Annotated in this window: 637 protein-coding genes, 5 tRNA genes, 1 rRNA gene, 1 other RNA gene, 2 pseudogenes, 1 CRISPR repeat array and 3 riboswitches (2 of these 650 only partly in view); of the genes and pseudogenes, 250 read left to right on the forward strand and 396 right to left on the reverse strand. The window is 60.1% G+C overall.

Annotated features, from left to right (window positions below):
* The 7 genes from ACYQ2I_RS13035 to ACYQ2I_RS13065 form a co-directional block, all read right to left on the reverse strand.
* Nucleotides 1-788, reverse strand: the 5' portion of a protein-coding gene (locus ACYQ2I_RS13035) for a prepilin peptidase (RefSeq protein ID WP_460167457.1). Its footprint begins 463 nt before the window's first position; 788 of the gene's 1251 nt are visible here — the first part of the coding sequence; the start codon lies at nt 786-788; its stop codon lies beyond the left edge, outside the window.
* A complete protein-coding gene (locus ACYQ2I_RS13040; protein WP_460167458.1) occupies nt 785-1318 on the reverse strand; it encodes a shikimate kinase in 534 nt (177 codons plus the stop codon). Before ACYQ2I_RS13040 ends, ACYQ2I_RS13035 begins: the two co-directional genes overlap by 4 nt.
* A 68-nt stretch (nt 1319-1386) precedes the next feature.
* On the reverse strand, nt 1387-2868 hold the full coding sequence (aroE, locus tag ACYQ2I_RS13045) for a shikimate dehydrogenase (RefSeq protein ID WP_460167459.1): 1482 nt from the start codon (nt 2866-2868) through the stop codon (nt 1387-1389).
* A 290-nt stretch (nt 2869-3158) separates the two neighbouring features.
* Complete coding sequence (locus tag ACYQ2I_RS13050; protein WP_460167460.1) at nt 3159-5600, reverse strand: glycoside hydrolase family 127 protein; 2442 nt, start codon at nt 5598-5600, stop codon at nt 3159-3161.
* 85 nt (nt 5601-5685) lie between these two features.
* Nucleotides 5686-7098 (reverse strand): sulfatase family protein, encoded by a 1413-nt coding sequence (locus ACYQ2I_RS13055; RefSeq protein ID WP_460167461.1) that lies wholly within the window; start codon nt 7096-7098, stop codon nt 5686-5688.
* Nucleotides 7099-7171: 73 nt separating this feature from the next.
* Nucleotides 7172-8788, reverse strand: a complete 1617-nt coding sequence (locus ACYQ2I_RS13060) for an arylsulfatase (RefSeq protein ID WP_460167462.1) — start codon at nt 8786-8788, stop codon at nt 7172-7174.
* Nucleotides 8789-9142: 354 nt separating this feature from the next.
* On the reverse strand, nt 9143-10060 hold the full coding sequence (locus tag ACYQ2I_RS13065; RefSeq protein WP_460167463.1) for a DUF1573 domain-containing protein: 918 nt from the start codon (nt 10058-10060) through the stop codon (nt 9143-9145).
* Nucleotides 10061-10779: 719 nt separating this feature from the next.
* Here ACYQ2I_RS13065 and ACYQ2I_RS13070 point away from each other — a divergent pair.
* Complete coding sequence (locus ACYQ2I_RS13070; protein ID WP_460167464.1) at nt 10780-12141, forward strand: ROK family protein; 1362 nt, start codon at nt 10780-10782, stop codon at nt 12139-12141.
* Between the two features lie 21 nt (nt 12142-12162).
* Here ACYQ2I_RS13070 and ppk1 read toward each other — a convergent pair whose 3' ends face one another.
* The 3 genes from ppk1 to ACYQ2I_RS13085 form a co-directional block, all read right to left on the reverse strand.
* A complete protein-coding gene (gene ppk1, locus ACYQ2I_RS13075; RefSeq protein WP_460167465.1) occupies nt 12163-14373 on the reverse strand; it encodes a polyphosphate kinase 1 in 2211 nt (736 codons plus the stop codon).
* 66 nt (nt 14374-14439) lie between these two features.
* Nucleotides 14440-16023: a Ppx/GppA phosphatase family protein gene (locus tag ACYQ2I_RS13080; protein ID WP_460167466.1), complete on the reverse strand. Its 1584-nt coding sequence runs from the start codon at nt 16021-16023 to the stop codon at nt 14440-14442.
* A gap of 332 nt (nt 16024-16355) precedes the next feature.
* A complete protein-coding gene (locus ACYQ2I_RS13085; RefSeq protein ID WP_460167467.1) occupies nt 16356-19112 on the reverse strand; it encodes a serine/threonine-protein kinase in 2757 nt (918 codons plus the stop codon).
* Between the two features lie 521 nt (nt 19113-19633).
* On the opposite strand from ACYQ2I_RS13085, the gene ACYQ2I_RS13090 reads away from it, so the two are divergent.
* On the forward strand, nt 19634-20116 hold the full coding sequence (locus tag ACYQ2I_RS13090) for a hypothetical protein (protein ID WP_460167468.1): 483 nt from the start codon (nt 19634-19636) through the stop codon (nt 20114-20116).
* 94 nt (nt 20117-20210) lie between these two features.
* Here the strand turns inward: ACYQ2I_RS13090 and rnpB are convergent.
* Together rnpB and mnmL are read right to left on the reverse strand one after the other, a co-directional pair.
* An RNA gene (rnpB, locus tag ACYQ2I_RS13095) (RNase P RNA component class A) lies at nt 20211-20609 on the reverse strand.
* Nucleotides 20610-20651: 42 nt separating this feature from the next.
* The gene (mnmL, locus tag ACYQ2I_RS13100) at nt 20652-21602 is read right to left on the reverse strand and encodes a tRNA modification radical SAM protein MnmL/YtqA (protein ID WP_460167469.1); all 951 of its coding nucleotides are present in this window, start codon (nt 21600-21602) and stop codon (nt 20652-20654) included.
* A 127-nt stretch (nt 21603-21729) separates the two neighbouring features.
* On the opposite strand from mnmL, the gene ACYQ2I_RS13105 reads away from it, so the two are divergent.
* The 7 genes from ACYQ2I_RS13105 (at nt 21730) to tyrS (ending at nt 31192) form a co-directional block, all read left to right on the forward strand.
* Nucleotides 21730-22200 (forward strand): FHA domain-containing protein, encoded by a 471-nt coding sequence (locus ACYQ2I_RS13105; protein WP_460167470.1) that lies wholly within the window; start codon nt 21730-21732, stop codon nt 22198-22200.
* Nucleotides 22201-22335: 135 nt separating this feature from the next.
* Nucleotides 22336-23490, forward strand: coding sequence for a ribosome small subunit-dependent GTPase A (gene rsgA / locus ACYQ2I_RS13110; RefSeq protein WP_460167471.1), 1155 nt, complete (start codon nt 22336-22338; stop codon nt 23488-23490).
* Between the two features lie 155 nt (nt 23491-23645).
* Nucleotides 23646-25109 (forward strand): hypothetical protein, encoded by a 1464-nt coding sequence (locus ACYQ2I_RS13115; RefSeq protein WP_460167472.1) that lies wholly within the window; start codon nt 23646-23648, stop codon nt 25107-25109.
* Nucleotides 25110-25224: 115 nt separating this feature from the next.
* On the forward strand, nt 25225-27675 hold the full coding sequence (locus ACYQ2I_RS13120; RefSeq protein ID WP_460167473.1) for a HEAT repeat domain-containing protein: 2451 nt from the start codon (nt 25225-25227) through the stop codon (nt 27673-27675).
* A 31-nt stretch (nt 27676-27706) separates the two neighbouring features.
* Nucleotides 27707-28981 carry a 3-hydroxyacyl-CoA dehydrogenase gene (locus tag ACYQ2I_RS13125; RefSeq protein ID WP_460167474.1) on the forward strand — a complete coding sequence of 425 codons (1275 nt, stop codon included), beginning with the start codon at nt 27707-27709 and terminating at the stop codon, nt 28979-28981.
* Between the two features lie 115 nt (nt 28982-29096).
* Entirely contained in the window at nt 29097-29837 is a 741-nt protein-coding gene (gene ispD / locus ACYQ2I_RS13130; RefSeq protein WP_460167475.1) for a 2-C-methyl-D-erythritol 4-phosphate cytidylyltransferase, read from the forward strand.
* A 53-nt stretch (nt 29838-29890) separates the two neighbouring features.
* On the forward strand, nt 29891-31192 hold the full coding sequence (tyrS, locus tag ACYQ2I_RS13135) for a tyrosine--tRNA ligase (protein WP_460168417.1): 1302 nt from the start codon (nt 29891-29893) through the stop codon (nt 31190-31192).
* 38 nt (nt 31193-31230) lie between these two features.
* Here tyrS and ACYQ2I_RS13140 read toward each other — a convergent pair whose 3' ends face one another.
* A complete protein-coding gene (locus tag ACYQ2I_RS13140; RefSeq protein ID WP_460167476.1) occupies nt 31231-32379 on the reverse strand; it encodes a homospermidine biosynthesis protein in 1149 nt (382 codons plus the stop codon).
* 54 nt (nt 32380-32433) lie between these two features.
* The gene (gene speB / locus ACYQ2I_RS13145) at nt 32434-33357 is read right to left on the reverse strand and encodes an agmatinase (RefSeq protein WP_460167477.1); all 924 of its coding nucleotides are present in this window, start codon (nt 33355-33357) and stop codon (nt 32434-32436) included.
* Between the two features lie 411 nt (nt 33358-33768).
* On the opposite strand from speB, the gene ACYQ2I_RS13150 reads away from it, so the two are divergent.
* The 4 genes from ACYQ2I_RS13150 to ACYQ2I_RS13165 all read left to right on the forward strand — a co-directional run bounded on the left by ACYQ2I_RS13150 (nt 33769) and on the right by ACYQ2I_RS13165 (nt 38109).
* Nucleotides 33769-35277: a glycosyltransferase gene (locus ACYQ2I_RS13150; protein WP_460167478.1), complete on the forward strand. Its 1509-nt coding sequence runs from the start codon at nt 33769-33771 to the stop codon at nt 35275-35277.
* A 45-nt stretch (nt 35278-35322) separates the two neighbouring features.
* Nucleotides 35323-36153 carry a hypothetical protein gene (locus ACYQ2I_RS13155; protein ID WP_460167479.1) on the forward strand — a complete coding sequence of 277 codons (831 nt, stop codon included), beginning with the start codon at nt 35323-35325 and terminating at the stop codon, nt 36151-36153.
* Nucleotides 36150-37703, forward strand: a complete 1554-nt coding sequence (locus tag ACYQ2I_RS13160) for a hypothetical protein (protein ID WP_460167480.1) — start codon at nt 36150-36152, stop codon at nt 37701-37703. Before ACYQ2I_RS13155 ends, ACYQ2I_RS13160 begins: the two co-directional genes overlap by 4 nt.
* Before the next feature lie 103 nt (nt 37704-37806).
* Nucleotides 37807-38109 carry a hypothetical protein gene (locus ACYQ2I_RS13165; RefSeq protein ID WP_460167481.1) on the forward strand — a complete coding sequence of 101 codons (303 nt, stop codon included), beginning with the start codon at nt 37807-37809 and terminating at the stop codon, nt 38107-38109.
* A 4-nt stretch (nt 38110-38113) separates the two neighbouring features.
* Here the strand turns inward: ACYQ2I_RS13165 and ACYQ2I_RS13170 are convergent, their stop codons facing one another.
* The 4 genes from ACYQ2I_RS13170 to ACYQ2I_RS13185 form a co-directional block, all read right to left on the reverse strand.
* Complete coding sequence (locus ACYQ2I_RS13170; RefSeq protein WP_460167482.1) at nt 38114-39124, reverse strand: amidohydrolase family protein; 1011 nt, start codon at nt 39122-39124, stop codon at nt 38114-38116.
* A gap of 111 nt (nt 39125-39235) precedes the next feature.
* Entirely contained in the window at nt 39236-41797 is a 2562-nt protein-coding gene (locus ACYQ2I_RS13175; protein ID WP_460167483.1) for an AAA family ATPase, read from the reverse strand.
* Nucleotides 41798-41808: 11 nt separating this feature from the next.
* Entirely contained in the window at nt 41809-42975 is a 1167-nt protein-coding gene (locus ACYQ2I_RS13180) for a metallophosphoesterase family protein (RefSeq protein WP_460167484.1), read from the reverse strand.
* Between the two features lie 455 nt (nt 42976-43430).
* Nucleotides 43431-44222: a creatininase family protein gene (locus tag ACYQ2I_RS13185; RefSeq protein ID WP_460167485.1), complete on the reverse strand. Its 792-nt coding sequence runs from the start codon at nt 44220-44222 to the stop codon at nt 43431-43433.
* 291 nt (nt 44223-44513) lie between these two features.
* On the opposite strand from ACYQ2I_RS13185, the gene ACYQ2I_RS13190 reads away from it, so the two are divergent.
* The 14 genes from ACYQ2I_RS13190 to ACYQ2I_RS13255 all read left to right on the forward strand — a co-directional run bounded on the left by ACYQ2I_RS13190 (nt 44514) and on the right by ACYQ2I_RS13255 (nt 57216).
* A complete protein-coding gene (locus tag ACYQ2I_RS13190) occupies nt 44514-44843 on the forward strand; it encodes an ArsR/SmtB family transcription factor (protein WP_460167486.1) in 330 nt (109 codons plus the stop codon).
* A gap of 103 nt (nt 44844-44946) precedes the next feature.
* Nucleotides 44947-46320: a permease gene (locus ACYQ2I_RS13195; RefSeq protein WP_460167487.1), complete on the forward strand. Its 1374-nt coding sequence runs from the start codon at nt 44947-44949 to the stop codon at nt 46318-46320.
* 70 nt (nt 46321-46390) lie between these two features.
* Nucleotides 46391-46630 carry a thioredoxin family protein gene (locus ACYQ2I_RS13200; protein WP_460167488.1) on the forward strand — a complete coding sequence of 80 codons (240 nt, stop codon included), beginning with the start codon at nt 46391-46393 and terminating at the stop codon, nt 46628-46630.
* A 73-nt stretch (nt 46631-46703) separates the two neighbouring features.
* Nucleotides 46704-47090: a putative zinc-binding protein gene (locus tag ACYQ2I_RS13205; RefSeq protein WP_460167489.1), complete on the forward strand. Its 387-nt coding sequence runs from the start codon at nt 46704-46706 to the stop codon at nt 47088-47090.
* Nucleotides 47091-47130: 40 nt separating this feature from the next.
* On the forward strand, nt 47131-47652 hold the full coding sequence (locus ACYQ2I_RS13210) for a nitrophenyl compound nitroreductase subunit ArsF family protein (RefSeq protein ID WP_460167490.1): 522 nt from the start codon (nt 47131-47133) through the stop codon (nt 47650-47652).
* Between the two features lie 98 nt (nt 47653-47750).
* Nucleotides 47751-48248 carry a nitrophenyl compound nitroreductase subunit ArsF family protein gene (locus tag ACYQ2I_RS13215; RefSeq protein ID WP_460167491.1) on the forward strand — a complete coding sequence of 166 codons (498 nt, stop codon included), beginning with the start codon at nt 47751-47753 and terminating at the stop codon, nt 48246-48248.
* An 85-nt stretch (nt 48249-48333) separates the two neighbouring features.
* Nucleotides 48334-49041: an aromatic aminobenezylarsenical efflux permease ArsG family transporter gene (locus ACYQ2I_RS13220; RefSeq protein WP_460167492.1), complete on the forward strand. Its 708-nt coding sequence runs from the start codon at nt 48334-48336 to the stop codon at nt 49039-49041.
* Between the two features lie 249 nt (nt 49042-49290).
* A complete protein-coding gene (locus tag ACYQ2I_RS13225; RefSeq protein WP_460167493.1) occupies nt 49291-50712 on the forward strand; it encodes a class II fumarate hydratase in 1422 nt (473 codons plus the stop codon).
* Nucleotides 50713-50758: 46 nt separating this feature from the next.
* Nucleotides 50759-51811: a YhdH/YhfP family quinone oxidoreductase gene (locus ACYQ2I_RS13230; protein WP_460167494.1), complete on the forward strand. Its 1053-nt coding sequence runs from the start codon at nt 50759-50761 to the stop codon at nt 51809-51811.
* Nucleotides 51812-51935: 124 nt separating this feature from the next.
* Complete coding sequence (locus ACYQ2I_RS13235; RefSeq protein ID WP_460167495.1) at nt 51936-53240, forward strand: outer membrane protein assembly factor BamB family protein; 1305 nt, start codon at nt 51936-51938, stop codon at nt 53238-53240.
* Nucleotides 53241-53345: 105 nt separating this feature from the next.
* Complete coding sequence (locus ACYQ2I_RS13240) at nt 53346-53936, forward strand: LURP-one-related family protein (RefSeq protein WP_460167496.1); 591 nt, start codon at nt 53346-53348, stop codon at nt 53934-53936.
* Between the two features lie 195 nt (nt 53937-54131).
* Entirely contained in the window at nt 54132-55577 is a 1446-nt protein-coding gene (locus ACYQ2I_RS13245) for a sulfatase family protein (RefSeq protein ID WP_460167497.1), read from the forward strand.
* A 76-nt stretch (nt 55578-55653) separates the two neighbouring features.
* The gene (locus tag ACYQ2I_RS13250; RefSeq protein WP_460167498.1) at nt 55654-56352 is read left to right on the forward strand and encodes a 3-keto-disaccharide hydrolase; all 699 of its coding nucleotides are present in this window, start codon (nt 55654-55656) and stop codon (nt 56350-56352) included.
* 45 nt (nt 56353-56397) lie between these two features.
* Nucleotides 56398-57216: a glycoside hydrolase family 16 protein gene (locus ACYQ2I_RS13255; protein WP_460167499.1), complete on the forward strand. Its 819-nt coding sequence runs from the start codon at nt 56398-56400 to the stop codon at nt 57214-57216.
* A gap of 134 nt (nt 57217-57350) precedes the next feature.
* On the opposite strand, the gene acs is transcribed toward ACYQ2I_RS13255, so the two are convergent.
* Entirely contained in the window at nt 57351-59309 is a 1959-nt protein-coding gene (gene acs / locus ACYQ2I_RS13260; protein ID WP_460167500.1) for an acetate--CoA ligase, read from the reverse strand.
* Nucleotides 59310-59549: 240 nt separating this feature from the next.
* On the reverse strand, nt 59550-60185 hold the full coding sequence (gene rdgB / locus ACYQ2I_RS13265) for an RdgB/HAM1 family non-canonical purine NTP pyrophosphatase (protein ID WP_460167501.1): 636 nt from the start codon (nt 60183-60185) through the stop codon (nt 59550-59552).
* Nucleotides 60186-60511: 326 nt separating this feature from the next.
* On the opposite strand from rdgB, the gene ACYQ2I_RS13270 reads away from it, so the two are divergent.
* Both ACYQ2I_RS13270 and ACYQ2I_RS13275 read left to right on the forward strand, forming a co-directional pair.
* The gene (locus ACYQ2I_RS13270) at nt 60512-62107 is read left to right on the forward strand and encodes a DUF6798 domain-containing protein (protein ID WP_460167502.1); all 1596 of its coding nucleotides are present in this window, start codon (nt 60512-60514) and stop codon (nt 62105-62107) included.
* Nucleotides 62107-62805 (forward strand): NUDIX hydrolase, encoded by a 699-nt coding sequence (locus tag ACYQ2I_RS13275; RefSeq protein WP_460167503.1) that lies wholly within the window; start codon nt 62107-62109, stop codon nt 62803-62805. The genes ACYQ2I_RS13270 and ACYQ2I_RS13275 overlap by 1 nt, the downstream gene beginning before the upstream one ends.
* Before the next feature lie 25 nt (nt 62806-62830).
* Here ACYQ2I_RS13275 and ACYQ2I_RS13280 read toward each other — a convergent pair whose 3' ends face one another.
* From ACYQ2I_RS13280 to ACYQ2I_RS13300, 5 genes are all read right to left on the reverse strand, one after another.
* Nucleotides 62831-64021 carry an iron-containing alcohol dehydrogenase family protein gene (locus ACYQ2I_RS13280; RefSeq protein WP_460167504.1) on the reverse strand — a complete coding sequence of 397 codons (1191 nt, stop codon included), beginning with the start codon at nt 64019-64021 and terminating at the stop codon, nt 62831-62833.
* Nucleotides 64022-64165: 144 nt separating this feature from the next.
* Nucleotides 64166-65194: a uroporphyrinogen decarboxylase family protein gene (locus tag ACYQ2I_RS13285; RefSeq protein ID WP_460167505.1), complete on the reverse strand. Its 1029-nt coding sequence runs from the start codon at nt 65192-65194 to the stop codon at nt 64166-64168.
* 73 nt (nt 65195-65267) lie between these two features.
* Entirely contained in the window at nt 65268-66050 is a 783-nt protein-coding gene (locus ACYQ2I_RS13290) for a DUF1638 domain-containing protein (RefSeq protein WP_460167506.1), read from the reverse strand.
* 346 nt (nt 66051-66396) lie between these two features.
* Nucleotides 66397-67605 carry a uroporphyrinogen decarboxylase family protein gene (locus ACYQ2I_RS13295; RefSeq protein WP_460167507.1) on the reverse strand — a complete coding sequence of 403 codons (1209 nt, stop codon included), beginning with the start codon at nt 67603-67605 and terminating at the stop codon, nt 66397-66399.
* 79 nt (nt 67606-67684) lie between these two features.
* Nucleotides 67685-68569, reverse strand: a complete 885-nt coding sequence (locus tag ACYQ2I_RS13300) for a homocysteine S-methyltransferase family protein (protein ID WP_460167508.1) — start codon at nt 68567-68569, stop codon at nt 67685-67687.
* Nucleotides 68570-68950: 381 nt separating this feature from the next.
* Here ACYQ2I_RS13300 and ACYQ2I_RS13305 point away from each other — a divergent pair, with 381 nt between their 5' ends.
* Nucleotides 68951-69259, forward strand: coding sequence for a hypothetical protein (locus ACYQ2I_RS13305; protein ID WP_460167509.1), 309 nt, complete (start codon nt 68951-68953; stop codon nt 69257-69259).
* A gap of 180 nt (nt 69260-69439) precedes the next feature.
* Nucleotides 69440-70303, forward strand: a complete 864-nt coding sequence (locus ACYQ2I_RS13310) for a radical SAM protein (RefSeq protein WP_460167510.1) — start codon at nt 69440-69442, stop codon at nt 70301-70303.
* Nucleotides 70304-70310: 7 nt separating this feature from the next.
* On the opposite strand, the gene ACYQ2I_RS13315 is transcribed toward ACYQ2I_RS13310, so the two are convergent.
* Entirely contained in the window at nt 70311-71318 is a 1008-nt protein-coding gene (locus ACYQ2I_RS13315; protein ID WP_460167511.1) for a right-handed parallel beta-helix repeat-containing protein, read from the reverse strand.
* A gap of 261 nt (nt 71319-71579) precedes the next feature.
* Between ACYQ2I_RS13315 and ACYQ2I_RS13320 the strand changes: the two genes are divergently transcribed.
* Complete coding sequence (locus ACYQ2I_RS13320; RefSeq protein ID WP_460167512.1) at nt 71580-73457, forward strand: DUF4838 domain-containing protein; 1878 nt, start codon at nt 71580-71582, stop codon at nt 73455-73457.
* A gap of 102 nt (nt 73458-73559) precedes the next feature.
* On the opposite strand, the gene pgk is transcribed toward ACYQ2I_RS13320, so the two are convergent.
* Nucleotides 73560-74948, reverse strand: a complete 1389-nt coding sequence (gene pgk, locus ACYQ2I_RS13325; protein ID WP_460167513.1) for a phosphoglycerate kinase — start codon at nt 74946-74948, stop codon at nt 73560-73562.
* 173 nt (nt 74949-75121) lie between these two features.
* Nucleotides 75122-77704 (reverse strand): redoxin domain-containing protein, encoded by a 2583-nt coding sequence (locus ACYQ2I_RS13330; RefSeq protein WP_460167514.1) that lies wholly within the window; start codon nt 77702-77704, stop codon nt 75122-75124.
* Nucleotides 77705-77961: 257 nt separating this feature from the next.
* On the opposite strand from ACYQ2I_RS13330, the gene ACYQ2I_RS13335 reads away from it, so the two are divergent.
* From ACYQ2I_RS13335 to ACYQ2I_RS13350, 4 genes are all read left to right on the forward strand, one after another.
* The gene (locus ACYQ2I_RS13335; RefSeq protein ID WP_460167515.1) at nt 77962-78669 is read left to right on the forward strand and encodes a YggS family pyridoxal phosphate-dependent enzyme; all 708 of its coding nucleotides are present in this window, start codon (nt 77962-77964) and stop codon (nt 78667-78669) included.
* Nucleotides 78670-78684: 15 nt separating this feature from the next.
* A complete protein-coding gene (locus ACYQ2I_RS13340; RefSeq protein ID WP_460167516.1) occupies nt 78685-79008 on the forward strand; it encodes a DUF167 domain-containing protein in 324 nt (107 codons plus the stop codon).
* A 98-nt stretch (nt 79009-79106) separates the two neighbouring features.
* Complete coding sequence (locus ACYQ2I_RS13345) at nt 79107-79823, forward strand: HAD family hydrolase (RefSeq protein ID WP_460167517.1); 717 nt, start codon at nt 79107-79109, stop codon at nt 79821-79823.
* 313 nt (nt 79824-80136) lie between these two features.
* The gene (locus ACYQ2I_RS13350) at nt 80137-80982 is read left to right on the forward strand and encodes a DUF4405 domain-containing protein (protein WP_460167518.1); all 846 of its coding nucleotides are present in this window, start codon (nt 80137-80139) and stop codon (nt 80980-80982) included.
* On the opposite strand, the gene ACYQ2I_RS13355 is transcribed toward ACYQ2I_RS13350, so the two are convergent.
* A complete protein-coding gene (locus ACYQ2I_RS13355) occupies nt 80979-81989 on the reverse strand; it encodes a hypothetical protein (RefSeq protein WP_460167519.1) in 1011 nt (336 codons plus the stop codon). The genes ACYQ2I_RS13350 and ACYQ2I_RS13355 overlap by 4 nt on opposite strands.
* A 475-nt stretch (nt 81990-82464) precedes the next feature.
* Between ACYQ2I_RS13355 and ACYQ2I_RS13360 the strand changes: the two are divergent.
* The 4 genes and pseudogenes from ACYQ2I_RS13360 to rbr all read left to right on the forward strand — a co-directional run.
* Nucleotides 82465-82746: pseudogene (locus tag ACYQ2I_RS13360) on the forward strand (type II secretion system protein); the annotation flags it as partial.
* Between the two features lie 545 nt (nt 82747-83291).
* A complete protein-coding gene (locus tag ACYQ2I_RS13365; protein ID WP_460167520.1) occupies nt 83292-83936 on the forward strand; it encodes a PepSY domain-containing protein in 645 nt (214 codons plus the stop codon).
* Nucleotides 83933-84490 carry a hypothetical protein gene (locus ACYQ2I_RS13370; RefSeq protein ID WP_460167521.1) on the forward strand — a complete coding sequence of 186 codons (558 nt, stop codon included), beginning with the start codon at nt 83933-83935 and terminating at the stop codon, nt 84488-84490. Before ACYQ2I_RS13365 ends, ACYQ2I_RS13370 begins: the two co-directional genes overlap by 4 nt.
* A 144-nt stretch (nt 84491-84634) precedes the next feature.
* Nucleotides 84635-85207, forward strand: a complete 573-nt coding sequence (rbr, locus tag ACYQ2I_RS13375) for a rubrerythrin (protein WP_460167522.1) — start codon at nt 84635-84637, stop codon at nt 85205-85207.
* A 70-nt stretch (nt 85208-85277) separates the two neighbouring features.
* Here rbr and ACYQ2I_RS13380 read toward each other — a convergent pair whose 3' ends face one another.
* Nucleotides 85278-87962, reverse strand: a complete 2685-nt coding sequence (locus tag ACYQ2I_RS13380; RefSeq protein ID WP_460167523.1) for a right-handed parallel beta-helix repeat-containing protein — start codon at nt 87960-87962, stop codon at nt 85278-85280.
* 675 nt (nt 87963-88637) lie between these two features.
* Between ACYQ2I_RS13380 and ACYQ2I_RS13385 the strand changes: the two genes are divergently transcribed.
* From ACYQ2I_RS13385 to ACYQ2I_RS13400, 4 genes are all read left to right on the forward strand, one after another.
* On the forward strand, nt 88638-89720 hold the full coding sequence (locus ACYQ2I_RS13385; protein WP_460167524.1) for a DUF1559 family PulG-like putative transporter: 1083 nt from the start codon (nt 88638-88640) through the stop codon (nt 89718-89720).
* 513 nt (nt 89721-90233) lie between these two features.
* A complete protein-coding gene (locus ACYQ2I_RS13390) occupies nt 90234-91316 on the forward strand; it encodes a DUF1559 domain-containing protein (RefSeq protein WP_460167525.1) in 1083 nt (360 codons plus the stop codon).
* Nucleotides 91317-91595: 279 nt separating this feature from the next.
* The gene (locus ACYQ2I_RS13395) at nt 91596-92102 is read left to right on the forward strand and encodes a hypothetical protein (RefSeq protein WP_460167526.1); all 507 of its coding nucleotides are present in this window, start codon (nt 91596-91598) and stop codon (nt 92100-92102) included.
* A gap of 353 nt (nt 92103-92455) precedes the next feature.
* Nucleotides 92456-93538, forward strand: coding sequence for a DUF1559 domain-containing protein (locus ACYQ2I_RS13400; protein ID WP_460167527.1), 1083 nt, complete (start codon nt 92456-92458; stop codon nt 93536-93538).
* Nucleotides 93539-93850: 312 nt separating this feature from the next.
* Here the strand turns inward: ACYQ2I_RS13400 and ACYQ2I_RS13405 are convergent, their stop codons facing one another.
* A complete protein-coding gene (locus ACYQ2I_RS13405; protein ID WP_460167528.1) occupies nt 93851-94492 on the reverse strand; it encodes a hypothetical protein in 642 nt (213 codons plus the stop codon).
* A gap of 303 nt (nt 94493-94795) precedes the next feature.
* Between ACYQ2I_RS13405 and ACYQ2I_RS13410 the strand changes: the two genes are divergently transcribed.
* Together ACYQ2I_RS13410 and ACYQ2I_RS13415 are read left to right on the forward strand one after the other, a co-directional pair.
* Nucleotides 94796-96448, forward strand: a complete 1653-nt coding sequence (locus ACYQ2I_RS13410) for a HEAT repeat domain-containing protein (RefSeq protein ID WP_460167529.1) — start codon at nt 94796-94798, stop codon at nt 96446-96448.
* A 223-nt stretch (nt 96449-96671) separates the two neighbouring features.
* Nucleotides 96672-97562, forward strand: a complete 891-nt coding sequence (locus ACYQ2I_RS13415; RefSeq protein WP_460167530.1) for a serine/threonine-protein kinase — start codon at nt 96672-96674, stop codon at nt 97560-97562.
* A gap of 200 nt (nt 97563-97762) precedes the next feature.
* On the opposite strand, the gene ACYQ2I_RS13420 is transcribed toward ACYQ2I_RS13415, so the two are convergent.
* The 3 genes from ACYQ2I_RS13420 to ACYQ2I_RS13430 all read right to left on the reverse strand — a co-directional run bounded on the left by ACYQ2I_RS13420 (nt 97763) and on the right by ACYQ2I_RS13430 (nt 104198).
* On the reverse strand, nt 97763-99514 hold the full coding sequence (locus ACYQ2I_RS13420; protein WP_460167531.1) for a vWA domain-containing protein: 1752 nt from the start codon (nt 99512-99514) through the stop codon (nt 97763-97765).
* Between the two features lie 1068 nt (nt 99515-100582).
* Nucleotides 100583-103291: an aconitate hydratase AcnA gene (gene acnA / locus ACYQ2I_RS13425; protein WP_460167532.1), complete on the reverse strand. Its 2709-nt coding sequence runs from the start codon at nt 103289-103291 to the stop codon at nt 100583-100585.
* Nucleotides 103292-103493: 202 nt separating this feature from the next.
* Nucleotides 103494-104198, reverse strand: a complete 705-nt coding sequence (locus ACYQ2I_RS13430; protein ID WP_460167533.1) for an RluA family pseudouridine synthase — start codon at nt 104196-104198, stop codon at nt 103494-103496.
* Between the two features lie 338 nt (nt 104199-104536).
* Between ACYQ2I_RS13430 and ACYQ2I_RS13435 the strand changes: the two genes are divergently transcribed.
* Together ACYQ2I_RS13435 and ACYQ2I_RS13440 are read left to right on the forward strand one after the other, a co-directional pair.
* Nucleotides 104537-104609 (forward strand) — tRNA-Ala (locus ACYQ2I_RS13435).
* Between the two features lie 130 nt (nt 104610-104739).
* A tRNA-His gene (locus ACYQ2I_RS13440) sits at nt 104740-104813 on the forward strand.
* 189 nt (nt 104814-105002) lie between these two features.
* Here ACYQ2I_RS13440 and ACYQ2I_RS13445 read toward each other — a convergent pair.
* Nucleotides 105003-105075: transfer RNA gene (locus ACYQ2I_RS13445), tRNA-Ala, on the reverse strand.
* A gap of 187 nt (nt 105076-105262) precedes the next feature.
* Nucleotides 105263-106417 carry a DUF1559 domain-containing protein gene (locus ACYQ2I_RS13450; protein WP_460167534.1) on the reverse strand — a complete coding sequence of 385 codons (1155 nt, stop codon included), beginning with the start codon at nt 106415-106417 and terminating at the stop codon, nt 105263-105265.
* 1045 nt (nt 106418-107462) lie between these two features.
* Here ACYQ2I_RS13450 and ACYQ2I_RS13455 point away from each other — a divergent pair.
* Nucleotides 107463-107942, forward strand: a complete 480-nt coding sequence (locus ACYQ2I_RS13455; RefSeq protein ID WP_460167535.1) for a carboxypeptidase-like regulatory domain-containing protein — start codon at nt 107463-107465, stop codon at nt 107940-107942.
* Between the two features lie 142 nt (nt 107943-108084).
* A complete protein-coding gene (locus ACYQ2I_RS13460; protein WP_460167536.1) occupies nt 108085-108537 on the forward strand; it encodes a DUF309 domain-containing protein in 453 nt (150 codons plus the stop codon).
* On the opposite strand, the gene ACYQ2I_RS13465 is transcribed toward ACYQ2I_RS13460, so the two are convergent.
* The 5 genes from ACYQ2I_RS13465 to ACYQ2I_RS13485 form a co-directional block, all read right to left on the reverse strand.
* Nucleotides 108527-111088 (reverse strand): right-handed parallel beta-helix repeat-containing protein, encoded by a 2562-nt coding sequence (locus ACYQ2I_RS13465; RefSeq protein ID WP_460167537.1) that lies wholly within the window; start codon nt 111086-111088, stop codon nt 108527-108529. The two genes, ACYQ2I_RS13460 and ACYQ2I_RS13465, sit on opposite strands and share 11 nt — an antisense overlap.
* Nucleotides 111089-111211: 123 nt before the next feature.
* The gene (locus ACYQ2I_RS13470) at nt 111212-113998 is read right to left on the reverse strand and encodes a chitobiase/beta-hexosaminidase C-terminal domain-containing protein (RefSeq protein WP_460167538.1); all 2787 of its coding nucleotides are present in this window, start codon (nt 113996-113998) and stop codon (nt 111212-111214) included.
* A gap of 343 nt (nt 113999-114341) precedes the next feature.
* A complete protein-coding gene (locus tag ACYQ2I_RS13475) occupies nt 114342-116315 on the reverse strand; it encodes a sulfatase-like hydrolase/transferase (protein ID WP_460167539.1) in 1974 nt (657 codons plus the stop codon).
* A 131-nt stretch (nt 116316-116446) separates the two neighbouring features.
* On the reverse strand, nt 116447-117166 hold the full coding sequence (locus ACYQ2I_RS13480) for an ion transporter (protein ID WP_460167540.1): 720 nt from the start codon (nt 117164-117166) through the stop codon (nt 116447-116449).
* Nucleotides 117167-117359: 193 nt separating this feature from the next.
* Entirely contained in the window at nt 117360-119294 is a 1935-nt protein-coding gene (locus tag ACYQ2I_RS13485; RefSeq protein WP_460167541.1) for an alpha-L-fucosidase, read from the reverse strand.
* A gap of 292 nt (nt 119295-119586) precedes the next feature.
* On the opposite strand from ACYQ2I_RS13485, the gene ACYQ2I_RS13490 reads away from it, so the two are divergent.
* Entirely contained in the window at nt 119587-120132 is a 546-nt protein-coding gene (locus ACYQ2I_RS13490) for a hypothetical protein (RefSeq protein ID WP_460167542.1), read from the forward strand.
* A gap of 18 nt (nt 120133-120150) precedes the next feature.
* Here the strand turns inward: ACYQ2I_RS13490 and ACYQ2I_RS13495 are convergent, their stop codons facing one another.
* Nucleotides 120151-122046, reverse strand: coding sequence for a hypothetical protein (locus ACYQ2I_RS13495; protein WP_460167543.1), 1896 nt, complete (start codon nt 122044-122046; stop codon nt 120151-120153).
* Between the two features lie 747 nt (nt 122047-122793).
* Here ACYQ2I_RS13495 and ACYQ2I_RS13500 point away from each other — a divergent pair.
* Nucleotides 122794-124227 (forward strand): CAP domain-containing protein, encoded by a 1434-nt coding sequence (locus tag ACYQ2I_RS13500; protein WP_460167544.1) that lies wholly within the window; start codon nt 122794-122796, stop codon nt 124225-124227.
* Between the two features lie 88 nt (nt 124228-124315).
* On the opposite strand, the gene ACYQ2I_RS13505 is transcribed toward ACYQ2I_RS13500, so the two are convergent.
* Nucleotides 124316-127384 (reverse strand): LPS-assembly protein LptD, encoded by a 3069-nt coding sequence (locus ACYQ2I_RS13505; RefSeq protein WP_460167545.1) that lies wholly within the window; start codon nt 127382-127384, stop codon nt 124316-124318.
* Nucleotides 127385-127782: 398 nt separating this feature from the next.
* Nucleotides 127783-129150, reverse strand: coding sequence for a phospholipid carrier-dependent glycosyltransferase (locus ACYQ2I_RS13510; protein ID WP_460167546.1), 1368 nt, complete (start codon nt 129148-129150; stop codon nt 127783-127785).
* Between the two features lie 322 nt (nt 129151-129472).
* On the opposite strand from ACYQ2I_RS13510, the gene ACYQ2I_RS13515 reads away from it, so the two are divergent.
* On the forward strand, nt 129473-129646 hold the full coding sequence (locus ACYQ2I_RS13515; RefSeq protein ID WP_460167547.1) for a ferredoxin family protein: 174 nt from the start codon (nt 129473-129475) through the stop codon (nt 129644-129646).
* A 114-nt stretch (nt 129647-129760) separates the two neighbouring features.
* Here ACYQ2I_RS13515 and ACYQ2I_RS13520 read toward each other — a convergent pair whose 3' ends face one another.
* The 3 genes from ACYQ2I_RS13520 to ACYQ2I_RS13530 form a co-directional block, all read right to left on the reverse strand.
* Entirely contained in the window at nt 129761-130423 is a 663-nt protein-coding gene (locus tag ACYQ2I_RS13520; protein WP_460167548.1) for a class I SAM-dependent methyltransferase, read from the reverse strand.
* Nucleotides 130424-130452: 29 nt separating this feature from the next.
* Nucleotides 130453-131520, reverse strand: coding sequence for a glycosyltransferase family 9 protein (locus ACYQ2I_RS13525; protein ID WP_460167549.1), 1068 nt, complete (start codon nt 131518-131520; stop codon nt 130453-130455).
* Between the two features lie 100 nt (nt 131521-131620).
* The gene (locus tag ACYQ2I_RS13530) at nt 131621-132940 is read right to left on the reverse strand and encodes a hypothetical protein (RefSeq protein WP_460167550.1); all 1320 of its coding nucleotides are present in this window, start codon (nt 132938-132940) and stop codon (nt 131621-131623) included.
* Nucleotides 132941-133370: 430 nt separating this feature from the next.
* Between ACYQ2I_RS13530 and floA the strand changes: the two genes are divergently transcribed.
* Nucleotides 133371-134390 (forward strand): flotillin-like protein FloA, encoded by a 1020-nt coding sequence (gene floA / locus ACYQ2I_RS13535; protein ID WP_460167551.1) that lies wholly within the window; start codon nt 133371-133373, stop codon nt 134388-134390.
* Nucleotides 134391-134455: 65 nt separating this feature from the next.
* Here floA and ACYQ2I_RS13540 read toward each other — a convergent pair whose 3' ends face one another.
* The 7 genes from ACYQ2I_RS13540 to ACYQ2I_RS13570 all read right to left on the reverse strand — a co-directional run bounded on the left by ACYQ2I_RS13540 (nt 134456) and on the right by ACYQ2I_RS13570 (nt 146361).
* On the reverse strand, nt 134456-136105 hold the full coding sequence (locus ACYQ2I_RS13540) for a right-handed parallel beta-helix repeat-containing protein (RefSeq protein WP_460167552.1): 1650 nt from the start codon (nt 136103-136105) through the stop codon (nt 134456-134458).
* Between the two features lie 88 nt (nt 136106-136193).
* A complete protein-coding gene (locus ACYQ2I_RS13545; RefSeq protein WP_460167553.1) occupies nt 136194-137552 on the reverse strand; it encodes a M60 family metallopeptidase in 1359 nt (452 codons plus the stop codon).
* A 204-nt stretch (nt 137553-137756) separates the two neighbouring features.
* Entirely contained in the window at nt 137757-140954 is a 3198-nt protein-coding gene (locus ACYQ2I_RS13550) for a GH116 family glycosyl-hydrolase (protein WP_460167554.1), read from the reverse strand.
* A 14-nt stretch (nt 140955-140968) separates the two neighbouring features.
* Nucleotides 140969-141982: a DUF2961 domain-containing protein gene (locus ACYQ2I_RS13555; protein WP_460167555.1), complete on the reverse strand. Its 1014-nt coding sequence runs from the start codon at nt 141980-141982 to the stop codon at nt 140969-140971.
* Between the two features lie 112 nt (nt 141983-142094).
* Nucleotides 142095-143099 carry a sialate O-acetylesterase gene (locus ACYQ2I_RS13560; RefSeq protein ID WP_460167556.1) on the reverse strand — a complete coding sequence of 335 codons (1005 nt, stop codon included), beginning with the start codon at nt 143097-143099 and terminating at the stop codon, nt 142095-142097.
* Nucleotides 143100-143260: 161 nt separating this feature from the next.
* Nucleotides 143261-145174, reverse strand: a complete 1914-nt coding sequence (locus ACYQ2I_RS13565; protein WP_460167557.1) for a sulfatase-like hydrolase/transferase — start codon at nt 145172-145174, stop codon at nt 143261-143263.
* A gap of 365 nt (nt 145175-145539) precedes the next feature.
* On the reverse strand, nt 145540-146361 hold the full coding sequence (locus ACYQ2I_RS13570) for a sugar phosphate isomerase/epimerase family protein (RefSeq protein WP_460167558.1): 822 nt from the start codon (nt 146359-146361) through the stop codon (nt 145540-145542).
* A gap of 169 nt (nt 146362-146530) precedes the next feature.
* Between ACYQ2I_RS13570 and tadA the strand changes: the two genes are divergently transcribed.
* Nucleotides 146531-147028, forward strand: a complete 498-nt coding sequence (gene tadA, locus ACYQ2I_RS13575) for a tRNA adenosine(34) deaminase TadA (protein WP_460167559.1) — start codon at nt 146531-146533, stop codon at nt 147026-147028.
* A gap of 36 nt (nt 147029-147064) precedes the next feature.
* Here tadA and ACYQ2I_RS13580 read toward each other — a convergent pair whose 3' ends face one another.
* Nucleotides 147065-148657: a hypothetical protein gene (locus ACYQ2I_RS13580; protein WP_460167560.1), complete on the reverse strand. Its 1593-nt coding sequence runs from the start codon at nt 148655-148657 to the stop codon at nt 147065-147067.
* A 302-nt stretch (nt 148658-148959) separates the two neighbouring features.
* Here ACYQ2I_RS13580 and ACYQ2I_RS13585 point away from each other — a divergent pair, with 302 nt between their 5' ends.
* Both ACYQ2I_RS13585 and ACYQ2I_RS13590 read left to right on the forward strand, forming a co-directional pair.
* Complete coding sequence (locus ACYQ2I_RS13585; protein WP_460167561.1) at nt 148960-150342, forward strand: Gfo/Idh/MocA family protein; 1383 nt, start codon at nt 148960-148962, stop codon at nt 150340-150342.
* Nucleotides 150343-150675: 333 nt separating this feature from the next.
* Nucleotides 150676-151071 (forward strand): GlsB/YeaQ/YmgE family stress response membrane protein, encoded by a 396-nt coding sequence (locus tag ACYQ2I_RS13590; protein WP_460167562.1) that lies wholly within the window; start codon nt 150676-150678, stop codon nt 151069-151071.
* A 162-nt stretch (nt 151072-151233) separates the two neighbouring features.
* Here ACYQ2I_RS13590 and ACYQ2I_RS13595 read toward each other — a convergent pair whose 3' ends face one another.
* From ACYQ2I_RS13595 to ACYQ2I_RS13615, 5 genes are all read right to left on the reverse strand, one after another.
* A complete protein-coding gene (locus tag ACYQ2I_RS13595) occupies nt 151234-152745 on the reverse strand; it encodes a sulfatase (RefSeq protein ID WP_460167563.1) in 1512 nt (503 codons plus the stop codon).
* A 105-nt stretch (nt 152746-152850) separates the two neighbouring features.
* Entirely contained in the window at nt 152851-153663 is an 813-nt protein-coding gene (locus ACYQ2I_RS13600) for a carboxylesterase family protein (RefSeq protein ID WP_460167564.1), read from the reverse strand.
* Between the two features lie 68 nt (nt 153664-153731).
* The gene (locus tag ACYQ2I_RS13605; RefSeq protein ID WP_460167565.1) at nt 153732-154496 is read right to left on the reverse strand and encodes a 3-keto-disaccharide hydrolase; all 765 of its coding nucleotides are present in this window, start codon (nt 154494-154496) and stop codon (nt 153732-153734) included.
* Nucleotides 154497-154713: 217 nt separating this feature from the next.
* Complete coding sequence (gene purH / locus ACYQ2I_RS13610) at nt 154714-156282, reverse strand: bifunctional phosphoribosylaminoimidazolecarboxamide formyltransferase/IMP cyclohydrolase (RefSeq protein WP_460167566.1); 1569 nt, start codon at nt 156280-156282, stop codon at nt 154714-154716.
* Between the two features lie 150 nt (nt 156283-156432).
* Nucleotides 156433-157473, reverse strand: a complete 1041-nt coding sequence (locus tag ACYQ2I_RS13615; protein WP_460167567.1) for a zinc-dependent alcohol dehydrogenase — start codon at nt 157471-157473, stop codon at nt 156433-156435.
* Between the two features lie 233 nt (nt 157474-157706).
* Between ACYQ2I_RS13615 and ACYQ2I_RS13620 the strand changes: the two genes are divergently transcribed.
* On the forward strand, nt 157707-157934 hold the full coding sequence (locus tag ACYQ2I_RS13620) for a hypothetical protein (RefSeq protein ID WP_460167568.1): 228 nt from the start codon (nt 157707-157709) through the stop codon (nt 157932-157934).
* Nucleotides 157935-158062: 128 nt separating this feature from the next.
* Here the strand turns inward: ACYQ2I_RS13620 and ACYQ2I_RS13625 are convergent, their stop codons facing one another.
* Nucleotides 158063-159196, reverse strand: coding sequence for a formylglycine-generating enzyme family protein (locus tag ACYQ2I_RS13625; protein ID WP_460167569.1), 1134 nt, complete (start codon nt 159194-159196; stop codon nt 158063-158065).
* A gap of 683 nt (nt 159197-159879) precedes the next feature.
* Here ACYQ2I_RS13625 and ACYQ2I_RS13630 point away from each other — a divergent pair.
* Together ACYQ2I_RS13630 and ACYQ2I_RS13635 are read left to right on the forward strand one after the other, a co-directional pair.
* Nucleotides 159880-160941, forward strand: a complete 1062-nt coding sequence (locus tag ACYQ2I_RS13630) for an FAD:protein FMN transferase (RefSeq protein WP_460167570.1) — start codon at nt 159880-159882, stop codon at nt 160939-160941.
* Nucleotides 160942-160988: 47 nt separating this feature from the next.
* Nucleotides 160989-161969 carry a DMT family transporter gene (locus tag ACYQ2I_RS13635; RefSeq protein ID WP_460167571.1) on the forward strand — a complete coding sequence of 327 codons (981 nt, stop codon included), beginning with the start codon at nt 160989-160991 and terminating at the stop codon, nt 161967-161969.
* Nucleotides 161970-161978: 9 nt separating this feature from the next.
* Here the strand turns inward: ACYQ2I_RS13635 and ACYQ2I_RS13640 are convergent, their stop codons facing one another.
* The 8 genes from ACYQ2I_RS13640 to ACYQ2I_RS13675 form a co-directional block, all read right to left on the reverse strand.
* Nucleotides 161979-162485: a YraN family protein gene (locus ACYQ2I_RS13640; protein ID WP_460167572.1), complete on the reverse strand. Its 507-nt coding sequence runs from the start codon at nt 162483-162485 to the stop codon at nt 161979-161981.
* Nucleotides 162486-162712: 227 nt separating this feature from the next.
* Nucleotides 162713-163129, reverse strand: a complete 417-nt coding sequence (gene rplS, locus ACYQ2I_RS13645; protein WP_460167573.1) for a 50S ribosomal protein L19 — start codon at nt 163127-163129, stop codon at nt 162713-162715.
* Nucleotides 163130-163277: 148 nt separating this feature from the next.
* Complete coding sequence (gene trmD, locus ACYQ2I_RS13650) at nt 163278-164033, reverse strand: tRNA (guanosine(37)-N1)-methyltransferase TrmD (protein ID WP_460168418.1); 756 nt, start codon at nt 164031-164033, stop codon at nt 163278-163280.
* A gap of 17 nt (nt 164034-164050) precedes the next feature.
* Nucleotides 164051-164479 carry a 30S ribosomal protein S16 gene (gene rpsP / locus ACYQ2I_RS13655; RefSeq protein ID WP_460167574.1) on the reverse strand — a complete coding sequence of 143 codons (429 nt, stop codon included), beginning with the start codon at nt 164477-164479 and terminating at the stop codon, nt 164051-164053.
* Between the two features lie 279 nt (nt 164480-164758).
* A complete protein-coding gene (ffh, locus tag ACYQ2I_RS13660) occupies nt 164759-166243 on the reverse strand; it encodes a signal recognition particle protein (protein ID WP_460167575.1) in 1485 nt (494 codons plus the stop codon).
* Nucleotides 166244-166479: 236 nt separating this feature from the next.
* Nucleotides 166480-166977 (reverse strand): transthyretin-like family protein, encoded by a 498-nt coding sequence (locus ACYQ2I_RS13665; RefSeq protein WP_460167576.1) that lies wholly within the window; start codon nt 166975-166977, stop codon nt 166480-166482.
* Nucleotides 166978-167109: 132 nt separating this feature from the next.
* Nucleotides 167110-168222 (reverse strand): DUF1559 domain-containing protein, encoded by a 1113-nt coding sequence (locus ACYQ2I_RS13670; RefSeq protein WP_460167577.1) that lies wholly within the window; start codon nt 168220-168222, stop codon nt 167110-167112.
* A gap of 598 nt (nt 168223-168820) precedes the next feature.
* Nucleotides 168821-171634 carry a CehA/McbA family metallohydrolase gene (locus tag ACYQ2I_RS13675; RefSeq protein ID WP_460167578.1) on the reverse strand — a complete coding sequence of 938 codons (2814 nt, stop codon included), beginning with the start codon at nt 171632-171634 and terminating at the stop codon, nt 168821-168823.
* Between the two features lie 353 nt (nt 171635-171987).
* Between ACYQ2I_RS13675 and ACYQ2I_RS13680 the strand changes: the two genes are divergently transcribed.
* Nucleotides 171988-173127, forward strand: a complete 1140-nt coding sequence (locus tag ACYQ2I_RS13680; RefSeq protein ID WP_460167579.1) for a glycosyltransferase family protein — start codon at nt 171988-171990, stop codon at nt 173125-173127.
* 92 nt (nt 173128-173219) lie between these two features.
* Here the strand turns inward: ACYQ2I_RS13680 and ACYQ2I_RS13685 are convergent, their stop codons facing one another.
* The gene (locus ACYQ2I_RS13685; protein ID WP_460167580.1) at nt 173220-174353 is read right to left on the reverse strand and encodes an LptF/LptG family permease; all 1134 of its coding nucleotides are present in this window, start codon (nt 174351-174353) and stop codon (nt 173220-173222) included.
* Between the two features lie 55 nt (nt 174354-174408).
* A complete protein-coding gene (locus ACYQ2I_RS13690; protein WP_460167581.1) occupies nt 174409-175695 on the reverse strand; it encodes an aminotransferase-like domain-containing protein in 1287 nt (428 codons plus the stop codon).
* A gap of 368 nt (nt 175696-176063) precedes the next feature.
* Between ACYQ2I_RS13690 and ACYQ2I_RS13695 the strand changes: the two genes are divergently transcribed.
* The 3 genes from ACYQ2I_RS13695 (at nt 176064) to ACYQ2I_RS13705 (ending at nt 179502) form a co-directional block, all read left to right on the forward strand.
* The gene (locus ACYQ2I_RS13695; protein ID WP_460167582.1) at nt 176064-176273 is read left to right on the forward strand and encodes a hypothetical protein; all 210 of its coding nucleotides are present in this window, start codon (nt 176064-176066) and stop codon (nt 176271-176273) included.
* A 112-nt stretch (nt 176274-176385) separates the two neighbouring features.
* Nucleotides 176386-177828, forward strand: a complete 1443-nt coding sequence (locus ACYQ2I_RS13700; protein WP_460167583.1) for a class I SAM-dependent methyltransferase — start codon at nt 176386-176388, stop codon at nt 177826-177828.
* 120 nt (nt 177829-177948) lie between these two features.
* Entirely contained in the window at nt 177949-179502 is a 1554-nt protein-coding gene (locus ACYQ2I_RS13705) for a sulfatase-like hydrolase/transferase (protein WP_460167584.1), read from the forward strand.
* Between the two features lie 118 nt (nt 179503-179620).
* Here ACYQ2I_RS13705 and ACYQ2I_RS13710 read toward each other — a convergent pair whose 3' ends face one another.
* From ACYQ2I_RS13710 to ACYQ2I_RS13720, 3 genes are read right to left on the reverse strand one after another with little or no spacing between them, the layout of a single operon-like run.
* Nucleotides 179621-180607, reverse strand: coding sequence for a type II secretion system F family protein (locus tag ACYQ2I_RS13710; protein WP_460167585.1), 987 nt, complete (start codon nt 180605-180607; stop codon nt 179621-179623).
* An 8-nt stretch (nt 180608-180615) separates the two neighbouring features.
* Nucleotides 180616-181581 carry a type II secretion system F family protein gene (locus ACYQ2I_RS13715; protein ID WP_460167586.1) on the reverse strand — a complete coding sequence of 322 codons (966 nt, stop codon included), beginning with the start codon at nt 181579-181581 and terminating at the stop codon, nt 180616-180618.
* Nucleotides 181582-181587: 6 nt separating this feature from the next.
* A complete protein-coding gene (locus tag ACYQ2I_RS13720) occupies nt 181588-182913 on the reverse strand; it encodes a TadA family conjugal transfer-associated ATPase (protein ID WP_460167587.1) in 1326 nt (441 codons plus the stop codon).
* Nucleotides 182914-183411: 498 nt separating this feature from the next.
* Between ACYQ2I_RS13720 and ACYQ2I_RS13725 the strand changes: the two genes are divergently transcribed.
* From ACYQ2I_RS13725 to ACYQ2I_RS13745, 5 genes are all read left to right on the forward strand, one after another.
* Nucleotides 183412-184197 (forward strand): GYF domain-containing protein, encoded by a 786-nt coding sequence (locus tag ACYQ2I_RS13725; RefSeq protein ID WP_460167588.1) that lies wholly within the window; start codon nt 183412-183414, stop codon nt 184195-184197.
* 79 nt (nt 184198-184276) lie between these two features.
* Entirely contained in the window at nt 184277-186478 is a 2202-nt protein-coding gene (locus ACYQ2I_RS13730) for a right-handed parallel beta-helix repeat-containing protein (RefSeq protein ID WP_460167589.1), read from the forward strand.
* 249 nt (nt 186479-186727) lie between these two features.
* Entirely contained in the window at nt 186728-187582 is an 855-nt protein-coding gene (locus ACYQ2I_RS13735; RefSeq protein WP_460167590.1) for a TrmH family RNA methyltransferase, read from the forward strand.
* A gap of 95 nt (nt 187583-187677) precedes the next feature.
* Nucleotides 187678-189057 carry a right-handed parallel beta-helix repeat-containing protein gene (locus ACYQ2I_RS13740; protein WP_460167591.1) on the forward strand — a complete coding sequence of 460 codons (1380 nt, stop codon included), beginning with the start codon at nt 187678-187680 and terminating at the stop codon, nt 189055-189057.
* A gap of 132 nt (nt 189058-189189) precedes the next feature.
* On the forward strand, nt 189190-190350 hold the full coding sequence (locus ACYQ2I_RS13745) for a mannitol dehydrogenase family protein (protein ID WP_460167592.1): 1161 nt from the start codon (nt 189190-189192) through the stop codon (nt 190348-190350).
* Nucleotides 190351-190489: 139 nt separating this feature from the next.
* On the opposite strand, the gene ACYQ2I_RS13750 is transcribed toward ACYQ2I_RS13745, so the two are convergent.
* The 6 genes from ACYQ2I_RS13750 to ACYQ2I_RS13775 all read right to left on the reverse strand — a co-directional run bounded on the left by ACYQ2I_RS13750 (nt 190490) and on the right by ACYQ2I_RS13775 (nt 197112).
* On the reverse strand, nt 190490-191728 hold the full coding sequence (locus tag ACYQ2I_RS13750; RefSeq protein WP_460167593.1) for an ATP-binding protein: 1239 nt from the start codon (nt 191726-191728) through the stop codon (nt 190490-190492).
* Between the two features lie 130 nt (nt 191729-191858).
* Nucleotides 191859-192311 carry a response regulator gene (locus ACYQ2I_RS13755; RefSeq protein ID WP_460167594.1) on the reverse strand — a complete coding sequence of 151 codons (453 nt, stop codon included), beginning with the start codon at nt 192309-192311 and terminating at the stop codon, nt 191859-191861.
* On the reverse strand, nt 192308-193816 hold the full coding sequence (locus tag ACYQ2I_RS13760) for a sensor histidine kinase (protein ID WP_460167595.1): 1509 nt from the start codon (nt 193814-193816) through the stop codon (nt 192308-192310). Before ACYQ2I_RS13760 ends, ACYQ2I_RS13755 begins: the two co-directional genes overlap by 4 nt.
* A 93-nt stretch (nt 193817-193909) precedes the next feature.
* Nucleotides 193910-194359 (reverse strand): response regulator, encoded by a 450-nt coding sequence (locus ACYQ2I_RS13765; protein ID WP_460167596.1) that lies wholly within the window; start codon nt 194357-194359, stop codon nt 193910-193912.
* Complete coding sequence (locus tag ACYQ2I_RS13770; RefSeq protein WP_460167597.1) at nt 194356-195618, reverse strand: sensor histidine kinase; 1263 nt, start codon at nt 195616-195618, stop codon at nt 194356-194358. Before ACYQ2I_RS13770 ends, ACYQ2I_RS13765 begins: the two co-directional genes overlap by 4 nt.
* A gap of 255 nt (nt 195619-195873) precedes the next feature.
* Nucleotides 195874-197112 carry a Rid family hydrolase gene (locus tag ACYQ2I_RS13775; RefSeq protein WP_460167598.1) on the reverse strand — a complete coding sequence of 413 codons (1239 nt, stop codon included), beginning with the start codon at nt 197110-197112 and terminating at the stop codon, nt 195874-195876.
* 676 nt (nt 197113-197788) lie between these two features.
* Between ACYQ2I_RS13775 and ACYQ2I_RS13780 the strand changes: the two genes are divergently transcribed.
* On the forward strand, nt 197789-199840 hold the full coding sequence (locus ACYQ2I_RS13780; RefSeq protein ID WP_460167599.1) for an ATP-dependent helicase: 2052 nt from the start codon (nt 197789-197791) through the stop codon (nt 199838-199840).
* On the opposite strand, the gene pyrF is transcribed toward ACYQ2I_RS13780, so the two are convergent.
* Nucleotides 199824-200762 (reverse strand): orotidine-5'-phosphate decarboxylase, encoded by a 939-nt coding sequence (gene pyrF, locus ACYQ2I_RS13785; protein WP_460167600.1) that lies wholly within the window; start codon nt 200760-200762, stop codon nt 199824-199826. The genes ACYQ2I_RS13780 and pyrF overlap by 17 nt on opposite strands.
* A gap of 283 nt (nt 200763-201045) precedes the next feature.
* Here pyrF and ACYQ2I_RS13790 point away from each other — a divergent pair, with 283 nt between their 5' ends.
* The 8 genes from ACYQ2I_RS13790 to ACYQ2I_RS13825 all read left to right on the forward strand — a co-directional run bounded on the left by ACYQ2I_RS13790 (nt 201046) and on the right by ACYQ2I_RS13825 (nt 212177).
* Nucleotides 201046-202506 (forward strand): DUF1080 domain-containing protein, encoded by a 1461-nt coding sequence (locus ACYQ2I_RS13790; protein WP_460167601.1) that lies wholly within the window; start codon nt 201046-201048, stop codon nt 202504-202506.
* 110 nt (nt 202507-202616) lie between these two features.
* Nucleotides 202617-202949, forward strand: a complete 333-nt coding sequence (locus ACYQ2I_RS13795) for a hypothetical protein (protein ID WP_460167602.1) — start codon at nt 202617-202619, stop codon at nt 202947-202949.
* A 127-nt stretch (nt 202950-203076) separates the two neighbouring features.
* Entirely contained in the window at nt 203077-203538 is a 462-nt protein-coding gene (locus ACYQ2I_RS13800; protein ID WP_460167603.1) for a hypothetical protein, read from the forward strand.
* Between the two features lie 221 nt (nt 203539-203759).
* The gene (locus ACYQ2I_RS13805; protein ID WP_460167604.1) at nt 203760-204491 is read left to right on the forward strand and encodes a hypothetical protein; all 732 of its coding nucleotides are present in this window, start codon (nt 203760-203762) and stop codon (nt 204489-204491) included.
* Between the two features lie 389 nt (nt 204492-204880).
* Nucleotides 204881-207097, forward strand: a complete 2217-nt coding sequence (locus tag ACYQ2I_RS13810; protein ID WP_460167605.1) for a DUF1549 domain-containing protein — start codon at nt 204881-204883, stop codon at nt 207095-207097.
* Between the two features lie 146 nt (nt 207098-207243).
* On the forward strand, nt 207244-208596 hold the full coding sequence (locus ACYQ2I_RS13815) for a DUF1501 domain-containing protein (RefSeq protein WP_460167606.1): 1353 nt from the start codon (nt 207244-207246) through the stop codon (nt 208594-208596).
* Nucleotides 208597-208689: 93 nt separating this feature from the next.
* A complete protein-coding gene (locus ACYQ2I_RS13820; RefSeq protein ID WP_460167607.1) occupies nt 208690-210015 on the forward strand; it encodes a WD40 repeat domain-containing protein in 1326 nt (441 codons plus the stop codon).
* A gap of 74 nt (nt 210016-210089) precedes the next feature.
* The gene (locus ACYQ2I_RS13825; protein ID WP_460167608.1) at nt 210090-212177 is read left to right on the forward strand and encodes a hypothetical protein; all 2088 of its coding nucleotides are present in this window, start codon (nt 210090-210092) and stop codon (nt 212175-212177) included.
* A 183-nt stretch (nt 212178-212360) separates the two neighbouring features.
* Here the strand turns inward: ACYQ2I_RS13825 and ACYQ2I_RS13830 are convergent, their stop codons facing one another.
* Entirely contained in the window at nt 212361-213221 is an 861-nt protein-coding gene (locus tag ACYQ2I_RS13830) for a sugar phosphate isomerase/epimerase family protein (protein WP_460167609.1), read from the reverse strand.
* A 369-nt stretch (nt 213222-213590) separates the two neighbouring features.
* Here ACYQ2I_RS13830 and ACYQ2I_RS13835 point away from each other — a divergent pair, with 369 nt between their 5' ends.
* Together ACYQ2I_RS13835 and ACYQ2I_RS13840 are read left to right on the forward strand one after the other, a co-directional pair.
* The gene (locus ACYQ2I_RS13835) at nt 213591-215687 is read left to right on the forward strand and encodes an alpha/beta hydrolase family protein (protein ID WP_460167610.1); all 2097 of its coding nucleotides are present in this window, start codon (nt 213591-213593) and stop codon (nt 215685-215687) included.
* Nucleotides 215688-215998: 311 nt separating this feature from the next.
* Complete coding sequence (locus ACYQ2I_RS13840) at nt 215999-217918, forward strand: cation:proton antiporter (protein ID WP_460167611.1); 1920 nt, start codon at nt 215999-216001, stop codon at nt 217916-217918.
* Between the two features lie 28 nt (nt 217919-217946).
* Here the strand turns inward: ACYQ2I_RS13840 and fliM are convergent, their stop codons facing one another.
* The 14 genes from fliM to ACYQ2I_RS13910 form a co-directional block, all read right to left on the reverse strand.
* The gene (gene fliM / locus ACYQ2I_RS13845; RefSeq protein ID WP_460167612.1) at nt 217947-218999 is read right to left on the reverse strand and encodes a flagellar motor switch protein FliM; all 1053 of its coding nucleotides are present in this window, start codon (nt 218997-218999) and stop codon (nt 217947-217949) included.
* Between the two features lie 3 nt (nt 219000-219002).
* On the reverse strand, nt 219003-220277 hold the full coding sequence (locus tag ACYQ2I_RS13850; RefSeq protein WP_460167613.1) for a glutamate-5-semialdehyde dehydrogenase: 1275 nt from the start codon (nt 220275-220277) through the stop codon (nt 219003-219005).
* A gap of 265 nt (nt 220278-220542) precedes the next feature.
* Nucleotides 220543-221400 (reverse strand): dihydropteroate synthase, encoded by an 858-nt coding sequence (gene folP / locus ACYQ2I_RS13855; RefSeq protein ID WP_460167614.1) that lies wholly within the window; start codon nt 221398-221400, stop codon nt 220543-220545.
* 67 nt (nt 221401-221467) lie between these two features.
* Entirely contained in the window at nt 221468-222070 is a 603-nt protein-coding gene (lptE, locus tag ACYQ2I_RS13860; protein ID WP_460167615.1) for an LPS assembly lipoprotein LptE, read from the reverse strand.
* 34 nt (nt 222071-222104) lie between these two features.
* Nucleotides 222105-223430, reverse strand: coding sequence for a tetratricopeptide repeat protein (locus ACYQ2I_RS13865; RefSeq protein WP_460167616.1), 1326 nt, complete (start codon nt 223428-223430; stop codon nt 222105-222107).
* Nucleotides 223431-223542: 112 nt separating this feature from the next.
* A complete protein-coding gene (gene recO / locus ACYQ2I_RS13870; protein ID WP_460167617.1) occupies nt 223543-224334 on the reverse strand; it encodes a DNA repair protein RecO in 792 nt (263 codons plus the stop codon).
* 30 nt (nt 224335-224364) lie between these two features.
* On the reverse strand, nt 224365-225639 hold the full coding sequence (locus ACYQ2I_RS13875) for a hemolysin family protein (protein ID WP_460167618.1): 1275 nt from the start codon (nt 225637-225639) through the stop codon (nt 224365-224367).
* A gap of 115 nt (nt 225640-225754) precedes the next feature.
* Entirely contained in the window at nt 225755-226234 is a 480-nt protein-coding gene (gene ybeY / locus ACYQ2I_RS13880) for an rRNA maturation RNase YbeY (RefSeq protein ID WP_460167619.1), read from the reverse strand.
* A gap of 48 nt (nt 226235-226282) precedes the next feature.
* A complete protein-coding gene (locus tag ACYQ2I_RS13885) occupies nt 226283-228088 on the reverse strand; it encodes an HD family phosphohydrolase (protein ID WP_460167620.1) in 1806 nt (601 codons plus the stop codon).
* Between the two features lie 5 nt (nt 228089-228093).
* Complete coding sequence (locus ACYQ2I_RS13890) at nt 228094-229050, reverse strand: PhoH family protein (RefSeq protein WP_460167621.1); 957 nt, start codon at nt 229048-229050, stop codon at nt 228094-228096.
* Between the two features lie 306 nt (nt 229051-229356).
* Complete coding sequence (locus ACYQ2I_RS13895; protein WP_460167622.1) at nt 229357-229686, reverse strand: hypothetical protein; 330 nt, start codon at nt 229684-229686, stop codon at nt 229357-229359.
* 661 nt (nt 229687-230347) lie between these two features.
* Entirely contained in the window at nt 230348-231274 is a 927-nt protein-coding gene (locus ACYQ2I_RS13900) for a phosphatidate cytidylyltransferase (protein ID WP_460167623.1), read from the reverse strand.
* Between the two features lie 275 nt (nt 231275-231549).
* Nucleotides 231550-232311: an undecaprenyl pyrophosphate synthase gene (gene uppS / locus ACYQ2I_RS13905; RefSeq protein ID WP_460167624.1), complete on the reverse strand. Its 762-nt coding sequence runs from the start codon at nt 232309-232311 to the stop codon at nt 231550-231552.
* A gap of 83 nt (nt 232312-232394) precedes the next feature.
* Nucleotides 232395-233684 (reverse strand): adenylosuccinate synthase, encoded by a 1290-nt coding sequence (locus ACYQ2I_RS13910; RefSeq protein ID WP_460167625.1) that lies wholly within the window; start codon nt 233682-233684, stop codon nt 232395-232397.
* A gap of 754 nt (nt 233685-234438) precedes the next feature.
* Here ACYQ2I_RS13910 and ACYQ2I_RS13915 point away from each other — a divergent pair.
* The 4 genes from ACYQ2I_RS13915 (at nt 234439) to ACYQ2I_RS13930 (ending at nt 239648) form a co-directional block, all read left to right on the forward strand.
* On the forward strand, nt 234439-234936 hold the full coding sequence (locus ACYQ2I_RS13915; protein ID WP_460167626.1) for an L-rhamnose mutarotase: 498 nt from the start codon (nt 234439-234441) through the stop codon (nt 234934-234936).
* A 197-nt stretch (nt 234937-235133) separates the two neighbouring features.
* Complete coding sequence (locus ACYQ2I_RS13920) at nt 235134-236519, forward strand: sulfatase family protein (RefSeq protein ID WP_460167627.1); 1386 nt, start codon at nt 235134-235136, stop codon at nt 236517-236519.
* A gap of 48 nt (nt 236520-236567) precedes the next feature.
* Entirely contained in the window at nt 236568-237845 is a 1278-nt protein-coding gene (locus tag ACYQ2I_RS13925) for a CinA family nicotinamide mononucleotide deamidase-related protein (RefSeq protein ID WP_460167628.1), read from the forward strand.
* A 60-nt stretch (nt 237846-237905) separates the two neighbouring features.
* On the forward strand, nt 237906-239648 hold the full coding sequence (locus ACYQ2I_RS13930; RefSeq protein WP_460167629.1) for a hypothetical protein: 1743 nt from the start codon (nt 237906-237908) through the stop codon (nt 239646-239648).
* A gap of 27 nt (nt 239649-239675) precedes the next feature.
* On the opposite strand, the gene ACYQ2I_RS13935 is transcribed toward ACYQ2I_RS13930, so the two are convergent.
* Complete coding sequence (locus tag ACYQ2I_RS13935; RefSeq protein ID WP_460167630.1) at nt 239676-240275, reverse strand: class I SAM-dependent rRNA methyltransferase; 600 nt, start codon at nt 240273-240275, stop codon at nt 239676-239678.
* Between the two features lie 148 nt (nt 240276-240423).
* Here ACYQ2I_RS13935 and ACYQ2I_RS13940 point away from each other — a divergent pair, with 148 nt between their 5' ends.
* Nucleotides 240424-240600: a hypothetical protein gene (locus tag ACYQ2I_RS13940; protein WP_460168427.1), complete on the forward strand. Its 177-nt coding sequence runs from the start codon at nt 240424-240426 to the stop codon at nt 240598-240600.
* A gap of 120 nt (nt 240601-240720) precedes the next feature.
* On the opposite strand, the pseudogene ACYQ2I_RS13945 reads toward ACYQ2I_RS13940, so the two are convergent.
* From ACYQ2I_RS13945 to ACYQ2I_RS13960, 4 genes and pseudogenes are all read right to left on the reverse strand, one after another.
* Nucleotides 240721-240876: pseudogene (locus tag ACYQ2I_RS13945) on the reverse strand (hypothetical protein); the annotation flags it as partial.
* Nucleotides 240877-240917: 41 nt separating this feature from the next.
* Entirely contained in the window at nt 240918-242252 is a 1335-nt protein-coding gene (locus ACYQ2I_RS13950; protein WP_460167631.1) for an HD domain-containing protein, read from the reverse strand.
* A 127-nt stretch (nt 242253-242379) separates the two neighbouring features.
* Nucleotides 242380-243081: a zinc ribbon domain-containing protein gene (locus tag ACYQ2I_RS13955; protein ID WP_460167632.1), complete on the reverse strand. Its 702-nt coding sequence runs from the start codon at nt 243079-243081 to the stop codon at nt 242380-242382.
* 108 nt (nt 243082-243189) lie between these two features.
* The gene (locus ACYQ2I_RS13960) at nt 243190-243384 is read right to left on the reverse strand and encodes a hypothetical protein (RefSeq protein WP_460167633.1); all 195 of its coding nucleotides are present in this window, start codon (nt 243382-243384) and stop codon (nt 243190-243192) included.
* Between the two features lie 27 nt (nt 243385-243411).
* Between ACYQ2I_RS13960 and ACYQ2I_RS13965 the strand changes: the two genes are divergently transcribed.
* The 6 genes from ACYQ2I_RS13965 (at nt 243412) to ACYQ2I_RS13990 (ending at nt 250096) form a co-directional block, all read left to right on the forward strand.
* On the forward strand, nt 243412-244287 hold the full coding sequence (locus tag ACYQ2I_RS13965) for an RraA family protein (RefSeq protein ID WP_460167634.1): 876 nt from the start codon (nt 243412-243414) through the stop codon (nt 244285-244287).
* Between the two features lie 288 nt (nt 244288-244575).
* Nucleotides 244576-245454, forward strand: a complete 879-nt coding sequence (locus tag ACYQ2I_RS13970) for a glycosyltransferase (RefSeq protein WP_460167635.1) — start codon at nt 244576-244578, stop codon at nt 245452-245454.
* Between the two features lie 92 nt (nt 245455-245546).
* Nucleotides 245547-246569, forward strand: a complete 1023-nt coding sequence (locus ACYQ2I_RS13975; RefSeq protein ID WP_460167636.1) for a carbohydrate deacetylase — start codon at nt 245547-245549, stop codon at nt 246567-246569.
* A gap of 42 nt (nt 246570-246611) precedes the next feature.
* Nucleotides 246612-247976, forward strand: coding sequence for a glycosyltransferase family 87 protein (locus ACYQ2I_RS13980; protein ID WP_460167637.1), 1365 nt, complete (start codon nt 246612-246614; stop codon nt 247974-247976).
* 54 nt (nt 247977-248030) lie between these two features.
* On the forward strand, nt 248031-249173 hold the full coding sequence (locus tag ACYQ2I_RS13985; RefSeq protein ID WP_460167638.1) for an LptF/LptG family permease: 1143 nt from the start codon (nt 248031-248033) through the stop codon (nt 249171-249173).
* A 149-nt stretch (nt 249174-249322) separates the two neighbouring features.
* A complete protein-coding gene (locus ACYQ2I_RS13990) occupies nt 249323-250096 on the forward strand; it encodes a phosphatase PAP2 family protein (RefSeq protein WP_460167639.1) in 774 nt (257 codons plus the stop codon).
* 270 nt (nt 250097-250366) lie between these two features.
* Here ACYQ2I_RS13990 and ACYQ2I_RS13995 read toward each other — a convergent pair whose 3' ends face one another.
* The 4 genes from ACYQ2I_RS13995 to ACYQ2I_RS14010 form a co-directional block, all read right to left on the reverse strand.
* Nucleotides 250367-250939, reverse strand: coding sequence for a helix-turn-helix domain-containing protein (locus ACYQ2I_RS13995; protein ID WP_460167640.1), 573 nt, complete (start codon nt 250937-250939; stop codon nt 250367-250369).
* A gap of 788 nt (nt 250940-251727) precedes the next feature.
* Entirely contained in the window at nt 251728-255363 is a 3636-nt protein-coding gene (smc, locus tag ACYQ2I_RS14000; protein ID WP_460167641.1) for a chromosome segregation protein SMC, read from the reverse strand.
* A 225-nt stretch (nt 255364-255588) separates the two neighbouring features.
* On the reverse strand, nt 255589-257448 hold the full coding sequence (locus tag ACYQ2I_RS14005; RefSeq protein ID WP_460167642.1) for a flagellar basal body P-ring protein FlgI: 1860 nt from the start codon (nt 257446-257448) through the stop codon (nt 255589-255591).
* A 179-nt stretch (nt 257449-257627) separates the two neighbouring features.
* Nucleotides 257628-259526, reverse strand: coding sequence for a redoxin domain-containing protein (locus ACYQ2I_RS14010; protein ID WP_460167643.1), 1899 nt, complete (start codon nt 259524-259526; stop codon nt 257628-257630).
* A gap of 524 nt (nt 259527-260050) precedes the next feature.
* Between ACYQ2I_RS14010 and ACYQ2I_RS14015 the strand changes: the two genes are divergently transcribed.
* Nucleotides 260051-260551 carry an acetolactate synthase gene (locus ACYQ2I_RS14015; RefSeq protein ID WP_460167644.1) on the forward strand — a complete coding sequence of 167 codons (501 nt, stop codon included), beginning with the start codon at nt 260051-260053 and terminating at the stop codon, nt 260549-260551.
* Nucleotides 260552-260570: 19 nt separating this feature from the next.
* On the opposite strand, the gene ACYQ2I_RS14020 is transcribed toward ACYQ2I_RS14015, so the two are convergent.
* Nucleotides 260571-261290 carry a sialate O-acetylesterase gene (locus tag ACYQ2I_RS14020; protein WP_460167645.1) on the reverse strand — a complete coding sequence of 240 codons (720 nt, stop codon included), beginning with the start codon at nt 261288-261290 and terminating at the stop codon, nt 260571-260573.
* Between the two features lie 69 nt (nt 261291-261359).
* Entirely contained in the window at nt 261360-264614 is a 3255-nt protein-coding gene (locus ACYQ2I_RS14025; protein WP_460167646.1) for an outer membrane protein assembly factor BamB family protein, read from the reverse strand.
* 410 nt (nt 264615-265024) lie between these two features.
* Between ACYQ2I_RS14025 and serS the strand changes: the two genes are divergently transcribed.
* From serS to ACYQ2I_RS14050, 5 genes are all read left to right on the forward strand, one after another.
* On the forward strand, nt 265025-266308 hold the full coding sequence (gene serS / locus ACYQ2I_RS14030) for a serine--tRNA ligase (RefSeq protein WP_460167647.1): 1284 nt from the start codon (nt 265025-265027) through the stop codon (nt 266306-266308).
* 191 nt (nt 266309-266499) lie between these two features.
* Nucleotides 266500-268437, forward strand: coding sequence for an FG-GAP repeat domain-containing protein (locus tag ACYQ2I_RS14035; protein ID WP_460167648.1), 1938 nt, complete (start codon nt 266500-266502; stop codon nt 268435-268437).
* Nucleotides 268438-268650: 213 nt separating this feature from the next.
* On the forward strand, nt 268651-270102 hold the full coding sequence (locus ACYQ2I_RS14040; RefSeq protein WP_460167649.1) for an alkaline phosphatase: 1452 nt from the start codon (nt 268651-268653) through the stop codon (nt 270100-270102).
* A 45-nt stretch (nt 270103-270147) separates the two neighbouring features.
* Nucleotides 270148-271047 (forward strand): glucose-1-phosphate thymidylyltransferase RfbA, encoded by a 900-nt coding sequence (gene rfbA, locus ACYQ2I_RS14045; protein WP_460167650.1) that lies wholly within the window; start codon nt 270148-270150, stop codon nt 271045-271047.
* Between the two features lie 73 nt (nt 271048-271120).
* A complete protein-coding gene (locus tag ACYQ2I_RS14050) occupies nt 271121-271597 on the forward strand; it encodes a dTDP-4-dehydrorhamnose 3,5-epimerase family protein (protein WP_460167651.1) in 477 nt (158 codons plus the stop codon).
* Between the two features lie 24 nt (nt 271598-271621).
* On the opposite strand, the gene ACYQ2I_RS14055 is transcribed toward ACYQ2I_RS14050, so the two are convergent.
* Entirely contained in the window at nt 271622-272578 is a 957-nt protein-coding gene (locus ACYQ2I_RS14055; protein ID WP_460167652.1) for a sugar phosphate isomerase/epimerase family protein, read from the reverse strand.
* A gap of 271 nt (nt 272579-272849) precedes the next feature.
* Here ACYQ2I_RS14055 and ACYQ2I_RS14060 point away from each other — a divergent pair, with 271 nt between their 5' ends.
* From ACYQ2I_RS14060 to ACYQ2I_RS14080, 5 genes are all read left to right on the forward strand, one after another.
* A complete protein-coding gene (locus tag ACYQ2I_RS14060; protein ID WP_460167653.1) occupies nt 272850-274139 on the forward strand; it encodes a Gfo/Idh/MocA family protein in 1290 nt (429 codons plus the stop codon).
* Between the two features lie 63 nt (nt 274140-274202).
* Nucleotides 274203-274991, forward strand: a complete 789-nt coding sequence (kdsB, locus tag ACYQ2I_RS14065; protein ID WP_460167654.1) for a 3-deoxy-manno-octulosonate cytidylyltransferase — start codon at nt 274203-274205, stop codon at nt 274989-274991.
* Between the two features lie 166 nt (nt 274992-275157).
* Entirely contained in the window at nt 275158-276825 is a 1668-nt protein-coding gene (pyrG, locus tag ACYQ2I_RS14070; protein ID WP_460167655.1) for a CTP synthase, read from the forward strand.
* A gap of 73 nt (nt 276826-276898) precedes the next feature.
* The gene (locus ACYQ2I_RS14075; protein WP_460167656.1) at nt 276899-277339 is read left to right on the forward strand and encodes a DUF1844 domain-containing protein; all 441 of its coding nucleotides are present in this window, start codon (nt 276899-276901) and stop codon (nt 277337-277339) included.
* 273 nt (nt 277340-277612) lie between these two features.
* Entirely contained in the window at nt 277613-279634 is a 2022-nt protein-coding gene (locus ACYQ2I_RS14080; RefSeq protein WP_460167657.1) for a glycoside hydrolase family 172 protein, read from the forward strand.
* A gap of 24 nt (nt 279635-279658) precedes the next feature.
* Here ACYQ2I_RS14080 and ACYQ2I_RS14085 read toward each other — a convergent pair whose 3' ends face one another.
* From ACYQ2I_RS14085 to ACYQ2I_RS14095, 3 genes are read right to left on the reverse strand one after another with little or no spacing between them, the layout of a single operon-like run.
* Complete coding sequence (locus ACYQ2I_RS14085) at nt 279659-282577, reverse strand: glycosyltransferase (RefSeq protein ID WP_460167658.1); 2919 nt, start codon at nt 282575-282577, stop codon at nt 279659-279661.
* Between the two features lie 51 nt (nt 282578-282628).
* Complete coding sequence (locus tag ACYQ2I_RS14090) at nt 282629-283630, reverse strand: polysaccharide deacetylase family protein (RefSeq protein ID WP_460167659.1); 1002 nt, start codon at nt 283628-283630, stop codon at nt 282629-282631.
* Nucleotides 283631-283648: 18 nt separating this feature from the next.
* The gene (locus ACYQ2I_RS14095) at nt 283649-284887 is read right to left on the reverse strand and encodes a GNAT family N-acetyltransferase (RefSeq protein ID WP_460167660.1); all 1239 of its coding nucleotides are present in this window, start codon (nt 284885-284887) and stop codon (nt 283649-283651) included.
* A 357-nt stretch (nt 284888-285244) separates the two neighbouring features.
* Between ACYQ2I_RS14095 and ACYQ2I_RS14100 the strand changes: the two genes are divergently transcribed.
* The 6 genes from ACYQ2I_RS14100 to ACYQ2I_RS14125 all read left to right on the forward strand — a co-directional run bounded on the left by ACYQ2I_RS14100 (nt 285245) and on the right by ACYQ2I_RS14125 (nt 292204).
* Nucleotides 285245-287068 carry a GumC family protein gene (locus tag ACYQ2I_RS14100; RefSeq protein ID WP_460167661.1) on the forward strand — a complete coding sequence of 608 codons (1824 nt, stop codon included), beginning with the start codon at nt 285245-285247 and terminating at the stop codon, nt 287066-287068.
* Nucleotides 287069-287129: 61 nt separating this feature from the next.
* Nucleotides 287130-288494 (forward strand): O-antigen ligase family protein, encoded by a 1365-nt coding sequence (locus tag ACYQ2I_RS14105; RefSeq protein ID WP_460167662.1) that lies wholly within the window; start codon nt 287130-287132, stop codon nt 288492-288494.
* Nucleotides 288495-288706: 212 nt separating this feature from the next.
* Nucleotides 288707-289321, forward strand: coding sequence for a lysophospholipid acyltransferase family protein (locus ACYQ2I_RS14110; protein ID WP_460167663.1), 615 nt, complete (start codon nt 288707-288709; stop codon nt 289319-289321).
* Nucleotides 289322-289384: 63 nt separating this feature from the next.
* Nucleotides 289385-290332 carry a phosphatidate cytidylyltransferase gene (locus ACYQ2I_RS14115; protein ID WP_460167664.1) on the forward strand — a complete coding sequence of 316 codons (948 nt, stop codon included), beginning with the start codon at nt 289385-289387 and terminating at the stop codon, nt 290330-290332.
* Between the two features lie 60 nt (nt 290333-290392).
* Nucleotides 290393-290881, forward strand: a complete 489-nt coding sequence (locus ACYQ2I_RS14120; RefSeq protein WP_460167665.1) for a GNAT family N-acetyltransferase — start codon at nt 290393-290395, stop codon at nt 290879-290881.
* 225 nt (nt 290882-291106) lie between these two features.
* Complete coding sequence (locus ACYQ2I_RS14125; RefSeq protein ID WP_460167666.1) at nt 291107-292204, forward strand: hypothetical protein; 1098 nt, start codon at nt 291107-291109, stop codon at nt 292202-292204.
* 113 nt (nt 292205-292317) lie between these two features.
* Here the strand turns inward: ACYQ2I_RS14125 and ACYQ2I_RS14130 are convergent, their stop codons facing one another.
* The 5 genes from ACYQ2I_RS14130 to ACYQ2I_RS14150 form a co-directional block, all read right to left on the reverse strand.
* The gene (locus ACYQ2I_RS14130) at nt 292318-293454 is read right to left on the reverse strand and encodes a hypothetical protein (protein WP_460167667.1); all 1137 of its coding nucleotides are present in this window, start codon (nt 293452-293454) and stop codon (nt 292318-292320) included.
* On the reverse strand, nt 293451-294842 hold the full coding sequence (locus tag ACYQ2I_RS14135) for a cytochrome ubiquinol oxidase subunit I (protein ID WP_460167668.1): 1392 nt from the start codon (nt 294840-294842) through the stop codon (nt 293451-293453). The genes ACYQ2I_RS14130 and ACYQ2I_RS14135 overlap by 4 nt, the downstream gene beginning before the upstream one ends.
* A gap of 391 nt (nt 294843-295233) precedes the next feature.
* Nucleotides 295234-295452, reverse strand: a complete 219-nt coding sequence (locus ACYQ2I_RS14140) for a YgaP family membrane protein (RefSeq protein ID WP_460167669.1) — start codon at nt 295450-295452, stop codon at nt 295234-295236.
* Between the two features lie 182 nt (nt 295453-295634).
* Nucleotides 295635-295868, reverse strand: coding sequence for a hypothetical protein (locus ACYQ2I_RS14145; protein WP_460167670.1), 234 nt, complete (start codon nt 295866-295868; stop codon nt 295635-295637).
* A 134-nt stretch (nt 295869-296002) separates the two neighbouring features.
* Nucleotides 296003-296245 (reverse strand): anti-sigma factor family protein, encoded by a 243-nt coding sequence (locus tag ACYQ2I_RS14150; RefSeq protein WP_460167671.1) that lies wholly within the window; start codon nt 296243-296245, stop codon nt 296003-296005.
* Nucleotides 296246-296589: 344 nt separating this feature from the next.
* Here ACYQ2I_RS14150 and ACYQ2I_RS14155 point away from each other — a divergent pair, with 344 nt between their 5' ends.
* The 3 genes from ACYQ2I_RS14155 (at nt 296590) to ACYQ2I_RS14165 (ending at nt 299332) form a co-directional block, all read left to right on the forward strand.
* Nucleotides 296590-297294, forward strand: coding sequence for a PH domain-containing protein (locus ACYQ2I_RS14155; RefSeq protein WP_460167672.1), 705 nt, complete (start codon nt 296590-296592; stop codon nt 297292-297294).
* 218 nt (nt 297295-297512) lie between these two features.
* Nucleotides 297513-298694 (forward strand): aldo/keto reductase, encoded by a 1182-nt coding sequence (locus ACYQ2I_RS14160; RefSeq protein ID WP_460167673.1) that lies wholly within the window; start codon nt 297513-297515, stop codon nt 298692-298694.
* Between the two features lie 59 nt (nt 298695-298753).
* A complete protein-coding gene (locus tag ACYQ2I_RS14165) occupies nt 298754-299332 on the forward strand; it encodes a hypothetical protein (protein WP_460167674.1) in 579 nt (192 codons plus the stop codon).
* An 85-nt stretch (nt 299333-299417) separates the two neighbouring features.
* On the opposite strand, the gene ACYQ2I_RS14170 is transcribed toward ACYQ2I_RS14165, so the two are convergent.
* Nucleotides 299418-300791, reverse strand: a complete 1374-nt coding sequence (locus tag ACYQ2I_RS14170) for a dipeptidase (protein WP_460167675.1) — start codon at nt 300789-300791, stop codon at nt 299418-299420.
* Between the two features lie 184 nt (nt 300792-300975).
* Between ACYQ2I_RS14170 and ACYQ2I_RS14175 the strand changes: the two genes are divergently transcribed.
* The 5 genes from ACYQ2I_RS14175 to nadA all read left to right on the forward strand — a co-directional run bounded on the left by ACYQ2I_RS14175 (nt 300976) and on the right by nadA (nt 306972).
* Nucleotides 300976-301356, forward strand: coding sequence for an ATP-dependent Clp protease adaptor ClpS (locus ACYQ2I_RS14175; protein ID WP_460167676.1), 381 nt, complete (start codon nt 300976-300978; stop codon nt 301354-301356).
* Between the two features lie 72 nt (nt 301357-301428).
* Nucleotides 301429-302745, forward strand: coding sequence for a tRNA (N(6)-L-threonylcarbamoyladenosine(37)-C(2))-methylthiotransferase MtaB (gene mtaB / locus ACYQ2I_RS14180; RefSeq protein WP_460167677.1), 1317 nt, complete (start codon nt 301429-301431; stop codon nt 302743-302745).
* Nucleotides 302746-302879: 134 nt separating this feature from the next.
* On the forward strand, nt 302880-305156 hold the full coding sequence (locus ACYQ2I_RS14185; protein WP_460167678.1) for a tetratricopeptide repeat protein: 2277 nt from the start codon (nt 302880-302882) through the stop codon (nt 305154-305156).
* A gap of 136 nt (nt 305157-305292) precedes the next feature.
* Entirely contained in the window at nt 305293-305775 is a 483-nt protein-coding gene (locus ACYQ2I_RS14190) for an FxsA family protein (RefSeq protein ID WP_460167679.1), read from the forward strand.
* Between the two features lie 51 nt (nt 305776-305826).
* Nucleotides 305827-306972, forward strand: coding sequence for a quinolinate synthase NadA (nadA, locus tag ACYQ2I_RS14195; protein ID WP_460167680.1), 1146 nt, complete (start codon nt 305827-305829; stop codon nt 306970-306972).
* 32 nt (nt 306973-307004) lie between these two features.
* On the opposite strand, the gene ACYQ2I_RS14200 is transcribed toward nadA, so the two are convergent.
* Nucleotides 307005-307499 carry a hypothetical protein gene (locus tag ACYQ2I_RS14200; RefSeq protein ID WP_460167681.1) on the reverse strand — a complete coding sequence of 165 codons (495 nt, stop codon included), beginning with the start codon at nt 307497-307499 and terminating at the stop codon, nt 307005-307007.
* Nucleotides 307500-307935: 436 nt separating this feature from the next.
* Between ACYQ2I_RS14200 and ACYQ2I_RS14205 the strand changes: the two genes are divergently transcribed.
* Nucleotides 307936-308151, forward strand: coding sequence for a hypothetical protein (locus ACYQ2I_RS14205; RefSeq protein ID WP_460167682.1), 216 nt, complete (start codon nt 307936-307938; stop codon nt 308149-308151).
* A gap of 77 nt (nt 308152-308228) precedes the next feature.
* Here ACYQ2I_RS14205 and glmM read toward each other — a convergent pair whose 3' ends face one another.
* Complete coding sequence (glmM, locus tag ACYQ2I_RS14210; RefSeq protein WP_460167683.1) at nt 308229-309578, reverse strand: phosphoglucosamine mutase; 1350 nt, start codon at nt 309576-309578, stop codon at nt 308229-308231.
* A gap of 343 nt (nt 309579-309921) precedes the next feature.
* Between glmM and ACYQ2I_RS14215 the strand changes: the two genes are divergently transcribed.
* Nucleotides 309922-311736: a phospho-sugar mutase gene (locus tag ACYQ2I_RS14215; protein ID WP_460167684.1), complete on the forward strand. Its 1815-nt coding sequence runs from the start codon at nt 309922-309924 to the stop codon at nt 311734-311736.
* A 148-nt stretch (nt 311737-311884) separates the two neighbouring features.
* On the opposite strand, the gene ACYQ2I_RS14220 is transcribed toward ACYQ2I_RS14215, so the two are convergent.
* The 3 genes from ACYQ2I_RS14220 to ACYQ2I_RS14230 form a co-directional block, all read right to left on the reverse strand.
* Nucleotides 311885-314458 (reverse strand): hypothetical protein, encoded by a 2574-nt coding sequence (locus tag ACYQ2I_RS14220; protein WP_460167685.1) that lies wholly within the window; start codon nt 314456-314458, stop codon nt 311885-311887.
* 307 nt (nt 314459-314765) lie between these two features.
* The gene (locus ACYQ2I_RS14225) at nt 314766-315131 is read right to left on the reverse strand and encodes a cupin domain-containing protein (protein WP_460167686.1); all 366 of its coding nucleotides are present in this window, start codon (nt 315129-315131) and stop codon (nt 314766-314768) included.
* Nucleotides 315132-315162: 31 nt separating this feature from the next.
* Nucleotides 315163-315837, reverse strand: coding sequence for an RsmD family RNA methyltransferase (locus ACYQ2I_RS14230; RefSeq protein ID WP_460167687.1), 675 nt, complete (start codon nt 315835-315837; stop codon nt 315163-315165).
* Nucleotides 315838-316138: 301 nt separating this feature from the next.
* Between ACYQ2I_RS14230 and ACYQ2I_RS14235 the strand changes: the two genes are divergently transcribed.
* Nucleotides 316139-317329 carry a peptidylprolyl isomerase gene (locus tag ACYQ2I_RS14235; protein WP_460167688.1) on the forward strand — a complete coding sequence of 397 codons (1191 nt, stop codon included), beginning with the start codon at nt 316139-316141 and terminating at the stop codon, nt 317327-317329.
* 137 nt (nt 317330-317466) lie between these two features.
* On the opposite strand, the gene frr is transcribed toward ACYQ2I_RS14235, so the two are convergent.
* The 4 genes from frr to rpsB form a co-directional block, all read right to left on the reverse strand.
* Nucleotides 317467-318027, reverse strand: coding sequence for a ribosome recycling factor (gene frr / locus ACYQ2I_RS14240; protein WP_460167689.1), 561 nt, complete (start codon nt 318025-318027; stop codon nt 317467-317469).
* A gap of 62 nt (nt 318028-318089) precedes the next feature.
* Nucleotides 318090-318839 carry a UMP kinase gene (gene pyrH / locus ACYQ2I_RS14245; RefSeq protein ID WP_460167690.1) on the reverse strand — a complete coding sequence of 250 codons (750 nt, stop codon included), beginning with the start codon at nt 318837-318839 and terminating at the stop codon, nt 318090-318092.
* Between the two features lie 6 nt (nt 318840-318845).
* Nucleotides 318846-319676 (reverse strand): translation elongation factor Ts, encoded by an 831-nt coding sequence (gene tsf / locus ACYQ2I_RS14250; RefSeq protein ID WP_460167691.1) that lies wholly within the window; start codon nt 319674-319676, stop codon nt 318846-318848.
* Between the two features lie 110 nt (nt 319677-319786).
* Nucleotides 319787-320587 (reverse strand): 30S ribosomal protein S2, encoded by an 801-nt coding sequence (rpsB, locus tag ACYQ2I_RS14255; protein WP_460167692.1) that lies wholly within the window; start codon nt 320585-320587, stop codon nt 319787-319789.
* A 1077-nt stretch (nt 320588-321664) separates the two neighbouring features.
* Between rpsB and ACYQ2I_RS14260 the strand changes: the two genes are divergently transcribed.
* Together ACYQ2I_RS14260 and ACYQ2I_RS14265 are read left to right on the forward strand one after the other, a co-directional pair.
* Nucleotides 321665-323836: a hypothetical protein gene (locus ACYQ2I_RS14260; protein WP_460167693.1), complete on the forward strand. Its 2172-nt coding sequence runs from the start codon at nt 321665-321667 to the stop codon at nt 323834-323836.
* Nucleotides 323837-324053: 217 nt separating this feature from the next.
* Nucleotides 324054-326825 carry a glycoside hydrolase family 140 protein gene (locus ACYQ2I_RS14265; protein WP_460167694.1) on the forward strand — a complete coding sequence of 924 codons (2772 nt, stop codon included), beginning with the start codon at nt 324054-324056 and terminating at the stop codon, nt 326823-326825.
* Here the strand turns inward: ACYQ2I_RS14265 and hisS are convergent.
* The 5 genes from hisS to glgX form a co-directional block, all read right to left on the reverse strand.
* On the reverse strand, nt 326795-328126 hold the full coding sequence (hisS, locus tag ACYQ2I_RS14270) for a histidine--tRNA ligase (RefSeq protein WP_460168419.1): 1332 nt from the start codon (nt 328124-328126) through the stop codon (nt 326795-326797). The genes ACYQ2I_RS14265 and hisS overlap by 31 nt on opposite strands.
* Nucleotides 328127-328206: 80 nt before the next feature.
* A complete protein-coding gene (locus ACYQ2I_RS14275) occupies nt 328207-328677 on the reverse strand; it encodes a YkgJ family cysteine cluster protein (RefSeq protein WP_460167695.1) in 471 nt (156 codons plus the stop codon).
* A 186-nt stretch (nt 328678-328863) separates the two neighbouring features.
* Nucleotides 328864-331191 (reverse strand): efflux RND transporter permease subunit, encoded by a 2328-nt coding sequence (locus ACYQ2I_RS14280; protein ID WP_460167696.1) that lies wholly within the window; start codon nt 331189-331191, stop codon nt 328864-328866.
* A gap of 44 nt (nt 331192-331235) precedes the next feature.
* A complete protein-coding gene (locus ACYQ2I_RS14285; protein ID WP_460167697.1) occupies nt 331236-332777 on the reverse strand; it encodes an oxidoreductase in 1542 nt (513 codons plus the stop codon).
* Nucleotides 332778-332995: 218 nt separating this feature from the next.
* On the reverse strand, nt 332996-335185 hold the full coding sequence (glgX, locus tag ACYQ2I_RS14290; protein ID WP_460167698.1) for a glycogen debranching protein GlgX: 2190 nt from the start codon (nt 335183-335185) through the stop codon (nt 332996-332998).
* A gap of 889 nt (nt 335186-336074) precedes the next feature.
* Here glgX and ACYQ2I_RS14295 point away from each other — a divergent pair.
* Entirely contained in the window at nt 336075-336416 is a 342-nt protein-coding gene (locus tag ACYQ2I_RS14295; RefSeq protein WP_460167699.1) for a hypothetical protein, read from the forward strand.
* Nucleotides 336417-336682: 266 nt separating this feature from the next.
* Nucleotides 336683-338938: a PQQ-dependent sugar dehydrogenase gene (locus tag ACYQ2I_RS14300; RefSeq protein WP_460167700.1), complete on the forward strand. Its 2256-nt coding sequence runs from the start codon at nt 336683-336685 to the stop codon at nt 338936-338938.
* Nucleotides 338939-338963: 25 nt separating this feature from the next.
* Here ACYQ2I_RS14300 and ACYQ2I_RS14305 read toward each other — a convergent pair whose 3' ends face one another.
* Both ACYQ2I_RS14305 and ACYQ2I_RS14310 read right to left on the reverse strand, forming a co-directional pair.
* The gene (locus ACYQ2I_RS14305; RefSeq protein WP_460167701.1) at nt 338964-341393 is read right to left on the reverse strand and encodes a glycoside hydrolase family 2 protein; all 2430 of its coding nucleotides are present in this window, start codon (nt 341391-341393) and stop codon (nt 338964-338966) included.
* A 210-nt stretch (nt 341394-341603) separates the two neighbouring features.
* Nucleotides 341604-343358, reverse strand: coding sequence for a GTPase domain-containing protein (locus ACYQ2I_RS14310; RefSeq protein ID WP_460167702.1), 1755 nt, complete (start codon nt 343356-343358; stop codon nt 341604-341606).
* A gap of 311 nt (nt 343359-343669) precedes the next feature.
* On the opposite strand from ACYQ2I_RS14310, the gene ACYQ2I_RS14315 reads away from it, so the two are divergent.
* From ACYQ2I_RS14315 to ACYQ2I_RS14325, 3 genes are all read left to right on the forward strand, one after another.
* Nucleotides 343670-344536: a sugar phosphate isomerase/epimerase family protein gene (locus tag ACYQ2I_RS14315; protein WP_460167703.1), complete on the forward strand. Its 867-nt coding sequence runs from the start codon at nt 343670-343672 to the stop codon at nt 344534-344536.
* A 261-nt stretch (nt 344537-344797) separates the two neighbouring features.
* Nucleotides 344798-347182, forward strand: coding sequence for a DEAD/DEAH box helicase (locus ACYQ2I_RS14320; RefSeq protein WP_460167704.1), 2385 nt, complete (start codon nt 344798-344800; stop codon nt 347180-347182).
* Between the two features lie 138 nt (nt 347183-347320).
* Complete coding sequence (locus tag ACYQ2I_RS14325; protein ID WP_460167705.1) at nt 347321-348361, forward strand: DUF933 domain-containing protein; 1041 nt, start codon at nt 347321-347323, stop codon at nt 348359-348361.
* Nucleotides 348362-348398: 37 nt separating this feature from the next.
* Here the strand turns inward: ACYQ2I_RS14325 and hypE are convergent, their stop codons facing one another.
* Nucleotides 348399-349487 (reverse strand): hydrogenase expression/formation protein HypE, encoded by a 1089-nt coding sequence (gene hypE / locus ACYQ2I_RS14330; RefSeq protein WP_460167706.1) that lies wholly within the window; start codon nt 349485-349487, stop codon nt 348399-348401.
* A gap of 458 nt (nt 349488-349945) precedes the next feature.
* Here hypE and ACYQ2I_RS14335 point away from each other — a divergent pair, with 458 nt between their 5' ends.
* Complete coding sequence (locus tag ACYQ2I_RS14335; RefSeq protein ID WP_460167707.1) at nt 349946-351580, forward strand: amidophosphoribosyltransferase; 1635 nt, start codon at nt 349946-349948, stop codon at nt 351578-351580.
* Between the two features lie 61 nt (nt 351581-351641).
* On the opposite strand, the gene ACYQ2I_RS14340 is transcribed toward ACYQ2I_RS14335, so the two are convergent.
* Complete coding sequence (locus tag ACYQ2I_RS14340) at nt 351642-354140, reverse strand: tetratricopeptide repeat protein (RefSeq protein WP_460167708.1); 2499 nt, start codon at nt 354138-354140, stop codon at nt 351642-351644.
* A 450-nt stretch (nt 354141-354590) separates the two neighbouring features.
* Between ACYQ2I_RS14340 and ACYQ2I_RS14345 the strand changes: the two genes are divergently transcribed.
* The 3 genes from ACYQ2I_RS14345 (at nt 354591) to ACYQ2I_RS14355 (ending at nt 359415) form a co-directional block, all read left to right on the forward strand.
* A complete protein-coding gene (locus ACYQ2I_RS14345; protein ID WP_460167709.1) occupies nt 354591-355916 on the forward strand; it encodes a sulfatase family protein in 1326 nt (441 codons plus the stop codon).
* A 131-nt stretch (nt 355917-356047) separates the two neighbouring features.
* Entirely contained in the window at nt 356048-357937 is a 1890-nt protein-coding gene (locus ACYQ2I_RS14350) for a sulfatase (protein ID WP_460167710.1), read from the forward strand.
* Between the two features lie 170 nt (nt 357938-358107).
* Nucleotides 358108-359415, forward strand: coding sequence for a Gfo/Idh/MocA family protein (locus ACYQ2I_RS14355; protein WP_460167711.1), 1308 nt, complete (start codon nt 358108-358110; stop codon nt 359413-359415).
* A gap of 88 nt (nt 359416-359503) precedes the next feature.
* Here the strand turns inward: ACYQ2I_RS14355 and ACYQ2I_RS14360 are convergent, their stop codons facing one another.
* From ACYQ2I_RS14360 to ACYQ2I_RS14380, 5 genes are all read right to left on the reverse strand, one after another.
* Complete coding sequence (locus tag ACYQ2I_RS14360) at nt 359504-360853, reverse strand: sigma-54-dependent transcriptional regulator (RefSeq protein WP_460167712.1); 1350 nt, start codon at nt 360851-360853, stop codon at nt 359504-359506.
* A 19-nt stretch (nt 360854-360872) separates the two neighbouring features.
* A complete protein-coding gene (locus ACYQ2I_RS14365; RefSeq protein ID WP_460167713.1) occupies nt 360873-362228 on the reverse strand; it encodes a two-component system sensor histidine kinase NtrB in 1356 nt (451 codons plus the stop codon).
* 188 nt (nt 362229-362416) lie between these two features.
* Nucleotides 362417-362929 carry a hypothetical protein gene (locus ACYQ2I_RS14370; RefSeq protein WP_460167714.1) on the reverse strand — a complete coding sequence of 171 codons (513 nt, stop codon included), beginning with the start codon at nt 362927-362929 and terminating at the stop codon, nt 362417-362419.
* A 225-nt stretch (nt 362930-363154) separates the two neighbouring features.
* Nucleotides 363155-363754, reverse strand: a complete 600-nt coding sequence (locus tag ACYQ2I_RS14375) for a 5-formyltetrahydrofolate cyclo-ligase (RefSeq protein WP_460167715.1) — start codon at nt 363752-363754, stop codon at nt 363155-363157.
* Nucleotides 363755-363943: 189 nt separating this feature from the next.
* Entirely contained in the window at nt 363944-383917 is a 19974-nt protein-coding gene (locus ACYQ2I_RS14380) for a GEVED domain-containing protein (protein ID WP_460167716.1), read from the reverse strand.
* Nucleotides 383918-384637: 720 nt separating this feature from the next.
* On the opposite strand from ACYQ2I_RS14380, the gene ACYQ2I_RS14385 reads away from it, so the two are divergent.
* Entirely contained in the window at nt 384638-387607 is a 2970-nt protein-coding gene (locus ACYQ2I_RS14385; RefSeq protein ID WP_460167717.1) for a BamA/OMP85 family outer membrane protein, read from the forward strand.
* 37 nt (nt 387608-387644) lie between these two features.
* Here the strand turns inward: ACYQ2I_RS14385 and ACYQ2I_RS14390 are convergent, their stop codons facing one another.
* Genes ACYQ2I_RS14390 through ACYQ2I_RS14400 form a run of 3 tightly spaced genes read right to left on the reverse strand, consistent with a single transcriptional unit; the run spans nt 387645 to nt 391664 of the window.
* Entirely contained in the window at nt 387645-388763 is a 1119-nt protein-coding gene (locus ACYQ2I_RS14390) for an ABC transporter permease (protein WP_460167718.1), read from the reverse strand.
* 47 nt (nt 388764-388810) lie between these two features.
* Complete coding sequence (locus ACYQ2I_RS14395; protein WP_460167719.1) at nt 388811-389731, reverse strand: ABC transporter permease; 921 nt, start codon at nt 389729-389731, stop codon at nt 388811-388813.
* Between the two features lie 52 nt (nt 389732-389783).
* The gene (locus ACYQ2I_RS14400; RefSeq protein ID WP_460167720.1) at nt 389784-391664 is read right to left on the reverse strand and encodes a peptide ABC transporter substrate-binding protein; all 1881 of its coding nucleotides are present in this window, start codon (nt 391662-391664) and stop codon (nt 389784-389786) included.
* 137 nt (nt 391665-391801) lie between these two features.
* On the opposite strand from ACYQ2I_RS14400, the gene ACYQ2I_RS14405 reads away from it, so the two are divergent.
* Nucleotides 391802-392302, forward strand: a complete 501-nt coding sequence (locus ACYQ2I_RS14405; RefSeq protein ID WP_460167721.1) for a TrmH family RNA methyltransferase — start codon at nt 391802-391804, stop codon at nt 392300-392302.
* An 85-nt stretch (nt 392303-392387) separates the two neighbouring features.
* Here ACYQ2I_RS14405 and ACYQ2I_RS14410 read toward each other — a convergent pair whose 3' ends face one another.
* The 3 genes from ACYQ2I_RS14410 to aat form a co-directional block, all read right to left on the reverse strand.
* Entirely contained in the window at nt 392388-393071 is a 684-nt protein-coding gene (locus tag ACYQ2I_RS14410) for an ABC transporter ATP-binding protein (RefSeq protein ID WP_460167722.1), read from the reverse strand.
* Complete coding sequence (locus ACYQ2I_RS14415) at nt 393064-394593, reverse strand: hypothetical protein (protein WP_460167723.1); 1530 nt, start codon at nt 394591-394593, stop codon at nt 393064-393066. The genes ACYQ2I_RS14410 and ACYQ2I_RS14415 overlap by 8 nt, the downstream gene beginning before the upstream one ends.
* Before the next feature lie 224 nt (nt 394594-394817).
* Nucleotides 394818-395534, reverse strand: a complete 717-nt coding sequence (gene aat / locus ACYQ2I_RS14420) for a leucyl/phenylalanyl-tRNA--protein transferase (protein ID WP_460167724.1) — start codon at nt 395532-395534, stop codon at nt 394818-394820.
* Nucleotides 395535-395815: 281 nt separating this feature from the next.
* On the opposite strand from aat, the gene ACYQ2I_RS14425 reads away from it, so the two are divergent.
* Genes ACYQ2I_RS14425 through purQ form a run of 3 tightly spaced genes read left to right on the forward strand, consistent with a single transcriptional unit; the run spans nt 395816 to nt 400388 of the window.
* Entirely contained in the window at nt 395816-396661 is an 846-nt protein-coding gene (locus tag ACYQ2I_RS14425; RefSeq protein ID WP_460167725.1) for a prephenate dehydrogenase, read from the forward strand.
* Nucleotides 396645-399545, forward strand: coding sequence for a phosphoribosylformylglycinamidine synthase subunit PurL (gene purL / locus ACYQ2I_RS14430; RefSeq protein WP_460167726.1), 2901 nt, complete (start codon nt 396645-396647; stop codon nt 399543-399545). The genes ACYQ2I_RS14425 and purL overlap by 17 nt, the downstream gene beginning before the upstream one ends.
* Before the next feature lie 57 nt (nt 399546-399602).
* The gene (gene purQ / locus ACYQ2I_RS14435; RefSeq protein WP_460167727.1) at nt 399603-400388 is read left to right on the forward strand and encodes a phosphoribosylformylglycinamidine synthase I; all 786 of its coding nucleotides are present in this window, start codon (nt 399603-399605) and stop codon (nt 400386-400388) included.
* Nucleotides 400389-400418: 30 nt separating this feature from the next.
* Here the strand turns inward: purQ and ACYQ2I_RS14440 are convergent, their stop codons facing one another.
* Entirely contained in the window at nt 400419-400976 is a 558-nt protein-coding gene (locus tag ACYQ2I_RS14440) for a SpoVG family protein (protein ID WP_460167728.1), read from the reverse strand.
* A 25-nt stretch (nt 400977-401001) separates the two neighbouring features.
* Nucleotides 401002-401913 carry a 4-(cytidine 5'-diphospho)-2-C-methyl-D-erythritol kinase gene (gene ispE, locus ACYQ2I_RS14445; RefSeq protein ID WP_460168420.1) on the reverse strand — a complete coding sequence of 304 codons (912 nt, stop codon included), beginning with the start codon at nt 401911-401913 and terminating at the stop codon, nt 401002-401004.
* Between the two features lie 778 nt (nt 401914-402691).
* Here ispE and ACYQ2I_RS14450 point away from each other — a divergent pair.
* A complete protein-coding gene (locus tag ACYQ2I_RS14450) occupies nt 402692-403363 on the forward strand; it encodes a YqaA family protein (RefSeq protein WP_460167729.1) in 672 nt (223 codons plus the stop codon).
* A gap of 11 nt (nt 403364-403374) precedes the next feature.
* Here the strand turns inward: ACYQ2I_RS14450 and ACYQ2I_RS14455 are convergent, their stop codons facing one another.
* The 12 genes from ACYQ2I_RS14455 to smpB form a co-directional block, all read right to left on the reverse strand.
* Nucleotides 403375-404709, reverse strand: coding sequence for a PQQ-binding-like beta-propeller repeat protein (locus ACYQ2I_RS14455; protein WP_460167730.1), 1335 nt, complete (start codon nt 404707-404709; stop codon nt 403375-403377).
* A gap of 204 nt (nt 404710-404913) precedes the next feature.
* The gene (ilvE, locus tag ACYQ2I_RS14460; RefSeq protein ID WP_460167731.1) at nt 404914-405774 is read right to left on the reverse strand and encodes a branched-chain-amino-acid transaminase; all 861 of its coding nucleotides are present in this window, start codon (nt 405772-405774) and stop codon (nt 404914-404916) included.
* Between the two features lie 203 nt (nt 405775-405977).
* Nucleotides 405978-406901, reverse strand: coding sequence for an ABC transporter ATP-binding protein (locus ACYQ2I_RS14465; protein WP_460167732.1), 924 nt, complete (start codon nt 406899-406901; stop codon nt 405978-405980).
* Complete coding sequence (locus ACYQ2I_RS14470) at nt 406894-408546, reverse strand: ABC transporter permease (RefSeq protein ID WP_460167733.1); 1653 nt, start codon at nt 408544-408546, stop codon at nt 406894-406896. The genes ACYQ2I_RS14465 and ACYQ2I_RS14470 overlap by 8 nt, the downstream gene beginning before the upstream one ends.
* A 231-nt stretch (nt 408547-408777) precedes the next feature.
* Nucleotides 408778-410265 carry a lysine--tRNA ligase gene (gene lysS, locus ACYQ2I_RS14475; protein ID WP_460167734.1) on the reverse strand — a complete coding sequence of 496 codons (1488 nt, stop codon included), beginning with the start codon at nt 410263-410265 and terminating at the stop codon, nt 408778-408780.
* Nucleotides 410266-410651: 386 nt separating this feature from the next.
* A complete protein-coding gene (locus ACYQ2I_RS14480) occupies nt 410652-411845 on the reverse strand; it encodes an FG-GAP repeat domain-containing protein (RefSeq protein ID WP_460167735.1) in 1194 nt (397 codons plus the stop codon).
* 110 nt (nt 411846-411955) lie between these two features.
* Nucleotides 411956-412435, reverse strand: a complete 480-nt coding sequence (locus ACYQ2I_RS14485; RefSeq protein WP_460167736.1) for a hypothetical protein — start codon at nt 412433-412435, stop codon at nt 411956-411958.
* 306 nt (nt 412436-412741) lie between these two features.
* On the reverse strand, nt 412742-415888 hold the full coding sequence (locus ACYQ2I_RS14490; RefSeq protein WP_460167737.1) for a flagellin N-terminal helical domain-containing protein: 3147 nt from the start codon (nt 415886-415888) through the stop codon (nt 412742-412744).
* Nucleotides 415889-416510: 622 nt separating this feature from the next.
* The gene (gene csrA / locus ACYQ2I_RS14495) at nt 416511-416720 is read right to left on the reverse strand and encodes a carbon storage regulator CsrA (protein WP_460167738.1); all 210 of its coding nucleotides are present in this window, start codon (nt 416718-416720) and stop codon (nt 416511-416513) included.
* A gap of 874 nt (nt 416721-417594) precedes the next feature.
* The gene (locus ACYQ2I_RS14500; protein ID WP_460167739.1) at nt 417595-418986 is read right to left on the reverse strand and encodes an ABC transporter permease; all 1392 of its coding nucleotides are present in this window, start codon (nt 418984-418986) and stop codon (nt 417595-417597) included.
* A complete protein-coding gene (locus ACYQ2I_RS14505) occupies nt 418983-419681 on the reverse strand; it encodes an ABC transporter ATP-binding protein (protein ID WP_460167740.1) in 699 nt (232 codons plus the stop codon). The genes ACYQ2I_RS14500 and ACYQ2I_RS14505 overlap by 4 nt, the downstream gene beginning before the upstream one ends.
* A gap of 143 nt (nt 419682-419824) precedes the next feature.
* On the reverse strand, nt 419825-420325 hold the full coding sequence (gene smpB, locus ACYQ2I_RS14510; protein ID WP_460167741.1) for an SsrA-binding protein SmpB: 501 nt from the start codon (nt 420323-420325) through the stop codon (nt 419825-419827).
* 196 nt (nt 420326-420521) lie between these two features.
* Here smpB and ACYQ2I_RS14515 point away from each other — a divergent pair, with 196 nt between their 5' ends.
* Nucleotides 420522-421685 carry a hypothetical protein gene (locus ACYQ2I_RS14515; RefSeq protein ID WP_460167742.1) on the forward strand — a complete coding sequence of 388 codons (1164 nt, stop codon included), beginning with the start codon at nt 420522-420524 and terminating at the stop codon, nt 421683-421685.
* A 27-nt stretch (nt 421686-421712) separates the two neighbouring features.
* Here ACYQ2I_RS14515 and ACYQ2I_RS14520 read toward each other — a convergent pair whose 3' ends face one another.
* The gene (locus tag ACYQ2I_RS14520; protein WP_460167743.1) at nt 421713-423137 is read right to left on the reverse strand and encodes an APC family permease; all 1425 of its coding nucleotides are present in this window, start codon (nt 423135-423137) and stop codon (nt 421713-421715) included.
* Nucleotides 423138-423651: 514 nt separating this feature from the next.
* Between ACYQ2I_RS14520 and infA the strand changes: the two genes are divergently transcribed.
* Complete coding sequence (gene infA, locus ACYQ2I_RS14525; protein ID WP_460167744.1) at nt 423652-423870, forward strand: translation initiation factor IF-1; 219 nt, start codon at nt 423652-423654, stop codon at nt 423868-423870.
* Nucleotides 423871-424250: 380 nt separating this feature from the next.
* On the opposite strand, the gene ACYQ2I_RS14530 is transcribed toward infA, so the two are convergent.
* Entirely contained in the window at nt 424251-424640 is a 390-nt protein-coding gene (locus ACYQ2I_RS14530) for a hypothetical protein (protein ID WP_460167745.1), read from the reverse strand.
* Nucleotides 424641-424912: 272 nt separating this feature from the next.
* The gene (locus ACYQ2I_RS14535) at nt 424913-425632 is read right to left on the reverse strand and encodes a lipoate--protein ligase family protein (RefSeq protein ID WP_460167746.1); all 720 of its coding nucleotides are present in this window, start codon (nt 425630-425632) and stop codon (nt 424913-424915) included.
* Nucleotides 425633-425785: 153 nt separating this feature from the next.
* On the opposite strand from ACYQ2I_RS14535, the gene ACYQ2I_RS14540 reads away from it, so the two are divergent.
* The gene (locus ACYQ2I_RS14540) at nt 425786-426850 is read left to right on the forward strand and encodes a HEAT repeat domain-containing protein (RefSeq protein WP_460167747.1); all 1065 of its coding nucleotides are present in this window, start codon (nt 425786-425788) and stop codon (nt 426848-426850) included.
* On the opposite strand, the gene ACYQ2I_RS14545 is transcribed toward ACYQ2I_RS14540, so the two are convergent.
* Entirely contained in the window at nt 426821-428143 is a 1323-nt protein-coding gene (locus ACYQ2I_RS14545; protein ID WP_460167748.1) for a hypothetical protein, read from the reverse strand. The two genes, ACYQ2I_RS14540 and ACYQ2I_RS14545, sit on opposite strands and share 30 nt — an antisense overlap.
* 341 nt (nt 428144-428484) lie before the next feature.
* Entirely contained in the window at nt 428485-430200 is a 1716-nt protein-coding gene (locus ACYQ2I_RS14550) for a hypothetical protein (protein ID WP_460167749.1), read from the reverse strand.
* 338 nt (nt 430201-430538) lie between these two features.
* Here ACYQ2I_RS14550 and ACYQ2I_RS14555 point away from each other — a divergent pair, with 338 nt between their 5' ends.
* Nucleotides 430539-431861 (forward strand): YdjY domain-containing protein, encoded by a 1323-nt coding sequence (locus ACYQ2I_RS14555; RefSeq protein WP_460167750.1) that lies wholly within the window; start codon nt 430539-430541, stop codon nt 431859-431861.
* A 43-nt stretch (nt 431862-431904) separates the two neighbouring features.
* Here the strand turns inward: ACYQ2I_RS14555 and ACYQ2I_RS14560 are convergent, their stop codons facing one another.
* Complete coding sequence (locus ACYQ2I_RS14560) at nt 431905-433269, reverse strand: 3-deoxy-D-manno-octulosonic acid transferase (RefSeq protein WP_460167751.1); 1365 nt, start codon at nt 433267-433269, stop codon at nt 431905-431907.
* A gap of 37 nt (nt 433270-433306) precedes the next feature.
* Entirely contained in the window at nt 433307-436993 is a 3687-nt protein-coding gene (gene secA, locus ACYQ2I_RS14565; RefSeq protein ID WP_460167752.1) for a preprotein translocase subunit SecA, read from the reverse strand.
* A gap of 426 nt (nt 436994-437419) precedes the next feature.
* On the opposite strand from secA, the gene pncA reads away from it, so the two are divergent.
* Entirely contained in the window at nt 437420-438046 is a 627-nt protein-coding gene (pncA, locus tag ACYQ2I_RS14570) for a bifunctional nicotinamidase/pyrazinamidase (protein ID WP_460167753.1), read from the forward strand.
* Nucleotides 438047-438060: 14 nt separating this feature from the next.
* Here the strand turns inward: pncA and ACYQ2I_RS14575 are convergent, their stop codons facing one another.
* Entirely contained in the window at nt 438061-439134 is a 1074-nt protein-coding gene (locus ACYQ2I_RS14575; protein WP_460167754.1) for a tRNA dihydrouridine synthase, read from the reverse strand.
* Nucleotides 439135-439355: 221 nt separating this feature from the next.
* Between ACYQ2I_RS14575 and ACYQ2I_RS14580 the strand changes: the two genes are divergently transcribed.
* Together ACYQ2I_RS14580 and dapA are read left to right on the forward strand one after the other, a co-directional pair.
* On the forward strand, nt 439356-439751 hold the full coding sequence (locus ACYQ2I_RS14580; RefSeq protein ID WP_460167755.1) for an acyl-CoA thioesterase: 396 nt from the start codon (nt 439356-439358) through the stop codon (nt 439749-439751).
* A 178-nt stretch (nt 439752-439929) separates the two neighbouring features.
* Nucleotides 439930-440817, forward strand: coding sequence for a 4-hydroxy-tetrahydrodipicolinate synthase (dapA, locus tag ACYQ2I_RS14585; RefSeq protein ID WP_460167756.1), 888 nt, complete (start codon nt 439930-439932; stop codon nt 440815-440817).
* Between the two features lie 25 nt (nt 440818-440842).
* Here dapA and nrdR read toward each other — a convergent pair whose 3' ends face one another.
* The 4 genes from nrdR to ACYQ2I_RS14605 form a co-directional block, all read right to left on the reverse strand.
* Complete coding sequence (gene nrdR, locus ACYQ2I_RS14590; protein WP_460167757.1) at nt 440843-441310, reverse strand: transcriptional regulator NrdR; 468 nt, start codon at nt 441308-441310, stop codon at nt 440843-440845.
* A gap of 197 nt (nt 441311-441507) precedes the next feature.
* Nucleotides 441508-442200, reverse strand: a complete 693-nt coding sequence (locus ACYQ2I_RS14595; protein ID WP_460167758.1) for an LON peptidase substrate-binding domain-containing protein — start codon at nt 442198-442200, stop codon at nt 441508-441510.
* A gap of 101 nt (nt 442201-442301) precedes the next feature.
* On the reverse strand, nt 442302-442979 hold the full coding sequence (locus ACYQ2I_RS14600) for a hypothetical protein (protein WP_460167759.1): 678 nt from the start codon (nt 442977-442979) through the stop codon (nt 442302-442304).
* A 180-nt stretch (nt 442980-443159) separates the two neighbouring features.
* Complete coding sequence (locus ACYQ2I_RS14605; RefSeq protein WP_460167760.1) at nt 443160-444218, reverse strand: polysaccharide biosynthesis/export family protein; 1059 nt, start codon at nt 444216-444218, stop codon at nt 443160-443162.
* Nucleotides 444219-444677: 459 nt separating this feature from the next.
* Here ACYQ2I_RS14605 and ACYQ2I_RS14610 point away from each other — a divergent pair, with 459 nt between their 5' ends.
* The 5 genes from ACYQ2I_RS14610 to ACYQ2I_RS14630 all read left to right on the forward strand — a co-directional run bounded on the left by ACYQ2I_RS14610 (nt 444678) and on the right by ACYQ2I_RS14630 (nt 452534).
* Nucleotides 444678-445724 (forward strand): exosortase/archaeosortase family protein, encoded by a 1047-nt coding sequence (locus ACYQ2I_RS14610; protein ID WP_460167761.1) that lies wholly within the window; start codon nt 444678-444680, stop codon nt 445722-445724.
* 271 nt (nt 445725-445995) lie between these two features.
* Complete coding sequence (locus tag ACYQ2I_RS14615; RefSeq protein ID WP_460167762.1) at nt 445996-448332, forward strand: polysaccharide biosynthesis tyrosine autokinase; 2337 nt, start codon at nt 445996-445998, stop codon at nt 448330-448332.
* 23 nt (nt 448333-448355) lie between these two features.
* Nucleotides 448356-449120 (forward strand): exosortase-associated EpsI family protein, encoded by a 765-nt coding sequence (locus ACYQ2I_RS14620; protein ID WP_460167763.1) that lies wholly within the window; start codon nt 448356-448358, stop codon nt 449118-449120.
* Between the two features lie 126 nt (nt 449121-449246).
* A complete protein-coding gene (locus tag ACYQ2I_RS14625) occupies nt 449247-450521 on the forward strand; it encodes a PQQ-binding-like beta-propeller repeat protein (RefSeq protein ID WP_460167764.1) in 1275 nt (424 codons plus the stop codon).
* Nucleotides 450522-450902: 381 nt separating this feature from the next.
* On the forward strand, nt 450903-452534 hold the full coding sequence (locus ACYQ2I_RS14630; RefSeq protein WP_460167765.1) for a GGDEF domain-containing protein: 1632 nt from the start codon (nt 450903-450905) through the stop codon (nt 452532-452534).
* A gap of 234 nt (nt 452535-452768) precedes the next feature.
* Here the strand turns inward: ACYQ2I_RS14630 and ACYQ2I_RS14635 are convergent, their stop codons facing one another.
* Nucleotides 452769-453341: a hypothetical protein gene (locus ACYQ2I_RS14635; RefSeq protein WP_460167766.1), complete on the reverse strand. Its 573-nt coding sequence runs from the start codon at nt 453339-453341 to the stop codon at nt 452769-452771.
* 31 nt (nt 453342-453372) lie between these two features.
* On the opposite strand from ACYQ2I_RS14635, the gene ACYQ2I_RS14640 reads away from it, so the two are divergent.
* Complete coding sequence (locus ACYQ2I_RS14640; RefSeq protein WP_460167767.1) at nt 453373-454140, forward strand: hypothetical protein; 768 nt, start codon at nt 453373-453375, stop codon at nt 454138-454140.
* A gap of 17 nt (nt 454141-454157) precedes the next feature.
* On the opposite strand, the gene ACYQ2I_RS14645 is transcribed toward ACYQ2I_RS14640, so the two are convergent.
* From ACYQ2I_RS14645 to ACYQ2I_RS14665, 5 genes are all read right to left on the reverse strand, one after another.
* Nucleotides 454158-455699 carry an inorganic phosphate transporter gene (locus ACYQ2I_RS14645; protein WP_460167768.1) on the reverse strand — a complete coding sequence of 514 codons (1542 nt, stop codon included), beginning with the start codon at nt 455697-455699 and terminating at the stop codon, nt 454158-454160.
* Between the two features lie 264 nt (nt 455700-455963).
* Nucleotides 455964-456818 carry an alpha/beta hydrolase family protein gene (locus ACYQ2I_RS14650; RefSeq protein WP_460167769.1) on the reverse strand — a complete coding sequence of 285 codons (855 nt, stop codon included), beginning with the start codon at nt 456816-456818 and terminating at the stop codon, nt 455964-455966.
* Nucleotides 456819-456829: 11 nt separating this feature from the next.
* Nucleotides 456830-458188: a Gfo/Idh/MocA family protein gene (locus ACYQ2I_RS14655; RefSeq protein WP_460167770.1), complete on the reverse strand. Its 1359-nt coding sequence runs from the start codon at nt 458186-458188 to the stop codon at nt 456830-456832.
* Nucleotides 458189-458256: 68 nt separating this feature from the next.
* Nucleotides 458257-459570 carry a DUF6807 family protein gene (locus tag ACYQ2I_RS14660; protein ID WP_460167771.1) on the reverse strand — a complete coding sequence of 438 codons (1314 nt, stop codon included), beginning with the start codon at nt 459568-459570 and terminating at the stop codon, nt 458257-458259.
* Between the two features lie 85 nt (nt 459571-459655).
* Nucleotides 459656-460069: a Dabb family protein gene (locus ACYQ2I_RS14665; protein WP_460167772.1), complete on the reverse strand. Its 414-nt coding sequence runs from the start codon at nt 460067-460069 to the stop codon at nt 459656-459658.
* A 297-nt stretch (nt 460070-460366) separates the two neighbouring features.
* Between ACYQ2I_RS14665 and ACYQ2I_RS14670 the strand changes: the two genes are divergently transcribed.
* Nucleotides 460367-460954 (forward strand): adenine phosphoribosyltransferase, encoded by a 588-nt coding sequence (locus ACYQ2I_RS14670; RefSeq protein ID WP_460167773.1) that lies wholly within the window; start codon nt 460367-460369, stop codon nt 460952-460954.
* An 8-nt stretch (nt 460955-460962) separates the two neighbouring features.
* On the opposite strand, the gene ACYQ2I_RS14675 is transcribed toward ACYQ2I_RS14670, so the two are convergent.
* From ACYQ2I_RS14675 to ACYQ2I_RS14690, 4 genes are all read right to left on the reverse strand, one after another.
* A complete protein-coding gene (locus tag ACYQ2I_RS14675; protein ID WP_460167774.1) occupies nt 460963-462561 on the reverse strand; it encodes an arylsulfatase in 1599 nt (532 codons plus the stop codon).
* Between the two features lie 89 nt (nt 462562-462650).
* A complete protein-coding gene (locus ACYQ2I_RS14680) occupies nt 462651-464048 on the reverse strand; it encodes a Gfo/Idh/MocA family protein (protein WP_460167775.1) in 1398 nt (465 codons plus the stop codon).
* 166 nt (nt 464049-464214) lie between these two features.
* On the reverse strand, nt 464215-467661 hold the full coding sequence (locus ACYQ2I_RS14685; RefSeq protein ID WP_460167776.1) for an efflux RND transporter permease subunit: 3447 nt from the start codon (nt 467659-467661) through the stop codon (nt 464215-464217).
* Between the two features lie 112 nt (nt 467662-467773).
* The gene (locus tag ACYQ2I_RS14690; RefSeq protein ID WP_460167777.1) at nt 467774-468937 is read right to left on the reverse strand and encodes an efflux RND transporter periplasmic adaptor subunit; all 1164 of its coding nucleotides are present in this window, start codon (nt 468935-468937) and stop codon (nt 467774-467776) included.
* Between the two features lie 371 nt (nt 468938-469308).
* Between ACYQ2I_RS14690 and ACYQ2I_RS14695 the strand changes: the two genes are divergently transcribed.
* Complete coding sequence (locus tag ACYQ2I_RS14695; protein ID WP_460167778.1) at nt 469309-470766, forward strand: ABC transporter substrate-binding protein; 1458 nt, start codon at nt 469309-469311, stop codon at nt 470764-470766.
* Between the two features lie 48 nt (nt 470767-470814).
* Here the strand turns inward: ACYQ2I_RS14695 and ACYQ2I_RS14700 are convergent, their stop codons facing one another.
* From ACYQ2I_RS14700 to hflX, 6 genes are all read right to left on the reverse strand, one after another.
* Nucleotides 470815-471813 (reverse strand): tetratricopeptide repeat protein, encoded by a 999-nt coding sequence (locus ACYQ2I_RS14700; protein WP_460167779.1) that lies wholly within the window; start codon nt 471811-471813, stop codon nt 470815-470817.
* A 76-nt stretch (nt 471814-471889) separates the two neighbouring features.
* Nucleotides 471890-472447 (reverse strand): hypothetical protein, encoded by a 558-nt coding sequence (locus ACYQ2I_RS14705; protein WP_460167780.1) that lies wholly within the window; start codon nt 472445-472447, stop codon nt 471890-471892.
* Between the two features lie 42 nt (nt 472448-472489).
* The gene (locus tag ACYQ2I_RS14710) at nt 472490-475594 is read right to left on the reverse strand and encodes a type II and III secretion system protein family protein (protein WP_460167781.1); all 3105 of its coding nucleotides are present in this window, start codon (nt 475592-475594) and stop codon (nt 472490-472492) included.
* A 374-nt stretch (nt 475595-475968) separates the two neighbouring features.
* The gene (locus tag ACYQ2I_RS14715; protein WP_460167782.1) at nt 475969-476694 is read right to left on the reverse strand and encodes a hypothetical protein; all 726 of its coding nucleotides are present in this window, start codon (nt 476692-476694) and stop codon (nt 475969-475971) included.
* A 97-nt stretch (nt 476695-476791) separates the two neighbouring features.
* Nucleotides 476792-477577 carry an SDR family oxidoreductase gene (locus tag ACYQ2I_RS14720; protein WP_460167783.1) on the reverse strand — a complete coding sequence of 262 codons (786 nt, stop codon included), beginning with the start codon at nt 477575-477577 and terminating at the stop codon, nt 476792-476794.
* Between the two features lie 172 nt (nt 477578-477749).
* Complete coding sequence (hflX, locus tag ACYQ2I_RS14725; RefSeq protein WP_460167784.1) at nt 477750-479102, reverse strand: GTPase HflX; 1353 nt, start codon at nt 479100-479102, stop codon at nt 477750-477752.
* A 319-nt stretch (nt 479103-479421) separates the two neighbouring features.
* Between hflX and ACYQ2I_RS14730 the strand changes: the two genes are divergently transcribed.
* On the forward strand, nt 479422-480357 hold the full coding sequence (locus ACYQ2I_RS14730) for a histone deacetylase family protein (RefSeq protein WP_460167785.1): 936 nt from the start codon (nt 479422-479424) through the stop codon (nt 480355-480357).
* Nucleotides 480358-480383: 26 nt separating this feature from the next.
* Here ACYQ2I_RS14730 and ACYQ2I_RS14735 read toward each other — a convergent pair whose 3' ends face one another.
* Both ACYQ2I_RS14735 and ACYQ2I_RS14740 read right to left on the reverse strand, forming a co-directional pair.
* Entirely contained in the window at nt 480384-482165 is a 1782-nt protein-coding gene (locus ACYQ2I_RS14735; protein WP_460167786.1) for an adenylate/guanylate cyclase domain-containing protein, read from the reverse strand.
* 50 nt (nt 482166-482215) lie between these two features.
* Nucleotides 482216-484459: a protein kinase domain-containing protein gene (locus ACYQ2I_RS14740; protein ID WP_460167787.1), complete on the reverse strand. Its 2244-nt coding sequence runs from the start codon at nt 484457-484459 to the stop codon at nt 482216-482218.
* Nucleotides 484460-484791: 332 nt separating this feature from the next.
* Here ACYQ2I_RS14740 and ACYQ2I_RS14745 point away from each other — a divergent pair, with 332 nt between their 5' ends.
* From ACYQ2I_RS14745 to ACYQ2I_RS14755, 3 genes are all read left to right on the forward strand, one after another.
* A complete protein-coding gene (locus ACYQ2I_RS14745; protein ID WP_460167788.1) occupies nt 484792-485940 on the forward strand; it encodes a hypothetical protein in 1149 nt (382 codons plus the stop codon).
* 284 nt (nt 485941-486224) lie between these two features.
* Nucleotides 486225-486530, forward strand: coding sequence for a hypothetical protein (locus tag ACYQ2I_RS14750; protein WP_460167789.1), 306 nt, complete (start codon nt 486225-486227; stop codon nt 486528-486530).
* Between the two features lie 146 nt (nt 486531-486676).
* Nucleotides 486677-487279 (forward strand): RNA polymerase sigma factor, encoded by a 603-nt coding sequence (locus ACYQ2I_RS14755; RefSeq protein ID WP_460167790.1) that lies wholly within the window; start codon nt 486677-486679, stop codon nt 487277-487279.
* A gap of 125 nt (nt 487280-487404) precedes the next feature.
* On the opposite strand, the gene ACYQ2I_RS14760 is transcribed toward ACYQ2I_RS14755, so the two are convergent.
* The 12 genes from ACYQ2I_RS14760 to greA all read right to left on the reverse strand — a co-directional run bounded on the left by ACYQ2I_RS14760 (nt 487405) and on the right by greA (nt 505634).
* Complete coding sequence (locus ACYQ2I_RS14760; RefSeq protein ID WP_460167791.1) at nt 487405-487839, reverse strand: hypothetical protein; 435 nt, start codon at nt 487837-487839, stop codon at nt 487405-487407.
* A 236-nt stretch (nt 487840-488075) separates the two neighbouring features.
* Nucleotides 488076-489491 carry a WD40 domain-containing protein gene (locus ACYQ2I_RS14765; RefSeq protein ID WP_460167792.1) on the reverse strand — a complete coding sequence of 472 codons (1416 nt, stop codon included), beginning with the start codon at nt 489489-489491 and terminating at the stop codon, nt 488076-488078.
* Nucleotides 489492-489577: 86 nt separating this feature from the next.
* On the reverse strand, nt 489578-492037 hold the full coding sequence (locus tag ACYQ2I_RS14770; protein ID WP_460167793.1) for a DUF1549 and DUF1553 domain-containing protein: 2460 nt from the start codon (nt 492035-492037) through the stop codon (nt 489578-489580).
* Between the two features lie 93 nt (nt 492038-492130).
* A complete protein-coding gene (locus ACYQ2I_RS14775) occupies nt 492131-494569 on the reverse strand; it encodes a PPC domain-containing protein (RefSeq protein WP_460167794.1) in 2439 nt (812 codons plus the stop codon).
* 45 nt (nt 494570-494614) lie between these two features.
* Nucleotides 494615-495940 (reverse strand): DUF1501 domain-containing protein, encoded by a 1326-nt coding sequence (locus ACYQ2I_RS14780; protein ID WP_460167795.1) that lies wholly within the window; start codon nt 495938-495940, stop codon nt 494615-494617.
* 510 nt (nt 495941-496450) lie between these two features.
* Nucleotides 496451-497308 (reverse strand): bifunctional DNA-formamidopyrimidine glycosylase/DNA-(apurinic or apyrimidinic site) lyase, encoded by an 858-nt coding sequence (mutM, locus tag ACYQ2I_RS14785; protein ID WP_460167796.1) that lies wholly within the window; start codon nt 497306-497308, stop codon nt 496451-496453.
* 60 nt (nt 497309-497368) lie between these two features.
* Nucleotides 497369-500431: a valine--tRNA ligase gene (locus ACYQ2I_RS14790; protein WP_460167797.1), complete on the reverse strand. Its 3063-nt coding sequence runs from the start codon at nt 500429-500431 to the stop codon at nt 497369-497371.
* Nucleotides 500406-502052 (reverse strand): citramalate synthase, encoded by a 1647-nt coding sequence (cimA, locus tag ACYQ2I_RS14795; RefSeq protein ID WP_460167798.1) that lies wholly within the window; start codon nt 502050-502052, stop codon nt 500406-500408. The genes ACYQ2I_RS14790 and cimA overlap by 26 nt, the downstream gene beginning before the upstream one ends.
* A gap of 353 nt (nt 502053-502405) precedes the next feature.
* The gene (locus ACYQ2I_RS14800) at nt 502406-503137 is read right to left on the reverse strand and encodes a pyridoxine 5'-phosphate synthase (protein ID WP_460167799.1); all 732 of its coding nucleotides are present in this window, start codon (nt 503135-503137) and stop codon (nt 502406-502408) included.
* Between the two features lie 169 nt (nt 503138-503306).
* Nucleotides 503307-503714, reverse strand: a complete 408-nt coding sequence (locus ACYQ2I_RS14805; protein WP_460167800.1) for a GlcG/HbpS family heme-binding protein — start codon at nt 503712-503714, stop codon at nt 503307-503309.
* A 354-nt stretch (nt 503715-504068) separates the two neighbouring features.
* Nucleotides 504069-504857, reverse strand: coding sequence for a PEP-CTERM sorting domain-containing protein (locus ACYQ2I_RS14810; protein ID WP_460167801.1), 789 nt, complete (start codon nt 504855-504857; stop codon nt 504069-504071).
* Nucleotides 504858-505151: 294 nt separating this feature from the next.
* Entirely contained in the window at nt 505152-505634 is a 483-nt protein-coding gene (gene greA, locus ACYQ2I_RS14815) for a transcription elongation factor GreA (protein ID WP_460167802.1), read from the reverse strand.
* A gap of 239 nt (nt 505635-505873) precedes the next feature.
* Here greA and ACYQ2I_RS14820 point away from each other — a divergent pair, with 239 nt between their 5' ends.
* From ACYQ2I_RS14820 to ACYQ2I_RS14830, 3 genes are all read left to right on the forward strand, one after another.
* A complete protein-coding gene (locus ACYQ2I_RS14820; protein ID WP_460167803.1) occupies nt 505874-506437 on the forward strand; it encodes a hypothetical protein in 564 nt (187 codons plus the stop codon).
* Nucleotides 506438-506784: 347 nt separating this feature from the next.
* Nucleotides 506785-508299 carry a tetratricopeptide repeat protein gene (locus tag ACYQ2I_RS14825; protein ID WP_460167804.1) on the forward strand — a complete coding sequence of 505 codons (1515 nt, stop codon included), beginning with the start codon at nt 506785-506787 and terminating at the stop codon, nt 508297-508299.
* A gap of 387 nt (nt 508300-508686) precedes the next feature.
* On the forward strand, nt 508687-510294 hold the full coding sequence (locus ACYQ2I_RS14830; protein WP_460167805.1) for an MFS transporter: 1608 nt from the start codon (nt 508687-508689) through the stop codon (nt 510292-510294).
* A gap of 94 nt (nt 510295-510388) precedes the next feature.
* On the opposite strand, the gene ACYQ2I_RS14835 is transcribed toward ACYQ2I_RS14830, so the two are convergent.
* The gene (locus ACYQ2I_RS14835) at nt 510389-511411 is read right to left on the reverse strand and encodes a hypothetical protein (protein ID WP_460167806.1); all 1023 of its coding nucleotides are present in this window, start codon (nt 511409-511411) and stop codon (nt 510389-510391) included.
* A 305-nt stretch (nt 511412-511716) separates the two neighbouring features.
* On the opposite strand from ACYQ2I_RS14835, the gene mfd reads away from it, so the two are divergent.
* Together mfd and ACYQ2I_RS14845 are read left to right on the forward strand one after the other, a co-directional pair.
* Nucleotides 511717-514950, forward strand: coding sequence for a transcription-repair coupling factor (mfd, locus tag ACYQ2I_RS14840; RefSeq protein WP_460167807.1), 3234 nt, complete (start codon nt 511717-511719; stop codon nt 514948-514950).
* 221 nt (nt 514951-515171) lie between these two features.
* Nucleotides 515172-517217: a peptidylprolyl isomerase gene (locus ACYQ2I_RS14845; RefSeq protein ID WP_460167808.1), complete on the forward strand. Its 2046-nt coding sequence runs from the start codon at nt 515172-515174 to the stop codon at nt 517215-517217.
* Between the two features lie 24 nt (nt 517218-517241).
* Here the strand turns inward: ACYQ2I_RS14845 and ACYQ2I_RS14850 are convergent, their stop codons facing one another.
* A complete protein-coding gene (locus ACYQ2I_RS14850) occupies nt 517242-517580 on the reverse strand; it encodes a hypothetical protein (RefSeq protein ID WP_460167809.1) in 339 nt (112 codons plus the stop codon).
* Nucleotides 517581-517852: 272 nt separating this feature from the next.
* A complete protein-coding gene (locus tag ACYQ2I_RS14855) occupies nt 517853-518707 on the reverse strand; it encodes a fumarylacetoacetate hydrolase family protein (protein ID WP_460167810.1) in 855 nt (284 codons plus the stop codon).
* A gap of 842 nt (nt 518708-519549) precedes the next feature.
* Between ACYQ2I_RS14855 and ACYQ2I_RS14860 the strand changes: the two genes are divergently transcribed.
* The gene (locus ACYQ2I_RS14860) at nt 519550-522681 is read left to right on the forward strand and encodes an outer membrane protein assembly factor BamB family protein (RefSeq protein WP_460167811.1); all 3132 of its coding nucleotides are present in this window, start codon (nt 519550-519552) and stop codon (nt 522679-522681) included.
* Between the two features lie 70 nt (nt 522682-522751).
* Here the strand turns inward: ACYQ2I_RS14860 and ACYQ2I_RS14865 are convergent, their stop codons facing one another.
* The 8 genes from ACYQ2I_RS14865 to cas3 all read right to left on the reverse strand — a co-directional run bounded on the left by ACYQ2I_RS14865 (nt 522752) and on the right by cas3 (nt 546528).
* Nucleotides 522752-522940, reverse strand: a complete 189-nt coding sequence (locus ACYQ2I_RS14865; RefSeq protein WP_460167812.1) for a hypothetical protein — start codon at nt 522938-522940, stop codon at nt 522752-522754.
* 137 nt (nt 522941-523077) lie between these two features.
* A CRISPR array of direct repeats spans nt 523078-538223; the repeat unit is 32 nt; unit sequence GTTTCAATCCGCGCCCTCGTGAAGAGGGCGAT.
* Between the two features lie 206 nt (nt 538224-538429).
* Nucleotides 538430-538720 carry a CRISPR-associated endonuclease Cas2 gene (gene cas2 / locus ACYQ2I_RS14870; protein ID WP_460167813.1) on the reverse strand — a complete coding sequence of 97 codons (291 nt, stop codon included), beginning with the start codon at nt 538718-538720 and terminating at the stop codon, nt 538430-538432.
* A gap of 18 nt (nt 538721-538738) precedes the next feature.
* Nucleotides 538739-539770 (reverse strand): type I-C CRISPR-associated endonuclease Cas1c, encoded by a 1032-nt coding sequence (gene cas1c, locus ACYQ2I_RS14875; protein WP_460167814.1) that lies wholly within the window; start codon nt 539768-539770, stop codon nt 538739-538741.
* 31 nt (nt 539771-539801) lie between these two features.
* The gene (gene cas4, locus ACYQ2I_RS14880) at nt 539802-540443 is read right to left on the reverse strand and encodes a CRISPR-associated protein Cas4 (protein WP_460167815.1); all 642 of its coding nucleotides are present in this window, start codon (nt 540441-540443) and stop codon (nt 539802-539804) included.
* Between the two features lie 106 nt (nt 540444-540549).
* On the reverse strand, nt 540550-541518 hold the full coding sequence (gene cas7c, locus ACYQ2I_RS14885) for a type I-C CRISPR-associated protein Cas7/Csd2 (RefSeq protein WP_460167816.1): 969 nt from the start codon (nt 541516-541518) through the stop codon (nt 540550-540552).
* A 67-nt stretch (nt 541519-541585) separates the two neighbouring features.
* Entirely contained in the window at nt 541586-543385 is a 1800-nt protein-coding gene (gene cas8c / locus ACYQ2I_RS14890) for a type I-C CRISPR-associated protein Cas8c/Csd1 (RefSeq protein ID WP_460167817.1), read from the reverse strand.
* A complete protein-coding gene (gene cas5c / locus ACYQ2I_RS14895; protein WP_460167818.1) occupies nt 543385-544119 on the reverse strand; it encodes a type I-C CRISPR-associated protein Cas5c in 735 nt (244 codons plus the stop codon). Before cas5c ends, cas8c begins: the two co-directional genes overlap by 1 nt.
* Nucleotides 544120-544146: 27 nt before the next feature.
* Nucleotides 544147-546528, reverse strand: coding sequence for a CRISPR-associated helicase Cas3' (cas3, locus tag ACYQ2I_RS14900; protein WP_460167819.1), 2382 nt, complete (start codon nt 546526-546528; stop codon nt 544147-544149).
* Between the two features lie 830 nt (nt 546529-547358).
* On the opposite strand from cas3, the gene ACYQ2I_RS14905 reads away from it, so the two are divergent.
* Entirely contained in the window at nt 547359-551660 is a 4302-nt protein-coding gene (locus ACYQ2I_RS14905; RefSeq protein WP_460167820.1) for a C25 family cysteine peptidase, read from the forward strand.
* 31 nt (nt 551661-551691) lie between these two features.
* Here the strand turns inward: ACYQ2I_RS14905 and ACYQ2I_RS14910 are convergent, their stop codons facing one another.
* Together ACYQ2I_RS14910 and ACYQ2I_RS14915 are read right to left on the reverse strand one after the other, a co-directional pair.
* On the reverse strand, nt 551692-552735 hold the full coding sequence (locus ACYQ2I_RS14910; protein WP_460167821.1) for an SDR family oxidoreductase: 1044 nt from the start codon (nt 552733-552735) through the stop codon (nt 551692-551694).
* 68 nt (nt 552736-552803) lie between these two features.
* On the reverse strand, nt 552804-554795 hold the full coding sequence (locus ACYQ2I_RS14915; RefSeq protein WP_460167822.1) for an ATP-binding protein: 1992 nt from the start codon (nt 554793-554795) through the stop codon (nt 552804-552806).
* 596 nt (nt 554796-555391) lie between these two features.
* Between ACYQ2I_RS14915 and ACYQ2I_RS14920 the strand changes: the two genes are divergently transcribed.
* Nucleotides 555392-556867, forward strand: coding sequence for a Mur ligase family protein (locus tag ACYQ2I_RS14920; RefSeq protein ID WP_460167823.1), 1476 nt, complete (start codon nt 555392-555394; stop codon nt 556865-556867).
* Between the two features lie 346 nt (nt 556868-557213).
* On the opposite strand, the gene rimO is transcribed toward ACYQ2I_RS14920, so the two are convergent.
* Entirely contained in the window at nt 557214-558575 is a 1362-nt protein-coding gene (gene rimO, locus ACYQ2I_RS14925) for a 30S ribosomal protein S12 methylthiotransferase RimO (RefSeq protein WP_460167824.1), read from the reverse strand.
* Nucleotides 558576-558895: 320 nt separating this feature from the next.
* On the opposite strand from rimO, the gene ACYQ2I_RS14930 reads away from it, so the two are divergent.
* Nucleotides 558896-559735 (forward strand): ImmA/IrrE family metallo-endopeptidase, encoded by an 840-nt coding sequence (locus tag ACYQ2I_RS14930; RefSeq protein WP_460167825.1) that lies wholly within the window; start codon nt 558896-558898, stop codon nt 559733-559735.
* Here the strand turns inward: ACYQ2I_RS14930 and ACYQ2I_RS14935 are convergent.
* The 9 genes from ACYQ2I_RS14935 to ACYQ2I_RS14975 all read right to left on the reverse strand — a co-directional run bounded on the left by ACYQ2I_RS14935 (nt 559728) and on the right by ACYQ2I_RS14975 (nt 570004).
* Nucleotides 559728-560699, reverse strand: coding sequence for a GNAT family N-acetyltransferase (locus ACYQ2I_RS14935; RefSeq protein ID WP_460167826.1), 972 nt, complete (start codon nt 560697-560699; stop codon nt 559728-559730). The genes ACYQ2I_RS14930 and ACYQ2I_RS14935 overlap by 8 nt on opposite strands.
* A gap of 162 nt (nt 560700-560861) precedes the next feature.
* Entirely contained in the window at nt 560862-562343 is a 1482-nt protein-coding gene (locus tag ACYQ2I_RS14940; protein WP_460167827.1) for a lipopolysaccharide biosynthesis protein, read from the reverse strand.
* Between the two features lie 206 nt (nt 562344-562549).
* Complete coding sequence (locus ACYQ2I_RS14945) at nt 562550-563206, reverse strand: LuxR C-terminal-related transcriptional regulator (RefSeq protein ID WP_460167828.1); 657 nt, start codon at nt 563204-563206, stop codon at nt 562550-562552.
* Between the two features lie 434 nt (nt 563207-563640).
* On the reverse strand, nt 563641-564855 hold the full coding sequence (locus ACYQ2I_RS14950) for a CpaE/TadZ family protein (protein WP_460167829.1): 1215 nt from the start codon (nt 564853-564855) through the stop codon (nt 563641-563643).
* Nucleotides 564856-565002: 147 nt separating this feature from the next.
* On the reverse strand, nt 565003-566679 hold the full coding sequence (locus ACYQ2I_RS14955) for a type II and III secretion system protein family protein (protein ID WP_460167830.1): 1677 nt from the start codon (nt 566677-566679) through the stop codon (nt 565003-565005).
* A gap of 197 nt (nt 566680-566876) precedes the next feature.
* On the reverse strand, nt 566877-567980 hold the full coding sequence (gene cpaB / locus ACYQ2I_RS14960; RefSeq protein ID WP_460167831.1) for a Flp pilus assembly protein CpaB: 1104 nt from the start codon (nt 567978-567980) through the stop codon (nt 566877-566879).
* A gap of 268 nt (nt 567981-568248) precedes the next feature.
* The gene (locus tag ACYQ2I_RS14965) at nt 568249-568773 is read right to left on the reverse strand and encodes a TadE/TadG family type IV pilus assembly protein (protein ID WP_460167832.1); all 525 of its coding nucleotides are present in this window, start codon (nt 568771-568773) and stop codon (nt 568249-568251) included.
* Between the two features lie 138 nt (nt 568774-568911).
* Entirely contained in the window at nt 568912-569490 is a 579-nt protein-coding gene (locus ACYQ2I_RS14970) for an A24 family peptidase (RefSeq protein ID WP_460167833.1), read from the reverse strand.
* 334 nt (nt 569491-569824) lie between these two features.
* Entirely contained in the window at nt 569825-570004 is a 180-nt protein-coding gene (locus ACYQ2I_RS14975; RefSeq protein ID WP_460167834.1) for a Flp family type IVb pilin, read from the reverse strand.
* A gap of 267 nt (nt 570005-570271) precedes the next feature.
* Nucleotides 570272-570353, reverse strand: a riboswitch (cyclic di-GMP riboswitch).
* A gap of 387 nt (nt 570354-570740) precedes the next feature.
* Here ACYQ2I_RS14975 and ACYQ2I_RS14980 point away from each other — a divergent pair.
* From ACYQ2I_RS14980 to csrA (ACYQ2I_RS14995), 4 genes are all read left to right on the forward strand, one after another.
* Nucleotides 570741-572597 carry an ATP-binding protein gene (locus tag ACYQ2I_RS14980; protein WP_460167835.1) on the forward strand — a complete coding sequence of 619 codons (1857 nt, stop codon included), beginning with the start codon at nt 570741-570743 and terminating at the stop codon, nt 572595-572597.
* Nucleotides 572598-572756: 159 nt separating this feature from the next.
* Nucleotides 572757-575360 (forward strand): tetratricopeptide repeat protein, encoded by a 2604-nt coding sequence (locus ACYQ2I_RS14985; RefSeq protein WP_460167836.1) that lies wholly within the window; start codon nt 572757-572759, stop codon nt 575358-575360.
* Nucleotides 575361-575550: 190 nt separating this feature from the next.
* The gene (locus ACYQ2I_RS14990; protein WP_460167837.1) at nt 575551-576174 is read left to right on the forward strand and encodes a hypothetical protein; all 624 of its coding nucleotides are present in this window, start codon (nt 575551-575553) and stop codon (nt 576172-576174) included.
* Nucleotides 576175-576494: 320 nt separating this feature from the next.
* Nucleotides 576495-576707, forward strand: coding sequence for a carbon storage regulator CsrA (gene csrA, locus ACYQ2I_RS14995; protein WP_460167838.1), 213 nt, complete (start codon nt 576495-576497; stop codon nt 576705-576707).
* A 122-nt stretch (nt 576708-576829) separates the two neighbouring features.
* On the opposite strand, the gene ACYQ2I_RS15000 is transcribed toward csrA (ACYQ2I_RS14995), so the two are convergent.
* From ACYQ2I_RS15000 to ACYQ2I_RS15020, 5 genes are all read right to left on the reverse strand, one after another.
* Complete coding sequence (locus ACYQ2I_RS15000) at nt 576830-578098, reverse strand: cysteine desulfurase (RefSeq protein WP_460167839.1); 1269 nt, start codon at nt 578096-578098, stop codon at nt 576830-576832.
* A gap of 163 nt (nt 578099-578261) precedes the next feature.
* On the reverse strand, nt 578262-578681 hold the full coding sequence (locus ACYQ2I_RS15005; protein ID WP_460167840.1) for an iron-sulfur cluster assembly scaffold protein: 420 nt from the start codon (nt 578679-578681) through the stop codon (nt 578262-578264).
* Nucleotides 578682-578982: 301 nt separating this feature from the next.
* Nucleotides 578983-579462 (reverse strand): phosphohistidine phosphatase SixA, encoded by a 480-nt coding sequence (sixA, locus tag ACYQ2I_RS15010; protein ID WP_460167841.1) that lies wholly within the window; start codon nt 579460-579462, stop codon nt 578983-578985.
* A 159-nt stretch (nt 579463-579621) separates the two neighbouring features.
* Nucleotides 579622-580041: a secondary thiamine-phosphate synthase enzyme YjbQ gene (locus tag ACYQ2I_RS15015; protein WP_460167842.1), complete on the reverse strand. Its 420-nt coding sequence runs from the start codon at nt 580039-580041 to the stop codon at nt 579622-579624.
* Nucleotides 580042-580144: 103 nt separating this feature from the next.
* Nucleotides 580145-580378, reverse strand: coding sequence for a hypothetical protein (locus ACYQ2I_RS15020; protein ID WP_460167843.1), 234 nt, complete (start codon nt 580376-580378; stop codon nt 580145-580147).
* 559 nt (nt 580379-580937) lie between these two features.
* Between ACYQ2I_RS15020 and ACYQ2I_RS15025 the strand changes: the two genes are divergently transcribed.
* The 3 genes from ACYQ2I_RS15025 to ACYQ2I_RS15035 all read left to right on the forward strand — a co-directional run bounded on the left by ACYQ2I_RS15025 (nt 580938) and on the right by ACYQ2I_RS15035 (nt 585074).
* Nucleotides 580938-582767, forward strand: coding sequence for a hybrid sensor histidine kinase/response regulator (locus ACYQ2I_RS15025; RefSeq protein ID WP_460167844.1), 1830 nt, complete (start codon nt 580938-580940; stop codon nt 582765-582767).
* An 87-nt stretch (nt 582768-582854) separates the two neighbouring features.
* The gene (locus ACYQ2I_RS15030) at nt 582855-584063 is read left to right on the forward strand and encodes a metallophosphoesterase (RefSeq protein WP_460167845.1); all 1209 of its coding nucleotides are present in this window, start codon (nt 582855-582857) and stop codon (nt 584061-584063) included.
* A 78-nt stretch (nt 584064-584141) separates the two neighbouring features.
* Nucleotides 584142-585074 carry an NAD(P)-dependent oxidoreductase gene (locus tag ACYQ2I_RS15035; RefSeq protein ID WP_460167846.1) on the forward strand — a complete coding sequence of 311 codons (933 nt, stop codon included), beginning with the start codon at nt 584142-584144 and terminating at the stop codon, nt 585072-585074.
* A 17-nt stretch (nt 585075-585091) separates the two neighbouring features.
* On the opposite strand, the gene ACYQ2I_RS15040 is transcribed toward ACYQ2I_RS15035, so the two are convergent.
* The 5 genes from ACYQ2I_RS15040 to ACYQ2I_RS15060 all read right to left on the reverse strand — a co-directional run bounded on the left by ACYQ2I_RS15040 (nt 585092) and on the right by ACYQ2I_RS15060 (nt 588779).
* Nucleotides 585092-586009, reverse strand: a complete 918-nt coding sequence (locus ACYQ2I_RS15040) for an LpxI family protein (RefSeq protein ID WP_460167847.1) — start codon at nt 586007-586009, stop codon at nt 585092-585094.
* Nucleotides 586006-587091, reverse strand: coding sequence for a UDP-3-O-(3-hydroxymyristoyl)glucosamine N-acyltransferase (gene lpxD / locus ACYQ2I_RS15045; RefSeq protein ID WP_460167848.1), 1086 nt, complete (start codon nt 587089-587091; stop codon nt 586006-586008). Before lpxD ends, ACYQ2I_RS15040 begins: the two co-directional genes overlap by 4 nt.
* A gap of 212 nt (nt 587092-587303) precedes the next feature.
* Entirely contained in the window at nt 587304-587930 is a 627-nt protein-coding gene (locus tag ACYQ2I_RS15050; RefSeq protein ID WP_460167849.1) for an SIS domain-containing protein, read from the reverse strand.
* 199 nt (nt 587931-588129) lie between these two features.
* A complete protein-coding gene (locus tag ACYQ2I_RS15055) occupies nt 588130-588474 on the reverse strand; it encodes a histidine triad nucleotide-binding protein (RefSeq protein ID WP_460167850.1) in 345 nt (114 codons plus the stop codon).
* 29 nt (nt 588475-588503) lie between these two features.
* Nucleotides 588504-588779 (reverse strand): Trm112 family protein, encoded by a 276-nt coding sequence (locus ACYQ2I_RS15060; protein WP_460167851.1) that lies wholly within the window; start codon nt 588777-588779, stop codon nt 588504-588506.
* A 222-nt stretch (nt 588780-589001) separates the two neighbouring features.
* Between ACYQ2I_RS15060 and ACYQ2I_RS15065 the strand changes: the two genes are divergently transcribed.
* On the forward strand, nt 589002-590315 hold the full coding sequence (locus ACYQ2I_RS15065) for an SGNH/GDSL hydrolase family protein (RefSeq protein WP_460167852.1): 1314 nt from the start codon (nt 589002-589004) through the stop codon (nt 590313-590315).
* Between the two features lie 71 nt (nt 590316-590386).
* Here the strand turns inward: ACYQ2I_RS15065 and trpC are convergent, their stop codons facing one another.
* From trpC to folK, 4 genes are all read right to left on the reverse strand, one after another.
* Nucleotides 590387-591196: an indole-3-glycerol phosphate synthase TrpC gene (gene trpC, locus ACYQ2I_RS15070; protein ID WP_460167853.1), complete on the reverse strand. Its 810-nt coding sequence runs from the start codon at nt 591194-591196 to the stop codon at nt 590387-590389.
* 34 nt (nt 591197-591230) lie between these two features.
* The gene (locus tag ACYQ2I_RS15075) at nt 591231-592601 is read right to left on the reverse strand and encodes a prolipoprotein diacylglyceryl transferase family protein (protein ID WP_460167854.1); all 1371 of its coding nucleotides are present in this window, start codon (nt 592599-592601) and stop codon (nt 591231-591233) included.
* Between the two features lie 52 nt (nt 592602-592653).
* Nucleotides 592654-593520 (reverse strand): pantoate--beta-alanine ligase, encoded by an 867-nt coding sequence (panC, locus tag ACYQ2I_RS15080; protein WP_460167855.1) that lies wholly within the window; start codon nt 593518-593520, stop codon nt 592654-592656.
* Nucleotides 593521-593591: 71 nt separating this feature from the next.
* Entirely contained in the window at nt 593592-594503 is a 912-nt protein-coding gene (gene folK, locus ACYQ2I_RS15085) for a 2-amino-4-hydroxy-6-hydroxymethyldihydropteridine diphosphokinase (RefSeq protein WP_460167856.1), read from the reverse strand.
* Nucleotides 594504-594765: 262 nt separating this feature from the next.
* Here folK and aroB point away from each other — a divergent pair, with 262 nt between their 5' ends.
* On the forward strand, nt 594766-595869 hold the full coding sequence (gene aroB, locus ACYQ2I_RS15090; RefSeq protein WP_460167857.1) for a 3-dehydroquinate synthase: 1104 nt from the start codon (nt 594766-594768) through the stop codon (nt 595867-595869).
* A gap of 133 nt (nt 595870-596002) precedes the next feature.
* On the opposite strand, the gene ACYQ2I_RS15095 is transcribed toward aroB, so the two are convergent.
* From ACYQ2I_RS15095 to pilM, 4 genes are all read right to left on the reverse strand, one after another.
* The gene (locus ACYQ2I_RS15095; protein ID WP_460167858.1) at nt 596003-599875 is read right to left on the reverse strand and encodes a type II secretion system protein GspD; all 3873 of its coding nucleotides are present in this window, start codon (nt 599873-599875) and stop codon (nt 596003-596005) included.
* Between the two features lie 685 nt (nt 599876-600560).
* Nucleotides 600561-602717, reverse strand: coding sequence for a hypothetical protein (locus tag ACYQ2I_RS15100; RefSeq protein ID WP_460167859.1), 2157 nt, complete (start codon nt 602715-602717; stop codon nt 600561-600563).
* 143 nt (nt 602718-602860) lie between these two features.
* Nucleotides 602861-604705, reverse strand: a complete 1845-nt coding sequence (locus ACYQ2I_RS15105) for a hypothetical protein (RefSeq protein WP_460167860.1) — start codon at nt 604703-604705, stop codon at nt 602861-602863.
* Between the two features lie 144 nt (nt 604706-604849).
* Nucleotides 604850-607489: a type IV pilus assembly protein PilM gene (gene pilM / locus ACYQ2I_RS15110; RefSeq protein ID WP_460167861.1), complete on the reverse strand. Its 2640-nt coding sequence runs from the start codon at nt 607487-607489 to the stop codon at nt 604850-604852.
* 492 nt (nt 607490-607981) lie between these two features.
* On the opposite strand from pilM, the gene ACYQ2I_RS15115 reads away from it, so the two are divergent.
* The 5 genes from ACYQ2I_RS15115 to ACYQ2I_RS15135 all read left to right on the forward strand — a co-directional run bounded on the left by ACYQ2I_RS15115 (nt 607982) and on the right by ACYQ2I_RS15135 (nt 615928).
* On the forward strand, nt 607982-610885 hold the full coding sequence (locus ACYQ2I_RS15115) for an alpha-mannosidase (protein ID WP_460167862.1): 2904 nt from the start codon (nt 607982-607984) through the stop codon (nt 610883-610885).
* Between the two features lie 169 nt (nt 610886-611054).
* On the forward strand, nt 611055-611741 hold the full coding sequence (gene cmk, locus ACYQ2I_RS15120; protein WP_460167863.1) for a (d)CMP kinase: 687 nt from the start codon (nt 611055-611057) through the stop codon (nt 611739-611741).
* A 24-nt stretch (nt 611742-611765) separates the two neighbouring features.
* The gene (locus ACYQ2I_RS15125) at nt 611766-612428 is read left to right on the forward strand and encodes a lysophospholipid acyltransferase family protein (RefSeq protein WP_460167864.1); all 663 of its coding nucleotides are present in this window, start codon (nt 611766-611768) and stop codon (nt 612426-612428) included.
* 349 nt (nt 612429-612777) lie between these two features.
* The gene (locus tag ACYQ2I_RS15130) at nt 612778-614682 is read left to right on the forward strand and encodes a 30S ribosomal protein S1 (protein ID WP_460167865.1); all 1905 of its coding nucleotides are present in this window, start codon (nt 612778-612780) and stop codon (nt 614680-614682) included.
* A gap of 403 nt (nt 614683-615085) precedes the next feature.
* On the forward strand, nt 615086-615928 hold the full coding sequence (locus ACYQ2I_RS15135; RefSeq protein ID WP_460167866.1) for a sigma-70 family RNA polymerase sigma factor: 843 nt from the start codon (nt 615086-615088) through the stop codon (nt 615926-615928).
* 19 nt (nt 615929-615947) lie between these two features.
* Here ACYQ2I_RS15135 and bshB1 read toward each other — a convergent pair whose 3' ends face one another.
* Nucleotides 615948-616646 (reverse strand): bacillithiol biosynthesis deacetylase BshB1, encoded by a 699-nt coding sequence (gene bshB1 / locus ACYQ2I_RS15140; protein ID WP_460167867.1) that lies wholly within the window; start codon nt 616644-616646, stop codon nt 615948-615950.
* Nucleotides 616647-616925: 279 nt separating this feature from the next.
* Here bshB1 and ACYQ2I_RS15145 point away from each other — a divergent pair.
* Nucleotides 616926-616999, forward strand: a tRNA-Val gene (locus ACYQ2I_RS15145).
* A 127-nt stretch (nt 617000-617126) separates the two neighbouring features.
* Here ACYQ2I_RS15145 and cobK read toward each other — a convergent pair.
* The 29 genes from cobK to ACYQ2I_RS15290 all read right to left on the reverse strand — a co-directional run bounded on the left by cobK (nt 617127) and on the right by ACYQ2I_RS15290 (nt 646417).
* Complete coding sequence (gene cobK, locus ACYQ2I_RS15150; protein WP_460167868.1) at nt 617127-617930, reverse strand: precorrin-6A reductase; 804 nt, start codon at nt 617928-617930, stop codon at nt 617127-617129.
* Nucleotides 617927-618646, reverse strand: a complete 720-nt coding sequence (cobJ, locus tag ACYQ2I_RS15155) for a precorrin-3B C(17)-methyltransferase (RefSeq protein ID WP_460167869.1) — start codon at nt 618644-618646, stop codon at nt 617927-617929. The genes cobK and cobJ overlap by 4 nt, the downstream gene beginning before the upstream one ends.
* Nucleotides 618640-619413: a cobalamin biosynthesis protein gene (locus tag ACYQ2I_RS15160; protein WP_460167870.1), complete on the reverse strand. Its 774-nt coding sequence runs from the start codon at nt 619411-619413 to the stop codon at nt 618640-618642. The genes cobJ and ACYQ2I_RS15160 overlap by 7 nt, the downstream gene beginning before the upstream one ends.
* A complete protein-coding gene (gene cobM / locus ACYQ2I_RS15165) occupies nt 619406-620161 on the reverse strand; it encodes a precorrin-4 C(11)-methyltransferase (RefSeq protein WP_460167871.1) in 756 nt (251 codons plus the stop codon). Before cobM ends, ACYQ2I_RS15160 begins: the two co-directional genes overlap by 8 nt.
* The gene (gene cobI, locus ACYQ2I_RS15170) at nt 620158-620889 is read right to left on the reverse strand and encodes a precorrin-2 C(20)-methyltransferase (RefSeq protein WP_460167872.1); all 732 of its coding nucleotides are present in this window, start codon (nt 620887-620889) and stop codon (nt 620158-620160) included. The genes cobM and cobI overlap by 4 nt, the downstream gene beginning before the upstream one ends.
* A complete protein-coding gene (cbiE, locus tag ACYQ2I_RS15175; protein ID WP_460167873.1) occupies nt 620886-621590 on the reverse strand; it encodes a precorrin-6y C5,15-methyltransferase (decarboxylating) subunit CbiE in 705 nt (234 codons plus the stop codon). Before cbiE ends, cobI begins: the two co-directional genes overlap by 4 nt.
* Nucleotides 621563-622654, reverse strand: coding sequence for a cobalt-precorrin-5B (C(1))-methyltransferase CbiD (cbiD, locus tag ACYQ2I_RS15180; RefSeq protein ID WP_460167874.1), 1092 nt, complete (start codon nt 622652-622654; stop codon nt 621563-621565). Before cbiD ends, cbiE begins: the two co-directional genes overlap by 28 nt.
* 35 nt (nt 622655-622689) lie before the next feature.
* Complete coding sequence (locus ACYQ2I_RS15185) at nt 622690-623574, reverse strand: energy-coupling factor ABC transporter ATP-binding protein (protein ID WP_460167875.1); 885 nt, start codon at nt 623572-623574, stop codon at nt 622690-622692.
* Nucleotides 623575-623582: 8 nt separating this feature from the next.
* Nucleotides 623583-624353, reverse strand: coding sequence for a cobalt ECF transporter T component CbiQ (cbiQ, locus tag ACYQ2I_RS15190; RefSeq protein WP_460167876.1), 771 nt, complete (start codon nt 624351-624353; stop codon nt 623583-623585).
* Nucleotides 624354-624356: 3 nt separating this feature from the next.
* On the reverse strand, nt 624357-624683 hold the full coding sequence (locus ACYQ2I_RS15195) for a hypothetical protein (RefSeq protein ID WP_460167877.1): 327 nt from the start codon (nt 624681-624683) through the stop codon (nt 624357-624359).
* 52 nt (nt 624684-624735) lie between these two features.
* Nucleotides 624736-625434 carry an energy-coupling factor ABC transporter permease gene (locus tag ACYQ2I_RS15200; RefSeq protein ID WP_460167878.1) on the reverse strand — a complete coding sequence of 233 codons (699 nt, stop codon included), beginning with the start codon at nt 625432-625434 and terminating at the stop codon, nt 624736-624738.
* Nucleotides 625435-625524: 90 nt separating this feature from the next.
* A complete protein-coding gene (locus tag ACYQ2I_RS15205) occupies nt 625525-626691 on the reverse strand; it encodes a precorrin-8X methylmutase (protein ID WP_460167879.1) in 1167 nt (388 codons plus the stop codon).
* Between the two features lie 26 nt (nt 626692-626717).
* A complete protein-coding gene (gene cbpB, locus ACYQ2I_RS15210; RefSeq protein WP_460167880.1) occupies nt 626718-628115 on the reverse strand; it encodes a peptide-modifying radical SAM enzyme CbpB in 1398 nt (465 codons plus the stop codon).
* A 101-nt stretch (nt 628116-628216) separates the two neighbouring features.
* Nucleotides 628217-628324: a modified peptide precursor CbpA gene (gene cbpA, locus ACYQ2I_RS15215; RefSeq protein WP_460167881.1), complete on the reverse strand. Its 108-nt coding sequence runs from the start codon at nt 628322-628324 to the stop codon at nt 628217-628219.
* Nucleotides 628321-629508 carry a uroporphyrinogen-III C-methyltransferase gene (gene cobA / locus ACYQ2I_RS15220; RefSeq protein WP_460167882.1) on the reverse strand — a complete coding sequence of 396 codons (1188 nt, stop codon included), beginning with the start codon at nt 629506-629508 and terminating at the stop codon, nt 628321-628323. The genes cbpA and cobA overlap by 4 nt, the downstream gene beginning before the upstream one ends.
* The gene (locus ACYQ2I_RS15225; protein WP_460167883.1) at nt 629505-631025 is read right to left on the reverse strand and encodes a cobyrinic acid a,c-diamide synthase CobB; all 1521 of its coding nucleotides are present in this window, start codon (nt 631023-631025) and stop codon (nt 629505-629507) included. Before ACYQ2I_RS15225 ends, cobA begins: the two co-directional genes overlap by 4 nt.
* Nucleotides 631026-631084: 59 nt before the next feature.
* Nucleotides 631085-631621, reverse strand: a complete 537-nt coding sequence (locus tag ACYQ2I_RS15230; RefSeq protein WP_460167884.1) for a cob(I)yrinic acid a,c-diamide adenosyltransferase — start codon at nt 631619-631621, stop codon at nt 631085-631087.
* The gene (cbiB, locus tag ACYQ2I_RS15235) at nt 631618-632574 is read right to left on the reverse strand and encodes an adenosylcobinamide-phosphate synthase CbiB (protein ID WP_460167885.1); all 957 of its coding nucleotides are present in this window, start codon (nt 632572-632574) and stop codon (nt 631618-631620) included. The genes ACYQ2I_RS15230 and cbiB overlap by 4 nt, the downstream gene beginning before the upstream one ends.
* The gene (locus ACYQ2I_RS15240) at nt 632571-635162 is read right to left on the reverse strand and encodes a cobyric acid synthase (RefSeq protein ID WP_460167886.1); all 2592 of its coding nucleotides are present in this window, start codon (nt 635160-635162) and stop codon (nt 632571-632573) included. Before ACYQ2I_RS15240 ends, cbiB begins: the two co-directional genes overlap by 4 nt.
* Before the next feature lie 22 nt (nt 635163-635184).
* Nucleotides 635185-635916 carry an adenosylcobinamide-GDP ribazoletransferase gene (gene cobS / locus ACYQ2I_RS15245; RefSeq protein ID WP_460167887.1) on the reverse strand — a complete coding sequence of 244 codons (732 nt, stop codon included), beginning with the start codon at nt 635914-635916 and terminating at the stop codon, nt 635185-635187.
* Nucleotides 635913-636983: a nicotinate-nucleotide--dimethylbenzimidazole phosphoribosyltransferase gene (cobT, locus tag ACYQ2I_RS15250; RefSeq protein WP_460167888.1), complete on the reverse strand. Its 1071-nt coding sequence runs from the start codon at nt 636981-636983 to the stop codon at nt 635913-635915. The genes cobS and cobT overlap by 4 nt, the downstream gene beginning before the upstream one ends.
* The gene (cobU, locus tag ACYQ2I_RS15255; RefSeq protein WP_460167889.1) at nt 636976-637527 is read right to left on the reverse strand and encodes a bifunctional adenosylcobinamide kinase/adenosylcobinamide-phosphate guanylyltransferase; all 552 of its coding nucleotides are present in this window, start codon (nt 637525-637527) and stop codon (nt 636976-636978) included. Before cobU ends, cobT begins: the two co-directional genes overlap by 8 nt.
* Before the next feature lie 24 nt (nt 637528-637551).
* The gene (locus ACYQ2I_RS15260; RefSeq protein WP_460167890.1) at nt 637552-638151 is read right to left on the reverse strand and encodes a histidine phosphatase family protein; all 600 of its coding nucleotides are present in this window, start codon (nt 638149-638151) and stop codon (nt 637552-637554) included.
* Nucleotides 638152-638273: 122 nt separating this feature from the next.
* A riboswitch (cobalamin riboswitch) is annotated at nt 638274-638455 on the reverse strand.
* Between the two features lie 161 nt (nt 638456-638616).
* Nucleotides 638617-639720 carry a glycoside hydrolase family 172 protein gene (locus ACYQ2I_RS15265; protein WP_460167891.1) on the reverse strand — a complete coding sequence of 368 codons (1104 nt, stop codon included), beginning with the start codon at nt 639718-639720 and terminating at the stop codon, nt 638617-638619.
* Between the two features lie 156 nt (nt 639721-639876).
* Nucleotides 639877-640755, reverse strand: a complete 879-nt coding sequence (locus ACYQ2I_RS15270) for a tetratricopeptide repeat protein (RefSeq protein WP_460167892.1) — start codon at nt 640753-640755, stop codon at nt 639877-639879.
* Nucleotides 640756-640793: 38 nt separating this feature from the next.
* Nucleotides 640794-642059 (reverse strand): C45 family autoproteolytic acyltransferase/hydrolase, encoded by a 1266-nt coding sequence (locus ACYQ2I_RS15275; protein ID WP_460167893.1) that lies wholly within the window; start codon nt 642057-642059, stop codon nt 640794-640796.
* A 225-nt stretch (nt 642060-642284) separates the two neighbouring features.
* A complete protein-coding gene (locus tag ACYQ2I_RS15280) occupies nt 642285-644207 on the reverse strand; it encodes a PAS domain-containing hybrid sensor histidine kinase/response regulator (protein WP_460167894.1) in 1923 nt (640 codons plus the stop codon).
* A gap of 1052 nt (nt 644208-645259) precedes the next feature.
* The gene (locus ACYQ2I_RS15285) at nt 645260-645715 is read right to left on the reverse strand and encodes a DUF423 domain-containing protein (protein WP_460167895.1); all 456 of its coding nucleotides are present in this window, start codon (nt 645713-645715) and stop codon (nt 645260-645262) included.
* 9 nt (nt 645716-645724) lie between these two features.
* Entirely contained in the window at nt 645725-646417 is a 693-nt protein-coding gene (locus tag ACYQ2I_RS15290) for a GntR family transcriptional regulator (RefSeq protein WP_460167896.1), read from the reverse strand.
* Nucleotides 646418-646809: 392 nt separating this feature from the next.
* Here ACYQ2I_RS15290 and ACYQ2I_RS15295 point away from each other — a divergent pair, with 392 nt between their 5' ends.
* A complete protein-coding gene (locus ACYQ2I_RS15295; protein ID WP_460167897.1) occupies nt 646810-649689 on the forward strand; it encodes an outer membrane protein assembly factor BamB family protein in 2880 nt (959 codons plus the stop codon).
* 32 nt (nt 649690-649721) lie between these two features.
* Here the strand turns inward: ACYQ2I_RS15295 and ACYQ2I_RS15300 are convergent, their stop codons facing one another.
* Nucleotides 649722-651365: a M28 family peptidase gene (locus tag ACYQ2I_RS15300; RefSeq protein ID WP_460167898.1), complete on the reverse strand. Its 1644-nt coding sequence runs from the start codon at nt 651363-651365 to the stop codon at nt 649722-649724.
* 528 nt (nt 651366-651893) lie between these two features.
* Here ACYQ2I_RS15300 and ACYQ2I_RS15305 point away from each other — a divergent pair.
* Entirely contained in the window at nt 651894-653021 is a 1128-nt protein-coding gene (locus tag ACYQ2I_RS15305; protein ID WP_460167899.1) for a GNAT family N-acetyltransferase, read from the forward strand.
* Between the two features lie 150 nt (nt 653022-653171).
* On the opposite strand, the gene ACYQ2I_RS15310 is transcribed toward ACYQ2I_RS15305, so the two are convergent.
* From ACYQ2I_RS15310 to ACYQ2I_RS15320, 3 genes are all read right to left on the reverse strand, one after another.
* Nucleotides 653172-653885: a 3-keto-disaccharide hydrolase gene (locus tag ACYQ2I_RS15310; RefSeq protein ID WP_460167900.1), complete on the reverse strand. Its 714-nt coding sequence runs from the start codon at nt 653883-653885 to the stop codon at nt 653172-653174.
* A 197-nt stretch (nt 653886-654082) separates the two neighbouring features.
* Nucleotides 654083-655081 (reverse strand): PfkB family carbohydrate kinase, encoded by a 999-nt coding sequence (locus ACYQ2I_RS15315; RefSeq protein ID WP_460167901.1) that lies wholly within the window; start codon nt 655079-655081, stop codon nt 654083-654085.
* Between the two features lie 19 nt (nt 655082-655100).
* Entirely contained in the window at nt 655101-655814 is a 714-nt protein-coding gene (locus ACYQ2I_RS15320) for a hypothetical protein (RefSeq protein WP_460167902.1), read from the reverse strand.
* Nucleotides 655815-656040: 226 nt separating this feature from the next.
* Here ACYQ2I_RS15320 and rlmN point away from each other — a divergent pair, with 226 nt between their 5' ends.
* Nucleotides 656041-657114 carry a dual-specificity RNA methyltransferase RlmN gene (gene rlmN / locus ACYQ2I_RS15325; protein ID WP_460167903.1) on the forward strand — a complete coding sequence of 358 codons (1074 nt, stop codon included), beginning with the start codon at nt 656041-656043 and terminating at the stop codon, nt 657112-657114.
* Between the two features lie 11 nt (nt 657115-657125).
* Here the strand turns inward: rlmN and ACYQ2I_RS15330 are convergent, their stop codons facing one another.
* The 3 genes from ACYQ2I_RS15330 to ACYQ2I_RS15340 form a co-directional block, all read right to left on the reverse strand.
* Nucleotides 657126-658499: a PhoPQ-activated pathogenicity-related family protein gene (locus ACYQ2I_RS15330; protein WP_460167904.1), complete on the reverse strand. Its 1374-nt coding sequence runs from the start codon at nt 658497-658499 to the stop codon at nt 657126-657128.
* A gap of 157 nt (nt 658500-658656) precedes the next feature.
* On the reverse strand, nt 658657-659760 hold the full coding sequence (locus ACYQ2I_RS15335) for a prenyltransferase/squalene oxidase repeat-containing protein (protein ID WP_460167905.1): 1104 nt from the start codon (nt 659758-659760) through the stop codon (nt 658657-658659).
* A 364-nt stretch (nt 659761-660124) separates the two neighbouring features.
* Complete coding sequence (locus ACYQ2I_RS15340) at nt 660125-661504, reverse strand: sigma-54-dependent transcriptional regulator (protein ID WP_460167906.1); 1380 nt, start codon at nt 661502-661504, stop codon at nt 660125-660127.
* Between the two features lie 513 nt (nt 661505-662017).
* On the opposite strand from ACYQ2I_RS15340, the gene ACYQ2I_RS15345 reads away from it, so the two are divergent.
* The gene (locus ACYQ2I_RS15345; protein WP_460167907.1) at nt 662018-662650 is read left to right on the forward strand and encodes a response regulator; all 633 of its coding nucleotides are present in this window, start codon (nt 662018-662020) and stop codon (nt 662648-662650) included.
* 134 nt (nt 662651-662784) lie between these two features.
* Here ACYQ2I_RS15345 and ACYQ2I_RS15350 read toward each other — a convergent pair whose 3' ends face one another.
* The 7 genes from ACYQ2I_RS15350 to carB form a co-directional block, all read right to left on the reverse strand.
* Entirely contained in the window at nt 662785-663786 is a 1002-nt protein-coding gene (locus ACYQ2I_RS15350) for an exonuclease/endonuclease/phosphatase family protein (protein WP_460167908.1), read from the reverse strand.
* A 434-nt stretch (nt 663787-664220) separates the two neighbouring features.
* Nucleotides 664221-665756, reverse strand: coding sequence for a sulfatase family protein (locus ACYQ2I_RS15355; RefSeq protein WP_460167909.1), 1536 nt, complete (start codon nt 665754-665756; stop codon nt 664221-664223).
* Between the two features lie 99 nt (nt 665757-665855).
* Complete coding sequence (locus ACYQ2I_RS15360; protein ID WP_460167910.1) at nt 665856-667664, reverse strand: arylsulfatase; 1809 nt, start codon at nt 667662-667664, stop codon at nt 665856-665858.
* 263 nt (nt 667665-667927) lie between these two features.
* A complete protein-coding gene (locus ACYQ2I_RS15365; RefSeq protein WP_460167911.1) occupies nt 667928-669661 on the reverse strand; it encodes an NADPH-dependent assimilatory sulfite reductase hemoprotein subunit in 1734 nt (577 codons plus the stop codon).
* A gap of 280 nt (nt 669662-669941) precedes the next feature.
* Nucleotides 669942-671321, reverse strand: coding sequence for a hypothetical protein (locus ACYQ2I_RS15370; protein WP_460167912.1), 1380 nt, complete (start codon nt 671319-671321; stop codon nt 669942-669944).
* Nucleotides 671322-671399: 78 nt separating this feature from the next.
* On the reverse strand, nt 671400-672911 hold the full coding sequence (locus tag ACYQ2I_RS15375) for a sulfatase family protein (RefSeq protein WP_460167913.1): 1512 nt from the start codon (nt 672909-672911) through the stop codon (nt 671400-671402).
* A gap of 90 nt (nt 672912-673001) precedes the next feature.
* Nucleotides 673002-676268 carry a carbamoyl-phosphate synthase large subunit gene (gene carB, locus ACYQ2I_RS15380; protein WP_460167914.1) on the reverse strand — a complete coding sequence of 1089 codons (3267 nt, stop codon included), beginning with the start codon at nt 676266-676268 and terminating at the stop codon, nt 673002-673004.
* Nucleotides 676269-676712: 444 nt separating this feature from the next.
* Between carB and ACYQ2I_RS15385 the strand changes: the two genes are divergently transcribed.
* Nucleotides 676713-677036 carry a DUF6793 family protein gene (locus tag ACYQ2I_RS15385; protein ID WP_460167915.1) on the forward strand — a complete coding sequence of 108 codons (324 nt, stop codon included), beginning with the start codon at nt 676713-676715 and terminating at the stop codon, nt 677034-677036.
* 74 nt (nt 677037-677110) lie between these two features.
* On the opposite strand, the gene ACYQ2I_RS15390 is transcribed toward ACYQ2I_RS15385, so the two are convergent.
* Nucleotides 677111-678514 carry a sugar porter family MFS transporter gene (locus tag ACYQ2I_RS15390; RefSeq protein ID WP_460167916.1) on the reverse strand — a complete coding sequence of 468 codons (1404 nt, stop codon included), beginning with the start codon at nt 678512-678514 and terminating at the stop codon, nt 677111-677113.
* 399 nt (nt 678515-678913) lie between these two features.
* Between ACYQ2I_RS15390 and ACYQ2I_RS15395 the strand changes: the two genes are divergently transcribed.
* The 4 genes from ACYQ2I_RS15395 (at nt 678914) to ACYQ2I_RS15410 (ending at nt 682577) form a co-directional block, all read left to right on the forward strand.
* Nucleotides 678914-679735, forward strand: a complete 822-nt coding sequence (locus ACYQ2I_RS15395) for an SGNH/GDSL hydrolase family protein (RefSeq protein WP_460167917.1) — start codon at nt 678914-678916, stop codon at nt 679733-679735.
* Nucleotides 679736-679938: 203 nt separating this feature from the next.
* Nucleotides 679939-680511, forward strand: a complete 573-nt coding sequence (locus ACYQ2I_RS15400; protein ID WP_460167918.1) for a DJ-1/PfpI family protein — start codon at nt 679939-679941, stop codon at nt 680509-680511.
* A gap of 114 nt (nt 680512-680625) precedes the next feature.
* Complete coding sequence (locus ACYQ2I_RS15405) at nt 680626-682041, forward strand: sulfatase (protein ID WP_460167919.1); 1416 nt, start codon at nt 680626-680628, stop codon at nt 682039-682041.
* A gap of 137 nt (nt 682042-682178) precedes the next feature.
* The gene (locus ACYQ2I_RS15410; RefSeq protein ID WP_460167920.1) at nt 682179-682577 is read left to right on the forward strand and encodes a nucleotide pyrophosphohydrolase; all 399 of its coding nucleotides are present in this window, start codon (nt 682179-682181) and stop codon (nt 682575-682577) included.
* Nucleotides 682578-682694: 117 nt separating this feature from the next.
* Here ACYQ2I_RS15410 and ACYQ2I_RS15415 read toward each other — a convergent pair whose 3' ends face one another.
* Nucleotides 682695-684080: a hypothetical protein gene (locus tag ACYQ2I_RS15415; RefSeq protein WP_460167921.1), complete on the reverse strand. Its 1386-nt coding sequence runs from the start codon at nt 684078-684080 to the stop codon at nt 682695-682697.
* A gap of 218 nt (nt 684081-684298) precedes the next feature.
* Nucleotides 684299-685357 (reverse strand): polysaccharide biosynthesis/export family protein, encoded by a 1059-nt coding sequence (locus ACYQ2I_RS15420; RefSeq protein ID WP_460167760.1) that lies wholly within the window; start codon nt 685355-685357, stop codon nt 684299-684301.
* A gap of 403 nt (nt 685358-685760) precedes the next feature.
* Here ACYQ2I_RS15420 and ACYQ2I_RS15425 point away from each other — a divergent pair, with 403 nt between their 5' ends.
* The gene (locus ACYQ2I_RS15425; RefSeq protein ID WP_460167922.1) at nt 685761-690149 is read left to right on the forward strand and encodes a tetratricopeptide repeat protein; all 4389 of its coding nucleotides are present in this window, start codon (nt 685761-685763) and stop codon (nt 690147-690149) included.
* A 656-nt stretch (nt 690150-690805) separates the two neighbouring features.
* On the opposite strand, the gene ACYQ2I_RS15430 is transcribed toward ACYQ2I_RS15425, so the two are convergent.
* Complete coding sequence (locus ACYQ2I_RS15430) at nt 690806-692122, reverse strand: glucuronyl esterase domain-containing protein (RefSeq protein ID WP_460167923.1); 1317 nt, start codon at nt 692120-692122, stop codon at nt 690806-690808.
* Nucleotides 692123-692518: 396 nt separating this feature from the next.
* Between ACYQ2I_RS15430 and ACYQ2I_RS15435 the strand changes: the two genes are divergently transcribed.
* The 3 genes from ACYQ2I_RS15435 to ACYQ2I_RS15445 all read left to right on the forward strand — a co-directional run bounded on the left by ACYQ2I_RS15435 (nt 692519) and on the right by ACYQ2I_RS15445 (nt 696145).
* Nucleotides 692519-693799, forward strand: a complete 1281-nt coding sequence (locus ACYQ2I_RS15435) for a tetratricopeptide repeat protein (RefSeq protein WP_460167924.1) — start codon at nt 692519-692521, stop codon at nt 693797-693799.
* A 405-nt stretch (nt 693800-694204) separates the two neighbouring features.
* Nucleotides 694205-694657 (forward strand): hypothetical protein, encoded by a 453-nt coding sequence (locus tag ACYQ2I_RS15440; RefSeq protein ID WP_460167925.1) that lies wholly within the window; start codon nt 694205-694207, stop codon nt 694655-694657.
* A 420-nt stretch (nt 694658-695077) separates the two neighbouring features.
* Nucleotides 695078-696145, forward strand: a complete 1068-nt coding sequence (locus ACYQ2I_RS15445) for a ferrochelatase (protein ID WP_460167926.1) — start codon at nt 695078-695080, stop codon at nt 696143-696145.
* Between the two features lie 27 nt (nt 696146-696172).
* On the opposite strand, the gene ACYQ2I_RS15450 is transcribed toward ACYQ2I_RS15445, so the two are convergent.
* The 4 genes from ACYQ2I_RS15450 to ACYQ2I_RS15465 form a co-directional block, all read right to left on the reverse strand.
* Complete coding sequence (locus ACYQ2I_RS15450; protein WP_460167927.1) at nt 696173-697030, reverse strand: glycosyltransferase family 2 protein; 858 nt, start codon at nt 697028-697030, stop codon at nt 696173-696175.
* 62 nt (nt 697031-697092) lie between these two features.
* On the reverse strand, nt 697093-698139 hold the full coding sequence (gene waaF, locus ACYQ2I_RS15455) for a lipopolysaccharide heptosyltransferase II (RefSeq protein ID WP_460167928.1): 1047 nt from the start codon (nt 698137-698139) through the stop codon (nt 697093-697095).
* Nucleotides 698140-698198: 59 nt separating this feature from the next.
* Nucleotides 698199-699701, reverse strand: a complete 1503-nt coding sequence (gene rfaE2 / locus ACYQ2I_RS15460; RefSeq protein ID WP_460167929.1) for a D-glycero-beta-D-manno-heptose 1-phosphate adenylyltransferase — start codon at nt 699699-699701, stop codon at nt 698199-698201.
* A gap of 308 nt (nt 699702-700009) precedes the next feature.
* A complete protein-coding gene (locus ACYQ2I_RS15465; protein WP_460167930.1) occupies nt 700010-701167 on the reverse strand; it encodes a CHAD domain-containing protein in 1158 nt (385 codons plus the stop codon).
* 239 nt (nt 701168-701406) lie between these two features.
* Here ACYQ2I_RS15465 and ACYQ2I_RS15470 point away from each other — a divergent pair, with 239 nt between their 5' ends.
* Nucleotides 701407-701790, forward strand: a complete 384-nt coding sequence (locus tag ACYQ2I_RS15470; RefSeq protein WP_460167931.1) for a cupin domain-containing protein — start codon at nt 701407-701409, stop codon at nt 701788-701790.
* 110 nt (nt 701791-701900) lie between these two features.
* Nucleotides 701901-703913, forward strand: a complete 2013-nt coding sequence (gene ligA, locus ACYQ2I_RS15475; RefSeq protein WP_460167932.1) for an NAD-dependent DNA ligase LigA — start codon at nt 701901-701903, stop codon at nt 703911-703913.
* A 13-nt stretch (nt 703914-703926) separates the two neighbouring features.
* Here the strand turns inward: ligA and ACYQ2I_RS15480 are convergent, their stop codons facing one another.
* Nucleotides 703927-704508: a peroxiredoxin gene (locus ACYQ2I_RS15480; RefSeq protein WP_460167933.1), complete on the reverse strand. Its 582-nt coding sequence runs from the start codon at nt 704506-704508 to the stop codon at nt 703927-703929.
* Between the two features lie 973 nt (nt 704509-705481).
* On the opposite strand from ACYQ2I_RS15480, the gene nifJ reads away from it, so the two are divergent.
* From nifJ to ACYQ2I_RS15495, 3 genes are all read left to right on the forward strand, one after another.
* The gene (nifJ, locus tag ACYQ2I_RS15485; RefSeq protein WP_460167934.1) at nt 705482-709063 is read left to right on the forward strand and encodes a pyruvate:ferredoxin (flavodoxin) oxidoreductase; all 3582 of its coding nucleotides are present in this window, start codon (nt 705482-705484) and stop codon (nt 709061-709063) included.
* A gap of 18 nt (nt 709064-709081) precedes the next feature.
* The gene (locus ACYQ2I_RS15490) at nt 709082-710089 is read left to right on the forward strand and encodes a dihydroorotate dehydrogenase-like protein (protein ID WP_460167935.1); all 1008 of its coding nucleotides are present in this window, start codon (nt 709082-709084) and stop codon (nt 710087-710089) included.
* 1023 nt (nt 710090-711112) lie between these two features.
* Nucleotides 711113-711349, forward strand: coding sequence for a hypothetical protein (locus ACYQ2I_RS15495; RefSeq protein ID WP_460167936.1), 237 nt, complete (start codon nt 711113-711115; stop codon nt 711347-711349).
* Nucleotides 711350-711499: 150 nt separating this feature from the next.
* On the opposite strand, the gene ACYQ2I_RS15500 is transcribed toward ACYQ2I_RS15495, so the two are convergent.
* Complete coding sequence (locus ACYQ2I_RS15500; RefSeq protein WP_460167937.1) at nt 711500-713854, reverse strand: hypothetical protein; 2355 nt, start codon at nt 713852-713854, stop codon at nt 711500-711502.
* A gap of 449 nt (nt 713855-714303) precedes the next feature.
* On the opposite strand from ACYQ2I_RS15500, the gene ACYQ2I_RS15505 reads away from it, so the two are divergent.
* Nucleotides 714304-715500: a S1C family serine protease gene (locus tag ACYQ2I_RS15505; RefSeq protein ID WP_460167938.1), complete on the forward strand. Its 1197-nt coding sequence runs from the start codon at nt 714304-714306 to the stop codon at nt 715498-715500.
* 68 nt (nt 715501-715568) lie between these two features.
* Here ACYQ2I_RS15505 and ACYQ2I_RS15510 read toward each other — a convergent pair whose 3' ends face one another.
* Together ACYQ2I_RS15510 and ACYQ2I_RS15515 are read right to left on the reverse strand one after the other, a co-directional pair.
* The gene (locus tag ACYQ2I_RS15510) at nt 715569-717455 is read right to left on the reverse strand and encodes a response regulator (protein WP_460167939.1); all 1887 of its coding nucleotides are present in this window, start codon (nt 717453-717455) and stop codon (nt 715569-715571) included.
* 33 nt (nt 717456-717488) lie between these two features.
* Nucleotides 717489-718361, reverse strand: a complete 873-nt coding sequence (locus ACYQ2I_RS15515) for an HDOD domain-containing protein (protein WP_460167940.1) — start codon at nt 718359-718361, stop codon at nt 717489-717491.
* 646 nt (nt 718362-719007) lie between these two features.
* On the opposite strand from ACYQ2I_RS15515, the gene ACYQ2I_RS15520 reads away from it, so the two are divergent.
* Nucleotides 719008-719760, forward strand: a complete 753-nt coding sequence (locus ACYQ2I_RS15520; RefSeq protein WP_460167941.1) for a hypothetical protein — start codon at nt 719008-719010, stop codon at nt 719758-719760.
* Between the two features lie 123 nt (nt 719761-719883).
* Here ACYQ2I_RS15520 and ACYQ2I_RS15525 read toward each other — a convergent pair whose 3' ends face one another.
* Together ACYQ2I_RS15525 and ACYQ2I_RS15530 are read right to left on the reverse strand one after the other, a co-directional pair.
* Nucleotides 719884-720264, reverse strand: coding sequence for a PilZ domain-containing protein (locus ACYQ2I_RS15525; protein WP_460167942.1), 381 nt, complete (start codon nt 720262-720264; stop codon nt 719884-719886).
* A 65-nt stretch (nt 720265-720329) separates the two neighbouring features.
* A complete protein-coding gene (locus ACYQ2I_RS15530) occupies nt 720330-721712 on the reverse strand; it encodes a GAF domain-containing protein (protein WP_460167943.1) in 1383 nt (460 codons plus the stop codon).
* A 215-nt stretch (nt 721713-721927) separates the two neighbouring features.
* On the opposite strand from ACYQ2I_RS15530, the gene ACYQ2I_RS15535 reads away from it, so the two are divergent.
* Both ACYQ2I_RS15535 and ACYQ2I_RS15540 read left to right on the forward strand, forming a co-directional pair.
* Nucleotides 721928-724669 (forward strand): M16 family metallopeptidase, encoded by a 2742-nt coding sequence (locus tag ACYQ2I_RS15535; RefSeq protein WP_460167944.1) that lies wholly within the window; start codon nt 721928-721930, stop codon nt 724667-724669.
* Between the two features lie 159 nt (nt 724670-724828).
* On the forward strand, nt 724829-726994 hold the full coding sequence (locus tag ACYQ2I_RS15540; protein ID WP_460167945.1) for an alpha-glucuronidase family glycosyl hydrolase: 2166 nt from the start codon (nt 724829-724831) through the stop codon (nt 726992-726994).
* 97 nt (nt 726995-727091) lie between these two features.
* Here ACYQ2I_RS15540 and ACYQ2I_RS15545 read toward each other — a convergent pair whose 3' ends face one another.
* The 5 genes from ACYQ2I_RS15545 to ACYQ2I_RS15565 all read right to left on the reverse strand — a co-directional run bounded on the left by ACYQ2I_RS15545 (nt 727092) and on the right by ACYQ2I_RS15565 (nt 734476).
* Complete coding sequence (locus ACYQ2I_RS15545) at nt 727092-730598, reverse strand: FAD-dependent oxidoreductase (RefSeq protein ID WP_460168421.1); 3507 nt, start codon at nt 730596-730598, stop codon at nt 727092-727094.
* A 245-nt stretch (nt 730599-730843) separates the two neighbouring features.
* Nucleotides 730844-731287, reverse strand: coding sequence for a hemerythrin domain-containing protein (locus ACYQ2I_RS15550; RefSeq protein ID WP_460167946.1), 444 nt, complete (start codon nt 731285-731287; stop codon nt 730844-730846).
* Nucleotides 731288-731542: 255 nt separating this feature from the next.
* On the reverse strand, nt 731543-733153 hold the full coding sequence (locus ACYQ2I_RS15555) for a flotillin family protein (RefSeq protein ID WP_460167947.1): 1611 nt from the start codon (nt 733151-733153) through the stop codon (nt 731543-731545).
* A gap of 13 nt (nt 733154-733166) precedes the next feature.
* The gene (locus tag ACYQ2I_RS15560) at nt 733167-733772 is read right to left on the reverse strand and encodes an SPFH domain-containing protein (protein ID WP_460167948.1); all 606 of its coding nucleotides are present in this window, start codon (nt 733770-733772) and stop codon (nt 733167-733169) included.
* A complete protein-coding gene (locus ACYQ2I_RS15565) occupies nt 733769-734476 on the reverse strand; it encodes an NfeD family protein (RefSeq protein WP_460167949.1) in 708 nt (235 codons plus the stop codon). The genes ACYQ2I_RS15560 and ACYQ2I_RS15565 overlap by 4 nt, the downstream gene beginning before the upstream one ends.
* A 477-nt stretch (nt 734477-734953) precedes the next feature.
* On the opposite strand from ACYQ2I_RS15565, the gene ACYQ2I_RS15570 reads away from it, so the two are divergent.
* Together ACYQ2I_RS15570 and ACYQ2I_RS15575 are read left to right on the forward strand one after the other, a co-directional pair.
* Complete coding sequence (locus ACYQ2I_RS15570; protein WP_460167950.1) at nt 734954-736231, forward strand: Gfo/Idh/MocA family protein; 1278 nt, start codon at nt 734954-734956, stop codon at nt 736229-736231.
* Between the two features lie 61 nt (nt 736232-736292).
* Entirely contained in the window at nt 736293-738239 is a 1947-nt protein-coding gene (locus tag ACYQ2I_RS15575; RefSeq protein ID WP_460167951.1) for a HEAT repeat domain-containing protein, read from the forward strand.
* A 134-nt stretch (nt 738240-738373) separates the two neighbouring features.
* Here the strand turns inward: ACYQ2I_RS15575 and ACYQ2I_RS15580 are convergent, their stop codons facing one another.
* The 14 genes from ACYQ2I_RS15580 to ACYQ2I_RS15645 form a co-directional block, all read right to left on the reverse strand.
* Complete coding sequence (locus tag ACYQ2I_RS15580; protein WP_460167952.1) at nt 738374-739369, reverse strand: hypothetical protein; 996 nt, start codon at nt 739367-739369, stop codon at nt 738374-738376.
* 56 nt (nt 739370-739425) lie between these two features.
* Complete coding sequence (locus ACYQ2I_RS15585; RefSeq protein ID WP_460167953.1) at nt 739426-741396, reverse strand: serine/threonine-protein kinase; 1971 nt, start codon at nt 741394-741396, stop codon at nt 739426-739428.
* Nucleotides 741397-741533: 137 nt separating this feature from the next.
* Complete coding sequence (locus tag ACYQ2I_RS15590; RefSeq protein ID WP_460167954.1) at nt 741534-742151, reverse strand: FHA domain-containing protein; 618 nt, start codon at nt 742149-742151, stop codon at nt 741534-741536.
* 176 nt (nt 742152-742327) lie between these two features.
* Nucleotides 742328-743125 carry a hypothetical protein gene (locus ACYQ2I_RS15595; RefSeq protein ID WP_460167955.1) on the reverse strand — a complete coding sequence of 266 codons (798 nt, stop codon included), beginning with the start codon at nt 743123-743125 and terminating at the stop codon, nt 742328-742330.
* 403 nt (nt 743126-743528) lie between these two features.
* Complete coding sequence (locus tag ACYQ2I_RS15600; protein WP_460167956.1) at nt 743529-744509, reverse strand: transglutaminase-like domain-containing protein; 981 nt, start codon at nt 744507-744509, stop codon at nt 743529-743531.
* Nucleotides 744510-744645: 136 nt separating this feature from the next.
* On the reverse strand, nt 744646-746067 hold the full coding sequence (locus ACYQ2I_RS15605) for a hypothetical protein (protein ID WP_460167957.1): 1422 nt from the start codon (nt 746065-746067) through the stop codon (nt 744646-744648).
* 129 nt (nt 746068-746196) lie between these two features.
* Complete coding sequence (locus tag ACYQ2I_RS15610; RefSeq protein ID WP_460167958.1) at nt 746197-748305, reverse strand: peptidase U32 family protein; 2109 nt, start codon at nt 748303-748305, stop codon at nt 746197-746199.
* Between the two features lie 220 nt (nt 748306-748525).
* On the reverse strand, nt 748526-750133 hold the full coding sequence (locus tag ACYQ2I_RS15615) for an FAD-dependent oxidoreductase (RefSeq protein ID WP_460167959.1): 1608 nt from the start codon (nt 750131-750133) through the stop codon (nt 748526-748528).
* A 40-nt stretch (nt 750134-750173) separates the two neighbouring features.
* Complete coding sequence (gene nuoE, locus ACYQ2I_RS15620) at nt 750174-752603, reverse strand: NADH-quinone oxidoreductase subunit NuoE (protein WP_460167960.1); 2430 nt, start codon at nt 752601-752603, stop codon at nt 750174-750176.
* A gap of 91 nt (nt 752604-752694) precedes the next feature.
* Nucleotides 752695-754596, reverse strand: coding sequence for an outer membrane protein assembly factor BamB family protein (locus ACYQ2I_RS15625; protein ID WP_460167961.1), 1902 nt, complete (start codon nt 754594-754596; stop codon nt 752695-752697).
* A 73-nt stretch (nt 754597-754669) separates the two neighbouring features.
* Nucleotides 754670-756118 carry a 4Fe-4S binding protein gene (locus tag ACYQ2I_RS15630; protein WP_460167962.1) on the reverse strand — a complete coding sequence of 483 codons (1449 nt, stop codon included), beginning with the start codon at nt 756116-756118 and terminating at the stop codon, nt 754670-754672.
* A gap of 81 nt (nt 756119-756199) precedes the next feature.
* On the reverse strand, nt 756200-756790 hold the full coding sequence (locus tag ACYQ2I_RS15635; RefSeq protein WP_460167963.1) for a 4Fe-4S binding protein: 591 nt from the start codon (nt 756788-756790) through the stop codon (nt 756200-756202).
* A 324-nt stretch (nt 756791-757114) separates the two neighbouring features.
* Nucleotides 757115-758236, reverse strand: coding sequence for an NHL repeat-containing protein (locus ACYQ2I_RS15640; protein ID WP_460167964.1), 1122 nt, complete (start codon nt 758234-758236; stop codon nt 757115-757117).
* A 5-nt stretch (nt 758237-758241) separates the two neighbouring features.
* Nucleotides 758242-759669: a PQQ-binding-like beta-propeller repeat protein gene (locus ACYQ2I_RS15645; RefSeq protein ID WP_460167965.1), complete on the reverse strand. Its 1428-nt coding sequence runs from the start codon at nt 759667-759669 to the stop codon at nt 758242-758244.
* A gap of 361 nt (nt 759670-760030) precedes the next feature.
* On the opposite strand from ACYQ2I_RS15645, the gene ACYQ2I_RS15650 reads away from it, so the two are divergent.
* Nucleotides 760031-761242, forward strand: a complete 1212-nt coding sequence (locus tag ACYQ2I_RS15650; RefSeq protein ID WP_460167966.1) for an SHD1 domain-containing protein — start codon at nt 760031-760033, stop codon at nt 761240-761242.
* Between the two features lie 12 nt (nt 761243-761254).
* Here the strand turns inward: ACYQ2I_RS15650 and dnaB are convergent, their stop codons facing one another.
* The 12 genes from dnaB to ACYQ2I_RS15710 all read right to left on the reverse strand — a co-directional run bounded on the left by dnaB (nt 761255) and on the right by ACYQ2I_RS15710 (nt 775052).
* On the reverse strand, nt 761255-762772 hold the full coding sequence (dnaB, locus tag ACYQ2I_RS15655) for a replicative DNA helicase (RefSeq protein ID WP_460167967.1): 1518 nt from the start codon (nt 762770-762772) through the stop codon (nt 761255-761257).
* Between the two features lie 339 nt (nt 762773-763111).
* A complete protein-coding gene (gene rplI, locus ACYQ2I_RS15660; protein WP_460167968.1) occupies nt 763112-763657 on the reverse strand; it encodes a 50S ribosomal protein L9 in 546 nt (181 codons plus the stop codon).
* Nucleotides 763658-763753: 96 nt separating this feature from the next.
* Nucleotides 763754-764191: a single-stranded DNA-binding protein gene (locus ACYQ2I_RS15665; RefSeq protein ID WP_460167969.1), complete on the reverse strand. Its 438-nt coding sequence runs from the start codon at nt 764189-764191 to the stop codon at nt 763754-763756.
* A 63-nt stretch (nt 764192-764254) separates the two neighbouring features.
* On the reverse strand, nt 764255-764686 hold the full coding sequence (gene rpsF / locus ACYQ2I_RS15670) for a 30S ribosomal protein S6 (protein ID WP_460167970.1): 432 nt from the start codon (nt 764684-764686) through the stop codon (nt 764255-764257).
* A 185-nt stretch (nt 764687-764871) separates the two neighbouring features.
* A complete protein-coding gene (gene pth / locus ACYQ2I_RS15675; RefSeq protein ID WP_460167971.1) occupies nt 764872-765432 on the reverse strand; it encodes an aminoacyl-tRNA hydrolase in 561 nt (186 codons plus the stop codon).
* Between the two features lie 87 nt (nt 765433-765519).
* Nucleotides 765520-766155 carry a 50S ribosomal protein L25 gene (locus ACYQ2I_RS15680; RefSeq protein ID WP_460167972.1) on the reverse strand — a complete coding sequence of 212 codons (636 nt, stop codon included), beginning with the start codon at nt 766153-766155 and terminating at the stop codon, nt 765520-765522.
* Between the two features lie 365 nt (nt 766156-766520).
* Entirely contained in the window at nt 766521-767543 is a 1023-nt protein-coding gene (locus ACYQ2I_RS15685; RefSeq protein ID WP_460167973.1) for a ribose-phosphate diphosphokinase, read from the reverse strand.
* 466 nt (nt 767544-768009) lie between these two features.
* Nucleotides 768010-769257, reverse strand: coding sequence for a DUF6666 family protein (locus ACYQ2I_RS15690; RefSeq protein ID WP_460167974.1), 1248 nt, complete (start codon nt 769255-769257; stop codon nt 768010-768012).
* Between the two features lie 228 nt (nt 769258-769485).
* Nucleotides 769486-770643: a trans-sulfuration enzyme family protein gene (locus ACYQ2I_RS15695; RefSeq protein WP_460167975.1), complete on the reverse strand. Its 1158-nt coding sequence runs from the start codon at nt 770641-770643 to the stop codon at nt 769486-769488.
* Between the two features lie 174 nt (nt 770644-770817).
* The gene (locus ACYQ2I_RS15700) at nt 770818-772014 is read right to left on the reverse strand and encodes a trans-sulfuration enzyme family protein (protein ID WP_460167976.1); all 1197 of its coding nucleotides are present in this window, start codon (nt 772012-772014) and stop codon (nt 770818-770820) included.
* 379 nt (nt 772015-772393) lie between these two features.
* Nucleotides 772394-773983: a hypothetical protein gene (locus ACYQ2I_RS15705; RefSeq protein WP_460167977.1), complete on the reverse strand. Its 1590-nt coding sequence runs from the start codon at nt 773981-773983 to the stop codon at nt 772394-772396.
* Nucleotides 773984-774218: 235 nt separating this feature from the next.
* Nucleotides 774219-775052: an undecaprenyl-diphosphate phosphatase gene (locus ACYQ2I_RS15710; RefSeq protein WP_460167978.1), complete on the reverse strand. Its 834-nt coding sequence runs from the start codon at nt 775050-775052 to the stop codon at nt 774219-774221.
* Nucleotides 775053-775496: 444 nt separating this feature from the next.
* On the opposite strand from ACYQ2I_RS15710, the gene ACYQ2I_RS15715 reads away from it, so the two are divergent.
* The 11 genes from ACYQ2I_RS15715 to ACYQ2I_RS15765 all read left to right on the forward strand — a co-directional run bounded on the left by ACYQ2I_RS15715 (nt 775497) and on the right by ACYQ2I_RS15765 (nt 789542).
* Complete coding sequence (locus ACYQ2I_RS15715; protein WP_460167979.1) at nt 775497-776297, forward strand: ribonuclease H family protein; 801 nt, start codon at nt 775497-775499, stop codon at nt 776295-776297.
* Nucleotides 776298-776550: 253 nt separating this feature from the next.
* Nucleotides 776551-778767, forward strand: a complete 2217-nt coding sequence (gene glgB, locus ACYQ2I_RS15720; RefSeq protein ID WP_460167980.1) for a 1,4-alpha-glucan branching protein GlgB — start codon at nt 776551-776553, stop codon at nt 778765-778767.
* A 278-nt stretch (nt 778768-779045) separates the two neighbouring features.
* Nucleotides 779046-780725, forward strand: a complete 1680-nt coding sequence (locus tag ACYQ2I_RS15725) for a fatty acid CoA ligase family protein (protein ID WP_460167981.1) — start codon at nt 779046-779048, stop codon at nt 780723-780725.
* A gap of 156 nt (nt 780726-780881) precedes the next feature.
* The gene (locus ACYQ2I_RS15730) at nt 780882-782270 is read left to right on the forward strand and encodes a DNA polymerase III subunit gamma/tau domain-containing protein (RefSeq protein ID WP_460167982.1); all 1389 of its coding nucleotides are present in this window, start codon (nt 780882-780884) and stop codon (nt 782268-782270) included.
* A 136-nt stretch (nt 782271-782406) separates the two neighbouring features.
* Nucleotides 782407-783411 carry an NAD-dependent epimerase/dehydratase family protein gene (locus tag ACYQ2I_RS15735; RefSeq protein ID WP_460167983.1) on the forward strand — a complete coding sequence of 335 codons (1005 nt, stop codon included), beginning with the start codon at nt 782407-782409 and terminating at the stop codon, nt 783409-783411.
* Nucleotides 783412-783545: 134 nt separating this feature from the next.
* Nucleotides 783546-784790, forward strand: coding sequence for a beta-ketoacyl-[acyl-carrier-protein] synthase family protein (locus ACYQ2I_RS15740; RefSeq protein WP_460167984.1), 1245 nt, complete (start codon nt 783546-783548; stop codon nt 784788-784790).
* A 120-nt stretch (nt 784791-784910) separates the two neighbouring features.
* A complete protein-coding gene (locus tag ACYQ2I_RS15745; protein ID WP_460167985.1) occupies nt 784911-785162 on the forward strand; it encodes an acyl carrier protein in 252 nt (83 codons plus the stop codon).
* 74 nt (nt 785163-785236) lie between these two features.
* Nucleotides 785237-786664: a phytoene desaturase family protein gene (locus ACYQ2I_RS15750; RefSeq protein ID WP_460167986.1), complete on the forward strand. Its 1428-nt coding sequence runs from the start codon at nt 785237-785239 to the stop codon at nt 786662-786664.
* Nucleotides 786665-786724: 60 nt separating this feature from the next.
* Complete coding sequence (locus tag ACYQ2I_RS15755) at nt 786725-788164, forward strand: phytoene desaturase family protein (protein ID WP_460167987.1); 1440 nt, start codon at nt 786725-786727, stop codon at nt 788162-788164.
* 79 nt (nt 788165-788243) lie between these two features.
* On the forward strand, nt 788244-788672 hold the full coding sequence (fabZ, locus tag ACYQ2I_RS15760) for a 3-hydroxyacyl-ACP dehydratase FabZ (RefSeq protein WP_460167988.1): 429 nt from the start codon (nt 788244-788246) through the stop codon (nt 788670-788672).
* A 60-nt stretch (nt 788673-788732) separates the two neighbouring features.
* Complete coding sequence (locus ACYQ2I_RS15765; protein WP_460167989.1) at nt 788733-789542, forward strand: enoyl-ACP reductase FabI; 810 nt, start codon at nt 788733-788735, stop codon at nt 789540-789542.
* A 10-nt stretch (nt 789543-789552) separates the two neighbouring features.
* Here ACYQ2I_RS15765 and ACYQ2I_RS15770 read toward each other — a convergent pair whose 3' ends face one another.
* Nucleotides 789553-790710 (reverse strand): 3-oxoacyl-ACP synthase III, encoded by a 1158-nt coding sequence (locus ACYQ2I_RS15770; RefSeq protein WP_460167990.1) that lies wholly within the window; start codon nt 790708-790710, stop codon nt 789553-789555.
* A gap of 797 nt (nt 790711-791507) precedes the next feature.
* Between ACYQ2I_RS15770 and ACYQ2I_RS15775 the strand changes: the two genes are divergently transcribed.
* Nucleotides 791508-792257 carry a gamma-glutamyl-gamma-aminobutyrate hydrolase family protein gene (locus ACYQ2I_RS15775; RefSeq protein ID WP_460167991.1) on the forward strand — a complete coding sequence of 250 codons (750 nt, stop codon included), beginning with the start codon at nt 791508-791510 and terminating at the stop codon, nt 792255-792257.
* Nucleotides 792258-792320: 63 nt separating this feature from the next.
* Here ACYQ2I_RS15775 and ACYQ2I_RS15780 read toward each other — a convergent pair whose 3' ends face one another.
* The 3 genes from ACYQ2I_RS15780 to ACYQ2I_RS15790 all read right to left on the reverse strand — a co-directional run bounded on the left by ACYQ2I_RS15780 (nt 792321) and on the right by ACYQ2I_RS15790 (nt 794167).
* On the reverse strand, nt 792321-793310 hold the full coding sequence (locus ACYQ2I_RS15780) for a methyltransferase (protein WP_460167992.1): 990 nt from the start codon (nt 793308-793310) through the stop codon (nt 792321-792323).
* Nucleotides 793311-793534: 224 nt separating this feature from the next.
* Nucleotides 793535-793795 carry a hypothetical protein gene (locus ACYQ2I_RS15785; RefSeq protein WP_460167993.1) on the reverse strand — a complete coding sequence of 87 codons (261 nt, stop codon included), beginning with the start codon at nt 793793-793795 and terminating at the stop codon, nt 793535-793537.
* Nucleotides 793796-793960: 165 nt separating this feature from the next.
* Complete coding sequence (locus tag ACYQ2I_RS15790; protein ID WP_460167994.1) at nt 793961-794167, reverse strand: hypothetical protein; 207 nt, start codon at nt 794165-794167, stop codon at nt 793961-793963.
* A 512-nt stretch (nt 794168-794679) separates the two neighbouring features.
* On the opposite strand from ACYQ2I_RS15790, the gene ACYQ2I_RS15795 reads away from it, so the two are divergent.
* Complete coding sequence (locus ACYQ2I_RS15795) at nt 794680-795858, forward strand: right-handed parallel beta-helix repeat-containing protein (protein ID WP_460167995.1); 1179 nt, start codon at nt 794680-794682, stop codon at nt 795856-795858.
* Between the two features lie 4 nt (nt 795859-795862).
* On the opposite strand, the gene rph is transcribed toward ACYQ2I_RS15795, so the two are convergent.
* The 7 genes from rph to ACYQ2I_RS15830 all read right to left on the reverse strand — a co-directional run bounded on the left by rph (nt 795863) and on the right by ACYQ2I_RS15830 (nt 804711).
* Entirely contained in the window at nt 795863-796573 is a 711-nt protein-coding gene (gene rph, locus ACYQ2I_RS15800) for a ribonuclease PH (protein ID WP_460167996.1), read from the reverse strand.
* A gap of 47 nt (nt 796574-796620) precedes the next feature.
* A complete protein-coding gene (argF, locus tag ACYQ2I_RS15805) occupies nt 796621-797553 on the reverse strand; it encodes an ornithine carbamoyltransferase (protein WP_460167997.1) in 933 nt (310 codons plus the stop codon).
* A 50-nt stretch (nt 797554-797603) separates the two neighbouring features.
* Complete coding sequence (locus ACYQ2I_RS15810; protein WP_460167998.1) at nt 797604-798803, reverse strand: aspartate aminotransferase family protein; 1200 nt, start codon at nt 798801-798803, stop codon at nt 797604-797606.
* 59 nt (nt 798804-798862) lie between these two features.
* Complete coding sequence (gene argB / locus ACYQ2I_RS15815; RefSeq protein ID WP_460167999.1) at nt 798863-799762, reverse strand: acetylglutamate kinase; 900 nt, start codon at nt 799760-799762, stop codon at nt 798863-798865.
* A gap of 302 nt (nt 799763-800064) precedes the next feature.
* The gene (locus tag ACYQ2I_RS15820) at nt 800065-801906 is read right to left on the reverse strand and encodes a DUF4962 domain-containing protein (RefSeq protein WP_460168000.1); all 1842 of its coding nucleotides are present in this window, start codon (nt 801904-801906) and stop codon (nt 800065-800067) included.
* Nucleotides 801907-802047: 141 nt separating this feature from the next.
* Entirely contained in the window at nt 802048-802950 is a 903-nt protein-coding gene (locus ACYQ2I_RS15825) for a sugar phosphate isomerase/epimerase family protein (protein ID WP_460168001.1), read from the reverse strand.
* Nucleotides 802951-803061: 111 nt separating this feature from the next.
* Nucleotides 803062-804711, reverse strand: a complete 1650-nt coding sequence (locus tag ACYQ2I_RS15830; protein ID WP_460168002.1) for a hypothetical protein — start codon at nt 804709-804711, stop codon at nt 803062-803064.
* Between the two features lie 221 nt (nt 804712-804932).
* Between ACYQ2I_RS15830 and ACYQ2I_RS15835 the strand changes: the two genes are divergently transcribed.
* Both ACYQ2I_RS15835 and ACYQ2I_RS15840 read left to right on the forward strand, forming a co-directional pair.
* Nucleotides 804933-806792 carry a hypothetical protein gene (locus ACYQ2I_RS15835; RefSeq protein WP_460168003.1) on the forward strand — a complete coding sequence of 620 codons (1860 nt, stop codon included), beginning with the start codon at nt 804933-804935 and terminating at the stop codon, nt 806790-806792.
* A gap of 55 nt (nt 806793-806847) precedes the next feature.
* Nucleotides 806848-809502: a cytochrome C gene (locus ACYQ2I_RS15840; RefSeq protein WP_460168004.1), complete on the forward strand. Its 2655-nt coding sequence runs from the start codon at nt 806848-806850 to the stop codon at nt 809500-809502.
* Between the two features lie 76 nt (nt 809503-809578).
* On the opposite strand, the gene ACYQ2I_RS15845 is transcribed toward ACYQ2I_RS15840, so the two are convergent.
* On the reverse strand, nt 809579-810193 hold the full coding sequence (locus tag ACYQ2I_RS15845; protein ID WP_460168005.1) for an RNA polymerase sigma factor: 615 nt from the start codon (nt 810191-810193) through the stop codon (nt 809579-809581).
* Between the two features lie 679 nt (nt 810194-810872).
* Between ACYQ2I_RS15845 and ACYQ2I_RS15850 the strand changes: the two genes are divergently transcribed.
* A complete protein-coding gene (locus ACYQ2I_RS15850; RefSeq protein ID WP_460168006.1) occupies nt 810873-813560 on the forward strand; it encodes a bifunctional acetate--CoA ligase family protein/GNAT family N-acetyltransferase in 2688 nt (895 codons plus the stop codon).
* Nucleotides 813561-813895: 335 nt separating this feature from the next.
* Nucleotides 813896-814639 (forward strand): hypothetical protein, encoded by a 744-nt coding sequence (locus ACYQ2I_RS15855; RefSeq protein WP_460168007.1) that lies wholly within the window; start codon nt 813896-813898, stop codon nt 814637-814639.
* Nucleotides 814640-814657: 18 nt separating this feature from the next.
* Here the strand turns inward: ACYQ2I_RS15855 and ACYQ2I_RS15860 are convergent, their stop codons facing one another.
* A complete protein-coding gene (locus ACYQ2I_RS15860; RefSeq protein WP_460168008.1) occupies nt 814658-815776 on the reverse strand; it encodes a GTP-binding protein in 1119 nt (372 codons plus the stop codon).
* Between the two features lie 239 nt (nt 815777-816015).
* On the opposite strand from ACYQ2I_RS15860, the gene ACYQ2I_RS15865 reads away from it, so the two are divergent.
* A complete protein-coding gene (locus ACYQ2I_RS15865; RefSeq protein WP_460168009.1) occupies nt 816016-816957 on the forward strand; it encodes an SDR family oxidoreductase in 942 nt (313 codons plus the stop codon).
* A 226-nt stretch (nt 816958-817183) separates the two neighbouring features.
* Nucleotides 817184-820333, forward strand: a complete 3150-nt coding sequence (locus ACYQ2I_RS15870) for a GH116 family glycosyl hydrolase (protein ID WP_460168010.1) — start codon at nt 817184-817186, stop codon at nt 820331-820333.
* Nucleotides 820334-820369: 36 nt separating this feature from the next.
* Here ACYQ2I_RS15870 and ACYQ2I_RS15875 read toward each other — a convergent pair whose 3' ends face one another.
* Together ACYQ2I_RS15875 and ACYQ2I_RS15880 are read right to left on the reverse strand one after the other, a co-directional pair.
* A complete protein-coding gene (locus ACYQ2I_RS15875) occupies nt 820370-821035 on the reverse strand; it encodes an MFS transporter (RefSeq protein ID WP_460168011.1) in 666 nt (221 codons plus the stop codon).
* Nucleotides 820918-821760 (reverse strand): MFS transporter, encoded by an 843-nt coding sequence (locus ACYQ2I_RS15880; protein WP_460168012.1) that lies wholly within the window; start codon nt 821758-821760, stop codon nt 820918-820920. The genes ACYQ2I_RS15875 and ACYQ2I_RS15880 overlap by 118 nt, the downstream gene beginning before the upstream one ends.
* 463 nt (nt 821761-822223) lie before the next feature.
* Between ACYQ2I_RS15880 and ACYQ2I_RS15885 the strand changes: the two genes are divergently transcribed.
* Nucleotides 822224-823276, forward strand: a complete 1053-nt coding sequence (locus tag ACYQ2I_RS15885; RefSeq protein ID WP_460168013.1) for an NHL repeat-containing protein — start codon at nt 822224-822226, stop codon at nt 823274-823276.
* A gap of 38 nt (nt 823277-823314) precedes the next feature.
* The gene (locus tag ACYQ2I_RS15890; protein WP_460168014.1) at nt 823315-825330 is read left to right on the forward strand and encodes an outer membrane protein assembly factor BamB family protein; all 2016 of its coding nucleotides are present in this window, start codon (nt 823315-823317) and stop codon (nt 825328-825330) included.
* A 44-nt stretch (nt 825331-825374) separates the two neighbouring features.
* On the opposite strand, the gene ACYQ2I_RS15895 is transcribed toward ACYQ2I_RS15890, so the two are convergent.
* Entirely contained in the window at nt 825375-828077 is a 2703-nt protein-coding gene (locus ACYQ2I_RS15895; protein WP_460168015.1) for a DNA translocase FtsK, read from the reverse strand.
* Between the two features lie 396 nt (nt 828078-828473).
* Between ACYQ2I_RS15895 and pyrE the strand changes: the two genes are divergently transcribed.
* Together pyrE and ACYQ2I_RS15905 are read left to right on the forward strand one after the other, a co-directional pair.
* Nucleotides 828474-829037 (forward strand): orotate phosphoribosyltransferase, encoded by a 564-nt coding sequence (pyrE, locus tag ACYQ2I_RS15900; RefSeq protein ID WP_460168016.1) that lies wholly within the window; start codon nt 828474-828476, stop codon nt 829035-829037.
* A gap of 50 nt (nt 829038-829087) precedes the next feature.
* On the forward strand, nt 829088-829852 hold the full coding sequence (locus tag ACYQ2I_RS15905) for a DUF8091 domain-containing protein (protein WP_460168017.1): 765 nt from the start codon (nt 829088-829090) through the stop codon (nt 829850-829852).
* A 36-nt stretch (nt 829853-829888) separates the two neighbouring features.
* Here ACYQ2I_RS15905 and ACYQ2I_RS15910 read toward each other — a convergent pair whose 3' ends face one another.
* From ACYQ2I_RS15910 to ACYQ2I_RS15920, 3 genes are all read right to left on the reverse strand, one after another.
* Nucleotides 829889-832042: a vWA domain-containing protein gene (locus ACYQ2I_RS15910; RefSeq protein ID WP_460168018.1), complete on the reverse strand. Its 2154-nt coding sequence runs from the start codon at nt 832040-832042 to the stop codon at nt 829889-829891.
* A 355-nt stretch (nt 832043-832397) separates the two neighbouring features.
* Entirely contained in the window at nt 832398-833309 is a 912-nt protein-coding gene (locus ACYQ2I_RS15915) for an aminotransferase class IV (protein ID WP_460168019.1), read from the reverse strand.
* Between the two features lie 157 nt (nt 833310-833466).
* Complete coding sequence (locus ACYQ2I_RS15920; protein WP_460168020.1) at nt 833467-834480, reverse strand: hypothetical protein; 1014 nt, start codon at nt 834478-834480, stop codon at nt 833467-833469.
* A gap of 381 nt (nt 834481-834861) precedes the next feature.
* Between ACYQ2I_RS15920 and ACYQ2I_RS15925 the strand changes: the two genes are divergently transcribed.
* Nucleotides 834862-835104, forward strand: coding sequence for a hypothetical protein (locus ACYQ2I_RS15925; RefSeq protein ID WP_460168021.1), 243 nt, complete (start codon nt 834862-834864; stop codon nt 835102-835104).
* A 369-nt stretch (nt 835105-835473) separates the two neighbouring features.
* Here the strand turns inward: ACYQ2I_RS15925 and ACYQ2I_RS15930 are convergent, their stop codons facing one another.
* The 5 genes from ACYQ2I_RS15930 to ACYQ2I_RS15950 all read right to left on the reverse strand — a co-directional run bounded on the left by ACYQ2I_RS15930 (nt 835474) and on the right by ACYQ2I_RS15950 (nt 840623).
* Entirely contained in the window at nt 835474-836202 is a 729-nt protein-coding gene (locus tag ACYQ2I_RS15930; RefSeq protein ID WP_460168022.1) for a class I SAM-dependent methyltransferase, read from the reverse strand.
* Nucleotides 836203-836290: 88 nt separating this feature from the next.
* Nucleotides 836291-837481, reverse strand: a complete 1191-nt coding sequence (locus ACYQ2I_RS15935) for a BtaA family protein (protein ID WP_460168023.1) — start codon at nt 837479-837481, stop codon at nt 836291-836293.
* A 342-nt stretch (nt 837482-837823) separates the two neighbouring features.
* Nucleotides 837824-838261 carry a DUF3467 domain-containing protein gene (locus ACYQ2I_RS15940; protein WP_460168024.1) on the reverse strand — a complete coding sequence of 146 codons (438 nt, stop codon included), beginning with the start codon at nt 838259-838261 and terminating at the stop codon, nt 837824-837826.
* A gap of 354 nt (nt 838262-838615) precedes the next feature.
* Nucleotides 838616-838903, reverse strand: a complete 288-nt coding sequence (locus ACYQ2I_RS15945) for a hypothetical protein (protein ID WP_460168025.1) — start codon at nt 838901-838903, stop codon at nt 838616-838618.
* Between the two features lie 191 nt (nt 838904-839094).
* A 16S ribosomal RNA gene (locus tag ACYQ2I_RS15950) occupies nt 839095-840623 on the reverse strand.
* An 875-nt stretch (nt 840624-841498) separates the two neighbouring features.
* Here ACYQ2I_RS15950 and ACYQ2I_RS15955 point away from each other — a divergent pair.
* Together ACYQ2I_RS15955 and aceE are read left to right on the forward strand one after the other, a co-directional pair.
* Nucleotides 841499-842452 (forward strand): DUF4398 domain-containing protein, encoded by a 954-nt coding sequence (locus ACYQ2I_RS15955; RefSeq protein WP_460168026.1) that lies wholly within the window; start codon nt 841499-841501, stop codon nt 842450-842452.
* A gap of 433 nt (nt 842453-842885) precedes the next feature.
* Nucleotides 842886-845618 (forward strand): pyruvate dehydrogenase (acetyl-transferring), homodimeric type, encoded by a 2733-nt coding sequence (gene aceE / locus ACYQ2I_RS15960; RefSeq protein WP_460168027.1) that lies wholly within the window; start codon nt 842886-842888, stop codon nt 845616-845618.
* A gap of 55 nt (nt 845619-845673) precedes the next feature.
* Here aceE and ACYQ2I_RS15965 read toward each other — a convergent pair whose 3' ends face one another.
* Together ACYQ2I_RS15965 and ACYQ2I_RS15970 are read right to left on the reverse strand one after the other, a co-directional pair.
* On the reverse strand, nt 845674-846009 hold the full coding sequence (locus tag ACYQ2I_RS15965; RefSeq protein WP_460168028.1) for a cupin domain-containing protein: 336 nt from the start codon (nt 846007-846009) through the stop codon (nt 845674-845676).
* A gap of 93 nt (nt 846010-846102) precedes the next feature.
* Nucleotides 846103-846474, reverse strand: a complete 372-nt coding sequence (locus ACYQ2I_RS15970; protein ID WP_460168029.1) for a 4a-hydroxytetrahydrobiopterin dehydratase — start codon at nt 846472-846474, stop codon at nt 846103-846105.
* A gap of 14 nt (nt 846475-846488) precedes the next feature.
* Between ACYQ2I_RS15970 and ACYQ2I_RS15975 the strand changes: the two genes are divergently transcribed.
* Nucleotides 846489-846635: a hypothetical protein gene (locus ACYQ2I_RS15975; protein WP_460168030.1), complete on the forward strand. Its 147-nt coding sequence runs from the start codon at nt 846489-846491 to the stop codon at nt 846633-846635.
* 11 nt (nt 846636-846646) lie between these two features.
* Here the strand turns inward: ACYQ2I_RS15975 and ACYQ2I_RS15980 are convergent, their stop codons facing one another.
* The 4 genes from ACYQ2I_RS15980 to bcp form a co-directional block, all read right to left on the reverse strand.
* The gene (locus tag ACYQ2I_RS15980) at nt 846647-847729 is read right to left on the reverse strand and encodes an ABC transporter ATP-binding protein (RefSeq protein WP_460168031.1); all 1083 of its coding nucleotides are present in this window, start codon (nt 847727-847729) and stop codon (nt 846647-846649) included.
* A gap of 70 nt (nt 847730-847799) precedes the next feature.
* Entirely contained in the window at nt 847800-848636 is an 837-nt protein-coding gene (locus tag ACYQ2I_RS15985) for an ABC transporter permease (protein ID WP_460168032.1), read from the reverse strand.
* A gap of 151 nt (nt 848637-848787) precedes the next feature.
* Nucleotides 848788-849570 carry a molybdate ABC transporter substrate-binding protein gene (locus ACYQ2I_RS15990; protein ID WP_460168033.1) on the reverse strand — a complete coding sequence of 261 codons (783 nt, stop codon included), beginning with the start codon at nt 849568-849570 and terminating at the stop codon, nt 848788-848790.
* Between the two features lie 130 nt (nt 849571-849700).
* Complete coding sequence (gene bcp / locus ACYQ2I_RS15995; RefSeq protein ID WP_460168034.1) at nt 849701-850183, reverse strand: thioredoxin-dependent thiol peroxidase; 483 nt, start codon at nt 850181-850183, stop codon at nt 849701-849703.
* A 293-nt stretch (nt 850184-850476) separates the two neighbouring features.
* Between bcp and rsfS the strand changes: the two genes are divergently transcribed.
* Both rsfS and argS read left to right on the forward strand, forming a co-directional pair.
* The gene (rsfS, locus tag ACYQ2I_RS16000) at nt 850477-851064 is read left to right on the forward strand and encodes a ribosome silencing factor (RefSeq protein WP_460168035.1); all 588 of its coding nucleotides are present in this window, start codon (nt 850477-850479) and stop codon (nt 851062-851064) included.
* Between the two features lie 142 nt (nt 851065-851206).
* Entirely contained in the window at nt 851207-853180 is a 1974-nt protein-coding gene (gene argS, locus ACYQ2I_RS16005) for an arginine--tRNA ligase (protein ID WP_460168036.1), read from the forward strand.
* Nucleotides 853181-853477: 297 nt separating this feature from the next.
* Here the strand turns inward: argS and ppdK are convergent, their stop codons facing one another.
* Entirely contained in the window at nt 853478-856192 is a 2715-nt protein-coding gene (ppdK, locus tag ACYQ2I_RS16010) for a pyruvate, phosphate dikinase (protein ID WP_460168037.1), read from the reverse strand.
* A 514-nt stretch (nt 856193-856706) separates the two neighbouring features.
* Between ppdK and ACYQ2I_RS16015 the strand changes: the two genes are divergently transcribed.
* A complete protein-coding gene (locus tag ACYQ2I_RS16015; protein ID WP_460168038.1) occupies nt 856707-857369 on the forward strand; it encodes a CPBP family intramembrane glutamic endopeptidase in 663 nt (220 codons plus the stop codon).
* Nucleotides 857370-857375: 6 nt separating this feature from the next.
* Here the strand turns inward: ACYQ2I_RS16015 and ACYQ2I_RS16020 are convergent, their stop codons facing one another.
* Entirely contained in the window at nt 857376-859022 is a 1647-nt protein-coding gene (locus ACYQ2I_RS16020) for a chemotaxis protein (RefSeq protein WP_460168039.1), read from the reverse strand.
* Between the two features lie 337 nt (nt 859023-859359).
* Between ACYQ2I_RS16020 and ACYQ2I_RS16025 the strand changes: the two genes are divergently transcribed.
* Nucleotides 859360-860406 (forward strand): N-acetyltransferase DgcN family protein, encoded by a 1047-nt coding sequence (locus ACYQ2I_RS16025; protein ID WP_460168040.1) that lies wholly within the window; start codon nt 859360-859362, stop codon nt 860404-860406.
* A gap of 246 nt (nt 860407-860652) precedes the next feature.
* Here ACYQ2I_RS16025 and ACYQ2I_RS16030 read toward each other — a convergent pair whose 3' ends face one another.
* The 6 genes from ACYQ2I_RS16030 to ACYQ2I_RS16055 form a co-directional block, all read right to left on the reverse strand.
* Entirely contained in the window at nt 860653-861495 is an 843-nt protein-coding gene (locus tag ACYQ2I_RS16030) for a DUF4465 domain-containing protein (protein ID WP_460168041.1), read from the reverse strand.
* Nucleotides 861496-861664: 169 nt separating this feature from the next.
* Nucleotides 861665-862501 carry a DUF1559 family PulG-like putative transporter gene (locus ACYQ2I_RS16035; protein WP_460168042.1) on the reverse strand — a complete coding sequence of 279 codons (837 nt, stop codon included), beginning with the start codon at nt 862499-862501 and terminating at the stop codon, nt 861665-861667.
* A gap of 53 nt (nt 862502-862554) precedes the next feature.
* Nucleotides 862555-862799, reverse strand: a riboswitch (cobalamin riboswitch).
* Between the two features lie 95 nt (nt 862800-862894).
* Nucleotides 862895-865801, reverse strand: a complete 2907-nt coding sequence (locus tag ACYQ2I_RS16040; RefSeq protein ID WP_460168043.1) for a hsp70 family protein — start codon at nt 865799-865801, stop codon at nt 862895-862897.
* A gap of 96 nt (nt 865802-865897) precedes the next feature.
* Nucleotides 865898-867694: an Hsp70 family protein gene (locus ACYQ2I_RS16045; RefSeq protein WP_460168044.1), complete on the reverse strand. Its 1797-nt coding sequence runs from the start codon at nt 867692-867694 to the stop codon at nt 865898-865900.
* Nucleotides 867695-867898: 204 nt separating this feature from the next.
* A complete protein-coding gene (locus ACYQ2I_RS16050; RefSeq protein WP_460168045.1) occupies nt 867899-868432 on the reverse strand; it encodes a DUF2760 domain-containing protein in 534 nt (177 codons plus the stop codon).
* A 225-nt stretch (nt 868433-868657) separates the two neighbouring features.
* The gene (locus ACYQ2I_RS16055; protein WP_460168046.1) at nt 868658-870199 is read right to left on the reverse strand and encodes a hypothetical protein; all 1542 of its coding nucleotides are present in this window, start codon (nt 870197-870199) and stop codon (nt 868658-868660) included.
* 425 nt (nt 870200-870624) lie between these two features.
* Here ACYQ2I_RS16055 and mgtE point away from each other — a divergent pair, with 425 nt between their 5' ends.
* Nucleotides 870625-871995: a magnesium transporter gene (mgtE, locus tag ACYQ2I_RS16060; protein WP_460168047.1), complete on the forward strand. Its 1371-nt coding sequence runs from the start codon at nt 870625-870627 to the stop codon at nt 871993-871995.
* Nucleotides 871996-872032: 37 nt separating this feature from the next.
* Here mgtE and ACYQ2I_RS16065 read toward each other — a convergent pair whose 3' ends face one another.
* The 3 genes from ACYQ2I_RS16065 to ACYQ2I_RS16075 all read right to left on the reverse strand — a co-directional run bounded on the left by ACYQ2I_RS16065 (nt 872033) and on the right by ACYQ2I_RS16075 (nt 876968).
* Nucleotides 872033-872410 carry a nitrous oxide-stimulated promoter family protein gene (locus tag ACYQ2I_RS16065; protein ID WP_460168048.1) on the reverse strand — a complete coding sequence of 126 codons (378 nt, stop codon included), beginning with the start codon at nt 872408-872410 and terminating at the stop codon, nt 872033-872035.
* Between the two features lie 64 nt (nt 872411-872474).
* Nucleotides 872475-876383, reverse strand: coding sequence for an ATP-dependent RNA helicase HrpA (gene hrpA, locus ACYQ2I_RS16070; RefSeq protein ID WP_460168049.1), 3909 nt, complete (start codon nt 876381-876383; stop codon nt 872475-872477).
* Between the two features lie 255 nt (nt 876384-876638).
* A complete protein-coding gene (locus ACYQ2I_RS16075; protein ID WP_460168050.1) occupies nt 876639-876968 on the reverse strand; it encodes an Hpt domain-containing protein in 330 nt (109 codons plus the stop codon).
* Between the two features lie 579 nt (nt 876969-877547).
* On the opposite strand from ACYQ2I_RS16075, the gene ACYQ2I_RS16080 reads away from it, so the two are divergent.
* Nucleotides 877548-878102, forward strand: a complete 555-nt coding sequence (locus ACYQ2I_RS16080) for a keratin-like protein (protein WP_460168051.1) — start codon at nt 877548-877550, stop codon at nt 878100-878102.
* A gap of 273 nt (nt 878103-878375) precedes the next feature.
* Here the strand turns inward: ACYQ2I_RS16080 and ACYQ2I_RS16085 are convergent, their stop codons facing one another.
* The 4 genes from ACYQ2I_RS16085 to ACYQ2I_RS16100 all read right to left on the reverse strand — a co-directional run bounded on the left by ACYQ2I_RS16085 (nt 878376) and on the right by ACYQ2I_RS16100 (nt 883303).
* Nucleotides 878376-879920 (reverse strand): GAP1-N2 domain-containing protein, encoded by a 1545-nt coding sequence (locus tag ACYQ2I_RS16085; protein ID WP_460168052.1) that lies wholly within the window; start codon nt 879918-879920, stop codon nt 878376-878378.
* A gap of 158 nt (nt 879921-880078) precedes the next feature.
* The gene (locus ACYQ2I_RS16090; protein ID WP_460168053.1) at nt 880079-880990 is read right to left on the reverse strand and encodes a TRAFAC clade GTPase domain-containing protein; all 912 of its coding nucleotides are present in this window, start codon (nt 880988-880990) and stop codon (nt 880079-880081) included.
* The gene (locus ACYQ2I_RS16095) at nt 880987-882210 is read right to left on the reverse strand and encodes a formylglycine-generating enzyme family protein (protein ID WP_460168054.1); all 1224 of its coding nucleotides are present in this window, start codon (nt 882208-882210) and stop codon (nt 880987-880989) included. Before ACYQ2I_RS16095 ends, ACYQ2I_RS16090 begins: the two co-directional genes overlap by 4 nt.
* A 40-nt stretch (nt 882211-882250) precedes the next feature.
* On the reverse strand, nt 882251-883303 hold the full coding sequence (locus ACYQ2I_RS16100) for a hypothetical protein (RefSeq protein WP_460168055.1): 1053 nt from the start codon (nt 883301-883303) through the stop codon (nt 882251-882253).
* 632 nt (nt 883304-883935) lie between these two features.
* On the opposite strand from ACYQ2I_RS16100, the gene ACYQ2I_RS16105 reads away from it, so the two are divergent.
* Entirely contained in the window at nt 883936-886974 is a 3039-nt protein-coding gene (locus ACYQ2I_RS16105; RefSeq protein ID WP_460168056.1) for a YCF48-related protein, read from the forward strand.
* A 32-nt stretch (nt 886975-887006) separates the two neighbouring features.
* Here ACYQ2I_RS16105 and ACYQ2I_RS16110 read toward each other — a convergent pair whose 3' ends face one another.
* Entirely contained in the window at nt 887007-888467 is a 1461-nt protein-coding gene (locus tag ACYQ2I_RS16110) for a sulfatase-like hydrolase/transferase (protein WP_460168057.1), read from the reverse strand.
* A gap of 395 nt (nt 888468-888862) precedes the next feature.
* Between ACYQ2I_RS16110 and ACYQ2I_RS16115 the strand changes: the two genes are divergently transcribed.
* From ACYQ2I_RS16115 to ACYQ2I_RS16125, 3 genes are all read left to right on the forward strand, one after another.
* Nucleotides 888863-889441 (forward strand): hypothetical protein, encoded by a 579-nt coding sequence (locus ACYQ2I_RS16115; RefSeq protein ID WP_460168058.1) that lies wholly within the window; start codon nt 888863-888865, stop codon nt 889439-889441.
* Nucleotides 889442-889658: 217 nt separating this feature from the next.
* Nucleotides 889659-890279 carry a dTMP kinase gene (tmk, locus tag ACYQ2I_RS16120; protein ID WP_460168059.1) on the forward strand — a complete coding sequence of 207 codons (621 nt, stop codon included), beginning with the start codon at nt 889659-889661 and terminating at the stop codon, nt 890277-890279.
* Between the two features lie 16 nt (nt 890280-890295).
* Nucleotides 890296-891366: a DNA polymerase III subunit gene (locus ACYQ2I_RS16125; protein ID WP_460168060.1), complete on the forward strand. Its 1071-nt coding sequence runs from the start codon at nt 890296-890298 to the stop codon at nt 891364-891366.
* A 25-nt stretch (nt 891367-891391) separates the two neighbouring features.
* Here the strand turns inward: ACYQ2I_RS16125 and ACYQ2I_RS16130 are convergent, their stop codons facing one another.
* Together ACYQ2I_RS16130 and ACYQ2I_RS16135 are read right to left on the reverse strand one after the other, a co-directional pair.
* Nucleotides 891392-891820, reverse strand: a complete 429-nt coding sequence (locus ACYQ2I_RS16130; protein ID WP_460168061.1) for a secondary thiamine-phosphate synthase enzyme YjbQ — start codon at nt 891818-891820, stop codon at nt 891392-891394.
* 260 nt (nt 891821-892080) lie between these two features.
* Complete coding sequence (locus ACYQ2I_RS16135; RefSeq protein WP_460168062.1) at nt 892081-892326, reverse strand: hypothetical protein; 246 nt, start codon at nt 892324-892326, stop codon at nt 892081-892083.
* Between the two features lie 387 nt (nt 892327-892713).
* On the opposite strand from ACYQ2I_RS16135, the gene ACYQ2I_RS16140 reads away from it, so the two are divergent.
* Nucleotides 892714-892929, forward strand: a complete 216-nt coding sequence (locus ACYQ2I_RS16140; protein ID WP_460168063.1) for a hypothetical protein — start codon at nt 892714-892716, stop codon at nt 892927-892929.
* 210 nt (nt 892930-893139) lie between these two features.
* Here the strand turns inward: ACYQ2I_RS16140 and ACYQ2I_RS16145 are convergent, their stop codons facing one another.
* The 5 genes from ACYQ2I_RS16145 to ACYQ2I_RS16165 form a co-directional block, all read right to left on the reverse strand.
* Entirely contained in the window at nt 893140-893340 is a 201-nt protein-coding gene (locus tag ACYQ2I_RS16145; protein WP_460168064.1) for a carbon storage regulator, read from the reverse strand.
* A gap of 551 nt (nt 893341-893891) precedes the next feature.
* Nucleotides 893892-894197: a hypothetical protein gene (locus ACYQ2I_RS16150; protein WP_460168065.1), complete on the reverse strand. Its 306-nt coding sequence runs from the start codon at nt 894195-894197 to the stop codon at nt 893892-893894.
* Nucleotides 894198-894534: 337 nt separating this feature from the next.
* On the reverse strand, nt 894535-895479 hold the full coding sequence (locus ACYQ2I_RS16155; RefSeq protein ID WP_460168066.1) for a DUF6807 domain-containing protein: 945 nt from the start codon (nt 895477-895479) through the stop codon (nt 894535-894537).
* 168 nt (nt 895480-895647) lie between these two features.
* Complete coding sequence (locus ACYQ2I_RS16160; RefSeq protein WP_460168067.1) at nt 895648-896349, reverse strand: PTS sugar transporter subunit IIA; 702 nt, start codon at nt 896347-896349, stop codon at nt 895648-895650.
* Between the two features lie 292 nt (nt 896350-896641).
* Nucleotides 896642-898522 (reverse strand): sulfatase-like hydrolase/transferase, encoded by a 1881-nt coding sequence (locus ACYQ2I_RS16165; protein WP_460168068.1) that lies wholly within the window; start codon nt 898520-898522, stop codon nt 896642-896644.
* A 318-nt stretch (nt 898523-898840) separates the two neighbouring features.
* Here ACYQ2I_RS16165 and ACYQ2I_RS16170 point away from each other — a divergent pair, with 318 nt between their 5' ends.
* Complete coding sequence (locus ACYQ2I_RS16170; protein ID WP_460168069.1) at nt 898841-900217, forward strand: BNR repeat-containing protein; 1377 nt, start codon at nt 898841-898843, stop codon at nt 900215-900217.
* A gap of 33 nt (nt 900218-900250) precedes the next feature.
* On the opposite strand, the gene ACYQ2I_RS16175 is transcribed toward ACYQ2I_RS16170, so the two are convergent.
* Nucleotides 900251-900610, reverse strand: coding sequence for a tetratricopeptide repeat protein (locus ACYQ2I_RS16175; RefSeq protein ID WP_460168070.1), 360 nt, complete (start codon nt 900608-900610; stop codon nt 900251-900253).
* Nucleotides 900611-900902: 292 nt separating this feature from the next.
* A complete protein-coding gene (locus tag ACYQ2I_RS16180) occupies nt 900903-902321 on the reverse strand; it encodes a sulfatase family protein (protein WP_460168071.1) in 1419 nt (472 codons plus the stop codon).
* Between the two features lie 228 nt (nt 902322-902549).
* Here ACYQ2I_RS16180 and ACYQ2I_RS16185 point away from each other — a divergent pair, with 228 nt between their 5' ends.
* The gene (locus ACYQ2I_RS16185; protein ID WP_460168072.1) at nt 902550-904019 is read left to right on the forward strand and encodes a deoxyribodipyrimidine photo-lyase; all 1470 of its coding nucleotides are present in this window, start codon (nt 902550-902552) and stop codon (nt 904017-904019) included.
* Between the two features lie 63 nt (nt 904020-904082).
* Complete coding sequence (locus ACYQ2I_RS16190; protein WP_460168073.1) at nt 904083-905003, forward strand: alpha/beta hydrolase; 921 nt, start codon at nt 904083-904085, stop codon at nt 905001-905003.
* Nucleotides 905004-905055: 52 nt separating this feature from the next.
* On the opposite strand, the gene xerC is transcribed toward ACYQ2I_RS16190, so the two are convergent.
* The 3 genes from xerC to ACYQ2I_RS16205 form a co-directional block, all read right to left on the reverse strand.
* Complete coding sequence (gene xerC / locus ACYQ2I_RS16195) at nt 905056-905967, reverse strand: tyrosine recombinase XerC (RefSeq protein WP_460168074.1); 912 nt, start codon at nt 905965-905967, stop codon at nt 905056-905058.
* Between the two features lie 62 nt (nt 905968-906029).
* Nucleotides 906030-906275: a hypothetical protein gene (locus tag ACYQ2I_RS16200; RefSeq protein ID WP_460168075.1), complete on the reverse strand. Its 246-nt coding sequence runs from the start codon at nt 906273-906275 to the stop codon at nt 906030-906032.
* Between the two features lie 270 nt (nt 906276-906545).
* Nucleotides 906546-907607 (reverse strand): hypothetical protein, encoded by a 1062-nt coding sequence (locus ACYQ2I_RS16205; protein WP_460168076.1) that lies wholly within the window; start codon nt 907605-907607, stop codon nt 906546-906548.
* A gap of 307 nt (nt 907608-907914) precedes the next feature.
* Between ACYQ2I_RS16205 and ACYQ2I_RS16210 the strand changes: the two genes are divergently transcribed.
* Nucleotides 907915-909105, forward strand: coding sequence for a flavodoxin/ferredoxin-dependent (E)-4-hydroxy-3-methylbut-2-enyl-diphosphate synthase (locus ACYQ2I_RS16210; protein ID WP_460168077.1), 1191 nt, complete (start codon nt 907915-907917; stop codon nt 909103-909105).
* 44 nt (nt 909106-909149) lie between these two features.
* Here ACYQ2I_RS16210 and ACYQ2I_RS16215 read toward each other — a convergent pair whose 3' ends face one another.
* Nucleotides 909150-909932 (reverse strand): hypothetical protein, encoded by a 783-nt coding sequence (locus ACYQ2I_RS16215; RefSeq protein ID WP_460168078.1) that lies wholly within the window; start codon nt 909930-909932, stop codon nt 909150-909152.
* Nucleotides 909933-910014: 82 nt separating this feature from the next.
* Nucleotides 910015-911769, reverse strand: a complete 1755-nt coding sequence (locus tag ACYQ2I_RS16220) for an MFS transporter (protein ID WP_460168079.1) — start codon at nt 911767-911769, stop codon at nt 910015-910017.
* A 437-nt stretch (nt 911770-912206) separates the two neighbouring features.
* On the opposite strand from ACYQ2I_RS16220, the gene ACYQ2I_RS16225 reads away from it, so the two are divergent.
* The gene (locus tag ACYQ2I_RS16225) at nt 912207-912395 is read left to right on the forward strand and encodes a Flp family type IVb pilin (RefSeq protein ID WP_460168080.1); all 189 of its coding nucleotides are present in this window, start codon (nt 912207-912209) and stop codon (nt 912393-912395) included.
* Here the strand turns inward: ACYQ2I_RS16225 and ACYQ2I_RS16230 are convergent.
* The gene (locus ACYQ2I_RS16230; protein ID WP_460168081.1) at nt 912385-912969 is read right to left on the reverse strand and encodes an NUDIX hydrolase; all 585 of its coding nucleotides are present in this window, start codon (nt 912967-912969) and stop codon (nt 912385-912387) included. The genes ACYQ2I_RS16225 and ACYQ2I_RS16230 overlap by 11 nt on opposite strands.
* 394 nt (nt 912970-913363) lie before the next feature.
* On the opposite strand from ACYQ2I_RS16230, the gene ACYQ2I_RS16235 reads away from it, so the two are divergent.
* Nucleotides 913364-915031 carry an HD-GYP domain-containing protein gene (locus ACYQ2I_RS16235; protein WP_460168082.1) on the forward strand — a complete coding sequence of 556 codons (1668 nt, stop codon included), beginning with the start codon at nt 913364-913366 and terminating at the stop codon, nt 915029-915031.
* A gap of 205 nt (nt 915032-915236) precedes the next feature.
* On the opposite strand, the gene ACYQ2I_RS16240 is transcribed toward ACYQ2I_RS16235, so the two are convergent.
* Nucleotides 915237-915307 (reverse strand) — tRNA-Gln (locus tag ACYQ2I_RS16240).
* 542 nt (nt 915308-915849) lie between these two features.
* Here ACYQ2I_RS16240 and ACYQ2I_RS16245 point away from each other — a divergent pair.
* Nucleotides 915850-916491 carry an RNA polymerase sigma factor gene (locus ACYQ2I_RS16245; protein ID WP_460168083.1) on the forward strand — a complete coding sequence of 214 codons (642 nt, stop codon included), beginning with the start codon at nt 915850-915852 and terminating at the stop codon, nt 916489-916491.
* An 84-nt stretch (nt 916492-916575) separates the two neighbouring features.
* Here ACYQ2I_RS16245 and ACYQ2I_RS16250 read toward each other — a convergent pair whose 3' ends face one another.
* Nucleotides 916576-917529: a hypothetical protein gene (locus ACYQ2I_RS16250; RefSeq protein WP_460168084.1), complete on the reverse strand. Its 954-nt coding sequence runs from the start codon at nt 917527-917529 to the stop codon at nt 916576-916578.
* Between the two features lie 33 nt (nt 917530-917562).
* Entirely contained in the window at nt 917563-918174 is a 612-nt protein-coding gene (locus ACYQ2I_RS16255) for a hypothetical protein (protein ID WP_460168085.1), read from the reverse strand.
* Between the two features lie 495 nt (nt 918175-918669).
* Here ACYQ2I_RS16255 and uvrA point away from each other — a divergent pair, with 495 nt between their 5' ends.
* On the forward strand, nt 918670-922746 hold the 5' portion of the coding sequence (gene uvrA, locus ACYQ2I_RS16260; protein WP_460168086.1) for an excinuclease ABC subunit UvrA. The gene runs 3048 nt beyond the window's last position; 4077 of the gene's 7125 nt are visible here — the first part of the coding sequence; its start codon is at nt 918670-918672; its stop codon lies beyond the right edge, outside the window.

Raw genomic sequence — 922746 nt, forward strand, 5'->3', positions numbered from 1 at the left:
CCGACCACGCCGAGCCCGGCCAAGCCGTATGTCGATCGAGAACGGCACAATCGAGCCAATGCCAATTCCACGGCCCTGCGCCAACCGTGACGGCTATACCACGTGCGAGGCATCAGCGCAAGACACCAGAACCACCAGCAGGCCAAGGCAACGGCCAGCGGCTTCCAATCAGCCCCTCCGGCCAGCCAGTCAGGAAACGCGCGAGGCGAAGCCAACGTCAAGAATCGATAAGCACCGCCCCGCCCGGGACCGGTCAAAAACGGAAACCCGCTATCCAAGTTCGGACGAACGACATCGGGCAACAGCGACCACGGCAGGGACGCCGCCAATGCCAAGCCGATCAACGTGCCGGGCACGACGATCGCATCGGGAATGATCTGCTCATCCCAGTCGATCAACGAAGCCGCCAGCATCAGCCAAGCCAGCACCGCGTGCGCCGAGAAAATGGCGTACAGCGTCGAGCGGTCGGGCAACGGCCCCTCCCACAAGATGTGACGGCACTGTTGAACTTCCCACCAATACAAGAGTGGCAGCGCCGTCGCGAACGCAGCGGCGACGAGAAAAAAACGCAGCCGGCGAGCCCGCGAAAAAAACTCGTGCGGTGCGAGCCCCAAATACACAAAAAACGAAGGGCGTTTCGGCGGCGCCGAAGCCTTGCCCTTCGGCTGAGAACGATACGGCTGAAGCAGCAACTCGACGACGGCGTTGGCTGCCCCGCCTGCCGCAAAACCGACGAGGGCCAGAATCGTCAATCGCCATCCGACGGGAATCGCGTCGATTCCGTTCACGTTTTCCCCTCGACGAAGGGTCGAAAGTGCGTGAGGATCTCCTCGGCAATCTCTTCGGGCGAGCGATTCTCGGTATCGACGATCCAATCGGCCACCTTGCGATAGATCGGCGAGCGTTTTTCCAACAGATCGATCACCTCTTGAAGACCGCCGACGTTCGTCAAGTTCGGTCGCCGCTGGGCCGACAAAGGATCTTGCGTCATTCGCCGGTGGATCGTCTCGGGCGTAGCGGTCAACCACACGGCCTTTCCCGCCTTGCGGATTACCTCTTGATTCTGCGGTCGCAGCGGAGTTCCCCCGCCGCAAGCGACGATCCGCCTCTTTCCCTCGCATAAGCGAGCCAACACGCGCGACTCGATGTCCCGAAAATGCGGTTCCCCGTCCTCGGCAAAGATGCGATCGATCGGCTTGCCGGCCTCACGTTCGATCTCAGGGTCGACATCATGCCATTCCCAGCCTAACCGTTCGGCCAAAAGACGAGCGACAGTCGTTTTTCCGGTTGCGCGATATCCGATGAGTATCAAGTTCATGGTCTATTGTCGACAATCGACACGAAAATTCCTTTACCGGGAAATGCTCACACTTGCAACGGTGCGTTTCACCACTTAGCGGCTGAAGTCGCCCGCTTGATCACCTCACGCATCAATTGCGCCGGACCTTCTCGGCCGGTGAACAACTTGAATTGCAGGCACGCCTGACGGACAAACATTTCCACGCCCGTCACGACCTTGCAGTTGCGGGCCCTCGCCTCTTTGATCAGCAGCGTGTTTTCCGGATTGTATACCGCGTCGAAGACGAGCATGCTCGTCCGCAGGTGGTCCGAAGCAAACGGCGTTTCGTCGACGTTCGGGTGCATACCGATGGGCGTGCAGTTGGCGAGCAAGTCGGGCTCGACGTCATAACGATCGTCCCACTCGACAAACCGGCAACGGAACCGTTCGGCGAGCTGCCTCGCCTTTTCCGCGTCGCCGTCGGTGACGACGACGTCGGCCCCACATTGCAGCAGCCCGAAGGCCACGGCTTTCCCGGCGCCCCCGGCCCCGAGTACTAGTGCTTTCGAGCCTTTCAGGCAGTCGGGACCTTTCCGTCCCAACGCCGCTTGAATACTGTCGATGGCAGCTTTACAGTCGGTGTTGTAGCCCAGTCGTTGGCCGTCTTGAAAGACGATCGTGTTGCAAGCACCGATGCCCTTCACCGAGGCTTCGGCCTTGGTCAACTTGGGAATCACGGCTTCTTTGTGCGGAATCGTCACGCTGAGGCCTTTGATGTCCCATTTCTCGGCCTGATCGATGAAATCCGCCACGTCTTCCCGCGGAATCCGCATCGGCAGGTAGACCTTGTTTAGTCCTGCCTGCTTGAAGCCGGCGTTGTGGATCAGGGGGCTCAAGCTGTGACCGACCGGGTCGGCGATGACGCCGTAGACCTCCGTTTCGGCGTTGATTTCGTCGAAACGATACACGTTCTTCACTTGATCGAAGCTGAGCTGCCCCGGCGCCAGCGCCCGTTCTTGATGGAAGGTCGCATAGGTGAACGGCGAACCGTATTTCCCGCACAAAATACGCGACGGTATACCGATATCGCCCATACAGAACCCGACCGTGGGCACGTTCGCCTTCGACACCAATTCGAGCATGCGGAAGTTGTCTTGCGGATGGTTCGCCATCGTGCAAATCTTCACGATGTCGGCATCCATCGCCGCCATGCGTGCGTGGATTTCTTCCAGGTTGTCGGGCGTCTTCCGAAAATCGTGATGACTGATGATTCGCTTGGTCGGCCCGAAACGGGGAATCTGCCCGGCGATATCGTCCTCCAGGTCGACATAATCGACACCTTCGGCGATCGCCGTCCGCAAAAGCAACAGCCGCTGCTCCTCGGTTCCTGAAAAACGTCCGCCGTCCCGCTCGCGACGACACGACACGATGACAGGACAAGGCCGCTCCTGGATCAACCGCTTGATATTCACCGAACTGCGAATGTAGTCGATCCGCAGTTCGACAAGTCCGGCGCCCTGCTCGGCCATGTGCCGGTATTCGGCAATCATGTGCCGGTGGCGTCCCCGTGCAACACTGACGCAAATCATGTTCGTTCGGCCGTGTGGTCTTGAGATCCGGCGGGCGATTGCCCGCCCGTCTTCGGTTATCGTTTCTGCGATCGAGCCGCTTTTCCGACCATTCGCACGCTCGTGGTCAGCCGCCGAAAAGCGTGCCTATCCATCATGCCACAACGGGGCGGGATTTGCCACCCGGTCCCGCCGCTGGAGGTGCATCGGTGATCTCTACGCCACGGTGCTCGCATACAAGAACGGCGGGCGGTGAAATTAGTTCCGGCGCCCGCCGAGCGTTATTTCCTACCTGCGTGTTCCATCGAGACCTATTTCACGACCACCTCGAGAATTCCGCCGGAAAAGTCGTCTTGCAGGTGCACGGTCATTTGCAATGCATCGGTCTTCACCTTCGCGAACCGAACGCGGTTGTACCGGTCCTTGGCCGTACCGAACGCATCTTGTGTTTCTACCGGCTGCCAGTTTCCGTTTTCGTCGCGATAAGCCAGCGACCAACCGGCAGGCACGCGACACCCGCCGCGTCCCGTGTCGTCGAACCAATAGACCGCAAACTCGGATACCTCCGTCTTCTCCGGCAACGTGATCCGAACCCACTCTTCCGTGCCTTTGTGCGGCCACCACGTCAATCGCGGAATACCATGGTCGATCGAATTCTCGGGTTCAATCCCGTCGTTGACCGCCTGCACCGAATCATTTGGATAGCAGTACGAACTTTCGACGGTCGAGCGAGTCGTCAAAGTGGGAGGAGGCGGCACCTTGGCCAGTTCCTTGCTTCTAGGAATCCAGACCTGCATTTCGTTCGCCCCGCGATTACACCACACACAGTACGGGATAAGCGTCACGCCGACGGGGCGGTCTTCGATCGAACCGTCGTCCGCCCGGTAGGCCCTGCGTGCTTGTCCCTTCAACACGGTCACGCCGCCGAGCAAATCTTTGCGGTATTCCGGCTCGAGGCGGACGTCGTCGGGCAGATAGATGTCGAGCACCTTGCCGTCGTGATCGGCGCCTTCCATGCAGTAGACGATCGGCCCCCGCTCGACGGCGACACGTCCGCGATTGTATTCGACGTTTTCATTGCACAACACGCGGCGCACGGGCATGTCGAACGTGACCGAAACGACATCGCCGGCTCGCCATTCCCGATCGATGACGGCATACCCGGCTTCGCGCGGCGGATGAATCGTTTCGCCGTTGAGTGTGATCTTCACCGGACGATGATCACGCGACGCATACCAGTAAAGGTCGCCCGGCATGGGACGCCCCTCGGCCCAACCGGGAATTCGCATTCGCAACGCGAACTTTGCGGGCTTTTCGGGAGTAACCGTCAACTCGACCGATCCTTCCCACGGATAATCGGTGCGTTGAACGAGTTCGATCTCGCCGCTCGGCAATTCCACACTTGCACGACTACCGACGTACAGGTTTACGTAAACCGACTCGTCTTTCACCGCATACACATAGCCCGGCAGCGAGGGAACGAAACGAACCACGTTCACCGGGCAGCACGAGCATCCAAACCAAGGGCTCCGTTCAAAGCTGCCGTGGTTGAAACGGAATTGCATATCGCATTCCAGGGGGTTCGGGTAGAAGAATGTATCCCCTTTCAACGACACGCCCGCGGGGAAGGCGTTGTAGATGATCCGCTCCAACACGTCGACATATTTCGCGTCGCCGTGCAACAAGAACATGCGGTGATTCCAGAGCGCCAGCGCAATCGCCGCGCACGTCTCGTTGTACGCGCGCAGGTTATCGAGTTTGTACGCGCCCGCGTACCCTTCGCCCGCACCGTGCTGACCGACGTTGCCGATTAGGTAGAGTTTGCGATTGACGACGTCTTCCCAAATGCGGTCGATGGCTTCGATGTACCCCCGATCGCCGGTCAACGCGGCAACATCGGCGACCCCGGCGTAGAAGTAGCCGCCGCGCACCGCATGGCCGACCGCTTCAAGTTGTTCGGTGATCGGCAGATGGTCCTGGCAATACGAACCGTAGATGCGCTCGCGGAGATCTTCTCGTCCCCGCATGTCGATAAAGAACTTCGCCTGCTTCAGGTATTTTTCGTCGCCGGTGGCACGGTAGAGCTTAACCAGCCCGATCTCGATTTCCTCGTGCCCTGGTACGTCGATTCGCTGCCCCGGGTTCGGACCGAACACCTTACACACCAGATCAGCATTCTTGATCGCCACGTCCAGCAACGTCCGCTTGCCGGTCACTTGGTAGTGCGCCACCGCGGCTTCGTACAAATGGCCGACGTTGTAGAGTTCATGACTCGATGCAAGTGCCGACCAGCGTCCGGTTTCCTTTCCCGGAAAGTTGTACTTGGGATCGTTGATCGTCCGCGCCGTGTAGAGATATCCGTCGTCTTCCTGGGCTGCGGCAATCTTCGCGATCAGATCGTCGAGGTACGCATCCAGCTCGGGATCATATGCAATCGCCAGCGTGTACGCGGCTCCTTCGATCACCTTGTACACATCGGAATCGTTGAAGAAGATGCCCGTGAAGCCGCCCTCCTTCAACCCGCCGGCCACCTCGAAATTGGCAATGCGGCCAGTCTCTTCGCATTTCTGGAAATCGTACCAAACGGTCGTCTTGCGGTTCGTCTCCATCCGTGGTGCCCAGAATCCATCTTCAACATGAACGGCCGTAAACGGCACCGGGCGGATGGGATAGTCACCGGGTTGCGCCGCCAGGCTGTTCACGGCGGTCAGACCGGTCATCATCACAATCGTCGATAACCACACTCGATACATGTTGCACTCCCCCGTAATCTGACAGGAAACAATGCGGCGGGAAACGCGACGGATGGTTTGTAGGCAACGATGACGAAGGCTCGGCTCATCGCACGAGATACACTTCGCGCATCGGATCGTTCGTTTGTCTCATCCACTCGGCCAACGCTTTTCGCATTTGCCGAAGCGTGTCCTTGTGTTCGGGGCGTGCGGCAAGATTGTGCAACTCCCCCGGATCGTCGTGCAAGTCGAACAACTGCTCCCTGTTTGCGCCCGATTCGTAGACGATGTACTTGAAGCGGGCATTGCGGATCATGCGTCCGCACTTACATTCCGAAACGACATATTCACGCCACGCCTCATCATGAGCCCCGGCGGCCAAAGCGCGCAAACTCCGACCGAGCAACCCGTCCGGCACATCGGCCCCTGCGTAATCACACACCGTCGGAATCAAGTCGAGCCCCACATTTACCAGGTGCGTCTCGTCGACCGTACCCGGCTTGGTTTCGGGCGGATAGGCCACGATCAGCGGAACGCGGGCGGCTTCTTCGTACGGGATCGATTTGTGTTCCAGGTGATGCGCCGAATCGTGATCCCCGTGATCACTGGTAAAGATGATTACGGTGTTGCGATCCAGCCCCGTCCGTCGCAAGGCATCGAGGACGCGACCGATCTGACCATCCACCCGCTCGGTCAACCGCCGATACGCCCACCGGTGCATCCGCCAATCTTCTTCCGTCCAGTTCCTTCGTACGTATTCCCGAAACGGTCGATACTGCGTGAAGCACGTCGTGATGCACTCGGCCTCGTCGTCACCGATCGCAAAATTCGGCGGAAGAGGGGGGCAATATTTCTCGAAGAATTCTTCTCGCGACACACCGGCGGGCAGCGCTAACGCTTTGGCCAATTCTTGACGCTCGACACGTGCCGTTTCGAATGCGGGTTTGCCGGTCGCCCTTGCGTGGGCGTCGATCGCCATGAAGCAAATGTCGTGTGGATTGATAAACGACGCCACCAAACAAAACGGTTTCTCGTGCGATTCTTGCAGAAACTGCACGCAGGCATCCGCCAAGCCGTCGCGAGTGTCTCGGCCCAGGTCCTGAAAACCCAACGACTCGGGCGTCATCCCCTGCATCCAGTGCGTCTTGCCGCCGAAAGCCGTTTCGTAACCGGCTTTTCGCAACAAGTGGCCCATCGTCTGGGGAAGCATATCTTTGGGAAACGGCTGCTTCGCTTGATTGTTGCTTCTCATCCCGAATCGACTGGGCATATAGCCGGTAAACATGCTGACCCGCGAGGGAGAACAGACCGGGTTCGCCGCGTACGCCAACGAGAATCGCGTTCCCGCCGCTGCGATCGAGTCCATAGCAGGCGTGTGCACGTACTCTTCGCCCGCGCAACTCATCATCCGCCAGTGTTGCTGGTCGGTAATCAAGATCAAAATGTTGGGCTTTTCGGAGGCGAGACAAGGCGTCCACGCGAAAGCCCATGCAAGCAACAAAACCACGAGACGATACATCGCTATTCCTCCGAACGGGGACAACTTCGGGCTTTTCGGAAGAAGTCAGGTTCGCTTCTTGTGCATCTTTTGTTTACTTTGTTTCCGACTCGAACCAACCGTGAGGATTGGGCACGACATGGGCCCGCTTTGCCCATTCGTGCCAGAGGCGACTCATTTCAGCTACACGCTCGGGTTGTTCGGCCGCCAGATCGTGCAGTTCGGTGCGATCGGTTTTCATGTTGTACAGCTCCCACGGCGATTTCGCACCGCGAGCCACCAGTTTCCAATCGCCGACGCGAACGGCTCGATTTCCTTCGTGTTCCCAGAAAAGCGCGTCATGAATCGGATCGTTTCCGCCTTGGAACAACGGTACCATGCTTTTCCCTTCCAACGGAACGACCGCTTGTCCTTGACGGGTGTCGGGATATCGTGCTCCGGCAAGATCGGCGCAGGTGGCCATCAAGTCGATCACGTGCGCGGGCTGATCCTGATACTTGCCGCACAACTTTTCAGGAATTCCCTTCGGCCAACGGACGATCAGCGGCGTCGCGATTCCTCCCTCGTGAACGTAGTGTTTGAAGTAGCGGAAGGGGGTATTCGATGCATTCGCCCACGATTTACCGTATCGCAGAAAGGAGCTTTTCGCCCCGAGCGGCGGCGAGCCCGAATCTTTCGCCATTGCGCCGCCTTCGGCACATCCGCCGTTGTCGGAAAGAAACATGACGACGGTATTGTCGGCCAATCCGCGTTCTTCCAGGGCCCGTAACAACCGACCGATCGCGGCATCCATCTTCCATACCACGGCCGCGTATACCTCCATGGCATCGGCTTCCCGTCGGCGCGCTTCCGGCGTCAATTCGTTCCAATCTTTTTCGACACGATTCGGGGGCGACAACTCCCAATGTTCGTCGATCAACCCCATCTCGCGTTGGCGGGCCAGACGGGCTTCACGAACCGCATCCCACCCGCGATCGTACATGCCGTCAAAGCGGGCGATATCCTCCGCCGGAGCCTGAAGCGGCCAGTGCGGTGCATTGAATGCCACATACAAAAAGAACGGTTTATGCTCGGAAACCGCTTCGTCGACGAATCGGATTCCGTAATCGACGAACGCGTCGGTCGTATACCAACCATCGGGCGCCGGATGGTCGACATCGTAAACGACTTGATTATCGAGCACGATCGAACGTCCCGCATTCGGCGTATAATAAAATCCGCCTCCTTCGGGTACGCCGAAGAAACGATCGAAACCTCGCGATAGCGGCCACCAACTGCGATCGGCGTGTCCCACGTGCCACTTCCCGACGATAGCCGTGAAATACCCCGCCGGTCTCAATACTTCGGCGATCGTCACACACCAAGGCATCAACCGTCCGCGGTATCCGGGAAACTTCTCTCCTGCGTCGGAGGTCATATGACCGACGCCGGCCTGGTGCGAATACAACCCGGTGAGCAACGAAGCTCGAGTCGGACAGCACCGCCCCGTGTTGTAAAACTGCCGAAAGCGAATACCCTCTCGCGCCAGCCGATCCAAGTTCGGAGTCGGAATCTCGCTTCCGTAGCAGCCGATATCCGAGAACCCCATGTCGTCGGCCATGATCAACACGATGTTGGGCCGCTCTGAAGCGAAGGCCAAACCGCTCCCAAGGGACCGCAATGCCAGGACCGAAACCAGAAATCCGGCAATGATGATTGTTCGCTTTACCATTGCTTTGTCTCGTATGGGGGCCACAGATCACCTTTCCACGAACGGACGGCAGAACGGTTCAACACCGTTCACTCCCAAGTCACCGCCCGAAACCGTCGGCATCCCCCACCCCCTGGTCGACAATTGTAATCGCTCTCTCGGCGATTTACGCGTTGCGTGCTTGCGCCGCGCCGTGCGACTGTTCAGCGTAGTCCCCCGGCACGAATCTGCAATGAAATTCCGCGTCGCCCGGTTGAGAACAGTGTCGAAGATCGCGTCGACTATGAAGCGGCTCGGCACCAACCGCCGGCGGAAAACAAAAACGCCTCGACCTGTACAGCCGAGGCGTCCGATGACGAATCGTTTTGTCGACGATCAAGGAATGTTCGGATTGACGACCGCCATTGCCGTGGGAGCAGGCGGCTCGATTCCCAAATCAGTCTCGATCTTGATGTTTCCGGCGATCTTGCCGGGTTCTTCTCCCGCCCTGAAAGTCACCGGGACGACGTGCACGGTTTTCGGCTCGGATTCCTTCTCTTTGGAAAGGTCGAACTCGAACCCTTCCCCTTCACACGAGATCGACAAGATCCGGAACGGTTCCTTTCCACGGATGACGAGTGTCTTGGTCACCGTTTGACCGGGTTTGACGACGCCCAAGAACAGGTTCCCAGGACTGACCGTGATGGGCGACTGCACCATCCCCTCGACCGTGACGGGGACTTCCTCATAACGATAGTCGTTTGTCACCAGTACGATGTGGTCGTTCAAATACCCCACCGGTGCCGATTTGTCGAGATGCACTTTCAGCTTGTAGACAACTTGGTTATAGCTGCGGGAAACCTCCTCCACCTCGGCAGTCATGTTCGGCGGTGTCTTGACGCCGACAATTTTCCAATCGCTTCGACCGGCATACGTGACCGTGACCTCGCGATCGGCTTCCTCGCCCTGTTCCACCGTACCGAACTGAACGCTTTCGGGACTGAACACCACGTCGCTGCGGATGTAGCTTCGGACGTGGAGCTGGACCTCCGCATAGTACGGTTTGTCGAACGTGACGGTGATCGTGGCACCTCTCGCCCCGAGAAAAGCCGTCGAGTTCACCCTGGCGACGATCGCACCTTCCTCATATGTCTTGACCGTCGGATTCTCAACACTGACGATCGTGCAGCCGCAACTCGAACGGGCATTGAGCACGTGCACGTCTTCGACATACAGGTTCTTGAAAACAAAGCGATATTCGGCCTTCGCGCCGCGAGCCACCACGCCGAAATCGTGCTCAAAGTCCGAGAACATCTTTCGTGCCCACTCCTGCCCGAACGCTGGCAGGCTTAGGGTCGCGGCACACACGATACCAAGAATTGCACGTCGTAACATGGGACCATACACTCCCGTCGCTAGAAGACTGTTCATCGAATCCCTGACATCCAACGGGAACCCACCCCATTGCGGACTCCTTCCGGCAGCGACTCACGACGCGCCGAAATGTCGAACACCCTGTAAAAATGGGCGGTCCGCGGCTACTTTAAGGATTCATCGCTGTCACTGTCAACGGCAAATCTGCAAGGCTGGCAAAATAGGAAACAAAAGCAAGGCAACCAGCTCTTCAGCTTCCGTGCCCCGGAATCTAAGCCGTTCGGACATATCAATGGAGATTGCGTCAGAGAATCGTTGCGTGCCGTCGCACGTAAGGCCGGGGCAGGAAAGGCAAGGCTCAGCGTTGGCGGGTTCCTTATAAATTATGCGCATGGAACGCGCTGCGGCAAATTTTTCCGCCTATCCCCCTCTAAATAGCTATCAAAGGCACCGCACCATTCCGTTTGCCGGGAACTCGGCCTGTTTCGCGCAGCGATCTGTCCGCGTCAAACAGATGCCGGTGAGCCAAATCGCGATCCCGCGCATGGGGGTGCAATTTGTCATCGACGTGCTACGATTAACAGGAGCACGGCGGCAACTCTCTTTTGGGGCCCACGAAACAGCAAACGGCATTGCGAACCTTTTCGGGAGTAGGAGTTATGGCAGCCCGACTGTATATCGGTGTCGATGTAGGCGGCACGAAGATTCAGGCCTCGTTGGTCGAAGAAACCGGCGGCATCCTTGAATCCCATCGAATTCCCACCCCCCGCGATACGGAACCGCAAGCAGTCGTCGAGGCGATTGCGCAAGCCATCGAGGCCGTGCTGGCCGAAAAAGGCGCCGACCGAAAAGACTTGGCCGCCATCGGGCTGGCCATCCCGGGTGTAGTCGATCACTCCTCGGGCATGATCGTCGTTACTCCGAATATGAATCTGGGGGGCATCCCCATTCGGAAAGAGTTGGAACCTCGCTTCGGGGTTCCTGTGGCTTTAGGTAATGACTGCAATTTAGGCGCCTTGGGTGAAGCTTGGATCGGAGCGGGCCGCAACGCCAAAAGCGTTTTTGCCATGCTCGTAGGCACCGGCATCGGTGCCGGATTCGTTCGCAAGGGCAAGTTGTGGCGTGGCGCCCGCGAGGCTGCTTGCGAAGTCGGGCACATTGTCATGGAGATCGACGGCCCGGTGTGCGGATGCCAAAACCGTGGTTGCTTCGAAGCATTGGCAGGACGGGCCGCGATCGAGCGCGATATTCGAGCAGCCGTCGACTCGGGCGAGTCGACCGTTCTCACCGATATTCTCGAAGGAGACTTGTCCGTCATTCGCAGCGGTGCGCTGCGTCAGGCGCTCGAAGCCGGCGACGAGCTGGTCACGCGGATCATGCGTCGTGCGTCCGTCGTGATCGGCAACGCATGCCTGACGATTCGGCACTTGATCGACCCCGAAGTCATCGTCCTCGGCGGCGGCGTCATCGAGGCTTGCGGCGAATTCATGTTGCCGATCATCCGCGAGATCGTTGCGGCCGATCGGCTTCCCGGAGCACGACCGGGCGGGCATATCCGTCTTTCGCGGTTGGGCGACGACGCCGTGGTTCTGGGAGCGGTGGCCTTGGCACGTCGGATGGTGGGGCGCAATCCGTTCAAGAAGCGTTACCGCATTTTGCCTCAATACCCGACCGTCGAAATCATCGACAACGGCATGGCGTTGGTCGGCAAGAAGAGCTTCGGCGTCGATTTCGTCGTCCAAGCAGGCGGTCAAGCCAAGAAGCGCAAGTTCTGGAAATCGACCGAAACCGAGCAGCAACGGCAGGTCGTGCCGCGCGACCTCGCCCGCTTGTGCCGGGGGGGGCCCGAAGTCATCTTCATCGGTACCGGCGGAACCTCTTCACTGGAGGTTCCCGAGATCGTCAAGCGGTTTGCCGAAGACCGACTCGTCGAGCTGGTCGTCGCTCCGACCGCCGAAGCCGCTAACCAATTCAACGCTTGCACGCGACGAAAAGCCGGATTGTTTCACCTGGCCAAATAATCATCGGCGCGCTACAGCACATCAGCCTTCGGGGGTCTTGAGCGGTTTATATCGCAATGTGGACCGATCGGCGTCACGAGCCGCCCGCACGGCTTCCCGATAAAAGTACTCTTGCGCCCGAATCGGTTCACCCTCGCGCGGCACGCGTTCGTAGCTGCCGTCGGGCAACAATCGCCACGCCTTGACGTTGTCGGCAAAGTACACCTTCAACATGCCGATCAACCGCTGGGCTTGATTCGGGTCGAGCACGGGGAAAATCGTTTCCAACCGCCTTTCCAAGTTGCGCATCATCCAATCGGCACTGGACAGGTACACCTCTTCGTGACCGCCGTTGTGAAAGTAAAAGATGCGCGCGTGCTCCAAGAAACGATCGACGATCGACCGGACTTCGATATTCTCGCTCAGCCCGGGCACTCCCGGCCGTAAGCAACAAATGCCGCGAATATTCAGCCGAATGCGAACGCCCGCTTGAGACGCCCGGTAGAGTGCCTCGCATACTTCTTTGTCTTGCAAGGCGTTGCATTTGGCCATGATCAATCCGGGTTGTTCCGGTGTCGACAATTGCCGTTCGCGCTCGATCAGTTCGATGAACCGCTCCCGAAGTTGCTTGGGCTCGACGGTAAGGCGCTTCCACCCGACGGCTTCGGAATACCCGGTCACGAGATTGAAAAAAGCCGCCACGTCCGAAGCGATTTCCGGGTGCGCCGTCATCAACCCGATATCGGAGTAGAGCTTCGCCGTGCTGTCGTTGTAATTGCCGGTCGACAAATGCACATAGCGGCGGATGCGGTCCGTCTCGCGACGCACGATCAACAGCGCCTTGGCATGTGTCTTGTACCGCGCGATACCGTACACCACGTGACAGCCGGCATCCTCCAATCGGCGAGCCCACTGAACGTTTCGCGCCTCGTCGAATCGGGCCTTGAGTTCGACCAAAACAGTGACTTCTTTGCCGTTTTGGCCTGCTTGCTCTAGAGCTTCAATGATCGGCGAATCACCGCTGGTACGATAAAGCGTTTGCTTGATCGCCAAGACGTTCGGATCCTCCGCCGCTTCGCGAATCAAGCGAACGACCGGCTCGAAACTTTCATAAGGCAACGAAATCAACACGTCGCGATCGCGGATCGTTTCCCACAGATCCTCCGCGTCGAGCAAATCCCGCGGCGTTTGGGGCGGCCATTCGGCATCCTTCAAGCGATCGTAGCCGGACAATCCCACGATCTGCCACAAGGCTTTCGCGTCGAGAATTCCGTCGATCGGATAGACCGCATCGTCTTCGAGTTCCAACCAGTCCGCGAGCCATTTCACCAATTCTTGGGCCAACGATTGCTGATGTTCCAGCCGGACTGCGGCGCGCCGCCGGCGATCGAGAACCGCCCGCTCGACAACGTTCAACAGGTCGCTGGCGTCGTCATCTTGGATCGGCACATCGGCATCGCGGGTAATGCGGAATACACCGACCGATTGCACGCGATAACCGGAGCACATGCGTTCGGCGAACGCGGCCACGACGTCTTCCAACAAGGCAAACCGATGCCCGGTCTCGGTCGGCAAGGCAACGAATCGGGGATATCGAGTCGGAACCGGAAATACGACGATTCGCGGAACATCCTCCCCATTCTCCGGCTCCTCCGTGCTCTTGCGGCGAACGGGTTTTCGACGCGAGCGGCTTTTTTCGCCTTCCGCCGTCGTATCTTCCTCGGTGCCGACGCGTTCCAACTTCGCGACGACGTTCAATTGAAGCCCCGGCAGCAAAGGCGGCGGATCCAATTCGGCAATGGCCAACGGTGTCAAAATCGGCTGGATCTCGCGTTCGAAGTAACCGGCCAGAAAACGGCGATCGTCGTCGGTCCATTCGTCCCGCGTCAACACGACGATCCCGTGTTCCCGCAGGGCCGACAGTACTTCGCGAATTCCTCCGCTTTGCTCGTCCACCATCCGATGAACCCGAGCGGCGATCGCCCGCAACTGTTGATGCGGCGACATGCCCGCCGGATCACGTTTGCGCACGCCGGCTTTGACCATTTGCCGGAGTCCGGCTACTCGGATCATGAAGAACTCATCGAGATTCGAGCTGACGATGGCCAAGAATTTCAAGCGTTCCAAAAGCGGCAAATCTTGCGACAATCCCTCCCGCAACACGCGATCGTTGAATTCCAACCAACTCAATTCGCGATTGAAAAACCGATCGACTCTGCCGGGCGTTTTCTTTTTTTGCGTTTTCTTCGCCATCTGTTTGCTTGTGTGGACTCAGACTTGATCGTTGCTGGAAGCGACTCCGAAGCGTATGCGTTTTCCTTACAGAGAAACGCCGCCCTCCAATCGCACTTTCATACCGTAAACGTCTTCGAACATGTCGCCTTTGAGTGCCATCGCTCGTCGTTCGAGGACAAGGTCGGTATCATCGTCGACCTCGATGAACAATTCGTCTTCCTGACGCACGAATCGGACGTTTTCCGACCGCTTGATCGTCCCGCGAGCCAAGGCGTCGGCCACCCGCAAAATCGCGGCCAACTTGTTGACGATCACTCGATTTTCCCGCGGCAAACTCACGTATTCGGTATGCGAATTTTTCGGAGGGCTTCGGCGATGGTAACGCGCCACGTGGGCAATCAGCTCCATCTCTTGCCTTGTCAACCCGAAGATCTCGGAATTCGAAATCAAGTAATAGCTATGCTTGTGATGGGCCATCAGGCTCACGAAGCCGCCGATTTCGTGCAAAATCGCCGCAACCCACAACAAAAGCCGATAACGCGATCCGAGAGCGTGATCCGGTTCCATCTCGTCGAACAGCTTGACCGCCAACTGGGCCACCATTTCAGCATGGTTCATGTCGGCCCGATAACGTTCGGCCAACGCCCTAGCAGCGTGACAAACGCCCTCCCGAAACGACTCATCGTCCTCGCCGGTAACCTCGCGGGCCAGTTCCAACAACAAGCCGTCGCGCATCGATACGTCGGAAACGATCATCTCGTCGGCGGCAACCTCGGTCAGCATGATGTCGTACGCCAACAGTGCCGGAAAGAGCGTTTCGGCCTCTTCCATGGGCAATCCGAAGCGGCTGGAAATCTTCTCCGGAGACATCCCGGCAAGTTTTTGCAGCAACTTGCGAAAGTCGGCGTGTGCGACGACGGGGGCTCTCGCCGATTTCGTCTTACCGACATGACGCGCGGCAAACCGAACGTCGCCGCCCACCGCAACGAACGAATCACACTCTTCGATCGGCAATGCCCGCTTGGCCGACTCGACGGCACTGCGAATCTGATAGCGCAAGATCCCTTCGGCATTCTCCGGCGAGGCCCGCTCACCGGCCAAGATTTCGTTCAATCGGACCGATCCCAAACGCAATCCGAACGAATTGGCGATCTGCCCATCTTCCAAGACGGTCAGCAGCGTGCTGCCGCCTCCGACGTCCACGATCAGCGTTTTTCCCGTTGCGATCCCCTCGATATCGCCGATCGAATGCAGCACCGCATCGACGGTCAATCGACTCTCCTCGGCGATGCTGATGACCTCGACGTTGAACCGGCATGCCAGGAAGATCCGGTCAAGAACGTTGTCGGCATTCGACGCTTCACGTAACGCGCTGGTCGCCACGGCACGCACACGCTGCACACCGTAGACGTTCATCATTTGCTGATAATCCCGCAGAATGTCGACCGCCGCTCGCATGCTTCGTGCACCGATACGTCCGGTTCGGAAGGTGTCTCGACCCATCCGTACCGGACGATGCACGCGCTCCAGCACATCCAGTTGTCCCTGGGCAACGACCTGAGCGATCATCATGCGAATCGCATTCGACCCGATGTCGATCGCGGCCACGACAGGCAAATTGCCGTCGGGCTCCTGGGCCGACCGCCTTCTGGGGGATGTTTCGTTCATGAACGCGTTTTTACCTTGTCTGCCAGTTCGGAGAATACCTTCGACCGCACGCGCCGTTCCCTAAAAGAATCGGCCCGCACGGCGGCATGTGTCACCTTCAACCGATTCCCGGCCCAAACTTGTTCTCCGGGAAAGGCTCCCTTATTGTACCGAAAGAGTTTGAAGGGCCAACAGCGTGGCCGCAACAGAAGCCACTAAGCGCTGCTTCCATGGCATCCCGCAGCGTCGCGTCTCGCGCCGTTGACGACCGCGCCACAAAGGCAATCAGAATTTACGGCAACTAGACAACGAGCGACGTTCAGGCAAACTGGCCCGTCTTCGAAGTTGCCGTATCACTCGGCGCCCCCGATCTTGCCATCTTCCAAAATGGTACTGTCCGAGAGGTCACAGCCGATCTCGCCCGTCACCCCCAACGCCGAATCATCCAACTGCGGATCGATCAAGCGATAACGAGCCGGTTCGTGCGCGGTAATCGGAGCGTCGTGAGGGAGCAATTCCTCCGCCCAAGGAACACCGTTCTGGACGGCCAGCTTTTCGTCTTCCCATCCCCAAAAGCTCTTCCATCGGTCAAAGCCCAACCGCAACGGCGGAGTTGCCGGATCGAGCGATCGAATCGTCCAGAAATCGGTGAAACGTTCGTAATAGTTTCGTTCACCTTTCCAAATGAACGAAGCGACAGCCCCGTCGATCGTCGTCACTCCCAATTGCTCGACGAATGAGACGCCCGGCGATCCGATGTAAATACTTGCCGCGCTTTGCACGGAAACGGGCAACGAAAAGATACGCTGATCGTCGTGGTCCATCTGACACAATCCCCCCCCCAAGTACGCCGTGGTTCGAAGCAGTTGCACTCTCACGCCCGCATCCAAAGGCGGGGATTGCGTCTGGCCCGACACACTCAGTGCAGGCTGCCGCAAGGCCAGAAAACAATTTTGCACGGCCACATCGATCGTTGCAGCGGCGTCGACGCGCAGCAGCGCTCCTTCGCCCCGCACGACGCTGTCGCGCAAATCGAAGACGATACGCGGCGATTCCGAGCTTTCCCCTAGCAAAACTCGCGATTGCGCATCGTCCACCACCCGAAAGAAGACTACCGGGGCGTGTTCCGCGACCAGCGACTCTTCGGTTGCCCGAATTGTCAGCGCTGCGTCCCGAAACACCAATCGGGTTCCCAAATCGGCTTGAAACAGCGCACGATATCCCGAAACCACATCCCGCGGAAGCTCCGCTTCAATATGCACCCCTTGCCAGGTCAATTCGGCACCGGCCGCCCGAATCCAATCCCGGCCCGCGGCCAACGGCGACATTCGTTCGGACGAAAACTTGAGAACGGGGCGTCGCCCCGGTGCGGCCCGAATCGTCAACCGCCTAGCCCGCAGATCGATCGGCGCAATCTCCATCGGCCCGTCGAAGTCGAGCGCGACCGTGTCGCCGTCGGCAGCCGAACGGCAAGCCTGCTCGAATTCGACGCCGCCGTCCCCCTCACCGTCGTCTGCGCGTACAACGATGGTCTGCCCGGAAGCCTCCACCGGAACGGCGGACTCGGACGAAATCGCCGCTGTTCCCACACCGGGAAACCCACGCCGACCAAACGGTTCTTCGCGGGGAAACGTTCCGTCAGTCCCCTGAGCAACCGTCGCCGTTGTCTCGCCGCCGGGTTCCCCCTGACCAAGACGTTCACTTTCGGCTGTCCCCTCCTCGGTCGTCCCTCCCTCGGCGATCGCCGTCTCACCCCCGCCCGACGGCGTCGTCGAGGGGCCAGTGCCGCCGACGGGATCCGGCGGCGTGTCGAGAGGCCGCACCGGATTCGGCATCTGTAAACCGTGTGGCGACGGCAACTCGATGGAACCGCTTCCTGGTGTCCACATCCAGTCGAGCAGAATGATGAGCGCCAATGTCGCGACCGCCGGGAGAACCCACGGCAAGTGTCGGCTCGCGTTTTTTCGCGCGGAGCCGGGCGTTCCACCAACGCCCCCACTCGGTCGAAAGACGCCGGATTCGTATGCCGCCCGCAGTAAAGCCTTGGCCACCTCGCCGGGCGTTTGATACCGATTCCGCGGCGCCTTCGCCATCATCTTTCGCAGTACGCGCAAGATCGGCTCGGGCACATCGGACCGAAACTCGGTGATCGGCGGCGGATCGTCACCTTGGTGCTGAAGCAGCTTCTGGAGCACCGTCCCGCCGGGAAACGGCGGTCGCCCCGTAAGCATATGGTACAGCGTGCATCCCAAGGAATAGATGTCGCTGCGTGCGTCGGCAACACGCGGATCGCGCGCTTGCTCGGGAGCGATATAGTCAAAGGTTCCCAACGTGACGCCGCTGGACGTCAGGTCCTGTCCCGGAGCGTCGGGCGTGTGGATCTTCGCCAGGCCGAGATCGATCAGCTTCGCTTTACCTTCAGGGGTAATAAGAATGTTCGAAGGCTTAATATCCCGGTGCACGACAAATCGTTTCGAGGCGTGCTCGAGGGCCTCGGCGATCTGAATCGTATAGTGTACGGCATCGGCGACCGGCAGCGGCCCGCGTTCTTCGACCAACTTGCGAACGTTGGTTCCCTCGATGAACTCGAACGCGATATACGGTGTACCGTCGGCAATGCCGGAACTGTACACCTGGCAGATTCCCGGGTGATTCAGCCTCGCTGCCGATCGCGCCTCGTTCTCGAATCGTGCGTACGTCTGAGGATCCGAGGCCTGTGCCGCCGTCAACACCTTGAGAGCGACCACTCGGTTGAGACGAGTATCCAGCGCCCGAAACACACGGCCCATTCCGCCGCCGCCCACGAACGCCAACAGTTCGAACTCGCCGACGCGACTTCCCGGCTCCAGTCGCGGGGCAATGATCTGCACCCCCAAGTCCGAATTCGTATCGCTGGGAGCCAGTTTCCCGGGCGACGAAATGACCGTCGGCTGATCATCGGACGTCGGTACCGATTCGCCGATCGGCTGCTTTCCGGGCGCTTCGTCTCCCTTTTCGGAGTAGGTGATCGATATCTGCTCCGAAGAAGAAGATCTCGGGCTGTGCGGGGAATCGTCTTGCATCAACTCGCGCTGCGATCTGCCGAGATGGTGGCCAAATTGCGCCGCCACGGCAGGCGTTCGGCTCGTAGCCCCCGCCAAAGCGGGCACACAGCCGTATTTTACCAAGAGAAGAGAAGATACGACGCCGATTTATTTTTTCCATTCTAATTGCTCCCCTCGACGACCGTCAAACAAAACCCCTCCCGCCCCACAAGACGCACCGCCGGCCGCATTCCTACCACCCATTAGGACCATGCAATATTCGCCGCAACGCAACCACCCGGCACGTCCCCCAAAAACCCCGCAGCTTCCCTAAAGAAGACACTTTCGAAATGAGACATTCCTCACAACTCCTTTTCGGGCAAAGGGTTGCGATCCGCGAAAATCTGCTTTCACCCGCGCCACAGCAAGCACCGCTAGCACCCCGACAATTCGCCACAGTTGCGCGTTGCAATATCGCAACAACCACAGTTTGTGTGCCGGAAAACACGGAGTGATTCTGCTGTTGGCGGTGTCGGTCGTCGGTTGCCCTTTGCCGAGGATTGTGGGCGAGACACGGAAATCGGAAACACGCCACGGAGGATCACGAAATGACGACCGGAAAGGCCACGCCTCAAGCCCTCACCCCCGACATCGAGCAGCGTTGCCGCAAGATCGAAGAAGCCGCTGACCAGCTCGTCGTCGAAGGCGCCGATTGGGTCACGTTTTTTAACCGAATCTTGGGGGTGGACGGCCTCGTGCGATCGTTGTTTCCTCGACCGGAGGATTGGAAGACCTTCGAAAACACGCCGACCTACCACCGCGTGCAGTATCTGTTGACGATGCTCCGCTCGCAGCAAGGCAATCAGCCCAAAAAGGATGAGCCCTTGACGATGATTACCGTCCGGGTCCCCAAGAGCATCCAAGAGGCCCTCGCTCAGGAAGCATGGGAACTTCGCACGAGCATCAACAGGCTATGCATCTCCAAGCTCTTGCAGATCATCGATCAAGAGTACGTGCCGCAAGCGAGGCAATTCGGTGGTCGCCGGTCATCCGGCCGTCGCGAACGCCGACAGCACGAAGAACAATCGTGACCAATCGCGCAGCCGGGGCAGCGATTCTGCTTTTCGACCATGTCGACGGGGCGACTCGAACGGGATTTGCTCCCTGGCTAAGCGCAACAGAAAAGCCTCGAGAAGGTCGATAAGCCGGGTTCTGTCACCCCTATGGGTGTGGCGGCCATTTCTCTGGGCCGAACGGTTGCCCGTCGGCTCTAGCGGTCCACCCGGAAGGAAAACGGCCGGGATCAAGCCGCGGATCCGAAAGGGATCCCTCCTTCCTGCTTGACCTTGCTCCCAGTGGGGTTTGCCTAGCCAGGCCGGTCACCCGACCTGCTGGTGAGCTCTTACCTCACCGTTTCACCCTTACCGCACGGTTACCCGTGAGGCGGTCTGTTTTCTGTGGCACTTTCCCTGGCCTCGCGGCCGGTGGGTGTTACCCACCACTGTGATCCCGTGGAGCCCGGACTTTCCTCTCGGCGACCGGTCGAAATTCGGCCCATCGCCGAGCGACCGCCTGACCTTCTCTCGGCTCGGTATTATTATACGCGGCTTCCGCTCATCTCGTCACTCAACCGGGCCGCCTCTCGACCAGACAGCCCTGGTAACTGTCGCGGCGTTCGAACTCGTTCATGATCGCCTGCCGCAGCCCGGCCTTGTCGAGACACCATTCGGGCGCCACGAGATATTCCGGCGCCGTCTCCGCGGTCAACCGTTCGACGACGACATGTTCCGGAGTACGTTCCAAAAAATCGACGACGGCCTGCACGTATTCTTCGCGGTCGAGCAGTCGAATCTGACCGCGCTCGACAGCCTTGCCCAGCGGCGTATCGCGTGCTGCATACAGATTGTGCAATTTGAGAGACTGGTAGTCGCACAACGCCAGCCGCTCGGCGGTCTCGTTCATATCCGCCCGCGTTTCGCCGGGAAGCCCCAAGATTACGTGGACGCCGACGTGAATTCCCCGCGCCCGACAACGGCGGACTGCCTCGAAGAAATCGGCTGCCGTGTGACGGCGATTGATCCGCTGCAATGTCGAGTCGTGGGCCGACTGTAACCCCAGCTCGACCGACACCCACAACCGCTCCTTCAACGAGGCAATCACGTCGAGAACCGGGGCTGCTATGCAATCGGGGCGTGTTCCGATCGCCACCCCCTTGATGCCGGGCAATTGCGCAACTTCGTCGAAAACCCGCTTCAACACGTCGATCGGTGCGTAGGTGTTCGTACCGGTCTGGAGGTAGGCGACGAAACGTTCGATCTTGCGGCGTTTGAGGCGAGAAATCTGCCTTTCCCATTGCTCCTTCAAGCTCGGCAACGCCATTCGCCGAACCGGCGCGAAACTTTCAATGTTACAAAAGATGCACCCCCCCCGCCCGAGTGTGCCGTCGGCGTTCGGGCATGAGAAACCGGCGTCGAGACACACCTTCCACGTTGTCCCCCCAAATTGCTGGCGATAAAACAAAGAGAGTGGGTAATATCGCAGCCCTTTGGATCTCAAGAACGGTTTCGCACCCGCCATACCTTCGACCGATATGCTATATGATTGACGTTTTTCCTTGACGCATTTAGACTAAAAGCAGCAGGGTCAGTTTAGGGGCGGCACTTCGCTCGATCAACTCATCTCAAGGAGCAGGAAGTAGGCACCCATGTACGGCGAATTGATCCCTCTTGGGGGCGGTGACCCAATCCCTCTCTTCAAGAAAAATCTTATCGTGGGGCGTCGCGAAAGCTGCGACATCGTGCTTCGATTCGCAAATGTCTCGTCGCGGCACTGCGAGCTGTTCGTGGTCGGAGGATACTGGTATGTTCGCGATCTGAACAGCAAGAACGGCATCAAGGTAAACGGAGTGCGCGTTCGAGAAAAGCGACTTGATCCCGGCGACGAACTCTCCATCGCCCGACACAAGTACGAAATTCGGTACTCGCCGGTCGAATTGGGCGCGGTTGGACCGCCGCCGCCCGAAGTCATCGACGCCGACATTTTTTCTCGCTCGCTGTTGGAGCGAGCGGGGCTCTCGCGCCCGCGCACGTCCGAAGAGCGCGAACGCGACTCGGCTTCACGAGAACACGAATATCGGCGTTACGACATTCTAAACGATCGGGCAACCGATTCGTGACCGTTGCCGAAGGTTCGCATTTGGGTTTCGTTCTGCCGTGCGACTAGCGGGCTTGGCGTGCGCCGAAGGTTCGCTTAGGCTTAACGAACGTTTCATGCACGAATGCGGATCGAGTCGACGCACGTTGGTCGGTTTATGCCCAAGAAACGCAAGAAAATTCGTACCGACTTTCGCAAGAATCGCGCCCCCAAGACGCGCCGCCGCGATTGGACACGCCGCTTTGCCGAAGGCTCGGAAGAAGCGGAAGATACGCTGCACGTCGAGCGTATCTCGGGGAAGGACGAAATGTCGCGACAGCGCACGGTCGTGGGCGAAGTAATCCCCGACGACCTGGAGTCACCGCTGGCCGTGCAACCCGATGTCGATCGCGAAGCCTGTCGGCGCGGATTGGTCTTGGCCGTACATGGGCGTCTGTCCGACGTGCAAGACGACCACGGAAATGTCTATCGCTGTGTGATTCGACGTTTACTGAAAACGTTGAGCACCTCGGAGCGAGGCGTCGTAGTGGCCGGCGATCGTGTTCTCTTTCAGCCGATCGAAGGCTCTTCCGAAAACGAGGGAGTCATCGAATCGGTTGAGCCCCGGCGGAATACGATCTCCCGGGAATCGAAAGGCCGCCGACACGTATTGGCAAGCAATCTCGACCAAATTCTGATTGTGGCGGCAGCAGCCCAACCACGCCTAAAGCCGGAACTCATCGACCGGATGTTGGTTACCGCGGCGCAGTCGAACATCGAGGCGGTAATCTGCATCAACAAAGTCGACCTGGTCGATCCCGCCGACCTCCAACCGTTGATCGGTTCCTACGGCAGGCAGGGCTATCGCACATTGCTGCTTAGCGCCCGCACAGGTTACGGCATCGAGCACCTGATCGACCTCCTTCGCAATCAAACCTCGGTCGTCGCAGGCCAAAGCGGGGTCGGCAAATCGTCGTTGATCAACGCGATTGATCCCGATTTGCACCTGGCCGTGCGAGAGGTCAGCCGAGAAACGGAGAAAGGACGCCATACCACGACTGTCGCACGATTACACCCCCTTAAATTTGGTGGTTACATTTGCGATACGCCGGGCATCCGACAATTCCAGCCGTGGGATCTCATTCCGGAGGAGGTCGTCAATTACTTTCGGGATCTGCGACCGTGGATCAACCGCTGTCGCTTTCCGAATTGCACCCACATCCACGAAGCGGATTGCGCCGTCAAAGACGCCGTCGCGGACGGGCGGATCGATGAACGTCGCTACGAAGCCTACTGCCATCTCTTCCGCGGCGATCCAATCGCAGAAAAATAGGCTCCCAACGGTCCTTTGCAAAGAAACACAAAATTGACATTTTGGGCAACTTGCAACAATGGTCACAACTTGACACGTCGCCACGGCTTTAGGTAGCCTTTAAGGGGAGTACTTGTCCACACAAGGCCTTTCGCTGCCGGAGTTTGCGCAAAATCATGCCGATCTTTTCAATCTCTGTCCGACCGAATCGGATTCCTTACGGCGTCGCTATTTTCGCCGGTGCGTTGTTTGCGTTCGCAACAGCGCCGGTGGTCGCCCAGGTGCAACCGGCCCCACAAGGCGCCGGTACCCAGCCGCCCGCGGTGGCTGCCCTGGCCGACATGTACATCGAACTGCCGATCGACGAATCGCTGAAAGCACGGGCAAGCGACGTCAAGCGAATCCTGCGCGACGGCAACTACGCGTCGGTCGCGGGTGGACAACAACTCGTTCAAGATTACTACAACAAGTACGCGTTGCCGCGATGGACGCACGTCGACAACCGCGGCAAACTGGCGGCGTTCCGAAGAGAACTGATCGGCTCGGAACTCGGCGGTGCCCGCAACGGAGGCCAACCGCACGACGACGTCGTCCAACTCGCATTCAACACCCTCCGCAACTTCGCCGTCAACGCACAAATCGACCCCGCCGTACGATTCAACGCCGTGCTGGCCATCGGTGAGTTGAATGCCAAAGAAAAGCCGGTCGGCAACCAACCGCCGGTTCCTTATCAACCGGCGTTACCGGTGCTGATGCAACTGTTCGAAGATGCGAATCAACCCGACGTCATTCGCGCTGCGGCGTTGACCGGGCTGGAACGTCATGTCGCGCTCGGCATCGGCGACGCCAACTTGCGAGACGGCCGCTTGATTCCGGCCCTGATCGCCACAGCTACGGCGGCAACGCCGCCCGCCGGACGGGATCCCGAAGTTCATTCTTGGTTCCGCGCCCGGGCCATCAACGTGCTGGGGATGTTCCGTTCGCCGGGCAACGACGGCTCGTTGGCGGCGGCCTTGATCGCCGTTGCGGCCGACGAAGCAGAATCGCCCCGTGTGCGTCTCGCCGCGTGCTACGCGTTGGGAAACCTTCGATACGCGGGCAACACGAACGTCGACGTTGCGGCGGCGGCTCGTGCAGCCGGCAAGACGGCATACGATCTGGTTTCCGAGCGGGTACAAAGCGCCCGCACCGAGGACACCAAGTTGAACCCGAAGGAGCTCGCCGGCTTCATCGGTCCGCCTAAGAAATGCCTGGACGGCATCGGCACGGAAATGGCCGGTAGTCAAGAAGCAATGCTCTCGGCGCAGATCGCCAAAGTGATTTCGGCCATCGGTCGCGAGATCGACAAAGCGACCGCCGAAGAAAAACCCAAGAAGCCGAGTCGGACCGGACCGCCTGGATATCCGGGGAGTACCTACGGCGAGGAGTACGGAAGCGAATATTACGGCGAAGAGGAAGGCTATCCCGGGTACCCAGGTTACGGTGTCCCCGGTGCCAAGCCCGAAAAGGACCCGACCGAAGAACTGCTGACGGCTTTGCCGCCGCTATTGGTTCAGTTGGAAGCGCTCATCCGCGCGCCTGCGGCTCCTGCCGCGGCCGGTGCCTCCACGAATAACGGCAGCAACGCGTCAGGTACGTGATTATTGCCTGCATCGTCCGGCAAACGTCGTTCGCTCACTCCGATCAGCCAGGGAAGGCACAATGGAGTCGCGAAATCACATTCAGCCACGGAGGGATTCTGGCCTGCGTTCTGTGGTGCGCGCGGAGAGACACCTGAAAGCCCAGCTTGCTCCGTTGGTTTTGGCGATCGTCTTGGCTGCCGGCTGCTCGTCCTTTTCTACGCTGCACCTCCCATTCGATGATTCCTCTCAAGGTCGGGAGCATCCCGCCGCAACAGAAACGGAGGCGTCCCCGTCTACTCCCGCCGGTTCGACAAACGACCGACCTGCCGAGTCGGCAAAGGCGGCAACGGAAATTTCTCTCGGCCCTTGGAGCGAAGACCGCTGGCATCGTGCGGTACCGCCCCAAGTCATATCTGCCGACACGTCGCAAGACCGGATACTTGCCCGCCAATGGCAACATGAAGAACTTGAGCAAACACTGCGATTGCCTCCCGATCAGCGTCCCGACTTCGTGACCGTTCGGCGAGATGAACAAGGCGTCGCACGCATTCAAGCAGCCATCGCTTTGGCCCACCTAAACAAAGCCGAAGGGATCTCCGACCTGGTGGAAGCCGTCGGAAATCGTGGGTTGCGGTTACCCTTGCGGTGCGCCGCCGCCGAAGCCTTGGGACTGTTACCGCCCGCGGTTGCCGGCGAACCGCTACTGTCGCTGGCCGAACGGTGGGCATCTGCGGGCGCCCCGGGCTACACGACCGAGTTGCATGCCGCGCTTGTCCGTGCCGCTTCGTCCGTGTTGCTTCGCTGCGAGAACGCATCCGGTGCCGCCGAAATCCGCCGTCGCCTGGAACCGGTAATTGCTCGGGCCCTCGACTCCGAGTCTCCGGAAGTCCTCACGACAGCCCTGGAATACATTTGTGCAGCACGCCCCAGCACCTTGCCGGCAGGAATTTCGACGCTGGTCGATCATGCCCATCCCAAGGTGCGGTCGGCAGCGCTCGAGGCTCTTGCCGTCTGCGATCCCGAAATCGGTCGTACGCAGGCACTCCGCATGCTTGCCGATTACGATCTTCAAGTTCGCTTGAAGGCCGTCGACGTGCTTGGACACATCCGGCATCCTGAATGCGTTGCCGAACTCAGGGAGCTGTTGAACGACCGTTCCCCCGTGATCGCTGCCGCTGCGGCCAGAAGCTTGATCAACCAGACGCCCGACATGGCACGGGAACTCGCGAACGACAAACGACACGAGATCCGCCGAGCGGTGGCGGAATCGTTGTCGCATCACCCGGAAGCAGCGAATTTGCTTTCGCAATTGATCCGCGATCCGGTACCTTCGGTGGCGCTGGCCGCCGTCGCGACCGCAACGCGTCTTCCGGCATCGGAATGCGACCGAATGTTGTTTACCGCGTTGGCAAGCGATTCGCTGATCGTACGGCGTGAAGCGTCGAAACACCTAGCGGTAAAGCATTCGACGTTACCGCCGTTCCCTTGGAACGGCCCGGCCGAATTGCGCCGCGCCGCGCTCGAAGAGTTGAAACCGATCTTGACGGCCGATAAAAAAACTGCCGGACCTATGGCGAAAACAGAAACGCACGACAAGGGCTCATCATCGTCGCCGACGGACGCGCTCGAACATGCGTGGCGAGAACTCGCCGACGAACACCTTGCTTCCAACCAACGCCGGGCGATTGAACTACGACTAACTCATAATCCTCGGGCAAGTCTTGCCGCGATCGAGCGGCTCGTTTTCGAACAAAATCACGCCATCGCAACATCGTGGGTACCGCTTCTAAAACGACTCATCCCTGAATACCAAGCGGCCGAATTGCTGGCGGCAAGCGACTTGGGACAACGGCGACAAGTTGCCGGCGAACTGGCAAAGGCTGCACGGCAACAACCGCTGTCACGTCTCGTCCTGAAACACATCGTCGACCACCTGCGTCACGAGTCGGACCCCATGGTCTGGCAGACACTCGTCGACGCGGCCTCGACGTCGAACACTCCCGAAGCGGCGGCCGTGAATGAAGCTGCGCTGGTGCATCCCATCGCCGACATTCGCCGTCGCGGCTGCGTCTATTTCCGCAAACATCCCGATCTCGCCGATCCGCAGAAACTTCTACCGCTGGTTAACGACGAAAGCGATTCTGTCGCCGTAGCGGCTATCGATGCCTTGGGACGCGTCCCCGACGACAAGACACTGCCTGCGATAAGCGCGAAGCTGGCATCGCCCAATAAAGCGATTGCCTTGGCAGCGGCGACCGCTTTGGCGCGTGTGCGAAACGAACAAGGCCTTGCCGCGCTGGAACGCTGGGCCTACGATCCCGACGCAGTATTTCGCCGTGAAGTCGCGCAGTGCATGGCCGAAGTCGGCGACCGCACGTTCCTCGGCACGCTCGTGATGCTGTTGGACGATGAGGACGAAAGCGTACGACTGACGGCCTTGCGCGGATTGGAAAGCACATGGCCCGATGTCGCCTCGCAGATATCGACAGCCGACGAAACGCCTCGCAAACGGATGGCAGCCTGGCGAACATGGTATCGACAATCGGCCGCTGCGAAAACGCTCGAGGAAACCGTTCGACGTTAATCAAAATTCTTTTTTTGGTCATCGCCGAACGATGGCCGCCTCAGGACAAGATCAGGCCATGCTCCCCTACGAACGCTCGTGTGAAGACTACCTACACCACCTGGAACATTTTTGCCGAAGCCGAGTAACCGCGGGAGATGAACATACCGTCGAAACGGTCGGCATCGCAGGTGCGGGTTTGATGGGAACGGCGATCGCCGCGGTGCATCTCGCATGCGGTCGACAGGTCATATTGCTGGACAGCAACCGGGAGGCGAGAGAATCGTCATCTGCACGGGTATGCGAAGAACTACGATTGCAGGGATGCCCATCGCCCGAGCACGCCATCTCGAAGCTACGAACGACCGATAACGTGCGCGATCTGGCTGTCTGCGACTTGGTCATCGAATCGATCGTTGAAAATCCCGACGCTAAACAGGCACTCTACCGCGATCTGGAACACGTCGTGCGTCCCGACGTACCGATCGCCACGAACACGTCGACGATTCCGATTCGTCGTTTGGCAAGTCGATTGGAGCATCCCGAACGATTCCTCGGGCTGCATTTCTTTCATCCGGTTCGGCACCGATCGTTGGTCGAAATCATCCCCGGTGAGCGCACAAGCCCGCTCGTGCGCGATCGCCTGCTGCGTCACGCGGTCGCCATCGGCAAGCAACCGATCGTGGTTGCCGATGGGCCGGGGTTTGTCGTCAACCGATTGTTGATGCCGTACCTGAACGAAGCCCTTCGACTCTTGCAGCAAGGAATATCTCCGGAAACCATCGACGCCGCGGCGGTCGACTTCGGCATGGCGATGGGACCGCTTCGTATCATGGACGAGATCGGTCTCGATACGACGCTGGCGGCCGGCCGCGTCATCTGGGAAGCGTTTCCCGACCGTGTTCACATCTCGCCGATCTTGATTACCTTGATCAAACGCAAGCGATTGGGACGAAAGACGGGAGTGGGCTTCTATCGCTACACATCAACCACATCGTGGGATTCGCCGGGTGAACCGGACGACGACCTGGCCCCGCTTGTCGAAACGTGGGTGGACGACCGGAAAACGATATCGCAAGACGACCTCGCCTACCGCTTGATTTTGCCGGTGTGGCTGGAAGCGGCACGCTTGCTCGACGAAGAAACCGCCGCAAGCCCCGAGATCATTGACTTGGGGATGGTATTCGGCCTCGGGTTTCCGAAGACTCGCGGCGGGCTGATGTACTGGGCCGTCCGGACCGGCCCCGAAAAACTCTTAGCCGAAGCGAGACGGCTCTTCGATGTCCCCACGCCTATTCCCGCCTCGCTGATGCGTCCCTGGCACTGACGCCCGACACGCGTGCCGCCGCTTTCGGACGAAATGAAACACTTGACGCTCCCCCGAAGGTCCCGACAATAAATGGTTTCCACGGTCCGTAGGACTGTACGCATGGAGACAGATCGTGAGCACGTTTGCCGTTATTTTGCCGGCCGCAGGTGCGGGAACACGGTTCCGCGACGCGGTATACAAGAAGCCGTTTGCTCCTTTGGGCGGACGAGCGGTCTGGCTGCACTCGGCCCACCGATTCACGCAGCGAGACGACGTGCGGCAAGTGATTGTCGTCATCGCCGCCGACGACCGCGAATACTTCGAAATGAAATTCACCTCCGACGTCGCCATTCTAGGGATCGACGTAGTGGAAGGCGGGAAAGAACGCGTCGATTCGGTCGGCAAGGGTCTGGCAAAAGTGCGGGAAGACATCGACTTTGTCTGTATTCACGACGCCGCACGACCGTGCCTTTCCGACTTGTGGATCGACGCGGTATTCGACGCCGCCAAGAAGTCAGGAGCGGCCATTCTAGGAATCCCGGTCAACGACACAATCAAGAAAGTCGGCGAAAAGAACCAAATCGAGGCGACCGTTCCAAGAACAGGACTTTGGGCGGCACAGACCCCACAGGTCTTTCGTCGTGACTGGCTGGTCGAAGCCTACGCAAACCGACCGGCCGACCCCGTGACCGACGACGCCCAATTGATCGAATCACTCGGTAAGCCGGTCACCGTCGTCCAGGGGTCACCGATGAACATCAAGATCACCCGAAAAGAAGACCTGAAGTTGGCGGAACAAATCCTCAAGGTCCTTCCCAAACCGCGATTGGACCGCCCGGCTCATCCGTTCGCCGACGACGACTTGTGGCGGTAACGGTGTGGGCCCCCGGATGAAACAAAAGCGTTATCGGCGAAAGCTTTCCAGCTATCGACATGAGCAGCACGATGCAAGACGTTTTCTCGGAACTTCGCCTGCGAGGCTTGATCCATCAAACGACCGACGACGAACACCTGCCCGGCTGGTTGTCGGAAGCGCCGCGGACGGTCTACGCGGGATTCGACCCGACCGCCGACAGTCTCCACGTGGGACACTTGATGGCGATCATGATCCTCCGACGGTTCCAGCAGGCCGGACATCGCCCCATCGCGTTATTGGGCGGCGCGACCGGCATGATCGGGGACCCCAGCGGCAAGAGCGAAGAACGCAAACTGCTATCGGTCGATGTGCTGCGTGCAAACGTCGAGGCCGTTCAACGTCAGCTCACCCGCTTCTTGGACTTCGACGCCGGTGACAACGCCGCCGTTCTCGTCAACAACTACGACTGGATGGGCAAATTCGGATACCTGGAGTTTTTGCGCGATGTAGGAAAACACTTCCCTGTCAATGTCATGATGACCAAGGATTCCGTCCGCAGTCGCCTGGAACGGACCGACAGCGGCCTGAGCTACACCGAATTCAGCTACATGCTGCTACAGGCCTACGATTTCGTCCACCTGTACGAAACGTACGATTGCCGCCTACAGGTCGGCGGCAGCGACCAATGGGGCAACATTACGGCGGGTATCGATCTGGCGCGTCGTCTGCACGGCGTTCAATTGTACGGGATGACTTGCCCGTTGCTGACCAAAAGCGACGGGACCAAGATGGGCAAAACCGAGTCGGGGGCCTTGTGGCTGGATGCCGACAAGACAAGCCCCTATCAGTTCTATCAGTACTGGATCAATCTTGAAGACGCCTCGGTCGAGCGATGCTTGAAGTTCTTCACCGACCTGCCGGTCGATGAAATCGATGCTCTGGTGCAGGAACACTCCCAATCGCCGGAAAAGCGGCTGGGTCAGCGCCGCCTTGCGGCCGAGTTGACGCGTTTGGTTCACGGTGAGGAAGGCCTAGCAGCCGCCGAACGCGCTACGGCCGTCCTGTTCGGCGCCGAGATCGAGAACGTCAGCGACAGGGAACTCGGTCAGATCTTTGCCGATGTACCCAGCACGACGGTCCCGAAGACCGAACTGGAAGGTGAAGGCCTGTCGATTTTGGATGCGTTCTGTCGCTGCGGCCTGGCGAAGAACAAAAGTGAAGCCCGCCGTATCGTCGGCCAAGGCGGCGGCTACGTCAATAATCGCCGCGTCGAGTCGATCGATCGCCGACTGACTCCGGCCGACCTGGCGGGTGAAACAACGATGGTTCTTCGCGCAGGGAAAAAACGATACGCCATCCTGCGATTCGAATGAGGCACACGAACTCGCCCCATCCGCCGGGCATGCGTGCCTCAGCTCTTTTTGCCCTCATTTGCGCTCGCCTCATCGAAGCTCGCCTTGAGAGCGGCGACAAACTCGTCTCGGCGGGAATAGAGCCGTTTCGGTTCCCGCGGGGAACGCTTGGCCAACGCATATGCCGTCAACAGCGGCATGGCGATGGTCGTGTCGGTATAGCAAACGACGGATTCGGGCAACAGGTTCGGATCGACCTTCCCCCAACTGACCGCCTCTTGCGGCGTCGCCCCCGAAAGGCCGCCCGTATCCGGTCGTGCGTCGGTGAATTGAATGAAATAGTCTTGGCCTTCCAGCGGCACGGCCAGAATATCATTCACGTGCGGAACCGTCTGCAAGACGAAGTTCTTTGGGCTTCCCCCGCCGAACATGACTGCCGCGGCCTTACGATCTTCCCATTTCGACCAAGTCACGATGGCGGCCGTCTCGTTGACATCGGCTAGCGGATCGAGTTCCAACGTATACCCGGCCAGTCGATTGCGGGCGAGTTCAAGGCCGATCGTCGAATCGCCGGGAGAACTGGTGTATACCGGCACTTCATTTCGGTAAGCAGCGGCCAAGATCGAAACATGGGGCAGTCCGGCCTTCTCTTCGGCTTCGGCCGCGTAACGCCCAAGACGATAGTGCAACTCGGCGGTGGACATCTTTCGTTGAAATTCGTCCTGCATCAAGATGTCCCGCAAACGGTGATCCGTTTCGATGAGGCAATCGTCCTGCGAGAGCAACACATCGTAGATCCGCACCACACCGACGTCGTGCAACATCGTGTCGTCGAGTCGAAAATCGCCGGCCACGAGCTTGCAATTGAACGCGAAATGAAGATCGTGATACAGGTTAGCCCCCGTCGCGACGATCCAATCGATAAACCCAGCCTCAATCAAGGGAACAATACAAGAGGCGCCCAATCCGGCCGGGGTCAACGCTCCGGCAAGCGACACGCCGACGGTAACCTCCGGTTCGAGAACCCGTTGGACGAACAATTGCGCGGCCTCCCGAAACCGGCCGCCGTTGTACGCGAGAAAAGTCTGATCAATCAAATCGGGCAGACTGGTTTGCGCCGTCACTCCCGGAGGAAGAATCCTGCGTCCTGAAAGCAAACGATCGTGCATTTCCTTCTTGTTGGGGCAATCGTGCGGATGATTTGCCATCGTTCTCTCGGCTCCTTTCGTTGACGATGTTTTCTCCAATCCCCGGCTTCATGCTCAGCCGCCGCAACTCTCTCTTGCCGTCGGGCCCATCACAAATCGTGTTACGGCTTCGTAGACGAGTTTTGCTGCGATGAAATCAGGACCACTGTTTCCCGGCAGCGGTGCGAGCTCGACCACGTCGAATGCCGCCACCTTGGCGGCGTTGCGGGCAATCACATCGCAAATTGCCATGGTCTGGAACCAAGTAAGTCCGTCGGGTTCCGGCGTGCCGACGGCCGGCATCAGTGACGGATCCAATCCGTCGAGATCGATCGTCAAATACACCGTTTTTCCCGCAACAAAGGCGGCCAGCTCCCCCAAATAGTCTCGTACCGAAAGCTCGTCGGCAAATACGGTTTCGACCCGTCCGCTGTCGCGTCGAAAACGGTCGCCTTCCTCCGAAATGTTGCGGACTCCGATCTGAAAGATCGGGTACAGTTCGGCAATACGTCGCGCGGCACAAGCGTGACTGAACGGCGTGTTTTCAAAAGTGTCCCGAAGATCGGCGTGTGCGTCGATCTGCACGACAACCGCATCGTCGGACAAGATGTTCCGATCGGTCAAGCCGCGGACCACACCGACAGAAACGGTGTGTTCCCCCCCCAAAGTGACGAGCAAACGCGGCCCGGCATCTTCATACAGGTCCGCGACGGCCCGTTGGATGGCTCTGGTCATGGCCTCGGGGGACGTCATGTCGAGCTCAACAGGCGGAAGCGTCGCAATGCCGTACTCACAGCAGGGTTCGCAACGTCGCAGCCGGTCGTAGGTTTCGACCTGCCGCGACGCCTCGATGATGGCCGCGGGCCCGCGTCGTGTGCCCGCCCCGTAGCTTGTCGTCCCCTCATAGGGAATCGGCAACACCCAAACCTGAGCGGTGTCCCGGCTTGCAAACGCTTGGGGTAAGGCAAGAAAATTCCACGCCGACTCGAAATGCTCCATCCTCATCTCACCCCTGTCTGTCGCACCACTCAATCCGCTTCCAATCGCCCCCGAACCTCAACGGGCAGAAAGGTTGATTATACCGGCTCCACACAGAAACCTGACAGTCCCTCCCAAACGCCGCATACACACCCTCCACGTCAGACCGCCCACTTTATCGTGAATACCCCCTATCTTTCCGTAGACGGCATGAACGCCGAGCATTCAAAAGACTTCGAAGCAAGGCCGAGTACGAATCAGGGTTTGTGAATCGACCGGTTTTTTCTAGAATGGCCATCTCTTGATTCGAATCGGCGCGGGACAGCATGAGGCCCCTTCGGCGAGGATTTAGGAAGAATTCTCGCCGCCTTGAGCAACAAACGGGGCCTTTCTCATCAAAGCAACGCATCAACGATCATGGACGAATCACGCATGCGTACAGGTATGGATACCTCGTCGCCCCCTGCCTCCTACCTCGACGATACGGCGACTACGTTTGCCGCGGGCAAACAATTTCGCACATTGTCCGTGTTGATGCCCGTCTTCAACGAACGCTGGACACTGCCCGAAATCGTCAACCGAGTACTAAACGCCCCGATCGACTTAGACATCGAACTCGTCATCGTCGACGATGCCTCGACCGACGGTTCGTACGATGTCGCCCTCGAACTGGCGGAAGCCGACGCCCGCATCCGCGTGGTTCGCCACGAACAAAACCGGGGCAAGGGAGCCGCGATCCGAACGGCGATCGAACACATGACCGGCGATATCGCCATCGTGCAGGATGCCGATCTGGAATACGATCCCGCCGATTTTCCCACCTTGTTGGCGCCGATTCTGGACGGACGCGCCGACGCCGTGTTCGGTTCACGATTCGTCGGTCATCCACGACGCGTCCTGTTCTTCTGGCATGCACTGATCAATCGATTTTTGACCCTCGTTTCCAACATGTTGAACGACTTGAATCTGACCGACATGGAAACCTGTTACAAGGCCGTGCGGGCAGATGTCCTCAAGTCGTTGCGGTTGCAATCGAACACGTTCACCTTTGAACCAGAACTTACCTGTCGCCTGGCACAATTCGGCGCCCGCATCTACGAGGTACCCGTCTCGTACGCCGGTCGAACCTACCAAGAAGGCAAAAAGATCAAGGCGATCGACGGCCTCAAGGCCCTGTGGGCGATGTTCTACTATCGCTTCGTCGATACGCGGTTTACGCATCACACGGGGTTTCGTATCTTGCGATCGGTCGCCAAGGCCGGAGGCTACAATCGCTGGATTCTCTCCCAGGTGCAAAAATACCTGGGGGATCGACTGCTCGAGGCCGGATCGGGAATCGGAAACTTGAGCACGGCGTTCTTGAACAAATCGCGGTTGGTGTTGACCGACTACGAGCCGATGTACGTCGAGTTCCTCAAACGCCGTTTCGGCAAACGGGGCAACGTGCGAGTGGACCGCGTCGATTTGACCAATCCGGACGATTTCGAACGTTGGAACCGGGAACAACTCGATACCGTCTTTTGTTCGAACGTGCTCGAACACTTAGAACCCGACGTCGATGTCCTGCGATCCTTCCACCAGACGCTGGTCGACGGCGGCCATTGCGTGATCGTCGTTCCGGCAGGCAAGAAACTGTTCACCGTCCTCGACAAGGCGTTGGGACATTATCGCCGCTACACCGAAGACGAACTTCGCCGGAAGATGGAATCCGCCGGATTCGAAGTCGTATTCGCTCGCCGATTCAACAAGCTCGGTGCCATTGCGTGGGCCGTATCGGGCCACCTATTCCGTCGCGATCAATTGAGTCCCCGACAAATGATCTGGTTCGACCGCCTGCTGCCGCTGGTCAAAGTCCTCGATCATATCCTCCCCATTCCGGGAATGTCACTGATCATGGTAGGCCGCAAGCGGAAAGCCGCGGCCACCCGAAAAGCCGCGTGAACCACAAACCGCGAAGTGATTCGATCCTCCGGCCGAGCGACGACGATGGAACACTCGAACACATCTGTTGCCGGCGCCTCATCGATGGAACCGACTTACCGACATCGTGGGCGCGACTACCTCATCGCCGCGATAGCCCTTCCGACGGGATTGGTCGCCTCGGCGGCGGCGATCCTGGGATTGATCGCTCCAAACACGTGGACGTTCGGCCCGTTCGAACTGTCGCTTCGCCATTTCGGTTGGCCCTTGGCCCTGGCCGCTGCCATGCTGCTGGTATTTTCCGCGAAATTTCCACGTCCATTCGGTCCTATTCTCGGCTGGCAGCGATTCCTTTTGGCCGTCGACGATGTTTGGAAGCGCGGCGGCCTTCGCGAGCGGGCTCTGATCGCACTGCTGTGTACCCACGGCGTTTTGTCCGTCGCCATCATCGGCGAAATGTGTGAACGACAGGTACGAACGTGGCAAGCATCCGGTCGTCTTCCGACGACGGCGAGTGTCCGTACGAACCCGGAAGAGGAAGCCTACCGTGAATTCGTTCGCCGATGCCGCACCGAATTGCCCGAAAACACGCGATTGCTTTACAACGGCGGCTGGGAAGCGTTCACGTTTTCGTACGAGGTTTTCCCCCGCAAGGTATTTCTTACTCCGCAAACATGGCGCCGACTGAGTTGTTCCTGGCACCGCACCCGCTGGTTGGAAAAAAAGTGTCGCGGCAAGCTGGACGAAACGCTCGAACCATACTGGACGAACCGTCTTCCGACACTCGAGATCGAACCGGTTCGATTCGCCCACGATCGCCGATTGAATGCGTACGCTTCGTTTGATTTCCAAGCCCCGGCAAACGCCGTCATCCGATATCCGTTTGCATTACCATGATCGACATCGCTTGGATCGGGTACCTATCGGTTCTCGCATGGCCTGCTGTTCTGCTGGCGGCAGGTTTCCCGCTGGTCGCATATTTCCATCGCGACGACGAACTTCCTCCTTCCCTGTCGCTGTCATTCTTGGCGGGAGCGGGATTGTTCGTCCTCGCCGGGTACGTCGTATTGGCATCCGCGGGCCGCATCACACCGGTCGCATGGTGGTGTCTTTTGGCGGCGATCTCGGCGGCCGGCTGCTACGGTGTCGCCCGCCTTGCGGCGCACGCAGGAGCGTATCGTCTCCAGATCGCCCGGACTTGGAAGACCTCTCCGGCTGCGTGCGTGCTTTTGGCCGGTTTGGCGGGGCTGATGTTCGCCTCTGCTGCCCATCTCGATCTGGAGGGATACGATGCCAAGGCCATCTACGGGCTGAAAGCAAAACTGCTCGCCGCCGGAGAATCCGTCGAGGGCGAGTATTTTTCGGATATTTACGCGGCCCATTTCCAAGCCCGCTATCCGTTTGCCGTTTCATTACTCGAAGCGCCCGTTTTCTTTCTTCGCAACCAATTACCGCCCCACACCTGGTCCGACACCGGCTTGCCCCTGCTGTTTGCGGCATTTGCCCTGGCAACGACAGGACTAATCGGCCGCACGGTCGCCCGTTGGGGTGAACGATTCGGGCTTTGGTGGTCGATCGCGTTCTTGGCTACGCCCATCGTTCACGGCATTACCGAGGGCGCCGGCCTTTCCGGCTCCGCCGATCTGCCCATGGCGAGTTTTCTGACAGCCGGTCTTCTGCTGGCGTGGGAATCCTCGACGGACGCTCGTTTGCTGCCGACCACTTCTGTCGTCGGCCGATGGCTGCTGGTCGGCGTGTTTCTGGGAACCGCTCCGTTGACGAAGCAGGACGCCGTGCTGTGGCTCGGCGCGTCGATAGTCGCCGCGGCTGTCGCTTTCGTGTGGAGTCATCGTGCCCGGCCCGTGCGGATGACGAAACATCTGTTCAAAGCGGCAATTCCCGGCGGAACTTGCCTGTTCCTCGTGGGCACGGCTATCGTACTCTCGCTGGTCGTTCACGCCGGAATGGGCCGCTCACCCTACTATCGTTCCTACGGCAAAACACTCGACCCGACGTGGTTGATGATGTTGGGTAATCGTCCCTTCCAAGTTCTTCGGTTCGCCGCTTCCGATTGGGTTCACTTGGCGTGGGGCTGTTATTGGCCCGTTGCCACGGCGGTGTTTCTGATGGGCCGAAAAGTCCGCGCATCTTCTGCAACACGCGTGTTGCAGACAATTTGGTGGATGGTCGCCGTCGCCATCCTGCTCATCTTCACCGTCACTCCGTACCAGATCGACTATCATCTGCACACCGCGTTTCGACGGCTGTGGGCACATTTGTATCCGCTCGCATGCGTTTTGACGGCTGAACACTTGCACGCAACAGGCTGGATCGCATACTTGGCCGGCTCTCTCAAACAATATGCAAACGCAAGATACGTACGAGCACGGCAGGGCAATCCCACCGGTTCGATCGTCGAATGTCGGTCCGACCGCACAGCGGCTTGACTTGATCAAACAACACGCCCGCTCGTTTCATCCCAGCGTCAAATCTGCGATAATCGGCAGGCAGTTCAGTCGCTTGATATCCTCGGCCAGCGGGGCCCGATCCATGCCGGACGAATCCCTCGAACTGCCGGTCGCCTGCCGACGCTGCGGTAAAGAATTGACTCCCGGCAGCGGTAATTTGTACCAAATCACCATCGAGGCGTTGTCTGATCCGTCTCCGCCTCGCCTCGACGAACTGCACGGCCGATTCGATCTCAACCAATCGTTTCGCGACGTGTTGGACGACTTGGAAGACCTTTCAGCGACGGAAGCCATGGACCAAGTCTATCGTCGCATGTCGTTCTTCCTATGCGTGCGTTGCTACGCACTTTGGATCGAGGATCCCACCGGCACACCCGATCGCTGACCGGTCAGTCGAGCCGATAGACCCGCCGCGCGTTTTCAGAAAACAGCTTCCGACGTTCTTCAAGGGGGCGTGCCGCGGTAACCGTCCGCACGACTTCCACCCATTGCCTCAACGATCCGCCGCGAGTGCATACCGGCCAGTTTCCGGCAAACATCACGCGATCAGGGCCGAACGCATTGAGACAGAATTCGATGATGGGCGCCAAGTGCTCCGTCCGCCACTCGTTCTTGGGCATTCGCGCCAGAAGCCCGGAAATCTTGCACACGACATTCGGCAACTCCGCCAGCGCGGCAACACCTTCACGCCAATTCTGGCGATATTTGCGGGCGCGCGGCGAGTCCTCCTTCAAGTATGGCGGGAACATCTTCGGATCCGCATTCCCGCAGTGATCCAAGATGAATTGCGTCGCCGGACAACGTTTGACCAATGCAACCGCCGCAGGCAACATGACAGGCGGTACGGCAATATCGAAACTCAAGCCCCACTCCCCGAGACGCCGTATGTCGTCCCGAAACGCCCGCGATCGCCAAAGAGCGACGCCTTCGTCGCCGCCCGCGGGAATGTGCCGGATTCCCTTCACGAAGCGCGAATTGCGAAGCGGTCTCAGGTAGTCGGCAAATCCCGGTTTGCCGGGCCGTCCACCGACGACGGCTGCCGCCGTCGCCCCGTGGGATTCTCGGCACAGCCGCAAGATCCAAGCGGCCTCCTTGGCCAGGTCGGCCTCGGCCGCCCCGACCTCCATGTAAATCGCCTTCTCGATAGCAAGTCCCTGCGACGCGCGCCGGTAGTCGTCCGGCAAGAAACTGCGATTCAAAACGGCCACATTCTTCAGCCACGGAAGCCGAACCACCGACAGATCCCACAAATGCTGATGTGTATCAATGATCGGTAACGGCGAATTCGCTTGCGACTCGAACGGCGCCGTGCCGCCTGTCGTCTCGAAGGCATGCCCGACGGCTCCGAAAAGCGCGGCACTGCCTAGTGTCGACAAGAACGTCCGACGATCAAGATTCATCAAGTTTCCCCCACAACAGCATCGGCAGTCGTGCCGCGTACCGGGACGATCCGGTACGACTGCGTTCAGGAATCGACAGGATGCCTCATCATCCGTTTTCCGCCGGTGCACTCAGAATACTTCGCTCATCTGCACCGGGTTCCCCCAATTTTGGAAAGAGGCATCGTGGGTGACAAGTAGAATTTGCCGTGTTTCGGCAATCCGCTGCAACACGGACTTCAGTCGCCCGCGACGTTCCTGGTCCCACGTCAAGAATGCATCGTCGATCAAGAGCGGCAACATGATGTCTTCGGCGACACGATCGAGCACCGCCAAGCGAACCGCGAGCATCAGTTGGTCCAATGTCCCTTGGCTCAGGTTTTCGATATCGGGATCAACTGTGCTGTTCGTGCGCCCGTCGACCGCCAACGACACGGTGAAATCATTACTCACACGAAATCGGCGTGCGGTTCGGCCGGTCCAGGCCTGCATGTAATCGTTGATTTCCCGCTCGATCACTTCACGATGGCAGCGAGAAAATTGCTCCGAAGCTTCTTTGACCAGTTTCCCAGCCTGCGCGATCGCCTCACACTCGCGCTGCATTCGTTCGATTTTCGCATCGAGGTGCCGCAGTTGCAGCTCGCCGTCCGCCAGATTCAAGGGTGCAGCCGCCTCGGCGCGGGCAAGTTCGGTCCGTAATGTATCGAGATCATCGACCAACCGCTTTCGCTCTCCTTCCTTGCTTCTCAATTTCTCGGTCAGTTCCGCCACACGCGCATCGAGTTGGTCCGCCGGTACATCTTTGAGTTCTTCGATCATCGCCGAGTTTTCGACCAGACTATCCATTTTCGACTGAAGGCCGGTTCGGCGATCTTCCAACGATTGCAACTTCAACTCTAGTTCGTCGAGCTTGGCACACTCGTGGGTTCCCAGGGCCGTCGTGATCTTTTCGACAACGACACGTCTTTCGCTTTGTTTCTTGCGACACTTGTCGACACTCTCGATCGTCTTTGCGATGCCCCCGAAATGCTCGATCCACTCGCGCAAAGGCCGGGGCTGTTCCGGCACAGAGGTCTTACGGCGACGTTCTTCGTTTTCTTGTTGCAGCTGTTCGAGTTCTCGACGTCGCCTCAAAGCCTCCTTCCAACGATCCAGGAGCCGATACAATTCGTCGAGATCGTTCGACTCACAAAAATCACATCGGGCGCGAGCCTGTCGAAGCTCGTCGGCGATTCGCCCTTGCTCGGCCAAGCACTCACGGTATTGCCGCTCGATCGCCTCGTGGCCTTCGGGCACGTTTATCGGCCGGTAATAATATGCTGTGGCTCCGGCACTGCACCCACCGAACAAAACGCCCAGCAAGATTCCCCAAAGGGCCCCCAGCCACCAGCCCAACACGATTCCCGACACCACGCACACCGTCGCGGCAACACCTCCGGCGACGAGTAAGCGCCGGGCGGTATCGGGGGTCGGCCGACATTTTTCGCGTTCCGTCTCCAAACGGGCCGCTCGAAGCTCGGCTTCGCGATGGGCGTCAACCGCACGACGGTAACCGTCGATGCGTTCTTCGGCATCGTTCGGCCACGACCATACGTCCGCAAACTCCGTCTTCAGCTTTTCAAACCGAAGCTCCAATTCCTCGTCGGAAAGGATCTGGGAGACTTCAGTCTCCAGGCGTCGAAGCTGTTTGAGCGCTTCGTCCAACTCCGACTCGGATGCCTCGCGCAGCCCCGCGGGCAAGCCTACCAATTCATCGTCGATCGAGGCGAGGATTTGTTCCTGCCGCTTGACTTCGTCGACAACCCGCGCCAGTCGACGCGACGCCTCGGCCGCCTCGGTCCACTGTCGCTTGAGCACACGATACTCGCCGATACGATCGAGTTGACCGGACAGCCGTTCGATTTCTTCCCCCAACGCAACCAATTTTTTTTCGAGAGATTCCCTTTCTCTGCGAAGTGTCTCGACGCGAGCCAGGATTGCGTCTGCCTCACGAAGTTCACTCGCAAGCTTCTCGCGTTTTCGCCGGGCAACTTCCAACGCGCGATCGTTGTTTGCGTTTCGGTCGCTCAGCCCGGCTTCGCCGCTAGCCTTGGAAATCTCGCGATATCGTTCCTCTAAACGGCTGAGGGCCTCGTGCGCAGTTTGATTGCCGGATCCTTGAAGCAAGCTTTCGATCACATCACGAGGCAGCTTGTCCGGCAACGGTTGCGACAACACGGCAACGTGTCGGAACGATGCCGGCGCACACGTAACACCGATCGAAAGCAATCGGTGCGGCCACTTTTTGTGCTCAGCCTTTCGGCCCGACGGCGAGTGCGCGCCGTCAAACACTTCTTCGACGACTTCCCTTGCGTTTTTCGCGCCGCCGGTCGTCCCCAATTTGACTGCCCGCACATGATTCGCGGCAAAATCGCGCTCGATCCTGTAGAAAGCCTCACGAGCCTCCGCGCCCGACTTGCGGACAATGCTCAGTTCCACCGCCCCGCGAAAAGCACTCCCCGAGGCGGCGTGCCAATTCATCGTCAGCGCGGTGTCGCCCCACAGGACGGCGCTGATCACGCGCAGCAACGTCGATTTTCCCGTTTCATTGTCGGCCACCCAAACACCGATCGCCGGAGGGAGCTCGACTCGCCGCCGGCCGAGCCAAGGCCCGCAGTTCTCCACTTCGACGGCCGCGATTCGCAAGCTGATCATCGCCTGCCTCCTCACTTCGGCTCACGGCGCAGGGCGCGTAACCCCTCGACCAGTACCTGCGATGCAAAATCCTCGGCGGGTTCTTCGGCTTCGCGCCACCGCTTCCAACACCGAACGAATTCCCCCAACAGCGACGGTTCAGCCGCCGCTTCGTCGGGATCCAGCGGGGGCACGTGAACAAGCTCGTTATCGATTACTATCGCGGGCTTTTTCATCGCAGCAAGGCGATCGGTCACACCCGCGGCGAACCGATCCGTCTGCGTCATTCCGGACAGCACCACGCGCAGCAACCGCTCACCCGACGCCGTGTTTGCACCATCGGGCGAAAGCGTCGAAACGATCGCATCGGGCGTATCGTCGAGCTCGACTGTAATTCTTCGCGTCTCCCACATCGTCCCGACGACATCCGGACGTTTCGTTTCGTGCAAAACCGCACCCTCGTCCGTCGGTTCGACCAGAAGCAGCGAGGGCGCCTCGCGATCATCCCCCCACGGACTCACCAACGGTGCAGGATAAGCCGCAACGCATTCGTCGATCCGCCACGACATACGGCGATGAAAGTGCCCCAACGCCAGGTATCGGTAGCCGGCCGAAGCGACTTGTCGATGCGACACGCGAAAACACCGTTCGCCTTCGGCGATCAAGTCCGAGAAATGGTCGGTCACGGTTCCGTGCACGACAGCCACCGTCCACGCCCCCGGGGAAACCTCCGGAAACTCCAAAAGCATTCCCGGCGATGCCGCGCCGGCTTCGTAGGCCGCCGCCGCGATCGCAAGCTCGCAATCGCCTACTCGGCCTCGCCAAACGACCTCGGGCAACGCGTTGCGCACGAGGACACCCGGCCACGTTCCCCGATGATAGATGCAGTTCGAGTAGCTCAACTCGTCGTGATTGCCGGGAATCACGACGAGCGGGACTTGTCCGGCAATCCGATGGAGCGCCCGCCGAACGCGCTCCGCCACCTCGTCGGGCGGATCATGACGATGAAAGAGGTCGCCCGCGATGAGGACAAGCCCGACTCGCGATGCCTCGTCTTCGACCCAGTCAGCAATCCGTTCCAGCACGCCGTCGCGGTTCCGGCGGAACTGCTCGGCAGCATCGGGAAAGTCGGCGCACAAAGAAGCCGCCGGATTTGCCCCCAAGTGCAAATCGGCGAGATGAAGAATACGATCGCGCATTGAGCTTCTGCCCCGTTCGAGCAGGATTACCCGGGCTCAAAGTGCGGGAGAGGACCAGCGGGCATCCGCCGAGTGAACGAGCCGCCGAAAATCCGCCGTGGACCGGAACCTACTTCTTCTTCGGACGGGGCACGACCTGTGCACATCGTTTGCAACGAGTGCGTTGGGTGTTCAGTTTGGCCCCGCATTTCGGACAACGTCGCTCTTTCAGCAGTTTTTTGAAGGCCGTTCGAGGTCGGGCTCGCATGATCGACTCCGCAAACGAATAGGTTGTGTTCCCCTACCGGCGATCTCCACATCCGGCGCGCGTTTATAGTTCGCGGCCCTCGATCGGGCCTGCCGGCAAATCTACGAAAACCCCCATTCTAACGAGGGTACCGACAAATCGACAACCCCGGGGGAGCGGACTCGATACCCACCTGACCAAGCCATTTCATGACAACCCTCAAAAGGTATTACGGGCGAGCCACAAACGGAAAGTCCTCGTCCAAGGGCGACTCGGCCAATTCGACCAGAAACGTGCCCAGCCGCTCAACCAAGATTTCCATGAGCCGCTGCCCCTTTTCCGCCGATGCTCGATGCGGATTACCGGCCCCGGCATTGGTGGTCAGCAGATGCCACGGCCGCGTGATCGACACCCATCCTTGATCGACCGCTCGAAATCGCGAAGGACGTTTGGTCCCTTCGTCGGCGACAAGCGTTCCATCATCGTTCCTCGCCACCAACTCCGGCCAGTACGCCAATGCAAGCGAGGTTTCCATCTCCCCGGCATGATCATCGGGATTGTCGAAAATCTGGTCGTAGACGTCCCGAAATACCGTGTACCAATTGCACAAGAACAAGCGGGCATCGGACCGGCCGTACATTTCCCGCAAAAAGCCCTTCAGTTCGTTCCCACCGTGACTGTTCAACAAGACGATCTTCCGAATGCCTTGATATTCCAACGAGGCGACCAGGTCGGCCAACACGGCGTAAAGCGTCGTCGGATTCAGATTGAGCGAGAACGGAAACTCCCGCTGGTTGCTTTGCGTGCCGTACGGGATCGTCGGCAAGAGAATCACCTTGGCACCGCGTTCCCACGCCGCCCGGCAAATGTGCTCCCCGATGACGTTTCCCTCGAACGTATCCATGCCGTAGGGCAGATGGAGGTTGTGCGGTTCGGTTGCCCCCAAGGGCAGCACGGCAACCTCGTAATCAGTGTGTTTGACCTGCCCGTAGTTCGTTTCGGCTAACACCCACGGACGCATGGGAAACTCCTCGTTGGTTTCGGCTATATGTTCGTCGGGATGTCGGATCGCTGGAAAAGCCTGGCCGCTGGGAGGACGAACCGTCTCGGGTACGAGCATAGTCGGTCTGACGGCGGAATTCATTATCCCTCACTTTATATGATATAAGCCCCCTCTTCCGCCGGTTTGGTTCAAGGTCGCTTGCTAGTCGAACCGAACAAAATGCCCAGGAGGGACTTGACAGATTTGGCCATTTGGCAAAACAATACAAGCATTCACTACAGGTTGCGTCTCAACTACCCAGAGGCTGCCATGATCGATTCGCAGACCAAACGGCGACTCGAAGCACGCGTCAAAGTCCTCAAGGCATTGGCCCATCCGACGCGGTTGTTCATCGTGCAGGAACTGTCGCGGTGCGAAGAGAAATGCGTGTGTGAGTTGACGGAAATGATCGGGGCCGATATGTCGACCGTTTCCCGTCATCTCGCCTTGCTGAAAAACGCCAAGTTGATCGAGGACGACAAACGCGGTGCCCAGGTATTTTACCGCCTTCGGGTACGCTGCATTTTGAACTTCCTCGATTGCGTCGATAGCGTGCTGCAAGAGGATTTGAACGAACAACTCAATACACTTCAAACGTAACGGTTCCAAACGATCGCCCGGCGAACTGGTCACCGCCTTGAAGTGACCTTGTTTTTTTCACGAAATATTTGCACACTACGCCAAATCCCCAAGAGAATTCGCCATGAACAAGAAAGAACTCGGCATCCTGATCGCCCTCGTGGCCGTCTTTTGCTTCGCCTATTTTGTCGACTTCGCGTCGCCGCGCATCCAGAACGCGGTCAGCGAGGCATTCTTGATGCTTCAATGGTATGCCCGCAATCACACACTCGCGTGCGTCGTTCCGGCCATGTTCATTGCCGGGGGCATTGCCGCCTTTCTCTCGAAAGAAGCGGTACTCCGTCATCTGGGCCCCAACGCAAACAAGGTCGAGGCATACAGTGTGGCGTCCGTCTCCGGGACGGTCTTGGCGGTGTGCTCCTGCAGCGTTCTGCCGATGTTTGCCGGCATTTACCGCGTCGGGGCGGGATTGGGTCCGGCCGTCGCGTTTCTGTACGCCGGCCCGGCGATCAACGTGATGGCCATCTTCCTGACCGCCAGGGTGCTGGGCGTGCACTTGGGCGTCGCTCGCGTCATTGGGGCCATCGTCTTCGGCATCGTAATCGGCTTGATCATGGCCGTCATCTTTCGAAAAGAGGAAGAACAGCGCACCAAGGCGATCATGGCTTTGCCCGACCCGCCGCCGTCTCGCCGTGCCATGTGGCAAAACGGCGTGTTCCTGGGCGTAATGGTCCTGTTCTTGGTCTTTTCCGATTGGAGTGATCCGAGCCGCACCCTGGTCGAATTACGCCCCGATGCTACAGTCACCAAAATGGATGGTACGCCGATCGTCCTCGAAGGCGACGATCCTTTGATCGTGGCGGTCATGCTCGAAACGGCGTCGAAGTACCGATTTCAACTGGAAGAGCCGCACGGATCGCTCAACAAAGGCGTGCGATTCGACGTCGACAAATCGCAAGTAATCTCCAAGGAGCAATACACGCCCGAAGGCTACGAATGGGCCGCGTCCGTGTACCGAAATCGCTGGTACGTCGCCGGCGTCTTCTTGCTGCTGACCGTCGTTTTGGCCTTCAGTTGGTTCGACAAGGCCGAGTTGGCCCACTGGATGGGAGAAACATGGTCGTTTTCGAAGCAAATCATTCCGTTGTTGTTTATCGGCGTGCTCGCCACCGGGTTCGTCGGCGCGATCTTGCCCGAAAAGGCTGTCGGGGCGCTGGTCGGCGGCAACAGCATTACGGCCAATTTGACGGCTTCGGTCATCGGTGCGGCATGGTACTTCGCCACATTGACCGAAATTCCGATTCTCGAGGCATTGATCGGCCTGGGTATGGGACAAGGCCCCGCGTTGGCACTGCTTTTGGCCGGTCCCGCCTTATCGTTGCCGAGCATCGCGGTGATCTACAGCGTATTCGGATTCAAGAAGACGGCGACGTTCGTCGCGTTGGTCGTCGTCATGAGTGCGAGCGTGGGTATGGGGTACGGCATGATCTTCGGATGATACGATCAGCGGTCCTCGCTCGCTGTCGATCGTCACGTACACGATTCCACAAATGAGAGGAAACCCGACCATGAAACTGATTCAAATTTTGGGAACCGGATGTGCCAAGTGCGAAAAGCTGAAGGCGAACGTCGAACAAGCCGTCGCCGAATTGGGATTGGAAGCAACCGTCGAAAAAATCACCGACATCGGTGTCATCACGGGCTTCGGCGTGATGATGACGCCGGCGTTGGCCGTCGACGGGGAAGTGAAACTCGTCGGCAGCGTACCCAGCCCTGAAGAGCTCAAGAAATTGTTGGCCGAGGGCTGAGCGAAAGCCGTCGCCGCCCAGCGGTGCGGCGGATATTGCCGTCTCAACGATTTTTTACGGAAAGGACGAAGCGATGAGCGATGCCAAGACACCTTCATGCGAATGCCAAGCGGCCCCCAAGTTGATTTTCGCTTGCTCCGGTGCGGCGGACGTGGGCCGACTTGCCGATCTTGCGGCTCGTCAAATGACGGCCAAGGGAATCGGCAAGATGTTTTGTCTGGCCGGAGTCGGCGGCCGCGTCAGCGGCATCATGGAATCGACCAAGGCCGCTCAGGCCATCCTGGCGATTGACGGTTGCGATCTGGAATGCGTTCGTCACTGCCTGGAAGAAGCCGGATTCACCAAGTTTGAACACATTCGACTCGATACAATGGGATTCAAGAAAGGTGAAACCAAAGTGACCGGCGAGGCCGTCGATCGGGTCGTCGAAGAAGGTCGCAAACTGCTGGAGAATGCCTGAACGAAACCGATTTCGATCCCCAACGAGCGAGGATCATCTCATGAACGCCAAGGTTGCGTTGACTGCGGTATTGTTGTTGTTCGTCGTCGCTGCCGTCGGCGCGACGATCGTGCGGGTCGGTACGGGAAACACGGCCGAAGAGCCGGCCGTGACGGAAAACGGCCAGCCCCCCGAGGATGCGCCCGTCGACGAATCAGCGACACCCGCCGAAATGCCGAAGGATTATCTGGTCGTCTACATGTTCCACGGGAACGTCCGATGCCCGACCTGTCTGAAGATCGAAGCCACCACTAAGGAGGTGCTCGACGCGGCATTTCGTGATGAGCTGCGCGATGGACGAATCATCACAAAGGAAATCAACTACGAAGCCGAAGGCAACAAAGACTACATCACAAAATACGAAATCATCGCGCCGACGGTCGTTCTCGCTCGCGTTCGCGACGGCAAGGAAACGACCTACAAGAACCTGATGGAAGTCTGGCAGCTCGTCGGCGACCCGCAGCAGTTCCATTCCTTCATGACCGACCAAATCCAAACCATGCTCCAAAACGAAAACGGCTGACATCGACACCATTTGTCGGCTTGTCGCGGAAGACAACAATCCGGCCGTTTCTTCCATCAGGTATGGTTCTTTTGCGCGCGTTTTCTAGGAGATTCCCAATGAAGCGAATTCTCGCCATCGTATCCGGAACGGCCCTCTTTACCTTGTTTGCGACCGCGAGCGTCCTCGCGGCGCCACCGACGCCGGAAGAGCAAGCGGCCGCCTTGCAAGGCCCGCCTGCGGCCGATCGCGTAGTCGCATGTTACTTCCATCGCACGCAGCGCTGCCCGACCTGCATGCGGGTGGGCAATTCGATTGCCGATGTGCTCGTGAAGAAGTACGGGAACGAACTGAAGCAAGGCGTCATCCAATGGACGCTAATGGATTTCCAATCGCCGAAAAACGCCGGATTCACACGGTATTATCGAATCGGCAGACCGACCTTGGTCTTGATGCTGGTTCGCGACGGCAAGGTCGCCGCATGGAAGAAAGCCGACAAGGTGTGGACGCTGCTGGCCGACGAAGAGAAGTTTTCGCACTACCTCACCGACGAAATCACCCCCTACCTCGAACAACTCCAATCGGCCTCTGCTCGAACATCCGAACCGACACGGTGATTCCCCGTGCCGTCGTATGCTATAGCTGACTCCCTCACGATCGACTCTTGCGCAATTACAACGTCGGATTTTCAAGGATGCCCCGATGATCGATGTCCAATGGTTTACCGAGCAAGGTCCTGCACTGGGCGCCTTCGGTTTGGGATTGGCCACGGCACTGGCCCCCTGTCCGATGGCGACCAATGTCGCTGCAATCTCGTACATCGGCAGGCGGGTGGAAAGCAACGTGGCCGTGCTCGTCTCGGGAGTACTGTACACGCTGGGGCGCGCCGCCTGCTACATTGCGTTGGCTTTCATCTTGGCAGCCGGTTTGACATCGCTACCGGGGCTTTCGCTGGTCTTACGAAAATACGGTGATCTGCTGCTGGGGCCGGTGCTGATTTTGCTCGGCATGGTGTTGGTCGGCCTGATCAAGATCAGCCTTCCCGGCGGCGCGTCGGGCGAAAAAGCGCAAAAGATGGTCGACTCGCTCGGCATCTATGCGGCCTTCCCTTTGGGAATCGTGTTTGCCCTGGCGTTTTGTCCCACGTCGGCAGCCTATTTCGGCGGCGTCGTGGCACTCGTCGCCAATGCCGAGACGAGCCCGCTTTGGCCGTCGCTTCTATACGGGGTGGGAACGGGGTTGCCGGTTCTCCTATTTGCCTTGGTAATCGCTTTCGCCGCGCAGCAATTGGGAAAAGCATTCAATATTTTGACGAAAATCGAGCTGGCCGTTCGTTACGGTAGCGGCGTCATTTTCATTCTGATTGGGATCTACTTCGTGTTGCGTCACAACTTCGCTCTCTTCGGTTGACGCCTCGTGCGCCGAGTTGCCGCGTCGGTGGAAACCTTTCCCCTCGCGGGTTTTCTTCACCCCCACGATAAAAGCGTCTGCAACGCGACTGTTGTCGACCTTCGGCGCAGCGATACAATCGGACATGTTCCCGTTGCCTCCGGCTGCGGCGTTGGAACGCCGTGACCGGAGAATTCTATCGTCGACCGCGGGCTATACCGTCCAACGTCCGCGAATCGTATCGTCCCATGATGCACGAGGTTTCGTCCCATGTCCGACTACCGAATCGAACGCGACTCGATGGGTGAAGTTCGCTTACCCGCCCAAGCATATTACGGTGCCCAAACCCAGCGGGCAGTCGAGAATTTCCCCGTTTCCGGCCGTCGGCTTCCGCCGGCGATGATCCACGCCATGGGATTGGTGAAATGGGCGGCGGCCACGGCAAACCATCAGCTTGGACGGCTGACCGGCTCAGGAAAGAAGCCGTTGACCGAAGCTCAAGTCGACGCCTTACTGAAAGCCGCTCGCGAAGTGGCGGCGGGACATTTCGACGCCGAGTTTCCCATCGACGTTTACCAAACCGGCTCGGGCACCTCGAGCAACATGAACGTCAACGAAGTGATCGCCAACCGAGCGATCGAGCTTTCCGGCGGCGACCGCTTTTCGCCCGAGAAAGCGATTCATCCGAACGACCATGTCAACATGGGGCAAAGCACGAACGACACCTTTCCCACCGCGATTCACGTCGCCGCCGCGCAACAAATCCAACAACAGCTCATTCCGGCATTGCAGGCAGCCCACACAACCTTGGCCCAAAAGGCCGAAGAATTCGCCGATATTCTGAAAATCGGTCGCACGCATCTGGCCGATGCGACGCCGTTGTCGTTGGGGCAGGAATTCTCGGGATTCGCCCGTCAACTGGAGCTCTCCGTCGAGCGGGCGGAGCGCGCACGGAACGCTGTATTGGAATTGCCGGTAGGCGGCACGGCCGTAGGCACGGGCATCAATACCCATCCTGAGTTTGGAAAACGCGTGGCAGCCATCCTCGCCGAAGAAACCGGCATCCCGTTCCGTGAGGCCCAAAACCATTTCGAGGCCAATGCACAACGCGACGGTTTGGTCGAATGCCACGGACAACTGCGGGCAATCGCCGTCACCTTGTTCAACGTGGCCAACAATATCCGCTGGTTGGGCTCCGGACCGCGCTGCGGTTTCCACGAAATCGCGATTCCCGATCTACAACCGGGAAGCAGCATCATGCCGGGCAAGGTGAATCCGGTGATCTGCGAAAGCGTCATGCAGGCGACGGCACGGGTTATGGGGAACGATCAAACGATTGCCGTCTCGGGCGCCGCCGGCGGTCAATTCCAGTTGAACATCATGATGCCGCTCATGGCGCACGTGGTACTCGAAAGCATCGAGCTGCTCGCCAACGCGACGAAAGTCTTCGACGAGAAGTGTCTTCGCGGAATCGAAGCCGACCGTCGATCGTGCGAAGCGGCCGTCGAAAAGAGCCTGTCGCTGGTCACCAGCCTCAATCCGCTGATCGGGTACGAACAGGCCGCCGCGCTGGCAAAAGAAGCCTACAAGACGGGCAAGACGATCCGCGAATTGTGCCGTGAAAAGCAAGTCCTCCCCGAAGACCAGCTCGAAGAAGCGCTCGACCCGCGAAACATGATCCGTCCCCATTGAATCTGTGTACCGGCCTTTTGTCATCACTTCACCACGAGGCAAGACCGTGTCGGAAGCCGATTATCGCAATCTTTGCCCCGAAGCCCCCGAGGTCTTTCGCTGCCTTCGCGTCGACAAGACCGACGAGGGAAACATCTCCTGTCGTGTTACCGAATGCCGCAAGGAAGAACTACCTCCCGGCGAAGTCATCATTCGCGTCGTGTATTCCTCGGTGAATTACAAAGACGCCTTGGCGGCCTCAGGACATCCGGGAATCGTTAAATCGTTCCCGCACGTCCCGGGAGTGGACGCGGCCGGGGTCGTCGTCGACAGCGGAGCGTTCGAGTTCGTTCCGGGCGACAAGGTCCTTGTTACCGGCTTCGATATGGGGGCCGCGCGCTGGGGCGGTTTCTGCGAATACATTCGCGTACCTCAGGACTGGATCATTCTGTTGCCGCCGGGCATGCAACTGCGGGAAAGCATGACCTGGGGCACGGCGGGCTTGACGGCGGCAATGTGCGTCAACGCCCTGCGGCACAACGGCGTAATGCCCGATTTTGGCCCCATAGTCGTTTCCGGAGCCACCGGCGGCGTCGGCTCGACGGCGATTGCCATTCTGGGCAAGTTGGGATATCACGTCACCGCAGTCACCGGAAAACCCGATGCAGAAACATGGCTCAAGGAACTGGGCGCCGCCGAGGTGCTTCCGCGTGAGGCGCTTTCGTCGCCCGATGATCGCCCCATGCTTTCCGCCAAATGGGCGGGCGGTATCGATACGGTGGGGACGCATGTTCTCACCACGATATTGCGGGCCACGAAACATTCCGGATGTGTCGCCGCATGTGGCTTGGCCGGCGGTCCCGACTTGAACATGACCGTCTATCCGTTCATTTTGCGGGGCATCACTTTGGCCGGTATCGATGCCGCATTTGCACCCGATCCGCTGCGCCACGGCATGTGGCAGAAACTGGCGGAGGAATGGAAACCCGACTGCCTCGACAAGATCGTCACGCGCGAGGCAACGTTGGAGGAACTTCCCGAAGTCTTCGAGGCGATGCTCGCCGGCCGGATCCGCGGGCGCACGCTCGTGCGCATCGGCGAAGGACCGGCCGACAATTGAGAAGCCGCACGCGGCTGTGGGATATTCTCGACACGGGTGCACGCGGCAACTACAATCCACCGCGACGCGGTCGCTGCCGCGCAGTCTTCGACGCGAAACCACCATTCGTTCAAGAGGTCAAACGATGTACGCGGCTCTCTTGCATTTGGACGTCAGTCGGCGATTTCCCTTACGTCCGGCAATTTTGATTCTTGTCGCTTCTTTCGTTGCCGCTGCGTCAGCCGACAACGTATCGGCGGAAGAATGGGTTCGCTTCCGCGGACCGAACGGGCAGGGAATTTGCGACGATGTCGACTTGCCCGCCACGTGGACGGCCTCGGATTACCGATGGCAGATCGACCTGCCCGGTCAAGGACACGGCTCGCCTGTGGTGTACGAAGGTCGAGTGTACGTGTCGTCGGCCGATCCCGACGACGGCCGTCAGTTCTTGGAATGTTACCGTCTGACCGACGGAAAACGTCTGTGGCAGCGAATTCTGCCGGGTGCGGTTTACCACGTCCACGATTTCAATAGTCTGGCGTCATCGACGCCGGCGGTCGATGATCAACACGTGTATTACTCGTGGGCGACGCCGGAACACCTGCGGCTGAAAGCCGTCGATCGCCTCACCGGCGACGACGTATGGGAAGTCGACTTGGGACCGTATGTCTCGCAGCACGGTTACGGTCAGTCGCCGATGTTGTTCGAAGATTTGGTCATCCTCCCGAATGAACAGGACGGCACGAGCTTCATCGTTGCTTGTGACCGCGAAACCGGCGAAATTCGGTGGAAGACGCCTCGTGAAAGTCTCAAGGCTGCGTACGCGACTCCCTGCATATATCGCCCGGCCGAGGGCGATCCGCAACTGATCTGCGCGAGCTGGGCCCACGGGGTGTACGCCTTGGCCCCGCGAACGGGAAACGTCTTGTGGGAGCTGCCCGTTTTCAAGTTTCGCGTCGTATCGTCACCGGTACTGGCGGGCGATTTGGTCTTCCAGAATACCGGCGTGGGCGGAACGGGCCGGCAATTGGTGGGCGTGCGGATTCCCGCGTCCAAAGACGCCGAACCGGAACTCGTCTACGATCTGAAAGGCTCGCTCCCGAACGTTCCCACGCTGCTGGCCAAAGACGGCTTGTTGTATATTTTCGCCGATAACGGCATTGCCACGTGCTTCGACATCGAAAAGGGCACGATCGTTTGGCGAGAACGGTTGGATGCCGAATTCTTTTCGTCGCCGATTTGTGTCCACGGCAAGATCTACATCATGTCGCGCGGCGGTGAAATGGTCGTTTTGGCCGAGGGACGTGAGTTTCTTGAACTGGGCCGTGTGGATTTGGGCGAGGGCGGCAACAGCACGCCTGCGGTCGCCGAAGGTGTCATGGTCGTCCGAACCCTTTCGCACATGATGCTGCTGCCCGGCAAACCACTCACATCCCCCGACACGCTGTGACACAAATTTACGCCCAAAAACTTGCTCACCAAACGCAGGGCTGCTACAACAAGGCACAAACAGTGCTTTCCCTTCGCCAATCTTCGGGGCACAGGAGTTCCCGACATGCATCCCATTTTGCAACAGTACAACGTGTTCTTGGTCAAAGAACATGTGGGCATGTTCAAGGCGGCCAGCAACTACGACATCTACGATCCGGCCACCGGAAACAAGCTGCTTGAATGCCGCGAAGAAAACCTCGGTTTTTTCACGAAGCTGTTGCGGTTCACCGATTACAAACGAATGACGCCGTTCAATTCGGTAGTGCGCGACGCCGCCGGGAACCAAGTCATCCGAGTACACCGCGGTGTGACGTTGTTTCTCTCGAAAGTGACTGTTCGAGACGAGCACGATAACATCATCGGCGGGTTCAAGCAAAAATTCTTTTCCATCGGCGGTGCATTTCGGGTACTCGACGCGAACGATCAAGAAGTGTGCTCCCTCAAGGGGAAATGGACAGGCTGGGATTTCAAATTCGAATATCAAGGAACCGAACTTGCCCACGTGACCAAAAAGTGGGCCGGCTTAGGAAAAGAACTGTTTACCTCGGCCGACAACTACGTGCTTCAGATTTCCGAAGCGGTCCCGCCGGATAATCCTGTTCGGCAATTGATCCTCGGGGCTGTCTTGTGCATCGACTTGGTGCTCAAGGAGTAGCAACCGCGTTCACGACCCTCGTGAAGTCAGGGCCGCGTCTTGCAGGCGCGGCCTTTCGTGTTCCAAGGCGATGGCGAATGGCCCCATCGGCCGACTTTCTTGTCGCATGGTGGCGACCAGAACAGCGGGCAAGTAAGATCGACGATTAGTGGTTTCCCCCTGCGTCATTCGTTTCCCCGTCACAAGGAGCCAATCGTGACTTCCCGCCTTCACACGAAACACCTCGTATCGGCACTATGCGGTCTTCTCGTCGTGCTGGTCGGGCTTTCGCGAGCATCGGCCGACGATCGCCCGAATATCCTGTTTGCCATTGCCGACGATTGGGCTTGGCCTCATGCAGGGGTGTACGGCGATCCGGTCGTAAAGACACCGACGTTCGATCGCATCGCCAAAGAAGGTGTGTTGTTTACACGGGCGCACACTGCCGCCCCCACGTGCACGGCATCGCGAGGTAGTATCCTCACAGGCCAAGCAATTTGGCGTCTGGAAGACGGCGGCAATTTGTGGAGCCGCTTGCCCGCCAAGTTTCGCGTGTATCCTGACGAGCTGGAAAAAGCCGGATATGTCGTCGGTCTTACCCGCAAAGGTTGGGGACCGGGTACGCTCGAGGGCACAGGCCGCGTCCGCAATCCGGCCGGTCCGTCGTTCCGCAGCTTCGACGAGTTCTTCAAGACGGTACCCGCCGACAAGCCGTTTTGTTTTTGGTTCGGGGGCTTTGATCCGCACCGTCCTTACGCGAAAGGCAGCGGCCGAGAGGCGGGAATCGACCCCGCCAAAATCCGCGTCCCGGGATTCTTGCCCGATACGCCGACGGTCCGCAGCGACATTGCCGACTACTACTTCGAGGTTCAACGTTTCGACCAAGAGGTCGGTCACATCCTCGACGTGCTCGCACAAGCCGGGCGACTCGACAATACGCTGGTCATCATGACCGGCGACAACGGAATGCCGTTTCCGCGTGCGAAGGCCAATTGCTACGACTCAGGCACTCATGCCCCGCTGGCAGTATGTTGGAAAGCCAAGGTACCCGGCGGACGAATCGTCGACGACTTCGTCAGTCTCACCGATGTTGCACCAACGTTGATGGAAGCTGCCAGTCTGGCCCCGCTCCCCGAGATGACCGGCCGCAGCTTCTTGAATGTTTTGCTCTCCGACAAATCGGGACGCGTCGATCCGGAACGCGATCATTTGTTCACCGCCCGCGAACGGCACACGTGCTGCCGTCCGAACGACGCCAGTTACCCGATCCGCACGATCTTTACCGAACGGTACCATCTGATTTGGAATTTGCGGCCCGACTTGTGGCCGGCGGGCAATCCTCCGGAAGAATCGGCCGGCCGGGACTTCGGCGACATCGACGGGTCGCCCACATTTACCGAAATGTTCCAACGCCGTGACGACCCGGCAATTCGCCCGTTCTTCCTGGCGGCCACTGCCAAACGCCCCGAGTTCGAGTTGTACGACTTGCAAACAGATCCCGACGAAATGCACAATTTAGCCGGACTGCCTGAGTACGCCCACATCCAACGCGACCTGACACAACGTCTCAAGGCATTCATGGAAGCGACCGGCGACCCGCGGGCCAAGGGCGAAACCGATTTCTGGGATCGAATTCCCTACGTCGGTCGGCGGCCAAAATGAAGCCGCACTTACGAAGCGGCAACGCGTCGGACTGAAATTTCCTGCATTCATTTTCCATTCTCAAAGGAGATTCCCCATGAAGCGCATGTCTTGCTTGATCATCGCTTTCGCAGTCGGAATACTGCTTGTCAACCTTGGTACCGACGCCCGCGGCGAGGACAACGTTCCCCCGCCGGGGTTCAAGGCATTATTCAACGGCAAAGACCTGACCGGGTGGAAGGGGCTTGTCGGCAATCCGGTCACGCGGGCGAAGATGTCGCCGGAAGAACTCGCCGAAGCGCAGAAACAAGCGAACGCCCGGGCCCGGGAACACTGGAAGGTCGTCGATGGTGTCCTCGTGTTCGACGGCAAGGGCCAGAATCTGTGCACCGAAAAAGATTACGGCGACTTCGAGTTGCTGGTCGATTGGAAAATCTTGCCCCACGGCGACAGCGGCATCTACTTGCGAGGTAGTCCGCAGGTTCAAATCTGGGACCTGAACGATCACCCCGAGGGATCGGGCGGGCTGTACAACAACAAGAAGAATCCGAGCAAGCCGCTGGTGTGTGCCGATAATCCCGTCGGCGAGTGGAACACGTTCCGGATCCGGATGGTCGGTGATCGCGTGACGGTGTGGCTCAACGACACGCTCGTCGTCGACAACGTCGTGATGGAAAACTACTGGGAACGGGATAAGCCCATCTATTCGACCGGACCGATCGAACTGCAAAACCACGGTAACACGCTTTACTTCAAGAACATTTTCATTCGAGAAATTCCGCGGGAAACCAAGTAGCGAGTGCAACTTTTCCCCACGAATCGACATCATGAGAGAGGCAGAATGAACCGACGACAACTTTTGATGCTCGCTGCTGCAACAATCGTGTTGCTGTGCGGCAGCCCGACACGCGCGGCGGATCCCGAAGACCTCCACGCTCCCGAAGCGGCGGAAGACGCTCCGTACTTACCGCCGCTTCCGCCGGGCAAGAAGTGGAAACTGATCTGGTCCGACGAATTCGACGGCACCGAAATCGATCGAGCAAAGTGGAAACTGTACGGCGACGGCCCTCGCAAGGGCGGCTTCTGGATGAATGAAGATTGTTATCTCGACGGCGAAGGCCATCTCGTCATTCGAACAAAGAAGGACGGCGACCGATACACGTCGGGGGCCATGGGCACCGACGACAGTTTTCAGCATCGGTATGGATACTGGGTTTGCCGCTGCACGCATCCGAAGGAACAGGGCATGTGGGCGGCATTCTGGCTCCAGTCGCCTCAGGTCGGACGCATCGGTGATGACGGTCGCGACGGAACGGAAATCGACGTCATCGAAATGCCCTATCGCGACGGCACCTTGACCAGCAACCTTCATTGGGACGGCTACGGCAAGGAACACAAACACGACGGCATCAAGTTCAAGATGCCCGAGGCCCTCAAGGGCTATCACACATACGGAGTATGGTGGAAACCCGACGAGTATGTGTTCGACGTCGACGGGAAGGTAACGTGGCGAACGAACGCGGGCGGCGTGTCTCAGTCGCCGGAATACATCAAACTTTCGGTTGAGATCGGTCCTTGGGCCGGTGACATCACGAAAGCTCGTTTGCCGGAAACATGGTACGTCGATTACGTCCGCGTGTACGAAATCGTAGACGAATAATCCATTCCGGTCGCCCGAAACTGCAGCCGTGAACGACACGAGCCCGAGACCCGCATCGTGAGTCTCGGGCTCGATTTCGTTCAACTGACGACGGCTCTCAAGCCGAACGTCTCAGCGAGGCATCCCCCGCGAACTCAGCCTTCTTCGCCGGCCCGCAGCTTCGCCAGCACGCTGTAGTCTTCCAGCGTCGTCGTGTCGCCGACGGTTTCTCGCCCGGCGGCAATGTCGCGAAGGAGTCGCCGCATGATCTTACCGCTTCGCGTCTTCGGCAGGGCCGTCGTGAACCGAATGTCGTCGGGCTGGGCCAACGGTCCGATTTCCTTACGGACATGTTGCCGCAATTCCTGTCGCAGCTCGTCACTGGGGCTGTAGCCGTCGGCCAGGGTTACGAACACGGCAACGGCTTCTCCCTTGACCTCGTGCGGACGTCCGACGGCGGCGGCCTCTGCCACAGCCGGATGACTCACCACGGCACTTTCGATCTCGATCGTGCTCAAGCGGTGGCCGGAGACGTTCAACACGTCGTCGATGCGGCCCATGATCCAGTAATAGCCGTCCTCGTCGCAGCGGGCATTGTCGCCGGCGAGGTACTTGTGCGGCACGTCGGACCAGTACTGCTTCTTGTACCGCTCCGGGTCGCCCCAGATGCCTCGCAACATGCTCGGCCAGGGCTTGGTGATCACCAGCCAACCGCCTTTCCCTTGCGGTACGGGGTTACCCGACTCATCGACGATCTCGGGCACGATGCCGGGCAGCGGCTTGGTGGCGCTACCGGGTTTCGTCGGGATCGCACCGGGCAAGGGTGAAATCATAATGCCGCCGGTTTCCGTTTGCCACCACGTATCGACGATGGGGCACTTACCGCCGCCGATCTTCTCGTGATACCACATCCAGGCCTCGGGGTTGATCCCTTCGCCCACCGTTCCCAGCAACCGCAACGTCGACAGATCGTGTTTTTCGACGTGCTCATCGCCCCATTTGATGAACGTGCGGATCGCCGTCGGAGCGGTGTACAGGATCGTCACGCCGTAGCGCTCGACGATATCCCACCAGCGGTCTTCGGCGGGCCAATTGGGCGCTCCCTCGTACATCAAAGACGTCGCACCGGCGGCCAGCGGACCGTAGACGATGTAGCTGTGTCCGGTGATCCAGCCGATGTCGGCGGTACACCAGTAGACGTCCTCGTCCCGGATATCGAAGACCCATTCGGTCGTCTTCTTCGTGTACAGGTTGTAGCCGGCGGTCGTGTGGAGCACGCCCTTCGGCTTTCCGGTCGAACCGCTGGTGTACAAGATGAACAGCGGAGTCTCACTGTCGAGCGGTTCTGCCGGACAATCGGCCGACGCGTTTTCCATCAGCTCGTGCCACCAGAAGTCCCGGCCTTCCTTCCACTCGACGTTACCGCCTGTTCGCTTGAGAACGATGCACTTTTCGACCGTCGGCGATTTTTCCAACGCGGCGTCGACATTGGCCTTCAGGGGCAATTCCTTCCCGCGACGCCAACCGCCGTCGGCGGTGATCGTGAGTTTCGCCTTGGCGTCGTTGTTCCGCTCGGCGATCGCTTCGGCCGAAAATCCACCGAAGACGACCGTGTGAATCGCGCCGATACGGGCGCACGCCAACATGGCAATTGCCAACTCGGGCACCATGGGCATGTACATCGAGACGACGTCGCCCTTGCCGATGCCCAGACTCTTCAACACGTTGGCGAACTTGCAGACCTCGCGGTGCAGTGTCTGATACGTGTAGATGCGAGTGTCTCCCGGTTCGCCCTCCCAGATGATCGCGGCCTTGTTCTGTCGCGGCGTTCCCAGGTGGATGTCGAGACAGTTGTACGAAATATTCGTCTGTCCACCGACGAACCACTTTGCGAAAGGCTCTTCCCACTCCAAGACGCGGTCATACGGCTTGAACCAATGGAGCTCCTGCGCCAGCTCTCCCCAGAAACCTTCCGGATCGTCTTTCGCCCGCTGCCACATCTGCTCGTACTGTTCCATCGAACTGATGCGGGCCTTGGCAACGAATTCCGGAGGCGGCGGAAACTTCCGCTCTTCCTTCATTACATTGTCGATTCCGGAGCCCTGTTCTGCCATCGAAGTACCTCCCTCAAGCTGTGAAAAATGGTGCGGCTAATTATTCGGAGATTTTCCTTCCCCCGATTAATCCGCGCATTGTAGGGAGGCGTGGTAGGGGTGTCAACAAATGGCCCCGGCCCCGTCGAGACCGCTGCGCCGAAGCTCGAACCGAGTTCGTTTATTCCGCTCGGCGGCAAGACGATTGCCACCCGGCGCGGGCAATCCAACCTCGCTTTCGGCGACCGAACGACCGCTCTCTCAGCCTTTCAATGCCTTTGCCCATTCGCCTGAATCGACCAAGTGCACCAACTGTGGCAGTATTGCGCGGGCGGCACCGGCCCGATGGCTCAGTGCGCTTTTCACGACCAGCCCCAACTCGGCCATCGTCTTCCGGTACTCGGGAATCTCGAACAAGGGATCGTAGCCGAAACCGGCGTTTCCTCGCGGCTCAAAGACGATCCGGCCGCGACATCTCCCCTCCGATTCGGCTCGCACCTCACCGTGAGGATCGGCCAACACCATGTGACACACAAATTGCGCCGTTCGTTTTTCCAATGGTAGACTGCCCAGTTCCTCCAAAAGCATTCGGTTGTTCGCCGAATCGTCACCGTGTGTTCCTGCGTATCGAGCCGACAACACTCCAGGCTCACCGTCCAACGCATCGACCATCAATCCGCTGTCTTCGGCAAGCACCCACGCGTTCAAATGGCGGGCTTGCTCGCACGCTTTCAACCGGGCGTTTTCGGCGAAAGTGGCTCCGTTTTCCTCGACCTCAATCGCCTCGGGGACTTCCGACAACGATTTCCAGTCGACACCGACAAACGCGAACAAGTCGCGCAGTTCGATGACTTTTTTGGCGTTCCCCGTTCCCAAAATTCCTTCGAGTCGTGCCATTCCTTCCTCGCGATGCAGATTTTGCAGCTTACCCGGATCGGTGGGACTATTTCCTGTGCGTGGGGATGGTGTCGAGTGTAGGTCATCGGGGACATGCCGACAACTGGCCGGCCGACGAGGTTTCCGCCTTGTGAACAATACGTTTTTCAGGGTACAAGTAAGTTTTCTCCTTGCATTTCCTCGGTATCCCAATTTGACCAAAGCGGCACCCCGTGTGCCGAAACGATATGGGTCGTGCGCTTACCGCAAAATCGTTTGCGTCCGATGGTGCCGTTTCATGGCGGCATCGTTTGCGGTTTGTCCTGCGCCGACGATGGTTGGAAACCATGTTGGTGTTTCTCATTTTCGCGCTTCAGGGGGCTTGGCCCGTCCCCGATGTCAATGAACCCTACTATCTGGGTAAAGCGGCCCATTACTGGAACCCCAATTGGGCGGCTCGCGACGACTTCCTTCAATCGCGAGACGCGCATCTCGTGTTCTATTTCACGTTTGGTTGGTTGACGGCCGCCGGATTGCCGCTGCCCGCATTCGCTTGGATAGGTCGCGTAATCACGTGGTGGCTGCTGGCATGGGGATGGTGTCGCTTGAGCCGGGCCGTCATTCCCAAACCCGGCGCGGCGGTATTCTCCGGAGCCCTATTCGCTTGTTGCCTCGATTGGGGCCCGATGGCCGGAGAATGGGTCATCGGCGGCGTCGAGGCAAAATGCGTAGCCTATGCATTGGTCTTTGCGGGTCTTGCCGAATTGCACGCCGGACGTTGGAATCGCGTATGGCTGTGGCTCGGCGCGGCCTCGGCGTTTCATGTGCTCGTCGGAGGCTGGTCGGTCATCGCGGCGTTATTTGCGTGGCTGGTAATGCCACGTGAACGCCCACCGCTGAAATCGCTGGTTCCTTGGCTGTTGCTGGGAGGAACGCTTTCGTTGCCGGGGCTGCTGCCCTCGCTGGCACTCACCCGCGGCGTCGATCCCGAAACCGTCCATCTCGCGAACCGTATTTACACCTACGGCCGTTTGGCCCACCACTTGGTGCCCGGTGCCTTTCCTTGGAACCTGGTCGTCTGCTTCTTGGCGATGACGGCATTTTGGGCAACCATGGAGTTGTATCTTCGCGGGCACCGTCACGCGCCGGGCATTCGCGGGTTCGTGCTCGGCGCGGTCCTCATTGCCACGATGGGTGGGGTGATCAGCTTGGCGATTCCATGGGCGCCCGACCGGTGCGCGGCGCTGTTGCGCTATTACTGGTTCCGCCTGGCCGACACGGCCGTTCCGTTGGGAACGGCGCTGGCCGCCTGCACAATTGTCTTCCGCTACCGATTGTCTGGAAGAAGGGACCGCGTTTTCCGAGGCGTTCTGACGGTCGTGGTTCTGCTGCATATCGGCATGTACGCAGTGTTGCGTCCGATTCCGACCGTTCCTCGGGCCGAGACCGCCTCGCCGTATCTTCTCGACGCCCAAACACGGGCACGACTCACCTACCGCTACGTCATGTGGCGCCGGATGTGCAATTGGGTAGCCGACCCCAAGAACACGCCGGCAGACGCCCGCTTTCTCACACCTCGGATGGCTACGACCTTCAAATGGTACACCGGTCGCAGTGAGGTTGCGAACTGGAAGGAGATCCCGCAGGATGCCGAATCGGTCGTCGCTTGGTGGCACAAGCTACGCGACATATATGCGGTCGAAGATCCCGTCTACGGTTTGCGTTGGTGCAGCAGCCTTTCGGAATTGGGCGAAGAACGCCTCATCGAGCTCTGCCGTCGATATGACTGCGATTACATCGTGACGACGCGGTATCAGCCGCTCGACTTGGAAGCGGTCTTCTTTGAACGGGGAAATCCGTATATCGTGTACCTTCCTCGCCGAACAGCCGTCCCGCGTCGCGGCGGCCGACCTCCCGTGCCTTGGGGTCCGGAGTTTCCCTGATGCATTACCCACGCAACGACGAATCCGATTTGCAGGCAGCCTCCGATCGCACCGTCGGGTGGTGCGAGGACGTGTCTGCCGATACGTTGCGGCATCTCTTGCGGACTCGTCTTTCCGGCCCGCTTCCCGGTCCGATGGTCGGTAGCAAATACGAGCCCTTCCCCACGTTGGGACGACATTACGGCGCCGCGCCGCAGGGTGCCCGCGCTGCGGCCGTGTTGATCCTGCTCTATCCTCACGCCGGGCGATGGTGGCTTCCGCTTACCGTTCGGAGCGCATCCCTGCCCGATCACCCCGGGCAGATATCTTTGCCCGGTGGTGCAATGGAATCCGAGGAATCACCGGAAACAGCCGCCGGCCGCGAATTCTGCGAAGAATTGGGACCGCTCACGCGGGCTGTTCATGTAGGACGGTTGTCGCCCATTTACGTCGACGCAAGCAATTTCCGGGTGTTTCCTTGTGTGGCGGTAGCCGACACACGGCCCGCTTTGATTCCCAATCCATCGGAAGTGGCCGAAGTGCTCGAAGTTCCCGTCGGTCATCTGGTCGACGAAAAGTGCCTCTCTTGTCATCGCCGAACCTATCACGGCCGCGAATACCGAGCGCCCCATTTCCAGTGGCAAAATCACCGCATCTGGGGGGCCACGTGCATGATCCTGGGAGAGATGATCACCGTACTTCGAGACCTGCAAGTGTAAGACTCGGCACGGCGTCTTTGCCGACTCAACGCTCCAAGAGTGCCTCGAAGCATTCCCGCAACAAGGATTCGTCGACCTTCATCGGTGTCAACGTGATCGGTTCCGGAGCCGCGGCCATTGTGTGCCGAACCAACCGGTCGATCAGATCTTCCGGCGCGTCGTCGGGCACTTTGACCTTCTCCGGAATCCCCGCTTCGCGCAACAGAGACTCGATGCGTTCGATGAACGCGGCCGCTTGAGCCTCTTGGGTATCGCCCATGATGTGGCAATGTCGGCCGAGGTACGCCAATTGCTCGCTGCATACGTCTTGGAGTTTACGCAACCCCAAAGGGGTTGCGATGCCGACCGCAAGGCCGTGCGGAACATGCAGCAGCGCCCCCAGGCTTTGCGCCAATCCGTGGGCCAATGTTACGCCCGTCGCCTCGAACGCCGCTCCCGACATGGTCGCCGCCAACGACAGATCGGATCGGGCCTCGAGATTGTCGGGGTCGCGTAAGACGACCGGCAGTGCGTCGATGATCAACGAAACAGCGCGTTCGCCCAATACCGTCGAAAACGGATTGGCCATGCGGCTCAAACACGATTCGATGGCCTGCCCGAGGGCGTCGGCGGCGCACGCGGCAGTCACCTCCTTGGGCAATCCGACGGTCAACGTCGGATCGACGATCGCCACATCGGGACGTAACGGCGGCCCGACCATGGCCCCTTTCAGGGGCGAATCCGGATAATCCCCTTTGCCGAGGAAGGTCAACACGGCGATCGACGTCATCTCCGTGCCGGTCCCGGCAGTCGTCGGAACGGCGATGATCGGTAGCGCATCGGTCACGTGTCGATGACCGTCATTGGCATTCACGAAGTCCCAAGGGGCCCCTTCGAGCTTGACCAACGCCGCGATCGCCTTTGCGCCGTCGATGGCGCTGCCGCCGCCCACGCCGATGATCATCTCGGCATGGTTTTCCTTCGCCAAGGCGACACCGCGCTCCACGGTCTCGGCTGCGGGTTCCGACTCGATCTCGAGAAATGGAATCGCCTTCACGCGGGCTTTGCGCAGGGATTTTTGAGCGGCCTCATAGACTTCTTCCATGCCCTCGTGTTCTTTGTAGCCTACCAAGAGCGCGTTCCAACCGAACTCTTGGGCGGCGTCGCCGAGTTTGCGGACGACTTTCGGGCCGAATTGAATTTGGGTCGTAACTTGGAAAGCCCACTGTTTCAACATCGTTGAATATCCCCTTGCCGAAAAGGACTCACCTTGGTTCTTCGTTCGACGACGAGAGCCTCTCCCCGTCCGTCGAAGATAGGGCGCCCCGTTCGGTGACGGCGATACATTGCGACGGCTGCCGTCGACTGCTCGTTTGCCCCGTTACGAAACCACGTCCTCGGGTCTGTGCGATCGTGCATAGTCCCTCAGCGCGGCGACGTTTTCATCGGGTGTGCCGCGAGGAATTTCGCAGCCCGCCCCGACGATGAAGCGTGGCCCGGCTTCCTGATGACACTTGGCCACCTCGGCCTTGATCGAATCGGGCGTGCCGTTCTTCACGGCCTTGACCGGGTCGAGGTTTCCCAAGAGTACGACTTGTTCGCCCATGGCCGCACGGGCATCGGCCACGGGAACCATGAAGTCGAGATCGACGATATCGCACCCAAGTTCCCCGATCTTCCCCAAGATTTTCGTGATATTGCCGCAGATGTGCAATCGCACCAAACCGCCCATCTCGTGGATGGCATCCACCAACCGCTTTTCGTACGGCCATACGAACTCTTCATAGATTTGCGGCCCGACCAACGAAGCTGCCGCGTCACCAACGCCGATCAAATCGACACCGGCCTCGATTTGTGCCCGAGCGAACGCAATGCCCATTTCCAGGGTGAAGTCGAACAACCGCCGGACAAAGTCGGGATCATCGAAGAAATCCATCATCAACCGATTGATGCCGCGCAGGTCGGCCCCTTCCGCACACGGACCTTCGATCCAGCCTTCGATCAGGTATCGGTCCCCCACTTTCGAACGAAAGAGTTCCGCCGCCTGGATACGGTCTTCCATCCGACCGTTACTGTAGGGATTCGGCACACTCAAATCGTTCAAGCGATTCTTGTCGGCCAACAACGCATCGTCTTCCACAATCGCCGGAGGTTGGTCGTCGTAGTAACGGATCAACGCACCGCAGTCGGCGGCTTCGCGTGCCGGATCCGAAATGCACGACACGTAATCGAAGTCGAATTTCTCGGCCGTCTTGATTTGGGCATCGACCAGCACGTTGAAATCTCGTGCGTAGTCGCCGTACTTTACCCCCGCCACATCGGCCGCGAACATCATCGTGATCGGCATTAACGGAACGCAATCGACCCGTTCACCCTTCAACAACCCCAACACACGCTCTCGAGGTGTCATAACTTATCCTTCTCTACTTCGAGCTTCTCCCAAACGCGATTCGAAACAGAACGGGATGGGGGACGTTGTTTTCCTACGAATCTCGTTTACCGGTCCCATCCGCGGAACCGTCGGCGGGCAGACGCAGGTCGATGATTTTCTCATCGTACGAGACGACGACCTCTCCGCCCGGCGGCACCACCAAGAAGCGTGATTCATTCCAATCGCCGTCGACCATCGCCTGCAACAGGCTCAAATCACCGATCAGCTTTTGATACTGCCAGCCCTTTTCTTCCGCCAGCCGCCGAGTGTGAATTTCGTATCGGTCGTCGGGTTCGACACCGGTTTCGATGTACACCAGTTTCGTGTAGTTGCGCGTCAAGTCGCCCAATTGTTCGTAGATGTACTTTGCGTTCTCCTCGCCGTACCGCTTCGCCAGCGATTCGAAATCTTCCAGAAGGCCCATTCGACGGGCGATCGACGACGGATCCTGTTGTTCCAAGCCTTCCCCGCGCTCGATCCACCCGGACGTCTTGTAATACACGCCGGGGTTCGACGAGAAGAAATCGGCGTATCGCTCTTTGCTGCCCAAAAACAATGTGATGCAATCGTGCGCTCGGGGAATGACCATCGGCAAATGCGGTGAGCGCAGCCCTACTATTCCGTTGCTGCACAAGGCGTAGCCGAGCAAAATCGCCCCGTATTTCTCCCTATCCACACGGTCGATCGCAGCCTGCAATTCCGCATGCATGGCGGGTGATCCGATATCGTGCAGTCCTTTGGGCATGAACTCGATATCGACGATCTGCCGTGCGCGGGCGACGACCGCACACACCTCGCGATACAGAATTTCGCAACTGATCAATTTGTATCGCACCGGCACCCTCACCACGGCATTTTTCGCAAGTTTGCGGCTTGATCGACTACCAGCCGAAAAGCAGCGATGATTCCATGCCGTCATTGTGCCCGGGGAAACACCCCACGACAAGGTTTGCCGGACGTTCGCCCCCAACTCGGAGCAGCCCCGTCCCCACCCGTCGACGGTCGCCACGTCCCCAAATGCGGCAAATGAAAAGCACAACACCAGAAATACAGCCGCCTGCGTCGCGAAATCTTGGCGGCTTCCCGCGTTTGTCGGCATCGCACGCCGTCTAAGATCGCCCTGCGGCAACACCCGTGTTGCCGTCGCTTCCGCAGGTTTTCCTTACGACCGCACTTTACCGTTACCGGTAGCGTCCTTTGCTCAATGCGGTTTCGAACAAGGCGACGATATTTTCGGGCGGAACGTTCGCCTGAATGTTGTGGACGGAAGCCAACACGTAACCGCCGCCGGGCGCGAGTATCTCCAACGTTGCTTCGACTTCTGCGGCAACCTCCTCCGGTGTACCGAAAGGAAGTGTCTTTTGACAATCGCACGCCGCGCCCCAAAACGTCAGACGATCGCCGAATTCGGCCTTCAGCTTCACCGGGTCCATTCCCTTGGCCGTGGTCTGAACCGGGTTCAGAATGTCCACACCCATCTCGATCAACGTGGGAATGAACGGGTAGATCGCGCCGTCGTTGTGCATGAACACCTTCAGCTTGGTGTGTTCGTGAATCCAGTCCAGGCCTCGCTTGTAATAAGGGAACACCAACTCGCGAAACATTTTCGGCGACAAGAACGGCGCCTCTTGCGTGCCGAGATCGTCGTTGAATTGGATGATATCGATCAGATCGCCGACGGCGTCGGTAAACTTTCGCAGGTTCTCGATCCAGGCATCGGTCAGGCGTTCGTACAGTCGATGGACGTATTCCGGTTCCGTAGCCAAGGTCATCATCCAGGCCGAGAAATCCCCCGTTCCCAATCCGAAGAAGAGTTCGTACGGCGGGCCGAAGGGGGCGATGATCGCGAAGTCGCTGTTTTGTCGGTACGCTTCCGCCTGCGCCCGCAGGTAGTCGCACTCCTCGTCGCTGATGATCGGGAGCTCCAACGATTCCGGGTCGGCGTGCGCAGCTCCGGGATACTTGTCGAGCCGATCGAAGTAATAGCCCCCTTTCGGCATGCGGGCCATCAAGCTACCGTCGGGGTGACGCAACACGAGGTTGCCGTCCGGCTCCGTCTCCGGGGTGAATCCGACAGGCACCTCGACCGGTGTGCCGTCGAACAGCGTCCAAGGCTTCCATCCTTGGTCGTTACGAATGCCGAAGGCGACACACAGTCGATTCAACCCGACGACGTCGGCCCCAAAGCGTTCCAAGATCGGCCGTTCGATCTCGGCCAACATCTGGTACACGTCGTACACACGCGTGGGTGTCTCGATCCCCAAGTGCCGCTTGAGCCGATGATACGTCGATGCGGCGATCCCGGACTGCCGTGTGCCTCCCACGTCGATGGGAACACGATCCGGTTCTTCGTGATTGATCGCCTTGAGCACGCGTTCCCGAGCAAGCACGAGTTCCCCCTTCCCATTCCCGAGGATTGCCGATGTCGTTCCCGAGCCGCGATCGACGGCTATGTGCCGAGCGAGGAAGTCAACGGCCCAAATCGTCCAACACCCTACGCGCCGCGGCGATGAATTCCGGCGACGTACCGCAACAGCCCCCCACGAAAGACGCCCCTGCTTCGATCAGCTCGGGTAAACGTGACGCGAACCCTTCGGGGGTCTGGCGATATACCGCTTTCCCATCAACGATCTCGGGCAAGCCTGCGTTCGCCTTGATCCAGATCGGCAAATCGGTCGCCGCCTTCAGACGTCGGCAAATCCCGATGTACCCTTCGATGCCCTGCCCGCAGTTCGCACCGATCGCATCGGCGCCGGCTTCCGCCAGCTTTTCCGCCGCTTGTTCCGGCGTAATTCCCATCATCGTGCGATCCAAATCCTTGCCCGAGTCGTAGGTCATACAGGCGACCACAGGCAAGCCGGTCTGCTTGGCGGCGGCAACGGCCAGTACGGCCTCGGCGGTATCGGCCATCGTTTCAACGACGATGCCGTCGGCTCCGCCTTCGGCGAGCGCACCGGCTTGTTCTTCGAAGGCGGCGAGCAGCTCGTCTTCGGTGCGTTCCCCCATCATGAGCATTACGCCGGTCGGCCCGATCGACGCGAAAACTTTGGCACGATCGCCGGCCGCCCTGCGCGAAATAGCGGCCCCGGCACGGTTGATCTCGACGGCTTTGTCGGCCAACTGATGCCGTTCGAGGATGATCCGATTGGCCCCGAACGTATTCGTGAGAATGATGCGGCTGCCGGCTTCGACGTAAGCCGCAGCAACGGCTTCGACATCGTCGGGATGGGAAAGATTCCACTCATCGGGACAAGCCCCGATGGGCAACCCGCGGGCCTGCATTTGGGTCCCCCAGGCTCCGTCTGTAAGAATGATCCCCTCAGACACCAACGATTCGATCAATGGGTGCGGCATGACGACTCGGCTCCCCGTAAGCAAACGATACCCGATGGTTTGGGGGCGGCTGATCCCCGCAAAGGCTCTCAGTATATCACTGCCGCAGGGGGGCACCAAGCATTGGAAGGCGGAGCAAGGAAACCGTGCCCCCCAGAACCCGCAGAGTTGATTGCACACTGTCGACAAAACGAAATCGAACAGCGCTGTTCCCCGGACGACAGCGCTCGTAGAATATTCCGTGAGTAACGGCAACTCCTACGGAAATCCGAGATTCGGCAAAAAAACAGCACAAAACGCTTGTTTGGTTCCCCCTCGGTGTGGTATGTTATCGGCGCAACCAAAAGGGGTGGTTGCCCCCTTGGGCAGATGAGGATGGAGCTTTGTTGGCGGTGAGGGACGATGCAAACTTCAGAAAAGGGCAAGACGAAACGGCACGCGGCAAACACTTCGACCGCAAAAATCACCTGCTACGAAGAATTGAAACCGGGTGATCGAATCGTGGTCGAACAACGGGTGACCGTCGGCAACCGGTATTGGATCAAGGAAACCGCCGGAACCGTCGTCCGAACGGAACGCGTCAAGCGCAGCCTTCATCACGATCGGGCCGCCGATGATCCCGTGTATTCCGACACGATCTTGCTCGAGTATCCCGACGGTGAACTGACGACGATCACGGTAGACGAATACACGACCATTCGTTGCGCGTAATTGCCGCTATTCCTCGCCTCAGTACGGTCTCCGAGCCGGCATTCGGTGTCGGTCGGTTGCTTGCGGCTTGACGAACCGCCGAAATCTCCGACAATCCAGCAAACGAGTCCTCGGCCGAAGACACCAAGTGTCGTCGGCCGTTTTGCGTCGAACATCCTCACCTTTGCGTCCCATTCAACCATGCCCGATTCCGAAGCGGCATCTCTGTTCAGCTCGCATCCGCGCAGCTTTCGTGAGAACCGATATGTCTATCCGGTTCTCAGTCGTCGAGCGGGCGGAATCTCGCTCGGCATCAACTTGAACCCCGGCAAGGACTGCAATTTTCATTGCATCTATTGCCAGGTGGATCGCCGCGACATGCCTCCGCGGACATTCGTCGAGCTGGATCGACTCGCGCACGAACTGGAGACCGGCCTCGAATTGGTCGTCTCGGGGAAACTGTTCGACGACGCCAAGTTCGCCGCGGTGCCGCGCGAAATGCGGAACCTTCACGACATTGCCTTCAGCGGAGACGGCGAACCGACCACGTTGCGCAACTTCGATCAGGTCGTCGAACGCTGCACCCGGATCAAAACGCGGCTTGCACCTCAAGAGGTCAAAACCGTCGTCATTACGAACGCCTCGATGCTCGATCGCCCCGCAGTCCTGCGGGCATTGGAGCACCTCGACCGGTCGAACGGCGAGATTTGGGCGAAACTCGATGCGGGTACAGAAGCGTACTATCGCCGCGTCGCTCGCACGCGAATTCCGTTTGCACGCATCTTGGAAAACATCACGCAAACGGCCCAAGCAAGGCCGATCGTCATTCAGACACTGTTCATGAAAATCGACGGCTTGCCGCCGGACGAGCAGGAAATAGCCGCGTACATCGACCGATTGCGCGAGATCACATCCGCGGGCGGGCAAATTCGACTGGTTCAGATCTACACGGTCGCCCGCGCACCGGCTGAAAACTTCGTCGCGCCCTTGGAACCCGAGCGACTTCGTTCCATCGTCGCACAGATTCGTGACGCGACCGATTTGCCTGTCGTCGGCTACACGTGAACGGCGTTCATTGCTGGTTGGCAGAGCCGGCAGCGGGCGGTTCGACGTCGGCAATTTCCAGCAACTCGACCGACTTCCCGTCGATTTCCAGCGTACCGCCTTTTCGTACGACGGCCGGGGCCGTATTCCCGATGATTTGCGTGTTGCGAACGATGGTCTCGCTCGTATGGTGCGCGATTAGTTGCGATTCGCCGTTGTCGCCCAACAACGAATCGATGATCTCGACGCGGGAAACCGCCCCGACGCTGATACCTGCCCGACCGTTTCCACGGCACACTACCCGTTCCAATCGCAAATCTTTGACGGTATTCGCCACGGCGATCCCGTCCGTCTGAAAGCCTTGAATGACCAGGTCCCGGATGACGACCTTCGACACGTGATGGAGCGTGAGGCCGCTGCGCATGCCGGCGTAACGCAGATCGTATTGTTCCGGCCGGGCATTTTCGGGAAGCCCCAAGTACAACGCTCCTCGATGATAACACCATTGCATGGGCTCCAGCATCGGCGGCAATTCGGCGGCCGAATCGGCAGGCACGCGCAAACCGGGCTTGTCGCCGATGTACAGAATTTGCGTTCCCTTTAGGGGCGGCCAACAACGAAAAACGACTTTCTTTTCGGCCCGCCACGCCGGTGTGTACAGCTCCCAGGCCTCGCGAGGCACGGGCACCGTCCCGTCGAGCACAGCCCCGTTGCCCTCGATGATGAACTCGCGAACGGCATTCCCACCAAGCCGAGCGGTAGCCACAGTGAGCGATTCGCGGTACGGGATACCCGTGGCTGCAATTACGATACGATCGCCGCTCTGCGCCAACGCAAGCGCCTTCTCGATCGTGCGGACCGGGCCTGCATAGCCCGTTCCGTCGGTCGGCTGCCGACCGAGAAAGTGATCATCCCCCGACCGATTGTTGACGAAAATGTCCCGCGCAGACGCCGAAGGGACGATGCCGTCCCCCAACACGAAAATCGCGATCAGACCAATCCAAACCCAGCAGCGCAGCGTGTTCGTATTCCGCATCGTCGTCTCACAAACGCGTCGGCCGAAGAGAGAAAAGCAACAAACTCCACAAGATCCGCAATGTACACAAACAAGCGAACTCCGACAATCATTTCCCTGAAAAAGTGTAGCACGCCGACGCCGGTTATCGCTTGGAGACAATCGTCCCCTTATCCATCGTGGTTTCGCCACGATTTGCTTGATATTTCAATGAGCCCGCATCATGCTACATGCCGAATTCGGCGGTCGCACCGTTACGGCTTTAAGCGGGGAGAACCGGTCATGAACACGTCGTTCGCCGCGAAGGTATTCCTTAGCGACTTGCAACCCCGACGACTTACCGTCGGCGCTGTGGTACTGCTTGTCGCCTGTACGTTCTCGTTGGGAGTTGTCGCTCGGGGAGTCGCCGAAGAATGGGTGATTGCCGAAAACGGCCGAAGCGATTGGATCATCGTTTGCCCGAACGATGCAATCGAGTCGGAACGCTACGCCGCAGAGGAACTTGCCCGATTCATCGAAAAGCTTTCGGGAGCCAAGTTACCTGTGATCGACGATACCGGTACTCTTCCCCGCAAGGCGTTCCTCCTAGGAAGGAACGCCTATCTCGATAATCTAGGCGTTTCGATCGATTTCGCAAAACTGGGGCACGAAGGCTATGTGCTTCAAACGCAACGGAGGGCCGACGGAAGTGAATACGTCGTCATCGCCGGCGGAAGGCCGCGGGGAACGCTTTACGGCGTATACGGTCTGCTCGAAGACCATCTCGGCTGCCGTTGGTTCACTCCCGATGCCGAAAAGATCCCGCGACGTGATCCGCTCCGTCTCCCGGCCATTTCCGAAACGAAAATTCCTCTTTTCGAATACCGAGAACCGTTCACGTACGATTGCTTCGACGGTGACTGGTGTGCCCGCAACCGAGTAAACTCCTCGGCCGGTCGCCTGACCGCGAAACATGGCGGCAAGATTCGCTTCGGCAGCGGTTTCTTTTGTCACACGTTCAATCGACTGGTTCCGCCGGATCAGTACTTTGACTCGCACCCCGAATATTTCTCCCTGGTGAACGGAAAACGTCTCAAAGAACGCACGCAACTGTGCTGCACGAATGAAGACGTCATTCGCCTTTGCACCGAGGGCATATTGCGGGCGATCGAGAACGATCCCGAGGCATTCGTGTTTTCGGTTTCGCAAAACGATTGGCACAACTACTGCACGTGCGACCGCTGCCGTGCGCTAGCCGAATCCGAAGAATCCCAGATGGCGCCGGTGTTGTTCCTGGTCAATCGTGTCGCCGAAGCCGTGGCCCAGAAATACCCCGACAAGGCGATCGAAACCTTGGCCTACCAGTGGACGCGAAAGCCACCGAAGACGATGCGTCCGCGGCCGAACGTCATCATCCGGCTATGTTCGATCGAATGCTGCTTCGCGCACCCGCTGGCCGAATGCGACCAGGAAGCGAACCGGCGGTTCGTCGAAGACCTTCAAGGCTGGGCCAAAATCTGCGATCGCTTGTGGGTGTGGAACTACGTAACCGACTTTCGGCACTATTTACTGCCCTTTCCGAATCTGCGGGTACGAAACGACAACATCCGATTGTTCGCCGCCAACAACGTCCGTGGAATCTTCGAGCAAGACACCTATAACACCCCCAGCAGCGAATTGGCGGCCCTGAACGGTTACATTACCGCCAAGTTCCTCTGGAATCCCGATTACGATGAAGACACCGCCATCAACGAATTCTTGGACGGTTACTACGGAAAGGCGGCGCCGTTCATCCGGCGGTACATCGACGCGATTCACGATCGTGTGGCCGAAGAGAACATCCACATGACGATTTGGGTGCCGCCGACCCACCCGCATTTGACCGACGAACTATTGGCCCGGGCCGACAAACTGTGGCAGCAAGCCGAAGATGCCGTTGCCGCCGACGACGTGTTGCTGCGCCGCGTTCAAATCGGTCGGATGAGTGTCGACTACGCCATACTCGAGCGCGCCCGCGCGAATCCCGATGCGGAACCGCTCGCCTCGCTCGCCCGCAAGCGATTCGAACCTTTCTTTGACGCTCTGGCCGTCAGCGGATTGACTCGGATACGCGAATGGAACGAGCTGAACGTCTCCGAGTATCGCGACGGACTGGCCCGTGCGTTGAAGCTCAATGAATGACCGCCGAGGCTTCATCAGCTCCCGGAAAAACGATCGGCCCCGATCCGACGACCGGGGCCGATTTCAGCCTATTCATGCCGTAAGCCGGACATTTCTCACATTTCAACGCGAAGCGACCATTTCGAGTGCCACGAGATAAGGCACAGGATCGCTACCGAGCGCGTTGAGCACGGTTCCGCCGGCGGTAAAGCAGTGCGTCACCCAGTCGGGTTGACCGTACTTGTCGAGCGCCTTTCCGCCTTCACCGCCGCCCACGTACACCTTCACACCGGCATCCTTCATCCGTTTGAGCTGCGGAATGAAGCGTTTGGTCCCCTGCTCGAAGGCCTCCTCTTCAAACTTGCCGAACACACCGTTGTGGAAGGCAACGGGCGTCTCACCCAACGACTTTGCCCACTCGATAAATTCACCGATCTTCTGCTCGAACAATTCCGAGGTCTTGGGACCGACGTCGAGTTGTTGATCTTCGGGGCCCAACTGTTCGACGACGCGGCCGTCACTGAGCACGAAATCGACCGGCATCACGAATTGAATTCCGTTTTCGCGGCCGCCGGCGACAATCTTCTTCGCCTGTTCGATCCGCTCACCAGGAATGTAATACGGCTTGTCGGCATGATCGGGATGCTCCGCCACACCGATGCAGAAGTCGCCGCCGTCGAGCTGGGCGGCAGCCTTCTTCAAGCCCATTGCGAGCGAACCGGCCGTGAACACCCAGCGAATCTTGCCGCGGGCGATCATTGCTTCGAGATCGTCCAGCTTGTCGATCTTCAGACCGCTGGAAATCACCAATTGCGCGTTGAGGCACTCGGTAAGCGGGCCGGAAAATTCACCGTAGGCGTATTTGCCGAGGGCGACTTTTTCCATCGCCGCGGTGACGACCACCGACGACGAATCGAGGCTACCGGCCGAAAACGCCTCATGGACGTAGGTCGTTCCGATCTTCTCGGCGAACTCGTTGGCGATCTTTGTGAGTTTTTCCGAAAGCTCGGGAATCTGGTCTTTCTTCGCTTTCCAGAGGATGCGCTCCATCTGGTACTTGCGGGTATTTTCAAGCAGGATGATGTCGCCCGGCTGGGCATTGGCCAACACGTCGACCAATTCTTGGCGGATCGTATCGGTCTCGTCGTCGAACCAGTCTTTGACGAACGTGATCTCGCAGCCCATGATCTCGCTCAACCGAGCGTGCACCTTGTCGAGGGAAAGCTCGGGATCGCGGCCGCGGTGACCGAAGATGACCTGAATCCATCCCTTGTCGCGACCGAGCTGAAGCGTCTCTTTCATCGAGCGCAGCCGAATGTCGCCGTCGCCGACCGAAGGGCCGGGCTTGGCATCAACGTCGCCGCGAACCAGTACCTTCGTTCCCGCAGGGGCATCCAGCGCATCGACGCAGGGAATCCGTTTGAGGTATTCCGTAAGCCCCAAATTCGACGAGGCATCGGCCCCAAGAATCCGCTCCAGCCAGGCTTCCATTTGTTCCTTGGTAATCGCCATGTTTCCCTCTCCGTTGCTGCAAGAAACGAGCCACGTGATATTGTTTTCCACCTTCGGACACAGGCGGCCCCGCGTCCCCACACCCGAAACCAAAAGAATACCACCCCCCAACGAATCCGACCAGAACCGACCGTCCTTGCGAGGGGATATCACATACCACGTCGAGGGCGTTTTTAGTTGTCGCCCGCTCGACTGAACGCCCAGGCAACAACGCGTCCTGTCATACCGCTCGAGGTTGCCTGTCGAATCGAAACCAAGAGGACGGGCTTTCCCTGCTGTTTCGAAACGGCGATGCCGGCCACTTGCCCCCCTACCGCGAACTCGTCGAGCAATTTCCCTTGCCGGTCGACGAACCGAATCGTTCCGTCGGCCAACGTCAACACCCAACACCGGGTATCGGCGGCGAAAAACGGGCCCCAACAAATCTGCTCGATCGGCAGCGAGCGGGCTTCGATTAGCGGTAGTTCCCACGTGCTGCGTCCCTGAAGATCGAATCCGAAAGCGATCATCCGCTCGAAGGGGACGGGATCCAAACCGCAAAATTCAAATTCACCGTCGCCGTCGAGATCGGTCCCGGCGATCCACCCGACCCGATGTCCCGGCACGAGAACCTCGCTCACACGACGTCCTTCAGCGTCGAATACGACCATCCCATTGGCTGTGGTATTCGTCACCAACAGGTTTCGCTTCCCTTGGTCATCGGGCGGCAAGGCGACCAATCGGTACGCGACGGACGCCGTGCGATTGGCCCATTCTCGCTTGCCTTGCAGGTCGATCACGTGCACGCCGACAATCCCCAAATACCCGACCGCCAATTCGAGCTTACCGTCGCCGTCCAGATCGACGGGCACGACATCGGCCGTACCGTCGTGCGGTGACGAAACCTTTTCAGGATAACGCAACACCGTCTGGAACGATTCATCCAGGACGAACACCTGTTGACCACCCATTCCCCACGCCACGAAATAGCGACGGTCGCCCTCGGTCGCCGTTCGAAGAAAATCGATCCGGTCCGGCGATTCGACCGGCACGGGATGCTTGGCGACGACATTCCCCTGCCAATCAAGCTCGGCGATCGTGTTGCCGCTGTCGACCACCAGAATGCGATCGGCGCCCTCGGTGGACTGGAAGACACACACATTGCCCGGAGTCGTGAGCGCCTCACACGAGAAAATGTCCTCCCGCTTCAACACCGACGGCAGCGACGCGGGCACCGGCTCGACATCGCTGATCGGTTGCAAGATTTCACGAGGCGGGATGAACAATCCTTGTTCCACCATACGCCCGACGATACGGATCATTTCACTTCGCATGTCGTCCAAACGGGCCCGTTCTTCGGCGGCTACATCGACGCCGTTGAGCAACTTGTCGATCCATGCGGCCGCCTGCTCCGGCAAATCGGGCGCGTATCCCACACTGAACACCTGCACTTTGCCGTCGGGGCTCAGGATGACCGTGGCGGGCAACGTGGGCATTTCGCTATCCAAGCGAACCCCAAACACCTTTTCGGCGTGCTCGTCGGGATCTCGCAGAATCGGAAGTTGCACTTGCCACTGCGCAAGCTGTGACTGCAACATGGAATCGCGGATAGCCGGTGTAGTGGGCGTGTCGGCGGTGGCGTCGACCGAAACGGCATAACAATGGATTCGATCGCCGTACTCGGCCGCTAAACTCTGCATCGCCTGCAAGACGGGTTGCGAGGCGGGGAGCCGTACCGACCAAAACTGGAGCACGACCGGTTTTCCCGCGAGCGACTCCGAGGTGACGGCGTTCCCCTCAAGATCGGTGAAAGAAAACGCCTCCGGCTTCTTGCCGAGCAATTCGAAACCGAACGGTTCGAAGCGTTCGACGATCCGGCGATCGGGCGGGACTTCAAACACGAACGCCTCGGCCGGCAGTTCACCGTCGATTCCGGCGTTGACAAAGTCGGCCGTGATTCCCAGCCCCAAAACGTTTTGAGCGCCGCCTTGCAGACGCAACATCCGCTCGAATTCGTCGATGGGATAGTTGATGCGCAAGAGCAAGTTCGACTTCTGGTCGATCCACAGAATCAGCGAACCGTCGGGCCGATCGATTTGCACGCGGTTGCAGAAATGATCTTCCAAGGTGCCCGGCGGCAAGAGTTTCGGCTCATCCGATTGGTATAGGAGCGTCTTCAAAGGATCGTCGGCCAACATAAGTACCAAAGGCGGCGGCAGCCACGACACGGCTTGCGTCGGCCCCATCATCAACCCCTGTCCCAGCATCGGATCGTCGAACAACGACTCAAGGGTGATTTCGGGAGGTGCCGGTACGTTGAGCACCTGGTTGACAACGGCTCGGATGCTTGCTTTGAATTCCTTGCCGTCGCATACGACGACGGCCTCACTAAGCTCCAATCGTAACTTGTTCGGACGTTCGAAGGCCGTAACCAACGGAAACACGGCATCCAGGGGCTGCCCGTCGACCGTTCCCCGCATCGACACACGCCCCATATCGGCGTAGCGAGTCGCCTTCCGGTACGTCGCGACCATGTCTTCGAGGATCTTTTGCGGCGATCGTGTTTCGATCGACTGCGGCGTCCCCGCAGCGTTCACCTCGGCATTTCCCGGGGGGACGATTTCAGGACCTGCCTGCGAGGCGCTGCCATCGTTCGTCTGCCCTTGCGATTTGGCCGATTCGCCCGATTGATCGCTGCATCCCGCGGCCGTCACGAAAATCACGCAGGCTAGAATCCCCCAGATCCCCATCCGGCTCCGGCTAAAGCTCTCTCGCATCGTTCGTCCTTGCGTGTAGTGTTCCATGGGTTCCAACGCACCGAATCGAATTCGAAGGCAAGTTCATCCGTTCGACGGAGCCGGTCCTGTTACCGCTCCGGGCGCCGTCGAGAACATCCGACCACGGCCGCATTATCCGGGATCGGGGGGATCGGGTAAAGCGAGCATTCCCCGGTTGGCACGGTCTTCGTCCCCGCATATGCTGAGAAAAGGCGTCGTCGCACAAGAGAGGGAAATCCACGCAAGATGGAAAGACCATGAACCGCCGGCAGGCCATCGTGACCGACAACCTGCGCCGCATTCAATCGCGGATCACCGCCGCAGCCGAACGGGCGGGGCGCGCGCCGCACGAAATCACCCTCGTGGCGGTCACGAAGTACGTTTCCGCCGATATCACTCGCCTCGTTGTCGAGGCTGGCCAGGCCGTACTGGGAGAAAGTCGCCCCCAGCAATTGTGCGACAAGGCGCATGCGCTTGCCGACCTGCCCATCCGATGGCATTTGATCGGGCACTTGCAACGAAACAAAGTGCGCCGCACGTTGCCGGTCGTCGAGTTGATCCATTCACTCGACGGCGTTGCCCTATTGGACACGATCGAGCGCATTGCCGAAGAGGAAAACCGCGAAGTCCGAGGACTTCTCGAAGTGAATATATCGGGGAATCCGAACAAGCACGGATTCGCTCCGGAAGCCTTGCCGGAAATCGTCGGCGGTTTGACGAAATACCGGCGGCTAAAGATTGAAGGGCTCATGTGCATGGGCGGATGGGCCGGAGATCTTGCCGGCGCCGCCCGGGACTTCGCCGCTTTGCGCGAATTGCGAGACCGACTCGCGGCCGAATGTCCTCCGCCGCACCGGCTGGACCACCTGTCGATGGGCATGACCAACGATTTCGAGGTCGCCATCGCCGAGGGAGCCACGATGGTCCGCATCGGCAGCGCCCTGTTCGAAGGACTCGACGCCTGAACGCAAGACCGCACCATGCCGCAAGAACCGACTGAATTGGAACTGGAAGACCATCCCGAAGGCGTTCTCTTGCCTGTTCGTGCGCAACCCGGCGCCCGAAAGAACGAACTGCGCGGCGTGCAGCAAGGAGCTCTCAAAGTATGCGTCACTCAAGCTCCGGAAAAGGGTAAAGCGAACAAGGCAATCGTCGCCTTCCTACAGAAAACCTTGGGCGTCCGTAAATCGCAAATCAGTCTGGTCTCAGGAGAAACCGCCTCGCAGAAGAAATTTCTCGTCCGCGACATCACGCGGGAACAGCTGAGCCGGACGATCCGCGATGCCTTGAACGCCTCGCGTTGATCTTGGTTCGAACTGCAAGGAACGCCCACCAAAACCCAACATTTCCAATCAACATACTTGCCATGCCCCCGCTCTCACCGGACGACTTCTCGAAAAACATGACCTCACCGCAACGCTCGGATACCCGGCCCAAGGCGGTTGTTTTCGACATGGACGGCCTGATGTTCAACACCGAGGATCTCTACTTCTCGGTGGGCGACGAGTTGCTCAAGCCGCGCGGCTATCGCTTTACGCGGGAATTGAGCGACGCCATGATGGGTCGTCCCCCTAAGGACAGCTTCGAAGTCATGATCCGGTGGCACAACCTAAACGATTCATGGGAAGAATTGGCTCGGGAGTCCGAAGAGATTTTCATCCGCCTGCTTCCTGAGCGAATCCAGCCGATGCCGGGCCTCATGGAATTGTTGGACGCCCTCGAACGACACAACATCCCCAAAGCAATCGGTACCAGCAGCAGCCGACGACTGATGGAGGCCGCGTTGGCCGTATTCGACTTGCAGCCGCGGTTCGCGTTCACGTTGACGGCAAGCGACATCACGCACGGCAAGCCGCATCCCGAGATCTATCTCAAGGCAGCCGAACGATTGGGCTTTCCGCCGCACGAAGTGGTCGTGCTCGAAGACAGCGAAACCGGTTGCACGGCCGCAGCTCGTGCCGGCACCATCGCGGTAGCCGTACCCGGCGATCACAGCGCCCTCCACGATTTCAGCATGGCCGCGTTGGTCGTCGATTCTCTGGCCGATCCGCGTTTGTATGCCCTGTTGGGGATTCCTCGACCGGCGTCGCTCGACGAGGCCGCTCCCTCACAATCGTAGCGGCGGTCCCAAGGACTGGATCGCCCGTCTTCCGCGCGGTCCATGCGCGGCATCGTTCCACCGGTGGCTATGCAGGAACAATCTCAACCAGAGAACGATCGCGCGCAAATCTTGCACACCCGCGGCTCGTAACCGGCCCGCGCACTGCGCACGGTCCGACCGCGGGAAACGTGTTCGGCCCCCTTTTTACCGCGACGGCACAGCAAACACCGACGCGCCACGAATTTCAGAACTGTTCGGCACGTCTTGTGCTCCCCTGCCTCGATCACGTTTCAGTTTTGTCGTGTTACCCACACCTATTGGAGGAAGCGAGATGGCCGCCGAATCCCCCACAGAAACCACCCCGACCACTGACACAAACAGCAAATCCGGTCGTCCGGCGTTCAAAATGCAGGCGTTTACCTCGCTATTGTTGCTTTGTTCGTTTGCAGCGATGCTCGTCTCGGGGGTGATGCTCTATTTGTCGCCCATGGGACGCGTCGCCAAATGGACCGATTGGACGTTGCTGGGGCTGGGAAAAGAAGAATGGGCCGCCGTCCACATCAACAACAGCATCTTGTTCTTGATCGCGGCAGTGCTTCACATCTATTTCAATTGGCGCCTACTGATTGCCTACCTGACCAAGAAGGTAAACACCACACGGGGCCGCAAGATCGAGCTGGGTCTGGCGGTCGTGTTGACGGTGTTCGTGGTGGCCGGAACGCTTTACAGTCTGCCGCCGTTTTCGACGGTGATGGCCTGGAACGAGCAAATCAAACGTTACTGGGAAGCGCGCTCGCCGGCGGCGCCGGCCCCGCATGCCGAAGAATTCACCGTCGCCCGGCTGGCCGAAATGTACGATTTGCCGCCGGATGCGGTCGTTACTACACTTGTCGAAGCCGGCTTTGAATGCCCCGGTCCCGAAGCACGCATTCGCGATGTCGCCGAAAGCAAAGGCGTGCCGCCTGCGGTGCTGTTCCAGACCTTGCGCGACCGCTTCCCGCAAATCGAGGCGGGCGAAGGAACGACGCACGGTTCCGGATTCGGTCGCGGAATGGGCATGGGTATGGGACGAGGAATGGGCCCCGGTTTCGGAATGGGCCGCGGACTGGTCGGCTATCATGCCGAGGAACCGTCCCCCGAAACTGCCGGTGAAAATACAACCGCGGAACCGGACTAGCGGCCGACCAACGGGCCGATATACTTTTCGGCAACAACGACATTATCGAATCGCACGCTCTGCGAACGAGGCGGACCCGGGTCCCGGTTCTGCCTCGCCGCGTTTTCTGTGACGTAATCAAGCAGCCAGAAGAAATTGATCTTGAGGTCTTCGCTCGACCGCCACCGAAAACCTTCGAACGGCTCCCCGTCGTCGGCAAGTTGGAACCCCATGCCGGTCCAACGGGTGCGTTTGACACCCTTGTACACGTGCATGATCGGCTTGCCGTCCAACCACAAAGCCAGTTCGCCGTCGGCCAGTTCGGGCTTCGAATTCAACTTGAGCATGACTTCGACACACTGCCATCGCCCCGTGGGAACGACGGCCGGTGTCGCGGGCTGAATCGCATTCCCCCAATAGCGACCGTCGGCCGAAATCTTCATCTCGTGCCAATAACAGTAGAAGCTCCACACCCCCGGCGGCGGGAAACGCCCGTGATTGCCGTGCGGTTCGATGCCGACGGTGATCCGATCATCGCCGCGCGGCCGTTCGCCGGCCCCGCCCTGCGGCCACGGCGTCGGCGGATTATAGCCGCCTAAATGCACGAAATGATGAACGTAGCCGGTCTCAGGTGGGAATTTTACGTAGAAGCGGGCAAACACCTTCTCAACCGGCCGTTTCAACCGCGTGTACAGGTGGCCGCCGGTGTTTTCACCCAACGTCGAGGTCATTTCGATTGCGCGGCCGGCTCGCCCCAGCGGATCGTCTTCCACGAGCCGCACGACTCGCCCTCCTTTATTGCTCATCTGGCCCCAATGCTCGGAGATTGCCTCCAGGTCTCCTGCCTCGAAGTCATCGGCGAACAATACGGCTGGGTCTCGATCGATTCCGCAATCGCCGGGATACTTCGCCGACAACCCCGGCCCCTCGGGCAACGGAGCAACTTCCCCAGCCGAAACACGTTTCGCGCCGAGCCAACATGCGACGATCGCCACAACAACGCCGATTCGCAGTCCCGCGGTCGCCATTGACACCCCTCCCACAACGTCGAATTACATGCCCCTACAAACCGCCTGCGTGCATCATAATCGGGTCGCGTCGGCAGTACGAGAATTCTCCGACTGTATCCGCGGCAACACCTCGCTTTCACATGAACGCCCTGTCGATTCGATCGACGCTTTCTGTCGGTTGGAAGGTCGGCGACACCACCGACGCTGTCGACTTTCTCTTCAACCGCGGGCGATGTTCCTCCTTAAGTCCTTGCGAAATCCACAGTTGCAATTCCACACAACCGGCTTTCGATTTCGGCATAGAAACTGCGTTGCCGCAGTGACTCCGCCCAATTCAAGAACGGCTGCCGGCGTTTGAGAAATGGGGATTGCAATCCGGCATCGCCGTGCTACAATACTCAAATTATCGATACTGATACTCAATTTCAATATCCTCCTCTTCAGCCGTCTCTGGATATTCATGTTCGCCAAGCCCTAACGCGAGGAAGTCGCCATGCCGCGAAAGCCACAGAAGCCCGGGTTCACGTTGGTCGAGTTACTCGTCGTTATCGCCGTCATCGGCATGCTGGTCAGTCTGCTGCTCCCGGCGGTTCAATCGGCGCGAGAAGCCGCCCGCAGCGCCGATTGCAAAAGCAATCTCCGTCAGATCGGCATTGCGGTCCACCACTACGCACTGCAATTCGACGGCGTCTTACCATTCCATTACGGCGAGGGCGACATGACCGATAAGCACCAGTCGGCCATGTACGGTATCCTGCCGTTTGCCGAAAACAACGAAAAAATCTTTCGCTGTCCCGGCGATGTCGGTTCTCCCGAAGATCCCGACATCCCTTATTGGGAAACCTTCGGTACCAGCTACAAGCTCGAGGGTCGCGCACTCAGCCAACCGTACATTCCCGAACGAACCGTCACGGAATACGACGCGAAAAAGGGTGAATGGAAAACCAAGAAAAAGAAAGCCAAGCTTCAAGTCGTCCGCACCATCGACCAGCACGTCATCGGCATGGACGTCAAAAAGATGGCCGAAGGCAAAGAACTGAAACCTGAAAATCGCACGGGAACCAGCCAGATCCAACTCGCCCGCGACCTTCCCGAACCGTGGAAACACGGCCACATCAAGTGGAGCCCGCTCCGCGGTATGTACACACTGGAACCGTTTCACGGTGCACACATGAACGTACTCTTCATGGACGGGCACGTAGTAACCGTTACGAACCAGGGCGACTGGGACCGTCTCCGTGGAAAGCAGCCGAAGGAGTGAAACGTACCGCTCACCTTGCTGCTTCATCTCGCGACATAGAGCAGAGGAAAATTGCATCGATGAAAATACGGACTTGGTATCGCCTGCATCGTTGGTTGGGTATCGCGATCGCGGTGCCCATTATCGTGGTCGCCGTCACCGGTATCTTGCTGGTACACGCCGAAGGGCTCGGTCTGAAAGGGAGCCCCGAACAAATAGAAAAGCTCGAGCCGACGGAAACCCACGGCCGCACGTTTCTCGATTTTCGCCTACAAAGCGGCCCCGATTGCGTGCCGACGGCGATCCCCGTCCTCGAAACGGCCGAACAAGCCTTCCGAAGCCGCTTTGGCGAAACCCCGCTCAATGCGATTGAATTGAAATACGAGGAAGAACACGGCGGATGGATCGTCAAGATCAAGACGAAACGGACCTCCGAAGCCGGCGAATCGGAATTCATCTGGTCGCTCACGCAGGGCTGCCCAATCGAAATCAAGAAAAAACCCGCGGTCAACTGGCACAAAACCGTCAAAGAATTGCACGACGGCAAACTGCTTTCGCGCGATTGGGGCTTTCTATGGGCCGATCTCGCCGCTGTTTCGATGCTCATCTTGAGTTCGACGGGACTGGTGTTGTGGTTGCGGATACGCGCAGCCAAATCCCACAAGAAGTCGGCCAAAAATCACCTTAATGGCGCATCGGCGCCACGAGAGGAGACGCAGCCGTGAGAGCTCTTGCGCTGTTCACCGCGTGGACGCTTGCACTCGTGTTTCTCGTCGGCGGAATTTATCGCATGTCGAAGCCTGAAGCCATCATTCCACAGGAACAGATTTCTCCTTGGACAAAGCAACTGGCAAGCGTGCCGGTAGACGAGTATTCGGACGTACTCGGCGACCTCTCTGATGATCTGCCGCCTAGCTTGCCGGTTGCGCCGATGGTCATGGTCGTCCAAGCGGCACCGGATGGAAAGGCAATCGTTCTCGCCGTTCCTCCCGACAGCTCCGACGATCCCGATGCCGACCATTGGCCCTGCCCTTGGCCCAACCTGAATTCCCTGTTGGCCGAAATGCCGGTCAAGCCTATTCACGCTGACGATGAACACGCCGGCACGCGGTACCGGCATCAGTTGTTTCCCATCGCCGGCCGTGCGGGGCAGTATTTGATTCTGAGCATCCCTTCCACAGACGCGTCAGGACGCCTCGCCGGCCTGCGGTGGTTTGCCGCGGCCGTGGTATGTGTGTCGGCAGGAATTTATCTGGCTATTCGCATTCGCCACGAGTGAACCCCGCCGTGTCAGCTTTGCCGTAATCTCTCCTCACCCCAAACCAGTGTTCACGTACTGAATTTCCGATATACTGACACGTTATAAATCATCGGCGCGCGGCCGCGCCGACGACCACTACTCGGGAAATTGGGAGGGAGCACGATGGAACTGAAAGGTTCACGAACCGAAAAGAATCTGCTGACCGCCTTCGCCGGCGAATCACAAGCCCGCAATCGTTACACGTACTTCGCCGGACAGGCTCGCAAAGAAGGCTTCGTCCAAATCGCCCAAATTTTCGAAGAAACCGCAAACCAAGAAAAGGAACACGCGAAGCGCTTCTTCAAATTTCTCGAAGGGGGCGAAGTGGAAATCCAATATTCCTTCCCGGCGGGCGTCATCGGCACGACCGCCGAAAATCTTCTCGCCGCCGCCGAAGGCGAAAAACACGAGTGGACGAGCATGTACCCCGGCTTTGCCGAAATTGCCCGCGAAGAGGGTTTCGTCGCCGTGGCGACCGTGTTCGACATGATCTCGATCGCCGAGAAACAACATGAACGGCGATACCGGGCGCTATGGGAAAACGTCACCAACGGCCGCGTGTTCAAACGAGATGAGCCGATCAAGTGGCGTTGCCTGAACTGCGGCTACGTACACGAAGGCCCCGCTGCCCCGAACGCCTGCCCGGCATGTGCTCATCCGCAGGCATTCTTCGAAATCTTGGCCGAAAACTGGTGATTCCCCCCGATTCGCAACGAGACGATCGGCCGCGGCTTTGACACAGCCGCGGCCTTTTCTTATTCGTCCTTTACCGGCCCTCCTTCTGGAAGACGACGTCATCGAATTCGGTCACGGCCTCCTCCACACCCGTGGCACTGAAGCCCGCCCAACGGACCTCGCACCACCCGGGATCGACCGGCAAGTCGTCGAATCGCCGAACGGTTCCGTCGGGCAACCGCACCGTCAACATCCAGGTTCCCGCCGCATCGCCGAGCTTCGCCCGTATGTCGAGCTCGATCCATTTTCCAAACGGCACGTCGACCAGCTTTCGGCCGCGGGTGGAAAGTACCCCGCCTTGAAGGGCCACCGTCGGCCCTACCCGATAAGGCGAGGCACGATCGCGGCACTCGAAAAAGCCTTTCGATTTGGGCTCACATCGCAGCTTGAAACCGATCGTGAATGCCCCGTCGGTCCAGTATGGATCGAGGTAGAAGTGCGGGTCGAAGCCTCGTTCGAGACCGGCCCGATCGGTCACGCGCAACACGTGGTTCCCTTCCGAGTGTTCGTCGGCCGCGATCCGAATCAGCTCGGGAAACCGATCGACACTCAGTCGCGCAAGCAACAAGATCGCCGACGCTTCGGGCGTCTCGAAATCGTCCTGAAAACTCAACGGTTCGGGCGGCGGCGGAACATAGGGGCTGGGAAACCGCGTTTTCTTCGCTTCGTCGAGCCACGCCGGCTCGCCGTACAACCCCGCCTTACTGAAATCGAACACCTCGAAACCGATCTGCGCGGCGGGTGTTCCTTTCCACAAGCGGAAGTCGCGGCTGTCCGCATCGACAAACAGCGGATCGGCAATGATCGAATGTGTATCGTGCCCCGCCGCCTGCCAATCTTCCCAACTCATTCCCGCCATGGTGAAAGGACCGCCGTCCTTTCGCCAATATAAGTTTTCGTCGATCACGAACTTCCCATTCTTCCACCCCGAATGCCCCAGCGCATCGCCGGAATCCCAATAGACGATGTTCCGCCGGCACGTGAACGACAAGTGAGGTTCCGCCCGCGACAAAGCGATTTGTCCTTGGCGGCTGAACGCAAAAATGTTGTTGACGACGAGGTTTTCCTTACCGTAGTGCTGGTGGAAGCAGCCGTCCTCGACATCGTAAACCAGGTTCTTTTCGTACCGAATTCCGGTGCTGCCTTCGTCGGGATACAATCCCCAGCCGCCGTAACGCGTGCAATACACATCGTGAATGACGTTGTAACTGACGCTCGTACCTTCGGATGGGCCTAGGGTATACACCCCACCCATATCGCTCAAAATCCCATAACCCAGATGGTGAATGTGATTGTATTCGATCCGATTTCGCTTCGCCCCGTTATCCTTGTACCCCCAGTGCCAACCCGCCGACACGCCTGAATAGTAGAAATCGGCAATGTCGCAGTGGGTCAACGCGTTGTCGGGACTGTGTCCGATCCACACGCCGACCGCCTGCGGAAGAATACGGCCGCCGCTGTGAATGATGCAATTGTCGATCGTGATGTGATGCGTTCGAAGCGGATCCGTCCCGTACGCCGGCTCGCCGATCCGCACACCGCTGATCCCCAGATCGCGAATGAGCGTCTTTTCCACGCGACAATTGGAACACGCCTTGCGAAACCAAAACGCCGTACCACCGATGTGCTCGATGCGACAATCGCGAAAGACGATGTTTTGGGCACCATCCGCTATGATTGCGGTTTCTTCGACGTTCATCGCGGCCTGCCACGGCGGCAGACCGTCGTCCGGAATGCGATACTGAGCGTGTGCAAATGCCAACCCTTCGAAAACGATATTTGCTGCGGGTTCGACGGTGCCTTTCCGGTCGTCGATATTGCCCGCAATCGTGATCAAGTTCGTCAACCGGGCGGTCACGACGTCGGCTCGCGTCATGTCTTCACCGGACCGGGGCACGTACTCGATCCATCCCTTCGGATCGACATACCACTCGCCCGGGGCATCCAGCGCCGCCGGCAAGTTCTCGAAGTAACACAGGCTACCACGCGTCATCGGGTTCCACGGCTTCATCTTGCCGCCGATGGTCGTAACCACATCCGTTTCCGGATCGGCCGACACGAGCCATTCGTGCGTGGTGTCCCACTTGTGGAACACGGCAATGAGGACGCGGTGAATCTCGTCATCCGAAAGCCCCTTCAGGAACTGCAACGCTCCCCTTCGAAATCGAATCGTGTGCCGGAAGCGTCCGGGGTCGAGTTCTTTCTCGACCACCGCCAAGATGGGAAGAAACTGCCACTCGTTCGGCGTTCGCGCCCGTGTCGCGCGACGACCGTCGACCCACAACTGCGAAATCGCCTTAGGCGACAAGCCGCCCGGGAGCTTCGCCCGCCACACGCCCGGCTTGTCGGGATGCGGCGACCATCCCGTGACCGCCACACCGCCCGAGAAGACAGCCGGTCCGCCTTCACTGCGGTACACGACGGGCGCCTCGACCGTTCCCGAATCTTCAGGCCCGAACCGCAACGGCTCGTCAAGAACGTAGTGCCCCGGAAAGAACGTGACGACAACCGATTCACCGTTTGCCCGCGCATTTCGGACGGCCTGCTGTGCCCGCGCAAAACTCGCAAACGGGGCGTCACGAGTGCCTGCCGCCGAGTCGCTTCCCGACGGCGAAACGAAATACTCGGCGGCCGTCGCACGCCGAGGCATTCCGCAACACGCAACCAGACACACCACGCCCCAAACCAACCACCGCTTGCCGTTTCTTTCTCGCATGTGACTCACCCGCGTCGCCGGCGTTGTCGAAATTGTCACAGCCGTTACTAGATTGCGTCTCAAGCCTAATCACCCGGCAGAGGGCACGCAAGCAAGTTCAAGCGGTCTTCCGCCGTGATGGTCGCAGCGCGTGAAACGAGCATCCGCCCTCCTCGACGACGAGCTCCAACTCCCCGGTTTGCGGAACGCCCCCTGGCATTCAATTGAGAATTTTTACGATCTCCGGAAGACGCGGTTGCGCTCTCCGCTTGCGGTATTTTGGAAACGCTTCGCACAACCCTCACACGCGTTACAGGGGGAACCGCCGACTTGCGCGCAGCGATTCTCTTTCGTGGCCCGCCGAACGATGGGCAATCACGCGCAAACCCTTATTTTTAGCGGTTTTTTTGAGACACAACAAAACTCCGACGAAACCCATCGCATTTCGCGAACATCGCCTTTCATGGCAGGTTTTTCTACACGAAAGAAATGCGCGTCCCGCGAAATCGGGGAAAATTTTTCGGATTCCCCGGTGACGTTCGATCGGTTGGGGAGTTACAATATTTAGGATGAGTGTGCTGAGAATCTTTTCTCCACAGGGGCTGTCATCCCAAGCGAACGTCTCTCGGCTGCGGTAGCCGAGGTTCTGCCTTCATTTTCGCATGCTCCATATCTTGCTCATGGGGAGGAGTCCAAATGAAGTTTTCACGTAGGAGTCGCGGTTTCACCTTGGTGGAACTGCTGGTGGTCATCGCGATCATCGGGATCTTGATCGCCCTGTTGTTGCCTGCCGTTCAGGCCGCCCGTGAGGCCGCCCGGCGATCGCAGTGCACGAACAACCTCAAGCAGCTCGGCGTGGCATTGCACAACTTCCACGACACAAACAAGCGGTTCCCGGCTGCGACGCACGAGCTCAACTTCCGCAATCCGCCCAATGCCAGCGGCAACGGCGGTTGGGACCGATGGAGCTACGCGTGCTCCCTGTTGCCGTTCATGGAACAACGTGCCCTGTACGATGAATTCATGCAAAACCATCTGGGGATTACGCGGCCGTGGAACGACAACAACCTTACGCGCGCCGCCATCGACACGCTTTTGTGCCCCTCGGATGGTCAGTCGAAGGGAATCCCCGGTCGGAACCAGGCCGGGATCAGCTACCATGTCAACCGGGGCGATTACTGGCTGAACTGGGATTGGTATGAATGTCGCGGCGCTTTTGGTCGCGGCGACAAGAAGATCATCAGCTTCGCCTCGCTTCAAGACGGCTCGAGCAACACGATCGCGATGTCGGAATGCAAGATCGGCGTGAAGGGCAGCCGCAAGGTGACCGAGGCTGTCGCACGCGACGTCGGTGCCTACAACGGTGCGCCCCCCAGCTTGTGCCTGGCCCAGGTCGGGGCCAACAACGAGTTCACCGGTAATGTCGAAACCGGTGACTGGCAGGTGGGTTGGCGATGGGCCGACAGCCGTACCCCCTACACGACTTTCCTAGTCATGCTGCCCCCCAATGGCCCTACCTGCGGCAACCGCGGCGAAGACTGGTGTATGGTGACCGCCAGCAGCTACCATCCCGGTGGCGTGAACGTGTTGATGTGCGACGGTTCCGTCCACTTCATTCAAGAGACGGTCGACGCGGGCGATCCGAGTCTGACCGTTCTCGATATGCCGACCCCGCCGGTCGACACCAACCGCCCGCAAGACTACGGCGGCCCGTCGCCTTATGGCGTGTGGGGGGCACTCGGCACGATCGAGGGCGGCGAAACCGTGCAAATTCCGTAATCAACCGGTTACGCAGCGCCGGCCGCTACGTAGCGGATTCGGCAACGCGGTAAACTGCACAAGCGGTCGGTGGATATACATTCCACCGATCGCTTTTCTATTGGCCGGAATCGTCCATGGCCTCTCTTTCCCGATTCCCTCTTCCAAACGCTCCTCCCGCCGGTGTGTCTCACGGTCTGCTTCGCGAAGCTGTTTACCGGTTTTTCTACATTCGAAACGAGTTGTATACATTCTGCCAATCAACCCGCGAGCGCATCATCCGACTGTCGCTGGGATGCCTCCAAACACCCCCATTTTTAGGGAGAGCAACAGGGCCTGACAAAAATAAACCTAAGATCTTGTGCGATTTTTTGTTTTGAAAAAAGCCGCAAATTCCTTGATTCAGGTCATGCATTTCGTGTACGATGTTTTCGTGTGGGTGTTGGGGAACATCCACCGACAACTTGTCGTCCGCATCGGGTGCCGTTCACCCGATTGAGGTCTTTTCCGTTTTTTCTTATGGGGAGGTGTGCTATGTCCCATTCCACGAGGCGTGGCGGGTTCACCCTAGTTGAACTGCTGGTGGTGATCGCCATTATCGGTATTTTGATTGCTTTGTTGTTGCCGGCCGTTCAGGCGGCACGGGAAGCGGCTCGTCGTTCTCAGTGCACAAACAACCTCAAGCAAATCGGGGTTGCGCTGCACAACTTCCATGACCAAAACAAGCGTTTTCCGGCAGCCACGCACGAAATGAACTTCTACAACCCGCCGAACGCGAGCGGACGTGGCGGCTGGGAACGGTGGAGCTACGCAGTCTCCCTCTTGCCGTTCATGGAACAACGTGCACTGTACGATGAGTTCATGCAGAACCATCTCGGCATCACGCGGCCTTGGTGGGGAAACAGCTTTACACGCACCCGCATCGATGCCTATCTGTGCCCCTCTGACGGTGCCAGCAAGGCGATTTCGGGTTACGACCGGGCGCCCATCAGCTACCATGTCAACCGCGGCGACTACTGGTTGAACTGGGATTGGTGGGAATGCCGCGGGACGTTCGGTCGTGGAAACAAAGTCGTGGTCAGCTTTGCCGCGATCCCCGACGGTTCGAGCAACACGATGGCCGCGTCGGAATGCAAGATCGGCGTCAAAGGCAGCCGCAAAGTCACCGAGGCCTTCGCTAGGGGTGTGAATTCGAACAACGGTTCACCGCCCAGCCTGTGCTTGGCCGAAGTCGGCGCCAACAACGAGTTCACCGGCAGCGTCGAAACCGGCGATTGGCAAATCGGCTGGCGGTGGCCCGACAGCCGCACGCCGTACACTACCTACTATCCGATGCTCCCGCCGAACGGCCCCAGCTGTGGGCGAAACGGCGAGAACTGGGCGATCGTTACGGCCAGCAGCTACCACCCAGGTGGCGTCAACGTGCTGATGTGCGACGGTTCGGTGCATTTCGTCCAAGAAACGATCGATGCGGGCGACCCGACTTTGACCGTCTTCGACATGCCCAGCCCACCGGTCCAAAGCAACCGGCCGCAAGACTACTCGGGGCCGTCGCCTTACGGCGTGTGGGGTGCCCTGGGTACGCGGGAAGGCGGCGAAACCGTCAAGTTGCCGTAAGATCACGCACCGTCGGCGGTGTGATCTTTAGAATGGCTTAGATTGAGAACAACAGGCGACCGGAACCGCAGGCTCCGATCGCCTGTTTTATTTGCAGAACGATTGTTTGGCGTTTCTGGATGAATCGGGTATCATTTTTCTCGATTCCCGAAAGCAAACGACGCCGCGTGGAGTCTCGACCAGGCTGTTCGCGGCCTTGTGAATCGTCTAAACTGTCTTTTCAATCCCCAACACTTTTGAGCAATTTTTCTCAGTCACCCTGTACGGGAGGAAAGAAACATGTTGTATCGCGCGTCCTGGATCGCGTTGGGTTGCGTCGGTCTGATCGCCGTCGCCGGCTGTGAAACGAAAAAAACTTTGCCCAGCGTCCCGGTAACCGGGCAGGTTCTGCTTGACGGTCAACCGCTTGAAGGGGCCACCGTAATGTTCCACCCCGTCGAGCGAGAAGGCCGTTACTCGGCCAACGGCAAAACGGATGCCCAAGGCAAATTCACGTTGACCATGGTCGGCGTACCCGAAGAATACGCCGTGGCTGCCGGCTCGGGCGTCCTCCCGGGCGAGTACTATGTAGGCGTGATCAAAAACCAGGCTGAAGATACAACAGAAGGCCTGTCGGACGACGAAATCGAGGAGCAGGAAGCCGCCCGAGGCGACAATCCGTACGCGAACGACACCCTCACGTACATCGTCCCCAAAAAGTACAACCTACCCCGGCAATCGGGCATCAAGATCACCGTCACCGAAGGCCAGACTGAACTTCCCCCAATCGAGCTAAGCTCGCAGTGAGAATCTCACTTAACACGTAGCGTAAACCTTCAATAACGCAGCCGACGTCGCTTTTCTCCCCTGGGAAAAGCGGCTTTTTTTGTGCCCGGCGTGCCGATCGAAGCCCCCCCGTTAATACCCCAATTGCGATAACCTCTTGATTTACAACATGTTACGTTCCTGAATACACAACCCCAGGCGGGGTGTCTGTTTTTTTAACAAAACACTTGCACGATCGTATGCTGTCATGTACAAAATATTTTAGGACATTTGTTTGCATTGCCCACAATGCACCGTTTTTTTTCGTCCGGGTGCCCCGCAAACAAATGCCGTCCTTTTCTGGTTCCTGGTCTTGTTGTTATTGGAGGTGTGTCATGGCACGATCCCTTCGGAAGAGCGGTTTCACGCTGGTGGAACTGCTGGTGGTCATCGCGATCATCGGGATTTTGATCGCATTGCTTTTGCCCGCTGTGCAAGCGGCACGGGAAGCGGCTCGTCGTTCTCAGTGCACGAACAACCTCAAACAAATCGGGGTTGCGCTGCACAACTTCCATGACCAAAACAAGCGTTTTCCGGCAGCCACCCACGAAATGAACTTTCACAACCCGCCGAACGCGAGCGGACGTGGCGGCTGGGCACGGTGGAGCTACGCGTGCTCGCTGTTGCCCTACATGGAACAGCGTGCTCTCTACGAAGAGTTCATGCAGAATCATCTGGGAATCACGCGGCCGTGGTGGACGAACGATTTCACCAAGACGCGAATCGACGTGCTTTTGTGCCCGTCGGACGGCGCCAGCAAGGCTATTTCAGGTTACAATCGGGCGCCCATCAGCTACCATGTCAACCGCGGCGACTATTGGTTGAACTGGGATTGGTGGGAATGCCGCGGGACGTTCGGTCGTGGAAACAAAGTCGTGGTCAGCTTTGCCGCGATCCCCGACGGTTCGAGCAACACGATGGCCGCGTCGGAATGCAAGATCGGCGTCAAAGGCAGCCGCAAAGTCACCGAGGCCTTCGCTAGGGGTGTGAATTCGAACAACGGTTCACCGCCCAGCCTGTGCTTGGCCGAAGTCGGCGCCAACAACGAGTTCACCGGCAGCGTCGAAACCGGCGATTGGCAAATCGGCTGGCGGTGGCCCGACAGCCGCACGCCGTACACTACCTACTATCCGATGCTCCCGCCGAACGGCCCCAGTTGTGGGCGAAACGCCGAGAACTGGGCGATCGTTACGGCCAGCAGCTACCACCCAGGTGGCGTCAACGTGCTGATGTGCGACGGTTCGGTGCATTTCGTCCAAGAAACGATCGATGCGGGCGACCCGACTTTGACCGTCTTCGACATGCCCAGCCCACCGGTCCAAAGCAACCGGCCGCAAGACTACTCAGGGCCGTCGCCCTACGGCGTGTGGGGTGCCCTGGGTACGCGGGAAGGCGGCGAAACCGTCAAGCTCCCGTAGTATTCCGATCAAACCGAACCTCCCCATGAGAAGACTGTGGCGGTCCTTGTGACGGCGGTCTTCGCACATGCGGCGATTGGTATGCGGACGAACCAATCGCCGCTTTTTCATTCCCATCAACGCTTGCAGCAATTGAACGAACGGCGAACACCTGTCGCCGCCTCACCGACATACCCGAGGCGAGCCCGAGACGGCTTTCGAAGCCGCTTTCGTCTGCAGAAGATGCGTAAGCGGCAGAAAAAAGGCTCCCTCGCATCAACGGGGAGCCGTTCGGCGCTTGGCCGGATCGCTTTGTGGGGAAAGTCCGTCGCGTCACTCGACGGGACGACGGCCTTCGTAGCGGAGGCTTTCGACAAATTTCTTCGCGGCTACGTAATCCATCGGCTGAATCGAATTGATCTCCGCCTGGAGGGCCTTCAGCAAGTTACTGACGGCTTCATCCAGAACCTGAATCTGCTCGTAGGTCAAGGCCCCCACCTGGGCGCGTACGGTGAAGAGGGTTTCGATCGGCACGCGTTTGCTCGCGAATTTCTCGGCCTGCAAAACGAGCGGCCAGTTGATGCGACCGGTCAACGCATCCAGATCGGCGGGGCTCAACGGCGTGGGTTGTCCTGCCTGAGCCAGCCGGGCCAATTGCTCCATCGTGGGACGCGGCCTACTATTTGCCGCCTTGTACTGCTCGTTGCGTTCCCGCATCGAAAAGTAGGTATCGGCCCACAGCTTGCGGTTCTCGATCTGTCGGCGTTGGTATTCCGACAAATTGATCGCAGCCTGGGAATTGAGATAGTTGCGTTCCCCTGCCGCGCGGGCCATGGCAGCGGCCCCGTACTGGAGCCCCTGTGTCGGCGTCGTCGCCCTAGCGTCGAACCAAGGGCGGTCCCAGTAGTATTGGGCGCTGGCCGCCCCCGCCACGATGAGACTCAAAACCGTTGCCGCAAAAAGTGCTTTTTTCATTGTCTACGCCCACCCGATCACGGATTCCTCGTGCGATCCACCAAGCCCGCATTAAAAAAGCGCTTCAGTGTTTCCCCAATACCCTAAACACCTCACAACGCGTTCGCGTTTCGCAAACCACACTTTCGATCTATGCGTCTGTTCGGTGTCCGTTCGGATATCTTTAGGAGGAAATCTATGAATGTTGATTGTTGACCCAAACAATTTGTCCCGTAGTATAGTAGCAATGTGAACTAGCGAGTCAAATGACTCTCTTCGGCTTTGACTTGTCGTCACGCCAATGTCTCACGGGAGAATCTTCCGATGTCGCGTTTTTTGCTCGGCCGAAGCGTCTTGCCGGCCTCGATCGTTTTTGTCTTCGCTCTCACGTCGTCGGTTCGGGCCGAATCGCTTGATCAATTGCTGAATTCACTCGATCCGACGCATGAAGAAGAGGCCATTGTCAAGATCGACAAACTCGGTCAATTGGGGGAAGCAGCGAAGCCGGCAGTTGAAAAACTACTTTCCCTGAGCAAAAACGACTCGCCCGTGATTCGCGCCCACGCCTTGCACGCGTTGGGCAAGATCGGCGACACCTCAGAAGTAGTCACCAAGGCAGTGTTGCGCGGCCTGGGGGACGACGATCCGGTCGTTCGCCGAGCCGCGGTAGCCGCTCTGGATATGCTGGACGTAGAGGACGAAACGGTCTGGCCGTTGTTGATCGCACGGCTGGAAGACGCGGATCCGGGCGTTCGCCTGCGCACGATTGCCACCATTGCCGAACACGGCGCGGCCGCGGTTCCCGCTCTGACGAAGGCCCTCGACGACGAAGATACCGCCTACTGGGCATGCCTGATCCTGGCCGAAATCGGCCCCGATGCCGCCCCGGCGACCGCCAAGCTGATCGATTTGCTCGAGCGATCCGATTCTCCCGATGTGCGGCGCGAAGCCATTTTGGCGTTGGGTGCGATCGGCCCCAAAGCGGTCGCGGCCAAACCGAAGCTTTCCGAGCTGTTGGATGATCCCGTCCAGGCCGTACCCGCCATGTACGCCCTCGTGCGCATCGGCGATTTGGATGCAACCATCGTTGCAAAAATCGAGGCTTTGGCTCAAAAGGATGATCCGATCACGGCGGCAGCAGCGTCGTGGGCGTTGGCCAAGTCGAACCCCGACGACGAAGCTCGCATGCAAGAGGCGGTGTCCCGTTTGATCGAACAAGTTCTCAGCTCCGATCGACGAATTCGACGGGGAGCGCTGGCTGCCCTTTTGGAATTGGACCCGCCGCCGCGAATCGCTCGTCCCATCATCGCCAAGGCAATTCGATCGGCACGTCCCGAAACGGCGGAAGACATCGTGGGGGTTATCGTCCAGCGGATGGGCGACCGAGCCGTTCCGATTCTCGCTCGAGCGTTGCAGTTTCCGGCCTTGCGTCGCGCCGCGGCCTATGCACTGGGCGACTATGGCCCCGAGGCAGCTCCGGCCGTCGAAGCCCTGGCTGAAGCGTTGGACGACGAAGATCCTTCCGTCCGCAGTGAGATTCTGTTCGCTTTGGGTGCGATCGGGCCGCACGCCGAAGCGGCTCTTCCTGCCGTCCGCAAAGCCCTCAAAGATCGCGACATGAACGTGCGCTATGCGGCTTGTTATGCTCTGTGTCGAATGGGCACAGCAGCGAGCGACGCGAAGGCGGATTTGCTTGCCTGCGTCGGCGGCGCCGACTCATTCCTTGAATTCGCCGCATCGTGCGCCCTGGCGCACGTCGCTCCGGAAGATGAAAACGTTGCCAAACTCGTGCTCCCCCAACTCATCGAACGCCTCAAATCCGAGATTCCGGGCGTCCGGGAAGAAGCCTTGCGGGCTTTGGCTTGTCTGCAAACGAAGGCCGCTCCGGCTGAAGCGGCGGTCAAGAAACTGGTCGACGATCCGGATCCGGCTGTCCGTCAGGCAGCCAAAGAGGCGTTGGCGGCGATGGGCCGATAACTTCTACGAATGGGGAAATAGGGCGAATACCTTACCAGGGTAGCGGGCGTTCCGATCGAGTCGGAGCGGCCTGTCGTTCACATGGCGACGGATGAACGGGTTGTATAGGCTTGCGCGGTCGAATTGTGCCACGGCGATCCGTTCTGCTTTCGCTTTAGCGCCGACCGATGGAAAGGAATAGAGCCGTAGCGTCTCTACCTTCTTCTCCTCGGATGTTCGGATCATGGCGAAAGCGATCCCCCAACCCAAATCGATAGCGGGCGCGAATCGGATTCGGGTCGGTGGTTGGGTATTGGTTTCGCCGATCGCCGTCGGACCGATCACGGCGATCTATCGCGCTCGTCCCGCCGGTGCCGATGCCGATCGTCCGGCCATGTACGCCGTAAAAGTTCTGCGCCAAGCGTGGACGCACGATCAACGCGCCGTGGAACTGTTGCGGCGTGAAGCGACGGTCGGACGCGAGGTGTCCCATCCTCACTTGGTTCCCGTGCTGGCATCCCAGCTCGACGCGCCGCCGCGGTATCTGGTGATGCCGTGCCTGCAAGGAACGACGCTCGAATCACAGCTTCGTTCCTGCGGTCCTTTCGACGTACCGACGGCGTTATGGATCGTTCGCCAGGCCGCCGAGGCACTCGATGCGTTGTATTCCGCAGGATACGTTCACAGCGATCTCAAGCCGGAAAACATCCTGGTAAACGAAGAAGGACACACGACGGTCATCGACCTGGGATTCGCCCGTCGAATCGACGAGGTTTCGTCGGTTGCCACCCGGCGCATCATGGGAACGTGCAATTACCTGGCTCCTGAGCAGGTGTTGGCTGCGTGGGAAGCGGACGTGCGCAGCGACATTTACAGCCTCGGCGTCGTGCTGTACCGGATGCTCACCGGCCATTTGCCGTATCGCGTCGGAAATTTGAAAGAATTGGTCGAACAGTTCCGCGACGGCACCATTCCCAGCGTGCGATCGTTTGCCCCGCATGTTCCCGCCAAGGTTGCGAGATTCGTCGCAAGATTACTGGCGAAGGATCCGCTACGTCGGCCGCAAACACCACACGCCTTGATCGACGAACTTGCTGCCTTAGAGATCGAAACGTTCACCTATCGCCCCTGGTGAACGTCTCGCAACAGTACCGTTGCCGACGTTTGGGCGATGTCTCCGATCCGCGGTGTGCGCCGGCAGGCTACCAAACGAAAGCTCTCCACCGACAACCTGTCCCGCGAACGGAACCGGCGCCGGCGGAGAGTCGCGCCTGTCGAGAACTCGCAGAGGAAACGAGTAGCGGTTCGGGCTGCCGCGTCCGAACCTGCCGAATGTTACTTCACCAGCACGAGAGGCCGGTGATCGGCGATTTTGCGGAAGGCCTGGATGAGGTCTTCGCGGTAGTCGTTGATCGTGGCGCCACCCGTAATCGCGAAGGCCTGCCCTTCCGACATCTCGGCCACGTCGGCCATGAGCGAATGATCAGCCCCCATTCCCATACTGATCGCGAAGATCGGGAAGTGATTGTCGGCTGCCCGTTGGGCTTGGTTCAATACGTATGATCGAGCGTACGACGTGCTGTACGGGCGGTTGGCACGACCGTCGGTCATCAATACGATCATCTTGAACGCCCCGGGGCGTGCGTTGGCCAGCAATTCGTCGATCGCATCGGAAAGCCCGGCCCCGATGTTCGTGTACCGGTCGTAGTGGCCGGCCTGGCGATGCGTGACCGTATCTTCGATCATAGCGAAGTCGTCGGTCAGGTGGTGCTCGATCAATGCCGTCTGATCGTCCGAGTTGTATATCACCAATCCGACTCGATCGTTGGTATTCACTTCCTCGATGAAGTCGAAGAAGAGGTCGACGGCATCCTTCAATTGCTTGACGGGTTGCTCGCTGACCATCCACAAGTCGGGCGTTTGGCTGTACTCGGGCTTTTGCTCGAGCCAGTAGTTGATCAACGTCATCATCCCGTACTGCTTACGGTAACCGGCCTTTTCAACGTAGTAACCGTTTTTGACGTAATCGATGTAACTCGCCCAACTACCCGAAGGATAAGGATACGGCACCGAATCGAGACCGTACGCCGCCATGATATTCTCGGTCGTGTCTTCGAACCGTTCGCCGTAACCGGGCCCCTCGCCGCTGCTATTCCTTCCCGACTTGATCCAGCACCGCTTAATCTTCTTGTTCGCGTACGAACCGGTACCGCGGAACGTGCCCGTCTTTCCGGTCAAACCGTCGAACTTTTGGCGACTTCCATCGGTGTACTCGATGACGACGTTCGAGAGATCCTTCGTCGACGTCACATAGATTTCCCGATCCTTGAACGTGACGGTGATTTGCGGCAAATTCGGCGCCGTCGGGGCTTGCCCAATTTGCGTGAAGTACTCCGGTTCGACCGGCAAGCTACCGTAGTTGGGGCTTCCCAATTCCTGATAGATTTCGAGTAGATTCGCCTCAACCGTTTCGCGGACGGACTCACCGTATTCATGAATACGGCGCAGCTCGCTGTCGTCGTTCATCGATGCCGAGAAGTCCAGCACGAGCACAATGTCGCGAGGCTGGAAACGCGCGATCGATTCCGCCCGCACGTTGAACGTGTCAAGACCGAACACCTTGGCGAAAAACAACGGTGCGTTGTTGTGCACGGCGGTCACGCGCAGCGCTGAAGGATAGGCGGATCCAGTCGTAAACGTGCGGCTTTCCGCGTCCCAAACGCCTGCCTCGGCCTCGAATTCGTTTTCGTGTTGCATCAGCAACAGTTGCAGGTTCTCCTCGAAGTTGGGATCTTCCGCCAAGTTGACCGCGGCGACGGGGTTCCGAGCCAAGAATTCGAACGCCTCGATCTGTGCGGCATCTTGTCCTTGTATCAACTGACTAGCCCCGGCCAACGCCGCGGCATCGGTCGCCCGCTTTAGTTCTGTTTGCACGGTCATGATGTATCCCAGGTCGACGGCAAAAGCCAGCAACCCCATCAAGAAAACCATGCAGATGGCAGAGAGGACGAGAATCGCCCCCTTGCGCCGTGCGTTTTCCTTCCGCCGCAGCATTCCCAGAAGCAGCCCGTGTGCACGCGATAGCATAACCGAACCTCCGCAACACCAAGACAAGACAGGCAGAAAAGTAACGACCGCACAGGCGCGAGGTTTCTTTGTTCGGGCATTGTGAAATATAGGCCATGATCGCCGACGATGCCGGACCGATACCGCGATCAGCGGTGGCTTCTCGACGACTTTGCGCGATTGAGGGCCGTTTGTAACGCCGCGCGCAGAGGATCGCTTCGCTTCGGCATCTTTCGATGTCGCGGCCGGGCAACACTGTTGTCGCACCGCCTCAACGAGCCTCGCGTTTCGGAAGCCGCCGGCGCCGAAACCGACCGCCAGAGAAAACAGGCAGTTTGCGCAACTTTGGAAAGCACCAGAAAGACATCTTCCCCCGCTTTTCCGGCAGGGACGCCCCCCGTAGCGCCGATATTCTCATGGGGAGCATCACCGAACTTTCTGATTGCCTCAAACGGTAGACGCCATGGACGGCAAATCTCGCTCGTCTCAACGGAACCGGGAAGTGTGGAACGAGGTATCCGCCTCCCCCGCCAACGCGCGCACGTGCGGCACGTGTACCGCGTGTTGCGTGTGGTTACCGATTTCTCCGGGAATCGTTTCTCCCGGTGCAAAGCCGGCGGGAATTCCGTGCCCGATGCTTACGGCCGGAGGTTGCCGCGCGTACTCGAGTCGTCCCCAAACCTGCCGCGATTTCACCTGTTCATGGTATCGTTGCGAAACATGGCCCGAGGCCTGGCGTCCGGATCGATCCCAGTTGTTGTGTCTTCACGAGGTGCTGGAAAACGGCGTCGTCGGGGCCTTGGTCTATGAATTGGCCCCAAATGCTCTGCAACAGCCGACAGCTGTCGAAATACTCGCTGCCTTGCGAGCCGAAAGTGATTTTGTGGTATTGGTCAACGTCGCCGGCAAGCGGTCTATCGTGCGGCATGATCCCCCGCACAACCAATCTGCACACCCGACCGTTCCTTCCCCGCACTTCACGATGTCTCCCAATCGAAAAGCGGTCGCACCGAATTGCAACTCCGATGCGACCGCCGATGACCGGTGTGAGTAAGCTCGAGTCGCGTGTCACTCGACCGCTCGCACAAGCTACAGCAGCTTGCGGATAACCGTTTGAAGAATACCGCCGTTGCGGTAGTACTCGAGTTCGACCGGCGTGTCGATGCGGGCGGTCGCCTCGAACGACAACTCGGTGCCGTCGTGCCGCACGGCCTTCACCAACACTTTGCCCCGCGGCTGCAATCCTTCGGGCGGAAAGTCGATGTCGAAAACCTCTTCACCGGTAATTCCCAGCGATTGCCACGTTTGCCCTTCGGGCAATTGCACGGGCAGCACTCCCATGCCGACCAAGTTGCTGCGATGGATCCGCTCGAAACTTGCAGCCAATACGGCTTTGACTCCCAATAAGACCGTTCCCTTAGCAGCCCAATCGCGGCTGCTTCCCGTTCCGTACTCGGCACCGGCGACGACCACCAGCGGCGTATTCGCCTCTTTATATTTCATGGCGGCGTCGTAGATCGGCATGACCTCATCGGTGGGCAAGTAGCGGGTGACACCGCCTTCACTACCGGGCACCAACTGGTTTCGAATCCGGATGTTCGCGAACGTACCGCGGGTCATGACCCGATCGTTGCCGCGTCGCGAGCCGTAGCTGTTGAAATCGACCGGATCGACACCGTGTTCCCGCAGATACTTCCCGGCCGGACTGTCCACCGCAATGGCCCCGGCAGGTGAAATATGGTCGGTGGTCACCGAGTCCCCCAAGAGCACGAGCACTCGGGCCCCATGAATCGGTGTGATCTCGCCCGGTTCGCGGGTCATGTCGACAAAGAACGGCGGCTCTTGGATGTAGGTGCTGTCTTCCCGCCATCGATACAGGGAACCGGATTCGACGGGAATGTTGTTCCACATTTCGTTTGAAGTGAACACGTCGGCGTAGCGCTTGCGGAACAATTCCGGCGAAAAAGCCGATACCACCGCCTGTTCGACTTCCTCCCGCGACGGCCAGATATCGCGGAGAAACACTTCACGGCCGTCGGGTGCAACAGCGAGCGGTTCGGTCTCGACGTCGAAATCGACGCGTCCGGCAATGGCGTACGCCACGACAAGCGGCGGACTGGCGAGGTAGTTCGCCTTCACCTTGGGACTAATTCGTCCCTCGAAGTTGCGATTCCCACTGAGCACCGCCGCGGCGACCAAATCACCGGCGTCGATGCCCTCGGCCACGGGTTCGGGTAACGGTCCGCTGTTTCCGATGCAGGTCGTACAACCGTAGCCGACCGTCGTGAATCCCAACTTGTCGAGCGAGTCGGCCAAGCCCGAGGCTTCCAAATAATCGGTGACGACCCGCGATCCCGGGGCAAGACTCGTTTTCACGTGCGGCGGCACACTCAGGCCCAATTCGACGGCTTTCTTGGCCACCAACCCGGCCGCCAGCATCACCGACGGATTGCTCGTGTTCGTACAACTGGTGATCGCCGCGATGACGACGCTGCCGTGATGAAGTTCGCTCTTGCGACCGTCGACATCCACCTCGACGCGTTTGTCGCGATCCGCTTCGTCGAGCCCCAATCCCTGCGGCCCGACGGGCGCCGTCAAGGCTTCTCGGAAACGCTTGCCCAACTGCACCAACGGCACACGGTCTTGAGGGCGTTTCGGCCCCGCCACGCTCGGTTCGACGGTCGACAGATCCAGGGTCAGCACCTTTGTGTACTCGGGAACCGGTGCATCGGCCGAAGCGAACAACAGTTGCTCCTTCGTGTAGCGCTCGACGAGTTCCACTTCCTCATCGGTGCGGCCGGTTTGCCGCAGGAAAAGCAAGGTCTGCTCGTCGATCGGGAAGAAGCCCATCGTAGCACCATATTCGGGCGACATGTTCGCCAAGGTCGTCCGATCGGCGAGCGACATCCGGCGCACGCCCTCGCCGAAATACTCGACGAACTTACCGACGACACCTTCCGCCCGCAGCAGTTGCGTGACCGTCAACGCCAAATCGGTCGCCGTGGCCCCTTCCGGCAATTCGCCGACCAACTCCAAGCCGATAACCTCGGGAGTGAGCATGTAGATGGGCTGCCCAAGCATGACGGCCTCGGCCTCGATGCCGCCGACGCCCCAGCCCAAGACTCCCAATCCGTTGATCATCGTGGTGTGGCTGTCGGTACCAACCAACGTATCGGGAATCGCGATGGGACCGTCACTGTCTTCCCGCACCAACACGCATTTGGCTAGATACTCGAGATTCACTTGGTGGATGATCCCCACACCCGGCGGCACCACACGAAAGTTGTCGAGGTTTTCTTGGCCCCAGCGTAAGAACTCGTAGCGTTCGCGGTTCCGCTGAAACTCGAGCTTCATGTTTTCTTCGAGGGCTTGCTTGTCCCCGAACCGATCGACTTGCACCGAATGGTCGATGATCAAGTCGACGGGAATCAAGGGATTGATCTTTGCCGGATCGCCCCCCAACCGCTGCATGGCGCTTCGCATGGCCGCAAGATCGACAACGGCCGGAACGCCTGTGAAGTCTTGCAGGATCACGCGGGCGGGCAAATAGGGAATCTCACACGGCTCAAGCCCCACGGCCTTCCAACCGGCCAAGGCGCGAACAGCCTCTTCGGTAACGGCAAAGCCGTCGCAATTCCGCACGAGGCACTCAAGCAAGACGCGAATGGAATAGGGCAGCCGATCCACCCGCGCAAGTCCCTGTTCCTGCAATTTGTCGAGTCGGTACACCCCGACCGTTCCCTGTGACGTCTCAATCGTGCCTCGAACTCCAAATCGATCGCTTGCCTGCTGCATCATCACTTACTTCCCAATGTTAGTCATATTCGATACGCAACACCGGCTGAATCGATCGAGGAACGAAATACCGTCCCTCAATCGCGCTGAAGCGGCCGTTCGCGATTCCCTCGGAATGATTCATGCTATCGGCTTCGCGCAAAATCCGCCAGACGCACACCCCACCAACGGGCCGTTCCACTGCCTGCCGTTTTGTCGCCGGTAGTTATTCGACACCCGGTAAAAGCGTTTGCCACACCTCGGGTAGCGGGGCGATGATCTCGAGAGGCTCCATCGTTTGCGGTTCAGGGAATGCCAGCGACCGGGCATGGAGCGCGATTGGTTCAAGCCGCCAATCGTCGCATTTCTCCCCGAAGGTCGTAGTCGCGCCGTATTGTCGATCACCGACGATCGGCCATCCTCGCGATCCCGCCTGAAGCCGAATTTGATGCATGCGGCCGGTTTCGAGCTCGATCTCCAACCACGATCCTCGTGGGGTGCGTCCCAATGTTCGGTAACGCAGCACCGCCGATTTTGCGTCAGGATGGTCCGGCGGGACGATTTCGGCCTGAGGTTGATCCGGGATCTTTCGCATGTGGTCGCGCCATACCCCTTCCGGCGGCGTGACCTCGCCTTCGGTGCACGCCCAGTACACCTTCCGAATCAGTCGCCCCTGAAAACACTCGGTCAACCGTCGCGTGGCCCGACGATGCTTTCCGAACACGATCGCGCCGCTCACCGGCCGGTCCAACCGGTGCGGCACGCCGAGATACACTTGTCCGACCTTGCCTTCCCGGCGTTTCAAAAACACACGCACCTCCTTGTCGAGGCTCGGCACGAGAGGCGGCCCCTGGGTCAGCAGGCCGTACGGTTTGTTGACGACCAGGCACCAATCACTCTCGAACAAAATATCGAACGGAGGAGAACGCATCGTCGATGGTCGAACGAAGTGAAAAACGTCATCTTGGTAGCGTGCCGGGGACACTCCCTCGACCCCGATCGGCCATCATACCGCTCTTTTTGCGTTGCCGCGACCGGGCCGACATTGCCCGACCATCCCCCCAAAGGAATGCCCTCTACCGGTTTGCGCGGAGGCGCGAAACAATCCCTTCGATGTTTTCGATTCCCGACGGCGATCTGCCGAATCCAGGCCCCACCCCGCTTTGACAAACCGCCCGTTCGATCCTAGAATCAGACGTATCTTGGGCGTCGGCATCGTGTTGGAGCGATGCTGCCGCGGAAACCTTTCCCGCATTGGGAACCTTGCGCGGGGCGGTAGCTCAGTTGGGAGAGCGCTAGAATCGCACTCTAGAGGTCGGGAGTTCGAATCTCCTCCGCTCCACTGGCTCGGGGAGGCGGGCCGGTTGTTTCGGCCCGCTTCTTTCCGTTTGATACACGGTGTAGGGGCACAAATCAGTAGATGCCTTGAACGCCGTCCATGCAAACGGAGAAAAGTCGAAACACCATGCACGGTGGCTGTAGCTCAATCGGTTAGAGCGCCAGACTGTGGATCTGGAAGTTGGGGGTTCGAGTCCCCTCAGCCACCCTTCGCCGCCTGTCGACTTCCGACGGGCGGTTTTTCGTGCGCCCTGCTGCTGGTAGGCGAAACGCCCCTACGAGGCCAAGGCGCACGAAGAAACCTCTTCCCTCACAAGGAAGAGGTCCTGCAAAACGACGGATGTCGAGCTTCAGCGCGCCGTTTGATCGACGGATCGCCGTCTCGTAGAAACAAAAGTGGAGATGATCGGATTCGAACCGACGACCTCCGCCTTGCAAGGGCGGCGCTCTCCCAACTGAGCTACATCCCCTCATTGCTCGGTTCAGCAACGCAAGACTGCCCGCCGAGCAATTATCAAGATACTCGTGGTCGCCGATCCCTTCAAGGTGCATCGACCTGTCGACCACCGACTACCGAGAAGAAAAGCCGCCCCGCTCGAGCGAGGCGGCTCCATCAGCCGTTCACCGGTTACCGGCCGTCCTGAGCTGGGGAGGTGATCAGAGTGCCTTGTTTCCGATCGATTCACCACCTTGGATCGTGCCCAAGGCACCCCAGACGCCGTACGGACTATCGGTACGACCTTGGCGAGCCCCCTCTGGGGCGGCCAGATTGCCCGTGTCGATCGTTTCCTTGATGAAGTGCACCGACCCGTCCGCCATACACACATTCACGCCGCCGGGGTGATTGCTGGTGGGCGTCCAAATCCCCCACTTCGTTCCCTGGTACACCTCCGGCGTGCAACTCGGTGCATTCGGCGGCAATACCGTTGTGAAGCCGCTCCATAGAGGCTGGCCGTCGTGATAACGCAAGCCGGACGCTCGCGTGGTTCCCGTGGCCACATCGGTAGTCAACACTTCGACGCCCGGAGCGTACTGTGAATTCGGCCCCAAGGTCGCCATGCACAGCGTCGGGTTGTCGCGCATCCCGCTGCCCAAGTTGCCGGCGATGTTTCCGCGAATCAGCCGCGCTTTACGATCGCCGGTCGTTCGTTCACTGAAAGCGGCGGTGTTGCTCGTCCCGTCAATAATGTCGGCGAAACGGCGATAGCGATAGCGATCGAACAATCCGCGAGTCCGTTTGCCGCCGTGATTTCCCTGGATCGAATCTCCCACCGACATCACGTAAGACCGATGTCCATAGGGCCCGATCTTGCGTTTGGAAACGCCGTCGGACGGACACAGGAACGAGTCGATTTGGGCAACTTCGTACCGCCAGCCGGGATAATTACTGTTCCAAGGGCGCGGACCATACGCAGGCCAGTCGGGCGTGCCGTCGCCGTTGCTGTCCCATTGGCTGGAAATCTTGTCGTACAGCGCCCGCTGCTCCATGAAAGCCAACAACGACACAAAACCCGACAACCGCCGGCTATTGTGCATCGGATTACTGCCGGGCCCGTTAGTTCCCCCCGACATGCAAGCGAAAGCCCCGTTCGTGTCATGGTAATTGTGTAGGGCCAAGCCCAGCTGTTTCAGGTTGTTTGTACACTGAGACCGACGTGCGGCTTCCCGCGCGGCCTGAACCGCAGGCAACAGCAGCGCGATCAAAATACCGATGATGGCAATGACCACCAACAGCTCCACCAGTGTGAAGCCGACGCGCACACGTCGTTCCTCTTTCGGCGTATACGCAGCATACACAAGGCGAGTAGACATGACGACTCAACCTCCCACGAAAACAAAAGAAAAGGAAAAGAGCACCACTCTCGACCGGAAGGAACCCTGGAGCGAACGATCCTTATGAAATACATTACATGTCTTTTGTTTTCGCAGCAAGAAATCAGTAATGATTTTCTTTCATAACCACCACAAATACACACACACAAAGACACACTGTTGCTATTGTGCCACATCAATGTCCATTCCTTCCGGTCTCGGCACGAAAAAAAGCCCGACTTGCGTCGGGCGAATGGATATCACCTAGTTGTCAAGCGATTTCGCTCAGCCGACAGACCGCTAGAACGCCCCTTGGCCGATGACCTCTCCTCCCTGAATCGTTCCCAGAGCTCCCCAATTCCGAAGGGACTGTCCCTGCGTCCTTGACGAGTTCTTTTTGAGCCAGGTTGCCCGTATCGATCGTGTCACGCATGCAATGGGCGAAGCAGCCGCCCCGCACACGTTCGCCCCCGCCCCGATGGAACTTGGTAGGCAAACAGGTTGCCCATTCCCGGTCGCGTGCATCCCATCCACAACTAGAAGCATTCGGTGGCAGGACCGTCGTGAACCCGGAATACAGCGGTCGGCCGTCCGGCCAACGGCTCCCACGACGGCCGTACACTTTCGACACGCTCGTCGCGTATTCTCCGTCGGCCCCCATGGTCGCCAGACACGTGGACGGATTGTCATCCCCTTCCCGACCACGGCGATATTCCCTCGCACCTACTCACCGTTTTCCGCCAAAATCATCTGCTGGCTGCGTCCTGCGATTTTTTGCCGCTCCTGCAAACGGCTAACGTGGCGGCATTGAGCGTCCAGCAAGCCGCCGAACCAAGGTCTCACTTCAGGAACGGCTATTCTCGAATGGTCGCCGGGAACCAATGCGAGCGTCGAGCCGTTTTCGATGCCGACAGGAGCGGAAGCTTGCGAACGGCGAGACTCCTCGGTATGTTGGGAGACGAAGCGAGGGGTGAGCGTAAAATTTCAATGCTTTTTTCGTTTCGCGCTAGCCCTGTTTACCACTCGCATGATGTGGGGGAGGAGAATGATGTGGCGTTGTATTGTCTTGTTGACCGGTGCTTGCCTCGCAGCGTCCCTTGTGGGCTGCAACAGCGGCTCAAGCGACCTGCCTGAAACATTTCCCGTGTCGATCAAGATCACGTACAAGGGGCAACCGGTCGAAGGGGCAACGGTGTCGTTGGTTCCTCAAACACCCGACGGCAAAGGAGCCTCGGGTATCACCGACAGCAGCGGCACGGCCACCGTCCGCACGTTCACCCAGGGCGAAGGCGCCCTTCCCGGGACGTACAAGGTAACCGTCATCAAGACGCAAAGTACGGCCCCGGAAGTCACCGGCGAAAACGAAGAGGCCTACGAGGAAGAGATGGAGTCGGAAGGCGACGAATCAGCGTTCGAGCCGAAAGACCTGCTTCCCGCCAAGTACAAATCGGCGGAAACGACGGACCTGGAATGCACCGTTTCGGCCGAGGGCGATAATCGATTCGAGTTCGATCTCACCGATTGAACGGCACGTCGGCCGGCCCTATTGGAACCCGAACGCAATGCGCGAGCCACCTTCGACGGTCGGCTCGCGTTTTCATTTTCCACTTCCCGTGCCGACCGCTTCCATGTCCCCCGAGTGGGCTGTTGCGTAGAATGAAACTATCATGAACCGTTCAGAAGCCCCTCACAACAAGTTGTTCGAACAAGGCGTTGCGCTATTCAATCGCGGCGATTACTTCGAAGCCCACGAAGTCTGGGAAGAACTGTGGCACGATCGCACGCTTCCCGAACGGCGCTTTATCCAAGGCCTCATCCAACTTGCGGTCGGGATGTACTGGCTGCGCCGCGGGAATCTGATCGGGGCACGGCGTTTGTTGCAACGCGCGGATGAGAACGTCGCCCCTTTCCGTCCTCGCTGTCTGGGTGTGACGATCGCCCCGTTGTTCGCGCAGGTGGCAGCGAACCATCGACACGTCGAAGCCGTCTTGCAAGAACATTACGGCTCACAGGCCGAAGCGTTCGATCGCACACGGCCGCTGGTACCATTGCCGGACCCGCCGAAAATCGTCCTGGACAACGGCCTGAAAGCCGGGATTTCGAAAGAAACTACTTCGTGAACTCCAACGTTTTCCATTCCTGATCACGCCACACTCGGGCAACGTGCTTTCCGGAACGTAGCCCGCCGACGATGGAAACGAAATCCCGAACTACAAACGTCATCTTGCCGTCGATCATCCACACGACGTCGCCCGTCCGAAAACCGAACGCCGCCAACGGGCTGTCGTCGGGGACTTCGATCAAGTACGTCCCCAGCCGATCGTGCATGCCCGTCGCCGTAACCTCGGCCTCGGTTTCGATCGTCTTCGCTTTCGCTCCAAGAACGCGGACCTGCGGTGCGGGTTGATACTCGTTCGACGCAGCGGCCTCGGGCAACCGGATCGGCGGCGCACCGGCTTCCGCCTTGAGACGCGGCACGGTGACTCCGAACCCGGTCATCGGAAAATTCTTGAAGCCGACATTCAAGGCGGGTGAATCGTCGGCCACCTGGAAATTGCCGTGCTCGGGATCTACAAACTTTGCATTCCCGTAAAGGCTGTGTGCGTCGTCCCAAGTTTCTTTCTGCAACCCGATCGCCGGTACGGTTTCGGTTGCGCCGGGATTGTGCACGAACGTGTAGTCCCGCGAACCGCCCCACAAAGCCGGGTTCGACGAATAGTACGCCTTTGGGCCCCACACGATGTTGTGCGCGAAGACGTCGTGGGTCGGCTTCGGATACGGCACGTTGCAGGTGAATCCACCCAAGATTACGTTGTTTGTAACAATACGGTAGTATCCTTCGCGTGTCTTCAAGCCTCCCCTCAGGCAAAGATTGTTGTAGATCTTGTAATTCGTACTGCCGTCGTCCAAGTCGATATCCCAACCGTGATCGCATTGCATGCGATTGTGCCGGATGATGATCGGTTCGCACGGATCCCACAACGGGCTATCGGGGTATCTTTCGATGTAGTAACTGATCAGAGGTTTTCCGTTCCGGTCTCTTTCCACGGGGCCGCTCAAATGCGCACGATGCCAAATTCGATCACGTCCCCAGCTATTGAAGGCCCCGTGATCATGGGTTTCCAAGACGGTTTCGAAGCAGTCGTTCCACTCGATCACATGACCGCCCCAGGCTCCCGTGCACACATTGATCGCCGCCCGCGGGGTATGGCTGATCGTGTTATGCCGAATCGTGATCCGACGAGCCATCGCCAAATTCACACCCGCGACCTGTTTTTCGAATCGTCCACAGCGTGTCATTAGGCATTCTTCGACAACGCAATCGGCCGGATATTCCTCGGTTTTCGGACCGGGTGTCGTGTCGATTTCGTCGAGCGGCGTGCTTGGTTGACTGTACCGAAAGGCGGGATTGCGCACCGCGGCGAACGATCCGACGAAATTGACATCCGAGGCTCCGTTGTCGCGGAATCGGCAGGCCGAAATCGTTACCCGTCGGTTGTAACCGTCGACGAACACAGCGTTGCCGCCCAGTTCTTCAAACCGGCAATCGCGGATGACGATATCTTCCGTACCTCGCAGATGCACGGCCCCACCGCGATAGATCGTCCAATCGCTGCGCAGGAGCGGCTCTTTCGTTTCCATGAACGTGCGAGCGGTGCCCGCAAATCGAATCCCCACGAACCGGAGATGCTTCACCGGCGTGGTCGTCTCGTACGTTCGGACGGTCATCACCTCGAGTCCGTTGCCGGGACCTTCGATGCGCATTTCGGCCACCGGTTGCTTCACCTCACCATACAACTCGACAAGATGCCGGACTTGGCGGACCGCTTCGACGCGAGCAGTCTTCAAGTCGATACCTTCGCTCGGCATGTAGTAAAGCACACCGTTCTTCGCGTCGTGGTACCATTCGCCCGGCGCGTCGAGTTCCTCGAACACATTCTCGATCATGCGATACCCTTGATGGGGCGACGAACATCGATTGTTCTGCCAACCACCTTCGTAGCGCAGAGAACCGTCGGGATTCTTTCCCAGCACGCGATAGTGCTGGCTGCCCCACAAACCGGAATGCATCCCGTGCATGAGCGCACCGTGGGGATCGGCCCATTCGCGGGCCTTTTCTTTATCCCAAGCATTCGGCGAACAACCGCCGTAGGGAACCGTCCCGGCTCGTTTTCCTCGTGTCGAAGGATCATTCCCGACGGGCACGAATCCCGCGCCGTAATTGGGATAGCGTGCCATGATCTGCCGTGCGCCGTTTACGAAGAGCTGATCGATCGATGCCTTACCGGGAACCTTCGTGCGCAAGATACCGCCCTTGTACGGTTCCCATTTTGGTGTGAGCAGCTCGGCGCCCGAAAGCACGACCTCGCCGTCGCCGGCCGCTCGCCAAACGACGGGACAGGCGTCGCTGCCCGAGTCTTCCGGCCCGAATCGCAGCGGAGCATCGAGGCGATAGGTTCCCGCATGCAGGATGACTTCGCACGGTTCTTTCCCGAGTTTGCCGCTTGCCCGCAATCGCTGTTGGGACGCCGTCGGCGTTGCCAAAGGGGCCGTCTCGGTACCCGGACTTTGATCGTTCCCGTCGACGGCAACATGGATTTGCCAAGCGTCCGCCGTCGCCGCCAACAACACCCACACGGAAAAACCGATTACAAGTCTGCTCAGCATCATCTTCACGATATCGCCTCTCTTCCGGTATCCGCCCGCCAAAGCGACCACGACGGTACGTTTTTCAGGCCGCGTCGCCCCAAAATTCCACAGGGAAAGACCGATCACCGGCGTATTGCAGTCGAGCTACTCGTCCGCCGCCTCGATCGTCAGTCGATAGTGTTTGTAGCCTCGGAACACGACGCACTCGACCGTGTTCGTTTTCTGCTGCACGATCGATTGCAAGTCGTCGATCGTCCGCACTTCGACGCCCGCGGCGCGAATGATCGTATCGCCGCTTTGTATCCCGGCACGTGCCGCCGCCGAGTCGGGATCGACGCTCACAACGAAGGCTCCGAACGCCTGTCCGCCCGAGGCATCGATATAATCGGGATACTCCGAGATCGTCACCAGCGTCATTCCGGCCCAACGAAGCGGCTCTCGCTTCGGCGCCGATTCCTCTTGCCCAACAGGCTCGGCCGTTTGTTCAGGAATCACCAGCTTGCCGGCAAGCAACGATGCCAACCAGCTTTGAAGTCTGACTTTTTCGACCTTGGTGAACACCGCTTTGTCGGGAAAGCCGACCGGGTTCCCCGACGCGTCGAACGTACATGCGAGAACCGTCGTCGTTTCCGTAATATGAAGCGGCTTCACGTAGCGCGGTGAATCGAACGTGGGAACGCTGCCGTCGAGCGTGTAGTGAACTTCACCGCCTCGTTCGTCGGGCCGAACCACGACCTCGAGGCCGTCCTCGAACTCGCAATCGCCGGGCACGATTCGCGTCATTTGATGCCCGAAATCATCCATCGAGAAGTTTCGGAACCCGAGCACGAGCGCGGGCGAATCGGAACGAACACGAAAATCTCGGCGCAAGGGGTCGAGAAACAACGGATCGGCAAACACATCATGCCGGCCTTGCTTTTGTTGCCATTCGGCCAGGCTGTGCGCGAACCGCCCCGCTGCAAAATCCTCGGCGTTCAGGTTCCACCACACGTTGTAGTCGAATGTTCCCCACACGGCCGGATCTTCAGGCATAATGACCGGCCCGAGAACGTCGGTGTACACGCGATTGTGGCCTTCAGTGGCCCCGGCGACGACCACGATGTTGCGTTCGAATACGTCTTCGCTGTTGTCGGCAGGCCACACGTGCAACCCGACCGGGACGGCGCTTACCATGATGTTGTTGCGCACCTTGCGGTAGTAGCCGTCTCGCAATTTCAACGTCGATCCCAGCATCAAATTGCACTCGATTTCGTAATTCGACGAGCCGTCGTCGAGATCGATGGTCCAGTTTCCGGCGCTTACCGCGGGCCGATAGTTGCCCACACGGTTGTGATACAGCCGGTTGGGTTTGATCGCGTCGAGGAGTACGAGACTCTTGTCGAGTTGTCGCCCCCGCCAAAAGCGTTCTCGGCCCCACGAGTTGAAGGGGCCATGCTCGCCGGTATCCAACACGGCATCGTAGATATCGCAATTCGAAACCACGTGGCCGCCCCACGTACCGTCGTTGATCGTGATACCGGCCCTCGCGATACGATAGATGCTGCAATGATCGACGGTGATATCCATCGCCATCGAAATGATGACTCCCGAAGTCTGCTTACCGTAGACGCCCACGTCCCGCAGGATGCAATTACGGACGCTACAATTCGCGGGGAAGTCGTCCGTCTTCGGACCGGGTGTGCGGTCGCGAATTTCGGGAACGGGTTTCTCCCAAGTTTGGTATTCTCGCACCGCCTTCGGATCGCCGACAAAACAGACCGCGCTGTCCCCCGTGTCTTCGACCAGGCAACCGACGATATGGACGTCGCGGTTGCGCCCGTCGATGAAGATTCCATTGCCGCCGACTTGTTCCACGTGACAATTCCGGACACTACAGTCGCGCGCATCGTGGAAGTAGATCGCTCCACCGCGATGGATCGCCCAGTCGCCGCGTGCTAGATCGGTATACGGATCCATGAAGGTAGTGCGTGTCTGCGTGAGGTGCAGCCCTTCGAAATGGACATGCGATGCACCGATCACTTCAATGAGCCACGCGACGAAAGCCGCCTCGACGACCGATTGCGATAGATCGACGTTCGCCGGCGGTTTGAAATACAACACTTGTTGCGAGTCGTCCAGAAACCACTCGAACGGCGCGTCGAGTTCTTCGAAGATATTCTCGACATAGAACGGCGAGCCGGGCGTTCCCGGACGCTTCACTCCGACGCCGTACCGGCGTTGCGCTTGCCAGCCGCCTTCCGCAAAATGGATCGTGTGCTGCTTCCAATCGACGTCGCGAATACGAAACTGAAAGTTTCCCCAATTGTTCACGTGAAAAGCGTGCACGATTCCCGTCTCGGGATGCTTCCACTTCCCCTCACGGCCGGCGAAGTCGGCCGGATTGAACTGGAGCATCTCCATCGACGCCTTGTTGACGGCATGCACGTACCCTCGCCCGGTTCGCAGCGGATTCTGATAGTCCCAGTTCGGAAAGCGAGCCCGTACCATCCGCTTGTCGTTCATGAAAAGCTGATTGATTCGGCGTCCCGCCAAAGGCGTTCCGGCGAGTGATTGCCGATAGATTCCCTTTTCCCAAGGCCGCCACGCCTTGGGATCGAGCGGCAAACTTCCCTTGAGCACGACTTGTTCGCCGGGCACAGCCCGATAGACGATCGGAGCGTCCTCGGAACCGGAGTCCGCGGTTTCCACACGAAACGGTTTCGTGAAATGATATGTACCCTCGTGAATCCAGACGGTGACCGGCTCGCGTCCATTCCATTCCCGAGCACGAATCGCTCGCCGGGCCCCGTCGAGAGTCGCCAGCGGCGCCGATGCCGTCCCCGGATTCGTATCGTTTCCACTTGGACTTACGTGAAGCTCGGCAGCGTAGACGCCCGCACACGCGGTCGAGGCAATCAGAAACGCGCAGACGATCTTCGAAAACCCATTCATGGCACTGTTCCGGATGTCATGGGGGGGACAATGGGTACACAACGCGGCGGCGTTAAAATGCGGCCGATCGTTCATGGAGAATTTACTATACCATCCCACAAAAAAGGGGCAGGACTCCCGCTCCGCACGGCGCCGCCTGATTGCATACAATCATCAATGCCGCGACAAAACAATCCGATTCCCCTTCACAGAAACCGACGGGCATCCATCACACTCGCTCGTCTCATTCGACAAAGCGAGGCAACAGAACTGAAACCGCAAACGCTCATTTGTTTTTCCTGCAAACAAAGCAACACGGCAAGCATCGCGCAACAGCGTTCTTCATCCCGCAAAGGCGACACCGTTACTTGCCGACTTCCGAGACGTCGACAGTGCGAACCTGGAGGTTTTCGAACGCCTTCGAATCGCGGAATGCCCCCAACCGGGTGTCTTTGCTCGAACTCCAAATCGGGCTGATCGAGCCGTCGGCATGGCGAATGCGAATGTTGTCGAGATATACCGTGTACGTGCCGGGCGTCCCGCCGGAAAACACGACACCGTGTTTTCCCAGCGGCCCCGGTGCCGTGCTGGACAGGCCGACGATGCGGTGCTCCCACACGGTGCCCGGCGCGGCGATGCCCGGCCCTTTACTCTGATCTCTGCCGAATTGATCGACTGCGGTGCCGGGCCGAAAGAACGGCAAATATCCTTTCTGATTGTTGCCCTGCATCGTCGAAAAATAGGGATACCGCCGCGGAACGTCGCCCCCGAAGGCAATATCGAATTCGATCCAATCGGTGGCGTATTGCGTGCCGCTCCAGTTTGCCACGGGAATGACTGCCCGATCGGCCGGACGCGAATCGTCGGTCACCGTCAGCGTCACGGCGAGAACTTCCCCCTCGGGCGCGGGCGGTGCGTGATACCTAACCGGCGCCGGACGGTGGCTGAGCGCCACCCCGATCGACTCGGCCCAGGCGTCCATCTTCGCCTCCAACTCGCGGACCACATCGGGAAAGCGATCGGCAACGTCGGTAGATTCGGCCTCGTCGTCGACGATGTCGTACAATTCGTAGTGATCGGCGAAACGATGGAGTTTCCAACGAGCGGTCCGAATCGCATCCTCGTCGCGCCACACGAAGTAGTAGCTTTCGACAGGGCTGGGCCCCCCGTCGCGAAGTGCAGGCCAAACGTTCTTTCCATCCAAGGGCCGCGTGGGCGGAAGCCGACATTCCGTCATTGCCATGAGCGTAGGTAACATATCGAGCGATCCGCACAAGCCGTCCCATTTGCGTCCGCCGACAAGCCCGCCCGCGGGCCAATGGAAAACCGTCGGCAGCCGCACTCCGCCATCGTAAATCGTGTGCTTGTGCCCGCGCAACGGCAGACTGCTACCGGCTTCCATCGCACCGTTGTCGCTGGTAAAGACGAGAATCGTGTTTTCTATCAATCCGAGTCTTTCCAATTCGGCCACAATCTTCGCAACGTTGTCGTCCATCGAGCGCAACATCGCTGCGTGGCTGCGTTTTTCTTCGGCCGATACGTTTTCACCTGCCGCGGGTAATGTCTCGGCCAACGCCGGATCGATTCGAGCCAAGTCGCCTCCTTTTGCTTGCAAAGGAGCGTGTGCGATGTGAAACGGAATGTAACAAAAGAACGGACGGTCTCGATTCTCTCGGATGAACTCGATCGCATACTGCGTCACGAGATCGTCGGTGTAGCCTTTGTCGTCGGGGCGGTACTCGCGATTGTGCCACCACGAAACGGGACCGGTACCCTTGACGGTGCGACGATTGAAATAGTCGGCCCCGCCGCCGTAATACACCCAAGCTTCGTCGAATCCGTGAACGTTCACGCCGTACCCACCTTGAAAGGTCTTGTTCGGCATGTGCTTGAATGCCTCGGCGAAAGCCGCTCGGAACTCCGGTGTGTCGGGATCGGTACCGTTGTGCCACTTGCCGAAGATCCCGGTCCGATAGCCGTTCGCCCGAAAGGCCTCGGCGATGGTCGTTTCAGCGGGATCCAATTCGCCCCCGGTTTCCGGAGCCGTACCGACACGTATGGGATGTCTACCCGTCAGCAACATGGCACGTGTCGGAGAACAAACACACCACCCCATGAACTGCGTCAACTCGACTCCGCGAGCAAAGAGGCGATCGATGTTCGGTGTGGGAACCTTGCCGCCGTGGACGCTCAGATCACCCCATCCGACGTCGTCCGAAAGAATGTAGAGCACGTTCGGCTTTTCGCCGGCACTCGACAGATCACCGAGGACAAGTCCCCAAAGTCCTAACGACAGCCCCCAAAAGAAACCGAAGCGGAACGGGAAGCGGCTACCCATGAGCAAAACCTTTCTCGCAGAGATGCACGTACGCTGAACTCGCGCACAACCGCCGCTTTCCGTCCACTACATGGTAGTTCCGCGTGCGCATTCCCGAAAGTCAGCCCCCATAAAACACCTCATGACGACTTTCAATCCGACTCCGTTTCTTCGGAGCCTTGGCGAACGACCGTCAATGCGGAGGCCAACAGACCGCTCGGAACGGCAACTACACCAATCCCGAGCACAACGAGTACGCTGGTGAATATTCTGCCCCCAACCGTCACAGGGTAACAATCTCCATACCCGACCGTTGTCAATGTGACGATTGCCCACCACAAACAGTGAAAAATCGATCCAAACGATTCCGGCTGTGTTTCGCCTTCGAAATAGTAAATTCCTGCCGCCGCAACGTAGAGGACAAATCCACTCACAATCAGGTACACACAAAGCTCATGGCGAATCAACCAAAAAGCGCGTGCGAATCGTTCCAGCGCCCGCGTATATCGAACGAGCTTGAAGACACGAAAAAGCCGCATCATTCGAAATATGCGAAGGACTCGCAAATCCATGCCGGCAGCTACGTAAAACGGCAGAATGGCCGCCAAGTCGATCAACCCGAAAAAGCTGAACACGAATCGAATCTTGCTGTCGGCGACCCACAACCGGACTACGTACTCGACCGTAAATGCAACGACAGTAGCGAGTTCACACCAGTAGAGCACTCGCTGGGCCGTTATCGACAACCCCGGTAGTGTCTCGACGGCAAAACTCACCAGTGAGAAAGCAATCATCGTCTGGATCGCAAGATCAAACACCTTGCCGCCGACCGTGGTCGATTCTTCGACAATCGCTTTCAACGTCGCCCTCATGAGCAAAGCTCCCTCTATCACAAGTCGATGAGACGGATAAGCTACTGCCGCCGCCCCCAAAATACCAAACGGCAGGCCCGTTTGGGACCTGCCGTTTGCGAAAGGGGGATAGGAGCTTTCTCACCTCCGATCGACGGTCGAAGGCGATCGTGCCGTGCGTCCGCAGGACATCATTGTGCGAACGCGAAGATCGTCAATCGCGGGGAACGAAAATTACTTCCCACAAATTGACGGGCTTCCAGGTTGCCGGGTCGGCCGGACGAACCGTCACCTTGTACTGCCCGGGTTTCGGGATTTCGACCACTCCGAGATCATACGTGCGGGCATCGTCGAAGCTGCGGCGTCCCTGCACGGTACCGGTAACCTGCGAGTTTGCCACCTCGACGGTCAGTTTGCTCGATTCCATCGAGGCGGTCGTCACTCGAACCTGATACTTACCCGCCACCGGGAAGTTCACGATCCAGTAGGCCTTGTCTTGCGGATCGTCCCAGTAACCGATGTTCGGCAGGCCGCCGCGCTGCTCGAGTCGAATGGAACGACCTTCAAGCTTCGCCTTGTCGGCGGTCACTTCCGTCGCACCGACCGCCGATACCATCGCATCGGGATGCAAACGGTACTTGAAGCCGCTGATTTTGAACGCGTAAGCGTACTTGCACGGGCGTTGTTCGGGCGAAAGCTCGGGAATCGCCAAAGCCAATTTCTTGTCGGCCGTCACCTCGAAGGCGATGGGCTTGTCGTAGCCGAGCAACTCGACCTTCGCATCGGCGGGCACCTCGTCGACCTCGACCGACTGGAGCACCAACGGCGATGCATCCGGCCAATCCAGCGCAATCGCGTACAACGTGTTGCCACGGGTCGTGTAACGAACGTCACGCCCCGTATAGCGGACGGAACCGACGAACGCGCCGCCCTTGGCCATCTTCGTCGGCCCTTCGCCGTAAACCAGCCACGGACGCGTTTCGTAGATCGCCTCACCGTTGACTTTCAACCACTCACCGAGTCCCAACAACACCTGTTTCTGATTGTCGGGAATCGTCCCGTCGGCCTTCGGCGAAATGTTCAACAACAGGCAACCGTTCTTGCTGACGATGTCGATCAATACCTGCAAAACTTCCTGGGTGTCCTTGATTTGCAGGTCTTGCGTATAGCACCAACTCCCCTTGCTGATCGTGTCGTCGGTGAGCCAGCAATACTCGGTCAGGTGGTCCAACCGCCCCTTTTCGAAATCTTCCAAGGCGGTCGTCCGCGGAAGGTCACGCTGCTTGAACGTTACGACGACCTCGCGTCCCCATTGGTGCGCCCGGTTGAAGTAGTAGGCCAGGAACGCCTTGCGGTAGTCCTCGGGGATCTCGTCCAACCATGAGTCGAACCAGATCAGGTCGGGCTGATAGTTGTCGATGACCTCGGTCAACTTGATCAGCCACATCTTGAGAAACTGTTCTCGCGGCATGTAGCCGTAGAGAATCGCGTTCTCCGGATCTTCCAGCAAGCTCGGGAAGTCTTTCTTGATGTACTCGTAGTGGCCGGTCCACTGGCCCGGCGATTTTTCCCACAAATTGTTTCGGGCATGGTGGAAGGTGGCCACGAATTTCATGCCGCGGGCGCGAATGGCCTTTTCGAGTTCGCCCACGATGTCGCGCTTGGGCCCTTTGTCCTTTGCGTTCCACGGCGTGACCTTGCTCGCCCACATCGAAAAACCGTCGTGGTGCTCGGCAACCGGACCGGCAAATCGGGCCCCGGCCTTCTTGAACAATTCGGCCCACTCATCGGCATCGAAGTTCTCAGCCTTGAACATGGGCACGAAGTCGGCATACTCGAATTCGGTCGGATCGCCGTATGTCTCGACGTGGTGCTTGTATTCCGGGCGCGTCTTGATGTGCATGTTCCGGGGATACCACTCACTCCCGAATGCCGGCACACTGTAGACGCCCCAATGGAAGTAGATTCCGAACTTCGCGTCGCGGAACCAATCCGGCGCTTCGTTCACCTTGGACAGCGAGTCCCAATCGGTCGTGTAGGGCCCTTCGGGAATCGGAGGAACCTTCAGTTCCTCGGCCCAAAGCCGTGATCCCGCACACGCCGTCAACACGGCTAGGATCAGCATGGGAATCCAGAAACGTCTCCGCATCGATGTGTCTCCTCTACGAAAGCTGACAAAATACGATATTCCGGACTCCTCTCCGGTACGCTTGTCGTCGATACACGATCCCAGTATGCCCCCGCAAATTTCGGACCGCAAACCAATTCATTCCATATCGCCGATTTCGACGCAAACACAAACGATTGCCAATCCGATTGCGTCATCCCCGTGATCGAGGATCAATGACAAAAGGCGCCCGACCGTTTTGGCGAACACGGCACTCTCTCGGTAGAATAGCGCTCGCAAGGGCGGCAATCGCGGTAAACCGAGGGGTCAGATCGTGTTCGAATTCTATTGCCCAAACGATCACTTATTGGAAGCAGAGCCCCACGAGTCGGGTACTCGAGCCCGCTGCCCCATCTGCGACGTGGAATTCGTCATTCCATCGCCGCCAGATGCTCCCGCGCCCGAGGCCGCGGCGTCCGATGTCGCGTCCTCCCCCTCCGTCACTCCGGAATCCCCTTCCGAACCACACAGCAACGCTTGGAGCGACGAACCGCCCACGGTTCGGACCGAAACCCCGGTGGTGCATGATCCGACCACATCCTCGAGCGAGGAGCTGTTGCACGTACGTTGTCCGCAGGGCCACCTGTTGGAAACACCGCGAGACATGCTGGGCCAAGACGCCATGTGCCCTCACTGCGGTGCCGTGCTTCGCCTTCGATACGAAGCCACCGAAGAATACCGAGCCAAACGGCGCGAAGAAATCGAGCGCCGCGAACGTCGGCGCGCGCAGATGTGGCTGCAATGGGCGATCTTCGCTGCCGTGTTCGTCGTCGGCGGCGTGCTTACCTTGATCGTTCTCGCATTCGCTCGCGGACGCTAAGCCTAAACCGAAGTTTGTCTACGGCAGGCGTTTCCACGCGAGGACGAGCCAACCGTCGTCCGCACGGCACGTCGTCAACTGTACTTTGCCGACCTTGGCCAATTCACCCGGCAATTCGGCCGGCTCGGCAACCGTCGATTCAGGGAACAGTTTCTCGAACCGCCGTTGAAGCATTCGGCGGATCATCTGCTGTCGGACGGACAACCGGGCCCCGCTTTCGGGATCGAATCCCGGCGGGAATACGGCCACATCGCCTTCGCGCACCAAGCGGATCGTGCCGTCACCATCCTCGATGCGGTACGTCACCGAAACGTTCATCCCGGGATAGCGGCTGCCCTCCCTTTCGTACTCGCGACCGCGAAAATGAACGGTCACCCGCCCCTCATCAAATTGAACGGCCACCGGCAATCGCTGCGAGAAGAAGATCGTCCACGGCGATTCGCCCTCCTCAGGCTTCAGTTCGTCCGGCACTTCGCCCAGCAAATCTGCCAAGCGCTCTTGCAATTTCGCCTCGTCGACGATCGTTCCCGCAAGCGCCACTCCCGCATAATTGTTGATGAACGTCTGATGCACGCGAACGACGAGGTCGCCGTCCTCGACCGGAGGGGCGTCGTTCCATGCGGCCGGATGATTCTGAATCGCCCCGACAACCTCCACGTACAGGGCATCGTCGCTCGTGCGAAAATCGCACCGGTTCGGGAACCATCCACGACTGAACAGCGGCTCGCGGAATTTCGATTCAAAGTTCGTCTGAGGCTTCGCGAGTTGTGCTTCGGCCTGTTCGTCAATCTGACGATTCAGTCGATATTCGGCCCGGCGTGCCGAAATGTACTCGGCTTGCGGCTTCTGTTTCGTCGCCCGCTTCCAGGCGATGCGTTGCGCCAATTGATGGTTGCACCGCATCCGAATGTCGTAAATATCGGTCGAAGTGGTCGCCTCGGTCACGGTAGGGGCAATCTCGATCCCCTCGGCGGTAACGCGAACGGCTTTTCGGGAAACGAACGGCGACACGGCCCTCGAGTAAATCGTGGCGGGACCGTTGTATCCGATCGTATCGGCGTCGACTTGCCCGCGAACGAGTAAATTCACGACCGCGGCATCCGAGCAAGGCACCAGCTCGATCGTTCGCGTTCCGGTGACATGCCCGGTACCGTGCACATCTGTTCCCAAGATCAGCTCGTGCACCGGCTGCACCGTATCGACCGGCTCGGTTGCGGCCGCCGCCAAGATCTCCTCGTCGATTTGTATCAGCAAATTGGGCTGCGAAAATCGTTCGGCAACGGCATGCACCAATGGTTCCGCTGCGGGAAACAGCGCAAGCCAATTGACCAAGGCAACGAGATCCGCCTCCGTATCGACGGAAGGCTTTGCCGCGTAGTCGATCGCCAATTGCGACACGCGACGCACCACCGCGGCAAACTGCCGATCGCCATTGGCAGCCTCCGCCATTTGCCGCAACGTCTTCAAACGGAAGATTGCGTCGGCGACATCGGCAAAACAGCGAATCTTCAGCCCCTCATAACCGGCCGTTAGTCGAGCGTAGGCAGTATCGAGCGTACCGGCATCGGCTTCGCCGGAAGCTATCTTCTCGAAGTCGCTCCATCTCAGGTATCGTCGCCAGGCGTCACCGCCGGGATCCTTCTCTAACCGCTCATCCAATCGAGCAATTGCCTCTGTTAAGACGGCTCGCGCTCGATGCAACTCCTCTTCGGTGGGAGGCGCATACGCCTGAACGACCTGGTCGGCCAAAGCCGCCCACTTGATCGCCCCCTGCGCAACCGGCCCGCTGATGTTGACTGGGGGAGCTTCCGCTCGTGCCGTGCACGCGAACACAACCGAGACGACAAGCACAACGGCGCCTGCGGGCATCAGCCCCCACATCGTCCCCCTCCCCCTGCCGGGTGAACTATTCATGACACACTCCCTTGAGATTGAGCTGACTCCGTAACCCAACATCGGCCAACGCAATTCCTCTACTCTTCCCGGTTTCTCTTTCCCGCGAATTTCGGGGATGGTTCTCGGCTCATCTGTGCCGATTCGGCAAACGACGCAACCCTCCAGAAAGGCATGGGAAGCGGCAAAAAGCCCCCAAACATTCCAGCCGACGCCGACTGTAAAAATAACGCAACCCTTTGATTTTTCCAAGCGTTTTGGGTAGAAGGGAAAGATCGGGGTGCCGGCAGGAAAGTCTTGCGACAGTCTCCGGCATACCCAAGGTCGCGGAATTCTCGGCAACAGTGCCGGCGCAAGGTCGCGAGTCTCACGGCAACTGAGACTCGATATCAAGGCGTTGTTTGGAGCTTCCTCCAAACGGCCGGTCGCGTCTGCCTGGAACGTTGTCGACGAGCACGGATGCGCCCCCGGCGGAAACCGGCGGCGTCAAGGTCGTGTTGTCCCGGCTCGCCAGACGATTCCGGGCGTCTTTGCCAGGGCGCTGCTCAGCATTCGCCGCTGCGATGCTTGATCGGAACTCGATCGCGAGCGCGATGAAGCCTTCAGGCTCGCTCGTCACAAGGCGGCAGACGCCCGAACACCTTTGCGATGTTGACGGACCGACCTTCGGTCCGCTTTCCGGTTTCGACTATCGAAAAACGGCCCCGTGAAGCCGTTTTTGCATACGTACGTCAACGCACGGAACAACACAAGAGAGGTACCCCCCAAATGTCGCACAACCATTCAGGCGATGTCTTTCGGTGTGGTCGCGTTTCGACCGCGATCCGCTTCTACGTTTTGGTCACCGGGTTGACTATCGCCTTAGGCACTGCTTTACCGACCGGAAGTTCGAGTTTCGGGCTCGAACCTACTGCAACGGGAGCCCGCGATTGGTTTACCGATTACACGACGGCCTACAAAGCGGCAGACGCCGACAATCGCCTTCTGATCGTTGCGTTCTACGACGCCGACGACTCGTGGTGCGAAGAGGCTCGCGCGCGGCTCGTATCGTTGCCCGAGGCGCGTACATTTGCCGAAACGGCCGTGTGGGCAAAAGTTCCTCTTTCGACCCGGGTGAAATCGAACGGCACACTCCATCGAGTGCTCGAATACCGGGCCTTCCTCGATTTGCACGAGGCTCCCGGCTGGGCGGTGATCGATCTGCGCAGCGACGGATCCGATAAAGGTACGGTATTGCGCTGCATTGCGAACCCGACCGAAGAACCGATGACCGCCGTCCATCTTGCCGCGCTGGCCGACGTGGAACTCCCCGTCGTTCCCGCAGGTTGGTTCGTTCCGGCCGAGGAAGAGCTGCGTCGATTGCCCCTTCCATGGTTGACCGACTACGCCGACGCGGTCTGCCGCGCCAAGGCCGAAAGGCGAATGCTGCTCATCTATTTCTACGCAGACGAAGGCGAACAAGCCGAATGGTGTCGCCGATTCGAGGACGACATCCTTTCGCTGGGCGACATCCGCAAACGCATGCAGTCCTACGTTCTCGCCAAGCTGCCGATGGACGCCGTAATGCACGACGAATCTTCTGTCGACGAGAACGAAAACCAGAAAGGCGATGCACGCGAAATCGTTATTCTGGACCACCCGTCTTTCGCCGAGATGCTCCATCTGCCGGGATTGGCGATCGTCGACTACGCCTCGGAAGGTGAAAAGTACTACGGAACGGTCGTAAGCGTGTTTCCCTTCCAAGATGGACACGTATATACGCACAAAGAGATGAACGTCATCTTGAACCTGCCGCCGGCCACGCTGACGCAGCGAACGATGATCTATGCGGTTCGCGTGCATCCCGAGCATCCTGCGAGTGCCGACGGCAAGCTCGACCGGTATTTGCTTTCCGAGGCCGAGAAACACTCGCTTTATCAGGCCCGCATTCGCTTGCAAGGACACCACAATTGGGAGCAGCGATTCCACCGCATCAGCGAACACATCCCGCCGGGCACCTTGGCCAGCGAGGTATGCGCGGAAAGCTGGCCCGGACAACATCTACTCGAGTCGGCCATCGAATGCGTACGGTGCTGGCGGCTGTCGCCGGGCCATTGGCATGCCGTCAGTTCGCCGCAGCGGGTCTTCGGTTACGACATCAAACGAGGCTCGAATGGTGTGTGGTACGCGACCGGTATCTTCGGCGGATACTACAATCACTGACCGGAACGAAAATCCGTCGCTTGTAAACAACGGTCGCCGGAAATCCGGCGGCCGTTTTCGTGTACCAACCGTCACAAGCCGCGGCGCGTTATTCGAGCCCCTCGGAGCCGGCAACGGGAATCACCGCGCCGTCGAACTCTCCCAACCGACGGCGAGGCAGAAAGCGGGGTTCCACCGCAAAGTTGAAGCCCACGCTGTCGCGACTTGCATCGACGGTGACACCGGCAGTCACCAGGAACGATTCCCCGATTCGCGTTATCGAGAAGTTCTGCCCGATGTTGTTCGCCTCACCGAGATCGATCGACATGCCGAGCGTCGACAGCCACTTTTCGCTCATGCGGTACGAATACGCACCCGACAAAATCGTGCTGTGAATCGGTCCGTCGAGGAATCGCAACCCCAGATACAGGTTTCCCCGGGGCGGGCGACTGAGAAATCCGCCGATCGTCCAAAGACGCTGTCCCGAATCGAAAAAGTCGAATAGCCCGTACGACGTGATCGTCAGCCGGTCGCCGGGATGCCATCGGAAATCGTAATCCAACAAGCCGACAAAGCGTCCGAAGTTATCGCGGGAAGACTCGGGATAGAAATTGACGTGGGTATCCAGCGTCACCCAATCGACGATCCGTTCCTGTCCCGGCATGCCGCGTTTGGTTTGCCAGCGTTGTCGAGCTCCCAATCGCAGCAGCATGAGATCGTCGGCAATTTCCAACCCCGGGGCTGTCACCCACCCCGCCATGCCGGATCTCAACGCGTACGAACGTTCATCGAAGCGATACGGTATGGGTGGGCCGCCGAAGCCCGTACCGGGCCCATAGGACAAAACCGAAAACCGCCGTCGGAACGCCTCGATCGAGTTGTCATCCAAGGAATCGTACAGGGGCAAATCGGTCATCTCGGCGCTGGAATCGGCCCAGAAGAATTCCGACTCGAAGTTGACCTTGTGGGCCAGACCGTTGAGATTCCACAATTCGCTGGCCACATACGGATTGACGGACCACACCGGCAACGACGCCCGGATTCCCAGTTGACCATACGCCCGCTGAAAATCTTCGCCGTAACGGTCTTCGCCCCAGTGCCCCAGTTCTCCCAGAGCATAAGGCACGATCTTGACCGGTCCGAGCAAGAAAGGCCAATCCAGCTCTTGCCGAGTGACGACGCGTTCCCCCGCCGTCGACAGCGGATCGCCCGTCAGGGCCGAGGTTTCCCACGGCAGGTACGAAAAGGCGTTCTCGGTTCCCGGATCGTCGGGCGTGCCGGCGGTTCGCAATCGCGCGTATCCCACGCTGGTATGTTCATACCAGGTGAAGGTATCGCGTAACAGCGGTTGCCCCAGCCAGTAGTGATCGAACCGCGGCAACCAGTCGGTTTCGGTCACGAAGTAGTTCGTTCGGTAGTCGATCGACAACGACCACGCCATGTTGTCGATCGTTTTCTTCAGCTCGACGCCGGTCGATTGGTCTTTCTGCTCTTCCCACTCCGACTCGAAGTACTGCTCGAGAAAGTTGTAATCGCTGACCAGCCCGACCTCGGCCGTCAGTTGATAGTCGCGCGGCAAGTATTGGCGATGCTGCCACAGCAGGCGGTATCGATAGTCTTTTTCGGGAGCGATCGCCCGCCGATCACGCCCCAGGTCGTCGTCGCCGTGATCCGAAATCGCCCAGAAATCGAGCAATCCAGCGGCAAATCCGGGAATCCCGAAAAACCGGTCGCGGCTGTACGTGAACGTACTGCCGTACCCGAAACCTCGCTCGCTCATGTAGTCGAGGGAAAGATCCCAATCGGTGCCTTCAGGCTTATTGCGAATGCCCAGCAACTGGTACACGTCCCAATTCGTGAGCACCTGCGTCCCGTAAATGTTGTCGTTTTTCATTTGAAAGCGGCGCAGGTAGTACGACGGTTCGGTCAAATCGGTCGCCAACACCGGCCACCAAAAGACGGGCAAGTCGCCGAGGTAAACCACATTGTCGCGACTGACGGCCCAATGACGATGTTCGATGATCGGTTCACCCGTTTCCGCATCCACGCGGGGAATACCCGTCAACGGATCGATCGCCGGTTGCTGCACGTCCTCGACATAAGCTGCGCGGCTTTCCAACCGGAAACCGGGCTTACCCATGCGGCTGGATGTGATGAACACGTTTTCGCCGAAAAACCGATGTTGATCGAGCTGGCGAAGCACGCTCGCCCGTAATCGAAGCATTCCCTCGTAATTCGGGACGGGCGTAAGCATCTCGGCATTGAGTACGATGCCGACGTTCCGCGTGACGTCATAGTACATGCGATCGGCGTAAATCACGCGTTCGCCCTGGCGGAAGACGATGTTGCCTTCCATGTAGATTTCCAACGGCACATTTCCGTCGATTTCGCGGTTGCCCGTCAAATCGGGCTCTTCCTCCGCCTTCGTCCAAATCACCAATCGATCGGTAGAGACGTCGATCGCTCCCACGTAATCGAGGCCGTCTACCACGAGGTTCACCCCCGCGTCGATCACGGCGATCCACTCGTTCGTTTGCGGATTGGGAAACCATTTCGCCTGAACGGGCACCTCGCTACGAGGAAAGACGCGAATGCGCCGGGTTCCGCTCGCCTGCGCGGGGGCCCCCAACCAACCTTCGGTCATCGACGAATCGGAATCGACGAGATATTGTGTCCGCCGCACGGCGTTGTCGAATTCCGCGTTCTTGCGGGCAGTCGCCCGGACAAAGACCGGCGGCATGGGGTTCGGCTCCCCGGCCGTCTGCTCCACGTCGACGAACACCCGTGCGTGTGTATCGAATCGACCGTACCACGTGCGATCATGCAGCTCGGCCCGTGGATGCCGACCACCGCTTTGCGCCGCGAAGTCCCCTTCGAAATAAGCCAACAGATGCGCCCCATTCGAGGACGATGCATGCGAGCTTCCCGAATCGGCAGACGGCGGCCCGGCCTGCCCCGCATCGCCCCGCAAGTTCCCCGCCGAATCCGACACAAAGAAATCGCGGTCGTCGTCCAGTCGGTCGATCCAAACGACGGCCTCATTTGCACGGTACACAATGTCGTCTTGTTTCAGTTCGACCCGGCCGCGAAGAATCCAGACGTCATATTCCCCCAGACGCCAATGGTTTCCTGCTTCGGCCGAAAGATAGATCGGCGAAGCGGGGTCCGGTTTGGGCAACGGCGATTCCTGCGCCCCGGCTACCCGTGTCGCCCAAACAACCACGAGAAGCGCCGCTGCAATCGAAAATCGGTACCCGATACCCGCACAATGAGCGCGCACACCCGATGCCGAAGCCCGTGCTCGGCTCGGTCGATCGCCGCCAGCCGGATTGTCTTGCGGGATGATAGACAAGATCGTGCGGCTCAGTTCGCGTCCGTGCTATTGTTCGCGGCTCCCGAGAACACTTGCCTGCGTCGAGAAAACTCCTCCTGGTACTGCGTCCGGCGATGTCTTCGACGAGCCCGGGGAGTTCGGGAAACCGCGTTCGACCGTCATGTATCGGCTCACCATTCCCTTGGGAGCGAGGGGGATTATAGGGAACGCGTTTCATCGACACAAGAGAAACACTCCCCACCTCATTCTGCACATCCTTCGCATTTTTCCAAGTTGCCGCATACCACCACAGCCGTCCATAACCACAGCACCGGCATCAACGGGGCGCGCATGCGCATATTGCTCCAAAACAGGGTGTGAGCCCCTGATAATGCAACCGCGCACGCAAGTCCGGGCCAAAGAACCCATCCGTTCTTCCACACGCTGCGATACTTTGAATACCGCCACCGGCGAAATATTCCGAGGACGAAAGCCCCCGTCCAGCCGAGATACCATGCCCCAACCAAACCGCGAATCGCCGTTCTGTGCCACGACTCGTGCTCGTTCAATCGATGGGGAAGTGGTGACCAGAAGCGACCGAATCGAACGACACATGCCCACGCGAAGCCCGCCGGATCGTCCTGAATGGCGCGAAACGCCAGACGGTACGCCGTTCGATCGGCGCAAACCTCGTCACCCCGGCACGCCCGGCGTCGTGATTCCCAATGCAAATTGAACTCCTCGGCATTCCACACAGGGGATTCGCTGCCCCTCAAAAAGTCGTAGAACCACGGGTTGTTTGCCAGATAGAGCGTATAACCGCCGTGCGTCGTTCCCACGACCGGATAACCTAGTGCGAGGATATTTCGCCCCACCCACGGTGCCAACGCCGCTGCACAACCGGCTGCGATGACAACACTTACACCGACGGCTCGTTTCAACCGCCGAAGTCGCATCTCTCCCTTCGTCACGCCGACCACCGCGAGCAAGGGTAGCCCGACGATCCCGAGGGCCCCCCAGAGCAAGAACGTGGGGCGACACAGGCACGTCAGCCCCAAGAGGATGCCGGTGAACCCGCCCCCAAGGGCGATTCGCGGCCACGGAACGGATTCGCCGGATTCTCGCTCCGTGCCCAAGTCCCGGAACACCATGCGTTGGGTCGCTTCCCAAACTGCGACGGTCGCCATGACGAGAAAGGCCGCTGCCGTTTCGGTCATTATCAACCGCGATTGGGCCGCAAGCAGCGGATCGAGAAGCACCAGTGCCGTGGGTACCGCCGCGAACCTTCCCAAGCCGTGTCGGCATCCCATCACCCACACGAGCGCCGCCGTCGCCAAGCCGAGCACGAAATGGCAACATCCCAACCGAACGGCGAATCCCGGACGATCTGGGCGCAACACCGCCAACAACAGGGGGTACAACGGCGGCCGGTAGGCGGTGGGGCGGGTACCGTACCCAAAGACACCCTCGGTCACGAGGTTTGTAGCCACCAACCGATAACCGTCCGGATCGTCAGCGAAAGCACCGGGACCAAACACGAGTGCCGCGCGCAATATGATTCCCAGTGCCAAGCCCGCAATCGCGAGTTTGTGCATCCAACGGGTCTGATACGCAGAAGCGTTCCACGCCATCGGCTATCAGCTCATTGAAGGAACGGCAGTCGGCAAAAATGATCGCTATTTAGGTAATTTAACTCATACCTGAAGACGTCCCCGCGATTGTTTCCGCACTTCGCGCCGTCGTGGGGAAGTGCTATCCTGAGTTATCTGTAACGACTTCACCTCGAGCCGCATCCAAGCGGCAGAGGACGATGTAATCGTCGGGGACGTACACGCCGCATCGTCGTACGACCGCCAAGCAGCCTCGCGCTCGGCGCAGGGGTGGAAGCATTCGGCGAGCGGTGAACCGTTTGAGCTTTTGTTTTCCAGATTCCAATGTACGGAGTGAGGTACCATGCCCGCGACTGTCAACGTCGAAACCTGCAACGGTTGTGGTGAGTGCGTCGAGGCCTGCCCGTTGGACGCGATCTCGATCGAAAACGACAAGGCCGTCGTCGATCCCGATAGCTGCAGCGACTGCGGCGCCTGCGCCGACGTCTGCCCGACCGAGTCGATCACCGTCGAGTGATCCACCGTTCAACCGCCGGAGGCAAACGGAAAATACCGACGGAATTCACACATCGTAGAGACCGCGCCTGCAAGCGCGGTCTCTCCTTTTGCGCGGCAACGAACACTCATCCGCTCAGGCAGGTTTGCGGACACTCCACGTCCAATGTCGGTCGCTGGTCATCGTTACGGTTTGCGGATCGATACCCATCGCCTCCGCGAGCTCGCGTACTTCTTCCACCCGCAGTGCGGCGCGTAACGAATCGGCAAACATCTTCTGCTGAAAGGCGCTTTCGTTGCCGGTATAGGTCTGAACGAGCGATGTCAGTTCTTCCTCGTCGTTCGGTCGCGCCAAATCGCGAAAGAAGAACAGTCCGCCCGGCGCCGTGATTCGCCACGATTCCCGCAGCACTTCCGACGGTTCGGGAATGTGGTGCACGATACTGTTGGAACACACCGCCGGCACACTTCCGTCGCGAAACGGCAATCGCCGCGCATCGCACTGCACGAGGACGATTCGCTCACTCATCGAGTGCGTGACGACGTTTCGCCTGCCGACACGCAGCATGTGCCGGGCAATATCGACACCGACGACCTTTCCCGAGAAACGACTACGACACAACTCGATAGGAATCAGCGCCGTTCCGGTTCCCACGTCGACCGTGAAGTCGACGTCGCCCCCCGATTCCAAGAAGTCGCGAACGAACACACGATTCACCTCGGCGTGGTCCATGCTGTTGTACGATTCCGCCTCGGTCGGCGTATCCATCGCCTCGGTTTCCAACACACGCTCGAGCATGACGACACCTCGACCTCCCACCTGTAGCGTCACGATGCCACCGCGTCGGCGATCTTACCGTCGGCCGCGTCGTTTCGCAAAGCGAGGTCGCAGGCTTCACAGACCATGTCGCTGGTGACGGCCAACATCACGCGTCGCGGTGCGTTGCGTCGTTCACGCGACGTTCCTTCGAATCGCACGGCTTGAACCGACACATTCCCCTTGCCGTAAGGCCCGTTCCGTTCGGCGGGCATCGGCCCGTACAACCCCACGCAGCGAGTCCCCAATGCCGCGGCGATGTGCAGCGGTCCGGTGTCCGAGGCGACGAACAACCGCGCACGCCTAGCCAGGGCGGCCAGTTCCCGAAGCGACGTATCAGGAGCCAAAATCGCCGCCGATGCCGCCTCACGAACGATCGTTTCCGCCCACTCTCGCTCTTGCGATCCCGCCCATACGACGACGCTCGGCAACCCATGTTGTTTGAAAACGTATTGGGCAACCTCGGCAAACCGATGAGGGCACCACAATTTCGACGGCCACCCCGCCCCGGGATTGATGATTACGTATCCGCGAGGCGACAAGCCGACTTCGTTCAGCCATTGCGCAACCCGTTCGGCGGCGTGCACGTCTTCGGGAATGTCGAAAACCACTCTCGGACGACGGATCCCCAATGCTTCGAGCAGTTGGAGATTGTGGTCGATCACATGCGGGCCGACCGTTTTCACCAGCACGTTGTTCAGCCAAGAGCTGGCTTCGCGTCCCGCAGGCGGACAAAAACCGATGCGAAATCGCGCACCGCTCAGCCAGGCAGCCACGGCGCTCTTACTCAACCCTTGGACGTCGATCGCGATATCGAACCGCAACGCCCGCAGGCGATTACGTAAGCGAACGACTTCTCCCGGACGTTTCAACCAGCGGCGGGGAACAACGATCCGTTCGTCCAACGCCCGATGCCCTTCCAAAAGGTCCCCTGATCGCCCTTCCACAACCCAGGCTAAAAACGCATCGGGAAACCGCTCGCGCAAGGCACACAAAACCGGCAACGTGTGGATCGTGTCGCCGATCGCCGTCAAACGGCAAATGAGAATCCGCGGTCGCGCGGGCAAGGAAAGCTGCATCGGCAAGGCCCTCGATCGTGAAGTGCGGAAACTCCGTCACGACCGCAGGATACCAGAGAATCGCCTCCCACGCAGCGCCGATCGACGCGGCCGGGTTCCGCTAGGCAGTGCGTCGTTGGGCTTGTTGCTGCCGATAGAGCTGTTTGAGCCGCTTCTTCTCCTCTTTGGTGAGCTTGCGATTGGGTAACGACACCGGAACGGAAGCCCCGGTGGTGTTCTGGGTAGTCGTTTGTCGCGTTCGCTTGGCAGGACGCGACGGCGGCACCGGCTGGGCGTCGGCTGCGGCCAAGAATCCGGCCAAAAAAGCATTCGTTCCCTCGTTTGCGCTGCTCGCCCGCGAGAGTGCCGGGGGCGTCTTTCGCTTTGTCTTGCGTCGCACTGCCTTGGAACGACCGCGCGGGTGAGGCGGATGGACCACAAGCGTTTCCTCCGGCGATTGCCGCAGCAGCCTAGGCCCCCGAACGGGAAGAGACGGCCGCGACGCACGCCGAAACCACCGCCGAAAGAACCCGCGACGCGGTTCGACCTCGAGTTCACCCGCAACCGACCGGCGCAAGATAGCAGGCGCAGGATAGAACCCTTCGGCTTGCAGTAAGATGAATCGAGCATGTACCATCATCGCCGCAGCAATCAGCGTGTGCCCGGCCAACTCGCATCCTTCTTCGACCATTACCCGAACGGCGCCGCCCAACTCGGCAACCTGGGGCACTTGCGGAAACTGACTCACCGTGGCCGCCACGTAACACACGCCTGCCAGCAGGAATATCGCCGCTCCGACCCAATCGCGACGCATGTCGATCAACAGCCGAATTCCCACGGCCGACAACACCACCGCATAGAGAGCGATCCACCACAAACTCCCGTCGCCCAAAATGTAGCTGTGGGTGATCGACACCATCACGTCGCGAAATGCCAGATGCAACCCGGCCGACTCGTCGACAGCCATGAACAGCCACACGACGGCAGCCCACCCCCAAATGCGGTAAGTACCGGCATAGTCGTCGACGCGATACGAGCGAATCGACAAGACCAGGTACGCAAATAGAGCCGCGAACATCAGGGCGACGGCGGAATACACGCCGGCGAGGTTGGCCGGCCCGTCCAAATCGAAGCACTGCAACCCATTAGGGAAAAAGCGGTTACCGGCCAGGCCCAACGTCTGATAGGCCGCCAACAAACCCGCCACCGTGGCCCCCGCCAGCACGAGCAGCCCCCCGATGCCGATCCAGCGTCGCGGAATGTAATCGATCAGGCGGGGAAAATCATCCAGGAAGGATGCGCTCCCGTAGGCATGCACGACCAAGGGAGCTTCGTCCGCGTCGTATCCCGAAGTCGTTGCCCGACGATCCGGCTGGTGCAGCACGAGTTCCTGCAACACGCGACGGCGGCGTGCATCTCGTGAATGATCCCACAGCGGCATAGCGGTATTACCTTGTAAACGTGGGCGAACGAAAGGTTGGTGCTCTCTTCGCGTCCGGGTCCGATGGCAGGATCTGACGGCTTGCGGAGAGTGCCGCGCGGAGGCCGCCTTTGGTCGGCGCACTCGCGAACCCCGGCCGCGCCGATCGGCTATCTAGTCCCCCTTTCGGCCGACGAAGCGGCCTTTGTCCACCCGAGACGGGAAACGCGGTCAAGTCTTTCCAGATCCGCCCCGCAAATAGCACGAAACCGACCAAACCACCCCAAACTACCCAGTTTTCCTGCGTGCAGTTCGCAAGAATGACGCCTCCGATGCGAATACGCTGGAAGAGGTTGCACCGTTTCGGTATCCTAGGGTCAACCGCCGGGGGGCACGGAACCGGTCGAATTTGCCCCGGCATCTTGTCGTTCACAAGAGAGGAGTCGCCCTGATGTTCCCGTTCCTGACGGCTCAAGTTCCTCCCTGGATGATCTGGGCGGGCATCGCGGTTGTGGCCGGGTTGTTCCTGCTGGTGTTCATTATCATCCTCTTGATGTACGGCTCGCTCTGGTTCCAGGCGTACATGTCCAGCGCTCGGATCTCGATCCTAAGCCTGGTCGGGATGAGTCTTCGTCAGGTGAATGCCCGCTTGATTGTCAAAGCCAAGATCATGGCCGTGCAGGCCGGTCTCAGCAGCAGCCGCGAGGGCGGTGTGACGACCCGCAAGCTCGAAGCCCATTATTTGGCCGGCGGCAACGTGATGAACGTCATCAGCGCCTTGATCGCGGCGCATCGTGCCCAGTTGCCGCTCACTTTCGACCAGGCGGCAGCCATCGACCTGGCCGGGCGCGACGTGCTCGACGCAGTGCGGACGAGCGTCTACCCGAAAGTCATCGACTGCCCCGATCCGCGTTCGGGCCGACAAATGCTCTCGGCCATTGCCAAAGACGGTGTCGAACTACGCGTGCGCGCCCGCGTGACCGTTCGAACGAAGATCGAATCTCTCATCGGTGGTGCAACGGAAGAAACGATCATCGCTCGCGTGGGCGAGGGAATCATTACCTCGATCGGTTCGGCGAATACGCATCTCGAGGTGCTGGAGAATCCGGCGATGATTTCCCGAGCCGTCCTCGACAAGGGATTGGACAAGGCAACCGCGTTCCAGATCGTGTCGATCGACATTGCCGACATCGTCGTGGGGCAAAACATCGGCGCACGGCTCCAAGCCGATCAGGCCGAAGCCGACATGCGGGTCGCCCGTGCCAAGGCTGAAGAACGACGTGCCTTGGCGATGGCCCGCGGTCAGGAGATGCGAGCGAAAGTCGCCTACAATCGTGCTCAGGTGGTCGCCGCCGAGGCCCAAGTTCCCCTTGCCATGGCCGAGGCCTTCCGCCAAGGGCGTATCGAGCGATTGGCGTCGATTACCGGCCACGGACCGACGATGCCGCCTCCATCGCAAGGCTCCGAATAGAACCGGCCCGGCGATGCAGTCGGTTTGTCGAGCGCATGGCCCGGACCCCACCATCGGGCCGTCCGTCAGGGCGACGCTGCGGAAATTCCGAACCGCATCGGCGGGGCACCGCGCTGGTGTGCCCCGATGTCGGGCTTGCTCACTCCCTGGGGACTGAAATTGGGAATTGCTTCTCCGGCCGCCACGCCGAGACTCGTCGGTGAGAGTCGAAATTTGCCGGTCATCGTGTCTCGATCGAAGCCGGCTCCCGGTTCGTACACCGGCACACCGCGAATACCATGCGGTTCGGCACCGTCAGGAATCCGCCCGTTGTACAGATCGTAATCGTAATCATTGTTCGTGTTTTGCGGTGCTTCGCTCAGCGATCTTCCTTCGGGCGATCGTACCTCGAGAATGTTGTTCCGCGAAATCGTGTGTTTGACGATGCGATTCCCGCCCAATCCGCCGGTAGGCAACCAACCGTCGCCGCGGAACATCGTGTTGTGAAAGACATACGTATAGCCTCGAATCCACTCTTCACCGTGAGCGTACCCCATCTTCAGGAAGTTGCCGCCGCCTGCCTCGGGCTGCGACTGGCTGCGTTCGACGACGTTGTTCCAAATGTACAGAGGCCCGATCGAACTCGCCGCATTGCCGATCATCATCATCGACTGATAGATGTAGTTGTTCCACACACGGACATTACGGTTACTCCCTTCGATCTCGAGCCCGTCGTCCCAGCAATAGCCGATGAAGTTTCCGTAGATGTCGGAATCGTGACTGGGTGATCCCCGGTAGCTCGCGTTGCTCCCGCCGCCGATGACGTCGTTGTACATGTGTTCGAGGTCGGAAAAGCACTCGTTGTAGCGGATAACGTGATTTCCCGCCGTGTTGAACAGCGAGATACACTGCGGTCCGCGGGTATGGGTGGGATGAACCGGCTCGTACCATGTACTGCCGTCGTAGGTCGGATGGTGCATTCGGCAACGCTGCACGATCAACCGCGACAGCGTGGACGAGCGCGAAAGGATCGCCGAATCCATGTTGAATCCGAAGCCGCGTTCGGGATCGAGACGCCCCCAGTCGGAGATGTCGCAATCTTCGATCACGATGTCGTGTCCGCCGTCGATCCGAACGGCGCCGATCGGCGATCCGCTCTTGTTCGACTCGCTACCTGCTCCCTTGAGCGTGAAACCTCGCACGATCACGTACGACGCGTCGATCGTGATGCAGGCATCGTGCCGGTGTTTCACGTCGATGACGGCACCTCTTCCGTCGTAAACGCGCCAGGCGTCGGGAGATCCCGATTCGTCGATGACCAGCGGTTCGCTTCTCGACGTCACGCGAACCGTCTTCCCTTCGGGAAAATGTTCGTTCCACGTCGTGCATTCGCACCGTGTCGACCGATTCGTTCCTTCGAGCGTCAACTCGATTTCGTACGTCGTATTCGGCTGCAAATGAACGATGCTGCCGCGATAGTCGGCCAAGTCCTCGTCGGTATCGTCGATCGGATTGTAGCGCATCGGCAATCCGGCTCGCCATTCCGCGGATCCTTTCTCGCGAAACCGCACGAGAACGTCGCGTTCCCGCGTCCCTCCCGGCGGCGACCAGTACAACCCGATGCAGTGAAACGTCGGATAAGCGATCGGCTCCGTGACCGGCGGAGCCCCGATCACACAATCGGCACAGAAAACGGTCCCCAGGCAACAAAGCCATGCGGCCCAATGACGGAACATGATTCGTCCTCCCCCACAACGAAACACCACGGCAACACCCCTGTTGCCGACATCTCACAGTTCGATTGCCCGCCCCCATTCCGACACGTCAGGGTTGCATGATCTCGGGCAACCAAACCGGCAAAGACGCCGTTTGGGCCTTCGCCGCTTCCGAAACGGGAAATCCCCACTTTTCAAAGTAGGTCGTCAAGTCGCGACCTGCCGTCCGCGACAGCATCACGATGAACATGTCGCGTTTTTCATCGTCATTTCGAGGCCGCATGGTCGGAGGCAATTGCTGATAGGCACGGAACGTGTCGCGGTAAAGCTCCCAACCGAATTCCCGCTGCAACAAACGAAACGTCTGCAACCCCAAGAACGGATCCCGACGCCACTCGTCGAACGGCGCGCCTTTCGCCAGGTGCTCTTTCAGCCGTTTCTCACAGTACTCCCACCTCGCCTCTCGTCGCAGGTTTTGATTGCCGCACAACTTCTCGATGCAATAGAGCGTGAAAAAGTTGCACGACACTTCGACACTGCCGCCGAATACCCACCACGACGACTGATGGTTGTGCCCCAATTCGTGGAAAAAGCCCCACACGTCGCCGTGACCGTTTGTTCGCAGGCGTTCGAGGTCGACCATCACGCGCGCCGATCGGTACTGCACCATGATCGGGTATCCCGAGTGCATGTACCCGGCCGAAATTTGCACATCGGGAACGATTCGCTCGGGCGACCGCCGCTGAGTGGTGGCGGCCAATTCGTCCTGGCACTCCACCACGCGATCCCAGAACGTCATCAACGCCTCGGGATCGTCGAGATTGCGAATCAACTCCGCGGGTACGGTCAGAATCATCTTCCGGCCCGCCAATTCTGCCCATGGAGCCGGAAGCGATCGCAGTTCGTCGCGCCATTGTGCATTCGTTGTTCGCCCCAACACGAAGTACGGCGACGGCACAGCCCCCATGATCTGCACGGCAAGCGGCGTTCTCGCGAGCGCAGCGGGCACCTCGTTCGGCACTTCGATATAGACGAGGCCGCCGAAAGGATTCGCTGCACCGACGACCGGCTTGTCGATCGGCACGGAAAGGGTGATTTCCGAAGGCCGCTTCTTCGGTTCACGCAACCGATCCTTGTGACAGCCGATTCGCAATCGCAGGTTTGCTTTTGCCCAGGCCGGCGGAACCTGTACCTGCACCGCCTCACCCGGCGCCGCGTACACCCCTGTGCTGTGCCACCGCGGAATACTGCAATCGATGAGCACGTTTCGCACGATGCGCGGTGCATCTTCAGGCACGGTTCCCGGAAAGGCTTCGGCCGACGGATCCGGCGGCACGGCTTGCACGGGCTTATGCTTGATCGGCACGTCACGGCCCCAAGCCGCCCCCATCATCAACAGCGACGTGCTCAACGCAACCGAAGCAAAAAACCGTACATGCCTCGACCATTCGAAACGCACTCTCGACATGGCTTTCGTTAGACTCCTAAAAATCGAAGAAACGATGGACAGGCGGGACCTTCTGTCCGCGGATGGCTATTCAACGTGGAGCAACGCGCCGTTTCGAAACGGCCTTCGCCGTTCGACGAAAACGACATTGGTGAGCGTAATTGCACCGGTGCCGCAAAGCAACGTCGTAGGATTAGAAACAACGAACGCCGGAGCGAAGACGCATCACCAATGCAAGACGACGTCGAACGTTTCGCCCGTCTGAACAATCACCGGTTGATCCAACGTGATCACGACGCGTCGGCCTTCCTGGGTCACAGCATGCGGCAGCGTTCGCCCGGCGAGGGTCACTTCGGCTCGATCTGCTTCGACGCCTTCTGCCACATCCACGGCAAAGGTTTTCAATCGTAGTTTTCCCCAAAGGGGCGCGACGGTACACATTCCCTTGCTTTCCGTCCACAGTTGCCGGTAGGTGCCCCATCCCTCGGCCGCGGTGAAGGCCGCCTTGAAGTCCTCGGGCCGAATGCGAGGCGAGAACGCCATGTAGCCCTTTGGACCATGATATTCGAATCCGCACGCGGCGATGAAATGGCCGTAACCGGCCATCGAACGGGAATAGTGGATTCCCCATTCGATCTCACACCACGGATTCCGTTTCGAACCGTGATAGCGATCGTTGTGCATATACCATACGTGGGCCAGGGAATGATACGGCATTCCGTGCCACATCATGAGGCTGGTGGCCGCATACTCGTAGCCGTTCTGGCATTCGTTGTTGTAGGCGGCAAAGTGCGGATTGCCTTTCTTGAGCACCTCGCTTCCCCCGCGGGGCCACGTGCAAGCGATCAGGCCGCCTTCGCCCGGCATCGCAAACCATCGACCGGCGGGATGCGCTTCGCGGAACGGTCCCACATCCGTCGAGAAGTTATATCGCCACAGTGACTCGAGCGCCGTTCGCACCTTGACCGGATCCAGGATTTGCCCCAGTCCGACCTGGTACGCCCAGCTTTGCCCGAAGAGCTGGCTGTATTCGCATCCGTTGTAAATACCGGGCGATTCAGGATGCTCCGGATCAGCCTCGTGGAAGAAGTATTCGCCGTTGAAAAGGTGGTTTTCGATGTACTCACGTCCCTTGTCCGCCGTTTGGCGACAGAAAGCGGCATATTCATGATCGCCGACCTCGTCGGCCATCTCGGCCGTCGCCCGCAGTGCCGCCGTGTAATGCAAGCTAAGCCACGTGACCTTTCCGTACCATGCGGCATCCAATGTGTTGTGTTGCGGGCCGGTCAAAATGCCGTCGTGATCGGCGTCACGTGCTTGTGTGAGCCCCTGCATCGCACGTTTGACGCCTGGATAGACGCGTTTCAACCACGAATCGTCGGGCGACATCTGATGACACAAATACGTCCTCAGGATGACGCCCGATTGTCCGTCGACAGCCAGTCCGCCGGTAAACCAGCGAAAATTGATGATTCCGTCGTCGTCCATGGCGCCGCCGTCTTTACGATGGCGAAAGTCGACTTGTTCCCGCAAACTCTTCTCCAAGTCGGGAAACAGCCTTCCCATCGCCTGCACGTAGCCCCAAACGTGCGTGCACGTCCCAGGCCCTTGGTTTCCGCCTTCCGTTCCGTAGAAGAGCCGATCGCGGAACAACGTCGAGGTACTCGACGCCAAGATCGAGGTGTTCAAGAACGTGCGATCGAGGAACCAATACGGCAACGTCGAATCGTACCAAGTCTTGCGCCACAAGCGAGTGGTCGAGGCGAGCTCCTCGAATCGATCGATGACGAAGTCCGAGACGGCTGCTGCATCGACGAATCGTTTCGCGTAGTAACGGGTTTCGGGCTTACCTTGCAACACGAGTGTTGTCGGAAAGTGCCACGTAAGCAGGAATGTCACCTGTCGTTTTTCGCCCGGGTCAAGCGACACTCGCCGCCCAAGTTTGCCGACGAACGGTTCGGTCGCCGACAGCGAACATTCCGTATCTTCGCCCGGCAGTGCAAATGTTTCTCCCGGACCGCCCAAGACAGCCAACGTCATAGTGCCGAAATCGGGCAACGATTCGAGATCCACCGGTTGCGTCGGGCGATCGGTCAGTACGATGTCGTCGACGAGCACATGCCCCCAGCCGCCCGTTTCTGCGTCGACGATTTCGATGACGGCCTGCTTTCCCTGATACCGGCTAAGATCGAGAACCGCCGGCGCAAGCGTCTCGGAATTCCTGCCGGTGGCGGCGGCAACGATTCGGCCCTCGACAAGCACGTTCACGCACGTCTTGCCGGGATGATTCCCGCCGCCGATCAACAGTGACAAGTATTTTCGGTCGATCGTAAACGGCTGTGACGTCAGCTTGCCGGTTGCACGATCGCTGACGCGCGAAGCCGTGTTCCCGTACATCGAATCGGCCAGCCGTTTGCCGTGGTATCCGCGCAACGGCTGCTGATGGTAGTTCGGCACGCCGTCTCCGGTGAACGCGTCGCCCTGGATCGTCCAATTCACAAACCCTTTTTCAAAATCTTCCAGCACGATATCGTCGCGCCGCGTCGCGGACGAATCGGCTTTTGCCGCCTCCGCCGTACACACGAGCCGCAACCCGCCGTTTTCGAGCGGCTCGACATGGTTGCGCAGTGTTCCTTCCAGGCCGCGTTTCCGCGATCCGATCAAGACTGCATTCTCCATCCATCCGCTCAACTCGACGGCCACCTTATCGGCCGAGGTATTCTCGACCGTGTAACACAGTACGGTCGCGGGCAAACTCGAATCATCCAAATCAAGCGGAATGAACGGCGAAAACGCCTCGAGACGCACTTCCACCGGCAATTCCGGGTCGCGGTACGTCACCTCGCCGATGGGATACTGGCCCAGAAAGGCGATATCGCGAATGCCGTCGCGATCGAGTGTCTTGGTGATTTTGCCTTTGTCGGTCACGACACTTACGGCAAACCCCTGCTCGATTGCGAGAGCCCCCTTTTCGTTCGGTTTGCTGCGTTCGTACGGATACTGATACGCGTCGACCCCCTTCAAATGGCCGATCTTGTAATTGAGATTAAAGATATCCCAAAACCACAACTTACCGTCGCCGCCCAGGTACAACTGGCCGGCGCACAATCCGCCGATCGGCATGCCGATGTACTCGAAATTCTTCGAGTTTTCGCGGGTATAGATGATCGGTTTTCCCCGAGCCGTCAACACCTCGGGAAAGCTATCAGGGAATCGCTTCACGACCTCCGTCTTTCCCCCGTTGTCGAGCATCAGGCTTGCCATGATTTCGTCGGGAGACGGATGATTCCCGATTTCAGCCGCATAGCTCGTCTCCATCACGGCGGCAAGGCAACACACCACGACGGCCGTCGTTACAAGTACCCGCGTCTTTTTCTTCATCATGTGTCTCGCATTCAATACATACCCCAGTGAACGCACCATTCGACCTCGCTCGTTTACCACTCATAAACCCACGCGTACGTCGTGTACGTGGTCGGCGGCGCCCTCCAGGTTTGCAGCCGAGGATTGTGGCGTTGATTCCCGATTTGCTCTCCGCAACGCAGTGTGAGTCGTAACCCTTTTTGGAAAAAGATCGGATCTTCCTCGTGAAACCGGTATGCCGAAAAGCTGTGATCCTCTTTGTCCATGTGCGTCAAGCCGGCAACATCCGTGTGGTACATGCCGCGGTTGAAGAAATACGTGCCGAGGAAGTAATCTTCCAGCCCCGAAGAGAGCAACACCGGGTCGGTTGCCCCGTCAAAGTAAGCACGCACACAGCTTTCCAAGAATGTGAACGCCGTGCTGCGGGCCGCGATCGTGACTTGATAAAGCATTCCCGCCGACTCGACATCGACGATGTCGAATTCCTCGAGCGGCTGGGCGGTGTAGTTCTCTCGCTTGTAGAGATGCAGCCGAGCCGTCTCCGGCAATCGCACGCCACCGAACTCGATCGGCATGTTTTCGACACCGCGGATGATGTACCAGAATCGTTTGTTCTTGTCGTCGCCGGGCGCCAATTGGGCCGTCACCCGCACACTCTTTCCGAACGGAATTCGGTACGTGTTGTAGACACCCGACGGTTGCCCCGTCTTGCCGATGCGTTTCGTTCCCCAGGGGGCGAATTCGTCGCGGAATCCGATACCGTGTCCCAGGAATAGTTCGAAATCGATCGAGGGACTCTCCTCGCCGTCCACATACACGCGGATTCGCGTCTCTTCCCATCCCGGCCAGTTGCCGCCGAACCACATGTGCGTCAAACAACCGGCTCCCTCGTAGGCGAACAATTCGGCCTCCGTCTTGCTTCCCTCGGTAAACGGATACACGGCTTTGCCGGAGGTTCCAAACGATTTCAATTTCGCGACATGAGTCGACGGCGATTCGGCCGAGACGCCGTGTCCGACAACCAAGACGGCTATCAGCGCCGCTGCTGCATACAGCCGACACTTCGAGAAAACCATTTCGTCGATCATTTTCGGCTCCTGTTTGCGCACAATATGCCCCTGATACGTCGTCGGCGACAACCGCCGACGCGCTTCGGAATCACCGCAGATACGATTGCCGGTCACCCGATACCGACAACCGCTACTTCTTCGCGTTCTCGAGCAGATCGACCATCGCTTCACCGAAAGCGTAGCCGATCAACGAAAAGATTTTCGCGTTTCCCAGGTAGTGATAAGGGGGCTGATTGCCCATCTTCGAGAACTTCTCTTGTGCCTCGGGATTGGTCCATCTCCGCTTGATCCAGTACGTTTTGACCAGATCGGCGGCAATTTTGTCCCAGTACTTCCACGTAGGCACCGAGGCCACATTGCCTTTGAATTCGGGGTAGTCGGCGACCGCCGCCTGGGCCTTGCGGATATCGGCCATCCGGGGATTCTCTTTCGCCGACTCTTCTCCCCCCACGCCAAGTTGGCCGACGACAAACGGCGCGTTCGGCACGCCCAAGTCTTTCCGCAAGTCGCGGATGAAACACGCCATGTTCTTTTCGTAGGCGGCGACACGATCGGCATTCACATAGTCGTTCCATCCCTGGAACCACACGAACCCTGCGATCTCGTATCCGCGATCGTCATAGTCAGGAATGATCTCCGGAAGCGCCGCTACCGCCTGCTTGACGATCTCGATCGTTTGCGTGTAGTAGGGGCCGACCTCTCCTCCGGCGCTGGGAGGCCGGAAATCGACGTCCAAGCTTTTTCCGCCCCAAGCGGCCTTGACGATCAATACGGGGTTTTCGAGATAGTCGCCCACAACGTGACCAAAAAACAGCTCCGGCCCGATCTTTTCGTCGTTGGCGCCAAAGCCGACGGTCAGCTTGCCGACTTTCAATTCGCCCTCACGACGCGGGTAATACACCCACACGTCGTCCCGTTCGACAAAGGTGCCGTCGGGCTTTTTCACCTTGGCCAGCAGATGGCCGTAGGTCGGATCTTCACCCAGCCAATCGAGCGTGCCGACCGCCCCTTGGCCCTGCATGTTCGATTGGCCGATGAGCACGAACACCTTGACGGGAAGATTGTCGGCAGCCTGTCCGCAGGCGGGAAACAGAAACAGACTCGCCAATACCAACGCAACGATTCGGGGGAACATCGTGGACGAACTCCTTCAAAAACCGAACTCGATCTCGACAACCTGTCGGAAGCGCAACACGTTTTCGTTTCGCCGTAACTGCGCCGCGCATCGCTGCCGGTTGCCGATATCGGGTCGGTCCGATCGCCCACGATGTCCTCATCGCAATAGGCGGCGGCCGATCACTCCTCGGCCGGCTCTCCAACGATCCCGATTTCGGCCGCCGACGCCCACGGATGACCGCCGACTTCCGACAACGTGCGGATGCGCACGTACCGGCCCGTTCGCGGGGAAAACTCGGCACTTTGCGGCTTCTTCGTTTGTTTGAACGTTACCTTAGCGGGCTCGATTCCGTCGAAGTCGGTCGAATCGGCCACGAAAACTTCGCATTCAGCAATCGTACCGTTGAAGCCCGAATCCTGCCGAGCCAAGTACGCGATCCCTCGAACGACATATCGCTTGCCCATATCGATCACCAGCTCGTGGGGATGACCATGCAGCTCCGGCGCAAATTCGCTATGCCACCACGTGGCGGGATCGCCGTCGATCGCGTGGATCGCCAAATGGCCGTTATGCTTCGATTCGCTGCTGACCGACACGATTTTCATTTGCCGGTAAGGTACCAATCCCTCTCGCGGCAAATCCGTTTTCACCTTGCTCTTCGGTTGCCCTTTCTGGTCGCCGAATTTCGCTTGCCGGTCTTTTTCGTTCAACTCGGGCTGAAGGAACGTCCCCGGCTCGGCGGGAACACTCGATGCCTCGGCATATGCGATCATCTTGGCGAGGATATCGGGATGCTCGGCAGCGACATTGGTCGTCTCGGAAATATCCTTCGACAGGTCGTAAAGCTCCCATTCGGCGTTCGTGCCGGGCTGGATCGCCTTCCAGTTTCCCATCCGAACCGCGCGCTGCTTCCCGTACTCCCAGTAAAGGAACTCGTGCTGTTGTTGCGCATGCCCGGCTTCATCTTCGCCGATCAATTCCGGCAAAATCGAAATGCCGTCGATGTCCTTCGGCGGCTCGACGCCCACCAGCTCCGCGATCGTGGGCATGATGTCGGGAAAATACCACAGCAGATCACTCACGCGCCCCGGCTCGATGTGTCCCGGCCATCGGGCGACAGCGGGCACGCGCAAGCCGCCTTCGTACAGGTTGCCCTTCCCACCACGGAATTCGACGCCGGTGATCGGATTAACATTCCCGGCATGAAAACCACGAGGATGCTGCGCATCGGCAAAGTACGGCGCGGCACCGTTGTCACCGGTCAAGAAAACCAGCGTTTTATCTTCGATCCCCAACTCCTTCAGCATCGCCAACAATTCGCCGACGTTCCGATCCACCATGTTCACCATCGCGGCATACACTTTGGCCTCGTGCGGCCAGGGCTTGTCTTTGTACAACTGCCACGATGGGTCGGTCTCGGGAATGTCGTGAATGCCGTGCGGCGGTGTGATGGGCAAGTAGCAAAAGAACGGCCGGTCGTGATTTTCACGAATGAACTTCTTGGCCTGTTCCCAAATCACGTAATGCGAATAGGTCTCGCCCACGCTCAAGCCGTGATTTCCGGGCAAAGGAACTTCTTTGCTGTTGCACAACAGGTAAGGCGTGTAGTAGGAGTGCGCATGCACCTGATCGTAATAGCCGAAGAAAATGTCGAACCCGTGTTTCTCCGGGACGCCCGTCGAACCGCGTCCGCCGATTCCCCATTTACCGAAACCGCCGGTGGCATAGCCCACCTGCTTGAGCATCGAGCCGATGGTCACTTCTTCAGCACGGATCGGGGTGCCGCCGGGATTGTTTCGAACAGAAGCGTGCCCCATGTGCTTGCCCGTCAATAAGGTGCAGCGGGTGGGCGCACAAACGGGAGCCCCTGCCAAAGCTTGGGTAAATCGAATACCTTCGGCCGCCATCCGATCAATGTTCGGCGTCTTGAAATGGGGATGCCCCATGCACGACAGCTCGTAATACCCCAACTCGTCGGAAACGATATAAACGATGTTGGGTTTGTCCGCGGCAGTCGCGAACCGGGCCGCCGAACCGCAGATAAAAAGGACGACCGTCGCCAGGATGATTGCCGAAAATCGACACACACTCATCGGGGAACCTCCTCCGGATGCGCCGACAACCGCTCGGCGACGCACGCCAAACGCGCTCCTCGCCGCCGACCGTGCATTGTCGACAAAGTAAAGCTAATCCGCCATGTTTGGTCAGTCAAGGATTTTCCGGCCACGCCGACACGATTATTCGCGCGATTGAACAACAACGAACAGCGGAAACACCGCTCTGCGGCAATTTGAAAAATCGCACCGCAATCTCGTTTGAGCGCCGCGAAGCGCACTAGCCGGCGCGCAATGACCGCCTCGACAATTCCATGTCGGCTGTATCCTTCGGCGCAGCAGGAAACTCACCGAGGAATTCTCGCAGGACAGCCGTTTCGCCCGAACGAAACGCCCTTGCTTCGTCACGAAACGGCGGCAAGGCACTGTTGCATATAGCGCAGACTGTCGCGAGCAAGGCGTTCGATACCCGGTGAATAATCGAACACTTCGACCGACACCCAACCGCGATAATCGATCTCGCGAAGCGCTTGGAAGATGGGTACGAAATCGACCTCACCGAACCCGGGCCCTTGCCGGTTCGGGTCGTTCGCATGGAAGTGCGCCAAGTATTGCGCGTTCTGCCGGATGACTTCAGGGATCGGTTGCGGCTCGGTCGACATCGCCTTGCAATCCAGGTGCAAACGGACGTTCGGCGAACCGATTCGCTCGATCAGTCGCACGGCTTCTTCGGCCGTCGTCAAAAAATTCGTTTCTTCAGGCCCAAGCGGTTCCAAGGCCAGTACGACGTTTGCGCGCTCGAATTCCGGCAGCGCAGCCGTAATCACTTCGACGGCGTGATCAACCGCCTGTTCGTAGGTCATGCCCGGCTCGATATTCCGCTGTTGCGGGGACCCGAACACGAGAACGCGACCTCCCAACTCGGCGCATGCGCGAGCCAACGCGCCCAGGTACTCAGCCGTACGCCGGCGCACGTCGGCGTCGGCGGTCGTCACGTGAAACCCTTCCGTCTTGGCCAGCAGCCAGTGCAACCCCACACATTCCAACCCGGCCGATTCGATCGCCTTACGGATCTCGGCCTTGCGTGCCGCAGAAAGATCGGTAATCAACGGCGCAAGCGTAAACGGCGCAATCTCAATTCCTCGATAACCGCATTCCGCAGCGAACGCGAATCCTTCCTCCAACGAACGATCTTGAAACGTTTCGTTACAGACGGCCCAACGCATGAGGATCGCACTCCTTGGCAGGTTCGGGGAGATTTCGGGGCGAAAGACAGCCGAAAAGATAGTGTGTAGAATACCGGCAAGGTGGCCCGTCGGCCACCCCCACGCCATCGCGAATCGCGGATGTAATCCGAGCGATCAACCTTCCAGCTTCACGTTACCGCATTGCCTCATGATCCGACCAAACGATCCGCCCGAACACGACCAGCTACCGCACGTGCACTTCATGCGATTGGCTTTGAAGCAAGCCAAAGCGGCTTTCGAGGCCGACGAAGTGCCGGTCGGCGCCGTAATCGTGCACCAGGGGCGAGTGATCGCCGCGGCCCACAATCAACGGGAACAACTTCGTGATCCGACGGCGCACGCCGAGATGATCGCCATCACGCAAGCGGCCGAATCGCTCGGCTCGTGGCGACTGGACGATTGCATTTTGTATGTCACACTCGAACCGTGCCCGATGTGCGCCGGTGCGATCGTCCAAGCCCGGATTCCGACGGTCGTTTACGGTGCCGCCGATCCGAAGGCCGGTGCCGTTCAATCGCTCTACTCCCTACTGACCGACCAGCGATTGAATCATCGCTGCGAAGTCGTTCCCGGAGTCGAGGCGGAGGCTTGCGGCGCGATCCTCACCGAGTTCTTCCGCCGCAAGCGGGCCGAAGGCAAGAAATGACCGGTCCGGTCGACGGACAAATAGCGTCGGTGTTTGTCATGCTTTTTCGACGCGGTAGCCGCGGTTGTTTTTTACCATCGCTTCCGCCCGCAACGTGATGACCGACTCGGTGCCGACATTCTTGTTGTCACGAATCTCGTTTTTCGAACTCGGCTTTCCGCCCAACAAGATCCCGCCCGAGGTCGTGTTGCCGACGATCTTTACGTTTCGACACGGCCCCCTACGCTCGGGTGAATGATCGGCGTCGACCATGATCGCCACGGTTCGATTCACACCGTCGCGAGACTTCTCGTCGACACGAATGTCGTTGTTTTCGACCAAGAGGCCGTCGATGCGACCCGTCTTGTACAACGAGAGATATGTGTTTCCACGATTCCCCACCAACACGCTGTCGACGATGGCCGAGTTGCAGTGGTTTTCGTGCATCAGGCCTTCGCCGTCGTTGATCTTGTACTTGCGGTCGGCCGCCCAATTGCGATACACCCGATAATCGTTGCCTTCGAGAATCCAGCGATACCCTCGCATCTCGACGGCGCGATTGTCGTTGGTCGACGAACCGGAGGTCGTCCCGATGCCGTCGGTCGTGGGACGGTACACGTCGTCCTTGAATCGGATGACGTTGTGCGCACAGACGACGCCGTCACCGGCGAACGCGATTGCCGCCCGTCCCGTCGAGTAGATGTAGTTCTCGACGATCACGGTTCCCTTTCGAAAACCGAACGGGTGTGTTTCAGGTGTGCCGCTCGGCTCCTCTCCGCCGGGGGCCCCGATGCAAAAATGGTTGACCTTGATTCCGGGTCGATTGTCGTAATCGAAAACCACGTCCATCCGCACCGGCCCGCTCTTCCCGCGCCCGCGAAGCACGTAATCGGGCATGACGAAATGATGATCACTGGGCGGCAGACGGTTGGCGGCCACGAGGACGTTTTCCTCAGCATAGATGCCGATCGCCGCAAAGTGTCTTTGCGTAAATCGTTGCCAAGGCTTTTGCCCCACGCTCAAGTTCGGCACGTCGGGGCTGCACACGGCGGCGTTGGTCAATACGCATCCGCACACGAACCGATTGCTTCCGCAACGGTGTTCTTCCGCCTCGGCAAAATGAATGTGCCCGTGATCAATGGCCAAAAACACGACCCCGCAATTCGAAGCGCCCGCCGGATCGTCGAGCACGATTCCCTTGAAGGCCGATGCGACAGGCGTTCCATCCCCCGAAAAGATCGGCATATATTTCGGGAACACGATGCGGGAAGGTGGTGCATACGCTTCGCTGCGGGCATCCGACTTCTCGGGCGCGGCACCGCGTAAAATGATGCCGTCCCGTAACCGAATCGACTCGTGGAAGCTGTACTCGCCGGGCGGAAAGTAGACCACACCACCGCCTTGGTGCGCAAGCAGTACCTGCGCCCTTTCCAGACGCTCGTCCCAGTTTGCGCCGTCAACCGTCGTCAAATCGACAATGCGATCCCAAGGCAGTCTTGCCGTCCAGGCTTGTCGGAATCGTTCCAACGGATCATCGGCAGGAACGTTGCGTTCCGCAGCAGCGGCCCGTCCCGATATCACCAGTTTCGCGGTAGCAACGGCACCTAGCCCGACCCCGAAAAACCGACGACGGTTCCCTTCCCACGTCATCGTTTCCCCCTTTCTCTGTCCGCCGTTCCAACGGTAGTTCGCTTCACGATTGTGCGGCTCGACTTTAGTCGCGTGCCGACGGCCGGTCAAGCAATCTCCCTGTTCCCACAAGATAAGCAACGCTTCGCGCGGCACATTGTCGACCGTCGACAATCGGTCGCGTGAACGAGCCGGTTCACTTCCACACGTGGAAATTCACAAGTTCGTTGAGACGCCTTCATCGTGCATGTATGATGCAGCGCGCCGTTGACGGCCGTTTTGTCGGCGAACTGCTCCCATCACTACGTTCGAGGACCAATGCCATGACGCGTTTTCGCCCCCGAAACAACCGGCGCACGAATCGTCGCACGTTGCTGAAAGGTGCCGTCGGCGCAGTCGCGGCTTCGTACCTGGTCGACGCCGCATCGGTGTTCGGCGCCCCCGCAAGTGAACGCATCCGCTTGGCACTGGTGGGATGCGGGGGTCGCGGCAGCGCGTTGGGCCCCGGCTTTACCGAACAGCCGAATTGCCAAGTCGTGTATGCGTGCGATCCGAACCGTCCCCGGGCCGAAAGTGCCGCCCGCACGTTGTCACAGTTGCAACCCGGCGTCGAATGTCGACCGCTGGACGACTTTCGCCGCGCGCTCGACGATCCCCAAGTGGATGCGATCGTTTCGGCGACGCCCGACCATTGGCACGCGCTCACAACCGTGTGGGCGTGTCAAGCGGGCAAGGATGTCTACGTCGAAAAGCCGGCCTGCCATTCACCTTGGGAAGGGCAACAGATGGTCGCCGCGGCGCGACGATATGACCGCGTCGTTCAAGTCGGGACGCAATCGCGCAGCGCCCCTTACGCGATGGAGGCCAAGCGATACATCGAACAAGGCAAGCTCGGAAAGATCCACTTCTGCCGGATCCTGAACCAAAAGGGGATGCCGAACTTCCCCTGGGAACCGGACCGACCGGCACCGCCCGGACTGAACTGGGACATGTGGAACGGTCCCGCGCCGGAATGCCCATACAACCCCACCTATCACCATCATTGGCATCACTTTTGGCGGTACTCCGGCGGAGATGCCGTGAACGACTCGATCCACCAGGTCGATCTGGCCCGCTGGCTGCTGGGTGTCGAACTGCCCAAAACGGTCCGTTCCGTCGGTGGGCGGTTTCATTCAGAAGGGGCAGCCGAAACGCCGGATACCCAAATCACCACCTATGAATTTGACGATCTGGTGGTCAGCTTTGAATTGACGTTGTACACACCGTACATGCTCAAGATCGATCCCGAGGTCCGTAACAGCGACATGTTTCCCTTGTGGTCGCAATGTGCCACACGGATCGAGATCTACGGCAGCGAAGGCGTCATGGTCGTCGGACGGCACGGCGGCGGTTGGCAGGTGTTCGACCGTCCCAAGAACCGTGAGCCGGTCGTCAAGGCACAAGCCTACGGTCGATTTCCTGATCCGGAACACAAAGCGAACTTCCTCGCGTGCATGCGGTCGCGGCAGCGTCCCAACGCCGACATCCAGATCGGTCACCGCAGTACCTTGTTGGTTCTCTACGCGAACATCAGCTACCGCCTCGGCGGCCGCGTTCTACACATCGATCCCGAGACGGAAACGTTCCGTGACGATGACGAGGCGATGACGCTGTTCCGCCGCGCGTACCGGGAACCGTACCGTGTCCCCGATGTACGCAACGCGTAACGGCGGAACGTGTCGTTCCTCTTGTCGGTTTCCACTCGCAATCGGTCGAAGCGGTACCACCGTGAATCTTTCGCCGGTCGATTCCGTCGGATGATCCGGTAAGTTTTCCTCTTTGCCCGGCAAGATGTAGGGATTGAAGCGGCGATTCGGTGTCGATCGTTCCGCCCGCGGCAAGTCGCGCGATCACCGCGACACTACCGCGATTTGCTCCTCGGCTCGTCGGTCGAATCGGATCAGGCCGAAGACAGACGTAGGAAAGACTTTGCGCGACACCGACGGGCCGACGACGAACGTCGGCAATCGTGCTGTGGCGTGCGTTCGAGGCCGAAAGCCATGATCGTCGCTCAATTGGAACTATCGCCCGATGCCCTGCAATGGGTCTACCTGGTCCTCGTGTGGATCGGGTTCGGAGCCGTTGTGGGCCTATTGGCCAAGACGATCCTTCCCGGTCGCGAACCACGAGGCCCCTTCGGGGTGCTGGTAGTGGGCATATTGGGAACCATGGTCGGTCCGTTGGTGCTCACCTCGGCACTACCCTTGGAAAACTTCAACCCCATCAGCCCCCTCGGTTTTCTGGTGTCGATGGGGGCGGCGATCGTGCTGTTGATCGGTTACCGTTTCCTCCTGCTGGTGGCGGCCGACTTCTTTTTCGTCCGCGGGATCGACGAAGAAACGGACGACGACGAGTACGAATACGCCGACGAGGAATACGAATACGTCTATCGCTGATTCCGATCGCCCGCTCACCGGCAACCCCTGCCCCCAAATGGCTCGATCCTCAAAAAACGAATGACGAATCCCGCTGACGGAGCGCACCATAAAAGCCCGAGTGTCGCTAGCGTCTTTCGCCGGACGACTCGGGCCGGGTAATCGCCGGTCGGGCGCTCTAGGTCACTTGGCTTTCTTGGAGCCCTTGCCGGATGGGATCGGCTTCCCCTTTTGAGCCGCCAGTCTTTGTTCCGGTGACAGCTTCTTCCACTCGTCGAGCGGGTAGATGTGCTCGTTCGGCGTGGGCATCGGCGCCTTGATTGCCTTTTGCCAATCGTGGAGCGTCTTCAACAGCCGCGAGGCAACCTCGGGTTCGGCCTGAGCCAAGTTGTGCTGCTCGCTCAGGTCGTCTTTGAGGTTGTACAACTCCAGGCGACCATCTTCGAAGAACTCCATCAATTTCCAGTCACCGTCACGAACGACACCGACCGGCGTCGTCCGCCACGTGAAATCACCCGATCCCAAGTAACCGGGAAAGTGCCAGAACAACGGCCCGCGATTGCGTTCCGCCGGTGTCCCGCCGAACAGCAGCGAGGCGTAACTTACGCCGTCGAGCACGTAGTCTTTCGGCACCGGCGCACCGGTGATCTCCAACAACGTGGGATATAAATCGACGCTGTTGATCGGATCATGACACACAGTACCGGGGGCAATGCGGCCCTTCCAGCGAAAGATGTACGGCACCCGGATGCCGCCCTCGTGGAACGTCCCCTTGCCGCCGCGCAAGGGCCAGTTGTCGGTTACGTCGCGTCCTTTGATTCCTTCCCGCAAGTAACCGCCGACGCCGCCGTTGTCGCTCGAAAAGATGACCAGGGTGTTCTCGCCGAGGCCGAGTTCGTCGAGCGTTTTCAAAATCCGCCCGACACTCTCGTCCACCGAGGCGATCATACCCGCGTAAACCGGATCATGGTGTCCGCCGACAGGTTTTTTCGGCTCGAAATGCGCGATCCACTCTTCCTTGGCCTGCCAAGGACTGTGAACGCCGAAGTGCGGCAAGTAGAGGAAGAACGGGCCGTCTTTGTGGCGTTGGATGAAATCGATCGCCCGATCGGTCAGAAAATCGGCCAAGTACGTCCCCTTGGGATACTTGACGGGAGGATTCGTCGTGAAGTTGAAATGGCGTCCGGCCGAAACGATCGCTTCGTCGAACCCGCGAGCGGCCGGATGATGCTCGGGATCTTCCCCCAAGTGCCATTTACCGAACATTCCCGTGGCATAGCCGGCACGTTTGAGCGCTTGGGCGATGGTGATTTTTTCAAGCGGTAGTTCCGTCACATTGTCGACGGGACGCAACGGGCGTACCGGCCAAGGAAACCGATAGATTCCGCCGACGGTGTAAACGCCCGTCCGCGGGCCGTACTGCCCGCTCATCAAGGCCGCCCGCGTCGGCTGACAATTGGCCGCGCAGGTGTATCCGTCGGTGAAACGCATGCCCTCGGCCGCCATGCGGTCGATGTTCGGCGTTTCGTAATAGCGACTACCGTAACACCCTAAATCGGTGTAGCCCAAGTCGTCGGCCAAGATGAACACGACATTGGGACGCGGTGCCGCTTCGGCCGTCTTCCAGGCGCCGACCCCGGCGACCAACATACCGCACGAGACGACGCTCAACCAGGCAATGATCCAACGCTTCATAGGGGGAACTCCTCATCATCCGAAACACGGAACTTACGGCGGCGCAACGACCACCTTTCCACGGTTCCCCCGCTTCCCAACGCGGTACGCCGATTGCTTCTCACGCTACTCGGCCGGTTTGCGGACATGCGCGAAAAGCCACTCTCGCAATCCCGGCTCGTAATAAGCACGTTCCCAGATATTGTGCCCTGCCCCGGGGTATTCCGTGTAGCGCACGTCGGCCCCGAGGTTCTTCAATACGGCAACGACCGATCGCGAGCGGGCGACCGGTACCGCCGGATCCTTTTCTCCGTGAAACACCCATATCGGCACGTGTTTGAATTCCGCCGCGCGGCCGTCATCGGCACCACCGCACAACGGAATCGCCGCGGCAAAATAATTCGGCCGCCGCACGAGGATGTCGAACGTCCCGAAACCGCCCATCGACAAGCCGGTCACGTAGCGGCGATCGGGATCAATGGAAAACTCTTTCTCCAGAGCATCGAGGATTTCCAACGTCAACCGCATCGCGTATGAGGGCTTTTCAGGCGTTTCGTGCGGCTTGTCGAAGCTCCAGGCCACCTCGACCCACTTTCGATTCACAGGACACTGCGGCGCCACGACGAAACACGGATGCGCCGGGTCGGCGGCCAAGTGCAATACCTGCGCATGCTTCAGTTGCAACGCGTTGTCGTCGCCCCGTTCGCCCGCTCCGTGGAGAAACAAGATGAGCGGATACTTCTTGCCCGCATCGTAACCTTCCGGCACCAGCAGACGATACGGCAAGGATTCTCCCGCGTCGTTGCGATATACCCGTTTTTCCATGCGTGCACGTAACGTTTCTTCGACCGTTTCGGCGCGCGCATGCGCGGCCGCACACGCCGCCGTGAGTGCCCCCACTCCCATCAATGCAACCAGTGGAAACGTCGCTTTTCTCATCACTCATCCCTTACACAATGGCCTTGCGAATCCGGTTGAAGAGGATATCGCTCTGCTTCGGTCATCATTTATTTCAACGGCTTCAGTTCGATATTGCGGAAGCGGATCAGCAACGGCCCGCCGGGATGGATTTGCAACCCGATGTGTCCTTTCAAACCGACGCCGTGCGCACGGTGTGCCTCGTCGTCCAAGCGTCCCGCACCGTCGTAGTCGGCGACCGGTACGTCGTTAACGAACGTCTGAATGTGCGTTCCACGACACACGATCCGCATCGTATTCCAAGCATCGGGGTGCCGAGGATCGTCAGCGTGAAACCACTTCCACCCGCGGGGCGCGTGTTCCGGCTTGGCGTTGGCCGGCCGCCCCACGTCGGGCCATAACCACACCTTGGCTTCGCGGGTTTCGTCGTAGATGAACCCACACCGCCAGGGACCCGGCGGATTGATATCCACCTGCGGGCCGTCCAGCCAACCGGCCTCGTCGTCATAGCGACTACGCAACTGAACGCCGCTGTTTCCCCGCGAGGTCGAATAGGTTTGCACTTCGAGCGTCAGCTCGAAGTCGTCGAATTCGTCCTTGGTGAGCAGCCAGATGTAATGATGCTTACTGCCCTCGGGCACTTCGGCCGTAATCGTCCCGTCGACGACCTTCCAATACCCCCGCTTGTCGTCGTCTTGCGGCCGGCACTTGACCATCCAGCCGTCGAGCGACTTACCGTCGAACAAGCAAATCGTATCGGATGTTTCGTCCTGCGCCCGCACGGCACGACCGCCGCACACACAAATCGCCGTCCCGACGAAAATCAACACCCCAAGCAACCAATACCGAAACATGTCTGTTGTCATCCTCACGTGCGTACTCCTCGGCATCGAAAGGTCGGCCCGTTTCTCGCTGCCCCGACCGGTTTCGATCATAGTCTGCATCGCCGCAAATTGCACCTCTCCGACAACGAATCCAATTCGGCGCAAAAAAGAACCCCCGAAGTTTGCCCGAGGTTTCCGCTTCATGACGACTCGGACAAAATCCGGGGGCGACAACTCGGAATCCCCTTCAGTGGCGGAAATGCCGCCGGCCGGTGAAGATCATCGGCAGCCCGTGCTTGTTGCAGGCATCGATGACTTCCTGATCGCGGATCGAACCTCCGGGTTGAATCACGGCCTTCACGCCCGCGGCCGCCGCATGCTCGATCGAATCAGGGAACGGGAAGAATGCATCAGAGGCCAACACGGAACCGTCCACGCGATCACCCGCCTTCTTGATCGCAATCTCGACCGAGTCGACCCGGCTCATTTGTCCCGCCCCGGCCCCGACCAGCATCCCGTCTTTACACAAGGCAATTGCGTTCGACTTCAGGAATCGAACGATCGCCCAAGCGAATTGCAAATCGGCGGATAGCGTCTCGTCGGGCTTGGCCTCGGTGACGACCTTCCATTCCGAAGGATCATCGGGGCCGTTGTCGGCCTCTTGCATCAAGAGCCCGCCGTTGATGTAGCGATACGTCCATCGTTCGCGTTGATCATCCAGCTCGCCTACCTTCACCAGTCGCACGTTCTTGTGCCACTTCGGCTTGGTAGTAAGGATTTCCAACGCCCCCAATTGGAAGTCGGGCGCCACGATCGCCTCGATGAACAATCCCGGCTGTGCCAGCAGCTCGGCGGTTTCGACATCGACGATGCGGTTCATTCCCAAGATCGAACCGAATGCGCTGACAGGATCGCCCGCCATCGCCTTCTCGGCCGCTTTTACGAGCGTATCGGCCACCGCCGCCCCGCACGGATTGTTGTGCTTCAGCACGGCCACCGCAGGTTCATCGAAATGACGTACGATCTCGAGGGCCGCGTCCAGGTCGAGAAGGTTGTTGTACGACAACTCCTTCCCGTGCAACTGCACGCCCGAAATCAGATTCGGTCCCCGGCGATTCGAGGCCGCGTACACCGCCGCTAGTTGATGCGGATTTTCGCCGTAACGCAACACAGCCTGGCGACGGTACGTGGCCGTCAACGTCCCCGGGAACGGGCCTTCAGAGGTCTGTCCCGCAAACCATCCCGAAATCGCCTGATCGTACTTGGCCGTGTGCGCGAACGCCTCGGCTGCCAATCGTTTCCGTAATGCGAGGCTCGTGCCCCCCTGCGATTCGACTTGCGACAAAATCTCGGCGTATTGCAACGGACTGGTCGCGATCGTGACGAACGCATGGTTCTTCGCTGCGGCTCGGACAAGCGACGGCCCGCCGATGTCGATCTTTTCGATCGCCTGAGACTCGGTCACATCGGGCCGGGCGATGGTGGCCTCGAACGGATACAAGTTGACGACCACCAATTCGAAGGTCAGAATCTCGTGTTCCTGCAAGGCCGCCATGTCGTCTTCTCGATCGTGACGGCACAGGATCCCACCGAATACTTTCGGATGCAGCGTCTTCAACCGACCATCCATCATCTCGGGAAAACCGGTGTACGCCGACACGTCGTGCACCGCAATCCCCTGATCTTCCAAGTACTTACGCGTACCACCGGTCGAATAGATCTCGACACCGCAGGCCGCCAGACCACGTGCAAACTCGCCGAGTCCCAGCTTGTCGCTGACACTGATCAACGCTCGGCGGATCGGAAGCGTATCCATCGTTACTCCTTGGATCCCAATCGGTTACGACACACAACAAGCCGTGCCCGAACGCGCGACCAACCAAAAGGCTCAGTGTAGGGGGCCGCCTGACATCGGTCAAGATTCAACCCATCCATCAGGTGGGCATACCCCATCCCAGGAAGCTATTTACGGTTCGAGCACGACTTTCAATAGGCCTTCCGAATTGTCACGCAGCCGGCGGAACATCTCGGGCCCCTGTTCCAACGAAGCAACGCCGCTCAACAGCGGCGCAGTTTGGACGGCCTTGCGGGCGAGCAACTCGAGGCACCGCGGATAATCGTGCTGCGACGCACACGAGCCGGCCAACGTAATCTCCCGCGTGACCACACGCTGCAACGGCAGCTCCACGTTCGGCGTCACATTTCCGACGAGCACGACGCAACCTCCCTTGCGTGCAGCGTCGATCGCCGAAGAAACCGTCGGCTTCACCCCAACTGCCTCAAAGACGACGTCGGCACCACGCCCCTCCGTTTGCTCGAACACGGCTTCCAAAATGCCCGCGGGTTCCATGGCGGAGGCATCGAGCACATGATCGGCCCCGAGCTCTGCTGCAATCTCCAATCGCCGGGGTTCGAGATCGACGACGAGCACCTTCCCCGCACCACAAACCCGCACGGCTTGAACGAGCATCAGACCGATCGTCCCCGCCCCGAAAATCACCACAGTATCGGCCGGACGCAGCGGTGCCCGCTGAATTGCATGGAGTGCGATGGAAAGAGGTTCGACCATCGCGGCCTCGACGAAACCGACATCGTCGGGTAGCGCGTACAGAATATGTTCGGGCACGACGACGTACTCGGCGAACGCCCCGTGACGGCGATATTCGTCACACGATACGCCCAGCACGCGGCGTTGATCGCACAAATGGACGGCGCCGCGACGACAATACCAACACCGCCCGCAATAGATCGTGGAATCGAACGTCACCCGCGTTCCTTCTTTCCAATCACCGACGTCCGCCCCCAGCGCGACGATCTCGCCGGAGGCCTCGTGCCCCATGATGATCGGCGGAATTCGCCGGCCGGAGCTGCCGTCCATCCCGTGTACGTCGCTGCCGCAAATCCCGCACGCCCGCACGCGGATCAGCACCTCATCTTTGCCGGGTACCGGATCCGGCACTTCTTGGATTTCCAGATGGTTGTAAGCGGTCAGGACAAGTGCTTTCATCGAATGCGTATCCTCCGCGACGACCGGAAAACGGGTTTTTTCCACGTCGCTAGTGTAGGCGAGCGGTCGTGTAGCCGACAAGTCACAACCGAAGAATCAAGACACGCAAAATGCACAATCTTGGAAAGCTCCATCAAGACGAGCACAAAACTGCACTTGCAGCGTTTGGGCCAGATGAAGAAAATTCGCCGCCAACTTTACGACCGTTCACAATCCGCCTAGGAGAGACACACGTGAACCGAAGTCGCTTCCGATTTCCTGTTGTAGTTGTCTTGGGAATGCTCGCGACAGCTTCGACGGTGACGACGGGATGCTCGAGCTGGAACTTGCGCGGCGTCGCCGATCCTCCCAGCTCGCTCTCCATCCTCGCCAGGCAAGCCCGACAGGACACTCCGCCTACCGATGTCGAATCTTACAGCAGCCAAGCACAAGAGATCGAGCGTGACTTGGGCGCCAAATGAACGGGACACGATCTTCCGGCAAAGCCGGCACGGTGCCAATACGTTTCTACCAAAGCAAACGCGGTCCTCGGCCACGTAGCGACCGAAGACCGCGTTTCTAGGTCGTTACCGATGCCTCAAAGAGGCGTCTACTCCTTCCCGCCCTGCGCGGCACGGTACTCGAGCAGGATCTTGGGATCGGGCTCGTAACGTTTCGCTTCCTCTTCCGTCGGCACTCGCAACGGTCGAACAACACGGAAGCCCACGAACGGCGCGTCGGTCAAGTACCAGATGCTTTGCGGAATCTGCGGGTCTTGCATCTTCCAATCGGGGTCGGACCCACGCCGCGCTGCACTGCGGCAATCTTCCGGATCGTCCAGCCACGAACCGCCGCGGACGACGATCGGGTACTCTTTGACCGCCGGAACGAGCGGGTTCTTCACGGTCTTCCCGGCAAACGTTTCATACGCGTTGGGAACGTATTGGTCGAGAACCCATTCGGCGACGTTGCCGTGCATATCGTACAAGCCCCACGGATTGGGCTTCTTCTCACCGATTTCGTGGTACTCGTCGTCACTGTTGTCGTAGTACCAACCATAGTCGTCGAGATCGTCCATATCGTCGCCGAAGGAATAGGCCGTCGTCGTGCCGGCTCGACACGCGTATTCCCATTCGGCTTCGGTCGGGATGCGATAATAACGACCGGTCTTCGCCGACAACCATTTGCAGAAATGTTGAGCGGCGTACAGCGTCATGCAGATCGCCGGCTTGTTCCGCTTACCCATCTCGAACGACATGTCGGTGTAGGGCTTGGTCGGTCGGGCGACGGCGTCGGCCAAACGATCCCATTCGGTGGGCTCTTTGCCCTCGATCTTGCGGCGCTGAATGTCCATTTCGAACGACCAGGTTTCATACAAGTCCCAGGTCGTTTCGTACTTGGCCATCCAGAACGGCTCGATGATGACCTCGTGTTGCGGACCTTCGTCTTCTTTGCGTCCCTCTTCGTCTTCCGGGCTTCCCATGATGAACTTACCGCCGGGGATCGGGACCATCTCGATCTTGAGATCGGTGCCGACGATCACTTCGGCATAGGGTTTCATTTCGGCTTCGGTCTTGGCCTCGGCGTCGGGCACCGGGTACGGCTTCGGAAGCCACTTCAAAACCGGGTCCAGTTCAGGATTCGGCGCGCCCTCGTCGGCCAACGCAGCGCCCGCGCACAACCCCATTCCCAGGATCGCTGCCGCCGCAATCAGGCCGGCCCATGACTTCTTCGTCCACTGCATACAGTCGTACCTCGCTCCTGCAAGACAAAGGAAAATACCACTCCGCAGTCAGCGTCGCCGCGGCGAATCACTCTCCACCGAGTCCCTTATTCGCCCGTTTTCTCGGCGACGATCCGATGCATCATTCAGACTGCGACTCTCGACATCGGGTCGTCGTTTGCATGCGATTCCCGGAAAACCGTCAGCAAGATTCGCCGGGAGAACGTGCAACGACCGTTACGGTATAGGCGGGAACTTCCATTGGCGGTCGCCGCTTGAGAACCTCGAGTTCTTCCTTCGGATTCGCCGACACAGTCGCCGAAACCTGTTGTTGATCGCTCTATTCCTTCCATGATTCGGACAACGCCGACCGCACCACATTACCGGCTATTCCGACCGATAACCGAATGCTTATTGTACGTGACCGCCTCAAGCGATGCAAACGTCCTAAAAGCCCTCCCAAACGTTGTTCTTTTCCTGATTGCCGGTGTTTATCACAGTTTCGAATGACACAATCCGATTCCGGAATCCGTACGTGATTCGGCCGGTCCCGGTTCACGGCGACGGGCACAACCGGGGCGAGAGCACACCATCCTCTGTTCGTCGGCTACAATGGACGGCTGTGCTATCGCGCACTCGGTACGGCCGACCAATTACGAGCAGGAAAGACGCCGCCTATGTTGTGTTGTCGACAATACCAAACCATGACGATCGCAATGTCCGTTGGGGCGATTCTTACCGCGGTCGCCGCTTCACCCGCGCCGGCCCAGTCGCCTGCTTGTAGCCACGCGCTGTCGAAATACGAATTTCGCGGCATCGAAATGGCCGTGCCCGTCCGCATCGTTTGTTATGCCGCGTCGGAAGATCAGGCCAGGCAGGCGGCAAGGGCCGCTTTCACTCGAATTCGCGAGCTGAACGACGTCTTCAGCGATTACCTGCCCGACAGCGAAGTGTCGCGGCTGTGCGCGACGGCCGGATCCGGTGAAGCCGTTCCCGTCAGCGACGATCTCTGGCATGTTCTGGTTCTTTCTCGCGATCTCGCCGAGAAAACCGGCGGTGCGTTCGATGTCACCATCGGGCCGCTCATTCAACTTTGGCGGCGTGCCCGCACGCTGCGGGAGTTGCCCCGCGAATACCGTATCCGGGAAGCAAGAGCGGCCGTCGGATTCGACAAAGTGCGTTTCGACGAACAACACCAAGCCGTCGAACTGACCGTGGCCGGCATGAAACTGGATTTCGGCGGAATCGCCAAAGGATACGCAATCGACCAGGCATTGGCCGTGCTCCGGCAGCACGGTATTTCGCGTGCCTTGGTCGACGCCGGAGGCGATATCGGCGTCGGCGATCCACCGCCGGGGCGTGACGCCTGGGTGGTCGGCATTGCACCGTTGAATCCCGGTGAACCGCCGGGCTACTTTGTGAAGGCCGCGCATTGTGCCGTCGCGACTTCGGGTGATCGCTACCAATTCGTCATGGTGGACGGCAAACGCTACTCGCATATCGTCGATCCGAGAACCGGTGTCGGGTTGACACAACACAGCGAAGTAACCGTCATCGCACCGAACGCCACACTAGCCGACGCACTAGCCACCGGCGTCAGCGTGCTGGGTCCCGAAAAAGGCTTGACCACGGCCGAACGATTCCCTGAGGTTGCTTGTCTGGTGCTACAAGGCCAAGAGGACGAGGTAGTCGCTTATCCATCGCCTCGCTGGAAGCAGTGGACGGCACAAGGCAGAATCGTCGAGCGGCTGCGATCGGCCGAATGATTCACAGTCGCTTTACGCTCCCCTCTTCTCGGGTTTGTCCGACAATCGTGACTCGAAATCCTCGCCATTCCGACGGCGCATCATCGTCAGCCGGTCGCCGGCGGCTTGTCGGCAGACTTCTGGTGGTCGGCGCAGCCGTGCTGTGGAGCAGCAGCGGACTATTCGCCAAGGCTTCGTTTTTTGACGCCTTTCCGGAGTTCGAACGCGGGTTATTGTTCGCTTTTTGGCGTGCCTTGGCGGCGGCTGTGATCCTCACACCGGCGGCGAGACGCCCTCGATGGCGGCCGGGTCTCGTCCCCCTCGTGCTATGCTTCGCGGGCATGAATGCCACGTACCTTTTGGCCATGACGCAAAGTACCGCGGCCAATGCCATTTGGCTTCAAAATACGGCACCGTTTTGGGTATTACTGTTCGGCATATTCCTGCTGGGCGAACGAGTTACGAAACACGATCTCGTCCCGTTCGCCTTCGCAATGGTCGGGATCGGCATCATCCTGGCATTCGAGTTGACGCGCACCGACGGCGGATCGCACCTAGGCGTCGTCTGCGGATTGCTTTCGGGCATCTTGTACGCGGGCGTCGTCACATGTCTGCGACACCTGCGCGATGAGAATTCGGCCTGGTTGATCGCCCTCAATCACGCGACCGCCGCCGTCCTCCTGCTGCCGGTCGTGGTCGTACTTGAATTGTGGCCGACCTTTCCCCAATTTGCCTGGCTGATGGCCTTCGGTACCTTTCAGATGGCCATTCCCTATGTGCTGTTGTCTCAGGGGTTAAAGCGAATCCCGAGCCAGGAAGCGATCCTTATCGGCTTGCTGGAACCGCTGCTGGTGCCGGCCTGGGCATTGCTTTTCTGGGGCGAACAAGCCGCCTGGTGGACGGCCGCAGGCGCAGCTTTCATCTTGGTCGGGCTGGTACTGCGATATGCCGTCCTGCCGAGGATGTTTCCGGGCGAAAGCGTTCTCCCTAACCGAATCGGCATCGACGACTCCACCCCGTCGAAACGAGACGATCCCGGCGTACCCTAGCTCCGCAAGTCATTCAGCTTCGATCGCGCCCGGAAACCATTCGATATGGGCCGTGCCGTCATCGCGGGGCACGACTGTGACCACGTCGATTCGTGTCGGCAGCTCTTCCAAATCGTGTCGGCGAATGAACAATTGCACGGCCCGGCACAATCGGCGTTTCTTTTCGCGCGTCACCGCGGCCGCAGGACCGCCGAATTCAGCCGTGCGGCGCGCCTTCACCTCGACGAACACGACCGTTCGCGTGGGCGGCTCGACGGCGATGATATCGATTTCGCCGAGCCGATTGCGTGATCGCCTCGCGACGACGCGAAGCCCTTGCTTCTTCAGGTAGCGACAAGCGGCATTTTCGCCCCACCGCCCAAAATTTACCCGCGACGGTTTGCCTCGCGATCGAATCCAAAGTCGCCACAAGCGCACCCGCTCGCGAATCCCATCACGAGCGTAGGCGCCGTGATAGATGAAGAAATTGGCCCAAACCAACAAATGGATTCGCAGCCGCCGCACGAACAGCCACATAAACTTGCCCCATAAGAATCGCCACGATCTGCAACGCCCTGCCGATCACCGACTCAATCGGCGATCATCATATCGCACGACGGACCGGCCGCAAGCGGCTCACCGACGCCGCATGTCGAAAGAACAAAGGCCGTCGTCTCCTACGCGAGAAGACACGGCCTTTGGGTAGCTTGGCTCTGCAAACCGATTTGCGTACCACGCCGGCACCTAGCCGGCCGTGATCGGCGTCATGCTTTTGCTTCCTTCTTTTCCCGGTACGCAGCTTCGCGGGCGGCCCGTTTCGCCATCTGGTCGGGACGACGCTCTCGCAATCGAACCGCTTTACCGATCCGATCCCGCAAGTAGTACAGCTTCGCCCGTCGCACGATCGCCGCACGCTTGACCTCGATTTTCGCGATCCGCGGTGAATGCAGCGGGAACTTCCGTTCAACCCCTTCGCCTTGAACGATGCGACGTACTGTGAACATCTCGCGGGAACCGGAACCACTGCGTGCGATGACTACGCCGTTGAAGATTTGAATCCGTTCCTTGTCGCCCTCCAAAATACGACAATGGACGTCGACCGTGTCGCCGATTTCGAAATACTCGACCTCGGGTTTGAGCGAGCTTTGCTCGACCGCGTTGATCAGTGCCTGTTTGTTCATGATCTTCCTCGCACTCACTCGATCCGCCGTTTCTCGCACGTGAGAAACTCGTGATCGCCGGGTTTGGACGCTCTATTTCCTTCTCACCTAAGAGACTCAGTTTTCGACACGGCAATGCACGCCTCTCGAATACCGAGCCTCGCTCGATTCAAACATCGCGTTGATCGCGTGGCCGTTCGCTTCCCTTCGGAAAACAACTCTTACCGAGCGACTCCCGATCCTGCGACAGTAAGTCCGGCCTTCGTCTACGGGTTCGCTCGATCTGGTTCTGTTTTCGCCACTCGCGAATCGCCTCGTGGTTTCCGGTAAGCAGGATTTCCGGGACTCCCAAGCCCCGATACGTACGGGGCCGCGTGTACTGGGCATGGTCCAACAACCGGTCGTCTCCCGAAAACGAATCGTGCCGGCTGCTGTCTTCATCCCCCAACACCCCGGGGATGAGGCGAATCACCGCGTCGATGATCGCCATCGCGGCAACCTCACCGCCGTTGAGCACGAAGTCGCCCAACGATATTTCATCGGGCTCGAGGATGGCCCGAATGCGTTCATCGAATCCTTCGTACCTGCCGCACAGCAATAGGATTCGAGGCTGCTCGGCCAACTCCTCGACAACCCGCTGATTCAACGGCCGTCCCTGCGGGCTCAACATAACCAAATGCCCGCGAGGCTCGGCTTGCGACTGAACGTCTTCGACACACTCCACGACCGGCGGAGCCATCAACACCATTCCGGGGCCACCGCCGTACGGCCGGTCATCGACCTGGTGATGCTTGTCGTACGTCCAGTCACGGATATTGTGCAACCGAACATCGACCAACCCGCGTTCGATCGCCAGTTTCAACACACTCTCTCCGAGATAACCGCTGAAAATTCCCGGAAACAGCGTGAGTACATCGAAACGAATCGCGGGGACGGGCGGAGTCATTCGGTCGTGTCTGCGCTATTCTCCTCGACCGGCGCGTCGGACGACGCTTCCGCTTCAGGCTCCGGCGCCTTCTCCTCCTTCTTCGCGACCGGCTGCGCCGGCGCGGCCACCGTCACGGGAGCGGAGCGTTTTTGAGCCAAGCGTTCCAACGCGGCCTTCTGTTGTTCGAGGTGCGTTCCGTTCGGGCCGTACTTCTTGATCAAAATAGCCGCCTTTTCGGTCGGCTGCGCACCGACGCTCAGCCAATAAGCAATTCGGTCGGCTTTCAGGATCGCCCTGGCATCGGTTTCGGGAACCATCGGGTCATAGATTCCCAGCTCTTCGATGACACGACCGTCCCGAGGCGCCCTCGCGTCCATGGCACACAGCCGGTAAAACGGCCGATGCCGACGGCCCATCTTCTTCAGTCGGATTCGAACTGCCACGGAGTTACTCTCCTCGCTACGTGAATCGAACGTATGCGTGTATCCTAAATTCGCCTCTCGCCGACGGCGGCACCCGCAAACCACCTTCGTGGAGGCTCATCGTCCAGCAAACACGATACCCGGGATGTGGACCGGTTCCTCTGCCGTCTTCCCCCGGCAGGCGAGTCCCCTTCACCCATTCGGAAACCCAATATTTTCAACAAATTCGGACGTTTGACCAGCCCCCCGGCCAAAGAATCCACCCCCCTCGACCGAGCCTATCGTCACCCATCTCAATAGCTAGCGATCCCTCTTCTTTTCACGGCGACGGCGACGAAGCTCCTTTTCCCGCTGCTTTCGACGTTTTTCTTTTTCGGCCTTGGTAAGCCTTTTTCCCGTCCCCTTCTTGACTTTACCGATCCGTCCGGTGGGGGAGTTCCCGACCTGTTGCATCAGCCCCTGAATCGCCCGCATCCGATCGCGGAGCCCCATTCCGGCCATCGATTGCATGATCTTGGCCATCGGCTCGAACTGCTTGATGAGGTCGTTGACCTCATTGGGCATGACGCCTGCCCCTGCGGCAATACGCTTTCGACGACTAGGATCGATGATCGACGGATCGGCACGCTCGGCGGGCGTCATCGAATCGATGATTCCCCGCAACCGCTTCATGGCCCCCTCGGCATCCGCATCGACGGAGTCGAGCTGCCGCAACATTCCCCCCATACCGGGGATCATGCCCATCACTTGCCGCAGCGGCCCCATGCGTTGCGTTTGGTCGATCAACTTGCGGAAATCGTCGAGCGTAAATTGGCCCTGCTTGAGCCGTTCTTGTTGGCGTGCGATCTCCTCTTGATCGAGTTTCTTCTGCGCCTGCTCGACCAACGAGAGGATATCGCCGTGCCCCAGGATGCGTCCTGCGATTCGCTCGGGATGGAATTCTTCGAGGGCATCCGTCTGCTCGCCGACCCCGATGAACTTGATCGGAACGCCGGTCACGTACTTCACCGACAATGCCGCCCCGCCGCGGGCGTCACCGTCCAGTTTGGTCAAGATGACTCCATCGAGCGTCAAGGCATCGTTGAAGGCCTTGGCGCTGTTGACGGCGTCTTGCCCGGTCATGGCGTCCACGACCAGATACACCTGCTCGGGCTGCACGCGGCGGTCGATTTGTTCGAGCTGTTCCATCAGCTCGTCGTCCACGTGCAACCGTCCGGCCGTGTCGAGAATCACCACGTCGATTCCCGAAGCCTTGGCCTGCTGGACCGCCCGCCGACAAACGGCCACCGGGTCGGTCGCCCCCGGCTCGGTGTAGACCGGGATTTCCAAGCTGTCGCCGAGCACTTTCAATTGTTCGATGGCGGCCGGTCGTTGAAGGTCGGCCGCAACGAGCATCGGCGACTTGCCCCGCTCCTTGATCATCCGGCCCAGCTTTGCGCAGGTCGTGGTTTTTCCCGACCCCTGAAGTCCGCAAAGCATGATTACCGTGCCGCCGGGCTTGAGGTGCAACGAGTGATCGACCGGGCCCATCAAGTTGACCAGTTCCCGGTGCACCACCCCAAACAACTGCTGGGTGGGATTGAGGGAGCGAAGAATTTTTTCTCCCTGGGCCGCCTCCGATACGCGCGCAACGAACTCTTTGACCACCGGCAGACTGACGTCGGCCTCCAGCAGCGCTTTCTGCACCAACCGGAGCCCTTCCCGCATATTTGCTTCCGTCAGCTTGCCGCGGCCGGCAAGGGTGCGCAAAGCATCGGTAAGACCCGTTTGCAGCGACTCAAACATAGGCAACCCCAACGAATTCAGCAGCCTTGTCGCGCCCACCGCGACGGCAGGGAAACCTTAAATGTACCGTATCGCTCGCCCCATCTGCAATGGCGGCGGTCTACGAACGCCTCACACGTCCACCGGGCCGTCCACATCGATTCGGTTTCCGATCCACAACGAAAAAGCAAAGCGGGCGGCGTCGATTGCGCATCGACACCGCCCGCCAATTCGTTCGAGTCGTCGAACCGTAACCGTTACTCTTCGAGTGGAATATCGATGGTATTGTGATCCGGTTTGACCGTAAATTGCAGTCCGGACGTTTGGGCGTTGGCGTACTTGGCCGGCAACAGGTTGCGCGTCCCTGAATCGTCACCGCCCTGTTGGGCCTCCAAGAACGCCCGCATTTGCCCTTCCTCTGATTCGAGTTCCGGGCCGCCTGGAGTGGGTTGGACATCGTATTTCGTGACGATAACCGTGTATTCTCCCGGCATCGCACCGTCCCCCGTTTCGAACGTCGACAGCACGTAACGACCGTTTGCGTCCGTTTTGCCCTGGGCGGCCTGCGGTGTCGATTCACTCCCGCCACCAACCACCGGCGCGAACACCACGGTTGCACCCGCCACCGGCTTTCCATTCAGCGTAACGGTGCCTTCGACGGGATACGTCTTTGGTCGATCGCCGCTGCCGCCGCAACCGAGCCAAAACGCGACGTTCAAGGTAATTGCGATACCAACGATTTTCGATACGCGCATATTCGAATCCCCTTTCTTTTCGCAATCGTGCGATTCGCCCGCGACCGACGCATCCTGCAACGGCCCCTAATCACCCACGACCGGGCAACCAGCGGTCGGGGGCACAGTGATGTGGAATAGCAAAAACCGACATCACGGGATTTGCGCGGTCTCTTGGCCCGCTTTCGATCCCAGAGCTCCCCACACGCCGTACACGCTGGGGCCGCCGTATTGACGCGCCGAAAGATTTCCCGTGTCGATCGTTTCGCGAATGAAATGCACGGAGCCGTCAGCGAACAGACAGTTGACTCCGCCGGGATGACGACTCGACGGCGGCAACACGACGTTTCGATCCCACCCCCAGCCGGCGTTCGATTCGGCACATGCCGGATCGTTGGGCGGCAACACGGTGGTGAAACCGACGTACGTCGGGAGCCCAAACGTCCACTTGACCCCGCGCCGACTGGCCAACGGCGTCCCGGCCACAAAATATGACCCGGCCACGGTTCCCCGACAGACGATGGGCGTATCGCGCAGGCCGCCGACACCACTGGCAATCGCCTTGACTTTTTCGACGCTATTTGCGGAAGCCGTCGTCGGGCTTCCGTGATCGCCGACCCCGCCTTGGTTTTGCGAGACGATCTCGCTCATAGCGATGGTATTACTCGTCCCGTCACGAATATCGGCCACCCGCACATGGGCCAAGTGCCCGAACATGCCACGAGGGCGTCCGGTATACAGAGCGTTGTCCACCTGATCCCCTTCGCAGAACACGTAGCTGTTGTCGCGTCCTCGTTTGTCGGGGTATCCATCGTCGGAGGGACACAGCAAAGCGTCGGGGGAATCGTTCCAGACCGACCATCCCCAGTGCGGCCACCCGCCTTCGGGCGCTACAGGTTGCCCCTTGTTCGTCGTCCCCGTCGGGTCGCCCGTCATGATCTGCTGATACAACGCCGTTTGTTCCATGTACGGCAACATGGAAACGAAGCCGCTGCGCCAGCCGTGATTCGATTGCCATCCCCAGGGCAAGCCGCCGTAGGCTCCCTGCGTGCCTCCCGACATGTACGGAAAGCATTTGTGGCCGTCGTGGTAGTTCTGCAGCGCCAACCCCAACTGCTTCAGGTTGTTCGTGCATTGCGCACGGCGAGCCGCCTCGCGAGCGGCCTGCACAGCCGGTAACAAGAGGGCAATCAAGATGCCGATGATCGCGATCACCACGAGTAGTTCCACCAGCGTGAATCCCCCGCGTCCTCGTAACCTGGTCATGGCTACCTCCGACTAGAGCGAGAAAAGACCCCCAAGGTGCGTTTCCGAACGAGAGCGCACCATCCAACGTCGATCCAGTCGGGCAACTCGACGCGCATCGTCCCCGCTGCCTGCTGCCCGAATTCCTACCCCGAACAAGGCGACGTGCATAGCGACACAGAAAAGCGTAGTCGCCTGAAGCTCGATCCGATCAATCTCACACCACCAGCCGGACGATCGAGCTCAACCCAGCCGACGCGCAGTCTAACAACTAACAATCGACAATGTCAACAAATTTGCACATATAAGTATTTTTTATTTTCACCCGCACTTGTATTAGCCCCCCCTTGTATGCAGGGGCACACGGCGACTGTTGCAATCAGATCGAGAGGGGCGCAGCGTCGGCCAGAAAACGTGGAGAAACCCGTCCATCCACGCGCAAGCTGCTTGCGAACCACGCTAATTAGCAGAACTTACCTGATTTTCCGCCCCGGTCCGCCAAGAGGAAATCCTGGGCGCCGCCGTCCCTCGCTTTCGTAACGACGACGGCACAAAGCTCCCCCGTCCTTCCCGCTCACCGACGTGCCCCATCCGCGAACGGTAAGCGGCAATCGGAAATCTATTCGGCACCGAACCACACCGGGCTGCTCCAGGCGATTTCGCCGTTCTTTTGAATCACCCGGACGTAATAGTAGCTGCGGCCGGGTAGCGGGTCACGGTCGACGAAAGTGAGATTGGCTTTGGTACCATCGCCGGGCTGCTGGAAGATGAAGCGGTTGTTGCGGCACACCTCGATACGATCGATATCCGCCGGAGCGGAAACGGTGATTTCCACGGAAACGTTTTCCGGCGCGGGTTGTCGCACCTTTTCCCCCATCAAATGGCCGTCTACCCGCACGTCGAGGAAGATCTTGGCCGCCGTCGTCCCATAGCAGTGCCGTTGACGAATCGCTTCGAGGATGGCCTCGCGGGTCAGCTCCGGCGCGTACACACAGGCTTTTCCATAGCCGCCGCCGTGGTCGGGGCTGGCAATCACGCCGATCACGATGCCCCGGGCCCAGGCGTCTTGCAAAAAATACCCCGGCGGCGTCGTGCGCACTGCTTCTCTTGGTGTCCCCTTGTACTCGTAGGAACCTCGCGTTTGAAAAATCTCGGCCACCGGCTGTGCCTTTTCGTCGGTGAAATTCCAGTCGGTGGGCACGTTGCCGGTATCGGCAAGCTGATGAGGAATATGGACGAAATCTGCGTTCAGCTTGCGCAAGTCTTCCCATACTTCGGCCGGTGTTTGCCGATTCCGCGCGTTCCACCATCGCGGAAAGTACGGGTCGGCCAGGATCAAGTTCCGGTGACCGTAGAAGCCGTAGGGGTGTTCGGTCGAGTACTCCTCGAAGGTGGACGTCCATTCCTCGGCCAAAAACGTCAAGAACCGATCGGGATCGGCGTTCGTACGGGCGAGTTTTGCTGTGTAATTCCACATGTACGGACTGAGGTTGTACCCATGATCGGTGGCGCACGCGAAGTCGTGGCGTGCGATGTCGCGCATATGCTGATAGCTTTCGTCGATCGTCTGATCGCCGAGCCGGTTGCATACCGACACGTCCGTATGCTCGTGCAAATCGCCGAAGAACAGCTTCAGGGTTTGGCCCCGGTATTCGATCGTCGGCGTCGGGCGATCTTCGCCGTGTTCCAACCGCAACTCTGCCGGTACGAACTCCTCGTCGGGTTCCTCCCACCGAGCGAGACGCATCGCGGTAACCGGCGGTACGCCGGCCACTTTTGTGTCGGCGAGGTAAACGTGACTTTCAGCCTTGGCAGTCAAATCGACGTCGCTCCAACTGTTCGGCAAGTCGTCCATCTGAAAGCCGACCAGGATTCGGCCGTCGACGGCGGCAACCGTCGGAGGACGATCCAATCCTTTGCCGTCGGCCACCGGCACCGGCTTCATCCAACCGGAACCATGGAAACAGGTAAGCCAAACTTCCCATCCGGCCCGTGGAAGACGCGGACGCAGGAATCCCACCCAAATCCGTCCTTGCCCATCCGTCGCCAGCGAGGCCCCTTCGCACCGTTGCCACAACGGCGAGTCGGTGAAATCGACGGGCGTCTCCAACCCATCGTCGCCGATTCGGGCAAGCACCAAGCGACGTTGGTTTGTAGCACCTACGTGGTATTCCTTTACCTGCGCGTTCTCGTAGGCCAACCACCACGCCCCGTTCGACGCCGCCAACACGGCGTGTCGGTCGATGGTGGGGGCGGTCGTAAGTCGCTCAACGGCCCCCCATTTGCCGTTCTTCATCCGCCGCCAGTAGATGTCGTAGTTGTTCTGCACGAAGGCGTGCCACGCAACGGCCACCGTCCCGTCTTCGGCAATTGCGATCGTGGGATCATATGCCGAGACTCCTTGTTGGCTGATCACCGTCGGCTCGGATACGTTCTCACCCTCGAGCGAGGCGAACGCGATGCCCCGATGCCCGCCGCGATTGGTCTCCCACGCGACAAACAACTTGCCGTCTCGCGCCGCTCCCACGGGGTCCGTATCGACCGCCGAATCAGAGGTGATCGGAAGGCAAGAAGTCGTCCCATCGGCCAACGGCCAAACAACCTGAATGTCCCATTGCCTGTTTTTTTCCACCGCCGCCAATACGGCGACGGAATCCCCCGCCGAAACGGCCTTCGGCGCAAGCAGGTATTCGCCTTCGCCGCCTAATACCTCCCACCTTTGCGCGACGCGGTACCCGGAACCGATCGGTTCCAACCGCGCAATCGCCAAGTGGTCGGCATTCTTGTAAAACGCATTCCAGGCGGCAATCACGGCTCCCGATCGCGTAACGCCGAAACTTGGCTCGTCGTTGAACACTCCCTCCTCCGATAGCCGCAAGAGCGGCGGCATTTCGGTTTCGATCAACTGAATATCGTCGATCCAAATGCGTCCCGGCGGTGCGCTGTGCGAACTGGGCGCGATGATCTGCAATTCAGCCGTACCATCACGGGCGAAGGAGAGCGGAACGCGATACTCCGTCCAACGGGCGGGAACGTTTTCCCAGGCGGCGACGATTTTTCGATTGGGATCACCAGGCGAAACCAGCCACAAAACAAGCTTCGTCTTGCCGGTCGCTTTCGCCCACACACGGAATTCGTACCGGTTACCGGCTTTGACGGCGATTTTCTTCCGCAACGTGAGCGCCTGGCGGGGACCGGTGACTTCTCCCGTCAAACAGCAGGCACCCGTGTGCGCCGCCGAGGGATCGGATACCAACTCGTGCTTTGCGTCGGGCAACCAGCCTTTCATGCCTTCTTCAAAGCCCCCGTTGTCGATCCGATCGACCTGCGCGGCCCATATCGGCAGCCGGGGTCCGGCGATCATCGCGCCGCAAATCACCGCGATCGAAACGATCCATCGATTTGCGCCCGTTTCGAGATGATGGTCCATCATAGGAGACACCTTCGATTCCAAGGTAAGGAGCGAAACGGAAGCCGGTCACTCAGGCAGGAAAGCAAATCCAAAACGGTGCGGCAAGGCTTCCCAGAAAAACCCACGGCACACAACCTCCGTCCGTGTGCCGATCAGGATACTCGCCGGCGACTGGCGGAGCAAGCAATTGCGTCACGACTCGTCTTGACCGAAAGGCCGAGCATCCCCTATACATGGCCTCGAAATCGACGGCCGGAACATGACGTTCGGCCGCGCACGAATGCCGCATTTTCCCTCGGCCGAAACATGGCACGCTGCGGCAGTAGGATGCGACAACCGGGAATCAGACTTCAGCCAAGGAAGGCCGAATCCGGATGGAACCGGAAAAATACTCGCAACCGCAATTCGACACATCGAATCAGGCGTCGGTCGGGGCATTCTCCCCAGTTCACCTGTGCGTGGGAATCGTCGGCGAGAATCATGTCAGCGATTCGGTACGAGGCATCTTCTCGCCGTCGCTTCGTGAACAGTTGGCGCGTAAAGGTATTGCGATTGCCGACTGCAACGAAGGGCGTCTCGCTTTCGAGAAAGTCGATTGCCTCCACTTGCTGGGCACATCGCCGCACGTGGCATCGATCCAGCAGCAGGCCGCCAAACACAACGTACCGACGATCGTGACACCTTGCGATTGGTTCGTCGGAGGGTGTCCGAACGGCATGGTTCCGTGGCGAGAACGCCTTGCCGTCGGGCTCGAGGAAGTTTTGTATCGCCTGGGACTTCCCCGCCGATCATTGGCCGGCCGCACGATGCGCCGAGCGGCGGTGGTCGGCGTCTTTTCGCAAGCCGAATCACAGGCCTATCGCCGTCGATTTCAAGTGCCGTGGCGCAAGATGATGGTGCTCCCGCCCCCCGTGCTTCCCCCGGCGCCGCTGTTGCCGTTCGAATTGCCGTTTCACGTTCAATTCGGGGTGGACGGTTACGTGCTGTGCTTCGTTCCTCAGGTCGGCCCTCAGCTACGGTGTCTGCTGAAGGCGATGCTGGGAACTCGCATACCGGTGGTATTGATCGCTTCGCCCGACCGGTCCGACAAGCGGCGCAGCCGCGAGGTCTTGCAGTCGCTCGGGCCGTTGGTGACCGTCGTCGAACCCGACGACCTGACCGACTCGATTCTGGAGTCGGCCATTCACTCGGCCGGAGCCTTGGTCGTGCTCGAACCCGGCATGCGGCATGAGCACTGGGCCTTTCGGGCGATGGCGCACGGCGTTCCCGTGGTTGCACCGGCCGGGGGCATTGCCGCCGAATACGGGGGCGAGCACGTTCGGACGTTCCTTCCCAACCGCCCCGCGGCACTGCGCCGCATCGTGGTGGAAGCATGGAAAGAAGGTCGCAACCGCCACCACGTACCCTTGCCGGTCGATCCGGAACTCGATGGTTGCAACGCCGTCGATGCCTTCGCGGTCCTTTACCGGCGTGCCGTCGGTTCACGCATTCGGCGGCGATGCCCGGCCGACTGAAACCGATTTCCGAACCGGCGAGCGTCGGCATTCGCTCCTGACCGGACAGGATCCTGCGATCGGCTTCCGGCGTCGCCCCTCGCGTCGTCTGCTCAGTCCCAGAGCCAATCAATCAAGGCAATCGAAGCGGGCACGCCCACAAACAAAGGACCCCACGCCGCGGTCGCCGTTCCGATCGTGTACGTCTCGCCGAGGTATTGAAAGCCCAGGACGATCAACGTAAACACGGCAACGACCAGCCCGCCGAGCCCGATCGCCACGAAGACGTTCTTCTGTTCTCGCCGCAAAACCAGCGGCAACCCCAGAAACAGCAGATTGATGTCCAAGAGTGGCTGCACGATCCGCCGATGCACCGCCACCCGAACGTCGGCTCCCAGATCCAGTGCCGGATTATGCAATCCGCGGATCAACGTCCACGTGGACGAATACTCCCGCCATTCGCGTCCTCCGGCAAGTACGTCGAATTCGATGCTGCTGACGACGAACACCTGGTCTTTTTCGAGCCAAGGCGCGTCGACCGGCGTGATTACGATCGGCCGTCCCTCGACTTTCAGCGACGGTTTGTCGACGATCTCCACCGGTCGAATCACTTGATCGAGCAGATATCCGCCGGGCCGATCGCCTTCCGGCGGAAGATAATACGCGTCGACGGCCACCAACTCGTTGTCGAAGTCGCTCAGCGAAGCGGGAAGCCGAAAGTTCGGTTCCGCGATTCGTCGTTGAGCCGGATAAGCCCTGCGTCCCCGGATCAACACGTCGGTTACGTTGTCATACCGAGGTTGGAGCTCGGTCCCTTTCTCACCGGTGAGGTCCTTTGTCGAGCGGGCCAAGTCTTCCCGAAAATTCGGAATCACTAGCTCCCGCGACAGGGCCGTTGCGATGACGACCGCAATCGCAGCGACGATCACCGGTTTGACGACGCGAGAACGCGAGACGCCCGCCGCCAACAATGCGGTCATCTCGTTGTGGCGTTGCATCAATACGGTGGTAAACATGGCCGCCACGAGGATGAGCATGCCCGACAAACGATCGTAAAACACCAACGAGTGTGGAACGTAGTGGCGCACCAAGATTCCGAACACACCGTCGTGGTTTTCGGCAACGCGGGCGATCTCGTCGATATTGCTGAACACGTCGAAGACGACGTAGAGGCCGACGAGACACAACAGGCAGATCGCCAGCGACTCCAGAAACTGCTTGACGACGTACCGGTCGATGATCTTCATGTCTCGTCCGTGAGAACCTGGCGATGATGCACTACCGACAGCGAAAACGCACAGTTTACAGCACGCGCTGCAAAGCTCTCCCCAAGGCCGCCGTGCCTCGCTCGATCGCCTCGCAATCGGGCATACCGATGGTCAATCGCAGCGTGTTTCGGGCCGCGGGACACCCTTCGGCAGGGTAGCAATATCCGCCCGGCACGTAAAGAACGCCTTCCTCGACGGCGGCTTTGAAGAGGGGGCTATCGACGCCGGTATCGACCCCTTCGGGCAGCGTCAGCCACACGTAAAGCCCGCCTGTCGGACGAATCGAATGCACCGGTGCGACCGAGGCGATGTGCCGTTCGACCGCCTCGAGCATCGTGTCGATCTTCGTGCGGTAGGTCGCTCTGAGCGTTTTCAAGTGTTCGTCGAACCATCCCTCGGCCACCACCAGGTGCATCAGCGTCTGGTTCCAGTTGGGAGACCCGAAATCGAGATTGCCCTTGAGACTCAGAACCGGTTCCATCAACGCGTCGGGCAAGACGCCCCACCCGACACGAATCCCCGGCGAAAACGACTTTGAAAACGTCCCCGCCGCCACCACGTGCGTGCGCTGCTCGTCGAAGCTGTACAGCGACGGTACGTCGTCGCCGTAGTAGCGCAGCTCGCGATAGGCCATGTCCTCCAGCACGTAGATCGTGTGTTCCTTCGAGTACCGTTTGGCAATCTCGACCAACGCGGCTCGCCTGTCGGCCGGTACGGTCGATCCGCTGGGGTTGTCGAAATAGGTCGTGACGTAAATTGCCTTCACACGGGAAGATTCGCCGCGAGCGGCAAGATCGGCAAGCTGTGCCTCGACGGCTTCGGGAATGATCCCCTCGTCGTCGCAAGCCACCCCGACGGCCCTGGCCCCCAGGTTTTGCAGAGTCCCCAGAAAGACGAAATACGTCGGCGCCCCGCAAAGGACGATATCGCCGGGATCGAGGATCGAATCGGCCACCAAGTAAAGCAACTGGTTGCTTCCGGCGGTCACGACGATCCGGTTCGGATCGATCGGCCGCGTTCCGTCGGCCTCCGCCATCCTCGCAGCGATTACCTCTCGCAGGGGGGGATAGCCGATCGTCGTTCCGTACTGCAGGGCCGCCAAGGCAGAGGCACGATGGGAAAACAGGCGGTCGAGCGCCTTTTGCGTAGGTTCGACCGGCAGTGACTGCTGGTCGACGAACCCGGCTGCAAGCGAGACGATTTCGGGATTGGCCAGCGCCTTCGCCATCAAGATGTTGGCGATCGGCTCCCCGCCCGCCCAAGCCGCACGACGACTCAACCGCGTCCGATTTCCCGTCTCGACCACCGATTCCGCTTCCACGTCTTTACTCCCGGTACCGACTTCAGTTCCCGCATTCTTGCCCAATTCTCACGCCCCTCCCTCAATTACCAATGGCCCCATGTGCTTGCTATCTCAGAGGCGCAAACGACCCATCAGGTTCTGGAAATCTGATCCACTTCTTTGGGGGGCACGGCTATGCAATTCTCGGCGGCGCAGCCCGAGCGGCAATCGTCACTATACGCTGCCGAGCCGGGCCCCGACAACCAAGCCGAATTGGTATTGTCGCGTCCAGGCCGATTTCGTAGAAAACCGCTCGTTTTCTTTCTTGCCGCCTGCGGACGGAATGTCTGCGAGAAATCGCGGCGAAATGCCATCGGATTGCCTATCGCTTTATTGAGGACCTGACCATGTCGTTCTTGTTAGGGTACATCGACCCCGGCTCCGGAACACTCATCCTCCAAGTCCTATTGGCCGGTGCGATCGGAACGCTGGCCTTCTTCAGCCGCATCAAGCATGCCGTTCGCTCGTGGTTCAGCAAAGCCGAGGCCCCGACCGAAGCGGCCCCGACGAACGAAATCGAAGAACCGACGTCCGAACCGTTGCGTCGCGCCGGTTGAAGCCTGCCTCGGCCCCCCCCGTACGGCCTTTCACCTTTGCGGCCGGTGCGGCATCCCTCGAGAACCGCCGACCCCGCGCCGTTTGACCTAGGAATTCGTCAGGGAAGTATCGATGCGTGAAAGCGAAACCGTTCCCCGCTCTTCGGCTTCTGGACGTGTGGCGGGCTCGTATCGCGATCCGTCCGGCTACGTGTTCCTGCGCGAGGGGCGAATCTTTCGCGCCGTAGACGAGAATTGCGCGAAGACGATTCGACGCCTTGCCGAAAAAGGGCTGCTCCAGCGACTCATCGAGCGAGGTTTCATCGTCGAAACGAGCTTTGTCACCGAGCCTCGATTGCTTGCCGCCCTGCAACAGGAACATGCCGGGTATCGGCACTTCCTGGAACATCGGCGCATCGAAGAAGTCACCTATCCTTACGAGTGGACGGTATCGATGCTGGCCGACGCCGCCGTGTTGACGCTCGATCTTGAAATCGAGTTGCTCGAAGCCGGTTTTTCGCTCAAGGACGCCACCGCATTCAACATCCAGTTCATCGGTGCCAAACCGGTCTTCATCGACATCCCTTCGATCGAAGTACCCGCCCGGCTCGACCTGTGGTACGCCCTGGGGCAATTCAACCGCATGTTTCTTTTCCCCCTGTTGATGGCTCGCTATCGCGGTTGGGACCTGCGATCCTACTTCCTGGGCAACCTGGGAGGGCGCGACGTCGATTTCGTTGCGAACGCGTTCGGCCGCCTCGGGCGTTGGCGCCCCGGTCTCTGGCTCGATGTCACCTTCCCTTGGCTGCTCGGCCGCATGGCCGAAAAGAAACCGTCGCAGGCGCCGGTCAAGAATCCGTCGCAACCTTCCGTCAACCGCGAGCCGTTGTTGTTCAATTTGCGTCGGTTGCGGAAGAAGATCCTGCGTCTTGCTCAAAGCTATAAGCCGCAGGGTTTGTGGACGTCGTATACCAACATCTGCAATTACGATCGATCGGCCGAGGAAGGAAAACGAGGCTTCGTCACCGAAAAACTCACGCAAGCCCGCTGCCGACATGTGCTCGACATGGGTTGCAACACGGGTGAATACAGCCTGGCTGCGGCTGAAACAGGCGCCCGCGTGACAGCCGTCGACCAAGATCACGATTCGGTCGAAGTGCTTTACCGAAACCTGCGAACCACATCGAAATCAATCCTGCCGTTGACGCTCGACATCACGAACCCGAGCCCGGCGGTCGGTTTCCGCAATACCGAACGCACCACCTTCGCCGAGCGGATTCGGCCCGATTGCGTGTTGGCCCTGGCACTTCTCCATCACCTATTGGTGTCGGGCAACCTGTCGCTCGACGCAACGTGCGACCTCTTCGCCGACTTGACCGAAGATTACCTGCTGCTGGAATTCGTTCCGCCCGACGACGATATGTTCCAGCGGCTGACACGCTTCCGCGACAACTTGTACACCGACATGACCTTGGCCGATTGTCGGCGGACGTACGCCGCACGATTCGACATTCTCGAAGAGTTTCCCGTTCCCGACTCGAAACGCGTGTTGCTGTGGATGCGCAAGCGCCGCTGAGTTCCCCTCTGCCCGACGGCACCCGACCGGCGCAGAACCGCAAGTGCGGCAACCGGCGTCTTCCTTTACTTCCCCAAACGGCCGATGGCTCGAACGAATCACTCTTTTCGATTTCGCCGCGTGGCGGTCGCGGCAGCCGCGGCGGGCTGGCTGTATGCCGGGCAGCTCGGATCGTGGACGAGTGAGCATAACCGCTACCATGCCTTTTGGGACGCTTCCGACGCGGTCGCGCTCTTGCTGGGCTGGCTGCTCACCGTCCTAGGCATTCTTCTTGTCGCCGAAACGATCGACCGATCGGGTGGACGTCGCATCCGCGAAATCGGGCGCTACGTCTTCCTGCTGTTGACGGCGGATGCCGTCGCCTCATGGGGTGTTTCGACCTTCGTCGGCGTCGGTTTCACGTCCAAGTGGGATTGGGTTTTCTGGCTCGGTTGGGCCATCATCGCGGCGGCGCTGACTCCCTTGCGCCGATGCCTTTGGAAGCCGACCGTCTTGTTCCTACAGGTGACGTCACCCCTGCCCGTGCTGGTCCTGGCTCAGGCGTTCCTATGGCCGGCCTTCGTGACGCCGACGGATGCCCCGCTATACACCGTCCGTCACATCGGCACGCAATCGGCGTCCAATTCCGATCAACAACAACCGACCGAGGCCCGGTCGCAATCCTCGTCGTCGGAAACCAAAACCGAACCACCGGTCTTCGTATTCATTTTCGACGAATGGTCGTATGAACGCACGTTCGGCGACGGTGACTTCTTACCCGAGTTCATCCACCTTCGCGACTTGGCCGATCGATGCGAGGTTTATCACCAGGCACGATCACCGGGCAACGAAACCTTGATCTCGTTACCGCGTTTGTTATTCGCGCAAACCGAGGGTGAAATCGTACCGTCCCGCGGCACGTTGCGATGGCACGACGACAAGACCGAACGGTCACCGGCTGAACTGCCGTTGTTTTGCGACGAGTTGCTCGCCCGCGGCTACCGATTGAAGGTCGTGGGGTTTTATCACCCTTACCCCTTGCTGCTGGCCGGCCGCCAGGTCGAAGCAATCGCCCATCCGAACGACCCCAAAGCCCCGGACCTCGTTCCGCGAACCTTCGAATACTTGGCTTACAACGGCCGATTCCTTACGGACCCGCTGTCGCGAATGCTCTATCGCCGCGCCTACGCACGCTACTTCAGTTCGCGGTGGGCCGCTTTACAGGCGGCGATTCGCCGCGAAGCCTTCGCCGCGTTGGACTCGCCGGCAAGACAAGTGACGTTCGTGCACTGGCCGCTTCCGCATGGACCGTTCATCTTCGATCCCGACGGCACCTTCCGCGGACCGTACGATCCCATCCGCGATACCATGTACGGCACGCCCGACGACTATCATCGGCACCTGCTGTTCTTGGATCACACGATCGGCGAAATCACCCAACACCTACGGCAGTCCGGCGCATTCGATCGCTCGCTTTTGGTGATCACCTCGGACCATAGTTGGCGGCGCGATCCCGATCCGCTGCGAGACAAAGCATCGCAAGATCACCGGCATGTGCCGTTGTTGGTCAAAGCGCCGGGCCGAACCGAGCGACGAGACATCGACGCGCCGCTGGTCGTAAATTTGGAGACAATCCTGCACGAAGCGCTCGCCGGATCCCAGTCCGAAACAGTCCCCGCGCGCGATCCCCGCTGATCCATCGAACGCAAAACAACAAGTGTGTTGCCGACAACGGCCGCAGCCGTTCCCCTCGACGCGGTCTTCACCACAGTGCGGCAACACGGGCGTTGCCGGCGACCGTTCTCGGGCTCGATCAGCCGCCGGCCATCAACGGGAACAAGTTGCGGACCATTGTGATTGCGGCCGGTCCCACGAGCACGACGAAGATTCCCGGGAAGATAAACATGACCAGCGGGAAGATGAGTTGCACGGCCGTTTTTGCCGCCTTTTCTTCGGCGATTTGACGCCGACGCGTCCGCATCGAGTTACTTTGCACGCGGAGTGCCTGCGCGATACTCGATCCGAATTTTTCGGCCTGAATGATCACGCCCGCAAGACTTCGCAGGTCTTGCACGCCCGAGCGTTCGCCCATTTCGTGCAGCACTTCGGCTTTCGTACGTCCCATCTGCAATTGAACGTTCGCACGGGCGAATTCTTTGGCGATGATCGGATGGGTCATCTCCAATTCGTCGGCCACCTTACGCATGGCCTGTTCGAGCCCCAAGCCGGCCTCGACGCAGACGACCAACAGGTCGAGGGCGTCGGGCAACGAAAGGAAGATAGCCGTCTGGCGTCGGCGAGCCAAAAACCATACGACCAGATCAGGCAAATAGAAGAAAAACGCCGTGACGATCAATGCACCGGTGGAGGATGTCCTTCCCAGGCCGTACATTCCGAAGAACGTCGCGCCCCCGATCGCCAATCCCACGACCAACCCTAGGAACTTGAATCCCAGAAACTTCTGCACGGCCGTTTCGCTGCGAAATCCGGCGTACGACAACTTCAACGCAAGCTTGCTCTTTTCGCCTTCGCTTTTCGGTTCCAGCGGCTTTGACAACGCTGGAGCGGCCTTGTCCAAGACCCTCGATATTTTGTCGCCCCGCCGAGGCGTTTCCTCGACCGGCTCTTCTTCCAGCAACGATCGACGTCGCCGCGGACGTTTCAACTCTTCCAGCCGCTCGACCGATCGTCCGCTGCGACTCGACAGGAAGTCGAACAGCCACCACGCAAACGCGGTGAAGGCCCCGAACACGGCCACCGGCAGGATTTTGTCGTACGTAAGCAGCTCGGCGATGAACACGGCTTTCCTCACACCTTGATGTTTACGATCTTGCGGATGACCAACGCGCCGATGATCTGCATGATGACGGCCACGGCGAGCATCTTCCGACCGAGCGGGTCGGTAAACAGCATCAACACGTATTCGCGGTTCATCTGGAACATGACCACGAACAAGAACACCGGCAGGCCCATCAGCACCAAACCCGAAAGCCGGCCTTCTCCGGTCAGGGCCTGAATTTGCCCCCAAATCTGGAATCGCTCGCGGATCAAACTGCCGATCTTGTCGAGAATCTCGGCCAGGTCACCACCCGTCTGCCGCTGCAAAATCACGGCCGTGGCAAAAAACTTGAGGTCCAAATTCGGAATGCGGGCGGCCAAGTCACGCAACGATTGTTCGAGCGGCACTCCTAGGTTTTGCTCCTCGAACACGCGTCCGAATTCGACACCCAAAGGTGCCGGAATCTCGTTCGACACCGCCTGAAATCCGGCCGCCAGGCTTTGGCCCGCCCGCAAAGACCGGGCCAGCATGTCCAACGCGTCGGGAAGCTGGACGGCGAATGCCTTCAATCGTTTCCGCCGTTTCCACCATACCCAAAGAAACGGCAGCGATCCGGTCGCCAGCCCCATCACGGGAATGAGAATCGCGTACACCTTCAACACGAAGCCGAGAATCGCTCCGCCGAGGGCCATCACCGCCGCAAATGCCATGAATTGGCCTACCGGCATGTTGATCTCGGCCTGGCGAATGTACGCCTGCAAGTCCTCCAGCCCGCCGAACATGCGGTTCCAGACGGATTCTTCCTCGCGAAAATCCTCCACGAGGACGCCGGCACCTCTCTCTTTGCCTTCGCGGACGCTTCCGGTGCCGGTGAACATTTCCAGCCGCTCGTGCAGCTTCTCCTCCGACTTGCCCCCGACCAGGAGCAAGATGCCCGCCACCAGGGCCGCCACTCCCAAGAATGCGGCGATTCCGACGATGATCAGCGGGTTCATGGTGCCTTAGTCCTCCATCATCACGCGCTGGCGGAAAATATTCGACGGCAGCCGAATCCCGCGGGCTTCCAAACGAGGCATGAACGTCGGACGAATCCCCATCGCGACGAACTGCCCGTATGCACGACCGCTCTCGTCGATCCCTTTTTGCTCGTACTTGAAAATGTCTTGCATCACCACGGTGTCCTGCTCCATGCCGACGACCTCGGTAATGTGCGTGATCCGCCGGACGCCTCCTTGCAACCGGTTCGCCTGAATGATCAAGTCGACGGCACTGGCAATCTGCGTGCGCATCGCTTTGATGGGCAGTTCGAAACCGGCCATCATGATCATCGTTTCCATCCGGGCGACGGCGTCGCGCGGCGAGTTCGCGTGCAACGTGGTCATCGATCCTTCGTGACCGGTGTTCATCGCCTGGAGCATGTCGAGCGTTTCAGGACCACGGCACTCACCGATGATGATCCGCTCGGGACGCATACGCAGAGCGTTCCGGACCAAGTCGGTCGCCGTCACGGCCCCTTTGCCTTCGATATTCGGCGGACGCGTCTCCAATCGCACGACGTGGTCTTGCTGCAACTGAAGCTCGGCCGCGTCTTCGATCGTGACGATACGCTCGTTGTTCGGAATGAAACTCGACAACGTGTTCAACAACGTCGTCTTACCGGAGCCGGTACCACCGGAGATGACCACGTTCAACCGCGCCTTGATGGCGCCTTCCAACAGCATCACCATCTCGGGCGTGAACGCCTTGTAATTCAACAGGTCTTCGAGCTTGAGCGGGTTGCTGCCGAAACGCCGAATCGACACCGCAGCACCGTCGAGCGCAAGCGGCGGAATGATAGCGTTGAAACGCGATCCGTCGGGCATGCGGGCGTCGACCATCGGACAGCTTTCGTCCACCCGACGACCGACCTTCGAGATGATCCGGTCGATGATTTGCAACAGGTGATCGTTATCGCGGAACGTCACGTTCGTCTTTTCCATCTTCCCGCGACGTTCCACGTAGATGTTTTTGGGACCGTTGATCAGAATATCGCTGATCGTGGGATCTTTGAGCAACACTTCGAGCGGTCCCAGCCCGAACGTCTCGTCGAGCACCTCGTCGATGAGCCGTTCCCGCTCGCTGCGGTTGAGCATCGTGTTTTCGCTGTCGCACAGATGCTCGACGACCAACCGAATTTCGCGACGCAACACATCGCCTTCGAGTTGGCCGACCTTGCTCAGGTCGAGCTTATCGACCAGCTTGTTGTGGATGCGTTGCTTGAGTTCGTCGAAGGAAAGCTGCTTCGAATCGGATCCCGCAAGAGATCGAGCGCCAGGTCCGTAGCTCATAGTCGTATTCCCGTCTACGCTGTCCGTCGTGAGTAATCCGCGACCGCGGTCGGCCCGCCGAGCTCGGCCTCCCGCCGAACCGCCGTTCGAACCCGACCACCAAGGCACGTGTAGACGTACCCCACCAGTAACTTAGCTCACGATTGACGAATGCGCAGACAGGCGAAGATGAGGAAGCACCGCACAATCGATCAAGCTCGACACAACCAGCACGACCGATTCATTCGTCACGAAAGAGACCTCAATAATCCCAACCTCCCCGGTCGGAAAGCCCCGATCCGAAAACCGCACACCAGCACGAATCAGAAGCGGTTTTGGAATCGCTAGCTCCTTCCGCGGACTTTCGTATCGACGTCCCGATCGTTTCCCATCGTCGTTCGGTAGGGGTAGAATAGGGTATTAGGCGGGTGGGGCAGGCGCCGGGTAAGTCGTGTCCGGTATTCTCGGCAAGTCGGTTTCTCGAAGCGGCAGGGGCCGGCCGCGATCGGTGAAAAGATCATGGGTATCCGATTCTACTGTCCCAACGGCCACAAGCTGCACGTCAAGGCGTTTCAGGCCGGCAAACGGGGGATTTGCCCCTATTGCGGCGAAAAAGTCCTCATCCCGCTGAAAAGCACGCGGCGCAGCACGAAAGAACTAAAGGCACTGCGTGCCCGGGCCGAAAGCGCGCAACCGACAAGCAGCCCGCGGCGAGAAGCACCGAAGGGGCTTCCGCCGAAATTGGACGAAGAAGCGTTCCTGCAAGGGACGGACACGGGATCGACGGACGATGCGCCGGTGCGATCGGCGCCCACCCCGTTGTTTGCCGCATCGGCGCCCGCCGGAACGCCGAGCGCCACCCCGCCGGTACGATCGGATGCCGATACCGCCCCACCGTTCATCTCGGGAGAGGAGGAGGCGCCGCTGCCGGATCCGATCGCCGAGGACCCGTCGGCCGTGTGGTACGTGCGTCCGCCGTCGGGCGGACAATACGGCCCGGCCGAAGGCGATATCTTCGCACGCTGGATCGACGAGGGCCGTGTCACCCCCGATTCGTTGGTTTGGCGAGAAGGATGGCGAAACTGGAAAGAAGCCCGCGAGGTCTTTCCGCAGTTGCAAGAAGAACGTGTGTCAATCGTGGCCGATGCCCCGTTGCCGATCGGGAAACGTCCCTCGAAAGCCCGTGACGCCGCAGCGACCGGATCGCGGCAGAAGAAAACGCTGCAATTGTCATGGATTCTGACGGGCCTGATCGTCGCCTTGTTCCTCTCGGGCGGCATCCTGGCCTATCTTTTGTGGGGCTGATCCGGCAACCTCGCCGCGTTCTCCAACAAGTACCCGCCGCAGGTTCGTGCGACAACGGCCGACGGCGCAATCCCACTTGATGAATCGCCCTTCTCGTGCCGCCGGGAGTCGTCCTGTGAACACAACTGTTTGTCGAATCGCCTCGATTGCCGCGGTTTGGCTCGTCGCTCTTGCAATTGCCCACGCGTCGGAACCGACGGCCGATTTGTACGTTTCGCCCGCGGGCAACGATGCTTGGTCGGGAACACTGCCGTTGCCGAACGCGACGAAAACCGACGGACCGTTTGCGACTCTGGGCCGGGCCAAAAGTGCCGTCCAAAAACTGCGTTCGCACAAGTCGGGTAACATCGTCGTCTTGATCCGCGAAGGAGTGTATCGTGTCGAGCGGACGATTGTCTTCGGTGTCGACGACGGTGGAGCTCCCGGGCAGACGATCACCTACGCGGCCTATCCCGGGGAATCGCCGATCCTCAGCGGCGGCTTTCCGGTCACCCGATGGCGTCGTGTCGATCCCGAATCGCCGGGATTGTTGCCTGCGGCGGCAAAACACGTGTGGACGGCGGACGTATCGGGTTCGTTTTTCGCGCTGTTCGACGATGAAGGGCTGCTTCCTCGCGCCCGCTCGGAAGGCTTTATCCCGCTGGAAGGCGGTTCGCGAAACACGCTGCGATTTCCCGACGATCGATTGAAGGCATGGCCGAACCTGGGCGACGTGGAACTCGTCGTTCGGCCGTATCAGGCGTGGATCGTCAACATCTTGCCGCTGGCGTCGGTCGACGAGCATGCCGGGATCGCCCGCACGGCCGTATCGGCTACCTACGCGATGCGTCCTCAGCACTTTCTGCACGATACGCAATCGTGCTGGGTAGAAAACGCGCTCGAGTTCTTGGACAAACCAGGCGAGTGGGTGCTCGACACATCGCAGCACAAGCTCTACCTGTGGCCGCGTCACGGCGAGCGGCCCGAAAACATCGTCGCGCCTGCGGTGCGGGAATTGATCCGCGTCGAAGGCAAAATCGACAAGGACGGGCCGACCGACGTACCCGTTCGCAATCTTCGTTTTCGCGGGCTTACGTTCATGCACGGCGACCGCTTTTGCATGACCGACCGCGACGCCGGGCTACAGCATGACTGGGAAATGCACGATCGCGACAATGCCCTGGTGCGATTTCGGGGAACGGAACGCTGCGCGCTCGAAGCGTGTCGCTTTCGGCATACGGCGGGCGGCGCCGTTCGGATCGATCTGTACGGACAAGCGAATACGATCGCAGGCAATCTCATCGAGCACATCGGCGGGACGGGAATCTTGTTGTGCGGCTACGGCCCGGGCACGAAAGACGTCAACAAGAACAATGTCGTCTTCAACAACCACATCCACCACGTCGGCGAAATCTACCCGCATTCACCCGGCATATTCGTGTGGCAAAGCGGCAATAATCGGATTGCCAACAACCTCGTCCATCATACGCCGTACTCGGGCATCATCGTTTCGGGCTGCATGTCTCACTTCTTCGCGAAGCCCGACGACCGCGAACTCGTCCGCACGATTCGACGCCACGAATTGCCGGAGTTGCCGGTCTCACCCACCTATGACGATGTGAAGCCTTTCTTGCATAGCCGCGAGAACCAAATCGAGTACAACGAAATCCACCACGCGATGGAACAGCTCGGCGACGGCAACGGAATTTACATCCGTGGTGCCGGACCGGGCAACGTCATTCGCCGAAATTTCGTCCACGACCTACTCGCCCCCATGCCCATGCAGGCGGGCATCCGGACCGACGGCGGCCAACGCGACACACTCATCGCCGAGAATGTCGTGTACCGGTGCACGTCGCAGGGAATCATTCTGAAATTGAACAATCGGTGCATCAACAACGTGGTGGCCGACGTAATCGCACCGCCGCGAGGGTACTATTTGGCGCTGCGAGAAGGCCCGTTGACCGGTGCGGTCATTCGCCGCAATGTCTTCTATTGTCGGCAAAGTGAATGCGTGTTCGTCGACGAATCGCCCGCCCGGCGAGGACAACCCAGCGCCCGGCTCGCCGAGGCGGACGCCGACGAAAACGTCTATTACTGCATGCGTGATCCACACAAAGGGCGAACCGTCATCGAGCAGCATCGCAAGATCGGCGTCGATTTGCACAGCTGCGCAGATGACCCGTTGTTCATCGATGTGGATAAAAGCGATTTTCAATTTCGCCCCGATTCCCCGGCATTGAAGATGGGAATCGTTCCGATCGACGTCTCGCAAATAGGGTTACGTTCGCCCGTACCGTAGGAACACAACAGGCCTCATCGCCGACCGCCCGAACAGGTCCGAAAGGCGGCTCGATTGCTCGTTTTCGGCGTTTTCGGGCACCTTTACTTCACACGGCAAATGCTCTACAACAGCAAGCGTCGGCCGAACAGGCTTCCTCCGCCGTCGACGCCGCAGCGGCAAGCTCGTCAGCCCGCGTGTCACTTCTATCTTTCGTCCCGAATCGGTCGGGATCTGCCACTTGAAATTCTGAAAACGCAACTTCGTGTCATGTCACGATCCTACGAACGGATTACCACCCTCGACGATCCTCGCGTGGCGCGCTATCGCAACCTCAAAGAGAGAACGGCGCGCGGCGAGTGCATTTTCGTGACCGAAGGGCATTTCGTGACGCAGCGTTTGCTCGACAGCCCATTCGAGGCCGAGTCGGTGTTCGTCTATGAAGAACACCTGCCGATGTATCTCGAACGGGTTCCCCCCGAGGTGCCGTTGTACGTCGGCGATCGGGAACTGATGCACGAAATCGCCGGAATCAAGTTCCACCAAGGCGTTTTGGCCGCCGGTAGACGCAAGCCCGATCCCCGGTTGGAAGACGTGCTTCCGCCGCCCGCCCGAAAGGGGCCTTTACGTTTGGTTGTTTGCCCGCACATCACGAAGCCGGAGAACGTCGGACTGGTGTTCCGCTCGGCCGGCGCTTTCGGAATGGATGCGGTCATTCTAGGTGAACGAAGCTGCGATCCGTTTTCTCGCCGGGCGTTGCGGGTATCGATGGGGGCCACGATGATGGTCCCATACTACCGCGCCAAACGTCTCATCGACGAACTCCCCGACATCGCGAAGAGATGGGGGATCGAGCTGGTGGCCACGATCGTCGATCCGCGGGCCGAATGTATCGTCGACTTCTCGTGGAGCGACCGGACGGCCGTGCTCATGGGGCACGAAACCGACGGCCTGGACGCAAACTGGCAACGCATCTGCCACCGGTGTGTAACGATCCCGATGGCCCCGGAAGTCGACTCGTTGAATCTCGGCGTGGCAACAGGGGTGTTCCTCTACGAGTTGAACCGGGCTCGGCTGTCGTCGCAAGCAACCGAAAACCGCCGTCGTGCACAACTGCCGGATTGAACTCGGGGTATCCGACGGAATCGCTTGGCATGGAGGATGCCGCGAATCAGAATGCAGGCGGTCCCCATCGTCACCTTTCAAGCAGGAGCGATGCCATGCGACGGTCGATTCTTCCCGTTTCTTTCGGCAACGGAACTCCGCCTACACTCGCAGTCGCTGCGTGCCTGTCGTGGGCGGTAACGACCTTTCTCGCTTCGACTTCGGCGGCGGAGGTACTCCAGGTCGGACCGGGGCGGGCGTTCGCTCGCATTGAAGATGCCGTCACCGCTGCGAATCCCGGCGATGTGATCGAGGTCTACGCCCTTGAAAACAATGAACCGTACGAAACGCCCGCGGTACTCGTGCGCAAGCCGAAGTTGACGATCCGCGGCATCCCCGCCGCGGGGCGCCGGTACGTGCCGATCTCGGGCAAGGGATTCGAATACAGCGGCCGAGGTTCGACGCCGCGAGCCATCTTCCAGTTCGACCCCGGAGCCGACGGCTGCACACTCGCCGGATTCTCTCTCAGCGGGGCACACAATCATTCCCACAACGGGGCGGGCGTGCGCATCAACCAAGCCAACGATGTGACGATTCGCGACTGCGAAATTCACCACAACGACATGGGCATCATGTCGAACGGCGACGGCACCCTCCGTCGCGGTCGATCGCAGCGGATCATTCAATGCCACATCCACCACAACGGCGATTTCGAGCATCCCGGATATAATCACAATTTGTATCTAGGCGGCACGAGTGCGGCACTCTTGTTTTGCGAAGTCGATCACAGCTTGACGGGACACAACGTGAAGAGCCGCGCCCACCAAATGCTGATCGCCTATTGTTACGTCCACGATTCCGCAAACCGCGAATTCGACCTGGTCGACGCCGAAGACACCGCCGCTCCCGACAGCCATGCCGTGCTGTTGGGCAACATCATCGTCAAAGATCCACAGTGCCGCGGCAATCGCACGACGATCCACTTCGGTCAGGACGGCGGCCGCGATCACAACGGCACATTGTATGCACTGTTCAACACGATCGTCACGCCGTTCGTTTCACCCGTCGTCGATCTCTCGGCACCCGGTGCCGAAGCCCTTTTGTACGGGAACTTCGTCACTGCGGCCGGACGTCCCGAAGGCAATCAACAGGCCGTACAAGCCCGCTCGGGGGCATTGCTTTCGAACGTTCAGACAGCAATGAACTGGTTCGACGGTCGATTTCGAGAATCGTTTCCCGCAAACCTTGCGCGCGACAATGTGTTCACGACGTTGCGGGAAAGCCCGTTCGCAGCTTCCGAGGCTCTCGATTTTCGGCTCCGGCCGGAACTCGTTGCGGACTTGCCCGTTCGCCCTCGACTCGATGCCGTAACCTTGCCTGAACTCATCGGGTTGGAAGCCGAATGCAAGCGCCCCATCATGACATACCGTTACGCGCATCCGTGCAAAGGGGAACGCGTGTCACAACAACGACCGATATTCGGTGCAATCTGGTGAGCCCCTGCTCGCCAATTCGTTTCGCGCAGAGTACGATCGGACGAAACCGTCGCATCTGGCTCCGCGAGATCGCAACCGGCAGGTCGCCATCTCGCAGCCGCTTCCGTCGTCCGAGTTTCCGGCCTCGAAGCAATGCAACACGAAGACATCCCGATTCGGATTCTCCAATTTGGAACCGGCCGTTTTCTCCGGGCGTTCGTAGACACGTTCCTCCAAGATCTCGCCGATAGACACCTCGTATCGGCCAGAGTGTTCGCCGTCCAGTCGACAGGCGGCGATCGTGCGAGCCTGTTCGCCGAACGTCATTTCACCTATCGCGTGGCGATTCGAGGGCTCGAAGACGGCAAGAGGCTCGAGCGGGAAGTATCCGTACGCACCGTCGCCGACGCGGCTGCGGCCGGATTCGAGTGGCCTCGCGTTCTCGAATTCGCCGTCTCGCCGGGATTGGCCGCGATCGTATCGAACGTTACTGAAGCGGGTTATGCGTTGGTCGACGGCGACACCAGCCGCGGCTTACCACCGGAATCGTACCCGGCAAAATTGCTTTCGGTGTTGGACGCCCGACGCAAGGCGGGTCTGCCCGGGCCGGTCATCCTCCCCTGCGAGCTCCTGGATCGCAACGCCGGACGATTGAAGCGGCTGGTACTGGAACAGGCGGAGCGGGAATCGGCCGACGACGACTTGTTGGACTACCTGACGATGGAATGTCGCTGGTGCAACACACTGGTCGACCGCATCGTTGCGCCGCCGCAAGCCGGTGAACCGCTTGCCGCCGATCCGCTCGCGGCGGTGGCGGAACCCTTCGCGGCGTGGTACATCGAACACCTACCGCCAAAGCCGCTTCCGCCGGAAGCACGACCGTTGCCTTCGATTCTGGACGTGTTGTCTGCCCATCCGGCTGTGTCGCGCGTGGCCGACGTCGATGCCTTTTCACTTCGCAAGGTGCGTATTCTCAACGGCGCCCACACCGCCCTGGTGGCGTACGCCCTGCCGAAAGGATTCGCAACCGTGCGCGACGCCGTATCGGATCCCGGTATCCGTTCCTGGCTCGAAGGTCTCCTATTCGAAGAGATCATCCCGGCAGTGGAAGATCGCGTCGAGGAACCGGAATCGTTCGCGCGAACGGTATTGGATCGATTCGCGAATCCGTTCCTGGAACACCGCCTGGAAGATATCGCCTTGCACCACGAAACCAAGCTTCGTACCCGTTTGTTGCCCAGCTTCGAAGACTACGTGCGACGGTTCGAGCGAACGCCCGTCCGTTTAGCCCAGATTCTCGAAGGCCGTTTCTAGCAGCCTAACGAAACCGGTAGGCGTGCGTTTCGCTTACCGAGCCTACCGGGCTTGTTCACCCTATCGGCTTAATCGGCGATTCGGGCCGAGGACATCTCCCGCCCCGCCGGAAATCGCCGGGTAATTTCCCCGTGCGTTGCTAGCGTGAACCGGTCGAGGAGGCCTTCACAGAAGCACTCGCCTGATCGTCGGCGGGCGGCAGCACCGGCAGCCGGACGGTCACCCGGGTTCCTTTCCCCGGCTCGCTTTCGATTTCAGCCGTTCCATTCAAAAGCCGCGCACGTTCGCGAATGCCTTGGAGTCCGAATCGTTTTTCCGGCACTTCCTCGACGTGAAAACCGCAACCGTCATCGATGATCTCAAGGACGACATCTTCGTCGTAACGTTTCAAGCGGACGTCGACATGCGAGGCATGCGCATGTTTGCGAACGTTGGTCAACGTCTCTTGAGCAATGCGGAACAGGGCATTTTCCAACGGCGACGCCAATCGGCCGAAATCGTCGGGAAAAGAGTAGCGAATTTCCAGGTCCGGAGCATCCCGCTGAATCTCGGTGATGACATGCCGGATTGCCGGAGGCACGCCTTCCTCGTCCAAGACAGCCGGACGCAACCCGTTGATCAAGCGTCGGATCTCCTTGATCGACTCGTCGAGCAACCGCTCGACCGACGCGATCACTTGTTGCACGTTCGCCGACACTTCTTCCCGGCCCGCAGTCAGCGTTTGCAACATCAAGTGTGCCCCGGCCAGTTGCTGGGCCAACCCGTCGTGAATCTCGAAAGCCAACACTTTGCGATCCCGTTCATGCAGGTCGAGCAACTCGCGCAACAATTGACGTTCTCGTCGAACTTCGGCCTCGGCTTTGGTGCGTGTTTCAATCTCGGCCTGCAACTGCCGGTTCGCTTCGGCCAGCTCGCGTGTACGCTCTTCGACACGACGTTCCAGCTCGGCATGTGCCCGCTGCAATTCGGCCTGCGCCAAGCGCCGCTGCGTGATCTGTTCCCACTTGTCGAGGGCGCTCAGCACGATGTGCGGCATGTCGGTGAGCGTCGTTTGCGACTTGACGATGTAATCGAGGGCTCCCGTCTTGAGCGCCCGCACGGCCGCTTCTTCGTTGCCCTGACTCGTCATCACAACGACGGGAACCCGGCAGTGCTCGGTATCGCCCGGCAAGAGATCGATCCCCAATCCGTCGGGAAGAACGAGGTCGGCCAGGATGAGGTCGACCGGTCGGTTTCCCATCAGTTCGCGGGCGCTTTGCAGGTCGCCGGCCACCTCGAAACGGATCGTCGGTTCGCGTCGTCGGGCCGTGCGCCGAATCAATTCTACGTGGTCCGGATTGTCTTCGACCAACAGGACTCGAATGGGGCGGTCGGGCATAATCGCTTCTCCAAGATTTGTTCGCCGCGTATCGTACCGCTTTAGGCACGTTCCGGCGTTTATACCGGCATGCGGCCGTTCGTCGGTCCGCTGCGACTTTTTCGTCCATCGCAGACGGAGATTTCAACGATCAGCATCGCGGCTCCGAGTTCCATCGATCGGAGCGTCGCCAATAATCGGTCAAACTGCGGGCCATCGTTTCCCATTGCATGGAGGCCATCGGCTTGACCAGATATCCGGCCGCCCGACGTGCGTATGCCGCATCGATATCTTCCGGCGATTCGGAAGACGTCAACACGACCACCGGCAAATGCTCCAACTCGTGGGTCGTCTTGATGGCATCGAGCACATCCAAACCGTCGATTCGCGGCAACTTCAGATCGAGCACAACCAGATCGGGATCGGGAAAACTCACCGTGTCGGCGAATTTTCCCCGGTGAAACAGGTAGTCGAGTGCGGCTTCGCCGTCTTCGGCATGTTGTACCCGGTACCCCAAACAACACCGCTCGACCGCCCGGCGAAACAACATGGCGTGATCCGGGTTGTCCTCGACATAAAGGATGACGATCGGCGAATCCTTCATCGGTTCGACGACGTTTCCATCGCCCCCTCGCAAACGACCGGCAACGTAAACCGAAAGGTCGCACCGCGTCCATGACCTTCCGATTCGACCCAAATGCGCCCTCCGTGAGTCTCAACGATTCGACGTACCAGCGCCAGTCCGATGCCGCTGCCGCCCGCATCGGCTTTCAACCGGCGAAACAACTCAAAAATCTTGTCTTGATGTTCCGGCGGAATGCCTTCGCCGTTGTCGCGAACGTAAAACGTGACTTCTCCGTGCAACTCTTCCGCACCGATTTCGATGCGCGGCGAGTCGACCTCCCCCATGTGCTTGCAGGCGTTTTCGATCAGGTTCTGAAACAGTTCGACGATTCGCCGCCGATCTCCCTTGACCGGCGGCAAACGTTCCGCCACCGAAACGGTGATTCCGTTTGAGAACACCTGCCCGTGCAATATTTCGAGGACTTCGTCGACGACCTTGCGTGTGTCGATCGTCTCGATTTGCCCCACGACACGACCGATTCGCGACAAATGGAGCAGATCATCGAGCAACCGTTCCATCGTGTCGGCCGCCCTCCGAATCCGACCGAGGTCCTCGTGAAACGCGGCCTCGTTCCCCTCGGCGATATCTTCCGGCAGCAGGTCCAAAAAGCCCTTGATCGTGACCAACGGGCTTTTTAGATCGTGCGATACGGTATAGACGAACCGCTCGAGTTCGCTGTTTTTCAATTCCAGTTCGCTGATGAGATCTTCCCGCTCTTCCAATAAGCGGTAGTGTTCCGTCCGCTCAGAAACGATCAGCCCCAATCCCGATCCGGCAAGGAACCCGCGGACGTCCATCCAGCCCTCACGTTCGCCCCAGCGATATCGGCGGCGCAACAAGACGGCGGGCTGCCCCGTTTCGACGATATCTTTCAGCCGATGCACATCTTCCGGTTCGAGGAATTCAGCAACGATCTCCTCGAGCGACATGCCCAGCAACCGTTGCGGATCTTGGTCGGGCACCATGCACGCCACCGCCGCGGCGTTGACGTCAATCAAACGAAAGTCTTGATCGAAAATAAAAAACGCGTCGGGGGCACCATCCATGAACGCTCGCAACCTTGCGGAAACCTCGGCCAACGAACGCTCGGCGGTGGTTCGACGGCGGGCTTCCTCCGCCTCGTGCAAGGCACGGCGGACGGCCGGCCCCAGTCGAGAAATCCGGCGCTTCAGCACGTAGTCGGTCGCACCCGACTTGACTGCGTCGATGGCCAGATCCTCGCCGATCGCCCCCGAAATCAATATCACCGGCACGTCGGACTGGGCTTTCTTGGCGGCGCGCAGGGCAGCTTTGCCGTCGTAGCCGGGCAGCGAATAATCGACCAGAATCAGATCGTACCGGCGGGAATCCAGCATTCGATGGTACGCGTCGGGGGCATCGACCACCGTCAGATCGATCTCGAAGCCCTCGGCCTCGAGCGTTTCGCCGACAAGTTCGACATCGAACGGATCGTCTTCGAAATACAAGACGCGCAAACTATTCACTCTCCTTGCTCCTTCACAACTTTTCGCGAAGGAATTCTATCAGCCTTGTCAAAATAGTCACATAAACAACAATCAGCCCCCCTCGAACTGGTGTCAGCCTTCCGGAGGCAACTCGTTGACAACGGCCCAAAAAAGGCCCAGTTGTCGGACCGCTTCGGCAAACTCGTCGAATTGCACCGGTTTGACGACGTAGGCGTTCGCGCCCAACGAATATCCCGCCAACAGATCGCTCTCCATGCGTGACGAGGTCAGCAAGACCACGGGCAAAGGACGCATCGAGTCGGTCTCGCGAATCCGCTTCAAAACTTCCAAACCGCTAAGTTTGGGCATTTTGATATCCAACAGAACGACCGCCGGAAGTCCCGTCGTTCGTCCTTCATATCTCCCAGTGCAGGTGAGATATTCCCATGCCTCTTGCCCGTCGTTCACGACATCGACCCGGTTGGCAAGCCGGCTATCTTCAAAGGCCGTCAGTGTCAGTTCGACGTCGTTCGGGTCGTCCTCGGCCAATAAAATTCGCCGAACGGTAGTTCGACCGCTCATCGTTGCAGCTCCTGCTGTTCCGGATTCTGTGTGGTATTAGAACCCCGCGGCTTTGGAAGTGAAAAATAAAAAGCGGAGCCTTTTCCCGGCTGCCCTTCGGCCCACACCCGACCGTTGTGGCGTCCGACGATGCGTCGCACATTGGCCAGCCCGACCCCTGATCCCGTCTTTTCTCTGTCGGCGTGTAAACGCTGAAACAGTCGAAACAGTTTGTACCCGAACTCGGGATCGAACCCGCATCCGTCGTCTTTCACGAAAAAGATGTACTCACCCTCGGTTTCTCGCAGGCCGACATGAATATGTGCCTCGTCCCGGTCTGCCGTGAACTTCACGGCGTTCCCGATGAGGTTTTCCCACACCCGTCGAAACAGTTCGCGATCGACGTGTACGACCGGCAACGCATCGCAGCACCACACGATACAGCGATCGGCTTCCGCCGCTTTCATACTTGCGATCACCTCGTCGACCAATTCCCCCATATCGACCGGTTTGAGTCGTAGTTCGACGCGTCCCGCACGTGAATACTGCAGAATGTCGTCGATCAAGCGTTGCATGCGGTCGGCAGCATCGTGGATACGCTTCAGGTAATGGCCGACTTTTTCGTCCTCGTGCTTTCCCAGACGGCGCTCCAGCAACTGGGCAAAGCTGTCGATATGCCGCAGCGGTGCCCTCAGATCGTGCGAAACCGAATATGCAAAATCCTCGAGTTCTCGGCTGATCTCTGAAATACGTGCAGACTGCCGATCGACTTCGCGAGCGAGTGTTTGCGACTGTTGTTCGGCGGCGGCCAGTGAATTGTGGAGCTCGGTCACGTCGCGAATGATAGCCGAAAGAAACAGCCGATCGCCCGCCCGGACCGCGCGGCCGTGCACGTCGGTATGAAACTCGGTGCCGTCTTTTCGGACGTCGATCGTGTGACCGTGAAAAACACCTGTGTCGGCCAATTGCTTTTGGAATTCGGCAAAAACGGAATGGTAGTCAGGCCGGATCAGTTGCAGCGCATTCAATGTGCGCGCTTCGTCGCGCGTGTAGCCGTACAGTTTCGTGAAGGCCTCGTTGACTGCGACCAGATTGCCTTCTGCGTCAGCGAGAATGACACAGTCGGGCATCGCATCGAGTACGGGCAGCAAAGACTCGAGAGAAATTGCGGCAACACCCGTCAAGGGCAAGGAAGAACCGTCAGAAGGTCGGTCGTGTGACATGATCGAAACGCCGATCGAGAAGTACCCGCCCACTCCCGGATACAGACACCAAGCCATACCGCGGGACGGTAAAGCCGAAAACGGGACCGCAAGTCACACGAGAGATGCCGTCGCAGAGAAAAGAACGTGTCGCGTCCCTTAAAGCGAGTGTACCTTTTACGTCACTCGATGCAACTTATGAGCCGGAAAGACCCCTCTCATGAGGGAACAACAAAATTCCCCCCTGACAGGAGGTGGTGTGTTTTCCCTCCGTTCACATCCAGACTCACATTGGACACTTGAGAAGTGGTGATTTCCTCTGCTTCGAACCGCTCAGCAGCCGTGCCCGTCGCCGCAGGGCGCGCCGCCGCGTTGTGAAAACGCCATTCCTTCAATTTCGACCAGCAAATCGTCGCGGCACACGTCGGCTATTGCGTAAATGGTCGGCACGTCACCCAAACGTGCCTGGCAAACGGCACGCGTCTTCTCGAAATCTTCCTGCCGCTTCACGTACACCCGCACCAAAGCCAGATTTTCGAGGGTCGTCCCCAATTGCGGTAATCCGTGGCGCGCCAGATTCGGTTCGCCGATCAACGCGGCAATGTTGTCGAGCGTTTCGTGGGTCTGCGCTTCGACGTCGCCGATGTGTTGCGTTTCGGAATTCGTGATGCTCGCCGTTCCCGAGATCAGAATCGTGGCATAGTTGCCGCACGATAGGGCCACCGCCCGCGAAAACTTCGGGCTTTTCGGACTGTAAAACGCACCGTACTCGAAGGCGGCCGTTTGACGGGGGTTTTCCAGCGGCATGGCCACGATGTCGGATCGATCGGTCGCCAAGGCGATGCAACTCATCGCGATTTCACGATCGTCGGCCCCGATTCCCGTACTGGCCGGGTAGACGCAACCGACGTCCTTCTTCACCAGCCGATCGGCCATGAATCGGATGCCCTGAAAGAAATCGGTCCTTGCCCGATTGAGTTCCTTGTAGCGCTGCTTGTCTCCTTCGCCCTCGACGATACCGCCGAGATACAACCACGTGCGGATCACCTGATCGAAACGCACATCGACCGAAGCCAACAAGTCGCGCATCCTCGCGAACGCATCGAGCGACCGATCGTAGACCTCGGGCGAATCGATTTGCGGTCGCACGTTCGCACAATGGACCCAAGCGATACCGTTGTGTTCGGCCCTGACCAACTGCTCGCTTATCCGCTGAATGGCCACATCGCCCTTGCGACGCCCGACTCCTAAGGCCTCGATCGCCAACAGTTTGCCTTCGCAGGGTTTCTGCGGGATGTAGGTCGTGGCCGGCAAGTCGTCGCCATAGAAATCCCGCATGATGCGACGGCATTCGTCCATCTGCGAGATATCGGCAAGGAAAACGGCCTGGTGCACGATCGAGCCGACGGTGCCCTCTTCCCGAATGACCGATTCGATCGTCTTTAGTGCGTCTTGGGCTTGTTCGTGGAGCGTCTCGCCGCGGCGAGGCACGGCGGCCGCGAACACATGGCGCACATCGTTCAGGCCGACGACCGAATAGCCGACGCCGTCGTCGCAGATTTTCCGAATCATGCGATGTCCTTCCAGGGGTTGGCAGGCGTTAGGGAGGGTAGATCAACGGCAGGCCGCAATTCCACTGTAGGCACACCCCCGCAACGACGTCAACGAATCGGATCGGTGGGCATGAGCCCCGAAGCTTGGTGGGTGATCCGACTTCTGGGCGTCGTTCGACATCGCCGACGGACCGGACAAGATTCCGTCGTGTACCGGAGTCAGTACACCTGCGGCGCCCTTCTTCCTGTGCACTTGACAGCCCGCAACGCGAAACAAGCGTGCCTCTTCGGAATCTGTCCCGGAACAACTCGACGATGTTCACGAAGGTAATCTGCCGCTCCCGCAAATACAACACTCTATTGTTCAAAACACGTCTCCAATCACCGTGGTGACGCCGCGTTTTCGGCAAAGATTCTCCATGCCCCACATCCTGCCGGGTTTCATCTCTCAATCGCTTCGCGAACGAGCGAGGCCCACGACAACCTTCGCCGCGTCAACTCGACACTAAAGCCGGAGTCCGATACCATGAACATGGGTATAGCAACCGACGTGCAAGGTTTGCGCCGTCTTCCCGGCTTGTCGCGACGGCAAGCGGGGCGCAGCCCGGCAAACAGCAAGATGCAGAAAACCCGCTCAAGCGTTTCGTGACCACTCCGGAAAGACTTCCGCTTTTCCCTCGGCATGGAAGCGAATCATGGCCCCTTCGATCGCCGAAGAAACCATCCTCGAATCGCTCAATCCACAACAGCGCGAGGCCGTCGTACACGGCGACGCACCGTTGTTGATCGTCGCCGGAGCCGGAACAGGGAAGACGGCCACCCTTGTGCGGCGTTTGGCCTGGTTGATCATCCAAGGGGTGCATCCGCAAGAAATCCTGTTGTTGACGTTCACCCGTCGCGCCGCAGAGGAAATGCTTCGTCGGGCTCAAAACCTCTTGCAACGCATCAAGGTCGCCTCGCTGCCCGGCGGTCTCCTACAACGGGTTTCCGGCGGAACGTTCCACGCCGTTGCCGCAAGGTTGTTACGCCGGTACGGCCAGGCAATCGGCGTCCCGAGCGATTTCACGATCCTCGACCGCGGCGACGCTGAAGACTTGATGAACGTCTTGCGAACGGAGCTGAAGCTGGCGGAAACCGATCGGCGGTTTCCCAAGAAAGGAACGTGCGTCAACATTTACAGCCGATGCATCAACGCGCAGGAAAAGCTGCCCGACGTTCTCCGCAATCGCTTTCCGTGGTGTGAAGAATGGCAAGAGGAACTTGCCAAGCTGTTCGACGCCTACGTCGAACGGAAGTCGAAATCGGCCGTACTCGACTACGACGACCTTCTGCTCTACTGGAAACACCTCCTGGGCCGCGAAGACATCGCAACGTTGCTGCGTAAGCGATTTCGGTACGTGCTGGTCGACGAGTACCAAGATACGAACGTCCTCCAGTCGCAGATCCTATACCGCCTGGCGCCGGACGGCACCGGGGTCACCGTCGTCGGCGACGACGCGCAAGCGATCTATTCTTTTCGTGCCGCCACGGTCCGGAACATTCTCGATTTTCCGAAACACTATCCGAACGCCAGGGTCGTCACACTGGAGCAAAACTACCGCAGTACGATGCCGATTCTCGAGGCCAGCAACGCGGTGATGGCCAAGGCAAAAGAACGCTTCACGAAAAACCTGTTCTCCGACAAAACCGAAGGTGAAATCCCCGAGCTGATTAGTTGCGACGACGAAGATGCCCAAAGCAACGCCGTCATCGATCGTATTCTTCAACGCAGGGAACAGGGGATCGCGTTGAAAGATCAAGCCGTGTTGTTTCGTGCGTCGCACCATAGCATCTTGCTCGAAGGGGAACTATCGCGTCGCAACATCCCGTACCGGAAATACGGCGGCTTGAAGTTCCTCGAGATGGCGCACATCAAGGATTTGCTCGCTTTTCTGCGGCTGGCGGAAAATCCTCGCGATATGATCGCCGGCATGCGGATCTTGTGCATGCTGCCGGGTATCGGGCCTGCCACGGCGCGCAAGTTGATGGACTACTTGCTCACACACAAAGGCGATTTCGCCGCCTGGCGGAAAGCAAAGATCCCCAAGCAAGCAGCATCCCGATGGCCGGATCTGGTCACGTTGCTCATCCGAATCGCCGACACGAAAATGCCGCCGGCCGATCAAATCCACGCCGTGCGCACATACTATGCGCCGTTGCTGCCCGAGCTGCACGACAACCCGCAACCGCGGGAACGCGACCTGGAACAAATCGAGAAAATGGCGACCAAGTATCGCGATCGTCGCTCGCTGTTGGCCGACATCACGCTCGATCCGCCGAATTCGACGCAGGACATGGCCGACGAACCATTGCTGGACGACGACTACCTCGTCCTCAGCACCATTCATTCGGCCAAAGGCCTGGAGTGGTCGGCCGTCTACATCATCCACGCCAGCGACGGCCACATCCCCTCCGACATGGCAACCGGCTCACCCGACGAAATCGAAGAGGAACGCCGACTTCTTTACGTAGCGATGACACGTGCGAAACGGCACCTGTGCATCCTGTACCCGCTGAACTATTACTACTACAACACGTCCGGCCGGAGCGAACGCGGTTTCGCACAGGTATCGCGATTCCTCGATGCCGATGTCCGCCGGCACTTCGAAACCGACATCGAATCGCAAGTCGTGTACGAAGACTTCTTCGACGATCTCGACTTTCGCGCAGAAGATCCGCCGACGCGTCCGACTAACGACCTGTGGTAAGGCGACCGGCAGGCGTCTCCGCCCGCAACTGGTCGATCATCTCGCGGGCAGCCGCCTCGGCCGCCTCTTGCCAGCGAGATTCGCCGAATTCGGCAAACTCCTTCCGTCGAAATGCGAACAACACGCCGCGCGAACTATTGACGATCGCCCCCAAGCCGTCGTCGAAGAAAGCCCCGGCCACGTCGCGAGCCGTTCCCCCTTGGCTGCCGAACCCCGGCACGAGAAACCACGCATGCGGCATCGCGTTTCGAAGCTCGGAGAGTTGGGCGGGATAGGTAGCTCCCACCACGGCACCGACGGCCCCGAAGCGGTCTTCGGGATCGGACGTCGCCGCTGTTTCTGCGGCGAGCCGTTCGACTTCGGCCGCAACGTGCGCGTAGATCGGACGCCCGGCGGCGACGAGGTCCTGAAACATCCCTCCGCCGGGATTCGACGTTTTCACCAAGACGAACATGCCGCAGCCGCGTTCGGTACACACATCGACGAACGGCTGGAGACTGTCACCGCCCAAGTAGGGATTCACCGTCAGTGCGTCGCCGTTCCACGCGCTGTCTTGCGGGCTGCCGAGCAATCCTTTCGCATACGCCACGGCCGTCGAACCAATATCGTTCCGCTTGCCGTCAAGAATCACGATCGCATCGTATTGTCGAGCATGCGCGACGCAGTCGGCCAACACGCGCATGCCGTCGGGGCCCAACATCTCGAAGAACGCCAACTGGAACTTCAGCGCCGGAACCAGCGGGGCGACCACGTCGATAATGCCGCGGCAAAACGTGGCCACCGCCTCGGCTTGGCCGGAAAGATCGTCCGGCACTTGAAGCGAAGACGGCAACAAGTGCAAATGGGGATCGATACCGATCAAGGCCGGATTGGCTTTTGCAGATACCTGTTCTGAAAGTCGCCGGGAAAACGATTGCGACATCGTTCTTCGCTTCCTGTACTGATCGTGTATGCAGCCCGCCGAGAACGAAAACCTCATGCGTCTGTTGTAGCCCACGATCGAACGGCCGAAAACGCCCCCCAGGCATTCCTTTCGGGATAATCCGGTGCATGCTCCCGGCATTCACAGCTTGCGCATGGGTGGCACGCCGATCGATCGGCAACTATGCTGGTGCGAATGCTTCGCTCGCATCGGCCTGCAACACTTTGCGGGCAGGCATGTCCGAATTCGATCGATTGCCTCGGCCCATTCGCGCGGTGACGCCATGAAAAAACTTTCCAACGCCACATATTTTTCTGCCTGCTGCATCCTGCTGCTTGCCGGCGCGTCGGCAAATGCCGAACCCGCCTGGCAACCACTGTTCGACGGCAAGTCGTTCGAGGGCTGGAAGGCTGCCGAGCATCCGGAATCGTGGACGATCGAGAACGGCTGCCTGGTCGCCCATGGTCCCCGCAGTCACCTTTTCTACGCAGGTCCTGTCGGTAATCACCGCTTCAAGAACTTCGAGCTGCGAGTGACCGCCAAGACCGCGCCGCACAGCAATTCCGGGGTTTACTTTCACACCGAGTACCAAGAATCGGGCTGGCCCGAAAAAGGCTACGAGGTGCAAATCAACAACGGACACAGCGGATCGGAAAACTACGTCGAACTGAAGCAAACCGGCAGTCTTTACGCCGTGCAAAACCTCTACAAGAACTTCGTTCCCAACGACCGATGGTTTACGATGCGCGTCCGCGTCGTCGTGCCCCGCGTGCAAATATGGGTCAACGACATCCTCTGTGTCGACTACGTCGAACCCGCCGATCCGATTCGGCGCGCCCGCATGACCGGCCGTCGTCTGGGCACCGGCACGATCGCGTTACAAGGGCATGATCCGGGCAGCCGCGTCGCTTTTCGAGCCGTCGAAATCCGCCTTTTGCCCGACGATGCCGACCCGTTCGCCGAACCGCGTCCCGACACCGCTCCCTACGGCATCACCGAAAACGTGATCGACAAGTTTGGTGCCGGATTCATCCCCGTGATCGATTTTCACGTTCACCTGCGCGGCGGAATGACCGCTGAAAAAGCCGTCCAAAGACAGGCCGTTACCGGTGTGAACGTGGGCGTGCTGCGAAACGTGGGCAAGGGCTGGCCCATCGAAACGAACGAACAGCTTCGCGAATTTCTCGACAGTGTCGAAGGCCTGCCCGTGTTCGTCGGTGTTCAAGTCAACGATCGCGATTGGATGACGCATTTCGACAAGAAATTGCTCGATCGCCTCGATTACGTCCTCGGCGACACGATGATCATGCCCATGCCCGACGACGACAGCCAGCCGGTCAAACTGTGGATGCCCGAGTTGTACACGATCGAGGATCCCGAAGCCTGGATGGAGCGTTACATGGCTCACAATCTTCGGGTAGTGTCGGAACCGATCACCATTCTCGCCAATCCGACGTATCTGCCGCCACCGGTCGAGCACCTGTACGACGAACTGTGGACGGATGCCCGCATGAAACGACTCATCGAGGCGGCCGTCGCAAACAACGTCGCCTTCGAAATCAATGCCCGCAGCGGGCTGCCTCACGATCGTTTCATCCGGCTCGCCAAATCGATGGGCGCAAAGTTTACCTTGGGCACAAACAACTTCGACGACAAACCGATCGACATGTCGCGTTGTTTCGAGGTCATCGAGAAGTTCCAATTAGGTAAGGACGACATGTACGTTCCCAAGCCGAAACATTGATTTGGCCGGGTGTCCTTTACTTCGCGCCGTTGGGTGTCAGGCGTACATTAGGAAAATGGCGCGTCACGGGCTCGCAATCTTCCCCGCTTTTCGCACTAGGAACGGTGCCGATGGCAACTCAAGGCGATCATCGACGAAACAGGTTTTCCCGGCTTTGTTGCAGCGGACTGGCAATCGCTCTCGCGACGGGAATGCTTCTCGCAGTCGGGTGCGATACTCAAAAACCTTCATTGGAAGAGCTGGGAGAGCTCCAATTCGACTCCGTCCCCCATCTTCTGGATCCGGAAGACGTTCAGCGCATGATCCCGGATCTCCCCGAAGAGCCGACCGAAGAGGAGAGCGATATCGCGCCTTCCGTCGCGTCGCCTGAAAACAGCGGAGCTCCCGATTCTCCCGCCCCCCAGGTCTCGGACACCACCACCGAAGCAGCGCCTCCCCAATGACTTGCCGTCCGAGAATAACGGAAGGCCCGATTTTAGTAATTGCGCGGCATAGACAGGTTTGCGTATTTGGGTAAGATATAATCGCCTTGAGCGATTCCATATCTTGCCCCACAATCGAGGGAATCCGATGCGCTTCGCCTTGTCTTGCCCTTGTCTGGCGGTTTTGTTGCTTTCCGTCGGTGCGGCCGACGCCTCGATCGCCGCGCACGAACCGGAAGCGGTCTCCGTATGCGGCGTTTCCTTAATCGCGTATACGCCGTACGACGATCGGACCGTCCCCTATTTTGCGGCTCATCCACCGGTGTATTTCTCGTACCCGGTGGCCTTTCCATATGGTTATCCACACGGATGGCGTGGATGCGACACATCGCATTCCCAACACCAGCGACGCGATACGCGGCAACACTGCAATCCGAAAATGGACGGCGAAATCATTCCCAAAGTGATTAACAATCCATTCTATAGCGTCTCGACCGAGCGTTTCTTGCGAACGACGACCGCCGATGTCGAGCCGGTCCGGATCCAAAACCCCTATTGTGGCGGCACACCCCCTACCGATGGCATGATCCACCCAACCGAAGCGTTCTGACTTCGGCTCGCCATCATATATGATTCGCAATCGCGAAGGCCGGACCTGTTCTTACCGGTTCCCGTACTCCGTTTTGCCAAACTGGTCTGGACTTGTGCGCGAAAGTCGCTAATCTTTTCGGGCCTTGCGGTTTTCATCTGTTTGATCGCGGCAAAGGAGGGTCGCGGAAACGACCAAGGCAACGTTTGGTCGAACGAACCAGTCGAACGGAGTCGCAACCGATGAACCGGGTTCTTTACCCGCTGATCATCTGCCTGCTGCTGGCGGGATGTCGCGGGAACGAGACGGCCGCTCCAGGAGTCGATCCGCTATTCGGGCCGACGACCGTTCCCCCACCGCCCACCGGGGCTGCCGCGATGGTCGATCCCTACTACGCGAACCCGACCGCCGTCGGGCGTCGCCCCGCCTCCGGCGATGTGCCGACTACCCCCTTGGCCGACGGCGAAGAACCGCGAACCGACCGGCTTGCCACAGCCGACACACCGTCGAAACACGGTGTGGAAACCGTTGCAGCCGAAACGGCATCGGGCACGGTAAGAACCGCTACTTACGAAGAACCGATCCCCGCCCGACAGGGCGACGTCATCCGGATCCCCGCCGCAGCACTCGAACCGTCTCCCGACAGCTCGCCTCCAGAAAAGCCGTCGGAGGAAGCCCCCGCGGCCGCCACGCCTTCAACTCGCCAAAATGCTTCGTCGCAGGCTGCATCGTCTGCAACCGAGGACGGCTGGCGTCCAAATGCCGATGCCGCACTTCGCCCCATGGAAAGCGCCATGGCTAGCTCGCCGGCACCATCCTCGTCGGCAACGGCCCCTCGCGGCCCCATCGTGCGAACGCTCTATCCGGCCCGGCAGAACGCATCCTCCACGGCTGCGACGAAAGCGACTTCTACCGCCGCTTCCGAACCGCAAATCGTCGACATCACGTCCCTTCCTCCGGCACCGGCCCGGTAAAGCGGCCGTCTCGCCGATGTAGGTCACAAGAGCCGCATTCTGTCTGGACACTTTTCGCGGCTCGCACAGCGAAGTTTATTTTGTGGACGAACAAGTCTTTTGATGCTACCATAAGCGTCGAGCGCCGAGGGACGCGTCAGGGGAAGCGGGGTTCACACTCTCTCGGCCGGTTGAAACGTCGACCATTCAGTTTCTTGCGGAACCGGTGCCTCATTCCTCCCTGCCTGATTTGGGGATGAGGCTTCCCGAATAACCAACCATTCTGCGTCGCAACGGGCCACGTGCGGTTTGCCTGCGACGTCAGAAAAGGTAGGCCCCCCAAACGATTTGCCGACACACCTCCGCGATCGGTTTAACGTTTATTTCCCCCTCCCCGACCGAGCACCACCATGAAACGCATTGCGCGATTGTCACCGGCTTTGGCGGCTATCGTTGTTTTCGGCTTCGCGGCAACCGACCCGGCACGCGCCGCCGAACCACCTTCGTTCATGCTCGATGTCGCTCCGCTTTTGGACAGTCTCGGCTGTAACAGCGCCCAATGCCACGGCAGCGCGGCGGGCAAGGGCGGCTTTCGCCTGTCGATGTTCGGGGCAGACCGACAACTCGAATACGTCGCCGTCACCCGGGCGGAAGAAGGGCGTCGAATCGATCCCTTCGCACCTGCCGAAAGCCTGATCCTGCTGAAGGCCACCGGTGCCGTCGAACACGGCGGCGGCAAGCGACTGGACAAGGACGCGGCCGAATACGACCTCCTCTTGGAATGGATTCGTCGCGGGGCACCGCTGAAACCGGCAAGCGGGGTCACGTTGCAGCGGATCGAAGTCGACCCCGCCGACGTGAAACTCGCCCCGCAAGCTTCCCAAAAACTGACGGTGCAGGCCGTTTTTTCCGACGGAACGCAGCGAGACGTCACCTCTCTCGCTCGTTTCGAATCGCTGGACGACCGCATTTGCCGAATCGATGCACAAGGGGTACCCACGGCGGTCGGTCACGGTCAAACGCACATACGGGTCGCGTACAACCGCCGATTCGCCCTGGCTCGGATCGTCGTACCTCGCAAGCTCGAAGGCGGTTTTCCCCAAGCGGCGAGCAATAACCGGATCGACGAACTCGTGTCGGCGAAACTTGCAGAACTAGGCATTCCGCCCTCCGATGTGTGTAGCGACGACGTGTTTATCCGGCGAGTGACGCTGGATACCCTCGGTCGACTACCGACTCCCCAGGAAGTGAAAGCCTTTCTAGCCGACAAGAGCCCCGACAAGCGAAGCAAACTGATCGACCGGCTGTTGGAAAGCACCGAGTTCGCCGACAATGCGGCCCTTAAATGGGGCGATCTGCTGCGCATCAAGGCCGAATTCCCCAGTAATTTATGGCCGAACGCCGTTCACGCCTACTATCGCTGGATTCGCGATTCGTTCGCCCAAAACAAGCCCTACGACGAATTCGTTCGGGAACTCTTGGTGTCGTCGGGCAGCAACTTTCGTGATCCTCCCGCCAACTACTACCGTGCGATGGAAAAACGCGACCCGGTCGCCTTCGCCGAAAGCACGGCTTTGGTGTTCATGGGTGTCCGTTTGGAGTGCGCCCGTTGCCATGGGCACCCCAACGAACCGTGGACACTCGACGACGACGTGGCGATGGGAGCTTTCTTCTCGCAAGTGAGATTCAAGAGCACAAAGGAGTGGAAGGAGGAAATCGTTTACGTCGACCCGCGGATCACGTACCGACACCCGATCACACGACAAACCGTCGTTCCGCGGTTTCTCGACGGCAAGACGCCGGAAATACCCCCGAATACAGATCCGCGTGCCGTGTTCGCCGACTGGTTGACCTCGCCGGAAAATCCCTATTTCGCAAAGAACATTGTGAACCGTATCTGGTTCTGGCTGTTCGGTCGAGGGATCGTCCATGAACCCGACGACATGCACCCCACGAATCCGCCTTCGAATCCCGCCTTACTGGATTACCTGGCGGAAGAACTCGTGAAAAACGACTACGATTTGAAGTCGGTCTACCGTCTCATTCTGAATTCGGCCACTTACCAGCGGTCGTCGAAGACGGTGCCCGGCAACGAAGAGGACGAAACGTACTTTTCCCATTACGTTCCGCGTCGGCTGAGTGCCGAGGTCTTGTCGGATGCGATCGGCGACGTCACGCAGCGTTGGGACCGTTTCGAAAGCCGCGTACCTGAACCGTATTCGAACTGGCCGTTGGGCTACCGGGCCACGCGGATGTTCGACGGAAGCGTCAACACGCCGTTCTTGGAAATGTTCGGGCGTCCGCCGCGGGACACGTCGTACGAATGCGATCGCGACAACACCCCCTCGATGCGCCAGGCAATCTACCTGGTGGCGTCGAGCACGTTGGAATCGAAAGTCACCGGTAGTCCGCGAATCCAAGCGTGGATACGCAACAAGCTGCCCGACGACCAGATCGTCGACGAGTTGTTCCTGCTGGCGTTTTCACGACCGCCTTCGGAGCAAGAAAAGGCAACCGCACTCGACTACCTCAAGCAAAACGCAACGAACGCATCGGCGAGAACCCAGGCCGTCCAAGACTTGATGTGGGCGGCGCTCAATTCCAAGGAGTTCCTGTTCCAGCACTGAGCGGCAGGCTAGAGTTTGGGTCCCGGGTCGAATTTTCCCGAGGCAGCCGCCGAAACGAAAACTTGCCGAACCATCGATCAAGCACGCGGAATCCGGCACCGCGTGCCGGCACTCGACACGCCGGTATTTGACGAAAGGGTGATGCCATGTGGGACTATTCGAACGGCCGTTTTGAACCGAGTCGGCCCCGTTCCACGCGACGGGATTTCCTGCGCATCGGCACACTGGGGTTGGCGGGCGTGACGCTCGCCGACTGGTTCCGCCTGAAGGCTTACGCCAAGGCGACCGAGGGCAAGGCCCGGTCGGTCATCCAACTGTGGATGGGCGGCGGTCCCTGCCACATCGACACCTTTGATCCAAAGCCGCAGGCCGGGCCGGACTACTGCGGTCCCTACAACAAGCCGATCAAGACGAACGTCGACGGTATCCTGATCGGCCAAAAATTGCCCATGATGGCCAAGATTGCCGACAAATACGCACTGCTACGCGGCGTCACGCACATGAGCAATGCGCACGAGATCGGCACGTACATCATGCAGACGGGTACTCCTCCCAACTCCGACCTCGTCTATCCTTCCACCGGCGCCGTGCTCGCCTACAAACGTATCGAGTCGGGCGAATATACCGGCGCCCTGCCGCCGTACGTGGGAATCACCTCTCCGTTGGGCCGATTTTCGGAGGCCGGATTCCTCGGCAGCGCCTACAAAATGTTTTCGACCGGAGGCGATCCGAATGCGGCCAGCTTCAACATCGGGGGCATCAGCACCAACGAGCAACGGATCGCCCGGTTGCAGAGAAGAAAGACACTCCTCGAGGCCTTCGACGGGTTCCAAAAGGAATTCGAGGCAAGCGACGATGCCGCCGCGATGGACGAATACCAAGACAAGGCGTACAGCCTAATCACCGGCGAAGCCAAACAGGCCTTTGACATCGCCCAAGAGGAGGACAAGCTCCGCGAACGCTACGGCCGCAATCGTTTCGGCCAGTCCTGCCTGCTCGCACGGCGACTCGTCGAACGGGGGGTTCCCTTTATCACGATCAATTGGGGCGGTTGGGATACGCATAAACAACATTTCGAGCGTATGGACCAATTCCTACCGCAATTGGACCAAGGCTTCTCCGCCTTGTTGGAAGACCTGGATCAACGTGGTTTGCTCGAAACGACGATCGTCACGTGGTTCGGTGAATTCGGACGCACGCCGAAAATCGCCAAAGAGCCGCCGTGGAACGGCGGGCGTCACCACTTCTGTAACGCATTCTCGGCAGTCGTCGCCGGAGGCGGTTTCCGCGGCGGGGTGGCCGTCGGTCAAACCGACCAGCGGGGCGAACGCGTGATCGAACGCCCCATCTATCCGTGGGACATCTCGGCCAGCATGTACCGATTGCTGGGAATTGATCCGCACGGCACGTTACCGCACCCGCGAGGATGCGTCGCCTACGTCACTCCGACCACGGGCGGCGAAGTCCCCAGCGGCGGCATGCTGACAGAAATCATGTGAGTCGATGTAAAACCGTCCCGGCGCCGTTCATCGGTACCGGAGCGCAACGATCCACCGGCCTTCCACCTTTGACAGCAGGAACACGCCGAAACGATGACTCGCCACCTTGCCTTGCTACGTTCGATACCGGTCGCGATGGTAACCGTTTCTCTACTGGCGATCGGCAACGCCTCGCCGTCGCAGGCGATCACGTATACGTTCCCGATCCCCGGAGTCAAGACGGACGCCGGTTACCTTCCTGCCGGATCGTGTCGCGCCGACAGCCCCATGGCGTGCCCCGTTACGGCACTCGCCTTCTCACCGGACGGCAAGCTGTTGGCATCCGGAGGGCGCAATGAAGTGCTCCTTTGGAACATGACCGACGGCACCCTCAACCGACGGGTCACGTTGGGCGATCCATCGGGGCAAGCGCACACCCTGCTCTTCACGCCGGACGGCAACACGCTCGTTGTCGGCGGTGGAAAGCCCGGTCGCAGCGGGTTCGTCGTCACGATCGATCCGGCGTCCGGCGACGTCGCCCCCTTGGCCGAAGCAGGGGACGTCGTATATTGCCTGGCCGTCTCGGGCAACGGCGCCATGCTGGCAGCAGGCGGCGCATCAGGCACGCTCGATGTGTGGACGCTGGTCGATCGAAAACGTGTCAAAACGCTGGAATTCGCCGACACGTGGGTGCTTTCCGCCGCATTCACCCGCGATGCCAAGCTGCTGGCCGTCGGCACGAGCAATTACCGGATGGAAGCCTACGAAACCGACTCCTGGAAGACGCACGTTACCTACAACATGAACGCGCCCGTCCGTGCGTTGCTGTTCAGCCCCGATGGTCTCGCCTTGTACGGGACCGAGGCCGACGACGCGCAAGGCAGCTACTTCCGCGCAGTGATGCCGAACCCGAAAGCGACGACGCCTTTCCGCCCGTTCGTCCGGCGAACGCTTATCGCTCCGGGCACGATTACCGATATTGCTTGGTGCAGCGGCAAGAACCGAACGTACTTTGCCCTATCGAGCGGCCAGGTTCGTGTGGGAGACGTCGGCAGCGCCCGATACATTGCCGTGTATCCCGGCACCAAATGGTTGTACAGCGCAGCCGCGACCGCCGACGGGCGTCTTGCTGCGTTCGGCGCACACGACGGCACGATCAAGATTTGGAACGCCGCAACGAACAAGCCGTTAGCTACGTGCGTGCAACTGGGCATCGGTTCGGATCGATGGATCACCGTGACGGCGTCGGGTTTCGCAACCGGTTCTTCGGCCGATGCGCTGCGCTACACGTCGAGTAACGCGTCCGTTCCTGCCGAAAAGCTTGCCCAACACTGGTTCCAGGCCGACAAGGTCAAAGCCGTGTTCTCACCGACCGCAAAACCGACCCCGTCGAATCCTGCGCCTAAAGCGTCCCCTTCCCCGAAAAAGTCGAATTCGTAGTCCGCTCGGGTTGGAATGCGATCCGAACGTTTTCTATGGTCAATCTGAACCGCCAACGAGAAGGCCCGCCAACGATGAACGTCGCTCGTTTTCTGCGAATCCCGCGATCGACGGCCCACCTCGCGGTCACGGCGTGGTTGCTCCTTCCTGCCGTCGTGTTCGGTCAAGGTGTAACCGGCCACATCGACCACATTTTTCCGGCCGGCGGAACACGCGGCACCACCTTGCAAGTCGAGGTCGTCGGCGACGATCTCGCCGCATGTGATGGAGTTCGCGTATCCGGGCGAGGTGTGACCGGTAAAGTCGTGGAAACAAAGCCGCCGACGAAAACCAGCAAGGCCGTCGCGGTGGTCGAACTGACGATCGACGCCGAGGCTCCCGTCGGTCTGCGCGATCTGCGTCTGCATTCGCCCGCAGGATTTACGAACCGAGCGATTTTCGCCGTCGGTGATTTGCCCCAAGTTCGCGAGGTCGAGCCGAATTCTCTGTTCACGCAAGCCCAAAAGATCGAATCGACTCCTATTACGATCGACGGACAGATTACGCAGGCAGACATCGACGTGTTCCGCTTTGCCGCCAAGGCCGGCGACACCATCGTTTGCCGCGTCGAGGCCCAGCGTCTACGACCGTTCTTGGCCGACGGCGTCCCCGGTTGGTTCCAAGCCGTGCTGACCCTGTTCGATTCGCAAGGCAAACAACTGGCTTACGTCGACGATTATTACTTCCATCCGGATCCGGTGCTGATTTTCGAGGTCCCCAAGGACGGCGAATACGCCGTCGAGTTACGTGACTCGATCTTCCGCGGCCGCGATGATTTCGTCTACCGTTTGACGATCGGCACGATTCCGTTCATCACCTCGGTATTTCCCCGAGGGCTGAATCCCGGACAAAAGGCCACGATTCAACTCGCCGGCGTCAATCTGCCGTCGAATACGATCGAGGTCGTCGCCCCCGACCTTCCCCGAGCGCCCCTCACGGTTTCGGTCGATGCCGGAGGCATCCGCTCGAACGAGCTTCCCTTGGCCGTCACGGCACCGCCTTCAACGGCCGAAAACGAGCCGAACGACGCTGCCGAAACGGCTCAAGCCGTTCCGTTTCCCGTCTCCGTCGACGGCCGCATCGACAAGCCGGGCGATGTCGACTTCTTCAAGATTCACGTATCGGGCAAGCAAACGCTCGCGATCGAGACGGCCGCGCGACGATACGAATCGCCGCTCGACTCGATCGTGACGGTTCTCGACGCGAACGGAAAGCAATTGGCCGAGAATGACGATGTGGAAGATCCGTACTTCCAGCACATCACACACCACGCCGACTCGCAATTGACCGTCGCCCTGCCGGCCGAAGGTGACTATCTCATCCGACTGGCCGACATTCAGGGAAAAGGCGGCCCCGAATTCTCATACCGCCTTGTGGTTGCCCCTGCGGTCGGCGACTTCCAACTTCGCGTTCTGCCGGACGTGCCGCGAATCAGTCAAGGATCCTCGGCCGTGCTCACCGTTCGCGCACTCCGCAAATGGGGGTTCAACGGTGAGATTGCGGTCTCGGTCGACGATCTTCCTCCCGGCTTCACCGCCGGCGGGGCCGTAATCGGCGAAGGCGAAGACCAAACGATCCTCTCGATCACGGCACCGGCCGATGCGCCGTTGAAGCCGTTCACGCCCAAGATCGTCGGCATGGCCGAAATTGCGGGTAAGCCGGTTGTGCGAACCGCCCTACCCGCCGAAGACGTGATGCAGGCCTTTTACTATCACCACTTCTTGCCGACCGATGAAATGCTGGTAAGCGTCCTCGAACCGGGGCCTTTTAAGCTGATCCCTGAAATGCCGGAGGGATACATTCGCTTCGCCTCGGGGCGGACCGCATTCCTGAAGGTCAAAATCGAGAAAGAGAAGACGGTGACCGCTCCCATCCGGCTGATGTTGCAAGATCCGCCGAAGGGCGTCACGATGCGTTTGGTAACGGTGCCGCCGAACCAAGACGAGGCTGAATTGGAAATCCGTTACGCAAACCAACTGCCTGCAAACGTGATCTTCAATCTGGTCGTCGTCGGCACCACGAAGGTCGGAAACGAAACGGTTTCGGCCATCACCCCGGCCTTCATGGCACTGGGACCTTCTGCCAAACCGCCGAAAGGACTGGTGAAAGACGCCTCCAACTAGCCGGACGGGCTTTCAAGCAGGCAAGCGCCGTGTCGTGCGGTCCGGCACTCCCCTTTATTGGGTTTCACCCGGCACCGCCGACTTGACGCTACGATCCAGCCGGGGCCTTTGAACAAACCGGGCGGCGTCCCGCATTTTGCAGAACGTCGCCCGTCCTTCATGCTGCTCTCAAGTGAATCTTCTTTACAGGGTCGCCAACAAGCCGCGCACGTATCCGACCGATTCGGCGAGGCCCATTCGGGGATCATCGGCGTCGGCTTCGTACTCGAACGAGGCGCGTTTCGAGAACCCGACCTTCTTCAGCGCCGCCAAAACCCCGCGCAGATCGAGAACCCCTCGCCCGGCAATAATCGTCTTCCCGCTCGGATCGGCCTTGCTCACGTCCTTGAGGTGCAAATCGAGCAAACGATCGGCGAAACGTTCGATGTCGGCCACGGGGTCGGCGCCGACACGCAGCGTGTGGCCGACGTCGATGCACAAGCCGAAACGCTTGTCGCACTTCTCAATCTTCTGGTACACACTTTCGGGGGTCGGGAAGTGTTTGTCACCAGGGCCGTGGTTGTGAATCGCGACAGCCACACCCGTCTCACGGATCTTCTTGTCGACTGCGGGAATCAGCTCGGCCAAGGTCGACCCGACGATCATTTCCATTCCGGCGGTTTTCGCGTAATGGAAGGCCTGCTCGATCTCTTCGGGTGAACGCATGTAGATCACCCCGCCGCCGTAAAGGGTAATGCCGGCGTCGGCAAGCTTCTTTTGCGTAGCCTTGAGTTCGTCGTCCGAGGCATCGAGCGGCAGATGGTACGACTTCAAGCAGACATATTTCATGTCGAGCTTGTGAATCACCTCGATCGTCTCATCGAGACTCAACTTCCGAGTCGTGAACGAAGCCAAACCCAATGAGAAGGGAACATCGGCTTGGTAGTCTCGGACGCCGGACTTCGCTTCGACGGGGGCGGAACTCCACGTACCCAAGGAAGCGGCGGCTGCTCCCACGGCGGCCGCTTTCAAGAACCCACGACGATTTTCACGTGCATCGGCCATAGTCTGTCACCTTCCACAAATCAGAAACCGGTACGAGATAGGGTGAAACACGAATGCGCTTCCCCCGCTGAAGAACCCTGGATGGGGCGATCTCCCCTCGACAGGATGTCGATCCTTAGACTGTATTCTAATCTCAAACCCTTCACGGTGTCGGGCAACATCCGCGTTCGCCCGTGCAGAAAAATGGATTTTGGAAGCACAAGCCGCCGCATTCCGCGCAATTTTTTGACAAATTGTCGACTGTCGGACAAGGCAGCCGTAGATCCCGCCGCCGGCGTAAGTTGCTTGATCTTCACCGGCAGGCCGAATACGCTGAGGGCGAATTTCGATCGTCGCCCACCGTATCCTTTCTTGCCCACGAGGTGCGACATGCCGTCTTTCCGCTCACTTCGCCTGCGTTTTGTCTCCGGCCGCCTGCTGGTCGCCGGACTTCTCGCCCTATCGTTCACATTGTCCCTGGGAGCATCGCGCAACACGGCCGGCGCTGCCGACTCGCTGAACGCACTCGATGCCGCAGAGCGTGAACAGCCCGCGTTCCACCGCTATCTACTGAACGAAGTCGCCGCCGCCGAACAAGCACGTCGCGACCGCTACGAAGCCGCCAAGACGCCGGAAGAATTGGCCGCGTACCAACAGCGAATTCGGACCTTCTTCCTCGCACAACTTGGAGAACTCCCGGAACGCACGCCGTTGAATGCCCGGGTCGTCGACACGATCCCGCGCGACGGCTATACCGTCGAAAAAGTCATCTACGAGAGTATTCCCGGCGTGTTCGTCACGGCGCTTTTCTATCGTCCCGACGGAGCGCCGCCGTTCCCTGGTGTGCTGGTCCCCTGCGGTCACAGCAGCAACGGTAAGGCTTCCGAGCCGTATCAGCGGGTATGCATTTTGTTGGCAAAGAACGGAATCGCCGCCTTGTGCTACGATCCGATCGACCAGGGTGAGCGTCTGCAATTGTTCGACGCCGAAGGCAACCCTGCTCCCGGCAACGTCAAGGGGCATTGCCGCTTCGGCGTCGGTGCGATTCTCGTCGGGCAGAACACGGCCACCTATCGAATATGGGACGGTCTTCGGAGCATGGACTATCTCGCTTCGCGCGACGAGGTCGATCCGACACGGCTCGGATGCACGGGCAACTCGGGCGGCGGTACGATGACGTCGTACTTAATGGCCCTTGACGATCGGATTGTATGTGCCGCACCAAGCTGCTATCTCACGACGTTGCCGACGGTGATCCGCACGATCAATCCGCAAGACGCCGAGCAAAACATCTTCGGTCAGTTGGCCTTCGGCATGGACCACGCCGAATATGTGATCGCTCGAGCGCCGAAACCGACTCTCATCTGTTGCGCCACCCGCGACTTCTTCGACATTCACGGCACGTGGGAAACCTTCCGTGACGCGAAACGATTCTATACTCGGCTCGGCTTCGCCGAGCGGGTCGACCTGATCGAAACGGACGCCACCCATGGGTTCTCCCTGGAACTTCGCACCGGCGCCGTACGTTGGATGCGACGCTGGCTTTTGAAAATCGACGATGCGATCGTCGAGCACGAAAGCCCCATTCTTACCGACGAACAATGTTTGTGCACGCCGTCGGGTCAAGTCCTGAAACTGCCGGGCGCTCGAAGCATTTACGAAGTAACAGCCGCCCTGGCGGAAAAATATCGCAAGGCCCGAAACGAAAAATACGCGGGCGAATCGCCTGAAGCGTTTCGCCGTCGTGTGCTGCGTTTCGCCGGTATTCGGTACGGAAAGGCGCTTCCCCCGGCCGAGGGAAAGCTCGTCCGCTCGATCCGCCGCGAGGACTACCGGATCGAGGTATGGCGGGTTGCCGCCGATGAAAGCCTTCCCTTGCCGATGGTAGCGATGATTCCCGATCACCCCGACGGAAGTGTCCTGCTCTCCTTGCCGCCGGAAGGAAAAAACGCGGCCGCCTCGACGAATGACGTCTTGCAGGCGGTGAAAAGCGGCACGATCGTGGTCCTTTTCGATTTGCCCGGCATCGGCGAATTGGAGAGTCGCGACACTCGCCGGTACGCACCCGACCTCGGACCGGAGCTGAACGACGCAACGATTCTCTATCTGCTCGGGCGATCGTTACTCGCCTTGAGGGCCGAATGCACGCTTCAAATCGCCGAATTTCTTCGAAAGCAATGCCCGGCGTGGACGGAAAAGTTCGGCGGAAAGCTCAAACTCACCGCCGCTGAAGGCACGGCGCCCCCCGCCCTACACGCGGCGATCGCGTCGCCGGAACTGTTTTCGCAACTCGAGGTGCGCCGCATGGTTCGCAGTTGGGAAGATGTCGTGCGCACTCCGACCGCCCGCAACCAATACGCGAACGTCATTCACGGCGTGTTGCGGGAATACGATTTGCCGGAACTTGTCTCGCAAACCGCCGAGCTGCTGCCGGTTTCGGTGTCGGAACCGGTCGATCCGCAGGGCTCCCCGTTGGCCGACCGGTAACGCAGCAAATACACACGCTCGTGATCGACCACGGTTCCGGGCACTTCACCCGCAAACCGGCGACGTGTATGGTTTCGCTCCGTCCGCAAAAGGCCGGCCGTCGACTCCGGGTGTTGGCCGGCCTTACACTCACCCCTAAAATGAGGCGTCGCCTTCGGCGATCTTCGGGACTCCTCAAGAGGCCTTCGGGAAGCTACATTTGAGTAGCCCGCTCGAACGGGCTTGTGGCGACAAAGGACGGTTCGACGGCAACGTTGTCGATACTGTCCCTGTCGCCGATCGATATTCTGCACCACGATGGTGAGTAATCCGTGGAAACCGCACTGTTGTCTCTCGTTTTGATCGTCACGTTCGGTATCACCGGACAATGGCTGGCATGGCGGTTTCGGTTGCCGTCGATCTTGTTGCTGCTCTTGCTTGGTTTTCTGGCCGGGCCGGTAACCGGTTGGATTCGGCCCGACGATCTGATGGGGCACTTACTATTGCCGGTCGTATCACTCTCGGTGGCGGTCATCCTGTTTGAAGGCGGCCTGAGTCTGCGGTTTCGCGACATCGAGGGCACGGGCGGCGTGTTCCTGCGGTTGATCACCGTCGGCGCCTTGGTCACCTGGGCAGGCCTGTTTCTCGTCGCTCACTATCTGCTGGGATTGAGCTGGCCGATCTCGATCTTGCTGGGTGCCGTGCTGGTCGTTACCGGTCCGACGGTCATCGGGCCGTTGTTGCAACATATTCGCCTCGGCGGAAGACTCGCTTCTCTGCTGCGTTGGGAAGGGATCGTCATCGACCCTTTGGGTGCCATCTTCGCCGTGCTCGTTTTCCAGGTGGTTCGAGCCGGAGAGCTGCATTTTCCCGTTTGGGAAACGAGCATCGAATTCGGGCAAACCTTGCTGGTAGGAACCCTCGCCGGTGCGATCTCCGGCATCATACTCATCCTGTTTCTGCGACGTTATCTGATACCAGACTTTCTCGAAAATGCCGTCACGTTGATGCTCGTGCTGGCAACCTTCGGATTGGCCAATCATTTCCAGGAAGAATCGGGATTATTGGCCGTCACCGTGATGGGCATGATTCTCGCCAACCAACGGTCGGTCACGATTCACCACGTGGCCGAGTTCAAAGAAAACTTGAGCGTCCTGCTCATTTCTGGGTTGTTCATCGTGCTGGCGGCGCGGCTCACGTGGCAAGACGTGCTATCGACGGGCTTGCCCGAGCTTGGATTCTTGCTGGCCGCGATCTTCGTGGTGCGTCCACTAGCGGTGCTCATTGCATCGTTGGGATCGAGTCTGACGTGGGCGGAACGCATTTTCCTGGCCTTCATGGCGCCGCGTGGTATCGTGGCGGCCGCCATTGCCTCGGTCTTTTCCTTGGAGTTGCTCGAGCTCAGCGACCCCGGCGTGCAACGTCTCGTTCCCCTGACGTTTTTGATCATCGTGGGCACGGTCACGATTTACGGCCTGGCAAGCCTGCCGCTCGCCCGCGCATTGAGGTTGATCCATCCCAATCCGCAGGGGATTGTGTTCGTGGGAGCGTTTCCGTGGGTTCGCAAGCTGGCTTCGGCCGTACAGCAAGAGGGCATCCCTGTGCTGCTGATCGACAGCGATCGCTCCAAAGTGGCCGCGGCCAAGATGGAAGGATTACCGGCGTATTTCGGAAGCGTGCTGTCGCAATCGGCCACAGAAGAGCTCGATCTGTCGTCGATGCGCCGTCTTGTTGCGGTAACTCCCAACGACGAACTGAACACGCTCGCTTGCCAGCGATTCGCCCCGCAATTCGGCCGCAGTGAGGTCTATCAACTGCCGTGCCGTCCGCGAGGTCCCGGCCAGCGGATGGAAACCGTCTCGCGCGAGCAGCGAGGCCGGATCCTGTTCGATCGCGAAATCACCTTCCATGAGATAACCGAATTGTTCGGCTACGACCCGGCTGTCCGCACCACCCGACTGAGCAAAGAATTCGACTTCGACGCGTTTCAGCGAATGCACGGACGCACCATTCTGCCCGTCTTCCTGATTCGTCGAAAACGTGAAGTCTTCGTGTTTTCTTCCGGCGCACCGATTACGCCTCAACCGGGTGACGTCATCGTCAGTTTGACATCGCCGGCAACTCCGGAAGAAGAAGTGAACCGCCGTCGTCGAAACGACAAGCGGGCCAAAGGCTCTGAAAGCGAAACCGCCGAAGAAAACGCCCCTTCCGACACGGTCGACAACGCCCCGGGCCCCCAAGCCGAAACCTGATTTCGCCTAAGCCCGCCCCGGACGATGGTCAGTCGCCGATCGCATCGGTCGGATCCGGAATGATTTCTTCGATGCGGATCGCTTTGTGTCCCTTGATGACGCCGGGAGAAGCTCGGAACTTCGGCACCCCGCGGACGAACACCAACAACGTTTCGTGGATGTCTTTTTGCGTGGTGATGATGTCGCCCACCCGCAAGCCGATCAAATCGCCCGCCGTTACCTTCGTGCTCGCCAATTGAACCTGTACGTCCACTACCGAGCTTCGCAGGGCCTTTCCGATCTTCTCGGTCGTCTCGGGCGAAACCTGTTTCCGACCATACGACGCCCACGTGTTGGCGGTCAGCTTGCCGCTGATGCGTTCCAGCGTGTTGTACGGAATACACAGGTTCGCCATTCCTCGTGTTTCGCCCAGCGCCAATTCGAAGCTGATCAAGACGACGACTTCGTTGGGCGGTACGATCTGAACGAGCTGCGGATTGCTTTCGACCCGAACGACCTCGGGATTCATTTCGAGGACGTTTTCCCAAGCGTGCTTGAGTTCTTGCAGGAACAGGTCGGTGATGCGTCCGACCAAAAGCCGTTCGATGTCGGTCAACGGCCGACGAACGGGAGGCGAGCTTTCGCGGCCTCCTCCCAGCAACCGGTCGATGATCGGGTAGAGGATCGACGGATTGATATCGAGAATGAGATGCCCCTCGAGCGGTTCCGCACGAAGCAGGTTGAAGCACGTCGGATTGTCGAGGCTGAAGACGAATTCGTCGTAGGTGAGCTGATCCACGCTGGTCAATTTGACTTCGACCATGCAGCGCAGCATGGCCGAAAGGCCGGCGGCAAAATTGCGGCTGAACCCTTCGTGGAGGGTTTGCAGCGCGCGCATCTGCTCTTTACCGACGCGCTCGGGTCGCTTGAAGTCATACGGCATGACTTTCTCGCGACTACGGCGAGGCGGCTTTCTGCCCCCTCCGTCTCCACCTCCTCCGGCCGAGGTCGCATCACCGGCCTTGTCGGCGGCGGGCGCCGACTTGGCCATTGCGTTGAGGAGGTTTTCCACCTCGGCTTGGCTGAGGACGTCTCCGGACATGGATCACTCCCTGATCTGTCCTTTACCCGACACCACGTACTTGTAGCTGGTCAACTCCTCGATCCCACACGGTCCGCGGGCGTGAAATTTGTCGGTGCTGATACCGATTTCAGCCCCCAATCCGAATTCGCCACCGTCGTTGAACCGCGTACTCGCGTTGACCATGACGGCGGAACTGTCGATACGTGTGCAAAATTCGTCAGCCGCCGCGATATCTTGCGTGACGATCGCCTCGGTGTGTTGGGAACTGTACTTGTTGATGTGTCGGATCGCGGCATCCAGGCTGTCGACCACCTTTGCCGAAATGATCGGACCGAGGTATTCGGCCGCGTAGTCTTCCTCGGACGCCGGCTTTGCCTCGGGCACGAACCGACACACCGTTTCGTCGCCGCGGATCTCAATCCCGCGTTCGATCAGGGCCTTTGCCAACCGCGGCAGCAACGACTCTGCAACCTCGGCGTGAATCACCAACGATTCGGCGGCGTTGCACACGCCCATCCGCTGGCATTTCGAGTTGACGAGAATCTTTTCGGCCATGTCGGGATCGGCCGCTTTGTCGATATACACGTGGCAATTACCGGCAAAATGCTTGATTACCGGCATGCGTGCTTCGGCCGAAACGCGACGAATGAGCCCCTCTCCACCACGCGGGATTGCCACATCGATGTAGTCGGCCATTTGCAGAAAATGCCCGACCGCCTCGCGATCCGTCGTTTCGACCAGTTGCACGGCATCTCGCGGAAGACCGGTGTCGGCAGCCGCCTCGGAGAGGATATTGACGATTGCCTGGTTTGAGTGAATGGCTTCCTTCCCGCCGCGCAAGATCACCGCATTGCCGCTTTTGATGCACAACGCAGCAGCATCGGCGGTCACGTTCGGTCGCGATTCATAAATGAAAAACACGACCCCCAACGGGACGCGAACCTTGTTCACCACCAAACCGTTCGGACGCACATTCGACCACACGACACGACCGATCGGTTCGGGCAGCATAGCCACCTCTTCCATCGCCCGCGCAATGCCGTCGATCCGTTCGGGCGTCAAGCGTAACCGATCGATCTGGGCATCGGTCAACCCGAATGAAGGGGCGTTCTTCAAATCGGCCGCGTTCGCCTGGGCCAGCGCCACGGAGCGCTCTTTCAGGAGTTTCGCCCCCGTCCGCAACCAAGCCTCTTTGACTTCGCCGCTCACGCCGGCCAGTTCGCGCGAAGCTTCCTTCGCCCGTTTTGCCACTTCCAAGCAATAGGCTTCCAGGTTTTCAAAATCGTCGATGGACATCGCGGCTTTCCTCGTCAAGTTGCTCCAATCGACCGGATCGTCAGCCGTCTTCGCGTTCCCCTCGCAGCTTCTCAGAACCGCAGACAGATCCTGAGCATCCCGGTTCCGTCCCATTGGGAAAACATTCCGGCAAGACTCCCAATGCCATGGCAAGTATCCCTCATCAACCAATCGACGTCAACGGCGAATTCACGCGGCGGCCAACCCGGCCGACAAACGCAACCCCTTGCCAAATCATTAGTTAAGGCATCCAGCCGATCCCTTATCAATCTTCCACGCCACCGGCTGCGGCGAACGTGGTCATGGCTTCGCGAACCGCACGAACGTTGTGTACCCGGAGCAGGTGAACTCCCGCTTTGGCCATCGCCAACGCGACACCGATCGTCCCGTAGAGGGGGACGGTTTCCGAATCGGGAACAAGCTGCCGCAAGAATCGCTTGCGCGAATGCCCCACCAAAATCGGAAACCCAAGCTCCTTGAATTCGCGTATCCTCTGCAAAATCTGCAAATTGTGATCCAGAAGCTTACCGAACCCGATCCCGGGATCAATCACGATTTGATCTCGGCTGATCCCCGCGTTCTCACAAGCGCGGGCTCGCTCGTTCAAAAACGCGCTTATCTCACCGATCACATCCCGATAGTGTGGTGCGTCCTGCATGGTTTGCGGGGTGCCCTGCATGTGCATCAGGCAGATGCCCGCGGAATAACGCCGAACGACTTCGATCATCTGCGCGTCACCGGCAGCGGTCACGTCGTTGACGATGACAGCCCCGGCTTCCAAGGCCGCTTCGGCGACTTCGGGCTTCGAGGTATCGACCGAAATCGGAACTTCGCACTCGGCACTCAGCTTTTCGATCACCGGCAGTACACGTCGCCGTTCTTCGTCGAGTGGAACCGGCTCGGCGTAGGGGCGGGTGCTCTCGCCGCCGATGTCCAGAATGTCGGCTCCCTCGGCCACGAGACGAAGCCCATGTTCGACTGCCGAATCGGCATCGAGAAACTTCCCCCCGTCCGAGAAACTGTCGGGGGTAACATTGACAATGCCCATCAAGAGGGGAAGCCGGCGAAACTCGATCTTGCGATCCCGCGCCGACCAATACGAAGGCGTGTGTATCGATCCCATGACGACCGCTTTCCCGTGATCGTTCGGCGACCGTGCCGAAGCGGGCTTCCGCAGACTCTACGAAATTTTACCACGGAAGCTCCATCATCCCCACGATTTGATCGGCGACCCGCTCGATTGCCGTCAACTGGGCCGTAGCCGTGGACTGCCCGACCTCGGGTACGAACGCCGACTCGGCGGCGACCGTTTCCAGCTCGGGAGGCAGGGGAACGGCGATCGTATCGCCCAGCGGCTGTCCGCGTGTGTCGGTCCACCGCACCTCGACGACCAAATTGATCAACGATTCCCTGGGATCGTCATACGGGTTTTCGGCCAATACGCGTTTCGATTCGCCGACGATTCGCCCCGAAAGAATGCTGTCGGCCTGGGCCGGGTTTCCCACCACTTTGTAGGGCGTTTGCGTCTCAATGGCTTTTTGAACGGCTTCCGTCAATTGTTCGCCCAGTCCTCGTCGAAAACTCATCGACTGAAAGACGGGGACGTAGACGGTCTGAATATCGTCGCGAAACAACGTGGCCGTGCCCACGTGATATCCGGCACACCCTACCGCGACGATCCAACCGAACAGCAAGCCCCCCATCGTCCGCACGATCCGGCCGGAGCGTCCTCCGCAACGGCGTCTTCGATCACTCGAGATCGGTTCAAGTTGTGTGCGAACGGATGCCGTCATCGATTCGAACCCATATCGGCGCCGCAAAAGGCGGTCAATCCTCTTCGGTCGAAGGAAACCAACGTGTAAGCCAGGCAAAACGGTCCGGCGGCTTGGGCGGCAAACCAGCGATTTCCGCCAAGCGTCGGCTCGCCAATTGGGCGGCTTCCGTACCCGGATACTCACGAATCACGTATTCGTAATACTGCCTCGCGGCACCGTAGTAGTGGCGGCGATCGTAGTATTGCCCGACCGCCCAATCGCGGGCGGCTTTTTCTTCGTAGATTCGATTACGTTCCTGAAGAACCTTCTCACGGCTGTCGCCCAGCCGATCGGAATAAAGAGCCAACAGTTCGTCGGCCATCTCTTCCGCCCGTTCCAACGAAGCACCGTCGTACAGCGGACCTTGATAGGCCATCAAGTTCGACTTCATACCCAACAGGTAGGCGTCGACCAAGTGTTCGCTCTGCGGGTACTCACGTCGCAACTGATCGTAATAATATGCCGACTCCTCGTAGTGTTTGCGCAAGAACTGCGAGTTCGCGATCGCGTAAACGGCATCGTCGGCAAGAGGCCCGGTAGGATCGTACAATCGCACCGACTGGTAGGCCTTCAAGGCTCGGCGCCACGTGTCGAATTTCGGGCGCGTCGCATCTCCCAGATGCAACACGCCCAAGAACGAAGGATCGGCGTTTTCCAACTGGTCCCAGTATCGCCCGATCGAGAACTGTCGGGCCACGACGCGGTCGAGATACTTCGTATACTGATACTTTTTCAACAGCTTGTCGTATGTTTCGTTCGCCTGGGGATAGCGGTCGGCGAAGAATTCCGATTCACCTTGGTAGAAAAGTGCATCCTCTTCGAGAATCGAATTCGGCCAACGTTTGGCCGCCCGCTCGAATTTTTCGGCTGCCGCCAGGTATTGCCCGCGACGGTACAGCTCCATGCCTTCCTGAAACAATGCCTCGGCGACGCGTCGATTCGGCTTCGGCGTGGTGACTTGCTTGACGAGCCGTACAGGGTCAAGTTTGTCGAGAAACGATTCGTCCCACTTGTCGTCGTCGATCGACGCGTATTCGTCGACGTATTCCTGCTCGCGATCGGTGGGAAAGTCCTCATACGAGGCTTGGACGGCCCGAGAGCCGTCGGCGAGCGCAGAACCGTCGGCCGCGGCGACTCGACTGTCACGGTTTGCCTCGGCTGCGGGGCGCGGTGGTTGCGTGCGTTTGGTGATCGGCTGTCCTGTGACACTGCGGAAAAGCCAGCCCTCTTCGTATTCGACCGTCGGATCGTAGCCGGCCTGTTTCGCGCGGTCGGGCAAACCGAGCCCCCAATGACACCCCGCCACGACCGACAGGAAACCGATGAAAAAGAAGGGCATCACGGACCGTAGGCCGCCCGACGAAGGAACCGAGCCTCGATTCGAATAATCGAGCGGACGCCGAGCCAAGCCGGTCGAGAGGCATCCTTGCCGACGCTGATCGGATTCACGGTCAGGTGAGTAAGCCGAGGTATTCATGCATCCGTGGCTTTCGGCCCAACAGGTTTCTGATGTATCCGTTGATCAATCCCCGCAACTCGCCCTGCACTTGGGGACTCCATTCCGTCCACGGTCCGCGGCATGTTGCCGAGGTGCCGGTCATCTCGCTCGCGTCCCGATTACCGGGCGAGTGCGATTCTTTGAGAATACGCCAAGCGACTTCCCCCAATGCCATGACCGACCGTCGCGTCGGTCGGCATCGAGGACACAGAACACCTCCGTCGAGTAAACCAAAAAACACGCGGTTTCGTTGCGGCACGATGTCTCGTCCGCACCCGACACAAATTTCCAACGACGGCCAATACCCCAACACCTTCAAAATGCCCATCTCGAAAGCGAGTACGTGGCGGGGCACGTCTTCGTTTTGCGCCAACGCCTGTAACGTTCGATCCGTCAGATCGAAAAGGTCGGGATGCGGGTCGTAGTCTTGGGTGAGCAGTGTCACCAGCTCAACGACGTAACAGCCCGCATAAAACCCGGCCAGGCTTCGACCTCGCAACCGGAACCGGCGCACGACCTTGGCCTCGGTCAACAAGTCCAAAGCCTCGGACGATTTGCGGAGGAAGATTATTCGACACACCCCAAGCAGGTCAATAGCAGAGTCGAAAGAACTCTTCAGTCGCTTCGCTCCCTTCGCCAAACCGCTTATCTTGCCATGCTCACGGGTAAAGAGGGTGGCAATCACGCTCGATTCACTGAAATCGACCGTGCGCAGGACGATAGCGATATCCTTTTCGGCGGGCATGGGTGTTCCGTCCGGCCGTTGTGCAGAAGGCTACTCGTCGAGCACTTCGACCAACACTTTGTTCACGCGTCGCGGCGTCGCATCGAGAACGGTAAGACGGACGCCGTCTACCTCGACACTTTCTTTGGGAACAGGCACATGGCCCAGCCGCGACATGATCAATCCGGCAACGGTGTCGAAATCGGGACCTTCGGGCAAATCGATGCGAAACTCTCGGTTCAACTCGTCTACCCGCACGTTGCCGAGTACTTCGGCCGAATTGCCGTTGAGCCGCTGAATCCCGGCGACTTCGTCGGTGTCGAATTCGTCGACGATCTCGCCGACGATTTCCTCGATGATGTCCTCCAAGGTGACCAGCCCGGCCACGCCCCCGTACTCATCCAAGACGATCGCCATGTGGTTGTGCGTTCGTTGGAAGTCTTCCAGCAGGGCATCCACGGGCTTGGTTTCAGGGACGAACATCGGTTTGCGCAGCAGTTTAGGCCACGGAGTTCCCGGATCGCCGCCGCGCCGCTTGGAAATCTCGGGCAGCAGGTCTTTGGCGTACAGAATCCCGACGATATCGTCTCGGTTCGTACGATAGACAGGAATTCGCGAATGCCCGCAATGAACGACGAATTCGAGCATTTCGTCCCACGAAAGCGATTCGGCCATGCAAATCATTTCGGTACGCGGTCGCATGATCTCGGCCGCGAGGACTTCGCCCAAGGTGATGATTCGCTCGATCATTTCCTTGGCGTCTTCCTCGAGGGCGCCGCTGCGTTCCCCTTCCGAGACGATGCTGCGAATTTCTTCCGAAAGCGATTCCTCGTCGGGAAGTGCCGGTGTCTTGCCGGCCAACCGATGAAGCACGACATCCACGCCGCGTCCGACCTTTGAAATAGGAGTCAAGAGGGCAGCCATCGCCGTCCACACCGGCCACAGGCGAAACACGACGACTTCCGGCCAAATTCGAGCCACGCTGCGGGCAATCCAAATTTGTCCCAAGAGCAAAGCGAGCGCTGCCGTTCCCACGACGGTCGCTGTTCGGCCGGGCGAAGCTACGCTTTGATCGGCCGTCGCATAGAAGACGGACGCGACGACGGTCGCTACCGCCAAGATGCACTCCGCCCCTTCCAGCGCCCACGCGATCGACTCGTGGCGTGTCAAGACCTGCCGGTACCGATCCTCACGGTGATCCCGCTCTGCCAAGTCCAACAGGTCGCTACGGGAAAACCCTCGCAAGGCTCGAGCAGCGGTCGCGGTTGTGCAAGTGAGTGCATAACCGATCAACGCCGTCCAGAACCATATACTGCCATCGTCCACGGGCGGTGGTCACCTCCTCGACTTGTTCTTACGGCGAGCCCGTTCGGCCGGGGCTGTGCCTCGACCGGTCGACTCGCTTCTCTACGCTTGTCGCCGAACGAATGCCGACTGGGCATTACGTCTGATCATGCGATTCCGGTAATTCGATACCTACCGTCCGCAAGATTTCCCGCTCGGCCTGGCGCATGCGGCTGCGTTCCTCTCCCTCGGCGTCGTCAAAGCCGACCAAGTGCAATGTACCGTGCGCCACATACAACAACAACTCGGTCTCGACCGAGGTATCGAACTCCTCGGCCTGTTTCCCCGCGGTGTCGACGCTGATCACGATGCTTCCCTCCAAGCGATCGCCGTCGTCCAACGGGAAACTGATCACGTCGGTGGGATAGTCGTGGCCCAGAAAACGACGATTGATATCCCAAATCGTCGCATCGTCGACGAAACGGTATTCCAATTCGGCCTTCGGAACGTTCCACCGTCGAAGCGCGTTCTCGACGACGGAACGAACCTTGGCCGCTACGCCGTTCGAAACTCGGCCCGTTTCGTCCTCGATCGTGATCCGGTAAGATTCAACCTGCGAGTCGGAATCTTCGGTCATCGCTGTGCCAATTGCCGGTCGGATGTATCGTCGGCCGGAGGTCGCTGATCATGACGACTCAGTCGTCTCCGGTTGGGGGGTCGATTCGTTCACTTGGGTTGCGTCGACTTTTGCGTCTTCCGGCGAATCAGCCGATTCATCGGCCGGCGACGATTGTTCGACGCTCTTTCCCTGATCGGTGCGGGGCTTGCCGTCCTTACCGCTTTCTCCCGTCCGTCCCGGTTTGTCGACTACCTTGCGATCGGGATACTTGATGCGGGCATGGTACATGGCTACCAACGACTTGATGATGCTGTCTTCGATCGTCCGCAGCTCGCGCAACGTGAGATTGCTTTCGTCGAACTGTCCCTGCTCGAGCTTTCGGCCGGCAATTTCGCGAACAAGACTTTCGATTCGGGCCGGCGAGGGTTCTTTGAGTGCGCGCGTCGCACTTTCGAGCGCGTCGGCCAACATGAGCACCGCAGTCTCTTTCGTTTGAGGCGCCGGCCCCGGATAGCGAAAGCTCGACTCGTCGACTCCGGCTTCGCGTCTTTCAGACTCGTTTTTCGCCCGCGCCTGACCGTAAAAATATTCGACCAGCGTCGTCCCGTGATGCTGTTCGATAAAATCGATGATCGGTTCGGGCAACCCGTGACGACGGGCCAACTCGGCCCCGTCTTTCACGTGCGCGATGATCACCAAGCTGCTGAGTTGCGGTTCCAGCGTTTCGTGCCGATTTTCTCCCGGTTCTTGATTCTCGATGAAGTAGTCGGGCTTGAGCATCTTGCCGATGTCGTGGAAATATGCTCCCACACGCACCAGCAGGCCGCGGGCACCGATCGACTCGGCTGCCGCTTCGGCGATTGCGCCGACATTGATCGAATGGTTGTACGTGCTGGGAGCACGGCGGGCCAACTCTTGGAGCAGCGGATGCGATAGATCGGTCAGCTCCAGCAAGCTCATGTCGGTGAGGACGCCGAACATCCGCTCCACGAACGGCAAAAATCCCGTCATCAGAAAGCCCGACAGGACGATCCACAACGTTTGCCAGCCGATCTCGGCCAGCAACACCTCATCGACGGGTGTATCGTTCAAGAATGCCACGGCCACTCGCAACAAGGCCGAAGCAACCGCCGAAATCATGCCCACATAAAGCAACTTTGTACGTTTGCGAATGCGATTCAGTTGAATCACCGCAACCGCCAAAGTTCCCATCCACACCAGCCATGCACCGACGCCAAAGCCTAATGCCAAGGCGAGCAGGAAGACCAAAACGCCACTGAACAACAAGGCCAGTTCTTGGTTGTACGCTATGGCCAACGTTTGGGCGAACAAGAGCAACGGGATGATCTCGGCATGCCGCGACCCTCCCGACGCCCACACCGCAGCAGCGATCGCCGACACGTACACCCCGAGCAGCATCAGCAAGCGAGGCAGCCGGACCAAGAGCCAGCGTTCGCGAAAATACAAATAGATACCGCAGGACGCCAATGAAGCGACGACGACCACAAACACGGCCCCGAAACGGGCCAGCTTCTGGCTCCATGAACGCTTCGCCAAGAATTGCTCATAATCGGCAAGCAGATCCGGCAGATCGGCACCGACATCGTCGGCTCGCAAGTGAAGATATGCGTTGCCGCCGGGATAGCCCAACGCGGCATCCTGGGCAACCGTCTCACCAAGGCGACTTCCCAACGGCGGATTCCACGCCCGCATCACAAGACAAATCACAACCGCCGTTGCCAGCGCCAGCGCAATGCGCAAAACGACTTCGCGCTGACGCAGACTGCGCCAGGCCTGTTCCCACTTGCTCGGGGGTAACGTAAACCCGGCGGCGCGTTCGGCGCGCCGCCGTCGTGAGCCTCCCGCAGCCATGGCGGTTACTTGTCCCTCCTGGGCGATGCCGGAGCATCGGCCTCATAGGCGTCCACAATCGCCTGGACCAAGGGATGCCGAACGATGTCGCGATTGCTCAATTCCACCCGCGCGATCCCCTCCACGGAACTCAAACGCCGCCACGCGTCGATCAATCCGCTGCGAGTATGCGAGGGCAAATCGATTTGCGTCGTGTCGCCCGAGACGACGATCTTGGATCCCGTTCCCATTCGAGTGAGGAACATTTTCATTTGGGCGACGGTCGTGTTTTGCGCCTCGTCAAGGATCATGAATGCCTCGTTCAACGTTCGGCCCCGCATGTACGCCAACGGCAATACCTCGATGCGTTGCTCTTCGGTAAACCTTCGAATCGTATCGTGGTCGACCATCTCGTGCAATGCATCGAGCAGCGGTCTCAGGTAGGGGTTGATCTTGGCCTGCAAGTCGCCGGGAAGAAACCCCAAGCTCTCCCCCGCTTCGACGGCCGGTCGGACGAGAACAATCTTCCGAATCTGCTGACCGCGCAACGCCGAAACCGCAGCAGCAACGGCCAAGTACGTTTTCCCCGTCCCCGCGGGCCCTCTACAGAAAACAATATCATGCCGTCGGATGGCATCGAGGTATTTTGCCTGTCCGATCGTCCGGGGTACGATTTTTCGCCCCGAGTAAACCTCGATCGGCCGCGAATCGGCGCGCGAAATCCCGGCCTGAACTTCGGCCAGCGCCCGTTCGACGTCGCCCCGAACGATGGCCCCGTTCTGCTTGACGCCGAGCCGCAATCGCTCCAACACCTCAATCGCCTGGGCCACCGAAGCGTCTTTTCCTGTCACTTCGATGTTGTTTCCCGCCGTGGTGATCCGTACTCCAAGCGCATTCCGGATCATCCGCAAATACTGATCACACGGCCCCAGAATTGCCAACAACGTTTCTGCGTTGAGAACCGAAAGTGTTTGTGGTGACATCGAGGCCTTTCCGCAAGACTCCTTGTGCAAAGCTGCCGGTATCGACCTCCCGGCGTGATCGCCGCCGGAATTCTAGACTTCATCATCCCTTCATCCGGGCTTCGGCGCCAAGGCGAAATCCTTTTTCACCCGGGTATTGCCGATTGAGAACACCGTATTCTACGCGCTTCCTGCTCGGCACGTCACACCCCTCCTGGGGGGGCAGAGATATTCGCAGAACGATCCGCAAAAGAGGCCGGGAACAGACGTCGCGCATCCTCGCCCGGCAAAAGCGTGACTTGAACGCGGCATCGTCAGAGAGAGCCGTCATTTCGTCAAGAAATCGCTCAACCCGGCAATATACGTCCGGCAGTAAGGACAAATATGCGTCGCCGCCAATATTTCCCGCTGGCACTTGCGGCAGATCTTCTTCGGCGGCGTGGGAGGAACTTCTTCGGCGGGGTGATACTCGACGTCCTTTTCCGGCTCCTTGGGACCGGCAGAAAGGATGTCCAGGATCTCCGCTTCCGACAGATCATTCGCCGGTGCGGGAACACGAACCCGAACGCGACAGACCGGGCACAGCCCTGTCTTCCCGGCCAGCGAGTCCTTTACCCGCAAGACATGCCCGTTGCTACAAACGACCTCGATCGGCATCGCACGACTCCCAACCCGCCCCGTATGAGCGAACACCTGCGAGCACCCCGACGGTTGCGTCGTCGCGTCCTTGACGACATCGCGTGCCGTCGTTACGGCTCACCCGCGTGACTCCCGATCCGGTGCAGATCCCGCTCGCCGTCGCTACGGCCTCATCCGCACCGCGGGCAAACGCTATTCGGCAGGTAGGTCCTTCCAATTCCCGGTGTCGTCGGCCGCGTTCGCGATGGTTTTCCAACGAACGCACTATCTCCGGCCGGAACTCTTCGGTGTCGTACGTCGTTTGCCCGACAAAGCCCCTCCCGTTCCGTAGCTGTTAAACCGAAAACAGCCTCCTTGGGATTCGGTAGGTTGGTCGTTTTCTTGGGCGTTCTAAGCAAAACCGAGCAGACGGCCACCGAATCTCGCATCCACCGCGTTCCAAAGGATCAACGGCTACCCCAGTTTTTCGTCCAACGGGCGTTTCGGAGGGCCGGTCCTCGGTGGTCATTACCCGCTCAGCCTCAATATTGATGATAGCTACTTCGCGCAATCGAAGCCAGTTTTATTCCGCACTTTTGTCCCCCACAATTGGCACAAAATCACCCCCTCTCACCCCCTTTTGTGGGACAGCCGTGAGAGACGCTCCGCCTACAAGACGCCCCCAATGCGGCAAGCGGCGTCAAAATAGCCAAAACAACCAAAAAAGATAAGCAACAGGCGCCGCCAAGAGGGTCGAATCCAGCAAATCGAGGGCGCCGCCGAGACCGGGAATAAGGCGGCTGGAGTCCTTGGTGTCGGCCTCGCGTTTCAGCAACGACTCGGCCAAATCGCCCCAAATCCCGACGATCGACAACACCAAGCCGTACGAAACGACCGACCAAAGCGAACCGGAGAACGGCGATTTGGCCAACCAAGGAACGATGACCAGAAACATCACACACGATGCCGCGATTCCGGAAACGATCGCACCGACGGCTCCCTCGATCGTTTTGTTCGGACTGAGCACCGGGGCCATGGGATGCTTTCCGATCAATCTTCCCGCCGTGAAAGCTCCTGTGTCGCTCAGTTTGATGACGACCAACAGGGAAACGAGCGCCTTCATTCCGAAAGCCATTCGTAGTTGCACTAGAAAGCACGATAGCAGGCCCACGTAGGCGACGGCGAACGTGGTGCCGACCGCCGCAGCCAAGGCACCGCACGGTTTGGCATCCTTCGCCGCTTTCCGATATCTCGCGAGCGCCGTCAAGAACGCCCCCGCGACGACCGACGCCATCGCCACGAAAACCACGACACTCGAAGCGCCGACGACCTCGCGTGCCAGCCGGACCGTCAACCCGGCGTCACGATGAGCGGCGATCCAACTCAGCGCCGTTCCCCAGCACGCACTGATCATCGCCAGGCAACCGGCGATCGTCAATCGGGGAAACAACGGTACGCCTGCCGCCGGGAACAGGCGAATCGACTCGATGCCCGCAACCGCCACGCACAAGAACAAAACGGGAAACAACCAAACGCCCGGCCAATCGATCGTCTGCCAGTCGAGCCATGCCAGGGCAAGGACTCCCATCGCCAAAGAAAGGCCGAACAAAATGCGTGTGGTGGGCATGAAATCTCGGCTTCGTCCAGAAAGTGTTCGACTCGCACCATCGCACGGCCGTCTCACGGCGTCCCGCAACGAGATTCGACGCCGTCGTCCTGCCCCGAACGGTCATCCGTTTCGCTTCGCAAATCCCCGTTCCATCGTCGGCAACCCATAATGTTAGGCCATCCATTATGGCCGCCATCGGTCGGGTTCAACAAGAGTAAGGCATCGACCCGTCAGAGAACACGCCACTCGGCGCGAGAGAGCGTTCTCTCCGCAAGTGCGTCCGGCCGCGTCAGTCAGCACTCTTTCGGCTGGGCGAGGCCGCCGAAACGCCGTTCGCGGTTGGCATAGTCGACGATCGCACGATGCAGAAGAGGCTCGTCGAACTCGGGCCAACACACGTCGGTCACCCAAATTTCGGCGTAGCTGATCTGCCACAACAAGAAGTTGCTCAGCCGCATTTCACCGGCAGTTCGGATCAACAAATCGGGATCGGGCATACCGGCGGTATACAAGTGCGACTCGATCACGTGCTCGTCGATTTCGCCGGCTTCGAGCCGCCCTAACCTGACTTGTTCGGCAATTGCCCGCACGGCATCGACGATCTCTACACGACCGCCGTAATTGATCGCCAGGCACAACGTCAAGCCGTCGTTTTCGGCGGAAAGATCGATCGTCTTGTTCATTTCGCGCAAGACGTCGTCGGGAATGCCGTCGCGGCGACCGATTACCCGCACGCGAACGTTCTGATCGAGGATCGTTCGGCGTTCCTCGACCATGTATTGCTCGAGCAATCGCATCAAGAAATCGAGCTCGGCTCGGGGACGTTTCCAGTTCTCGCTGGAGAGACAATACAAAGTCAACTGCTCGATCCCAAGTCGCGAGCACTCTTCGACCGTGCGGCGCACGCTGGCCACACCGCGACGATGCCCCTCGATTCGCGGCAGGCCGCGTCGCTGGGCCCAACGCCCGTTGCCGTCCATGATGGCCGCAATATGGCGCGGACGTTTTTCGGGTGGAACCTCGTCGATCGATCGATACTTGCCGGTGTCGTTCATCGTGCTCTGCTGTTGTTTTCCGACGAGGGATTCGTGACCGGGTGGAGCCGCGCCGAATGTGGAACCACAGGCCCCGACGAAAACTACAGGTCGACGACGATCGTCTGTTCGCGATCCGGCCCGACCGACACGAGTCCGATCGGCCGCCCGACCAATTCGGCAATTCGGTCGAGATAGTTACGCGCTGCGACAGGTAGATCTTCGAGACGACGGGCCGACGTGATGTCTTCCTGCCAGCCGGGCATCGTTTCGAGGACCGGTTCGGCCTCGCGCAACAGCCGATCCTGACTCGGGAAGTGCGTCACGGTTTCGCCGCCGATGCGGTACGCCGTGCAAATTGCCAGCTCGTTCAAGCCGCTCAGCACATCCAACAACATGATCGCCAGTCGGTCGATACCGCCCAACCGTGCAGTATACCGCAAAGCGACGATGTCGAGCCAACCGCACCGACGCGGACGTCGCGTGACCGTTCCGTACTCGTTCCCTTGGTCGCGAATCCGTTGCCCGATTTCGTTGTCTAACTCGGTGGGAAACGGCCCCCCGCCTACGCGCGTGGTGTACGCCTTGGCGACGCCGATCACACGGTCGATGTAACGAAACGGCACGCCCGATCCGGCCGCTACGCCCACTGCCGAACTATTGCTGCTGGTGACGTACGGAAACGTACCGTGGTCGATGTCCAACAACGATCCCTGCGCTCCTTCAAACAGGATTTTCCGGTTCGCATCCACCGCATCGAGCAAATAGGCGGTCGTGTCGGCTACCATCGGCTCGAGCCTTTCGGCGTAGCGACTGTACTCGTCGTACACGGCAATGGGATCGAGTTTCACGACCTCGCCTTCGTCGACCAGGCAGGCGAGCATTCGATTCTTGACCTCGACGATTCGCTGAATGCGTTCCTTGAAATCGGGGGCGTACAGATCGCCTACGCGGACGGCCAACGAGCGTCCCACCTTGTCGCGATAGCAAGGCCCGATACCCCGCATGGTCGTGCCGATCGCTTCTCCGCCCGTACAAGCGTTGAGAATGCGATCCTCCTCCATGTGCCAGGGGAAGATGACGTGCGCCCGATCGCTGATCATCAGGTTGGCGGCCACGTGAATGCCGCGATCCACCAACCCGTCGATCTCGGCCAAGAGCGTTTTCGGATTGATGACCACGCCGCCGGCGATCACGCAGCGAACGTTCGGATTGAAGATTCCGCTGGGAATGAGCGAAAGCTTGTACGTTTCGCCGCCGACGACGACCGTGTGCCCGGCATTCGCCCCGCCTTGATATCGCACCACGATATCATGCCCCTCGGTCAGCAAATCGACGAGCTTCCCTTTGGCCTCGTCACCCCATTGCAAGCCAACGACACAAGTAGCCGACACGATTGCAACTTCCTTATCTGGGCGCAAAAACCAACGCCCCGCAAACCACGTAGTGCGGATTTGGGGGCCCATGTACTGCAAACAAGCCAAGTCATAACAGGTGGTTACAGTGGAACCCAAACTTTGCAGTGTACCAGTCGCAAAAAGCGACCGTCAAGCGCGGGCCGCCATGCCCCTCTTGAGAACTATTCTTAGGCGGTTGCGAGAATCCCTTCAGAGAAGTAAGATGTGAAATTTTAGTCGTCCGTTGGCACCACTTTCAGGGAGTTTCGAATCATGTTGCGAAAGATCTTGGCTATCTGCTTTGTCGGTCTCTTCTGCTTGACCTTGGCGGTGGGCTGCAATCCTCCGGCTGGTGGCGAAGGCGCGCCCGCCGGCAGCACCGCGGCCGCTGCTGAGTGAGTCTCGCTGTCCCCTCCGATTGAAGCCGATACTGCTTCGCCGACAAACGCTCTACCCCCTTGAGTGGGGTGGAGCGTTTTTGTTTTTGCGACCGATGACTCGCTTTCGTCACATGCCGGGTGGAACCACAAGGTTGTACGGCCCCCAACCATTGAGGTCCGAAACTTGTGAGGATCGCAGCCGCCGACTATCTTTGAAAACTGCGTGGTCGACCGGCTTTTCGACCCCCAATACGGCGCCGTCCTTGTTCGGCGACCGATCGGTACCAGCCGAAACGTGTGGTCGATCGAGACGTGGTCGCCCGAATCGGCGACGATGACTCGTCCCCCTAACCTGTCGTAAGGAGTTCCCCATGAGAGCCAAGATTGCGCGTGTTGGACTGATGCTGTTTGTATTGGGATTGGGTATCGCGATCGGAATCGGCTTCGACCGCATCCGGCAAGATCGAAAAGCCCTTGCCGATGACAACGCGCCCGCACAACAACAAACCGACGAAGCCAAACCCGTCAAGAAGGTCATGCGTGTCGGGCAAGTCATCGGCCTGCGCCCCGAAAAGAGGGACTACTACATCAAACTGCACGCCAACACGTGGCCCGGCGTCCTGAAACGTATTCACGACTCAAATATCCGCAATTACTCGATTTACCTGGCCGAATTGGAAGGCAAGCTGTACCTGTTCAGCTACTTCGAGTACGTCGGTGACGATTTCGAAGCCGACATGGCCAAGATCGCCGCCGATCCCGAAACGCAACGCTGGTGGAAGGAAACCGATCCGTGCCAAATCCGGCTACCCGACACGCCGGAAGGTTCGTGGTGGAAGCCGATCCCCGAAGTGTTTCATACCGACTGAGATTTGCTCGACGACATACAACGGGTTTCTCGTCCGACCATTGGGCACAGCCCTTCGGGGCCTGTGCCCGCGGTCGTTCTTGGAAAGTGTTCGCGCCCGATGCCCCCCGCACATCGCGTGCGCCGACCGGTCGAACTACAATGTGAGCGATGCGTATCGAAACAAACCCCGCCGCGTCGTCTTACTTACGGAGGTGAATGATGCTCTCCCGGTCTGTCTCGCTTTTCGTAGCGTGTGCGGCCGTTTTCTCGACATGGAGTTTGAGGGCCGACGAGCGCCCGAACTTCGTGATCATCATCGCCGACGACATGGCCTGTGAAGACTGCGGGGCCTACGGCCATCCGCATATCCGCACGCCCAATATCGATCGACTGGCCGCCGAGGGAATGCGATTCGACAACGCGTTCCTCACATGCAGTTCATGCAGCCCGAGCCGGGCGAGCATCATGACGGGACGTTATCCGCACGCCACCGGCGCCCCCGAATTGCACCAGCCGGTTCCCGCCGATCAAGTTCTATTTTCCAAGCTGCTCAAACAGGCGGGCTATTTCACCGCGGCTTTGGGTAAGTGGCACCTAGGTAACGCGGTCATGGACCAATTCGACGTGGTCAAAGTGGGCGGCGGCGACGGTGCGTACGCCCATTGGCTACCGACGCTCCGTGAACGACCAAAAGACCGCCCCTTTTTCTTCTGGCTGGCGACGACCGATCCGCACCGGCCCTATCAAGACGGCACGATCCCGAATCCACACACCGAAAAAGACGTCGTCGTGCCGCCCTATCTTCCCGACACGCCCGAGGTGCGGCGTGACCTGGCAATGTACTACGACGAAATCGGCCGCCTGGATGCCAATGTGGGCCAAGTGCTCGAAGAACTGGAACGTCAAGGAGTCGCCGACGACACCGTGGTCATCTTCCTTTCCGACAACGGTCGGCCCTTTCCCCGCTGCAAAACCTGGGTGACCGACAGCGGTATTCGGACTCCGCTGATCGTTCGTTGGCCCGGCCGCGTTCAACCCGGCTCGACATGCGGCGGGTTGGTCAGCTCGGTCGACATCGCTCCGACGATTCTCGAGCTGGCCGGACTGAAACGTTCCGACACGTTCCAAGGCGTCAGTTTCGCCGAACTGTTGCGAAACCCGCAAGCAAGAATTCGCGAATATGTTTACGCCGAACACAACTGGCATGATTACATGGCCTATCAACGTGCCGTACGTTCGGCGCATTACATGTATATCCGCAACTGGGTGCCCGAGGTTCCTCGAACGCCGCCAGCAGATGCCGTTCGGAGTCCTACGTTCCAGGAAATGCGCAAACTGCGCGATGCAGGCAAACTGCCGCCGGAGCAGATGCAATGTTTCACTGTCCCCGCTCCAATGGAAGAGCTGTACGACGTGGCCGCCGATCCGTATTCGCTGATCAACCTGGCCGGAAAACCGAATTACGAACCGATCTTGGAAAAAATGCGTCACGCATTGGATGCGTGGCGGCAACAGACGCGCGACGTCGTACCTGAAACGCTCACCCCCGACAAATTCGATCGTGAAACGGGCACACCCTTACAAAGCAAGACAGCCGATTGATCGCACTGTTCGGCTGCCGTGCCGAACGACAATTCGAGAGAAGAATCGATGAACGAATCGCATCGCGCCGTTCAAGCCGAGGTCATTTCGATCGGCGACGAGATCACCACCGGGCGCATCCTCGATACGAACAGTCAGTGGCTGAGCTTGCACTTGGCCGACGAACTCGGCGTCCGCGTGCTGTATCATACGACGATCGGCGATGAACTTCAGGCAATGGTCCACGCCTTTCGGCAAGCGATCGATCGATCCGACGTCGTCATCACCACGGGCGGCCTCGGGCCGACCGCCGACGATCTCACGCGGGTGGCTCTGGCGAACGCCGTGGGGCTTCCGCTGGAAAAAAATCTTCAGGCGTTGGAACACGTCCGCGAAATCTTCCGGCGGCGAAACCGTCCGATGCCTGAACGAAACACAACCCAAGCCATGTTCCCCCGCGGCGCCGACCCCATCGCCAACCCCAACGGCACGGCGCCGGGCATCGCCATGACGATTCCGCGCGACGGCCGCGAGCCTTGTCGCTTCTTCTGCCTGCCGGGGGTGCCGGTCGAAATGCAAGAAATGTGGCCCGAGGTACGAGATCGCCTGAAAGCTGCGGGCATCGGGGGAAAGACGATCGTCCGCCGCGATATCAAGTGCTTCGGGGCGGGCGAAAGCAATATCGAGGCCATGTTGCCCGACTTGATTCGCCGAGGACGGCACCCGACCGTCGGCATCAACGCTTCGAAGAATACGATTATCTTGCGGATCACCGCCGAAGGCGACTCCGAAGACGAATGTCGCCGCGCGATCGAACCGGTCGCGAAAACCATCTACGACTGCCTGGGCGATCTCGTCTTCGGCGAAGGCGACGATGAACTCGAAGACGTAGTCGTCCGCCTGCTCCAAGACCGAGGACAAACCCTCGCCACTGTCGAGTGGAACACTGCCGGGATGTTGGCCGAATGGCTGAAACGTGCCGACGGTAATCGGCAGGTATACGCGGGCGGTCTCGTACTCGCACGCCCCGACGAAGTGGAACATGTCTTGCACCTGTCGGAGATCGGAAACGATCTCGCCCTTCTTTCGACGTTGCAAGCCGCGAAACAGATGGCCGCACAAACCCGCAAACTGTTTGCCGTCGATACGGCGCTGGTTGCGGCACCTTTCGACCCCATGCCCGGCAGCGACCGACCGCGTTCGATGGCCGTAGCCGTCGCCGGCGACCAAGGCGTGATTGGTCGCGAAATCACCCTATGGGGACATCCGGCGTACTTGACGATCTCGGCGGCCAAACACGCATTGAACACCCTGCGGTTACACTTACTCGGTCGCCCTCTCGCGTAAGGGGGGGGCGACGATTGATTCCTTTTTCGACTCTCGACATCCAAAAGGCAGGAGCGATTCATGGTCACTCGTTCGGACTCAACGCGACGCCTTTGGACGGCACTTTGCGTGATCGGTCTATGCGGGACGGTCGGCGGTTACGCCGACGGGCAATCGTCGTCCGAAGAATTCAATCAAAAGGCGGCCCGCTATTTTACGAAAGAATACACCTTCCACCAATGGCGTGAAGAAGATCACATCATCGACGGAGAAGACTGGTCGTTGCCCCCGTGGGTCAAGGCATCGCGCTACAGCGGGATTCAAAACGTCGAGAAGAAGGTTCCCGATTCGTTTCCCGGACGACACCAGCACGCCGTCACAATCACCTGGCGGGAAATCGAGCCGCAAGAAGGAACGTTCGATTTCTCCGACGCCAAGCGGCGCATCCTCGAGGCATCGCAAGGGGGTAAGTTCGCGGTAAAAATCGGTCTCCAGGCCTCGGTGTGGGAAACCCGCTATTTTCGCAGTTTGGACGATCGCACGATCGTTCGCACGGAGCCGGGCAGTGCGCCCTTGTGGATTCGCGATTACGATGTACCGCTGATCGAAGAACGACCGAACGCTTCCGCTCCGTTTCAGGTCGTCAATTGCGACATCTACCATCCCGAGTATCACAAGCGTTACCTGAAAGCCGTCGCCGCGTTCGGCCGCAGCGGTATCCCACAGATGCCCGAAGTGGATATCTGCTACCTGCATCTGAAATCGGCTTCACGCGGCGAAGAGGGGGCGGGGCCGCCGCCCGGGGATCCGCAACGTCCCCTGTTTGAAGAACGATTGCGGGCGTGGGCTGCGGCCTTCCGCGGTGTCGAATACAAGTTGTGCCTGGTTTCCCATCGTGAAGAAGACTTGGAGCTGGCCATCAAGCTGGGCATGGGGCAACGGAACGGCTTCGTGGAACACTATATGCTTCACGCACCGAACCCCGGGCTGGGACAACTCGTCGATGAGGAAGGCTACCTGGTCGTCGACGAAAGCCATCCGCTGATCGCCGAAAACCGCGCTTCCGGCGACGAAAACGAAGAGTACCGCAACGAAGTCCGTTTCGGACCGATCGAGACGTTCCCGCACCGGTACCACGAGTCGATGCTTCGCGTGCTGCAAATGCGTCGCAATTTTCTTTGGGCCGAAGGCGGCCCGTGGTTGATCAACCCGCCGCTGCTGCACTACGTCGCCTTGGAACTTGGGAAAACGGTCGATACGGCGCCCGACGCATGGTGCTACCTGCGAGAAAGCAATGTTCGCGATCGCCGCCCTGAAACCGGGGGCAAGCCCCGACCGATCAAGAACTTCGAACGGTGGCTATTCCAACGCGACGCTCCCGGCGCGGTTGCCGAACCGTGCGAAAAAGTCGACGTGCCCGAGCAGATGTTCGAGTTTCACCGCGATCACTTGTACGATTACACGGCGCGGCGTACGAACATCGAAAACGGCCAACGCGAGATTCGGTTTGGAATCGACGATCGATTTTTGTTCGACGGTCCGCATCGCGTGGCGGTCAAGGTGACCTATTTCGATCGCGACGATGCAACGTGGGAACTCATTTACCACACCGGCGCGCACGGCGAGCTGGAAGGCGTTCGCCGACTGCAATGCGGTCATTCAGGGAAACTGCGAACGGTAACCTGGATTCTGGACGACGCTTGGTTTCCTGCTGAAGGGTACAGGGGATGCGACCTGGCCGTCCGTGCCGTCGAGGGCGACGCCGTCGTGCGCATGGTTCGCGTCATCAAGTTGAACCCGGTCGCCTGCGAATCGCAGCCGTAACGAGGCATTCGCGAGAAGATCGGGCCCCTATTCGACCCGGCAAATGCAGCACTTCAAGTAGTCGTTTTCGCGACAGGTGACGGCGACCGGATGATCCGGAGCCGCACGACGCGCCTCGAGAATTTGCAGATCACGGCGGGTCTGCTGCGCTACGCCGTACAGCATCTTGATGAAGTCTTCCTGCGAAACGCTTCCCGAGCAACTGCACGTGACCAGCACACCGCCCGGTTCGAGTACCGACACACCCAAGCGGTTCAACCAATGATATGCCTTGAGCGCCTCGCGCAGTTGCTTGCGGCTGCGGGCGAACTTCGGCGGATCGAGAATCACCGCATCAAACCGTTCTCCCGACGACGCCAATTGCTCCAGCGTTTTGAAGGCATCGCCCTGCTCAAACCGCACCTGGGAAGCCGCGTTTTGTTGCGCGTTCAGTTTTGCCAACAAGAGCGCATCGGCCGCCCCGTCGATTCCTAGAACTTCGCGTGCGCCGCCGAGCCGTGCCGCCGTAACCGCGAATCCGCCGGTGTAGCAGAAGACGTCGAGCACTCGCCGCTTTTTCATGTAACGGGCTGCGGCGGCACGGTTTTCGCGCTGATCGAGGTAGAACCCCGTTTTGTGTCCGGCCACCAGATCGACCCCGAAAGGTCACGCCGTTTTCTTCGATCAAGATCGGCCCCTCAGGTGCCTTTCCTCGCACCGTTCCCGACTCGATCTGCAAACCTTCGGCTTTCGCGATCGACGGCTCCGTACGCAACACGATCCCTTTCGGCGAAAAGTGCTGTTGCAGAATATCGAGGAACGTATCGATCCGCTGCGCAATGCCCAGTCCCGTCACCTGGACGACCAAATAATCACGGTAGCGATCGACGATCAGGCCGCTCAATCCGTCGCCTTCGCTGTAGACCACGCGTGCGGCGCCGTTCGCGTCGTCGTAACCGATCATTTGTCGTAATCGGACGGCACGAGCGATCCGCTCTTCCCAGAACTTGCGATCGAGAGCCGCCGGGGCATCCCAGCGGTAGAGCCTCACCCGCAATCGGCTGCGCCCGTTGTACAATCCGCGACCGATGAATCGTCCCTTGTGCGAATACAAGTCGACTTCGCCGCCGTCGGTCGGGTCGCCCTCGATCCGCTCGATACTCCCGGCGCGCACCCACGGGTGCCGCGCCGCAAGCGTCTTCAAGGCGTGAGGAGCCACCGTGATCTTGGGGGTCAATCCGGCAATCATGAAGCGTTTCTCAAGGAGAGTGTTTTCGAAGGAAGTCCCAATTATTCCATGCGGGCGATCGTCTCGGTAATGCAGTCATCGAGATCCGGAAGATCTCGCACGGCATCGGCGATTCGCGGATGCGCAAAAATGCGGACGCGTTTGACATAATCGTCGAACTGCTCGTCGGCCAGCGCCCGCACGACCGGAGACGTCTCGTGCAGCGACCGATATTCCCTGGTCTTCAAGAAAAATACATCGACTTTGAATTGGATCTCGCGTCCCGGCGGAGGCGCATCGACGAGGATTTCCTGCGGAGCGATCACGCGTCGCAAGCGTTTGCTCAACAGCACAGCCAAATTGTCCCCGAAGGCCGCCAACCAGTCATAGCTCTTTCCGCGGAAATACCGATGTAGTTCGGCGTTTTCGAGGACGTCGAACTGTCGTACGCGTTTGTACAGCGATCGTCGCGGCCCGAAAAGTCCGCCCAACAGTTCGTCCGCCCCGTGATCCCCCGCGTGCTGCCGAATCGACTCGACGAATTCCCACTCACCCAACCGAAACAAGCGATCCAGATCGAGCGATCGGTACACCAGGTAAAAAGCCCGTTGCAACATAGCCGTTGCCGACCGCACCGCGTGGTGCCAGTAGACTTCACTGAACATGACATAGCGAGCGAAAACCATCAACTCGGCGGCGGTCTTCCCTTTCTCGGTAATCGCCAATCCATCGCCCGCCGCGTTGAGGCATAAACTGCCGATCAAGCGTTGTTGATCGAAATTGCGTCCGTAGGGTACGCCAGCATGAAGGCTGTCGCGAAACAGGTAGTCCATCTTGTCGATGTCGATGGGCCCCGACAAGATGCTTCTCAACATGCGTGCGGCGGGGTCGTCGGCATTCTTTCCACCAAGCAGATCGACCACGTCGCGCGGATTGATGTGCCATTCATCGCGTAAGACGTCCGCAATTTCGCCTTCCAAGATGAAGCTGTTGGCAAACAGCTCGTGCGAAGGAACGCCCGGCAAATGAAGATCTTCGATCGGGTGACAAAACGGCCAATGCCCCACGTCGTGCAACAGGGCCGTTGCGATCAGCAATTCGGCATCTTCGGGGCGAACGAGTCTTGCGAACCGCGGATCGCCGGCCAAGTGTTTCAGGAAGAGCAACGCCAGTCGGTAGACGCCGAGCGAATGTTCGAAGCGCGTATGGTGGGCCGCCGGATACACCAAGGATACCAACCCCAACTGCGAAATGCGGGTCAACCGGCGAAGCTCGGGCGTATCGAGCAAGTGACGCACCCGCGGCGTGAGAGGAACGTCGGTTTCCGGAGGAATGCGCACCAGGTTCCGACGCGAGTCGAGAGCCCGCAACTCCGGGATGTCTTCAATCGCCTGCATTCTGTTTTCTTTTTCTTTCGTTCTCGACGAACGCGAACCGCATATGCACCGGCTACGTCGCAGTCATCTCAAGACCGCACGGGCGCGCGGCCGACACACACCGCCGAGATTCGACAGCGTCCGCCGATCACATCAGCGGCAGCGTGTCGCGACCGATCTCCCAAATCCACCCCACCCCGGCCAGACCACGCAGAATCACGATCACCAGTGCGAAATAGGTAAAATGCGCGAAACCGCTGCCGTATTCCAAGTCCATCGCCCCCAGTCCGATGAACGCCCCGATAAAGAAGAACGGGACCGCTACGAACCACGTCCATAGTTCCTCGGTAATGAACTGCCCGGCAACCCACTCGAAAGCCAACCACAAGAGTACGTAGGCCACCGCGCATATGGCCGCTCGGATATACAACTCGGTTCCGGAAAGCGGCTCCAGGTCATCTTGGTGCTTCAAAAACGCATGCCCCGACAACGTCAACAGCGGGGACACCAACAGCACGCCGACGAGACGGCCGATCATGCCGTCGAACAATCCGGCCATCCCGCCCAAAAATGCCAACGTGGGCACGAGAACAACGCCTGCTGCAATCAAGATCCATTGCGTCGTCGTCAATCGTGCGTGTTTGCGCTCGATCGGCTTGAGCACGAGTTTCCCGTCCAGCCCGCGACCACCGTCGGCGAATTCGCCGGGAGCATGAATCTTGACTTGCTCCTCGGGCTTAGGGATCCGGATGACCGTCTTGCAACTGGGACAAGGCCCCTGCTGTCCCGCGAACTTGTCGCTGACGGTGAACCGCTTTTTGCAACCGGGACAAACTACGAAGATCGCCATGATGACCTACCGCTTACGTGGAAAAGTCCCTTCTCGCTCCGAGCAAGCCGTCCCCTGACGACGCAATTTCGAGCGATGCCGCCGCCCGATCATGTCTCTCCAGCCCGCTCAGAATGCCGATTCCCCTAGTGTGGCAGACGCCTTGTTCGTGTCAAGGCTGCCGACGACCGCCGAAAAGACAACGCTTTCGACGGCAGCATCCGGCTGTTTTTGCGATCGATGAAACTTGCCTTCCGGCAGAATTCGACTACCCTGATCGTCGCGGCCGACATCTTCCACCGCCTTGGTCAAGGTTGCCTTCACGACTTCCACTCGATCGGAGCCCTCATCATGCAGTTTCTCACGACACGAACGCCGAAATCGTACGCAACGATTTTCACACTCGTGATGTGGGGCGTCGCGTTCCTCATCACGGTGAACGTCCTGGGGGCCGAACCGCCCGCACGGGAAGAACTCCGGGCAGGTTACAACTTCCTACCGACGCCGGTCTATTCGGAAGAGGACGATGCACGAATTCTAAGCCTTTTCGAGGGACTGCGCGTGGCCGACGTCTCAGATGCAATGGATCGCCTGGGGCTGGCGGGCAAAGGACTCATGTCGCCCGAAATCCATGCCGCTTGGAAAGACACCAAAACACAGGCCCATCGCTTCGTGGGAATCGCCGTCACGGTACGCTACGTGCCGGCCAATCTTCCTACCGAACGATTCGAATCGACCGAATCCTTCGATACATGGGTGGGGAAGTGGTATCAAGAACTGTCGCCCGAGCCGTTCACGGCCCTGATACGCCCGGGAACCGCCTTGGTCATCGATGATGCCGACACGGCGGACGTCGGTTCCATCGGGTCGAACAACATCATGGCCTGGAAAAAACAAGGATGCGTGGGCGTCGTAACGGATGCGACCGCCCGCGATACCGACGAAATCGCCATCGAGCAGATTCCGCTCTACTTCAAACACCCCGGCAGAGGGATACGGCCCGGACGAAACCTCATCGAGTCGGTCAATCGTCCCGTAGAAGTCGGGGGAGTCCTGGTCATGCCGGGCGATGTAATCGTCGCCGACGGAGACGGCGTCATCGTCGTTCCACGCCGATTCGCGGAAAAAACGGCCGAGTACGCCCGCGCCGTCCTGGAAAAAGACAAGCAGGGGCGCCGAGCTCTCTATCGTGAACTCGGCCTACCGGAAGACTCCACCGTGCGGTGACATCCCACCCAAAGGTGGGCACACGTCGATTTTCGCCAAGTTGACCTTTACTCAAGGGGAGATTTTGGGTCCATTTCTCCATACGGACCGATCGCTGCGAGTGGGGGGCAACTCGGCAATCGGGAAAACCAAGAAAAGCTGTAGCGATTTCGCCGGTTCGGGCGATGCTCTCGCGGCATAAGCACCGAACCATATGTTGAGGGCACTTCCCGCCGCATAGGATTGCGACGGGAGAGCCGGCATCTCATCGTCGTTTGCTTGTCGCTTTTGGTGAAAACGGACGTTCCCATGAGCATTCGCGTGGATCCGTCGCATGCATCGGGCCGACCGCATGATGCCCGTCGTCGCACCCGAGTTCGCCTTGCCCCCAACGATCACGACCTGACGATCGTCATCCCGGCCTACAATGAAGAAGCCCGTCTTCCTACAACATTGCGGCAGCTAGCCCGATTCGTCGAGGAAGTCGATTTCGATTGCCGCGTGCTGGTGGTCGACGACGGAAGCCACGACGCGACGCCGCACCTCACGGCGCGATTCGGATCGCGCTTTTCAACTCTGGTCATGGATCAGCAAGGCGGCAAAGGACGTGCCGTTCGCCATGGCGTGCTGCAAGCGACCGGTCGCATCGTCGCCTTCACCGACGCCGATTTGCCCTACGACATGCAAGCGATGATCGACGGCTACCGGCTGATCGACTCGGCCGAAACGGACATCATCTTCGGTGCTCGAGACGTGCCCGGTGCCGAATTGGAAGCCGCGCGCCGTCTAAGTCGTCGGTTGGCCACGCGGGTATTTCGATCGATCGTGCAGCTGCTCGTTTCGGGCGATGTCGGAGACACCCAATGCGGTCTCAAACTGTTTCGTCGCCGAGCGGCCGTCGACATCTTTTCCCGTGCCGTGATCGACGGATTTGCTTTCGACACCGAAATCGTCTTACTCGCCCGCCGATTGGGTTACCGCTACCGCCGCATCCCGGTTCGCTTGCTGAATGAGTATTCGTCGACATTATCCCTTTCGCGTCATGCATTGCCCATGTTGTGGGAAGTAGTGCGGTTGTGGTGGCGCTCGTTGGACCAGGCGTTTCCGCCTGCGTCGGCCTTCTCGGAACGTGATCTGGCTGCACTCGACGAGCAGAAACCCGATCGAGCCGACCGATTGGCCGCCTGATTTTCGCCCCGGCATAACTCTTTCTATTATCGCGTACCGAGGCCCGGCGACGGAGATGATGTAACCGCGTGGTCATCCCGGTGAGTACGAACATGAGCCCCCCAAAGCCGAACGGTCGCATAAACGTGTTCCTCCACGCCGACGATTTCGGCATGAGCAATTGGGTAAACGCGGGCATACGCCGAGCTTTTGTCGAGGGGCTCTTGACCGGCACAAGTCTGTTGGCGAACGGTCCGGCGGCCGAACGCGCACTGGCCATGTGGCGAGAACTGGACGGTCTCCGCAAGGACCGTGCACTGGCCTCAAGTGCCAAGCGTAGGATGCTGGACGATAGGAGCGAGCGATTCGATCTCGGTGTCCATCTGAACCTAACGGAGGGAAGGCCGTTAACCGACGGTTTTCCGACGGCTTTCACCGATTCGAACGGATGTTTTCTAGGAATCCGGCGACTGTTCCCCCGCCTGGTCCTTTTCGGCCGGCGACATCATCAAGCCATCGAAACCGAACTACGTGCGCAGATCACGTACTTGCTCGACCACGGCATTCGGCCGGATCATCTCAACGGCCACGAGTACGTCGAAACGGCACCGACGATCGCACCGATCGTCGTTCGACTCGCCCGGGAATACGCCATCCCATACGTGCGTCGGGCAGTCGAACTGCGTCCGTTTGTCGGCCTCCGCCACGGGAAGCACTCGCCGTCCGACTACGCTCTCGCCGTCGTCAAGCAATCGTTCGCGCGACGGTTCGGTCGTCGCCTTCGAGCTGCCGGACTTGCCGCAAACGACGCGTTCATCGGCGCCAATCACGCCGGAAAGATACGCCTGCCGCTGCTTGAATCCCTGATCCCGCAGGCGGTCGCCCGCGGCGTTCGACACCTGGAGATCGGCCTGCATCCCGCCGAACCCGCCCCCGACGAGTCACCTCATGCACACGACGGATGGCACGACCCGTTGGCGTCGCAGCGTCCTGAAGAAACTCGTTTGTCGGTCGATGACGGGCTTCTGGGTCTGCTGCAACAGGCCTGTTGCCGGCTGGGAAGAATGCATACCGTCTGCGAAGATGATCTCGACTTGCCGGACCAAACGCGACAGACGATGATTTCCGCAGCCTAAAAGCGGTACGGACGGCTGCGGATTCAATACCAGGAGCCACGGATGAACGATAACTCGCACGAACTCGATGCCGACGAAAGCGTTTCGACCGTGCAACCGACAAAGTTCAACGTCGCGAGCTTCGTTCGGCGCCATCCGTGGGAAGCTTTAGGGTGGTTGCTTCTTGTCGTCGGTTTATGTGTCGGTTCCGTAATGGCCGTATTGCGGGCATACCACGACAAGGGCGGCACCGATTTTCCCGAGTTTTATGCCGCAGGACGGTACGTCGTCGAACACCACGACCGTGATCCGAAATCGATCTTGTACAATTATCTGCCGTCGATCGACGTGCCGTTCGCCGTTCTGGCATGGCTTCCGATGCCTGTCGCCGCCGGGGTGTATTACCTGGTCAATGTCGGTTTCTTGTTCGGTTTGATGCGGGCTTTGTACCGACACGTGCTCACCGACATCGAGCCGACGCTTCGCCGTCAGGCTGCGCTCGGAGCGATCCTTTCCGTCTTTCCTCTGGCACTCGACGGTATGGTACTCGGTGCCTTTCACTTGGCGATGGTCTGGCTTCTGATCGAAGGCCTTGGTCGGGTTGCCGAAGGACGGTCGATTTCCGGCGGATTGATCGTGGGAACGGCCGTTTGGGTAAAGCTGCTCCCCGTGGTTGCTGTGGCATACCTGATCCTCAAACGGCGATTCACACCCGCGATCGTCGCAATCGCGACGGCGATCATGATCGATGTCATCTTGAGCGCGGCGGCTTTCGGGCCGGCAGGTGCCGTTGCAACCCACCAACAATGGTGGACCCAACATGCCTCGGCCACCACGAAGCGCCAGTTGACCGAACCGGGCCTCATCGACGAAGACCGTTTGACGAACCAATCGCTGCCGATCGTGTTGCGGCGATTCTTGACCGACTTCGGCCACAGCCCCGGCAACCCTCGCAATCGGCTGACTATCGCCCACCTGACCGGCCGCGAGTTGACCTGGATTTATCGCGGTTGCATCGTCATCATGATGTTGGCGTTAGGTTGGTACTTCCGGTATCCGTACTCGAACATACCTTCGGAACGAGCGAAAGCCGAAATGGGGCTGGTCGCCCTGGCGACGGTCTGGATTTCGCCCGTGGTATGGGGGTATCATCCCACGGCGGCGGGACCGGCGCTGGCCTGGATCGGTGCTCGGCGAGACCGACTCCCGATCCCCGTTTGGACGGCCTTTGCCGTCTGGCTTGCGGGTGTGGCCGGTCACGCATCGAAGGTCACTGCGGCCGCCGGAAGCGTCTTGTGGGCGAGCTTCATCGTCGGCGCAATTTTGGTCTGGATGGCGTATCGCCAAACCCAGCAGCCGACGGCGGAATCGCCTGTTGAAACAGCGTCCGTGAACGAAGCCGCAACGGTCGCGGCGCCCAAGACATGATTTCTGCGGCGGCAAGAGCTACCGGCTTGGCGTCGCCCGGCAAATATCGAGACGATGCACATCCTCACACGTTACGTCCAAAGCGAGGTGTTCAAGATCTTCGCCGCGGCCGTCAGCGGGATGACGCTCTTGCTGACGCTGGGAATGGGTGCGCGCGAAGGCTTGAGTGCGGGACTCCCCCCGCTGTTGATCTCACGATTGATTCCTTATCTGTTGCCGGAAATCCTCGGTATCACGGTGCCGGTCGCCGTCTTGCTGGCAGTCAGCCAGGTATTCGGGCGAATGTCGGGCACGAATGAAATCACGGCCCTGAAAGCGGCCGGTATCAGTCCGCTGGTGACGATTTGGCCGGCGATTTTCTTCGCCTTCATCGTGAGCCTGTTTACAGTTTGGATGTACGAACTGGAAGCCACGTGGGGACGCCCCGGTGTGAAGCGGGTAATCGCCGAGTCGATCGAAGAAATTGCCTACGGGACGCTGAAACAGAACCGTTCGTTCGCTTCCCCTCAGTTCTCCGTTGCCGTCAAATCGGTCGTGGGACGCAAATTGATCCAACCGACGATTACCATTCACGGTCGCCCGGGATCGCCGACGGTGACGCTCACCGCCGAAGAGGCTGAATTGTGGGCGAACAAAGGTGCCGGCGCATTGATCATCATCTGTCGTAAAGGCACGATCGAGGCAGAAGGCCAGGTTCGCGTCCAATTTCCCGACGAAATGCGTCAAGAAATCCCCTTTGAGCATACGAACCGACCGATTCACCGAGATTGGCTGGCCACGTGGGAGGTTCCCGCGTGTGTGGCCTACTTGCAGAAGCAAGCAGAAGCCGTTCGACAGCGACTAACCGCGACTGCCCCCGACAGCCCACAACGCGCGGCCGAACAACAGCGACTCCGCGATATCGAAACCAAAATCGCCCGCATCCGAAGCGAGCCTCACCGCCGTTGGGCAAACGGTTTCAGCAGTTTGTGCTTCGTCCTGATCGGCTGCCCGATCGCAATTTACTGGCGTAACGACAACTTCCTGGCCATCTTCTTTTTGTGCTTCTTGCCCGTCTTGGCCATTTACTACCCTTTGCTCATGCTGGCCGACAACCTGATCGGCTCTCCGCTGTTCGTGCCGATGATCCATTGGGCTGCGGATCTCGGTATTGCCGTCCCCGGCATCGTGCTGCTCCAGCGAATATCTCGCTATTGAATCCATATTGCTCAGCGAATCGTTCTTGGCGAGCCCCCCACAACTTGCTATGTTTCGGCCCGGATTTCGCGGGAAAGCGACTTACGAACGATAACGGCATCGCCAGAGATGGCCCACGTCTCGGAGCCCCGCCATTCAATAGGATCACTATGGACACAAATAACGGCCATCGACGCTATATCCGCATGTCGCTGGAAACCGCCCACATGTGGCTGCCGGTCGTGCTCGCTGTAATCCCGTTGTTCGTGTTTCATTGTACGCAGTGGGAAATTTGGATCAGCGAACAGTTTTACTCCTATTCGACGGGCACATGGACCGGTCGGGAAACGGCGCCCTGGTCGTACGCATATCGCTACGGGGAATGGCCCACTCTTGCAATGGGTGTCGTTGCCTGCCTGTTGACGATTGCCTCCCCGTTCATCGTCGGTTGCCGCAAGCGGGTACGATGTTGGCTTTACCTCTTGTTGGTTGTTGCTTTAGGCCCCGGCCTCTTCGTAAACTATTTGCTGAAGCCCGGATTCTGTCGACCGCGACCGGCTCAACTGAAACAGTTCGGCGGCAATCGCGCATTCGTCCCTGTGCTGTCGCCGACACAGGAGCGTGATTGCTTTTCATTTCCGTCGGGGCACGCAGCCATGGGATTTGCGCTGATGGCCCCGTGGCTCGTCTTGCGCAGAAGGCGTCCCGGCTTGGCTCGCTGTTTTTTTTGGGGCGGAATTGCCTGGGGTGGGCTGCAGGGGCTCGCGCGAATCACCCAGGGAGGCCATTTCGCCGGCGATGTCGTGGGCTCGTTTCTCGTCGTTTACTTGACGTCGTTGGGCTTGTACGCCGTGTTGCGGCCGGACCGCCCCTTTGGGGAAGCCACGGTCACCTGTGAAACAGATTTTCCACAGGAATCGACCGGCCGCGCAAGAGCAGCCTGATCCAACCGGCCGCGCGCAGGCGCAAGCAGCGACTTCGAAATGGTCTTCGGCCCCAAGACGCTTTCGTTCTGCGGCTCTTGAGATTACGTCGCCGGATTGAGCGCTGCCGCTGATCGGCGACGAAACGGCGCCCTCGCAACGGGGCGTCTCAAGAAGGCAAGGGCAGATCCGACAAGAAAAATTATCCGTCGCGGGGGCCTTACCGCGACGGGTTGTGCGAACCGGCGATCGGTCTATTCGCAAGGGATTTCCGGCGGCGACCGGAATGAACTACACGAGCTCTTTCTTGGCACCGACGAGCGTGCGGATACGTTCCGCCAGCAACGACGCGTCGAACGGCTTCTTGAACGTTTCGTTGATCGCCGAGCGATCGAAGCTCATCGAGCTGCCGTCGTCGGGCAACAACGCGATCAAAATCACGTCGTTGAACTCCGAGTTTCGGCGGACGTGCTGGCAAATCTGGAGACCTTCGGTGCGGCCGATCGAGAAGTCGACGACCATGCAGTCCGGCCGGAAACTCTCGGCCTGGATACCGGCGTCGAAACCGCTCGCCGCGACGGCCACTTTGAAAGACCGTTCCGGCGGAAGCTCTCGCTTCAAGTTCTCGATCAACACCTGGTCTTGGGCAACGATCAGGACCTTCGCGGTCGTCTCGTCTTCCAACTCACCCAAGGGCATCCCGTGTTCCTTGAGGAACTTGATCAGGTATTCGCGCGGAATACGCCGATCCTGCGAACCGGGGATGCGGTACCCCTTGAGGCGACCAGAATCGAACCACTTGCTCACGGTGCGCGGGGCTACTTTACAGATCTTGGCGACCTGACCTGTAGTGAAGACCTTCATTGCAGGCTCTCCGAAATCTCATTCGCTAGGTATGGACTTCTCGCCAGCCGGATTGGGAGCCGGCTGTACCTCGTCTTCCCCATGCTCGCGAGTGACGACCGTTCGCTCCGTCGCGGTCGTGTTTCCTTCTCGGAAACGCCTCGCCAACATGCTGGGTCGGGATAACGAGGACGGTTCTACACACACTTGGCCGTGGTTCAGCTCCCTCTGACCCGCGCCTCACTTAACACATCGGCAACCAAAGCATCCGGAAGTCAGCGAAAATTCGTAAAATAGGAAAGGCTTCGATCAACCTTCCTACCTGCTACACACTGACTCCTCGGCACTTTCGGCCTTGGGTTAGGGATGCGAGAGGAGAGATGCGCGTAGAAAGCCCGCTGGAGAGTCGGCGTTCCGGACCTGCCAAGATAGGACTTCCTCGAACATTTCCCCCCTAAGACCCGCTCGAGCGATCGTACCCGGTGTACAATGCCCTTCCCGAGCAAGCCTTCCGATTGTTAGTTTCGAGCCAAACCGGTCAAAGACTTTAAAAAGTTTGGCCCATCGTATCAGAAGGTCCGGTCAAGCAGCCGAGACAAAGAACAACAACTCTACGGATCGGGGGTGGTCGTGAACCGGCGCAAGGTATAGAGAGGCCGTATCTTCGACCTAACCCGTACAACCCGCACGGTCGCGAAATATGGAGCATCCGATCTCATCGAGGGAAAGCCGCCGCTTCGACTTTCGAGACAGGAAGAATTACCAGGCGGCGCCAAGTCGATGTGAACCGGCCGGCCGACGGATCGGGGCTACGCAGCCTGCTCTTCGTCAACCTCATGGGCCGAAACCTCATCGGAATCACGACCGCGCAAAATTTCGCCCGTCTCGCTGACGTCTTCGAATCGCACCGACACCCGCTTCGAAACCCCCGATTCTTGCATCGTGATTCCGTACATCGTGTCGGCGCAGGTCATCGTCTTTTTCGAATGCGTAACGATGACAAATTGCGTGATCGAGAGAAAATCCCGCAGCACTTGAGTGAACCGATCGATGTTCGCCTCATCGAGCGCGGCGTCTACCTCATCCAGCACACAGAACGGGCTCGGGCGACTGCGGAATATCGCCAACAGCAACGCCACGCAGGTGAGCGTCTTTTCGCCGCCGCTCAAAAGGGTGATGTTTCGCGGTTCCTTTCCCGGCGGACGGGCGACGATCTCGATCGTGCTCTCCAGAATGTCCACACCTTCTTGCAGCACGATGTCGGCGTGACCTCCGCCGAATAGGTCGCGGAACAATACCGAGAAATGTTCCTTGATTTGCTGGAACGTCGCCGAAAACAGTTTGCGACTGTCGGCGTCAATCCGCTCGATGATCTTCAACAACGAACTCTTGGCCGACGTCAAGTCGTCGAACTGCGACTTGAGATGGGTATAGCGTTCTTCCAGTTCTTCGAGTTCGGCCAACGCTTCCAAATTGACGTTGCCCAAGTGATTGATCTTTCGCCGTAATTCCTCGATTTCCTGACGCATTTCGTCGCGTGAACGCGCGTCTTCGTTTTCGACCTCGCGTTCCAGATCGGCAATTTCGATCTGGTAGTCTTCTCGCAGCCGTTCGGCCAAATTCCGCTTTTCGTGCTCGATACCGTTGGCCTCGAGCTCCGCGGCATGGGTTTCTTCTTCCAAGGCGTGGATCTTACGGCGTGCCTCTTGAATTTGTGCCGCACGCCGACGCCGTTGTTCACCGATTGCCTCGCGCCGGGCGATGATCTCTTTGGCCTGATTCTCGAGTTGCTCTTTGATTTCATACAGCTCGACCGCTTGGGCTTCCGCTTGCGCGACGGCCTCGCGCGCAGCCTTCAATCGTTGTTCGGTCTCGGTCAGCGATCGGCCGGCCTCCTCCAACTCACGACGTCGCTCTTCCCGCACCTGCTCGAACCGACGCAACTCGGCTTCAAGACCGGCAAGGCGTTCCTCACACTTGGCCAACGCTACTTTCGATTCAGTCGTGCGGGCGGCGTGCTGCTTGAATTCATCTTCCAATGTCGCAATTTCATCGCCCAGTCGGTCGAGTTCCTTTTTGAGACCATCGCAGCGTCGGTCGGCTTCGGCCTTTTCGGCAGCCGCTGCTTGCAATTGCGTGGTGGTCGATTCGTGTTCGCGATCCGTCTTTGCAAGTTGGCTGCGAGCCGTTTCCAACCGCCGTCGCAGTTCCTCGCAATGCTCCTTTTTTTCGCGGAGCCGACGTTCAGCTTCGGCCGCCGCCTGAGCCGTCTCGCGTCGTCGCAGGATCGCCCGGTCGTGCGTCTCCCGTGCTTGCCGCTGTCGAAACTCGGCTTTTTCCAACAACGCAGCCGCCTGTTCCAATTCGGCGTCCAGCCGAGCCGATTGCTCGGCGAGCGAGCGCAGCATACTCCGCCGCGACAAGATCCCTTCACCCGCCGTTTTCGGCCCCGCTTGAAATCTCCCACCCGCGTCAAGCAGTTCACCGGCAAGGGTAATCCAACGGAGATGGGGAAATCGCGTTCGCAACTCCAGAGCGCACGCGACGTTTTCGACGATCCACAGGTCCCCCAAAAGTCGCATCACGAGGGGCCGAATCGCGTCGCTCACTTCGACGAATCGCACGGCGGGCCCCAGCACGCCGGGCAAGCCCTCGGGATTACTCTTGGCCGACACGTTCGGCGCATCACCGGCGATCGGCACGAAGGTAATTCGACCGTCCAACGGGATGCGACCGCGTGCGACCGCTTCGACCAGCGGTTCGACCGCGTCGACGACGACGGCCTGGGTCATGTCGCCCAGTACGATATCGATCAATGTTGCCGCTTCGAGGCCGACGTCGATCAAGTCGGCCAACATGCCGTGCACGTGGTTGCCGCAAGCGAGCTTGCCGGCCTTCCACTGCTCCATGAACGCTCGAACGGCAGGACCGACGCCCTCGGCGCGTTCTTCGAGTTCGGTAAGAATGCTCATCCGCTCGGCGAGGGCGCTGCGTTTTTCACGGAGCGACGCCAGCTCTTCCCGACGGCGTTTGAGATCGACCTCGGCATCGTCGACGGCCGACGCCGCCTGATCCGCCGCCAAGGCGGCCGCTTCGGCCTCTCGGCGGGCCTCTTCCAGCGAGGCAACCCGCTGTTCTCGCTCTTCTTCGGCGGTCCTTACTTGTTCGGTGAGCGATTCGACCTCGGCGGTGATGCGCCGACGCGCCTCATCGAGAGCATCCACGTGCGTCTCGAGCTTCGCGATTCGTTTCCCGAGGTCGAGGGCCTCGTTGAACGCCTTCCAGTGGTCGATGCGATGTTGCTCGTACAGCGTCCGCCGCGCGTCGAGCCGTTTCAGCATCTCGGTTTGGATGCGTTCTTCTTCGGCGACGCGTGCCGCCAGCGATTGATGCTCACGGCGGGCTTCTTCGACATTCTTTTCGGTTTCGGCCCGTTGCGACTCGACCCCTTCGGCGCGACGAGACACTCCTTCAAGCGTCTTTCGATACCGCGTCAGATCGGCTTCCAATTCGGCGATGCGTTCGCGATCGTGCTCGATCGTCGATTCGAGCGTCGCGATCTGTTCACGGTTCTCGGCGATTCGACCGTCGATCGTCCGTAGAGCCTCGGCAACTTGTTCGGCTTCGGCGTCGTCTTCCAACAATTTGGCTTCGAGCGTCTGTGCCTGGGCCGCGCACGCGGCATGTTCCTCCCGCAATCGCGTCAATCGCTCGTCGACCGCGGCCGCTCGTTCGGTCAGCGCGGCCCAGTCGATGCGTGCGGCATGGGTCCTCAATTCGCGCAAGCGTTGGGTATACTCGCGGTACCGGCGAGCCTTCCCAGCTTGCGAACGCACCACCCGCAAACGACTTTCGACCTCGTCGACGATATCCGAAAGCCGTAGCAGGTTCTGGTCGATTCGCTCCAACCGTCGGAGGGCTTCGAGCTTGCGGCTTTTGAATCGGCTGATGCCTGCGGCTTCTTCGAAGACGGCCCGCCGCTCCAAAGGCGAGGCCTGAAGCAACTGATCGATCTTTCCTTGCTCGATGATGCTGTACGCGTGGGTGCTCAAACCGGTCCCGGCCAAGAGATCCCGAATATCCCGCAAGCGCGCCGGTTGCCGATTGATGAGGTACTCGCCTTCGCCGCTGCGGTACACCCGCCGCGTGATGTGAACCTCGTCGGTCTCGATCGGCAGGATGCCTTTGCTGTTGTCGAGCGTGAGGGTGATTTCGGCCGAGTTCAGCGCCCGTCGCTCGCCGGATCCGTTGAAGATGACGTCGGCCATCTCCTTGCCGCGGAGACTCTTGGCGCTTTGTTCCCCGAGCACCCACTTGATGGCATCGACGATGTTCGACTTTCCGGAACCGTTCGGTCCGACGACGGCGGTGATGCCGGGCGGAAACTCGAATCGCGTCCGGTCGGCGAAACTCTTGAATCCGATGATTTCCAGGGCTTTGAGCATCGACACTCCGCCATCGACGACGTGATTGGCCCTCCCGACTTACCCCGATCAGGGGACGCACCCCAATCGCGGGGGACGCAGGGAATCCACGAGAAACCTTTATTCTATCACGAGCCGAATCGTGTCGTTGAGCCCTATTTCGAGAAAAAGCTGCCCGCTCTCAATCCGTCCGAACGACCGGTGAACCACCCTCTGGGATGACCAATCCCCCTCCAAAAGAGCGAACTACTCATTTTCTGCCGATCCAGCGGGGGCGCTTTTCTTTCCCAGTCCCAACCATCCCAACAGGGAACGGTCCTCGTCGCGTGCGGTATCGTCGGGGGCGTCGATCTCGGTCGCTGCTTCAACGGTTTCGGGACCGACCGATGCTTCTTCGGCGTTTCTGCTTTCGTCGCGGCTGCGTGCATCCCGCGAAAAGTGCCGTCCCGGCTCGGGCAACGCATCCACCTCGAAACGACTTTCCAGGGCGCCGGAGGCTTTCGCCTGTTGCACCATTTGAACAACGTCGGGATAGGTTCCTTCGAGATCTACGATCGCCCGGATGATTTCGTCGAGATCTTCAGTGACGAAGCGTTTCTGGTCGGGCTCTCCCACGGCAAACCGAGAAACGACGACCTTACCGGGTTCGTGACAGGTCACCAGGATGTTGTTGCCTGCTTCCAGGGCGAACGAACCGTGCAATCGCTGGTTTTTGCCGAACAACACGATCTCGGGACGCTTCGACCGCGTCACATGGACCATGGGCGGGCCGGCAACGTCCAACACGTGGTAGGCGAACCGGTCCTTCATGATTTCCCCGGCGATCAACGGATCGTTCGGGTTCAGCGTCCACAAGGCGCGGAACGCACCATAGCGTGTTTCGGCACTCGACACCGACAGCAACGCGTGCAATTGCTCGATGGACGACAGATCGTCGAGTGTGCTCAACGCGCCCAAGGCAAACACGCGGAAAGCCGGTTCCGAGCGGGCGATTTCGCCCAGCGGCTCCGCCGCGCACGGCTCGTCGAGGTAAGCCAGCGCTTCAGCCGCGTAGAATCGAACTTCGACATCGGGAGAATCCAGTCCGGCCTTGAGCGTGTCGACCGCCTCACGACCGAGGGCTTCCAACTCGACGGCCGCCCGGGCGGCCGATTCCGGGCGCAACAATCGGTTGCGAAGATCTTCCAAGCGTTGTACGCGTTCGTACTCGGTGTCCCGCAGCGGAATCGCTCGAACGACGTCCATGAAGCGATTTACGTTGTTCGCGTACCGCTTGGGTACGCGCAGTTCGACATATTCATCCGTCTTGGCGGTCGCGATGCCCTCGTGAATGCCGCGTTTGACTTCGTAGAACCGCTTATTGATCGCCTTTTCGATACGGGCGGCGTAGAACACCGAACGATGATCCGGCTTGAGGACGAGCCCCAACGTGCGATCGGTCTTCGCAATCCCGCCGCCGAGGATCACACCGCGAGTCGCGTAAACGTGATCTTTTTGGGGATCGGCCGCGGGATCCACCAAAACGGGACCGCGGGCGACGCCCAACACGTGGCCTTGCCGAACCGCATTGCCCAACACGGCCATCTCGCGGAGATCGGTCTCCAACAGATAGCCGCCGCGCAGACTCGTGGTATCGCTGCGCGACGGGATGCGCACCTCGATATCGAATCGGTCGCCTTTCCGAATGCCGGGACGCAGATATCCCCGCACCATAACCATCGCGGTCGTCGGTGAAGCGAGCACGGTGTTGGGTTTTTCGACACCGCGCTTTTGCATCTCCGAAAGCAGGAAGGCCCGCTGCGGAGAAGGATACGGGTCGCCTCCGGTGCCTTGCAGCCCGGTAACCAGGCCGATGGATTCCACGGCGATGGGGTGCAGCCCGAAGGGCACCGCCAAATCACCGACGAACTCCTGCTGCGACGTCTCGGCCCATTGCTCCAGCTCGTCCGAATCGGGCGTTTTGCCGCCGGTCCACAAGGAACAGCCCGCCGAAAGGACGGCGGCCGTCAAGGCAACGGCGAACCAGCCGAAATTGCCCGGCGAAAGGCATCGGTCTTTCGGCCGACGAATGTCGGAAGCCGTTTGATTTCCGTTGAACCGCTTCATGGCATCCCTGCTTTGCGATTCGTGCCGATTGCGATATCCCCATGCGATCGTCGCCGGCGATCCGTCGTCGGAGTCGATCGTCACAAAACGGCGACACGATAGCCGTTCCCCACCCCCCCGTCAAGCCGAAACGAACGGCCTCACCGAAGGTCCGGCACTTCTTCGTGCCCGCCGGGTCGCTATCGAACGATGGACTTGATTTGCTCGTCGATTCCCGCCGTCGATAAGTTGCAACTGACGACGCGTCCTTCCGGATCAACGAGAATGACCGTCGGCAAGGTGAACACGCCCAAGTCGGTGGCCGGTTTGCTGTCCAAACCACCTTCCTCGAAAATCTGCGGCCACGGAAGCCGGTTCTCGGCGAGGAAGGATTTCATCTGGTCGGCGCTGTTGTCGAGATTGATCCCGATGACGGCCAACTTCGAGCCGTACCGGCTGATGAGATCCTTCAACAGCGGCATGTCCTGCTTGCACGGCTCACACCAGCTTGCCCAAAACTGGATGAGGACGACCTTGCCGCGGTAAGCCGACAGATCCACCAGCCCGCCCTGCGGATCGTGCCCCTGCAACTCCAACCGCTGGCCGACCAGGTTCAGCCGCCGGATGGCCCCTTTCGCTTTCGCGGCATCGGGAGAGTTCGGGAATCGGTCGACCAACTGCTGATACCATTGTTGGGCTTTTTCCGTCTCGCCGGCGTACTCGAGTGAGATCCCTAGCTGGAGCATCGCCTCGGCGGCGGCGGGCACGTCGCCGTAATCCTTGACGAAACCCTCCAGGTTGCTCATCCAGGTTTCCTGAACCTTGGCGTAATCGGCTTTCGGATCCTGAATCGCAAGACCGTATTCGGCCGTGATTTGACGCAGGCGAACCAGCGCCGCCAACTCTTTACGCTTGGGATCTTTTTTCAGGGCATCGTACAGGGCAGCGAGGTGTTCGATGCCCTTCGGAAACGCCCCCGACTGGACGGCTGCACTGGTTTCGTCCGCCAGTTGACGAATCCACATCGCGCGATCTTGTTCGGTTTCGCTCTTGGCGATGAGCTGTTCGAGGATTTGCGTTCGCTTTTCGTATAGTTCGGCCTGCTGTTCCAGTGACGAGGCCGTGGCGATCGCTTGATCCATCTCGGCAATCGTCTCGATCAGTTTTTGCAGCTCGGCATTCGGGGCACTTTGGGCCGTCGAGGCAGCCTCGGGGATTTGCGGCGTCGCAGATGCCACCGCCGGAGGCGTAAAGAAAATGCCCTCGGTCGAGGCCGTCTCGGTGCTGACGGGCGCAGGTGCGTCGACCAGGCGCCACGCATCCCCGACACGCACCAAGGTCCCCAGCAGCAACTGAAGCGGTTCCCCTTTACGTTCGGTGAATGCCAGGGCGTTTTCGTACACATACAGGTCTTTCGAAGCGGTACTGCCGGGAATGACGCCGGGCCGGTTCGCATTGAACTGAACCCAGTCGACCTCGCTTAGCGCGGCGGCCGTCACGGCCGTTCGAAACGCCGATCGTGCTTTCGTAAGGTGCTCGGCGACTTTCTTGGCATGCTCTTCCGAAAGGGGCAATTGCTTGAGTTCCTCGGCCGAAAGAAGCAATCGCAAGAAACGAGCTTCGTCGGCGTCGGCCAAGGCCTTCACGGCTTCGTAGGCTACTTCTTCCGGAGAGATGGCCTGCCACTTGTCGATTTTGCCGTCTTCGTTCGTGTCGATCCCCCAACGGGTTCCGGCGGTATTCAACCATCGATATTGATCGACCTTGCCGTTGCCGTCGCTGTCGATGTCGCGATAGACCTCGATACCGCCGGCAAAGTAGCACCACATGTCGACTTTATTGTCGCCGTTGGTATCGAGGAACCGCCGAAGGGTAATCCCCTGGCCGTTGCTGACTTCCCAGCCGACGGCATTCCCAAGCTTCTTGGCTTCGATCTTGCAGGCAGCGATCTCATCGCCAGTGGGCACGTCGTAATCCACGTCGGCCTGGACCGGCTTCAATTGCAAGGCGGCTTGCGCCGTCGGACCGGCCGCCTCGGTTCGGGCGGGCATCCACCAAACTGCCGCCAAGGCCAACACTAACCAGCATCGCCGATTCATGGATCCCTCCATCGATTCGTCGGATGTTTCCGTAGTTCGTCGCCGCTCGGACACACCGTCAGCTTGTCCGAGGTTCCACAGCACTCGGTTATTCACGACAGCAGTGTAGCCGAAACGCCCGATTCGATCAGCATCAATTTTCTGCAACCAAACACCCTACTTGCCCCTAATTCCCCACACTCACACACTGAACTTGCCGACATTCCAAGCAGCCTCGAATGGCTTACGTGCGATCGTGAACCCTCGTTCGCCGCCCCCATCGGCAACGGCTCGTCACCGCCTCCCTCTTGGAGAAGCACCTAGACCGTTTTTGTCTTCTGCGCCGGGGAAAATTGGATCTGTGCATGACGGCAACAAACGTGTTCGCGGGTTTTCGCCTCCATTGCCGACCGATACAATCAACTTCGAAGAAATGGCGATACGCCCAACGTGACCGGGCTACCGTTGCCGCCGTGGCTCGCGTGTGCAATGTACGGGATTGTCTTCACGTTTCCCGATTGCGCGCCGTAACCTTTTGAGAGACAATGAGTTCGGACTCCATTCCTCCGGTATCTTTGCCGACGGCGCAAGGACGCCGTTACCCCACGCTCCGCCAGTTCACGGTTTTCCTGGAAAACCGGGTGGGACAGCTCTTGGAATTGGTACGACGGTTCGAATCGAACCGCGTACCCATCGTGGCCTTGTCGGTGGTCGATACCTGCGAGTGCGCGTTCGTTCGCTTCCTTCCCGCCGACCCGGAGAAAGGCCGCGAGATTCTCGAACGCGCCGGGTTGGCCATCGTCGAAAGCGATCTGATCGCGGTCGAATTGCCCGATTCGCCGCAACCGCTGGCAGAGATCTGCACGGCCTTGCTGCGGGCGGAAATCAACATCGTGCAGGCGTATCCCCTGATGGTCCGTTCGCACGGACGTCCGGTCGTCGCCCTGATGGTCGATCAGCTCGATCTTGCCCTCGAAACGCTGGCCGAAAGCAAGTTCGTCATTCTCGGTGAAACCGACCTGAACGCCGATTCGCCCGGAGCCTGACGGCGGATCGACCACGCGATCATTCGCGCTCGCGAATCAGACGGATCGCCGCTTCGGCAAAACGCTTGCCGAGGATCTTGTAGCCGTCGGGCGTCATGTGCAGGTCGTCGATCGGTTGCCCGTTGCGTTCTTTGTTGTTCAAGTCGTCGGTATCGACCCACGCAGCATGGGGCAGCGACTCGGCAACGGCCACTTGCGCTTCGCGGACTTTCGTCCAGTGCGGATACCGTTCGTTCTTCATATCGAAGTCGTTGACCCGACCGATCACGACGTTGATGTCGTCGCGTCCCAAATCGTGCTGAAGTTGCCGGATGAGCCCCTTCAGGCTCTCGGCATAGACTTCGCCGTGGCCTTCGCGGGCGTCTTTTTCGCCCTGCATCCAAACGAATGTCACAGAAGCCAATTCTTTTCCCTCGATGGCCGCTCGTACTTTCTCCATGAGCCGATCGTACAAATCGCCGAGATCGGGCCACGGCTTCGTCTCGCCCGCGGGCTTCCACTGTTTGTACCAGCGACGGATCGGTTGACCGCCCAAGGCATCCTTGACCACGACGACCTTGTCGGCACCGAACGCCTTCTCGACGGTGGGCGTGAACGACAAATCGGGGTTCAACCCTTGCATGTTCGATTGCCCGGACAGGATGAACAAGTGCACGGGCTCATCCGCCGCGGCGGGCCTCAGCGCCGCAGCACATCCCAAAGAAACGGCCACGAGAATCGCCACTCGAAACGTGTGCATGGTCGTCACCTCATCAAGAATGCATGGATCACCGTCGATTCTCCATCGCCTTTCGGAAGCGAGCTCGGCTCACTCGCCGTCCAGGCAAACCAATTTTCCATCCACGGTCACCAGAAAGACACGACACCGAAGGACTAGAACTCCGTCGTTCACCGGCGGTTGCGACAAAGGAACGCGACGGCGGATCGAGCCGTCTTCGCGGTCGAGAACTAACAGTATGCCTCCCCGCTTGCCCTCCAAAGCGGCGGTCGCTTCTTCGGGGTCGGAGGAATCAGGCGGCCCCGCCACAAGCAGGGCGTCAGCCGTCAGACACATGGCGACCGGGCGAACGGGCACCGTCGCCTGCCAAATGCGTTCCTCGCGTCTGAGGGCATATAGCTTCTCCCCCGGCTTAGGCACCGCCGTTTTTCCTTTGTATACAACATAACCCTGGCCGGCTTGAAATGCCGCCCATCGGGCTGCATTCGGATACGCCACGGCTGCGTATCCTTCGTCGCCTTCGAACACGATGTTTTGCCCGACGATTTGTCCGTACGACCAGTACGAACGGATGTGCCACGACGGATCCAAAAGCCCTGTCGTCGAGTACAACCGTTTGCCCGGAAAGTTATTGAAGTACGACCGGTAGTCCCATTCGGGCCGACCGACGAATGCCCGCGGACCTACCTCCAACAGGTCACACCAAAACTTGTGGTCACCGCCGAATTCTTCCCCTTGTCGCACCGGTGCAGGGTAGAAATTCGGTTTCATGTCGACCGCCTGCTCCAAATGGCGATCGAATTTCAGATGGCGCATGTAAAGGGCCTCGTCGTCGGCAACGAGGACGTCGGAGAGCGCCCCGGGCATGACGAAGCCTCGCCCCGGGTTCTCCCGCGTGAAGCCCGCCCCCGTATCGGGACCTTCGTAATGATACCGATAACGCACCTCGCCGGTCGTCACGTCGATCCCGTACAGGTCCAGACCGCCGTCGACGAACGAGTTTCGCCCCGCCGCAAAATAGGCCGTGTCGTCTACGACCAGAACGGAACCGTGAACCGGCCACACCGATTCGATCCGTCCGTCGCCGCCGTTTCGTACGTCGTGAGGCGCAGCCCGGAACCGCCAGATGAGTTCGCCGTCCTTCGCCGTCAATGCGTAGACGTAGCCGTCCCGACAGCCTACAAGCAACCGCCCCTTCGCGTACGTGGGTGGTGAATCGATCGGCCCCGAGGTCGCAAACCGCCACCGTACGCGACCCGACGCGACATCGATCGCATCCACGACACCCCGACGCGATTCGGCGACGTACAGCGTGTCCCCCACTCCAACAGCCGTCGTCAACGTGGTGTCGAAGGGGTGTTCCCAAGTGACGCGCAACGTGTCCGGGATGCGTGCCGAAGTCCCTCCGCTGCGGGCCGCATCATGCCGAAACGTCGGCCAGTCCTCCACCTGGACGCCGACGGCGTCTATCGTCCGGCCGAATGCCGGACCTTCTGTCAGTCGCTCGGCGGGCACCTGCGGCAGCACGGGGCCTCGCGCCTTCGAAGCGAGGACGTTCAAGCCGCGCAGGGCTACTTCGGAATAACAACGGCACGAATGCGGCGGAGCGTACAGCAGCCCGTTGGCGGGCATCACGCCGTAGCCGCACGTTCCGCGAATCCAGTTGTTCAACGTGACCTCGGCATCATCGAGGCTCAAAAATTCGGCCCCGCGCCGACTGAAGATCAAAAATTGTTCGGTGGCTTTGGTCGGATAGCACCGCTGATGATGCCCGCAGTTCCACACCGCGCCGCACGGCACCCGGCGTTTGATCTCGCCGGTTTGCGGATCGAGTCCCACGGCGAAATAATCGTCGGCCACGTCCCCGTCCGGAATCCCCTCTTGCGTGCACCACACCAAGCCGTCGATGAACCATGCCGTAACGGGACGGAAAAACGAGCGAAATCCTTGATTGCGGAAGCTCCACAGGTAACGGCCGTCTTTCGATGAGACGGCCAACACGTGTCCGCGACCATCGGCACAGGTCAAGACGATGCCTTCTCCCGTGCGCAACGGCCCGTACAGTCGCGCACGAATCGACCGCCCTCGCGTATTCGTGACCGGCACGTCGTCGGCTTCTTCCAACGGAGACACGCGCCACAGTCGCTTCCCCGTCACTGCGTCCAGGGCTCCCAGCTCGTTTCCGGCGAGGAAGAAAACTTTACGCTCGCGTTCCGATACCGCGATCCCGTTGCCGCCTTCGGCTTCCCACAAGACCTCGCCCGTGTCGGGGTTCAAGCGAAGGATCCGAAACGTCCCATCGGCGTTCTTGCAGGCAACGAAAAGCGTCCCCAACGCATATACGATTTCGGTCGCGTCGCTTGCCGTGCCGGGATACGTGCGCAACGTACGCCCCGTAGCAGCATCCAATTGCTCTACCGGTCCGTGATAGTCGAGGGTGACGTAGATTCGGTCGCCGACCGCGACCATCCGTCGTCGATAATCGATCGGGCCGCCGGAGAGACCGCCGCCCATATCTCCGGGCCACGTGACAGGCTCCCACGCCGGAGCGGATCGTTTCCACAAGAGAACCCCGTTGAAAGCGTCGCGGGCGAGAAGATACCAGTCGGCCCGCACGTTGAAGACCGCCGGAGGGGTTTCATCTTCGAAATAGAAAACCCGCCCCGCAGACGAGACAAGCGACGGAATCGTCGGCGGATACCGTTCATGGTGTTTCGACCAAAACGGCCGGCAGGTCCACTGCAAACGAGCGGGCGGGCCGACTTCGCGATCGGCGGCCACGGCGTTGTTGTCCGGTCCGTGCTCGGCATGCGGCCACTCATCAAGCGATTCGGGCCACGGCTTACGGTACAACGCATAGTCCGCCATGGTCCCACGGAATTCGTCGCCTGCGGCCTCCAGGGATCGGCGCAATGCACCGGCGTCTTCCGGCACGGCGATCCCCCCGAGCGGCGCCACCACGCGACGGCACTCGGCAGCCGAAAGACGACCGACGCGATCAACCACGAGAAGGTTGACAAAACGATCGACGTATGGGAGGCGGACGCCGTCGTAATCGGCCACCGACACCTGCTCCGGCAGGTCGGTCGAAAGCAGCATTTCGCGCCATGTCGCCCCGCTTGTCATATCCGTGGTCAGGACCTGGACGACGAACGGCCGGCCTCGAACGAAGGTCACTTCCTCGGGGGAGAACGCCTCGGGGACGAAGGCGATCACACCACCCGCAATGCCCAGACGTTCGGAAATTCGGGACAATGGAACTTCTGCACGAAGCGAAGTCGCGACGAGCATCCCGGCGATCGTCCCCAACGCAACTGCCGTCATACCGAATTTCTTCCCGCGCACGATCGATCTCCTTCCCTCGGTCGTAGTCTCCTGGGTCCCGGGTGCGACGTGTTTGCGACCGGGAGTGTGGATCAGCCTAATCCACCCGGTGATCGATTACCAACGATCGGCTGGCAGTTTTCTTACCAAAGAAAAGTGCGCAACGTCCCCCGATACGGTGTGATTCTGCGACCTACATCGCCCAAGATCGATCCGGCGCACTTGCGGAAGAGTTCCCAAGCTGCCGAAAGCCGCCCCCGCCCGACATGCATGAGCCGCGGCTGCGGTTCCCAATCCCAATTCGGCGCGGTACAACGGGAAGGAACCTCAGCAGCAAGAAACGGCCGAGCACCGCATTCGGCGAACGATTTTTCGTTCTTTACCGGGGCCCCCACTTGACGACGACGGAAACGACACGAGGAAACATCCCCATGCTGGACCGAAAGTTCATCGTTCAGAACGTGGAAGCCGTCAAAGAGAATTGCCGCAACCGCGGCGTTTCGGTGGACATCGACCGCTTCGTCGAACTCGAATCGCGGTTTCGCAGTCTTCGAAGCGATCTGGACGAGGCCAATCGGCGGGCCAACGAAGTGTCTCGCTCGATCGGCAAGACCAAAGATCCTGAAGAACGTGAAGCCCGCAAAGCCGAAGGCCGCCGCTTGCGAGAGCAGGCAAACGCAATCGAAGCCGAACTGAAAGACGTCGAAGCCGAACTCGACGCCATTCAGCGCAGAATCCCCAACATGACCCATCCCGACGCCCCGATCGGGGGAGAAGAAGACAGCCGCGAAGTCGGACACGGCAAGACGCCGATCCGCGAGTTCGACTTCCAACCGCTGGACCACGTAACGTTGGCCGAAAAACTGAACCTGATCGATTTCGAAGCGGGGGCGCGCGTCGCCGGACACGGCTTCTATTACCTGTTGAACGAGGCCGTCTTGCTCGAGCTGGCCCTGCAACGATACGCGGTCGATTTGCTGGTCCAAGAAGGCTTCACCCCGGTCATCACGCCCGATTTGGCCCGAAACGAGGTTCTGGAAGGTATCGGTTTTCTGCCTCGCGGCCCCGAAACGCAAATCTACAGCATCGAGAACAGCGATCTGAGCCTGATCGCCACCGCCGAAGTGACCCTCGGCGGTCGGCTGGCGGGACAGACGATCGAGGCCGATCAATTGCCTATCAAGTTGGTGGGCATCAGCCACTGCTTCCGAACCGAGGCGGGGGCACACGGCCGCGCGACACGCGGAATCTACCGGGTGCACCAGTTCACCAAGGTTGAAATGTTTGCGTTTACGCTGCCGGAGCAAAGCGACGAGATGCTGGAGTACCTCCGCAGTCTCGAATGCCGCATTTTCGACGGTTTGGGGATTCCCTACCGCGTGATCGACACCGCATCGGGCGATTTGGGCGGTCCCGCGTACCGCAAGTACGACCTCGAGGCCTGGATGCCCGGCCGCGGGGAATTCGGCGAAATCACGAGCACCTCGAATTGCACCGATTACCAGGCGCGCCGCCTGAACATCCGCTTCCGTCGACCGGGACAAAAAGGGACCGAGTTCGTCCACACGCTCAACGGAACGGCGGTCGCGATCAGCCGGGCATTGATTGCGATCCTGGAGAACTACCAGCAGGCCGACGGTTCGGTCCTCGTTCCCGAGGCCCTGCAAAGCTACGTTGGCAAGGAACGCATCGGCCCGCCGGCCGCGTCGGCCTGACGCGGTCCCGACCCGCCATCGCCCCACCGTGGCTGCGAGCGCACTTTCGAGCGATCGGCCTGCAATCGACTTTTACGCGCCGCGGGTCCGCCAAAATGGTTGACTCCCCCCGATACGGCTAGACATGATGGGGATTCAGTCGCCGGCCCCGGTCGGCCGGAATCATGCTGATTTGCTTACGGGAATCCGTCTTGAACACCCTGAGTGCCCCACGCAGAAACGCCGATTCGGCTCGCCGTCCGATTCACCATCGGTGGATTCGGACGTTGTCGGCCTGTTGCGCCGCCGCGGTCGCGTTGACCGTGTTCGCTTCGTCGGCCGTTGCCCGGGCCGAGGCGGCCGCAAGTGCCCCAAAAGACAACAAGATATCGATTCTGATTCTCGGAGAAGATCCTTGGACGGGCGGAACAACCGTTCGCTGGTTGGTCTCGTTCGCCGAAGCGCACCAAATCGACCTGGAGATCACACACAAATCGTCGTTGGGCGTCTCCCTGGCCGACGCCGTCGCCGCTCTGGTCCAGCGCGGGTCCGACCAGCCACGGTGGAACGTGGCCGTCGTTTTCGAAACGCCGCACCGAATCCTCATCCAACGCCACGAAAGCGACATATCGGCCGATCTGGCCGATTTGAGTACGCTGGCCGATCGAATCGTGTGGGCCAGTTCGCCGGTACCGGGCGATCCCGAACCGTATGAAAACGAGCGACTCGCACTGGCGGCGAAACTCGTCGACGACGGTCGCCTGGTCGTCGCGCCGATCAGTGCCGCTCGACGGGAAGCCGCCGCATTGGGCCAGCAAGGACTTGCAGCCGATGGCCCGAGCCTGGCAGGCGACTATCTGACGGCCTGTGTCCTGTTCGAAACGATCATCGACGCGCAGCCGTCGAGCCTTCCTCACGAAACACAACTCGACGACGGCACGGCCTTGCGAGTACCGGAAAACACGGCCGTCGACTTGCTGCGGGCGGCAACGAAAGCCATCGACAGTCTGCGACGCTTGGGACACCCGGTCGAGCAGTACGTCGCCGACCTGTCCCCTCCCCTGCAACTAAAGGCGGAAGGTACGGCCGTCACCACGATGGAAGAGGGGGCTATTCCGCTTCTGACCGACTGGAACGACGACGGCAAACGCGACCTGGTGGTTTCGGCACGTCGGCGGGGACGTATCGACGTCTTCCTGAATGTAGGAAGCGAGCGGCAACCGGAATTCCGCGCCCATCGTTGGATGGGCCCTGACACGCCGCAGCCTGAAGCGCCGTGGAAGTCTTTGGGAAATCTCGGCACGACCATCTACCAGGTCGTCGATGTCGACGGGGATCGAGACCGCGATTTGCTGCTGGCCGATTCCCAGGGCAGCTTATACTTGTGCCGCAACAATGGCACAAACGTGTTTGCGCCGCCGACCCCGCTTTCCACGGGAGAAGGCACGTTGCGCGTACCGTATTTGACCGGCGCATGGCTTGGTGAACTCAACGAAGATCACAATCCCGACATCGTCCTGGGTGACGCTTCCGGCCGGGTGTTTTTTACGACCACCACGACGATCGACGGGCGCGTCGTCTGGAAGGCCCCGGAACCGCTGAAGATCGAATCGCTCGAGTTGCATTTGCCGGGCGATGCAGCCCCGGTCTTGGGCGATTGGAACGGCGACGACAAGGCCGATCTACTCTTGGGCTGCCACAACGGGAGCGTTCTGTGGTGCCGGAACACCTCGGAAGACGGTCGACTTCGCCTGCATCCGCCGTTGACACTGGTTGCGCCGTGCACCGACGAGTACCTTTTCAGTTTCCCTGTTCGGGAAGGCTCGAATCTTTGGGAACCGGTTCCCGGGTGGTCCTCTTATCCCGCGTTGGGCGATCTCAACGGCGACGGAAAGGCGGATCTCCTGTTGGGCGACACGAATTGTTTGATCACGAAATATCGGGACCTGACGCCTCAAGAACAGGAAACGATTCGCACGCTCCAAGCGCGTCGAAGCGAACTGGAAGCCCGCATCGCCAAACTCTCGGAAGTTCCCTTGGAGCTCAAAGCGGAACTGCTGGAAATTACGCTCAACCTCGTTTCGGTGGCACAGAATCGCCGTTATACCCGTTGCGGATGGATCTGGTACTTCGCTCGCGGAACACACTGAACGGGCCGCCGAAACCGGCGTGAGCTTCGCTTTAGCACTCAGAATCACCCCGCCCGGCCGCCGGAATACCGCCTCGTCCCGTGGCGCCGTCGTGTCCCCCTACACGCAACCACCCTCGGTTTGAATTACGTTAAGAGGTGGCCGTTCCCCCACGCGTGTGCGTATCATAGAGTCTCCGGTAGAAATTTCGTGCAGAACTTCAGGAGTGCCGTCATGTCGCGTCGTCTGGTTACAACACTGTTTGCGTCGGCTCTGGTCTTTTGTCTCTCGTGGTCGTTGTTCGGCTCCACGTCGGAAGCGGCCAAACCGCGCTCGTCCTCCCAAGCCCCGACGGCAAAAAATGTCATTTTGATGGTGGCCGACGGCGCGGGATTCAATACGTGGCGAGCAGGAGCGATGTATCGCGGACGCCTGGGCAAAGAAGTTTACGACGGCGAAGGTTGGGTACGGCTGGGATGCACGACCTATCCGCTCAACCTATCGAAGTCGGCAACCGGAAAAGGCACGCAAGACGAACGCATCGTTTACGATCCGGCCAAAGCCTGGGATTCCGAAGACGGCTACAAGTGGCTGAAAAGCACGGCCACCGATTCGGCCGCCTCGGGCACGGCATTGGCCACCGGCCGTAAGACCTACAATTCGGCCATCAATTGGTCCGACACCGACGAACCGATGTCCGGCGAAACGCTCCCTGAAATCGCCCACAAGCTCGGCAAACGGGCGGGTGTGGTCACCTCGGTCGAATTCTCGCACGCGACTCCCGCAACTCTCGGCGGTGCGCACAACCGGTCCCGAAACGCATACCAGGAAATCGCCGCCGAAATGCTCGCGGCCGATTACCTCAATGTGATCATGGGCGCCGGACACCCCGAGTTCGACGACAATGGAAAGCCGAAAGAAAAGACAAGCGACGCCGATTACAAGTACGTGGGCGGCAAGACGACTTGGAATCAACTGGTAACCGGCAACCATCCCGGCGGATGGACGCTTATCCAAACCAAGGCAGAATTCGAAAAGCTGACCACCGGCAAGGCCCCCTCCAAGATCGTCGGTACGGCGCAGGTCGCTACGACCTTGCAGCAAAAGAGAGGCGGTCTCGTGGGTGGGCTGGCGCAAAGCGAGCCGTTCGCCGTTCCCAAGAATGCAAACGTCCCCAGTCTGGCGACCATGACGAAGGCAGCCCTTAACTGCCTCGACGACGATCCCGACGGTTTTTACCTAATGGTCGAGGGCGGCGCGGTCGATTGGGCCAATCACGCCAATCAAGAACATCGCATGATCGAGGAATACGACGACTTCATGAAAGCGGTTGAAGCGGTCGTCGAATGGGTTGAAGAAAACAGCTCCTGGGACGAAACCTTGCTCATCCTGACGGCCGACCACGACTGCGGGCTTCCGTGGGGCCCCGACTCGGCCGAAGTTCCCTTCCAACCGATTGTCGATAACGGTCCAGGCAAGATGCCGGGGCTTCACTACAATGCCGGTGGACACTCGAACATGCTCGTCCCCGTGTTCGCCAAGGGAGCGGGAAGTGTGCTATTGTTGCAGTGTGTCCGCGGCCGGGATCCCCATGCCGCTAAAGTGTGGGATTTCTCGGGCGACTACATCGACAATACCGACATCAACCATACGATCGTCACCGCGATGGGCGCCAATTCGCCGTGAATCGCGGTCGGTTGTCGATTCATCTCAGCCACGAGGGCAGAAACGATGTCCCAAGCTGCATCGGTTTGTCAAAAAGGTATCATCCTCGCCGGCGGCGCCGGAACCCGACTCCATCCGCTGACGCGATCGGTAAGCAAGCAGTTATTGCCGATCTACGACAAACCGATGGTGTATTACCCGCTGTCGACGCTGATGTTGGCCGGCATTCGCGATATCCTGCTCATTTCCACGCCGCAGGATATCGGCCTGTTCGAGCGACTTCTGGGAGACGGCTCCCAGTGGGGGATTTCCATCCGGTATGCCGTGCAGCCGAAGCCGGAAGGTCTCGCTCAGGCGTTCATCATCGGTCGCGAATTCGTCGGCAACGACCACGTGGCCCTCGTGCTGGGCGACAATATCTTCTACGGCCAGGGGTTCCAGGCAATGCTCATGCGGGCGGCATCACGTCCCGAGGGTGCCACCGTCTTCGCCTACTTGGTACGCGACCCGCAGCGTTACGGTGTCGTCGAATTGGATGCCGCCGGAAAGCCGGTACGAATCGTGGAAAAGCCGAAGGAATTCGTATCGAATTACGCGGTAACCGGGTTGTACTTTTACGACAACGATGTCGTCGAGATCGCAGCGAATCTCAAGCCCAGCGCCCGCGGCGAACTCGAAATCACCGACGTCAACCGCATTTACCTGGAACGCGGCCGCCTGAACGTCGAACTGTTCGGCCGCGGATTCGCCTGGCTCGACACCGGTACGCACGAATCGCTGCTGGAAGCCTCGACCTTCGTCGAAACGATCGAACATCGTCAAGGGCTGAAAATCGCGTGCGTGGAAGAGGTCGCCTACCGCAAGGGGTTCATCGACCGCGAACAACTGGCCCGATTGGCCGATGAATACAACAACAGCTACGGGCAATATCTGCGCGACCTCTTGGAAACGCCGGGCATCGTATGAATGTCGATTCGTCGGCGCTCCTTCGCATCCATCGTATCGTCTCACACGTCCCTGGAAAGCGACTGACACGACCATGAAGTTTCAAGACGGCTCCATCCACGACATCACGATCGATTCCTTGAAGCGGTTTTCCGACGCTCGCGGATGGCTGGTCGAACTGTTCCGACACGACGAACTCGATCGCGACGTCCATCCGGTGATGGCCTACGTGAGCGAAACGCTTCCCGGCGTTGCCCGCGGACCGCACGAACACGTCGACCAAACCGACTGCTTTTGTTTTCTGGGACCGGGCGATTTCAAGCTCTACCTGTGGGACGGCCGGAAAGACAGCCCCACATTCGGTGTGCGGCAAACGCTGATCGTGGGCGAATCGAATCCCGCCCGCGTTCTCGTTCCACCCGGCGTCATCCACGCGTACAAGAACGTCGGCGATAAGCCGGGCATCGTGTTCAATGCCCCCAATCGTTTGTATGCGGGTTGGGGCAAGAAAGAGCCGGTCGACGAGATTCGGCACGAAGACCTCGACGACTCGCCCTACGTCCTGGATTGACGGGCTGCGTTCCCGGGCCGGCGATCACGCCGTGCCCAACGCCCGGCGGACGACCGTCTTCATCTTCGCCAACCCGAGCGCGACGATCTCGTCGAGTTCCCGCTCCCACAGCGATCGGTTGAACAACTCCAACGACAACGCGCCGCGATAGCCCGTCTCGTAAAGGGTCGTCACGATTTCCTGCATCGGCGCCGTACCGTCACCAGGAAGCACCCGGTACGAATCGTTGATTTCCTCTCTGGGCGGTTCGGCCGGGTAATCGTTGATGTGGAACACATGCATTTGCGCGCCGTTGAGTTGCCGCAAACCGGCGAACGGCGAGTTTCCGCGGTAGAGGTGGAATACGTCGAACAACCCGCATGCTTTCGGATGGCCCACCGCCGTGAGCACGAACGCCGCCTCGCACAACGCCCCCAAATTCGTTGCGCTGCCCCAAATTTCCAATTGAGGCGTACAGCCCATCTTATCGCCGATTTCGAGAACCGCCCGATAGCGATCGGCGATCACACGCAGATCCATCTTCTCCGCTCGGTTGATGCCCGACGGCGGTGCGGCGATTCGCGTGCCGCCCAATTCCAAGATGATCTCCATCTCTCGTTTGATTTGTTCCAGAGCATCCTTTCGGCGCTGGTCGTCGTCGACGGCCCACGCAGGAAAAGAGATGGCGCTTTCGACGATCAGCCCGGCATCGGCGATCCGTTTTCGAAGGTCGGCCAGGCTTCCGCCGGACTGCGTGTAGGCGTCGATCTCGCGGATCCACGGTTCAATACCGTCGTAACCGGCCTTTCCGACCGCATCGACGATCTCCGGAAGCGGCAATTTTTTCCCCAATACGGTCCCGGTGTTGAAACAGTAACGAAACGGTTTCTTGTCACCGGTCTCGGCAACCGCGGCAGCCTGCGACGACAACACGCCCGCAGCCGTCACCGCGCCCGAAATCAACAAGCTTCGCCGACTCAGTTCGGGTAGATTGCGAATCATGATAGCGTTCCTGTGTGTTCGATAATTGCGCATATTCATCCATCATCAACGGGAGGAACCTATTTTCGCCTCGCACCTCGGCGTCGAGCAACGATGAACCCGAAAATTTCCGCGGCACCGGTCGCTCAAACCTGAACATCCGATGTTTTCGTTCGCGGTTCTTGAGCCGGTGTTCCCGGCGAGCTTAGAATAGGCGAACGTTGTGGGGGCGTGAATATTCCGTCGCGAGCGTGCCGTTTTCGTGTGTTCCGAACAACCATCGAGGTGCATCATGCTGCGTTCGAATCGTCGTCGTTTTCTCGGTCAGTCGGCCGTTGCGTTGGGTATGACGCATGCCCTGTATGCAGCAGCGCAACCTGCCCGCAACGAGAATACGCTACGTCTCGGCGTCATCGGCGTGGGATGGTACGGAATGGTCGATGCCAAGGCGGCGCTCAAGGCCGGGGGCGTCGAAGTTACGGCGATTTGCGACGTCGACAGCAGTCATCTCGCAGCGGCAGCCGACGAACTCAAGCAACTTCAAGGAACTGCGCCGAAGACGTACAAGCTGTACACCGACATGCTGGCGCAAGAGAAGCTCGATGCAGTCATCATCGCCACGCCGCCGCACTGGCATGCGTTGCAATTGATCGACTCGATCAAGGCGGGACTCGACGTCTATTGCGAAAAGCCGATTTCCTACGATATCCGCGAAGGCCGCGCGATGGTCGACGCGGTCGCCGCCTCGGATCGCGTCGTGCAAATCGGTTTCCAACGTCGCGAAAACGAGGCCTTCCACGATGTGAAAGACTTCATTGCTTCGGGAAAGGCGGGGGAAATCGTCCAGGTCGATGCCCAAATTCACTATCGGGCGGGCACGGTCGATCCGACACCGCAAGATCCTCCGCCCGAACTGGACTGGGATCTATGGTGCGGTCCCGGACCGAAACTCCCCTACAGTCCGCAGGTAGGCCACAAACACTGGCGGCTGGAAAAAGAGGTCGGCCACGGACACTTGGTCGACTGGGGAATTCACTTGATCGACGCCACGCGAATGATCCTCGACTTGTCGATGCCGTCCCGGATCGTCGCCGCCGGCGGTCTATATTATCTCAAAGGGAAAATCACCACTCCCGACACCTTGACCGTCCACTTCGAATTCGACCGGTGCCCGGTCGTGTGGCGTCATCGCCTTTGGGGGGCCGAAGAATATACGCCCGAAGTCAACAACGGCATCTTTTTCTTCGGCGACAAAGCAACGATCTTCGCCATCGACAAACGCTGGGTCGTCATCCCGCAACGAAAGAACGCCAACCGACAAGAGTTCACCTACGACACCGATGCCCAAACGCTCCATCTGGCCGACTTCCTCGAAGCGGTCCGAACGCGACGGCAACCCGACTGCCCGATTCTCGAAGGGTACAAGTCGACTGCAACCGTCCAACTGGGCATGATCGCTTACGAGTCGGAATCGCCGGTCGTCTGGAACGAAAAGACCGAACAGATCGTCGACAATCCGGCCGCGGCCGCTCTGCTGAAGCGGGAATACCGTAACGGCTACCAGCATCCTTACCGCGGCTGATAAACCGACGACCGCGTCTCCTGTTCCGTAACGGGAGCAATAACATCACGGATGAGATGAACCATGGTCGGCAACGAACCCAATTGCTCTCCCGAAACGGGTCCGGCGGTCATTATTCCGGCGAGACTCCAATCGACGCGACTTCCTCGCAAGATGTTGCTTGCCGAAACGGGGTTGCCGTTGATCGTTCACACGTATCGGCGCGCGTTGGCAGCCCGACGTCCGAAGGCGGTCGTCGTCGCCTGCGACTCACCGGAAATCCAGAGCGTGATCGAAGCCGTCGGCGGGCAAGCGATCTTGACCGATCCGAATGCGGTCAGTGGAACCGATCGCATCGCCGCAGTCGCAGCGCAATTTGCCTATTTCGACCCGATTGTCAATCTTCAAGGTGATGAACCGGAGATCGATCCGAGTGCGATCGATTTGGTCGTCGAACTGCTGGAACGCAATCCGGACGCCGATATGGCCACCCTGGCCACACCGATCCGCGACCGGGCCGTTCTGGAAGATCCTTCGTGCGTGAAAGTGGTATCCGACGTCGCAGGCAATGCCCTGTACTTCAGCCGAAGCGTCATCCCGCATCCGCGGGAATGGTCCGACGACCTGCTGACGGCGGCGTCCCCCTTGTTTCGCCTTCATGTCGGCATTTACGCCTATCGACGCGAATTTCTGTTGCGATTTCGGGAGTATGCTCCGTCGCCCTTGGAAGAAACCGAGCGATTGGAGCAGCTTCGCGCGTTATGGTACGGTCACCGAATCGTCGTCGGTGAAATTCCCCACCATGCACCCGGAATCGACACCCTCGAGGACTATCGGCGATTCGTCGAACGACATAAAAAGGGCATGACGTAGTTTCGGCCGGCAACAATGCGACTGCTCGGAGTCGCTCAGCAGCCTTCCGTCTTTCTCCAAATCGCCGGCATTCCACCCACCCCAAGTGGGGTCTTTCGATTCGGTACGCCGAACAATAGAATCGGGCTTTTGGAGTTTCTCGGGCGGGACTCGTCGCGAGAAAGGCGTGCAAATCGAGGGGAGCAAGAACCTGGCGATGACGAAACACATCTTCGTAACCGGCGGCGTGGTAAGCTCGTTGGGGAAAGGCTTGACCAGCGCTTCGATCGGCATGTTGCTGGAAGCTCGGGGGCTGTCGGTACGGATGCAAAAAATGGATCCGTACATCAACGTCGACCCGGGTACGATGAGCCCCTACCAACATGGAGAGGTTTACGTCCTCGACGACGGCAGCGAAACCGACCTCGATCTGGGCCATTACGAGCGATTCACCAACAGCCCCTTGACCGCCGACAGCAACTACACGACCGGTAAGATTTACCTGTCGGTCATCACGAAGGAGCGTCGCGGCGAGTTTCTCGGGAAAACCGTCCAGGTCATTCCGCATATCACCAATGAAATCAAATCGGCGGTCACAAAACTCGCCGGTCCCGATGTGGACGTCGTCATCACCGAAATCGGCGGCACGGTGGGCGACATCGAAAGCCTTCCTTTTCTCGAAGCCATCCGACAGTTGTCGATCGACCTGGGGCGAGAAAACTGCCTGTACATTCACCTCACGTTGATTCCCTATCTGAAAGCGGCGGGTGAGCTGAAGACGAAACCGACGCAACACTCCGTGGGCCAACTACGGCAGATCGGTATTCAGCCCGACATTCTGATTTGCCGTACCGAGCGGGAAATCGGCAAAGACGAACGCGCCAAGATCGCCCTGTTTTGTAACGTGCCGGTCGACGCCGTCATCGAAGAACGCGACAAGGAGCTGTCCATTTACGAAGTCCCCGTCAGCCTTGTCGAAAACAAGCTGGACGAACTGATCATCAAACGATTGGGTCTTTCGGCCGGACCGCTGGATCTTTCGCATTGGCACGACCTGCTTCATCGCATCCGCAACCCTGAAGCCGAAGTCACCATCGCCGTCGTAGGGAAATACGCCGAGCATCGCGACGCGTACAAGTCGATCTACGAGGCGCTCGATCATGCCGGAATTCATCATCGTGCGCAGGTGCGCATCGAGCGCGTTCACAGCCAATCGATCGAAGCGGGAAAAGCCGAGTCGATTCTCGGTTCGGTCGACGGCATTCTGGTTCCCGGCGGGTTCGGCGAGCGCGGTATCGAAGGCAAACTCGAGGCAATCCGCTTCGCCCGCGAAAAGGGTATCCCCTTCTTCGGCATTTGCCTGGGCATGCAGTGCGCCGTGATCGAGTATGCTCGCAACGTTGCCGGTCTGGCGGAAGCCAATTCAACCGAGTTCGAAAAAGACACACCGCATCCGGTCATCTGCTTGCTGGAAGAACAAAATGCCGTAACCGACAAGGGCGGGACGATGCGTCTGGGGGCCTACGAGGCTCGGTTGGCCGAAGGTTCCACCGCCCGCGCACTGTACGGGTCCGAGACCATTTCGGAGCGTCACCGACACCGATACGAGTTCAACAACGCGTACCGAAAACAGCTTACCGACGCCGGCTTACACATCGCCGGCATCCATCCCGAAAAGGATTTGGTCGAGGTAGTCGAATTGCCCGACCATCCGTGGTTCGTGGCCGTGCAATACCATCCCGAGTTCAAATCGCAGCCGACCAAGGCCCATCCCTTGTTCAAGGGGTTCATCGGCGCGGCGTTGGAACACCGCAGTCGTCGATCGGCCTCTCGCCGCTCGGTGCGACAAGAGTAAGCGGCCGATTCGTCGAAGTGGACGTCGAGTCGAACGCATGTGTCGAATCGGCAACACGAGGGAGACAAGACAAATGAGCGATTCCCCGAACAGCGAGAAAAAGCTGCACATCGACGAAGACTGGAAATCGCAAGTCGAACGCGAAAAAGAAGAATTGGCCAAGCAACAGCAGCAAAAGGCGGAAGCGAAAGATACCGGCAAACCGCTCGACGATCCGCCGTTACCCCCTCCCACGCTGACCGAGCTTGCCGGAAATCTGGCGATGGAAGCCATGATCTACTTGGGGTTGCTTCCCAACCCGGCCACCGGCGGCCCGACCGTCATGCTCAATCGCGCCCGACACGTCATCGACTCGATCGCCTTGTTGCAGGAGAAAACGGAAGGGCGTCGAACGCTCGAAGAAACAGAAGCCTTGGAACAAATCTTGCACGAATTACGCATGGGCTTCATTGCGGCGCAATCGCGCGACAAGGATGCGCCGTCGGATTCAACGCCGAACTCGCAAGGACAATAGGACCTGAAACTCGCATTCCGGTGTGGGCGTTGCCGGGCGTCGGCAAACGCACTATCGGTCTTGACGTCGTCGCCTACCGATCACGCTCCCCCGCGACACATTCGCGGGGATTTCTTTTCTTGCCGTCGGCCCGGCGTTTTTCACCCCGGCACGCGTGGAAGAAAAAAGCGAATTTGCGTGCAGGGCACGCGGCACGCAAGTAGAATACGATCGCTCGGCGATGTCCTTCCGCCGGGGTGTGCACGTGTTCGTACCACACAGGAGGATCCGCCCATGCGTCTCGCTCGATTGTTTGCGCAAATCTCGCTGGCAGTTGCCGTCTGCGGTTTTTGGGGAATGGCCTCGGCCGCCGAATACACGTACTCTGACCTTATCCGGTTGATGCTTGATCCGTCGCATGCGGCCGTTCTACCACAAGACGGCGAATCGTGTCGCCAATGGTCGAGCTGGGACCGTAACAGTCGTTATGATCCTGAAACCGACACGTACGTCAATTGGGCAGCCAACGGCGACGGCCATCATTTCATCCGCGAAGAAAACGGCGTGCAGGTGCTTGCCGAAATGGAAGGACCGGGCTGCATCTGGCGGATCTGGTCGGCTTTGGCACAAACCGGACACGTTAAGATTTATATTGACGGCGCCGAAACTCCGGCCGTCGACCTTCCCTTCGAACAATATTTCAACGGCAAGACCGCTCCGTTCGCGTATCCGCACCTATCGTACAATCTGGCGGAAGATGGTTGCCGGGGACAAAACCTGTACTTTCCGATTCCCTATCAAAAATCTTGCAAGATCGTGGCCGAACCCAATTGGGGACGCTATTACCAGTTCGTCTATCACACATTCCCCAAGGACACAAAACTGCCGAGCTTTTCCCGCGAGCTGGCCGCCGCACATGCCGATGAACTGACCAAGGTCGATCGGTTTTTCGGCGAACGTATCGGCGACCTGCCGCCGGTCTACGACGACGTCCGTTCAATCGCCGAAAGCTTCACTTTGCCTGCCGGTGAAAGCCGCACGTTCACGCTCGAAGGCCCGGCAGCCGTCGTCGGAATCCGCGGAAGCATCGAACTGGGCGACCGCGAGGACGAGATGGCGGCACTTCGTCATGTAACGCTGTCGATCACATGGGACGACCAGTCGCAACCGGCCGTGTGGTGTCCGGTGGGCGATTTCTTCGGGACGGCCCCCGGCAAGAATTTGTACCGCACGTTTCTTACCGGCGTCACGGGAGAGGGCGGCTACGCCTACTGGTACATGCCTTTTGGAAAGTCGGCCGTCATTACGTTGACGAACGAAGGCGACAAGCCTCGGAACATCTCGTGCGAGTTGATGCTGACACCGCTCCAACGGCCGATGCACGAACTGGGTTATTTCCACTGCAAGTGGCATCGCGACACCTTCCCCGTTCCTGCGGACCGTTGGCCCGATTGGTCGCTGTTGCGGACGACCGGTCGAGGTCGATACGTCGGCGTCATGCTGCATGTGTGGAACCCGGCAGGCGGCTGGTGGGGCGAAGGCGACGAAAAGTTCTTTGTCGACAACGAAAAATTCCCCTCCACTTTCGGAACGGGATCCGAAGACTACTTCGGCTACGCCTGGTGCGATCCGCACTTGTTCCAAAGGGCCTATCACGCCCAAACGATGACCGAAAACAACCACGGACACCAATCGGTACTGCGCTGGCAATTGGTCGACAACATCCCCTTCCACACGGCTTTCGACGGTTACATCGAAAAATATTTCCGCACCGAAGAAAAGGGCACGCAATACGCCGTGACCGTATGCTGGTACCTCGATGGCGAAGGCCACGACCCGTACGAACTCGTTCCGGTCGAGGACCGACACGGGTACTACGTGAAAACACCGCCGCAAGCGGGAGGATTCAAGATTCTCAACGAGCCGAACGGAAACGTCGGCACTCAAGGGATGGGCGGATTTCCGTTGGGCAAGTGGACGAACAACGATCAACTGTGGTGGACCGGTGCCGGCCCCGGCGACAAGCTCGAACTCCTCTTGCCGGTCAAAGCCGACGGAACGTATCGCCTATCGGTCGTTCTTACCAAGGCCCGCGATTATGGAATCGTGCAATTTGCCGTCGACGGTAAAGATATCGGCACTCCGATCGACCTGTACAATCCCGACGTCGTTCGCACGGAACCGATTTCGTTGGGCACGCTCGAGTTGAGCAAAGGCGACCACGTCCTTTCGGTCACGATCACCGGTGCCAACCCCAGGGCGATCAAGGCCTACATGTTCGGGCTCGACGAAGTTCGATTGGAACCGGCGGAATGAGCGTCGCCGTCCCAAACTCGATCGTCAGCCGACACCGCAACAATCGGGCGACTCGGTAGAACGTTCTTCGGTGACGTTCCACGGTGAATCGAGTAAAGCGGTAAGGATCGGCGCTGCGCGCTGCGATGCGGGCAGGAAGGCATCGCCGGTTTCGTGCGGCAATACGTTCGGATGCTTGCGCCGGTAGATTTCTTCGATCATCGCCTGGTAACCCGCGATCATCCGATCGATCGACCAGTGCGCCAGCACGTACTCGCGACCGTTCTTCCCCAACTTCGCGGCCAGTTGGGAGTCGGACAGCACCGCCACGATCCGCTCCGCAAAGGCGTCCACATCCCCTGCCGGCACGAGGAAGCCGTTTTCGCCGTCGTGCACCGTTTCGGGAATCGACCCCACCCGCGGAGCCACCACGGGCTTTCCGCACGCCATTGCTTCGAGCAACGAAACGGGATTGGCCTCCATGTGCGAGGTGAGCACACCGACCGTCGATATTCGCCAAATCTCGGCGATGTCGCTACGTGTCCCCAAGAAATGCACGCACTCGCGCAGCCCTAATCGCCGGGCAAAATCGACCAACTGGTCGCGGCGTTCACCATCGCCGACGACAAGAAAATGCGTCCGCGGCAAACGTTCGAGAACTCGCGACGCGACCTTCAGGAACAGCTCGTGATTCTTTTCGGGGCGCAACGCCGCAACGATCGTCACCACCGGAGTTCCCGGTTCGATCCCGAATTCGGCGAGCAGTTCACCGCGCGCCGGCCCGGGTGAAAACCGATCGGTATCGACACCATTGGGAATCACTCGCACCTTTTGTGCCGGACACCCCTCGTGCTCGGCGAGATATACTCCGTGCGGTTTGGCCACGGCAATGAACGCATCGGTCAAGAAGGCAAGTCGCCGATTCAGCCACTCGACGCGGTCGGGAAGGCCTGTCGAGTGGAGCGCCGAACAGATCACCGGCACTCTCGCCATGAAGGCCGCCAGCCGTCCCCAGAACATCTTGTCGCCGCCTGTGCCGACGGTCACGACCGCATCCACCCGTCGGCGCAACATCAGCAGCCATAATCGCGGCAGTACACGTACATCGTACTTGTGTGCAAGCAACCCGGTGTGAACGGGTATCTCACGTGCCAGCAGCTCGCCCAACGGCCCTCGGTATTTCAGACAACAAACTTCGGGATCGAATCGCCGTCTGTCGAGGCGTCGCACGAGTTCCACCAACAAGGTTTCCGCGCCGCCGACCGGCATGCACGTGATCACGAACATCACTTTGAGACGTCTTGATTGTTCTTCGCTCGGCCGGCCGGTCAATCGCTCGGCGCACCATTCCAGCATGCCGGCTGCAATCGCACGGGCGCCGCTGTTGCCTGTTTCTTCCTTCTCTCGATGCTCGTCTTTTCTGCCGCGAATCTTGGCGGCGAGTGAACGCAGGTAGGCGGCAATCTCTCGTTTATCGTCGGCCGATAAGATGCGGTCGCTTGCGACCGCCACCCCCGCCAGCAACACGATCGCCCCGGTAGTGGCGATCGGTCCCAGCAAGAAAACCCCAGGCACGACGGTCATCAACAACGTTCCCCTGTCGAACCGGAGACCGTGGCGATACGAAAACCCCAGAATCGCTCCCAGCGCGACGGCATTCCCCGCGGCCGTTGCGGCGACCGCACCCGGCAATCCGAACCGAGGCAAAAGCAACATGTTCAACGCGACGTTCGTGACCAGCCCGGCGGCCATGGAAATTCCGACCAAATGCGACCGTTCACAACACAGCACGTAGTTTTCCAAGATCAAGAACAAGGAAAACCACACACAATAAGTAAGCGTCAGCGGCAGGACCGCCAAGCCGCCGCCGTATTTGCCGCCGAAAATACTGCCGAACAGCCACGGTGCCGCAGTAAGCACGACACCGCCGCCGCAAAGAAGCAGCAGGCCGAACAGCTTCGCCAGCAGATTCAACCGTTGCGATACGCGGTCCTGTCTTCCTTGTTCCCAATCGTGGCTCAAATGCGGTGTCACGATCGAACCGACCAACGCCGCTACCGAAACCATCAAGACGGGCACCAATCGCGAGGCGTGATAATCACCGACCAACGCCAACGCGGTATCTGCCTTGCCCGTCGAGAAGTGAACGATCATGTAACGGTCGGCCACCTCGAACAAGTTCGACAGCGTCGCCGCCGCCCACGCCCAAGCGCTGTAGAACAGCAACGGACGCCAGAACCGATTCGGCTCAGTGTCGGCATACGTCGATCGTTCGGGAAGTTTCGTCCAATTGCGAACCAGCCACACAGCCGCGGGAACCACGGTGATCGAGCACGCCGCCGCGTAGGCAACGATCACGCTGGTCGCCGAGATCGCTCTTCCCAACAGCATTCCGACTCCCAGCAGGGCAAACAGCAGACTGTTCATGAACTGAAGAGATACAGCCAGCCGGGTATTCCGCAATGCCGCCGCAAGTTCATACAGGTAGTTGAAGGTCGTCACCGCCAACAGCGCCGCTGCCAGCAGGCGCACGGTGGCAACCTCTTCCGGCGTCCCGAAAATCAACGTCGAAAGCGGTTCGGCAGCCGCGAATACCACGACGGCACCGGCCGCCGCCAACCCGAAGTAGAGCGATGCCGTTCGCCGAATGAACGTGCGCAACCGTGAACGGCGTCGGTAGTACTCGACGTATCGCCCCAAGCATCCCGCCAGGGCCAAAACGACCAGCGGCCCCGCCGTCATCAGAAAGGCGAACGACATGTCCCACCGACCAAGTTCGGCCGGATCGAGCCACCGGCAAAACAAGCTCGCGCGGACGAATCCGATCAATCGTTGCACGACCGACAACACCAACAACAACAAGACCGTGTCGGCCATCGACGTCGTCGGCAATGCATCGTCGCCGGTGCAAGACGGATTCGTATCGGGGATCGGCGATTCGATCGGTTCTGCGATTCGAGTCATCGGTGCTTTGAATCTCGGTTGTCGGTCTTCAAGGTCGTGCCACGGATTCGGTCATGTCACACCGTCGGCCGCCTCTTCCAAACACTTGGCTTCTTCGAGCGATTCGCTTCGCCCCGGATCGGCTTCCTCCGGCGTCGGCTCGTCGCAGGGTCTTCGATACGGTGTGTCGCACGCAGCACACAAAGGCGCGGGGACGGGTAGCGCGTATTCATAACGGGGCACGCGCAGCAACCGCGGATCGATCGTTGCGCGATGGATCAGCCGAAGCAGGCTTTCGTCACCGTGAAACCGCTGAATATTGAAAGGATCATCGCCGGGCAGGTTGTAGCCGCCGTACGCCGTGCACACGGCCTGATAGCCGGCTTCTTCGGCCAAGGCGAACGCACGCTTGGAAAGATTTTCGTGACATCCGAACGGAAACGCGAAGTAACGAACTTCACGACCGAGCAGATCTTCCAATGCCCGCTTCGAATCGACCAGCTCGTGCCGAATTCGATGCGGATCGAACAAGTGCCCGAAATCGGCATGCGTCCAGGCGTGTGAACCGATTTCGATTCCCGACGCGGCCATCGCCCGAATCTCGTCGATCGTGTTCGGCGCGGCCGGTTCACCGTAGGGCAAATCGTGGGCGAACGGCTTTCCGCTGCGAATGTTCTCGACGGTTACAAAATATGTAACGGGGATTTCCTCTTCCAAGATCACCGGCAGGGCATTGCGAAAGTTGTCGGCGTAACCGTCGTCGAACGTCACCACCGCCAGCGTGCGGGTGTTCTTTCCCGAAACCAATACACGATGCGCCTCAGACAACGGAACCACACGACACAGTCGCTTGAGGAGGCGGATTTGGCGGCGAAACGCCTGCGACGAAGTCGACCACGGTGTCCGTCGATCGTCGGCAATCCGGTGATAGAAAAAGACGACCACGGGTGCCATGTGTTTGGCGGCCAGCCACCAACGCACGCTCACCCGCACGGGGATGCTCACCCCGAGATAACCTGCCAATGCCGCGGCGCGGCACCGTTCCGTCCAACGTTTTCGATTGGCCAACGTCACGTGATTCCCCGCTTGCAATCAATGTTGGGCAACGGGCATCCACCGCCGCAAGGTCGCCTTCGCAAACCGTTTGCTCCGTTTACCCAATTGCCACAATTCCAAGTTCATTCGCGGCCGCAATCGGGGAGGTACGATGCGATACTCGACAGTCGGACACGGCACGGCCCCTAAGTCGGCCTTGTAACGCTCATCCCCGCGCAAGAAGTCGAACACACGTGCGCCGTGCTCGACGGCGCGGCGAATCGTCAACAGGTTCGCGAGATGGCCGGGAGAGACGTCCAGTCGATCGGGATCGATCCCGGCCTGATAGGCGTAGACGATGCCGGCCCCTTGAAGTTGGTAATCGACGGCGACGGGTACTCCGTCGTATTCGACCCAGTGGAGCCCGAGCATGCCTTTTCGCAGCAAGTCCGGCATCGCATCGAGGTGAAATCGCCGGAAGCGTTCCGAGGCAAAACACCCCGGTTCTCCAAGCGATTGTCGGCGTCGCTGATGCAAATCGATCAAAATATCGCAACCGCGTCGAAGCATTTCCAAAGAAGAAACACTGTGCAATACGGCATGTCCTGATTCGACGTGATCGCGCAGACGGCGCCGCGCATTGCGACGCTGATTTCTCGACAGCCGCTTAAGGTAGTCTTCGAAGCTTTTGTCGAGGAGGATCCGCCACAAATTCGGCCCCGGCTCTTGTGAAACACGGCATCCGTATTCACGCAAGGCGTCGACGAACAACGTGACCTGGACGTTGTCCTGAATGACGCCGGTCAGCTCAAGCATGTCCCACGGCAACGGTTTATCGAGGACACGGGCGTGCCCGTCGCCGTCCGCATCGTCGCCGTCGGCGCCGAAACGCAATGTCGCATTTCGCGGATAGACGGGCTTGTCTTCGCGATCGTGTGCCGTCGGAGCTTCTTCGCCCATCAACCACGCGGCCAAGACTTCGGCAGCCGTGATTTCCATGCCCGGCTCGCAGAGCAATCCCAGATGGTCGCTGCACACTTCGCCGGTCCCCAAGAATCGAATCACGGTGCCCCACAGCGGATCCCGTTCCCGGTACCAAGGCGCAATCGCGATCGGCCATCCGCCGGAATCGAACACGACAACGACAAACAACTCGCGAACGGGCTGATCGCCGTATGCGTTCCACCAATGACGACACCAGGTCCACGACCGAAACGGAATGCCGCGGGCAAGTTGATCCCAAAAGCCGGCAAGTGCGGCCGCTTTTTCGATGTTCCGGTAGGCAACGACGTGCATATTCCGATGCGACCTCCTAAGCAACGATTGATTCCAACGTCCGTCGGCCTGCGGAGACTTGGTTCGGACATTTCCTCTGCGCGGTGTGCAGACTCCCCGCAAACTTCGCTCATTAAGACGGGACACGCAAATCGCCTCGTCGTTCGGCGGTCGATTTGCCGACGGTTCTTCGAAACGGCTATGTCGAGAATCGGGGTCGGACCGATTATGCCGAATCGCCAAGATCAATAAGCTTTGCATTCACGGGCTTCTTGACGTCCGACGACCGCGCGAAGGCGTATATTCCCGCAGGAGAGCGGCGCCGGTGCGCGCCTGCCGAATTTCTTCGAACCGCCATGAGGAGCGGAAAGGTCCGACATGACGAACCTCGACTACCGTCCCGAAACCACGACTTCCGCCGACGCCTACGAATCGCAGCCGACCGCATCATCTCCCGGATGGTTCACGTTGGCCTGCCGATATCCGGCACGTTGGGCGCTGCCGGCTGTCGTCATCGCGGTCGCGGCCGTGGCCTTCGCCGTTCTCAAACCGCAGGTTTGGGAGGCCCGTCAAGCGTTCGTCGTGCGAACCGAAGGAGTCGCGCAACTGAAAGATCATTCATTCGCCGACGAAGCCGAAATTCGAAAGGCCGTTCAAGAAACGGCCCTGGAACTGCTCCGCAGCCGTCCCCTGTTGGAAACGGCCCTGAAAACGGTCGGTCCGCCCGCAGGTAAGCGACCGAGCAAGGGCTATCCCGACCGTCAGACGATCGCCGACCTGCGAGAAGCGGTGCGTATCCTTCCGCCTGCGGGCGCCGAATTCGGCGAAACCGATATCTTCTACCTGACGGTCCGAGACGAGAATCCCAAACGGGCAAGGGCCTTGGCCGAACGACTGGCCGGTTTATTGGTCGAGCGGTTTCACGAACTCAAACGCGAACAAACATCGAAAGCGGTAGCCGAACTCGAAAACGCCGTCGAACTCGCGCGAGCCGATCTGGCCGCGTCGGTCGAAGCCGTAGGAGCGTTGGAAACCTCGGTCGGCGCCGATCTGGCCGAGCTTCGCATGTTGGAAGAGAACCAGTCGGGGGAAAGTGCGCTGCGACGAAATTTGGCCGAAGTGCAGGCCTCGCTGCGTCAAACGACCGCCCGATTGCAGTCGACCGAAAGCCTGCTGGAACTGCTTCGCGAGGTGAAAGCCGATCCAAAACGAATTCTTGCCACGCCGAACACCTTGCTGGAATCGCAACCTGCGCTGCGACGTCTCAAAGACGGGCTCATCGACGCCGAGCTGCGACTGGCCTCGCTGCGAGGGAATATGTCCGACGAACATCCGACGGTCATTTCCGCGAAGCTGGCCAAAGAAGAAATTCAAGCGAAACTCTTCCAGGAGCTCGATTCCGCCGTCGAGGGCCTCGAAGCCGAGCAATCCCTCTTGCAGGAGCAAGCCGCCGCCTATTCCCGCCAGTTGCACGAATGCGAACAACGCCTGGCGAGACTCGCGGAACTACGCACCCGGTACTCGTCGTTATTGGCCGAACAACGCCGCCGAGAAGCCGTGTTGCAACGTGCCGAAAGCGAACTTTCGGAAGCCCGGCTGCAACTTGCCGGCAACTCAGGAGGCCCGCTGCTGGCGGTAGACAAGGCTGAGACTTCCGACAAGCCGGTCGGCCCGTCTCGGGCGGTCATCGCAGCCGCCGGCGTGGCCGCCGGATTATTGTTTGGGTTTGCCGTCTTCGTATGGACGGTTCCGCTGCCGATCGCACCTACCGCCGGTTCGGCCGCCTACGGAATCCCGGTTTCACCGGCATATTGGACACCGACGATCGACCGGCAGACGCCGTTTTCCCCGACACCTGTGAAGGAAGCCGGCGCGTCCTCTCCTGCGACACCAGACGACGGCAAAACGACGGCTGAAAACGCGCACTTCCCATCAGCCGCGACGGAACCGGCCTCGCCGATTTCTATCGAACTTCCGGTGGACCGTCCGACGGAAACCGGATCGGCACCTCGCGACGGCAACACGACTGTTGCCGAGGGCGTTGCCGAGGCTTCACCGAATTCGGAGCCGACAGCCCCGCAAGTCGTCGAAGCCGCGCAGAATGAGGCATTCGACCCGGTCGCAGGCGACGGAAAGCCCCTAACATTGAAGAACGCGCTTCTGCGCCTTCAGATGATGACAAACGAAATCACGACGCCGTAACGCGTCACCCAGCGGTTTTTCCGCTCGCCGCATTACCTGGATCACTCCGGTTCCACTTGCCATGGCCGCACCGATCGACTTCGCCGACCGCCCCGTCGAATGTGCCGCGACTTCTTCGATCGTCGCAAATTTGACGGGCGAGCGCCGCGTGTGGACGCAAGCAACCGGTGCCGTTTTCGTCCTGCTGCTGGGAACGGTTTTCGGGGCATTCTGGTGGAAAATCGAGACGTCGCCCGTTCCGTGCACGGTCGACCGAATCGCCTGGGCTTTCTTGATGGGTATCGTCGCCGTCGGCCAAGGGCGAGCGTTATGGTTCGGCGGCGTGTGTTTCTTGCGACGCCTTCGCGCAGCAGACGCGGTACTGATTGCATTTCTCCTCGTGTTGTTCCTCTCGGCGGCAACGCAACCGACCGACACGCGGATGGACGCTTTTGCCCGGTGGCTGTTCTTCTACGCCTTTCCGGCCGGACTCTACTGGGCGGCGGGCTCCGGCAAGATCACGCCGGAAGCCAAGAAGTGGATCAACCGCGCGAGCGTCGGTTTCGGCGTATACCTCGGCATCACGGCCCTCTTCGAGGTCAGCGGCCTTTCAACACTCGTTTTCCCGCGATACATTGCATCGAGCCTTTACGAAGAGTTCCTCGGCCGCGCGCGAGGCCCGTTGCTCAATCCCGTCGGAAACGGATTGTTCCTGACTTGGGCAGGTTTAACCGCCTGGTCGATGCGACGGCGCGAGCGGACCGTTCGTGAACTCCTCCTGTGGGCGGCGATGGGTATCATTGCCGTCGGACTTGCCGCCACGCTGACACGCAGTGTATGGCTGGCTGTTGCAATCATCGCGGCCGTCTGGTTCGCCGTCGAGGGCAAGCGACGCGGTCGCGCGATCCTCGCCGCAGCCGGTTGCCTCGCCGTGATCCTGATCGCTCTGGGATTCCACAAGTCGCTGATGTCGTTCAAGCGGGATCGAAATTTGAGCGCCGCCGACGTCGCCAAGTCGGTTGAATTGCGGCCCGTTCTGGCCTGGATGGCCTTTCGCGTGTTCGCCGACCACCCGCTGACGGGCGTAGGACTCGCTCGCTACGACGTCGCCAAGTTCGATTACCTCGGCGACCGGAACAGTCCCTATCCCCCCGCGATGGCCAAGCCGTATACGCAGCACAACGTTTTCCTGTCGGTGCTGGCCGAAACGGGGGTTATCGGGCTGGGGTTGTTCGTGCTGTTCTTGGCACTCTGTACGCGGGAAGCGTGGCACACCTGGAAAAACGGGGCGGCGTCGCCGTCGCTTCGTGCCTCGAGCTTCGTCGTCTGGGGACTCGTTCTCGCCTACGTAATCAACGGTATGTTCCACGACGTCGGCATCATCCCGCAGGTAAATGCCCTGCTGCTGACGGTTCTCGGATGCCGCCGGGGTCTATCCGCCGCATGAGGGCGTAACGGCCTGAAAGCTCCCCGTCGTTCGACCGGCCCCTGCGACGAACATGCCGCGACACCAAACACCCACGCTCGTCGGCGTGCGGGTCTGTTCCAATCAAAACGAGTAGGCTACGATAGTAGTCGATCGAAACTTATCCCGTTTGCGGCGGGGGCGTCTAACCCCGGTGGTGTCATTCGCTCACCCCTTGTCGGAAGCAGCTCCGCATGATTCCCAGTATCCTGCGCACGATATTGGTACTCATCGCCAGGCTGCTCAGCGGCGCGACTGTTCGATGGGTCGATTGCCAGCCCGACACATGCCAACGGATCTATTTTGCCAATCACACCAGCCACTTGGACGCCGTGGCAATTTGGGCATCTTTGCCGCCCAGCGTGCGGGCGGTGACGCGGCCGGTCGCTGCGAAAGACTATTGGACCGCCGGACCGATTCGTCGCTATCTTTCGGCCAAGGTGTTCAATGCGCTGCTCATCGACCGTAAAGACATCAAGGTCAAGCAGAACCCGTTGCGCCTGATGCTGGAGGAGATCGGCGATACGTATTCACTGATCGTCTTTCCCGAAGGGGGACGCAGCGACGGAACGGACGTCGGCGAATTCAAAAGCGGCCTGTATCACCTGGCGAAGCGACGCCCGGACCTGGAATTGATCCCGATCTACATCGACAATATGTATCGGATTTTGCCGCGGGGCGAGGTATTTCCCGTTCCTTTGCTCAGCCGCGTCACGTTCGGACCGCCCATTTGGCTGGAAAAGGGAGAAACCAAGGAGCACTTCCTGCGGCGCGCTCGGGAAGCCGTGGTGCGTTTGCGGGATCTTTGATCACCCTTGGCAATGCTGCACACCGTTGTTTCAGGATCGACGCCACACTGAGGATGTTGCCTCATGGATGCCGTGACCTGGGGATTGATGGGAGGCGTTCTCGCCCTGCTGATCGTGGCCACCACGGTGGTCCGGATCGCCAGACGGCGCATCGATGAAGGCTTGAATCCCGCGATCGTCGAAACGTTTTGGAGTCGCGTTCGAGCGTGGTGGTTGCTGTTCGCCGGTTTGGCCGGAGCGCTCTTGTTGGGAAAAACGGCGACCATCGTTCTCTTCGGTGTCGTATCGTTCTGGGCACTGCGGGAATTCATCACCCTCACCCCGACTCGCCCCAGCGATCACCGTGCGCTTTTTTGGGTCTTTTTTTTGTGCACGCCGGTGCAGTATGTCTTCGTCGGATTCGGCTGGTATCACTTGTACGCGGTCGTGATTCCGGTGTTTGCCTTGACCTTGATGCCCGCCCGCATCGCCCTGTCGAACGATCCGAAGCGATTCCTCGAACGAAGCGCCAAGATTCAATCGGGATTGCTGATTTGCGTGTACTTTTTAAGCTTCGCCGCGGCGCTGCTTACCTTGGGCGGCGAGGATGCCTGGGGCCGAAACACACGATTGCTCTTCTTCTTTGTGCTGCTCACGCAACTTAGCGATGCCCTACAGTTTGCCTGGTCGCACCTGCCCACTAAGCACGTGATCGCCCCCAACATCAACAACTCGCGCACCTGGGAGGGCGTGCTCGGCGGGTGTGCCAGCGTCACATTGTTGGGCGCGTTATTGACGCCGGTTACGCCTTTCGAGTCGGTTTGGATCACCGCGGGCATGTCGTTGGTCATTGCCGTGATGGGGTTTGCCGGTGCGATGACCATGTCGGCGATCAAACGCGACCGGGGCGTGCGCGACTACGGAACCTTGGTGGAAGGTCACGGCGGGTTGCTTGATCGAATCGACTCGGTTTGCTTTGCCGCCCCCGTCTTCTTCCACTTGGTTCAGTGGTATCTTCAATACGTGCAATGATCGCCCGCTGGGGCGGCTGCGGTGGCTCCTATTCCGTCGACTCTTTCGTCACGACGCGCGATGACCACGATCTATTATCTCGAGATCACCGACCCGGTCCGGCTGAACTCAAAGGAATGCCCTCCGGGCCCCTATCGTGTCGACGAATGTATTCCCAAGCTCTGGCCGCTCAACCGCTTCATGTACCGATTGGTCGGTGATCGCTGGCAGTGGTTCGACAAGCTTTCGTGGAGCGACGACGATTGGCAACGTTACGTCGACGACCCCTCGCTACGAACGTGGATGCTCTACCACCGCGGAACCCCTGCCGGATACTACGAACTGCGGCGAACCGACGAAACCTCCACTGAGATTGCCTATTTTGGCTTAGTCCCGCAGTTTATCGGCAAAGGATTAGGGGGTTATCTGTTGACACATGCCATTCGGACGGCCTTCGAAGCCGGTGCCCGGCGGGTTTGGGTGCATACCTGCAGCAAAGACCATCCGCAAGCACTGGCGAACTATCAGGCACGCGGAATGACCATCTTCAAGACTGAAGAAAACGCCTGATCCGCCCACCCTCTCTGCCCTCCTGTCTTTCCTAACCTTCCAGCCGCAGATTGGTCTGGAGCTGTCGAGCAAAGATTGCTAAGCTTCGCACCCCTACCGAGCGCACGGAGCGGCCGGTAGGGACTTTTCGGCAATCGCCGCCGGTCGGGCGGCAACCTATCTCTTCCCGACGCGGCAGTCGTCGACCGAAGGAATCCACGTGGTCTCCGGTAGGAGAATCGAGTCATGCGAGCGAACCTCTTCATCCGAAACTTGCTGTTCTGTGCGGTCGTATTTGCCGTGGGCTGGACGGCCGAGTCGGCTTTCGCTTGGAACCGCCTGTTCACCTTCGATCGGGTCGAGGCCGATCCGAACAAAGAGTATTTATTGACCGAAGAAAACGGTCCCTGGATGATTTTGGCGTGTTCTTTTTCCGGTCCGAACGCCGAGAAAGATGCCCACGAACTCGTCCTCGAGCTGAGAAAGCGGTACAAGCTCAAGGCCTACATGTATCGAAAGACCTTCAAATTCGACGCGGGGGACAATACGGTCCGACCGGTCAAATACCAAATCGGCGACGAGTTGACCGAATACGCCGTGCTGGTCGGCGATTTTACCGCCATTGACGATCCCGAGGCTCAAGAGACGCTCAAGAAGATCAAGTATTTCCGTCCTCAGTGCCTCGAGCTGACGGAAGGCAAATCGACCTCGCGAAATTTCGCAGCGCTACGTTACATCCAACAAACGCTGCTTTCCGACGACAACGAGAAAAAGACGAAAGGCCCGATGGGCCACGCCTTCATGACGACCAACCCCTTGTTGCCGAAGGAGTATTTCCGTCCCAACGGGCTGGATGAGTTCCTCGTCAAACTGAACGACGGCTACGAGTACAACCTGCTCAACTGTCCCGGAAAGTACAGCGTCATGGTGGCGCACTTCACCGGCGACGTCGTTTGGGACCAAAAGAAGATACGCGACATCCAAGAAGGACTCGCCTCGACCAAGGGCACATTGGCCGAGGCAGCGATGAAAGCACACCAACTGACCGTCGCCTTGCGGGAAAAAGGCTACGAGGCCTGGGAATTTCACGACCGGCACGCGAGCCTGGTGACCATCGGCAGCTTTGACAAAATCGGAACCCAACGCCCGGACGGCACGGTCGATCTCGATCCGCGCATTCACAAGATCATGAAGACCTTTGCCGCCGAGCCCGGCTCCTCGGTCCCCGGCATGCCGACGATCGGCTACATTCCCAAACGATTGTTGGGCATTCCGTTCGACATCCAACCGATGCCCATCGAGGTTCCCAAGCGGTCTTTCGCCGCCGACTACGTTCGGCAATAGGCCGGACTGCCGTTATCTCCCCCAATAATACACGCGGGACGGAAACCGATTCCGGTCGTTTCCGTCCCGCTTTCTTGCAACCATGCGATCGCCGGGGAGTGCGCGGCCCCCCGTCATGCCTGTTCTTCTACCGGCCCCGAGGCCGCCGTGAGCACTTGACGCAGCAACCAACCGACGACACAAGCCCCGAACACGAACGCGGCGAGAAAGGCGATCAAGGGGCTCCATTGAACGGCCGTCTGTTGCTTCCAAACCTCGGCCAACGGGGCGATCTCGAAGTTTTGTACGATCTGGCGAGCAATGCCGTTGGAAGCCAACGCGACGACCTGTGCTCCGAACACGGCCAAGGCGCCGGTCGGGTCGGCCGGTTTGCCCTTCCGCAGAGTCAACACGGCTACAGGCAGAATCGGCGTCACGGCAGCCAGAATCGTAAAGACGATCCAAGGCGCCGACCACATGGCCGAAGCGATCTCTTTCGACCACGTTCCGAAGACGTACCAGCTACCGGCCAGAGCAAACCACACGAAACCCACTGTTGCGAGCTTCATTGCAAAACCCGGTGCCCATTTACGGTATGCCTCGTCGTCTTTGGCTGCGAAAATGCCCGCATCCACCATCGTCCAGGCACCGGTGGTGATCAGTGCCAGACCGAACATCAACAGCCACCGTGCCCAGGTTTGCGGATTCGCCAGGAAGTGCGCCGTCCCCGTCGCAGCCCCGCCGACCTCGTGGCTCAACCAAAGCGATTTCCAGCTACCGGGCGAAGCCATCAATGACCAACCGTTGGCGAACAAAACGCCGATGATCACAAACAGCAGTGCAGCGATCCATCCCGCGGCCCGTTGCCAGGCCTTCGGGCCGTGTTCGCTTCGCACACCGAAGGCGTAGGCATACACGCCGTAATAGGCCGGAATCAACAGGGCAATGATCGCCATCCAAAACCACGCGGTCAGCACCGTCGCCGGATAGAACGCCCAAGGATACGCCACCTGGATGAACAGCAACGGCACGATTCCGAAATTGACGCCGAAGGCGATGAGCACCGGCATCGTGGAGACAAGACGTTTCCCCCACTGAACGGCCGGTGTATCGTCTTTCCGTCCTGTGACGAACGCCGCCAGCAACAAGCCGGCAAACCAAAGATGCATGGGCACCAAGTGCAAGACGAACCCCAGCACCTTGAAAAACTGCACGAACCAAAACGGTGCCGGCATACCCGGCAAGGTGTTCACGTCGAGAGTCTCGATCACGGGGTAGCCTCCAATTCCTCGAGCTGCGGAAACATGCCTTTGGGGCGTTCCGGAGCGATGGTTTCCAGGTAGTCGACCAGCAGTTTTGCTTCCTCCTGAGTTCCCGACCAAGGCGGCATGAAGTAATGCGACTCGTGGAGATGCAAGATCATCGACTCGAGCATCTCGGGGGGCCGTGAGAACAACAGCGGCCCCGCAGCCGAGTAGCCTTCCTTGGCAGCGTGGCAGTTGTTGCAGTGATACTGGAAGATAACCTGCCCGACGGCAACGCGGTCCTCTTGCGGCAACTCCAAGAGCTTGGCTTCGTCGATCTTCCCGTCGACCACAGCGTGAGGATACTTCTCGGCAATGTACGCCCGAGTCCAGCGACCGCCTTCCAAGTATCCCGACTCACGAAGCCCGGCAACTTCCTCCTGGAGCACTTGGTTTCCCAACACGACGTTGTACACGATGTACGGTTTGCGGACGGCCTCACGAATGAATTCGCCCGTACTGAAGGCCGCCATCCCGAAGATGAACAGCGTCACGGCGAAGCCCGGCGACAACCACCCGGGATTGCGGTAAGGCCCGATGTACAACAAGAAGAAGACGGCCACCGTCAACGCGAAAATCAGGGCGGTGAAAACGTTCAGAACCGCCGCCGCCTGGAGCGCCAGACGTGCCGACTCGGGCATGAATACGTACCACCCGATCCCGCCGACGGTGATCAGAACCGCCCCTAACAAAGCCGGCCGCGCCGATCGTTTCGCAATCAAATCACGCAAGCCCGCATCCTTGATCGTCAACGACGCGTGCAAATACACGTACAGCGAAGTCAGCAGCAACGCCCCGCCTGTCCGCGAAATCGTTTGCGGAATGAACTGCGGGTTCAACAGCCCGTGCCAAAAGTTGTGCGTTTCCAACCACTTACCGGGGTTCAACATGAAACCGGTAATGCCGGTGATCAAAACCAGGCTGATCCACGCTGCCGAAGCATACACCCAGGCCACTTGAACGTGCGTTTTCGGCTTCAGTTTGCCCCAGTAGTAGTAGAAGATGAACGCTGCCGACAGTTCGATCACGAAGAAAACCCATTCGATAGCCCATCCGAACACGAAGTTGCGGATAAGGACCTCGGTTGCCAGCGGTGAGGCCAAGCCGATCGTCCACCAAATCCCGACGCCGCTGATCGCCCCGAAAACGACCGTCAGCAAAATGAAAAACGGGGCATGCCGTTTCAGGTAGGCCAAATACTCTTTGTTCCCCTCGCGATACGCATAATTCGTCTCGACGGCGAAGAAAAATCCGCCGCCAACAGCGTAGTGCGACACGAGAACGTGAAGCACCGCCACTAAGGCAATGACCATGGGGCCGGTCATGCCCGGCACATACCACCACGGGTAATGCATGTTCGGTCGACTCCTTGTTGTTGAGACGTTGCAGAAGCGCCCACAGCGCGACCTTTGCTTACCTTTTAGTCCCACAAAACTCGAACACTATTGTAACGCCTCGGGCAAACAAAGACCGGCACCTAGGGGGCAATGCCCCCACTATGTTGGGAGGCTGTGACAACCTCCCCTTACGGACCACTGTCTTCCCGAACGCGAAGTTCGCTTCCTTGTTGGCGACATTCGCGCGAAGCGTTCACAGCACGCTTTCCTCTTTGGTTGTCGGCCGCACATTTTCGTCGCCAAAAGCAAAAAAGGGCATCCCGGTTCTACCGGAACGCCCTCGCAGGAGAGCACCTGACGAAGGATCGGACGCGGAGCCTGTCGTCCTAACCCATTCTCTTTACAGATGTTATGAAACCGGGGCAGCCTCGCGGGAACAGCATGCGGGAAGCCCCAACTTCTGGAGCATCCAGACCGCGGGACACCAATTCGTAAATGCCGATTGCAGCAAATTGAGCCCCGCAAAACCGGTCAGCAGCAGCCAGTACGGACTATGCACGGCCGCAAGCACGCTGCCGGTCAGCACAACGATACCGGCCATCAACCGCAAACCACGTTCGATTGTCATCGTTTTGTTCCTCGTCGTTCGATCCACCATTTACGCCGGTCGGCGTCTTCTTCCAATAACAGCCGCCTTTTTGGCGACACCAACCCCACTCGATCGGGTGAAAATCCTATAATCCTTGACGTCCATCGAGTTCGACTGGACACTTTTTGCCGAGCGGCACTATTCCATGAGAAAGCGAGGCTTCAAACGTCGGCGACCTCCTGCGATTTGGCGTCCGCTGGAGCCGGGGCGGCCGCCTCCGAGGCCTCCGTCTCTCCCGAGCGGGCCGGACCGCGATCCTCGATCGAGCACGATGTGGTCGAGCAGCACCCGCCGCTCATGCAGGTAGGAATGCCGAGCGCCGGTAAAATCCACCGATTCAGGGCGTACCAAAGCCCGATCACGACAAGAATCAACAGAAGATCTTGGTACGGCATGGTTGCCTCGTTTTTTCTCCAGCAGGGAAGTGAAAGATATCAGCATATTTGCCAGTTAAATCTGACAGCACAAGCCGATCAACCGAGCTGAAACCAACCGTTGGGAACTCAGCCGCTGAACCGCCTGCCTGATCTCAGACGGGAAACTTTTCCCGAAACTTGGCCTTCAAGCACTCGCACAAGCGCTTGTGAAACTCCGGCGGCAGTTCGTAGACCTCGCCGGCCTTGTACAGGGTGATCGTCTTGCGGATGTTGTCGACCACCACCTGGCACGGATTGCATCCCTTGAGATGCTCCTCCAGCTCTTCACACATCGACGGATCGAGTTCGCCGTCGATGAAGTCGTTCAACGCCTTGAGGATTTCTTCACATTTCATCGCTGGAGTGTTCCCGTTGTCCGGTGGAGCCGACACTCATTACGACGCGGCAACCATCCTTCACGTTACAACAAACCGCCGAATCTCTCAACAAACCCATCCCCTCTATCAAGGGATCCGAGGGACGACACGCTGTTTTGCTGTCCCGGAACAGGGAACCATAAACCGCGACCGCAACAAGATATCGGATCGACGTGCGAATTAGTCTCGAAGAAACATCCGGCGTCTTGCGGTTCCGGGGGGGACTTGAGGCACCGATATAGTGACCCCAACGCACAAGGAATGTACAATGACCGCGGCGCGAACCATCACAATCGGGCACAAGCACGAAAGGACGACACGCGATGAAATGCGAAAAGTGCGGTAACGAGGTCGATCCCGCAACCGGCTTTTGTGAACACTGCATGTCGATGGTCGCCGGAGCCGACTCGCCGCCGACCGATGCGGCCGGAGACGCTCCCGCATCGCAGGGCGAACGCAACGAATCGTCGAACGTCGGGCAGGCCACGGCGCAACAAACGCCCACGCAACCCAAAGCCCCTTCTCGAAGTGATCCCGATGTCGAGTTGTGGACCGGCCGGTATTCGTCCAAGGCAATGACCGGCACGTGGATCTTGTTGGGCCTGCTGACCCTCGCGTTCATCGTGGCGGGCTTTTGGATGATTCAAAAGGAATGGATTCCCGGAACGTTCATTACTTGGGTCATCCTACTGGCCGTTCCGTTGCTACTTTGGATCTATTTCGGATGCGTCTATCTGTGGCGACGTTGGACGATTCGCTATCGATTGACCACATATCGCTTCTACAGTGAAAAAGGCCTGTTTCGCCATACGGTCGATACGCTCGAAGTCATCGACATCAACGACATGAAGCTTTCCCGCACGCTTTGGGATCGAATCTTGGGCATCGGCACGATCATTCTCATGTCGAACGACGCTTCGGACCCGGAACTGCACGTCGTCGGAATCGACAATCCCAAAGAAGCCTTCGAGAAGATCGACACGGCGCGACGCGAAGAACACATTCGGCGCGGTCTCAAGTTGCAATAGCGCGGGCCGACCGGAGATTTACCCGCAACGACGACTTCGATTTCCTCGGCGAAGACCGGCTTTCGGCAGCTTCGCCGTTTTTCATTTCTTGTCGGCCGTTTTTCTTGTTTGCTGCGTGATCGGTCGGTACTATGGATGCCGTCGTCATCATGGTCCCGGTGTCGGTTGATTCCGCGCCGTTCGGACGGCGTTTCCTCGCACGCACAGGAGGCCGAACCATGCCGCATTCGCCCCACGACGATGTCCCTCGGTACTCGCCGCAGGCGCCGAGTGGTCCCGGCAGATCCGGGGAACTATCACGCCGTGAATTCGTGAAACAAACCACTGCGACCGCAGCAGCAATCGCAGCAGGTGTCGCGGCCTGGAACGGGTCGGGAACGAAGATCGTTCGCGCAGGAAATCCCGAAGGTACCGACACTCGCGGCATCCTCAATTACAACCCCGACATGGAATATCGCCGTTGCGGCAAGACGAACCTGCTCGTCTCCGCCGTGTGCCTGGGCGGACACTGGAAGCGAGTCGTCAACGTGATCGGGGGCACGGAACCGGCCGGCTGGATGACGATGGACATCGACGGCGACGCATTCCAGAAGAACCGCGCCGAGGTCGTCTCGCGCTGCATCGACCGCGGCATCAACTACGTCGATGCGTGCTGTCGCGAAGAAATTCTGGCCTACAGCCGCGCGCTTCGCGGTCGGCGCGACAAGATGTACTTCGGTTATTCGTGGCATATCCGCGAAAGCCGTTTTCCTGAGTGGCGATCCGCGGCCAAGCTCAAGGAAGGCCTGGATGCCGGAATGCGCGAAGCCGGACTCGACTACGTCGATCTGTGGCGGATCAGCCTGTTGGTGGACAGCCACCAACACACGACCGCCGAAATCGACGCCGTCATCGAAGCGCTCGATTGGGCGAAGAAGACCGGTCGTGCCCGCTTCGGCGGTGTTTCGTCGCACGATCGCCCCCATCTCAAATGGATTCTCGACAATTACGGCGAACACATCGACGTGATTCTCACGCCCTATACGGCGAAGACCACGATGGTAACCGACGAAAGCGGCCTTTGGGCGGCGATCAAGAAGCACGACGTCGGCTGGTTCGGCATCAAGCCGTTTGCGAGCAATTCGGTATTCAAAGGGGACAGCTCGCCGGACAGTCCCTTCTTCGAAGAGGACAATCGGATCGCCCGGCTGACACTACGGTACATCTTGTGTAATCCCGCGATCACGGCGCCGATTCCCGGCTTGATCACCCCGCAACAGGTCGACAACGCCGCCCTGGCGGTCAAAGAACGCCGCGTGCTCGATCTCCAAGAGCAAGCCGACCTTCGCGAAGCAGTCGATCGGGCCTGGGCCGCGCTTCCTCCCAATTACGCCTGGCTGCGACAGTGGGAATACGTGTAAAAGCCCCAGGACGACGCCTCTTTCGCACCGACTGTCTCAAACCGATGAGGTTGCCGCTGATGAATCCTCGCCAGATGCGCACCGGCTTTTACTTTATCGCATCCCTGGCAATCCTCCTCTTGTGGTGTTCGACGATCGGCATTCGGAACGACGCAGCGGAAGCCGATCCCTTACCGCCGCTGGAAGTCTCACCCGACGCGCCGCGTCTGGCGATTCCGTCGGAAGGAACCGGCGACAAACCGCAGGCCGACAACAGCCCTTGTTTCGTGTGCCACGCCAACTTTGCCGAAGAGCCGTTGGCCGTCCGACATGCCCGCGAAAACGTCGGGTGCGTCGATTGCCACGGCCAGAGCTTTGCGCATCGTAACGACGAAAACAACACGACACCGCCCGATGTGATGTACGCAAGAAACCACATCGACGAGGCGTGCGGTGATTGTCACGAAACGCACGACGTGCCCGCCCGCGCGATCGTGAACACGTATCTGAAGCGAGGTCTTCGAGGCACGCCTGCCGACAAACTCGTGTGCACCGATTGCCACGGACGACACCGCCTGGCCCATCGCACGGTGCGCTGGGACAAGACCACGCGTAAGTTGTTGCCGCGACCGGACGCATCGACGCCCACCGAGCCTTGACCGGTTCGCCGCCCGCATCGCGGTACGCGCCGCCTCACCGCGTCCTGTTCGGCAACAGGGGTGTTGCAGGCCGCCTTGCCGGAATTCACGTTTTCGCGCGTGCGGCAATCTCGCGCCACAGAAATCCGGAAGCCATGATCGCCTTGTGGTAATCGTCGAGCCGGAATTTCTCGTTCGGCGCGTGCGCGTTGTCGTCGTCCTGGGCCCATCCCAGTAACAGGACATCGACACCCAACCGTTGCTGGAATCGCGCAACGATCGGAATGGAGCCGCCTTCACGGGTGTAGACCGGTGCCTTACCGAACGCCCGCTCGATGGCGGCCGAAGCCGCTTTCAGGCCCGGACTGTCCATCGACACCAACACGCCGGGCGAACCGTGCAGGTCCAACAGTTCCATCGTCACTCCCGGGGGACATCGCCGTTGCAGGTGTTCCTTCACGAGCGAATAGACTCGGTCGGGTTGCTGATTGGGCACGAGTCGAAAACTGAACTTTGCGACAGCCGTGTTGGGGATGACCGTCTTGGCGCCCTCGCCCTGGTAACCCGAATCGAGGCCGTTGACGTCGTAACTGGGCCGCGCCCAACGGCGTTCCAAGATCGTGTATCCTTTTTCGCCCGTCGCGCCGTTCACCTCGAGCTCGGCAAAATACGCCTGTTCGTCGAACGGCAACGAAGCGAACTGCTCGCGTTCCTTGTCGCTCAGCGGAACGACATCGTCATAGAACCCCGGTACGGCCACGGAACCATCCGGGTTTCGCATCGAGGCGAGCATTTCGACCAACACGTTCGCCGGGTTCGTCACACCGCCGCCGAATGTACCGGAATGCAAGTCCCGCTTTGCGCCTCGCAGCCGTAGTTCAAAGTAGGCGATGCCCCGCAAACCGCAAGTAATGGCCGGTTGCCCCGGGCCGAACTGGGCACTGTCGCTGACTACCACATAATCGCACGCCAGCTCGGCGGCATGTTCATCCAGATATTTTTCCAGCAAATGGCTACCGATCTCCTCCTCGCCTTCGACGACGAAGATCACATTGACCGGCAAATCCCCCTCGGTTTCCAACATGCTGCGGACACTGAGCATGTGTGTCAGGATTTGCCCCTTGTTGTCGCACGCGCCGCGCGCGTAGACCGCGCCGTCGCGCACCTGCGGCTCGAAGGGCGGACTGGCCCACAACTCCAACGGTTCGGGTGGTTGGACGTCGTAATGGCCGTACACCAACACTGTGGGGCGATCGTCTTTTTTGGGGCTGCGGGCAACCACGATCGGATGCCCTTCACCGCGCACGATCTCCACCGAAAAACCGATCTCGTCGAAAAACGTGCGCAGCCACGCAGCCGCCGCCTCCATGTCGCTTGCGTGTTCCGAGGCGGCACTGACGCTCGGAATCTTCAGAAAATCGATCAACACGGCATCGAACCGATCGTGCGAACCGGCAACGTACTCCTCGAAAGTGGGCATGTCGGAAACCTCATCCGCGGAATCAAAAACGCCCCTGGGGGCATGAGCAATCGTGAATTCCGGAATATAACAATATAATGGCGCTGTGGGTGAGGAACCATCGTCGGAAAATGATGTGCGTACGTGTCGTCATTCGTGCCGACCGTGCAGCCCCTTTCGCAGTGTGAAAGAGGTCGATTGAACGATGAGCGACGAAGCGGCCGCCGGCGGACAATCGCAAGGGCTCGAGTCGATCGTCGTGCGCCCCAAGCGTAGAAAACGCAAAAAAAAGAAAAACGACGCCGACCGTAAGCCCATTCCGCGTTATCACGTGGTCCTTTGGAACGACGATGATCACACGTTCGAATACGTGATCCGAATGCTCAAGGATCTGTTCGGCCACCCCGAACCGCTCGGCTTCGTGATGGCCCAAACGGTACATCTTTCCGGGCGATGTATTGTGCTCACGACCACGAAAGAACACGCCGAACTGAAGCGGGATCAGATCCACGCATACGGCCCGGATCCTAACGTCGCCGATTGTGCCGGGTCGATGTGGGCCTCGATCGAACCGGCCGACGATTGACGCTTGTCGCATAATTGCGAACACAAACTTGCAATTGTGGCTTCTTCGCCTTCTCGTTTATCCGAACGCAACATGCCCGTACTGAAAACCATCACGCTCGGTTGCAAAGTCAACCAGTACGAAACGGAATACCTGCGCGAAGGTCTCGCGCTGTTGGGCTATCGGACCGCCGTGGACGGCGAACCGGCCGACTTGTGCATCATCAACACATGCACGGTCACAAAGATGGCCGACGCCGATTGCCGCAAGTTGATCCGTCGCATGGCCCGCGAAAACCCCGGAGCCGAAATCGTCGTCACCGGTTGTTACGCAACGCGTGAGCCGGACGAAATCCTGGCCATGCCCGGCGTCACCGAGGTCATCCCCGACAAACGGCGTCTGCCCGAATTCTTGGAACGGCGAGGCCTGCTCCATCCGCCGCGAGGCGTTTCCGGGTTCGAAAAACGGCACCGCGCCTACGTGAAAATCCAAGACGGCTGCATCATGCCGTGCACTTACTGCATCATCCCGCAAGTCCGGCCGAACCTGGAAAGCCGCCCCCTCGAGGACATCGCGGCCGAAATCCGGCGTCTGGCCGAGGCGGGCTACCGCGAAGTCGTCGTGACCGGCGTTCACCTCGGGCTGTACGGCAAGGAGCCGGGCCCTGCCAAAGGGAAGAACCTGTGCGACGTTCTGTCCACGATCCTCGAGGCCTCGGATCGCGTCCGCGTGCGGTTTTCGAGTCTGCAAGTCGAACAGGTCGAGGAGCCCCTTCTGCGGTTGATGGCCGGTGCTCGTCGGCGTGTGTGCCCGCACCTCCATATTCCGTTGCAAAGCGGTTCGACCGCCGTACTCGACCGGATGAAGCGTCACTACGATCGCGAAACCTTTCTCGAACGCTGCCGGATGGCGATGGACATTTTGGATCGACCGGCGATCACGACGGACATCATCGTCGGTTTTCCCGGTGAGACAGAGGAAGACTTCCGGCAAACATGCGAGGTCGTCTCGGAAGTCGGGTTTGCAAAGTGTCACATCTTCCGTTTCAGTGCTCGCGAGGGCACGCCTGCCGCAGAAATGACCGACACGGTCCCCGGCGACGTCCAACGCCGACGATCGGCCGAGTTGCACGAACTCGCCGCCGAATGTCGTCGGCGGTTTCTCGAATCGCAAATCGGTCGGACCACACAGGTCTTACTGGAAGACGAAAAGATCGGCCCGCCGCGCACCTTACTCGGCATGGCCGATCGGTACGTGCCCGTCGCGATCGAAGACCCCACGGCGCAACCGGGTGCATTGGTCGAGGTGTCCGTTACCGGAGTTCGGGACGATGGTCTTGTCGGCACTCTCGCCGCCGAACCCCCTCTTCAGGAGGGCAGCTCTGAGACGGTCGCTGCAAGAAATGTCTAAAACCGATCTGGAATCGATCGCACACGATCGCTACACTCCCCCGACCGCGGAAGAACTCTCGTTCCGCTCTGCGCGGAAGGAACCGCGGTAACGGATCCTGGAAGACCGTTTGCGATGTTCAGGAGGAACACGCGATGTTTTCCCGAAAACGTTCGGCTCGCGCAGTTTGGACGGCCGCGGGCGTCGTTTCCTGGTTGATCATTCCGGCCGCTGTATGGGCTGCGGACGGCGGTTCGAACGGCGACGTCCCGCGGGTGGCGTTGGTAATTCGCGGAGCGGACGGCGCGCTGGACGGCGACGCGGCGAGCCCGGTATCGAACGCCCCGTCCCTTCCACCGTTGGAAGAACCTCAACCCGCAGCGACACTTCCATCCGCCGAGACGGCACCCCGCGTCGGTCGCTACGGAGAGCCGCTACCGTCGTTGCCCGGCAAATCGAATCCGCAGCAAACCGTCTCCAGGAACACACCGACACCGGCAATCGCTGCCGCTCCGTCGCACGAGTCGGGTACCGACACCTTGCCGGGATTGCCCGAGGTACCGACGGCATCCGCCCCACAGGGAGATTCGACGAGCCAACCATCGGTGAACGCAAATGAGCCGGCGGTCGAGATCAATACAGCCCCCGCTCCCGTCCCGACGCAAGACGAACCGCCCCAAACCGAGGAACCGCTTCACCCCATCCCCGATCCGCAACTCAGCGGCGGAAGTACGATTGCGCCGATCGAAGCCGCTGGTTTCAACGGCGTTACGCCGGGCGTAAGCACGATGGACGACGTCAAAGCCGCTTGGGGTGAACCGCGGCAAGTCGCGAAACAGAACGGACTGGAATACCACCTGTACAGCATCGAGCCGTTCAATCACGTCGAAGTCACCTACCTGAACAGCAAAGTGACCGCGATCATCGTCCGTTTCGATCGCGCCTTCCCGGCCGATCTGGTCGCTCAACACCTTGAATTGACGGATGTTCGCCCCGTTCTCGTGTCGAACCCGGCCGGTGAAATCTTGGGCCAAGCGTTCCCGGAACGCGGCGTCTTGTTCGCGTTCGCGCCCGGCGACAAACCGGGGACGGCGTCGATGGCCGTCACCCAAATCATTCTTGAACCGATCTCACCCGACACGTTCATTCTGCGCGGTGAAACGACCTTGCAAGACAATCCCGAAGCCTCCGTCGCCGATTTGAAACAGGCTTTGGGCATGGCCGAAGGCAACGCGCGGGCACACTGGCTGCTCGCTCGCGCTCTCGCCCTGTTGAACCGGCTGAACGAAGCACAATCCCACGTCGAAAGGGCCGTCGAGCTGGCACCGAACGATCCCCAATATCGCATCACGTCGGGCCAAATCCTCAGCGATCTGCATCAGATCGACCAAGCCATCGCCGAAGTCGAAAAGGCGGTCGCGTCGGCCGAGAATCGCCTTCACTTGAAAGCACGCGCGTTGTGTCTGCTCGGCGACCTGTACGGCCAAAAGACCCCGCCCGATTACCGCACGGCGGTGCGTTACCACAGTGAAGCAGTGAAGCTCGCCGACTCGCTCAGCGACGATCCGCACCCCGCAATCCGCCTCGCGGCCAAAGAGGCCCTGATCGACGCCCACCTCGGCGCGGCGAACGACATTACCTGGGGCGACTGGGAACAAAAAGAAGTTGCGGTCGAACGATGGCTCGACAAGGCCCGCGCGTTCGCCGAAGACTTTGTCGACAATGAAGGCGGCTCCCCGGAATACTTGCTCCGCGTCGCCTCGCGCGCGTTGGCTTCGTGTGTCGGACTTCAGGGCCAGCTCGATCCCACGCCGTGGGCCGAACTGGCCGTCGAAATCGGCCCGTCGCTGGTCGATGCCGCTTCGCCCGCCCGCAAGCCCCAGTTGCGCTGGGAGTTGGGCACGGCCTTGTACGATGCCGTTCAGACCTACCAGCTTCTCAACCAGCACGATCAGGCGCTTCAGTACGGGGAACTGGCAGTCGCGTACCTCGACACCGAAGAAAGCCGCGAACGCTCGGCCTCGGACTTGTATTTGGTGGGACGTCTCTACTTCCGCTTGGGTGCCATTTACGCCATCGCCCGCGAAGATCACGAAAATGCCGTCAAATGGTTCGAAAAAGGCCTGCCGGTCCTCGAGAAGGCACAACAGGTCGGCCTGACCGATCAACAGTCGGCCCGGCTCGGCGAAACCCTCGTGAGTATGGGCGTTTCGTATTGGCAGGTTGGGAAAGCCCAACAAGCCCTGGAACTGACGCAAGAGGGCATCGCGTTGATCGAAACCGCCGTCGATCAAGGCATCCTCGAACCCTCAACCCTGGGGGTTCCGTATGCCAATCTCGCTACGATGCATCGGGAACTCGGGCAAACCAAGGAAGCCGAATCCGCCATGGAAAAAGCCGCCGCACGAAGCAGCGACACGGTTCAACGCTGACCTTGGGGCCCGAACGGTCGATCATTCGGCCCTTGCCTTTTGCCTAACCGATCCGGTAGCATCCTACAAAGAGGGTGGCTGCCGGATTTTTTTGCGCGTCCTCGGAAGCCCTAGCCCGTTTCGGTGAGGTACCCCCGTGCTTTGGCGCCTCTTGGTATTGTTCACGGTTGTCCCGTTCGTCGAACTGAGCCTCCTTTTGTGGGTGGCCGACAAGACCAATTGGGTCATGACGCTGACGCTGGTCGTGGGCACGGCGATTCTCGGCGGCTGGTTGGCTCGCCTGGAAGGCGCACGCTGCTGGCGGGAATTTCATCAGAAGCTGGCCGCTGGTGAGCTGCCGGCCGACAGCATGTTGGGCGGGCTGTTGGTCCTCGTAGCCGGGGCGTTGCTGATCACGCCGGGACTCCTGACCGACACGATCGGCTTCCTATTGCTGATCCCGCCGACGCGGAGATTGATCCTACGCCGATTGAAACAGTACCTTCAGGCCAGGCTCCTTCCCGGCGGCGCGCACTTCGAGTTCCGATATCCGGCCGCCGACGAGCCTGACGACGTGCTCGACGACGGACCCGTTACCGAGGACGAGATCATCGACGTTGAATTCCGAACACGACACTGAACGGCGCAACTACCCAATGTGCCGCGTTTCCCTATTTCGACACGAGCCGTGATGACAACACCGATTCAAACCGAAACGTATCCGCTGGAACCGTACAAGTCGCTCGACGCCCGCGAACTAACCGCACGCATTCAAGCGGTTCGCGAGCGCATGGGAGATGCCCTTTTGATCTTGGGCCATCACTACCAGCGTGACGAAGTCGTCGAGTTGTCGGATCTACGGGGCGACAGCTACCGCTTGAGCGCCTTGGCCGCTGAAAGCAAGACGTGCCGGGCAATCGTGTTCTGCGGGGTCCATTTCATGGCCGAAACCGCCGACATTCTGGCCAATCGTCCCGAAAGACTCGAAGAGCGCGGCGGCGAACGAATCCCTGTGATCCTGCCCGACCTGACGGCCGGTTGCTCGATGGCCGATATGGCCGATATCGATCAGGTCGAAGATTGCTGGGATCAACTTGCCGAAGTCGTCGATGTCGACGAGATCATGCCCGTCACGTATGTCAACTCGGCGGCAAGCCTGAAAGCGTTTTGCGGCCGCCACGGGGGAACGGTATGCACCTCGGCGAATGCCGACGCCGCTTTGAAGTGGGCGCTTGAAAAAAAGAAACGCGTCCTCTTTTTCCCCGATCAGCATCTGGGCCGCAACACGGCGTTGGCGATGGGAATTCCCGAATCGCAAATGCCGGTCTGGGATCCGCATTGCGACGAACTCGGCGGCAACACCCCCGAAGCCTTGGAACGATCGAAAGTGATCTTGTGGCAAGGCTATTGCAGTGTCCACCAAATGTTCCGGCCGGAACACGTCGACCTGTTTCGCGAGCGCTATCCCGATATCAAGATCTTGGTCCATCCCGAGTGCATGCGGACGGTGGTCGAAAAAGCCGACGTCGTCGGCTCGACAGGGAAGATCATCCGGGCCGTCGAAGAAGCACCGCCGGGAACGCGCTGGGCCATCGGGACCGAGCTGCACCTCGTCAACCGCTTGAAAAAGGAACATCCCGAGCAGGAAATCCACTTCCTGACGCCCACCGCCTGCATGTGCGCGACGATGTACCGCATCGACTTGCCGCACTTGTGTTGGGCGATCGAAAACCTCGCCGCGGGCACGCCGGTCAACGTGGTGCAGGTGGATGATCAAACGGCCGCCGACGCCCTCAAGGCCCTCGAACAAATGCTCCGCCTGCCCGGGACGAGCTGAGTCGCCCGGACATCTATCGCCGGCGTTGCGTATCAGACCAAGGCGTCGAACCCTTCGGGGATGCCGGTTCGCGCGGCTTCGTACTTTTCCAGCCATTCCAAGCGAGCCTGCATGTCGTCGGCCGACGGTAAATCGTTGTCCGTCATGCCCATCTCTTGGAACATGGCCAGCCGTTTCATTCGCTGCTGATAGAACCGCAGCAGATCGACAGCCTCGTCCGGCTCGATATCCGCCTTTTGGAGATCTTGAAGAATCCCGCTGAGCTGCTTGAATTGGGCGTCGTCGATGATACCCGCGGTGTGCAGATCGTCCAGCATGCGGGCAACTTCCCGGGGCGTGATGTGCGTGATATCGTACTTTTGCAGGATCTCGTACAGCTCATCTTGCCGGGTGCCGACGGCTTCGAGAATCGCCTCACTTGCCGTTGTGGTCTGTGATTCTTTTTCGGCGGCCGTCCCTTGCGTCCGGGTCACCTCACCTCCGAGTTGGGACGCCAGCGCTTTGACCAAGGCATTTTGAACTTCCACGGCACGCCTCCTTGCAACACCAATCGGGATTCCCACTCGTCCTGTCATGACAGGCCGCCACTATAGGGTGCAATCCCCGTGCCGTACGAAATGTTCCCCGCACAGGACAAATCGTGTAACGCAGGTGCCGCGTCGCAACTCTTAGGAGAAAAGAAGATTACATGCCCCAGCCAGATCTTGCGGCGTGCCGCCCCGTATTTCCATGAGAACCAATACATTCGGCAGGATCGGCAAATCCTGCGTCGGATCCGGCCGAAATTGCCGTCTAATTTATCCCCATGGCCGCGCAAGTCGTTACTTTGTGACGTATATTTTTTCGGCTTGCCGCACCTTCCCTAACCCCGCACATAACCCCATACTTTCCTTTTTGCCTTTCCTTGCAACCCCACTCCAACATGCCAAGAGCCTGGAAACGCATTTGGGGAGGACTCGACTCATGAAACGCTGGATGATTGGTGTATTGGCTCTGTTCGTCCTGGCTTGCTTGCTTCCTACCGCGAATGCGTCGGCGATGAGCCGCGCGCAGTACCGTGAGATGATCCGCAGCATGCCGCTGTTGGAGCGGCCGAATCGGCCGGGACACATCTACGGCAATACCGTTCGACGTCTCCACGCGATCCGCGTTCGCCGCAGTTATCGCCGCGGATTCTAGCCGCACCCCGCGATGGGGAAATGGCCAATGAGGGCGGAGCGAATCCATTCGCTTTCGCCCCAAATTTTGTTCCCGCATCACTCGACCGACTGCCGAATCGCTTCGGCGGCCGCCTCGCACAAGGTTTTGGCGTGCGCTGCGTCCTCAGCCTCGGCAATCGCCCGCACGATTGGTTCGGTGTTGCTCGGGCGCACCAGCAGCCAACGATCAGGCCAGTCGAGCCGTAGGCCGTCCTGATCGTCGCATTGTGCTTCGGGAAACTTCGCGCGGAGCGTGGCGAAGACGCGTTCCAACTTTGCCCCTTTCAAGGGGTATTTTTCTTTGACGATCGAATATTTCGGCAACCGGGCGGCCAATGCGGCGACGGTCGCGTCTTCGGCGGCCATCGCGTCCAAGATCTGCGCCATGCCGACGAAGCTGTCGCGGACAAGCCCCACCTCGGGATCGATCGGTCCGCCGTTGCCTTCACCGCCGAAAACGGCGTGATTTGCCAACATCGAATCGACGACGTTCGCTTCGCCTACCGCCGAACGATAGAACGGCACGCCGTATTTCGCGGCCGTATCGGCCGACATACGGCTGGTCGCACAATTGGCTACGATCGGTCCCTTGCGGCGTTTCAAGACGTGATCGACACAGATGGCGAGCGTATACTCTTCGCCCAAGTAGTTGCCCTCGGCATCGATGACGGCCAATCGATCGGCGTCGGGATCCTGACAAAACCCGAGGTCCGCCCCGACCTCACGAACGATCGACGTAATGGAGACAAGATTTTCGGCGATCGGCTCCGGGGGATGTTCGAACGCCCCGTCAGGAATGTCTCCAACCGGGACGACGCGGCATCCCAATTCCTCGAGCAAGGCCACACCAAGAATGCTGCCGGCGCCGTGGTTCGAATCGAGCACCACGTGAAAATGTCGTTGCCGAATCCGCTCGACATCGACGGTAGCCAATACCGCATCGAGGTGCGCCGAAATGTTGTCGGTCAGCCGCGACGCCTGCCCCAGCTCGGAATACCGGGACCACACCGGCTTGCGCTCGCGATACCATTTCAGAACACTTTCTCCCGGCCCCTTGGGGATGACGCGACCTTCCGGCGAGAAAAGCTTCAAGCCGTTGTATTCGGGCGGATTGTGGCTGGCGGTAATCTGGACGGCACCGGCGGCTTCGCACTCCCGCACCAGCACCCCCACCGTCGGTGTTGCCGCGATCCCCACATCGACGACCCGGCGTCCGGCAGCCTGTAGCGAACCGATGACCAGCGATCGAATCATGTCGCCTCCGGCGCGGCCGTCGCGACTGACCAATAGCGTTCCGGAGGGTGCCAACGCGGCGAAGGCCGCGGTATAACGAACGACGACCTCGGGCGTCAACGTTTCTCCAACGATACCGCGCAACCCCGAAACGCTGATGATCGGTTCTGCCATGCTTACCACTACCTTTCGAATGGGCGGAGAAAGATCGTCGTGCCGGTTACCGGTCCCTTGTGACCGGGCACCGCCTACCGTACAATTGGCATCGCGTTAAGTCTCGTCCTTGCATGGACTTGCGTTGAACCACACAATTCCTTGCAAGGGATCGGCCGGTTCCGGCAACGTAAAGCAACAAACGGCGTACGATGAACCGGCGCTGCGAAGGAACCAGACCTGCCGAATCGACGGCGCGCATGACGCGGTCGGTCGCCCCGGCATTGCCGAGGTCGGCCCGGTTGGTTACAGCTTGCGCGATTCGCGAATATTTGCCAAGGGCGAAGAAGCGAGGATGCAAACCATGACGGAACTCGATCGACAAACGGCATTGGAACAAGTCAAACAAGCGGCCGAAGCAGGCAAGATTACGGCCTCCGCCGCCAAGAACATCGAAACCTGGCTGACCGAAGATCGCTACGCCGATTACGCGCCCGAGGTCGTTCGCCTGATCGCAGAAAATGCCTGGCAGGAACTCGACGAAGCCTTTTGGCAAGTTATTCCGTTCGGCACAGGCGGTCGACGAGGTCGCATGTTTCCGGTCGGCACGAACGCCATCAACGACCGCACGATCGGCGAAAGCGCCCAGGGCGTGGCCGATTACGTGAAAAGCGTCAAACCCGAAGGCCCGTGGTCTTGTGCAATTGCATACGACACACGACACCGCTCGCGCGAGTTCGCCGAACTGTGCGCCGGCATCATGGCCGCAGCCGGGTTTACGGTTTACTTCCTCGACGGACACCGCAGCACGCCGGAACTTTCGTTTGCCGTGCGGTACAAGAAATGCGACTGCGGCATCATGGTGACCGCCAGCCACAATCCCCCCAGCGACAACGCCGTCAAGGTGTATTGGTCGACCGGGGGACAAGTGTTGCCGCCGCACGACAAGCGGATGATCGATCGCGTCATGCAGGTGCAGGACGTATCCCGGCTGCCGTTCGACGAGGCGGTCGCCGCAGGCAAAGTAATCGTGTGCCAAGACGAGGTGGATGCGGCATATCGTCAGGCGGTGGCTTCGCAAAGCCGTCCCGGTCCACGAGACTTGAAGATTCTTTACTCGCCGCTTCACGGCGTGGGAGCGACGGCGGTGTTGCCTGCCCTGGAAGCCGCAGGTTTCAAAGACGTCGAGGTCTTCGGGCCGCACGCAGAACCGAACGGCGATTTTCCCAATGTTCCTGATCACGTCGCCAACCCTGAAAATCCTGCCGTGTTCGATGCGATCGTGGAACGCGCAAAGGAAGTCGGCGCCGATCTCATCTTGGCGACCGATCCCGACTGCGACCGCGTCGGCTGCGCGGCACCCGTCGCCTTCGACGACAAGACCACCTGGGACGTTCTCACCGGCAACCAGATCGGAGCGTTACTGACCGACTATCTGCTCGGTGACTTGCAAAACAAAGGCGAGTTGACGCCGGAACATTACGTCGTCGAAACAATCGTCACCTCGAAACTAATCGGTCGGATCGCCCGCGCGTACGGCGTCCGAGTGATCGACGACTTGATGGTCGGGTTCAAGTGGATCGGCGGCGTGATGGAAAGCGAAGGCACCGAAAAGTTCGTGCTCGGGGCCGAAGAATCGTACGGCTTTTTGGTGGGCGATCATGCCCGCGACAAGGATGCCGGCGTCGCGTCGATGCTGTTGGCCGAATTGGCGGCTCAGTGCAAAGCGGCGGGCGAAACCTTGCACATGCGATTGGAGCGCCTGTTCGCCAAATATGGTGTGCATGCCGAAAAAACGATTTCGGTCAAGATGCCCGGTTCGCAGGGCAAGCAAATGATGGACGAGGTCATGAAGCGGTTTCGGACGGCCCCGCCGGAATCGCTCGGCGGTCTGAAAGTCGCCGCCGTCCGCGATCTCCAGCAACCGGTTGTCGAACACGACGATGATCTGGCTTGGGCGATGGACGCCGCGAGAAAAGGCAACCTTGTCATCCTGGAATTGGAACGGGAAGGCAACTACGTCGCCGTTCGGCCTTCGGGAACCGAACCGAAGATCAAATTCTACATGTTCGCCTACGCCGCGCCGGGCACATTTGCCGAGGTACCTGCCGCACGCAAGGAAGCCGCCGCGCTGCTCGAGGCGGTCGAAGGCGACCTGCGCAAATTCGCTCTCGGCTGAGCAAATACACGATTCGCCGAGCGAATCGATTTGCCGACGGACTCGCTCAAAAGTCCACGGGCCGACGCTTCATTGAACGGCGTCGGCCCCTTTTCTCACGATTTCGACTTTGAGTGTTTCCCGTTATACCTCGTGACACGCCCACCGATCAGCGCGTGATGCTCGATTCACGGCTGACGATCAGCGGCTTGCGACCTTCGATCTTCGGCCCCAAGGCAATACCGATCCAACCGTCGTCGATCTGGAATTGCGTCACGGCGATGCGTTCCAGGCCGGGGCGTTCTTCGAGAAACTTCGGGGTGATGTCCCACGGCTTGTTCTTCGAAAACGTCTTACTGAACACACCGCGGAGAGCGATCTGGGATTTCAGATCGAGCTTTCCCGCCAACTGCACGACGCCGTCACGTTCCAGCTCGATGCGGTTCCCTTCGATGTGCGGTCGGTAATACGCACGAACCTGGAAATCACGCCATTGGTATGGGGCGCGTCGTAACTCGTCGATGGAAAGAACGATTCCCAAGCGGCCGTCGTCCATCTCGACGTAGGCCGCATTCCGTTCGGCAAAGCGAATGAACACGTCACTGTGCGCATCGGCTTCGGGATCCTCCTCGATGGGCAAGTTGAGGTGATCCCGCAACCGCTGTTGCAACTCGGGCAGCCGGTAATCGGTTCCTTCGAGACTCAGCCGGGCGATGAAATTGTTGATCGCCGACTGATGGATTTGGCAACTGGCGAGACTGTCGGCCGGTGCCCAGGGGCGCAACGTATGTCCGCCCAGTTGGTCGGGCCCGCCCAATCGCCAACGCAATACCATCCGACTGTCGGTCGTGTAACTTGCCAACCACTCGGGACCGAGAGACAACCCGGCCAACGGCTGCAACACGCCGCTTTGGAATCGTTCGTTCAGTTCACCCAAGCGCGCGTCGGCCTCGGTGTCGATACGGTTTTTCGCCTTGGCGGCCACCTTCATTCGAACTTCCTGCGTCATGGCGTAGTACCGCTTGGCGACTTCATCGCGGGCGATTTCCTCCGCCAGACTCCCCAAGATCGGAATGGGGTCCAACGGCGTTTCGACGTCGCGCAATTCCGTCTTGTTCTCCACCTCGACGACTGCCGGATACGTCGTGATCCCCTGCGGGGTGACGTCGAGGGCTTTTTCAGCCGTGTAGTGGGCGTAACTATCGTTGTACAACACGGCCGGCCCGCTTTCGGATTGCGTTTGTGAGAAGACGTCGCCTTCGATCACCAATGCCAACCGGGCTTTGTTCGGATCCGGAATCATGCGGAACGCCACTTTGGTCTCCGTGACGCTTTCGCCGTGTACCGGTTTACCCAATATCGTGTCGTGAACGCATTCGTGCTCCGGATCGCGCGGGGGCGCCATCCGGTTGAGCAAATCGGAACTCACGACGACCCGGAGGTTCGCGTTGTCATACAACACGGCCAAATTCTCACCCAACATCCGCTCGTTCACGTTCTCAGACGATCGCAAACGGCGACGCAACAGCGCCACGTCGCGGGCATCGGCCGGTAATGCCGCCTTTTCGTAGCGTTCCAACTGTGCCAGCACTTGCTCCAGCGACATCGGCTCGGACTGCCATGCCGACAATTCATCCAAGAATGCGGCAATCGGCGGTTGTGCGAAGAAACGAAGCTGGTCTTCGCTCAAACGCGCCGCATGAAGGGTATGCCACACTTGGGTCGCCACTTCGCGGACGACTTCATCGGCAGGCTCCGTTCCTTCACGCCGCGCGGCGTCACGAAGCCGTTGCAACTGGAAGAACCCTCGCCACGTATCGGCATGGGGACGATCGCCTAGAAAGCGATCGAGCTGGTGCACGGCGGCGCTCAGCCGATTCCACGATCCCGCGTCGGGTTCGCCGACGACGGCCGTCAGCCCACCGCACTGGACGATATTCCAATACAGATTCACGCGCCGAATCAACGCGTATCGTACCTGCCGGAACTGCATCGCATACAAGTCGTCACCGCGCAGCCGATTCTGAATCACGGCCGACTGATCCGACAATTCCACCAGGCGGTCGAGGACGACCGGCAAGTCGTCGGAGTGCATGACCATCGCCGGGCCGAGTTCTTCCAACAACCCGGTGACTTCGCGCGCCCACTCCCCGGCAACCGGATCATCCTTGAACGGGACCAGGTCGCGCAACAGCGCAACAGGGGAGGACCATCGTGCGTGCGGGACCGGACGCGGCTCGGGAATCGACGGCCTCATCTCCGGCCGAGGCCCCAATTCGATCGGCGGTTGCTCCACGATGTCGACATCGAACGCATCTTCCGGAGTTTCCTCCAGCTGCGAAGGAATGTTGATATCGACGGCCGGTGTCTGTTCGGTCTCGGTTTCGGCGATGTCCAGCGGTGGCATCGACTCGACCGGAGGTGCTACCATTGTTTCAATTTCACTCAGCAGCGCCGATTCGGCGTCGGCGCCCACCCGCGGACGAGGGGCAACGTAGGTCAAGCCGTCGTGCGGATCCTGCGGTGAGGCGATTCGGGGAGCCTCTTTCGGGCTCACTGTTGCCGGGGCAACCGGTTCTTCATGCACCGGCTCGGGCACACGCTGCACCACCTCGCCGCGCAGATGCGGCGGGGCTTGCCGCTCGACGGATCGCCACGCGCGCGGTGCCGTGGCACTCAGCACGAAAAGACATGCCAAAATCACCAGGAACGGCCAGGTCGGCTCGCGTCGTTCCCTTTGCATATACTCGTCCCCCTTGCCGCACGAACGTCCGGCTTCGCCGTTGGGTTACAAATCGGCACGGTTCTCACCACCCGCGAACCGGCGACCGCACGCCGAAAAGAGAGGAAATTTGCACAATCCAGGCAAAGCCATATCGGCGCACGAGATGGTCCGTGGTATCGGTTTGAATCGGAAATTCGGCAGAGGCATATGAGACTAGTCGCGCCGAATTCGCCGAAGGGACCCGATCTACGGCTCAAAACGCCGGATTATGCCGAAGGAGACGGCCAAAAACCCCTATCCAGAAAAGACACCCCCCCAACAATGGCTATTTTTCATCCGTGACTGTGTCGTCATGTTCGTAACACGGGGCGCAGCAGCAGAGGAAGACCAACGGGCGATCTCCGACGTTCTCGATTCGATGATAGGCCCCCGGCGGGATGGCGATTGCATCTCCCGGCCGCACATCGCGCGTCTCCTTCCCCAATTGCATGCGCCCGCGGCCTTCGAGGATGTAATAGATCTCCTCGGTGCGGACGTGATGATGTCCTTGGGTGGCACCGCCGGGCGGCAATCGCGCTTCAGCCAATGATTGGTTCCGAATGCACGAATTTCGATAGGCCAACAACTCGCGAATCTCGGAACCGTCCTTCGTGATGAACGGATCGATCTCGTCGATGTTCCGAACGTCCATCGTCGTTCTCTTTTTACAATTTTGGCGGCAACTACGATCCGGTGACCGATTCGATTTCAGAGTCGGTGAAATAAAACGCCAGTTGGGCTGGAGGATATCGTCGCACGTCCCATTTTTCGGCCTGGGGTAAGGCCGACGCCGGAAACGTGACATCCGACTCGACTACCAGCGCGCTTTCGGCCGGCAAACGCTTGATGATCCCCTCGATCAGTTGGATCATCTCGTTACGGCGCGAGTGAAACAGCTCATAGGGAGGACAACAGAAGACGACCCACGGCCCTTCATCGAGGTACGACCAAACATCTTGCCGTTTGAACGCATCACCGACAATCAGTCGCGTTTCCGCCTCGACCCCAAGGGCGGTGATATTTTTTTGTAAGCAGGCGGCCGTCGGACGATGCAGCTCGACCAGAACCGCCCGTTTTGCCCCACGGCTGAGCGATTCCAGTGCCAACGCCCCCGTTCCCGCGAACAAATCGACGGCCTGGAATCCCTCCAGCGATCCGCCGAGGATGCTGAACAACGACTCGCGGACTCGTTGTTTCATGGGCCGCACACGACGATCCCCGCTGTAGGCGAGCTTCCGGCCGCGAAACCGACCGGCGACGATCCGCAATCCGACCGGGGCGACCGTTTCGGGTCGCTTCCCAGCCTTCGCTGGTCGTTTACTGTTCCGCCGCAGTTCGCCATGTCGTCGTCGCGTCATCCGATATATTGCCTTACCGTGGTCGGCTCGATATTTGGGCAAGATCGACTTGCCGGCAACGAATAACAACCGGTTCACGATCGACCGTCGCGGTACCGGAGGACCGCTCGCAAGGCCGGCCGAAACGCTTGCCTTGTTGCGTCGTCCGTCAATATGCTTAAGATGAAGGGTTTATCGTTCGTCCAAGCCGGGATTTCGTTTCCCGGCGTGTATTGTTGGAACAACGGCTTGTGAAGCGTCACCTGCAATCGGGCTGCGGCGAGGCTTCAAGGCCGACCTCTTTCCGGATGGATAGTTTGTGATGACTTCATTCTTGCCGGTACGTCGTGTCGTTTCCAGTCGTCCCGCGTCGGTTGTTGGGAAGTTGGGCATTTGCCTTGCGGCCGCTGCGCTTATCGCAATGCCGCTGGGGCATGATGCAATTTGGGCCGAAGACGGCAACGCATCTGCACAGACTGAAGTCGGCCCTAAACTGCGAGAATTCGAAAGCATGTACAAATCGTGGACGGAATTGCTGGACCGAGTACGGGACATTCGGCTGGAGTACCAAAGCGCCGGGGCGGTCAAACGGGCTCAATTGCGGCAGGAATATGAGTCGCTCATCGCCCAAACCGACGACATGATGCCCAAGTTGTTCGAAGCCGCCGAAGAGGCGTTCGACGAGAACCCGAACGGCGGCGGCCAACTGATCCCGTTCTTGTGCGAGATTTGCAACTACCGGGCCGAAAACGGTCGCTATCAAGAGGCCATGACGTTGGGCCAAAAGCTACTCGACCACAACGTGCACATCGCGGCAATCTACATTGCGATGGCCAAAGCGGCCTTTGCGTTGGAAGAGTGGGACAAGTGTGCAGAATATCTGAAAGTGGTACGCGATTCGGGGATCCAAGATCAGGAAGCCGACTACTACTACAACAGCCTCGAGTTTTACAAGAAGGCGTGGGCCAAGGAACAAGAGCTTCGAAAAGCCGAGGCCGAAGCCGACGATCTTCCTCGTGTGCTGTTGAAAACGACCAAAGGAGAAATCGTCGTCGAGCTGTTCGAGGATCAAGCCCCCAATACCGTGGCGAATTTCATCTCGTTGGTCGAAAAGGGATTTTACGACGGCGTCGCGTTCCATCGCGTGATCCCCGGCTTCATGGCTCAAGGCGGTGATCCGAGAGGCGACGGGACGGGCGGTCCGGGATATCGCATCCGCGATGAATACGATCAGCCCGGCGCAAGACTCCATTTCCGCGGAAGCCTGAGCATGGCGAATACCGGCCAGCCCGATACCAACGGCTCGCAGTTCTTCATTACCTACATGCCAACGGGCCATCTCAACGGAAAACACACCGTATTCGGCCGAGTCATCAAGGGGATGGACGTCGTCGACAAGCTGCAACCGCGAGATCCGCAGCGTGATACGGACGTCGAGCCCGACAAGATTCTCGAAGCCAAGGTCTTGCGTAAACGAGACCACGAATACAAACCGGAAACGCTGCCCGAGTAAGACACCCAGCTTCTTTTCAGAACGCTCTTTGAAATACGAAACGCCCGGCGTCAAAAACGACGTCGGGCGTGTTCTTTGATGACTTCTTTTACCTGTACGTCCTGCGCGAAGACAAGTAACCGGTCGCCGGCGCGGCTTCAGTCTTCGAGGACTTCCTTTTCCCGGGCTTTGGCCGCTTCGTTGGCCTTTTCCTCGTATTGCTTGGTAAGCTCTTGAATCCGTTCTTTGATACGGTCCCGATCGTCCTCCGACAACTCCTTGGCTTTTTCGGCGGCATCGGCGGCCTTGTTTCCCTCGCGCCGAATATTGCGGATCGCCAACTTCGCTTCCTCACAAAGGTCCTTGATCCGACGGACCATCTTCTGGCGTACTTCGTTCGACAATGGAGGAACGTTGATCCGAATGACGCGACCGTCGTTCTGTGGATTGAAGCCCAATTCGCTCGACTGTATCGCTTTTTCGATGTCCTTGAGCGTTCCCGGGTCGAACGGCCGAATGACGATCGTTTGCGGCTCGGGCGCTCCGACCGTCGCGAGTTGCTTAAGCGGCGTCGGAGAGCCGTACGCCTCGACTTTCAGCGATTCGACCAGGCCGGGGTTGGCACGACCAGTCCGAATACCGGCCAGCGACTGCTTCAGAACAGCCACGGCCTTTTCCATTTTCTCTTCGACGGTCAGCAAGATTTCATCTTCGGTCATGGCGGAAGATTCTCCTCACGAAGGGTGTATCACCGGCCGTCGGGCTCCTCCCCGCAGCGTACCTACTCCTGCGGTTCCCGAATGAGCGTGCCCAGCCGCTCGCCGCGAACCGCCCGCTCGATATTGCCTTCTTTCTGGAAGTTGAACACCAAGATCGGCAACTTCGACTGGGCACATTTGGTGACCGCCTCGGGATCCATCACGCGCAACTTTTGATGAATGACGTCGTCGTACGACAGTTCACTGTAAAGGACGGCATGAGGATTCTTTTCGGGGTCGTCGCTGTACACACCGTCGACACGGGTGGCCTTCATCACGATGTCGGCCCCCAGTTCCTGAGCGGCCTGGGCGGCGGCCGTGTCGGTCGTCACGAAGGGACGCCCCGTTCCGGCGGACAGGATCACGATCCGCCCTTTTTCCCAATGTCGCAAGACCCGCCGAACCACATACGGTTCGGCGACGGCTTCGATGCGAATCGACGAGGCCAACCGCGTATCGCATCCGAGCGATTCGAGGGCATCTTGCAATGCGAGGCCGTTCATAACCGTCGCCAACATGCCCATGTAATGGGCGGTCCGCTCCTGGACCGACGAGTTTCCGGCAGTGAACTGCGCACCCCGCAGAATGTTTCCGCCACCCAAGACGATGGCGATCTTGGCCCCCAAGCGGGCGGCGCGAGCCGTCTGCTCGGCAAGAGACACGACGGACGCCATCGTGATTCCGCGGCGTCCGTCCTGCGTGAACGCCTCTCCCGAAACCTTCAAAATGATCCGCTTATACGGTGAGACGGCTTGCGTCTGCCCGTCGGACATTGCGACCTACTCCTTTCCGATCTCCCAGTAGGTGTAGCGGACGACCTCGATACCGCCCGCTTTCGCTACCTGTCCGACCGTCTTCTTCGGTTCTTTGAAGAAGGGTTGCTCGAGCAGGCACTTTTCCGAGTAGAAGGTCTTCAGGCTCGATTCGACGATTCGTTCGATGATATTCTCGGGCTTACCACTCGCCTTGGCCCGCTCCAAATACACTTCACGTTCTTTCGCCACCAACTCCTCGGGCAAATCTTCAGGCTTCAAGGCAATCGGCCGCATCGCCACGACGTGCATGGCGATCTCGCGGGCAAGGCCGACATCATCCCCTTTGATCTCCACCACGGCGGCCTTGGAACCGTCATGGTGCAAGTAGACACCGCAGGCACCTTCCACGCGAAGAATTCGATTGACGACGAACTTCTCGCGGATGCGGTTGATCACCTCGCCGAGTCGGTCCTGGAGCGTCTTCGACGGTTCGACGGGACTGTTTTGCGACAACAGTTCATCGACCGACGACGCACCGGGGCCGACGGCCAACTGCTTCGCAAGCTCGTCGGCCATTGCGGTAAACTCGTCGTTCTTGGCGACCGGGGCACTCTCACACAACAGCTCGACCAAACCGGTGACGTTGTTCGCTTCGTCGGTGAATACGCCGATGCGTCCGAAGGCCGTCTCGCGATCCGCCCGCTTGGCCATCACCTTTTGCCCGGCCTTGCGCAAGATCTCGATCGCTTGTTCGATATCGCCGCCGGATTCCTCCAGGGCCCGCTTGCACTCCATCATCGGCAAACCGGTCTTGTCCCGTAGTTCTTTGACGACGGCAGCAGTAATATTGGCCATGTGAACCTCCCAGTGGCTGGATGTTTTGCTTCGCGTGATATCGGTTGCAGGACGACTCACCGGTCCGAACCGGCTCTCTTGCCGATGGTCGCCCTGACTATTCGATTGCGTCAACCTTGATTTTCGCCGGTGGCTTCGCCTTCCGCCGCCGTGGCGGCCTCGGCCGTTTGCGATTCGGCGGCCGGCGCAGGGGCGGAGGCCGGCGCTTCGGCGGTCTTCAATTCGCCCGAATCGGCGCGGCCAGCCAAGACGGCATCGGCCAACAACTTCAACACCAATTCGATCGACCGCATGCTGTCGTCGTTGCCGGGAATGGGCAAATCGACATCGTCCGGATCGCAATCCGTATCGATCAACCCGACCGTCGGGATCTTCATCTTCCGGGCTTCACGGACCGCGTTGCGTTCTTTTCGCGGGTCGATCACGACCAATGCGGCGGGCAACCGATCCATCGTCCGAATACCGTTGAGGTTCCGGTAGATCTTGCGGTACTCGCGGTTCAAGGCCGACTGCATCTTTTTCGAATACGTATTGATGGCCTCGCTGGCACGCAGGGCTTCGAGTTCTTCCAAACGACTGACGCGGCTACTAATGGTGCGGAAGTTGGTCAGCGTACCGCCCAGCCACCGGTCGTTCACGTAGGGCATTCCACAACGCGTCGCCTCGGCAGCGACGATTTCCGAGGCCTGGCGTTTGGTGCCGACAAACAAGATCAAACCGCCTTGCCTCGCGACCTGTTGGAGAAACCGTCGCGCCCGCAACAACCCTCGCAGGGTCTCGCGCACGTCGATGATATGAATATCGTTCCGACGACCGTAGATGTACGGTCGCATCTTGGGATTCCAGTAGCTGCACCGATGCCCGAAATGAACTCCCGCCTCGATCAAGTCTTTGACAAGTACCGTAGCCACGTACAAACTCCTGCTTGGCAAAAGGCACGCCGACTTCGTCCGCGGCGCGGAACGCCGACGTTGGTTCGAAAAAGCATTCAACCGGTCTGAACCACCATCCGCCCCCCGAACTGGACCGATCAGATCGGGGTAAGTTTCTAAAGATATCGGGCGCCGAAAGATACGTCAACCACGGCGAAAATCCGGGCGTATCCCGCCCCCCGCCGAAAGCCCCCCGAACAGGAAATGCTCGACCGGTCGGTACGTGGTATCCTAGAGCGATAGCCTTCTTGGTCCGCTTCGGTTTGCTCACGGTCCGGGTTCGTCATGTCCCAATCCGATCGAGATTTCTCCCTCCGCCGACGCCTTTGTTTGGCAGCGACCACAGCGATCGGCCTAGCATGGATCGCATGCGTTCTCCTCTATCGGGGGGTTAAACAAGCTGAATTTGCCCTGCCCGTGACCGTCGAAGCCGAATTTGCAGCCCCCGTCCGGCCATTCGACGCCCAGTTGATTCACATCTACCGAAGCGGATATGCGGAGACCGTCGAACCGGTCAGTGCTTCTTCGACCACGACCACGGTCGTATGGCCCGAATTCCGCAAGCCGTATCCCGAGGCATCCACACACGGCGAAACCGCGAACGAATCTCTACCAAACCGATGGTTTAACGAAACTTACCTCGCCACCCCCGCAGAACGGAGGGTTCGCTGGCACATTCGTCACCGTTGGATCAAGCGGCTGTATTTGGCCGTCGCTCCCGATGCCCCACCCCTGCACCGGGTAGCGATTCAAATCGGAGACGCCTCACGCGGCCTTGACGTCGATCCTTCCAGTGCGATGCCCGTTTCTCAGCACGGAGCCCTTTCATGTCCCCCCGATCGCGCTAGTCTTGCGCTCCCGCCCGACTATTTGCTGTACCCTCTCATCCCTTTGCCCGCGTCGGCTGAAGCCGGTCGCCGCCCGAGTGATATCGTCAACATCCCGGCACCCACTCATGTTGCCGCTGCATGGCCCGTTCGGGTCATCATCCACCCCGCCGTTTGGATGTGGTGTATTTTCGCGTGGCTTGTGTGGTCATTCGCCGAAAAGTCGGGGATGGCATTCGCCCCGATGGGCGATTCGCATGTGACGACACGCCTCGAACCGACGCGTCGCATCGGCTGGGGGTGGGGGCTGGCGGGGTTCGTCGCCGTCGCCGGAACCTTCGCTTGGCAGGAATATCGTTCTCCCCTGTTTTTCCTGGAAGACGACAACTTCGCGATCTTTCTCCCGGCCATGTTGGAAGGCTCCCGCTGTCTGCAACACGGCGCGTTGCCGATGTGGACGCCGCGGCAATTTCTCGGCATGCCGTTGGTCGAGACCGGCGTCTTCGCGTTGACGTACCCCGGTACGATCGCATCGTACTTCGTCGCCGACAAGCTGCTCGGGCAACCGACGGCGTTGATCGACGTGTTCTGCGTGCTGCATTTGGCGGCAGGGTACGCCGCTATGTTCGTTTTGCTGCGGGCGCAGCAAATCCGGCCTTCGGTCTCCGCGGCGGGCGCCGTGTGTTGGAGCTTGTCGGGGTTTGCGCTGGTTGCCGGTCGATCGTGGTACTACATGACCCCGGTGTTCCTGTACGTGCCGCTCATTTTTTGGTGCTGCGAGCGCCTGCTCGAAGAAACGCCCGACGACGCACCGCGGCCCCGTCGGCGATTCGTCTTCATCGGGGGGATCGCCTTGGGCCTTTTTTTTCATGCGGGCAACGCGCAAATGTGGCTATTCACCTGCCAAATGCTGTTCATTTGGCTTGCCGCCGCATGGTGGTGCAAACGACTGCGTCGCGACTGTTGGTTGGCGTTCGTCCAGTTGCTTCTTATCGCGGGCACTATTGCGGCTCCGCTTCTGATTGCCCAACTGGAGGTCGTACGACACGCGAGTCGCCCCGGCGGGCCGACGGAGGGTATCCTCGACGGACTGTTTCAACTCTTCGTTCCGTTTCAACCCGTTCCGTCGTCCATCGCTCCGTACCACGGTCCCAGTGACTGGGCCGATCCGCACGACGGAACGCTCGTTCGCTTTTATTTCGCGGGAGGTGTATTCCACTGGGCGTGGCTGCTTGGTCTGGCAATGTTCGTCGCTCGATTCGTGCGGCGCAAAGCCGCCACTCCGATTGCGTACGATCTCGATGCGGCGACGGTCACCTGGTTGCTCTCCGGCCTTGTCGCTTTGTGGTTGAGCTTGGGAAGCGAGGCAGGCTTGTGGACGCTCCAGTCGCGACTCCCGCTGTTTTCGGGTGTGTACCACCCGATGAAATATTTGCCGCTCGTGCACCTCTTCGCAATCACATCCGGGGCGTTGACCGTCGAGGTCTTCGCTCGTCGTCTCCCGAAAACGGTCGGACGGCAATTTACTCGGGCAGTCGTCGCCGGGGCCGTCGGTGTTTCCGTTTGGCACGCCGGTACGCTGACCGGTTCGTTTTACTCGTACTCCGAGAAGGCCTATCCTTCGGCCGAAACCTTGCCGCCGGTTCTCCGTAGCCGAGATGTGCGTATTTTCCCGATCGCCCCCGATCGCTCGCCCGCGCCGAAATACACGCTCAGTTTGACGCACAACTTTGCCTGTGTCGCCGCTGTCGAATCGGCTTTCGGATACGCCGGCTTCGTCCGCCACGGACCGGAATACCGCCGATTCATGAATGCATTTGAAGCCGATCCGATCGGAACCTTGCAACGATACGGGGTCACGCACATCGTCCTCCACCGAACGGCCGTCCTCCCCGTTCGGAGCGGCGCTGCGGCCGCCCGCGCAACCGAAACCGAGTCGTTTTTCACCCATCCGAAACTTCGCGCGTGGCTTTGTGCATCCTCCCCAGTCTACGCAGACGACGTCATCGCCGTTTACGCCCTGCCCGCCTCCAAACCGCGAGCCGAATCGCGGCGAGGCGACGGCGTTCGCATTACGTGGGCGTGCGAGCCGGTTTCCAACGGCTTGGTACTGCGTCCTCGAGACGATTCGAGCGGTTCCGAATGGTTGTATGTCCGTTATTTGTTTCGCCCGTCGATGCAAGCCGTGTGCGGGGACAAACCGTTATTCTGTGAGCCCGATCGCGCGGGCATGATCCGCGTTCGACTGCCCGACGATTATGCGGGCGATCCGATTCGCGTCTGTTACCGAACGCGCTGGCTTCCGGGACTCGTGCTTTCGGGGTTGTCGGCAATTGCGACGGTCGGCACCTTCGTGCTGCCACGCGTCCGACGACGCAAGCGACTCGTCCGGCCGTGCTGAATTTCGCACGCACAACGTGTGCCGGCGGCGTCGTCAGGCTATTCTATTAGACACGTCCGACGTCCGGTCTTGGCAAGAAAACCATCGGCGAGCAGACCACTCGCCCCGGGCCAGGAAGACCATTGGGGGCGGAGTGCGGCGGTCGTCCCCACGCTTCAAACGGCCGCCGCACCTCGGGGCAGTTCTCCGCCTTCCTCATTTGCCGGCGAGGTGCGCCATGAAACGGTTGTTGCGGTTTCTCCGATTTTCCTCGATCTTGCAATCTGTCGCGGTCGTCGTCCTTTCTGTTGCGGTCGCGTTCACGAGTTTGGGATTCGCGGCCGAGCAGGCAACACCGACCGTTCATGTGTGGGAAAAGGTCGAGCTCACCTTCACCGCCGAACGCGAGTACGACAATCCGTACATGGACGTCGATGTGTGGGTCGACCTCGAAGGACCCGGCTTTCGAAAACGCTGCTACGGATTTTGGGACGGAGGAAACGTCTTTCGGGTTCGCATCCTCGCTCCTTCGCCGGGACAATGGCGTTGGACGAGCGGCGCATCGACCGACGATCCCGGGCTTGTCGGCAAATCGGGAGCGTTTTGGGCGATCCCGTGGAGCGAGGCCGAAAAGCAGGCCGTGCCTTGTCGGCGTGGAATGATCCGTCCGACGAAGAACGGTCATGCGCTGGAATGGGCCGACGGAACGCCGTTTTTCCTGTTAGGCGATACCTGGTGGGCAACGCCGACGTTTCGCTTTCCGTGGCGCAACGACGCGCAGCCGCGCCCTATCGGGCCGGACGCGGGATTTCAGGACTACCTGCAATATCGCCGCGAGCAAGGATTCAACGCGCTAGCGATTATCGTCGGATTCCCGAACTGGACGAATGACGGTTTGCCCTCGGCGCTCAAAACCGAAGACGGCACGGTCCTTAGAATGGCTTGGAAAAAGACCGGCACCAAGCTCGCCAAGCCGATGCCCAACGAGCAGGGACACTATCCATTCCTTTTTCCGGGCAAGATCCCCGGTTACGAGAAGACGTTCGCCGACGTTACCCGCATCAATCCGCTGTACTTTCAAGCCCTGGACCGCAAGATCGACTACATGAACAGTCAGGGATTCGTACCGTTCATGGAAGTCGCCCGTCGCGACGTCGGCCAAGCGTGGAAGCGATACTATCCCTGGCCCGATTCATACATCCGGTACGCGCGTTACGTATGGAGCCGCTGCCAGGCGAACATTTGCATCTTCAGCCCGATCCATTTCGATTCGCCTGCGGCAAGTGTCCCCCGAGAAGAATGGAACGAAATCGCCAAAGAGGTGCTGGAAACATACGGCAGACCGCCTTTCGGCACGCTTTGTAGCACGAACGCGAGCGGATCGACCCTGGAAAACTGGGGCCACGTCGATCAGGCTCCCTGGCTTACGTTGCACCAGATCGGTAATCGCCGCACGCACGCCGTCTACGAGAAGCTGACCGATATCTTCCACGCCTCGCCGCCGATTCCGGGGCTGAACGGCGAACCGTATTACGACGGTATGCTCGACGCCGAGCCGGGTTCCGAAAAGGCCGCCCGTTACTGCCGCTCGGCCGCGTACGGCAGCGTCCTCTCGGGCGGTCTGGCAGGGCATATCTACGGCGCCGGAGGCTGGCAAGGCGGTCTCTGGAGCGGTGAGGTCGAGCCCGAATCGCCCTATCCCATCTGGGATGTCATTCGTTGGCCGTCCGCCGATCAAATGCGGCACATGGTTGCGTTCCTGTTTTCGGCAGGCGACCGCTACCGCGATCTTGTACCGTGTCCCAACCGGCTTTCCCCGAGCCGCGAAGGCGATCCTGAATCGTGCGACGGGTGGGCGTATTGCGCCGCTACCGAAGATGACGACTTGATTCTCGCCTATTTCGAGAAAGGCTGCCGGCAAGCGACCTTGTCTCAGTTGGAACCCGGCAGCCGATACGCGGCGCGGTGGTTCGATCCTCGTACCGGCAAATGGCTTTCCGAAACCGTGCTCACGACCAAAGCCGACGGCACGTTTGTCTGTCCTCCGTTTCCCGGGAACAGCCCTGTTCCCGAAGACGATTGGGCTTTGAAACTCGTGCGGCGAGAGAACGAGAAAGCAACCGACGACCGAACCAAGGACGGTGCCCGCAAGCCCGCCGAAGCGCGATCACCGCGAAACGGTGTGCCTTTGTCGCTCTCGTGGGCCGATGATCGTTTGACGATCGAGGGCGACTTTCCGACGGGCAAACTCGAGGTATGGTATCTCGAAGCCTTTTGTCGAAACGATTCCCATGATCGCGACTGGCACGAAACGGTCCTTCCTCACCGCACGCGATTGTTGAGCGCTTCCTCCGACGGAAGACGCCTGCAACTGCAGTCGGTGATCGCCGACGGTGTGGTTGTGGACCACGTCATCACCGCCGGAAACGGCGAGGTCGACTTTCGAGTCACGGCGGTCAATTCCACGTCGCAGGCCTCCGCTTGCCATTGGGCGCAACCGTGCATTCGCGTCGGTGATTTCACCGGTTTCGGTGCCGACAGGACCGACGACGCATACGCCTACCTGTCGAAGTGCTTCGTTTTCGTGAACGGAACCCCGAAGCGTCTGCCCTTGGCCGTTTGGGCGACGGAGGCCCGCTACACGCCGGGCCAAGTGTGGTGCCCTCGAGGTGTTCCCCGAACCGACGTGAACCCACGACCGATCAGTCCGCTCGTCCCGTCGAACGGGTTGATCGGCTGTTTCAGCGCCGATGACGAATGGATTTTGGCGACGGCGTGGGAACCGTACCAGGAACTGTTTCAAGGCGTCATCCGCTGTTTACACAGTGACTTCCGGCTCGGCGGCTTGGCCCCCGGCGAAACGAAGACGTGCCGCGGAAAGATTTATATACTCCACGGCACGATCGACGATTTGCTTGCCCGCTATGAAGAAGACTTTCCGGAACACGTCGCTAAGCTTCCGGACAACAGCGGCGACGCTCACGCGCAACCCAGCAGTTCGCGAAGATAGGCGATCAACGAGGCGCAATCCGCTTCCAAAGGCACCTCTCTTTGCTCTGCGACCGTCAAATCTTTCACCAGGCACTTCCCTGCCGCAAACTCGTCTTCGCCGATGATGATCGCCGCCCGGAACCCGCGAGCATCGGCATACTTCATTTGCTTACCCAGCTTCTTCGGCTCGGGATAGACCTCGACTCCCAACCCGGCCGCACGCAGCGTTCCGGCAATTCGCAGGTAATCGTGCAAATGCCCCTTATCGAAATACGGAATGAAGATCGGCGCAGGAGTGGCCGTCTTTTCGATCATTCCCAACTCTTCCATCGCCGCCAACAGGCGATCCAGTCCCAGCGAGGCACCGACGCCGGGCAACACCTGCTTGGTGAACAGGCCGGTGAGATTGTCGTATCGTCCGCCCGAACACACACTGCCGATGCCCGGTAGATCGTCGAGGAACGTTTCGTAGATGGTGCCGGTGTAGTAGTCGAGCCCGCGGGCGATGGCGACGTCGATCTGAATGCGATCTTCGGAAACGCCTGCGGCGGTGACGGCTGCGATCAGGTCGCGAAGCTCGGTCACGCCTTGGCGGCCGATCTCGCTTCCTTCGGTCAACCGATCCAGTTCGCACAGAATCGCGTCATTGGCCCCTTCCAAGGCAACGAGCTTCAAGATGTCGTCGGCCTGTTTCTGCGAAACCTGCGCCGTGGCGATCATCTCGGCGGCCACTCCGTCGGGACCGATCTTCGCCAGCTTGTCGATCGCCCGCAAAATCGGCACCGCGCGATCCGACAAATCGAGTTTCTCCAGTAACCCGTTCAACACCCGCCGATTGTTCACCCGGATGACGAATCGCTCGAAGCCTAGCGCCCGAAACAGATCGTGAATCACCAGCGCCGTTTCGATGTCGGCGGTAAGCGAAGCCGTGCCGATCGTGTCGAAATCACACTGCATGAATTCACGGTAACGCCCTCGTTGCGTATTTTCACCGCGCCAGACCGTTGCGATGTGGTACCGCTTGAACGGAACGACCAATTCGTTGATATGCTGCGCGGTAAAGCGGGCGGCGGGCACGGTCAAGTCGAACCGCAATGCCACGTCGCGGCCCCCGTGATCGCGAAAGCGATAGAGTTGCTTGTCGGTTTCGTCGCTTCCCTTGCCGGAAAGGATTTCGAGATACTCCAACGCGGGCGTGTCGATCGGGCTGTATCCGTACGAACGATATACCCGCCGCGCCGTGTCGATCAATCGTTCGCGCGGCAACATCGCTTCCGGCAGGAAATCGCGAAACCCTTTGAGGGTGCGGGGTTGAATCAGCTTCGCCATCGTGTCGTTCAGTCGAGAGAGAAATTCGGAATCGAAAACGTCGGTCGCTTCGTCTTATGGGGCAGTTGCGCCTAACGTATCGCCGCCTTCGGCGGCCGGCTGCGAATACTCGTTCCTTCCCGCGGTCCCAAAACCGCTTCGGCGTACTCGACCAGTTGCTCGGGTGTCTCGAAGAACTGGTCGTACACCCACGTATCGTCGTACTCGCAATTGTCGGTACTGTAGTCCCGACAAATCTGCGGCCGGATTTCGTACACGCCGCAGCGGTGATCGGGTTGCAGGTGCCGACACTTGTTGTAGACGATCAAGTACCAATCGCCGTCGTCCACGAACAGTCCGATCCGCTCGTGGTACATGAACCAGCGGAGCGTGTCGAAGTCGCTCCAGTCGGTCGGCGTCTCGATTTGAAGGGCGATATATCGGCAACACCGCGCCGTGCAGTAGTCGCACAGATTTTCGCCGGGCTTGAGCCGATCGCGCGACATCCGCACCGGCTCACTGTCGACGATCGACAATCCGCTCTCGTGAAAATCTCGTTCCATCGAATGCGTCTCTCACTCGTACCGGTTTCGGCCATCGAACGGCGCCGCCGTCGTCGCAGCCCGCAGCACCGTACGGGCTCACAGCCGATGCGCCGGAAACTCCCCTCAAACCTTTGAGCTTACCCCGAACCGTTCCGAAGCGAAAGGCGGTTGAAGACGGCCGTTCACGATTACGGCGATCCGACATCATACGGAGGGGAACCAGCGGTGCAGCCCGGCAAGGAGCAACGGCAGTCCGAACAAGTTCCCCAGCAATCCGCCGATCATCGTCAGCCCGACCAAGGCCCCGAAATAGATCGTGGGCACGAACGGACTGCTGAGCAACACCGAGAAACCCAGTACCAACGCCGCCGTCGAAACAACCATCGCCGGTCCGACCGTACGATGCGCTTCGGCCAGCGCCCGCAACCAATAGCGACGTTTGCGGCGCAGGCGATACCAGTACAAGTAATGAATCGACGAGTCGATCGACAACCCCATCGACACGGCCGCAATCATCGCCGTGCCCATATTGATCCTCAGGCCCAACAACCCCGTCCATCCCAGCACGAAGACGATCGGCAGCAAGTTCGGCACGAGGGCCGCCGCGGCCAGCAACGGATGCCGCAAGGCAAGCAACATCACCACCCAAACGCCGAGCGTCGCCACGGCGAAGGCCGTCCATTGATCGCGGACGATGCTTTCGACCAGCGACGCCAACAATACGAAATAACCGGTCACCAAAGGCCGCTCGTCGGATGCACCGCCGTTCTCATCCTCGATCGCAGAGAAATCGACTTCGCGGCAAATGGCCTCGACTTGCCGAATGATCTGCGACTTGGCCGCCGCCGATTGCCGTTCGCGCGAACGCAGCATCACCCGAAAACAGTATCGCCCTGGTGAGTCGGGATCTTCCTGGTACAGCGCGTGATACAATCCCGGCATGCGGTTTTCCATCATCCGCAACCCGGCCCGAACCATGCTGTTGCGGGTTAATGGGCTGCGCACGCGGGCGGGATGCACCGGCGCGCCTGCCGTCACGGCATCGGCCAAACTCAAGACTTTCGTCAAGCCGGGCTCGCCGTCTGCGGTGACCACCTCTTCGCGAAGGCGATCTTCAAATTCGAGGACTTGCGCAAGATAGGGCCAGCTCAAGTAGTCGGGGGCGGGCAATACGACATCCCACACCCCCGCGCCGCCCAAATGCTCCTCGATGTACGCATACGAGCGAACCAACGGCGTGTCGCTACGAAAATTTCGCGTAAAATCGGTTTCGACTTCCAGTCGCCCCAAACCGACGATCGCCAAGGCACCCAGCGGTACGGATGCGACCGCCGCCGCTTTGCCCAGCCTGAAGACGCGTCGCAGGCGTCCTCGCTTCAAACGGCTCCGCGTTATGCGCCCGTTTCCTACTCCGTCCTTTTCCCACGGCAACCACGCAAGACCGGGAACCAACAAGACGAACGCCACGAAAACCCAACCGGCCGCCAGACTCATCATGATGCCGAAATCGCGCACGGGCCCGACGGCCGATACCAAGAGAGACAAAAAACCGACGGCGTCGGTCACGATCGCCCAGAAGACGGGCACCACCAATTGCCGCAACGCCGAATGCAGCGCCGCGGCATTCCCCGCACCCGCCCGCCGCGCTGCCTCGGTGCGCACGATCACATGCACGACGGTCGCGATTCCGACGACGGTTACGATCGCCGTCAGCATCGAACTGACCAGGCTGATCGGCACATCCAAGATCGCCAACGTGGCCTTCGTCCACAGCGACGCCGCCTGAACGACCATGATCGCCGCCGCCACCCATCGCAACCGGCGAAAAGCAATCAAAATCACCAGGCCCAACAGGATGCTGGTGGCCCACCCCAAGCGTCTTCCGTCTTGTTCGACATAGCGAAATCCCTCGGCCACCATGACCGGCTCGCCGGCAACCATGCCGTCGGGCATCGATCGCATCACGTCCTTGACCGCGGCAATGCTGGTCTCCCACGAGACGGGCGCATCCTCCTGCGGATAAAGTACGACCAATACGGCGACGGTTTCTCCGTCGCTTCCGTGCGTGTAGCCTTCGAACAACTTTCGCACCCGTCGGGCAACGGGGTCGTCTGCCGAAATCACCTCGAGACCGATCGGCTGATCGATACTCCACACATCGCGGACGCCGGGCACCTCGCGGAGCTTCGCGACCAACGTTTGCAATCGCCGCATCCCCGAACCGTCGGGCGAAAAGATTGCCGCATCCCGATAGACCGCGGGCACGACGGCGTTTCCCTCGAACGTGCGTTTCAACTTCTCGAATCCGATCACCAACGGATCGTCCTTCGAGAACATGTTTTCGATCCGACGATCGAATTGAAGTCTCGCCGCGGGAATGAGCGCAATGCCCATCAACACCAAACCGAAGGCCAGAAACCACCCGCGATGACGTACCCAAAACGCCGCGACACGATCGGCACGACCGGGTCCGTCACTTTGACCAGCCGAAGACGCCGCCGATCGAAGCTCGCCTCGATTTTGCTTGTCCATGAGAAAAAGCCGGGTAAGAAACACCTCGCAACGAGGGTATCTTGTCACGAAAGCGACTGCCGCAGCGCCGCTTTGATCTGTTTGAGCTGCTCTCCCGTTTCACTTTGCTTATAGTATTCATCTAGTGGATAACAGCCGCTGATCAAGCCGTTTCGCGGAGCGGTTGTGCAATCGCTGAATGTCCGGCAGAGCCGCTTCGTTTGCAGCGGTTTCCCTTCGAGCACATCGGCGGGTAAATCCCAGTAAGCCAGGGCCAGCCGGCCGACGCCGACGAAATGCACCCATCCCGCTCTCACAACCGCCTGTGCGACGTGCGGCAGGTACTCTTGGAAATAAGTGTAGCCCGTTCCGACGGTCGGCAGCCCCGGCACCGCTTCGACCGCCTTCCGCACGGCGTCGATTTGCCGACAGCAACCGGCCAACGGATCCTCGGGCGGCTGGTAACCATCCGAGGGCGGATACAACGCGGGTCGCTGGATATGCGGATTGTAATATGGCGATCCCGCCGAGAGATTTACCAGCTCGATCTTCAGCTCGTCCCGCATCATTTGCAACAGCCGAATCGGTTCGGTGAGATCGATTTCGAGCGGGTTTTCGCGGTGGCATCCAAACCCCGGATACGGCACGGGATACTCCGCCGGAATGCCGGGCCCGAACTTGCCGCCGCCGGTCAGCTCGGGATCGGGCAGAAAAGGCGGCATATCGAACAGCGACAATCGCACGCCGATCATCAGACCGGGGCATTCGGCGCGGATCCCTTCCACGATTTCGCGCATGAAGCGTGTGCGATTCTCGAACGAACCGCCGTACGGCCCGGGGCGATCATAGGCCGAAAGAAACTCGTGCCCCAAGTACCCGTGACAGTGCTTGACGTCGACGAAGTGAAAACCGACCTGCCGGGCCATCTTCGCGCTGACGATGTAATCGTCGATCAACTCGCGAATTTCGGCATCGGTGAACACGACCGAGTCGTCGTTCGGATCGATTCCGAACTTCGGATCGAGCACGGGATGATGGTAGACGATTCGCGGTTCGAGCTTATCTTTACGATTGGGCCGGCAAAACCGCCCCGAGTGCGTAAGTTGCAGTCCCACCAAAAGATCGTCGGTCGCCGCTTTACCGAACCGCTCGCGGTGCGCCTCGCGCAGCGATTCCAACAACGCCCGCATAGCATCGACGTTTTCGGGACGATAACACAACTGGTTGGGGTTGGCGCGTCCGTCGTGCCGGACGGCGAAGGCTTCGCCCCCCCAAATGAGTTTCGCACCCGACAAACCGAAGTTCCGCCAGCGCCGAACGGTATGTTCCGACGGTTTGCCGTCCGCTGTGCCGTCCCAACCTTCCATCGGATGGATGCACCAGCGGTTCCCGACCTTGAACCCGCCGATCTCCATCGGCTCGGCCAGAGGGGAACCTTCGGCCGCAGTAAGCGGCTTTTCGTCGATCGGGATATCCCACCCCAGCGAGGCAAGATAGGCACGCAGTTCTTCCGACGACGCAAACCGAGGAACACGAGGATAGGAACGACTCACGACCGACCGATCTCCCATGAATTGCATGTTGTAAGACACGCCTCGACGCGGCATGCAGCCGCCCCGCTTTGAAATCGCGCTACAATGCCTTATTCCGACACGCGCGAGTGTTTCATTATCACCCCACGGGGCTGAACAAGCCAGCCTCCCGGGCGAATCAAGTCGCTCTGCCGTTCGGCATCCTGCCAAAAGAAAAAAAGCCGAACTACCGAGTTCCCGTGAAAAAACTCGACGATTCGGCGATTGGACTTCGATCTTACCGCCGGATTCGGTCAGAAGAGATCGGCGGCGACGTAGCAGACGAACGACCGACCTTGAAGTTGGATCTCGGTCGTCGTCTTGCCGAGTTTAGGACCGTCGAGCCCCGGCCAAATGTCATGCGGACTACGGCGTCCCGTGTCGATGAACAACCGCCATCCCAATCCGCGAGCCAGATGGGGAATCGTAAACCGTCGCGGTTCCGGATCGGCATGGAAAAACATGAGCAGATGGTGGTTCGGTCGCTTGGGGTTTTCACGCTCCACGGCGGCAGCCGTCAAGCATACCAAGCTGCGTTCGCCCGAATGCCAATCGACGGTGTATCCATCGGGGCCGAACCAGGCAACATCGGGAAGTCCCCCCGGTCGCGCGGCTTGCCCGGTGTAAAACCGACGGCGACGCAGCGTCGGCTCGGCGTTGCGGAAGCGAATCAATTCGCTACAAAACCGCCAAATATCGGCGTGTTCTTTGACCAACCGCCAATTGAACCAGGAAATACTGTTGTCCTGACAATAGGCGTTGTTATTCCCGTGCTGGGTGCGGCGGCACTCATCGCCGGAAAGTAACATGGGCACGCCCTGACTGAGAAACAACGTCGCCAGCATGTTTTTGACCTGGCGATTGCGGATCAACTCGATCCCGGGGTTTCGCGTCGGACCTTCATGTCCGTAGTTGTAGCTGTGATTGTTGTTGTCGCCGTCGCAATTGTTCTCGCCGTTGGCTTCGTTGTGCTTATGGTTGTACGAAACGAGGTCGTTGAGTGTGAAGCCGTCGTGCGAGGTGATGAAATTGATACTGTGATACGGCCGGCGACCGCAATGCTCGTACAGGTCGGCCGATCCGGCCAACCGCGTGGCCAAGGCGGGCACCATACCGGGATCGCCTCGCCAATAGCGTCGGATATCGTCGCGATAACGACCGTTCCATTCGGCCCAGCGACCGCGGGCGAAGCCGTCTTCGCTGAAATAGCTGGCGAAGGTTCCCACCTGGTACGCACCGGCGGCATCCCAAGCCTCGGCAATGATCTTCGTGTCGGCCAACAGCGGGTCTTCGGTGATCCGCTCCAAGAGCGGCGGATTGGGCGTCAAATTACCCGACCGATCACGACTGAGGATCGACGCCAAGTCGAACCGAAAACCGTCGACGTGATATTGATACACCCAGTGCCGCAGACAATGGAAAATCATCTCGCGCACGACCGGGTGATTACTGTTGACGGTGTTCCCGCACCCCGAATAGTTCCGGTAATACCGGGCGTCGTTTTCCAGCATATAGTAGACGCGATTTTCGAGCCCTTTGAACGACAACGTGGGCCCTTCGTGATTGCCTTCGGCTGTATGGTTGAAGACGACGTCCAAAATGACCTCGATGCCCGCCTTATGGAGCTCGCGAACCATCTCCTTGAATTCGCGGGTTTGGCATCCCGGCTCGCTGCCCGCAGCATAACCGCGATGCGGGGCAAAGAACGCCATCGGATCGTATCCCCAGTAATTGCGGCGGGCCGGTTTTTGGCCGAGGCAATCGAGAATCGGAAACTCATGGACGGGCATCAACTCGACGGCCGTCACGCCCAGCGATTTGAGATAGGGGATCTTCTCGATGACCCCCAAGTACGTGCCGGGGAACCGGGCGTTCGACGTCCGGGAACGTGTAAATCCCCGCACATGCATCTCGTAGATGACCGTATCGGCGAGATCACGCCGCAATTGGCGCGTTCCCTGCCAATCGAAGGCATCATCGACGACGACACATTTAGGAGGCCGGATGATTCCATCCTCGGCAGGCAGGAAATCGCCGGCCAGGGCCTTCGCATACGGATCGATCAACCGGGCTTTCGGATCGAATCGCTGTCCGGCGGCAGGATCGAACGGCCCGTCGGCTTGAATATGATATAGTTGTCCCGCTTTCAGGCCGGGAACGAAAACCGACCACACGTGCCCCCAACGATGTTCGTCGCGATCCAGTTCGATGACTTTCGACGGCTCGCGATCGTTGACGTGATCGTACAACAAGATCCGCATGGCCGTAGCGGATCGACTGAAAATCGAGAATTGGACGCCGTCGTCGTGGAGATTGGCCCCATACGGCAAAGAATGCGCAAAGCGGACGTCGACCGGACGGGGGCGCAGCACGAAACTGGTGGTCGTATCCTGCGACGAAAACCCCGTGTTGCCCGAATACCAAGGATGCAGCTCTGTCGCCATTGTCGTCCTGTTCGTTAGCCGTACCCGTCGTTAATGAGTCGAACGCAACGGTGCGGCAAGCGCGCGGTTCGTCCGGCACGCCTGCGGCTATTGCATCTTCGGAAACCACCGGCCCTGCGTCTAGAGAATCCCATTGTCATGGCGAGAAAACGACCGGAACGACCGGAAGACTTTCCCTTCTCCCGGCCGTTTTTGCCGATCGTGCGGAAAATACCGCACCAGGCCGTTCAAATGCCCACTATTCGTCCAGCCGAACGCCTCGCGCTCGTCGGTTCGGTCGCCGAGGCACCAACGCGACCGCAAAGAATCATCGTATGCCACCTGCGCCCCTTCGCGTGAGCGGAACACAACCGCTCCACCGTCGGTGTCGAGAGCGTACACACGTCCTGGAGCATCGCCCATAGCCTCAATGTGGCCCCTCCGGAACACGCCGTTCTAGGGGAACCTTCGGCTTATTGCGTGTCGAATTCCCGCCGCCCCAAATCGCCCCGTTGTCTGTCGGCCATTGCGCGGTTGCTCCTGCGATACCAAGTATCGGCAAGGCGATTAGTTCCGGATGCTAATGTGGTACGAGTAATTTACGAGATAAACACGGATGTTCTTTGCAAATTTGTAAGCATCCCGTTGAGCTTGTGGTACAATCTGTTAAACTGATTGCTTTACGAATGCGAATCTGGTCGCGAAAGCATTCGGCTTTGGGCCTTATATTCCACCGACCGTCCCGCCTGCAAACGGATCGCCCGTTGGAGGAACGAGTGTTCAAGCCGGAATCGACGCGAGAACCTGCGACTGCGACGGGTGGTTGAGGCCGACGACCAAATCGACAATCAGCGGGGCAGCTTGCGTATCCGTTTTTGTGCCCTGTGAATTTGTGTGGAGAATGGACGTCATGGCGAAGAAAAGTGCTGCCAAAGAATCGTTGGGGCGAGGTCGCAAATTGTGCCGGCATTGCGGCGAAATCGTCGCTGCCCGCGCCGTGGTGTGTCCCCATTGCAATAAGGTGACTGCCAAGACGATCTCGAAAGGGTCTCGCAGCCACCGTTCCGTGTCGGCCGCCAAGGTTACGGCCGAACTGTCGGAAGTCGCTGAATTCGTCAAGGCACACGGCGGATTCGAGCAAGCGACAAAGATTCTCGAAGACGTCCACAAGTTGACGGCCAAGGTCGGCTCGATCAACGACGTCAAGACAATCGTCTCCGAGGTGAAGGACGTCGTCGAGGCCTTCAAGTAATCGGTTTAGCGGATCGACATTCGACAAGAGAAACTATCGGGCAGCGGGTTGGTCGTGCGCGACCGATCCGCTGTTTTTGTTTGACCTGCGCGACCTGACCGCATGTGGCCCCTGCCATGTATGTGCCGAGCGGCCGGAAAAACGCCCCCTCCTGCGGTTCACTTCGCTTCAAAGACTGGCCTTTACCAGGCGAGGCTCTAAAATACCGGCGACATTTTCCACGCATCCCTCCACTTGTCGCCTTTTGGTCACGCCGAGGTCACGTTATGACGCGAACGTATCTTGCCGTATTTGCCGGTATCGCCGTTGTCGGCTTGTTGACGTTGTTTTTCGTTGCCGACAAGCCTCACGAGGCGCTATCCCCCGTTCCCGTATCGCCCGCGGCATTGGAGGGTTCCGCCGAACTCGGCATCGATACCCGACCGCTGACCGCCGATCCGGATCCCCTGCCGCTCGAGGCGGAACGTGTGTATCCGCACCTTCAATTCGAGCGTCCCTTGGAGGTCGTCGCACCGCCGGACGATTCGAATCGCCTGTTCGTCGTGGAACAGGGCGGGCGCATTTTCGTTTTCCCAAATGACGACGATGTGACATCCGCCCGCGTTTTTCTCGATATTCGCGAAGTTGTTTCCCGCGACCATAACGAAGAAGGCCTGCTCGGCTTGGCCTTCCATCCGCAATACGCGAGCAATGGACGGTTTTACGTCTACTATTCGACAAAACCCCGCGCGTCGATCGTCGCCGAGTTTCGCGTGTCACCCGACAACCCGAATCGTGCCGATCGGCGATCCGAGCGAATCCTGATGCGGATCGAACAACCGTACGGAAATCACAACGGAGGGTGCGTGCGGTTCGGCCCCGACGGCTATCTTTACATTTCGTTGGGAGACGGCGGATCGGCGAACGATCCCCACGGCAACGGCCAGAATCTCGGCACGTTGCTCGGCTCCATTCTGCGAATCGACGTCGATCATCGGGATCCCGGCAAAGAGTATGCCGTCCCCAAAGACAACCCGTTCGTCGACCGCCCGGGTGCCTGTCCCGAGATCTGGGCGTACGGTTTGCGCAACGTATGGAGAATGAGTTTCGATCGCGAGACGGGGCGTCTTTTCGCCGGCGACGTGGGGCAAAACCGGTACGAGGAAGTCGATCTCATCGTTCGCGGCGGCAACTACGGCTGGAAGATTCGCGAAGGCTTTCATCCCTTTGACCCGAGCGCTGAGCAGACCGGCAACGTCTTGATCGATCCGTTGGCCGAATACTTTCGACACGAAGGCGTCTCGGTCACCGGAGGTGTCGTCTACCGGGGCAAGCGGCTCGAAGATTATTACGGTGCCTATTTCTATGCCGACTACGGCACCGGTAACATTTGGGCGCTGTGGGTCGACGATCGAGGACGAACGACCTCCGTCAAACACGTTGCCGCGACCGGCATGCCGATCTCGTCCTTCGGCGAAACGCAAGACGGCGAAATGCTGTTCACCTCGTTCGACGGGCACTTGTATCGTCTCCGCCCGTCCGAATTCGATGCGGCGGCCGTCGAGGCATTCCCCCGTCGCTTGTCGCAGACGGGCATCTTTGCCGACCTCGACGCGTTGACTCCTGCCGCAGGCGTCTTGCCGTACGACGTCAACGTACCGCTTTGGTCCGACGGTGCCGTCAAGACACGCCTGATCGTGCTTCCCCAAGGCGGCACAATCGAGTACCGTGACCATGAACCGTGGCAATTTCCCGGGGGAACGGTACTCGTAAAATCGTTTTTCTTACCGAAGACGCGCGAAGCCGCCGCCCTGGCCGAATCGAACCCTCGCCGCGCCGCCGCTCAGGTGTCCGACCGCCTCAATTGGCGGCGTCTTGAAACGCGACTGCTCGTGAACACGGCAAACGGTTGGAAAGGCTACACATATGTGTGGAACCGCGACCAAACCGACGCCGAATTGCTTGAGGGGATGCGACGCGAAGACGTTGCCGTCGCGTCTCCTGCCGGACCAACGGTGCAATCGTGGTACTATCCCAGCCGCTCCGATTGTATGGCCTGTCACACGGCAGCCGCCGGGCGGGTTCTGGGCGTCAACACGCGGCAACTCAATCGTCCGGTTTCGTCGACACAAAGCCAAATCGACTTGTTCGCATCACTGGGCGCCTTTTCGAATAAGCCGCCGCAAGTGCGTGAGGCATTTCCAGACTGGTTTGCGCCGAAGGGAGCCTCCGCCGAGGTTCTCGCCCGCGCGTATCTGGAAGCCAACTGCGCTTTTTGCCATCAACCGGGTGGAATCGTACGGCGTCCCGATCTCCGTGCTTCGACGCCGATTGCCCAAGCACAATTGATCGGGCGCAGTCCCGGCCAGGGGCGGCTCGGACCGCCCGATTCCCAGGTCGTGTTCCCCGGCCGGCCTGAAAAGAGTGAACTACTCTACCGGATCGATCGGCGTGGACCACGCCAAATGCCGCCGCTGGCAAGCGATCGCGTGGATTCGATCGCGGTCGAACGAATCCGTTCTTGGATCGAATCGCTCGAGTAAACGATCGACTCGGGCGGGGCAGCGATCAACGGCCGACGGCGTACAAGCCGAAGTCGGCGAGCCATACGCCGTCTCGGACATTCTGCGCGGGAATCACGCGAACAGCGAGGACGTTCCCGTCAGGACGCAGCAACTCCGCCGTTTCGCCCGGCAATTCGAATACGGAAATCGTTACGTCCCCGTCGTGTACGCGGTTGACGACACGTTTCACCAGCGTGCCGTTGATATAGATTTCGCTCGTCCCTGCCGTTCGTGCGACCACGGCCAGCCGATCGGCTTCGGGTGTCGGAAATGTTGTTCGCAGGTAAAGGGATTGTTCATTGCACAGCGTAGCCGCGGCGAGCGGCCCCGTCCGCGCGTTTCCAAAGGGAGCATTCCCCCGGTCGAACCCGTCCGGCTCGATGTCGGGCGAGGCCCAATCCTCCGGAACTGATCCTAGACGGTACGCCCACGTGGCTCCCCGTCCGGCAAGCTGCGCTACCGGAATGATCGGCCTAAGCTCGGGCGAATCGGCGTAGAGTGTGCGATGGAATTCGGCTAATCGATCGACGGGAATCTTCGACACGCGCCGATCGTACGTCAGCCATCCGTTCGGTTCGTGTTCGACATCGGTGATCTGCGTGTAGACGGCGGCTTGCAGTCCGACCGTTCGCATCAACCGCAAGCCCTCGATCCATTGCGCGTAGCGCTGTTCCCATTGCCGGGGTGTTTCGTATTTCTCGCGGCCGCCGTCGCCGAGCGGATCGATTTGCGGCACGAGCGTTTGCGCGACGTGCCACTTGTGGCCGTCGATCAGCACGTCGAATCCGCCGCATTCGCCAAGTACGAACGCCCTTTGCAACGGATCGGGAGCATCCGGCAACGCGGGATGAAACGAATAATCATGGATATCTCGCAAATCGCCGACGATTTCATCCTTCCATCCGCTGGCCGCGTTCACCAAGCGAGTCGGATCGATCGATCGCGTCCACTCGACGAGTCGCTCGGTATCGTACTGCCCCCATCCTTCGTTGAACACGGTCCACATGATGATCGCCGGATGATTGAACAAGCTCTCGATCATGCGGGCTTGTTCGCCCTCCCATTGCCGGGCACTTGCGGGCGTGATCTTCGACTCGAATTTTCGCGTGCATACCATGTCCTGCCACACCAAAAGGCCCAAGCGATCGCAATGGTAATACCATCGCCGCGGATGCACTTTCACGTGCACGCGAACCATATTGCAACCGATCTGCTTGAGATAGGCCACGTCGTAGCGGGCGGCTTCATCGGAAGGCGGCGTGAGAACGCCGTCGGGCCAATATCCTTGATCCAACGGTCCGAATTGAAAGATGGGGCGCCCGTTGAGAACGATTCGCGAGGGACCGTCCACGTTTCTTTCGACGGCAACTTCGCGCAGTCCCACGTAGCTTTCGACTTCGTCGAGCACCTGCCCCCCTTCGACCAAACGCACCGTGAGTTCGTATAAATGCGGCGAGTCGGGCGTCCATAGTTTCGGATTTGGAATACGACACACGACCGGCCCGGCGGCAGAACCTCTTCCCTGCGCGATCGACCGGCCGTTTTCCGCCACGACGACCTCGAGTTGCGTGCCCGGTCGTGGGGCCGTCGTCGTCGCGTGAACGCGTACCCGCCCGTCGATCGACGGGACGATTCGTAACGCCGCAATCGCGTTTTCGGGCAACGGTTCAAGCCACACCGTTTGCCAAATGCCCGTGGTCGGTGTGTACCGATAGCCACGACGCGCCTCGGGCAACGATTGCTTGCCCACCGCCTGATCGCCCATGTTCGTCGGATCCCACACACCGACGAGAATCTCTTGTTCGACCGATCCGGAACGCAGCGCGTCGGTGATGTCGAACGAGAACGGATCGTAGCCGCCGCGATGCTCACCAATCTCCCGCCCGTTGATCCACACGCGACAATGCCAATCGACCGCTTCGAAATTCAGGATGATGCGACGTCCTGCCCATGACTCGGGCACGCGAAACGTCCTCCGATACCACAGCGTTTGATCGGGCCGCACGATCCGGCCCACCCCCGAAAGCGACGACTCGATGCAAAACGGTACGAGGATCTTTCCCGACCAGCGGGAGGGCGGCTGGGCCTCGCCGGCAAGTAACGACGCACGGGCATTTTCGAGCCGACCGCCTTTCCACTCGCGAGCACGTCCGACGACGGCATAGTCCCACAATCCGTTCAGATTGAGCCATTCGTCTCGTCGCAAGTCGGGTCGCGGATACTCCGGCCAGGCGTCTTCCGGAGAAACCGTTTCGGCAAACGGCGTGCGGATCGGAATCGGAACCGGCTTCCAATCCTGGGCCGATGCCGCTCCCATACACGACAAGGCGGCCGCGACCGCAACTAAACACGACGTTCCGAACCGGCGACCGTCGCCGGATTCCTTGGTACGGCAACACCGCTGTTCCGCAGATCGAGCAGGCACAATCATCATCGGCCGGCTTCTCCCTGATCCAGAGTCAATCACGAGAAACGGCGACACCCGGGTCGCGCGAACCTATCCCCCGTCATCGGTATCATCGCCCGAAGCCGTCTCGGCGCACGGCGATTCGCCCGTGATTATAGCGAGGCCGGCCTCGGCACGGAAAAAGAATGCGGAAGTTTTTCTTCGTCGCACGAAGCGGGTCCGCAGGCGTCGTTTCGGTCAGTGTGCCGCCTCGCCGGCCCGGCGCAGCGATCGGGCTTGTGTCTGCAACCGATCGAGCGTCGCACAGAATTCGTCGACGGCGTTCAACTCTCGCTCGAGTTCGTCGAACAGCGTGCGTTTCCACGCATCGCTCAAATACTCATCGAGCTTCCGCCGCAAACAGCGACGAACGGTTCTCCCCAACGAGGTAACGTACCCCCCGACCAAAAGCGCCCCCCACAACAAAAACCAAAACAGGCTCAGCAGGTAGATATCCCAACCCAACAGTGCCGTCGCGTTCTCGGCAAGCCAGCTTTCGTAGAAGAAGTTCGATCCAAGCCGAAACAACAGTACGCCGGCCATCGCATCGAGCAAGAGTTCGTAACCGATTCGTCGCCACCAGCGTGTCAAAGGCACTGCCGCATCGGCGGCGATGCGCTCGGTAGCCACCGACAAGCACCTCGCAATCTCGGCTGCCGACTGTTCCAGCGTATTCTCGATATGGTCGCTGCGGCGAACGCGCAAGTCGAGACCGCAATCGCTCAAGTAACCGTCGAGCGACCATGCCGCTTGTCGTATTCCGGCGTTGCGCAACCTTGCTTTGAGTGATTCGAGGCCGGGGAGCTCGGCGCGACCTCGCAGCCGACGACGAAGATTCTGCGCCGTACCGACGGCGCCGACGATCGCAGCCTGCGTAATCGTCCGCGCCCGCATCAACGCCGCTCCCGACAGAAGTCCGCCCAAGTTGGCGTACAGTCGCACCAGCAAGGGAAAAACGCCCCAACCCCACTTCTGCACGACTTCGCTCAAGACACGCTGCTGCCAAGCGTACGCATTCCCTCGAAGTTCGGATTCCAGCTCGGCGCTCACCGCTTTGCCGATCGCGGTGCGCACCTCGTCGAGTTTGTTGCGAAGTGTATCGAGTGCCGGACGATCACGTTCGATACGCGATGCGCAGCGGCGCAACACGTCGTCCAGCAGGTCGAGTGCATTTGCCTTCCGGATCGCCGACACTGCCGATACGCCCGAAGTCGCTTCGAGCTGCGACCGCAAGCGTGCAAAATCGCCCTGCGGCGGCTTTCCTTCACGTCGGTCGGCGAACGCCTGAATACTGTCGACGAAATAGATTTCGTCGATCCCGTATTTGTCTTTCCACCGGGCCTTCCAATCGTCGCGCACGTCGTCGTCGATTGCGGCATGGGTTTGTACGAGGATCAGTTTCGCACCGACGGCGACTTTGGCCGATTCGGCGGCAACAGCAGCGTTGCGATATTTTTGCTGCGTGGCGGTAACCAGGATCACGTCGCACTCTGGCAGGATCCGCCGCAACCGCGCCAGATTGCCCGCGGCATCTTCGGCCGAATCGCACGAATCGGGATCGGGACAGTCGATGAGTACGGCGTTGTTCAAGATCGATCCGGTCGCCCGGCGAATTTCACACTCTTCCAGCGGCAGCGAAAGTGTGTGAACATCGACCTCGGGCGAACACACCACGATCGGTTTGCGGGTAGTGGGCCGCTCCCGTCCCGACGGCACGACTTCTTCACCTACCAGGGCATTGATGAGCGTACTTTTTCCCGTCCCCGTGCCGCCCAGCGTCGCAACGATCAACGGCGCCACCGCCCGACTTCGAATGCGCGCCAACCGAGGCCGCAGCGAAGCGACGATGTTCCGACATACCTCCGCTGCATGCCAGCGAGGCACCTGTTCGATCCAGGCATCCACCCGATCGAGCAACGCATCGAATTCGGACCAAAACGTGAAATCGTCCACCGGCTCACCACATTGTCGCCCGACACGTCACGGGAGATGGTCGCGAAATCCTCCCCCGAAACACTTGAAGTTCTACGGCTCCGCGATTTGTAGCGTCGGCCCCTGCCGCCAAGCTATACTAACAGAATCGTATTCGGACGGTGCAGGAAGCACTCCCACCTTGTATCAATGGTAGCATTCCGCGCCGGGGCGACGACCGCCCCCAGTTAGACGACTCGCAAACGCAGTCGTCGGTTTCCATCGGCATTGCAAGTCGAATTCGTTCGTCCCCTATTTTCTGTTGAAATCCCATCCAAGCAGGAGGAGTCCCCATGTTTACACGTCGAGATTTGCTGAAGGCGTCTGCCGCAGCGGCAGCCGGAATGTTGGCCGGCGGCAAGCTGGCAACGGCCCTCGCCGAAGGCGGTGCCCAAGGCGGCAAGAAAATTCCTGTGGGCCTGCAAATGTACAGCCTGCGTGAAGACGCCGCAAAAGATCTAGGTGCCATGATCAAAGCGGTCGCCAAGATCGGCTACCAGGGTGTCGAATTTGCCGGTTATTACAATCATTCGCCGAAAGAAATCCGCAAAATGCTGGACGACAACGGCATCCGCTGCTGCGGCACGCACGCGCAGTGGCCCACACTTCAACCCGACCAACTCAAGGCAACCGTCGAGTTCAATCGCATCATCGGCAACCGTTACTTGATTTGCCCCTACCTGGGCCAAGAGTACTTCAAAGACGTGGAAGCCACCAAGAAAACGGCCGATCTCTTCAACAAACTGGCTGAACAGGTGGCCGGCGACGGAATGCTCGTCGGATACCATGCCCACGGCGGCGACTTCCGCAAGATCGACGGCGAGAAGACCTCGTGGGAAGTCTTCTTCGAAAACACCGCCGAAAACGTCGTCATGCAACTGGATACCGGCAATTGCCTGGGAGGCGGCGGCGATCCCTACAAAATCCTCGCCCAATTCCCCGGGCGTACGAAAACGATCCACCTCAAAGAACACGGCGGCCCCAAGGGCACCTGTGTCGGTGACGGAGATGTCGATTGGCCTCGCGTGTTCCACCTCTGCGAGACGGTCGGCGGCACCGAGTGGTACATCGTCGAACAGGAACAATACGCCGAAGGCGTTTCGCCGTTGGAATCGGTCAAGAAGTGCTTCCAAAACCTGAAGCGAATGGGAAAAGTCTGATCGCTTCGGAAAGCAACACTCGGCCGCGCTGACGTGCGGTCGGTGTGCTCCCCAATCGCTCGCCCCCTTCAGCGAGCGAACATTTTTCACGACAACCAGACCGATCGGCGCGGGATTCCAACTCGTTCGGGCAACGGGCTCCTGCGATGATCGGTCTTTTTTTGTATCTTGAACGGTTACCTTGCATCCGGCATGCGGGCAAATTGGGACGGCTCGTCCGCGCTGTAAGTTTCATTCATTCGACGACGAGGAAAGCGACTCGTGACGCAACCCAGCCGCGAGGAACTCGCCGAACGCTATTTCGAACAACTCCCCTTCACGCCGTATCCGGTCCAGGAAGAAGCGCTGTTGGCGTGGTTTTCTTCGGATCAGGGCGTTCTCGTCTGTGCGCCGACGGGCACAGGCAAGACGCTCATCGCCGAAGCCGCCGTCTTCGAGGCCTTACACGACGGAACACGAGCCTACTACACCACGCCGCTCATCGCCCTCACCGAACAGAAATTCCGTGAATTGCAGGAAGCCGCGGTCCGCTGGGGATTCGAGCCGACCGACGTCGGTCTCGTGACGGGCAATCGACGGGTGAATCCCGACGCCCGCATCCTCGTGGTCGTCGCCGAAATTCTGTTCAATCGACTGCTTCATCGAGAGGCGTTCGAATTCGACGACGTCAGCGCCGTGGTGATGGACGAATTCCACAGTTTCAACGATCCCGAACGCGGCATCGTGTGGGAATTCAGCCTCGGCCTGCTTCCCAAGCACGTCCGCACGCTATTGCTTTCGGCGACGGTCGGGAACGCCGTCGAGTTTCTTCACTGGCTGCGCACGGAACACGGACGCGATTTGGAACTGGTGCACAGCGATCAACGCAAAGTACCGCTCACGTTCCAATGGGTCGGTGACGAGTTCTTGGCCGATCATGTCGAAAAGATGTGCGAAGGCGATGAAGAGGAACGCAAGACGCCTGCTTTGATCTTTTGTTTCAACCGCAATCGTTGCTGGGATATCGCCGATCAGCTTCGGGGAAGACGACTTCTCGACGACGCGCAACGCAAAGCGTTGTTGGCGGCGTTGGAAGACTACGACCTGTCGGAAGGTGCCGGTCCGAAGCTCAAACAACTGTTGCAGCGCGGCGTGGGCGTGCATCATGCCGGCGTACTGCCGAAGTATCGCCGTATCGTCGAAGAACTGTTTCAACAAAAGCTCTTGGCGGTCACGGTATGCACCGAAACGCTCGCCGCAGGCATCAATCTTCCCGCGCGTTCCGTCGTCCTGCCCGAACTGGTCAAAGGGGCTCCCGATCGCCGGCGCTTGATCGATCCCAGCAGCGCACACCAGATGTTCGGACGGGCCGGACGCCCCCAATACGACACCCAAGGCTACGTGTTCGTCTTGGCCCACGAAGACGACGTTCGGATCGCCCGCTGGAAAGAAAAATACGACCAAATCCCCGAAGACACCAAAGATCCCGTGCTGCTGAAGAAAAAAAAGCAGCTCAAGAAAAAGATGCCCAAACGGCGGGAAAACGAAACCTACTGGAACGAGGAACAGTTCAACAAGCTCAAAGAAGCCCCGCCGGGCAAACTCGTCAGCCGCGGGCCGTTGCCCTGGCGCCTGCTGGCGCACATGCTCGACGCATCCCCCGATGTCGAACCGATTCGGCGACTCGTCGCCCGCAGGCTCCTCAGCGGCAAGGCACGTGAACGAGCCCAGCAAGATCTCGAAGACATGCTCCTGACCCTGTGGCGGGCAGGATACGTTGAACTCGAACCTGCCCCGCCTCCCGAAGCGTTCGAGGCGCGGCGTCCGCAAGACACCGGCATCGACCGCGAGCAGACAAGCTGGGAGTTCTCGGCCAAGGAAGAAACATCAAGCAACACGACCGGCCCGACGTTCGACTACCGTCCCCAGCGTGCCGTTCCTACGGATCAGCTTTGGAAACTCGAATTGTTCCGGTCCGTGAATCCGCTCTTCGGTGTATTTCTGGTCAACCTGCTGGGGGTCGCCGATCCTCACGAACGCCTTCAAGCGATGGAGGCCGTGCTCGAATTTCCGTATTCCGTGGGACCGGTCGTCCGCGTCCCCGGCTACGACGAACTTCCGCTCGGCTCGCTGGCGAGAGAACGCTTGGACCCGTTGCTGCTGCAACTTGGTTTGGCGCTCCCCGATCAATTGACCGGCTCCTTCGCACAAGAAGACGACGACGAGCTCGACTTGGAAGCCCAAAAGGCCGAAAAACGCCGACGGCAGCGACGCGGTTTTGCCGAAGAGCGGCCGCGTGTGTACAGCCTTGCCGAAAAACTCGAACTTCTGTTTCGCTACGACTTTCCCACGGTGCGCGACGTCCGAATCCATCCCGTGTGGGTGGCCGGTGAAATCCTCGAATTCGGCGGCGACTTTCAGAAGTACATCAGCAGCAAGGGCCTGCAACGCCAGGAAGGCATTGTCTTTCGGCACCTACTGCGGATGATTTTGTTGTTGGGTGAATTCTCGCAGCTTGCCCCGGCAGAACGCGATCCCGACGAATGGGAAGACGAACTGCAGGAACTAGCCGACCGTATCACCGAGTGCTGCCGCCGCGTCGACCCGTTGAGCACCGAAAAGGCCTTGGAACAAATCGAAACGAGCGAAGAGGCCGAAGACGATTGAGCGTTCCCCTTTTCCTCGACGGCGGCAAACCTTCCCCGCCCCTTTTCGTCGGGTCGCGTTTTCGGCTATCTTGCACGTTGACGACTTCATAGTGCGAAGTCGAATGAGAAATCGAATTGGCAACGATGGGAGTCGGCGATGTCGGCGAAAATCGGCTTGGTCGGATATCAAGGATCGGGAAAAACGACGTTGTTCCAGTGGTTGACCGGCGTCGAGCCGGATTTGTCGCTGGCCCATGTCGGTCAAACGGCGATTGCCCTGATCGAAGACCCGCGTTTGGAGGCGTTGCGAAAAATCTACGACGCCAAGAAGGTCACCCACGCGGGCCTGGAAATCTGCGATACGCCCGGCCTCGACCGTTCTCACGAAGGCAATGCCTCGCGACTGGCCGTGCTGCGTGATGTCGACTGCCTTGTCCTCGTGGTGCCCGCATTCGGCGGAAAAGATCCCGCCCAAGAACTCACCTCGTTTGAAGAGGACTTGACGCTGGCCGATTTGCAAATCGTGGCGAACCGAATCGAACGCGTTCAAGAAGCTCTGAAAAAACCGCGGTCGAAACAAGACCGGGAAGAAACCGAGATCGAGCTCGCCGTGCTGAAAGCCGTCCAGGAAGGCCTCGAGTCGGGTAATCCGTTACGGGAAGCCGACATGACGGCAGATCAACAACGATTCACGCGCAGCTTCCGCCTGCTGACGGAAAAACCGCGAATGGTCGTGGTCAACACCGCCGACGACGAACAAGACTTCGACCGTTTCAAGAGCATGGTACCGCCCGAAATTCCCTTGTTTGCGGCTCCTTTGGGGCTGGAGCTGGAATTGTCGCAAATGCCGGACGACGAAGCCGCGGCGTTCCGAGAAGAAATGGGCGTCGGGGGCGCCGACCGCAACGCATTACTGCGGATGATGATGGACACCTCGGGACAGCAGATCTTTCTGACCGCCGGGCCCAAAGAAGTTCGCAGCTGGATGTTCCGCAAAGGCGGCACGGCCGTCGAAGCGGCCGCCGCCATTCATACCGATCTGGCCCGCGGGTTCATCCGAGCCGAAGTGATGTCATGCAGCGACCTGATTCGCCTCGGCAGCGAGCGCGAAGTGAAGGCACAGAATCTCGTTCGAATGGAATCGAAAGATTACATCGTCGACGAAGACGACATTCTCCTGATCCGATTCAGCGTGTGATTCGGCGGAGAGCCGTTTGCATTCCCCGGTCTTGCGTTCAGCAAATCCGCGGAAGTTGCTCCCCCGACAAGAAATCGAGCACGCGCGAGGAACCGAATCGATTCCGAAGTTCGACGACGCCCGGATCGTCGGCGATCACCTCCCCGATGATCGTCGGCCCGGCCGCTTGAGGATGATCGGCGATCGCCGCAAGGAGATCTCCGGCGGCTTCGGCGGCCACGATCGCGATCATGCGTCCTTCGTTGGGCACGTAAAGCGGATCGAGTCCCAGCACTTCACAAGCCGCAGCCACCGGCGGCGCTATCGGTACGGCATCCTCGTCGATCACCATGCCCACGTGCACATCCTGAGCGATCTCATTGAGTGCCGAGGCCAGACCACCGCGGGTCAGGTCGCGCAGGCAATGGATTTCCTTCGGCCGCTTCTTGACCATTGTCCGCACCAGCCCGTGCAGCGGCGCACAATCGCTCGGCAAAGCCCCTTCGAATTCCAGCCCTTCGCGGACGGACATGATGGCGATCCCATGTCGTCCCACGTCGCCGGAAAGGATGATCTTGTCGCCTGGTCGGACCCGTGCGGGCGTCACATCGACGTTCTCGGGGATCAACCCCAAGCCGGTCGTATTGATGAATACGCCGTCGGCCTTCCCTCGATCGACGACTTTCGTATCGCCGGTGATGATCCGCACACCGACCTCCTCACACACGGCGTGCATCGACTCGACGATTTTTTCCAATTCGGCCAGGGGGAAACCTTCTTCGAGGATGAAGCCGGCGCTCATCCACAGCGGCTTCGCGCCCGACATCGCCAGATCGTTGACTGTGCCGCACACGGCCAACTTGCCGATGTCGCCGCCGGGAAAGAACAGCGGGTTCACGACGAAACTGTCCGTAGTAAAGGCAAGCCGTGTGCCGTCGCCCAGACGAATGACGGCGCTGTCGTGCGGCGGCTGACGTAAAGCCTCCTGGGCGCACTCGCCGCCGCGGCGAAAAGCCGGCAAGAACATCTCGTCGATGAGCCGACGCATCAACCGGCCGCCGCCGCCGTGGGCCATCTGAACCGTGTCGTAGTCCGTCTGCGGAACGGGACAAGAAAAATCACCAGGATTGATCGACGAATTCGACATGACGGTTCTCCGAACTCGCGGGACACTCGGCACCTCTGAGAGCGGCCGCCGAAGGATACAAAGCGATGGTGTGATCGTCGGCCACCCCGATCGGCGACTCGCTTTGCCCTCATTATAGGGCCGTCGGAGAAAAAATCACGGTTCCGGCAGTCGAGATTCGCGCCGGTCCTGAAGCATCGAATCTTTCATTGACCGCAATCGGCGACGGGCGCTCAGCCCGAGGCGGCGGTGTCGTGCCGTGCCCCCAACACATGCTAGTCGCTATCACCCCCATTGACCTTTCGCCGAGTCACTCCTTTCCACACCGAAAACGATGCGGGGCCTTGCTCCGCCTCAGCCTGCCGACCGCCGAAAGGTTCCTACCCGAACGGCGGGGATTCCTTTAGAATGGATTGCTGCGGCGCCGATACCTGAGACGTCCGGCCTCCTACGGCTTGTTTCCGGAGATCCTTTCGGCCATGAGTGAACTGCATGAGGAGTGCGGCATAGCTGCCGTCTACCACCTGCCCGGTGACGAGGTAAGCCCTTTATGCCCCGGCGGTGACCCGACGCGAACGTCGGCGTTGATCCCGCAAATGCTGCTCAACGTACAGAATCGGGGCCAATTGGCCGCGGGCATGACCAGCTATTTGGCCACGCGCAACCAGCTCATCGACACCCACAAAGATGTCGGTACGGTCGCCGAAGTCTTCGGCTTGGGGCAACGAGCAAAGTACGAAAACCTCATGCGGGAATATGCGGGCACGGCCGCCATCGGGCACGTCCGTTACGCCACCTGCGGGGCCGACGATCGCAGCTACGCCCAACCCTTCGAACGGCATCACATCAAGAAACACAAGTGGTTCGCCTTCGCGTTCAACGGTCAGCTCGCGAATTATCCCGACCTGCGACGCAAGTTGCTGAAAGATCCCGACAACTACCTGTCGCGGGAAACCGACACCGAAGTAATGATGCACGTGATCTGCCGTACTTTGGCCGATCGCCTCGTGCCCGATTTGTTCGACATCTGCAAGTCGTTCCGCGAGCAGTTCGACGGCGCGTACAGTTTTGTCTTTCTCAATGCCCTAGGCGAAATGCTGGTCATGCGGGATCCCTACGGGATCAAACCGCTCAGTTACGCCGTCGAAGGGCCGCTGTTCGCGGCGGCAAGTGAAAGCGTGGCGTTGGTCAACCTGGGGTTTTCTCCCGATTCGATTCGTGCCGTGGAACCGGGAGAAGCCATCGTCATCTGCGAAGGTCGCATCATCAAGAAACGATTCGCCGATTCGCCTCGTCGCGCCCACTGCTTTTTCGAATGGATCTACTTTTCCAATGTCGCCAGCACGTTGGACGGTCGCGGCGTCTACATGGCTCGAAAAGCCCTGGGCGAAGAACTAGCCTCTCTCGAAGACGTCCCCACCGACGACGGGAACACGATCGTCGTGCCCGTTCCCGACACCAGCAAGGCCGCGGCCGACGCAATGGCCTACAAGCTCGGTGTTCCGTGCCTCGAAGGGTTGATCCGCAACCGCTACACGGGCCGAACGTTCATCGACACGGGTACCAGCCGGGCCGATAAGGCCCGCCTGAAATACACCCCCCTGCGTGAAGTGCTCGAAGGCAAACGCGTGCTGCTGGTCGAAGACTCGATCGTCCGTTCAACGACCATGCGCGTGTTACTGCACCGGATGCGAGAATTGGGAAAACCGAAGGAAATCCACGTGCGGGTCGCGTGTCCTCCGATCATTTCGCCGTGCTTCTACGGGATCGACATGTCGCGTTACTCGGAACTCTTCGCGCGACAATATCTCGACGGGCCGGATCGCCTGGATGATGCCGTCCAAGCCCGCATGGCGGAAGACCTCGGTGCCGATTCGCTCCGCTACCTGCCGGTCGATGCCGTCGCGAGGGCGATCAATCTTCCCGCCGAGAACCTTTGCCAGGCGTGTATCACGGGCGAATATCCGACCGAATGGGGCGGCAAACTCGCCCGCGCCGCACTCGACCGCTACGTGAACGGCAGTGAGAACGATCGCACCTACGACGTCCCTTGCGACGAATGCATTGAAAACCAAGCGGAAGTCGATCCCTCGGTCGCCGCCGAAAAGAGCTGATCGAGACCGCGTTTCCATCGACGCGCATGAGATTCCCGACAACGCCCGAACGACCGTAGACTCAGTCGAGTTTCGGCGGATACGGTGTTCCCGGCGGCAAACTACCGCGGTACTCTTCGAGTAGTCTTCGGCTTACGACGGCCAATTGACCGTTGTGGGTTTTCTCGGCAACGGCCAGCGCACGATACGCGGTCTTCACGGCATCTTCGATGCGGCCCGCGGCGGCATAAGCGCGGGTGAGGATCATGACGGCGGTCGGATCTTCCCCGCCGGTCAGCCGATAACTCGCTTCAGCCGCCGTCACCGCCTCGTCGATCTCGGCCGGGGTCTTGGCCGGGTTCTCCAGCAACACGACGGCCAGACTGGAAAGGGCATCTTCGTTCTCGGAATCGCGTCGGATCGCATTGCGGTACATTTCCGCCGCCTGGATCCACTGCTTGTCGCGCGCGTACGTGTGGCCCAGATCGACCAGCGGCAATGGATCGTCCGGGGCCACTCTTGCTGCCTCCAACAACAAACGGCGTCCTTCCTCTTTTTCACCGCGTCGCAGCAACACGAGGGCCAATGCATGATACGCCTTGGCATTGTCGGGCACCTTGCGAATCGCTTCGCGGTAGATCGCCGTCGCTTCGTCGTCTCGCCCCGTCTTTTCTCGGATCGTCCCCAGCAACCAGTAGGCGTCCTTGTTCTTTGGATCCAGCTCCAGTACCTTCCGTAGCTCCAGCTCGGCCTCGTCGAAGCGTTCGCACCCGATTAGGGCGGTTCCCAGCGCGACGCGCGCTTCGATGTTGTGAGGATTCAACTCGATGGCCTTGCGAAAATTGTGGGCGGCCAGCTTGTACTCACCGTCTTTCAGGTTCCACGATCCGGCCGTGTAGTACCGCTGGTCATCGACGAATGCCGCAGTAATTCGACGAATCGCATCGGGACTGTTGTTCACGAACTCGGGAATGTTCGCCGCCTTGTCTTCGGCCGTAAAATGATCCAGCACGACAGGCACGCTCGCATGCCCCTGCTCGTCGATGTGCGTCAAGAAGAGCTGGGTATACGGTGAAAGCGCCTTCGACGAGAAAACGAGCCATTTTCCGTTGGGCGACCAGCTATGCCACGAATTCATGCGGTTCGTGTTGCATTCCAATCGCCGGGCTTCGCCGCCTTCGGACGGAATGATCCACAATTCGCTGTCGGGCTGCAACAACATGAAGCTCTTCGCCCGGCAAAAGACAATCCACTTGCCGTCCGGCGAATACTTGGGGAAGTAGTTGCTCATCCCGTTTCCTGAGGCCCCTTCCAACGGCTCGGCCTTGCCGCCTTTCCCGCCGTTGAACGGCACTCGCCACAACTCGAACTTGAAGGTCTTCTCACCGCTAAGAAATTCGCGAATATCTTCCGGCCGCGTCAATCCCCGTTGCTTCTCGCGGAATGCATCGGAGAAATATGCCGGAGCCTTGGCAAACACGAGGTATTTTCCGTCCGGACTCCAGGTCGCGTTCGTTTGCACGTAATTGGGATCGTCGGCGCCCGGCAGCGCGTGAAACGTTTTCGTCTCGCGATCGTAATACGCCAGAATCCCTTGAATCGGGAAGAACAACTGGCTGAATTCGAAGTCGTCTTTGGCGGCGAAGACCGAGCGATCCTTGACCGTGCTGATGACGTAACGTCCATCCGGTGAAACCTGCGAGAGCAACCCTAACGTCCCGCGGTTATCTTCCGGTTTGTAGTCGCTCCAGGTGATGATCTTCTCGTTGTCGAAGACCATCTCTTGCGATACGGGACTGATCACGTACGATCCCTTGTCACTGGCATAGTCGACATCCATTCCGAGCACATTGCCGTCGGTCGAAAATGAATGACAATTGCCGCACAGGGGCAGTTTCTCCAAAACGATCGGCGGTTGCTCCGGTGACGAAACCGGCCCGTAACGCCAACGGATGAATGCCGCCGGATCTTCCACCGCTTCGATGAACGGCAGATTGACTTCCCGGTAGAAGATGGGGGCCTCAACCGCATCGGGCGACGTCTGGAAGTGAACTTCCGCTCGTTCTAGAACCGTTGCCGAGCCGTCGTCGGCCAATGCCGCGATCGTTGCCGTTGCCGTCTGCCCGGTGGTCCGCCGTTTGATCGCCTCCCACAGTTTCACACTCGGCCGCCATTCGAAACCGTCGATTTCGACCTCGACCGGGTCTTCGCCGTCGCTGAAGGCGATGGTCAGCTTGTATCCGCCGACCCCGGGCTTGTCGTTACTCCACCAGAAGAGAGCCGGGGCAATGTCGGCGGGAAATACCGCTCCATCGAAGGGGTGCCGCCACCTCAACCCCTCAGCCTCGGGACATTCGGCTGGGGCAGTCCCCCCAGGAACTACTTCGTTCTGGCTGACCCTCACCCCCCACCAGGCCGCAACGACCAACATCCCGACGGCAAAGACCGCTCCCGCGATCAGCCGGGGGTGCCTTCGCCCCTTCCGCCCATCGGCAGCGGCGACTTCAGCGGCGGCATTCGATCGGCTGCGGTCGAGCGAAGGATGCCGTATCCGTTTTCTTTTCGGAGATTTGCGTGCCATGGTACTGTTGCCGTGAGGAGACGAGACGGGAATGCGTTCACCTGGGGGATTTGTGTTTGGGCGACACTATTAGAAGATTGTACACGATGCCTCCAGGAATATCCGCCTCGTGGGCCAAACGGCCCCTTTCGGCCGCTGGTGGAAACACAGGATTGCAAAATATTTGTTTCCTGAACCGGGGGGAATTACCCTGAGGGGCTGGGCCGCCGGGTCGCGCCCGAGACAAAACTGCGCAAGACTTTTTGCTTAATCACAGCATTCACCACGTGCAATCGGCAGCCGAGTCGCCATACAATAAACACCGTTTATGGTCTGCACCTTTGCGCAATGCGGCGGTATTGGGTCCTCGCAAAGCGACATCCGGGGGGCTTGGACCACGCATGTAGCGTGTCCCCCCGGCCGACGGCATCACCAGTCCTACCTTTTCGTGCATTCCACGGAGGTTGCTCCATGCGACGCTTATTGCCGGTATTGATCGGTGGAATCTTGTGTTGTCTGTTCGCCGGCCGGGCTCACGCAGCCGACCATCCCAACGTGTTGTTGATCATTTCCGATGATCAAGCATGGACCGATTACAGCTTCATGGATCATCCGGTGATCCGCACGCCGAACTTGGACCGCCTGGCGAAAGAGGGCGTAACCTATACCCGCGGCTACGTTCCCGATTCATTGTGCCGCCCTTCGTTGGCCACGATGATCACCGGCCTCTATCCTCATCAACACGGAATCACGGGTAACGATCCGCGATTACCCGATCCCAAAGTGCGAGGGATGACCGGACGCAGAAACCCGAAATACGCGAGGTATTACGAAACCCTGATGCATCGGATCGAGGAACACCCCACGCTTCCCCGATTGCTGAAGGAAGCGGGATACGTCTCGTTCCAATGCGGAAAATGGTGGGAGGGCAATCACCGTCGCGGCGGCTTCGATGAAGGCATGACGCACGGCGATCCCGCACGAGGCGGCCGCCACGGCGATGCCGGATTGACGATCGGCCGTCAAGGCCTCGATCCGGTCATCGACTTCATGGATCGAGCGGTCGCCGAAAAGAAACCGTTCTTCGTGTGGTACGCCCCGTTCATGCCCCACGCGCCGCACACCCCGCCGGAGGAGCTACTTGCAAAGTACCTGCCCAAAGCCCCGACGCCCGCGGTGGCCCGTTATTGGGCAATGTGCGAATGGTTCGACCAAACCTGCGGCGAACTGCTGGACTATCTCGACACCAAAGGCATCGCCGAAGACACGCTGGTCGTGTACGTGTGTGACAACGGCTGGATCCAAGATCCCGACACCCCGAACCGTTACGCCCCTCGAAGCAAGCGGTCGCCGTATGAAGGTGGAGTCCGTACGCCGATCATGGTTCGACGCCTGGGCCATATCGAGCCGCGATTCGACACCGAAACACCGGTCAGCAGCGTCGACCTTGCGCCCACGATCTTGAACGCCTGCGGCGTGGCCGTGCCGGAAAACCTGCCCGGTATCGATTTGCTCGACACCGACGCGTTGAAAGCCCGTAACGCGGTATACGGCGGCGTGTACGAGCACGACGTGGCCGACGTCGATCACCCGACCAAGAGCCTGCTTTATCGGTGGACGGTACAGGGCGAGTGGAAACTGATCGTGCCGAACCCCGTCAACGTCCCCGACGGAGTCGTCGAACTGTTCCATGTGACCGTCGACCCGCACGAAACCAAGAATCTCGCCGACGAGCATCCCGATCTCGTGCGCGAGTTGAAAGCCAAACTCGATGCCTGGTGGACGCCGTCCCCGTAAACGGACGTAAATCGTCGAAACGGGAACAGCCGGGGTACGAAGCCCGCTATCCAGCGAGCAGTTCACGTTGCGTCCGTTCGTGGCCCTTTCTCCATGAATTCAGCCGTGTGGCTCAAAAGGGAATGATCGTCATGATCCCGTATAAACATAGCGTCGATCGTTGGTGTGCCGCTCTGCTGATAACGGTCGCCTGTCTTTACGTTGCTCGGCCGGTCGTCGCCCAAGCGGATACGAAGGCGGAACGTCCGCCCAACATCGTTTTCATGTTGGCCGACGATCTCGGTTGGCGCGACACGACGCCCTACGGGAGCACCTTCTACGAAACGCCCAACATCATGAAACTGGCCGAACGCGGCATGCGGTTCACAAATGCGTATTCTGCCAGTCCCCTGTGCTCTCCTACCCGGGCGAGCATTTTGACCGGTCAAGATCCCGGGCGGATTCGATTCACGACGCCGTCGGGACATGTTCCCCAGGTGGTTCTCGACCCGATCGTGCCCGACCGGGCCGCGCCCCAACATCCCGTTACGACCCCGCAAACGCGCACCCGCCTGCCCAACGAATACGTTACCTACGCCGAACTGCTCAAAGAACGCGGCTACGCCACGGCATTCATGGGCAAGTGGCATCTTGGTCGCGATCCCTATCTGCCCGACAACCAAGGTTTCGACGTGGTCGTGGGCGGCCGCGAACATCCCGGACCGCCGGGCGGATACTTTGCCCCTTGGCCGTGCGACACACTCCCGAAAGTCCCCGACGGCACACACATCGACGATGCCATCACGACCGAGGCCGTCCGCTTCATCGAAGAAAATCGCGATCGTCCGTTCTTGCTCAATTTGTGGTTCTATTCGGTCCACGCACCGTTCGAGGCCAAAGAACCGCTGATCGAAAAATATCGTCAAAAAGCGGCCGCCGATCCCGACAACTTCCAGCGCAACCCGGTCATGGGCGCGATGATCGAAACGTTGGACGACAACGTCGGTCGTGTGCTCGACACGCTCGACCGGCTGGGACTGGCCGAGAATACGTTGATCATCTTTACCTCGGACAACGGCGGGAACATGTACAACCTCGTCGAGGATCTCGAGGTCACCAACAATGCACCGTTACGAAACGGCAAGGGCAACATCTTCGAAGGCGGCCACCGGGTTCCGCTGATCGTCACTTGGAAGGACCACATCACTCCCGACACGGTCAATGACCTGCCGGTTTGCTCGGTGGATTACTACCCAACGATCTTGGATCTACTCGACATCCCGCAACCGGAAAACCAGGCGTGCGACGGGCGCAGCATACTGCCAGCCTTCTTCGGTAAAACACTGCCTGCCGATCGGCCGGTCTTCTGCCATTTTCCGCATGCGCCGCCCGCGACGGGCAGCCTTTGGGCAACGAGTGTGCGGGTCGGTAACTGGAAACTCATCCGCCGCTACGGCGATGGACCAAACCAGACAGATCGGCTCGAACTGTACAACCTGGAAGAGGACATCGGCGAGCGAATCAATCTTGCGGCTCGATTTCCCGACCGCGCCGCAGAATTGAATCGGCTCATCGACGACTTCCTCGCCGACACGAAAGCCCTTGTTCCCAAGCCGAACCCTAATTACGTGCCCTCGTTTCTCGGCTGGACGGGCAACGAACTACTGGAAGTCCGCCGCGAGAACGACCTGCTGATTCTTGATTCCCGCGGTTCCGATCCCCAGTTGCGAAATCCCTACGCCGGCGGCCCCGCAGGCCGACGACGCATCGAGATCACCATCCGGGCCGAACAAGACGGGCGCTGCGATTTTTACTACGCCACACGGTCCAAGAAGATTTCGCCCGAAACCCGACTTTCGCAATCGTATGTCGGTGACGGGCAGTTCCACGTCTTGCGATTCGAAATCGAAATCGAAGAGCCGCTCCGCGAGCTGCGTATCGATCCATTGCAATCCAGCGGTCATGTCGAAATCGACCGCATTCGCATGATTCGCCGGCATGACCCGATACGCGCGATCGTCGAGCACGACTGGGAATTTTGATCCTTCCCCGGCACGTCCGCTCATTCGATCCCCCGTGAAAAACGGCACAACGGCGAGATTTTTGCCACATTGCACACGGTCGATTACAGTGATACACGGTCTGTGGTCGTTGCCTCACAGGCCGTGTTATTGCTTACTCGAAACACGAATGCTCACGGGGGATGGCTGTCATGACAGAATCGCTTCGTCAAAATCGGCGCACATTCCTGGAAACGACTGCCGCAGGGGCGGCCGCCGTATCGGTTCCCTGGATCGTTTCCGCCGCAGCCGCCGGTGCCGAAAATGCCGTACCGCCGAGTGAACGCATTCAATTCGGAGTGATCGGCATCGGTCCGCGGGCGACGTACGACCTTCAGGCGATGCTCAAGCTCTCCGACGTGCGTTGCGTGGCCATTGCCGATGTCCAGAAAACGCGCCGTGAAGCGGGCAAGGGCATGGTCGACGGCTTCTACGGAAACACCGATTGCCGCATTTACCGCGATTTCCGCGAATTACTCGACCGGGACGACATCGACGCCGTGTTGATCGGCACCGGCGATCGATGGCATGCGACGGCTTCCATGATGGCGGCCGAGGCGGGTAAAGACGTCTACTCCGAAAAGCCGTGCGGCCTGACGATCGAGTTGTGCCAGAAGCTGGCCGACACGTTCCAGCGCACCGGGCGCATTTTTCAGGCGGGCACGCAACGGCGGAGCGTCCCCAACTTCCAATTCGCCGTCCAATTGGCTCACAGCGGAAAATTGGGCAAGATCCACACCCTTTATGCCTCGGTGTACGAACCGACGCTCAAGAACGACTGGCTTCCTCGGGAAGCGGCGCCTCCCGTCGAGGAGGTCGATTGGAACATGTGGCTCGGTCCGGCACCCTGGCGGCCGTTCAACCGCGAATATATCCGCGGCGGATGGCGAGGATACTGGGACTTCGACTCGGGCGCTCGTCTGCTCGACTGGGGGGCTCATACGGTCGATCAATGCCAATGGGCCAACCAGGCCGACGATACGATGCCCGTCCGGTACGAACCGGCCGAAGACAAGATCATCTGCCATTACGAGAACGGCGTGCGTCTGATCCTCGACTTTCTCAAGACACCTTTCGGCGATCGAAGCCCGAAGTTCATCACGGCATTGGGCACTTGTCCGGTTCGATTCGTGGGCGATGAAGGTTGGGTCGAAACCGGGGACGAAGGCAGAATCGAAGTCGACCCCACTTCGCTGAAAAGCGAGATTCCGCTTGAGGTGATGCGCACCCGCGGCCTCGATGTCGCCGCTCACGCACGCAACTTTTTCGATTGTGTGCGGTCTCGTGAGAAGACGGCCGCCAACGAAAACGTCATGCGACATTCCCATATCGCGTGCCATGCCGCGGCATTGGCCTGGGTACTCGACCGCGAGCTGACGTTCGATCCCAAGACCGAAACGTTCGATGACGCCGACGCCAATCGGCTGCGAAGCCGTCCGCTACGTGATTGGGCGGCCTGACGACCAAGCAGGTACGTTTTTACATACCGGCCGAGGCATTCGGCGTGCGTCGGGAACATCTTCGACCGGTCGGGGCTCGCGATGGACGTCAGAGCTTCCGGCCGGTTTCCCGTTCGATCGCGCGCAACTTGTAGATTAGTGCGCGGCGGCTGATGCCCAACTTCTTCGCTGCCTGCGTTCGGTTCCCGCCGCATTCCTCCAAGGTCGCCAGGATGGCCGCTCGCTCCATGGCGGACAACACGCCTTCCGGTGCTTCCTTCCGTGTGCCGGCGGTCGCCGCCACGTTGGGCGGGAGGTGTTCAGGCAAGATGACGTCACCGCGTGCCAAAAGGCAGGCCCGTTGTACGGCATTACGCAGCTCTCGTACATTTCCCGGCCACGAATACGCCAACATTGCGTTGGACGCCTGAGGCGAGAATCGCACCGGAGCCTTACGAAAACCGGCCGCGAGATGCCTCGCTAAAGGAAGGATATCTTCCCGGCGCTCCGCCAGCGGCGGCACGCGCACCTCGACGACGTTGATGCGGTAATACAAGTCCTCCCGAAACCGGCCCGCTTTGACTTCTTGCTCCAGATCGCGATTCGTCGCCGCAATCAAGCGGATATCGACACGCACCGGCCGATCTTCGCCGACGGGAGTAATCTCTCCCGACTCGAGCGCCCGCAGCAACTTCGCCTGCACGTGCAGCGGCAATTCACCGATTTCGTCGAGAAACAACGTCCCGCCGTCGGCAGCGCGAAAGACGCCTTGTCGCGACTCTTTCGCGTCGGTAAAGGCACCTTTCGCGTGTCCGAACAACTCGCTCTCGATCAGCGTCTCCGACAAGCCGGCGCAATTGGCGGTAATCATCGGCTTGTCGGCCCGAGTGCTCCAATCACGGACCAACCGAGCAACGACTTCCTTGCCTGCCCCGCTGGGACCAAGAATCAGCACCGGCGCGTCGGAAGGCGCCACAACGGCCACGGTTTCGAGCACCTTGCGGAAAGCGTCGGAACGACAAATCACATCGTCAGGCAGCGGCGGCAATTCGGGCGAATCCGTCTCTCCGGCAAACGCCTCCGGCACGTGCTCGCGGATCACGACCTTCAGCTCGTCGAGATCGATCGGCTTGATGAGGTAATCGTCGGCGCCTCGCTTGAGCGACTCGACGGCTTCGCGCACTTCCCCAAAGGCCGTAACCAACACGATCGGCACCGTCGCGCCTTCGTGACGCAATTTTTCCAACCACGCCGTCCCCGCCATCCCCGGCAAACGTACATCGAGCAAGATCAACGCAGGATCGACGGTCGTCAACACCGCTTCAGCCTCTTCCGCCGAACCGGCCTCTTGGGGAACGAAGCCCAGCGACGACACAACATCAGCGAAAAGCCGGCGGTGTTCCGGCTCGTCGTCGACAATAAGAATGACGCCCTTCGGTGGTCCCGGTAGTCCGCTCATCGGCTCCCTGATCGGTAAGTCATGTCGGCAACGGCTCTGTTTCGGTCTTAGGGAATCTCGGCGACGGAAGTTCGAGCGCAAACACGGCGCCTCCGCCGTCGCGGGGAGTATAGGTCACGCTTCCGCCATGCGCTACGGCAATGCGACGGACGATCGCCAATCCCAGTCCCGTTCCGTCGCTGCGTGTCGTGAAGTACGGCGTGAAGAGTTTCGGCACATCGTCCGGCGGAATCCCCGGTCCGCGATCGGCGACCTCGACCCGGACACCGCCCGTCGGCGTGCGCGACACCTTGACGTCGATCCTCGATTCCGGCGGCGCGAAACGCGATGCATTGTGAACCAGGTTGAACACCGCTTGCCGAAGCAACTCGACGTCGGCAAATACGCGTTCGACATCCTCGGCCACTTCTACACGACAATCGATATTCCGCGATTCCAAGTCGGACGATGCAAGCGTACGCACTTCTTCGAGCAACTCTCGGATGTCGATCGACGCGAGTTTCGGCCGGCAAGGTTTCGTAAACGACAAGAACTGGTTGATGCGGGCGGTGATACGGTCGCACTCTTCGACGATCGTTTCGGCTCGCGTCTTTTCCTCGGGGGTTGCACTTTCGTCAGCTATCCGCTGTGCCCAACCGCGAACGATGCCCAGCGGATTGCGCGTCTCGTGGGCCAATCCTGCGGCAGCCTGGCTCAGCTCTCGCCAGTGTGCCGCCCGGGCCTCGGCGAGTTGACGTCGTTGCTCCGTTACGGCCAACCGTGCCAACGTGAACGCCATTCCCCAAAAAACCGAAAGCACAAGGCAGCCTGCAATCGCGACGGCCGACCGAAGACGCACCGACCTACGACACGCCTGATCGTACGGTTGTCGATCCACAAGCATGACACAGCGCAGCGTCCCGCCTTTGAAGGGAGGGGATGCGTTTCCACGCGCCATGCGTCCCCAACCCGGTCCCCGCGGACCACCGGGCGTCGGCGACGGCAACTCGATATCCGCGACATACGACAATCCCGCGTCGGTCAAGCGCACACCGGGCTCGCCGAAAGGAACCTTCACGTCGGCATCCCCGGCTCCCAGCAGGCGTTCGCCGTCGGCATCGAACAAGGTAATGCGGATCACGTCGCGCGTGGCGACCAGCTCGTCGAGAAAGATCCCCAATTGCTCGTCGAAGAATTCACCGAGTCGCCGATGCGACCGCAGCCCGCCCGATACGGCGTGATAGATCGTCTCGGCCCTCCGTTCGAGACTTTCGCGAGCCGCCGCTGTGTCGTCACGATATTCGTGCCATTGCCACATCGCCAAAACGGCGCATAACAACAGCAGCAATGCGAACGAAAGAAGCTCGAATCGTTTTCCTGTGAATCTCGCTTTCATGGAAGGCTGCCGTCGACCCTGCTTGCGATTCGAGCTGTGTGAACTGTTTCACAAACGTCCGCGGAAGGCAACGTCACCCCGCCGGTCCAAAACCGGCGGGGATCGCATCGCAACAGCCGTGTTCCCAGTTGCGGGAATCCTTCCCGATTGTCGCAGATTCCGTTGTTGTTTGCACCGACGAACGGCACTTACCTTCCTCGGCCGTATCCGCCCCGCATGCCGCCGGGGCCGCGCCCTCGGCCGCCGATTCCGGCGGCAGCCCCGCGACCAAACCCTCGACCTTGTCCCATGCCGGCACCGGGAGAGAATCCGTACGGACAACGCCCTGCGGCCGAACCGCCTCGCCCGGCCAATCCGGCACCGTACCCCGCACCGGCTCCTCCGGCGCCGACTCGACTGCGTGCTTGCACGGGGCCGCCGTACGGACAGAAACCTTGCACCTGCACACCTGCGTTCATCTGCGTGCGCAATTCGGCCAATTGCGACCGCAACGAAGCGATCTTTTCTTCATCGGGCTGGGGCTTGGCTTGCTCGGCCAGCAACGCCGCGATCGTGCGATGCCATTCTGCCCGCACCTGGACATCCTGCGCCGCCGCTTTGGCCGCAGGTGCACCTTTCGGCGCTTGCTGAGCGTGAACGTTCCCCGACGTCGTCCAAACCAGCACACCTGCGATCACCCAGAATACCATTTTCCGGAACATGATCCGACCCTCCGTCAAACGTGACCTGCCGAAACGGCCGCCGCACCCGCTCGGGAGGCTATCCTCGACCGCTTCTTGCGAAAGAATGTCGATGCATGTTCCGTACCAAAGTTGAAAACGGCCCAAATCGCGGGATTTCGCGAGGACACCGCGCAAATTTTGCACACGACGGCCTTTCGGCCTGTGAAGAAGACGGCACGCCTGATCAGCCCCACCCCGGAAACATCACGCTCGCCGACGACACTCAACGACTTGGGTCTCTGTTACGATCAGATCGACGCGCTGATCCCGCTCGTCGTGCGGCACGGCATCGACAATCTGGCAATCGAAGGCGATCGCTGCGCGGACGGCATCGGATGCCGACGGCAAGAACCGATCGTAATAGCCGCCGCCGTGTCCTAACCGATACCCGCGGCGATCGAAGGCCAAGCCCGGAACGACGACTAAATCGATTTCCTCCGGCGCAATGCGTCTGTCCGGCGATGCTCGCAGGGAGGTAGGCGGCTCGTCGATGCCGAACTCTCCCGGCACCAGCTCATCGAGCCGGCGACAGTCGAACACGCCCAATTGTCGTCGAGGCAGACAGAACGGCACACCCACCCGCTTCCCTTCCCGCAAGGCGGTTTCGATAAGCGACCGCGTTTCGACTTCGTGCGGCATGGCGACGAATACGAACAACGTGCGGGCGTCCCGATAACAGTCCAGTCGTACCAGCTTATCGACGATCCGAGCCGAACGGCCTGCACGGTCCTTCACCGATGCCGTCAACGACCGCATGCGTCGGCGCAAGATGCGTTTCTGATCTTCGAGGCTTTCTTCGGGCATTGTTTCTTCGATGCGGACAATCGAACACAAATCGCACGAGATGCCGATCGGCAATCGTACCTATCCCAGCGGGGCCAGGACGGCAGCCCACCGGCCGATTGATTGTCATAAAACACCGGCCGAACGTCCATCGAGGAACATTCGGCCGGTGATTTCTCTATCGGACTCCGTCGCGATTATCGATCGGAATCAGATGTCGGTCCAATTGCCGGTCGTAATCAGGTAGTCGACCGCCGCCTCGACCGACTTCGTATTGTGCGGGCTTCGGCCTCGGGCCGTCACCTTGTCGAAATCGGTCAGCAGCGTGTAGTACGAGATCAAGGCGTTTTCGATCTCGACGTAATCGACGGTGGCGTGCAGATGATCGACGCCGCTGGAGTCGTTCAGTGTGGCGACGTCGTAGCCGCCGCGACCGTAAGCGTAGACCGCATCGAACAGCTTGGCACGGATGTTGTATCCGTCGCCGACCAGGCGAGCGTACCACCATTCATTGGAGAACCGATCGTTGCCCGAGCTGCCGAACATCCGGGCGACGTCGTAACCGCCGTACACCGAGTAGGTGTGTGCGTACTCGAATCCCTTCGCCCGAGCGTAGTAGCCGCTGCTATTGTAGATCTTGGCATACTCAGGCGTCATGATGGCGGTTTCGTTACCGGACGAGTCGTACAAGTGGGCCACGTCGACACCGCCGTAGCGGGCGTAGCCGTGGACATAATCAAAGCCCTTCGCCCGGACGTAGTAGTCCGACGCATACGGGTCGGTCCCGGCGTACATCTTGGCGAACGCGGGCAGAGCGACGAACGAATCGTTGCCGGCCCGGTCGTACAGGTGGGCCACGTCGACACCGCCGTACCGCGAGTAGCCGTGGGTCCACTTCATATCGACGACGGTCGTCGAATAACCGGGGCCGCTCAAGGTGGTACCGGCAGGCGTGCTGATCATCACGTCGTTGCCGGGCGAGTCGTACATACTCGCGATGTCCATCGCACCGCCTTGGCCGTCGACGGAAACCGTCTCGACGTTCAGCACGTCGATCCGCGAATCCGGCGTAATCAACCGTGCATAACCGGGACGACCGAAGAAGTTGTCATCGCCGGTGGTGCCGACCAACATCGCGGTATCGTCACCGCTTTGCCCGTCCACAGTGATCCGCTCGACGCCGTTCACCTCGTGCGTGTAACCCGGACCGGTCAACACGGTGCGACCGGGTCGCGAATCGAGGTCGTCGTCGCCGGCCGAACCGATCAGCGAGGCGGTATCGTTGCCGTTCCCGCCGAACACGACGACTCGCTCGACATCGTTCGCCGTCGCCGTCAAACCGAGCGTATTGAATACGGCCGAAGTCGGGCCGATTTCGAACGTTTCATCGACCGTCGTTCCCGTGAAGCTGACGGTGTCCAGTCCACCATCGGCATTGAAGACGATCTGGTCGATGTCGGCGGCCGCATAATCGTACTGTGTGCCGTTGACGACCACACGATACGTGCTGCCCAAGACGGTGACGCTCAATTGATCTTCGCCGGGGCCGCCGGTGATCGTCAACACACGACCGGCCAGGCTGACGTCGGCCGTCGATTGGACGATATCCAACGCGTAATCTTCGACCTCACCATCGGTCGCAAAACCGACCGGCGAATCGACGCCTTGACTGCTCAATCGGAATCGAGCGTAAGTCTTGCCCAGATGCGCATCGACCGGGATATCGAACGTGAGTGCGTTCGCACCGGCCGAAACGGCCTGTCCGGCGAAGATCCGCTCGCCCGCGTCGTCCCAATCGCCGTCGGCGTTGAAGTCGACCCAGGCATCGAGCTTGCCGCTGCCGCTGGACATGACCGTCAATCCGACGGTACCGCCGCGAACGAGATCACCCGCGAAGATCACGCCGTCTTCATCGTCCGATGTGAGCGTGTCGTCGCCGTCGGCATTCGCCGTCGGTCGGCCGTCGCCCTCGGTATCCCACAACGCACCGAGTCGCAGACTCGATTGCAGGTGCCGCGCGCCGTTGTCGGCCAACAGGGTCGGGTACGGCGACGGTGCGTCGCCGAGGTCGAGATTGCCGTCGTCGTTGTAAATCCCGACGGTCGCCTGAGTATCGTCCAACACGGCCAGGTTCGAACCGGTCAGGTTCACCAGGAAGTATTCGTCGGGTTCGATCTTCAGGTCGCCGACCACCTCGAGCGAAACTGTGGTCGTGGCCACCGGCTCGAATTCGCGAGCAACGACGATCTCGTAATTGCCCGACTCGTACGACCGCCACACCACCAAATCCTCGGTGATTTGTGGATACCAATCGTAGGCACCGTTCCGGGAGATGTTCCGCGGCAGCTCATTCCGAGACAGGTTACGGTACATGACCTCCCAGTTGCCGCCCACGAACGAGTGCCACACCAAGCGATCACCGGCCAATTGCGGCAGTTCGTCGATTCGGACGTTGTCCGAGATATTGACCGGCACGGCACCCAAGGCCAGGTTCGCGACGTAGATTTCAGAATCGGTCCCGTCGCTGCCTTGCCAGGCTACGTTATCGCCGGAAATCACCGGGTGAATGTCGTCGGTCGTGTTGTCGGTCAGCACGGTCGTCGTGTCGGCCGCGATGTCGTACAACGCGATCTCGAAGTCGGTCCCGTCGAACTGTTCCCACACGACGCGATCGCCGTCGATCTGCGGCAAGCGATCCTCGTGCGTGTTGTTCGACACCTGCCGTACGGCGCCGCCGGTGTACACGTAGATTTCCGTGTCGAAACCGTCGTCGCCGTACCAGGCCACGTTTCGTCCCGAAACCACCGGCAGGTAGTCGGCGGTGCTGTTGTTCGAGATGTTCACCGGCCCGGTGTGGCTCGCCAGATCGTACAGGTAGATTTCCTGGTCGCTGCCGTCGTTACCCCACCAGACCACCAGCTCGTCGGAGAGCTGCGGGTTCTTGTCGTCGGTGGCGTTGTCGGTCAAGCGAATGGTCGTGTCGGCGGCAATATCGTACAGATAGATTTCGTAGTCGTTGCCGTCCGACCCGGCCCAGGCGACGTAATTCCCGTAGATCGCTGCGAACCGATCGTTCGTCGTGTTGTTCGTCAGCCGACGGGTAGTCGTGCCGTCGAACAGGTAGATCTCCCAATCCTGGCCGTCGTAGGTTTCCCACACGACGCGGTCTTGCCAGACGTTGTAGTCGTAGTCGTTCACGCTATTGCTGGTGAGCAGCTCGATACCCCAAGTGGGAACCGGCACGCCCTGCGGCGTGAACGTGACCGTCCCCGTTGCCGGGATGTAGTCGCTGTCGGCCGTCGTCGCCGTGCCGTCGGCCGTCGCGTAATCGACGGTCACCGGGGCCCCGAACGAATCGGTCAACTCGAGCGTGACGTTCACCTTCGTCGTGCCGGTGTCGCCTTCGGCCACAGCCGTGTCGACGATCGACACGTGCGGGATCTTGAAGTTCCCGAAGTTGACGTCGGCCAAGTCCTCGCGCGAAGTCAACGTGACGGTGTACGTTCCGTCGTCGTTTCCGTGCGAGGTGACGTCGGTGATCGGGCTGGTTTGCGGGTCGAAGATCGACGTCGGGCCGATCAAGGTGATGACGTCGCCTTCGGCGCCGGCGGTGATCGCCACGACGCCCGAGTTGTTGATCGCGTCGACGATCGAAGCCGCCACTACTCCGGCACTATCGGCCGTCGTAAACGGAACGGCGATGTTGCCCGAGCCGACCACGCCGTCGTTATCGAACTCGAACACGGCTGTTGCCGTGCCGTCCGACAGCGAGAACGTCGCACCGTCGGTGAGAAGCGAACCGGCCGCCGCGCGGAGGTGTCGTGTCTGACCGTCGGGCAACACAACCGACGAATCGGGCCGCGTCTGGATCCACGAAGCATCGGGCAGAATCTCGCGGACCGTATATTCGCCCGCGAACAATCCGGTGAATTCGTAGTAACCGGTCTCGTCGATACCCGGCGTCGCCGGATCGTCGACCTGCGTCACCGTCGACGGCTCGTCGATGTCGAGCACGCCGTTGTTGTTCAGGTCGATGAAGACCGTCCAACCGGCCAATCCCGGCTCGACACCCAACGGATCGCCCGTGTTCGGATCGAACCGGAAGGCATACTGCCCTTGAGCCATCAAGTCGGCCAATCCGGTCGCATCGGACGGACGCGCGACACTCAGGAAATCGGTTCCGTTGCCTGCATCGTAGCCGATCTGAGCCCCCGGCGCCCCGAACCCGTTGATGCCGAATCCGTCGCCGGTGGTCCAGTTCATGTCGAAGTAGTTGAAGACGACGATGTCGCCGCCCGGATCGTCCTCGATGTACAACGAGAACGTATTTTGCTTGTCGGCGTGGCGGTCGAAGTATCCCACGTCGATCCAGTTCACCTGAACGACCGGGTTCCCGCGAACGCTGGTGCCGGTGGCGACACGGACTTGTCCGCCCGCGCGAGTATCGGCGTCGGCCCAGAACGGCGCCAGCACGGCTTCGCCGGTCGGGAAGGAACCGTCACCGAACGCACTCACCGGGTTCGTGAACGAGACGACGCCGTTCGTCGATACGTACATCCGATCAAAGGCTCGACCGAAGAACTCGAAGTCGAATCCCAGATCGATCGCGCTCGACACGGCGTCGTCCGCCGGCGGCAACACGACGTCACCGGCGTTCACCGGTAGCAACGTCACCGGAGGCACGACGTTGCTGGGTTGCTTGTCCCAAACACCGTCACCATCCAGGTCGTTGAACTTGTAACCGCTGATCGACGCTTCACCCGCGATGACGGTCACCAGGTAGTCTTCGACCTCGCCGTCGGGTACGGTGGCGGCCGAAGCCGGCGTCGAGTACGTTAACCCTTGCTCGTGGCTGAACCGGAAGCGTGCGTAGGTATCGGCGGTCGCCAAGTCGCGCGGCACGCGGAAAGTCAACACGTTCGCTCCGGCAGCCAAGGCCTGATCGACGAAGATTTGTTCGCCCGCGTCGTCCCAATCGCCGTCGGCATTGAAATCGATCCAAGCGTTCAAGTATCCGCCGTCGGCCGAAGCCGTCACGGTGACGGTCGCCTCCTGACCGGTTCGCAACGGCGTGTTGAAGATCACACCGTCTTCATCGGCCAGGTTGTCGGCATCGTCGCCGTTGGCGCTTGCGCTGGGCAAACCGTCATCTTCGTAGTCGGCGATCTGGCCGAGGTAGAACCCGCGGACCACCTGGTGTCGCGCCCCGCCGTCGGCCGCCAAGGTCGGATACGGCGCGGGTGCGTCACCGAAGTCCAATGGAGCGTCGACGATGTTCACATCGTAGTCTTCCACCTCACCGTCGATCGCCGCACCGCCGTGCCCCAGCCCCGATTGCGTACTCAACCGGAAGCGAGCATACGTGTGCCCCAGTTTGGCATCGGCCGGTACATCGATCTGGGCCGTGAACGTGCCGTCGGCCGTTACCAACAAATCGGTCAGTACCTGCTCACCCGCGTCGTCCCAATCGCCGTCGGCGTTGAAGTCGACCCACGCTTGCAGATAGCTGTCGGCGGTCACCTGCGAGGCGGTCACTTCGACCTCGACGATACCGCCCGGCACAAACGCATCGAGGAAGCGGATACCGTCCTCGTCGTCCACACCGGTCTCGTCGTCGCGCAGGGCCGTCGTGCTCGGCTGGCCGTCGACCTCCGGATCGACCTCGGCTCCCAGGATGGGGCCGTTGCCCAGCTTGTGGCGGGCGCCATCGGTCGTCAGCGTCGTGCCGTACGTATCGGGGGCGTCGCCGAAGTCTTCGTGGAAATTCACCAGTTGCACCTGGTAGTCTTCCACCTCACCATCGTCCGCCACGCCGGTGGGCAGCAATCCGCCGGTACTGCTGAAGCGGAACCGGGCGAACGTCGCTTGTGCCGTCAATCCGGCGGGAGCGGTGATCACGACGTGGTTTTCGCCGGCGGTCAACGCCAAGGCGTCGAAGATCTTCTCGCCCGCATCGTTCCAGTCGCCGTCGGCATTGAAGTCGACCCAAGCGTCGAGGAAACCGTCGGCCGAGGCGATGATCGTTGCGTCGGTATCGCCGCCGATGAGAATTCCGGCTTGGATCAACACACCATCGTCGAAGGTGTCGCCGGTGGCCGTCGCATTCGCGTTGGCGTCCGGTTCGCTGCTGACGGCCGAACCGAGGTAGAAGTTCGGTGCCAAGATGTGCGCCGCACCGTCGTTCAATTCGTACGACGGGTACGGAGCGTCCGGCGCGTCCCCGAAGTCGATCCCGGCCACATTCACCAGGAAGTAGGTCGAACCGTCCGGCCGGTTCGCTTGCAGCGGGTTGTTGGCGATGTCGCGGATCGCCTGGTTGTCCAGCTCGATCTTGTACTCGCTGCCGATCGTCCAGACGCCCGACGCCGGGATCAAGGTGATCACGTTGTCGGTCGGCAGGTAGTTGAAGAAGTAATCGGAATCGAGGGTCAACTCGACGCCGTCGCGGTACACCTTCACGGTATCCGGCGTGACGGTGTCGTCGTCGATGCCCACACCTGCGTCGGTCAACTGCACCTGGAACTCGAACAACCGCTGACCGGCCACGAAGACGTCGTACGGTGCCGGATCGCGGTCGACACCGGCCAGATCGTTGTCCAACGGTTCGATGATTCCGGCGGTCGGACCGCGGAAGTCGACACGGTCGATCGCCCCCCGATCCTTGAAGACACTGAAACCACCACCGGAAGCCGGGTTGACGTCGGGATCATCCTTCCGCAACTGGCCGTACAGGTCCACATCGGGTGAGATGATCGGCGACACCGGAATACCGACCGGGTTGAGAATCTGGTTGAAGTACGCTTGGCGTTCCTCCAACGAATCGACGGCACTGTCGATGACTTCCGATCCGCGGTCCGGATAGAAGTTCTCCTTGGCCGGATTGACGAACAACGGATCCGTCGGTTGCAACAACCGTGCAAACGTCCCGACGTTCGTCCCTTGCGTATTCTGGGTATTCGACTGATAGACCATGCCGCCCAGAACCACGCCCTGACCCAGCGAGCTGGCATCGACGCGCACACCCACGTTCAACCCGGCGACGATGTTGTTCAACAACGTCGGGCTCGCGTTGTTCGAAACGTCGATCCCGATCCCCTTCGGCGTCGTGTCGCCGTAGATCGTATTGTTCACCACGCGGGTGAAGGGGACCGCACCGGTCGGTTGGCCGGTTTCTCCGCTGATCGAAATGCCGGTTTGACCGCTGAAGGCCACCAAGTTGTTTTCGATCAGCACACCGCCGACCAACTGGTTCGGGGCGTTCATCGTGCGGCCCGAAGCCGGGTACGGTGCGTTCGAACCGGGCTCGCGAGCGGCCGGGGCCACGACAATGCCCGTATCGGCCGAGTGGACGATACGGCTTTGCTCGATCGTGATCTGACCCTTTTGCCGCTCGTGGTTCTCGTCCCCGCGTCCGAAGATCGAACCGGCGGTCGCCTCGGCGGGAATGTCGTCGACCGGACCGAACACGATGCTCGGCAACCCCGTCACCTCGACCGCATCGATCAAATCGACGCGATCGCTGGTCAAGATCGACGTCGCCCGGACATCGAACATGCCTTCCTGGAACGCGTAATTCACGGCGTCGGCGATCAGGTTGGCAATATCGGCGGCACCGTCGGCGGCCGTGAAGTAAATCGGCACGGCATCCGTTCCGCCGCCGATCCCGATCTCCGGATCGATGAACACGAAGTTCACGGTATCGACGCCGTCGTAGATGCTGAAGCGATCGCCGTGGGCGATATCCACTCCGGCAGGTGCCTGAAGCACGACCGACGTCGACATGCGGTCGTTCGTATCGAAGGTTTGCACCAAGCCCATCCAGTCGGGCGGGAAAAACGGCACGGGCCGCAAACCGTAATCTTCACCCCGGCGAATTTCCAACTGGTACGAACCGGTGGTAACGATCGGAACCGCCGCAGTGAAGAAATCGAACCCCGTGTTGTTTTCGGGCGCCGACGTCACCATCTCGCCGCGCTCCGCGAACCCGATGATGATGTCGTCGATGTACACACCTTCGTGCGAGTTGTCTTGACCGCGTCGGAAATCCCGGAACCGACCGGCCGGATCGACAGGCAACGAATTCGAGTGCCCCAGCGGGCCGGGATCGACGACCGTGTGACCGATCAAGTTCAACTCGGCCACATCGTCGTAACCCACCAGTTGCAGCGGCTGGAAGGTCGTGATGCCGCCGTTCTGCGAGAAGGCGTTCGTCGCCCCCGGCGTGAAGAACAGGTTTTCACCGTTATCGACCGTCTCACGCACGACCACCTGGTACCCGGCCGCGTTGTCGACCCACGCTTGCAGGTCGGCAGGGTACTGCGCGTTGATTGCGTCGGCAATCGCCTGGGCGGCCTCGTACCGCGTCCCGAACGGGCCGACATTGAACACGAAGGGGGTTCCGTCGCTCGCCCGCGTGATCGTACCGGCGAGGTTCCGACCGACGGCATCCTCGGTAACAGCGATCCGAACTTCGGCCATCGGGGTGTCGTAGTTCGTGCCGCTGACGTACCGGCTGACGTAGTTTTCGTCCCGCTTGATGCTGGTCTCTTCGTACGTACCGCGCGTCAGGGCCGTGTTGCCCGGGTCGAAGAAAGTCACGGGGCCGCTCAATTCGACGCTGCCGTTCGGGCCGACCGTCGCGGTAACCTGCCAGGTTGCGTCGGAGACTGCCGTCTGGTTGTTGATCGCGTTGATGATCGCCGCGGCCACCTGGCTCGAACTGGACATCCCGGCGATGTTGATCACCGTACCGTCGGGATTCGGCATGAATCCAGAGGCATCGAACGTGAAGACGACGGTGCGGTAAATCCCGCGGGAATCGACACCGCGAACGGCGAACTTTTGACCGTGCCACGTGGCGTCCGGCGTTGCCGGAATGATCCGATCGGCACCGGTGAACCGTTGGTTGACGACTTTCGCGATAACCTGCGACACTTCGTCGGCGGTCATATCGCCGTTGACAGGCACGGGAACGGCGGCAGGATTGGTCAACGTGCCGGGGGCGTCCCCGAAGACCGTCAGCGTGGGCACCGGATCGGCAACCACGTCGACGGCTCCCTTGAGGAAAATGCGTCCGTCGACAGCGTAGGGCACCACGTCGGTATTCGCCCCGATCGCAGCGCTCAACGCGGCCACGACCTCGCTGGTCGCCATGTCGTCGGTAATCGCAACGGGAATGTTCCCCAAGGCGACGTTGCCGTCCTTGTCAAATTCGAACACGGCGACCGTTCCGTGACCGTCGTCGATCGTGAGCGTTTCGCCGTCGGGAATCTTCCGTCCGGCCGCGTTCGGTACGAACACGCCGAAGCCCTGATCGAACTCGAACCGAACACCGTCGATCGTAAAGCCGGTATCGGTGAGCGTCAGCGAACCGTCCGGCAAATCGGCGGCCAGCGCACCGTCGACGACGTCCGAACCGGCGACTGCCGAGATGATCTCGCCGGTGGTGAAAAGGTCGCCCACGTTGAAAGCGCCGGCCGTACTGAAATCGAACCGCAATCGCAGGTTGTCCATACCGGCCCAACGACCCAAGTTCACGCGGGCTTGTCGCCACTGCGTATTGCCCGGCGTATCACCGTCCACCAGGTCGTTGATCACGCGATTCGGATCAGAAGGCGTTTCGAGATCGGCGCCGATCAATGGGTTGTTGAAATCGTTATTCGTTCCCAAAAGCTCCCAATTAGCGCCGTCCGCCGAAATGTACACGCGGAATCCGTCGTAGTCGTCGGTATTCTGCGTTTCCGCCCGGTACGTGAAGTACAGCATCGGTTGGTCTTGGGGCGTATAGCCTTTCAGGCTGAACGTTCCCGAGACCAACGAGCCGTGGGCCCCGCCGGGCATATCATAGGTCTGATAGAACTCGCCCGGATTCGTGTTCGGGCCATTTCCATATTCCGAATCGGCAAACGGCAATGGGTCGATGCGGTTACCCGAATCGTCCAACCCGAAGTACCAGCTCGTACTGCCCGACTTTCGAGTGCCGTAGGTGGAATTCCCACCGTAGCCCATCGAGGCCGTTCGGCTGGTATCGTAGGTCGCGTAGATCCCGTGACCGTCGTCGCCGCCGCGTTCGTTCGTACGATGCCACAGGTTGTAATCGACCGGCGAGAACGCGATACCATGTGTCGCCCCCGTCCCGGTGTTCGTCCGCGTCGCACCGTCGACAAAGATGGGCTGGAGATTGCCCTCGTAATCGAAGGCGTAGGTGCGTCCAAAGCTATCGACGCCGAAGAGCATGTTCTGGTACTTGCCCTGCTCGACGTGTCCGGGCCCGGCAGTCAGGCCCTGGAATCGGACCGGGGCACCGTTCTCGTCGACGACCTGAGCGATGAATTCCATCCGCGGACCGGCACCGTCAATCTTGAAGATCCGCGGGTAGCTGTTCTGCGGGCGTGCGACGCCGAATCCCTCTTGATTGAGATTCGTAATCCGATACAGGCCGCCGGTGTCGGTCACGGCGTACATCGTGTACCCCACCCCGTTTTCGTTCGGGGCGTAGGCCAGGCCGGTCACGTTTCCGCCGACGCCTTCGCCGTCGAAGTCGAACGGCGCCGAGTACGTCACGTTCAGCGTCACCGGATTGACGAGGTTTGTCGGCGTCGTGAACTCGACCGACCCCGCAAACGCCGTCGCGCTCACTAGGAAGTTGGGATCGGCAACACCGTTGACAGCCGACGCCGTTGCGGCGGCGACATCCGGGGCTCGATCTTCGGCCGACACCGGAATACGCACCCGACCGCCGCCGACACCGGGGCCGCTGCCGGCTCGGACGGTAAACGCCGGGGCCCCCGAGAAGTCGACCGAAGTCGCCGTCCCGAAGGTGAACCGATCACCGTTCCCGTTCAGTTGACCGGTGTTGCCGGCCGTCCGATGGGCATAGCCCACGTTCACGCCCGGCACATTCGCTTCGACGGTGTTGACGATCGAGCTGCCGAATTGTCCGGCCAAACCGTAGGTCAGGTTCCAGGTTTCTTCGAAGGGAACGGCGATCCCCGAGGTCGTTCCCCAATCACCTTCCAGAGTCAGCAACCCCGGATCGAATTGGAATGCGATTCCGTTGACTTCTTCGTTTTCGAGCGTCACTCGATTGTTGTTGGCACGCGCGATCACGTTGAAGTCGGTCACCGAGGTGATCTCGTTGGCCAGGTTGAGAGCCAACTTTCCGGCGCTGTCGCTGTTGGTGAATCCGACGGGAATGCTGCCGGATCGCGTATTGTTATTGTTGTCGAACTCGAAGTCGTAGAACACAACGTTGTTATTTGCCGGATCGCGTCCCGTCACCCGCACGACCACGCCGTCCAAGGCGGGTGAGGCACCGGGCAGCACGATCACCGGTCCGCCCTCGAACTCGAACAGCGTCCCGTTCACGCTGAACGTATCGCCGTCGCGGACATTTGCCGCCCCGGCCGGCCCCAAGCGGACATCGAACCCCGTATCGTACTCGAACGTGTACGAGGTGGGCGTGCCGCCGACGGTCGTCGTCACGGTAACGATATCGCCGTCCTGGATATCCGACGGATTTGCCGCGTAATTGGGGACGGTTTGCGTTACATCGGTAGTGAACAGCGTGGGAGCTGCAACCAATTGTCCCAAGGGCTGGATATTCGTCCCCCACTTGTTATCGGTCCCTTCGCCCAGCGTGTCGGGCGTACCGTCGGCATTCAGGCGATAGATCAGGTTATGCCGCCACGGCATCGCCCGCCCGGAGTTGTCATTTCGCAAGTCACCGACGATGTAGACGTACCGGTTGCCGTCGGGCAGGTGCTCCATGGCACCAATGAACTGGAAGCCGCCGCCCGGATGAACCTCGATCCCATTCCCTTGGTTGTTCAAACGGTATTCGACGATGTTCACATCTTGACTGGTCAAGAAGTTGCGGGCATCGCCGGTATCGAGCCGGCGATACACGACCGGCGGTTGGCCGTTTCCGCCGCCGTCGGGGTCCTGCCCCACGGCGATGGCGTACAACCGGCCGTCGTTCCGCATGGCGATATCGCCGTAGCGGTACGGACGCCCGCCGCCGGTACCGGTCGAATCGGGCAGGTCGCCCGTGTCGGTCACGACCGTCTCTCGTTGACCGGTGAACGGATCGACCGTGTACAGATCGGTGTTCGTATTCGTGTAGAGGATCACGTCGCCGAGCGTGAACTCGTCGGGATACAGCTCCAAGCGAGAGGCCGGTACGAACGAATCGGGGCCGCTGTTGACGTGTTCTTCGACAATGCGGTTCACCGAGTCGATCGGTTCGCGCCGCGTCAGCGGGTTCGAATCGTTGAGGGCCTGCGGAACCGCCAGCGTCGACGTGACGGCAATGTAGTAGACCTGCCCGTTGCCTTCGGGCATCGTCACCGTGCCGATGAACGGATCGCGGGCGCCGACCGAACCGCGGTCGAGCTTTTCGATCGTCATCGTGTCGAGCGGATCGGGCTGGTCGTCGCCGACGTTCGAATTCTCACCGGTCAGAATCAACCGACCGTTCGAATCGAACACCCACATGCTCAAGTCGGGACGGGCCATCCCGTCGGCGTAGTCGATATCGAAGATCGCCGACCACAGCGAACCGGCATCGTTGATCCCGCCGATCGACTGGATGCCTTCGTAATCGACGCTCACGCGATACCAATCGACGTCGGTCGCGCCGGAAAGTGCTCCGGCCAGCGAGATCGTGCTCTGATCGACCGCCAACAGATTGCCGATGTCTTGTGCATTGGCAAACGAATCGTTGTTTGCGGTCGTTTCCGAGGTTTCGCCCAACAGCGGATGATGTTGCGGGAAGCCGAGCACTTCGACGCCGTCGGTGGCGTAACGGATATCGGCATAGCGGACCGTCGAACCGGCGACTTCCTGCATCTCGCGGATACGAATCTGCATCTGGTATTCGCCGGCCGTGTTCGCCAGATTGACCAGACCGCTTTGCAGCGTGTTCAATCCCACGTGCACGCCGTCGATGGCCACATCGCCGCCCGAGAGACGGGCCGACAGCTCGAGCTGCTTCGAAGCCGCTGCTCCGTTGATCGACGCGACGATTGCGTCGGCCACGTCGGCCGCAAGCATTCCGTCGTTGATCGCCACGGCCACCGCGTTCGGATCGCTGAGGGAACCGTCCTTGTCGAATTCGAAGACGACGGTCTGGAAGGCATCGGAGACCAAGAACCGGGCGCCGTCGGCCAGTTGGTTTCCGGGCTTGATTCCGCCGATCTTCAGATTGCTGCGCACACGCACGTAGTACGTGCGAACTTCGCCTTCTTTACCCGGCAAGACCAGACGCATGCCGGGATCCCGTTCGTTGATCGTGTAGAAGTCGAAACGGAGGTCTTCCGCCGCCCCGGCTCCCTGGTTGTCGTGCCGCAGCCACGGATCGCGATCCATGGCCAACCCGATCCCGTCGACCTCGGCATCGGAACGCTCGCTGGGAGAATTATCGCTGCGGGCGATCACTTCCCCATCGGCATTGATCAACTCGACGACCGCATCCAACGCATAAGTCGTGCGGTCGATGTCGATCCACACTTCGGTACCGGCCGGAGCGTCGAAGCTGTACACGTCGGCGTCGTTCCGCGCATCGAAGCGAATCGCCCCATGCACATCGAAGCCCAACCGCAGGTTGTCGTCGCCGGCCTTGTCCATCGGTGCCAATTGACCGAGGTTCTGAGCCGTCGCCGGATAGGCGTTTCGATCACTCGTGGCACCGGTGGCCGGTTCCGCCTCGTTGATGATCGCCACATTGCGATCGTGACTGTATCGATCAAAGCGGATACTTCGCCATTCACCGGGCGAACCGACGCTCGGCCCGTTCCCGTTCGTATCGAATTGCGGTTCCCCGCGCAAATTCAGTCCGGCACCGACCGTGTCGTCCGAAAGGGAAGTAAGCACGACCGGGGCTCCGGGCATCCCGACGATCTGGACGACGCCGCCGATGCGATCATCGATTTCCAGCGGTCGTCCGCTGGCGGTGATCCCGGCGTTCGCCCCTTTCAGTTTGACCACCAGGCTTTGTTCGGGGCTGCTTTGCAGCCGCAGACCGCCGTAATGGTGGAAGTTCGGGACGACGATTTCGTCGTACAGGACGTGGACGATGTCGGTATCGTCCCACACGCCTTCGGTCGTCAGGTTGCCGCCGCGCACCTCCATGCCGTTGATCGCATTCCCTTCCAAGCGGTTGGCGCGGACCAACGGACCTTGGTTACCGTCGAAACGGTCGTAGTCGGCGATCGGGCCCGTGCTGCGCCCCCAGTCGGGTACTTCCTGCCAGCTCAGCGAGTTGACGTCGATGCTGACGACGTGCCCTTGGTTGTCGATGAATTGGTTATCGACGATGACGGGCTGTGCCCCGCGGACGTAGATCGTCGCCGGGCTGATGAATCCGCGCCCGTTGCGGTCGCCCGCGCTCGAGGCGGCGTTGTTCTCGAAGCGGGTATTCGCCACCCGCACGTGCGCCTGACGAATTTCGATCGGGTCGAACCCGGCGAATCCGCCTTCGATGCGGGTTTGCCCGCCGGCGTAGGCGATGATCGCCTCGTCGATGCTTCCTTCGGCCGTCGGCCCAAAGTTCAAACCGCCCCAGTCCCCCGGCGAGGGTGCCTGTCCGCTGGTGTTCTGAGTGGTATCGAACGTTCCTCCGGCACCGTAACGGTTGTCGAGTGCCGAGGTAAAGACGACCTTGTAACCGGGCACGGTATCTTCGTATCCGGTGCGGCCTTCGGCGATGAGCTGGGCTCCCATCTCGGCCTCGATCCGGCTCCCTTGCAACTTGACGATCATGCCGGGATCGATGCGCAAGCGACCGTCGGGACGGGCTACGGCGTTCCCCACGCCTTCGCTCTTCAGCTCGGCGCCCAATTGGGTCAACGTGACCACGCCGCCGGAGGCGGTCGCCGTAATCTCCAACCCCCGAGTCGTATTCGCTCCGTTGATCGCGTCGGCGATTGCCTGGGCGACCTGATCGATCGTATCGGTCGGCTGATACAGTACCGGATACCGCCCCGGCAGCACGCCGTCGCCCGCATCGAATTCGAACGTGACCTTCGCGCGGCCGTCGAACAGCGAGAAGTACTCGCCGTCGGCAATGCCTGAACCGGGTTGGGCCACGATGTGGAAATCGTCGCTGAAGCGGATGTTCGTCGTCGCCCGCTCGACGATCGGTCCGCCGGGTGTGCCGTTGATGAACAGGTTTTCGGGCACGTAGTGGACGATGTCCCAGTCGTCCCAGCGCCCGGCCGTCTCGAGTTCTTTCGTCTCTTGACCGGCGGGCGTCGCGATCCGCACATACAACCCGTTGACCGTATTATCGACGACGATGTTGCCGCGGATCATCGGCCCCACACGGTCATAGTTCACCGTGTACGGGCTGTTCGGATCCCACGACCCGTACTTCGATTCTTCGAAGCTGTTGGGGTCGGCCGACATGGCGGCATCGGCGCTTTGGGTGATGCGGTTGAACGTGATCGTCGGCCGCGCTTCGACCATGTGGATCGGATCGTACACCGACCGCACACCGTTGACGATCACCTCGCCGCCGCCGTAGCGAATGTCGGCATGGTTGATGTAATTGAGAAAGATCCCCTGGTCTTCCAACACCTGCCGTTGCGGCAAACCGGTAGCGGGATCGTAGGCGTCGATGAAGTCGTAATCGAGATCGTTGCGGATCACGATGCCGCCCCAGTCGCCCTTCATCGGCGTCGTGTTGTTGGTCGGCTCGGCATCGCGACCGATGACTTCGTCGTAATACGAGGTGAAGTAGACGAAGTTTTCCGGCGTCCCGAGCACTTGCAGCGCACCGCCGCTATGGTCGATTCCCTCGGCCAGGCTGCCGACGGTGATGTTCGAGCCGAACAACTTGACCACGGCCCCCGCGTCGATCATCACGGTGACGCCTTGCGGTACCTCGAACCGAACGCCGTCGGCCAGCGGCCTGTTGTCGATCAAGCGGCGCCCGATCTCGTAGGGGATGTTGTCCGACAACGTGGTCGGATCGGTCGGATCGTCGTTCTCGGTGTTGTTGCCCAAAATGCGGACGATATCGCCCGGTTGCGCCGCCGCCAGCGCCATCTGAATGTTGTTGTACGGCTTGGCCAACGATCCGTCGGCATTCGCCGCTGCGGCCGTCTTGTCGACGAAGATCGTTTTCGATTCGGGTTGGACGTTGAACCAAAAGTTGTACACACCGCCGGGCACGCCGTCGGCATCGCCGTCGAACAGCGTGTTCGTCGAATCGATCAAGTGCGACGGGTTCGCCGGATCGGGATCGCTGAACGTGTCGGGGTTGTCGGGATCGACTCCGCCCGGCTTGAACGTGAGCCGCAACTCGTATTGTCCCTGCGAAACACCGCCGATTCCCGTTCCTTCGATCGTCGGATCGTACTCGGTGTTGCCTGCCGCCGTCACGCCGACGAAATACGTTCCCGCGGACAGGTGCATTTCGAGGAACGAGTCTTCGCTGAAGAAGTCGTCGTTGCGTGCCACGACCTCATACGTCGTTTGCACGTATTCCTTGGTGACCGTCTGCCCATTTTCGACGACGGCATACTCGACGGTCTGATTGACTTGCCGGTACAGTGTGATCGTGCCGTCGAGCAGGCTCGAGTCGTTCATCCGCTCGGCCAGCAATTCGGCGCTCAGGGTACCGTCTTCCTGAAGGTCGACACGGTACATGTCGATGTCGACCGAGTCGGGACGATACATGTGCTGCCCGTGCACGATGTCGTAATCGCCGGGGAAGATCGGTTCGAACGATCCGGTCGCCGCCTGGGCATCTTCCGAACTCCCCATGATTGTGAAGGGCACCAAATCGTACGAATGCCCGTAGCCGAGCAAGTGCCCGATCTCGTGCATGGCGACCTGGAACCATCCGCCGCCGAACTCGCTGGAGCCCCAGTTTTCGGCGTTATCCATCAAGGCCAAGCCCATTCCGCCGACACCGGCCACGCCGCCGGGCTCCGACACCATGCCCACAGCCTTCAAGTCGCCGGTGGCGATCGCAAAGCCGGCATCTTCCGTCTCGACGAACTTGACGCCGAGATAGTAGCCGTACAGCTCGAAGATTTCCCGTGCCCGTTGTTTTTGGGCCTCGGTGATCTGGTTCAGCAACGGTGCGCCGGAGTTCGGGTCGGTACCGTAGATCCGCGGGAAGTGATACGGAATGACGGTGATGCCGTCGGTCGCGTCGGGCGACGATTCACCCGTCAAATAGTGATCCTCGATGAGGACCTCGTTCCACGGCAGGTCGCGGTGTCCCGGTTCGTCGACCGCCCCGGGCCAATCCATGGGATAGCCTTGCGGGTCGATCGAGGCGCTGATGACGACCGCCTCGGGCGCGGTGCCGGTCCCCAAGTTCGGCACGGCCGTCGCCGTAGCGAAGCTGGATCCCGCATCGCCGGGTGCGAACGTGGTGGTCGTGATCGGCTGATATTCGTTGCCGATCCGCAAGCGAGCCGCACCGGTACCCAGGTTCGCCAGGTCTTGACCGAAATCCAACGTCACGAGGTTTCGGTCGGCATCGTAGGCGACCGATACAGGATTGATGACGAGATCGTCGTCGGGCCGCAACGTCTCTTGGGTGAAGATGAGCTGGTAGAACTTCGGATCGGTCGCGGCATCGACATCCAATTCGTCGTCGGTGAAGTAGACCTCGATGAGGTTGCGTTGCTGGTGCAGCGACTGGATCGCAAACGGCGTGCCCGAGCCGTCGATCGTCGCCCCCGCCCCGGCGATCGTCACTTGATTGCCGGCGACCGTGACGGTCAGATTCATCGCCTGGCCGATGATCGCATCGGCGATCTTCTGGGCAATGAGGAGGTCCGAATCGGTTGCTTGGAAGACGATCGGCACGTTGCCCGATTGCACGCCGCCGCCTGCGTTCGCATCTTCGAACTCGAACGTCGCGGTAATCGATCCGTCGGAAAGCGTGAAGGTATCGCCGTCTGATATCTGCGAGCCGTCGACACTGGTGATGACGATGTCGCCGCGGACCACCGGTTGCGGGACGACCGAAACGACTTGGGCACCCAAGTCCAGCTCGAAATTCATCGTCAAGTCGGCGCCTTCGCCGGTATCCGGGTCGTACCGGAAGGGCAACTTCGGCGAGCCGAGATTCATCAAGGGATCGTTGCCCGTCCCTTTGATGATCAATTGATAATTGTCGTCCGGCAGATTCTCGGCGAAGCGAACGATCACCTCGTTGGGTCGATCGCCGATCCCGATCCAACCGATCGGCACGTTCACTTCGTTCCCGTCGGTGAAGGTGCCGTCGCCGCCGGATCGCACGAACTGAATCGCGCCGAGCGTGTCGGGGTCGATGTCTTGTCCTTCGTTGAAGCGCAAGATCAATTCCCGCGGCGCCACGCGCAGGGTCGTTCCTTCTTCGAGCAAGCCGCCTTCGTTCGGAATGACGGCCACCAACTCGGGGCCGACTCCCGGGATCTGCTGCCCGTACACGCGCAGACTCCACGAGTCGAGCGTTCCCGTCTCGCCGGTCGCCAGATCGCGCACGATCAACGTCCAATCACCGGCGGCCGATTCGCCCCAATGCCGCGCGCTGGTGAAGGTCCAATGGTAGCCCGTGGCCGAGGGATCATGCGTGTGCGGCGTGGCTAGGACCGACTCGGTGCCCGACGGAGAAACGAGCACCAACTCCAGATCGCCCACCCGCGGATGCGTGATGTCGACGTCGACTTCCACCCACTCGATCGAGTTGACGGCGTTCCCGACGCTGACGACCGACGAAACACCGGCTTGGCTGTCGTCCGGGATCGGCGCGCCGACGGTAATCGTGCCCGTGTCGATCGCCTCCTCGGGCAATACGTTCGTCCAATTCTCGGCCGCAGCGACGGCGGCATCGGCATCGATCACCCCGAAGCCGTACTTGTGGTTCACGTGGTAGCCGGCGCCGTTGACGACCCAGTCGGCGTCGGTCGGATCGGTCATTCGGGCCGTTTCGACCAGAATGTGCTGCACATCGCGATAGGTCAGGTTCGGGTTCGCCTGAAGCATCAAGGCGATCACACCCGACACAAGAGGCGCCGCCGAAGAGGTTCCACCGAACGTGTTCGTGTAGTCGGTGGCGTCGTAGCCGTCGGCCCCTTGGCGGTCGGTGGTCGTGATTCCGGCCCCCGGACCGTTCGAATACGCCGAAACCAACAACGGCGCCCCGGGTTCCGAGTAAGGCGATTGCACACCGTTGTGGTCGACCGCACCGACGGCGATGGTATACCGCGAGCTGGCCCAACCGTCGTAGTTGACGTTGTCGCCCTCTGCGCCGTCGTTACCACCGGCAAACACGTAGATATTCCCCAAGCCGCCACGACCTTGCGTAACGCCGTCGTGCAAGGCTTGCTGACCCAATGGTCCCGGTCCTGCCGTGATCGAATAGCCGAGAAATCCCGGACCGATCGGTCCCCAACTGTTGTTGTAAATGTCGATTTCATCGAACCGGTGCGTCAATGCCTGCGCATCGATCGCATCGTTCGAAAACCCGGATAGCAAACGAATCCCGGCAATCTGCGCGTCGAAAGCGGCACCGACCACGCCCACACCGTTTTCGCCCGCGGCAGCGGCCACGCCCGCCACTGAAGTGCCGTGGGCGTCGCTCGGCAGGTCGTGCGAGGGGTCGGGATCGTTGAAGTTATAGTCGTAGCTCAGATCGGCGCGATAGTTCGGCGCCAAGTCAGGATGGGTCGTATCGAGACCGTCGTCGACGATCGCGATGACCACACCGTCACCCTGATAGGAATCCCAAACGGTCGTGACGTGCGCATCCTCACCCGGGGTTCCGCCGGTTTGTCCGGTATTCCGCAGGTGCCATTGATCGGGGAAGAGTGGATCGGCGGGAATCAGACGCTCTTCATAGGTGTGCGGCACGAGCGGATAGAAGAACGTGACGCCTTCCGCATTTTCCAGTCGCGCTGCCGCCGTTTCGGCATCGACGCTGGTGGCAAACTGCCACACGAACGCCCCTTTGATGTTGGTAGGCACGTCGGCGACTTCGGCACCGACCGCAGCGGCGAGCTTCGTCGAATCGACGCTCTTGTCGACACCCACCACCCATTGATGGGTGCTTTGCAGCTCTTGCGGGGAGTACTGCGATAGATCCGAGGCAATCTCGATCGAGCGTTGCAGGGCGCTTTCCCATGCCCTGTCAATCCCGGTCGGGTTGATACTAAGTAGGACGCGGTCTTCGAATTGCTCCATTCGAAGTCCACGATGCCGCAACGCCTGCCGCTGTGTCGACCGCTTACTTCTCTTGCGTTGCTTGGAGTTCCGGCGATTCGATTGGCGCCAACCCGACGAGAAAAAGCGGATAGGATCCCAGATCCCCATGGACGAATCTCCCTCGAGCAAAGGATGCTGCGGCCGAAACGGCCTATCTCTCTAGGAGCGACTGGATTTTCTTCTCACGAAAAGGCGCGCGAAACTGCCGAGGGGCAATATCGCACATACAGATCGATTTAAATCCAAGGAGGGGGAAAAATCAACGCATAAACCACCCAGACTGCGCAGTTTCCGCGTTTTTTACAATCCGCAAGTGGCTCATCCGTCGAAAGTTCCCGCAGACGCCGGCCCTGATGGCGTCCGGTCCGATCGGTACAGACTGGATCGCGTGTTAGACGTAAATCGGTCGCGTCGAGTTCCCGGAATTTGCCGAGAAATCCGGTCACAACGGTAATTCGACTCAAGATGGCAGCCCCGTTGTGCCGAGACCGGGCCTCTCTGGTCTACCCCCCCATACTGACTACCCGATCCAACGCGGGCAAATCCATCTTGCAGCAACAGGCGTGTTTCGGTATTCCTAACCGCCCTTTGTGCCCCAGGGTCCCATTACGACGGGAAAACACCCCACTTTCAGGTGGATATTTGATTGGAAAGCCTGCCCGGAGGCCTCGGCCTTCTCCTTCATCGGGATTCGCTTCGATGACGCGTATCGAGACACCTTTTCGGCTCCTGCTGATCCTTCTCGCCGCGTGGGCGACCGCCGGAACGGTTTCGGCGCAACCGCCTTTGGCGCCGCCGGTTACGTCCGAACAACCGTCGTACCGGGAGGAGGTCACCGTCGACAAGCAAGATGCGGCCGGTCAACCGGTAGTCGCCGTGCGCATCTTGGGTCCCAGTGCCTTGGTGCGCAAGAAAGTGCTCCCACTGTTGAAGACCCGCCCCGGCCGACGACTGGAACTCGACCAACTGGAAGAAGATGTCCGCGAGCTGACTCGCTCGGGCTGGTTCATCGACGTCCGCACGTACACGCAAGCCACGCCCGAGGGAGTCGTCGTCATCTTCGATCTGCTCGAGCGTCCCCTGCTCCACTACGTCAAGTTCATCGGCAATCGCCAAGTGAGCGAGAAACGCCTCGCCCAAGAGGCTCAAATCAACGAAGGCGACCCGCTCGACACGTGGGCAGTCGAAGAAGCGGCGCGCCGCATCGAAAGCTATTACCACGAGCACGGGTATCCCGACGCGCGAATCACGATCCTCGAAGGCAACAAACCGAAGGATTCCGGCGCGGTATTCCTGATCAACGAAGGCAAAAGGCAGAAGATCCTGTGGACGGGCTTTGTCGGCAACACCGTCGCCAGCGACGGTCGCTTGCGGACGCAGGTCGAAATGAAGCCCGGCTTTCTATGGATTTTCCAAGGGAACCTTTCGCGGGAACAACTCGATGCCGATGTCGAGCGACTTACCGCATACTACCGAAAGCTCGGGTTCTTTCAGGCAAAAGTCGGCCGCACGATCGATATTTTGCCTCACCCGTTCGACGATTCGCTCGAATGGGTGAAGATCACTTACGTCATCGACGAAGGCGTCCGCTACCGCATCGCCGATATTCGCTTCTTCGGCAACACGCAGTTTCCGGTCGAAGAACTGCTCGAAAAAGTCGAGCTGAAGCCGGGCGACTATTTCAACCAAGATAAAGTCCAACTGGCTATCCGCAAACTGCAAGACAAGTACGGCGCGCACGGCTACGTGTTCGCCGACGTCGAGGTCGATCCGCGGTTTCGGGAAGCTCCCGGTCAACTCGACCTGGTATTCAACATCGAAGAAGGCAGCCAGTACCGCGTGGGACGGATCGATGTGCGCGTAAAGGGCGACTTCCCGCACACGAAAGTGACGACCGTCCTCAATCGCATGTCGTTGGCACCGGGCGACATCGCCGACGTTCGCGAGATGCGGGCAAGTGAAGTCCGCTTGCGCCGCTCGGAATTGTTCGAAGTCGATATGGCTCGAGGCATCCAGCCGAAAATCGTGTATTCGCCTCCCGATCTGGAAGACATCGGCCCGAAACAAAAAAAGGCTGTTGCCGAACGTCCGCAAGCTCCCGACCGGGAAGTCCGCGGGCAGAATCCGCCGCAGTACCGAACGGCCGAAAAACCGCCGCTTGCGGCGTCGAACGCTCCCGATGGCGAACGCATCGTTCGCGGCCAGTACACGCCCGGAGGCGGCGCCACGATCCCGACACCGCCTTGGCTGCAACCGTCGTCGCCACGAGCGCAATCCTCGCAAGCGACCTCGCAAACGTCTCCACCGTATCAGCCGATACCATCGACGAACACGTCCAACACCGGCGGTGGCGGTACCTACGTCGAATCGTCGGGCGTCGTTCCGGCCGACGGAACGGGATACGCTTCTACCGAAGATTCAGGCGTCGTCCAAACGGCGATCATTCCGGGCGAAGTTCCCCCCTTCATGCGCGACGTGGCCCCCGGCCCCGAACCACCCTCGAATACCGCGCCCTTCTACGGCCCGCAAACGGCGCCATACGATCCGACGACCGGTTACACGGGCGAGCAACTGGCCGATCCGTTGCTCGATCTTCCGATGGAAGCAATCGTTCAGGAGGCACGCACGGGACGCCTGATGTTTTCAGTCGGAGTGAACTCCGACTCGGGCTTGATCGGCACGGCCCTCATTGAAGAACAAAACTTCGATATCACACGCTGGCCTCGCAGCTTTCGGGAAATCGTCAACGGAACGGCGTGGCGGGGGGCAGGGCAACGTTTCCGCTTGGAAGCGATGCCCGGTACCCAGTTGCAACGGTACCTGGTCAGTTTCCAAGAACCGTATCTATTCGACCGCAACGTGTCGTTGAGCCTCAAAGGCTACTACTACGATCGCGGCTACAGCGAATGGTTTGAACAACGCATCGGCGGCGATATCGGATTCGGCTATCAATTTACGCACGACTTGTCGGGTACGATCTCGTATCGTGGAGCAAACGTGGCAATCAGCGACCCGGTCGAAACCTACTGGGGTGTGCCCCCCGACATTCAAGCGGCCGTGGGCGACAACGCCTTGCATGGGTTCGAGGTCGGCTTGGTTCACGATACGCGCGACAGTACGTTCCTGCCCACCCAAGGTCACCTGTTCCAGGCGTCGTTCGAACAGGTGATCGGCAGCTACAGCTATCCGCGGTTCGACATCAGCATGAAACGCTTCTTCATGCTCCGGGAACGGCCCGACGGATCGGGACGGCACGTGCTCGGCTTGAGCGGCCGATTTGCCTGGACGGGCGACGAAACGCCCGTCTACGATCGGTACTTCGCCGGCGGATTTACCAACCTGCGGGGTTTCCGATACCGCGGGGCATCGCCTCGGCAATACGGCGAAGTGGTGGGCGGCAACACGTTGGTGTTGGCCTCGGCCGAATACATGTTCCCGATCACTGCCGACGATTTGGTACGCGGCGTCGTCTTCTGCGATACGGGAACGGTCGAACCCTCGCTGGACAATTGGACCGACACCTATCGTGTCGCTCCCGGCTTCGGGTTGCGAATCATCATCCCGGCGATGGGACCCGCTCCGATCGCGCTCGATTTCGCGTTCCCGGTCAGCGAAAACCCGGGCGACGAGAACCAAGTGTTCAGCTTCTTTGTCGGTTTCCTGCGGTGAGCGCCGCGGCAATTTTCGGGATCGCGTCGGACCGAACCTAAAGGTTTTTCAAACGCGGATCCAAGGCATCGCGCAGTCCGTCACCGAGGAAATTCAGGGCGAACAGGGTCACCGCCAAGGCCAAGCTGGGAAAGGCCACCAGCCACCAGTAGATGCGCACGGGCGTGATGGCCTGCAAACCCTCGTTCGCCAGCAATCCCCACGACACGTCGGGCGGCTCGACGCCCAATCCCAAGAAAGAGAGGAACGCCTCGAACAGCATCACCCGCGGAATGGTCAACGTCAGATAGACGATCACCACACTCATCAAGTTCGGCACGATGTGGCGGAAGATGATCCGCGGCGTGCCCGCCCCGATCGCCCGGGCCGCCTCGACGAACAGTTCGTTCTTGAGGACGATCACCTGCCCTCGCACGACGCGGGCCATCGTCAACCAATAGATTGCCCCGACGACGAAAAAGAAGACGACCACCCGGTTGATACCGTATTCGGCCTCCAAGGTGTTCTTGATCGGTTCCGCACTGAGAATCGTGATCAGAAAAATGACCACGAAGATGAACGGGATCGAGTACAAGATATCGACCAGCCGCATCATCAGGTTGTCGACCCAGCCGCCCACGAAGCCCGAGATCGCCCCATAGGTCACGCCGATCACCAGCGAGACCAATGTAGCGACGATCCCCACGGCAATCGAGATGCGTCCGCCCCACATGACCCGCGAGAGCACGTCTCGCCCCAGCTTGTCGGTACCGCACACGGGACCGAGCGACCACGCGCCAAACAACCGCAGCCGAATCGAAAGCAGCAACCCGCTGACCGGATCGAGCCGGCCGAACCCCTCCGCGATCGGGTCGACGACGATTTCATCTTCCGAAGCCGCGGCCGGCGACTCGGCACCGGGCAAGGGAAACGATTTCTCGAACAAAGGCGACACACGCGGCGGCGCGAAGGCTCGTTCCATGTCGACCCGCCGCGGCGGTGCCAGCGGCAGCAACGGCGTGAGCACCGCCAACAGGCCCATTGCCGCCAACGTCCACAACGAAACCATCGCCATGCGGTTCTTGCGCAGGCGGTACCATGCATCGCCCCACAGCGAGCGGGAGGGCTTGCGCTGATCGCTTTCCGTCGTTCGAGTCGGCTCAACCGTGGTGGTCATGGATCGTTCGAGTTCTTCGCCAAAAGGCTGTCGAGACTCCCGGCACGTCAATCGAGTTGCACGCGTGGATCGAGCACCAGGTACGCAAAGTCGACAAACGCATTCGCCGCGTACAACAACACCGTAAACAACAATACCAGCCCCATCGACAAGGTGTAATCTCGCTGGATGGCCGCCTGCACGAAATGGACGCCCAAACCGGGAATCGCAAAGATTTGCTCGACGACCGGCGAGCCGGTCAGGATCCCGGCCACGGCCGGCCCCAAGAAGGACACCACCGGCACCAGCGCCGCCCGCAACGCATGACGCATCACCACCGCCCCCGGCGAGAGCCCCTTGGCGTAAGCCGTGCGGATGAAATCTTGCGACAAGACGTCGAGCATTCCCGTTCGCGTCAAACGCGCGATGTACGCGGCATACGGTCCCCCCAGGCAAAAGGCGGGCAGCAACAGATGCCGCGCCGACCCCCAACCGGCCGCGGGAAACAACGGCCAGATGAACACTAGAAAAATGATCACGATACCGGCGATCACGAAATTCGGTAGAGCGATGCCCAAAGTCGCATGCGCCATCAACACGCGGTCGACTGCACTGTTTCGCCACACCGCCGACACGACGCCGGCCGAAATCCCCAACCCCATCGCGAACGCCAAGGCGACGATGCCCAACGACGCCGAAATCGGCAGGCCCTGAGCGATGACCTCGTTCACCGTGAAGTCGGCCATGCGATAACTGTATCCCAGGTCGAACCGACAGACGTTTCCCAGCTCGCGGAGATACTGCCGGTAAAGTGGTTCGTCCAGGTGGTATCGCGCCGCGAGGTTCTTTTCAATCTGCGGATCGAGTTGCCGCTCGCGATCCAACGGACCGCCGGGAACGGCGCGCATCAGGAAGAAACTGACGGTGAAAACGATCCACAACGTCAGCATCATCCACAAGAATCGTTTGGCCAAAAAAGCGGCAATCATTGCTCGTTCATTCAATCACGTTTCGGCAACATCCCAAGGAAATCTCTTCGGTTCAAGGGTCCTTCTCGATCTCGATGTACTTCAGCGGATGCACGTCGAGCATGTTGTCGTAGAACCCGCGAACCTCGGGACGGACCATATTTCGCGTCACGCCGAAAAAGATCGGGATGATGGGCATTTCGTCCATCAAAATCGCTTCGGCTTGTTCGTATTTTTCCAGGCGCAGCGTTACGTCGCTTTCTTGCTGGGCCTCGGCGATCAAGCGATCGTACTCGGGATTCGACCATCGGCTGTGATTGTTCGGATTACCGGTGGTGAACATCTCCAAGAAGGTGTTCGGGTCGAGATAGTCGGCGATCCAGCCCGCTCTGGCGATGTCGAACGCGCCTTCGCGACGGCTGGCCAGGTACCTGGCCCAATCCTGGTTTTGAAGCCGGACGTCGACGTTGAGCGATCGTTTCCATTGGGCTTGGATCAACTCGGCAATCGCCTGGTGCGATTCGAGCGTGTTGTACAACAATTCGAGCCGCCGCTTACCGAGAACTTCGCGGAAATCGGTCGCCTCCAAACGTCGCCGTGCAGCAACCGGATCGTACGGCAAGCATTCCGGCGGCGTGTAGTCGATATACTGTCCGATCCCCGGAGGAACCAGGCTGTACGCCGGTTGCTGGCCCGTCTTGAGTAACCGGTCGACAATCTCCTGCTTGTTCAGTGCCTGCCCCAACGCACGACGAACCTCGGGATCATCCAGCGGCGGACGCTCGCAGTTGAGCAGGTAGTACTCGACGACCATGTACGGCGCCCGATGAAAACTCTCGGGGTGCGACTCCATCAAGTCACGCACCAGCTCATTCGGTACGGTCGTGATCCAATCGGCATCGCCGGTCAAAAACAGATTCAATCCCGTAATCGCCGATTCGACGGCCAACACGTCGATCGTTTCCAGATGCACGTTTTCGGCATCCCAATACAACGGGTTCTTGACCAGGCGGATGCGGTCTCGGATGCGACGCTCCTTCAGCATGAACGGACCGTTGGTCACGATGTGTTCGGGCTTCGTCCACGCCGGATACCCGTAGGTTTCCACGCACCGCCGATTGACCGGCGACATGGGGTAAAACCCCAACAGGTTCACGAAGTAGGGCACGGGATGGTTCAAGCGAAAGCGAATTTCCCGCGGGCCCGTCACCTGAATTCCCACCTGCCGAAAATCGTACAGAATCCAGGCATAGTTTTCGGCAGCGGGATCCGAAGGCGTCTCGGCACCCGCTGCCGGTTTTTGGAAACGGCGTTTCTTCCCGTCGATCTCGACGACGTACACCGGCTCGGTGTTATCGCCCTCGGATTCCACCTCGACGAGTCGCCCGCAGACGATCCTGCCGCGAGCGAAAGGCAAAGCATCTTTCGGTTTCTCGAGTAATTCGACTTCGACCGAGTCGCCCGGCTCGACGCGACCGGTGGTGTACCGTTCGGCTCCCTCGATGTACCAAAGCTCGTAGGCGTATTCACTCGCCGTTTCCGGATGCAACATCCGCCGAAAGCTATAGTAAAAATCATCGGCGACGACGGGCGTTCCGTCGGTCCAGCGGGCGTTGTCCCGCAAGTAGAACGTATACTCCAAGCCGTCTTCCGACACTTCCCAGCGTTCGGCGACACCGGGCACAGGCTGGAGTGTTTTCGGATCCCAAGAACACAATCCCTCGAAAATCGCCCAAATGACTCGCCCTTCGGGCTGCCCGGTCACGATTGCCGGATCGACGGTCTTGATCTCCGCTCCGTTGCAAAACGTGAAGTCGGCGCGCTCGATCGTATTGAAACTGAACGCCCACACGAGCCCGGCAATCACCAGGCCTCCGATGGCGTAAAGAACGATGCTGCGCCAAGTGATCAACATGATGCCGCGGCGTGTGCGATCGACGACAATGGGATTCATGGAGGTGACCGACCTGCCCGAAGCAAGCCGATCGGGCTACGATGATGGAAGATTTCTATCGTAGTCGGAATCGACCGCCTGCGACAACAAGCCGACACGAAAACCCAACCGCAACTTCAAACGTAAGCCTGAGCACGATGCCGCGTTTCGTTCAGCAACGTCACAAACCGCCGGTCGCTTTGGAACGTCCTCGCGAATTGGTACTCGTTTGTCCACCCATGCGCAGCAACGTGAATCTGTCGCGAATCGCTCGTGCGGCGGGCTGTTGCGGCATACGCCGGATGATTTGCTGCGGCAATGCAAAAATCTTACCCGAGATTGCCCGCGATACCGGTGAAGAACTCGTTTTCGAATTTCGCCGCTCCCAAAAACCGGTGCTCGAAAAACTGCGGGAAGAAGGCTTTCCTCTGATCGGTTTGGAACAAACGACCCATTCGCAATGCCTGTTCGACTTTTCCTTCCCAAGGCGATGCGCGCTGATCATCGGCAACGAACGCACGGGCATCGACGACGATATCCTCACGATGCTCGACGCGGTCGTCGAAATCCCGGTCTACGGAAGGCCCTACGCCCACAACGCCGCCAGCGCCACGATCATGGCCCTTTACGAATACTGTCGGCAATACCCAAAAGGGTGAGCAAGAACGACAGCGACTACACCGAATTACCGCAGATGCGATACCCCGGACCACGTTTTCTGCCGAAGACGCCGGATAGATGATCTCATGCAGAAACCGGCTCGCGTGCCGCCGGATCGACCAACTCGCCTTTTGCGAGTTGCACGGTTCGCGACGCGAATCCGGCGGCGTAATCGTCGTGCGTCACCAAGAAGACCGTCCCGCCTTGCCGGTTGAAGTCTCGCAACAACTCCAACACCGCTTGAGCGCTCTCACGGTCGAGGTTGCCGGTCGGTTCGTCGGCCAGCAATAGTTTCGGGCTATTGATCAGCGCCCGCGCGATCGCCACCCGTTGGCATTCTCCGGCGCTCAACTCGGCGGGGCGATGCGTCATGCGATCGGCCAAACCGAAACGCTCGAGCATTTCGACAGCGCGCCGGACGGCGTCGGCGCGATGTTCGTGATCGGCCGCCACGACGACGTTTTGCACGACATTCAGGTAGGGCAGCAAATGAAACGTCTGAAAGACGAACCCGATCGTCTTCGCGCGAAAGGCCGCCCGCTCTGCCGTCGACAGCTTCCCCAAATCGCGACCGTCGACGACGATCTTGCCGCTGCTGGGCCGGGCCAATCCGCCGATCAGCAGCAACATGGTCGATTTTCCGCAGCCGCTGGGGCCGCGCACGGCGGCAAATTCGCCGGCCTCGACATGCAACGTCACGTCGCGCAAGGCTTCAACTACACCGTGCGGTGTCGTATAGCGTTTGGAAACGTGCTCAAGATCAATCATGGCGTCGTCGGCCTCCCACGACCAGCGAAAAGATGCTGCCTCCGATGACGATCAAGACGACCACGCCCAGAATCATCCCGTACCGCATGATGATTTGCTGTCGACCGGCAGGCGTTTCTGCCGGATCGATCGGAACGGTCGCCGCACCGGTCGTTCCGGCCCCCGAGATCGCCAATCCCTCGACATCTCCGCCGGTTGGGACCTGCCCGGCCGTCCCGTCGACCTCCGCCTCGGCTGCGACGTCGGCCGATGTCACCGCCACCGTGGTCGCTTCGACCGTCTCGCCGGTTTGTTCGGTAACGTCTCCCGTATCCGAATCGGTGCCGGCTGCCGTATCTTCGGGCGACAGCGGCTCGGAAAGCTGCGGGATCATGCCCAAGTCAGGAGAGTATTCATACGGATCGGCCATCAGCGACGGGTCCGTCGCAGCGATTTTTTCCGCCGTCTCGTCCCAGTTCCACCGGAATACCAACTCGCATCCCGGGTTCTGCGCCTTGACGGTGCACGAACATGCACCGGCCAAGAAATCGAGGACGGCCAGCATGTTGTCGGGATTGATCTCGTCACCGACCAAGGCAGGCAACGTCCGGCCCCGTCCGAATACCGCGTACACGGCGGGAGCGTCGGGATCGGACTCGGGATTTCGCAAATGCGAGAGCATCCGCAACAGCCAGGTTTCGTTCTTGTCATCGGGATCGAGCGAAACGACGGTCGCCTTCAGCGGCAACACGGCCAAATCGGTCGGCAGATAGGCCGAATCCGGATACGTGTCTTCCTCCTCGCTTGCGGCCTCTTCCGTCTCGTTTGCCGTCGATTCATCAGAGGAACCTGCCTCATCCGCGGACGATGCTTTCGATTCGCCCTCGTCGGCCGCGTCGTCGCCGTCCTGTTCTCCCTCTTGCTCCTTGGCCGCCTTGGCGTATTCTTCGCGAATCTTTCGTTGATATTCGGCGTACTCACGGTTCATCTGATCTTGCATGGCCGTCATCTGCTCGATGGCGTCACGAACCACCTTTTCGGCGGACTCGTTGGCGGTCGCGTCCTTCCCGTGAACGACCAACAACACCACCCCGTTGCCTTCGTCGAGCAAACTCGCAAGCTTCCTCCGCATCGGCGAATCGACCAGGGCATCGACGTCCGCCTCTTGAAGCCTGCCGGTGTACATCGGCTCGCCCCACGGATTCAAAATCACGTGGAACGGTTTTCCGCGATGGGCTTCGATCTCTTTCTGGAGGTCCTCACTGAACTGGTCGATCGATTCCTCGGCCAAGTTCAGGGCTTGAAAGTACAAGTTCGCACCGTCGGGACCGGGCGTGCCGATCGTGTTCAGTTTTTCATTGACCGCCTTGTCGGCCTCGTCGGGCTCGTTTTCGTAAAAGTAGAGCACCGGATACGGGTCGGGATACCATCGATACATCGCGTAGCGATACACCGGGGTGTCACAGGCCCACACGGCGGTCGAAACCACCATCACGGCAAACAATGCAGCCCACAAGCGCGACCAAAAGACTCGGCGGGTCATGCGTTCGATCCCTTCATTGCCAGGTAGGGCCGACGGCAAACGCCGACGGCGCGACGCGTTCGACGGCTGCGGCAGGGGCCGCCATGCGTTTCATCTTGGACGGGAAACAAGGGTAAATCGGTGCCGCGAAATCGTTTCGCTCGGTCGAATGCGACACCAGCTAATTTATAGAAGCGACTCCCCCTGAAAGCAAACGCGACACACCATCACACCGAGGGGCTTGATTACCGCCCGCGGGCCGTCCGGAAGTCTTCCTCGGACCATTCGAGGCAACGCCCGAAGTCGATATCCACCTCCAGGGCGAATGCGAGACGCTGCAAATATTCCGACCGCGAAATCTCGATTCCCCCGAACGTCCGCGTGTGTGGTGTGACCATCTGGATATCGAATAGGCGGTAACCGCGTCGGCGCACGTGAATGAGCAGGTGCGCGAGGGCGACTTTCGACGCGTTCGGCAGCAGATAGAACATCGACTCGGCGGCGAACAGTCCGCCGATCGCCACCCCGTACACGCCGCCGACGAGTTTGCCCTCGAACCACGCCTCGACACTGTGCGCGAAGCCTATGTGATGCAGTTCGTCGTAGGCATCGATCATCGCATCGGTAAGCCACGTGTGGTCCCTTCCGCCGTGCGCATCGGCGCAATGCCGCAGCACGCGACGAAAAGCCCGGTCGCACGTGACTTCAAAGTGCCGCTTCCGCAACAAGCGACACAGACTACGGGAGAAATGATACCCGTCCAACGGAATGATGCCGCGTGGATCGGGTGAACACCACGGAATCGGAAAATTCTCGTCGAACGGCCACGGAAAGATCCCGTGCACGTACGCGTCGATGAGCCAATCGGGCGACAACTCCCCCCCGATGCAGACGATACCGTCCATATCGGCATCTTCCGCCGGTGGAAAATACCGCGACTCGGGAAGCTTCCCCAAAGACATCCGATATCCTCGCTGCCAAGATCCGTTAACGCCGGCCCACATGAATTTTGCCCGGGGGTTCGTCACGAGTTCAACCTTGCCCGCCGGACATTTCACCCACAGCGCCGCTGCGAGCCGGGCCGTCCTTCGACTACGTTACCGTCGGCGGCGCGTGACAAAGACCAACCCGCATCCTTCTCCTTGCCCAGCCTCTCCATTTGACCGGATTTCCGGGTCAATTCAAAAGCGGGGGGAATTTGCTACAATGGCAAGCTCGACTTCTGCTTGCGGAGACCGGGAATATGGCGCGTTGGAACACGGTGGCGATCGTCGGGGTAGGTTTGATCGGCGGCTCGATCGGGCTGGCGCTGCAAAAGCGCAAGCTGGCCGAGCGGGTGATCGGGATTGGACGCCGTCAGGTTTCGTTGCGGGCGGCACGCCGCGTCGGGGCGGTTACGAATACCACGATCGAACTGGCCAAGGGCGTTGCCGAGGCCGATCTGGTCGTCGTGTGCACACCGGTCAACATGATCATCGACCATGTTCGCCAAGCCGCCGAAGCCTGCCGTCCCGGAACGCTCATCACCGACGCCGGAAGCACGAAACGCTCAATCGTCGAAGCACTCGACGGTTCGTTGCCCAACACGTGCCGCTTTCTGGGCTCCCACCCGTTGGCGGGGAGTGAAAAACGCGGCCCCACGCACGCCCAGGCCGACCTCTTCGAAGGGAAGATTTGCATCGTCACCCCGACTGCGAACACGCGGGCAGAAGACTACGATACGTTGTCGGAATTCTGGTCGTCGCTGGGCTCGGTCGTCATGAAAATGACGCCTGAAGATCACGACCGTGCCGTCGCCCTGACGAGCCATCTCCCCCATTTTGCCGCCACCACCCTCGCGGCCGCGATGCCCGAAGAAGTCCTGCGCATCAGCGGAACAGGATTGGCCGATACGACACGCTTGGCGGCCGGCGATCCCGGGTTGTGGGTCCAGATCTTCTCCGACAATCGACAATTCGTTCTCGAAGCCGTCGCTCGTTGGAAACAGGTAATCGCCGCGATGGAGCAAGCGATTGCCGCGGGCGACGCACAGGCACTGGAACGCATTCTAGAACAAGGCAAGAAAATCCGCGATGCTTTGGGAAGTTGACATCTTTGCCGCGCCGGGGTTTCCCGACGTGGTCGCGCAGCAGCTCGCCGGTGATGCGCATGACCTGGGAATTGCCGACCATCTCGAGCTGACCGCCGGTCGCGGGTACCTTTTGCAAGGAGACCTCTCGGCCGACGACGTCGATCGTTTGACGCGAGAATTACTCGCCGATTTGGTTGTTGAACGCACGATTACCGCGCCGGTGGGCGACGAGTCGTTACGGAGGCCGCCGCAACCGGAAATGCGGGCCGTTCATGTCCTTCCCAAGCCCGGCGTGATGGACCCGGTCGCCGAAAGCGCCAAAAAGGCGATCGCCGACTTCGGCTTGCGAGTCGAGGCCGTTCGGACCTTCAAAAAGTATTGGGTCGCCGGGCTCGACGACGAACGTTTAGCGATCCTCTCGGCCAAGCTGCTGGCCAACGACGCGATCGAACAAACGGTCGTCGGTCCGCTCGAGCTCGACCACCTCGAAATCGGTCGGCCGTACCGCTTCGCACTTCAGACGGTTCCCATCCGTGAACTCGACGACGAAGCACTGAAAAAGCTGAGCATCGAAGGTCAGTTGTATCTTTCACTGACCGAAATGCAGACGATCCGCAACTACTATCGCGAACTCGGGCGGGATCCGACCGACGTCGAACTCGAAACGATCGCGCAAACGTGGAGTGAGCATTGCAGCCACAAGACGCTTGCCGGACGCATCGAATACCACGGACCGGAAGGCGTGATCCGGTTCGAAAACATGCTGAAGGAGACGATCTTCGCCGCCACCCGGACGATCCGGGAGCGTCTCGGTGCCGACGATTGGTGTGTGAGCGTTTTCCGCGACAATGCCGGAATCGTACGGTTCGACGACGAGTATAACGTCGTCTTCAAAGTCGAAACGCACAATCACCCCTCGGCATTGGAACCTTACGGTGGGGCGAATACGGGCATCGGCGGCGTCATTCGCGACCCGATGGGAACGGGGCTGGGCGCAAAACCGATCTGCAATACCGACGTCTTTTGCTTCGCACCGCCGGATGTCCCCGGCGATTCCCTGCCGCCGGGCGTGCTGCATCCGCGACGCGTCATCAAGGGGGTCGTCGCCGGTGTGCGGGACTACGGCAACCGCATGGGGATTCCCACGATCAACGGAGCCGTCTTTTTCGACGAACGGTATTTAGGAAATCCGCTGGTGTATTGCGGCAACGTGGGCATCATTCCTCGCGACAAGTCGGAAAAGAATCCGCAGCCGGGCGACTTGATCGTCGCCTTGGGCGGACGCACCGGCCGCGACGGCATCCACGGCGCGACTTTCAGTTCGGCCGAGCTGACCAGTGAGAGTGAAACGGTTTCCGGCGGCGCGGTCCAGATCGGGAATGCCATCGTCGAAAAGATGCTGTTGGACGTGCTGATGGTCGCCCGCGATCGCGGACTGTATCATGCCGTCACCGACTGCGGGGCCGGCGGTTTCTCATCGGCGGTCGGTGAAATGGGGGAAAAGATCGGTGCCGAAGTTCAGCTCGAAAATGTACCGCTGAAGTACGAAGGGCTTTCGTACACCGAAATCTGGATCTCGGAGGCCCAGGAACGGATGGTCCTCGCCGTCCCCGAAGACAAGTGGCCGGAACTGAAGGCTCTGTGCGACTCGGAGGACGTCGAAGCCACCGTCATCGGTCGTTTCGTACCGACCGGCAGGCTCGTCCTCAAGTACGGAGAACACCAGGTTGCCGATCTTGACATGCGTTTCCTGCACGACGGTCGTCCGCCCGTGGTGCGTCGGGCCGAATACGCTCCGCCGCAACCGGTTTCTTTGACGCTCCCTGCCGACGAAGACTTTACCGCCGACTTGAAGGGCGTTCTCGGTTCGCTCAACGTGTGCAGCAAGCATTGGATCATTCGCCAGTACGATCACGAGGTGCAAGGCGGCAGCGTCGTCAAACCGCTGGTGGGCGTCGCGTGCGACGGACCGAGCGATGCCGCCGTCGTTCGTCCGCGCATCGACTCGAATCGCGGACTGGCGATCGCTTGCGGAATGAATCCCTGTTACGGAGACTTCGACACATACCGGATGGCGGCCTCGGCTATCGACGAGGCAATCCGCAACTGCGTAGCCGTGGGGGCCGATCCGCGACGCATTGCGATCCTCGACAACTTTTGTTGGGGTAATACCGACCGACCGGAAACGCTTGGATCGTTGGTGCGGGCGGCCCTGGCCTGCCGTGATTTGGCCGTGGCCTACGAAACCCCGTTCATCAGCGGAAAAGACAGCCTCAACAACGAATTCCGGCCCGAAAGCGGCGAGCCCATTGCGATTCCACCGTCGCTGCTCATCAGTGCCATGGGCCAACTCGAAGATGTCGAAAAAGCCGTCACGATGGATTTCAAGTCGCCGGGCAATCCCGTCTACATCGTCGGACTCACGCGAAACGAGATGGGGGGCTCACATTTCGCCAAGGTCCGCAAGCTTACCGGCGGCGACGCGCCGACGGTCGATCCCGAGCTTGCCAAGCCGTTGTTCGCCGCACTCCATCGGGCGATCGAAAGCGGCTATGTGCGAGCCTGCCATGATCTGAGTGAAGGCGGTCTCGCCGTGAGCCTCGCAGAGATGGCTTTTTCGGGCGGATGCGGTGCGGAAATCGACATTGAACCCGTCCCACGCGACGACGAAACCGAGGCCTCGGCGGCAATTCTGTTTTCGGAATCGAACAGCCGGTTTCTGGTCGAGGTCGATGCAAGTCGAACCGACGCGTTCGAACAGGCGCTCGCTGGAATCCCGTTCGCACGAATAGGCGTCGTCTCCGATGGAACGAGTCTGGTCGTCCGTCGAGGCGATGCGGCGCTGATCCGAGCCGAAATCGACGACCTGAAGGCTGCCTGGCAAGGGCCGCTCGACTGGTGAGGCGGACAGCCGGTTTCAAGACCTACGAACTCAAAAAGAAGGTTACGAGTATTCACCATGGCCACACCCCGCGTTCTGGTTTTGCGAGCACCGGGCACGAACTGCGACGAAGAAACCGCCTTCGCGTTCGAAAAGGCCGGCGGCAAGGCCGACCGCGTCCACATCAACCGCCTGCTGGAAAATCCGTCGCTGCTGGATGCGTATCAAATCGCGTGCGTTCCCGGTGGATTCAGCTACGGTGACGACGTGGCTGCAGGCAAGATCCTGGCCGTCCAGATTCGACACCACTTGGCCGGCGCCTTCGGTGATTTCCTCGAACGCAATACGTTGGTGCTGGGGATTTGCAATGGCTTTCAGGTACTGCTCAAGTCGGGCATTCTTCTGCCTCCGGCCGAAGACGGCACGGCCGAAGCGACCCTCACGTGGAACGATTCGGGCCGTTACGAAGACCGCTGGGTATATCTTCGCGTGGAAGGAGACAAGTGCGTTTTCTTGCGCGGAATAGAGCGGTTGTATCTTCCCATCGCACACGCCGAGGGAAAGTTCGTACCGGCCGGAGAAGCCGTATTCCGCCGATTGGCCGAAGACGGCAGGCTCGTGCTTCGTTACGATACGCCCACCGGAACAGATGAATCCGACGTGTTGCCGTTCCCTCACAACCCGAACGGTTCCATCGGCAACGTGGCGGGAATGTGCGATGCAAGCGGGCGGGTGCTGGGATTGATGCCGCATCCGGAACGTCATATCGTCCGGACGCATCACCCGCGATGGACGCGCGGCGACGCCGATTACGCCGCATGTGGCGCAAGGCTGTTCGAGAATGCGATCGCCTACTTCGCCTGAACCAGCAACCGCGTGACGATCCGTCTTTGCTCAGGTCCGCCGATCTTGCTTGATGTCGGCTTCGGTAGCACGGTGCGGCACGTTGTCGGTCGGCGGCTTGTGCGGTCCCGCGGGCGTCTCCGGCGGTTCGACATGTGCCGTCGTCTGACGGCTCTGCGACGGAGAAACAACGTCGAGGTCGTAATCTTCGTACCGCGAGACGTACCCCGGTTGTTTCGCCCGTTCCAATTCTTCCTCGTACGCTGCGATCACTTCCCGCTGAATGGCCTCACGGCACTCGGGATTGATCGGGTGAGCCACATCGGCGTACAGCTTCGGGCGTCCGTCTTCGTCCTTGGCAATGTGCGGCTCCTTCAAGTGGGTTCCGCACTGATTACAATACCGCGCACGGAGATGATTTTTCGTGCGGCATTTGGGACAGCGCGCCGTCAACTTACGGCTAGGCATGGCGACGAACGGACCGTTTGCCCCTTCGATGATTTTCAGATCGCGAATGACGAAGCAATCGTCGAACGTGATCGAACAAAATGCCTTCAGCCGTTCCCCCGGCTCGTCCATAAGCTTGATGCGAACCTCGGTGATCTGCACGGCCGTCCTCCTTCCGTTTGGAGTCCTAGGAGCTTCCCGGGACTACGGTGGTCCAACATACGCCCGGAAGGGCGGCCGCCCGCCGCGCTGTCGCCCGCGCTTGTCGGCGGTTGCCGCACAACGCGTAGCAACAGGATCCGCTGCCGGTCATCCGCCAGAGCGGCCCCGGCACGCGTCGAAGCCGCCGGAGGAATTCGTCCATTCGGGGCTCGACACGACAGGCGCCTTCTTCCAAGCGATTGATGAACAACCGCCCGATCGCATCCACACTGCCTCTTCTCAGTGTCACCGACCAAGGATTCCCGACCACAGGATCGCTTGGTACGCTCACATTCCGGTACACTTCTGCGGTGGCCACTGAAAAACCCGGTCGGGCAATCACGAACCACATCGGCGGAAGTCCCGAAACGGGCGTCACCAACTCTCCACGTCCCCGGCCGAAACTCGCTCCGCGTACCAGGAACAGCGGAACATCGCTTCCCAACGATGCCCCCAAGCGCCGAAGTCGGTCGGACTCCAACGGCAACCGCCACAGCGAGGCCAATCCGACCAACGCGGCCGCGGCATCGCTGGAGCCGCCACCCAATCCGGCCCCTGCGGGAATCCGCTTGATCAACGTAATGCGTGCGCCGTAGGGTACCCCGTATTCGGAACGCAACCGTTCAGCCGCCCGAATTACGAGGTTTCGTTCGTCATTGGGAATCTCGGGAAATCTTGCCCGCCGAACGACACGCGTCGGATAGTCCCAACGACAGGCCAAACTTACTTCACCTGCCGGTCCGCTCTCGAAAACCAGCGTATCGTACAAGGCGACGGGACACACCAATGTTTCCACGTCGTGGAACCCGTCTTCGCGTCGCCGAATCAATTCGAAATGCAGGTTGACTTTCGCCGGAGTCTCGATTCGGAGGCCGTCTCGTTGCCAAACCAGTCGCATCACGCCCCCGCACGTTGCCCTCGAGCCACTTGCCGCTCCGAAGTTCCTTCACCTTCGCAAACCGATCCACGCCGGCACGTCGTCTCGGCTCGGTCTCGGCTCGACGGCACACGCAAAAAATGGACAAAATTCCTACCTATTCACGTTCGGATTCTATCGCCTTCGTACTAGCCGGTCAACAAAACGGTCGAATGCCTCGACAGGATGCCGAACGGTTCGACAGCTTGCCGCACGGCCAAGCCAACTTTCACGCGGCAAACCAGGAAGTCGATCCTCAACGGCCGGTACCTTTATCAAACCTGGCCGTACGGCCTCCTGCCCCTCGTCTTTCTCGGCATACCTTTCGTTGCAAGTGCAATCAATCGACATTCGTGCGCCAAATGCGGACTGTAAAAGAGAATCGGATATGCATCATCTATGATAACACCACCAAGTCAAACGCAACCCCGCCAGGAAGGCAATACTTTTGGGCGGTATATTCTAATCCGTAAAAGCGGATCAGGGGGCACAGGAGGGCAAATCATCTCGACTTCAGGGCGAAAGTGCCTTGGAGTCGGCGCATAATTCCAGCGCACAAACCCGCGCTATCGGATGAAACACCGAACCGTCGGGGCGGTTTCGCGAAAAGTTCCCCGGTGTTCCGAGGCAGTTGCCCTGTTTCCGAACGAACCGCTCGATTACGATGACACCTTTCGAGAAGCTATCTTTTGACAACCGCAAGAATACAAGAGTAGTTTTCCGGCGCACGAGCCCGCTTTGAACGCGAAACAGGCTTCCTATGGACACCGACTCTCAACAAGGCAACAAGACGAGCTTGCCCGAACGCACCGACACGTCACCACGAAGTCGGTTCCGGCCCTTGCGCCGACTGTACGATTGGGTTTTGCATTGGGCCGATACCCCGTACGGCACGCCGGCACTATTTGTCCTGGCATTCGCCGAGAGTTCCTTTTTCCCCGTTCCTCCCGACGTACTTCAAATTGCCTTATCGGTATCCAAACCGAAGCGGTCGTTTTTCTACGCGACGGTCAGCGGCATGGGCTCGGTACTCGGCGGAATCGCCGGTTGGCTCATCGGCTTTGCCTTTTGGACGATGCTGGGCCACTTTTTCATGTCGTACGTGCCCGGCTGCACCCAAGAGAATATCGACTATGTCGGCACGCTCTACCGCGACAATGCGTTTTGGACGATCCTTGCCGCAGGTTTCACACCGATCCCCTACAAGGTGTTCACGATTGCAGCCGGAATCTTCCACGAATACGTCCCATTGACCGTGCTGGTTGTCGCGTCGCTATTGGGTCGTTTCGCGCGTTTCTACCTTGTCGGGGCCTTTATCTACCTGTTCGGCCCCGGGGTCAAACGTTTGATCGAACAGTATTTCGACCTGGCCGCACTCGCCTTTGTGATCTTGCTCGTCGGGGGATTTCTGGTCGTCAAGTTCGCCCTGTAAGCCCGATTACGTCACTCGTCGCTTGCCCGCAACGAAACGCAGATCAGCTCCTCGTCGTTGCGGTTGAAAACACATCCGCCGGCAAACGCGGGATGCGACCACGTCACGCCTTCGCCGCGAGAAAGTTGTCCGCGGGTGGGAGAAAGCAACCTCGCCCGCGAAAGAACTTCGACACCTTGCGGCGACAGACGGGCGACGATCAATTCGCCCATGTCGTTGAACATCCAGACCTCGTCGCCGTGCCGTACGGGATGTAGCGTGCCCCAGCGTTCCAGCGAGGTCAAGGTCAAATCTTCCCACACGCGATCACCGGTTGCAGCGTTCAAACAGCGATATTGACCGTATCCGTCGACAGCATAGATGTAGCCGCCCTCGAGAATCGGGGCCCCCATCAGCGTGTGCACGGCATCGGTGTTACGCCCGTCCTTCCCTTGACGCCGCCACAGCTCGCGGACCTTTAAGTCAGGGGTCAGTTGCAACATGGCCGCCCCGTCGTCGAAACAACTCACAAACAAACGCCCCGTCGCGGCATCGTACACCGGTGAGATGATCGGATCGATCCAGCGTTTGTGCGTAAACGGATACTCCCAGTACAGTTCGCCCGTTTGCGGATCCAAACCGACGACGCGTTTCCCCGTCCAACACACGAGGACGCGCCGCCCACCTTGCTCGATAACAATCGGTGCACTGTAGGATGCCGGATCGTCCAGCGCCTGCCACACGATATCCCCTGTCCGACGCTCGAACGCCGTAATGCAGCCGTTTTCGGCGCCGATTTGGACGATCAGTAGATCGCCTTCGACCAACGGTGCCGAGGCGCACCCCCAGGTCGGAATCTCGATTTCGAGATCTTCGCCGGGAACTTTCTTCCACAGCACCTTGCCGGTTGCTGCGTCGAGGCAATGCAAGTGCCCCATCGTGCCGAAGCCGTAAGCACGGCCGTCGTGGATGGTAACCGACGCCCGCGGGCCTGTACGGTACGTCACGCGCACGTACGGCGCCGGATACGCATAGGTCCACAACCGCCGGCCGGTCGCAGCGTCGAAGGCGTGCACGCGCTCGATCTCTTCCGGATCGGTAACGCGGTCGGTAACGAAGACTCGCCCGTCGGCGACCGTCGGACCGCTGTAGCCGCCGGAAATCTTCACCCGCCATAACGGTTCGAGTTGCGGTCCGTCGAATCGGGAAACGATTCCTTCTTCGCGCCAAATTCCGTCACGGTTCGGGCCGCGCCATTGGGGCCAATCGTCGGCCCGTGCGAAAGTCACAGCAACCAACGCGATACCCAAGACCATCATCGCCGTGCGGCGCAACGTCGTGTACCAATTTCGATCCGGCTCTCGCACGCTTCGACCTCCCGAGATGACGACCGTCCGACCACAAGCGGTCTAGTGCTCGCCGCCTGCGCATTTCGACCGGCACGATCATCGTCCGATCGATTCGTGCAATATTGTGATCCGACGACTCGCGAAACGCAAACCGCGTTGCAAGCGGCAACAGCCGATCAACGCTTCGAAAAGCCCAGGAACACGAAGCCCCGCGACGACCGTTTACGCCCCGCGCACCAGACGATGGAACCGAGCGATCAAGTCCCGCGTGATCGGCCCGGGTTTCCCGTCGCCGATGGGACGACTATCGACTTTTACGACGGGAATGACTTCGGCGGCCGTTCCGGTCAAAAAGCACTCCGAGGCCGTGTACACGTCGTGACGGGTCAACGGCACTTCGAGCACTTCCAAGCCTGCCTCGCGGGCCAAATCGATGACGACATTGCGGGTGATCCCCTCGAGGATCCCGGCGTCGGTCGGCGGCGTGTAGAGCTTGCCGTTGCGCACGAGAAAGATGTTGTCGCCGGTGCACTCGGCCACTTCGCCTTTATGATTGAGCATCAAGGCCTCGACACAGCCTGCTTTGAGACCTTCGATCTTGGCGAGAATGTTGTTCAGGTAATTCAACGACTTGATCCGCGGACTCAACGCCCCCGGATGATTCCGGATCGTGCTCGCCGTCACGATCTCGAGGCCGTTCTCATAAAGCTCTTTCGGGTAGAGAGAAATGTAGTCGGTGATGATGATCACCTGCGGATCGCTGCACCGATTCGGATCCAGCCCCAAAGTCCCCGAGCCGCGTGTGACGATGACCCGAATGTAGCCGTCGTCGATGTTGTTGATCTTCAACGTCTCGACGATGGCCCGGGCCATTTCTTCTTTGCTGATGGGAATCTCCAACAGGATCGCCTTGGCGGAATCCCACAGTCGATCCAGATGCTCCTGCATGCGGAAAACCTTGCCGCCGTAGCTGCGAATCCCTTCGAACACGCCGTCCCCGTAGAGCAGCCCGTGATCGTAGACGCTGATGACGGCTTCTTCTTTGTCGTAATGTTTCCCGTTGATATAGACTTTCAGTGACATGGCAAGGAATCCGACTATGGCTTGAAGGGAACGGCGACAACGCTTCGGTCGAACGCACACACGGCATCCCCGTCACGGTCCTGCGATCCCGCGCGCGAACAACGGCGCGTTGTGTAGACGCTCAAGTGATACCGTTTCGCGCGGGAGGAACGGTCGATAAAGGGACGCTTTCAAGACACCCGCCGCGACCGACACGTTCGCATCTACCCGTCGCTTTCGACGCGGCCGTCGACCAAACGCACAGTCCGATCTGCGCGTTCGGCAATGGTAGGATCGTGCGTAACCATGACTATAGTGAGGTTGTGCCGGTCGTTCAAGGCACGCAAGAGAGCCAGGATTTCTTGGCCGGTGGCACGGTCGAGATTGCCGGTCGGCTCGTCGGCAAGCAGGATCTCGGGTTGTGAAATCAGCGCGCGAGCGATCGCGGCACGCTGCATTTCGCCTCCCGACATCTCGCGCGGCTTGTGTTTCAAGCGGTGCGACAACCCCACGGTTTCCAACAGTCGTCGCGCTTCGGCTCGATGGCGGCGCCGTTCAGCGAGATACCGGACAACGCCCCGGCCGATCATGATCGGTGTCAGGACGTTTTCCAATGCCGTCAACTCGGGCAGCAGATGGTAGAACTGGAAGATCATGCCGATGCGTTCGTTGCGCAATCGTTCGCGCACGCGCACCGGGGCATTGTCGACGCGTCGGCCGTCGAACCCGATCTCGCCCGCGTCGGGTGAATCGAGCAATCCCATCAAATGCAGCAACGTGCTTTTTCCCGACCCGCTTTGCCCGACGATCGCCACGAATTCGCCGCGACGAATCTCCAGGTCGACTCCCCGAAGCACGGGCACGACGTGATTTCCTTTGCGATACGCCTTTTCGAGTCCCGTAACCGTCAGTTGCGGATCGGCCGGCGCCCGTTCGCTCCGATCATGCGCGGCATCGACACGAACGGTTCGACCATCGGCAGTTTGCGTCTCGCGCGGCGACGTTGCCGGTTCGTCCTCGTCCAAATCGAGCCGAGGGCCGCCCACCAAGGGCACACCACGAATCCGGGGAACGACCGCCAACCGCGGATCGGCGGGCTTTCGCTCGTTGCGCGATTCGTTCAACCATTGACGGAATTCGTCACTCATAGCGAAGTGCCTCGACAGGATGAAGGCGGGCGGCTCGGTAGGCGGGCACGATGCTCGCCAATACGGCGATCGCGACCGCCCCGATCACGATCCAAGCGACCGTCCACGGATCGACGATCGCCGGAATCTTGTAGAAGTAGTAGATATCAGGATCGAACACGGGATGACCGGTCAAACGGCCGAGCAAATCGGCGATCTCGTTGATGTAGCGCACGAACAACAATCCCATCACGAGCCCGACGCCCGAACCGAATAGCCCCAACAACATGCCGTACCCCAAGAAGATGCTCATCACACCGCGACTCGACGCACCAAGCGCCTTGAGAATGCCGATATCCCGCGTTTTCTCGACTACGATCATAAAGAAAATTGCCAATATTCCGAAACCGGCCACGCAGATGATCAGGAACAACAGCACGTTCAAAATGGCCGTCTCCATGTTCACCGCGGCCAACAGCGGGCCTTGGTTGTCGCGCCATGTTTCGATGCTGTAGTACTGCGGGGCGAATGCTTCGCGCAAGCGATCGCGCACCGCGTCCATATCGGCACCGGGCTTGAGCTTGATACTAATCGCGTTGACCATGCCCACGCCGGTCGACGGATCGATCATTCCTCGCAGCTTCTGCAATACGTCGATCGGTACGAAGGCGAATTTCGCGTCGAACTCGCTCATCTTGCTTTCGTACAAGTCGACGACCGTGAACTTGTCGCTAATCACCTTGGGGGGCGTACCGGCTGTCGGAAACGTCAGCTTGACGTCGTCGCCGGGCAAAATCAGAAAATGATCCGCGCCGTCTTTCCGAAAACTGGCCAACCCGATTCCCAACACAATGCCCGTGTATTGCTGCGTCTCGGGATCGAACGTGATCGGCTGCGTCGTCGACGGACCGAACCGCTCAAACGGGTTCGTGCCGGGAACCGACGGGGCATCTTCCGAACCGGTATCGTTCGTATCGGTGGGAATCGGTGAGGGGATGTCCGATCCGGTGTGTGGCGGATTCAGCGCACCGCCGACGCTCGGATTCGGATTCGCTTCGGCGGCCGAGGAATCCGGAACCGCAGATGCATCGGCGGAATCGTCCAGCCCCAACCGGGCAAGCATCTTTTCAGTGGCCGCTTTTTCGCGTCGGTACGGCCACCCGGCATTCGCCAACGCGGGCCGTTCGGGGGCTTCGGCTCCGGCCTGATGGTCGCGGGTATCGTAACCTCCCTCGCGCAATTCGAAACTGAGTTGTTTTCGATTCTCGGGGTGCTGGAGATAGCGGCTGAAGTCGCTCACCTGCCCCTGCGTGGCCGGATCGATACCGATCAGGTCGACCTGGCGGGTGATCCAATTGTCGCCCACACGGTAACTGAGCATCGCCGGCACCACGACCGTCGGCGTCATCGCCTCGATCGAATCGCCCGCCACGCGGCGAATCTGCTCCATGTGCCATTGCGCATCGGGAAAGCCTTCCAGACTTCGAGACTGGAAAATGATATCGGAAAGAATCCCGTGAAGCCGATTCTGCATCTCGGTGCGAAATCCGAGCATCACGCTGTTGACGACGATCATCGTCGCCACACCCAACATCACACTGATGATCGACGCCAGGGCGATGTAGCGTGTCCGCAGGTACCGCCAGCACAAAAGAAGCTTGTACATCGAATCGACTCCCTGTCGATCGCCGGGAAACAAGCCGCCGAAACGATCGGCTTCGTCGCGGCGAGCGGCCCTACCGCACGCAACCGCGTGCGACCGGCGCGCACACGACGACCGCTCATGAAGCCGTGCGGCCGAAGCCAGATTTCCCGGACGATACGAACCTCCTTGTTCGCGAACTGCCGTCTCCTGCGGTTTGCGGGCGAAAGATCGTTCCCCCGCGCGTTGCAGCGATCAGTCCGTCTCGAGACGGTACAAGGGGAACAGAATCACCTCGCGGATGCTCTGACAGTTTGTGAGAAGCATGACCAACCGGTCAATACCAATTCCGAGCCCCCCCGCCGGAGGCATGCCATGCCGCAAGGCGCGAATGAAGTCCCGATCCATGCGGGCCATCGATTCTTCCTCGGGCAGACCTTCCAGTTGCCGGGCGAACAGTTCCTCTTGCAGGTCGGGATCGTTCAACTCGGTATACGCGTTCGCCAACTCCATCCCTTGAACGAACAGCTCGAACCGTTCGGCGATTTCGGGACGATCGGCCTTCCGTTTGGTCAACGGGCAAATCGCCGCCGGATAGTCCATCACGAACACCGGGCCTGTCAGCTTCGGCTCGACGAATTCCTCGAAGATTTCATTCTTCACCACGTCGGGATGCTTGCCCTGCGGCTCGAGACCTTTTTGCTCGGCAAATCGGGCCAGGCCTTCGGCATCGTCGGCGTCGATGCCGGTATGTTCCCGCACCAAATCGGCGTAAGTCGCCCGTTGAAACGGCGGTGTGAAATCGATCGTGACGTCGCCCCACGGCAACTGAAGCGATTGGCCGGTCGCCTGGATTGCCTCGACGATGATCTTCTCTGTAAGGTCCATCATCGAGTGGTAGTCGCCATAGGCCTGATAAACCTCGAGCATCGTGAATTCGGGATTGTGCCGCGGACTGATGCCTTCGTTGCGATAGACACGGCCCAGCTCGTATACCCGCTCCATTCCGCCGACCAACAGTCGCTTCAAATGCAACTCCAACGCGATCCGCAAGTACAGCGGCATGTCGAGTGCATTGTGGTGCGTGATGAACGGTCGGGCGGCAGCACCGCCGGCAATCGCGTGCAGCGTGGGCCCTTCGATCTCGACGAACCCCTCGCCCGCCAGCGTGTTGCGGACGGCCTGCACGATCTTTGTCCGCCGCAGAAATCGCTCCATGACGCCCTCGCTGTAGACGAGGTCGAGGTAGCGCATGCGGTTGCGGAGTTCAGGATCGTTCAGTCCGTGCCATTTTTCCGGCGGTGTTTCGATCGATTTGCACAAGAATTTCAGACCGTCGGCGAAAATTGACAGCTCGCCGGTTCGCGTGCGTTTCAGTTCGCCGTCCACGCCGATGATGTCGCCCAAATCGAAACATCGGGCCAATTCCCAGTTTTCATCGCCTACCTGGGCCTTGCCGATGAGCACCTGGATCTTGCCGGTCCAGTCGGCGATATCGAGAAAGATGAGCTTCCCCGAACGACGTTGTCTGAGAATGCGTCCTGCGGCGCGAACCCGCGGCCCGCGTTCCTCCGGCGGTTTGCCGGTCTCACAATCACCGGCAGGAAGGATTTCGATTTCGTTTTCCCGCGATCGAATTGCCGCAATGGCCTGATGATCGTCGAACCGGGAACCCCACGGATCGTGACCGAGTTGCCGAATTTTTTCCAACTTCTCACGCCGCGCCTTTTCCAGCGGACTCATCTTGGTCTTCTTTCGACCCGAGCTCGCGGGAGCCGAGTTGGACTGCCGAACATTGGAATCCGCGGTATTCTTACCGTTTTGCATTTTTTCCAAACAACCCATTTTGGCGAGTTTGAAACGTGAGAAGTTGCAGCGACCAACTGCGATCGAATGGTCGTCGTAGCGGGCGAAGGCTGTGCGCGTCGTCCCGACAACTCCATGTTCGAAGCGCGCGCACCCCAACCGCTCGCGATGTAACCTGCGAAAAGAACGTATTTTAGGGAAACGGAGCGTGCCGTCAATGCCGCCGCTGAAACGGCCGACGGGTCGGAGCGAGCCCGGCGTGCGGACTTCGCGCCGACCCGACAGAGTCCAAGCGATTCTTCGAATGATCGGCCTGCGGAAAATCAGTCTTCCCGACCGCGATTCAGCAGGACCCACGTTCCGGTCTTTCCGGCAACGGCAATGTCGAGTCGCCCGTCGTCGTTCAGATCCACGACGTTGATTTGCATTCCCGTGCCTACCCCTTCCCCGAAGTCGGCAATCGTGAAGCGGCGAAACGTGCGGCTTTCGGGCTGCCATTTATAGTAAAACAAGCACTCGGGCTCCTTGCCGCCGGGATCGTTCCCGGCATGTCCGCGAACGCGTTTGCCCGTAATGATCTCGCAGACACCGTCGCCGTCGATATCGGCCCATACGATGGCGTGTACCTGCGACCACGACCGATCGATGAGATGCTCGGTCCAGGTCGTCGTTCCGTCGGGTTTCGGTTCGCCTTGCTCCCACCAATACAAACCGTAGTCGTGAGCCTTGCCCCACACGATGTCGTTGCGCCCGTCGCCGTCGACATCGACGATCAAGCCAGGACAACTGGGGTGCGGCAAAGCCGTTTCGGGATGAAACTTCCAAGGGGACGCCCACGGATCGCCGGCCGGGCGTTCATAGAACCCCACTTCGCACAATACGTCTTCGCGCCCGTCGCCATTGATATCCCCGAAGCCGTAACCGTGTCCGCCGCCGTTTTCGCCGATCACGCGACGTTCGATGGTCGGGTTGCCTTTTTCATCCTTGGTCAGCTTCCAGACGACGACGGGGTCTTGTTTGATCCAACAACTGACGAAAATCTCCGGAACGTCATCGCCGTCGAAATCGTGCAGCACGAAGATTTCATTCTGTCCTCGCGTGTCCTTCAACAAATGCGGCGTCCACTTGTAGCCGCGTTCAAGCCCCAGTTTGCCGGGGTTTTCGTACCAGTACAGTTCCGATTCCTGCCATCCGCCCGAAATCACATCGATCCAGCCGTCGCCGTTCACGTCGTAAGCCAGATCGGCGTTGTTGGGATAGTATTCCTCCATCGTTTGCGGCAAATCGCGAACGGGATGCGGAATATAGTCGGGACCGCGAAACCAGTGTGTTCCGGCGATGATGTCGAGCGTCCCGTCCTTGTCGACATCGGCGACTGTACAGCCTTCGTTGGGGCTCACCATCAAGCAGCGCTTATCGAATTTAACCCCACCTTCGTCGGCCCGAACAGCGGCCACTCCACCCAACACGACAGCAAAGAAAATCGCAGCGCACGGCAGAACGACCCCGTATCTCATGGCGAAACTCCTTCTCGATGCTCGAAGACACCCCGTATCACCAAACGGGGCTACTGTAATTACAGACGCCGAAGCGTTCAAACCGAAGGACGTGCGAATCGGGCACAACGTCATGCGGATGGGGCGCCGCGCTGTGCCAAATAATATTCAAGGCGTGCAAGAATAGCCTCACGATGCCCGGCAAAAGGAACGTAGACCGCCCGTAACGAATCGATCGGGCAAAATTCGGCCGTATCGAGAAGCAACAAGCCGTTGCGTTCGATGCGCACGGCGCCGATGGCCTGCCACGGAATTCGCTGCAACCGGCCGAAGACGATTCGTTCGACACCCCGCGGCCCCATTCGATACGTGGCGGGCAAAACAGCGCGGATAAAGGCGAACAAGAGAACGCCGCAGGCAATCGCCGTCCACAGAATACGGCCGGTCGTCCAGAATACCGCCCCGCCCGCCGCGACGACCGAAACAACCAGTATCATCCCTACCAACGGCTCATCGCGCAACGGCCAATTGTGCCATTCCAACAGGGGCGGATCGTCCGCCAAAATGGCCTCGTGATGCCGTGCCGTAGTTGCCGAGTTGCCGGTACTCATTTGTCCCATACCGTTCGGACAATCGATTCCGAGCGGACGCCCGAACTTGCGTCTGCCGCTCCCCGAATCGCAATCGCTTTCTCCTATTGTAGTCTCGGGCCGAAAGATCCGTCCAATCGCCGAAGTGCCGACGGTGGCCTCGATGCTTTTCGGTCGACACTCGGCCGGCTGGGCGGCGTTGTCCTTACATCGACGACAAAACGCCCCTTCCTCCGGGTTCGGAAGAAGGGGCGTGCGGAAGGTCACGTCGTCATCGGTCGGCCGCTCTAGCCGTTTCGGCCCGATAGCGGCCGTACCTTTGATTCACTACCGCAGCAGCGACAAGACCGCTTGCGGGTTACTGTTGGCGATCGAGAGCACCGACGTACCCGATTGGACCAGAATCTGGGCACGGGTCAACTTGGCGCTTTCGGCCGCGAAGTCGGCATCGCGGATATCGCTTTCGGCCGCGGTCAGGTTTTCCAAGGTGTCGTTCAAAGCGGCGATGTTGGTTTCCAAGGTCGTCCGCTGGAACGCACCCAACCGCCCGCGAAGCGTCGTTACCTGCGTGATCACGTCCTCCACGATCGCCGCAGCACCGATCACGTCGTTGGTCAACGACTTGCTGCCGCCCGACCGCAGGTCGCTCAATCGGCCACGCGAACTGCCGAGCTTGGCGGTGTTCACACTTTGGATGCCGATACGGGCCTGCTGGTTCGAGACCACGTCCGGACCGAGCTGGAACTGGGCACCACCCGAGGTGATGGAGAAGCTCAGTTGCGAGCCGGAGGTCACCGAGCTCGACAGGGTCAAGCTCAAGTCGAGCGACGAAGTGTTGACCGAAGCTTTGAGTCCCTTACCCACAGCCTCGATACCGTTGATCTGCACGTTCACGTCGGTACCGGTGACTCGGGTGGCCACGTTGCCGTCCGAATCGGTCGTCTGGAACGTACCGCTGAGGGCCTTCACCGAGACGAACGCATCGGAGCCGTACTCGGTCGCCTCGAACGTGAGTCCGGTGTTCTGCTCGTCCGAGTTCCCCAGCAGGGCGACACCGTCTTCGGTACCGTTATCGACCTGGCCGCCGCTGAGCGTGGCGTAGTCGGAGATCGTCACGGCACCGCTGCCGTTGCCGCCGCCACCGTTGGCTGCGGTAAACAGGGCGCTGGCGGTCGCATCGTTGTTGATGGCGTTGATGACCTGCGTCGCGGTCGATACGCCGTCTTCGATGCCGATGGTCAGCGTCTTCGTCGCCGCATCCCAACTGACGGTTTCCGAGCCGGCGGTCGCGGTATCCTCGAACACCAGTTGGACGCCGTCGTAGTCGGTGCCGGGTTGAACGGCGGTCAACTGAATGCGGGCGTTCTTCCCGTTCTGAGCGTAGGTGGTCCCCGACGCTTGGGCGTCTTCGAGTTGCGTACCCGAGGTCGCAAACTCAAGATCGCTCGTCGTCGCGGCCAACAGCCCCGAACCGTCGCTGCCTTCGGCATTGCTGACGCTGATCCCCAGCGATTGCAATGTCGCGGCGTTCGACGGATCGTCGAAGTAATCGATCAGGTCCTGGGCCGTCGTAGTCACGATACCGTCGGAAGTCGTCGCGAGGTGGACGATGATCGTTCCTTCGCTTTCGATCCCACCGCTGGTCGTGGCCAACGTACCGGTCATCGTGGCGTCGATGGCGCCCGAACCGTCGCTGGTACCGAAGTTGCTCGCCCGGAAGAACTTTCCGGCGTAGTCGTCGTTGTTCAACAGGTTGACGACATCTTGCGCGGTGTAACCACCGGTGATATCGATGTTGAACGTCAGCGTCTTGTTCTCGGCGTCCCAAACAACGGTGTTCGACGTATCGTCGTTGAAGACGATGCTCACGTCGTCGTAGTCGGAACCCTTGAACCGCGAGGTGATCTCGATCGTGCTGTTGGCGTTCACACCTTGAACGACAGCCGAGGCAAAACCCGTCACCTGCGGATCGGTCGTCAGGTCCACGCTCAACGATTCGCCGGGGTTCGACACGAAGCGAATGTTCCGCGAGCCTTCCGGTCCCAAGAATTGGAGACGGTTATTGGCATTCGCATCGCCGTAGTAGGCGTATTCCTGGAATTCGCTTACCGTGCCGTAGCCGTTGTTACCGTCGGCCAACGCGGCCGTCACGTAACTACCGGCGGCGCTGTTGATCGCCGAAACAACGTCGTTGGCCGTTGCGGTCACCGTACCGCCGTCGACACCGCCGCTGAGCGTCAATCCGGCGGCGTTCATACCGGCCACCGACAGCGTCCCGGAACCGTCCGATTCACCGACATGGCTGGCGGTAAACAGGGCCGAGATCCGCGCGTCGTTGTTGATCGCCGTGACCAACTGATCCGCGGTCGTCACGCCGTCGTTGATGCCGATGTTCAACGTCTTGGTGTCATGATCGTAGGACAAGGTGATCGCACCACCGGTGTCGGTGACGTTGATCGTGACTCCGTTGAACTCCGTACCGGCGATATCGGCGTCGATTTGGATCGCGTTGTTGACGTCACTGGCATCGTCGACCTGGCCCGAAGCCGCGGCCCATTCTTCGACACCGAGGGTGACGACCAACTTGGCCGGATCGTTGCCTGAAGCCGCCGTGTACGTGGCCGAGGTCGTCGACGTCGTACCCTTGACGTATTTCACGCGAATATCGCCGGCCTCTTCACCGGCCGTATTCGCGGTAATGGTGATGTCGTTCTCGGTACCGAAACTCGACGCGACGACTTCGCCGGCGGTCGCTTCGGTTTGAACCGTGGCGGTCACCCCCAAGGCGTCCGAAACGAGGTTGATCGCTTGGGCGATGTCCTCGATCGTGCTGCCCGCGGCAAAGTTGAAGGCCTCGAACCCTTCCTTACCGCCGACCTCGAGAACGACGTCGTCGGCCAGCGCGCCCTTGTCGTAATTCAAACTGGCCTTGGTCGCGACCGAAACGACGTTCACATTCACGTCGATCTGCGACAGGCTGCCGAAATTCGCCTGATCGATTTGCAGCTCGGTGATGCTGTCGGAATCGACGCCCGAAGTAATAAAATCGAGCGAACCGTCCAACAAACGCTGACCTTGGAACTGCGTCACGTTCGCGATCCGGTCGATGGCTTCGAGCGACGAGTCGATCTGCAATTGGTTTGCTGCGATCTGCTCGGAACTCAAGGCCCCGGTGTTGGCCGCTTCAGAAACCAGACCGCGAATGTCGTTCAACAGCGAGCTGACCTGCCCCAAAGCGCTGTCGGCGGTGGCGATCATCTGATTCGCCCGCTCACTGTTGGTGATCGCCTTTTCGACGGACGTGATATCCGCCCGCAACGTCTCGCTGGCGATCAACCCGGCGGGGTCATCCTTACCGACATTGATCCGCAGACCCGTGCTCAGCCGGGTCAGCGATTCCTGCAAGGAAGCGTTGGACCTCGCCAACGTCTTCTGAGCATTGAGAGAACTAATGTTCGTGTTGATTCGGGTCATTGCCGGACACCCTTTCTTCCAATTAAAGCGTAGACCAAGCCTGAATGGAGTGCGGGATATATCGGGTGATCAGGCCGTCGAGACGAACGCCGATGGCCGCGTGATGCGGATTGTTACGGGCGAACACGCCGCAGCCTGGATGGCGAAACTCCTCAAAAGGGTTGGTCACCATCGAACCGTCGGTTCCGGGAAGGCACGGTATTCCTCCCGGCCGGTCCGCAGGTCACTTGCCTTGCGATCCCCGCTGGGTCCGTCGCCTGCCGCCCTGCTCCTTTTCGAGTCGCCACTCCGTTGAAACTCGAATCCAGGCAGCATGAAGCGACCGACTTTCGCGGTTCTCTACGGGGGGATATCGACTTGGCAAAGCAGGGGCTTTAGGTGTTTTGGCAAATTTCGGCAATTCTGAGCCGCCGCTTCCCATTTTTGCGATTCGGCACGTGGAATTACCGGACCAAACGAAAAAAGCCCCGCGATCCGACCTTCGTGGAACGCGGGGCGTTATTTTCCGCAAATCCTGAACTTACCGAATGTTAGATGCCGTTCGAGTCGCTGTGATTCGCAAGATCGACAGGGGCGTTACAGCCGATAAAGTCGACACGACCAGGCGTGCAAGGCACACCGCTCACTTCCCGTCACCGGAGCCGCGACGCGCTGCTTCGCGACGACCGTTCTCGCGCTGGATCGCCTCGTACACCTCGCGACGATGTACCGGGATCTCCTGCGGAGCCTCGATACCCAGCCGAACCTTGTCACCCCGGATATCGACGATCGTCACAACGATATTGTCTCCGATGATGATGCTCTCATCGCGTTGGCGAGACAAAACGAGCATCGGGGTTCTCCTTCCGTGTACAAGATGGAAAGTGCCGTCGCATTGCAGGCGGGATCGGTGTCGCTCATCGTACGGCCGGCACACCGAAAGCTGTCGGGCTCTACTTCCTACCTTCGGCGACCTCAATATCGCCGTCGAACTGTTTCCGCGCGCCGGTCGCGCGAACGGAAATCACTTCAAGTCCCTATTCACGTTCGGCATCCCCTCGGGCGTTCCGTGAACGTTCCAAGCGAGAGATGGTTTGTGACGATTGACACGATCACCCCAATGACACCGAAGGCACCGAACCCCCGCCGGCCGACGGCGGAAGATTTCGAAGACGTCAAAGCGTCTTCCAGGCCGGAACTCGCCGATTGCGCTACGCGCGGGAAAGAAAAAGTGCGAGCGACCGGCTCACGTGTACGTGATCGGGTTCCGTTGCGGGACCGGAACCATTCGATTCAACCGAGAGAACCTCGATCGTCGCCTTCCCGACGAGCCGTTACGAATTCCGGAAGGTCGACGTCCGCCGTGTTGCGGGTTGTCACGTACACCAGGGCCAACGACCGACACAATCTACGAAGCGGAACCAGTTTCAGGGGGAAGGATTGGGCAATCCACTCATCGAGAAAGTTGTCCGGTCGTTCGAGGGCGAGGGAGCCGGCCGCTCGGTTACGAACCTACAAGCGGTTCGCCGAAAGGGAGAGCCATCCCGGCAGGACGTCAACAAGGGGCTAGTCACAGAGAGGGGATGCTCGGTCCCTTTCTAACGACAAATTTATCGATCAACCGCCTCAATGCAAGGAATTTTTGCCGATATTTCAGACAATTCTTGCCGCGGACGCCCGCACGACCTGCCCGTTCCGGTGTACTATATATACCCCACAAGAGCCATTCAGACTTTTAGCGAGTCGGCAACATCGGTACGATAGGCGATCACCGCGGGCAGATAGCCCACTGCCGACGCCAAGGCGATCAGCCCGGGCACGAGGATCAATTCCACTAGCTGGAAATTGAAAAACCCGACCTGGACGCCGGTTTTCTCCATAATGACCGGTGAAAGAACGCCGACCAGGCCGTGCCCCAGCAAGGCGCCGATCAGCCCGCCGCCAAGCGACAGCAGAATACTTTCGAAGAGGATGATCGCCATCACGGTCGCCCGTCGGGCCCCCAACGCCCGCATGATCGCAATTTCAAGCTTGCGGTCGCTCATCGAGTTGTAGATGCTCACCATCAACCCGATGCCGGCCACGATCACGATCATCACGGCAAAAATCAGCAGAATCGCTTGGATATCCCCCAACAAGCTATCGAAGAGTCGCTCGACTTCCTGGACCGGTTCGACGGTCTGCACGTCGGGAATTTCGGACAATGTAGCCGGCAGCGCCATCGCGCGTGGGGCGTTCGACCAGTCGCGACGCACCAAAACAGCCGTAATCCGCCGTTCGCCCTTGTGGTGTTCGTGCGACACCTCTTCGCTCAAGGCGACCAGATCGTCGGCCGGCTCTGGATGGTCACCGTGCTCTTCCTCCGAATCAGCGTGCGAGGCCTGTTCCTCGCCGCTTCGCTCCGCTTGTTGCAGTTGCAGCTTGGCCTTTTCGATTTCTTCTTGAAGGACCGCGGCCGCCTCGTCTTCGTGCTCGTGCATCGCCCAAAACCCTTGGATGTTGATGTACAGCGCACGATCGACAGGCGTGCCCGTCGGTTCGATCACACCGACGATGGTAAAGTCGTCGGCATGCTCTTCGGTCGAATCGGGGGCACCGTGGCTACACCGGAAGGTGTCGCCGACCCCCAATCCTGTTTCGCGGGCGACTCGCGAGCCGATGACCGCTTCGAACGGCGCATCGTCCGAGAAGTTTCGCCCCCCCTCGGCAAATTCGTACTTGCGGTCCTCGAGGTACCGGAAGACCTCGAACATCTCAGAAGTCGTACCGACGACGGGAAAGCCTTTGTAGTACGCCCCCAAGCACACGGGTACGGCAGCCTCGGCCTCCGAGGAATATTTCCCGCTACGCAATTCTTCGTAGACCGAAAGCGGGATCGTGCCGCGCGGCGGCTGAAGATAGTACACCGTTCCCAACACCAGCTCGAGCGAGCCGCCTTTGGCCGGGCCCACGATCAAGTCGTAGCCTTGCGAGCTGCGGTGAAATGAGTGATCGAGCACTTGGTAGACCACCAAGACGGCAACGACCAACGCCACCCCCAACGCCATCGAAAGGGCCGTCAACGTCGAGGCCAAGGCCCGATGCTGAATACTGCGCCACGCGATCTTCCAAAGGCTCATTTTTTGCTCAACACCATGTTGATATCTTCGAGGCGGACGACGCGGGAGAACTGCGAGGCGACCTCGGGACTGTGAGTCACCATGATCAGTGCCACGTTTTCTTCGGCGCTGGTTTCCCGCAACAAGTCGATAATCTGCTGCTGATTTCCCGAGTCGACGTTCGCCGTCGGCTCGTCGGCCAGAATGATCTTCGGATGATTGGCCATCGCCCGCGCGATCGACACACGCTGCTGTTCGCCGACCGACATTTGTCCGGGCTTGTGTTTCATTCGATGCCCCAACCCGACGCGTTCGAGCAGATGCTTCGCCCAATCGACATCGGTCCGCCCCTTGGCGAAGCTCATGCCGAGCATCACATTTTCCAACGCCGTGAAGCCGGGCAAGAGATTGAATGTCTGGAAGACATAGCCCAGATGCTCGGCGCGAAACCGATCGCACTCCGCCTCGGAAAGCAGCGTGATGTCCCAGCCGTCGATTCGCACCTGCCCTTCGTTCGGACGACTGATTCCGGCGATGATGTGCAACAGCGTCGTCTTGCCGCAGCCGCTTTCACCGACGATCACAACCTGCTCACCCGCCTCGACCCGAAACTCCGGGATGTCGAGAATCGGCAGCTCGCCGCCGCCGGGTTCGATGAACGATTTATAGACGTCTTTAAGCAACAACAGGGGTTGCTCTTCGTTGGGCATCGACATCGACGTTGTCCTCCGACACAAAATCGGCCGGGCAGTTCTCAAGCCGGAACGAGAAAAGCGGCCGCTGTCGGTACGTGATGAACGATCACGCGGTTCGATCGGCCGGACTCGCCGGCAAAGTCTAACGAAATTCGTTGCCACACCTAGCGCCAGCGTTGCATCGTCCGGCGGATTTCGCGCTGGGATTCTTCCCGTTTGAGCCGCTCGCGCTTGTCGTGCTGCTTCCGGCCGCGGCATACCGCCAACAACACCTTCGCTTTTCCCCGGGAAAAATAGATCTTCAGAGGGACAAGCGTTAGTCCTTTTTGGTAGGCCTGGGAGGCGAATCGCTTGATTTCGCGGCGATGCAACAACAACTTGCGGGGTCGCTTAGGCTTGTGGTTGAGGACGTTCGCCTCACGGTATTCCGGAATATCGCAGCCCAACAGCCAAACTTCATTGTCCATCACGCGGGCGTAGGCCTCGTCGAGCGAAACCCGATTGCAGCGCAAACTCTTGACCTCGCTCCCTTGAAGGACGATCCCGCACTCCAGGGTTTCGAGCACGTCGAAATCGTGTCGGGCCTTGCGGTTCTGCGCCACGACCCGCTCGTTGCTTTCGGCGTTCGACTGCTTCTTGTTCTTCTTTTTCTTGGCTGCACTCATCGATGTGTCGATTCTCAAGGAAAGGTACGGCTCGGCAGCGTACCCAAGCACCTTCCGCCTTGCCGGTCGAAGAACGCATGCTGGCCCCACACCGCGGCGTCGGCATTCCCTTTCCGTTTCCGAAACCGTATCTTTTCCATTGCGATATTGTCTGGAGTATACTGCAAAAAAACCCCTCGGTCACGGGAGGCGGGAAGTGGTCGAAAAGTCGCTCGACATCAAGTTACGGCGGATCCTGGCCGATCGCTCCTGCCGCGATTTCATTCTCGCCGACGCCAAAGACGCCGACATGGCGTTCGGCTTGGCCGCTCCCGGAAAAAGCCCGGAACATCACGCGCACGAAGGGCGTTTTCGCACACTGGACGAATACCGGGACATCATCCGCCAGGTCGTCGCCCAAGGACTGGTCGACATCGTCCTCACCAGCGCGAGCACAAACGAGCTGCTGACGATTCGCGAGCGTCTGTTCGATAATTCGCCGGTGACTCCCGCGGTGCGGGCAAACGACACGACCGACATCTGGCTCGCCGGCACGGGCGCCCGCTACGGCTCGCAACCTTCCCGACCGTTCCGCACAGCGACCTTGGATCACATCATGTGCGGAAAGGCCGACTGCACCCCGGAGGAACGCCGCCTGGGCGCCGATCTGGGACTTTACTCGGTCACGTTCAACAATGACACGGAACGCGATCTTGCCACGCTCGAGGCGTACAAGGCGTTCCGTATCGAGGCCGAGCGAAAGGGATTCCGGCATTTTCTCGAGGTATTCAGCCCGAACGCCCCGGGTGATCACGCCCCCGAAGACGTCGCCCGTTTCGTAAACGACCACATCGTCCGGACGCTTGCCGGAGTGACTTCCCGCGGCCGACCGTTGTTCTTGAAGATCCCATATTTCGGCCCCAAGGCGATGGAAGCCCTCGCCCGATACGATTCGTCGTTGGTGATAGGGATTCTCGGCGGCTCGGCGGGCACATCCTTCGACGCTTTTCACATGTTGTGGGAAGCCAAAAAATACGGGGCTCGCGTGGCGTTGTACGGCCGAAAAATCAATCATGCCGAAGACCAGCTCACGTTCATCCGCTACCTGCGACTGGTGGCCGACGATGAAATCGAGCCTGCCGAGGCCGTTCGCGCGTACCACGCCGACCTGAAAAAACTGGGAATTCAGCCGTATCGTTCCCTCGAGGACGATCTTCGGCGGACGGACACGGCCGCACACTACGATGCCTCGACGACGCGTCGCAGGTTGCCGATGGCTTCGCCGTCCCATACCGACGGCGAAGAACCGGATTTCAGCCGTATGACGCCCGCCGAAAAAGCGCGTTGGAATCTCGAACGCTGGAAGCGAATCCTCGGATAGCACGGTCGATTCTCGAACGCAATCGCGTCATGCCGCCGAACGCAACCGCCAAACAGCGAAGACGCCGAGGACGATTCCTAACGCCAATGCCCCGAGCGCCCAAAACGCTTCGTAGGTCCCGTTGTTTACGGCGTACATCACGCACGAGTAGATCATGTAGGCGCATCCACCGCAGAACAACAGCGGAAAAACGGGGCCGAACGGAACGCGAAACGGCCGTTCCAAGTCCGGTCGCCGAATCCGCAGAACAACGACCGAAAAGCCCGTCAAAAAGAAGAACGTCCAAAATACCGGCGACGAAAAGATCAACAGGTTTTCGAATCCCGTGTTGTACCATCCGAATCCGATTACCAGCGCAAGCGTAACGGCCGCCTGGATCAACAACGAGGCCACCGGGGCATCGCGGTTCGGATTCCACCGCCCCAACGCGCGAAACATGGCATGATCCTGCCCCATCGCATAGTACACTCGCGCGCCGGTAAAAATCTGGCCGTTGGCCGAGCCCAAAGCCGCGATACAAATCACGACGGCGATCACCTTTCCCGCCGCAGGTCCGAGAACTCGGGCCAACAAGTCGGACGCCACCGCCTGGCTCTGCCGGAAACCGTCCCATCCGAGCCCCGTCGCGAAAGCAAGGTTCACCAACAAGTACAAGCTGGTGACGGCCAGGGTGCCCAAGATCAACGAGCGCACGATGTTCCGCCGAGGATTGACGACCTCGGCCCCCACGTAGGCCATTTCGTTCCAGCCGCCGTAGGTAAACAGCACGAACACCATCGCCAACCCCAAATTGAGCGAAGGCGTCTTGGTAGAAACCGCGTCTGGAAGCCGGGGCCCGGCCGCGAAGAATCCGACGACGACGATTGCCGCGAGGGCCGAAACCTTGAGAATCGTCAAGATGTTCTGCGTCCACTTCCCTTGGCGCACGCCGAGCAGGTTGATTCCCGTCAAGACGACGACGGCCGCCACCGCATAGATCAACAGCGGCAACGTCGACGCAAGTTCACCCGGTAGCTCCGCCGCCTCGAACGAGATCGGAGCCAAGGCTTGCGCGTAGCGGGCGAAGACGAACGCCATCATGCCGATCGAAGCGGGCCGCACGATCCACAGCTCACACCAAGCGAACAGAAATCCCACGTAGCGTCCGTACGCCCGATTCAGAAAAACGTAGTCGCCGCCTTCACACGGGATCGCCGTGGCCAGTTCGGCGTAGCACAGCGCCCCGACCAGCGAGAAGACGCCTCCGGCGAGCCACACCGCAACCAGCCACTTCAGGTTCGGCACGAGCCCGGCAATCGCAGGCGACGTCTCGAAAATGCCGGCCCCGATAATGATGCCCACGATGATGCAGACCGAGTCAAAGACGGAAAGTCGCCGTTTCGGTCCGGTGTTAGCATCAGCAGAGTTTGCGGCTGAAATCGCGGACGCCGCCGACGTCGATGAATCACGCATGACGCAAATCTCTTGTCTACTGAGGAATCCGTCGGAACCGGCTTTTTGTGCTTACGGCACGCAAAAAAGCACTTTCTGAAAACTAACCCCGGTTTGCGACCAACGTTCCGTTCGGCATCGCCGGGTTTCCGGGGCCGATTATTTGCCCGGGCCGGATCGATCGCAACCGACACGGCATTTAAACCACACACACCTGTCAAAAAACGCGCTGCTCGTCCGGAGAAAAACCTTTTTCTTTTAGGTTTTGCCTACGTTATACTTGATGTGACCTTGGTGTCGCTCGTCCGTGTACCGAGGGCAACAGGGCGGAGGCCGAGCGACGCCACCGACCGTCCAAATCCCCACGGATCCGGCCCGCCGCGACGTTTCTCACGCTTGGCTGCACCGTCTTTTCGGTGCATTCGGGACGAAGGCGGTTAGCGCCGTCTTTGTGAATTGGTAGGATGACGAAACATCGTCGTCACACGGTGGGCACGTCGTTTTCTTGGTTGTTTCTCTGTCGACGGAGTGTTGCATGGCTCGTGAAAAAGGAATCGAAGTTACCGGAACGGTTACCGAGGCGTTGGCGAATACGCAGTTTCGCGTAAAACTCGAAACCGGCCACGAAATCATCGCTTATGTGGCCGGAAAGATGCGCAAGCACTTCATCCGCATCGTCCCCGGCGACAAAGTGCGGGTAGAGCTGTCACCGTACGATCTGACCAAAGGCCGCATCACGTACCGCGAACGGTAGTCTCTCTTCCCCGTTCGGACCGGCTATTCTCGAAGCGCGATCCCTTTCGTGCCTCCATCCGCCGGCAAGCTCGCGTCGACGACTTTCGCTCTTAGGTTGCGCGCGATTTGCCCCACCACGGAACTTGGCTCAATGGCCCCAGCGCGCAGCGAACAACCCGTTGTCGATCCGGCGAAGAGGCGATCGTAGGAGCGGGCTTGCGGTGCCTGACAATTCGCCGAAATCTACAACGGGTTGCCGCTTCTCGGCCTTTCTTTAGTGGCGCGTCGACGATTCAACCGGCCGTGTTGGGTTGTTTCCTGCTAGAGTTTCCCAAGGGTTTCCATCTTGCGTATTCGCCGCGGTTGTTCATTCTTGGTCGGCGTTTGCCGGACCTTGTATCACCACAGAATGCGGAAGCCGAATCGCGGGGTTTGAAAACCGAAACCGCCGTGGTCCGAACGGTGATGATACGAACGCCCGTAGTACGGCGTGTAGTATCGCGGATAGCGATGCGGAATCACTACCGGCGGATGTCCAGGATGCGGAATGATCACCGTCGGATGTCCAGGAACAGGCGGCTGGATGATCGTCGGTCCCCCGTGCCCACAGTGCCCGCAGGTGCATCCAGCTCCATGGCCGAAGTGCCCCACGGTCGTGACCGACATCGATCCCCCCGAGTAGACGGTCGAATGCAGACCGCCGGAATACATTTCGAACCCATCCGCGAAAGCGGGGGCCGACAAACAGAACGCCGCGAACGCTGCGGCCGGCAACAGAAGACTTCTCATGGCTCGGCTCCTTTCGTCCGATGAACCTGGGTCGGGAGAGAAGAAACGTGTCATGCCGTCCGAGCCTTTGTGCATTCGGCATGCCGAACCGCCGAACAATGAACGCAACTCAGCATATGAAAAGAAGTTAAGACTCAAACACAAATTTGCACACCGACGTTTCTCACTCTTTTTGTTGCAACATCGCACTCCTTTGTCGCATCATCGCACAACCAGTCCATCGAACGAGGGGGACTTCTCTCTGCCTTCGAGCTCCGCAAACGAATGCGCGGTCAGCGTTCCATATGCCACTCGCAACGCCCGTAGCGTTTGGCGACCAGCTCTGCCGTTCGAGACTTCGGCCACGTCTCGAGCGACTCTTCAGCTTGCCAATAGGCAGCAATCGCCTCGCGCACTTCGGCACATTCGGCAGGCAGATGGGTAACGAATTCGCGATGGGACCGATTTCGGCGGTAATCCGGCCGTCGCGGCGGCATCCGCAAAAGCGATTCGATCAGGTCCGCAGCCGGAGCCAACAGCAGCGTTCCGTGATAGAGCACCCAATCACGTTTCACCCGCAGACTGTTCCCGCAAAACTTGCGATCTCCCAAGGTCAGATCGTTGATCCCGCGGTAACACACCCCCGGATGGACTCGCTGGAGCGCCGCCACCATGCCGCGAAGTACATGCCGGTGGATGCGGTCGACGTTCACCAGGTCGGGCCGCGCCCGTCGACAAAGCACCAGGGCATACATCAGGCACCCGGGGCCGATGACGACGGCGGCCCCACCGCTTGTCCGCCGCAGTACAGGCACTCCGCGCGACCGACAAGCGGTCGTGTCGACCTCTTCTTCGACCTTCGAAGCCCGGCCGACGACTACGGCCGTTTGGGTGCTTTCCCAAAAGCGCAGAACCTCATCCGACCGGTCTCCCTCGCAGGCGGCATCCAGCAGCGCCTCGTCGAGCGCAAGATTCTCTTCCGGGGTGGGCAAGCTCAGGTCGAGACGTTTCATGATTCATTCGCGAGCCGGGCGGGTCGGTTTTTCGTTCATCGTACGAGAGCCGACCGCGGGCGGGAATACGCGAATAGTGGAAATCGCACATACCGGCTAAGATGGACGAAAAGCCCGTCACTGATCAAACCATCACGGCCGAACGATATTCCCATGCCGACTGCGCCGCACCCCGAAGACGATTCACGATCGCCTGATGCCGTCGACGCCCGACCGTGGAGCCGCATTTGGTCCATGATCGTGTTGCCGGGAATCATCGTGGGACTGTTCGTGGCAGGCTATGTCCTTCTCCGACAGCGCCATTACCCGCAGGAAGGTCTCGATCGACTTCTGACCGTACTGGAGGACGACCGCGGTCCCCGGCAGGAAGCCGCCCTCGAATTGCGATTCCACCTGCTGCAACTCGCCGACAAACACGAAACCGTATCACCGGCACACGTCGATCGAATCTTGAAAATCGCAGAGCACGAATTGAACGCAGCCGAAGCGGGCAATCGGGAACGCATCCTCACCGCCGCTTACCTCTGCCGTGCCTTGGGCGCCCTGGGGCCGGAAGCGACGGCCGCCTTGACCGACGCATCGCGGCTGCATCGCGGTACGCCCGAGGCAACCTCCTTTTCCGCCGTGCGAGCGGCTGCGTCGGCGTCGCTGGCCGAACTCTTGTCGCGGCAACCGAATCTTGCCGCCGATCCCCCGCAATCGCTGGTGTCGGCCGTGATTGATGCCGCGAGCGATCCCGACTCGCAAGTGCGGTCGGTGGCTGCGTTTGCGTTGGGGTTGATCGACGGCGCCTCCGCCAAGGACACGTTGGGGCGTCTGCTCGATGACGACGATCGGCTCGTCCGATACAACGCCGCCGCGGCACTGGCAAGGCGAGGCGACCGACGCGCCGTTCCCGTGTTGTGCGAGATGCTCACAGATCCGCTCGAACCCACCGCTTCGCCGCGGACGCAAATCTTTGCGGCCCAACCGCCTGAAGCCCCGCGCGATTCGCCAGCTCTGCAAAGGCTGGTCACAGCGAACGCGCTGCGGGCGGTCGAACTGTTGCTTGCGGCGCAGCAGGCGGAAGCAGGTTCCGACAATTCCGATTCACCGGAGATTACGGCCGCCGACCGGGAAAACCTTCGTCGCGCATTGGAGAACGCGGCAGCGCGTGCGGACACGGCCACGGCCGATCGTGTCCGTGAACTACTCGACCGGCTGCACGGCCGCCCCTGACGAGGCTTCTCCGGGGTCGGGCGTAACGTCTTCGTCGACAACGATCGTCGCGTTTCCGTCGAAGCCGATATCGAGCGGATCGCGACCGGTGATCTTTCCCCCGTCGTCTTTCGCATCGGGGCCGACGGAGTACACGAGCCAACCGTCACCCGATCGCACGGCGATCATGTCTCCCCCGCTGAAGGGGTCCGGCACGGCCTCGTTGGGCACGCCCAATTGCAGCATCATGGCCCGCTCGATCTTGCCGGTTTGTTGTTTCGCCTCGGGCGACTGGTGAAGGGCCAACAAAATTCTTGCTGCATGGGCGAGCGCTTCCACGCGGAAAGCGTGTTCGGCCGCCGTTTCGTAGGCGGGCATCGTGATCTTTGCGAAGTCCTGGTCTTCCGGTAAACGATCGACCAATTGCATCGACCCCAACGCCTGGTAGTCGCCGCGTTCGACTTCGCCGACGAACTCATCGACCAGCTTCAAAAAGGCGATTTGATAGCGCAGTCTCGTCGTTTCGTCGAGCCACGACTCGTCTTCTCCGCCTTGTTGCAGCATTTCCCAACCGATCACCCGATCGGCTTTTGCCGCTGCGATGAATGCCTTGCGTGGTTCCACGCGGGCAAGTGCCTGGTCTATCTCGACGGCCAACTCTTCAGGGATCGGCTCGCGGCCCAGTCCGAGAGCAAGATAACGGATTGCCACGTCCTGAGCAGCCACGGCATTCAGGTAGCCCATCAAGCCGGGTTGATCAGCGGCCGCGGTAGCGATTTTCAGCAGATCGAGCGCCGCCCGCAGGCCTTCTTCGCGTTCGCCGATGTTGTAGTGATAAATTGCCGAATTGCGGGCATAGCGAGCGGCATTCCGCAGCAGTTGCCCGGCATTTACGCAACGTTGAAGGAATTCGCTCGTCGTTCCCTCGTAAGGCAGGTCGGCCCGGTAATCGCGACAGGCGGCGGCACGGGCAAACGCCTCACGAAGATCGCCGCTGCCGGCGAACAACGGCGGCCACGCCTTTCGGCCGTGATCGGTCAAACGATCGTCCTTCACCGGCGCGGGCGCGTACGAGTTCTCGAGTTTTCCCAACAACCCCGAAAGAGGCTGCTCGTACTCTTTGAGTATGCTCCAGGCATTTTCCTCGTCCGGCACCGGCGGCGGCGCCAAATCGGCCAACGTCATCGGTTCGCCCGATGCTTCCCATTGCCGTTTGAGCTGCGTCAGTTCATCGACCGTCGACTTCCGCCATGCGTATGCCGACACGCCGACCGCCAACGCCAAACCGAGCAGCACGGCCACCACAAAAACCACAAGTCGAATTCGCGAGGCCTTCTTGTTCTTAGCCACAGATCGACCGGCACCCGCTTCTCCGCGTTCAGAGGCAGCGCTAGGCCCCATGATCTTGCCCTTCCATAATCAATTCGAGAAGACGCTTGACGATAATTGTTTGAGGTTCCCTCTCAAACGCTTCCGTTCGTTCGAGAAGAGTTATTGACAAGAGGAGGTTGCCGAGTCTAGCCCATCGCGTAGTGCCGTCGCTACCTTGGCCGCTACGGTACAGGCAGAATAGCCTAACCGGCCAGGGCACAACAACCCCCTTGTTTGGGCAACCGGGAACCCGCATCCCCCCACCTCCCAATGAGGGAGAAACTTCAACTTGGCTCGACTTCCAACCGTTCTTCGACACCGCCGTCGCGATGGAAGCGAGCAAACAGTGTCTCAGAAACGAGGTTGTGCCCCAGCACGGTACGATTCGCGGGCGCATCGAGCGACCGGTACAACAACCATTGGCGGTCCCCCAGTTGCACACGATATCCGACCGCGCGGTCTGCGGGGAGTGCCGACAACCGTTCGGCGACCGTCAAGGTTCGCCACGTAAGGGAAACACCCCGCCACGAGCCGTGTTTCCAAGCACCGAAAATCGGTGCGAACATTCGTTTCCCGCGGGCGCGCTGATGCAATACCAGTTGCCGATCGCGCACGTCACATGCCCCTTGGATCGGGATGTCGTTCGACTCGATTCGCCATTCGTTCAAGGCCAACGGCAAGATGACCAACTCGCCGTCGCCGCGCCGTAGGAATAGTTCCCGATGTTTCTTCGACGCGCGTACCGCAGGACGCTTCGCATCGGCCAAGCAAAGCGAGCTACGATAATCCCAATCGCCCTCTTCTGAGGACAACACGGCATCGGCCAGCAGGAAGACGCCGTCGCGCAAGTCGACGGCGATATGCCGCTGGATATGTGTCGCCTCGGTGCATGCGAGTTCCAATTCCTGATATTCCAATCCGTCTTCGGCAAATCGGCACACTTCTTCCCATTCGCCCTCCGGCAAGACGGGGGCTCCGTCTTTCGACAATTCGATGTGCCAAGGCCCTTGGAAAAAGATTCGGTCGTCGATCGTCAATTCGAATTCCGTACGCGAGCCGGGAAACACCCACGAAGCCCTGATCGGCGAACCCGACGGCGATCCGACGATCGTGACTCCCAAATCTTCCCACGAGACGGCCTTTCGCCTGAGCGGCTTCTCGGCTTTGCCGCTTTTTCCGACGCTGCCCGCCCCATCCGCCAGGTCGTCGAGCCAGTCGCCAAGCATCTGCCATCGTCGGCGAGACAAATCGACGAACGGGGGCCGCGTGGCCCCCATTGCAGTCGCATGTAACGCGTTACGATAACGCGCGATGCGGGCGGCCAATTTACGCCGCGTTTTCTTGTTCGCCCCGATCGCTTCGCCCAACAGCAGAATGCGCCCCCAAGCGGCAAGCAAATCGACCGCCTCGGTAAATGCTTGCGGAAGGAGCTTGCGTTTTCCATCGAACAAGGCATCGATTTGCGAACAGGCGGTTTCGAGCAACAAATCGCCGTCTTCGTCGCCGAATTCGGCGCCCGTCGATAACAACAAGGCGGGCAGCTCGACGTGTAGCCAGGCGGCCGAATTCGTCACCGCCAGAGGCACGTCGCGGACTTTCCACGCGCGATCGGCCATCGCCGCCAAGATTCCCAGGCTCACCGGTGTCGGTGTCTCGTCTTCCCACAACATGCGGTAGAGGGCCGTTCGGACCGCGCGATACCCGGTCGCCGAGCCTTCTTTTGCACAGCCGTCAATCTCAGGAATACCCTCGACCGGACACTTCGCTCGTCCGGGCAAGAACCATAACGTGGTTCGCCCGGCAACCGGATCGTCGACCGGCAAGGCGAACGGATGCTTCCGCGCGGCCGCCCGCAGCTTCGCCGGATTCCAGCGTTCCCCTACGAGACGACACACTTCGGCAGGGTCTTCGTGTTTCGGCGTGCCGAAAAGGGAACAAAGCAAATCCAGCGCTTCGTCAGACACTTCTCCGAACGTCCGCCTTGAATTCAACACGGTCATGAGATGAATACCGTCGGATCGGTTATGGATTTCCAGTCAATCCCCAAGGGTGCCGGCAACTTCCACCTGCCGCCTCGATGGGCGTACGCTGGCGAATCGAACCCCGCCCCTCCTATAATGGGTCGACAATCCGAAGTGACAATGGGGAGGTCGCCGAATGAGAGGACCGTACCCCGGATAGTCGGTGCCCGGTTCGGCTTTCCGCGTTCCCCACACCACGGACCATGATTCGCAACGCCAACTTCTAATCATGCCGGATCGCCTCAGACTTGCAACCGGCGGCGGAGGTCCCCGGCGCGAATCTTTTCCGACAAGACGGAAATAAGGAACGGATCACCATGAAGATTCTCGCGATCGGTGCTCGGTGTTCGAAAAATACTTCGGCGCTGACGCTTCTCTCGGCGGCTGTCGTACTCGTGCTGCTTACCGGGTGTCCCCAGCCGAGCAATCCGCCTGCGGCCCCTTCCGATACGTCCTCTGCCGCGACCGGGACGGGGCGTTCGATTTCCTCGTCGACCGCTCCTTCCGCGGCCGGGCCCGATGCGCCTTCGGCAACTAGGCAAAACGGCGCTTCAGCCGAAACCAACGCGGGCGAATCGACTGGGATTCGCCTGGTACTCGACGTACCGGAACAAGCCGAGGAAGGCGACGACATCCCGATCACCTGGACGATCATCAATGAAAGCGATACGGCGATCGACGATGCACGATTGCGATCGACACTCTTTTTCGGCCTGCGGGATACGATCACCGACGCGAAACTCGAGCAAACCATCCCACGACTCGATCCCGGCGGTCAAACGACGCTGACGATCGTGTTTCATGCGACGACCGCCGGAACGTGGCAAGTTCGATCGAACATCGAGCGTGGGGATCGGTCGCTGGCCGGGGCCGAGGCCGTTTTGCCTATCGACGAGGCTCCCAAACCGGAACCGGTCGAAGAGAAGCCCGTCGACCTCGGCCCGCCGCTGGTCGACGATCCTGGTCGATTGCAGCGTCTCGACCCGACCTATCCGGTATGGGTCGATCCCGAAAAAAAGGCAGTCGTCATGATGGGAACGATTTGCCAGCGTCAGGCCCCGCTCGAATTGTTCGCCTGTTTGCGTCAATCGAAAGAGCACGAATCGATCGTCACCATCGACGCCAAGGCATTCTTGGTCCACGCAGGGCTGCTGGCGATCGGTTTGGAGCCGGGACACCCGGTGCAGTTCTACCCCGAATATGTTCCGGCCGAGGGCCCGGAGGTCGAGATCGAAGTCGTCTGGAAGGATGAAGACGGCACCATTCGACGCGCCCGTGCGCAAGACTGGGTACGACGAACTTCCGACGGAACGGCGATGGATTATCCCTGGGTATTCACCGGCAGCCAGTTTTTGGAAGACGAAGAAACCGGCAAGAAGTACTACTACGCCGATTCCACGGGCGAGCTGATCTGCGTGTCGAATTTTCCCGCCTCGGTCCTCGACCTTCCCGTCGAAAGCACCTCGTCGAACGAAGCGTTGTTGTTCGAAGCCTTTACCGAGCGGATTCCTCCATTGGGAACCCCCGTCACGTTGATCCTGACGGCGGCGCAACCGAAGGCAGCAAGCGGGGCACCCGAAACTCCGGCCCCCTCCGTGCCGGAAGCCGCCGAATCACCCTCGCAAGAAACCGCCGAGTAAGCTCCGCTTCCTCGGATCGCAGAAGGCAACGACACACACCGGCTCAAGCGGGGCGTCGCAGCTTCTTGTCGGCCGATCGCGTCGCGCCGGCACGCAACGCTTTCGGCGAAGCGGGACAATTCAAAGGTTGCAAGGCGTCCGGAAGCAAGTCCAGCAGGTCCAGCGTGCGATCGACCGCCCCGCGATGCTTGACGACCAGTTCGCGTGCGCGGCGGCCCAACTCGTCGGCGTATCGGGGCTCTTCGAGACAGCGCACGAGAAAGTGTTCCAGAGTGTCCGCCCCGTCGACGACGATCGCCGCTTTCGCCTCGGCCATGTGTGTCGTGATGTCGCGAAAGTTCCAGGTGTTCGGGCCGTAGCACACGGCCGCGCCGTAGGCGGCCGGTTCGATCATGTTTTGCCCACCGCGGTTCCCCAAGCTTCCTCCGACGAACGCCAACCGGGCGGTCCCCCACCAAGCGCCCAATTCGCCGATCGTGTCGACCAGCATGATTCGCCAGTCTCGCGGTCCCCCATCTTCCAAGGACGAGCGGCGAATCCAACGGAACGGCGTCGCGGCAATCAATTCGGCCACGCTGTCGAATCGTTCGGGATGTCGGGGAACGAGAATCAGCCGCAACTTGGGAAAGCGCTCCGCCAAGCGGGAGAACACCTCGAGGACGACGGCCTCTTCGCCTTCTTGCGTGCTGCCGGCAAGGAAAATGATATCGTCGTCTTCGATCCCTGCCAGACGCCGCAAGGCGACCGTCTTCGGATTGTCACGGGACGTTTCGGCGCCGTCGTATTTCATCGATCCCGTCACGCGGACGGCCCACGACGGCGTCCCCATCGCAACGAATCGCCGGGCCGAGGCGCCGTCCTGCGCCGCGACCATATCGAGCACGCCGAAGACATGACGCAGCAAGAACCGCAGTCGCCTGTATCCACGGAAACTCTTCTCGCCCAGCCGCCCGTTGATGACGGCGACACGTACGCCCTGCCGCTTGGCGGTGCGGATCAGGTTGGGCCAAATCTCCAGTTCGGTCAGCACGAGCAAATGCGGACGAACGCGGCGCACGGCGCGTCGTACGGCCCACGAAAAATCGAGCGGACAATAAAACACCGTACACTCGGGAAAGCGACGGCGTGCCAACTCCATGCCGGTCTTCGTGGTCGTCGAAACAACCACGTCCCAATCGGGATGCCGTTCCCGCCAGCGGGCCACCAATCGCGGCAACAAGTTGACTTCGCCCACGCTTACGGCGTGAAACCACACGCACGGGCGATCGCCCCCGCGCCGCGGAACCAGGCCGAAGAGTTTCTCGGCGTATCCTTCGCGGTACTTTCCCTTGCGCCACGCCGACCACGCCAGGTACGGCGACAAAACCGCTATCAAGCCGAGGTAGACAACGTCGAGCAACGTCGCCATCGGGCATCCTTTCCCCGTTGCGCGACCGGCATCAAGGTCATGCCACGCCGCGTTTTTTCATGCAGCAATTCTTGTATTTTTTTCCACTGCCGCAGGGACACGGATCGTTCCGCCCGACCCGCGGCTCGCGTTTCCGATACGGCTTGGCCTTTTCCTGGCTCTGGGAACCTTCGATGGCCGCCTGCTGTTGCGCGGCGATGGCCGAACCGGGAGTGGCTTCTTCCTTGATTTCGCGGGCTTGCGTCCACATCGACCCCACGAAACGATCGTCCAGGTGTTCGATGCGGAAGACGATGTCGGTCGTTCGCTCGCCGACCGAATCCCACATTTGATTGAAGATCCGCATCCCTTCCCGCTTGTATTCGACCTTAGGATCGACCTGGGCGTACCCCCGCAACGAAACCGAGCTTCGCAGGTGGTCCATCACCAACAGGTGTTCTTTCCAGGCGGAATCGAGAATCTGCAAGAGGACGTACCGTTCCATCTTGCGGACTTCGGGAAAGTATTTGTCGTTCAACGCGTCGCGCAGCAGCCGCTCGACCTGTGCACGCGTGACTTTCTCCAGTCGTTCCGGTTCGACGGAAGTCCCCAAATCCTTCAACCGCCGTACAAGCCGCTCTTTGGCGACATGGCCGACAAGCGGAGTATCGTCCGCATCATCGTCGAACAGCTCATCGAGCAACGCGAGGTTGTTTTCCCGCTCTCTCTCCCCTTCTTCGAACGAACGACGGCTGGCTTCGACCAGCAAATCCCAAATCTCTTGGCCGGGCTTGGTCTTCAGGTCTTCGGCCGTCAGCTCGACCCCGAATCGACTTGCAGCCCATTGCGCAATGCCTTCTCGGTCGTAGCGACGATGGCCCGCCGCATCGCGGGCAGAAAAGTGGGTAAAGCCCGCACGCACGGGAAATTCAATCTCTTTTTGCCGATACGTATCGCGTGCAAGCTGCTTGACGTATTCGCGGATCTCCGCGGGCTCTTTGTCTTCAAACTCCTTCAAGTCGACAACCACGCCGAACTTGCGGTGAATCCACGCAATCGCCGAAAGTCTTCCGAAATTCGGGTCGAGCAGGCGTTCTCCGTCAGAGAGATCGATCTTGCGGATCGCCTCTTGAACCTTTTCGATGAGATACTCGTTGAGTTCGTCGCGGGGGATCTTTTTCAGGTCCCGATCGCGCACGCCCACATCCCAGCGTGTGGCCAACGTCTTGACCAACGCCCCCCAGTTCCACTCACTGGGGTCGGCTTCTTCGGGCAGATTCTCCTCGAGCAAGTCGAACACTTCGGTCTCGACGCGGCGTTCGGCCTGATCGACCGCGTGAGCCGTCGCCGTTTCGAAGTCCATCCCACGAAATTCTTTCGGCTCGAACGAAAAGGAAAGCTTCTGCCCGATCCACTCCGCAAACGTTTCGATCCCGTAATTCCGGTCGAGGAAGCGATCCACATAGACATCGATCTGACGATCGATCATCTCGATGATACGGGCGCGGGTATCGGTCCCCTCGAGGATCTCTTGCCGGAAACCGTACACCCGCTTCCGCTGCTCGTCCATGACCTCGTCGTATTCGAGCAAGTTTTTTCGAATCTCGAAGTTGCGTTCTTCGACCTTCTTTTGAGCTCCCTCGATACGACGCGTCACCATCCGACTGACGATCGCCTGGCCTTCCTCCATGCCGAGGCGGGTAAGCCAGTTCTTGACCCAATCGCCGCCGAAGATGCGCATCAAGTCGTCTTCGAGCGACACGAAGAACCGGCTGCTTCCCGGATCGCCCTGACGACCGCAACGGCCCCGCAACTGGTTGTCGATGCGGCGGGCCTCGTGTCGTTCGGTGCCGATCACGTGCAGTCCGCCCAAGGCGGCCACTTCCCGGCCTTCGGCCTTGGTCTGCTCCTTTTTCTCGATCTCGTTGACCAGCGCATCCCATTCCTCTTGGGGCACGTCGAGGCGGGTGGGATACTTGTGTTGCAAAATGGCCCAAGCCATCGCCTCGGGGTTACCGCCGAGAATGATGTCGGTACCGCGGCCGGCCATGTTCGTGGCGATCGTGACCGCCCCTTTACGCCCCGCCTGAGCGACGATTTCGGCCTCGCGGGCGTGGTGCTTCGCATTGAGCACCTGGTGTTTGATCCCGCGCCGACTGAGCATTTCGGAAAGATATTCGCTCTTCTCGACGGACACCGTCCCCACCAAGACGGGACGTCCTCGCCGCTCGATGCGATAGATCTTCTCTTTCGGGATGATGACCCGTTCCTTGCTCCCCTTGGGAATGAAAATCACACGATCCTCGGTCTCTTCTTTGATATCACCGATGTCGTACTCGTCTTCGTGGCGCGAGTAGAAGATCGTATCCCACTTGTGAATGCGTTCGATCTCGTCGAGGATCGCCTTGTACTTTTCCCGCTCCGTTCGGTAAATCGAATCGGGATAGTTGATTCGCTGCAAGGGCCGGTTCGTCGGAATGGCGATCACGTCCAGTTGGTAGATCTTCCAGAACTCGTTGGCCTCGGTCATGGCCGTACCGGTCATGCCGCAGATCTTGTCATAGAGCTTGAAATAGTTCTGGATCGTGATCGTGGCGAGCGTCTGGTTTTCTTCTTTGATGCGAACGCCTTCCTTCGCCTCGACCGCCTGGTGCAATCCGTCGGACCATTGACGCCCTTTCATCAAACGCCCGGTGAATTCATCGACGATGATCACCTCGCCGTTTTCGACGACATAATTCACATCGCGCTTGTACAGATGATGGGCCTTCAAGGCGTTGTCGATCAGGTGCGGCCACTCCATGTTGCCGACCGTATAAAAACTTTCGACACCCGCCAGTTGCTCGGCCTTCCGGATACCTTCATCGGTCAAATGGCACGTGCGGTCTTTTTCATTGACCTCGAAATGGACATCGCGAATCAACTGCCGCGCAATCTGGTCGGCCCGTCGATACCGGCTGACATCGTCGTGAGCCGGCCCGGAAATGATCAACGGCGTGCGCGCCTCGTCGATCAAAATGTTGTCGACTTCGTCGATGATCGCGTAATGAAGCGGTCCTTGCACCTGTTGGTATTCGACGGGAAATCGCGGGTCGCCTTTGGCCGCCGGGCGCATATTGTCGCGCAAATAGTCGAATCCGAACTCGTTGTTCGTCCCGTAAGTGATGTCGCAGGAATAGGCCTTTTGTCGCTCGGAGGCCTTCATATCGTGCTGGATGGCGCCGACGGTCAGCCCCAAGAACATGTACAACGGCCCCATCCATTCCATGTCGCGGCGGGCAAGATAGTCGTTCACGGTGACGACATGCACGCCCTTGCCCTCGAGCGCGTTCAAATACGCCGGAAGGGTGGCCACCAGCGTTTTACCTTCACCGGTGACCATCTCGGCGATATTGCCGCTGTGCAGGACCATTCCCCCCATCAATTGGACATCGTAATGCCGCATGCCGAGCACACGGCGTCCCGCCTCGCGACAGACGGCGAACGCCTCGATCAACAAATCGTCGAGCGTTTCGCCGGCTGCCAACCGTTCGCGAAACTTCGCCGTCTGCTCGCGCAGCTCGGCGTCGGTCATCTGCTGATATTTCGGTTCCAGGTCGTTGATGGCCTGGACTTTAGGCTGCAATCGCTTGATATATCGAGCATTCGCCGAACCGAAGACGGCCCTGATCGACCGTTCGACCGCCTGGCCGACCACGGCGAACACATCGGTGCCGATATCGAGAATCTGTTCCAGGACACTCATTGTGGGATTCCTAAGGGGTCTTCCGGAGAAGAGGAGACACCGTCGGCCGAAAACCGACCGAAGGACTGAGGGCTGTCGCACTACCTGAAACCCCGCGTCTCCGTCTCGCGGCGTGTGAAGGCTGCAATCCGACCGCCCCCGCCTCGTTGGTAGGAATTCAAACCGGCGAGTTTATGTCGCAAGTTCTTGTTGCGCAAAAACTTCCTGCACGGAAATTTACCTATTTTGCCTGTCTGGGTCAATAATACTTTGTCCTCCGACGCTTGATTGTCACCGCCCAAGCGGGGGATTCCGCCGATTGCCCTCTCGCTCGTCTTCTCAGCGGACGGCTCAATTGACAACGCCGGCGTCTGCCGCCATCATGGCAACCGATGTGGCGGAATCCATGCCGACCTGCGTAGCGGTCGAACACTCGACCGATGGACCATGCGAGCACTTATCTTAGTTGACATTCAGAACGACTTTTGTCCCGGTGGGGCATTGCCCGTCCCCGAAGGGGATCAAATCGTCCCCTTGGTCAATCGTCTCATACCGTGTTTCGACCTGGTAGCGGCCACGCAGGACTGGCATCCTGCCGATCACGGCAGTTTTTTCACGCAACATCCCGGCAAAAAGCCGGGGGACGTCGTCGAGCTCGGCGGGCTTTCCCAAATCCTTTGGCCGCCGCATTGCATACAACATACCAAAGGAGCCGAGTTTCACCCCGCCCTCGACACACAGCCCATTGCGCGGGTGTTCCAAAAAGGCATCGACCGCGAAATCGACAGTTATAGCGGTTTTTTCGACAACGGTCGGCGTCGCGCCACCGGTCTCGAAGCGTTCCTGCGCGAACGGGAAGTCGAGGAAGTCTACGTCTGCGGGTTGGCAACCGACTATTGCGTGAAATTCACCGCCCTCGACGCCGCCGAACTGGGCTGGAAGACGTTCGTGATCGCCGATGCGTCGCGCGGTGTCGACCTTCACCCCGGCGATGCGGACGCTGCGATCGACGAGATGCGCACGCGCGGCATTTCCATCGTGCGTGCTTGGGACATTCTGGGAAGGCGGCGCTGAACTTCGAGGCCCGGTCAGGTCATGTCGGGCACGGGATCGCGACCGGGTGCATCGTCCCGATAGAATTGATCCAGGACGGCGTGCCAATCGACCAATCGTTTGACCCGAACGAACGCGTTACGCACCTCCAAATACCGTGGATGTAATCGCGCGTACTTGATCGCGTGATTGCGCACGGTCCGCAATCCCAGCTTCTCGCCGTACGTTTCCAACGACAACCGCAAGTGTTCGTCCAAAACCTCGCGTTGCTCCCGAACGGTCGGCAACGGCGGCAACGGACGTCGTTCGGCCATGGCCCGCAGACGGGCGAAAATCCACGGATTGCCGATCGCCCCCCGCGCCACGGTGACGGCATCGACGCCGGTCTCTCGTATCATCCGAAAACAGGCCTCGGCGGTGAACAGGTCGCCCGACCCGAAAATCAATCGGTTGCCCGCATGCGCTTTCACCTGCCGCAAGAAATTCCAATCGCTGAGACCGTCGTATCGCTGTTCGACCGTCCGACCGTGAACCGTCACGGCATTGACGCCGCGTGCGAAGGCACCTTCGAGAATTTGAAAGAATGCGTCTCGGCTCGCTGTTGAATCATCCACTCCGCGGCGCATCTTGACCGTCAATGCCACATCGGGCGGCAAGACTTCCTGAACACGATCGATCACCTCGAGGGCGGCGTTGGGATTGCCTAGGTACCATCCGCCGCGACACTTTCCGACGACCTTGCGGACGGGACACCCGAAGTTCAAGTCGATCCAATCGAACCCCGCACCCAACAACACGCGGGCCGCCTGGGCGAACTCGTCGGGCTCGCTCCCCATCAATTGCGCCGCGGCAGGCCGGTCTTCGTCCGAGACACGCAAATAGCGGGTTGCCTTTCGCCCCCGACTGACACTCAACACGAACCGGTCGAGCATGACCTCGGCGAACGTGAACCCCGCACCGAACCGCCGGGCAAGCACGCGCATCGGCCAGTCGCTATATCCGCTCAACGCAGCCAGCGCAAAAGGAAAATCGATGTCGACGCGCCCCAACCGGAGCGGTGCATACGCGACGACTTCGGACGAACCTTGCTCGGAACCGTTTCGAATCACGTTCACTCGATTTGTTGCAGAACACGTAACTTGCGCGATCGCCGGTGCCCATTCGAGCGATCGCCTTGCTTTCCGGGCAACACCTGCGTTTCATCGTAACATGCCCCAGTCTTGCGGCTACCCTATGGGCGAACCGGATCGCTCGTTACGATAGACGAACGCGCCGACACAATAGTCGGTGTCCGTCGCTTTTTCCCGATCGAACACACGCATGTACAGCCATGTTGACCGAACACGAAATCGAAATCCGCGTTCGCTATCCCGAGTGTGACCCGATGGGATTCCTGCACCACAGCAGGGTGTTTGTCTACTTCGAAATGGGGCGCACCGAACTGTTGCGGGCGTCGGGGGGCAGCTACCGGAAAATGGAAGAGGAAGGGCTTCTGGTGGTTGTCGTGAGGGCGGAATGTCGATACCTGAAGCCCGCCCGATACGATGACGTTCTTCGCCAGAAAACGATCGTCAAACGGGTAACGGCCGCCAAGATCGAACACGAGTACCTGATCTACCGAGGCGACGAATTGCTCTACCAAGGGCATATCGTAATGGCGATCGTCGACCGCCAGGGAAACTTGCGGCGAATTCCCGATTGGATGCAATTGGACCGCCGCACATAGCGGGAGCCCTCGGATCGACCTGCGGCGAACCGGCCGGATATTCCATCGGCGCGCTTTTTGGTGCAGAATATCGGTTTCTCGGCCCCGATCGGTGCCGACTTCCAGTTCCGACGGAACCGATCGTCATTCGACGTGCCACGATCGGTCGCGAGGTTCGAAAGATGCAAGGCGAAACACGATGACGACGAGAGCCGAACAATTTGCCGGTCTGTCGGTTGCCCTGATCACACCGTTCAAAGACGGCAAGGTCGATTACGCCCGGCTTGAAGAACAGGTCGAGTTCCAGATTGCCGCGGGTACGACGTGCCTTTGCCCCGTCGGCACGACCGGCGAGTCACCGACCCTGTCGCATCCCGAACACCGCGAAGTGATCTCGGCGGTGATCAAGGCCGCCGCCGGTCGAGCGAAAGTCATGGCGGGAACCGGCTCGAACAGCACGGAAGAAGCCCTGGAGCTGACTCGTTGGGCCGCCCAGGTCGGCGCCGATGCGGCGCTGGTGGTCGCTCCCTACTACAACAAGCCCACGCAAGAGGGGTTCTACCAGCACTACCGCGCCTTGGCCCAGGCGGTCGACATCCCGATCTGCGTGTACAACATTCCCGGCCGAACGGGAAAGAACATCGAACCCGAGACCATCATTCGGCTCGCCGAATTCCAGAACATCGCCATGGTCAAAGAGGCCACCGGCTCGCTCGACCAGGCGTCGCAGATCATCGCCGCCACCGACCTGACGGTTCTCAGCGGCGACGACAGCTTGACGCTACCGATCCTTTCGATCGGCGGACGCGGCGTCGTTTCCGTACTGGGGAACATCGTCCCCAGTGACATGATCGCCATGCTTCGCGCTTGGGAGCAGGGCGACATCGCCGAGGCCCAACGTTGGCACAAAAAGCTGTTCCCCTTGGCGAAGTCGCTCTTGTCGCTGGCGACCAACCCGATCCCCGTCAAAGGCGCCATGAAACTGCTCGGTCGCGATACCGGCGAACTCCGCCTGCCGATGACCCCGTTGGACGAGGCGGGTGAGGCCAAGCTTCGCACGTGCCTGGAAGAGTACGGGCTTTTGTAGCCGGCTCGATATCCGCGCGAGCAATTCAACGGTCGGTGTGTTTTTCGTCGAGGATCGGCTTGACTTCGTCGACAAAATCCCGCACATCCTTGAACTGGCGGTAGACGCTGGCAAATCGAACGAACGCGACCTCGTCTACCCGTCGGAGATGTTCCATGGCCAACTCGCCGATCGTTCGCGAGGGGATTTCCGGCTCGGGACGTGCGGCTAGTTCCTGCTCGATGGCACGAATGATGCGCTCGATTTGGTTGTCGGTGACGGGGCGTTTCCAACAGGCCTTTTCGAGCCCCGCTTTGAGCTTACCGCGGTCGAAAGGAACGCGACTGCCGTCTTTCTTGATCACCTTGACGACCGTTCGTTCGACGCGCTCGTAAGTCGTAAAGCGGTGATTGCAACAATTGCATTGCCGGCGTCGCCGAATCGAATAGCCGTCTTCGACGGAACGTGAGTCGATGACGCGGTCATCGTCGGCCTGACAGTTCGGACATTTCATCACAAGCTCCCCTCGTCGCCGCTCAAGGCCGCGTTACCCCGACCCCCTGCTGCCCGTTGCGACCAGCGATCAGTATAGCACGAACGCGGATGAACTCGCAGGGGCCGAGCCACGACATGATCCGACAGCAATGCAAGCATTGCCGTCACGGCCCAAGCGGCAAGATTGCCGGTAGGATCCGGCGAGCAGCGAGCGCATCAATTGTTGGAAGGCGACGATGAGAAACGACCTCGCAACGCCCCATGAAATCGCGGATCGCTTTCTGCATGCTCCAGGATGCGATTCAAGTACGCCGCGCGATCGACCACACGAACCGCGGCGAGCATGGCGATCTTGTCTTCTGCAGAAAGCGGCAAGGTGAAAGCCAGAATGTCGCACAGCATCCCAAGCGAAACCTCTGCCCGCGCCAGATCTTTCAATAAGTCGTCGGTTCCCTTGATCTTCGCCGCAATTCTTTCGACCGCTTCGATCAGCGCCGCCCGCAACTCGGGAACCACCTGCATGTCGCCCGCCCTCACCACGTCGTCGAGCAACCGGACGGACGCCAGGAAAACGTCTTGTGCGCCGGGGCGCACGCCGAGCAATCGCCCGCGGCGCACACCGCGAATGCGGCCCAGCCGACTCACGTCGCGCCTCCTAACCGGTAGAAAAGAACCGATGCAAGCATGAACCGCTAGTCGCCTTCCTCCAGGACCGGGTGCAGGCAGTGTCTCGACGGCGGGCTCGTCTCCTACGACTTCCCACGCCAACACGACCGTCGGATCGTGGGGCTCGATCCACGTTGCCACATCGCCGGGCAACGCAACGATCTCATCCACACCAGGAAAGAAGATTCGATCGGCAAAAGCGACCAAAGGAAGCTCCGTCGTCGCCGTTGCGTCGTCGTGCACGCGAAACCTCTCACGCTACAAGAAGCCGCTCCAACGAAGCGGCAAACGATGAACATGCCCATGAAAGCATCGGCGTGCCGCCCGAACGCGCGCCCGCCGCCTCACCGCAGCCCCTGGAAATAGCCGTAGTAGTTCATGAAGTAGCCGCCGGGTGCGGCGGAGGCCCCACGAGCTGCCCCCGACTGAAGTTGCTGCAAACTGCGCGTGACTGCTTGGTTCGTCCGCTGCTGATTCAACATCGGCCGCACCAGCGTGTAATAATTGCCGACCGCCCCCATACCGTTGGTCGATCCCGATCGATACAAGTTCAGATACGGACTCACCGAAGGCGGGCGATTGTATGTCGAGAAGGGCTTTTGCGTCTGCACGGGCTGACTCCGCGGTAGACTGCCGCCCATTTCCTGCGAGTAGCCCATCATATACGCCGGAAACGGTCCGCCTGCCACCCAGCCGGCCGACGAACCGAAGCTCGATCCTCCCTCAGTCGCCGTCGGCGGTAGCGGCATTGTGCTGCGTGCCGAACCTTGTTTCGTCATCGACGACGGTGATTGCACCGGCGCTAACGGCGGGGCGGCCGCGGGGGGAGCGGGCAAGGTGGGCCTTGGTTGCCCCACGGCTCCATTCGGCACCCCGGCACCAGGGACTACGGGAGTCGCCTGCACCGTCTGGACGTTCTGCACCATCAATCCTGCGTCGGGCGATCCCGGAACTTGCGCCCGCCCCGTCGAAACCGCCACGCACAGCGAGATTACACAGGCAAGCCATGTTCCCTTTTGCATACTACCGTCCCCTGTCCGATTTTGACGTCTCGAAGCCCGACGGCGTCGTTCCTTCGCGACGACCTCTCCTGACTTGTTCATTGTACGCCCGCCGATGCGGGTTCGGCACATTTCAACCGATCTTTCCTGCCTGCAAAACGATTCCCAAAACGATCCGGCGGTTGACGAGTTGCTTGCCGACTAGAACCCGCTCAGGCCGCGGTCGCTGTTGACGTATTTCACGTTTCGCACGGTCGATGCACCGAGCGAGGTGAAGGCGAAGATCCGCTCGAACGGGGCCACCATCTTGTCGACCCACGTGTTGAACGCAATCATCTCGTCGTGGGCGATGAACACCCGGTCCCCCGGCAACAACTGGTAGTTCGTCGACGTGTCCCCGCCCCGAGTGATCGCCTCCCAATCGACCGGCAAGATCTGCTCGCATCCGTTCTCCGCCGGAGACGGACGCGCCACCCAGATCTTCTTGCTCGACACCTGCGATATGCCGCCCACCTGGGCAATCGCGTCCAGTACCGTCTCGTTGCCCGTGCAGGGCAATCGCACCACCGAATCGTCTTCCGCCGGCCCCGCCGTGATCACGTAGTACACCTTGCTGTTGTACGCCGCCACGTCCAACGACACCTCGGGACTGTCCAAGAATCGGCTCAAGTGCCGCTCGATCGCCTCGCGGGCCTCGGGAAGCGTCATCCCCGCCACATACACCGCCCCGTACTGACGCAAGTTGATCGTCCCGTCGGGGCTCACCAGGTACGTCCCCGTGATCGGCTGCAAACCGCTCGCCCGCGCAAGCTGCACCGAAACCTCCGGCGCCTTGAGGATCTGCCGCAAGTGGGCATCGATCGCCCAGCGGGCCTCCTCCAACGTCATCCCGACCACCCGCACCGAGCCGTAGGCCGGACCGAGATTGATCGTCCCTTCCGACTCGACCATGAAATACCCGTTGATCGGCTGATCCAACAACGTCCCCAACACATCGATCTGGAGCACGTCGTAGACCTCCAGCCGATACGGCGGCAACGGGACCATCTTCTGGACCTCGATCTGGACGATGTCCGGCGGTTCCAGACGATAGGCCGGCAGCGAGACCTTGGCCAGCTCCCGCGGCGGCTCCACCGCCGGCGGCTGCGTGCCCTGCTGTTGGAAGGCCTGATGGTAGTTCACCGCCTGACAACCGACCGTCGCGGCCAGCAACACGGCCACACACACCGAAGCGGCGAAGGGATGTCGAAAGCCGATCATGGTTGGGCGTACCCCGATTGAACCCATGTCTGGTGCCGAACACACAACTCGACGCAGTCTGCTTTTCTTGAACAGACCACGCAGATTACGAAACTTGCCTGCCGGACACGTTTTCCTCATCCCCTGTCAGGGGCCATTCGACCGTCATCGACGACGGCGCGGCACGACCGGCATAACCAGTGCTGTCGGAATAATCGGCAAACCTTACCAGCAACTTTTCCGATTCTTCCCGGGTTTCGCCCACTTCATGCCACCAGAGGCAATCCGCACCGGGGTCGAACGTCCTTCAAAGCGTCGGCCGGACGGGTTGACACCGATCAAAACCCGACCACAGTGGAGCAATAGGGGCCAGCAACGGCCGGCTTTTCTTATTCAAAGGGTTCCTGGGCGTCCATGCCTTCCGCGTCGTCGACAATGCGAATTTCTTCCGTCGGCACTGCCGCGATTTTGAGCGGTCTGATGCTGGCCGCAATCGCGGCATACGCGCCGGTGCTGGCGGAAATCGGTCGTTACTGGAATACGCCGCAGTACTCGCATGGCGGGCTGGTGGCGGGCCTGGCCGCCGTGCTGCTTTGGCTGCGCCGGCATGGCAACCGGGACGACCTCTCCCCTGCTACCCCCCTTGAGTGGGTGGCAGCGCTGATCGTCATCCTTTTCTGGACTGGTGCCGCATTCGGCAAGGGAAGTTGGACCGAGATGAGCATTCTCGGGCTGTCGGTTCGCGGCTGGTTGTTTTCGCTGGGAGCAATCGTCCTCGGACACGCAGCGGTCGTCCGGAAAATCGAAACCGCGTCAGCCCAAGCAGGTTCGTCGCCTCGAGCGTCGCAGGTGGAATCCATCCCGTTTCATGTCTTGGGGTTCGGACTCGTTGTGTCGAGCCTCGTGTATTGGCTGGCATGCGCGCGGCTAGGACTCGACGTCCCCGAGATGTACGCTTTCGGCCCTTGTGCCCTGGGGCTTTTTCTGCTGGTGCTCGGGAAAGACGGTTTTCAATTGGCGTGGCCGAGTGCCGTTTTCCTCGTGTTGATGGCACCTTTGCCGTACACCCTGGAACAGCGTCTACTCGTGCCGTTGCAGGGCCTCGCCGCCGACGGGGCGACGTACCTTCTCCAATTGGCCGGTTACGAGGCAGCGAACGAAGCCGGACACTTCATCCGCCTGGGATCGCTTAAGCTCGGCGTGGTCGAACAGTGCAGCGGTTTGCGAATGGCCACAGTCTTTTTTGCCCTTTGTGTCGCCACGGTCGTGATCGTGCGGTTACCCAAATGGCAAATCCCGGTCTTCCTGTTGGCCGCCGTTCCGATCGCCTTGGTTGTCAACATCCTTCGAATTACCGTGACGGCGGTCTTGATGGTCGAGGTGGATCGAAAACTGGCCGAAAAGGTCTTCCACGATTGGGCCGGCTACGCCATGCCTGTCATCGCCGTGTTGCTACTGGGGCTGTTAGCGGCATTGCTCGATCGACTGATCGTTTGGGAAGAAAATGACGCGCCGATCGACATTTAGCCCCCCATTACGGGTGTATTGCACGATCCTTTCTGTCTTTTCCAATTGACCCATTTTATCGCTCGCATTACCCTGGAGAGGTTCAGATGTATAACCGGATCCTGCGGATTGGGGGGTTCCGGTTTTGCTGCCGCGAATCGATTACGGCAGCAGATCGTTGACGAGGAATGCCGGAACGGACAGGATGAAGGTGGCCGTTCCAATTCGGCTTGGGAATAGGGAAGAGTAATTCCGGCGATATGCCGGTTCGTCTCGGCGACGAGGGACGTTGGTGAAATCGAAACAAAAGCCGCTTTCTACCGGCAAGTTACCCATGCAAGCCGCCATGCGACCGCTCGCACGACGCAACGGTGTCGTGGCTGCACCCGGGCTGCGTGAACTGCCGGGCCACCCTACCCCGAACGACGTGCTCTTCGCGCTTCGGCGGCGGTGGCCTTGGATCCTCGCTCTGGGAACTCTAGCCGCGCTGGTGGTCGGATATCTCACCTGGAAACTGACACCGACCGAGTACACCGCAACGGCTTGGTTACGGATGTCGCTGCAACGTCCCAATATTCTTTTCGAAACCGAGAACGAAGATCCCCTGTTGGCTCATCGCCAGACGCAAACAAAGCTCATTACCAGCGAATTGGTGCTCGCCGACGCCCTCCGTCAGCCCGGCGTCGCCCAATTGCCGATGATCCGTGAAAAGGGCGATCCGGTTCGATGGCTGGGAACGCAAATCCATGTTCGTTTTTCGGGCGAAATCATGGAAATCTCGCTCACCGGCGAAGATCCTCAGCAATTGCCGGTGATCGTCAACGCCGTGAAAGATGCCTACATGGCCAAGGTCGCCAGTGCCGACGACCGAACGGCCCTGGAGCGCCTGGAACAACTCCGGCGAAAGCACGCCGAAATCCTCAAGCAAATCGACAATCAATCGCGTGAATATGAACGGTTGGCGAATGCCGTAGGAAGCGCCGACTCGGAAATTGCCCGCAAAAAGGCGATCACCGCCTTAGAGACGCTCGCCGACCACCGCGCCCGCGTCAACGAACTGCGGCGCAAGATCAGCGGTCTCGATCAAAAGATCACCCTACTCAAGAAGCGCATCGACTATCTGAAGCAGCAACGTCCGAACATCTCCGAAGAAGAACGCAAGCGGCGCGACGCGGCCGTCATCGAGCAAATCGTCGAAGAGGGACTCGCCAAAGACCCCTGGATGGTGCAGGCGGTCGCCCAAAAGGCGACGTTGGAATCCCGTCTGTTTGAAGAAAAGCAGCGAGTGCGTAATCCCGAGCTGTCCTTGACCGTGCGACGGATGGAAGAGCAACTCGCCTCGCTGGAAGCCGCCATCAAGCAGCGCGAAGCCGAATTGCGTCCTCGACTGGAGGACTTTGCTCGCGAACAGATCGACACAGGCAGCACCGAGACGCCTCCCACGACGATCGAAAAAATCGAATCGTCGATCGCCGACGCCGAACTGGAAAAGGCCGTCCTCGAAGACGAATTGAAAGTGGCAATGGAGCAGTTCCTTCAAGCGGCTCACGAAGCCGAGTCGATGGGGAAATCGACCGCCGAATTGGAAGCCGCCCGGGCCGAACGCGAGCGTCTGAAGTCGATCGCTGCGAAGCTGGGCGATGAAATCCAACGTTTGGAAGTGGAACGCGACGCGCCGCTGCGGGTTCAAGAAATGATTCCCGCCACACGTCCGCGGGAATCGAACATCGACAAGAAATACCGTTTCGCCTTGTTTATGGGCTTGGCCGCGTTTGTCGGCGTTGCCGGATTGTTCATCGGCTACGATTTTCTCACGCGGCCGGTCAGCTCGACGCACCAGTTGGCGTACGACCTCGGCATTCACGTAGTGGGCAGCCTGCCGCTGGTTCACAAGCGTCGCCTGTTGCCGAACCCGGCGTACAACGGCTCGGTCCCGGACGACATTCGCGCGGTGCTACACGAGTCGGTCGACAACATTCGGACGACGTTGATCCATCGCGCGAAGAAAGACGGTCTGAAAGTCGTCATGGTGACCAGCGGAGTCGCCCGCGAGGGCAAGTCGACCGTCGCAAGTCAGCTTGCTGCAAGCCTTGCGCGGGCAGGCCGGAAGACGATCCTGGTCGACGGCGATTTGCGGCGTCCGCGTATTCATCGCGTTTTGAAACAGGATTTGGCGCCGGGGTTGAGCGAGTACCTTCGCGGCGAGGCGACTTTGGAAGAAATCGTGCGGGAAACCGACCGCGAGAATCTATGGCTGATCCCGGCCGGGCGTTGCGACTCCGAGGCACTACAAGCGATTGCCCGCTCCGATCCCGAACGTCTGTTTCAGGTATTGCGGCGCGAGTTCGATTTCGTCGTCGTCGATACGTCACCTCTCTTGACGGCGGCCGATTCGCTGGCGGTCGGGCGATTCATGGACGGCGTGTTGCTGTCGGTAATCCGCGACAACAGTCGGCTCCCGCTGCTCTTGGAAGCTTACCAACGCCTCGAAGAAGTCGAATTGCCGCTTCTGGGCGTCGTGCTTAACGGGGGACCGGCGGGACGCTACCGGTCCTACTACCGAGCATACACGATCGACGTCGAATCGCGTGAACCGAAGACGGCTTCCAAGCAACCCGTCGGGAAATGAACGTGTCGGAATTTTCCGAATCGATGCCAGTCGCCACGACGAACGGTCTGCACGGCCGGGTCAGGCGGGTTCGCGTCGTCTTGTTTGCAGCGACCGCCCTCCTCATCCTCGGTGCCGGAGCTTTGGAGCGACAATGGTCGGGACGTACCGTCGCCGACGACGATCAATTTCGGCAATTGGCCGAGGCCGTCGAAAGCGTCCCGCCGATCGTCGGCCCGTGGCACGGAAGACGCCTCCCCAAACCGAGCGATCCGCACATCCTCGAGGCTACCGGGGCGATCGGCTGGTTTTCCGCCGAGTTCACCGAAACGATCACCGGCGATGAAGTCTCGGTCTTCTGGATCGCCGGACCGTCGCGTTCTGTATCTGTCCATACCCCTGATGCGTGCTATCCCGGGGCCGGGTTCGTCATGGAAGGAGAACCACAAGCCTACCGCATCGAATACACGGCCGAAACGAACGGTAGGATCGAGAAACGAGGCGCCGACTTCACGACCGCGGTGTTCGTCAAGTCGGAACCGATGGGCACAAGGCGGTTACGCGTTTTTTGGGCATGGAACGACGGAACCGGATGGGCCTCTCCGCGGTTTCCTAGGATGAGATACGGTGCTGCGCGACCGTTGACCAAACTGTATCTGATCGCGCCGTCACCCCCGGGTGAATTGGCCCACCAAAGTACGGCGATCGAGCTGGCCGACGACCTACTGCCCGTCCTCGACGCCAGGCTGGCTCAAACGGCCGCTGCATCCCCCGAAAAAGGCCGCGACTCGAAACCCGATCGCGAGTGAGCTTTTTTCTTTGACCCCGGCCCGGCGCGCAAGCAAAATGGTTCGCTGCCGCTTTGCACTGTAGACAATGACAACTGCGTCCCCTTAACGCAAGTACGCAAAAAGCTATTCGAGGAGGGAACGATCGTGAAACGGTTATTCTTTGCCCTACTGATCGGAATCGGTTTCGCTGCATCTTGGCATCTCGACACGCGGGCCGACGACTGGCCTCAATTCCACGGCCCCAACCGGGACAACTTATGCGCCGAAACGGGTTTGCTACAACAATGGCCCGACGGCGGCCCGAAGCTCCTTTGGACGTTGAAGGGCTTGGGCAAAGGCTATTCGACGGTGTCGATCGCAAACGGCACACTATACACGATGGGCGACCGCCCCACCGACGATGGCGATCGTCAATTCGTGCTCGCGTTCGACCTCGCCACACGGAAAGAACTGTGGGCGTGCGAAGTCGGAGATCCCCACCGCGACGGCCCGCGATGCACGCCCACCGTCGACGGCGATCTCGTTTTCGCCTTGGGCACGTCGGGCGACTTGGTATGCGTCGACGCGAAGACCGGAAAACTGCTGTGGAAGAAGAGCCTCGTCGACGATTTCGGCGGCCAAATGATGTCGGTCTGGCGATTCAGCGAATCACCGTTGGTCGACGGCGAGAAGGTCGTGTGCACACCCGGCGCAAACAACGCGCTGTTGGTGGCCCTCAACAAGCGCTCGGGCAAAACCATCTGGCAGACCAAAGCCGGCGACCTCGGACCGGCAGGGAAAGACGGTGCCGGATACTGCTCGATCGTACCGGCCACGATCGAAGGTGTGCGTCAATACGTTACGATCGTCGGACGTGGGGCGGTGGGCGTCGATGCCGAGACGGGCAAGCTCTTGTGGCATTACAACCGCATCGCCAATCGTGTCGCGAATATTACATGCCCTGTCATCAAGGACAATCTCGTTTTCGTCACAACCAGCTACAAGACCGGGTGTGCCCTCATCGAAGTTACGCGACAGGGTGATGCGTTCAAAGCCGAAGAGGTTTATTTCTACGATTACGAACACTTCAACAACCATCACGGCGGCGTCGTGTTGGTCGGTGATTGCATTTACGGCGGATCCGGCCAAAACAACGGCATCTTGAAATGCCTGGACTTGAAGACGGGCAAGATCCTTTGGGAGCACGAGCCGATCGGAGAACGATCGGCCGCCGTGCTGTATGCCGACGGATGCCTCTATTACCGCTACGAGCGAGGGACCATGGCCTTGGTGGCCGCCGAGCCGACCGGCTTCCGCCTGCTTGGACAATTCAAAGTACCGGTTGTCGACGGTCCCGCCTGGCCGCATCCGGTCATCAGCGACGGAAAACTGTATCTGCGGGCAAATGATACGTTGATGTGCTACGACGTCGCTCATTGAACATCGGCTATCGCTCATCACGCCGCAAGACGGCATGTTACTCTGCCGGACGCGACCTTTTGCGTCCGGTTTTTCTTTGCAGCCTGAGATTGGTCCTTGAAATCGCACCACGTGAGATCCCGTACAATCGTCAAATCCGGTGCAATTGCTGCCATCCAGATTGTGTATTGATTGCGCCGACCACTTTGACGGCGCGCAAGGCCCCCCTGCAGGATGCTCATGACCTAAGCTTTCCATGAAGTCGTGACTCGACTTGCTGGGGCTGAAAGCAGGGCAGATACCGCGTTCCTTCGACGTGGGCAGGACGTAGAACGCAGGTATCAGGGGGCAGAATCGCCTCAGGGAAGATCCGTTTTCTAGGGCAGGTGGACGGGCTGCGCCGTGTCGGTATTACTATATATCCTGATCATCTCGGTGCTGAACCTGATCGTCGGGTTTGCCACGGCCATGTACTTGTCCAATCAAGTGGCCATGGCGAAAGAGGATCTCCCTTCCGGCGGCACGGAGCAACCTGCTGAAAACCCGACCTTCCTAGGAAAACTGCGACAACTTGTCGGCAGAATCACAAGCCTCGGACGCCACAAAAAGGCTTCCTCGTTGCAAGAAACGACCGACGAACCTGCTTCCCAAGATTCGGCGGCGGGCCGGCCTTCTTCTGAGCCGCCTTCTGCTGCGGCAGAGGAAGAAGACGAATGGGCCGATCTCGAGGAGCTCATCGGTGGAAAACCGCTCGACATCGACGCTCTCACTTCGGCAAGACCGCCCAAACCCAAGCCCGCGACGGTCGCCGTTGCGGACGAGGACGAACCGGAACAAGCGAGTCAACAGCGGCCCGAAGGCGAATCGCTCGACGTCGAGGATTCGGACCCGGCCGAAATTCGCGCCGAGGACGTCGAAGCCAAACTTGCCGCATTGGAAGAGGGCCTCGATTCCGACGAAAAATCGGCGGCAAGCGACGACGAGGCACCCGGCCTCGACACGCGTTCGGCTTTGACCGCTCTTTCCACTCGCCTGGAAATGTTCAACGAAGAGATGTGCCGCATCGATGATCGCGCGCGAAACCTGGGCGACGAAGTCGATTCCGAGACGCTCAAAAGCTTGGACCAAGAGGTTCGCGATCTCTGTTTGGCACACGTCGAACAAACGAGTGAACAATGTCGCCTGCTGTCCGAAACACACGACGATATCGACCTGAAGACGCTCTGCGAAGAGCTGACCGCGGCGTGTGAGCGTCACCGCGGTGAAGTCGAAGGATCGTGCAAACAGATGGAAATCCTCGACTACGATTTCGACCCGAAGGAATGCTACCGGCAACTGCGGATCGAAATCGGTCGAATCGTGCGCAGCGGTCACCACATGTTCGACCAGATCGAAGCGGCGATCGTGAAGGCGGCCAAGATTACCGGCGGACTCGATTCCTTGGAAGATTCCCAGAAAACCGACGTGTGGACGGGTTTGCCGAACGTCGCAGGACTCGAGGTGTTCCTCGATCAATGGCGACGTGACCATCAACAGTCTCTGCGGCGTCTGACGGTCGCCGGAATCGATCTCGATCGTTTTTCCCGTATCAACGATCGTTACGGTCAAGCGGCGGGCAACCGCTTCTTGCGGGCTTTTGCCCGCACGATCCGGGAACATTTGCCCGAACAATATTTCCTCGCACGTACGGGCGGGCAACGCTTTTTCATCCTGTTCCCCGAGGCCGACGGCCGAACGGCCATCCAAGAGATCGAAAAACTTCGCCAAACCATCGAATCGGCCGTCTTCCGGCTCGACGGCGAAACGATCCAAATGACCATCAGCGGTGCGGTCACCGAGGCGACGCCCGACGATACCGTTTCGATGCTGTACGAGCGGATCGAGGCGACGCTCCAAGAAGCAAAGCGTTACGGTCGCAATCGCACGTTCCAGCACGACGGCAGCTTTCCGTCGCCGGTCGTGCCCTCCAACGTTCAAGTTCCCGATCTCGAAATCGATATCTCGGAACAGGTCGAAGAACCCGTTCGGGCCTGATCTTTTTGTCTTACGACGAATCGATGCTTTGATCGGTTTGCAACGAATCGGGGCAAATCTTTGTTCCGGTGAAACTGCCCGCATCGTGCCCGAAACACGTCGTATGCCGATCACACGGCACTCCGGCAAAAGGGCGTTTTCTCGACGCTTCGCCTGACGATGACACGATTGCCGAAATGTATTCGTCCGCTTTCGCAGCCCGCATCGATCGACGGGCAAGCGGCGTTATCCGTCTCACATCGAAGGCCTCGGTTTTACGGCGATCAGAATGATCATGATTAGGCAAGCACAAGAACGTCGAAAGAGTGTTCCGATTACGGGATCCACGAGGCCGGTACCAAAACGATCAAACTTTCTCCGCTCGGACGGGTTATCGGCCAGTTTCCTGTTCGCAACGATGATGATCGTCGTGGCAATTCTGCCGCCGCCTTCGGGAAACGCCGAAGAACCCGGTCCGCTCTTGTTCGACCCGTCACCGGGAGCGGTCAGTCCTCCCTTACTGCTTCCCACACCGCACGAGACGCCGACGACGCCGCTCTCCCGTTCGGACGGAGCCCAAGGCTGGCGGGCCGTCGAGCGACGATCCCCGGCACCGACAACTTCCGTGACGCGAGAACATCCTGCTCCTTCGGGATCGTTCGGACGTCTACCGGCTTCGGCATTCCGACCGTTGTCGGAGACAAGGTCGGGTGATTCGCCGCGTCCGCTGCCTCCCGGTTCCGCCGCACCACTTCCGAGCCCCCAGAGGAGTGCACCGACGATCATCACGCCCCAAGCATCCTCCAACGCGACCGCGCCCGTAGCCACGCCCGGTGCTCCAGGCCAGTCGATTCTCGGCGTGCCGGACCGTCGCCAACATTCCGAAAACCACCGGTACCCGATCACGCCCTCACCGGCGTCACCGACTTTTTCCCGCCGAAGCCCGGCGCCCTATCTTTCTCAAGGGAAAGTCACCGGAAGCCCCCCCATACCACCTCAAGAGGCACGCCAAAGCGGCTTTCGCTTGGGGGACGGCCGTTTACTGCGGGCATTGGGCATCCTCAAAGACAAACCGCAGCCGACAATGCAGCCCGCGGTGCCAGCGACCGAGAAGGCGCCGCGTTGGTGGGAACGGCTCCGCCCCACCATTCCCCGCGTAACGGAAAAAGCCGGCCCGGCGGTTCCTCGTTCGGACGGTCAGATCACGCCGCTGGAATCGTTGCCTGCACCGACCACCGGCGGAATGCCTTCCCTCTACCGCGGTCAGATGACACCGGTACGTGTTCAAGAGCCGTCGGCAAGCAATCCGTTCGAGAAGGCGGGCAACACCCTCGAAACGTGGTGGAACGATCTGCGCTCCAAGGTCAAACGCACGTTCGCCGATTTGGGCAAACCGCTCAATGCGGGAGGCAACCGATCGTCGGCCTTTTCACCGATCCCGCGAGGAACGAGTTCAACGTCGGTCCCGCCGTCGATCGACCCCTTTAGTCGCCGTCCCGAGGTCTGGCAGCCGGTTTCGAATGGCCACTCGACATCCAGCCGGTGGTTGCCTCCCAGTCGTCCCACGGTTCCCGCGGCGCGCGGCGGGTCGGGATGGCAGCCGCTGATCGTGCGAACGATGCCGTAATTGCACCACGCAGTGCATTACCGGATGATATCTCGGTCGGCTTCCAGAGTGTCCTCCCCGCCTTCTTTCGACACCCGCAGATGCACTCGCTCTTCCTGAGCGTCGGCACGTCGCTTTGCATACAAACGGACAGCGAGATTCACGCCGGCTGCGATCGCCACACCGGCAATTCCCATGTGGAAGATGATTCGAGCCACGCCCGCGGTCGCTACAACGGCGAGAGCGGCAGCCAAGAACCAACAGAATACCACCCAAATCGCCCGTCCGATCTTCAAGTCGGCATCACCGCGACTCAAAACGCGATCCGCCAATCCCGTGGCGATCACAGCGGCAAACGCCACATACGTGGTCGAAACGGGTAATCCGCGGCTGGAAGCCAACGCGATGACCCCTGCACTCACCGAGCTGATCACCGCAGCCCGCAGCGAATCGTAGTGCACCTTCTTCCCGGCGGGGCTTTTTGTCGGCGGCGGCGCCAGCTCGGGACGTTTCGGCAAGACCGCCAGAATCCCGCGGGCAATCGCTCGACACCAATTCGGGGCATACAGAGCCACTTTGTCGAACTGGCTTCCCGTGTTGACCGCCGCACGGGTCACGCGCTGCGCGTCGCGTGTCCACATTCCACCCACGATCAAACAGCCGCAGGCGAACAGCACATAGGGTGGAATAGGAATCTTTGTCGCAACGGCGACCTCCTCAGTCGAATGGCGCCACAGCCAAAAGGCAGACAACCCCGGCGACGCACAGTTTGCAAGATCGTTTTGCCCGAATGCAAAGGCCAAACAGAGCATTCCCAACACGGCCATACCGGGGAAGAGCATTTTCGTGCCCCATTTACCGGCGACCGTCAGGAACACGTGTACGGCCAACGTGGCCCCCCCCCATGCAACGACGAACGCCAGGGTCGGCGTGTACGCATCGATGGTCGACTCGCGAATCTGTTGGACCAGCGCGACCCCTTTCATCCCTTTGAAAACCATGAACCAGCCCAGGCCGGTCAGCATCAACCCGCAAATCCACGGGCCGTGAAGCAATATGGTCTCACGATCATCGATCTTGTCGCGAATCGCAGCCCGAAAGACACGTTGCACCAGAAACCCGGCAATCCCCGTCATGATGATCGAAAAAATGATCGCCAAGACGACCGTCCGAACCTTGTCCCAGTGCACGATCTCGACACCGGCAAGCCCCAGCGACGCCCCCACGAGCTCGAACACCAGACAAGCCGTCGTGCTCACGGGCATTCCGAAAGTCGAATAGACGTAGAGCAGGACGGTATCGACCAAGTACACGCTGATATAGACGATCATCGCCCGCTCGATCGTGCCCAACATACCGGGCTCGAAAATCCCTTTCCGCGCGGTTTCCATCACGGGCGTAGCCAATGTGGCACCGGCGACGACCGCCACCCCCGCAAAGGCGACGGCAACTCGTCGCGGCAGAATTCGTGCCCCGAACACGGCGTTGACGATGTTCGCGGCGTCGTTGCGTCCGACCTCGATACAATCCCAAATCAAGAGGGCCAATCCGATGAACGCCAAGACGGTGATAAAGTCCACGGTGTGGGGTCTCCTAGCGACAAGGCTCGGGCGCACGCTCGGCCGCTTGCCCGATGGACGATTGCCGAGGAAGTCAACGGCGCTTCATACAGGACCGAAGGGATTTTGCGCCGCAACCCGCCGAAGTCGAGCGTTCGACCATCATGCGAGCGAAACTCAAACCGCGATTTTCCGGGGGAAACGAAAGAGTGTCAACCGGCTCGCCGATTCCAGCTTCCCGCCGCGAAACACAACCCTAGAGGGAACTGGAACACCACATTCCTACTAGAGTCCGGTGCTCACCAGAATGAAATCCACGACGCGGTCGGGATCGGGATGCACGAAATGATGCCCGCCCGAAGATTCCGTCCCCTGCGCGATCCGCAAAATCTCCATGTTCCACCCGGCCGCACGCAAACGTTCGGCGAACAGATCCGTGTTTTCGGCAGGCGGCACGATGGAATCGTTGTCGGAAACGACGTGCAAAATCGGGATTCGTGCCTTCGCGATGATCGCCGCGTGGTCGATCGGGTTGCCGTCAAAATGTGCCGCTTCGTCCTGCGTCAATCCGTACGCGTCGAGGCATTCCTGCCAGTTCGCGGGGGCACCTCGTCCTCGGCCTTTGCCGCCCGGCCAGCTTCGGATGTCCATGACAGGCGTATCGGCATAGATGCACGCCACGCGGTCGGGATGCCGCGCCGCCCAGTTATACACGAACAATCCACCGCGGCTCACACCTTCCAGAACCGGTCGAGGCGCCAACCCCAGGCTGTCTGTCACGAATTCGTAAAAGGCATCCCCGATCTCCAACGCCTTGGGCGAACCGTACAGTCCGGCCACGTCCACATAGCCGACATGGAATCCGCGGCGCACCAAAGCGATATCCATCTCGGCATGATAGTCGGGAAACCTCGCCCGCCAGATCCACGGCTTGCCTTCCGCCGTTTTCGGAGGGACGACCACATACGCCCGGCGTCCCTTGATTTCGAACTCGAAACGGTCGAATCCGTTCCAGGTCGTTTTCGCGCGATACCACGTCTCGGCGCGGCACGCCTCTCCCGCGAAAAGCACGGCACCGAACGCGACGAACGCGACCGCCGCCCGTGCGAGGCGACAGACCGTTTCTCGACCGGCTCGCATGGCTCGTCCTTTCACACTTCAGTGAGGTACTCGTCGGGAAACCGCCACGGCGCACGATACTCGGGGACGGCCGCCCGTCGTGCTTCTTCATCGCCGACGATTTGTCGCGTCTTGCCGTCGAAGCGGATCGACCGACCGAGTTTCAACGACAAGTTCGCCAACAAGATCGGCACGTCGATCTTGCTGTGATAGAACACATTGCAACTCGGTTGCTTGCGCGTCCGCAGGCAGTCGAGCCATTCTCGTTCGTGCCCCGGCGAAGACGGGATGGACGGTTCCGGCGGCGTCGGATCGGCCAACCGCTTGCCCTCGGGCACTACGTGGTATTCCGTGTAGTTCGAGTACAACGTTCCGTTCACGCCGTGGAAATAGATTCCCAGTCGTCGCTTCGGAACCGGATCGCCGTGGAAATCGAAGCCGTAGCTGTTCGCCAACATCCCCATCCAGGTCATCGTGAGATCGGGATATTGCCACAAGACCTCTTGAACGTCGGGCGCGTCGCCGTCGTCGTCGATCACGAATCGGCCTCCGGCGCAACTCGTGTTGGTCGGATACCCCAGTTCCAACGCCCAAATAGGCAAATCAATAATGTGCGGCGCCATGCCGGGGAGCCAACCGCCGCTGTAATCCATGAAGGAGCCGTGGTTGTACGAATTCGCAACGAGGATCGGGTTGAACGGACGCATCGGTGCCGGTCCGACCCACATTTCCCAATCGAAGCCTTTCGGCACCGTGGTATCGGTCGCCTTGCCGACGCCTTCGGGGCCTTGGTTCATCACGTTGAAGGTCCGCACGACCGAAATCTTGCCGAGCTTTCCGCAGCGGACGTACTCGACGACACGCCGATAATTCTCGCCCGCGTGAATCTGCGTGCCGATTTGCGTGATTCGATCGTGCTTCCGCACTGCCTTCAAAAGGGCCAGACTTTCGGCGAGGTGAAGGGTCATCGGCTTTTGAAGATAAAAATCGACTTTGGCTTCGCAAGCCGCCACCGCCATCAAGAAATGCCAGTGCGGCGGCGTGGCGATGATCACGCCGTCGACGACGTCGGCCGCCAGCAATTCGCGATAGTCACGATAGCCCGTACAAGTCGCTTTGTACCGATCGACGACGGCTTGGAGCCGGTTTTGTTGCACGTCGCACGCCGCTGTGACGACGACGTCGTCATACCGTGCGGCATTGGTCAAATTCGCGACGCCCATGCCGCCGCACCCGATCAACCCGATTCGCAGCCGATCGTTGGCACCGGTCGCTCCGTCTTGTCCGAGCGTCTTGGCGGCCACGAACATCGGCACGCCGACGGCAGCCCCCTTGCCTGTACCCTCCAAAAACTTCCGCCGGGTGACCTGACGCGAGTGCCCTGCCATCATTCACCTCCTTCATCTTCGATACGATGCCTTTGCCCGAAGGGAAGTGTGCCGCTTGAATTCACAAAACCTCAGTGTCCCACCTCCATCCGACAACTCGGCGGGGCCGCCACCGACCGCCAGACGTCCTCACATGCGACGGCATTCGTTACTCCCGGATGGATCCATACGCGATACCGAAGCACCAGCGGCTCGTCTTGCGGAACGGCGATTTCCCGTTCTTCCGGCCAAGCCGGCATGACACAATTGAGGTTGGGGTATTCGTACCAGGGGTTGGGGTACCCGGGGTTTGCCGGATGCTCGACGAGCGTAATGCCGGCCGGTCCCCGGCCGTCGAAATTCGCAACGTAATCGAGCCAAGAGCGACGCACGCTTGCGTCTTCCGGATCGACGAACGGCGTGATCGTTTGCCCTTCGGCCGGTGCCGCCCGCAACGAAAAACCGCCGTAGCCGCCCTTGGGACGTCCCCCGATCGCGACCCCCTCGGTCAGCGCCTGCAAGCGAACCTCGACATCCAGCAATCCTTCCCCTTGCGGCGAACGACGAAACGCCCGTATGGCCACCGATTCACGCACGATGGGCGTCTTCTCGGCACCGAATTTCCACACGTTGGTGAGGGCCAACTCGGCAAATACCGGCCCCGAAATGACGCGGTCTTTCGCCAAAGGAAACGCCCACACGTCGACGACCGCCCAAATGTCGCCGACTCGATCGTTCCAACGAACAACCGGCCAAGTCCACCAAATGCCGCGATGGTGCGGATGATCGAGCGGATAATCGTCGGTCAAAATCCGTCCGCCGGGGCCATACAGCGGATGAATGTAGTCGCCGCGTTTGTAGCTTTGGCCGGGTGCAAAATGAGGCGGTACGCCTTCGGGCACCGGCACGGGCGCCCAATTGTATTGCAACAGGGGTGTTGCCGCATCGCCGGCCTGTTGGACGAACCGAAAGGCGCCGGCGTCGGTCTCCTGGATGCGAACCATCGCCGGCGATTCGTACTCCACGACGCGAAACCGACGCGGTTGTTTCGCCTTGTTTGAATCACCAACCGGTGGAACGAGCCACCACAGCGTTCCTTTCGTTCCGCCCCCTACAGCTGCGCTTCGTTCATTCGAATCCCTTTTGGGAACGAACTGCGCCGGGAGGATGCGATCCGAGATCGGGCGCCCTTGTGAATCGACCTCGACCATCCCCAGCGGCCATGTGCCGAGGCCCTCGGGACACCGGTCTGCATCGAGCGGCAAGTCGATCTCGGCCGAAACGGGCACGTCGATCGTCGAACTCCAGCCAGCCGGCGCCTGCACGACCACCACCGGCATCGAATCGTCGGCACACGCGGCCGCCCCCACACCGCATACCGCTGCCATCGCTACAAATGCGATCATGAAGCGACGTCGTCGGCGCACGATACATCCTCCCGAATCATGTGTTCGTCGCGAAAGCGCAACCGAATCGGCGTGCCTTTTTTGCTCACTTGACCTTGTTGGCCACGTAGTCGATCACCATGACCTTGTCGAAGTGCGGACCGGCCAGCTTCACGAACGCCTTGTGCGCCGGATGCGGCAAGTACTCCTCGCGGCCTTTCGCGTCTTTGAACGTGACGACGAAGCAATGCGTAAAGCCATCCGACAATCCTTCGACACTGCAATCGGTGCCCCATTCGAACCCGACGATCGACGGAATCTTCTTCGGGAGTTCGGCAAAGGCCTTCTCGATCGCCTTGATGTCTTCGGGTTTCGTATCGGCTTTGAATCGGAACAAGACCACGTGCCGCAGCAGGCCGGCTTCGGTCTCTTTTTTGGCCTTTTCCCCGTCGGCAAAAGCGCTGTTCGCCGCCGCCAACAACCCGATACCAAGCGAGACCATTACAAATGTTCGCAACATGAGTCGATTCTCCTAGCTCGAAAACGCCGGACTACTTGAAACAACGCTTCTTACTCATTCGGTCGTCTTCCCGACCGCCGTCGGAAGATCGTGTGCCGAGTATAGTCGAGGGCGTCATACGGGACAAACGAAACTCCGTTCCCGCCGGCGGCAGCGGGATTCCGGCACAGCATTCTTCCTGGTTTTTCGCTCCGATCCTGGACGGCGTCCGATCGCATGCTACTTGGAAGCTGATCGGGCATTTTCTATATTGGTTAGCGATTTGCATGCTCCGCGTCGCCCGCACACCGGCGATTCGTGGCACGAAACCATCTCGATCCAATCGACACGAAAGAGCAGACGACGATGACCGATCCGCGTTCCTTGGACTTGGCACAGTTCATTCGCTCGATTCCGGATTTTCCCAAGCCCGGGATTCTCTTTCGTGACATTACTCCGCTATTGGAATCGCCCGAGGCGCTGCGGGCGGCCATCGTTCAACTGGCCGACAAGGTCAAAGACCGGCCGATCGACGTGATCGCCGCCGCCGAAGCCCGCGGCTTCCTGTTCGCCGCGCCGCTGGCGATCGAACTGGGCGTCGGCCTCATCCCGATCCGCAAACCGGGAAAGCTGCCTTACGAGACGATCGCCTACAGCTACGAACTCGAATACGGCACCGACACGCTGGAAATGCATGTCGACGCCGTCAAGCCGGGAATGAACGTGTTGGTCGTCGACGACCTGTTGGCCACCGGCGGAACGGTCGAAGCCTGCTGTAAGTTGATCGAAAAGGCAGGCGGGAACGTCACCGGCTGTGCCTTTGTAATCGACCTTGTCGACTTGAAAGGAAGCGAGCGTCTGGCCAAGTATCGGCCCGTGAGCCTCTTGCAGTTCGAGGGCGAATGACACGCGACTCAGTCCGCGGCTCGTCGGGATCGCTCGATGGCCTGCCACTCTTCGAAGGTCTTCGGCGGACCGCGTCGCTTCGCTTCGAAATCCCAATACGGTGAAGGCGTGTGCTCGCGCCGCAGAATCTCCTCGGCCCGGGCGACGATTTCGGGATGTTGAGCGGCAACATCGGTCGTTTCGCCGATGTCGGTCGCCAGGTCGAACAGTTTCAAAGGCGCGTGCGGCTCTTTGTAGCAATCGGTGCGCAAAGCCTTCCAACGCCCCATCCGAACGGCCTGTTGCCCGCCGTAGCCGTAGAACTCCCACAACAGGAACTCATGTTTGCGTTGGTCTTGCGGCCTGCCGAGGAGCGTGGGTAGTAAACTGATACCGTCTGTTTCCTGCGGTATATCGGCTCCCGCCAATTCGGCGAAGGTCGGCAAGAAATCGTAGAATGCGCCGAGGTGGTGACTGACCGTCCCGGCCGGGACATGCCCCGGCCAGCGGGCGATCATCGGGACACGGATCCCGCCTTCATAAACACTGCCTTTGAGGCCGTTCAACGGACCGTTGCTTTCGAAAAAGATCGAATCGGAACCGCCGACGCCGTCCACCGGTCCGCCGCCGCGACCGTGGGTAGGCCCGTTGTCCGAGGTGAACACCACCAGAGTGTTTTCTTCCAGGCCCAGCCGTTTCAACTCATCCAGCAATCGGCCGATGTCGCGGTCCATCCGTGTGACCATCGCCGCATAGGTCGCCCGCGGAGCGTAGCAGGGTAAATACCCTCGATCTCCCAAGTACGGCGTTTCAGGAAACTCACCCAAATACTCGCGCAAGGAATCCTCCGGAACCTGTAACGCCAAGTGCGGAACCGTTGTGGGAAAGTACAAGAAGAACGGGCGATCCCGGTTTTCCCGCACGAAGCGCAACGCCTCGGCCAACATGCGATCGGGCGCGTAATCCTTGCCGATATATCGCTTATAGGCTGCCGGATCCTGCGGATCAGCATCGGCAGGAAACCGCTGGTGCGGCGAAAACTCCGGATTGTCCAACGGCACGCGATCATGATTGCGGTACAACCAAGTCGGATAGAAGTTGTGCGCATGCCGCTGGCAGTTGTAGCCGAAAAACAGGTCGAAACCTTGACGATTCGGATCGCCGGTGGTCGTCGGCGCGCCCAAGCCCCATTTGCCGATCGCCGCCGTTGCGTAACCGCGAGCCGAAAGCACTTCGCCGATGGTGACCTCTTCCTCGGGCAGCGGCCACTGCCCCTCGGGACGTAATTCCGAGTTGTCGCGCACCGCGGCATGGCCGAGGTGTTTGCCGGTCATCAGCACACATCGCGAGGGAGCACAAACAGGTGCGCCCGCGTAAAACTGCACGAACCGCATCCCTTCGGCCGCCATCCGGTCGAGGTTCGGCGTACGAATCTTCTTTTGACCGTAACAGCCAAGCTCGGCGTAACCGAGATCGTCGGCCATGATCAAGACGATATTCGGGGGGCGCTGCGAATCCTTCCCCGACGGTTCTCCTGCCGTCGCCCCCTGAAGAAGCCCACCGTGCATGGTTCCCAGCAACCCGACCGCCACCATCGCCGCAACTTGCAAACGCACGCAACCTACCATGTTCCGGATCTCCCTCTTGTTCGATTCCACGTGTCAGTATTGCCTTCGTAGTTAAGCACAATCACCGGGCGACCGAGACATCGTGCCTCTCAGGCGAGCGACCACCCTTTGCGGTATTCACGGTGCAACGCGGCATCGCCTGCCGGATGGTTGCAAATCGCCCCTTCGACGGGGTCGTACTCGAGTTCTTCTTCAGGAAACAGCGTCGCGACGTTCCCAAGCATCAAGAACTCGATCAATCGGCTCGCATAGTCGAAATGCGACATCGGCATCGGGCCGCCCTTGCAGGCGGTCGTCCATTCCCGCTCGTGGCTTCCCGATCGCGGTAAATACGGTTTCGGCAATTTTACCTCGGCGAAGCGATCCTCGGGCAGTAAAACGTACTCGGAATTGTGCGCTGTCGCCTTGAGCAGTCCTTTCTCGCCGCGAATCAGGCACCCGCCGTGATCGGCCCAGCGTCTTTCTCCGGCATCGCCCCAATCGAGTTTTTGCCCCAAGATCGACTCGATATGCTCGCGCCGTCCCGGCGCGCGAGCGCCGTTGAACCAATCGAACACGACCGGCGGCAAGTCGCCCCGGGCAGGCACAAACCACCGCACACGTTCCCATCGCGGAAAGGACGTTTCCGTTCGCGCGTCGACCTCGGCAACCACCTTGATGATGCGCGACTCGCGTTTCGGAAAAGCCTCTGCGTCCCAGAGCCGATCCACTCGTAAGGCCATGAAAGCCATGTTCGTCGAGTGCGATCCCCAGTTGCCGAGATTTCCCGTACCGAAATCACGCCACGTATGCCACTTGAGCCACCGTTCATCGAAGGACCGATCCGAAGCGGGGCCCAACCATACGTCCCAATCGAGATACTCGGGAACCGGTTGCCCGCCGGTCGGCACAGGCGGAAACCCCGGCCCGCCGCTGTCTTTCCAGACGTACACCTCGCGAACCGTACCGATCATCCCCGACTGGACGATCTCGACACCTTCACGAAACGCATGCGTTGCCGTACCTTGGTTCCCCATTTGCGTCGCCACGCCGTACTTGCGTGCGTTCGCCCGCAGGTGCCGTGCCTCGTGCACGTGATGTGTCAGCGGTTTTTCGCAGTAAACGTGCTTTTCAAGCACGATCGCCGTGTTCGCGATGACCGCATGGTTGTGATCGGGAACGGCGACGACGACCGCGTCTATCGCGTCGGCCATTGCATCGAACATGCGCCGAAAATCGCGAAACTGTTTGGCTTGCGGAATCTTGGCGAAAGCTCCGGCCGCCCGTCGGTCGTTCACGTCGCACATGGCCACCACATTTTCGCCGATATGCGGGATCGCATCGACGAACCAACCACCGCGTCCGCTTACACCGATCAGCGCCACGTTCAATCGTTCCGCGGCGGCGTATCGTTGCGCGCGGATGTGGGGAAGAGGCATCGCCGCGACGACACCCGCCGCCGCCCCACGTGCAAGAAAACGACGTCGCGAAAATGACCGTTCGGCCATGTCGACTTCCTCTCGTTGCCGCCGATTCGAATCTTCAAGACAACCGCCTATGTTATAGTTGCGACCAGGTCGGCGAAAAAGAATTTTCTCTCCGCGCATGAAAACGCCGCGTGTTCACGCGGCGTATGACGTGCAACAGTAATCTTCCGGCAACACGTGTGTTGCGTCAGGCGGATGCTTCCTCGCCCGCAGTTTTCTCGACCTGGATCGCGCCGCCCTTATGGCGGTAGAGGATCCAGTAGACCGTCGGTACGACGACCAACGTGAATGCCGTCGACGCGAAGATGCCGAAAATGATCGCCCAGGCCAATCCCGAAAAGATCGGGTCCAACGTGATGACCCAGTTCCCCAACAAGGTAGTCATCGAGGTCAGCAAGATCGGCCGCATCCGGACGGCGACACTGCGCACCAAGGCTTCGGAGAGCGGCAAGCCGTCCATCAACCCGTGATGGATGAAGTCGATCAACACCACCGAGTTCCGCACGACGATTCCAGCCAAGCCGATCATCCCGATCATCGCCGTCGCCGTGAAGAAGACCGGGTTCGCGTAACCTCCCACCGGCCGATCGACCAATACGTTCAGCAACCAGAAGCCGGGCATGATTCCGATCATCGTCAGCGGAATGGCCAACATGATGATCAGCGGCAATACGCGCGACTTCGTCTCAAACATCAACAAGATGAAGATGACCACCAGCGCCGCGGCGAAGGCGATACCTAAATCCCGGAAGACATCCAGGGTGATCTTCCATTCGCCTTCTCCCGCCCACACGACCTCGAAACCGTCGGCCACGTACCACGGATCGCCCCCGCCGGGATGGAACCATGTGCGTTCCTCGACAGGCCGCGGCCGAACCGTCCCGTCTACCTTCGGCATCGTATCGGCGGTATAACGGTCGAACTCCATATCGAGAATTGCGTCGGCGGGAGGTCGTCCGGCCACTTCGCCGAAGACGTAGGCCACACGACGCAGGTTCTTATGGTAAATCGTCTTGTCTTCAACCAGCGGCGTACCGTCGGGATTCGTATCGACGAAGTTTCCTAAAGCGCCGACCTGGACCATGTTTCCGGCCCGACCTTTCACGTAAATCTCTTCGAGGTCGTCCTCGGCCGAACGTTGCGCGCGATTCAATCGCAAGACGACCGGCAACGGTTCGACTTCGTTCGCCAGATGCAGCTCGGTGACGGTCTTTCCGCCGAGGGCCATGGCGATCGTTTCGGCGATTTCGGCCTTGGATACACCTGCCCGCGCCGCCTCGACCTGATCGGTCACGAAAACGCGTTTCGGCTGATCGGCCTCGGCGCTGGTATCGACGTCCACCACGCCCGGCTCACGTGCCATGCGTGCCGCGACCTGCTCGGCCGTCGCGATCAGCTCGTCGTAGCCGGCATCGGGCGGACCGTATACCTCGGCCGTGATGGTAGCGATCACCGGTGGTCCCGGCGGCACCTCGACCAGCTTGATGTTCGCGTTCGTCTCTTCGGCGATTTTTGCAATGTCGTTGCGAATACGGAGAATGATCTCGTGCGACTGGTGTTTGCGATGATCCTTGTGCAGCAGGTTCACGCGGACATCGGCCACGTGGCTACCCCGCCGCAGGAAATAGTGTCGCACCATGCCGTTGAAATCCATCGGCGACGCCAAGCCGCTGTAGACCTGGAAATCCTTCACTTCACGCTGCTTCGCCAGGTATTCGGCGACACGACGCGACACGGCGTCCGTCTCTTCCAAGGTGCTTCCCTCGGGCATGTCGATAACGACTTGAAATTCGTTCTTGTTGTCGTAGGGAAGCATCTTCAGCGGAACGACGCGGAACGCCGGCAGCAACAACGATCCGACGAACAACACGCCGACGAGCACCAAAACGCCCCAAGCGACCCACGACGAGCCCAAAATCGGCCGGAAAATCCACGTGGTGATCTTGTACAAGGGCCGCTTCGTGACGTCGTAGGCTTCGCCTTCGTCGTGTGAATGGGAACTTCCCCGCAACGCAACCATCGCCATCCAAGGTGTAATCACGAACGAAACCAGCATCGAGAAACCGACCGCCAACGGCACGTTCAACGCCATCGGCGCCATGTACGGCCCCATCATTCCGGTGATGAACGAGAGCGGAATGAAGCTGGCAATGATGGCCAGAACCGACATCACCAACGCCGGTCGCACCTCTTGAATCGCCTTCAACACCGCCTGTCGCGGCGGCAGAATCTTCATCGAGAAATAACGGGCAATGTTCTCGACATCGGTGATCGGGTCGTCGACCAACAAACCCAAAGCCAAGATCAGGGCAAACAACGTCACTCGGTTGATCGTGTATCCGACCAGGTAGTTGACCAACAGCGTCATGCTGTAGCAGACGGGAATCGCCAACGCGACGACCAATGCAGCACGCCAGCCGACCGTCAAGCCGATCAGCCCGATCACCGTCAACACGGCGACGACCAATGCCTCGACTAGCTCGTTCACCTTTTCGTTGGCCGTTTCACCGTAGTCGCGGGTAAAGCGGTAATAGACACCGTCGGGAAGCAGTTCGGCGGCCAGCTCATCCATCCGTTGTTCGATCGCCCGGGCGACCCACACGGCATTTGCGCCTTTTTGCTTTGCGACCGCGATCGTAACCGCCGGATAGAACTTCGCTTCAACCTCGTCCTTGGCAAATGCCTCGGGCCCGTTTTCAACTCGATGTGTCTCGTCACCCCGTGGACGGTCCAACGGATCGTGCGGATTCGCGGCCGCCGGTCCGAAACCGATCCACGTATAGCTTGTCGGCTCGGCCGGGCCGTCGATGATGGTCGCCACGTCCTCCAGATACACAGGCCGACCGTCGGACACGCTGACCACCAACCGCCCCAAGTCGATCGCATCCTGCACGAACGTTCCCGCCTCGACGACGAACTCCATGTCCTGCTGCTCGTACGTCCCGGCAGGCATGTTCACGTTGCTTGCCTGGATGGCCTGCGCGATCTCGAGCGCCGAAATATTCCGCGCGGCAAGCTTCTTGGGGTCCAGCTCGACCCGAATTTGCCGCGGTCGACCGCCCACCACCGAGACGCGATTCGTCTTCGGAACCGATTTCAGCTCGTTTTGCAGTTCCTCGGCGATACGACGCAGCTCGTGGTCGGTCACCAACTCGGGCTTCTCGGACCACAAGGTGATATTGACGATGGGCACATCGTCGATTTCGACGGGTTTGACGACCCAGGCCTGAACCGGAAGCGGCGTTTCGTCGATCGCCGATTGAATCTTGCTGTGCAGTTTGACGAGCGAATCTTCGCGGTCTTCACCAACGTAAAACCGCACGGTCACCACCGCCCGACCGGGCCCCGTCATCGAATAAAGGTATTCGACCCCGTCGATCTGGTAGAGAATCCGTTCCAGGCGGCTGGTGATCTTTTGCTCGATCTCCTCGGCCGACAGTCCGGGCGCCATGACGAACACGTCGGCCATCGGAACCACGATCTGCGGCTCTTCTTCGCGAGGCGTCACCAGCAAAGCCCCGGCACCGACGATCAGCGAGATGACCGTCAGCATGATCGCCGAATCGCCGCGCAAAAACACGTCGACGATGCGGGTGAGGAAGGGAACTTTTTCGTGTTCGGCGGAATGCGTCATCGTAGCGATCCTCGCTGCGAAGCTCGTTCAGGTTCAAAGCGGCAATCGAAGGCGTCTTTCGGCAAGCACGCCACTTTTCGGCAACACGTTTGTTCCGTCGTCGATTCACGTATCACGACGAAGCGTTTGCCTCGGTCGCGGTCGTCGGCTCGCAATCGGGACATTCGGTAGGCGGCGTTCCGTCCTTCGGCACGACAACCTTCTCACCGGCCTCGACACCGCTGAGTACCTCGATGTGCCCGGGACGTCCCAGCCGTCCGATCTTGACGATCCGACGTTCCTTGGTGCCGTCGTCACGGACCACCTCGACGAACTCGAGTTGCCCGATCCGTCGAATCGCTCGCACGTCCAAGCACAAGTGTCGCCGTTGGCCGGCCGGTATTCGCAAGATACCGGTCATTCCTTCCAACAATCCCGGAGTAGGGGGAAGCGACACCTTCACCAACACCGAGCGACTCAGGGCGTCGGCCTGCGGTACCTTTTCGTCCACCGTGCCTGTAATCGTGGTTCCGCCGAGCGAATCGAAAACGACCTCGACCTTTTGGCCGACTTCCAAGTGCCCGGCCAGGTGTTCCATAACGGGTGCTTCAAGGCGAAGCGTCGCCGGATCGTACATGCTCAACAGCGGTACGCCGGGCTGCGCGACTTCGCCCTCTTCGGCCAAACGATCGACGATCTTGCCGTCCCGCGGAGCCGTGATCGTGCAGTACGAAAGATTCACACGCGCTTCTTCGACCGCCTGTTGCGCTTGGTCTCGTTGCGCCAACGCCTGTTGGTATCCCGAGGCAATCTCGTTGAACTGCTGATCGCTCATGGCGCCGGGGTTTTGCTCGCGCAACCGTTGCGCGCGATCAAAACGATCTTTCGCTTGCGCCACGGCGGCTTCGGCGGCTTCGAGAGCGGCTTCGGCCTGGTTCAGCTTGCGTTGAATAGCCGCTCTATCGAGTTCGATCAACACATCGCCTTGCTTGACGACGTCGCCCGCGCGAACGTGAATCTTCTCGATGGTCGACATCACGCGGGCGGAAACCACGGTTCGCTCGGCGGCCTTGACCTCGCCGACCGTTTCGACGACGTAGGGCTTGTAAACAACCTCGACCTCGGCCGTCGTTTCGGTAGTGGGATCGAGCTTGGGCCGAATGAGTTCCGACTCACCCGGTTCGACGGCCGGCACAAAAAAGCCCGATAGCCACAGGATGATGAGCGTCAAGACGACCAGCCCACCCAACAACGGGATCGTCGTCCGCAACACATGCCACAAACCGCTCAATTTCATCGTTCGATCCTCGAATATCGTTCGTGCTGCAATTCCAATCGGGTCGCTCCCGCTCTCCGCAAGCCGGACACGAAGGGGACGCCAATGTAGATGGACGGCACGGCGAAAAGTTACGAAAAACTGCAAGTGTGGCCGCAACAAAACACTGGGGACAGACAGATGTATACTCGTTTTCTTTCCTTTTAGCTACATAAAAACAAAAAGAACACGACGAGTCCGATTCCTGTCGATCGTCGCTCTTTCGCCGCCCCGTTGTAGCCGCACACCGTGGAATCTACTACCATGAACGAACCGAGCCTCTGGCGGTAACAACGGCAATGAAGCCGCTCGCGTGTTCGTCGTTCGCGGAACTGTTTCCCACCGGATGAGCCATGATGAAGCGTTTCTCCTGTGCCCGGATGTTAGCAGTCGTCGGTGCTGTGTTGCTGCTTGCAGCGAGTGCCGGATGTCCTGAGAAAGAGCCGGACAAACCCACCGGCCCGCCGCCGGGAACGGTCTTCCGCGTGTTGATCGTCGACGACGCCGTCCCGGCGGACGATCTCGCGGCGCTGCGGGCCGAATGGCACGATCAATCGGGCTGGAACCTGGAAATCGTGGAAGCCGAGCGTTCGACGTGGCGCGATCAAGCGACCGCGGTCGACATTGCCATACTCCCGGCCCCACTTCTGGGGGGTGCCATCGAATCCGATCTCGTTCAGCCGTTTCCCGAGTCGTTTACCGAGTCGGAGGCCTGGTCGGGCATGTTCGACCAACTCAAGACGAAGGTAGCCCTATGGGACGGTCGGCCCGCGGCAATTCCCCTTTCCGGACCTGTCTTCTCGTGCTACGTCCGAAAAGACGTGCTCGACAAGTTGGGTTTGCAGCCCCCCAGAACGTGGAATGAGGTGGCCGCCGTCGTTGTCGCGTTCAACAAGGCTAAACAACAGGGTGCCGAAGGCTTACCCGACTATCCGATCGCCTGTCCCTTGGCCGAAAACTGGGCGGGCCGCTGGTTCCTCGCACGATCCGCGGCATATGTCGCCCATCCCGACAATTTTTCAGCGTGGATCCGCTTCTCCGATGCCGAACCACTACTGGAAACGGAAGCCTGCCTGATCACGCTGCAACAACTTATCGCCGAGGTAGCCAAAAGCCCTGATCAGTGCTTGACGATGACCCCGGAAGACGTTCGCCGCGCGTTCTGGAGCGGCGAGTGCCTTCTCGCCTTCACGTGGCCGGGTGTCAAGTCTCCGGCCGAACAGTCCGCCGAAGAATCGACCGAAACGCCCGCCGAGGAGGCCTCCGACGTCGTCGCCGAACTGATCGACCTCCCGGGCGCCGAGATCGTGTACAACGCCAATAAGAAGCAATGGGAACCCCGCGGAATTCGGCAAGTCACGCTCTTGGGTGAACTTGGGGCGGTTGCCGCCCTGAGTGCCTCGGCGAAATCGCCCGAAGCAGCCTGTCGCCTGATTGCATGGTTGGCAAGCGACGCGCGAATCGACGACATCACGGGCAAGAGTCTCGAAGGATCACCCGTCCGGCGTTCGGCGAAACCGGGCCCCGGCCTTTGGGTCGAAGACGAATGGGCCGGCCAATCGTTCGACTATATCGCGCACCTGGAAACGGCCTATCGCGTCGATCATCCCTCGGTGATGACGCTACGGATTCCTCATCGCGACGAATATCTCGCTGCGCTGGATGAAGCCGTTCGGGCCGCGGTTGCCGGCGATCTCCCACCAGACGCAGCGCTGCGTCAAGCTGCCGAAACATGGCGGTCCATCACGGAACAAGTCGATCCCGCCCGCCAGTCGTCGGCTTACATGCGCAGCCTCGGAGAAACCCACTGATCGCGTGAAGCATCCCGGTCGCCGCACTCTCGGTAGCTTGCAGGCGGCTCAGTGGATGGCCTGACGCTGCAGATGCTCCTGCCACACCGATTGTGCCGAGCGCAAACGATCCTGAGAATCGGTCCTCCACGAAGATGAATAGCGAGGCGCGTTCACCGGGCCGTCGGCCGAGGTCGGCATCACTTGGCCGGGATCGGCATCCGACGCCACGGCCGCAGCAGCCTCACCGGGAACTTCGGCGTATCGCCATGGGCGACCGTTCTCGGCGTAGACCGGCGGCATTGAATCGACGGCGTCGGGCAAGTAGCCGTCGGCATACGCCGCCAAGGCCGTGCGTGCACCTTCGTGATACGGATCCGCCCGCAAAGCCAGTTCGAGACACTGTTGCGATCGCTCGTGGTCACCCTTTACCGAGTAGACGTAGGCCAGATTGCATAACGCGTCGGCCTCGCTGCCGACCATGCGAAACTGGGCAAGCGCTTTGTCGTCACGCCCTTGATACGCGTACACCAGCCCCAAATTGTTGCGATATCGCTCATTCGACGGATCGAGCGTCACTGCCTTCAACAAGGCCGATTCGGCTTTCGGCAATTTACCTTGAAGCAAATAGCAATACCCCAAATCATTGAACAGGTCGGGTTCGGTGGGATTCAAGCGAATCGCTTCGGCATACAGTCCTTCGGCCTCGATGAACCGCTTTTGTCGATCGGCCACGACCCCCAACCGCTGATACGCCTCGTACCGATCAGGCCGACCGTCGATCAGCTTTCGGTACAATTTGCGGGCTTCATCGAGTTTGTCGGCCCGCTCGAGACCGCGGGCTTGAGTCAACAGGCTCGCATACTCGGCATCGCTGAGTTTTGGACCTGCGGAATCGTTCTTGTCGCTTTTTGCAAGCGGGCTTCCACCCCACGCAGGCGCTTCAGACAGTGAGGCGTCACTTTTCCCAAACGGCAACTTGGGCAACGACCAGCCGTCGCTCTTGCAACCGACGGTGACGAGCAACGCCACAACCGATACCGACGCCGCAACGCGACCCCATCCCATGGTTTGGACCTCTTACCTTCCTTGGAAGTATTTTTCCTTCGCGATCGCCCGTAGCCGCTCGTGCTTGCCGAACGCGTCACCGATAGGTCGCACTACCACCGTAGCTACCCCCCGCACCGGCGCCGCCGGCGGCCGCGCCGAAGGTGTCGTTGAGTGTGCGGTAATACGCCGCTTCGCCTTCCATGGCCGTCAAGCCGCGAGGAAAGGCGGGAGCCACGATCACCCGCCCGGCGATCTGCTCCTTTGCATAGCCCAACTGCTCGAGCATCGCGATCACCCGCGCACGACGCGCCAGGCAAAGCTGCGGATCCTGATCCTCGGGCAGTTCTTCGATCACGATCGGAAACGGCACGTGTTCCAACCGCAACGCCGCCGACAACAAGTGCCGCTTGCCCAACGGCGTCAACTCCGCCGTCTGACCTACGAATTCGTGATCGTAGAAGATGAAGTCGGCCGCCTCGGCGTTCGTCTGCATCGTCTCCCAGTGGGCGTCGGTCACCTGCCCCAAGGGAAACGGTCGATCGTAAGCGGGGCCCATCTTCGCCTCGTGCGGGGCATGCGTCGTGTGACAGCCCGACACCGCCGCACTCATCACGCCCAATGCCAACAAGATCCGTCTTGCGACCGTATTCATCCTTGCGTCCTTCGCTTTGTCTGCGCGATCGTCCGTGTTTCGTCAGTCGCCGTGTCCGTACGGGCCCGAAATCTGTGCCGGTCCGCCCGCGTTGTACCGCCGACGCAGCCGCGGCCACACCGTGCTGTCGTACTCCTGCGTGGGCCGACCTTCGATGTGCCCCTTCAGATAGAACTCGTGGTTCGTCGGCTCGGTCACGTCGAAGCCCGGTACCGGCGGCACTTCTTCCGGCTCCATCGGCTCGACCAATTCGGGCGTGACCAGGATGATCAGCTCGGTCTCGCGTCGCGAGATGCTTCGCCGGCCGAAGATCTGCGCCACAAACGGCAAGTCGCCCGCGTTGTCGCCCGACATCGCGTCGTCCAACAGACCGGCGATCGCCAGCGTCTGCCCTTCCCGCATCTCGACGGTCGTCGTCACCGCCCGCGTCTTCAACCCCGGCGTCCCGTTGACCGTGTTCTCGTCGTCGATCTGGCTGAACTCGGGCGCCACTTCGAGCCGAATGTGGTCCTTGTCCAGTACCGTCGGCAAGAAGGTAATGATCGCCCCGTACGCGCGGAAGTCGGTCGTCACCGCCCCCACTCCGTTGACGCCCACCGCAGTCGGCACGGCGAATTCGCCTCCGGCGATGAACGTGGCCGGTCGGCCGCTGAGGGTCACCAACGTGGGCTCGCTCAACAGCCGCACGACGCCGTGTTCCTCCAGGTAGTGGATGCCGAACTGGATGTCGCCCCCGTCGAAGTTACCCAAGATCGACGCCGTTCCCCCGGAGGCCAGATTCAGCAACGACTGGAGCAGCACCTCGCCCTGCGAGAAGTTCATGTCCATGTCGACGCCGAAGTTCCGCGCCGCCGAGCGGTTCAACTCGGCGATCTTGACCTTCAAGGCCACCTGGGCCGGTCCGGGGATCCGGAGCATGTTGATCACCTGCAAGGCGGGCAACGTCTGGTTGGTCGCCTCGTTGCCCACCGGATCGGCCGCCGTCCCCTCGGCCACCCCGCGGGCGGAAACGACTTCGCCGCGGATGATCGCCATGATCTGGGCGGCCTCGGCGGCGTCGCGTGCCTGGCCGCGGACGACCAGCTTGTCGCCCACCGCCGTCAACGTGACCTTGCTTTCGGGGAACAACCGCCGCAGATGGCTTTCCAACAGGCGGTATCGTTCCTCTTGTTGAAGTTGGATTTCGGGATCGGGCACCACCCGCACCAAATAGGTGACCGGCCGATATTTCTCGTCGGCGAACCAGAAGGTGACGTGGGTCGCCCCCTGCGACTTGCCCAAGATGGCCACTTCGCGGGTCGTGTAATGCGCCACGTCGCAAATACTCGGATCGACGACCGCCGTACGATAGATGTCGACCTTCGTCCGCAGCAACTTGCTCCGCCGCACGATCACCGTCAACTCGCCCGACTCGTCGATGACTTCGAACGGTCCCAATTTAGAAGCGTCGTCCTTCACCCCGGCAGGGCCTTTTGCTTCGTCGCCCGAAGCCGAAGCCCCGAGCACCGGACCGGGCTGCGCCACAGCCGGTTGAGGCCTCGACGGAACAGCCTGTGGCGCTTGCGGCACCAAGACTCGCGGCTGTGCCTGAATCACCGGAGGTTGCGGTAATCGTTGCGCCGGCAATGTTGCAGGACCGCCTCCCGACGGCGCCGGAACGGTCGGACTTGACTGTTGCGCCAACCGGTACGTCGGTTGTGGCTGCGAAAAGCTCTTTTCCGTCGATTGTGGTCGCTGCGCAATCGGCTGTGATTCGACCGCCTGCCCGGCCGCCGACCGAGTATCCGATGCGATCGCGGCCGAGGCCGTCGATTCGGCCTGAAGCCGGATAGCCGCTCGCGGTTCGGCCCGTTCGGCAATTCCGGCTGGTTTGTCGGCCGTAACCGACGGCGACGTGCTCTGCGTTGCTTCGGGTTCACTCCGTTCGCCCGTCGCCTCGGCCTGGGAATTCGAAACGTTCGCCGAAACCTGAATTTCGCTCGGGCCGGCTTTGGGTTCTACCGTCTCGGCTGCGACGGCAGCCTCCGCATGTGACGCACCCTGCTGAAGACGCCGCCGTGCCTCGGCGAGGTCGACCAACAGTCCGTTTTCCTGTACCGGCGCAGGTTGCTCGGCCGCAACCGGCTCGAAATCCGAATCTCTCGGCGTCGAAGTCTTTGCAACCTCCGAGGCGGGCGCGGCATTTCGAATACTCACCGTAACGCCCGGCGTTTTTTCGCGAGGCGTCCGTCCGGCAACGGTCGTCTCCGATCGGACGGCCGTCGTCGGAGTCGATTTCAATGCGGGCGAGGCGATATCACGCGAAACCGTTTCCGATCGCGCCATGCGCGATTCGTTTTCTTCAGGTGAATTGTTTGCTGCGAAAGGCGATGCTTGCCGCTGCACGAATCGCTCTGAAAGCGACGGCAACTTCGCTGGACCGCTTGTCGGCGTCCCGAGTACCGAAGGAACCGGCAACTGCGGCGGAGGCGATCGTTCGGCTATGGGGTGTTCATCCACAACCTCGTTTTTCACGCCCTGCGATGAGGCAGGCTGTGCGACCACAGGCGATTTCGAGATCGTCTCGGTCGGCGGATGAACGTCGACAGGCTGAACTCCCGGCTTCTGTTCGGGTACGGCGGCAGAAACAACCGGCGCCGTCGGTTCCGATTCGATTTCGACAAATCCCGGTGCACTCTCGATCACCGGAAGTCTTGCCGGTACAGATGCGCTGTTCGCCGGTTCGGCGGCAGCGCGGGCAGGAAACACCACCCGCGGCTTGGGACCGGTGTACTGGGGCACCTCGTGGCGTTTCGCAGTCGCCAAAAATGCGTTTCGAACTTCTTCGACCGGTCGCACGGGCGGCCGTGACGGCACGACCGTCACGGGAGTTGCCGGTGTAGGATTCGCCTCAGATTTTTCCGGCTGATCGGCCGGACGAATTACCAACGTCGCCGGGGAATCGTCCCTCGGAGCGGACGCCTCGTCCGGAACGTTTCCCTCGGCGATCCAAACCATCCCCGTATCGTCGGTAAGCGTGGACTCGCCGACCTCGACCCGCACTCTCGGCGGATCGGATTGTTCTTCGGCGACCACCGTCGTCCCGACGACACAGATCGCCAGCATCGCCGTGATCCAGACCCGCCCGCGGTAGCTGATGACTTCCATGTCGTTCACTTCCCGTCGACAGAATCGTTCCCCTGTTACCGATCGCTTGCTGGAAACGACCGGAACGAACCGCGGATTCCATTCGCCGCGCGACTCGTTCCGCTCAAAGGGAACTCAGGTTAGGCTCGCTTGGCCCCCATCCGGAACCGAACGGGGCGCGCATGGCGTGACGTCGTGACAACACGCCACGGTCAAGGTATCGAAGAAATCGACCACACCGATTGAGAAAAATGTTCGGTGAGCGCAACTTCCGCGATCAAGAGAACCGAAACAGTTTACCTAGACGACTTAGCTTTCCCACGCCGCCAGCTAATTCCCCCGAAAGAGCGGCCCCCTTGAATCCGACCACCGCTCTCGTGGCGCAGTGACCAGCGTCACGAGGAACCTTCCTCGGCGGAGGAATCCGTTTCGGAATCATCATGCGGAGAAGTGTTCTGCGGTCCCCCCTCTCCCGAGCGTGCAGGCGAAGGGTTGAACACCCTAGGTGAAGGTGCACGGCGATTCGCCCGTTGAATCAAGGTCTTGCGATTGCCGAGCGCTTCCCTCAACTCGGCATCGGCATTCAATAAGGCGTCGCGCACGACGTCTTCGGAATCGTCGTCGGGGGTGGTAATCTCATCAAGCAATTGGAGAAGCGATCGGACGATCACCGTTTGGGCCTCGTCGCCGGCCTGGGGGGAGGCGATTCCCCTTTCGGCCAACCGCGCCCGAGCGTCGGCGATTGCCTTGGGCGGTGAATACGGTTGTTCGCGGCCGCTGGTCGAAGCAGCGTCGGGACGGCGGGCGTTTCCCTCCAGCGAGGCGATCAGCTCTTTATCGGCCTCCAAGAGCAGCTCGCGGACCGCCCGCTTTTCGTCGGGTGAGGCGTCACTGTCGTCCAACGCCTCGAGAAGTTTGCGGACGACCGCCGAGTGCACCTGATCATCCTGTGGATCGGGCGCTCCCTGGGTCCCGCTCGTGGGAGTCGTTGCGACCTCGGTTCCCGAACGGCCGGTGGCTCCTCCATCGCTGTTGCCGCATCCTGTGCAGTACGGCAAACCGCAGAGAGCGACCACCAACGCCCCGATGAACAATCGTCCCGACTGTACGCGGCATCCCATGAATGCACCCTCGAATTCGGTCGCTGTAGCTGTATGCCCGCCCCTGCTGCAAGGATACGAAAGCCGCGCAAAACAGGCAAGATTTTCCGCCAAACCTTCACGAATAATGATCGAGGATGCGATCCATGATTCGGGGAAACACACGACTAAGAAACACCATGCCTTGCCCCCAAACGTGGGGAATGATCTCGGCCTTCCCCTTGCGTATTCCTTTCACGATTGCCTTGGCGACGCGCTCGGGGGGAACGGGCTCCGGTTCGGGCCACGGCGGTTCGACTCCCTTTTCCAGCGGACTGTCGAACAGCTCCGTCTTCGTGCGTCCCGGGCTTACGACCATGACGTCGATCCCGTGTTTGCGGAATTCCGAACGAATCGCCTCGCTGAACCCGTGCAGGGCGAATTTGCTGGCGCAATAGTAGCTTCGGTAGGGGATTCCGCGGTGGCCCAACACCGAACCGACGTTCACCACGATCGGATGATTCCCTTCTTTCAACAGCGGAATCGCCAAGTAGGTCAGCTCGACGGCAGAAAAGAAATTCAATTCCATGACCCGGCGCAACACGTCGGGATCGGTGTCCTCAAATAACCCCAAGGCCGCCATTCCGGCGTTGTTGACGAGGATATCGAGTCCGCCCAGCTCGGTTGTCGCCGTCTCGATCACCCGCTTGCGGTCGTCCGGAACGGTCAGGTCGGCGGGACACGCCACGACGCGACCACCTTTACCTGCCGTTTGCTCGGCAATCTGTTCGAGACGTTCACGACGGCGTGCGACGACGACGACGTCCGCCCCTGCCTCGGCAAGCAACCGGGCGGTCTCACGTCCGATTCCGCTCGAGGCCCCGGTAACGACCGCTCGCTTTCCGTTGATCGTGCGTTTGGCCATGGTCCGTCCTTCCTGTTGCGGCAGCGTACGAGCGCTTATCGCAGCCGTCTTCCTCCGACGGCCCCAAAGCGATGAGTGTAGCATGCCGCCGCGACGGCGACGACCCCGAGAGAAATACCGACAAGCCGCAGGTTGCAGACGCTTCCGTGTTCGGGGAACGGCACTCGGCCGTTCAATCGAGTTCGGAAGCCGCCTCGAACGGTTCGGTGTTACCGTTTCCGTTCGCTGCCCTTCTCTCGTGACGCCCGTTATGATGCCGACGAACTTGCGCGCCCAACCGCTTCGCCTTGCCGAGCCACTCTTTCGGAAGTCGGCAATGGACGACGACGTAGGCATCGTCATGATAATGCTTCGCGAGCACCTCGCCCCTCTCGGCCAAGAAAGCCATCAACCGGCCGTTGGAGATGTCGCAACGGACATCCAATTCGAGGAACTTGCCGGCCAACATTTCCGACGCTGCATGCGCCAACCGGTCGAGCCCTTCCCCGGTGCGGGCGCTGATGGCGATGGCATTCGGATATCGCGTGAGAATCGCATCAAGCCGATCACGATGGGCCAACCTGTCGATCTTATTGACGACCAACAGGGTATCTTTCTGGTCGATCCCCAACTCGGCAAGCACATCGTAAGCGGCACTTACTTGCTGGAAGAACGCATCGTTGCCCGCGTCGGCCACGTGCAACAACAGGTCGGCACAGCGGGCTTCTTCCAAGGTCGCCTTGAAGCTGGCAATCAAGTGGTGGGGAAGATTGCGAATGAAGCCGACGGTGTCGCTGAGCAAGACCGGGCCCCAGCCGGGAAGCTGCCATCGGCGGGTTCGCGTATCGAGCGTGGCGAACAGGGCGTCTTTGACGAAGACGTCGGCGCCCGTCAAGGCGTTGAGCAGCGTACTCTTGCCCGCATTCGTATAACCGACGAGCGAAACCGTCTTATGTCGCCGACGCGAGGCCACTTCACGTTCGCGACGACGATAGACGACTTCCAACTCGCGTCGCAAATCGGCAATCCGCCGATCGACCAGACGGCGGTCGACTTCGAGTTGCTTTTCGCCGGGCCCGCGCAGGCCGACACCGCCTTTCGTCTGGCGTTCCAAGTGCGTCCATAGTCGTTTCAGGCGGGGACGGGCATATTCGAGTTGGGCCAGCTCGACGGCCAAACGTGCCTCGTAAGTGCGGGCGCGCTTCGCAAAGATATCGAGAATCAATTCGGTTCGGTCGATCACGCGGGCGCCGAGGCTTTTTTCGAGGTTTCGCGCCTGGGCGGGCGACAGATCGTTGTCGAAGATCGCCAGGTCGGCATTGTACTTTTTGACCAACTCCGCCAGTTCGTCGACCTTTCCTTTGCCGAGATAGGTCGCCGGGTCGGGAACACGGCGTTTCTGCGTCAACTCGCCGACTACCTTGACTCCGGCCGCCTCGGCCAAGCCGGCCAGCTCTCCCAGCGGCGGATCGTCGACGACGGCATTTTCCAAAAATACGCCCACCAGAATCGCCGATTCTTCTACCGGCGGCCAATTACGCTGCATGTCACGGATGCTCACAGAGGTAGACGCCCTCCTACTCGAAACCGGTTTCGACTCCAACCCCCGGTGGAACCAAACAAACTTCCACCCCGCGGGAACGTATCTTTGCCCTCTTTTATCGTAATGAGCACGCCCGATGGGGAAAAGTTCGTTTTCTTGTCGATTTGCCGCACCTTGCCTCGTTCCTCATGTTTCCAGTCGTTATCCGCCCGATGCGTGCATCCCGGACGGCGGAGTGCTACCATAGGACATTCGAAAACTCCCATAGTGTTCCACGCCGGATTCATCGGCGTTCCCCAAAAGTGTTCCACATTCGATCGCCATGACGCTTTTCTATTACAGTCCGCAGTTCTTGCACCACGAGACGGGCAACCACGTCGAATCGGCCAATCGTATTCGACACATCCCCGAGCACTTGGAAAAGCTCGGGCTTTTGGCTCGGTCCACACGTCCCGAATGGAAGCCTATTTCGCGGACACGATTGAACTACGCGCACACGCCGCGTTATGTCGACGAGGTTTGGGCGACGGCGAAATCAGGCGGCGGCGACCTGGATCCCGACACGATTTGCAGTCCGGCCTCGTACGACGTCGCCTTGCTGGCCGCGGGTGCCGCATGCGATGCCGTCGCACGCGTGTTGCAAGGAGAGGACCGCAACGCCTTTTGTCTGTTGCGGCCGCCCGGCCACCACGCCCTGCGAGACCGGGCGATGGGCTTTTGCATCTTCAACAATGTCGCCCTGGCCGCCGCCTCGGCCGTTTGGGAGTACGACTTGGAACGCGTCCTGGTTGTCGACTGGGACATCCACCACGGAAACGGTACCCAAGCGATCTTCTGGCAAGATCCGAAAGTCGGCTTCCTTTCCATCCACCGTTGGCCGTTTTTCCCGGGCACCGGGAGCGAAGACGAACAGGGCGAAGGCGAAGGCGCAGGGACTATCTTGAACTTACCGGTCGAATTCGGGATTTCGCGAGAAGAATACGTATCGCTCTTTCGCGAGGCCGTCGAAAAGATGGCCGACCGCATCCGTCCGCAACTGATCCTGGTGAGTGCGGGATTCGACACCCACCGACTCGACCCCCTGGGGGGCTTGGGCCTGGAAACCGAAGATTTCGGCACGCTTACCGACATCGTCGCCGAGGCGGCCGACAAGCACTGCGACGGCAAACTCGTCAGCGTACTCGAAGGCGGCTACAACCCGGAAGCGTTGGCCGACTCGGTGGCCGTCCACCTTGAACACCTGCTCGCGTGCGGCTGATTCCCTGCGAAACCGAAGTGCCCCCCTTATTTGACCGCGAGCCGGACGGCACCGTCCCAATCGTCGGGCGGTGTGCGATTGTGTTGGGCGATGTGGACCATCAAGAAGTCGGTCCCGCGATCTCTTGAGGGCATTCGGCGCAACAGGTCGTAGGCCGCATTCCAATCGCCCGCCACGAAGGCCTCGACGGCTTCGTCGCAGCAACGCAAGTGTTCGTCTTCCAGCAACGGCAGCTCCGAGTACGGCGGCACCAGCTCACTGACGATCAACGACACGTCCATGCCGTACGGGCGTACCGAGGCCAATCGGCGTACGCGAGCGACATCGCGAGGCACCATCTCGCGGACCAGTCGGGCGGTCGCCTCGTCCAACAACACGGGGGCGTGTAGTAGTTTCGTCATCCCCTCCAGGCGAGAGGCCAAGTTCACCACCGGCCCGAACACTGAAACCTTTGCGTGATCGGCCGTTCCGATCTTTCCTGCGACGGCTCGACCGGTAGCGATACCGATTCCCACCCGAAACGCGGAGCGTTCCTCGTCCGCCGAATTGGCCCGCGACTCGAACTCACGACGTATTCCCAAGGCCGCTTTTGCGGCCGACTCGATGCGGTCGTCCTGCTCGATCGGCCAGCCCCAAAAGCCCATAGCCGCATCACCCTGGAAGTCGCCGATCACGCCGCCGTTATCGAGGATATGGCGTGTCATGACACCTAAAGCATCCCCGACTCGAGCGAGCAACTTCAGCAGGTTGTCGGACCATCGCTCGGTTTCCAACGAGAACCCTCGCAAATCGCTGAAGATCACGGTGACTTCGGTCTCGCGAGGCGAAAGGACTTCGTCGGGGTTCTCGTCGGCGATCGATTCCAAGATCACCGGCGAGAGAAAACGGCTGAGAACGGCTTCCCGCCGCTCGAGCGCCCGGATCCGCTGCACGGCGGCGAAGATTCCGGCCGTCAATTCGAGAAACTTCACATCTTCCCGCAGGTCGTGAGCCGTCGAATCGCTCAGCTCCGAAGCCGGACGGCGGAAATTTCCCGCCACGTACAGGGCCCAGCGGGGCTTTCCTTCCGACAAGACCGGAGTGCACGCGGCCCAATCGATATCTTGCCGTGCGGTGTACGCATGCCGGGAATCGTGCGTATGGCGCCAAATATGTACCACGCTTCGACGACTACGGCAGGCATCGAGAATCAGCCCGCGACTCGGCTGAAACTCTCCCGAAGCCGACAAACGACGATCCCAATGTTCGAGCCGAATCGGCGTTTCGCCGTCCGAAGATTCGTTTTCCAGAGAAACCACCGCCGCGGCGTCGGCCGCCGGGATGCCCGACAAAAGCATGTTCACCAAGCGGTCATATCGTTCGCGGTCGTCGCGTCCCGACGAAAGGACGTCGGGCAGACGACTCAAGACTTCCAGTCGATGATCGGGATTCCGAAAGCTGACGTCGCGCAGGCTCGAAGCCGTGTACGCTTGCTCCTCGACCGGCGGCGGAACGTCGACCGCGATGGACGCCTGTTGGTCGATCAGCGAAAACGTGGTGCGACCGATGACGAAACTGTCGCCGGGACGCAATTCGATTTCGTCCGATTCGCGTCCGTGATGGTAGACGGGATTTTTCGCTTCAGGCAACCGAACGACGGTCAACACTTTTCCGTCGTAATGTAAGCGTGCGTGCCGACGCGAGATACGCGGATCCCAAGGAACGCCCCATCCGCCTTCCCGTCGCCCGAGCAACACCGGTGTTCCCACCGGCAGAGGACGCCGCCAACGATGGTGTTCGGATTCCCCTTGGGCGATCAGGTCTGCCATGTATTAGAAAGATTTCAACACTTCTCGAAAAAGGTCACTTTCAAGATTCATCACCCCGGTCGAGGTGAGTCGTTGCCGTCGGCGGCGATCGTGTCGCGGGAGTGCACGGTGGCATCGGGAGTCGGCGAGTCGGGTGCACCCTCGCGCGGCGTACTCGCAGCGAAGCGCCCCCTGTCACCGCCGAATAGCGCAGCTCGCGGGGACCCCGCATCTCTCAACATGCGCCAGGTCATCGCCCAAAGCCCCAGCAATACCCCGCCTATCACCATGATACCGGCCAGCCCCCATCGGACCAGGCTACGGCGAATCTGTTGGAGCGGCTCCGTAATTGCCGAATCGTAGTCTTGGACGACGATCACCGCCCAGCCGACGTCCCGAGCCCGCGGCCGTTCACTTTCGCTTGCTTCAGGAACACGGATTGCCGCCATCTGAGCCAGATACCGCTTGGCGTAAGCCGCCCCCTCGGGATCCTTTGCGAGTGGATCCTCGAACCGGATGGTCGGCTCCGGAGGAGAGACATCTTCACGAACGGGGACCGGCAGGTGGTCCAAGTCCAAGCGATACTCTTGAAAGTGTTCGGGAACCTGGGAACGATGCTGCAAGATCTCGTGAAACAGTGGATGCTGGAGAACCATCCCCTGGTAACTGCACGGCCGCATCTCGACAAGGATCGGATATTGCCGCGGCGTCCCCCGCAACTCGATGAACCGATTGACCTCGACGGTCAGCGCCACCACCCCCATGAAGCGGCCGGTTTCCCGATCGACCACGGGCGTTGCCACGGCCACGATCCATAGTCCGTTGGCCTCGCTCCGAAAAACCGCCGAAAGAGCCGTCTTTTTGAGATGCACGCCCGCCGGCGGACGCCGCCCTTTCTCGAGGTCGTCGGCATAACCGGTGAAGAAACTCCGCCATGCGTAATTGCGTCCGATCGTTTCGGCAAACGGTTCGCGGGCAACAGAAGTCCCGTCAGGATCGCAGAAAAACCAACTCGCAACATCGGCGTCTTGTAGTTCTTCGGCCGGGGGACGCATCCATCGAGGAATCGCCCGGCCGAGCGACTGTTGTAACGCTTCACGATCCTCCGCAGCGCGAAAGGCCTTCCGCGCAGCGGCAAGCGTCGCGGCATCGGCATTCTCGTCGTTGAGCCGTTCCCGAAGCGCGCGGATCTCGGACGAATCCAAATAACGCCGCACCGCTGCTTGGAACTCGGGATTCTCGGCCACCTGCTCGACGGCCTCGTAACGCCGACGGATCTCTTTGCCCGCCAGGCCGGCCACGTACTCGGCGGTCAGACGATTGTTTTCCAAAGCAAGGATCGTCAAGTGATTCCCCGACTTATCCAACGCTGCGTTGAAACCGCGTCGGGCGAACACCCCGGTGATGATCAGCAAGAGCATCGGCCCGATCAACCCCAATAACACCAACGGGCGACGGGCCTTTTGGCGGGACCATCCCTCAAGCGCCGACAACACCGACTCGACGTTCGGAAACCGTTTCCGGGGATCCGGCTCGAGACAACGCTCGATGATTTCCACCAGCCCGCGATCGACACCCGGCACGCGGCGCAGATCGGTCGGCACCCCCAAGCGGTGAATGAGCTGCCGGTAGGCTTTCAAACGCTTGTCCAAGTCGCCAATGTCCCGCAGCTTGCGAATGCGTTCCTCGTTCCGGTGCGGAACGCGCCCGGTGAGCATGCAATACGCGAGCGAGCCCAAGGCGTACACATCCCAACGGGCATCGGGCACAGCGGCCAAATCGGCCTGTTCGGGCGCCATGTGAAACAGCGTGCCCAACGCCGGGGCCTGTTCATGCGAAAGCCGCGCTTGACCGAAGTCCGCCAAACGCGGTTTGCCGTCTTGATCGAGCAAGACGTTCGCCGGTTTCAAATCGCAATGGAGCACTCCTTTCCCGTGCGCGTGCAGTAACCCGACGGCGATATCGTGGAACAAAGAAACCGCCTCGTCCACCGGTAAGGGACCGTTTTCAAGCCGATCGGCAAGCGAGCCGTGCTCCATGTACTCCATGATGTAGTACGGTGGATCGGCATCCCATCCGACGGCGATCAACTGCACGATGTAGCGATCGGCGAACAAGAACGACAGCTTTTCGACCTCGCGCGAAAGCAACGACCAGTCCAAGCCGCCGCGAGAAGTGTAGAACTTGATCGCCACCCGCCGTCCGGTATTCCGCTCGATGGCCACCCATACTTCACCGTAGGCGCCGACGCCGAGCAAACGTTCCGGATCGTAGCCGGGAACGTCTGTAGGCGGCCGAGAGTGAGAAAGACTCATCTCCCGTGATCGACGGCGGTCGTCGCCGCCCTGCGGAATCGTGGCGTCGCTGTGCATACTCGTAGACGATCACGGCTGGGGACTCGAATTCGACTCTCCCGGATCGCTTCGACCGCACGGTTCTCTTCCGGGAAAGACAACACCGCTGTTCGAAGCCGTCATTCGACACGACGGCGGCAGGTAGCTCTTTTCGAGTATAGCAGCATCACATTCGCTAAAACCAGCACACCCCGTCCGTTTCCAAGGTAAGACGCACGACAAGCTACATTTCTAAGAGGTTTACAAGCCTTCCGCGCAAACGGACCGAAGGACATTTCGACGGTTTACCTGCGATGCCCAATTCTCCCGGCGTTCCCGACGAAAAACGAGTCTTCTTGCGACCGTCCGCAACACCGTTGCGACGCTTGTCTCCGCAAACGGCCAGGGGCGTTTTGGTGCTCGCCCTGTTGGTCTGTGCGTCCGCGATCGCATTGACCTTTTCACCTGCGGCCGAAAGCAATCGCTCCGCCACGCCGCGCAAGACCAACGACATGGATTTGTACGAAGCGGTAGTCGCGCGTACGTCGGCGGGTGAAAACTATTACGCGGTGGCTGCATCGGAACTTCCCGCGCGCGGGTTTCCGACGACAAGTGTCTTCAATTGGCGACTGCCGACTCTGTTTCGAGGTTTGGCGATTCTGCCGTCGCCGTCGTGGGGCAAAGTGCTCTTGACGATCTTGAGTGTGCTCGTCGTAGCCGGTGCCTTCGAACTGCTGGCCCGCGAAGACCGAGGATTGCTCATTCCAACGACTGCGGCAGTGCTGCTTATCGGCGCGATCTTGCTTCCGGCAACACTGGGGCGTCAATATCTGGCCACCGAACTTTGGGCGGGCGTGCTGATTTGTCTTTCACTGGTCGCGTGGGGATTCGGCCGGGGCGGGTGGTCGATCGGCCTGGGAGTCGCAGCCGCGTTCATCCGCGAGCTGGCGGTGTTGTACTGTCTCGTATCTTGTCTCACGGCCCTTTGCGAAAGGCGTTACCGGGAAGCCTGCGGTTGGGCGGCCGGCATCGGGCTTTGGGGAATCTTTTTCGCCCGGCACGCGTGGAACGTGATGCATCATATGCCTGCCGAAGGCGCAACCGCGGGCCCCGGCTGGCTGCGGTTCGGCGGCGCGGCATTTCTGATCAGCTTGACGCAGATGAACGCCTACCTGATCGTGCTTCCGCAGGCCGTCGCGGCCGCCTATCTTGCGGCGGCGTGGCTGGGAATGCTTGGTTGGAATACGCCCTTCGGACGTCGCACGACGTATGCTCTTTGCAGTTACTTGGCGGCATTCGCGGCCGTCGGTCGTGAATTCAATCAGTATTGGGGCCAACTGATTGCGGGACTCTTGGCATTGGCCGTCGCCCACGCCGCGCCCGCGGCAGTCGATTTGATATCGGCCGCACGCCACCGTCTAACCACCAACACAACCCCCTCTACAGAAGGGAGGCCTGGCTGAATCGACCGGGAATCTCCGGTTTTCCGGAAAAAACGGGCGGAATTCGTGAACCTCGCGGTTCGATCTGCTGTCATAGCCCTCGTACTCCCCGAGCCGGCCCCCACACTCTGTTGGGGGACCACCGATTTCCCACTCGCGATGGATGATCGGGACGAGTATGATGGTTTAATGGCCTCAGGTAGCCGCCGGGCACAAACCGAACTCCGGCTCGCGGCACCGGGGCCGAGGTGTAATTTGTTGTTTCGTCGTTCCCTTCAAACCACGCAAATGCGTAGGGGTTGATCATGGGTACCGTCATCACGAAAGTCGTCAAGGTGGTCAAACGCGACGTCATCGGCACCACGCGAGTGAAGGCCGTCGTCGTTACCCTGACGCGGACGGTAGCCGGTATCGCCCTGCGCGCTTCTGCGGCCGCTTTGTGGTTTGCCTTGCGATTGCGAGAACCCCTCGGATTGTTGCGGGCAAACGGTCTGATGCGGCATTCGATGTGCGTGGTCTCGATGTCTCATGCCCACGCGAGCCGGTCGGCGGACCATCGACGCCGCCTCGGATCGGTCTCGCGGCACGGGTCAAGTAGTCCGGGTTGTTGACGCCCCGCTCACGGGGACATCCACCTGAACCGACGCTTGACCCGCCGGGCGACCGATCACCGGCTGCGGGCTGTTTCTGCACCGCGCCGAAGGTCGGACCGTTGCTCGTTGCGGCAAGCGGCGGCTTGCACGAAGGGAACCAATCGATGGCAATCCAAGAACTCTCCTCCAATCCGAATACTCGTATTTCCGACACACAGCTTCCGATCGACGTCGAATCGCTGGTGACCGCGGCTCAAGCCGGCGACGAACGGGCCTTCGAAGTGTTGTTCGACGCCTTCCACGGTATGGTGCGAGCGACGGTGCGCGCCGTCATCCACGACGAATCCGAGACCCAAGAGGCCGTCCAAGAGGTGTTCATCCAAGCCTACCGCAAGCTTGACCAGTTGACCGACGGCAGCAAGTTCCCCGGTTGGTTGCGGACGATCGCCAACCGCATGGCGATCAATCGCGCCGTCCGCGGCAAGCGGCATCGAATGCTCTCGGGGGAATTCCTCGACAGCGAGCCGAGTAACGGAACCTCGCCCCTGGCCGACATGCTGGCCGCCGAGCGGTCCGAAGTCGTCCGGCGCGGCCTGGAACGACTGGGGAGACTCGACCGCGATACGCTCGAAGCCTTCTATTTCGACGGCCAATCGCTGGCCGAGATGAGTCGTCGATTCGATTCGCCCATCGGCACGATCAAGCGGCGACTGCACGTCGCCCGCAAACGGCTGGCACAAGAAATCGAACCGCTGCTCACGTCGTAACGTATCGGGAACGCACCTGAGTTTCGCCCCAAGAATTGAAGAAGCGGCGCCTTCCATGAACGGAACGCGCCGCTTTACTTTTCAATGCCGCATGTTTGCCGATACGCCGCACGGCGAGGCGAGGCTTATTTTTCCTCTTCCTTTTTCGGCAACGGCACGGGCAGCTTGCCTTGAGCGATCAGCTCGCCGAAGGTCGGAATCTTGACATCCTTCGGTTCGTCGGGTTTGCGGGGACGGCTCGGCATCTTCGCCACGGCATCCAAGGCCTCGCGAATCTTCTCGGGATTTCGAGCGTCGAGCCGACGATCAAGCAACTTGTCGAGTGCCTGCCCGTACAAGTTTCGGTTCTTCTTGCTCGTTCCTTCGTGGCAAATGTTGCACTTGGCTTCGGCCACGGCCTGGGCAAATGCCACGTCTTTGGGGTCTTTGCTGTCGGGCTTGACGTACTTCGTCTCGAACTCCTTCTTGAATTGCGAGATCGCCCAAACAGGCCGAATCGCAACCGTCGTTGCCAGGCAAGCCGCCAACAACGTCAATCCCACCACAAGATGCCGTTTCATCGGGTTCTCCCTCCAATCATTTCGCACGGAACGTACAGCCAATCGTCCGATGCGGCCGAAAACAACCCATTCGGCCCTCGGTCGATCTATGCCAAGTAAAGTCTACCCACAGGGTCAAGTCAATTTTTCTTTCCCTTTTTGCCGTGTTCGAATGGGACTCCTGCAAATGGTGAACAAAGCGACAAGAAGGCAGAAAGCCCCGATTGTCGGGCCTCGGCAGAAACCGGCGAACCGGGTCAAGGAGAGGCGGTTGCGGGCGGAGCGTCCGTCTGGGGGTAGGGCGAAAGCACGGCCGTCGTCTTTCCCGATTCGACGTCGAGCACGCGAACTTCCCCCGCCCAATCGCCGGCAATGATGTGCCGTCCGTCGAGGCTCGCGGTCACCTCCAGGACGATCTCGGAGAATGCCGGAAATGTCTTGATCGCCTTCCCCGAGGCATCCCAGACCTTGACGGTCTTGTCGCGTCCTCCCGACACGACGTTGCCGTCGGGCAAGAAGTCGATCGACGCCACACCGCCGTTGTGGGCATTGATGCTACGGACAAGATTCCCGTCGAGCATATTCCACAGCTTCACCGTTCCGTCTTCCGAACACGAGGCCAGCACGTTCGAGTCGGGACGCCAGGCCAGATCGGTAATCGCTCCCTTGTGACCGTCCAGACGATAGAACTCGCGGTCGGTGCCTGCTTCCCATACCCACAATCCCCCGCTGCGGTCGGCGGTTGCCATGAGGATGCCGTCCGGGCTGACGGCCGCGGCGTAAACCCAGTCCGTGTGTTTCTTGATTTGTGTCGCCAACGTACCGTCGGCGGTATTGAAGACGCGGACGAGTCGCTGCGGGCCGCCCAACACCACGAACGACTGATCAGGACTAATATCGCAAGTAAGCACGGCGTCGAATTCGTCGCCGACGCGTGTGATCTCTTTTCCTGTTCGCACGTCGTACAAGACGACGGTCCCCAGCTTGGCCCCCGTTCCTCCACCGGCTGCCAAGACGGCCCCGGAACGCGAAAACTTCAAATCGTAGGGCATTCCCGGATCGAAGGGTAAAATCCCCAGCAGCTCCCCCGTCTCCAAGTGATACAGGCAAATCTGGCGGAGCCCGGCGACGGCCGCCAACGGTGCCCCCGGTGCGGCAGCCAACGCCGTCACGGCGCCGCGATGCGAGGTGACGGTGAGCGGTTGTTTTGCCACGCCCTCGGGCATGATCGCCTCGGCTTTCGCGCCGACGGGCCCCGTCATCGCCAGCTCGACCTTCGGCTTTGCCGCGGCCGCGGTGGAACCGGAGTCTTTCAATGCACCGCCTTCGATCCAGCGTTGAATGATGCTCAGCTTGGCATCGGGTAACTTGTCCTGGTTGGGCGGCATCGCCGGTTCGTCTTGATGCGAAACCAACAACCACAAGTACGACGAATCGGGATCGCCCGCTTCGATACACGTGCCGCTGGCACCGCCTTCCATCAGCATCTCGTACGAATCGAGGGCCAGATCATTCGTGGCCTTGTTTTGATTGTGGCACGCAAAACAATGCTCCCTCAAAATCGGTTTCACGTGGTCTTCGTAGGTGATCTTCTCATCCGCCGCGCGGCCGGAAGTACCGATCCCCAGCGACAACACGAAAACGACGGCGACCGAGATGATTCGGCTTGTCATGTGAGCACCTGGTTTCTTCTGCAACAGGGGTGTTGCTCCGTACGATTCGATTGGCGAGCTGCACGATCCTGCGGTTACACGCCATGTCAATGATTGAACATGAACTCGCGAGAGTTCAGAATCGCCCAAAAGACGTCCTGCAACACCGGCACGGGATTTTCTGCGCCGGCAAGCAACGCGGTAAGTTTTTCGCGTTCTTCGGCAGTCGGCTTTCGCGTCAAGCAGCGAATGTACAATCGCTCGATGACTCGCTCGGGCGTTTGCCCCTCCGCCAACCAGCGGTCGATCAATTTGCCGTTGCGGATCTTGTTTTCGACGGTCGTGCCGTTGAGCAGGTGAAGGGCCTGTGACAGCGTAGGATCGGTCCGAACGTCGCACGCACATACCGTGTCGCGCGGCGAACGCCCGAAAGTCGTCAAGAAGTAATTGCTGGTCGTACCGTCGGCGATTTGAACCGCACGGGCACCCAGCGGCAAACCGCGGAACTTCTCGGGCGATTCGGTGACCTGACACACGCAATCGAGCATGATCTCGGCCTGCACGCGACGCACCAAAGCCCGTGAAAAGTTGCGTTCGTCGTCGGCGTTCGTCTCGTTCGGCACGCACGACCGCTGGTACGTATTCGACAAGCAAATGTCGCGGACGAGCTTCTTGATATCGTATTTGTATTCGACCAACTTACGGGCCAGCGCATCGTACAACTCGGGATTGCTCGGCGGATTGCTGATGCGCACATCGTCGACCGGATCGACGATCCCCTTGCCGAAAAAGTGCGCCCACACACGGTTGGCGACATTTCGCGAGAAGTCGGGACACTCGTTCGATGTGATCCATTCCGCCAAAACCTTTCGGCGGTCCTTGCCTTGGGTATCGGGCGTATCGCCGCCGAGGAATTTCGGTGCCATCGTACGGTTCCCGACGGGATGCCGCACCTCGCCGGCCCCGCGATTGAAGACGATCGTTTCCCGGTAATCTTCGCCTGTCTTCCTTCCAATTTGCGAAAAGAACGCCGCGAAGCTGTAGTAGTCGTCCATCGTCCATCGATCGAACGGATGGTTATGGCACTGGGCACATTGAATGCGGCGACCCAAAAACACCTGGGCCACGTTTTCAGCGGTCTTGAGGGTGTCGGTTTCGACCTGGTAGAAGTTGGTCGCCGGATTGGTAAACGTCCCGCCGTCGGCCGCCAGAATTTCCCGAACGACTTCATCGAACGGTTCACCCGAGGCGATCTTTTCGGTCAACCACTGCGAATACAAGTACGTCGATTTGTAGCTGACCTGGTTGTTCGACCGCACCATCAACACTTCGGCCCATTTCATGGCCCACAATTCGGCGAATTCTTTTCGAGCCAGCAGCCGATCGACGAGCTTTGTCCGCTTGTCGGGCGAGGTATCGGCCATGAATTCGGCGTATTCATCTTCGGTCGGAAGCAACCCGACGACATCGAGGGTCACGCGCCGCAAGAATTCTTCGTCGGAACACAATCCGCTGGGGCGAATACGAAGCTTTCGCAACTTTTCGCCCACCAACTCGTCGATGTAATTGACCGGTTTCTCCGCCACCGTTTCGAGCGCGGCATCCTCCGGCAGCACCAACACTTGGGTACCGACCGATTTCGTATCGAAGCGGGCCAAAATGAAAGCCTCACCCCGGTTGGCCGCCGACACGATACCCGCGGGATCGACGGGCACGGCATAGTCGTTGTTGCTCACAAACAGCGTCAAGGGCGTCACATCGCGGTCGGTGCCGTCGGAATAGTGCGCCCTGACGACCATCCGCTGGCTTGCGCCCTCGCCTTCGAGCACGATTTGTTTGGGAAAGACCTCGATTTTCACGATGGACGCGACGTCGCCCGCGTCGGCCGGTGCCCCTTCGGCAAGCCATCGAAACAACGTTTGATAGTACTCGCTTTCCGGTTCGAAGCGTTTCCCGCCGGTATGTTGCACGGCGCCGATCGCCTTTTGCAGCAGCAGGCTTTCTTCGGGCACGGCCAGATTGACGCGGCGGAAGGGCACCTCGCGGGTAATCCGGAAGTAGTCGCCTTCGGGATCGAAACCGAACAGCGACAGGCGAAACCCGTCCTTCCCGCTTGCCGCACCGTGACAACCGCCGGTATTGCATCCTGCCCGCATGAAGACGGGCATGACATCCAAACGAAAACTCAAGGGCCGTTCCTGCGCCGCATCCACCACCTGCACGGGCACGGTCAATGATTGCCCGGCATACGAGACTTGCAACACGGTGTCGCCGTCGGCCAGCGGATACAGCGTGTTCCCCTCACGGCGCGCCTTCGAAGCATCGGCGAGAATCACCTCGGCCGCGTCGGTCACGTCGAGCGTCACACCGTCGGTCCGCGTCGCCACGACGATGAACGATTGCCGGTCGGCCGCCGTTTCGAGCCGAATGCGATCAGGCGGGTAGACGGCCAGCGAGGCGATTTCCGCCGCCGATGTTCTCTCCGCAGCGGCAAGCCCAACCAAAATCGTCGCGGCAAGCAGCGGCACGATCGCTTTTCCCATCGAGAACTTTCGTCGTGGGATCATCCTTCTCTCCTCCGCCGTCGCGGCGCTTTCGTAAGACGGTTCGTTTATTTTCGCTTTTCGCATCGATTCTCAATTCGCGGCGGCACTGCGTGTTCAAGGATTATTCCCTTGCTGTGCCCTCTCCAGCCGCAGTTGCTCCAACCGGCTCAGCGGCTTTTCGGCCGGCTCGGCAGGTTCAGGCTTCGGCTGCGGCTTCGGTTTCGGCTGCGCCGCCGGTGCAGGACGCGGCTTTTGAATGCGCAACGTGCCGCCTCGCAGCATATGCACGATCGGTTCGCCGTCTTGGGTGATCGTCACGCGACACACCAGCGACTTGTGCAATCCGACGGGCGCCTTGTCGTCGCTCGTCAACGAAAACACGCACTGCTTCGACTGGGCGTCGATTTCCTGCGGTTCGGTCGTGATTCCGCTCGGCAACCCCAGCAATTCAACCTTCGCCTTACCCTCGAAGGGCGTCTTCACGTCGACGGCGATCGGCAGCGAAATCGTCTGACCGTGCTCGATCGCTGCTTGCGGATAGGTGAACGCGACGAACGGAGCCGCCGTCTCGAGGTCGACGAGTTGAGTCGAAATGAGAATCGGCCCGTCGCCGGTATCGAACCGTCCCAACGCGACGATCTTCCAGGTCCCGACCGCAGCGCTCGGATTCGCCGTCAACGGCATGACGACCTCTTTTTTCCCCTTGGGAATCGTGACGGAAGCCGGGGCCGATACTCCCGGCGGCAGCGACAGCATCTGAATCGTCACCGGTCCGTCGAACCCCTCTTGATACTCGGCCGCAATCTTCAGTCTCATCGAGCCGCCCTGCACGATCGGCACCTTCGGCGGCACGATGCGAATCACACACGGCACGGGTTCGACCACCGCAGTCGCCGCTCGGTCTTGGCGGTATTCCCAAATCTCGCGATTGTTTTGACCGCGCACCAACGAGGTGCGTTGCAACAATCGGCCGCGAATCTCCCGGTCACCGACATGGGCAAGACCTTCCAAACCGGCCAACGCTGCGGTAAGCGGGGCATCGTCGGCAGCCGTAAACAAGACCGCCGCGTTCGGTCGGCCGTTGGGAATCGGTACGATCTCGGCCGAAACGCCGGCGGGCAAGTCTTTCCACGCGGGTGTCACGTCGCCGCCGAAATCCTCCCGTGTCGCCGACACCAACACAGCCAATCGGTTTCCGCACGGAACAGCGATGGTGACGTCTTGGTACTGCGTGCGTTCGGGTAGGCCCATCGTCAGTTTCGGGGCGACGGGTGCGACTTCAATGCGATAGACGAAGTCGTCGCCCCCGCGGAACAGATGATCTCGAATCCGTACGACATATTCCCCATCCGCCGGCACGTTCAGCCGGTAGTAACTGTCGGGCGAGCCCGAATCGTCGTTACTACCGATCGACTTGCCGTCGGCGGAATGGACGGAAAGGACACTGTCGAGCGGACTCCGTAACGCTCGCGCAAACACGCGGATATCCAGTCGCTGGCCTTTTTTCGCCGCAAATCGAAAGTGATCGACGTCGCCTTCTTTTTCGATGACGCCCGCGAACCCGGCCGGAATCGTTGCAACCGTCGCTTGGCCGATACCGTCATTCGGCTCCTGCTCCAAAGCATTCGGCAATTCGTTTACCCGTAGGTAGACCGGCGACGGCGCAAACAAACCGTCCTGCTCGGGAAAATGCCCCCACGTTTCGTCGCTATCGGTCGGTAACACGAGGTCGGCTTCCCAGGCACCGGCCGCATCACCCAAATAACGGACGTGCACCGTTTCTCCGGCTTTGCCGCCGGGCGGAAACACCGCGGTCGGCCTCGGAAAACGCCCCACGTGCAAACGGTATCGGCATTGATTCGACCCGCGGAACGAGCTTTCGCGTACCTGAATGATGTACGTGTCGTCCTTGGGCACGACGACCCCGCAGGCGGCGTCTTGACGCGCAAGCGGCGTGTCGTCCGACGACGCCAATACGAAACGTCCCCGATCGAGAATTGCCACCGCCGGATCGAAAAACGTCAGCCCCAGGCGTACGCCTTCGATCTCGACGTTGAGCCGTTCCCCAGCCTTCGCTTCGACGGCGAAGTAGTCGACGTCTTCTTCGACGACGACACCGTGAACGGTCACGTTCGATTCGATCGGTTGTGGTTGGGCGAAGTCATTGTTGGGCTCTTCTTCATCGACGATCGGATACGGCCCCACATGGAACGTCATCAAGTTGCTGATTCCCGAGGCGGTGCGGACTCGCAACCCGTGCTCGCCGAACGGGCAGTCGTCGGCAAGCTTCAAACGACATTGCAATCGCGAGGCGTTCTTCTCGACGATTTCTTCGAGGGCAATTCCCGGCTCGTAGAGAAACAAGTCTTCGGCGTCGGCGAGTCGGGCGCCGCCGATGGTCAACTCGACGGTCGTCCCGCGTTGGCCTCCCTCGGGAAGAAGTCGCGTAATCTGCGGAGATGCGGCAGTCGCAAAGGTTGCGCCCGCCAATACCGAAAAGACAGCGAGCACCGCACAAGTCCACGGCCTACCGTCGGTCTTCCACTGCCACATGGGATTCCTCGTTGATCATGAAGCGAACGTACGTGTTTCGGCGTGTCAGCCGAACAACCCTTCGCGGACCTTGCCGCCGCGGACGATGTTGATCGGCCGATTGCCCGGCCCGACCAGGCGTTTCTCGTATTCGATGCCCAACTGGTGATAGATGGTGGCGAACAGGTCTTCCGGCCCGAGCGGGTCGCTTTCGGGTTCGGCCGCGGTCGCATCGGAAGCCCCGAAAATTTTTCCGCGAGCGAAAGCTCCACCTGCGAGCAAGATGCTGAACACCTTCGGCCAATGGTCGCGTCCTGCGTTGCCGTTGATTTTCGGAGTCCGCCCGAACTCGGTCGAAAGCATGACGATCGTCTCGTCCAGCAATCCGCTTGCCGACATGTCGGCGATCAGCGAAGCAACGGCCTGATCCAAAGCCGGCGCAAGTCGCTGCGTTCCGGGAACGATCTGCTGATGGAAATCCCACCCACCGTACGTGACGGTCACCACGCGCACGCCTGCGGCAATCAAGCGGCGTGCCATCAACAACCGCTGACCTGCCTGGTTGCGCCCGTAGCGATCCCGGACGGCATCCGGCTCGGCCGCCAGATTGAACGCCTCGCGGGCTTTCTGCGAACTGATCATTTCGTATGCCCGCTGGTAAAACGTGTCCATCGCGTCTACCGCGTCGGACTTTTCGATGGCCGCGAAATGCGCGTTGACCGCATCCAAGGCCGAACGACGCCGGGCGAATCGTTCTTCATCGATGCCCGACGGCAGCGCCAGGTCGCGCACACGAAAACTCTCGCTTGCCGGATCGGCCCCCAACGAAAACGGCCCGAACGCCGAACTCAGGTATCCCGGCCCGGCGTACGGATTGGGCATGCTCGGCACACACACGTAGGGCGGCAGATTTTCCCGCGGTCCGAACTCGTGACTGACGATGCTCCCCAAACTCGGATACTGCACTGCGGCGCTCGGGCGATACCCGGTGAACATATTGTGCGTGCCGCGTTCGTGAGCGGCCTCGCCGTGCGTCATGGAACGAACGATTGTGACTTTGTCGGCCACTTGCGCCGTCTTGGGAAACGCTTCGCTGAACAGCTCGCCCGTGTTCGTCTTCACCGTCCCGAACGAACCACGATATTCGAGCGGGGCATACGGTTTGGGGTCGAAGGATTCCTGCTGTGCCATTCCGCCCGGCAGGTAGATGTGCAACACGCTCTTGGCCTTTCCGAACGTTCCGCCCGAACCGGCCGGCGCGCCCAGCACCTTCGACTTCATTCCCAAAAGGTCTCCGAGCGTCATGCCCAGCACGCCCAACGCACCGACGGTCAAGAACTCCCGTCGATTCGACTGGAACAACGTGTTTCCGCGACATCGCTGGATTTTCACGATTCACTCTCCTCTCTGCCGGAGCGAAATTCAGAACTCGATTCCCGTCGCTCCTTAGGGCTTATTTCTCCGTCCACGGCAAAAATCACCCCGCGCGCTCGCGTGCGTACCGAGGTGGTGCGTGAGCCGAGGTGCAAGACGAAACGCGTCGTTCGGGAGCCTTCGATTTCCCGCAGACCACGTCGGAGGGACCATACCGAGGACATACACTGACTGCTACAGGTGGGACCGGTGGAAGGCGAGTTCGGCCGACACGACCGAGGCAAACGGCCGCTCTGTGCCAATTTGCACTGACAAAATTGTAACTACCCGCGCAACCGACGCAAGCAAATTCCTGATGTTTCAAACCTTAAGCGCCCGGGCGCCGCGGGACATCCCCCGAACGAGTCGATCCCCGCAGCCCTCAATCCCAATGAGAACAGCAGGAAGCCTTTCCAGGAAATTGGACCGCACAGAAGCCACCGGACACTTCTCCAACGCCGCTTCCGCAGGCGATGGCTCAACCGGCGGTCAGCCGTTTCTTCTTGGTAGTCGCTGGCAAACTGGGCAAAAGAACGTCGAGCGTTGCGACTGCACAATCCGTTGGATCTTGCCGCGATTGCATTGCAGACACCGCTCGCCGGCGCGTCCGTAGACCAAGAATTCCCGCTGAAATCGGCCGGCTGCGTTGTCGGGGGTGGCGTAGGCACCATCGCTCAATGTGGAACCTTGCAACTCGATCGCGCGATGCAAAACGGCGATCAAGGCGGCATGCAGCCGCTTCCACTGCAACGGTTTCAAACGACAACAAGGAATCGCCGGATGGATCTTCGCACGATGAAGTGATTCCGAAGCATAGATGTTGCCGACGCCCGCCAATGCCTTTTGATCGAGCAACGCGGTTTTCACCGCAGACCGCCGCGGCGCCAATCGACGCCGGAACTCTTCGCACGAAATCTCGAGCGCGTCGGGGCCGAGCTTCGACGGCCCGAGTGCAATCGACAAGTCCGTTGCGGACAAGAGCGAGACGACTCCTAACCCTCGCACGTCGCGAAAGACGACGCGGTGACGTCGACGAGCCGGTCCCTCGATCTCCAGTTCCAACCGAACGTGCGAAAACGTCTGCGATGGATCGAGCATCACGCGACCGGTCATGCGAGGCTCGATCACCAGTCGCCAATCTTCCTGCAACGCCAGCACGACGCGTTTGCCGATCCGCAGCACGTCTTCGACGCGAAGCCCCTTCACACGCGATGCGAGCCGAGGAAACGCCGGCCGATAGGTAATCGACTGCAATCGGCTTCGCGGTCGTCGCACGCCGATGATCCGACCGCCCACAACCGGCCGAATGCCGCGACACATCGTCTCGACTTCGGGAAGCTCAGGCATCGCATCGCGTCCGAAAATGCCGGCGTCGTCGGGAGACCGAACAAACGGGCAAACGCCCGATTACACCCCGCCTAATTTGGCCAAGACCGCTTCGGCGGCCGCCTTTTGTTCTTCGAGTCGGCGAAGCGTTTCGCGTTCCTTTTCGACGACCTGTGCCGGAGCACGCGTCACGAACTGCTCGTTGGCGAGCTTCTTTTGCTTCGCGGCGATGAGCGGTTCGAGTTTCGCGAGCTCCTTTTTCTGGCGTGCGATTTCGGCCTCGCGTTCCTCGTCCGAAAGACGAACGAGGACTTCGACACCGTCGAGCACCGCCGCCGAAGTCGTCAGCCCCTCGGGATCGACTTCGCCGAGCGACACAATCGACGCGGTCGCCATTGAATGGAAGTAGGACCGCATCGGCTCAAGCAACGCGGCGGTTTCTGCGTCGCACCGAATCTCCACTTCCAATACCCGCGACGGTGCAATACCGTTTTTCATTCGGTATTCACGCAACGATCGCAACAACTGCTCGAAGCGCTTGAAACGCGCTTCGTTTTCGGGATTGATGTGCGCTTCGACGACTTCCGGCCAGCGGGCAATCATGATGCTTTCGGCCGCCTCCTGCGGTGCGGGAAGGCCGCGTTTCGGCGCCGTTGCCGCCAAGAGCTGCCACACTTCTTCGGTCAAGAACGGGATCATGGGATGCAACAGCCGCAACAACACGTCGAGCGCATGGGCCAGCACGCGTTGGGCGGTGGGACGTGTCGACTCATCCCGTAAACGCAGCTTGACCATCTCGACGTAGAAGCTGCAAAACTCGTCCCACGCGAAGTCGTACAGTGTGCGGGCGGCCTCGGCATAGCGAAAGCCGTTCAACGCCTCTGTGACCGAGTTGGTCACACCGGCCAATCGGCTGAGCAACCAACGATCTTCCAGGGCAAGGTCGTCGTCGGCAACCGTGCCCGGCGTGAATCCTTCGAGGTTCATCAAGCAGAAACGGGACGCATTCCACAACTTGTTGCAGAAGTTGCGAGCCAACTCGAATCGTTCACTGACGACCGGTCCCCGTTTCAACGCTTTGTCTTCGGGCTTTTCGGCCCATTGCGTCCCGAACGGTTCCTTGCAGGCAGGACATTCGATTCGCGGCAAGATGCGGTTTTCGCGCGTCTGCTCCAACAGGTGACCGCAATGCGGGCATTCGAAGCTCACCGGCATGCGAACGTCCTGCGTTTCGGTCGTCATGATTGCCAATCCGAAACGCAGCGAGTCGGCCCCGAACTTTTCCATGACGTCTACCGGGTCGACACCGTTGCCCTTCGATTTCGACATCCCCTCGCCGTATCCGTCGAGGATCTTCGGGTGAATGTACACGTCGTGGAAGGGGATTTCGCCGGTGTTGTACAGCCCGGCCAGGACCATTCGGGCGACCCACAGCGTGATGATGTCGCGACTGGTGATCAGCACGCTGGTCGGATAGAAGTACTTCAGTTCCGGCGTCTGTTCGGGCCATCCCAACGTCGAATGGGGCCACAACGCCGAACTGAACCACGTATCGAGAACGTCCTCTTCGCGGGTGAGTTCGTGGCCGGGAATCGCGTCGGGCTCAAGTTCGCCTTCGCGAACACAAATCAGCCACTGGTCGTATTCTTCGTCACGTTGCCAAACGACGTCGTCGCGGCCGGCAAAGGCCTTTTCGAGCTCTTCTTCGGTCGCCGTCTTGCAGTACCAAATGGGGATTTGATGCCCCCACCAAAGCTGCCGACTGATCGGCCAATCGCGTTTTTCCGAGAGCCAGTCCAAATACCCTTTGGCGTAACGGGCGGGAGTGATCTTCACGCGACCGTCGGTTACCGCGTCCATCGCCATTTGGGCGAGTTCGTCCATGCGGACGAACCATTGATCGGTGAGCAACGGCTCGATCGGCGTCTTCGAGCGGTCCGAATGCGCCAGGTCGATCGTCCGATCTTCCACCTTCTCGAGCAGCCCCAGACGGTCCATGTCGGCTACGACGTTTTCGCGGGCTTCGGCGATCGTTTGGCCGACATACTTGCCCGCATTCTCGTTCAACGTGCCGTCGAGGTTCAAAATATTGATCATCGGCAAGCCGCAGCGCAGGCCGACCTCGTAGTCGTTGGGATCATGGGCCGGCGTAATCTTCACGCAGCCGGTACCCATCTCGGGCTTGGCCCACTCGTCTGCGATCAAAGGAATGGGGCGATCCATCAGCGGAAGCTTGACCTTGCGTCCTGCCAGGGCCATATCGCGCAACTGCACCAGCCGATCGAGCATCGCCTTCCGGCGTTCGGCAAGCGCATCGAGTTCGGCTTCGATCTCGGCTTTTTCCTTTTCGGGGGCCGATTGCAGACGCTTTTTCAGCTCGGCTTCAACCTTGTCGAGCGCCGCGGCAGGATCGGGGTGGACCGCCACCGCCGTATCGCCGAGCATCGTTTCGGGCCGCGTGGTGGCAACCGTCACGTATTCCGGCTCGCCGGGCTGCGGATCGATCACCGGATACCGGAAATACCAAAAGTGGCCCGGAACCGGTTCATGGAACACCTCGTCGTCGGAAACCGTCGTTTGCAGGTGTGTATCCCAGTTGACCAAGCGGCGACCGCGATAGATCAACCGATCACGGAACAAGCGGAAGAACGTGTGCCGCACGGCGCGGGCGCAGATGGGATCGAGCGTGAACCGCGTCCGTTCCCAATCACAACTGCATCCCATGCTCTTCAATTGGCTGAGGATGCGGGCTTCGTAGGCGTCTTTCCATTGCCAAATGCGTTTGACTAGCCCTTCACGCCCGATGTCGTGGCGCGTAATCCCCTCTTCTTGCAACAGACGACGTTCGACCACGGCTTGCGTGGCGATGCCCGCGTGATCCGTGCCCGGCATCCACAACGTGCAATATCCCTGCATGCGGCGCATGCGAATCAGGATGTCTTGCAGCGTGTTGTTCAGCGCATGCCCGAGATGCAACGCGCCGGTCACGTTCGGCGGTGGAATCACGATCGTAAACGGTTCGCGATCGGGATCGGGCTCGGCGTGGAAATACCCCTTGGCTTCCCACTCTTTGTACCAACGAGCCTCGGCGGCTTTGTGATCGTATTGTTTGGGCAGCTCAGGCAGGGATGGTGTTCCCGACATGGTCGGCTGATCCTTCCGTCTGTTTGTTCGCAGCTTCGGTGTTCTCGACGGCGCGGTTCGCCTGTTCTTCGTCTTTACACAACTTGTATTCGTAGGCGTCGACCAAGGCGATCCAACTCGCTTCGACGATGTTTTCGCTCACGCCGACGGTGCCCCACGTATCGTGCTCGTCGCGTGATTCGATCATCACGCGAACGCCCGCGGCCGTACCGGCTTCGGAGTTGATCACCCGGACTTTATAGTCCACCAATTGCATCTTCGCCAGGGTGGGGAAGGTGCCGTTGAGTGCCTTTCGGATGGCTGCATCGAGCGCGTTGACCGGGCCGTCGCCTTCGGCCACTTCGTGCCGAATTTCGTCCCCCACGCGAATCTTTACGGTGGCCTCCGTCACGATTCGGCCGTCCGATTCCATCTCGATGTTCACACGATACGACAATCGCTCGAAATGCGGCGTGAAGGTGCCCGCACAGCGTTTCACCAGAAGATCGAACGACCCCTCGGCGGCCTCGTACTGATAACCGGCGTGTTCCATCGAAACGACCTTGGCCAGGATCTTGTCCATCAATTGCGGCGTCGTCTCGATATTGCGTTTGGTCGCCAACGCCACGATATTCGACCGGCCCGACAGCTCGCTGACCAAGATCCGCCGCTCGTTCCCCACCAACGCGGGATCGATGTGTTCGTAACTGGCGGTCGTGCGGGCAACACCGCTGACGTGCATGCCGCCTTTGTGCGCGAAGGCGCTTCGTCCTACGAAAGGCTGATTGTTCCGCGGCGGCAAATTGACCGTCTCAAAGACAAACCGAGAAAGCTCGGTGAAGTGCACAAGCGCCCCGGGCTTGAGCACGTCGTACCCTTTTTTCAAGGCGAGATTGGCCGCCACCGAGATCAAATCGGCGTTGCCGCAGCGTTCGCCGAAGCCGTTGATCGTCCCCTGAACCTGCGTTGCGCCTGCATCGACGGCCGCCAGTGAGTTCGCCACGGCCAAATCCCCGTCGTTGTGACAATGGATACCGACCGGTACGGAAACGGTTCGCACGACGTGCCGAACGATGTCGGCGACTTCTTCGGGAAGGCTACCGCCGTTCGTATCGCACAACACAACCGCCGAGGCCCCCGCCTCGGCTGCCGTTTCGACGGCCAGCAAGGCGTACGGCGCGTCGTACTTGTACCCGTCGAAGAAGTGCTCGGCATCGAAGATGACCCTCCGCCCTTGGTCGACCAGATACCCGACCGTATCGGCGATCATTTGCAGATTTTCCTCGCGATCGGTCTTGAGGACTTCGGTCACCTGAAACAAAGACGCCTTCCCCACGATCGTGATGGTCGAGGTGCCCGAGTCCAACAGGGCCTGTAATCCGGCATCGTCTTCGACCTTCTTCCCCTTGCGGCGGGTCATCCCGAACGCAGCGACGGTCGCGTGCTTCAGATTTTCGTCTTTGATCTTGCGGAAAAATTCGCAATCCTTCTCGTTCGACGCCGGGTAGCCGCCTTCAATGTAGTCGAAGCCCAACTCGTCGAGTCGCTTCGCCAGCAAGACCTTGTCGTACGGCGAAAACGAAACACCTTCGGCCTGGGAACCGTCTCGCAAGGTGGTGTCGTAAAGTTCGATGCGTCGCATTGGAAAGGGTCCTCGCTCGAAAAACGGCGGCAGCCGACAAAAGCCTCGCAACGTCGTGTCGAAAGGTCCCGCCCCGGAAAGCTCAAAAACAAAAAGCCCCGGGGTCTTTTCGGGACCTCGGGGCTTTCGGCTTTGTTCGTAATTCTGCCGCGTCCGCCCTTGCGGTCCCTCTCAGCCAATAATCACGATAATGCCGATGACGCCGACGGCGCCACGATCGATTACCGTGTTGACCGGAGGAACGAGAACGGACATGACGACAGCCTGAAATCTCCCTCAAAATTCAAAGCACAAAAGAATACCCGATGCAAAGGGCGAAGTCAACCGATCCCCTCTAAATAAGTAGACTTCGCTCACCGGTGCGATGCCGCACGCAGCATGATCTCTTTCATTTCGCGAACGGCTCTTTCCATGCCCACCATGATCGCGCGGGCAATGATACTGTGGCCGATGTTCAATTCGCGCATGTCGGGCAGGCCGGCAATCGGCGCGACATTTCGATACGTCAGGCCGTGCCCCGCGTGCAGGGCCAGTCCGCATTCGCGAACATGCTTTGCCGCTTGAGCGATTCGTGCCAACTCCTTGTCGCGTTCTTCCTTGGTCGTTGCGTTCGCATAGCAACCCGTGTGAAGCTCGACGGCGTCGACTTTCAATTCCGCGGCGGTCTCAATCTGCTTGGGATCGGGATCGAGGAACAGGCTGACCGAAATCCCCGTTTCGCCGAGCCGTTCGACCGTCGCTTTCACCTTCTCTTGATTGGCGACGACGTCCAAGCCGCCCTCGGTGGTCAGTTCTTCCCGGCGTTCCGGCACCAACGTGGCCTGATCGGGCCGTACGCGGCAAGCGATATCGGTGACCTCGGCCTCGCAGGCCATTTCAAGATTCAGCTTGACGGTGACCGTCTCTCGCAGCAACCGCAAATCACGATCCTGGATGTGCCGTCTGTCTTCCCGCAAGTGAATCGTGATCCCGTCCGCCCCCCCCAGTTCGGCCAATGAGGCCGCCCAAACGGGATCGGGTTCGTAGGTTCGCCGTGCTTGCCGCACGGTCGCCACATGGTCGATGTTCACCCCCAACTCGATCATCGTTGTCACACTCGCTCGAAAATGGGTTGCAGAACGCCAAGCCCGTCGCACCGGCCGCCCAAACGACCGATTATATCCCTGCTTCGGACCCTCACAAGAAAGCCCGAGACGTCGCACCGTCGGACGGCGCGACGTCCCGAAATATCCTTGCCGGTTCCTGGCGACCGATTCAGCCCTGAAGCGCCGCGGCCCCGGCTTCGGCCACGGCGTGGTCGTTTTCGACCGTGCTGCCGGACACACCGATCGCTCCGACGATCTCGCCCGCGGCGTTCTTCAACGGCACACCGCCGGGGAAGGTGATCAACCCGCCGTTGGAATGCTCGATCCCGTACAGCGAACCACCCGGCTGCGACAATTTGCCGATCTCGCCGGTCGGCATGTCGAAAAAGCGAGCCGTCCTGGCCTTGCGGACGGCGATGTCGATGGATCCCAGCCACGCCCCGTCCATCCGGACAAACGCCTTCAAGTTCGCGCCGGCATCGACGACGGCGATATCCATCTTGGTTCCGATCTCTTCTGCTTTGGCCACGGCCGCGGCGACGACCGCCTGAGCTTGTTCCAAAGTGATGTCCGCCATGTTCTTCCTCCTTCGGTTGGGTCCAGTGCGATCCGGGATCGGGGTTCCGATGTCACTTCGCGTACAGGATCGCGACGATTCCAAACACCGGTTTGGGGGCAATTGTTGCACTGCCCGGCAGACGGTCAACCCCCGAGGGCAAAGCGCGGACACAATAAAGGAACACCGCGTCAAGAAAAAGGCAAGCCGAGCGGTCCCACCTGAGCCGCTCGGCTCAACCCCTTCGCGGAGGTAGCGATGAAGGTACCATCACACCCAAGCGGTGGTCTCACCCATTCAAGTGAGCCCCGGCAGTGGTGTGTCACGACCGTTCTTATACGTGATGCGCATAAGCACGCTGTCCGAAGCAACGCCTCACGCGGCACGCCGCCGACGCCAGGCCAAGCCCAAGCCGCCTGCGGCAAGCGTCGAAATCAAGCCGAACCACGTCGCCGGTTCGGGAACGGGGTTCGGCGGTGGGCTCGTAATCGTAATCCCGCCGTCTAGAGCGTTCACGGACAAACTTTCGCTCCCGATCGTGTTGTCTCCCTCCACGAGAATTTGAGGCGTACCGACGAACGTCTCCGATCCCAGAGTGCCGCCCATTCGCGGTTGGCCGTTGTAGTATGATGTGAAAAGCCACTCGATCGGATACACACCTTCCGCCAATCCCCCGGCGATCGTGACAGGAATCCGAAGAAGCTCATACGTCGTGCCGGGAACAACGGTCGTGCTTACACCGGTCGGCCAAGAAATCTCCGCTGTGTAGTCTGCCGTATTGAAAACCGGATCCAAGCGACTAGCACCGATCGTCGCGATGTCGGTTGCCGAATGAAACAACCAATCAACCGTCTGGTCATCCACACCAAGCGTGTTGTGCGACCCGACGCTCGCGGTATCTTCGAGCGTAATGTCGGAGTGGCTGAACGCGTACTGCAACGCAAAATACATCTGCGTGACGGTCAGGGTCGGATCGGACGTGTCGGTACTGTCCAGCGTGAAGTAGACTTCCAAATCGGTGGTCTGGTCGAGATCCGAGTACGGGACGACAACATCCTCGATATCGAGGGTCAGCGTGAGCGCCGCTTGGGCGGACGCCCCGACGCTCCAAGCCGCCAACAAGGCGCCGAGCGTCCAACAAGCTCTCCACAGGTGCGTCATCATGGTGCCTCCAAAGTGAGTACGGGCAGCGTCTTGCCCCGAGTCGCCAATCCTCCTACTTACGCCGTTCCCGTAACCTCCCTGTTCCGGTCATACCGAAGGTTCCGGTTAATCGTTTCCATGATACACTCGTATTTTTTTCTCACAACTCCTCTTTTGTCTATTTTGTGTATTTACCCCATTTATCAGCCAATCGAGAGACAGAAGCAAAATCGGCCGCCCCTTCTGGAGAGGGGGCAGCCGGTCGAAATCGCAATCCGATGTCAAGCACCCCACCACATAGCGGGGGGGAATCAATCACGTATCGCGACGAATTTCCAAGATTTCCAGTTTCAACGTTCCCATCGGGACCTCGATCTCGGCGATGTCGCCGACCTTCTTGCCCACGAGGCCCTGCGCCAAGGGGCTGGTAATGAGAATACGGCCGTTGGCGGCGTCGTCCTCACCGGCCCCGACCAAGGTATATTCTTCGATCTCGTCGAATTCGAGATCTTTTACCTTCACAGTACACCCGAAGGCTACCTCGTCGGAAGGCAAGTCGCTGGGATCGACGATGACCGCTCGCGACAGTTTATCGCGCAGCAGGTTGATTTTCGCCTGAATCATCCCCTGGGTTTCCCGTGCGCCGTGGTATTCGGCGTTTTCTCGCAAGTCGCCTTCTTCACGTGCAGCGGCGATCCGTTTTTCGACTTCCCACATGACCTCGTTTTGTAGATGGTCCAGTTCGGCCTTGAGTTTCTTATACCCCTCGCGGGTCATGGGAATGGGTTCATTCGACATAAGATTCCCTCGATATTGCTATATCTACCGACGACATCCCGGATGCAAGTTTCACGATCGTTACGATTGTATCCCGAGCCGACCGGCGTCGGAAAGGTCGTTTTCTCGGCAACGAAGCGGCTTTACGGCGATTTGACTCGCTTTGATCGATCCGCCGACCGATAAGAACGAGTGAGGGCGTGCTGCGCGCCGCGTATGCTGCGGCCTTCAGGAAACATCCCACGGATGGAGAGTTCACGATGAAACGATCGACCGTTATCTTCGTTCCGGCGATTGCATTGACGATGTCGCTTTGGGCGGTCGCGCCGCGGGCTGAGGCACAGATCCTGGAGAAGTTTTTCCACAGCGTCGGACGCGACACTGCACGGAACAATCTCTGGCCCGAATCGTTCCTTCCCGCCGACCGCGCCGCCGTTCGCGCCCCGTTCGTCTTGATGGTCCGCAACGGCTGGGAACGGCAAAACCTGATTGCCGATCAACATTTCGAGTCGGGGACGAACGAGCTGAACGGCGCTGGCAAGCTCCGCATCGAATGGATCCTTACCCAAGCTACCAAGCCGCACCGCATCATCTACCTGCGACGATGCGCGTCGCCGGAAGACACGGCCGAACGACTGGAAAATATCCGCAAATGGGCGGCCAACTACCTGCCCGAAGGCGTCGAACCGAAGATCATGATTTCGTCGCTGGCCCCGGTCGGTTGGCCTGCCGAGCGTGTGAACGCCGTCGATCGCAAGTTCACCAGCTCGATGCCCGACCCGCGCTTGCCGGAACCGAAGTCGGACGACGGCCAAGGCAACTGACCAAAGCAACCACATAAGAAACAGGGGGCAGATACGACACACCAACAGGGCGGGTCCGGTTTCGACCGAGCCCGCCCTGCGTTGTTTACCCCCCGACAGGATCATTGGCCTGCACAATCGGCAAATCTTATCCAATCCAACATTTCCGCTTTAGATCGAAGCCCGGCGGGTCGATTGGGATATGTGGGCACGTGTTGCGGCGGGACGATCCCGCGCCGAAAGATCCCGCACGATACGGGCTTCGGTGCCGGGTCCGGCCGCGGCATTCGACCCACAGGAAATACGTATAGGAATGGAAGACCGGCGCACGTAGTCGGTTCATTCGGCAAACCATGGAGGGATCCCAAGTGCGAACACCGATTCTTACGTTCGGGGCGATCGCGCTTGCCGTCACGTTCGTTTGCGGCGGATGCACGACCGGTGCCGTCGGCGCCGATCGCGAGGGAATCGTGCAACAGCCGCTGGAAATGCCGAATCCGGCGCAAAAGGAATACCGCGAGGTCTACGACAAGTATCATCGCGAATTTGCTCAACGGCCGTTGGTGTCGCCCGCCTTGGGATACGAAGCCCCTTCGAAGGTCGAACGCATCGCCGACACGCTGCGAGGCAAGACGGAGGCCGGACTCGCCGATCTCAAATTCAGCTTGAAATCAAAGTTCGAAAGCGTCGGGCGGCTCTTGGCATTCGAGCAACCCGCCGAAGCGACCGACGACCCCACCTCGTTATCGAGCGAGGCGAAACCGTCACCGCGACTGTACACGGCCACCGCCAAGCTCGCGGAGCAGGCGGGCAATCCGACCAAGGCCGAAGAGTACTACCGCAAGGCCCTGCGAATGGACGGCGACTACTTCGAGGCACTGTTTGGTCTGGCGCACTTGCTCGACCGGCAAGGGCGTCTTGCCGAGGCTACCGAGTACTATCGCCGTGCATGTGATGCGGCACCGAGCAATCCTACGACCTTCAATGATTTGGCGATCTGTTATGCCCGGCGTCAAATGCCCGCCGAATCGATGGGTGCCTTGCAACGGGCGGTCGAACTGGCCCCCAAGTCGGCCTTGTACCGTCACAACCTGGCGACGGTGCTCGTGCAGATGGGCGAAATCGATCAGGCATTGCGTCACTTGAAAGCCGTCCACGACGAGGCAACCGCGTACTACAACCTCGGCTTTCTATTGCAAAAGAAGGGTGATCGGGCGTCGGCGGCGTACTATTTCGCACAAGCGGTCAAGGCAAACCCGGATTTCGAAGAGGCCAAAGCCTGGTTGCAGGCACTCGGCGGTATTCCGGCCGCGCGAGAGCCCGCGTCGCCGACCGGTCCGCAGCGTTCGCCTGAACGGGTCGCGCAACGCCCCGAATCGCAACCGACGCTGAATCCGTTTCGCAACCTTTGGCCGTTCCGAAAGGAAGCCGCAACGTCATCGGCACCCGCATCTCCCTCGCCGACAACGTCGCGGATGACCTCCTCCAGCAATCGCGTCAATGGGCAAAGCTCCTCGCAATCGCAATCGCGGCAAGAATCGGCCGCGGCGGGTCCGACCTCCGGTCTGCCTTCCGGCCGTGAACCATCGCGTATCAAGCTGCCGCCGGCCCCGTTGCCGCCGAGCGGCGCCCCGGCCCCCGGCGCGTCGTCGCCCAACTCGTCGCAAGCACCGCTTACACGTTCTCCTGCACCACTTCCGCCTCAACAGGCGACGGCACGCGCCCGCGTGGCCCCGCTTCCGCCCACCGGTGCCTCCGACTCGAGCCGGTCGGGCAGCCTCCCCCCGATGCCGCCCAGCCATGCTCCGGCACGCCCCGCAACGGCCCCGTTGCCGCCGCAAGACGGTGTACCGGTCGTCCATCCTCTACCGCCGGTCGAATAGCTGCCGCACGGTTTTCCGGCGCCGAATAGTTGGAAAGCGTTTCGGCTTACCGTGCGCGCGATGAGCGGTTCAATGTGTTCGGAGCCCCGGTTCGGTACATCCCGGGGATTTTTTGTAGTCGCCGCGAGCCTCTTGCGCAGCGTCATGGTGGAAACGGCGCGGCGGAGGAAATATATTGTCCACAATCCCATTTTCGCGCGAGCTTTGCTTTCATTGACGGCGCGCGCCGACTACAATCGAGGCACCCCGCGTGGGCCTACCTTTGGAATCGTCGTATCGGGCGGTATGCAGAACGCTTGCCGCGGCATCCGGCATTGAGGACGGCGCTCCACCGATGCGGCAACCGCCGGTCATCCTGCAATCCGTGCAAATGCGAAGGAGTAACGCATGGCTTCTTCCGGGTTCATTCGGCTGCGACTGCGAGTGATGATGTTCTTGCAGTTTTTCGTGTGGGCGACGTGGATGGTCCCCATTGCTGCGTACGGCCCGAAAGCTCTCGGGCTCGACGGCGGGCAGATGGGTTGGATCTTTTCCTGCACGGCGATCGCCGCGATGATCTCCCCACTTTTCGTGGGCTATGTGGCCGATCGCTGGTTCGCCACCGAACGCATCTTGTGCGTGCTTCATCTGCTCGGCGGCGGCCTGATGATCGCAGCCGGATTGCAGACTTCGTTCTGGCCGTTTTTCGGACTCCTGCTGGCGAGCACGCTGTGCTACATGCCCACGCTGGCCCTATCGAACTCGTTGACTTTCGCCAACATCGACGACGCCAATACGTTTTCGTGGATTGCCGTCTTCGGTACGATCGGCTGGATCGTCTCGGGATGGATCGTCGGATTGGCGATCGGCGAAACGAACGCCACGTTTTTTACGCTTGCCGGCGTTATCGAAATCGCCCTGGGGCTGTACTGTCTCACCTTGCCCCATACCCCGCCGAAGGGAAAAGAAGCCGGGGGAGACGTGCTGGGCTTGAGCGCGTTGCGACTGCTGAAGAACCCGAGTTTCACACTGTTTGTGGTATCGGCTTTTCTGATTTCGATTCCCGCGGTCCAGTATTTCGTGCAGGCGACGTTGTTCCTGGCCGAAACGGACCGCCCTGCTCCGGCCACGCTGATGACGTTGTGCCAGTTCAGTGAAATCTTCGTGATGGCCACCCTACCTTTGTTCATCGCGCGGTTCGGGTTGGAACGCGTGTTGGCAATCGGGATGGGGATGTGGGCGATTCGTTACCTGGCCTTTTCGACGTTGAACTTCCCGCTAGTCATCCTCGCCTTGCTGGTACACGGCTTCTGCTACTGTTTCGTTTACGTCGGCTCGTTCATCTATGTCGACACGAAGGTACCGAAGGAGCTTCGGGCCAGTGCGCAGAGCTTTATTTCTTTCCTGATGCTGGGGGTCGGTTGGTTCCTCGGTTCGCATGTCGCCGGTTTCATCAGCGATTACTATCCGCCGCAGGTTCAAATCACCGCTGCCGTGCCGGGGAGTTCTGAAACGACGACCGTTCCCATGCCGTCGTGGCCCAAACTGGTGGGACTGCTCGATACCGACGACGACGGCGTCATCACGACTTTCGACCTGGATGCGATCGATCCCGAATCGCAAGAATTCAAAGCGAAATTCACCGAGGTCGCAGGCGAACCGCCCAAGTTCAATTTTGCCGAACTGGATATGGCGCTTCAGGATCTCGACACGCACGCACCGGTTCTCGACAAGGGAGATGTCGCGGCGGTGGTCGCCAGCCAGATGCGAATCTCGAAAGAAGCGTACACCGCTGCCTGCGTGCGTCCCTGGCCGTCCATCTGGCAATGGCCCGCTTTGTTTGCCGGCGTCGTGTGCGTCATCTTTTCGATGACCTTGAGAAGCGATTCCTCATCGGCAAACGACGCCGAGTCCGGCGACGACGGGGCCAAAGAACCCTCGCAAGATTCCGGCAGCGAATCGGCCGGCGAACAGACGCCGCCTCCGTTCAAGGCAGACGGCGACGCCGATACGTAAACTCACTGTTTCGACAAGCGAAGCGGCAAACACGACTATATGTCGCGTTTGCCGCTTTTTTTCCAGAATCGGTTGCTGTTGCGCCGGATCGGGCCTACGCCCGCCACGGTCGATCGCGATTTTCGAGTCGCGGCAAAATCTGCCGCACCAACGACACGTCTTCGGCAATCTGGAAATCGAACATGCCGACGATGATGAAGTCGGCGCCGTTGCGGAAGGCATAAGAGAATCCCATCCGCGGATGAATCGCTCCGGCGGCAAGTACCTTGAAGGCGATCCACGGCTTTTCGACTTTCTTCATGAACTCGGCGGTTTCTTCCGGGTTCAAACACCACATATTGTCGTTGTAACAATCGTGATCGGCCCGGTTGGGGAGATGCCAACACCAAGCCTCGCGCGATCCTTCGGGCGTGGCCGACCAGTAACGATCCGAATGGAACGTCTTCACGTAGAAGTCGGGATCGAGGCCGTGTTCTTCGGCGGCCATCGGGACCTCCAGGGCGTGACTTCCGATCCCGGCCGGAAGCCCTTCCGCACGAATCAACTCCAACGCTTTCGCAATCACGTCGAGCTTGCCGTCGCGCACCAACGGCTCGGTGACGCCGCCGTGCGTGTACAAGAGCGTCGCCCCTTTGTCGACGATCGTGCGGATCTGATCCCGCATCTTCTGAACATTGGGGTCGGGCATCATGCACACCAAGGACTGCATGTGCCCGCCGTGTTTCTCGTTGTATTCGACGACGAAATCCTGGTAGCGAGGATCGATCTGGATCGTGTTGATCCCGTGCTGTTCGGCCAAGGCCAAGGTCTCCATGACCTTCTCGGGTGTGTTGTAGGCCTTGAACAGCGCCGACACGTACATCAAATCACGGCTGTGCGCCCAACCGCCGATCAGGTTTCCCCCGATCAACATCCGGCTGATTTCGATGCCCTTGATCTTCCCGCAGGGAAGGGGTTCTTGCGCGGCAGACGCCTGCTCACCGCTTGCCGCATCGCCTTGTTGTTGCATCGCGGCCAGTAGGATTTGCTCCTCCAGGCTCAGCGCGGCTCCGGCGGCCGCCGTTCCCAGCAGTGTGCGGTTCAAAAAACGCCGACGATCGGACTTTTTGCTTTCCATTGGAACTCCCTTTTTCAACGGTGGGGTTCATGGGTGTACGACCGGATCACCGCTGTGCGGCGTCTGTTGGTCTGCCGCCGTACATTGCCCACAGAATACCACCCTCCGCCGCAATTCACAAAGATTGGAATCTCGCTTTTGCAAAACCCATCACAATATTCATTATCTTCATGCTAAACAAACAACCGGTCGCTCTCCGGACAAACGTCACGAACCAGCGTCGCCCTCACCGCTCGTTCTCGGACGACGTCGTGCGAGAAAACTCGCCTTTTCGAGGCAGGAACAGGTTTCCTAGAATACACGCGATGGCGGTACCACGGGTGGATCAATCCGTCACCGGGGCGCCGCTGAGCCGACTTTGCCGATCGCTGACCGCCGACCACGGGCTGGATCGCATCGTCGCCGGCCTGCGTTCCGGCCACGCCGTCACACTCGACGGAGTGTGGGGGTCGGCGTGCGCGCTCGCGGCCGCGGCGCTGGTCGGAGAAGCGGCGGGCCCCATCGTGATCGTCTTGCCGTCGGCCGAGCACCTGGACGCCTTCGGCGACGACTGGCGCTGTTTCAGCGACCGCGAACTGGCCTTCTTCCCGCCCCAAGAATCGCTGCCGGACGACTTGAGCCTGCAAGATCCCAACGCCGGTGAGCGGTTGCGATTACTCAAACGTTTCCTGCGGAAGGACGTACCGGCGGCCGTCGCCACCTGTCCTGAAGCATTGCTCGTTCCGTGCCCGGCGAGGCAATCGCTCGAAGCGAAAACCCGCACGCTGCGCGTCGGCGATCGGATCGAGGTCACCGCCTTGACGCGGTTTTTGGCCGAGGCGGGCTATCATGCGACGACGGCCGTCGAACTGCCGGGCGAATTCTCCGTGCGCGGCGGCATCGTCGATATTTTCGCCGTCGATTGGCCGAATCCCGTGCGCATCGAGCTGTTCGGCGACGAGATCGATTCGCTTCGTGAATTCGAAGTCGCCACCCAACGGAGCGTAGCTCGGCTGGAACAGGTCGATCTGACGACGTTTTCTCCCGGTGCGCCGTCTCGCGGCCGCCTTACCGACTATCTGCCGACCGGAACCTGGACGGCCTTCGTTGAATTGGACGACATCCGTCAAACGGCCAAACGTTTTCTCGAACGGGCGGTCGACTTTCAACAACTATGGTCGTGGGAAGATGCGGCGGAAGGCCTGATCGCATTTCCTTCGATCGCCATGTGGGCGATCGCGCCGACCGACTACGAAACTCGGGGACAACTGCGGATCGAGTCGGTCGAACGGTTCAGCGGCGACATCGAAAAAGTCCGTGATGAACTGAGCGAGGCGACCGCCGGTTGCGACGTTTACTTGGTATGCGCCAACCGGGCTGAAATCGAACGTCTGCAAGAGGTCTTTGCCTCGACCACACCGGCCCGGGAAGGCCGATTGCACTACGTCGAAGGTCGACTCCACGAAGGCTTCCGCCTCATCCCCGAGTCGACGGTCGTCATTTCCAGCGGCGAGCTGTTCCGGCGTGCCGACGTGCGTCGGCCCGTCCGCCGCTACGCGGGACGTGCGATCGATTCGTTCGTCGAACTTTCCGAAGGCGATCTGGTCGTCCACGTCTCGCACGGAATCGCCCGGTATCGCGGTCTGCGAAAACTGGAAAAAGGTGATCGACTCGAAGAACACCTCGAGCTGGAGTTCGCCGAGGGCACACGACTTTTTGTGCCCGCCTCACGAATCGACCTCGTTCAGAAATACATCGGCGGGACGAAGCGGCGGCCGCGATTGTCGAAACTGGGCGGCCGCATGTGGCAACGACAAAAAAGCGTGGTCGAAAAGGCCGTCCGCGACCTTGCCGCCGACATGCTGGAACTCCAGGCACATCGGGCGATTCGCCCCGGAATCGCCTTTCCGCCCGACACCGAGTGGCAACGCGAATTCGACGCCTTGTTCCCCTTTGAAGAAACTCCCGACCAGCTACGGGCTTGGGACGCCATCAAAGCCGATATGCAACGGCCCGTGCCCATGGACCGGTTGCTGTGCGGCGACGTCGGTTTCGGCAAGACTGAAATCGCCATGCGAGCGGCATTCAAGGCCGTCGATGCGGGCTACCAAGTGGCCGTCCTCGTCCCCACGACGGTGTTGGCCGAACAACACCTGCGGACGTTCCGCGACCGCATGGCCGAATTTCCCATCGAAATCGCCTCGCTTTCACGGTTTTCGACACCGCGTGAGCAACGCGAGACGATCGCCCGCCTTTCGGCAGGCGCCGTCGATATCGTCATCGGAACCCATCGCTTGGCATCGGCCGACGTGCAATTTCACAACCTCGGTTTGTTGATCATCGACGAAGAGCAACGCTTCGGCGTCGAAATCAAGGAGCGTCTCAAGGCCCTGCGGAAGTCGGTCGACGTTCTCACCATGACGGCCACGCCGATCCCGCGCACTTTGCACATGGCCTTGGTCGGCGTGCGGGACATCTCGAACTTGGAAACGCCCCCGGAGGATCGACTGGCCGTTGAAACCCGCGTATGCCGTTTCGACGACGATTTGATCCGACATGCCGTCCTGCGCGAACTGCAACGCGACGGACAAGTGTACTTTGTCCACAATCGCATCGAAGATATGCCTGTCTTGGCGGCAAGACTCCAGCGGATCGTCCCCGAAGCATCGATACGCATTGCCCATGCCCAACTGCCCGAACACGAACTCGAACAAATCATGTGCGACTTCGTGGCGCACCGTTTCGATGTCCTGCTGACGACCACCATCATCGAAAGTGGGCTCGATATCCCGAATGCGAATACGATCTTCATTGATCATGCGCACCGGTTCGGGCTGGCCGATCTGCACCAACTTCGCGGGCGCGTGGGGCGCTACAAACATCGCGCGTATTGTTATCTGTTGATCGATCCGAACGACATGCTCAGCCCCAATGCGGCGCGCCGTTTGCGCGCGGTGGAAGAATTCAGCCACCTGGGGGCGGGGTTTTCGCTCGCAATGCGCGACCTCGAGATTCGCGGCGCCGGAAACATCCTCGGCACCCAACAGAGCGGACACATCGCTGCGGTGGGCTACGAGTTGTACTGCTCGTTGCTGGAAAACGCCGTTCGTTCGCTTCAGAATCTGCCGCCGCGAACCTACGCCGAAGTTTCTGTCGATCTACCGTGCCGCGCGTATCTCCCCGACGACTACATTCCGGAGATTCGGCTCAAAATCGATTTGTATCGTCGACTTGCCCGCACGACCGCCGAAACCGAACTGGAAGAGTTCCTTGCCGAATTGGCCGATCGCTTCGGATCGCCTCCCAAGGTCGTCAAGCGATTGGTCGAGTTGCAGCGACTACGCATTCGAGCGGCGACGTGGGCCATCCTCGACGTCCACACGGAAGACACTTTCGTCGTGTTCCAGTACGCCTCCGCCGAGCGCATTCGGCAACTCAATCGTTCCCGAGGCAACCGCCTGCGAATCGCCGACCGGCAAAGCGCCTACTTGCCGCTCGACAGACTGGTCGACATCGACACCATGATCGCCGAAATCATCGACTTCTTACGCCCGGAGTAGCCCCCCGATCGTGGGAGCGGCTTCGCTTGCATGAACGACGGTCGAGCGAGATTGCCATTGCAAGGACAGCGGGAAAGCCTCTATAATCCCCCGCCATTTTCCAGGAAGTACCGTCTTCGCGTCATAACCGTGCGAAGCGAAGCGGGAAGCGATCCCCTCGGCCGATTGCCGAGCGAGATACCATGGACGGGCCACCCAACGAACGAAGGGAATCGTTCGACGTGCAACGCCATCTATACAACACGCTATTGTTGGTGGTCGCGACGGCGGCCGTTTTGCTGGCCGTCCGGCCGGGCGTCTTCAAGGATGCCGCTGCACTCCTCGACAAGTGGAGCACCCTGCTGCCGAAACTCCCTGTCGCCAGTGCGCAGGCGCAGGTACCTGCGGCGATCCCCGGCCCGACCGTGACGAATACTCCCAACCGGTATTTCCCTTCGTCCACGGCCCCGGCCGCACCATACGCCCGCGAGTCCTCCGTTCCCGTCGCCCAAGCCGTTCCGGCACGTCCGACACAACCGGTCGCAGGTTATTCCTATCTCTATCCGCAAGCGGGAACGACGACGGCGTCTTCCGGTACGGTCGCGTCGCAACCGGGAAACGCTTTCGCAAGCGACGGCTCCTCGCCGGCTGCCCCTTACGCCGCGCCGAACGGCGCTTACCCCGCGGTCGGCGATTACCGAGGTTCGGCATCGTCTCCGATCCCGTGGAACGGTCCTCAACTTAACACTTTCGGCCCGCCGTCGGGCACTTTCGCACCTTCAGCGGGAATGTCGGCACCGCAGACGCGGCAACCGCCGATAGACCGCGGAATTTCATCGCGTTCCGCACAACCGCCTGTCGTTCCGCGCAACGGCGGTTATTCGGCACCTTCGGTCGGTCCGACGGCGAATCGCGGTTTCGGCTATCCCTCGAACCTTCCGGCGTCTGCCGCCTCTCCGTCGGGCTCTACCCCGTGGAGCGGTCGGCAACCGTTTCCGCAAGTCGCACCGTCGGCGCCACCGGTGCCGAGTTATCCCTCGCCGCCGACGAGCGCCCGGTCATCGCAAACGTCTCCACCGTTTTCCGATTATTCGCAACTGCAACCGTCACATGCCGGGCGAGTCGCCCCCCCTGGCGTGATGTCTACGCAACGAGTGCAACAGGCGCCGTCGCCGAGCAACGGGGCGGTCACACAAGCAGGCCCTTCGCGCGAAGCGTATTCGTCGGCCTGGACGAATCAAGGTGTCGTCGTGCAGGCGGCCGCGGCAACCGACATCGACCTGAGCCAATGCCGACCTGTCGAAACGGCACAAATTCTCGCCCGCGTCGGAAGCGACGTCATCCTGGCGGGAGAAATCGTCGGTGCGGTCAACGAAATCTTGTCCGAGTACGAAGGCAAGGTTCCCGAAGAAGTCCTGAAAACGCAACGTCGTGAATTGACGAAGGCCCTGCTCCAACGCCGTATCAATGCCAAGCTGTTGTACCAAGACGTGAAACGCAAGCTTCCGCCCGAGGCGTTGGACATGTTCAAGCAGCAGCTCGCCGACGAATTCGAGCAGCGGGAAATCCCGCGCCGACTGAAGAAACTCAACCTCAATTCCCGTCGCGAACTGGAACGAGAACTCGAAAAGATCGGGACGACGCTCGAACGTGAAAAACAGGCGTTCATCGAAGCGGTGATCGCCCAACAATGGCTGCAACAACAGGCCGATGCCTCGCCGGACGACGTCGTTCCCGAAATCGGCCCCGAAGAACTGCTGACCTATTACCGCGAACACATCGACGAATTCGACCACCCCGCGCGGGTGTTGTGGCAGCAATTGACCATCAAGAAAAAGCCTGATCGCCCCGACGCGCAAGAGTACGCCATGCTGGCCGAACTGGGCAATCGGGTTCTTCGCGGCGAGCCGTTCGAAAAGGTCGCCGAGTCGGCCTCCGAAGGTCCCACCGCCATTCTCGGCGGCAAACGTGACTGGACGACACGCGGTTCTCTCAAGTCGAAAAAACTCGAAGAAGCCCTTTTCTCTCTGCCGATCGGGCGACTGAGTCCGATCATCGAAGACGACGACGGCTTTCACATCGTCCGCGTGCTCGAACGGGAAGAGGCCTATCGCACCCCCTTTACCGAGGCACAACCGCAAATTCGTAAGGCGATCGAGGAGCAACGGCGCAAAGAAAAGCTCGACGAATACGTCGCCAAGCTGAAACAAGAAATCCCGATTTGGACGGTATTCGACGACGAAAACGGAATCGCCGGTCGGCCCGGCGAATCCTCGTCGCTGCGTTGACGCCGCCGGCACAAGGGGTTCGCGTCAGGTCTCCTGCGGCACGGTCGTGCCCACGTACATCTGCAAGACCTGGCTTTGCACTTTAAGCGCGCGAATGAGTACCGCGATATCGGCCATCCCCATCTCGCGCGGATCTTTCGACGCCAACGACTCCAGTTCCTCGGTCATGGCGGCATGCTGATCGGTTGCCGCTTCGAGTCGCACGCTCATTTGATGCCACGTGGTCAACAAGGCTTCATCGCCGTCGATCGCATCGAGATCGTCGACATAATTGGCGATCAGCAAGCACACCCTCGCGACATCGCGGGCGCTCAATTCCGGTTGCAACCGTTCGACGGCCGCTGCAAGCTCACGGCAAGTCATGATCCGACACTCGCTATGTAAATCGACAGACAAGCTCGACAAGACAAGGTCTCTCGGATCGCCACCCCGCCGATCGACACATGCCGGACGGACGGCTCACAACCTGTTCGCCGCCGACCGACGCATGAGAGACTTCGGAAAAGGCGACTCGGCTCGAGGCCGGTCTGCTCAACTTTAGCACATTCCAAAGCGCATCGGCGAAATTCCGAAAGGACACATGCCGACGAAGCCGCAGAGCCGTCACAATCACTACGATCGGATGCAATCGTCGGTCATGCCGCAACGATGTCGTTCTCCAAGACGCCGATCTTCTCGATTTCGACCTCGGTTTTGTCGCCGGGTTTGAGATACACCGGCGGTGTTCGGGCGAAGCCGACTCCCGGCGGCGTCCCGGTGAACAACACATCGCCCGGCTCCAATACCGCCACCTGCGAGATGTACGCCAGCAAACGCGGAACCGAGAAAATCAACTGGTTCGTGTTCGACTGCTGCATCGTTTCGCCGTTCAACCGAAGCGAAATTTGCAGATTGCCCGGATCGCCGATCTCGTCGGCCGTGACCAAATACGGCCCCATCGGTGCGAAGGTATCGAACGTCTTCCCCAAAAGCCATTGCTTCCCAGGCTTGAATCGCTGCCAATCGCGGGCGGATATGTCGTTGCCGCAGGTGTAACCTGCCACGATACCGAGGGCGTCGGCCTCCGACACGTTCTTCGCCCGCTTACCGACCACGACGACCAATTCCGCTTCGTAGTCGACCTGGTCCGAAATCGGCGGCAAGACGACGGGCTTGCGATGGGCATTGGCAGCCGTCGGAAACTTGTTGAAGATCACAGGCTCTTCCGGCGGCGCCATTCCGCTTTCTTTTGCGTGGTCGGCATAGTTCAGTCCCACGCAGATGATCTTGCCCGGACGGGGAACGACCGGCAAGTAATCGATCTCGCCGGCAATTTCAGGCGCTTTGTCCAAAGCAGCACTCGCCCGCTCGATACCGTCCTCGCCTTGTTCGAGCAACGTTTTCATGCACCGCGGCAATTCGCCGTCGGCGGCCGTCAAGTCGACCGGTGTACCGTTGCGAATCGCCCCGATGCGAGCACCATCTTCCGCCAAGAACGAGAAAAGACGCATGCGGTCGCTCCTGCCATCCTCGTGAAATTGCCTTCCCATTTGCGTGCGTCGACGATCGCTCGAACCGAACAATTCCGAATCGCCGGCTTGTCGGGAGCACTTCGGCAATCGTCGTGCCCTCCTCAATCTATTCGCCCGCTCCCGAAGGGGCAACTACCGGCATCCCTTGCAGCCCCAATCGTACAAACGCCCGACACGCCTCTTCTTATTCGCTCTATTCGTTGTCGCGCCACGACTCGCTTCGGCGTATTACCACGTGGAATTCGCGGAAATGACGTTCTCGATGCTGCGGTGTCGAATGTACGAGGGGCGACGATGAACAACCATTCACAATACATATACATACCCCGGATTACATCGACTTCGCATTCCACAAACTCGTCCGGCTTTCTGACACGGTGCGCGTATTGCGGTTGCCTCATCTATCTCAAGCTGGATTGCGACTCGAGATGGCGTCCTTACGAATCGTGGTTTGCCGGGACTGTCGAAGAGGGCGAGTGGAAGCTCCACAAATGCGACCACGATTGATCCTCGTGCCCGCCCTCGGTTTGCCCGCCGCTCCTCGACCGCGGACGTCGAGCTCTCTTCCCTGCCCCTTCCGCCAACCGCAATGCGTCCGCGGTTTCCAGGATCGTGCCGATACTTTTGCGGCCATGGCCGATCATGGTATGATCGACGCTTGCTGTTCGAGAAGCGGAGTTGTGCCCGTGTGTACATGTTTGTAGGCGTGTTTCCTCGCTCGCATCCGGCTGTTGCCGATCGGCAAGCCGTTGATTTCCGGCCGCGAAACGCGTCATCGGTCCCCCCCGGGAAACGTCCGCAGAATCGAGGTAACCCTTCCCATGAGAACCACAGTGATGCGACTATCGGCGGCCATGGCGGCCGTCTGTCTGTGCGTTTTTTCCAACAGCGTCACCTTGGCCGTCGATGCCGGCGACATCTTGTCGCAAACCGAGTTTCACGGCGGCTTGATCGTCCATTTGGATTGCGGGGACGGCTCGCTTACCGCGCAGCTCTGTCGCAGCGACAACACGGTAGTATGCGGGTTGGAACGCGATCCGGCGAAGGTCGCGCAGGCTCGCACTCGCCTGCATGCGGAAGGTGTCTACGGCCGAGTCACCGTCGTCCAATACGACGGAAATCGTATACCGCTGCTCGACGACTCGGTGACCTTGATCGTCGCCGAAAAGCCGGCCGTCCCGCGAGACGAAATCCTCCGTGTCCTTCATCCGTTCGGCAAGGCATGGATCGGCGGCGAGGTGATCGTCAAGCCCCTTCCGTCGGATATGGACCAGTGGACGCACTATCTGCACGAAGCCGACAACAACGCCGTGGCCCACGACGGACGCATCGGTCCGCCGCGTCACATGCAGTTCCTCGCCGACCCGTTGTGGACGCGAAACCACGACCGCCTGTCGAGTTTCACCACGGCCGTGACTGCCGAAGGACGACTGTTCTATATCAGTGATTACGGCCCGGTCTTCGATCCCGACGAACCGGCGCAGTGGTTCGTGACGGCCCGGGATGCCTTCAACGGTGCCTTCCTGTGGCGACGTCCGATCACTTCGTGGACCGACTTCATGCGCAAGTTCCGCAGCGGTCCGGTGCAATTGCAGCGGCTGCTGGCCACCGACGGCAAGCGCGTGTTCGTAACCTTGGGACTCGACGAACCTGTTTCAGTTCTGAATGCCGCAGACGGTGAAGTCCTCGACGTGTACGAGTCGACTCGGCATGCAGAGGAATTCGTCCTCGATGATGATGTGTTGTACGTTCAGATCGGCACAAACGGGGCGGAACACGCGTTGATCGAACAAGGCAAAGGAGCCGATCCCTTTGCCTTTCAGCAGAAACGACTCGTCGCCGTCGATACCCGATCGGGCAAGACGCTGTGGACGTGGCCTGCCGAAGGCGCCGCCGCGATCATGCCGAGAACGCTAGCCGTCGCGTCGGGCAACGTGTTCGTGCAGGAAAGCAATACGACGTTGTGCCTCGATGCCCGCACGGGCACACCCCGCTGGCGAACGCCTTTGCCGGGCAGCACACAGAACGCCAAAAAGGGCCAAGGGAACGCTCTTGCCCGCTCGATGGGCTGGACGTACGCCACCCTGGTCGTTCACGATGACGTCGTCCTCTCGTGCGACGGGAAAACACTGCAAGCCCTCAACCGTGACACCGGCGAACTGCTGTGGCAGTGCGAAGCCCGGACACCATTCGGCCGCACACCTTCGGTCGACATCCTTGTCGTGCGCGACGTGGTTTGGACGAGTCCCGACCTCGATACCGGTCGAGACCTGCACACCGGCGAGATCGTGCGGCAAACGAATCTTTCCGAAACGCTGGTCACCGCAGGTCACCATCACCGCTGCTACCGAAATAAGGCCACCGACCGTTACGTGATTCAAGGTTACCGCGGTCTCGAATTCCGCGACACGGTAGGGAACGAAAACGTCCGACATAACTGGATCCGCGGCATCTGCCAGTACGGAATCCTGCCGGCAAACGGGATGGTGTATTTACCCCCCCACAACTGCTCGTGCTATCCCGAAGCGAAGCTGTACGGCCTGTGGGGCCTGAAATCAAATGATTCTTCGTTCGATCCCGAGTCGCTCACGTTCGGCAGCCTTGTCGAAAAAGGTCCCGCTTTCGGTCGTGTGCACGGCGGTTCTCCTGCCGCCGACGAGTGGCCCATGCACCGACACGATCCCAGCCGCTCGGGGCTCACTCCGGCGTCGGCTTCGGCCGGTCGGCAAGTCTGGCGTGTCTCACTGAAAGGACGCCCGACCGCGCCCGTGATCGCCGGAAACACCTTCTTGGCGGCGACTTCCGATACGCACGAACTGACGGCACTGGACGCCGAAACCGGGGAAAAGCGTTGGTCGCTGATCGCCGACGGCCCGATCGACTCACCGCCCACAATTTACGGTGATGTTGCTTTGTTCGGCACGCGCGGCGGCACGGTCGATTGCGTCCGTCTTTCCGACGGCGCGTTGGTGTGGCGATTCCGGGCGGCCCCGGCAGATATTCGGACGCTCTGCCGGCAGCAGATCGAATCGCTGTGGCCGGTCCACGGCAGTGTGCTCATCGTCGACGATACCGCGTATTTCACGGCAGGCCGATCGACCTACATCGACGGAGGCCTGTTTCTGTACGGTCTGAACCCGCTCACCGGGGAAGTGAAATTCCGGCGTCGTCTGCAATTGCCGCCGGCCGCGGCGATCGAGCCTCCTCCTGATGCGACGGCCGAAACATTCTCGCAAAACGCCGTCGATTACAAGACTCTCCTCGCTCCAGACCGCAGCGATGCCTTTTCGATGAACGGCAATCTCTCCGACATCCTCGTCGCCGACGACGAGGCGATCTACCTGCGGCACCAAAAGTTCAGCCGAGACTTGAAACCGCTCGACGAACGAACGCATCACCTGTTCTCGACTTCCAGCTTGCTGGACGAAGACGAATCGTACCGTGCCCACTGGTTCTACGGGAACGGCGACTTCAGCCGATTGCCCGTCGCCTACGAATGGCTCACGCGGGGCCGGTGGGGCGGATTTGCCTCGCCGCTCGGCCGTTTCCTGGTGTTCGACAAGAACACGTTGTGGGGCTGCGGATGGAAATCGCTCGCCTTGTACAAGACGGACATCCGCGACATCGACCGGCGATTGGCCAAGGATTTCCCTCGCGAGGGAACGGCGATCGTCCATGAACCGCTTGCCGACGAATTACCAATTCACGTGCGAGCCATGATCAAGGCCGGTGACGTGTTGTACCTGGCGGGTTATCCGCTCGACAAAGCCCGACCGCACCTGTACGGTCAACCGATCCTCGACGCAGGAAAGCTGCTCGTGGTGGACGCGACCGACGGCAAAATCCTCGCCGAGCACGATTTGCCCGTCTCTCCGCGATTCGACGGGATGGCGGCGGCCTACGGGCGGCTTTACATCGCGTTGGAGGACGGTTCGATCGTATGTCGTCAATGACGATGACCGCTTCCCGAAGCAGCCTGTTCATATTGCCATCAAGCTGTTTGCCCTCTTGGCCCGGCGTCATTCACACGTCGGGCCGATTCTTCTTACTTGCCGAAACAGACGTTGCGACCGTCGGCGAGCAAGACGAACAACCTTCACGAGCCGCAATCACCCCGTCGAATACCGGCGCCGCATCGAGTTGAAATTCGGCAAGTTGTGCATCGTCGATGGCTGAGGCAGCCCACAGTAAACCGCCGCGCGTATAGCGCATTTGCCACCCGGCCTCCGCCGAACGCCGAGCCGTTTCCGCCCACGTATTTCCTCGGACCATCGCGGGGACACAGAAGGCTACCGCGCCCTCGTGAAGAGGGCGATAACATCCGACGGGCGCAAGCGGTCCATGCCCATGTTTCAATCCGCGCCCTCGTGAAGAGGGCGATACGAAAGCCTTGCCCCCTTCTACTGGCCCGTCCGTTTCAATCCGCGCCCTCGTGAAGAGGGCGATTCGAAAGCCTCACCATCAAGTCGTCGGGGCATGCGGTTTCAATCCGCGCCCTCGTGAAGAGGGCGATGCTGGGGTTGCCGGCTCCGAAAGATCGCCACGGACGTTTCAATCCGCGCCCTCGTGAAGAGGGCGATGCTTGGGGCCGGGGAATCCAAATTGTTGTTGTTCGTTTCAATCCGCGCCCTCGTGAAGAGGGCGATATCGGTTTCAAAATATGCGTCGGTGGAAACTGCAGTTTCAATCCGCGCCCTCGTGAAGAGGGCGATGTTGAGGTCGTCGAGTATCTTTGTGATCTCGCCCTGTTTCAATCCGCGCCCTCGTGAAGAGGGCGATCGTAGTTGGAGCCCTCAGCACCCGCCCAACGCGCCGTTTCAATCCGCGCCCTCGTGAAGAGGGCGATGCCTCCGTGACCGCATCCGTTTCTTCAACCTCGACGGTTTCAATCCGCGCCCTCGTGAAGAGGGCGATCAACGGGCGCACCGGCGGCGCGCCGCATCGCGTGGTTTCAATCCGCGCCCTCGTGAAGAGGGCGATAATTTCACAGGGGCGGGCGCGGGCGGTGTCGCAAGTTTCAATCCGCGCCCTCGTGAAGAGGGCGATATCCGAAAATGTCACGTTTTCATAGGGTAAATCGTGTTTCAATCCGCGCCCTCGTGAAGAGGGCGATAATGCCGCATTGACTGGCTGCGATTCGACGACGAGTTTCAATCCGCGCCCTCGTGAAGAGGGCGATATGGTTGCGTTCAACGCGCACGCGGCTTGGACTGTTTCAATCCGCGCCCTCGTGAAGAGGGCGATGCCGTCGTCGGTGCCGGCAAGGGGCGGGTGCCTGGTTTCAATCCGCGCCCTCGTGAAGAGGGCGATAATCCGCCTGTCTTCTCGATGAAATGCTTGGCAGTTTCAATCCGCGCCCTCGTGAAGAGGGCGATGCTTGGGGCCGGGGAATCCAAATTGTTGTTGTTCGTTTCAATCCGCGCCCTCGTGAAGAGGGCGATATCGGTTTCAAAATATGCGTCGGTGGAAACTGCAGTTTCAATCCGCGCCCTCGTGAAGAGGGCGATGTTGAGGTCGTCGAGTATCTTTGTGATCTCGCCCTGTTTCAATCCGCGCCCTCGTGAAGAGGGCGATCTGGGAGCGGCTCCGGCCGCTGTTCCTGGCGCGATTGGTTTCAATCCGCGCCCTCGTGAAGAGGGCGATTGCCGGCTGCCGTCGATATCAGAGTACCATAGGAGGGTTTCAATCCGCGCCCTCGTGAAGAGGGCGATGTGTGTTGGCCGTGCCACGTGCCGGTGTTCCAGCGAGTTTCAATCCGCGCCCTCGTGAAGAGGGCGATGGTCGTCGTGCAATCGGGCTCGGTTCCCGGGTCGGTTTCAATCCGCGCCCTCGTGAAGAGGGCGATGCATACTTTGAAACTGATCAAATCGGTATCAAAGTGTTTCAATCCGCGCCCTCGTGAAGAGGGCGATAATTTCACCGGCCGTAGTATCCCCTGCACCCGGTAGGTTTCAATCCGCGCCCTCGTGAAGAGGGCGATTGGCGACGAATGTCGCCGTTACGTCGAACGTTTCGTTTCAATCCGCGCCCTCGTGAAGAGGGCGATGGGCTGATCGTATCACGAAAGGGGAATGAGCTGGGCGTTTCAATCCGCGCCCTCGTGAAGAGGGCGATCTGGGAGCGGCTCCGGCCGCTGTTCCTGGCGCGATTGGTTTCAATCCGCGCCCTCGTGAAGAGGGCGATTGCCGGCTGCCGTCGATATCAGAGTACCATAGGAGGGTTTCAATCCGCGCCCTCGTGAAGAGGGCGATGTGTGTTGGCCGTGCCACGTGCCGGTGTTCCAGCGAGTTTCAATCCGCGCCCTCGTGAAGAGGGCGATGAGAACCTGAAAGGGCTCTGGGACAGCTTTTGGGTTTCAATCCGCGCCCTCGTGAAGAGGGCGATGCCGGTGCCAGTGGCCCCGATGACCGGCCCAGGGAGTTTCAATCCGCGCCCTCGTGAAGAGGGCGATGAAAAGACGGCCAAGAATACCGAACGAATGGTAAGTTTCAATCCGCGCCCTCGTGAAGAGGGCGATTGCCGACGCCTTGGTTGCCGAAGGACTTGCTGGTTTCAATCCGCGCCCTCGTGAAGAGGGCGATTGCCGACGCCTTGGTTGCCGAAGGACTTGCTGGTTTCAATCCGCGCCCTCGTGAAGAGGGCGATGCGGTCGCAAGCTGCGCGAGGCGGATCCGGAGTTCGTTTCAATCCGCGCCCTCGTGAAGAGGGCGATGGCGGTCGGGACGGTCTGGATCCGCCGAAAGGTCGGTTTCAATCCGCGCCCTCGTGAAGAGGGCGATGGCCGCCGAGGCCGCCGCCGCGTTGACCGACGCCCTGTTTCAATCCGCGCCCTCGTGAAGAGGGCGATCCACGGCGTCCGTTTCATGCTGGGTGTAGAGGCTGTCGTTTCAATCCGCGCCCTCGTGAAGAGGGCGATATGAAGACGGCGGCGACCGTCGAGAAGTATTGCATGTTTCAATCCGCGCCCTCGTGAAGAGGGCGATGGTATCTGAGGCCGCACAAATCCTAAAGTGTGCCAGTTTCAATCCGCGCCCTCGTGAAGAGGGCGATGGCGGTCGGGACGGTCTGGATCCGCCGAAAGGTCGGTTTCAATCCGCGCCCTCGTGAAGAGGGCGATGGCCGCCGAGGCCGCCGCCGCGTTGACCGACGCCCTGTTTCAATCCGCGCCCTCGTGAAGAGGGCGATCCACGGCGTCCGTTTCATGCTGGGTGTAGAGGCTGTCGTTTCAATCCGCGCCCTCGTGAAGAGGGCGATATGAAGACGGCGGCGACCGTCGAGAAGTATTGCATGTTTCAATCCGCGCCCTCGTGAAGAGGGCGATCTTTCGTGCTTCGGTCTTTCAATTCCATGGTGAAATGTTTCAATCCGCGCCCTCGTGAAGAGGGCGATTCTATGATGCAATCAATTCATCAGGGTATTACGTAGTTTCAATCCGCGCCCTCGTGAAGAGGGCGATCACGATATTCTAGTAGATGGTCAACCCGTAAAAGGTTTCAATCCGCGCCCTCGTGAAGAGGGCGATGTGTGTTGGCCGTGCCACGTGCCGGTGTTCCAGCGAGTTTCAATCCGCGCCCTCGTGAAGAGGGCGATGGTCGTCGTGCAATCGGGCTCGGTTCCCGGGTCGGTTTCAATCCGCGCCCTCGTGAAGAGGGCGATGCATACTTTGAAACTGATCAAATCGGTATCAAAGTGTTTCAATCCGCGCCCTCGTGAAGAGGGCGATAATTTCACCGGCCGTAGTATCCCCTGCACCCGGTAGGTTTCAATCCGCGCCCTCGTGAAGAGGGCGATTGGCGACGAATGTCGCCGTTACGTCGAACGTTTCGTTTCAATCCGCGCCCTCGTGAAGAGGGCGATGGGCTGATCGTATCACGAAAGGGGAATGAGCTGGGCGTTTCAATCCGCGCCCTCGTGAAGAGGGCGATCTGGGAGCGGCTCCGGCCGCTGTTCCTGGCGCGATTGGTTTCAATCCGCGCCCTCGTGAAGAGGGCGATTGCCGGCTGCCGTCGATATCAGAGTACCATAGGAGGGTTTCAATCCGCGCCCTCGTGAAGAGGGCGATCCAATGCCAACGCCCGGTCGTCCACGCTTCCGTTTGGTTTCAATCCGCGCCCTCGTGAAGAGGGCGATAGCCAACAAACCCTAAAGCCCCGTGCGGGAGTCGGTTTCAATCCGCGCCCTCGTGAAGAGGGCGATGATTGATTCTTCTGTAAACTCATAGTCGACGATAGTTTCAATCCGCGCCCTCGTGAAGAGGGCGATGCCATACCGGATTGCCATGGCTGCCGCAGCTACGCGTTTCAATCCGCGCCCTCGTGAAGAGGGCGATCGGAGGACGATCTGATCTTCGGCTGGCGCGGATCAAAGTTTCAATCCGCGCCCTCGTGAAGAGGGCGATCCAGCAACGTCCTGCGGGAAATTCGGCAAGAGGTGGTTTCAATCCGCGCCCTCGTGAAGAGGGCGATGACCTATATGCGCAGCATGAAACCGACGCCGTTGTGTTTCAATCCGCGCCCTCGTGAAGAGGGCGATTTCGAGCTGTCACGCGAAGACGCGGGGTTTCCCGTTTCAATCCGCGCCCTCGTGAAGAGGGCGATGGTCGACGTGATTGTACCGGAGACGTCTCAAAAAGTTTCAATCCGCGCCCTCGTGAAGAGGGCGATGGCGGTTCGTCGCGCATGGCCCAAAGCCGAAATTGTGTTTCAATCCGCGCCCTCGTGAAGAGGGCGATTCGGCAGATTCCATCAGAATGCCGATCGGGCCTTGCGGTTTCAATCCGCGCCCTCGTGAAGAGGGCGATGCGATCAACGCCTACCAGAATGCCGGGCGAAATCGTTTCAATCCGCGCCCTCGTGAAGAGGGCGATCTTGTATTGAACTGCGCAGTAGATGAAACAGGGGTTTCAATCCGCGCCCTCGTGAAGAGGGCGATGTCACTCCTTTTTCTCGTCGTCGTCCGCTTCGCAGTTTCAATCCGCGCCCTCGTGAAGAGGGCGATCTTTCGTGCTTCGGTCTTTCAATTCCATGGTGAAATGTTTCAATCCGCGCCCTCGTGAAGAGGGCGATTCTATGATGCAATCAATTCATCAGGGTATTACGTAGTTTCAATCCGCGCCCTCGTGAAGAGGGCGATCACGATATTCTAGTAGATGGTCAACCCGTAAAAGGTTTCAATCCGCGCCCTCGTGAAGAGGGCGATCTAGCAACCGCTACGTGATATTCGTTCACCGGGGGCAGTTTCAATCCGCGCCCTCGTGAAGAGGGCGATATGCCGACAGCAAAAGGCCGCAGCATACGACGCCAGTTTCAATCCGCGCCCTCGTGAAGAGGGCGATACACGGCCCCGGACCGCCGGCTGCGTCGCCCGATGTTTCAATCCGCGCCCTCGTGAAGAGGGCGATAAGGCCGCCGGCATCGAGGCCACGATCGACCGGGTTTCAATCCGCGCCCTCGTGAAGAGGGCGATTCGGAAGTTTGTTCGGAACCGCAAAGCGATTCCGGTTTCAATCCGCGCCCTCGTGAAGAGGGCGATATGCTTCAATTTCATCGAGGCTCAACCGGTTGAGGTTTCAATCCGCGCCCTCGTGAAGAGGGCGATGTTCTCGGTGAATTTCTTCGCCATTGCGGCGAGCGTTTCAATCCGCGCCCTCGTGAAGAGGGCGATGAGAAAGCGGCTGCCGTGAAACAGAAGCAAATACAGTTTCAATCCGCGCCCTCGTGAAGAGGGCGATATTTTCTTTGCCCACGCTTGGCATCTGGCGCTGGTTTCAATCCGCGCCCTCGTGAAGAGGGCGATTGTCCTCGCCGATGTACGCCACAGCGATCATGCCGTTTCAATCCGCGCCCTCGTGAAGAGGGCGATTGGCTTCCAGCCCGCAATATTGTTGCGGAGTAAGCGAGTTTCAATCCGCGCCCTCGTGAAGAGGGCGATCGCAGGGCGACGGCAAGAACCTTGAGGTCCACGAAGGTTTCAATCCGCGCCCTCGTGAAGAGGGCGATCCGCAGTTGTTTTGATACGCCGTAAAGGGGGACGGTTTCAATCCGCGCCCTCGTGAAGAGGGCGATCCCGGAGCAAACCGGGACGGCATGCGCAACGACGCGTTTCAATCCGCGCCCTCGTGAAGAGGGCGATGGCTACGAAGCAGAAACTTCTGGCTCTCGGAGAGCGTTTCAATCCGCGCCCTCGTGAAGAGGGCGATGAATCCCCGCGGCGACCGAGGATCCGGTATGCCCGTTTCAATCCGCGCCCTCGTGAAGAGGGCGATCGGGATGGGACCGGCCCCGTTTGCCGGTATGCCCCGTTTCAATCCGCGCCCTCGTGAAGAGGGCGATCCTCGAGGCGAAGAAGGAACGCCTGGCCCTGCTCGTTTCAATCCGCGCCCTCGTGAAGAGGGCGATTGCCCCGCGGGGTGCGTCGCGAGCCGGGCCGGTTGTTTCAATCCGCGCCCTCGTGAAGAGGGCGATATCCGGGCCGTGTCGGCGTGGCCGACGAACGATTCGTTTCAATCCGCGCCCTCGTGAAGAGGGCGATCGAACAGCTGCCGATATTGTTGCGGCGACATGCGGTTTCAATCCGCGCCCTCGTGAAGAGGGCGATCGGCCATTGATGGAATTCAACAGCCGGGGCTGCAAGTTTCAATCCGCGCCCTCGTGAAGAGGGCGATATCGACCGTTTCGCCGCAGCGGGTCGGATAGGCGGTTTCAATCCGCGCCCTCGTGAAGAGGGCGATGCAACTACGGGATTTTCCGGTCGGCGCCCATGACGTTTCAATCCGCGCCCTCGTGAAGAGGGCGATCCGGCGAGCGGCGGCTGCGGCGGATGCCAACCAGCGCGTTTCAATCCGCGCCCTCGTGAAGAGGGCGATCTTTCGCTGGACAGAAGGTTTGATCGAACGTTTGCGTTTCAATCCGCGCCCTCGTGAAGAGGGCGATGGTGCGCTTCCTCGCCGATCGTGGTGACACGCGCCGCGTTTCAATCCGCGCCCTCGTGAAGAGGGCGATCAGCGTCTGCCCGAGGATGTATCGTTTGATCTGGTGTTTCAATCCGCGCCCTCGTGAAGAGGGCGATCGTACTCACCGTCTTCGATGATGTGCTTGTGAACGTTTCAATCCGCGCCCTCGTGAAGAGGGCGATGGGCAAGCAAAAACCTAAAGCGACGAGGGAAGAGTTTCAATCCGCGCCCTCGTGAAGAGGGCGATATCCCTGCCGTTTCGTCAAATTGTCGAGCACCGCGGTTTCAATCCGCGCCCTCGTGAAGAGGGCGATAGCAGCCGGTCATGCGAGCGATCTGCTCAGTGGTGTTTCAATCCGCGCCCTCGTGAAGAGGGCGATGGCTGGCATCCACAAGGCAGAGTTTGAGCGACTGGTTTCAATCCGCGCCCTCGTGAAGAGGGCGATGGCCCGAGAAATCTGCGTACTGGTACACCTGCTCGTTTCAATCCGCGCCCTCGTGAAGAGGGCGATGTGGAGCTACGCTACGGCACCGACAGCCAATAAGTTTCAATCCGCGCCCTCGTGAAGAGGGCGATAGCCCTTCCCAGCATTCCTGGGGCACCGTGACCAGTTTCAATCCGCGCCCTCGTGAAGAGGGCGATTTTCGTATTCGAAGAACACGATATTTAGCGGCAGGGTTTCAATCCGCGCCCTCGTGAAGAGGGCGATTGTCGAGCAGTTCGGCCACGTCGACGATCAGCTCGTTTCAATCCGCGCCCTCGTGAAGAGGGCGATGTCGAGGGCGGTAATTGGCGCCCGTATCGGGCGCAGTTTCAATCCGCGCCCTCGTGAAGAGGGCGATTGCAAATCACAATCGAGGCGACGGCGACCAAAGGGTTTCAATCCGCGCCCTCGTGAAGAGGGCGATGGGTCGATGCGGATTTCCTGATCCTCTTGCGGCACGTTTCAATCCGCGCCCTCGTGAAGAGGGCGATTCGGGCACCGGCAATGCCGCCAGCAGGACGAAGTTTCAATCCGCGCCCTCGTGAAGAGGGCGATGGGCCTCAAGCAGATTTTTGCGGATCGGTGGATTGTTTCAATCCGCGCCCTCGTGAAGAGGGCGATGGCCAACAAAACGTGGTATCGGGATTTCGCGATTGTTTCAATCCGCGCCCTCGTGAAGAGGGCGATACGGCGTAACGCCCATACCAGATCGCGTTCAACAGTTTCAATCCGCGCCCTCGTGAAGAGGGCGATGATTACTTCCGGCTCCTCGGCTACCATCCGTTCCGTTTCAATCCGCGCCCTCGTGAAGAGGGCGATCTCGGTTCCCATTTCTTCGCTATCAGCGGCGATTTGTTTCAATCCGCGCCCTCGTGAAGAGGGCGATAGGCTTCGGTGGCCACCGCGCCGAAGGTCTCTTGGGTTTCAATCCGCGCCCTCGTGAAGAGGGCGATGAGTACTTGCACATAACTGCCACCTCATCCCGCCCGTTTCAATCCGCGCCCTCGTGAAGAGGGCGATGATGATCGCATCACCAATCTTGCGAGCGGCTACGTTTCAATCCGCGCCCTCGTGAAGAGGGCGATGAGGCGAACGACGGCCCACTTGACTCCCGTACCGGTTTCAATCCGCGCCCTCGTGAAGAGGGCGATGCGACGGCCTGCGCGTCTGGATTGTGGCAAGGCCGTTTCAATCCGCGCCCTCGTGAAGAGGGCGATCGTCGTGTCATTACTCGAAGCCGTTCCGCGAGTGCGTTTCAATCCGCGCCCTCGTGAAGAGGGCGATGCCGATTGGTGGGCTGCCTTCGAGCAAGCAGCACAGTTTCAATCCGCGCCCTCGTGAAGAGGGCGATGCTGGTGGAGGCCGAGAAATGAGCACCGCAACCCGTTTCAATCCGCGCCCTCGTGAAGAGGGCGATTCTTTGCCCGCAAAGCTTTCATCTGATTGGCGAAGGTTTCAATCCGCGCCCTCGTGAAGAGGGCGATCCGGCGGCCTGGTCGACCTAAGTCGTTATCCTGAGTTTCAATCCGCGCCCTCGTGAAGAGGGCGATCCCAATCATCCGGCCCGACCTGTGCGACTCGCTTGTTTCAATCCGCGCCCTCGTGAAGAGGGCGATGCTGGTACCACCGCAGTTTCTGGCGATCGACATTGAGTTTCAATCCGCGCCCTCGTGAAGAGGGCGATATCGCTCGACGGATTCTTTCCGGCCGATGCGTCCGTTTCAATCCGCGCCCTCGTGAAGAGGGCGATGGCGCTCTCGGATCCGCCGCTTGCGGAAGAGATCGTTTCAATCCGCGCCCTCGTGAAGAGGGCGATAACGCGGCCTTGCTGGAGGCCGCCGACACTGACGAGTTTCAATCCGCGCCCTCGTGAAGAGGGCGATCTGGCTGAAGCTCTCGCTCAGCTGCATCGAGTGCGTTTCAATCCGCGCCCTCGTGAAGAGGGCGATTCCCGGGTGTATCGGCCGAGCGACACGGCGCTGCGTTTCAATCCGCGCCCTCGTGAAGAGGGCGATCCGGTTACGGGAAATTGCCACCAGGGCTCGCTTGTTTCAATCCGCGCCCTCGTGAAGAGGGCGATATTCGGTCACCCCCCGTGCCTCGGCGAACGCTTCGTTTCAATCCGCGCCCTCGTGAAGAGGGCGATCTGGAACGCGGCTCCAGCTATGGCTCATATTTTGTTTCAATCCGCGCCCTCGTGAAGAGGGCGATACCGCTAGATATCAACTATCTCGGCGAATCGCACGTTTCAATCCGCGCCCTCGTGAAGAGGGCGATAAGAATTACTTGTACCATCTATATTCGTAAAAGGTTTCAATCCGCGCCCTCGTGAAGAGGGCGATTTGTTTCGGGATTGGCCCTGGGCGAAAGCCCGCATGTTTCAATCCGCGCCCTCGTGAAGAGGGCGATTCCCCACTCCGGCGATGATGCTCGCAAGCGTGCCAAAGTTTCAATCCGCGCCCTCGTGAAGAGGGCGATGATTTCCACGCCGTCGCGGTCCAGCAGCCGAAACCTGTTTCAATCCGCGCCCTCGTGAAGAGGGCGATGTCGAGCAAAGCGTATCTCGGAAGCAGGAAATAGCCGTTTCAATCCGCGCCCTCGTGAAGAGGGCGATTGCACCATTTAGGGATCTCAATGGGGGCGCGACTGTTTCAATCCGCGCCCTCGTGAAGAGGGCGATTCCTTCAGCGAGCGGTGCCTCGTAGTTGATGCGAGTTTCAATCCGCGCCCTCGTGAAGAGGGCGATGGTGCTACGTGCCGACGCAGGCTGAGACGAATTACGTTTCAATCCGCGCCCTCGTGAAGAGGGCGATAGCCAATCCGGGCGCAGGCGGTCGTAATAGTCCAGGTTTCAATCCGCGCCCTCGTGAAGAGGGCGATTCCCCGTGGCGACGAGCGGCACGACCATCCAGAACGTTTCAATCCGCGCCCTCGTGAAGAGGGCGATATACGGCGCACCGTCCAGTCGAATGGCGATATCGGTAGTTTCAATCCGCGCCCTCGTGAAGAGGGCGATACCTTCCAGGTAGTTGTTGTTGGCCGAAGTGAAGGTTTCAATCCGCGCCCTCGTGAAGAGGGCGATACGATCGCGGAGTGCTCTGGAGACGAGATCACCATGTTTCAATCCGCGCCCTCGTGAAGAGGGCGATTCGGAGGCGCGGCTTCTGCATTTCCGCCGGCGATCGTTTCAATCCGCGCCCTCGTGAAGAGGGCGATGCCGACCTCAGCTCCGAAAGTATCGCCCCACTCTTTGTTTCAATCCGCGCCCTCGTGAAGAGGGCGATCGCGCGACGTCGATTACTTCATGCGCGTGGAGCGGTTTCAATCCGCGCCCTCGTGAAGAGGGCGATGCGTACCAGGCGCCGCCGTCGGCGATCGTGTTCGCGTTTCAATCCGCGCCCTCGTGAAGAGGGCGATGCCTGCTGGATCGCCGCCTTGCAAGCGTTGACTGGCGTTTCAATCCGCGCCCTCGTGAAGAGGGCGATATCGAGAGGCCGGTCACGATGACGCCGGCGGGGTCGTTTCAATCCGCGCCCTCGTGAAGAGGGCGATATTCCGCCGGCGTATAATTGCTCGATCATGGATGTGTTTCAATCCGCGCCCTCGTGAAGAGGGCGATGCCGCGACCGTCGACGCCCTCTTGCGGCGGATCCCGGTTTCAATCCGCGCCCTCGTGAAGAGGGCGATCTCGGTAGCCACAGCTGCGCCGGGTCGATGATGGTTTCAATCCGCGCCCTCGTGAAGAGGGCGATCTGATCCGGTTTGGCCGCGCGTGCCGGGCGCAGGTTTCAATCCGCGCCCTCGTGAAGAGGGCGATATTTCTCTTGCCGCCGGTACCCTGTCCCGGGTGGTTTCAATCCGCGCCCTCGTGAAGAGGGCGATCAGGAAGCCTGGGCCCACGCCCACGCCATGCGGCAAGTTTCAATCCGCGCCCTCGTGAAGAGGGCGATACGATGGCCGATGACTTATCACTGCCGCTCCATGTTTCAATCCGCGCCCTCGTGAAGAGGGCGATAAGAGGTCCTCCAGAACCCGCAGGCCGGGGCCGCGGGTTTCAATCCGCGCCCTCGTGAAGAGGGCGATCAGGCTTCCTGCAAGGCGACGTCGCTGGGCCGGTAGTTTCAATCCGCGCCCTCGTGAAGAGGGCGATCGTTCGACGTGCATCTGCGTCAAACTCCGAACAGGGTTTCAATCCGCGCCCTCGTGAAGAGGGCGATCTTCTCTTCTCTTCTGTGGTGGCGCACGCGTAGACGTTTCAATCCGCGCCCTCGTGAAGAGGGCGATTTATGGCCGATATTTTATGCTTCTCCTCTAAGCTGTTTCAATCCGCGCCCTCGTGAAGAGGGCGATGCGAGTTCCTCGCTTCCAGGCCGCAAATCCATTGTGTTTCAATCCGCGCCCTCGTGAAGAGGGCGATGGGAACGGCTGCGCCGGTCGATCCGAAACGTGTGTTTCAATCCGCGCCCTCGTGAAGAGGGCGATGAACGACTAGAGACGGTAGTATCGAGATTACTCGTTTCAATCCGCGCCCTCGTGAAGAGGGCGATGCCTCGAGTTTTCAACTACGTGTAATCCAGCCGGTTTCAATCCGCGCCCTCGTGAAGAGGGCGATGGCCACGCGCACGACCATCGTCGTCAGCTTCCAAGTTTCAATCCGCGCCCTCGTGAAGAGGGCGATCAGCAAGGCCTCGATGCGGGTTTCGGCGGTACAGTTTCAATCCGCGCCCTCGTGAAGAGGGCGATGAATACCGACAACCAATTCTGGCGGGGAGCCGAGGTTTCAATCCGCGCCCTCGTGAAGAGGGCGATAGTCAACCCCGAGCGGAAAGCGCAAGCCGCCCAAGTTTCAATCCGCGCCCTCGTGAAGAGGGCGATAGCCCCTTGGCCGTCTTGATCGAGGATCTTCGGGTTTCAATCCGCGCCCTCGTGAAGAGGGCGATGTCACCGCCGACAACGGGAATCGCGAATTGCTTGTTGTTTCAATCCGCGCCCTCGTGAAGAGGGCGATTTATGGCTGCAGGATGAGCCACCTGCGAATACTCCAGGTTTCAATCCGCGCCCTCGTGAAGAGGGCGATGAGAGGCATCCTGCCCCTACTGTATTATACGCACAGTTTCAATCCGCGCCCTCGTGAAGAGGGCGATTAAGGCCGCTTCCAGGACTTCGTCGGGGAATTCGTTTCAATCCGCGCCCTCGTGAAGAGGGCGATGGCAGACCTAAGTTCACCGTGACTGCGCTAAGTTGTTTCAATCCGCGCCCTCGTGAAGAGGGCGATCACGGCGACGCCAAGGCACAAGGGTTCGTAGAAAGTTTCAATCCGCGCCCTCGTGAAGAGGGCGATACCGGGGTCGCGACTCCAAGGCCTCGGGTCTTCGTTTCAATCCGCGCCCTCGTGAAGAGGGCGATTTCAATCTGTTCAGGCGTCGGGCGGACGGCCTGGGTTTCAATCCGCGCCCTCGTGAAGAGGGCGATGCCCATCTCCTTTAGCAGCCAGGCCACGTAATGGTTTCAATCCGCGCCCTCGTGAAGAGGGCGATCAGGGCCGCTTCGGCGGCCCGGGGATCGGGCCCGGTTTCAATCCGCGCCCTCGTGAAGAGGGCGATTCGCCGGTGACCGCCGGATGATCCGGCCGCAGCTCGTTTCAATCCGCGCCCTCGTGAAGAGGGCGATCATCCTGCGGTCGAACGTCGCCGCCCGCAGGCAGTTTCAATCCGCGCCCTCGTGAAGAGGGCGATCTCTATGGTGAAGCTACGCACGACAAAGAGAACGGTTTCAATCCGCGCCCTCGTGAAGAGGGCGATACTATTATCGAGTACTTGGAGAAGTACCTTGACAGTTTCAATCCGCGCCCTCGTGAAGAGGGCGATCCGAAACCGGGAAAGAACGTTCCTGTTCCAGAAAGTTTCAATCCGCGCCCTCGTGAAGAGGGCGATGCAATTTGCTACTCGTACTAGGCAAGGAGATGGAGTTTCAATCCGCGCCCTCGTGAAGAGGGCGATAAAGGTACTTGCAATGAAAGTGATATGCGTAGTAGTTTCAATCCGCGCCCTCGTGAAGAGGGCGATTCTTCGGTTGATTTTCACTCACGCAATCAAGCCGGTTTCAATCCGCGCCCTCGTGAAGAGGGCGATACGGCATCCATTGATCCTACCGCAGCACAGATTGCTGTTTCAATCCGCGCCCTCGTGAAGAGGGCGATCCACACGTACATCCTTGAAGGGAAAGAAGCATTCGTTTCAATCCGCGCCCTCGTGAAGAGGGCGATGCCCGCCGAATGGATCGCCCGAATATCGTGCTGTTGTTTCAATCCGCGCCCTCGTGAAGAGGGCGATGGTTGGACGCTGCGGGTTGTCGACGACGACGTGGTAGTTTCAATCCGCGCCCTCGTGAAGAGGGCGATAACTCTCGCCAATTGCCGGTTGATTGAAGCGAAAAGTTTCAATCCGCGCCCTCGTGAAGAGGGCGATATCCAGCAAGATGATTGTGTTGGGACCAATTAGCTGTTTCAATCCGCGCCCTCGTGAAGAGGGCGATCGATATCAGCCAGCTTGTGGCACCGCCCATCAAAGTTTCAATCCGCGCCCTCGTGAAGAGGGCGATCGAGAACGGTGCGAACATGGTCGCATGCCACAAGTTTCAATCCGCGCCCTCGTGAAGAGGGCGATAGGAACCTTTGGAAAACTCAAATTCGCCCGAAGATGTTTCAATCCGCGCCCTCGTGAAGAGGGCGATCCACTGGCCGTACCGCTTCGATACGGCGTAGTAGTTTCAATCCGCGCCCTCGTGAAGAGGGCGATGAAGTGACCGACGCGGACGGCATCACGCTGACGAAGTTTCAATCCGCGCCCTCGTGAAGAGGGCGATGGTTCAGGCTGGAAGGAAGTGCGAATCTGAATCGGTTTCAATCCGCGCCCTCGTGAAGAGGGCGATCCGGCTCGGTGCAGCCGTAGTTGATCGGCTGCGCGTTTCAATCCGCGCCCTCGTGAAGAGGGCGATGCCTTTCGCCGCTCGTCGTCGGCCTCCACGAGCGTTTCAATCCGCGCCCTCGTGAAGAGGGCGATGGCGCCCACTCGCGGAACAGCAGGTCGTCGGCGGTTTCAATCCGCGCCCTCGTGAAGAGGGCGATGACGGGCTGGAATCGTTCCAGTTCCGGCAATACCAGTTTCAATCCGCGCCCTCGTGAAGAGGGCGATAGGCCGACGATCGAGGGGGTCGCACCGGCGGCTGAGTTTCAATCCGCGCCCTCGTGAAGAGGGCGATGTCGTTCCGCCCGAATCGTGTCCCGGGTGCGTGTGCGTTTCAATCCGCGCCCTCGTGAAGAGGGCGATGGCCTGCCTTCTGGCTGTCTTGGGCGAGGATTCGCGTTTCAATCCGCGCCCTCGTGAAGAGGGCGATCTTTCGGTGCCTGAAAGCATGCTTCCGGCGGCAAGTTTCAATCCGCGCCCTCGTGAAGAGGGCGATTAGAGTTATCATCCTCATTGGTAGTCGAATTCTGTTTCAATCCGCGCCCTCGTGAAGAGGGCGATGAGATGTCGCCAACAAATTTAATCTTGACGTTCGAGTTTCAATCCGCGCCCTCGTGAAGAGGGCGATGAAAGCCCTAGATGATGCTTCTCGGAGCTTTGCTGTTTCAATCCGCGCCCTCGTGAAGAGGGCGATCTCGATTGATTTTTTGGTTAGTCCGGGCATGGCATGTTTCAATCCGCGCCCTCGTGAAGAGGGCGATTCTTCGTACTTTGCGTATCGTCATTGCCATTCCAGGTTTCAATCCGCGCCCTCGTGAAGAGGGCGATGGGCTGGCTTGCCGGTCGATCGGCGACACGGGTTTGTTTCAATCCGCGCCCTCGTGAAGAGGGCGATGTGCTGAGCAACTCAAGGCATGGAATCAACGGTTCGTTTCAATCCGCGCCCTCGTGAAGAGGGCGATGACCGTCACCTCGTCGGCGCCGCGGCGGTAGATGTTTCAATCCGCGCCCTCGTGAAGAGGGCGATGTTCGATCCTCGCGGCCCACGGCATTGAGCCGATGGTTTCAATCCGCGCCCTCGTGAAGAGGGCGATGGCCTCTGCCTAAGTCTCTAATTTACCACAGGTTACGAAGCGTAATCCGCGAACCCCAACAAAATCAGCACATTTGGATTGTATACAAAACACAAGACCACACTTAACTCCCGTCCTAATCGAATCTTCCGACATCCGCGAACCTCCCGGGATTTTTGCGCGCGCTTCGGGTACGCGGCGACGTTCCATCCCCCTGAATTTCCGATTCAGATCAGCAGTGGACCATCAGGGTCCCACGTCTGCTTTGCGCCGTGATGTTCGACACGGCGTCGCCAGTTGGCCCCCAAAAAGTAGAACCGCAGGCTGTCCTCTTCCAAGTTGACGATATCCAAGAGTTTCCCCTTGAGATTCACCCATTGCTCGGGCGTCACCGAGCACTCGAACACAGAGTTTTGCACCCGCTGGCCGTAGTCAAGGCACGTCTTGGCCACGTGGGACAAACGTCGTCGCCCCTCGGGAGTCGTCGTCGCCACGTCGTAGGCTACCACAACCATCATTTTCGAAAACCTCCCCGCTCATTTCCAGGCAAATGGAGGGTAAGCATCTAAGTCGCCCCGCAAGAACCGGGCCAACAGGCGCGCTTGAATAAACGGTATGAGCCCGACCGTCATTTTCTCTCCCAAGAAGGGATGCACTACCGGTTCGTTGCGACGTTGCTGATATTCATACAGAAAGGTCTTGCGGCCTTTTTCGTTCAACAAGACGGCGCCGTTCGGTTGGAAGACAAAGTCGTCCTTCTTGAGCTGTCGTCGGTTCAGCAGATTGAGCACGACCCGATCGGCAATAACCGGGCGAAGTTCTTCCATAAGGTCCAACGCCAAGCCGTGCCGACCGGGCCGGTCTCGATGCAAAAACCCCACTGCCGAATCGAGGCCCGTGCTCTCGCACGCCGAGCGCACATCGTGCATCAAGAGCGTGTAGGCAAACGAAAGCAGTGCATTGACGGGATCGGTAGGCGGACGCCGGTTCCTTCCGTGGAATGCAAACAAGGGCTTTTCAGCGCGGATCAGCGAGTCGAAGGCGTGAAAGTAACTCGTTGCCGCTTCGCCCTCGAATCCACGAACAACGTCCAATTCCCGATCTTCGTCCAGCAACGTGAGCAAACTGCCCAAGCGATCGGCTGCACGGTTCAACCGCGCGACGGCTTCCGCATCGTCGAATTCGCGGGCACTTCGGCGCAGCAGCGTTCGGCAATTGGCTATTTTGCCGGTCACACAACACCGGGCAATCATTGCCGACCGGCGGGGATCGTCGGCCGCGCGGTACTGCTCGCGACGCAACAACACGTTTCCGTGGGTGAAACCGCTCACGGTTGCGAGTAAGCGGCCGTGTCGCGACAAGAAGGTAACCGCCACACCGGCGGCGGCACAGCTTCCCAGCAGCGCGGGCGAGCACGCAACGCGTCCAAAGCAGACAATGCCGTCAAGATTGATGAGCGGCACGCGCAATCGTACTTTCTTTTCAATCCGAACGGCGACGGCGTCACCTGCCTTCGAAAGGTAGGCGCCCTCGGTCGTGACAAATAGAGTGTTCAAGTGCTTTTTCATCGACCTTCTCGCTACGTCTCTCGTCGCGGGTCTATTCCTGTGCCTTGATAATGTCGCGCAAATAGCGTGCCGCCGTCTTGCGGATCCGGCCTATCTTGGGAAGGCACAGGTCATGAAGCGAACAATTCCGGCACTTGGCACCAAATTCGGGCGGCGGTGTTCGCCGGGTTCTTGCCAACTCGTGCAGCTTTTCGGCGATCTCGATCACCTTTTTACGAAGTGAATCGTCGAAGACGACTTTATCGCGCCGTCTTATTTTGGCGAAGAAGATGTAGCCGTACGGTATGGCAACGTCCATCATTTCTTCCAGGCACATCGCCTGCGCACACAACTGGACCTGAAACGGCTTGTCGAGCTCGCCCTTGGGTTTTCCCCGCTTGTATTCGACGATGCGAATCTTGCGACGTTTCCCATTCTTGTAGAATTCGACGACATCGCACTTTCCGCTCAGGCCGAGCACGGCCGACTTGATCTCGAGCCCTCGAACGATGCGAGTGCCGGATCGCGTCTCACTTCGCGTGGAATCATGGGCCTTTTTGTGCACCCTCATTCCTTCGGCAGTGAAACGGTTACCCTGCCAAAGCTGCTCGAAATGGATGAGCGCGGCACGGCGGGCGCAGTATGCATATTGTTGGACGGCCGAAAGCGCGATCCATTCCTCTTCGGGATACATGGCATTCCGCGTTCTTTTGATCGATGCATGCAAGAAAGGGGCAAAGGAGCGGTATGACCGCGCCGGCAGCCGCACCGCTCCCTCGAGGTTCACAAGCGACCGAACATTACAAGCGGTCGATGTCGTCGGGAAGGCGAAGCAGTTCGACGCCGGCGGGCACCTTGTCCTCATGGACGATCACTTCGTAGTCGGCGAAGCCGCGCGGCGTTTCAACGCCGTCTTTGCGCCGAACTTCGACGATATCCTCGAAGAGGACCTGGGCGGGCGCACAGCCGAGCATCGCTTGGCGTTCGCGCTGCGTTGCGTCGCTGTCGGTGCCCACGTGTTTGGCGACGAAGATCGGCCGCCGGACGGTCATCACCCCCTTGCTCGACGAGCGGTCATGCTCGTACATGTTGAGGATGGCCTCGAAGAGAAGCTTGAGATCTTCCTTGGTGAAGTGCGTTTGTTGAGCCAAGTGGGCGCTGACGAATCCCTTGCCGACGTACAAGCCGTACGAGATCAGCGACTTGCGCCCCATGGTACGCAGCTTGTCTTCCTGTTGCTCCTGTTCCCACTTCTCGTAGTCGGTCCAGCTTTTCGCGCCGGACAGATTGTCGGCCACGGCCATTCGCGTGATGGAAACGTCGAGCGGCAAGACCGGATCGACCGAGCGGGCAAACGCGAGTTGCACCGGCCCGCGAACCTGCCCGGCGTTCGGCCCGGTCGACATGACCGCGCCGAACGTGCGCACGTCGTAGAAGTTCTTGCACATCCACTCGCGTGCGTTGTCGACGGCCTGCTTGCTGCCGCTCTTGCCGGAAGGCAGTCCGCCGTTCGCCTCTTCGTGCGCACGCGTGATGTGCTTGTTCAAGTTGCAGGCGTGCTCGACGAAGATCGCATTGGGCATTTCGTTGCCGCGGGCGATTTGCACGTAGTTGCGGATGCGCCGTTTGAGCGCGACGTCGGAGACGAGCCCGTGCATGTCTTCGGGATCGATGCGAGGCGCATTGCCGGCATCGGGATCGCCGTTGGGGTTGCCGTTTTCGCAATCGAACAGGAACAGGAATTCGTAGCGGTTCTTGATGTCGGACATGATCTACTTCCTTTGCAACGAGTAAGGTTGTTGGAAACGAATTGGTTTGCTTGAACGTTGTCAAACCTCAGGCCTCGGCCTCGGAGGTTTCGGGCAAGTCGCTATTGACCTGGCCGCGATCGGCCAATTGGTGATAGTACCCCAGAGCGAAGCGGGTCTGCCCTTCGAGGGTCAGCGTCCGCGGCGGACAGGCGTCCAGGCGACTCCACAGCTCGGCCAGTTTGTTTTCGAACCAGATTCGCAGACCTTCGGGTTCGATCTTGGGCAGATGGGCGATCTGAGCCGATCGCACAAGACGCCCCAAGACCAAGGCGGGAGTGGCGCTGGCCGCAGCGTAATACCGCTGCACGATGCCGGCCTGCACTTCGGGATTCGCCTTGCGTTGAATGGCGGCCAAGAGCGCCATGATCCGGCCGCACAGGTAGGCGGGATCCTTTTCCAAGTCGTTCAATTCCGGTTTCATCGTCTCGACTCCTTGGTTACGAATGACAAAGGCTTTCAGTAAACCCAACCGTGCATGTCGGGGTGTTTCTCCTTGAATGAAGTCGATGCGAACGCGATCGAGCGTTCGGGCGGCGACATCGTGCGGAATGATGTTTCCACCGACGGCTGCCTTCCACAGAGCCGTGATCGCCCGGCCGGGAGCATCTTTGAGATCCCGATAGGCGGCCCCGACCACGGCCATGAATTTGAACCGTGAGACGATCGATTTGCCGTCGCGATGGATGATGGCGAGATCGTCGAACCATTTGCTAATGTTGGCGGCGAGCGTTTCGAAGTTGCACTCGAACCAGTCGCGAACCATGACGCGACCGCCGTTTCCGGAAAGAGTCAGGTTGTAATACCTTGCGTCGGCAAGGTCGGGACGTTCGCCGGCCCGCACAGCCCGCAGCAGATTTCTGACTCGATCTTCGAGCTGTCGCTGCTCGCTCTCATCCGGTGTTTCCTCGTCGGCTTCGACCGCCCCTCCTTCATCTCCCCAGAGGGTCGCAACAACATCTTCAGAAGCCTCCACTTGTCGGCTGTACCAGTAACACACCTTGGTACCGCCGAAGGTGTGGGACCGGTTGCGAATCAGATCGTTCAAGGCCGTCACGCAAAGCTTGGCGTTGTTTTCGCTCATTGCTGCGTTTTGGCCTTGTTCAAGCCCGTACGATGTGAAGGCATCTTTGTCGAAGCCGGCAATCACGTCGCCGGACGACGCACCGCCGACGCCGGCCAGTCCTTTGATCTTGTCTTGCGTCGCTACCGGCTCGACGAGGTCGCCGGTCAGCAAGTCGGCCATCAGGACGGGCGACTGCGGCTTTCCGCGTTTTGCGGGCTTTTTGCGTTTTTCGGCGATTTCGGCACGGAAGTCTTGCCACCAGGAATGCCAGCGTGTGTCTTCGACAAGGAGCCGTGATCGCCCTCGATCTTCGACCGCAACGGTCACATTGTCGGTAGGCTTCAACTTGATCTCGGCCGCTTTTTCGCGGATTTGGGCGAGCACTTCTTCCGATTCCAGCGAATCGATGATGCTCTGCAATTCAGGAAGGATGTCGCTTGCCTGTCTTAAGACGTCGACGAACGACCGATGTTTCGCGATCTGTTTGTCGTTGGGTTTGTCTTTCTTGATCAAAAGCAACACGACTTCGGCCGTATCGACGAGGAAATGCCGACATCCGCTGGAAACCATCTCGCCCTGGCTGAGGTCGGGACAGCCTTTGATCAACCGTCCCTTACTTTTTTTGCCTTCGGCCAGATCGAGAATACCGAGAAACTCGCCTTGCGGCGTGAACCGCAAGACTGCCCGGACCATCTTCGGCGCCAAGCCGGGCACGGCCGCCAGGCCTTCGCGCCGGGCATATTCTGCAAGCGCGTGCAGCATCAGCTTGCCCTCCTTTCGCGATCGGGTTTTCGAACTTCTGCGCTGTCGTACGGGGGCACGACGAGGACACCGTCTTCGATCTTGGCACGAAACACCGAAATGCAGGGCGTGCCGGTCGGTTTCGCGGCCGTCAAATCGAACACGTCGTACAGCATCCAGCCGAGATCTTGGGTGTAGTTTTCGGGAGCCGGTTCCCGTTCGATATCGTCGATGTACCGGAAGAATGCGACGAATTCTCGACACCCCAAGCACGGTTGATGGAAGCATTTTCCCTGCTTCGCACGGCGTTCGAATTGGGCATCGTATCCGTTTTGTGACGTGCCGGTATTCGGCTTGGGAATGATGTGCGCCGCGATGCGAAAACGAGGATTCCGCAAGGCCATCGTTTGCCGTTGCGTGCGCCCCTTCTGGTCGGTTCCCAGAATCCCTTTGTCGCCGTCGGCCCAAAGAGGCTCAGGCTCCGCTTTTCCGCTCATCCACTTCTTGACGGCGGCAGTGCTGATCTTGTCTTTGACCTCGTTTCGCCGAAGCGAAATATAGGCCGGACGGGACAACAGCTCGATCCGATCGATCTGCCAACGAAACTGCGGCTTGAAGTAGATCGCTTCAAAGATTCCCCTGGCGGCGCTCGGCGTGGGGCAGGGATACGAATAGCGCTCGACCTTCATTTCGGGGCGAGAAAAACAGGCGAAATCGCCCCACACCTCGAGCCAATGCGTCTTGAAATCGGACATAGTCAACCTCCTTCGCAAAACAGAGGGTCAAATGCTCAACAAGGTATCGTCGATGTTCGGCCGCCAACCGATCAACTCGTCGTAACCATCGTCGTCCAATAGTCGGAACCACGTCGCCTCCCACGTCTCCAACGGCGGATTGCGTCGAAAGGGTAACGGTTCGAGGCGATTCCAAATCGGAGAACCGTCTCGCGGGCGAAAGATCGACACGACATACGGGCGTGCCACGACCCGCCAACGCCGTAGGAATTCAGGTGTCAAGCGACGACACTGTTCTAACATGTTCAGCAATCGATGGAACTCATCGCGGTCGTACGGCACCAGGACGTTGATCGCGTCTTGACGAATCAACCGGTACAGGCGATCCGTCTCGGGATAGTCCAGCGCTGCGACGGCGCGAAGGATTTCCGTTTCGGATTGTTCCTCGGCCGAGGCGTAACCACACAGGTGGTAATATTGGGCGAAGTAGTTTTGAAGCTCGTGAGGATCGTCGATGATGTTTCCGGAGCCGCCTTCCCGCAATCGACCATTGAGAAACGCTTCGGCCGAGCCGGCAGCCTGTGCGTATCCCGGCGGATAGAGGTATTCGTCGTCGGGCTTGAATACGACGACTTTTCCCGGTCGAGCAAGCAATCCGTGGCGATTGCAACGGCCCGCCGCTTGCGCGATCGCTTCCAAGGGCGCCAACGCCCGATACACGATCGGAAAATCGAGATCGACGCCGGCTTCGACACACTGAGTCGATACGAGGACGAGTCGTTCGTCCGAATCGAGACGCCGCCGTACCTCGTCGAGAGTTCGACTTCGATGCGCCGGGCACATACTGGTCGACAAGTGGAGCAAACCGTCTTCTGTTTCCAGCGTCCCTTTCAAGCGGTCGACCAACTCGATTGCGTGCCGCTTCAAATTGACGATCGCCAGTACTCGCCGATGAACTGCGATTTCGGCGGCCAGTTCGTCCCAATCGATGCGCGTTTCGTGGCGCCATTCGACGTTCACACGATTTTTTGCGGCACGAAACAGGTTCGGCACGTCTTGAACGATTTCTCGCGGCTTCCAACCGCGGTAGCAAAATTGCCGGACGGGCTCATCCAACGTCTCGAACGCCGGTTGCGTGGCGGTAGCGAAAACGATCGAACTTCGGAACGGACCGTCGGGATCGGCCAGTCTCGCAATGGTGGCCAAGGTCGCCACCGCCAATTCAATCGGCAACGACTGGACCTCGTCGAACAAGACGACACTCTTGGCCAGCCGGTGTAATTTGCGGCAACGCGAGGGGCGATGGCTCATCAACGATTCGAAGAATTGCACGGTCGTCGTCAAGATGACCGGCGCATCCCAGTTCTCAGCCAACAAACGTGGCGAGGGTCCGTCGTTTGTATCCGAAGGTTCCTCAGGTTCCTCGCTTCGCGCACCGAGAATATCCTCGTTGAGGCTGTGGTGTTCCAATACCGCCCCCGGCGGTAAATGCGAGAAGATGTCCCGGTACACGCGCGCCGTTTGATCGATGATGTTGATATACGGCACCACCAAGACGATCCGCCGCATGCCGTGCCGTCTGGCGTGATGCAAGGCAAACGCCAACATGGCAAGCGTCTTTCCCGATCCGGTCGGAGCAGAAAGCGTGAATACCCCCGGATCGAACGAGGCCGCATCGACGCAGTTCTCGTACAGTTGTTCGCGAAGCTCGGCCATCGGATGCGAGGCATGCGTTGCCTTGACTGCAAGACGATAGGCTTCGAGGGCCTCGATCGCTCGATCGCAGTCGAGAGGTAGGCCCGAGGGCCGCGGCCGTCGCGGAGTCTCGGCATCGCCGGAGAAGTGCGCCTCGGTCGCGAGGAAGTCGGCGTCGACGAGCGACGAAAACAACATCCGCACGTCGAGCATCGTCGCCGCGTTTTTCAGCCGATCGTATTCATGCGCCGCGATGACGGGCGAAGCTTCCGGTAATGCAAGTCCGTCTTTCTGCCAGCGTGCGAATAATCCGGGCAAATCTTTCGAGGTGGCGAGGCACTCATCTTTCATAAACCCCCGCCCGACGGCTTGAGCCAATCGGTCGGCACTGCGATGCGGCATACCCGCAGGCAGTCCGCCGTGGTGCCCGAGAATCGCCAGCGCCGGGGCGATGCCCGCCTCCTTCAAGAACCGAAGAGCGGCAAGCGCACCGGCCGTCCAATGGTCTCCGGCACGCACCGAAGGATCGTCGAGGCGGCGTTGGAAGCTTTCGCCGTACTTTCCGAGATCGTGCAGCAGTCCGGCGGCTTCGGCCTGCGGACCGGCGTCGAACGCCTCGGCAAACTCGCGAGCCAGTCGCGCAACTTGTCGGAGATGCTCGGCAAGCGTCTCCCGAATGCCGGCACCGGCATCATTCTCGCTGTGGGCCCAATACGTCGCTGCCGATTCGGCCATCAGCGTCACTCCTTAATTAGTAATGGAAACCAGCTTGAAAGATCCGCCCGCGGAGGCACGACACAGGCCGCGGTGTCGCCTCTCTTGCAAGACAAGACGAGAATCTGCCCCGTTTTCAGCCCCAGATTTCGACGAGAACGCCACGAACACCCCACCCCCTCAACAGACGGGAAAGCAACAAGTCCCTCCTACTATACCCGAAACCTTGGACAGATTGCGTCCAACCTGGACAAACCCTGCGTAAGTCTCGGGGAACCCTGCGCGCGTTCGCGGAACGACTCGCGCGCTCGTCCGAATCGATGGACTTTCCCTTTTCGATTCGGTCGGTCTACCTCAAGCGATGCCGGTCGGGTTCATCCTCGGACCAATGAAACTACGTCCGTACGATCCGTACAGTCACTACAAACCGAACACCGGCGGGCGAATCCCAATCGGATTGCCGACCGATTTTTCCCCTTTTTCTCAAGCGATACGGCCGGGCGCGCACGCAACGTGACCTATAGTTCCAACAGAAGCCCCTGATCACGGGGTTTTCCTTTTCGGAACAGCTTTTCTGATCCTTTTCACGTTCGCAATTCAGCACATTTTCGCTCGGCCGGATTCGTCGCTGTCGTGTCGCGCAGTCCGTCCATCGTTGCGCATTCGCCGCGGCGCGTGCCGAGCGAGGAACACCGGAAGTAAGCACCATGTTTGCGCCTGCGCGAAGTCGACGGTCCGGTTGGAACTCGCTTTTCTGGGCCACATCGCTATTCGCCCGCCACACGAAGTCGGCACACCGACCGCGACGCCGAAGGTCGGGGTTGCGCATCGAGACCTTGGAACGCCGTGAAATGTTGTCGGTATCGCCCGGAATCGATCCGACAACGTACGCCAATGACGAAGGATTGATCCCCGTCGCGGCCGAGTCGAGCTGGGGGCTGTTTTACGGCGACGGAACGCAACAAGTGGCCGACTTGACGTTCCATTTCGAGGGAACGCCGACCGTCACCGATCTAGGCAACGGAGCCATCGTCACGTTGGACGGCGCCGAAACCTGGGTCGATACGGGCGAGCCCGTGTTGCCGGTCGATTCGACCACGCTCTTGTTACCGCAGGGACAACGTATCGTCGACGTGCAGATCGTCGGCGTCGGTGAGGTGCAAACACTGGGCACCGGAACACCGCTGCTGGCTGCACCGAATGCGGTTCCGTTCGACGGGGAGCCGGTCGACAGCACCGATTGGACGACCGTGTTCGACACGAACATCGATCTGGACGACCTCGTCCGATTCAACAACTACACCTATGCCGGATACAACCTGGCCACGCTGAGCGTGTTTCCTGTGCTGTACGATGCGGCAGGGCAGGTACTTTCGTACGTCAACGACATCCAACTTCGCGTCACGACGACCGCCGGCGACGAAGTCGCCGTCATTCCCCAAGCCGACCCCGTCGCACTCGCGACAGTGGCCGAGATGGTCGACAATCCACAGGCACTCGAAACCTACACGGTCGCAACGACCTCGGGGGCTGCCGATCAGTACGAGTATGTCGTCATCACGGGCGCGGCCTTGGCCGATCAGTTTCAGCCGCTGTTGGCTCAAAAAGAAAGCCGCGGTCTGACCACACGATTGGTCACGACCGAATGGATTGCGGCCAACTACCAAGGTACCGAAAACCACGACCTGGCCGACAAGATCCGCGAATTCATCGCCGACTCGTACGCGAATCACGGCACCCGGTGGGTGCTGTTGGGCGGCGATACCGAAATCATTCCGGTGCGCGGTGTGTACGCCTCGGTAGGCAGCACGGTCGACTACGCCCTTCCGACCGACATGTACTACGCCTGCCTCGACGGCCCGTGGAACGGTGACGGCGATACCGTGTGGGGCGAAGCAAACGACGGCATCGGCGGCGGCGACATCGACTTGATTCCCGAAGTGTACGTCGGCCGGGCGCCCGTCAGCACGACGACCGAAGCCGCGAACTTCGTCAACAAGACGATCCTCTACGAAACGACGCCGCATCCCAATGCGACGACCGCCCTGCTGTTGGGTGAACAACTCGACGCGAATACGTACGGCAGCTATTCGTCGATCCCGATCCGCAACACGGCCATTCCGCAGGATTGGAATGTGATCGAGATGTACGATTCGTCGGGAACGACATGGACCGCCGCTCAACTGGTCGACCAGTTGAACGCCTCACCGAACCTCGTAAACCATCTCGGACATTCGAACGAGGTGTACAACGCGCGATTGGTCAATTCGACCGTCGCGGGGTTGACCAATCCGTTTCCGTTTTTCATGTACTCGCAGGGCTGCAACGCCGGTTCGATCGACACACACGACGTTTCGATCGCCGAACAGTACGTCGTCGACGATCACGGCGCGTTCGGCGTGGTGATGAACTCGCGGTACGGTTGGTACGTCCCCGGCAGCACTCCCGGAGGCAGCCACTACTACGCGCTCGAGTTCTTCGATGCCGTCTTCAACGAAAATATTCTGCATGTCGGCCAGGCAAACTTCGATTCGAAGATGGACAACCTGTTCCGTGTGACCGCCACCGGAGCCTATCGTTGGATCCACTTCGAAACGAACCTGTTGGGCGACCCCGAGACGATGTTCCAGCTCGGCGACGCCGCTCCGCAAACAGGCACGATCGCCGGACACGTGTACGACGACACCAACGGCAACGGCCGGCTCGACGACGGAGAAACGGGCAAGGCGGGAGAAATCGTCTACCTCGATCTCGACAACGACGGGTACCGAGACCAGGGCACGACCGTCTTCGAGTCGCGGGATACCCCTCAATCGATTCCCGATCCCGGAACGCTCTATTCGACGATCGACGTCACCGGTGTGGGAACCGTGCGCGACTTGAATGTGCGGCTGTATGTCTCCCACACGTATCTTTCGGACTTGACGGTCTCGTTGATCGGTCCCGACGGCACCCGCGTTCAACTGTTCTCGGGCATCGGCGGATCGGGGGACAACCTGATCAATACGGTCCTCGACGATCAAGCCGAAATCAGCATCAATCTGGGCAGCGCCCCGTTTACCGGTTCTTTCCGACCCGAAGAAGCCTTGGCGGCATTCAACGGCAAATCGGCCGAGGGAACCTGGACGCTCGAAATCCAAGACAGCGTCTCTTGGGACCAAGGAACTCTAGAAGGCTGGTCGCTGGAATTCGTCGACAACGAACCGTTTACAGTGACGGATGCCACGGGTGCGTACGCATTCGACAATCTGCCCGCGGGCGACTATGTCGTGCGGCACGAGGCGACCGTGGGCACTGAAGACACCGGTTCGACTTCCGGCGGTGTCGCCGTCACGCTGAGTGCGGGTCAGACAATCGCGGGAATCGATTTTTACAATTCCGACGGTGCGGTGCAGGTCGTCGATCTGGGGATGGTCGATTATACCGCGTTGAACGGCGTAACCGGCGACGGCTCGGTATGGTACCGCTTGGAAGCGTCGCACGACGGGATTCTGTCGGTAGCCGTCACCGGCGGCAGCATCGGCACGGCGACGTTGCGGGACGCCCAAGGGAATGCGATCGCCGCCTCGACCTTGTCCGGCAACACGCAGCGGCTCGACTGGATCGTTCAGCAAGGCGAAACGTTCTTCCTCGAGCTTTCCGGCGGCAATGTCGATGCCCGCATTGCGAACCTCGTGTCGGCCGATGCACAAGGCATCGTTCTCTTCGGGACAGCAGGCGACGACCATGTCGACTTGACCATCGGCGACACGGTCGATTTGGTCGTCAACGGGTTCGACTATCGCTACACGCCGAGTGATTTCGGCGGCGGGATTCATTTCGCATTCGATGCCGGCTCAGGAGCCGATTCGGTCGATGTGACCGTGAACCTGGACCACACGGCAACGGCTTCACCGAGCAATTTGTATATCAATGCCGGACAAACGACCGTCGATATGACGGGCGTGGAAGATATCACCCTTCAAGGCGGTGTCGGGTTGGACGTCGTCCACTTGTACGACTCGCCCGGCAACGACGTCTTCACGACCCGGCCCGGTGAGGTCGAATTGACAGGCCCGGGTTACGCCCTGCGGGCGCTGAACTACGATTACGCCCACGGGTACGCGACCGCCGGCGGAACGGACGTCGCCCACATGCTCGATTCGGCCGGCGACGACTCCTTCTATGCCGTGCCCGACTACGCGATCATGCGGGGCAACGGGTTTTACAATCGAGCTAAACATTTCGAATATGTTCACGGGTACCGTTCGACCGGCAATGACGTTGCCGTCCTCGACGGCTCGAACGGCGACGACGGTCTCACCTTCCGGCCCGAGTATGCGATTCTGCGCGGCGACGGATACTACCTGCGGGCAAAGAACTTCGGCAATGTCGTCGTTCGCGGCTGGGGCGGTAATGATTCGGCCGTTCTGATGGGCTCCTCCGGCAACGATTGGCTCACCGCCCGTCCCGGTTCGACGACCTTCAGCGGCGACACGTTCCACCTGACGGTCGATCGGTTCGAAAGCATCTACGCGAACGCCCAGGCGGGAAGCGTCGACGTGGCGATGATCTACGATACCGCCGGAAACGACGTATTCACCGCCCGTCCCGGGTACGGACGTTTGACCGGCACGAATTACTCAGTGACGGTCGCCAACTTCGAATACGTCCACGGATACGGCAGCGGCGGGGTGGACGTCGCTCACCTGTACGACTCGGCAGGAAACGACGTCTTCAACGCCAATCCGACGCAGGGCGTCATGCGAGGAAACGGCTTCTACCTGCGGGCGAAGTACTTCGATTACGTCCATGGGTACGCCGGGGAAGGCGACGACACCGCCTACCTGTACGGCTCGTCCGGCGCCGATTATGCCTACGTGTTGAGCACGCACACGGTCTTTCGCGGAAGCGGGTTCTACAATCGCGCCAAACTGTTCGAGCACGTATATGCGATCGGCGACCGTCATGACAGCGGCCGTATCAACGATTCCAGCAGCAACGACAAAGTAAACGTGCTGGCCGATCGGTTGCAAATCTACTATCCCGGCGCCATGTCGGAGTTGCGAGGATTCGCCTCGTTGGTCGCCGCCTCGACAAACGGCGGTCACGACAGCCGAACGTACTTGAGCGAACCGATGCTCGACCTCCAGTGGACCGGTTCATGGAGCTGAATCACTCTCCCTCGACGCGGCGCGAGAAAGTTCACACCTTCCGCTCGCCCACTGCGCGTTTTCCGGGGAGACACAGCAATCGGTCCACATCGGCGGGAGTTCCTCGCCACGTGTCGCCCTTTTCGGCAAAGTGCCACGCGCGACCGGTGGGAAGCAATCCGTCATCCGCGGGCCACGGCAAAAACGGCTCTCGGCCCAATGCCGTTGCCAGTCGCCTCGAATCGAGTCTTACATCGCCCGCCCGCGGCGGTATCGGTCCCGCGTGATGCCTGGGAATACCGTACAGCAGCTCGGGATCGTAGCCGCCGGTGCGATTGATAATCTGGGCGATTTCGTACAAGCTCAGCGGCCGTGGCCCGCCGGCGTGAAACAGCCCCGACAGGGAACCGCCCAGCACCTCTTCACATACCCGATTGAGACAATCGCAATAGGTCGGCGTTCGAATCTCGTCGTAGTAGAGTGTCGCAGGCCGTCCGGCTGCAAACCGAGACTCGATCCAGTCGATAGCGCCCGCGTGACCGCCGGGACTGCGGCCCATGGGCAACGAGATTCGCAAAACGCAGGCCTGCGGATGCGTGTCGAGCACGATTTTTTCAGCTTCGGCCATCGTCTTGCCGTAGACGGTCACCGGGTCCGGCGGATCGTCTTCCGTGTACGGTTCTCCCTTGTCGCCGGAGAAAACCAGGTCGATCGAAAGCCGCACCAATCGCACGTCCCGCCGAGCAAATCGCAGGAGATTGCGGCACCCTTCGACGTTGATCGTTTGCGCAATACGAGGCTCGAGTTCGCAGGGTTTCAACGCGCAGTTTCCCGCACAATCCAAAACGGCCGCAAATCGACCGCGCCGAAAGAGACGCTCGAGCCCCGGTCCGTCCTCGATGTCGCAAGCCACCGTATCGGGAAGGCGTAACTTCTCGCCCGTAGTACCGAAAATCCCGACGACCTGCCCGGGATATCGACGGACAAAGTACCGAAACGCCTGATACCCGGCCACACCGGCCAACCCCGTCACCAACAAAGGTAACGGCACATCACAAACGGGCGTACTCGGCGACTCGGCACGCAGGTCGGACATCGGTTCGCAGAAACGCATTCGGCACGATTCAGAGGCCGTCTCTTCTCAGACGGCAACGGGCGAGACGTCTATTGTACCGCCTGCGGGCATGTTTGCTCAGATGGGGTTCCGCTTGCCGAAGCCGCGTGGGTCGCCAAAGCCTCAGCCAGTGCCTCGCGGTGGACGGGCTTTGTCAACACCGCGTTGCAACCGGCCTCGAGGGCCTGGCGATGCTTCTCGTCGTCGGTGTGCGCCGTAAGTGCAATGATCGGAAGCGTGTAACCTTCGTGACGCAACCGTCGTGTTGCCTCGCAACCGTCCAGCCGCGGCATTTCCATGTCCATCAACACCAAATCGTACGGTTCACCTTCGGCCTGCGCCTGTCGCACCATTTCGCAGGCAGCAAGGCCGTCGCCGGCTGAATCGACGTCGCCCCCCAAACGTCGCAGAAGATGGGTTACAATCAGCCGGTTGTCTTCGGAATCTTCGACCAGCAATACCTTGCCCGTAAACCGGTTTCCCTGCTCGACTGCATCGGTTTTCGTGCTGCTGTGCTCGAACTTCGCCTCGACGGCCGCCTCGGCTTCGTCCGGCGAAAGGAACGGCACATCACCCAGCGTTCCTGTCGGCAGGCGAAGGCGGAAGGTGCTTCCTTTGCCGGGCTCGCTCCAGGCCGAGAGTTCGCCGCCCAGCAATTCGGCCAGACGTCGGCTGACCGCCAAACCCAATCCCGTGCCGCCGTAGCGTACCGCAGTCTTGTTGTCGGCCTGCTGGAACGGATCGAAAATCCGCTCTAACGCATCCGGTTCGATACCGATCCCGGTGTCGATCACATCGAACAAGAGCGCGCTGCCGTCGGCATCGCCGTGCACGCAGCGGGTCGAAATCGTCACCGAACCTTTGGGCGTAAACTTGACGGCGTTCGACACGAGGTTGAACAAGATCTGGCGTACGCGTAGCACGTCGCTTACGATCCGCTCGGGAACCGGCGTTTCGAACCGGCATTTCAGATCGATGCCCTTTTCGCTCGCCTTCTTGGCGAACGTGGCCGCCACGTCGCCGATCAAATCGCAGACGACGCAGTCGCCCATTTCGATGCGGATCTTCCCGGCATCGGCCTTTGCCACGTCGAGCAGGTCGTTGAGCAATTGCAGCAAGTGCTCGCCGTTTCGCCGGATGGAACGGGCCAATCGCCGCGCCGCCTCGACCTCTTCCGTCTCGAAAAGTTGATCGGCATATCCGATCATCGCGGCCAAGGGGGTGCGCAACTCATGAGCCACGTTCGCCAACACGGCCGACTTGGCTTCTGCCGCGGCAACCGCCGCATCGCGGGCGTCGGTAAGCGCCCATTGCAGCTCTTCCAACGCCGCAATGTGGTTTTGAACGGCAAACTCTTCAAGCTTGCGATGAGAAATGTCGCGGATGATCGCCACTGCTTGGAATCGCTCGCCGCGCGGCACCCGCGAAATGGATACCTCGACAGGGATTTCCTGTCCGTTTTTCGTACGTGCGGTCAACTCGCGAATCGATCCGATCAATGGCCCCTCACCATGCCAGAAGAATGCGGCAAATGCTTGACATGCCGTATCGCGCATTTCCGGCGGCGCCAAAATCGCGTGAGGATCTTTGCCCAAGACGTCCTCGGATCGCCAGCCGAACAGTTCTTCGGCGCCGCGATTCCAAAAAACAATCCGCCCGTTGTCGTCGGCTACGACGATCGCGTCGACGCTCGTCTCTGCGAAACAGCGGAACACCCCCTCGAACGACCGCCATTGCTTCACCTGTTTGGCAATGGTGAAACGGAACTCGTCCTTGGTTCGTTCCAGTTCGCGCTCGGTTGCGGCCGCCTTTTCGAGTTGTTCATCGACGAAGCACTTAGTACGGCGGATCGCGATCGCCGCACCTACGATCAGGGCGCACAATAAGCCGCTGAGCCCCGAGAGGCATACGAACACTTCGGTGCACGCGCCATGATCGGGCCACAACAACCCGATCGTCGACAACACGGCACAGGCGGCGGCCGCGCACACCGCGGTCAAGATGATCGGTTTGACGACCCGACACAAATCATTACGAGCCATGTCCAATCCTTGTCCCGGTTCGATCGCACGAATTTCGGCCGTCGGTTGTTGCGTGACGCATTACGGCACACCGCGCACGACGACGCCGACATCAGCGTTTCTTTCGCTGAAGCAAGCTCGCGATCGGTTGCGACACTCCAGTCATGATCTTTCTCTGCCCTAGGTCAATCACACCGCTACCCGCGCATCGTTGGTGGCTCGCGGCACTGTGGACACTCGTGCGGGCAAGAAAATATAGGATTTTCTCCCCGGCAAGCGGGGTTTTCCGGAACGCATTCCCCTTGCGCCACCCCTCTTTAGAGGGCGAGACCTTCAAATATTCCGGTTCTCAGCGAAAAGATGCATGCCTTCACGCTGCCACCACCCGTGCGAGGGAGTTTGTGCGTCAAGAATTCCGCCTTGACACATCCGGAGAAATTGAGACAATCCCCTCACCCTGAACGGACGGCAGGGCCACGAAGCCGAAGCCGAACTTTCAGGAGCCGTTCCGATCGCGAGGCAAGGATGTCCGCCATCGGACAAGGAATCTAACGCACCAAACGAAAAAATCGGGCAATCGCAAGATGCCGCCCGCCTGGGCAAGGAGGCCTTGGGCGATGCATTCGGGTTCGTCTTCCAGTCCATCGACAACGCTGCGTTCGCTGCTTCCGGAAGCGGACTATTGCGGTGAGAACGTTGCGGTCGCGGGCTGCACCGATGATCCGCGACGCGTGCGGACGGGCGACCTGTTCTTCGCCTCGGCCCGTTCGGCAAACGAATTGCGAAACGCGTTGAGCCAAGCCCTCGCGCGAGGGTGCTCGGCGGTCGTCACCGATTTACCCATCACCGATCTGCCCGTGCCGGTGTGCCGTGTAAGCAATGTCCGCCGGGCATACGGTGAGGCCTGTCACGCCCGCTGGGGACATCCCGCCAAAAAGCTGCGAGTGATCGGCGTGGCCGGCAAGGCAGGAAAAACGACCACCGCCTGCCTGATCGCACGGATCTTGGCCGAGTCGGGTCATTCGGTCGGCATGTTCAGTTCGCTGGGATACTTCGACGGCGAAGAATCCCTCCCGGCGACGACCTCGACCCCCAAACCGCCCGAGCTCGCCCGGAAGTTGGCACAGATGCGCGGCCACGGATGCACACATGTGGTGCTGGAAGTCTCCGATGCCGCCATTGCTCGCGAAGGGCTGGCGGGCATGGAACTGGACGCCTTGTGCCTGACGAACACCTCGGCCTTGATCGAGAACAAAAAGCCGTCGCGAAGCGGGCGATGCAAGCCGCTCGCGGCCGTCGACAATTTGGCCGATGACGGATTCCTGGTCGTCAACAACGACGATCCCGTGTTGCGACGAGCCTTGGCACACATCGACAAAGCGGCCTTGTCGGTCGGCATCGACGCGCCCGCCGAAATCACCGGCACCGAGGTCGAACGCCACTTAGGGGAAGAGACCTTCTTGCTGACCGCCGGCTGGGAAACATTCCCCGTGCGAACGCGTCTGATGGGCCGACACCACATCCACAATTGCTTGGCAGCCGCCGCGGTGGGGCTGGTGTACGGCATTCCGATGGAAACCGTCGTGCGCGGACTGGAACAGGTCGACACCGTCCCCGGCCGTATGCAACCGGTCACCTGCGGCCAACCGTTCGCAGTGTTCATCGATGCGGCAGACACGCCGCAGTCGCTCACACGAGCGATCGATACGGTTCGTGCCGCTACGGAAAAACGACTGATTTGCGTCTTTACGCCGGGGGGTTTGCGTTCCCGGGCCGATGCGTGGGCGAAGGCTTTGGCTTCCGTCGACGTGCCCGTGCTCACGACCGGTTCGCCTCGCGACGACTTTGATCGCCTGTGCGGCGTCGTCGTCCCCGGCATGACCGATCCGAAATCGTTGCGCCGCATCGCCGACCGTGCCGAAGCGATCGCCTGGGCGCTCAACGAGGCCGATGAAGGCGACACCGTGTTGATCGCCGGTCGAGGCCACAAACCGTGGCGTCCGACGGGCGACCATCGACCGTTGATCGACGACTATCAGTTCGCCCGACAGTGGCTGTACCAAGAGGTCGACCTTCGCTGGCCGTTGACTTGATCGACGACAAACCGGGGCCGGAACTCGAATAGGTATCGATTCATCGACATCCAACGAACACCAAGGAGAGACATCAAGCCCAACGCGTGCTAGCGGGAAGTCCCATCGATTGCGTCGCGGTTGCGGGAACGTGACGCAGCCCTCCCTCCTGGGGCCGAAGCAGAATGCTTGTCGGAAATGCGGTTTCTGGGTCGGCCGCTCCGACAGGTGCTTCTCGATGGGGCTTTTTACTGAGCGCCGGGGCGGCTGCACGGTGCCGCCCCGGACCGCTCAGGATTTCTTCGATCGGCTCTCACGTCGAAAACGCTTTAGGGCATTGCTTGGCGTTTTTCGGATTCGGGCACGATCATCGCCCGCACGGTCGCCCCACGAGATCGTAACCGTCGACCTCGCAGATTTCGCACGGCACGATGCGACCGATCTCCAGGTCCTCCCCCGAAACGTACACGACTCCGTCGATCTCGGGCGCGTCGGCATACGTGCGACCGACGAACACGTCTTCCCGCTGCGGAAGCCTGGCGTCCAAAATCACATCCAGCCGCCTTCCCAACTGCCGGCGGTTCCACTCGAACGTGATTTCCTGCTGCACTTCCATCAAATGTGCTTTGCGCGCAGTGACAACTTCCGGCGGCAAATGGTCCCGCATGCGGTCGGCCGGCGTTCCCGGTTCGCGGGAATACTCGAACACCCCCAACCGTTCGAACCGCTGCTGTTTCACGAAGCGGACCAGCTCGCCGAATTCTTCTTCCGTCTCGCCGGGAAAACCGACGATCATCGTCGTCCGCAAGACCAGCCCGTCGATGCGCGACCGCAACTCGCCGATCAATGCCTCGATTTGCGATCGGGTCACACGCCGTTTCATCCGCTTGAGCATGCGGTCGTTGCAATGCTGTAACGGCATGTCCAAATACGGCAGAATCTTAGGGCAACCGGCCAACACTTCGATGAGCCGGTCGTCGATGTACATCGGATACAAGTACATCAACCGAATCCACTCGATCCCGTCGATCTCGGCCAACGGCGGAAGCAGGTCGGCCAGCATCGGCCGACCTTCGAGATCCAAACCGTAATAGGTCAAATCTTGAGCGACCAAGATCAACTCACGCACGCCGTCCTCGGCCAACTCGCGGGCTTCCGCGAGCACCTGATCGATCGGTTTGCTCACGTGTTTGCCGCGAATCAGGGGAATCGCGCAGAACGTGCACAGCCGATCGCAGCCTTCGGAGATCTTCAAATAGGCCAGATGGCGCGGCGTAACCCGCAGGCGATGCGAATCTTCGAGGGCCCGGGTCGGCGCAGGTCGAAAGAGTGTCCGCTGCTCTTCAAGGCCGCGCATCACTCTGCGCGCGATCTGAACGATGTCGTCCCGCGCAAAAACGCCGAGAATCTGATCGACCTCGGGATACATCTCCAACAGCCGCTCGCGATCGCGTTCGGCGAGACACCCCGCGACCACGACTCCGCCCAGCACCCCGTTTCGCTTGAGTTCGAGCATTTCCTCGATCACATGCCGTGATTCGTCGCGGGCGGCCTGGATGAAGCCGCAGGTATTGACGACGACGAAATCGGCCCCTTCGACACGGGGCGAAAAGCGAAAGCCCTCCGTCTCGAGCCGGCCCAACATTCGCTCGGCATCGACGAGATTCTTCGGACAGCCCAAGGCGACGACGCTAAAGCTGGGTACGTGTGCGTTCTCGAACTCGCTCAACGGAATTCCTCATCATCGGAAACCGGCGGATGGACACACCACCCGCCAACAACTACTCGAACTCGTTCACCACGATTCTCAATCGAGTCCTCAACCTTTTGCTATCCTATCCGTCGCCTTCAAGTTGGGTAAGTGGCCATCCGGCCCGGCCCAAAACCGATTGACAGTCACACGGCCGCGGCGATAATATACATATATACACCACTCCAAGAGTCGTGTGAATTGCATTCTGCCGGCGCTCTTCCGTGCGCCGACATAATCCGATGTGCGCGACCGAGCGACATTCGGCCGCGCCGATCTCCGAACGGGGCAGAAGGGGCATGATCGCCGAAGTCACTACTTGGGAGTTTGCGCGCGCCGTCGAAGCAACTGCTGTAGACCTCCTCACCGAGGCAGGGATCGATCGTCCGCCTGTCGACGCCTTCGTGATTGCGAAGCACCTGAACATCACCGTGGTGTTCGACCGACGCCAGTCGGAACGGGCGCGGCTGGTGCGGTTGCACACCGCCGTTTCTCCCGGAAGCGGATCGGGCACAACGGCAAGCTCGACCGCGTACGAACTGGCTGCCTGTTCGGCCTCGGCCCGCACGGAATCGAGGCCGTCAAACCGGCCCGTGATTGCCCTGAAACCCGAGGAACGCCCCGAACGGCTTCATTGGGCCGTCGCCCACGAATTGGGTGAAACGCTCGCTTGGAAGGTATTCGCGCAACTGAGCGCCGACATTCGCGAGGTCACGCCGCATTTGCGGGAAGCGACGGCGAACCGTTTCGCCAACAGCCTCATGCTGCCTGAGCGTTGGTTTTTCGATGATGCCGTTGCGTGCGATTGGGATTTGCCGGTGCTCAAACGGCGTTACACGACGGCAAGTCATGAGTTGATCGCCCGTCGGATGCTCGATCATCCGTCGCCCAAATGGGTCACGATCGTCGATCACGGCCGTATCACCTTTCGGCGAGGCAACGGAGGACGTGTTCCGCGTGCGTTGCTTATCGCCGAGCGCAAATGCTGGGAACGCACGCACACGACGGGAAATCGGACCGCGCTCGCCGGAGAGGGTGTGCGCGTCGTCGCATGGCCCATTCACGAACCCGATTGGAAGCGAGAGATCGTCCTCACCCGGCCGCGAGAAGACGGCGATCCTTGCGACGTGCCTAATTGAGCGACTTTCGGTAGACGTAACCGGCACCGCGTTTGGCGAACCCGACGCGGGTGAGCATTCGCCCGACATATTCGTTCCTTCGATCGACGACTGCATCCACGCAACTGGGGCTGCCTTCGCGTTCAAATCGTTCGCGAAGCTGCGTCAACACCTCGGTCAAGAGGAGGGTCCCGTAGCCTCGGTTCCGCTTGGCCGGCACCACGCGCATATCCAAGATCCCCGTCCGCAACTCGCCGCAGTGATCGCATTCGATTTCGTGGATCATCAAGCCGGCCACGGGCTTTTTCGTACCGGCATCGTACAGGCGAAAACGCATACGGCGAAACTGGGCTTCGCAAGCCGCCTCGAAGCGGGATTTCGGCGCGGGCTCGCTTTCTACCTTCAATTCAACCGTCGCCCGCAAACCCACCAAACGCGGATCGATCGGCCTCACGTACGATTCGAGTTCGCATCGGTACATGTCGACGGTACGCTCGACGGTATATCCGGCCGCCTCGAATGCTTGTCGGGCGACGCGATCGGTTTCTGCGATTCCCGGCATTACGCAGCCGCCGTACAGCCCTGCGTAAAAAGGATGATGCGGCGTGACCAAACCGCCTTCGACTTCTTCGGCACCGCGTTCGGCAAGATATCGCTCACACGCGTTCAGTAAGGCAACCGCGGTTTCGCCGATCGGTTCGTCGGGCATGATCCGGATCATACACACGACGCCCGCGCCACCTCCAACATCTTTGCCCGACTCGTCGGGTGGAAAACCGGCGTGGGCAAAACCGACCGGCAAGTCGTCGCGCACGGCGACGATCAATCCGGCCGGATCGAAAAAGAGATGGCCGAACACCAACCGCTCGAGCATCGCCGGCGACGTCCCGCAGGCCACATCGGCCATTTCGCGGGTCGATTCACGCCAAATACGCGTCAGATGCGGTGGGTCGGTATTACGAAACGTTCGGAGAGTCAGCGACATCGAAACTCGATCGTCGAGGATATTCATGATGTGCGGCCGTCACGCGAAACCGAAGTCGATCAACGACCGATCTCTTTACTAATTCTAGCGCCGAGGCACCTCCCGACCAAGGACGCCCACTCGCAGGAATTCGACGCCTTTCGATCCCGCGTTTGCCGAAAACTATCGCAACGAAAGGACAGCTTCCTTCCCGTGTTTCCACAGCACGAACAAATCCCGGCGCATGAGTACGGCATAAACGGCGACGCCGACGCTCACCTCGACGAGCAACCACAATTCAGGCCTCATCGACACCAACTGTGGCAAACCGATTTTTACGGCGAGTACGATGCCGCCCATCACTCCCGACGCCCACACCGGCCGAAAGCATTCTTTCGCAAGATCCTTGATCGACATTCCTACCGTATGCAGCGCCCACCATAGGTACGGCGAAAAGATTACGACCGCCAGGGTTGCCGTGTAGGCAACGGCCATCCGAACTCCCGCTCCCTCGTGCGGCCCGAAACAAGCCGCCACGAATGCCGCAGTCAGCGCGCCGGCTACGCCGCAGGAAGCGACCGCCAGGCGATCGGCTCGTCCGACCGACGCGTACACGCTTCCCAGGGCGTTCAACACGCCTTGAAAGGGAATCATCACGGCCAGGACCGCCAACATCGTCCCCGCCGCCGCCCAGTTTTTTCCGCCCAATACGAGAATTGCCTCGGGCGCCGTGAGAGCCAGCCCCACGCCGCACGGCATGAGCGACAACGCCAGGAACCGCACAAACGACCGCAGCAGCCGATGATATGCACGTCGATCGTTTTGCGCCCGCGACAAAGCAGGGAGCATGATGCCGGTCAACGGCGTCACGATGGTGTGCACGGGTTTCATGGCCAAATTGAAGGCCTGACCGTACAACCCCAACACCGAAGCGCCGAAAAAGTGACCGACCAGCGCCTTGTCGATGTTCGTCGACAAAAAGAACATCAAGCTGCTGAGCGTATAATTCGTACCGAACCGCAACAGTCGCCGCGTGCCCGCTCGAAACAGTCGCAGCCGCGGCCGCCACGGCTCGAACCACCACGCCAAAGCGGCCAGGGTGACGAGCTCGGCATATTGCTGCGTAACGAGCGCCCACACACCGCCGATCGACCAAGCGACGGCCACCGCCGCCACCCCGCCTACCAGTTGACTGAGCACGCGCAATACCGCCAACACACCCAGTCTCAATCGACGTTGCAAAAGCGCCTGATGTTGCAATCCCACCGCGGTGACGACCGTCGTCCCGGCCATCGCCCACGCCACCGGCGCGACTCGCGGCTCATGGTAGAAAACCGCCAACAGCGGCGCCGAGCAGGCTATCGCCAGTGCCGTGACGCCGCCGAGAATCTGGTTCATCCAGAATAGGGCCGAAAGCTGATCCTCGGTCAGCTTTTCATCCTGCACGGCGGCGACATCCAACCCCGAGGTGAGAAAAATTCGCGCCAGCGCCACCGGCACGAGCACCATTCCCAACAGTCCGTAAGGGACGTTTCCCACCCAGCGATAGAGAATCGCCAGAATCAGAAATCCCCAAACCTGCGAAGCGACCTGCGCGCAGGCAATCCACGTGCCGCCTCGGCGGACTCGCTGCGTGATCTGGTGCTCGTCTCGAGGATGGTCCACGTCGCGTTTCGGCCTCGAAAGTCTTGCCGCAAGTTTCACGGCTCGGCCAGGATTGCCCGTACGCTAAAGGATGGCATGCCGATGGAAGCGCGACAAGGACGGTTCAAGAAGCGACAGTTCCGAGCCCGTCGACGGCAGGGCGCTTCCGGTTTGCGCATGTCGGACGCCGAAACCGATGATCGACGTCTCCGTGCAATCCATCCGGCTCAATCGAGTAGACCGTTGCGATAGGCGACCGAGATCAGTTCCACGGTGCGTTTGACCCCGAGTTTGCGCATCATGTGCGTCTTGTGGTTGTCGACGGTACTCGTCGACAATTGCAACTCCTCGGCACATTCCCGCAACGTTTTGCCCCGTGCGAGATGGAACAAGACTTCGAGCTCCCGGTGGGTCAATCGCCCCAGCAAGTCGCGGTCGGGCGGAACGATGAACATGGGCCCGCGAGGCGTCATTCGCACAACCGAGTTGGTACACGGACAATACGCATAGCGCCCGTCCATCACCCGTTCGACGGCCGTCATCAAGTGCTCGAACTCGGCCCGCTTGGTCCAGTAACCGTACACCTGAAGCTGAACTGCCGCCCGCACGTGCAACAAAGAGAATTCTTCATCGAGGATCAATACGCGGGCGCTTTCGCGTGCCGCGCGCAGACGTCGTGGAATATCGAACGGCGTGCCGTCGGGCATCCGCGGTGCGGTGAAGACGACATCGAAATCGCTCGACTTCAGAACATCGACGGCCTCGCGCACCGTCCCCGCAGCGACAGCCTCATCGACCCCGGGGCGTTCCCGACACAATGCTGTAACGGCCTCACGAAACAGGGTCTGGCTGTCAACGAAGAGAATCCTGCGGCCTGATCCCACGTGCCTGCTCCTTGCCCTCAGTCCATCCCCTCCAACAACAAGTATACTCTAAAACGGGGCAGGAAAATGGCACTTCACGGCGTTTTTTTGGAGCTTTTATGGCCCCTGATTGTGCAATTTCAACAGAAATTACCGCCAGAACATGGGGTATTCACACTCCCAACCCCTCTTTTAGCGAAACAACGGCAACCATAAGCCAATATAGCGGCTCGACTACCCCATTAGTAGTGCACAGCTTATGGCTAGATCACACCCCGCCATCGAAGGAGGCTTCGTAAGCACTGTTCGCAGCCGGCGGTACACCGAGAGGAGGAAAAAGACACCGCCGACCTATTGACGGACACTTGCGAATTGTGAACCACCGTAGGGACCTTTGAGACGCGGACACACTCTCGCCCCAATCCCCAAGTACGGCGTGCAACGCGACGAGCCGGCTATTTCCCGCTTTTGCCGAACATCTTCAGAAGGCCGCCCAAGCCGGAACTCTTCTTCTTGGCCTCGGCCACCTGGGCGGGGTCGTCGGCACACAACGCCACGGCCAGGTCGTTGATTTGTTGGGTAATGTTGGCCTTCGGCGCGTGCTGGATGAGCGGTACACCGTTGTTGCGGGCTTCGCTGACCGTGCGATAGTCGTTGGGAATCTGCCAGAAGATTTCCCGGCCGATCGTCTCTTGCGCCTTTTTCGCGTTGATTTGTCCGGAGTCCAACCCGGCGCGATTGACGATCACACGAACTTTGTCGACCATTCCTTCCATGTTCTGGAACGACATCAATAGTCGAACGACGTTCCGCAGACACGGCAGGTCGAGTTGTGTGACCAACACGATGTGTTGCGCCATCTCGAGCGCCACCATGTCGATCGGAGTGAAACTCTTCGAGAGGTCGACGACCAGGTGCGTAAAGCTCGCCTTGAGCAAGCCGATGACGCGCTGCAAATCGTCGGGCGCCACGAGACTCACGTCTTCCAGTTGCACCGGTCGCGGCAGGAGGAACAAGCCCGACGAGTGCTTGGTGAGCGATCGCTTCAACAGCGAATAATCCAAGCGTGTGACGTTTTGGGCCACGTCGACGATCGTGTAGTCGGGAATGGTATCCAAGAGCACGTCGGCATCGCCCAGGCAAAAGTCGAGATCGACCAGGGCAACGGTGTTCTTTTCGTCGGCCGCCAGGGCACAGCCCAGATTGACCGCGATGGTGCTGCAACCGACGCCGCCGGTCGCTCCGGCCACGGCGATGACCTGCGAGCTTCGCGCCCGCTTTTCCCCGCTGCCGAAACGTCGTTCGCTGATTCGCCCCAAGGCGGCCAGCAGGTCGTCCAAGCGAATGGGAAGCGGCAGGAATTCTTTGGCCCCCGCCCGCATCGCCTGAAGGATGATGTTCCCGTCGGACGACGAGCTGACGACCAACACCGCGCAGTCGGGCGCTTGCTGACTCAGACGAGCGACCAGGTCGAGCCCCTTTTGCGGGTCGGCATCGATCGCCACGACGCCGATGTCGGGCGTCGTCTGAGTGATCACGTCGCAAAAGAATTCGTAACGCGAGCACTCCGCCTCGAGCCAAATCATATCCATGCCCAACAAAAGCTTTTTCAGCTCTTCGCGAGTGCGATCGTTGGGGTCGACGATGGCGAGGCGCAGTACGTTGCTCATGGCTGTTTCGTCAAATACGAGGAAAAGGGCGAACGCGGCACGGCTCGCCCGAGGACACATCCTGCACGCCGCGGAAGACGTCGCGGCGCGGTAGCTCATCCTGTCGTCAAAGTCTCGGTAAACCTACTGAATTATGGCACACAAAATTCAGCGGGCGCCTTCGTATCCGACCGGACCGATGAATCCGGGCAGTTTCTGCGGAGACGACGACTCGTTCCGGTTTTGACGATCGGAAGAGGTTTGCGGCTTGCTCTGCGCTTGCGACGCCGGATGAATCACTCCCGGCTTTGCCGACGCCTGCGGATCGACCGGTTTGACGGTCAATCCCTGGGGTGTGATGTCGAGCATTTGGCCTCCGCCTCCGGCTCCTTTTTCGCCGGCGGGCGAACCGGGCGGACAGCATCTCGGCGTCTCGATGTATCCCTTGAAATACAGCTCGCCGTCGGTCGGGCTCGCCGTCTGCGTCCCCGGCCCGCAGGGCGGCACTTCTTCGGGATCCATGGCGTCGACGAGTTCGGGCGTAACCAAGATGAGCAATTCGACTTCGTTTTGCCGCTCCATGACCTTGCGGAAGGCCATGCCCAAGTACGGCACGTCCGAAACCCACGGCAGCCCGCGACGTTCGGCTTCGGTGCGTGTTTGAACCAAACCGGCAATCGCCAATGTTTGACCGGCCTGCATTTCGACCCCCGTGTCGACCTCGCGGACGCGAAGGCCCGGCACCGTCGTCGAGTTGATGGTCACGCTGCGGGCGCTGTCGATTTCACTTACCCGCGGCCGTACCTCCAACCGAATTCGGCCGTTGCCCAGCACGATAGGCACGAAGTCGACCTGTGTCCCGTATTTCTTGTATTCGATCGAAACCGTCCCGAGGCTTTGCGGTACGAGAATGGGAAACTCACCCCCGACCTGGAAGAACGCGGGCCGACCGCTCACGGTAACCAACGTCGGCTCGGCCAATACCTTCATCAGGTTGTCTTGCCGCAACGCTTCCAACACGCCGAAGAAGGCGCTGCCGCCGTCGATCACGCTGAAAGCGAACGTCTCGCCGCCCGAGGTGACCGCCGAGATCGGATTGTCGATCACGATGCCCACCGACGGATCGTACGACGTTTGGGCCGGATTTACCGCGCTCAGAAGCCCCGACGGACTCGACCGCACCGTGCTGTTTCCCGAGATTTGGCCCCAATCGAACCCCAGTTCCCGGAGCTTCGTCCGCGACACTTCCATGACTTTTACGTGAAGCAACACTTCATGCACGCCGCCGACGGTCAAGTTCGAAATAACCTTGGGATAATACTCTTCGGCGATTTGCATGATGCGCGGAATATGCTCTTGCTGATCGACGTAACCCGACAACAACACGCCGCTGGAGATCGGAATCACCTCGATCGAGGCATTCGGAAATTGCGACTTCAGCAGTAGGCTCAACTCGCGGGCGTCGCCGAAGACGATGACATCGACCGTGTAGATACGGCCGTCTTCGTCCCAGAAATTGACCTGCGTGACCCCGGCCTTCTTGGCGAAGACTTGGACCTGGTTGGGCGAAAGCGCCGTCAGTTCCAAGATCTCGGGGTTGTTCACCTGCGCCTGCGGGATGCGCTTCTCTAGCGTGATGATGCGGCTGGAATTGACGGTAATCTCCAACCGCTGCATCGACGAGGTGACCTTGAACACCGCACTGTTCCCCGTCTGCAAGGCGGGTGTTACGGTGTTCCCCGGCGGCTGCGGAGCGGGATTCTGTGCGTGCAGCCATTGTCGACCGCCCCAGAATGCGGCCCAGACAAGCACGATCGCCGTCAGTCGTCCAATTCGTTTCATCATCCTTGACCATCCTTGCATGGCAGGGTGAACCGTCGTCTCGTCCAACGGATGACGGGTCTATCGTCCGTGATCGGCACACACCGTGTTCGGTGCCCGCTGCGCGATCCAAATGCAATTACGGCTTCCGCCGTTGCCTTCGCAAATCAAGCGGAATTGTCGGTTTCTATTACACGACCGCGATCGCTGATAAACGAATCTCAGTCGCCCTGTTCGGGGCCGATCAACGGTTCAGGTTCAGGCTCAGGTTCCGGCTCGGGCTCGGGCACGAGGGGAGCATCGCCGCCGGCGAAGGGATCCGAGACGCCCCCCGTCTCGGCGCCGCCGGTTGCGTATTCGTCCACCACCCGCCAGCGTTTCTCACCATCACCGGTCGGACCAATCGCTTCCTCGGCTTCCAATGTCACGTCGCTGACCACGGGCCCCGAAATCACACGAATCGCCCAACGATCCGGCGTCGGCGGCAGAACCGGCGTCGGTTGCGGCGTCGGTTCCGATTGACCGGCCAGCAAACGGTTCATGAACTCTTCGCCGGGCAGCTTCTCGTCGTCCGAATTGCCTTCGCTCGACTTCTCACCCAACAACTCGGTCGGTTCGACGCCGGGCGTCGAGGTCGTCTCTTCATCACCCAAACCGCGAAGCACCAGCCTGATGTTGCCCAACTCGCTGGCGGCGGTCAGCATCTCGGCCTGCTCGGGCTTTACGAGCAACGAAACCGTCTTGGCGGTCGTCGGTGCACTCGTCTCTTCGTCCTCGGGCGTAATGACGTACTTGTCGTCGACGGCAAACACACGGATATTCTGGAGGATCGTGCGAGTCACGCTCTTCATGATCCCCTTGGCCGGGTTGGCCGCGAAGTGAACCACGACGTCGACCCGGTCACTGGGCCGAATGATCGCCGCACTACCGCTGACCGCATCGACTTTGACGGCCACCACGCGGTATCCCCGCGGAATCAGCGGCGCCGCCCCGGCATCGACCGCCCCTTTCTCCAAGAGTTGGTCTTCGAGCAAGGGCGAGCCTTTGTAGATTTTCGTCTTGGTTCGCCGGCCTTCGACCTCGGCGAGATCGGTCAATGCGCCTTCGGGTACCTTGTCCTTGGGCCACTCTTCAAGCTTGACCTGCTCCTTGGCGACCGCGTCGCCCATGCCGATGTTGTCGACGGCAACGACGATCGAGGTCATCTCCTCGGAAGCCGGCGTAGGATCGGCATCTTTCTTGGCCATCACTTGCGTGATACTGATGGCCGCCACCAGGCCGCATCCCAAGGCCATGACCAGAAGTACGATCGACTTGGCTCGCATAGGTTCCCGTCCCCGTTTCCCGACCCTTCATGATATTGACGAGGGCCGCTTCCACGGTCTGTCGGCATCCTCCCGACCGTGTGTGTTCGCGTTGAAACGGTGTCCTCCGTGATGTTCCGTCGTATCCGATTCTCAATCGCACAGATCCGCCCGGCGGCGTCTTCCACTGTTCGGCCGCGGGGACGTTTCCAATTGTCCGTCGGTCGATGATCCCGCCGGCTCAACAGCAAAGCGGGAGCGGTGTTTCCCTTATCCCGAATGTCGGGATTTATTGGACCGTTTCCCGGCGCATCACCGTCGTTGCGCTGAGATTGGTCCCGCCAAGAAACATTGGCGATGGAAGCCAACTAACTTGACTAAAAGGCACCGACACGGAAACCGTGACCGGCTCGCCATAACCCGCATCACTAGGCGGATCCGGATCAACCGTTATATTCGCACCGTTGATCGCGGCACTGGTGAGGTACGTGTTGACGGTATCCACCACGTCGTCGGTCGTCGTACCGTCCAAAACGGCCACGCGAGCCCCTTCCCGCGACGCGTTGGTAATGATCTGTTGGACCATGATCATGCGTCCAAACTCGATCATCCCCAACAACAGCAGGAAGAAGACCGGGGCCACAATGGCGAATTCGACGACTGCGGCACCTCGTCGTTGTTTTCGGCACAACCGACAAAGTTTCTCCAGTTTATGTGACCAGACGTCCTTGATTTTGCCTGCAAAACGACGGGCAACGTCGGGCTTCAGGGAGATCACTCCCCGCGGAAAAGCCTGTGGCCTGGAGAATCTCATGGTGCACCTCGCAACACATCGACCTGGAACGAAAAGACGAGCTCCCGTTGCCGAGGGCGCCGCAGTTCGTACCGTTCGACCGACACGACCTCGCGGCACCGACGATTCGTTTCTATCCCCTTGAATGCCTCTCGATTTTCAAATTGGGAAAAGCATGCCCGTAAAGGCAAAATAGGCAATCGTTCCGATCGCGATCGGAATCCCGTAGGGCAGCAGCATCATGCGCGGTTTGCGTTCGGCGGCAATGGCGGCCAGCTTTTCGGGATCGCGGATATAGAAGATCTCCATCAAGATGCCGAAAAACTGACTTTGGTGATGCCGCCATTTTCCCTTGACCAGGACCATGATGACGGCCAGCACCGCCCCGACGATCGCCGAGATCGCAAACGCCCAAAGCGTGTGCGTCATGCCGACCCAGGCCCCGACGCCGGCAAGCAGTTTGACGTCACCGGCTCCCATGCCGCCGATGGCGTAGGCGGGCAAAAGCAGTCCCAAACCGACGGCCGTTCCGAGCAAGCTCCACCCCAGCCCCGACCAGCCGAACATCACGCCCGAGGCGATCCACCCCGAAACGATCAAGGGAAAGGTAATCCAGTTGGGCACTTTCAATTGTCGTCCGTCGATCCATGCGGCCACAACGAGCGTGACGGTCACGAACCAACAGACCGCCCACACCGGCCAGTGAGCATTCGTGCTCGCTACGAGGCTGTCCAACATCGTGCAAACTCCATCAGCAAGTTACGTGACGACTTTTCGCCGGTCGGGCCGGAAACGGCTGATTTCGGCGCACTCGCCCCGACGGCGCAAACTTCTCTCCACCAAAACTCTAAGACACAAAATGGACGGGCGAGCGAATATAGAAAAACTGAACCATCTTTTCCTGGCCTTGAGGCCGCACAAGCGTCCCCCTCCTGGGAGGGCCAACGGCTCCGAGACGGAATAACAAGCCAAGAAAAAGAAAGCGGCTCCCTCGTAGTCGGCGATCGAGGGAGCCGGCGTATGGTTTGAATCAGCCCAAGGTCGACGGACCAGGCTGGACGATGTCACGTCCTCACGAAGCGCTGATGGACGATTCCACCTCTTCGAACGTCGCGTTCGCGGCGGTACCCAACGAGGAGATCGCCGTGAGGCAGACCACCACGATCAAGGCCAGCATGACGGCGTATTCAACGGCGGTCGGGCCATCTTCGGATTCGAGGAAACGACGAACTTTTTGAGCGAACAACTTCATTGGTTCCTCCATCAAGGAATTTGGGCCGGAGATCGATAAGTGGCGGTTCTCCGGTAAACCGAGAAAAGGGGGATCTTTTCGGTACGACGACGCTCCGATCACTCGCAACGCCGCAGGCCTGCGCGGTACCGATAAGATCCCGACACACCCGAAACGCTTGTGCCTCATCCTCGTCTCGGCGTCGAAACGCCCAAACGTCCTCAGGGAGGGTTCGCCACACAGGTGGTCGGAACGCCTCGGCCCGGTACACGCCGGACACGCCATCCCTTCGGCAGCCAGGCTACCGTCCCACGCGGGCCGGCCCTTGGCTTTGCGCCCCGGCCTTACGACCGGTTTGCCTTTATCGAGGATGAAAGGCGGCAGGCCTTTCTCCGGCTCACCGGCGGTCACGCGACCGCAACCGGCTCGCCGGTCGGGCGACCTCGCGGCCGCCCTCGGACTCGGGTCGCTTTCGCTTCCCGCTTCCGTAATGAACACTAGGTCAAGAACCGCCGATGTCAAACTGCTGGCTTTAGAAAAAACAGGCAATCTTGTGCAGTGACACGGCGCCTCCATGTCCTGGCGGACGGCTCGTATCGATTCCAACACCTATGCGGACCTCCCACGATGGGATTCGCCGGTCTGCGCTGGCTTCCCCCCGGCCACCTGATATGATGGGGCGGAACGACCAAGCGATTTGCCGGGCACAAACGCGATTTTTCACCTGCAACTCTTCGGAAAGACGCCGACTTTTGCCATGTCCGATCAACATCTTGCCTTCGACGTCGACGTCGCCGGCATCATCGACTTGATGGGAACATCGCTTTACTCGCGGCCGGAAGTGGCCGTGAGGGAGCTGATCCAAAACGCCCACGACGCCGTCATGCGCCGACGGCAAATCGACATCGAATATCACGGCCGAATCGACGTTCGCCGCCATCCGAAGGAAGAACGTCTCGAGTTTTCCGACGACGGAATCGGTCTGACGATGGACGAGGCGCGTCGTTATCTCGGCACGTTGGGAGCCGGGGCCACCGGTGCCCTCAAGCGTGCCGAAGGCGAATCGGTCGAAGGCGAGCTGATCGGTCAATTCGGCGTCGGCTTGTTCAGTGCGTTCTTGATCGCCGATCGGATCGTCGTCGAAACCCGCAAGCAAGACGAACCGCCGGTCCGTTGGGAAGCCGACCTGAAATCGGGAATTCGCGTCGGCCCGGGTTCGCGCGACGAACCGGGCACGACCGTGCTCGTCGACTTGAAGCCCAACTTCACCTACTTCGCGTCCGACGAAAAATCGCTCGAATCGGCGATCGTTCATTACGCCGACTTTCTGCCGATCCCGATCCACATCGACGATCGTCCTCAACGGGCGAACGTTGCGGCCGCGGCATGGCTCGACCCCACCCCGGACCTTCAAGCCGTCGAACTGGAACTCGAAAACATCTTTCAGGAACGCGCGCTACACGTGTTCAGCGTGCAAACGACCTCGCCCACCACGGTCAAAGGCGCACTGTACGTCACACCGCAGCGCACGTTGCATGCGGGATCGGATCCCGGTGTGGTCGTGACGGTGAACCGCATGGTGATCTCGCGGAGTCTATACGGCTTGATGCCGCCGTGGGCGGCGTTCGTGCGAGGAATCGTCGAGCTTTCCGACTGTCAACCGACGACCAGTCGAGAAAGTCTCATTTACAATGTGCACGTGCGGCAGGTGCAATCGGTTCTCGAAGAATCGATCTTGGCCGAGTTGTTCGATCTCGAGCAACGCGACCGCGACAAATTGCGGATGCTGGTCGACTGGCATCGCTACGCATTTGCCGGAGCCGCGTTGGACCATCCCAAGCTCCGGGAACTCCTCACCCGCAATTACCTGTTTGCGACCTCGCAAGGCGATCTTCCCTTCGACGAAATTCTGTCGCGCTGCCGCGGCAACGCGCTCGCCGAATCGGAATGTGATTGCATCGTCTGGAGCAACACGAACCGTCGTCAAGAAGGTCTGCTCAACAGTCTCTTTCAGGCTTTGCCGTTTCCGTGCGTCCATGCCGTGCGGGCGTTCGAGCACCTTTTGCTGGAGCAGATGGCTTCCGATGCCGCGGCCCGGCACACGGCAGTCATGTTGCGTCCGGCCTCTCCGGCGTCGCCTTCGTTCGCCGAAACCGTACTGGGACTCCGCGAGCTCGAACCCGTTGCAGATCGGTGGCAGGCATTCCTCGGAAACGATGAAACCAACGTGTACATCGGCGAAGGCCGAACCCGCACGCCGGTGTACGTATTTCCTTCGGACGGCCCGCAACTCGAACGGACGTTTCGGCAACTACGAACGCAAGGCAAGATCCCTTCTGCCTTCCAAAAACTGATCGATCGCCACGTCGAAGCCAAACCGGCGGAACAGCGAAAACATCAGGTGGTACTCAACCGTTCGAACGAACTCGTCCGCAAGGCACTCGACCAACGGCCGGGCATGCCGCTGCCGGCCGTACTGCGATTGATGGTCTATCACTCCTTGACCGCCGCGGGAGTCCCGCTGGACGAAAAAGCCCATGATTTGATGCAAGACGATCTGGCCTGGATAGCCGAAGCCCTTCAAGGTCGTCGCGACGGCGAATCCCCCCAATAAGAACGAAAACGTGAAACGGCACGGTTCTTTTCTTGCTCCGGCCGTCCCCATTCAGATAATGAACGTGCCGATCGTGTCGCGTTCATGCTTTGCGAGGACGCGATTCGCTCTCGCGAAGTCGAATCACCGGGCCCCCAAAAGCGACGAGGAAACACTCGAATGGACGACTCTCAATTCGACGTCTACACCGAGCGCGTGTCGCAGCATTACCTTGCTTCCCGCATGCACAGCGCGTTCACGATCGCCGAAGAGATGAAAGCGCTGGCTCATTCGGAGCGAGCTCTCATTCCGTATCTGACGGCCAATTTCTACTTGATGAACGCAGCTCAATCGCTGTACGAACCCGAACCGGGGCGTCAAGCGGCCGTCGAAAACATCGGGTTCTTGGAATCGAAGGAAGAAGCCTACCAGTTCGATCCGCAGCTTTCCGAAGACGAATACGCCTACACGGTGCAGTGGATGACGGCCTGCTCCTACGACAACCTGGCCAAGCACGTGGCGGCGGTAAGCGGCTACAACTCGCCCGATTTGCAGGACATCGTCGAAGAGGGCTTCAACGTCTGTCACCGCACGGGCAAGACCGACTGCATCAGTTGCTTTCGGGAATATGCCGTTTCGGTCTACCGCGAGGGCGGCGATCTTGTGATGGCGGTCGAGAATGCGCGTCGCGTGGCCGCGCATCCGCCGGGCACGCAAAACGGTGATCGGCGATTCGTGGGGGCTCGCGACGTCGTCATGCTGTTGACCGAAGCAGGCCGTCTGCGGGATGCCGTCGATGCGGTTCACGACATGTGGACACTGGTCGACTCGTACCACGCAACCGTCGAAGCACGAATCACGTCGCGTGCGGCTACCGACATGCTTGCCCTTTTGTGGGGCGATCCGGACCAGGTACGACGCTTCGTCCCCGAAAACTACCGCGAACTTAAATGGGAGAATCTGCCCTCCGTCGAAGAAAACCCGTATTTGAATTTGGTCGTCGATCAGGCCGCAGCCGCCGAAGCCTTTTGCGCAGGCGATTTCGACAAGGCCGCCGAAATCCTCCAAACGTGGGCCGATCGTCTCAAACCGCGCCGCATCCACGGAGATCGCTGTGAGGTTCTCGTGCGCCTGGCCAACGTGTACGTAGCCAAAGGCGATCGCGAGGCCGCGCAACGCATCGCGGACGAACTCTATGCCGAAGCATCACCGGCGCGAAGCTATCTATATATCGATCGTGTTCGTCGATTACTCGACGGGCGAGTGCCGCCTACGCCGATCGGTCTTCTTGAATCTCCCGACGAAGGACCGTATGCGAAAAGCGGCGTCGTCTCGGGAACGGCGGTCGGCGACTCCGCTCCTTCGACGGACACACCGGAGGCCGCAACAACGTCCCCCGACGAAGAAAAGTCGCCGGGATGGTATCCGCAATGCGATGAATTCGATCGCGTTTATCGCAGCCTGCACGAAAAAACGATCGAAGAAGCCGCACAAACCGCGTCTGAGATGTTGGATCAAGTCCTGGCGGTCGATTGGCGGTCATTCGAAGATCCGAATTCGGTTGCCGTCACTTTGTATTTCGCGGGCGCGTTCGCGCGATTGGCCGACCGGTTGCCGGAGGCCTGGCAATTGGCGCAAGAGATGCACGCAACCCTGCCGGAAGCCCCCGCCCTCCTCAACATCGTTGCCTTCCTTGGTTCGTTGATGCGATCCCAGGCCGAAGCGAACGACGAAGATCCCGACGCGATCATCGACAAGGACCGACTCGAAAGCTGGTTCCGCACCTCGCTCGAAAGGAAACCGCACGGGTCGGGGCATTTTACTCGCGCCGGATTGTTCTTCCTCGAAAACGGCGCGTTGGACGATGCGGAATGGTGTTTTTCGCGAGCGATCGCCGAAGATCGGACAAACGTCACGGCAGCCCTCATTCTCGCCCGCATCTACATGCAAAAAGAACGCGGCGGAGACGCATTGGTGCTGTTGGACGAGACAATCCGAGCCGGTGCGCGCGAGCTTGAGTTGTTCGACTTAGCCGGTTACCTGGCCTACAGCATGGATCGTTTCACCGAAGCAGCCACCTATCTGAAGTTCTACTTTGCGTTAGGCGGCAACGATCCCTGGCAACGTTATTCATATGTCCGATCTCTCTTGGCGTTGGATCAACCGGAAAAAGCCGCCGAGGTGCTGGAAGAGCTGAATCCGGAAGATGTCGGCGACTTCGCGTATTTGACAGCCAAAGCGTGGCTGGCGTCCTATGAATCAAAACGTGAATTTCGGGATTTCGCCGCTCAGGTGATGCACATTCCCTTATATACCGTCGAGCGTTTGACCCGCGCGGGCGTGCGGGACTGTCTCGAATGCCTTCGCAAGGTCGCTGCGAAGCTGAACGACACCGACTTGGAGGACGTGATTTTTCACCGGCTGATCGCGGCAAACCTGGCTGCCCCCGAGCTGTTCGAGCCGTTTCGCATGCAGCGTCCCTCGCAAACGAACCTGAATTACTATGTTTGCGCGGTACAGCAGGAACTCGGGAACGATTGGAAAACGTATCCTGAACGATTCGCCGACGAAGAAGACTGGACCGCCTACGTCACGTACTGGGGTGTACTGGCTCGCCATCCCGAAGAAGCCGAAGCCTACGTGCAAGAGATGCAAGGAAGGGCCTACGACGGCGCCCCACGAACCTTCTTGGCCTGCGAATTGCAAGACACCGATTTTGCGGATCATCCGGGCGTCGTGTGGCAAGGTCGGCGCGAACCGGCCGAGGATCGACAAGAGGAATAGCGACGCTCTGGTTGCGTGCGAAAATTGCCGGATTCGCGTTCGTCTGCTACGATGACTAGCGATCCAATGAGCTGGTGAGCGACCGCTCTCTCCGGAAGCAGGGCAGACGGCGCTTGGTCGCCGTGTAGGCCCCGGAGCGGTCAACTCCGCGTGATTCGTTGCGTCCACCTTTTCGAGAAGGCATACCTCGATGGCCCGATACCAAGCCGTCCTGATCGACCGCCCCGCAAACTGGCATCCGAACTCGTTCGACGACGTCCCGTATCACCCCGGTCCGCCGATCGGCGTACTTACAGAGGGCGAAGCGTTCTTCGATGTGCTTCGCGCCGCGATCGAATACAACCGTCGCGCCACGGACGACGGCGAAAAGAAATGGGCCGTGGTCGTCGATCCCGACGGAAAAGGTCAATTGCTGGCCCAAGGCCGGGTATGCACCCCCTTGCGATACCAGATCGCCAGCATTTGGTGGCCTTCGGGCTGGGAACCTCAATCACCGCTCGACGTTCCCAACTGCGTGTGCCGCGAGCAAAACGCAATCCAAGACAAAACCATGAGTTACGAACAGGCGGTCGCCACGATGGAAGGCCTCAATCGCCAAGCCATCGATCGAGCGGGCGCCTATTGGTATGTGATTATTGCCGCCGAGAACGAACCGATTTCGCGGACGGTCACGTTCGAACCGCCATGTCGGCAAACAACCATCGAGGTCCGTCAATTGCACATCGCGGAACCCGCCTCGGGAGGGGGGCGAGGCAATTGCGATCACTGTCCCGCCCGCGCCGTGGACTGCCCGGTCGTTCCCGAAGCCACTTAGAAACGACACAAGTCCCTTATTAGCAAACACTTACATCCGCTGCACGATTCATCGCGAGGCAATTCGCAGCCAACTCCGTGGGGGCGATTACAGTGCCGCGGGAGGGTGTTCACCGGCCGTTCCGGAGGAAGTATTGCCTCAGAAGACGGTCTCTTTCGGGATTTTTCGTTTACCAAGTCCATCCGTTTTACGTAAAATGATATTAGGGTGACACGGAAGGAGTACGGTTTCGCGCCTGTACGCACCTAGCTGAGGCGCTTCGAGGATGTCCCTTGGCGTGCGTACTCCTTTGCTGCCTTCTGAGAATGGATGGTCGAGGTATGCTGATTCTTTCCCGAAAGACGAACGAGCAGATCGTCATCGGCGACAACATCGTCGTCACCGTGGTCGCCGTTCGCGGCGGCAACGTTCGCCTAGGTGTCGATGCACCGCGGGATGTGCAAGTTCATCGTCGCGAGGTGTATGACGCTATCAAGGCTCAAGAGTCGCAAAAGGTCGCCGGCGGCGCTGAAGGTTGCGGCAACGACGACTGAGAAGCGTCTTTCTCTGCGATATTCCCCAAGGGACGGCGCCTCGAAGTTCCGCTCGCCGACTTTATTACGTGCAAGCGAATAAAGCTTTGCTTATCTCGCAGCCTCCTTCGACACACGCCGATTCAGCGGCGTGATCGGCGACGTCGAAACACGGCTCTCGCCTGTTCGATGGCCTCTCCGAGGCGTTCGACCTCTTCCGGCGTGTTGTAGAAATAGAAACTTGCGCGCGCTGTGGCCGCCACACCGTAGCGTTCGTGTAGAGGTTGCGCGCAATGATGTCCTGCCCGCACGGCCACACCTTGCCGGTCGAGCAGTTGGGCAACGTCGTGCGCATGGACCCCCTCGACCAGAAAACTGACGATGCCCGCCTTGTGTTCCGGTGACGGACCGAAAATGCGAATGCCGCCTAGGGCCTGGAACATTTCGTGCGTCTTTTCGACCAACTGCCGCTCGTGGGCGGCGATCCGATCGAAGCCGAGCCGTTCCAGGTAGGCGATCGCCGGAGTCATCCCGATCGCAGGCACGATCGGCGGGGTTCCCGCTTCGAATCGGCTGGGCAGGTCGCCGGGCGTGAACCGGTCGAGATACACGTCACGAATCATGCTGCCGCCGCCCATAAACGGCGGCATCGCGTCCAGCAGTTCGCGTTTCGCGTAGAGAAACCCGATTCCTGAGGGGCCTAACATCTTATGTCCGCCGGCCGCCAAAAAATCGACGTCCCATGCCTGCACATCGGTCCTTTGGTGGGGGACGCCCTGCGCCCCGTCGACCAGCACCAGGGCACCGGCCTCGTGGGCGATGGAAACCATCTCGGAAATCGGGTTCACTGTTCCGAGTACGTTCGAAACCGCGGTCACGGCCACTAACTTCGTGCGATCGGTAATCCGCCGGCCGAACTCGTCCAATTCGATGCGGCCGTCGTCGGTGATCGGCACATGCTTCACGACGGCCCCGGTTCGCTCAGCCAATTGAAACCAAGGTACCAGGTTCGAATGATGCTCCATTTCGGTGACGAGGATTTCATCACCCTCGCCGACGTTGGCATCGCCCCAGCTCCGCGCCACCAGATTGATCGCCGCGGTCGCCCCCGAGGTGAACACGATTTCTTCGCATGAACGGGCATTGACGAAGCGTCGAACCGCTTCGCGTGCGTTTTCGTACAGCTCCGTCGTCTCGTCCGCCAGTGTATGGATGCCGCGATGGACGTTTGCGTAACGGTTCTCGTACACGTCCACGATCGTTTCGATCACCTGTCGCGGCCGCTGCGTGCTGGCAGCGTTGTCCAAGTACGCCAGCGGCACATCGCCGTGTACGCATCGAGAAAGGATCGGGAAATCCTTGCGAACGGCGTCCAGTTCTTCGGACGTAAACGGAAGATTCTCGGCCATCATGCTCTCTCAGAAACAGTCCTTCCGGGGATGCACGAACATTCCCGGCCGTCGCGGGCGGGCAAACAAGACGCACGTCATGTTTCGTCGACACGACGTCAACGCATTGTAGAGGACGACCGGCCGATGGAAAGGGGAAACCGCCCGTCGTCGGAATTCTTTCGCCTTACGACGCGGCGTCGGACGATTTCTTGCCGTTCTCGTCGCACGGTGAATAGATCGCTGCCTGCAATACCCGCCACGGCAACAAGCAGCATTTTTGCCGATTGGGCGTGAGTCGCGGACCGAAGAGCTTGAGCATATCTTCGGCGGTGAACTGTTTGACTTCGTCGACCGTCTTGCCGTCGAATCGCTCGACCAGCATGGAAGCCGCCGCCTGACTGATGCAGCAACCGTGGCCGTCGAAATACACCTTGCGCATCCGGCCATGGTCGTCGATTTGCAACTCCATGCGCACGACGTCGCCGCACAGAGGATTCTTATCCTCATGGCAGTGCGTACATTGATCGCAATGCCCGCGATTGTACGGCGACTCGTAATGGTCGAGGATTCGCTCCTGGTAGATTTCTTCTTCGTCGATCGACATGGTCTTCGGTCTCGTAGCTTGTCGTCACCGAAAGCGCGCGTCGCTTTTTCCAGGCAACGGGGTTCGATCTTCGGCTCGTCGCGGCACGCGATCTGCAAAGTCCGATCCATTGCGGCGTGCCGCCGAACATTTCACGGAGCATCCGTGAACCTCCCCGGAATGCGGCCCGATTCCACCGCGGGAAGAAAGCCGCACGCGAGCCGCAGGCACCGCACCCGCCGTCTGTGCCCGCGAAAACAATCTATTTTAGGCCGCTCCCGGAGGGCAGACAAGAAACGCCCATCTGCCGCCCGCCGAGGCTTCAACAATTGAGCAGCTTGGGCGTGACAAGCCAATCGAGTTCGCCGTATCCGAAACCGATCGACATATCGAACGACACCCTCGCCGCAGCCCCCTTCGGGAACCACACGGCCCCACCCCCGATCATGCGTTCAACGATCGTGCATACGTCGGGCGCATGACCGACCAACGCCGTCGATTTGCAATTGGGGTGTTCGGCCAACCAACGATCGATCGCTTCCAAGTCCGAATCGGGACGCAGCGCATCGAGCAGTTCGATTTCGGGCCGTCGCGGCAAGCCGTCGGCAAGAATCTCGGCCGTCTCGCGGCACCGCACCAGCGGACTGGTCGCAATGCGATCGATCGAAAGTCCCCGCTTGACCAACTTGCGCACGAACTTCGCGAAGCGTTTTCGTCCTTCGTCGGTAAGCGGCCGCTCGGCATCGGTGCGACACGCAGTCCGATCGACGGCCCAGGCGTGGCGCACGACGTACACTTTCATCGGCTATTCACCTTGCCCAAAAGAGAGAATGGGAATCTCGTCCGCGACACGGAGCGTCCTGCCGCACCCCACCCCGCTCGGGGACGTGCAAAACTCCATTGTGCCCCGGTGATCACCTCAGAACAACCGCCTTATCGGATGATCAGGCCGTGCCCCCCCTCAAGCATCACCGTGGACGGTTACCACGACCGTACGGTTTCGCGGACGTACGTCGCATTCGAGGTGAAACACCTGCTGCCACGTTCCCAACACAAGGCGTCCCTCGTCGACGGGCACGGTCAGCGCAGGCCCCATCAACGTCGCCTGAAGATGCGAATGCCCGTTTCCGTCGTGCCACGTCTGCTCGTGGCCGTAATCACGACTCGGCGGAAAAATCCGATCCAGTTGCTCGGGCACGTCGCGACACAATCCGGGTTCAAATTCGACCGTCCCGATCGCCGCCGTACTGCCGACTGCAAAGACGTTCACAGTTCCCTGGACGATCCCCGACCGCGAAACGATCTCTTGAATGTCGGCGGTCAAATCCCGCATGGCGCCGTGACCGGAGGTCGCAAACTGAATCCGTTCCTGGTACGTCATCCGAAGTCCCGTTTTCTCATCCTCATGATCGCCAAAAAACCGTTCCTACGCCCCTCAACAGCGAGGCCGTGCGACCAAGGGGGAGCGGCCCCCCTAATGTTCTTCACCCCTTGTTTTCGCCGGTCAACGCAAACAAGCTCAGAATCGTACCGGTTGAAAGCAAACTCCAGGGAACCCAATCGTTGGGAACGAGGACGGCTTTTCCCTCCCCCTGTTGCGCCGCCTGTTTGACGGCATCGGGCGCACTGTCTTTGAGCACAAAGCGATCGACGGCAAAGCATTGGGCGCCCACGAAGATGATAAACAGGCCGCAAGCCAACAAAAACGATCGCATCATGGTTCACTTCCTCCGTCGGGCAAGTGCGTTTATGCCTGCGCATACGTCGGGCACTCGCAAACTGCTCCCGCCTATCGAGATCGGCGTTGCCGTGACGGGAAATCCAACCGCATGCCGCCGATCGGCCGGAACCACGCTTGCGGCGTTCTGTTGATGCGGATCGTAACGAGCAAACCCGCATTCGGGCGGGCTCACCGGCACTTTTTTGGCTCATCAAAATATTCCACAGTACAAAAACCAAGCGACATGCTGTGGCTAGCGGGCGTCGGCGTTTTTCGGCTGTTCCCCGGCTGCTGGAGGGGATATAATTTTCGTGGACAGTCGGAAAGAAACTTGTTAAGATATCTGCGGGTTTTGGCGGGATTTACGACGGGGATAGGGCGACCTGCCCGGAATCCCGCACCCGCCGCCCGCTGAAGATCAACCTGCGGCCCTCCCCTGGACGATGCTGATAACAGATCGGCTCGCGCCACAGATCGACACCTCCCAGCAACGGTGGGTCCCGCCTGGGGCAACCGGGACCAGCATCGTCCCAACCACCTGAGACGGAGCGATTGCTTTGTCGACCAAACCCAAAGTCCTCGTAATCGGCGAACCCAGCCCAGCGGCCGAGGAAATCGTACGGAAGGAGGTCGGCGAGCATGCCGAAATCCTTTACACCACCTCCTCGCTGGATACGCTCCGGCACTCGGCCGACGACGATTTCGACCTGCTGGTCGTGGGACGCGAGCAGCTCCGCGGGCCGGTCGGTCCACCGACGGGAAATCTGCTGGATCATCTGCCCGAAGGTGTCGTTCTCGTTGCCCCGGATCAGACGATCTTGTGGGCAAACAAGCTCTTCTGCGAGTGGACCGGTTCCACGCACGACGAGATCATCGGACGACCGTTCTTCGCCCCGTTTCAATCGGAGGACGGCACCGAAGAAGCGGAAATCCTCGGCCCCAACTTTTGCCCCTTCCACTCGGTCAAAACCGGCAATCAGCCCGTACAGACGACACTGCGGGTAAACGGCCGAAGGCAATACGAACTGCACGTCGCCCCGATTTTCGAAAACGACGGCACGACACTTTCCCACATGGTGGCCTGCCTCCGCGACGTGACCGAACAAAACAAACAGCAGAAGAAGTTGCGGGCGATCCACAACGCCACCATGTTGTTGGCCGATATTCCGCCCAACCAACTGCTGAGTATGCGGGCGGAAGAGCGCATCGAACTGCTCAAGCAGCGAATAGCGAAGCTCATCAAAGACCTCAATTACGACGTCATCGAAATTCGGTTGCTCGAGCGGAAGCCGGACGAGCCGGCCGAGAAGGATCGACCGCCGGCCTTGAAGGGCTTGCTGGCCATCGGAATGAGTCCCGAAGCCGCCGACCGCGAACTGTACGCGGCCTGCGAAAACAACGGTATCACCGGCTTCGTCGCTGCGACCGGCAAGAGCTATCTGTGTGAAGACACCCAAGCCGACCCGCTCTATCTGCCGGGAGCCACCGAGGCGAGAAGCTGCGTCGTCGTCCCCTTGGTGTTGTTGAACCGCATCATCGGCACGTTCAACGTCGAAAGCCGCGAACCGCGTGCCTTCACCCAGTACGACAAAGAGTGTATCGAGGCCTTGTCGTACAACATCGCGGTGGCCATCAACACGCTTGATTTGCTGGCCGAGGAGGAATACAGCGTAGCCGCCAAGAGCGTCGAACGAATTCATGGAGCGGTGGCGTTGCCGATCGACGATATGCTCAGGCTTACCAGCGGCATTCTCAACCAGTACATGGAGTTGCCGCCGTCTGAAACGATCAAACGGGTGGAACGCCTGCGACAAATCGTTCGCCACATGAAGAAGCTGATCCTCGAGATCGGTGAAACGCTCACCCCGACGACCGCCTCCCCGCAACCTCCGCCGCCGAAAAAGGAGTTCCTCAGCGGCAAACGCATCTTGGTCGTCCATCCGAACGACAACGTCCGCAGCAATGCCCACTCGGTCCTGGAACCGTTCGGATGCGTCGTCGAAACAGCCAACACGGGCACCGACGCCATCGGCATGATCCGCGCTACGAATAATGAGGGCGGATACGCGGTCATTTTCGGTTCGCGGTACTTGCCCGACATGAACGGCATCGACTTCATCGAACGCGTGGCCCAGGAGATCCCCATCGAGCCGCTACCTTTCGTCATGTTGATCGACGACGGCTATGATCGCGAACATATCGCCGTCAAAGCCAGACAGATTTGGCACATCGACCAGTTCGTCCACTCGAGCCTCCTCCTGACCAAAGTGCTCGACGCCGTCGAGCAAGTGATCAATCGCCCTGTTCGTTTGCGTTCGAACCCGGCGAAGGGGCAACAAGCCCCGCAGCCGCGACCGGTTCTCGACAAATCCTCCAACGGAATGTAGCCGGGCGGTCGCCGAAAACTTCCCGCCGCCGATGCAACAGGGAAACACGCTTCTGCGAGATTCACTTCGGTTCGACCGGTCGTCGCGATGATCTGGATTTGGTGCTTCGTGATTCTCTGGCTTGCGGCCGGCCATTTCTGCCTGTGGGCGGCTGTGTGGAACCGCCTGCACGCCATGCGGATCGATTTCCGTGTGTGCCAATATCTTTCGGCCGGCGTGCTGGCGACAACGCTCGTCGTACCGATCATCGTCGTCCGAAGCGTGCCGGCCGCCGGTGTCGTCGAACCTCGCGATCTCTTGCGACTCGCCGTCGTACCGAGGGCCTACATCGTCCTCTGCGCCGCCGCCTTTCCTTTGGCCGTGTGGCTGCGCATTTGGCATCGCCTGCGCCGTCGCGTTCCTTCCCTATTGCACCGATCGCACGAAATCCACGACCTGCGAAAACACCATCTAGCCGACAACGATCACGACACTCCGCACGTCGACGTGACCATCGACCGGGAAACGGAGCCGGTCCCTTTTCGTCCGTCGGCTGTGCTCCACGTACCGGGCAACGAATCGCTACGCTTGAGTGTCGTACGGCTGGCACTTGCGTTCGACGATTTGCCGGAGGCTCTCGACGGTCTGACGATTTGCCACTTGACCGACTGGCATTTTACGGGACGCGTCGCTCGCGGATTCTTCGATGCAGTGGTCGACCGGTCCAATTGTCTGAATCCCGATCTTGTCGTACTGACCGGCGACCTTGTCGACAATCCCGACTGCATCGAAACGGCGGCGAACGTGTTTTCCCGATTCCACGCACGATTGGGCGTGTTTTTCATTTTGGGAAATCACGATGTTCGAGTGGGTGTACAACGTTTGCGATCGGCCTTGACGGAACGCGGCCTCGTCGATTTGGGCGGCAAGGTTCATGTACTCATCCATCATGATGCCGAAGTCCTTCTGGCAGGCAATGAGCATCCCTGGATCCCGTCCACCATCGACTCGGTCCCGCTGGAAAAGCACGCCCCGCGAGGATTCCGCATCGGTCTGGCTCATACGCCCGACCGCATCGACTGGGCCCGCAAGCACGAGATTCGTTTGTTGCTCACCGGCCACACGCACGGCGGGCAGATTCGCCTTCCGGGATTCGGCCCGCTGTTGGCCCCGTGTTGCAGTGGGATTCGCCACGCCGAAGGGTTGTTCGAATATCCGCCTACGGTGATGTATGTCAACCGCGGCGTTTCGGCCCAATTTCCGATCCGCTATTTCTGTCCGCCCGAGCTGACTCACATCACGCTTCGGCGGCGCTGAGTTCTATGCTCCTTGGCGTTGCGCGGAACACGTGGTACGCTACCGAGCGATGAGCCTTTGCCCGCGAGGAGCTGTAACATGAGCGATACGACGAACAACAAACCGACGCTTGGGTTTATCGGTCTGGGACAATTGGGCGCCCCGATGGCGGCGAATTTTCGCCGGGAAGGCCATCCGCTGGTCGTCTACAATCGCACGCCGGGAAAGGCCGGCCCGTTGCTTGATTTGGGGGCGCGCCAAGTCTTTTCTCCGGCCGAGGCCGTTCCTCAAAACGGCATCGTGATGACCTGTGTATCGGACGACGCCGCACTGCTGGAAATCACCGCCGATGAACAGTTCTTCCGTCGACTCGGCCCGGAGGGCATTCACGTCTCGATGAGCACGATTTCACCCAAGACGGCTGCCCTGCTGGCCGAGCGACACCGAGAGCTCGGCGGCATTTATTTGGCCTGTCCCGTCATGGGTCGCCCGGATGCCATCCGCGCCAAGACCCAGACATACTACATTTCAGGGCCGCCCGAAGCCCGTGCCAAAGTCAAACCGATTCTGGCTTCGATCGCCCGGCAGGTCTTGGAACTGGGCGACGGCCCGACGGAAGCCCACGTCGCCAAGCTGTGCTCGAATTTTCTGATCGCCACGGTCATCGAATCGCTCGGCGAGGCTTTCACACTGGCCGAGAAAAACGGTTTACCGCCGCAGGCCTTGTACGAAGCGCTCACCGAATTCCTGTTCAATTGCCTGATCTACAAGGGCTACGGGGCCCATATTCTTTCCGGCAAGCACGACGAACCGCTGTTCCGCCTGCGTTTGGGGTTGAAGGACTTGAATCTCGTAGCGCAGACGGCCTTCGAGAGCGAAACCCCCATGCCGTTGGTGAGTCTATTGAAGGATCGCTACACGAGTTCGAAAGCCCTGGGACGCGGCGATTGGGACTGGACCGCCGTGGCGGTGGAAATTCGGCGCCAAGCCGGACTTCCGCCCGTGACGCAAGAAGACGCTTCCGAAGATTGATTGCCCGCCGACGCCGCTCAACGTGAATGTTCGGCGGCCGAGGCATCGCGCAAAGCAGCATTGTCGGCGGATACGAGGTCGTCCTCGGTCAGTGCGACCAAGATCATATCGTGCTTGTCGGCGAATCGCAGGACGTCTTCGGCGTCGAGCAGGATCGTCTTTCCGGCCTCGACCGCCAGCGTGCGACCGCCCGCCTCGAGAATCGTGCGCAATGTACTGGTTCCGATGGTGGGCACGTCGAAACGCATGTCTTGTTGCGGCTTGGCGACCTTGACGACGGTGAATCCGCCCGCCTCACAAAGTTCACCCGCCCGGCGGATGCAGGCGTCCGTCCCTTCCACGGCCTCGACCGCCAACACGGCCAAGTCTTTCACGACGACGCTCTGTCCGATGTCGAGCCGCCCCATCTCCTTGGCCATTCGCCAACCGAAAGCGATGTCTTTTTGCTGCCACGCATTCGGTTTCGTACGAGTCAAGATACCGCGACCGATCAGCAGCTTGGGCACCAGATCGGTGGCCGGTTCGAACGAAATCCCGTCGGCCGCAAACTCGTCGCAGAGGGTCGTCAACAACGAGTCGTCGCGGTTGTCCTTTTTGCGGGTCAAGAAGTGAGGGGCAAAAGCTTTCACGGCTCGCCAATCCGGTAGATGTCGAATCCAGGCCCAACGCCGAAAGAGAACGACCTTGTGGATCTTCCCGGCCATCGTGGCCCGTCGCACGCCGTGCCGCTTGAGAAGTCGAATCGCCCTGCCGAGCTGGCCGAGACCGATCCAATAGTAGGCGTCGCAAATCTCGGCCAACACGGTGTCGGCGTGTCCGCGCACTCCGACGCACACGACGGTCTCGCCGCGTCGTTTGAGTTCTTCGGCCACGACGATCGGAAACCGGCCCCATCCAGCGACCAGGCCGATCGGTGCGTTCCCTCCCGTATTCATCCTTGCGTTTCTACCGCGCTGTCGACTTCGCTTTGCTGTTCCAAGCGACGAACGGCTTCCTGAAGCTGGCGCAACTGGCGTCGCATGTCGGGCAGACGCGACAACGCGGCCTGTTTGAGCATTTGTTCCTTTTCGGGAGTCGCGGGAATACCGACCACGTGCGCCCCGGCGGGCACATTGTTGATCACGCCCGACATCGCTCCCAACACGGCCCCGTCGCCGATGTGTACATGATCCCGCACGCCCACCTGTCCGGCCATGACGACATAATTGCCGGTCGTCGTGCTGCCGGCAATCCCCACTTGGGCACACACGATGTTTCCTTTGCCCAAACGGCAGTTGTGCGCGATCATCACCAGATTGTCGATCTTGGTTCCGGCCCCGATCACGGTCCGGCCGTAGGTTCCTCGATCGATCGTCGTATTGGCCCCGATTTCGACATCGTCTTCGATCACGACGAAGCCCAATTGGGCCGAGAGACGGTGAATCCCGTTCTCGCTGGTGTACCCGAAACCGTACGCTCCGATCACGGCACCCGCATGCAGAATGCACCGATCGCCGATCTGCGTGTTCTCGTACAGAACCACGTTGGGAAACAGCACGACGTTCTTGCCGATCTTGCAACCGGGCAGGATGCGTACACCGGAGTGAATCGTCGTATCGTCACCGATTTCCACACCGTCTCCGATGTATGCCCCCGGGTAGACCGTGACTCGCTCGCCCAGCTTCGCCTTGGGGCTGACGTACGCCCCCGCATCGACTCCCGACGTTGCCGTGTGTGTTTGCGGCCGAAAGTGCATCACGATCTTCGTGAAAGCGGCGTGCGGATCATCCACGAGAATGGCAGGCAGCGGCAAGCCGGGAACCTCGCCGTCCGCACCAGGCCTTTCGAGCGACCGCGGCCCGACGAATGCGCCCGCCTTCGATCTCGCCAGATTGTCGGCGTTTTCCGGTGAATCGAGCATCGTGATGTCGCCGGGGCCCGCTTCGACCAGCGGCCACGCCCCGTTGACGACCAAATTGCCGGGCCCACGGAGATCGCCCCCCACAAGAGCCGCAAGCTCTTTCAACGTCGCCGGCATAATCGGGAATCCTTTCCAAGACGAGCTTTCTTGCCAAATCAGCAAAGCCGAGACGGCGCCTCAAGCTTACGAATGCTATCCCATTTACCCGAGTCGAACAAGATCGAACGGTTTCTCACCGCCGAATCGTCACCACCAGGCTCCAAACCAGCGATTCTGCGCAAACTAGACAAAGTAGAGCCGATGAGAAGCGGACAGCGCTCGCAGCGTTCTCAGCTTACGCACGCCTGATCGGCTTCGTAACGCCCCGTTTTGTACACCCGCGCATATAAGTCGTCGACGACCCAGTGGAACACGCACCCGTGCAAGGCCTCGACCATGCCGGTATCGGCCACGGCGACATGCAAACCGTCGTGTGCCAATTGTTTGAGTTTTCCACCGTCGTAGCCGGTCATGCCGTATGTGAACATCCCGTGCCGATTGGCCCAATCGACGGCCGTCAACACATTGCGGCTGTTTCCCGAGCAACTGATGGCGATCAGCACGTCGCCCTCGCCGGCATACGAAGCGAGCTGCTGGACGAAGATCTGATCGTAGCCCATGTCGTTGCCCAGGGCTGTGATCCAACCGACGTTGTCGGTCAAGCTCATGATCTTCAGCCGCTTGATGCAATCGGCTTGCAAATCCGCCTCTTTGAAGGCGCTCTTTCCCAGATCTTCGGCGATGTGTGAGGCGTTCGTTGCCGAGCCGCCGTTCCCACAAATAAAGATGAAACGACCTTGTTCGTAAGCCTCGAAAAGCTTCTCCGACAGCCGTTCGACCGCGCCGAGGTTGATCTTTGCGAGTTCGTCGCCGATTCGTTTCAGGTAGTCGGGCAGGTCGAGTTGAACGCCGAGCATCGGTCCCTCTCCTTGCTGGTATGGTGCGGTCGTGTGTCCTCGCGGAACAACCCAGCCGAGGCGCATCTTGCGTGCGGTTCGGTTTACCGCAGGCTTTCGACAAAATCAAGCGCATTGCACACCGCAAGCAGGCAATGCCGGCATTGCAGGCATGTGCCGGACTGCTGCGCATCGAACGAGCATCCGGCCGTTCTCCTCCTCAGCCCGGCGGCCACCCGAAGCCGCGACCGGCCAACACGTGGAAATGCAGGTGCATCACCTCTTGGCCGGCGTCACGGCCGTTGTTCGTCACCACACGGTAGCCTTTTTCCAGTCCTTCCTGCGCGGCAATCTTCTTGATCGCCAGAAAGATTCGCCCCAAGATCTCGACGTCTTCATCGCGCATGTCGTCGACGTTGACGATCTCTTTCTTGGGGATCACGATCAGATGGACCGGTGCCTGCGGATTGATGTCGCGAAACGCCAGACACCAATCGTCTTCGTACACGATGTCCGCCGGAATCTCGCGATCGATAATCTTCTTGAAGACGGTCTTTTCACTCATCGTCTTTTCCTCCTCACCGGAATGCCCCATCAAGTTCGGTCGCGCAGCGCCGGTTGATCCAGCGGAATACCCTTGGGTATCAACAGCACGGGAATCGACTCACGGACGGGATACGCGACGCGGCCGTCCTCGCGGACCAACGCCCCTTGAAGGGGTTCGTTTACCTTGTCTCCGGCCCGATTGACCAGCGTGCCCGCCCGAACGGCTTCGTTCAGCTTTGCGACGAGTTCATCGTCGGCCACGGCAAGGGACGCGTGCGTTTCGGGACACGCCAACAGGTCGATGATTTCTCGAATCGATTGCATGACCGATCGTCCCCGCAAAGGTTTCCGAAGGTAGTTGAGCAGGTCCTCCCGCTCCCGACTTACCCATACGGTACCGCGTTCTCCGACGGAGGGAAAGTCTCGCCCGCCGCCGTGCTTGCGCGTGTAGAAGCAACTATAATCGAGTTTCGTCTCGACAGTCGACGAAGTTGTGTCGTCGCCGGCTCGGTCAACAAACGGTTCGACATCCGGGAGAGAAACGACATGGCCCTCCGCATTTCTCGACGAGCGGTATTGCGGTTTGGTATCGGGATCGCCGTCATTGCGATCGTCGCGTGCGTCCGCCCGGTCGCGGCACCCGCGAATGATGCCTTCCTGCGCGGCAACGAGCGCATCATCTTTTTCGGCGACAGCATCACCCAGGCGGGCCACTACGTGGTGTACGTCGACGCCTTCTTGGCAACACGATTTCCCGACGCCCGCTTCGACGTAATCAACCACGGTATCTCGAGCGAGACGATCTCGGGAACGAGCGAACCGGATCATGAACCGCGACGTCCCGATGCAAAACGTCGCTTCGATCGCGACATCGCCGACTGGAATCCCGACGTGGTCGTAGCCTGCTTCGGGATGAACGACGGCAATTATTTTCCGTTCGACGAAGAGCGGTTCGCGCTGTATCAAAAAGGGGTCGCCTGGCTGGCGAAAAAGACGGCCGATTGCGGGGCCCGCTTGGTTCTCGTCACACCACCACCGTACGATCCTTACCGCCGTCGCGTCGGCAATCCCGAGGCGGTGACCTACGGCTACAAATTTCCCGCGGTGGATTACGACGAAACCCTCACGCGTTACAGCGAATGGTTGCTGCAATTTGCGGCGGAACGCAACCTGACCGCAGCGGACGTTCACACGGCCCTTACCCGCCATCTTGAAATTCGTCGTCGAGAACGCGTGAGCTTTTATCTGTCGCCCGACGCCGTCCATCCCAATCCGACCGGGCATTGGCTCATGGCGCAAACAATCCTCGAGGCGTGGAAGGTCCCGGGGGTTGTGTCCACCGCGGAGGTCGACGCCGCAGCGAAGGCAACCCCTTCCGAAAACGTATCGAATCTCGAGTGCCGGAATCGCACAGTGGCCTTCACCTGGACGACACCTCTGCCCATGCCGAAAGATCCGCGATGGGATGCCGAATCGTTGGCGGTCGAACGGTTTGCCGAACGATTCAACCGGCAAACGCTGACCGTTCGAGGCCTTCCGGCGGGCACCTACACACTCGTCGCCGACGACACTCCTTGCGGCACCTTCGATGCTGCACAGTTGGCCGCCGGAATCAATGTTTCGGAAATCGAGGCCTTTCCGACGACGAAGAAGGCCGCGGACGTCCTCGGATTGCTTCAACAAAAGCACGCCCGTGTGTACCAAGCGTGGAGAAAGAGCTTCACCGATCCGTTCAACGGCCGGCCCGGCGACGGCGGTGTCGAATTGAAAGCGGCCTTGAAAGAAGCGGCCGAGATCGATTCGCAAGTCCACGCCCTGTGCCGTCCGCAAGCGGTGGCCATTCGCATCGAGCCGAACTGAACGCGGACGGTTCGCCCGGCGTCGCTGTTCGCCGGTCACGCGAACAATCGGAGCTCCCGCATCGGTCGTGATCAGCCGTCGGCCGAGTGCGGCTCGGGCGTTCGGCCGAGCAGACGGTCGACGGCGGCGCCGATATCTTCTTCACGCATCAGGCTTTCGCCGACGAGCATGGCCTGCACACCGGCTTGTTGCAGTCGGCATACGTCGGCGTACGACGCGATCCCGCTTTCGGCGACGACCGCCCGATCGGCCGGAATCTCACGGCGCAGGTGAATCGTGTGTTCGATATCGACCTCGAAGGTGTGCAGGTTACGGTTGTTGATGCCGATCAATCGGGCGCCGCAATCGACGACACGTTCCACGTTGGCCGGATCGTACAATTCGACCAGGGCGGTCATTCCGAGTTCGCGAATCAAGCCGTACAGCGAGGAAAGCGATTCGTCGTCGAGACACTCGGCAATCAGCAAAACGGCGTCGGCCCCGTACGCGCGAGCTTCCCACACCTGGTACGGGTCGAGGATGAAATCCTTCCGCAATACGGGAATCCCGACCGCCTGCTTGACCCATTTCAGGTATTCGAGATGTCCCTGGAAGAACGACTCGTCGGTTAGCACGCTGATACACGCAGCCCCGTGTGCCTCGTACGTGCGGGCGATTTCGACCGGGCGAAACTCTTCTCGAATGACTCCCTTGGAAGGGCTCGCTTTCTTGACCTCGGCGATCAAGGCGACCTCGCCCGGCCGATGGACGGCAGCGAAAAAGTCGCGCGCGGCCGGTGCCTGCTCCGCCGCTCGCTTCAAGTCTTCCAAGGGGGCAAAGGTCTTTGCCCGCTCGATCTCGAGGCGTTTCTTTTCGGTAATTCGGTCCAAAATGGTGCTCATCACAGAAGCCGACTCCCCGCAAACCTTTTCAAGATCACTCGTCAGCGACCGCCTTTTCGTCGTCGCGACGAGGATAGGTGACACCGATCGGACGACGCCACAGTACGAACCACAGGCATGTCACGCCGCACAGAATCAAAACGCTGACCGTTTGCGAGATCGACAAGCCGGCCACGATCCCCGGCTCGTCCGTCCGGATGATCTCGAGAACGAATCGCGTGATCGGATACAGCGTCATCAGTACGGCAAACAACTCGCCGTCCCGTTTCCGAAACGGCTCGTAGGCAAGCAAAAAGAAGAATAGCAGGAAGGCATTGATGCTGCTGTACAACTGTGTGGGATGGATCGGCCTCGAATGATCCGGAACGGCGGTATGCCCGGCCCAACGATAGGTGTTCCCCTCGACCGTTACGATCCGGATCGTTTTCGCAGGGGTCGACGAATACCCCAGCGAATGGATAGCAACCACGATCGGAGCCACATCCAATCGCGGATCCGCCAGTCGCACACCGTTGATTTCCACCGGATGCTCACCCGGCTTTACACCGGCCTTCTCGGCAGGCGAGTCGGGAACGACGGCCGAAATGACGGGTAAGCCGTCCGTCCGCTTCGGATCCGGTCGCAGCATCATGCCTTGAATCGGCAGCAGTCCGTTTTCGACCTGATGGACGAATGCCGGAGATTCGGGGGGAAAGCGAACCGCCCACGGCAATTCGCACGCGCCGCCGAAACAACAACCGTTCAGAAAACAGCCGATTCGTCCGATTGCCAGGCCCAACACTAAACTTGGAGCAATCAAATCGAGCACCGGCAACAGAGGTAATCGACGCCGAAAGATGTAATACGCGATTCCTCCGATTCCCCCGATCAGCGAGCCGTAAACGACCAGCCCTCCCTTGGGCACGTTGATCACGGCCAACACGGCAGGCACCAGTCCTTGCTCGCGTAGAATCGGTGCGTAATCGACCGACCAATATTCGATCACATGGAACGCGCGGGCACCGACGATCCCCGGAACGATACCCCACAACGCCAACTCGAAAATAGCGTCGGGATCGATTCCCCAACGCTTGGCACGATACATGGCCAAGCCGACGGAACTCAGTACGGCCAGCAGCAACATGGTGCCGTACCCGCGAATCGGCAATCCGCGAGGTGCCCCCGGCAACGGCATGCCGTGCCGAGTGATCGGCACGCACAAATTGGGAAGCACGAAATAGATTACCGCGCCCAAGACGACAAACAACGCCGCGTATCCGGCCGTCTCACCATTCCAACCGCGTCGCACGAACTGGTATCCGACGACGATCACGCCCGCCAGTGCGCACACGGCCAACAGCAGTCCCGCCCCGAAAACGGGCATCCCCCACAGGCGTTCCGGTATGTAGAACAATGTCTGCAACATGCGGGCATCAAGATCCTTTTCTTGGCCGCGAGCGCCGCTCGCGAAAGCCGAATCAGCCTTTCGGCGGCGTCAAGCGTGCATTGTCGATCAGTCGCGTATCGCCGATGCGTACCGCCAACAATGCTTGCACCGGCCGCTCGACGCGAGGAACCGACTCGAAGGTTTCGGGATCGACGATCGCCACGTAGTCGATGCGGGCACTCGGCGCCGACCGAATGTGACGCTCCATTTCGGCGATGATCTGCGCCGCGTCGGTTTCGCCCCGAGCAACCATATCGCCGGCCAGCTTCAAGGCTTGAGAAAGCACCAACGCCTCGCGGCGCTGCCGGGCGTCGAGATACTGATTTCGCGAACTCATGGCCAGGCCGTCGGGTTCGCGCACGATCGGACATCCGCGAATCTCGACCGGCAAATTCAAGTCGACGGTCATCCGCCGCACGACGGCCAGTTGTTGATAATCTTTCTCGCCGAAGTAAGCAATATCAGGTTCCACCATGGTAAACAACTTGAGCACGACCGTCGCCACTCCGCGGAAATGTCCCGGCCGGCAAGCTCCCTCCCACGGTTCGGCTATCTTGCCGACGGTCACCCACGTGTCGAATCCTTCGGGATACATCTCGTCGTCACCGGGCGCGAACACCCAATCGACGCCCAACGGCGTGAGAAGCTCGATATCCCGGGGCAGTGTTCGCGGGTACCGATCGAAGTCTTCTCCTCTGCCGAATTGCGTGGGATTGACGTAGATGGAAACCACGGTGGCATCACACTCGGTCGTCGACGCCCGCACAAGACTCAAATGCCCTTCGTGCAGCGCCCCCATCGTAGGCACGAACCCAACCTTCTTCCCTTCCGATTTCGCTTGCCGCACGCGGCGGCGTAACTCGGCGATCGTATCGATCAGTTCGGGCGTTTTCGTCATGGCCTGCTCTCGAATCGGAAGATGTTCACATTTTCGGATCGGACGACGTCGCCGGGAAAACGGCCTGTCTGTCATCGCATCGATGCCGCAGCAGCGACGATTTCTTCCACCCAATCGGCGATATCGTCATCGCGCCTTTCCGGCAAGACCAAGATCGGGGCAACCGTCCGATATCGTTGTACTATATAGGAAATTCGCGAAGCCCGCGTCCAGTGCCGGGAATTACGGACGCCGTCCGAGGCCTGGGGGACATGGTTATGTTCCAATGCTCTACGTTCCTCAAGGCAATACAACGGATTCGGCGTCGCCGGACCGACCACGTACAGGTTGGGACGGCGGACTGTGCCATCGGTGCGGGTTTCTTCCGGTGTGCGGTTCGAACCACCCACGGCATCCAGCGAGCAAACCTCGACTTCGGCGGAATCGCCGATCCGCTTCACCAGCCGTTTCTCGAAAGCATCTCTTCGCTCGCGGGTCGATTCAACGGTGTCGCCCCACACGACGATCTTGGGCCGACAGGCATCGTCGATCCGGCGCTTCAACTCGGCGACGCTCAGCTCAAAAATGGGATGTACCATGCCCGGGGCAACTTCGGCCGCGGGATCCAGCACGAACCGGCGCCACGCCATCCTCGGATGCGGCACGATCAGCCCGGGTTCATCCAGAACGCGATCGCCGTACAAAATCAGGTCCAAATCGAGCGTCCGCGGTCCCCAGCGTTCGAGCCGCTCGCGTCCGAAACGTCGCTCGATCACCTGCAATCGATCGAGGACGACACGCGGCTCTAGCGATGTGTCTCCCACCATTGCTGCGTTGACGAACGGTCCTTGCCCTTCGGGGCCACCTATCGGCGGGGTCCGATGCAATCGGCTCGCGGCATAGTCGGAAACCTGGCAATCTTGCGCAATCTGGGAAATCGCCTTTTGGACGATTTGAGACGAATCGCCGAGATTGCTACCCAACGCAATGAGGACGTTTGCCATCAATCCGATTTATGTCGTGCTGCCGACTTCGAAGAACAACGCCCACCGTCAACACCGAAGCTCGGCGACAACTTTCAGTATCGCGATCGCGTCATTCTGCTACAAGGGCGATCCCCCCCGCTCGGGGACGCATTCAGGCGTCCGTCGCGTTTCCCGTCATTGGTGGTACAATAGTCGTTCACCCACGCTGAATACGTACATCCTGCCGCCTGTCACCCCCTGGTTATGGGGACGCGAAAATCCAAGCACAGGAGTCTTGTCGGTGTCGGACGCATTCGAAACCGTGCATGTAGCCCTTGGACCGGCCAGTTACGACATCCGAATCGGCTCGGGAACCTTGCCCGAGACCGCCGCCTATCTGCGGGAACAGGGCGTGACTCACTCGGTGATCATCACCGACGACAACGTCATGGATCCCCACGGCCAGAACGTCGCCGAGCACATCATCGATGCAGGCATCGATGTCTCGGTCATGGTGGTTCCGGCCGGTGAGGTCTCGAAGTCGATCGACATGGCGAACACGCTTTGGCAGGAGATGCTCCGCGAGGGCACCGACCGCAAAAGCGTGGTCGTGGCGGTCGGAGGAGGCGTCGTGGGCGACCTGGCGGGATTCGTCGCGGCCACGTTCGCTCGCGGGATTCGCTTTCTCCAGGTTCCTACCTCGCTGTTGGCCCAGGTCGACAGTTCCGTCGGGGGCAAGGTCGGCATCAATTTGGCCGAAGCGAAAAACATGGTCGGTGCGTTCCTCCAGCCGATGCGAGTGCAAATCGACATCGACACGTTGTCGACGCTGCCGCCTCGCGAGTACATCTCGGGGCTGGGAGAGGTCGTCAAGTACGGCGTCATCCTCGACGAGGCCCTGTTTGCCGACCTCGAAGCGAACGTGGCGGGCTTGCTGGATCACGATCCGGACGTTTTGCGACGGATCGTCGCCCGTTGCTGCCGCCTGAAGGCCGACGTCGTCGAGGCCGACGAAAAAGAAACGAGCGGTCGCCGGGCGATCTTGAACTACGGTCACACGTTTGCCCACGCCGTCGAGACGTTGGCCGGTTACGGGGAGTTGCTTCACGGCGAGGCGGTCGCCATCGGCATGCGCTGTGCCGCCGAGTTGGCGGTCGAACTCGGCATGTTCGATGCTGAATCGGCCGCACGACAGCAGAAACTGCTGGAAGCTTTGAGACTGCCCACGTCGTTGCCGGCGTCCCTCAACGATCCCGACGCCGCCTACGAATGCATGCGGCACGACAAAAAGGTACAACACGGCAGGCTGCGTTTGATCTTGCCGACGCGGATCGGCGAGGTCGTCGCCCGTGACGATGTCGACGAGGCCGTGATCAAAGACGTGTGGGCGCGTTGCGTCGGATGAGATCGTTCCCCCCGCCCCGCCCATTCCGCGGCATGATCGACCGGCGGCGGCCCAAGAATGACGAAAATGCCGTCGCCGAGAAATCCCGACGACGGCATTCGTGAAGGAGTCCATCCTTCGGTCCGGAAAGGAGTTACGGAGCGATTCCGAGCTTTTCTTCTTCCTCTTCCTGGATGATGATCCGCGGCGTGACGGTCATCATCAAGCTTTGGGTTTCACGGCCCACACCGACGTTCTTGAACAGCCGATTGACGTAGGGGATCTTATCAAGGATCGGAACCCCGGCCTCGGATCGCCCTTCGCTCAACCGCTTGATACCGCCGAGCAGGACCGTGCCGCCGTCAGGCACGCTGACGGTCGTGTTGACGGTCATCGAGGCGAAGGTCGGTTGTTGCACCGTGGTACCCTCGCGGACGACCGTTCGCGAGTTCGCGTTCGACGTGTTGTCGTTCGGCTCGTCGGGATTGCCCGTCGCCGACGTGCTTTCGGTCGTCGTCTCGGAGCCCACGAAGGTGAACTCGTTGACGTCGCCGATCGTGCTGAAGAACGGGACGACCGTCAGCCGCACAAAACGTCGGTCTTCGGAAACGACCGCCTGCACGGTGAGGAACGTCCCTTCGGAGAGGACGACGATCACCGGTTCCTGGGCGGCGGCAAAGTCGCCGACGATCGGCCGCACGCTGGTCACGAACGGACTTTGCGATTGGTCGGCGATCGTGGCCAACTGACCGTTGTACAACGTAACCTTGGGAGCCTGGAGGACGTTCGACCGTCGGTCGGCTTGCGCCGCTTCGATGAAGAAGAACGCCTCGATTTCGCTCAGGATGGCGAACCCGATTTGGGCACCCGCAGTCGGATCGTACCCGCCGAACTGCGGGACGGCCAAGGCAAAGCTGCCTTGTCGGAACGGGATGTCCAGGTCGGCCGAGAACGTATTCGGAGCACTCATACCGACGGTGATGTTCTTCCCTTGGTCCAGGTCATGGATGTTCCGTACCGGCGGGCTGTCGGGATCGGCAGGATCGCCGGGATCGACAATCTGCCCCCATTGAACGCCGCGGCGGCCGTCGATCTTGTCGTCGATGTCGAAGTCGAAGTCGACACCGATCCGTTCGAAGAAATTGTCGTTGAGCGTGATGAACCGCACCTCGACGGTGACCTGCAAGTCGTGCATCCGTCGCAACTGCTCAAGCAGGTCGGCGATTTCTTCGTGAACCTCTTGCGTGTTGCTCACGACCAGGCTGAGGTTCGTGGGGAACGGCTGGATGGAGCCCGTGCCGCCCAAGGCGTCCCACGACGTGGGTGCGATCGTGCTCTGAATGAGACTGATCAACGAGTCGAAGTCGGCCAACGCGGCACCGCCCTGGGCGCCCGCACCCTGCATGGGCGGAATGGCGGGTGTACCCGATCCCGGCGGAATGCTGGAGGACATTTGGGCCAGCACGGCCGGGTTGATCACGCCCGAGCCGGCCACGCCGTTGCCGGCCAACACGGTCGTGCCCGGCGTCACTCCGGCGACGCCCGAACGTCCGTCGATCCGGCGATAGGCCGTGTCCATGGCGGCTTCCAGTCCTCGCGACTCGTACCCGTTGAAGTTCGGAATCGGCGTCACGAGGTCGGCCACCGAGTAGACCTCGACATATATCTCGTTGTCGCAGTACTGCTTACTGGTGATCTTGAGGACGTCGTCCTTGATCACGTAGGAGAGGTTCAGCGGTTCGAGAATCAGGTTCAAGGCACTTCGCAGCGACACGGGCCGGACCAACGAGATGCTCACCGGCACGTCGGTCGAAACGCCTTCGGCAGCCAACCCTTGCGGATCGAGATGGATGTTCAGGTCGTGCAACTTCGCCATGAAGTCGATCACGTTCACCAACGGTGTGTTATCGAAGTCGAGCATGACCTGACTGTCGAGTTTCTTCTCGATCTCCAATTCCTGCTCCGACATACGCCGATTGGTACGTTCCATCTGCTTGCGGCGGGCGGCCGTCAAGCTCTCCCATTCGACCGCATTCGGCATCACGTAAGGCGTCGAATCATCGAACGGAGTCGAGGCACGATCCACCGATGCCAACGCGTCGAGGAACCCCTGCTCCTTTTGAGCTTTCAGCTCCTGGTTCGACGCATACTGTCGAATAAAGCGGGCGTTGAGCACCAACTGCGAAGTCACCGGGTTGTCGGGATACATTTCGGCCGCACGTTTGGCGATCACTTCGGCCTCGGCGAACCGCTGTTCCCGCATCAACTGGTTATACTCGTTCACCATATCGGCGAGCTTTTGATCGATTTCGATTTTCGCCTTTTGCTCTTCGGCGATCTCGGCTTCGATCCGTCGGTTCTTTTCCAGCAATTCCAGTTTCGGCGCGTTTTGCGCGATGTACTGCTGAAGCTCGCTGATGCGCTTGTCGACTCGACGTAAGAGTTGATCGCGGTTGTCGGAATCGAGTCCCGACGTTGTGATCTTATTGCGGAAGTCCTGGAGAATCTGCACGGCACGCTTCGGATCCTTGTCGCGCAGGCTCATGGCCGTGGCTTCCTGGTGCGCCAGGTCGGCCACCATTTGCCGCACCAGCAGGTCGAGCTGGGCTTGGGGATCCAATCCGGCGTCACCGCCGCCGTATCCACCCGGTTGCGTGTAGGCGGTGGGGCGGGCCGTGTGCTGCGTCAGGTAATCCTGCACGCGCTGGGCCGTTACGGGATCCAGCTCGTTGCGGTACGCCATCGCTTGCCGGAAGAGCCGCAAGGCGCTTGCCTCGTCGCCTCGGCGGATGGCGTCTTCGGCCTGACGGACCAGCGTCATTCCCATACCCATCGGTTGTTGTGCGCCGGCCAGGCGATTCCAGGTCGGATCGTTGTTCGGATTGTAAACGGCCGGAGCGGCTTGACCTGCTTGCGGATACATGCCGCCAGCCGGAACGACCTGTTGCGCGGCGGCGGGAACGACACCCGAAGCGGCCTTCGCCCGCTGAATATCGTTCCACACCAGGCTAGGCCGATCCTCGTTGGGCCCGAATGCCGACTCGGGAACGTTCATCGACATCGCTTGCCCGGCCAACACTTCGGCAGTCGTCACATCGCCCTGGGCCATCGCCGCACGAGCTTGCCGGACCAAACGTGCCACCGTTTGCTTACGGCCGTCGGTTTCGGCAACAGCGGTGTTGCCGGAACGTTCCTGACGAATCCGCTGCAACAACGATTCGGGTTTGATCTCGAAGGCGCTGAAGGTGACGTTCTGCTGCTGAGCAAGCAACGCGAGCCGTTCGGCCTCGTCGAGGTCGCCCCAACGGAGCAAGCCGTCGGCTTGTTCCAGGAGGACCTTCGCGTACAAGCGACGATACGCCTCGGTTCCGCCCTTGGTCGCCTTGTCGGCGGTCAGCTTTTCATAAGCGTCGATCAAAGCGGTGACGCGTTCGGGCGAATCGTCGTAGCGGCCGTATTGAAGTCCCAGTGACTTGACCTGCTCGACATACTTACGGGCCGTCCGCACGTCTCCGACCGCCAAGGCCCGGCGAGCCTCGAGCAGCCAGCGATCGCTGTTCGCCCGCTTGGCGGCATCACCCGCGGCGCCCGGTGGGGTTACGGGACGCACCTGGCCGACCGGTGGAAGCGGTGTGACTCCTCCGGCGGAATCGAAAGGCGTGGCGTCGGGCACCTTCGGTTCGTTCTTGAAGCCCGAGAGCAGTCGATTCAGGCCGCTTCCGCTGCGGGCCTGTTCGATCGCTCGCCGCACCTTCGCCGGCGTATCGCCGAGGTACACCGGCGGATACGCGACACCCAAGGCTTCGGCCTCGCGAACCAGGCGTTCGGCGCCATCCAAATCGTTTTCGGCGATGGCCTGCCGTGCCCGAGCCAACAAGTCGTCCGATCGCTGTCGCAACTGGTCGGGCGCTTGCCCTTGGTTGCCGGTGCTTCCTGGAACGACTTGAGCGTTCAATTGGGAAGCGACCAGCAGCACCCCCACACCGACCGCGATCACGCTGGTGAGGATTCGTGCAGTCGTCTTCAACCCGTTTCTCCTTTCGAGACTCGCAGGACTCCGTTCCATGCCTCGCAGAGAGCTTCCACTCGCACGTGGTTCCGGTAACGTTTGTCGAAATAACGGCATCGTGGTATCGCCTCCATGCGATCACCCGGCGTCGATTGCCTACGCGCACTTGCAGCGCAGGTTCGGCGCACAGCCAAGCGTTTTTTCCGACGCTTTGTCGGCCTTATCCATCGTGAGCGGGATAAATAGCGATTGCCGCATACGCGGTCAAGGGCAATTCTTCCCGCTTTCGATTTTTGATGCACCGGTCTCGAAGACGTCGCCGGTCGTCCTTCTCTTCGTCCGTCGGTCGGGAGGACGAACGCGGCCCGAACCGCCGATCAACGGCGGACTGAGGCCTGCTTTTTCGCCCTTTCGATCGCTTCGACGACGGGAATTCACGACCCTATGCCTCCTAATACCGGTTCATAGGCGGGGGAATAGTGCAAAAGAACCACGGCTGCGTCAATGCCGGTTTTACAGAATTCTCGATCGCAATCGGCATCGTCGTGCAAACACGGCCCGTTCATCGTCAAACGACGCTGCAACGGCGTGCCCGCTTACCGTGGAACCATCAAAAAACGCGCGTGCGTTTCACGGTGAAACACACGCGCGTCGGTCGTTTTTTCATCGACGGCTTCGAATCGCCGATCGCCCCGCGGAACGATCAATATCCTTCGGGGTATTCCTCTTCGCCTTCCCCGTAAGACCCGTACGCACCGTACGGTGAGGCCGTCTTTTCTTCGGTAAATTCTTTGTATTTTTCTTCGTCGTCGACTTCACGTCGCACAACCAAATTGCCGTCGGGATCCATCAAGAGGATTTCTCCCGGTGCGGCTTGACGTGTCGGCGTCGGATCGCCGCCCAAGACATCGACGATCAACATGTTCGTGATGTAGTCGATGTCTTCCTCTTCTTCTTTGGGAGCCGCCGGACCGTAAGGACTGCCGGGAGGTCCGCTACCGTAGGGCGAACCTTCGCTTTCCTCCCCGTAATACTCGCTACCGTATTCCTCACCGTAAGGACTCGCCGGGCGTCTCGGTTTGCGTTCACGCCGAACGGGTTGCGACTTCTTTACCTCATCGGCCAGGAAATTGACCACCGTTCCTCGATCGAGATCGGCGAATTCATGGAAGGCCGTCGAGCCGTCCTCGGGATCGAAGACGGTCACACCGACGGTCGCCTTCGGGCCGCTGAACGGAATGCGTCCCGGCTTGGCGGCACCGGCAAGTATGTCGGCATCGTAAGGCACGGCAATCGGCGGCGACGGATCGCTCCACTCGGTTTCGAGCCACTTCTTCTCGGCCAACGATTCGTCTTCCAAGAATCGCGGATCGACATTCGCGTTCGGATTCACCAGGTAAAGCTTCACGCGATAGCGATACTTGCGTCCCGGTTCGACCTTGTAATCGACGAAACGGAACAACTTGTATTTGACTTGCATCGCGGCAACGGCTGCGCTCGGGCCGTATCCGCCGCCGTATCCTCCGGAACCGTACCCGCTCCCGTATTCGCTTTCGCCCTCGTATTCTCCTTCACCCATGCCGTAGCCGGGATAACCGGGATATCCGCTGCCGCTGCCATAGCCGGGATATCCGGGATAGCCGCTACCGGGATATCCGCCGGCACCGGGCAGCCCCGGCATTCCGGGCGCCGGAGTCGCCAACGGTCCTTCCGGAATTTCCGGCAACTCGGGTTCGGCAGGTTCCGTTTCTTCCCCTTCGGCTCCCGGCTGTCCCGGCGGCATCGGACCTTCAGGCCCGTACCCGGGATACCCCGGATAACCGTAGGCCCCCATCGCTCGCGGTTTCATGAAGGGGATTTCAGGCTCGTGCGCCACTTCGGGCCCCCATTCCGCACCGACCAACTGACGCAACGGCCACGTGATGGGTACCTGTCCCCGTGGAACCATGTATTCCCGCGGGACATACGGGGTGGAAGTCGCCGTGTACAGGCTTTCTTCAAACGCCCGTTGGTTCGTATTGATTCGTTCCCATTGCAGACTGTCGGCCGGCGCGTTCGGGTCGGTCACCAGCGCCCGCTCGACGGCCACGTAGAGATATTGCGGCATTTCCGTCTGCGTTTGACCGGTTGGCCCATAGCCGGGATAACCGCCGGAACCGTATTCACCCTCTCCCTCGTATCCGCCTTCGTAGCCTCCGCCATACGGAGAAGCCGAGGTACCGGAACGACTTCCCATCGCGTTCTCGAATGTTTCGCGATACGCTTCGAGCTGTTTTTCCCAGTCGATCAAACCGGTGAGAACGACGTAGCGGACGCCCTCGGTCTGCTGTCCGGCAACTCCCATACCGCCATAGCCCGGATAGCCTTCGTAGGCCTCTTCGCCGTAGCCTTCTTCGCCGCCGGTGTACTCTTCCTCTCCTCCGGCATACCCTGGAGGGCCGCTCATTGCGCCGGTCGGCGTTTTTCGTCGCTGCGGAACAGCGGCGTGTCCCCCCTTGCCTTGCAGGTCGAGCACCGGATAGACGGTCGGTTCGCCGCGTTTCTTCTTCGGCTGAAACAGCGGTGCCTCAAACGGTTTTACCAGGGTGTATTTACCCTGGGTGACCTCTTCGTTGATTCCCACGGCGTACTGGGAATAGCGGTACACCTGCCGCGTGGGTTGGGCCGGTGTGCTGTTGATGTTGCTGTCCGCCTGCGAGGCCAACGAGGCCAGCGAGTCGGGCGAAACCTCGACGTCTGCTCGGCCCATGAATGCCATCACCACGAAAGCGATGCAGACGATAACCCCGATTCCGACGGCAGCGTAATCGCCGATCCGCGGACCGGTACTCGGCAGGCCTCCGACATCCCCTTGTGCCATGATCATTCTCCCGCGCTATGCTCTCGAATCGGCTCTCGACGAAAGTGCGTTTCCGGCCGCGATTCGCAGGTGTCGCTTTTCAAGAAAACTTTGGACAGAAAACGCGTCTTGAAAATCGAATCGAAACAACGTACTCCGATGATCTAATTGGTCGGTGCCGGCGTTCCCGGAGCGGTCGGCGACCCTCCGGAAGCTCCCGGCGCGGCAGGCGGTGTTCCTGCCGGGCCCGGTACGGTAGCGCCGGGGGCAGGTGCTCCGGGCGTCGGCGTACCTGCGGGTGCGGCAGCCGCAGGCGGAGCCCCCGTTGCAGGACCGGCGGGCGGGGCCGTCCCCGGTGCAGGCCCGGTCGGAGCAGCCGGGGTGCCACCGGGCACACCTGCCGGTACGGGCGTCGCTTCCGGCACGTCATTGTCGGGATTCGTGTCGGACTCGGTTCCTGTTCCGAGCTTTTCCCGATCGGGCGGGTTGAAGATGTAAATGATTCCTTCGACCTCCACACGCAGATCGTACGGCGAATATTCGCCGCCGAGCTGGTTGGTCACGTCGCTCATACCGCCCATTCCGTACCCGCTGCCGCCTTCGTATTCACCTTCACCGTATCCGCCGTAATCGGCACCATATCCACCGCCATAACCGGCACCGTAGCCGCCCCCATACTCACCGTACCCGGCCGCTTCGTAACCGCCCTCACCTTCGTAGCCGTATTCACCTTCACCTTCAGCGCCTTCGGCACTCGGCAGCCGTCCCAAATTGGCCGGTACGGTCTTTTCGGGCCGAATCGCCACTCGCGTCACCCGCACGGGCATACTCGAGTTGGCGCAGTTCACGAGCAACCGATCGATGCGGCGCTGATCCATGATCAGCCGTAAGTAGACGGGCATCATCTTGAATTCGGCAAAGGGTGGATCGCTTCCCGGCGGGACGGGGTTCCCGTCGGCATCCACGTAACGTGCCCTTTGCTGCGGCAGGCCGTATCCTGGCGGCCCCATCATCTCGCCGCCCTCGCCGCCTTCGTACTCGTACTCACCTTCCCCTTCGTAGCCGGAGCCCATCATCGCAGCGCCCGATCCTCCCGGCACGGCACCGGCCGAAAACAACACGCTCCGCCCCGATTGGATTCGCTGCGCGGCATCCGGACCGATCGAAAGCTCTTCAATTTTCTTGATCGCCGCGTTGTGGAAACCGGTAGCCCCTTCGTTGGTATCACGAATCACGCGAAGCAAGGCCTCGTAGACCCACAAGTCTTCTTGTGCGTCCCAGATTGTCTGGGAATCGGGCACGCTTTGCCACGCGAACCGGCTCTTCAGCAAGCCGATGCTGGCCGGATCCCATTCCACCGTGCCGACCATTTCTTGCGAGGTCATTCCGGGGGTCCCATACTCACCACCGTATTCCCCCTCTCCTTCACCTCCGGTGTAGGCCTCGTAACCGGTAGCGCCCGGATAGCCGCCGCCGTAGCCGGGGTACCCCCCGCTGTAGGCCCCGCCTGCGGTCGGTCCCGAGTCCAGGGACACGAGTTCTTTAAGATCTTGATCTTTGCGATGCCGCAGGTCGATGATCTCGAACAACGTTGGAAAATGATCCTCGATGAACGTCATATACTCTTCCCGGGCGAGCTGCGGAATCTCATCGCCCGGCCGCAAACTCTCAATCATCCGCCGAAACTGCGGACTGAGGGCCTCGGGCCAACGGTTCTTCGCCTTTTGCACGCGGTAAAGAAAATCCCACGCCGAAAGGACCTCGGCCTTGAGCAATTCGACTTGCTGCGAAGTCGCCTGAATGACGCCCGGGTTGGGCGTGCCCGGCCCGATTGCGGCAACCTGCGACTTGAGTTGCTCGAGCTCACTGATGCGTGCTTCGTAATCGGCAGAAACCTTACGATAGCCCAGGAACCAGAACACGATCCCCAACACGAGAGCGACCGTGATCAGAATCCAGAAAAGAAAGTGCTTGTTTTCTTTGGGAAGGAAAAGTTTGATTTCGTCCATGGCGGACCTCGTCGGCGAAAAGCTCGCTTAAGCGACGCCTAGGGCGTCGATAGGATGTTCGCGCTCAAGCGACGCGGTCTGAAATACAGTTCAACCACGTGCGCTTCCAAGTTTTCTCCAGCTAGCTCGATTGTCTCGGTCATGTCACGTGCCGGTTGGGGGCACCGGACCACCGGGAGGCGTCACGGGAGCTGCGGGCCCGCCACCGGCAGGCGGCGTCGGCGCACCCGTCGCAGGCCCTGGTACCGTTCCAGGAGCCGCAGGTCCCGTTCCCGACCCTGGCGGCGCCGCCGCTCCACCACCGGCTCCGGTCGGAGGCAGCGTTCCCGGTGCCGCAGGGCCGCCAGGCAGATTCCCACCAGGCACCGGTTGCGGCCCGGTCGCGGGCGCAGCCGGACCGGCACCCGGCACCGCCGGACCGCCGGGGACATTTCCGCCCGCGGCGGGTTGCGGTTGTGTCGCCGGTACACCGGCCGGAGGCGCGCCGCCTGGAGTCCCGGCAGGGGCGCCGGCCCCTGGGGCGGTAGGTGCGCCGGGCGGGATCCCGGGCTGACCCACAGGAGGTGCAGCAGGCATGGCTGCGGCAGCTGCGGCTGCCGCTTCGGCCGCCGCGCGCCGGGCTTCCGCTCGTTCACGCGGCGTCTTCGGAATCCACGCAAACTGTACGATGAAGCGAAAACGCCGTAGCGTAATCAGGTTGGTCGGTTCACCGGTCGCTCCTTCTTCGCCGGATTCTTCTTCCCCTGCCGCGGCTGCCGGCGGAACACTCGTCGGCCCCGCGCCGGGCACCCCGGGCACCGTCGCCGGTTTCGGCGGCGGCGCGTTCGGATCGGGGACCATGATCTCTTCGACCCGCCCAGGGTTGATCAAGCAAGGATGACTGATCCCCAGTTCCTTCATCGTGACCACTTCGTTACCGAACTGAATCGAAGCAGTCTCGAGGTTCTTGATCAGTGTTTGCCGAACGAATTCCGCACCAAACCGTTCGCGTTCGGTAGGCGCGTTGTGGAAGTGATGGGCGGTGATCTGAATCAGGTATCCTTCCCCCTCGGGCCCGGGAATCTCTTCCTCGGTGCTCGTTCCCGTCGTACCGGTCGCACCGACGCCGGCCGGAGGAGGCGTCGGCGCCGAAGGGACCCCGGCGGGCGAAACCGGCGGCGCGACGGCATTCGGGTCGGCGGTCGCCGGATCGACGGGCGCACCGACGGCCGGGGTTGCAGCGGCCATCGGCTGGTACCACTTTTTCGCCAATTGCCACCAGGTCGCCAAATCGGCAACCTTCTGGCTTTGAATACTGTCGACAAAAATTACTTCGCGCTGGGAAATGTCTTCAGGCTCTTGGCCGGGCGGATCGCTCGGCAAGCATCGATTGACGGCCGCCAACAGCTCAAGCCACAACAGCCGTCCTTCGACGTTCTCGGTGACGTTTTTACCCAGCGTGTCGATTCGGTCGAACTCCCCCTCGACCGTCGTGAGTTGGCTCTTGTAATTGTTCGCCCGCTCGATCACCGCCTGGGCTGCCTGCTCGGCCGAGCCGAACACCTTCGGCGACACTTGCGAAAGAGCCATCGAACGCAGGGCAAAACTGAGCGCCAGGCCGGTTAAGACGGTCGCTGCGCCGGCCAAACGCCACGGTTTCTTGGCCCGAATCGCCCGCTCGCGGACGATCTCGTCCGGCAGCATGTTGATCTTCATCGCCGCCAGATCGATGCCTTGCAGGGCCAAACCGAAACTCACGCCGAAGCTGAGTCGGTGCTCCTGGAAGACGGGAGACGCCGTTACCTCGGGGCCTTCGAGTGTTTCGAAATCCTCGGCCAATTCGACCGGCACACCCAACCCTTGCTCGATGAATTTCCGCAGCCCGGGTAGTTGGAACGTACTACCGACCGCGATGGCGCTTTCGATCTTGGCTGCCCGGTCGATCGTCGTGTAGTAGCCGATCGAGTGTTGAATTTGCGCCAAAAGCTCGTTGAACACCGGCCGCATGGCCTGGAAGGCCTGTTTCGGGTCGGGAGCCGTGTTGATATTTTTCTTGAGGTGTTCCGCCTTCGAGAAGGTGAGCTTCAGCTCTTTGCTCAACGCCTTCGTAAAGCTCGTCCCGCCGACGGAGATGTTTCGCTGCCACACGCGGAAACCGTTGGTCACGACCAGGTCGGTCGATTCGGTCCCCACCGAGACGATCACCGTCGAGGGCGGCGGATTGTCGGGATCGTATTCGTCGGGCGGCGGCAAATCGCGTAGTTTGTCGAAGCGGATGAAGTTGTACAGTGCCAGGGGCGTCAACTGAATGATGTCGACCTCGACCCCCACCGCTTGAAGCGGCTCCAAGGCCGCTATCACCTGGTCTTTTTTCAGTGCGAACAACCCGATTTCTGGCTCGATCGCAAATTGCGACTCGCCGACGTCGGCATCCATCCGCTGGAATCGCCAAACGACGCTGTCCAGATCGTACGGGATCTGCTGCTTCGCCTCGAAGAGAACGATATTCGGGATTTTCTTGGCCTCGACCGGCGGCAGCTTGATGAACCGCGCCAAACCGGCTTGTCCCGGAACGGCGACGGCAACACGAGTTCCGCGAACGTCGTTGCGCGACAAGAACTGCTGCAAGGCGGTCTCGACGAGGGTTTCGCGCTCGGCCCCGGGCTGCGAGAGCAGCATAGGGTACTCGATGAAGTCGAAGGCGTCGGCCACGACCTGTCCGGGCATGTTGCCGGGACGCAATCGAATCGCCTTCAACGCTGCATTCCCAATGTCGATACCCCAGGCTGCATCGATCTTGGCCATGAAGAAAATCCTCGAATGAATCGCTGATCCGTGAACGGGAGGGAGACGGTGACAAGCACGAGAAGAAAACAGCCGCCCTACCCGGTGGAAATCGGCCCGTCAGAAATACTTACGAGATTAGGAACATTCGTTACGGGATCCGCTATTTTTCCTAACCTCCAATGTATCGACGCCGACCCGCACATGTCAACTAACAACCCCTCCGGAAGCAGGGGGCAATCGCCCTCCCACCTTCACCCCTTTTTGCCCTGTTTACCGCGAAAACAACGACCACCTCTTCGGTGTCGACAATATAGTATTGCATCTTGCAGCGGTTCGCTCGCCTGCCTGCGGGGTCCCGTACCGATTCCGGGCGAGCGGGCTATCCTCGCCGACCGCGCTCGCCGACGGCGGTAACACCGCCCGCTGCGTGGTATCATAGGGCGAACGGTCTGCTACAAAAGCGTCTTTCGAGGGTACCCTCGCCGACGAACGAACGAAAGTCGATTTTCCATGCAACGATACGAAAAACTGGTCGTCCTCCTTCCCTGCTATAGCCTGGAAGACTTCGATGTCAGCCGCAACGACGAAGACGCCGACCAGCTTTTGGCTGCTTGGGCCGGCTTGTTTCACCCGGTGTTGATTCAGGCGAGCGGCGAAACTCCGACTTGGGATCGGGCAAACGATCCGCCGGTCGGTATCGAAAAAGCCGTGATCACCATTCCCGACTGCTCGCTGGCGGAACTCTCCGGCGGTTGGCTCGACGATCACAATACCGAAGCAAATCTGATCCTCCGCGGATTCGCCGATCTCGATGAGCTGCTAGCCCGGCTTCACGAGCGATGGCCTGATCCCTTTCCCGCGGTCGATCCCGCGCTGGTCGAGGAGTTCTTCGCCCTCGGCTATTGCTACCTTCAGGTGGAGCTGTTGACGCGACAATTGCGCTACATGAGCAACCTCGACGAAATCCGCTTTCGCGAGGAGTTGACCAAGGCAGCCGGCGCCGCTGTGGAAAACGACGCCGAAACCGCTCTCGCTCACCTTCAGCAATGCTACGACCTGCTCACGGAGGCCCGGGAATATTTTTATCCGGTCGAGGCCCACCTGCTCGACTTGACGCTGGTAGCCCCGACGACGCTGGGCAGCGGACTGGATGCCGAGTTGGACGCCGGCCGGTGCAACATGATGTTCCCCGTCGATTTGTGGGAACGCATCGCTCAAGACTATCCCGAAACGCTCGCCAAGATGCAAGAAAACGCCGAGCGAGGGACGTTTTCGGCCGCGATCGGCAGTCGTGGTGAACCGCCACTGCCGTTGATGCCCGCCGACGCCGTGGCCCGCTCGCTGGCAGATGCCGCGCACACCGCCGCCGAACTTCTGCCCGATGCGCCGGTCGTACTCGGACATCGTCGGTACGCGCTGGCTTGCTGGTTGCCGGGCCTTGCCGCTCAAATCGGCAGCAAAGGCGTCTTTCATTTTGCGTTGGACGACGGCATCTTCCCGACGGGCAACCAGAGCAAGATTCGCTGGCAGGGACTTGACGACACCGAGGTCGCCGCGCTGGCTCGCGTGCCGTGCGACGCCTCGCGGCCGTCCGAATTTCTGCATCTCGCCCAGACGCTGGGCCAGGCAATGGACCTGGATCACGCCTCGACGGCGGTCTTCGCCCATTGGCCGAACGGGGCTTGCCGGTGGTACGCTCTGCTCCGCCGTGGTTGCGAGCATTCGCCGGTATTGGGCAGTTTTCTCACGTTGGCCGAGTATTTCCGCACGACGCAATACGTCGGAGCAAAAACGAAGTACCCACCGACCAAGTACCGCACGCCCTATCTGCGCCAGGCCGTCGAGGCCCAACAAGTCGATCCCGTGTCGCGTTGGGACGCCTATCATCGCTTGCACGCCTCATTGCAATCCGCCCGGTCGTGCCTGGTCATGGCCGCCGTCGCCGCGCAGACTTGGAACGACTCGATGAAGGCACTCGATGCGACGATCGACCGGCTTGCAACCGCGCTCGATCGGGCCGTCGATAGCCCTGCTGAAATGCCGGCTCTCGCGGAGTCGGTCGACGACGTTTACCGAAAGAGCCTCGCTTTGGCGGCCGAGCATCTGGTGGGAAAACAGCCGAAGGAGCCGAATTCCGAAACGGCGCCCGCGGTGTTGCTGATCAACCCGCACTCGTTCGCACGGCGCACGACGTTCGACAACCTGCCGCTGGAATCCCCCGCAGCAACCTCCGAGATCGTAAAAGCAACGGGCGAGACCGACCGCGGCAACGGCGCGGTGGTCGATATTCCCGGAATGGGATTCAGCGTGCTGCAACCGGGCGGAACCGAGTCTCGGCAATCGAAACCCAAACGCAAACGCGGTCTTCTCGCTTCGCTGTTCGGGGCGTCCGAAGACGACGACGGCCTGATCGCCGCCGAACTGGCACTGCGCAACGAGTTCTTTCAGGTGCAAATCGACGAACAGAGCGGCGGCATTCAAGGCGTGTTCCCCTTGCCGCAGGGCCGAAACCTGTTCGGCCAGCAATTGGCAAGACGAAAGCCACGGCCCAAATCGCCGGGTATCGAAGAAGACGATCCCGAACGCCATTACACGCGGATGGTCGCCGAGAAAATCCGCGTCGTCGAAAGCACCGAGTTCTGCGGTGCGATCGAATCGAAAGGACGCTTGTTGGATCACCTGGGCGAAACGGCGGCCCGGTTCCGGCAAGTCGTCCGCGTGTATCGCGGCGATCCGCTCATTCGCTTTCACGTCGAGCTGGAACCCGAGAAGATGCCTGAAGGCGATCCCTGGGCGAACTATTATGCCTTCCGCCTCGCGTGGCGCGACGAAACGGCCGACGTCTTCACCTGCCAAGGCGGCGGTTTCAAAGTACCGGGCGATACCACGCGAATCGAAAGCCCTCGCCTGGTGCATATCCGTGGTGCGAAACACGGAATCTCGCTATGTTGCGGCGGCCTGCCCTATCACCGCAAGATCGGCGTGCGACGACTAGACACGATTTTGTTGACCGCGGGAGAGTCGCGCCGCGAATTCGACCTGGCAATCGGGTATCACTTGCGTTACCCGGTCCAAGCAGCCTGGGGAACCTTGACCGAACCGATCGCCGTTCCCTTGTCGAGCGTTCCTTCGACGACGGCCGGTTGGCTGTTCCACATCGACGCCCAAAACGTGATTGCGGCCTCGTGGACACCGTGGCTGGAGGACGGGCGACTGGTCGGGGTAATCGCCCATCTTCAAGAAACCGAAGGAAAACGCGGACAAGTCCGCTTGCGTTGTTGCCGGCCCGTCAAGAAAGCCGCACAGCAAGACCTCTTGGGCAACGACATGGAAGAACTGACCGTCGAAGACGATGCCGTCGTCGTGCCGATTCGACCGCACCAATTCATTCGCACGGCCGTGCGACTGTTTTAGCCCCCGAATTCGGATGCGGCACGAACGCCGTGCCCGACGCGAAAAAGGAACCGCCCCGACTGACGTCCTGTTTCCGAATCGCTAGAATCGACGGTCGCCGTGTTGATCGACCGCTTCGACGGTCTTCGCCTGTTCACGTTCGTTTTCTTTCGACCTCGTAACGACGCCGATGATCGTGACTATCGACGGACCGGCCGGTGCAGGAAAAAGCACGGTCGCCAAGCGCACCGCACGCCGATTGGGGTTCGACTACCTCGACACCGGTGCCATGTACCGGGCGGTCGCGCTGGCCGGTATGCGGGCGGGTGTCGACTGGAACGCGCCGGAACAACTCGAAGCGTTATTGCCGAATCTCGACATCCGTTTCGACGGCGACCGCATCCTGCTGAACGGAGAAGACGTCTCCGAGGCCGTTCGCACGCCCGAGGTAACCGCCGTCACTCGGTTTGCCGCCGATAACCCGAATGTCCGTGCCGACCTGGTCCGGCGTCAGCGAGAAATCGGCGCAAGCCGAAATCTCGTCACCGAGGGCCGCGACCAAGGCACGGTTGTGTTTCCGGATGCCGAATGCAAAATCTACCTTTGGGCATCGCCTGAAGAACGGGCCCGGCGTCGATACCGAGAACTGCTTGCCCGCGGCATGCCGACCAGCCTCGACGACGTCCTGCGTGAGATCGTCGAGCGGGACCGCCGCGATCAATCGAGATCGGTCGGCCCGCTGCGCAAACCGGCCAACGCCGTCGATTTGTGCACCGACGGCCTGTCGATCGACGAGGTCGTGGACCGAATCGTTTTGCTTGTGCGGGCGCAAACAACGTCCACCGACGACGAAACGGAATCGCCGACCAAATCATGAGGATCGGGCCGTAGAGGGTTCGCCATGGCCAAGACGAACTACGACGTTCACGTCAATCCTTATTGGTACGGCCTGAGCCGGTTCGTCGTACGCAGCGTGGCTTCCGTCGTCTTTCGGTTTCGCGCCACAGGGATCGAGAACATTCCGCGCGAGGGCGCCGTCTTGGCGGTAGCAAACCACCAAAGCCATCTCGATCCGCCGCTGATTGGAGCGGGCTCGCCGCGGAATATGGTGTATCTTGCGCGGGCGACCCTGTTCGACTTCAGGCCGTTTGCCGCGTTGATCCGTTCGTACGGAGCGATTCCCCTGCGACAGGACGCTCCGCCGGTCACCGGTATTCGCGCCGCCTTGGTGCAATTGAAACAGAAACGAATGCTGTTGATGTTTCCCGAAGGTTCCCGCACCCCCGACGGAGAGATTCACCCCTTCAAGCCCGGATTTGCCGCATTGGCAAGGAAAACGAGCGCCACGATCTTGCCGATCGCCATCGAAGGTGCGTACAAAGCGTGGCCCCGAACGCGTCCTTTTCCCCTACCGGGCAGGGTGCACGTGCACTACGGTGCCCCGATCGCGCCCGATGAATACGCGGCTTGGTCGGAGGACGAACTGACGAACGTCGTCGAACACAAAGTACGCGAGTACTGGGAAATGCTGCGACAGCGTCCCGAATTCCGACGACGGACCTAGCAGAGCACTACACCACCTCTACCCACTCACCCCGGATTGCCCACATTTTCAGAAAATTGGGCCCCTGATCCAGCCTCGACACCGCACCCCCTCTCTCTGGGGGCGCAACACACGGAGAACCCGGCAAAATCGTCGCAACTCCCTGGAGGATCAATTGTTTGGGTTCGGTAGCTCTGCTATACTTTCGGATTCTTCGGTAGCTTGCGGGATTCTCCGTGTGGGCGGAGAACAGGTTACCGAGCGGTCCGAACCTTTCGCATTGCGGAACGTCGACAGCAGGACGCCCGACGGGCATCCTTGACGTTCTCCTTGGCAATAGGTTTCCGATTGTCGTTTTCTGGATGTTTTCATGGTCAACCGTAACCTGATTCGTAGTGTCGACCTGTCGGCGGAAGAGTGGGAAAAGGAACTTAGCGAGGCGATGGCCGGCGGCACCCCCGACGAGCTGGAGTGGGGCGGGGAAGAAATCGCCGTCAACAACATCATCGAAGGCAAAGTCGTCCGGGTCGAAAAAGAATTCGTCGTCGTCGATGTCGGCTACAAGAGCGAAGGCATCATTCCGCTGAACGAATGGTCTGAAGAAGAAGAGCCGCCGAAAGTCGGCGACACGATCGAAGTCCTCGTCGAAGAGCTGGAAAGCGCTTTCCTCGACAGTGACGACTACTACGGCATGATCACCCTCAGCAAGCGAAAGGCCGAGCGAATCAAGGCCTGGATGCGGGTGATGGAGTCGGTCAAGGAAGGCGACGTCGTAACCGGAAAAGTCACGCGCAAGATCAAAGGCGGCTTGCTGGTCGACATCGGCGTGAACGTGTTCTTGCCCGCCAGCCAGGTCGATATCCGCCGTCCTCGCGACATCGCTGAGTACATCGACAAAGAAATTAAGTGCGTCGTGCTGAAGATCGACCAGGCACGGCGGAACATCGTCGTCAGCCGTCGCGCACTGATCGAAGCCGAACGCGCCGAGAAGAAAGCCAAACTGTTGGCCGAACTCGAACCCGGCCAAATTCGCAAGGGAGTGGTCAAGAACATCGCCGACTTCGGGGCGTTCGTCGATCTCGGCGGTCTCGACGGGTTGTTGCATATCACCGACATGAGCTGGGGACGCATCGGTCATCCGTCCGAGATGGTCTCCATCGACGACGAAATCGAAGTCGTCATCCTCGACGTGAACCGCGAGAAAGAAAAAGTGGCGTTGGGCCTCAAGCAAAAGACGCCCAGCCCGTGGGAAGACGTCGAAGTCAAGTACCCCGTCGGCAGCCGCGTGAAGGGGACGGTCGTCAACGTGATGACCTACGGAGCCTTCGTCAAGCTGGAAGACGGCATCGAAGGTCTGGTACACATCAGCGAGATGTCGTGGACCAAGCGGATCAACCACCCCACCGAGGTCGTCCAAGTGGGCGACGAAATCGAAGTCGTGGTCCTGCGAATCGACAAAGAGAAGCAGGAAATCTCGTTGGGTATCAAGCAAACGCAAGAGAACCCGTGGGATCGTGCCGCCGAAAAGTATCCCGAAGGCTCGATCGTCAAGGGGGTCGTCCGCAACCTCACCAATTACGGTGCGTTCATCGAATTAGAAGAGGGAATCGACGGTCTCTTGCACGTCAGCGACATGTCGTGGACGCGCAAGATCAGCCACCCCAGCGAAATCTTGCAACGGGGCCAAGAAATCGAATGCCGCGTGCTGAGCGTCGATCAGAACCGGCATCGCATCGCACTCGGCCTCAAACAACTGACCGAGGACCCCTGGGAACACGACATCCCGCAGCGCTACGCACCGGGTCAAATCGTCAAGGGTACGGTCACGAAGATCACGAACTTCGGTGTGTTCGTGGGGTTGGAAGACGGGCTGGAAGGTCTTCTGCACATTTCGGAATTGGCCGATCACAAGGTCGACAGCCCCGAAGAAGTAGTCAAGGTGGGCGAAGAAATCGAGGTCAAGATTTTGCGTGTCGACACCGACGAGCGCAAGATCGGCCTTTCTCGCAAGCGGGTCGAATGGGCCGAGGAAGATGAAGCTCAAGCCGAAGCTGATGAGCAACAAAAGACCAAACAGCGTCCGCAGGTCGAGCTCAAGGGCGGTTTGGGTAGCTCCGGTCCGTTGATTCAACCGCTGCCCACCCAGGAACCGGAGCCCGAAGAAGCCGCGGCACCGGCGGAAACCGCAGACGAAGCTCCTGCGGCGGAAGCTGAAGCCGAATCGGAAGCGGGCGATCAACCCGCCGACGAAACCGGCGAAGAAAAGGCCGAGTAAAGCTCGCGACCCCAGCGGGCAAATCGTTGCCCGCCCCGAGAGGGAGTCCCTTTCAGGGGACAATTGACTATTATCGCGGACGGAACACCGACCTCGGTTTTCCGTCCGCTTTTCCTTTCTTGCCGCAGCGCAACCGCTTTGCGCCGTTCTTTCGTACGGCAAGTGAACCGCCGCATCCTTTTGCGGACGATTGTTCTGCCGATCCCGAGCGTGTCGATTTCGCAACCTGGACCGATTCTACGGAGACGGCATCTCCAGACGTTCCATCCCATACCAACCACACCACGCGCACATTCTTGCCAACTTGTCATCCATTGCCCCGTATGCAGAACGCTTGCTCCCCCCGCCGATCAGTTGGATACGGAGATGCGAATGCCAAGACTGACCGTATAGTTGAGCTGCCATGACTGTTGCCAAAACGACACGACCGAGCAAGTCGAGCGTTCAAGCTCCGCTGGAAACGTACCTGCGCGAGATCAACGAAACTCCCTTGCTGACCCCCGAAGAGGAACAGGAATTGGCGATCGCCGTCGGCAACGGCGATCCCGAGGCCCGCGACCGCATGGTACGCGCCAACCTTCGCTTGGTGGTCAACATCGCCCGCGGATACACCGGCAAGGGCCTGAGCCTTCAAGACTTGATCGAAGAAGGCAACTTGGGACTGTTGCGGGCGGTCGAAGGATTCGATCCCGCGATGGGAACACGGTTCTCGACGTACGCCAGCTATTGGATCAAGCAGTCGATCAAGCGGGCGCTGATCAATTGCGCCAAGACGGTTCGCATTCCGGCGTACATGGTCGAGTTGCTTTCGAAATGGCGACGAGCGAGCAACCGCCTGGCCGAAGAACTCGGCCGCACGCCGACCCCCGAAGAAGTCGCCCGCGTCCTGGGTGTTCCTCGCAAGAAACTCCCGATCATCAAGAAAGCCATCAAGATCTACAATCTCACCCCGCAAACCGACCAATCGGATCACGGTTGGTCTTTGGGTGAGATGATCATGGACGAGAACTCCCGCTCGCCCGAAGAACAACTTCTCGAGCACGACAGTCTGCAACACGTGATGCGTCTGCTCGACGAGATGGATCCGCGGGAAGCAACCGTTCTTCGCATGCGGTTCGGGTTGGACGACAACCAACCGAAAACGCTCAAAGAAATCGGCCAAAAATTGGGCCTCACCCGGGAACGCGTTCGCCAAATCGAAACCGAGGCACTGCACAAATTGGCCAACGCCTTGGACGTCGATTGACGCCCGCGGCACGGCCGTTTCAGCACAACGAGAGCCCTTCCGTCAGCCCGATCGGTTCGCGGCACGTGAAGGGCTCTCCGTATTTCTTGCCGATCATCCAGCCCATGACCGAAGCAACGTGTTCCAGGCGATCCAGTAATCCCAGTTCTTCCTGCGGACGCCCTTCAAGGAACTGGCTGTGATAGCAGCGAATCGCCTCCATCTTTCGTTCCAGGAACGGGCTGATATCGACAATGAACGCCGGTTGCGGGACGTGTCGCAGGTGCGTGCAGTAGTAGTAAAAGATTCGCTCGGCATAGTGCGGCTCGCCGGTCATGGATGTCTTCGTCAATTTCCCCCAAAACCGAGCGGCCTCTACCAGCGAAGTCGCCGCCGTGTGGTCCGGATGGGCATCTTCCCAATAAGGTGCGAAGATCCAACGCGGTCGCATGCGGCGGAAGACCTCGGCCAGCGCGCGGCGGGCCTCCAACGAGGCCGTCAACGATCGGTTGGGCAGCCCCAAGTTCTCCCGCCAGGTAAGCCCCAGTACCGCCGTCGCTCGTTGAGTCTCTTGGGCACGTTTCTCCGGTGTACCGAAAGGCGTCGGCTCACCATCGGTCAAGTCGACGACGCCTACCTTGAGCCCTTCACTCAAAAACCGCAAAATCGTTCCCCCCATCCCCAACTCGGCGTCATCGGGATGAGGCGCCACCACCAGTACATCGAGCGTCACGTCCATTGCGTGGTTTGATCCTTGTCGTTCGAGACATCAATCGGCCCGTCCAGTCTCTCAGGCGGCCCAGAGCGTTCAGTTTCGCGAATCGAGCTATGGTTCATTATCGCCGCCGCACAACGGAGGGCAATTTCCGGGATCTCGGGCCCGTTGCATCCGTTCGCAGGGGGCGTTACGATGAAATTCCAAGCTCCGGATCGTGGATGGAATGCATTCGCCTTCCGGAAGTATATTCATCCAGCCCCGCAAAGCGGCTTTCCGGTCTGCGATCCGGTCGAAGACTCCGGGCGATTAGCTCAGTTGGTCAGAGCGCCACGCTTACAACGTGGATGTCGGCGGTTCGAATCCGTCATCGCCCACTAGGTTAAAAACACCAGGCTCCAAGCCCCCGTACCGCGGGGGCTTTGTATTGCGCACAATGCCCACTCGAGGTCGAACGGCGTTTTCCATGTCAGGGCGAAAAAGCACATCGGAAACGATGCTTTTCTAGACTTGGGGCGACCGACCACGACAACCGAGGGAACATCGCCCGTCGCCGCAAGCACGTTCGACGGCGTCGATCAACGCGGCAATATCGTTGAAGATCGGTTGTGGACGCGGCGGCCGCTCGATCACCACCACGCGGCATTCCGTCGCCTCGGCGGCTTTCAGCTTGATCGGAACCCCACCTTCAAGTCCGCTGTCTTTCGTCACCAAAACCCCGATCCGTCGGCTCCTCAGTAGGTCGATCATCTGATCATATCCCAGGCTTCCCCGACCGGCCACGATGTCGTCGGCCTTCAGCCCGAGACGACGACACCGCATCCACGATTCGGGAACATCGAGAATGCGAACGACCAATCGCACCGCCCCCCGACGGGCTTCGGTGACATACGGTGCCAGGTGGTTCGTCCCAATCGTCAACAATATGGGATCTTTGAACCTACAAGCCGTTCGGGCAGCCTCCACGTGGTCAACGACACGAATGACAGCCGCCGCCGGTGGAACAGCCGACGGTCGATCGTATGCCGTATAAGGCACACCCGCCTTTTGTGCCGCCGCCGCAGCTTGCCGTGACACTTCCTCGGCATACGGATGGCTCGCATCCACCACGACCCGACAATTGAACTCGCGGATCACACGGACCATTCCCTCGGCGTCCAAGCGACCGATTCGACGCTGTACACCTTGCGGCAGAGGTTCGTTCAGCGGGAGGTCCGTTGCCGTCGACAGTAAGACGGGCATCCCGCGGGCAGCCAATCGGCGGGCGATGGGAAGCGATTCGGACGTACCGCCTATCAGAAAAATCACAGCCGATACCCCCGAGACGTCACGAATCGACCGGACGACAAGACTCGGGACTGCGAGTTTCCCACGATGACGATCGTCCGCATGTCGACTTGTTCCGGATCGATCTCGCCCAACGTCGTGATGCACACTCGTTGCTCATTCGATCCCATCGCCGTAGCGACAGCCACGGGAACTGAAACACTCCGGTAGCGTCGGAGAATCTCCATCGCTTCATCGAACTGCTTCTTCCGACCGCGAGATCGCGGATTGTACAACGCGACCACCAGGTCGGCAGCCGCGACCGCCTCCAATCGCTTTCGGATCGTGTCCCAGGGGATGAGCAAATCGCTCAAACTGATTGCTGCGTAGTCAGCCGTCAGCGGTGCTCCGACGAGAGCAGCCGCCGCGCCGGCCGCCGTCACCCCGGGGACGATTTCGATATCCACTTCCCAGCCCGTTTCGTCGGCCATTTCGAGCGTCAAGCCGGCCATCCCGTAGATGCCGGCGTCGCCCGAGCAGACGAGAGCAACCGTCTTCCCGGCCGCAGCGCACGCAAGCGCCTTGCGACAGCGTTCGGTTTCGTGCCGCATGCCGAACGCATGTGTCTCCTTTCCCGCAATCACGTCGGCAACATATTCCATGTAGCGGCGATAACCGACGATCACCTCACTGGCCCTCAAGGCTGCTTCGGCCCGCGCAGTGCGATCGGCGGCCCCCCCCGGCCCCAGCCCTACCACGAACAATTTTCCTCGGCGATCGCCACCGTGACTCCTTGTTTCTTTATTACCGGTACTAATAGCTTCGTCCTCCTTCCGGCCAGCAACGCCGTCGGTTCGGCGACGGCGGGTAGTCCGACTTTGTCCAACGCGAGTTCCGACACGTTCACCGGCCGCCGACACTCTCGAATCGCCTGCGACGAAATAATCCTGATCGGAACCCCCAACCTGTCGGCTACGCGGCGGATTCCGGGCTCCTCGGCCTTGATGTCGGCGGTGGCGAAAAAGCGAATTTCCTCGCGGCGACGTCCGACCCGCGACAATCCCTCGTCCAAAACGTCCAGAATCGTGTCGGCGGCAACCCCGCGGCGACACCCGATTCCCACGATCAAGGTCTTTGCTGCCTCGGTGGTGGTCGTAATGATCGGTTCAGCCTCGAGAATGTCGGCCACTTGGACGGCAAGACGATTCGCCCCCGCTTCGTGCCCACCTAGAAGGCTGATCACGTAGCGCCCTCCGACATCGACGACGACCACCGGCGGATCGCGAAGTTTGCTTCGAGCCAGCGGGGCGATCGTTCGCACGGCCACGCCGCAGGGACCGATGAACACGATACCGTCGGACTTGCCGAATCGTTCGGCCATCAAGTCGGCCGTACGGGAAAACGTAACCACCCGCTGGTGATCGGTCGCTGAGCGATGCACGTAGATCGTGCAATCGGGTACCCTTTCGGCCACGTATCGTGCCAGGCGCAGCCCGCGTTCCGACAGCGTCACCAGATCAGGCATCGTCTTCCCTCGTTCGGCAACCGTGTTCGAACTCCGGATCGTACAACCGCGAGCGTGTGTTCGTTTCGCCCGGACGGACGATGATCATCGCCGTTCGCTCGATTCCCTCGGCCGCCGTTCGTTCTGCGATGTCGGCCAATGTACCGCGTACGATTTTCTGATCGGGCCACGAAGCGTGATACACGACCGCCGTCGGACAATCGCGACCGTAGTACGGAATCAATCGCTCGGCATGCTCGCGCAAACGGTGCACCGAAAGGAACAAACACAACGTCGCACCGGTTTGCGCAAAGGACTCCAGGGTTTGGCCCGGCGGGAGTGTCGTCCGTCCCTCGGTTCGTGTAAGGACGATGCTTTGACTAATCTCCGGCAGGGTCAATTCCCACCCGAGCGCGGCCGCGGCCGCTTGAAACGAACTGACGCCGGGCACGACCTCGTAATCGATTCCGCGTCGGTTCAGTTCCGCAATTTGCTCGGCAATCGCCCCGTAAATCGCCGGATCGCCTGAGTGCAATCGCACGACGTCTTCGTTTCGTCGCCGGGCGTCCAGAATCACCTCGACAATCTGGGGGAGCGTCATGCCGGCCGAATCGTATCGCTCCGCGTCATGAGGAATGAGATCCAAAACGGCCGGCGACACCAGCGATCCGGCATAGATGCACTTGCGGGCCGATCGCAACAAGGCTTCGGCCTTGCGCGTCAGCAAATCCGGTGATCCGGGCCCGGCACCTACGAAATACACCTTCACGATTTCTTCTCCCGCGGCTTGGCGTGCAAGATCATGGTCGACAAATACCCCACGTCGGCAGCGGCCTGCCGCAAACGTTCGAGATCATGCTCGACGTACTCGTTTTCCATGCCCACGTGGGCCCCGAATACGGCTTCGACCGGCCGGTCCGCAACGGCGACGGATTCGAGAACCTGTGGAAGGCGTTTCCCGATCTTCATCAAGACGACCGTTCCCGAAGCGTTCACGGCCGACTGCAAGGCCTGCGGGTTGTCGGCAGCGGGAAAGATGTGCACCGGCTCCTTGCCGCGGCCCACGGGAAAATGGGCTGCGGCCGCAACGGCATTGAATGCCGACACGCCCGGAACGGTAACGACGTTGAGTTCCGGTACGATTTCCCGCACGGCTTTAAACAAATAGATGTACGTCGAATACAACAGCGGATCGCCGAGTGTGACAAATGCCACATCGTGACCGTCGGCAGTCAGCTCGGCCACCAACAACGCCGCCTTGCGCCACCGGGTTTGCAATACGTGGCGGTCGCGACTCATCGGAAAGACACACTCGTGCACGACGGCGTCCTTCGCTAGATACGTTCGCACAATATTCAGCGCAACGCTGTCCGCCGTTTCCGAGGCTTTCGGTACGACGACGTGACGACACGCGTTCAGGATTGCGGCACCTTTGACGGTGATCAGTTCGGGATCCCCCGGCCCGATGCCGATTCCGTATAGGGTTCCTCGTTTCATGGGTTTGTTTCCTGCTGGTGACACCTGAGTGCCGTTTCTACCTTCGACGGTTCCTGCGAATGCAAGACGTTCGGATCGAGGATCAGCACGATCGATCGCTCGGAAAACCGGCCTCTCCGCAGTCGGTCGAGCGAGACTTCATCGATACGCTCATCGACGGTTCCCAGTTCTTCGCAGACGAATACTCGTCGTTCTCCGGCACGCTCGGCAAATGCAGCGATCGTCGGCCAGGCGCCCGATCGCCCGGCCAATACAGCAATTCGAGAGTACCGCTCGGGCTGCTCGTCTTTCAGGTCGGATATCGACGCATGGGCACTCACAATACGAGCATCCGTCCAATCGAGACCGAACCTCGCAAAGGCCAGCTGCACGGAACTGATCCCCGGAATCACGCGACACCGTTGAAAGCCGAATTGTTCGATCGCCAGTCGGGCGAGGCTGCAAATCCCCGGATCACCCGTTACGAGCAAAACCGTGCGGCGTCCCGCCGCTTTTTGTTCCAACGTTCGTAACGCCTGCCGGTAGTCGCCGTGGAGCGGAAGCCGTTCCTGGTGCGGTTGCGCGTACGCTTCGACCAGCCGCGGCGTTCCCGCGACCACATCTGCTTCCTCGATCACCCGTTTTGCGGCAAAAGTCAGGAACTCTTCGCCTGCCGGTCCGCAACCGACAATATCTATTCGATCGTGTTCGCTTTCGTCCATCTTCCCATCGGTCCGTGATATCCCAATACCTCACCTTGCAAATCGATCAATCCCACGGCGATCGGCACCTGCCCCGACGCGCGTTCGCCGACCCGGCGGGCAATCGTCCGCGCAGTGCGCTCGGCATAGGTTCGACGCTGCTTCGGCTCCAAGCCGGCGAAGAAGCTTTCGGCGGTCGCAACTTCCTTGAAGTCATGCTCCGGAAACAACCTTCGCAATGCCTCGACGGCCGACGGGGAACGAGACGAATGGGTGTCCCAGGCGCCGATTGCCAACTTGGCCAGTTTCCCCGGATGTCCCCAAAGCAACACGGCCGTTGCCGACATATCTTCCAGGCAATCGAAGGCTGTAGACCACTCGTTTCCGACAGAAATCACCTGCTCGTCGGTAAGGCGGTAGAAACGCCGCACCGATTTCTCACCGATGTTTCCCGGAACCAAAACAGGAGTCGTCACGCCGGCCTCTTTTGCCACGGAAAAAGCACAGGAAATCGCACAGCGAAGGGCCCGGCAACTGAAAGGTCGCACTCTGCCCGTGGTCCCGAGGATCGACAATCCGCCTACGATGCCCAACCGCGGATTGAACGTCTTCTCGGCCAAGCCCTCGCCGCCGGGGATCGAAATCGTCACGACAAGTGGGCGTATCGTGACTTCGCGCAGAGCCCGGCAGATCATTTCCCGCGGACCTCGATTGATTGCCGGTTCTCCCGGCGGCATGCTCAGACCGGGCTTGGTCACGGTTCCGACGCCCTCTCCCGCCCGAAACACGATATCACCACCCTCGGCAAACCGCACGATCGCCAAAATTTGTGCACCGTGCGTCACGTCGGGATCGTCTCCGGCATCCTTTCGCACGACGGCAACGCCTCGCCCATCGACCAATGTTGCGCGCTCGACGGGCAACGTCGCGCGGGTTCCGTCGAGCAAGGCCACGTCGACTTCACGAACCTCGCAACAACGACCGCAAAGCACCAGCGCGGCCGCTTTTGCGGCGGCGGCAGCACAAGTACCGGTCGTAAATCCGCCTCGCAATCGCGGTGTTTCCTGAACGTTGCCGTTTGTCATCCGATTCGTCTCGCGAACCTCTCCCCAAATTCGGTTTACTCACGCTCCGATTCACAAACCGGAGTCGTATCGTCGGCGCGACGGTTTCCGAACAACGAATGCAGTTCAGAAATCCCCTCCTCCACCGTCAGCGGTGGCCGTCGCTTCATATCTGCTTCCCTGAAAAATCGATCGAAACATTGCGTGATGTAAGGCGGCCGTAACCCCGCGCGCTCGAGCAGATCCACGCGTCCCAAGATCTCTGCCGGCGTTCCGGCGGCTTGGAACCGACCATCGTGCAACACGGCAACGACATCGGCCACCAGCGGCACGGTATCGATCGAATGCGTAGCCAGCACGAGCGTCATTCCGCAACGACGCGACAAGGAGACCAACAACCGCAAAATCTCGATCTCACCGCGTGGATCAAGGCCTGCGGTCACCTCGTCCAATAAGAGAATTTCCGGTTGCATGGCGAGCACACCGGCCAACGCCGCCCGACGCTGCTCTCCAAAACTCAAACCGTCGATGGAACGCCTCAACAAGTGCGAAGCACCGACCATCGCCAGCGCCGTGCGGGTGCGTTCAACGATTTCGTCGTGCGCAAGGCCGAGATTCCGGGGGCCGAAGGCCACGTCGTCCTCCACCGTCAGACCGAACAATTGATCGCCCGGGTTCTGGAAAAGGAATCCGAGTCGCCGACACCGTGCCGCCGGATCCATCTTCGATACGTTTTCGCCGCCCAAGCGAATGGAACCCTCACGCGGTGTCAACAGCCCGGCAGCCAGCTTCAGGACTGTTGTCTTTCCGGATCCGTTGGCTCCCAACAGCGTGCAAAAACTGCCCCGCGGAACCGACAACTGCGCACCGCGCAACACGGGTCGCGCTTTACGATAGGCGAACGAAACGGCGTCGAATTCAATCGCGACTTGTGGTTCCATCGGTCCGCTCACCAAACTTCGCACGCGATGAACAAGATCGCGGCAATCGAAACGACGGCACAAAACCTCGCCCACTGGCTGATCTCTATTTTCTCGGGCGGCTCGCAACGAAACTCGCCGGTGTACCCTCGGACGACCATCGCGTCGTACATGTCGGCCGATCGAGAAAATGCGCGTACCAAAATCACCCCCGCCAAGCGTGCCAATGAGCGAGTCCCCGTCCTCACCGAGGCATACCCCAGCCTCAATCGTTGTGCTTCGAAGACGCGGACGCCGTCTTCGCCCAGCGTGACGACGGCGCGATACGTAAGCCACACCAGTTCGAGCCACGTCTCGGGAACGCGAAACCAGTGCAGCGCCTTCAAAAGAGCGGGCATCGGCGTCGAGGCGACGAGCAACATCAGCAGAGATGTTCCACAAAACACCCGTGCTGCCGTTCTCACTGCGGCAGCGGTTCCCTCCCGAAACACGCATATTCGCCAATCGCCCGCGCCGAATTGCCAAAGCGGCGACTTCCCTACCATGAAGATTTGCAACGCTGCGACGACCCCGACGGCGACCGAAAGGGCGATGAAACGCCGAGTGATCCTCGCTGCCGGTATCCCAACGGCCCGCAATCCTCCAACCGCAAGCCCCCACACAACCCCTGCAAACAACGGATTCGATGCGTTCAGCGCGGCGACGAGCAACAGGACGACAATCACGATCTTCAGTCGTGCGTCCATTCCAAACCGATTTCGCTCGGCCGAAACCGGCAGATGAAGGTGCCGTCCGCCCATCGGTCATTCGTCCGTCGAATCGCGATTGATGGGAAATAGCGACGCCCACGAATAACCGGCGATGAATCCGCCGATCGTTCCGGCGATCAAGAACACGAACAGCAACAAATCGCCTTGATCCGTGTTGAGCAGCGGATCGGCCGGGGCACGTCCCGCGCTTTCCGCAAATCGTTCGACGACCGTTTCATCGACGCCGTGCCATTTTTCCGCGGCACACCTGTGAGAGGAAACGCTCCAAGCAAGACTCGCGCCGACCAACCCGGCGACGATCGCGCGTCGTAACGCATTTCGAACACGGCTGGCGTGCCTTTTCGGTTTCGGTTCGTTCACGACGTTTTGCATCGTCGGCCCCCATTTCTTCGATTCTTCTCAACGATTCCCATTACGCTGCCGCGTCCGACAACTTCCCGAACGCCAACAACTCGGGCGATCTCGCCGAAACGAATGCGTACGCGCCGGCCGAAAGCACGCCCTCTACGATTCCCAACGGCAACTGCGTCGGAATGAATGCCACGAGGATCCCCCAGAACAGAGGCAACCATGGCGCGTCGCCGTGAAGGGAAAGGGCCAATACCAGCGCCGTCGCGGTGTACGTAGCCCAGTCCGAGATCACGCCCGCCAAGAACGCCGCCGCAGTTTCCGGTACACGGCATGCCGATGCGATCCGAAAGACGACGTACCCCGCACACGCACCGCAAACGCCCATCGTGAATATATTGGCCCCCAACGTGGTCAGACCGCCGTGTGCCAGGAACATCGCTTGAAAAAACAACGCAATCATCGCCAAGACGACGGCGGGCCCCGGCCCCACGAGGATCGCCGCCAAGCCGGTTCCGCACGGATGCGAACACGAACCGACGACCGGCACGGGGATGGGCATGCACGAAATCACGAACACACCCGCCCCGACCAAAGCCAAGAAGGTCTTGAATCGGGGCGAACGGCGGACAACGATACGAATCCGTTGCGTACCGAAGTACAGAAACGGCAACACGGCCGCCCCCCACAGCCCGGCCCAACTCCCCGGCAGGATCCCTTCGGCGATGTGCATGGCGAAAGCCGGCCGCGCAGTACAAAGCACGCCCGCAATCGCCATAATTGCTGTCGCCCCTGGAAAAACGCCGGTTTTCCATTTTTTCGATCGGAAGACAACTCGATTCACTTGTGGTCTCTACCTTTCCGTCTTGCTGAAGCATGCATTCCCACTTCCGCCGACCGATTGGGTATCGTCGACGATCTCGTCTTCGTCCGGAATCTCGAGTGCACGAACATCGGGCATGTGTGCCGCCTCGCTCATGCGTTTTTCCACCAGGTTCACCAACACCGGGTCGTAGCCTAAATTCGGTCCCAAGACGATGCGCAGGTTCCTGTACTTGGCCGCTTCGGCCTGTAACAAACGTGGAATGTCGGCCTTCACATGGACGCCTTCGTTCACGAAGTAAGGCAAGACCAACACCCGGCGGGCGTCCGCTTCTACACAGCGGGCCAACGTCTCGGCAAGGTACGGCGGACGCTGCGACATGTTGCACGCGAACACCGGAATCCCTCGCCGGCGCCCCAGCTCCTCAGCGATTCGGCACATTGCAGCATTTGCGGTTGCAACCCGGCTGCCGTGCCCCAGCAAGACGACGGCTTCGAATTCGCCGGCTCTCCCCGCACCCGGCTTGTGTGCGGCCACGGCAGCCTCGGCCAGCGCATGCACGGCCGCTACGGCGAGAGGGCTCCCGCCTCGTGTGCCCCGCACGCTGATATACGGAACATCGAGTTCCATCAGTTCGTTCTTGCTCTCCTCGACGTGAACGAATCCGACGGGAACGCCGATCACGATCGCCGGGCCGACTCCTTCCTCGATGATCAGGCGGTTGACCTCCAGCAAGGCCGTCGGCGAGTTCCCAATCACCACGACGGCACCATCGAGAATCGGACGCGCCTTGCGCACCGCCGCAACCGCCCTCGGCAGTCCCAGCTGCGCGGCTTCGTCGGCAACGTCGGCGTCTCCGACAAAGCAATAGATCGGTGAGATTCTCCCGCTCGCGCAGGCCCGTCGCAGTCGTGCCGACGACAAGCCTGCTCGAACCATGTTCGTATCGACGTACAACGGTCGTCCTTCGCGCAACGCCCGGATTCCGGCGTCGACGGCATCGGCGGATATCCGCACCTGTGCCGCGAGACTCGGATCGCCCGCAGCATGTATCATGCGACGAACGATCGGCCACTGCTCGTCGTCGAAAGCGTCTCGATCGGCCGATTCATCGATAAACCGAAAGGACATCGCCTCGATGTCGCTTCCGTTTTTCGGCGAGTTCATCAAGGCCCGCATTCTTGGTTGTCGCTTCATGGTTCGTCTCGTATCGGTCGTCGGTATCAGCAGGCCCCGATGTCGATCGTCTTCTCCGTATCGACATCCCAATCGTCCAAGAGGAAATCGGTCTCACGGCCGTCGGCAATCAACCGAAACGCGTATCGAACCTGTTCCTCGTAGAGTTCACAAAAGGCCCCGGGGGCCTGCATCGAACCGTTCATTTCATGCGCCTCGGCCGGACACGGTGAACCGCAGAAGTGCCGAATCGCACAAGTTGCACATCCGGCGATATCTTCCACTTTTCGTTCCGTCACCGTACGGAACGCCTCGCTGCGCAAGACATCGTCGATTTTGTCGGTGAAGAGATTTCCGCCGCGAAATTCGGAAAGTCCGATGAATTCGCTGCACGGAAACAATCCGCCGTCGGCCGCGACAGCGAAAAAGGCTCGTCCGCCGCCGCACGGCGAAATGTCGCATAACAGCCGACGTGCCGTCGGTGCGACGATCGACAGCACGATGTTGGCGAAGTTCGCGACGACCAACTTGCGCCCGGTTTCGCGGAACAGTTCGTGCGTCCTTTCCAACGCCCGCAAGTAGTGCGGTACAAGCTCGGCATCTTCGGGCTTCAACGGTCGCGCCGCCGGGCTGGTGCAGCGAAGCGGATTGAGCATGCACACCGGCACGTGCCTTGCGTGCAGGTAGTCGACCAACTCAATCAACGAAGTCATGTTCTCTTTCGTGACCGTGCACAGCACGTTGTAGTTGGGATATCCTCGGAGCTTTTCGAAGAGGCCGTCGATGGAAGCGAACGTGCCTGCTCCGCCCCATGTCTTCCGCGTGCGGTCGGCGACCGCGTCTTCGTGACCGTCGAGAGACAAGCCGATCCCCACCTTTCGACTCGTCAGAAACGCGATTGCTTCGTCGTCCAACAACGTGCCGTTGGTCTGGATCCCGAAGCGGAAATCATCGGCAAATCGATCGATCCCGGTGAATACGGCCTCGCGATTGAGTAGCGGTTCGGCGCCGTGGAAAATAACGTCCGGTTTGCGGCCGGCCGGAAGGTTTTCGGCAAAATAGTCTCGAAGAATCGTCAAAGCGCGGCACAGCTCGTCGGCCGACATGTGACACCCGTTGCGGCGCATCTCTTGCGGAATGTAACAATAGGTGCAATCGAGGTTGCAACGGTCGGTGGCGTTGAAATAGACCGCCATCGGCGTCAATCGGAACCGCATTCCCTCGATTTCGTCGCGAAGAATTTCCCGCTTCGCCGCCGGCTCTTCAAGCAACGGCCCGCCGCAAAGGGTCTCGGCCAATTCGTCGCGGGGCGTGAGAGCCCAAAAGGCGGTCTCGGGATCGACAACGGCCATGTATTCGTTGTGGCCGATATCCAAAGGCACCAATCGCATTCCCAGGCCGGTATTCGCGAGGCGTCCCCGCGAGGACGGAAGTATCGAACTCATTATTCATGCTCCCTGATTACTGGATCGGGTTTCGGTTCGTGTCGAAAAGGGTGCCGGATCGGCGCCCGCAGACCCCGACCCGGCGAGCGGAGATCAAGGCACTACTTCTTCCGCATCATGATGTAATGCGACAAGCCGGTGCCTTTCACGGAGCAACTTCGCCGATAGGCGATGATGCGCCGTTTCTCCACGGTCTTCTTGTCCTTCATGCGTCTACCCTCCTTTCTGCAAAAGAGACGCATTCCTCGGACCTATCGGAAACCGCCCCACCCAGTTCGGCAGGACAGTTCTTCCCCAATCGCACGACGGGACCGATCACAATGACACACGGAGGCTTACAAGCCGCCGTGAGGCTCCCGTCGATCAGTTCCTGTAGTCGTTGATATCGAACACGTTGTTCCGCGCGAGAGGCCGCATGGACGATCGCCGTCGGCTCGTTCGGTGATCGGCCTCCTTCGATCAATCGACGGGCAATCTCGGCCGCGCGTGCCGCTCCCATGTACACCACGAGCGTTTCATTGCTCCGGGCGAGCAACTCCCAGCGTGGTTCAGGCACCCCGTGCATGCGATGCCCGGTCACGAAGACGACCGCGCCCGCCGTCCCCCGAGCCGTCAACGGAAACTCCTCCTCGGCCGCGGCGGCACAAGCCGACGTTACCCCCGGCACGATCGAACACGGAATCCCGTGTTTTCTGGCGACCTCCAACTCTTGGGCGGCGCGTCCGAACACGAGCGGATCTCCGCCTTTCAGTCGTACGACGCAGCGTCCGGCGGAGGCTTCTTCGACAATTCGCCGGTCGATGGCGGCGTGCGTCTCGGCGACCTTGCCCGCTTCGTGACGTCCCACGGGCACGTGTTCCGCCTGCGGGGCGTATCGCAGCAGCGCAGACGACACGAGTCGGTCATACAGAACGACGTCTGCACGCTGCAACGCTTCGATCGCAGCGAGCGTCACCAACCGCGCATCCCCCGGTCCCGCACCGACCAAGATCAACTCGCCCGATGCTTTCGACGCCGCCGGGCCGCGGACATCGACGTGCTTCTCGCAATCGCAAAGAGTTTCGGTTGCCGCCGCCGATTCGTTCATCATGTCGGCCATAAACCGTACCTGTCGAACGGGCACGCCTCTCTCGCCTGCCGCTCGGCAAACGGCCGACGCCGCGGGCGTCCTCTCCCCGACCCACAACACCAGCGAGACGTCGTCCCAAGCGTATCGTTCAGCGTCGAACGTCGGGGCACCGGGTTGCGCTGAACCGTTTGACGGCAACAACGTCGTGCGAATCCGCGCACCGGTTTCTGCGAACAGCCGGCCAACGGCAAGCGATTCCGGTTCCTCGCCGACGATCCACAACGTGCCCGTCGTGTTCGCCCCAGCTTCCCGCTCACGTTTCATTCAGGATCGCTCCTCGCGTCTACGTTTTTCCCGGGCAATTCCATCCATCGAGTTCGCCAAGCCGCGGGCCGATGGTCGCCGTTCGTCTTTCGGGTGACGGGTGCGCAACTCCGGCCGCACGCTTTCAGCCACGCCACGAAACGCTCGATCGCTCCCGGCGCGGCCGCCACATGCAGATGCACGAAACTTGCCAACGTGTTTCGCTCGCGATACCAAAACCCTTCCGGTTCCGACGTTTCGCCGTCGCGAAATCGCCGGCGATACACCGCCTGCCAGCCCGGCGACTTGGAAGGGTCGGCAGTCAACTCGGCGTAATGAAATTCGTGGCCCCGCAGGCAGTCTCCGGCACGGCCCCAGAACGTGTCGGCAGTAAGCGTCGTCTCCACATAGCCCAACCTTTTTCGGCGGGGCAACATGCGCGTTTCGACCGGCAAAATCCCCAGCATGGCATGTCGCCGTCCATGTCGATCGACGATCGCTTGCGACAGATAGATCAGTCCGCCGCACTCGGCGTAGATGGGGTATCCTCGCTCGTGGAACCGGCGAATCGATTCTGCCGTCGCCGTATTCGCCGCCAGGGTCGCTGCATGCTCCTCGGGATATCCGCCCCCAAGCAGCAGAGCGTCGGCGTTGTCGGGCAGCCGCTGGTTGCGCAACGGCGAAAAGAAGTAAATGTCACACCCCTGTCGCTCCAACTCGTCGAAGACGTCGGGATAGTAGAAGTGGAATGCTTCGTCGTAGGCCGCCGCAACGCATCGACGTTCGCCGGTCGCGCACACGCCACTCTCACCGATGCACACATCGCTCTCGCTTCGCCGTCTTGCCTTCGGCAATTGCAGCATTCGGTCGATGTCACAACATCGTTCGATCGCCTCGCCCAATTGCGAAACCAACGACGGGATGTCGGCGCGGTCGCATCCGGCCCCCACCAATCCCAAGTGTCGGCTGGGCAAAACGGGACACTCCCCGGTGTGCATTGCGCCGACCAGCGGAGGCAATTTCGCCGCCTGAAGCGCTTCCCGCAGAATCCCTTCGTGTTTCACCGATGCCGTTTTCGAGGCAACGACGCCGACAATCCTCAGCCGCTCGTCGAATCGGCAGAAGCCCAAGACGATTGCGGCAAAACTGCGTGCGGCGCCTGCAGCCGGAACCGTAAGAAGAACATCCGCGTCCAACCACCGCCCGATCTCGGCCGCCGATCCGGAATCGGCATCGGCGGAAGCGCCGTCGAACAACCCCATCACGCCTTCGATCACGGCGATATCGGCGTCGGCCGACGTGCGTTCGAACAGGTGTGTGACGTATTCCCTCCCTTGCATCCATCCGTCGAGGTTGTAACACGGGCGTCCCGACGCCGCCGTCAACCACGTCGGGTCGAGGTAGTCGGGTCCGACCTTGTACGTCTGAACGCGAAGTCCGCGACGGCGCAACGCGGCCGCCAAGCCGACGGCCAGAGTAGTCTTGCCGCTGCCGCTCTGCGTTCCGGCGATCAAAAGGCACGGTGTTCGACGTGTCATGAACTTGCTTCGTCCGGTTGTTACCGTTTCACGGCCTGTTTTCCGAGCGAGCAGGCCGCTCAATACTCAACCCCCGCTTGCGGTCCGACGCCGTTCCGATAGGCATGCTTTCGGTCCGCGATTTCCGAAACCGTATCGGCCAATCGCACCAACGCCTCGGGCGCATTCCGCCCGGTCAGAACGAATACGGTCCCCTGCGGCGACGCTTCGATGACATTGCGAATGTCGTCCGCCGTCAGTAAACCACTCGCCGCGGCGTACGCGACTTCATCCAAGACCACTAGGTGAAACTCTTCGTTTTCGATTCGCTCGCGAACCCGTTGCAATCCCGCGCGGGCTGCTTCGACGTGTTCGGCGAACGCGTCTGAATCGTTCCGCGGCAAGAATCCCTTGCCCACCACATCGATCGCAACGCCCGGAAGTCTCTCCAACGCGGCCCATTCCCCGGTGCGTCGATTCCCCTTGACGAACTGCACGACGAGCACGCGCATCCCGTGTCCCCAGGCTCGAAGCGCCGTGCCCAAGGCGGCGGTCGTTTTTCCCTTACCGGGACCGGTCATCAACAGGATGCGATTTCGAGGAAGTGCACGTGTCATGACCATCCTCCCGCCGCATAGGTTGCCCAGGTTCCTGCAACGACCGCCGTCAACGTGACTAGCCACACCAATCGCGAAGCACGATCGATATCTTCCTGTCGTGGTGTTCGTCCGCGAGGCCCCATCAGCGGCATCGCCTCCGGAACGCCGCCGCGCCTCACCGGACCTCCAAGTTGAACACCCAGTGCCCCGGCAAAAGCGGCCTCGGGATACCCCGCGTTCGGGCTGCGATGATGTCGCGCGTCGCGGCGCACGGCGCGCAATACGTCGGTCGGTTTTCCGCCTACCAGCAAAGCGACGATCGCCACCACAAAAGCGCACATGCGGGCCGGAAGGAAGTTCAGCGCGTCGTCCATTCTCGCCGAAGCCCATCCGAACTCGCGGTATCGTTCGTTCCGATACCCGAACATCGCATCGAGCGTGTTGACCGCGCGATAAGCGACGGCACCGACCGGCCCGAACACAAATGCATACATTAACGGCGAAAAGACGCCGTCCACCGAGTTTTCGGCAACGCTTTCGACGGTCGCTCGGACGACTTCCGTTTCGGTCATGTGATCGGTGTCTCTGCCGACCAAGAAACCGACTCGCCGCCTTGCAAGAGCGAGATCTTTACGATCGAGCGCACGGCGAACCATCGAGGCGTGGTGTACCAGATCGCGAGGTGCAATCGTCGTATACACGACCACCGCAGCACACAGGTTGCCGGCAACGCGAGAAAACGTGAACGCCACTTCGATCAGCCACCATGCAAGGCCTGTTGCGATGCCGACGACGATTACCGCCGCAGCCATACCGGCCAACCGAGGTGAAGGAACGACATATCGACAGGCGCGTTCCGCCCAGGTCGCAAGGGCCCCGATCCCGCGTACCGGGTGCGGTATCCACCGCGGATCTCCCAAACAGAGATCCAGAAGCAAAGCCAGCGGAATGCACCACACGGCAAGTTTCATCGCAGCCCCATCCGTCGAAAAATCTGTTCCATATCGACCGACTCCCGGACGATATCGGCCAATCGATCCAAAGCCGGTTCGATGTCGTACACCGCCCGCCGCTCACCGATCGCCCCAAGCCCCAAAGCCGTCCGCACGCCGTCGAGATACCAATGCCGAAATGCGTCGGTATCGAACAGACCGTGCAAGTACGTCGCCACAATGCGACCGTCGGCCGATTGGTATCCGATCGGTGTTCCGTCGCTCCGCACAACCGCGGGTCGCAACCCGTCGGCCGAGGTTCTTCCGTGGTGAATCTCGTATCCGTGAATCTCGATCCCCGAGGGCACATGGCGGGCTGCAACCGCTGTGAGTACCTTTTCGGCGGCATATTCCGTAACCAACGGCAATAGTCCCAAGCCGGTCGTCTCTGTGCCCTGCGACTCGACGCCGACCGCATCACGAATGCGACCTCCGAGCATTTGCAAACCACCGCACACACCGACCAGAAACGTTCGCCCCGAGCGATACGCCTCGACGATCCGAGCCGCCAGTCCGCTGTGTTTGAGCCAGTGCAAGTCGGCCTGGACATTCTTCGAACCGGGCAGCACAACGACATCGGGGTTCCCGAATGCGTCCGCGCTCGAAACGACGCGAAGCCGAACGTCCGGTTCGACTCGCAACGGATCGATGTCGGTGAAATTCGAGATGTGCGGTAAATCGACGAGCACCACGTCCAACATGGTCCGTGCGTCCTGCGGCGACGGCGCCGCACTGCGTTGCGATTTGAGCGATACCGAGTCTTCTTCGGGAAGGCCCAAGTTCGACACGTACGGTACCACGCCGAGGACATGTCGCCCCGTCCGCCGTGTCAAAAACGCGAGCGCGTCATCGAGCAACTCCGGCTTGCCACGAAAACGATTGATGATGAATCCGGCCACCCGTCGTCGATCGGTCGGCGGAAGGAGTTCGTACGTCCCTACGAATGCGGCGAACACACCGCCGCAATCGATGTCGCCGACGAGGTAGACTGCGGCGTCTCCATGTCGTGCCGTCGCCATGTTGACGATATCGTGTCGCTGCAAATTCACTTCGGCCGGGCTACCGGCCCCTTCGATGACGACGACATCGAAGTCGGCGGCAAGTTCGTCGTACGCGCGGCGCACCGTGTCGACGATCGTCTGCTTGTATTGCAGGTAATCGACAACACCCATGTTGCCGACCGGCTTTCCGAGCACGATCACCTGGGCGCCGGTCTGCGAATTCGGTTTCAACAAAACCGGGTTCATTCGCACGTCGGGCTCGAGGCGACAAGCCGCCGCCTGGAGCACCTGCGCACGTCCCATTTCGCCTCCCTCGCGGGTAACGAACGAGTTCAGCGACATGTTTTGCGCCTTGAAGGGAACTACCCGATACCCTTCCTGAAGCAAAATGCGGCAGAAAGCCGCGGCCAACACGCTCTTTCCGACGTTCGAAGCCGTCCCTTGTAGCATCACCGCCGGTTTGCGACGGCGAATGAACGAACCTGCGCCCGCTTCGTCGCGAGATCCCACGCATGCCCGCAGGGCGTCGACCAATCGGCGATTCTCGTCTTCGTTCCGCACCGCAACACGAAAATACGAATCGTCAAGGCAGGGAATATTCTCGCAGCAACGGATGACGATACGGCGTGAAAGCAGTTCGGCGTACAACCGTCTTGCCGTCCATTGAGGATCGGTCGTCCGTACCAACAGGTAGTTCGCTTCCGACGGGAAAACGCGCAACCCCGGCACGCGTTGCAGGTCGGTACAAAGCTCGGTACGCAATCGAGCGATCGTGTCGCGCGTCGTTCGGCGATACGCCTCATCGCCCAGTGCCGCGCTACCGACGGCCTGTGCTACAGCATTGACCGACCACGGCGGCAAACAATTCCGCAGACGCGAGATCACCTCTCGGGGACCGACGGCGTATCCCAAGCGAAGCCCGGGAATCGCGTAGAACTTCGTCAACGACCGCAAGACCAATAGGTTCTCGTGGTCGGTTCCGACGAACGATCGTTGGGGCTCGAGGAAATCGGCAAAGGCCTCGTCGACGACGAAATCGACATCGCGCCGGTGTTCGACAATCGCCGAGAACGTTTCTTGCGAAAACGTCCGACCGGTCGGATTGTTCGGAAAGCCGACGATCACCAGATCGCCCCGTTGCAATTCGGCTTCGAACGCATCCCACTCGATGGAAAAGTCCGTCTCCGGCCGACATGCGATGCTCGCAAGCTCGATGTCGTGATGCGTTGCAACATCCAAGTAGTCGACGTAACACGGTGTAACGACCACGACGCGGCGAGGCGAAAACACCTTCGGCAGCGCGTAGAGGAGTTCGCTGCTGCCGTTGCCGCAGACGACTCGATCGGCATCAACACTGTGAAAGCGGGCGAGCGCCGAAGCAAGCGACCGACAAAACGGATCGGGGTAATGTTCGATGCGGTCCAACGCGCACGCGGCGGCATGCAGCGCGCCGCTGGGCGGTCCCAGCGGGTTGATCGCCGCGCTGAAGTCCGTCAGCTCCTCCGGCAGACATCCGGCGGAACGTGCCGCGTCGTCGACTTGTCCACCATGCCGAAAGCTTCTCACCGCCGGTTCGTCCTTTCCTTCCTCACGGTACCGCACAAGTAACCAGCACGATCATCTCTGCAAGTTCCGAAGCGGCGCCGAGAACGTCTCCGGTAAAGCCACCCAGTCGCCGGTACGCAATCGCCGCCCAGATTCCGGTACCGACGACCGCCGCCGAAGCCGCGGCCGTTCCGCGAACACCAAGCCCCGCAAATCCGATCCCAAAAACGATCACGACGGCGTAGACAAGCGTCTTCCATCCACACGCATCGGCAAACAAACGCCCGAGTCCCTCGTCGCGGGCAGGCGGCAAAATCGCCGACACGCACAAAACGGCACAGCGTCCGCTTACCGCGGCGACGACCAACGCCCACGGGACGCATTCCTCCGGCATGTCGCCGATCGCCGCAGCTTTCAGCCCCAACCCCAGCACCAAGGCAAGAACGCCGAACGTTCCGATACGACTGTCGCGCATGATTTCCAACGCATGAACACGATCGACCGGTGCCGCGAATCCGTCGGCGGTATCCGCCAGCCCGTCCAGATGTAGCCCGCCGTGTGCCACAGCCAACAACGCCGTGCCCACGACCGCCTCGGCAGTCGGCGACAACAACGGATCGATGAGCGACCACACTCCGGCGCACCAACAACCGATCAACAGGCCGACGACGGGAAACCACCACACGCTGCGTGCTACAAGCGACGGAAAAGCGTCGTCGCGCAACCGCACGGGAACGATCGTGAGAAACGAAAGTGCGGCGAGGAAACGCATCATGCTTCGGCCTCCGACACCGCCGCCTCGGCGAACGTGCGAACCTCGGTCAACAACCGCGAAGCGGCATCGACTAGATTCGTCGCCAAAGCGGCTCCCGTCCCCTCGCCCAAACGGAAACCGAGATCGAGGAGCGGTTCCTTGCCGAGAGCTTCCAAGACGATCCGATGGCCCGGTTCGGCGCTGCGATGCGCCGCAATCATGGCGTCGGCGGCCGCGGCAGCCAACCGTTGGGCAATCAAGGCCCCCGTCGACGCGATCAACCCGTCGATCACGACCGGACGGCGATAGTATGCGGCCCCCAACACGACACCTGCGATGGCGCCGATCTCGAAACCGCCCACTTTGGCAAGCACGTCCAGCGGATCGTTCGAATCCGGACGATTCACCTCGAGGGCACGCTGGACGACGGCAACTTTGTGTCGAACCTGCTCCGCCGAGAGTCCCGTTCCCGGTCCGACGGTTTCCGCGGGCGCCCTGCCCGTCAGCGCCGCTATCACTGCCGAACTGGCCGTCGTGTTCGCAATCCCCATTTCACCGACGCCGAGCAGGTCGACGCCTTCCTCGTCGATCAAGCGGCGGGCCGCTTCGATACCACGTTCGACGGCGGCAACGGCCTGCTCGCGCGTCATCGCCGGACCTTGCGTCATGTTCCGGGTACCCGGGGCGATCGGCATCCGCCAAAGGCGACCGGTCGTTTCAAAACCCGACGTATCAGAGGCCACTCCCACGTCGATCACCCGGACCTCGCAACCGGCTTGGTCGGCCAGGGCATTGATTCCTGCTCCCCCGGTACAAATATTCGCCACCATCTGACGGGTCACTTCCTGCGGATACTTGCTGACGCCTTCTTCGGCCACGCCGTGATCGGCCGCCAACACAACCACCGCCTTGCGGGCAGGACTCCACGCCGGATCGCCGGTGATTCCTGCCAAATCCAGCGCCAGGTCCATTAAGCGGCCCAACGCCCAATGCGGCATCGTGAGCTGCTCCAGTCGGGCTTTCGCTTTCTCGCAGGCAGCGTTGTCACGACCGCGAATTGCGCCAAGAACGTCCTTCAGTTCAAGCATCGAGACTTCCCTTGATCACCACGGGGATCCCACTGACCACGAAAACGACGACGTCGCTCGCCTCGGCAACAAGGGCGTTGCAGCGCCCCGCCAAATCCCGAAACATTCGCGCAGAGGCCTCCGCCGGAACGATCCCCAACCCGACTTCGTTCGTCACGAAGACGATCTGTGCCGTCGATTCGGCAGCCGCCTCACAAAGTTCGCGAGTAAGACGAACTATCTCGCCTTCGCCCGACGTCGTTCCTGCGCGTTGTGCTTCGTACATCAGGTTGTTGACCCAAAACGTCAAGCAATCGATCAGTACGACGTCACAGTCGGCGTTCGCTCGTACCGCGTCGGCCGGATCGAGAGGCGCTTCGATCGTCTTCCAGCCGCGACCGTCGCGCTCGGCTCGATGACGTACCACGCGTTTTGCCATCTCGTCGTCGGTCACGACACCGGTAGCGATGTAGATTCGTCGCTTGCCGATTGTTTCGGCCAGTTGCTGCGCGAACCGGGATTTCCCGCTCCGACAGCCGCCGGTCACCAAGTACGTGCGTGCCACCGACATCCCTCCCAAGCTCGGCTGCTAACGGTCGCCGCGATAGTTCAGTTCCATCAAGCAGGCACGACCGTTCTCGACGTGTACGGTCGTCAACGAAGGTGAATCGACACGAAAACACCAATGGCGGTCGGGGGCAATATCGAGAAGCCGACACAGCGCGACACGAATCACTCCGCCGTGCGTACAAATCAACGGTCTTGCGGCACGGCTTGCCAGAATCGCCTCGAGTGCGACTCCCACGCGATCGGCAAACGCCGAAGTCGATTCACCGTCGGGAAAGCAAAAGCCCGCTTCGCCGGAAAACCAGGCTTTTAACGTGCCTTTCGCCTCGCAATTCACGTCATCGAGCGTTTTGTTCTCCCACCGGCCGAAATCGATTTCGGCCAAGTCATCGACGACGGTTGTGGGTATTTCGACGCCGTCGAGAAGCACATCGCGGGTCATTCGCGCGCGCAATGCCGGACTGCAGAAAACGTGATCCGGCTTCGCTTTCCGCAGGCGCTCGGCAAGCGGAAGAAGCTCATTCGCGGCTGCTCGATCCAAAGGCGGATCCGAGCGTCCGATGAAACGGCCCCGAATGCCGGTCGCCCCGTGTCGCACGAACATGAGAGTCTTTGCCGCCACGATGCAATGTCCCGTGCATGCGCGAAAAAACGTCCCCGGACCTGTTGGAAACACAGCTCCGGGGACGTCTGGTTCGTCCGCGGCGGCAAGTGTGTCATCCCTCAGGTCCACGAAGGGATTCGATCACACGATGAGCACGAGCAGGTCTTCCGGCTTCCGGATCATCCTACCAGCCGCGCCTTCCCACCTGTTCGGCAGTGGCATGATGCGGCGTTCGTCCCCGGTTACGGCGGCGGGTCCGCGACGGATTTTCACCGTCTTCCCTGTTAGGGCCATTGCGGCCGCTCGCACTCGATAGGCGGCAATTTAGTTTTTCATGACACGATCGTCAAGTGGCTTCCTTCACAGCAAGAAACTGTATTCAGCGAATAACGCAGTCTCTATTGTCGATTTTCCTTTTTTGACCAAAGCGACACGAGGCGGATCGACAACATGCCATTTCGCTTTGCCGCAACTACGCGCGGGTCAATCGCTCCAAATATCGGCCGTGCGGGCCTTCACATCGGGAAACGGGGGTAATGGGGCACTCGGCGTCGGCTCGTACCAAAACGTGGCACACGACCAATCGTCCGACGTTTCCGTCAGCCCTTTTTCCCAGGCGATTTGTTGGATCGTGATGCGTGCCTCTTTCTGCCACGCGACAGGATCGGGCAAGTGCCACCGATACATCGACACGAATTCCTTCTGCGCCAACGAACAACCGTTGTACAAGAACGGCGTCTGTTGAATTCCCCACGAGAGGCCGACATAATCTTCACTTCCCGTCCCGCAGATGGTCGGAAATTCGGTGTCGCCGTCCATGTACACCTTGATTTCGCCTTCGCCCCACCATCGGTTCGGATGCAGATTGCGGATCCCGATGACGGCGCCGATATACCGCCCTTTGTTCTCGCGTTTGGGCAGCAATTCGAAGTCTTGCTTGATCGTCGTGGGGTTCTCGCGCCGGAAGAGCACGTGCAGCCGCCCGACGTCGTCGGGGTGCTTGTCGCCCAGTGTGTAGTCGATTTGATAGTAAATCGGCGGCGTATGATCGTCGTCGGTCTCGTTCGTCAGCACGATCTTGGCATGTTTGGTAAAGGGCATGGGCAGCCAGATATTCATTCCCGCCCGCTGGCCGACGGAATGGACCGCCGACTGATATGCCATGACTTTCCCATGTGCGAACCCGAAGAAATCACCGACGGGACATTCGATGCTGGGATGCTCCTGGCCTTCCCAGTACGCGCGAATCACCAGGCTACGGAGGTTTTTCGGCGATTGATCGGTCGTCAACCAGATGTGGCGGATCGTCCCCGGCCCGTCGATATCGCACAAAACATACGACTGCCCCGGTTTGATGGGCCGACTGGGTGAACCTTTTCGCCCGACACCCAGCCGACTGGCGGCTTTTCCACCTTCGCCGGGAGCACCGGTCGGGTTTTCGAACGAGATCGATCGGGAGACCAATCCGGTGTCCAGCAGGTACGGCTGGTGAACGACATCAGGCTGTTGGCCCACGACCACGACCGCAGCCAGACAAGCGCAACAACCGACAATCCATCCCGACAGGCTTCGCGCATTTCGGCGCATGGCAACACCTCGCTTCTTGAGTATCGACGGTCCGTCACTATGCGAACGGTATCGACGGACTGCCCGAGACCCGGTGCCCCGGGCGGCGAAGTCATTCTGCTTACCGCATCCGCAGGTTGCAAGAAAATCGCGCTACGATGCTCGATGCCGCCCTTTTCACGACAGAAACCGCAAGATACCCACCAACACGATGACGGCAATGATCGCAGCGGCGCCCGGCGCTTCACCCCACACGGCCAGTACCAAGGCCGCAAGTACAGCACAAGACACGACACCCCAAAAGACCTGTCGCCGAACGCGCATCGCACCGCGATCCGGTTCGGTTTTGATCAAACCGCGTTCGACGAGCAAGCGGCCGATTTGTTTTCTCTTCGCGCTTTTTCGGATTGCCTCGATGACCGGCTCGGCTTCTCGATGACCTTCGGCCAATTCGGTCAGTGCCAGCGCTTTGTCGATTTCGCCGCTGGATTCCAAAAGAGCCGCCATTTCCAATTGGGCCGGCACGAAATTCGGATCAAGTCGCAACGCCTCGGCATAAGCTTCTCGCGCGCCGTTACGATCGTGCATGCGGTGCCTGGCCTTGCCCATGACGACCCACGCCATGGGAGAATCGGGATTGAGCTTGACGGCCTTTTCGGCGGCAGCCAGGGCGAGCTTGGGACCTCGCTCGACGACCATGAAATGAGCGTACTCCAACCACAACCGCGGATCGTGCTGCGAAAGTTCGATCGCCTTTTCGAAGGCCTCTTGGGCCCACATCAAACGCCGATTCCGCCATGCCGCGACCGCGTACAACCACTGTGCCCCCAAGTCGTTCGGCGAATCATCGACCACGCGTTTGGCTTCGTCGAACGCCTCTTGCGGTTGATCCAGCGCCAGCAGGCATTCCGCACGCAGGGCGTGCAGTTCGGTCGTATCCCACCCGGCGGCAACCAACTGATCGGAAAGCGCCAACGCCCGCGCCGGCACCCCGTCGTTCCAGGCGCTGACGGCCTCGAGCCAGCACTTCATGTTGTCGTCGAACAACTCGCTCATCGGACCTCGACGGTGACGTCGCAAGGCCTTTCGGTCGATCACCGCAACACAGCCGTTGCTTGCGGAGAACCCGTCGCGTGTTCCTCGCTGCTCGATTGGGATGTCAACCACGGCTTCAAGTCGACGCGATGATACGGCAATTTCGTCGCCGGGGTCTTTCCCCAGGCCAGGTGGAGAACCAATGGCGTCGTCTCGAACACCATCGATTGCACGGTCAAGAACCGCAGGTTCACGCGGTCGAGATAGCCGATTACATCGTCGATCCCGAGCGGCTTTGCCTCGACGGCCTCGCGCAAAATCGCGTACCGCCACGGGAATACGATCCAGGCCAGCCGATCGGTACGAAAGTGGTTCGTGCAGACGCAGATGTCGTCTTCGGCCCTGCGGACGGCGACCGTCTTCGGCGTCATTTCGACGACGCAGGCCGTCTTCCGATCGGCCAGCGCGATATTCAAGGGCGTGGTGCGCGGCATTCGTTCGAGCATCTTCGCAGCCTCGTCGCAGGTCGAGCAGGTTTCCAGCACGCGCCGCATGGCCATCATGTACGGCACCCCGTCGGGGTTGAACTGGGGCGCGCGATCGGCCGACATTCGAACTTCGTGAACCGCCAATGCGAGGCCTTTCTCGTTCATCCCGCTGAGCACGCCGACGATCCCCGGAAATCCGACCGCGGCAAGCGCGAAGCAATCGTCATGGGACGCATATACTTTGACGATCGTATAGCGCGACATCTCTCGATGGGCGAAAAAATCGAGGTTTCGCCCGAACAGGAGGCCGCCGGTCTTCGAGGCGGGCGGTTCCACCATCAACGACGAGCACGCCATCATGCCCCGATAGCTGTCGGGAAACGTGTTCACGGCCACCAGCGCATCGAAGGGAATATCCGCCGTCTCGGCCAGAGCTTCGAGTTCTCGTCGATGATGCGCGGGAATCTGCGGCAACAGTCGGCGTCCCGCCTCGACAAAGGCGTTCCAGCCGCCGTCGATTTCGAGCAACTCCGCAAGCTGCTTGGGGTATTCGAGAAGAACGTCCTTTCCGGCGTTTTGACACAACGCGGCTTCTTGACGCCCGATTTGTTGCGGCGTGCCGCGAAGGATCAACAACGGCACGCGGTCGACGAACCGCAGCTCGCCGCGCCCGCTTGTTCCCTCACGATACGGCGACTCGATCGCGGTATCTTCACCGGCTGCGACGGGCGGGACCTGCCGACCGACCGTCACCGAAACCGCCGCCGCAATCAAGAGGATTACGCAACGCGCGTGTTGCCGCACATGCAACCGACCGCCGATGTGCCCCCGTGCCATACGAGAACCTCCTTCGAGATGAGCGTCGGCCGTCACCGATCGTGGTCGTTTTCATCGGCAATGCGTTCCGCGACCAAACGATCCGTCGGCCGTTCGGCATTCATGGTACCAGCGGCGCCGGAAAAATGCCAAGTTTCACGCATCCAAGTCGACGGCTATGCGCAAAACAACGGTCGCCGGAAAAAGGCGGCGACCAGGCAATATGAAACGCTCGATTACTGGGAATCAGCCGTCGGCCATTGAGCCGTCCACGGCGATCTTTTCGCACGTGCTGATATCGACGGCATACTTCCGAACGAGATTCAACAACGTCACGCGGTCGATAGGTTTCGTCGCGTATTCGTCGCATCCGGCGGCGATACACTTTTCACGCTCACCGGCCATCGCATGTGCGGTCAGTGCAATGATCGGCGACGTGTACCCGGCTTGCCGTAGCTGGCGAGTCGCCTCGTAGCCGTCCATCAAGGGCATTTGCATGTCCATCAAGATGACGTCGAAGGGATCCCCTTCGCGAGCGGCCCGGAGCGCCTGCTTGACGGCGTCGCGACCGTTGGCGACGGTTTCGACCTCGGCCCCCGCTTTCCGCAAGATGTGGGCGATCAGCCGTTGGTTGTCCAACGCGTCTTCGGCCAACAAGATGCGACCTTTGAGCGGGATGTTTCGCGACTCGGGCAGCTCGCCGCGGACATTCGCCAAGAGCGTATTCAACGTCGCGGCGGGATTTTCGATCCACTCGATCTCACCCGAAGCCACCCGGATCGGCAACGTCAATTGGAAGTTGCTGCCCAATCCTTCTTCGCTGACGACCGTGATACTTCCGCCCATTCGCGATGCCAGGCGTTGACTGATCGACAATCCCAGCCCGGTACCGCCGAAACGCCGCCGGGCCGAGGTATCGGCCTGGCAGAAGGGATCGAAGATCGTCTCCAGCTTGTCCGAGGGAATGCCGACGCCCGTGTCGATGATCTCGAACTTCAGCGTCGGCGGAATCGATCCCTCGTCACACGAGAGAACGATTCGTACCGATCCCGATTCGGTGAACTTGATGGCGTTTCCGACCAGGTTGATCAAGATCTGCCGTAATCGAATGGGATCGCTGTGAATCGCGCGCGGAATGTGCGTGCGGAATTCGGTCCGGAAGGTCAGTCCTTTGGCATCGGCTTTGCCTTGCATCAAGCGAACGACGTCGCTGACGACGCCCAACGGCGAACACTGCGTTTGTTCGACGTCCAACCGCCCCGCTTCCATCTTGGAAAGGTCCAGGATGTCGTTGACGATCCGCAGCAGGTAGCGGCCGTTGCGCATGATGACCTGAATCGCCTGCACGCGGCTGGGCGGTGCCTTGCTGATGTCGCCTTCGATCAGGAGCGTTTCGGCGTAGCCCAAGATCGCCGTCAACGGCGTGCGGATTTCGTGGCTGACGTTGGCGAGAAATTCGCCCTTGACGCGAGAAGCGGCCGCCGCCCGCTCGTGCAACTCTTTCAATTGCGAATTGGCCTCTTCGAGTGCCTTGGCGTGTTCGCGAAGCTCGCTTTCGACGCGCTTCTGTGCGCTGATGTCGGTCATCATCACGATCGCGCCGCGAAACTGTCCGCTGGACGAGAGCAACGGGCTGGCGGTGGTCAGAATCCACAAGTATGAACCGTCCTTGCGCCGGACGCGAAGTTCGCAGGTCCTCCCCTTACCCGACCGCCACTCGCAAAACCCTTGCTTGACCTTGTCACGATCTTCCGGCCAGACGATGTCGAAAATCGATCGGCCGACGAGTTCGTGCTCACCGTAGCCGATCATCTCCTCGCTCCAGCGGTTGATGAAGGTGATGCGCCCATTCGCGTCATACCCCATCATGCCGGTCTTGGCCGATTCGAGGAGCAGACGGTACGGGAGCCCGCACTCGGTTTGATGCACAGGACACGTCGCGAACATCCCATGCGACGAAAATCGGTAGCCGAAGAAGATGATGCCCGACATGCCCGCCAGCCACACGAGGGCGGCGGCAACCATCACGCCCGGTGAGCGGACCTGCGGGTCGGCCCAGTACGAACCGAGCATCAGCCCGATGTAGAGAACGCACCAAACCAGGGCGATCATCCACACCCAACGACGGTCGATGTGCAACCGAGATTGCGGCATCCATCCGATCGGCATGGCGGACTCGTGGTGACGCAACGCTCACCTCCGATGACTCGGGCGCAAGATGTGTCGAACTCGCTATGGGAACAACGGCCGTTGCAGCCGCATGTCGTCCGGCGGTAACCCCGCAAACCGACCTCCGTCGCCGTACAAAGGTCGAATCGGTCCTCGCAACCGTGCCTGGTGTGGGCGACCGGAAAAGCTTCCGTGTGAACGCGGTCATCGTAACGCTGCTTCCCTCGGTGCGCATCCCCACCACAGGGATACCCACAGCGCCCCGCTTCTTAAAAACCATAGGCCACGAAATCCACCGGAACCGCCCAGTTGCCCAACTTTTTCCTCCGCCACCTGCTTTTGTGTCCTCCCCATCTTTTGGGAACACCACTCGACAGATCACCACCCCTCGATTAAGGGAGACAGCGATTCCTGAATCGTCGTTACGACGCACTTACCAGTGGCGGATGCGTCCTAAATCCCGCGCCGTCAGCATGACCGGTGAAAGCGGCCTAATCCGCAGGTCGCAAAATCTTTCCCCGACAAGAAAGCTTGATGACGCCGAAGCAAGAACGTCGAAGAAAAGAGAACGCGAAGATGAAGATATTGTGCCGCCCCACGTCGACCCGTCAGGAGTCGTGACCGTGTTCCGATCCCCTCTATGGAAATCTGCCCCCCAGGGTGATACCACAACCCCAAAATCCTACGACGAGGGACTCGCATCTGTTCTCGCGATCCGCACAATCATTCTGTGGGCGTGTGCCGCAGGTCTAGTGTGGATGTGCGTGGCGTCCGCCGCCGAAGGCGCCGAAACGGTCCTGCCGCCCGCAATCACTGTGCAGCCCGGTTCGTCTCCCGCAGTTGCGTCACCGGTCTACGTAACGCGACACCCGTTTTATCTCGTGCGGCCTCGATTCTGGCATCCGCAACCGGTACCGCGATCCTCGGTCTTTCAAGGCGTCGAGCCGTATCAATGGGGCAATCTGGGTGTCCCAGGCAAACGAAGCTGGGCAAAACAGCCAGGGTACTACAGCACACACACCGACTGGATCTTCCGATAGCCGGACCGGAAATCAGCCTTCTTTGATCGCTGCGGCAGCATCGTCTTGTTTTGCATCGAGACCAGCGGATTCGTCGCGACGCGATCGGGGTAATGTCAATCGAAACCCGGCGATGGCCAACAGCCCCCACGCGACGATCAAGAGTGTGCCTCCGAAGGGCACAACATAATCCCAAGCCTTGACACCGGTGATAATCCCGGCGTAGATGCCTCCGGAAAAAAGCCCCGTTCCCGCCAAGAACGCGAAAGCCGACCATCGGGCCGCACGGCGATTCGGATCGACCGCCAAGACCAAGCCTGCCAACACCATGGCCATCGAATGCCAAAGTTGATACCGGACGGCGGTTTCGAAATTCCGATAATCGATCAGCCCCACTTCGCGCTTGAGCACATGGGCGCCGGCCGCGGCGGCCGCGACCGCAAATGCGGCAAACAAGGCCCCGAATCCGATCGCTTGGCGTGCGTTCACGAGATTACCTCACGAATCGTTCTCGCTTGCGTCGGCCTCTTCTCGCTGTCGGCGTTCGAACTCTTCTCGCAAGTAAGCAATCAGGCTATTGGAGTGCGCGGCCAGTGCGGCCGAGGCGGCTTCGGGATCGCCGTTTCGTACGGCTTCGACGACGGCGCGATGCTCCTCGGCGATCAACACCGGATCGATCGAACGCAAAAACTCGAGGATGAATTTCGTCCGGACCTCGAACGCCAACGTTTCCCATAGACGCAAAGCCACGGTGTTTCCCGAGGCCTCGACCAGCGTTCGATGAAATACTTGGTTGTATTCCAAGAACCCGATGAAATCGCGTTGCGCCGCCGTTTCCAAGATACCTTCGAACGACTCTTCCAGTTCTTCCATCTTGTCGGCGGGTAGCGGAACGGCCGTCTTGGCTGTGAGAGATTCCAACGCCGCGCGAACTTCCAGGGCGTAGATGGTCTCTTCCATGCTCACTTCCCGCACTCGGGCACCCTTGTGCGGCGAACATTCCAACATGCCCAACGCGGTCAATTCGCGAATCGCTTCCCGCACCGGAATCGGGCTGACACCGACTTCTTCGGCGATCCTCGCTTCGACAATCCGAAAGCCCGGAGGAAACTCGCCCGTGGCGATGCGGTGCAAGATCAAATCGCGAACCTGCTCGCGGATAGACTGGCGTTTGACGCGCGTTTGAGCCATGGCGTATCCGTACCTTCCATCGATGCCGAATCGTACGATAAGAGCACAACCCGCCCAGGATACGACGATTGCGACGACTCCCAATCGTATGTGACCGATCTATCGTTTTTCCCGAGATCCGGGCGGACTCTTTTTGTCGATCGGCAGAAACATTGTCGACGAGATGTAGCTGTCATGATAACAAAAAACGTTCCCCGCTAGATAGTGGGAACCACCTGATTCCATAGGTTTTTTACCCGCCACCCTGTGACGCTCGGCGAACGCTTTCTTCCACGATAAAAAAAGCTTGGCGCGAGGGCAGTTGCGTTCACATAATGGCGGTGCCCTCTTGGATCGGCACCCGGGTTCTCACCTCTGTACCGTCACCCACCATTCTCGCGGGAGAACCTACCATGCGCATTGCAAGCCCCCCTCGATCGTGCCGGTTTTCGGTCTTTCTCGCTGCGATTTGGGCGATCGTCGCGGTCGTCGTCTTCCCATCGAGCGCCCGGTCGGAAACGGCAAACGTCGCGACACTTTTGCAACAAACGCTTTCCGAGCCCGCGATCGCGGTCGTTTGGGCTGAACGCATTCCCGCCGATCAGCTCGACGCCGTCGTGTCGCTCGCCCGAGAATGCGAAGGGAAATTGCTGATTCAACTTGCCGATTTTCGGCAATACGTCGAATTGAGCCGAAAGGCGGATTCGGCGCACGTCAATCGCACCCGATTGTTCCTCGAATACTCGCTGGAAGAACGGATCGCCGCGGCCGACGGTCTTGCGAACCTGACGATCGTGCTGCGCGAACCCACCTCTGAAATCGAGCGAGAAGCCTTGCGTACCGTTCGTCCCGGCGGAGCCCTGTGGATCGGCGGCAATCTTCGGCGAAAGCCGATCCCTGAAGGCATCGACGATTGGTCGCACCACTATCATTCGCCCGACAATTTCACCCAATCGGCCGATCGGATTGCGAAAGCCCCCTTTTGGACGCAATTCGTCGCGTATCCGCGTTACGCACCGGCGCCCCAGTCGGCGGTGGCCTCCGGAGGCCGAGTGTTCATGGCGTTGGGCCACGTCGCGTGGCATCAGCGGGAAGAACCATGGCTGAACACACTGGTAGCCGTCGACGGCTACAACGGCCTGATGTTGTGGAAACGTCCATTGCCGCCCGGCCTGATGGTCGATCGCAGCATGATGGTCGCCACGCCGTCGGTGCTGTATTTGGCCGAAGGCCGCCGTTGCAAGGTCTTGGACGCCGCAACCGGCGAGACGATCGACGAGATCGCTGTTCCTCGCGAAATCGCAGCGCAATCCTTCTGGAAATGGATCGCCCTGCTCGACGGTACACTCTATGCGTTGGTGGGCGAAGACGAACCGCTCGACGCCGTCGCCCGCTGGAAGCGCACGCAACACGGCTGGCCGTGGAACGGCATCTCGCGGGACTACAACGCCGAGGAATACAAATGGGGCTTCGGTGATACGCTCGTCGCCATCGATGTCCGTAGCAAATCGGTGCGTTGGCACATCCACGAATCGCCCTCGATCGATGCCCGCACGGTGTGCACGGCCGGAGGACGTATTTTCTACGGCTCGTTCGGAAACTACCTTGTCGCCCGTTCGACGGACGACGGCAGCGAATTGTGGCGTTGCACGCCGCAAACGTCGCCGGAAGTGTTCGACGCGATCGGGCCGTATCGACCGGGGCACGGCTACATCAGCGGTTGGAAGAGCACGGCTTACATGAAGGCGTCGGACCTTGCCGTGTATATCCTCGGCCCTCAAGTGAACGGGTTGACCACCATTTCGGCCGCGACCGGTAAACTGTTGTGGCAGCGACCGGCGAAAGATTTCCAGATCGTCCTGCGCGACGACGGCCTGTATGCCATCGGTCCGCAAAACCTGACCGAAGGTGTATCGCTGAAGCTCGATCCTGCGACGGGGGAAGAGCTGGCTCGCGTGCCGATCAAGCGCCGGGCCTGCACCCGCGCGACAGGCTCGTGCGACAGCATCTTCTTCCGCGCGTTCGAAGGCACCGGCCGCATCGTGCCCGACGAAGGCGACGTTCGCTGGATCTCGCCGATGCGTCCCTCGTGCAACGTGGGCGTGATCATCGCCCACGGACGCCTGTATTGGGTTCCCTGGGTGTGCGATTGCGATTTGCAAACCTTCGGTGCGATCAGCTTGGCACCGGCGGGCGATTTCTCTTTCGATGCGAAAAGCGGTCCGACGAGTCGCGAAGTATTCGCCGACGGCGTCACCGAGCGTGTCGTCCCCGAGCCGAGCGACTGGCCCACGTACCGGGCCGATCCGCAGCGATCGGCGCGAACAAACGTCGTTCTTCCGGCCGATCCGGAGAAACTCTGGTCGGCCCATCTGAACCCGACGGCCGAACCGACCGCGCCGGTTTGCGTCGGAGACCGCATCTTCTTGGCCGATCGCGACGGACACGTGCGATGTCTCGACAGCCGGACGGGGAACGTCGTCTGGACGGCTTGGATCGGAGGCCCCGTCTTCTATCCACCGACCATCGCCGCCGGACGCGCCGTCATCGGCGGCGGCGACGGCTACGTGTGGTGCTTCGACGCCGCGACCGGCCGGGCGTTGTGGCGATTTCGAGCCGGCCCCGCTTTGCGCCGTATTCTCGTGTACGATCGCCTGCAATCGACGTGGCCCGCGACGGCACCGGTCGTCGTGAAAAACGACGTCGTCTACTGCGCCGCAGGAATGCACGATTTCGACGGGACGCATGTCTACGCCCTCGAACTCGAGTCGGGCGCACCGCTTTGGGAAAACCACACGGCCGGACATCTCGACGCGGCATCACGGCGAGGTGTGGCGTGCCAAGGCGATCTGCTCTTGTTCGGCGAGCAGTTGTATCTTGCCGGGGGCAACTACCTTTCCCCCGGCGTCTTCGACACGGCAACGGGAAAATGCCTGAATCGCCCCGTGCCGACGCCCGGAAGCACCGCCCCGCGTGGCCGTGAATTGCAGATCGTCGACAATCGCGTGATCGTGGGCGGTCAGCCCCTCTACTCCGTCCCCGAGGCTCCCGTGTACGACGCCTCGACGCAGTGGCCTCCCGAGGTCGTGCGCACACCCGACGGCGAACTGGTCACGGCACACACCGACGACGGTTGGGCCCTGGTCGCACGCCGCGGCGATCAGATCGCGTGGGCGCGGCCGTTGCCTTCGGCACCCATTCGCTGGTCGATTGCCGTCGATCGGAGCGGACGAATCGTCACCGTGCTGCGCAGCGGCACCGTGATCGCGTTCGGTCCCAAAGAAGCCCGCTGAGGCATTACCTACCGAACGCAAGCACTGGACCTTCAACCCGCCTGTTGCAACGCGGGCCGGCTGAGTTCCCCGCGTAGAGCATCGCGGGTACGCGGTACAACATTGCGAACGGTATCGCTCGTCGGTTCGCCCGGCTTGGGCACCGGGGCACGATGGATGCGCCCGTTATGCTCCCAGGTGATCGAAAGCGACTCACCCGCGGCACGCACCAACGCCGGTAATCGCGACGCCGACTCCAACGGGGTGCCGGCGACTTCCAAGACGTAATCGCCCGGCTCGATCCCCAGACGGGCGGCGGGTGAATGCGGCAACACGCCGGTCACCAGCGCGGCGTGCGGCTCGGCATCGTCGGGTTTCCACTGGATCCCCAGCCGCACCGGTTCTCCCTCGAGCACGATCGTCACGGTCCGCGGGGCCTCGCCTTCCCGTTCGTACACGAGTCCGACCTCGCGATCCACCAGCAGTCCCGCGGCCGTCAGGTCGATCGGATCCTGGATCGCGAATTTGCCGAGCTTGCGAATGCGGTCGCCGGGCCGGATCCCCGCCTTCTCGAGCGGCGAATCGGGATCGGTACCGACGACGATCACCCCGTTGCCGTCATCAGCCTGTACCCTGACCTTGAGGCGTCCTCGCCAACGGGCGGGCGCCTCGATCAACGACTTGAAAACGGCGTCGGACTCCTTTTCGGCGGCCGGGCGATAGTCAGGCAACTCTTCAGCCGCATCCAACTCGATGAGCACATCGAACAACATCCTGCCGATCAATTCCATTCCCGCGGCGTTGATCTTGTCGGGATCGTCGGTCGCGGAATGATAGTCGTCGTGTAGTCCCGTATGCACCAACAAAGCGGGTGTGCCGTGCCGACAAAAGGAATAATGGTCCGAGTCGCGGCGATAGCGCCACGAAAACAGTAATTCCAACGCGTTATCGCGATTCGCGCGGGCGGCCAAACTTCGCAGTCCCGCGGCCGTCCGCGTGCCGTACATATAAAGCTTCGCATCGCGCAGGCGGCCGACCATGTCGACATTCACATTCAGCTTGACCCGCTCGAGCGGCAGAGTGGGATTTTCGACCCAGTGTTTCGACCCGAGCAAGCCCTTTTCTTCGGCATCCCACAAGGCAAACAGATAACTCCGCCGCGGCGGTGACGGCAATTGCATCAACGCCTCGGCCAGTTCCAAGACGGTCGACGTGCCGCTGGCGTTGTCGTCGGCTCCGTTGTGGATTTTACCGGGACCGTCGCGCGTGTTCTTTTTCGTGCCGTAGCCGATGTGGTCGTAGTGGGCCGAAACGACGATGATCTCTTCGCCGACCTGAGAATCCGATCCCGGCAGATAGGCCAGCACGTTCCGATAGTCGTTGCCGAACGGCTGAAAGTAGCCTTCCGTTCCGGCCGGCGTGAGTCCGAGTTCGGTCAGGCGGGCCGCGATCCAGTCGCCCGCTCGGCGTCCGCCGGATGTTCCCGCCTCGCGACCTTCCAACTCGTCGGAGGCCAAGTAAGCGACCCCTCGCATCAAGTCGGCCTGCGCGATCGACGCCCTGGCAGCGGCCAAGTCGCCATTCGCATCGGCAAGTGCGCCCCGTTCCGGCAATAGAATGGCGACCACCGTCGACAGCACGATCGCCACGGCGCATCGCTGCCGTCGAACCTCGAACCGATTCGTTCTCTCGTTCATCAACGATGACCTTGCGTGTACGTTGCGAATCCGGCCCTCGATCGTCACCTCGAACACGATGGGCAGGCCATCTACATCATAGCCGCCACGCGGCCGGAAGGCATCTCCACGACCGAACGTCCGCGATGATCGACGTGTTCGGCTCCATAACGAACATCGCAATCTGCACCGTTTATCCCGCCGACCAAACGCCCACCGCCTTGCTTCGCTTGCCCGACCGATCAACCCTGCCGAAGTGACGCGATCCGATCACCTGCGTCGTCAAACGGCAACAAGGGTGTTGCCTTTCGGCGACATTCGTGCTGTTCGCAAGGCATATTTCGTGTAGCAGGATGCCGAAGGGCGTCTCGAATCGCCGGGCAACAAGCCCCAAAAACGATACGTCGCCGACGCGTTCGGTAACCCACAATTGAAGAGGATGCTTTCGCGCGACCGGGCACGCGATTTGCACGCTTGTCTCATGCATTCAAGCCTTGCCGCCGGCGAAGCGTATCTTTCCATCCGTCACTTACGATCGCTCGACACCCCATGTTGCACGTCATCGAGATCGACAACTTGGACCGGTTGGCCGAATATCGGCTGACTTGGCGATCGTTGCTGCTGGAAATGCCCGACGCCTCGTTCTTTCAACGCTACCGCTGGCTCGAAACATACTGGCGATATTTCGGCAAGGGCAAGCAATTGCGCGTACTGATCGCCTATTCGGGCGATGAACCGGTGGGGATCATGCCGTTGGAACTACGGGTGGAACCATCCCGCTTCGGTCCCGTGCGGGTACTCACCTATCCCTTGGACAATTGGGGAACGTCGTTCGGGCCGATCGGAATCCAACGCACGGCGATTCTTTACGCCGTCATGCGTCACCTGCGAGACCGCCGCTGCGATTGGGATGTCGTGGATTTGCGATGGACCGATCCCGAAAGCGACCGCAATCGCACACCCCGCACCATGGCGATGAACGACCTGTCGCCCCACGCGCAACCGTGGATGCATGGATCGGTAATCGATCTCGACGGCGATTGGGAATCGTACCTGGCGACGCGACCGTCGAAATTCCGCGAAAACCTAAGGCGTTTGCGACGGCGAATCGAAGCGGCCGGCGAGGTGGACTTCGAACGCTATCGCCCCGAGGGAGGGCTGGCCGACGGGCAGAACCCACGGTGGGATCTGTTCGAGGCGTGCGTCGACATCTCCGCCCGATCCAGACAAGCCTGCACCCCTGAAAACTACGTACTCTCGCACCCGCGAATCGTCGAATTCCTGGCGGAACTTCATGAGATCGCCGCCCGCGACGGCTGCCTCGACGTGAACCTGTTGCGACTCGACGGCAAGCCGATCGCCTTCACGTACAACTATTACTGGAACGGGACCATCTTCGGCCTGCGGACGGGATTCGATCCGGCATACGCCTCCCTGGGCCCCGGCACGATCCTGCGTGCGATGATGATCGAGGATTCGTTCCGGCGCGGCGATCGCCGCATCGACATGGGAACGGGATACCTCGAAAGCAAGCGGCCTTGGGAAACCCGCCGCACGACGAGTTTCCGGTACACGAGTTTTGCGCCGACATTCCGCGGCCGCCTATTGCGGATGCAACGTTGGTTCACCGATCGCTTTGTCGATCCGCTCGAACTCGCGTTGCGGCGTAGTGCGTGATCCGTCCGGATTCGGTGTCCGCGATTCGGAATCGGCGCATGACGAAAGGCGACGCCCGCCGCCGGTCATCCGACGCGAACGTCGCCTCCGTGTTCGATGATGTCGTTACGATTGTCGCCGATTTCGGTCATCCGGCGACCAAGATTACCGCTATTTCTTCTCTTTCTTGTCCAGCGGCAAAAGCTTCACGTTCTTGTACCAAACGGGATGGCCGTGATCCTGGAAGCCCAGGTAGCCGCATCGGGCGAAGTCCTTGATCGCCCGCTTTTGCCCGTTGAGCTGAAACTTGTGATCGCCGGGAATCGCCCGCTCGCCGGGTTCGTCGAATTCGTCACAATTCATCTCGCAGACGAGTTCGCCGTTGACCTTCACCGAGATGTTCGGACCTTCGGCGCGGATTTCGACGTGATTCCATTCGCCGGGCTTCTTGGCGGCGTTTTTCTTCAGCGGCACGATGTCGTACAACGCTCCGAAGTCATGGCACGACGTGCCGTCGCCGGTGGCCACCTGGACCTCGAAGCCGGTGTGCACCGGATTCTTCGGATCCTCGATGCGGAAAAAGATACCCGAGTTGCACGGGTCCGACATTTTCACGTCACACTTGAGCACGAAGTCACAAAACGGCTTCTTGTAGATGACGATGTAGCCGCCCGACTTGTACGGCTGCATGCAACCGTCTTCGATCGGCGAGGCGACCGGCTTGCCGTTATTGCAAATCCAGCCGTCGTAGCTCTTGCCGTCGAACAGCAAGATCCAACCTTCTTTCTTCTCCTGATCGGTCAGTTCGTTGTCGGCGGCCCAAACGTCAGCGACGCCGCCCAACACAAACGACAAGGCGGCGCAGAAAAACAACGTTCGTTTCATCACGGTCTCCTTCTGCGGAAGCAGATTCCAGGGGGACAAACGGGGAACATTCGCAGGAAAACGCTCACCGCGTGTTGCCGAAATTCGGTGCCGGCTTTTCGACACACCGGCCGTGTTCGACAGCCTCTTCGACGCCACACGGGCGCTGCGACGGGCGGTTCGTGCGGCGGCTTGTCGGCCGCCTGACGACCGGAACCTCACAATAGCCTCGCCGCAGGCAGGTCGTCAAGCACGCCTTCAATGTCGTGCCGCAACGGAACGGCATGCGGTGTCGACGGCCCCATCGCCTTGGCTGCCCCGGCGGCCGTCGCAAGACGAATCGCGGCGGCGGGACTTTGGCCGCACGCAACGGCCGCGGCATAGATCCCGTGAAAGACGTCGCCGCAACCGGTCGTGTCGCGTGACGCGACCCGAGCCGTCGGCTGATGCATGATTCCGTCTTCGCCTCGCATGCGAAACGTGCATCCGCCTTCGCCTTCAGTAATCGCGACGAGTACACGGTCGTCGGTCCACAAGGCGTCTACCAACTCGGCCGCCGTCGCACGGGGCCGATCGAGAAATTCGCGTGCGAAGCGAATCCCGATGATCAAATGATCGATGCGAGCGGCAACTTCCTCGAACGGCCCTTCGGTACGACGTTCCAGGTCGGCGACGACCGGCACACCCACGTTGCGTGCCGTTTCCACAATCGCCAACGTTTCATCCGGACTGTGGTGATCGACCAAGACACATCCGGCGGATCGGATCTCATCCCGGGTCGGATGGCCGAAAATCGGTCCCAACCCCGCGCAGGGGTGCGCCAATACCGTACGATCGCCCGACGACGTGTCGACCAGAATCGTCGAGTGTGCCGCCGAGTGTTCCGGCGACCGCGCGTTTTCATCGATTTCGACGCCGAATTTGCGAAAGCATTTCGCCACGAATCGAGAGGCATCGTCCGTCCCCAACCGCCCGCCGTAGCGACATCTTGCGCCCCAGGCGGCGGCCGCAAGAAGGGCAGCCCCCGTCAGTCCACCACACCGACGAACAACCCGCGACACACGCCGTTTTTCGTTCGGGCGCGGGAACCCATCCACGTACAATACGTCATCGACCGCTACGGCGCCGACTCCCAACACGTCCCAACGTACCGGCACAAGTTCCCCCCAATCGCGGCCATCGACTCGATCGACGGCACAATCTCTACGACGCTTCACGAATTGCAGCGACCACCGTCTACTCGGCCGTCGCAGGTTCCGCTTCCGGCGACAGGTAGGTAGGGTTGCGGATATCCTCGTTCTTGCCGGCCTTTCGGTTGATCGACCGCAAAAACTCCTCGACGATCGGCCGCGGTTCCGGATAGGCTTCGAGCTGGAGCTCTATCACGACCGTCGCCTGGTGCTTGCCGTCATCGCGTTGGGCGACCGCCGTAAACGTGCCCAAATCCTCGTCTTCCACAACATTCACCGGCACGAACGTTCCTTGTAAGAAAACGCGGTACTCGGCATCACCAAGTACTTCCTGCCCGGGAACGTCGAACTCGCTCGTGTCGACATCACCGGCCGCGTCATCAAGAGTTACGTCGACAAGCATGAAGGTAATCGTCCCCTTCTGTTGCTTGTCGACAAAGCTTGCCATTTTCATATCGAACGGGAAATCGACGTCCATTCCAACGTCGGGTCGAAATCCGTCGGGCAGCTCGTGCGGACAAATCGACTGCGCGATCCTGACGATTTCGGCAGGATCTTCCGTTGCCGATTGGGCCAGCTTGTAGCCGAACCAACCGCTGACAAGAAGGAATCCGCCGCAGCACAAGACCGCGAGTCCGCCAAGCACGGCCAAGACGATCAACAAGGTTTTCGCCCCCGGCGACATCCCCTGTTGCGGCGGTTCGACCGGTTGCGAGGGAAATTCCGGCATTTGCGTATACGCTTCCGGCGGTCGGCTCATGGCTCGCTCCCTTCCAATGAAATGCGGGTCGAACAACCACCATTTCTGACGGGCGTCACCCTGTCGCCAGTAAAATACCCGATTCGCTCGTGACCGGACAAGCCTCTTTTGGGAGGGGCAACTGGCCGCATTTCATTGCAGCGGCTGCGAGCGTTTTCGGCTTCCTCCACCCTTGCGACGGCATGATGCCCTTGGCTTTCGAGGCGGAGGGCGAAAGAATGAGTTGATGGCAAGTGAACTCTCCGCGGCGAGGACACCGGTGGAACATCTGCTCGATTATTCGCATGAACGCCTGAAATCTTGGTGCGCGAAGCGGGGATTGCCCGGCTTCCGCGCCGGCCAGATCCTGCGCTGGGTGTACGATTCGCCCGGCATCGACTTCGCGGAGATGTCGAACTTGCCCAAGTCGTTGCGTGAAGAGCTGGCCTCGACGTTCGCCGTCTGGTCGATGCGGGTGATCACACACCGCACCGCCTCGGACGGAACCGAAAAGCTACTACTCGAAACGCACGACCAAAAGCGAATTGAATGCGTGCTTTTGCGGGACGACAAGGGCAACCGCACAGTGTGTATCAGCACGCAAATCGGTTGTGCGATGGGTTGTGTCTTCTGCGCGAGCGGCCTTGACGGCGTCGAGCGCAACTTGACCACCGGCGAAATCCTCGAAGAGATCCTGCAATTCAAACGATTGTTGTCGCCGGAAGAACGGCTGAGCCACATTGTCGTGATGGGCATGGGTGAACCGACGGCGAACTTGGAGAACTTGCTTCCTGCGTTGGCCGTCGCTACCGACAAGAAGGGGCTGGGAATCAGCGCCCGGCGGACCACGATCTCGTCGGTCGGTCTGCCCGCGGGAATCCGTCGGCTCGCCGAGGCCGACGCCCCTTATCACCTGGCGGTCTCGCTGCACGCGCCGAACGATCGGCTGCGAAACGAAATCGTGCCCGTCAATCGCAAGGTCGGCATTCGTGCCATTCTCGAAGCGGCCGACGGCTACTTCGAAAAGACGGGGCGGCGAGTCACCTACGAATACGTATTGCTCGCCGATATCAACGACCGGCCGGAACACGCCGCCGAATTGGCAGATCTGTTGCGTGGTCGAAACGCACTGGTAAACCTGATCCCGTACAATCCGATTCGTGAGTTGCCGTATCGCAAGCCCGATCGCCGGTCCGTCGGGTTCTTCGCCGAAATCCTCACGAAAAACGGCGTGACGGTTACGATCCGGCATCGCAAAGGCGATGAGATCGACGCTGCGTGCGGCCAACTGCGCCGCTCGGCGGCCGCCGATGGTCTTTGAGCAAGCTACCGTCAACGAAGCCGATTGTCGGGCACGATGCGCGGCTTGCCGTCCTCGCCGGTTTCGACTCGATAGGGAAACGCCGCGGGCACGACGCTCATCAGTGACGAGAGGGCATAACTCCCGGTGCGACCTTCAAATCGCAACTCGACGAACGCCGCGCGGTAACCTTTTCGCGGCGTCTCCAAGACGACGACACAACGCCCGTTTTCGATCGGCACGTTTGTCGCGTTCCATCGCGATTCGCGGAAGTCGCGTGTGTCGCTTTCGGCCGACCACAAGACGGCACCGGTCGGCCTCTCGCCGGTCCATTCGACGATCAAGCGTCGGTTGTCGTCTTCCAAGCGGGTCGTCACCTCGGGAAGCGTTTTCCCGCTGAAGACGGCGTCGACGAACGCCGTGAACGTGGGCACGATCCCGCCGCCCAATCCGTGCCCTGCGTTCGGCAGGTAGAAGAGGACCTTCGGACCCGGCACGGATGGAAAGTATTCCCACGCGGCATCGACCGTCCAGTAGGGATCGTTGGTCCCCAAGAGCACCAACTTCGGCATCGTGTAACGATCGCGGTAGGTGAACGGATCGACGATCGCGGTCAGCCGTTCGCCAGCCGCAGTCTGCATGGCGTCTTGGATTCCCCGCTTCGTGTACGGCATGATTTGACGGCTGTACTCACCATAGCTCGCCAACTGGCGTTTCATTTGCGCGGGCATGTTCAAGACGTCGATGACCATCGGCGCGATGCCGCACACGCGATCGTCGACCGCCGCGGTGAGCCACGTCGTCCAACCGCGTTTCGAGGCACCGGTCACGAGAAACCGCTCGATGGTCGCGTTTTCTTTTGCCTGTGCGCACGCTTGGACGGCGTCCATGGCGGCAACCGCACTTTTCACCATCGGCAACAGCAGCGGCCAATCGGTGTCGCCGTCGCGTAAATAATTCGCAAATGTCAAGGAAATGATGTCGTCTTCGTACAAACCGTCGAACAGCGGCTGATTGGGCACTTGCCGCAGAATTGCGACCGGCACGCCGACGCCTTTCGCGATGGGGACGAAACGATCCACGTCTTTTGCGCCGGTCAGCGGATCCGTGTCTTTCGACGAACCACCGGTAATGAACAGGACGGCGCCGTCGTTGACCGTCCGATTCGGCGGCACGATCAAGTACAGCCAATGCTTCCACTCGATCCCACGCCACGTCTGCGACGTCAACCGAAGTGCGTGCACGCGGCATTCGTGATGCTCGATCGAAGCGACGTGCTTCCAGGCAAACGAATCATCGGGACGTCGAACGTAATCTTCCAAGGCCCCCGCGAGCGACACGGAAGCTCCGAGGACGAAAATACACATCACGACGAACCCCATCGTCACGAGCCGGCGTACGGACATCGGCGATCTCCCAAGAAAGGATGCAGCCCAAACGCGAGGGGCGATTACGCTTGGGAACCGTCGCCCGCCGCCTTTGGGCCGCCGGATGCGGATTCGGCTTCCGGAACCGGAACGGCACCGGACCTCTCTATTAATACACCGCTGTCCGCATTGCAAGTTACGGTTTCAAATACGAAAGCGCCAGTAGCGCATACGAGGTGACCAGGTTGGGATCCCCTTCCAGCCAACGGCTTTCTTCGTTGACCCAGGAACCGTCGGGTTGTTGCTTCTCGGCCAGCACTTCGAACAGTTCCCGGCGCCAATCATGCCTTTTCCCCTGCGCGTCGACGAACTCGTCTTCACCAAGGGCATCCATCGTCTTCGCGAACACGTGATAATAGTAGTACAGTCCTTGCATGCCCATGCCCGGGTTCGACGACAAATCGTAAAACTTGCGAATCCATTCGGTCGCCGCTTTGACACGAGGATCGTCTTTGCTCACGCCCGCGTAGATCATGCTCTTGAGGCCCGCATAGGTCATCGACGCGTAACTTCGCAGGCCGCCGTTGGGAGTGGTTCCCGCCTTGCTCTCGCCTTCACCGGCACAGGTGTAATAAAACCCACCGTCGGGATTCTTCGAGGCGAACGGCGTCGTGTTGTGCTCGGTTTCGAGATTCTGGCATCGCGACACGAAAATCAGGGCCTTTTGAATCGCAGGATCGTCGGGACCGTTGCCGCACGCGCGCAACGCATCGATCAAGAACGACGTGTTCGACAGATCGGGACGCTTGTGGCTGCCGTAGCCTGCGCCGCCGTACTCGCGGTCGGCGATCGTTTTCCCTTCGCCTTCATCCCATTGAATGCCCTTGACGAATCGTTCGGCGTCGCGAATGACCTTCTCGTAACGGCCGTCGCGGTTAGCTTCCGATAAACACATCAACGCGATGCTGGTTTCGTAGTTCTTGTACAGCGAGCCGTCGGAGTAGATACCACCGTCCTGCTGCACATGATCGAGCAGCCATTTCAGCCCTCGCTGAACGGCCGGATCATCGACCGATCGCCCGTTCCGCAGCATGGCGGCCACCGCGAGCCCTGTCGGTCCGATACCGGCCTGACTGCTGAACGAACCGTCGGGCGCCTGCCCTTTTTCGACCAGGTACGTCAGACCGCGTTCGACCACCCGGTGGTAGGCATCGGGGTCGGGACCGATCGCCGTCGCGACCTGTCCGCCGATCATTCCCACCAAAATTCCGAACAGTGCCGGCAGAAGACGACGATTCATGAACCGCATGGTTCCCCCTTCCTTTCGAATTTGTCTTTGCTCGAAACGCGACCTTCTCGATGTCCCTCGTCGGCGGCCGTCTGCGCAATCACATTGTACGCGACGGCGCGTACCGCGACCGGGAATTTTCCGGGAGCAATGCAACTTTCGGACCAAGCGAGACCGAACATTCGTCGAGCGACGCATCGTGGCTTCCAAATCGGGCACGGAAGGCAAGTTCCGGCGCGGCCCGAAATCGCGACCGCCGCAGCGGAAGGAATCTCCTTTCAACCGAAGCCGTGCCGCAATCGACAGCCTGTCGATTCAACCGACAGCTCTCGCCGCGGACGCACGATTCACCGCCGAGACCACTCACTTGCCGGTTTCAGCGTCGAGCATGCGCGGGCGGCTCGATGTTCAATTTCCGCATTTTTTTGTACAGGGTCGTGCGATTGATACCCAACGCCTTCGCCGTCGCGACGCGGTTCCAATTGTTCGCTTCGAGCGTTTGTAAAATGATCTGACGCTCGGGAAGCTGCATCGCCTGCTTCAGCGGCGCCCCAGGTCCGGCTTCGAGTTCGACGGGCGCCGAGGCCGCCAGCTCGGGCGGTAAATCCTGCAAGGTGATTTGCTCGCTGCGGCCGAGCAGCACGGCCCGTTCAAGAACATTCTGGAGCTCTCTCACGTTCCCCGGCCAGCGGTACGATTGCAAGGCGGCCAAGGCTTCGTCGCTGAGCCGCTTCAGCGGCTTGCCGGTATCTTCACAAATGCGTTTGAGAAAATGTTCGGCCAGCAGCGGTATATCGGAAATCCGCTCCCGCAAAGGCGGCAATTCGAGGTTGATGACATTGATCCGATAGTACAAATCTTGGCGGAATCGTCCCTCGGCAACCGCCTTACTCAAGTCTTCGTTGGTGGCAAGAATCACCCGCACATCGACGGTGTGGGTTTCCGTCCCGCCGACCGGTTCGAATTGATAGTCCTGCAACACCCGCAGCAACTTTACCTGCATAGCGGGCGTGGCCGTACCGATCTCGTCCAGAAAGATGGTGCCGCCGTGAGCCTGCTTGAATTTACCGATTTTATCGCCGGTCGCCCCGGTGAACGCACCGGCGACGTGACCGAACAGTTCGCTTTCGAGCAAGGTTTCGGGCAAGGCACCGCATGCCACCTCGACGAAGGGGCCGTCGCAGCGACCGCTTCGGCGATGGATGGCGCGGGCGATCATCGACTTCCCCGTCCCGCTTTCGCCGGTGATCAACACGGTGGCTTTCGTGTCGGCGACCGCGTCGATGACGTCGTAGATTTTTTGCATGCGGGGATCGCGGCCGACGATGTTGTCCATCCCGAATCGGAGGTCGAGCTGGGCCTTGAGGTTCTTGTTCTCCTCGATCACCTTCTGTTGATTGAGCGCCCGCTCGATGGCGACTTCCAGCTCCTCGTCGATCAGCGGCTTGGTCAGAAAATCGAACGCCCCGCATCGAATCGCTTCGACGGCCGTATCGACCGTGCCGTAACCGGTGATCATGATGACGGCCGTGTCGGGCCGAAATTGTTTGGCGAACCGCAACAATTCGAAGCCGTCGCCGTCGCCCAATCGAATATCGACCAAGGCGACATCGAATTCGACGCGTTTGAGCCGCTCTTTGCCGGCTTCGAGCGAGTCGGCTGTTTCCACACGATAGCCCTGCTCGCGCAGCCAGCTTGCCATTGCGGTCAAAATCTGGCGATCATCGTCCACCAGCAGCAGCGATCCCTTGATCATGAGCCGTCCTCGTGTGTTCCATTTCGGCGACGTTCGGCCGCTCACATCGAATCGTGCGGCCGACGATTTGTCCCTCTGTGGCATCGCGCCCGTAAGTCGGGTGTCGCCAAATATCTACGTCACAGGCGGCGCGCTGTCAAAAAGCGTCAGATAGAGAACGTGAGAAACACCAATCCAGCTTGATCGGCCCCACTTTTCAGGGGGAAACGGCGGGTGATTTTCGGCCAGCAAATCCTTATCCCACCAAAAGAGCTACACGACCAACCCCTCAAGTAGTTATACCATTTATCCCACCAAGGAACTATTATTTACCATGTTGGGTTGATGGTTCCCCCTATCCGACCACCCTGCTTGAGGGTGGCCGTCTCGGCGGTTGCTCATCGTTGATTAGGCGTCTCTTGATTGTGGCCGAGAGTTGCGACGGCCCGTGTCGCCGAATGCAGATCGGGCTGAAAGGTACAGGAACCTTTGTTTCATTTCTGTCTGCCGTCCAGGCAAGGGGAGATACTGGGCATGTCGATTCGCCTACTGATTGCCGACGACCACCAGATGATCCGTGAGGGGCTGGTTGCTATTCTCAAAGGCACGGAGATCGAGGTTGTTGCGGAAGCGGCCACCGGGGCAGAATGCATCGAGAAGATCGAACAGACCAAGCCCGACGTCGTCTTACTCGACATTCGCATGCCCGATCTCGATGGCCTGGAAGTCCTCGAGCGGCTTCGCGAAAAAGGCATCGAAACAAAGGTGATCATCCTCTCGACCTACGACAACCCCACTTACGTCGCTCGCTCGGCCGCGCTCGGTGCCCGAGACTACGTGCTCAAGGGCTCGTCTCGCGAGGAGATCATCAATACGATTCGTGCCGTAATGGCGGGGCAAGGTCCGACCCACACCGGCGAGTTGCGCCGGGTGGCCGATGCCATGCAGACCCGCGCCACCATCGACGACGACAGCGTGCCGCTGACCCAACGTGAATTGCAGGTGTTGCGTCACGTGGCCCTTGGATTGTCGAACAAAGAAATCGGCCGGTCGCTCGATATCAGTGTCGAAACGGTCAAAGAGCACGTGCAAAACATCTTGCGGAAGATCGCCGTCAGCGATCGCACGCAGGCGGCTGTTTGGGCCGTTCGCAAAGGCCTTGTCTAAAAGATTCATCGCGCCGGAACCGGCACATGAGCAGACTTTAGATCGTCGGCGTTCTCGGAGGGGATTTGAGAACGCCGTTTTTTTGCGCAAGCGAGGAAGCGGAAGAAGCGATCTTCGAAAGCAGTCGGTGCGATCTACAAGTCGCCGCCTTCGCGCACGCTGAACTCGGCCCACACCGGCAGGTGATCGGCAACCGAAAGGGCCTGCTCAGGGGTGATGTCGAACTCGCGTACCAAGTCGATGATTCCGAAGCGACCGTTGTATTCCACCGTCGCCCGACGATCGAACACGATGTTGTCGACAGAGCGGCTTCCGTCGAGTACGGTCGGCAGGCCGACGACCACCGCCGCAACGTCGGGCAACGACCGGAAGGCATCGATGTAGCGAAAATCGCTACCCAGGTCGCCGACCAAAACGACGTCGTCTTCGCCCCGGCCGTCGTCCCGAACGGCTCGAAAAATATCGTCCAGTAATTCCCGCTCGAGAGCCGCCTTCGTCGGGTCGATGTGGACGCTCACCAACGAAAACGTGAAGGCTTCCTCCGCGTTCGCACTGCGGGTCCGAAAGGCCGCCATCAGCGGCAAGAAGCTCAAACGTCGCTCGGGATCGTCGACCGGCGAAACGGTCGTCCGATCGATAACCACGGTTTGCTGATCGAACAAGATCAGCGTGCCCCGGGCGATCGTCAGCCGGCGAGGGTCGGGTACCGTCGCGTAGCTGTACAATCGGCCTCCGGCGTTCACTTCATCGACGAGCGAGGTAATGACGCCGCGGTCGCGGCAGTCGACGCCTTGAAGCACGGTGATATCGAACCGGCGAACGATCTCCGCCAACAATTTGACCACGCCGGGCCGCAAAACCTTCTCTTGATCGAGAGGCACGACGTTGAATGTCGCGATGCGGATCGCTTTGACCTGTCGAGCCGGAGGCAACTTCGGAAACGGGATCGCCGGTACGACTTGTGTTTCCTCTGTCGCAGAAGTCGCCGGTGTGTCGCCGCTTGTGAACCATTGTTTCGCCGACGACTGCGTCTTCTCCCACCATGTGCCGATCGTGCCGCCTTTCACCATCGGAAAGACGACCCAGACACCGGCCAGCGCCGCCAGCATCAAGACGATCCGAAGCTTTCGCGACATGACGTACCATCCCCGCTGTGGATACCGTTCCCTAGCGGGTTGATCGGCGGACGAACGGCAGGTGATTCACCGAATCGGCGACGCGGGCCGCAGAATTCGAGATCCTTCGGCCTAGAATCGCCAACAGCGCCACCGCAGGTCCAGTCCGCCCAATCGGTGCGTGCGGCAAGGTTTCCCCGTTCCGCAGCGATGACGGCAAATCGCCTCAACGCTCCTCGAAAAGGGCTCGCCGGATTACGCCCCGGCGAACCCAATCATGCGAATTCACTGACGGTCGTCACGACTTCCTCAGAGATACGCCGGGCGACCGGCAACGATGAGACAATCGTTTGTCCCAGCCCTCGAACCGCAACTCAAGGGTTTTCACCACGATGCTTCGGGATGCCGGTTCGTTGCAAAATATCCTCGGCGATTGCGCGCGTGGGTGGAATCACTCACGTTTTTTTCTTGCGTTTGGCTTCGCCCGACGAGGCCTTCTGCCGCGTCTCTTCCAATCGCTTTTCGTATCTACCCAGCGGAACGTCCCAGGGGTTGGGAGGACGTTTGCGATATTGCGGGCGTGCATCCCGATCGGGCATCGATTCGACCACCCGCCGGAACTTGGCCAAGGCGGCGCGTGCCTCGGGCGTATCCGCCTCGGGCAACAACTTGCCGTTTGCGTCGAGCAAATTGTGCTCCTCCCACGGATCGTTCTTCAAGTCGTAAAACTGATCGATCTGCTTTTCGGTATTGACCCACACTTTGAAACGTTTGTCGCGAAGCACGCGATCGGCAAAGTCGTGAACGCCCCGCACGCCTTCAGAGTCGGTCGTTGCCGCTCCGTGCCCCATCGCCAAGATCCAATCGCGAGGCGAATCGTCGGCTTTGCCCAGCAAAAGCGGGGCAAACGATTTTCCGTCCAAAGGTCCCTCGGGAAGCGGCGCTCCGGCCAGTTCGGCAAACGTGGGCAACAGGTCGCTGAAATCGACCAAGGCGTCGGTAACGACACCTTCGGGCACGACACCCGGACAACTGACGATGAACGGCATGCACACACCGCCTTCGTATTTCGAGGCTTTCCCGCCGGAAGGCCGATGGCCGTTGATCGTCCCCAGCATGCCGCCCGCGGTTCCGTTGTCGCAGGTGAAAATGACGATCGTGCGATCGCGAACACCGGCGTCTTCCAATGCCGCCAGTATCTTACCGACCAACTTGTCGACGTATCGCACGCATGCGGCATGCAATTCTTTTCCTTTGGGGATGTCGGGGTCGTCGGGCGTCGGTTCCAGCCCGCCGTGCGTAAGTACCATCGGGTAATACAAGAACATCGGCCCGTCGGCATGCTCGCGGATGAACTTGCACAAAAAGTCGCTGTACAAATCGGGGCCGAATTTCCCTTCGTATGTTCGGCTGCCTTCCGGCGTGTTGATGTAAGGATCCCAATAGCGATGACCGCTGGGCGGATTACCGCCTTCGTAACCGGTCCATACGCACCAATCGTCGAAGCCGTGTTTGCGCAAAGCCTGCGGCTCGAGACGGAAGTCGTTGATTTGCCACTTTCCCGCGATGGCGGTCGCATATCCCGCTTTTTTGAGAACGCGGGCCACCGACTCGTAGGCCACCCAGTCGAAGTACCCCACCCCCCAACGAGGAACGTCCCAGTGATTGACCCAACCGGTTCGCCACGGATATTGGCCCGTCAGCAGGGTCACCCGCGTCGGTGTACACTGCGGCATGCACCACGCGTTCTCGAATCGCATTCCTTTGGCGGCCAACGAATCGATCACCGGTGTTTCGATATTGTCGGCCCCGTAACAACTAATCCAGTCTTTTCCGAGATCGTCGACCATGATGAACAGAATGTTCGGCTTGTCGACCGCGGCTTCCGCAGCCTGCGCCGATCGCCATCCGATCGTTGCACACACGGCAACAATCGCACTGAGAAACAGAAAGAAGCCGCCGTTTCGATTCCGATCATTTGCTCGACACATAGCCGACACCTCTTGGTTTTTGCGATGCAATTCGACTCTTTCGGGGGGACAAACGTTTCCTGACGTGTTGCAGCCCGTTCGCCGACAATCGGCGGGTGCCTATTCCTTCAATAGGCGCAGGGTGACCATGCGAACGTCGGCAACCGATTTTCCGGGCACGTCCAGCGCGCGAAGGGTCAATGTTCCGCGACCGGCCGGCAGCTCGAAGACACCCAATCGCAGCGGCTTGAAATCCTTGACGTACGACTCGCCTGCAACGAGCGCACCGGCTTTCGGGGGTGCCGGTCGATTTCGCGGCACGCGGTCGTATTCCGCCCCGCGCAGCGGCGGATCGAAAGCCTCACGGATTTTTCCGCTCAAAGCGGCTTCTCCCAAGCGAAGTTCGATCGTCGACCCGACGGAATCTTCGGGGCACGTGTAGTAGACGACCGCCTCGTATCGCCCCGCCGTGTGCACGTCGACGTCCCAGGTCATCGCGTCGTCGGGCGAGGTCCAGTGGGTGAAGAAAGAACAGTTCGGCGCCGAGGCGCTGCGCAGCACGCCGCCGTGCGGCCGCCCGTCCCTCGCCGGAAGATATGTAAACGGATGCTCCCGATAGCCGACCGGGAAAGGACGATCGTCGTCACCGTGCGGCAACATCTCTTCTTTCCAGGCGGCCAGGGCCTCGCGGAGCTTGTGCGCCACCTCGGGAAACGCGTCGGCAACGTTTTTCGTTTGGCCGGGGTCGTTTTGCATGTCGAAAAGTTGCCCGTTGTTGTCCAAGCGAAATCGTTGCGTGCGAACGCTGACACGCCCGCCCCAGTGCGAAAAGATCATCCGGTCTTCCCATTCGGGTTCATCCTCGAGCAAAAGCGGCACGAGACTGCGACCATCCAGGGGGCGGTCCGTAGGAACACGCACGTTGCACAATTCGGCGAGCGTGGGCAGCAGGTCGATCGCCCCGGCTATCTGCTGTACCTTCTTGCCTGCGGGAATTTTGCCCGACCAGCGGATCATGAACGGCACGCGTACGCCGCCCTCGTCGGTCGAGCCTTTACGCCCCTTCATGCCGCCGTTCCAACGCCAGGAGTTGGGGCCGTTGTCCGAGAAATACACGACGATGGTGTCTTGTTCGAGATCCAACCGATCAAGCGTTTCGAGCAACCGGCCGATATTCCAGTCCATGCATTCGACCATTGCCAAGGCCGCGCGCGTCTTGTCGAGCTCTTCCTTTTCGGGATCGCGATTTCGCATCGTGATTTCGGCGCCGGCGAAGCGGCGGTAGAAACGATCGGGCACCTCAAACGGCGAATGAGGCACATTGTAGGCCAGGTAACAGAAGAACGGTCGTTCCCGGTTTTGTTCGATGAACTCCATCGCCTTTTCGGTGAGGATATCGGTAATGTACCCCTTGCCTTGGACGAGCTGCCCGTTGTGATCCAGCGGCGGATCGAAGTACATGCCCCAATGCCCCGAGGTGAACCCGAAATACTCCTCGAAGCCGCGGCCGTTGGGATGATACGGATACTGGCTTCCGTTGTGCCATTTGCCGAAGCAAGCCGTCGTGTATCCCGCGGCCTTGAACACGTCGGCGATCGTTCGTTCGTCGAGATTCAGTCGTTCGCCGCCGGTCGATACCCCCCGCACGCCGCCCCGCAAGTGATAACGCCCCGTCAGAAACTCCGCCCGCGTAGGCGAACACACCGGGCACACGAAGAAGCGATCGAACAATGTTCCGTCGCGTCCCAGGCTGTCGATCGCCGGTGTTCGCAAGTTTGTATTGCCGTGCAACGAGACATCTCCCCAACCCTGATCGTCGGCCAAGATCACGACGACATTGGGATGCATCCGTTCGGCCGCAGAGATACCTCGGCCGCATACAACGGCAATCGCGATCACTGAAACGCAGAAGATCGTTTGCACGCGCATCGGAAAGACTCCTCCGGTCAAGCGGAATTTCGATTCGAGTACGGAGCACGGATTCGTGCCGCGTCTTCGCCGTTCGGCGGTGCCGTGGTAAAAGCGGCCCGCCGCGGACGACGGTTCCCAATGTAATCGTGTATACACGGGCTGTCCAATTTCGGGGAAATCGCAATCGCACACCTATTCATTGCACAAAAAAACGCAATCGAACCGGGATTTTTCGGTGCGATTGCGTTGTATGTCGCATAGTTCAAATCAGCGGCAGCCGATCAGCTCTCCTCGCCGCACGCGCGGCGGATCTCCTCGACTCCCAGGCGGTTGCAAAAATCACCGAACGTCTCCCCGTCGTTACGCTTGTCGCGGAACAGTTCGAACACGCGCACAAGACGCGGGACCAATTCGGCCTCGGGCACGGCATCGACGTACTTTTCGGCCAGGCGGTTTCCAAGGATCGATCCGCCCAGAAAGATTGTGTACTTACCCACCGTCCGCCCCACCAACCCGACATCGGCAATATACGGTCGGGCACAACCGTTCGGACAACCGGTCATTCGAACGGTGAATCGCTCGTCGGCCAGCCCGAGACGGTCCAACTCGGCCTCCAGGCGATCCATGATTCCCGGCAAGGCCCGCTCGCTCTCGGTGACGGCCAACGGACACGTCGGCAACGCGACACAGGCCATCGACCAGCGTCGAACGGTCGAAATGTCCTCCGATCGCTTGACGCCGTGCCGCACGAGAATCGACTCCAGCTCGTCCAATTGCGATTCGTCGAGATCGATGAACAGAACGTTCTGATGCGGCGTGAATCGGATGTTCGGACGCAGGGTTTCGCAAATCTCGCGCACCGCCGACTTGATCGTATACCCCTCGCGATCCAGCAACCGCCCGTTCTCGACGAACAGGCCGTAGAACCACTTCCCGTCGCCTTGCGGATGCCGCCCAAGGTGATCTTCGACATCGACGACATCGACCGGTCGCGGATCGGCCGGTCGCTTGCCGTAATATTCGGCCACCTTTTCCCGAAACCGTTCGATTCCCCAATCGGCAATCAGGTATTTCATGCGGGCGCGTTTGCGGTCGGCACGGTTTCCGAAATCGCGCTGCACTTTGAGGATCGCCTCGGTCAGCGGAATGACCTCGTCGACGGCCGTGTACGCGAACGGCTTGGCCACAGCGGGAAATGTGTTTGCATTGCTGGGCGTCACGCCCATCCCCCCGCCGACGAACACATGGAAACCGACGATTTCTCCGTCTTGTACGTCGGCCACGTAACCGACGTCGTTGGTGAACACGTCGGTACAGTTGTCGTCGGGTAGTGCAAAGGCGACTTTGAATTTCCGCGGCAGATACTGCGGCCCGTACAACGGCTCGATCTCGTGCCCCTCGGAACCGCCGCCGACGAGCTCTTTTTCGCCCGAGTCACCGTCGGTCAGCCACACCTCGTGATAGGCCGTCGTTTGCGGCAAAAGATGATCGGAGAGGGTCTTGGCAAGCTCCTGCAAACGATCCCGAACACCGTCTTCCCGCAAGGGTGCCGGACAGCACATCGGGTTGCGGTTCACATCGCCGCAGGCCCCCAATGTGGTCAACTGAACCTCGTTGATTCGGCGCACGGCCGCTTTGATGTTCTTCTTCAAGATTCCGTGCAACTGCAAGTCTTGCCGGTCGGTAATGCGCAGTGTCGTATCACCGAGTTCATCCGACAAGGCAATCTGCGCGAGCAGTTGGTCGCCGGTCATCGCCCCCCCCGGCAACTTGATGCGAACCATCAGCGAGTACGCCTTGCCCAACGGCTTGCCGTCCGGTCCTTTGCGTTTCCGCTGGTCGCGGTCGTCCTGCTGATACATCCCGTGGAACTTGACGATTTGGACCGAGTTGCTGGAGAAGGCCGGGTCGTCGTTCGTCAATTCCTCGGCGAGCGTCCCCCGCAGGTAATTGCTTTCGCGCTTGATCTTCTCTACACCGCTTTCTTTGGGGGCCGAATCGTTTTTTTCTGCCATGATTCCTCTCCGATTGGATCACTACCGGCGCCACGCCCTGTCACCGGTTCTGTTTCGAGCCTCACAAGAATTCAAGAATTGCCGATTGTCGTGGAGGCCGATCGTGCACCCAGCCCCGCGACATAGTTTACTATGTTGATTGTTTTAGTGCCTAAAATTGTATCCCAAACCCGCGAGCATGTCCAGGGAGACAAGACATCCCTCGCGCACGGAAAGCCCTGCACGCCCCTGCACGGGGCATTCGCGCATCGTGTAAGATCATGCGGCGCAAAGATTTGCGTTAGAGCACACTCGCCGTGAAGACAAGCTTGATCCTGTCGCCTTCGTTGAGCCCTTCTGTCAGGGGGATCAACACGGTATCGTCGAGAATGACGGACGCTTGGCGAGGGGTGACGATGATCTTCGGATCCCGAATCCGCTGCGGCAGGAAGACGACGATCGGGCGAGTCCCCGGGGCGATCTTCGTGGCGGCGACCGCTTCGATCGTGCAGCGTATCTCTCCCCCTGTTGCGATAGTATCCACCTCGAGAGAATACGGACACTTCCCGGGCGCCAAGCGCGCTTCCCAGGCAGGATCGCCGTACAGCGCTACCGTATCGCGATCGTACATCAAGCCCTGCCGATCCCGCGACGAGAGCGATTCGTTCTCCAATCGCCACGTGAGCGCATGATGGTTTGCCGTGAACGATTCGACCAGCGTGTACCGCCCGGGTTGTTTGACGAAGTAGTCGAGAACGCCCCAACCCATGAACCCGTACCAGGTCGGCACCGTGTAGCCGATCATTTGGCGAACGCCGCCGGAGTTCATCCAGGCCAAGGCCATTGCGTCCCGACTGTCGACGTGCCCCATCAGACAATTGCCGACCGGCAAGTAGACCTTCGGATTAGGGGAATCGATCGGATACGTGTTTCCTTGCAAATCGATGCCGAATAGTCTGCCGTCGCGGCAACGAAACTGCCCGGCCCGGTAGGCGTAGCCGATCTGCCAATCGCGTTCGGTCGCATGGCCCGAGGTGATGAACATTTGCGGTCGGTACTCGTTGAGCACTCGCACCAATGCGGCCGTAGGGTCGTCGGGACCGTGCCGTTGTTCGGGCTCTTTCCCGCGCTCCTTCACGACGTGCTTGTTTTGTTCGCTTTCGGAATACCATTGCCCTTCGACGACGCACTCCATAGCAAAGGCCGTTCCGGCGGCGACGCGTTCGATCGTCAAGGGCCGCGACTCGCGGGCGATCGCAACTGCATTCTCGGCGTCGTAGCCGGTCAGGATTCCCCAAAACGTGTCGATATACGGATCGTCGTCGTATTGTCGCGTCGCATGATGAACCCGCGCGACATATTGACGTCCGGCTTCTTCCGGCGGCGCGACGAAACACGTGTAACGAGGCATGAGCCGTCTTAGTTGCGGCAACGCCTCGTCCGGCAGATTACCGTAAGTGACGACGGTCGCCTCGTGCTTTGCTTTCAACACGTCGACCACCTGTCCCCACTGTGGATCGTCGACCGTAGATCGGCGTGCCACGACGGCGTATTCAACGTTCCCCGATCCGCCGAGCGCGACCGCTTCAAGACCGCTCGTCCATGCCGCAAAAGACATCGCGACGAACGCAACGCAACGCCCCACATGCCGATCTCTGCCCAGCCGACTGCGCAAGCTCATTATCATTCCCCCCAACCCAAGCGAAAGAAAAGGCGGTTTACGAGACTCCCGTTTGTCGAAAAAGCCGGAACGGAACGCTTACCGCGAAGCGGCCTGCGGCGTTTTCGGCTGAATCCACCGGCGGCTCTCACTACGCCGCGGCCCCGGTTCGAAGAATCGTTGGCCCGGGCCGATGCGGTCGTAATCCCCCAACTCGGCACGGGCTTTGTCGACAAGATTCATCAAGCGGTCGACCACCTCGGGATGCTCGGCGGCGACGTCGTGTTTCTCCGAGATGTCTTCGACCAAATCGTAAAGCTGCGGTTCCGGAACGGCTTCCTGCATGCGGGCGGACCAACCGGTCCAAGGGGGATTCTTCGGTCGGGGCAACACGAGCTTCCAGCGCCCGCTGCGCACGGCTTGTAAGTGCACGAAAGAGTAATAATAGATTGCCTCGTGCGGCGAGGTCGCACCGGGCCTTCCCGTCAACAAAGGCGTCAGATCGCGTCCGTCGATGACGCGATCGCCCGGAATCGCCGCGCCGGCCATGGCCGCAAAGGTAGGAAACAAATCGAACACGGCGACAGGTTCCCGGCACACGACGCCGGCGGGCACGGTCTGCGGCATCCAAAAGATGCACGGCACGCGAACCCCGCCTTCCCAGGTCGTCATCTTGTATCCGCGCAAAGGCGTCGCGCGACCGTAATGGTCGTCCTTGGGCGTTTTGCCGGCCAGGTGTTTTTCGACCCACGGTCCGTTGTCCGAGGCTAAGACGACGAGCGTATTCCGGTCGATCTTCAATTCGCGCAACGTGTTCAGTATTTCACCGAGCGACCAATCCAACTCTTGCATCACGTCGCCGTACAGCCCGCGGTCGGAGCTGCCGCGGAACTCGGGACTCGCCCCCAGCACGACGTGCGCCATGTTGTGGGCCACGTACAGAAAAAACGGTTCGTCGCGATGTTCCCGAATCCAAGTCACCGCCTCTTGCGTGTAGCGACGAGTGAGCATGTCCATTTCGGACTGGTCGATCGAGGGATCGAGTGTTTCCATATTGCGCATGAGCTGGGCGCGATAGCGTCCGGCTTCGATCGTGCGAGTCGTTCCGTTATGCGACGGAGTCCCGAACCAATAGTCGAACCCCTGCGCGTTGGGCATGAGTTCTTTCGGCCACGTCCCCGGACGGTGTTCGCCGGCAAGATGCCACTTGCCGATGAGGGCCGTCGCATAGCCGGCTTGTTTGAGCAGCTCGGCGACGGTGATTTCCTGCGGATGCAAGACCGGATGCTGATGCTTGACGTTGCCGACCTCGCCGACGCGCATCGCGTAGCAACCGGTCATCAAGGCCGCGCGCGTCACGCCGCACACCGGATGGACATAGAAATCCGTGAACCGCATTCCCTCGGCGGCCATGCGGTCGATGTTCGGCGTCTGAAAACCTTTCGCTCCCTGCACGCCGATGTCGCCGTAGCCGACATCGTCCATCAGAAACACGATGAAGTTCGGACGACGTACATCCTCGGTCGGTTCATCGCTTACCGCCGTGCCTTCACCGACTAGACATAGTGCCGCACAGATGCAAGCCGGCAACCAACGCGGTCGAAAAACCATCGGGGGGACCTCCGTCGAAACCATAGAGCGATGGAGCACGGCGGGAAAAGCCGTCCGCCGTAACGACCGCTGCATTATAATCGACAGAGTTCACCGCGGCACGCCGTACTCGGGGAATCGATCTTGGACCGCCTGGACGGTGAACGACTCGTTTCGCATCGACTCCATCGCCAGCACGGCGGCTTCGGCGGCCTGAACGGTCGTGATGCAGGGAATTCCCAACGCGACGGCCATCGCGCGGATGCGGCCTTCGTCCGTTCGAGCACCGCGTCCGCTCGGCGTGTTGATCACCAGTTGGGTCTTCCCGTCGAGCATCACATCGAGCACGTTGGGATGGCCTTCCTTGATTTTCTTGACCCGTTCCACCTTGACGCCGGCTTCTTCCAGCCGGGCCGCCGTTCCCTTCGTCGAAATGATGCGATAGCCCATTTTTTCCAGACGGCGGGCCAGGTTCACGATCTGGTCTTTCGCCCGGTCGGCAACGCTCAGGAAAATCGTTCCTTCCCTCGGCAAAACGGTCCCCGCCGCAATCTGACTCTTGGCGAAGGCGATCGAAAATCGACTGCTGATGCCCATCACCTCGCCGGTCGACTTCATCTCGGGACCGAGTACGATGTCGACCCCGGAGAACTTGACGAAGGGGAAGACGGCCTCTTTCACGGACACGTTCGACGGCACCGGCTCTTTGAGCCATCCTTGCGCGGCCAGCGAAACGCCGACCATCACTTTTGCCGCCGCCTTGGCCAACGGGCAGCCGACGGCTTTCGACACGAACGGCACGGTTCGGCTGGCACGCGGGTTGACCTCGAGCACGTAGACTTGCGGACGCGTTTCTTTGCCCCGTTTCACGGCGTATTGCACGTTCATCAACCCGCGCACGTTCAACGCCTTTGCCAAGGCGTAGGTGGCTTCCTTGATTTCCTGCACGATCGGACCGGGCAGGCTGTAAGGCGGAATCGCGCACGCCGAATCGCCGGAGTGCACGCCTGCTTCTTCGATGTGCTCCATCACGCCCGCCACCAATACTTGTTCACCGTCGGCGATGGCATCGACGTCGACTTCGATGGCGTCTTCCAAGAATTGGTCGATGAGAACGGGTTGCCCCTCGGCCGCCAGGAACGCCTCGGTCACGAACTTCCGGAACTGGTTCATGTCGTAGCAGATTTCCATCGCCCGACCGCCGAGCACGAAACTCGGTCGCACCAGGACGGGAAAACCGACCTGCTCGACGGCGGCCAGGGCTTCGTCCATCGTCTTGGCGATGGCATTGGGCGGCTGCTTCAGGCCGACGCGGTCCAACAACTTCGCGAATTTTTCGCGGTCTTCGGCGTCTTCGATCGTATCGACGCTCGTCCCGACGATGGGCACGCCCGCGGTTTGCAGTGCACGCGACAAATTCAGCGGTGTTTGACCGCCGAACTGCACGATCACGCCGTCGGCTTGGATGCGGTCCTGGATGTTGAGAACATCCTCACACGTGAGCGGCTCGAAGAACAAGATGTCGCTGGTATCGTAGTCGGTACTGACGGTTTCCGGGTTCGAGTTGACCATCACCGACTCCATGCCCAACTCGCGCAAGGCGAAGCTGGCATGGCAGCAACAGTAGTCGAACTCGATACCCTGGCCGATTCGGTTCGGGCCGCCGCCGAGAATCATGATTCGTTTCTTGTCGGGCTTCTTCGGCGGTGTTTCATCTTCGTCCTCGTAAGTCGAATAGTAGTACGGCGTGTAGGCCTCGAACTCGGCGGCACAGGTATCGACGGCCTTGAACACGGGCACGATCCCGCGTTCTTTCCGCTTGCGACGGACCTCCATTTCGCCCATGTTCCACAAGTGGCCCAACTGGCGATCCGAAAACCCGTACCGCTTGGCTTCGCGCAACAGTTCGTCGTCGACCTCGTCGATATGCCGGTACGTCCGCAGCTTCTCTTCCATGTCGACGATCTGGCGGATATTTTCCAGGAACCACGGATCGATGGCCGTCAGTTCGTGGATTTCGTCGAGCGACATACCCGCCTTCATCGCGTAGCGGATGTACCAGATCCGCTGCGAGTTGGGATGTGAAAGCTTGTGGCGAATTTCGTCGATCGAGGGTTGCTGCGGCGTGCCCCAAAGGTCTTTGCCGTCGCACCCCAGGCCGAACGAACCGACCTCCAAGCCGCGCAAGGCCTTTTGCAGCGATTCTTTGAACGTGCGACCGATGGCCATCGTTTCACCGACGCTTTTCATCTGCGTCGTCAAGATTGGATCGGCCTCGGCGAATTTTTCGAAGGCAAACCGCGGCACCTTCGTGACGACGTAGTCGATCGTCGGCTCGAAGCAGGCCTTCGTTTCGCGGGTAATGTCGTTGGCCAATTCATGCAGGCGGTAGCCGACGGCCAACTTGGCGGCAATCTTCGCGATGGGAAAACCGGTCGCCTTCGAGGCCAACGCACTCGATCGGCTCACCCGCGGATTCATCTCGATGACGACCATGCGACCGGTCTGCGGATGAATCGCAAACTGAATGTTCGATCCGCCCGTATCGACACCGATCTCGCGAATCACGGCGATCGAGGCGTCGCGCATCCGCTGGTATTCTTTGTCGGTCAGCGTTTGGGCGGGCGCGACGGTGATCGAATCGCCGGTATGCACGCCCATCGGGTCGAAGTTTTCGATGGAGCAAATGATGACGACGTTGTCGTCGCCGTCGCGCATGACCTCCATCTCGAACTCTTTCCAGCCGATGACCGACTCTTCCAGAAGCACTTCGTTAATCGGTGAGGCGGCGAGCCCGCGGCTGACGAGTTCGTCGAACTGTTGTCGATTGTATGCAATGCTGGACCCCGTCCCGCCCAAGGTGAAACTCGGGCGCACCACGCACGGCAAGCCGATTTCTTCCAGCAGCTTGTGCGCTTCGTCGAGGTTGTGGACCGTCTCGCCCCGGCACACGTCGAGGCCGATTTTTTCCATCGCCAGGCGGAACTGGTCCCGTTCTTCGGCCTTGGCAATGACGTCGGCCTTGGCGCCGATCATCTCGACCCCGTATTGATCGAGCACGCCGTGATGGACGAGATCCATCGCCAGATTGAGTCCGGTTTGCCCTCCCAAGGTGGGTAGCAATGCGTCGGGACGTTCCCTTTCGATGATCTTGGCGACCGTCTCCCACTCCAACGGCTCGATGTAGGTTCGATCGGCCATCTCGGGATCGGTCATGATCGTGGCGGGATTCGAGTTGACGAGGACGACCTCGTATCCCTCTTCCCGCAATGCCTTACACGCCTGCGTTCCCGAATAGTCGAATTCGCAGGCCTGCCCGATGACGATCGGTCCGGACCCGATGAGCAGAATGCGATGGATGTCGGTTCGTCGTGGCACCGTGAATAACCTTTGTTCGTTCGAAGGCCGATTCCGAAGTAGGACACGTCGCAGGGCTACGCGCAGACACTCCCTTTTCGACGGCCACCCTCATTGGAGCGCAACCCCCTCGATCAAGTGAACCGGAGGGCCCCAAGCCGGAAACAGGCCAGCCGCCGTACCGCCCGCGCGGGTATAAAATCTCACCATGTTATCACTGATTCGGCGCCCGATTCAACCCGTTCCCCCTCAATAAGGGGAAACGATCGGCAAGGTCGCAAACGGTATCAGGCGTCGTCCGAGCGATGCCGTCCCGGCATTGCGTGCCGGCTGATCGCCTTTTCGAGCTTCGTATTGCGGGATAGAATCAAAGGCAGCCCTGGGCCCCGGTGCCTCCGATGCCCGAAACGTAGGCGTACCGGTTATGCCCCGCACGAGCCAGTAAGATCAAGATGGAGCAGGACGATGCCGCTCTTCGAGATTGAGACGCAGTCTCATATCGTTATCACATGGGCCGAAGACGAACACGCCGCCAAGGCGGTCGTTCAAGAAAACTATCCCCACGAGCAGATCGTGCGAACCACGAAGCGCCCGCGCGACACGTGGGTCATCTCCAAAGCGGCCCTCGGTATCACCGGCACGTTCGACCCCTGCAATGTCGCCCGCGAATGTCTCGCCAAGGCGGCCGGCGACAAAGTCCACGCGATTCGTTTATATATGCAGGAAACCGGCACCGACCTCGAACGGGCCAAAAAAGTGATCGAGTCGAACATGGTGATGGGCTGGTGACCGACCGGCAGCCGCCGGAACGTATGAACTACCCTCATCGCCGCAGCGCGTAACATGCGATCGCGCGCGGTCGATCAATCGCGCTGAAACAGCAGCTCACGTTCGATTTCTTCCAAGGTTCTTCCGCGTGTTTCGGGCAGGAATTTCGCCACGACCACGAACGAAACCACGCACATGATCGCGTATAAGCCGAAGGCCGTGCTCGGCCCGGCCCTCTCGTAGAGCATCGGTGCCGTCTGGCTGACGAGAAAGTCGGCCAACCACAGGGCCACGGTAGCGATTCCCATTGCTTGTCCTCGCGTACGGTTCGGAAAGATCTCGGCCAGCACCACCCACACCACAGGCCCCATGCCGATCGCGAATGCGGCGATGTAGGCCAATACGCCGATGAACACCAGGTTCGGCGACGGCTGCACGGCGAATACCCCGGCCAAAAATGCCAGCGCAAGAAACATGGCCGCCGACGTACACAACAAAAGCGGCTTGCGGCCCAACCGATCGATCACCAGCAAGGCGACGACCGTCACCGCCAAGTTCACTCCTTGCATGACCGCCGTGCGCAGCAGGGCCGTGGTATCGCTGGCCCCCGCGCTGGCGAAGATTTTCGGTGTGTAGTAAACGATCGCATTGATGCCGGTCACTTGCTGTAACACGGCCAAGGCGATCGCCAACCAGAGAATCGTGCGATAACCGGGAGAAAGCAGTTCTCGCCACGTTCCTTGCTCGGCGTTCATCGCTTCTTCGATTTCGGCGATTTCCCGATCGGCCGCCGAAGCCCCCGACACTCGAGCCAACACGCGGCGTGCCTCGTCGAGCCGTCCTCGTTTGACCAACCAACGGGGACTTTCCGGCACGAACAGCAGACATACGAAAAAGAAGATCGCCGGAAGGGTTTCCGAGGCAAACATCCAACGCCAGCCGACAGCGACGTTCCAGGCCTCGTCTCCGGCGCGGGCGATCTGCCAATTCACGATCGACACCACCAGCATGCCCGAGATGATCGCGATTTGGCACAACGTCACCAGGCTTCCTCGCAAGCGGGCGGGCGCCACTTCGGCAATGTAAGCCGGAGACAGCAATGCCGCCGCCCCGACGGCCAAACCGCCCAGCATGCGGGCAAACACGAACGGCCACAACGTATTCGGAAATGCCGAAGCCACCGCCGAGACGGCGAACAACACCGCCGTCAGGATCAGCATGCGTTTGCGACCGAAGCGATCGGCCAGGGGGCCGATGAACGCCGCTCCCACGGCACAGCCCAAAAGGACGTTCGCCACGGCCCACCCTTCGCCGTCCTCAGTCAGCGCCATGAACTGCTTCAGATAGCCGATGGCCCCCGCGATCACGGCGGTATCGTATCCGAACAACAGGCCGCCCAATGCGGCCACACCGGCCAAGAGCAATACGTAGCTGAAACTTCCCGAATCCTGAGCAGGTGCTCCGCTCGAATTACGGCCGTCGGCATCCGGTGTAGACATCGAATCCTCTCCGAATCAAAGCGGCGTGTGTGCACCGTTTCTTTTCGGTGCACAAAACCGGCATCCAAGCTACGAAGTCGCGGGGAGACACCGACGCTCGGCAGGACGTGAACGGCCTCTATCGTAACTCGGACGACCGCCGACACAAGTGATCGACCACGGGGGACACGCCCACACCCGAACGGCGGTCGGATATTGTCGACAAGACAACGACGGGCTACACTCATTAGACAAACGACGATGCATATCGGCCGCAGGCTGAGTTCTCTTGCGTCGTTCTGACCGGAACACCACGGCCATTGCTGCTTCGAGAAGAGGTCTAGGGGCAAACGACCGTCGGACGGTTGCACGCAGTTCTTACAGCGTTTAGCGTTCGGAGACGCACAAGGGTTCCTGTTTATGCCTCTGGATTCGAAGCCTAAGTCGACGTATCGGCCGGTCCTCGTGTTGCTGCTCACGTTGATGCTTGCCGGCGAGTTCGTCTTCGTCGGGTGGCTCAGTGCTCGCGGTGCGGACGAGGACGACCCGACGCTTCGTCGCATCGACGCAATCTACGCCGACATGCAGCCGCTCGAGTACGATCCGCCCGCCGATCGGTGGCAACGTCTTTCGCGAACGATCGATCGCTTACGATGCGGGCCCAAGCTGAAGGTCGTCATGCTCGGCGACAGCATCGTCAACGACACGAGTCGATCGGGCTGGGAAAAACTGGTCGAGCGGATGTATCCCCGCTGCCGGATCGAGAAAGTCAACTCCGTCCGCGGTTCGACCGGCTGCTGGTACTACCGCGATCCCGAGCAACTCGAGGCGTACGTTTTGCGGCACAAACCCGACTTGTTGATGATCGGGGGTATCAGCCACCGCAACGATATCGAGTCGATTCGCGCCGTGATTCGGCAGGTTCGCGAGGCGCTGGATCCGGATCCCGAAATCCTTCTGATGACGCCGGTGTTCGGGCCGACGGATCCTCGCGACGATCCCGCCTGGTCGTACGAAGTGCCCGACGACGACAGCTTTCGCGCCCGCCTCAAACGACTGGCCGAAGAAGAACAAGTCGAATTTCTCGACATGACCGGTCCCTGGGGACGCTACTTGCGCACGTGCGGCGAAGACATCCACTGGTTCAAGCGTGATTACATCCACGCGAACGCCAAGGGCGAGGCGATCCTCGGCCGCATTCTTGAACGCTACTTCGCCCCGAAAACGGAGCAACAGCCGTAGGCAAGGCCGTTGCAGGCCGAGGCCGATCCGTCTCGTTGCTCGACCGCCGATCGACGAAGGTCGATTCGCTTTCGTATAATACGGCCGAACGACGCGCCGCGCGGCCGTTCGAGTTTCTGCCGCCGGCCGGTCGTTTCCACCGTTGTCGCAAGGTCGCAACGGGATATCCGATTCCCAGGAAAACACGAACAGGAGGCCGTCTCATGCGTATTCTGATGCTCGTCGGAGATTACGTCGAAGACTACGAATGCATGGTGCCGTTCCAAACGCTGCAAACGGTGGGCCATTCGGTCGATGCCGTGTGTCCCGGCAAGAAAGCAGGAGAACAAGTCCGCACGGCCGTGCACGACTTCGACGGCGCCCAGACGTATTGCGAGTTACGAGGCCACAACTTCACGCTCAATGCGACCTTCGACGAAGTCGATCCGGCCGGATACGACGCGCTGCTGATTCCCGGCGGCCGCGCACCGGAGTACCTTCGGCTGAATCCTCGCGTCATCGAGATCGTCAAGCACTTTGCCGAAAACGACAAGCCGATCGCCGCAGTCTGTCACGGTCCGCAACTGCTCGCTGCGGCCGGTGTGCTGAAAGGTCGCAAGTGCAGTGCGTATCCGGCGGTCGGTCCCGAAGTGACGGCGGCCGGAGGCGAGTACATCGAGATTCCGCTCGATCGCGCCTTGGTCGACGGTAAACTCGTCACTGCGCCGGCCTGGCCCGCGCATCCCGAATGGCTCTCCAAATTCTTGAAAGTCCTCGGCACGCAAATCACCCTGTAGTCAAGCGGCGGGCGGGGGAAGTGCGACGACGACCGACATCGACCGAGAGACGTGCCGTGCGTCTCTCGGTCGCCTCATGATTTCATCCTTCCAAATTCCCGCGAGGGCTCCCCCATGTCGCTTCGCCTTGCCGTATTGTCCGTGATTTTCACCGGCGTCGCCGCGATTACTCCTACCTTTGCTGCCGAATCGACGGAGCGTCCGAACGTCGTCTTGGTGATCGTCGACGACTTGCGTCCCGAGCTGGGATGTTACGGTTGCGATCACATCCATTCGCCCAATATCGATCGGTTGGCCGAGCGCGGCATGCGGTTCGATCGGGCATACGTACAGATGACTTTCTGCAATCCGAGTCGGACGTCCTTTCTGACCGGCATGCGTCCCAATCGCACGCGGGTCTACAGCAACAACGTCTATTACCGGCAGATGCTGCCCGAGATTGAAACGCTGCCGCAGCTCTTTCGTCGGGCGGGCTATTTTACCGCCGGCTGCGGCAAGATCTTTCACGGGCACGATCCCGACGACGATGCCGCCACCTGGGACTTGACCGCCGGATTGAAGACCACCCCCGAAGGTCGCTGCAAGATCAAACGCAATCTCACCGACGGCCGTGTCCGATGGTGTTGGTGGGGAATGGCCGAAGGCGACGACGAAGACCAGCCTGACGGCCAGATCGCCCGCTTCGGCACCGAGTTTCTCGCAAACCGCCCCAAGGATAAACCTTTCTTCCTCGCGTTGGGATTCCACAAGCCGCACGACCCGTTCGTCGCACCGAAGAAGTACTTCGACCTGTATCCGCCCGAGTCGATCCGTATTCACCGCGATCCCGACGACATGTCGCCCACGCTCGACGCCGCGTTGGGGGGATGGAAACGTGAGTTCGCCAAATTCACCGACCGCGAAAAACGCGAGTTTCTCCGCGCGTATTATGCGTGCACCAGCTTTACCGACGCCCAGTGGGGCAAGGTAGCGGCCGAGTTGGATCGCCAAGACTTGTGGAACGATACCATCGTCGTATTCATTGCCGACCACGGTTACCATCTGGGTGAACGCGGTTGGTGGAACAAGAATACCCTGTTCGAATACTCCGCCCGCACGCCGCTTTTGGTGTGGAAGCCGGGCATGAAAGCCGCCGGAAAACCTTGCGCGTCGATCGTCGAGTTCGTCGATATTTTTCCGACTTTGCAGGAGCTTTGCGGACTCCCCGAAACCGACCACCGCTTGGACGGCAAGAGTTTCGCCGCGCTGCTCGATGATCCGACATTACCGGGCAAAGAGGCTGCCTTCTCACAAAACCCCTATCCCGGCTATTCGGTGCGTACCGATCGTTGGCGATTGGTGTTGTGGAACGACGGCGCCGCCGGTGTCGAGTTGTACGATCACCGGCAGGATCCGGGCGAATGGCACAATCTAGCCGACGATCCGCAATACCGCTCACTCATCGACACGTTGGCGGCACCGCTGCATCGAATGTACGGCGAGGGGCCGCAGCGACCGATTCCGCCCAAGGCCGAACAACAGGCAAAATGAGTGTCGCCGCCTGTCACCGCCACTGCCGCACGCCGGAGCGATCGGGTACGATTACACACGATTCGCCGACGGTGTGAGGACGCCGCCGCGATGACACCTCCGTTCCTCGATCTTCCGTCAATCGGCCGGTGCGTACCATGAACGAATTCGACCTTTCCGACGACAACACCCCCGTTGCACGACTTCGGCAAGCCGTGGCCGAATTCGCCGATCAGCGCGACTGGGGGCGCTTCCACACGCCCAAAAACCTGGCCATGTCGTTGGCGATCGAAGCGGCCGAGCTGATGGAACATTTCCAGTGGCTCACACCGGAGCAATCCGACGTGATCGCACGCGACGCCGTGAAAAAAGAAGCCGTCGGAGAAGAGTTGGCCGACGTCCTGTGTTATGCGTTCGCATTGGCCAATCGACTACAGATCGACATCGCCTCGACCGTCGCAGCGAAACTGAAAAAGAATGCCGCGAAATATCCGGTCGAAAAGTACCGCGGCTACTTCGGACCGGACGATCCTTCCATTCGATCGCCGTCTGAATAGTCGGCTGTGGCACTCGCCCGCGGCCGGCAATGAGCGCATCGCGGACTTATCGGCGTCCGAAATCGTGCACGCTCATCGAGGGCCGACTCGACGACTCGTCTTGCTGCGGCGTTTCGGCTAGTACATGGTTCGCCGCGCCAACGCCGCATAGCGCGAAGGATTTTGACGGAAGCGGGCCAAATGGTCCGCACTGGAGAACATATAGAGTCGGCCGTCATAGACAACACAGTATTCGGTAACCCCCGCGGTCGATTGCCGGCCGTCCAAGAACGCCACCGGGTCCAATCCCGACAAGACGGGAGCGTACCGATCCGGATTGGCAAGGAACTTTTGCTGCTGCTCCGGTCCCGACATCAGGTAGGTCCGCCCGCGATGCTCGACCGCCCACCGTTCGTCGCCGAGCACCCAACGCTCATTTTCGACCAACTCGACGGGACAATAGCCGTCCACCCCGGGCGTCGCCGGTAAAACCGCGGCCGGTTGTTCGGCGATCGGTTGCGGGTGCGGTTGCGCTTGTTCCGCCCAATCACCCACGGCCTGGGGAGCCGTCGCCTGGAAGCCGGTCGGCCGGGCAGGCGCAGGAGCAGGCACGTCGGTGGGAACATTCCACGGGATCGGCTGGACCTCCGGTACCCACTTTGCTGTACTCGATTTGTTCGCGGGCGTTTGCGTCAACGACGGCCTCGGCCCCAATTTCGGAACCCCCAACTCCGTGTCGATACGCGGCTGGGCAGGCCCGAAGGAGTCGGGAACCATTGCCTGACCGAACGGAACCTGCAACGGAACGCTTGCCGGAATTTCACGATCGTTTCGCGGTACGTTGAGAGCCGGCAGGACGGGATCGGACGGCAACCGACTCATCGGTTCGACGTTCGGTTGCGGCTGCGATTCCGGTGCCGCCGGTTCCGGTGAAACCGGGGCAGCGGGGACGACGGGGCCGGCCGGCGCCGGCTGCGATTCGACCGGTGCCGGTTGTGCGGCCGGGGCGGCCGGTTCAAATTCGAACGGTGCGGGCTCACCGACCGCCGGAGGAGCCGGCTCGGGAGAAGGTTGTACCGACGGAGCCGGGGTTGCCGGAACGTCGCCGGGCACCACCGGCGAAACAGGCACTTCAGGAGGCGCCATCATCGAGTCGGGCAGCAGCCCCGGACTCGGACGCGGCACGACCGGTTCGACCTCTTCCACCGGAAGTTGAGGCGGCGGACTTCCTTGCGGACGACGGATCGTCTCGGCCCCGATCGCCTGCGGGAAAGAGGTGTCCTTCCGCGTTTCACCCGGCCACGGACGCCAGTGCGTCGGATAGTGCCCGAAATAACTCACGTTCGCCGCACAATCGGGACACCCGGCGACGACCACGCCGCCGGAGTGGAGGTGCCGGTGTCCGCCGGCATGAACCGGAAGCGGCAGGAACACCATCGACAACAGGATCAAACCGCCCACCCACACACGTCGATCACACATCCCCCCGACGTGTGCCGTTCGCTCATTCCTGCCGTTGTTCATGTACCGGTTCCTCGTGGTACCAGGTGCAAACATCGATTCGATCTCCTGATGTTCCGCAACGGCAAAGTCTCGCGCTTCGCCGTCCGGGAAAACATGCCCGTCAATCGATTGTTCGGTCGTCCTTTTTCGAATTCGTCGGATTACCGTCTCACTGCCTCATCCGAGAACGGTTTGTTCCGGCTTGATTTCACTCGTTGCAAACGTCGTGCGTGGTTCGACTAGAACCCGCTCAGGCCGCGGTCGCTGTTGACGTATTTCACGTTTCGCACGGTCGATGCACCGAGCGAGGTGAAGGCGAAGATCCGCTCGAACGGGGCCACCATCTTGTCGACCCACGTGTTGAACGCAATCATTTCGTCGTGGGCGATGAACACCCGGTCCCCCGGCAACAACTGGTAGTTCGTCGACGTGTCCCCGCCCCGAGTGATCGCCTCCCAATCGACCGGCAAGATCTGCTCGCATCCGTTCTCCGCCGGAGACGGACGCGCCACCCAGATCTTCTTGCTCGACACCTGCGATATGCCGCCCACCTGGGCAATCGCGTCCAACACCGTCTCGTTGCCCGTGCAGGGCAATCGCACCACCGAATCGTCTTCCGCCGGCCCCGCCGTGATCACGTAGTACACCTTGCTGTTGTACGCCGCCACGTCCAACGACACCTCGGGACTGTCCAAAAATCGGCTCAAGTGCCGCTCGATCGCCTCGCGGGCCTCGGGAAGCGTCATCCCCGCCACATACACCGCCCCGTACTGACGCAAGTTGATCGTCCCGTCGGGGCTCACCAGGTACGTCCCCGTGATCGGCTGCAAACCGCTCGCCCGCGCAAGCTGCACCGAAACCTCCGGCGCCTTGAGGATCTGCCGCAAGTGGGCATCGATCGCCCAGCGGGCCTCCTCCAACGTCATCCCGACCACCCGCACCGAGCCGTAGGCCGGACCGAGATTGATCGTCCCCTCCGACTCGACCATGAAATACCCGTTGATCGGCTGATCCAACAACGTCCCCAACACATCGATCTGGAGCACGTCGTAGACCTCCAGCCGATACGGCGGCAACGGGACCATCTTCTGGACCTCGATCTGGACGATGTCCGGCGGTTCCAGACGATAGGCCGGCAGCGAGACCTTGGCCAGCTCCCGCGGCGGCTCCACCGCCGGCGGCTGCGTGCCCTGCTGTTGGAAGGCCTGATGGTAGTTCACCGCCTGACAACCGACCGTCGCGGCCAGCAACACGGCCACACACACCGAAGCGGCGAAGGGATGTCGAAAGCCGATCATGGTTGGGCGTACCCCGATTGAACCCATGTCTGGTGCCGAACACACAACTCGACGCAGTCTGCTTTTCTTGAACAGACCACGCAGATTACGAAACTTGCCTGCCGGACACGTTTTCCTCACCCCCTGTCAGGGGCTATTCGACCGTCATCGACGACGGCGCGGCACGACCGGCATAACCAGTGCTGTCGGAATAATCGGCAAACCTTACCAGCAACTTTTCCGATTCTTCCCGTTCCGGTCGTTTTGAGAGAATCTCTCCGCCAATCCGCCCCAAAACTGCAACGCCTTGATTTCGGTCGGAACGTCAACAAAGATGAACTCTTTGGGCAGTGAGACTTCCCCCTGAAGCAGGGAGCTCCCGGCAATCCCTCGTCAACCGCTTCCGCGGAGAGCACGATCCGTCATGCAGGCATCCGCCGCTAAACGCTGGAAACCCAATTGGCCGTTGATTCTCGTTTCAATTGCGGTGGTGGCGGTACTCGTCTTCGCCGTTCGATGGTGGCACGGCAAGCAGCTCGGCGAAACGACAGAGCGAATCCTGGCTCGGGCCGAAGCAGCCGAGCAAGCTGCGGAAGAAGCCAAAGCGCAGGGCGACCGCGAGACGTACGCCAAGCAATTGTCCGAGGCCGTCCGAAACTACGATGAATATCTTCGCATGCGCCCGGGGGACTCGCAGGTTCGCGTACGCTTGGCCCTTGCCGTTTACGCCCAATTTCTCAACTCACCCGACAACGCGCAGCTTGCGCACAATGCGTATCAAACGCTGCGTATCGCAGCCAACAAGGTTCCCGACAACGAGGATGTCCTGGAAGGCCTGGCAGATTTGGCCGTTCGCTTGCGCATTTGGGATGCCGCCGAAGGCTACCTCGACACGCTCTTGGAACGCCGACCCGACGATCCGAAGTTGCGATTGAATCGCGCACGTTGCCATCTGGCTCTCGCTCGCGAAACGGAAGCCGTAGCGGAGCTGCAAGAGGTCATCCGACGCCGCCCCGACTGCTTGGAAGCCTACGTGCTGCTGGCCCAAACGTACCGGAGCGAAGCGTTGCGCGACACGGAGTCGGCCGAAGCCGTCATCGACGCGATGGTGGCCAACAATGCGGATGTGCCCGCGGCGTTGACGCAGCGTGCAGCCTATTACGTGTGGGTCGCCGAAACCACCTCGATACCACAAGAACGAAAGCAAGCCCTCATTCGGGCTCGCGCCGATTACGAGGCCGCGTCGAAGTCCGGCTTGGGCCATGATCTGGAAACGATTCTCGTCGGATTCGCCTTGGCATTACACGAGGGCGACCTCGAAAAAGCCTCGACCCTGTTGGCTGAAGCCCGCAAGAACGCCCAGAACGACCAGCGGGTATTGACCGCCGAATTGAAGTTGGGCGAAGAAACCGGCGATCACGACTTGGTGGCGACGGCCTTGTCGAAGTTGGCCGACCGTGATCCAAAACACCTGATCGATCTGGCCGAAGTCTACCTTCAACGGCGGCCCCCCGATCTCGAAGCCGCCAACGACGTGCTCGATCGAATGCGTCAGGCCGGATTCGAGCGAACCGTCCTCGAATTCTGGACGGCAAAAATCGCAGCGGCACGCGGTGAAATCGACACGGCGATTCAAACGTACGAACGATTATGGCTCCAATCGGTACAGAACCCGCACCTGCGATTGGAAGTCGGTCGCGGGCTGGCCGAATGCCATGCTCGACGCGGTTGGTGGGATCGCGCCTTGGGAATCTACGAAGTGCTACTGCGCGATCATCCGTCGTCGCTGCTGCTTCGGGCCAATCACGCTTTGGCGTTATACCATCTGAATCGTTTTGAGGCTGCCCTGCGCGAGTTGGATGATCTGGCCGCGACACAGGGCGAAAGCTGGCTCGTACGCCAGCCGGCGTTGGCGGGTGCACGACTGCGTTGCCTGGCGGCGGCGGTCGGCCGTCGTCCCCTCGACGCAACCTTGCGCAAGCGATTCGGCGAAATCTACCGACAGGTCGAAAAGGCCGGAAGCGTGCCGCCGGTGCGACTGCGAATCTTACACGCCGAATACCTGGCCGCCTTGGGCGAAGTGGACAAGGCACTGGCCGACCTCGATGCTGAGTCGTCCGACGCTCAAGCCTCCGGCACCGCGTCCGACGATTCGAAGGCACTATTGCCGATCGCAAAAGCCAAGATCCTCTGCGCGGCCGGTCGCGTCGACGAGGCCTTCGACGTGCTTGAAGCCGGTAAGGCCGAGGCCGACGATTCGGCCGCCTTCCTTCGCGCCGAAATCAGCGCGACGGCATACCTCGACCCTTCCCAAGCCGAAGAACGTCTCGCGCACATCGAACGTTCTCTGCAAGAACTCGATGACACCGTGCAGGCCGATTTATTGCGTTTGACGGCAGCCGCTTACCTTCGCGCAGGCGATTTGGATGCCGCGAAGACCTGCTGGGAGCGTGTTGCCACACTCGATCCCCAAGACATCGAAACGCGACGCCTGTTGCTGGAGCTGGCGCGTGAGCAAGGTGACATCGAGGCGATCGAACGACGTGCCCAAGAGATCGCCGACTTAGCCGGCGAGTCATCCGCAGCGGCCGCCTACGCCGAGGCCGTCCGATCGCTGGCTCTCGCGCAGCGTGCCGATTCGCCCGCTGCACGCAACGAACACGTCTCCCGTGCCCGCGAAATGCTGGAACGAGTCGAGAAACTACAACCGGGCTGGAACGAAACGCGACGTCTTCAAGGCGACTGCGCGCTGCTGACAGGCGACTTGGAAGAAGCGGTACGCTTGTATGGTGAGGTCTACTCGCAAGGGTTGCTCTCGGGGCGGATGGTCGAGCGTCTCGTTCGGCTGTTGTTCGTGTTGGGCCGGTTTGACGAGGCCCGCTCGATTCTGGCCTCACTGCCCGAACAGCGGCTTTCGTCGGGGATGAAAAAAATCGACGCCGAGCTTTTGTTGCGGTCGGGCGCCCCGCAAGCGGCCGTCGAAACAGCCAAGACAAGCCTCGGCGATTCGCCCGCGCCGATCGAGCTACTTTGGTACGGTCGCCTTACCGCCCGCGTCGGCCGCTTGGACGAATCTATCGATGCATTCCGCCGTCTCGTCGACCTGGCTCCCGACTGGCCCGACGCTTGGGCGGGCCTGATCGGCGTCTTGGCTCAAGCGGGCAATCGCGACGAAGCCTCGGCGGCCCTGGAAAAGGCCGAGGCACACCTGAATGACATTGCGCTCGATCGCGTTCGGGCGGTCGCCTGGGAAATCTTGGGGAACCCGCGTGAAGCGGCGGCGGCCTACGACCGCCTGCTCAAACAATCACCCGACGATGTGACCTTGCTGCGCCGCGCGGCGGCCTTCGACATGCGACGCGGCGCCGTCGATGACGCTCAAACCAAACTTCGCCGTGCTTTCCAACTTGCCGAACGCGAAAGTGACCACGGCACTCTGATTCGCGCCGTGCGCCGCGAATTGGCGGCGGCCTTGGCGGCATCAAACGATTACCGAGCGTTCCAACAATCCCGTTCCCTCATCGAAGCGAACCTGAACGAAGAGACGACCGACATCGACCGGATCGTGCTGGCCCGTCTTCTAGCCGGCAGACCCGAGCGCCGTTTCCGCAATGAGGCGGTCGAACTGTACGAAACGATCCGTCGTCGCCTGGGCGGCCTGCCCGCGGAAGACCGTTTCCGCTTGGCGGTGCTCTACGACGAATTGAATCGGTGGGGCGATTGCCGCGTCGAAATGATCGCGCTGCTCGAAACGGACCCACAGAATCCGTTGTACTTGACGACCTTTTGCCGCCGGTTGATCGAGCATAACGCCCCCAAGGAAGAAATCACGCCCCGATTGGAAGCCCTCCGCAAGCTGCAACCGAACAATCCTTCGACGACCGCGTTGGAAGTTCGTCTGGCTGTTCGAGACGGCGACCGCAACAGGGCTGTTGCCCTACTCGACGACCTGATCGCGAGCACCGATGAATCGCGCAAACTATCGGTCTTGGCCGCCTGCGCCGATCTCGCCGAACAGCTCGAGCTGTACGATGCGGCGGAACGCTATCTGCGTCGGGCAGCCGAATCTCAACCCCAAGCGGCGTTGTCGTTGGCGGCCTTCTTAGGGCGTCGAGGCCGTACCGAGGAAGCCCTCGACCTGTGTGACACATTGAAAGAAAGCATCCCTCTCCCGCTTTTACTGAAGACGGTCGTCGGCACGGTCAAATACACACGTCAAATTCCCGAGCCGATTGCCGAACGCATCGAAGCCTATCTCGCCGAGGCGAAAGAAAAGCTCCCCGGCGACAAGGTCGTTCCCCTACAAGAGGCCAACTTCTACCATCATCTAGGCGAGTACGATCGGCTCGTTCCTCTGTACCGTGAGATTCTCAAGCGTGACGACCTGACCCCGTTGGAGTTGGCGACGGTGCAAAACAACATGGCTTATGCGTTGGTCGTCACCGATGGAGGTGCCGACGAAGCCCGTACCTTGATCGAGCGGGCGATCGACCATCTCGGCCCGTCGGGCGACCTTTGCGACACGTTGGCCTTGGTGCAAATCCGTCAGGGTGCTTATGCCGATGCCGTCGTCACGGCACGCCGGGCACTCTCAGAAGCCGAATCGACGCTGGCTCGCTTCCACCTGATCCACGCCCTGTGGCTGTCGGGCGACAAGGTCGCCGCAGCCGCCGAATTGGATGCCGCCCGCGAGGATCCCCGATTCGACGTCGGCGAAATCCCGCCTCCGGAACGCGATGCGTTCGAATCCCTGATCCGGCAAATCGAGGCCGCCGATTTCGACGAAAGCTCGGCGGAATCGGCCCCGAAGTAAGACCGATCGACGCTCGGAATTCGCGTCTTTTCATCGTGATCCGACGGTCGCGAGGGGATTTTTCCATATCCGGCGACCTAGTCGTGCAGCGACAGAAATCGCTTCGAACTGCTCTTGCCCGATTCGGCGAAAATGCGATATGCTCCGGAACAAGTCGAGGCCGATTCGAGGGTTCGACGGCGTTCTTCAAGCAAGTGCAGAACGGACGTCCAAAAGCCGACAAATCGACCTTGACCGCCTCGGCGAAAAGTCCTAACCTTTCGCCCTACGAACGAAACAATGATCGTCGTGCGGCGTGCGGAACATCCTCGAACACGCCGAATAGACATCGACAAACCACGCGTCATCCACGTGGATGGGTTCGCATTGGGGCGCCTTCCGGCGAAACCCGCGAACCGCGAAGCCGACCGGAGGCATGGAGGCTTTTCCAGGCGGCTTCGGGCATAACCGAGAGGGATTCCCCCAAACGCACGGCGCCGAAGGTGCGCCTAGGCAACGGGAATCCGACGGCAATCGGCGGTCCAAACACGGGCCGCAACAATCCAATCGCTCCCGGAAACGTCATGTGTCCTCCGCCCCCCTGGGACGCCGCCTTTCCGGGGGCCTTTTTTCTGCGCTCACTGTCGCGAGGACAAAAGACACACGCCGGAAGCCCTTTATTTGTCGGCGTCGGGCATCAGCCACCGCTTGGCGAATGCAACGTACTGTTGCCAGTCGTACAACGTCAGGTCGTGTTTGCCGGTGCGGATATGATATCCGATGCGTCCCATGACGGGCTGATCGACCGGCGGCATCTCGTCGACCGGCAGTCCTTCACCGATAAGCAACCGATACACGGGGTCGGCCGCTTTCGCCGCCAAAAATTCGCCGTGCGGATCGGCCCACAAGTCCTCCGACGCGCTGGCAATGTACACGGGTCGCGGTGCGATCAACGCGATCAATTCGTGCTGATCGACCGGCAGAGCGTCTTCGTTGTCGTTGTAACGATTGAAGTTATCGCAAAACCAGTGCGGGAAGACGGTATTGATCCGCGCGACCGTCTCGCCGAATCGGCGACGGCTCAAGGCTGCACCGCCGCACCCGGAATCGTTCGAAATGACCAGCGCGAATCGCGGATCGGAGGCTCCCGCCCAAAGCGCCGTCTTTCCCAAACGCGAATGGCCCAAGACCGCTACGCGGCGATGATCGATGTCGTCGTCGGTCTCGAAATAGTCCATCGCTCGGCTCAAGCCCCAGGCCCACGCGCCGATCGAACCCCATTCGTCCGGTGCCGGTTTCGTTTGTCCCGGTTTGTAGAACAGCGGATGAACGCCGTTTTGAAAACCGTCATCGAAGTCGGGATCGATGTCGCCGTAATAGATGGTTGCCAGTCCGAAGCCGTTCTCCAAGATGTACTCCACCGGCCATCGCGACGCGCTGACACCCCGCGACGCCTCGGTCGCGCGATGATCGACGACGCCCGGCGTCTTGTCGCGCATCCACGACGTCGATAGCGTGATTCCCGGATCGGAATGGATCGCGTGATTCCCCGAGAAGTTGAGTCCGACGAAAACCGGCACGGGCCGCTTCGCCTGTTTCGGCAAATAGATCAAGATATCCATCCACGGACCCTCATCCTTTTTCGCCGAAAAATACACGCGGACTTCGCGCCGGACGGCCTTCCCTTCCAATGCGTCGTCGGCCGTCGAACGGACGCGAAAACTCATTTCCGGCGGACGCGGCGGCATCTTGCCGTACACTTCCGACTCGAACAATGCCAGCAATTCGGGGCGGCGTTTCTCGAACCAGGTCTTCGCATCCCGGACGGGGGTACCGTCTTCGCACACCAGCGGATCGGGAAGCTCGTACTTCGGCACCTTGGCCTCGTCATAATTCGTTCCCGGCGGCGCGGCTGTCGCCGCAACGCCCATCGCTGCAAGCACGACCAAGATTGCTGCGGTCCGGTATGAAATCCACTTACCGTCGTGTCTCATGGCACATCTTCCCCCACAAGCGAGGTTGACAAATGTTCCAACCGTACCGGTGCTCACCATCCTAATCACCGATAAGCCCCGAAGAAAGAATTTCCGCCTCGTCGGCCGCCGTTCGACCGCCTGCAACGTCGAGGCATGTTACCCCACCGATCACGACGGCAACGTGGGCCGCGTCAGAAACCTTCCGCGGGCGCCGGGCGATTCCTATTCCGCACTTCCGCTACGACCGAAACAGCTTCTCAAAAAACCCCTCCCAAAGAGTGCGGAGCGGTTTGGCATGTTGCCTTTTTGCGACGTATAGTTTCGGCAACCCGGGGTGTTTACCCCACACACCGAACCGTTGCAAACCGCACAATCCCACCCATCGCCCCACCACGCATGACGGAAACATCGCCTGTGCCGGAATCTGTGCGTTTCACACCGGTCGCTCAAAGTTTCACCCGTGCAACACGCCTGTTGCTGACGACGACGGCGTTGCTCGCTTGGTGCTTACCCGGTGCCGCCGCCGCAGCACCAAAACAAAAGCACACGGACAATCGCGTAGCACCGGCCGAGTCGTTCGCCGGACGGCTTCCTCTAGATCCGAACACACGAGCAAGCGAATCGTCTTCGACGTCGGTGCAATCCGCCGACGAATCGGCCGACTTGTCTCGGAACGTCGATTGGGGCTCGCCCGAAGAAGTCCTGCAACAAGTTCGCGGCCTGGAACGGCGGATGCTCCGTGACGGCTTGGACGGCCGCTGGGACGATTTCAGCTACCTGGAGGCCGCCTTGATCGCCGGGGGTGTTGCCGACCGCGAGCAGCTCGATGCCTATCGCGTGCGTTTCGAATCGCACGCACAGGCACTTCGCGATGCAGGCGTCGAGCGATTATCCGTCCGCCAAAGGGCGAAAGCGGTGTTCGAGTACATGTACGCCCATATCACGACGTCGGGATACCGTCTGCAAGCCTCGTCTCCCGCGCAGGTACTCGACGACGGGCAATTCAACTGCGTCACCGGCAGTTTGATCTTTCGCTATCTCGGCGAGTCGGTCGGGCTGGTCGTAACGAACATCCAACTTCCCTCACACGCCTACTGTCGCGTTACGACACCGGAAGGCCCCTTGGTCGTCGAAACGACCTGCGCCCGCTGGTTCGAACTCATCGAAGGTCGCGATTCGGCCGAGGTGTGGCAAGAACTGCGCGACAAGTGGCTCAAACGCAGCGGTACCGAAAACGAATCGGCAACTCTCGCCCGGGCCGTCACACCGGTCGAACTGGTAGGTACGATCTACTACAACCTAGGCGTCGACTTACTGCTCGACGGACACTTTGCCGATGCCGCAGCGGCCAACCGCAAATCGCTTCTGCTCGATCCGGACAACCGGACGGCTAGGGAAAACCTGCTGGCCACGCTCAACAACTGGGCGATCTCACTGGCCTCGCAGGAAAATGTCTCGGGAGCGGTTCGCTTGATCGAAGAGGGATTGCGTTGCGACAACCGCTATCCGCCGTTGGTTCGCAATTATCTTCAACTGCAACGCCGTCAAGTCGCCGCGCTTTGCGATCAAGGCCGTTTCGACGACGCCCGCCGACTCGTCGAACAGGCCGGTCGTCTTCTTCCGCAGAATTCGCTGGCCGAACTCGTCTCGCAAGTCGAATCGCGGGAACGGACGGAAAGCGCCGTCTCGTTCTAAGACCACCGCCCGAACAAACGGCACAAGCGTCGGCAGGCTTCTCCCGGCCCCGCGCACCTCGGACTTTTCGATTTGACTCCCCCCGGATTGTGACCTAGGTTTTCGTTGGTGAGCCTAAACAATCACCAGATCGGGGGGCAATACAAAAAGCGTCCTTGTCTAAGAGGGGTGCGTGATCTACGCCCCTTCGTCGACCGACGATTTGCCGAACACGGCGACCGGATCGATTTGTCTCGCGGTTTCGGCATCCCCGCAACGGAAATCGAGCGAGAGATTCCGCGCCGCGACACGGGCCGAGGACCCTTCTGCGAGCACAAACTGTGAATGCGGCTCCGGCGGTGCATCTGCGCAAAGGATGCCCACGGTGCCGCAACGGCATCGTCGATAGTCCGGGAGAATCGAGCAATGGAAACGTTATTGGCCAATTCGGTGTTCCGCGGCGATTCGGGAGTTCCGGCAATCGACGCAGAATCGGCCGTGCCGGTTGAAATCCGCTCGCAGGTCCGCGGCCTCGTGCTTTCGGTCTATGATCCCGCGGAACTGGAAGAACGGCGCTGTGAACAACGGTTTCCGTTTCCTTTTTTGATCCGAATCTCCCCGGTAGGCGATCAAGGAACGTCGCCCATCGGCCCGGCGAGCGTCGTCGTCGGCAAGTCCATTTCGGAGGCAGGCCTGGGATTCTACCATCCGAAGCCTTTGCCCTACCGGCGGGTCATCGCCACCCTTGACACCGGCGAACGTCGATTGAGCCTACTGATGGATTTGCGATGGTGTCAATTCACGCGGCACGGGTGGTACGAAAGCGGCGGTCGATTTCTGTCGATCGTCGACGATCCGTCCGACCATCCGGAGATTTGAGCAACAAATCAGAAAACGTCCTTCGACGCCCGTTGCCTTGCTTCGTGAGTCGCGCCTGCGACGGCCGAGATCGCCGCGGCAACGGGAGCCCCCACGCGTCCACCACGAGAGGGCCCGCCGACCGCCCGGATTCACTCCGATCCGCGGCGGTCGGTTCCTTTGTCGGCGCGGGCGTCTTGCCCTGGACGGTTTCGGGGCGAACAATGCCCCTTGTGAACACTCGTCGTTTTCGTAGTGACGAATCGATCGGAACGACCATGTCGAAAAAAGCTTGTGAAGAAGGCCTGCCCCCGGAACGAACGAAGGACGCAAAATTCAAGTGCAAGGACTGCGGTCGCTATGCCGCCAAGAAAAAGCACCTCTGCGCTCCCAAAAAGCTCAAGACCAAAAAGTAACCGCGCCGCGTTACCGTAGGAAATAATGGCGGATCGACCTTCAAGCCCACATGTTGCATCTCGCGAGGAGAACGGCAGTCCGTTCGACGCTTTCCTGCTCGTCTCGTTCGGCGGGCCGGAATGTGCCGACGATGTGATGCCGTTTTTGGAACGCGTGGTCGCCGGAAGAAACGTGCCGCGTGAACGCCTCGAAGAAGTCGCCGAGCATTATTACCACTTCGGCGGCCGAAGCCCGATCAACGACCAGAATCGAGCGTTGTTGAAGGCACTGACCGATGAGTTTGCCCGCCGTAATCGGCCGCTCCGTTGCTACCTGGGCAACCGGAATTGGCATCCGCTCTTGGAAGAAACGCTTTCCGAGATGGCCGAGGCCGGCATTCATCGCGCGGCGGCATTCATTACTTCGGCCTTTGGGTCGTATTCGGGATGTCGGCAATACCTGGAAGATATCGCCCGCGCACGCGCCGCCGTGGGAGACAAGGCACCGGCTATCGACCGGTTGCCGCTTTGCGGACTGCATCCCGGTTTCATCGACACAATGGTCGATCGCGTGCAAGAGGCGCTTCAGCGGTTAACCGATTCGGCACCATCCCAAGTGCGATTGGTCTTCACCGCCCACAGCATTCCGCTTGCGATGGCCGAGACGAGCCCGTATTGCGATCAATTGCGCGAGGCGTGTCGTCTCACTGCCGAACGAGTCGGAATCGAATCGTGGGAATTGGTATACCAAAGCCGCAGCGGCCCGCCCCACGTTCCGTGGCTGGAACCCGACATCCTCAATCATTTACGCGCGATTGCGGCCGAATCACCTGAAACAGCCGTGTTGCTTTGCCCGATCGGGTTTCTCTCGGATCACTTGGAAGTCTTGTACGATTTGGACGTGGAGGCTGCGACTGTCGCGTCGGAATTGGGGATTCCGCTGGTGCGAGCCGAAACGGCCGGAACGCATCCCCGTTTCGTCACGATGATCGCCGATATGGTTGACGACCTGGCCGCAGGTCGCACTTCGCCGAGCGCCGGTACGATTCCGGCATGTCCCCTTGTGTGCCCGGCGGACTGCTGCCCTCCTCCGCGTCGTCCCTCACGTTCGTGAGGTATCCGGGCCGACGGCCGCTGCCGTTTAACGCCCCGACATCTTTTCGGTCTTTTCGCGTTCAGCGAAATACGGCCGGCGCACGGTCTGATGGTTCGTCTCGGCATCGGCCTGCCGTTGTCGCATCGTCTCGTACTTTTCCCACAGCTTGGCGTACTTCAAGAACGCCGAAAACGCATCATCGAGACAAACGATCAAGCCAGCGGTTCCGTCGAGGAAACCCGCCCGCAGCACGTACGACTTGAAGAAGTGAAAGCACGGCCGGAAAAACAACTCTAACGGCGAAACCTTGCGACCGGCGGCGAAAAGCTCTTCGGCCCCGCGTTCGGTGTAGCGATTGCGTTTCTCCATCCAGCGTTCCAGCGACGTGCACGTGTAATGCTCGATCTTGTGGTGCAACATGCCGACCTTCCCCGACTCGACGATCACGTCGGCATGAACGCGGCGCGTACTGTAACGTCCCACGCTGCGTCGAAACAGTCGGATCGAGGTCGTCGTGTTCCACCCGCAATGGCGGATCGGCCTCCCCAAGAAATACGGCGCGAATCGCACGCGGTAGCCGTCTTGCGGCGGCGCCCCGTTCGCAAAGAGGGCCTGAATTTCTTCCCGCAGCGCGGGCGTCAAACGCTCGTCGGCATCGAGAACCAGGATCCAATCGTTCTTCGCCTGCGGAATTGCCCAGTTCTTGAAGTCGGCCGAGTGAACATACTCACGTTCGATGATTCGGTAGTCGCCGAGCGAGCGCACTAGTTCCAATGTGCCGTCGGTCGAGCCGCTATCGGCGATCAAGATCTCATCGGCAATCGGCTTGGCCGAGGCGATGCAAGCCGCGATGTGATGCACTTCGTTCTTGCACGGAATCAACACGGTGATCGGCGGCTTCATGACCGCAAATTCCTCCCGATCGGTTCTCATAGTCCCCGTTGCAAGCGGTTCGGCGGCGAGATTCACGCGGCGCGAACCGCCCCGCCGCGAAGTAGCCCGGCGACCTGTTCAAAAACGGTGTCCGGCGACAGTTCCTGCATGCAGCGGTGATGTTTTTCAGGGCAGGTTCGTCGCGCGCAGGGGGCGCACGGCAACAAATTGACGACATCGACTGCCGCGACAGTGGAGTTTTCGACCCACCGCGGCGATGTCGGACCAAACAACGTCACTACCGGTTTACCGAGCGCCGCCGCTACATGGCGAGGCCCGCTGTCCGTTCCCACGAACAAACAGCAACGTGCCAAACACGATTTGACGGCGGCCAGGCTCAAGGGTTGCCCTGCCAACGTCCGCACCTGCGGCCGGTCGGCCGCGGCACCGATCTGCGAGGCCGTTTCGCGTTCTTTAGGACCGCACAGGACCAAAACCTCGTATTGCAGTTCGTCGACGATGCGACGTGCCAACGCCGCCGCATGCTCTACCGGCCAACGTTTCGCCGCCCCGTAGGCGCCCCCGGTATGCAGGGCGACGACGCGTCCGTCGCGTCGCAATCGAAGGTCGCGCCAGATGCGTTCCGCGGCCAGTTCGCCCACCGGCGTGGTGTGCAATTCCAAGGTTCGGTCGTCCGCCGGGCATCCGATCGCTCCGGCCAACGCCAGGTAGTAATCGACCATCGGCGAGGGCAAATGCCTACCGCCGTGATACGGCAAGGCGTCGGTCAACAGCGGCCCGCGGCCGTTGCGGGCGTATCCGACGCGCCGTTTCGCACCGCCGAACAGCGCAATCAACGCCGTCCGCAACGAATTTGTAAACAAAAGGACCGTGTCGAAGCGCTCGCGGCGCAAGCAGTGAATCAGCCGGGCCGTGCCGACGCGTTCATCGCGATCGCGCGGATCGAAATACCATTGCGCGTCGAGCCAGTCGGTTCCGTCGAACACGTCGGCAAGGTTCGGTCGCAAGATGCCGACGATCCTCGCATCGCCGCCGAAATGCCGGCGCACGGCGCGGACGGCCGGTCCGGCCATCACCAGGTCGCCCAACCAGTTCGGAAGAAAGAGGCCGACTTTCATGGGATTTCCTCCCGGGGACGAGAACGTTCGCAACCGTTCCCGACTGCCCGAGCCGACGGCTACGATGCGCGACGCTGACGGGAATCGACGCCTCGGGCCTTTTCGATCAAACGGGTCGTCGAATAATCGCCCTTCATGGGCACGGGGACGACGCGTCCGCCGTTCTCCTCGACGATTTGCCAACCGACGATTTGTTCCTTCGGATATTGCGACGCTTTGACGAGGACGTCGGGCTTGATCTTCTCGACCAAAGGCGCCACGCTCGCCTCGTCGAACACGACCACGTAATCGACACACTCCAACGCGGCCAACATCTCGGCCCGTCCTTGTTGATCGATGACCGGCCGCTGCGGCCCCTTGAGCTCCTTGACACTGCGATCACTGTTCAATCCCACCACCAGGCAATCGCCGAGCCGTTTGGCCTCTTGAAGCGATGCCACATGCCCGGGATGCAAGAGGTCGAAACAACCGTTGGTCATGACGATTTGCTTGCCCGCTGCCCGCAACCGGCGCAATTCGGGCAACAGTTGCTCCACCGTCACGACTTTCGTCCCGGCGGCGCGAATCGCCAGTTGTTCGTTGAGTTCCCGCAGCAGATCGGCGCGGGTCAACGGCACGACCCCCAAGTGTTCGACTTCCAGGCCGCCCGCCAAGTTGGCCAGTTCCATGGCCACGGTGAAATCGGCCCCCAGGGCGAAAGCGGTACCGATGACCGACAACACCATGTCGCCCGCCCCGGTCACGTCGGCCACTTGCCGAGCCCGGCACGGGAAATGTGCAAGATTGCCCTCTCGGTCGACCCACACGATCCCGTCGCGATCCAAGGTGACGGCGACCGCTTCGATCCCCAGGTCGACTAGCCTTTCACCTGCGGCAAGGGCGTCTTCGACCGTCTTGATCGTGATGCCCGTCGCTTGCGAGGCCTCGACACGATTGGGCGTGATGCACGCGCACCCTGCGTAGCGAGCGTAATCGGCGTCACGGATCGGATCGGCAATGACCGGCACGCCCGATTCGGCGGCGATCTCGATCGCCCCGCGCAGCAAACGATCACCGCATACGCCCTTGGCGTAATCCGAAATCAAGACCAGGTCGATTTGTGCCGCCCGCAGTCGCAACGATCGCAAGATCGAATCGCACAGATCGTCGGCAATCGTGTGCCGATCCTCCCAGTCGACGCGCATCATGTGATGCGGCGTGCGCTGCCAGCTTCCGCCCAATAGCCTTTGTTTGACGGTCGTGCGCCGCGAGCGATCGACCAACAGGGATTCGGTGTCGATTCCCAGGGCGTCGAGCATCCCGCGAACACGTTCTCCGGCAGCGTCTTCACCGATCACACCGCCGAGCACGACATCCGCCTCGAGCGCCGCCAGCATGGTCGCCACCGAACCGGCCCCGCCCAAGCGGAACTCCTCTCGATCGACGTGCAAGATAGGAATCGGCGCCTCGGGGCTGATGCGTTCGACCTTGCCCCACAGGTAGTGATCCAGCATCACGTCGCCCGCCAAGAAGATGCGGGGTCGTGTGCCCGATTGCAAAAATTGCGATAGCTTCGTATGCATCCGTGCGCTTCCGTGTTCACCGAGCCGCGAGGGCGGCCTGTCGCGTTTTTCTGCGATCCAGGCGGTCGCTCGTGTCGACGTCCCTGTGACAATGCGTTCCGGCCACCCTTGTTTTTCATCCCAGATCGGCCGGAACAGATTGCCCCGCGTGCGCAATGTACCACACTCGCAAGGTTTGCGTCTATGTCGATAAGCGCCGTGGCCATCATGCGGCAATACGACATCGCCCCGGCTGTCGACCGCGTAGACAAAATAGGCAATTAACTAGAAAAGATGGACAAGCCGCAAATCAGCCGATCGGCATCGATTCACGAGACAACCGAAGAAGAATCGGCTGCCTTCGCCTTCTCGGCGTGCGGCCCGGCGAGATGGCTCCTGCCGTTGTGAGACGGCTGCTTCTCCGACTGATCGTCGGCGACGTCAGGCTCGACGCCTGCCTCCGGCTTCTCATCCTCGGATCGACCGGAAGTCCCCGACGCCTCGTGACCACCTTTTTTCTTTTTCGGAGGCGGCTCGCAGTCCAGAAGCGAAGGCAGGTTTTGCAACGTCTCCTGGGTTTCTTCGCTGTGCCAAAAACGGCACAAATCCAGATAAAGCTCTTCGCGTCGCCGCGCGTAATGGGCCTGCATCCAGCGGATTCCCGGCATCAACGATTGAGGATTCACGCAGTCGGGCATATCCGTTCCGCCGCTGGCACCGATGCGGCTGGCCAATGACTCCAACGTCTCTTCCCATACATCGCAATCGTGAATATCGCCCAAGTAGGTTTGGAGCTGCTTGACCACCGTCGTGGTCTCGTCCAACAAACCCCCGTAGGGCGAACCGAAGATCTCCAGTGTGTACCGCAATTTCTTGGCGGCAATCCGCATTTGATGATGCCCGGTCACATCCGCAGGATCTTCGAGACATCCCGCCAGATCGAGAAGGTGCCCGAACCGTCGCAGAATTTTCTTTTTCGCCAATCGGCGTACTTCTTTGCTGAGCCGGTCGCCGCTGCCGTTGGTACCCGACTTTTCAACTTTCTTGCGGGCTTTCTTTTCGAGCTTCTCGGCAAACTCGGCCAATCGCTCGACCGTTTCGGCCTTCATGAACCGTTCCAGCGCCCGCACGACCTTCGGTTGCAGCTCGGCGCGTTCCCGCTGAAAGCGGGCGAATAAGTAGGCCACTCCCGGCACGAGTTCGGAATCGTCGACGGCGGCAAGTAGATCACGCACAGCCAAGAGTTGAACGTCCAAGTCGCGAGGCTTGCTCAACGCCCTCGCAAACTTGCCGATTTCATCCCGATAGCGTCCGCTGACTTTTTTGCCGAATACAGAAGAAAAGACATCGAGTGCCGCGCGCAGGCGACGTGAGGCCACCCTGGCGCGGTGGATGTACTCCGGGTCTCCGGCGACTTCGAGTCCGTCGTACTGCTTGGCGATCTGTCGCGCCAGCTTACGCACCCGACGAGCCGCGAGACGCGTCACATGTTCGTCCACAATAGCACCCCGCTTGGATGTCACCCAATCCGGTCGGGAAGTCTCTCAATTCTACCACTCGGTCCAACCCGCGTCAGGCAGTTTCGCAGAAAACCGCCCCCCTAAGCGGGGCAGAAGATCCGGTCCTACCGTTTTGTCGATAGGCATTGGATAATAGGTGGCGTACAATCTCTACGCAGCAGTGAAGCCCCCTCGTTCGTTATCTCTTGGTTAGGAGCCCGTATCCGGTGAAGGTCGTCGATTTTCGTAGTGTTCCGTCACAGTCGGTGGAAGTGTCGGGTGCGGTCGGCTGCGCGATGCGCTGCCTGATCGGCCAAGACGATGGAGCCCCCAGTTTCTCGATGCGACAGTTCGACGTGGCCCCGGGTGGCCATACGCCGAAGCATCAACATCCCTACGAACACGAGGTGTTCGTCCTCGAAGGCCAAGGCGTAGTCCTTCAAGGGGACACCGAACACCCCTTGCAGCCCGGAACGGTGGTGTTCGTCGAGCCGAACGAGGTACACCAGTTCCGCAACACCGGCTCGGGACCGTTGCGTTTTCTGTGCCTGATTCCGCTGCCGTTGCGGGGCCTCGATCCGGGGTGCATGACCGCCTGCGGTTGCGAGTGACCGTGACGCCGGGCACAATCATCGCACGAGCCGCCGAGCCCGACGTTACCCGCCGTTGGGAGCGGTGATTCGGTCGGTTTCGTTGCTTCGCCACGTGAAGGGACTCATCAATGACGCGCGACGTCGCCCGGGAAATCGCCGAACTACGGGATCTCATCCGCTACCACGATCGCAAATACTACGTTGAAGCTGCCCCGGAAATCAGCGACCTCGAATACGACCGCTTGATGCAGCGGCTCAAGGAACTCGAGGCCGCCCATCCGGAACTCATTACCCCCGACAGTCCCACTCAACGCGTCGGCGATCGGCCTGTTCCCGAGCTCACACAGGTGCGGCATCGCGTGCCGATGTTGTCGATCGAGAACACGTACAGTCTCGGTGAGCTGCGGGAGTTCGCAAACCGCGTCACTCGACTACTCGACAACGAGCCGGTCGAGTGGGTCGTCGAACTGAAAATCGACGGCGTGGCGGTTTCGCTGATCTACGAAGACGGTGTCCTCGTGCGCGGCGCGACGCGCGGCGACGGCGAAGTCGGCGACGACATCACACACAATGTGAAAACCGTTCAAGGCGTTCCTTTGCGTCTGACGACCGACAAGCCGCCGGCCGTACTGGAGGCACGCGGCGAAGTCTACATGACCAATGCCGATCTGGTCCGTTTGAACGAAGAACAAGCCGCCAAGGGCCTCCCGCCGTTTGCAAACACCAGGAACGTGACCGCCGGCTCGATTCGACTACTCGATCCTCGGATTTGCGCCGAGCGCCATTTGCGGTTCCTGTGCCACGGCGTGGGCTACTGCGAAGGCTTGCGTGCGAAAACGCACATGGAGTTCTTGGACGAGGTCGCCTCGTACGGCATTCCGATCACCCCCATGGCCCGATGCTTCGCCGATTTCGACGCTGCCGTCGAATATTGCAACGAAGTCATCGAGCGACTGCACGAACTCGACTTCGAGATCGACGGCCTGGTTCTCAAAGTCAACCGGTTCGATCAACGGGAACGCTTGGGCGCGACCTCGAAAAGCCCTCGCTGGGTGGTAGCGTACAAGTTCGAAAAATACGAAGCCGTCACCCGCGTCAACGACATTCGCGTACAGGTCGGAAAAACCGGTACGATCACGCCCGTAGCCGACCTGGAACCGGTCGAGCTGGCAGGTACGATCGTTTCGCGGGCAAGCCTACACAACGCCGAAGAAATCGCCCGCAAAGATGTCCGCATCGGCGATACGGTCGTCGTCGAAAAAGCCGGCAAGATCATCCCGCATATCGTGCGGGTGGAAAAGCATGCCCGCAAAGGCGAACTTCCCAAGTTCCGATTTCCGACACGTTGCCCGGTGTGCGAAACGCGACTCGTTCAAGACGAAGGCGGGGTGTATATCCGCTGCCCGAACCTGCAATGTCCGGCGCAGTTGAAAGAACGTCTTCGCTACTTCGCCTCGCGGGATTGCATGGACATCGAAGGTCTGGGCACGAAACTCGTGGAACAACTCGTCGATTCGGGCCTTGTTCGCACTTACGGCGATCTGTACCGCCTAACGGCCGACCAGCTCATCAAATTGGAACGAATGGGCAAGAAAAAGGCCGAAAACCTCCTGGCGGGAATCGAAGCGAGCAAGACCCGAGGACTATGTCGTGTACTCACCGCGTTGGCCATTCGCCACGTCGGCCCGCGAGTCGCCGCCGTTCTCACAAAGCACTACCCCGATATCGATCTTCTTTCCCGCGCAAGCGTCCACGAGTTGGCACAAATTCACGAGATCGGCGACGTCATCGCGCAGAGCGTCTATGACTTTTTGCACAGCGAACACGGCCGAGCCGTCATCGACGATCTCCGCTCGTTGGGCGTCAAATTGACCGAGGATATCGAAACCGACGACGTTGCGCAGGTGCTCGACGGAAAGACGCTCGTCGTCACCGGCAAGCTCACCCGTTACACCCGCGACGAAATCGAAGCCCTGATCGAAAAGCACGGCGGCCGGGCGGCATCGAGCGTTTCGAAAAAAACCGATTACGTCGTGGCCGGTGAAAAGGCCGGAAGCAAACTCACCAAGGCGCAACAGTTGGGAATCCCCGTGTTGACCGAGGAACAATTCGAGCAACTCTTGCGGGGCGAATCGGTTTGACGCCGTCCGGCGCTCAGTCGCCGGCCTTTTCGGCGGCAATCAGCTTCTTGAGAACGGCCAACACGTCTTCCGGATGCGAATCCACCTTCACCGCCTTGTCGATGTGCGCGATCTTGCCGTTCTTGTCGATGATGAAGGTCCATCGGTACGGAACAGGCCGTCCGGCATCCACCACGCCGTAAGCCTTGGCGGTCCCCTTCGTAGGATCACTGAGGATGGGATATGACGCCCCCACCGATTTGGCGAACCGAGTGTTCTCTTCCAACGTATCCACACTGGCAGTGAAATAGACGACCGGCAGGTCCTTGAAAAGGTCGCCTTTTTGAGCGAACGCCGTACATTCGCGGGTGCACCCCCCGGTAAATGCCTTCGGAAACCACGCCACGACCACGTACTTGCCTCGGTATTGCGAGAGTTTGTGCAGCTTTCCATCGCTCCCGGGCAAGGCGAAGTCGGGCGCCGGATCTCCGACTTTCAGCTCCTTTTTCGACGGTTCCGACGACGTGGGCTCAAACGCCGAAAGGATTCCGCCCGAAAATACCGACAACGACACTACCGCAAAAGCGACGACCGACCGATTCCAACGCAAAATCATTCGTTACCTCCACACCAATCAAGATTCCCTATCGCAACGCAGAACAATCGAACATTGCAGGGGAATTGATGCGGCTGACGGTACGAAGGCAAGGGGGGCCGAGAAATGCCCCCACAATCCGGTCGCGTGCGCCTTACAAGGGACACTCGCGCGGTCGTCGGGACAAACGACTTAACTTCGGTCAGAGGCCGTCGATCGAACGACGGTTGGAAACAGGTAATTTCGATGGGAGCAATTGACGCCTATGCGGGGCTTGTGAATCCCCCCTTCGATTCGGGGGAATTGGACACTTGCGAAAGTGGTTGGAAAGGGGTAACGTAACGGTTTGGGAATTCGTCTTTGTGTCCCACAGAGTGCGTATTTCCCGTCCCGAATGATGCATCTCGACAAACGGTGGAGCAGGTTGCGGCCGACGCGAACGTAAGTTTGCGCGTTGTCGTTTTCGGACGTACGGAAGGATGGACGAAACGACGCGACCGCAACGCAAGCCTGGGGGGGACGTCTCGCGAGACGACTCCACCGCGGCGCCCTTTCACGGTGCGCCGATCGTAATGTCGCGACGATGTGCGGTCGAAACGCGACACTTCACTTGCACATCGTGGCGGAGATGACGAGAACCCGGTCGGCTATCGTCACAACACGCAAACATTCGACGCGAACGGTTTTATTGGTCGGTTTCGGCAAATAGCAGTTGTCGCTTTCCGCACATTAAGAAGACCGCAGCGTCCCAAAGGTTCGCGGACGTTTTCCGATTTCCTGTTCGAACGATCCACGACCGGTGAAGATACACCGCGGGTTTTGAAACGACGATCGCATCTTGCTTTCGGCAGGTGCGAAAATGGTTTGCGGATCGCAGGGCCGGTCCAATGTCGAGAAAGCAAAACGTCTCGTTTCGTTCTCGACACTCGATGGACGGGTTCGGCGGATGGTAATGCCTCGACAGATCTCGTTTTTATAAATGAGGAGACCAGCAGTGGCAGAACGACGCTTCGTGACCGTGGATGGCAATGAAGCGGCGGCCAACATCGCTCACCTCTGCTCTGAGGTCATGGCGATCTACCCCATCACTCCCTCGTCGAACCTGGGAGAGATGGCGGATGCATGGGCTGCCGCCGGCCGAAAGAACATTTTCGGCACGGTGCCGCATGTGGTGGAAATGCAGAGCGAAGCCGGTGCCGCAGGCGCAGTCCACGGCTCGCTGCAAGGAGGGGCCCTGTCGGCGACCTTCACCGCCTCGCAAGGCCTGTTGTTGATGATCCCCAACATGTACAAGATCGCCGGCGAATTGACGCCGGCCGTCTTTCACGTAACCGCCCGCACGGTGGCCACCCACGCCCTGTCGATTTTCGGCGATCACAGCGACGTAATGGCCTGTCGGGCGACGGGGTTCGCCCTGCTGGCGGCTGGATCCGTCCAAGAGGCGCAAGACATGGCCATGATCGCGCACGCCGCCACGATCAAGGCGAGTGTGCCGTTCTTACACTTCTACGACGGATTCCGCACCTCGCACGAAGTCGCCAAGATCGAGCAACTCACCGAAGACGACGTCAAGGCGATGATCGATCTCAATGCGGTGAACCGGCATCGCGAGCGGGCGATGTCGCCTGAGCGTCCCGTTCTGCGCGGTACCGCACAGAACCCCGACGTCTTCTTCCAAGCCCGCGAGGCTTGCAATCCGTACTATCAGAAGACGCCGCAAATCGTCCAAGAGGTCATGGACCAGTTCGGTGAACTGGTCGGCCGCAAGTACCACCTGTTCGACTACGTCGGTGCACCGGACGCCGAACGCGTCGTCGTCGTGATGGGCAGCGGTTGCGGTGTGGTCGAAGAGGCCGTCGACAAGCTCGTCGAAGACGGCGAGAAGGTCGGCTTGATCAAAGTCCGCCTGTACCGTCCCTTCGCCGGAGAAGCCTTCGTCAAGGCCCTGCCGAAAACGGTCAAGAAGATCGCCGTGCTCGATCGTACGAAAGAGCCCGGTGCTGTGTGCGAACCGCTGCATGCCGACGTCATCTCGGCGATCGCCGAATACTGGGCCGGTGTCCACGGCAGTGCTGCTCCGCAAATCGTAGGCGGTCGCTTCGGTCTCTCGTCGAAGGAATTCACCCCCGCCATGGCCGCCGGGGTGTTCACCGAATTGACCAAGGATGCTCCCAAGAACCACTTCGTAGTGGGCATCGTCGACGATGTCACCGGGAACAGCATCGACTACGATCCGAGCTTCAACACCGAGAAAGACGACGTCGTCCGGGCCGTCTTCTTCGGGCTGGGGAGCGACGGAACCGTCAGCGCGAACCGCAGCTCGGTGAAGATCATCGGCGAGAACACGCCGAACTACGCCCAAGGCTATTTCGTGTACGACTCGCGGAAAGCAGGGTCGATGACGACCTCGCACGTGCGGTTCAGTCCGCGTCCGATCAAGGGGTCGTACCTGGTGCATCGGGCGAACTTCGTGGCGTGCCACCAATTCCACTTCCTGGAACGGATCGACGTCCTTGCGATGGCCGAGCCGGGCGCAACCTTCCTGTTGAACAGCCCCTTCGGCCCGGACGAAGTGTGGGACAAGATTCCCGCCGAAGTCCAAAAGCAGATCATCGACAAGAAACTCAAGTTCTACGTCGTCGACGCGTACACGGTCGCGAAAAAGGCCGAATTGGGCGTCCGCATCAACACGGTGATGCAGACCTGCTTCTTCGCCTTGGCCCAGGTGATCCCGACCGACCAGGCGATCACCGAGATCAAGGAAATGATCAAGAAGACCTACGGGAAGAAGGGCGGCGGCATCATCGTCGAGCGGAACAACAAGGCCGTCGACATGGCCCTCGAGTCGCTGCACGAGGTCAAGGTTCCCGGCGAGGTCACCTCGAAGATTCACATGGTGCCTGCCGTACCGGACGACTCGCCCGAATTCGTCAAGGACGTGTTGGGCATGATGATCGCCTACCGAGGGGACGACCTGCCCGTCAGCAAGTTGCCCTGCGACGGCACGTTCCCGACCGGCACGACCAAGTACGAAAAGCGGAGCATCGCGTTGGAGATCCCGATCTGGGATCCCAAGATCTGCATCCAATGCGGTCTGTGCTCGCTGGTCTGCCCGCACGCGGCAATCCGCATGAAGGTATTCGACCCGTCGGCGGTGTCCGATGCACCGGAGACCTTCCAAACGGCCGAATGCCGCGGTAAGGAATTCCCGGGCATGTTGACGACGATCCAAGTCGCCCCCGACGACTGCACGGGCTGCGCCGTGTGCGTGAACGTCTGCCCGGCCAAGGACAAAGAGGTCGCCAAGCACAAGGCGATCGACATGTTGCCGAAGCTCGACCACTTGGAAGCCGAGCGGGCGAACTTCGAATACTTCCTCAAGATTCCCGATATCGACCGCTCGAAAGTCAAGATCAACACGGTCAAGGGTTCGCAGTTGCTGTTGCCGCTGTTCGAGTTCTCGGGTGCTTGTGCCGGTTGCGGCGAAACACCCTACGTGAAACTGGTCACCCAGTTCTTCGGCGACCGCATGATGATCGCCAACGCGACGGGGTGTTCGTCGATCTACGGCGGCAACCTGCCCTGCACGCCGTACACGACCAACCACGAAGGCAAAGGCCCGACCTGGAACAACTCGCTGTTCGAAGACGCGGCCGAATTCGGCTTGGGCATGCGTTTGGCCGTCGATCAACAAACCGAGTTTGCACAAACGCTACTCAAGAAGCTGGCCGGTCAGCTCGGAGATGAGCTGGTCAAGGCGCTGCTCGAGAATCCGCAAGAGACCGATGCCGACATCGCCAAGCAGCGGGCGTTGGTCGCCGAGCTGCAAAAGAAGCTCGCCGACATCCCCGGCGAAGATGCCAAGTTGCTGGCCGGTTCGGCGGAGTTCCTGATCCGACGCAGCGTGTGGAGCTTCGGCGGCGACGGGTGGGCCTACGACATCGGCTTCGGCGGTTTGGACCACGTGTTGGCCTCCGGCCGCGACATCAACCTCTTGGTGATGGATACCGAAGTCTATTCGAACACCGGCGGTCAGGCGTCGAAGGCGACCTTCCGCGGTGCCGTGGCCAAGTTCGCCGCGGGCGGAAAGCCCACCCGCAAGAAAGATCTCGGCTTGATCGCCATGTCGTACGGCAGCGTGTTCGTCGGTCAGATCGCCCTGGGCGCGAACCCGATGCACGCCATCCGCACGATCCTGGCGGCCGAATCGTACAAGGGCCCGTCGCTGATCGTCGCCCTGTCGCACTGCATCGGCTGGGGAATCGACATGTCGAAGGGCATGGACTACCAGAAAGAAGCGGTGGCCTCGGGCTACTGGCCGCTGTATCACTACGATCCGCGCGACACCGAGCAGCCGTTCCACCTCGACAGCCGCACGCCCAGCGTGCCGTTCGAGGAATTCGCCGGAAAGCAGGCCCGCTTTGCGATCCTGCAACGGTCGAAGCCCGATCGGGCCAAGGAATTGCTGCAACTGGGTCAAGGCGACATCAATTACCGCTACGCCCTGTACGAAGAGTTGTCGAAGGCGCTCGCACACGCCGGCTCGGCAACGGGCAACGGTCGTCAGTCCGAGTAAATCACCAGGAGGAACGAAATGTCCGTCGATTTGTCTGCCGAATATCTCGGTTTGAAGTTGAAGAATCCGCTCGTGGCGGCCGCCAGCTCGCTGACCGATTCGCTCGACAACATCAAGCGTCTCGAAGAAGCCGGCATCGCCGCCGTCGTGCTCCCTTCGCTGTTCGAAGAACAGATCGAGCACGAAGCCGTCAACATTTCCGAAGCGCACCAGTTCGGGACCGAAAGCTACGCCGAATCGCTCAGTTTCTTCCCCGAACCGGAAGAGTACCGCTTCGCGCCCGACGAATATCTTGAAAAGGTTCGCAAGGCGAAAGAAAGCGTCGGTGTCCCCGTCATCGGCAGCCTCAACGGCACGACCGAAGGCGGATGGGTCCGCTACGCCAAGCTGATCGAAGAAGCCGGAGCCGACGCCCTCGAGCTGAATGTCTACCTGATCGCGGCGAACACCGAGGAAACCTCGGCCGACGTCGAAAAACGTTACCTCGATTTGGTCAAGACGGTGACCGAATCGGTTTCCATTCCGGTCGCCGTGAAGGTCGGGCCCTACTTCAGCTCGATCGGCTACATGTGTCGCCGTATCGTCGACACAGGCGCCAAGGGCCTCGTCCTGTTCAACCGCTTCTTGCAACCCGACATCGATCTGGAAACGCTCGAAGCGAAGCCGCATCTGGTCCTCAGCACCGAGTTCGAATCGCTCTTACCTCTGCGGTGGATTGCGATTCTGCACGGTCGGGTGGGCGCCTCGCTGGCCATCACCAGCGGCGTACACAGCGCCCCGAGCCTGATCAAGGCGATCCTCGCCGGTGCCGATGCCGTTCAAATCGCCTCGGCGCTCTACAAGCAAGGCTTCGGCTGCGTGGGCACGATGCTCAGCGAACTGGAACGTTGGATGGGTGAGCGGGAATACGAATCCGTCCGCCAGATGTGCGGAAGCCTCAGCCATCGCAACTCGCCCGATCCCGAAGCGTTCGAGCGCGGCAACTACATGAAAGCGTTGGCCTCGTTCACGGGCCAACCGATCTGACCGGTTTCCCGTCGGCCTGACCGACACGAAACGTCACACGGGGAAGCTTCGAGCGTGAGGTTTCCCCGTTTCTCTTGCGCATTGTTCGAAAACGACGCTGTCCCCATCGCGTCGTAACGATCGAAGCGACCGTACGGCTTTCACGACGCACCGATCGCACCTCCGCACGTATCGCTTCTGCCGAGTGAAACGCTGTCGCGCCGACCGGCAGCTTGCATCTTTCGGCGACGCGTAAGACCAATCGCAGCCGCGGGCAACTCGCACACACAACGCACATCGCGCTTCGTCATGAGCCTCTGAGAAGAACTCGACAATTGCAAACGCCCGCGACCGATCGTTGCAAGCGATTCCTTCATCGCGAAGTTGTCCTACCTTGCGTTCTCGAAAACGAATCGAAACGCCGTCGATCGATTCACGGCACGCAACGATGTTGCGAACAACGCAATGCACACGTCGACGACGGCAACACGCGCGTTGCACACGGTGCGCATGCGATTCGCCTCTTGCAAACACTCTGTTTTTTCACGCATGCATTTCATGCGGCAAATAGGCGGGCAAATCGATTTGCACCTTCGTCGAAAAACGAAACGAACATCGCGAGACGTCATCCCCGACACAAAGCGAAGTCGCGCAAGAAAAGTGATCGCATCAACGTACTTCTGCACTGCATGTGCTATGGTTTTCGTGAGCGATGTGTTGTTCATGCGATTCACACGCAGCGCGCAAGCAAAAATCGCCTTGCAAGATTTTCTGAATCGGGTACGATAATTCACAAGTTGTAATGCAAATGGCTTTGCGTGGACGCATGCGTTCGCTTGAGTCGCCCGAAGACAACACGAAGCTGCAACAAGTTGAAGTTAAGGAACCGACCCAACGGATGGAACATCGCTTTCGTAGCGATTTCGGCACGTGGTTGCTGTTAGCGTAGTGTTTTGTTTCCGGGGCGACACACCTGTCGAGCTTCGGCCCCAGCCCGACGACGGCAAGGAGATCGCCCAAGACGTTAGCTAGGAGGACGTAGAGGTGGCCAAGAAGAAAGCAGCGAAGAAGGTGGCCAAGAAAGCGGTGAAGAAGACGGCCAAGAAGAAGGTCGCCAAGAAAACCGCGAAAAAGAAAGCCGTGAAGAAGACGGCGAAGAAGACCGCCAAGAAGAAGGCGACCAAAAAAACCGCGAAGAAGAAAGTCGCCAAGAAAACCGCCAAAAAGAAAGCCGTGAAGAAGACCGCCAAGAAGAAGGCGACCAAGAAGGCTCGGCGGTAGTCTTCTCATCCAAACGCGACCACCTTTCGCTGCACCGGACTTGTTCCGGCACCCAAGACACGACGAGAAAGGGACACGCCGATTCGGTCGACGTGTCCCTAACTTTTTTCTGTTGCGGCGTGCCGTTTCGACAACGCCTGTCGACGCGCATCACCGCATGAACGTATGCATGTCGGCCGCCGCTCGCAACTTGGCGGTCATCCTTTCCAAGGTACCGGTGAAGTGTTCACCGGTTTGACGGAAACCGGCTTGCATCGTAACCGCCAGCGAGACGCCCGCCTGGAAGAGCATGTTGCCCAGCGTGGGCATCAGCCGACCTGGCCGTTCGCGTGGAATGTCGCTCGGATAGTGATCGGCGGCCGTGCTCGTCGCTCCTTCGATCCATTCCAAGGGCATGTGCGACAAGTTCTGACGCAACAACGTCACCGCTTCGTCGATGTCGATGTCGCCCATCTCGATCAACCGAACGACTCCCAGGAAGGCAGCCACACCGGGAATGTCGTCGGCCAACCCGAGCGTGTCGATTCCCGTTTGCTCTTCAAAGCGGGCGGCCAAATCCAAGGCGTCCAGGCCGACCTGATCCAGGTAACGACTGAATTCGGCCCGACGCACACCCGACGATTCTTCGGCCAGCGATTCGAGCACACCGAGAAAGTCTTGGTCTTCCGGTGTCAATAGTTGGCCCGGCGCCCAAGCGGCCAACAGGTTCGAAGAAGCTTCATCGAACGAGGTCGCCTCGGTCTCCGAGGCCGTTTCCCACGGATCGTCGTACTCGACGGCGGCTCCCTCGTCGCCCAGGTAGCCGTCTTCGTAGTCGTCACCGTAATAATCGTACGGATCGGCGTACTCGTATTCCTCGTACTCGTCGTAGACATCGAACGTGTCGACCGCTTCATCCTGTCGGAAGCACTCGCCGGCGATGTCGTCCATCTCGTCGATCGCGTACGTGGCGGTCGGTTCGCCGGGCTCGCCTTCCAAGGGCGTGTCGAACACTCGCCACGAGGTGTCGTCGTCTACGGACGTCTCTTCATAGACGTATTCCCAATCCTGCCAATCGGCCGGCTCGGAGGCCGCATATTCCGACGCCATCCACTCGGCGGCGACTTCCGCTTCGTAATCCCGCTCGTTGCCCATCGGCGAAACGTCGGGATCGGCAGGGAACGATCGCATGCGGGTAAAGGACGACGGCTCGGCTTGCTCGACTTCGGCGTCGTACACGTCGTCCGTTTCGTCGTAGTATTCGTACTCGTCGTACCAATAATCGGAGTACGTTTCGGCGGCGTCGGTTTCTTCCGCGGCAGGTTCGTATGCTTCGTACTCGTAGGTGTAGCTTTCGCCGTAAGCGTCTTCGAAGCCGTATTCCTCGTCGTCCGACTCGACAGCTTCTTCGTCCTGTGAATCGTCGTAGTACCACGACTCTTCGTAGTACCACTCGGAATCGCCGTCCGTAAAATCGCCGCCCACTTGCGGCTGAACTTCGGCAGAAGTCAATTCATCGGCGCGCTGCATGCCGTAATCGACGTCGACGCCTTCGTGGGCCGCCTCTTCAGAACCGGGTTCCGGCTCGGAATCATCCCAGCGGCACCCGTAGTAGTAGGGGTAGTCCCAGGAATCGTCGTCGCTTTCGGCATCGTCTTCGTTGTCCGCGGGTGCCTCGATCGTGTCGCCGGAGTCATCGTCACCGGTCCACCACGAGGTGTCGTCGGCGGCGTCACCCAAGTCGTCGGAGCCCGCGTCGTAGGGATATTCCCCGTACTCGTAGTCGTCCATCGACTCGTCGTAGACACCGCTGTAGTACGCGTCGTAGCCGTACCCTTCATCGTAGCGGTAGTACTCGTCGGCCTCATCGTAGCCGTCGTACGAACCCTCCATTTCGGTTTCGTACTCGTCGTAGTACTCGTCGTACGATTCGTACGCATCGTCGACGTCGTACTCATCGCCCACACCGTCCTCGTAGCCGGCGGCGTACCAACCGTCGTCCCCGGCATCGACCGATTCATCCTGTTGCGAAGCCTCATCGTCGACGACGAAGAAATCGGCCGAGGGCACATCGCCGGTGATCCCGGTGTAGTTGCGGTACCAGTAGTCTTCGTAGGGTTGACCGAACTCGTCGTAGTATTCGCTGTACGATTCCAACGTCGATTGGAATGTGCCGGCCTCATCGCTCATCGCGTCGACGAAGTCGTCGGCATACCAACCTTCGTCTTCATAGGACTCGTAGAGATAGGGATCGTACTCGTAAGGATCGTATCCTAGATCGCTGCCCGCTTCGTCGTACCCATCCGTCGATTCAGTGCTCGTCTCCTGTTCGTTCGTTTTATCCGCGGACTCCGCCGAACTCGGATAAATAGGTTCCCAACGATACTCGCCGTTTTCCTCCCACACGGCGTACACGGTCGGCTCGTCGGCTTGGGCGGCGGCCCGTGAGGCCGACGTCGGCCCCAGGGTCAACACTGCGGCGCAACACGCGCCGAAGAATGCGCCCGTCAATAGAAACTTCCTCATCCCAAGATACCTCCTCACCACGCGCAGCAGCGCTCATGAAGATAGTGAATTCGAGAAAGCCAGAACGTGAACTTCAACCGAACTGCGACCGCCGTAAGGGATATCGATCGATGAATACAGAAATCTTGGGGCAACTGGACAAGGGTGGCGATATACGGAACACAGAAAGTATGAAAACTTTTGCGGCCGTTCTGGCTGTAACGTAGTCGAAAACGGTTACGCGGAGATGACCACCTCGGATTGTAAAAATGTCATCAACTTTTCCGCGAAACTAAGAGGTTTGCCCAAGTGGAAGAACGTCTATTGAATGCAGGGGTTCCAGAAACTCCCGCCATCTTGGGTATATGGGAAGTGCTTTTCCGCAGCCGCCCCACCAAGAGCTTTCTCTGGCATGCGACTTGCAATCCTATTGGATGTACGCGCAACTCGCAGCACAAAGGAGGGGGACCATGAAACGCTACCTGCTTATCGGTGTGGTCGGTGGATTGCTCGGAGCCCTCTTGGCCGTAGGACTTACGTCGGGAACGCTGCTCTTTCACCCCTCGTCGGCCCAAGAACTCCCATGGTCACCCGCGCCGAAGGCCGCAGGACCGACTGCCGTTTTGGCAGACAACGCAACGGTCGTGAGCATCCCGCAAGACACCACCCCCGTTCAGTATTCTCAGGAAGAACTGATCGCTATCTCGGTGTACGACCGCTGTAACCGGGCGGTGGTCAACATTCGCACCAGGAGCATCGAGCCCGACTATTTCCTCATGACCGGTACGATCTCCGAAGGTCAAGGCAGCGGGGTCGTCATCGACAAACAGGGGCACATCGTCACGAACTATCACGTGGTGGCCGACGCCCGCGAAATCAACGTGATTCTTTTCGACGGAATGGTGTACGAGGGCAAAATGGTGGGCCAGGATCCGGCGACCGACATCGCCGTTTTGAAGATCGACGCCCCTGCCGACAAACTCTTTCCGTTGGTCTTCGGTGACTCGACGAAACTTCGTGTGGGGCAGCGAGTGTTTGCGATCGGCAATCCCTTCGGCCTCGAAAGGACGTTCACCACCGGCGTTATTTCCAGCCTCAACCGCACCTTGCCGGCCCCTCGGCGCAGCCGCGTGCTGAAACAGGTCATCCAGGTCGATGCAGCCATCAACCCCGGCAACTCGGGAGGCCCCTTGCTCGACAGCCAAGGACGCATGATCGGCATGAACACAGCGATTGCAAGCACGACCGGCGAAAACGCAGGCGTCGGATTCGCCACCCCGATCAACACGATTGCCCGCGTCGTCCCGCAATTGATCGTCTCGGGTCGTGTCGTACGTGCCGATGCCGGGATTCTGCGCGTTTACGAGACGGAAGCGGGGCTGCTCATTGCGGCCTTGCGACCGGGCGGAGCGGCTGAACGTGCGGGACTGCGCGGTCCGAAGATCGTGCGTGAAACGCGTCGCCAAGGGCCGTTCATCTACGAATCGACACACATCGACCGATCGGCGGCCGATCTGATCATCGCGATCGACGGCAACCCCGTCAAATCGGTCGAGGACTACTTCAGCGTCCTCGACGAGAAATCGCCGGGGCAGCAGGTCGTGTTCCGCGTGTTGCGAGAAGGACACGAAGTGGACGTGCCCGTCATTCTCGACGCCGAACCGTAATCGCAGGCAATTCGTGCACAGTGAGACGAATCGTGCACCTGTGAGCCGCCGGTGAAACGGCGGCCTTTTTACGGTAACAGCGGCGTTTCAGGTGCGCCGGTCAGAGGATCGGGGGCACCCAACGGGGGCGTTGAGCCTGCCGAGGCCCCCGGTTCGCTTTCTGCAAGAGGACAATCGTCCGCAGGTGAATCGGGCGTCGAATCGTCGTCGGCGAGTTTCTCGCGAACGTATTCCAAGAGTTGCTCCCGTTTGATCGGCTTCGACAGATAACCGTCGCAACCGACTTGCAGACATTTTTCCCGATCGTCGGGCAATGCGTGGGCGGTCAGCGCAACGATGGGACCACCCCAGCCGTTTTCGCGCAGACGCCGTGTCGCCTCGTACCCGTTCATCTCGGGCATGTGCATGTCCATCAAGATCAGATCGTAAGGGCAACCTTTAGCCGCCGAGTCGACGGCCATCCGCCAGGCCTCCCGGCCGTTTTCGGCCAGATCGACTTCGTAACCGGCCTTTGTCAACAAATGCCGAATAAGCCGCTGATTGTCGGGGCCGTCCTCGGCAAGCAAAATGCGGTGCGGCCGAACCGGCTTTTCTGCCGCCGCCGATGCCGATGCCGACACGCCGAGGCCCGGAATCGCGGCTACCGTCGCGACACCTTCGAGCGATCCCGGATCGACCGAAACGGTGAATACACTCCCCTTGCCCGGGTAACTGCATGCCTCGAGGCGTCCGCCCAAGACACGCGCCATTCGCTGGGCGACGGTCAAGCCTAACCCGATCCCTTGCGGTGACGGCTGCCGGGTGTTCCCATGCTGTGCAAACGGTGCAAATAGCTGTTGCAACACGCGTGGTTCGATTCCCACGCCGGTATCGGCGACATCGATCTGAAACGCCGAATTCCCCCCCGCTGTGCGCACGCAGCGAGCTCGAATTTCGATATACCCTTCTTCGGTGAACTTGATCGCGTTGCCGACGAGGTTGACCAGGATTTGCCGTAAGCGGAATGGATCCGTCTGGATGCGTTCCGGCAACGGAAAGGCGTACTCGACCCGCAACTCCAAACCGCGTTCTTCCGCCCGCGGACGCATCATCGCCGCGACTTCTTCGATGAGTTCCCACGGTGCGACGGAAGTCGTCCTGATTTCGAGTTTGCCGCTTTCCAATTTCGAGAGGCACAGAATATCGTCGATCAAGCGCAGCAGCGTCTCGCCGTTACGGCGGATCGTTTCGAGTTGCGACCGGTAGTCGGCGATATCGCCCGACTCGCCGAGAAGCATTTCGGTGTAGCCCAGAACGGCAGTCAGCGGTGTGCGCAATTCATGGCTGACATTCGACAGAAACTCGTTCTTTGCCCTGGCTGCACTTTCGGCCTCGTGACACAAGCGTTCCCATTCGGCTTTCAATTCTTGTTGTCGCATCCGCTCTTCACGTTCGGCCAGCGAACCGGCGAAAGCCTCTTGCTGGAGGCTTTCCATCATTTCCAGTTCGGCTTGCCGATGCTGCATGCGGGTTTGCAGTCGCCGACACTCCTCGCGCAGTTGAGTCGCCGACTGCAAGGCGCCGGCGCAGACGCGGCGAAAGATTTCGATCGGATCCGAAGGCAACTCTTCGTCGTCCGACGCACGCTGGAGCCGCACGGCGATCACATCTTCTTCGGCCAGTCGTACGGCCAACACGACGACGGACTGAGACGCCGTGGGAACCCGAAACGCGCACGCGGGCGATTCCCGCAGGTTCTCCACGGTTTCGCGTCCCAACGCGTTGAGCCGTTCGCGACGCATGGCGGCCAACTCATCGGCGGTCGCAAGCAGCTTTCCGTTGCCGTCGAAGATCATCCATCCGAGATCTTCGCGGGCGCAGAACTTGCGATTCAAAAGGGTTTCGCCGGGACTGGCCTTTTCGGTCTCATCCAGCGAAGCGAGCAGTTCATCCAGGTTTTGAAAAGCGATTTCCATTCGATCGTCTTTTCCACACGAACGCGATTCGGGTCAGATTTGGTAGAGCCCCACGTTGGCCGCAATTTCCTGATCCAAATCTTCCGCCAACACACGCAGATCTTCCTTTTGCAATCCCAAACCGAGAATGCACACGGGAGATACACGTAACAGATTTCTTCCGATCGAAGAAATCCCTTTGAGCGTACAAATCAGGTTTGCCACGACGACGGCACGCAGCAAATTGAGGTGTTCGCCTCGGTAATCGCCGGGACTATGGTGGTATCGTCCGGCCACCACGACCGCCTCGGGAAACGACCACATCTTCCCGACGGCTTCGGCCAGTTCGGTGTGCGCGTACCCCAGCACGTGCTTTTCGACTTCGCACAGAGTGGTTCCGTCGACGGCTTCGTCGATCACCCGCACGAACCGCGCGTTGTCGTGCTGGTCGATCAAAATGATTCCCAGGTCGTGCAACAAGCCGGCCAGGAAGACGTCTTCAAAGTCGGGGAATCGCAAACGCATCGCAATCATGCGTGCGGCGAGTCCGACGGTCACTAGGTGCCGCCACAATTCACTCCGTCGATAGGCACCGATCGCATCACCCCGGCGAAACAAGTCGGACACCCCCGCCGTCACGGCCAGGTTCCGCACCTGTTTCAAACCGAGATAGGCGATCGCCTGTTGTAGATTGGTAATCTTCGTCCGTAGACCGTGCGCGGCCGAATTGACGCAACGCAACACGCGTGCGCTGAGCGCGGCGTCGGTTTCCATGACCTCTTTCAGGTCCGCCGCTCCCGTCGTGGGATCGGAGGCGACCTGCATGATCCGAAGCGCTACCTGCGGCAAAGTCGAGATTTCATGGATTCTTTTGGCAGCCGCCTCGGCAGGCGTCGGTTCTCGCACGGTTTGCGAGAGTGCGGCCATTGGGCTGTTCCTCACACGATCGGATCACAGACGGCAAAATCCTATATAATCGTCTAGCCAAACCTAGGTTACGAACCTTGGTCGAGCAATGGCGTTCCTCCCTTATTCTTCCGGGATATACCGCAAGCGAGCGTCCGGCCCTCAGACGGGAGCGCGAGCATAGGTTCCCACGCCACAGGCCAAGCCTTGCCGTTATCCTGTTCTGCGCACCCCTCCTTATCAGCACACTCCGCAAACTTGACACGCAATCTAGGACAGGTCAAACTTGATAGGCTAGGTGGCTTTCTGGGACCGGGCTTCGGTGCGCCCGGTCGGTTCAGGCGCATCGAAAGACTAGATGGCCGCCAACTTTTGTCCCGCCCGGCGCGATCCCGAACAAGCCTGTTTGCGTAACACCAACGAGGAGCAAGCGAGCCACCCCCAAAAGAAGGACAATAACCCAGCCGTCGGACGGGGGTGATGAGCCGTTTCAGCCTACAACGAACGTGTCTTTGTTCGGCTGCCGAAAATCAGCCCGCCTTCACACTCCGGATGGCCGACCCGGTCGTTCGGAGGTTCATCACGCAAGACACATCGATAGCCGATACAACCACGGAATTATTGTCCACGAAGGTTCCCGCAACACGTCTTAGCAGGAGAGGGACGCATGACGAAACTTTTCCTTCCGACATTGGCAGTTCTGGCGTTGACCTTGGCGGCGCAGCAAACGGCCTCGGCGGTTGATTTGCCGAAAGCCCCGCCGGTTTCGGAGTTTGCTCCGGCCGAAGACATCATCGCCAAGTTGGACTACTACGTCGAACGGGTTTTGGATGATGTGGCCGACCCGGAAGAGTATGCCGACTCGCAATCCAAGGTGAAGAAGGACGCCGACACGATCGCCGCCTTGGCGCTTGCGTTGGGTTTGCACGACCAAGACAACAAGTACAAGGCCGCCGCCCCTGCGATCATCGCCGCGGCCAACAAGATTGCCGCCGCTACCGAATACGCCGCCGCGAAGGCCGGCGGCGAAGAGCTGAGCGCCGCGCTCACATCGAAGGGCGATCCGTCAAGCCTCAAATGGCAGAAGGTCGCTTCGCTCAAAGAATTGATGGAACAAGTCCCGTTGATCAACTCTTCGTTGAAGCGCGGTCTGCGTCGCTTCGAACGCGAGGCGGAAGATATCGGCGTCGACGCCGCGGCATTGGCCGTTTTGGCCCAAGCCAGCATGGCCAACTACGACGAAACGGATGATCCGAACGCCGCTGATCAATGGTTCGCCTTCTGTGCGGCGATGCGGGATGCTGCGGCCAAGATCAACAAGGCCGCCCACGAAGGCAATGAAGACGCCGTCAATGCCGCCGTCGAAGAAATGACGAAGGCCTGCGACGACTGCCACGCCGTCTTCCACAAGGAGGAGTAGGCATCGCCTCCCTCCGGCCGTTGCCGGACGAAGTAGAAGCAGTCACGACCGGTCGAGATGCTCGGCCGGTCGTTTTCTTTCCCTCTTCGTGTCAACCGCGAGTCCCAAAACCGACGGCTTCCATCAGTCGATTTCGGCGGGCGTCCGGGCGTATTTCTCTTGTTCCCGCTGCACGAACCGACAACCGATCAGGAACTTTTCGGGATCTTCCTCGAGAGGTCGAACGTACGCCACCTCGGCGGAGATGTACGTCTCTTCCCCGGGCAGTCCCAGCGCCACGACGAGCTCGGTAAACTCGGGCCGGTATTCCAGGACGAAGGCGAAGCCGCCGGTCGACACGTCTTTGCAATGGACCTCAAAGAATTGCGAGGGCGACGGTAACCGCCCGGAAACCACCGGCGCAATTCGCTGTCGATAGGGGAAATTGCTTCGCGGTCGCCGACGCCGCTCTTCGGCCGTCGTTTGACCGGCACTCGTTTGCGATGGATGGACCGATTCACTCATCGTGCCACCTTGTCGCTCGTCTTTCGTTTTTCGGTCGATCGTTTCCACACCGTACAATCACAAGTTCACAGGTACACCCGTCCTGTGAATCGACAGCCGACGAGGATCCACGTCTTGTCGCCTTCACGACACTCCTGAACGCGAACCACGCGAGCCGTAAAGAACGATTCGGCGGGCGGATGTCCCAAAGCAACCACCAACGACTCGAATTCAGGCGGCGACTCCAACAAGAACGAGATCCCACCTGCCGAAATGTCGCGACACCGCACCTCGAAAAAACGTCGGCGGGATGGAATCACACCGCCGAAAACCGGTGCGATCCGCTGCGTGTAAGGAAACGCCAACCGCGGACTGGAGCGCCGTTCGTATCCCACCGGCGATCGGGCCTCGACTTGCACGCCCACCGACTCGGCCGGATTTCCCGGTTTGTCGTCGCCCGAGCCTTGTTGGTCGATCAATTGACGGTAGCGATCGATCTCTTCTTGCAGGGCAAGAAGCTCGGTCAAATCTTGGGCCAGCATCGTGATGCTGCGAACGGCGCCGTCGCCGTCGAAGTTGTTGATCATCCGCCAAGCCAACGTACGTTTCATTCCGCCGCCGACCGGATGCGAATGGAACAACTGCATCCCGCGTTTGCCGCGGCTTTCTTCGAATGCCTGGCGCACCTGCGGTTGCTCCTCGGGTGCGGCGAACACCTCCCAGAACAAGTGGTCGCAGAGTTCCCGCTCGCCCTTGCCGCTGAGTTCGACGCAAGCCAGGTTGACGCTGCGAATGCGTCCGGTGAAGTCGACTGAAATGACGGGCGCCTGCAACGAATCGACGACCACGCGAGCCAGAGTTTCCTTGTCGGCCAGCTCCGATTCGGCCTTTTCGCGAGCGGAAGTCGCCGCCAACAGATGCGCCAAGCTCTCGGCGAATTCGAGATCGCCGCGAGTAAAGGGTTCGCCTTTTCCGCGATATGCGGCGAGGATGCCTTCGACGCCGGTACGCGTCAACAACGGGGCCACGACGCCCGTCGCAATCTTCAGTCCGCGCAAAAACGCATCACCAAAACGCGTCTCCGTCTTCAAATCCTCGAACAAGACGGGCTCGGCCAATTCGATCGCATAGCGGACGGCTGAATCGGTCTCCAAATCGTGTTCGCGTACTTGTTCTTCCTGCGGCTTGCCGGGCACGATGATCCGCGTTCGCCAACGTCCCGAATCGGCCAGCTTTTCGGTATAAGCGACGTGCGACGCTTCGAGCACTTCGCCCAACAGGCAAAACGCGTCCTGTAAGAGCACTTCCGACGACGGCGCCACGGCAGCTCGACGTCCAAACGTAGCAACCGCCGCGCGCTGAATGACCTCGGGCGATGCGTCTTCCGCCCGTCGCCGTTCCAACCCGGCCAAGATAGCGGGAAAATCCTGATATGCCGAGGCTAGTGCCTGTTCACCCGTGGCTGCCATGTATCCCCCGACCACTGCACGAGGATGCCGACTCTTCGTCCGCAATGCCCCTATTGTGTACAATGCCCACGTCAACTATAGCTTTTCCATGCGCCGCAAGCGGCGCAAATTGTCGGCAGTTCCGCTACACTTATTACGATCGGCGCAATCCGACATCTACTATCTTCGGCGACGATCGAAGGGCTTCACAAACAGATCACGCAAGGGTGTACCGAATGAGCACGACTCGACTTCCGTATCTGAAACGACAAGCGACGAAGTTCGTCACACGCCGGTCGGCGGTAGCCGTATTGCTGTGTGCTGCGGTCCTTTCTGCCGGCACCGCTTCGGCACAACAAGAATCGCAACCGCGTGCCGAGGGAAACGACGTCCCGCAGATCGTCGAAATTCAACATCTGCCCGAAGCCGTCACCCTGGCGAAGTTGTCGAACGGCCTGACCGTCATCGTGCAAGAAAACCACGCGGCTCCGGTAGCCACCGTCCGTTGTTTCGTAAAAAACACCGGGGCGATCAACGAAGGAAAGTATCTCGGCGCCGGACTGAGTCACGTGCTCGAACACGTCGTGTCGGGCGGGACGACGACCAAACGAACCGAAAAAGAGATCGAAGCCATCGTCGACGGCATGGGCGGGGCGACAAATGCCTACACGACGACCGCACATACGGCCTATTACATCGATTGTCCCGCCGACAAGGTCGATACAGCCATCGAACTGGTCGCCGATTCGATGCAGCATATCACTTTCGAGCCGAACGAATTCGAACGCGAATTGCGCGTCGTCCGACGCGAACTGGCCGACGGGGAAGTCAATCGGCAACGCGTCCTTTGGAAGATGGTGAACGCGACGCTCTACCACGTGCATCCGGCGCAACACCCGACGATCGGCTATCTCGACGTACTCAACCGCACGAGCAATCAGGCCATTATCGACTTCTATCGAAGCCGCTACATTCCCAACAACCAGGTGTTCGTGGTCGTCGGTAAGGTCTCGACCGATCACGTTCTCGAACAGGTCGCCGAGAGCTATCGGGGCACGCGGCGAGGGTTCGAAACGTACATTCCGCTGCCCGACGAACCGCCTCAACTGTCGCCGCGGGAATCGTACCGCGAAATGGAGGGACAAACCATCGATTTCGTCATTGCGTGGCCGACCGTCAAGTTGAGCCATTCCGATCTTTACCCGCTCGACGTGGCCGCGTACGTGTTGGGTGAAGGCACCAGTTCTCGACTATCACGGCGATTGAAACTCGAACGGCCGCTGGCGCTTTCGGTCGAGGCCGTCAGCTACACGCCGCACTTCGTTCACGGCTGGTTCGGCGTGATGGGATCCTGCTTGCCGGAGAATTATCCCGAGGTCCGCAAAATCATTCTCCAGGAAGTCGAACGGTTGCGGACGGAACCGGTATCGCCGGACGAGCTCGCAAAGGCGAAAAAGCAAAAGGCCGCCGAACTGGTCTTCGGCCGTCAAACCGTTCAAGACGCCGCGGAGAGCTTGGGCCGCAGCTACCTGTCGACCGGGGATCCGTTGTTCGATGTTCAATATGTGAAAGAAATCGAACAAGTGACCGCCGAACAAATCCGTACCGCCGCGCAACGGTACTTCGTTCCTCAGCGATTGAATACGGTCGTCATAGCCCCACCGGGACAGCTGCCGCAACAGGCAGCCGAGGCGGCAGGCTCGATCGAATCGCCCGTCCGCAAGATCGTGCTCGATAACGGCCTCCGCGTGCTCGTCAAACGTCAAAGCCACTTACCACTCGTCCATCTCCAGGTAGTCACCCTGGGTAGCGCGTTGCTCGAAAACGACGAGACGGCAGGACGCTCGGCGATGATGGCCGCAATGTTCAACAAGGGCACCGATCGTCATACGGCGGTCGAAATCGCCGAATATTTTGATTCGATCGGAGCGAAGGTTTCTTTTTCGGCCGGGCGCAGCACGATCCTGGGCGGTCTGACCGTGTTGCGGGAAGACTTTCCCCAAGCCGCCGAACGGTTTGCCGAATGCCTGACTCGGCCGGCCTTTCCTGAAGAAGAGTTTTCCAAGGTCAAACAACTCATGCTTGCCGCCGTCGCACGACGCGCCGACAATCCGATGGCTTCGGCAATGGAGACCTTCCAGCAAGCCCTTCCCGCCGAATCGCCGTACCACGTGATCAACGGCGGCACGAAAGAGAGCCTCACCCCCGTTACCGTCGATGACATCCGGCGATGGTACGAGCGATGCATGGTTCCGCAAAACACGGTCGTGGCGGTCTACGGCGATGTCGATCCCGACGAAGCCGTGACGCTGGTCAAGCGTCTTTTCGCCCCCTTGGCGGCCCACAAAGAAGCGCCCGCCATTAACTTCGATCGCCCGAACCTGATTCCGCAGGACCGTGTGGTCTACAAGGCAACCTCGCAACCCACCGGCATCGTTTTGCTCGGTTATCGCGGAGTGAGTGTGCGCGACAAAGCCGATTACGCGGCTTTGACGGTCCTCGATGCGATGTCGTCGGGCTACCAGTACCCCGGCGGATGGTTGCACAACGAGTTGCGAGGCGCGGGATTGGTGTACGCCGTTCACGCATTCCTCATCAGCGGCCCGGCACCGGGTTTCTTCGCAGTCAATGCCCAAACGGCACCGGAGACGGTCGACGAGGTCATCGCGCGCATCCGCAAGAATATCGACAAGGCAAAGTCCGGCGATTTCTCCGACGAAGAACTCGCCCGGGCGAAGGAAATGATCATCAACCTGCATGCGCAGGAAAACACGACCGCGGCAGATCAGGCATTGAAGGCCGCCCTCGACGAGTTGTACGGCTTGGGATACGACCACGACGTTCTTTTCCCGAAGCAAATTGCATCCGTCACGCGGGAGGACGTTCTTCGCGTCGCCCGGGAGTATCTCACGCAATCGGTCCTGGCCGTCGTGGCCCCCAATCCACCGGCCGCGTACAAAGGCCCAAACCATCGCTAGTCGTGAACCGCGGCGGTGTATTTACACCGCTGCGCACGCCGCGCATACTGGCTGCGTTCTCGTCGGAAGCCGATCCGGCTGTACTTCGCGGATCGCCAATGGGGCTGTGCGCTCATCGTTTTCCATTTGCGTCTCTTGTAACTGTGTGGGAGGACAGAGATGAGACATCTTCACCTTGTCGGAATCTTCGTGCTCGCCGCGGCGTTTGCCGCTTCGTCCGCGCGAGCCGAGGTCGTGATCCTGGCCGAACCGAACGCGCCGCAGGTTTCCTTCGCCGTTCAAGAATTGCAGGCAGCGTTGGCCGAAAAGCAAATCGGCGCAAGCTGCAAACCGCTGTCGGCTGAAGCCTTCGCACGGCTGCAAGGCGATCTCATCGTCTTGGGCTCGTGCACCGACAAAGCGGTCAAAGCGCAAGCCGAACGATGCGGCGTCGTTCCCGCAAATCTGAAACCCGAAGGCTTCGGCATCCGCAAGACCAAAACCGACCAGGCAACGATCTACTGGATACTCGGAGCCGACGAAGCCGGCACGATGTACGGCGGCTTGGAACTCGCGGAACAGGTGCGTTGCTACGGACTGGAAGGCGTCGTCGATACCGACCAGAACCCGTACATGGCGCTGCGGGGCATCAAGTACAATTGCCCGCTCGACGAACGAACGCCCACCTACCATGCACATACCGGCGATTCCCAGCGGAAAAACGTGGCCGTCATGTGGGACTTCGACTTCTGGAAAGCCTACCTCGACGACATGGCCCGCTACCGGTACAACTACCTGTCGCTGTGGAATCTCCATCCGTTCCCGTCGATGGTCCGCGTGCCGGGTTACGAAGACATCGCGTTGGACGACATCCAAACGGTCGACGGCACGATCAAGATGTCAATGGACGAAAAGATCGACTTTTGGCGCAAAGTGATGCGCTACGCCAAGGAGCGTAATGTTGATGTCTACATCGTAACCTGGAACATCTTCGTACTGGGCACCGAGGGCAAGCACGGTCTGACCGACAAGCCCGACAACAAGACGACGATCGACTACTTCCGCAAAAGCGTCAAACAACTGTTTTTGACCTACCCCGACCTCGCGGGAATCGGTATCACGTCGGGTGAAAACATGGGCGGCATGAGTGCTGCCGAAAAAGAAGACTGGGTGTTCGCCGCCTACGGACAAGGCGTGCTCGACGCCGCCGAGGAATTGCCCGGACGCAAGATCACCTTCATCCATCGGCAGCATCAAACCGGCGCTCAGCAGATCGCCGATCGATTCCGCCCCTTGATCGACCATCCCGACATCGACTTCATTTTCAGCTTCAAATACGCCAAGGCGCACTGCTTCAGCGCCGTCCATCAGCCCTATTGCGAAGATTTCGTGAAAGAACTGGGCGACCTGAAAACCATTTGGACGTTGCGAAACGACAGCAACTACTATTTCCGTTGGGGATCGGCCGACTTCGTCCGTCGGTTCATCGCTCACATTCCGTACGACGTGTCGCGCGGTTACTACTACGGCTCCGACGGCTGGATCTGGGGACGTGACTTCCTCGATCGAGATTCCTCCCGCCGCGGCATGCTCGACATGCAAAAACACTGGTATCACTGGATGCTCTTCGGTCGGTTGGGTTACGATCCCGAACTCGGTAACGAGCGGCTGATCGCGATACTGGCGGCTCGCTTCCCCGAAACCGATGCAGCCAAGCTGTTCCAGGCGTGGCACGAGGCTTCGATGATCTACCCGGTCACGACCGGCTTTCACTGGGGTTCACTCGATTTCCAGTGGTACATCGAAGGTTGTGTGAGTCGCCCGAGTTATGCGCAGACGAAGTCGGGCTTCCATGACGTGAATCGCTTCATCAATCTGCCGCCGCATCCGGGCACCGACAACGTCGGCATTCCCGAATACGTCGAAGCGACGGTCGAAGGCAAGGAACTCGACGGAACGACGCCGCCGGAAATCGTCGAACAACTTCACGATCACGCTGATAAAGCGTTGGCGATCCTGGAAGAGTTGCCCCGCGGCAAGGATCCGGAACTGAAAGCGACGCTCGACGACATTCGCACGATCGCCTTCCTGGGCAAATACTACGCCCACAAGATCGCCGGATCGACCTATGTGGCACTCGCCCGCAAAACCGGCAAAGCAGAAGATCGCAACAAGGCTGTTGCCGAGCTGAGCGACGCCGCCGCGTGGTGGGACCGCTACGTCGAAGCCGCCTCATCACGATACGTCAACCCCATCGAACTGAATCGGGTCGGTATCATCGACTGGCAGGCTTTGACCAAGGAAGTCTACCACGACATCGATATCGCCCGAGAGGCGGGCAAGTAACCGCACCTTCGGGGTTCACTCGGCGAAGGCGACGTCGAATCGACATCGCCTTCGCTTTTTTCATGCGTTTACCGATCCGCTCCACAGGCGACGGAGGTCACTCTTGGGATCGCGGCGCCGCCGATTCGAGCACGGCCTTCGCATGCCGGGCAAAGTGTCCCCGCAAATCTTCCGTATAGGCTTGCAGAATCCGCTTCCCCAGGCCGTTGTAGTCGCCGCAGCGGAACAGGGCTCTCGCCAGTCCCAGTTCACGCAAGGCGTCGCGCCGCGGCGCCACCGCGTTCGTTCCGCCGGGACTGGCCGCGTCGATTCGCTTGGCGTCGTCGATCGTCCGTTGTACATATCCGGTCATGCCGGGCATGCTGAGCAGTTCGGCCAACGGTTGTGCCGCCCTCTGGTCGCCGAGCATCTCCAACGCCAAGGCAACCGCTCGATGATGGGAAAACTCAGACTCGGGCGAAAGCTTCTTGAGCTTACGCAAGATAACCGGCAGTGCCCGCGGGTCGCCCGACCGGCCCAACGCGATGATATAGCGATCGAGAGGACTCAACGCCGAGCCGAATTGTCCCATTCCGCGGTAATTCCAACCTTGGTCCCAGTCGGTATATTCATCGACCTTCGCCGCCAGTGTGTCGACGCCGGTCGGATCGCCCAGGACGGCGAGAATGTGGGCATAAATCAGCTTGGCTTCAGGGTCTTGTTCCTGCCGATACGCCTCGCGGAGCAGCGGCAGGGCATCATCGGGCCGAGCAAAAATAACCGCCGCACCGTGATAATGGTCTCGAACGCTCTCCACCGCCTTCGCCAATTGCGCGTCGTCGGGCGGAAAGTTGTCCTCTTCGGTCAATACCTCTTCGGGCAAATTACCGATTTCGATCAGGTGCTTTTGAAGCTTGCGAATGTCGATCTCGCGCAGCGGGATGTCTTCCGCAGCCGCCATCGCCGCGGCACACCCCGCGGCATACCCCTGGTTTTGAATGTCGGCCTGCATGCGGATCAGCGGCAACGCGTCGCGATGCGCACTCACCCCCAAGCCGGTCACGAGGATCCCTTCCAATCCTTTCGGCAACAACATGCGATACGGCTCGTTCACGCGGAAACCGACCTTCTCCGGGTGCTCCAGTTCCAACACCGGATCGACCGTGTACCCGTGCGTATCAAAGTTGCTGTATGACACGGCGATCGTGTCGGGATAGGCGCGTCCGAGCACCTGGTCGATGAACCGCATCGTGAACTCCCCCACGATCCGCCTTCGTTCGCGGGTGTCGATGAGCTGTCCTTGGTCGAAGGCGTTCGCGTATTTCTCTTTGGCGTACACGAACACGCGCCAGATGTCCATCGCGTCGGTTTCGTCGACGATCGTGAAATCGGTATTCGTGTACGAGGCACCGAGATTCCGCGGCGGAAGGCCCGTCCCCTGCACGGCGAGCTCGTCGGCACCGGTGTACATCGTCTCGGCGCCGGCGGCAGCGGCGATATCGACGTTTCCGGTGGAATCGACGACGACGTCGGCCAACACGACACCTCGTCCGAACGGCGTAGCAACAACCACGCCGCGTACGCGTCCGTCGTCGACCAACGCCCCGCATCCCATCGAAGCGATCCAGACGTCGGCCCCCGCCTTGCGAAGTTCACGACGCCACCACTGGTGCTTTTCTTCGATATTCCAACGGGTATTCACTTTCTTGTCGGCCAACACGCTTGCGGTAAAGCCGACCCGATTGCCCCAATAGTAACTCGAAATGGCTCCGGCGGTTCCTACGCCTCCGAGCGTCGAGAGATACTCGACGACGAGCGTCTTGGCGCCTTGCCGCCCGGCTGCGATCCCCGCCGGAGCGCCGCCGGTGCCGCCGCCGACGACGATCACGTCGTAGCGTCCCAAGACGGGCAACGCCGATGTCTCTTGCGGAATCGTCGGAAACTCGCCGACCGGACGCAAACCTTGCAGGAATTCGCCGATCTCGCCTAACTGCTTCACATCGTCCAACTTGCGGGCAGCCACGGCAGGACGCTCGATATCACCGCGTTTGGCGGCCTCGTCGGCCGCAGCAGCGCCGATGCGCCGTCCCACGGCCGTCAAGTTGACCGGGCGCAACAATTTCGCGGCGGCTTCGCGTGCAACCCCGGCACATCCGCCCAACACATACACGCCCGCAATCCCTTGCGGCTTGAATGCCCCCAAAGGCACGGCCTCGGCCGAGGTCCACGGTCCTTCGGCTTGCTCTTCCGCCAGCATGTAATCGGGGGGTACCTCGAACAGCAGATCCGAGCTGAATTGCTGTTCGGGATCATCGGTCAAGTCGCGCGCGATCTGTTCGGCCTCCGCGCGTGCGGCCCAACTTGCGTCCTTGACCGGAATACGAAGTGTGTACTCGATGATCGGATAGGAGCCCGACTCGGTCAGGGAACTATTCACCGATTGTCGCGGAAACGCCGGCTCGACAAGTCGCGCGGTGACGTTTTCCGCCTCGCGTACTTTGCCGCCGATCACGACCCGTTTGAACACATGCTCACCGGCCGGATAGGGCGTGAAGCGTGCCCCCGCCAATCGGGCCACCACGGCACGCTCGGTCGCGTCGATGACGGTTTTCGCCAAGATCGCCTGTCTGCCCGCCCGATTCACCATCACCACGCCGCAGACACGCCCTTTCGCGTCGCGAACGATGTCGGTCGGATAACAGGCATACAGAAACGGCACGCCCGCGTCGAGTAAGGCGTCGTCCAATGTTTTCTTGACGTGCATCGGCCGCGGCGGCACGGGACGCTGCGGCTTTGTCGGTGCCTTTGCCGGGCCGACGATCTCCAGTTCGCCCAGCAAGATGCGACCCGCGTCTTCCGATTTTTTCACCTTGATTCGGACATATCGGGCCTCCGCATTCGCATCGACGGTGATCGAAAACGCCTGTTCGTTGACCGGTTGCTGATCGGCCTGGTTCACTGGTACCCAAACCGGGTCGCTCCATTGCTTCCCGTCGTTGCCGACGGACCATTCGAATCCGTCGATCTTGAATGCCTGCGGGATGTCGCTGCTGTCTCGCCAATAGGGGATAAGACGAATCTTGGCGATCGGTTGCGGCCGGCCCAGGTCGGCGACGATCGTCACGTCGCCGTCGTACTGGACGCTTTCGGTCGGTGCATAGCCCCATCGCCCGTCGTTCAATACCGACGGCGGATCGGTGTCGGCATGCATTTTGGCAGACACGACATCGGTGGTATACGTGTACGCCAGCCGATTCGGATCGGGCCCCGCTTGTCCTCGTAGCGGATCGGCGTAGATCTTCGCAGCAAGCTCTGTTTGCGGTTCCTCGTCTTCCTCGAGCCACAACCGCAACGTGGCGGTCATGTCTTCACCAAGGTAATGCCTGGGCGCAATCAAGAACACGCTGGCGCCCTTTTCCGCCGCCGCGACGGCCGCTTCAACCGCCCCGGTTGTTCCGCCGACGACGACCACGTCGACTTGCCTGGCGATCGGAATGGCCCTCGCCGACTGTTCGACGGCCGTGAACGGCTCATCGGCCCTAGCCGAAGTCGCCACCGCCCACGCGATCACGACCGAAATTACAAGCCGATTCGACAAACGAGGGAAGCTACACCGTTTTGACATTCGAAACACGAGAGCGTCCTCCTGATTGGCCGATGCACCGATAGGGCGTAACGAAACGGCGCAAACAACGCGCACGCCGGAGCGAACGCGCCTTTGATGGTCCGTGGGCTTCGACGGTAGCCCGAACCCGCATGCATTGTAATTTCGCGTGACCGGTTCTCAAGGCGCAAATGAAAAGCGGCCCGGTCGGGGGCCGCGTGTGTGTTCCCGTTCCGTCGATCTCCGAATCACCGACACCGCCCGATTCAGTCGGTCGCGCCGAGATCGGTGCTGAAGGCGTCTTGCACGAGCGTATTCTCTTCTCGTTCGTGGCGGATGAGCAATTCTTGGAATTCGCGAAACTTGCGATGCGTTTCGGCCCACCATTGATCGGTCGGATGCTCGACGTCGTCGATCTCGCGAACTATCTCGCGAGTGAATTGGACCATCTGCGGATGCTGCGCCAAAAGCTCGTTCGCCTTGGCGACCAATCGTGGCGCCTCCAACAGTGCCTCGCTCAGGTAACCGCCTTCTTCCTCGAAGGCGAAATGTTTGACCAGGCGATCCCCGAGTTGTCCGAGCAGTTGGGCGATTTCGGCCAAGGTCGCCGTGCGGGCTTCGAGAGCCTTGTCGATCTTGCTCATGACATCGAGCAAATCGCGATGTTCCTCCAAGAATGCTTCGAGCGAAGGTTCGTGTTCGTTTGTCATCGTGAAAAATCCTCCCGTCCCCACCGACCGCGGTCTCTCCGTCGCAACGCAACGTATTCTTGATCCCCGGCGATCGTCCGTCGCATCACGACAGTCATCCGTCATTGTAAGAGAGAATGCGAAAAGACGATAGGATTTCTCACCGAAATACGCATCACGGCGCCTCGTACGCCGAAAAGTAAAGAGCCGCCCTCGAAAGAGCGGCTCCACGTGCAGCTTGGCCGAGATTTACGAAGCGATAGTTCACTCCGTCGATCACTCTGCCGATGTATCTTTCGGCTTGCCTGCTTCGTCTTTCGTACCGTCGATACCGACGGCCGAAGCCACGCTGGCGAGCGTCTCGGGAATCTCGATTCCGCCGATGTCTTTCATGACTTGCATCATCGGCGGCAAGGTGCGGGCCATGTTGTGCAACCAATTGGCGGTCGCCGAAGTCCCGTCTTTTCCGTTGCCTTCCCACACGACGATCTTGTCGAACTTGATGTTCGAGATCGCCTGTGCCGAGGCGTGCACGAGGTCGTCGAAGTGTTCCAGCAGCAACATCTGGAAGGCCTTTTCGGCGCCGCCGCAGGCCTCGATGATCTGCCGCAAACCTTCGGCCTTCTTGGCAAGGATTTCGTATTGACCGCGGGCCTCGGCTTCCAACTTTGCGAAGATGGCCGACGCTTCACCTTCCGCCTCGATGCGTCGCTTTTCGGCTTCGGCTTCGGCCTCGACGATTTTCTTCGCCTTTTCGGCCTTGGCGGGTGCTTCCAGTTCGGCACGGCGTTTCGCCTCGATGCGTTCGGCCTCGGCGAGCGCCGCTTTGGCCATCGCTCGGTGCTGGGCTTCGAGAACGGCAGCCTCGGCTTCCCGCTTGCGCGTTTCACCAAGCTGGAACGCTTCGGCTTGCTTCACCTGTAACGCGGCCTGTGACTGGGCGATTTGGGCCTTGGCCAGGTTTTCACCCTCGATGGCCTTCGCTTCGGCGTCGGCCGTTCGAATACGCATTTGTTGCTCGGCTTCCTTGACCTGCGCTTCGCGTTCGAACGCGGCACGTTGTTCGCCGACGCGTTGTTCCTTTTCCAACTCGGCGATTCGGATCGCTTGTTCCCGCTCGGCTTCGCGGGTACCGATTTCGCGGACTTTGCGAGCCTCGGCCACACGGATGGCCTTCTCCCGCTCGGCTTCGGCCACACGGATTTCACCGTTTTTCTCGTTTTCGGCCACGTCACCACGGGCTTTTTGGATCGCCGCCGACGCCGCTTTTTGACCGATCGCCTCGATGTACCCCGACTCGTCGGTGATGTCGGTGATGTTCACATTGATGAGAACAAGACCGATCTTCTTGAGTTCCGGCTCCAACGAGTTCTGAATGTTCGTGAGGAACGCTTCCCGGTCGCGGTTGATCTCTTCGATCTGCATCGAAGCGATCACTTGGCGCAACTGCCCGAAGATAATGTCTTCGGCCTGTTTCTTGATTTCGCCGGAACTCAATCCAAGCAAGCGGATCGCCGCGTTCTGCATCAACTCGGGCGTGGTCCCGATCGCGACCGTGAACACGCTGGGCACGTTCACACGGATATTTTCGATCGACAACGCCCCGCGCAGCGGAATCTCGATTTGCATCGGCTCGAGGCTCAGCCACGCGTAGTCTTGCAGCAACGGAATGACGAACCGCGCGCCGCCGTGGACGCACGTCGCGGCTTCGCCCGCGCCGCCCGACTTTCCGTAAATCACCAAGATCCGGTTACTGGGACAGCGTTTGTATTGCTTGAGCAGCAACATCAAGATGCCGAACAAGAACGCCGTCGCCATCGCGACGATCACGACGATCCAGAATCCCGGATTGTCGAACACTTGTGCCAACGGCAAGGCGACAGTCATGGCCAAGGCTCCTTCACGTTCTCGATAAAGAGGTTGGTGTTCCCCCGATTCCGACGTGCAGCACGCTCAATCCGACCTGCGACAACCGTTCTGCCAATACCGGTTGCAACTCGTCGACACATTGCGTCCGGTTGCGATCCACTTGTTCCGGCGTCATTTTCGCGGTGAACTCCCGTACCGTTTCGCGCACGATCGGCTCGACCTGTTCCTTGATCTGCCCCATCGATCGGTTTATGAACCTCGCGGCGGCCGCTCGCAACAACGGCTCACTCGTACCGACGGCGACGGACATCGTGCAGCACAATCCTTCCGTGTGGTCATCGTTGCCGTGCTTTTCGCAAAACAACGGCACCTCCAAGCGGATCGTATCCAACACGATCCAGGCATATCGTTGGATCAACGGCCACACGAACACCAAACCGCCGTGGTAGAAACGCACGCCGTGTTCGGCGCGGGCCGGGTCTTTCACTTTTCGGTCATAAACGACCAACACGCGATTGCTGGGACACCGTTTCAGGCGTCGCTGCACCACGCCGACGGCGACGGCCAACACAACAACCGGCGCCAGAACGACGGCAAACACCGCAGGTCGCAGTGCCGCGAGCAATACGATCGTCATTCGGCCGTTCCTTGCGGGTGGGAATCGCCGGCGGGTGTGTCGGGTTCGACTAACACGGTCTCGGGATCGAGCACTTGTCGCACGACCACCTCGCTACCCGCCGGAATGGTATCGGCGTCGGTAACGGCCGCGTATTCGGCCGTCCGCTTTTGCAACACGAGGTGGACTTTGCCTTTGCCGGAACGGTGACCGGGAATCTTCAAGTAAACCGTAGCACGCTTTCCCAACGCACGCTGAATGCGCACCGTTCCTTCCGCTTGCAGCGAATACAGGAATTGCATCAGCTTGTACACGATCAACATCGCCGCGATTCCTGAGCCGACGGCGATCAACAGCGAAATCATCGGCGGTTGCCCGGCCGAATGTGCGGTCAGTCCTCCCAATCCAAAAAAGGTCATTGCCGCTACGACCGTTCGAACCGAAACAACACGGAAGACCGATCCGGTGGCGGGATGGTCGACCGCATGCGCGTCGGCGATGTTGCTGCCGTCGAGATGGGCCGTCCCGTGGAATCCCGCGTCGGGATGCCCCAACGGATCGACATCCCCCGCATCGCCGTGAAAGTCGAAGTGCACATCCGGGGCGTCGACGTCGCCGCCGAAATCGCCGTCAAAGTCGTGGCTGAGCCCGATCAACTGCATGGCCAATTGGGCCAGCAATAGCGTTCCGCCGATCACGGCGCAGATCACAAACACCCAAATCATGGCCCGAAACTCCCAAGCAAAGGGACAGGAGGACGCGTCCAAGATGCGTCCTCTACGTGTTTATTATTCGCCCACAACGCGGCGATCTTGGACAGTGGATTTGGGCGTTTAGGTAAAAGATGCACATGAGAGAAGCGAATCGTGAAGGATGTAACGGCAGTGTGTCACAGTCACCCCCCGATTTCAAGCATTTCGCGTATTGCAGCACCCCGCCGCACGACACCGCCCGGGGGGATCCCCAACGGTTAGGAATACTGTCGACGGTATATCAAACCGATCGTTCACAACGTTTGACTTCCCGAATCGCAGCAGACACAATGTGCGCTGCTGACAAATTCGCATATCCTACCTTGTGATTTGCTGCAATCGTCCCCCCGCCGACTGCCGGGCACGGTATCGGATCGTGCCCCGGCAGCACCGCTGCGAACTGAGACTGCGCTTTTTCGTGTCTGTCACTGAATTTCGAGGAAGGTTCCCATGCTGAATACCAATGTTCGCGTTTCCCGCCGTCGCCTGCTGCGAACAGCGGTCGGTCTCGGCGCGTTGGCGGCTGTGCCGTCGGTCATTCCCGGAACGGCCCTGGGCTACAACGGCGTCGTCGCCCCCAGTGAGCGGATCGTCATGGGAGGGCTGGGGATCGGTCGTCGCGGCACCACCGACTTGAGCCGGTTCCTGCCGAACCCCGACGTTCAGTTCGTCGCGATCTGCGATGCTCGTGAAGAACGCCGACAAGCCGTCAAGGCCATGGTCGATACGCATTACGGCAACAAAGATTGCCGGATGTATCGCGACATGTTCGAATTCCTCGGTCGCGAAGACATCGACGTCGTGCTGATCGCCACCGGCGACCGGTGGCACACGATGGCGTCGATCACCGCCGCCAAGTTCGGAAAGGACATCTACTGCGAAAAGCCGTGCTCGCTGTCGATCGAAGAAAGCATCGCGCTGGGCAAGACGATTCCGCGGTACGGGCGGATCTATCAAGCGGGAACGCAACGCCGAAATATCGACAACTTCATCTTCGCCATCAATCTTGCGCACAGCGGCAAGCTCGGCAAGATCCACACGGTGCATGCCAACACGCGACCTCCGGCGACGACACACGACTGGCTGCCTGCCGAACCTGAACCGCCGAAAGAAGTCGTCGACTGGGATTTGTGGTTGGGCCCCGCGCCGTGGCGCCCGTACAACAGCCGTTACATCGCCGGCGGCTGGCGAGGCTACTTCGATTTCCACGGCGGCGGAATTCTTGAATGGGGGGCGCATACCGTCGATTTGTGCCAGTGGGCCAACAAGGCCGACGATACTGCGCCGATCGAATACACGCCCGAAGGCGACAACGTCTATTGCCGCTATGCCAACGGCGTCAAGCTCGTCATGCGGCCCGACGGTTGGTTGGGACTGGGAACCTGCTGTGTCCGCTTCGAAGGCGACGAAGGCTGGGTCGAAACCGGCGACACGGGCCGGATCGTCGTCTACCCCGATTCGCTGCGCAGCGAGTTGCCGGTCTTCACGATGGCCGGGACCGATCCGATCAATCATGTTCGCGACTTCCTCAACTGCGTGAAAACGCGGACGAAGCCGAAGTCGTACGCCGACGTGGTCGCCCAATCGCACATCGCTTGCCACGCCGCATACGTGGCTTGGCAACTCGGGCGGACGCTCAAGTTCGATCCGCAAAAGAACGAATTCATCGACGATGACGAGGCCAACCGCATGCGCTGCCGCGCCATGCGTGAACCTTGGCACATTTGATCGGTACGGTAATCGACGACGAACCATCCATCACCTACAAAAAATTTCCGTGAGGCGTATCATGCGTGTTCGATATTCAGTCAGCTTGGTAGCGGCGTGGATGCTTGCCGCGGCGGCATTTTCGACCGCCGTTCCCGCCTTCGCCCAAATCACCGAAACCTCCGACGAGCTGATCGCAATTCTGCAATCGGCCGATGCCGACCTGCACGCCAAGGCCGTCGCGTGCAAGAAACTGGCGGTGGTCGGCGACGCGAAGGCCGTGCCCGTCCTGGCGGAACTGCTCACCGATCCCAAGCTTTCCCACTATGCCCGGTTCGGGCTGGAACCCAATCCTTCGCCGACTGCCGATGAGGCCCTTCGCGCCGCGTTGGACAAGGTCGATGGACGTCTTTTGGCGGGGGTCGTCAACTCGATCGGTGTCCGAAAAGACGCCGGCGCGATCGACAAGCTAAAAGAGCTGTCCACCTCCGACGATGCGCAGGTCGTCAGTGCGACGGCACACGCGTTGGCACAAATCGCCACGGCCGAATCGGCAGACGTCTTGAAAGAAATGCTTGCCGCGACGAATCCGACGACGCGTGCCGCGTCCGCCGACGGGGCCTTGATGGCCGCCGAACGTCTCGCAGAGAAGGGCGACACCCCGGCGGCTCTCGACCTGTTGAAGGCCGTCGAAGAAGCCGACGTCCCCGAATATTGCCTCGTCGCGGCCACGCAAGGCTTGATCGTGTACGGGGGTGATGCCGGTTTGGAGGTGCTTGCCGAACAACTCGCCTCGACCGAGAAGCATTTCTTCCGCGTCGGTCTGAAGGCCGCTCGCCTGGTCGGCACCGATGCGTCGAAAGTCGTTCAAGCCCAATTGGACAAAGAATCGGGCACGCGGGCGCTCGTTCTACTGGCCACCTTGGCCGAAATCGATCCCGATGCCGCTTTGCCGATCGTCCGATCCGTGGCCGATAACGGCGAAAAGGAAAACCGACTCGACGCCTTGCGATTGCTGGCCGCGATCGGCAAGCCCGAAGATCTGCCGATCATGCTCAAGGCGGCTCAGTCGGACGATGAAGATCTCGCTCGCGTCGGTTACGAATCGCTGGTCACGATTCGCGGCGCCGAAATCGATCGAGCGATCATCGCCGGATTGCAGCAAGCCGAAGGCAAGACTCGCCTCATGCTCTTGAAGGCGGCGGGCGATCGGTACCTCACGCAAGCGGCCGATGCCATCGTCCCCTTGCTTTCCTCGAAGGACGATGAAACCCGGCATGCTGCCATCCAAGCGGCGGGGACGACCTTCGAAGCACCGCAACTACCGAAGTTGATTGCCCTGCTGACTTCGACGCAAAATTCCGAAGAACGCGACCTTATCAAGGAGTCGCTGCGAAACGCCGTCCGGCGGATGCCTTCCCCCGACGCCTGCTCGGAACTACTCATCGGCACGATGGCCGACGCGTCCGACGACGCGAAGGTCGAAATCCTCGAGTTGCTGGCCGCGGTAGGCGGGGAAAAGGCACTCCAAGCCGTCGCCGAAGCCGCAAACAGTGACAATGAAACACTGAAAGATGCCGGCACACGTTTGCTCGGTGAATGGATGAGTGCCGAGGCCGCCGACGAACTACTCGCCATCGCAAAGGCCGATCCGCGCGGCAAATACGGCATCCGTTGTTTGCGGGGTTACATCCGCATCGCGCGGCAACTGAACGTGCCGCCGCGGGAACGACTTGCCATGTGCAAGGCTGCCCTCGAGGTCGCCGCTCGCGACGACGAGCGCATCCTAGTGCTCGACGTCCTCCAACGAAATCCTTCGAAGGCCACTCTTGATCTGGCTTGCGACATCATGGAAGACCATGCGTCGTTGGCCGACCAAGCGGCAGCGACCGCGGTCGCGATCGGTGAGACGGTGATCCGCTCGGATGCGAAAGCCGTCGCCGCAGCCATGGATCGTGTGCTGGGCGCGACGAAGAACCCGCAAACCGCCGCCAAAGCCAAGGCCCTCAAAGCGAAGGCCGGCGGCTGAAAACTGCACTCTACTGACTGCCCCTTTGGAAGCGGAGCGATCGTTTGAGCGGTCGCTCCGTTTTTTCTTTCTGAAAGTGTTGGGAAACGGCGCACCTTCCCGCGAACAGGGATTCGGCTCGGTCGCTTCCCCTGTCACGCGATGACCAGCGCGGCGGCAATCACAGGCACGGCCATCACGGCGGCCAGCGCCAACCGCAAGCGTCCGCGGTAACGTCCTTTCGTTGCAATATCGATCCGCAAATACGCCCAAACCAGGCTCAGCAACCACAAGAGGCCACCCAAGCCCGCTGCCGCCGTCAACGCTCGATTCGTGTACTTCACGCGCAAAGCCGCATCGCGGATCGTCGCGTTCGCCTGATGGTCGAACCGCAACAAGGCGTGCAAAATCACCACCGGTTGTCGATCGGTCGACGAGATGTTCACCTCGCGCGTTTCGAGATACGTATCGGCAAGGAGGTGCTCTTCGACGTACGACCACGGCAGTCGGACGGCGACTGCTTCGCCTTCGCATTCGGCGACGTAGCGTGTGATCGCGTGTTCCACTTCGTCCCGTAATCGTGCGCGGCATTCGCCTTCGCTCAGATAAGGGCCGACCGAAATCGGCCACTGGTAAACACCGTCGACCATTTTCGGCTCACCGCCGACCCATTGCGGTCGTGCCGACACGGCGTCGGAAGCACCTGACTCGTCTTCTGTGGATGTCGGGGCGTCGTCACCATGTTCAACGGCTTCCGGCTCCGCCGCTTGCTCCCCCGCCTCCCTCGCAGCCGATTCGGACGTGGTCGTAGACTCCGGTTCGACGTCGACAGTCTCTTGCAGCGGAATGACTTTCGGCGGCATTTGCGGCTCGATTTCCAACTCCCTCGACCGATCGAAAGCGTCGGTAGGAGCCACGATTCCAGGCGGCAGAAGCGAGGCACTACGCATCGTCCAAAGAAACAACGAGCCGACCACAACCGGCAGTCCGACGATCAACAACGCCACGACGGTCCAAAAGAAAACATGCAGGCCGTTCCGCCACTCGCGCGATTGCCTGCTCAGCAACGCTATCATGACGGCCGTAACGATCGCCGCCGGCACGAGACACACTCCGGCGATGATGATCAACTCGAAGACACCGAACATCATTGGCTTTTCTCCCGCCTGCCGACTGCGCATCGAAGGCGTGACGCAGCAGCCGCGCGTCACCAATCTTGCTCTTCCAGTTCAAGGCGTTCCTTCGCAGTCATCATCGGCGCGGCTGTTTGAACGGCGACGCTCATCGTCACGGCGACCATCAAAAGCCATTGCAGAGGAAACATCCACAAGGCTGCAGCCGGCCACGCCATCCCCGCGCAGATCCCCACCGCCAACAACGACAGGCGAACACGGCGGCGTTGGTCGGCCAGTCGCCACCAACGCACGAACAGGAAGAGTGATCCGAACACCGCCACATACGCCCACAGTTGCGGCACGCCGTCCCGATAAAAATCGCTCGACAACTGCCACGTTTGCGGCGTCGAGAACCGAGGATCGTAGAACAGATCCACGCCCATGTAGGTCGCGGCGGCAAACGCGACGACACCGAGCACCATGCCCACGACCATCATCACGAAGCGGCGTACGACGTTGTCGCCTTCCCGTTCGTTCCAAAACGCGCCGAAGGTGAGCACCATCCACGCCCCCAAGGTTCCGATCGTCCATAGCCACACGATCTGGCGGATATCGAACATTTGCGATCGGAATCCGACGATCAGCGACAGCACCAAACACATGACCGCCGAAACAGCGGCCGAACCGACCAGGGCACCGAGCCAATCGGCAAGTTGCTCGCGAAGGGGGCGTAGCGGCAACACGACTTGCGATTGCCGTCGCCGCATCCACCGCGGGGGCCGGTGAACGGCCTCGGCAACCGGCCGGCGAGTGGTCCCGTCCACTGCTTCCCGCACACGTTCGTCGCGATTGTGCGACGCCATCGCCCACAGCACCACACGATAGACACCGTAGGCAAACAACAGTGAGACGCCCAGCGGGATGAGAACGCCGGCGTTTACGATGAACGCAAGGATCAACGCGGTGAGCAACAGCGCCCGCACGGGCGTGCTGAAACCGGCCTTTTCCCACGACCGAACGACCTGGCGGCAACCGCTCTTCACACCTCGCAAGATCGGCTCGTCGTCCTCGTCATACGTCTCTTCGCCTTCCTCGACGATCTCCGCCTCGAATGTCGATGGATTTTGTGCCGTGTATTGGGTTTCCTCGAAGGGGGCAGCCGCCGATTCGCTCTTCCCGAACGTTCCACCGGGAAGTGCGGCGACCATCTCCTCGACCGTCCGAAACCGCTTTTCGGGATCTTTTTCGAGTGCTTTCGCGATGACCGGCCGAAACGCCGCCGGAACGAGCGTCAAATCGGGCACGGCGGTCATATGTTTCATGAGGATCTCGCCGACCGATTCGCCATCGAAAGGCACGCGACCGGTGAGCATCTCGTACAAGACGACGCCCAACGCATAGATGTCGACGCCGCGTCCGTAGTTTCCGCCGCCGATCTCGGGCGCCATGTAATGCACGGTACCGACGCTGCCGGTGTGCCCACTTCGCCGGGAACAAGCGATGAACTTCGACAAGCCGTAATCGCCGACCTTGACGATCCCTTCATCCGCGAACACGTTGCCCGGCTTCAAATCGCGATGGACGACGCCGTGCTCATGCAGATACGCGACACCGGCGGCGATCCCACGGAACCAATGCAACACCTCGTCGATCGGAAGCCCTTCCGGATGCTCGCTCAATCGTTCTTCGAGCGACTGTCCGGAAACGAACTCCATGATGACCCAATGGTTGCCGTCGGCATCGGTTCGGATGTCGTAGATTTGCAGCAAGTTCGGATGTTTGAAGTTCAAGCATTCGCGAATCCCGCGCAGCTCGACATCGAGATTCCGTCGAATGACCTTGAGCGCCACCTCTTTTCCGGCATCGCTGACGGCGTAATAGACATCGCCGAACCCTCCGTGCCCGATGCCTCGTTTGATGGTGTAGCCGTCAAGCGGCCGCGAGCCCCCGGCAATCGAAAAGCGACCCGCAGGGCGTTTTCCCGAAACTTCACCGTCTTCGCCGGGACGCGTCGGGTTGTGCTTGGGGTCCTGGGTATTCACGTGGCTCACCGTTTGGTTCATGAGGGCTCTCCTGTCGGAACGAAGCCGGCAGGCAACACGCTTCCTCTTGAGGACCTGGGTTCATTGTACTGCCGGATGGAACGCCGTAACACGAGGTTTTGGTTCGATCGTCACCTCCGAACGTTCATTCAACGCCCTTACCGTTCGTCAACGGGTTCGAAATAGAAAGCGAAATCTTCGCCTTCGACCCGGGAATGGGCGCGCAGCCGTGTGCGCCCTGCCGCACTTCGACCGTCGACGGTGTATTTCCCTTCGGCACGGCAAAAGAGCCCGTCGTCTTGTCGAAAGAGGATCACATCCCGTTCCCAAATGCGGCACAACACGTGCGCGCTGCGCTTCGGTCCGAGGATGCAAGTGTCGGCCCACAAAACAGCCCCGTCGCACCCGCCGGGGCGAACACGATGCCGACTCACCGGCATCAGGCAGGCCGTTCCCGCCAAGGCATTCGGACGCCGCCATTGCAGCGCGACGAATTCTCCCAATCGAATCGTGCATGTCGTGGGCAGAATCGTGACGCCCTGGACGGGGCGGCCGTCGACCCACGTCGGATGAAACGCTTCGAGCATGTACCCTTCGCCGTCGCGTCGCAATCGCACGTGTCGCTTGGCCAATTCGGCCTGAAAGGCGATATCGGCACCGCCGCCGACCGCTTCTCGCCCGAGAACGATCTCGTCCTGCAAACATATCAAGCGGCTACCCACGCCGTCGATCCAAAGGACGAGCCGTTTCACATTTCGCTTCGATCCGAAAACCATGGTGATATCGTCCGCTGATCGGGCGTGCTCAATCGAACAACAAGCTTGTACGGGCTCGTTCCGCATCGTCGTCTCACCGACAGCACGACCATGGATACGACCGACTCGCGGGCTTCCTTGCCCGCTTCTCTCGGCGACATGCCGGGTTTCGTCGCGACCGTCTCGCGATCGCCGTTTCATTCGGTACCGGCGACTTGCGACACCTCGGGTTGCTCGGCGAAGTAAGCGCTGACCTGTTCGACGATGTCCTCGCGGGAAGGTTCGTCGAGCGGAATTTCGCCTGTGTACGTTCCCTCGGAACTGACAAGTTTCTCAGCCACGTCGAGCTTACTCTTCAACTCATCGACCAGCTCGCGTGCCCGGCCCAAGCGCGTCTCGTCGAACTGGTACGCGCTGGTCGTCTCTGCGGCCTGGATCATCTGCAAGCGGGCTTGCAGGTTTTCGACTTCGACCTCCAACTGACGTTTTGCCGCCAGCATTCCGTCCATTTTCTTGCGGGCGGCTTCCAAGCTCTTCACCCGAGCGCGGTAGATGTTTTCCAGGTCGGCCAAGGTCGCCTCGGAGGTCCGATACCGCTCGAAGCGTGCCGCCAGATCGGCTTTGACCTCGTCGGCGGAGTACTTTCGCCCGGCATACACGAATTCGACCTTACCCCCGGCAAGATCGTCCTTCAATCGCAGGATGTGCGATTTCTGGACTTCCAAATTCTCCCGGGCTTGCGCGATCTGCTTTTCGAGCCGCTCGACTTCGACTTCCTCTTTGGCAATTGCCAGCATGTTCTTTCGGATCTCGGGCAGAAGATCCTCGATCATGCCCCGTGCCCTTTCAATCTGGAATTCCATCGGCACGGCATCGACGACGGCATCGTGAGCGTACCCCATCGACGTTTTCACATAGCTGAACAGGTCCCGACCGAAGAAAAAGCCGGAAACCAACACGACGATTCCCGTTCCGATCAAGATTTTTTTCAACATGACTCGTTTCTCCTCGCTTACCCGCAAGTGATCGACCAAGCTCGACAACACGACCCCGAACATGACGTTTCCGGCCCAATGGGCTAATGACGACACACGGACGGAATGCCGCTCCGAAAAGTTGTTCGCTGTTTCACGGTCGATCTTGGGAAATCGGAGGAGAATTTTTCCCAACGAGACGCATGCCCCCTCTATCGAGGGAGACACGGCACAAGAATACCTCCACGATGACTGAAAAGCACTCCGCCTGCAACGGGGAGTTAACAGCTCGCTAGGGAAAAGGAAGGGCACTCGGCGCACAGCCGCCTTCCCGGACCGCAAGCCGAGCCGCGCGAGCCACACCCCGCACGTGAAACGCGGGGGTATCAAGGACGGGAGGCGAGCACAGCACGCCCTGAATTGCTTATTCGGGCAAGAGTTCTCGCACGGTAGTGATCCGAGGTTGCCCGCCCAATCGGGCACCACGGGCGGTTTCGTACAGGTACCGAATGCGTTCCCGCGGATTCACCGGCGAACGGAAATTGTCCCCCTTCTGGAGGATCGGCAACGTCTGCGGCATCTCGCCGAAAGCGCGACTGCCCGCGACCTGGCAGGGGAACCAGTGTCCGTTCCCCTCGGCGTCGTTCAAGTAGAACTCGGGGTAACAGTGTCCGGGCACCCAAACGGTACGCGCCGGAATGCCCGACGCACGACACAGTGCGATGAACAGCGAGGTCATGTCTTCGCAATCGCCCGTCTGGTGCTCCAGCGCATAAATGGCGCCCCGCAGCGGTGCGTTCTGTTCGTAAGTCACGTGCTCGCGTACGAAGTCATAAATGGCCTCGACCTTCTCCCAGTCGGTGCCTTCGGCGGGCAGAATCTCTTTGGCCTTGTCGCGTATCTTGCGATCGGTCGATTCGATCTTGGGACTCGGGGACAAGAACCGTACGGCGCTGCGGTCGACCTCGGAAGCCGACGCGGGAATCTTGAACACCGAGGTATCTTCAGGGGCGTAGATTTGATAGCGCCGAATCTTCAAGATCACCACCGCACGCGCTTCTTCGCCGGTATTCAGCGACGGAATCGTCACGACCATCTGGTCGACGAGGTTATCGACGTTTTGATAGCGTACGCGAATGCCCTCGCTGAAGTCTTCTTCTTCGATCTCGACTTCCTGCTCGGGCCAGTTCCGAGGAATGGGAGCCGTGGCCACGACGTTTCGACAAGGACCGCCGGTTGCCGTGATGATGATCCCCGCCTTCCAGCGTTGGACGACCGGCTCGGCCAAGACGGCCCCGCCGGGAGCCTCTTCGGGCGTCTTGAACTGGGCGAACACCGAAGGCGCCGCCAAGCCCGCCAAGCAAATCCCCAAAAATGCGCCGATTGCAAAACGTCGACTTGTCATCACCATTTGCTCACATTCGATGCGTCGATTGCCGGATGTCTATTCCGAAACGGCATTCGCGGAAAAACTCCCCTCTTTTTCAGTATAGATCGAACGAATCTGTCGGCACCGTATTTCCGGCAAAATCTGTCGCCGGTCAACGATTTCCCGCTGCCAGGTCGTACAGATCGCGAGTGCATGCCCGGATCGCGCGCTTGAGTTCGGGGTACGGATTCCCGAACCCGTCGATCAGCCCGGAATGTTGACGATCCCGCTTCCGCGGCACAAGATTCGGAGCATCGATCAGCCCGCAATAATGCCAGCCGACGAAATCGGGCCGCGCAAACGCACGCCGGAAGAATTCCTCGGTCCATTCCGCACGCTGTATCACGTCGTCGGCTACCGGACCATACGGCCGCGGCATGTGTTCGGTGATCATCGTAAACGCCGAGTCGCCGTTGATGAACGGTTTGTGGACTCGCCGTGACCAGCGATCCAATCCCGGTTCTTGCACCTCGTATCGCGCATACATTTGGTAGAAGACGACATCGGTATACTTCGCCGTGATCGGCAAGACGGTGTCGAGTGAATCGGTATTCGCGTTGATTTTGTCGCCAAAGAACATGTGATTCGGATCGTAGCGGCGAATCGCGTCCCGCGCCGTTCGATAGTATTGTTCGATCGTTCGTTGCAAAAACACGACGTTGTCGCGTGTCTCGTTTGCGTTCGCCAGGTCCGTCTCGGGGCGCCAATTTCTCGCGTGAAGCAGCTCGGTGAAGGCGGCAAAGGACGTTCCGTAGACGGTGTTGAACTCCTCGATGCGATCGCGATACAGTTCGCGGATCGTCTCGACATAGGCGCGTTTACCCGGTGCGTCGGGGCCGAGATTTCGCAACCGTCGCGGCCACCCGATCCGCGATGCGCGGCGTGCCCCGCCGATGACGTCCGGGCGTTCGCGGCAATCCTCCTCGGTAAACAGGGGGCAATCGGTCATTGCATACGCGAGCAGATACGGATCTTCTCGCAACGGCGCCGCAAGTTCCGCAGCCAAGCGATCGCAATGCCGCGCAAATTCGTCGGAGAAAACGTCGAGAAAACTGTCGTCGGGCACCTCGCTTTTCCAGTGCGGAATATCGACGAAGCGGATCGGTCGCATGTATGCCAGAACCGGTTCGGGCGTATTGACGATCGCCAAGGCGTTGTGGACGCCGACGGTGTTGAAGCCCCATTCACGGCAGACATCGAGAAACCACCTGCGCAAGGCGGGAGCGAACTTGGGCCAACTCATGTCGTCCAAGCCCAATCGGCGGCGCCACGCCTCGCGGTTGTATTCTTGCTGAAACAAATCGGGGTACAGATGATTGATCCCAAAACTCAAAAAAGCATTGCCTTCGGGAGTGACGAGCCACCAACGATCGTCCTTCTCAACCCGAAAAAACCCGGTGGCCTCGAATTTCTTGCCCGTCCAACCGCCGAACCGATCACGCGACGGCGTTTCGGCGGCGCCGATCCGACTCGTGTCGATCCCGCTAAGCGCAAGCCCTCCGGCGATCGATCGCAAGAACGTGCGTCGGCGCATGACGACCTCCTGGAAAAGCCGGTAATGATCGAGAGCGCACCGTACGGCGCCGGCTGGTGCCTATTCTAGTTCGAGCACTCTCCAAATGCTGCACGAAGAGTCGTCACGTGGCCCGTGCGATCGCGACTTTCACTTCAACGTCCGCTCGTAGTTGAAGCGGAACGGTTCTTGGGTCGTGCGCGTCGTGCGTAGCCATTCGCCGACCGGATCGGGCGAGGCAGTGAGATCGACGACCAAATACCGTGCCCGGATGTTCTCGTTCTGAATGTCGCGCCAATCGAAGGGATCGGCCGAACGGAAGGTCCACAGGCCCGCTTCCCGCCGAGGGATCATTCGCAAGCCGCGACGATCGGCGAATTCGCGTTCCAGGAATTCGGCAGGCAGTTCGGCACGACTGACGGCCAGCACCGGCCGCGAGAACACATAGATGGACAACGCCCCCGGAGCCCGTTGCGAAAGCCGCTCCAACTGCCGCCGATCGGCTTCCAGCGAAACGGTCACGCAACGTGCCCCCAGTTTTCGAAGTTGTGCGACGGCCAGCGAGTTCAATACCGCCAATCCCGGCCCGGCCTCGAAACGACACCCGGCTTCCCTGGCTGCGCGCAGTTGGCCCCAGCTATTCACTTCGACGGCCAAATGCAATTCACGGCACGTTTCCAACAGATGCCGAAGCTCAGGAAGCGAGTCTTCGAATGCAACGATCGGCAGCGCAATCACCGGCCGTACACGACGACACAAACGCCGTCGCTCCGTCAGCCATTCGCCGGTCGCACCTTCCAAGATCCACCGCGAGAACTTGACGCCGGCTCGGAACTCGTCCACCTGATCGACGTGCAGTCGCACTCGGTTCGGCGTCTTTCCGAGACACCTGTCGTTCGCTTTCGACGGTTCCCATTCCTGTGCCGCCTCCATCGCCCATGCCGGTAATTCGTCTTGCTTGGGGTGTGCCGATCGCTTGCGGGCACGATGGATTTCGGCGGCGATGCGATCGATCACGCCGTTTGCCGCGCGCGGTACCACCAAAAACTCGGCGTCGTCGCATCGCATTTCGGCGGGCAACACGCCGTGCAGCGGATAGTCGGATAGAAAGCCCAACAGATCGCCCACGCTCATCGCCTTTTTCGGGCGACGGACGACCGTTTTCGGCAACGTCCATTCGATACAGGTATCGCCCCATTCCCATTTGCACTCGATCGAGCGACCGCCGGTCAAGATGGTCAACCGATAGCCGGTCGTCGCCTGCGCCGGTTTGTGTTCGGCCGGCTCGGATGCTTCCGGGCCTTCCGCGTCGTCTCGCGGCATCGCCTGGACCGAGGAAGCCCGGCCGCGGTTGCCGCCAGTCAAGTCGGCAAACTGCCCGTCCAAGTATCCCGCCGTCAACGAACGGCCCGAATAACCGGTCAGCTCTTCGGCGCGGGCGCGAAGTTCGGCGGCAACCTCACCGTTCGTCGAAAACTCGTTCGCCGTGTCGATTGCCTTGCGATACAACGCCACGGCCTTCCCGACCCAAGTATCGTTCTTGAGCCGCCCCTCGATTTTCAAGGCCGCAACACCGGCTTTCGCCAGCTCGCCGATGCGGTCCACCGTGCACCAATCGTGCATCGACAGGGGACGCCCGACCGGCATTCCCTCAAGCGTCCAAGGAACGCGGCAAGGGCTGGTACACGTCCCGCGATTGCCGCTACGGCCGCCTACCCAACTGGACATCATGCATCGTCCCGACACCGAGAAGCACAACGCACCTTGCGCGAACACCTCGGTTGCGATCGGGGCGGCTTGCGATGCGCTCGCGATTTCCGCGAGCGTCATTTCGCGGGCGAGCACGACTCGCTTCAGCCCCAGCTCGGCAGCTTCGGCCACATCCCAACTGTTGCACACCGAGGCCTGCGTGCTCAAGTGGAACTCCAGATCCGGCAGACGCTCCTTCAACAACAGCAGGGCCGGATCGCGAACCAATAACGCGTCGACACCGCACGCGACGGCCGTCTCGAGCACACGGCACGCGGCAGGCAACTCGTCCTCGGCAATGTCGGTATTGAGCGTCAGATAGACACGGCAGTTCCGCGCATGGGCGAATTCGACGGCACGTTGCAATTCTTCCCGCGAGAAATTCCTGGCGCGCCGTCTGGCGTTGAGCACTTGGAGCCCCAGATAAACGGCATCGGCACCCGCCAGCACGGCCGCCTCGAGGGACGCCGGATCGCCCGCCGGAGCCAATAGTTCCAATCCGTTTTTCATCGCCGATTTCCCGCCTCTTCGTGGTCGAGTCGAATCGCAACCGCAAGACTTTCACCCCGCCGACGACCGTTTCGCGCAGAGTGTTTGCCCGCTTTTGCGCCATTGTACCGGCGCCGATCAATTCCCACAGGGCGGGCATGCTTCTCCCGCCGTAAGAGCCGTGCCGCCGAATCGTCAGTAGACGAGAATGCAGCCGAACGTCGGAAAGCAGGGCGTCGGCTCACCGTTGCGGTAAGACGGGCAAGCTCAGTTCGTCCGGCTCTTTCAGGAACGACAAGGCGGCCGTCGGACAGGCGACCACGCAGGCCTCGGCCACTTTTCCGAGGGCTTCTTCCAGCGTGCGATCGAACGGCACGCCGATGCGGACATCGAACCCGCGCCCCACGAAACTCAATCCCAGCGGAGCACGGGCTTGCTCGGCAATCTCGACGCACAGACCGCACGAAATGCACTTGCCCGGCTCGTAGATCACGTTCGAGTGCTGAAATTGGATCTCCAATCCGGCCCGTTCGCCCGCGAATCGTTGCGGCTCGGCACCGTATTCTTCGGCGTACTTGCGCAATCGACACGTCGTGAGCGCCCGACAATCACAGTGAAAACACCGTTCGGCCTGGGCCATGGCCGTTTGCGGATCGAAATCGACGTTGACATCCTCGGGCTCCTGCCGAGGGCGCTTGGCCGAAACGGATGCCAATTGGTCCAATTCGTCCGGCGACACGCGTCCGATGCGTACTGAAAACGGCATCTGCGGCGCGGGTATGACGCGTCCGTTCAAATAGCCGTCGACGCAGGCGGCGACCTCCTTTCCGTCGGCACAACTTCGCACCACCAACCCGTTGCGACGGATGGCGTTCCCGATTGCGAAGACACCGTCGATATTCGTGCGGTAGGTTTCGCGGTCGACCTCGATCCCACGCGGTTTGACGGCCACGCCCCACTCCTTCGCCTCGGCGGCACCTTCGGTTCCGACTGCCAGGACCACTGCATCGAACTGCGCACGAAGCTCGTCCAGGGTCGCATCGCGGCCCAGTCGCGTTTCGGGCCGAAATTCGACACCGGTCGCGAGAATCGTCCCGATCTCGCCGTCGAGAATCTCCGGCGGCACCTGCGGCATGTCGCCGTCGCCGAAACGAACACGTCCGCCGGCTTGCGGTCGGGCATCGAACAATACGACCGCATGTCCGCGCCGTCGCAGGTAATAGGCAGCCGAAAGGCCGCTCGGCCCGGCACCTACCACGGCAACGCGCTTCCCTGAATCGGGCGGAAGATCGGGCAAGTACGGACGCCCGCTCGCCAAGTCCTGATCGGCGACGTACCGCTTCAAACTGCACACGGCCACGGCACCGTCGGCCTTGTTCCGGCGGCATCCTTTCTCACACGGTTTCGGACATACACGTCCCAAAATCGCGGGAAGCGCGATGTCTTGCTTGATCGTCACAATCGCGCCGACAAGATCGTTCTCCTGGATTTCCCGCAGCATGGTGGGAATATCCATGTGCGCAGGGCACGTAAAATGACACGGTGCCAAGCAGTCGCCCACGTGATCGCTCAGAAGCAATTCGAGCGAGGTCTTGCGGACCTTGTACACCTCGGGATCGTCGCTGGCAACGATCATCCCGTCTTCGGCGGGCGTTCCGCAGGAGGGCACCATCCGCGAACGGCCGCCCGAAGTCACCTTGACCAGGCACACCAGGCACGACGTTTGCGGCCGGATACCCTTCATGTAGCAAAGAGTGGGAATCTCGATTCCCAGTTGCTCTGCGGCGTCGAGAATCGTCGCGCCGGGGGGAACTTCCACCGTTTTTCCGTCGATCGTCAGTTTCGGCATGGTTCGTCTCTCGCCTCAATCGGCGGTGATCGCATCGTCGTCACAAGGTGACCGGCAACGGGACGGTGGCCGGGGCTGTCTCGTTGCGCGGCCGCACGATGACGGCCTCGGTCGGACACACCGTGCGGCAGGTGTCGCAGCGGGTACACGCGTCGTCGATGATTCGGTGCTTCTTGTACGGGGTGAAGGGAATCGCCTCTGCGGGGCAGTGTTGCGAACACACAGTGCAGCCGATGCACCGATCGGCGTCGATGCGGTACGCGATGAGCGCCGGACAACGTCCCGCCGGACAACGTCCCTCGAGATGAGCTTCGTATTCGTGCCGGAAGTATCGTAGCGTCGACAGCACAGGGTTCGGCGCCGTCTTCCCCAATCCGCAGATGCTTCCGGCCGTGACCGACGACGCCAAATCTTCCAGCGTTTCCAAATCGCCCGGTTTGCCCTTCCCCTCGCATATACGATCCAGGATGTCGAGCATCCGGCGCGTTCCCACGCGGCACAGCGTGCACTTGCCGCACGACTGGTCTTGCGTAAAGCGTAAGAAATAGCGGGCAATGTCGACCATGCAATCGGTTTCGTCGAGGACGACCAAGCCCCCCGACCCCATGATCGCGCCGCAGGCGGTCAAGGCCTCGAAGTCGACCGGCGTATCGGCCAATTCGGCAGGGACGCATCCGCCGGAAGGACCTCCGACCTGGATCGCTTTCAGTTTCTTTCCCCCGGCAACGCCCCCGCCGATCTCATCGACGATTTGCCGGAGGGTGATTCCCATCGGCACTTCGATCAGGCCGCCGCGCCGGATCTTGCCGGCCAAGGCGAACACCTTCGTGCCCTTGCTCGACTCGGTACCGAAGCGCGCGTAGGCGTCGGCTCCGCGCCGGATGATCCACGGTACCGTACACAACGTTTCGACGTTGTTGACCAACGTCGGTTTGCCCCACAAACCTTCTTGCGCGGGGTAAGGAGGCCGTAACCGCGGCATACCGCGTTTCCCTTCGATCGATGCGATCAAGGCGGTCTCTTCGCCGCACACGAACGCCCCAGCGCCTTCCTTGATCTCGATGTCGAAGGCCATATTCGACCCCAACACGTTTTCGCCCAGCACGCCCTGTTCGCGGCAAACAGCCAGGGCTTCGCGAATACGTTCCACCGCCAAAGGATACTCGGCCCGAATGTAGAAGTACCCCTTCCCGGCTCCGACGGCATACGCGGCCAGGATCATCCCTTCGATCACACGGAAGGGGAACGACTCGAGCAACATGCGATCCATGAACGCGCCGGGATCGCCTTCGTCGCCGTTGCAAATGACGTATTTTTCGTCGGCGGGGGTGTCGTGCACGATCTGCCACTTCTTACCCGTCGGGAACCCCGCGCCGCCGCGTCCCCGCAGGCCCGAGCGCAGCACTTCGTCGATGACCTCTTGCGGCCGGCGTTCTTTGAGTGCCTTGGCGGTCGCCGAGAACCCGCCGCGGCGCACGTATTCGTCGTAGTCGAGCGGGTCGATTTCGCCGGAAAACTCGGTGGCGATGCGAACCTGGCGTCCCAGGAACGCCTCGACCGGACCGTCGCGCACGTCGATACCGTGCTTGACGACGGGGGATTCGTCGGCATCGAAGATCCATTGATCGAACCAACGCGCCAGCGACGTTCCCATCCGGCGGAACAGTCCGCGCGGACGAAAATGCTCGGTGAGGATCGCTTCGACGTCGTCGGCGGTCACCTTCGCATAAAGTTTCGTCTCCTCCGATTCCGGCGGCACAATTTCCAAGAGTGGAGTTTGATGGCACATGCCGACGCATCCGACGCGCTTCACGCGGATGGGTACGGCCAACTCGGCCAACACCCGCTCGACTTCTTCGTAAACTTGCCGACTCCCTTGTGCCTGGCAGCATGATCCTAGCCCGACGCGGACTTCCCCGATCGCCTCGAACGGCTTCTTCCGGCCGCTTGCGCGGCGCACTTGTCCGTTCCTTTTCGCCGCGAGAAAATCTTCCAACACGCCGGCGACATCCGTGGCATTGAGTCTGCCGTAGGTCGAATCGTCGATTTGGACGACCGGCGCCAGTGTGCAGCACCCCAGGCAGGCCACCGGCTGAATCGTAAACTTACCGTCGGGATCGGTGTCGTCGCCTTTGGGAATCTTCAGTTGATGTTCGAGGGCCTCTTGGACTTGTGCGGCCCCTTTCACGTGGCACGCCGTCCCGTGACACACGTGAATCATGTGTTCGCCGACGGGTCGATGCCGGAACTGCGAATAGAACGTCGAAACGCCGACGATCGTCGACGGACGAATCTCGGTCAGCTCGCATACCCGCTCCAAGGCCTCTTTCGGCAGATACCGATAATGCGTCTGGATGGCTTGCAGGATCGGGATGACCGCGTCGGGACTCGTTCCGTAACAGCGCACGGTTTCATCGACGAACGTCAGATCGATTTCGCGGGTCTCCGATTGCGTGCGGTGGGTGATCATGGACGGTGGCTCGGTTCTTCTTTGCGATACGAGCCGGATAGCGGCCCACGTTTCGGCCGTACCGGCCACTCCCCTGTGGGAAGGTCATCTTTCATCCGTCGGACTCACCGATGCAATACAGATGCTCGGCACCGCGGATGTACAGTCTGCCCGGTTGGAACGCGGGCGAAGTGACGCACGGCTCGCCCAACACCGGTTCCGATACGATTTTCGCGCCCTCGCGGTCGGCCTCGAGGACAAAGCATTTGCCTTCCTTATCGAACAAATACAAACGTCCTTCGGCTAACGACGGCGACGACGAGAAGTCGGCGTCGTCGAATTCGAAGGTCCACAACACCTCGCCTCCGGCGGCGTCGTATGCCGTCAAGGCCCCGTACGCAACGACGAGCACCATATCGCCGACGACCAAAGGACTGCACAAGTCCGGCAGCCCCTCTTCACCGATCCACAAGGCGTCGTCCTCGGTCAACTCGCCCGATTTGTCGGTCGGAATCGCGAACAGGTAACTGTATTCGTTGCCGACGTACACAACGCCGTCGGAAAACACCGCCGACGGCCCGCAATCGCCGGTCGTTCCTTCCAGTCGCCACAGTTCACTTCCATCTTGGGCATTGTACGCAGTGACATACGGATCGGCGCAGGTGACGATCATCGGCGGATCGTGATCGAATACGACCAACGGCGTCGTCCACGAATTCGCCACGGGGCGGGTGATTTCCCAGCCGACTTCACCCGTCGCGGCTTTGTAAGCGATCAAGCGCGATTTGTCGTCATCCGGCGCCCCTTGGTCGAACTGAACGATGACCAAATCGTGGTACAGGGCGAGTGAGCTTGCATGACCGTACGCATTGTCGGGAATGCCCAGACTGTGCGACCAAAGCACGTTGCCCGCGTAATCGAAAGCCCCCACGTCTCCGTTGGCGAAGATCGCAAACACGCGCCGTCCGTCGGTAACCGGCGTGGGAGCGGCGAAACCGGTATCTTCCATGACCTCGGGGGGTTCGGATGTACTCTCGGGTGTGCCGGTTAATTCCGAGGCCCAAAGTAGCTTGCCCGACGCGGCGTCGAAACAATACACCTCGCGCCGCGACTCATCGGCCCCGGTCACGAATACGCGATCCCCCCACACGATCGGCGATGAATTCCCCGGCAACGGCACGGGAACTTTCCAGATGACGTTCTTTCCCGAGGTTGCGTCCCATTCGACGGGCGCGTTCGGGTGCGGCGAGCATCCGGAACCGTCCGGTCCGCGAAACCGCGGCCACTGGGCGAAATACTCTTCATCGGCGGGAAACGAAGGATCGTTCGGATCGGGAATGTTCGCCGGAACCGTTTCGCCGTCGGTGGTTTCCGGCGCGTGTGCCGCGTCGGCCGTCCCCTCGCCGGCTTCCGGCGATTCTCCCGGAAGCGTACCCCGTTCGGCGAGGGCGATCGCCTCCCAAACCGGATTCTGCGCGTACACCATCCCCAAGTAGGCGCATACCGCCGCCAGAACAACGGCCGTGATCAAAACGGCAAACCGAGGCGACGCCCCTTCCGAGGGCGGAATAGAGGGCAGTTCTCCTTCGGGCTGCGGCATGGGGCGACGCAACACCGACGCCAGTTTGCCCGCAGCGACGGCAATCACCAACCCGGCAGCCAACAACATGCCGCCCCAGGCGACAAACCGACGCTGAGCGAAATATTCCTTACGCAGTCGCAAATCTTCCTCGCGAATCTGCGCCTTGAGCGTCTCGTTTTGCGGATCTTCGGCGAGCTGTTGGAGCAGGGCCTGGTACGCGGGCGAATCGAGAGGGTCTTTTCCCACTCGCTGCAATAGCGAGGCCAACAACAGCACGGCCGTCAATGCCGAGAACGCCACCGCCGTCACGGCACTGTAGTACGCCGCGTAAAAGGCGATCGACTCGGGCGAGGTCGTCTGTCCCGCGTTTTCATTCGGGACACTTTGGGAATCGGCCGATTCTCGCTCGGGTGAATTGCGTGATTCGGACATGATCGTCTCACAAGGTAGTTGTTCTCTCGGCGGCGCACGGCCGACGATGCAGGCGGCTTCTGCTCGTGCCGAGTCACGACTGCCGTACGTCGTCGACGATGTGCACCAATTGATCTCGTTCAATCCATCCGCGACGGACCTGCTCTTCCGGGCAGTACCAGAAGCAGCGTCCACAGGCGACGCACCGTTGCGGATCGGGTTCGAACTCACGTCGCACACGATGCAGCGACAATTGCATCCACTTCAAGGCGAACACCAAACCGACCCACACGCCGAGCAGCGTTCCGCCGAAGGCGAACATCCGTTTCTTCGCGGCCACGCGGGCGAATAGGGCCGCGCGAGGTTGACGGGTCTTGGCGAACGCGTCGAGGGCATCGTGCACGAATTTGTCTTCTTCGCTTTGCGGCGCCGCCTCGTCGTCGGCGGGCTCCTCGCCTCGAACGGCCGTCCAACCGGCCAACCGCGTTTCGAAATCAAGCTGCTGCAATGCCGGATGAACGACGTACCCCACCGCTCCGCCGGCTGCGAGAAACACCGGAAACAGCAACAAGGCGGCGAGCGCCCGGCGCTTCGCATGCGGTCGCTGCGACGGCGACAAAGGCTCGGCAGGCGTCAGAATCGCTTCATACGGACAGGAGTCTTCGCACAAGCGGCAGCGAATGCAATCCTCCGGCGGAATCCGGACACGCTTGTTCGCCACCTTCGAGCACAATCCCAACAACGCCCCGTACGGGCACAAGAACCGGCAATACGGCCGCCCCACAAACACGCCGATCACCAAAAGCGCCGCCCCGAAAATCACCATCTCGACCGAACCGGTCCGCCGGAAGAACGCCACGAACGGATCGTATTCGCAAATCACGTAGGCCGTACCGGTCGCCGCATAAAGCACGGCCACCCCCAGGTAGATCCAGGGAAAAAGGCCCAATGCGTGATCGATCCAAGCCGGCACGCGTTGCGGCCGGATGGCGGTCAACTCTTGGATCGCACCCAACGGACACACCCCGGCACAAAAAGTACGACCGAACAACAAAGCGAACACCAACGGCAGCACGAAAAATGCGACTGCTCCGAACGAGATCACGTACCCCGACGTCAGCCCGGCCTGCGAACCGAGCGCCTGGGCGACGTTTTGAATCGCGCCGATCGAACAGACGCAACCTCGCCGCACGAAGCCGAACCAGACCAGCCCGAAGATCGCCAAGGCGAACAACCCGGTCCGGTTCCGCCAGCGATGCGACAAGAGAGCCGAAACGCCCAACGCCGCCGCAAGCACGATCACGTCGACGATTTCGTAAAAAGGCGAAGCGGGCGGGGGTGTCTCCACCTTGGGCATCTCGTACGACGTGGTAAACTCCGGCGGCGGGAACCGTTCGATTCCCAGCACCTTCGCACCGCCGTTCATCCACCAAATGCTCAGCACCCACAATAGGACGATCGCGGCCCCCGTCAGACGTCGGCAGGTGCCTCCAACGAATCGTGGGGAAGCCTCGGGACGATCGGTCTTCCGGCAATGGTTCATGGCGGGCTGGTCTCGACTGGATGATTCGTGGAGCCGTTCGGCCTTGTGCGGCAACAAGCGGAAGGAAACACCTCGCGAACTTCATCCCGACTGTGAATCGCCGGGCGTCGTTTCCCGCGTCTTCAGCAAGTACGGTTGCGATCGAGGAACGCGAACGAACGCCTCGGACGGACACGCCAATGCGATCGAACATTGATTGCAATGCACGCAGATGTCGTGCTGGATTTGCAAGTACAATGATCCGTTCCCGAACGCCGCACAGCCGATCACGCACTTGCCGCAAGCAATGCACAGCGATACATCGACTTTGTATTCGTAGTACGGATCTTCGACGAACTTGCGGATGATCGCACCGGTGGGACAAAGCTGGTTTTCGGCGCCGGTGTTCAAGGCAGGCGGATCGGGAGGGAAGTAACCGGTGCACAAATCACAGTAACCGCACATCTCGTAACTGTTCACGCAGCGCACCGCCGATTGATCCAGCACGCAATGCGTGGCGCAGTTGCCGCAGGCGACACATTTCTCGGGATCGATTTGCCAAAGCATTTCGTCGGCGTCGGCGCGGCTGTTGAGGGCGTATCCGCCCAACCCGCCCAGCAGCAACGCGCCCAGCGTGCGGACGCCGCTTTTCAACACGTCTCGACGATCCGGGTTCACCTTGTCGGATGCCATCGTTTCGGCTCCTTCGTGCTTCGTCTCACCGATTGCGGTTCACCCGCCGCAATTCGTCGGTCGACGTGCTTCGCCGACGGTCTTCCGAAGACGACTCGTTTTGCCTGCGGAAAGCCACGGCCTTCGGCAATCCGCAGCGAGAGAAGACGCCGCATCCCGAACACGGCCCCGACGCGCACGCTCGAGCACCGTCTTGCGCGGCCAACAAGAATCCGCCTCCGCCGAGCAGAACGGCAACAGCACTGTTGCGGAGAACGGCCTCCACGAATCGTCGCCGACTCGATTCGCCGGTTTTTGCCGTAGAACGTCGGGGGCTTTGATGCATCACGAGGCCTCGTTGTCTTTTGCTTGGAACACGACGATTTCCCGCCGCGCCGGATCGAGGATGAAAATACGACCTTGCCCGTCGGCGGCCACGTCGATCACCGGCAGCCGCACATCTTCCCGCGTCTCTTCCAAGATCTTGGGCAGCGCGCTGAAGTAATCCGGTGCGGCGACGACACATTTGAACGTGCCGTGCGCATCGTACACCTTCACCCGCGGCAGACCTTTCTCGGCGGTGACGACCGCTCCGTCCGGCAACAGCGCGATATTCGCCGGATTGCAGCAACCGCAAAACCCTTCGATGGCCGTTGCCGCTTTGCCCCAATACAACTCGAGGTCTCCCTCGGGCGTGTAAATCTCGATTCGATGAACGCCGGGATTCACGACGCGCAGCATGCCGTCGGCCCCGACGGCCAGATCGAAATACGGACTCGGAATCACGAATCCCACGATGCCTTGCTCGGGATCGCGTCGTCCCAATTCGCCGAGAATGTTTCCCTCCCGATCCAACCGCCACACGACGCGGTTTCCCGAATCGGCCACGAAGATTTCGGTCGGACTCGCCGCCGCCGCCGTGATGTACGCCTTGTCGCCGAAGGCCTCCCACACGGCGAGTCGTTCGCCTTGCGGCGAATAGAGCGCGACGCGACGCCCCAAGCCGATCAGGTACCGAACGCCGTCGGTACGAGGATCGTCATCGTACACGTCGATCGCCGCGCAGGACGGCTCTCCCAGCACGTCGAAGGTGCCGAGCATGACTCCCGCGTCGTCCAGTCGGGCGCACCGGCCGGCGCCGTCCTCCGTCGTCCCGACGACCACAAGCGTTCCTTGTTCTGTCGCAGCTAGTGCCTTGGGATGGGTGATGCCGGTTTCCGCAAGCGATAATTCAGCGACAGCTTCGTAGCCGATCAGCGACGGATCGACGTGCAGGTAATCGTCCAAGTCGTACGCAAAACGGTCGGAAAGCGCCCGATCGCCGGTTTGTCGCGGATTCATTCGCCATACGGCAACCACCGCGACGAGCAGCGCCGCAGCAACGACCACCCCGACGCCTACACCCATCTTTCCGCGGGGCCGCGGATCGGGAGGTCGCACCAAATTGTTTGCATTGGAATCTGCCATCGGTGTTATTGCCCGCCGGTTGCGGCCTCGGCCCGCATGTCGTAGCAGGCCATTTGTGTCATGTCACGAACGATCAATCGTCCTGCGACCATCGTCATGGGGCCCCAAGAGTCGTGTCCGTCGAGCAACCGGTATTGCCCGACCAGCCGAAACGCCTCGGACGTCAACTCGCAGATCGTCAACAGCCCTTCGTCGTCCATGGCGTAGATCTTGTCTTGAACGACCATGTACGGCCCGAGTCCGAAGACGAATTGGGAACCGCTCGCCCAGACTTCGTTTCCATCGAGATCGAGACACACCAGTTGCTTGTCGGCCTCGCGCACCCCGTAGATATGCCCTTCGTACAGAATGGGCGTTTGCTGTGTCGAGCTGAATTGTTTCGGTTTCAACCGATAAAGGACGTTCGGCACGAACTTGCCGTCGCCGGCCGGTTCGAGTTGAAGCATCAATGCGCCGCTGTTGTATCCGCCGCAGAAGAAAATCCGCTGTTGATCGATGACCAACGGCGAAGGCACGGTCGCCATGCTCACCTTCCAGGCGTCGGTATCCCACAGCAGCTCGCCGGTTTCGGCGTCGACGCCGACGACCCCGCCGCTCGCGCAATAGACGTAGGTCTTGCGCCCGCCCACGTCCATAGGCATGATCGACGAATGGGTCATCTTCCATCCGTGCGGATTGGGGCATTCCCACACGGTTTGCCCCGTTTTTGCGTCCAGGGCGGTCATCAGTACGTCGGGACCGCCCGGCGCGAGAATCACACGCTCGCCGTCGATCAGCGGACATTGTCCCGCGTACCACGGCGGCACGACCGTCCCGTATTGCCGGACGAGGTCGATCAGCCAGTACGCCTCCCCCGTTTCGGGATGCAGGCACGCAACGCGACATTTCGGGCCGATCGTAACGAGATACTCGTCGGTGACGGCGGGGATGGTCCGCGACATTCCGTGATTCCGTTTGACCTCGTCGGCGTAGCGGAATTGCCAGATATCCCGACCATCGTCCAACGAAAGACATCGAACGACGTCTTCTTTCGCGTCGCGGTCGTAATCGATCATGTACACGCGGCCCGCGCGCACCACCGGCGAAGCGAACCCTTCGCCGACTTCGATCGACCACACCTTGGGCGGCAGCCCGTCCCAGCGATCGGCCAAGGGCGTCGGATCGTCGTAGATGTTGTCGAACCGATCGCCGCGAAACCGCGACCAGCTTCCCTCGACGCTCGACGGTTTTCCTTCGCCCGTCGTCAAGTAGCCTTTCAACTCGACGCGTTCAGCCGCCTGCTCTTGCGTACGCAGGTCGGAAGGCTTATCGAGTCCGGGCACGCGGGCTTCGAGAGGCACTTCGGGCACCGCCGTGAGCCAGACCGCAAGCGCACCCAGCCCGAGCACGGCGAGGCAACCAGGAACCAAGATTATCAACGGATGACGAACCATCAGATACGTTTTCCATCGCGGCAATCGTCGGCCGACGACAACTTGCCGCGCGGCCAGAATGTCGACACAGGCGAGACCCAAACCGGCGGGAAGCAAACGCACCGACGCGGCAAAAAAGAAAACGACCGAGCGGTCGCACGTCGTCTTTTGCCGCACGGCAATTTGCGTGCGACTTTTTAGTATATCAGAGGCACCCACGCGGCGCAACAAATCGGTTCTATCGGCCAAAAACCTCACTGGACGCGTCGCATTTTTCAAGGCGCGCCTTGGCAGCGTGATGCGGGCAACGTACCATTCCGATGCTGAATTCTCCCGCCTTTTCGTCGAGTATCCTCTCGCGAAACCGATCGAGGAAACCAAAATGACGTGCCGTTCCCATTCCCGACATCAAAGCGGCTGCGGCAAATGTGCGCACCCGGTCCGCGTTGCCTTAATCATTATTTTGTCGATCGGCTTTGTCGTCACGGCATCGTCGGTCATTTATGCACAGCGCAAAGCGCGAAGTCCGATTCGCCAGTGGACGCATCGCGACGGCCGACAGACCGTCGACGCGGCACTCGAAGCGTACGCCCCGGGCCGCGTTTGGCTACGGCGAGACGACGGTCGCTTGTTCGAAATCCCTCTCGACACGCTGAGCAAAGAAGATCAGGAATACGTCGCCGAGGTCGAAAAGCGCGATTTGGCCTCGATCAAATTGGCCGAAGGCGACGATCCGCTGGCGGTCCCCTACGCCCCGGGTCGACTGGTCGCCCGACTGCATTCCCGAAACGTCGACGAAAGCAGCGGCATCGCCGCATCGATTCGCTTTCCCGGTTGGTTCTACACGCACAACGACTCGGGCAACGATTCGCGACTGTATCGCTTCGACGCCGCCGGTCGCGAAGGAGGCGTCTTTCCGCTGGAAAACGTGATCGCCTACGACTGGGAAGATATCGCCTCGTTCCGCCGAAACGGAAAGCCCTACATCCTCGTCGCCGACTCGGGCAACAACGGGCTTGCCTCCGAAATTCAGATCCTGCACGTGGTCGAAGAACCCGACATTGCGCCGCCCGTCGACGAACGATCCGCGGTCGCACTCGAACACACTCTGCCGGTCGTGTTGACGATCTATTATCGCTATGAAGACGACTTCCACGATTGCGAGGCCGTGGCCGTCGATTCGACCGACGGCACGATCCTGTTGATCGCGAAGGAACACGGGATCGGCTGCAATGCGTATGCGTTGCCGTGGCCGAAGGAAGTCAAGGGGAACGAGGTTCTTCCCGCCGTCACCGCCCGCAAAATCGCCGAATTGGCATTGCCCGAGGTCACGGCGTTGGACGTTTCGTCCGACGGACACCGGGCCGTCGTGGGCACCTACGGTGACGCCTACGAGTTCACCCGCCACGAGGGAGAAACATGGAAGGAAGCCTTCGCACGCCCGCCCCGGCGTATCGTGCTTCCGCAACGGCGGCAAGGCGAAGCGTTGTGTTACGGCAGCGACGGCAAGACCTTGTACGCCACTAGTGAAGGCTATCCCGCCCCATTGTTCGAGATTCCTCCGGCGAAAAATTCGACGGACGAACACCGTTGACCGCGGCGATCGTCAAAACGGGGCATCATAATCACCGGCGGGATCGGCGTATTCCGAGAAATCGTCGTATCCGCCGCCTCCGAAATCGCCTGCGGCATCGACGCCGGGATCGTACGAATCACCGTCGTACGAGTAGTCTCCCATTTCGTCGGGGGCGAGGTTCTCGAATTTCGTATATTCATGCCGCCAGGCCAATTTGACATCGCCGACCGGCCCGTTTCGCTGCTTGGCGACGATGATCTCGGCGATACCGACCAGTCCTTTGGCCTCGGCCTCTTCCCGCTTGTGGTAATACTCTTCGCGGTGCACGAACATGACGACGTCGGCGTCCTGCTCGATGGCTCCCGACTCGCGCAAGTGACTCAGGCGCGGTCGGTTGTCTTTGGCGATTTCCGTCTGCCGGTTGAGCTGGGCCAGGCAGATGATCGGCACTTTCAATTCGCGGGCGAGCACCTTCAACCGGCGGGTCATCTTCGCCACTTGCTCCTGACGCGGATCACGAGGATTTTCGGGCTCGATAAGCTGCAAGTAGTCGATGATGATCAGTTTCAGGTCGTCTTTCCGTTTCAGGCGTCGAGCGGTCGCGGCGATTTCGGTGACGGTGCGGGAAGGATTGTCGTCGATGTACAGTTTTGCCTGATTGAGTTTATCGACCGCCTCGACCAACTTTTCGCGGTCCGACGCCGACAGAAACCCGCTGCGGAATTTCTGCCCGTTCAGTTTTCCGCGGCTGCACAACATTCGCTTGGCCAGCTCGATCCGGGACATTTCCAAGCTGACAAACAGCGTCGTCGCCTGCGCTTCGACACTCACGTAATCGGCGATGTTCGTGGCAAAGGCGGTCTTTCCCATACTCGGCCGCGCGGCCAAGATGATCAGCTCCGATTCGTGCAATCCGCCGGTCATCTTGTCGAGATCGACGAAACCGGTGGGCACGCCTACCGCGCCGCCGTGCTCGAGCATGTGGTCGATTTCTTCGAAGGCATCGACCAACACCTCTTCCATCGAGACGGCCTCGGTCGGGCTGCGCTCGTTACGGACGGCGAACACGCGTTCTTCGGCCCGATTCACCAGTGATTCGGGCGGAATCGAAAGATCGTACGATTCCCGCACGATCTCGGTGCCTGCATGAATCAACGCGCGGGCGGTCGCGTAGTTGCGGACGATGTTCGCATAATGCGTCGCATGTGCGGCATGAGCGACCGATCCGACGATTTCGGCCAGATAGGCCGCCCCGCCGATCGCTTCCAACTCACCCGCCCGCTTCAGCCGGTCGGTCAACAAGACGACGTCGATCTGCTCGGCGTTCGAGTGCATCTCGACGAGCTGATGATAGATACGCCGATGCGCATCGACGTAGAAATCGTTTTCGTGCACGATCGGAATCACGTCGTCGAGCACTTCGGGATCGATCAGGATCGACCCGAGGACCTGACGCTCGATCCCTTCGTCGTGCGGCGGCGCGCGATCGACCAGCGAGTGGTGCGAAGCATCCTGTCGTCGGCGAGTCTGCGCGTCGAGCGAATCCATTGTCGTTTCCCTTCCGTAGCCCGTATAGCGTCCGACCGTATGAATCGGGTTGCGTCAAGCTGTGCGCCACCCAGTTTGCCCCTGGGCACTTCCGGTTGCAAGCGCCGTCCTCGATCGGAAGTCAGGTACCGTCAATTGACCAGCCGGCGGACGAAACCTCCATTCCGCGGGAGCGGGGCCCTGTTCCGTACCGAAGCCGCCCACCGATGCGGGTACATTCCGCCTTTCGCGGGGAATCGATGTTGGAAACTTGCGACCGATGGCCTTTTGTGCCTCAAGAAAGACAAAAGGCGGAAACTCGTCGTCGAGAGCTTCCGCCTGTGCAGGCTTTCAATCGATTCAGGCCTGGGCGGCACCGTCGGCGACGGCGGGCACGACCCACACCTTCAATTCGGTATCAACTTCGGGACCGAGGTGAATCTTCACCGTGTACAAGCCGAGCTCCTTCAGCGGTCCTTCCAAGCGAACCTGCTCGGGCTTGATCGAAACGTTTTCCTTCTTCAAGGCCTGGACGATCTCCGTCGCGCCGACCGAGCCGTACAGGTGCCCTTCCTCGTTCGCGTTCGCTTCGATGCTCACGCTCAATTGGGCGATGTTGTCGGCCAATTGTCGCAGCGAGGCGAGCCGCGCCCGCTCGATCTCGAGCAACTTCGCCTTGTGTTTCTCGACCATCCGCTTGTGATGATCGGTCGCGATCGTGGCGAGCCCCTGAGGAAGCAAGTAGTTGACGGCGTAGCCGCGCTTCACCTCGACCACATCGCCCACTTTGCCCAAGTGTTCGATCGACTGGACCAAGAGGAGCTGAACCCCACCGTTGGGCCCCTTGGGGAGTTTCCCTCCGCGAAGCCCCGATTTCTTCTTCCGCTTCGATTTCGGACTGGCCATGGTCACCCTCGTTGGTTTCATCCGACCACGCCCGGAGCGTGGTGTTCACTACATGGTTGTCGTTGGTTTGTACGTCGGTACGACGCGCTGTTCGGATCAGAACGGGACATCGTCGCCGAAGTCGTCGGCGAAATCGTCTCCCGGCGCTTCGCTTTCAGAAGGCATGGGCCGCGACGCACTCGGACGCGAGCCGCCCTCGTTGCGAGGCCCGGCCAAAAACTGCATTCGCTCGCCGACGACCCGCAACTTCGATCGCTTTTGGCCGTCCTGGGTTTCCCAGGTATCCAACTTCAGTCGACCTTCGATCAAAATCGGCGAGCCTTTGGTCAGGTACTCGCAAATGATTTCGGCCGTTCGCCCCCAAAAGGTGACGTCGACGAACGTGGCTTCCTCGATCCACTCACCGTTGGCGTTCTTCCGCCGGTCGTTCACCGCCACACCGATCTCGCACACGTGCATTCCGCTGGGAGTCGAACGCAACTCGGGATGCCGCGTCAGGTTCCCCACCAGGATCACGCGATTGTAACTGGCCATGTGTCGACTCCTTGCCCCACGTACACGAGTCGGAATGCACACCGCACGCGCCGATCCCGTCGATCAGGCGGTCTCGCCCTCGGTTTGCACGGCGGCGGCGTCGGATTCGAATTCTTCGGACGATTCCTCGCCGGCCGATTCCGGAGTTTCTTCAATCGCCTCGCCGGTGGCGTGTGCAATCAGCACTTCCACGATACGCGGATCCAATTTCACGAACAGGAACCGCAAGATTCCCGGGGCGTGGCGCAATTGCTTGCTGACCTCATCGAGCTTGCGCCCGTCGATCTTGAAGTAGGTCAGCCAATACGTGCCCTTACGGTGTCCCTCGATCGGATACGCCAAGCGGCGTTCTTCCCAAATGCGGCTGACGAGGAACTCCCCGCCGGCATCCTCGATCACCTTGATGAACTGTTGGACGACACCATTGGGGTCCCGGGCGAATTGACCGGAATCCAAAATGTACAAGCCTTCGTAGAAGTTCTGAGCCAAGACCACGCTCCTTCAGTGGCTGTACGCGCGTAACAACCGACTTTCGAACCAGGGAACCGTCGCCCCGACGGCGATCGGCTCGAACCAGTGATCTGTATCATCCCCGCGAAAAACGCTTTCGCGGCCCTCTCGTGCGAAGCGATCAGCCCGCCTCGCCACTCGCCGAATCGTCGCCGTCGACGTTCGCCGAGTCATCCGTTGTATCGATTCATCGCCTCGTCGATTCCGCGTTCCACCCAAGTAACGACCGCTTCGGCCGCTCTGGAGAACGCCGACTCGATGACGGGGCGTTGCTCGCTCGAAAAACGATCCAACACATAATCGGCCGCCTCGGCACCGGCCGGAGGCCGCCCGATGCCCACCCGCAGACGGGGAAAATCGTCTCTCCCCAACATGCGGATGATGTCGGCCAGCCCGTTGTGTCCGCCCGGGGAACCTTTCGGCCGCAACCGGAGTTTCCCTAGCGGCAAATCAAGGTCGTCGCAGACGACCAGGATATCTTTCGGCTCCAGTCGGTAAAACCCGGCGCAGGCCGCAACACTCGTCCCGCTCCGGTTCATGTATGTCGTCGGACTCAACAGCAGGACCTTCAATCCGGCGATCCGCGCCTCGACGGTTTCGCCGTGAAACTGCTTTCGAGGCTTTCCGTCGGCCCATTCCGCAGCAAGTCTGCGAAGTACTTCGAAGCCGACGTTATGTCGTGTACCCTCGTAGCGACGCCCCGGATTTCCCAACCCGACCACAAGCTTCATGATCGGCTCCCGCCCGGACGAACCGGCTCGTTCGCCGCGGGTCAGCCACGCCAGGAAACGCCGCAGCACGGATCACCTCGACCGTCGTTACTGGTCGCCCTGCTCGTCCTCCTCCTTCTTCCGACCGATCAATTCCGGCTCGGCGGCACCGGTTTCGGCCGCTTCTTCTTCCTCTTCGGCGGCCTCACCGGCAGCGTCGCAACTGACGACGGCCGTGGACGGATCGATATCGACCTTCGCTCCCTCGGGCAACGCCAAATCACCAATCGTAATGTGCTGCCCGATCTCGAGGTTGTTCACCTTCACGACAACTTTTTCGGGAATCGAGGTGGCCGGGCATGCCATCTCCAACTCGTGGAGATGGACCTTGAGCACACCACCTTCCTTCACGCCGGGAGCTTCGCCGCGAATTTCGATGGGCACGGTCACCTCGACCGACTCCCCCTTCGATACCCGCAAAAAATCCACGTGCAGAATTTCCAGCCCCCAGGTGTCCCATTGCACTTCCCGAATCACGGCGTCTTCCTGCACGCCGCCGTCGAGCCGGACCATACGCGAACCGTGCCGAACGGCCGCCTCCATCTCGGAAGCCGGAACCGACAAGGCGACACACTCTTGCTTGTGGCCGTACAAGTTGGCCGGAATCAAACCTCGGGCGCGCAAGCGCCGTGCGTTTCGCTTGCCGAATACGTTGCGAACCTCGACATGCAATGTTTCGCTCATGGGCTCCACCTGAATCAGCCGTTCGCACCGTGCGAAGGACGATACGCTCCCCCTCGACGGCACACTCAACGCCGTGCGGAATATCTACAAGATGCCCATTATCAGCCAACCGGCGGATCGAAACCAGCCCCACCCGGGCCCACAATCCCGACAACGAGCATCCATCCTGTTCACACTTGTGATTTCTCCTCCCAGAAGCAGCCATCCGCTCGGGAGTCGAAACCAGTGATTTTCACGAAAATCGAGAGAATTGCAAGCCCCACCGGCTCGGCAACAACAAGAAGCGACGAAACGCGTCCCGCCCAAACCGGCAAGGACAACGTTCTCGCCGCATTTTCTGCAGACTGCCGATCTATCGCAGCGTCTTACGAGGTGACCTCGGCGTCGGAAGAACGCTGCGCCGCCTGATGGACCGGAACGACGGATCGCGGCAACCGCCCGATCTCCCGATACGTGCGGAACAAGTGGCTGACCGACTCGTTGCGGTGGATTCGCTTGACGGCTTCCCCGAGCAAGTGCGAAACGGTCTCGACCCGCATATTCGGCAACCGTCGATCCGCCGGAAGCGGAATCGTATCGGTGACGACAATCTCTTCGACCTCGGCTGCGCGAAGCCGCTCGATCGCGGGACCGCAGAACACCCCATGCGTGGCAGCCAGATAGATTTTTGCGGCACCAGCCTCGCGGACCATCTCGGCAGCGCCGCAGATCGACCCCGCCGTGCTGATCATGTCGTCGAAAATCAGGGCAATCTTGCCCTTGAGATCGTCGCCGATCAGGTGGGCCTGGTGGGCCGTTCCCGATGCGTCGCGGCGTTTGTCGACGATTGCCAACTTCCCGCCGAAAGTCGATACGTGCATCAGCGCCCGCTTGATGCTGCCCGCATCGGGGCTGACGACGACAATATCCTCCATGGGATACCCCATTTCGAGGAAGTAGGCGTCCAGAACGGGTGCCGCATAAAGATGATCGACCGGGATATCAAAAAAGCCCTGAATCTGCGCGGCGTGCAGATCCATCGTGAGCACGCGATCGGCCCCGGCCCGCGTGATCAAGTTCGCCACCAGCTTGGCCGTGATCGGCACGCGACCTTCATCTTTGCGGTCCTGCCGTGCATAGCCGAAATAGGGAATCACCGCCGTGATGCGTTCGGCACTCGCCCGCTTGAAACTGTCGATCATGATCAACAGTTCCATCAGGTTCGAGTTCACCGGATCGCACGTCGACTGAACGATGAAGATATCTCGCCCGCGGACGTCTTCTTCGATCTTGCAGTAGATTTCGCCGTCGGGAAAATTCGTGATCGTGATTTTTCCCAGGGCCAAACCAAGGTATTCCGCCACGCGTTCGGCCAGAGGACGGTTCGAGCGACCGCTGAAAATCTTCATGCTGTTCGTGCTCGCCAACGGGGACATCGTCGGATAGCCGTTTCCGTTTTGCTCACCAAGGGAGTCGGCATCAAGGTCCGGAATCCGGGTTATTCTAACACACCGGAAAAGAACGCTTGCGGGAAAGAACGACGTCGCTGAGGTATTTGTCGGCGACACAGGAGGCCCCGAACACCGGCAACACCGCCGCACACGACGTCTTCGCCAGTGGTCATCTTGCCACGATTCGGCCGATCTTTCCAGATCTTGGGACCGACTTTTTGTTTTGCGCCTCCGCCATTTGCTTTTTCGGCACCTCGGTCGACGCTCGGTTGCGGCGGCATCGCCATCGACCGATCGGCGATCGGCGCATCTCGACGGCGGAAAATGAAAATCCGAGAAGCATCCTTTGCAAGGACACTTCTCGGACATCACGCGTTCGTAACGGTTTCGCCGTAGTGCGGCGGCCGGGTTGCTATCCGGTCGGTTACGGCGTCACGCCGGGCGCATCGGTGAGGAAGGCTCCATTGTCGGCAACACGGAAGAGCGGCCGAAACTTGGAGTTGATCGCCTCGATCGACGAACGGCCGGGGTACCACACCAGCCGGATGGCGACCGCCCAACTCTCTTCCTTCATGCCGTCGGCACCGGTCCCCTCGTCGGGGCTGAGGTAGGTCACGACGTTTTCCAAGGCCCAACTGGTTCCCAGGGGAATCGTCGCATCGGCCCCGAGCACGCCGTCGCCGTTTCCCGACGCACCGACCCACAAGCGACCTTCACCTCCGCCCGAAAAGTGTCGCCGGTAGAAGACCGCAAACACGTCGGTCGGCTCCAGCGGCGTCGACAGGCGATTTTCAAGATTGTCGACCGCCAATTGCCCGTCGCCCACGCCGTAAGCCCCGAAATAACCGATCTCGCGTCGGTCGTCGAGCCACAACGAAACTTCACTCCGGATCTGCTTCGCGTCGGCGTCGTCGTAGTAACTGTCGTGCATCCAGTCGAACACGACGCCCCATTGCAGTCGCGAACACTCGGGCCGATGGAAAATCCCGGCAGTCATGAAGAATTGCGTGCGGTTGGCACCCCAAACGGCGCTTCCATCAACGGCGGTCAGCGCGGCGTGACCGGGAAAATCGCTGTGCACGACCCGAGCCCCCACTTGGTAGCCGATTCCCCACGGATCCCCCAAGGGGGCACCCCAGTTCAATGCGTAGTTGAAACCGAAATTACCGTTCCGCCCCAGATCGGCCGGCCCTTTGAAGCCGTGGGCCCCGAAAGAAACATCGAGGTTACGATACCACCCACTGCACAACAGCCGCATGACCGGCCCGGGATAGTAGCACCCGTCCATCATCGGACCGCCATGCAAGGGGCAGGGACCACTGGAAGCACAGGCGACGCAATCGCCGGGCACGGCGCCCTGAACGACGTCGCCGGGTTGCAGGCCGTCGTCGACGATCGGCCCCATGATCTCGCCCTCGCCCAGAACGATCTCTTCGCCGTTCTCAGCGGCCGGGGTCGGAATCAGCTCCGGTGTCTGCTGCGACACCGTATGAACGTGGGCGCCGCCCACACGCGTCGTGGCCCGTGGGTTCTGGAAAAGCCAGTGCGTCAACGGCCCGCGCGACTGAGACGCTTGAGTTTGGGCTATGTAGGCTGTTTGTCCAAACGTGGGAACCGCCCAGACAGCCCCCAACAAGCCGAGTACCACCGCGGAGAATTTCAGGGAGGACATGTTCGACACCTCTCGGAATAGTCATCCATGCGCTTCGCCGAACCCCCCCTTGCCGTGGAGGGCGATCCGACGGGGTTTCGTCCGCCCGCACCAGCGGGCAAACCGTGCGCAGTCCATCTTGCCGAGAGATGTATCGAACCGAAGGCGGTCGATTCTTCCGTTAAAGTCGATATAATCCGCAAATTTTAACACGCCCCCGTCTTTCAGGGGGTGCGCCGCCGAGCGCTGTCAGGTCGTCGCAGCGGTGATTGCTTGGGCCAAGTCCTCCCAAAGATCATCCGGATCTTCAAGGCCGACCGAGATGCGAATCAGGCCGTCGGTGATACCGTGGGCCAGACGGTCTTCACGGTCGTAACTGGCGTGCGACATCGCCGCCGGTTGCTCGATCAACGACTCGACCGCCCCAAGACTTACGGCGAGTTGAAACAAACGGGTAGATTCGACGAGTTTCTTGGTCTGCTCGTAGGTACCGTCCAGCTCGAAACTGAGCATCGCCCCGAAACCGCCGTCCATCTGCCGCGCGGCAACGGCATGACCGGGATGTCCCCCCAACCCGGGATACAACACGCGGGCAACTTTCGGGTGTTTCAGGAGCCGTTCCGCCAGGACCGCCGCGCTGCGGCACTGTTCCCTCACGCGCAATTCGAGGGTTTTCAATCCGCGCGAACACAAGTACGCCTCGAACGGCCCCATCACCGCCCCGGTTGCATTCTGAATGAAGTAGAGCCGATCGAACAGTTCCTTGTCGCGAACGACGACGACTCCTCCGAGCACATCGCTGTGCCCGCCGATGTATTTCGTCGTCGAATGCATGACGATGTCGGCCGCCAATTCGAGCGGACGGGTCAACACCGGCGTGGCGAATGTGTTGTCCACTCCCAAAAGCGCCCCGTGGCGATGGGCGATTTCGGCACACGCGGCAATGTCGGTAATCGACATCAACGGATTCCCCGGCGACTCGATCCACACGAGTTTCGTCTGGGGGCGTTCACGCAGGGCCTCATCGAGTCGTCCGGTATCTTTCGTGTCGACCAAAGTGACGCCTATGCCCGCCGGTTGCAAGATTTTATGCAGCAACCGGTACGTGCCCCCGTAAATATCCTCCCCGGCAATCACGTGATCGCCCGGCGACAAGAGCATCATGGCGCCGTGGACCGCGGCCATTCCCGACGCGTAAGCCAGCGCTCCGCAACCGCCTTCGAGCGACGCGATGGTTTCTTCGAAACACGCGCGGGTGGGATTGCCGCTGCGGGAATAGTCGAATCGCCCCCATTCACCGGCACCGGGCTGCACATAGGTTGCGGCCGTGTAGATCGGCCGCACGACGGCGCCCGTCTCGGGATCGGGGCTGTTGCCCACGTGAATCGCTCGTGTTCGAAATCGCATGAGTCGGCTCCGATCGAATAATCGCGGCCCCGGACGTTTTGCCGCCGCGATCATACAACAGAATCACCGGAAGGCCGCGAATTGCCGGAGAAACGTCGTGCGGCACTTCGCTGCGCATCGCCGCCGGGCACAAAACAGTTCGCCGCGAAAATGAAAGCAATCCCCGCCTGCAACTCAAATTTGATCCAAAGCCTGGGCAAAGTCTTCGATCAAGTCATCGAGATTCTCGAGGCCGCAGGCAACGCGGATCATGTTATCGGGGATTCCCACGGCCAATCGCTGCTCGCGCGTGTGGCTGTGATAGCTCATATACATCGGTTGCTCGATCAGCGATTCGGCGCCGCCCAAGCTGGGACCGATGCGCGGAATCTTGACGGCGTCGATCACGCGGGCGGTGGCGTCGGCATCGGCATCCTTGACGAGGAACGTCACAAGGCCGCCGAAGCCACGCATCGTCCGTTTGGCGACTTCGTAATCGCGGTGACTCGGCAAGCCGGGATAGTACACCTTTTCGACCTTCGGATGGTTCTCCAGAAACGACGCCAACCCCAGGCCGTTTTCATTGTGTCGCTGCATTCGAAGCTCGAACGTCTTCAAGCCGCGTTGCAGCAGGTAGACGTTCATCGGCGTGCTGTTCGTTCCCATCACGCCGCGCAGATCACGCACCGGTTCGATTATCTCTTCGCGGCCGATCACTGCCCCCAGCAGCAAATCGTTGTGCCCGCCGAGATACTTCGTGCACGAATGCAACACGGCGTCGATACCGTATTCCAACGGCCGGACGTTGTACGGCGTGGCCAAAGTCGCATCGATCAGCGTTTCGACCCCGTACTTTTTGCCGAGCGCCGCAAACCGTTCGAGATCGACGACGCTCATGTGCGGATTGGTCGGCGACTCGCTGATGAGGATCCGCGTGTTTTCATTGATCGCGGCTTCCATCTTTTCGTAATCGCACGCGGGAATCTGATGCGTCTTGACGCCCAATTTCCCCAAGGTTTCTCGACAGAACTGACGGGTGCGGTGATAGCATTCGTCGAACAGGACGATTTCGTCGCCCGCTTTGACCTTCGCCAGCAAGTACCCGGCCACGGCCGCCATCCCGGACGAAAAAGTCACGCAGGCCTCGCCGCCTTCGAGTTCGGCGAGTTTCTTTTCGACGACCTTCTCGGAGGGATTTCCGTAGCGGCCGTACTCTTCACGTTCGACCTTTTCCGCGAGGTAATCGAGCACCGCGGCGGTGTTCTCGAAGGTGTAGGTCGCCGTTTGAAAGATGGCATCGGTCATCGCGAACCCCGGCTTGACGCGGGCTTCGCCGCCGTGCACGCACAACGTAGACAATCCAGGACGTTTCGGGCTTTGTTGGTCGGACATAGTTACTGCTGCTGTCGTTCGGAAGGTCAAAGGGCAAGCATCAGATGCCGGAGACGACTTTTCGTTTCGCGGCGCAGGTAGCCGAACTCTGCCCGAACCAAGAACGAAAAATCGCGACTCACCAAACCATGGGGCGGTCGCGATCGATTCGGCTCAAGTTGAGATCGTCACCCGATGGGACGACGATGGCACTTTAGCAGATTATGGCTGCAAGCGGCCGCAAATCCCATTAGCTCGCCATTCTACTCCGGCGAAGTCGCTGCGGCAAGCAACGCGGCCGGGCAAAAGCCGGCAAATCGATCTCCTCACCGCTCGACATTCGTCGCCGGCGGTTTCGCCGCAGAACCGCTTGGGCATTTGGCCAATCAATCCGGCCGGCTCACGGAAGGTACACGTTTTGGCCGTGTGCCGCCGCCCATTCGAGAACGGCCTTCAACTTGGGATATTCGTCGGGCGTGCTGTCGTAATATTCCGCCAACCCCCACGAGCCGTGGACGCTCCAACGGCCGATCGACGAGAAATTGGCGAACGTGCCGCCGCCGATCTCGGCCCAATGGTCGAGATATCGCTTGTACAGCTCACCCATCCGCGGATGTCGGTTCGCTGCGTGCATCAAGGCGGTCAATTTGTCGGACACCTCCCGATCTCTCACAAAGGCAACCATATGCTGACCGCCCTCGTAGGCCACCAGTCCCAGGCCGTACTTGTCGGCGATCTGTTTGTTCGCCTCCATCCACCGAAGGCTATCGGCAAACCCGGTCTGTTCGAAGGAATCGAGCAATTGCTCGACGGACCAGTCTTGCATTTCGTCGGCCATGTCGCCCAACTTGCCGCGTCCGACCGAAAACGACATGTACGGCGCAACGGCAAGCACGTCGGCATGTTCGGCCGCATTGCGAAAGCTCAAGATTTGTTCCGCCACATGCGTGTTGGCCGCTTGCGACGGCAAGACGCGAATCAGCCGTTCGTGGCCGCCGAACACGTCTTCCCAAATCTTGAAGATCTCGACCGACCGCACCGCCGTGTAATGCCATGCGGCTTCCCAAGGGCGGTCTTGCGGGCCCAGACCGAGGGCGATTCCCCGTTCGCCCGCGTAATGGTTCTGCGGAAACTGGCCGTTCCACACTTCGTTGGAATATTCGATATACACGTGCAACGACGGATCCAGCCGCTCGTGCACCATCCGGGCAAAGCGGCGGACGAACTCGTCGTCGGCCTTGTGCGGCATGCAGAACCACGGATCGGTCTTCGTGCGATTGCACAGGTCGATCATGAACTCCAACGCCACGCCTCGCTTCGAAAACGTGGCATGCTGCAACGTGGGCCGATCGTCCCAATGCTCGACTTCGGAACCGTTCGTATGCATCCAGTCCATGAAACGGAAGCACGCCATGCCCTGCCATCGACGCAAGAATGCGGGATGGAACGGGTTTTCCTGCCACGTGTCCTCGAATCCCGGCATGATGACGTGGATGTTCCGAACGTAATCGGCCGGATTCGTCTTGCGGATTTGCAGCGAGAAACCACCCCGCGACGCGTCGACTTCGATGACGATCTTGCCCGGCTCTTGCGAAACGATGCGTGCGTTCTTTGCAAAAGCCAGTTCACCTTCCCCGTCGTAAAGTACGGTATATCGGCCCGCCGGATAGTGTCCGCCCGCAATCGTGCAGAGCATCGTCTCGGCGTAGCATCCCGGTTCGAGACGTTTGACCCAGCCCCAACGGTCGAGTTCCAATTCCGGACCTTGTCCCCAGCCGGCCCCTGCCCGCTGACTGATCCAAGGGCGAGACATCCGAAATACGTCGACGAACGGCAGCTCGGTATTCCAATCGGCCGGACCGCTCAGGTTCATGCCGATTCGCGGTCGGCCGTAGACGAGCTGCTTGGCCTCGTCGGCCGCTGAAAGAACGGCGGGCCCGACCGCTACTGCGCACCAAAATGCCGCAACGATGAATCGTGCGTGCCTCATCGTTTCCCCTCCTCTTCCGTGGCTCTTGCAGGTAAAAAGCTCGTTTGCCGAGAACGGCGATCTCGAACTCGGCAATTCGAGTATGTTTCGCAGCATGTGCCGGGAAAAGCGCGTAGGCGAAAAACGGCCGATCGGCCGTGGGGCGAAGGTGGCTGGTGCCAATTGTCGAAGTTCGTGGAAGAAGGCACATCGGTGCGCGCGGTCGGCGCATTCGCCATCGTCCCGCGCGGCTCGCTCAGGCAAGCAGATATTCGGCGATTTGCCACAGAAGCACAATGCCGCCGACGGCGAACACCCAAGCGGCAAACCAGCGCAACCGCCCTCGCAGCAACCAGTCGATCACCCAACGCAACGCGGCCAGGCCGACGACGCATGCCACCGCCGCTCCGAGCACGAGCACCGGCACCGAAGTGTCGAGAGCCGGGCGGTCGAGCAAATCGAGCGATTCGATCAGCCCGGCGCCCGCAATGGCCGGAATCGCCAACAAAAACGAAAAGGCCGCCGCTTCTTCGCGTTTGAGGCGACAGAACAATCCGGCCACGATCGTGCTGCCGCTCCGCGAAATGCCGGGCAAGATTGCGATCGCCTGGGCGACGCCGATCAACAGGGCTTGGATGTAGCTCAAATCGCGGCAATCTTTGTCTCCGGCCGGTGCCCGCTCGGCCGCCAGCAACATCACGCCGGTTCCCAGCAACATCACTCCGGCGGTCAAGGCGTTTTCCAGCGGATCGAATCCCCAGGCACCGACGAGCAGCTCGCCCAGGAACTTCTTGTAGGCCACACCGATCACACCTGCCGGAATCGTCCCCACCAGCAACAAACCGATCGTTCGCCGGTCGCGGGTCAACAGGCCGACGATTCGGCGCCGGTAAAAAATGAGAATGGCCAACAACGTGCCGAGGTGCAAAATGATGTTGACGGTCAGTTTCTCGTGCAGCACTTGCCCAAACCGATCGAAGACCGCCGCCGCGATCACGACGTGTCCCGAGGAACTGATCGGCAAGAACTCGCCCAACCCTTGGACAACGGCCAAGACGAGAACTTCCACCAAATCGGCGAGCGCGTCCATCGAAACCATCCTCGCGGAAAAGCGGTCGAATCACCCAAGGCATGTGCATCGGCAATCGGCCGTCTCGAATCTGGAGAAAGACACCCCGCCTGCCTATTCCTTACCCCTCGACCAGCCCGAACCGTTTGCACGACCCCACCACTCAAGCAGTTTCCAGCCCGAGAACACGCCGGATTGAGGACCGGAAGACTGGATCATTCACCAGCCGCATGACGATATTCTGATCGACCGACCAGAGAAGATGGGAAATATAGCAAACAAGAACCAACCAAGCGAACATTTCGGAGCGGCATCTCGGATGTCGCGTGAGCGAGATTAGCCGGAAATCCCTTGCCGCCCAAACGCTGACGGAGAAGTGTTTGCGGGACAAGGGCAACGATCGAGCACATTGCAGGTTTCCACGGACGGGCAGGCATCTTGGTGCGGCAACCAGGAAACGCGACCATGCCCCTCACCAGCCCGTACATCCCGACGGCCGCCGGAGATCGACTCGATCCGCTTCCGCACTATTATTTGTTCGTCGATGTCGACCTGGACGGCGATCCCGGCCGATGGCGGTTCGTTTTGCGATCCCAAGACGGCTCGGATCGGTTCACGGCCGACGACTACGAACCCGAACTCCGCGGCGATCGGCTCGCGTTGTTGACGACCGTCCGAGGGTTGGAAGCCCTCAATTGCCCCTCGTGGGTGACCGTCGTCACCTCGAACCATTTCGTCAAAGAAGGCATCGCCGTCGGCATGGCGGAATGGAAGCGGGCGGAGTGGCGCTGGGAGCGTTTCGGCGAGTTGGTGCCTGTTCCCCACCGAGACCTGTGGGAACGACTCGATCGGGCAATGCGCATTCACCGCGTCGATTGCCGCACGTGGCGCATCGACCGGGCTCATGCCCAACGGCCGCGACCGCACACCGCCTTCCAAACGTCCCAAAGCGAATCGGACGGTTGCCGAACGCGATCGGGCTCGATGGGAGGGGTGCGTTTCCGCGTCGACCGCGCCCATCGACCGCGTCCCCACCTTGCGCATCGGTTTTCCGGCGTCCCGTTCGGTTCGATCGACAAGCATCACGACCGAACAGGCCGGCAGATGCTCAAGCCTTTCGTACACAGGTTGCGTGCGTGGTGGAAGCGGTGGACGGCGAACGAATACGTCCGTCGCTGGCAAGCCCTCACGCGGCGCTTGCTGGAAGACTGGGGGGTACTTCCCCCGCCCAAGGCTCCCCTGCCGCCGACGCGTTGTCGGTATTGAGCCATGGGGCATTTTCCCGCCGGATTCACATGGTGACCGGTTGCCCGGACATCCCTGACGAGCATATGCTACCTATTGGAATACTGGTCACCTGGGACTTTGAGGCAGGAAGCGAATTCAAGGAAAGACACGAATTTTAGGAGTTTTAGCAAGGACGACCGCGAAGCACAGATCGCTTCGGGACGGGCAGGATGGTCCGACTTTTGGGGTAGGAAACTCGACAGCAATGGAAGCAAACACCAAGGAGGTCCAGGTGCGAACCACTGTTCCACTTGAACATGTCGGCCAGTTGATCGAGGGGCGCCACGAAAATCCGTTTGAAATCTTGGGGCCGCACGTCGTCCGCGACGGCGACCGCAAGGCCGTGGCCGTTCGTGCATATTTGCCGCGATCGAAGCAGGCTTGGGTCATCGACCTGGCCCACAACGGGGTACCGCGCCCGATGCGTCGAATTCATCCGGCGGGCCTGTTCGAAGCGGTTTGTCCGGCGACGGAGGGCGATCCGCCCAAGTACCTCCTCCGGGTAGCGGAGGAAGATGGTAAGAGCATCACCATGCACGATCCCTACGCCTTTCCGCCGTTGTTGAGCGACTTCGATCGCTACCTTCTCAACGAGGGGCGGCATTGGCGTTGCTACGAAAAGCTCGGCGCCCAAATCCGCGAAATCGACGGCGTCCGCGGGGTGAACTTCGCCGTGTGGGCACCGAACGCAACGAGCGTAAGCGTGGTCGGCACGTTCAACGACTGGGACGGTCGCGCGCATCAAATGCGAAAACACATTCCCAGCGGTTTCTGGGAATTGTTCATTCCCGGCGTCAAGGAAGGCGATCTTTACAAGTTCCGGATCCGGCATTACGACCAGGTATTCGACAAGGCCGATCCGTTCGCCTTCGCCGCCGAAGTGCCCCCCGGCACCGCCTCGAAGGTCGCCGACTTGTCGCACCACCAGTGGAACGACGCCGAGTGGATGGCGCGACGCGCCGAGACCGACTGGTTGAAAGAGCCCGTCTCGATCTACGAAGTGCATCTTGGAAGCTGGCGACGCTCGCCCGACACGCCCCAGTTGTGGTTGGGCTACCGCGACCTGGTTCATCAACTGGTCGATTACGTCAAGGAGATGGGCTACACGCACATCGAGTTGTTGCCGGTGGCCGAGCACCCGTTGTCGGCGAGTTGGGGCTACCAGGTGACGGGCTACTTCGCGCCTACGTCGCGCTACGGGACCCCCGAAGATTTCATGTACTTCGTCGATTACTGCCACCAGAACGGCATCGGCGTGATCGTCGACTGGGTTCCCGCCCATTTCCCTCGCGACGCCCACGGCCTGCGACGTTTCGATGGTACCGCCTTGTACGAACACGAAGACCCGCGCCAAGGCGAACACCGCGACTGGGGAACCCACATTTTCAACTACGGACGTTACGAGGTCCGTAACTTCCTCATCGCGAATGCCTTGTTTTGGCTCGACAAGTATCACGTCGACGGTCTGCGGGTAGATGCCGTCGCCAGCATGCTGTACCTCGACTACAGCCGCGAACCGGGCGACTGGATACCCAACGAATTCGGCGGCCGCGAAAACCTTCAGGCGATCGCGTTCCTCAAACTGTTCAATGAACAGGTCCATCAGAACTATCCCGGCGTGCTCACCATCGCCGAAGAATCGACCGCTTGGCCCGGCGTGACGAAACCCACCTACGACGGCGGCTTGGGCTTCACGATGAAGTGGAACATGGGGTGGATGAACGACACCCGGTCGTACATGCACCGTGATCCGATCTACCGCCGTTACCACCACGACCAACTCACCTTCAGTCTGATCTACGCGTTCCACGAAAACTTCGTGTTGCCGCTGTCGCACGACGAGGTCGTCCACGGAAAGGGATCGCTACTGGATCAGATGCCCGGCGACCTGTGGCAAAAATTCGCCAACTTGCGTCTGTTGTACAGCTACATGTGGACGCATCCGGGCAAGAAGCTGTTGTTCATGGGTGGTGAGTTCGGCCAATGGGCCGAATGGAACTTCGACAAAAGCCTCGATTGGCATCTGCTCCAGTGGGAAACCCACCAGGGGATCCAGCGATGCATGGCCGATTTGAATCGGCTCTTGCGCAACGAAAAGGCGCTTCACCAGCAAGACTACGATTGGCACGGATTCCAATGGATCGACTGCCACAATTGGGAAGAAAGCACGCTCAGCTACATCCGCCGCGCCGAAGATCCGAGCGATTACCTCGTAATCGCGTGTAACTTCACGCCCGTCCCGCGGCTGCAACACCGCATCGGCGTGCCTGAAAATTGCTGGTACCGTGAAATCTTCAACAGCGATTCGGAGTATTACGGCGGCAGCAATCTGGGGAACTTCCCCGGTGTGCAGGCCGAACCGCTCCCGTGGCACGATCAACCGGCGTCGATGCAAATCGTATTGCCGCCTTTGGGAGCCGTGATCTTCAAACCCGAGCGCAACGGGTAGCGTATTTGTCGGAACCTCTTCGAGCGGGCAAGGCCGGTGTCTTCGCCCGCTCGTTCTTTTTTCGCACTCGTGAGAAACGCCGCCGCGGCAACGCGCATGTTCCCCAAAGAGCCGAAGTTGCCGGGCGGTCGGCGGGACGCGCCTTTCGCGCAGCCGCTGCGCGGGCTCTACATCTTGCGACACGATCGGGTAAGATGGCGAAATCGCTCCCGGGCGGTCGGCCTCGGCCGCCGAGACGTATTCCCTGCGATTCCCGTTGCCGAGTCGATGTAGTCCCCATGCTAAACGTTACGCGTCACCTCACCCGATTCGCCGCCGAGATACCCGATCGCACGGCGGTCGCCGAGCCGATCGGTCCCGACGTGGGAAAACGCGACGACTACCGCACGATCGACTTCGGACAACTCGAAGAAGACAGCAACCGCATCGCGTCGGGCCTGTGGAAACTGGGGGTCGAACCCGGACATCGGTTGGCGCTGTTGGTGCGGCCGGGAATCGACTTCGTCACGCTGGTGTTCGGACTGTTGAAATCGGGAGCCGTCACGATCCTGATCGACCCGGGCATGGGCAAGCGAAACTTGATTCGCTGCCTGGCGGAGGCCGAGCCGGACGGCTTCGTGGCGATCCCTCCGGTTCATGCCGTGCGCTCGGTTTTGCGGGGTCGCTTCCCCCGCTCACGATTCCACGTCACCGTAGGAAAACGTTGGTTTTGGGGCGGCGTCACCCTGGATCAACTGAAAAAGATGGGGCGTCCGGAGCTTTCCGTCGCACCGACGGAGCCCGATTCGCCCGCGGCAATCATCTTCACCACCGGCAGCACCGGTCCACCCAAAGGCGTGTTGTACACCCAGCAAACATTCGACAGCCAGGTCGTGCAGATCCGCGACCATTACGCGATTGCCCCCGGCGGCACCGACGTCCCCGGCTTTCCGCTTTTCGGCCTGTTCAACGCCGCGATGGGCGTCACCACGATCATCCCGCGGATGGATCCCACGCGGCCTGCGCAAGTCGATCCTCGAAACATCGTGGCTGCGGCGAGGGCATGGGAAGCCACCCAAATGTTCGGCTCGCCAGCGATGTGGAACCGCGTCGGGCGATATTGTCGCGAGCACGACATTCGACTCGATTCGGTTCGGCGAATCTACTCGGCAGGCGCCCCGGTCCCCGATCACGTGCTCGAAAACATGACGGCCTCGATCCACCCCGAGGGCGAAATGTACACGCCGTACGGAGCGACCGAGGCCTTGCCCGTTGCGTCGATCGCCGCGAGTGAGGTGTTGGGCGAAACGATCCACCGCACGCGCGAAGGGGCCGGCGTGTGCGTCGGTCGCCGCTTCCCCGATGTTCGATGGCAGGTCATCCGCATCACCGACGAACCGATCCGCACTTTGGCAGAAGCCGAACCGCTGCCGCCGGGTGAAATAGGCGAGCTGATCGTCACCGGCCCGGCGGTCACCCGCAAGTACGTCACCCGTACCGACGCCAATCCGCTCGCCAAGATTACCGACGGCGACGCAATCTGGCACCGCATGGGCGACGTCGGTTACCTCGACGAAGACGACCGTTTTTGGTATTGCGGGCGCAAGGCTCATCGCGTGGTCACCGCGACCGAAACCCTGTTCACGATTCCCTGCGAGGCGATTCTCAACCAGGTTCCCGGCGTGTTTCGCAGCGCGCTTGTCGGCGTCGGGCCGCAGGGCCGTCAGGTCCCCGTTGCGATCATCGAGCGGTCGTCGCCCCGTGAATCGGGTATTACCTCCTCCGATCGCGAGTTACTCGAAGCCGTCGCCCGCGCCGCCGACGGCAAGGAGAAAACGCGCTCCATTCGCCGTTTTTTGATTCATCCCGGTTTTCCGGTCGATATTCGCCACAACTCGAAGATCTTCCGCGAACAACTTGCCGAATGGGCCGCGAAGCGTCTGGACAAAGCGTATCGCCGCGACAAAGCGACCGACTGATCGGCAATCGCTCGAGCGAGTGAACCTCCGCCGACGGTAGGGTCGGCGGTAGCCCCACAAGTGACGAGCGATTACATTGAAGACAAAGAGAAGCCGCCCGGTTGCGGCACGTGGCGCCTCATCCCTCGGAACCCTTCTCACGCGACGAACAGGACGATGGCCGGCACTTGGTTTCTCCGACAGCAGGGCAATCCCCAGGTCTACGGACCGATCGAGGCTGAAACGTTGCGTCGATACGCCGACGAAGGTCGCGTCCGACCGGGCGATATGGTCGCCCAATCGGCCGAGGGACCGTGGTACCCGGCAGAAAAGGTTCGCGGCCTGTTCGACGAGGCGAAGTCGACATCCACCTCCGCCGGAACCGCCGCGCAACCGCCGGTCGCCAAGCCGCTGGAAGCCCCGCCTGCGGCCACGCGTTCGGTCGCATCCCCGCGGACAAAAGCACCAAGTGCCTCGAAGGAAAAACCGCTGACTGCCGACGATTTCGCCCGTCGTCGTCGGCTGCGTCGCCGAAAACAAAAGACACTCGTCGTAAGTGGACTGGTGGGGCTGGTCATCGGAGCGGTGATTTTGATCGTCGTGCTGATTCGGCCGCCGGTGCAATCGTCTTCAACGTCGTCTCCGACGGCGCAAGCATCCGCCGAGCCGAACGTGCCGGATCTGCCGATCGACAGCGACGGCAAACCGATCCTCGACGAATTGGGTTCCGAACTCGGCGTTTCCACGACTGCGGTGAGCACCTCGCCTGCGGCCCCCGGCGGCGACGAACTCGATTCGGCCCGACAGGCCGCCGCGGCCTTCGGCGGTGAGTTTTCGAAGCTGAGCGACGAAACCGCCGCGGCCCGCGTGCAGATCGTTTCGGCCGAAATCGGACGCGTCCGCGTCGAAGCCGGAGCGACCACCGGTCACACGGCCAATCCGTACTTGATTCTTCGCATGGAACTGACCAATCGCAGCGGCGACAAGCCGCTTTCGTATCGGTCATGGTCGCTCAGCGGCAACGAGATCACCGTCACGCAACGCGGCGAACAACCGCTCAAACAAAAGGCTTTGCGCGGCATGAAGGTCGTGGGGCAACAGGCCCAAGGCACGATTCCGCCGGGAGACACGATCGACGAAGTTCTCGTGTTCGAGCTCCCCGAAGGCGTTACCGATCCGGCCGGTTTGAAAGACCTCGAACTGAAACTCCCGGCTTCGGCCTTCGGCGAAGAGGGCGAATTTTCGCTTTACGTGCCTGTCTCGCAGGTAAAACTCGCGCCCGATATGGAACCGGACCGCCCGGGCCTGATGCGTCGACCGCAGGCCGACGAAGCAGCCGTTGCGGAAAAGCCGAATACGGAACCGACCGCGAAGCCGAAAGACGAACCTGAAGAGGAATATGACGAAGCCATTCCGATTCCCGGCCTGGAAGACGACCAATCGGCCGACCCGGGACCGGGATTCTCTGACGACCCGGAATTGATGAAGCGGTTCGAAACGATCCAGCAGGAGGAAGACCGCCGGACCGGGCGTGCTCCGCGGAGCACACCGCGTCGTCGCCCTTGATCTCCGTCGCTGCGCGACACATTTCATCGGCCTGAGCCGACGGCTACAATCACTTTTCGAGATCGGGCGTCGCGCTTCCTCGATGGCGCGGCTACCGTCTTTGTTGCTCCCACCTCGTGCTCGATCGGATCGACCCGTGAGCGAAAAGAAAATCCTCGTCACCGGTGCCACCGGCTTCCTGGGAGGGGCCTTGGCGGCTCGTCTCAGCCGCGAAGGTGCGCCCCTTCGCGTATTCGTCCGCCGCATTACGCCGGCCGTCGAATCGCTCGACGCTGAAATCGTCGTCGGCGACCTGCGTGATCGCGAAAGTCTGAAAAAAGCGACCACCGGCGTCGAAACAGTCCATCACACCGCGGCACTGCCGGGAATCTGGGGGAGATGGCGAGATTATTACGAAACGAACACTTTGGGCACGATTCAGTTACTCGACGCTGCACGCAGGGCGGGCGTGCGCCGGTTCGTTTTCACCAGCAGTCCCAGCGTGACTTTCGACGGATCGCCGCAAGAGAACGTCGACGAATCGGCCCCCTATCCGAGCCGGTGGCTGGCACACTATCCGCGCTCGAAAGCCCTGGCCGAGCAAGCCGTACTGGCGCAGCACGGAGAAGACGGTATGTCCACTTGTGCCCTACGCCCCCATTTGATTTGGGGACCGGGCGACCGGCACCTGATCCCTCGCCTGATCGCAAGGGCGAAATCCGGCAGGCTTCGCCGCGTGGGCGACGGCTCCAACCTGATCGACAACGTATACATCGACAACGCCGTCGAAGCGCAGCTTGTCGCCGATCGAGCGCTTCACGAACGCCCCGAGCAAGTCGGCGGTCGCGCCTTTTTCATTTCCCAAGGTCGGCCTGTGCGATGCTGGGAATGGATCGACGAAATCCTCGCGCTGGCAGGCGTTCCACCGGTCCGTAAATCGATTTCGCTTTCCACGGCCTATCGGATCGGGTACGTCTGCGAATGGATCTTCCGCCTGCTTCCCAAGCACATCGAACCGCCCATGACGCGATTTCTGGCTCTCCAACTCGCCCAACCACACTATTTTGACATCACAAACGCGAGAGAGTGCCTCGGCTACGAGCCGGTGGTCTCGCACGAAGAGGGCATGCAGCGTCTCGCAAAGTGGTTGCGCGAAGAATGATCATGGTAAGGGCAGCCTTTGAAGCGGGCTGATCTGCCCTCCGTTTGGGGGCGCCGCGCGATCTTGCGTGGCTTGCCTTCCCCTCGCGAAACGGGTAATCTCTAAGTTTCTGTCCATGCGGAAACTGAAAGACTATGACACGGAATCTGGACGATACGCAGCGGGTAGTCATCACCGGTGTCGGGCTCACGGCGCCGAACGGGAACAGTCTGCGCGAGTATCGAGAGGCCCTACTTTCCGGCAAAAGCGGCGTCCGCGATTACGAAATCCGCTATTTCGGCAAGACGGTCGCCGGGATTTGCGATTGCGACGTGTTGCGGTACCAGCGCCGTAAAGAGGTACGACGCGGAACGCGAGCAGGCAGCATCGCCATCTACTGCGCGAACGAGGCGGTTGCCGACGCCGGAATCGATTGGGAAAACGTCGAGAAGCACCGCGTCGGCGTGTATTTGGGCATTACCGAGCACGGCAACGTCGAAACCGAAAACGAAATTTACGAACTAAAGCAGTACGATTACGATACCAGCGTTTGGTCGCATCATCACAACCCGCGTACCGTAGCGAACAATCCGGCCGGTGAGGTTACGCTCAACATGGGCATTACCGGCCCGCATTACACCATCGGAGCCGCCTGCGCCGCCGGAAACGCCGGAATCATCCAAGGCGTTCAAATGCTGCGGTTGGGCGAGTGCGACTTAGCCCTCTGCGGCGGGGTTTCCGAAAGCATTCACACGTTCGGAATCTTTGCGGCATTTCATGCCCAAGGGGCGTTGGCATCGCACGAGGATCCGACCAAGGCATCCCGACCGTTCGATGTCGATCGGAACGGTATCGTCGTCGCCGAAGGAGGATGCGTCTTCACTCTCGAGCGTCTGGCCGACGCAAAACGCCGCGGGGCACGAATCTACGGCGAAGTCGTCGGCTATGCGACCAACAGCGACGCCACTGATTTCGTCCACCCCAATTACGAGCGACAAGCCGAGTGCATCGAAGCGGCACTGGCGAGGGCGGGATTGTCGCCCGACGATATCGACATCGTCAGCACCCACGCGACCGGGACGACCACCGGCGACATTCAAGAGGCGATGGCGATCCGGCGAGTCTTCGACGGCAGTCGCAACACGTACTTCAACAACACCAAGAGCTTCATCGGTCACGCGATGGGGGCGGCCGGAGCCTTGGAGCTGGCCGGCAATCTGCCCGCCTTCGAAGACGGCGTCGTTCACGCAACGATTAACCTGGATCGACTCGATCCCGAATGCGAAATTCCGAACTTAGTCGCACGGGAACCGTTCGAAAAAGGAAAGGTCTCCACGATTTTGAACACGTCGTTCGGCATGCTGGGCATCAATTCGGTCGTGATCGTCCAAAAAGTCTGAAACGTCCCGTGAGGACGTTAGGCGGTTTGAAACGTGAAACTTGCCCTCCCGCCGCCCGACGGCGAGAGGATACCTGGGACACATCAACCTGATTGGGAAGCCACGTGGAGTGAATGCGGCATGACGAGGGAAGAAATCCGACAAGCCATTATCGATATTCTCGCCGACATCTCGCCCGATGACGATCTCGATTCGATCGACGACGCCAAGCCGTTGCGAGACCAGCTCGATATGGACAGCATGGACCTGTTGGACATCGTGCTGGCCCTGCGTCGGAAATACCGGATTCAGATTCCGGAAGAGGACTATCCGAAGCTGGTCACGATGAACAGCACGATCGATTACCTGGAACCGCTGATGAAGGATCTTTAGTACGACCGGCTCGGTCGGCGTCGCCGTTTCGACGTGCCGCCGCGTCGAGCCCGTGTCAGCCACCCGTCCGCCAGATGAACGACCGCCAGGTTACTTCCGCCGATTGCGACGTGCTGATCATCGGTGCCGGACTGTCCGGCTTGGCGGCCGGAATCCGGCTCGGTCTATTCGGAAAGCGGGTCGTCCTCTGCGAGCGGCACTACACGATCGGCGGTTTGAATTCTTTCTACCGCCGCAACGGCCACGATTATGAAGTCGGCCTGCACGCCATGACGAATATTGCGCCGCGAGAAGACCGCGGCGCGGTCCTCTACCGCACGTTGCGACAACTCGAAATCGATCCCGATGCGATCGGATTCGTGCCGCAGCGTCAATCGGCGGTCGTGTTCCCCGACGCTCGATTGACGTTCTCCAACGGTATCGATCGCTTACGGTCGTCGATCGCCGAAACCTTTCCCGACCAGGTCGCCGGCTTCGATCGGGTGGTCCAAGCGATTCCGCGGCTGAAGGGCATCGACGCGGCCGACTCGCGATCCGCCCGCGAATTCCTGGCCGAGCACCTGTCGAATCCGCTGCTTTGCGAAATGTTGTTGTGCCCCTTGATGTACTACGGGGCCGCGACCCCCGACGACATGCCGTTCGGCCAGTTCGCAATCCTGTTCCGCTCGATCTTTCTGGAAGGGATGGGGCGTCCGGCCGGCGGCATTCGCGGCCTGTTGAAGGTGCTGATCGAGAAATTCCGTGAAACCGGCGGCACGTTGCGGTTGCGATGCGGCGTCAAGTCGCTGATCGCCGAAAACGATCGTGTCACGGCCGTGGAGTTGGACGACGGTACGACGTTACACCCCCGCAAAGTGCTTTCGTCGGCTGGCGGGCCGGAGACGTTCGATCTCGTCCGGTCGATCGAAGATTCCCCGATCGCGCAGGCGTCCTCTCCCCCGCGGCCGGGGGCACTATCGTTCTGCGAAGCGATTGCCGTCTTGGATCGAAGCGTGTGTGAGATGGGCCACCAAGACACGATCATCTTCTTCAATCGCGACGACCGGTTTGCCTATCGTTCGCCGAACGACTTGATCGGCACGCGCAGCGGCGTGGTGTGTGTGCCCGATGCATTCCAACAACGCGATCCCCGGTTGGAACCGATGGTTCGCGTCACCGCGTTGGCCGACTACGACCGCTGGGCCGCGTTGGACGAAGCGGCCTATCGGCGGGCCAAAGAAGAAGTCTTCGAGCAACTGATGGAAGTCGCCTCGCTATACGTTCCCGACTTTTCCGAACACGTGATCGACCGCGACTTGTTCACGCCGACGACGATCACCCGGTACACGGGACGTCGGCAAGGGGCCGTATACGGGTCGCCCGACAAACGCCACGACGGCAGCACGCCGTGGCGCAACCTGTTGTTGTGCGGAACAGACCAAGGTTACCTGGGCATCGTCGGCAGCATGGTCAGCGGCGTCGCCATGGCCGCACGCTGCATGGTCGATGAACCGGCTTCGTAAACATGTACGCGAACGCTCGTCGAAACAGCGGTTCGACAAGCGACCTACCGAGGACTCCTCATGCCGAAAGATTTCCTGGCACACGTCAAACCGAACTACGACGTCGTGGTCATCGGCTCGGGCTTGGGCGGCATGACCGCAGCGAACATTCTGGCTCGAGCCGGATATTCGGTGCTGTTGCTCGAACAGCACTACAAGTTGGGCGGGCTGGCTACCTGGTTTCGGCGTCCTAAGGGCTACATTTTCGACATCTCGTTGCACGGCTTTCCCGTCGGCATGATCAAAAGCTGCCGGCGCTACTGGTCACGTGAAATCGCCGATTCGATCGTCCAGTTGAAGCACATCCGCTTCGACAACCCCATGTTCCGACTGGAGACGACCTACAACCGGGAAGATTTTACCCGCCTGTTGGTCGAACGGTTCAAAGTCGATGCCGATCGCGTGCAGGCGTTCTTCGACACCGCCCGCAGCATGAACTTCTACGACGACAATCGTCGCACGACCGGTGAGTTGTTCGACGAGTTCTTTCCCGGCCGCGAAGACGTCGTCCGCCTGCTGATGGAGCCGATCACCTACGCCAACGGTTCGACGCTGGAAGACCCGGCGGTCACCTACGGCATCGTTTTCTCGAATTTCATGTCGAAAGGGGTGTTCACCTTCCGCGGCGGAACGGATCGCTTGATCGGTTTGATGCAACAAGAGTTGAAGGCCAACGGCGTCGACATCGCCATCAATTCGCCGGTAGAACGCATCCTTGTGGACGAATCGCCCCGCCGCGTGCGGTCGGTCGTCGTTCGCGGCCGCGAAATTGCGACCAAGGCGGTCGTCTCGAATGCCAATCTGTTGCGAACGATCTTCGAAATGGTCGGCGAATCGCACTTCGACGAATCATTCATTCGCGAGGCGCAAGCCGTGCGTTTGAACAACTCCAGCACGCAAGTCTACATGGGGCTGAAGCCGGGAGTAATGCTCGATGAATCGCAGTGCGGCGACTTGTTGTTCACCTCGACCGCCGACCGATTCGAAACCGAGTTATTGCTCAGCAAGAACGTCACCAGCCGCACATACTCGTTCTACTATCCGAAAACACGCCCGGGATACGATCGCTGCCTGATCGTGTCGAGCACGAACGCCCGCTACGAAGATTGGGCTGATCTTTCCGAAGATGCGTACCGAGCGGCGAAGCAACGCCTCATCGACGAAACGCTGGACCACGTCGAACGCTACGTGCCGAATATTCGGCAAAAGGTCGAAGTCGTCGAATGCGCCACACCGCGGACGTTCGAACATTACACCGGCCATCTGGCCGGCGCCAGCTTCGGAACGAAGTTCGAAGGATTGGCGGTCAGTCGCGGGCTGCCTCGACAAATCCGCGGACTCTACCACGCCGGCAGCGTGGGCATTATCATGTCGGGCTGGTTGGGGACGGTCAATTACGGCGTCATCGTGGCGAACGACGTCGATGCCCTCTTGATGGAACCTTCGGCCGCCGCGTCTTGACCTCGGCCTGGATCGATTCAACGGACGGCAACCGGCATTCGCCGGCGTCTTCTTCGGCACTTCACCCATCGGCAAGACCATGCAACGTCAGGAAATCGAGCAACGCATTCCGCATCGCGAGCCGTTCTTGTTGGTCGACGAAATCGTCGAACTTACAGAAAATCGGATTCGCGGCGTCAAGCGTTTCACGGGCGAAGAGTATTTCTTCGCCGGACATTATCCCGGCAACCCGATCGTACCCGGTGTGTTGTTGTGCGAGGCCGCCATGCAATGCGGCGCGATACTGCTGGCTGGCCTCGTCGATTCAGGGAACCACAGTGTCCCGGTCGCTACGCGAATGAACAACGTGCGATTCAAACGAATGGTCAAACCGGGCGACACGATCACACTCGACGTCGAACTCGACGACCGCGTCGGCAACGCGTTCTTCTTGACGGCGAAGGTTTCGGTCGACGGCAAGACGGCCGCGCGACTCGAATTTGCCTGTACGCTGGCACCGTCCGACTGAGTCGGCCGTAGTCAAAAACGGCAGCCGCACCGCACGACACATCTGGAAGCGAAGAGAGCCATGAGCAATCCCGATTACCTCGGCCTGCAAGGTAAGAAGATCGTCGTCTTCGGCATCGCCAACCGCAAGAGCGTGGCGTATCACATCACCAAGCAACTCGAAGAAGTCGGAGCCGAGTGCATTGCCGTGGTTCAAAACGAGGCAATTCGCGAGCGGGTCGCGAAGCTCCTGCCCAACACCGAGATATACACCTGCGATGTCGAAGACGAATCGCAAATCGACGCCGTGGCGGAACAAATCGGCCGCCGACACGACCGGCTCGACGGGCTGGTCCACTCAATCGCCTACGCCGACTACTCGGAGGGAATCCGACCGTTCCACGAAACCCCCAAGAAGGCCTTTCTCCAGGCGATCGATATTTCCTGCTACTCGTTGATTCGTATCAGCAGGGCGTTCGCGCCGCTTTTGGCAGAAGATGCCTCGGTCGTCACGATCTCTATTTCGACGACCACGATGGCAAGCGAAAGCTACGGCTACATGGCTCCGATCAAGGCCGCGTTGGAAAGCAGTGTCGTCTTCCTGGCGAAGTCCTTCAGCCGTTTTTCGAAAGTGCGGTTCAATGCGGTTTGCCCCGGTTTGCTCAAGACTTCGGCATCGGCGGGCATTCCCGGCTATCTCGATGCCTACTTGTTCGCCGAACAGATCATCCCCCGCAAAGAAGCCGTCCAAACCGACGAAGCCGCTGCGGCGGCCGTGTTTCTTCTCAGCCCGCGGGCGTCGGGGATCAACGCGCAAAAGATCGTCGTCGATGCCGGAATGGCGATCAACTACTTCGATCAAGAAATCGTCAAGCGGGTCGTGAACGACTGAAGCGGCAACGTCACGGTTCACCGGCCGGCGCCAAGCGAGAATCGTGCGTTCGCCGAAGCTCGCTCGAACGGATGTGCGCGCCGTTGATGTCCGCCTCGAGCGGAGATCGCTGCCATTGGACACCGAGCATCACGACGTTGATTCCCGAACCGATCCCCAACAGGGCCGTTTTGTCGCCGCGTTGGAGGTGCCCTTGTTCGATCCCTATAGCCGCGGTCGTCGGCAAGGCCACCGATCCGGTATTCCCCAACCACGAAAGCGTTGAAAAGTCGGCGTCCGGGTCCAGTTCCAGCGACTCGAAGAGCAGCTTCTGATGAAAGCGTCCGACCTGGTGACAAAACGTCTTGTCGATCGAATCGGGGCGCCAGCCCAATTCGTCACGAAAGGCGGCAAACGCCTTCACGGCCGTGGCGATCCCTTCCTGCATCAACGTCTCGGAATCGGTCCACATCAGCAAACCGGCTTCCGCGTCGTCGTTGTCGGCAACCGTCTCGTCCCTCGCGCTTCGGCACAGATGCGACTGCTGCGTGTTGGCCAGCCAGGCGCCGCCGAGCAAGCGATTTCCCGTTCGGCTGATGTCGCGATGGGTAAGCAATATCGCCGCCGACGCCGATCCGATCGTCAGCGAGGCAAAAGCCAATTTCGCCTGTTTGCGGGTAATCGTGGTATCGCGATTCAACCGCTCGATCGTCGATTCGAGCAAGTGCCGACTACTTTCGGTGCCGACCACCAACCCCGCCTCGATTTGCCCCAGCTCGATCAGTTGAGCCACCTGGAGCACGCCGTTGAGTAACCCCAGGCAGGCGTTCGACAGATCGAACACCAGGCATCGTTCGGGCAAACCCAACGCTTGGTGGACCCCGCAGGCGGTCGCCGGCTCGAGGTAATCGCGACACACCGAGCCGTGAACCAACGCGCCCACACGGTGAGGATCGAGCTTCGCCTGCTCCAACGCCTTGCGGGCCGTGATCGCGCTGATGCGTCCGGGCAGGGTTCCGCGCGGCCACACACGGCGTTCCCGAATCCCCGACATGGCTTCCAGCCGCCCCGGCGGCAACTTCAGCCGATTGTAGGCGGGTGCCAGGCGGCGTTCGATTTCTTCCGAGGTGACGACTTCGTCGGGAAGCGTATAGCTGATCGCCTCGATACAGACGTTTTCAAACAGCATGGATGACTCGTCTAAGTACGTCGAATGCCGCCGATTCGTTACCGAATCGGTTCGAACGAACTCGGCGGAAGATGAGCGTATTGTCGGTCCCACGTCACGGCAAGCCGGTACGCGTCGCAAACTCGTAGGATAGCCGCAGGAACACCTGCCGTAAAGCCGACGGGCCCCCAAGCTGGTTCCCGCCTTTCAAACAATCGACTCGACTCGCCTGACGAAAAAAACAATCGGCCGTCGAATTGCGGCCGAAATTGGCCTGGACAACCACTGCGCCCGCCCGCAAGTTTTCCTCACACGTCAAAGACTACTGTAACTTCCTAACCGTCAAGCAGATACGTCACGAGCTCGCCCCCTAGATCGGGTCATACTCGGCGAAGTGCTAGCACTGATTGCACCACAACAGGTTGCGGTCTTGAATAATTCTCGATCAAAATATGCACCATCCTTCGGGAAACGAGGACTTCGGCGTAAACTGCGTACAGTCATCGGGTCACGCGGGCGAGCGAGTCCGCGTAAGATCTGACTCAGCCAACGATAGGGATGTCGTGACAACCGGGTGAAGAAAACACACCCGGCGGAGGGTGGGGGATGACGCGAAAGGACTCCAGGGATGGATGGTTCTCCTCCGATTCCTTTCGCGCTCGTCGCTATTCGACTCAGTTCACCGATTCCGCTCAACTCTCCCACCCGACCTGTCTTGCCACAGCCCAACCGGTCGTCCAGCACGTTCCCTCGTTGGTCGAGTCGCCCTTCTTTACCGGGACAATGGATGTGTCCCCCAGCGTAAGGAGATTCGACTCATGTCGCAGCGACTGGTCATCGGCCTGAACATGGATTATTGCCCTGCTCGCCAGAAAGACGGAGAGGCTTTCGGATACCTCAGCGCCGGGTATTTCGATTGCGTCATCCGCGCCGATGCGATTCCCCTCATCGTCCCGCCGTTGGTCGATACCGACGACATCGACCAGATTCTCGACCGCGTGGACGCCTTCGTGATGATCGGCGGAGCCGATCTCGATCCTCGCCGCGACGGGTACGAAGTGCACACCTCGATGAAACTGCTCGATCCCCGCCGTGAAGACTTCGACCGCGTCTTGATGCGCCGTATCGCCAAACGCCGCATTCCCGTGTTGGCCATCGGGGCGGGCATGCAATTGCTGAACATCACGATGGGCGGTTCGTTGAGCTATCACATCCCGGAAGACTTCCCCAACGCGATCCCGCACTTCGACCGCATGGACCCCTATCACCGCCATAGCCTGACGGTCGAGCCCAAGTCGCTCGTCGGCCGTGTGTACGGCGACGGAGATATCCGCGTCGCCAGCCGCCACCACATGGCAATCTACGAGGTTGCCGAGGGCTTCCGCGCCACGGCCAAAGCTCCCGACGGAATTGTCGAGGCGATCGAATTCGAACACCCCGACTGGATCGCCGTGGGAACGCAGTTCCATCCGGAATGCAACGCCGCCTCGGCCTTGGACATGCGAATCTTCGAGGAGTTCGTCGAAGCCGTCCGCAAACCGGCCGAAGTCATCCGGATGGTCGCTTGATCCTCGTCGCGGCCTCGTCGGCCGCCACGATCGCAACCGTCGTCCGCCTGGGCAAGCGGTATACTATGCGCTCGGCTTGCGGGCACAGACGACCGCGTTCATTCCCTCGTCGGGAACCTGCAACACGACGTTCGTAAACCCGGCCTGTTCCAGGTCTTCCCGGAACTCGTCGAAGGTGAACGTATCGCCCGAGGCGGTGTTCGCCAGCATATTCACGGCGAACATCGCCCCGACGGTCGGGTGCACGCGATCGGCTTGCATTACAATGTCGCGAACAGCGATTCGGCCCCCCGGCGTCAACGCTTCGAACACCTTGCGGTACAGCCGCCGGTTGTGTTCGCGCGAGTGCATGTGCACGATTGCGCTGACCCAGGCGAAATCGCCTCCGGGCAGCGGATCGCAATAGAAGTCGCCGGCGACCAGCTCGACACGATCGCTCATTCCCTGCGATTCCACACGCCGCCGCGCCTCGGCAATTGCGTGCGGCAGGTCGAAGATGACGGCTTTCGCTCGAGGGTGCGCCCGCAAAAAAGCGAACGTCCAAGTTCCCGAGGCTCCCCCCACGTCGATCAAACGTTTGAAGTCGAGCGGCGCCAGCTTGGCGACCAGCTCGTCGGCCACGTCGCGAGTTACGACGTCCATCGCCCGAATGAACGCCCGGCGGTCGGCCTCACAGCCGCGAATACTCGCCGTTCGCGGCGCCGGTATGCCGGCTCGCACCGTCCACGCGAGTTGACTCCACCCCCGCAGAATATTCATGCGGTGCAAAATCATCGGCACAACGCTGCGAGGCGACTCTTCTCGTAGATACGGGCGAGAATCTTCGGGCACCAGGTAGCGTCCGTCCGCCGCCTTGTCGAGTACGCCCAAGGCGGCCAGCGCGTCGCACAGAATTCGCAAACCGCGACGGTCGGCAGCCAATCGCGCGCACAACGCGTCGAGCGTCGTGCCTGCCTCGTCAATCGCGTCGAACAATCCCAATTCCGCCGCAGCCCCCAGCACGCACACGGCCTGGTAACCCTCGGTCAACTGCAAGATTTCATCGCCGGTCATCGCGGACATCCTTTCTTCGGCATGTATCGTTTCGACAAGGGGACCAATTCGCAAATCCCCTGTTTGCGGATTGTGAGCGAAGCGTCTCCAGCATGCAATTCGCTCGATGGGTTCACACGCTCGGCGCGCATACAAAACGGCAGCCGCAACGGCTTTTCCGCAGCGACTGCCTTGCGATGGGCATTCCTGAAAGGTATTGCGTCTTCGAACGTCGAAAAGACGTTTCAGCGGGGCTTTTCGACGACCGTCTCGTTCACGATCTCGAGATCGCGTCGCAAGTCGGCCAGGCTTTCCTGGGCCAACTGCTTGTGGAAATAGCTGGCCACCTTGCCCCGAATCACCAGACGATGACCGTCGCAAACACAATCCAGTCGGCGAATGGCCGGATACGAACTTTTCCGGAACCGTTCGCGAGCGAGCTTTTCCACTCGCCGCGACGGGTCACAGATGGCCGTCGCATTTTCGATTGCTTGGGAGTAATACATCTTGCCGTCGTCACTCCATTGAGTTGCCAGGGGGAAACAATCTTCGATCGTAGGGGGAAAACGTCGACCCGCGAACTGAACCGAGCCGACCGGCAGTCCTTCTGCGGTCGAGCGCGCACGCCGAGCGGATCAAACACAAGGTGGAAACGCTTCGACCGGCGGAAATCAGGCCGGCGCCGCGGCCTCGGCTCCGGCTTGGTGAGCATCCTCGAGCCGGATCAGTTCGGTAATGATCGGCGTTCCATTGGGTAACGGTTCGTGAGGCGGAATTCCCTTGAGTTCCTTCAATCGTGCGATGATCCGCCTCCTGCCCTCTTCTGTTTGAAGCTCCTGTCGAATTCTTTCACGACGCTCTTTGAGTGCTTCGTTCATCACCACACCTCCACACTGGAAGCAAGAACAAAGCGCCCGCGAACAACCGTGAAAACGAGGTATCGTACCGGGCTCGGCACCAAGCAACAAGGGGCTTGCTGCCGATTAACCGAATTCAAACAATCCCGATGCCGACAAGTCCTCCTTAGATTTCGCAGACTTTTCAACCATCAAACTCAATGCTCGCAACCGGATTGGCGGCCGGGGCATCGAATCATCTCATTTGGATACGTCGGCCGGTAGACTGGAGAAAGATTAGTACTGCCGCCCCCTATTTTGGGTGTATTGGCGGTGGTGGTCGCTTTCGTCGCGGCATTTCCGATTCAGCTCGACTATCCGGACCCTTGCCGCCGGAGCGGGACCGCGAAAACACCTGTTTGCCGGTACTACACCGGCGAATCTATACTCGACAGTCTCGGCTGTGGGCGATATTGCCGGCCTCACCAAGTTCGGTCGAAACCATATCGTGCTCTTTTTGCCTCGGTTTCCTTGCTCTACGAAACACCCCACCCATGCGCTACACGCCTGCTGTCGTCGCCGTTTTTTGCGTTGTAATGCTTGTAGCGACAGGGTACAGCGAAACGGTTCGCTGGAACGTCCAAGCCCGGTTCGGGCTCGACGCGGCGGGGCTTCAACGGGCCATCGACGCCGCCGAGGCCCACTTTCGCAAGTCGCCGAACGACATCGTCGTTCTCGAACTGGACGCCGGGCGCTTCTTGCTGGAGGATGCCGGCGCCCGCAAGGGCACCCTCGATCTGAGCGGCATCGAACCGGGACCGCATGGGCGCCTGATCGTTCACGGAAAAGGGATGGAGAAAACGACGCTCGTGTTTGCCGACAACAAGCACGCCTTGTACGGACGGAACGTCTATCGGATCACCTTCGCCGACATGCATATGACCCGCGACCATTACACGGTCAGCCAAGGCATCGTCGTCGACGTCGGCCCGGGCAAGGTCGTGCTCGACATCCAAGACGGCTTCCCGACGCCGCAGGCCATCTTCAATCCGTTAAGCGACCAAGGCCGTTTTTTGCAACGCTATACGAACAGCCGGACCGATCCGCAGATCATCCAAGAAGACAACGCACAAATCCCCTGGACGCATGCCCGCCGTCTTTTCGGAAACCGCTGGGAACTCACCCTCAAGCCACGCAAGCTCGCTCCCGGCTACAAGCCGGGCGACCTGATCGGCATCAAATCGAAACACAGCCAAAGCAACAGCGAATTCGACGGTCAGGCCTATTGGTTCTACGGCGGGGCCGACTTCCGCTTCGAACGCGTCAAATGGACGCACAAGAGTCGCGGCGTGTTCCGAGGTGGATTCGAACACGTCCAAATCGTCGAATGCGTCATCGATCGAGCGCCGCCCATCGAGGGCCAAACGCCGTGTCTCGCAACGCCGGGCGGCGGACCTCAAATCGGACAACCGAACGATCCGCCCACTGCGGGCCACCTGGTCGCGAACTGCCGGTTCATCGCCACCGGCGACGATGCGGTCGCCCTATTCAACGCGACCGGTACGATCCACGGCTGCTTCATCCGCGATTCGTTCGTGCGGGGAATCTTGGTGTCGAATGCCCCGCAAACCGTCCTCGAGAACAACACCGTCCTTCGGTGCCCGATTCAGGTGAGCAAAGATTGGCGATTCCACCCGCGTCGGCCGACAACCGCGGGTTTCGAGGAAAATTAAGACGTCACTCGAACGGCCAAGCGTCGCCCAGTGCGTCGCGTTGCAACGCGGTAAGTCGCCGGATGCCTTCTCTCGCCATGCTCAGAAGCGAGGCAAGCTGCGCATCGTCGAAGGGCATCTGTTCGGCCGTACCTTGGATTTCGACGAAGCGTCCGCCGCCGGTCATGACGATGTTCATGTCGACCTGGGCGTTGCTGTCGGCGGCATAGTCCAAATCGAGAACGGGCGTTCCGCCGACGATTCCCACACTGACCGCTGCCACCGAATCGACCAGCGGCAGCGTTCCCTGGGCGAATTTGGGCAACGATCGGAGCGCTTCGACCAAAGCGACGAACCCGCCGGTGATCGCCAGCGTTCGCGTTCCACCGTCGGCCTTGACGACGTCACAATCGACCGTCACCGTTCGCGGGCCGAGAGCTTGAAAATCGACGACCGCCCGCAAACTGCGGCCGATCAGGCGTTGGATTTCGATCGAGCGGCTGTCGACTTTGTCGCGTTCACGTCGCTTGCGGGGCGAGGTACTGCCCGGCAGCATCGCATACTCGGCCGTCACCCAACCGGCACCAAGTTCTTCTCGCCAGGGAGGCACTTCGTCGGCGACCGAAGCGGTACACAACACGACCGTCTCACCGGCCGAAATCAATACGCTGCCGGGAGCGGCCGAAGGAAAGCCTCGTTCGATCCGGACCGTTCGCAAATGTTCCGTATCGCCCATTGCCTTCCCTTTCGTCGTTCACTGCACCGCCGACCGCCTGCGACGGTTCACTGCGAGGCCAGCAACCAAGCCAGAATACCTTTTTGGACGTGCATACGATTCGCAGCCTGTTGGACGACCACGCTTTGCGGGCCGTCGATGACTTCGTCGGTCACTTCCTCGCCGCGATGCGCAGGCAAGCAGTGCATGAAGACGGCGCCCTTTTGCGTGTTGGCCATCAATTTTTCGTTGACCTGGTACGGGGCGAAGTCGCGCAGCCGCTTCTCTTTTTCGGCTTCTTGGCCCATGCTCACCCAGACGTCGGTATACACGACCAACGCATCGCGAACGGCCTCGGCCGGATCGTCGAATTCCTCGAGTTCCAATTGCGGCACCGACGTTTTCAACCGGGCCTTGAACGCCTCGTCGAACCGATACTCGGCGGGGCAAGCCATAACCATTCGCATCCCCAGCTTTCCGCACGCCAAGGCCAAACTGCGGGCAACGTTGTTCCCGTCACCCACCCAGGCCAGCGTGTGACCTTTGACCGAACCGGCGATCTCGCGAACGGTGAACAAATCGGCCAACGCCTGACAGGGGTGTTCGACGTCGGAAAGCCCGTTGATGACCGAGCATTCGGCGTAGCGGGCGACCTCGACGATCGTCTCGTGTTTCTTGGTTCGCATCACAATCCCGTCGACGTACTGGCTGAGCACGCGACTGAAGTCGGCCATGCTCTCACGTTTGCCGAAGCCGGTATCGTCGGCCAAGAACAGCGTGCTGCCGCCCAGATGTGCCATGCCCGCCTCGAAACTCACGCGCGTCCGCAACGACGGCTTCTCGAACAACAGGGCCAGCACCCGATTGGGCAAGAGCGGCTCCCGCACGCCTTCGGCGAGCTTCGCTTTCAAATCGGCCGAAATGGCGAAAATGCGTTCGATTTCGGCGGCCGAAAGATCATCCAACGAAATCAAGTGACGCGGCGATTTCTTCTCGGTCATGGCTTTGTCGACAGGATCACTGTTAGGACACGGCGGACATCCCGAAACGCTCAGCCGCAGCGACCGAGCACATCGGCGAGAATGTCGCAGCCTTGGTTCACTTCGTCTTCCGTCATCGTCATTGCCGGCAACAAGCGCAATACGGTCCCCTGCGTGCAATTGATGAGGAGCTTTTGCTCCATGCACTTTTGCACGATGGGAGCCCCGTCGATATCGAGCTGGATGCCGATCATCAGGCCGAGGAGGCGCACTTCACGGATGTAGGAAATCTTGTCGGCCAGGTCGTTGAGTCGTTCTTGGAACAACGCGCTGACGCGTTTGGCATTTTCGAGCAGGCCTTCTTGTTCGATGGTTTCGATCACGGCAATTCCGGCCGCCGCGGCGATCGGGTTACCACCGTACGTCGCGGCATGCATGCCCGGTCGCAAACTCGGAGCGATCTCGGGGCGTGTGAGCATCGCAGCCCCCGCCAGGCCGCCGCAAATCGCCTTGGCCAGGGTGATGATGTCGGGTTCGACGCCGAAGTGCTGGTAGCCGAACCATTCACCCGTTCGTCCGCACCCGGTCTGTACCTCGTCGAACGCCAACACCAGGCCGTGTTCGTCGGCGAGTTTCCGCAAGCCCTGCAAGAAACCTTCCGGCGGCAGGACGACACCGCCTTCGCCCTGCACCGGCTCGACCAAGATACCGGCCGTTTCGTCGTCGATCGCGCGGGCAACGGCGTCGAGATCGCCGAACGGGCAGTAGACGAAGCCGGGCACCAGCGGCTCGATGCCGTCGTGATACTTCGGTTGGGCGGTCGCCGAGGTCGATCCCAGCGTGCGGCCGTGAAAACCGCCGGTAAACGTAATGATCTTGTACTTCGATTTCGGCGTGTGCAGCCGAATCAGCTTGATGGCGGCCTCGTTGGCCTCCGTTCCCGAATTGCAGAAAAATGCTTTCGCGCCGAAACTTCGCTCAGAAAGCAGTTCGGCCCAGCGTCCTTGCTCGTAGGTGTACCACGTATTGGGCACATGAATCAGTCGCGCGACCTGCCGTTGCACAGCCTCGACGACGCGCGGCGGGCAATGCCCCAAAAGGTTGCATCCCCAGCCGGGAAAGAGATCCAAGTAACGGTTTCCCTCGGCGTCCCACACGTACACGCCCTCGCCTTTGACCAGCGCCACGGGAAACCGGCGATAGTTCGGCACGAGGTGCTTTTCGAACAGCCCGATGATCTCTTGTGACGACAGCGAGTGCGATCGGCTCATGGATCTCGTCCGTTTTCGGTTTTACATACAATCGACAATCGGCCGGCGAAACACTGCATCTACAACGCTGCATCTTCGGGAACGTCGCGAACGATTTCCGTTCCCACCCCCTTGCTCGTGTACACTTCCAACAGCAGCGAGTGACGCAACCGCCCGTCTACGATGTGGATCTTGTTCACTCCTTGATCCAGGATGTCCAAGCATGCCTGAACTTTGGGAATCATCCCCGACTCGATCACGCCTTGCTTGATCAGCTCGCGGGCTTTGGCAGCGGTCAGGGTGTGGATGAGCGTATCGGGATCGTCCTTGTCCATCCGCACGCCGTTCACATCGCTCAAAAACACGAGCTTTTCTGCCGCAAGCGCTTTGGCGACGGCCATGGCCGCGGTATCGGCGTTCACGTTCAGTTTCGTCCCGTCGTCGGCCAGGCACATCGAGGGGATGATCGGGACGACACCGTCTGCACACAACTCGCGAATGGCATCGGCATCGACGCGGGTGACCTCGCCGACGAATCCCAAGTCGACCGGTTGGCCGAATCGGTCCCGCAGGTCGATCTTTCGGCCGAACAACACCGGTTTCGTGCGAAAGTTCAGCGGCTTGGCGCGGCCGCCCAAGTCTTCGATCTGGCGGGCGAGACGTTCATTGACCTCCTGTGCCAAGACGCGCTCGACAATCTCGAGCGTGGCCTGGTCGGTGTACCGGCGACCTTCGACGAACCGAGCATTGATGCCCGCCTCCTTCATGGCACGGCTGATGGCGGCCCCGCCCCCGTGGACGACCACCGGTTGCATGCCGACGGTCTCCATGAACAGGATGTCCAACAGCAGATGCGTCATGGCCTGGGCGTCTTCCATGACGCTGCCGCCGAGCTTCAATACGGTAATCTTGCCGCGGAACTGGCGAATCCACCGCAACGCCTCGATGAGCACGTCCGCCTTTTCGATCGCCTTTTCCAACGAGAAAACCCTCCGCTTTCGAACCGGCCGCCGAATCGTCGCGGCCGAACGGTCGGTAAACAAGCCGGACCCCACAACACTCTCCCGAAACGAAACATCGACCGGGCCGGAAAACAAGAACGACCCGGCATGCGCGGGCCGGGTTCGTGAAAAAACGCTCGATCCCGAAAACGAACCGGTCGAGGGCCTCACCCCGCAGGCAAGCCCCCGACCACGTCTAATCCACTTCCGGGAAACCCGATATTTTCGGCAGCGACCTTGCGGTTGTCAACTACCGGTCACACCACCCACAAGAGGGAGAATCATTCCTTCGGCCAGTCGGCGAGCGGTTGCAATCGCACCGTCTTGGCGGGTATCGGTCTCGCCGAGAATCCGACCGCGATGACGACCGACTCGCCCGGGTCGTCGATACGGACACCCAGCTTCGTCACCCCGCGATTCTGGTTCTGCGGTTCCGGCGGCGTGCACGGCAGCGTCGTAAAGCGGGCATCGGCCGGGGCGAAGACTTTCGCGTACAGTTTCTTTCCGTCGAGCGACAAGACGGCCTCGCTGCCCTCCAGCGATACTTTCGCCTTCGTGTGCGCCTGCCAAACGATCTCTTGTCCGTGCGTGTCGACGACTTCGTCTTGCACGAGGACGTCGCCGGTCCGGTCGAAGATACGAATTCCGCGCTGAACCTTCTTCGCGTTCGGATACGCCGACGATAGATCGATTACCGCCGAAGAGCTTGCGGCGTCGGAATGGAAGGCGACGATTTCGCCCTTCCCCTTGGGGTTCTGGTTTTCACCACCGATCACGAGCGTATTCTGCCCGATCGTCCCCAAGCGGTAGTAGGTCCAACGTTTTCCACCGAAGTAAGCCGGCAGATTGTAGTTGTCGGAACCGAGGTCAAAAATCCATCGCTCGCCGATCATGTCGAGGACGAACATTCCGGCTTCGAGATGACTATGATTGACGGCGTTGCTGCCGCCCTTGAAGCCGACGAATGTGTCCTCGTCGTCCCAACCGCTGCGCAAGAGGACGATCCCCGCCCGCTTGAACCAACAATCGGCAGGCATGTCGCCGAATCCGTTGCCTCGCGGATCGTACCACCACAAGTGCCAGGCCGTCTTTCCGCCGATGTATTCCCGTTCGTGCCAGGCATACACCGGGTTGTCGAACCGACGGGCGAGCCAGAACATGCACGCGGCCGAACCCGTTCCCTCGTGGCCGTCGGCGAAATTGAACGACAATTTCGTCGGCCCGACGAGCTGGATGCGAAAATCACCGGCGTGGTCGAAGCCTTCTGCATTACTGAGCCCGAAATCGGTTCCCAACGCCGTGGTCAGCCCGGCGAGGAAGTAGACCGTGTAACGCGTTGCGTAGTTCCAATAGCCGGGCCCCTCATCCCAAGCACCGTCGGGTGCGTAGGTGGCCATCGCCTTGGGAATCGAATGCAGCGCCTGGTCGAGAATGTAAGCTGCCAACTCCGGTTCTTCGTCGGCAATCGCCAAGGCCCCGTTACCGATCCCGCCGTTGCACACCTGGTTCCAGTTGTAGGCGGTTTGCGTCCACCACGACTTCTTTTCGTAGATCTTGCGGGCTTCGAGCAGCCCCTTTTCGACGATCGCCTTGCGAATCGTCTCGCGCTGTTCCGGTGTGAGCACGTCGTACAGCCAGTCGTAGCCGATCGCCAGGGCGTTGGTCATCTCGGCCGTATCGAGGAAGTGCGACGGATTCCAGTCCTTGAACGAAGCGGCCGTCAGCATCTCGCGGATCGCCCGATCGGCGTACTTTCGATCGCCTTCGATTCGGTAAACGGTCGCCAGCGTGACGACGCGGTCCAGGCACCGACGACTTTGCGTGAGCAGTCGCGGTCCAACCAACTTGTGTTCGATGGGTGCGGCGGTCAGCATCGCATCGGCTTCGCGTTTGACCGCAGCGTAGATGGCCTGCGCTTTGGGATCGGTTTTCAAGGCACGTTTCAGGCGGGCTTCTTCCTCGGGAATTCCGATCAACCGAGGATGTTCCTTGCGCAGCGTTTTCAAGACCGTTTCGGCGGTCGGCAACCGCAGCGAGTCATTTTCGGCACGAACCGGATGGGGCGAAACGGCACCGCACAACATGCAGGCAACAGCGACACCAAGCAACACTTTTCGCGGCATAATGATTCTCCATTGGAGGTAGGCGGGTCGATTCGGCGGGAACGGCCGGGCGATCGTCACTTCGCGAGCCGACCGCCCGGCGTCGTAGGTGCAGGAATTCCTTCGCGTCGAACGACGGTGCGAGGTCTCGATGCAATTGGTTCACAGGCCCCAGCTTGCCAAAACACGGCGACATCGAGCGGGAATGTCGAAACCGTTTCCCCCTTCGCCGCCTTGCTCGACGACCAACCATTGCGCCCGGCCCACGGTCGTCGCAAGCCGCACAAATTGTCGCAGGCGGCCGCCGTTTTCAGCGAACGTCATGTCGCCGAATTCTTTCAGGTGGACGCTCTCGGATCGCCCCGGGAACAACTTGATAATGTCGAACGGATCGCCGCCGCCTGCCGCGCAGTTTCCGCAATCGACCTGCATGATGATTTCGGGCGACAAACGACTGAACAAGTGCACCCATTTCGGCTTTCCGTCGATCAATTCCATGTCGAAGGGATGGCAATGGTAGCCGATGCGGATCTTGTCGGGTGCGGCCTTGTCGGCGGCATGTTCCAGGTAGTCGGCGTACTTCGCGATCGAATCGAGATCGGCCATCTGCTGTTTTGCCGCGGCCACGATCACTCGAGGATTTCCCAGGATGTGATTCACGTCGATCGTGCCGGTCAGTTTGTCGTCGCCGATCGCAGCAACCGACACATGCATCCCGCAGCAGACCAGGCCGAGATCGTCCAACAGCTTGCGAAGCTTCGGGGCCGTCCAATCTTGATAGACATTCGGTCCGCCCCCGTAGCCCCAAAATTCGACGCCGGCATATCCGGCCTTGGCGATCGCTTCGAGGGTGCCCGGCACATCCTTGGCGAACTCGCCGCGGACGGCAAACAACTGGATGCCCACCTGCGGCTTGGCCGCTTTTGGTTTCGCTTTCTTCCCGGCCTCCGGCGATTTCTTCGGCCGTTTCGCATCCTCCTCGGCCGAAGCCCATCGACCGCCCACGAACACACCGGCAGCGACGGCTGCGGTTCCCAAGACGAAATCCCGACGACGTTGATTCATCGTGTCGACCTCCTCGCAAGTCGTTTGGCGTTGACCTACCGATCTGCCACACCCCCGTTGCCGACGTCGTCGGCCCTTTTCCCGTGCCTGTAGTTTGCTTTCCCCGACCGGTTATTTCCACTCGTATTTCCAGTCGCGCGGCGGGATCGTCATCGTCGTGCCGTCCAGTGCGACCTCGGCTGATGTGTCGTTGAAGTTCTCGACCACCCAACTGCCGTCCGCAAACAAGTAGAGCCCGACGCCGTTGGGCGCCGAAAACGACCGGCCCAATGGCCGAAGCAGAAATGCGCGCAAGCCATCCAACCGCGACCGATCCCAGTCGAGCAAGTCTTTCGGCTTTCCGCCCACAGGCACGATGCGCACGTTCGGGCGGTTCAAATCGACCCGGCCTTCAAGCCGGCGGGCGAGCCCGTCGGTAACGGCGATCGGTATCCCGCGTTCGACCAACCGAGCGAGTTTTGTCGCGCAGTCCGGGTCCTTCATCGCGTGAACGGTGAACACTGCGGCCTGAGCATCTGCCGGAAACTCGTGACAGGGAACCAGCGGCAACCCCATCATGCCCAAGTAATCGAAAATCCGTTGTTCGTCGAAAGCATCGGCGTTGACGGGCCGATACGCCGCGACGCCGACCGGCGTGCGCTTGCGGACTTCGCCGCCGACGCGAATCAACTCGGCAGCATGCCGACGGAAGGCGACGATATCTTCCGGTCCGTGATCCCGATGGAGCGCCCCGTAACAAAACAGCATCGACTCGGCCGCGCCGCCCAACACCGTTTGCCGGGCCTGCTCGATATAGGTCGCCTCGGTCGTTCCCAGCGGGTCGAACCATCCGCCGCCGCATTTGTCGCCGCCGATGCCGCCCAACCAACGCATGAGGAAATACGCCCCGTACTGCACGTGGCCGCCCCAACGCGGATCGTCGTAATCACGGGTTTCGGTACCGACCCATATCTTGTCGAAATCGGCGGTTTCGCGGGCAACCTCGTATCCGCGCTCGTGGAACCGCTCGTACCACTGCGGATATTTGATGATGACGACCACATCGGGATTCACCGCTTTGGCGGCGGCCAGAATCTTCTCTTGCGAAACGCGGACCATGAGCTCGCAGCGATAGTCGGCCCATGAATCGCCCGCCACGGGATAGGTATTCTTTCCGACGGTGACCGTCCGCGCTTTCCTTGCTCGATCACAATCGGCGCAAGCGCAGTCGGTAAACCAAAAGTCGTCGATCATGATCTCGTCGAAAATCGCCGCCGTGTAGCGGAAGATTTCGGCGATTCGTTCTTGCGTCGCCGAATCGGTATAACACGAGATCAAGTTCCAACCGGTCGACTGCTTGCCGACGATCGTCGTCGTCACGCAGCCGCACACTTCAAAACCGGCTTCCCGGAACCGATCGCGCGCGTGAATCAATAGCTCCCGCGGAGCCTGATAATTGCTGCGAAAACTCTCGATGTAGACCTTTGTAACCCCCGTGGCCTTGCACCACGCGATCGCCTCGTCGATTGCGGCATCGTCGCCCAAAGAATCCCGCACGTCATGTGCGGTAAACAAGGTCGAAAATCGATGCTTCGCCGCATTCTCTTTCGCGTAGGTCCACAGATCCCCGTCAGCGGCACAAGCGTGCGTCACCCCGATTCCGCAGATCGCCCAAGCCACGAAAATGCCGTGCACTACCACGTTTCGCAGCAAGCTCCCGAATCTGCCCGCCACGAAAGACGGCCCGGAATGCAGAAGGCGAAAATACAAGGACGGTCGCATGGGAAAAGCCTCCTCTCGGGGGTGAGGACGATTACAAACGGTAGGAAGTCGGCGGAGAGCCGAACGACAAAGGCATTTCATAGCTGCGGGCGGATCGCCGATGCCGTCGGCCGGAGGATGTGCTATTATGATCACCGTCCGTTGCCGGGTGCAATCGATTGCCGTCGCAAACCGGCGGGAATCGGCCTTCCCGCAAACACCGTCGCCAAGCCGGAGTGCCGATGGACGTGGACAGCGAACATCCTGCGCCTCGTGTTCTCGTTGCGGTCGCCGTCGTCTTCATCGCGGCGGTATTCGTTCCGTGGATTCGCGGCGCTGGATTCGTGTGCGACGATTGGATGGTCGTCGCCTCCGTTCGTGACTTCCCCAATCCGATTACGCGGTACCGCGAGTGGTTTCCCTTGTTCGCGGCGCGCCCGCTTGCGCCTGCGGTACTCGTGGGCGTTTCGACGTTGTGCGCCCCTTTCGGCGCCGGGCCGCAGGCCTACGCGACCTTCCTGGTCGGGGCATGGCTTGCAGCCGTCGCCGTAACGGCGGTCGTGTGGCGTCGCGTTGCGGGCCTACGACCGGCCGTAGCGTTCCTGATGCTTGCAGCCGTCCCGTGCATCGCGTCGACGCTTGTATTCTCGGTGTGCATGCAACAACTTGCCGCGTGGTCGATGCTCTTGTGGGCGGCTTCGCTTGCCTTGACGATCCGCGCCGCGGGGAGCCCTCGTAAGTCTACCTTGCTGTTGATCACCGCAAACGGCCTCCTGTTTGCCGGGCTGTTGATCTATGAAATCTTTTTACCGCTTCTGTTATTGAATATCGTGTTGCCGTACCGGCTTGGGGCCGTTCTTCCCCAAGATGTTCCCGAACCCGCGCGGCGGAACGCATCCGGGATACCGCGTCGTTTCGTCGTGCGTTACGTGCTGCCTCCGTTGGGCGTCGTCGTTGCCGCGGCCGTTTACCAAAAAGGGATTGCGCCTTTGGTCTGGTCGGATATGTCGCGGCTTCAGCCGGGCGGTATGGGCGGGGTCGTTCGATCGAGTGTGTATTGGCTATCGCTGATCGGTCAAATTCCGTTGCTCTTGGCCGACGGCCTGCGCCGTCCCGGCTTGCTGAGGCATGGGCTCGTTGCCCTGGCCCTGACCGCCGCGATCTGTGTGCTGTTGCTCCCCGCTCGCCGGATGAATGCCCGAACGAAGCGCAAGACATCGTTACCAAAGGGCGCCGCCCCAAAAGAGAAGTGCACACATCAACGAACCAATGTTTCGCACTGGACTCCAAGCCGATTGGCCGCGTTGTGCACGGCCTGTCTCGTCGCTTCGGCCGGATTGTTCGTGCTTTCCGGCAGTTATGCAGTCGTGTACGGCTACGACAACCGCAAGCTGACATCGTTTTGGGTCGCCTTCGCGCTTTTGGCTTCGTTGTTGGTATCCCGGAATAAGCGCGACCTTGAAACCCAGTCCGCAACCGACGCAAAAACGCACCGCAGCGATCGTTTTGTGTTTCGGCTGCGGTGCGGTATATTGGCGGCGCTCGTGGTGGCGGCAACCCAATCGTTTCTCGTCCAACGAGACAATTATCTTGCCGGGTGGGAACTGCAACGGCGCATCTTGGGCGAGTTTCAGCGGGTGAGCACCGCGGGCAATCTGCCGGAAGGAACGACCATTCTCGCAGCCGTTCCCCCGGCCGTTCCGACGAATTACAACGACGAATGCGTCTTTACCCGCCCGTGGGATTTCGGGAATGCTGCCCGATTGCAAACCGGAGGCCGCGTCGCCTCGGCAGCGCCGATCTACCCTTGGTTGCGAACGCAAGGACGGATTCACCTCGAAAACGAACGGGTCGAAATCGACGGACTCTGGTCGGCTTCGCTCGACCGGCCGTTGTGGTATTTCGAATTCGACGAACGAACCGCAACGGTTCGTTTGGAACCCATCCGATCGCCGGAAGAACTTCGCCGTTGCCTCGATCGAGCGACCGGCGGGAAGGTCAACGTCGTGCCGACCGGTTGGGCCAAACGGTTCGTCGAGGTCGGCTCGCGATGGGTTCGCACGGAGCTGCTCGGCCGAGACGATCTTGAATCGTCGTGGTAAACCGATCGGCGGAAACCGAGCCGATCACAACGCTGTGTGGTAAGGAGACGCCGCGATGCGCACGATGTCCAGCTTTCAAGCGTCGGAATTCGATCGTCGTCTCGCCGCAAGGATGCCGGGTCGATTACTCATCGTCGCGGTCGCCACTTTCGGCCTCGTGTCGCTGAACGCGCCGCTTTCGGCCGAAGAGTCGCACGTCGATTCGGAAAGAGTGCGGATTGAGGTCGTCGCCGCTGAGCCGGCAGGAGAGGCCCAGGCTTCCGACGTCCCTGCCGAACTTCCCCGCCCCGAAGCATCCGACGCCCCCGAGCCTGCGCCGCTTGTCGAAGCCGCTGAATCAACGGAATCGACACCCTCGCCTTCTACGAACATCAAAGGGTGCGCCGATTGTCACGCAGGCCTCGAGCCGATCATGCCGCCCGACTCGCGGATGATGCACGAGATTCGCGACATGGGAGCCGATTTGGGTGATCCCGAGGGATGCACGATTTGCCACGGCGGCGATCCCGAAGCCGACACTCCCAAAGCGGCCCACAGCGGCGATTTCTATCCCGATCCCGGATCTCCTTGGATCAATGAGAACACGTGCGGTCAATGCCACATGGAACACGTCGACGTCCAATGGTCGAGTCTGATGATGACCGAGGCGGGTAAGATTCAGGGCGTCTGCTGGACGTTCGGCGGCCTGCACACTGCTTTTGGGGCCGAGTCGCCCTACGAACACTACTTCGGAAACTACGACTACAAGAATCCCGACGATCCGGCGTACCGCTTAGGTACCGATGCCTACCGCACGTACATGGCCAGGCTCACAAAGCGCGAACCTCAGGTTTTCGTCGACGAAATTCACGCCCTGCCCGAAGCGCCCGCCGATCCCGACGAAATCGCCAAAAACCCCGAATACGCCGCGTTCACATACCTGCGGAACCAATGTCTGCGCTGCCATCATGCGGTCAAAGGACGGCAAGTTCGCGGCGATTTCCGCGGTATGGGCTGCTCGTCGTGTCACATCCCGTACAGCAACGAAGGCTATTACGAGGGAAACGACAAGCACGTCCCCCACGACGAACCGGGGCATATGCTCGTCCACTCGATTCAGGCCACCCGCGACGTGGTCGTGAAAGTACACGACGTCGCCTACAGCGGCATTCCGGTCGAAACATGCACGACCTGCCACGACCGCGGCAAACGTATCGGCGTGTCGTTTCAAGGTCTGATGGAAACCGCCTATGAGTCGCCGTTTTCCGATGAGGGAGCTCATCAACCGGCATTGCACACAAAACACTATTTGGCAATGGAACAGGACGTCCATTACCAAAAAGGGATGTTGTGCATGGACTGCCATACCTCCGGCGATGTGCACGGGGACGGCTTCTTGGCTTGCGCCAACCTAGGAGCGGTCGAGATCGAATGCACCGACTGCCACGGCACGCCCGACCGCTATCCTTGGGAGTTGCCCCTGGGTTACGGCGACGAATTCGATCCGTCGTCGGCCGAAGGCCCTCCGCGAGGCACGACGAACGATTTGCCCGAACACATCAAGCAGGCCACCGTCTATCCCGCCGAAGACGGTTTTCTGCTGACTGCCCGCGGTAATCCCCTGCGAAACGTCGTACGACGCAAGAACACCGTCGTCGTTCATACGGCCGCGGGCAACGACCTGGAACTCAAACCGCTCAAGGCGATGGTTGAAGAAAAACTGCTGGGCACGGCCGCCCGCACGGGCATGGTCGCCGTCGCGGACCACGTAGCCAAGATGGAATGCTACACCTGCCACGCGGGTTGGGCTCCCCAATGCTACGGCTGCCACGTGCGCATCGATTATTCCAACGGCAATACCTGCTTCGATTGGCTGGGGGCGGGACATCACCACGCTTCGAGCCCCGAACGCGCCTGCGAAGGCGGCGAAACCGGGTATCCCAACACGATTCCCGGAAAAATCGAAGAACAGCGATCCTACTTGCGTTGGGAAGACCCGATCTTAGGCGTCAACGGCGAACGGCGCATCACGCCCGTCGCCCCGGGATGCCAACCGGTCATCACGATCATCGGGCCGGACGGCAAGCCGATCATGGTCAACCATCTCTACCGTTCTCCGCCGGGAACGGAAGGCAGCGGTCCCGAGGGGCAGCCCACGCTCGACATGAGCCCGTTGCAGCCGCACACGAACACCGGCCGCGCGCGACCGTGCGAGTCGTGCCACCTTTCCGAAAAGGCGCTCGGCTACGGAATCGACGGCGGACGCACATTGCGTCCCTGGAACGAAGACATCGTCGTCGACCTCGAAACCGCCGACAAGCAGGTTTTGCCCAAACGATACCAGGTGCAGCGGCCCGGCATCGACGGACTCGAAACCGACTGGTCCCGCATCGTCGACGAGCAAGGCAACCAGCTCATGACGGTCGGCCACCACTTCACCCAGTCTCGGGCACTGAACAACGAAGAGCGCGCGGCCATGGACAGGCAAGGCGTGTGCCTCGCTTGTCATCAGGAGATTCCGAAAGGCTCGTTCGCCGTCGACCTGCTGCATCACGTGGCCGAAGCCACAGGCCAAATGCCGAAGAACGCCGACGACCATAATGACCTGGTCCACAAGATTCTGCTCGTGGCGGGCTGGAGCCAAGTGTTGGTGATGTTCTCGGCCCCCTTGATCGTGGTCTTGGCGGTCGGCCGTTGGATGCTGTACCGGCGCAAACGTCGTAAGAAGTGACGCTCAAGCCGCGGGCGCACTCCGGTTCGCCCGTTCGCCATGTTCATCAAAAGCGAGCCGCCGGCGCGAATCGAGCTCAGTCGTGACGATGCGGTTCGAGTCGCGTCGTCTCGTCGCCGAGGGCGCGAGTGAGCTTTTCGCGCAACATCAGCCTTGCGCGCAGCAGACGCACCTTCGTGTTGGCTTCAGAAATCCCTAGAATTTCCGCCGTTTCGGCGGTCGACATCCCTTCGACGTCGCGCAACAAGAAGACCAGGCGATATTTGTCGTCCAGCTCGTCGAGGGCTTCCTGCAAGAGTTGCTGCACTTCTTTGCGGCGAGCGATTTCCTCGGGGGTTTCTTTCCATTGAGCGATGTACTGCGGAAACGGAATCTCGTCTTCGCGGCCCCCTTCCCCCAACGGCGTCGTTTGCCGCACCTTTTTCTTGCGCAGCAATCCCAGAGCGTTGTTCGTGGCAATCCGCAGCAACCACGTCGAAAAGGCCGAGTCGCCGCGAAAATCCTCCAGATGCTCCAGCAGTGAAAGAAACGTCTGTTGGACGACTTCCTCGGCGTCATGCCGGTGATTGAGAATCCGCAGGGCCAGCGCAAAAATCCGCCGCTCGTAACGGGCTACGAGCTGTTCGAACGCCGCAAAGTCTCCGGTGCGTGCCTGTTCGAGGAGCTGGATGTCGCTGGGCGTCTGCGCCATGGTGGGGGTTGGAAATCGCTGGATTTTTTGGTGATCGTCGAGCAGCGAAAAAGAGGCACGTCTACTCTACCGGCATGCCTACGATTTCACAAGCTACACTCGATTGGGGGAGACAATGCCCGCTTCGCCCTGCCGACCTTCCTACCGATATAAACTGCCGCAATTGCCAAACCAACGGGGATGGACGTGCGTAGCGAGAAAATGATGCGGAAGTGCCGATCGGTGACGGACCGATCGCCCCGGCCGATACCAATTCGACCAGTCAAAATTCGCCGCAACCAGGCCAATTGCGAGTGTCAAGCACGGCAAACCAGAAAACCAAGGCAAAAATCCCTCAGCCAGCGGGCATCGGCCGAGAAATTCCGTACGATCGGGCTTCCCCGTCAAAGAAGCTGCAATCCAGAAAAAACGAGTAACGCGAGATATCTCCTGTAGTCATCAATCCTTCCGCAAACTACGCCGAAACGCTATACTAGCTATCTTTCGTTTTTGTACGGCGCGGCCACTGTTCGACCACTTCGGTGACCGTTCGCATTTTGCCCGGCTCATCGGATTTAGTCGGGCAGCCTCAAGTGGTTACGTGGATAGCATGCGAGCGACAAACCTTCACGATTTGCCGCTTCCGAGGTGCATCTGGGACATTTAGCACATTTGGTCGAACGTTTAGCAGGAGCGAGTCGTGAGCATCGAAAACCTTCACAAGATCTTCAACCCGGAACGTGTGGCGGTCATCGGGGCCAGTGACACCCCCACCAGCGTCGGGTACACGGTCTTGCGAAACTTGATCGGATCGGGCTTTCGAGGCGTCGTCTATCCCGTCAATGCCAAGCGGGAATCGGTTCAGGGAATCCACGCGTACAACAGCGTCGAGGCCTTGCCGCACGCTCCCGATTTGGCAGTCATTTGCACGCCGTCGCGGACCGTCCCCGGGCTGGTCCGCAGTTTGGGCGAAATCGGCACGCGCGGGATCGTCGTCATCTCGGCCGGTTTCCGTGAAATCGGTGAAGAAGGGCGGGAACTCGAACGGCAGTTGCTGGAAGAGAAAAATCGCTTCCCCGGCATGCGGATCATCGGCCCGAACTGCTTGGGCATTATCGTGCCCGGCATCTGCCTGAACGCCAGCTTTGCCGCCGCGACCCCGCAGAAGGGACACATCGGATTCATTTCGCAGTCGGGTGCGTTGTGCACCTCGGTACTCGACTGGGCAATCGACGAAGGGATCGGCTTCTCGTACTTCGTTTCGGTCGGAAACATGATCGACGTCACGATCGCCGACCTGATCGACTATTTCGGTACGCAAACCGACACGCAGTCGATCATTCTGTACATCGAGTCGATCACCGAAGCCCGCGAGTTCATGTCGGCTGCCCGCGCCTTCGCCCGCACCAAGCCGATCGTCGCCTACAAGGCCGGTCGCTTCGCCGAATCGGCCCAAGCCGCAGCGTCGCACACCGGTGCGATGGCGGGCGTCGATGCGGTGTACGAGGCCGCTTTCCAACGGGCGGGTATCGAACGCATCTTCCAAATCGAGGACATGTTCGACTGTGCCGAGCTGTTGGCCCGGCAGCAACCGCCCAAGGGTGACCGCTTGGCGATCGTCACCAACGCCGGCGGTCCCGGTGTGATGACGACCGACAGCCTCATCGCCCGCGACGGACATCTGGCGAAGCTCTCCCCGGAAACAATCGAAAAGATGAACGAGTTCCTGCCGCCGTTTTGGTCGCACGGGAACCCGGTCGACGTATTGGGAGACGCACCCCCGGAACGTTTCGCCAAGGCGTTGGAAGCAGTCCTGGATGATCCGGGCGTCGACGCCGCGTTGGTGATCCTCACGCCGCAGGCCATGACCGACTGCACCGGAACGGCCCGCGCCGTCGGCGAAATCGCCAAGAAGAGCAACAAGCCCGTGCTGGCCGCGTGGATGGGCGGTCACATGGTCGCCGAAGGCTTGAAGGTGCTCAACGAAGCGGGCGTGGCGAGCTACACGACCCCCGAAAAGGCCGTGCGGGCATTCATGCATCTGGTTTCGTACGCCCGCAACTTGAGCATGCTCCACGAAACGCCCCGCGATATTCCGATGTCGTTTTCGTTCGACCGCCAACGACTGCGGAACGTCTTCGAGAGCATTCTCACCGAGGGAAGCGAAATCCTTTCGGAAACGGTCTCCAAGGCCTTCCTCGAGGCGTACGAAATTCCGGTCACCAAGCCGCACGTGGCCCGTTCGGCCGACGAGGCCGCCGAAATCGCAGCCCGCATCGGGATGCCGGTCGTCCTCAAAATCCACTCGCCGCAGATCACCCACAAGACCGATGTCGGCGGCGTCATGCTGAACCTGTCCAGCGAACAGGCTGTTCGCGAGGCGTTCGAAAAGATGACCAATCGGGCGAAAGAAAAACGCCCCGATGCCGACATCATCGGTGTCACGGTCCAGAAGATGGTCAGCTATCCGAACAGTTTCGAGTTGATCATCGGCACCAAGCGAGACCCGGTGTTCGGATCGGTGATCATGGTCGGTATGGGCGGCGTGGCCGCCGAGGTCTTCCGTGATCGCGCGTTGGCCTTGCCGCCGTTGAACGAGGCGCTGGCCCGCCGGGCGCTCGAATCGCTCAAGTCGTGGCCGCTGTTGCGCGGTTACCGCGGTCGCCCCGGTGTCAACATCGACCGGCTGATCGAGGTTCTCATGCGGTTCTCGTACCTCGTGGCCGACTATCCCGAAATCAAGGAACTCGACGTCAACCCGCTGCTGGTGACGCCCGAAGAAGTCGTCGCCCTCGACGCACGGGTGATCATCGACCGCGAGGCGATCGTCCATTCGGTCCGGCCGTACGCCCACTTGGCAATCCGACCGTATCCCGAAGAATTCGTCACCGAGCGCAAGCTCAAAGACGGTACGGCGGTCGTGCTTCGGCCGATCAAGCCCGAAGACGAACCGATGTGGCATGAGCTTTTGGCCAGTTGCTCGACGCAGTCGCTGTGGTTCCGCTTCAGCTATTTGTTCAAGCAGACGACGCACGAGATGGCCACGCGGTACTGCTTCATCGACTACGACCGCGAATTGGGGATCGTGGCCGAGGTCGAAGAAGACGGTCAGCGAAAACTGATCGGTGTGGGTCGACTGGTGGCCGACATGAACCACGAAACCGCCGAATACGCCGTGATCGTCGTCGACCGCTGGCACGGGCACGGCCTGGGCGGTCTGCTGACCGACTACTGCCTCGAGGTAGCCAAGAAGTGGGGCGTGAAGAAGGTCGTGGCCGAAACGTCCAAGGACAACGCCCGCATGCTCGCCACCTTCCGCAACCGCGGCTTCGAGCTCGACGAAAAGTCCGAGCAAGACGTCGTCCTCGTCAGCCGAAACCTGGTGTGACGCCGGTCGAACGTCGCGGTTCCATTTCGCAGTGCCGATAAATCGCAAAGGACCCGCCGCCCGCAAAGGGGGGACGGGTCCTTCTTTTTCGCTCCCTGCGCCGCAACGCCCCCGTTGCCGAAGATGTGTCCCCTCAAATTTCCGATGGCGGCGCTTTTCGCGGCACGGGTCGGTCGGGTACACTGGCCGTCGAAAGGCTCATCCCGATCTCATCCATCTATCGGTCGCGCCGACGGCGGAACCGGGCGGCAAGCGGCACTCGTCGCCGTCCTCACGAGCGCCGTTCGGCAGCTACCGCGATTCCGGAACAGAGGGAACCGGCGAGGGTCGGCATCATGACGATCGAATTTCTTTGTCCGAACGGACATCGCATTCGTTGCGGCGACGACAAGGCCGGGCTGGCCGCAAAATGTCCCCAATGCGGTGTCAAGTTCCGCGTTCCCACCTTGGAAGAGGTTCGCGCGGCCGCCTCGGGTGATTTGTCGAAACTCGAAAACGCCGAAATCGAAGAACAAATCGAGTTTCTGTGCCCGAACGGACACCGGCTCTTTGGACCGAAACGTCTCCAGGGGCGCCCCGGCCAATGCCCCGAATGCGGCATGCGGTTTCGTATTCCAAGCTACGAGTCCGTTCCGGAAGGAGAAGCTGAAAGCGACACCCGACTTTCGCTGGCCGAGGAACAACCGCTCATCACCCCCGAGGCACTGAGCGACTCCCTGACGGTGGAAACCAACCTGGGGCCCGATTCGGCAACTACGATCGCCCACAGCGAACCGGCCGTCGCGGCGAACGGCGACTCTCGCATTGCCGCAGGCACGGCATCCCCCGACGGTTGGCTTCGAACATTCGAAGTATTGTGGGCCTCACGCGAATCCGGACGATTCGAGGTGCATTTGACCGGCGGGACGGTTCTCCGCCCGATCAAACTCGCACGGGATCCGGTCTCGGCCGAATTCATCGGCCTGGTCGTCGAAGAAAACGGCGAGCAGTCGTTGGTCGTGGTTCCCTTTTCCGCCATCCGGCAGGTGCGACTCGTCGGGCTTCGCGAGCTGCCGCCCGAATGGGAACTTTCGGGGTAAACGTACCGTTCGACCGCGCTAAGAATCGAGCATCCGGTGGACCGGCTCGGGCCGATCAGGGTGGAAACTGCGAACGACGTTCAATCGTATTTCGACTGCCGTTTCTGCACGCACGCGGTCGATCGCCTCGGCGACCACACGTCGAAGCGTTTCCGCCCCGATCAACACCCTCGCGTTGATCAATAGGCTCGTCTTTCGGACGGACGATTCGAGCTTTCCTCGAACCACCGGCGGACGTCCATTGTCGACACAATTACCGGCGACGTGCCCCTTACGCGGGACAGTGAGAAAGCACTTCAAGTGTTGGATCGTCCCACCTGCGGCGGCGATATCGTCTTGAAGTCGCTGCATCAATCCCCGCATGAAGTCGGTCCAATCGACGTCGGTTTCGCACGTCACGGTTCCGTTCGCGTTGAGCCACCCCATCGACGCCTCGCCTTCGGCGTACACGTCGTAGTCGACCTGGGCGGTGCGGGCCTTGGTTTCACCGGATGCCACCGCCTGCAACCAGGCATCGACGCCCGTGCCCGCTTCCGCCGAGATCGCAAACCGCGGCCGATCGCCGAGCAATTCCGCCAATGAGGTTTCCAGTACGGCGAGATCGTCGGACGAAACGAGATCGCACTTGTTCAGCACGACCACGTCGGCCTCTTCCAACTGCGTTCGGTAGATGTGCAAGACCGAATCGGGCAACCGCGAAACGCGTTCGTCGAACTCGCGCCCGAGGTCCTGCATGATCTGCATTTGATGCACGTCGATCAGAACGGAAAACGGGGCGACTTCGATTTGTTCGCCGAACATCTTGCGAATCGGTCGGATGACGGTTGCCGCCAGGTCGGTGCAACTTCCGACGGGCTCGGCGATGATGATCTCGGGGCGGGAACGGCGCATCAAGCGTTCGACGGCCGCCATCATCTGCGGAAAGCGGCAACAAAAACAACCGCCTCCCACCTCGTCCACATCGGCACCGGTCTCGCGCAACAAAGACGTATCCACCAATCCTTCGGCCTGATCGTTGGCCAGCAGCGCCACGCGGCGGCCTTGTGCCATCAGTTTTCCGGCGGCACGGCGCAGCAAGGTCGTCTTGCCCGCACCGAGGAATCCTCCAACGAGAATCAGGCGAGTACGCTCAAGCATGGCGTTGCATCGGGGGCTGGAACCGTTTTGGGGGCGGTTTCTCCGTCACGTGCGGATCAGGTAGAGTATAGTTTACCGTCGGAGTCTTTTGGCAATCCTGAAAAACAAAAGGCCGTATCGCACGGTATATCCGAGGCCTGGGAGGGCGAAAGGACACTTTCGCGGCCCTCGTGCCTCGCCCTTCGCGCGATTTTGCGTCCGTTTTGTCGATTGTATACAACCCTGTCCGAGAGGTCGTCATGCGTCGATTCCTGGTCACCGGTGGCGCCGGTTTCATCGGCTCACATATCGCCGAAGCGCTCGTCGAGCGCGGAGATGCCGTTCGCGTGCTCGACAACCTGAGCACCGGCTTCCGCGAAAATCTGGCTCATCTGGGTGACCGGGTCGAATTCATCGAAGGCGACCTGCTCGATTATCCGACCGTCCAACAGGCGGTCGACGGGATCGATTGCATCTTCCACGAGGCCGCGCTCGCCAGCGTGCCGCGCAGCGTCGAACGACCGCTCGATACCCATGCCGCATGCGTCACCGGTACGTTGAACCTGCTGGATGCGGCTCGTCGAGCGGGCGTCCGACGTCTGGTATATGCCGCATCGAGCAGCGCGTACGGCGACCAACCGTTTTCTTCCAAGCGTGAAACCGATTTGCCCGATCCGATCTCGCCCTACGGAGCCGCGAAGCTGGCCGCCGAATACTATTGCCGCGCCTTTTACGCTACGTACGGCTTCGAGACGGTCGCGATCCGGTATTTCAACGTGTTCGGGCCGCGACAAGATCCGAACAGCCCCTATTCGGCGGTCATTCCGCTTTTCATTACGGCGATCCTCTCGGGCAAGAGACCGATCGTCTTCGGCGACGGACACCAGTCGCGCGACTTCACCTACGTGGCGAACGTCGTTCACGCGAACCTGCTGGCGGCCGACGCCGAAGGAGCCGCCGGTAAGGTCTTCAATGCCGCAAACGGCAAGAGTATCACGCTGTTGGAGCTCTTGGCGGCCATCAACGAGGTACTGGGCACGAACGTCGAACCCGAATTCGCCCCGCCCCGCCCCGGCGACATCCGTGAAAGCATGGCCGACATCACACTGGCTCGCCAGGTGCTCGGTTACGAACCGCAGGTCGACTTCTTGGAAGGCCTTCGGCGGTCGATTGAATACTACCGATCGATCGTGAAACGGTGATTTCTTGCTGTGCGGTGCGTCGCGCCGACACACACGAATTCTTCCGCTCTGCGTCTCGGTTCACCACACAATCGCAGCAATTTTCTTTACACGCCGCGGCGCGGCTGGCTAAAATTGCATCCTCACAGACGACGGGGGATGGGGATTGCGGTGCGCGTACGGTCGAGCCGTTGCCTGGAAGATACTTCTTCATCAACATCTCGGATTCGAGACAAGGACCGCGACGATGCACGATGAAAAGTCCCCCCGTCGGGCATGCGCCCCGAAGTGCAATTGTGCGCATGCGGCCGGTTTTCCGCGCCGTGATCTCTTGAAATTGGCCGCGTTGGGAACGGTTTCAACCCTCTACGGTACGGTCGGCGCCGCTCCGCTTCCGCCGGTCGTCGACGATTTCGAAAAACTCATTCCCGCCGACAAGAACCTTTCCCCCGAATGGATTCGTTCGCTGTTCGAACGCGGCGAACCGGAACGCTACGCCGGCGAACTGCTACGGTACATCGGCATGCCGATCGGCGGCATTTGTTGCGGCCAAGTGTACTTGGGCGGCGACGGTCGATTGTGGCACTGGGACATCTTCAACCAGCCGATCCGAACGGGCGCCGATCACTACGCACATCCAATGGAAGTCGAATCGCCGATCGACCTGTCCTTTTCGCTGTCGATCGGATCCGATCGCGAGCCCGAACGCTCGCTCGACCGCTCGGGCTTCCGCGACATCACGTTCCGCGGCGAGTACCCGATCGGGCACGTTTCGTACCGGGACCAGGCGTGCCCCGTAGCAGTCGAGCTGGAAGCTTTTTCGCCGTTTTGCCCGCTCGAGGTGGACGATTCGTCGCTGCCAGTCGTCGTGATGCGATTCACGTTGGCCAATCGTTCCTCCGAGCGCGTCGAGGGCACGCTCCGCGGCCGACTGTCGAACCCGGTTTTGCTGTATAGCGGCTCGACCGGCCCGGCGGAATTGACGAACCGCTGCATCCGACAAGACGGGCTCTCTTTGGTTTATTTCACCGCCCGCGAGAAACCGAGCGAAGTCCCCGAACAACGGCCCGATGTCGTGTTCGATGATTTTGAGTCGTCGAACTACGAGAATTGGACGGTCGAAGGAACGGCGTTCGGCGACGGGCCGATCGTCGCGGCCCAAATGCCAGCGTATCAGGGCGACGTCGGGGCCCACGGCAAACGACTGGTCAATTCGCACAACACGCGACAAGGCGAAGACGTTCGCGGCGGCGACGCCCACACCGGTGTGATGACCTCGAAGCCGTTCACCATCGAACGGAACTTCATCAACTTTCTAATCGGGGGCGGCTCGCATAAGGGGCAAACCTGCCTGAATTTGCTGGTTGACGGGAAAGTCGTCGCTTCAGCGACGGGGCGCGACGATAACCGCCTGCACGCGGCCTCGTTCGACGTGCGAAATCTGCAAGGCAAGAAGGCGCAATTGCAGATAGTCGACAATGTTTCCGGTGGATGGGGAAACATCGGCGTCGATTACATCGTTTTCTCGGATCGTCCGCCGCAAGCCGATCGACCGCTCGACACCCGACCCGATTGGGGTGATATGACGTTGGCGTTGCTCGACGGCGGCGATACCGCCGTCCTCGATGCCGATGATCGCAAGAATTCCGGTGCCGAGGCTCATGAAACGGCGGTTGGAACGCCGCAGGATCGTCCGCGCGGATCGGTCGGGGCGTCGTTTACGCTTGCTCCCGGCGAACGGCGCGAAGTCGTATTTCTCGTTGCGTGGCGGTTCCCGAACGTCGAGATTCCTCGCGTCGGGGCGGGGCATTACTACGCGCAGCGGTTTCCCTCCAGCCGTGCCGCGGCCGAGTATACGGCGGCAAACTTCCGCCGCTTTACCGATCGAACGCGGCTTTGGGTGCGGACCTGGTACGACTCGACTCTCCCGTACTGGCTGTTGGACCGCACGTTCATCAATGTCTCGACATTGGCGACGAGCACATGCTTTCGGCTGTCGGACGGCCGATTCTGGGGCTGGGAGGGCGTTCGGTGCTGCCCTGGAACGTGCACGCACGTGTGGCATTACGCACAAGCGGCGGCGAGAGTGTTGCCCGAACTGGAACGCATCCTACGCGAACGCGTCGACTACGGCATCGCCTTCCAGCCGGACGGACACATCGCCTATCGGGGCGAATACGCCACCCGCGAGGCGATCGACGGACAATGCGGCAACATTCTTCGCACGCTGCGGGAACACCAAATGTCGGCCGACGACCGGTTCTTGCGACGGATTTGGCCTCGCGTCAAGCAATCCGTTCAATACTTGATCGAACAAGACGGCGACGCGAACGGCCTGCTCGAAGGCGGACAATACAACACCCTCGATGCGACCTGGTACGGCCCGATCTCGTGGATCAGCTCGATGTATGTCGCCGCGTTGCGGGCAGGCGCGCAGATGGCCGAAGAAATGGGTGATCACGACTTCGCGCGGCAATGCACGGCCATCGCCGAACGCGGCAAGCAGGAAATCGTCAAACGCCTTTTCAACGGCGAGTACTTCTACCAGATTCGTGATCCGGCGCATCCCGAAGCCATCGGTTCGGGAATCGGTTGTCATATCGACCAGGCCTTGGGCGATTTTTGGACGCACCAACTCGGTTTGCCGGACGCGCTCCCCAAGGAAGAAACCGTCGTCGCCCTAAGGCACTTGTGGCGATACAACTTCGCGCCCGACGTCGGCCCGTACCGCGAAAAGTACATCACCGGCCGCTGGTACGCCATGCCGGGCGAGGCCGGTTTGATCATGTGCACGTTTCCCCACGGAGGGGAACAGGAAGCCCGCGGCGGCAAACCGGGACACACCTTCGCCGGTTACCTCAACGAGTGTATGAACGGCTTCGAATACCAGGCCGCGGCGCACATGATCTCGGAGGGGCTCGTCGAAGAAGGGTTGGCCGTCGCGCGCGCCATCCACGATCGATACCATCCTTCGAAACGCAACCCGTACAACGAGATCGAATGCGGCGACCACTACGCCCGCTCGATGGCCAGCTATGCCGTGTATTTGGCCCTGTGCGGCTACTACTATCACGGCCCGAAACAGACGATCGGCTTCGCTCCCCGGATTCATCCCGAGCGTTTCAAAGCAGCGTTCATCGCAGCCGAAGGATGGGGAACCTTCACTCAAGAGGCTGCGCAAGAGTCGCTTCAGGCGACTTTCACGGTTCGGCACGGAAGACTTCGGTTGCGGAAGATTCGGCTGGCACCCGGCTTCGCAGCGAGCGACGTCCGCGTTACGCTGGGCGAACGATCGATTCCGGCGACCCTATCCGCCAAAGAGACGTTCGTCGAAATCACGCTTGCCCGGCCGGTCGAGGTCGAACCGCAGGCCGCCTTGCAAGTCGAACTTGCATAGCCCCGTCCGAATCCGATTCGAAACCTGTTTTGCCGGTCAATCGTCGACCTCGGCAACAGCCGAAAACTCGCTCGCCGACCGTGCGATCGCGGAAACCACCGCCGGTGACGCATCTTCCGCGGTCGCCGGTTCGACGGTGTATCGGGGGCGAGAGGGGCATTCGCCTTGCGTTTCTTTTCGCATGACCCAGGCGTAGCCTGCCGCTGTTGCGACCAGTAGGGCTGCGACGCTCACCAGCAGCGTGGGATAGGGCGGTGCGCCCGCCCTTGCCGCCAAGGCGAGAATCGTACCGAAAATCGGAGCGCCCACAAACTGCCCGAAGTCGAATATGGCAATCATGACCGTCGTGCCCAGTCCTCGATGTTCCTGCGGAAAGCGAGCCGTTCCCGCGGCCGTCAAAAACGGATACACGACGCCGTGTCCGAGTCCGCACATGATTCCCGAAAACCATAGATCGGTGCCGGTGCGAATCGGCCACATGGCGACCAGGCCGACGGCCAGAAAGATCAGTCCGAGCACAATCGTGGGAGTCGAGCCGAGTCGTCGGGTCACCTTTCGCCCGGCCACACGGGTAGTGATCGCCGCTATGGAATAGATCGAATAGTATGCCGCCAACTCGGTGATTTGCAGCTCTTTGGCATACGATGCCAGAAACGAAAATGGAATCGCAAAGGCAGCCCCGACGACCGCCGCGGTGACCACGACCGGCCACCGGCTGTACTGTACTGTACTGTAATTCGCCAGGCCGAGTGATTCACGGCACGTCCGATCGGCCGTTCTCTGCGGGTCGCCGCCCAGGCAAAGGGGAGGGCAACCAGCGTCAACACGGCGGCAGCATAAAACAGTCGATCGATGGCCTGACGCTCGCTCCCCCCCAGCGACACCAGGAAATCGGCGACCTGAGCCCCGATCAACATCCCGGCGAATCCTGCCGAACCGATCATGCCGATCATTTCTGCCGCTTGCGCCCGTGATACGCGTGCCGCCAAGAAACTGATCGACGCGCTGAAGATCGCCGCCACCCCCAAACAAAATGCGATCCGCGCAAGGTAGATCACAGGACTACGGCACGTCGTCAAAGCCGGATGCACGGCGCAACTGGCCGCCGTCAGCAGTAAGCCCGCCAACCAGAACGGCCGGGCTCCATAGCGGTCGATGGCGTTTCCCAGGAATAACCGCGACACCAAACTGCCGACCACCCCGATCCCCACGATCCACCCCAAGTCGAAGTCGGTTCCTCCCAATGCTTTGACCAGGTCGGCATAGCGATACAGGAGTGACGCCCCCACGATGGTGATCGTGTTCGCCGTAGCGGCCAACCAAAAGGTGGAGTCGTAAATACGATCGGCCGGTCGTGCGCGGCGCGCAGCATCACCACCGCTTGGACCGGGCATCGGCAACGAATTGTCGGCTTCCTCCCGAATCATGGGACACTCTTGTTACATGGTCGGCAGCACTTCCCCCGCCGCGGGAACGACGGCACGTCCGAAACGGCGTTCGGCGCGCACGGTAACGTGCCGCGGCTTTTCCTCGGGTCATCCAGAGAATCGGGGAGGCAGAAGAACGGCGCACCGGTCGCCGATGCTTCCTACATCCGCCGGAAGCGATCCTCCCCGTACTCGGATCGCCACGAAACTCCCTCGGCCGCACAGCCGCAACGATCCGAAACCGTCGCCCCGTCGATAGGCCCGAATTGTTCATCGTACATCAGACACACCAAACGACTAGGGAGTTCGACGGAAATAGCGAACAAAGGCGAAAAAAAGAAATCTCCCCGCGGGAAGACTTCACGGCCCTGCCAATGTATATTGTCGACAGCGTCGACTTTGTTCGGCAAAGTGTTGGAACCTGTCGGTCGCCGATCGGTTTTCGTTTTCTAGGAGCCTGTCCATGATCTGCCGGTTTTCGTTCCATTACCCGTGGAGTGGCGTGACGATGCGAACTGCCTGTTCGTCGATAGCGGCGTTTGCCGTTCTTTGCTGCGCAATCAACCTTGGTTTCGCCGAAGAATCGCCGACCGGCCCGCGAGCCGGCCAGATCGACGAAGGGGCCGATACGGCGACACACGTCGAAATCGAGCCCTTGCCGGTTTCCTTCGGTGAGCTGACGGTGTTGCGCTGGTTTGCCCCAGGCAAGCTTTTGGCCGGAGACGGCAAGACCAAGGAGATCCACATCCTCGACTACCAAGGAACGATTTTGGAGACATGGACGCTCGACTTTCCCCCCGAGGCGGTCGCCGTAGGAGTCGACGTGGTTTACGTCGGGGGCGGCGGCACCCTCGCCCGCTTGGATCGTCACGGCCATGTCCAACAAACCGTCCCGATTCCCGACGACGCCGCAACGCCGCAAAGCCAACAGCGTCGGATGGCGATGCGTCCGCTGCGATGCTCGGGCATGGCCCTCTCCGACGACTACGTATTCGTGGCCTTCGGCTCGGGATGGAGTCTCGGCTCGAAATCGAAGCTGTACCGGTTCCGTCGCGATCTTTCCGAACCGGTGCAACTGGCCGAGGGATTGCGGGGATGTTGCCAACGCTGTGATCTGGTCTACCGGGACGGTGTCCTTTACCTAGCCGAAAACGCCGCTCACCGGGTCGTCTGCCTGAATGTCCAAGGGAAGGTATTGGCCAAATGGGGAGCCGCCGGGCGAACCGGGCTCGAAAACTTCGGCAGTTGCTGCAACCCGATGAATTTGTCGTTCGGCAACGACGGCTCGCTGTACACGGCCGAATCGGGATTGGGCCGCGTCAAACGTTACTCCCCGCAAGGGGAATACCTCGACCTGGTCGGCTACGTCGGTGTGGCACGATTCACTTCGGCCGGTCGAATGGCCGCCTCGTGCAGCAATATTGCCATCGCCGTCGCCCCCGACGCCGACCGCGTGTTCGTGATGGACTACAAGAACGGAATCATCCGTGTGCTCGCCCGCAAACAAAGCGACTGATTCCACGATCGCCGCCCAATAGGTAGGACATTTCCGTCATGCGCCGTCTCTGCTTGCTGCTTCTGCTGGTATTCTTCGGTGCCGGGTTTCCGGTTTGCGAACGGTCGGCAACGGGCCAGACGACCAATTCCCCTGAACCGTTTCGCATCGTGATTGCCGATCCGTTGTGTCGCGAACTGGCTTGCGACTGCGTCGCCGGTTACGCTGATCGCGACTACACGTCGGCGGCTGCCGTTCTGGAAGACGTACTGGGGCGTCCGGTCGAGCTGATCTATGCAGAAAGTCTCCTGTTGCCGCAGGCAGGTGACGTCCGCAAGGTCGATCTCGTCGTCGGAAAGTACGGGGAAATGGCGGCCGACCTGAAACGCCTGGGACTGTCGCTTCGCCCCACGGCATTCTTGACCGACGAAAACGGCGACGTCTGCGTCGAAGGATTGGTCGTCGTGCGCCGGGACGATCCCGCCCGCGGCATGGTCGACTTGACCGATCGGCGCATCTTGCTCGGCCCGCCGGAGGCCGACGAGAAACACGGTTCGGCCTTGGCGTTGATGGAGGCGTTCGCAATTTCCACGTCGGCACCGCAAACGGTATCGCCGAGTTGCGCCTCGGCGGCGTTGGCGGTCGTCGAACGCGAAGCCGACGCGGCGGTCATTTCGTCGTACGCGATGCCGCTGGTCGAAGGTTGCGGCACCGTCGACAAGGGCGCGTTACGTGTGTTGATTCGGACGGATCCCGTGCCGTTCATCACGGTATTCGCCGTCGACCTCAATACGCGAGAACGCGCGGCACTACTCGAAGCATTCGAGCGTTTGAAACATCGACCGCAAGCCCTGGCCGCCTTGAAAAGCCGGGAGGGTTTCACCGGCACGAGCTACTATCAAGCGTCTGCCGCGGCACGCCGCTGGACCGACTGGCGAGGCGAACGACGCCTCGCCGTCTCGCCGCACGTCCCTGTGCACCTTCCGACCACGAAGCGTCTGCTTTGGTCCCGCACCCTGACCGGACCGGGCATGTCGGGCCTGGCAGCAGCCGAAGGATGCCTCGTCGTCGCCGACAAAGATTTGACGCAAACCCACGACGTGTGGCATTGCCTGGACGCCGATACCGGCGCCGAGCTGTGGCGGGTCACGTGGCCGGCCGAAGGCGAGCTGGATTTCACGAACTCACCGCGCGCCAACCCGGTGATCTGCGGAAACGACGTCTACCTGCTAGGGGCGTTCGGCGAGTTGGCATGCGTGAAGCTCGAATCGGGTGAAGTCGTTTGGCGGCGAAACATCATCGAGGATTTCGGGGCCGAACCGCCGACCTGGGGTACGTGTTCGACGCCGCTTGTCGTCGATGATCTCTTGATCGTCAATCCGGGCAATACCGAAGCCTCGGTTGTCGCGCTGGATCGCCGATCGGGAAAAGAAGTATGGCGGTCGCCCGGCGACGGCCCCGGCTACGGTAGTTTCGTGCTCGCCCGCCCGACCGGCCGGCCGCAAATCGTGGGGCACGACGCCGTCTCGCTGTGCGGATGGGATCCGGACGACGGCCGACGGCTGTGGCGAATCGTGCCCGAATTCGAAGGCGACTTCAACGTACCCACGCCGATCGCAGTGGGCGATGACCTTTGGGTGACCACCGAAAATAACGGCACGCGTCGCTTTCGCTGGTCGGCGAACCAACCGGAACCGATCTTGAAAACACACGCCGACGCTTTGGCGCCCGACATTTCGACGCCCGTCATCGTCGGCGACTTCCTTTTGGGCTGCGACGGCAAGCTGGTTTGCCTCGACAAGACCACGCTCGAAACGTGCTGGACGCTGGAAGAAGAGCCGCTCCGTGATTACGCCGCGCTGATCGCCGGTGACGACCGGGTATTGATCGTCACACAACAGGGAGCGGTTTATCTCGTCCGCCCCACGCGGGAACGCCCCGAAGTCCTGGGTCGGATGTCCCTGTTCGATGACGTTGCCGACGTCGATCGTGAAGTGTGGTCGCACCCGATCGTTTTGCCCGGACGCTTGTACGTGCGAAATCTCCTGGGCGTCTACTGCTTTCTCTTGGAATGACCGCTCGGGAACGAGAAGAGGGCCGCCTCGACGACGAGTCTGCTTCAGGCACTTTCGGCCTGGTATTCGTCGTCGTCTTCATCGTACTCCTCCTCTTCCCAATCTTCGTCGTCGTAGTCTTCAGCTTCCTCGGCTTCGTCGTCTTCCCATGTTTCTTCATACGCGTCGTCGGTTTCGTCGTACTCTTCGTCGTCGGCTTCCGGTGCTTCTTCGTCTGTCTCCTCTTGTGCGAAATCCTCTTCCCACGGGGCGGGTTCCGAAGGCTTCGAATCGGCGGACGACCCATTGCCCTTCGCCGTACCAGGTTGAGGCAACACGATACGATTACGAGCCGAAGGAGGCGCAGGTGCCTGCGGTTCAGCCGCGCCGTTCTGCATGGCCTCCCATTGTTCGACTGTGACGAGCACTTCGCGGGCCTGCGACCCGTTGTAAGGCCCGACGATGCCGTCTTCGGCCATGAAGTCGATCAAACGCGCGGCGCGTCCGTAACCAATTCCCAGTGCCCGTTGGAGCAGCGACACGCTGCCGCGTCCCTCGCGCACGACGATATCGACCGCAGCCGGATACAACTCGTCTCGCTCGGCAAACCCTTTGCCCGCCGCGGGGCCGGCATCCCCCGCGTTCAAGGCCACCAATTCGTCGATGAAATCGGGCTCGCTGGTGGCGACCGCGTCGATGACTCGGTTGATCTCTTCGTCGCTCACGTAGGTTCCCTGTCCGCGGACCAATGTACTGGTTCCCGGTCGCAGGAAGAGCATATCGCCGCTGCCGAGGAGCTTTTCGGCACCCATTTCGTCGAGGACGACGCGGCTATCGGTCCGACTCGACACCTCGAAACAGATTCGCGCCGGCAGGTTCGACTTGATCAATCCGGTGATCACGTCGACGGTCGGTTTTTGCGTGGCCAATACGAGGTGAATGCCGACCGCCCGGCTCTTCTGGGCCAGCCGGATGATGTGGGTTTCGACCTCTTTGGCGGCGGTCATCATCAAGTCGGCCATTTCGTCGGCCACGATCACGATATACGGCATGTGTTTGGGGATGGTTTCCCACTCGGCTTCCGACTCGGGCCGCATTCGCGCCCGAAGTTCCTCTTCCCCGAGCTGGTTGTACGAGCTGAGGTGCCGCACACCCGCGCGGGCCAGCAAAGCGTACCGCTCTTCCATCTTTTCGACGGCCCAGGCCAATAACGCTTCGGCCTTGCGCATGTCGGTGACGACCGGGTGCATCAAGTGCGGAATGCGTTTGTACGGGCTCAATTCGACCATCTTCGGGTCGATCAACAAGAACCGCACATCGTCGGGCTGGCGTGTCATCAAGATCGACACGATGATCGAATTCAAACAGACGCTCTTTCCCGTACCGGTACGCCCGGCGATCAACAAATGCGGCATGGTCGACAAGTCGACGACCAGCGGATTCCCCGCCACGTCCTTCCCTAGAAAGATGGGAATACGCATATTCTGGTGGCGACCGGAACTTTCCTCCATCACCTCGCGCAGACGCACGATTTGCCGTTCGCCGTTGGGAACTTCGATCCCCACCGTGTTCTTGCCCGGTATCGGGGCCACGATGCGCACACTGGGCACACGCAGGGCGATCGCCAAATCGTCGGCCAATCCGGTAATCTTGCTCAACCGCAAGCCGGCCTCGAGGGCAACCTCGAACTGAGCGATGACCGGCCCGGTCTGAATTTCGACCACCCGCACGTTGAATCCGAAATCGGCGAACGTCTTTTCCAGGATCTTCGCCTTTCGGCGCACATCGCGTTCGTGCTCCTCGAATCGAAACGGTTCCGGCGGCGAAAGCAGCTCCAGCGACGGCAGCTCGTAGTCAACAGCCTTCTTCTCTCGCGCGGCGGCTTCGATTTCTTCCAACAGTTGCTCGCGGGCAGGCTTTTTGGGTTTGCGGATTCGCAAGCCCAACTTGGGCTTCGCAACGGGCGGCTCGGCAACGACCGGTTTTTCTTCCTTCGGCGACTTCTTGGCTTTGGGGGCCAAGATCCGAACGCGACGTTCGGCGTCGTTTTCTTCCTCATCCTCGATTTCTTCTTCCTCTTCTTCCTCGCTTTCTTCGTCGCACACGTCTTCCTCGTCGATCTCCTCTGCCTCGTCGACTTCGTCTTCCACGTCGGCATCGGCTGCCGCTTCAGCAGTGCGCATCAAGCCGTACGCGCGGGCAACTTCTCCGGCTCCGGCGATGATCCCGCGGAGCGGCCAACCGACCAGGAAACGCACGAACTTGATGAAGTGCCGATCGCACGCCAAAAGCATCCCGGCGGTAAACGCCCCGATCGCCAGCATCAGCGTACCGGTCGTACCGAATTGTTCCCGCAAGAAGGCGGTCAGCACGGCACCAACCAATCCCCCGGGGCCGAAAATCGAACCGGGACTCCATGCCGGCAGGAAAATCACCGCCAACACACATATCCCACCGAGTGCCGCAAACCAACCGGCAGTGCGAATTGCCGGTCGCTCCACCGATCGGCGCAGCAGCAAGACCGCCGTCACGACCGCCAACGAGGCGACGGTGAAGTAGGCACCCACCCCAAAGAGTTCGAGCATTCCGTGAGCCGTTCGCGCACCCCATCGCCCGCAAATGTTGTGCACTTCGGCATTGGGGGGATACACGAGATTCGCCGGTGGATCGGCAGGATCGTAACTCGCCAGGCTCACGCCGACGAAGGCCGTCGCAAGCAGCAAAAACAATGCCGCCAAATCACGCCGCACATTGTGCATATTCGACATGATCGATCACAGGGGATTTCGGCGCCGTACGATGGCGACCCTTCCGGTTCGCGCGCAATCTCCGAAAAGGCCGAAATACGAGAGCTCTCCACGTCCGTTATCGACTCGAAAGAAGCCGACGACACACTCGGTCTCGAAACGTCGGCAACCCTTTCGGGAACGGATCTTCAGGCGCACGAGGCAGCACGCGCACCTTCCCTTCGGCCGATTCAACCGACAGGGATTCACATCTCACCGATGCGGTCGTCCCTGGTCCGCCCGGCAATCCGGCTTTTCCCGACAGCCGCGATGCTTTAGGATGATGGTTACTTTGCCCCCTCGCTCGGGGCACTTTCGACAAGAGACTACTTCCTTTGCCTTTGCCTCGCCGGCTTTTTTGTTGCGACAATTCGGGAGATGGATTCGGTGTACGATCGCCAAGCATTGCACGCATTGATTCGCGAAAAGGCGCTGAAATTCGGACAGTTCACGCTGGCCTCGGGTAAGACGTCGACTTATTACCTCGACGGGAAACAAGTGACGCTCGATCCCCTGGGCGCCAAACTGATCGGCGAAGGCCTGCTCGATTTGCTCGGCGATGACCTACCGGATGCCGTCGGCGGCATGTCGATCGGTGCCGATCCGATCACCGCCGCGGTCATCACGATCGCGGGCGTGCAAGGAAAGCCCGTCCGCGGCTTCATGGTCCGCAAACAAGCCAAAGACCACGGTACGAACCGTTACATCGAGGGCCCCGTCTCACCGGGCGAGCGGGTCGCCATCGTCGAGGACGTCGTCACCACCGGCGGGTCGTCGCTGCTGGCGATCGAGCGCTGCCGGGAATTCGGCCTCGAGGTCGTTCGCGTCTTGGCGATAGTCGATCGAATGCAGGGCGGACGTGAAGCCTTCGCACAAGCCGGGTTGAAATTCGACGCGTTGTTCACGATCCGCGACTTCGGCATCGAACCGCCCGGCGACTGATGCGACAGCGGCGCCGAAGAGAGCGATTCTCAATTTCAAAGGAGTGAGGGATGGAGACCTCACTACATCGGCAACTCAAGGAGCTGTACGCCGGTCCCCGCGGTCGGACGGAAGTGACGCTCGGTGAGTACCGCGTCGACGTCGTTCGCGGCAAGCGGCTGATCGAAATTCAACACGGCCCGCTGGGCATCATCCGGCGTAAGATCGCGGCGTTGCTCGAAGAGCATTCCGTCACGATCGTCAAACCGATCATCGCCCGCAAACGACTGATCAAATTGACGAAGAAGAACGGCCCGATCGCCGACGTGCGACGATCCCCCTTTCGCGGTTCGATGCTCGACGTATTCGAAGATCTCTTACACTTCATGCAAGTGTATCCGCATCGGCGCCTGCGGCTGGAGGTGCCGTTCATCGACATCGAAGAATACCGGTATCCGCGTCCCAAACGCCGGCGACGATGGATGTCGCCGAATCATTCCGTGCTCGATCAGCGTCTGATCCGCATCCGCGAAACGTTGTGCCTGGAAACGGCAGGCGACCTGTGGGCGTTGATCGAGGAACACCTTCCCGAGCCGTTCCACACCCGAGACTTGGCCGACGCCTTGAACATCGACCGTTGGAAGGCCCGCCGCATTGCCTATTGTTTGTTCCACGCCGGAGCGACCGAACGCATCGGCAAACGCGGAAACGCCTATTTGTACAAGCGATGCGCCGTTCCTCGGCCGAAGGCACAACGGGGTGCCGAAGCCGTACGTCTTGCTCTCGAATGGCCCTTGCCCGACGCGGCCCCGGCCTCGATGCGGGCGGCGGGATGATCACCTACCTGCGAAAGCCGACGTTTTCCGCTGCATTCATTGCACCAACCGCACGCGCGGCGACTCGATGATCCGGCGAAAGATTTCGCTCAGCCGCTGTTCGTACTCGGCCGGGTTGCCGCTACCCCGCGGGCTTTGACCGTCGTCGTTGGCCGTGGCTCCCATGCGGGCCATGCGGTCCATGAAGTCGTAATCGGTCCCCAAGCCGACCCCCACGGGAAACAACTGCCAGTTGTCGAGCTGGATTTCCATCGCCTGCATCAAGGCGGCATCGTACCAGTACGCCCCGTTGTTGTAAAAGTCGGGATTGGGATTGTTCCCGATGAACTGATCGATCTCCGACGGCGGACTGACGTACAAGTTGGGTACGCCGTCGGTCAACAGAACGACGATCTTGTTCGTGGCCTCGCGGCCGAACCCGCCCTCACTCTTCGGCTTGAGATGCTCGCGGGCGGCGATGAGACCGGCTTCCGTCGCCGTCGACGCTCCCTTGTCGCCGCAGGCTTGCAGCGTCGTGCAACGCACCATTGCCGAGCGGTAATCACCCGTCAACGGCTGAACGACTACCGGGCCGCCACCTGAGAGCACGTCGAACGTCACGATCGATACCCAATCCCGCTGATCAGGATTACGGATCGCCTCGTTCCGTTCTTTGATCACCTGGATCGCCGCGATCAAGGCACGTCGTGCCGCATGCATCGGCTGTTCACGCGGCGGAAAGCTGAACGTCCCCCCTGCAGTCGACTCGCTGTGCCACGGACAATGGGGACTGTACTGCGACAGCGGCACGTAGTTCCTGCCGTCAGGCTTCAAATCGCGCCCGTGGTCCAACATGAACTGCACATAGGTCAAATAACCGACCTGGTTCAGGTAGCGATAAACCAGCTGGGAGCTTGCACCGGGAAACGTCGTGCGGTTAGGGTTGTTGAACCGGTAGATTCGGTCGCTGTCTTGCCGTGGAGGTAGATAACCTCGGTTGTACGGAGGCGATCCATAAGCGCCGAAAAACCAATCCGCCGAAACCGCGCACGTCGTTCCCAAGAAAACGGCGTTCCAACCGTGCCCGATCGTTCCGTCGGGATGCAAACCGAAGGCGTGGGAAACACCCGCTTCGGCGAATAGCGACGCCGGGTTCGCCTCAGGAATCCACCGCCCCGTCGGCGGCTTCGGCGGCGACGGCCGCTTCGGCGGACTCGACTTGGGCGGCGAGCTTTTCTTCGACGAACCGCCTTTTTTCTTCGGTGGTGATTTCTTGCTTCCCCCACCGGAACTCGAACTGATCCTCTTCGGCCGAATCACGTAGTCCAGGTATTTTTCCCAATATGCGTAGTTCGTGCGGCTGTCGGGCGTCGGTTTCGCGGCGGGCATCAACTTGGCCAACTGGTAGTCGATGATCGCCGAGTACGCCTTCTGCTTGCGGACCAATTCGCTATCACCTTTTCGGATACGGTATCGCGACGGTACGTTATTGCGTGTCAACACACCGCCGTCTTTGGTCAGCTCGGCATAGGCGTAGGAGTTTTTCGGCACGCCGAACGGTTCACCGATGTACTCGAGTCGTCCCGGATAGGCACCGAACCCGAAGTCGGCGTAAATATCTTGCATCAACTGCGTCCCGATCGTCCCGTACCCTTGCGCGGCGAACTCGTCGTTGATGACGTCCGTCGCCCACGCGCCCTCGGTGTCGTCGTTCATCGATCCCGACAAATCGACGACAAAGCAGATATCCCGCGGATTTCCGATCGCCACGGCGCGGGCTTCCATCGTGAACGAATTCAGATCGAGCGCCTTGGCGAAGAACAGCGGCGCCTCACCCCCGTGCCGGGCATCCCGCCGCGTGGTTACCCGCACAGCGTTTCCACCCGCGGAATTCGGCATGAAGGTGCGCGTGTCGCTGTCCCACACGCCCAATTCGACATCGTCGGGCAGCAGCGAGACTTGCTGACCCCCGGCGACGTGGTATTCGGCGTATTCTTTTGCGACCTGAAACAGCTCGCCTTTGTCTTTCCCTAGTTGGGTTGCCGCGGCAATGGCCGCCGAATCGGCGGCCGCTTGGAGCTGCGTCCGCACGAGCACGACGTAGCCCATGTCGACGGCGAAGGCCACCAGTGCCAGCATGAAAATGATGGACACCGCCGCCAGGATCAAGACGGCGGCCTTACGTTTTGAGCGGGGAAGTGACCGTTTCATAGGTCGTCTCCGGCAATCATTCGTTCCGCGACCGAATATTCCGCTATCGCCGTTCGTTTCGAGGAATACCGTCCGTCGCCCGGAACGCGGAAACGGGGCATCATCTCGGTAGGTACGGCGTCATCCCGCCTCGCGGAAGGATCGCGGCGGCTCGACGCCTGTAGGGGGGCACGCCCGCATCGGGCGGGAGGGTAATCGATCGGCGCGTAATTTCTCCGGCAAACCCTACCCCAGCCGCAGGCTTTGTCAAATCCGCATGGACCTCCCAATGAGGGAGCAGAAAACCGCACGACGCAAGCACGGCCGGCACAATTGCCTCAATCCATACAGCCAGAAGAACCGCCGAACCCAGCCCTCATCGCTCGGTGAACCGGCGGGCCTGTGCGACGATGTCGACGCCCACGCGTTCACTCCAGGCGCTGATGAGCCGAGTAAAGATCGGCCCCGGCTTTCCGCCCCCGATCGGACGACCGTCGATCGCCGTCACCGGCAGCAAGCAAAACGGCGTACTGGTCAAGAAAAGCTCATCGGCTTGCAATAGTTCGTCGACCCGCGGATCGAACTCGCATGTCGCCATTCCGAGGTCGCGCGCAAGTGCCTCCACGTATGCCTCGCTGATTCCAAGCAGCGTTCGATTACGAGAAACGAACCGCAGTTCGTTTCCGAAACAGGCAACGATGTTCGCCGTCGACGTCTCGGTCACGCGATCGTCGTGGTCCAACAAGAGTGCCCTGGCGCCCGGCTCACGCGCCGAGGCCTCGCGATCAGCAAGATAATAGTGCATTCGACTACGGCACTTCAGACTCGGCGGCCAGCAATCGGCAGGCACCTGGCGCACGGCAACCGTCCTCAAATGCTGTCCTGTCGCGTACTTCTCGGCCCACAAGCGAAAGGGCAACCGATAGGTATGGACGCCCACCGTCGGACCGGCGGAAACGCCGCCGGCGTAGGCTGGATACAATCCCGGTGTTACGAAAATCGAAACGCCCAGATCGTCTTCCGGATCCCCCAGCCGGTGGTTCTCGGCGGTTACGCGCTCCGCAACGGCAGCCAGTTCCCCCAGGTCGATCGGCGGCCGGCCGAAGACGATCCGCAACGACTTTTCCAATCGCTCAAAGTGCTGCTGAACACAGAAGATCCGCCCCTTGAAGGTTCGCAATTGCTCCGTTACCGCAGCGCCCAGCACGAATCCGGCATCGACCACCGAAATCTGCATGGCCGATTCGGGAACATAACGGCCCGAGAGATAGGCGATCGGTTCCGGCATCGCGTCGAATTTCCTCAGCGAGAAAAGAGCATAAGACCGCTTCGGCGTTCGGCCGCAACGGGCAAAGACGGCATTCGCCCGTTATTATCGCGCAGAGGTCGTCACCGCACAATTGGGGGAAAAACGCCGGTGCCTCGTACGTGTCGAACCGCGCGTTTCACGGAGATAGTTCGTCCAAGATTGCGCGCAGCGCGGCACGTACCGGCGCTGCCTTCAGATAGGCGCACCAATCGTGGGTCCGTCCTACCTCACAGGTCACGTCGAGCACTTCGACGTCGGTGTCGTCTGCGTCGATGCAGGACGGGCCGACATATCCCATGGCGTCGGTGCCGCCGCATCCCCACAACCGACGATACCACCGCAAGGCGGGATCTTGACGGTTGACCGTGATTACCAGGCGCGCCGCGTGCAAATCGTCGGGATCGAACTCACCGCCGGGGGCCGTCCAGGAAGCACTCAATCCTGCGGCAATCCACACCAGCGAAACAACGGGCAATACTTCAGCGTCTTCTGCGTCCGCGGCAGCCACCTCGACGAAAGTCGACTCCGGCCGTTTCGCATCGAGCACGTCTTCGGCGAGGCGTTTGCCGCGATAGCTCTCGCCTGTCAGGAGCTTTGCCGTGCCGCCGGCTGTGCGGGCTCCGAAACTGTACCCCACTAAGACGACCGGCGAATGTCGGGCGGGGATTCTCAACCACCCGGCAACATCGCACGATTCGCCGTCGCTGCGAAGCGCCTTGATCTGGGCGTCCTTGCGCACCCGACATCGCACCTTTCCCGCCGGCCAACACCATGCCACGAAGTGCGGCTTGATCTCAGGCCGAGCGTTATTCTCCTCTGCAAGGAGGGCATCGCGCAGCGCCCAAGTCGCCCGCAACGCGTCGGCGCGTTCCATGAGGTTTCCGTGGATGAATACGACGATCGGCCGTCCGTCGCCTAAAGCGGCATACGCTTCCTCCGTCGGTACCGATTCGACTTGTCCCCCCTTTTGAACCCGATAAACCGTCGGCTGCTCGCCTTCGCATCCGCTTTCCCGCGAGTCGACCAACCACACGCTCGGCGACGCATCGTCCCGGACGGGCTCGGAAGCTGCAACAGGGGTGTTGCCGATCGCCGACACGATCATCGCCGAAGCGGCGACCATCCGCAGGCAAGCAGCAAACGTTTTCATCGGTATATCCCTCGCAATTGCAGGAGCCGCCGGCGCCGGTGTTGCGCATTTGTGCGGGTCGTAACGATCCGCCACCCCCGGGGGCAACCGCGTCGACCGCTCGGACGGCGGAGGGCACGCGCAAGGTTTACCAAGCCGACCCAACCCAAATGTAGCTCACAACGCGTCCAAGGCCAGCGAAAACCGCCGAAAAATGTTGCCCTGAATCGACTGTTGCGTTTGCACCTCACGAACGGTGGTGTAGTGTTGCTTGGTCAATACCTGGGCTGTTTCGGACGAGCGGTTTGTCGGTGCGCGGCGGTACGTCGCCCTGTTCGCCGACAATCCGGTCGCCGGCGTTCGTGGCGAACCCAAGCCACCATGTGTGAGGAGAAACGAACCATGAGAAAAGCCATCGTGTTGTTGGCGGTCGTCGCCACCCTGGGCGTCACGGTGGGATGTCAGAATTGCAGTTGGTTCCGGCGCGGCGCGTTGTTCCGTCCGCGAGCGGAAGTCGTCGATCCGTGCGTCGATCCGTGTGCACCGGTGGTGGGGACGGTCGTCGAACCGGGTTGTGACACCTGCGGCACGACCACCGTCCCGCCTGCCAACACAACGTACCTGACTCCGGGCCCTACAGGCTGAGGTTTCTCGACGAACCCCTGCCACCCGAAACGGTGAAAGCAGCCGGTATCGCTGTTGTGATGTCGTAAGCTGAATCGCCTCGGTGCGGTCCGGGGACGGTGTGTCACCCTCGAGTCGGCAAACGATCGACTGGGTCCGATCGTTTGCTTCGCGATCGGTCTGATGGAGTTCTTGCCGGTCGAGCGTTCTGCGCGAACGCGCCGGCGGCGGCCGGCCGGTTCGGTCAGCGTCCGTCGCCGCCCTCCCGATGTGATTACCTCCCGCCAAGAACGTGAGCACGTCCGGTCGATCGGTCATCCTGAGACGGTCGGCCGGACGCCTTTTCGCGCACGCTGTCGGTAATTTTCGAGCGCAGTTTGCCGCGTGCGATCAAGCGGTCTTCTCGCCGATGAAGATGTAATACGGCGCCCGCACCAACGGCAAATAAGGCACCTTCGCTTTCCGTTCTTCCAGGTGCACGCACTTCAAGCGCCGCTTCAAGTAGGGAATGTGGTCGGGCGAGGGAAAGACATTGTCGTAGTTGAACCACCCCGTCCAAAACAAGCGCGTCACTGCGCCGTGGCGACGCATTCCCTCGTCGGGATGTTTTCGCGACACATAAAAATCGACGACTCCGATCTTTCCGCCCGGCTTCAGCATGGCCAAGGCGTTGTCGATCGCCGCGAACCAGTCGGGAATCATCGTCAACGAATAGGAAAACGTAACTACGTCGACCGGTTCATCAGGGCGATAGGTGGTGGCATCGGCCTCTTGTGTGACGACGTTCGTCCAACCGTGCTTCTCGATCCGCCGATCGGCCACATTCAACAGCGATCGCGACAAGTCGACCAAGATCAGCTTGCGAAGTTCGCCGATCCGATCCCCGAAATACTCGGCATTGGAACCGGTTCCTGCGCCGATATCGACCCATACGCCGCCGGCCGGAACACCGAGCGCTTTCCACAAGTCTTCACGGCCCTGGAGCAGGCGTTTGCGAAATTCGTCGTAATGTTCCGCTTGTCCCGCGTAGAAGTTTTCGAGCCGCTCGGCGTGATCTTTACCTCGCCCGGGCCGCACCACCATGTGGTAGAGAATTTTCAGATCGGAAAACACGCCCATCGCGAATCACTTTCTACGCGTCGTCCCGTTGCGACCATGAAAACAGCACCGTAAACGGCGTCGTTCTTTCGAAAGACGCGATGCCCGGTCACACGTTCAGATCGGCAATGTAGAAACTGCCGTAAGTGTGCACGCGGCAGCGTTTATGCAGCTCGGCGGCCTTCTCGCGATAGTAGGTCAACTGGTCGCCCAACGTCGTCTCGCGACCGTCGATCTCAACCCGCACGCGGTCGACGAAATCGGTCCGCAAGCCGCCGCTGCGCCAAATCGCCCGGGCCCCCGGCGCCGCACGTCGGAAAATCGCTTGCCACTCGGCTTCGAGCCAATCGAAGTACCGCCCCGACATCCAATCCATGTGGTCCAAAAGCACGAACCGCGAAATCGGCACGTCGTGCTCGTTCAAGAAACCTTCGACCGTGTTGGTGTGTGTCGATATGCGATCGACCAATCCCGCTTTGAGCTTCTCGAAGTTTTCGGGCTTGAGATACTCAGGACAGCACTCGCGGGTATAACGACCGGTCATGTACACCCGCCAAAAATAGTTGTCCATCAACGGAATCTCGCCGAAGACCGCATCGAGGCAGTCTTTCACGAATTGGACGATTCCGCCTTTGTACTGGGTTTCGATCTGTTGCCGCTGCGCACGCGGAACCCCCACCAACGACAACGTGGCATCGCGCCGCATGATGAACCGCAACAGCGGCGTCCAGATCTGCTCGCGCAAATGCTCGTCGTAAATACGGCGTTGCTCTTCGAAATCTTTGGCTTCGAGAACGGCATCAACCCAACGGTTCAATCGGGCCATTCGCCGCAAGTACAGGTTGATCATGCGGGCAAACAGGCCCGACGTACCATGGAAATAGAACGACCGCTTGCCGCCGAAATAGCGTCGAATTTTCTTGTCCCAGTACCGTTTCGCAAAGTCGTCGAGGTCGTCCCGCAGGGCATCCCGATAAATCGAAACGATCTCGTCGTGATGGCCCAGGCCGAAAATCTGGAAGAACGTCTCAAAATCGAGATTCCGAATACCGGCCTGTTTCAATTGCAACAAGGCATTTTGACGCGGATTCATGTCGACCGCGTACACGTGGGATACGCCGGTGAGCGCGTAATCGAGCGAATTGCATCCGGCGGAGGTGATGACCAATACCGTGTCGTCGGGCCCGAGTTCGAGCGCCTCGCGGTCCAGTCGCGGATCCTCCCAACAGGTGTTGTAAACCAAATTATGCCGATGCACCAAGGTAAAGACCCGCGTGCTTACCCATTCGCCGACGCTCATCGTGCCTGCTCACCTTTATGATTGAACCCGCGCTTCGTGCTCAGCCGAATCAGCGCACCGAATGCGTGATCTGCCGCACAACGAATGCGACCGCTCGCGGCCCTGTCGGACGTCCACGTGGCGAGAAGCCGCAGAATACCCAATATAGGAAAAGGAGCCCGCGACACAACCTTTGCACACCGAATTCTCATTCGCCGTGCCCCTCGCCGAACGGGCTCCCGTGTCCTGATAGATTCCAAGTAGGCCGATCCTTCTCGCGTTCAAGAACCAAAAAAGCCGCCGAATACGATTCGGCGGCCGTTGTAAACGGACTCGTTCCCGGCAGTTCTGCGATTGCCGGGATCAGCTGTTTTCGGCAGGCTGCTGGGCTTGTTGCGCCTGGGCTTGTGCGCGGGCGACCAAACCGGGGCGCACCCGCTTCTGCACGTCGGTTTCCAACACGCCGAACGTCGCTTCGTGACGCTGGATCGTCAGCGTGAGCGCCTGAAGCATACGCTTGGCCGTGTAATAATTCGTGATGATTCGCTGACTGATCTTGATCGGCTGTGTCGGAACGCCGACCGGCTGCGGGTTCAACCCAAAGTCGATGATCAATTCTTCAGGCGTACCGGTCACGCGGCAAAAATTCGCGTAACTCGATTCGGCTCCCGAGTCGTCGATCGTCACGCGCACCCCCTGAACCGGTCGCTGCTGGGCCTGCGGCTGCGGTGCCGCCTGCGCGTTTTGCTCTTGATTCTCTTGAGCCTGCTCCTGATCCTTTTTTTCCTTTTCGTCGGCCATGATCGCTCCCTTATCCTTTTCGCGTTCAGAAAACGTGTGCCTCGGAACCCTCGTGCTACCGGGCACAGCCCGGCCATCTTGGTGTTCCGTTCCATTATTCACTTCGATAGCCACCACCCCATCGGGGGATTTTCGCGCTAACCCCCGTTAACATCCCTAAATCTAAGCGGAATCGGTGTTTTTGCCAAGCGCGAACGCCGGATGCAACTACACCGATCTACGAGAAAATACCACACCCCAGGGCTGCCGACCGCGAAATGTGGCCCGTTCTCCCCCCGGATTTCCCCATCCTCGCCGATCAGACGCTACCCGCCTTACGACCCGAAGTGCGCGCTCCCCAAAAACGCCATCCCCCTACTTCTCATTCTCGAAACCCAACTCCGCCATCACTTTCGGCCGCACCTCGTCGACGAATTTCAACGCAGCGATCGACTCCCATGCCAAGATGACGGAGCGACTTCCGATCGCGTCGGGTGTCGTCCGAACAACGTAAACTGCATCTTCCGCAACCCGAAAATCGCTGAACGGTATCTGTTCATTCAACGTCGTCACAACCACGCCCCGCCGGGGCAACCCTCCCGGCCACCCCTCGAACACACGGCAAAAGACGTTCATCGTATTCCCCCGAACCAAAGGGTCCATGTACGACCTTTCTCCCAAATGTAGCACGGCGCGCATCGACGAAAGCCAAAAAAGAAACCGGCGACCCGTTAACCGAGCCGCCGGTTTTATATACACATGGCAGTGACAACCGCGAGCCATCTTCCGACCGAAGTCGGCTCCATGACTTTTACGACGACGGCTTTTGGCCGCCGAAGTCTAGTCATCCTTAGAAAGGAGGTGATCCAGCCGCAGGTTCCCCTACGGCTACCTTGTTACGACTTAGTCCCAATCGCGGAGTTCATCTTCGGCGCCTGCCTCCCTTGCGGGTTAGCCCGGCGACTTCGGATGCCCCCCACTTTCGTGGCTTGACGGGCGGTGTGTACAAGGCTCAGGAACACATTCACCGCGGCATGCTGATCCGCGATTACTAGCGATTCCGGCTTCATGCAGGCGAGTTGCAGCCTGCAATCCGAACTGAGGCGCGCTTTTTGGATTTGCTCCCCCTCGCGGGTTGGCGTCCTTTTGTACGCGCCATTGTAGGACGTGTGCAGCCCTGGTCATAAAGGCCATGAGGACTTGACGTCATCCCCACCTTCCTCCGGTTTAACACCGGCAGTCTCGCTAAAGTACCCGGCATTACCCGCTGGCAACTAGCGACAGGGGTTTCGCTCGTTAAGGGACTTAACCCGACATCTCACGACACGAGCTGACGACAGCCATGCAGCACCTGTGCACGTTCCACTGCGAAGCAGCGTGGCCTCGCTTTCACGAGGTTAATCCGTGCATGTCAAGACCAGGATAAGGTTCTTCGCGTAGCCTCGAATTAAGCCACATCCTCCACCGCTTGTGTGAGCCCCCGTCAATTCCTTTGAGTTTCAGCCTTGCGACCATACTCCCCAGGCGGAGCACTTAACGCTTTCGCTACGGCTCAGACGTCATGGAGAACGCCCAAGCCTAGTGCTCATCGTTTAGGGCTAGGACTACCGGGGTATCTAATCCCGTTCGCTACCCTAGCTTTCGTGCCTCAGCGTCAGAAGAGACCCAGTGAGCCGCTTTCGCCTCTGGTGTTCCTTGGGATATCAATGCATTTCACCGCTCCACCCCAAGTTCCGCTCACCTCTGTCTCCCTCTAGCCTGGCAGTATTGAGCGCAATTCCTCGGTTGAGCCGAGGGCTTTCACACCCAACTTACCAGACCGCCTACGCACCCTTTAAGCCCAGTAATTCCGAATAACGTTTGGACGGTTCGTCTTACCGCGGCTGCTGGCACGAACTTAGCCCGTCCTTCCTCTGAAGATCGGTCAAGCCGCCCCTGAGGGACGACATTTCCTCCCAACTGACAGCGGTTTACAACCCGAAGGCCTTCATCCCGCACGCGGCGTCGCTCGGTCAGGCTTGCGCCCATTGCCGAAGATTCTCGACTGCAGCCACCCGTAGGTGTCTGGGCAGTGTCTCAGTCCCAGTGAGTGGGGCCATGCTCTCACACCCCATAGCCATCTTAGCCTTGGTGGGCCGTTACCCCACCAACAAGCTAGTAGCACGTGAACCCCTCCCCAGGCGGACTCGCACCTTTGGTCCGGAGACATTATCCGGTATTACCCGCAGTTTCCCGCGGCTATCCCGGTCCTGGGGGCAGGTAATCCACGCATTACTCTCCCTTTCGCCGCTCGAGTACCCCCGAAGGGGCCTTTCCGCACGACTTGCATGCCTAATCCACGCCGCCAACGTTCATTCTGAGCCAGGATCAAACCCTTCACTTAATGTATCGGCTTAGAGCCCGAAGGCTCATGGCTAGCCAATCGAAAGGTTTGAGTTGCTTCGAGGTCGCGCTCGAAGCTGATTCATCTCATTTCCGACTTTGCCGGAAGATGAGGGGCTCGCTTACGCTGTCACTGCCAAGTTGTCAAAGAACAAATTTGGCCGGCAGGTTTTCTAGAGCCGCAACCCTTTCAACCAACCGACCACTTGTGATTTTACCCCTGTCCCGACGACTGTCAACGGGGGCGAGCGATTTTTTCGCCACTCCGTTTTCGCTGCGTCTTCGCAGCCGCCGAAACCGGTCGGGCTTGAGCTTATTGGTCGGCAAGTTCGACGCCCGACTTGAGGGGTCTCGCGGATTTTCCTTGTCCACTCGCCTTTCCGAGTGCCGGGCAAGACACCCGCCATGCGGCCTGCCTTGTGCCACCCGCGAGAATTTCAAAGCTACCAAATCGCGGCCGATCTGAAAAGCCCCTTTCGGAGCGATTTTCGGATTTTCTTTCCGCGGCCGTCTCCGGCAGCTTTGCCCGTCGTCGCGGCCTCGCCGTGACCAACGGTAAGGGATGTTTTTACCAACACTGCAAACCGTCTCCAAGGGCCCCCGCCGAAAAATTTTTCCCGAATCGTGTCTCGTCCTGCCTACGGGGCCCTACCGCATGCACGACCGTCAGGCTTTCACACGAAGCAGCGACAACGCGGGCGAGCAACGAGGGCGTTCGCCTTTCCGTTTCAACGTCCCGGCCCAAAACACTTTGAATCCTCTCACCCGCGACTGGTAGAATATGGTTAGAAGTTCTTTCCGGTAGTGCAGTCCCCAAGCCCGTTTTTCAGGCCGGTAATTCTCCGGGCATACGTGCCCCGAATTGGAGACAACACAATGTCGGTATCCGACCGACGGTCGGTTGTCAGTCGCGTGTCGATTCGCCTTCTCGGCGGTCGTACCGCGATCTTCTCGGCGCTCGTCACAGGTTGCATGTGTCTGCTCGTCCCAAAACCGGTCGCCGCTCAAGAAACCGCCGTTACCGTGCCTTCCATCGGCCTCCACGAGCAATACTACGAGCGATCGGGCATCGTTTGGGCTCTTCGCGGTCCGAATTGGTTTGCGCGGTTCGGAGGTCCCGACTGGGCGCAGCCCCAAACATTCGGGCTGGGCACTTCCGGCGGCCCTGTTTCCGGCGGAATCTCGGTCGATTGGTCGCACGGCACACAGCGATCCGCCACCGGAATCAGCCCGACGGTTGTCGTACCCCACGGCGGCTTGGGAAGCGTGTCGGGTGCTCAGTGGCGTCCCTTTGTGACGGGCATCGTGCCGGTGCCCGGTTTGGGCGGAGCGTCGATGGCCGCCTCGCCTGTCAGGCCGATTTGGATCGACCCGCTCACCGGCAAACCGTACGGCGTTTCTTCTCCGGAAAGCCGATCGGTTGACGTTCAAACCGCCGACAACGAGCCGGCGACGTCTCCTGCATCGCCTTCGCTCGAACCACAGGGTTCCGCTGGACGCGAGCCCGAACTGGTCCTCGGCGGCAGCTCGGCCACACCGGCCGAGAACACACTCAGTTCGGCCGAAAAACCCGTCGCCGGTCTGCACGCGGCGGTCGAAGCTCGACAAGAAGAACAGCGTGCACGTGACGCGCAAGCCCGCGATTACCTGGCCCGCGGCGACCAAGCGCTTCGCGCCGACAAACCCGGCGTCGCGAAGATCTACTACCAACAGGCCCTGCGTTACGCCTCGGCTTCGCTTGCCGAGGTAATCCGCGAACGTCTCGAACGGGCGGCGGCCGTCGCACAAGACCATGCCGCACGCCACACGAAACCATCGGCACAGCAGTAATCTTTCCCGGCCGATGTCCACTTTAGGGCGAAACTTTCCAATCGCGGGCCGGCAAACCGATCCGGCCTTGCGACAAGGAAGTCCGCTTCGCTGCCGACGAACGCCGTTGCGCCGTGCGTTTCCACGTTTTCGGAACTAGTCTGTTCCTGCTCAACTCTTTGACAATTCCGAAGTTACACCACGACAATCAGGCCGTACGGCGCGACGGTCTCTCGACGGTATTTCCCCGATGGGGTGTCGAAAGAACTCGGGGTCTTGCTTCCCCGGTTACCGAGTATCGACTCACTTGGGTTTGGCAAACGTTCGGCCCAGGGTAATAATCTGATTTTCAGCGTCCCCAAACGAGCGGTCGCCGAGGACTTGAACTACGTCGCAAAGCGGTCGCCGTAAAGCCGCATTTCGTTCCGCACTACCAATTTACCAACGGACGATCATGAAGAGTAACCAATCCAAAGCCGGGAAAAATGTCCCCAACGGCACGCTGCCTGAAGGTGCGTTGCCCGCTTTGCGTCATGACGACGATCCCCGTGAAACGCAGGAGTGGCTCGAAGCCCTCGAGTACGTGATCCGTACCGAAGGACCGGATCGAGCCGTGTATCTGCTGGAGCGACTCAAAGAAAAAGCTTTCCGCGAGGGCGTTCCGTTCACCTCGAGTGCAACCACGCCTTACGTGAACACGATTCCGCCCGAGAAGGAACCGCCTTATCCCGGCGATCGGGCGTTGGAACGCAAGATCAAGAGCATCATCCGCTGGAATGCTTTGGCGATGGTCGTGCGGGCGAACCGTGAAAGCCCGGGAATCGGCGGCCACATTTCGACGTTCGCCTCGGCGGCCACGTTGTACGAGGTGGGGTTCAATCACTTCTTCCGCGGCAAACAGGGCGACATGCCGCCCGACCAGGTGTATTTTCAAGGACACGCGGCACCGGGCATCTACGCCCGCGCGTTCCTGGAAGGTCGGTTGACCGAACAAGACTTGATGAACTTCCGGCGTGAACTGGCCGAAGGCGGCGGTTTGTCGTCGTATCCGCACCCGTGGTTGATGCCCGGCTTCTGGGAATACCCGACCGTGTCGATGGGCTTGGGCCCGATCATGGCGATCTACCAGGCTCGGTTCAACCAGTATCTTGCCGACCGCGGAATTCTTCCCAAGGCCCGCGAATCGAAGGTGTGGTATTTCATGGGCGACGGCGAAACGGACGAGCCCGAATCGTTGGGCGCGATCACGCTCGCCGGTCGTGAAAAGCTCGACAACCTGATCTTCGTCATCAACTGCAATTTACAACGGCTCGACGGTCCTGTTCGCGGCAACGGTAAAATCATCCAGGAACTCGAAGGCGCTTTCCGCGGCGCCGGCTGGAACGTGATCAAGGTGATCTGGGGCACCGACTGGGATCCGCTGTTGGCCAAAGACGCCGACGGCGTACTCGTTCGCCGAATGACCGAGGTCATCGACGGGCAATACCAAAAGTACACGGTGATGCCCGGCAGCTACATCCGCAAGCATTTCTTCGGCGTCGATCCGAAGCTCGAAGCGCTGGTCGCCGATTTGACCGACGAGCAGATTCGCCGGCTCAAACGCGGCGGGCACGATCCGGTGAAGGTGTACGCGGCCTACAAGGCGGCGTTCGAACACAAGGGCTCGCCTACCGTCATCCTCGCAAAAACGATCAAAGGCTACGGAATGGGCGAGGCCGGAGAAGGGCGGAACATCACGCACCAGCAAAAGAAGCTCAACGAAGACGAGCTGCGGGAATTCCGCCGCCGCTTCGACATCCCGATTCCCGAAGAACAGGTCGCCGACGCCCCCTTCTACCGGCCGCCGGACGACAGTCCGGAAGTTCGCTACGTGAAAGAACGCCGCAAGAAGCTCGGCGGGCCCGTCCCCAGTCGCCGTTCCCCCACGATGAAACTCAAACCGCCGAAGTGGGAAGAGTTCGCCGAATTCTTCGGCGGCAGCGACGGCCGACCGGTCTCGACCACCATGGCGTTCGTGCGTTTGTTGGCCCGGTTGATGCGAGACAAGAACCTGGGCCAATACGTCGTACCGATCGTTCCCGACGAAGCCCGCACGTTCGGCATGGAAGCGCTGTTCCGTCAGTTCGGGATCTACTCGCACGTCGGCCAGCTTTATGAGCCGGTCGACTCCGACACGATCTTGTACTATCGCGAAGCCACCGACGGTCAAATCCTCGAAGAAGGCATCACCGAGGCCGGCTCGATGGCGTCCTTCATCGCCGCCGGAACGGCGCATTCGACACACGGCATCAACATGATTCCGTTTTTCATCTACTACTCGATGTTCGGGCTCCAGCGGGTCGGGGATCTGATTTGGGCCGCTGGCGACATGCGATGCCGTGGTTTTCTGCTGGGGGGAACGGCCGGACGCACCACCCTGGCCGGCGAGGGCCTGCAACATCAAGACGGCAACAGCCACCTGTTCGCATTGGCCTACCCGACTTTGCAGGCCTACGACCCGTGTTACGCCTACGAAGTCTCCGTCATCGTCCTCGACGGACTGCGACGCATGTACTTCGACGAAGAAGACATCTTCTACTACATCACCTTGATGAACGAAAACTACGTTCATCCGATCCTGCCGATGGGCGCTACCGAAGGCATTTGCCGCGGGATGTATCCCCTGGAAGAAAAGAATCTCGGCGACGATCGCCCCGTGGTCGACTTGATGGGCAGCGGCGCGATCCTCCGCGAGGTCCAACGCGCGGCCGAAATTCTCGACGAGAAATTCGCCGTATCGAGTCGGGTGTACAGTGTAACAAGTTGGAAATGCCTGATCGAAGACGCCCGCAAGACCGAGCGGGAAAATCGTCTGCATCCCGATCGACCGGCAGCAACGCCGTATGTCCGCAGTACGCTGGCTGAAGATGCCCACACCGTCATCGCGGCCAGCGACTACGTCACATCCGTGCCGCTCACCTTGGCGAAATGGATGCCCGGCAACTACAGTGTACTGGGTACCGACGGCTTCGGACGCAGTGAAGATCGTCGAAGATTGCGTCGCTTCTTCGAAGTCGATGCCGAACACATCGCACTGGCAGCGCTGTACGAACTGGCCAAAGGCGGACGCTTCCCCGGCGAAAAGCTCTCCACCGCGATTCGCGAGCTGGACATCGACCCCGAAAAGGCACCGCCTTGGACGGTCTGACGCAGCCTGTGCCGGTTCACTGTGAACGGGAAAACCGCCGCGCAGCGCGTGCAGATCACGCTTCGGCTTTGATCATCACCAGCAGCATTTTGAAGCGTTGTTCGGCTTTCAGGGCGTGCGGCACACCGGCCGGCAAAAAGATGCATTTTCCGGCCGGCACGTCGTTCCATTTCCCGCCGACGGAAACCTTGGCCTTGCCGTCGAGCACTTGGATCATCGCATCGAAAGGTGCGGTATGCTCGCTGATTTCCTGTCCGGCGTCGACGGCAAACACCGTCAACGAACCCGTTCCCGGGTGCTTGATCAGCGTTCGGCTCACGATCGCATCGGCCTGATAGTCGATCAACGAGGCAGGCGAGAAAATGCCTTCCAACGCATTATCCGAGGTCATGTGTCGGTCTCCGGGTGGAATGATTTGTGTGACAACAGCACGCTGGCCGACGTCGATTATGTGCTATTCGGCGAGAATCGTCGATTCGCCCCGTCACGCTTTCTGCAATCGCACAGGAAGCCGGTCGATTTTCGCGGCGACGATGAAATCGTTCAGCGACAACCCGCCGATGGCGTGCGTCCACAGTTCGATCGTCACGTGCCGATACCGTTCGAGATGAAGATCGGGGTGATGCCCTTCGTCCTCGGCGACGGCCGCCAGCCGATTGAGAAACTCGACCGCTGCGGCAAAATCCTCGGCGACCCACCGCTTGCGGATGCGAGTCGCTTCGGCATCGAGTTCCCAGCCTTGCAATCGGGCAAGCTGTTCTCTCGCCTCGGCGGGCGACAATCGCGGCACGCCGCCCTCGCAAGGTACGCATTTTTTCGTCAATAACGATTCGGTCGACTGCGGATCGCTCGCCATCGTGAATCCCTTTCATGCGGACACTGTCGGTGAGCAACTGGAAAAAGCAACGCACGTTGCAAACGTTCCGGCAAACGTGCGCCGTCCGCAAGAATTGTCGGCGATTGTTGCCGCCGGACAAGCGTTTTCTCGCGCGCCGACCGACGCGCAGCACCGTGTGACACTCGGATCGTCAAGTGTCGTCTTCCAGCAAACACACGTGCGACGCTTCGATGACGACCGACACTGAATCGCCTGGATTCGGCTTCATCCGCAGATATTCCGAACGCGACACCTCCGCGATCAGCGTCAGATTCCCGACGACCGTCGATACACTCGCATAGCTTCCCTGGTCGATTACCGACCGCACGACACCGTGCAACCGCGTCACACCGACTTCGTCCTGGACACGTTCTCCCGACGCCGCGGGCGCAAGCTGAACATGCTCGGCGCGAAAACCGAAATGTCGCCGGTGATCGAGTAGCGGCCGGTCGGGCAACTCGGCCCAAAACTCTTCACCGCTTTCGGTTTCCAACCGGACGAACCGATCGTACGTCGTCGCTCGGCCGCTGAAGACGTTTTTCATGCCCACGAACTTGGCGGCGGCAACCGTCCGCGGGCGTTCCAAAATCTCTCGCGGTTTGCCGACTTGCAACAGTTTTCCGCCGAAGATCAAGCCGACGCGATCGGCAACGGCCATCATCTCCGAAAAGTTGTGGCACACGTGAATCGTCATCGCACCGATTTGCCGGTGCAGGGTCTTCAAATACGGGAGGATCTCTTCGCGGGTAAGTTCGTCGAGAGCGCTCACCGGCTCGTCGAGGAGCAGCAACCGCGGCGAGATGGCCAACGCCCGCGCCAATGCCACGCGTTGCTTTTCACCGCCCGAAAGTCGGGCGGGCTTGCGATCGGCCAGATGGGCGATACCGGTTCGCTCCATCAAGAGATCGACACCGACTTCTGCTTTCCCGTCGACTTGGCGGCGCCGTCCGAACCCGACGTTCCTGCGGACGGTGCGATGCGGAAACAAGGCGTAGTCTTGCGGGACGTAGCCGATCCGACGATGCCGCGGCTCCAACCTGGTAATGTCGACGCCGTCGAGGACGATGCGTCCCGCGTCGATACGAGTGAGCCCGCACAGCGATTCGAGAAACAGCGTTTTTCCCGATCCGCTGGGTCCGAGCAGTACGAAGTATTCGCCGTCGTCGATCGTCAACGACAGCTCTTTCAGAGCGAAGGCGCCGACCGAAAGAGCGAGTTTGTGGATCTCGAGCATTGCGTCCCGTCGTCCTCCCGCGTCACGATCGCGCCTACGTCCAAGGCGAATTCGTCACCGTTTCATTCATTCAGGCCGTCTCACTTCGCATGCCGATCACCCGGACCACGATCAACCCGGCAGCGGCCAGGGCCAACATCACCAGCGCAACCGCCAACGCCACCTCGATGCGTCCCACCGACTGTTCCAGGTAGATCGTCGTGGGCAGCACTTCCGTCCGCATGCGGACGGCACCGACGAACACCATCAGCGGGCCGAAGATCCCGAACGCGCGGGTCCAAATCAAGATCCCGGCCGCGATCACACCGCGCCAGGCCAAAGGCAACGCGACCGAAAAGAACGCATGGGCCCGCGTGCTGCCGAGCGTCATTGCCACGTGTTCCAGTCGCGGATCGATGCCGTCGAAGCAAATCTTCATCGCCCGAATGCCGAAGGAGGCCGAGGCCAGAAACTGACACAACACGATGCCGCGTTTCTGAAACACGAACTTCAGCCCCCAATCTTCGAGCGTCCGCCCGAAATCGGTCTGAAAAAAGACCAAAAGCGACAATCCCACGATCAACGGCGGCATGAGGATGGGCAAATCGACGATCGAATCGATTACTGCATGTAGCGGCAGGCGATAGCGACTGAGGGCATATCCGATCGGCACGGCGAACACCAATCCGATGACCGTCGTCAACACACTCGTCCACACCGAAAGCCAGGCCGCCGCCCGAATCTCGGGAGCGGTGAACACCACGCGCAACGAATCCGGCTGCGTATAACCGATGTCGGCCTGAATCAGAAGCGCCCACCCCAGCACGAACACGGCCACGAAGCCGATCACCGTGCCGGCGAAGATGCGGCTCGACCAGCCCGCCACGGGTCGCATAGGTCGCGTTGTGTTGCCCAGCAAATTCGGCATGATCCCCTGTTCGACCAATCGAGCCGGAAAAGCCGCTGCACAGCGAACGGCGCTTTCTGCGCGGCCCGTTCACCGAAAATCACCAACGATTGCATTCCCCCGCACGCCGTTCGCGCACGCAACAACTCATTCCACCCCGCAGCGAAATCGCCTACGGCTGCGGCAATTCGACCGTGTAATGGTGTTTTTCGAATACGGTCCGCCCCTCGGACGATTGCAGAAAATCGAACAAGCGGCGTGCCGCCTCGGGATTCTGCGAGGTGGTCAGCAGGGCGACCGGCACGGTCGAGATCACATTCTTTTCCGCGGAAATAGGCACGATCTCGGTGTCGTCGCCGACCAACGCCGCTACGGCGTCCCACACGATTGCCGCATCGAGATGGCCGAGCTTCACGCTGTTGGCCAGCTCGTTGACCGTCAACGACCGGAAATCGACATCGAGTTTCGACTCATCGATCCCGTTTTTCTCGAAAATCTTCGACGCCACACGTCCCACCGCGCAGGCGCCCGCGTCGCCCAGACCGATGCGCAGCGTGTCGCGAGTGAAATCTTCGATTCCGGTCACGTTGCCCGGATTCCCCTTGGGAACCAATATGACGGGCACGAAATAACACAAATCGGCCCGATCGGCCACCAATCCTTCCGCCTCGGCCTGCTCCACGTAGCTTGCCTCGCCGGGAATATACACATCACCTTGCCGCGACAGCTTGACGCGTGAAAAAAGGACCTCGCTTCCGGCGAAATCGCACTCGACTTCGATGCCTTCTCGCTGAGAGAACAACTCGACCGCCTCGGCGACCGGCGGACGCAGTCCCGCACCACAGTACACCATCAATTTGACGGGCTTTGTTCGGTTGCACCCGCCGACGCATACCACCGACAAAAGGACCGCCAAAAGCGTTCGCCGTCCAAGCAACACCGTTCGCACGCGCATGAGCCACCTCGACGAGCCGATTTCAAACGGAACCGCCGCTGCGAGCCGGGCCGTTGCAAGCGCACAAACCGTCGGCACCACCGCCTCGTCGCGGCCCGGTTCCTCAATCTAACCAGCGTACTTCGGCCGGTTACTCGTTGTCGAGGATTTCGCGCAGCGCTTTCAGTACCTGCTCGTCGTGTCCGTCGACCTTGACGCTTTTCCACATCTTGCGGACAACGCCCTCGGCGTCGATGATGAACGTCGAACGTTGGATGCCCATCGACTTCTTGCCGAAGCGGACTTTCTCGCGCCATGCGCCGTATCGTTCGGCTACCTTGTGATCGACGTCGGCCAACAGCGGGAAGTTGAGCTGATACTTGTCACGAAACTTCTGATGACTTTCGACGCTGTCGGTGCTGACGCCCAATACGACCGCGCCGAGCTTTTCGAGTTCCCTCGAGCGATCACGAAACGCGCACGCTTCGCGCGTACAACCGGGCGTGTTGTCGCGCGGATAGAAATAGAGCACCACCGGTTTGCCTCGCAAATTGCGAAGCCGAATTTTCTCGCCGTTGTCGGCAGGCAGGCTGAAATCGGGGGCTTTCTTGCCGACTTCGATCCATTCGCTCATTTTCGTCCTCCCTCATTTGTTGGTGAGCAACGGGTGTGTTGCCGAAACTTTCGACCGTCCGCATATTCTTTCGGCAGCCGCCGAAGCGGATCCGTCTATCACCTTGAGAATGTGAATTCTACGAGCATTGCCGCGAAGGCAAGCCGAAAGTATTCCGCTCGGGGGCGGAGCGGCGCTCAGATTTCTTAGGGAATTAGGAACTTCCGACATTCCCCCTCCCGATCGGGCAGCTCGGAACGTAAAATACGATATTCCTTGAAACTCCATGTCGCCAAACGAGGGAGCTATCGATCGTGAGTGACGAGCAGGCCGGAAACATGCCCGATCCGACCGGCAAACAAAGCGGGAAGAAGCTACCGTCGGCTCTCGAACGAGCCAAGATCGCCGCGCGCGTTGCCTACGACAACCGAGGACGCGACATCGTCATCCTCGACATGCGCAAGATGACCGATCTGTTCGATTACTTCGTGATCGCGACCGGAACAAGCCGGCGTCAAATGCACGCGATGAGCGAAGAAATCGACCGCGCCCTCGAGCAAGACGTCGGCGATCGGCGCCTCGGCGTCGAAGGATACCAGGAATCCCGCTGGATTCTACTCGATTACGGCGACGTCGTCGTCCACCTATTTGCCCCTGAAGTTCGCGATTTTTACGCCTTGGAAGAACTTTGGGCGAATGCCGAGCGTGTACCGACCGGGCTCCCCGAAACGCCCCTCGAGCAATCGACGCCTACCGAAGCCGAAGAAGATTTCGAAGAATGGGAAGACGATTGGGACGAAGAAGCCGAAGCGGAATCGTTCGATTTCGACGATGACGACGTTCCCTCCCTGCCCGAGGACGATTTCGACGACGACCTTTCGCCGGACGAATCGGACGATTGAACCGCGATTGCCGCTTCCCTTCGGCACGCAAGCGACGACGGGCCGTCCGCCGGCTTGCAACGCTACGGTCTGCGACGGTCGGCTCTCGAGGGAGCGTTCCTGAATCGTCGCCTTTTCCCTTGGAAAACGCCTGGTACTCACCATGAACATCCTCAACGAACTGAAAGCCCGCTTTGCCGACGCACTCCGGTCGCTGTCGATCGATCCCGGCGAATACCTGGACTTGGTACGGCAAAGCCAAGATCCGAAATTCGGCGACTACCAAGCCAACTTCGCGATGCCGTTGGGCAAAAGGCTGGGCAAGAATCCGCGGGAACTGGCGGGCGAGGTCGTTTCCTCGCTGAAGATCGACGATTTGGCCGCCCCTCCCGAGGTCGCCGGGCCGGGGTTCATCAACGTGCGTCTGCAAGACGCGTGGCTCGAAGAACGCTTGAACGCCGCTTTGCACGACGAACGCCTGGGGGTCACGCCGGCCGCCGAACCGAAAACATACGTCGTCGACTATTCGGCCCCGAACGTCGCCAAACCGATGCACGTGGGCCACATCCGTTCGACGGTCATCGGCGACAGCATTTGCCGTACGCTGCGGTTTCTCGGCCACCGGGTGATCAGCGACAACCACATCGGCGACTGGGGCACCCAGTTCGGAATGATCATCTACGGCTACAAGCACTTCCGCGACGAAGAAGCCTACCGCAACACCCCTGTTGCCGAATTGGCCCGGTTGTATCGCCTGGTGCGGCAATTGATGGACTATCACGCCGCCAAGGAGCGGATCGACGACCTGAGGGCCGAATTACCCGAACGCGAGGCCCAAGTCGCGAAACTCCGTAAGACACTCGACGCCGCCGAGGGCAAAGAACGCAAGAAAGCCAAACGCGACCTGCAACGGGCCGAAACACACTTGGCCGCCTTGCGTGAAACGATCGAAGGCCTCGAATCGAAAATCGCCGCCGTCGAGGGCGACGCCGACCTGGCGGCCAAAGCGGCAGCCCATCCGAACATCGGCGAAGCCGTCCTCGAAGAGACGGCCAAGCTGCACGCCGGTGATCCGGAAAACGTACGGCTGTGGAAGGAATTCCTGCCGCACAGCCTCGACGAAATCAATCGGATCTATCGCCGGCTGGGAGTGTCGTTCGATCACACGCTGGGCGAAAGTTTCTATCACGACCGTCTGAAGCCGCTGGTCGATGAGCTGCTTTCTCGCGGCATTGCGAAACTCAGCGACGGTGCCGTGTGCATCTTTTTCGACGACATCGACGTGCCGATGATCGTCCGCAAGAAAGACGGTGCTTTCTTGTACGCAACGACCGACCTGGCAACGCTGGCCTACCGGATGGAAACGTGGCGTCCCGACGCGATCTTGTACGTGGTCGATCATCGGCAGAGCTTGCATTTCACGCAGCTTTTCACAGCCGCGCGCATGCTTGGTTTCAACGATGTCGAGCTCGTCCACGTGGCGTTCGGGACGGTGCTGGGTAACGACGGCCGTCCGTTCAAGACACGTTCCGGCGACACTGTGGCGCTGGAAGGATTGCTGGACGAAGCCGTTCGTCGCGCCGGGGAGATCGTGGCCGCCAACGACGACGCCAAGCCGAACGGTCCGGAGCTTTCGCCCGAAGAACGCCGCCGCGTCGCCGAAGTGGTCGGAATCGGTGCTTTGAAGTATGCCGACTTGTCGCAAAACCGAACCAGCGACTACGTGTTCAGCTACGACAAAATGTTGGCGATGAACGGGAACACGGGCACGTACATGCAATATGCGTACGCCCGCATCCGAAACATCTTTGCCAAAGGCGGCATCGACATCGACGCGCTTCGCAAGTCGGCGGCGACGATTCATCTTCGAGAACCGGCCGAGCGGGCGCTGGGGCTCGAGCTACTGCGGTTCTCGGAAACACTCGAAATGGTCCCGGTCGATTACCGCCCGAACGTACTGACCGGCTACCTGTACGATCTGGCCGCCCGTTTCACGACCTTCTACGAAAATTGCCCCGTGCTGAAGGCCGAAGACGAATCCGTGCGGAACAGTCGCTTGCTATTGTGCGATTTGACCGCTCGCGTCATCCGTCAAGGTCTGGACCTGTTGGGCATTCAGGTCGTCGACCGCATGTAGGCTGCCGATTCGGCGCTTCCACACCGGCGTGACATGCCGGTCGGCACCGCCGACAGGGAGCTCTGATCGTGTTCGTGCGTGAATGCCGGCGGCGATTGCACCGGCTGATCACGACAACATCTTTCAGAACGGCGGCCCCTCATTTGCCCACAAAAAAGGCCGAGAACCGACCAAAAGGCGGATTCTCGGCCCGGGATCTCACGATTGATCGCACTCGATCGGTCGGATGTCGACTCGGTGCTTCACACTCTTTCGACCGAATACCGGCCGATCAATCGCGTGGGGTTCACCATCAAACTATTTCTCGGCCTTGATGGCGGCCTGCGCCGCGGCCAAACGCGCGACCGGCACGCGGTACGGCGAGCAGCTCACGTAGTTCAGCCCGGTCTTGAAGCAGAATTCGACCGAGGCCGGCTCGCCGCCCTGTTCGCCGCAGATACCGATCTTCAGGTCGCCGCGGGTACCGCGTCCCTTTTCGACGGCCATCTTGATCAACTGCCCGACGCCGTCCTGGTCGATCGTCTGGAACGGATCGGCCGCAAGGATACCGTTCTCGATATAATCGGGCAGGAAGCCGCCGACATCATCACGGCTGAAGCCGAAAGTCATCTGCGTCAGGTCGTTCGTACCGAACGAGAAGAACTGGGCGGTCTTCGCCATGCGGTCGGCCAGCAGGCACGCCCGCGGAATCTCGATCATCGTCCCGTACAGGAAGTCGACCTTTTGGCCGGTCTTCTGTTCGACGTCGGCGCTCACACGATCGACGATCTTCTTGACGACGTCGAGTTCGTTCACGTCGCAGGTAACCGGAACCATGATCTCCGGATGCGGATCCTTGCCCTCGGCCTTCAGTTCGGCGGCCGCTTCGAGGATCGCCCGAATTTGCATCTCGGTGACGGCCGGGTAGGTGATGCCCAGTCGCACACCGCGATGTCCCATCATCGGGTTGACTTCGTGCAGCTCTTTGCCGCGCTTGTTGACCTCGTCGACGGTGATGCCCAACGCTTTCGCCAGTTCGGCCTGCACCGAAGGATCTTGCGGCACGAACTCGTGCAACGGCGGGTCGAGCAGCCGGATGGTGACGGGAAGACCGTCCATCGCTTCCAGCGTGTTCTTGATGTCGCGTTTGACGAACACGGCCAGCTCGTCGATGGCCTGTTGCCGTTCTTCGTCGGAACTCGACAGGATCATCTTACGCAACGCGAACAAAGGCTCGTCGGAACCTTCGCCGTAGAACATATGCTCGGTCCGGAAGAGTCCGATGCCTTCGGCACCGAAATCGCGGGCGACCTTCGCGTCGGCCGGCGTATCGGCGTTCGTCCGCACGCCCAACTTGCGGAACTTGTCGGCCATCGCCATGAACTTCTGGAACCGCGGATTCTCGGTCGCATCGATCAAGGGAAGTTCTCCCTTGTAGACCTTCCCCTTGGTTCCGTTCAACGTGATCAGATCGCCTTCCTTGAGCGTCACGTCACCGACGGTCAACGTCTTGCCGGCCACGTCGATTTTCAAGGCACCGGCACCGACGATGCAGCACTTACCCCAACCGCGGGCAACCAAGGCGGCGTGGCTGGTCATACCACCGCGCTGCGTGAGGATCCCGACGGCCGCTCGCATACCTTCGACGTCTTCGGGGTTCGTTTCTTCCCGAACCAGGATGACCTTGCGGCCCGCCTTGGCTGCCGCCTTGGCGTCGTCGCTGGTGAAGACGATTTCTCCGACGGCGCCGCCGGGACCGGCGGGCAATCCCTCACAAAGCACCTCGGCCGACTTCTCGGCGTTCGGATCGACCAACGGATGCAACAGCTCATCGAGCTGGTTCGGCGACACGCGGGTGACGGCCGTCTTCTCGTCGATCAGCCCCTCATCGAGCATATCCATCGCCATATTCAGCGCCGCCGTCCCCGTTCGCTTACCGTTACGGCACTGCAACATCCAGAGAGTTCCCTCTTGGATGGTGAACTCGATGTCCTGCATGTCGCGGTAGTGCTGTTCCAGCTTATTGCGAATGTCGACGAGCTGCTTGTAGAGCTCGGGCATCTCGGTTTCCAGCGACGGGAGATGCTTGTTCTGCTCGTTCTTGGTCTCTTCGTTCAACGGGTTCGGCGTGCGGATACCGGCCACCACGTCCTCACCTTGGGCGTTGACCAGCCATTCGCCGTAGAACTTGTTTTCACCGGTGGCCGGGTTGCGGCTGAAGGCCACACCGGTCGCCGAATTCTCACCCATGTTCCCGAAGACCATGCTTTGCACGTTCGTGGCCGTACCCCAGTCGTCAGGGATTCCTTCGATGCGCCGGTACGCCACGGCCCGCTTGCCGTTCCAGCTCTTGAAGACGGCACCGATCCCGCCCCACAGTTGCTCGAAGGCGTCATCCGGGAAAGGCTTGCCGAGGACTTCCTGGACCTTCGCCTTGTACTGCTCGCACAGCTCTTTGAGGTCGTCGGCGGTCAGGTCGGTGTCGGCCGTGTACCCTTTGGCCTCTTTCATTTCGTCCATCAGCTTTTCGAGCTGCTGACGAATGCCCTTGCCTTCCGCGGGCTCGATGCCTTCGGCCTTTTCCATCACCACGTCGGAATACATGGTGATCAAGCGGCGATAAGCGTCGTACACGAAGCGTTCGTTGCCGGTTTTCTTGATCAGGCCGGGAATCGTGGCGCTGCACAGCCCGACGTTCAACACCGTCTCCATCATGCCGGGCATACTTTGCCGGGCACCCGAACGACACGAAACGAGCAGGGGATTTTCGGGATCACCGAATTTCATCCCCATGGCCTCTTCCGTCTTCTTCAGGGCTTCTTCGACCTGCTCTTTGAGCCCTTCAGGATATTGGCCGTCGTGCTTCATGAAGTAGGTGCAGACCTCGGTGGTGATCGTGAAGCCGGCCGGAACGGGCAGGCCCAAGTTCGCCATTTCGGCCAAGTTCGCACCTTTACCACCGAGCAATTCGCGCATCTCGGCGGTTCCTTCCGTCCCCTTCGGACCGAAGAAATAGACGTATTTGCTTGCCATGATCTGTTACCCTCAAAAAAGAGATGGAAAGTGAACGTGTTGTCCCGGAAGCGGCCTGTCCGTGTCGCCTCCGTGTCGCTGGTATATCGAAGATCTCAACCTGCCGATGTCGTGCCGACCGGTCGGATTGTTCGGGCAACCGCACTGCCGACGGCACCCTCATTTTCTACTGACAAATTTGACCGAGGTTGCCCTCCCGGCGAATCGAGTGGAAGCGACGGTCGGTCCCCTTTGCGGCGGGCGAGTGACACAAAACAGAAATTGCGCAGTTTATCGGTGGGGGGGTGAACCGTCAAGGAACCCCAAATTGGGGCCATGTGATTGCAGCGCGACCATCGATTACCTATCTCCTCGATTCTCTAGCCGTTACGCGATTCATGCGCTACGAAGCCCGCTTGCGGTGCCGTCTTGTGTCCCGTGGATCTCGGCATGATAATCGCAATAGCGTTGACCGATTCGACGGCACGGTTTTCGGTTATTTCGCAACATCCGGTCGAAAGGTTCGCCCCTCCGCATGAAGAATCTCGAAGACGACCGAGGCCTCTTGGGCACCAAGCTCTTTCTCATCGGCGTGCTGTTCGAATTGGGGGCCGGGATTGCGGCCTTGATCGCCGGCCGGGTGATCGGCTGGGATGTCCTTCAAACGCTGCAATGGTCCTCTTCGGGACTTCTTCTCGGCACGGTAGCAACCATCCCGATGATCGGATTTCTGGTGCTCAGCGTGCACGTGCCGTGGCGGGTGTTCGTCGAGCTACGCGAAACCATCGAAGAGGTGCTCGTGCCGCCGTTTCGCAAGATGTCGATCATGCAGCTTGCGATCTTGGCAACCGCGGCCGGGTGGGGGGAAGAACTCTTGTTCCGCGGACTGCTTCAGGGATTCGTCGCCGACCGTTGGGAAGGAAGCACCGGCATCGTGATGGGCATTGTGGTCGCGAACTTGTTGTTCGCTTGTGCCCACCCGGTGTCGAAGACCTACATGGCCGTCACCGGCGGCTTGGGCGTGTACCTGAGCTTATTGTGGTTGTGGTCGGGCGATCTTGCCGCGCCGATTACCGCTCATGCCGTGTACGACCTGCTGGCACTGCTGTATCTACTGCGAATATCCCGCCGGCCGCCGTCGCAACACGGCAGCACCACGACCGACAAAATCGTCCCCGCTTCTGAAGACGATGCGTGACGTCGCTCACGCATCGAGCGCCTTCTCAAGATCTTTGGCCAAGCGCTCGCCCGAAGCCAGCGCACCGGCAAGATCGTCTTCCGGCGGATTCATCAGCATGTCGAGCCAGCCGATGTAACGGTTCAACATGTCACGCGGCCATTCGCCGCCTTCTTCCCGCTTTACCAACAAGCTTTCCATCAGGTGAGTGCAACGTGTCACCTGGTCCAAGGGCACGACGGTCGCTGCCGATTTGATCGTGTGCAACGTGCGGGCGATCTGGAAGCTGACGTCCAATTCCGGTCGATCGCCGGTGATCTGTTCCATCAGCCCGAGCAACGCCTTGCGGTGGGTGAACAACTCGTGCATAAACGTTTGCCAGAGTTTCGGATCGACTCCTTCCGGCTCGGCCGGCATGAACTCCAAAGCCGCACCGTCCTCGCTGGAAACGTTGGTTTCCGGCGCTTGTGCGGTGGATGCCTCGTTCTCGGCTTCGGCGGTCGACACGGCTTCGGGGTCTGCCGAGGTCGTCTCGACGGCCGGTTCCGATTCGTCGACTGCCGGCGGTTCGTCGGCGGTTTTCGGTGCGACGTCGGCAGCCGGTTCCGAAACCGGCGCGGTCGGAATACTTTCTGCCGTAGCCGCGGGTGCTTCGGGAGCGTCTACCGGCGTTTCGCCGGTCGCATCTTCTTGCACCTGCGCCACGAGCGAGGCCACGGCCTGAAAATCCTCGGCCCTCGACTTCTTCTGCTGGTTGGCGATCAACTCGTCGGCCAATTCGACCACCCGATTCAATTCGGGTTTTGCCACCTGGGCATCGGCGCCTACCGCCTTGCCTTTTTTGAGATTGTCGGGCGTAATGATCGACGAATAGAGCAACACCGGGATGCGGTTCAACTCGGAGTGGCTCTTGATTCGTTTTGTAAGATGGAACCCGTCGACCTGCGGCATCTCGACGTCACAGATCAACAGGTCGGCGATTTGGGAGACGTCGTGCGTCTCTTCCCAACGGGCTTCCAACCACTGCCATGCTGTTTCGCCGTTGTCGAAGAACTCCAACTGAGCGTATCCGCTGTTTCGCAAGGTCGATTCGATCGCCTGACGTACCGTCGGCGAATCTTCGGCGACCAGAACGCGCAACTCTTCGCGGGGGAGCCCCAGTGGGTTGTCGATCGGGTCGGTTCGGAAGAACTGTTCGGTGATCGTATCGAGAATCATCTCGAAATCGAGCATCACGATCAGCCGATCGTCGCAACGGGTCAAGGCCGTAACCGGCGTGTGCGACAACGCCGAAAGCCCCGGCATCGACAACACATTCTTCCAGCTCAAGCGGTAGATGCGATCGACCTGATCGACCAAGAAACCCGTCTGTTGTTGGTTCAAATCGGTCAAAATCAAGGTCGATTCGCTGCGTTCTCTTGTCGGATAGATCCCCAGATGATCCAACAACGACACGCAGGGAATCACCCGGTTGCGCAGCTTGAACACACCGCGAACCGACGGATGCGCCTTGGGTAAATGCGTGATCTCGGGAGCGGGAAGAACCTCGCGCACCTTTGCCACGTTGATGCCGAACGTGTAGTCGGCCACCTCGAAGACGAGAATCTCCAGTTCGTTCGTGCCGCTTTCGAGGAGAATCTCTTTGTCCAACAGGATATTGCTGAGGCTGGTCATACGGTCGTTCCCGTTCAAAAACTGGTGATTGCCCCACGCGCAAATGGCCGGGCGTCGTGCCCCTACGCTCTTTCGCCGAAATGCCGCGCATTCCTCGGCGCTACAAGGCTAGCTCATCGTTCGGAATCGACCGAACAAACAGAGAAACTACGCAAACTTTGCGGGCACCTGAACATCCACGACAATAGATACGTTCGACACCCGATGGAGCTAGGCGCAAGCGACATCCCCCCATCAACGCAAACAATCGGTACAATACGACCCCGACAGATGAGAGCGGTCACCGTTTTTCGGCGTGTTGGTCACCTGCAAATCCAAGTTCCTCAGGAGGGTCTCCGTGACGGCGAATCGGCGGATGGTTCTATTGGTCGACGGCTACAACGATCCTCAGCGGGCGAAGACGGCCTACAGTATTCTCCGTTATCGTTCGCATGAGGTCGTGGCCGTGGTGGATCGAGCCTGCACCGGAAGAACCGCCGGCGAAGCCTACGGCGTGGGCGGCAACGTGCCGATCGTCGGACGGCTCGCCGACGTACCGGATGCCGGGGCGTTGGTCATCGGCATCGCGCCGCCGGGCGGAAAGATCCCGCCTCAATGGCGCCCGATCGTGCTCGAGGCGATCGCCCGCGACTGGAACGTGGTCTCGGGGTTGCATGATTTTCTCCGAGACGATCCGGAATTCACCGCCGCCGCCGAACGGGCGGGCGTGCAATTGATCGATGTCCGCGACAACAGAGAACGTGACGTCGCCACGTGGGAGGGCATACGGGACGACTGTCTGCGAATCCACACGGTCGGCAACGACTGCGGTGTCGGGAAGATGGTCACGGCGATCGAGTTGACCGAAGGCCTGAAGCGGGCCAGCGTCGATGCCAAGTTCGTCGCTACCGGTCAAACCGGCATCATGGTAGAGGGCGACGGCTGCCCCGTCGATCGCGTGATCAGCGATTTCGTGCCGGGAGCGGCCGAAAACCTCGTACGGGCGAACCAACATCACGAGGTCATCGTCGTCGAGGGCCAAGGAAGCCTGTTTCATCCACGGTATTCGTGCGTTACGCTCGGGCTGTTGCACGGCATCCGACCGCACGGCCTCATCTTGTGCTGGGAAGCCGGTCGAACGCACGTCGGCGGGATGCCGCAAGTAGCGTTGCCGCGCCCCGAAGAACTGCGCCGCGTGTACGAGCTGGCGGCCAGTTTGATGCATCCGTGCCGCGCCGTCGGTGTGTCCATCAATACTAGCCGATTGGACGACCGCGAAGCCGAAAGAACCTGCCTCGAGGCCCGCCGACGCCTGGCCTTGCCCGCCTGCGACATCTTTCGCCACGGTGTCGGCGACCTGGTAGAGGCCGTCCTCCAGTTACGCCGGATCTTGTTCGATCGGTGAGCCGGCCCGGCTGCCGAAGCGCCCGACCTCGGAAAGAAAACCGTGCCGCTCTCAAAAACAACAGACCCCGGGGAGGGGACCCGGGGTCTTTGAACGCCGATAACGTCTCGGCGTCCTCGGAGGGGATTTGTCGGCGTCTGCGCCGACACTCGGGTGCCGCGCGTTACAGACGCATTCTTGTGTCCATCGTTCACAGGCGGTACGGGGCGACGTCGCCTTCCGCAACCGTACCTTGCTTTCGTCGACTCAAACCTTCGCTTTGCGACGGCGACGACGCACGAGCCAACCGAGCCCGACGGCGCCGGTTGCAAGCAATACCGCGCTTGCGGGTTCCGGCACGGGCGCCACGGCCGAGCTGAACACGAGGTTGTCCATCGCAAAATAGGCCGGGGTGTTCATGCCCCATGTACCGACGTCACTTGAACTCAGCTCGAAAACAAGCTGCTCCGCCGCCGCGATCGGTGACAGATCGACCGTCGTCCAGGTATCGACGATATAGTCGAGGCTGTTGTCGTCAAAGCGAAAATCGGCCAAGTAGAACTCGACGGTGTCGAGGATCGTACCTTCGGTCGTCTTGCCGATGATACTCAACAGGAACCAATCGGGATCGCTCCCCGACGAGCCGCCGAATTTCTTGGCGAAGCTGTCGCCGTGGAGCATGGAATAGTAGGCGTAGGTGTTGTTCGTGAAATCGGCGGAAACCAGATCGACACCGGCCGGCACGTCGATCACGGCCTTGTTGCCGCCGAATAGCGAGTAAAAGCCCACGGCATACGTTTGGGATCCGCCGGCCCCCGTGCCGGGAACGGCGGTCCACTGGTGTTGCCACTGGTTGGCACCGTAGTCGGTCGTGTCGGTCTCGTTCGAATAACTGAATCCCGACCAGCTTCCCCACGCGGCATTGTAATTGTTGTGGAAGGTGAAGCCGTTCGAGACGAACGTGTTGTCGCCGTCGTTCGGCGCCCCGTTCCAGTGGCTGTCGGCGGCCAATCCGGCACCGACATCTTCAAAGTCGACCACGCCGGCGACGGCGGTTGCGCTCGTCGCAATGAGAGCCGTGAGGGTGCACCAAAACACCAGTCTGCGCATCTGACGATACCTCCTCATGTTGTCGAAATTCGATAGCTGCCCGTCAATCGGTCGTCCGATCGACACCTACGGTATCCATTGCCCCGGCGTGATTCCATCACGCGGCGTCCTCCCGACACCGCAACACACAGGCACTTCTCGCGATCGAATGATCGAGGCTGCCCCGGCTTCACCACCCGCCACCGATGGTTTCGCCGCCTGCACGCGTACACAATGCGGCGAGAATCTTCGTATCCATCGTTTCCCGCAGGAACCGGGCCGACCCGTCGGTCAGCAAAGCGTTGGCTCCTCCGGGATGTTCACTGCGGATATCGTTTTCGAAGGCGGGTGCTTGATTGATGGCGTAGGCCTGATCGAACACGTTTCGTCCGTTGATCCACTGACCGTCCTTGAATTCGGAGTCTTCCGAGATGATCAACGTGTTCGACGTTCCGTCGAGAACGTCGGTGATCGCCAAGGCCCGATCGTACAGCATCATTCCTTTCGGCGGATTGTTCGGGCTGGTGATTCGTTCGCCATAGATCCCACCGTACAAGCAAGGCCCGCGTCCCTCACGCAGATCGTACGCATTCGGTGCGCTGGGGCACACGTAGACATCGAGCACGACGGCGGCCGCTTCGGCGTTCTCGTCCGCATCGAACGGTTTGCCGGTGTCGATCTTCCGGTACAGGTTTTCCTGTTCGATGAACGGCAACAGCAGCATCGACCAGGCGAACTGCCGGCCGTCGGGCTGCATGAACGTGCGAGGCTCGATTCCGCCGGGCGGAAACGTACCCAGCGTGTCGTGATAGTTGTGAAGCCCCACACCCATTTGCCGCAAGTTGTTCAGGCACGACGCCCGTCGCGCCGCTTCTCGCGCCATCTGTACGGCGGGCAACAACAGCGAGATCAAGATGCCGATGATGGCCATCACCACCAGCAACTCGACCAACGTGAAGCCGCGCGCACTTGCGGGGCGCACAGATCTTGCGCGAGACCAACAGCGAGAAACAACGCGAATCGCCACGAAAACCACCTAAGCCGACAGACTCAGCTCGACCGTCTCCGTCCCTCGCAGAGACCGGCAGCCCTGCATTGGTAGGTCTTCTGACTCCCGAGCATCGGTCCGACCCGGCCTTCTCGTCGCGTTCCAAGGTTGTACGTCGAGCTGCGACAATGGCCGTCGAGACTGGGCAGACCTTATCGACGGAAAACCGTCGACACGCTCGGTCACAGCGGCGGGGACCGTTCCGGATTCTCACCGGATTCCCTGTTCGTCGAACCGATCAGCGATCGGCTCGACCACCAATGCCCAATTGTGCAATTCACTGTATCAGGGGACCGGAAACGGGTCAACAAGCAAAGCGGAGTTTTCTTGCCGACTGGAATCGTCGTTTATCACCACCTCCGAACGAGGGATTCACGCAAGCCGAAGCCCCAACGGAAGCGATTCGCCGAAGACCATTTTGGCCTCATCCGCCTCGAGCGAGCCTCCTTCGCGAACCAAGGTGACGAAGTGTTCCGGAGCTTCTTCGCGCGATAGCCACACCACAACCTTTTCCCGCAGTCGTTCCGGCACGTCGCGGTAACGATCGTCGCAACGCCGCGCAAGTTGCATGACGGCGAACGACAACAGCGGCCCCGTGTACGGCGAGTCCATCAATCGCGACAACCAAGCCGCGGCCGTTTCCGGCGGGACGACGCAATTGAGCGGCCCGTACATCGGCACGCGGGCGCCGAGTCGCCCCATCGTCCAACAGACGGCATCCCGGACCGGTTCCATCCGCCGCTTCGGCATCAGGTCCAACAGCATGTCGCCCAGCTCGATCTTCCAAGCGGTCGGCAACAGCTCGAGCGCCCCCAACAAACGGAGGATTTCCGCCGTTTCGTGCGTCCCGAAATTGAAATCGGAGCCGCCCTTGCCGCCGACGGCCTGCCTGTGAAGGCTGCGCAACGCCGAAAGCAACGGTCCGGCGAGCGACTGTTGCTGCCCGGGCGTCAATCCCCCGGCAACGCGCCGCCACAAAATCCACCATTCACTCCGACACATCGGACCGGCATGGATCAGCCGTCCCTGCAATTGCTTCCACGTTTGCTCGACACGCCAATCGTCGGCCGAAAGTCCGTACCCCGGACGAAGCGAAAACCCCAATAAGTTCAGCCAACGCGCCTCGTGGACCGGGCTGCGGCGACGCCCGGCCTCACACTCGATGAGTACCGCCCAAATACGCCGCAACAAGGTGGGCGGCCACATGTTGCGATTCATTTCCAGCGCACGCGAAAGCCGCTTCATCAGCCCTTCGGGTTTATCCTTCCCCTTGGGAGCGAAAGTTGCCGTAATAAGCGACTCGACGGTATTCCACGTTTCTTCATCGAGAACGCCGGCCATTTCGCCGACGGTCCCGCGGGCCTCGATCTCCGTTCGAGTCGCCGAACGCACGTCGAATTCCAATCGCCACGAGCGTTTGCCTTCGGCTTCGGCACACCACAGTTCGAGCGTTCCGATCTCGGTCAATGCCGCGTGCAGTTCAACGGGAATCTCTCCGACCTCGCTCCGCTTGCGGGTTTGCAAGACCGTGCGGATCGGCGGCAAGGCCGTCAATTGTTCCTCTTGGTACTGCACCAAGGTTCCGGGACGATCGGTCAACCGCGTACTCGAATAGAAAATCGGAAACTCGACCGGCTCGCCCAACCGCAAAGTGAACGTCCGGTCGGACAGACGCACTTCCTGACCCGGCTCGATCCCTGCCGGAACGACGCACAATGCCGTCGGTGCCGTTTTCGCCGACATCTCCGGCGACGAATCGGCCGAGACATCCTCCTCCGCCTGCGAATCTTCCGCGGCGTCATCGGTGACGACCGATTGCCGACACTCGTCGTTTTCTACGGCAACCCCCAGGTAATACGTCCTCGCCAATCCCGCGGCAATGCGAACACCTTCGCCGCGGCGCACCATCCCGTAGTACGCAGCCCCACGAGCGACGGCCAGATGAAGCTGGTCGTTTTCAAGAACCAGCGGTTCCCAATCACCGGAACCGAACCATCGTTTCAGCACAGAGACGACTCTTTCACGCACCGCTGCGGCGGCAAACATGCCGCCGTTGAACAAGACGATGTCGGGACGTGCGGGGTCGTGATCGTCGGGAAGCGGCTCGTCTCCGACGGTTACGTGCCGATGCGCCGTCAAGAACGCCGCCAGATAGCGTGTCACCGCCGGATCGGGGGCGTAGGGAAGCCCGAACTCCCGGAACCCCGACCGTTGTGTTTGCGGGCGCGATTCCAAATCGACCGCCGGAAAGAAGCCGTCGAGCAAGACCGACTCGACCTCGTCGCGTGTGACTTCGACACGAATCCCGCCGCCGATCAGTTTCGAACCTTCACCGGGAATCGTCAACGAATACGTTTCGGGAGGGTTGTCTCCGAGCAGCACCTCTTTCGCCGTACGACACCGCTGCACGAGCGCCGACCATTGCCGCGGCGAAAGAGTTTGTTGAATCCGTTCTTCAAGGTGTTTCGCCAGGGCCAGGTCGAGATTATCGCCCCCGAGGATCAAATGCTCGCCGACGGCCACTCGGTGGAACTTGACTCGGCCCGATTCGTCGCCCCGCACGCGAATCAGGGTGAAGTCCGACGTTCCGCCGCCGATGTCGCACACCAAGATCTTGTGCCCCGGTTGGACGAACGACTCCCAATCGTCGCGATGCCGATCGATCCAGGCGTAAAACGCTGCTTGGGGTTCCTCGATGAGGACCAGCCGATTCAATCCGGCGCGGGCGGCCGCCTTGATCGTCAACCGTCGCGCCACCTCGTCGAACGACGCGGGAATCGTGAGTACGAAATCTTGCGAGGCCAAGGGATGGCCGGGGAAACGGACGTCCCACGCGCGGCGAACGTGCTCCAGGTAGCGGGACGAAACATCCACCGGCGACAACCGCTGAACATCGACCGCTCCCTGCCACGGCAACAGCGGCGCCGTCCTATCCACGCCCGCGTGACACAACCACGATTTCGCCGAGGCGATCACGCGACCGGGCACGAGCGTCCCTTGATCTCTGGCGAACGCGCCCACCACGTACCCGAGCGGTTCGTCGTCGAACGGCAAACACAATGCGTGGCTGGGAAACTCGCCTTCGGCCGGTTCGTAGTGGAACGAGGGCAGGACCTCCAAGGATTCGACTTGCCCCGGCGCCGTCAACTGGGGAATTCGCAAGACCTCGACCTGCCACGGCACGCGGTGCGTGTCGATGTAGCACACCGCCGAGTTCGTCGTCCCCAGGTCCATGCCGACGACGTAACGCCGTTCATTTCCCGTAACCTCGGTGGTCATCGCGTTCGTTTCGTCCTGGTTCTATCGTCAAACGTCAAAAGCCTTCGGCCCCATCGGCCGGCGAGGCGAGGCCGTTCGAAAAACGATCTTCCCGGTTCAGGCCTCATCCGTGTCTTCTTCCCGCACGCTGAACTCGAGCTTCCAGCGTCGATCGTCCTGCGTGCTCAAACACCAAAGCTCGAGCATTCCCAGCTCGGTGACTTTGGCATGGAACCGGACGGGCACATACTCACCCTCGTTGTCCTCGGCGGGCAGACACGCTTCCATCGAGTCGGTCTCGACGAGCTCATCCTCATCCCACTGGGTCAACAGCGTGCCGGGCCGATCCTGTTTGCGCACGGAAGAGCTGAAGAAACGAAACTGAACGGTTTCGCCGACAACCAGTCCGACCGGACCGCCAGGCACGTCGCATTCGGTCCCTTCTTCCATACCGAAGGGAGCCACACACAAGGCATTGAGCGGGCGCGGGGCCCCGGGCACGGCCAGTCCGGCCGTCTCGATCCCGACGTAGTACGCCCGGGCCGTGCCGCCGCGAATCCGCACGCCGCCGTGCTCCTTGGCCCATCCGTAGTAGGCGGCTCCTTTGGCGACCGCCCGATCCAGATCGCGTTGTCCCGGCAACAGTTGCGGCGATTGCTCGGAAAACCAGCGGCCCAACACGTCGATCAAGCGGTCTTGCAGCCGTTGGGCCTTGAATACACCGCCGTTGAGCAACACGAAATTGGGCACGGCCGGCTCGCCGCCGTCGCCTCCGTGGGCACTCAAGAATGCCGCCAGGTGTCGCGTGACCCCGGTATCCGTCTCGAACGGCAACCCGATTTCGCGGAAGCCCGACGCCCGGCGTTTTGCCGGTCGATCCTCGACATCGCAAACCGGGAAGAAACCGTCGACCAACAGCTGCGCCACCGACTCGCGATCGACTTCCAGCGAGACGGTCCCCCCAATCAGCCGACTGCCGCGTCCCAAGACCGAAATCTTGTGTTTTTCGGGACCGTCGGGGGCCAACAAGGCTTCCTTGGCCGCCCGGCAGGCATGCCACAACGCGACCGACTGCCAGGGATCGAGCTTCGTTCCCTGTTCGGCGAGCTTGCCGGCCACGAAATGGGCCAACGTCAGGTCCATGTTGTCGCCGCCTACGAGCAAATGATTGCCGACCGCGATCCGGCGCAACACGAGTTCACCATCTTCCTCCGAGACACCGACCAACGTCAGGTCGGTGGTGCCTCCTCCCACGTCGCAGACCAACACCTTCTCGCCGACCTTCAAATGCTTTCGCCAGCGATCACCGGTCTCGGCCAGCCACGCGTAAACGGCCGCTTGCGGTTCTTCGAGCAACACCAGATCGTCGGGCAATCCGGCCGCCAGCGCGGCCTCGCGAGTGAGCTCGCGTGCCGCGGCATCGAACGAGGCCGGGACGGTCAGCACGACGCGTTGCCCGGCAATCGGTGCATCGGGAAAGGCTTCTTCCCATGCCGCCGCCAGATGCTCCAAGTAGCGTTGCGTGGCGGCCACGGGCGAGACTTTGGTCACCTCCTCTGGCGCGTTCCACGGCAGGATCGGTTGCCGTCGATCGACTCGGCTGTGACACAACCACGACTTCGCCGCCCCGACCGTTCGCTGCGGCGATTCGGCCGATCGCCGTCGCGCCAGCTCGCCGACGGCGTATTCCCGTCCCTCGGCCCACGGTAGATCGAGCGACTTCTTCTCTTTTTCTTCGGGCGTGCCGAGGTACAAAAACGACGGCAACGATCCCCGCGATTCGACCGTCCCGGGGGCGGTCAACTGCGGCACTTCGAGGATCGCCACTTCGGCGTCCTCCTCCTGATTGGGAACATATGCGATCACGCTGTTCGTCGTTCCCAGGTCGATTCCCAAAATATAGCGAGCGCTCATGGCGAGTTTTTCCTCAATTCATTGCGAGGCACGTTTTCGATGCGATACGAGAACTGCTCGAGCGTCACAGAGCACCGACCGCACGCCGACCGGCAATGCAGCACGAACGGCAACGGACGGTCCCTGCGAACCGCAAGGCGACACGGCACGACACGCCGCCGGGCGTCCTGCTGCCGCAAAGCGCATTCGAAGCACGGGAAAGGGTCAACCGACTTCGACTTCCGCCGGAGCGACGACCAGGGCGGCTTCGGCCGATCCCGACCACGACGGCAGGTCGCACCGATTCGCCTTCCACCCGTGATGAGTGAGCTTGCCGGTCAACGGCGGCTCGCCCACGTTCCCCACAACGCGAAAGATGCCCGGATCGTATCCGGCGGGCACTTCCACCGTGCTGCCTTCCTCTTGCTCGACGACGGGGCCGAAGTCGAACATCCGCTTCAAGACCTCGCGGGCCTGCCGATGCACGTCGCGCACGGCGGCGCCGATTTGCGCGTCGTCGTAGGCGTCGAGCGACTCTTGCATGAAATCCAAGAAGCGGGCTTCGCGCTGCAAGGCTTCGAGTAAGATCAAGGCCTCACTCTTGGTCGGCTTCTTGGGCTCCGGCTTCACTTTTGCCGCAGCCGGTTTTTCCAGAGCGGGTTTGTCCGGCGGCGCCGCCAACAGACCGGCCACCTGTTCGGCTCGCCGGCCGTCGAACAACGTCGCAAAGAACGCCCGAATCGCAGTCCACAAACGCATATCGTATAACCCTCGACGGACAGGAATCCCAAAACGGACGCAGAGAAACACCTCTGCGATTACGCCACAGTTTTTCTCCAAGACGACGAACTGTGTCGCCCCGGCGCGCACCTAGACCGCAGGTTGCTTGTACAATTTGAGGGGGAAGTCGATCGGGGTGTCAAGCCCCGCGTTTCGGCGGGATTGTACGCACCGGTCGACGCGATCCGACGGATCCGCCTCGGATCATGCCCGCCACGGCCGCACCCGATCGAGCTTTCCGTCGAGAATCGACGTCACGAGGTTCGCGTTCTCGACGACTTGAAAGTCGTACATCCCGGCACAGACGACGTCGGCCCCGTTTTCGAACGCGTAACGAAAGGCTTCTTTCGGCTTGATCGCGCCGGCCGCCAACACCTTGAAGGCGATCCACGGTTGCGGCAATTGGGCCATGTAGGCCTTGGTTTCGTCGGGATCGAAGCACCATACGTTATCGTGCTGATCTTCCAGGTCGGCCGACCAGTAATTGTGGTGATGGAAGGTCTTCATCCAGAAATCGGGCGTCAATCCGGCCTCGACACATGCCCGGATCGTTTCCAGATGGTGTCCGCCGATCCCCGCCGGAATTCCCGCCTCGCGGAATTTGTCGAGCGCTTCGGCAATCCAGTCGATATGCCCCGCCTTGACGTATTCGTCGGCAGCCGCTCCCTGCACGTACGCCGCACACGCGCCGTGGTCCAACGAGTAAGCAATGTTTTCGAGCAGCCCTTTGCGATCCTTCCCCTTGCATTGAGCAATGAACTGGATTTTGCCGATACCACGATCCCAATACTCGTTGATGATCGGGGCCAACATGGGATTCGTCAGAATCGTGTCGATACCGCATGCCTCGGCCAATCGAAACGTCGCGAAAATCCGGTCGGGCGTGTGGTACGCACGGATGAGCTTCGACACGTAGATCAAGTCGCGCGCGTGGGCAAACCCGTTCATCAGGTTTCCGCCCAAGATGACGCGACTGAGGGTCAAATCGTTGATCTTCGCCTTGGGCACCGGTTTTTCGAGCTTGTCGAGCGTCTCAAAGCTGAACACCTTGATCGACGGGGAGGCCGTCGCGTCGAGTCGAGCAAGCAAATCGTCCTGTTCGTGCGACCGGTACCCCTTTTCTTCCAGGCACGCCCACACCAAGCCGCCGAAAAACGGCACACCCGTCAGCGAGGCCAGCAGTCGTCGCCGCGCCAGTTTGCCGCTCGGTGTTTCGGGCGGCGCGATCGCGTCGGCATCGGAGGGAACCACGCGGCGGCGGCGGCGGGCTTCGGCCCAGTACTCGACGATGCCGTCCAATCCCCACAGATTCGGTGGAACGGCGGCGATCACCAGCAGCATGATCGCCTCGATCAGCGTCGGATTGACGAACAGTACCGGTCCTTGCCCGCCGGGCGCAGGCTGGCCGAACGCGGGCGGATAGGCGAAATAATACAGGAACAACAGCAAGGCCCCGAGCCCGGCCGAAAGACGCGTCATCGCCCCCAAAACCAACGCGGCCCCCAAGAGCAAAAGTCCCCATACGTTCAACAGGTCGACTGCCTGCAAAACGCGCGGATCCGAAGCCAACCAATGATAAAACGGTGCCAACGGGCCGACGGCGCCGTTCAAGTAAGGCGCCGCCGTCCACAGAGGATCGTTCCATTTGACCCACCCGGCGTACGCCAGATGCCAGCCGATCCCCACACGAACCAGCATCAACAGGAAAGACGACAGCCGAGCCCCGGTCCGCTTTTCGTGGCTCATGGAAGGCTCCGGTATAATTTGGGGAACACCAAGGATTTCGACGCAGCGACACCTGATCGCGCATATCGCAACCTGCCGCTGTATGATAACTTATGACCAAAGCGGTCCGCAAAGCCGACGGGGTCTTCTTCGGCTCGCTCGTGCCCGCCGACGAAGCGCCGCGGCACCACACGACGCCTCCGACACCGCAACGCCCCGACAGCCCCATACTGGGCACTTGCCCGAAGTCGGCCAGGGGTTAAGATTGCCCAATGGCGTCGTTTCACGGATACGGTGTGCAAGCGCTGAACCGTCCGCCGCAAACGCCGGCCCCGACGTCCAACATTCCACATTTTTTTATTGTCGTCAATACAAACCCCGGTCGGAAGGGCTGTTTTCGGCCGGGGTTACGTCATCGGTATTCGGCTGATTCCGCGAGGTGCGTCATGATCAACACGCTCTATCTACCGGAGCTGCGCGAGATGCTGGCGGAGCGGGACGAGAACGGTCTCCGCGAGTTCTGTTCAGCGCTCCACCCCGCGCGAACCGCCGAATTCATGGAGGGGCTCACCCCCGACGAAGCGTGGGAAGTCCTGCGCTTTGCCGACGACGCCACGCGGGTGGAGATTTTCCTCTACTTCGATCGTGAGCGCCAGTTGGAAATCCTCCGTCGCGGCGATCCGACCGAGATGGGACCGTTCATCGGTCAGTTGCCCCCCGACGATCGGGTCGACATCCTGCAAGACCTCGAACCGGAACTGGTCGAGGCCCTGATGCGGTACGTTCCGACGCAGGAACGGCGCGACATCATGCGGCTGTCTTCGTACCCGGAAGACACCGCCGGGGCGATCATGACGACCGAGTTCGCCCGCATCAACCGAAACGTCACCCCCCGGACCGCGCTCGAAGAAATCGGCCGCCAGGCCGAAGAGCTCGAAACCATCTACTACATTTACGTTGTCGACGAAGAAAACCACCTCGACGGCGTCGTTTCGGCCCGGCAACTATTGGCGGCCTTGGGTAAGCCGAACGTGCTCGTTCGTGATCTGATGGAAACCGAGCTGATCACGGTGCACGTCAACGACGATCAAGCCGACGTTGCCCGCAAGGTGGCCGACTACGACTTGCTGGCGATCCCCGTCGTCGACGACGAGCGACACTTGCTGGGTATCGTCACTCACGACGACGTGATCGACGTGTTCGTCGACGAGGCCACCGAAGACGCCCACATGATGGGTGCCGTGACGCCTTTGGAACGCAGTTACCTCGACGCGCGCTTCTTCAACATTTGGCGCAAGCGGGTAGGTTGGCTCGCCCTGTTGTTGGTCGGCGAATCCCTGACGATCGTGGCCATGACGCGATTCGAATCGGCCATGGCCGCCGTGCTGGCCTTGAGCTTCTTCGTTCCCTTGTGTATTTCGACCGGCGGAAACTCCGGTTCGCAGGCGGCCGCCTTGGTGATTCGAGCATTGGCTTTGGGCGAAATCACCGTCGGCGATTGGTGGCGCGTCGTCCGCCGCGAGGTTCTCATGGGGTTGGCGATGGGCGCGGCGTTGGGCGTCATCGGCTTCTTGTACGGGGCAATGACCCCCGCCGTCTCGCTGGGCGAGATATCGCGATGGATGCTGGCAACGGTCGTCGGTTTGGCAATCGCCGTCATTTGCCTGTGGGGAACGCTGGTCGGCACGATGCTCCCGATCGGGTTTCAACGGCTGGGAATCGACCCCGGTTTTGCATCGAACCCCGCCGTCGCCACGCTGGTCGACGTCACGGGTATCGTGATCTATTTCTCCGTCGCGACGTTGTTGATCTTGTAGCCGAACTTGGAACAAGTCGGCGGGCACCTGCGACGTTTCAGCGGTTTTCCTCCGCCCGTTTCGGCGGCTTTTCGGGTGGGCGACGCCGGCCGTCGACCAGGAGATGCATGAGGGCCAGGTACGGATGACGGCCGAGCATCCGCGGACCGGCATAGCGCATCACGGCTCGAATCGATTCCCTCATCTGCGGCCGGTAGCAATGAATCGGGCAGTTCGCGCAGGTCGGCTTTTCGCCGCCGAACGGGCATCGATCGATACGGCAGAACGCATATTCCAAAAGCTCGGCGCAGGCATCGCACAGATTGCCGGCAGCCGATTCATTACTTGAACGGTGATGATCTCGGCAATAAAGGCGGATCATCGCTTGAACCGTCTTTTTTTCTCGTTGCAACCGTCGCGGCGGTCGACCGGCCATATGGATTCTCTCTTCACGCAGAGACCTTTGCACTCGCCCGCGGCAATTCTATGCACGACCGGTTTCAGCGGCGAACCTTTTCCCATTGACGATCGAGTCGCTTCGTCGAAACGGTGACCTCCGTCCCGAGCCGCTGGGCGAACATCGATACGCGGAACTCCTCGATCATCCAGCGGAAGTGCTCCAGTTCGGGATCGACGATGTCCATCTCGTCGTGCAGACGCTTGCGCCGGTCGTACATTTCCTCGTAACGACGGATGGTTTCCATCGCTTCGCGGTCGCGAAACAGGTTCCCGCTGTGCAACGCTTCGAGCCGAAGGCAAATCGCTTGGAAATATCGTGGAAAGCACCGCAGCCAGCGCCACGGTGTTGCCGTGAGAAAATGAGGACGCAACAAGCGATCCATTTGCCGACGGATGTCGGTAACCACGTCTTCCCACTGCGTGCTTTGCGTCTTCTCGACCGCCAGGTGTGCTTGGTAACACTGTTCCAACAAGGGACGCACCACGGCCACGACCTCTTGGACGGCGACCGGCAACCGTTTCTTGCCTTCGGCCAACAGCCGGCGATACTCTTCTTCGCTACGGGGAATCGCGGCCTCAGCCCAGCAGGCGCGGTCGGCAACGAGCAGTTCGAGTTCCTCTTGCAGATCGAAGTCGGGAATCACCGTCGCCTGCATCGCCAGCTTTTGCCGGTCGGGAAACCACTCCAACTGTGTTCGCAACGGCCCGCGGAACTTCATCGCAAACAATCGCCGCAGGGCGAAGCGGGTTTCGCTTTCGGCCCGGTGCGGCTGATCGGCCAATCGTAAGGCGACCGAGTTCCCACAATCGACCAGCATGGGGTAGGCCGTAATGCGAATACCGCCGCGAGAAACGGTAATCGACTCGGGTAGCTCACCGAAATCCCAATCGGTGATCGCGTCGCGATTCCAACGGGGATCGGCGACCGTGCCGCAACCGCGATGTTCGACGCCCATGCGACGGCGCAAATCCTCCCAGTCGCGACCTTCGGCCAGTACGTTGCCCGACCGATCCACCACCCGCAAGTTCATCACCAGCTCGGGCGGCACCTTGCTCATGTCGAAATCGTCGACCGACACCGGTCGCCCGGCAATACGGCTCAACACCGACGCGACGGCCGGCAACATGCGTCCTTCGCCGAAGCGAATGGTTTGCGCCACGGTGCGGGCGGTCTCGGCCGCAGGAATGAGCAAGCGGCGCAGGTTTTTCGGTAACGAGCGGATCAACGCCGTCACCTTCTCTTCGAACAATCCCGGTACCAGCCATTCCAGCCGCTGCGGATCGATGCTTCCCAACGCCTCGACCGGTACGGTCAGCGTAACGCCGTCGCGCACGTCGCCGGGGGCGAAGGTATACTCCAACGGCAACGCGGCGTCGTCCAGCGGCATGGTGTCGGGAAAATCGTCGGGCAACGACGACGGCAGCCGCTCGCGGACGAAATCACTCTCCGACATGAACAGCACACGGCGATCTTTGCGCTCGGCCTTCCTGAGCCATTTGACCAGTGTGTTCACGTCGTACACGTGGTGCGGAATACGGGCGTCGTAGAAATCGAACTGTGCCCATTCGCCCAACAGCAGATCGGCACGCCGCAGCTTGATTTGGGCCGATTCCATCGCCTCGCGCAGGGCCCGGTTGTGCCGCAAGAACGCCGCACGCAGCCGCGTTTGCCCTTCGATCAATCCGTGCTGGATCAACATGGCGCGAGCGGCCGCCGGATCGACCGGTCCGTAAGGCACGCGCCGCCGAGGCACCACCGGCAAGCCGAACAACAACACCTTTTCATAGGCCATGGCCGCCCCGCGTTTCGCGCTCCAGTAAGGATCGACGTACTGCTTCTTGACCAGGTGCGGGGCAAGGTCTTCCACCCATTCAGGGTCGATGCGGGCGCAGGTCCGCAAATAGCGACGACCGGTTTCGAGTACCTCGGCTGCGACGATCCATGCCGGCTTTTCGGCAAACAGGGCCGAACCGGGCCACAGGACGCACTTGTTCCCGCCCGCCACCACGTATTCGTGTTTCGTCTTGCGAAACGCCGTGTTCGACAACAATCCGCTCAACACGGCGCGATGGACGGCCGTGTAATCGTCGCGGCGTTTGCCGGGCTTCCACCCTTGAGCGACGACCAACCGTCGCAGCTCGAGGTACAGTTCGGCCCACTCGCGCATGCGGTTGTACGAAAGAAAATGTTGTGCACACGCTTTTCGCAAACGACTGCGGGAAAGCTTGCTCTTCAAGTCGTGGTAGAAATCCCACAACTTCAAGAAACCGAAGAAGTCGGATTCCGGATGTTGAAACAGTGCGTGCGCGTTGTCGGCTTCGGCAGCTTGTTCGATGGGGCGGCGTCGCGGATCTTCGCATTCCAAGGCCGCGGCGATGATGAGGATTTCGGTCAGGCATCCTTCCTCGACCGCCGTCAGGATCATCTTGCCGATTCGCGGATCGACCGGCAATTCGGCGAGGCGGCGACCGACCTCGGTCAAACGGTGCTTCTCGTCGATCGCCCCCAACTCGAACAGGGTTTTCAGCCCGTCGCGAACGGCGTCGCGTCGTGGCGGGTCGAGAAAAGGAAAACCCTCGATCTCGCCCAGCCGCAGCGCCTTCAATCGCAAGATGACGGCGGCCAGGTTCGTTCGTTGGATTTCGGGCGGTGTGAACCGGTCGCGTTGCAACAGGTCTTCTTCGGCATAGAGCCGGATGCAAATGCCCGGTCCCTCGCGCCCGCATCGACCTTTTCGTTGTTCGGCAGAGGCCTGCGAAATCGGCTCGATGGGCAGTCGTTGGGTCTTGGTGCGCGGCGCATATCGACTGATGCGGGCCGTCCCCGAGTCGATCACGCAACGAATACCCGGCACCGTCAACGACGATTCGGCGACATTCGTGGCGATGACGATCCGCCGTTTATTGTGCGGCTGGAAGATCCGTTGTTGTTCTTTGGCCGGAAGTCTTGCGTACAACGGCAACAACTCGCAACGGCGCAATGCCGCATCGCCTGCGTTCGCCTTCGCCCGCAACAGCTTGGCCGTCTCGTGGATATGCCGCTCGGTCGGCATGAACACGAGGATATCGCCGCGTGCTTCCCCCATCAGTTCGTCGACGGCATCGAGTACACCTTGCTGCCAATCGACTTCGTCGGCCCCGTCTTCGGCGATCGGGGGCCGATAACGGACCTCGACGGGATACATCCGCCCGGCGACCTCGATCACCGGCGCATCGCCTGCGGGCGTGCGAAAATGCTTCGCGAATCGCGCGGCATCGATCGTCGCCGAAGTGATGATCACTTTCAGGTCGCGACGCTTTTGCAGCAAACGATGGAGATATCCCAACAAGAAGTCGATGTTCAACGACCGCTCGTGGGCCTCGTCGACGATGATCGTATCGTACTGTTCGAGAAAACGGTCGGTCTGAGTCTCGGCCAGCAACATGCCGTCGGTCATCAGCTTGATGAGCGTGTCGGGATCGGTGGCATCGGCGAAACGAACCTTGTAACCGACCTCACGACCGAGCGGCACACCAAGCTCTTCGGCGACGCGGGCGGCCACGCTGCGGGCGGCGATGCGCCGCGGCTGCGTGTGCCCGATCATCCCCGCCACGCCACGCCCCAGTTGCAGGCACAATTTGGGCAGTTGCGTCGATTTTCCCGAGCCGGTTTCGCCGCACACGATCACGACCGGGTTGTCTTGGATCGCGGCGGCAATCTCGTCCAATCGCTCGGTGATCGGCAACGCCGGATCGAAGCCGACGGCCGGTACACGCGATTTTCGCGTGCGGCAACGTTCAATCGAGGCCTCGAGCCGAGTCTGCCAAGCGCTGAGTTTCGCTTCGACAGGCTTGCCCGCGGCCTGTTCTTGCCGGATACGGTCCAGATCTCGGCGCAACCGAAAGCGGTCGGCCAGCATGGCCGAACGGATGGCCGATCGAAGATCCCCTTTGCGACTTCCTTCGTTCACGTGCTTCTCAATGCAACCGCTTCGACGGTGTGTGCACGCCCCGACGGCAGGGGCACTCGGTGATTCCGATTCCGAGGCCCCGTACCCCATCCTATCGAAAGAACAGGCAATTTGAGAAGGTTGACGATTACCTGCAAGCAAGAAACAGGCAAAGGCGTTCCACATCCGCACGCGGAACGCCTTTGCGGTTACCCAGGCTGAGACGTCTTCCGGCCCGTCGGCGTGCGTCGCCTACGACCGGAACCTTGAGGAATTCTATTTCGGCGCACCCGCCCTGGCGCGACGACACAAATCGATCAACGATTCAAAGAGCGCCGAGACGTTTTCTTCGGACGGAGCGCGGCGCAGACAATCTTCCAGCGCGGCTGCCGCGAATGTGATCGGTTCGAAACCGTAACTGCCCGCCGCACCTTTGAGCTGATGCGTCACCTTGCGGAGCTCTTCCCAGTCTTTGGCTTCGTAGTACTCGTTCAATGTTCGCATGCGATCGGGCATTTCTTCGACGAACATTTCCACGAGTTCGCCCAAATCCGGATCGTCTCCATATGTCGAATACAGCGGTTCGTCGATTTGCTGTACAGTCATGTTCCCATCACCCTCGTTTCCAGAAGCATCGTTCAAGATCGTTTCGCGATTCGTGCATTGGCAACCGAACGGGGAGTTCGGCATCCGGTCGCAAGATCGGCTTTCATCCAAACATAGCTCACATCTCGTGGGGTGCGAGAAGCAGACTTCTTCTACCCATTCCCCTCTGCCGGTAATCCCAACTTGTCTCCTGCACAATTGCCAGCACCCGTATTTTTCGCCGGCAGATCATCCGATCCAATCCGATAATTTTTCCTTCCGAGGCTTGCTTTTGGATGTCTCACGGGGCATGATAGTGGTGAGATTAGCGGTAGGACCGACTCAAAGCCCCCACTTTCCTGCCAACACCTTCCCTTGCCACAACAACCTTCCTAACCGCTACAACCCGCCTATCGGCTTCAGTTCCGAGCACCAGCACAGCTGGACCAAAGTCCGCCGAGAAGACAGCAAAAATAGGACGTCTAGCTAATCGCCGAAATCTAGCAAGACGATACACACAGCTAGGATAGCGTCGATTAGGCGTCCTGTGGATGTGTTCGAACGTTCCCAGTTTTCCTTCGTTAAAGGAGAGTGTTTCCGATGAAGCGTACTGCCCTCCTGTCGGTGGCGGCGGTTGCCGCGGCATTTGTCTTCGCCGCTTCGGCAAACGCCGGTTTGTTCCACAAGGCTTGTTGTCAGCCTGCATGTGCTCCGGCTTGCGAGCCTGCCTGTGAACCCGCTTGTGAACCGGCCTGCGAGCCCGCTTGCGATCCGTGCTGCCGTCCGGGACTCTTGGCCCGCATTAAGGCCCGCTGCGCTGCCAAGCGTGCGTGCTGCGCGCCCGCCTGCGAACCGGCTTGCGAACCGGCCTGTGAACCCGCTTGTGAACCGGCCTGCGAGCCCGCTTGCGATCCGTGCTGCCGTCCGGGACTCTTGGCCCGCATCAAGGCCCGCTGCGCTGCCAAGCGTGCGTGCTGCGAACCCGCCTGCGAACCGGCTTGCGAGCCTGCCTGCGAACCGGCCTGCGAGCCCGCTTGCGATCCGTGCTGCCGCCCGGGACTCTTGGCCCGCATCAAGGCTCACTGCGCTGCCAAGCGAGCCTGCTGCGCTCCGGCTTGTGAGCCCGCTTGCGAACCGGCTTGCGGTTGCAACTGAGAAAAATGACGATCATTCGCTTCCGCTGTTGGGAACCGGCGACCCCGTCGATCATCGACCGCAGGCATGCGGAGCCACGAAAAACAAATAATCGGCCCGCCCCGGCATGATCCGACATCCTGATTGCCGCTCTCCCACAAGCGGCGGCAAGCCACCATCGGGCAACCCGTCGCTTCCGATGAAGCGAACACGTGAAACGAAATGAGAAAGGGCGTCTCGATCGTGAGACGCCCTTTTCGCGTTCTTGCTTGCGCGGTTTGCGAGGCGCGTCTGCTACCAACGTCCGTCGAACAGCAATTCGGCCACGTTCAATGCGCGGAACGCTGTTTCGAGGCCGGCCTCATCTTCCTCGGCCAAGCCCCGCTCCCACACGCCGGCGGCGAACCGCAAATATTGTGCACAGGCTTCGGCCAGCAACTCCATTCCCAACTCGTCTCGAATCTGCGGCCACACCGAGAAAAGCCGTCGTGTCGCCTCATCGTCCCCCTTGATCGCCTCAAATACCAAGTCATCGAGGAATTCGAGTCGCTCGATGACCCACGGATCATCGGGACGCGGCTTCGCACGCGGCGCCGCATCGATCCGCGGCTCGGCCGCCAGAGCGAGATTTCCCGCAGTGGGCGATTCGGCCGGACGACGGGCGGTCGCGCGCGGCAGTGTCGCGTTCATGTTTACATCGTCGGGCATGGAGGCATCTCCCGGACACGCAGATTCCCATCCATCCTCTGTTTCCGGTGTCGTCCCTTCGGCCAGACACAGGCGACACGTACCGGGTTCACCATCCGGCCTCGGGAGCCGCTCGCAGTCGTCGTCTCCCGATGCGAAGGGATTTCGATCGTCACGCCCTATGTCGACGGAACGTATAGGCCTGGGAGACTGTGCATCGTATCGAGCCCCCACCGACTCCCCGGCGGACGGTTCTCCAATCGTCTCTTGCAGCACGTCGCGGGCCCACGTTTCGAACGCCGCAGGATCACAGTCATCGACCAACCGCAAACGCCGATAAAGCGTTTTCAACGCGATCAATCGAGGTCGGCGCAAGAAGCGATCGAGGAACCGCGCCCACGGGTGCGACAATGTCAGCCCCTCGGGCGGCTCGGCGGTAATATCCAGCACCTGAAAACCGTAGCGACGTTGGAGAACTCCGGCGTCGGCGCTGCCGCGGACGGTCGTGATCAGCCGAAACGGCCGTTGCACCGAAAATCGTAGCCCCGTCGAAAAGCTCACCAGCGGTCGCCACGGAGGCGGCAACAGATGTAATAGTGCAGCGACCCACTTGTCGAGATATTCCGCCCCGGCGACGGCGACGGGCACGTCGGTCGTCAGCAACAGCTCGGCCGCGATCGGAAACCACCCCCCACCGAAACGATGCATTGCCCGCTCGACGCACGGCACGTCGAGATCGGCCGCTCGTCCCAAAATGCGAATCGGTTCCAGCACGCGCGGAACCCGGTCGTACAAGCGTAACGCCTCGGAGGCGATCGCGGCGTTGATCAACGCAAAAGGATTGTTGGCGAACTTGCGCAACACGGGCGGGTCGACGATCAAGTACTGCGTGTAGAGTCGGCCGCCGCCTCGCCCGCTATACTCGCTTCCGTGGATCAAACTGCGGCTGACGGCGTACTTTCCACTCGGCAAGGGATGAAAGTTGACACTTGCACGCTCGACGTGCGGCGCCAAGCCGTCATGCGACGGTCCCCAGGTGGCCAGCGCGCGCAAATCCTGTTCCTCGATTCCCCGGCTTGCTCCCACAAGCTGGTAACCGAGGCGCGTATCCGTTTCGGCCGAAGTGAAAACCGCCTGTTCCACGAATTCCATGATTTCCGCCGTTCCCGGAAGAGAAGCTATCGAAACTGCCCCGAACACCGCCGACCGAACCGCTCTCGGCGATCGGTCCGATCGAACGGTGACGTATCCATGGTGATGTTCGGCCGCTGCCGGCCTCGCAATCGGCGGACGGGCATCGACCGCCGTATCTATTTGAGCCCCTCGAGCAACCAGAAGAACGGCTCGACGATGCCGTGCGGTTCGATTCTCAAGGGAACGAATGTTTTTCCGTCGTTGGGGCTGACGTGCCAGGCGCACGCGCCGGTGACCGTGGCTGCAAAAAACTTGCTGTTGGGAAACCGCTCCTTGGCCTGTTGCCACAAGCCGGTCGCCCGTGATTGTGCGAAGCCCACCGGATCGCGCAGGCATTCATCACATTGGTCGGCCTTGGTGAACACGAAAGCGACGGGCTTCTTCCGCCACGCTTTGGCATTGCCGCCGGCGGCGAGTTCTGCCAGGTAACCGGCCAGCTTCATCGTGAAGTATTCTTGGTTGCGGTTGCCTTCCTTGATCTTGGCGGCGTCGATCAACACGATCGCGGCGGTGGCTTTCTGCATGTAGTTGGCGATCGCCTTGTAGGTGTTCGGGTGATCGACCTCTTCGAGCAAGGCCTCTCCGGCCATGTCGGGAATGATGAGGTTGATCGGTTGGCGACGTCGCGGACGGCGAATTTCGCAGTGCACCCAATGCCATCGGTCCGGTTCGTTCGGCGTCTTGGCCGGAAACCGACATCGCGCCAAAGCGGCAATCGTCGTCTGCTGGAGGGTGATCGAAAACGCCCCGCGGGCGAGAAGCTGGATACGGTTCGGCTGCCGCGACAGCATGTCCATCAGCATGCCGAGGTACACCGTTTTGCCTACGCCGCTGGCCCCGATCATGGCGACCAATTGCGGGTCGCGGCTGCTGGAGGCGGCCTGATGAGCCAACGCGATCGGCGCACCGCAATACCGGCAGAACTCGGCATCGAAGTTGTTTTGCCCCTCGCAAATGTAGCAATCGACCGGGCGGGAATACTCCGCCAAGCGGTACGACTCGAGAGGTACGATCACGCCCTTGGTCATGCCGGAATCTCCTCGGTCGCTTCGTCGGCGATGTCGGCGTCGATCTCGACGTCGTCTTCTCCCATCTGCGCGGCATCGCCGGGATACGCAAGGACGATGTCGGCAATGCCCAACGCACAGCGGAAGCCGATGTTGTGTTTCCTCGCGGTGGGACGATCTCCGCTTTGGAACTGGCAGGTTGCTTGACTATCGAAGTAGGTATCGAACGCCCCACCGCGAATGCTCTTCATCGGGCACGGCAACTGGATTTCGCCGTCTTCGGTGTCGAAGGGGCGATAGTCGCTCCAGGTCCATTCCCACACGTTGCCGACGAGTTGGTACACGCCGCCCACGCTCACGCCCGAGGCGAATTGGTCGACCGACACGATTCGCCCCGGCCCTTGGCCCCAAATGTTCGCTCGTCGCGGCTCCATCGAATCACCCCACGGATACCGTCGTTGCACGCGACTACCGTCGGGCAAAGTAACCGGCCAACTCGCGGCCTTGACCCATTCGGCATCGGTAGGAAGGCGTTTGCCCGCCCATCGGGCGTAAGCACAGGCCTCGTACCAATTGACACCGACTACCGGATGATCCTCCTCACCCGGCTCGTAACACCCGTGCTTCCAAAACGCCGGACCGGGGTGCCCGGTTTGATCGACGAAATCGAGGACGGCCGGCAAGATGGTCGGATCCCACAACGCCGCCTGTTCGTATCCGCCCGCCAACACAAACTCGCGATATTGGGCGTTCGTGACCGGATAACGATCGAGAAAGAAATGCCGCACGCGAACCACGCGTCGCGACCGCGGAACCGGCTCGTCGTCGTCCAACGAATCGGTAGGGATTTCCAGGGTCCGAATGAGCGTCACTTCCCCATCGGGAACGAGGGCCATGTTTTCTTCCAGGGCCTCCCGAGCACGCTCGAATTGTTCTTTGCTCAAATTCTCGGCCAATTGCCGTCGCAACAACAGGGCGAACCGCCCCTGCCCCAATAACAGGCGAACGAGGCTCTCGGGATCCGACGGCTCACCCGGTTGGGGTTCGGCCGAACTGCTCGCTCCCGTGGGCCGAAACGGCCTGTTGCGATTCTTGCGAGTCAGTCCCCACAAACCGAATCCGACGGCGATCGCGCCGCCCCCGCCGAGCAGCGGGGTCCCGGCCAGGCATCCCCAGCCCAGCGCCGCGGCACCGCCGGCGATCGTCGTCAGTGCCGGCCATTTTGCATATCCGACGCCCATACGCGTTCTCCGTCAGGCAACGACCTGCCCCGATGTCGTATCAACCGGTGTTGTTTCGTCTTCTACGGGAAAGATCTTTTTGCAGGATCTCAAACTGGGCGGAAACCGATTCGAGCACGGGATCGACCGATCCGCCGGAGGCCACCGCCCGCGTCCGCTCCTGTTCTTCGTAACCGACGACGCGAGGATGCGACTGACCTGCAGCTTCGTACTCGCCGGGTGCGCCGGTGTCGATCTGGCGGTCGAGCAACACTTCCATCAGTCGCCGCAAGCGTTTCAGCTCGCCCGACCAATGCGAACGCTCCTCGGCCATCTGTCGCCGCTGTTCCGAGAGCATGTCGAGCAACTCGGCGGCACGGTTGCGGACGACTTCCAGCTCGGTCTCCAACGCGATACGGTCTTGCTCCGCCGCCGAAAGTTCTTCTTCCAAACGGCGCAATTTGGCTTCCAACTCGCGGACGGTTTCGTCCTGCTCGCCGTTGCCGCGATCGGCGAGCATTTCGGACCAGCGTCGATCGAGATCCGCCAACGTATCTTGCAGCTCGCCTTTCAGGCTGCGGACCTCTTCCGGCACCCCCCCTAGGCGAGATAGTTCTTCTTTGAGTTGCGTGAGGATTTCGCCGCCCGTTTGCTGCTCGCCCAACAATTCGCGGATCTGCTCGGCAATACGTTCCGCGTCGGCCGATCCGCCCGCCTCGGGCAACGATTCGAGTCTTTTTCCGACCTCTTCCCACCTGGCGAGCAAACCTTCGATCCGCGCCAGGGCTTCCTGGCCGCCTTCGCCGATCTCCGGCAGCACGGCTTCGCGTTCGAGCAGCTTGCGGCGTTTTTCGGCCAACTCCTGTTCGAGCTGCTCCAACCGTTGTTCGCGTTCGCGGAGGGCCTCCTCGCGACGACGCAAGGCCTCCTCGCCCTCTCGCTGCTGCGACCACCATTGACGCTGCCTTTCCAAGAGATCCAACGAGACTCGTTCGAGCCGATCGAACCACTCGACCAGCGCGTGGTTGAACTCGTCCTGCCCCGCCGCGAACTCGCTCAAACAACGGCGGAGTTCGTCGGTATCGATGTGTTGTACGAGTGTTTCGTCAGGCACGGCGCTGTCCTTGCTTTGTCGAAACGCCGAACGCACGCAGCCGCCGGCTGTTTCGGCGTCTATCATTCCCTTCGCCTGCCGCATCGCACTGCGAGCATGCCCGCGCGTCGTGTAACCGCGAACGTCCGTACGTCGCCGTGACGAGTCGGGATTTCGCTATCGAAGGTCGAAAACCCTCGCGCAATGCAGGCGAGGTCGAAGGATGATCAATCGCACGAATATCGTCAGTTGGCGGTCTTCCTGGATGAGCCGACTCGGACCGAAGCGTTTCGGTCCGCGAAAACCGCCGGGAAAAGGGCCGAAGCGTCACCGACTCAATCGCCGCGCAACACTCCGGCTACCAAACTCTAGGTCAGAGTGCGGCCGGTTGCAAACGACGAGGCGACACGGACTTCTTCGCCCCCTGACAAGAGGCCGCACAACCCCACATCGACCGATCGTTCTGCGTCGCCACGTTCGGGTTACACCGATTTTGCAGGCAACAAGGAAAGCGGCGAGGCCGCGCTTTTCCTCTCTCGACTGCCCTTTTTTCGTGTACCGCCGATGCAGTGTTTTCGCGTACAATCGATCGTCGCTAACGACGGACGTTCGATGTCGAGCTTGGACGACTCGACACCCCACGGAGGACGAAGATGGAATTGCGGCGAACCGGCCCCTCATCATCGGTACCGGCCCCCGTCATGACGATCATGCGGTCGTCGGCGTGGACGGCCGTTTTCCTTGCCGCTGCGGCGACTTGCCCGGTCGATTCCCTTCTCCAGGCCGCCACAATCCCGCCGAACAACGGTGAATTGTGGCAACACGACGCCGCTCTGCACGATGTGGTCTTTCGGGGAAGCCGCGGTTGGGCCGTCGGTGAACACGGCACGATCCGGCATACTTCCGACGGCAAAAACTGGGAGTTCCAGGAATCCGGTGTCCAGGCCTCGTTGCGGTCGGTTTACTTTCTCGACGAAAGGACCGGCTGGGCGGCGGGCGGAGAAGTTCTCCCCGGCTCGCACGTTTCTACCGGAATCGTCCTCAAAACCGACGACGGCGGCCGAACCTGGACACCCGTCGCGCGCGGAAGCACACCGCTGATTCTCAAGATCGGATTCTTCGACGCCGGTCGTGGATGGGCGGTGACCGCCCCCGGACCGATCGCGCCGGTCGGTCTGTTCTTGACCACCGACGGCGGTCGCACTTGGGTCCCCGCCCAGGCCGAGAACGAAGCCGTCGCCCGCACGGCGGCTTTTTGGCGTCCCGATCTGGGGATGATCGCCGGAAACAACGGCTTTGTAAGCATCGTCGCCGGGGATCGGATCGTGCTCGCGCAAACCGGCGGATTGCGACAAGTCGTTCGTGACATTCGATTACTGCCGCCCGCTTACGGCTGGCTGGCCGGCGATCGAGGGCTGATCCGCGTGACCGCCGACGCCGGTCGCAGTTGGCAAGTGCCCGCGGGCCCGTTGCCCGACGGCGTCGAATCGCTCATCGACTTCCGCACGATCACGGCCGTCGGTGCAAGCGTGTGGGCGGCCGGATCCCCCGGTTCGGTCGTCCTGACCAGTCACGATATAGGACAATCGTGGAAGCTTGTCCCTACCGGAGTGTCCGCCGCGATCCGCAAATTGTTTTTTATCGATGAGAAGACCGGCTGGGCGGTCGGCGAGTTGGGGACGATCTTGAAGACCGATGACGGCGGCGAGTCGTGGACGCCGGTCGCTGCCGGAGGTACGCACGCGGCTCTCCTGTGCTTTGCCGCTTCGCCCGACCAAATCGCCTGGCAGTTGCCCGCCCGGTACGCGGCGGAAGACGGCTATCTCACGGCGGTCGCCGTCCTCGCCGATCGGCCTGCGGGTACCGGGTCGCGAACCGATCTCGTGCTGCGTGCCGAAGCGGCCGCCGCCGAAACGGGCGTCTCGGCGTTCGATGTCGTTCCCGGTTTCGCCGTCGACGACGATGCCCTGTACCGCTCACCCGACGACGTGTTGCGCGAATGGGACCTTTCGCACGACGGTCGTGCACGCCAATGGGTTTCGGCCGATTTGGTGCGGGCGATCCGCACCTGGCGTCCCGAGGTCGTCGTCTACCGTCGATCCGATCCGACGCGTCACGATCCGATCGGGCACTTGCTGGAACAGCTCGTACCCGACGCCGTACGCCAAGCCGGCGATCCCTCGGCATTCGCCGAACAGATCACCCTCACGCGATTACGTGCGTGGCAACCCAAGCGCGTATTCGCTATTACGACGATCGGCGATCGTGGCGACATCCCCCTTGCGCCCGAGGAATTCTTGCCTCACCGCGAAACGACGCTCGGCGACTTGGCGGCGCGAGCCGAAAGCCTACTTCACGTACCGCCGGACGTCGCACACAAGACTGTCTACTTGCAACGCGAAACGGCAGACGCCTCGTTCCCTCCAGCGGCGAGTCACCCCTTCGCCGGATTGGCGCTCGCTCCCGGAGGCGGCGCTCGCCGGTTGTGGCGCGAAATCGATCCGAACACTTTGGCCGAAGCCCAACGTCGTGCGGCCGCACGGCGGCGCAGTGATGCCGTGTTGACCTCGGCGGCAGCCGGCAAGATCGAACCGGTATCACTGCCCGCCCAACTCGAAATCGTCGTCGGCGATCTACCCGGCGATGCGGCAGCCGAGCGGCTATTGCGGCTGGCGGATCTATTGGCCGAACGCAATCAGTGGGATGCAGCCGTCGAGGTGCTCCATTCCGCTGCATCACGTTGCCGTGAAACGACCTATTATCCGATCATCGTCGAACGGCTGATTCAGATGCAGGCATCAGGCGAAATCCGGGCACAGCGTCGGTTGGCCGATCGGGTCGTCGGCCCGGGCGGTTCCGCACCGGCAATCGACGGCCCCGACACGTTCCTCGATCAAGCCGACAGGTGGAAGTCGCAGCTCGGCCGCGAATCGTCTCTGTGGGGGGCTTCGCCGCAGATACGTTTCCCTCTGGCGGCCGTGGCAAGACAACGCGGCTACCCTGCCGACGCCGAAAAACTTCTCTTGCCTTTCGGTTACCGTCCGGCGAACGATCCTTGGCGCGCCTGCGCACTGGCCGAACGTTGGACGCCCGCCGAGCAAACACCGCCGCCGAAGCCGCTGATCTTGGTTTCGCGAATGCAAACCAAGCCCTATCTCGACGGAAAAGCCGACGAGCCCGATTGGGGCCCGCCGATCACACTGGCCCCTGCCTCCGGCCACGAGGGACCGACGGCCGTCCTGCGTTTTGCCTATGACGAGGCGTTCCTTTACCTGTACGCAGAATGCCCGAAAGCGCCGACAGTCGTCTATCCGCCCGACGACGACCGGCCGCGCCGACGCGACGTCGATGCCTCGCGGCTGGATCGCATCGAGTGGATGATCGATCTCGACCGGGACTACTGCACGTGGTATTTACTGGCGGTCGATTGCCGGGGATATCCGCACGACGCCCTATGGCGTTTCACAAGCTGGAATCCCGACTGGTTCATTGCCGTCGACCGGCAAACCGATCGTTGGCGGGTGGAAGCCGCGATCCCCTTCGAGGCGATCACGGCCGATTTTCCGCAATCGGGCGCCGCCTGGGCGATGGGCGTTCGGCGAATCATCCCCGGCTGGGGAATCGAATCGTTCGTCGAAACCGAACGGGCGACGATCACTCCCGCAATGTTCGGAATCTTTCAGTTTCAGTAGCCGAACGGAAATTCGACCGCCTTTTCAGAAGCTCAGAACTCGGCGGCGGGCGGTTTGCGGAACTGATCCGTTCGCTCGGCCGCCCATTGTTCCTCCGCCTGTCGCAGCATGAACATCGGCCGCTCCAAGGTGACTTCCCAGGCGAACAACTTCTTGAAGAGCCGTTGCACGATTTCAGGGTGCGTCGCGGCAAGGTTGTGCTGCTCGCCCGGATCTTCGGCCAAATTGAACAACTCGGCAGGCCGGTCGGGGTACCGCAACAATTTCCAATCGCCGTCGCGAATCGCAGCACGCACGTCTTTCTTCCAATACAACGTTTCGTGCGGTCGGCCTTGCTTTTCGCCCAACAAGTACGGCAACAAGTCGACGCCGTCCAACTCGGCATCGGCAGGAATCACGCCGCCCGCGGCCGATACGAAGGTCGGCAACAAATCGAGTGCCGAAGCCGGTTCGTCGTAATCGACGCCCTTCGGTAGTCGATTCGGCCAGGTCATCACACACGGCACCCGAATTCCACCTTCCAGCAAGGTCGCCTTCACGCCCGCAAACGGGTAGTTGCACGAAGCGTTCCGGTCGCTGGGCCCACCGTTGTCGTTCGTAAACACGATCAGCGTGTTTTCGTAGACGCCCGCTTCCTTCAACTTCTCGATGATGCGACCGCACGCCCGATCCAAAGCGAGATTCATTTGCGCGAGTGTTCGCCGCTTACCTTCCAATTCAGAAAACGCGTCGGCGTCGTGCGAATCCACCTGCATGGGCAGATGCACGGCATTGAAGGCCACGTAAGCGAAGAAAGGACGATCGCGGTTTCGCTCAATGAAGGCACAAGCCTCGTCGGCGAGGGCCGCGGTGAGATATTTTTCGGGCTCTTCGAAGTTTCGGAATCCTCGTTCCAGCCAACGCTGCGACCCGGCCTGTTCGTACATGGCGCCACGATAAGCAAAGTAGCTGCGGGCGCCGCCGCGAAAACCGTAGAACTCATCGAATCCGCGTTTGGTCGGATGATATCGATCGGTCCCGCCGAGATGCCATTTGCCGAACGCAGCCGTCCGATACCCCAGGTCGTGCAGGTAGTCGGCCATCGTCCGCAGGTTGGTCGGCAAGCCCATTTCTTCGTCCAGGTAGGCGCTGTTGGGGCTCATGATGCCGGGTACGTTGTTCTCTTCGAAACCGAATCGCTGCTGGTACCGACCGGTCATCAATCCCGCGCGCGACGGCCCGCATACCGAGGCCGTCATGTAAAACTGCGTGAAGCGCACACCGTCGGCGGCCAATCGGTCCAGATGCGGCGTTTTCATCTGGCGACTGCCTTGAAAACCGAAGTCGGCATAGCCTGCATCGTCGGAAAACAGAACGACGATGTTCGGAGGCGAAACCTTGCCTTCGGCTGCCTGCGCTGCAGGAGATGCGACCGCTGCGCCCCACACGATTGCCGCGCCTAGTCCGATCCACGCAATCACATGCCTCGCCCCTTGTTGCAATGTAAACACCATTCACCCATCCTCCACATGACAAAAAGGCCTCGAAACGAAGGCCCTCCCGTTTCCATGATCCTAAGCACGCGCGTCGCCCGTCACAAGAAACAATCGCCGCGTTTCGGCAACGAATCTGGTTGCAATCGGGCGCGGTATCGCTATGCTAACGTTTGCGGTCGACAATACGCGAAACGTGATCTTTCCGATTTTTTCCTTCGATTCGCCCCACCCGCAGGAAGCGATGCCGCATGGGCGGCTTCTCGATAGTCGACATCACGTCCCCGTTGGGGGAAGGACACAGTGCGACCGTATTTGTTCAGAACTGTTGTGACGCCGGAACCTCGGACGGCTCACGTTTGAGGTCGTTGCCCGGCGTGTTTTCCACTTCCGTCTCTCGCAGGAGGAGAGGAGCGATGCGAAGGTTTTTCATGCTTGTGGGGTTGATGCTTGGGTTGAGCGTGATGTTGGGCTGCCCGAAACCGGCAGATCAAGGCGGCGCAACCGATGAACAACCGGCCGCCACGACCACCGACCAAGAGTCGAGCGACACGACGACCGCAGAACCAGCCACCGAAGCGGCGACGGACGAATCGGCACCGACCACGCCCGATACCGGCGGCACGACCGACGAGGCCGAAGCCCCGGTGCCGCCGCCGGAAACGCCCGCCCCGATGGTCGAGTTCCCGGCCCAACCCGAACCACCCGCCCAACCCGCCGAACAACCCGCGCCGGAACAACCGGCGGCAGAACCCACGGCCGAGCAGCCCGCAGCCGAGCAGCCCGCGGAACAACCGGCCGAACAACCTGCGGCTGAGCAACCTGCGGAACAACCGGCCGAGCAGCCGGCAGCCGAAGCTCCGGCCGAACAGCCTTCGGAACAACCTGCCGCGGAACAGCCCGCCGAGCAACCGGCTGAACAGCCCGCAGAACAGCCGGCCGAAGAACAACCCGCAGAGCAGCCCGCCCCGGCGGAAGGCGCCTCGGGCAACTAAAGGGCGCTCGACGAGTGCGTGAAATCGCCGTTACGAATGAACGGAGGGGGAAAGACGATCGTCCTGCCCCCTCTTTTGTTTTTTCTTGCATAGGGCGATTCCGACTCGGCGCGCTATTTCAGTCGCCTCGCTTGCCTCCTACAATGGGCGATTTACGGGAAGCAGGTAAATGACGGCTCGTCAAGCGAGTGCGAAGATTTCATGTAGGGATCGGCGGATGTTCATCACCATCGAGGGGGGCGACGGTACGGGAAAGAGCACGCAGGTGCAGCGGCTTGTCGCGCGCCTTTCCTCGCTCGGCTGCGACGTGGTCGCCTGCCGCGATCCCGGCAGCACGCCGTTGGGTGAGGCGGTCCGCGAGCTGATCCTTCACCGAATCGAAATCGACGTCTCGGCGCGTGCAGAAATGCTGTTGTACATGGCCGCCCGCGCCCAATTGGTCGACGCGATCATCCGCCCGGCACTCGAAGCGCGAAAGACGGTCATCTCCGATCGCTTTCTGCTTTCCAACGTCGTCTATCAGGGGTATGGTGGAGGACTGGAGATCGACGCCTTGTGGCAGGTCGGCAAGACCGCGATCGGCGGCATCTTCCCCGATTTGGTGATCGTCCTCGACCTCGATGTCGATCAGGCGATGCGGCGGAACGGACCGGCCGAAGATCGCCTGGAACGCCGCGGTCCCGAGTACCATCGGCGCGTGCGGGAAGGCTTTCTCCGCGAGGCCGAACGCCTGGGCGATTCGGCGGTCGTGCTCTCGGCCGCAGGCTCGATCGACGAGGTTCATCACGCGATCTGGCAAGTCCTGCTCGAGCGCGGGCTGGTACGCGATTTCGCTTGACACCCCGGATGCACCCATGGCTTGGCACGGCATCGAAGGCCACGACGAGATTGCGGCACGCTTTCGGCGGGCGATTGCGCGCGGACGGCTGGCCAGCACGTTCTTGTTCGTGGGTCCCCCGGGCATCGGGAAGCGGATGTTCGCCGATCGACTGGCCCAAGCCCTCCTGTGCGAAACACGGCCCGAAACCGAATTCGATCCGTGCGAAACGTGCCCGGCATGCAAACAGATCGCCGCGGCCTCGCATCCGGACTTTCTGGCGATCGAATGCCCGCCGGATCGGTCGAATATTCCGATCGACCTGTTGATCGGCGACAAGGACCATCGCGGCGAGTCGGGCATCATTCACCATCTTTCGCTGCGCCCGCACAGCAAGAAACGCAAGATCGCCGTCATCGATGATGCCGATCTGCTGGCGGTGGAAGGGGTAAACGCCCTGCTCAAGACGCTCGAAGAACCGCCGCCGGGTTCGGTGTTGATCTTGATCGGCACGTCCCCCGCCCGGCAGTTGCCCACGATTCGATCCCGATGCCAGTTGATCCGGTTTCGTCCGCTCGCCCCGGCGGTCGTCGAAAAGATCCTGTTGGAAAAGGAACTTGTCGGCGATCCGGAATTGGCTCGTTCTCTTTCGCAGTACTGCGGAGGAAGCGTTCGTTGGGCGATGGAACTGGCCGATCCCGAACTATGGGATTTCGTCGAGCAGCTCTTCGCGGCGTTTGCCGAGGTACGAATCGACGTGCCGCGCCGGGTCGAGGCCGTACGGGAATTCGTGGACAAGGCCGGAAGCCAAGCCGTCGACAAACGCGCGCGGCTGCGGCAGGTCCTCTTGTTTTCAGCCCGCTTCTACCGAAACTTGGCCGGTTTCTTGGAAGGCGAAGACACGTTGTCCGATCCGCTTTTCTCACCACCGGTCAAGAAGGCCGCCGGTCGCTGGCCGGCCGATGCCGTCGTCGCCGTCGGATGTGCCGAACGTTGCCTCACGGCGTTGGAGCAGGTCGATCGCTACGCGAACCAGCAAATCCTCATTCACGCCTGGCTGGAAGACCTCGACCGGATGATCGCCCGCCGCGCGAGCTTCATTTTGTAGCCGACAACGGGTCCAAGACGCCCTTTTACCGCTTGCGCACGCCGTACAAGGTCACGACCAGTTTACGACTGCCCGCCCGACGCCGGTGTTCACACAGAAAGATGCCTTGCCAGGTGCCAAGCATCAGCTTGCCGCGGGCGACGGGTACCGTTACTTCGCAGCCCAACAGCGAGTTCTTTCCGTGGGCGGGCATATCGTCCCGACCTTCGATCGTATGACGATACGGGAAATCCTCGGGCGCCACGTGGTCCATCAGGCGATCCAAATCGTCCGGCACGTCCGGATCGGCGCTCTCATTGATCGTCAGCGAGGCCGAGGTGTGGCGGATGAACACGTGCAACAACCCCGTCTCGAACTCCGAAATCTCGGGCACGGCCTCGACGATTCGACGCGTGATCGGATGGAACCCCTTTGACATTGCGGGCAATGACAACTCGCGTTGGACAAATTCCATCGCGTCAACTCCTCTTCCGTATTTCGCGCCGATCGCGGCATGCGGCGCTGTGTTTCGATGCGTCACGATATGTGAGTATACGGAGGAGACGATTCCCCCAGAAAGGTGTTTCCGCGGGCATTCCGGACGGCTACAATGACGACACTTCGCTGCCCCGTCTCAAAAGTTGTCGTATTCACGTCGGCCAATCCCAGGGGAGTCGCAAACCGGTGAGCTGCAAACATCTCAAAGAATTGTTCGAGCTGTGCGAGCGGAACCATCTACAATTCAGCAGTAGCGAGCTGATCCGCATCGTGTGCCCGCAGTGCGGCGTCGAGGAAACGTGCCCCTCCATGCAGGATGCAGAATACGAACAGCGCCACCCAGATAACACCGAATCGACCGATACACCAGCCGAATCTTAGCCCCCCTTTAAGGGCATATTTTTCAGCCGACAAACGGCTGAATCCCAAAATCCCTGAAAATTCGCGGCCGCGCGAACCGAGTATGGATTTCGTCGTATCCATTTTTTGTGCGGGGCGTGAGACAACGAGGCGATTTCGCCACAGTACACAAAGCAAAGCGCAAACTGTGGCGCGTCAATGACCTTCGTAACTCGAGCCCCGAACAAAGGTTGGAAAAAACGTCGGAATTTGGTATTGACTCGCCGACACAACCGTGCATAATGGAACGCCTGACCTGTGGCGGCTTCCCGTACGCCCGATGGGCGTCGGCTCTCAAGTGACGCCGGGAGCAGGTTGAATCGCAGCGAAGAGTCTTTCTCCCGGCGGGTTCCGATTCGGTTTTTCTCGAGGGCGGTCACCGTCTTCGCTCATCGAGACCCGAGCGGACCCGGTACATATACGGCAATTGGGTGCATGTCGAATCGTTTGTTTGCAGAGGAGTGAGGTAGAATGCGCAACGTTTTTGACGCCATCATGGAGAACGGGCACGATGAGGACTTCACGCCCGTGGAAACCGAGGAGTTTGTCCCCACGGACGCTCCTGCGGGTTCCCGGGCGAAAATCGAGGTCTTGGCCGAACGCGTCCGCAAGGGGCTGCCCCTGTGGCATCCTCTCGACCGCACCGACTACAGCGGACTGAGCGGCCGTCTGAACATCGGCGAATAGTCCGTTCTACGCCTGTCCGAGGCTAGCTGCTCCTCTACATCTTCCTACGCGTCTCGATCGCCTCGGAAAGCTCTCTTGCCAAGAAAACGCAAACCGCCGGGGAGGGACTGTCCTCTCCCGGCGGTATTTCGTTTGCCGTTCCCACCGGCGCCGCTCGGCATCGACCATTGCCACTCGATCGCCGGATCGGTGCCTCATTCCATACGCGTCTTATCCGGCCGCTTTCAGTTTCGGTGGCTCACCGCTGTCCTTCTCGCGAGGAAAGGCTTCCAGTTCGTCACGTAATATGGGCACGTCGGGGGGAGCCTCGATACCCAACCGCACGCGATCGCCTCCGACGCGAACGACCGTCACGACGATCGAGTCTCCCAACCGAATCCGTTCGTTTTCCTTCCGAGAGAGTACAAGCACGGTTTCTCCTCCTTGTTGAATCTGTATATATGTATACCAGGCTGCGGCTTGGCGTCAAGGCCGCTTAACGTGATGCGCCGCGGGCGGTCGTATCGCCCTTCCCCCGGCGGCACGCCATCCCGTCGACGACGTTCCCGTTCCTCGACACATTCGATCGCTTAGGGCCCTGTGGCGATCGTCTTCCCCCGGGCGGCGAAAGGGGATCGCCGAAGCCGCATCGCGGGGGCCGGACACCGCGGGTCGGCCGGCGATTTCCCGTCGAGGTAATCGTCGTGAATGCTCGGAACGCCGTCTCGTCCAAACACAGCGGCGGGCATCGACGTTCGATTTCTTGCGCAACTCGCGAAATGGGTCGATCGAATCGTCGCACTGCGTTCGGTGGATGCACGTGCCGCCGCCGACATCGGCGCGGCGCCGTTCGCCGTTGAGCGTCCTTACCTGTCAAACCTCCTTGCCTGGTCGATACCCAATTCTCGTGCGACTCATCGTCGCGTTTCGGCCTGCCCGCTCGGTCCGATCCGGCGGGTCCCGCAGGCCATGCGTCGTGCCCCCTATGCAGCATGCACGGCGGGCTCCTGTAAGGCCGGTGATTCAGCCAACTGAACCACCAAGAAACGCTCCCCAGTGGAGCCGTAAAAGAGGATCTGGTTCTGTTCGGTCTCCCAGATCGCCGTCAGCTTCACGGCACGAGGACCGTGAACGCAAAAGAAGATCCCGCACGGTTTCCCCTTCCGAAAGAGCATCCGCTCCGTCATGGGAAAGTAGTCGGGCTGAAGAAAGTCGTGTTCACAAAGCGTGTGGTAAACATATTCTCGAAGTTCCTCGATCGTGGTCAGGCGGGCACAAGGTCGGCTCATCTTCGGCGCATTCTCCCTAGCTGCATGATATTGGACAAACTAGCCAATGCAGTGAGAATACTGCAAAAAGGAAATCTGCTGACAACACACACTATCGGCAAGATAGGGCCATTATCTTCGCGATTGTCTCCCGGTTTTGCGAAGTTTGCACGCTTTGGAATTTGTAGGCGTTTTGAAGTCCTTAGCCAAAAAGAGAGAACCAGCGAATGTAGCTGCCGTACGAAAATCTTTTCGTTTCTGACAAAAAACCCCGGCAGGCGGCTACCTGCCGGGGTTCACGATTTCGTACGAAGGTTTTGCTTGCGCAAATCGTCCGCGAATCGCCCCGAAAAGGACACTATTTGGCGGTCTTCGCGTAGGCGTCGAACTCGTCGGCGATCTTGCCCTCGCTCACGTCGCCTTTGTGCAACACGACTCGATAATAGAGCGAAATCGGCTTGGCCGGTGAAACGGTGTACGAACCGTCGACCTCGGTCGAGCCGACGAAGTCGTGCCATCCGAACGGATTCGCCGCAAATAGCCCGTAGGTTCGGACGTGCCAGTACGTCGGAAATCGGAAACTGTCGGGGTGATTCAAGATCGCGATACCGAGTGTTTCTCCCTCGACGGGACCGTAGTAATCAACCCAGGCAGCGCGCTTCCCCCAGGCCTCTCGGTCCTTCTGACCGTTACTGTTGACGATATGGCCCCCCAGACCGGCGTCGACCTTCATCGTGCCGGGCACTCGAATACCGAACGATCCCTCTTTGGTATCACCGAATTTCACCGGTTCTCCGACGGCCTTCAGAACGATGTCGAAGTCGATGTAACGCTTGCCGTCGGCATCCCAAATGCGAATGGTCCGTTCGTCTTCGAGCAGTTTCTTGCCCTCGGGGGTGATCCAGTCGTTGACCGTTTGAATGACGGCGGCTTTTCCGCCTTCGAGACGGAGAAACTCCCGATGCTTCACGTATCCCGCTTCGTCGGTCGATTCCCAAAAGCTCGTTCCGCCGACGCTTCCGTGCGTAAACCAAAGGGACTTGTGGTGCGGATGATCCTGCTTTTCGTTGGGGCCTTTCGCCATCGGCCACGCGCGAGTCATAGACTTCCCCGTGGGACCGATAATCGGCCACAGAATCGGCTTGTGACCGACGTCGATCAGGTAATTCGTGACGAGCTTTCCGTCGCAAGTGACGGTCGCTCCGTGATCGGTCTTCTCGACGCGAAACTCACCTGCCGAAACCGCCGCCGAACCGAACAGCATGGCGGCAACGATCGTCGCCCACGCGCATACCCGACTCATGAAAGCTACTCCTTTTTGGTAAGACCGGTGCCACTCACACCGCCTCGACGATTCACCCGAAAGAATGATCACCTGCACGGCTCGCGGCCCCCCCAAGCACGCAAGCCCCGCAGTGCGAGTTTCATCTTAGTTCGCCCCGGCGCGCCTTGCCAGTTTGCAAAAGCACGATCAGAGTTTCGCTTCGAATTCGGCGATCAGTCGGCGCACCTCGTGCGGATCTTCGACTTCCCGCAGTTGCGGCAAAAAGTACGGATTGGCCATAAGACGGCTCAGGCGGGCCAACGTCCGCAGGTGGCCTCGATCATCGACCGAACATATCAGGAAGAAGCAGTCGGTCAGCACGCCGCGATCACTACCGAAGGGAATCCCGCGCGGCGTCCGACCGAACGCCAAAAAGGCCTCGCCCAGGATCGAGCTCATCGGCCGTCGTGGGTGCAAAAGGGCCGCGCCGTTTTCCAACGCCGTCGGGTACAACTCTTCGCGTTTGGCGACGGCTTCGGCCATGGCATCGACGTCCCACAGCCACCCGGTATTGGCGGCCACTTCGACCATTCGGCGAATGACGGAGTTTTTCGTGCGGGCCAGCAAGGGAATCTCAATCGCTTCGACGGGCAGCATATCGGCGACCGAGAGTGCCTGGGCCGACGCGTCCTGCGGGGCGAGGGTATCCTCCATCTGGGCCAGCTCGTCGTCATCCGATACGCCCATACGACGTTCGAGCCAATGATGGATTTCCGCCCGCGAAAAACGCCATTGCCCGCCCACCTTACGGCCCGGAATGTTCCCGCGTTCCGCCAGCCGCAGCACGCGATCGGGCGTCGTGTGCAGGTAGATAGCCAAACTTCGAACGTCGAAATCGCCGGTACTCATCGACGTGCACCACAAACACGTAAGGAAACGCGGGCGATCGCCTTTTCGGCGCCCCCGCAACGCAAAGCAGCGAAGACCTGTCGCCCCCGAGCCGGGAAAACCCTATTGTAGCGTCCTAGGGCGTTTTTCCCAGCCGCCGTTTTTTTGCGCAGGCCGGGCGGGGACGGCCCCCTCTACGTCGATCGGTGCGACGCCCCCTCTAGACAACGAACACGGGAGCGGACCGCGCGGCCTCGCTCCCGCATTCGATTTCGGTTCGCTTACCGCCGAAGCGGCAAGTGTCACGGGACGACTACTTCGTCAACCCCATACGTTCCAACCACCATTCTTTGAGGCGGGCACCGTAGCCGTCGACGCGGGTATCGTTCCACCCCGGTTCCCGCTTGTAGGCCTTCACCACGTCGGCCAGCGGGAGCGATTTTTCGCCCAGATTGTCGACGACCTCCAGGGCCATGCGGGAAACGTACGGGCCGTTCTCTCCGTAAGGGATCAACTCGGCAAGCGTGTCGAGGGCCTTTTTGAGATCTTTCTTCGAACCGTAATCGCCCAGTGCCCAGGCAGCGGCGATGCGAACGGCCTTGGCCTCGTCGTCCAATGCCTCGACCAAGGCGTCGTGGGCCTGCTCGACCGCCTTTTCGCCTCGCATACGGCACCCCAGGGCGCCCCAGTATCGAACAGCGCTATCCTCGTCGTGCATGGCCTCGATCAGCGCGGGCACCGAATCGGGATCGAGCGAGGACGCCAATTCGGCCACCGACAGGATCTTTTCCAACGGATACTTGTCGCTATGACCGTAGCTGTAGGGCGCACCGTCGCCGGCACGTTCGTGGATTTCGTTTTCGGGCAAGAAGCCCAAATCGCGAGTGTCGAGGATATGCTGTCGCAGCACGCGCCGCATCCCCTCCAGTACCCCCTGAAATTCCGGCTCGCCGGCCAGATTGTGGACCTCGTCGGGATCATTTTGCAGGTCGTACAACTCCTCCGGCGCCCGCGGCGTCTGCCAGAAGTACGCCTGCTCGGGCGTGAGTTTGCCCTCGTCGTACAGTTGCTTCCACACGCGGGTCGTCGGCGTGACGAACATGTACCCGACGTGTTGGCCCATCGGCAGATCGGGCCGGAAGTTGCGGATGTAGACGTAGCGACCGTCGGTCACCGACCGCATCAGGTCGGTACGTTCGTCCATGCGGCCGCGGAAACCGAAATTGTACTTCGGCGCGGGCGTCGCATACTTACCCAAAAAAGCGCGTCCCTGCATGTACTCGGGCGGTTTCTTCCCGGCTAGGCTGATCACCGTAGGCCCCAAGTCGACGAACGCGACCAGGCGTTCCGATTTTGCCCCTTCACCGTAGTCAGGCGTGGCCAAATGCCGATACTTCGGCGGAATGTACACGATCAAAGGCACCTGAAGGCCCGAGTTGTACGGACACCGTTTCGACCGCGGCATGCCGGAACCGTGATCGCCGTAGAAGAACACGATCGTATCGTCGGCCAAACCGGCGTCCTCGATCTCCTTCAGCCGTTCCGCCGCCCATCCGTCCATTTTCGTGATGTTGTCGTAATACTGAGCCCAATCTTCACGAACCTCGCGGACATCGGGGTGGTACGCAGGAACGGGAGCCGAATCGATGTCGTGAACCCATTCGTGCGGACGCTTGCGGATTTGGCTTTCGTGCGTTCCCGTATAGTTGAATACGGCAAAGAAGGGCTGTCCCGGTTTGCGGTTTTTCCAGTGCGCTCGCCCCGAAGACTCATCCCAGACCTCCCCCGGCTTGGCCAGGTTGTAGTCTTCCTTGCTGTTGTTCGTGCAGTAATAACCGGCTTCGCGGAGAATCTGCGGATAAAACTGCATGGCCTCGGGCAACTTCGTCATGCTGCGCATGTGCTGGGCCCCGGCGGTAGGCGCATACATTCCCGAGATGATGCACGTGCGTGCCGGCGCGCAAACCGGCGCATTCGACCAGGCGTGGAGATAGATCGTCCCCTTGGCGGCTAGGGCGTCGAGGTTCGGCGTGTCGGCATAGGTATCGCCGTAGCACCCCAGTTCGGGCCCGATGTCTTCGGTCGTCAGCCACAAGATATTCGGCAGGTCATCGGCCGCTCGCACTTGTGGAATCATCGAAAGCGCGGCGACCGTCGCCACGACGGCCGCACCATACACCCAAAATCGTGACATCGTCAATCTCCTTCCGTTTGACCGGTCCGGACTCGCGGCATCCCGTTGCAACAGCGGTGTTGCCGGAACGGACACCACATACCCAACGATCCCCCGCGACAAACGGCCGCCCGCACCCCGCGTCGTTCGGCGCCATTGCCGTCGACATGCGAAGCGGGTCTTCCTGTAGCAAGGCTGCATTGTAGTTCCCGCCGATCGGTCGTGCAAAATCCACCGCAGGCCGAAGACGATTTGCATTCACGGCTTCGCTCGACTATCGTCGGCACACGTCGAAGGGTGTTTATCATCATCATGTCGGACTCGTTCGGAGCCTTCCCCATGCGACGATGCGCGTTCCCCGTTGAAACGATACTCCCGACCTTGATCGCGGGATTGTGTCTTGCCGGTCTATTCACGGTTCAGGCTCAGGCGGTCGATTCGTGGCGCGTCGTCGATCGAATCCCGCTGGAAAAAGTGTGGGCGGGGCATCCGGTGGGCTTCTGCCTGCTCACCGAGGGCGATCATCAGTTTGCCGCCTATTACGATGCCGAGCGTCGCATGACGGTCGCCGCCCGCCGCTTGAACGAACGACGCTGGACGACCGTCAAGCTCGACGAGCAGGTGGGATGGGATTCTCACAACTCCATCACGATGGCGATCGACGCCACCGGCTGCCTGCATCTGGCAGGCAACATGCATGTCGATCCGCTGGTGTACTTTCGCACGGAAGAGCCGTACGACATCACCACCTTTCGGCGAGTGGAGCACATGGTGGGCGAACGGGAAGATCGTTGCACGTATCCGAAGTTTCTGACCGATCCCAAAGGACGTCTGGTCTTCGTCTACCGCGACGGATCCAGCGGCAACGGAGATCGGCTGTGGAACGTGTACGATGAATCGACCCGTCGATGGCGACGGTTGATCGACCAACCGCTTACCTCAGGAAAAGGCCTGATGAACGCCTACCCCAACGGCCCCCTGCAAGACTCAAGAGGCGTGTATCACATGATTTGGGTATGGCGCGACACCCCCGATTGCGCAACGAACCACGACCTGTCGTACGCCCGCAGCGTCGATCTCGTGCATTGGACCGACTCGACCGGCCGGCCGCTCGCCCTGCCGATCACCCTCGAAACGGGGGAAGTCATCGATCCCGTGCCGCCGGGCGGCGGCCTGCTCAACAGCAATATCCGCTTGGGATTCGACGGGCAGGACCGTCCGATCGCTTCGTACCACAAGTACGACGACGAAGGGAATCTTCAGCTATACAACGCGAGACTCGAAGCGCCCGGCAAATGGGTCGTCTACCGCGTCACCGACTGGAAGTACCGCTGGGAGTTCCGCGGTGGAGGCTCGATCAATAGCGAAGTGGGCCTCTCGGCCGTGCGAGTCGATGACCGTGGACGCCTGATCCAGGACTACCGGCACGTGAAATACGGCTCGGGACGTTGGGTGCTGGACGAAAAGACATTGCGTCCGATCGGGACGATTCCCCGGGAACGCCTGCCGCGAGAGATCGTCCGGCTGCAATCCGACTTTCCGGGCATGCACGTGCAAACCACGTGGGATCGCAACCTCGGCAGCGACGGCCCCACGGCTTATCTCTTGCGATGGGAAACACTCGACCGGAATCGCGACCGACCACGCCCGAAACCATGGCCCGCCCCGAGCGATCTGGAACTGTTCGTCCTCAAACGAATCGCCGAATCGGATTGAGGCGTGACTGCCTTGCCTCGGCAAGATCGTCTCTCAGCCGGACTGTCCGCCTTGCTGTTGCTGCTGTTGCTTTTGCAAGACAGCCACTTGGGCTTGTCGGGCACGCCACATGGCATCTTCGGCTTCGGCGATGCGGCCGGCCTTTTGGCAAATCAGGCTCAACGCCACGTAGCTGAAGGGATCTTCCGACTCCAATTCGCAGACCTTCTTGGCGTGCTCGACGGCCTTGTCGTGTTCTTCCTTCTTCTCGTAGAAAACTGCCAGCGCGGCATGTGCCAACGCGTAGGAAGGCTCCTGCTCGAGCAGCGCGTGCAATTTTTCGATGGCCCCGTCCAAGTCGCCTTGTTGCTGAAGGGCGACGGCTTCGTCGTACAGTTCGTGAATACTGGGCATGGAAGAACACTCGTGGTAGGTGAGACCGACAAAAAACGATCGACAAAATACAATCGGCCGCGGGCGGGACTTCGCAGGGCCTATCCTGCTTTCGAGTCCCCTTCGCGTCGGCGGCCGATGCTTCGACAATTCCGCTGAGCATGACAGCTCCCGCGGGAAAGAGCGGCTATCGGCACGCCCCCCCGGCAGAGCGGACACTTCCTAAGTTTACGCAACCGGAGCCGATCGGGCCAGTGCCGCGTTTCGCCCGCGCAGCTCGAAGTAGAACCCTCGACGGGGAATGCGCACCGCTTCAATCGTCGGACGGCCAGGGATAATCGTTCTTTCCGGCAGCATCTTCGATCAATCCCGGCGGAAGCGTCTTCTGCCAAGCCAGCACCTCGGCGGCGAGCCGCTCGACCACCTCGGGGTAGTCTTCGGCTTCGTTCTGATACTCGCCGGGATCAGCGACTACGTCGTACAGTTCGACGCGTGAACGATCCGGATTCATCAGCAGCTTCCAGTTACCATCGCGAATCGCCAGCATCGGACAACGATTCCACGGGTGGTTGAACACTCGGAACCGCCATTCCCACATCAACGGCGAAGAACGCTGGTACGTCTCGTCGCCCCGCAGCGCGGCCGCGAAACTTTCGCCGTGCATCACTTCACGCAGGTCGTCGGGGACTTCCGCCCCGGCCAGCTCGCACAACGTAGGCAGCAAGTCGACGCCCGAAATGATCGAATGATCGTTCACTTGTCCTGCAGGAGCCGCTTTCGGCCAACGGGCGATGAACGGCACGCGGATTCCCCCCTCGTACAGACTGCGTTTTCGTCCCCGCAACGGCCCCGGACTGCCGTAGGCCGACCAGGTCGCGTTGCTGATGTCGATGTCCTCGGGGCCGTTGTCCGACGAAAAGATGACCAACGTGTTCTCGGTCAATTTCAGTTCGTCCAGCTTATCCAAAAGCCTGCCGATCTGGCGATCCATCTCGGTCACGGTTGCAGCGTATACCATGTAGGGACTGGTGAAGCCTTCCGGCTCGCCCCGGCGGAATCGCGCCATCTGCTCGGGACTCGGTGCCAGCGGGGCATGCGGATCGTTGAACCACACCTGCATGAAAAACGGCGAATCGCCCACGTGTTCCAATTCTGCGGTTGCCGCATCGACCAACTCTTTCGAAGCGTGCGGCCGTTCCGCGACGCTCCAAAGATTGCGTTCGCCCTCGCGCACGTCGATCCATCGCGCGACATCGAACCCGTAGGCCTCCAAGCCGTTCGAGCCGGAGGGCCGCCCCAGATGCCATTTGCCGATGTGAATCGTCTTGTACCCGGCTTGTCGCAACAACTTCGGCAACGTGGGCACCGACGGATCGAGCAAGTCCGGCATGTCACGGCGGACGTTTTGTTCGTGCGTTGCCAAATGGCCGTGGATACGCATCTCGGCCGGATAGCGACTCGTCATCAGGCTGCACCGCGCGGGCGAGCACACCGATCCGTTCTGGTAATAGTGCGTGAACAGGATGCCTTCTTTCGCGAGTCGATCGAGGTTCGGCGTACGGAACCGTCGATTGCCGTAGCAACTTGGATCGCCCCACCCCAGATCGTCGGCCAACAGAAAGACGATGTTCGGTCGCGGCGGCTCGGCGGCCCTCGCAGAACGTCCCGCCTGTCGGAGAAATCCGAACCACGCGATTCCCGCGGCCAACAACACGATTCTGACGAATCGCATTCGCTCGGTCATTCTTGCACCTCTCGCTGTCGCTGGAGATTCCTTGATTGTTTTGCTTGTCGACGACGATCGCAACAGACTCCCGCCCGTGCCTATCCTATTTCGCCGAGCCCCGAAAACAACCGTCCAACGGCGTGAGCGCTTTTCTTTCGCCCCGCGCCGCGCTACCATGCAGCGTGCCGTACCATCACACATCGCAGGCTGCCCTTTCACGAGAAGACGAGCACGATGTCGGTTCCTTCGTCGCGACGGCGTATCGAGAACGACAGACCGATCCGCGACGGCGCGTTCGTGTTGTACTGGATGCGAACGGCCCGCCGGACGTCGTGGAACTTCGCCTTGGACCACTCGCTGGCACATGCCGAAGCGTTGGGCGTGCCCCTGTGCATCGTCGAAACGGTTTCCCTGCATCGATGGATCGGACGGCGTCACGTGATGTTCGTCGCCGGCGCGATGACCGAACATGCGGCCTGGGCGGAACGATACGGTGTCGGCTATGTACCCGGCGTCCTCCGTGACGATCGGCCCGAGCTGGTCACGCGCCTCGCCCGCAAGGCGAGTCTCGTCGTCGCCGACTTGGGCGTGCTCCGTGAAGATCGTTGCGCCCTCAAGCATTTGGCGGACGATTCACCCTGCCGGATCGAATCGATCGACGGCCTGGGCCTCTTCCCCGTTGCAGCGACGCCGCGGGCGTTTCCCTCGGCGCACGGTTTCCGGCGTTTCCTTCAGAAATCGTTACGCGACCATCTGCTCGACGCGCCGAACCCGTCACCGACACCGCATGAAGGCTTGCCGCGTTGGACGGCGCCGACAGGCGACTCGCTCAAATTGCCGAAATCGGCGATCGAAACCGGCCGCATGCTGTTGCAGGCTGGCCGCACGAACGATCCGTCGCTGCTGCGGAAAGACTTCGGGGCGACCGACGAGGTCGTTCCGGCGACCGGAGGAATTGCCGCGGCGAGGTGCATGCTCGAAGCGTTTCTCCGCGACAAACTGCCGAAATACGCAGCAGGCCGCAATCACCCGGACGACGACGCGACCAGCGGCCTGTCGCCTTGGCTGCACGAGGGGTTTCTTTCGCCGCACGAGGTATTCGCCCGATTGGCCGACAACTGCGGTTGGTCGCCGGACGACCTGGGAAAGGCCAGTCGAGGCTCGCGCGAAGGTTGGTGGGGAATGCCCGAATCCCACGAGGCGTTTCTCGATCAACTCGTCACCTGGCGCGAACTGGGAATGAACATGTGCTTTCACCGCGACGACTACGACGCGTACGCATCGCTGCCCGACTGGGCGAGAGAAACCCTCGAAGCACACGCCGCCGACCCACGTCCGTACTCCTATTCGCTGGAACAGTTCGCCGCGGCAGGAACGCACGATCCCTTGTGGAACGCGGCCCAACGGCAATTGCGGCGGGAGGGCGTCATTCACAATTACCTGCGGATGCTGTGGGGCAAGAAGATCCTCCACTGGACACCCACGCCCCAAGACGCGCTTGCCGTCATGATCGCGCTGAACAACCGTTACGCTATCGACGGGAATGATCCCAACTCGTATTCTGGTATCTTCTGGGTACTGGGCCGCTACGATCGTGCCTGGGGTCCGGAACGACCTGTTTTCGGTAAGATACGCTACGTGACCTCGGAAAGCGCCGCCCGCAAACTGCGACTGAGAGTCTATCAAGATCGCTATTCCGAGTGATCGTCGCGATGGCTTCCGGCTCTTTCTCTTGGGTTGTGTCGACAGAAACGATCACCCGTCGCCATGCAAGAAACACAACGCACCTTCACGGTTCCCGACACTCCGGCGGGCCGCGGCACTTTGCAACTGTTTTCGCGGCATTGGTCGCCCGAAACGCCGTGCAAAGCGACCGTCTTCGGCGTGCACGGGATCTGTGAGCATTCCGGGCGATACGCCCGTCTCGCCGAGGACCTGACCCGCGCCGGATACGCCTTGCGGATGATCGACCTGCGCGGCCACGGCAAGTCGGAAGGTCCCCGCGCGCACGTACAACGCTTCGATCAATACCTCGACGACGTCGACGCCGTCTTGTCCGAACTCGAAGCCGAGGGTGCGTATCCCGATTTCCTGTTGGGGCACAGCATGGGCGCCGCCATCATGGGATTGTACGGGGCGCTGCGCCGACCGCCGGTGAAAGGCATCATCCTCAGTGCGCCGCCGGTGATCGTGGGCGGGCCGATGATGCCGCTATTGCGTTACGTCGCCCTGACGATCAGCCGCCTTTTTCCCGGTTTGCGGTTGGTCAAGATGAATACGCCCGTCTTGATGAAGTTCGGTGCCAAGTATCTCAGCCACGATCCTCGCGTGGTCGATGATTTTCGCAACGATCCGCTGGTATATCGCGGCCGATTGAGTACGCGGCTGGCAGGAGAAGTCTTGCAAGCCTCGCGTCGCCTTCGCAAGGTCGCCGCGCGCTTCCAGACGCCGCTGCTCTTACTACACGGAACCGGGGATGTGCTTGCCCGAGCCGGCGGCAGCGAACTATTCCATCGGCTGGCGGGCTCGCACGACAAGACTCTCAAGCTGTATCCCGGTTTTTATCACGAGGTCCTCAGCGAGACGGAACGCGACCGCGTCGTCGCCGACGTTATCGCGTGGCTCGATACGCACCTTGAACCGTCCAACGCCGACGACGCAAGCGACGTCGGCCGGTCGCCATTGTGATCTACACCTGAAAGCATATTTCGCACGAAGACAGCCGATCCGCCGCTGACGCCTACTTGCGTGCCTTGGCGCGGGGATGCGCCTTGCGATACAGCTCTTGAAGTCCGGTGGTCGTCAGGTGCGTATAGATTTGCGTGGTGGCCAGGCTCTTATGCCCCAACAACTCCTGAACGCTGCGGATATCGGCCCCGTTGTCCAACAAGTGCGTGGCGAAGCTGTGCCGCAGTGAATGGGGCGTCGTGCGGGCATCGAGCCCGGTTTCTTTCAAGTATTTTTCCAGCATGCGGGCGACGCTTCGCGTCGTGATTCGCCGGCCGAACCGGTTCACGAAAACGGGACGATCGGGACCGTCCGGCTCTTTCGGCGACACCTTGCGAACCTCCAACCACCGCCGCAAGGCCGAAACGGCATAGCGGCCCAACGGCGCAAGCCGTTCTTTCTTGCCCTTCCCCCGCACGCGAACGACGCCCGCCCGCAAATCCAAGTCGCCGTCGTTCAGGCCCACCAGCTCGCTGATTCGCAACCCGGCGGAATACATCGTCTCGAGGATCGCCCGATCGCGACGCCCCGCCGGTTCGTCGGCAGGCGGCGCTTCGAGCAATCGCTTCAACTCGGAGGACGAGAGACAGTGCGGTAGTTTTCGCCGTTGTCGCGGGTTCCGCAACGGCTTGGCCGGGTTCTGCTCGATCCAACCTTCGCGTTGTCCGAACTTGAAAAAACTACGCATCGAGGCGAGCCGCCTCGCGATCGTCGAGGGCGCATATTCGGCGTCGTGCAACGCGGCCACGTAACCGCGCAAATCGAAGACGGTCACCTCGTTCGGCTTCGGCAACCGCCCGCCGTGCAACTCTTTCAGATAGTCGCACAGCGCGAAAAGATCCTCGCGATAGCTTTTGATCGTCAGATCCGAGGCATTCCGTTCGACGGCCAAGTACCGCAAGAATCGCGCCACGGCAGTTTGCATGGGAAGTACTCGACGGGCGTCGTTCCCGAGAAATGACCAGACGGCTCGCGGGACCTCGAACGTCAGAAGAGCTCGTCGGGGTCGGCCGGCTGAGCCATCTGAAAGCGATTGTGCAACACGCGTTTTTTCGCCTCTTGCCGGATGCGCTGGGAGAGGACGGCGGCATCATACCACGTGAAACTCAACTCGGGATTGGACGCGTACCGACCGAGTGTCCGCAGTACCTCCGCCCGGTTGTCGTCGTCGTACAGAAAGACGTACCGCTCGTCACCCTTGATGAGGGCCACCACGCTGATTTCACGGCTCACGTCGCAATTCTCCCGGCAGTCGTACAATCGCCAAGGGAAAAGGTTCGGCGATCGGGCAATGAACACTCACCCGCCCCGCACCGGCTCCTCCTCCCGGAAGGTGTTCCGGTTTTCCAAGATCGGCACAAACCGACTCGTTCGTTTCTTCGGACATCCCGACCGAGAAAGATGAATCCTTCCCGTCGCTTTGTCTCACCCCTCTAAACCGCACCAGTTTTTCTGTTTTGCCTATTTTCCGGTAGTTGTTCGGGATTCGCTGCTGGTTGCCGGTTACCGCATTTTGGGAAATCGCCACACGACTTCCGATTTGCCGGCTCCGCCTCGGGCGGTCAGCATTTCCCAAATGTGCATCCGACAACAAAAGCGGATGAAATCGTCGCTGCGTTCGAGATACGCCTGCCAGCCGCCGAAGCGTGCTTCGTTGCGAAATTCGTAATACTCAGCCAACGCCGCGGTGAAATCGGGGTCGTTCCCGTGGTAGATCTTCGTATGCCGCAAGACCGGCTCGTCGCTCGGCAAACAGGGCGCCGGCGAAGGCTGCGGACCGGGCGGCACCAATCCTCGCGGGTCGGGCCAATCGGCAGGCAACGCGGCGGCACGACGTTCCGCCCGGGCGAAGATCGTCCCCACCGCCGATCCCGAAACCGGCGCGTCGTACCCCGCCGGACGAACCCGTGCATCGCTCATTTCGTCGGTCGTATCGCCGGGGACCGCTTGCGGCGACTCGCTTTCCGGAGACATCGGGCATTGCGGTGTTTGCGTCGCCAGTTGTTCGCGGGCGAGTGCGAATTCGGCCTCGAAGACCAGGCGATCGGGAATCTCGGTCTCTTCGGCGGTCCCCCACGGCAGGCCGTATCCCGGTGGAATCGGATGAAAGCCCGGATTCGCGGCGTACCATTCGACCTGAAGCCCCAACCGCGGCGGATAGTAGGGATCGTATTCGGTAATTGCGCCGATGACGACCGCATCGGCTCCCAGGATTTGGGCCAACCGCCGTGCCTCGGCCGCGCCGGTCAGATTGATGTTGTTCGACCGCATCGCCTGCTCGACGACGCTCACCGGGATGACCTCGAACCCCGGGATCTGTTGCAATTCGTTGTAGTAGGCGTTTGCAAACCGTCGTCCGTCGACGGTCGGTTCGGCGCTCAAGTTGAAGAAGGGCGCGACGGCCACTTTCGCCAACTGTGGAAACGGATTGTGGACGGTGGGCCGATGCCGGACGACCGGCATCATCGAGCAACCGCAAGCCAGCAGCACGATCGCCGCCGATATTGCGCACGCGACGCCCGTCGTCGCTCGTCCGTGTTCGTGTTTGGCTCGCCGGGAACCCATCGGGACCCTTCGCTCACTCGAACCACAATTCGTGCCCGCGCCGCACACCACCTCAAAGCAGAGACCTTCCGCGGCAGAACCCTTATCGTCAAACCCGCCCCATTTTCTCCAGTCACAACAACCGGAAAACTTCATTTTTCCGCTACACTCGGGCCGTTACCCCGAAAATCCCTCAGAAAAGCCGCGTTCGGATACGCTCGGGGTACGGGGCTCTCCTCTAGCAAGGGCACGAATCGGGTTGAAACCGGCCGACCTGCCCCAAACAATGAGGGGAGAATGTTCGCACACCCCCCTGCTTGAGGGAAACATGGCACCTGAAAACGCGTCTCGCAAAAGCGAACCACGTCCCCCCCGGAAGCCCACGCGGGCCGTTCCCATCGGCTCGATCACGATCGGCGCCGGACATCCCATCGCCGTCCAAAGCATGTGCGCCGTGAAGACCCAAGACGTCGATCGGGTCGTCGCCCAGATCACGATGCTGGTCGAAGCGGGGGCCGACCTGGTCCGCGTGGCCGTCGATTCTGCGCGGGACGCGGCCGCGTTGCCCCGCATTCGCGAACACACGCGGGCGAATCTTTCGGTCGATTTGCAAGAGAATTACCGTCTGGCCGAGCAAGTGGCCCCTTACGTCGACAAGCTGCGGTACAATCCCGGGCATTTGTACCACCACGAGCGTGAAAAGGATTGGCGAGACAAGGTGCGCTACCTGGTCGAAATCGCCCAAACGCACGACTGCGCGCTGCGCGTGGGCGTCAACGCCGGATCGGTCGATCCCGAAAAACTGGATCGCTATCCGAACGACAAGCTCGCGCCGATGTTGGCATCGGCCGAAGAACACTGCGATTTGCTGGATCGACTCGGCTTCACCCGCTATTGCGTGTCGTTGAAAGACTCCGACCCGGCACACGTTCTCGAGCTGAATCGCCGGTTCGCCGCGATTCGCCCCGACGTGCCGCTGCACCTGGGCGTCACCGAGGCCGGAATGCCGCCGGAAGGCATCGAGAAAACCCGTCGTGCCTTGGAACCGTTGCTGTGGGAAGGGATCGGCGACACGATTCGCGTCTCTCTCACGGTTCCCAACGACCGCAAGCACGAAGAGATTGCCGCCGGCCGCATGATCCTCGAAAACGTGGCGAGCGGAACGATAGCCGACGATCGCGTTCCGCAATCGCGCGGCCTCGACATCGTCAGTTGTCCGAGTTGCGCCCGCGTGGAAAACGAAGCCTTCGTCGAATTGGCCCAAACCGTCCGCGAGGCAACCCGATACGCGGCCGACTATCCGTTCACGATCGCCGTCATGGGCTGCCGCGTAAACGGTCCCGGCGAGACGGACGATGCCGATTTGGGTTTGTGGTGCGGTCCGAACTACGTCAATTTGAAACGCGGTCCGGAAACGATCGGCCGTTTTTCCTACGACGAAGTCGTCCCTCGCCTGTTGGAAGAGCTCGATGCCTTGATCGCGCGGCGCATCGGCCAAGGCAACGATACGTCTTCGTAAGAAGTCGGCAACGAAACGACGCGTTTGCGGCCGATTTCGAACAGCTACGAATTGCCCGCCGCACGGCGTTTCTCAGGATCTTCGATTACCGTCAACTTGTCCGGCGGCACGTAGAACTTGAAGTAACGTTTGCCGTTGCTATAGCGGGCGCCGCGGGGGTTTTCGACCAACACGGTCGCCCGGCGGGTAATGCGGTTCACCAGCCCGACCAGCCGACGTCCCTCCCACTCGAACGCGACCATTTGCCCGGGGCGCACGCCGAATTTGCGATAAGCACGAACGGCGGGCGTCACGAGCATGTGACAATTGGTCGTGTGGCCGAAGATGCGTCGCGCCATGTCCTGGAATCGCGGACGACTGCAACTCGTGTTGCCGTACAACACGCCCTCGACCAGGTGAATCAACTCGTGCTCGACGATGCACTGCAAGGCGTCCATCCGATTACGACAGACGATTCCTCCGACTTCCAGCGAGTCGGTGCCGTCTTCGAAAGAACTGAAGATGATCGACGACGACACCTGGATCGTCACCGTCAAGAGTCGTTTTTTCGACCGGTCGGCATACTTGAACCGCGTGTTCCCGGCCGAGCGGACCAATCGGCGAGAGATGTCGAAACGCAACAACTCGCCCCAATCCAGCACGATGCGGTGCTCGAAAAAATGCCGATCGTACAGCCACACGAGGTTCTCGAGATCGAGCGTCGAAAACCCCGAAAAATTCGGCCCGTCGATCACGTCGGCTTTCGCCAGCAGCGATTCTCGAACGTGCCTACGCTTTTCGGCGACGACGGGTTCCGGGTAGCACAGCGTCTCGATGAACTCGCGCACTCGGTCGCACTCCGTAGCCTGACCTCGAAACCGAACCGCGGCGACGAGCCGAACCGGAAACGAATCCGATCGCCCCGTCGGCTCATTCCGGCAACGGCTGATCCTTCGTTTCGGGTGCCAGCGGCAACACCAACACGCCCAACAGGAAGAACGCACACATGGTCACGCCCGCCCAACGCATCGGCTCTTCGGTTCCCGCGAAGACGAACCCGCTGAGCGTTCCCAGCAGTGCCGGTCCCGCCGCCGAGACGTACCGGCCGATGTTGTAGCAGAACGACGTCCCCGTGCTGCGCAGCCGCGTCGGGAACAATTCGGGGAAGTAAATCGCGTATCCGCCGAACACCGAAAGCTGGCAGAATCCCATCAGCGGCACCATCCAGTACACATCGATCGGATCGTTCATGAACATGAACGCGATGACCGTGCTGACCAACGCCGCCAGGAAGAACAACGCAAACGTCGGTCGCCGTCCCAAGTGTGTGGTCACGATGCTGAAGGCATAGATACCGAAGAACGCACCGATATTGAACAACAACGAGGTGATGCTGCCCCACACCGCGGTGCGGCCGTCCATGTCCTTGTTCCGAGTTCGAATGCGGTCGACGTGTGCCGCCACGGTCCCCAAATCGCCTTCTTGCTCGGCCAACAGTTTTTCGCGTCGGGTGCGGTCCTCGGGCGACTGCGTCTTGCGCTTGGGCGCGAACACATCCAAGGGCGTCGCTCCGCCGCTCGGTTGCGACGGCGCATCCAGCAAGTCGAGCGCCGCCTCGGGCGTGACGGGTTTTCCCGCTTCTTCCAGGGTCAGGGCCGCCGCCAGCAACAGCGAAGCGTCCTGATCGTGCCGATCCGTGCCTAAGAGGTCTTTCGGCGAAATCTCGGCGTCTTTCAGTTCTTCGAGCGCTTGCGGCTCGCGATATACCAGCGCGACCAGTTTCAAATCTTCATCGGCCTGGCCTTCGGCGCGATACTCTTCACGAAAGCGTTCCCGGAAGATGCTTTGGTTCAAGTCGATCGAGAAGAAGCCGATTCCCCACAGTCCGATGACGCCGGCGGCGGCGATCGTGATACCCACCAGTACGTTCTTGCGCCATCGCGGATCGCCGAACAACTCGGCGATCGACCCGGCTTTCTGCTTCTTGCCGTCGCCTTCTTTTCCGCCGACGGACTGCTTCCAGCGTTCCGGCTCTTGCAACCGCATCATGACCAACACCGCCAAGAAGGCGGGCAGAATGCCCACACCGAACATGAGCCGCCACGGCTTCACGTCGATGGCTCCGGCCAACAACAACTGCGCCAGCACCAATCCGATGAGTCCTGCCGCCATGTTGCCGAAGGCCGAAAACGCCTGGAGCATTCCCAGCGCTCGCGGCCGTGCCCGATCGGGTAGCGTCTCGGCCACCAGCGCGGCCCCGAGCCCGAACTGGCCGCCGATCCCCAACCCGGCAATGAAGCGATATGCCAAGAAATCCCAGATCGTCACCGAAAAGGCCGACAAGCCGGTGAACAGCGAGTAGCCCAAGATGGTCAACACCATCGTGCGGGCGCGCCCCCAGCGATCGCCCAATATACCGAAGATGATGCCGCCGGTCGCCCAACCGATCAACATCAGCGAGGTCGAAAGCCCGGCGTAAAAGCTGACGGCATCTTTCGTCGGCGATTCCAACAACGATTGGACCGCCGGCTGCCGGGCGATATTAAACAACTGCTGATCGAACGTGTCGAACGCCCAGCCCAACGTACACACGATCAATACGAACCAGTGATATTTCGTCAACAACTTGTACCAGGGACGCTTGTCTTCCGCGACGGCGGCGGACGTCTCGGGCGATTGGCTCATGGAGCAAACTCCTCCGGCGATGCCAATGGTCTACATCGGGATTTCACGAACGCTCGTGTCGAAACGGCAAACCGCACCGTCTCAAGATCGGACGCATTATCAATCGAGCTTCGGCGCGTGTCCAGTCGCGAGCCGGATTTCGGAGGAGAATTCAATCGGCATGATGCGTTCTTTCGACAAAAACCGCCGACACACACCAGTCGACAATCGACTGCATGTCGAGCGAGAGCAACCGGTGTCGCCCTTGCTCGTTCCGCGACGTGGCCCCCTGTTTGACTATCATGCGGGGTGAGATAGGGTTGTGATGAAGTCCCTTTGTTCGCGTCTCTTCCGATTCGGGGCTTCTCGATTCCGCGGTCCCACGACCGGGGTTGAACCATGCTCATCAATAGAACGTTTGCAATCCTTATCGACGATCAACCCATTCGGGTAGCATCATGCGTTTCGTGCAGATTCTTCAACGGTTCGTACGGGAAGATGAGGCGGCCACCGCCGTCGAGTATGCCGTCATGCTGGCGTTCATCTTAATGGCCTGCATCGGTGCGATCAGTTCATTCGGCAGTGAGACGGGAGGACTTTGGAGCGGTATCACCGGCGACTTGTCGTCCGTCGGCTTCATTCCGTAAATCCCGCGACCGGCAACCCCGAAAACCACACGCTGCGCGCGTACAACAGGGCGAGAAGCGTCTTGCCGTCGATCGCACCGGCGTCGGCCGCCTCGCCCAGGCGAGCCCACAGCGACGTCCAGTCGAGTTCGACGACGCGGATATCTTCGTCGGCCTCGGTACGTTGCGTGCCCGGCTCCAGATCGGTCGCCAGGAACAAGTGCATCCGTTCGCTCAACAACCCCGGCGACGGCATGAACGTGAACAGGTGCTTCAGTGATCCGGCCAGATAGCCGGTCTCTTCGGCCAGTTCGCGACGCGCGGCTTCGGTCGGGTCTTCGCCCGGTTCGAGCGTCCCCGCCGGTATCTCGAGCAATCGGCCGTCGATCGTGTGCCGGAAGTTTTCAATCAACACGACCCGCAGCGGATCGCGCGAGGCGATCGGCAAAATCGCGACGGCCCCCGGATGCTCCAAGTAATAACGCGGCTTCACATGCGAAAACGTGCCCGTCGGTTGCGCCTTCACGACATGCACTCGCCCGGCACGAAAGACGGTTTCGCAGCGTTTCCCGTTGCCGCTCACATCGTCGGTCACAATCGCTCTCCTGTTCACCCTCGGCAAATTCGGCTCACCGGGCACGGTGAAAACACCTCAGCTCAATGCGCACACCCCGGCCCTGCGACACGATCTCAACAATCACCACGATCCGCACAGACAGTTTTACCTTCCTTGCGCAATCGACAAACACAACATCTTCGATTGTGGAAACCTCGGCCCGGGTGTGGAAGGGTTCCCTCGGATTTGCCCCCCCGTTTGCGCGAGGTAGAGTTACGAGGACAAACTTTTTGGGTTACAGAACATAGAAAAGTCCCCTCGACCGAGGAACCGATCCCTCGCGTTCGACGCTTCCGACTCCCGCTGCTTTGCGGCTGCGGGAATGCCTAAGAACGAGTCGACTTCCCAATCACGTCACATGAAGTGGGCGACCATGAACGAGAACTCTCTCGAAGCACTGAAACGAGCGACGGCCTCCACCGTACGACAAGCTGCGGCCGTTACCCCGACGCACGCACTGCATGAAGTCTTGCAGCAAACCTTCGGCACGCCGTTCGTCTTTGTCGATCCGAAAGGGCGGGAAGCCTTCCGCGTGCCCGAGACGTTGCCCGACCTGGATTGGGAAATGCTGCAAACCGTGTGTCGCAGCTTCGCATCGCGGCAATTTCCCGAAATCGCCTGGGAAGTCGATCCGATCGCCGTCTTGGCGATTCCTTTGATGCCCGAAGACGGAACCAACGGCGATACCGTGGTCGCCTTGGCGCCGTTCGTGACGCGCTTGGTCCAACCGCAGGAAACATTGACCGAGGCCGCGCAGGAAACCGGCGCCGATCCCGATCGCTTGACGGCCTGGGCCGTACGGCAAACACCTTGGTCGCCCCAGTCTTTGTTGAGCGTCGCTGCGTTGGTTCTCGACCGAAACCGGTTGCGACGTCAGATCGCCCAACTTCACCTCGAAAGCGACGAATTGTCGAATCACCTGGCATCGACGTACGAAGAAATCAGCCTCCTTCATCGCCTTACGAACAATCTGCGCATTTCCAAGAACCACCGCGAATTGACGGCGATGGCCTTGGAATGGCTGGAAGAAGTCATCCCGGCCGAAGGATTGGCCGGTCTCCTTTTCCCGAAGGCCTATCACCCCGGCGACCAATGCCCCGACGCCGAGCCGATCCTGATCTCGCGGGGCGAATTTTCGCTCGATACCGAGTCGATCCTTCAATTGGCCGAAATGTTCGACGTGCAAAGCGCCGGCAAGCCGGTCGTCCGCAACACGCCGGCGAACAGTGCAATTCGCTTGAGTTGCGGCGATGTGCGTCAACTAGTCGCCGTGGCGATTTGTGAAGGAGAAAAGCTGTTCGGATACTTGGCCGTGGCGAACCACCGCGAAGGCCTGGAATTCGGCAGCGTCGAGGGCAACTTGATGCAGTCGGTCGCCACGATCATCGGCATTCACAGCGGCAACTTGGTATTGTACCGTGAACAAGCCGACCTGCTCGAAGGCGTTATTCGGGCGCTGACCTCGGCGATCGACGCCAAAGACGAATATACTTGCGGCCACAGCGATCGGGTGGCACGCATGTCGGTTCGCTTGGCCATGGAATTGGGATATTCCCAAGAAAGCCTGCCCGATATCTACCTGGCCGGCTTATTGCACGACATCGGCAAGATCGGCGTCGTCGATGCCGTTCTCCGCAAGCCGGGCAAGCTCGACGACGACGAATTCGAACACATCAAGCGGCATCCCACGATCGGCCACCGCATCTTGTGCCGACTCAAGAAACTCGAAGACATCCTCCCAGGCATTCTGCACCATCATGAATCGTGGGACGGTCGCGGCTACCCGGACCGGCTCGCCGGCGATGAAATCCCCATGCTCGCCCGAATCGTCGCCGTGGCCGATTCGTACGACGCCATGTCGAGCAATCGTCCCTATCGGAACCGGCTTCCCGAAGAAAAGATCGACGAAATCTTTCGCTCGAACTCGGGACGCCAATGGGACCCGCAAGTGGTCGAAGCGTTCTTCCGAGCCCGGGCCGACATGGCCCGCATCGCCGACGGTGACGAAGACGCCTTCCGGCCGCAACTCTACCAGAGCTGAAAGCGGTCGGACAAGCAAGCCTCGCCGTCACAGAGATACCAGTCGGATGGGCCGTGCTGAAATCGCCGACGCAACCAAAGGCATGTCGTCATGCCGCCGCGCCCCGGCCGATGTGCCTCCCCGTCCGCCGCGATCGCCGGACCGGCACTTTGCTCATCCCGCTCAATGAACGCGCCTCCCCCATCTCACCGGCGCAAAAGAAAAGCTACCCGGCCAGGACTCGAACCTGGAACGAGGGAGCCAAAATCCCTTGTGTTACCATTACACCACCGGGTAGCGCGGAGCCCAAACTCCTTCGCGGTTACCCCTCGATAGCGGGAGAAACAAGGCTTCCCCGCTTGAGCAACCACAAGATAATCTAGGCCGACGAAGCAATTACGACAAGGGGGATTCCCCTTTCAGGATCGGTTGTCACGACAAGAATCCGATCGTTTTCTGCTTACTGCAAAGCCCCTCCCTTTTCGATATTTTGCCGCCTCCCAATTCTGTGCATTTTAATCCCCCGAAATTCGATCGACCTTGCCAAGCGCGGGGTTTATTTGGTAAGGGAACCCTGCATTGGTCCGAGAGCAGGCAATCCCGAGCTTTCGGGCGGGGTAGGATGCCGGGGACAGTCCTCCGGTGAGGTCGATCGGGCAATCTCACCGGTAGGCCGCTCCCCACCGTCAGGTGGTCATTTTCCTTGCCGCGTGTCGAGCAATTCGCGTACAATCATTGATAGCGAAGGGACTTGCGGGCCGGTATCGACCAAAGCTTCTCCCCCTTTTCGAATTCTTTCGGCAAGCGGGAACGCCCCTTCGCGAGCAAACTCGGGACCGGTGACGCTTGGATCGCTCGGCACGGCGGCCTCGGCCAGGCGACTGTCGGCCCTATGCGAGGGTGAAATCGTGGTCTTGTCGGAAATCGATCGACACTTGTTGCAGCGCTGCCTCGAACGCAAACCGCGCGCGTGGGAAGACTTCGTCGATCGTTTCTTGGGGTTGGTGGTGCACGTCGTGAACCATTCGGCCCAGGCCCGCAGCATTCGACTGACCGACGCCGACCGCGACGACCTTTGCGCCGAGGTCTTCTTGACCTTGGTCCGCGACGATTTTGCCGTCTTGCGTCATTTCCGCGGCCAATGCAGTTTGGCGACCTATTTGACGGTCGTTGCCCGGCGTGTGGTCGTTCGTGAACTGTTGCGTCGAAACAAAGCGCCTGCCGGCTTGAGCGACGCTGCTTTGGATCGCACCGCAGGCCACGGTGCACCCGAGCGGCGGATCGAGAACCGCGAAGAAGTCGAACATCTCTTACGACGTTTGGATGGTCCCGAAGCCGTGATCGTCCGAATGTATCACCTCGAAGGTCGCAGCTACAAAGAGATCGCGCAGGAAGTCGGCCTTCCGGTGAACAGTATCGGTCCGATTCTTTCCCGCGCCCGGAGTCGCCTGCGTCGGCTCGGTTCTCAATCGACGCCGTAACCTCTCCATTCTTTCCAAGCTACGCACCTTGCCGACATGCGCGATGCGTCGGCGAGAAACGAGAAAGGCGTTCGACGCTCGCTCCTACCGAAGCGTGAACGCGGGGCGGCGTTCCTCCGATCGAGTAGCGGCCGCAGGAATCGCTTGGATCCGCGGATCGGAAAGATCGACCAACGGATAGCCCGCGTAATTCGGCATCGTCCACAAATGCGTCCGGTCGCCGACGACCCGGTTGATTTTCGCATTGCCGAGATTGATCAGCAGAGACAACTCGGAACGCGGGATCTCGATCTTGACTCGCCGCGGCAGCGTCAGTCCCGTGACGGGGTCGCGACGATGGTTCAAATTCGTAGCCGAGGCGATCAAGCGTCCGCTCTCGTCGTACAAGTGCTGAGCCGTCACCAAGCCGTACTTGGCGTCGACGAGCAAGACCTGGGTGAGCGGTCCTTCGGGGGAATCGATCCGGGAGCGAATCTCAAGCCGGTTGCCCGCCACCGGCACAGGTCCCGAAATGACCTTCGCCGGATCGATCTCGACCAACCCGAGCGCATCGATCAGGTATTCGGGATCGATGGGCACCAGTTGCCGCGCCGCAGAAGTGTAATACCGGTCATATCGGCAAAAGTACGTTGCCGGCGGCTCGTTCCGGCGCACCCAAAACCAAAACAGTTCGTCGTTACTGCCGACATCCAACTCCAAGCCGGTCAAACTCGTCTCCCCGAGAATCCGTAGTCGCCGCGGCCGCTCGAAGACGATTTGCGAACGCAAGGAAGGAAATCCGGGCCCCGAAATGCTCGCCTGGTCGGCCGTGAACGACTGAATTTGACGGGCATTCGTGTTGACGAAGTTCGCCACCTGTTCCAACGAGGGAGAAGGCGGCAAGGTCGGCCCTGTGTACGTTTCGACGGGCGGACGCAGATATTGGCACGCCGACACCAGCGGCAACAAAACCAACAACGCCGAAGCCAAGATTCTGTGCCCGCATTGCCGGGACTTCTCCGAAAGGCGGCCGGTCGTTCGTCTTGGGCTGTCGTCCATGACTCCCTCGCGTTTATTCGACAACGCGGCGAACTATTCCGTCGATTCGTCGGTCGTCGCGTCCTGGTCCGATTCCTCTGTCGAATCGTCGTCGGTCTCGTCGTCGGAAATGAATTCGTCGACGCCTTCGCCCTGAAGCAACTTCGTCAGTTCGTCTTGGATTTGGCGCACTCGCTCTTCAGCAGGATAGACGACGGGAATGTCCCACGTTCGATCCAGCCGCGGCGAGTAGACGGTCAAGATCTGCGAATCGCCTTCCCCGGCGCGTTCTTCTTCCCGCAACAACCGACGGCGAATCAAAAACAGCGCCAGCACGTAACGCATGTCGGCCCGATCGGGCCGATCGGCCAAAGCGTCCAACAGTCGCAACATGATGTCGGTGGGGGCCCAACGACGCCGTTTCGCGTTTTGCTCGGGCACCCGCGACTTCCACCATCCGACACAACCTTCGGGCGGTCCCTTCCAGGCTTCGGCCGAAAAATCGAGCCGCTTCCAGCCGTCACCGTCTTCCACCAGCGCAGCATAGTAGACCTCGCCGGGCGTCAATTCTCGCTCGGTGACGGCGCAGTGCCGCGTACATCGTCCGATTGGAAAATCGTCCATGCCCACCATCGTGTTCGCTTCGCCGGTTTGTCCCGACAGCACCTCGGACCGTTCCTTCGCCGTCGGGCCGCGAATCCTACCAAACCACGGCCGCCGACATCAAGAAAGCTTTTGGCGTAATACGCACAAGACACAAGAGATGCGCATAGTAGAGAACATGCGGACTTTTGAAGCCCGGAAAAAGCTCCGGCGTCGTTGGTCCGAACGAGCGTTCTTTCGCTCGCTTGTCGCTCTCGTGCGGCCGCCCCTATAATTGCGGGTTGGCACTTTTTGGATCATTTCCCCCATGAACCGCTTTTCATCAGGCACGGAGGCTCATGACGCACGCCCCCGGAACGTGCGACGGTCGAATCGTCTCGGTCGTCGAGTCTCTCCGTGTGTGCAGCCGGGCGAAACCGAGCTCCAGGAGCGGATTTCCACGCTCGCAGGGGCCAATCTTTGCCTGCAAACTTTCCCTAAAATCACCAAAGACACTGCCCGACCAGGGCCGCCAATTTTGACATATCCGCCGAATCGGCAAATAGATACGACAACCCTATGAGCGTACCCGACATTCACGTCCACGGCGCCCGCGAACACAACCTCCGGAACGTCGATCTCGTCTTGCCGCGCCACTCGCTCGTGTGTCTGACGGGTGTCAGCGGTTCGGGCAAGAGCTCGTTGGCGTTCGACACGTTGTATGCAGAGGGGCAACGCCGTTACGTCGAAAGCCTTTCGACGTTCGCGCGGCAGTTTCTCGGCCAGATGCCCAAACCGAACGTCGACCGGATCGACGGACTAAGCCCCTCGATCTCGATTGCCCAGAAAACGGCAGGACAAAACCCGCGTTCCACCGTCGGAACGATCACCGAGATCTACGATTACCTGCGTATCTTGTACGCGCGGGTAGGCACGGGATATTGCCCCGATTGTCAGCTTCCGATCAGCTCGCAAACGCGACAGCAAATCGTCGAACAAATCCTGGAACAGGCCGGCGGCAAGCAGGTGTTGATACTGGCCCCGGTCGTGCGCGGCCAAAAGGGCGAATTCCGCGATATGTTCGCCGACCTGCGGAAACAAGGTTACGCCCGGGCACGGGTCGACGGCGACATCCTCAAACTCGACGACGAGATTCCCCTCGACCGCAATATGCGGCACCACGTCGAAGTGGTCGTCGATCGCGTGCGGATCGGTCCGACGGGCCGAGCCCGCTTGGCCGAAGCAGTGGAAAGCGCCCTCCGCTTGAGCGAGGGCGAAGTGCTCGTCGTTTTTCACGAACAACCGGAAGGCGACGCCGGTTCTGCCGCAGAACTTCGTTTTTCGTCGGAGTATGCCTGCCCGTCGTGCCGGAAGAGTTTCGATCCGCCCAGTCCGCAACTGTTCAGTTTCAACAGCCCCGAAGGCATGTGCCACGAATGCAACGGGCTGGGGCGCGTTCACACCTTCGCGCCCGATCGGTTGATTCCCGATCCGTCACGATCCTTCCAACAGGGCTGCATCGAACCGCTCGGCACCTGGAAAGAAATGGGCCGCTGGAAGCGGCATATCTTTCGAGGCGTCGCAGAAAAACTCGAAAAGGACTACGGCCTGGAGCCGGGTACCGTCCTCGAAACCGCGTGGGAAGAACTTCCCGAGGAGATCCGGCACAAACTGCTGTGGGGCACCGGCGACGATCACATCACGTTTACCTGGCGGGCCGGTCCGTCGGGTCGCAAATGGGGTGGAAAGTACGCCGGCATCATCCCTCAACTTCTCGACCGATACCACGGCACGCGAAGCCGTATCCATCGTCGCTATTTCGAAAAATACATGGATGTGATCTCGTGCCCCGCCTGCGGCGGGAAACGACTCAACCGCCGCGCCTGCGCCGTGAAGCTGCGAACGGCCTCACCCAAGTTCGACGACCGGCCCGAGCTTTCGTTGCCCGAGGTCGTCGCCCTGGCCGTCAGCGATGCCGCCGAATTCTTCGCCGCGCTCGAGACCGACGCCATCGGCGAAAAGATTGCGGCCGAACCGCTCAAAGAAATCCGCGGCCGACTTCAATTTCTCCGCAACGTGGGACTCGATTATCTCACCCTGGACCGCTCGGCACCGACGCTTTCCGGCGGTGAGATGCAGCGGATTCGACTGGCCGGACAAATCGGCTGCGGCCTGGTGGGGGTCTTGTACATCCTCGACGAACCGTCGATCGGATTGCATCCGCGCGACAACGATCGGTTGCTCGAAACACTGGCCCGGTTGCGCGACCAGGGCAATACGGTTGTCGTCGTGGAACACGATGAAGACACGATGCGGGCGGCCGACTTTCTCGTCGACTTCGGGCCCGGCCCGGGCGTCCGCGGGGGCGAAGTCGTCGCCGCCGGACCGCTGGAAAACATCCTCAACGAAAAACGAAGTATCACCGGCCGTTACCTGTCCGGCGAGCGGGAGATTCCCGTTCCCTCCCAGCGACGAGCGGGCAACGGTCACAAGCTGGTCATTCGCGGTGCCGCGCAAAACAACCTCAAGAATATCGACGTCGAATTTCCGTTGGGGACGTTCATCTGCATCACCGGGGTATCGGGATCGGGCAAGAGCTCACTGGTCAACGACATCCTGGTCGAAGTCCTCCGCCGCGACCTGAACCACGGGAACGGGACGCCCGGTAAACATCGCGGCATCGAAGGGCTGGAACACCTCGACAAGATGATCGCGATCGACCAATCGCCCATCGGACGCACCCCGCGATCGAACCCGGCCACATACATCAAGTTGTTCGACGAAATTCGCCGCTGGTACGCCATGCTTCCCGACGCGAAGGCCCGCGGCTACAAGCCGGGGCGATTCAGCTTCAACGTGGCCGGAGGCCGCTGCGAAGCCTGCGAAGGGAACGGGGCGACGAAACTGGAAATGGACTTTTTGGCAGACGTATGGGTCACCTGTCCCGTCTGTGACGGAAAACGTTTCAACCGCGAAACGCTTCAGGTCCGTTACCGCGGCAAGTCGATCGCCGACGTGCTCGAAATGGATGTGCAAGAGGCACTCGAACACTTCGAACACGTGCCCCCGGTGGTGCGCAAACTGAAAACGCTGCACGACGTCGGCCTGGACTACATCAAACTGGGACAACCGTCACCCACACTTTCCGGCGGCGAAGCGCAGCGCGTCAAACTCGCCCGCGAGCTGGTCAAAATCAGCACCGGCCGAACGATCTATCTGCTCGACGAGCCGACCACGGGCCTTCATTTCGCCGATATTGAATTGTTGCTCAAAGTGTTGCACGGTTTCGTCGAAGCCGGCAACACGGTGGTCGTCGTCGAACACAATATCGACGTCATCAAGACCGCCGATTGGATCATCGACTTAGGCCCCGAAGGCGGCGATCGCGGGGGGCGCATCGTCGCCGCCGGAACGCCGGAAGACGTGGCGCGGTGCACCGAGTCGCACACCGGCCGCGTACTGGCAAAGGTTCTGGCCGGCAAAACTCTCCCCGGCTCGACCGCTTCGAAGCAGCCGAAAAACGGTAAGCCGAAGCACCCTCGCAAGAAAAACGCGGTGCACAAAGCGATCGTCGTGCGAGGAGCATCGGAGCACAACCTTAAGAGTATCGACGTCAAGATTCCGCGCGACCGCATGACGGTCTGCTGTGGGCCCAGCGGATCGGGCAAGAGTTCGCTGGCGATGGATACCGTCTACGCCGAGGGCCAACGCCGCTACGTGGAAAGTCTCAGCGCCTACGCCCGTCAGTTCGTCGGCCAGATGCAAAAACCTCGCATCGATCATATCGAAGGACTGTCGCCGGCGGTCGCCATCGAGCAGAAACGCGCCGGAGGAACACCGCGTTCGACGGTGGGTACGATTACCGAAATCTACGATTATTTCCGCATCCTCATGGCGCGACTGGGCCAACCGTATTGCCCCAATTGCGACATTCCCATCGGCACGCAAACGACCGACGAAATCGTCGCCAAGGTATGTGATCACCCCGAAGGGACGCGATTGTTCCTGGCTTCGCCGGTCGAAGTTCATGTGGGTGAAAAGTACGAAGACCTCTGGGATGAACTACGGGCATCGGGATACGCCCGCGTGCGCATCGACGGAATTACCTATTCGCTCGATGAAGTCCCCCCGATGGATCGACGACGGCGTCACGAGGTTCAAGTGATCGTCGATCGGTTGGTCATCCGAAAAGACAACCGCGCCCGCATCGCGCAGAGTCTCGAAACGGCCCTCGACTTGGGAAAAGGCGTTGTTCACGTGGTGTATCCGCAAGACGACAAGCCCGAAAAGCATTGGCCGGTCGCCGTTCACAGCATGCACTACGCATGCGATTCGTGCGGCGAGAGTTTCGAGCAGTTGTCGCCGAACAACTTTTCGTTCAACAGCCCGCTGGGTTGGTGCCCCGCGTGTGAAGGGCTGGGCGTGCAACGGGGTGAGAACGCCTCGTTCTTGATTCGAAATCCCGAACGATCCCTCGACGAAGGCGCCGTACACCTTTGGCCCGCCGACCGATCGCCGTTGGCCCGCGCGATGTTGTGGGCCTTTTGTCGAGAGACCGGAATCCCGCACGACATACCGTTCCGCGAACTTGACGCCCGGCATCGCCGAATAATCTTTCACGGTGCCGACGATCGTGAGTTCGTCGTCCCGCGTGCC

The organism is Thermostilla marina (genome assembly GCF_054657455.1).

Coding starts and splice junctions, on each gene's coding strand:
- ACYQ2I_RS13040 (WP_460167458.1), bottom strand. CDS start 1,318: ATGAACTTGATACTCATCGGATATCGCGCAACCGGAAAAACGACTGTC.
- aroE (WP_460167459.1), bottom strand. CDS start 2,868: ATGATTTGCGTCAGTGTTGCACGGGGACGCCACCGGCACATGATTGCC.
- ACYQ2I_RS13050 (WP_460167460.1), bottom strand. CDS start 5,600: ATGTATCGAGTGTGGTTATCGACGATTGTGATGATGACCGGTCTGACC.
- ACYQ2I_RS13055 (WP_460167461.1), bottom strand. CDS start 7,098: ATGTATCGTCTCGTGGTTTTGTTGCTTGCATGGGCTTTCGCGTGGACG.
- ACYQ2I_RS13060 (WP_460167462.1), bottom strand. CDS start 8,788: ATGGTAAAGCGAACAATCATCATTGCCGGATTTCTGGTTTCGGTCCTG.
- ACYQ2I_RS13065 (WP_460167463.1), bottom strand. CDS start 10,060: ATGTTCTCGGACTTTGAGCACGATTTCGGCGTGGTGGCTCGCGGCGCG.
- ACYQ2I_RS13070 (WP_460167464.1), top strand. CDS start 10,780: ATGGCAGCCCGACTGTATATCGGTGTCGATGTAGGCGGCACGAAGATT.
- ppk1 (WP_460167465.1), bottom strand. CDS start 14,373: ATGGCGAAGAAAACGCAAAAAAAGAAAACGCCCGGCAGAGTCGATCGG.
- ACYQ2I_RS13080 (WP_460167466.1), bottom strand. CDS start 16,023: ATGAACGAAACATCCCCCAGAAGGCGGTCGGCCCAGGAGCCCGACGGC.
- ACYQ2I_RS13090 (WP_460167468.1), top strand. CDS start 19,634: ATGACGACCGGAAAGGCCACGCCTCAAGCCCTCACCCCCGACATCGAG.
- mnmL (WP_460167469.1), bottom strand. CDS start 21,602: ATGGCGGGTGCGAAACCGTTCTTGAGATCCAAAGGGCTGCGATATTAC.
- ACYQ2I_RS13105 (WP_460167470.1), top strand. CDS start 21,730: ATGTACGGCGAATTGATCCCTCTTGGGGGCGGTGACCCAATCCCTCTC.
- rsgA (WP_460167471.1), top strand. CDS start 22,336: ATGCCCAAGAAACGCAAGAAAATTCGTACCGACTTTCGCAAGAATCGC.
- ACYQ2I_RS13115 (WP_460167472.1), top strand. CDS start 23,646: ATGCCGATCTTTTCAATCTCTGTCCGACCGAATCGGATTCCTTACGGC.
- ACYQ2I_RS13125 (WP_460167474.1), top strand. CDS start 27,707: ATGGCCGCCTCAGGACAAGATCAGGCCATGCTCCCCTACGAACGCTCG.
- ACYQ2I_RS13140 (WP_460167476.1), bottom strand. CDS start 32,379: ATGGCAAATCATCCGCACGATTGCCCCAACAAGAAGGAAATGCACGAT.
- speB (WP_460167477.1), bottom strand. CDS start 33,357: ATGGAGCATTTCGAGTCGGCGTGGAATTTTCTTGCCTTACCCCAAGCG.
- ACYQ2I_RS13150 (WP_460167478.1), top strand. CDS start 33,769: ATGCGTACAGGTATGGATACCTCGTCGCCCCCTGCCTCCTACCTCGAC.
- ACYQ2I_RS13155 (WP_460167479.1), top strand. CDS start 35,323: ATGGAACACTCGAACACATCTGTTGCCGGCGCCTCATCGATGGAACCG.
- ACYQ2I_RS13160 (WP_460167480.1), top strand. CDS start 36,150: ATGATCGACATCGCTTGGATCGGGTACCTATCGGTTCTCGCATGGCCT.
- ACYQ2I_RS13165 (WP_460167481.1), top strand. CDS start 37,807: ATGCCGGACGAATCCCTCGAACTGCCGGTCGCCTGCCGACGCTGCGGT.
- ACYQ2I_RS13170 (WP_460167482.1), bottom strand. CDS start 39,124: ATGAATCTTGATCGTCGGACGTTCTTGTCGACACTAGGCAGTGCCGCG.
- ACYQ2I_RS13175 (WP_460167483.1), bottom strand. CDS start 41,797: ATGATCAGCTTGCGAATCGCGGCCGTCGAAGTGGAGAACTGCGGGCCT.
- ACYQ2I_RS13180 (WP_460167484.1), bottom strand. CDS start 42,975: ATGCGCGATCGTATTCTTCATCTCGCCGATTTGCACTTGGGGGCAAAT.
- ACYQ2I_RS13185 (WP_460167485.1), bottom strand. CDS start 44,222: ATGCGTCCGTGGGTGTTAGCCGAAACGAACTACGGGCAGGTCAAACAC.
- ACYQ2I_RS13190 (WP_460167486.1), top strand. CDS start 44,514: ATGATCGATTCGCAGACCAAACGGCGACTCGAAGCACGCGTCAAAGTC.
- ACYQ2I_RS13195 (WP_460167487.1), top strand. CDS start 44,947: ATGAACAAGAAAGAACTCGGCATCCTGATCGCCCTCGTGGCCGTCTTT.
- ACYQ2I_RS13200 (WP_460167488.1), top strand. CDS start 46,391: ATGAAACTGATTCAAATTTTGGGAACCGGATGTGCCAAGTGCGAAAAG.
- ACYQ2I_RS13205 (WP_460167489.1), top strand. CDS start 46,704: ATGAGCGATGCCAAGACACCTTCATGCGAATGCCAAGCGGCCCCCAAG.
- ACYQ2I_RS13210 (WP_460167490.1), top strand. CDS start 47,131: ATGAACGCCAAGGTTGCGTTGACTGCGGTATTGTTGTTGTTCGTCGTC.
- ACYQ2I_RS13215 (WP_460167491.1), top strand. CDS start 47,751: ATGAAGCGAATTCTCGCCATCGTATCCGGAACGGCCCTCTTTACCTTG.
- ACYQ2I_RS13220 (WP_460167492.1), top strand. CDS start 48,334: ATGATCGATGTCCAATGGTTTACCGAGCAAGGTCCTGCACTGGGCGCC.
- ACYQ2I_RS13225 (WP_460167493.1), top strand. CDS start 49,291: ATGTCCGACTACCGAATCGAACGCGACTCGATGGGTGAAGTTCGCTTA.
- ACYQ2I_RS13235 (WP_460167495.1), top strand. CDS start 51,936: ATGTACGCGGCTCTCTTGCATTTGGACGTCAGTCGGCGATTTCCCTTA.
- ACYQ2I_RS13240 (WP_460167496.1), top strand. CDS start 53,346: ATGCATCCCATTTTGCAACAGTACAACGTGTTCTTGGTCAAAGAACAT.
- ACYQ2I_RS13250 (WP_460167498.1), top strand. CDS start 55,654: ATGAAGCGCATGTCTTGCTTGATCATCGCTTTCGCAGTCGGAATACTG.
- ACYQ2I_RS13255 (WP_460167499.1), top strand. CDS start 56,398: ATGAACCGACGACAACTTTTGATGCTCGCTGCTGCAACAATCGTGTTG.
- acs (WP_460167500.1), bottom strand. CDS start 59,309: ATGGCAGAACAGGGCTCCGGAATCGACAATGTAATGAAGGAAGAGCGG.
- rdgB (WP_460167501.1), bottom strand. CDS start 60,185: ATGGCACGACTCGAAGGAATTTTGGGAACGGGGAACGCCAAAAAAGTC.
- ACYQ2I_RS13270 (WP_460167502.1), top strand. CDS start 60,512: ATGTTGGTGTTTCTCATTTTCGCGCTTCAGGGGGCTTGGCCCGTCCCC.
- ACYQ2I_RS13275 (WP_460167503.1), top strand. CDS start 62,107: ATGCATTACCCACGCAACGACGAATCCGATTTGCAGGCAGCCTCCGAT.
- ACYQ2I_RS13280 (WP_460167504.1), bottom strand. CDS start 64,021: ATGTTGAAACAGTGGGCTTTCCAAGTTACGACCCAAATTCAATTCGGC.
- ACYQ2I_RS13285 (WP_460167505.1), bottom strand. CDS start 65,194: ATGACACCTCGAGAGCGTGTGTTGGGGTTGTTGAAGGGTGAACGGGTC.
- ACYQ2I_RS13300 (WP_460167508.1), bottom strand. CDS start 68,569: ATGCCGCACCCATTGATCGAATCGTTGGTGTCTGAGGGGATCATTCTT.
- ACYQ2I_RS13305 (WP_460167509.1), top strand. CDS start 68,951: ATGCAAACTTCAGAAAAGGGCAAGACGAAACGGCACGCGGCAAACACT.
- ACYQ2I_RS13310 (WP_460167510.1), top strand. CDS start 69,440: ATGCCCGATTCCGAAGCGGCATCTCTGTTCAGCTCGCATCCGCGCAGC.
- ACYQ2I_RS13315 (WP_460167511.1), bottom strand. CDS start 71,318: ATGCGGAATACGAACACGCTGCGCTGCTGGGTTTGGATTGGTCTGATC.
- ACYQ2I_RS13320 (WP_460167512.1), top strand. CDS start 71,580: ATGAACACGTCGTTCGCCGCGAAGGTATTCCTTAGCGACTTGCAACCC.
- pgk (WP_460167513.1), bottom strand. CDS start 74,948: ATGGCGATTACCAAGGAACAAATGGAAGCCTGGCTGGAGCGGATTCTT.
- ACYQ2I_RS13330 (WP_460167514.1), bottom strand. CDS start 77,704: ATGCGAGAGAGCTTTAGCCGGAGCCGGATGGGGATCTGGGGGATTCTA.
- ACYQ2I_RS13335 (WP_460167515.1), top strand. CDS start 77,962: ATGAACCGCCGGCAGGCCATCGTGACCGACAACCTGCGCCGCATTCAA.
- ACYQ2I_RS13340 (WP_460167516.1), top strand. CDS start 78,685: ATGCCGCAAGAACCGACTGAATTGGAACTGGAAGACCATCCCGAAGGC.
- ACYQ2I_RS13345 (WP_460167517.1), top strand. CDS start 79,107: ATGACCTCACCGCAACGCTCGGATACCCGGCCCAAGGCGGTTGTTTTC.
- ACYQ2I_RS13350 (WP_460167518.1), top strand. CDS start 80,137: ATGGCCGCCGAATCCCCCACAGAAACCACCCCGACCACTGACACAAAC.
- ACYQ2I_RS13355 (WP_460167519.1), bottom strand. CDS start 81,989: ATGGCGACCGCGGGACTGCGAATCGGCGTTGTTGTGGCGATCGTCGCA.
- ACYQ2I_RS13365 (WP_460167520.1), top strand. CDS start 83,292: ATGAAAATACGGACTTGGTATCGCCTGCATCGTTGGTTGGGTATCGCG.
- rbr (WP_460167522.1), top strand. CDS start 84,635: ATGGAACTGAAAGGTTCACGAACCGAAAAGAATCTGCTGACCGCCTTC.
- ACYQ2I_RS13380 (WP_460167523.1), bottom strand. CDS start 87,962: ATGCGAGAAAGAAACGGCAAGCGGTGGTTGGTTTGGGGCGTGGTGTGT.
- ACYQ2I_RS13385 (WP_460167524.1), top strand. CDS start 88,638: ATGAAGTTTTCACGTAGGAGTCGCGGTTTCACCTTGGTGGAACTGCTG.
- ACYQ2I_RS13390 (WP_460167525.1), top strand. CDS start 90,234: ATGTCCCATTCCACGAGGCGTGGCGGGTTCACCCTAGTTGAACTGCTG.
- ACYQ2I_RS13395 (WP_460167526.1), top strand. CDS start 91,596: ATGTTGTATCGCGCGTCCTGGATCGCGTTGGGTTGCGTCGGTCTGATC.
- ACYQ2I_RS13400 (WP_460167527.1), top strand. CDS start 92,456: ATGGCACGATCCCTTCGGAAGAGCGGTTTCACGCTGGTGGAACTGCTG.
- ACYQ2I_RS13405 (WP_460167528.1), bottom strand. CDS start 94,492: ATGAAAAAAGCACTTTTTGCGGCAACGGTTTTGAGTCTCATCGTGGCG.
- ACYQ2I_RS13410 (WP_460167529.1), top strand. CDS start 94,796: ATGTCGCGTTTTTTGCTCGGCCGAAGCGTCTTGCCGGCCTCGATCGTT.
- ACYQ2I_RS13415 (WP_460167530.1), top strand. CDS start 96,672: ATGGCGAAAGCGATCCCCCAACCCAAATCGATAGCGGGCGCGAATCGG.
- ACYQ2I_RS13420 (WP_460167531.1), bottom strand. CDS start 99,514: ATGCTATCGCGTGCACACGGGCTGCTTCTGGGAATGCTGCGGCGGAAG.
- acnA (WP_460167532.1), bottom strand. CDS start 103,291: ATGATGCAGCAGGCAAGCGATCGATTTGGAGTTCGAGGCACGATTGAG.
- ACYQ2I_RS13430 (WP_460167533.1), bottom strand. CDS start 104,198: ATGCGTTCTCCTCCGTTCGATATTTTGTTCGAGAGTGATTGGTGCCTG.
- ACYQ2I_RS13450 (WP_460167534.1), bottom strand. CDS start 106,417: ATGTCTACTCGCCTTGTGTATGCTGCGTATACGCCGAAAGAGGAACGA.
- ACYQ2I_RS13455 (WP_460167535.1), top strand. CDS start 107,463: ATGATGTGGCGTTGTATTGTCTTGTTGACCGGTGCTTGCCTCGCAGCG.
- ACYQ2I_RS13460 (WP_460167536.1), top strand. CDS start 108,085: ATGAACCGTTCAGAAGCCCCTCACAACAAGTTGTTCGAACAAGGCGTT.
- ACYQ2I_RS13465 (WP_460167537.1), bottom strand. CDS start 111,088: ATGATGCTGAGCAGACTTGTAATCGGTTTTTCCGTGTGGGTGTTGTTG.
- ACYQ2I_RS13470 (WP_460167538.1), bottom strand. CDS start 113,998: ATGAATGGGTTTTCGAAGATCGTCTGCGCGTTTCTGATTGCCTCGACC.
- ACYQ2I_RS13475 (WP_460167539.1), bottom strand. CDS start 116,315: ATGGGTAGCCGCTTCCCGTTCCGCTTCGGTTTCTTTTGGGGGCTGTCG.
- ACYQ2I_RS13480 (WP_460167540.1), bottom strand. CDS start 117,166: ATGAGGGCGACGTTGAAAGCGATTGTCGAAGAATCGACCACGGTCGGC.
- ACYQ2I_RS13485 (WP_460167541.1), bottom strand. CDS start 119,294: ATGCGGAGACGTTTCTGGATTCCCATGCTGATCCTAGCCGTGTTGACG.
- ACYQ2I_RS13495 (WP_460167543.1), bottom strand. CDS start 122,046: ATGAATAGTTCACCCGGCAGGGGGAGGGGGACGATGTGGGGGCTGATG.
- ACYQ2I_RS13500 (WP_460167544.1), top strand. CDS start 122,794: ATGTCGCACAACCATTCAGGCGATGTCTTTCGGTGTGGTCGCGTTTCG.
- ACYQ2I_RS13510 (WP_460167546.1), bottom strand. CDS start 129,150: ATGGCGTGGAACGCTTCTGCGTATCAGACCCGTTGGATGCACAAACTC.
- ACYQ2I_RS13515 (WP_460167547.1), top strand. CDS start 129,473: ATGCCCGCGACTGTCAACGTCGAAACCTGCAACGGTTGTGGTGAGTGC.
- ACYQ2I_RS13520 (WP_460167548.1), bottom strand. CDS start 130,423: ATGCTCGAGCGTGTGTTGGAAACCGAGGCGATGGATACGCCGACCGAG.
- ACYQ2I_RS13525 (WP_460167549.1), bottom strand. CDS start 131,520: ATGCAGCTTTCCTTGCCCGCGCGACCGCGGATTCTCATTTGCCGTTTG.
- ACYQ2I_RS13530 (WP_460167550.1), bottom strand. CDS start 132,940: ATGCCGCTGTGGGATCATTCACGAGATGCACGCCGCCGTCGCGTGTTG.
- floA (WP_460167551.1), top strand. CDS start 133,371: ATGTTCCCGTTCCTGACGGCTCAAGTTCCTCCCTGGATGATCTGGGCG.
- ACYQ2I_RS13540 (WP_460167552.1), bottom strand. CDS start 136,105: ATGTTCCGTCATTGGGCCGCATGGCTTTGTTGCCTGGGGACCGTTTTC.
- ACYQ2I_RS13545 (WP_460167553.1), bottom strand. CDS start 137,552: ATGTCGAGAGTGCGTTTCGAATGGTCGAGGCATGTACGGTTTTTTGCT.
- ACYQ2I_RS13550 (WP_460167554.1), bottom strand. CDS start 140,954: ATGGTGCGTTCACTGGGGTATGTATTGAATGCGAGACACATGATGAAG.
- ACYQ2I_RS13555 (WP_460167555.1), bottom strand. CDS start 141,982: ATGATCGACGAAATGGTTTTCTCGAAGTGTCGGCTGTATGCAGCAGCG.
- ACYQ2I_RS13560 (WP_460167556.1), bottom strand. CDS start 143,099: ATGTTCCCCCGAATCGTTGCGTTGGTATTGGCGAGTCTGTTTCTGTTT.
- ACYQ2I_RS13565 (WP_460167557.1), bottom strand. CDS start 145,174: ATGAGTGTGTGTCGATTTTCGGCAATCATCCTGGCGACGGTCGTCCTT.
- ACYQ2I_RS13570 (WP_460167558.1), bottom strand. CDS start 146,361: ATGCGTTGGGCCGTCTGTAACGAAACGTTTCAAGATCGTTCGTTGGAG.
- tadA (WP_460167559.1), top strand. CDS start 146,531: ATGATCCGACCAAACGATCCGCCCGAACACGACCAGCTACCGCACGTG.
- ACYQ2I_RS13580 (WP_460167560.1), bottom strand. CDS start 148,657: ATGACGTGGGAAGGGAACCGTCGTCGGTTTTTCGGGGTCGGGCTAGGT.
- ACYQ2I_RS13585 (WP_460167561.1), top strand. CDS start 148,960: ATGACGCGTTTTCGCCCCCGAAACAACCGGCGCACGAATCGTCGCACG.
- ACYQ2I_RS13590 (WP_460167562.1), top strand. CDS start 150,676: ATGATCGTCGCTCAATTGGAACTATCGCCCGATGCCCTGCAATGGGTC.
- ACYQ2I_RS13595 (WP_460167563.1), bottom strand. CDS start 152,745: ATGAAGCGTTGGATCATTGCCTGGTTGAGCGTCGTCTCGTGCGGTATG.
- ACYQ2I_RS13600 (WP_460167564.1), bottom strand. CDS start 153,663: ATGAGAAAAGCGACGTTTCCACTGGTTGCATTGATGGGAGTGGGGGCA.
- ACYQ2I_RS13605 (WP_460167565.1), bottom strand. CDS start 154,496: ATGTTTCGGTATTGGTTGCTTGGGGTGTTGATTTTCGTCGGGACGGCG.
- purH (WP_460167566.1), bottom strand. CDS start 156,282: ATGGATACGCTTCCGATCCGCCGAGCGTTGATCAGTGTCAGCGACAAG.
- ACYQ2I_RS13615 (WP_460167567.1), bottom strand. CDS start 157,473: ATGAAAGCACTTGTCCTGACCGCTTACAACCATCTGGAAATCCAAGAA.
- ACYQ2I_RS13625 (WP_460167569.1), bottom strand. CDS start 159,196: ATGCAGTGGACGAAGAAGTCATGGGCCGGCCTGATTGCGGCGGCAGCG.
- ACYQ2I_RS13630 (WP_460167570.1), top strand. CDS start 159,880: ATGACGATCGCAATGTCCGTTGGGGCGATTCTTACCGCGGTCGCCGCT.
- ACYQ2I_RS13640 (WP_460167572.1), bottom strand. CDS start 162,485: ATGTGGCTGTTCGTGCGGCGGCTGCGAATCCATTTGTTGGTTTGGGCC.
- rplS (WP_460167573.1), bottom strand. CDS start 163,129: ATGAACAAACAGGCACTGATCAACGCGGTCGAGCAAAGCTCGCTCAAA.
- ffh (WP_460167575.1), bottom strand. CDS start 166,243: ATGTTTGAGTCGCTGCAAACGGGTCTTACCGATGCTTTGCGCACCCTT.
- ACYQ2I_RS13665 (WP_460167576.1), bottom strand. CDS start 166,977: ATGCGCGTATCGAAAATCGTTGGTATCGCAATTACCTTGAACGTCGCG.
- ACYQ2I_RS13670 (WP_460167577.1), bottom strand. CDS start 168,222: ATGACCAGGTTACGAGGACGCGGGGGATTCACGCTGGTGGAACTACTC.
- ACYQ2I_RS13675 (WP_460167578.1), bottom strand. CDS start 171,634: ATGATGGACCATCATCTCGAAACGGGCGCAAATCGATGGATCGTTTCG.
- ACYQ2I_RS13680 (WP_460167579.1), top strand. CDS start 171,988: ATGGAACCGGAAAAATACTCGCAACCGCAATTCGACACATCGAATCAG.
- ACYQ2I_RS13685 (WP_460167580.1), bottom strand. CDS start 174,353: ATGAAGATCATCGACCGGTACGTCGTCAAGCAGTTTCTGGAGTCGCTG.
- ACYQ2I_RS13695 (WP_460167582.1), top strand. CDS start 176,064: ATGTCGTTCTTGTTAGGGTACATCGACCCCGGCTCCGGAACACTCATC.
- ACYQ2I_RS13700 (WP_460167583.1), top strand. CDS start 176,386: ATGCGTGAAAGCGAAACCGTTCCCCGCTCTTCGGCTTCTGGACGTGTG.
- ACYQ2I_RS13715 (WP_460167586.1), bottom strand. CDS start 181,581: ATGAACCCGCTGATCATCGTCGGAATCGCCGCATTCTTGGGAGTGGCG.
- ACYQ2I_RS13720 (WP_460167587.1), bottom strand. CDS start 182,913: ATGAGCTACGGACCTGGCGCTCGATCTCTTGCGGGATCCGATTCGAAG.
- ACYQ2I_RS13725 (WP_460167588.1), top strand. CDS start 183,412: ATGGGTATCCGATTCTACTGTCCCAACGGCCACAAGCTGCACGTCAAG.
- ACYQ2I_RS13730 (WP_460167589.1), top strand. CDS start 184,277: ATGAATCGCCCTTCTCGTGCCGCCGGGAGTCGTCCTGTGAACACAACT.
- ACYQ2I_RS13735 (WP_460167590.1), top strand. CDS start 186,728: ATGTCACGATCCTACGAACGGATTACCACCCTCGACGATCCTCGCGTG.
- ACYQ2I_RS13740 (WP_460167591.1), top strand. CDS start 187,678: ATGCGACGGTCGATTCTTCCCGTTTCTTTCGGCAACGGAACTCCGCCT.
- ACYQ2I_RS13745 (WP_460167592.1), top strand. CDS start 189,190: ATGCAACACGAAGACATCCCGATTCGGATTCTCCAATTTGGAACCGGC.
- ACYQ2I_RS13750 (WP_460167593.1), bottom strand. CDS start 191,728: ATGCCCGACCGCCCCATTCGAGTCCTGTTGGTCGAAGACAATCCGGAC.
- ACYQ2I_RS13755 (WP_460167594.1), bottom strand. CDS start 192,311: ATGAAGGATTCGCCGATCGTCATCCTTTATGTCGAGGACAACCCGGAT.
- ACYQ2I_RS13765 (WP_460167596.1), bottom strand. CDS start 194,359: ATGAGCGGTCGAACTACCGTTCGGCGAATTTTATTGGCCGAGGACGAC.
- ACYQ2I_RS13770 (WP_460167597.1), bottom strand. CDS start 195,618: ATGGCTTGGTGTCTGTATCCGGGAGTGGGCGGGTACTTCTCGATCGGC.
- ACYQ2I_RS13775 (WP_460167598.1), bottom strand. CDS start 197,112: ATGATTCGGAAAATCTGCGACGACGGCGTCGGCTATTCGGTCGTCGGC.
- ACYQ2I_RS13780 (WP_460167599.1), top strand. CDS start 197,789: ATGGCCCCTTCGATCGCCGAAGAAACCATCCTCGAATCGCTCAATCCA.
- pyrF (WP_460167600.1), bottom strand. CDS start 200,762: ATGTCGCAATCGTTTTCCCGGCGACTTTCAGAACAGGTATCTGCAAAA.
- ACYQ2I_RS13790 (WP_460167601.1), top strand. CDS start 201,046: ATGAAAAAACTTTCCAACGCCACATATTTTTCTGCCTGCTGCATCCTG.
- ACYQ2I_RS13795 (WP_460167602.1), top strand. CDS start 202,617: ATGGCAACTCAAGGCGATCATCGACGAAACAGGTTTTCCCGGCTTTGT.
- ACYQ2I_RS13800 (WP_460167603.1), top strand. CDS start 203,077: ATGCGCTTCGCCTTGTCTTGCCCTTGTCTGGCGGTTTTGTTGCTTTCC.
- ACYQ2I_RS13805 (WP_460167604.1), top strand. CDS start 203,760: ATGAACCGGGTTCTTTACCCGCTGATCATCTGCCTGCTGCTGGCGGGA.
- ACYQ2I_RS13810 (WP_460167605.1), top strand. CDS start 204,881: ATGAAACGCATTGCGCGATTGTCACCGGCTTTGGCGGCTATCGTTGTT.
- ACYQ2I_RS13815 (WP_460167606.1), top strand. CDS start 207,244: ATGTGGGACTATTCGAACGGCCGTTTTGAACCGAGTCGGCCCCGTTCC.
- ACYQ2I_RS13820 (WP_460167607.1), top strand. CDS start 208,690: ATGACTCGCCACCTTGCCTTGCTACGTTCGATACCGGTCGCGATGGTA.
- ACYQ2I_RS13825 (WP_460167608.1), top strand. CDS start 210,090: ATGAACGTCGCTCGTTTTCTGCGAATCCCGCGATCGACGGCCCACCTC.
- ACYQ2I_RS13830 (WP_460167609.1), bottom strand. CDS start 213,221: ATGGCCGATGCACGTGAAAATCGTCGTGGGTTCTTGAAAGCGGCCGCC.
- ACYQ2I_RS13835 (WP_460167610.1), top strand. CDS start 213,591: ATGCCGTCTTTCCGCTCACTTCGCCTGCGTTTTGTCTCCGGCCGCCTG.
- fliM (WP_460167612.1), bottom strand. CDS start 218,999: ATGTCCGGAGACGTCCTCAGCCAAGCCGAGGTGGAAAACCTCCTCAAC.
- ACYQ2I_RS13850 (WP_460167613.1), bottom strand. CDS start 220,277: ATGTCCATCGACGATTTTGAAAACCTGGAAGCCTATTGCTTGGAAGTG.
- folP (WP_460167614.1), bottom strand. CDS start 221,400: ATGGGATCGATACACACGCCTTCGTATTGGTCGGCGCGGGATCGCAAG.
- lptE (WP_460167615.1), bottom strand. CDS start 222,070: ATGACGGCATCCGTTCGCACACAACTTGAACCGATCTCGAGTGATCGA.
- ACYQ2I_RS13865 (WP_460167616.1), bottom strand. CDS start 223,430: ATGCCCTTCTTTTTCATCGGTTTCCTGTCGGTCGTGGCGGGGTGTCAT.
- recO (WP_460167617.1), bottom strand. CDS start 224,334: ATGCCCGCCGAAAAGGATATCGCTATCGTCCTGCGCACGGTCGATTTC.
- ybeY (WP_460167619.1), bottom strand. CDS start 226,234: ATGACCGAAGATTCCGACTCGCAGGTTGAATCTTACCGGATCACGATC.
- ACYQ2I_RS13885 (WP_460167620.1), bottom strand. CDS start 228,088: ATGGCTGCGGGAGGCTCACGACGGCGGCGCGCCGAACGCGCCGCCGGG.
- ACYQ2I_RS13890 (WP_460167621.1), bottom strand. CDS start 229,050: ATGTCACCACAAACACTTTCGGTTCTCAACGCAGAAACGTTGTTGGCA.
- ACYQ2I_RS13895 (WP_460167622.1), bottom strand. CDS start 229,686: ATGCCGATCGAGGTCGTTTGTAGCAACGGGCATGTCTTGCGGGTAAAG.
- ACYQ2I_RS13900 (WP_460167623.1), bottom strand. CDS start 231,274: ATGCCCACCACACGCATTTTGTTCGGCCTTTCTTTGGCGATGGGAGTC.
- uppS (WP_460167624.1), bottom strand. CDS start 232,311: ATGAACGACACCGGCAAGTATCGATCGATCGACGAGGTTCCACCCGAA.
- ACYQ2I_RS13915 (WP_460167626.1), top strand. CDS start 234,439: ATGAGAGCCAAGATTGCGCGTGTTGGACTGATGCTGTTTGTATTGGGA.
- ACYQ2I_RS13920 (WP_460167627.1), top strand. CDS start 235,134: ATGATGCTCTCCCGGTCTGTCTCGCTTTTCGTAGCGTGTGCGGCCGTT.
- ACYQ2I_RS13925 (WP_460167628.1), top strand. CDS start 236,568: ATGAACGAATCGCATCGCGCCGTTCAAGCCGAGGTCATTTCGATCGGC.
- ACYQ2I_RS13930 (WP_460167629.1), top strand. CDS start 237,906: ATGGTCACTCGTTCGGACTCAACGCGACGCCTTTGGACGGCACTTTGC.
- ACYQ2I_RS13950 (WP_460167631.1), bottom strand. CDS start 242,252: ATGCAGGCGATTGAAGACATCCCGGAGTTGCGGGCTCTCGACTCGCGT.
- ACYQ2I_RS13955 (WP_460167632.1), bottom strand. CDS start 243,081: ATGGCGATCTTCGTAGTTTGTCCCGGTTGCAAAAAGCGGTTCACCGTC.
- ACYQ2I_RS13965 (WP_460167634.1), top strand. CDS start 243,412: ATGCAGTTTCTCACGACACGAACGCCGAAATCGTACGCAACGATTTTC.
- ACYQ2I_RS13970 (WP_460167635.1), top strand. CDS start 244,576: ATGAGCATTCGCGTGGATCCGTCGCATGCATCGGGCCGACCGCATGAT.
- ACYQ2I_RS13975 (WP_460167636.1), top strand. CDS start 245,547: ATGAGCCCCCCAAAGCCGAACGGTCGCATAAACGTGTTCCTCCACGCC.
- ACYQ2I_RS13980 (WP_460167637.1), top strand. CDS start 246,612: ATGAACGATAACTCGCACGAACTCGATGCCGACGAAAGCGTTTCGACC.
- ACYQ2I_RS13985 (WP_460167638.1), top strand. CDS start 248,031: ATGCACATCCTCACACGTTACGTCCAAAGCGAGGTGTTCAAGATCTTC.
- ACYQ2I_RS13990 (WP_460167639.1), top strand. CDS start 249,323: ATGGACACAAATAACGGCCATCGACGCTATATCCGCATGTCGCTGGAA.
- ACYQ2I_RS13995 (WP_460167640.1), bottom strand. CDS start 250,939: ATGAAGGTCTTCACTACAGGTCAGGTCGCCAAGATCTGTAAAGTAGCC.
- smc (WP_460167641.1), bottom strand. CDS start 255,363: ATGCTCAAAGCCCTGGAAATCATCGGATTCAAGAGTTTCGCCGACCGG.
- ACYQ2I_RS14005 (WP_460167642.1), bottom strand. CDS start 257,448: ATGAAGCGGTTCAACGGAAATCAAACGGCTTCCGACATTCGTCGGCCG.
- ACYQ2I_RS14010 (WP_460167643.1), bottom strand. CDS start 259,526: ATGAATCGGCGATGCTGGTTAGTGTTGGCCTTGGCGGCAGTTTGGTGG.
- ACYQ2I_RS14015 (WP_460167644.1), top strand. CDS start 260,051: ATGAGTTCGGACTCCATTCCTCCGGTATCTTTGCCGACGGCGCAAGGA.
- ACYQ2I_RS14020 (WP_460167645.1), bottom strand. CDS start 261,290: ATGCACACGTTTCGAGTGGCGATTCTCGTGGCCGTTTCTTTGGGATGT.
- serS (WP_460167647.1), top strand. CDS start 265,025: ATGCTGGACCGAAAGTTCATCGTTCAGAACGTGGAAGCCGTCAAAGAG.
- ACYQ2I_RS14040 (WP_460167649.1), top strand. CDS start 268,651: ATGTCGCGTCGTCTGGTTACAACACTGTTTGCGTCGGCTCTGGTCTTT.
- rfbA (WP_460167650.1), top strand. CDS start 270,148: ATGTCCCAAGCTGCATCGGTTTGTCAAAAAGGTATCATCCTCGCCGGC.
- ACYQ2I_RS14050 (WP_460167651.1), top strand. CDS start 271,121: ATGAAGTTTCAAGACGGCTCCATCCACGACATCACGATCGATTCCTTG.
- ACYQ2I_RS14055 (WP_460167652.1), bottom strand. CDS start 272,578: ATGATTCGCAATCTACCCGAACTGAGTCGGCGAAGCTTGTTGATTTCG.
- ACYQ2I_RS14060 (WP_460167653.1), top strand. CDS start 272,850: ATGCTGCGTTCGAATCGTCGTCGTTTTCTCGGTCAGTCGGCCGTTGCG.
- kdsB (WP_460167654.1), top strand. CDS start 274,203: ATGGTCGGCAACGAACCCAATTGCTCTCCCGAAACGGGTCCGGCGGTC.
- ACYQ2I_RS14075 (WP_460167656.1), top strand. CDS start 276,899: ATGAGCGATTCCCCGAACAGCGAGAAAAAGCTGCACATCGACGAAGAC.
- ACYQ2I_RS14080 (WP_460167657.1), top strand. CDS start 277,613: ATGCGTCTCGCTCGATTGTTTGCGCAAATCTCGCTGGCAGTTGCCGTC.
- ACYQ2I_RS14085 (WP_460167658.1), bottom strand. CDS start 282,577: ATGACTCGAATCGCAGAACCGATCGAATCGCCGATCCCCGATACGAAT.
- ACYQ2I_RS14095 (WP_460167660.1), bottom strand. CDS start 284,887: ATGCACGTCGTTGCCTACCGGAACATCGAAAAAGCGGCCGCACTTGCC.
- ACYQ2I_RS14100 (WP_460167661.1), top strand. CDS start 285,245: ATGACGAACCTCGACTACCGTCCCGAAACCACGACTTCCGCCGACGCC.
- ACYQ2I_RS14105 (WP_460167662.1), top strand. CDS start 287,130: ATGGCCGCACCGATCGACTTCGCCGACCGCCCCGTCGAATGTGCCGCG.
- ACYQ2I_RS14110 (WP_460167663.1), top strand. CDS start 288,707: ATGATTCCCAGTATCCTGCGCACGATATTGGTACTCATCGCCAGGCTG.
- ACYQ2I_RS14115 (WP_460167664.1), top strand. CDS start 289,385: ATGGATGCCGTGACCTGGGGATTGATGGGAGGCGTTCTCGCCCTGCTG.
- ACYQ2I_RS14120 (WP_460167665.1), top strand. CDS start 290,393: ATGACCACGATCTATTATCTCGAGATCACCGACCCGGTCCGGCTGAAC.
- ACYQ2I_RS14125 (WP_460167666.1), top strand. CDS start 291,107: ATGCGAGCGAACCTCTTCATCCGAAACTTGCTGTTCTGTGCGGTCGTA.
- ACYQ2I_RS14135 (WP_460167668.1), bottom strand. CDS start 294,842: ATGCATTACCCGTGGTGGTATGTGCCGGGCATGACCGGCCCCATGGTC.
- ACYQ2I_RS14140 (WP_460167669.1), bottom strand. CDS start 295,452: ATGACAATCGAACGTGGTTTGCGGTTGATGGCCGGTATCGTTGTGCTG.
- ACYQ2I_RS14145 (WP_460167670.1), bottom strand. CDS start 295,868: ATGCCGTACCAAGATCTTCTGTTGATTCTTGTCGTGATCGGGCTTTGG.
- ACYQ2I_RS14150 (WP_460167671.1), bottom strand. CDS start 296,245: ATGAAATGTGAAGAAATCCTCAAGGCGTTGAACGACTTCATCGACGGC.
- ACYQ2I_RS14155 (WP_460167672.1), top strand. CDS start 296,590: ATGAAATGCGAAAAGTGCGGTAACGAGGTCGATCCCGCAACCGGCTTT.
- ACYQ2I_RS14160 (WP_460167673.1), top strand. CDS start 297,513: ATGCCGCATTCGCCCCACGACGATGTCCCTCGGTACTCGCCGCAGGCG.
- ACYQ2I_RS14165 (WP_460167674.1), top strand. CDS start 298,754: ATGAATCCTCGCCAGATGCGCACCGGCTTTTACTTTATCGCATCCCTG.
- ACYQ2I_RS14170 (WP_460167675.1), bottom strand. CDS start 300,791: ATGCCCACTTTCGAGGAGTACGTTGCCGGTTCGCACGATCGGTTCGAT.
- ACYQ2I_RS14175 (WP_460167676.1), top strand. CDS start 300,976: ATGAGCGACGAAGCGGCCGCCGGCGGACAATCGCAAGGGCTCGAGTCG.
- mtaB (WP_460167677.1), top strand. CDS start 301,429: ATGCCCGTACTGAAAACCATCACGCTCGGTTGCAAAGTCAACCAGTAC.
- ACYQ2I_RS14185 (WP_460167678.1), top strand. CDS start 302,880: ATGTTTTCCCGAAAACGTTCGGCTCGCGCAGTTTGGACGGCCGCGGGC.
- nadA (WP_460167680.1), top strand. CDS start 305,827: ATGACAACACCGATTCAAACCGAAACGTATCCGCTGGAACCGTACAAG.
- ACYQ2I_RS14205 (WP_460167682.1), top strand. CDS start 307,936: ATGAAACGCTGGATGATTGGTGTATTGGCTCTGTTCGTCCTGGCTTGC.
- glmM (WP_460167683.1), bottom strand. CDS start 309,578: ATGGCAGAACCGATCATCAGCGTTTCGGGGTTGCGCGGTATCGTTGGA.
- ACYQ2I_RS14215 (WP_460167684.1), top strand. CDS start 309,922: ATGACGGAACTCGATCGACAAACGGCATTGGAACAAGTCAAACAAGCG.
- ACYQ2I_RS14220 (WP_460167685.1), bottom strand. CDS start 314,458: ATGCAAAGGGAACGACGCGAGCCGACCTGGCCGTTCCTGGTGATTTTG.
- ACYQ2I_RS14225 (WP_460167686.1), bottom strand. CDS start 315,131: ATGGACGTTCGGAACATCGACGAGATCGATCCGTTCATCACGAAGGAC.
- ACYQ2I_RS14230 (WP_460167687.1), bottom strand. CDS start 315,837: ATGACGCGACGACGACATGGCGAACTGCGGCGGAACAGTAAACGACCA.
- ACYQ2I_RS14235 (WP_460167688.1), top strand. CDS start 316,139: ATGACTTCATTCTTGCCGGTACGTCGTGTCGTTTCCAGTCGTCCCGCG.
- frr (WP_460167689.1), bottom strand. CDS start 318,027: ATGACCGAAGATGAAATCTTGCTGACCGTCGAAGAGAAAATGGAAAAG.
- pyrH (WP_460167690.1), bottom strand. CDS start 318,839: ATGTCCGACGGGCAGACGCAAGCCGTCTCACCGTATAAGCGGATCATT.
- tsf (WP_460167691.1), bottom strand. CDS start 319,676: ATGGCCAATATTACTGCTGCCGTCGTCAAAGAACTACGGGACAAGACC.
- ACYQ2I_RS14260 (WP_460167693.1), top strand. CDS start 321,665: ATGGCATTCGCCCCGATGGGCGATTCGCATGTGACGACACGCCTCGAA.
- ACYQ2I_RS14265 (WP_460167694.1), top strand. CDS start 324,054: ATGAAACGGTTGTTGCGGTTTCTCCGATTTTCCTCGATCTTGCAATCT.
- ACYQ2I_RS14275 (WP_460167695.1), bottom strand. CDS start 328,677: ATGGAACGAGATTTTCACGAGAGCGGATTGTCGATCGTCGACAGTGAG.
- ACYQ2I_RS14280 (WP_460167696.1), bottom strand. CDS start 331,191: ATGGACAAGCAAAATCGAGGCGAGCTTCGATCGGCGGCGTCTTCGGCT.
- ACYQ2I_RS14285 (WP_460167697.1), bottom strand. CDS start 332,777: ATGCCGCGTCGAGGCGTGTCTTACAACATGCAATTCATGGGAGATCGG.
- glgX (WP_460167698.1), bottom strand. CDS start 335,185: ATGGCGACAGAGCTGCATCCTTGGTATTCGGGCAACACGGGGTTTTCG.
- ACYQ2I_RS14295 (WP_460167699.1), top strand. CDS start 336,075: ATGGCGAAGAAAAGTGCTGCCAAAGAATCGTTGGGGCGAGGTCGCAAA.
- ACYQ2I_RS14300 (WP_460167700.1), top strand. CDS start 336,683: ATGACGCGAACGTATCTTGCCGTATTTGCCGGTATCGCCGTTGTCGGC.
- ACYQ2I_RS14305 (WP_460167701.1), bottom strand. CDS start 341,393: ATGATGATTGTGCCTGCTCGATCTGCGGAACAGCGGTGTTGCCGTACC.
- ACYQ2I_RS14315 (WP_460167703.1), top strand. CDS start 343,670: ATGTTTACACGTCGAGATTTGCTGAAGGCGTCTGCCGCAGCGGCAGCC.
- ACYQ2I_RS14325 (WP_460167705.1), top strand. CDS start 347,321: ATGTCGGCGAAAATCGGCTTGGTCGGATATCAAGGATCGGGAAAAACG.
- hypE (WP_460167706.1), bottom strand. CDS start 349,487: ATGTCGAATTCGTCGATCAATCCTGGTGATTTTTCTTGTCCCGTTCCG.
- ACYQ2I_RS14335 (WP_460167707.1), top strand. CDS start 349,946: ATGAGTGAACTGCATGAGGAGTGCGGCATAGCTGCCGTCTACCACCTG.
- ACYQ2I_RS14340 (WP_460167708.1), bottom strand. CDS start 354,140: ATGGCACGCAAATCTCCGAAAAGAAAACGGATACGGCATCCTTCGCTC.
- ACYQ2I_RS14345 (WP_460167709.1), top strand. CDS start 354,591: ATGCGACGCTTATTGCCGGTATTGATCGGTGGAATCTTGTGTTGTCTG.
- ACYQ2I_RS14350 (WP_460167710.1), top strand. CDS start 356,048: ATGATCCCGTATAAACATAGCGTCGATCGTTGGTGTGCCGCTCTGCTG.
- ACYQ2I_RS14355 (WP_460167711.1), top strand. CDS start 358,108: ATGACAGAATCGCTTCGTCAAAATCGGCGCACATTCCTGGAAACGACT.
- ACYQ2I_RS14360 (WP_460167712.1), bottom strand. CDS start 360,853: ATGAGCGGACTACCGGGACCACCGAAGGGCGTCATTCTTATTGTCGAC.
- ACYQ2I_RS14365 (WP_460167713.1), bottom strand. CDS start 362,228: ATGAAAGCGAGATTCACAGGAAAACGATTCGAGCTTCTTTCGTTCGCA.
- ACYQ2I_RS14370 (WP_460167714.1), bottom strand. CDS start 362,929: ATGTTCCGGAAAATGGTATTCTGGGTGATCGCAGGTGTGCTGGTTTGG.
- ACYQ2I_RS14375 (WP_460167715.1), bottom strand. CDS start 363,754: ATGCCCGAAGAAAGCCTCGAAGATCAGAAACGCATCTTGCGCCGACGC.
- ACYQ2I_RS14380 (WP_460167716.1), bottom strand. CDS start 383,917: ATGGAGCAATTCGAAGACCGCGTCCTACTTAGTATCAACCCGACCGGG.
- ACYQ2I_RS14385 (WP_460167717.1), top strand. CDS start 384,638: ATGACGCGTATCGAGACACCTTTTCGGCTCCTGCTGATCCTTCTCGCC.
- ACYQ2I_RS14390 (WP_460167718.1), bottom strand. CDS start 388,763: ATGACCACCACGGTTGAGCCGACTCGAACGACGGAAAGCGATCAGCGC.
- ACYQ2I_RS14395 (WP_460167719.1), bottom strand. CDS start 389,731: ATGATTGCCGCTTTTTTGGCCAAACGATTCTTGTGGATGATGCTGACG.
- ACYQ2I_RS14400 (WP_460167720.1), bottom strand. CDS start 391,664: ATGAATCCCATTGTCGTCGATCGCACACGCCGCGGCATCATGTTGATC.
- ACYQ2I_RS14405 (WP_460167721.1), top strand. CDS start 391,802: ATGCCGCGTTTCGTTCAGCAACGTCACAAACCGCCGGTCGCTTTGGAA.
- ACYQ2I_RS14410 (WP_460167722.1), bottom strand. CDS start 393,071: ATGATTGATCTTGAGCACGTTTCCAAACGCTATACGACACCGCACGGT.
- ACYQ2I_RS14415 (WP_460167723.1), bottom strand. CDS start 394,593: ATGACCCGCCGAGTCTTTTGGTCGCGCTTGTGGGCTGCATTGTTTGCC.
- aat (WP_460167724.1), bottom strand. CDS start 395,534: ATGTCTTTGGGGAAGCTTCCCGAGTCGCGGTATTTTCCACCGGCGGAA.
- ACYQ2I_RS14425 (WP_460167725.1), top strand. CDS start 395,816: ATGGCGCGTTGGAACACGGTGGCGATCGTCGGGGTAGGTTTGATCGGC.
- purL (WP_460167726.1), top strand. CDS start 396,645: ATGCTTTGGGAAGTTGACATCTTTGCCGCGCCGGGGTTTCCCGACGTG.
- purQ (WP_460167727.1), top strand. CDS start 399,603: ATGGCCACACCCCGCGTTCTGGTTTTGCGAGCACCGGGCACGAACTGC.
- ispE (WP_460168420.1), bottom strand. CDS start 401,913: ATGCGACTGGTTTGGCAACGAGACGGCCTCCGAATCGAGACTCCGGCG.
- ACYQ2I_RS14450 (WP_460167729.1), top strand. CDS start 402,692: ATGGACACCGACTCTCAACAAGGCAACAAGACGAGCTTGCCCGAACGC.
- ilvE (WP_460167731.1), bottom strand. CDS start 405,774: ATGTCACTGAAAGTCTATATCAACGGGAAACATTACGACAAAGAAGAA.
- ACYQ2I_RS14465 (WP_460167732.1), bottom strand. CDS start 406,901: ATGAGTGACGAATTCCGTCAATGGTTGAACGAATCGCGCAACGAGCGA.
- ACYQ2I_RS14470 (WP_460167733.1), bottom strand. CDS start 408,546: ATGTACAAGCTTCTTTTGTGCTGGCGGTACCTGCGGACACGCTACATC.
- lysS (WP_460167734.1), bottom strand. CDS start 410,265: ATGAGTCCGCTGGAAAAGGCGCGGCGTGAGAAGTTGGAAAAAATTCGG.
- ACYQ2I_RS14480 (WP_460167735.1), bottom strand. CDS start 411,845: ATGAGATACGGGGTCGTTCTGCCGTGCGCTGCGATTTTCTTTGCTGTC.
- ACYQ2I_RS14485 (WP_460167736.1), bottom strand. CDS start 412,435: ATGAGTACCGGCAACTCGGCAACTACGGCACGGCATCACGAGGCCATT.
- ACYQ2I_RS14490 (WP_460167737.1), bottom strand. CDS start 415,888: ATGACCCGAATCAACACGAACATTAGTTCTCTCAATGCTCAGAAGACG.
- csrA (WP_460167738.1), bottom strand. CDS start 416,720: ATGCTCGTTTTGTCTCGCCAACGCGATGAGAGCATCATCATCGGAGAC.
- ACYQ2I_RS14500 (WP_460167739.1), bottom strand. CDS start 418,986: ATGAGCCTTTGGAAGATCGCGTGGCGCAGTATTCAGCATCGGGCCTTG.
- ACYQ2I_RS14505 (WP_460167740.1), bottom strand. CDS start 419,681: ATGTCGATGCCCAACGAAGAGCAACCCCTGTTGTTGCTTAAAGACGTC.
- smpB (WP_460167741.1), bottom strand. CDS start 420,325: ATGAGTGCAGCCAAGAAAAAGAAGAACAAGAAGCAGTCGAACGCCGAA.
- ACYQ2I_RS14520 (WP_460167743.1), bottom strand. CDS start 423,137: ATGCGTGATTCATCGACGTCGGCGGCGTCCGCGATTTCAGCCGCAAAC.
- infA (WP_460167744.1), top strand. CDS start 423,652: ATGGCTCGTGAAAAAGGAATCGAAGTTACCGGAACGGTTACCGAGGCG.
- ACYQ2I_RS14530 (WP_460167745.1), bottom strand. CDS start 424,640: ATGAGAAGTCTTCTGTTGCCGGCCGCAGCGTTCGCGGCGTTCTGTTTG.
- ACYQ2I_RS14535 (WP_460167746.1), bottom strand. CDS start 425,632: ATGAAACGTCTCGACCTGAGCTTGCCCACCCCGGAAGAGAATCTTGCG.
- ACYQ2I_RS14540 (WP_460167747.1), top strand. CDS start 425,786: ATGCCGACTGCGCCGCACCCCGAAGACGATTCACGATCGCCTGATGCC.
- ACYQ2I_RS14550 (WP_460167749.1), bottom strand. CDS start 430,200: ATGACCGTGTTGAATTCAAGGCGGACGTTCGGAGAAGTGTCTGACGAA.
- ACYQ2I_RS14555 (WP_460167750.1), top strand. CDS start 430,539: ATGAAGATTCTCGCGATCGGTGCTCGGTGTTCGAAAAATACTTCGGCG.
- ACYQ2I_RS14560 (WP_460167751.1), bottom strand. CDS start 433,269: ATGGCGACGTTGCTCGACGTTGTCTACCTCGGCTTGATAGCGGTTTTG.
- secA (WP_460167752.1), bottom strand. CDS start 436,993: ATGAGTGTCCTGGAACAGATTCTCGATATCGGCACCGATGTGTTCGCC.
- pncA (WP_460167753.1), top strand. CDS start 437,420: ATGCGAGCACTTATCTTAGTTGACATTCAGAACGACTTTTGTCCCGGT.
- ACYQ2I_RS14580 (WP_460167755.1), top strand. CDS start 439,356: ATGTTGACCGAACACGAAATCGAAATCCGCGTTCGCTATCCCGAGTGT.
- dapA (WP_460167756.1), top strand. CDS start 439,930: ATGACGACGAGAGCCGAACAATTTGCCGGTCTGTCGGTTGCCCTGATC.
- nrdR (WP_460167757.1), bottom strand. CDS start 441,310: ATGAAATGTCCGAACTGTCAGGCCGACGATGACCGCGTCATCGACTCA.
- ACYQ2I_RS14600 (WP_460167759.1), bottom strand. CDS start 442,979: ATGCAAAAGGGAACATGGCTTGCCTGTGTAATCTCGCTGTGCGTGGCG.
- ACYQ2I_RS14605 (WP_460167760.1), bottom strand. CDS start 444,218: ATGATCGGCTTTCGACATCCCTTCGCCGCTTCGGTGTGTGTGGCCGTG.
- ACYQ2I_RS14610 (WP_460167761.1), top strand. CDS start 444,678: ATGCTGGCCGCAATCGCGGCATACGCGCCGGTGCTGGCGGAAATCGGT.
- ACYQ2I_RS14620 (WP_460167763.1), top strand. CDS start 448,356: ATGCCAGTCGCCACGACGAACGGTCTGCACGGCCGGGTCAGGCGGGTT.
- ACYQ2I_RS14650 (WP_460167769.1), bottom strand. CDS start 456,818: ATGCGAGCCGGTCGAGAAACGGTCTGTCGCCTCGCACGGGCGGCGGTC.
- ACYQ2I_RS14655 (WP_460167770.1), bottom strand. CDS start 458,188: ATGATGGCAGGGCACTCGCGTCAGGTCACCCGGCGGAAGTTTTTGGAG.
- ACYQ2I_RS14660 (WP_460167771.1), bottom strand. CDS start 459,570: ATGATCGCATTTGTAGCGATGGCAGCGGTATGCGGTGTGGGGGCGGCC.
- ACYQ2I_RS14665 (WP_460167772.1), bottom strand. CDS start 460,069: ATGTTGCGAACATTTGTAATGGTCTCGCTTGGTATCGGGTTGTTGGCG.
- ACYQ2I_RS14675 (WP_460167774.1), bottom strand. CDS start 462,561: ATGGTAGGTTGCGTGCGTTTGCAAGTTGCGGCGATGGTGGCGGTCGGG.
- ACYQ2I_RS14680 (WP_460167775.1), bottom strand. CDS start 464,048: ATGGCCGAACGGTCATTTTCGCGACGTCGTTTTCTTGCACGTGGGGCG.
- ACYQ2I_RS14685 (WP_460167776.1), bottom strand. CDS start 467,661: ATGACGCATTCCGCCGAACACGAAAAAGTTCCCTTCCTCACCCGCATC.
- ACYQ2I_RS14690 (WP_460167777.1), bottom strand. CDS start 468,937: ATGAAATTGAGCGGTTTGTGGCATGTGTTGCGGACGACGATCCCGTTG.
- ACYQ2I_RS14695 (WP_460167778.1), top strand. CDS start 469,309: ATGATGAAGCGTTTCTCCTGTGCCCGGATGTTAGCAGTCGTCGGTGCT.
- ACYQ2I_RS14700 (WP_460167779.1), bottom strand. CDS start 471,813: ATGGGATGGGGTCGCGTTGCGGCGTCGGTATCGGTTGTGGCGTTGCTC.
- ACYQ2I_RS14705 (WP_460167780.1), bottom strand. CDS start 472,447: ATGAATACGGTCGCAAGACGGATCTTGTTGGCATTGGGCGTGATGAGT.
- ACYQ2I_RS14710 (WP_460167781.1), bottom strand. CDS start 475,594: ATGGAAGTCATCAGCTACCGCGGGCGGGTCTGGATCACGGCGATGCTG.
- ACYQ2I_RS14715 (WP_460167782.1), bottom strand. CDS start 476,694: ATGGGATGCCGCGTACAGTCGGGACGATTGTTCATCGGGGCGTTGGTG.
- ACYQ2I_RS14720 (WP_460167783.1), bottom strand. CDS start 477,577: ATGGCCAAACGCACGATCAACGGAAAGCGAGCGGTCGTTACCGGGGCC.
- hflX (WP_460167784.1), bottom strand. CDS start 479,102: ATGCAGCGTAATTGGCCGCCGGTAGAAGAATCGGCGATTCTGGTGGGC.
- ACYQ2I_RS14730 (WP_460167785.1), top strand. CDS start 479,422: ATGACGCTTTTCTATTACAGTCCGCAGTTCTTGCACCACGAGACGGGC.
- ACYQ2I_RS14735 (WP_460167786.1), bottom strand. CDS start 482,165: ATGGCAGACCTGATCGCCCAAGGGGAATCCGAACACCATCGTTGGCGG.
- ACYQ2I_RS14740 (WP_460167787.1), bottom strand. CDS start 484,459: ATGAGTCTTTCTCACTCTCGGCCGCCTACAGACGTTCCCGGCTACGAT.
- ACYQ2I_RS14745 (WP_460167788.1), top strand. CDS start 484,792: ATGCCCAATTCTCCCGGCGTTCCCGACGAAAAACGAGTCTTCTTGCGA.
- ACYQ2I_RS14750 (WP_460167789.1), top strand. CDS start 486,225: ATGGGTACCGTCATCACGAAAGTCGTCAAGGTGGTCAAACGCGACGTC.
- ACYQ2I_RS14755 (WP_460167790.1), top strand. CDS start 486,677: ATGGCAATCCAAGAACTCTCCTCCAATCCGAATACTCGTATTTCCGAC.
- ACYQ2I_RS14760 (WP_460167791.1), bottom strand. CDS start 487,839: ATGAAACGGCATCTTGTGGTGGGATTGACGTTGTTGGCGGCTTGCCTG.
- ACYQ2I_RS14765 (WP_460167792.1), bottom strand. CDS start 489,491: ATGACAAGCCGAATCATCTCGGTCGCCGTCGTTTTCGTGTTGTCGCTG.
- ACYQ2I_RS14770 (WP_460167793.1), bottom strand. CDS start 492,037: ATGATCCCACGACGAAAGTTCTCGATGGGAAAAGCGATCGTGCCGCTG.
- ACYQ2I_RS14775 (WP_460167794.1), bottom strand. CDS start 494,569: ATGTGGCAGTGGAAGACCGACGGTAGGCCGTGGACTTGTGCGGTGCTC.
- mutM (WP_460167796.1), bottom strand. CDS start 497,308: ATGCCTGAGCTTCCCGAAGTCGAGACGATGTGTCGCGGCATTCGGCCG.
- ACYQ2I_RS14790 (WP_460167797.1), bottom strand. CDS start 500,431: ATGTCGGGAACACCATCCCTGCCTGAGCTGCCCAAACAATACGATCAC.
- cimA (WP_460167798.1), bottom strand. CDS start 502,052: ATGCGACGCATCGAACTTTACGACACCACCTTGCGAGACGGTTCCCAG.
- ACYQ2I_RS14800 (WP_460167799.1), bottom strand. CDS start 503,137: ATGATCGAGTTGGGGGTGAACATCGACCATGTGGCGACCGTGCGGCAA.
- ACYQ2I_RS14805 (WP_460167800.1), bottom strand. CDS start 503,714: ATGGCGGACATCACTTTGGAACAAGCTCAGGCGGTCGTCGCCGCGGCC.
- ACYQ2I_RS14810 (WP_460167801.1), bottom strand. CDS start 504,857: ATGATGACGCACCTGTGGAGAGCTTGTTGGACGCTCGGCGCCTTGTTG.
- greA (WP_460167802.1), bottom strand. CDS start 505,634: ATGTCGAATGAACCCATTCCCATGACCCGCGAGGGGTATAAGAAACTC.
- ACYQ2I_RS14820 (WP_460167803.1), top strand. CDS start 505,874: ATGAAACGATCGACCGTTATCTTCGTTCCGGCGATTGCATTGACGATG.
- ACYQ2I_RS14830 (WP_460167805.1), top strand. CDS start 508,687: ATGGCTTCTTCCGGGTTCATTCGGCTGCGACTGCGAGTGATGATGTTC.
- ACYQ2I_RS14835 (WP_460167806.1), bottom strand. CDS start 511,411: ATGGAAAGCAAAAAGTCCGATCGTCGGCGTTTTTTGAACCGCACACTG.
- mfd (WP_460167807.1), top strand. CDS start 511,717: ATGGCGGTACCACGGGTGGATCAATCCGTCACCGGGGCGCCGCTGAGC.
- ACYQ2I_RS14850 (WP_460167809.1), bottom strand. CDS start 517,580: ATGACTTGCCGTGAGCTTGCAGCGGCCGTCGAACGGTTGCAACCGGAA.
- ACYQ2I_RS14855 (WP_460167810.1), bottom strand. CDS start 518,707: ATGCGTCTTTTCTCGTTCTTGGCGGAAGATGGTGCTCGCATCGGGGCG.
- ACYQ2I_RS14860 (WP_460167811.1), top strand. CDS start 519,550: ATGAGAACCACAGTGATGCGACTATCGGCGGCCATGGCGGCCGTCTGT.
- ACYQ2I_RS14865 (WP_460167812.1), bottom strand. CDS start 522,940: ATGCGCTATACGCGCGGCGGTTTACTGTGGGCTGCCTCAGCCATCGAC.
- cas2 (WP_460167813.1), bottom strand. CDS start 538,720: ATGATGGTTGTGGTAGCCTACGACGTGGCGACGACGACTCCCGAGGGG.
- cas1c (WP_460167814.1), bottom strand. CDS start 539,770: ATGAAAAAGCACTTGAACACTCTATTTGTCACGACCGAGGGCGCCTAC.
- cas4 (WP_460167815.1), bottom strand. CDS start 540,443: ATGTATCCCGAAGAGGAATGGATCGCGCTTTCGGCCGTCCAACAATAT.
- cas7c (WP_460167816.1), bottom strand. CDS start 541,518: ATGTCCGACATCAAGAACCGCTACGAATTCCTGTTCCTGTTCGATTGC.
- cas8c (WP_460167817.1), bottom strand. CDS start 543,385: ATGCTGCACGCGCTTGCAGAATATGCCCGGCGCGAAGGCCTGGCGGCC.
- cas5c (WP_460167818.1), bottom strand. CDS start 544,119: ATGTCCGATTTCAAGACGCATTGGCTCGAGGTGTGGGGCGATTTCGCC.
- cas3 (WP_460167819.1), bottom strand. CDS start 546,528: ATGGCCGAATCGGCAGCGACGTATTGGGCCCACAGCGAGAATGATGCC.
- ACYQ2I_RS14905 (WP_460167820.1), top strand. CDS start 547,359: ATGTTGTCGGTATCGCCCGGAATCGATCCGACAACGTACGCCAATGAC.
- ACYQ2I_RS14910 (WP_460167821.1), bottom strand. CDS start 552,735: ATGTCCGACCTGCGTGCCGAGTCGCCGAGTACGCCCGTTTGTGATGTG.
- ACYQ2I_RS14915 (WP_460167822.1), bottom strand. CDS start 554,795: ATGGCTCGTAATGATTTGTGTCGGGTCGTCAAACCGATCATCTTGACC.
- ACYQ2I_RS14920 (WP_460167823.1), top strand. CDS start 555,392: ATGCATTCGGGTTCGTCTTCCAGTCCATCGACAACGCTGCGTTCGCTG.
- ACYQ2I_RS14930 (WP_460167825.1), top strand. CDS start 558,896: ATGATCGCCGAAGTCACTACTTGGGAGTTTGCGCGCGCCGTCGAAGCA.
- ACYQ2I_RS14935 (WP_460167826.1), bottom strand. CDS start 560,699: ATGTCGCTGACTCTCCGAACGTTTCGTAATACCGACCCACCGCATCTG.
- ACYQ2I_RS14950 (WP_460167829.1), bottom strand. CDS start 564,855: ATGAGCAACGTACTGCGCCTCGCCATCGTCGACCCCAACGATCGCACT.
- ACYQ2I_RS14955 (WP_460167830.1), bottom strand. CDS start 566,679: ATGATGAAACGAATTGGACGACTGACGGCGATCGTGCTTGTCTGGGCC.
- cpaB (WP_460167831.1), bottom strand. CDS start 567,980: ATGCGAGCCAAGTCGATCGTACTTCTGGTCATGGCCTTGGGATGCGGC.
- ACYQ2I_RS14965 (WP_460167832.1), bottom strand. CDS start 568,773: ATGAGATTCTCCAGGCCACAGGCTTTTCCGCGGGGAGTGATCTCCCTG.
- ACYQ2I_RS14970 (WP_460167833.1), bottom strand. CDS start 569,490: ATGTTGGACAGCCTCGTAGCGAGCACGAATGCTCACTGGCCGGTGTGG.
- ACYQ2I_RS14975 (WP_460167834.1), bottom strand. CDS start 570,004: ATGAAGTTGTTCGCTCAAAAAGTTCGTCGTTTCCTCGAATCCGAAGAT.
- ACYQ2I_RS14980 (WP_460167835.1), top strand. CDS start 570,741: ATGTCCGATCAACATCTTGCCTTCGACGTCGACGTCGCCGGCATCATC.
- ACYQ2I_RS14985 (WP_460167836.1), top strand. CDS start 572,757: ATGGACGACTCTCAATTCGACGTCTACACCGAGCGCGTGTCGCAGCAT.
- ACYQ2I_RS14990 (WP_460167837.1), top strand. CDS start 575,551: ATGGCCCGATACCAAGCCGTCCTGATCGACCGCCCCGCAAACTGGCAT.
- csrA (WP_460167838.1), top strand. CDS start 576,495: ATGCTGATTCTTTCCCGAAAGACGAACGAGCAGATCGTCATCGGCGAC.
- ACYQ2I_RS15000 (WP_460167839.1), bottom strand. CDS start 578,098: ATGATGGCCGAGAATCTTCCGTTTACGTCCGAAGAACTGGACGCCGTT.
- ACYQ2I_RS15005 (WP_460167840.1), bottom strand. CDS start 578,681: ATGTCGATCGACGAAGAAGAAATCTACCAGGAGCGAATCCTCGACCAT.
- sixA (WP_460167841.1), bottom strand. CDS start 579,462: ATGAAAGTGTACGTCGTGCGCCACGCCTGGGCCGTCGATCGGACTGCG.
- ACYQ2I_RS15015 (WP_460167842.1), bottom strand. CDS start 580,041: ATGACGTACCAGGAACGGATTCAGTTTGCGACCTCCGGTCACGGCGCC.
- ACYQ2I_RS15020 (WP_460167843.1), bottom strand. CDS start 580,378: ATGATGCGATCGTTTTTGTTGGCTTGCGGCCTGTTTATCATCTTCGTG.
- ACYQ2I_RS15030 (WP_460167845.1), top strand. CDS start 582,855: ATGATCTGGATTTGGTGCTTCGTGATTCTCTGGCTTGCGGCCGGCCAT.
- ACYQ2I_RS15035 (WP_460167846.1), top strand. CDS start 584,142: ATGAGCGATACGACGAACAACAAACCGACGCTTGGGTTTATCGGTCTG.
- ACYQ2I_RS15040 (WP_460167847.1), bottom strand. CDS start 586,009: ATGAATACGGGAGGGAACGCACCGATCGGCCTGGTCGCTGGATGGGGC.
- lpxD (WP_460167848.1), bottom strand. CDS start 587,091: ATGCCGGCGACGTTGAAAGAGCTTGCGGCTCTTGTGGGGGGCGATCTC.
- ACYQ2I_RS15050 (WP_460167849.1), bottom strand. CDS start 587,930: ATGCTCGGCGTTCAACTCGACCTGCCCGACTACCTGAAACGAATCGGC.
- ACYQ2I_RS15055 (WP_460167850.1), bottom strand. CDS start 588,474: ATGAGTGAAAAGACCGTCTTCAAGAAGATTATCGATCGCGAGATTCCG.
- ACYQ2I_RS15060 (WP_460167851.1), bottom strand. CDS start 588,779: ATGCAATCGATTCGAGAAATCATCGACCTGTTGGCGTGTCCCGAAACG.
- ACYQ2I_RS15065 (WP_460167852.1), top strand. CDS start 589,002: ATGGCCCTCCGCATTTCTCGACGAGCGGTATTGCGGTTTGGTATCGGG.
- trpC (WP_460167853.1), bottom strand. CDS start 591,196: ATGAGCACCATTTTGGACCGAATTACCGAAAAGAAACGCCTCGAGATC.
- ACYQ2I_RS15075 (WP_460167854.1), bottom strand. CDS start 592,601: ATGTTGCAGACATTGTTCTACATACCGGAACGCCTGTGGGGGATGCCC.
- panC (WP_460167855.1), bottom strand. CDS start 593,520: ATGACGAAAACGCCCGAACTGATCGATACGATCGCCGAGTTACGCCGC.
- folK (WP_460167856.1), bottom strand. CDS start 594,503: ATGGCAAACGTCCTCATTGCGTTGGGTAGCAATCTCGGCGATTCGTCT.
- ACYQ2I_RS15100 (WP_460167859.1), bottom strand. CDS start 602,717: ATGGCACAAGGGGATGTCGGAGGCCTGCCGAGTACCGGTCCGCGGATC.
- ACYQ2I_RS15105 (WP_460167860.1), bottom strand. CDS start 604,705: ATGGACGAAATCAAACTTTTCCTTCCCAAAGAAAACAAGCACTTTCTT.
- pilM (WP_460167861.1), bottom strand. CDS start 607,489: ATGGCCAAGATCGATGCAGCCTGGGGTATCGACATTGGGAATGCAGCG.
- ACYQ2I_RS15115 (WP_460167862.1), top strand. CDS start 607,982: ATGCAACGATACGAAAAACTGGTCGTCCTCCTTCCCTGCTATAGCCTG.
- cmk (WP_460167863.1), top strand. CDS start 611,055: ATGATCGTGACTATCGACGGACCGGCCGGTGCAGGAAAAAGCACGGTC.
- ACYQ2I_RS15125 (WP_460167864.1), top strand. CDS start 611,766: ATGGCCAAGACGAACTACGACGTTCACGTCAATCCTTATTGGTACGGC.
- ACYQ2I_RS15130 (WP_460167865.1), top strand. CDS start 612,778: ATGGTCAACCGTAACCTGATTCGTAGTGTCGACCTGTCGGCGGAAGAG.
- ACYQ2I_RS15135 (WP_460167866.1), top strand. CDS start 615,086: ATGACTGTTGCCAAAACGACACGACCGAGCAAGTCGAGCGTTCAAGCT.
- bshB1 (WP_460167867.1), bottom strand. CDS start 616,646: ATGGACGTGACGCTCGATGTACTGGTGGTGGCGCCTCATCCCGATGAC.
- ACYQ2I_RS15160 (WP_460167870.1), bottom strand. CDS start 619,413: ATGCCTGATCTGGTGACGCTGTCGGAACGCGGGCTGCGCCTGGCACGA.
- cobI (WP_460167872.1), bottom strand. CDS start 620,889: ATGAAACGAGGAACCCTATACGGAATCGGCATCGGGCCGGGGGATCCC.
- cbiE (WP_460167873.1), bottom strand. CDS start 621,590: ATGGACGAAAGCGAACACGATCGAATAGATATTGTCGGTTGCGGACCG.
- cbiD (WP_460167874.1), bottom strand. CDS start 622,654: ATGACAAACGGCAACGTTCAGGAAACACCGCGATTGCGAGGCGGATTT.
- ACYQ2I_RS15185 (WP_460167875.1), bottom strand. CDS start 623,574: ATGGAACCACAAGTCGCGATTGAATTCGACGCCGTTTCGTTCGCCTAT.
- cbiQ (WP_460167876.1), bottom strand. CDS start 624,353: ATGGGCGGACGGCACCTTCATCTGCCGGTTTCGGCCGAGCGAAATCGG.
- ACYQ2I_RS15205 (WP_460167879.1), bottom strand. CDS start 626,691: ATGAAGCGACAACCAAGAATGCGGGCCTTGATGAACTCGCCGAAAAAC.
- cbpB (WP_460167880.1), bottom strand. CDS start 628,115: ATGAGTTCGATACTTCCGTCCTCGCGGGGACGCCTCGCGAATACCGGC.
- cbpA (WP_460167881.1), bottom strand. CDS start 628,324: ATGAAGGACAAGAAGACCGTGGAGAAACGGCGCATCATCGCCTATCGG.
- cobA (WP_460167882.1), bottom strand. CDS start 629,508: ATGAAACGTGAGCGGGAAGCTGGGGCGAACACGACGGGCACGTTGTGG.
- ACYQ2I_RS15225 (WP_460167883.1), bottom strand. CDS start 631,025: ATGACACGTCGAACACCGTGCCTTTTGATCGCCGGAACGCAGAGCGGC.
- ACYQ2I_RS15230 (WP_460167884.1), bottom strand. CDS start 631,621: ATGACACGTGCACTTCCTCGAAATCGCATCCTGTTGATGACCGGTCCC.
- cbiB (WP_460167885.1), bottom strand. CDS start 632,574: ATGAAACTTGCCGTGTGGTGCATTCCGCTGGCTTTGCTTCTGGATCTC.
- cobS (WP_460167887.1), bottom strand. CDS start 635,916: ATGATGCGTTTCCTCGCCGCACTTTCGTTTCTCACGATCGTTCCCGTG.
- cobT (WP_460167888.1), bottom strand. CDS start 636,983: ATGCTTGAACTGAAGGACGTTCTTGGCGCAATTCGCGGTCGTGACAAC.
- ACYQ2I_RS15265 (WP_460167891.1), bottom strand. CDS start 639,720: ATGCGCCGAAATGCGCGAAGCCTGTCGGGATGGATTGTCGGTTGTTGC.
- ACYQ2I_RS15270 (WP_460167892.1), bottom strand. CDS start 640,755: ATGAGCGAGTTGTTCGACGACAACATGAAGTGCTGGCTCGAGGCCGTC.
- ACYQ2I_RS15275 (WP_460167893.1), bottom strand. CDS start 642,059: ATGGCACGGGGGCACATCGGCGGTCGGTTGCATGTGCGGCAACACGCG.
- ACYQ2I_RS15280 (WP_460167894.1), bottom strand. CDS start 644,207: ATGCCGATCGGATGGATGCCGCAATCTCGGTTGCACATCGACCGTCGT.
- ACYQ2I_RS15290 (WP_460167896.1), bottom strand. CDS start 646,417: ATGGCTCAAACGCGCGTCAAACGCCAGTCTATCCGCGAGCAGGTTCGC.
- ACYQ2I_RS15295 (WP_460167897.1), top strand. CDS start 646,810: ATGCGCATTGCAAGCCCCCCTCGATCGTGCCGGTTTTCGGTCTTTCTC.
- ACYQ2I_RS15300 (WP_460167898.1), bottom strand. CDS start 651,365: ATGAACGAGAGAACGAATCGGTTCGAGGTTCGACGGCAGCGATGCGCC.
- ACYQ2I_RS15305 (WP_460167899.1), top strand. CDS start 651,894: ATGTTGCACGTCATCGAGATCGACAACTTGGACCGGTTGGCCGAATAT.
- ACYQ2I_RS15310 (WP_460167900.1), bottom strand. CDS start 653,885: ATGAAACGAACGTTGTTTTTCTGCGCCGCCTTGTCGTTTGTGTTGGGC.
- ACYQ2I_RS15320 (WP_460167902.1), bottom strand. CDS start 655,814: ATGAGCCGACCGCCGGAAGCGTATACGCAAATGCCGGAATTTCCCTCG.
- rlmN (WP_460167903.1), top strand. CDS start 656,041: ATGGCAAGTGAACTCTCCGCGGCGAGGACACCGGTGGAACATCTGCTC.
- ACYQ2I_RS15330 (WP_460167904.1), bottom strand. CDS start 658,499: ATGTCCGTACGCCGGCTCGTGACGATGGGGTTCGTCGTGATGTGTATT.
- ACYQ2I_RS15335 (WP_460167905.1), bottom strand. CDS start 659,760: ATGAATCGTCGTCTTCTGCCGGCACTGTTCGGAATTTTGGTGGGAATG.
- ACYQ2I_RS15340 (WP_460167906.1), bottom strand. CDS start 661,504: ATGATCAAGGGATCGCTGCTGCTGGTGGACGATGATCGCCAGATTTTG.
- ACYQ2I_RS15345 (WP_460167907.1), top strand. CDS start 662,018: ATGTCGATTCGCCTACTGATTGCCGACGACCACCAGATGATCCGTGAG.
- ACYQ2I_RS15350 (WP_460167908.1), bottom strand. CDS start 663,786: ATGTCGCGAAAGCTTCGGATCGTCTTGATGCTGGCGGCGCTGGCCGGT.
- ACYQ2I_RS15355 (WP_460167909.1), bottom strand. CDS start 665,756: ATGTGTCGAGCAAATGATCGGAATCGAAACGGCGGCTTCTTTCTGTTT.
- ACYQ2I_RS15360 (WP_460167910.1), bottom strand. CDS start 667,664: ATGCGCGTGCAAACGATCTTCTGCGTTTCAGTGATCGCGATTGCCGTT.
- ACYQ2I_RS15365 (WP_460167911.1), bottom strand. CDS start 669,661: ATGGCAGAAAAAAACGATTCGGCCCCCAAAGAAAGCGGTGTAGAGAAG.
- ACYQ2I_RS15370 (WP_460167912.1), bottom strand. CDS start 671,321: ATGAGCTTGCGCAGTCGGCTGGGCAGAGATCGGCATGTGGGGCGTTGC.
- ACYQ2I_RS15375 (WP_460167913.1), bottom strand. CDS start 672,911: ATGGTTTTTCGACCGCGTTGGTTGCCGGCTTGCATCTGTGCGGCACTA.
- ACYQ2I_RS15385 (WP_460167915.1), top strand. CDS start 676,713: ATGCCGCTCTTCGAGATTGAGACGCAGTCTCATATCGTTATCACATGG.
- ACYQ2I_RS15390 (WP_460167916.1), bottom strand. CDS start 678,514: ATGTCTACACCGGATGCCGACGGCCGTAATTCGAGCGGAGCACCTGCT.
- ACYQ2I_RS15395 (WP_460167917.1), top strand. CDS start 678,914: ATGCCTCTGGATTCGAAGCCTAAGTCGACGTATCGGCCGGTCCTCGTG.
- ACYQ2I_RS15400 (WP_460167918.1), top strand. CDS start 679,939: ATGCGTATTCTGATGCTCGTCGGAGATTACGTCGAAGACTACGAATGC.
- ACYQ2I_RS15405 (WP_460167919.1), top strand. CDS start 680,626: ATGTCGCTTCGCCTTGCCGTATTGTCCGTGATTTTCACCGGCGTCGCC.
- ACYQ2I_RS15410 (WP_460167920.1), top strand. CDS start 682,179: ATGAACGAATTCGACCTTTCCGACGACAACACCCCCGTTGCACGACTT.
- ACYQ2I_RS15415 (WP_460167921.1), bottom strand. CDS start 684,080: ATGAACAACGGCAGGAATGAGCGAACGGCACACGTCGGGGGGATGTGT.
- ACYQ2I_RS15420 (WP_460167760.1), bottom strand. CDS start 685,357: ATGATCGGCTTTCGACATCCCTTCGCCGCTTCGGTGTGTGTGGCCGTG.
- ACYQ2I_RS15425 (WP_460167922.1), top strand. CDS start 685,761: ATGCAGGCATCCGCCGCTAAACGCTGGAAACCCAATTGGCCGTTGATT.
- ACYQ2I_RS15430 (WP_460167923.1), bottom strand. CDS start 692,122: ATGAGACACGACGGTAAGTGGATTTCATACCGGACCGCAGCAATCTTG.
- ACYQ2I_RS15440 (WP_460167925.1), top strand. CDS start 694,205: ATGGAAACGTTATTGGCCAATTCGGTGTTCCGCGGCGATTCGGGAGTT.
- ACYQ2I_RS15445 (WP_460167926.1), top strand. CDS start 695,078: ATGGCGGATCGACCTTCAAGCCCACATGTTGCATCTCGCGAGGAGAAC.
- ACYQ2I_RS15450 (WP_460167927.1), bottom strand. CDS start 697,030: ATGAAGCCGCCGATCACCGTGTTGATTCCGTGCAAGAACGAAGTGCAT.
- waaF (WP_460167928.1), bottom strand. CDS start 698,139: ATGAAAGTCGGCCTCTTTCTTCCGAACTGGTTGGGCGACCTGGTGATG.
- rfaE2 (WP_460167929.1), bottom strand. CDS start 699,701: ATGCATACGAAGCTATCGCAATTTTTGCAATCGGGCACACGACCCCGC.
- ligA (WP_460167932.1), top strand. CDS start 701,901: ATGACGCGCGACGTCGCCCGGGAAATCGCCGAACTACGGGATCTCATC.
- ACYQ2I_RS15480 (WP_460167933.1), bottom strand. CDS start 704,508: ATGATTTTGCGTTGGAATCGGTCGGTCGTCGCTTTTGCGGTAGTGTCG.
- ACYQ2I_RS15490 (WP_460167935.1), top strand. CDS start 709,082: ATGTCCGTCGATTTGTCTGCCGAATATCTCGGTTTGAAGTTGAAGAAT.
- ACYQ2I_RS15500 (WP_460167937.1), bottom strand. CDS start 713,854: ATGAGGAAGTTTCTATTGACGGGCGCATTCTTCGGCGCGTGTTGCGCC.
- ACYQ2I_RS15505 (WP_460167938.1), top strand. CDS start 714,304: ATGAAACGCTACCTGCTTATCGGTGTGGTCGGTGGATTGCTCGGAGCC.
- ACYQ2I_RS15510 (WP_460167939.1), bottom strand. CDS start 717,455: ATGGAAATCGCTTTTCAAAACCTGGATGAACTGCTCGCTTCGCTGGAT.
- ACYQ2I_RS15515 (WP_460167940.1), bottom strand. CDS start 718,361: ATGGCCGCACTCTCGCAAACCGTGCGAGAACCGACGCCTGCCGAGGCG.
- ACYQ2I_RS15520 (WP_460167941.1), top strand. CDS start 719,008: ATGACGAAACTTTTCCTTCCGACATTGGCAGTTCTGGCGTTGACCTTG.
- ACYQ2I_RS15525 (WP_460167942.1), bottom strand. CDS start 720,264: ATGAGTGAATCGGTCCATCCATCGCAAACGAGTGCCGGTCAAACGACG.
- ACYQ2I_RS15530 (WP_460167943.1), bottom strand. CDS start 721,712: ATGGCAGCCACGGGTGAACAGGCACTAGCCTCGGCATATCAGGATTTT.
- ACYQ2I_RS15535 (WP_460167944.1), top strand. CDS start 721,928: ATGAGCACGACTCGACTTCCGTATCTGAAACGACAAGCGACGAAGTTC.
- ACYQ2I_RS15540 (WP_460167945.1), top strand. CDS start 724,829: ATGAGACATCTTCACCTTGTCGGAATCTTCGTGCTCGCCGCGGCGTTT.
- ACYQ2I_RS15545 (WP_460168421.1), bottom strand. CDS start 730,598: ATGTCAAAACGGTGTAGCTTCCCTCGTTTGTCGAATCGGCTTGTAATT.
- ACYQ2I_RS15550 (WP_460167946.1), bottom strand. CDS start 731,287: ATGACAAACGAACACGAACCTTCGCTCGAAGCATTCTTGGAGGAACAT.
- ACYQ2I_RS15555 (WP_460167947.1), bottom strand. CDS start 733,153: ATGACTGTCGCCTTGCCGTTGGCACAAGTGTTCGACAATCCGGGATTC.
- ACYQ2I_RS15560 (WP_460167948.1), bottom strand. CDS start 733,772: ATGACGATCGTATTGCTCGCGGCACTGCGACCTGCGGTGTTTGCCGTC.
- ACYQ2I_RS15565 (WP_460167949.1), bottom strand. CDS start 734,476: ATGATTTGGGTGTTTGTGATCTGCGCCGTGATCGGCGGAACGCTATTG.
- ACYQ2I_RS15570 (WP_460167950.1), top strand. CDS start 734,954: ATGCTGAATACCAATGTTCGCGTTTCCCGCCGTCGCCTGCTGCGAACA.
- ACYQ2I_RS15575 (WP_460167951.1), top strand. CDS start 736,293: ATGCGTGTTCGATATTCAGTCAGCTTGGTAGCGGCGTGGATGCTTGCC.
- ACYQ2I_RS15580 (WP_460167952.1), bottom strand. CDS start 739,369: ATGATGTTCGGTGTCTTCGAGTTGATCATCATCGCCGGAGTGTGTCTC.
- ACYQ2I_RS15585 (WP_460167953.1), bottom strand. CDS start 741,396: ATGAACCAAACGGTGAGCCACGTGAATACCCAGGACCCCAAGCACAAC.
- ACYQ2I_RS15590 (WP_460167954.1), bottom strand. CDS start 742,151: ATGGTTTTCGGATCGAAGCGAAATGTGAAACGGCTCGTCCTTTGGATC.
- ACYQ2I_RS15595 (WP_460167955.1), bottom strand. CDS start 743,125: ATGTTGAAAAAAATCTTGATCGGAACGGGAATCGTCGTGTTGGTTTCC.
- ACYQ2I_RS15600 (WP_460167956.1), bottom strand. CDS start 744,509: ATGACAAGTCGACGTTTTGCAATCGGCGCATTTTTGGGGATTTGCTTG.
- ACYQ2I_RS15605 (WP_460167957.1), bottom strand. CDS start 746,067: ATGCGCCGACGCACGTTCTTGCGATCGATCGCCGGAGGGCTTGCGCTT.
- ACYQ2I_RS15610 (WP_460167958.1), bottom strand. CDS start 748,305: ATGAAAAACGGATTGGAACTATTGGCTCCGGCGGGCGATCCGGCGTCC.
- ACYQ2I_RS15615 (WP_460167959.1), bottom strand. CDS start 750,133: ATGCCGAAACTGACGATCGACGGAAAAACGGTGGAAGTTCCCCCCGGC.
- nuoE (WP_460167960.1), bottom strand. CDS start 752,603: ATGATCACCCACCGCACGCAATCGGAGACCCGCGAAATCGATCTGACG.
- ACYQ2I_RS15625 (WP_460167961.1), bottom strand. CDS start 754,596: ATGTCCGAATCACGCAATTCACCCGAGCGAGAATCGGCCGATTCCCAA.
- ACYQ2I_RS15630 (WP_460167962.1), bottom strand. CDS start 756,118: ATGAACCATTGCCGGAAGACCGATCGTCCCGAGGCTTCCCCACGATTC.
- ACYQ2I_RS15635 (WP_460167963.1), bottom strand. CDS start 756,790: ATGGCATCCGACAAGGTGAACCCGGATCGTCGAGACGTGTTGAAAAGC.
- ACYQ2I_RS15640 (WP_460167964.1), bottom strand. CDS start 758,236: ATGGCAGATTCCAATGCAAACAATTTGGTGCGACCTCCCGATCCGCGG.
- ACYQ2I_RS15645 (WP_460167965.1), bottom strand. CDS start 759,669: ATGGTTCGTCATCCGTTGATAATCTTGGTTCCTGGTTGCCTCGCCGTG.
- ACYQ2I_RS15650 (WP_460167966.1), top strand. CDS start 760,031: ATGACGTGCCGTTCCCATTCCCGACATCAAAGCGGCTGCGGCAAATGT.
- dnaB (WP_460167967.1), bottom strand. CDS start 762,772: ATGGATTCGCTCGACGCGCAGACTCGCCGACGACAGGATGCTTCGCAC.
- rplI (WP_460167968.1), bottom strand. CDS start 763,657: ATGGCCAGTCCGAAATCGAAGCGGAAGAAGAAATCGGGGCTTCGCGGA.
- ACYQ2I_RS15665 (WP_460167969.1), bottom strand. CDS start 764,191: ATGGCCAGTTACAATCGCGTGATCCTGGTGGGGAACCTGACGCGGCAT.
- pth (WP_460167971.1), bottom strand. CDS start 765,432: ATGAAGCTTGTGGTCGGGTTGGGAAATCCGGGGCGTCGCTACGAGGGT.
- ACYQ2I_RS15680 (WP_460167972.1), bottom strand. CDS start 766,155: ATGAGCGAAACATTGCATGTCGAGGTTCGCAACGTATTCGGCAAGCGA.
- ACYQ2I_RS15685 (WP_460167973.1), bottom strand. CDS start 767,543: ATGAAGATTTTCAGCGGTCGCTCGAACCGTCCTCTGGCCGAACGCGTG.
- ACYQ2I_RS15690 (WP_460167974.1), bottom strand. CDS start 769,257: ATGTCCTCCCTGAAATTCTCCGCGGTGGTACTCGGCTTGTTGGGGGCT.
- ACYQ2I_RS15695 (WP_460167975.1), bottom strand. CDS start 770,643: ATGCGATTTCGAACACGAGCGATTCACGTGGGCAACAGCCCCGATCCC.
- ACYQ2I_RS15700 (WP_460167976.1), bottom strand. CDS start 772,014: ATGTCCGACCAACAAAGCCCGAAACGTCCTGGATTGTCTACGTTGTGC.
- ACYQ2I_RS15705 (WP_460167977.1), bottom strand. CDS start 773,983: ATGAGGCACGCACGATTCATCGTTGCGGCATTTTGGTGCGCAGTAGCG.
- ACYQ2I_RS15710 (WP_460167978.1), bottom strand. CDS start 775,052: ATGGACGCGCTCGCCGATTTGGTGGAAGTTCTCGTCTTGGCCGTTGTC.
- ACYQ2I_RS15715 (WP_460167979.1), top strand. CDS start 775,497: ATGCCCCTCACCAGCCCGTACATCCCGACGGCCGCCGGAGATCGACTC.
- ACYQ2I_RS15725 (WP_460167981.1), top strand. CDS start 779,046: ATGCTAAACGTTACGCGTCACCTCACCCGATTCGCCGCCGAGATACCC.
- ACYQ2I_RS15730 (WP_460167982.1), top strand. CDS start 780,882: ATGGCCGGCACTTGGTTTCTCCGACAGCAGGGCAATCCCCAGGTCTAC.
- ACYQ2I_RS15740 (WP_460167984.1), top strand. CDS start 783,546: ATGACACGGAATCTGGACGATACGCAGCGGGTAGTCATCACCGGTGTC.
- ACYQ2I_RS15745 (WP_460167985.1), top strand. CDS start 784,911: ATGACGAGGGAAGAAATCCGACAAGCCATTATCGATATTCTCGCCGAC.
- ACYQ2I_RS15750 (WP_460167986.1), top strand. CDS start 785,237: ATGAACGACCGCCAGGTTACTTCCGCCGATTGCGACGTGCTGATCATC.
- ACYQ2I_RS15755 (WP_460167987.1), top strand. CDS start 786,725: ATGCCGAAAGATTTCCTGGCACACGTCAAACCGAACTACGACGTCGTG.
- fabZ (WP_460167988.1), top strand. CDS start 788,244: ATGCAACGTCAGGAAATCGAGCAACGCATTCCGCATCGCGAGCCGTTC.
- ACYQ2I_RS15765 (WP_460167989.1), top strand. CDS start 788,733: ATGAGCAATCCCGATTACCTCGGCCTGCAAGGTAAGAAGATCGTCGTC.
- ACYQ2I_RS15770 (WP_460167990.1), bottom strand. CDS start 790,710: ATGCTGTTTGAAAACGTCTGTATCGAGGCGATCAGCTATACGCTTCCC.
- ACYQ2I_RS15775 (WP_460167991.1), top strand. CDS start 791,508: ATGTCGCAGCGACTGGTCATCGGCCTGAACATGGATTATTGCCCTGCT.
- ACYQ2I_RS15780 (WP_460167992.1), bottom strand. CDS start 793,310: ATGACCGGCGATGAAATCTTGCAGTTGACCGAGGGTTACCAGGCCGTG.
- ACYQ2I_RS15785 (WP_460167993.1), bottom strand. CDS start 793,795: ATGTATTACTCCCAAGCAATCGAAAATGCGACGGCCATCTGTGACCCG.
- ACYQ2I_RS15790 (WP_460167994.1), bottom strand. CDS start 794,167: ATGAACGAAGCACTCAAAGAGCGTCGTGAAAGAATTCGACAGGAGCTT.
- ACYQ2I_RS15795 (WP_460167995.1), top strand. CDS start 794,680: ATGCGCTACACGCCTGCTGTCGTCGCCGTTTTTTGCGTTGTAATGCTT.
- rph (WP_460167996.1), bottom strand. CDS start 796,573: ATGGGCGATACGGAACATTTGCGAACGGTCCGGATCGAACGAGGCTTT.
- argF (WP_460167997.1), bottom strand. CDS start 797,553: ATGACCGAGAAGAAATCGCCGCGTCACTTGATTTCGTTGGATGATCTT.
- ACYQ2I_RS15810 (WP_460167998.1), bottom strand. CDS start 798,803: ATGAGCCGATCGCACTCGCTGTCGTCACAAGAGATCATCGGGCTGTTC.
- ACYQ2I_RS15820 (WP_460168000.1), bottom strand. CDS start 801,906: ATGCCGCGAAAAGTGTTGCTTGGTGTCGCTGTTGCCTGCATGTTGTGC.
- ACYQ2I_RS15825 (WP_460168001.1), bottom strand. CDS start 802,950: ATGAATCAACGTCGTCGGGATTTCGTCTTGGGAACCGCAGCCGTCGCT.
- ACYQ2I_RS15830 (WP_460168002.1), bottom strand. CDS start 804,711: ATGCGACCGTCCTTGTATTTTCGCCTTCTGCATTCCGGGCCGTCTTTC.
- ACYQ2I_RS15835 (WP_460168003.1), top strand. CDS start 804,933: ATGGACGTGGACAGCGAACATCCTGCGCCTCGTGTTCTCGTTGCGGTC.
- ACYQ2I_RS15840 (WP_460168004.1), top strand. CDS start 806,848: ATGCGCACGATGTCCAGCTTTCAAGCGTCGGAATTCGATCGTCGTCTC.
- ACYQ2I_RS15845 (WP_460168005.1), bottom strand. CDS start 810,193: ATGGCGCAGACGCCCAGCGACATCCAGCTCCTCGAACAGGCACGCACC.
- ACYQ2I_RS15855 (WP_460168007.1), top strand. CDS start 813,896: ATGACGATCGAATTTCTTTGTCCGAACGGACATCGCATTCGTTGCGGC.
- ACYQ2I_RS15860 (WP_460168008.1), bottom strand. CDS start 815,776: ATGCTTGAGCGTACTCGCCTGATTCTCGTTGGAGGATTCCTCGGTGCG.
- ACYQ2I_RS15865 (WP_460168009.1), top strand. CDS start 816,016: ATGCGTCGATTCCTGGTCACCGGTGGCGCCGGTTTCATCGGCTCACAT.
- ACYQ2I_RS15870 (WP_460168010.1), top strand. CDS start 817,184: ATGCACGATGAAAAGTCCCCCCGTCGGGCATGCGCCCCGAAGTGCAAT.
- ACYQ2I_RS15880 (WP_460168012.1), bottom strand. CDS start 821,760: ATGATTCGGGAGGAAGCCGACAATTCGTTGCCGATGCCCGGTCCAAGC.
- ACYQ2I_RS15885 (WP_460168013.1), top strand. CDS start 822,224: ATGATCTGCCGGTTTTCGTTCCATTACCCGTGGAGTGGCGTGACGATG.
- ACYQ2I_RS15890 (WP_460168014.1), top strand. CDS start 823,315: ATGCGCCGTCTCTGCTTGCTGCTTCTGCTGGTATTCTTCGGTGCCGGG.
- ACYQ2I_RS15895 (WP_460168015.1), bottom strand. CDS start 828,077: ATGTCGAATATGCACAATGTGCGGCGTGATTTGGCGGCATTGTTTTTG.
- pyrE (WP_460168016.1), top strand. CDS start 828,474: ATGGATTCGGTGTACGATCGCCAAGCATTGCACGCATTGATTCGCGAA.
- ACYQ2I_RS15905 (WP_460168017.1), top strand. CDS start 829,088: ATGGAGACCTCACTACATCGGCAACTCAAGGAGCTGTACGCCGGTCCC.
- ACYQ2I_RS15910 (WP_460168018.1), bottom strand. CDS start 832,042: ATGAAACGGTCACTTCCCCGCTCAAAACGTAAGGCCGCCGTCTTGATC.
- ACYQ2I_RS15915 (WP_460168019.1), bottom strand. CDS start 833,309: ATGCCGGAACCGATCGCCTATCTCTCGGGCCGTTATGTTCCCGAATCG.
- ACYQ2I_RS15920 (WP_460168020.1), bottom strand. CDS start 834,480: ATGAAAACGTTTGCTGCTTGCCTGCGGATGGTCGCCGCTTCGGCGATG.
- ACYQ2I_RS15925 (WP_460168021.1), top strand. CDS start 834,862: ATGAGAAAAGCCATCGTGTTGTTGGCGGTCGTCGCCACCCTGGGCGTC.
- ACYQ2I_RS15930 (WP_460168022.1), bottom strand. CDS start 836,202: ATGGGCGTGTTTTCCGATCTGAAAATTCTCTACCACATGGTGGTGCGG.
- ACYQ2I_RS15935 (WP_460168023.1), bottom strand. CDS start 837,481: ATGAGCGTCGGCGAATGGGTAAGCACGCGGGTCTTTACCTTGGTGCAT.
- ACYQ2I_RS15940 (WP_460168024.1), bottom strand. CDS start 838,261: ATGGCCGACGAAAAGGAAAAAAAGGATCAGGAGCAGGCTCAAGAGAAT.
- ACYQ2I_RS15945 (WP_460168025.1), bottom strand. CDS start 838,903: ATGGACCCTTTGGTTCGGGGGAATACGATGAACGTCTTTTGCCGTGTG.
- ACYQ2I_RS15955 (WP_460168026.1), top strand. CDS start 841,499: ATGTCGGTATCCGACCGACGGTCGGTTGTCAGTCGCGTGTCGATTCGC.
- aceE (WP_460168027.1), top strand. CDS start 842,886: ATGAAGAGTAACCAATCCAAAGCCGGGAAAAATGTCCCCAACGGCACG.
- ACYQ2I_RS15965 (WP_460168028.1), bottom strand. CDS start 846,009: ATGACCTCGGATAATGCGTTGGAAGGCATTTTCTCGCCTGCCTCGTTG.
- ACYQ2I_RS15970 (WP_460168029.1), bottom strand. CDS start 846,474: ATGGCGAGCGATCCGCAGTCGACCGAATCGTTATTGACGAAAAAATGC.
- ACYQ2I_RS15975 (WP_460168030.1), top strand. CDS start 846,489: ATGCGGACACTGTCGGTGAGCAACTGGAAAAAGCAACGCACGTTGCAA.
- ACYQ2I_RS15980 (WP_460168031.1), bottom strand. CDS start 847,729: ATGCTCGAGATCCACAAACTCGCTCTTTCGGTCGGCGCCTTCGCTCTG.
- ACYQ2I_RS15985 (WP_460168032.1), bottom strand. CDS start 848,636: ATGCCGAATTTGCTGGGCAACACAACGCGACCTATGCGACCCGTGGCG.
- ACYQ2I_RS15990 (WP_460168033.1), bottom strand. CDS start 849,570: ATGCGCGTGCGAACGGTGTTGCTTGGACGGCGAACGCTTTTGGCGGTC.
- bcp (WP_460168034.1), bottom strand. CDS start 850,183: ATGAGCGAATGGATCGAAGTCGGCAAGAAAGCCCCCGATTTCAGCCTG.
- argS (WP_460168036.1), top strand. CDS start 851,207: ATGAACATCCTCAACGAACTGAAAGCCCGCTTTGCCGACGCACTCCGG.
- ppdK (WP_460168037.1), bottom strand. CDS start 856,192: ATGGCAAGCAAATACGTCTATTTCTTCGGTCCGAAGGGGACGGAAGGA.
- ACYQ2I_RS16015 (WP_460168038.1), top strand. CDS start 856,707: ATGAAGAATCTCGAAGACGACCGAGGCCTCTTGGGCACCAAGCTCTTT.
- ACYQ2I_RS16020 (WP_460168039.1), bottom strand. CDS start 859,022: ATGACCAGCCTCAGCAATATCCTGTTGGACAAAGAGATTCTCCTCGAA.
- ACYQ2I_RS16030 (WP_460168041.1), bottom strand. CDS start 861,495: ATGCGCAGACTGGTGTTTTGGTGCACCCTCACGGCTCTCATTGCGACG.
- ACYQ2I_RS16040 (WP_460168043.1), bottom strand. CDS start 865,801: ATGACCACCGAGGTTACGGGAAATGAACGGCGTTACGTCGTCGGCATG.
- ACYQ2I_RS16045 (WP_460168044.1), bottom strand. CDS start 867,694: ATGAGCGCTCGCTATATTTTGGGAATCGACCTGGGAACGACGAACAGC.
- ACYQ2I_RS16050 (WP_460168045.1), bottom strand. CDS start 868,432: ATGCGTTTGTGGACTGCGATTCGGGCGTTCTTTGCGACGTTGTTCGAC.
- ACYQ2I_RS16055 (WP_460168046.1), bottom strand. CDS start 870,199: ATGAGCCACGAAAAGCGGACCGGGGCTCGGCTGTCGTCTTTCCTGTTG.
- mgtE (WP_460168047.1), top strand. CDS start 870,625: ATGATCAACACGCTCTATCTACCGGAGCTGCGCGAGATGCTGGCGGAG.
- ACYQ2I_RS16065 (WP_460168048.1), bottom strand. CDS start 872,410: ATGGCCGGTCGACCGCCGCGACGGTTGCAACGAGAAAAAAAGACGGTT.
- ACYQ2I_RS16075 (WP_460168050.1), bottom strand. CDS start 876,968: ATGACTGTACAGCAAATCGACGAACCGCTGTATTCGACATATGGAGAC.
- ACYQ2I_RS16080 (WP_460168051.1), top strand. CDS start 877,548: ATGAAGCGTACTGCCCTCCTGTCGGTGGCGGCGGTTGCCGCGGCATTT.
- ACYQ2I_RS16085 (WP_460168052.1), bottom strand. CDS start 879,920: ATGGAATTCGTGGAACAGGCGGTTTTCACTTCGGCCGAAACGGATACG.
- ACYQ2I_RS16090 (WP_460168053.1), bottom strand. CDS start 880,990: ATGACCAAGGGCGTGATCGTACCTCTCGAGTCGTACCGCTTGGCGGAG.
- ACYQ2I_RS16095 (WP_460168054.1), bottom strand. CDS start 882,210: ATGGGCGTCGGATATGCAAAATGGCCGGCACTGACGACGATCGCCGGC.
- ACYQ2I_RS16105 (WP_460168056.1), top strand. CDS start 883,936: ATGGAATTGCGGCGAACCGGCCCCTCATCATCGGTACCGGCCCCCGTC.
- ACYQ2I_RS16110 (WP_460168057.1), bottom strand. CDS start 888,467: ATGGTGTTTACATTGCAACAAGGGGCGAGGCATGTGATTGCGTGGATC.
- ACYQ2I_RS16115 (WP_460168058.1), top strand. CDS start 888,863: ATGCGAAGGTTTTTCATGCTTGTGGGGTTGATGCTTGGGTTGAGCGTG.
- tmk (WP_460168059.1), top strand. CDS start 889,659: ATGTTCATCACCATCGAGGGGGGCGACGGTACGGGAAAGAGCACGCAG.
- ACYQ2I_RS16125 (WP_460168060.1), top strand. CDS start 890,296: ATGGCTTGGCACGGCATCGAAGGCCACGACGAGATTGCGGCACGCTTT.
- ACYQ2I_RS16130 (WP_460168061.1), bottom strand. CDS start 891,820: ATGGAATTTGTCCAACGCGAGTTGTCATTGCCCGCAATGTCAAAGGGG.
- ACYQ2I_RS16135 (WP_460168062.1), bottom strand. CDS start 892,326: ATGGATACGACGAAATCCATACTCGGTTCGCGCGGCCGCGAATTTTCA.
- ACYQ2I_RS16140 (WP_460168063.1), top strand. CDS start 892,714: ATGCGCAACGTTTTTGACGCCATCATGGAGAACGGGCACGATGAGGAC.
- ACYQ2I_RS16150 (WP_460168065.1), bottom strand. CDS start 894,197: ATGAGCCGACCTTGTGCCCGCCTGACCACGATCGAGGAACTTCGAGAA.
- ACYQ2I_RS16155 (WP_460168066.1), bottom strand. CDS start 895,479: ATGAGTCGGGTATGCGCGTGGGCGACGATCGTTGCCGCCATGCTGTTC.
- ACYQ2I_RS16160 (WP_460168067.1), bottom strand. CDS start 896,349: ATGAGTACCGGCGATTTCGACGTTCGAAGTTTGGCTATCTACCTGCAC.
- ACYQ2I_RS16165 (WP_460168068.1), bottom strand. CDS start 898,522: ATGTCACGATTTTGGGTGTATGGTGCGGCCGTCGTGGCGACGGTCGCC.
- ACYQ2I_RS16170 (WP_460168069.1), top strand. CDS start 898,841: ATGCGACGATGCGCGTTCCCCGTTGAAACGATACTCCCGACCTTGATC.
- ACYQ2I_RS16175 (WP_460168070.1), bottom strand. CDS start 900,610: ATGCCCAGTATTCACGAACTGTACGACGAAGCCGTCGCCCTTCAGCAA.
- ACYQ2I_RS16180 (WP_460168071.1), bottom strand. CDS start 902,321: ATGCGATTCGTCAGAATCGTGTTGTTGGCCGCGGGAATCGCGTGGTTC.
- ACYQ2I_RS16185 (WP_460168072.1), top strand. CDS start 902,550: ATGTCGGTTCCTTCGTCGCGACGGCGTATCGAGAACGACAGACCGATC.
- ACYQ2I_RS16190 (WP_460168073.1), top strand. CDS start 904,083: ATGCAAGAAACACAACGCACCTTCACGGTTCCCGACACTCCGGCGGGC.
- xerC (WP_460168074.1), bottom strand. CDS start 905,967: ATGCAAACTGCCGTGGCGCGATTCTTGCGGTACTTGGCCGTCGAACGG.
- ACYQ2I_RS16205 (WP_460168076.1), bottom strand. CDS start 907,607: ATGGGTTCCCGGCGAGCCAAACACGAACACGGACGAGCGACGACGGGC.
- ACYQ2I_RS16210 (WP_460168077.1), top strand. CDS start 907,915: ATGGCACCTGAAAACGCGTCTCGCAAAAGCGAACCACGTCCCCCCCGG.
- ACYQ2I_RS16220 (WP_460168079.1), bottom strand. CDS start 911,769: ATGAGCCAATCGCCCGAGACGTCCGCCGCCGTCGCGGAAGACAAGCGT.
- ACYQ2I_RS16225 (WP_460168080.1), top strand. CDS start 912,207: ATGCGTTTCGTGCAGATTCTTCAACGGTTCGTACGGGAAGATGAGGCG.
- ACYQ2I_RS16235 (WP_460168082.1), top strand. CDS start 913,364: ATGAACGAGAACTCTCTCGAAGCACTGAAACGAGCGACGGCCTCCACC.
- ACYQ2I_RS16250 (WP_460168084.1), bottom strand. CDS start 917,529: ATGGACGACAGCCCAAGACGAACGACCGGCCGCCTTTCGGAGAAGTCC.